Raw genomic sequence first — 895,365 nt, forward strand, 5'->3', positions numbered from 1 at the left:
GCCCTGCGCCCGCGCGGTCGTCAGCATCAGCACCACCGAGACGATCTGCGGCAGGACCATGCCGATCGAGACCGTGTAGCCCAGCGTGTGCAGGAAGGCGTCGGGCAGGCCGAAGGGGCGCCCCTCGTGCGTGCGCAACCGGATCGCCATCAGCCGCATCCCGGGCGTGGCCGAACTGCGGGCGAGCGAGACGGTCCGGTAGGCGAAGCCCACGCAGAGAAAGAGAAGCGGCAGGTAGAAGAGCGCGGTGAAGGCCGTGAAGGGCACGATCAGCGCGGTCAGGAGCGAGATCAGCACCATGTCGATCACCCAGGCAAGCCCGCGCTTCAGCGGCACGTCGGCATAGAATTCCGCGTGACGGTCGGGATCGGGCAGGGGGTCTATCCAGGTGTGGCTCATCGCAGGTTCCTCTGTGGCGGGAAGCGGCCCCGGGGGCCGCCTCTATGTCGGAGTGCCTTGGCCCCGGCGCAAGGCCCGGTGCGTCGCGGGAGTGGGGTGGGCCACGATCCTCGCGCATCGCCTGCCTCGGGCCGCCCTATCCTCGGGCGGGCAAGTCGGAGCGCCGTGGCCCCGCCGCAGGATCCGGGTGCTTCCCGGGGGGCACGATCCCCGGGCAGCGTCAGTCTCGGGCCTTCCCGTCCCCGGGCGGGCATGTCAGGGGCCGCGTCGGCGGGGAGTGGGGGCGATGCCGCCCCCGCAACGGTTGCCTCAGGCCTCGACATCCTCGGCGGGCGTTCCGGCCTTGCGGGCACGATCCTGCATGAAGGCGTCGAACTCCTGCTTGTCCTTGGCCTCGCGCAGGCGCTGGAGGAAGGATTCGAAGGCGATCTGCTCTTCCTCGAGCCGGCGCAGCGTGTCGGCCTTGTAGGCGTCGAAGGCGGCGTTGCCGCTGCTGTTCCAGGCCATGGACCGGGACGCGGTGCGACGGGGGCTGCAGGAACGGTTGAACATGCGCTTGCTCCAGATCATGTAGGCGAGAAGGGCGAGGCCAACGGGCCAGAAGGCGATGAAGCCTGCAACCATCGCGGCGATCCAGGCCGGACGGCCGCGCTCGTCGAGCCAGGCTTCGGCGCGGCCGGGCCAGGAGGCGAAGCCGGCGCGGGCAGTGGCGGGTATCATGGGCGATCTCCGTCTGAAAGGTGGATGTGAAGCTCTTTCACATTCCTTCAGATGGGAAGTTTCCGCCCCTGCGCAAGAGGCGATGTTAAGGTAATTCACATCTTCGGAGGGCGGAGGGCGATATTCTGCCCGAGCGGAACCGGCAGACAGTGGGCGGACCTTGCCGCGTAGGAGCTGAATGGCTGCCCCACCGGCGGCAGAGACGACCCTTGCGGGCCGAACCGCGCGAGAGCCTCGCGGCGCCGTTCCGGGCGCACCCCGCAGCGGCGCCGTCGGAATGGGGCTTTTTTCCGGAGCAGGGGCGTCCTCCCCGGCCCGCGTGGGTCCTGTCCGGGACATTGCGCGGTGACCCAAAGGGGCGCCGATGCGGAGGACGCAGCCGATGTGTCGGGAGGCTGGCGGAGCTGGCGGCCAACCCGTTCGCCCTCCCCGAAACCTTCAGACGGTGAACTGCCCGATCTGCGCGCCGGTCAGGCGCTGCAGGATGTCGGGAGCCACGGCGAAGATGTGGCGCGGCGTGCCGCCCGCGGCCCAGACTTCGCGAAACTCCATCAGCCGCGGGTCGAGCCAGACCGGCAGCGGCACGAGATGACCCACGGGCGCCACGCCGCCGATGGCGAAGCCCGACTGCGCGCGCACCGTGGCCGCATCTGCCCGCCCGAGCGCCTCACCCGCAAGCGCGCCCGCCTTCTCGACCGAGACCTGATTGCCCCCGGCGGTGAGGAAGAGATGCAGCTGCCCGCTCTCGGCGCCGAGAAACAGGATCGACTTCACGATCTGGTCGAGCGCACAGCCCGCGGCGGCGGCGGCCTGTTCGGCGGTGCGGGTCTCGGCCGGCATCTCGCGGATCTCGGCCGCAACGCCCGCCGCCTCCAGCGCGGACCGGACCCGCGCGAGGCTCTTGCTCATGTTGTCTCTCTCTCCTGTCTCCGGCGGGCCCGCCCCGCCTGCCGTTCCCGCAGAGGCGGCATCCGCCGCCCTGCGCCTGCATCCGGGGCTCCCGCCCCCTCTATCGCCCGGCGCCTGCGACCTTTCAAGCCGGGGCAGCCGTTGACCCGGCGCGGGGCTGCGGCCATGCTCGCCGCCATGACAACCTTCGCCTCGCGCCTCACCCGCCAGCCCTTGCCCTACGAGCCCGACGCCGCGGTCGACGTCGCCGCGAGCTTCGCCGATCTGGATCCGGCCCTTGCGGGCCTTCTGGGCGCCACCGCCGGTTGCAGCCCCTACCTGCGCGGCCTCATGGTCCGCGAGGGAGCCTGGCTGCGCGAGGCGCTGTCGCAGGCCCCCGAAGCCGCGCTCGACGGGATCCTCGACCCGCTGGGAGATCTGCCGCTCGCCGCGCTGGGCGACGGGCTGCGCATCGCCAAGCGGCGCACGGCGCTTCTGACCGCTCTGGCCGATCTGGGCGGCGTCTGGCCGCTCGAGACGGTGACCTCCGCATTGACGCGGCTCGCCGACCGGGCGACCGACCTTGCGCTGAAGCGGCTCGTGGCCGACGAGATCCGGCGCGGCAAGCTGCCCGGCGCCACGACCGAGGATGCCGAGACGGCGGGCGGCATGGTCGCGCTCGCCATGGGCAAGATGGGGGCGGGAGAGCTCAACTATTCCTCCGACATCGACCTCGTCTGCCTCTTCGACGAGACGCGCTATCCGGGGCAGCAGCAGGAGGCCCGCGCCGCCTTCATCCGCGTGACGCGCAGGATGACCGCCCTTCTGTCCGACCTCACCGCCGAGGGCTACGTCTTCCGCACCGACCTGCGGCTGCGCCCCGATGCGGCGGTGACGCCGGTCTGTCTCTCGATGGCCGCGGCCGAGAGCTATTACGAAAGCGTCGGCCGCACCTGGGAACGGGCGGCCTATATCAAGGCCCGTCCCTGCGGCGGCGATCTGGCCGCGGGCGAGCGGTTCCTGAAGGCGCTGGTGCCCTTCGTCTGGCGCAAGCATCTCGATTTCGTGGCGATCCAGGATGCGCACGACATGCGGCTGCGCATCCGCGACCACCGCGGCCTGCACGGGCCGGTGGTGATCGAGGGCCATGACATGAAGCTCGGCGTGGGCGGCATCCGCGAGATCGAGTTCTTCACCCAGACCCGCCAGCTCATCGCCGGCGGACGCGACCCCGGCCTGCGCGACCGCACGACGGTGGGAGGGCTCCGCGCGCTCTCGGCTGCGGGCTGGATCCCCGCCGACGTGACCGAGGAGCTGATCGACCATTACCGCGCCCACCGCGAGGTCGAGCACCGGCTCCAGATGGTGCAGGACGCGCAGACACATACGATGCCGACGAGCGCCGAGGGGGTCGACCGGATCGCGGCCTTCTGCGGCCGCACGCCCGAAGCCTTCCGCACGCTCCTGCGGGACCGGCTCGAACGGGTGGACCGGCTGACGGAAGGGTTCTTCGCCCCCGGCGCGGCCGAGAAGGGGCCGGAGCTGTCGGCCCGCGCGCGCGACATCGTCGAGGGCTGGGCGAGCTACCCCGCGTTCCGCTCGCAGCGCGCGGTCGAGATCTTCCGGCGGCTGCGCCCGCAGATCCTGAAGAGCCTCGCACGCGCCGCCAATCCCGACGAGGCGCTGGCCGCTTTCGACGGCTTTCTGGGCGGGCTGCCCGCGGGCGTGCAGATCTTCGCCCTCTTCGATGCGAACCCGCCGCTCGTCGACCTAATCGCCGACATCTGCGCGACCTCGCCCAAGCTCGCGCGGTATCTCTCGCGCAATGCTTCGGTGCTCGACGCGGTGATCGGGGGCGGCTTCTTCACCCACTGGCCGGGCACGCCCGCCCTTGTGCGCGAGCTGACCGACCGTCTGGCCGAGCTTCCCGATTACGAGCGCAAGCTCGACGCGGCCCGGCGCTGGATGAAGGAATGGCACTTCCGCGTGGGCGTGCATCATCTGCGCGGCCTGATCGATGCGTTCGAGGCGGCCAAGGAATATGCCGATCTGGCCGAGGCGGTGGTCGTGGCGCTCTGGCCGGTGGTCTGCGAGGAGTTCGCGCGGAAGCACGGCCCGCAGCCCGGTCGCGGGGCGGTCGTCCTCGGCATGGGCAGTCTGGGCGCGGGCCGGCTCAATGCGGGCTCGGACCTCGACCTGATCGTCATCCACGATGCGCAGGGGCAGGAAGAGAGCGAGGGCCCGCGGCCGCTTGGGGCGCGGCCCTATTTTGCGCGCCTCACCCAGGCGATGGTGACCGCGCTCACCGCCCCCATGGCCGAGGGCCGGCTCTATGAGGTCGACATGCGGCTCCGTCCCTCGGGGCGGCAGGGGCCGGTGGCCACCGCGCTCGCCTCCTTCCGCAGCTATCAGCGCGAGGAGGCCTGGACCTGGGAGCATCTGGCGCTGACCCGCGCCCGCCCGCTCGCGGGCAACCCGGACCTCGCCGGTGAAATCGAGGCGCTGCGGCGCGAGATCCTCTCCGAGAAGGCGGTGGCGGCACGCGTGCTGCCGGATGTGGCCGACATGCGCCGGAGGCTCGCCGAAGCCAAGCCGCCGGGCGGGCCGTGGGAGGCCAAGAACGGCGCAGGGCGGCTGATGGATGTGGAGCTTCTGGCCGAGACGGCGGCGCTGCTCGCAGGCGATCCCGCGCGGCGCGTCGAGCAGCAACTGCGCGCGGGTGTCCGGAGCGGTTTTCTGACGGCGGCCTGCGAGGCGGATCTGCTGGCGGCCTACCGGCTCTGCTGGCGGCTGCAGGCGGGCTCGCGGCTTCTTTCCGAGGGGACGCTCGATTTCGAGAACCTGGGCGAGGGGGGGCGTGCGTTCCTCCTGCGCGAGGTGGAGGCGCCCGATGCCGAGGCGCTGCTCGCGCGGCTGCAGGAGCGCGTGACGGCGGCAGCGGCGCGCATCGATGCGCGGCTGGGGCCGGAGACGGGAACTGAAGAAGGAGAGGGCGACCGTGCAGCTGGATGAAGCGGATCCGAAGGGCCTCGTGCGCGAGAGCTATGCGATCGAGGGGATCAGCGCGGGCGAGTGCCGCTCGATCTTCGTCGACTGGGCGCTGAGCCTGCCCTCGGACCGGGTGGCCGAGGCGCTGCGGACGCTGCTCGAGGCCTATGCCGCGGCCAGGCCGGAGCATCCGATGAGCGAGGTGCTGGCCGGCGGCCTCGCGGCGGCGCCCAGCCCCCGCCGCCGCGGCGGCCGCGCCGCTCGGGTGACGGAAGCCTGAGGCTGCCGCGGCTGGCAGACCGAACGTGCCGAAACGGCTCCGGGCCGCCTAGCGCCCAAGCCAGAGCAGGCGCGCCGGCGCCGCGTCCGTCGCACCGGATGTTGCCCCGGATGTTGCCCCGGTACATCGCAGGATCGGCTGCGCTGAAGCGTGCCGGTCGACCGGCAGGCGCGCAGAAGAGCGCGCCGTGCCGCCGCGCTCCTCCTTCAGCGCAGGGCGGCCGCTTCCTGAGCCAGCCGCGTGATGCCCGCCCAGTCGCCCGCCTCCATCATGGCTTTCGGCGCAACCCAGCTGCCGCCGACGCAGACGACATTGGCAAGCCCGAGATAGGTCGCCGCATTGCCGAGCCCGATGCCGCCCGTGGGGCAGAAAGTCACCTGGGGCAGCGGCCCGCCCAGCGCCTTCACGGCCGGGGCGCCGCCCGAGGTCTCGGCAGGGAAGAACTTCTGCATCGTGTAGCCCCGCTCGAGAAGCGCCATCACCTCGGTCGCGGTGGCCGCGCCGGGCAGGAGCGGCAGGCCCTCGGCTTCGCAGGCATCGAGCAGACGGTCCGAGGCGCCCGGCGAGACGCCGAAGCGCGCGCCCGCGGCCCGGGCCGCCGCCACATCGGCGGGCGTGAGCAGCGTGCCCGCGCCGACGATCCCGCCTTCGACCTCCGCCATGATGCGGATCGCGTCGAGCGCCACGGGCGTGCGCAGCGTCACCTCGAGCGCGGGCAGGCCGCCCGCCACCAGCGCCTCGGCCAGCGGCCGGGCATGAGCGAGATCCTCGATCACCAGCACGGGCACCACCGCAGCGCGGCGGCAGATCTCGAGGGCTTGGCGGCTTTGGTCGGCAGGGGTCATGTCACTTCCTTTCGGCGGAGGCTCTGGGAGCAGGCGGAGGAGCCTCCGGCGGGGATATTTGAGCCAGAATGAAAGGGCAAGGAGAGGGGGAGAGGGGCGCCCCGCCTCGGGCGGCATGGAGCCGGGGAAGCGGGGCGCTTTCACTCTGGGCGGTCATCGGCGTCCCCGCCTGTACCGCTCCGCCAGATTGATCCCATCTGCTTTCATTCTGGTTAAAATATCCCCGCCGGAGGCTCCGACAGAGGATCGGGGCGCAGGGGTCAGACGACCACGGCCGCGCCTTCGGTTGCGGAACTCACGGTGGCTCGGAAGGCCGCGAAGAGGTCGCGGCCGATGCCGTGGGCGGAGGCGGAGAGGTCGGCCTCGACCGGGATCCGGTCCTCGAAACCCTCGGCCAGGACATCGAGCCGGCCCGTCGTCGCATCCACCCGCAGGAGATCGCCGTCCCGTAGCCGGGCAAGCGGGCCGCCCATCGCCGCCTCGGGTGCGACATGGATCGCCGAGGGCACCTTGCCCGAGGCCCCCGACATGCGCCCATCGGTGACCAGCGCCACGCGCAGGCCGCGATCCTGCAGCACCGAGAGCACCGGCGTCAGCGAATGCAGCTCGGGCATCCCGTTGGCGCGCGGGCCCTGAAAGCGCACCACCACCACCGTGTCCGTGGTGAACTCTCCCGCCCGGAAGGCGGCCTTGACCGCCTCCTGATCGTGGAAGATCCGGGCCCGTGCCTCGATCACATGGCGGTCGGGCGCCACGGCCGAGACCTTCATCACGCCGCGCCCGAGGTTGCCCGACAGCTGGCGCAGCCCGCCCGAGGGCTGGAACGGCTCGGTCGCCGGGCGCAGGATACGGTCGTTCTGCGAGGCGTCCGGCCCGTCGCGCCAGACGAGGCCGTCCTCGGTCAGCACGGGCTCGCGGCGGTAGAGGCTCAGACCGTCGCCCGCGACCGTCTGCACCTCTTCGTGCAGGAGGCCCGCATCGAGGAGCTGGCCGATCATGTAGGGCAGACCGCCCGCCGCATGGAAGTGGTTCACGTCCGCCATGCCGTTCGGATAGACCTTGGCCATCAGCGGCACGACCTCGGAAATGTCGGCGAAATCCTCCAGATCGAGCAGCACGCCCGCGGCCCGCGCCATGGCGGGCAGGTGCAGCACGAGGTTGGTCGACCCCCCCCGTCGCCATCAGCCCCACGAGCCCGTTCACGAAGGCGCGTTCGTCGAGGATCTGCCCCACCGGGCGATAATCGTTGCCGAGCGCGGTGATGGCCGCGGCGCGCTCGACCGCGGCCACCGTCAGCGCCTCGCGCAGGGGGGTGTTCGGGTTGACGAAACTCGCCCCCGGCAGGTGGAGCCCCATGAATTCCATCAGCATCTGGTTGGTGTTGGCCGTGCCGTAGAAGGTGCAGGTGCCGGGGCCGTGGTAGGAGGCCATCTCGGCCGCCATCAGCGCCTCGCGGCCCACCTCGCCGGTTGCGAACTGGTTGCGCACGCGCGACTTCTCGTCGTTGGGCAGGCCCGAGGTCATGGGGCCGCCCGGCACGAAGACCGCCGGCACATGGCCGAAGGTCGCCGCCGCCATCACGAGGCCCGGAACGATCTTGTCGCAGATCCCGAGAAAGAGCGCCGCATCGTAGCAGTTGTGCGAGAGCGACACGCCCGCCGCCAGCGCGATCACGTCGCGCGAGAAGAGCGACAGCTCCATCCCCGGCTGGCCCTGCGTGACCCCGTCGCACATGGCCGGCACCCCGCCCGCCACCTGTGCCGTGGCGCCCGCCCGGCGCGCGGCGGCCCGGATCAGCCTGGGATAATCCTCGTAGGGCTGATGGGCCGACAGCATGTCGTTGTAGGCGGTCACGATCCCGAGGTTCGGCGCCCGCCCCGCGGCCAGCGCCTCCTTGTCCTCGCCCATCGCCGCATAGGCATGGGCCTGGTTGCCGCAGGTCAGATGCGCGCGGACCGGACCCGCCTCGGCCGCGCGTCCCGTGCGCTCGAGATAGGCGCCGCGGCTCGCTTCCGAGCGGGCGCGGATACGGTCGGTGACGCGGGCGACAGTGGCGTTCAGGGTCATGCGGCGGCCTCGATGGCTGGAGAGGACGGCGCGGCATGAACCGCGGCCGGCCTGGACGGCTTTCCGGGATCGGGTTTGTTAGCGCTAACTAGCGCAAAGCGGGCGCAAGGGAAAGGGCCGCCTTCACGGTTCGGCGCAGGAATGGGCAGCCGCCGGGTGAATAGGTCAGCACAGCTGTCCCGATCTGCGTCTGGCGCATGGCGGATCTTCTCAATGGGAGGATGTGCTTGGCGCAGCAAGGGGCTAGGTGTTGCCGCAGGGGAGGGCTGGACCGAAGGAGTGGCTCCATGACCCGGACGAATGGACAAGACATGCAAGACTATGTGATCGACCATATGGCGATCGAAGCCGAAGCCCGCCGCCTGCGCAACGAAGCGATCCGCGAGGGCTTTGCCGCCCTGCGCACGATCCTCGCCCGTCGCTTCGCAGGCTTCGGACGCGGCACGGCGCGCGCCCACTGAGGCAGGCCCTTCGGGGCATGAGCGCACGAGGATAGTCGGCTGAGGCAGTCATTGTCGCAGCATGGAAAGGGCTCCGCCGCGTCGGAGCCCTTTTTCTTTGGGGCCACCTTCGGGACCCGAGCCTTTTCCCGGCGCGCAGAAGCGGCTAGAGGAGGGGCCGACCCCAACAGCGGAAGCTCCCGATGACCAGACCCACCGTCCGCCTGCGTCCCAAGGCCGAGGCCCGCGCCCTTCGGCACGGCTTTCCCTGGGTCTATGCCGACGAACTCGTGACCGACCGGCGCACGCAGGCACTCGCGCCCGGCACGCTCGCCGTGCTCGAGGATGCCGAGCGGCGCGCACTGGGCCTCGTGACCGTCAATGTGAGCTCGAAGATCATCGCGCGGATGCTCGACCGCGATCCCGAGGCCGTCATCGACGAAGGCTGGTTCGCCGAACGGCTGACGCGGGCGTTGGCGCTCCGCGAGCGGCTGTTCGACCAGCCCTTCTACCGGCTGGTCCATGCCGAGGCCGACGGGCTGCCCGGCGTCGTGATCGACCGGTTCGGAGAGGCGGCGGTGATTCAGCCCAATGCCGCCTGGGCCGAGACGCATCTGTCCGAACTGGAGGCCGCGCTCGTGCGGGTGACCGGTGTGACGACGGTGGTCAAGAACGGCACCGGCCGGGCGCGGGGCCTGGAGGGGCTGGCCGAGGAGACGGTGGTGCTGCGCGGCGGCCTCAGTGCGCCGGTGCCGGTTCCGATGAACGGCGCGACCTACATGGCGGATCTCACCGGCGGGCAGAAGACGGGGCTCTTCTACGACCAGCGGCCGAACCATGCCTTCGCCGCGCGCCTCGGCCGCGGCGGCTCGGTGCTCGATGTCTTCACCCATGTCGGGGGCTTCGCTCTCGCGGCCCTCGCAGGCGGCGCCGAGCGGGCGCTCGCGGTCGATGCCTCGGGCCCGGCGCTGGCGCTGGCCGAGGCGGGGGCGAAGCTCGCGGGTCTCGGCGATCGGTTCGAGACCCGGCAGGCCGATGCCTTCCAGGCGCTCGAGGCGCTGGGAGCCGAGGGGGCCCGCTTCGATCTCGTGATCTGCGACCCTCCCGCCTTCGCCCCCGCGAAGCCCGCGCTCGAAGCGGGGCTGCGGGCCTACGAACGGCTCGCGCGGCTGGCGGCGCCGCTGGTGGCGCCGGGCGGGTATCTCGTCCTCTGCTCCTGCTCGCATGCGGCCGATCTCTCCGCCTTCCGCAATGCCTCGGCGCGCGGCATCGGGCGGGGCGGGCGGCGCGGCCAGCTGATCCACACGGGCTTTGCCGGGCCGGACCATCCGATCCTGCCGCAGCTGGCGGAATCCGGCTATCTCAAGTCGCTCTTCTTCCGGCTCGACGGGTGAGGGTCGTCCTCGACGCCTGTGTGCTGTTCCCGACCGTGCTGCGCGAGATCCTTCTGGGTTGCGCGGCGCGAGGGCTCTTCGTGCCGCTCTGGTCCGAGCGGATCCTCGAGGAGTGGGCGCGCGCCACCCGCCGCCTCGGGCCGCTGGCCGAGGTGCAGGCCCGGGGCGACGGTGCCACGATCCGCGCGGCCTTCCCCTCGGCCATGATCCCGCCCCAACCGGGGCTCGAGGCGCGGCTGCATCTGCCCGACGAGGCCGACATCCATGTGCTGGCGGTGGCCATCGCCGGCCATGCCGATGCGATCCTGACCTTCAACGCGGCCGACTTTCCGCGCGGCACGCTCAGCGCCGAAGGGCTGGCCCGGCGCGATCCAGACGGCTTCCTGTGGGAGCTCTGGTCCTTCCACCCCGAGGCGGTGGCCGCGGCGGTGGAAGAGGTGCGCGCCCGCGCCGAGGCGATCTCGGGCGCGCCGGTTGCGCTGAAGGGGCTTCTGAAGCGCGTGCGGCTGCCGAAGCTCGCCAAGGCCCTGCAGGCCTGACATTTCCACAGCTTGGCCGCCTGTCCTTCGCGCTTCGTGAAAGACAGGGCTCACCCCTCGATCCAGCGCGCCTCGCGTTCCTCGATGCGGCGGATGCGCTCATCGGTGACGGGATGGCTCATGAGCCAGGCGGGCACGGCCGAGCTGTTCATGCCCGACCAGCGGTGGAGCTTGCGGAACAGCGATTTCTGCGGCTCCGTCCCGATCCCCGCCTTGACCAAGAGCGCCGAGGCATAGGCGTCCGCCTCGTGCTCGTCGCGCCGCGACAGGCGGGCCGACAGCGCCGAGGTCAGCAGCCGCGCGATCCAGATGCCCGCGAAGGGCACGAAGCGGTTCAGCACCGCCCCGAGCATCATCAGCACCGCATTCTGGCCGGTGAAATCGATCATCCGCCGCCGCGAATGGCCGAGCGCCACATGGCCCAGCTCATGCGCGATGACCGAGGCCAGTTCTTCCGCCGTCACCTCACCCGCGCGATACTTCTTCAGAAACCCGCGGGTGAGGAAGATGCGCCCGTCGGGGGCGGCAAGGCCATTCACCGGATCCACCTCGAAGACCGAGACCTTCACGGTGGGCAGGTCGAGGGCCGCGGCCATCCGCCGGGCCAAGGCCAGGATCTCGGGCTCGTCGAGCGGGCGCGACTGGGCGTCAAGCATCCGCTTCGTTCTCCAGACGGAGAACTGGTACATGAGAAACCCGTAGGCGATGGCGAGAAGCAGCGGCGTCAGCTTGAGCATGGGCCCAATATGGAGGCCGCGGGCGGGCAGGGAAAGGGTCCGTCGCCGGCAGGGCGCAGCGATCAGCGCGAGAGGGTCTTCACCCCGGCCGTGATCCCCTCCAGCGTCATCGGCACCATGCGACCCTCGAAGATCTCGCGGATCAGGCGGATCGACTGGGTATAGCCCCAGTGCTTCTCGGGCACCGGATTGATCCAGAGCGTCGAGGGCCACTGCGCGCGGGCGCGGCGGAGCCAGACTTCGCCCGCCTCGGCGTTCCAGTGCTCGTTGGCGCCGCCCGGATGCAGGATCTCGTAGGGGCTCATCGAGGCATCGCCCACAAAGATGCATTTGTAATCCGGCCCGTAGGTGCGGATGACCTGATCGGTCGGGGTCCGTTCGTCCCAGCGGCGGCGGTTGTCGCGCCACACGCCCTCGTAGAGGCAGTTGTGGAAGTAGAAATGCTCGAAATGCTTGAACTCGGCGCGGGCGGCCGAGAAAAGCTCCTCGACCACCTTCACATGATCGTCCATCGAGCCGCCGATATCGAGAAAGAGCAGCACCTTGACCGCATTGTGCCGCTCGGGCCGGGTCTTGACGTCCAGATAGCCGTGCTCGGCCGTGGCGCGGATCGTGCCGTCGAGGTCGAATTCCTGCGCCGCCCCCTCGCGCGCCCAGCGGCGCAGGCGGCGCAGCGCCACTTTGAGGTTGCGGGTGCCGAGCTCGACCTGATCGTCGAGATTGCGGAACTCGCGCCTGTCCCAGACCTTGACCGCGCGGCGGTGGCGGCTTTCGTCCTGCCCGATGCGCACGCCTTCCGGGTTGTAGCCATAGGCGCCGAAGGGTGAGGTGCCGGCCGTGCCGATCCACTTGCTACCGCCCTGATGGCGGCCCTTCTGCTCGGCCAAGCGCTCCTTCAGCGTCTCCATCAGCTTGTCGAACCCGCCGAGGGCCGCGATCTCCGCCCGCTCCTCGGGGCTCAGATGTTTCTCGGCCAGCTTCTCGAGCCACTCGCGCGGCAGATCCACCGCGGCCAGCACCTCGTCGGCCGTGATCGTCTCGAGCCCGCGGAAGCTCTCGGCGAAGGCGCGATCGAACCGGTCGAGATGCCGCTCGTCCTTGACCATGGCCGTGCGCGCGAGATGGTAGAAGCCCTCGACGTCCCAGGTCACGAGGCCTGCGGCCATCCCTTCGAGAAAGCTCAGATATTCCCGGAGCGAGACCGGCACCCCGGTCCGGCGGAGCGTGTCGAAGAAGGGCAGGAACATCAGCAGCTCCCGCGCCGGACCATCAGGCCAGCCGCTCGATCAGGATGGTCAGGAACAGGCCCCCCAGCGCGAAGGCGATGGCGAAGGCCGCGCCATACTGGGCCATGTCGAGGCGCTGCCCGCCATGGCGGCGCGCGGTGGCCACGCCGAGGATGGCTCCGAGAAGGGCGCCGGCCAGAACGATCATCCGCTGTCTCCGTTGTCGGTCACGGCCAGGGCGAGCGATGGCCGGCTCGGAGTGAGAGCGGCGATCTCGCTCATCCGGCTGCGCACCTCGGCCTCGTCGCCGAAGCCATAGCGCGCCCAGGCGAGGCTGTCGAGGCGCGACGCCCGCGCTTCGGCCGCATGACCCGAGAGGCGCAGCGCCTCGGAGCGGATCATGAGGAGCGTGGCGAGCAGCGCGGCATTCTCGGCACGCGAGGCCACGGGAATGGCGCGGTTGCAGAGCAGGATCGCCTCGGGCGCCTGACCCGAGGAGAGCGCCAGCGCGGCCATCTGCATGTCGATATGGGCGGTGTGGATCTCGCCGCCGGGCAGGGTCAGGTAGATCCGAACCGCCTCGATGAAGGCCGCAACGGAGAGATCCATCTCGTCGGCGACCCCGAGGCGGCCGAAGCCGAAGAGGCTGAAGCCCATCCGCGCATCCTGCCACCCTTCGGCCCGGGCGATCCCGAGGGCGCGCACCGCGGCCGCGTGACGGCGCCGGTCGCTGCCGGTGGGGCCGAGCGCCTCTTCGATGGCCTCGATCCAGGGGCGCGGCGTCGGATCCTCGGGCGCCGGGGCCGTGGCGCGGCCCCCCTTCGGATTGATCCGCGCGAGCAGCTTCGGCAGAACGGCCGCGACCTCGGCGCGTGTCATGCCCGAGCGCAGCTCGGGCGCGTAAGTCGCGCGCAGGATCAGCATGTCGAAGCCGGTCAAGACCGTGTGGAAATTGTCGTCGTTGAACACGCTGTCGGACAGCCGGTAGAGGTCGTTGAGCGGGCCGATGGCCTGGGCCAGCTCCTCGTGCAGGCAGTCGCGCACCTCCTGCGGGCTCGTGTCGGCCGGGATGAAGATGGCCACCTGCTCGCGCTCTTGCAGCGTGGCCCAGTCGACCTGCGCCTCACGGCGGACGCGGCGGTAGGTCTCGAACGAGGTCACGCGCGGCACAACGAAACAGGCGGCGGTGGGCACCAGCGCCTGCATCCGCCGCCGCTCGACGAATTCGATGGAGACGGCCGCGGGGCCCTCGGTCTCGTGGATGTCGATCCGGGCCTCGTGGCGCAGGCGCGTCAGCAGGCGCGCCAGATCGGCCTCGGCGGTGGCGGGAACGGGACCCGTCATCGAGACGGTGATCGGCCCCTCGAAGCGCGAGAACCGCTCGAGTCTGCGGCCGCTCTCCATCTGGAAGGTGAGTTCGAGGAAGTCGCGCGCGATCTCGGCATTCGGACGCTGCGGCCGCGTCGCCGCGCTGTCGGAAAACACTTTCATCTGCGGCAGAGGGTCGATCACCAGCCAGTGTGGCCGCTCCATTGCGACTTCGGCCTCGGGCATCCCGCCACAGGCCGACAGGAACAGGCCCGCCGCGAACAGCCAGTGCCGCATCACAGCACCCGGTTGTAGCGGATGAAGGGCGACTTGCGGGCGATCCGGTCGTAGACGGCGCGGGCGCGGGCATTGTTCTCGGCCGTGTGCCAGTAGACGGCGGGCGCGCCTTCGGCATCGGCGGCCCGGTAGACGGCAGAGATCAGCGCGGTCGCCACGCCGCGGCCGCGCGCTTCGGGCAGGGTGAACAGGTCCTGCAGGTAGCAGATGTTCTCGATCCTCCAGCAATGCCGGTGGAAGAGGTAATGGACGAGCCCCACCGCCGCGCCGCCGCGCCAGGCGAGGAGGCCGCGCGGCTCGGACGGCGCACCCGAGGTCAGGCGCGCGAAGGTCGAGGCCAGCACCTCTTCGGGCAGCTCGGTCTCGTAAAACCGCAGGTAGGCCTGCCAGACGGGGCGCCAGGCGGCCTCGTCCTCGGGGGTGATGGGGCGCAGGACGAGGTCTTCGGACATGGAAATCCCGGATTGGAGAAAGGCGAGGGGCGCGGGCCTCAGCCCGGCCGCCGCGCCATGAAGGCCAGACGCTCGAACAGATGCACGTCCTGCTCGTTCTTCAGCAGCGCCCCGTGCAGCCGCGGCAGCAGGCTGCGTCCGTCGCGTCGGAGATCCTCGGCCGCAAGATCCTCGGCCAGCAGCAGCTTGAGCCAGTCGAGCACCTCGGAGGTCGAGGGCTTCTTCTTCAGCCCCGGCACCTCGCGCAGCTCGTAGAACTGGGTCAGCGCCGCAGTGAGGAGCTGCTCCTTCAGGTCGGGGAAATGCACGCCCACGATGGCCCGCATCGTCTCGAGATCGGGGAAGCGGATGTAATGGAAGAAGCAGCGGCGCAGGAAGGCATCCGGCAGCTCCTTCTCGTTGTTCGAGGTGATGATGACCACCGGGCGATGCTGCGCCCGCACGGTCTCGCCGGTCTCGTAGACGTGGAACTCCATCCGGTCGAGTTCCTGCAGCAGATCGTTGGGAAACTCGATGTCGGCCTTGTCGATCTCGTCGATGAGCAGGACGACCCGGCCCGGCGCCTCGAACGCCTGCCACAGCTTGCCCTTGCGGATGTAGTTGCGCACGTCGTGCACACGCTCTTCGCCCAGCTGGCTGTCGCGCAGACGGCTGACGGCATCATATTCGTAAAGGCCCTGCTGCGCCTTTGTGGTGCTCTTCACATGCCATTCGATGAGCGGCAGGCCCAGCGATTGCGCCACCTGACGCGCGAGCTCCGTCTTTCCGGTGCCCGGCTCTCCCTTGACCAGAAGCGGCCGCTGGAGCGTCACGGCCGCATTCACCGCCACCGTCAGGTCCTCGGTGGCGACATAGGTCGAGGTGGAGGAAAATTTCATTTACGCTGCGTCAGGTTGGGGGAAATTGCTGAGGCAGAATAGCACAGGTTGACTCCGTCGCAAGCTCCGCGACGCAGCTAGTGACAAAGGGTCCCGCTTGCGATAGATGAGCCGCATTGAAGGGAGCGCCGGATGACTGTGAACCACATTTCGGAGCCTGCCGGCCTGCAACAGAGAGCAGCAGCCATGAAAGCAGAGATCTTTCTGCCTGAAGATTATCGCCCCGCCGAAAACGAACCTTTCATGAATGAGCGGCAGCTGGAGTATTTCCGCCGCAAACTCCTCAACTGGAAACAGGAACTGCTGGATCAGAGCGCCGAGACCATCGAGGGGCTTCAGGAATCCGGCCGCAACGTCCCCGACATCGCCGACCGTGCCAGCGAAGAGACGGACCGGGCGCTCGAACTGCGCACCCGCGACCGGCAGCGCAAGCTGGTGGCCAAGATCGACGCCGCGCTGCGGCGGATCGAGGCCGGCGAATACGGCTATTGCGAAGTCACGGGCGAGCCCATCTCGCTCAAGCGCCTGGATGCGCGGCCGATCGCGACCATGACGCTCGAGGCGCAGGAACGCCACGAGCGCCGCGAGCGCGTGCACCGCGACGAGTAAGCGCATCTGCGCCTCCCGGCTTGCCCTCCGGCCGCCCGGGCGCAAAAACTGACGCCGGACCCGTTCGGTCCGGCGTTCGCATGTGGAGGAACCCGATGAGCCTGAAGGATTCCGAGGTCACCGTCCTCGGGGCCGGCGTTGCCGGTCTGGCGGTGGCTCGGGCGCTCGCGCTCCGCGGGGCCGAGGTCACAGTGCTCGAGCAGGCCGAGGCGATCCGCGAAGTGGGCGCGGGCCTGCAGATCTCGCCGAACGGTGCGGCCGTGCTGCGCGCCCTGGGCCTCGGCGACGCGCTCGAGGCGGCCTCGATGCGCGCGCAGGCGGTGGAGCTGCGCAACGGCGTCGGCGGCGATCTGGTGCTGAAGCTCGATCTCGCGCGGCTCCGGCCCGGGCAGGGCTACCATCTCATGCACCGCGCCGACCTGATCGACCTTCTGGCCCAAGGCGCGCGCGAGGCGGGCGTGCAGATCCGGCTGCTCCAGAAGATCGAGGCGGTGGATCTGGGCGGGCCGCGCCCGCGATTGGTTACGGCGCAGGGTGCGGAATATGCGCCGAACCTGCTCATCGGCGCGGACGGGCTGCATTCGCTGGTGCGGGCCGAGCTGAACGGGCCGGCGCAGCCCTTCTTCACCAATCAGGTGGCGTGGCGCACGGTGATCCCCGCCACACCGGGCGAGCCGGTGGTGGCCGAGGTGCATATGGGCGAGGGCCGCCATCTCGTGAGCTACCCCATGCGCGGCGGCACCGTGCGCAATATCGTGGCCGTCGAAGAGCGGAAACGCTGGGTGCAGGAGGGCTGGAACCTGCGCGACGATCCGGTGGATCTGCGCCTCGCCTTCGCAGGCTTCAACGGCCGGGTGCGCCATTGGCTCGAGCAGGTGCCCGACGTGTGGCTCTGGGGCCTCTTCCGCCATCCGGTCGCCCACACCTGGTATCGCGGCCATGCGGCCATCCTCGGCGACGCCGCCCATCCGACGCTGCCCTTCCTCGCGCAGGGTGCCAACATGGCGCTCGAGGATGCCTGGGTGCTGGCCGAATGTCTCGCGCGGCACTCCAACATCAAGGGCGGGCTCGCCGACTATCAGGCCCGGCGCGTGCCGCGCTGCTGCCGCGTGGTGCAGGCCGCCAACAACAACGCCTGGGCCTATCACCTGCGCAGCCCGATCCGCGAGATCGCCCATCTGGGCCTGCGCCTCGGCTCGCGCCTGCTGCCGGGGCCGACGCTGCGGCGCTTCGACTGGCTCTATGGCTACGACGTGACGGCGGCGAGCTAGGCGGCCGGCGGCGCGTCCAGCTTCTCGGGGCGCGCATGCATCACCATGATGGTCTGCTGCATGAGCGCGCAGAGCCGTTCCGCCCCGTCGCGCAGGGCCAGCACCTCGGCGCGGGTCACGATGAGCGTGCGGCCCGCCCGCACCACCTCGCCCCGCGCGATCAGCCGCTCGCCCTCGGCCGGGGCCATCAGATTCATCTTGTATTCCACCGTCAGCACCGAGGCCTCGGCCGGCACCAGCGTCATCGCGGCATAGCCCGCCGCCGAATCCGCGATCATGCCGACCACGCCGCCGTGGATGAATCCGTGCTGCTGCTCGATCCCGTCCCAGTGCGGCAGGTGGATCTCGGTCCGGCCGGGCTCCACCACCGGCAGCGTCGCCCGGATCAGCGCCATCGCCGCCTGCCGGCCGAAACTTGTGCGAACGCGGTCAAGAGCGGGGGAAGGGGGCCTGTCCATGCCGGAAGGCTAGAAGGCAGGCCGCCCCTGCGTCAACGCGGGCGCGACCGGACGTTGCGTCACGGCCGTTCGTTCGGGGTCAGGCCGCCAGCTCGACCCAGACCGGCACATGGTCCGAGGGTTTCTCGCCCGAGCGGACCTCGCGGTCGATGCGGACATCGGTCATCAGGTCCGCCGCCTGCGGCGAGAGCAGCAGATGGTCGATGCGGATGCCGTTGTTCTTCTCCCAGGCACCGGCCTGATAGTCCCAGAAGCTGTAATGGCCCGGCCCGAAGGTGCGGGCGCGGAAGGCCTCGGTATAGCCGAGGTTCACGATCCGGCGGAAGGCGGCCCGGCTCTCGGGCAGGAACAGCGCATCCGTCACCCAGACCTCGGGCCGCGCCGCATCCTCGGCCTGCGGAATCACGTTGTAGTCGCCGGCCAGCACCACGGGCTCCTCGGTGGCGAGAAGCTCGGCCGCGCGCGCCTTCATCCGCTCCATCCAGCCGAGCTTGTAATCGTATTTCGGTCCCGGCGCAGGGTTGCCGTTGGGCAGGTAGAGCCCGCAGACCCGCACCGCGCGCTCGCCCACAACGGTGGCCTCGATCCAGCGCGCCTGCACATCCTCCGGGTCGCCCGGCAGGCCGCGCACCACATCCTCGAGCGGCAGGCGCGACAGGATCGCCACGCCGTTGAAGCCCTTCTGCCCGTGCGTCTCGAGATGCCAGCCCTTGTCCTCGAAGGCGGCACGGGGGAAGCCCTCGTCGACCGACTTGATCTCCTGCAGCAGCACCACGTCAGGCTCCGCCGCCTCCAGCCAGGCCAGCAGCGCCTCGAGGCGCGCCTTGACGCCGTTGATGTTGAAGGTAGCGATCTTCATGGGCAGAGGCTCCTCGGCGCAAAGCATCGGCTCCGGGGCGCGGGCCGTGGGACAGGGCGCCGCGGCGCCATGGGGATCAGATCGAGAAGGAGGTGCCGCAGCCGCAGGAACTCGACGCGTTCGGATTGTGGATCACGAAGCGCGAGCCGATCAGCTCGTCGGTATAATCGATCTCGGCATTGGCGAGGAACGGCAGCGAGACCTGATCGATCAGCACCTTCTGCCCGTCCTTCTCGAGCACGAGATCGTCCGATCCCGGATCGTCGAGCTTGATCTCATATTGAAAGCCCGAGCAGCCGCCGCCCTCGACCGCGACGCGCAGCGCGCGCGTCTCGCCCGAAGCTTCGGCGATCTCGGCAAGGCGGGCAAAGGCCCGGTCGGTAACCCGCGGCGGAAGGTTCATCAGAAACCCCGTGTCAAATCAGTCATGCACCCATATAGGATGGGGCAAAACAGGTCACAAGAACAGGCAAACTGATGTTGGCTCCCTTCGCCTGCCAGCCCGGCGAGAGCCGCGGCCGGCAAAAGCCCGAGAGCATGTCCACGTTCCGCTCTCCCTTCCAGCGGGACCGCGACCGGATCATCCACTCCTCCGCCTTCCGCAGGCTGAAGCACAAGACCCAGGTCTTCGTCGAGCATGAGGGCGACTATTACCGCACGCGGCTCACCCATTCCATCGAAGTGGCGCAGGTCGCGCGCACCATCTCGGGCGTGCTCGGGCTGAACACCGATCTGGCCGAATGTATCGCGCTCGCCCACGATCTCGGCCACACGCCCTTCGGCCATACCGGCGAGGATGCGCTGGCGCGGCTCATGGAGCCCTTCGGCGGGTTCGACCACAATGCGCAGGCCATGCGGATCGTGACCCGGCTGGAGCGCCATTACGCCGAGTTCGACGGGCTGAACCTCACCTGGGAGTCTCTCGAGGGCATCGCCAAGCACAACGGCCCGGTCGAGGGGCCCTTGCCCTATGCGCTGGCCGAGGCCAATGCCCAGTGGGATCTGGAACTCCATACCTATGCCTCGGCCGAGGCGCAGGTGGCGGCCATCGCCGACGACGTGGCCTATTCGCACCACGATCTGCACGACGGGCTCCGCTCGGGCCTCTTCACCGAGGCGGATCTGATGGAGCTGCCCGTCACCGCCCCCGCCTTCGAGGAGGTGGACGCGCTCTATCCGGGGCTGGAGCCGATGCGGCGGCGGCACGAGGCGCTGCGCCGCGTCTTCGGCCGGATGGTCGAGGATGTGATCGCGGTGGCGCAGGGCCGGCTCGAGGCGGCACAGCCGAAGTCGGTCGAGGAGATCCGCCAGATGGGCGCCACGGTCATCCGCTTCTCGAAGCCGCTCTATCAGGAGCTGAAGGTGATCCGCAGTTTCCTCTTTCACCGGATGTATCGCGCGCCCTCGGTGATGAAGGAGCGGGCCAAGGTCACGGCGGTGGTGAACGATCTCTTCCCGCTCTTCATGGCACGTCCCGAGCTTCTGCCGCAGGAATGGCGGCGCGACGTGGAGGCCGCCGCCGACGAAACCACGCTTGCCCGCATCGTGGCCGACTATGTCGCGGGCATGACCGACCGCTTCGCCCTGCAGGAACACGCGCGGCTCTGCGGCTGACACGCACGGCGCCCCTGTGGAGACGAGGTCCGCGCGGCGCGGACCTCGGGCCCGCGGGCGGAGACCAGGTCTCGCCCTTCGGACGGGAAGGAGACCTCTGCGCCCACGACAGAGGCTTTTCGGGAACATCTTCTGCGGCCGGGGAATTTGGTCGGGGAAGGAGAGAGCCATGCAGGATGCCACCCCCGACGATCCCGGCCGCGGCCGCGACGCCCGGACGCCGCTCGATATCCCCGTCAAGGGATGGAAGGACATCGCCCTGCGGGTCTGGCGGTCCATCGACGAAGACCGGGTGATGCTGGTGGCTGCCGGGGTCACCTTCTACCTGCTGCTGGCGCTCTTTCCGGCGCTCGCGGCCTTCGTCTCGCTCTATGGCCTCTTCGCCGATCCCGCCGTCATCGCGGAACAGGCGGAATCGCTCCGCGGCGTGATCCCCGCCGAGGGGCTCGACCTGCTCACCGAACAGCTGCGCACACTCGCGAGCGGCGAAAGCTCCTCACTCACCTTCAGCTTCGTGCTGTCGTTCCTCATCGCCTTCTGGAGCGCCAATTCCGGGATGAAGGCGCTGATCGAGGCCATGAACATCGCCCATGAAGAGCGCGAGAAACGGTCGTTCGTGAAGCTGACGCTGCTCTCCTTCGCCCTGACGCTGGGCGCGATGGTGCTGGCGGTGACGATGATCGTGGCCGTGGCGGTGGTGCCTGCGGTGCTCGCCGTCTTCGATCTGGGATCGGTGGCCACGGCCGTGGTCTGGCTGGTGCGCTGGCCGCTCCTCCTCCTTCTCGTGGCCACGGCCATGGCGGGCCTCTACCGCTGGGCGCCCTCGCGAAATGCGCCCGAATGGCGCTGGGTGACATGGGGCAGCGGCATCGCCACGCTGGTCTGGCTGATCGCCTCGATTGCCTTCACCATCTATCTCGAGAATTTCGCCAACTATTCCGCCACCTACGGCTCGCTCGGCGCGCTGGTGGGCCTGTTGCTCTGGGTCTGGATCGCGGTGATGATCCTGATCGTCGGCGCCGAGGTGAATTCCGAGATGGAGCATCAGACCGCGCGGGACACCACTGTCGGTCCCGAAAAGCCGATGGGCCGGCGCGGCGCCGTGGTGGCCGACACGCTGGGCGAGACCGCGGACTGAGGCCCTCAGGCCGCGCGCATCGCCGCCACCAGCGCGGAAGGCGCAAGGCCCACCGGGTTACCCTTCATCGACGACGAGGCGAGCGAGGCTTCGGCCACCGCCGCATGGTCCGCGGGATCGAGCCCCATGTCCGCAAGCCGGGGCAGGCCCGCCTGCCGCACCCAGTCCGCGAGCGCCTCGGGCGCCTCGGCCGGGGGGGCGCCCAGCACACCGCCGATCAGCCCGCAGACCTCGGTTAGCCGCGCCCGCGCCGTGCTGCCCGGCGCCGAGGCTGTCAGGTTCGCCCGCAGGATCGGCGCGAGCAGCGCCCCGCAGATCGCCCCGTGCGGCGCGCCCGACAGCCCGCCGATCACGCCGGCAAGCCCATGCACCGCGCCGAGCCCGCCATTCGCCAGCGCAAGCCCGCCCGAAAGGCTGACCCACGCGATCTTGTCCCGCGCCGCCCCGTCCTCGCCCCGCATGAGCCGCCTCAGCGCCGCAAGCCCCTCCGAGATGGCGGGCCGGGCGATCGCATCGGTGAAGGGAGTGGCGCGGGCCGAGACATAGGGCTCGATCACCTGCGTCACAGCATCGAGGCCCGAGGCCAGGGTCACGCCCCGCGGACAGCCGTCGGTCAGCGCCGGGTCGACAAGGGCGATCCGCGCGAGCATCCGCGCGTCGCGCAGGCTCACCTTGCGCCCGTGCTCGGGCACGCCGATCACCGCGTTTCGGGTGGCCTCGGCTCCGGTGCCCGCGGTGGTGGGCAGGGCCACGAAGGGCAGGGGCGGCGCGGTCAGCGGCAGGCCGTGGCCGACCACCTCCAGATGCGCCATCGGCCCCTCGGGCGCGGGCACCAGGGCCGCCAGCGCCTTCGCCAGATCGAGCGCTGCCCCGCCGCCCAGACCCGCCACCACCTGCGGCGCGAAGGGGCGTGCGCCCGCCAGCCCCGCCTCGAGCATCGCGAGATCGGGCTCGGAGGGACCGCCCACGGTCAGCACCTCTGCCCCCTCCGCCTCGAGCGCTTTGCAGAGCCATGCGGCCCGGCCCGGGTCGCGCCCATGCACCAGAAGCACGCGCCGCCCGAGCCCCGCGATGAGCCCCGCCGCCTGCCGCGCCTCGCCCCGGCCGAAGAGGATGCGCCCCGGCGCCGCGATGCCGAAGGGGGTCATACCGCCATCACCGCGCGCACGGCCCGACCCCAACGGTCGTATTTCGCCTCGCGCACCGACGCCTCCATTTGCGGCTCGAACCGTCGCTCCAGCGCCCAGTCGGCCGCGAACTCCTCCGGCCCCGGGCAGAGCCCCGCCTGCATCCCCGCGAGCCACGCGACACCGAGCGCCGTCGTCTCGCGCACCACCGGCCGGTCGACCGGCGCGCCGATGATGTCGGCCAGAAACTGCAACGACCAGTCCGAGGCCGCCATCCCGCCATCGACCCGCAGCACGCCCTCGGCCCCCGCCGCCCAGTCCGCCCGCATCGCCTCGAGCAGGTCGCGCGTCTGGTAGCCCACGCTTTCGAGCGCGGCGCGGGCGAATTCCGCAGGGCCCGAGTTGCGGGTGAGTCCGAAGACCGCGCCGCGGCTCTCGGGCTTCCACCAGGGCGCGCCGAGGCCGGTGAAGGCGGGCACGATCACCAGATCCTGCGCCGCGTCCGAGGAGAGGGCGAGGCCCTGCGTCTCGCCCGCCTCACGGATGATCTTCAGCCCGTCGCGCAGCCATTGCACCACGGCGCCCGCTATGAAGATCGAGCCCTCCAGCGCGTAGGTGCGCTTGCCGCCGAGCTGATAGGCGATGGTGGTCAGCAGCCGCGCGCGGCTCGTCACCCGCTCCTCGCCGGTGTTCAGCAGCGCGAAGCAGCCGGTGCCGTAGGTCGATTTCATCATGCCGGGCCGGAAGCAGGCCTGGCCGCAGGTGGCGGCCTGCTGGTCGCCCGCCACGCCGAGGATCGGGATCTCGCGCCCGAAGAGATCCGCGCGCGTCATGCCGAAGGGGGCCGCGCAATCCCGGACCTCGGGCAGCATCTCCATCGGAATGTCGAGAAGGCCGCAAATCTCCGGGTCCCAGATGCCGCGGCCGATGTCGAAGAGCATGGTGCGCGCGGCATTGGTGGCGTCGGTCACATGCGCGCGCCCGCCGGTGAGCTTCCAGATCAGGTAGCTGTCCACCGTTCCGAACAGCAGCTCGCCCCGCCGCGCGCGGGCGCGGGCGCCCTCCACATGATCGAGCAGCCATTTGAGCTTGGTGGCCGAGAAATAGGGATCGAGCAGCAGGCCCGTCCGCTCGGTGATCGTGGGCTCGTGCCCTGCCTCGGCCAGGGCATGGCAGAGATCGGCCGTGCGCCGGTCCTGCCAGACGATGGCATTGTGGATCGGATGCCCCGAGGCACGCTCCCAGACGACGACGGTTTCGCGCTGGTTGGTGATCCCGATCGCCGCGAGGCTGCCGTCGATCTCGGCCCGCTCGACCGCCGCCCGCGCGGTGGCGGCGACGCTCGACCAGAGGTCCGAGGGGTCGTGCTCGACCCAGCCCGGGCGCGGGTAGATCTGCGGGAATTCCTCCTGCGCGACCGACTTCAGCGTGAGGGCCTCGTCGAAGACCATCGCGCGCGACGAGGTGGTGCCCTGATCGATGGCGAGGATGTGGTTCATGTGTCTCTTCCCGATGCGTCTTGCGCGAATCCTCCCGGCCGCGCCGCGCATGATGCACGGCCGGAAGGGCTCCCGGAAGACGGGGGTCTTCGTCCCGCCTCGATGCGACGGGTCTTGGGCACGAATGCCCACCCTGTGCAGCCATGACCCGACCGGGCGGACCTTGGATCGTGACGGCCCGTCGAGGGGTCGGGCCTCCGGAAGACGGGGCGCTCTCCCCGGCTCGAGGGGTGGGCCTGCTGTGCGAAGGCCCACCTTGCAGCCGTAACTTCGCCGCGCTGCGCCTGGCCGGCACGGCCGGGCAGGTGGAGAAGTTCTTTCCTTGCGGACAGCTCTTCTGCCGTCGCCGCGGGCGGGTGGGGGCGGGCGGAGCCGCCCCCCTTTCGTGTCAGCCCTTCTGCCAGGACTTGATGAGCTCGTCATAGGAGATGGTCTCGCCCTGCGGCTTCTCGTTCTCGAGCTTGGCCACCGGGGCTCCGGGGGCGTCGAGCCATTCCTGCGGGTCCTTCTCCTCGTTCAGCTTCGGGCCGAGATCGCCCTGCACGCCCGCGCGCTCGAGCCGGGCCAGCACCTTCTCCTGCTCGGCGCAGAGCGCGTCGAGCGCCTCCTGCGGCGACTTGGCGCCCGACATGGCGTCGCCGATGTTCTGCCACCAGAGCTGGGCGAGCTTGGGATAGTCCGGCACGTTGGTGCCCGTGGGCGACCACTGCACCCGGGCGGGCGAGCGGTAGAATTCCACGAGTCCGCCGAGCTTCGGCGCACGGTCGGTGAAGCTCTGGTGCTGGATGGTGGATTCGCGCACGAAGGTCAGGCCCACATGGCTCTTCTTCACGTCGACCGTCTTCGAGGAGACGAACTGCGCATAGAGCCAGGCGGCCTTGGCCCGCTCGTCGGGAGTGGATTTCAGCAGCGTCCAGGAACCCACGTCCTGGTAGCCGACCTTGGTGCCCTCCGACCAGTAGGCGCCGTGCGGCGAGGGGGCCATGCGCCACTTGGGCGTGCCGTCCTCGTTCATCACCGGCAGACCCTCCTTGACCATGTCGGCGGTGAAAGCGGTGTACCAGAATATCTGCTGGGCCACCTCGCCCTGCGCCGGCACCGGGCCCGATTCCGAGAAGGTCATGCCGGCCGCCTGCGGCGGGGCGTATTTCTGCAGCCATTCGATCGATTTGGTGATCGCATAGACCGCGGCCGCATCGTTGGTGGCCCCGCCGCGCGCCACGCAGGAGCCCACGGGGCGCGAGTTCTCGTCCACCCGGATGCCCCATTCGTCGACCGGCAGCCCGTTCGGATCGCCCTTGTCGCCCATGCCCGCCATCGACATCCAGGCGTCGGTGTAGCGCCAGCCGAGGCTCGGGTCCTTCTTGCCGTAATCCATGCTGCCATAGGCGCTCTTCGGCCCGCCGAGCGCGCTCATGTCGCGCCCGGTGAAGAATTCGGCGATGTCCTCATAGGCCGACCAGTTCAGCGGCACGCCCAGATCGTAGCCGTACTTCTCCTTGAACGCGGCCTTGGTGTCGGCATCGTCGAACCAGTCGGCGCGGAACCAGTAGAGGTTGGCGAACTGCTGGTCGGGCAGCTGGTAGAGCTCGCCGTCGGGGGCGGTGGTGAATTTCAGCCCGATGTAATCCTGCAGGTCGAGGCCGGGGTTGGTGACGTCCTTGCCCGCATTGGCCATCCAGTCGGTGAGGCTGCGCGCCTGCTTGTAGCGCCAGTGGGTGCCGATCAGGTCGCTGTCGTTGATATAGGCGTCGTAGATGTTCTCGCCCGACTGCATCTGGGTCTGCAGCTTCTCGACCACGTCGCCCTCGCCGATCAGGTCGTGGCTGATCTTGATCCCGGTGATGGCGGAGAAGGCGGGGGCGAGGACCTTGCTCTCATATTCGTGGGTGGTGATGGTCTCGGAGACGACCTTGATCTCCATCCCGGCGAAGGGCTGGGCCGCGTCGATGAACCATTGCATCTCGGCTTCCTGCTCGGCGCGCGACAGCGAGGAGAGATCCCCGATCTCGGCATCGAGGAACTTCTTCGCGGCCTCCATGTCGGCCCAGGCGGGCGCGGCCACGGCCATCAGGCACAGGGCCGTCGCGGTGGCTGTCGTACGGTATCTCATGCAGGTCTCCTCCCAAAGACATTGAACAGTTGGCCGGGCTCCTCCCCCCGGCACGGGTCGGTCACACCCAGCGGAACACCGCCGCGGCGTAGATCAGGCAGAGCGCGAGCGCGCCCCAGAGCGGCGGCCCCATCACCGCCAGCCAGCCAAGGCACAGGAAGGCCGAGCCCAGAAGCGAGATGAACAGCCGGTCCCCCCGTGTCGTCTCGATCCGGAGGATCCCCACACGCGGAACCTCGGGCCGCAGGATCGCAAGCGCGGTCATCAGCACGAGAAGCGCCGCGATTGCGCAGAAGAAGGCCGCCGTGGGCCAGGTCCAGGCCATCCACTCCATCTCACACCCTCCCCAGGGCGAAGCCCTTCGCGATGTAGTTGCGCACGAACCAGATCACGAGCCCGCCCGGGATCAGCGTCAGCACCCCGGCCGCCGCCAGCACGCCCCAGTCGAGCCCCGAGGCCGAGACGGTCCGCGTCATGGTGGCCGCGATGGGCTTGGCGTTCACCGAGGTCAGCGTGCGCGAGAGCAGAAGCTCGACCCAGGAGAACATGAAGCAGAAGAAGGCCGCGACCCCGATGCCGCTTGCGATCAGCGGCATGAAGATCTTCACGAAGAAGCGGGGGAAGGAATAGCCGTCGATATAGGCGGTCTCGTCGATCTCCTTCGGCACGCCCGACATGAAGCCCTCGAGGATCCAGACCGCGAGCGGCACGTTGAAGAGGCAATGGGCCAGCGCCACGGCGATATGGGTGTCGAAGAGCCCGACCGAGGAATAGAGCTGGAAGAAGGGCAGCGCGAAGACCGCCGGCGGCGCCATCCGGTTCGTGAGCAGCCAGAAGAACAGATGCTTGTCGCCGAGAAACCGGTAGCGCGAGAAGGCATAGGCCGCGGGCAGCGCCACGGTGATCGAGATCGCCGTGTTCAGCACCACATAGGTCAGCGAATTCACATAGCCCATGTACCAGGACGGGTCGGTAAGGATCGTCCGGTAGTTCTGGAACGTCAGGTCGTGCGGAAAGAGCGTGAAGCTGCGCGTGATCTCGGCATTGGTCTTGAAGCTCATGTTCACGAGCCAGTAGATCGGGATCAGCAGGAACAGCAGATACAGCACCATCACGATCGCAGAGCCGGGGCGTTTCATGCGCGGTCCTCCTCGGGCGGGCAGACGGGCAGGGCGGTCACGGGCGGTCCTCCCGGTCGAGGTTGGTCATCACGGTGTAGAACACCCACGAGATCAGCAGGATGACGAGGAAGTAGATGATCGAGAAGGCGGCGGCGGGGCCGAGGTCGAACTGGCCGATGGCCATCTTCACGAGATCGATCGAGAGGAAGGTGGTCGAGTTGCCGGGGCCGCCGCCCGTCACCACGAAGGGCTCGGTATAGATCATGAAACTGTCCATGAAGCGCAGCAGCACCGCGATCAGCAGCACGCCCCGCATCTTCGGCAGCTCGATGTAGCGGAACACGGCCCAGCGGCTGGCCTGATCGATCTTGGCCGCCTGATAATAGGCCTCGGGGATGGATTGCAGCCCGGCGTAGCAGAGGAGCGCCACCAGCGAGGTCCAGTGCCAGACATCCATCACGATGACCGTGACCCAGGCATCGAGCCAGTCGTTCGTGTAATTGTAGTCGACCCCGAGCGCAGTCAGCGTGCGGCCCAGAAGGCCGATGTCCACCCGGCCGAAGATCTGCCAGATCGTGCCCACCACGTTGAAGGGGATCAGAAGCGGCATCGCCATCAGGATCAGGCAGAGGCTGGCCCAGAAGCCCTTCTTCGGCATGTGGAGCGCCACGAAGATCCCGAGCGGCACCTCGATGGCAAGGATGATCGCGGTGAAGAGCACCTGACGCCCGAGGGCGGCATGGATGCGCTCGGAGGTGACGGTCTCCTCGAACCATTCGAGGCCGGCCCAGAAGAACTCGTTATTCCCGAACGTGTCCTGCACCGAATAGTTGACAACTGTCATCAGCGGCACGACGGCCGAGAAGGCCACGAGCGCCAGCACCGGCAGCACGAGGAACCACGCGCGGTTGTTCCAGCTCTTCTCCATCAGGCGGCCCTCCGGGCGCCGACCGGCAGCACGCGCCAGTCGTCGGCATAGACATTGATCTTCTCGGGCGCGAGCCGCAGGAAGGCGGGCCCCGTGGCGGCGGGGATCTCCTCGGGCAGAAGCAGGTTCACGGGCTGGCCGAAGGCCTCGCCGCGCAGGATGCGGTGGCGGCCCACATCCTCGACCCGGGTGATGACCACGGGCAGGCCCTCGTCGGCGAGCTGCACGAACTCGGGCCGGATCCCGATCTGCACCCGGCCGCGCGTCGCCGGGTAGCTTTCCGAGAGCGGCACCGGATGGCCCATCACGCGCGCCATGGGGCCCTCGACCTCGGCCTCGAACAGGTTCATGCCCGGCGAGCCGATGAAATAACCCACGAACGTGTGCTCGGGCGTCTCGAACAGTTCCTCCGGGGTGCCGGTCTGCACGACGCGGCCCTCGTGCATGACGACCACCTTGTCGGCGAAGGTCAGCGCCTCGGTCTGGTCGTGGGTCACATAGATCATCGTGTGACCGAACTCGCGGTGGAGCTGCTTCAGCTGGGTCCGCAACTCCCACTTCATGTGCGGGTCGATCACCGTCAGCGGCTCATCGAAGAGGATCGCGTTCACATCCTCGCGCACCATGCCGCGCCCGAGGCTGATCTTCTGCTTGGCATCCGCCGTGAGGCCCCGCGCCTTCGAGGAGAGCATCGCCTCCATGCCGATCATCGCCGCGATCTGCTCGACGCGCGCCGCGATATAGGCCGCGTCCCGTCCGCGGTTGCGGAGCGGGAAGGCCAGGTTCTCGCGCACGGTCATCGTGTCGTAGACCACGGGAAACTGGAATACCTGCGCGATGTTGCGCGCGGCGGTGGGAGCATCCGTCACGTCGGTCTCGCCGAAGAGCACGCGGCCCTGGCTCGGGCGCAGAAGGCCTGAGATGATGTTCAGAAGCGTGGTCTTGCCGCAGCCCGAGGCGCCGAGCAGCGCATAGGCGCCGCCGTCCTGCCAGACATGATCCATCTCCTTCAGCGCATAGTCGGCCGGAGCCTTCGGCTTCGGCAGGTAGCTGTGGGCGAGGTTCGAGAGGGTGATCCGGGACATCGGTGCCTCCTCAGGCCGCGAGCGCATAGGCCGCGGGGGCGGCCAGCGCGCCCTCGGCATCGAAAAGATAGACATGCGCCGGATCGAGCCAGACCGACACCTCGCTGCCCGGCGGCAGATCGTGGATCCCCGGCACGAGGCCCACCCAGAGGTCCGAGCCATGCGCCAGATGCAGGAAGGTCTCGGAGCCGGTGATCTCGGTGGCCGTCAGCCGGCAGGAGAATTCCACCGCCCGCCCGGAATGGCGGTTCAGCGCCAGATGGTTCGCCCGGAAGCCCGCCAGATAGCGCCCGTCGGCGAGACCCGCGAGGGCGCCCTCGGCCGGGGCATGGGCGAGATGGCCGAAGGTCAGCCGCGCGCCGGTCTTGGTGACGGGCAGGAAGTTCATCGGCGGATCGCTGAAGACGCGCGCGGTCGTGGCATCGACCGGCTGCCGGTAGACCTGCGGCGTCGGGCCGAACTGCGTCACGCGGCCCTCCCAGAGCGTGGCCGTATGGCCGCCGAGGAGGAGCGCCTCCTCGGGCTCGGTGGTGGCATAGACGAAGATCGCGCCCGAGGCCTCGAAGATCTTCGGGATCTCGAGCCGCAGCTCCTCGCGGAGCTTGTAGTCGAGGTTCGCCAGCGGCTCGTCGAGAAGCACGAGACCTGCGCCCTTCACCAGCGCCCGGGCCAGAGCGCAGCGCTGCTGCTGGCCGCCCGACAGCTCCAGAGGCTTGCGCCGCAGCATCGGCGTGAGCTTCAGCATCTCGGCCACCTCGCCCACCGCCCGCTCGATATCGGTGCGGCTCCGGCCTTGCAGCCGCAGCGGCGAGGCGATGTTCTCGTAAACGCTCATCGAGGGGTAGTTGATGAACTGCTGGTAGACCATCGCCACGCGGCGGTCCTGCACCCTCTGGCCCGTGACGTCCTGACCGTTCCAGAGGAGACGGCCCGAGGAGGGCGCATCCAGCCCCGCCATCAGCCGCATGAGGCTCGTCTTGCCCGCAAGCGTGGGGCCAAGGAGCACGTTCATCGTGCCGCCCTGAAGCGCGAGGTCGGTGGGGTGGATATGCACCCGGCCGCCGACCATGCGCGAAACCCCCTGGAGTTCCAGCGTCATTCTCCCCCCTGACATCGCGTCCGGCTGTGGCCGGATCTTCTTCACCCGCCCGGACCGCCCCTCCTCGAGCCGCCCGTCCGGTTTCCCTGCCGGGCTGTGCGCCCGGCCTTTGTTCGCTTCCTCCGGGCCTCAGCCCGTGTCGGCGCGGGCTTCCATCGCCCCGCCCGCATCCTTCATCCAGCCATCGAGCGCCGCGATTTCTTCGGGCGTGAGCCGCAGGCCCAGCTTGCTGCGCCGCCAGACCACATCCTCGGCCCGCTCGGCATATTCGCGATCCATCAGCCAACGCACTTCGGCCTCGGTGAGGGTAGCACCGAAGTCCCGTCCCAGATCAAGCGCGCTGCGCGCCGGGCCGAGCAGATTTCGCGCGTCCGTCCCGTAGGCCCGCACCAGCCGCATCGCCCAGCGTTCGGTGAGGAACGGATAGTCCCGCCGCAGCCCCTCGGCCAGCGCAGGCGCCCCGTCCCAGGGGAAGTCTCCTCCGGGCAGCGGCACCCGGGCCGTCCAGGCGCCCCGCGCCTGCGGGAAATGCCCCGCGAGCTTGGCCATCGCGCTTTCGGCCAGCCGCCGATAGGTGGTGATCTTGCCCCCGAACACGTTCAGAAGCGGCGCGCCCCGGCTGTCGAGCGAGAGCACATAATCCCGCGTCGCCGCCGTGGCCGAGCGTGCCCCGTCGTCATGAAGCGGCCGGACCCCGGAATAGGTCCAGACGATGTCCTCGCGCGTGACGGGCTTGCGGAAATAGTCCGAGGCGAAGGTGCAGAGATAGTCCTGCTCTTCCGGCGTGCAGCGCGCCTCGTCCGGGGCGCCGCGATGGTCCTGATCGGTGGTGCCGATCAGGGTGAAATCGGTCTCGTAGGGGATGGCGAAGATGATCCGCCCGTCCGTCCCCTGGAAGAAATAGCAGCGGTCATGGTCGAAGAGACGCTTCGTCACGATATGGCTGCCGCGCACGAGGCGCACGCCCTCGGTCGTGGGCAGGGCCAGCGTCTCGCGGATGATCCGCGCGACCCATGGCCCGCCCGCATTGACGAGGGCGCGGGCGCGATGCACCTGCCGTCCGCGCGCGCCCTCGGTCGTCACATGCCACAGATCGCCCCGCCGCTCGGCCCCGACCACCTTCGTCCGGGTCAGGATCGTGGCGCCGCGGATCTCGGCGTCGCGGGCGTTCAGCACCACGAGGCGCGAATCCTCAACCCAGCAATCGGAATATTCCCAGCCCTTGGTGAAGCGCGGCTGCAACGCACGGCCCGCCGGATCGCGGGTCAGATCGACGGAGCGCGCCGGCGGCAGGATCTTGCGCCCGCCCAGCCGGTCGTAGGTCTCGAGCGCGAGCCGGATGAGCCAGGCCGGGCGGCGGCCGCGGGCCCAGGGCATCAGCCGGCCGAGGAGCCGCGCGGTGGGCGTGTCGCCCGCAAAGCGCATCTCCGGCTGCCAGGGCAGAACGAAGCGCATCGGCCAGGAGATGTGCGGCATGGCGACGAGCAGCGTCTCGCGCTCTTCCAGCGCCTCGCGCACGAGGCGAAACTCGAAATATTCGAGATAGCGCAGCCCGCCGTGGAAGAGCTTGGTCGAGGCCGAGGAGGTGGCCTGCGCGAGATCGCCCATCTCGGCGAGCGTCACGCTCAGCCCGCGGCCGGCGGCATCGCGGGCGATCCCGCAGCCGTTGATCCCGCCGCCGATGATGAAGAGATCGACCGGATCGCTTCCGGTCCCCCGCTCAGTCACGCGCTCGCCTCCCGCTGTCATGACGGAAGGAAGCCCTCGGTGCGGCGTTTTGTCAATCCGGTTTTTCGAAAATGTGCGAAATGGAGAAAAAACGAACATGCGCCGCCGCGCGTCGCGCTCTTGGGCGGGCGGGAAGCGCCGAGGGTGCCTGCGCGGCCCGGGCCGGCTGAGCGTTAGTTCACCCCGGACAGGCCAAGGGTCCGCGGCGATAGCCTTTTATCGAAGAGATGCCCGACCGGCGCTTCTCCTGTCGGGAAGGGGAGCCAGTGGGCCTCCTGTGCCTTGGCTCGCGCGTCAGAGCGTTGCACATCGCAAGGGGGGCGCGGCCGGGGCGGAGAGGCGGCGGTCCCCTCGTGCCGCGGGCCGTGATCGCAGGGGGTCTCGGCCCGCGCGGAGAGGTGGCTGCATCCCGGTGCAGGGGCACGAACGGGAACGGCCGCCCCACAGGGCGGCCGTCTGCGGAGCGGGAAGATCCGTCCGGTCAGTTGGCGGGGGCGGTCACCGGAGGCGCCGGAGCATTGTCGGCCGAGGCCGGATCGCCTCCGCCGATGCTGCCCTGCTGCGCATCGGTCTCGACCTCGCCCGTGCGTCCGTCGATCTGGACGGCACTTCCTTCCGGGGCGTTGCCCTCTGACACCTCATGGCCGAACCACCAGACCATGTATCCCAGCGCGAAGATGACGACGACGGCGATGCCGATCAACGGACCCCGGTGGCGACGCTTCTGCTTCTCGATGTCATTGTCGGATGCCGACATTCGCTCCTCCTCGGGGCTGGGCCGGCGCAGGCCGGCGTTCCGATCTTAACCGGCGCGGCAGCCAATGGTTCCGGGCCTTGCGCCATCGTCGCCGGGGAGGCCCGCGCGCGGGGAACAAGGAGCCTCTCCGCCGGTTGCCACTGCCACCGATCAGCAGGAGCATCCCATGGCCCAGACCCCGCCCGAGCGTCCGACAGAGGACCGCGTCCCGCCCGCCGGCTACACCAGCGACCGGCTCCGCCACGACATCGACCGGGGCGGGGCGGCCGACAAGGTGCCGTTCATGGACCCTGCCGCGGCGCCTTTGGGCACCGACGACGAAGCGGCCGGCACGCCGCCGAGCGCCGAGCAGATTGCCCGTGCCCGCGAGATGGAAGCGCGGCCCGCGGACCGGTCGGCCAATGCCGCGGCCCGGCCGCGCACGGTGGGCGAGCTCGCGGGCAATCAGGAGCGCCGCGGCATGCGCCCGATCCTGATCTTCGGCGCGATCATGGTCGTGGTGGTGATCCTCGTCGTGGCCCTCTGACGGCAGGCGACGCTGCAGGACGACAAGCGAAAGGCCGGCAGATCCTCTGCCGGCCTTCGCCATGATGGAGACGAGGTTCCGCCAAGCTCCGGGATCAACCCTCCGAGCCGTCGGGCAGGGCGTAGGCGATCACATAGTCGCCCGGTTTCGTGCCGACCGAGCCGTGCCCGCCCGCCACGATCACCACGAACTGCCGGCCGTCCTGCTCGTAGGTCATCGGCGTCGACTGGCCGCCCGCGGGCAGCCGCGCCTGCCAGAGCTGATCGCCCGTGGTCACATCGTAGGCGCGCAGGTAGTCGTCGACCGCCGCTCCGAGGAAGGCCACGCCGCCGCGCGTGACGATCGGCCCGCCGATCCCCGGCACGCCCACCTTGAAGGGCAGCGGCAGGGGCGTCATGTCGCGCACGGTGCCGTTGCGGTGCATGTAGGCGATCTCTCCGGTGCGGAGGTCCGCCCCCGCGACGAAGCCCCACGGCGGCGCCGAGCAGGGCACGCCGAGCGGCCCGAGGAAGGGCCCCATGATGACGCCGTAGGGCGCGCCCTCGTTGCGGTTCAGGCCCTGTTCGCTGGCCTTCTGATCTGCGCCGGGCGGCGGGATGTCCTCGGCCGGAACCAGCTGGCTCGTGAAGGGCAGGTAGGTGGGCATGCCGAACATCACCTGCCGCTCGGGATCGACGGCGACGGAGCCCCAGTTGAAGGTGCCGAAATTGCCCGGATAGACGATGGTGCCGTTCAGCGACGGGGGCGTGTAGCGGCCCTCGTAGTTCAACCGGTGATACTGGATCCGGCAGGCGAGCTGGTCGTAGAGCGTGACGCCCCACATGTCCTTCTCGCGCAGCGCCTCGGGTTTGAAGCTCAGCGCCGAGGTGGGCTGCGTCGGGGCAGGGGTCTCTTCGCGCAGAGCGCCCTCCTGCGGGGCGGGCTCTTCGGTGACGGGCAGGATCGGCTCGCCCGTCTCGCGGTTGAGCACATAGATGTCGCCCTGCTTCGTCGGCTGCACGAGCGCGGGCACCGTCTGACCGTCGATGTCGAGATCGATCAGAACGGGCTGGGCGGGCACGTCCATGTCCCACAGGTCATGGTGCACGGTCTGGAACACCCAGGCCTTCTGACCCGTCGCCACGTCGAGCGCCACGACCGAGGAGGAATGTTCCTCGACGGCGGGCGAGCGGTTGAAGCCCAGCTGGTCGGGGACCTGGTTGCCGAGCGGGATGTAGACGAGGCCGCGTTCCTCATCGACCGAGAAGACCGACCAGGAGTTGGGCGAATTTGCGGTATAGGTCTCGCCGTTCATCCAGTCGATGGGGGCGGTCTTGTCGGGGTTGGCGCTGTCCCAGTTCCACAGGAGCGCCCCGGTGTTGGCATCGAAGGCCCGGATCACGCCCGACTGCGAATAGACCGAGAAATTGTCGTTGACCGCGCCGCCGATGATGATCCGGCCTCCGACCGCCACGGGCGGGGAGGTGGAATAGTAGAAGCCTGCCGGGGTGTAGGGCATCCCGTTCTCGAGATGGAGCGTACCCTCGTCGGCGAAGAAGGTGCAGACCGCGCCGGACTTTGCGTCGAGCGCGATCAGCCGCGCATCGGCCGTCGGCAGATAGACCCGCTCGGCGCAGAGCTCTCCCTCGGCGCGTGCCGGATCCCGCCAGTAGGTCACGCCGCGGCAGGTCTGGTGCTGCCGGTCGGACTCGAGCCCGGAGCGCGCGTCGAAGCGCCAGGCTTCCTTGCCGGTCGCCGCATCGAGCGCGATGGCCAGATCGTGCGGGGTGCAGATGTAGAGACGGTCGGCGACCTTCAGCGGCGTGACCTGATAGGTGGTCTCGGTCACGTCCTGCGGCAGCTTCACATCGCCGGTCTGATACTGCCAGACCTGCTCGAGCTCGGCGACATTCTGGATGTTGATCTGTTCGAGCGGGCTGTAGCGCTGCCCGTACTGCGTGCGGCCGTACTGGTGCCACTCGCCGGGAGGCGCGGAGGGGCCGAGATCGGGCTCGGCGCTGACCACTTCCGTCGGCAGCGAGCCTGCATGTCCCGCTTCGTCTCCGGTCCATGACCAGATGGCGGCCCCGATGGCCGCCAGAAGGGGCAGGGCCAAGGGCAGGCCGGGCGCGGGGCGGCCGTCCTCGGTCAGCAGCTGCCGCCGCATGAAGGGCAGGTAGAGCCAGATGCCCAGAAGCGCGATGATGCCGCCGCGGGGAATGAGTTCCCACCAGTCGAAGCCCACTTCCCAGACGGACCAGACGAGCGCGCCGAGGATGAGGCCGCCATAGATCCATTCGGCGGAGGAGGAGCGGCGGAACACCTGCCATGCCGTCAGCAGCATGAGGGCTCCGGCCACGAGGTAGAACCAGCTCCCGCCCAGAACGGCCAGCCAGGCGCCCGGGATGAGGAGGCCCAGCCCGGCGAGGGCAAGGACGATGGCGGTCAGGGTAGCGGTCAAGGTGGGCTCCTCATCTGGCGGCGTCGCCTCTGCAACGGGCCTCGGGGCGACTGGGTTCCGCTACGGAGCTTCTTCCGGCTGATCCGAGAGAAGAACGAGATGCGCCTTGCAGAGAGTGCCCTGCTCTCCCGGCCACACCGTCTTCCCCAAAAGGAAATGGCGCGCGGTTTCCCGCGCGCCATCCGTCACCCTAGGGAAGGGATCACTCGGCCGCCGTATATTCCGGCAGGGCCTCGAGTTCCTCGCGCGACATGGGCACATAGACCCGGACGTCGCTCTGGTCCTCGTTGGTGTAGATCTTCAGATCCTCGAAGGGCACGGCGACGTTGCGCGCGCCGATGCCGAGGAAGCCGCCGACATCGAAGATCACCTGTTCGACCTTGCCGTCCTCGGCCAGAACGAAGTCCGAGATGTCGCTCACGGATTCATCGTTCATCGAGTAGACATCGGCGTCCTGCAGGTCTTCGGCCGTCATCGGCTCGCCGGCATAGGCCGTGTAGCCTTCCGGGATCTGCATGCCTTCAGCCATGCCGGTGTCCGTGCCGGTCATGCCCGTGCCGGTGGCGCCGTCGGTCGCGGCCGGCGCAGTGTCGCCCGCAGCCGGAGCCATCGTGTCGGTGCCGGTCGCATCCATGCCGGTGGCCGGCGGGGTGGTTTCGGTCGTCGCCGCGGGCGGAGTGGTCGCGTCAGGGGTGGTCGTCGCATCCTGAGCCAGGGCGGCGTAAGCGGTGGTGGAAGCCAGAAGTGCCGAGAGGGCAATAACTTTTTTCATTGTAGCGATCCTTTCGCCTTGGGAGACTAATTGGACAGAGCCGTTTGGGCCTGCTGCATGTCCAACGGGTCCCGGCGAGGTTGGTTTCCCCTCTCAAAGCGACGAATCCGGGTAAGGGAGGGTGGGGCGGAAACCCGCCGAAAGTCGCCCGTGAGATCGGCGAAAAGACGCCGATATGCCGCCTTCGGGGCAAGGCGGCAGCCTGTATCGGGATCGCGTGGGAACCACCGGGCCCTTGCCCGTTGCGGAGCGCTCGGCAGCGGCGTCCCCACGGTCCTTCTCCTACCGGCTTGCCGAGGGCTCTCAATGCGTGCCGTCGTTCTGACGGGAACTTTCTGCGGCACAGACGGCGAAGGATGAAAAAAGCGGCGCGCCCGGAGGCGCGCCGCTCAAGCCCTGCGCAATGTGCGAGGATCAGAAGGACTCGACCATCTGGCAGATCTGCGTCCAGGAGGTGAGCGAGACCGACGCCTGGTCGAATTCCCGCGTGCCAGGCGTCGCATCGGTGCCGGCCTCGCTGCCTGCCGCCGTGCCCGTGTCATTGGATGCGGCGAGGCTGCCTTCGCCGGTGCTTGTGGTGGCGGTGTCGGCGGCCGGGTTGGTGCTGCCTCCGGTGCCCTGCTCGGCGGGGGTTCCGCTGGCGGCCTGGTCGGCGACCGTCACGCGTTCATCCGAGGTGCCGGGGCCCGCGGTGGTGCCGGTCTCGCTTTCGACGACATTGCCGCCCGCATCGGCATCGGTGACGGTGCTGCTGCCGGACTGGGCCGCGCGGTCGCCCGTGGGCTGGCCGACGGGGCTAGCCGCGCCGCCGCTCGGGGCCGCGCCGGCCTCTGCCTCCTGATCCGAGAGGCCGCCCTCGGCCCCTGTGGGTGTCGTGTCAGAGGTGCCGCCCTCGCCGCCGGAGGTCGCGGCGCCCGAGCCGGCGGCCGCATCCGGGGCCGAACCGGCGGTCGCGCCCTCGGTGCCGAAGGCTGCGCAATCGTCGCGCACCTGCTGCTTCTGATCTTCCGACAGCGACTCCCAGCTCGACCGCACCTCGCCGTCGGTGCGCAGGGTCATGGTCCCGCCCGGGTTGAAGAACGTGTCGACGATCGGCGCGTCCCAGTCGCGCCCCATCGTCGTGCCTTGCGCCGTCGTGGTCTGGGCCGTGGCGGCGCTGGCAAGAAGCGCAGCGGCGCCGGCGAGGGTCAGGGGTCGGAACAGGATCATGTCTCATCCTCTCTGTCTGGGGTGAGCCCGACGGGGTGTCGTCCGGGCAAAGCGGCCCTCCGGGCCATCATTCTCTGTCGGCTCCGGGCCGGGCCATGCCGCCCCGCCCGGAACCGAGCGGGTCAGGCCTGCGTGCCGCGCTTGCCGCTCTGGTCGCCGAGACCGGCGTCGGTGCCGCCGGAGCCCGAGAGCCCGCTGCCCGACTGACCGGACGAGCTTCCGCCGAGCGGGGCCGTTCCTGAGCCGCCCGTGCCGCTCTCGCGGACGCGCAGGTTGTTCTGCACATGGCGCACGCCCGAGACCGTATCCGCGCAATCTTCTGCACGGCGCTTGTCAAACTTCGTCGAAACGTGACCGTTGAGCGTGACTTCGCCGCCCGCCACCGAGACGTCGATGTCGGAGGCGTCGAGGCGCGGATCGTCGCTGAGCCGGTCGTTCACATCGTCGTGGATGCGCGTGTCCGACCGCTGGTAACCGCGCGGACCCTTGCCGCGGTGATCCTCCTCGCGGCGACGGCCCGCCTCGTCGTCGCCCATCCAGGACATGACCTCGTCCGCCGCACGATCCATGAAGCCGCGTTCGCCGGCGGAATCGTAGAAGCGGGGGCCGCCCCGTCCGTGGCGCTCGTCATAGCTCTGGCCGCGGCGGTCCCATTCCCGGCCGATCTGCGGGCCGTAGCCCCAGGAGCGCTCGTCCTGCGACCGGCGCTCCGATCCGTAGTCGCGATCCGAGCGGTCGCTGCCGCCGCGCCGGTCGTCGCGGTCGCGCGGATCGAACCCGGCGGCGCCGAAGCCGTAGCCGCTCGCGGCATCCATTCCGCCGCCGGAAGAGCGGTCGCGCTCTGCCCCGCGCGCCTCGTCCTGACCCCGGTCCTGATACCGGGCATCGAAGCGATCGCGATTGCGATCCTCGGGGCCGCCGCGCATGCGCGGGTCGTCTTCGCGGTTGCCCCGTGACCGGTCGCCACCATAGCGCTGCATGTCGGCATCCTCGTCCCAGTTCCGGTTCCGGGCGTCAAATCTCGATTGTGCCATGTCTGATCCTCCTCCGAGTTGCGCGGGAGAGACGGCACGGTCTCCGCGTGTTGAAACGGCTCGGGAAACGGACGGTCGAAGCGAATGTTCCCTCGCGGGCCGCGCGGCGGGGGCGGCTCCGGGCCCGGGACAGCGACTGCCGTCAACCGCAGGCACGGTCTGCAACCTCGCATGTGCGAGTATGTCGAGCAGCCACAGCGCCCCGCGTTGCAAGGAGGAACGGCCGGAGTGCCGGGACGGGGGAGGGAGCGGCGGCCTCTTCCCATGCAAGCGGCGGCTCGCATCCGGTCACTCTTCGGTGAAGGCTGAAGGGAACCATCGGCGGAGGCTCTGCATTGACGGCCAGAGAGCAGGAGCCGGCATCGGCTCTTTCCGAAAAAGTCGCAGAGGACTTCCCATGACCTCGTCAGTATCCCGGCCGCCGCCGGGCCAGATGCCCGAGCCTCCCCCGGGCCCGGGTCCGGATGTAACGCCCGGCCCGCTGCCCGTCCCGGGCGAAAGCCCCGACCTGCCGCCGACCGAGCCGGATCTTCCGGGCGGTCCCGGCGTCCCGCCGACCCTTCCCGTTTAATCGATCCTCTCGTCAACCTACCAAGGAGCTACCAGTGAACAGCATCATTTATATCGTGGGCCTCGTGGTCATCGTCATTGCGATCCTCTCTTTCCTCGGCCTGCGCTGAGGCAGGGGAACCGCCCTATCCGTGCCAGTGACCGGCGCCAAACTGCCGGAGACGAGTGTTCTATTGTCAGTGTTTGAGTAGCGAGTGACCGGGCCCTGCGACCATCGCGGGGCCTTCGGCGTTGAAGCCGACGGCCGCTCGGGAGGCTTGTTGCGAGACCTCCGGCACCGAGGCCACGGCCTAGTCAGGGAGGCTCGCTGCGAGGCTCCGAAAAGGATTTCGTCTGCTTGGCATGCGGATGGAACCTTGGCCTTGTCCCTCACCTGAAAAAATCCACCGGCGTGGCGCGTGCCTGATGCGGTAGGCGCGACGCGGGCGGAAGACGTCAGCCTTGCAGCAGCTTGTCGAGCAGCGTTGCAAGAAGCACCGCCGTGACGGGCTTCTGGAGGACGTCGATCTGCTGGAACTGCTCCGGGATGGCATCCGCACTTTCGCCGGTCACGAAGGCGAAGGGGATCCCGCGCGTCCCGAGCGTGCGGGCGAGCGCGAAACAGGTGCCATCGTCGAGCCGCAGATCCAGAAGGGCCGCATCCACGGTCTGATGGGCGATCAGGCGCAGCGCCTCGGCTTCGGTCCGCGCCGGGCCGACCGTTTCGAACCCCGATGCCGTCAGCTCGTCCACCATCGTCATGGCGAGGATCAGATCGTTCTCGGCCACGAGGATGCGGGGCAGTCCGGTTTTCGCGCCCGAGGCGGTCTGGGTCATGGCGAAAATCTCCGTCGCTTTGCCCACAAGGGTCCGTAAGGCGACATGGTTCCCGTCTCGGCCCCGCTTTCGGCGCTTTTGCGCGGCCGGGATTCAGCAGGAGTCTCCCTTCTCCGGAGCCTGATGCGCGGGCGCGCCGAGGCTGCCTCGGTCGCGCGGACTGCCGTCGTTCGTACTCCTCGCAAATCGCATCCCTGCCTGCGGGACTGAAGCGCGCCCGCGGGGGAACGGTTCGGGTCCGCGGTACGTTTGCCCGAGAGGCGGCGGCGGAGTTTCCGGTCAGACGCTCACGCTTGATGCATGGAATGACATGGCGGAATTGCTTCAGGACTTTCTCAGGCAAGACATCGCCCTGCCCATGATCAGCAGCCTCGTGACGGGGTTCCTGATCGGGCTCGACCGCGAGATCCGCGGCAAGCCTGCGGGCCTGCGGACCCATGCGCTCGTCTGTTTCGCAGCGACGATTCTGACCCTCGCGGCGGCCCGGCAGGGGCAGTGGACGGTCGTCCTTCTTCCCGACACGCAGATCGTCGCCGACCCCGCGCGCATGGCGCATGGGATCCTGACGGGCATCGGCTTTCTCGGCGCGGGCGTGATCTTCCGGGAGGGGGCGTCGGTCCATGGGCTGACCACGGCGGCCTCGCTCTGGATCACCTCTGCCCTGGGGATCGTCTATGGGATCGGCATGTATTGGCTGGCCCTTGCCGGAACCGTTGTCACGCTCATCCTCCTCGTGGCGGTGCGGCTCATCCATGCGCGGCTTCCGGTGCGTACGGAGATCCGGCTGCGCGTGACGCTGCGGCTCGGGTCCAGCTTCGACGCCGAGCGGCTGACGGCGCTCCTGAACAGCAACGGGGTGGAGATCGGCGCCATCAGCCGCAGCCTGAGCCGGCCTTCCGAGCGGATGCGGCTCAGCACTGCCGTCCATGTCCGGCAGGAGGCCACGCTCGACCGGCTCGCCCGGGCGCTCACCGAAGAGCCGGACGTGCTGGCCTTCGATCTGATGCCCGTCGGCGATCCAGCCGGGCGCACCCTGTTGGACCGGACCGGCGACGCATCGTGAGCCAAAGGCCCGAGGGCCTGGCGGGATGCGCGATCCACCGGGTGCCGCTGTCGGCGGGGGAAAGTGCTCTGGCGCTCGTGCCGCACGGCTCGCGGCCCTTCAGGCGGATCGCGCCTGACATCCTCCCCGCCGCAGGCGGGTCAAGCCCGGGGGGCCGCGGAGGCGGATCCGGACGCCGTGGCCCGGATCAGCCCGGCGCAATCCCGTCGCGCAGGCGGTCGGCCTCGTCGCGGATGCAGCGGATCTCCTCGGCAAGCGCCACTTCGATGCCGATGCCCGGTGCGGGCACGGCGCCGGGGTCCTCCTGATGGTCCTGCATGGTGCTGCGCTCGTCGAGCCAGTCGCGCAGCGCGTCGCTGCCTGCCAGCGCCACCAGGCGCGCCAGCACCTTGCGCTGCGCGATCAGCCGCCCCTCGATCGTGTCCGAAGTCAGTTCCGTCATGGTTTCCCTCCTGCCACAAGTCGCTCGAGCCGCCCGATCACGGTCCGACCCAGTGTCGCGGGCCGGGCGGAGGCCTCGGCCAGCGGGCAGGGCCGGTCGAGCCGGTCGCGGATGGAGCGGATCGTCCAGTCGCCGCCCGACCGGGCCGAGGCGAGTTCGTCCCAGTCGACCGGCGTCGCCACCGGCGCGCCCGGGCGGGCGCGCAGGCTGTAGGGAGCGATCGCCGTCGAGCCGCGGTCGTTCCGCAGCCAGTCGATGAAGATCCGGCCCTTGCGCCCGGCCTTGGCCATCGTGGCCGTGTAGCGGTCGGGCGCCTCCTGAGCCAGATGGGTGGCGAGCGCCCGCGAGAAGAGCTTCACGCTCTCCCATTCGGCCTTGGGCTTCAGCGGCACGATCACATGCACCCCCTTGCCGCCGGAGAGCATCGGCACCGAGGGCAGGCCGAGGTCCGTGAGCAGACCGCGCAGCTCGGCCGCCGCGGTCCGCACATGGGCGAAGTCGAGACCCTCGTCGGGGTCGAGATCGAACACCAGCCGGTCCGGTCGCTGAAGGCTGCGGTTGCGCGAGCCCCAGATGTGGAATTCGAGTGTCCCCATCTGCGTGGCCCCGACCAGAGCCGCGACATCGGGCAGGGTGATGAAATCCTCGGGCCCCGATTTCGTCTCGACGGGCACCGTCTTCATCGCGACGGGCATGCCGCGGGTGCGGTGCTTCTGGAAGAAGCACTCCGCCGCCGCCCCTTCCGGGCAACGCAGGAGCGAGACGGGACGATCCTTCAGGAAGCGCAGCATCCGCGGCGCCAGTGCCTCGGCATGCTCCGCCACCTCGCGCTTCGTGACGGCGGGCCGGTCGTAGATCCGCCGGTCGGGGTGGCTGATGCGGATGCCTGCGACGCGCAGGTCGTCGGGTCGGGCCATCGTCGTCTCCTTCTTCTCCCCGCGCGCCGTCCGGGGTTTCCGGGCAGGCTCGGGGGCGGGCTCGTCGGGTGAGGGGGCGTCTGGCCGGGCCGTCTTCGTCCCCTTCTTCCGCACGCCCGACTTCCGGGGCGCGGGCGTTTCGGGCGCGGGCTCCTCGAGCCGCACCTCCCGCGCGTCCTTGTCGCTCCGCAGGCCGGCGAAGACCCCGTGCCGGATGTGCCCCTCCGCCGTCAGTTCGGTGAAGCTCACCTCGGCCACCAGCTCGGGCTTCAGCCAGTGCGCCCCCTTGGCCTCGGCCGGCGTGCGGTCGAAGGGGCAGGCGCTTTGCGCCCGTTCGGCCAGAAGCGGCTTCAACTCGCGGAACAGGGGGGCGCCGAAGCCGCTGCCGACACTGCCGCGGTAGACCAGACGGCTCTTTTCGTAGCTGCCCATCACCAGCGAGGCGAAGGGACGGCCCGGCTTGTCCGAGGCGTTCCAGCCGCAGATCACGAATTCCTGCCGGTGCGCGCATTTCACCTTCAGCCAGTCGCCGTTCCGGCTGCCCGCATAGGGCGCGGAGGCCCGCTTCGAGACGATCCCTTCAAGGCCCGCTGCGCATATGCGCTCGTGCACCTCGGGGCCGTGGCCGCGGATGTGGCCCGAGAAGCGCACCGCGCCGCGCCCCTTGCCGATCAGCGTCTTGAGCCGCTCCTTCCGCGCGAGAAGCGGCTGTCCGGTCAGGTCCTCGCCGTCGAGGAGCAGCAGGTCGAAGGTCATGAAGAGGAGCTGGCCCCCCGATTTCAGCCGTGCCTGCAGCTCGGAGAACGAGCCGCCCTCCCGGCCCGGCGCGATCACCTCGCCGTCGATCAGCGCCTCCTGGGCCTCAAGCGCCTCGACATCCTCGACGAGGGCGCCGAACTTGGCCGTCCAGTCGAGGCCGGAGCGGGTGTAGAGGCGGGCCCGACCTCCGGCGAGGGCCGCGAGGCAGCGGTAGCCGTCGAACTTGGTCTCGTGGATCCAGTCCTCGCCCTCGGGCGCCGCCGAAACGAGGCGCGCGAGCTGGAGCGGCCGGAAGGCGGGCAGGGCAGCCTGGCGCGTGCGCCGCGGTGGCGCCTTGCCGGCGGCGATCTGCTCCATGGTCCGCCCCGTTGCGACCGAGGTCATGTGCCGCTCGACCAGCTCCTCGGTCTGCTCGCTTTCATGCGTGTCGTGCTCCTTGATGAGGAGCCAGTTCTCGGCCTTCTCGCGCGGCCTGGGTTTCATGCGCACCAGCGTCCAGCGGCCGCGCATCCGCTCGCCCGCGAGGCGGATCTTGAGCTGACCGGTGCGCAGCCCCTCCGCAAAGTCGCCCTGCGGTTCCCAAGTGCCCCGGTCCCAGAGCATGACCGTGCCGCCGCCATATTCGCCCTTGGGGATCGTGCCCTCGAACTCGGCATAATCCAGCGGATGATCCTCGGTTCGCACCGCAAGCCTGCGGGCGGACGGATCGGGCGAGGGGCCGCGCGTCACGGCCCAGCTCAGCAGGACACCGTTCCACTCCAGCCGGAAATCCCAGTGCAGACGGGAGGCTGCATGTTTCTGCACGACGAAGGACAGGCTCTCCGCCTCGGGGCGCGGCGCCTCGGAACGGCCCTGCGGCTCGGGCGTGCGCGCGAAGTCGCGCTTGGCGCGGTAGCGGTCGAGATCCTGTCGCGGGTTGGCGGGCATCGGCGGCTCCTGACGGCTCATGGGGAACGTGACGGAGCGGGGACAGTTCCTGAGACCGCGGGCGCTCGGCAGGGGATAGACCGGGTCACGGCCTTGGCAGGGCGCGCAGGTGGGTCGCCATGAACCGGCCCGCAACGCATGTCAGAGCAGCGCCAGTGGTCTCCGCGACCGGGCCTCGCGGACCCTGCCCGCGACAGGACCCACCGCCGTTCAGCCACGCCGGTGTGGCTGCCCGATCATTTGCTAAGAAAATAATGCGGCGGTGGAGGAACCTCGGGAACCGAGAGCGTGTTCCCCCTGCGATGTGGGGCAGCTCGGGCAGAAGCAATGGACAGTCGCGACAGCGGATTTCAGGGCGTGGCACGGGTTCCGGGGGGCGCCCGGAGACCGTCCATGTCTCCGGCCGCAGGCGAGACGGATCGCCATCAGCCGGAGGACCGCCTCAGAGCCCCGATTGTGCCCTTGTCAGCCGACCCTGGCAGGAATGCCACAGCCGCAGCCGAGGCGGGAACCAATGGCGGCCAGGATGCTTGTGATGCGACAGTCACAAGACAAGAACCTGAGGCCATGTTTCATTTCATGCAAGATGGCCAGGGCGACGACCTGGTCAACCGACATGTCGAGGACAATCTTCGACGAACCTATGCCATATCGGCCGCCGATGAACCGATCGACGACCGGTTTGCCACGCTCCTGAAGCGTATCGCCGCGAAGCAGGCTCAGTCAGGCCGCAGCTGACGGGCGCGGCCCGCTGCCGGTGGCGGCTGCATTCAGATGTCCTGCTCCTCACGGACATCCGAACCGGGAAGCAGGACGGGCTCTGCGCATGCCTGCATCCTGAGGGCCATCGCCAGGCGCCGTGCGAGGATCTGGATCGGCTCGGGCACAGGCTCGGCCTCGAGGGCCCGCAGCAGTTCCTCGCTCAGTTCGCAGAGTTCGTCCCGTGCGGCGGGCGCACCGTCGTGATCCTGGTCGTTTATCATCATGTCACCTGCCCCTTGTCGCCCTTTCTGCGACGAGCCGGCCGGGAGTGCAATCTCCAAGCGGAACCCGCCCGGTCAGGCGGCGTTGATTTCGGAAAACGAAGGCGTGAAGAGCCAGGGAGAGCCGCCCGTGACGGATCAGACCCCACCGCGATCGATCATACCGGATGTGGTCGATCTCATTCCGGCCCTGCGGGCCTATGCGCGCTCGCTCAGCCGCAACCAGTCCGACGCAGACGATCTCGTGCAGGAGACGCTTCTCAAGGCCATCGCCAATGTCGACAAGTTCCAGCCGGGCACGCGGCTCCGCGCCTGGCTCTTCACCATCCTGCGCAACACCTTCTACACCCGCATCCGGGTCTCGGCCCGCGAGCGGACGGGGGCGGCCGACTGCGTCTCGGGCGAGATGTCGGTGCAGCCCTCGCAGGAATGGACGGTGCGGGGGCGCGAGCTGATGGCCGCCATCGACCGGCTGCCGCCGCATTACCGCGAGATCCTCATCCTCGTCGTCATGCTGGGCGAGAGCTATGAAGAGGCCGCCCGGATCTGCGACTGTGCCATCGGCACGGTGAAGAGCCGGGTCAGCCGCGCGCGACAGCTGGTGATGAACGATCTCGAAGGCACCGGAGAGGCCTGAGAGGATCATCATATCCGCACAGTTCACGGCCATTGCCTGCCCATCCCCGCCTTGGCCTCACGGTGCCTGCGGGCCCGGAGGGCAGTGGCCTTCTGCGGCAGCCCGGGCGCGGTCGGCTGCTCCCGCATCGCGGAAAGCGGGGCGGAAGCGCGCAGCCCGGACCCTGCGATTGCACGGCCCCCGGCGCCGGGGTATGTGCCTTTGCCAAGGAAGAGAAGGAGATCCGACCATGAGCCGCGCATTCGTGTTCCCCGGGCAGGGCGCTCAGACCATCGGCATGGGCCGCGCGCTCGCCGAAGCCTATCCTGCGGCGCGGGCGGTATTCGACGAGGTGGACGAGGCGCTCGGCGAGAAACTCTCGGCGCTGATCTGGGACGGATCCATCGAGGAGCTCACGCTGACGCAGAACGCGCAGCCCGCGCTGATGGCGACCTCGATGGCGGCCCTCGCGGCGCTCGAGGTCGAAGGCCTGGGCATCGCCACCGCCTCCTTCGTGGCGGGTCACTCGCTCGGCGAATATTCCGCCCTGTGCGCGGCGAAGTCGCTGAAGCTCTCGGATACGGCGCGGCTTCTGCGCATCCGCGGGCAGGCCATGCAGGAGGCGGTGCCGGTGGGCGTGGGCGCGATGGCCGCGCTCCTCGGGCTCGATTACGACACCGCGGTCGAGGTCGCGCACGAGGCGGCGCAGGGCGAAGTGTGCCAGGCCGCCAACGACAACGATCCGGCGCAGGTGGTGGTCTCGGGCCACAAGGCGGCCGTCGAGAGGGCAGTGGAGATCGCCAAGGGCCGCGGCGCCAAGCGGGCCATCCTGCTGCCGGTGAGCGCCCCCTTCCATTGCGCACTGATGCAGCATGCCGCGAGCGTCATGTCCGAAGCTCTCGCCGCGGTGGTGATCGAGGCGCCGGTCTGCCCGGTCGTCGTGAACGTGCGCGCCGAGGCGGTGTCGGAGCCGGACCGGATCCGTGCGCTCCTCGTGGCACAGGTGACGGGGGCCGTCCGCTGGCGCGAGAGCGTGATGTGGATGGAAAATGCGGGCGTGGACGAGTTCTGGGAAATCGGTGCCGGCAAGGCGCTGTCGGGCATGATCAAGCGGATCGCCAAGGGCGCGGCGACCCGGGCCATCGGCACGCCCGAGGATGTGGCGGCTGCCGCCACGGCCTGATCCGAGGCAACGGGACCGGAGCGGGGGTGCCGCCCGCGGGGGCATCGAACCCCCGCAGGCGGCGCTGCCGCGGAAGACCGCTCCGCCCGTCGGAGCAGTGGCAGGAGCGGTCCTCCGCCGATCTTCGCAGGGCAAGGCCAGCCGGGAGGACCGGTGCCCCGCGGCCCGTTCCTCCCGGCTCTGGACGGAGCCGCCGCAAGCCTGCTTGAGGAATGCCGCTTGCGCGGGCCTCAGCCGGACGTGCGGCCCGCGTGGCCGCCGCGGCGGCGGGCGAGGCGCGGGGCCCGCGCGGGAAGCTCGGCCATCACCGCACGGCGTGCCTCGGGCGTGAGACGCGACCAGCCGGCGATTTCCTCGAGCGTCCGATGGCAGCCCACGCAGATCCGCTCCTCGGGATGGATCATGCAGAGCTTCACGCAGGGGCTCTCGATCTCGTCGCGCCTCCAGATGTCGTCCTTCATGCGCCCCCCTCGCGGCCGAGCCAGTCCAGACGGTCCAGCACTCCCTGCAGGATATAGCCCGCCGCGACGTGATCGATCACCTCGGCGCGACGCTTTCGTGACGTATCCGCCTCGAGGAGCGCCCGTTCGGCCGCCACGGTCGACAGACGCTCGTCCCAGAAGCCCACCGGCAGCGGCAGCACCTGCACCAGATTGCGCGCGAAGGCCCGGGTCGATTGCGCGCGCGGCCCCTCGCTGCCGTCCATGTTGCGCGGCAGACCGAGCACGATCCCCACCAGCCGGCGCTCGGCGGCGATGGCCTTGAGCTTGGCCGCATCCTCGGTGAACTTCGTGCGCCGCACGGTCAGGAGCGGGGTCGCGATCCGCCTGAGCCCGTCCGACACCGCCACGCCCACGGTCTTGGTGCCGAGATCGAGACCCGCGAGCGCGCCGGTGCGCGGCAGGCTGGCGAGGAAATCCTCGATACGGTCGTGGATCACTCGGCCACCCCCGCCTGCGCGCCCGCCGCGCGGATCGCGGCCAGTTCGGTGTCGCGCCCGTCGAACCGGTCCAGAGCCTCGCCGTAGATGGCGCGGGCGCGGTCGGTCTCGCCCAGCACGCCCAGGGCGCCGATCAGGCGCGCCCATTCCTCGGCGGTGCCGCCTTCGGTCGCGAGCCGCTGGTTCAGGCCCTCGACCATGCCGCGGATCATTTCCTGCCGGGCCTCGGGCGTCATCGCCTCGGCCGCGCGCACGGCCTCTTCGGAGGGGCCGGCCGGCACGTCGCCTTCGGGGGCCGCCGCCGGCGGCAGCTCGTATTTCACGCCGGCGAGCCAGGCCAGCTGCTCGATCTGTGCCCGGAGCGGCGCGACCCAGGGGTCGTTCGGGCGCGAGCTTTCGAGAAGCGAGCGCCAGAGGCGGAAGGCCATGTCCGGCCGCCCGGTCTGGGCGAGGAGCATCCCCGAATAATAGCGCGCGGTGCCGTTCTGCGGATCGAGGCGCAGCGCCTCGGTCAGACGGGCCTCGGCCTCGGGCGAGACGATGCCGCCGGCGGCGAGGATCATGAGTTCGCCGAGGGCTGCCTGATCCTCGGCCGTGACCTTCGGCTGCGACAGATCGATCACCTTCGCCTGCGCGTGCGCCGCGGCCGCATAATTGCCGAGCGCGGCCTCGTTGCGCGCGAGAAGCTCCTGCCCCCGGATGTCGTCGGGGTTGTTCGCGACGGCGGCGCGCAGCTTCTCCATCAGCTCGAGAAACTGGGCGTCCGGTGCGGGGGCGGCGGGGCGGGGCGCTCCGGCCATCCGCGCCTCGGCGTCGGCCTGGCTCGGACGGTCGCGATAGGCCGTTTCGGCCTGCGCCAGCCGGGCCGACATCGGCATGTCCTGATAACCCGGCGCGCCGAGATCGAGGTAGGTCGCGAATGACCCGCCGAGCAGGACCAGCATCGCGCCCGCGGCCGCGATCCGGGCCGAGCCGGGGGCCCGCGCATCCGAGCCGGCCGCCTTCAGCGCGCGGTCGGCCTCGAGCAGACGGCGCGAAACCTCGGCCTTCAGCCGGTCGGCTTCCTCGGGGCGCATCGTGCCGCGGGCGACATCGCGCTCGATCTCGCGCAACTGGTCGCGATAGACCTGCATGTCGTAGGCCGCGGCCGGAGCCGCCTCCCGCCCTCCGCGCAGCAGCGCCTGCACGAGGATCACGCCGACGCCGAGCGCGATCACGCCGGCGAGGATCCAGAACAGCGTCATTTCCATGCAGTCCCCCGTGCTGACGGCCTCCATGTAAGGGGTCTGGCTGACGCACAAAAGGGTCAATATCCCGTCATCGGGACGCAGGCGGATGTCGCAACTCGGTGATGTCGCATTTGTGCGGATTGTGCCGCTTGCACGCGGGGCTATAACTCGTCCCCGTTCCAGAAGGCTCTATAGGCCCGAGACGGGGAGTCGGCACATGAAACGCTATTCGGTCTTCGCCATCGCCCGCGAGGCGCTGCGCCATCATACGGGGTGGGAGCGCGCCTGGGCCTCGCCCGAACCCAAGGCGTCCTATGACGTGATCGTGATCGGCGCCGGCGGCCACGGCCTCGCCACGGCCTATTACCTCGGGAAGAATTTCGGGATCACCAATGTTGCGGTGATCGAGAAGGGCTGGCTCGGCGGCGGCAATACCGGGCGGAACACGACGATCATCCGCTCGAACTACCTGCAGGATCCGTCGGCCGCCATCTACGAGAAGGCGCGCAGTCTCTACGAGACCCTGAGCCAGGATCTGAACTACAACGTGATGTTCAGCCCGCGCGGGCTCCTCATGCTGGCGCAGACCCATCACGAGGTGCGCGGCTACATGCGCACGGTGCATGCCAACCTTCTGCAGGGCGTCGAGACCGAATGGATCGGCCCCGAGCAGGTCAAGCGTCTGGTCCCGATCATGAACATCCACGGGCCGCGCTATCCGGTGCTGGGGGCGCTCCTCCAGAAGCGGGGCGGCACGGCGCGCCACGATGCGGTGGCCTGGGGCTATGCGCGGGCCTGTTCGGCGATGGGCATGGACATCATCCAGCAGTGCGAGGTGAAGGGCGTCCGCTCCGAAGGCGGCGTCGTCACCGGGGTCGAGACGACGAAGGGCTTCATCGGCACGAAGAAGCTCGCCATCGTGGTGGCGGGACATTCGGGGCAGGTGGCCGAGATGGCGGGCTTCCGGCTGCCGGTCGAGGCGGTGGCGCTGCAGGCGCTGGTCTCCGAGCCGGTCAAACCCTGCATCGACGTGGTGGTGATGGCCAACACGGTGCACGGCTACATGAGCCAGTCCGACAAGGGCGAGCTGGTGATCGGCGGCGGCACCGACAGTTTCAACAACTTCACCCAGCGCGGCAGCTTCCATCATATCGAGGAGACGCTGCGCGCGCTGGTGGAGACCTTCCCGATCATCTCGCGCCTCAAGATGCTGCGGCAGTGGGGCGGGATCGTGGACATGACCGGCGACCGCTCGCCGATCCTCTCGAAGACGCCGCTGGGGAACTGCTTCATCAACTGCGGCTGGGGCACGGGGGGCTTCAAGGCCATCCCCGGCTCCGGCTGGGCAATGGCGGAGCTGGTGGCCAAGGGCGAACCGGGCGCGCTTGCCGCGGATTTCGGCATGGACCGTTTCCGCGAGGGCCGTTTCATCGACGAATCGGTCGCGGCGGGGGTCGCGCACTGATGCAGCCGCGTTACCGTGTCGCTTTGACGCCTGTGCTCCATGCGGTATCTCCTGTGCACAACTCTCTGGAGACGCCGACATGTTCTCATTCATCGACGACATCCCGTCCTTCGAGCAAATCAAGGCCCGGGTTCGGGACGACCTCAGGAAACACGGCTGGGAAAAGCGCTGGAACGACTCCCGCCTGGTGCAGAAATCGCGCGAGCTCCTCAACGACGAGGAACTCAAGATCGATCCTGCGACCTGGATCTGGAAGCGCATGCCCTCGCGTGAGGAAGTCGCGGCCCGGCGCCAGCGCGATTTCGAGACTGTCTGGAAATATCGCTACCGCCTCGGCGGCTTCGCCTCGGGCGCCCTTCTGGCCCTGGCCCTCGCCGGCATCTTCTCCACGGGCAACTTCGGCGGCTCCTCGGACGCCGGCAACCGCCCCAGCGTCGTCTATCCCATCGAATGACCCGGGCGCCTGCGCCCGGCCAGACCGGAGCGCAAGCGCATGCTGATCCTCGAATGTCCCTACTGCGGCGTGAAGGCCGAGGAAACCGAACTCAGTCCGGGTCATGAGGCGCATCTGAAGCGCTTCGGACCCGGATCCTCGGACGAGGATTTCGAATCCTACATGTTCGCCCGGAAGAACCCCAAGGGGGTCCATTTCGAGCGGTGGCGCCACAGCTATGGCTGCGGCAAGTGGTTCCTCGCCGCGCGCTGCACCGCGACGCTCGAGGTGTTCGGCACCTACCCGGCGCAGACCTCCGAGCCGCCCCCCGACATCGTGGCCAAGATCAAGGCACGGCGTCCGGAATGGGAGGGCTACAAATGAGCACGCGTCTCGCACGGGGCGGACGGCTGATCGACCGCAGCCGCGCCATCGACTTCACCTTCAACGGCAAGCGGATGCGCGGCTTCGCGGGCGACACGCTGGCCGCGGCGCTTCTCGCCAACGACCAGATGCTGGTCGGGCGCAGCTTCAAGTATCACCGTCCGCGCGGCATCGTGGCGGCGGGCGCCGAAGAGCCGAACGCGCTGGTCCAGCTCGGCACCGGCGGCCGGTCGGAGCCGAACCAGCGCACCACCACGACCGAGCTTTTCGCGGGGCTGACGGCGGCCAGCCAGAACCACTGGCCGAGCCTCGAATTCGACGTGGGCGCGGTCAATGCGGCAGCGTCGCGCTTCCTGCCCGCAGGCTTCTACTACAAGACCTTCCTGCAGCCGCGCGCCGCGTGGAAACACCTGTTCGAGCCGGTCATCCGCCGCTCGGCGGGCCTCGGACGGCCGCCGGAAGAACCCGATGCGGACCGCTACGAGCAGGCCTATGCCTTCTGCGACCTCCTTGTGGTGGGCGGAGGCATCGCGGGGCTTCAGGCAGCGGTCAGCGCCTCGGCCTCGGGCCGGAAGGTGATGCTCCTCGAGCAGACGCCGCACTGGGGCGGACGCGCCCCTGTCGATGACGTGCTGATCGACGGGCGCCCGGCGGCGGACTGGGTGGCGGACACGGTGGCGGCACTCGAGGCCGCGCCCAATGTCACGCTCCGCACCCGCTGCATGGCGGCCGGCGTCTACGACCACGGCTATGTGCTGGCCGAGGAGCGCGTGGCCGATCATACGCCGGGCGACGGACGGCCGAAGAAGCGCCTCTGGCGCATCCGCGCGGGCAAGGTCCTCACGGCGACGGGAGCCATCGAGCGTCCGCTGCCCTTCGCCGGCAACGATATTCCGGGCGTCATGCTCGCCTCGGCGGTGCGCGACTATCTGGTGAACTGGGCCGTCTCTCCCGGCGACCGGGTGGTGATCGTCACGAACAACGACGACGCCTACCGCACCGCCATCGCCGTTCACCGCGCGGGGCTGACCGTGCCGGCCGTGCTCGATGCGCGGGCCGAGGCCCACGGCGCGCTGCCCGAAGAGGTGCGCAGCCTCGGCATCCCGGTCCTCACCAATCGCGCGGTGGCCAAGGTCAAGGGCGGCAAGCGCGTGACCGGCGTCACCGTCTGCGCGCAGGCGGGCGAGGGGGCGGTGCTCGACGATTTCGACTGCGATGCGGTCGCCATGTCGGGCGGCTGGTCGCCGGTCGTCCATCTCTGGAGCCACTGCGGCGGCAAGCTGATCTGGGACGAGGCGCAGGCGGCCTTCCGGCCCGACCCGGCCCGCCCGCCGATCACCCATGACGGCTCGCCGATGGTGGCGGTTGCGGGCTCGGCCAATGGCGAGCTGCTCTCGGCCGATGTGCTGGCCGATGCCCTCCGCGCCGCGGGCGGCGAGGGCGAGGCGCCCCGGGCGCAGAGCCCCGAGGAGGCGCCGACCGAGCCGGTCTGGATCATGCCGCAGGGCGCCCCGCCGGCGCTCCGCTCGAAGATGTGGCTCGACTATCAGAACGACGTGAAAGTGTCGGACGTGCAGCTCGCCGCCCGCGAGGGCTACGAGTCGGTCGAGCACACCAAGCGCTATACGACGCTCGGCATGGCCACCGATCAGGGCAAGCTCAGCAACATCAACGGGCTGGCCGTGCTCGCAGGCTCGCTCAATGCGCCGATCCCCGCGGTGGGCACCACCACCTTCCGCCCGCCCTACACGCCCGTCACCCTCGGCGCGCTGGTGGGCGAGGCGCGGGGCGAGATCTTCCAGCCGCTGCGCCGTACGCCGATGCACGACTGGCACGAGGCCCATGGCGCCTACTGGGAGCCGGTGGGCCTCTGGCGCCGGCCCTACTGCTACAGCCGTCCGGGCGAGAGCCATGGCGATGCGGTGGCCCGCGAGGTCACCAACGCGCGCACGAAGCTCGGTCTCCTCGACGCCTCGACGCTGGGCAAGATCCTCGTGAAGGGGCCCGATGCGGGCCGCTTCCTCGACATGCTCTACACCAACGTCATGTCGAGCCTGCCGGTCGGGCGCTGCCGCTACGGCCTCATGTGCAACGAGAACGGCTTCCTGATGGACGATGGCGTGGTGGTCCGTCTCTCCGAGGACAGCTGGCTCTGCCACACGACCTCGGGCGGGGCGGACCGGATCCATGCCCATATGGAGGACTGGCTCCAGTGCGAATGGTGGGACTGGCAGGTCTATACCGCCAATCTCACCGAGCAGTTCGCGCAGGTGGCCATCGTCGGCCCCAACGCGCGCCTGCTGCTGGAAAAGCTCGGCGGCATGGATGTCTCGAAGGAGGCGCTGCCCTTCATGCACTGGGCGGAAGGCACCATCGCGGGCATTCCCGCGCGGGTGTTCCGCATCAGCTTCTCGGGCGAGCTCTCCTACGAGGTGGCGGTGCCCGCGGGGCAGGGGCTGGCCTTCTGGCAGGCCTGCCTCGAGGCGGGCGCCGAATTCGGCCTCATGCCCTACGGCACCGAGGCGCTGCATGTGATGCGGGCCGAGAAGGGCTTCATCATGATCGGCGACGAGACCGACGGCACGGTGGTGCCGCAGGACCTGAACCTCGGCTGGGCGATCTCGAAGAAGAAGGCGGATTTCATCGGCAAGCGCGGCATGGAGCGAACCTTCCTGTCGAGCCCCGACCGCTGGAAGCTCGTGGGTCTCGAGACGCTCGACGGCTCGGTCCTGCCCGACGGCGCCATCGCGCCCGCGGCGGGCTCGAATGGGAACGGGCAGCGCAACACTCAGGGCCGCGTGACCTCGACCTACTGGTCGCCCACGCTGAAGAAGGGCATCGCCATGGGCCTCGTCCATCGCGGGACGGACCGGATGGGCGAGGTGATCGAGTTCCCGAAGATCTGGGGTGGCGTGGTGCAGGCGCGGATCGTCGATCCGGTGTTCTACGACAAGGCGGGAGAGAAGCAGGATGTCTGAGGCGGTCAGCGCGCTGGGGAACGCCAGCTTCGAGGGCTTCGCGACCGTGCGCGAGCTGGGGCCCATGGGAATGATCACGCTGCGGGCGAAGCACGATCTGCCGGTGCTGGCCAAGGCGCTGCAGAAGGTGCTGAAGGCGGACCTGCCCGAGCGGCGGCGCATCGTCTCGGCGGGTGAGGTGCGCGTGGGCTGGATGTCGCCCGACGAGCTTCTGATCCTTCTGCCCTATGCGGAGGTGACGGCGCGGGTCGCGGCGCTCTCCAAGGCGCTCGGATCCGCGCACGCGCTGGTGACGGATGTCTCCGACGCGCGCTGCCTCTTTGCCATCGAGGGCGAGCGGGCGGCGGAGGTGCTGATGAAGCTCTCTCCGACGGATCTGGCGGCGCTGGAGCCGGGCGAGCTGCGCCGCACCCGTTTGGCGCAGGTCGCGGCGGCCTTCTGGGCCGAGGAGGGCGGCTTCCGCCTCGTGGCCTTCCGCTCGGTCGCGGCCTATGTCATGGGGCTTCTGGCGCATTCGGCCCAGCCGGGAAGCGAGCTTTTCCCGGCCTGACGCCCGTCTCGGCTATCCAGTCAATGGCCAGAGGCGCGATCGCCTCTGGCCTTTCCTTTGCAGGCCTCGGTTCGACAGCGACTTCGCGATGACCGGCCGCGCGGAGACCAGAGGGAAATAGGTGGCCACGGCCCTGCGGCTGCCGAAGTCGGTGAAATGGCCCGCGTCGTAGAACAGGAGCTTCCCCTCGCTCCGGTAGGGACAGGGCCCCTCGCCACAGAGCGCGGCCACCGGATCGACGAAGCTCGCCCCCGGGCTCGCCGCTTCCAGCGCCTCGTTCAGGTGCGGCTCCAGCGCCACCGTCCAGCTCGCCTCGTCCGCGCCGGCCGACTTGGCGTAGGAGATGATCGGCACGTCGATCACGAAGAGCGGCGACTGGCCGATGACATGCACCTCGAGGCCGCGGTCCTCGAGCGCCCGCACCGTGTCGGCGAGCGTGCCGATCCCGCGCGAGCGCAGGTCGACCCAGCGCGCCGAAAGCACCACCGTGTCGATGTCGAGCTGGTCGATCAGCTCCATCGCATGGCCGTTGAACGCCTGACAGCTCGGCCGGGCGAAGGAATAGTAGGACAGGACCGGCGGACAGCCCGCCTGGGTATATTGCCAGATCCGGTGTGGGATGGCCTTGGCCTCCGCCTCCAGCCCGGGGGCGTAATGGGCGGCATAGGAATCGCCCCACAGAAGCACGCGCTTGCCCTCGTTCTTCACGATCTCGCAGGCCTCGGCATCCCAGTTGCCGAACTGCCAGTCCGTCTCGAAAAAGCAGGTGCCGTTGTGCCACGAGTTGCGCGTCTCCTCGGTAGTCTCGGCCTGCGCCGTGACGATCCAGCCCGGATGCCGCGCGGGCAGGCCGCCGCTCTGAACCAGCGCCACGCCCGCGAACGCGAAGGCTGCGAGGCCCGCGAGCGAGGCGCCGAAGAGCGCCGGCCGCCCGGACAGGGTGGCGCGGTTGCGGAACGGCTGCTCGACCCAGCGGTAGGAGACGAGCGCGAGCGCGAAGCTCAGCGCCACGATCAGCACCACCTGCGCGGGGCCGGGCTTCTGCAGCGTGGTGTAGAGCAGGAAGACGCAGATCGGCCAGTGGACGAGATAGAGCGAGTAGGAGATCCTGCCGATCCCCACCAGAGGCCGCAGCGACAGGAAGCGCGCAACGAGCGTGGGCGAGGCCCGCCCGGTCCAGATCATGAGCGCGGTCCCGAGGCAGGGCGGCAGGGCGGCCACGCCGGGGAAGGGGGTCGAATCGGTATAGAGCACCACCGGTACCAGCGTGAGCCCGAGGCCCGCGAGCGCCGCCGCCTCGTTCGCCACGCCCCGCAGTGCCACGCGGGCGGGCAGGATCGCCACCAGCGAGCCCAGCAGCAGCTCCCACGCGCGGGTGGGCAGCAGGAAGAAGTTGGCGGTCGGCCCCCGCTCGGTCATGTAGACCGACAGCGCGAAGGAGGCGACCAGCGCGATCAGAAGCACCGCCATCTCGGCCCGGCGCACGAAGCGCCAGACGGCCCAGATCGCCACCGGCACCACCAGATAGAACTGCTCCTCGACCGCCAGCGACCAGGTGTGCAGGAGAGGGCGCAGATGGGCGCTCGCCTCGAAATAGCCCGAATTCTTCCAGAAGTAGAAGTTTGCGGTGAACGTCGCGGTCCCGAACAGGGATTTCGCGTAATCGATGAGCTGGGCCGGCAGGAACAGGATCACCGCGGCCAGCGTCGTCAGCGCCAGCGTGAAGAAGAGCGCGGGCAGGATGCGCCGGGCGCGCCGCTCGTAGAAGGTCACGATCGAGAAACGACCCGCGGCGAGATCGTCGCGAATGATCGTCGTGATCAGGAAGCCCGAGATCACGAAGAAGATGTCGACCCCGATATATCCGCCCGAGAAGAGCGTCACACCCGCGTGGAAGAGCAGGATCGGAAGGATCGCGAGCGAGCGGAGGCCATCCACATCGGGCCGGTAGCGCATGAAATGAAGTCCTGCAGGAACGTTTCTGAAAATCTCGGCTCAGCCGGAAGCATGGCGCAATGGACCGCCGCGGCGCTTATGATGTCGGGCGGCTGCAGGATTTTCAACCCCTGCCGCCCCTTGCCCCGCCGCGTCGCCCGGGGCGCTCCGAGGGCCCCCGCTGCGACATCGGGTCGCCGCGGCCCCTTGACCTTGCCGTAACCTGCGCTCTTATTGACCGCGACCGCACGGATTGCGAAAGCAAAGGAGAGACCGATGGCCTTCACCCTTCCTGACCTTCCCTATGCCCACGACGCGCTGGCCGCGCTCGGCATGTCGAAGGAAACGATGGAATATCACCACGACATCCACCACAAGGCCTATGTCGACAATGGCAACAAGCTGATCGCCGGCACCGAGTGGGAGGGCAAGTCGGTCGAGGAGATCGTCAAGGGCACCTACCAGTCGGGCGCCGTGGCGCAGAACGGCATCTTCAACAACGCCAGCCAGCACTGGAACCACACGCAGTTCTGGGAAATGATGGGACCGGGCGAGAAGAAGATGCCGGGCGAGCTGGAAAAGGCGCTGGTCGACAGCTTCGGCTCGGTCGAGAAGTTCAAGGAAGACTTCTCGGCGGCGGGCGCGGGCCAGTTCGGCTCGGGCTGGGCCTGGCTCGTGAAGGATCAGGACGGCAGCCTCAAGGTCACCAAGACCGAGAACGGCGTGAACCCGCTCTGCTTCGGCCAGACCGCACTTCTGGGCTGCGACGTCTGGGAGCACAGCTATTACATCGACTTCCGCAACAAGCGCCCGGCCTACCTCTCGAACTTCCTCGAGAAGCTGGTGAACTGGGAAAACGTGGCCTCGCGCCTCTGACATGGCTGGCGGAGTGCCCTCCGGGCGCTCCGCTTCTCTGCCCGGAGTACCGCAAGCGCCCGAGACGCGGCACAGGCTCCGGCCAAGGCACGCGCGGCTCCTCGGGCGGCGCGGGTGCCCGATCTCCCCCGACAGGAACCTTGCCGGCTGCCTCAGCAGAGGGCGGCGCGCAGATGGCTCGTGAGGGTCGCCACATCCGGTGCGGCGACGTAATAATCGCGCAGGGCCCCTTCGGCGAAGCCCTGCGCAATCACCGCCTCCATCAGCGCCACGAGCGGCTTCCAGTAGCCGTCCGTGTCGAGAAGAAAGATCGGCTTCTCGTGCAGACCGATCTGGCGCCAGGTCAGCACCTCGAAGAATTCGTCGAGCGAGCCCGCACCGCCCGGCAGCACCACGATCGCGTCGGAGTTCATGAACATGACCTTCTTGCGCTCGTGCATGTTCTCGGTGACGACCATCTGGCCCAGATCGCGCCGGCCCTGCTCGCGGGCGAGAAGATGGGTGGGGATCACGCCCATCGTCCGCCCGCCCTCGGCGAGCGCCGCGCGCGCCACCTCGCCCATCAGACCCACATCGCCCGCGCCATAGACGAGCCGCCACCCTTCACGGGCGAGCGTCTGCCCCACTTCACGCGCATCGCGGGCAAAGGCGGGGTTGAGCCCCGCTCGGGAGCCGCAGAAGACGCAGACGGAACGGAGCTGGGACATGATCTACCTGTGGATAAGGGCTTGCGTCCGGTCTTGATATCCGTGTTCCTGTAACCGAGACAAGTCAGGCGCCGAGAAGCGCGCCGGGAGCGGATGGACGATGCCCCTGTTTGGCAGGATGGGACCGGGCGCCTGGATGGCGCTTGCAGCCGGGGGAGCGGCGGCAGCCGGCGGGATCGGCTACTGGGGCTGGAGCGAGCGTGCGGCCGTGCCGCCGGAGCCCGCCACGGTTCAGCAGCCCGCAGAGGCGCAACGCGCGGCGGTGGCTCCGGAGACGTCCAAAGAAGCGGCAGAGCACGCCGCGAGCCCGACGGTCCCCGGCACCACCGTGCCAGAGGATGCGGCGGCAGTCCCTTCGCCGGCCGAGGATCCGGCCGCCGGGGCAGACGAGCCCGAGGCGGAGCAGGCGCTGGTGATCGAGCCTGCCTTCGACGTGGTCCGCATCGAGAGCGACGGCTCGGCACTGGTGGCCGGGCGGGCGCAGCGCGGGGCCGAGGTCACGGTGCTGGTCGAGGACGAGGAGGCGGCCTCCACCACCGCGGATGCCGCGAACCGCTTCGCCGTCATGTTCACCCTTCCGGCCGATGACCAGCCGCGGCGCCTCTCTCTGCGCATGGTGCTGCCGGACGGCACCGATTACGTCTCAACCGGCAGCGTCCTGATCGCGCCGATCCTCACGCCGCCTCCCGCTCAGGTGGCCTCGGCCGAGGCGGGGTCGGACGCGGCGACGCAGGAGCTTGCCCGGGCCCCGCTGCCGCGCGCGCCCGCGGCGCTGCTTCTGGGCGATGGCAATGTGAAGGTGCTCCAGCCCGCCGGTGAGGCGCTCGAGGATCTCGCGGGCGTCTCCGTCGACACGATCTCCTATGGCCCGGATGGCTCGGTGCTTCTGTCGGGTCGGGGCGGCGAGGGGGATTTCGTCCGGCTCTACCTCGACAACCGCGAGATCGCGACCGTGAGCATTGCGCCGGACGGCACGTGGGGGGTGAGCCTGACGGGGATCGAGCCCGGCCGCTACGCGCTTCGCGCCGACAGGATCGATCCCGAAGGCGAGGTGGTGGCCCGGTTCGAGACGCCCTTCGCGCGCGAAACCCACGAGACGGTGGCCGCCGCGCTCGAGGCGCAGAGCCGGCCCGGCGGCGCGCCGGGTGTAGAAGCGCAGCCCCTCGTGCCGGGCACCGAAGGGGCGCCGCCCGCGGGCGGGCCGGGCGCGGGCCTCACGGCCTCGGCCGAGGGCGAGCCTCCAAGTGGCGCGCCGGTCTCGGTCACCGTGCAGCCGGGCTTCTCGCTGTGGCGCATCGCCGAGGAGACCTTCGGCGAGGGCATCCTCTATGTGAAGGTCTACGAGGCGAACCGCACCGCGATCCGCGACCCCGACCTGATCTATCCGGGGCAGGTCTTCACCCTTCCGACGCCGACGGACTGATCGCAGGCGAGCCGGGCGGGACGGGCTTCGGCTCTGGCAATCCGGGTGAGGGCGGCTTAGGTAGGGCTCTCCGAGGAGATCCCCGATGAGCGAAGCGAGACAGAGGCCGGGCCCGACGCCCGTTGATCCGCCGGAAATGAGCGGCTGGGCGACCATGAAGCGCATGGCGCCCTACCTTTGGCCGAAGGGCCAGACCTGGGTGAAGCGGCGCGTCGTCATCGCCATGGCGATGCTGGTGCTGGCCAAGGTGATCTCTGTCTCGACCCCCTTCTTCTACAAGGCCGCGGTGGATGCGCTCGCGGGCGATGCGCCCACGCCCGCCTTCATGCTGGGCCTCGGCGCGGTCGGGATGACGGTGGCCTACGGGCTGGCGCGGCTCGGCGCCGTGGCCTTCGGGGAACTGCGCGACGCGATCTTCGTGCGCGTGGGCCAGCGTGCCCTGCGCCAGCTCGCGCTCGAGACCTTCACCCACATCCACCGGCTCTCGCTGCGCTACCACATCAGCCGCAAGACCGGCGGTCTCAGCCGCATCATCGAGCGCGGCGTGAAGGGCGTCGATTTCCTGCTGCGCTTCATGCTCTTCTCGATCGGGCCCCTCTTCATCGAGCTGACGCTGGTCGCGATCATCTTCGCGGTTGTGTTCGGCTGGCAATATATGGTCGTGGTGGTGGCCACCGTCGCGCTCTATGTGGCCTTCACCTTCAAGGTCACCGAGTGGCGGGTGCAGATCCGCCGCCAGATGAACGAGCAGGACACCGACGCGAACCAGAAGGCCATCGACTCGCTCCTGAATTTCGAGACGGTGAAATATTTCGGCGCCGAGCTGCGCGAGGCCGAACGCTACGATGCGGCCATGGCGGGCTACGAGAAGGCGGCGGTCAAGACCGGCCAGTCGCTCGCCGTCCTGAACGCGGGGCAGAGCCTTCTCATCACCGCGGGGCTCGTGGCGGTCATGGTCATGGCGGCCTACGGCGTGCAGGCGGGTCGGCTCACGGTCGGGGATTTCGTGATGGTCAATGCCTACATGATCCAGATCACCCTGCCGCTCGGCTTCCTCGGCACCGTCTACCGCGAGATCCGGCAGGCGCTCGTGGACATGGGGCAGATGTTCGGTCTGCTCGCCCAGCCGGCCGAAGTCAGCGACGCGCCCGGGGCGCGGCCGCTCGCGGTGGCGGGCGGCACGGTTGAGCTCGAGAATGTCCGCTTCGGCTATGACGCGGGCCGCACGATCCTCAAGGGCATCTCGCTCCGGGTCGAGGCGGGCGAGACGGTGGCGCTGGTCGGTCCCTCGGGGTCGGGCAAGTCCACGATCGGCCGGCTCCTCTTCCGGTTCTACGACGTGAACGAGGGCGCCATCCGCATCGACGGGCAGGATCTGCGCGCGGTCACGCAGGACTCGCTCCATGCGCAGATCGGCGTGGTGCCGCAGGACACGGTGCTCTTCAACGACACGATCTTCTACAACATCGCCTACGGCCGCCCCGGTGCCACGCCCGAACAGGTCGAGGCCGCGGCGCGGGCCGCGAAGATCCACGACTTCATTCTGCGCCTGCCCGAGGGCTACCGCACGATGGTGGGCGAACGCGGCCTGAAGCTCTCGGGGGGCGAGAAGCAGCGGGTGGGCATCGCGCGCACCCTGCTCAAGAACCCGCCGATCCTGCTTCTCGACGAGGCGACCTCGGCGCTCGACACCCAGACCGAGCGCGACATCCAGGATTCCCTGCGCGAGATGGGCGAGGGGCGAACCGTCATCACCATCGCGCACCGGCTTTCCACCATCGCCGATGCCGACCGGATCGTGGTGCTGGAAGAGGGGCGGATCGTCGAGGAGGGGCGGCACGAACAGCTTCTCGCCCGCAGCGGGCGCTATGCCTCGATGTGGGCGCGGCAATCGGCCGAGGAAGAGGACGAGGCGGCGGCCTGAGGCGGCGCCCCCCGCGCCCGCCTCTGCACCGGCGGGAGCGGGGCTTGGCAAGCCCTTGGGCTTGCGTGTAAGACGAAGGCACCAGCGAGGGAGAGGGCCTTGAGCAACCCCGAGAGTTTCATCGACGAGGTGACCGAGGAGGTCCGCCGCGAACGGCTGTTCGGCTATTTCCGGCGCTATGGCTGGATCGCGCTCGTCGCCGTGATCGCCCTCGTGGGCGGTGCCGCCTACATCGAATGGCAGAAGTCGCAAGACGCCGCAGAGTCGCAGGCCTTCGGCGACGCGATCCTTGCGGCCCTCGAGGCGCCGGATGCGGCGGCCCGTCGGGCGGCGGTGGCCGCCATTCCGGCCGAGGGCGCGCGTGCCGCGCTGCGGGATCTGATGGTGGCCTCCGATCCGGCCGCCGATCGCGCGGCCTCGCTCCGCGCGCTCGAAGGCGTGGCTGCGAACGCCACGCTCGATCCCGCGTTCCGCGACCTTGCGGTGCTGCGCCGCGTGATCCTTGCCGGGGCGGAGATGCCGGTGGCCGACCGCCGTGCCGCGCTCGATGAGATTGCAGCGCCGGGCCGGCCCTACCGCACGCTCGCGCTGGAGCAGATGGCCTATCTGGACGTCGAAGCGGGCAAGCCCGCCGAGGCCATCCAGACGCTGCGCAACCTCGTGCAGGACCAGGAGGCGACGCAGGGCCTGCGCCGGCGCGCCGAACAGATGATCACCGCTCTGGGCGGCGACACCCAGGCCGGCTGAGACGGCAGCAAGGGGACGGGCAGGGACTTGAAGAGGGTTTTCACGGTGAAGCGGACGGCTGCGGTCTCGGGACTTGCGCTTCTTGGCCTGCTCGGCGCCTGCGGCGAGCGCGAACTCATCCTTCCCGGCGAGCGGTTCGACGTCCGCGCGCCGCTCGAGGCGAGCCTGCCCTCGGCGGGCAACCCGGCCCCGTCCGATCTTTCCGGGCGGCAGGCGAACGAGGCCCGGCCAGTGGCGCTTCCGGCGGCCACGGTCAACGCCAGCTGGCCCCAGCGCGGCGGCAACGCGGCCCATCTGGCGCCGCATGCGAGCCTCTCGGCCGCGCCGCAGCTGGTCTGGAGCACCGACATCGGCTCCGGCAACAGCCGGAAGAACCGGATCTCGGCCGCCCCGGTCGTGGCCGAGGGCCGCATCTTCACGATGGATGCGTTGAGCGACGTGCAGGCGACCTCGACCGCCGGCGGTCAGCTCTGGCGCGTGGACATCACCCCGCCCGCCGACAGCGCGACCCATGTCTCGGGCGGCGGTCTGGCCTACGGCGCAGGAAGGCTCTTCGCCACGACCGGCTATGGCGAACTGGTGGCGCTCGATCCCGCCTCGGGGGGCGTTCTCTGGCGCCAGAAGCTCGGCGCTCCGGCCACCGGCGCGCCCATGGTCGAGGGCGACACCGTCTATGTCACCGGCCGCGACAGCTCGGCCTGGGCGCTCGACGCCTCGAACGGCCGCGTGCGCTGGCAGATCCCCGGCGCCCCCTCCAGCACCGGCATGATCGGCGGCTCGGCCCCGGCCATGGCGGGCGGCACGGTGCTCTTCCCCTTCAACAGCGGGCAGATCATCGCCGTCCTGCGCGAGGGCGGCTCGCAGATCTGGTCCTCGCAGGTCGCGGGCGAACGGCTCGGCCGCGCCTATACCGGCTTCCGCGACATCACCGGCGATCCGGTCGTGTCGGGTGACAGCATCTATGTCGGAAGCTCGGCCGGGCGCATGGTGGCGCTGTCGGCGACCTCGGGCGAGACCCTCTGGTCGGCCAACGAGGGCGCTCTTGCGCCCGTGGCGCTGGCAGGCGGCTCGCTCTTCCTCGTCTCCGACGAGGCGCGGCTCGTGCGGCTCGATGCCTCCACCGGCGACGTGATCTGGTCGGTCGACATGCCCTACTGGGAGAATGCCAAGCCCAAGCGCCGCAAGGGCATCACCGCCCATTACGGGCCGGTGCTGGCGGGCGGCCGGCTGGTGGTGGCCTCCTCGGATGGCGTGCTGCGCTTCTTCAGCCCGGTGAACGGCGGGCTCGTGGGCCAGACCGAGCTTCCCGGCGGGGCCGCGTCGCAGCCTGCGCTGGCCGGCGGCATGCTCTACATCGTGGGAGCCAACGGGAAACTTCTCGCTTTCCGCTGACCGGCGTCTCTGCTAGGGACCCGGGCTTGACCTGCGTAAGCCGCCTCGGGAGGCATCGATGAGCTTTACCCTCGCCATTGTCGGCCGTCCGAACGTCGGCAAGTCCACGCTGTTCAACCGCCTCGTCGGCAAGCGGCTGGCGCTGGTGGACGACCAGCCCGGCGTCACGCGCGACCTGCGCGAGGGCGATGCGCGGCTCATCGACCTGCGTTTCACCGTGATCGACACGGCGGGCCTCGAGGAGGTGACGGACGACAGCCTGCAGGGCCGGATGCGCCGGTTGACCGAACGCGCGGTCGAGATGGCCGATGTCTGCCTGTTCCTGATCGACGGCCGCGTGGGCGTGACGCCCTCGGACGAGGTCTTCGCCGACATCCTGCGCCGGAAGAACGCCCATGTGATCCTCGGCGTGAACAAGGCCGAGGGCCGCGCGGGCGACGGCGGCGCCATCGAGGCCTGGAGCCTCGGTCTCGGCGAGCCGATCCGCCTCTCGGCCGAACATGGCGAGGGGATGGACGATCTCTATCACATCCTGCGGCCCATCGCCGAGGGCTTCGCCGAGCGCGCAGCCGCCGATGCGCCGGTGGTGGATGTGGATGTGCCGGAGGAGGAAGCCGATCTCGAGGCCGATCCCGAGGCGCACAAGCCCACCGTCAAGCATCCGCTCCAGATCGCAGTGATCGGGCGACCGAACGCGGGCAAGTCCACCCTCATCAACAAGATCATCGGCGAGGATCGTCTGCTCACGGGTCCCGAGGCCGGGATCACGCGCGACGCGATCTCGGTGCGCTCCGAATGGCACGGCACGCCGATCCGGATCTTCGACACGGCGGGCATGCGCAAGAAGGCGCGGATCTCGGACAAGCTCGAGAAGCTGTCGGTGGCCGACGGGCTGCGCGCCGTACGCTTCGCCGAGGTGGTGGTGGTGCTTCTCGATGTGGAGATCCCGTTCGAGCAGCAGGATCTGCGCATCGCCGATTTCGCCGAGACCGAGGGCCGGGCGGTGGTTGTCGCTGTCAACAAATGGGACCTCGAGGGCGAGAAGCAGGAGAAGCTGGCCGAACTCAAGGAGATGTTCGAGCGGCTTCTGCCGCAGCTGCGCGGCGCGCCGCTGGTGACCGTCTCGGCCAAGACCGGCCGCGGGCTCGATCGGCTGCATGCGGCGATCCTGCGCGCGCATGACATCTGGAACCGGCGGATCACCACGGCGCGGCTGAATACCTGGCTCGGCGCCATGGTCGAGGCCCATCCGCCGCCGGCTCCGGGCGGCCGCCGGATCAAGCTGCGCTACATGACCCAGGTGAAGACCCGCCCGCCGGGCTTCGTGGTGATGTGCTCGCACCCCGACGAGATGCCCGACAGCTACCGCCGCTACCTCGTCAACGGGCTGCGCGACCATTTCGACATGCCGGGCACGCCGATCCGTCTGACGATGCGCGGGCAGGGCGACAAGAACCCGTTCAAGGAGCGGAAATTCCGCACACCCTCGCGGCTGAGGAAGCATCTCGGCAAGAAGGACTGACAGGGCGCCGCGAGGCGCCCTTTTCCTTGGGCGCTGGTCCGCCGGAGAGACAGGGCTTTCGCGAGATGGACCGCGCGCGGCGACGAGCCGGCGCGTGGCTGGCGAACCGTGGGGCTTTCTCCTTAAGCGCTGGTTCTGGACCTCCAAAGGGCAAGGAGGTGTGCAGGGTAGATCTCCTTCGGGCCAACGAACTCGCTCGCGGCTGTCGCGCGCTGTGCGGCGCGGCGACGAGGGCGCGGGATCAGGACCGCAACCGCTCGGGCGGCAGATGGCAGCGGATGCGGTGGCCCGGCGCGACTTCGGCCAGCGGCGGCAGGCCCTCCTCGCAGAGCGTCCCCGGCACCTCGGCGCGCCGCGGGCAGCGGCTGTGGAACGGACAGCCCGAGGGCGGCGTCAGCGCCGAGGGTTTCTCGCCCGTCAGCGGCGTTGGAGGCGGCGCGCCGGGATCGGGACGCGGCGCGGCGTCGAGCAGCGCCCTCGTATAGGGATGGCAGAGCGCGCCGAAGATCCGGTCCGCCGGGCCGATCTCCATGATCCGCCCGAGATAGAGCACCATGACCCGGTCGGCGATCTGGCGCACGAGGGCCAGATCGTGACTGATGAAGAGGAGCGTGGCGCGGCGGGTCCGTTGAAGTTCGAGAAGCGTGCCGATCACGGCCGCCTGCACGCTGGCATCGAGCGCCGAGACCGGCTCGTCGGCGACAAGGACGGCCGGGTCCCCGGCCAGCGCCCGCGCAATGCCCATCCGTTGGCGCTGGCCGCCCGAGAGCGCCCGCGGCATCCGCGAGCCGAGCGCCGGGGACAGGCGGACGAGGTTCAGAAGGTCGGTCAGGCGTGCGCGCAGCGTCGGAGCCGAAAGACCGCCCTGAAACAGCTCCAGCGCCCGCATCACCTGCCGACCCGCGGGGATCGCCGGGTTGAGCGTGTCGGCGGGGTTCTGAAACACCATCTGCATGGCCGCGGTGAGGTCCCGCGGGCGCCTGCCTGCGGGCCGGTCCTGCACCTCCACCCCCTTGAGCCGGATGGTCCCGGCATCCGCGCGCTCCAGCCCCATCAGAAGCCGGGCCAGAGTGCTCTTGCCGCAGCCGGATTCGCCGACGATGGCGAGGGTCTCTCCCTCTTGCGCGGTGAATGTCGCCTCCTCCAGCGCATGGACCGTTCCGCGGGCGGTGCCGAACCTGCGTGTCAGGCCCTCCACCTCAAGGATCGGGCCGCCGATGTTGGGGTCGGGCAGGGTCGAGGCCGCCTCGGGGTCGCCTCCGATCTCGCGCCAGCGCAGGCACCGGACCGCAGCGTCGGGCGTCACCGTCTCGAGAGGCACGGGATCCCGGTCGCAGAGACCCGGGCGCACATGGGCGCAGCGCGGGGCGAAGTCGCAGCCCGGCGGGCGGTCCTGCGGCAGCGGCTGACTGCCCGCCAGCGGCGCCGGCGGACGGCGGGCCGCGTCGATCCGGGGCAGGGCCGCGAGGAGCGCCTGCGTGTAGGGATGCCGCGCCTTCTCGAAAATCCCCGCGACCGGGCCCGCCTCGACGAGCCTTCCGGCATAGAGCACGGCAAGCCGGTCGCAGATCCCCGCCATCAGCGCCAGATCGTGCCCGATGAACAGCATCGCCGTGCCGCGCGTCCGGCGGATATCGCGCAGGAGCGCCATGATCTCGGCCTCGACCGTCACGTCGAGCGCCGTCGTCGGCTCGTCGAGGATCAGAAGCCGCGGCTCGGCCATCAGCGCCATGGCGAGGGCGACGCGCTGCAGTTGCCCGCCCGAAAGCTGGTGCGGATAGGCCGCGAGCAGCCGGTCGGGATCGGGCAGGCGCAGCTCCTCGAGCGCCCGGCGCGCGGCGGTGCTGGCCTCGGCGCGCGAGACGCGGCCATGCAGGCGCGGCACCTCGGCCAGCTGGGCGCCGATCCGCATCGACGGGTTGAGCGCGGCCATCGGCTCCTGCCCCACCAGCGCGATGCCCGCGCCGCGCAGGGCGCGCCACTGCCGCTCGGCAAGGCCGCGCAGCTCGCGGCCCTCGAAGCGGAGGCTGCCCGTCTCGATCCGGCCCCCGGGACCGAGGTCGCCCATGATGGCCAGCGCCGTCGTGCTCTTGCCGCTGCCCGACTCGCCCGCAAGGCCCAGCACCTCGCCCGGGCCAATGCGCAGCGTCAGATCCTCCACCACCCGGCGCGATCCGAAGCGCACCGTCAGCCCATCCAGCGCCAGCACCGGTTCAGTCATCGCGCGCCACCGTGCGGAGCGCGTCGGCCAGCAGGTTCAGCCCGAGGACGAGGCTCAGGAGCGCGAGCGCGGGCACGACCGCGGCGTGCGGATAGATCGCCAGAAAGCGCCGACCGTCGTTGATGGTCGAGCCCCAGTCGGGGCTTTCGGGCGAGACGCCCAGCCCGAAGAAGCCCAGCGTGCCGAGAAGGATCGTGGTGTAGCCGACCCTCAGGCAGGCATCGACGATCAGCGGGCCGCGGGCATTGGGCAGGATCTCCCAGAGCATGATGAACCACGGGCCCTCGCCGCGGGTGCGCGCCGCCGCCACATAATCGCGGTGCCTGAGGTCGAGGGCGAGGCCCCGGACGATGCGGAAGGCGGTGGGGGCATTCACGAAGACGACCGCCACGAAGACGGTGAGGAGCCCGGGCTCGAGCCGCCAGAGGCCCGAAGGGTCCGCATCGAGCGCGAGGCCCGCCCAGATCCAGAGCCCGGGGCCGAGGATCGCGGCGAGACCCAGAGCCCAGGGGCCTGCCCGCGTGCGGAAGCGGCTGTGCCAGAGCAGGACGAGGAACAGGAGCGGCATGAGGAACAGGACCGCGGCGATGATGCGGGGCAGCGCGGTCTGCCGGATCTCGGGCGTGACGAGCAGGTAGAAGAGCAGGATGACCGGAAAGGCCAGCACCAGATTGGCGAGAAAGGACAGGGCCGCATCCAGCCGTCCGCCGACAAAGCCCGCAGGCAGGCCGAGGAGCATCCCCACGGCCAGCGCGCAGAGCGTGGCGGCGGGGGCGATCGCCAGCACGCGCCGCGCGCCCACGACCATCCGGCTGAAGCAATCCCGCGCGAGGCTGTCGCCGCCGAGGAGATAGACCGGATAGGCTGAGCCCCCCGCGGGGCTGCCTGGCATCGCGTTCTTCAGCCCCGACAGCTGCGCCAGCGGATCGTGCGTGGCGATGAGGTCGGCAAAAAGCGCGGTCAGGACCCAGAAGAGGACGAGCGTCAGCCCAGCAAGGCCCGCGCCGCTCCCGAAGAGCCGGCCCGCAGGCCCGAGCCGCGCCCGGGCGCGCCAGCCCAGACCCAGGATCAGCGCGAGCCCGGCCCAGACGGGCGCGAAGCGCAGGACCATCCGGCCGAGGATCTCGATCCAGCCCAACGCCTCCATCAGCGCGCCCGCAGCCGGGGATTGAGCGCGCGATAGGCGAGGTCGGACAGGCCCTGCGTGACCAGCACCAGCGTCACCGCCACCGTGGCGCAGCCGAGGAGCAGATCTATGTCGTTGTTGCCCGCGGCCTGCACCAGCGTCCAGCCGAAGCCCTTGTAGGCAAAGAGCGTCTCAACGATCACGACCCCGTTCAGAAGCCATGGCAGCTGCAGCAGGATCACCGTCACCGGCGCCACCAGCGCATTGCGCAGCGCATGGACGAGCACGATCCGGCTCTGGCTTGCGCCCTTCAGCCGGGCGGTGCGGACATAGGGCTGCGTCATCGCATCGGCCATGGCCGCGCGGGTGATGCGCGCGACATAACCCGTGCCGTAGAGCGCCACCGTCACCACCGGCAGGGCGAAGTTCCAGAAGGTGATGCCGCTCATGGCGCCCGAGGCGGTGCCCTGAAATAGGGTGCGGTCCTCGATCCAGCCCGCCTCGTGCAGAAGGGGCGACAGGCCGGCGGTGGCCGAGGCGAACAGCGCCACCAGGACCACCCCCGAGACATATTCCGGCGTGGCGGCGGTGAGGATCGTGGCCACCGAGATCGCGCGGTCGGTGCGCGAGCCTTCGCGCATCCCGGCCAGCACGCCGAGCGCCAGCGCCGTGGGCACCATCACGACCATGACCCAGAGCATGAGCCAGCCGGTCGCGGCGAGGCTGCGGGCCAGCACCTCTGCGACCGGCTGGCGGAAGACGGTGGACTGGCCCCAGTCGCCCTGCAGCACGCCGCAGCGGCCGCAGCGGGCCTTCGGCAGGAGGCCCAGCCACTCGCCGTAGAGCACCGGCACCGGCCGGTCGAATCCCGACCGCTCGAGCCAGCTCGCCACTTCGGCGTCGGACATGCGGGCCGACCCCTGAGACTTCGCCAGCTTCTCGAGGTTCGGCGGCAGATGGGTCAGCCAGAACACGAGAAGGCTCAGGCAGAGGGCCGTGGCCAGAAGCGCGCCCAGGCGGCGCAGGAGGATCGCCGTGACGCGCAAGGGTCAGGCGTCGATCCACCATTTGTAATGATGATGCTCGAAGGTCGGATGGGCCTCGGCTCCTTTCACCTTGGGATCGACATGGCGGAAGATCGAGCGCCAGTAGGGCTGGATCAGCACGCCCTCCTCCTGCAGGATCCGCTCGAGATCGGCCATCAGCACCCGGCGGCGGTCCGGGTCGACGAGCGACATGGCCTCGTCAAGTTTTGCGTCGAACTCCTTGTTCGAGAAAGCGGATTCGTTCCACGGGACGCCCGAGCGATAGGCGAGCGCCAGCACCTGCACGCCCAGCGGGCGCATGTTCCATTCCGTGGCCGAGAAGGGAAACTTCAGCCAGTCGTTCCAGTAGGTTGCGCCGGGAAGCACCGTGCGGCGGATGGCGATGCCGGCATCGCGCAGCTGTGCCGCCACCGCATCGCAGGAGGCCGCCTGCCAGGCATCGTCGAGCGAGACGAGCTCGAACTCGTGCTCGGCCATGCCGGCCTCCTTCAGTTGCGCCAGCGCCGCGGCGCGGTCCACGGTCAGGGGCGGCAGCTCGGCATATTCGGGATGGATCGGACAGACATGGTGGTTCTCGGCCACCCGCCCGTGCCCGGAATAGCCGAGCTCCAGCACCACCTCATTGTCGACCGCCATCTGCAGCGCGCGGCGGACGCGGACGTCCTTGTACTCCTCGGCCTGCTGGTTGAAACGGATGGCCAGCGTCGTGGCGGTGCGGGCCTCGGACTTGTCCCAGCCGAGCGAGTCGAGCACCTCGATGAATTCGCCCACGCTCTGATAGGTCGCGTCGATCTCGCCCGACCCGGCGGCGGCCACCGCGGCAGAGGGATCGGAGCCGAAATCGAGATATTCGATCCGGTCGAGCCAGGGGCCGCCATAGACCTCCGTGCCCCACCAGGGATGGGCCTCATTGCGCACCAGCACCATGCGGATGCCGACCTCGATCGTTTCGGGAAGGTAGGGGCCGGTCCCCACCGGGTTGGCCGCAGGATCTCCGCCTACGTAGCTTTTGTGAACCACCGCAGCCGGATAGTCGGCGAGGTTCGCAATCAGCGCGATGTCGGGCTGCGAGAGTTTCAGCCGCAGGGTCGTATCGTCCACCAGCTCGATGGCGTCGGTGCGCAGCTTGCCCTCGGCCTGAAGGGCGGTCATCTGCGCCGCCATGGCATTGCCCTCGACCGAGGCATCGCACCAGCGCTCGAAATTGTGGCGCACATCCTCGGCGGTGAAGGGATCGCCGTTCGACCATGTGACGCCGGGGCGGACCTTCAGCAGATATTCGGTCGCATCGTCGTTGGCTTCCCAACTTTCGAGAAGCATGGGCCGGAAGGTGCCGTCTGCCTCATACTCCACGAGATATTCGAGCCAGCCGCGCGTGACGTTCGAGATCTGCGACCAGTCGGCGGTGCGCGGATCCTTCAGCGCGCGTCTCCATCTCCATCCGGAGCGTGCCGCCCTTGCGGGGTGTCTCCTGCGCGCGGACAGGCTGCGCGAGGCCCAGAAGCGCATAGGCCGCGCCCGCCGAGACACCGAGCGCCGTGGTCCGCGTCAGGAACTCGCGTCGGCTCATGCGGCCCCTCGCCACTTCGGTCCTGTGCATGAGCGCCGCGGTATGAAGTCGGTCGGTCGTCATGTCGCTCTCCGTGCTGGTGCGCCGCATCGTCCGGTTCCGCCCATTGCGCCCGGATTTGTCGCGCGCGTCAACGCCTCCGGTGGCCGAGCGTTCCGCAAGCGGTGGCGATGGGCGGCGGGGACTGCGGGATGGATAGTCGATGCCGAGAACAGGCCTGTGTCCCGCCTCCGGTCGGCGATCCCGCCAGAGCGCGGGGCTCAGGGCAGGCGGATCTCGTGCCAGAGCCGCATACGGTTGCGGAACCACGTCCGCTGCCGTTTGGCATATTGGCGGCTGGCGAGCTTGGCGGCGGCGACGGCCTCGTCCAGCGGGATCTCGCCCCGCAGATGAGCCACGAGTTCCGGCGCGCCGATGGCGCGGGCGGAGGGAAGCGTGGGATCCCAGTCGGGAAGGGCCGCCCGCACCTCATCGAGCGCGCCATCGGCCATCATCAGGTCGAACCGGCTGTCGATCCGTTGTGCAAGCCAGGCGGGATCGGGGCGGATCACGAGCGCCGTTGCGTCGGACAGCGGCAGAAGCGGCGGCGCCGTCTCGGCCTGCCAGCGCGCGAGCCCGCGGCCGGTGGCGCGCAGCACCTCCCACGCGCGCTGGACTCGGGCGGGGTTCTGCAGGTCGATCCGCGCCGCGGTCTCGGCGTCGAGCTCCGCCACCATCCGCGCGAGACCTGCCTCTGCCAGTCGCGCGTCGGCCGCGGCGCGCACTTCCGGCGGCGTGTGAGGGATCTCGGCCAACCCCCCTGTCAGGGCGGAAAAATAGAGGCCCGTGCCCCCCACGATGACCGGGCGCAGGCCCTCGGCCAGAACCCCGGCCACTTCCTTCAGCCAATGGCCCGCGGAATAGGTCTGGCGCGCGCCTACATGGCCATAGAGCCGATGCGGCAGTGCCGCCTCCTCGGCGGCGCTCGGCCGGGCCGAGAGGAGGCGCCAGCAGTCATAGACCTGCAGCGCATCGGCATTGACCACGGCGCCGCCCCCGTCCTCGACGAGCCGCGCGGCGAGCGCAGATTTGCCTGAGGCGGTAGGACCGGCGATCAGGACGGGCCGGTCTGGCGGGATATCCGGTAGCTCAGACAAGGAGTTGCTCGGCACTGTGAAGGCAAAGGGCGAGGTCGGGGCCGGGCTTCGCTGGGGCTCTTCCGCCACCGGCGGCCGATCCCGGTTGAACCCGGGGTCGTTTTCCGACATTTTGCGCCGCAGTCAAATCCAATCAACAAGACGGACGGGAAGATCCCATGACCAGCGAAGCCGCGCCGGCGAGCACAGCCGTGACCTACAAGCGTGTGATGCTCAAGATTTCCGGCGAGGCCCTGATGGGCGATCAGGGATACGGGCTGCATCCGCCGACCGTGCAGCGCATCGCGCGGGAAGTGCAGGCGGTGCACCGCCTCGGCGTCGAGATCTGCTTGGTGATCGGCGGCGGCAACATCTTCCGCGGCCTTCAGGGCTCGGCCCAGGGCATGGAGCGGACGACGGCCGACTACATGGGGATGCTCGCCACGGTGATGAACGCGCTCGCCATGCAGGCGGCGCTGGAATCGCTCGGCATCTTCACCCGGGTCATCAGCGCGATCCCGATGGATCAGGTCTGCGAGCCTTACATCCGCCGGCGCGCGGTGCGTCACCTCGAGAAGAAACGGGTGTGTATCTTCGCCGCAGGGACCGGCAACCCCTACTTCACCACCGACACCGCAGCCACGCTGCGCGCCAACGAGATGGCCTGTCAGGCGATCTTCAAGGGCACCAAGGTGGACGGGGTCTACGACAAGGATCCGCGCAAGTTCGCCGATGCCAAGCGCTACGAGACCGTTTCCTACGATGAGTGCCTGCAGAAGCATCTGGGCGTCATGGATGCCTCGGCCATCGCGCTCGCCCGCGACAATGATCTGCCGATCATCGTCTTTTCGCTCGATGAGCCGGGTGGCTTCTGCGGGATCCTGCGCGGCGAGGGCACCTATACCCGCGTCCAGGGCTGAGCCGTCCCCGAGCCTATACCAATGGCGGAGCGGTGCTGCTATAGAGCGGCAGAACCGCCTGCGCGGAACGTGAAGGAACCAGAACATGTCGCAAGATGATCTCGAGATCGACCTCGATGCGATCCAGCGCCGGATGGATGGCGCGATGCATGCCCTGCGCACCGAGTTCGGCTCGCTGCGCACCGGGCGCGCCTCGGCCTCGATCCTCGAGCCGATCCATGTCGATGCCTACGGCCAGCAGACGCCGCTGAACCAGCTCGGCACGATCAACGTCCCCGAGCCGCGGATGGTCGTCATCAACGTCTGGGACAAGGGCATGATCTCGAAGGTCGAGCGCGCGATCCGCGACAGCGGCATCGGCATCAACCCGGTGGTGGACGGTCCGATCATCCGCCTGCCGATCCCCGAGCTGAACGAGGAGCGCCGCAAGGAGCTCTCGAAGGTCGCGGCCCATTATGCCGAACAGGCGCGTGTGGCGATCCGCAACGTGCGCCGCGACGGGATGGACCAGATCAAGAAGGCCAAGTCCGTCGGCATGGCCGAGGACGACCAGAAGATGTGGTCGGACGAGGTGCAGGCCCTGACCGACAAGGCGATTGCCGCGGTCGACAAGGCTCTCGAGGAAAAACAGAAGGAAATCATGCAGGTCTGAGACGACCTGCGTGCGCCTTCTTCCGTCCGACCCAGCCCGCTTGACCAGCCCAGAGAAAAGGGGAATGCCTTGGCCGTGACCGAGCCTCGCGAGGCGGATCCTCCCCCGAGACGCGCAGATCATGTCGCCATCATCATGGATGGCAACGGACGCTGGGCGGTCGACCGCGGGTGGCCGCGGCTCGTCGGCCACCGCCGGGGCGCCGAGCGGGTGCGCGAGATCGTGCAGGCCTCGCCCGGCCTCGGCATCCGCTGGCTCACCGTCTATGCCTTCTCGACCGAGAACTGGAAGCGGTCGACCGAGGAGGTGCTGGGCCTCATGTCGATCTTCGCGCGCTACATCGAGCGCGAGGCCGACCGGCTGGCCAAGGAGGGCATCCGGATGCGCTTCATCGGCGACCGGACGCGGCTCGATCCCAAGCTCCAGCGGCTGATGGCCGGGATCGAGACCCGCACCCAATACAACCAGCGCCTCAACCTGACGGTGGCCATCAACTACGGCGGCCGCGACGAGTTGGCGCGCGCCGCGCGGCGGATGTGTCAGGATGTGGCGGCGGGCCACCTTCGGGCCGAGGAGGCGGACGAGGCGGCGCTGGTGGCGCGGCTCGACACAGCCGGAATGCCCGACCCGGATCTGGTGATCCGCACCTCGGGCGAGACGCGGACCTCGAACTTCCTGTCCTGGCAGTCGGCCTATGCCGAATACGAGTTCACGCCCACGCTCTGGCCGGACTTCACCGCCCGCGAGCTCGAGACGATCATCGGGCGCTTCGCCGCGCGCGAGCGGCGCTTCGGAGGAGTGTTGCGCGCATGAGCAAGTCCGGGAAGCCGAAGGGGCGCTGGGGCGACCTGCGCCGCCGGATGATCTCGGCCGCGATCATGCTGTCGGTGGGGGCCATCGAGGTCTGGCTGGGCGGCGTGCCCTTCGCGCTTCTCGTGATCGGGCTTACGGGTCTCATGCTGTGGGAACTGGCGCGCATGACCGCGCCGCAGCGGACCCTTCCGAACATCCTCGTGGGCCTTCTCGCCTCGGCCATCCTGATGGGCGTGCTGAGCTTCGTCTTCCGGGAGGAGATGATGCTGGCGCTCGCGGCCCTCGTGCTGGCGCCCGCGGCGGGACTTCTGGGCCCGCGCCGCGACCGGCGGATCTTCTTCACCTACGGCACCGCGCTGATGGTGGCGGGCGCAGGCCTCGTCATGCTGCGCGAGGAGGGCGGGTCGGTCGCGATCCTGTGGCTCATCCTCGTGGTCGTCACTTCGGACGTGATGGGCTATTTTGCCGGCCGCAGCCTCGGCGGCCCCAAGTTCTGGCCCGCGGTCAGCCCCAACAAGACCTGGTCCGGCACGATCGCGGGCTGGCTGGGTGCGGCAATTGTGGGTCTTGGATTCTCCATTGCGGCGGGTGCAGGCTGGGGCCTCATCATCCTGTCGCCCGTGATCGCGCTGGCAGGACAACTCGGGGACATTGTCGAGAGCTGGATCAAGCGGCGTTCCGGGGTCAAGGACAGCTCCTCGCTGATCCCGGGCCATGGCGGCGTGCTGGACCGGTTCGACGCGCTGACCGGGGCGGTGCTCGCCGTGCTCGTTCTGGGGATGCTCGGTGACCTTCCGCTGCCGGCTATGGGGAACTGAAGAGCATCATGCGCAGCCTGTCGATCTTTGGGGCCACCGGCTCCATCGGCGAATCCACCTTCGACCTCGTCATGCGGAAGGGCGGGCCCGAGGCGTTCCGCACCGTCGCTCTGACCGGCGGGCGCAACATCCGGCGGCTCGCCGAAATGGCGCGCGCGCTGAAGGCGGAGCTTGCCGTCACCGCGCATGAGGATTGCCTGCCCGCGCTGCGCGAGGCGCTGGCCGGGACGGGCACCGAGGTCGCGGGCGGGGCGCAGGCCATCGCCGAGGCCGCCGACCGGCCCGCCGACTGGACCATGTCGGCCATCGTGGGCGCCGCGGGCCTCGTGCCCGGAATGCGGGCGCTGAAGCACGGCCGCACGCTGGCGCTCGCCAACAAGGAAAGCCTCGTGACGGCAGGGCAGCTCCTGATGCGGACGGCCCGGGAGAACGGCGCCACGATCCTGCCGGTGGACAGCGAGCACTCCGCGGTCTTTCAGGCGCTGGCGGGCGAGGACACGGCCTGCGTCGAGCGCGTCATCATCACGGCGTCCGGCGGGCCGTTCCGCGACTGGAGCCTCGAGCGCATCCGCGCCTGCACCGTGGCCGAGGCGCAGGCCCATCCCAACTGGTCCATGGGCCAGCGCATCTCCATCGACAGCGCCTCGATGTTCAACAAGGCGCTCGAGCTGATCGAGACGCGCGAATTCTTCGGCTTCGAGCCGGACCGGATCGAGGCGGTCGTTCATCCGCAATCCATCGTTCATGCCATGGTGGGCTTCTGCGACGGCGGCCTGATGGCCCATCTCGGGCCGGCCGACATGCGCCACGCCATCGGATTCGCGCTGAACTGGCCGGGTCGCGGCGAGGTGCCCGTCGCCCGGATCGACCTCGCACAGATTGCGAGCCTCACCTTCCAGAGGCCTGACGAGGAACGCTTTCCTGCCCTGAGGCTTGCGCGAGACGTCATGGCGGCGCGCGGCCTGTCGGGCGCCGCCTTCAACGCGGCCAAGGAGATCGCGCTCGATCATTTCATCGCCGGTCGCATCGGGTTTCTGGACATGGCGGCGGTGGTCGAGGAGACGCTCGCGGGCGTTTCGACCGATCCGCTGTTCGGAAAAGTGCCCGACGCCCTTGAGGAAGTGCTGGCCATGGACCATCTCGCTCGGAGAGCGGCAGAGGAAGCCGCCGGTCTCCGCCAGCAGAAAAGGTAGCAGCCCTTGGACATTGTCAGTCTCGTTCCCCAGTTCGGCGGGGTCATCTGGACTATTCTCGCATTCGTCGTCGCTCTTTCCATCGTCGTGGCCGTCCATGAATACGGCCATTACATCGTGGGCCGCTGGAGCGGCATCCATGCCGAGGTCTTCTCGCTCGGCATGGGGCCAGTGATCGCCTCGCGGGTGGATCGGCGCGGCACGCGCTGGCAGCTCGCGGCCTTTCCCGTCGGGGGCTATGTGCGCTTTCTCGGGGATGCCGATGCGGCCTCGAGCCGCGCGAGCGTGAGCGTGCACAAGCTGAACGAGCAGGAGCGCGGCCGCACGATGCACGGCGCGCCGCTCTGGGCGCGGGCGGCCACGGTCGCGGCCGGACCTCTCTTCAACTTCGCGCTGTCGATCCTCGTCTTCTGCGCCTTCTTCATGGTCAAGGGCGTGGCGACCGAGCTGCCCGTGGTGGGAGAGGTGAAGTCCTTGCCCGAGGCGTCGCAGTCGCTCGAGGAGGGCGACCGGATCCTCGCCATCGACGGGCAGGAAACGCCCACGCTTTCCGATTTCGTGCAAGTGGCCAACGAGTTGCCGCCCGCGCCGACGGCCGCCTACCGGATCGAGCGCGACGGCGCCGAGATGGATGTGACCGCGCCCTATCCCTTCCCGCCGGTGGTTGATGCGGTGCAGGCGCCCTCGGGCGCCCACGAGGCGGGGATCGAGGCGGGCGATGTGGTGCTGGCGGTGAACGGTGCCCCCATCGCCTCGTTCCGCGAACTGCGCGACGCGGTGGGCCTGTCGAACGGCGATCCGCTGACCATGACCGTCTGGCGCGCGGGCGAAACCTACGAGGCCTCGCTCACCCCGCGGCGGATGGACATTCCCCTGCCCACCGGCGGCTTCGAAACCCGCTGGCTGATCGGCCTGTCGGGCGGCCTCCTGTTCGAGCCCGAGACCCGCACGCCGGGGCCGCTCGAGGCGATCTGGCTCGGCATCCAGCAGACCATCACCATCATCACCACGAGCCTCTCGGGCCTCTGGCACATGGTGACGGGCGCGATCTCCTCCTGCAACCTGCAGGGGCCCCTCGGCATCGCCGAGATATCCGGGGCGGCGGCCTCGCAAGGGGCCGGCAACTTCATCTGGTTCATCGCCATGCTCTCCACCGCGGTGGGCCTCATGAACCTCTTCCCGGTTCCGATCCTCGACGGTGGCCATCTGGTGTTTCACGCCTACGAGGCGGTGGCGGGCAAGCCGCCGAGCGACCGGGTGCTGCGCGTCCTGATGACCGGGGGCCTTGCCGTCCTCCTTTCGCTCATGGTCTTCGCCGTCACCAACGACCTCTTCTGCTGAGCGCAGGCCGCCCCATTGGGGGCGGCCACCGCGCGCCCACGCGGAATCGGGAGACGCGCGCGAGGGCGCCCGCGGATCCGCCCCACTCAGGCCACAATCCTCTGCCACGCCCCGGGCGGCGGCCCCCCCCTGACCTCGGCCGCGGAAGCGCGTGAGGGACTTGCGGATGAAAAGCGTGATCGACGGCACGCGGGGCCTTCTCTACCTCGTCAATCTCAATCGCGATCTCCTTCTGTCGCTGGGCTCCGTGGCCCTCGCGCTGGCTCTGGCCGGGCTCATCGCAGCGGCTCCGCACCTCTGGTGAGGTGATGCGGCATCACCTGCCGCCCGCCACGCTTGCAGGGCGCCTGCGCTTTTGACAAAACCCGCCATGTCCAGTAGTCAGGGCGGAAAGAAAATGACCGAGGGCAGGCGAATGGCGAGGAACCGGACGGGGAACGGACGGACAGGGCAGGACCGTGGCATGATCCGGCCGGCGGCCGTGTCGGTCTTCCTTGGCGTGGCAGGCATCGCAGCGGGCATGACCCTGCCGGCGCTGGCCCAGAACTACTCCTTCTCCGACGTCCGGATCGAGGGCAACGACCGGGTCGATGCGACGACCATCCTCGGCTTCGCCCGGATCAACCGGGGCCAGGCCATTTCGGCGGGCGAGCTGAACGAAGCCTACCAGCGGCTTGCGGATTCGGGCCTGTTCGAGACGGTCGAGATCGTGCCGCAGGGCGGCACCCTCGTGATCCGGGTGCAGGAATTCCCGACGATCAACATCATCAATTTCGAGGGCAACGCCCGCATCAAGGACGACAAGCTGGCCGGGCTGGTGAAGTCGCAGTCGCGGCGGGCCTACAATCCGGCGCAGGCCGAGGCCGACGCCGCCGCCATCACCGAAGCCTACCGCGTGCAGGGCCGGATCGCGGCCACCGTCACGCCGAAGATCATCCGCCGCTCCGACAACCGTGTCGATCTGGTGTTCGACATCGCCGAGGGCAAGGTGGTCGAGATCGAGCGCCTGTCCTTCGTGGGCAACCGCGCCTATTCCGACCGTCGCCTGCGTCAGGTGCTCGAGACGAAGCAGGCGGGCCTGCTGCGCAGCATCATCGCCTCCGATACTTTCATCGCCGAGCGGGTCGAGCTCGACAAGCAGCTCCTGCGCGACTTCTATCTCTCGCGCGGCTTCATCGACTTCGAGGTGCTCGACGCCACGGCCGAGGTCACGCGCGAACGCGACGCCTTCTTCATGACCTTCACCGTGCAGGAAGGCCAGAGCTACAGCTTCGGGCAGATCACGGCCTCGTCCGAGGTCGAGGGCATCGACGCGGCCGACTTCCAGCAGGCGCTCCGCATCCGGCGCGGCGTGACCTACTCGCCGTCGGTGGTCGAGAACAACATCGCCCGGCTCGAGTCGCTCGCGCTCCAGAAGGGGCTGAACTTCGTCCGGATCGAACCGCGCATCACCCGCAACGAGCGCAATCAGACGCTGGACGTGAACTTCGCCCTCGTCCGCGGCGAGCGCATCTTCGTCGAACGCATCGACATCGAGGGCAACACCACGACGCTCGACCAGGTGGTCCGGCGCCAGTTCCGCACGGTCGAAGGCGACCCCTTCAACCCGCGCGAAGTGCGCCAGTCGGCCGAGCGGATCCGGGCGCTGGGATATTTCGCCAATGCCGACGTCAACACCCGCCCGGGTTCGAGCCCGGATCAGGTGGTGGTGGACGTCAACGTCGAGGAACAGCCCACCGGCTCGCTCTCCTTCGGCGTGAGCTATGGCGTGAGCTCCGGCGTGGGCTTCTCGATCGGCTTCTCCGAGCAGAACTTCCTCGGCCGGGGCCAGATCCTCGGCGTGGACGTCTCGACCGGGACCGACAACGTCAACACGCAGCTCAATTTCGTCGAGCCCTCGTTCCTCGGCCGTGACCTGCGCTTCCGCTTCAACGCCTATTACCGCGAGACGGACAACCAGTATTCGCGCTACGACACGCGCAAGATCGGCATCAGCCCCTCGATCGAGTTCCCCGTTTCCGACAGCGGCCGGCTGGAGCTGCGCTACACCCTGTCCGAGGACAAGATCTCGAACGTGGACGGCGGGCCGAACGACACGGACGACGATGACGACGTCTCGTCGATCATCCTCATCAACGAGGAGGCGCGCGGCGCGCTGATCGCCTCGTCGGTCGGCTACACCTACTCGTGGGATTCGAACCGCGGCGGCCTCAACCCGACCGGCCGGAACCTCCTGCGCTTCAGCCAGGACTTCGCCGGGGTCGGCGGCGACGTGGAATATGTTTCCACCACCGCGCTCGCCATGGCCGAACGCAAGGTCTGGAACGAGGAAGTCACCGTGCGGGCCATCATCGAGGGCGGCGCACTCAGCATGATCGGGGACGATCCGTCGCGCGTGACCGACCGCTTCTTCGGCAACGGCAAGATCCGCGGCTTCGAGCCGAACGGGATCGGCCCGCGCGACCTGAACGTCAGCAACGAGGACGCGCTCGGCGGCAACTATTTCGCCGTGGCACGGCTCGAGGCCGACTTCCCGCTGGGCCTGCCCGAGGAATACGGGTTCAGCGGCGGCGTCTTTGCCGACGCGGGCTCGGTCTGGAGCCTCGACGACGTGGGCGGCGGCTCGACGGGCGACGATACCGTCGACGACGACTTCCACATCCGCTCCTCGGTCGGCGTTTCGCTGTTCTGGACCACGCCCATCGGGCCGCTGCGCTTCAACTTCGCCAAGGCGATCGAGAAGCAGGACTACGACAAGGAGCAGTTCTTCGACCTGACGATCTCGACCCGCTTCTGATGCACGGGCTTGCGGCCGCGGCCCTCGCCTGCGTGCTGGCCCTTGCCGGCCCCGCGCAGGCGCAGTCGGAGGCGCCTCAGGTGCCTGCGGGTGTTGCGGTGATCGATCAGGGCCGGCTCATCACCGACACGGCTATGGGCCGCGCGCTCGAGCAGCGGTTTCAGGCCGCCTCGCGCGCGCTGATCGCGGAGAACCGCGAGATCGAGGCGGCGCTCGAGGCCGAGGAACGGGCCCTGACGGTGCGCCGCGCCAATATCGAGCCCGCCGAGTTCCGCCGTCTGGCTTCGGAGTTCGACGCCAAGGTCGAGGGCATCCGCAACGCGCAGGAGGCGAAGTCCCGCACGCTCACCCGCCAGCGCGACGAAGAGCGGCAGCGGATCGTCGAGCAGGCGCTGCCGATCCTCGCCCGGCTGATGCAGGACAGGGAGGCGCTGGTGCTGATCGACCGCGCCTCGGTCGTGATTTCGCGGGACGCGGCCGACATCACGGACGAAGCCATTGCCCGGCTCGATGCGCTGACGCCTCCGGCTCCGGCGACCGAAGAGGCGCCCGAACCCGCCGGAACGCCCGAGGGCGGGGCGGCGCCGTCCGGGCCCGGCGCGCTGCTGCCGCCGGTCTCCGTGCCGCCGGCTGTGGGCACGGCGCCCGAAACCCCGGACGACAGGCCGCAGTCCCCCGCCGCCACCCCGTGACCCTGCGGCTTGCCCGCGTGCCGGAGCCTTGCTAGCAAGGTCCGGCCCCCCGGGGCCGCTCCACCCTCTGCCAAGGACCCCTGCGATGACCGAAGCCGCAGAAGCGACGCTCTCCGCCGATATCCAGTTGATCCAGCGGATCATCCCGCACCGTTACCCGTTCCTGCTGGTGGACCGGGTGCGCGACATCGTCCCGAACAAGAGCGCCGTCGGCATCAAATGCGTCACGATGAACGAGCCGCAGTTCACGGGGCACTTCCCCGGCCTGCCGATCTTCCCGGGCGTGCAGATCATCGAGGCCATGGCGCAGACTTCGGCCGTGCTGGTCGGCGTCTCGATGGATCTCGCCGACAAGGGCGCCAAGGTCTATTTCATGGGCATCGACGGGGCCAAGTTCCGGCGCAAGGTCGTGCCGGGCGACGTGCTCGAGATGACCGTCACCGTGAAGCGCGGCGGCGGCAAGGTCTGGAAGTTCGAGGGCCGGGCCTCCGTCGACGGGGAACTGGCCGCCGAGGCGGAATTCTCCGCCATGCTCGATTTGCCGAAAGGATAAGGAATGGCAGAGATCCATCCCTCCGCCATCGTGGAGCCGGGCGCGGTCATCGGCGAGGGCTGCAGCATCGGCCCCTTCGCGGTGATCGGGCCCGAGGTGACGCTCGGCCCCGGCGTCGTGGTCAAGAGCCATGCCGTCGTGACCGGCTGGACCGAGATCGGCGCCGAGACGGTGATCTTCCCCTTCGCCGTCGTGGGCGAGGTGCCGCAGGACCTGAAATACCGGGGCGAGCGCACGCGTCTCTTCGTGGGCGCGCGCTGCCGCATCCGCGAGGGCGCGACGCTGAACCTCGGCACCGAGGGCGGCGGCGGGGTGACGCGGGTGGGGGATGACTGCTTGTTGATGACGGGCGCCCATGTGGGTCATGACGCGACACTCGGCAACCGGGTGATCCTCGCCAATCAGGCCGCCATCGCGGGCCATTGCTGGCTCGGCGACGATGTGATCGTGGGCGGGCTCTCAGGCGTGCACCAGTGGGTGCGCGTGGGCCGCGGCGCGATCATCGGCGCGGTCACGATGGTGACGAACGATGTGCTGCCGCACGGGCTCGTGCAGGCGCCGCGGGGGGAACTCGACGGGCTGAACCTCGTCGGGCTGAAGCGCCGCGGCGTAAGCCGGGCCGAGATCACGGCGCTCCGCGCGGCCTATCAGATGCTCGCGCAGGGCGAGGGCACCTTCCTCGACCGGGCCCGGCGTCTGGCCGACGAGACCGAAAGCTCCCATGTCCGCGAGATGACCGACTTCATCCTCGCCGCGACCGACCGCTCGTTCCTGACGCCGCAATGACCCGGGCCGCGACCGCGATCATCGCCGGGTCGGGCGCCCTGCCGCGCCATCTGGCCGAGGCATTGCGGAGCGCGGGCGAGGCCCCGCTGGTGGCCGCGCTCGAAGGATTTCCGCCCGAAGGGCTCGCGCCCGACATCACCTTCCGCGTCGAGCGGCTGGTGCCCTTCCTGCGCGCGCTCGAGGAAGCCCGCGTCGCGCGGCTGGTCTTTGCGGGCGCGGTCAGCCGGCCGCGGCTCGATCCCTCGCTCTTCGATCCGCTGACCGCGCAGATGGTGCCGCGGCTGATCGGCGCCATGCAGGCGGGCGACGATGCCACGCTCCGCGCCGTGATCGGCATCTTCGAGGAAGAGGGCTTCTCGGTGGCGGGCGTGGCCGAGATCGCGCCGGATCTCGTGCCGGACGCAGGCATCCTCTGGGGCGCGCCGAGCGAGGGCGACCGGCGCGATGCAGCCCGCGCGGCGGCCATCGTCGAGGCGGTGGGCCGGGTCGACGTTGGTCAGGGCGCGGTGGTGGCGCAGGGCCTCTGCCTCGCGGTAGAGGCGCTGCCCGGCACGGATGCGATGCTCGACTGGGTGGCCGCGACCGCGCGGCGGCCCGATCCTGCGGGCGCGCGGGGCGTGCTCTACAAGGCGCCGAAGCCGGGGCAGGATCGGCGCATCGACCTGCCGACGCTGGGGCCCGCCACCGTGGCGCGTGCGGCCGCGGCAGGCCTTGCGGGCCTTGTCTGGGAGGCGGGGGGCGTGATCCTCCTCGACCGGGCCGAGGCGGTGCGCGCGGCCGAGGAGGCGGGCCTCTTCCTCTGGGCGAGGGAGCCATGAAACTCTTCCTGATCGCGGGCGAGCCCTCCGGCGACCGCCTCGGCGGCGCGCTCATGGCGGGGCTCTCCGAGCTTGCGCCGGGGATGGAGTTCGCCGGCGTGGGCGGCCCCGCGATGCAGGCCCGGGGGCTTTCGAGCCTCTTTCCGATGGAGGAACTCTCCGTCATGGGGCTGGCCGAGATCCTGCCGAAATATCTCCACCTGCGCCGCCGGGTGCGCGAGGCGGCCGAAGCCTGCCTCGGTTCGGGCGCCGAGGCGCTGGTGACCATCGACAGCCCGGACTTCGGCCTGAGGGTCGCGGCGCTGGTGAAGCAGGCGAAGCCCTCCGTCCGCACCATCCACTATGTCGCCCCCTCGGTCTGGGCCTGGCGGCCGGGCCGGGCGGCGAAGATGGCGCGGCATGTCGATCACGTTCTGGCGCTGCTGCCCTTCGAGCCGCCCTACATGACGGCGGCGGGCATGAGCTGCGATTTCGTGGGCCATCCGGTCGTGGCCGAGCCGCGGGCGAGCGAGGCCGAGGTGCAGGCGCTGCGCGAGCGGCTGGGAACGGGCCCCGCGATCCTCGTGCTGCCGGGCTCGCGAAGGTCCGAGGTCACGCGGCTCGCCCCGGTCTTCGGCGAGGTGCTGGCCCGGCTGCGCCACCGCCATCCGGGGCTCACCGCCCTCGTGCCGACCGTGCCGCATGTGGCGGGCCTCGTGCGCGAGCTGGTGGCGGGGTGGCCCGTGCATCCTCTGGTGATCGAGGAGGCCGAGCGCAAGCGCGCGGCCTTCGCTGCCGCCGATGTGGCGCTGGCGGCCTCGGGCACCGTCTCGCTCGAGCTTGCAGCGAACGGCACGCCCATGGTGATCGCCTACGACATGAACCCGCTGTCGATGTGGCTCATCACGCGGATGGCGCGGATCGACACGGTGACGCTGGTCAATCTCGTCTCGGACAGCCGCGTGATCCCCGAATTCCTCGGGCCGCGCTGCAAGGCCGAGATGATTGCGCCTGCACTGCTGGGGCTCCTCGAGGACGCGGGCCAGCGCGCGGCGCAGGGGGCGGCCATGGAACTCACGATGGAGCGGCTGGGGCAGGGCGGCGAGCCGCCGGGCCTGCGCGCCGCGCGCTCGGTCCTGTCGGTGCTGCCCGGCTGAGGGCCGCGAGCGGCCGGCCGGAAGCGCGCCGTCCCTGCCGCGGGTCGCATCGGGCAGGGGGCATCTCGGCGGTCCGCCCGCGGACACGTTGACGCGGGGCGCGGCCCCCTGTAGCGGACGGGCATGGCACGCGCACCCCTTCTCCAGCTTTCCGGCATTTCCCTCACCTTCGGCGGCGAGCCGATCTTCGACGGGCTCGATCTCGTCGTCCAGCCGCAGGACCGGGTGGCCCTCGTCGGCCGCAACGGCTCGGGCAAGTCCACGCTTCTCAAGGTCATGGCGGGCCTCGTCGAGCCCGACCGGGGCGAGCGCGTGGTGCCGGCGGGCACCTCCGTGGGCTACATGGAGCAGGATCCCGACCTGTCGGCCTTCGCCACGCTCGGCGATTATGCCGCCTCGGGTCTCGCGCATGGCGAGGAATACCGGGTCGAGATGGCGGCGGAGGGGCTGAAGTTCCGGCCCGAGACCCCGGTCGCCACCGCCTCGGGCGGCGAACGGCGGCGGGCGGCGCTGGCCAAGCTCATGGCCGAGGCGCCGGAACTGATGCTGCTCGACGAGCCCACGAACCACCTCGACATTCAGGCGATCCAGTGGCTCGAGGCCCAGTTGGCCGAGACCCGCACGGCCTTCGTCCTCATCAGCCACGACCGCGCCTTCCTGCGCGCCCTCTCGCGCGCGACGCTCTGGATCGACCGCGGACAGGTGCGCCGCCGCGAGGCGGGGTTCGAGGGCTTCGAGGAATGGCGCGAGCAGATCTGGGCCGAGGAGGACGATCAGCGCCACAAGCTCGACCGCAAGATCAAGGCCGAGGCCCGCTGGGCGGTCGAAGGGATCTCGGCGCGTCGGAAGCGCAATCAGGGCAGGCTCCGGGCGCTGGCCGCGATGCGTGAGGAACGCCGGTCGCAGATTCGCCGGCAGGGCACGGCGGCGCTGGAATTCGAGGCGGGGACCACCTCGGGCAAGCGCGTGATCGAGGCGAAGGGGATCACGAAAGCTTTCGACGGGCAACCGATCGTGAAGGATTTCTCGCTCCGCGTGCTGCGCGGAGACCGCGTGGCCTTCGTCGGACCGAACGGGGTGGGCAAGACGACGCTCCTGAAACTCCTCACCGGCGAGATGGAGCCCGATGCGGGCAGCGTGACGCTCGGCACCAACCTGCAGGTGGCGGTGTTCGATCAGACCCGCGCCCAACTCGACCCCGAGGCCTCGCTCTGGGACAGCCTGACGACCGATCCCGCCATGCGCGTCTCGGGCCAGCAGGATCAGGTGCTGGTGCGCGGCCAGCCGCGGCATGTGGTGGGCTATCTCAAGGACTTCCTCTTCGACGAGCGGCAGGCCCGCGCGCCGGTGCGCTCGCTTTCGGGCGGCGAGAAGGCGCGGCTTCTGCTCGCGCGGATCATGGCGCGCGAGTCGAACCTCCTGATCCTCGACGAGCCGACCAACGATCTCGACGTCGAGACGCTCGATCTTTTGCAGGACATCCTCGGGGATTACGAGGGCACGGTGCTTCTCGTGAGCCACGACCGGGACTTCATCGACCGGGTGGCCACGACCACGGTCGCGCTGGAGGGGCAGGGCCGCGCCACCGTCTATGCGGGTGGCTGGACCGACCATCTGGCCCAGCGGGGCGATGCCGCGCCCGCGGCCCCGCCGCGGGCCGAGCCTTCGCGCGAGGCCCCGAAGGCCGCGCCGAAACCCGAGGCGCGCAAGCTCTCGGAAGGCCTCACCTTCACCGAGCGCAAGCGTCTCGACGCGCTTCCGGGCCTCATCGAGCGGCTCGAGGCCGAGATCGCGAAGCTCGGGGAGTTCCTCGCGGCCGACGACCTCTTCACCCGCGAGCCGGTCAAGTTCCAGAAGGCCAGCGAGGCGATGGCGGAGCGTCAGGCCCTTTTGTCGCAGGCCGAAGAGGAGTGGCTGACGCTCGAAGACAAGGCCAGCAAAGGTTAGCCGATGTCCTGTCCGCCTTGCGCTGGAATTGGCGCATGGCACTCTCCGCGTATCACCTCCTCGTGAGCAGATCTGGCGAACCCCCCTTCCGAGAAATAGGACATGTGCACGGAAGGCGTCGTCATCCCCGGCGACGCGAGACCGTCAACGAGAGATCCGGCATCCCCGCAAAAGCAGCAGTGCGGACGTCGGAAGCTTAATTGGAGACAGAGATGAAACGCATTGTAGCGCTCGCGCTCGGTGGCCTTCTTGCCGCTCCCGCCTTTGCCGGCGGTCCGGTGACCGTGGCCCCGGAACCGGTGGTTGAGCCGGTGCCCGCCCCCGTCGTGGTCGCGCCCGTTGCCGACTGGAGCGGATTCTACGTTGGTGGCCAACTGGGCTACGGCAAAGTCGACACGAACATCGACGACCTCGACGGCAACGGCGCCATCGGCGGTCTGCACGCCGGCTACCGCTACGACTTCGGCCGCGCCGTCGTCGGTGCCGAACTGGCCTATGACGTGACGAACATCGACCTCGACGGCATCCCCGACAGCGAGCTCGACAACGTCACCACGCTGAAGCTGATGGCGGGCGGCAAGATGGGCAAAGGCCTGCTCTACGCCACGGCCGGCGGCAGCTGGGCTGACGCCAGCATCGGCGGTGCGGACGTCTCGGACAACGGCTACGTCTACGGCATCGGCTACGACTACATGGTCAATGACCGTTGGTCGGTCGGCGCCGAACTCCTGCGCCACACCTGGGACGACTTCGACGACTCGGGCGTCGATGTGGACGCGACCACGCTGCAGGCGAAGGTCGGCTTCCGCTTCTGAGGCCGTCAGGCCTGACCACAGGAAAGGGCGCGGAGCGATCCGCGCCCTTTTTCCATGTCCGCAGGATCGGACGGCTCCTCGCGGTGTCCGGGTCGCGGCCCGGCGATGCGCCCTTGTGCCAGAGAGACAGCAGGCGTGCGCGATCTGCGACATTGTGCTCTTGTCCCCATCTTTGCGGACGTCGCCGTCTGAATCCGCTATATTGCCGGAAGAATCACGTTATTGGCGGCACTATGACGGTGTTGGACGATCTGGACGGGAAGATCATCGGCCTTCTGGCCGAGGATGCCAGGAAGCCGCTGACGGAGGTCGCGGGGCAGGTGGGGCTGTCGACCTCGGCCGTGAACGAGCGCGTCCGGCGGCTGGTCGCGCAGGGCGTCATCCGGCGCTTCACGCTCGATGCCTCGCCCGAGGCGCTGGGGCTGCCCGTGTTGGCGCTGGTCTGGGCCGCCGTGCCGCATGCGCGGGAGGCGGCCTTCCGCAGCTTCGCGGCCAGCCACCCGGGCATCGTCGAATGCCACCATGTCACCGGCGTCTGGTCCTATCTCCTCCACCTGCGCGTGGCCGATCTTGCGGGGGTCGAGACATTCCTGACCGAGCTCAAGTCCGAGGATCTGCTGGAGCGCTCCGAGACCATGCTGGCCCTCTCGACCGTGCGGTCCGCGCCCTGGGTGCCCCGATGAGCGCCGCCTGCGACGGAAGCCCGCGCGGCGCCTGCTCGTGGGGCGGTGACAGCGGGCGCGTTGGCCCTGCTTCGGCTGCTCCCCCTCGCCGTGCGAGTCGGCGTGCAGAACAGGCCCGGATGACGGCGGTCGAGGGGAGGCCGGGAGGGGCCGATGTGACCTGCCGCGCGGCGTGGAAAGGCGGCCGGCGGGGCAGGAGTGTCGGGGCGGAGACGGCCGGAGCAGGCGGGCGGGCTGGCCGGGCTCTCTCGTTCCGGCGCATCGGGCTCAAGGCAGGGCCGGCGCTGCGGTGCGCCTCGGCGGATGAGGGCAGGACGGGGAAGCGCAGGTCTCGCCACCCGCGCCCGACAGCCCGCAGCGGGGGGCGGCGCTGATGCTCTTTCTCAAGGCGCTTCTCATGGGGCTCGCCATCGCGGCGCCCCTCGGTCCGATCGGCGCGCTCTGCATCCAGAGGACGCTTGCGCATGGTTTCCGGGCGGGGATGGCCGGCGGCCTCGGCACGGCGCTGGCCGATGCCTGCTATGCCGCCGCGGCTGCCGCGGGTTTTGCGGCCTTCGCCGCGGCCCTCGACCGGATCCAGCTGCCGCTGGGCCTCGGCGGCGGGCTGTTCCTGATCTGGCTGGGCCTGAAGGGGCTGAGGCCCGAGCCGCCCGCGGCGGCGGCGGCGGCGGCTGCGCCCCGCGGGCTTTGGTCGACGCTGGCCGCCACCTTCCTGCTCACGCTCGCCAACCCCGCGACGATCCTCTCCTTCGCCGCAATCTTCGCGGGGCTGGGCCTTGCGCGCGAGGCGGATCTCGCCTCCGGGGCGACGGTGGTGGCGGGTGTCTTCGCGGGCTCGATGCTCTGGTGGATCCTGCTCGCCGGCGGCGTGGCCCTGGCGCAGCGCCATCTGCCGCGCGCCTTCGCGACCTGGGTCGCCCGCGCCTCGGGTGCGCTCATGCTGGCCTTCGGCCTCTGGGCGCTTGCGGCGGCCTTCGGCTAGAGCGTCTCGCGGATCCTGCGCGGCAAGGCCTCGCGGATCAGCCGGTAGGAGACGGTAATGCGGTGCTCCGCCTCGTCCTCGGCGAGGTCGGGCCCGAAGGGCAGGAGCACCCAGCTCCGGTGCATGTAGGGCGCGCGTTCGGCGCGCCCGGTCTCGATCAGCAGCGCCGCCGTCTCGACATCGGGGCATTTCACCGTGACCCCGTGCCCGGAGGCTCCGACGAGGGCAAAGATCTTGCCGCCGATCTTCCAGGCGTCGTGTCCCTCGTCCCAGGGATGGTCGAGGAGGGCGCCCGGCAGGGCGGCGCAGAGGCGGGAGACGGTGCTGCGATCCATGGGCCAACTCTGGGGCGGCGTGGCGCCCCTGTCCAGAGGCTCCGCGAATCCGTTGCCCGCGGCCGCCGGGGATGCTACCTCTTCGGACATGAAGAGCATCTGCACCATCATCGGCTGCATCATTACCTGCTGACCCACGTCGCGGGCTGCTCTTTTCCGTTCCCTCCAAGGTCGTGATGTGAGAAGCCCGCGGGCGAGCCGAGCCTGCGAGGACCCATGACCGAGATCCGCCTCACCAACACGAAGAGCCGCCGGAAAGAGGCGTTCGAGCCGATCGATCGCAAGAACGTCCGGCTCTATGTCTGCGGGCCCACGGTCTACGACCGGGCGCATCTGGGCAACGGCCGGCCGGTCGTGGTGTTCGACGTGCTCTTCCGGCTGCTGCGGCACGTCTACGGTGAAGGCCATGTGACCTATGTGCGCAACTTCACCGACGTGGACGACAAGATCAACGCGGCTGCGCTGGCGCGCAAGGACGCGGGCGATCCGCGCAGCCTCGAGGCGCTGATCCGTGAGCGCACCGACGAGACGATCCGCTGGTATCACGAGGACATGGATGCGCTCGGCGCGCTTCGGCCCACGCACGAGCCGCGGGCGACCGAATGGATCGGCGCCATGATCGCGATGATCGAGGATCTGATCGCGAAGGGCCACGCCTACGAACGCGAGGGGCATGTTCTCTTCCGCGTGCGCAGCTACCGCGACTATGGCGCGCTCTCGGGCCGCTCGGTCGATGACATGATCGCGGGTGCGAGGGTCGAAGTCGCGCCCTTCAAGGAAGACCCGATGGATTTCGTGCTCTGGAAGCCGTCGGACGACGAGCTTCCGGGCTGGGACAGCCCCTGGGGCCGCGGCCGCCCCGGCTGGCACATCGAATGTTCGGCCATGTCCTACGAGCTTCTGGGCGCGACCTTCGACATCCATGCGGGCGGGATCGACCTGCAGTTCCCCCACCACGAGAACGAGATCGCGCAGAGCTGCTGCGCCCACCCCGAGGGCGGCTTCGCCAGGGTCTGGATGCACAACGAGATGCTGCTGGTGGACGGCAGGAAGATGTCGAAATCGCTCGGCAACTTCTTCACCGTGCGGGATCTTCTCGATCAGGGCTGGCCGGGCGAGGTGATCCGGATGGTCTATCTCGGCACGCATTACGGCAGGCCGATGGACTGGACGGCCGAGAAGGCGGAACAGGCGAAGACGACGCTGCGGAACTGGGCGGAGATGGTCGAGGGAGCGGCGCCCGGCGAGGTTCGCGCCGAGGTGGTCGATCCATTGTCCGACGATCTCAACACGGCGGGCGCGCTTGCAGCCCTGAGCGATCTCTACAAGCGGAAGGATGCAGCCGGCCTCCTCGGGTCGGCGCATCTTCTGGGAGTCGATCTGCAGGCGATCCGGCACCAGCCCTGGGCGCGGCCCTACGCGTTCGAGGAGCTGGACGGGCGGTTCCTCCGGGAAGGCATCGATTACCAGCCGACCGTGGGCGTGATCGGTTGGGGCGAGATCACCGATCAGGCTCGCGAGACCTCGATCGGCCTCCTGCACCGCTGGCTGGCCCTCCGCCGCGCCGGGGACTTCGAGACGGCCGACCGTCTCAAGACCGACGCGATGCGCCTCGGGGTGGAGCTGCGGGCGCAGAAGTCGCCCAACGGCGTGACCGGCGGACTGGCGAAGCTCGCGGACCGGGTCGATGTCTCCGCTCTGGAGGGTCTGCTATGAGCGATGCGCCTCGGGCGGATTTGCAAGAAGGAGATCGGAAGGTGCCGGGCGCGCCGGAAGCCGGGGGGCTGTCTGCCCCCCGGACCCCCCGAGGATACTTGGACCAGACTGAAGGGCAGGAGCGCGTGACGGGGCAGGGGGCGGCGCCGGGGCCGGTGAAGGAGCGGCTCTGGATCTATGACACGACGCTGCGCGACGGGCAGCAGACGCAGGGCGTGCAGTTCTCGACGCCCGAGAAGCGGCAGATCGCCGAGGCGCTCGACCGGCTCGGGGTGGATTACATCGAGGGCGGCTGGCCGGGGGCCAACCCGACCGACTCGGAGTTCTTTGCGGCCTTGCCCCGCGTCCGGGCGCGGGTGACGGCCTTCGGCATGACCAAGCGCGCGGGCCGCTCGGCCGAGAATGACGATGTGCTGGCCGCGGTGCTCGATGCGGGCACGGACACGGTCTGCCTCGTCGGCAAGACGCACGAATTCCATGTGACGACGGCGCTCGGCGTGACGCTCGAGGAGAACCTCGAGGCGATCCGCGCCTCGGTCGCGCATGTCGTGGCGAAGGGGCGCGAGGCGATCCTCGATGCCGAGCATTTCTTCGACGGCTACCGCGCCAATCCCGCCTATGCGCTGGATTGCCTGCAGGCGGCGCTCGGGGCGGGGGCGCGCTGGGTGGTGCTCTGCGACACGAACGGCGGCACGCTGCCCGCCGAGGTGGGGCGCATCGTGGCCGAGGTCATCGCCGCGGGCGTGCCCGGCGACCGGCTGGGGATCCACACCCATGACGACACGGGCACCGCGGTGGCGGCCACGCTTGCGGCCGTCGATGCCGGGGCGCGGCAGGTGCAGGGCACGCTGAACGGCTTGGGCGAGCGCTGCGGCAACGCGAACCTCACCACGCTCATCCCCACCTTCCTGCTGAAGGAGCCCTATGCCAGCCGCTTCGAGACCGGGATCGACCGCGAGGCCCTGAGCGGCATGGTGCGGGTGAGCCGGATGCTCGACGACATCCTGAACCGGGTGCCGCGCCGGGCCTCGGCCTATGTCGGCGCCTCGGCCTTCGCGCACAAGGCGGGGCTCCATGCCTCGGCGATCCTGAAGGATCCCGCCACCTACGAACATGTCGATCCCGCGCTGGTGGGCAACGTGCGGGTGATCCCCATGTCGAACCAGGCCGGGCAGTCGAACCTGCGGGCGCGGCTGGCCGAGGCGGGGCTCGAGGTGCCTTCGGGCGATCCGCGGCTGGGCCGGATCCTCGAGACGGTCAAGGCGCGCGAGGATCAGGGCTATGCCTACGATTCCGCGCAGGCGAGCTTCGAGCTGGTGGCGCGGCGAGAGCTGGGCCTCCTGCCCAGCTTCTTCGAGGTGAAGCGCTACCGCGTGACCGTCGAGCGGCGGCGGGTGGGCGAGGGCACCATGACGCTCTCGGAAGCGGTGGTCGTGGTGCTGATCGACGGGCAGCGCGTGCTGTCGGTCTCGGAAAGCCTCGACGAGAACGGCACCGAGCGCGGCCCGGTGAACGCGCTGTCGAAGGCGCTGGCCAAGGATCTCGGCCGCTGGCAGTCGGTGATCGACGACATGCGGCTGGTGGATTTCAAGGTGCGGATCACGCAGGGCGGCACCGAGGCCGCGACCCGCGTCATCATCGACAGCGAGGACGGGCAGGGCCGGCGCTGGTCGACGGTGGGGGTCTCGCCCAACATCGTCGATGCCTCGTTCGAGGCGCTGCTCGACGCGATCAACTGGAAGCTCGTGCGCGATGCACGGCAGGAGGACAGCCGATGACGCCGGAAGAGGCCTTCTTCACCCTGCATTCGGGGCTCGAGCGCGAGGGCCCGGGCGATGCCGAAAGCCTCGCCTGGGCGCTCGAGGCCGCGCGCGTGCCGCGGGCGGGGCGGGTGCTCGACGCAGGATCGGGGCCGGGGGCGGATGTCGAGGCGCTGCTCGCCGCGGTGCCCGAGGGGCAGGTGGTGGCGATGGATCTGCACCGGCCCTACATCGACGAGCTCGCGGCGCGGCTCGGCGTCGATGCGCGGCTGCAGGCCGTGGCGGGCGACATGCGCGAGCCGGTGGGCATGTTCGACCTGATCTGGTGCGCGGGCGCCATCTCAGGCGTGGGGATCGCGGCGGCCCTCGCGGGCTGGCGGGCGCATCTGAAACCGGGCGGCCGGGTGGTCTTCTCGGAGCTGGGCTGGCGGATCGACAATCCGCCGCTCGAGGCGCGCGACTTCTGGGCCACCTATCCCGCGATGCGCGACCGCGCGGGGATCCGCACGCAGGTCGAGGAGGCGGGCTTCCGCATCCTCGCCGACCGCTGGCTGCCCGACGCGGCCTGGGAGGCCTATTACGGGCCGCTTGGCGCGCGGATCGCGCATCTGCGGGCGGAGGCCGAGCCGATCCTCTCCTACGCGCTCGATCAGGGCGCGGCCGAGATCGACCTCTGGCACCGGCACGGGTCGAGCTACGGCTATCTTCAGGTGATCGCGGAGCCTGCCGCATGAGCCTCGAGGCCTGCGCGGCGCTGGTCGAGCGGGGCGATCCGGACCGTCATGCGGCGGCGATGGCCGCGCCCCCTGCGGCGCGGGCGCGGCTCTGGCCGCTCTATGCCTTCAACCTCGAGGTGGCGCGCGCGCCCTGGGTCACGCGCGAGCCGATGATCGCCGAGATGCGCCTGCAGTTCTGGCGCGACGTGGTCGAGGAGGCGCCCGCGGGCAGGAGCCGGGCGCATGAGGTGGCGGGGCCTCTGGCCGGGCTGATCCGCGAGGCGGCGCTGCCGGTGCCGCTGCTCGAGGCGATGATCGAGGCGCGGCGGCACGACATCTGGGCCGAGCCTTTCGCGGATGAGGCGGCTTTCACGGCTCATCTGGAGGCCACGGCGGCCGGGCTCATGTGGGCCTCGGCGCTGGCACTGGGGGCGCCCGCGGCGGCCGAGACGGCGGTGCGGGCGGTGGGCTGGGCCGCGGGGCTCGCGGCCTGGCTTCAGGCAGTGCCCGAGCTCGAGGCGCGGGGCCGTCAGCCGCTGCCCGACGGGCGGCCGGAGGCGGTGGTGGCGCTTGCGCGCGCGGGTCTGTCCCGGCTGGAGAGCGGCCGCCGCGTGCGGCTGCCGCGGGACGCCCGGCCCGCGCTCCTGCCCGCCTGGCAGGCGGGCGCTCTGCTGCGGCTTGCCGTGGACGAGCCGGGGCGCGTGGCGGCGGGCCGCTTGCAGCTGTCGGAATTCGCGCGCCGCGGGCGGCTTCTCCGCGCGGCCTTCACCGGCCGGATCTGAGCCTCACGCCTCCTTTGGGCGCAGCGCGAGCCAGATCAGCGCGCCGCCGGCGGCCACGAGGAAGGGCAGCATGGCCAGGTTCACCGCCTGCCAGCCCGCCTCCACGCTGCCGCCCGAGCAGTTCATGAGCCCGCCCGAGGCCAGCGAGGCCATGGCCACGCCGCCGAACACGATCAGATCGTTCAGCCCCTGGATGCGGCCGCGTTCCTCCGGCGCATGGGCCGAGGCGAGAAGTGCTGTCGCGCCGATGAAGCCGAAGTTCCAGCCGACCCCGAGCAGCACCAGTGCGCCGAAGAAATGGCCGAGCTCGACGCCCGACAGGGCGACCGCGCCCGAGCCTGCGAGGATGGCGAGGCCCAGCGCCATCACCTTCTCCGCGCCGAACCGCGCGATCACATGGCCGGTGAAGAAGCTCGGCCCATACATGGCGAGCACATGGGCCGTGACCACGTTGGCCGCGTCCGAGGTGGCGAAGCCGCAGCCCACCACCGCCAGCGGCGAGGAGGTCATGACGAGGTTCATCAGCGCATAGGCCACGGTGGCGCAGATCACCGCCACCGCGATCCGCGGCTCGCGCAACAGCTCGAGCCGGCTGCGGCCGCGGGGGCTGCCGGCAGCGGGCGGGGTCGGGCGCGGAATGTCGAGAAAGGCGAAGAGGGCCACGCCGCAGAGATTGAGCAGGATCGCCGCGAGATAAGTGCCGAGGAAGGGCACCACCATGGCCTCGGCGGTCAGCTTGACCACCTGCGGGCCGATCACCGCCGAGAGCAGACCGCCCGCCATGACCCAGGAAATCGCCTTGGGGCGGAAGGTCTCGGAGGCGGTATCGGCGGCGGCGAAGCGGTAGAAGCCCTGCGCCGACATGTAGGTGCCGGTCAGGAGCGAGCCCGCGAGGAAGAGCGCGAACGAGCCCTGCATCAGCGCCACGGCACAGACGGCCGCGCCGAGAGCCCCCGCAAGCGCGCCCACCAGAAAGCCCACGCGGCGGCCGAACCGCTGCATGATGGCCGAGAGCGGCGTAGCCGACAGCATCGAGCCGGTGACGGCCATGGTGATCGGCAGCGTGGCCCAGCAGGGGTTCGAGGCGAGGGTCTGGCCCGACAGCCCGGCCACGATGAAGACCATCGAGAGCTGGGAGCCGAGGATAGCCTGCGCGGCCACCAGGACGATCACATTGCGGCGGGCGCGGGCATCGGAGGCGGGCAGGGCGGAAGCGTCGGTCATGCCCCTTCCCTAGAGTGCCGCGCCTTGCCGCGTCCAGCGAAATCAGGCGCGGGTGCGGCCCCGTCCGGCGCCCGTTCCCGCTCCGCGCTGACGGAGGGCAGGGCTGGACGGCGGGCCTGCGATGGGCGATGCAGGGCCATGACCGGCCGCATCCTCCTCACTCCGGACTGCATCGCCGAGGGCGTGGCCTGTCTCGCTGAGCGCGAGCCGCGCTTCGCCCGGGCCCATGCGCTGACCGGCGATCCGCCTCTCCGCCGGCGGCCCGAAGGTTTCGCCGAGCTTGCGGGGGCCATCCTCGGTCAGCAGGTTTCGACCTCCGCGGCCGCGGCCATGCGGATGCGCATGGAGGCGGCAGGACTGCTCGATCCCGAGGCGGCGCTTCTGGCCGGCGAGGAGGCGCTGCGGGCCTGCGGGCTCTCGGCCGCGAAGATCCGCTACATCCGCGCGCTGGCGGCTGCGACGGTGGATTACGCGGGCCTCGCCCGGCTGCCGGATGCCGAGGTGGTGGCGACCCTCACCGCCCTTCCCGGTATCGGCCGCTGGACGGCCGAGCTTTACGCCATGACCTCGCTCGGCCGGGCCGACGTGCTCTGCGCGGGCGATCTGGCGCTGCAGGAGGCGGCGCGGCTTCTCTTCGAGCTCGAGGTGCGTCCCTCCGAGCGCGCCCTGCGCGCGATGGCCGCCGACTGGAGCCCGTGGCGGGGCGTTGCGGCGCGGCTGCTCTGGGCCTATTACCGGCACGCCAAGGGACGGGAAGGAACCGCATGACACGCAAGCTGACGTTCGGCCGCCGAGGCGCGGCCCCGGGCGAGGCCACGAGCCTCGTCGTCTTCCTCCACGGCTACGGCGCGGACGGGGCGGATCTCTTGGGTCTGGCCGAGCCGCTTGCGCCGCACCTGCCCGGCACGGCCTTCGTGGCGCCCGACGCGCCCGAGCCCTGCCGCGCCAACGGCTTCGGCTTCCAGTGGTTTCCGATCCCCTGGCTCGACGGCTCCTCGGAGACCGCCGCCGCCGAAGGCATGGCCGCCGCCGCCCGGGATCTCGACGCCTTCCTCGACGAGCGGCTGGCCGAGGAGGGGCTGCCGCCCGAGGCGCTGGCGCTCGTGGGCTTCTCGCAGGGCACGATGATGGCGCTTCATGTGGCGCCGCGCCGGGCCGAGGAGATCGCGGGCATCGTGGGCTTCTCGGGCCGTCTGCTCGCGCCGGAGCGGCTGGCCGAAGAGGCGCGGTCGAAGCCGCCGGTGCTCCTCGTGCATGGCGACGCCGACCCGGTGGTGCCCTTCGCCGACATGAGCCTTGCGGGCGAGGCGCTGGCCGAGGCGGGCTTCACCACCTACGGCCATGTGATGAAGGGCACCGGCCACGGCATCGCGCCCGACGGTCTTTCGGTGGCGCTGGCCTTCCTGAAGGAGCGTCTGCCGGACTGACCCGCGGGCTTCGCCTGCGCTGTCCGAAGCACGGCCCGCGGCGCTGCTGCCGGAAGACCCGCAGCCGGCCGCAGGCGCCGGATCTACGCTTCCCGAAGGACGGGTTGGGGCGCTTCTGCCGGAAGTCTCTCGGCCGGTCGCAGGCGATGAGCCTCCGGCTGCCATGGCTCTCGCAGGCCGCGAGGCAGGCCCCGCGCCACGCTCCTGCAGACCCCGGCACGATGCGGGCCGGGGCGCCGCCTGCCCGCGCCGGCAGAGCGGTGACGGAGGCGCTCGCGCGATCCGCCGGGCGGCGGGCCAGAGCGGCTCCCGCCCGGCGGATCGCCGGTCGCGCCCTTGCCTCTTCATCATCTGGCGAAAAAGTCGTCACATCCTCGTCACCTGCGACCGCGACAACGGTCTGGCAGGGCGTGGGCCGCTTGCGGGGCTTGCCTGTAGGGGAACGCCATATATAGTTGTCACATCGGGGCGGGTTCCCCGCTCTGGTGCCGACGAACGGCAGACAGGGCGGAGAAGGAGTCACTGCGACGATGGACGGCGATTTCAGGACCAGCTTCGTTCGAGAGCCCGCGGGCTTGAGACCTTATCCCGCGCTCGTGCTGAACGCGGACTACCGGCCCCTGTCCTACTACCCGCTCTCGCTCTGGCCGTGGCAGGAGGCGATCAAGGCGGCCTTCCTCGACCGGGTCTCGATCGTGGCCGAATACGATCAGGTGGTGCGCAGTCAGAGGGCTGCCCTCCGAATACCCTCGGTGGTGGTGCTGAAGGAATTCGTCTCTCCCCAGAAGCGCGTGGCCTTCACGCGCTTCAATCTTTTCCTGAGGGACGAATTCCGCTGCCAGTATTGCGGCGCGAAGGGAGACTTGACCTTCGACCATGTGGTGCCCCGTGCCCGGGGCGGCGTCACGAGCTGGCAGAACGTCGTGGCCGCCTGCTCGCCCTGCAACCTGCACAAGGGATCGAAGACCCTGAAGCAGGCGGGGATGCGCCTTGCCCGCATCCCGCGCGAGCCCACGCCGGCCGAGATGCAGCGCCACGGCCAGCGCTTCCCGCCGAACCATCTGCACGACAGCTGGCTCGACTATCTCTACTGGGACGCAGAGCTCGAAGCCTGAGCGCGCGGGGCGGTTGACCCTGCCAAGGTCAGTCGGTTTCCACGGAAGCGGCTGTTCTGCTTGCGCGGTGGAGGGCGCGACGAGCGGTCCGATGGAAGTGCACTTTCGTCCTGCACGCCGTGCGCTCCCCCTCACAGTCCGCCCACCCTCGAAAGCGCCGTGCCGACGGGGCGGCGCGAGCCCTGGCGGAGGAACGGGCCGGGCGCGGGGATCCGGGTCGGGGTGTGTGTCCCGGCGCTTGACGGTGCGCGGTTCCCGGATCTAACAAGACAACCAGTCTTGAGATGTTGAGATATGGACGACCGCACCGCCCTCACCGCCTTTGCCGGCCTCGCGCAGGAGACGCGTCTGCAGATCCTGCGGCTTCTGGTCCGTGCGGGCCCCGAGGGCCTGCCTGCCGGCGAGATCGGCGCGGCGATCGGCGCGAGCTCCTCCCGCCTCTCGTTCCATCTGACCCAGCTCGAACAGGCGCGCCTCGTCACCTCCCGCCGCGAGGGACGCTTCGTGATCTATGCGGCGGCCTATCCGGTGCTGTCGGATCTCGTGACCTTCCTGATGCGCGACTGCTGCGCCGACCGGCCCGAGATCTGCGCACCGCTGTCCGAGGCGCGCCATGACTGAAAGCCGAGACGTCCGCCGCACCCCCGGATGGAGCGCGGCCGTGACCGAGGCCGGGCTTCCCGTCGATGACCCCACCGGGCCGGGCCGACGCTTCTTCTCCTGTCGCATCGCGGAGGAAGCGGCGGGCTTCGGCGGGATCGAGCGGCACGGCGCCCACGGGCTGCTGCGCTCGCCCCCCGTGCCCGAGACGCGGCGGGGGGCCGCGGTCACAGTCCCTCCTCCGGTCGAGGTGCCGGTTCTCGTCCTGCAGGCGGCGCTCCGGCGCTGGTTCGAGGCGCGGGCATGAGCGACCTGCCGAACCTCGATCCTCGCGCGCTGCAGCTTCCCGATCCGGCGGCGCTGGCCGGGCCGCGCTCCGCCCATCCGCCGCGCATCCTGCTTCTTTACGGATCGCTGCGCGAGCGGAGCTACAGCCGCTTCCTCACGCTCGAGGCCGAGCGTCTCCTGCGCCTCTTCGGCTGCGAGACGCGGATCTTTCACGCCCACGGCCTGCCTCTGCCCGACGATGCCGAGGCGAGCCATCCCAAGGTCGCCGAGCTGCGCCAGGCCTGCCTCTGGTCCGAGGGACAGGTCTGGTGCTCGCCCGAGCGGCACGGCGCGATGACCGCGGTGATGAAGGCGCAGATCGACTGGATCCCCCTGAGCCTCGGCGCGATCCGGCCCACGCAGGGGCGGACGCTGGCGCTGATGCAGGTCTCGGGCGGCTCGCAGAGTTTCAACGCGCTGAACCAGATGCGGGTGCTCGGGCGCTGGATGCGGATGGTGACGATCCCGAACCAGTCCTCGGTGCCGAAGGCCTATGCCGAGTTCGACGAGGCGGGCCGGATGCGGGCCTCGCCGCTCTATGACCGCGTGGTGGATGTGATGGAGGAGCTGGTGAAGTTCACGCACCTCACCCGCGACGTCTCGGCCCATCTGACCGACCGCTACTCCGAGCGGAAGGAGGCGGCCGCGGCCGCCGAGGCGCGCCTGAACCTTCCCTCGGCCGTCCGGTGAGCCCGCAGGCAAGACTCGCTGCGGCGCTGGGGGTGGTGCAGATCCTCACCTGGGGCAGCAGCTATTACCTGATGGCGGTGCTGGCGCCGGCCATCGCGGCCGACACCGGCTGGCCGCTGCCCTGGGTGGTGGGCTCGCTCTCGGCGGGGCTCCTCGTGGCCGGGTTCGCCTCGCCGCTGGTCGGCCGCACCATCGCGCGCCACGGCGGGCGGCCGGTGCTGGTGGCGGGCTGCCTGCTGATCTCGTCCGGCCTGATGATGCTCGCGCTGGCACAGAACCTTGCCGTCTTCGTGGCCGGCTGGGCGCTGATGGGGGCGGGCATGGCCGCGGGCCTCTACGATCCCGCCTTCGCCACGCTGGGCCGGATCTACGGACGCGAGGCGCGGCGGGCGATCACGCTGCTCACGCTCTGGGGCGGGTTCGCCAGCACCGTCTGCTGGCCGCTCTCGGCGCTGATGCTCGACCAGTTCGGCTGGCGCGGCACGGCCGCCGCCTATGCGGGCCTGCATCTGGCGATCTCGGTGCCGCTGCTGCTGCGCGCCCTGCCGAAGACACCGCCGGGCGCCGCGCCTCATGCCGCGCCGCCGGCCGAGCTTGCGGGCTGCGAGCGCGCGGCCTTCCGCATCATGGCGACGATCCAGACGCTCGCGGGCCTCGCGGTCACCATCGTCGCGGTGCATCTGATCGCGCTCCTCGGCGCACGGGGGTTGCCCCTGGCGGCAGCGGTGGCCCTCGGCACGCTGATCGGCCCGTCGCAGGTCGGCGGGCGGCTGATCGAGATGGCGGGAGGCACCCGCCATCACCCGGTCTGGACGCTCATCGCGGCCACGACTGCCACGGCGGCGGGGCTTGTGCTGCTGGCGGGCTCGGGCTGGCCGGCCCTGGCCCTGATCCTCTATGGCGCGGGCAACGGCGTCTTTTCCATCGCGCGCGGCGCGCTGCCGATGGCGCTGTTCGGCCCCGATCGCTATCCGCGCATCATGGGGCGTCTGGCCCGGCCGTCGCTCGTGGCGCAGGCCGCGGCGCCGCTGGTGGGGGCAGGGCTGATCGCCCTCGCGGGCGCCGAGGGCACGCTCGCCGTGCTGGCAGGGATTGCCGCCACCAACCTTGCGCTGGCGGCCCTCCTGCTGCACCGGACGGCGCCTCTGCGGGCCGCGTAACGGCATGCGGGCGGCCGGATCGGCCCAAATCGATCTGCTGCGCGCAAGAACGCACGCCCGCGGGTTCGAGACGGGAGAAGCGGCCGGGGCAGCCGGCGAAAATCTGAAATCCGGGCGTCTTTCCACATTTACCCCGGCGGGGGGCGCGCTAGACTCGGGCCACGGCAGCCGCTAGAACGGCCGTTAGCGCTAACAGGCGAGGCAGCGGGAGAGCCCATGGTTTCGAGAGTCATTCCGGTGGACACGTTCGATCTGGTCATCTTCGGCGGCACGGGCGATCTGGCACGCCGGAAGATCCTGCCCGGCCTCTATCGGCGCTTCACCGGCGGGCAGATGCCGCCCGACAGCCGCATCATCGCTGCCGCCCGCTCGGAGATGGACGACGCGGCCTATCGCGCCCAAGTGCGGGCCGCGCTCGAGGAATTCGTGCCCGCGGGCAAGCGCGACGAGGGCGGGATCTCGGCGTTCCTCGAGCGGATCCACTATGTCGCCATCGACGCGACCGGAACCTCGGGATGGGCGGACCTCAAGAAGATGATGCGCCCCGACGTGGTCCGGGCCTTCTATTTCTCCGTGGCCCCCTCGCTCTTCGGGGCGCTGGCCGAGCGGCTGCACGAGAACGGCATCGCCGGGCCGCAGAGCCGCATCGTGGTCGAGAAGCCCTTCGGGCGCGATCTGGAATCCGCGCGGGCCTTGAACCGCGTGCTGGCGCTCCATTTCGCCGAGGAGCAGATCTACCGGATCGATCACTATCTCGGCAAGGAGACGGTCCAGAACCTGATGGCGGTGCGCTTCGCCAACATCCTCTTCGAGCCGCTCTGGAAGGCTCAGTATATCGACCATGTGCAGATCACCGTAGCCGAGACCGTGGGCGTAGGCGGGCGCGGCGCCTATTACGACACGTCGGGCGCGATGCGGGACATGGTGCAGAACCACCTGATGCAGCTTCTCTGCCTGATCGCGATGGAGCCGCCCTATCACTTCGATCCGAACGCGGTGCGCGACGAGAAGCTGAAGGTGATCCGTGCGCTCGATCCGGTCCCGCCCGAGGATATCGTGCGCGGCCAGTATCTCGCGGGCGGCGGGCAGGAGAGCTATGTCGATCACGCCGGCAACCCCCGCAGCCGCACCGAGAGCTACATCGCGCTGAAGGTCCATATCGCCAACTGGCGCTGGAAGGGCACGCCCTTCTATCTGCGCACCGGCAAGCGGCTGCGCGCCCGCGCCTCCGAGATCGCCATCACCTTCCGCGAGCCGCCGCATTCGATCTTCGACGATGCCGAGGACTGGCGCGAGAACGTGCTCGTGATCCGGCTGCAGCCCGACGAGGGGATCAATCTCAAGGTGATGATCAAGGAGCCGGGCCCGGGCGGCATGCGCCTCACGCAGGTGCCGCTCGACATGTCCTTCGCCGAGGCGCTGGGGCCGGACGGCGAGGACATTCCCGACGCGTATGAGCGGCTCATCATGGATGTGATCCGCGGCAACCAGACGCTCTTCATGCGCGGCGACGAGGTCGAGGCCGCCTGGGCCTGGGCCGATCCGATCATCGCCGCCTGGGAGCGGCGCGGCGACAGGCCCAAGACCTACGAGCCGGGAACTTCCGGCCCCGAGGATGCGCTGATGCTCATGCACCGTGACGGCCGCCGCTGGCGCGAGATCCGCTGAGAGGCCGCCGGGCGGTCGCGACCGAGGAGAACCTTCCCATGAAATTCGTCGAATATCCGGATCGCGAGTTCCTGATGCTGTCGCTCGCGAACAAGATCGCGGGCGAGCTGGCCGACTTCCTGCGCCGCGAGGACCGGGCCAGCCTCTGCGTGCCGGGCGGCACCACGCCCGGCCCCATGTTCGACACGCTCTCGGGCGTGGACATCGACTGGTCGAAGATCGCGGTCTTTCTCAACGACGAGCGCTGGGTGCCCGAGACGAGCCCGCGCTCGAACACGCGGCTCCTGCGCGAGCGGCTGCTGACGGGCCGGGCAGCGGCGGCTCAGTTCCTGCCGCTGCGCGCCGATACCGACACCCCCGAGGAGGCGCTGGAGGGGCTCGCCGCCGCCATCGAGCCGCATCTGCCGATTTCGGTGCTGCTCCTCGGCATGGGCGACGACATGCATACGGCCTCGCTCTTCCCCGGCGCCGACCGGCTCGAGGAGGCGCTGGCCGACACGGCGCCGCTCCTGATGGCGCTGCGGGCCGAGGCCGCGGGCGAGCCGCGGATCACGCTGACCGCGCCCGCGCTCAAGGGCGCGCTCGCCATCCATGTCCTCATCACCGGCGCGGCCAAGCGCGAGGCGCTCGAGCGGGCCCAGGGCTTGACGCCCCTCGAGGCGCCGATCAAGGCTCTGCTCGCCAACGCAACCGTGCATTGGGCGGAATAGGATTACAGGCATTCTTGCAATGAAACAGATCTGGCAGGCGCTGAAAGCGCATCAGCAGGCGGTGGAGCACCGCGCAATTCTCGATCTCTTTACCGACCCCCGCCGAGCCGAGACCTTCTCGACCCGGCTGGGCGACATGCTCTTCGACTGGTCCAAGACCAACATCGACCATACGGCACGCGATCTGCTCATCGATCTGGCGGGCGCGGCCGGCGTCGCCGAGAAGCGCGAGGCCATGTTCTCGGGCGCGAAGATCAACGAGACCGAGGGCCGGGCGGTGCTGCATACGGCGCTCCGCAACATGGACCGGCCGGTGCGGGTGGACGGTGTCGACGTGACGCCCGCGCTGCGCGAGACGCACGCCCGGATGCAGGCCTTCGTCCGCGATCTGCGCTCGGGGCGCTTCACGGGGCAGGGCGGCCCGATCACCGATGTGGTGAACATCGGCATCGGCGGCTCCGACCTCGGCCCCGCGATGGCCTGCCTCGCGCTCGCCCCCTATGCCGACGGGCCGCGCTGCCATTTCGTCTCCAACGTCGATGGCGCGCATATCCACGACACGCTGCAGGATCTCGATCCCGCCACCACGCTCGTGATCGTGGCCTCGAAGACCTTCACCACCATCGAGACGATGACCAATGCCGAGACGGCGAAGCGCTGGATGGCCAAGCGCGTCTCCGATCCCGCCGCGCAGTTCGCCGCCGTCTCGACCGCGGCGGACAAGACGGCAGCCTTCGGCATCGACGCTTCGCGCGTCTTCGGCTTCGAGGACTGGGTCGGCGGGCGCTATTCCATGTGGGGGCCGATCGGCCTCGCCCTGATGATCGCCATCGGCCCCGAAGCATTCGACGCCTTCCTGGCCGGCGGCGCCGAGATGGACCGCCACTTCCGCGAGGCCCCCTTCGCCGAGAACCTGCCCGTGCTGCTGGCGCTCGTCGGCCTCTGGCACAACCAGATCTGCGGCCATGCCACCCGGGCCGTGCTGCCCTACGACCAGCGGCTCGCGCGGCTTCCGGCCTATCTCCAGCAGCTCGAGATGGAATCGAACGGCAAGCGCGTGGCGATGGACGGGCACGAGCTCACCCATCACTCCGGTCCCATCGTCTGGGGCGAGCCCGGCACCAACGGCCAGCACGCCTTCTACCAGCTCATCCATCAGGGCAGCCGCATCGTGCCCTGCGAATTCCTCGTCGCGCGTGAGGGCCACGAGCCCGATCTCGCGCACCAGCATCTCCTGCTGGTCTCGAACTGCCTCGCCCAGTCCGAGGCGCTGCTGCGCGGGCGCTCGGTCGAGGAGGCGCGGGCGATCCTCGGCAAGAAGGGCCTGACCGGCTCCGAGCTCGAGCGGCAGGCCCGCCACCGCGTCTTCCCGGGCAACCGCCCCTCGACGGTGCTGGCCTATGAAAAGCTCACCCCCGCCACGCTCGGCCGGATCGTCGCCCTCTACGAGCACCGGGTCTTCGTCGAGGGCGTGATCCTCGGCATCAATTCCTACGACCAGTGGGGCGTCGAGCTCGGCAAGGAACTGGCGCTGGCGCTGCAGCCCATGCTCGAGGGCCGCGCGGGCACCGAGGGCAAGGACGGCTCGACGGCACAGCTCGTGGCCTACCTGCGCCGCTGAGGGATCCTTCCGCTTTCACTCTGCCCGGATATCCCGGGGTCCCGAGGGCCGCGCCCTCGGACCTTCGGGCCCGGGCCCCCTGCCGCCGGGCGCCGCGGGCTCCGTCACGTCCCGCCCGCGAGCTGCGCTGCTGGACGCCCTTTCCGCTTTCATTCTGGCCCAAATATCCCGGGGGTCCGGGGGCAGCGCCCCCGGCTTCTTCGCGGCCGGCCGGGAGGGTCCGGGATCAGAGAACCGCAGTGACGATCACTTCCACCCGGTAGTCGGGCGCCGCCAGCTTGGCCTCGCCGGTCGCGCGGGCGGGGCAATTGCCCTGCGGCACCCACTCGTCCCAGACCGCGTTCATCTCGGCGAAATCGGCCATGTCGGCGAGCCAGATCTGGGTCGAGACGATGCGCGTCTTGTCGGTGCCGGCGAGGGCGAGCAGCCGGTCCACCTCGGCGAGGCAGGTGCGGGTCTGATCGGCCACGGACTCGCCGGGGTTGCCGACCTGCCCTGCGAGCCAGACCATGCCGTTGGCCGTCACGGCCTGGCTCATGCGGGCGCCGGTCTCGAAGCGGGTGATTTCGGTCATCAAAGCCTCCTGAAGTGACGCCTCCTGTTAGCCCACGGGCGTCGGGCGCGAAACCCTCTCCTGCGGCGCGCGCTTGGGATGCACCGGACGGACACTCATCGTGAGACAAATGACATCCGTCCCGCTCCGGCGCGCGGCGCCGCGCCGATAGTCTTCGCCTGTCGCCAGTCCCGGAACGATGGTCTCTTCCCGGGCCACAGGCGGAAGAACGTTCCGGACTTACGCACCCTCCGGCGGGGATCTCCGGAACATCCTGACTTGATTTTTCCGCTCCCGCGGCCGATCTGAGGAGCGACCCCAGATTCAGGATGTGACGCCATGCGACTGATCCCGCTCGCCGCCGCGGCTCTTGTGGCCGTTTCCGCCCCCGCTCTCGCCCAGACGGGCTTCGGGCCGCTCCTCACGCCCGAGCAGGCAGCCGAGGCCCAGGCCTCGGGCGAGGCGCTGTTCCTCGACATCCGCTCGGGCGACGAGGGCGCCGCCACGCCCTACGAGACGGGCCATATCGCCGGCGCGGTGCCTGCGCCCTACGCCCTCTTCCGCGGTCCGAAGGAGAACCCCGGTCAGGTGCCCGAGGCCGCGAAGCTGACCGAGATCCTGAGCGGGCTCGGCGTGACCGCCGACCGGCCCACGGTCATCGTGCACGAGGGCAAGGACGCCTCCGACTTCGGCGCCGCCGCCCGTGTCTACTGGACCCTCAAATCGAGCGGCGTGAGCCAGCTTGCCATCATCAACGGCGGCATGCGCGGCTGGCAGGAGGCGGGCCTTCCGCTCAGCACCGAGGCCGTGACGCCCGAGCCCAGCGCCTTCACCGTGACCTTCTCCGACCGCTGGCTCGCCACGCAGGACGAGGTGCAACAGGTGGTCGAGGGCAAGGAAGAGGCCAAGCTCATCGACGCCCGCCCGCAGGAGTTCTGGGAGGGCAAGAAGGCCGCTCCCGCCGCGGCCCGTCCGGGCACGCTGCCGCAATCGGAATATTTCACCCACGACCGCTGGTTCGGCTCGAACCCGGCGCTCATCGACGCAGACCGCGCCCAGAGCCTCGCCACCGAGGCGGGCTATACGGACGGCGAAGAGCTCATCTCCTTCTGCAACACCGGCCACTGGGCCGCGACCAACTGGTTCGCGCTGAGCGAGCTCGCGGGCGTCGAGAATGTGAAGCTCTATCCCGAATCGATGGTGGGCTGGTCGAACGCGGGCCTGCCGATGGAGAATGTCCCGGGACCGATCCGGAACCTCTGGAACCAGATCTCCGGCGTCTTCTGAGGATCGCGACATGACGGACACCATGGCGGCCGCCGGGCCGGTCCCGGCGGGCCCCGGCGGCAGGAGCCTCCTCGTGGGGGCGGCGCTCTTCGCCGTCTGCGCGGTCGCGGTGATGGCGGGGGCGCGCTACGGGCTGCTGCTCGCCCTCGGCCTCGGCTTCGGGATCACGCTCGAGGGGCTGCGCTTCGGCTTCGCAGGCCCTTGGCGCGCGATGATCCTGCGGCGCGAACCCGCGGGTCTTCTGGCGCAGCTTCTCGCCATCGGGCTCGTGGCGGTCGTGGCCATCCCGCTTCTGGCCGCCCATCCGGCCGAGCTCACGGGCGCCCATGCGCCGGTCGGCTGGTCGATGGTCGGCGGCGCCTTCGTCTTCGGCATCTGCATGCAGCTGGTGCTGGGCTGCGGCTCGGGGACGCTCGTCAACGCGGGCAGCGGCAATGCGGTGGCGGCGGTGGCCTTGCCCTTCTTCGCCGTGGGCAGCTTCCTCGGCGCCTACAACATCGACTGGTGGAACGGCTTCGGTCTGGCGCCCCTCGTCGTGCTGAGCGGGACGAGCGGCCTTGCGGTGACGCTGGCGGGTCTGGCCGCGGTGGCGCTTCTGGCCGTCTGGCTCGGCGTTCCGGGCGGCGCGCGGCTGCCACGGCGGCTCTGGATCGCCGCGGCCGCGCTCGCCGCGCTCGCGCTTCTGAACCTCGTGGTGGCGGGCCAGCCCTGGGGCGTGGTCTACGGCCTCGGCCTCTGGGCCGCCAAAGGCGCCGTCGCGATGGGGGCGGATCTCTCGGGCTCGGCCTTCTGGAGCGCGCCCGCCCAGGTCGAGCGTCTGCGCGAGAGCGTGCTGACCGACGTGACCTCGCTCACCAACATCGGCATGATCGCGGGCGCGGTGGGGGTGAGCCTCTGGCGCGGCGGCCTTGGCTCGGCCGTGCCCGGCCTTCCGGCCAGGGCCTGGATCGCGGCCATCGTCTCGGGTCTGCTTCTGGGCTATTCCTCGCGCCTGGCCTTCGGCTGCAACGTGGGCGCCTTCTTCAGCGGCATCTCGACCGGCAGCCTGCATGGCTGGGTCTGGTTCGTCGCCGCTTTCGCGGGCTCCTGGCTGGGCATCCGCCTGCGGCCCGGCCTCGGACTGGAGGGACCGCGATGACCCGCAAGCCCGTGGCCCTCGTGGTGGTGCTGGCCGTCGCCTGCGTGCTGGCCCTCGACCGGGCGGTCAGCGCGCCGCCCAATCCCTATCAGGCGCCGCCGCTTCTGGCGCTCGGCTCGGGGCTCGCCCCGGGCGGAGCCCATTGTTCCGCCGCCGGATCCTGACCGACCGCCCCCCTCGGGGGCGTGCTGCCGCCCGACAGAAACGGCGCCCTCCGGGGCGCCGTTCGCGTTTTCGGCACCCCCCGGCCGCTGTCTCCGCCGCACCCGACCAAACGGCTACGGAATTTTCGTTGACAGATGCGTGAACTGGTTAGCTATTCTGACCGCACGGCGCCGTTGGGAGGCGGAGCCGTTTCTGCACGACAGTCCGGATCCCTGCTGCGCCGTCCTCGGCCGCGGCCTCTCCGGGTGTGACGGTTCAACAAGGGAGGAAAACATGAAGCGACTGATGACGTCCCTCGCGGCCCTTTCCCTGACCGCGGGACTGGCCCATGCGCAAGCGGCGGATGTGCCGGACAATCTCGAGAAACTGTCGAATTTCCAGAGCACCGGCGCCACCGACTTCACCTTCGTCGAGCAGGGCGGAGACTTCGCCGACGGCATCAAGCGCAATCTCGAGCGGATCAAGCTGCCGCAGGGCTTCCGCATCGGCCTCTATGCCGTGGTCCCCGATGCGCGCCACATGGCTGTGGGGCCGCAGGGCATCGTGACCTTCGTGGGCACCCGCAAGGACAAGGTCTGGGCCGTCACCGACCGCAACAAGGACCGCGTGGCCGATGAGGTGAAGGATTTCGCCCCCTCGCTGCGCTTCACCATCCCGAACGGCCCCTGCTTCTCGAAGGACGGCTTCCTCTATATCGCCGAGCAGAACCGCGTGCTTCTCTTTCCCGCGGCCGAGTTCTTCTATGAATCGGGCGATGTGGCGGCCTTCAACCTCGTGAAGCAGGGCGAGCTGATCCCGGTCGAGGAGGAGAGCTTCAACCACACCGCCCGCGTCTGCGACATCGGCCCGGACGGCATGATCTACATTACGCTCGGCCAGCCCTTCAACGTGCCCGCGCCCGAGAAGCGCGAGCTCTACGACAAGTGGGGCATCGGCGGCATCGTGCGGATGAAGACCGACGGCACCGGGCGCGAGGTCTTCGCCCGCGGCATCCGCAACTCGGTCGGCATGGACATCGACCCCGAGACCGGCAACGTCTGGTTCACCGACAATCAGGTGGACGGGATGGGCGACGACATTCCGCCGGGCGAGATCAACCGCGCCACGGAACCGGGCCAGAACTTCGGCTTCCCCTGGTATGGCGGCGGCAGCATCCGCACCAACGAATACAAGGACGAGGAGCCGCCGGCCGATGCCGTGATGCCCGTCGTCGAGATGGACGCCCATGCGGCCGATCTCGGGATGATGTTCTACACGGGCTCGATGTTCCCCGAGGAATATCGCGGCGCCATCTTCTCGGCGCAGCACGGCTCGTGGAATCGCACCACGCCGGTAGGCGCGCGCGTCATGGTCACGACCCTCGCCGAGGACGGCACCGCCACGACGAAGCCCTTCGCCGAGGGCTGGATCGACGAGAACGGGGAATATCTCGGCCGGCCCGTCGATGTGGCGCAGCTCCGCGACGGCTCGATCCTCGTCTCGGACGATCTCGTGGGCGCGATCTACCGCATCTGGTATCAGCCGGAATGAGACGGCTTGGCTTTCTGGCCGGTCTGGGCGGGGTTCTCCTCGCCCAGGCCGTCGCCGCCGAGCAGCCGGCGCCTCCCGAGGGCAATCCTGCCGCCGGCAAGGTGGCGGCGGGTCTCTGCCGCACCTGCCACGGGCTGAACGGCTTCGCCCGCATCCCCATCGCCCCCCATATCGGGGGCGAGCACCCGTCCTACATCCGCCACCAGCTCGAGGCCTTCCGCTCGGGCACCCGCCAGCACGAGATCATGTCGGTGGTCGCGGCCTCGCTCAGCGACGCGCAGATCGCCGACCTCTCGGCCTGGTTCGCGATGCAGAAGATCCATGTGGCGCTGAAGCCCGGCGTCGATCCCCATGCGGCGCCCGAGGCCTGCGCGCTCTGCCACGGGGCCGACGGGGTGGCCGTGCTCGAGGATGCGCCGAACCTTGCGGGCGAGAACTCGGTCTATCTCGAAACCCAGCTCAAGGCCTTCCGCACCGGCAAGCGGACGCACGAGATCATGTCGCCCATCGCGGCAGAGCTCACCGACGCCGAGATCCGGGCGGCCGCCGACTGGTATGCGGCCGTCCAGCTCGAGATCGACCCGCCGCCGTGACGCCGCCGGCCCCGACGGGCCGGCCTCAGGCGAAAGCGGCGCCGCGGCGCATGGCCTGATCCTCCAGCGCCACGCGCTCGGAGGTCTTCTGCAAGCCATGGACCAGCGAGACGCCCATGAAGAAATGGTAGAGGATCGTGCCCGGCAGCAGGTGCAGCAGGTAGCCCCAGCCGCCCCAGACGGTCGCCAGCGCCACGACCACGAGCGAGCCCACGAAGGAGAGCGTGAAGCAGCAGAGGATCGCGAGCCCGTTGACGCCGGTGTAGCGCCCGACGATGGCGCGCCGCTCGATCTCGGTCGCCCCGAAGAGGAGGGCCAGCGAGGCGGCGAGCGACAGGGTGAGAAAGAGGAACATGGCAAATCCTTCCGATCCGGCCCCGGCACGAGGCAGGCTCCGGCCGGGGACAGACCCTGCATAGATCCGGCGATCCGTCCGGACAATGAGACGAGATGACCTCCCCGGGGCCAGAGAGAGGTCCCGGGAAGAAGGGCGGGCGACGCTATGCAGCAGGCGAACGCCCCCGCGCCGAGTGGCGGTGCCGGTTCTCTTGCGCTAGGTGCGGGGGGCAGCGGCTCGGGGCGCGCGGCCCGAAGCCCAGGTCGCAGGCCCGAAGGAAGTGCCGTCATGACGACGCTGAGACTGAGCCAGACCGGCAACCGCATCGAGCTGAGCGGCGGCAACAGGTCGGTCGCCTACGCCATCGCCGGCGTGGATCTGCCGGAGCTCACCGACATGAGCTTCGCCGTCTGGCACATGCTCCCGCTCGCTATGAAGAGCGGGACGGACCTGCATGTCGACGGTCCCGTGGACCCTCTCACCTGCGAGAATGCCGAACGGATGTCGCGGACGTGGGAGCTGTGGCGGCCGCAGGACTTCAGGGCGGTGAAGGTCACGGCCCTTCCGGGCGGCCCGCGGAGGACGGGCCGCAAGGAAGAGCTCGTGATGTTCTCGGGCGGCGTCGATTCGACCTACATGCTGCTCGAGCGGGGGCGAAGGCCCGAGCCCGTCGCGGCGCTCACGGTGCAGGGCATGGAATACGGCCACGGGGCCGACGCGCAGTTCCAGCGCTCCCTGCGCCATTCCCAGCCCCTCCTTGACGCGCTGAATTACCGACGCATCACCGTGACCTCCGATCTGCGACGCAGCGTCAAGGGCTACCACACCTACGCCTCGGTGATCGCGGGCTATGCCTTCCTGTTCGGCGACCTGTTCGAGGCGGGCCTTTTCGCGGCCGATCTCAGCTGGGAGCAGGACCTGCTCCTGTTTCCCTGGTCGCTCAACCATGTCACGAACCGCTATTTCGTGTCGGGCGACTTCTCCTGCCGGGCGGTCAACGACGATGTGACCCGCGCGCAGAAGGTGGAAGCGATCGCCGAGAGCCCGGTGGCTCTCGCCTCGGTGTCCTTCTGCATCGACAAGACCATCCGGCCGCAGAACTGCGGCAAATGCCGCAAATGCATGCGCACCAAGGCCATGTTCGCGGGTCTCACGGGCGGCGTGCCCGAGGGCGTGTTTCTCGATGCAAGTCCGCCATACATCACCCACGCGGACATGCTGGGCGACGAGCGCGCCTTCATCTTCGACCTCTACCAGCGCGTCCGGGACAGGGGCCGGCTCGACGCCGTGCCGGGTCTTCAGGAAGCCGTGGACGGATTTCTCGCGCGCGGCCGGTGGCAGCGGCGCTGGGACCGGCTCCTCAAGCGCCGCTCTCGCTGAGACGCGACGGCCCTCCATCCTGCCGCGCCGCGGTCAGTCCGCCTCGAGATGCCGGCGCACGTTGCGCCCGAGGATCACGCGCGGCGCGTGGGGCAGGGCCAGCCGCTTCCGCAGCAGACGCTTTTCCGACAGCGGCTCGTGCGCGCCGCGCGCATCGACCCAGGCCCGCGCCTCCGCGCCGCTCCGGATGGCATCGTTGTAGCCGCTCGCATAGCGGGTCTCGAAGAAGGTGAAGCCGTGGATCGCCAGCTCGGAGGCGGGGGTGGCGAGGAAGAACAGGATCGCCGAAATCCCCACGGTGGGCGCGCGATTGCCCAGATCCGCCCGGATCTCCTGCATGATCTCCGGCGGCAGGATGCTGAGGGGCGGCCCTCCCGCCCGCTTCAGCGCGGCGCGCTTGGCGCGGTAGGCCCGCCGGTCCGCCGAGCGGCGCCAGTGCGGATAGACCAGCATCGAGACGCCCTTGTCGGTCAGAAGGCTGGCCGGGATCTCTCCGGCATTGCGCGGCCCCGTCTCGCGCAGGTTGTGAACGAGGATGTCGGTGCGCCGTCCGAACAGGTCCGGACGGGTGTCGGCGAGGCTCAGCCCGTTGTTGAGCCGGACGACCACATCGAACCCGTCGACCACGGTGCCTTCGAGATCGTCCGCCAGCGTCTCGGCAGGGCCGATCACGATGACCCGGCGGCCCGCGAAGCGCTCAGGGTCGAGGATGTCGGGCGCGCCCGGAAGTCCGGGCCAGAGCGCGATCCGGTTGCGCAGGCTGCGCTGATGCCGCTCGAGCGAGCGAAGCAGGGTCATCATCGCGCTGCAACCTCGGCCGGAAGCTCAGCCGGGCACCGCCGCCTGCGCCCTCTGCCCGTCGAAATCTGCACCCGATCCTCCTTCCGGTCCCGGTTCGCCGTCCTGCGTCTCTCTTGCGCATCCGGGCCCTCCGCGCAATCGCGCGCTTGCATCGATTGGGGGGGCATGGTCTCACTCCGAACGAGCAACAGAGGGATCGTCATGATCGATGCCGTCGTGACCTGGGTGGATGGTGCCGATCCGGCCCATCACGCCAAGCGCCTGCGTCATCAGGGGGAGGCGGGCGTTCATCAGGCGGCAACCGCTCCGACCCGCTTCGCCCATTCCGGCGAGATCCGCTTCTGCGTCCTGTCCCTCCTGCGCTTCTGCCCCTTCGTCGAGCGCATCCACATCGTCACCGACGACCAGCATCCCGCCGTGCTGGACCCGATCCTCGACGATCCGCACTGGCGGGACCGCATCGCGGTCGTGGATCACCGCGCCATCTACGGCGAGCATGCCGATCTGCTTCCCGTCTTCTCCTCGCGCTCGATCGAGACGATGATCCACCGGATCCCGGGCCTCGCGCCGCGCTTCATCTACCTCAACGACGACATCTTCGTCGGGCGCCCGCTGGACGAGAGCCATTTCTTCGACGGAGACCGGGCCGTCCTGCGCGGCCGGATGCAGCCCTTTCCCAATCCGCTCGTCACCCGGCTGAAACGCTGGCTGAAGCGCGAGCGGCCGGGCTACAAGACCGCGCAGCAGGCGGCCGCGCGGCTGACGGGCCGGACGAGCGACTATTTCCTGACCGAGCACCAGCCGCATCCGATGCACCGCGACAGGCTTGCCAGCTTCTATGCGGGCGATCCGCAGGCGCTGCGCCGGCAGGCGGGCCACCGTTTCCGCTCGGCAGATCAGGTCTCGCCCATCGGCCTCGCGAACCATCTCGAGATCGAGGCCCGCGCCGTGATCGCGCCGCCGCTCGACGTGGGCTACATCCGCCCCGGCCGCCCGACCGGCACGGCCCTCGCCCGGACGATGGAGCGGCTCTGCGCCAACGGCTATGCCTCGTTCTGCGTCCAGAGTCTCGACGCCATGTCCGAGGCCGACCGCCGCTGCGTGCTGGAGGGGCTGGAGCGCCATTACGCCTGAGCGCCCCGCAGGACGGCGGCATCCGTCCGGCCCACGATTCCGTCGAACAGGGTGGCACGGGCGCGCGCCGCCCCCTCGCGGTAGCGGGAGAGGGCGGCCCTCTCCGCCTCGGTGAAGGACAGGCCTCCGTCGAGGCGGCGGAGGAAGGCCGGATCGGTCAGATCCTCCTCGCGGATCAGGCGGTCGGTGTGGCCGAAGACATCCATCAGCACCGCCTCGGTTTTGCCCGTGTTCGAGGCCAGCGCCACGAAGGGCGTGTCGGTCAGGATCGCCAGCAGGACGCTGTGGAACCGGCCCGTCACCACCAGCTCGGCCCCCGCAACGCGCCGGATGAAGGCGCAGGGATCCGAGATCGGCCGCCACTCGCGGATCGCGGGGCTGCGCCGGACCAGACGGCCCATGTCCCGGCGCAGCTTCTCCCACCGGCCGATCCGGGGCTTCATCCGCTCGTGCCCGGCCCCGACCGCTGCCGCAAACTCGCGCAGGCGGCGGGCGGCCTCGCCCAGCACGCTGTCGGTGACGAGGATGCCGGAGCGTGCCACAGCGGCAGGCGCGGGCTGCCCGAGCGACAGGTCGGGCGCGCAGCGGGCGGCGATCCCGTGCTGGGCCAGATACCTGAGGCTCCCGGTCTCGCGCACATGGATGGTCGTGAACTGCCGCAGCCCCTCCAGCGCCGGCAGGTCGAGCGCCTCGAGCGAGGCATTGATCAGATGCGCCGGCACCTGCAGCTTCCGCGCATGAGCGGCCAGATCGATCAGGTCCCGCGTCCGCTTGCGCTCGGCCGAGTGATGGATCGTGCCCTCGCCGTTCACGACGATGAGGTCGGGCCGGACCCGGTCGAGCCGGGCGGCATGCGGCTTCCAATCCTCGGCCACCGGCCAGAGATAGGCGGGCGCCACATCGCGCGCCGCCAGTTCGCGCAGGATCGTGCCCATCACCGCGGTGCACCCGTAATGGCCGCTGATCGACGTGTCGTTGAAGATGCCCGCGCGTCGCATTCCCTCTCCTGTTACATTCGTCCGTTCCGGCCCGGCCTCGGCCTCGCCTCAGGCCCGGGCCATCACTCCGGCCCGCCACGCCCGCAGGGGCTCGGCCAGATGCGGGCGCCCGACGCCCTCTCCGTCCTTCAGCCTGCGGAGGAGGCTCGGCGTGCAGTAGAGCGCGACCGCGAGATCCCGACAGGCCGAGAGATAGGCGAGGCGGCCGGCGTCGTCCTCTCCCAGCCGCGCGATCAGCCCGCGGACCTCGTCGGGGCGGCAGTAGAAGGCCAGATCGCCGAAGGTCGCCTCGAACCGCGGCGGCAGCAGGACCGGAACGCCCGCCAGATTGGCCTCGACGACGGTCCGGCCGAAGGCCTCGTGCCGCTCGGGCGAGGGGAAATTGACGAAGACATCGAGCGTGTCGAGATAGGCCTGAACCCCGTCCGTGCCGAAGGGCAGCACCTCCCAGCCGGCCGGAACCCGGCCCAGCACGCGCGCGGCCGCCGTGGCGCCGCCGAGGATGCGCACCCGGATCGCCGGATCCTCGGCCGGATAGGCGGCCAGAAGCTCCGCGGGATCCTCCAGCCACTTGCCCGGATGGTCGCGGGCATGGCGGCCGATGACCGTGGGCCGGCCGAACCGCGGATGGGGCGCAAACCGGAAGGCCTCTTCGTCCAGGACGGGCGGCCAGTCCCGCTCCGACAGCACGTCGGTCACATCGGTGCCGGCGAGATCGCGGGCCGATTCCTCCCGGATGATCGGGCTTGTGGGGCAGAGCTCCTTCTGCGGCCAGTCGAGATCCGCCACCCGCCGGTGCAGGGCCGGCCAGGAGAAGATCGCGCCGCCGTCCTCGCTGTGCGCCGAGTTGTTGACGACGAAGATGGCCCGCTCCGGCCGGATCTTCGGCACCAGCCGGGCGAAGGCCTGTGTCATCATCATCCGGGGCGCGCGCACGATGACGGTCCGGCAGGAGATGCGCTCGACCCAATGGGCCGAGATCATGCGGCCCAGGACCGGCCGGTAGCGCACGCTCACCCGGTTCCATTTCCAGGGCGAGCTCTTGATGCTGCAATGGACGATGGCCACCGACAGGCCGGCCGCCTCGAAGGCCAGCGCCTCGGTCAGCGTCGTCGCCGCATTGCCGCCGGGAAAGGTGCAGTTCGTCACGATGCAGACATCCACATCGCGGCTCCGCGGAGCCCCGCGGTTGTCGAGCACCAGCACCTCGTCCCCCGTGCCTCCGGCAAGACGCCCTGCCGCAGACCAGAGCCTGTCGTGCAGGACGAGCTTCCTTGCATCCTTCGGGAGCTGCATTTCAGACGTTTCCCCTCCTCTGGGGCGCGGGGGAGAGACTGGTCGAGACGCCTCGTCCCGCCGCCGGCCGCGGACGCACATGTGGCATCCTTCGGGATCAACCGGAAGGGGAGAGAGAGGTCCCGCCCCCCGTGTCGGCGCCTTCGCAGCGCTTCTCCGCTCAGGGCACCGGGGGGCAGGGGCGTTCCGCCCCGGGAGGCTTCCCGATGGGGTCAGCCTGCAGCGGCGCTCGGCCTGTCCCGCGCGTGGCGGGCAGCGCCATCCGCGGTCGCCGGCCGATCGGGCGAGCCCTCCCGGCCCGAACTGCCGGGGACTTCAGAAGCCTGCAATCTCGCGCCGGGCCACCATGGCGATGAAGGCCGACCGGGTCATCCCCCGCGCCGAGGCTGTGGCGTCGATGGCGCGCAAGAGGCCCCGGTCCATCGAGATGTTGACCCGTTCGAGCTTTCCGTCTGCAGGGACATAGGCGAAGGTCATCAGCGAAGCGCCCTCGGACAGCGCCTTCCGAACCTCCTCGCGAGACCGGATCGCGTCTATGGGGGAGGGCTCGACGGCCGGCCCGTCCTCGAACCAGAGGTCGAGCGCCTCCACCGCCTTCGCCGAGATGTCGGACCAGTCGTCGGCAGCGGCGAAACATCCCGGCATGTCCGGGAATGTGAGGCCATAGGACGAGTCCGGCTCTTTGTGAACGACGGCCGTGATCAGCTGCATGGGGCGCTCCATCGGAGGGACAGGCTAAGGATGGGATTCGGTCGGGCTCAGAAGAGGCCGGATCGTCGGTATATGCGTCGGGCGGTGCCCGGCGGAAGGTCCGTCTTCGGCTGCGTCAGGATCCTCGTCCTGTCTCCCTGCGGACGGGGCGGCCCATGGAGCGCGGGCGCGGATGGTTGCCGAAGCACTCGCGGCCGCGGTCCGGAGATTGCAGGGGGTCCGGCGCCCACGTCATGCCGAACGCGCCGATGAAACAAACCCGGCCCCGGCCTCATTCGCCGAGGGCGGCAAGCACCTGTAGCAAAAAGGAATTTCGGGGGGTAGGAGATGGAGCGGGTGAAGGGCGCCAAATTGGCGTGGCCGTCCGTATCAACCCGTAACAGCCGGCCTTGTTTTACTGGCAATTCATCGTCCGCGCAGTCTCATTCTGTTGCAATCTGCAGCATCCAGTCGCATTCCTTTTGGTAAGTAGGCTGGTAAGTCCGCGGCGACCCACGGGCAGCGGCCGGCCGCCGGGAACGGCTCGGCCGGCCTCGGGATTAGGGAGGAGGGCGGATGCCGAAGAAGGCGAGGGAATGGGGCGCGCTCGACGTCAAGCGGGCGGCGCATCCGGGCGACGGTGCAAACGTCTGGCATGCGGTCGGCGGCGTCGCCGGTCTTCTCCTGCAGATCACCCCGACCGGGGCGAAGAGCTGGCTTCTCCGCACGACTGTGGCAGGGACGCGGCGGGCCATGGGTCTCGGCTCCTATCCCGAGGTTGGGCTCGCCGAGGCGCGGGAGCGCGCCCGGGAGGCGAAGCGAAAGATCGCGGCGGGGGTCGATCCGATCGAGGAACGCAAGGCAACGCGCGCCGCCCTGGCGGCGGCGCAGCGGCGCTCCCTGACCTTCGCCGATGCCGCGGACAAGTGGATCAAGGCGAAACTGTCAGACCGGCCGGAGAAGTCTCAGAAGGCGGTGCGGGCCACCTTGACAGCCTATTCTTTTCCCGAGATCGGGGCGCTGACCGTGCAGGAGTTGACCCCGCAGGACGTGGTGCGCGCCTTGAACACGATCTGGACGGCGAAGCCGGACACCGCCACGAAGATGAGGGGATATCTCGAGGCGATCCTCTCGTGGGCCACGGTCTCGGGCTATCGGACGGGCGACAATCCAGCCCGATGGGCGGGCAACCTGAAGGAGTTGCTGCCGGCTCCGTCTGTCGTCGCCAAGGGCCGGGCAGGCAACTTCCCGGCCGTGCCGGTCGCGCGGCTGGCGGACTGGTGGGAGGAGCTGGGGCAGCGCGAGGGCATGGGCGCCACGGCCCTGCGCTTCGCCGCCCTGACGGCCGCCCGCTCGGGCGAGGTGCGCGGGGCTCTCTGGTCCGAGGTGGATCTCGATGCCGCCCTGTGGGTCGTGCCGGGCGCGCGCATGAAGATGGGGCGCGAGCATCGCGTCCCGCTCTCGGGCCCGGCCGTGGCACTCCTCCGGGGCCTGCCCCGCCTTGCCGGGACCGGCGACCTGATCTTCCCCGGGCCCCGCGGCGGGATTCTGTCCGACATGAGCGTGAGCGCCGTCATGCGCCGGATGCAGGAGGACGCCGAGACCGAGGCCAAGATGGCCGGTCGGCCGGTCAGCGCCGCGGGTTGGCGGGACACGCGGACCGGCCGCCCAGCCGTGCCCCATGGCCTGCGCAGTTCATTCCGCGATTGGGCTGCCGAGGTCGGCTATGACCGGGACATGGCAGAGATAGCCCTCGCGCACCTGGTCGGGTCCGAGGTCGAGCGTGCCTATCGGCGCTCCGACATGCTCGAGCGCCGGCGGGCCATGATGGAGCGGTGGGCCGACGTCCTCGCAGGCCGGTCTGGCGCGTCCGTGGTGGAGTTCCGGCGGGCTTGATCGACGCACCTGAGGGGCCGCGCCCATAGGCGTGCCCCCGGCCCTCGGTGGAACAGGAGGGCGCCGGTCCGCATGGCACGATAGGGGCGCGGCATACGAGAGGCCGCGGTGAACCGGTGGGCGGCTTATTGCGGGGGAGGCGTCACAGGGCGACGATTGTAGCAACGCGTATCAATTAGTTGCGCGCGTGTTTCGCGGCTGGTTTCTGCTTGTTTAAGCAGAAACGCTCCCTACAAAATGCAGGGAGTTGCATGAAAGGACACGGCATGTCTCTCGCGAAAGCAATTCCCGGCGTGCTGGCGGGCGCAACCGGGAAAAACAGCGGCTCGGAAAAACCACAAGTTCAGAATGCCACCGCTGGAGAAAATCCGCAACCCATTTCCTTCCCCGATGGGGACCGTTTCCGGTGGATCCTTAGCGTTCGCGATGCGCTCTGCGCGATGCCGGACGGGACGGCCTCCGATCTGACGATCGCGGTGAAGATGGCGGAGTGGGCGGATGGTGACGGAATTCTCGTCGTGAAGCTGGACGATTTGGGCGCCGCGGTGGGGATGCGATCCGATTACTCGAGACACGGGGTGTGGCGTATCGGCCGCGCCGGCTTTGTCCGGTCGTGGGCCCGGGGACAAGGGCGCGCGGCGGGGCGGATCCTCACCTTCCCGAACGATCCGCGCGACGTTGAGAAGTTGATTGCTCGGCACCAGATCGGCGGGGGTGCGGCATGAGTGTCGATCGCAAGCCGGAGCGTTCCCCGTTCGACAAAGAGCGCGACGCCTTCCTTCTGGAAGTTTCAGCGAACCGGAAGCTCAGCGCTGCCGCCAAGTCGATCGCCATCCAGATCGCGGTCAAACACGCAAACCGGATGCAGTTCAACAATGGCGCGTGGGACCTCGCTTGGCCGTCGTTCGAGACGCTGGCCGAGGCGACAGGATACCAGCGAAACGCCGTGATCGTGGGCGTCAACCAGTTGGCGACTGAAGGACACCTCGATGTGCGGCGACAAAAGGGCGGGTCTGGCAGGTCGAACCGCTATCGGTGGATCATCAAGGGGACCGTCACCATCGACGCGCAGGACGCAGTTGATGACGGGGAAAACAGTATCGTGGACGATACCGTTTCTGACGAAAACAGTATCGTGGAGGATACTCGAACAGTATCGTCCACGATACCAGAACCGCTAGAGGAACCGCTGGGCGGCGCGGGCGCTCACGCGCCTGCGCCTGAACCGCCGAAGACGGCACCTAGCCCGGATACCGTAGAGTCCTTGAATAATGTTCAAGACGCGAGCGCGGGCGCGCGTGACCGCGCCCGCTCGGACGACGTTCAAGGTCGAGATCATCCCGCGTCGGATCCAGATATGGATGGACGCGTGTTCGACCTCGTGCCTGAGTACGCGCCGGCCGACGGCATCGCGCAGCTGCCAGTCCTTCGGCGGGGACAGCACATCTCGCTCGCCGAACGCGACGCGCTGTCGGCGGGATGGCACGGCCTCGGTCCCTCGGTCTCTCCGCCGGATGCGGTCGAAGAGGACGGGCCCCTCCCTACGGCGGTAGCCGCGGCAGCGTTCGCCCGTTTGCACCGGGACCTTGGCGACGCAGAAGCATTCGCGGCCGACGTCCTGGACGGCTTTGCGGGAGGCGATGGCGACGCCGCAGCCCGTGCCGCCCGCATCGCCGCGAAGGTCCTCCGTCAAGCCGTGTCTCAAGGCACTGGGCCGGAGGTGCTCGAGGCGCACCTTGAAATTGCCCAAGCCCTCCTGCGCGACGGCAGCGGCAGCGACCGCCTAGCACGGTCGGCCGTCCGGGCATTCGATCGAGCCGCGCGGGCAGCCTCGGCGGCCATCCGGGCAGCACATAAGCTGAGACCGCAGCCCGATGAGGAGGAAGTAACATGCTGATCGATCTCGAGGCGGCGCGGGCCGCGCGTGCAGCAGACCACAAGCCTGTCGAGCCGCGCCAACCGGAGGAACCTCGCGGCCCGTCCAAGCGAGGGACGGTTACACCGCAACTGGCTACCTCTTTCGACGCCTTCATTCGTTGGCATCCGCATCTCGATCCGCGCCTCATCGCGGCCGAGCTCCGGGCGGCCATGAAGGTTGACGCAACCACAGCAGGGGCTATGGCCCGGGATCGGCGGGCAGCGGTGCGAGCGGCCCTAGCCGCCCTCGGCCTTGCTGAGCGGCGCGTCGAAGCTCTGAGCTCTGAGCACTGGCTCTGCACGCGGCTCCATGCTCGGGCCATGCGCGAGCTTGAGCGCCAGGAGGCGGAGGTGCGCGAGACCGCCTATCGCCGCGCCCTTCAGCAAGCACGGTATCAGTTTGAGCGGGAGCTGGATGCACGGCTCGCCGCGATCTTCGCGGCAACTGAGATCGGCGGGGGTGAGCGATGAACGCGGAAGTCGAGCTCATGTGGGGGGTGGCAGAACGGCTTCTCCCCGCGTTCGATCCCGAGGCGTTCGCAGAGATGTTGACCCCGATCCTTGATCGCAGCGATTTCGATACGGGGGTGGCTGTCTGGCGCGCTTGGCGGGCGCGGGCGGACCGGCAACTCATCCGGCAGAACGTGCCGGAGGCAACCCGGCGCATGATCCTGGGCTATCTCCGTGCGGGTGTGCATCTCCACCTCTACGCGATCCGCGGGAGCGTAACGTGCGGACCTCGTCCGGAGCAGGTCGCCACATCGGCCGAGGTGCTTTCCTTCCGCCCGCGTGCGGCCGTGGCAGGGGATGACCGTGGCTGACCTCCCCGCCCCCGCCCTCGACCCCGAAGGCCTCTGGCGCGGGCCGTGGCCGGATGCCAGCGACCCGGCGCCCGACCTGCGCCGCTTGGGCGCCCGCGAACGGGCGCACCTGCTCGCCTGCGTCGCGGAGTGGACCGGCGCCTGCCCGGTGCCTGCGATCCAGATGGGCGGAGAGCTCCTGCTTCGGGCGCTGGCCGAGGCCCTCGCGGGCGAGCCGATCGGGCGCGCCCTCGGGATCGAGCCACCGGCCGGTTTGACCCTTCGCCGAGCGGCGCTTCTGCGCGAGCGGGACGAGCTGCTCCATCGCGCCCGCGCCGCCCGGCCGGAGTGGCGCACCGCCTCGGCGCGGCGGGCGGCAACGCTGATCCATGCGGCCCTCGATCGCTACCGCGCGAACGTCTGGCCGCGCGAGCGGGGCCGGGAGGCAGCGCCGGCCGCAGAACCGGCCGCGAGTTTCTGGCGGATCTGTCGTCTCGAGGCCGGGGGCGGGCCCAAGGCGGTGGGCAGCGAGCGGATCGCGCAGATCTTCGAGCTGGCGGACGGTCCAGCGGAGCGACCGGAACAGCTCGATCTCCTCTGACGAGGCACCGGGGCGGCCACCCGCCCAGGTGCCGTTCCGGCAAATCTGCCGCCGCTTCGGAGTTGGGATCACCCGCGCGAAATATGGCTCAGGAACAGAACCCGGAGCCGTCATGCCCCCGAAGTCCCCGCCCCTGATCTTCGACCCCGCGCGCTTGGACGCGCTGGCGCGGATCGCCGATCAGAAGACCGCCGCCGTCCGTTCGCAGACCGACCGCCGGCACGATCTGCGCGAGAAGCTCAGCGACGTCGATCTGCGCCGCCGCCTCCATGCCGACAAGATGACCGAGGCCCAACCTGCGCGCGACGCCCGCGCCTCCTATGCCGGCTTCGACGGCGAGGGCGCACGGCTCGACCGCGAGGCCGCCGACCTTCGCCGGCAGATGGACGATCTCGACGCCGAGATCAGCGCCACCAGCCGCGAGGCTGGCGACGCGCGCGCCACCTACCGGCGTGCCCTCGAACTCGCCTGCGCCGAGGGCTTGCCGCTCTCACTCGCGCACATCGAGGCGGCGCGGGTCGCGAAATTCGATACCATGGCGAGCGAGCTCGCCGCCTTCTCGGCGGAGGTGGGCCAATGATCGGGAACCTCCTCAGCGCCCTGCGCGGGCAGCGTGAGGCCGCCGTGGGCGCCCTCGATGCCCTGGAAAGCGTGCGTGCCCAGATCGATGATGCGAGGACCGAGATCCGGCGCATCGCGTCCGCCCCGCAACCGCTCGAAGACGCGATGGCCGCGTTCGACCGGTGGGCGGATCAGCAGGTCGTGGATGCCATCGACGGGCTGCCGACCGGCCGGCTCCTCGATCCGATCGAAGCCCGCCGTGGGCTCACGCGTGAGGCCGTGCGGGTGGATGGGATGACCCTCCTCGCGCCCGAGATCGACGCCGTGCGCGGCGTATTGCTCGCTTCCCCGACCGTCCGCGCGGAGATCCGCGCCGTGGTCGAAGGCCAACTTCGCGACCGCCTACAGGGCAAGGAAGCGATGAACCCGGACACCCGTGCGAAGAAGCTGACCCGCGCCCAAGCCGATCTGCTCGCGCTCGAGCTGGCCGAGGAAGCCGCCATTCGCGCGCTGGAAGCCGCCGGGCTGCCCGTGATGCGTCGGCCCGATGCTGACCCGCGGGTGCTGCTCGCGAGCGACACCAGCCTGCCCGAGGCCTGACGATGAACACCTGCTCGGTCCTCCTTGGTGTTCTCGGGCCGGGCATGGGCGACGGGGCAGGGCTCCCTCCTTCGTCCGCAATCCGGCGCGTTCGCCGCGATGCCCCGTCGTCCCGTCGCCCGTCCCCGGGTGCCCCTGCACGCGGGGCGGGCGGCAAACCTTCCCACGCCGGCCCGCCAGCAATCCCGCAGACCAGCGGCCTGCCGGGAGCGCTCAGGACAGCCGCCCCCACCCCCCCGGATAGGGACCGTGTTTTTGCCCGCCGGGAGCGGCGGTTCGACGGCCCGGCTTCCGCCCGATTTTCGGAAGCGCAAATCGCAATTTTTCTTTGAAAGGTGGAACGTGGTTCCGATGAATGACCGCATGGAAGAACAAGATCGCGGCCCGAGGTCGATCCGCGCTGCGCTACAGGATCGCCAAGCGGCGGCCCAGCCGGATCTTGCCGCAGTTTTTGCCGCGCGACCGGCCGTTGCCGCGCTCTGCGCCCGCGCTGCCGCGGGGCTGATGGCTGGCACCCGCACTCCCAGCCCGAACGAGGAATGACCATGACCAACAACGCCACCCACGAGCGCCGCCGTCTCGCCGCCATCACGCGTGTTGACGCGAAAGGCATCACTGGACAGGCGCGGTATGCGGCCATCCGGCAGGCCGAGGAGGAGATCGAGCGCGAGGAGCTGACTGCAGCCGCGGCCCGCCAGAAAGAACAGTCGGCCGCAGAACAGGCCAAGGCTGAGCGCCAGCGCGTCGCATCGTGCATTGAGGCGGGCCGGGCTACCGGCCGCGCCCGCCAGCTCGCCCGCATCGCCCTCAGCAGCCCTCTTGACGCCGCAGGAGCCAAGGCCTTGGTGGCGTCCCTCCCACCGGACGCCGCGGCTCAGGCAGAGGCGCTGCGGATCCCGACCGCCGCCGCCACCTTCGGCACTGCGGAGGCTCAGGCCGAGCGCACGCGCATGGCTCAGATCCTCGGGGCCGAGGTGGCGGCGGATCGTTTCGCCGCCGCAGCGGCCTTCGCTCTCGAGACGCCTCTTGGGGTGGCGGATGCGCTGGCGGCGCTTGCGCTGGTTCCTGCCGCCGCAGCCGCGTCGCGCATCCCGACCATCGCCGAGCGTGCCGCCGAAATGGCCGAGTTTGGCGGGTCGGATGCGGCGTTCACGAGCCGGATCGACGGCAAGCCGGACGTCGATGCCATGTGGAAGAAAGCCGTCCACGAGGCAAACATTTCCATCGGCGCGGTCGACCCGACGCCGAGGCCCGCGGCCGGGCCGGGCGCACCGTCGCCGACGGGTGCCGAGCATCTGGCGCGGCAGCACTCGCGCCACAACTTCTGAAGGAGAAGGGACACATGACCGTTTTCACCCAAGGCAAGCGCGCCTGCGAAGGCCTGATGAGCGAGGCGCCCGGGCAGCGCAGCCGTGAGGGCATCGTGATCTCCGCAGGCGCCGGGATTATTGCGCCCATGACCGTGCTCGGGAAGAAACTCCACAGCTCGCTCGCGGCGACCGCCAGCGCATCGCCCGCTGGCAAAGGGACCCTCACGCTGGCTGCACCCCCTGTCGGCCCTGGCGCCAAGGCGGGCGTCTACAAGGTCGTGATCGTGGAGCCCGCGACGAACGCCGGGGCCTTCGTGGTCGAGGATCCGAGCGGCGTGATCGTCGGGAACGGCACGGTGGGCGTCGCATTCACCGGAGAGATCAAGTTCACCCTGGCTGACGGCGCGACGGATTGGGCCGCTGGCGATTTCGTGACTGTCACCGTGCCCGCCGGGTCCGGCGAATACATCCCGTCGGACGTCACCGCGACCGACGGCAGCCAGATCGCCGCGGCCGTGAACCTTTACGGCTGCGACGCCACCAGCGCGGCGCAGGCGGTCTCGGCCATCGTCCGGGATGCGGAGGTCAACGGCAACTTCCTCACCTACCACGCGAGCCGTGACCAGGCATCCGAGAAGGCTGCGGCCGTCGCTGATCTGGCCGCGGCCGGCATCATCGTTCGGTGACGGCGATGCCCCGCGTCCGAAAGACGCGCGCAGATGCGCCCGCATTGCCGGCGGATGCGGTGCGGTTGGCCGAGGCGGCCGAGGTTGTTGGCCTGAGCGCGGAACGGCTTCGCCAACTGTCCCGCGAGGGTCGCTTCGAGATCGAGCGCGGTCATGCCTCGTTAACCGCCGTGATCGGGGGCGTGATCGCGGCGCTTCGGGAGCGAGCGCAGAAGGACACGAAAACGGCGAGCCTGAGCCGGGCGCAGGACGCGCGGGCGGCGCTTCTGGCCGCCCGCACCCAACGACGGCGCGAGCAACTGGTGGCCCGTGCGGATGCCAATCAGGCCCTCGATGAGCTTGGCCGTCGGGCTATCGCCGCGCTGCACCGTGCGCCGGTTCAGGCGGTGGCGGAGCCGCTGCGCGCCGCCGTGCGCGCGGAGGCGGCGGACGCGGAGCGCAAGATCGGTAAGGCCGTCCGCGAGGCGAAGGCCGCATTGGCGAGCGGCGACTTCTCGAGGATTGCGCCCGATGAATAACCTTGCCGCAGCATTGCTCGAGCGCCGCTTCCCTCTCGCCGATGCAGCGGCGGCGCTCTCCGTCCCGGCCGCTGTGCTGCAGCTTGGGGCTGGTGACGACGGGGCCATTCCCTTCCGGCGCGCCGTGCGCCTCGCGCTGGCGCACCATCGGACACTGGCCTATGCCGTGCGCGGTCCGGCGCCTGCGCCTAGCGATCAGCGGGCCTACCAGCGTCACCTCCCGGCGGCCAGGCAGGCCGTGGGCACGGCGATCTCGGGTGCCTTGGCCACCGCGGCCGAGCGCGTGGCGGGTCTGCCGGCCGCCCATCCGTGGGATAAGCAGGCGCGAGACCGCGTCGCCACCGCGCTCCGCACCGCGTCGATGCGTCGTTACGGGAGGCGCGCCAATGGCTGACGCTCAGATCACCGTCGCCGCCTTCGGCCGCCTCGTGGGCGCCACGCGGGCAGAGTTGGAAGCGCTGATCTCGGCCGGCGCCTTGCCAAAGCCCACGGGCCGGGATCGGCGCCTCCCGCTGCGAGAGGCCGCCGCGCGCTACCTCGCGCACCTCCGCGCGGAACTTGCGACGGCCCGGGCCGGCGCCGCTGCCAGCCGGGCGCAGGAAGCGCGGGCCGGTGCTGCCACTCTCGCGCTCGCGGTGGAGAGGCGAGAGCTCTTGGACGCCCACGAGGTCGAGGTCGCGTTAGCTTCCGCCTGCGGTGCGATCAACACAGCGCTATTGGTCATTCCGGCCCGCGTCACCCGCGACAGTCGCCAGCTCCGCCTTCTGGAAGATGCTATCTACCAGCTCCGGGCTGAGCTTGCCGCCGATCTCCAATCCGAGGACGAAAAGCAGGCATGACCATGACGATTTACGAAACCGTAACCGTGGCGGGCGATCGGATCACCCTGCCGCTGCTCATCTGGCGCCGGTTCAAGCGCCCGGTTCCCGGCGTGCTCGAGGCGACCCTCGAGGCGAACCCTGGCCTTGCGGACCTCGGGCCGGTGCTTCCGGTGGGAACGAAGATCCGCATCCCGATCCCGGCCCCGGAGGCCGAGAAGCGGCCGACGGAACGCATTTCGCTCTGGTGATGATGAGACCGGGCAGGGGCGGTCCTATGCCGTTCCTGCCCGCATCGGAAAAGGCGGAGGCGAGCTGTCCGCCTCTGAACGATCAGCAGGCGCAGCCCGGACCTTTCCGACAGGACTTCGAGACCGCGATGCAGCTGTCGCCGCATGGTTTCCCCTTCCGGCACGTCTTGCAACAGGCGGCGAGAAGGACCCGCGGGCCCGATCGCATCCTCTGCACATGCTGCAGAAGGCTCTCCGAAACGGTGCCGTCCGCACGGCTCATTCCCAAGGTCCGCACAGGATCTGCCGCCGCAACGGATGAGATCATGATCGCAAGGCAGGCGAGACGAAGGATAGATCCCATTGGAGCTCCTATGGTGGCGCGCGCCAATTGCGCGTGAACACCGTGGAGGAGCCTGCGCGCTGATCCGATGTGGCGCCACGCCTCCCGTTCGGAATAGCCGAGCCATGTCCGTAGGTATGCGATCAGAATTCGAAAGGTCGGCGCCGGTCGTGCTGCCGGCGGCACTCATGCGCTCTCACAGCGGCTCAAGGGAGGGGCGGCCGCAGACCTTCGGAGGAGCCTGCGGCCTATCCGTCGCAAGATTATGAGGCCGCTTCGGATGGCGGCCTGCTACTGCGCCGGCGCATGATCCGCACTGCGGCACAATGAGGCGCAGCCGACCGGGCGAGGCACCGGACGTCGCTGCTCCGGCCATCATTCCCGCCAGCCCGGAGCGTGGTGCGGTCGAGCTTTGTCAGCGTTGGTGTGACAGGTCGATCGAAGGCTGTCGCAGGCGCGGCGGAAAGGGGTGATTTGCCCGTCGGCCGTTTCCGATCTTCGACCTCCGAGGAGATGGGAAATCGGAAGTTGCCGGGCGGGCGGATCATGCCGGGGTCGCGGTGCGCGCTCACGTTTCGCTCCCGCGCCTCGTGGATCTCGTCGCGGCGGATCCCGAGGTCGGCGGCAGTGGCGGGTTTCGTGGTGGGGGCGGGCGCAACGCCCGGCTTGGAAGAGACTTCGTGATCTGCAACGTCTTTTTTCCGGGCCTCGCTGCCTGTGCGCCGCCACCTCGCCCCACTCCCGCGCAGCGTCCCCAACTGCCGGCCGCATCCTCAATCGGGCCTCCATCCTCACGAAGGCGGCTTGCGCCCTGTAGACCACACCAGGCGCATCACGGGCCGCAGGTTTCCCGGCTGGCACGCAACGGCTCATTGGCGGCTCTGGCCGCCATCTTGAAATTCAGCGCAGTTTCCGCATATACAAAAACTCATGTTGGTGATTGTATGGGATGAGCCAAAGCGGCGCAGCAACCTGGCGAAGCATGGGCTGGACTTCGCGGACCTAGACGAGGAGTTCTTCCTGTCGTCGGTTGTCGTGCCAGCAAGCGCAGGCCGTCACATGGCGATCGGGCGCCTTGAGGATGGAACCATTGCCGTGGTCTTCGCGGTTCTGGGGGCCGAGGGCGTTTCGATCATCTCTATGCGCCCTGCGAGCCGAAAGGAGAGGAGCCTTCTATGACGAAGAAGCGTCAACTCGACACGGAAGAGACCCGCATCCAGCGGATGATCGCGAGCGACCCGGATGCTCCCGAAGCGACCGACGCGCAGCTTGCGCAGGCCCGACCCTTCACTGAGGCGTTTCCTGTGCTGGCCGAGGCCATGCGGCGCAGCGCAGGCGGTCGCCCGAAGCTGGACGCGCCGAAAATGTCGGTTTCACTTCGCCTCGATCAGGACGTGGTGGCGCACTTCAAGGCAGGCGGCCCCGGTTGGCAATCTCGGATGAACCGCGCCCTGCGGGAGGCGGTCGGCCTCTCCGGCTAGCGGCGCGGCGAGGAAAAGGGGGGGGGGCGCGCGGCCAGAGAACCCCATTTCCGGGCCACCTGCGGGCGGTGACGTCTATGGCTGCCGGACACAGTGCTGCCGCGCGCTTGTGCCCGTCCAGCGCCCGCTACTTGGCTCCTGCGGCATTAAGAGGTTTTCTTGCGGTCGGGCCGGCGTCATGGCATGTCGGAAACATTCCCGCACATAGGAGCCCCGCATGAATGCCCGGACGCCCCTCGCCGCCCTTCTCGGTGCCGTCGCTGCAGACCTTGCAATTGATCGCAGCGCATGGGGCAGGGCCGCGCCAGCCGCGGCCCCGGCTCCGACCGAGCCGCGGGAGACATGGACGCCCGGGTTGGTCATGCAGACGATGATCGACGCCCAGCTGTGGGCACGGCGGACAGGTCGCCCGGTGGGGCCGGCGGGCTACACGCGGTCTCGCTCGGATTACCAAGCAAGCGATCTGGACTTCGAGCGCGAGGGCTGGGGCCTGCCCGAGGTGGCCGATCCTGAGACGACATTCCCCCGATGCGCGTCCAGGCCACGGCCGCCCTGGTCAGCCTCTATGAGGCCGCGCTCGAATGGCCTGCGGACTATCTTTGCCCGGAGCACATCGGCTCCGCCCGGATGCTCGGCCTGTTCACCGTGTGCAAGGCCATAGGCCTGCCCGTTGCGCGCGAGCTGAAGGCGCGTGGCGTAGCGCGTCACCACGCCTACCGGCTCCGGGATCGCGGCCTCTCCCTCACCGCCCAGGGCCTCGAGCGGGACGGGGTGCCGGTGCCCCAGCCCGAGCGGCTGTAGAACCGCCTACGGGGCATCGCGCCGCGCAGTCTTCACCATTGAACGCCTCGCCACGATCGCGACCCACATAGCCAGCAGTTCGGCTTAACCGGGCGCTAAATGTGAGGGTTCTTCGGAACCCGAGGTTGCTGCAAGATATTCTCGACCACGCTCCAAGGCCAAACGATGCCAAGCTGAAGATCTTCCTTCACGTTAATCCTCCCAGAGTAAACGCCAACGATCTGTGCTGCACCGCGCTCAGCCACCACCGTATCGCCATCGCTGTTGATGTAAATTCCGCTATTAGCGACTTGGATAACCAAAGAACCGGACATTCCTGGTCGCGAGGCGGTGTCTACATAGAAACACGGAGGACGGTGCACTTCTGCCAAAAGCGGCTCACTTGCAACGCTTGCGCGCTTCCATATGGGAAGTGGCTGAAACTTCAGCTTGAAGGGGAAGCCAATTATAAAAACTTCCGATCCCGTCCCGATATAGAAGCCTCGCATGACAGTGCCGTCACCAAGATCGTCATTAAGGCATGTGATCTGCAACCCATCCGGCAGCTGGCATGGAATTGCCACCACATCCACTTTCGCGTCCTCGTCTTTGTGCTCCAACCATTGTGGCTCACCATCTTCAGAATATAGTCGCACCGTATAGGGTGCGACGTCATACAGCTTGAACGGCGCCGTGCGGAAGTAGACCCTCAAGGCGTTCGGCACCGCCGCATTTTTCTCATCCAAGCAATTATTCGTCTCCCGATGCCTTCCGGTGACGTTATGCCAGTTCGTGATCAACATGCTGCCTCTGCTAACAGCAGGGTTCTCCATCCTAAGCAGGAAGCCGGTTCCGTGGCTCAGCACCTGCTCATTGAAGAGCATCTCAAGGTAGCAGACCTTTACCGACCAGCTATCGATACTGACCATCTTGCCTCCGCATCAGGCTACGGCCCCCGTTCCGCCACTCTCAGCTTTACTAATCCCCTCGGGGGCGGGTGCACTTGCAAGATGAACTAACACGACGGGAAACAGCTGTGCGGTGTCATATCGCCGCGAGATGTTCCGCTTCGGCCAGGTCCGCGATCTCGCGCGACGACATGGTGAGCGGTTCGGGTGCAACCTTCATCCCGCGCTCGACTTGGTACGGCTTCCGGCGGAGCAGGTTCTCGGCGATCTCGGCCAACGTCGGAGATAATCCGAAGGCAGTCGGACGAAATCCAACTAAGTAATTGGAAGTAAATAATTATTTACCTCTGCGCGTCGGTGTGCCATCATCCCGGCATCTGGAAGCCGTTGCATGGGAGCTGACAATGACCGCCTTTGCCGACCTGATCGCCAACGTCCGAGCCGCGCAAGTTCCGCATTTCGCGGACCCCGCGGATGAGCCGGCGCTGGAAAAGCTCGAGGCCCGCCTCGCCGAAGCCTCGACCGCCGCAAACGCCATTCTCTCGCAGCCCGCGCGCACCGTGGCCGCGCTGCAGGCGAAGGCGGCGGCGCTCGCATGGGAGATCGACGGTGAGCCCCAAGACGGGTTTCCCATGGACGGCTTCCGGGCGGCGGCGCTTCGGAGCTTCCTCGCCGACGTTGCGGCGCTTCAACCCTGACCGGCATCGCGGGTGCCCATCCGCATCGCATAGGCCGGATGCGGCGGAGGATCCGCATCCGAAGTTCAGGACAGGTTTGCGGAGCACATTCTACGCTCGCGCGTGCCCGACCAGACGCAAGAGGCGTCGCGAGCTTCGCGGATCTTCTTAAGAGGGCCGATTTGTGGCAAACCCGCCACAGGCGCAGGCCAACAAACCTGTTCTTCTTAGATGGTCAATGGTTTGGTAAGCAGCGCAGCCGGTGCAGCGGTTTTCCCCCACAGATCAGCAACTTAGATGAGAGGGTGGAGCGGGTGAAGGGAATCGAACCCTCGTCGTAAGCTTGGGAAGCTTCTGCTCTACCATTGAGCTACACCCGCGTCAGCCATCCACCTAAGCCAGCCAAGGCGCCTCGTCAAGCGGTTGGATGGGGCATTCCTCCGAGGCCTTCGGAGGCGGAGCCAGGCCGGAGCCGCCACGGGCGAGGAGGGGCGCCCTGCCGTGCCTGGGGCTCGGCAGCCGCCCGGGCGAGACCGAGGGAGGAGCATGGCGGCCGAGCAGCTCCATCCCGGCGGCCTCCCGCCTCTCCGCAGGGTATCGGAGTCTCCTGCCTTGTCCGAGAGACAGGCGACAGGCGCGCTGTGCATCTTTGCACAGGAGGTTGATCCGACCTCTGCGCCGTGCCTCCCATGTCCGGATGATGGGCAAGGCGCGCGCCGCGTATATCTTCGCGCAAGAGGTTCGCCGGACCTCTGTGCTGCACCTCCTTTGTCCGCGGCACGCGAGCCGAGCAGGCTGCGGCTGGCAGGGGGGCTGCCGCGGCGTTCCGGTCTTGGTTGGGAACAGCCGGGGCCGGCGGATCAGCCTCTCCGGCGCCGGCGTTCGCTGCCGCCGCCGCTGTTGAAGGCGGGCTCGGGCAGGCTGACCAGCGCGCGCAGGCAGGGGAACGGGGCGGTCGCGTGGGGGATGGCGTTCGCCGCCACGAAATGCTCCTGGAAGCGCGGCTCGATGGCGGTCTCGACCTTGTGGATCCGGTGGACCAGCTCCTCGATCGCATCCCGCGCCGCGACCGAGGCGAGGGCGATCCGGGCGCCCGTGCCCGCGGCATTGCCGGCGGACAGCACCTTCTCGAGCGGCACGTCGGGGATCATGCCCAGCACCATCGCGTGCTTCGGGCTGATATGGGCGCCGAAGGCCCCGGCCAGAACCACGCGGTCGACCTTCTCGATGCCGATCTCGTCCATCAGAAGCTGCGCCCCCGCGTAGAGCGCGGACTTGGCCAGCTGGATGGCGCGGATGTCGCCCTGGGTCACGAGGATGCGCGGGCCGCCCGCGGCGCTGGCATCGTGGAGGAGATAGGAATGGGTGCGCCCGTCGGGCTCGCAGCGCGGGCTGCCGGTCTGCTCGGCCGATCCGATCAGGCCGCGCGCGTCGAGAAGCCCCGCCATCCGCATCTCGGCCACCGCCTCGATGATGCCCGAGCCGCAGATGCCGGTGATGGGTCCAGCGGCCTCGGCGAAGCCCGGATCGTCCGACCAGAGGTCGCAGCCGATCACGCGGAAGCGCGGCTCCTTGGTGGCGGCGTCGATCTCGACCCGCTCGATGGCTCCGGGCGCCGCGCGCTGACCCGACGAGATCTGCGCGCCCTCGAAGGCAGGGCCGGTGGGCGAGGAGCAGGCGAGCACCCGCGCCTCGTTGCCGAGCAGGATCTCGGCATTGGTGCCCACATCGACGATCAGCACCATGTCCTTGGATTTCTGCGGCTCTTCGGCCAGAGCCACCGCGGCGCAGTCGGCCCCGACATGGCCCGCGATGCAGGGCAGGACATAGACCTGCGCCGCCGGGTTGACAGCTGACAACTCGAGGTCGCGGGCGTCGAGCGAGAGGCTCGAGCCGGTGGCGAGCGCGAAGGGCGCCTGACCGAGTTCCACGGGGTCGATGCCGAGCAGCAGATGGTGCATGACGGGATTGCAGACAAAGACCAGCTCGTAGATCGAGGCCGGATCGACGCCCGCCTCGGCCGCGATCTCGGCTGCGAGCCGGTCGATGGCCTCGCGCACGGCGCGGGTCATCTCGACATCGCCGCCTGGGTTCATCATCGCGTAGCTCACCCGGCTCATCAGATCCTCGCCGAAACGGATCTGGGGGTTCATGAGGCCGCTCGAGGCGAGCACCCGTCCGTCGCGCAGGTCGCAGAGATGCGCCGCGATGGTGGTCGATCCGAGATCGATGGCCAGCCCGTGGATGGGGCCCTCGAAGAAGCCGGGCCAGAGATCGAGGATCCGCGGCGCGGCATCGTGATTGCCGCGGTGGAGCGCCACGGTGACCTTCCAGCCGCCCTTGCGCAGCGCGGGCTGGAGGCGGCGCAGGATCGAGAGGTCGGCCTCGACCCGCTCGACGCCCCACTGTTCACGCAGCGCGGCTTGCAGCCGCTCGAAATCGCCCGAGGGCTCGTGCATGTCGGGCTCGGCCACCTCGACGAGGAGGGTGCGGGTGGCGGGATCCATGGCGATCTCCCGCTCGGCGGCGGACTTGCGGATCACCTGCTTGTGGACCTGGCTTTCGGGCGGCACGTCGATCACCACGTCCGACAGGATCTGCGCCTGACAGCCGAGCCGGCGGCCGTCGATCATGCCGCGCTTCGAGCGATACCTCTCCTCGACCGCGTTCCAGTCGGAAAGCGCGTCGCGCGCCACCGTCACCCCGTGCTTGGCGAACTCGCCGAAGCCGGGCTGGACCTGACATTTCGAGCAGATCCCGCGCCCGCCACAGACCGAATCGAGATCCACGCCCAGCTGGCGCGCGGCGGTGAGGACCGGCGTTCCGACCGGAAAGCGGCCGCGCTTGCCCGAGGGGGTGAAGATGACCAGCGGATCGGACATGGGCGGGAACTCCGTCAGGAAGGGGCAGGCTCAGGCAGATATGCGACGGGGGAGCCGCTGGTGCCAGCCGCTCCCCCGCAGGATGTCGCGCGGATGCGCGGGAGCCGGGCAGGGCCGCCCGGTCCGAAGCCCCGTCAGGCGCGGGCGCGGCGACGGCCGCGGCCGCCGGCGGCGGCCTGCGCGGCGCAGGCCTCGGGGAAGGTGGCCCCTTCCTTGACCGCATCGAGGATGCGCGAGAAGCGGATCCATTCGCTGCCGTTCGGATCGTGGTTCATCAGCATGTTGGCGGCGCGGATCGCCTCCATCTCGACCGAGCGGACCGGGTTCATGATGGCCGAGGTCATGCCCGCGCCGATGGCCATGGGCAGGAAGGCCGCGTTGACCCCGTGCCGGTTCGGCAGGCCGAAGGAGACGTTCGAGGCGCCGCAGGTCGTGTTCACGCCGAGCTCGTCGCGCAGCCGGCGGACGAGGGCGAAGACCTGCTGGCCGGCCGAGGCCATGGCGCCGACCGGCATCACCAGCGGATCGACCACGATGTCATGCGCGGGAATGCCGAAATCGGCCGCGCGCTCGACGATCTTCTTCGCCACGGCGAAGCGCACGTCGGGGTCCTGGCTGATGCCGGTGTCGTCGTTCGAGATCGCCACCACCGGCACGTTGTACTTCTTGACCAGCGGCAGGACGAGCTCCAGCCGCTCTTCCTCGCCCGTCACCGAGTTCAGCAGCGGCCGGCCCTCGCAGGCCGAGAGCCCCGCCTCGAGCGCGCCGGGCACCGAGCTGTCGATGCAGAGCGGCACGTCGGTGATGGCCTGAATGCGGGCCACGAGTTCCTTCATCAGCGGCGGCTCGACGAAGTTGTTGTCGGCGTAGCGCGGATCCTCGGCCATCTTGTTGGTGAAGACCGCCCCGGAGTTCACGTCGAGAACCGTGGCGCCGCAGGCGACCTGCTCGAGCGCGTCCTTCTCGACGGTCGAGAAATCGCCCGCCTCGAGTTCGGCCGCCAGCTTCTTGCGCCCCGTGGGGTTGATGCGCTCGCCGATCACGCAGAAGGGCTCGTCGAAGCCGATGACGACGGTTTTCGTTTTGGACTCGAGGACGGTACGGGTCATGCTTCAACCTTTTCCATGTTGGCCGGGATGCCGGAGCGGCCGCCGTTCGCGGTCACCCACTCGGCGTTGGTCTTTATCCCGCCAAGCGGGAAGAAATGCACGGACTCGATGCCGAACATGTGGTTCTTGGCCTTGTGCGCCGCGATCCCGGTCACGAATTCGGTGGGCTCGTAGGGCAGGAGCAGTTTGGTCACATCCATGGCGCGCTTCTGAAGCACGCGCATCGAGGGGCCGACGCCGCAGGCCACGGCGAACTTGATCATGGTCTGAAGCTTGGCGGGGCCGGCGATGCCGATATGGATCGGAAGCGCGATGCCTTCGGCGGCCAGACGCTCGGCCCAGGCGATCACCGGATCGGGCTCGAAGCAGAACTGGGTGGCGATGGCCATCTTCGCGTCGGTGCGCTCGGCGAAGGCCTGTTTCCAGCGCAGCGCCTCCATCACCATCCGGTCGGAGCCGTCGGGATCGATGTCCTTCGAGCCCTCGGGGTGGCCCGCCACATGCAGCCGCTCGAACCCGTCGAAGAGGCCGGTTTCGAGAAGCTGCATCGAGGAATGGAAGTCGCCCTGCGGGGCGCGCAGACCGCCGGCGAGGATGAGGCCCTGCTTCACGTCGGCCTCGCCGCGGTAGCGGGCGATCCAGTCGGCGAGCGTCGCGCGATCCTTGACGATGCGCGCGGGGAAGTGCGGCATCACCGGGAAACCCTCGGCGTTCAGGCGCTTCGCGGTCGCCACCATCTCCTCGATGGGCGTGCCGTCGATATGGGCGATATAGACCCGGGTGCCGCGGGGCAGGAGGTCGCGGAAGTCGGCGATCTTCTCGGCGGTGCGCGGCATCACCTCGATGGAATAGCCCTTCAGCAGCGCCTCGACGGGGGCGAGAGCGGAGGGAGCGGCCGCCTCGCGGCGGAGTCGGAAAAGCGCCATGGCGGCCTCCTTCAGGCGGCGGGGCAGGTCAGGCCCGGCCATCGTTGTCGATAAGCGCCCGGAGGCGCGCGGCATCGTATTCGCGGTCGAGACGGTCGGCCTCCGCGCGGGCGAGCGCTTCGGGCTCGCCCTCGGCGTCGTGCGTGGCCTTGCGCCATTCGGCGAGGTAGGCATCGCTGTCCTTCGCGCCGATCTTCATGGCGCAGCGGTCGATCGCCTGTTCGAAACGCTCCGGCAGGGGCGCCTTGGAGCCCTTCCGGCCGCGGCCCACGATGACCTGGGCCGGGATGTCTCGCCAGTAGACGATGGTGACTTCGGGCATCGACGATTCCTCTTCCTTGGCCTCTCATACGCGTCGCAATGCCGCGCTCGGCGTCGGTTTTCGACATGGTGCGCGCGCGGAGCGACGCCGCCCCTCCGGGCGGGGCCGACCGTCCCCGGTGCGCCACAATCGCAGGCGCTTCAACGGGGTCGGGGGGCGCCCGGGACCCTGCCGAGATGCGGCCCGCGGCGCGCGCCCTGCGACGATCCGACCTTGCGGCGGCAGGCTCGCGCGCATACTCTTGGAGCAACCATGAATGGAGGGCGACGATGACGCCCGAGCGTCCCAGGGGTGCGGACGCGATCCCGGCGCGCGACGAGCTGATCGTCGGCGCAGCAGTGGAACCTTCCGTCACCCCGCCAAGCGACCGGGGGCAGCTTTATGCGGCGCTGGACCTCGGCACCAACAGCTGCCGCATGCTGATTGCCCAGCCGAGGGGCAGTCAGTTTCAGGTCGTGGATTCCTTTTCCAAGACCGTGCAGCTCGGCGTCGGGCTGGAAGCCTCCGGCCGGTTGTCGCGCGCCTCGATGGGGCGCACGATCCAGGCGCTCAGGATCTGCCAGAAGAAGATCGAGAAGCATCAGGTGCGCCGGATGCGGCTGGTGGCGACCGAGGCCTGCCGCAGGGCCCGGAATGCGCGCGACTTCATCCGCCAGATCCGGCGCGAGACCGGCCTCGCGCTCGAGATCATCGCGCCCGAGGAAGAGGCGCGGCTGGCGGTGATCTCCTGCGCGCCGCTCGTCTCGCGGCGCACCGAGCAGCTTCTGGTGGTCGATATCGGCGGCGGCTCGACCGAGCTCGTCTGGATCGATCTCTCGGCCGTGCCGCGCGACGACCGGCCCAAGGCGATCATGCGGCTGCATTCGGGCTTCACCCCGCAGGGGATCGGGCCCGAGGCGCGGGTGGTGGACTGGATCTCGGTGCCGCTGGGGGTGGCGACCCTCAAGGACCAGTTCGGCGACGTGGACGACGATGCCGCGCGCTTTGCGCTGATGAGCTGGTATTTCGAGGAGAATCTCGCGAGCTTCTCGCCCTACAATGCCGAGAACCCGCGCGAGGGGTTCCAGATCATCGGCACCTCCGGCACGATCACCACGGTCGCGGCCTCGTTTCTCGGCCTGCGGCGCTACGACCGGACCAAGGTGGACGGGCTGCACATGACCTCGGACCAGATCGATACGGTGATCCGCGACCACCTGACCCTCGGCCCCGAGGGGCGGCGCACCGACCCGCGCATCGGACGCGAGCGGCATTCGCTCATCATGTCGGGCGCGGCGATTCTCCAGGCCCTGATGCGGATCTGGCCCACGGACCGGCTGTCGGTGGCCGACCGGGGCCTCCGCGAGGGGCTTCTCTATGCACAGATGAGCGCGGACGGCGTTCTGGAAGACGGACCCTACAAATGACCACGAAGAACACATCGGGCCGGGGACAGCGCGAGCTGCGCGTGCGGGTGAAGACGGCGAAGGGGCGCAAGCTCTCCTCGACGCTCTGGCTCGAACGGCAGCTGAACGATCCCTACGTCATCCGCGCCAAGAAGGAAGGCTACCGGGGCAGGGCGGCCTACAAGATCCTCGAGCTCGACGACAAGTTCGGGTTCCTCAAGCCCGGCGGCCGCGTGGTCGATCTGGGCTGCGCGCCCGGCGGCTGGTGTCAGGTGGCGGTCGAGCGGGTGAATGCGCTCGGCCAGAAGAAGAACAAGCCCGAGGGCACGGTGCTGGGGGTCGACCTGCAGGAGGTCGAGCCGATCAGCGGCGCCGAGATCCACCAGCTCGACTTCCTGTCGGACGATGCCGACGAGAAGGTGAAGGGCTGGCTCGGCGGGCGGGCCGATGTGGTGATGAGCGACATGGCCGCCGCCGCCTCGGGCCACAAGGGCACCGACCACCTGCGCATCATCGCGCTGTGCGAGGCGGCCGCGGCCTTCGCCTTCGACGTGCTGGAGGAAGGCGGAACCTTCGTGGCCAAGGTGCTGGCGGGCGGCGCCGAGAATGAGCTTCAGGCCCTCCTGAAGAAGAATTTCACCAAGGTCGCCAATGTGAAGCCGCCGGCGAGCCGGGCCGACAGTTCGGAAAAGTTCGTCGTGGCGATGGGCTTCCGCGGACGCGCGTCCGAGCCGGAGGAGGGCGAGGCCTGAGACGGTGACCGGGCCAGAAGAATGGGCGCCTTGAAGGCGCCCGTCACCATACTCGGAGACAGAGGGCGATCGGCGACCCCGGGGGCGGCCCGGCCAAAAGAAAGGGCGCCCCGGAGGCGCCCGTGATCCTGATCGGAAGAGAGGGGACGCTCAGCGACCCCAGTGGCGGACCGGGCCGCAATCCATATGGACGAAGTCCGAGCGCGAATAGCGGCCGACGCCGCCCGAGGCGCAGGCTTCCGCCGCCTTGGCCATCTGGCCCACCGAGCGGGATTTCAACCGCAGGTCGGCCGCCTGACCCTTGAGATGGAGGGAATTCCGGGCCACGCCGCTCGACCGCGAGCGCAGCATGGCGTTGGTCTTGGGGCAGCGGTAGCCCGAGAGCAGCATGTAGGGCTCGCTCACATCCATCAGGCGATGCGAGGCCGCCATGATGTCCACCGTGCGCGCGTCGATGCGGATGACGTCGTTCGTCCGCCAGTCGCGCATGAAGTGATTGATTTCCTTGAGAGCTTCCGGAATGTACTCGCCCTCGATCCAGTAGATCGTATCCATCGACTCGCCGGTGCGGCCCGAATACATGCGGATCCGTCGCACATCGCCCGCTCCGCGGAGAAATCCGAACGCATTCGCGTAGGTGGGAGCCGCAACCACGGCAGTGGCGGCAAACGCACCCAAAAGGCCGCGCCGCGTGATGAGCGTGTTCGTCAGTGTCATGATGAGCGCCTGTCCCGTCGCCTGGTCTTCTGTCCGCCTGTTCCGGCGGCTTTCTTTGCTACTCGTCCCCAAGTGCTTACCTCCTATGCCATATGGTTCCCTGCAACAGAAGTGCCGGATTGGCCGCACCGCCGCAGTTAATGTCCGATAGGCAAAAAATTGCTGAATGATCGCCCGTCGATCGGCAGGATCGGGAAAGTTGGGCGGCGTGACGAAAAAGCGACAAAAGCCGGGGGCCACGCGGTGACCGATTTACGCCGCCGGGCAAATAGCCGAAGTTGGTAGAGAATGCAGCGACCATCCCCGCTTGAGGTGCCAATGTCCTCCCCCTTCCGTTGCAAGGCCGGTCTCGGGCTTGCTCTCTGTCTGTCCGTGGCGCTCGGAGCGGAGGCTTTCGCGAATCCCCCGGCGGCCCCGGTCGAGCTGACGCCCTTCAGCCGCTCGGTGGCCGGGGCCGCAGGGCGGAGCGAGCTGATCGCGCAGTTCTATGCGGACCGGTCCTACCGGACGCTCTGGACCGGGCCCGAGGATGCGGCCCGCCGCGAGGCGCTGCTGACGGCCATTGCAGAGGCACCGGCGCACGGATTGCCGGTGCAGCGCTACGATGCCTCGGCGCTGATCGCGCGGTTCCGCGCCGCGCGGACGGAGGCCGACCGCGGGCGGCTCGAGGTGGCGATGACGCAGGCGCTTCTGGCCTGGGCGCACGATCTGCATGGCGGCGCGCTCGAGCCGGGCAAGGTCGATCCCGGCATCAAGCGGGCGGTGAAGCGGCTCGATCCGCGCAGCGTCCTGACCGCCTTCGAGGCGAACCCGGTGCATTTCCTCGACAGTCTCGCGCCGCGCGGGCCGGACTATGCCCGGCTGATGCGGGCGCGGCTGGATCTCGAGGCGACCGTCGCCGCGGGCGGCTGGGGGGCGGCGGTGCCCGCGGGCAAGCTGAAGCCCGGCGCCACGGGGCCGGGGTTTCTCGCGCTGCGCGACCGGCTGATGGCGATGGGCTACCTCGGGCGCAGCACCGCCGCGAGCTACGATGCGGAGGTGGCGGCAGCGGTGCGGTCGTTCCAAACCGACCATGGGCTCAGCCCCGACGGGGTGGCGGGCGAGGGCACCATCGCCGCGCTGAACGTGGCGCCCGAGGCGCGGCTCAAGTCGATCCTCGTGGCGCTCGAACGCGAACGCTGGCTCAGCATCGACCGCGGCGAGCGGCACATCTGGGTCAACCTCGCCGACTTCTCCACGCGCCTGATCGACAATGGCAAGGTCACGTTCGAGACCCGGTCGGTGATCGGCAAGGACAGCCCGGACCAGCGGACGCCGGAATTCTCGGACGAGATGGAATATATGGTGATCAACCCGTCTTGGCATGTGCCGCGGTCGATCACCACGAAGGAATATCTGCCGCTCCTGCAGCGCAATCCGAACGCGGCGGGCCATCTGAAGCTGATCGACAGCCGGGGCCGCGAGGTCAGCCGCGGCGCGGTGAACTTCAACGCCTACAACGCCCGGAACTTCCCCTTCTCGATGCGCCAGCCGCCCTCGGACGGCAATGCGCTGGGGCTGGTGAAGTTCATGTTCCCGAACCAGTGGAACATCTATCTGCACGACACGCCGTCGAAGTCGCTGTTCGACCGCGAGGTGCGCGCCTTCTCGCATGGCTGCATCCGTCTGGGGCGGCCGTTCGACTTCGCCTATGCGCTGCTCGCCGCGCAGACCGACGACCCCGAAGGGCTGTTCCAGTCGCATCTGTCGAGCGGCAGGGAGAGCGTCGTGCGGCTGGAAAAGCCCGTGCCGGTGCATCTGGTCTATTTCACCGCCTGGGCCGGCCCCACGGGGCAGATGAATTATCGCGACGACATCTATGGCCGCGACGGGGTGATCTTCGACGCGCTGTCCGAGGCCGGGGTGGTGCCGGGCGCGGTTCAGGGCTAAATCTTCAGACGGGGCGGCAGCGGGCCGCCGAGGGTTCGGAGCGGCACCATGGGCCATACCATCCGCGAGATCGCCACGGCGCTGGACGCCGAGGCCGCCGGCAATCTCGATCTCGTCGTGACGCGCGCGGCCGAGCCTGCCGCGGCCGACGCCGACGCGCTGGCGCTGGCGATGGACGCGCGCTACGCCGAGGGGATCCGGCAGGGCGCGGCGCGGGCCGCGATGCTCTGGCAGGGGGCCGACTGGCAGGCGCTGGGGCTGGAGGCCGCGATCTTCGTGCCGCGCGGGCGCCTCGCGATGGCGGGCCTGTCGCGGATGCTCGATCCCGGCCCGCAGATCGCGCGGGTCGTGCATCCGATGGCGCTCGTCGATCCCACGGCCGAGATCGGCGCGGATGCGGCCATCGGGCCCTTCGTCACCATCGGCCCGCAGGTCCGCATCGGCCCGAATGCCCGGATCGCAAGCCACGTCTCGATCGCCGAGGGCGCCGAGATCGGGGCGGACGCGCTGATCCTGCAGGGCGCGCGGATCGGCGCGCGGGTGCGGATCGGCGACCGGTTCATCTGCCAGCCGGGCGCCGTGATCGGCGCGGACGGCTTCTCCTTCGTCACGCCGGAGAAATCCGGGGTCGAGGAGATCCGCGAGACGCTGGGCGAGCGCGAGGAGATCCGCCAGCAATCCTGGGTGCGGATCCATTCGCTGGGCTCGGTCCGTCTGGGCGACGATGTGGAAGTGGGCGCCAATTCCACCATCGACCGCGGCACGATCCGCGACACGGTGGTGGGCAACGGCACCAAGATCGACAATCTCGTGCAGCTCGGCCACAATGTGCAGGTGGGCGCGGATTGCCTGATCTGCGGGCAGGCGGGCGTCGCGGGCTCGGCCCGGATCGGCAACCGCGTGGTCCTCGGCGGACAGGTCGGCGTCTCGGACAATATCTTCGTGGGCGACGATGTGATCGCCGGCGGATCGACCAAGATCCGCACCAATGCGCCGGCGGGCCGGGTGATCCTCGGCGATCCGGCGGTGAAGATGGAAACGCAGATCGAGATCCAGAAGGCGATGCGCCGTCTGCCGCGGCTGGCCGCGACCGTGGCCGCGCTTCAGAAAGCTGTTTCATTGAAGGGGCAGAGTGACTAAATCACCGCCACGAGACGGTGCAGGGGGAAGACCATGGCACAGAGCGTTCAGGAAAAAGTCATAGCGATCATTGCGGAGCAGGCGGTGCTTGAGCCCTCCGACGTGAAGATGGATGCCACGCTCGAAGAGCTGGGCATCGACAGCCTGGGCCTCGTCGAGTCGATCTTCGCCATCGAGGAAGCCTTCGACATCTCGGTGCCCTTCAACGCCAACGATCCCGAGGCGAGCGGCTTCGACATCTCGTCGGTGCGCGCCATCGTCGCGGCAGTCGAGGGGCTGGTGGCCCAGCAGGCTGCCTGAACGGACGGCACATGAAACGAGTGGTCATCACGGGCGCCGGCACGATCAACGCGCTGGCGCACGATGTGGCGGGCACGCTTGCGGCCTTCCGCGAGGGGCGCTGCGGCATCACCGAGCTCGATATCCGCGACAAGGACCGGCTGTCGATCCAGATCGGCGGGCAGGTCCACAACTGGGATCCCGAGGCGCATTTCAACCGCCAGCAGATCGTCCTCTATGACAAGTTCACCCAGTTCACCCTGCTGGCCGCCCGCGAGGCGGTGGCGCAATCGGGGCTGACCTTCGCGGGCAGCCTCGGGCTCGAGGCCGGGGTGATCCTCGGCACCGCGGGCGGGGGCGTGAACACCTGGGACGAGAATTACCGGGTGGTCTACGAGGAGGGCAAGAACCGCGTCCATCCGTTCGTCGTCCCGAAGCTCATGAACAACGCGGCCGCCTCGCATGTGTCGATGGAGTTCCAGCTGCGCGGGCCTTCCTTCACGGTGGCCACCGCCTGCGCCAGCTCCAACCATGCGATGGGACAGGCCTTCCAGATGGTGCGCTCAGGGATGGCGCGGGCCATGCTGACCGGCGGATCCGAGGCCATGCTCTGTTTCGGCGGCATCAAGGCCTGGGAGGGCCTGCGGGTGATGTCGAAGGACGCCTGCCGGCCGTTCTCGCTCAATCGCAACGGGATGGTGCAGGGCGAGGGGGCGGCGATCTTCGTCTTCGAGGAATATGAGCACGCCCGTGCCCGCGGCGCCGAGATCCTCGCCGAGGTGATCGGCTTTGCCATGACGTCGGACGCGTCCGACATCGTGATGCCCTCGAAGCTCGGCGCGGCGCGCGCCATCGAGGGGGCGCTGAGGGATGCGCGGGTCACGCCCGACGCGGTGGGCTATATCAACGCCCACGGCACCGGGACGGCGGCCAACGACAAGACCGAATGCGCCGCGGTGGCGGATGTGTTCCGCCATCATGCCGACCGGCTGATGATCTCTTCGACCAAGTCGATGCACGGGCATCTGATCGGCGGGACGGGGGCGGTGGAGCTTCTGGCCTGCATCCTCGCGCTGCGCGAGGGCGTCATTGCGCCCACCATCGGCTATGAGGAGCCGGACCCGGAATGCGCGCTCGATGTGGTGCCGAACGTGGCGCGGCAGGCGCGGGTGGATGTGGTGCTGTCGAACGCCTTCGCCTTCGGCGGGCTGAACGCCGTGCTCGCCCTGCGGCGGGTCTGATCGAGCGGCTGAAAAGCGAAACGCCGCCCGGGGTGCGGGCGGCGTCTCTCGGAGGCTTGCGGGAAGGTTATTCCGCGGCGGGCTTCTGGGCCGCTTCGGCCTTCTCGTTCGAGGCCTTCACCGCGTCATAGGCGGCGGTGAAGCCTTTCAGCGAGACGTTCAGCGCGACCTTCTGATCCGGCGCCACGGCCGGCACGATGGTCACGACGCTCTTGTTGCCCTTCTTGAAGGCATCCACCTCGGCCTGGGTGAAGCCCACACGCGCGAAGCAGCCGGCGCGGTTGCACCAGGAGAAGGGATAGACCTTCGGCTTGGCCGCATCGACGCCCATCGTCAGATTGGCGGTCAGCAGCGTCTCGAGCGGCGCCACGATGGTCGCGCCGGCCGCGGCCTGCTGGCCCGCGGGCAGGGCGAACATGCTGATCTCGGCCACCGAGTTGCCTTCGCCGTCCTTCAGAAGCTGATACATCTGGCACGGGTCAGCACCGTCCTCGGTGCGGACGCAGCGCTGTTCCCAGTCGCCGTGGGTCGCGGCGACATAGGTGGAGCCGATCCCGTCGGCCGGGTCTTCCTGACCCATGGACAGCCCCTGCGGAGCCGCGGCGCCTTCGGCGGGCGCCTGCGCGGCGGGAGCGTCGGCGGCCGGAGCGGCCGGCGTGTCCTGTGCCCAGGCGGCGGGCGCAAGGGCTAGGCCCAGAGCCATGACGCAGAGGGTTTTCAGTTGCTTGCTCGACATGCGCGATCCTGTCCTCACATTATGTCGAGCGCGCTGTAGCACGCCCGCCCCACAGTGTCAGGTGCCAAATGCGCGAGGGACTGCGGGCGGCGGGGCCTCGCCCCTGCAATGAGGCCCCGGGGCGTAGGGGGGAAGCACAGGCGGCGCCGAAAAGCGAAAAGGGCCGGCAATCCGGCCCTTCTCAGCGTCAATTTTGCTCCCTGTCGGACTGGCCGACTTCATCTGAGGGGGAACGCTAAGGGCTAAAGGCAAGCCCGTCAACAGGGAATCGCCCCTGCAACCGCTGCCGAAAAGACAGGAAAAACCGCGCCTTCGAGAGAAGGCGCGGCCAGTCCAGTTCAGGGAGGAAGGAACACCGGCGGCTGATGGGCACCGCCGGTAGAGAGAAGAATCGCAGGGATAGTTTAAGGATCTATTGTTTCCGCGCGCGAACCGGCGGCCTCTCGTTGCCTCGCCTGAAGACGAACGGCCGGAGGGATCGCTCCCTCCGGCCGCCGGGGCAGGGTGCCTCCTTCGGCGTGTCTGCCGGACGTTTTACTCGGCCGCCTGAAGGGCGCCGGCGAGCCGCGCACGGGCCGCCCGGATGCCCTCGCCGTAGGCGGGGCTCACCCGGTCGAACTGGGCGATGGCCCGGTTCGCGATCTCCTCGGGGATGCCCGCCATGGCTTCGGCGATGTTGGCATAGAGCCGGGCCCGCTGCTCGTCCGTCATCACCTTGTCATGCAGGGCGCGGGGCTGGCTGTAGTCGTCGTTGCCCTCGCGGTGGTTGTAGCGCGCCGCATCGCCCGAGATCCTGAGCGGCGGCTCGGCCACCGCCGGATCCTCGACGGCAGCGCCCGGCACCGAGTTCGGCTCGTAATAGGCATCGACCGCGCCGGTGCGATGGCCGAAGAAGTTCATCTGGCCGTCCTTGTGGTAGTGATGCACCGGGCAGCGCGGCGCGTTCACCGGCAGGGCCTCGTAGTGCGTGCCCAGCCGGTAGCGGTGCGCGTCGGCATAGGAGAAGACGCGGGCCTGCAGCATCTTGTCGGGGCTGTAGCCGATGCCCGGCACCTTGTTCGACGGCGAGAAGGCCAGCTGCTCGATCTGGGCGAAGTAGTTGTCCGCATTGCGGTTCAGCTCCATCACGCCGACCTCGATCAGCGGATAGTCCGAATGCGGCCAGACCTTCGTCAGGTCGAACGGGTTGTAGGGCGTGGTCTCGGCCTCGGCCTCGGGCATCACCTGCACCATGAGGCGCCATTTCGGGAAGCGGCCCTCCTCGATGGCGCCGAACAGCGCCTCCTGATAGCCCTCGCGGGTGCGGCCGACGATCTCGGCGGCCTCGGCATTGGTGTAGTGCGCGTGGCCCTGCAGGGTCTTCCAGTGGAACTTGACCCAGAACCGCTCGCCCTGCGCGTTCCACAGCGAATAGGTGTGCGAGCCGTAGCCGTTCATATGCATCGGATCGACCGGCAGGCCGCGGTCGGACATCAGGATCGTCACCTGATGCAGCGACTCGGGGCTCAGCGACCAAAAGTCCCACATGGCCGTGGCCGAGCGCAGGTTGGTGCGCGGGTGGCGCTTCTGGGTGTGGATGAAGTCGGGGAACTTCATCGGGTCGCGCACGAAGAACACCGGGGTATTGTTTCCGGCGAGGTCCCAGTTGCCTTCCTCGGTATACATCTTCACCGAGAAGCCGCGCACGTCGCGCTCATGGTCGGCCGCGCCGAGCTCGCCCGCCACCGTAGAAAAGCGCACCGCGAGATCGGTCTGCTTGCCCACTTCCGAAAAGACCTTGGCGCAGCTGTAGCGGGTGATGTCGTTCGTCACCGTGAAGGTGCCGAAGGCGCCCCAGCCCTTGGCATGGACCACACGCTCGGGAATGCGCTCGCGGTTCTGGTGCGCGAGCTTCTCGATCAGCTGGTAATCCTCCAGCAGCACCGGACCGCGGGGACCCGCGGTCAGCGTGTTCTGGTTGTCGGCGATCGGCGCGCCGGCCGTCGTGGTCATCCGGGTCATGATGGTTGCTCCCTCGGTTGGCGTCGTTGCCCGGTGACATATGCCTGATTTTTGGAATAAATATAAATCGGATCTTCTGTGTAATGCGATAAGGTCAGCTTATGAGACTCACGCTGCGGCAGCTTTCCTACTTTCTGGCCCTCGCCGAGGAGCGCCATTTCGGCCGCGCGGCCGAGCGGGTGCATGTCTCGCAGCCGGCCCTGTCGATGCAGATCCGCGAGATGGAGGAGACGCTCGACGCGGTCCTGTTCGAGCGCCATCCGCGCGAGGTGCGGCTGACGGCGGAGGGGCGCGAGGTGGAGCTGCGCGCGCGGCGCATCTTGGCCGAGGTGACGGAGCTCGAGGCGGCGGCGCGGCAGCGGGGCCTTGCGCAGAGGGTCAATCTGGGCGTGATCCCCACGGTTGCGCCCTATCTTCTGCCCGAGGTGCTGCCTCTGCTGCGGGCGCGGGACATCTCGCGCGACCTGCGCGTGCGCGAGGCCACCACCGACATCCTCCTGTCGGCGCTCGACCGCGGACAGATCGACGCCGCGGTCATTGCCGCGCCGCAGGCGGTGGCGGGGCTGAAGCTGGTGCCGCTCTTTTCCGACCGGTTCCTGCTGGCGGGGCGCGAGTCGATGCTGTCGGCGGCGGGGACGGAGGCGCTGCGGCCGGTGGCGCTCGACCCCGACCGGCTGCTGCTGCTCGATGAGGGCCATTGCCTTGCGGATCAGGCGCTCGAGGTTTGCGGGATGGACCGGCGGCAGGCGCGGCTCGACCTCGGGGCCTCGTCGCTCACGACGCTCTGCGGGCTGGCGGGGCAGGGGCTGGGGATGACCTTCCTGCCCGAGATCGCCTGGCGGCAGGAGCGGGCGGCGGCGCCGGGGCTGGCCGTGCGCCGCTTCTCGACGCCCGAGCCCGCGCGGCAGATCATGCTCGCGCGGCGCGCGGCCAGTTCGGCATCGGACTGGTTCGAGGATCTGGCGCGGATGCTCGCGCAGGCGGGCGAGACCCTGACCGGCCTCGCGCGTGCGGCGGTGCCCGCCTGAGGGGCTGCCCGCGCCAGATCCGCAGCTCTCAGGCGGCGGCGCCCTGCGCGTCGGCCGCGAGCCACTCCAGCACCGTGTCGGGCGAGGAGACGCCGTAGGGGTCTTCGCCGTGGTTGTCGCAGAGGCCCGGCTCCTCGAACCAGGCTTCCACGCGGCCGTCCTTCACGATGGCCGCATAGCGCCAGGAGCGCAGGCCGAAACCGAGGTTGTCCTTGCGCACCAGCATGCCGACGCGGCGGGTGAACTCGCCCGAACCGTCGGGGATCACCTGCACATTTTCCAGACCCTGCGCCTTGGCCCACTGGTTCATGACGAAGCTGTCATTGACCGAGAGGCAGTAGATCGCGTCGATCCCGTGCGCCTGGAAGTCGGCGAAGCCCTTCTCGAAGCCCGGCAGCTGGTAGGTCGAGCAGGTGGGGGTGAAGGCGCCCGGCAGCGCGAACAGAACGCAGCGCTTGCCCGCGAAATAATCCTCGGTGGTCATGTCCTGCCAGCGGAACGGGTTCGGCCCGCCGAGGCTGTCATCGCGGACACGGGTGCGGAAGGTCACGGACGGGAGCTTGGAACCGGGCAACATTGGAATGATCCTCACTTTGCGACTGGCGGTTGCGGACTGTGGGTCCTCCGCTAAACGCCCGCTGCCCGAGGGTCAAGATGCTGCGGCGCGGCGGGAGGGGTCCGCCGCGCCGATGCTGAAGGGATGGGCGCTTCCGCGCGTTTTGCAGCCGCCGGAGCGGCTCAGAGCGTGGCCGCGCCGGTTGCGGGCGCGGGTTCGATCCCGCCCGGACGGAAGAAGCCCGAGGCATGGGCGAGGCCCGCCGCCGCCCCGCCGGCAAGCGGCGCCACGATGAAGACCCAGAGGTCCGAGAGCGCCTTGCCGCCCACGAAGAGGGCGGGTGCCAGCGACCGCGCCGGATTGACCGAGACGCCGGTCACGTTGATGCCCACCAGATGGATCCCGGTGAGGGTGAGGCCGATGGCGAGGCCCGCGAGCGCGGTCGAGGCGCTCGAGACATGCGAGGCGGTGGCCGCGAGGATCACGGAGACGAAGACGAAGGTCGCGATCAGTTCGAAGATCAGCGCCGCGCCCATGGAATATTCGCCGAGATAGCCCGCACCGAACCCGTTCTGGCCGAGCCCGTCGGTCGCCAGCACATAGCCCGCCTTGCCCGAGGCGATCAGGAAGACGACGAGCGAGCCCAGAAGCGCGCCCGCGATCTGCGCCAGCACATAGCCGCCGAACTCGGCCATGGGCATCCGCCCCGCCATGAGAAAGCCGAGCGAGACGGCGGGGTTGAGGTGGGCGCCGGAAATGGCGCCCAGCGAGTAGGCCGCGGCCACGATCGACAGGCCGAAGGCGAGGGATATTCCCAGCATGCCGATCTGCGGTCCCATCAGGACGGCGGCTCCGCATCCGAAGAAGACGAGAATGAAGGTGCCGAGCAGTTCAGCCAGGAGCTTCTTGGTCATGAATGGTCTCCGAGATGAAGGAATAGGCCTGGGCAGCTCTTCGAGCCGGGAAGGCGCCTCTGCCCTGCGCAACCTTCGCAGTGCGGGCTGGCTTCGCCGCGCGCGACGGCCTATATGAACACGGAATGTCGCTTTCATGATCGGAAAACTTGTGCGCGACCTGAAGATTCCCGACCAGCGCCACCCGGAGAAGGCGCACCGGCCCGACAACGTCCAGCCCAAGAAACCGTCCTGGATCCGGGTCAAGGCGCCGACGTCCGAGGGCTACAAGGAGACGCGGGACATCATCCGCGGCCAGAAGCTCGCCACCGTCTGCGAGGAGGCGGGCTGCCCGAACGTCGGCGAATGCTGGAGCCAGGGCCACGCCACCATGATGATCATGGGCGAGATCTGCACCCGCGGCTGCTCGTTCTGCAACGTGGCAACGGGCCGGCCGCAGGCGCTCGATGCGTTCGAGCCGGGCCGCGTCGCCCATGCGGTCAGCCAGCTCGGGCTGAAGCATGTGGTGGTGACGAGCGTCGACCGCGACGATCTCGAGGACGGGGGGGCCGAGCATTTCGCCCAGACCATCCGGGCGATCCGCCATCGCGCGCCGGCCACCACCATCGAGGTTCTGGTGCCCGACTTCCTGAAATGCGGGCCTTCGGCGCTCGAGACGGTGGTGGCGGCACGTCCCGACGTCTTCAACCACAATCTCGAGACGGTGCCCGGCCTCTATCCCGAAGTGCGGCCCGGCGCGCGCTACTTCCACTCGCTGCGGCTCCTGCAGCGCGCGAAGGAGCTCGATCCCTCGATCTTCACCAAGTCGGGCATCATGGTGGGCCTCGGCGAGGACCGGCAGGGCGTGCTGCAGGTGATGGACGACATGCGCTCGGCCGAGGTCGATTTCCTGACCATCGGCCAGTATCTCCAGCCCACGCCCAAGCATCACCGGGTCGACCGGTTCGTGACGCCCGAGGAATTCGCGGGCTACGAGAAGGCGGCCTACGGCAAGGGGTTCCTGATGGTCTCGGCGACGCCGCTCACGCGCTCCTCTTACCATGCGGGCGACGATTTCGCCCGCCTGCGCGACGCCCGACAGAAGCGCCTCGGGGCCTGAGCGCCTCCGATTCGAAAGACGCCGGCGGGATGTCATGTCCCGCCGGCGTTTCTTCATGGGGCAGGGCGGCGCTCACTCGATCGCCGGCACCCGCTTCAGATAGGCGGCGATGGCGCGGCGATCCTCGTCGGGCAGCTGGCTCGTGTTGCGCACCACATCCGCCATCTGCCCGCCGGCCGAATCGTAGTCCGGCGTGAAGCCCGAGCTCAGATATTCGGCGATGTCGCCCGCGGACCAGTCGAGCTTGGCCGGGGTGATGTTCGGGATCGTGCCGCGCCCCTCGGGGTTAGGGCCACCGGCGAGCCACCGGCTCTTGTCGCGCAGACCCAGCCCGTTGCGGGGCGTGTGACATTCGCCGCAATGGCCGAGACCCTCGACCAGATAACGCCCGCGCTCTTCCTCGGGTGCGAGGTCGCCCTCCACGATCCAGGACGGACCGCCCGCTAGGAGCTTCCAGCCGCCGAGGATGATCCGCTGGTTGAACGGGAAGGCCAGATCGTGCGGCTCGTCCGCGCGGTCCGAGGGCGGCAGCGTATCGAGGAAGGCCTTGAGATCCGCCACGTCCTGCGGCTCGACATGGGCGTAGGAGGTGTAGGGGAAGGAGGGATAGTAATGCGACCGCTCGGGCGAAGTACCGTGGCGGAGCGCGGAATCGAGATCCGCCACCGTCCAGCCGCCGATGCCGTGATCGGGATCGGGCGAGATGTTCGGCACGACGAACGTGCCGAAATCTGTGGTGAGCCTCTCGCCGCCGGACAGCACGAGCCGGGCCTCGCCGCTGGCATCGGGCGCCGCGTGACAGGAGGCGCACCCCCCGGCCCAGAAGATGCGCTCGCCCCGCGACGCCTCGCCGGTCAGTCCGGCGAAGAGCTCCGGGTCGCTCTTCACGGGCCGGGTGAGCCAGAGGCCCGCCGCCCCCGCGATCAGCACGAGCGCGAGGCCGGCGGTCAGACTGCGCCGCACGGGTCAGTCCTTCTGACGGTAGGTCTCGTGGCAGCTGCCACAGGCGGCGCCCAGATCGCGCATCGCGCCCTGCAGCGAGGCGAGGTCGGTGCCCGCCGCGGCCTGCATCTTGGCCGCCGCTTCTTCCATGCCGCTGATCTTCTGGGCGAAATCGTCGGGCTTCTCCCAGATCGCGGGCAGGGCCTCGCTGTCTTCGGCTTCACCCACGGCCGAGCCCTTGGGGAACAGTTCCGGCGAAATCACCGAGGCCAGCGCGGAGAGGTTCGAGGCGGCCTTGCCTGCAACCTCCGCGTCGTAGGGCGTCTCTTCCTTCGCCATGCCACCGAGCTTGCCCAGCTCATGGGCCATGAGCGTCATCAGGCCGTGGCGCCCTTCGATCATGCGCTCGATCTGGCGCGCGTCCTGGGCGAGGGCGGGCATGGCCACGAGAGAGAAAGTCAGGGCGAGGGCGGGAATGGGTCGCATGGACGCCTCCTGGCTGGTGCTACGATCCCGGAAATCTAGCCCGCCGGTCGCGACAGACATACTGGAAAAATGCAACTTTAATGTGATCGTGGACCCGCTGGCCAACTCGCGCCGACCGGGGCCCTGAGACTTCGCTCGATCCGTAGGGTCCGTTCGCCACTCCGGCGTCTCGGCGAGACCCGTGGCCGGCTTCGGTCTCCGCAGGCTTGCGGCTACGGGCCCAAGAACACCGTTCAACCCCACCGCGTCAGAAATTTCGATCAGGCGGACAGGCCGATGCCGGCTGCCCGCGCCCTTGCCGGCTTTCGACGTTCAGGCGCCGCGATGGGCTGCGGGGGCAGGATCCGCACTGGCGAGGGCGGGCCGGTCGCGGCGCCGCGTCCACCGGCGAGAGCAGGCCGCTCGGTCAGCCCTCTTCGAGGAAGCGCACCTTGCCGATGAAGGGCAGGTTCCGGTTGCGCTGCGCGAAGTCGATCCCGTAACCCACGACGAACTCGTCGGGAATCTCGAATCCGGTCCAAGTCGCGCGGATGTCCACCTCGCGCCGCGAGGGTTTGTCGAGCAGGGCGCAGACCTCGAGCCGCTTCGGCTCGCGCGAGCGCAGGAGCCGCACGACATGGGAAAGGGTGAAGCCCGTATCCACGATATCTTCGACGACGAGCACGTCGCGGCCGGCAATCTCGCCGCGCAGGTCTTTGAGGATGCGCACCTCCCGGCTCGAGGTCATGGCATCGCCGTAGGAGGAGGCCTCGAGGAAATCCACTTCGACCGGCAGGTGGATCTCGCGGACCAGATCGGCGATGAAGACGAAGGAGCCGCGCAGCAGGCCCACCACCACCAGCTTCTCGGTCTCGGCGAAATGTTCGGTGATCTGGCGCGCCAGCACCTCGACCCGCGCGGCGATCTGTTTCGGAGAGATCAGCTGGTCTATGACATAAGGTCTCGTCGGCATGGCGCCCTCTTGCATCCTGCCGCCCCTTTATCCAGAAACGACGCCCAAGTCACGCCCGACCGGGGCCGTTGCCCGAGGACCGAACGCCGCGATGCCGACCCACTCCGAGAGCCGCCCGCTCCCCTGGTCCGCCCAGGAGATGTATGACCTCGTCGCGGACGTGGAGCGCTATCCGCAGTTCCTGCCGTGGAACTCGGCGGCCCGCATCCGCTCCAGAAAACCCATTGAGGGCGGGGAGTTGATGGAGGCGGATCTCGTGATCTCCTTCAAGGTCTTCCGCGAGCGGTTCGGCAGCCGGGTGAAGCTCTTTCCCGAGGCGAAGCGGATCGAGACGGAATATCTCGACGGGCCGTTCAAATACATGCGCTCGTCCTGGAGCTTCCGCGACCGGCCCGAGGGCGGCTGCACCGTGGATTTCTTCGTCGATTTCGAATTCCGCAACGCGATCCTGCAGGGGATCATCGGCGTGGTGTTCAACGAGGCCATGCACCGGATCGTCCGCGCCTTCGAAAAGCGCGCGCAGGCGCTCTACGGACCGCGCTGACGTCCGCGCGACTTGCGGGAGGAGATGCCAGCCGGGCGGCGCATCAAGGCTCTGGCCGTGTCTCCGTTCACGAAGCGCGAACCGCGCCCGGTCCGGCGGGCGGATCGTCTGGGGCGCTCAGGGGGCGGAGGGTTGGCGCTCGGCCGGGAGCGCTGGCGGGTTTCGGTCCCGAGGCGAGGCATCCTTGATCCGCTCTGTGCCGACATGTCACGAAATCGGGGGCGGCAGCGCTACAGCTTCACCCGCAGGGAGGTCTCCGGCTTCAGCTCTTCGCCGCTCAGCACGCTATGTGCGCTGTTGTCACCAAGTTAAAGTGTCGCCTGGCGTGCAAAGTAGAAATGTCGTCCCGGTGTCGCAGGGCTGAGCCGGCCCCGGCCCGCTCTCGTCAGGAAGGGCCGTAGGGACGGGGCCGGCGGGGGCGGAACGCTCCGGGTCCGCACGGTCATTCCGCCGCGATGTCGGGAGGCTTCGCCGTCCCGTCCGCCCGCTGCCTGGCGCGGCGGGCCAGTTTCGAATTCCAGCCGTCGTTCCGCCGACCCGTCGGCTCGTAGACTGTGCGCTGCCGGCCGACGCGGCTCACGCGCGGGGGTTGGCTTTCCTGCAGGCTCCTCGCCAGCGCCAGGACGTCGCTGAGCCGCTTGTTCGCGGTGATGGCCGCGTGGGTGACATGCTGCTGCTCGGGATCGAAGCTGCGGTAGGGGAGCGAGATGCCTTTCCATCGAGCTTCAAAACGTCCGTCCGGGAAGGCGTAGGTGTCGACGTATTTCCCCACGATGCCGCGCGTGAGGTCGCTTTCCTCCAGCAGGATCCGCCGGTGCTCGTAGGTGAAGGTGAGCTGGTTCCCGACGTAGCGCTGGTCGCGCCAGCACAGGATGTCGGCCAGCCGGTCCGGGGGCAGGTTCAGCGGCCGGTGCCGGTCGTCCGGCCGGGCAGGCACCCTGGCGAACTGCGCGTTGTGCCGCTCGATGAAGCCGGGCAGGAAGGCGTTCCCGGCCTCCATGTCGCTGATGCCTGCAAGCCGCATCTCCTTGACCAGCCGGTCCTGCAAGGTGCGGTTCGCCCGCTCGACCCGGCCCTTGGCCTGCGAGGAGTTGGCGCAGAGGATCTCGATGTTCAACTCGGCCAGCGCCCGGCCGAACTGCGTCATGCCATGGCCGGTCCGCGCGTCCTGCCTCGCCACGCGGAAGACCGAATGCTTGTCGGAGTAGAAAGCCGTGGGCCTGCCGTGCCGCGTCAGGTAGCACTCCAGCGCCGCGAAATAGGCGAAGGTGCTCTCGGAGGGCACGAAGCGCATCTCCATCAGCCGGCTCGTCGCGTCGTCGATGAAGAGCACGAGCAGCGTGCAGGCTGGTGCGCGATCCTCGAACCAATGATGATCGGACCCGTCTATCTGAACCAGTTCGCCCAGGTGCTCGCGCCGCAGCCGCGGCTGGTGAAACCTCCGGCGCTGAGGACGCGACAGCCAGAGCCCATCCTCGACCATCCACTTCCGCAGCGTCTCCCGCGACACATGCAGGCCGTCGCGCTCGGCCAGCTTCTCGGCCGCGAGCGTGGGGCCGAAATCGACGTAGGTCTCCCGCACGAGGGCCAGCGCAAGGTCCCGCAATCCCGGCGAGAGGCGGTGGTTCGACGGTCGCCCGCGCAACCCGTGCCGCGTTGCCGCCGCGCCGTCCTCGCGCAACCGTCGCAGCAGACGCTGCACCTGACGCGGGCCGATCGCCAGCAGAACCGAGGCTTCCGTCGTCGTCATCCTCCGATCGAGCACCTTCGACAGGATCTCGATGCGGTTCAGTTCGCGCTCGCTCATCAGCACCCATCCCATGCCGCCGATCCTCCATTGTCCCGACAGGAAGAGGCGACAGTTCTACTTTGCTTGGATGCGACAATTCTACTTTGCGCTTACATGCGCGAGTCGGATAATCTGTATTATGTATTCTAAACAGTGCCGGGACCGCATATCAACACTCCCGCACGGGCTGAGACTTAAGGCCGCCTTGAAGCGGCCCGCCGCCTCGGGGTAAGCCGGATCATCCCCAAGGAGCGTTGCCATGTCCTTCGATCGCCGTATCAAGATCGCCCCCTCGATCCTCTCCGCCGATTTCGCCAATTTCGGCGCCGAATGCCGCGCCATCGAGGCCCAGGGCTGCGACTGGGTGCATGTCGATGTAATGGACGGCCATTTCGTGCCGAACCTCACCTTCGGTCCGGCGATGTGCGCCGCAATCCGGCCGCACATCAAGGGCGTCATGGACGTGCATCTGATGATCGCGCCGGTCGATCCCTATATCGAGGCCTTCGCGGCTGCCGGCGCCGATGTCATCACCGCCCATCTCGAGGCCGGCCCGCACATCCATCGCACGCTGCAGGCGATCCGCGGCACCGGCCGCAAGGCGGGCCTCGCGCTCAATCCCGGCACCGGCCTCGATGCGGTAGGCCATCTGCTCGACCTCCTGGACCTCGTCTGCATCATGACGGTGAACCCGGGCTTCGGCGGGCAGAAGTTCATCGCGAGTCAGGTGGACAAGGTGCGCGACCTGCGCGCGATGATCGGCGACCGGCCGATCCATATCGAGATCGACGGCGGCGTGACGCCCGAGACCGCGCCGCTGGTGGCCGCGGCCGGTGCGGACGTGCTGGTGGCGGGCTCGGCCGTCTTCAAGGGAGGCTCGGTCGACAATCCCGAGCCCTACGGCGCCAATATCCGCGCAATCCGTGCGGCAGCCGAGGCGTCGCTCGGTCGGGCCTTTGCGGCAAAGTGAGATTTCAGGGTCTGCCGACCGCGGCAGACCCTCATGCTGTCCGGGAGGAAAGTCCCGCAACCTACCAATCTTACGCGACTTTCAGACAATAGCGCGTTCGAGGAAAGGCCGCCCCTCCAGAACCCGCTCGACCGAGAGATCGGACAGATCGAGGCTCTGCCAGCTGCCTGTCAGCAGATGCTCGGCGATGCCGCGGCCGACGGCCGGCGCCTGTTGCAGCCCGTGCCCGGAAAAACCGTTCATCAGATAGAGGTTCGGCAGCGCCGGATGCGGTCCGAGGATCGCATTCTGGTCGAGGCGGTTGTAGGCGTAATGCCCGACCCAGTGGCGCACCACCTTCACCGCATCGAAGCCAGGCGCGCGGGCGTAGAGCTGCTCCCAGATCACCTCCTCGAAGAGATGCAGATCGGGCTCGAAATCCTGCGGGTCGCAGGGACTGTCGGCCTCGGGCACGGTGGCGGTGATCCACTGGCCGCCGCGCTCGGGCCGCAGATAGAAGCCGCGGTCGACCAGAAGCGGCGCATCCGGGTGCCGGGCATTCGGCGCATCGATCACGAAGACCGTGCGCTTGCGCGGCTCGACCGGCAGATCGAGGCCCGCCATCCGCATGACTTCCGCCGCGCGGGTGCCGGACGCATTGATCGCGGCCCCACAGGCTATGGTTTCCCCCGAGGCGAGACGGACGCCACGCACCCTGCCCTGCGCCTGCTCGAGCCCCACGACGCCATCGCGCAGGAACTCCACCCCCTGCAGCCTCGCCGCGGCCCTGAAGCCGTTCAGCAGTCCCATATTGTCGAACCAGCCCTCGTCGCGCGGCCCGAATGAGCCTGCCACGAGATCCCCCGTCTCGAGCCAGGGGAAGCGCGCGGCGAGCGCTGCGGGCGTCAGCATCTCGGTCGCGGCGCCGAGGCTGCGCTGCATGGCGGCCACCTCGGCCAGCACCGAGGCGCCCTCGGCCGTCGAGGCGAGGAAGAGATAGCCGTTCTCGGTCAGGCCCAGCGACGGGATCCCCACCTCCTGGCCCAGGCTTTCGCGGAAGTCGCGGATGAAGCCGATTCCGAAGCGCGAGATCGCCACATTGACCGGCGTCGTGAACTGCATCCGGATCGAGGCCACGGATAGAGCGGTCGAGGCCCGGGCATAGGTCGGATCGCGCTCGACCACGATCACCCGCAGGCCCGGCTGCATCCGGGTCAGCCAATAGGCGGCCGAGGCGCCCATGACCGCTCCGCCGATCACCACCACATCCGCCGTGCGCCCGCTCATGCCCCTGCCCCCTGCCCTTTGCAGCGAAGCTAGATCAGCGCTCGGGCGCCCGCCAGAGGCCTCGCGCGGGAGCCCTGTTTCAGGGAGGGCAGCGCCTGAAAAAGCGGCACGCGCCCGGACGCGGAGGGAAGTCGGGTTCTGGGACCGGGACGCCTGAAGAAGCGCGGATCTCCCCGAAATGCGGGAGAGCCGAGGATCAGGGGCTGCGCCGCCTGAGGAGCCGTGCGTTTCCTGAAATGCGGTAGAGCCGCCTTTCAGGAACCGTGACGCCTGAAAGAGCGGTGACATCCCGGCGGCGCGGAAGACCCGCAGCCCAAGGGGTCATGGCAAAGAAAAACGGCGCGATCCCGGAGGATCGCGCCGCTCTGTCTGCGAGGAGAAAGGAATCAGCCCGCGAGGGTCTTGGCGACCTCGGCCGCGAAATCCTCTTTTTCCTTCTCGATGCCTTCGCCCACGGCCATGCGCACGAAGCCCACGATCTCGACGCCGGCCTGCTTGGCGGCTTCCGCCACGGTCAGGTCGGGATTGATGACGAACTTCTGGCCGAGCAGCGTGTTCTCTTCGAGGAACTTCTTCATCCGGCCCGGGATGATGTTGTTCTCGATCACCGCATCGGGCTTCGGCTTGGCCGAGGCCGCGTTCTCTTCCAGCGCCTTCTGGGTCTGCACGGTGCGCTCGCGCTCGACCACGGTCGGGTCGAGGTCGGCTTCCGAGAGGGCCATCGGGTTGGTGGCCGCGATATGCATGGCGACCTGCTTGGCGATGCCGTTGTCGGCACCTTTCACGGCGACGAGCACGCCGATCTTGCCCAGCCCGTCAGCAGCGGCGTTGTGGACGTAGGCCGCAACCGAATCGCCCGAGATCTTCGCCATCCGGCGCAGCGTCATGTTCTCGCCGATGACGGCGATCGTTTCCTGCAGCGTGGTCTCGACGGTCTTGCCGCCCATGTCGGCGGCCTTCAGCGCCTCGATGTCGTCCACGGTGAGCGCGGCCTTGGTGAAGCCCGTGACCATCGACTGGAAGTCGGCGTTCTTGGCCACGAAGTCGGTCTCGGAGTTCACCTCGACCGCCACGCCGGTGCCGCCGTCGACACAGACGCCGACGAGGCCCTCGGCCGCGGTGCGGCCGGCCTTCTTCGCCGCCTTCGCGAGGCCCTTCGTGCGCAGCCAGTCCACGGCGGCTTCCATGTCGCCGTCGGTCTCGGTCAGGGCCTTCTTCGCGTCCATCATGCCTGCGCCGGTCGACTCGCGCAGTTCCTTCACCATCTGGGCGGTGATTGCCATTTACGGCTCTCCTCAGTGAATTGCCAAAGACCGGGCGGGGAGTTACCCCCGTCCGGTAACGGGATTGCGACGGGCGGCCGATCAGGCCTCGAGCGTCTCTTCCTCGGGGGCCACGTCGAGCGCGCCGAGGTCGATGCCGGCAGCACCCATCTGGGCGCTCATGCCGTCGAGCGCCGCCCGCGACACGAGGTCACAGTAGAGCGCGATGGCACGGGCCGCGTCGTCGTTGCCCGGGATCACATAGTCCACGCCCTTGGGCGAGTTGTTGGTATCGACCACGGCCACGACCGGGATGCCCAGCTTCTGCGCTTCGGCGATGGCGAGGTCTTCCTTGCCCACGTCGATGATGAAGAGCAGGTCCGGGGTGCCGCCCATCTCGCGGATGCCGCCGAGCGAGGCCTGCAGCTTCTGCTGCTCGCGCTCCATGTTCAGCCGCTCTTTCTTGGTCAGGCCCTCGGCGCCGGTGGCCAGAACCTCGTCGAGCTGCTTCAGGCGCTGGATCGACTGCGAGACGGTCTTCCAGTTGGTGAGCGTGCCGCCCAGCCAGCGGTGGTTCATGTAGTGCTGCGCGCATTTCTCGGCGGCTTCGGCGATCGGCTTCTGGGCCTGACGCTTGGTGCCGACGAAGAGGATGCGGCCGCCCTTGGCCACGGTGTCGCGCACGACCTTGAGCGCCTGGTCCAGCATCGGGACCGTCTGCGTCAGGTCGACGATATGGATGCCGTTGCGGTCGCCGTAGATGAACTCCGCCATCTTCGGGTTCCAGCGAGCGGTCTGGTGGCCGTAGTGAACGCCAGCTTCAAGCAGCTGACGCATGGAAAACTCGGGGAGCGCCATGTCCATGTCCTTTCCGGTTTGCGCCTCGGCGAAGCCTTGTAGAGGGTGTGCCCCCAACCGGTGGACCTGCGGGGATGTCTCCCCCGAAAGCCCGGACTTCGCCTGTGAAGTGGGCGCGCTTTATCCTCCCCGTCCGGCGATTGCAAGAGCCGTGGCCCCGGAGGGCCGGAAAAGGCCGGCGTGCGGCAGCCTGACCCCCCTGCCGCCCCGGCACGGCGCTTGCCCAAGGGCGCGCGACGGGGCATCAAACCTGCATGAGCATTCCCGCGATCCTCTGCATCGGCGCGGTCCAGTGGGACCTGATCGGCCATACGGCCGATCCGATGCCGGCCGGGGCCGACCTGCCGGGCCGCGTCTCGCGGATGCCGGGGGGCGTGGCCTTCAACATCGCGCAGGCGCTGGCGCGCGAGGGGCTCACTGTGGCGCTTCTTGCCACGGTCGGCACGGATGCCGAGGGCGAGGGGCTGGTGCGGGCGGGCATGGCGCTCGGGCTCGACATGCGCTTCCTGCATCGCGGGGGCGCCACCGATCTCTATCTCGCGCTCGAGGCCGAAGGGGCGCTGGTGGGCGCCGTGGCCGATGCCCGCGCGCTCGAGGAGGCGGGCGAGGCGGTGCTGGAACCACTGCGCGACGGACGCCTCGCCACGGAGGCCCTGCCCTTCGCCGGCACATTGGTGATCGACGGCAACCTGCCCGAGCCTGTCCTGCGCGGGCTTGCCGCCTCCGGGCTCCTCGCCCGCGCGGATCTGCGCCTCGCGCCGGCGAGCCCTGCCAAGGCTCCGCGGCTGGCCCCGCTTCTGGCGCATCCGGGCGCGGTGCTGCAACTCAACCGCGCCGAGGCCGCCACGATCTGCGGCGCGGACTTTCCCACCTCGCTCGCCGCCGCCGAGGCGCTGCTCGCGCGGGGCGTGGCGCGCGTCCTCGTCACCGACGGCGCCCTGCCCGCCACCGACGGCTGCGCCCGGCGCGGCCTTCTGCAGGCCTGTCCGCCCGCCGTTCCCTGTCGCCGGGCGACCGGCGCGGGCGATGCCTTCCTCGCCGCCCATCTCGCGGCCGAACATCGCGGCGCCGGGCGGGAGGCCGCCCTGGCCGCCGCGCTCGCCGCCGCGGCAGCCCTTGTGTCAGGAGACGTCATCTCATGAATGCACCGCTCGCACTCGACCGGGAAATCGCCGAGGCCCTGCTCACCGGGCAACCCGTCGTGGCCCTCGAATCGACCATCATCACCCACGGGATGCCCTATCCGCAGAATGTGGACACCGCGCGCGAGGTCGAGGCCACCGTCCGTGCCGCGGGCGGCGTCCCCGCCACCATCGCCGTGATGGACGGCCAGATCCGCGTGGGTCTGGGCGAGGCCGAGCTCGAGCGGCTGGCGCGCGCCGAGGAGGTGCAGAAACTGTCGCGGGCGGATCTCGCCACCTGCCTCGCCACCGGCGCCATGGGCTCGACCACGGTCGCGGCCACCATGATCGCAGCCAACCTCGCCGGGATCTCGGTCTTCGCCACCGGCGGCATCGGCGGGGTGCACCGGGGCGCCGAGACCAGCTTCGACATCTCGGCCGACCTGAACGAACTGGCGCAGACGCCCGTCACCGTCGTCTCGGCGGGTGCCAAGGCCATCCTCGATCTGCCCAAGACCTTCGAAGTGCTCGAGACGCTGGGCGTGCCGGTGATCGCCGTGGGCCAGGACGAGATCCCCGCCTTCTGGTCGCGACGCTCGGGGCTGAAGGCGCCGATCCGGCTCGACACGGCCGAAGAGATCGCCGCGGCCCATATGATGCGCGCGAGGCTCGGCCTGCCGGGCGGGCAGCTCGTGGCCAATCCGATCCCGGCCGAGGCGGAGATCCCGCTCGCCGAGATGGCGGCGGTGGTCGACCGCGCCATCGCGCGGGCCGAGGCGCAGGGCGTGGCCGCCAAGGCCGTGACGCCGTTCCTGCTCGACCTGATCTTCGATCTGACCGAGGGCCGGTCGCTCGAGGCCAACCGGGCGCTCGTCCTGTCGAACGCCCGGCTCGCGACCGACATCGCCCGCGCCATCGCCAGAGGCTGACCCGGGAGTTGCCGAAGGACCGCCCGTCAGAGGGCGGTCCAGCCCCCATCCACCGAGATCGTCGTCCCGGTGATCTGATCGGCCGCACCCGAGCAGAGGAACACCACCGTGCCGCCGATCTGACCGGTCGTTGCGAACTGGCGCGAGGGCTGGCGGTCGAGCATCACCTCGCGGATCACCGTCTCGCGGTCCATGTCGTGCGCCTTCATCTGGTCGGGGATCTGCGCCTCGACCAGCGGCGTCAGCACATAGCCCGGGCAGATCGCGTTGCAGGTGATGCCCTTGCCCGCGGTCTCGAGCGCGGTGACCTTGGTGAAGCCCACCACCCCGTGCTTGGCCGCGACATAGGCCGACTTGTAGGGGCTCGCCGTCAGCCCGTGCGCCGAGGCGATGTTGACGATCCGCCCCCAGCCCTTCGCCCGCATCCCCGGCAGCGCCGCCGCCGTGGTGTGGAAGGCCGACGAGAGGTTGATCGCGAGGATCGCGTTCCACTTCCCGACCGGGAACTCCTCGATCGACGAGACATGCTGGATGCCCGCGTTGTTCACGAGGATGTCGCAGCCGCCCGCCGTCTCGATCAGCGCCCGGCACGCTTCGCCGTCCGACATGTCGGCCGCGATGTAGCGGCAGCTCACGCCATGTTCGCGGCCGATCTTCTCGGCCAGCGCGTGATCCTCGTCGCGGTCGGTGAAGGAGTTGATGACAACCTCGGCGCCGGCGCGCGCCAGCTCTTCGGCGCAGCCCAGCCCGATGCCCGAGTTCGAGCCGGTGACGATTGCCCGCTTGCCGTTCAGATCCATGATCCTGCCTCCCGTCATGTGCACTGGCCAAGACCTAGCCAATGGGCCGCGGGATGGCGAGATGGCACGGAGACCGGGGCGCCTGTCATTCGCGAAGCGCGAAAAAAAACGCCGGCGCGAAGCCGGCGTTAAGTCGTTGAGGCAGGTTTCATACAGGCAAGAAACCTATCGAGCAGTGGGATACTTATACGACCTTCTCCGCCGCTGTCCAAGGTAAAAGTTTGAAAAGGTTACCGCCCGCGGCTAAATCTGGCCCCCTGCGGATCGGCCACCGAGGAGCTGTTGCCCGAATGATACAGGAATTCCGGTCCCGCCTGAGGGGCGCCGCGCTGGCTCTCGGGCTTGCCGTTCTGGGCACGACGCTGGCCGCCGAACCCCGGCACGGCATAGCTATGTATGGCGAACCGGCGCTTCCACCGGATTTTGTGTCTCTGCCATATGCAAATCCCGACGCGCCGAAGGGCGGCCGGATCGTGCTGGGCGAGACGGGCGGATTCGATTCCCTCAACCCCTACATAGTTAAGGGCCGCGCCCCCTATTCGCTCGCGCCGCTGACGGTCGAGACGCTGCTCGGCCGGTCGCTCGACGAGCCCTTCACGCTCTACGGGCTTCTGGCCGAATCGGTCGAGACGGACCCTGCCCGGACCTGGGTCGAATTCACGCTGCGCGAGGGCGCGCGGTTCTCGGACGGCACGCCCGTGACGGTCGGGGATGTGCTCTGGTCGTTCGAGATTCTCGGCACGAAAGGGATGCCGCGCTACTGGGGCGCGTGGCAGAAGATCGCGAGCGCCGAGCAAACAGGCCCGCGTTCGGTCCGCTTCACCTTCTCCGAGCAGGACCGCGAACTGCCGCTGGTGTTGGGTCTGCGCCCGATCCTGAAGAAGGCGCAGTGGGAGGGCCGCGACTTCGGCTCCTCGGGCTTCGAGGCGCCGATCGGCTCGGGGCCCTACATCCTCGAGAGCTTCGAGCCGGGCCGGGTGCTGCGCTACCGCCGGAACCCTGACTGGTGGGGGCGCGACCTGCCCTTCAACCGCGGCCTGCACAATCTCGACGAGGTGGTGGTCGAGTATTTCGGCGATGCAAGCGTGGCCTTCGAGGCGTTCAAGGCCGGCGCCCTCTCGGTCTATCGCGAGACGAGCGCCGCCCGCTGGGCCACCCACTACGGGTTCCCGGCCGTGCAGAGCGGCGCGATGGTCAAGTCCGAGATCCCGCATGGCCGCCCGTCCGGAATGGAGGGGCTGGTGATGAACACGCGCCGCGCCCTTTTCGCGGACTGGCGCGTGCGCGAGGCGATGCTCTTGGCCTTCGACTTCGACCTCATCAACCGCACGCTGACCGGCGGCGCCGAGCCGCGGATCGCCTCCTACTTCTCGAACTCCGCGCTCGGGATGGAGGCGGGGGCGCCTGCCACGGGGCGCGAGCGGGCGCTGCTCGAGCCCTTTGCGGCCGATCTCCTGCCCGGCACGCTCGACGGCTATGCCCTGCCCGCGACGCACGGCGCCTCGAACCGCGGCAACCTCCGCAAGGCCGCCCGACTTCTCTCGGAGGCCGGCTGGCGGATCGAGGACGGGATGCTCGAAGGCCCGGGCGGCACCCCCTTCGCCTTCGAGATCCTGCTGCCGCAGGGCGCGGATGCGATGATCGCGGCTTCGATCATCTACCGACAGGCACTGACACGGCTCGGGATCTCGGCCCGCATCACGACCGTCGATCCGGCGCAGTTCAAGCAGCGGGTCGACAATCAGGATTTCGACATGACGAGCTTCCTGCGCTCGCTCACCCTCTCGCCCGGCAACGAGCAGCTCCTCTACTGGTCGGCCGAGGACAAGGATCTGCCCGGCTCGCGCAACCTGATGGGGATGGAGAGCCCCGCCGCCGAGGCCGTGATCCGGCACATGCTGGCCACCGACGATGCCGAGGAGTTTCAAGCCTCCGTGAGGGCGCTCGACCGGGTCCTGACGGCCGGTAGATATGTCATTCCGATGTGGTATTCTCGGGTCTCCCGGCTGGCGCACGACAGGCACCTGCGCTATCCGGCAAAAACACCCATCTATGGCGACTGGCCGGGCTTCCTGCCGGACGTCTGGTGGCAAGAAAAGTGAGAGCGAGCGGACGAAGATGAAGAAACTGGTGGTTCTGGCGGTCGTCGCGGCCGCCCTTCAGGGCTGCAACACGGTGGCAGGCGTGGGACAGGACATCACGGGCGGCGCGAACCGCGTCGGCAACTGGGTGATGGGCCCCGGCTACTGACCCAAGGCCGACGCCCGGCCTTCCTCCTGACAGGAACAGAGGATCCGCCCGGCCCTTCCGCAGGGCGGGCGGATCTCATTGCGCCACGAACATCCGCTTCGGCGCCTGTTCGAGCTCGGCCACCCGGGCCTGAAGTGCTGCCAGATCGGCCTCCCGCGCGGTCAGGCGCTCGGCCAGCTCCTCGGGCGTGGGCTGCGGTACCTCCTCTTCCCGTGCGCCCGAGATCCCGCGGAAGAGCCGGGCGAAGAGCCGCGAGAGATCGTCCATGATCAGGAAGAAGGACGGCACGATCACGAGGCTCAGCACCGTTGAGACGATGATGCCGCCGATCACGGCGGTCGCCATCGGCGCCCGGAACGGCCCGCCCTCGCCCACGCCGAGAGCCGAGGGCAGCATGCCCGCCGACATGGCGATCGAGGTCATGACGATGGGGCGGGCCCGCTTGTGCCCGGCCTCGAGAATCGCCGAGAACCGGTCCATCCCCCGCGCCCGCATCTCGACCGCGAAATCCACGAGCAGGATCGCGTTCTTGGTCACGATCCCCATCAGCATCAGGATCCCGATTAGCACCGGCATCGAGAGCGCCGAGCCCGTCAGGATCAGCGCCGCGGCGACGCCGCCGATGGCCAGCGGCAGCGAGAAGAGGATGGTGAAGGGCTGGAGCACCGAGCGGAACAGCAGGATCAGCACGGTCAGCACCAGCATGAGCCCGAGGATCATCGCATTGCCGAAGCTCGTCATCAGCTCCTGCTGGACCTCGGCGTCGCCCGCTTCCTGAATGCGGACGGTGGGCGGCAGCTCGACGCTTTCGGTGATCTCCTTGAAGCGCGCCGAGGCGGTGCCGAGCGCCACGCCGACGGGCAGGTTCGCCCCGATGGTCGCGCGCCGCTCGCGGTTCAGCCGGTCGACGACGCTCGGACCTTCGGCGATGCGGATATCGGCCACGGCCGAGAGCGGCACCTGCGCGCCCGAGGCGGTGGTGATCTTCAGCGCCGCGATGCGCGCCAGATCGCCCCGCGCCGCCGTCGCGAGCTGCACCCGCACCGGGATCTGGCGCCCGTCGAGCGAGACCTTGGCGAGGCTCGCGTCGATATCGCCGATGGTCGCCACCCGCACGATCTCGGCGATCTGCGCCGTGGTCACGCCCAGCCGGGCCGCCTCGTCGCCCCGCGGCGTGATCTGCAATTCGGGCCGCGGCAGCGCGCCCTCCGACGCCACATCGGCCAGCAGCGGATCGCCCCTGAGCGCGGATTCGAGCCGCGCCACCGCGGTGTTCAGGTCGGCCTCGCTGCTCGAGAGGATCGAGAAGCTCAGGTCGCGCTCGCCCCGGTCGTTCAGCTTGAAGGCGCGCGCGTCGGGCACGTCGGCGATCCGCGCAAAGATCTCGGCCTCGATCTCGTTCTGCGGCCGGACGCGGCCCTCGGGCGTCATCTGCGGCAGGAACGGCCCCACGAGCGGCAGCCGCCCGGCCAGCGTCACGATGCGGTAGCTGAGCCGGTGGTCGAGCTTCTCGAGCAGCACCGTCACCGCGGCGCGGCGAATGTCGCGCTCGCCTGTGGGCGAGGCGCCGCCCAGCACGAAGACATTCTCCACCCCCTCCACGTCGCGGATCCGCTCGAGGATCGCCTGCGTCGTCCGGTCGGTCTCGTCGAGCGAGCTGCCAGGGGCGAGCTCCACGCTGAGGGGGATGCGGCTCACGTCCTCGGGCGGGATGAAGCTGCCCGGAATGCGCAGCATGAAGAACATGGACACAGCGAAGACCCCGATGGCCGCGAGAAGCGTGAGATAGCGGAAGCGCAGGGTCTGGCGCACGAGGCCCAGATAGCCGCGCATGATGAAGCCGTCGCCGTGCGACTTCTCGTCGGCATCCTTCGAGCGCATGAGATAGGCCGCCATCATCGGCGTGATGAGCCGCGCCACGAGCAGCGAGAAGAGCACCGAAATGGCGACGGTCAGGCCGAACTGGGCGAAATATTGCCCCGGAATCCCGGGCATGAACGAGACCGGCACGAAGACCGCGACGATGGTGAGCGACGTGGCGATCACCGCCATGCCGATCTCGTCGGCCGCGTCGATGGCCGCGCGGTAGGGCGACTTGCCCATCCGGATGTGGCGCGCGATGTTCTCGATCTCGACGATGGCATCGTCGACGAGGATGCCCGTGGCGAGCGTGATGGCGAGGAAGCTCACGAGGTTGAGAGAGAAGCCCAGGAGGTCCATCACCCAGAAGGTCGGCACCGCCGAGAGCGGCAGCGCCACCGCCGCGATGAAGGTCGCGCGCCAGTTCCGCAGGAAGGCCAGAACCACGAGCGTGGCCAGAAGCGCCCCCTCGAGAAGCGTGTGGAGCGCCGCCTCGTAATTGCCGTAGGTGTAGAAGACCGTGTCGTCCACCAGTTCGGCGCGAACCTCGGGATGCGCCCGCGCGAGATCGGCCAGCACCGCATTCACGGTCTCGGCCACCGAGACTTCGCTCGCGCCCTTGGCGCGGAAGACCGCGAAGGTCACCACCGGCTCGCCGTTGAAGCGCGAGAAGGAGCGCAGCTCCTCGTAGCTGTCCACCACCTCGCCCAGATCCGAGAGCCGCACGAAGCGCCCCGAGGGCAGCGCGATGGTCGTGGCGGCGAGCCGCCCGGCCGTCGCCGCATCGCCCAGCACGCGGATCGCCTGCTCGCCCTGCCCGAGCTCGGCCCGGCCCGAGCCGAGATTGGCATTCGTCGCGCGGAGCTGCGTGTTCACCTGCGGCGCGGTGATGCCGAAACTGTCGAGCTTCACCGGATCGAGCTCCACCCGGATCTCGCGCTCGGCCCCGCCGTAGCGGTCCACCCGGCCGATGCCGGGCTTGCCCTGAAGCGCGCGGGTGATCGTGTCGTCCACGAACCAGGACAGTTCCTCGATGGTCATGTTCGGCGAGGAGACGGCGAAGGTCATGATCGCCTGCCCCTCGACATCGATGCGCGTCACGATGGGGGCCTCGATCCCGCCCGGCAGGTCGCCGCGGATCTGGTCGATGGCGTCCTTCGTGTCCTGCACCGCCTTTTCGGTGGGCACCTCCATGCGGAACTCGACGACGGTGGTCGAGCGGCCGTCCACCACGGTCGAGGTGATGTTCTTCACCCCGGTGACGCCCGCCACGGCATCCTCGATCTCCTTGGTGACCTGCGTCTCCATTTCGGCGGGCGCGGCGCCGGCCTGATCGACCGTCACCGCCACCAGCGGCACGTCGATGTTCGGAAAGCGCGTGATGGGCAGCGTGTTGAAGGCCTGCCAGCCCAGCACCATCAGCAGGACGAAGCCGAGGAGCGGCGCGACCGGATTGCGGATCGACCAGGCGGAGAAGTTCATCGCGGGCGCCTCAGTTGACGGGTTCGGCGGGGACCGGGTTCACCCGGTCTCCGGGGCGCACGAAGGCGCCGGCCTTCGTCACCACGAGGTCGTTCGAGAACAGGCCCTCGACGATCTCGACCATGCCGCGGTCGCGGATGCCCGTGGTGACGGGCGTCCGCTCCACCTCGCCGCCCTGACGCACGCGCAGGACCGTCGCACCGTCGGCGCCGCCGCTGACCGCCGTCACCGGCACCGCCAGCGCGTCGCGCTCGCTCACGAGGATCTCGGCCTCGGCGAACATGCCCGAGCGCACGGCCTCCATCTGGCCTATGGCGATGCGCGCACGGCCGAGGCGGGTGGCGGTGTCGATGGTGGGCTCGACCAGCCGGACCGTCCCTTCGAGCGGCTCGGCCGTGCCGAGCGTGCGGATCAGCACCTTCTGCCCGGGCCTGAGCCGCAGCAGATCCTGCTCGGCCACATCGGCGAAGAGCTCGAGCTGCCCGTCGCGCAGCAGCGTGAACATGGGCTCGCCCTGCGCCGAGGCGATGGCGCCGACCTTGGCCGTGCGCGAGACGATCTCGCCCGCCACCGGCGCCACCACCGACGTGCGGTTCAATTGCAGCTCGATATTGGCCAGCTGCGCCTCGGCCAGCGCCACCTGCGCCCGCGCGGCCTCGAGCGTCTGGCGCGCGACCATCACGCGGGCGTTGGCCGAGACCGACGCGGCCTGCGCCGTATCGGCCGCCGCCTGCGAGGCCGCACCCTGCTGGCGCAGCTGCGCGGTGCGCCGGTTCACCCGCTCGGCCTCGTCGGCGGAGGCCTTGGCCTCGAGCACCTGCGCCTCGGCCTGGGCGATGGTGGCGCGCGCCGAGGCGAGCGAGGCGGTGAACTGGCTCTTCTGCAGTTCGAGCGTCGAGACCGACAGGCGCGCCAGCACCTGCCCCTCGGCCACGGTATCGCCCACGTCGGCCTCGAGCGTCTCGATGGGCTGGCCCTCGATCAGCGGTTGGACCTGCACCAGCTCGACCGCGCCGATCAGCCCCGAGGCGATCACCCGGTCGCGCATCGGCCGGCGCACGACGGTCGAGACCGTGATGGCGGGCAGGGCCTGAGCACCTGCGGCCGGGGTGGCGGCCTCCTGCGCGGGGCTCGCCCAGGGCATCAGACCGGCAAGAAGGGCAATCGTCATCACGCGCCGCATGGCAGACCTCTCGCTTTCGAAGCACCCTGCGCCTCGCACCGTGCCACCTCGTCGAGGGTGGCGTCGATGCTGCGCAGCAGAAGGGATTTCAGTTCGACCGCCCCGGCCCGCTTCTGCGGCCAGTCGAGCGCCCAGGCCCGCACCAGCATCACGAGGAAGGCGGCATGGGCTGCAAAGCGCGCCTCGGCCTCGGCCGGAGGTTGCCCCGTCACGCGGGCGAAGATCCCGAGGAAGGCCCGGCGGATCTCCGTCTCCATGCGCTCGCAGATGCCGGCGATCTCGGGGTTGCGGTGCGCCATGGCGGTGATCTCGGCCCAGAGCGGCGCATCCTCCTCGCAGAGCTCCACCTCGATCCGGTAGCGCAGGATCTCGCGCAGCCGCGCCATCGGATCGTCGGACGAGACCACGGCGGCGAAGTCACGCTCGACGCCTTCGAGATCGCGCCGCACGATCGCCTCGACGATGGCGGCCTTCGAGGGAAAGTAGCGGTAGAAGTTGCCGACGCTCATGCCCGCGGCGCGGGCCAGATCCTGCATCGAGGCGCCGTCGAACCCCTTCTCGGCGAAGGTGCCGCGGATCTGATCGAGGATCTCGTCGCCGCGCGGAACGGGGGCAGAGCTGTCGGGCATGAGGCCTCGTGCGGCTGGCGAATGAACGTTCATTCGCACATAGAGAGCCGTCAGGCAAGATCAAGAGGGCGTGAGGCGCCCCCGCTTGCATCGCCCGACAGGCAGGCGTAGCACGAGGTGGCGCATCGCCGCAGGGCTCCCGTCCCGGGATGACCGCCGCGGCCCACCCCCCAACGCAGGATTTCCAAAGGAGCGGCCATGATCCGCCTCGACATTTTCTCGGATCCCGTCTGCCCCTGGTGCTACATCGGCAAGGCGCATCTGGACCGCGCGCTCGAGACGCGCCCCGACCATCCGTTCCTCATCGAATGGCACCCGTTCCAGCTCAATCCCGACATGCCCCCCGAAGGGATGGACCGGCGCAGCTACCTCGAAACCAAGTTCGGCGGGCGTCAGGCCGCGGTCGAGGTCTATGCCCAGGTGCAGGCCGCGGCCGAGGCGGCGGGGCTCGAGATCGACTTCTCCGCGATCGAACGCACGCCCAACACGCTCGACGCGCACCGGCTGATCCATTGGGCCGGGCTCGAGGGGCGGCAGGCGGCGGTGGTCTCCGCCCTCTTCCGCGGCTATTTCCGCGAGGGGCTCGACATCGGCGTGCCCGAGGTGCTGGCCGACATCGCCGGGCGCTGCGGCATGGACCGGGCGCTGACGCTCCGGCTGCTCTCCTCGGATGCCGACCGCGAGGATCTGGCCGCGCGGGATGCGGATGCGCGCGCCAAGGGCGTGCGGGCGGTGCCCACCTTCCTCGTTGCCCGCCGCCATGTGGTGCCCGGCGCGCAGCCGGTCGAGCTCTGGCAGCAGGTGATCGACGAACTGGCCGCAGCGAAGGGATCCGACGCATGACTTCCCTCGCAGGCTCCCCCGAGAGCGGGCGGCTCTCGAAGCCCGAATTCGTCGGCATGATCGCGATGCTCTTCGCGACCGTGGCCTTTTCCATCGATTCCATGCTGCCCGCCCTGCCCCAGATCGCGGCCGAGCTGAGCCCGGACGCGCCGAACCGCGCGCAGCTGATCCTCACGAGCTTCGTCCTCGGCATGGGGATCGGCACCATCTTCGCAGGCCCGCTCTCGGACCGGTTCGGGCGCAAGAAGGTCATCATGGGCGGCGCCGTGCTCTATTGCCTCGCCGCGCTCTGCGCCTGGGCGGCCCCCACGCTCGAGTTCATGCTGCTGGCCCGCGTGGCGGGCGGGCTCGGCGCTGCGGCTCCGCGGGTCGTGTCGCTGGCGCTCGTCCGCGACCTCTACCGCGGGCGCGAGATGGCGCGGATCATGAGCTTTGCCATGCTGATCTTCACGCTGGTGCCGGCGGTGGCGCCGCTCCTCGGCACGGTCGTGATCGAGGCCCTGGGCTGGCGCGGCATCTTCCTGTCGTTCCTCGGCTTTTCGGCCGTGTCGATCCTCTGGGTCTCGCTGCGCCAGCCTGAGACGCTCCCGCCCGAGGCGCGCCGCCCCTTCTCGACCGAGGGGCTGGTCTCGGCCTTCCGCGAGGTGCTCTCGCACCGGGTGATCCTCACCGCCATCGGGGTGCAGACGCTGGTCTTCGGCGCGCTCTTCGGCACGCTCTCCTCGACCCAGCAGGTCTTCGACACGACCTGGGGCCGGGCCGAGAGCTTCCCGCTCTGGTTTGCGGCCATCGCCCTCATGGCGGGCAGCGCGAGCCTCGTGAACGCGGCCCTCGTCATGCGGCTCGGGATGCGCTTCCTCGTGACGGTCGCGCTCGGCGTGCAGTTCCTCGTCTCGCTCGGCATGTGGGGGATGAACGTGGCCGACCTCTGGCCGGCGGCGCTGGCCTTCCCGGCCTATGTGGCCTGGACGACGGGGGTGTTCTTCACCGCGGGCCTGACGCTCGGCAACCTCAATGCGCTGGCGATGGAGCCTGTCGGCCATATCGCGGGCATGGCGGCGTCGGTCATCGGCTCGATCGCGACGGTTCTCGCGGTCTGCCTCGCCGCGCCACTGGGTCTCGCCTTCGACGGGACGCCCCTGCCGCTCATGCTGGGCGTGGCCTGCTTTGCGGGACTGGGCTACCTGCTGATCCGCTCGCTGCCCCGGAACTGATAGCCTGCCACGCAGGGATGGCCTCCGGGCCATCCCTGTCGTTTTCCGTCTGCAGGCCGAAGGCGCGACCCGGGTAGGCCTGGCTGCGACCGCTCTCCCGCTGCGCAATGGTTCCTGCCTTCGCTCGACTTGCCGGGGGGCGACCCCTGTCCCGCGACGGGGTGGCCGATGCCGGCCTCAACCCTGCCCCGCAGTCACCTGCCCGCCGGACGGGCCTCCTGTGTCCTCCCGCAGGGAGACGGACCCCGTCCCCTGCCTTCGGCTAGCCCGCCGGTCGAGCGACCTTGGCGGGGGTCTTCTCAGGCTTCACCACCTTCTCGGCCAGATCGCGGGCGATGGCGAAGGCGCCCTTGATCCGTTCGCCTTCGGTCTTCCAGTCGCGCGCAAGCACGATCTTGTTGTCCTTCACCCGCGCCGTCTCGCCCTGCGCCTTGATGAAATCCACAAGGCCCGCCGGATTGGCGAACTTGTCGTTGTGGAACTGCACCGTCGCCCCGCGCGGGCCGGTTTCGAGCCGCGAGATGCCCGCGCGCTTGCACATGGCCTTGATGCGCACCACGAGGAGAAGCGTGTTGACCTCGCGCGGCAGCGGGCCGAACCGGTCGATCAGCTCGGCCGCGAACCCTTCGAGCTCGACCTTGGTCGTGAGACCCGAGAGCCTGCGGTAAAGCCCGAGCCGCACGTCGAGATCGGGCACGAACTCCTCGGGGATCAGCACGGGGACGCCGAGGTTGATCTGCGGCGCCCATTGCTCGTCGGGCTCGCTCAGGCCCTGCAGCTCGCCCGAGCGGATCTTCTGGATCGTCTCCTCCAGCATCTGCTGGTAAAGCTCGTAGCCCACCTCCTTGATATGACCCGACTGTTCCTCGCCGAGGAGGTTGCCCGCGCCGCGCAGGTCGAGGTCGTGCGAGGCGAGATTGAAGCCCGCGCCGAGACTGTCGAGGGAGGCGAGCAGCCGCAGCCGCTTGATCGCCTGCGGGGTGAGAGGCGCGCGCGGCTTCGTCGTGAGATAGCAATAGGCCCGCGTCTTGGCCCGGCCCACCCGGCCGCGGATCTGATAGAGCTGGCTCAGGCCGAACATGTCGGCGCGATGGACGATCATCGTGTTGGCGGTCGGGATGTCGAGGCCCGACTCTACGATGGTCGTGGCCAGAAGCACGTCGAACTTGCCATCGTAGAAGGCATTCATCCGCTCGTCGAGCTCGCCCGCCGCCAGCTGGCCGTGCGCCACCACATAGGAGACCTCGGGCACATGGTCGCGCAGGAAGGCCTCCATGTCGGGCAGATCCGAGAGCCGCGGGACGACGAAGAAGCTCTGCCCGCCCCGATACCGCTCGCGCAGGAGCGCCTCGCGGATCGTCACAGTATCGAATTCCGAGACGTAGGTGCGGATGGCGAGCCGGTCCACGGGCGGCGTCGCGATGATCGACAGATCGCGCACGCCGGTCAGCGACAGTTGCAGCGTCCGCGGGATGGGCGTCGCGGTCAGCGTCAGCACATGGACCTCGGAGCGCATCTCCTTCAGCCGCTCCTTGTGCGACACGCCGAAATGCTGCTCCTCGTCGATGATGAGGAGCCCGAGGTTCTTCAGCTTCACGCCCTTGGCCAGAAGCGCATGGGTGCCGATGCAGATATCCACCGTGCCGTCGGCGAGGCCCGACCGCGTCTCGGCCGCCTCCCTGGCCGAGACGAAGCGCGACAGTTGATGCACTTTCATCGGAAAGCCGCGGAAGCGCTCGGCAAAGCTGCGGAAATGCTGACGGGCGAGAAGCGTGGTCGGGCAGATGACGGCCACCTGCATGCCCGCCAATGCCGCCACGAAGGCCGCCCGCATCGCGACCTCGGTCTTGCCGAAGCCCACATCGCCCACCACGAGCCGGTCCATCGGGCTGCCGGATTCGAGGTCCTTCACCACATCCGCGATGGCCGACAGCTGGTCGTCCGTCTCCTGATAGGGGAAGCGGGCCGAAAAGGCCTCCCACAGCGAATGCGGCGCCTCGAGGATCGGCGCATGGCGCAGGTGCCGCTCGGCCGCGATCCGCATGAGCCGCTCGGCAATCTCGCGGATCCGCTCCTTGAGGCGCGCCTTCTTGGCCTGCCACGCCCCGCCGCCCAGCTTGTCGAGCAGCCCCTCTTCGTGCCCGTAGCGGCTCAGAAGCTCGATATTCTCGACCGGCAGGTAGAGCTTCGCGTCCTCGGCATAGACGAGATGCAGGTAATCGTGCGGCGGCCCCGGCTTGTTCGAGGGCGGCTGCGGCACCCGCAGCGTCTCGAGGCCCATGTAGCGGCCCACGCCATGCTCGACATGGACGACGAGATCGCCGGGCGTCAGCGTGTCGTGCTCGCGCAGGAAGTTCTCGGCCTTCCGGCGCTTCTTCGGCTTCGAGATCAGCCGGTCGCCCAGCACATCCTGTTCCGAGATCACGGCGAGCCCCGGCGCGGTGAAGCCCTGCTCCAGCGCCCAGACCATCAGATGCGTGCCGCCGCGTGCCTCGGGCACGTCGCGGATGTCCTGCGCGAGCTTCGTGCCCTGCAGGCCGGCTTCCTCGAGAAGCCCCTTCAGCCGTTCGCGCGCGCCCTCGGACCAGCTGGCGATCACGACCTGCCGATCCTCGCGCAAGCTGCGAACATGATCGACCAACGCCCCGAACAGGCTGATGTTTTCGGCCTGACGCTCGGGCGCGAAGCTGCGCCCCATCCGCCCGCCCGCATCGAGGACGCCCGGACCGGGGCTCTGGGCCAGCGGCGAAAGCTGGATCACCCGGTGCCCGGCCACGGCCGCCTCCCATGCGGCTTCGTCGAGATAGAGGAGATCCGGCGCGGCGGGCTTGTAGACCGTGTCGAGCCGGCCCTTCGCCGTCATCGCCTCGCGCCGCGCGTCATACTGGTCGGCGATCCCCTCCCAGCGCGAGATCCGCGCCGGCGTCACCTGATCGTCGAGCATCACGCTCGCCTCGGGCAGATAGTCGAAGAGCGTCTCGAGCCGCGCGTGGAAGAAGGGCAGCCAGTGCTCCATCCCCTGATGCTTGCGGCCTGCCGACACGGCCTCGTAGAGCGGGTCGTCCGTCCCCGCCGCGCCGAACTCGATCCGATAGTTCTGGCGGAAGCGGGTAAAGGCACCCTCGTCCAGCATCACCTCCGACACCGGGGCCAGCTCCACGAGGTCGAGCTTCTCGACCGTGCGCTGGGTCTCGGGGTCGAAGCGGCGCGCTCCGTCCAGCACGTCGCCGAAGAAATCGAGCCGCACCGGCCCCGCCACACCCGGCGGATAGATGTCGACGATGCCGCCGCGGATCGCATAGTCGCCGGGCTCCGTCACCGTGTCGGTGAGCGAGAATCCCATGCGGGCGAGATAGGACCTAAGGCGTCCCTCATCCACCCGGTCGCCCACGCGGGCCGAGAAGGAGGCCGCCCGCAGCACCTCGCGCGCGGGAATGCGCTGGGTCGCGGCATTGAGCGTGGTCAGCAGGACGAAGGCCCCCGGCATCCCGTGCGCCAGGGCGGCGAGCGTCGCCATCCGCCGCGCCGAGATCTCGGGGTTGGGCGAGACCCGGTCGTAGGGCAGGCAGTCCCAGGCCGGAAGCTCCAGCACCACGGCGCGCGGCGCCATGACGGCCAGCGCCGTGCGCATGGCCTCGAGCCGCTTGTCGTCGCGCGCGACGTGAATGACAGGGGCACCGCGGTCGAGCTCTTTCGCGACCAGCCGGGCATCGTAGCCCTCGGGCGCACCGCCGAGGAAGATCCGCGTTCCGTTCTGCATGAGGCTCACTTAACAGGGCGCGCCGCCGCGTCAACGGCCTGCGTGCTGCGTTGCTGCACGGCGGCTCCCGGGGCCGTCAGAGCGCGCCGATGCGCAGGTTCTGATACATCCCCCAGAGGGCAGTGAAGAAGATCGCGACCACCCCCAGCCCCTGCACCTGCCGCCGATGCCAGGAGAGCGCGTGGTAAAGGTCCGGCCCCGCCAGATCCTCGATCCGGAGCGCGGTGCGGTGGCTCATGCCGGCCACGAGCATCATGGGAAAGCCGAGGCAGAACAGCGCCTGCGCGAATTCGAGCCCGTAGCGGAAGCCGAGGATCCCCAGCGCGGTCAGCAGGAACGAGGCCAGTGCCACGACCCAGAGACCCGCGGCCTCGCCGATGTGGCGGAGGCGGCCTGCATAGATGCAGGCCAGCTGATGGACATCCTCGCCCGCGCGCCCACCCTGCCGGCGCGCCCGCTGCACCAGATCCCAGGGCACGCCCATCACCCAGTGGCTCGCGGTCGACCACATCACCGCCAGCGCGATCCAGAACCAGAGGTTCGAGAAGGAACGGAAATCGATCACCTCGGAAATACGGACGTAGAAATCCACCTGCGGCCTGCCCTCCTGCCCGGACGATCCTGCATACCGCCCTTGCGGCATTCGTACCCTTGAGATGGGGGTCTTTCCATGGCAGGCACAAGGAAATTTCCAAGCACGGGCACCGCGTGCCCGTGACGTTCCCGAGGACAGCCATGCGCCCGATCCAAGCCGCCTATCCCCATGCCCGCTTCCGCCGCACCCGCCGCACCGACGCGCTGCGCCGGCTCACGCAGGAATATACGCTGACCACGGGCGATCTGATCTGGCCGCTGTTCGTGCGTGACGGGGAGAATATCGAAGAGCCGATCCACTCCATGCCGGGCGTCGTGCGCCGCTCGGTCGACCGGATCGTGGCCGCGGCCGAAGAAGCCGCAAGCCTAGGCATCCCGGCGGTCTGCCTCTTTCCCTACACCGATCCGTCCTTGAAGACCGAGCTCTGCGAGGAGGCCTGGAACCCCTGCAACCTCGCCAACCGGGCGATCCGCGCCATCAAGGCCGCGGTGCCCGAGCTGGCCGTCATGACCGATGTGGCGCTCGATCCCTACAATGCCAACGGCCATGACGGGCTGGTGCGCGACGGGATCATCCTGAACGACGAGACGGTCGAGGCGCTGGTCCGGATGGCGCTGGCGCAGGCCGAGGCGGGCGCGGACATCCTCGGGCCGTCGGACATGATGGACGGCCGCATCGGCGCAATGCGGACCGCGCTCGAGGCGGCGGGCCACAAGGATGTGGCGATCCTCTCCTATTCGGCGAAATATGCCTCGGCCTTCTACGGCCCGTTCCGCGATGCAGTGGGCGCCTCGGGCGCGCTCAAGGGCGACAAGAAGACCTACCAGATGGATCCCGGCAACTCGGACGAGGCGCTGCGGCTGATCGAGCGCGACCTGCGCGAGGGCGCTGACATGGTGATGGTGAAGCCCGGGATGCCCTATCTCGACATCTGCCGGCGGGTGAAGGACGCTTTCGGCGTGCCGACCTACGCCTATCAGGTCTCGGGCGAATATGCGATGATCCGGGGCGCGGCCGACCGCGGCTGGATCAAGGGCGAGGCCGCGATGATGGAGAGCCTGCTCTGCTTCAAGCGCGCGGGCTGCGACGGCATCCTCACCTATTTCGCCCCCGAGGCGGCACGGCTTCTGAACGGCATGGGCTGACGCATCGGCACCGGGCTGCCGCGGCCGGGACGCTTCGGGCTGACAAAGGGCGAAGAACGCGATATAAGTGTCCGTCAGGGGACGAAGATCCCCGCCCCAGGGACTTGAGGCGGAATGAGGGTTTCCATGGCTGATTATTCGAGACGGGCTTTTCTCGGCACCGCCGGCGCGGCGCTGGCGCTCGTGGCAGGCTGTGCCAACGGCGTCGGCAACAACAATGCGGCGGTGATCGATGCGCGGGTGGATGCCACGCGCGACTATCTCTTCAATCGCTACCCCGGCACGCGCGACCTCGCCCGCGATGCCAGGGGCGTGCTCTACATGCCGCTCGTGACCGAGGCGGGCTTCGGCGTGGGCGGCGCCTACGGCCGCGGCGCGCTCCGCATCAACGACATCACGGTGGACTATTACTCGGCCACCCGCGCCACCATCGGCTTCCAGATCGGCGCGCAGCAATATGCCCATGCGCTCTTCTTCATGACCGAGCAGGCGCTGGCCGACTTCCGCGCCGGCACCGGCTGGGCGGTGGGCGCGGACGTGCGCTACGCCACGCCCGATCAGGGCGCGAGCCTCGGCAAGGAAACGACCGAGATCCAGCCCGTCGTGGCGCTGGTCTTCGGCCAGTCCGGCCTGATCGCCGGAGCGACGCTGGGCGGCGTGAAATATTCGCGCATCATCCCCTGAACGGGCCATCTTTCGCGATCCGGGCCCCGGGAGCCGCTCCCGGGGCCCTTTCCATGTGCGCCTGCCGGGCCTTGGGGCGCCAAGGGAGCCGGTCCGCGCGGTCGTCGCCCTTGCGGGAGCAGAGGAAGGACCGCCCGACGCAGCGGCAAAGGCGCAGGCGCCGGGGGCTTTCCCTTTGCGGATCGCGGGCGGCAGCCTCAGCGCGTGAGGCGCTTGATGAGCGCGGAGGTGTCCCAGCGCCCGCCGCCCATCTGCTGGACCTCCTTGTAGAACTGGTCCACGAGCGCCGTTACCGGCAGGCTTGCCCCCACCTCGTCGGCGGTCCGGAGGCAGATGCCCAGATCCTTGCGCATCCAGTCCACCGCAAATCCGTAGTCGAACTTGCCGTCGAGCATCGAGCCATGCCGGTTCGCCATCTGCCAGCTGCCCGCGGCGCCCTGGCTGATGACCTCGACCACGGCCTTGCCGTCCATGCCCGCCTTCTCGCCGAAGGCCAGCGCCTCGGCCAGCCCCTGCACCAGCCCCGCGATGCAGATCTGGTTCATCATCTTGGCGATCTGGCCCGAGCCGCTCTCGCCGAGCCTGCGGCAGACCCGGGCATAGGCCGCCATCACCGGCTCGGCCGCGGCATAATGCGCCTCCGAGCCGCCGCACATGATCGACAGGACGCCGTTCTCGGCCCCCGCCTGCCCGCCCGAGACCGGCGCATCGACGAAGCCCAGACCGAGCCCGTCCGCCTCGGCCGCAAGCTCGCGCGTGACCTGCGCCGAGACGGTGGTGTGGTCGACGAAGATCGCGCCCCGCTCCATGCCCGCGAAAGCGCCGCTCTCGCCGCGGCAGATCGAGCGCAGATCGTCGTCGTTGCCCACGCAGGCCATCACGAATGCGGCACCCTCGGCGGCCTCGGCCGGCGTGGCGGCCGCGCGTCCGCCATGCTGCGCGGCCCAGGCCTCGGCCTTGGCGGGGCTGCGATTGTAGACCGTCACCTCGTGCCCCTTGGCCGCGAGATGCCCCGCCATCGGGAAGCCCATGACCCCCAGTCCCAGAAATGCCAACTTGGCCATGATCTTCCTCCCGATTGCCGTCATGTCACGGATCGACTAGGAACCATTCCGACCTCTCGCGTCAAGGACGGGCCCCATGATCGTCGTCTTCCGCTGGCTCCTGCGCATCTTCACCGGCCTCGTGGTGCTCGCGCTCGTGGCCACGCTGATCGGCTACTATTTCCTGTCGCGCTCGCTGCCCGACTATAACGAGAGCTTCCGCATCGAGGGCCTCTCGGGCCCGGTCGAGATCGTGCGCAACGATGCCAACGTGCCCCATATCTTCGGCAAGACCGACGAGGATGTCTATTTCGCGCTGGGCTTCGCCCATGCGCAGGACCGGCTCTGGCAGATGGTCACGATGCGGCGCACGGCGCAGGGGCGGCTGTCGGAAGTGTTCGGCGAGCGGACGCTGAAGATCGACGAGCTCATGCGCCGCTACGACCTCTACGGGCTCGCCCAGAGCTCTGTCGAGGCGCAGGATCCCGAGACGCGCGCGGCGCTCGAGGCCTATGCCCGCGGCGTCAACGCCTGGATCGCGGAGGTGAATGCCGACGCCCGCGGGCGGGGGGCGCCGGAGTTCTTCCTCTTCTCGAACGAGATCGCGGTCTGGCGCCCGGCCGACAGCATCGCGCTCATCAAGCTGATGGCGCTTCAGCTCTCGTCGCACCTGCAATCCGAGGTGCTGCGGGCCCGGGCCTCGCTGCTCTTGCCCGACGCAAGGGTGGCGGACCTCCTGCCCGATGTGCCGGGGGCGGGCGTGATCGCCCTGCCGTCCTACGCGAGCCTCGTGCCGGGACCTTTCCCGGCGCTGCGCAAGGCCGAGCATGTCGAGGATCCGCTCTCGCCCTTCCACACGAAGAGCCTTTCCGGCGCCTCGAACGCCTGGGCCGCGGCCCCCTCGCGCTCGGCTGCGGGCGGATCGCTTCTGGCCAACGACCCGCATCTGGGCTTCACCGCCCCCTCGATCTGGTATCTGGCCCGGCTGCAGCTTTCCTTGGGAGGCGTGATCGGCGCGACCCTGCCCGGCGTGCCCGCAGTGCTCCTCGGCCGGTCGAACCGGCTCGGCTGGGCCCTGACCTCGGCCTACCTCGACGATCAGGACATCCATATCGAGGAGGTGAACCCCGAGAACCACGAGGAATATCGCACGCCCGACGGCTGGAAGCGGTTCGAGACCCGCCGCTCGATCATCAAGGTGAAGGACGCGCGCCCGATCACCATCACCCTGCGCTGGACCGACAACGGCCCCGTCCTGCCGGGCACCCACTACGATCTCGCCGCCATCACGCCCCCCGGCCATGTGGCCTCGCTGTCCTGGACGGCACTCTCCCCCGCGGACACGTCGATGAGCGCGGCCGTTCGGCTGATGAAGGCCGCGAGCATCGACGAGGCGATCGAGGCGGGGCGCCTCTTCGTGGCGCCGGCGCAGAACCTCATGCTCGCGGACACGCAGGGGGTGGCGCTGCAGACCGTGGGGGCGATGCCCCGCCGCGATCCCGCGCACCAGTCGAAGGGGCGGATGCCCTCGCCCGGCTGGATCGCCGGGAACCGCTGGCAGGGCACCTTCCCCTATGAGGAGAACCCGCGTGTTGTGACCCCCGAGACGGGCATCCTCGGCAATACCAACAACAAGACGGTGGATCGCCCCTTCCCGCTCCATGTCTCTTTCGACTGGGGCGACACGCAGCGCATCCAGCGCTGGCTCGCGCTGATGAAGAGCCGCGAGGTCCATACCCGCGAGAGCTTCATCGAAGCGCAGCTCGACACGGTCTCGCCCACGGCGCGGAACCTCCTGCCGCTCGTGGCGGCGGATCTGTGGTTCACCGGCGAGGCCGCGCCCGAGGGCACGCCCGAACGGCTGCGGCAGCGGGCGCTGGCGCTGCTTGCGGAATGGAACGGCGAGATGAACGAGCATCTGCCCGAACCGCTGATCTACATGGCCTGGATGCGGGCGCTGCAGGACCGGCTGATCCGCGACGAGCTGGGCCCGCTCGCCGACGAGTTCGACCATCTGCAGCCCGATTTCGTCGAGCGCGTCTACCGCAACACGGGCGGCGCCTCGGTCTGGTGCGACATCATCCAGTCCGCCGCCACCGAGAGCTGCACCGACATCGCGCGCATGGCGCTCGACGATGCGCTGGTGCGGCTGACCGAGGACTGGGGCCCGAATGTCGAAAGCTGGCGCTGGGGCGATGCGCATCAGGCCACCCACGACCACCCGACGCTGGGTCAGGTGCCGGTGCTGCGCTATTTTGTGAACATCCGCCAATCCACCTCGGGCGGCGACCAGACGCTGATGCGGGGCGTGACGCGCGGCACGGGGCCCAACCCCGACGAGAATGTGGCGGGCGCGGGCTATCGCGGCGTCTATGATTTCGCCGACCCGGATTCGTCGGTCTTCATCACCTCGACCGGCCAGTCGGGTCACCCGCTCTCGCGCTTCTACGACAATCTGGGCGAGCTCTGGCGGCGGGGAGAATATATTCCGATGTCGCTCGACCCCGGCCTCGCCCGGGCAGCCGCCGTGGGCATCACCCATCTCGAGCCCGCCGCCGCGGCCGACTGACGGCCGCGCCCCCCGAAGACGGCTGCGGCCGACAGCCATCGCCGCCTGCCTGCCTCGCGACCGCGCACAGACGAAGGACAAGCCGTCCGCCGAATGGCTCCCCCGTGCGCCGTTCGCGGTCCGAAGATAGAAGAAGAAGAGACCCGTGGCGGTGATGATGATCGGCACGATCATGGGCGAGATCAGGATCGCCATGATCGCGCGCCGGCAGGGCATCTCCGGGCGCGGGCTCCCCACACCGCCGACCCGTTCCTGCCCACGCGCAGAACAGCTCCTTCACTCTGCCCAAATATCCTCGGGGGGAGACCGGCCGCAGGGCCGGGCCCCGGGGGGCAGACAGCCCCCCGCCTTCGCGGCAGAAGCTCAAGCACAGGACCGTCCGTCCCGGCGGCGCCACCGCAGAGGGCAAGGAGCCTCGCCGAAGAGCTCCGGCCGGCAGGGTTGCTGCCGCTCCCGGCCCCTCACAGGTCGCGGAAGCGCTTCTCCTGCCGGGCGGTCCAGCGGACGTCGATCCGGTGGCCCTCCTCCGTCTCCGCCTCGCCCGTCACCACCCCTTCGGCATGAAGCCAGGCGCGGCGGCGGCCATCGGCGAAGCCCAAGGTCAGCTGGCGCTCGGTCTTCTCCTCGTCGAACGTGGCCGAGACCGCCTCAAGGAGGTCCGGCAGCCCCTCGCCGGTCAATGCCGAAAGCGCGAAGATCGTCTCGGACTTCGCGGCCTGCGCCAGAAGCTGCTCGTGCGCCGCCCCCTCCACGAGGTCGAGCTTGTTCCAGACTTCGACTTGCGGCGTCGCCCCCTTTACGCCCAGGCTCTGCAGGATCTCGGCCACGTCGGCCGCCTGCTCGGCGGTCTCGGGATGGGCGATGTCGCGCACATGGAGGATCAGGTCGGCCTCGAGCACCTCCTCGAGCGTGGCGCGGAAGGCCGCGACCAGCTGGGTCGGCAGGTCCGAGATGAAGCCCACCGTGTCGCTCAGGATCACCTTGCGCCCCGAGGGCAGCGTGACGCCGCGCATCGTGGGATCGAGCGTGGCGAAGAGCATGTCCTTGGCCAGCACGTCCGCCCCGGTCATGCGGTTGAAGAGCGTCGATTTCCCCGCGTTGGTGTACCCCACCAGCGCCACGATCGGAAACGGCACCTTGCGCCGCGAGGCCCGGTGCAACTCGCGCGTCTTCACCACCTTGTCGAGCTGGCGGCGGATCCGGATCACCTGCTCGTCGATGGCGCGGCGGTCGGCCTCGATCTGCGTCTCGCCGGGGCCGCCCACGAAGCCGAGGCCGCCCCTCTGGCGTTCGAGGTGGGTCCAGGCCCGCACGAGCCGGGTGCGTTGATAGGAGAGCGCGGCGAGTTCCACCTGAAGCACGCCCTCGCGGGTGCGGGCGCGGTCGGCGAAGATCTCGAGGATGAGCCCGGTCCGGTCGAGAAGCTTCACCCCCCATTCCTTCTCGAGATTGCGCTGCTGCACCGGCGAGACCGGCCCGTCGACCAGCACGAGGCCCACATCGAGCCCCTTGAAGCGCGCCTTCAACTCTTCGACCTTGCCGGTTCCGAACAGAAGGCCCGGCTGGGCGCGCGGCAGGCGCACCACCTCCTGTCCCACGATCTCCATGTCGGGCAGCGCTGCCGCCAGCGACACGGCCTCGGCCAGACGCAGGTCGGGCAGCCGGCGCGAGCGCTCGGTGCGGATGTCGGGATGGAGCACGAAGGCGCGCATCGGCTGCGACTTCGTCGCACCGTCGGAGGCCGCCTGGCTCTCCCTGTCACCCTCGTTCCGGGGCTCCTCCTCCCCTTCCTCGGGATCGGTCAAATCAGTCGTCGCCCTCGTAGAGATTGATCGGTTGCCCGGGCATGATGGTCGAGATCGCGTGCTTGTAGACCAGCTGCGACTGTCCGTCCCGACGCAGCAGGACGCAGAAATTGTCGAACCAGGTAATCACGCCCTGCAGTTTTACACCGTTAATGAGAAAAATCGTAACCGGAACCTTGGCCTTCCTGACATGGTTCAGAAAGGCGTCCTGCAAGTTTTGTTTATCGGCAGCCATCCGTTATCTTGCCTTTATGGTTGAGACGCTTCCGTCTTTCCTCGTTCCCCCCGGCTGCAATCCGACGGTCGGAATCGAGTATGGGCAGGAGTTGCGGGAGATTCCAGCCCCAATAACAGATCGTTAGTCTTGTGCGGCAGGCCTGCCGCTTTTCCGCTCAGCGCCGCCAGCTCGCCGGGGCCAGAAGGGCGAGGATCGCGAGTGTTTCCATACGCCCAACGATCATGGCCGCGCCCGCGATGACCTTGGCCGCGGGACCGAGCTCGGACCATCGGATCGGCGTCTCGACCGCCAGATCGGCCAGAGGCCCGGTGGTGGTCAGGGCCGCGATCCCGAGCACCATCGCGCGCTCGAAGCCGAGCCCCGCGAGGCTCAGCGCCGCCGTCACCACGGCAATCGAGAAGGCGAAGAGCATGAAGAAGATCCAGGCCATGTAGGCCCCTTCGCGGCGCAACCGGCGCGCGACGACGCCCTGTCCGCCGATCGAGCTCGGATGCACGATTCGCTCGAGCTCGCGCTCGGCGTGGCGGTAGAGCGCATAGACCCGCAGGAGCTTGACGCCCCCGGCCGTGGTGGCCACCCCGCCGCCCACGATGGCGAGGCCGAGGAGGATTAGGCCCGGCGTGCCGAGACCCGACCACGAGCGCGAGGCGACCCAGTCGCGGGATTCGTAGCCCGTGGTGGTCAGGAACGAGAGCGTGGTGAAGAGCCCGCCCCACATGGCGCGGGCGGCGGCGGCGATGTTCTGGGTCTCCTCGGTCTCGATGGCGCCGATCCAGTGGCGCAGGAACAGCACCACCGGCACGCCGATCAGGAAGAAGAAGGCCATCATCACCTCGGGATCGCGCTGGATGGGCGTGTCGCGGTAGACCATCGAGGTGCCGGGCATCAGCCGTCGCGTCACGGCGAGGAAGAGGAAGAGGAAGATCAGGAACTCGCCCCGGAACCCGGCCTCTCCCGCCGTCATCGTCTCGAGCGGAGAGATCCCGCTGGTCGAGAGCGTCCCCATCGCGTGACAGAGGCCCACGAGGCCGGTTTCTCCGGCCAGAAGCAGGAGCCCCCAGAGCGCGAGCGTGAGCCCGCCATAGGCCGGAAAGAGCGCGAGCGACTGGCGCACCAGCCGTTCGGTCGGATCGGCGATGCGGGTGATCTGGCTCGCCTGCTCGCGGCCCGGAACATGGCCCGAGATGACCTCCATCCCGCCGAGGCTCAGCGGCGCGAGCACCGCCATCGCGGCCGTCAGCACGAAGAAGCCGCCGAGCCAGCCCACCAGAGCGCGCCACAGATGCACCGAGGGCGGCAGCCGCCCCGGCGTGTCGTAGAGCGTGGCGCCGGTCGTGGTGAAGGAGGACAGCATCTCGAACCAGGCGTTCGTGAAGCTCGTGTCCGGGACTGCCATCTGGAACGGCAGCGCCAGCATCGGCGGCAGGATGAGGTAGGCGCCCACCAAAGTCGACAGGTGCGCCCGCGCCGCCCGGGGCGGAGGCCGGTTCTGCGTCGCGATGGCGATCATCGCGATCAGGATCAGCAGGAACGTGCCCGCATAGAAGAAGGCGCGGGCCACCTCGTGCTGGCGCAGGGCTACGGCATGGGCTGCAGGCACATACATGGCCGCGGCGCCGCCCGCCATCAGCACGACGATTAGGGGGACCGAGCGCACGCGCCTCATGTCAGAAGAAGTCGATCGAGACCTGCAGGAGGCGCTCGACCTCCGGCACGTCCGCCGTCATGCAGAAGAGCGCGATCACATCGCCGTCGTCCACGCGCAGGTCTCCGGTGGGCTTCAGCACCCGGTCGCCCTTCATCACAGCGCCGACGAGCACGCCCTCGGGGAAGTCGATGTCGCGGATGTGACGCCCGGCCAGCGGCGAGGTCGAAAGCACCTGCGCCTCGATCACCTCCGCCTCGGCGTCGCCGATGGAATAGATCGCCCGCACCCGGCCATGGCGGACATGGCGCAGGATCGAGGAGACGGTGGTGGCGCGCGGGTTGATGTAGGCGTCGATGTCGAGCGCCTGCATGATCGGCAGCAGCGTCGGGTCGTTTACCAGAACGATGGCCATCGGGCAGCCGGCCTGCTTGGCGCGGATCGCGGCGAGGATGTTCGTCTTGTCGTCGTCGGTCACGGCCAGCACCGCGTCGGCCCGGTCGATGTTGGCCTCGGCCAGAAGGTCCATGTCGAGCCCGTCGCCGTTCAGCACGATGGTCCGCTCGAGCCCGTCGGCCGCCACTTCGGCCTTGGCCCGGTTGCGCTCGATCACCTTGACCCGCACCCGGTCGGCCCGCGCCTCGAGCGCCTTGGCCACCGCAAGCCCCACGTTGCCGCCGCCGATGACGATGATCCGCTCCTGCTTGCGCGAGGATTTCCCGAAGATGTCCAGCGTGCGCACCACATCGTCGGAATGGACGAAGACATAGACCTCGTCGGCGGCGAAGAGCTGGTCGCCCGGCTCGGGCACGAAGAGCCGCCCCTCGCGCCGCACGCCCACCACGATGGCGCGGAGGCTGGTGAAAAGCTCGTTGAGCTGCCGGAGCGGCGTGTTCAGCACCGGGCAGTCCTCGTCGAGCGCGATGCCCAGAAGCTGCGCCTTGCCCTCCATGAAGCTCTCGGTGTCGAAGGTCGAGGGCGCGGCGAGGCGCTGGAGCGCGGCCTCGGCCACTTCCTTCTCGGGCGAGATCACCACGTCGATGGGCAGGTGGTCACGCCGGTAGAGGTCGGAATAGATCGCGTCGAGGTAGCTCTGCGCCCGCAGCCGCGCGATCTTGCGCGTGATGCCGAAGATCGAATGGGCCACCTGACAGGTGACCATGTTGACCTCGTCGGAATGGGTGGCGGCGATGATCATGTCGGCATCGCGCGCGCCGGCCTTCTCGAGCACGTCGGGATAGGAGGCGAAGCCCACCACGCCCTGCACGTCGAGCGTGTCGGTCGCACGGCGCACGAGGTCGGCGTTCATGTCGACCACGGTCACGTCGTTCCGCTCTCCCGAAAGGTGACGCGCGATCTGCCAGCCGACCTGGCCTCCGCCGCAGATGATCACCTTCATGTCACGGACTCCGGCTTGTCAGGGCCTTCTGCTTCGCAGAACGGTCCGCCCGGGTCAATCCGGCGCCCCGAGCGGCTCCTCCTCGTCCTCGTAATCGTCCTCGATTCGGGCAAGCCGGCTGCCTCCCTTCGCGGTGGTCACCACGCCCAGCGACTTCAGCTTGCGGTGCAGGGCCGAGCGTTCCATCCCGACAAAGGCCGCCGTGCGGCTGATGTTCCCGCCGAAGCGGTTGATCTGGGTGAGAAGATATTCGCGCTCGAAGAGCTCGCGTGCCTCTCGAAGCGGGAGCGTGGCGAGCGCCCCGCCGAGGATCAGCCGCCCCTCCTCGCCCGGGCCCTCGTTGCCCGGCAGCTCGCGCGCCTCGATGGGGCCCGATCCGTCGCCGAGGATCAGCACCCGCTCGATCACGTTGCGCAGCTGGCGCACGTTGCCCGGCCACGGCATCGTCTGGAGCATTGCCTCGGCCTCGGAGGTGAGGCTGCGCAGCGGCAGGCCCTGACTGCGGTGGAACATCTCGATGAAGTGCCGGGCCAGCATCGGAATATCCTCGCGCCGGTCGGTCAGCGCCGGCACCTCGATCGGCACCACGTTCAGCCGGTCGTAAAGTTCCTGCCGGAAGCGGCCCGCGGCGATCTCGGTGCGCAGGTCGCGCGTCGTCGAAGAGATCACCCGCAGGTCGACCCGCACCTTGTCGGTGCCGCCCTGCCGGGTGAATTGCTGTTCGGTCAGCACGCGCAGGATCTTCGACTGGGTGCCGAGCGGCATGTCCGCCACCTCGTCGAAATAGACGATGCCGCCGTGCGCCTGCTCGAGCAGCCCCTGCTCGATCCCGCGCTCGGCCGTCTCGCGGCCGAAGAGGACCTCCTCCATCCGGTCGGGCTCGACGGTGGCCGAGGAGACCGAGATGAAGGGCGCCCCTGCCCGGCCCGAATTGGCGTGGATGAAGCGCGCGGCCAGCTCTTTCCCGGCGCCCGCGGGCCCTGAGAGCATGACGCGCCCGTTCGACTTGGTGACCTTCTCGAGCTGCGACTTCAGCAGCCGGTAGGCGGTCGAGCCGCCCAGCATCTCGGCCGCCGAGACGTCGCGCCGGCGCAGCTCGCTGTTCTCGCGCCGCAGACGCGCCGTCTCCATCGCGCGCTGGACCACCACCATGAGCTGGTCGATGTTGAAGGGCTTCTCGATGAAGTCGTAGGCGCCCTGCTTGATCGCCGCCACCGCGATCTCGATGTTGCCGTGCCCCGAGATGATGACCACCGGCACGTCGGGATTGTCGCGCTTGGTGCGCTTCAGGATGTCGATCCCGTCCATCCGGCTGTCCTTGAGCCAGATGTCGAGGATCATCAGCGCCGGCGGCTCGGCATTCACCGCCGCCATGCACTCGTCGGAATTGGCGGCGAGGCGGATCTGGAAGCCCTCGTCGCGCAGGATGTCCCCGATCAGCTCGCGGATGTCGCGCTCGTCATCGACGATCAGAATGCTGCTCATGTGTCCTCCGGTCTCGCCTCGCCGGTCTTCGCGGCCCGCGCCCGGCTGCGCAGGATGCGGGGCAGCCGGATCTCGGCCATGGCCCCGCGGTGGCCGTCATGGGTGAAGGGGTCGGCATCGCTGAGCGTCAGGATGCCGCCATGTTCCTCGATGATCTTCTTCACGATGGGCAGGCCGAGGCCGGTGCCCTTCTCACGCGTGGTGACATAGGGTTCGAAGAGCCGCGTCCGGTCGGGCGGAAGCCCCGTGCCATTGTCGGCGATGCGCAGCAGCGCCTGATCCTCGTTGACCGTAAGCGAGACGCGGATCTCGGGTTCGAACCCCTGACCTTCCGCCTCGCGGCGGGCCTCGATCGCCTCGCCCGCGTTCTTCATCAGGTTGGTCAAGGCCTGCCCGATCATGGTCGTGTCGATGTCGATGGGCCAGGGATCCGACGGCAGCCGCGCCTCGATCCGCACCTCGGGCTGGCCCGCCTCCTGCAGCACCACCGCGTCGCGGACGAGCTTCACGAGATCCGCCTCGCGCCGGTCGGGCTCGGGCATCCGGGCGAATTTCGAGAATTCGTCCACGATACGGCGCAGATCGTTGGTCTGGCGGATGATGACATCGGAATATTGGTCGAGATCGCCCGCCTGCTCGCCCACGAGCGGGCGGAACTTGCGCTTGATCCGCTCGGCCGAGAGCTGGATCGGCGTCAGCGGGTTCTTGATCTCATGCGCGATGCGCCGCGCCACGTCGCCCCAGGCGGCCATCCGCTGCGCCGAGACGAGGTCGGTCACGTCGTCGAAGGCCACCACATAGCCTTCGAGCCGGCCGCTCTCGTTGCGCCGCGGGCTCATGCGGACGAGAAGGCTCTCCATCCGGCCCTTGCGGATCAGGCGGATCTCCTCCTGCACGGCCGCCCCCGTCTCGCGCAGCCGCGCGAAGAGGGCCGCGAACTCCGGCACGGCGGTGGACAGGGACATGTTGCCCGCCTGCGGCAGTTCGAGCAGCCGCTGGGCGGCGCGGTTGATGAAATCGACCTGCCCCACCGCGTCGAGCCCGATCACCCCCGCCGTGACCGAGGAGAGCACCGAGTCGAACAGCCGCCGCCGCCGCTCGGTCTGGCGGTTGTTGTCCATCAGCGCGTCGCGCTGGCCCTTCAGCTGCCGGGTCATCTGGTTGAAGAGCCGGCCCAGCATCGCGATCTCGTCGTCGCCCTCCTCCTCGGGCACCTGCACGTCGAGATCGCCCGCACCCACGCGCTGCGCAGCCCCTGCGAGCCGCCCCACGGGGCGCGACAGCCGCTCGGCGAACCAGAACCCCAGCCAGACGGCGGCAAGGATCAGGATCAGCGCGAAGCCGAGGTAGAGCAGCCCGAACTCGAACAGCATCCGCCCGCGCTCGGCTTCCAGCTGATGATAGAGCACCACCGTCTCGCGCGTATCGTCGAGCAGGCTCAGGATCGAGCCGTCCACCGTGCGCGAGACATAGAGGAAGCGGTCGGGGAAGGCCGTGAGATGGACGAGGGCGCGGAATTCGTTGTTGGCCCAGTCCTGGATCAGGACCGTCTGGCCCGCGCGCGCCCGCTCGATGTCGGTGGCATCGGGCTGCTCGAAATCGAAGAGATAGCTGCGTTCGCCCCGGGTGCGGAGCACGCCGCTGCCATCGATCAGGAAGGCCTCGCGCAGGCCGCGCTGGATCTTCTCCTGTCCCTGCGTGAGAAGCGGCCGCAGCTGGTCGTCGCGCAGGAAGAAGGTCGATTGCTTGGCCACGTTGAGATAGGCCGCCAGCGCCTCGGCATCCTCGATCAGATCGCGGCGGTGCTCTTCCTGATAGGCCTCGGCTGCCTCGAGCGAGGCCCCCACCACCTGCCGCACCCGCTCAGAGAACCAGCCCTCCAGACCCACGTTCACCGTGAGCATCGCGAAGACCGCGACGAGGATGGTGGGCACGAGCGCGAGCCCCGCGAAGGTGCCCACCAGCCGCAGATGCAGCCGCGAGCCCGCCGACTGGCTGCGCCGGTCCGAGACCATGCGGGCGATCCGCGCGATCACCAGCGCCGCCACCGCGAGGACGTAGACCAGATCGGCCAGCAGCACGAATCGCAGCGAGGGCGAATTCGCCCCCTGATTCATCGGCCCCAATGCAAGGAAGGTCGCCAGCGCCAGCACCGGCCCCAGCAGGACGAGGCCGAAGGCCATCGCCGTCTGGAATCGCCGCTGCCTGCGCAGGCGCGCGAGCTTGATCCAGGTGTTGCTGCGCACAGCAGTCCGCACGGATAGCCTGTCCCGCCTCTCGGGGGGCGGTTGGGCCGCCCTCCCCATTTCAGGCGCCGACCGGGACTGTGCCCGCGTGCAACGCCGCCTGTTGCCGTTTTACATCAGCTTGCGGCGGCGTGTCACGCGAATATCGAGGTCGGTGATCTTCTTGCGCAAGGTATTGCGGTTGATCCCGAGCAGATCGGCACATTTCGCCTGATTCCCGGCGGTTGCATCCAGCGCGATCTCGATCAGCGGCGCCTCGACCTCGCGCAGGATGCGCTGATAGACGCCGGGCGGCGGAAGGGCGCCGCCGTGCAGATCGAAATAGCGCCGAAGGTGACGCGCCACCGAGGAGGACAGCTTCTCGCCCTCGCCGCCGCCCTTCAGCGGCTCCATCGCGGGCTGATTGCCCAGCACAGCCTCGACCTCGGCGCGGGTGATCTCGGCTTCGGCCGACGTCACCATCAGCCGCCGCAGCGTGTTCTCGAGCTGGCGGACGTTGCCGGGCCAGCTGTAGGCCCGCACGAGGTCGCGCGCCTCGTTCGACAGCCGCCGCGTGGCGCCGAGATCGCGCTCGCCACGCGCGAGGAAATGGTCCGCCAGGAGCGGAATGTCGTCCACCCGTTCGCGCAGCGAGGGCACATGCAGCGTCACGCCGCCCAGCCGGTAGTAGAGATCCTGCCGGAAGGCGCCCGACTCCAGCCGCGAGGCCAGATCCACCTGGCTCGTGGACATGATGCGGGGCGCGTTGTCGCCCATCATGTCGAGCATCCGCACGATCCGGGCCTGCGTTTCCTCGTCGTAATCGGCCACCTCGTCGAAGACGAGGCTGCCGCCCTTGGCCCGCGACAGAAGCGAGGCCGGCCCCTCGACGCCCTGCAGGTCGGCCGCCTGCGCCACCACGAAGGGCAGCGTCCGGCGGTCCGAGAAATCGTGGATTGCGCGGGCGATCAGCGATTTGCCCGTGCCGGATTCGCCCGTGACCAGCACCGGAAGATCCGTGTTCATCACCCGCGCCACGAGGCGGTAGAGCGCCTGCATCGCCTGCGTCCGCCCGACGAGCGGCAGGTCGTCGCCGCCTTCGCGCGGCGGGGCGGCCTTGTTCACCGGCGCGCGGCGCTTCATGTCGAGCGCGCGGGCAGACCGTTTCATCAGGTCCGGCAGGTCGAAGGGCTTCGGCAGATAATCGTAGGCCTCGGCTTCGGCGGCCTGGATCGCGGTCATGATCGTGTTCTGCGCCGAGATCACGATGACCGGCAGACCCGGGCGCAGCTTCGAGATCCGCGGCAGCGCCTCGAGCCCGTTGCCGTCGGGCATGACCACGTCCGAGATCACGAGGTCGCCCTTGCCCTCCTCGACCCAGCGCATCAGGGTCATCAGGCTGGAGGTCGCGTGCACCTTGCAGCCGGCCCGCGTCAGGGCCTGCGTCAGCACCGTGCGGATCGTGCGATCGTCGTCCGCCACGAGAACAGTGCCGTCCATCACTTCACCTCCATGTCATTGGACGCCGCTTCCCGGGGCGCCACCGGCAACGAGACCCGGAACACGGTGCGTCCGGGGGCCGAATCGACGGAAATCCATCCGCCGTGGTCGGATATGATCTTGTTGACCAGCGCGAGCCCGAGGCCGGTGCCATTCTCGCGGCCCGAGACGAAGGGCTCGAAGATTTCCTTCGCGATGTCGGGCGCGATGCCCGGGCCGTCGTCGATGATCTCGACCTGAAGCGGCAGCGCGCCTCCCGACCCGTCCGCCCGGCGCAGCCGCAGCGAGATGTCGTAGAAGGTCCGCAGCCGGATGCGGCCCCCCTGCGGGCCCGCGGCCTCGGCGGCGTTCTTGATGAGGTTCAGGAACACCTGCATCAGCTGATCCGCATCGGCATAGGTCGCGGGCAGCGAGGGGTCGTATTCCTCGGTGATCCGCATCTTGGCGGCAAAGCCCACCGCCGCCGACTTCCGCGCCCGGTCGAGCGCATCGTGGATGTTCACCGCCCGCCGCTCGGGCGGGCGCAGATTGCCGAACTGCTCCACCTGTTCGAGAAGCTTCACGATGCGGCGCGTCTCCTCGACGATCAGATCGGCCAGCTCGCGATCCTCCGCCGAGAGGTTCATGGCGATGAGCTGCGCCGCCCCCGAAATGCCCGCAAGCGGGTTCTTGATCTCGTGCGCCAGCATCTCGGCCATGCCGATGGCGGATTTGGCGGCAGACTTGGCCGCCGTCGCCCGCCCCAGCCGGTCAGCGATCTCGCGCGGCGAGATCAGCAGCATGACGATCTCGGCATTGTCGTGCAACGGCGCGATCTGGATGTTGCACTGCACCGGCGGACGCTCGCCCGAGGTCACATCCACATCGTTGATGAAGATGGGCGACTGGTTCGCCCGCGCCCGCGACAGGGCCTCGTCCACCGGCGCGTCGATCAGGATCCGGTCGAAGGCGGGCTGGCCCTGCAGGCTCTTCGACGAGGCATTGAGGAAGGCCTCGGCCGCCGGGTTCGATTCGATGATGATGCCGTCGGGGTTGATGAGCACCGCCGGAAGCGGAAGGCTGGCCCAGATCACCCCGGGAACGGGATAGGGCGAACGGAAGCTCATGCGGCGGCCCTTTCCTGTGCGCCGAAGGCCTGCCGCAGCGCGCGGACCACCCGGGCCGGATCGGTTCCGGTCACGATGGGGCCCCGGTGCGCCGCCAGACCCGCGGCCTCGAGGTACCAGTTGAGATGTTTGCGCGCGACGCGCAGCCCGAGGTCGCGCCCGTAGAAGGAGAGCATCTCCTCGTAATGGGCGACGACGAGATCGGCGAGCGCCTCTCCCTCGGGCACGTCGGGTGCCGCGCGCCCGTCGAGCGCCGAGGCCACCTGTCCGAGAAGCCAGGGCCGGCCCTGCGCGCCGCGCCCGACCATGACGCCCGCAGCCCCCGAGGCCGCCAGCGCCGCCTGCGCCTCCTCGGGCCCCGTGATGTCGCCATTGGCCACCACCGGCACCGAGACCGCCTCGACCACCGGGCGGATCGCGGCCCAGTCGGCGCGACCGGTGTAGAACTGGCAGCGCGTGCGGCCATGGATCGTGATCATCGCCACCCCCGCCGCTTCGGCGCGCCGCGCGATCTCGGGCGCGTTCAGCATCCCCTCGTCCCAGCCCAGCCGCATCTTGAGCGTGACCGGCACCGCGACCGCCCCCACCACCGCCTCGATCAGTGCAAGCGCCCGGTCGGGCTCGCGCATCAGGGCCGAGCCCGACCAGCCGTTCGTGACCCGCTTGGCGGGACAGCCCATGTTGATGTCGATGATGCGGGCCCCCTGCGCCTCGACCAGCCGCGCGGCCTCGGCCATCCAGTGCGGATCGCACCCCGCCAGCTGCACCGCCGTGCGTCCCTCGGCGGCGCCGATCTCGGCCCGCGCCCGCGCCTCGGCGCCCGCGCAGACCACCTCGCGGCTCGCCACCATCTCGGAGACGACCAGCCCGGCGCCGAAGCGCACGGCAAGCCGCCGGAAGGGAAGATCCGTAATTCCCGCCATCGGCGCGAGGAGCACCGGCGGATCCACCGGAAGCTGAGCGATGCGAAGGGCCAAGTGCCTATTCCTTGTGCGTCAGCCCTCAGTTACGGCGAGGCGGAGCGGAAGACAACTCGGCGCATTGCAACTTTGCTGTGAAATCATGCTATGCACATTTATTGGGCGATGCTGCTCAAACCACTGCCGCTTGGCGACTGGCCCGCGACAGGAGGGTCGATTGTCTCCCGCCGCGCCATGGCCTAGAGCTTCGGACAAAGGAATGACGGGGCCATGACGACAGCCGCAATCATCGTCGCCGCCGGACGCGGCACACGCGCGGGCGGAGACCTGCCGAAACAGTGGCAGCCGCTGGCGGGCCGGCCGGTGCTGGCCCATACGCTGGCGGCCTTCCGGGCCGCGGCCGGGGTGAGCCGCACCCTCCTCGTCATCCACCCTGACGACCGCGCCCGGGCTGAAGCGCTTCCGGGCGTGGCCGAGGGCAAGGTCGAACTCGTCGAGGGCGGCGCCTCGCGCGACGCCTCGGTGCGCAATGCGCTCGAGGCGCTGGCCGGGGCAGGAATCGAGCGGGTGCTGATCCATGACGGCGCGCGCCCCCTCGTGGCGCCCGAACTGATCGCGCGCACGCTCGCCGCCCTCGAGACGGCGCCGGGCGCCGCGCCCGCCGTGCCCGTCTCGGATGCGCTCTGGCGCGGCGAAGGCGGCCGCGTCGTGGGCACGCAGGACCGCACCGGCCTCTTTCGCGCGCAGACCCCGCAGGCCTTCCGCTATGAGGCGATCCTTGCCGCCCACCGCGCCCATCCCGGCGGGGCCGCCGACGATGTCGAGGTGGCCCGCGCGGCCGGGCTCGAGGTGGCCATCGTCGAGGGCTGCGAGGACAATCTGAAAGTGACTTATCCCGGCGATTTCGCGCGGGCCGAGCGGCTGCTCGCGCTTGCGGCCGGGCTCTGAGGCGCGCCCGGACCAAGCCGGCCCCGGCCGGTCATCACCCGCCGGCCCAAGGGCCGGCCGAAACGCCGCCGGTCTCAAGCCCGGCCACGGAAGAACGAGGAGACTGAATTGGACATCCGCACCGGCAACGGCTTCGACGTGCATGCCTTCGGGCCCGGCGATCATGTGTGGCTCTGCGGGGTGCGCGTGCCGCACCATCGCGGGCTGATCGGCCATTCGGACGCCGATGTGGGCATGCATGCGCTGACCGATGCGATCTACGGCGCGCTGGCCGAGGGCGACATCGGCGTGCATTTCCCCCCGTCGGACCCGCAGTGGAAGGGCGCGGCCTCGCGCATCTTCCTCGAACATGCCATGGGTCGGATCGCGGCGCGCGGCTACACGCTCGCCAACTGCGACGTGACGCTCATCTGCGAGCGCCCGAAGATCGGCCCCGTGGCGCCCGCGATGCGCGAGGCGCTGGCCGAGATCATGGGCATCGCCGCGGATCGGATCTCGGTCAAGGCCACCACCTCCGAGAAGCTGGGCTTCACGGGCCGCGAGGAAGGCATTGCCGCCATCGCGACCGTGGCCCTGCTGCAGGCATGAGGCTCACCCGCGCGATCTGCACTGCCGGAGGCATCGGCCTCCTCCGCCCCGCGCCGGGCACCTGGGGCTCGGCCGCGGCCGTGGGGGCGGGCCTCCTCCTCCACGGGCTCGGCAGCTTCCCGCTCCTTCTCGCGGCGACGCTCGCCGCCTGCGGGCTGGGCCTCTGGGCCGTCCGCGAGGAGTTGAAGCTGCGCCCCCATGCCGATCCGCCCGAGTTCGTCATCGACGAGGTGGCGGGCCAGTGGATCGCGCTGCTCTTCCCCTCCTGCGGCTTCTGGCTGATGGGGCTCGCCAACTGGCACTTCCCCTATCCGGGTTGGGTCGGCGCATTCTTCTTCTTCCGGCTGTTCGACATCTGGAAGCCCTGGATCATCGGCCGGCTCGACCGGCGCGAGGACTGGGTGGGGCTGATGGCCGACGACCTGATGGCGGGCCTCTTTGCCGGGGTGGCCACCCTGATCGCGGCCGGGATCGCGCACGGGGTGCTGATGTGAGCCCCGCGGCCCTCCTGGCGCTGGCCCGCGCGAAGGGCGCCCGCATCGCCACCGCGGAAAGCTGCACGGGCGGGATGATCTCGGCCGCGCTCACCGATGTGGCGGGCTCGTCGGACGTGTTCGACCGCGGGTTCGTGACCTATTCCAACGCGGCCAAACAGGCGATGCTCGGCGTGTCGCCGGACACGCTCGCCCGCGTGGGCGCAGTCTCGGAAGAGGTGGCGCGCGAGATGGCCGAAGGCGCGCTCGCGCGGTCGGACGCTACGCTCGCGGTGGCCGTCACCGGCATCGCCGGGCCGGGCGGATCAGAGTTCAAGCCCGAGGGCCGGGTCTGTTTCGGGCTGGCCGTGAAAGGCAGGCCCACGCTCGTCGAGACGGTCGAGTTCGGCCCCCGCGGCCGCGCCGCCGTCCGCAGCGCCACCGTGGCCCATGCGCTCAGCCTGTTGGCGCAGGCGCTCGGGGATCTGCCGGCCAGGGGCTGATCGGCCACGCCTGAGCCAAAGCGCTGGCGGCAGGTCAGACCGCCTGCCCCGCCGCCCAGCCCGAGGACCAGGCCCACTGGAAATTGTAGCCGCCGAGCCAGCCGGTCACATCCACCGCCTCGCCCACGAAGTGGAGCCCCGGCACCGCCCGCGCTTCCAGCGTCCGCGCGTCGAGATGGTCGGTGTCGACGCCGCCCAGCGTCACCTCGGCCGTCCGATAGCCCTCCGTCCCCACCGGCCGAAGTTCCCAGCCGCGCAGAAGACCCGCGAGCCGGGCGAGCGTCGCGTTCGACTGCGCCCCGATCGGCCCCTCGATCCCCGCCACCGTCTCGAGATGCCGCGCAAGCCGCTCGGGCAGATGCCGCGCAAGGATGGTGCGGGCGGCGCTGCGGGGCTGCTCGTTGCGGGCCGCGCGCAGTGCCGGGCCGGGATCGCCCTCCGGCGCGAGATTGACCAGAAGCGGCATCCCCTCGCGCCAGTAGGAGCTGGCCTGAAGGATCGCCGGCCCCGACAATCCACGATGCGTGAACAACAGCGCCTCGTCGAAGCTCGTGCCCCCCGCGCTCACGCGCGCAGGCACCGCGAGCCCCGCCAGCGCCTTCAGCCGCTCCAGCTCCTGCGCGGCGAAGGTGAGCGGCACGAGGCCCGGGCGGGTCTCGACCACGGGCAGGCCGAAGCTCTCGGCCACGCGGTAGGCATAGCCCGTGGCGCCCATCTTGGGGATCGACTTGCCGCCCGTCGCCACCACGACCGAGGCCGCCCGCACCGGCCCCGCAGGCGTGTCCACCTCGAAGCCCTCGGACAGCCGCCGGATCTCGCCCGGCTCGACCCCGAGGCGCAGTTCCACCCCCGCCTCGCGCATCTGGCGCACCAGCATGTCCACGATCTGCGTGGCCGGCCCGTCGCAGAACAGCTGACCCAGCACCTTCTCGTGCCAGGCGATGCCCGCCGCATCGATCCGGGCGATGAAGTCCCACTGGGTGAAGCGCTTCAGCGCCGACAGCGCGAAGCGCGGATTGCGTGACAGGAACCGCTCGGGCGCGATCCCGAGGTTGGTGAAGTTGCAGCGGCCGCCGCCCGAGATGCGGATCTTCTCGCCCGGCGCGCGGGCCCGGTCGAGCACCAGCACGCGGCGCCCCCGCCGGCCCGCCTCGATGGCGCAGAACATGCCCGCGGCCCCTGCCCCGAGGATCAAGACGTCGGTTTTTTCCATGCGCCTTCCATAGCTTGCGGCCATTTGTGCGGCAATGCGAGAAATCTCGCGACTGCCTCTTGCAGAGGCCAGAACGCTTCGCTAAACACCGCCGCAGTTGGGGCGTCGCCAAGTGGTAAGGCAGCGGTTTTTGGTACCGCCATTCGTTGGTTCGAATCCAGCCGCCCCAGCCAGTCCAACGCCCGAGGGCCCGCGCCCCCGGACGGGGACGGCCGGTTGCTCTTGCGGCCCAGAGCAGCCTTTGGTAGAAACGGCCGCACAGTTGGGGCGTCGCCAAGCGGTAAGGCAGCGGTTTTTGGTACCGCCATTCGTTGGTTCGAATCCAGCCGCCCCAGCCATCTTCCTCCGATCCGACAGACATTGCGCGCGCCTCGCGCGCCCGTCCAATTGCGGGTCTGCAGGTCCCGGCGCCTGCCGCAGAAGCCCGGCCCGAGTCTGACGAGACCGGCGCGCGTCCGTTTACGGACGACACGCCGCGGCTCATCCCCGGCCAGCCGTGGCCTCAGAATTCGACGCCCGGCTGGCCCTTCATCCCCGCCCGGAACGGATGCTTCACCATCTCCATCTCGGTGACGAGATCGGCGGCCTCGATCAACTCGGGCTTGGCGTTCCGCCCGGTCAGGACGACATGGGTCATGGGCGGCTTCTCGTCCTCGAGAAAGGCCAGCACCTCGGCCAGATCGAGATAATCGTAGCGCAGCGCGATGTTGATCTCGTCCAGCAGCACCATGCGGATGGCGGGATCGCGGATCAGCTCCTTGGCCTTCTCCCAGCCCGCACGGGCGGCGGCGATGTCGCGCTCGCGGTCCTGCGTCTCCCAGGTGAAGCCCTCGCCCATGGCATGGAACTGGCAGAGGTCGCCGAAGTGGGTCGTGAGCAGCCGCCGCTCGCCGGTGTCCCACGCGCCCTTGATGAACTGCACCACCGCGCAGGGCATCCCGTGGGCGATGCAGCGCAGGATCATGCCGAACCCGGCCGAGGACTTGCCCTTGCCGGTGCCGGTATGGACGATCACGAGACCCTTCTCGCCGGTCTTGCCCGCCATCATCCGGTCGCGGGCCTCCTTGATGCGAGCCTTCTTTTCGGCGTGGCGCTGGTTCGTGTCGGTCATTGCGGCATCCTGATCTGGACGACCTGCGGCGCCGAGGCGCGCGGGCCGGAGAAGACGGGCCGCGCGAGCGGCCCCGTGACGGTGGGCAGATAGCCCGCGAGAAACGAGATCCAGCCCGCGCACCAGAGGCCCGCCGCAACCGCCACCCCGTCGAAGGCGCCGATCAGCGGTGCCCCGAGCCGGACCAGCGCCGCCGACCAGACCAGCGCGAAGGCCAGCGCCATGGTGGGCCGCGCCCGCAGCGGGCCGCCGTCGCGGGGGGCTGCCGCGCGCGCGGCGAGCGACAGGATCATCCCCGACATGGCCCCCATGGTCAGCGCATGGAGCGCATCCATCTCGGCTACGGGCAGAAGCCCCAGCCGCGCGAGGCCCACGAGCCCCAGCCCCAGTGCGAGCCAGCCGAAGGTCGCGTGAAGGAGGAGCAGGAGGAGGTTCCCCCGCCCGGCCCAGCCGCGCCAGCCCGCCAGCCGCAAGGCCTGCGCGATCCCCGCCCCGATCAGGCAGAGCGCCGAGACGGTCTCCTCGCCCGCGAAAGTCAGGCCGAGTGCGGTCCACAGAAGCCCCAGCGCCGCCCATCCGAGCACGGGCCGCGGCGCGGGATCCGGCACGGTTATCCCCGCCTGCCGCAGCCAGTTCAGCGTGAAGGCCGGCACCATGCGCCCGCCGATGATCGAGATCTTGATCGCGAAGAACATCCAGCCCACGCGCACCATGGTGGCCGCATCGGGCAAGGTCTCGGTCAGGGCCGCCCGCAGATAGAGCGTCTCGGCCAGCCCGTAGGCCAGGATGCCCGCGCCGAAGCCGAGCTTGCTCCAGCGCCGCGCCAGCACCGCCTCGCGGCCGAGCAATCCTGCAAGAACGAGAAAATAGGCCAGCGCCGCGGGCTGAATCAGCCCGAGCGGGGCCTCGGGCCGGAGCCCCGCCACCACCAGCGCCACACGGGCGAGACACCAGAGCGCCACCAGCGCCATCAGCGGCCGCCCGCTCAGCGGATCCGAGCCGCGCCAGCCCTGCGCCGCGGTCAGGAAATAGCCGCCGACCGCGGCCGATCCGAGCCCGAACAGCATCTCATGCCCGTGCCAGAGCCCCCAGGTGCCGAGCTCCGGCGCCGAAAGCCCGAGCGCCGCGCCCCACTGCCACCAGATCAGCGCGATCAGCGCCCAGCTTCCCGCCGCGAGGAACAGCGGGCGGTGCGGGGCGAGCCAGAGCGTGCGCAAGCGGGTCATGGGCGGTCCTTCCGGGCCTCCCCTTCTGCCGCGGTCACGCGGGCTTGTGAAGCCATCCCGCGGCCTCTCGTCCCGCGGCCCCTGCATCGGCTTGACAAGAAGGGGCCTTTCCCGCACCACTTCCGGCGCGCTGGTTCCTGTCCGACCGGACAGGCGAAGAGGGAATGCCCCAGAGGCAGCCGCCCCCGCGACCGTGACCGGAGAGGTTGCCCAAGCCACTGGCCGCAAGGCCGGGAAGGCGGGCCGCCGCGGAGCCGCAAGGCCCCACATCCGCAAGCCGGGAGACCTGCCAGCGCTGAGACTTACGGGCGGACGGGGTGTTCCGCGGCCGGTGGACCGAGGTGCCGCCCGACGCGACCTCTCTCCTTCGGATCGCTGCCCCCTCGCCCACGAAGAAGGGACGGCCGATGACCGTGACGCTGCACGTCTGCACCACCTGCCGCGCGGGCCGCCCGCTGCCCGAAGGCGAGACCGCGCCGGGCCTGCGGCTTCATGACGCACTGGCCGCCGCCGCCCCCGAGGGCGTCACCGTCCGCCCCGTCGAATGCCTCTCCGCCTGTTCGCAGGGCTGCGCCGTGGCGCTCTCGGCGCCCGGCCGCTGGAGCTATGTCTACGGCCGCCTCGAGGAGGCCGACGCGCCCGCCATCCTCGATGGCGCCACCGCCTATGCGGGTGCGCCCGACGGCATCGTGCCGTGGCGCGAGCGCCCCGAGATCTTCCGCAAGCAATCGCTTGCCCGCCTTCCCCCCAACGGAGACATGTCATGACCGACCTCGCGAAGATCCCCGTCACGGTGATCACGGGCTTCCTCGGCGCCGGCAAGACCACGCTGATCCGGCACCTGATGCAGAACCCCGGCGGCCGCCGCCTCGCCGTGCTGGTGAACGAGTTCGGCACGGTGGGCGTGGACGGCGATCTGATCCGCGCCTGCGCCGACGAGAACTGCCCCGACGAGGCCATCGTGGAGCTGGCGAACGGCTGCCTCTGCTGCACCGTGGCCGACGAGTTCATCCCCACGATCGAGGCGCTGATGGCGCTGCCGAAGCGCCCCGACCACATCCTGATCGAGACCTCGGGCCTCGCGCTGCCGAAGCCGCTCCTGAAGGCCTTCGACTGGCCCGCGATCCGCTCGCGCATCACGGTGGACGGGGTGATCGCGCTGGCCGATGCCGAGGCCGTGGCCGCGGGCCGCTTCGCTCCGGATGCCGAGGCGGTGGCGGCGCAGGCTCAGGCCGAGGGCGCCGATCACGAGACCCCGCTCTCGGAAGTGTTCGAGGATCAACTCGCCTGCGCCGACCTCGTGCTGCTGACCAAGGCCGATCTCGCGGGCGAGGCGGGCCTTGCCGCCGCCCGCGCGGCGGTCGAGGCGGAATCGCCGCGGCCGATCCCGATCCTCGCCGTGACCGAGGGCGCGGTCGATCCGCAGGTGATCCTCGGGATCGAGGCCGCGGCCGAGGACGATCTGGCCGCCCGCCCCTCGCACCACGACGGGGCCGACGATCACGAGCATGACGATTTCGCCTCGACCGTGATCGACCTGCCCGAGATCGCCGATCCCGAGCGTCTGGCCGAGGCGATCCGGGCACTCGCCACCGAGCGCAACGTGCTGCGGGTGAAGGGCCATGTGGCGGTTCAGGGCAAGCCCATGCGGCTTCTCGTGCAGGCGGTGGGCGCGCGCGTCCGCCACCAGTTCGACCGGCCCTGGTCGGGCGCGCGGCAGAGCCGTCTCGTGGTGATCGCCGAGCGGGGCGATCTCGACGAGGCCGCGATCCGGCAGGACCTTCTGGCGCGGATCGGCTGAACCATGCATGTCGTCTTCCGCGAAAGCCACGGGCTCGAGGAGAGTGCGACCCCGTTCGATCCCGGGCAGACGCCTGCGGATCTGGTGGTCCTGTCCTTCTCCGACAGCGATCTCGGGGCCTTCGCGGCGGGCTGGCACCGGGCTGAGGGCGGGCTTCCCTCCACCCGGCTCCTGAACCTCGTGGCGCTGCGCCATCCGCTCTCCATCGACACCTATGCCGAGACGGTGCTGGCCCATGCGAAGGCGATCCTGATCCGGCTGATCGGCGGCGAGAGCTACTGGAGCTACGGGCTGGCCGAGGTGCAGGACCTCTGCCGGCGCCGCGGGATCGCGCTCGCGGTCCTGCCCGCGGACGGGCGCGAGGATCCGGCGCTCGATGCGCTTTCCACGCTGCCGGTCTCGACGCTGCGGCGGCTGTCCGCGCTCTGCGATGCGGGTGGAGCGGTGGCGGCGCAGGCCGCGCTCGCGCAGCTGGCGCTGGCGGCGGGGCTTTATGCCGGCCCGGTGCCGGGCGAGAAACGGATGCCCGACATGGGCTGGTACGACCCCGCCCGCGGCGTGATCCCCGAACCGGAGGCGGAGGGCGGACCCGCCATCGTCGTGACCTTCTACCGCAGTTACCTGACCGCCGCCGACACGGGGCCCGTGGACGCGCTGATTTTCGCGCTTCGCGAACGGGGCTTCCGCGCCTTCGGCCTCTTCGCGCCCTCGCTGAAGGCGCCGGGCGCGCCCGACTGGATCGCCGCCGGTCTCGGCCGCCTGAGGCCCGCGGCCATCGTCAATGCCACCGCCTTCTCGGCCAGGGGCCCCGAGGGCTCGCCCCTCGACGGCCCCGGCTGTCCGGTGTTTCAGGTCGCGCTCTCGACCGCGCGGCGGCGCGACTGGGCCGTGGCCGAGCGCGGCCTCTCGCCCGCCGATCTCGCCATGCATGTGGTGCTGCCCGAGGTGGACGGTCGGATCTTCGCAGGCGCCGTCAGTTTCAAGTCGCCCGGCAAACGCTGCCCGGACCTGCAATATTCCCGTTTCGCCCACCGCGCCGATCCCGCCCGCGTGGCGGCCGTGGCCGACCGGGTGGCGGCCTGGCACCGGCTGGCCCGGACGCCCGCACCCGAGCGGCGGCTGGCCCTCGTCCTCTCGACCTATCCCGGCCGTCCCGACCAGATCGCCCATGCCGTGGGCCTCGATGCGCTGGCCTCGGCCGAGGCGCTGGCGGCCACGCTGGCCGCGGCGGGCTATGCCACAGCCTCCGGCGCGGACCTCGCCGAGGCGCTGCTGACCGAGCGGCAGAGCTGGCCGCTCGCCGCCTACGAGGCCGCGCTCGCAACCCTGCCGGCCCCCCTGCAATTCGCGCTTCGTGAAGCCTGGGGCGCGCCCGAGGCCGATCCCGATTGCCGCGACGGCGCCTTCCGCTTCGCGGCCCTGCGGCGCGGCCACCTTCTCCTCGCGCTGCAGCCCGAACGGGGCGAGACGGCGGCACGGGATGCCGATTACCACGATCTCGCCCGCGTGCCGCGCCATGCCTATGTGGCCTTCTACCTCTGGCTCCGCGCGCACTCCCTGCATGCGATGATCCATATGGGCGCGCATGGCACGCTCGAATGGCTGCCGGGCAAGGCGGTGGCGCTGTCGGATGCCTGCTGGCCCGAGGCGCTGACCGGCGCGCTGCCGGTGATCTATCCGTTCATCGTGAACGATCCGGGTGAGGCGGCGCAGGCGCGGCGCAGGCTCGGCGCGCTGACGCTGGGCCATATGCCGCCGCCGCTGCGCGAGAGCGCCCTGCCCGAAAATCTCGAACGTCTGGAACGGCTTCTCGATGAGTATTCCACCGCCGACGGGCTCGATCCGGCCCGGCGCGGGCGCCTGATCGGCGCCATCCGAGACGAGGCGCGCGCCGCGGGCGTCGAGGAGGATCTGGGCCTGCCCCCCGACGCCACCCCGGCCGAGGCCATCACCCGGATCGACCGTTTCGTCTGCGATTTGAAGGAAAGCCGCTACGGCGAGGGGCTGCATCTCTACGGTGCGGCCCCGGGCGAGACCGAGGGGCTTCTGGCCGCCCTCGACGGCCGCCGGGTGGCCGCCGGCCCATCCGGCTCGCCGCATCGGGGCCGGACGGATGTGCTGCCCACGGGCCGCAACCTCTATTCCGTCGATCCGCGCGCCGTGCCCTCGCGCGCGGCCCATGCGCAGGGGGTGAAGCTCGCCGAGGAACTGCTCCGCCGCCACCTGCAGGATCAGGGCGACTGGCCGAAGGGGCTGGTGATCGACCTCTGGGGCTCGGCCTCGATGCGGACGGCGGGCGAGGAATTCGCCATGGCGCTGCATCTGGCGGGCCTCTCCCCCCGCTGGGACGAGGGGTCCGAGCGGGTCTCGGGTGTCGAGATCCTGCCGCTCGCGCTGCTGGGGCGGCCCCGCATCGACGTGACGCTGCGGGTCTCGGGCCTCTTCCGCGACATCTTCCCCGGCCTCGCCCAGCTCTTCGAGACCGGCGCCGAGGCGCTTGCCGCCCGCGAGGAGGCACCCGAGGACAATCCCTATCTCCGCCGCAGCCCGCGGGTCTTCGGGCCTAAGCCGGGGCTCTACGGCGTGGGCGTGCGGTCGGATGACTACAGCCCCGAGGGGCGGCTCAGCGCGGGCGAGGCCTGGATCGAGGGCTCGTCCTGGGCGATCGGGGCGGATGGCGCGGCCACGCCCGCGCGCGGTGCGCTCGAAGGGCGGCTCCGCGCCGCCGACGCCTTCGCCCATGTGCAGGATCTGGCCGAGACCGACCTTCTGATGGCGCAGGACCATGCCGCCCACGAGGGTGGTTTTGCCGCGGCGCTGGCCCGGCTCGGGCGCGAGGCGGCGCTCTATCACCTCGACGCCACCCGCCCCGACCGGCCCCGCGCCCGCAGCCTCACCGAGGAGCTGAGCCGCATCGTGCGTGCGCGCATCGCCGATCCCGCCTGGGCCGATGGCATGATGCGCCACGGCTTCCGGGGCGCGGCCGAGATCGCGGCCTCGGTCGATCATCTGGGAAGCTTCGCCAATCTCACCCGCGCAGTGCCCGACGGGCTCTTCGACCTCTGCTTCGAGGCGACGCTGATGCGCGAGGATCTCGTGGCCTTCATGGCCCGCGAAAACCCCGCGGCCCTTGCCGCCCTCCGCGACCGCTTCCGCGCTCTTGCCGAGGCCGGGCTCTGGCAGCCGCGCCGCAATTCCATCGCAGCCCTCCTCGCCTGCGCCCCCACGGAGACCCATTGATGGCCCATCGCTACGAAACCGACGGGGCGGCGATCTACCGCCAGTCCTTCGCCACCATCCGCGCGGAGGCGGCGCTCGCGCGCTTCACGCCCGAGGAGGAGGTGGTGGTGGTCCGCATGATCCATGCCGCCGGCATGGTGGGTCTCGAGGCGCATGTCCGCTTCTCGCCCGGCATGGCGGTTGCCGCGCGGGCGGCGCTCGAGGCGGGTGCGCCGATCCTCTGCGATGCGCGGATGGTGAGCGAGGGCATCACCCGCCCGCGCCTGCCGGCCGGGAACCGCGTGATCTGCACGCTTCAGGATGCGGAGGTGCCCGAGCTTGCGAAATCCATGGCCACCACCCGCTCCGCCGCGGCGCTGGAACTCTGGCGGCCGCATCTCGCGGGCGCCGTGGTCGCGATCGGCAACGCGCCGACCGCGCTCTTTCACCTGCTGAACATGCTCGAGGATCCGGCCTGCCCGAGGCCCGCGGCCATCATCGGCTGCCCGGTGGGCTTCGTCGGCGCAGCCGAATCCAAGGAGGCGCTGATGCAGGACCTGCCCTGCCCGTCGCTGATCGTCGAGGGCCGCCTCGGCGGCTCGGCCATCACGGTTGCGGCTGTCAACGCGCTGGCGAGCCGGGTGGAATGATGGGCCGCATCATCTGCGCAGGCCTCGGCCCCGGCGACCCCGATCTTCTCAGCGTCAAGTCCGACCGGCTGATCCGCACCGCCCGGCATGTGGCCTATTTCCGCAAGGCGGGCCGCTCAGGACAGGCCCGCCGCATCGTCGAGGGGATGCTGCGCCCCGACGCCGTCGAGTATCCGATGGATTATCCGGTCACGACCGAGATCCGCTTCGACCATCCCGATTACAACCGGATGCTGGCCGAGTTCTACGACCTCTGGGCCGACAGGCTGGCGGACCTGGCGCGGACCGAGGAGGTGGTGGTGCTCTGCGAGGGCGATCCGCTGTTCTACGGCTCGTTCATGCATCTGCACAGCCGGCTGCAGGGCCGCGCCGAGGTCGAGATCGTGCCCGGCATTCCCGGCATGGCCGGCTGCTGGAATGCGGCCGGCCTGCCGATCACCTGGGGCGACGATGTGCTCTCGGTGCTGGCGGGCACGCTCTCGGAGGAGGATCTGGCGCGTCATGCGGCGGCGGCCGATGCGGTGGTGGTGATGAAGACCGGGCGCAACCTGCCCAAGGTGCGCCGGGCGCTGGAAGCCGCCGGCCGGCTCGACGAGGCCTGGCTCGTCGAGCGCGGCACCATGCCGGGCCAGCGGGTCGCGCGGCTTGCCGAGGTCGAGGGGGCGGACTGCCCCTATTTCGCCATCGTGCTCGTCCCCGGACGCGGACGCCGCCCGGAGCTTGCGGAATGAGCGGCTGGCTTGTGGTGGCGGGTCTCGGGCCCGGGGCCGAGCACCTCGTCACGCCCGAGGTCTCGGTGGCCCTGGCGGAGGCCACCGATGTGGTGGGCTACATCCCTTACGTTGCCCGCGTGGCCGAGCGGCCGGGGCTCACGCTCCATGCCAGCGACAACCGGGTGGAGGTCGAGCGCGCGGCCCATGCGCTTCAGATGGCGGCCGAGGGGCGGCGGGTGGTCGTGGTTTCCTCGGGCGATCCGGGGGTCTTCGCCATGGCCTCGGCCCTGTTCGAGGCGCTGGAGGCGCGGCCCGAGTGGCAGGCGCTGGATATCCGCATCCTGCCCGGCATCACCGCGATGCTGGCCGCCGCCGCCGCCGCCGGAGCGCCGCTCGGCCATGATTTCTGCGCGATCAACCTGTCGGACAATCTCAAGCCCTGGGCGCTGATCGAGAAGCGGCTGCGGCTGGCGGCCGAGGCGGATCTCGCGATGGCCTTCTACAATCCGCGCTCGAAGTCCCGCCCCGAAGGCTTTGTCCGCGCTCTGGATCTTCTGCGCGAGACCTGCGGGCCCGACCGGCTCGTGACCTTCGCGCGCGCGGTCTCGACGCCCGAGCAGCATCTGCGCACCGTCACGCTGGGCGAGGCCACGCCCGAGATGGCCGACATGCGGACCGTGGTGATCGTCGGCAATTCCGCCACGCGCCGGGTGGGCCGCTGGGTCTATACGCCGAGGTCGGCCGGATGAGCGAGCCAGCCCAGCACCGCCTCGGGGGTCTCGACGCGCGGACGCGGCGGGATCGCGGGCCGGTCGATCAGCACGACCGGCAGACCCAGCTCCCGCGCGGCATCGAGCTTGGCGCGCGCGCCCTCGCCGCCTGCGTTCTTGGCCACGATCCACTGGATCTCGTGACGGCGCAGAAGCTCCAGATCCTCGGCCAGCGTGAAGGGGCCGCGGGCGACGATCGCCTCCGCCCGGGGCAAGGGCAGCGCATCGGGCGGATCGACGAGGCGCAGCAGGTAGTGATGCTGCGCCCGGCCCGCGAAGGCCGCGAGATGCAGGCGCCCGATGGCGAGGAAGACCCGCGCGGGCGCCTCGGGCAGCGCCTCGGCGGCGGCCTCGATCGAGGGGACGCGGATCCAGCGGTCCCCCGGCCCCGCCGCCCAGGGCGCGCGTTCGAGCGCCACCAGCGCCGTGCCGGTGGCGGCACAGGCCTCGACCGCGTTCCGGCTCATCTGCGCGGCGAACGGATGGGTTGCGTCGATGACATGGGTGATGCCCTCCTCCCGGATGTAGGCCGCAAGCCCCTCGGTGCCCCCGAAGCCGCCCACCCGCAGGGGCAAGGGCTGCGCCACGGGCGCGGCGGTGCGGCCCGCGTAGGAGAAGACGGCCGGCAAGCCCGCCTCGGCCAGAGCGCGCGCCATGCGGCTGGCCTCGGTCGTGCCGCCCAGAAGGAGGATGCGCATGGCTGATCCCTGGCTCTCGATCATCGGTCTCGGCGAAGATGGACCGGCGGGACTTCCGGATGCAAGCCGGGCCGCGCTGGAAGCGGCCGAGGTCGTGGTGGGCGGGCCGCGGCATCTGGCGCTGGTGGATGCCCGGGCGCGCGGGATGGAATGGCCGGTGCCCTTCGATCCCGCCCCTGTGCTGGCCCTGCGCGGACGCCCCGTCGCCGTGCTCGCCTCGGGCGATCCGTTCTGGCATGGCGCGGGCGGCAGCCTCGCCGCGGCGCTGTCGCCCGGCGAATGGCGCGCCTATCCCGCGCCCGGCGTGGTCGCGCTGGCCGCGGCCCGGCTCGGCTGGCGGCAGGAGGAGCTGCTGGCGCTGGGCCTTCACGCCGCGCCCTTCGAGCGGCTGCTGCCCGAGCTGGCCCCCGGCCGCCGCGGGGTCTGCACGCTCCGCGACGGGCCTGCCGCCGGGGCGCTGGCCGCCTTCCTTGCGGCGGAGGGCTGGGGCGAGAGCCGGCTCTGGGTGATGGAGGCTCTGGGCGGGCCGCGCGAGCGGGTGCGCGCCACCACCGCGGGCGCTTTCTCTCTGACGGATGTCGCGGCCCCGGTGACGGTGGCCTTCGAGGCCGAGGGCGGGCGGGCGCAGCCGCGCAGCGCGGGCCTCCCCGACAGCCTCTTCGCCCATGACGGGCAGATCACCAAGGCTCCGGTCCGGGCGCTGACGCTCGCGGCCCTCGCGCCGCGGCGGGGCGAGATACTGTGGGATCTGGGTGCGGGCTCTGGCTCGGTCTCGGTCGAATGGTGCCTCGCGGGCGGCCGGGCCGTTGCTGTGGAACTCCGCCCCGAGCGCGCGGCCAACATCCGCGCCAATGCCGCCCGCTTCGCCCTGCCGCTGGAGGTGGTCGAGGGGCGCGCGCTGGACAATCTGCCCGCGTTGCCCGCGCCGGATGCGATCTTCGTGGGCGGCGGCTTCGACGAGGCGCTGTTCGCGGCGCTGCCGCCCACGGCCCGGCTCGTGGTCAATGCGGTGACGCTCGAAACCGAGGCGCTGCTCGCGGCCCTTCAGGCCCGCCACGGCGGCGAGCTCCTGCGGATCGAGCTGGCGCGCGCGGCCCCGCTCGGGCGGATGCGCGGCTGGGAGGCCGCCCGGCCCGTGGTGCAATGGAGCCTCGTGCGATGATCGTGGCAGGGCTCGGCTTCCGGGAGAGCGCGACCGAGGAGGAGCTGGCCGCGGCGCTGGGCGATGAGGCGCCCGAGCTTCTCGCCACGCTCGAGGCGCGCGCGGCCCTGCCCGCCTTTCAGGCGCTGGCCCGGAGGCTCGGGCTGCCGGTGCGCGCGCTGCCCGAGGCCGCGCTCGCCGGCGTCGCCACCCCCACCCGCTCGGCGCGGATCGAAGAGCGGTTCGGCACCGGCTCGATCGCCGAGGCGGCGGCGCTGGTGGCCGCGGGCCCCGGCGCCACCTTGATGCGGACCCGCCGGATCGCCGGGCCCGTGACGATTGCCGTGGCCCGCTCGGCCGCGGATCCTGACAGAAAGGGAGCCACGGCATGACCGTGCATTTCATCGGAGCGGGCCCCGGAGCGCCCGACCTCATCACGCTGCGCGGGCGCGACCTGATCGCCGCCTCGCCGGTCTGTCTCTATGCGGGCTCGCTGGTGCCCGAGGGCGTGCTGGCCCATTGCCCGCCCGGCTGCCGCATCGTGAACACGGCGCCGCTCAGCCTCGAGGCCATCGTGGAGGAGATCGCCGCCGCCCATGCCGAGGGCAAGGACGTGGCGCGTCTCCATTCCGGCGATCTCTCGGTCTGGTCGGCGATGGGCGAGCAGCTGCGCCGGCTGCGCGCGCTGGGTATTCCCTATGACGTGACGCCGGGGGTGCCCTCCTTCGCCGCGGCCGCGGCCACGCTCGGGGCCGAGCTCACGCTGCCGGGGGTCGCGCAATCGGTGGTGCTGACCCGCACCTCGGGGCGTGCCTCTCCCATGCCCGAGGGCGAGAGTCTCGCGGCCTTCGCGGCCACGGGCGCCGTGCTGGCGATCCATCTTTCGGTTCATGTGCTGGGGCGCGTCTTGGCCGAGCTTCTGCCGCATTACGGCGCGGATTGCCCGGTGGCCGTGGTCTGGCGCGCGAGCTGGCCCGACGAGCGGGTGGTGCGCGCGACCCTGGGCAGTCTCGAGGCCGCGCTCGGGCCGGAGCTGGAGCGGACGGCGCTCATTCTCGTGGGCCGCAGTCTCGGCGCGGAGGATTTCGCCGAGAGCCGCCTCTATGCCGGCGACTACGACCGCCGCTACCGCCCCGTGGGCACCCATCCGCGCTTTCCGGAGGAGGCATGACCGGCTTCGTCTCCTTCGTCTCCTCGGGGCCGGGCGACCCCGAACTTCTCACGCTGAAGGCGGTGGACCGGCTCGGCCGCGCCGATGCGGTGCTGTTCGACGACCTTTCCTCGGGGCCGATCCTCGCCCATGCCCGTCCGGAGGCGGATCTCGTGGGCGTGGGCAAACGCGCGGGCCGCGCCTCGCCGAAGCAGGATCATGTGAGCCGGCTGCTCGTGGATTATGCCCGGACGGGCGGGCGCGTCGTGCGGCTGAAATCGGGCGATGCGGGGCTTTTCGGGCGGCTCGAGGAGGAGATCGAGGCGCTCGAGGCGGCGGGGATCGGCTACGAGATCGTGCCGGGCGTGCCCTCGGCCTGTGCCGCCGCGGCGGCGGCGGGCATTCCCCTCACTCGCAGGCTCACGGCGCGGCGGGTGCAGTTCCTGACCGGGGCCGACGTGACCGGCGGCCTGCCGCAGCAGAACCTCGCGGCGCTGGCCGATCCGGCGGCCACGACGGTGGTCTTCATGGGCAAGCGTACCTTCCCGACACTGGCCGCGGCGCTGTTCGCGGCGGGACTGCCCGAGACCACACCCGCGCTGCTGGCCGAAGGCGTCTCGACGCCCGCGCAACGGATCTGGCGCGGCACGCTCGGGACACTCGTGGAGGAGGTGGCGCGGGCCGGCGAGGCGCCGGCGCTGATCCTCTACGGGCCGCTCGCGGACGCGGAGGAAGAGCGATGATCGGCACGGCAAAGCGCCCTGCATTTCGCGAAGCGCGAACGGCATGTCCCTTGAAGGGCGCATCCGCGACCCCGGGGAAAGTGGCCTGCGATGCGTGAGCTTCTTCTCATCGGGATCGGAACCGGCAACCCGGACCATCTGACCGCCGAGGGCCGGCGGCGGATGGCCGAGGCCGACCTGATCCTCGTGCCGCGCAAGGGGCGCGACAAGTCGGACCTGGCCGAGATCCGCCGCGCGATCTGCGCCGACGCGGCCCCCCTTGTCCCGGTGGCCGAGTTCGATCTGCCCGTGCGCGATGCGGCCAACCCCGACTACCGTCAGGGCGTCGAGGACTGGCACGATGCCATCGCGCTCGCCTGGGCACGCGCGGCGGGCGGCGCGGCCCGGGTGGCGCTGCTGATCTGGGGCGATCCGTCGCTCTACGATTCGAGCCTGCGCATCGCGGCGCGGCTCGATCCGGCGCCACAGGTGCGCGTCGTGCCGGGGATCACGGCAATTCAGGCGCTCTGCGCGGCCCATGCGATCCCGCTGAATGCGGTGGGCGCGCCGGTGCTGGTCACCACCGGTCGGCGGTTGAGGGACGAGGGCTGGCCCGCGGGCGTCGACCGTTTGGCCGTGATGCTCGACGGCGAGACGAGTTTTCGCGGCCTCGATCCGCAGGGCGTGCGGATCTGGTGGGGCGCCTATCTCGGAATGGCGGAGCAGATCCTCGAGGCGGGACCGCTGGCCGAGGCCGGCCCGCGCATCCTCGCCACCCGTGCCGCCGCGCGCGCGCGCCATGGCTGGATCATGGATATCTATCTCCTCGACCGCGAGACCGATGATCGGCGCAAGGACGGTTCGGGAGAGACCTGACCGGCGGGGAGAACCGCCCCGATGGTCGGATGGCGGCCAGGGCGCCGGGCGGGCGCCCGTGCAGGCCTCTCCCCCCGAAGGGCCCGGATTTCCGTTTGGACACCCGGACCTGTCAGACCGCGCTCGCCTACTCTCTCAAGAGAGGCTGCCTCATCCCAAGGTCGTGTTGAACCTTGGCGGGCTTTCGGCGTTTCATCTTCATCAAGCCCGCAGCTTCCGCGGGCACTCAAGGAGAGATGCGATGTTCCCCGTTCCCCGTCTGACCTATGAGGCTCTGGCCATGGTCATGCCGCCACCGGTCCTCGAATTCTGGTATTCTCCGCTGCCGACCGGCTGCTCGCTCTGACTTCATGCCCCTGCGCAAGCGGGGGCATCCCGAGCGGCGCATGCAGGGCGCCACTTCTCCTGCACCATACCGCCAGCTTTAAGCGCGAATAAAGACGCTGACTCAACGCTGTGCCAGGGCATCCTCAAGCAGCGTGCGAACCACGTCTCCCGGCACGTCATCGGCGACGAAGGCCTGTCCGATGCCGCGGGCGAGGATGAAGCGCAGCTTGCCGTCCACCACCTTCTTGTCCTGCGCCATCAGGGCGAGCAGCGCCTCGGCGGAGGGCAGATCGCCCGGGATGTCGCGGAGGTCGACCTTCATGCCCATGGCCCGCAGATGGGCGCGCAGGCGGCTCGGCGCTTCCTGGGCGCAGAGGCCGAGACGCTGGCTCAGCTCGAAGGCCAGCGCGCAGCCGATGGCCACGCCTTCCCCATGGAGGAGCCGGCCGGAATAGCCGGTGGCCTTTTCCAGCGCGTGGCAGAAGGTATGGCCGAGGTTCAGCAGCGCGCGGTCGCCCTCCTCGGTCTCGTCGCGGGCCACGATCTCGGCCTTCATCTCGACCGAGCGGCGCACGGCACGCTGGCGGGCCTCGGCGTCAGCGGCCAGCCGCGGGCCCGCCTCCTCCAGCCATTCGTAGAAATCGGCGTCGCCGAGCAGGCCGTATTTCACCACCTCGCCGTAACCCGCGCGGAAGTCGCGCGGCGGCAGCGTCTCGAGGACGCCGATGTCGGCCAGCACCAGCGAGGGCTGGTGGAAGGCGCCGACGAGGTTCTTGCCTTGGGCCGTGTTGATCCCGGTCTTGCCGCCGACCGAGCTGTCGACCTGCGCCAGAAGCGTCGTCGGCACCTGCACGAAGCGCACGCCGCGGCGCAGGACGGCGGCCGCGAAGCCCGCCAGATCGCCGATCACCCCGCCGCCCAGCGCCACCACCACGTCGCGCCGCTCGACCTTCTCCTCGAGCAGCCATTCGACGGCGCGGGCGAACTGCGGCCAGCCCTTGGTGGCCTCGCCCGCGGGCAGCGCCAGCGCCGAGGAGGCGATGCCCGCCTCGGCCAGCGCCTGCCGGAAGGGATCGAGATGCAGCCCCGCCACCGTCTCGTCGGTGAGGATCGCCACCTTCGGCCGCCGCAGGAGCGGCGCGATCTCGGCCCCCGCCCGCGCGATGAGCCCCGGCCCGATCCGCACCTCGTAGGCGCGCGCGCCCAGCTCTACCCGCACCGCATCGACCGTCATTCGTCCGTCTCCAGCACATCGGGGCGGGTGGCCAGCGCCTCGCGCACCCGCACCGCCATCTGTTCCACCGTTCCCTCGCCGCTTTCCACCGCGAGATCCGCCTGCGCATAGACCGGATCGCGCGCCTCGAGAAGCGCGCGCAGCGTCTCGCGCGGGTTGGGCGTGCGCAGGAGCGGCCGCGTCGCCTTGTGCCGCACCCGGTGCCAGAGCACGTCGAGGTCGGCCTTGAGCCAGACCGACACGCCCTGCTCGCGGATCATGCGGCGGTTGCCCTCGGCCATGAAGGCGCCGCCGCCGGTGGAGAGCACGCAGGGGCTGCCGCGCAGGAGCCGCGCGAGGACCTGGCTCTCCTTCTCGCGGAAGAAGGGCTCGCCGTCGCGGGCGAAGATTTCGGCGATGGTCCGGTTGGCGGCCCGCTCGATCTCCTCGTCCGAATCGAGAAAGGGCACGTTCAGACCCCGGGCCAGCGCGCTGCCCACGGCCGTCTTTCCCGCCCCCATCATGCCCACCATCACAACGGTTTTCTTCAGCCGCGCCATCACTTGCCGGCCATCCTCCCTGTTCCCGCGCCGGCGCACTTCCGCCCCGACCTTCAACTTTGTTGCCTGAATGGCGTGAAGTCGGCTGAAAAGCCATATATATTCGACGCGCACGATCCCTGTGGCCGCCGCTTCGGGCGCGGCCTGCAGGGCAACAAAGAACCGGGGCAGAACGAGGGTCGGAAACAGGCATGTGGCGCATCTTCAAGGCTTTGCTGGTGCTTGTGGTGGTGGGGTTGATCGCGCTGACGGGCTATGCCTATCTCGCCGACCTGTCGCCGCCGCAGACGGAGGTGACGAAGCCGGTGATGCTGAATGCCCAGTGACCACAGGTCGGCGTCGCTTCAGGGCGGGGCGCGACAGGGCGCCGCGGCCATCTGCGCGCTGATCGGCCTGTCGGCGGGCGCGGCCGCGCAGGAGCCGCTGTCGGCGATCGACTGGCTGTCGCGGTCGGTCGCGGCACCGGTCAAGCTGGCCGCACCGCCCGAGGAACCCAAGGTCACCAAGGGCGCGCTGCCGGCGGAAGTGGCGGTCACGCCGCTCGACGGGCCCTCGCCCGATGCGGCGGGCATCCTGCCCGCGTCGCGCACCGGCCTGCCGCACGCGCTCTGGGGCATGGGGCGCACCACCGAGATCGCGAACCGGATCGCCATCGCACCGACCGCCACGCTGCCTGCCCTCCAGTCGCTGCTGACGACGATGCTTCTGGCCGAAGCCGAGCCGCCGGCCGATTCCGAGGGCAAGGGGCGGCTGCTGCTCGCGCGCGTCGACAAGCTGCTGGCCATGGGGGCGCTCGAAGGAGCGAAGAGCCTGATCGATGCGGCCGGCGACGAGGGCCCCGAGATCTTCCGCCGCAAGTTCGACATCGCGCTGCTGACCGGCGAGGAGGATGCCTCCTGCGTCGAGCTGCAGAAGTCGCCCGACCTCGCGCCGACCCTGCCCGCCCGGATCTTCTGTCTGGCGCGCTCGGGCGACTGGAACGCCGCCGCGCTGACGCTCCGGACGGCGCAGGCGCTGGGGTTCGTCGACGATGCGCAGGATGCGCTCCTGTCGCGGTTTCTCGACCCGGATCTCTACGAGGGCGAAGGGCCGCTCACCCCGCCCGCCCGGGTGACACCGCTCGACTGGCGGCTGCTCGAAGCGGTGGGCGAGCCCCTGCCCACCCAGTCGCTGCCCATCGCCTTCGCCCATGCCGAACTGCGCGACACGGCGGGCTGGAAGGCGCAGATCGAGGCGGCCGAGCGGCTGTCGCGGGCAGGCGCGCTCGATCCGAACCTGCTCGTCGGGCTCTATACCGCGCGGAAGGCCGCGGCCTCGGGCGGGGTCTGGGACCGAGTGCGCGCCTTTCAGGCGCTGGACGAGGCCCTGACGGCGAAGGATGCGGCCGCGGTGGCCCGGACGCTGCCCGTGGCCTACGACCGGATGTCGGAGGTGGAGCTGGAGGTCACGCTCTCGCGTCTCGTGGCCGACCGGCTCGACGGCATGACCCTGCCGGCCGAGGCGGAGGCGCTGGCCTTCCGCATGGGGCTTCTGTCGATGGAGGCGGAGGCCGTGGCGAAGGCCCACAAGCCCCGCGACGCGGCCGAGCGTTTCCTCGTCGCGCTGGCGGCGGGCGATCCGGCGAAGGCCGACCCGGCCGATCCGATGGGGCGCGCCATCGCGGCGGGCTTCGGCAAGGCCGCGCCGTCCGAAGCCGTCAAGGAGCTTCTGGCGCAGGACCGGCCCGGCGAGGCACTGCTTCTGGCGCTCGAAGAGGTCGCGCGCGGCATGGACGGCGACACGACCGGCGTGACGCAGGGCCTCGCCCTTTTCCGCGAACTGGGTCTGCAGAAGATCGCGCGCCGCACCGCGCTCGAACTCATGCTGCTGGAGCGACGCGGCTGATGGAGGCCGCGGGCATGGAGCGCTGGATCTCGGCCTTCCTCGAGGCGCAGGCGGCGGAGCTCGATGCCGCGCGCAACACGCGCCTCGCCTACGGCCGCGACCTGAAGGATTACGCAACCTGGCTCGGGCGCCGTTCTGAGGATTTCCTGACCGCCACGCGGGACACGGTCGAGGCCTACCTCACCTTCTGCGAGGCGCAGGGGCTGTCTTCGGCCACGCGGGCGCGGCGGCTCTCCTCGATCCGGCAGCTCTATCGCTTCGGGCATGAGGAAGGCTGGCGCGCCGACAATCCCGCCATCCGCATCAGCGGCCCCGGCCGGTCGAAGCGGCTTCCGAAGACGCTCGAGATCGAGGAGGTGGACCGGCTGCTCGAGGCCGCCCGGGACAAGGGCCGCCGCGCCGAAGACCAGATCCGCAACCGCTGCCTTCTGGAACTGCTCTATGCCACCGGGATGCGCGTCTCGGAGATGGTGGGCCTGCCCGTCGCCGCGGCGCGTGGCAATCCGCGGATGATCCTCGTGCGCGGCAAGGGTGGCAAGGAGCGGATGGTGCCGCTCTCGCCGCCGGCGCGCGAGGCTCTGGCCGACTGGCTCCGGGCGCGCGATGCGGCCGAGGCGCAGGGGCAGAAGGCCGGCCGGCCCGCCTCCCGCTTCCTGTTTCCCGGCTCGGGCGCGGCGGGCCATCTCACGCGGGAATATTTCTACGTCCTCGTGAAGCAGATCGCGGTGCTGGCCGGGGTCGATCCCGCGAAGGTCACGCCGCACACGCTGCGGCACGCCTTTGCCACCCATCTGCTGGCGGGGGGCGCCGACCTCCGGGTGATCCAGACCCTGCTCGGCCATGCCGATCTCTCGACGACCGAGATCTACACCCACGTTCTCGACGCCCATCTGAAGGAGCTGGTGCTGAAGCATCATCCGCTGGCGCGCGAGTGAAGGCTTGCTCCGGCGCCGGGCGCGCCTCACAGTTGACCCTTGCCGATCCCGAAGGACCGTAACCCGTCATGACTTTCTCGAACCTCGATCCGGCGACGCTTGTCACCGCCGCCGCCATTCTGGGGCTTCTCGCGCTGTCCGCCTTCTTCTCGGGCTCCGAGACGGCGCTTACCGCCTCGTCCCGCGCCAAGCTGCGCGCCAAGGCCGACAAGGGATCGCGCGGGGCCGAACGGGCGCTCGAGGTGACCGAAGACAACGAGCGGATGATCGGGGCGCTGCTCCTCGGCAACAACGTGGTCAACATCCTGTCGGCCTCGCTCGCCACCGCGCTGATGACGAAGCTCTTCGGCGACGGAGGCGTGGCGGTGGCCACGCTGGTGATGACCGGCCTCGTGCTGATCTTCGGCGAGGTGCTGCCCAAGACCCTCGCCATCAGCCGCCCCGAGGCCTTCTCGAGCCGCGTGGCGCCGGTGATCCGGGTGCTGATCTTCGTCTTCTCGCCCATTGTGGCGGTGGTGCGCGCCCTTGTGCGGGGCCTGCTTCGGGTCGTGGGCGTCCGGATCGAGCCGGGCGACCACATGCTCGCCATCCGGGACGAGATCGCGGGCGCTATTGCACTCGGCCATTCGCAGGGCGCGGTCGAGAAGGAAGACCGCGACCGGCTTCTGGGCGCGCTCGACCTGTCCGAGCGCACGGTCGAAGAGATCATGCGCCACCGCAGCCAGATCGAGATGATCGACGCGGACAAGCCCTCGGCCGAGGTGATCGCGCAGGTCCTCGCCTCGCCCCACACGCGGATCCCGCTCTATCGCGGCGATCACGAGAACATCCTCGGGATCATCCACGCCAAGGATCTGCTGCGCGAGGTCTCGCGGCTGATGCGGACGGGCAGCACCGGGGCGCTGGACGAGCTCGACATCCTCGCCGTGGCGATGAAGCCCTATTTCGTGCCCGAGACGACGCCGCTCGACGAGCAGATGCGCCAGTTTCTGAAGCGGCGGACGCATTTCGCGCTGGTGGTGGATGAATATGGCGCGCTGAAGGGCCTGATCACGCTCGAGGACATCATCGAAGAGATCGTGGGCGAGATCAACGACGAGTTCGACATCGCGCAGGAGATGACGCTGAAGCGCGCCGACACGGGCGACTATCTCGTGGACGGGGCCATGACGATCCGCGACCTCAACCGGATGATGGACTGGCAGCTGCCCGACGAAGAGGCCAACACGGTGGCGGGCCTTGTCATCCACGAAGCGCAGATGATCCCGAACGAGGCGCAGGCCTTCAGCTTCCACGGCTTCCGCTTCGAGGTGCTGACCAAGCGCGACAACCGGATCATGAAGCTGAAGGTCCGCCCGCTCGACGCTCAGCCGATCAGCGGACGCGACCGGCCGTAGGTCTCGTCGTAGTGGCGCCGCAGCCGCTGGAGCGCGATGCGGAGCACGATCTTGCCCGAGCGCGCCGACCAGCCCATGCGGCGCTCTGCCGCCTCGAGGCCCTCGAGGAAGCAGCAGCAGCGCAGCACCATGTCGCCCAAGCCGGGGCCCAGATCGCGCAGCGCCGCCGCCACCCGCTCGCGCGCCTGCCGCGGGCCCTCGGCGCCGCCCGCATCGGGGCGGAACGCGCCGCGGTCCGCGCCGGTCAGGAACCGGTCCCAGTTCTGGGCTACGCGCGGGCCCATCTGCGCCAGCTCGAAATCCTCGCGCAGCCGCTCGGCCGCCTCGATCAGCTCGGCCGACAGGAAGGGCCTCCCATCCTTGTCCCGGCGTCGCCCGAGTACCGCCACCGGGCTTTCGGCCGCGTTGTAGCGCACCCGGCGCGGGCCGTGCTCGTCGCGGATCTCGCGCTCGGCCCAGTCGCGGTGCTGCGCGGCGAAGGGCTGGACCGCTTCGGCGAGGCCCCGGCTCCGCCCGCCCTCCTCGGCCGCCACGATCCGGCGCAGGGCCGCGCGCCCCGTCGCCGTGATCTCGTAGGTGGCGATCCGGCCCGGCTTGCGGCAGGCGATCCAGTCCTTCAGCGCGAAGGCCTGCGCGACGGCACGGTCGACCACCGCCATCCGGGCCGTGCCCCCGTCGGGCAGGGTGCGCAGGACCGCGGCCTTTTCCATGTCCGGGGCCACGGCGAGCAGGGTCTGCGGCTCGGCCAGCCGCCTGAGGATGCGGCGCGCCTCGCGCGCGATGGTGGTCTCGTCGAGCGAGGCCGGCCGGAGGGAGGAAGAGGCGTCGGGGCGGATCGGGGCCGTCATTTCGGATCTGTCCTTTCTGGCTGGGATGGGTCCGCGCCCCTGAGACCGTCCGAAGGCTGCCAGCGCCTCGTCCACCAGAGGATCGTCGCGTCGGCTCTCGCAGCGGCGCACATGGCGCATCACCGTCGAGGCATGGCACCCCTCGCGGCGGGCCAGCGCCCGGAGCGAAAGACCTTCCTCCGTGTGATCGAGGTAGAGCCGAACGGCCTCGGGAAGCCAGGCAGGAAAGGTCGAGGACAAGCTCAGGTCGGTGTGCATCATTCCATCCCGTGGCCCCCGCGAGAGGGCGTTGTCCGGCGTTGGACGTTTGCAACCGTCAGGGGCATTGGTTACCTGTTCGTTAATAACTGCGGCGTTGTTGATAATTCTTTCTAATTCCTAAACATTCGAGAAACCTCCGCGCGGTGGGCGGCGCGCGCGCGCAACGCAGGGTTGCAGGCGGTCACTCTGTTTCGCCACGACAGAGGAGACAGCGATGACCGACATGCATGGCCTTCTGGCCGAGATCCGACGCCCGCGGCTGCTCATGAGGGCGGCCCGGCTGGGGCTGGCCTGCTACCGGCGCGAGCGGGATCTGCGCCGCCTCGTGCCGGACCCGGAACCGGACCGGGCCATGGCCACTCTGCTCGCGGAGGAGCGCGACCTCGAGAGGCGGCGGCAGGCGGGAGAGGCCACCTACTCGGTCACGCATCATGTGGAAGTGCTGATCGCCCTCATCGCGGAGGCGCGTCTGGCACCTCCGGCAGGCTGTCTCTCCTCGCGCAGCGCAGGTGGCGCGGGCCTTCGTGCGGAGACTGCGCCGGCTCCGGCAGATGCCGACACCGGAGGATCAGGGGCGGCGCCTCTGTCCTGACAGACGAGCGCGCCGCGGGGACCGCTCGCGCTGCTTCCTTCCGAAGACGGCAAGGCCGCACCGTTTCCACGCGGCGGCACCATGGCAAAGGGCGCGGCCCTGTCGGACCGCGCCCCTCGGCAGGCTGATGAGGCCTTCAGATGAAGGCGTCGGGCATCGAGTCCTTCTTGCGGGCGACATAGTCCGCCAGCGCCTCGGCCACGCCCTCGTCGAGCGCAGGCTGCTGGTAATCGCCCAGAAGCTTCTTCACCCGGGCGCTCGCGAGCGTCTCGGTGTCGCGCGCGCCCTCTTCTTCCCAGGTCTCGAAGGGCTTGTAGTCGAACAGGTCCGAGCGCCAGAAGGCCGATTTGAAGTTCGCCTGCGTATGGGCGCAGCCGAGGTAGTGGCCGCCGGGGCCGACCTCGCGGATCGCATCCATCCCCTGCCCGTTCTCGTCGACCGAAACACCCTGCGCCAGATGGTGCAGCGTGCCGAGCTGGTCGGCATCCATCACGAACTTCTCGTAGGAGGAGACGAGACCGCCTTCCAGCCAGCCGCAGGCGTGCAGCATGAAGTTCACGCCCGAGAGCAGCGCCATGTTCAGCGAGTTGGCGGTCTCGTAGGCGGCCTGCGCATCGGGCAGCTTCGAGCCGCAGAACGACCCGCCCGAGCGGTAGGGCAGCCCCAGACGACGGGCCAGCTGACCCGCGCCGTAGGTGATGTGCGAGGCCTCGGGCGTGCCGAAGGTGGGCGCGCCGGAGTTCATGTCGATCGAGGTCACGAAGGCACCGAAGATCACCGGCGCGCCGGGACGGATCAGCTGGCTGTAGGCCACGCCCGCCAGCACCTCGGCCAGCACCTGCGTCAGCGTCCCCGCCACCGTCACCGGCGCCATGGCGCCGCCCACGATGAAGGGCGAGACGATGGCCGCCTGATTGGCGGCGGCATAGACCTCGAGCGCGCCCATCATCGTCGCATCGAAGGTGAGCGGCGAGTTGATGTTCACGAGCGAGGTCATCACCGTGTTCCGGTCGACGAAGTCGGCGCCGAAGAGGAGCTTCGCCATTTCAACCGAATCCTCGGCCCGCGACGGTTCGGTGACCGAGCCCATGAAGGGCTTGTCGCTGAGCGTCATGTGGGCGTGGAGCATGTCGAGGTGGCGCTTGTTCACCGGCACGTCGGTCGGCTCGCAGACCGTGCCGCCCGAGTGGTGCAGCCATTTCGACATGTAGCCGAGCTTCACGAAGTTGCGGAAGTCCTGCATCGTGGCATAGCGGCGTCCGCCCTCGCGGTCGCGCACGAAGGGCGGCCCGTAGACCGGCGCCAGCACGAGGTTCTTTCCGCCGATCTCGACGTTGCGCTCGGGGTTGCGGGCATGTTGCGTGAAGCTCGAGGGCGCCGTGGCGCAGAGCTTGCGGGCGAGCCCGCGCGGGATATGCACCCGCTCGCCGCGCACGTCGGCTCCCGCGTCCCGCCAGCGTTGCAGGGCGGCCGGGTTCTCGAGGAAGTTGACGCCGATCTCTTCGAGGACCGTCTCGGCGTTCCATTCGATGATCTGGAGCGCTTCCTCGTTCAGGATCTCGAAGTTCGGGATGTTGCGGGTGATGAACTTCGCCGTGTCCATCCGGACCGCCGTGCGTTCCGCCCGCCGCGCCGAGCCGCCGCCGCCCCGCGCCCTGCGTGCCGTGACCTCGTTCATCGCTCATCCTCCAAAGCCGGCTGTCGTCTGCCGCCCTTATGGCGTGTTTCGATGAAGGTCCCGTCACCGTTTCCGGCGCTTGCCGACAGAAAACGACATGCGCCGGAGTTGGCTCTCAGCGGGCCTGCGCCCGCGCCCAGCCCACCGCCTCGCCGAGCGCCTGCGTGACCGCCGTGTCGAAGGCCACCACCACGTCGCCCGTGCTGTCCGAGGCGGCCGGCGCCTGGGTCTCGATGCGCCGCGTCGAGGCGACCGAGCGGTCGGATTCGCGGATCAGCGTCAGCACCATCGAGATGCGCACGATGGGCGCCTGACCCGGCGGCACCTCGGCCTGGAACTCGCGCAGCTCGGTCATGAGCGTGTAATCGGGCACGAGGCCCGCCGCCTCGCGCGCGACGAGCCGGAAGCCGCCGCCGTTCTGCAGGGACCCCACCAGCAGCGTCTGCACGAGCGCGGGCGCCGGATCGGACCAGCGCGCATCGGGCAGATAGAGCGCCTGCACCCGCGACGGCTTGATGAGGATGCGGTCGGTGGCGAGCGCCCCGCCGGCGGTGGCCGCCTCCACCACGATATGGCGCGAGCCGCCGCCGCCCGTGCCCGGAAGCGGCGACAGCGTGTAGGTGTCGAGCTGCTCGGAGGCGCGCGACAGCGACGAGACGGCGCCGCAGCCCGAGAGCGCGAGGGCCGCGAGAAGGAGCGTCAATCGGGTCAGGGCTCGCATCGTCATCTCCTGTAGGACGGGGTCTGGCTGCCGAGGAAGAAGCGCGCCGGATCGCGCGAGATCTGCGCGATCAGCGAGTTGAGGTTCGTGACCGTGCGCCGGGTCTCGGCCGCGAGCGTCGCATATTGCGGCAGGCCGTTGTCGGCGAAGTTGCGGATGCCCGCGACCGACCGCTCGATGCCCGACACCGCGCTTCGGATCTGGGCGATCATCGGCGGCACGTCCCGGTCGACAACGCGGTTCACCGCCTCGAACGTGTCACGGGCCGAGGCCGCCGCGCCCTTGCCCTCTTCGAGCGCGGTCTCGAGGCTGGCCAGCGCCACATCGGCCCGGTCCGCCATCGCATCGAGCCGCGCGGTGAAATCGTTCAGCCGCGAGGTGGCTTCGGCCGCATCGCGGGTGATGGCCGCGATGTTCTGCACCGAGGCATCGGCGTTCGTCAGGATGCTCTCGACCGCGGCGCGGTTCTCGGGGCCGGTGAAGGTCTGGATATCCTTCAGGAGCGCGATCGCCTCGGCGAGCAGCGTCGGCGCGTCCGCCGTCAGCGCCTGAACGGCCGATCGCTCGGAGGGGATCACCGGGGGCCACTGGTCCCCCTCGGCCGTCAGCGGCTCGGGCGCGGCGCCGCCCGAGAGCGAGACGTAGGAGACGCCCGTCACGCCCTGAGAGGCGACCTGCGCCTTGGTATCGGTCCGCACCGGCGTGGTGGCGGCCAGCTGGATCCGCACCCGGACGAGCGAGGGATCCTCGGCATCGACCGCGATGTTCAGCACCTCGCCCACATCCACGCCGTTGTAGCGCACGGGGCTGGCCCGGCCGAGGCCCTCGACGCTGGTGAACAGGATGTCATATTCCGCATAGGTCCGGTCGAGCTGGACCTTGGCGAGCCAGAGCAGGAAGCCGAGCGTGGCGAGGATGCTCGCCAGGGTGAAGATCCCGATCAGCACATAGCGGGCGCGCGTCTCCATGGGTCAGCCCTCCGCCGCCACAAGCGCCGCATGGGCGCGCGGACCGTGGAAATACTCGCGGACCCACGGGTGATCCACCTCCATCAGCTCGCGGATGGTTCCCGTCACCAGAACTTTCCTTTCGGCCAGGACCGCGATGCGGTCGCAGGTTGCATGGAGCGTATCGAGATCGTGCGTCACGAGGAACACGGTCAGCCCCAGTGATGTCTGCAGGTTGCGGATCAGCGCGTCGAACTCGGAGGCGCCGATCGGGTCGAGACCCGCCGTCGGCTCGTCGAGGAACACGATGTCCGGGTCGAGCGCAAGCGCCCGCGCAAGCCCTGCCCGCTTGCGCATCCCCCCCGAGAGCTCGGACGGATAGAGGCTGCGCGCCTTGGGCGGCAGGCCCACCATGGCGATCTTGAGATCGGCCAGCGCCGTGCGCGTCTCGGGATCGAGGCCCGTGCGTTCGCGCATCGGGGCCTCGACATTCTCGCGCACCGTGAGCGAGGAGAAGAGCGCCCCGTCCTGGAACATCACGCCCCAGCGGTTCTCGACCTTGGCCATCTCGGCCTTCGATGCCGTGCGCACATCGGTGCCGAAGACCTTCACGCTGCCCGCCCGCGGCGCCTGAAGCCCGACGATGGAGCGCAGGAGCACCGACTTGCCGGTGCCGGATCCGCCGACGATCCCCAGCACCTCGCCGCGGTAGATGTCGAGATCCAGATCCTCGTGGATCACGTTCGGCCCGAACTGGTTCTTCAGCCCCCGGACCTCGATCAGAACCTCTTTCTGCATCAGAGCCCCCAGACCGCGAAGAAGATCGAGAAGAGCGCATCGACGACGATGACCAGGAAGATGGCCTGAACGACCGAGCGCGACGTGTGGCTGCCGAGCGATTCGGCATTGCCCGAGACCTGCATTCCCTGATGGCAGCCGATGACAGCGATGATGACGGCGAAGAAGGGCGCCTTGACCAGCCCGATGATCGCATGGCTGACATCGGTATCGGCCAGAAGCTGGGTGCGGAACATGCCCGGCGTGATGCCGAGGTCGATCCAGGCCATCAGCCCCCCGCCCACGAGGCCCGCCAGAGAGGCGATGAACCCGAGCGCGGGCAGCAGGATGACTAGCGCGATCAGCCGCGGCAGCACCAGCCGGTCGATCGGATCGAGGCCCAGAACGCGCATCGCGTCGATCTCCTCGCGCATCTTCATCGAGCCGATGGCCGCGGTGAAGGCCGAGGCGGAGCGTCCGGCCACGATGATCGCGGTCAGCAGGATGCCCAGTTCGCGCAGGATCGAGATGGCCACGAGATCGACCACATAGACTTCCGCTCCGAAGGACTTGAGCTGCGTCGAGCCCTGGAAGGCCAAGACGATGCCGATCAGGAACCCCATGAGCGAGACGATGGGCACCGCGTTCCAGCCCGCCTCCTGCATGTGATGGACGAGCGGCGTCAGCTTGAGACGCGTCGGATGCAGGACGAGTGCGCCGAGATGGGTCACCACCTCGCCGAAGAATCCAACGGAGGTCAGGCTTCCGCGCAGGCCCTGCGCCACCTCCTGACCGAGGTTGGCGAGCCCGTCGTCCGGCCGCCCCGGGATCGTGCGCCGCCGCCGCTCGGGCTCGGGCATGGCCGCCGCGACCGTCTCGAGGAGATGGCGGTGGGACTCGCTCAGATTGACGATCTCGAGCGCCTGCCCCGCCGCCTCGGCGCGCTTCTGGGCCTGCAGGAGCGCCCAGGCCCCCGCCGTGTCGAGCGCCTCCACCGCGGCCATGTCGATCTGCTCCCCGGCCCCGACCGAGCCGAGGCTGCGCTGCGTCTCGGGAAGCGTCTCGATGGTCAGTCGTCCGCGCAGGGGCACGGAAGACGGGGTCGGTCGATCTGAAACCAATGCCTGCAGCCCTGTTCCGCCGCGCCCTCGACATGCGCGAACCGGACGATCGCCCCGCCCGCGCGATGGAACGCCACGCCTTTCGTTCCTGTTCCATGGCCGGATCGCGGTCCGGCCCCTGCTCTCGTCCCGCCGCATTCCGGCCGCCGCAACCGGCGCGCTTCTTCTCATGGAGGGCGGGTGGCGCAATTCTCCCGACGTGGCCCCGACATGCAAGCCTTTCCCGGATCCGCCCCCCCGAAGCGGGCGCGGCCGCGCCCTTTCCGCAACGCGTGGGATGGCCCTGGCGAAGGGGGCCCGCATCGTGCGGCGGACGAGGAGCCACGGCCGCGGTCCGCGCCCCTCCGCGGTGTCCGGACGCGCGACAGGTTGCTGTCAGCTTCGCCCTGTAGCCCGGCGCTCATGGACGCCGGAGAGGCCGCGGGAAGGGCCCCGGATCCGGGCGTCCCCTCCTCAGGCCCTCCCGGGCCCTGCACAGAAAGGTATCGACATGCGCAAGATCCTGCTCCTCGCCCCCGCCCTGATGATCGCCGCCCCGGCGTTCGCCGCCGACATCTGCACCGCCCATCCCAAGGACCAGTGGATGAGCAAGGACCAGATCACCACGCTCGCCACCGGCAAGGGCTATGAGGTCAAGGGCGTCAAGGAAGAGGACGGCTGCTGGGAAGTGAAGGGCATGAAGGACGGTGCCCGGGTCGAGGCCTACTTCGATCCGGTCAGCGGCGACCTCGTGAAGACGAAGTGATCCGATGCGGACGGGCACCGACCCTCTCGGCCCCCGCGCCGCTGGGGTGAGGGTCTGGGACCCGGCGGTGCGGCTCTTCCACTGGTCGCTTGCCGGGGCCATCGCCTGGGAAATGCTGGCGGAAGCGGGCACGGACATCCACGAGGTCGTGGGCTATCTGGTCCTCGTCCTCGTAACCTTCCGCATCGGCTGGGGGTTCGTGGGCCCCCGTCATGCGCGCTTCGCGGATTTCGTGGTCCGCCCGGCGCGGGTTCTGGCCTATCTCAAGGACATCCTCGGGGGTCATCCCCGCCGCTACCTCGGGCACAATCCCGCGGGCGGCGCCATGGTGCTGGCGCTCCTCGCGGCGGCCACCGCCACGGGCCTCTCGGGCTGGGCCATGACGACCGACGCGCTCTGGGGCGTCGAGTGGATCGAGGAGCTGCACGAGACGCTGGCCAACGGCACCCTCCTTCTCGTGGCGCTGCATGTGGGCGGGGTGATGCTGGCCGGCTTCCAGCACCGCGAGAACCTCGTCCGGTCCATGGTCACCGGGCGCAAGTCTCCGAAGAGACAAGGCCCCCGGCTCCGGCATCCCGCCGGGGCCGGGACCATCGAGCCTCCAGCAGGATCGGCTCCGGGCCGATCCCATCGGGACGGCTGATCGTCCGCGCGTCCCCTCCTCCGGGGTTGGCCCGCCGCGGTTCCGTCCAGTCCTTGCCGTGCCGGGGCCGCAGGCTCGACCCCAGAGCACGCCGAGCGCCACTCCTCGGGAAGCGCCCCGTCCAAGCTCATCGCCATGCGCCGGCCGACCGTCGCCCGCGCGGCGACGTCTCTGCCATACCTGTCGTAGCGCACGACACGGCAGTCTCAGGCCCGCTCCGACTTTGAGGGAGCGAGGCGGAGGCCGGATCGCGGTTCGGTCGCCTCCCCCACAGGCGTCCCCGCTCGGCATCCTTCGGGGCAGATCCGATTTCAGAGGCTGAAAATGCAAGATCCGCGGCCGTTGGGCCGCGGATCTTGCAGGGTATAATGGTGGGCGATAACGGATTTGAACCGCTGACATCTTCGATGTGAACGAAGCGCTCTACCGCTGAGCTAATCGCCCGATGGCGCGGGTATTACCGTCACTTTCCGGCCTCCGCAAGAGGCTCCGGCGATTCTTTTTGCGCCCGTCGAAGACCTGTCTGGTCCGCGGTTTCCCCAGTACCGTTCTGCCGGAGGACGGGCTGGAACCAGACGCCCGACTTTTGTCTTCTTCGCCATCCGCGGCCGACGCGACCGTAGCCTTGGCCTGCCCATGACGGCGCACCAAGCCCGTCAGGACCAGCCTCCAAACTCCGACCAGACGCAAGGTCTGTCGGCGGTGGCCGGCGCCAGCACGAGACACCGGGCGCGACCCGTTGGCTGCCAGGTCTCAAGGGGAACAGGGGACAGCCTTAGCCAAGCATCAAGGAAAGGGGCCGTGGCCATAGTCGTATCCTCAAGGGCTAAGGCCATTGCTGGGTCGGCAAAGAAAAGGGGCGCGGCTTTCGCCGCGCCCCTCTTGATCTACAAGCGCCTCAGTGCGCGGTCGCGGTCGGCAGGGCTTCGCGCTCGAGCCTCCGGGCGGCGGCGGCGGCCTCCTCGGCCTCCTCGTCCCACTCGACCGGCTCCGGCATCCGCACCAGAGCCTCACGCAGCACTTCGCGGACATGGGAGACCGGGATGATCCGCAGCCCCTCCTTCACATTGTCCGGGATCTCGGCGAGATCCTTGGCATTCTCCTCCGGGATCAGCACCGTCTTGATGCCGCCCCGCAGCGCCGCGAGGAGCTTCTCCTTCAGACCGCCGATGGGCAGCACGTTGCCGCGCAGCGTCACCTCGCCCGTCATGGCCACGTCCTTGCGGACGGGAACGCCCGTCAGGACCGAGACGATGGAGGTCACCATCGCCACACCGGCCGAAGGCCCGTCCTTGGGCGTCGCCCCCTCGGGAACATGGACGTGGATGTCGACCGTCTCGAACTTCGGCGGCTTCACCCCGAGCTCGGGCGAGATCGAGCGGACGAAGCTCGAGGCCGCGTCGATCGATTCCTTCATCACGTCGCCGAGCTTGCCCGTGGTCTTCATCCGGCCCTTGCCCGGCAGCCGCAGCGCCTCGATCGAGAGGAGTTCGCCGCCGACCGAGGTCCAGGCGAGGCCCGTGACGACGCCCACCTGATCCTCCTTCTCGGCCAGACCGTAGCGGTGGCGCTTCACGCCGAGGAAGCCTTCCAGCTTCTCGGGCGTCACCTCGACCGACTTGGTGTGACCCTTGACGATCTCGGTCACGGCCTTCCGCGCCATCTTCGCGATCTCACGCTCGAGGTTCCGCACCCCCGCCTCGCGGGTGTAGGTCCGGATCGTCTCGGTAAGCGCCTCATCGGTGACCTTGAACTCGCCCTTCTTCAGACCGTGGTTCTCGATCTGCTTCGGGATCAGGTGCTGCTTGGCGATCTCGCGCTTCTCATCCTCGGTGTAGCCCGAGAGCGGGATGATCTCCATCCGGTCCAGAAGCGGCGACGGCATGTTGTAGCTGTTCGCCGTGGTCAGGAACATCACGTTCGACAGGTCGTATTCCACTTCGAGATAGTGGTCGACGAAGGTCGAGTTCTGTTCCGGATCGAGCACCTCGAGCATGGCCGAGGCCGGATCGCCGCGGAAGTCCTGCCCCATCTTGTCGATCTCGTCGAGCAGGATGAGCGGGTTGGTGGTCTTGGCCTTCTTCAGCGCCTGGATGATCTTGCCGGGCATCGAGCCGATATAGGTCCGCCGATGGCCGCGGATCTCGGATTCGTCGCGCACACCGCCGAGCGAGATGCGGATGAACTCGCGCCCCGTGGCCTTGGCGACCGACCGGCCGAGCGAGGTCTTGCCCACGCCCGGAGGGCCCACGAGGCAGAGGATCGGGCCCTTGAGCTTGGCCGACCGCGCCTGCACGGCGAGATATTCGACGATCCGCTCCTTGACCTTCTCGAGCCCGTGATGGTCGGCATCGAGCACGCCCTGCGCCTTGGTCAGGTCCTTCTTGGTGCGCGACTTCACGCCCCACGGCACGCCGAGGAGCCAATCGAGATAGTTGCGCACCACCGTGGCCTCGGCCGACATGGGCGACATCGACTTCAGCTTCTTGACCTCGGCCTCGGCCTTGTCGCGGGCCTCCTTGGACAGCTCGGTCTTGGCGATCCGCTCTTCCAGCTCGGCGATCTCGTTCTGGCCGTCCTCGCCGTCGCCGAGCTCCTTCTGAATGGCCTTCATCTGCTCATTCAGATAATATTCGCGCTGGGTGCGCTCCATCTGCGACTTGACGCGGGTCTTGATCTTCTTCTCGACCTGCAGGACCGACATCTCGCCCTGCATGTGGCCATAGACCTTCTCCAGCCGCTCTGCCACGTCGAGCGTCTCGAGCAGCGCCTGCTTCTGCGCCACATCGATACCGAGATGGCCCGCCACGAGGTCGGCGAGGCGCGCGGCATCGCGGGTCTCCGACACGGCGGCCAGCGCCTCCTCTGGGATGTTCTTCTTGATCTTCGCGTACCGCTCGAATTCCTCGGCCACGGCGCGCAGCAGCGCGTCGACCGTCGCCTGATCGCCCGGCTCCTCGTCGAGCCGCTCGGCGCGCGCCTCGAAGAACGAGTCGTTGCTCAGGAAGTCGGTGATGCGCACGCGGCTCTTGCCCTCGACCAGCACCTTCACGGTACCGTCGGGCAGCTTGAGCAGCTGGAGCACATTCGCCAGCACGCCGGAACGGTAGATCCCGTCGGTGGCCGGATCATCCACGGACGGATCGATCTGAGAAGACAGCAGGATCTGCCGGTCGTCGGCCATCACCTCCTCGAGAGCACGGACCGACTTCTCGCGCCCGACGAACAGCGGCACGATCATGTGGGGAAACACCACGATGTCGCGCAGCGGCAGCACGGGATAGCTGTTGGGGAGCTGTTCAGTCATGTCTTTTCCTTCAATGCAGGAAGGCTCCGGCCCCGGCCATTCGGCAGCACTCGGCCTTCCCCGGACATTCACTACGATATCTGGTGGCGCGGCAGCCCGGTGTCAACCTGACCGACTTTGCGACTTGCCGCAAAGTCTGGACCGGTCGGGGGCGGGCAACAAGCCCTCTTTCGGTGCAAGTTTGTGCGTCGGCCGAAGAGATGCGGCGGACGCAGGCGCGGCCCTGGCCGGACGGCGCCGCAGCGCCGCCCGGGCCCGGCGTCAGGCGGCCGGGGTCAGCGTCGGATAGTCCGTGTAGCCCTCGGCCCCGCCGCCATAGAGCCCCTCGGTCGGCAGCGGCGCAAGCGGCGCCCGGGCAGCGAGCCGCTCGGCCAGATCGGGGTTCGAGATATAGAGCTTGCCGAAGGCCACCATGTCCGCCTTGCCGCTCTCGACCGCCGCCACCGCCATCTCGCGGTCATAGCCGTTGTTGGCGACATAGGTGCCGCCGAACCGCTCGCGCAGCGTCTCGAGCGCGCCCTCGGGCCACTCGCGCGCCCCGCCGGTCTGGCCCTCGACCATGTGCAGGAAGGCGATCCCGTGCCGGTTCAGCACGTCGATGGCCCTGGAAAAGAGGCCCACCGTATCGCTGTCGATGCCCACATCATTGGCGTTCGAGAAGGGCGAGAAGCGGATGCCGGTGCGCCCCGGCCCCATCTCGGCCACGACCGCGCCCACGACCTCTTCGAGGAAGCGCACGCGGTTCTCCTGGCTGCCGCCATAGGCGTCGGTGCGCTTGTTCGACGTGTCCCGCAGGAACTGGTCGATCAGATAGCCGTTCGCGGCGTGGATCTCGACGGCATCGAAGCCCGCGGCCTTCGCGTTGCGCGCGGCCTTGCGGTAATCCTCGACCACGCGGGCGATCTCGTCGGTCTCCAGCGCGCGCGGCTCGGAGGTGGCCACAAAGCCCGTGCCATCGAAGGTGCGCGAGGCCGCGGCGAGGGCCGAAGGCGCCACCGGTTTCTGCCCGTCGAGCAGGCTCGTGTGGCTGATGCGACCCACATGCCAGAGCTGGATCGCGATATGGCCGCCGCGCGCATGGACGGCGTCCGTCACCTTGCGCCAGCCTGCGACCTGAGCCTCGGAATGGATGCCCGGCGTCCAGGCATAGCCCTTGCCCTCCGGCGAGATCTGCGAGCCCTCCGTCACGATCAGGCCCGCGCCGGCCCGCTGACGATAATATTCCACGGTGAGATCGGTCGGCAGGTCGCCCTCGGGCTCGGCCCGGTTGCGGGTGAGCGGCGCCATCACGACCCGGTTCTTCAGCGTCAGATCACCGACTGCGATCGGGGTGAAGAGTTTCTCGGTCATCCATCATGTCCTTGAACTGTGTCGCTCCGAGATAGGGCGCCGCCCGACCGCGACAAAGGGTCCCGCCATGCGCCCGCCGCATGGCCGCCATGGGGTCGGCGCCGGGTCAGAGCGGCTCGATGTCGCCCTCGGCCCGCGCGGCATGAAAGGCCGCCACGAACTCGCCGAGCCGCCCGGCCGCGATGGCCGTGCGCAGCCCCTGCATCAGTTCCTGATAATAATGCAGGTTGTGCCAGGTCAGCAGCATCGAGGCGATGATCTCCTGCGCGCGGAAGACGTGGTGCAGATAGGCGCGCGAGTAGCTGCGGCAGGCTGGACAGCTGCAGGCCTCATCGAGCGGGCGCGGATCGTCCATGTGGCGCGCGTTCTTGATGTTGACCTGCCCCCGCCGCGTCCAGGCCTGCCCGGTGCGCCCCGAGCGCGAGGGCAGCACGCAATCCATCATGTCGACGCCCCGCTCCACCGCGCCCACGATGTCGTCGGGCTTGCCCACGCCCATCAGATAGCGCGGCCGGTCCTCGGGCAGGAGGCCCGGTGCATAGTCGAGCACGCCGAACATCGCCTCCTGCCCCTCGCCCACCGCGAGCCCGCCGATGGCATAGCCCTCGAAGCCGATCTCCCGCAGCGCGGCCGCGCTCTCCTCGCGCAGATCGCGCGTGACGCCGCCCTGCATGATCCCGAAGAGCGCGTGTCCCGGGCGGTCGCCGAAGGCTTCGCGCGACCGTCGCGCCCACCGCATCGAGAGACGCATGGACTGGGCCACCGCCTCCTCGGTCGCGGGCAGCGCCGGGCATTCGTCGAAGGCCATCACGATGTCCGAGCCCAGAAGCCGCTGGATCTCCATGCTGCGCTCGGGGCTCAGGTGATGTTTCGATCCGTCGATGTGCGAGCGGAAGGTCACGCCCTCCTCGGAAAGCTTCCTCAGATCCGCGAGGCTCATCACCTGAAACCCGCCCGAGTCGGTGAGGATCGGCCGGTCCCAGTTCATGAACCGGTGCAGTCCGCCGAGCCGCACCACCCGTTCGGCGGTCGGGCGCAACATCAGGTGATAGGTGTTGCCGAGCAGGATGTCGGCCCCCGTCGCGCGCACATTTTCGGGAAGCATCGCCTTCACCGTGCCGGCCGTGCCCACCGGCATGAAGGCCGGAGTGCGGATCTCGCCGCGCGGGGTCGAGATCACCCCCGTGCGCGCGCGCCCGTCGGTCGCCGTGAGCTCGAAGCTGAATCGCTGGGTCATGGATGCCTCCGCCTGCCGCGCGCCCTTCTGCGCGATAGCGCTCCGAAAGCCAAGGGCGCCGCCCCTTTCCGGCACGGCGCCCCTCTCACTCTGGAGAAATATCCTCGGGGCGGGGGTCCGGGGGCGGGGCAGACAGCCCCTCCCCCGGCCGGTCCTCCGGGAACCTCAGGCCGAGGCCTCGCGCGCCTCCAGCATCGCACGATGGGCCTGCCATTCCTTGTCCGGCTTCGAGATGAAGGTGTAGAACATCGGCACCACGAAGAGCGTGAAGCAGGTGCCGATCAGCAGGCCCGTGAAGATCACGATCCCCATCGCCTGCCGCGCCTCGGCGCCCGCACCTTCCGCGATGATGAGCGGCACCACCGCCAGCGCCATGGCCGCCGTCGTCATCAGGATCGGCCGCAGCCGCACCTTGGCCGCCGCCACGATGGCCTGCCGCCGGTTCAGCCCGTGCTCCTCGCGCTGCTGGTTGGCGAATTCCACCATCAGGATCCCGTGCTTGGTGATGAGGCCGATCAGCGTGATGAGGCCCACCTGCGTGTAGATGTTCAGCGTGCCAAGCCCGAGGTTCAGCGGCAGGATCGCCCCGAAGATCGAGAGCGGCACCGACATCATGATGATGAACGGATCGCGGAAGCTCTCGAACTGCGCGGCGAGCACGAGGTAGATCACCACCACCGCCGCCGCGAAGGCCAGAAGGATCGTGTTGCCCTGCTCGACCTCGAGCCGCGACTGGCCGGAATAGTCGAGGAAGAAGCCGTCGGGCATCACCTCGTTGGCGATCTGCTGCAGCTCGGCCAGACCGTCGCCGGTCGAGATGCCGATCATCGGCAGGGCCGAGATCGTGGCGGAGTTGAGCTGATTGAACTGTTCGATCGAGGCCGCCGAGGCGCCGGTCTCGAAATTCACCACCGAGGTCAGCGGCACCATCGCCCCCGAGGCGGCGCGCACGAAGAACTGGCTCAGCCGTTCCGGATTGTTGCGCCAGTCGCGCGGCACCTGCGGGATGATGTCGTAGCTGTTCGACTCGCGGTCGAACTGCGCGACCGAGGCCCCGCCCACCAGAAGTCCCAGCGTGTTGCCGATGTCCGAGATCGGCACGTTCAGCGTCGCTGCCCGGTCCCGGTCGATGGTGGCCACCACCTCCGGCGCATCGAAGGCGAGCGAGTTCTGCACCGCGATGAAGCGGCCCGAGGCCTCGGCGCGACGGCGGATCTCCTCCGAGATCTCGAACACGCGGTCGGGCGACTGGATCGACTGCAGCACCATCGAGATCGGCAACCCGCCGCCCGTGCCCGGCAGGCTCGGCGGCGAGAAGACGAAGCCCTGCACCCCCGGCACCGGATCGAGCCGCGCCTGCACCTCCTGCTGCACCTCGGCCTGGCTCCGGTCGCGGTCGGCCCAGTCCTTCAGCGCCCAGATGTAGATGCCCTGATTGGCCTGCCCGCCGAAGCCCGCGATGGAGAATTCGGTGCGCACCTCGGGAATGTCCTTGGTCACGTCCGAGATCCGGTCGGTGTAGAGCGTGGTATAGTCCTTGGTGGCGTACCGCGGCCCGTTCAGGATCGCGAACATCGCGCCCTGATCCTCCTCGGGCGCCAGCTCGCTCGTCGTGTTCATGAACATGAAGCCCGTGACCGCGACGAGCGCCGCCACCATGAGAAGCGTCACCGGCCGGTAGTCGAGCGACGAGGAGACCCGGCGCTCGTACCAGTTGGCGGTGCCTTCGAGCGTGTGATCGACGATGCGCTGGAAGCGGCTGCCGGTGCCCGCCTTCAGCAGACGCGCCGACATCATCGGCGTGATCGTCAGCGCGACCACCCCCGAGATGATGACCGATCCCGCCAGCGCGAAGGCGAATTCCGCGAACAGTGACCCGGTGAGCCCGCCCGAGAAGCCGAGCGGCGCCAGCACGGCGGCCAGCGTGATCGTCATGGCGATGACGGGGCCGGTGATCTCGCGCATCCCCTTCAACGCCGCGTGATAGGGGCTCATCCCCTCGTCGATGTGCCGGTGGATGTTCTCGACCACCACGATCGCATCGTCCACCACGAGCCCGATGGCGAGCACCATGGCCAGAAGCGACAGAAGGTTGATCGAATAGCCGAGCGCCAGCAGCACCGCGCAGACCCCGATCAGCGAGAGCGGGATCGTCACGATGGGCATCAGCACCGAGCGGAACGAGCCGAGGAACAGGAGGATCACGACCACCACGATGGCCACGGCCTCGGCGAGCGTCTTGAACACCTCGTAGATCGAGGCGGTGATCGTCTCGGTCGAGTCGTAGACGAGGTTGATCTCCATCCCCCTCGGCAGGGTGGCATTGATCGCGGGCAGTTCCTCGATCACTGCGGCCGCGGTGGTCAGCGGGTTCGCGGCCGGTGTCGGGAAGATCCCGATGAAGGTGCCGGGCTGGCCGTTGAAGGTCACGATGCTGTCGGGCTCGGCCGAGGCCAGCTCCACATCGGCCACGTCGCGCAGGCGCACGACCTCGTCACCCTGCGAACGGATCGGCAGCGCCCCGAAGGCCTCGGGGGTCTGCAGCGTCGATTGCAGCTTGATCGACCGGGCGAAATATTCGCCCTCGGTGCGCCCCGGCGCCGACAGGAAGTTCGAGGCCCGGATCGCCGTCAGCACTTCCGAGGCGGTCACGTTGCGCGCGGCGAGCTTCATCGGATCGATCCAGACCCGCATCGCATATTCGGCCGCGCCGATGATCTGGATCTCGGCCACGCCCTCGATGGTGGACATCCGCGGCCGGATCACCCGCTCGAGATATTCCGTCATCTGCTCGGCGGACATGTTGGGGTTCAGCGCCGCAAGATACATGAGCGCGAAATTGTCGCCCGTGCCCTTCACGATCACCGGATCCTCGGCCTCCGAGGGCAGTTCGCCCCGCACCTGCTGGACCTTGGCCAGCACCTCGGTCAGCGCCACGTCCGAATTCGCGCCGAGCTTCATCTGCACCGAGACGACCGAGGCCGAAGGCCGGCTCTGGCTGGTCACATAGTCGATGTTCTCGGTCGTCGCGACGGCGCGGGCGATGGGGGCCGTGATGAAGCCCTGGATCAGGTCGGGCGAGGCCCCCGGATAGGTGGTGGTGATGGTGACGACCGTCTCCTCCACCTCGGGATATTGCCGGACCGGCAGGTTGAAGATGGAATAGAGCCCGATCAGCAGGATGAAGCTCGCCAGCACCGTCGAGGCGACAGGGCGGCGGATGAAGATTTCCGAGATGTTCATCGAGCGCTCACTCCGTCTCGGTCTCGGCGCCGGCGGCGGCAGGCTCCTGCGCCTGCGCCTGCCCGTCCGCCTGCTCCGGCGCCTCCGCCGGCTGCGTGCCGGCCGGGCTCACCGTATTGTCGATGGTCACCGGGGCCCCGCCCGACAGACGGTTCTGGCCCGCGTTCACCACCACGTCCCCCGGCTCCAGTCCCGAGACGATCTCGATCATGTCGCCGTCGCGTCGGCCCGGCTGGACGAAGACCTGCTCGACCACCTTCTGATCCTCCTCCTCGCCGTCGCGGACGACATAGACCGAGTCGCCGTAGAGGCTGGTCATCAGGGCGGTCTGCGGCAGGGCGATCACCTGCTCCTCGTCGGGCAGTTCGACCCGCACCCGCAGGAACTGGCCCGGATAGATCTGCCCGCTCTCGTTGGAGACCTCGGCCCGGACGGTCACGAGCCGCGAGTTGGGATCGACCTTCGGCTCGATGCCGGTGATCTTCCCGCTCGCACGGTATTCGCCCACCTCGGAGGTGGCCGTCACCCGCATGTCCGGCCGGATCCGGCCGATCTGCTGCTCGGGCAGAGCGAAATCGACCCGCATCGCATCGAGGTCCTGCAGCGTCGCATACACGGTGCCGGGGGTGACATAGCCGCCCACATCCACCTGCGTGATGCCGATGACGCCCGCGAAGGGTGCGGTCAGTTCCTTCTGCTGCAGCATCGCCTGGATCTTGGCCACCTGCGCCCGCGCCGAGGCCGCCTGCGCCTGAGCCGTGTCGAGGTTGTTCACCGCGGACACGCCCCGCTCGCGCAGCGTGCGGGCACGGGCGAGTTCGGTCTCCGCCAGCTCGAGCTCCGCCTCGGCCGCCGCGAGATCGGCCAACTCCTCGCGCTCCGAGATCTGCAGGAGCTTCTGCCCCTCTTCGACATGTTCGTTCGACTTGAACAGGATCTGCCGCACCGTGCCCCCGGCCTCGACCGCGAGATCGACGCCCTGCGCGGCGACCGCGGTTCCGATCGCCTCGATCCCCGGCCGCCAGGTGATCGGCTCGGCCACGGAAGTCGAGACGGTGATCGGCGCCGGCTTCCGGTTGGCGAAGAAGTCGCTGATCATGCCGTCCCGGAACCGGTTGAAGCCCACGATGCCGCCCACGATCACGGCAAGCAGGATCACGGCAATGATGAGGCGCTTGACCATCCGGTCCTCCACAAGGCTGCCGCGGGACTGCGCGTCGCGTCGGCGGTGTTTGACTTTTCAGTCGTTTACTGTACCGTCTGGACGGTAAAGTCAATCAGCGAAGGAAGCTGCAGTGGCTGACTTAGCACCGAAGCTTCGAAAGAAAATGCCCGCCGAGACCCGGAAGCGCCTGCTGGACGCCGCCGAGCTGCTCAGCCGCACCGTTGGGCCCGCGGGCATGTCGCTCGACGCGGTGGCCGCCACGGCCGGCGTGTCGAAGGGCGGCCTGCTCTATCACTTTCCCAGCAAGCACGCCCTGCTGCGCGCGCTTGTGCAGAACCACGTCACCGCCTTCCGCGACGACATGGACGGCCGCTGCCCGGGCTGGACCGAGCCTTCGGACGAGGCCGCCGCTCTCGCGGGCGCGCGGACCTATGTGGACGTGGCGCGCGAGACGATGCGCCAGACCGATGCGCCCTCGTCGGGGATCTTCGCGGCCCTCACCGAAGACCCGCATTTCATGACGCCCCTTCTCGATCTGCGGGACGTGGTGCGGCGGCTCTTCGAGCGCTGCCCACCCGAGGCGATGCTCGTATTCCACGGCTGCGAGGGGCTCTTCCACGAGCGCATGATCGACCCGACGCGATGGGACGGCGAACGGGCCGAGGCGCAGTTCCTCCGGATGGCGCGCCTGCTCGAGGAACTGGCAGAGGGCCGGGCGCGCTTCCTGTCCTGATCGTCGCGCGCACCTCGGAGGCCTGCGCGCCGAGAAGAGGATCGGGCCAGCACCGCGCTGCCGCCTCCCCGCGCAGACCCCACGTCCGCCATCGACCTCGCCGGGACTTCGCTGACGGAGGGGCACGGATCCTGACGATCGATCTCGGTCCGCAGGAAAACGTCTCCACCGGTCCGGGTGTCGGTCGATGGGCACCAGGCCTGCGGTCCACACTCGTCCGACCGGCAAGGGGCTGACGATCCATGCCCGGCCGATGGCGGCAGGCCAAGGGTGGCAACGGAGTCGCATGGTCGCGAAAGGGCGCGGGGTCGGCCGTCCGGCCGCGTCCCGGTCGTCGGGGCGGAGGATATCCTCGCGCCTCAGCCGGGCTCGGCCGGAGCTTGCCGAGCGTCGGCGCCCGCAGGCGGACATCCGCAATGAACATTGGGGATCCACGCTCAACTGCGTTGACAAAAGATACCTCTTGTACCCTTATTATGGCGTCGTGAGATCGACCGTGAAAGCCGCCGGCAAAGCGTGGCACCATGGTCGACTGCCGGTTGCGATGCGCAGCCGTCCCACGGCTTGGGAGGAGGATGGATGGTCGACCTCATCTTGAGGCGCGACGGCCCACGTCGTGAAGACGAGGCCGCCCGGCGCCTGATCGACTCGAACCGAGACCGCATCGGTCGGCTGGCCGATCAGCTGACCGGCGGCGGATGGTCCGCCCAGCAGGCGGCCCGCGCCGCAGCGCCCGCCGCGGCCCCGGCTCCGATGCCTGCGGCCGCTCGGCGACCGACGGGCGAAGCACAGCCCTATCTCCGCTTTAGTTCGAACGGGCGCGTGGTGATCGCCTGCGCCAACAGTGCGCGGCAGCTGCATTTTCTGGGCGAATTGCGCTGGCGCGACGGCAAGCGACGCTTTGTGCTGGCGACGGCGGAGAACGGCTTTATCGCGCCGCTCGAGGAGGAGTTCGCCGCACGGATCGCCGACCTCGACGGCCTGCTCCTCGGGACCGAGACGGACCGCGAGGCGCTGGAGGTCACGCTTCGCGAGCGGCTCGACCTCGCCTGACCGGCGGACCCGGATCATGGGAAGACCAACTGGGGAGGATCGCGATGCTGAATTCCCGGCCGGCCGAACCCTTCGACCAGCGCGCCACGATGCGCGCGTGGGAGCGGCTCCTGAGCGGCGAGACGACGGATCTGCCCGCAGGCGTGCGGCCCGAGATCCTGCGCTCGTGGCAGCGGTGCCAGACGGGCGGAACGGACGCGCTGGCCGCGGGCGCGCCGAGCGTCCCGCGTCCCGACACGCCCACCCGCAGCTGCGAGCTTCTTGAGGCGGCCTCCGACACGCTCGACCAGCTGGGCCGCCTGCTCGACGGGACGGGCGCCATGCTGCTGCTCTGCGACGGCGAGGGTGTGGTCATCCGCGCCATGGGCGATCCCAGCACCCGCGAGAAGGGCCGCGAGATCAATCTCGAGGTCGGCGGGCGCTGGGACGAGGAGGCCATCGGCACCAACGGCATCGGCACGGCGATCCGCGAGGGCCGCCCGGTCTTCGTCCACGCCTGCGAACATTTCTGCGCCGGGATCAAGGGCTGGAGCTGCGCCGCGGCCCCCATCCGCGATCCGTTCGGCTTCGGCACCATCGGCGCCATCGACCTCTCGGGCGGGCCCGGCATCTTCCGGCCGCACAATCTGGCGCTGGTGGCCGCCGCCGCCCGTGAGATCGAGGCCCTTCTGGGCGAGCGGCACCGGCAGGAGCGCGAGCGGCTTCTCGCAGCCTTCATCGATGCCGGGGCGAGCCGCGGACCGGACGATGCGGTGGTGATCCTCGACCGGGTGGGGCGCGTCGTCTACAGCCGCAATCCGCCGCAAGGGGGCGGGCTCAGGGACGGTCTCCTCAAGGTCGGCCAGCCGCTCCTCGATCTGGGGCCGCATCCGAGCGACACCCAGATCGTGGCGGCCCTGCCGCCGGCGCTGCAACCGAGCGGGATCAGCCCGCTGATCCTCGACGGCGAGCGGCGCGGCACGGTCCTGCACCTGCCCGCCCGGACGAAGCCCCGCCCCGTCAGCGCGGAGATCCGCCCGCGCGCCGGCACGGCCGAGCCGCCGCTGCCCATCGTGGGGGCCAGCGACATCTTTCTCGAAGCCGTCGACCTTGCCCGGCGCGCGGCCGAGGCCGGCAGCTCGATCCTCGTGCAGGGCGAGACCGGCACCGGCAAGGAGCTCTTCGCCCGGCTCGTCCATGCCTCGGAGCGGCACAAGGCGGATGCGCCCTTCATCACCATGAACTGCGGCGCCATCGCGGTCGAGCTGGTGGCCTCGGAGCTGTTCGGCCATGTCGCGGGTGCCTTCACGGGCGCCATGCGCGACGGGCGCCCCGGCAAGTTCGAGCTGGCCCATGGCGGCGTGCTCTGCCTCGACGAGATCGGCGAGATGCCGCTCGACATCCAGCCCTACCTCCTGCGCGTGCTGGAGAGCCGGGCGATTTACCGCGTGGGCGACAGCCGTCGCCGCCCGGTCGAGGTGCAGGTCGTGGCGATGACCAACCGAGACCTGATGCAGGATGTAAGCTCGGGCGCCTTCCGGGCCGATCTCTATTACCGCATCAGCACCCTGACCATCGAGGTCCCGCCCCTGCGCGCGCGCCAGGGCGACGTGCCGCTTCTCGTCGATCACTTCAACCGGGCGGCGGCCCGGCGCCTGAATCGGGCGCCGCTGCGCTTCAGCGACGCGGCGATGGCGCTGCTCGATGGCTGGAGCTGGCCCGGCAACGTGCGCGAGCTGCGCAATGTCTGCGACCGGCTGCATGTCTTAGTGCGGGGCGACCGGGTGGAGGTGTCGGACCTGCCCGAACCCATGCGGCGCGCCCCCACCCTGCCCTCGCGCCCGGGCGAGCAGAGCCTCGACGAGGTGGAGGAAACAGCGATCCGTCAGGCCTTCGCGGCGGCGCGGGGGAATGTGACGCGGGTGGCGGCGATCCTCGGGGTGTCGCGGCCGACGCTGTACCGCAAGATGCGGCAGTATGGCATCCGCCGGCTGACGGACTGACCTCCGGAAAGACCAGGGGCGGCCGAAGCCGCCCCTCGCCCTCATTTCACGGCTTCGGCCGTTCGTTCTTCGACCCGCCTGGCCGAAGGGGCGCCCGGAACGATTACCCCCCGTCCCGTGAAGCGGCGGTTCTTGAAGTCGTCGATGGCCGTGTTGATGTCCTCCAGCGCGAATTCGGTCTGGTGCATCTTCACCTTGCCGTCGGCGTTCAGCTCCATCAGCTCGACGAGTTCCGTGTAATCGCCGACAAGGCTGCCACCGATGCGGATCTCGCGCGCGACAAGCTCGAGGGTCGGGATCTCGATGGTGCCGCCATAGCCCACCATGATGAGATCGCCGCCGTTCTTCAGAAGCTTCCAGCACAGGTTCTCGACGCCGAGTTCGCCCACGAAATCGATCACCACCCGGGCGCCGCCGCCGGTGATCTGGCGCACCTCCTCGATAAGGTCGGGCCCGCCCGAGAGCACCTTGTCCGCGCCGAGCTCCTTCGCGAGCACCTGCGCGCCCGGCTCGCGGTCGACCGCGATGGTCCGGCAGCCCGCCATCTCGTTCAGCACCTGCAGGGCGATATGGCCGAGCCCTCCCACGCCGAGGATCAGCGCCCAGTCGCCCGGATTGAGCAGCTTCGCCGCCCGCTTGGCCGCGCGGTAGGCGGTGATGCCGGCATCGGCCATCGGCGCCACCGAGAGCGGCGTGATCCCCGTGTTCAGCTTGATGAGCGACCGCTCGGAGGTCTTGAAATATTCCGCGAAACCGCCGTCCAGCCCGAGGCCGGGAAAGAGGTTGTTCTGGCAGTGCATGTCATGGCCATGGCGGCAGTTCAGGCAGATGCCACAGGTCCGCAGCGGATGGCAGATCACCGCATCGCCGGGTTTCACCGACGTCACGCCCGAACCCACGTCCTCGACCCATCCCGCGTTCTCGTGCCCCATGATGTAGGGCAGAAGCGAGCCATGGCTGTCCATGATATCGCGCCAGACGCCTTCTATGATGTGCAGATCGGTCCGGCAGAGCCCGGCCGCCCCCACCTTAACGATCACTTCGTCCGGCCGGTCGATGGTGGGCGAAGGGACGTCCTCGATCTTCAGCCGGACGTTCATCGCCGGGTCGTATTCGTAAAGCCTCGCAGCCTTCATGATGTCCTCCCGTTGTGCGGCCCGCCGGGCGCTCCCGGCGGGCTCGGTCTTCAGGGCCGGCCGAGCCGTTCGGCGCCGCCGCCCAGAGCGGGGCCTTCGGTCGGATCCTCCGCCTCGTCGAAATGGCCGACCAGCGTCTCGGTGGTCAGGATCAGCGCCGCGACCGAGGCTGCATTCGCAAGCGCCGCGGAGGTCACGCGCACCGGATCGATGATGCCGGCCGCGATCATGTCGCGGTGCTGGCCCGAGCTTGCGTCGAAGCCGGTTCCGGGCTCGGCCTCGGTCACGGCCTTGACCACGGCATTCGGGTCGCTGCCCCGGTTCAGCGCGATCCGCGCGAGCGGCCGCGTCAGGACCGAGCGCACCAGCCGCACGCCCTCGGCCACGTCGCCCGACAGGCCGGTCAGGGTGTCGAGCACCGGCGCCACCTGCGCCAGCGCCGTGCCGCCGCCGGGCACCACGCCCTCCTCGGCCGCGGCCCGCACCGCGTTCAGCGCATCCTCGACGAGCTGGATCGTGCGTTTCTGCTCGACGGGCGTCACGCCGCCCGCATGGATGATCGCCGTGCCGCCCGAGAGCTTCGCCACCCTCTCGCGCAGCTTGTCCTGCTCGATGTTGGGGGGCGCGGCCTCGAACTGGCGCTGCACCTGGGCCCTCCGCGCCGCGATAGTCGCCGGATCGCCCTCGCCGCGGAGGATCGTGGTGTGGCTGGCGCTGGTCACCACCTTGCCGGCGCCGCCGAGCTGCGCCCGGCTTACCGCCTCGAGCCGGTGGCCCAGATCGCGCGCCAGCACCTGCCCGCCGGTCAGGATCGCCAGATCGTCCATCATCGCGCGCCGCCAGTGGCCGTATTCCGGCGGATGCACCACCAGATAGCGCTCGGGCGCCGGCGCCTCGAGCAGCGAGATCACCACCTCGGGCGAGACCTCCTCGGCCACGATCAGGAGAGGGCGCCCCTCTTCGCGCGCAAGCGTGCGGGCGGCGGTCAGCGTCTCGGGATCCCGGATCTTCTGATCCGTCATCAGGATCAGCGGGCGGTCGAGATGGGCCTCCATGCTCTCCGTGTCGGTGACCATGTGGTGCGAGAGATAGCCGCGGTCGAAGGACATGCCCTCGATCACCTCGAGCGTGGTCTCGACCGTCACGCCGTAATCGGCCGTGATGACGCCGCTGGTGCCCACGCGCGCATGGGCCTCGGCCACGAGGGCCCCCAGCGTCTCGTCGGTGGCGGCGATCCGCGCCACCGCGCCGAGGATGGTCTCGTCGGTGGCGGCGGGGCGCGCGGTCTCCTTCAGCGCGCCCACCACGCGAGCCACGGCCAGCTCGATGCCGCGGCAGAGATCGACCGGCTTTGCGCCCTTCTCGGCCAGGATCACCCCCTGCTGGATCATGGCGTTGGCCAGCACGATGGCGGTGGTAGTGCCGTCTCCCGCCACCTCGTTGGTCTGCATCGAGACCTCGCGCACCACCTGCGCACCCATATTCTCGAACCGGTCGGGCAGCTCGATCTCGGACGCGATCGAGACTCCGTCGCGCGTGACCAGCGGCGTGCCCACCGGCCGGTCGATCATCGCATTCATGCCCTTCGGACCGAGGGTCGGCTCGACCGCCGCGGCGAGACGGGCGACCCCTCGGGCCAGCGCCTTTCGCGCGTCGTGGCTGTGCAGCATCTTCTTCGGCATATGGTCCTCCTTGCGCCGCCGCCATCGCGGGGCGTCTGTGCGTCGCGATCCACCGGTCGCGGCTCCCTGTCGATGCCAGCCGCTCAGAGGCGGCTGGCGGCTGCCTCGCGCGGGGGAACGCGGTTGAGGATGAAGTCGATCAGCTCCGGCTGGTCCGGCGCCGTCTCCGCCTCCGGCTGCGTGCGGTAGCGGGCCGCCTGAAGCCCACGGCAGAGCGCGCCGTTGAACTCCATGTTGATCCGCACCGCCCGCAGCCGCGCCATGTGGTCGGGAAGCGTTTCGGGTGTCAGAGCCTCGCCGCCCCAGGTCACGAAGGCAGGATCCCCCGGATCGATCGCCCGCAGCGTCTCGCGCAGGATGGCGCGATAGCGCGGCAGTTCCGCAGCCCCCGGATCGTCGCCGAGCCGCACCCGGCCGAGATCGCCGAGCGTCATCCGGCAGAGCTCGTCCGCCCCCGTCCCCGCCCGACGCAGCGCGAGGATCACCGCCTCCTGTCGCCTCTGGAAGGCCTTTTCGGCGAAGATCGCGCGGAGCTCCTCGAGATCGCCACCCTCCTCCTCGGCAAAGATGGTGCCGAAGGCCAGGCCCTCGTTCACGCCGCGGTTCACCTTGTCGGCGAAGAGATGGTCGAGCAGGCGCACCCGCACCTGCCCGACCCAGGTCAGGGCCGCCACCTCGCGCCGGATCCCCTCGGCCATGAGGAAGGCGAAGTTGGGCGAGCACCAGTAGGTGGGCAGCCGGAAGTCCACCTCGACCGCCCCCTTCTGCACGCTGAGGCGCTCGATGAAGCCGAGGTCGGTCACAGGCTCGTCCAGCTCGGGGTCAGCCACGCGGGCGAGACGGGCCCAGACGGCGGCCGCCTTTCCAGTCGTCGGCACCTCCATCGGTTCACTCCGCCGCGATCAGGACAGGATGGTCCGCGAAGTCGCGCCGCTTCGCATCCACGTCGATGCCGTAGAGCCGCGCCGCGTTCAGGCCGAGGATCTTCTCCTTGATCTCGTCGGTCAGCTGCACGCCCCGCTCGGCCGCGATGTCCTCGGGGATCTGGAAGTTCCAGAGCCGGTCGACCAGCCATTTCGGCGTCCAGATCGCATAGTCCGAGCCGAAAAGGATCTTGTCCGGCCCCAGCCAGAACAGGAGTTCCGCGATGACCTCGGCGAAGTAGCGCGGACGGGTGTGGATGAAGGGCAGCGCCACCGCGAGCCCGCCGTAGACGTTCGTCTCCTGCACCGCGATCCAGCAGAAATCATCGAGCCGCGGCAGGCCGCAATGTTCGACGATCCAGTTGAGGCCCTGGAAATCGGTGGCCGCATCGTCCACGTCGCCCACCGAGAAACTGTCCTTGGACAGCGGGATGATCGTCGGGCCCTTGTGGACATGCATGTTGCGGATGCCGAGCTTCTCGCACAGCTCGAAGCATTTGTAGGCGGCGGGGTCGGTCAGCTTCCAGCCGCGGCTGTCGCCGTGCCACTCGGCGGTGTAGAGCTTCACCCCGGTGATGTCGTGCGTCTCCTTCATGTAGTGGATGTATTCCAGCGCCTTCTCGCCGTCGCGCGGATCGAAGGCGCCATTGACGATGAAGCGGCCGGGGTTGCGGGCGGCCATGCGGCTCGACCGCTCGATGCAGCCGAAACCGGTCTTGTAGAAATCGCCGAGCACCGTGGTCTGGATGATCGCCATGTCATCGGGACCGTCCACGAACAGGTCGCGATAGATGTCGTCCTCGGAATATTTCTCGAAACGCGACTTCTCCCACTTCTCCTCCGGCGGGCTCAGCGCCGAGTGATAGGCGTAGAAGCAGTCGATGAACTGCTTGCCGTGGATGTTGCGCTGGTTCTCGGGGCTGCCGTCCCAGAAATGGGTATGGGCATCCACAATAAAGATCTCGCGGCCGTCGGCGGTCTTGTACATCGCTCTCTCCCTGTTTCGCGTCGTGGGTGAGGCGGGCCGCGGCGGCCCGCCCCGGCGTCGTCAGATGTATTCCATCACCTCTTCCATGTCGCCGAAGAGGATCACCGTATTGTCGTCCACCCGGACCATGCGGCCGTAGTGGGTCGAGGTGTTCACCTCGAACATCTCGGCGGTCATCTCCTTGCCGAGGAACTCGCTGATCTCATCCATCTTGAAGATCAGCTTGCCCTCGCCGTCGATGCGGATGAGCGCCGGGTTGTAGGTGACGGTGACCTTCGGATCCTGGTCCATGAATTCGGCGATGGCGCGGGCCTCGACCGAGTCGTTCATGGTGACCCCGCACTGGTGCGAGATCGTCTGCTCGAAGGTGATGTCCTTCATCGACTTGAAGATGTTGGATTTCGTGCTGTCGCGCGCTGCAACGGACATGTGCTGTCTCCTTAGCGGGAAAGGCCGAGCTCGCCGAGGATCCGGCCCACCCGCTCATGCGAGACGGCGCGGACATCCTCGAAGCTCACGGGCTTGGAGTGGGGCTGCGACCAGATCGGCTGCAGGGCCGCGGCCGCCTTGTCGGCAAGCGTCGCGTGCTTGCCGATCCAGGCGGTCATCAGCGCGCGGTTGGCCTCCGCATGCTGGTTGTCGGTCGCGAGCAGATACATCAGGTCGATGGTGTTCGCGAGGTTGCGCTCGTAGTCGGCCTCGGCCGCCGAGATCACCGGGGGCGTGATGAAATCGTTGTTCGCCGCCGCCGCCTGCATCAGGAAGCCCGACCGGAACAGCTCGCCCACCAGCGGCTCGAAGATGAGGTTGATGGCGAAATACTGTTCCAGATAGTCTTCCGCCCCCATGATCGTCTCGACCGCCTCGCGGCAGGGCTGCCAGACCGGATCCTCGAGCCAGGCGCGCTTGCCGGCCTCGTCATCCCACCCGTCGATGTCCATGCCGATCTCGGCCAGATAGAGCGTGATGTCCTGCGCGAGCCGCATCTTGTAGGAGGCGTTGGTCAGCGTCGCATTGTTGATCATCTGCGTGTAGCCGTAGCGCTGCGCCTGCATGAGCGAGGTGCCGAGCCCGAACTCCGCATGTTTCCACGCGCCGAGATGGGTCTGGAGGATCTTGATCCAGGCGCGGTCGAAGGCGCGCGGCGCGCCCGCCTTGCGGGCATTGGCGATCACCGACTGCACCATGGTCTCGATCTTCGACTGGCGCTGGTAGTGGGTGCGCTCCCATTCCTGGTCGGGCGCCCGGAACGCGTGCCAGTTCGAGCTCAGCGCCCGGGTATTGTCCTTGGTGTAGGCGCCCTTGCCGTTGTTGAAGCTGATGATCCAGTCCTGGATCAGATAGCGTTCGGGATCGGGCTGGACATCGCAGGTGACGTCCTCGTAATGCGTGGCCCGCTTGCCCCGCGGTTCGAAGTAATTGTAGCGGCGGCTGGCGGAGCCGGCGAAGATCGCCGCGCCCGCGGCGCCGGAGCCCACGGAACTCGAGACTGCTGGCATTGGTCTTCCTCCCTGATGAAACGGCCGGCGTCAGTGCCCCGAGGCGCCGGAAGTTGTGGTGAAGCGGTCAAAGAAGATCCGCTCGCTGTCGAAATCGAGCATGAAGAGAACGGGCTGGAGCGCATCGATCATCGGCGGCGGCCCGCAGGCATAGACATCGCCCTGCCCCTCGAGGCCCTCCTCGCGCAGGATGCGTGAGACCGCCTCGTGGACGAAGCCGCGCTCGCCCGTCCAACCGCAATCGATCGAGGCGTGCGACAGGACCGGGATGAAGCGCACCGACGGATGCGCCTCGGTGAGCGACCCGATCTCCTCCAGATGGAAAAGATCTTCCGGCGTGCGCGCGCCGTAGAAGAAAAGCACCTCGCGCGCTTCGCCGCTGGCCAGATGATCCTGCAGGATCGACCAGACGGGCGACATCCCCGATCCGGCCCCCACGAGGATCACGGGTCCGTCCCGTCCTTCCCGCCGGAAGCACATCCCGTAGGGTCCGGTGACGGTGACTTCGGCTCCGAGGCGGATTCCTCCGCTGTCGAGCTGGTTGGAGAATTTGCCGTCGGGGTATTTCTTGATGATGAACCCGAGGCTTTGGGTTTCGCTCGGCGGATTTGCCATGGAAAACGAGCGCGTAATCGTCTCCCCTTCTTCGGTGGTGACGGTGATGTCGACATATTGTCCCGCCCAGAATTTCAGGGGAGCGTCGATCTCGATCCCGACCCCGCGGATGTCGTGGGTGAGCCGGTCGAACCTCGAGATGCGGCCCTGGAAGCTCCGGACGGGGATCGATTTCGACAGCACCTCCTCGTCATAGTTCAGGAGGTCGATGCAAAGGTCGTCATAGGCCTTCGCCCGGCACATGAGGATATGGCCGCTGTCGCGCTCGCTCTCGTTCAGGGCGAAGGTGGAATATTTCAGCATCTCCACCTCGCCCTCGGTCAGCACGCATTTGCAGGCCGAGCACTGGCCCTCCTTGCAGCCGTGCGGCAACGAGATGCCCTGCCGGAAGGCGGCATCGAGGATCGTCTCATCCTCGCGGACCTCGAATTCCACACCCACCGGCTCGAGCCGCACGGTGTGGGTTTCGACCTCGATCCCGGGCCGCTTCTCCGCTGTGTAAACCTCTCCCATTCGGTTCGGCCTCCTTGCCGTCCGTTCTTCCCTTGCGGTGAGGGGGCCGCAGCCGGCCCCCCGGTCTTGGTCAGTGGCAGGGATTGATGGTGAAACCGGCGCGGTATTCCGCCAGGTGCTTCTCGCGCGCCTCGGGGCTCATCTCGCGCAGGAGCGTGAGCGGCGAGAGCAGCGTGTGGCCGCGCACGTCGTCGAGCGTCCACATGTCCTTGTCGTCGAAGCGCAGGTGCGGCTGCGGGGTCAGCGTCCTGCCGTCATCGCGGACGAAGTTCAGGTCCTTGATGGCGTCGGCCAGATCCCAGCCGTGATAGAGCGTCTCCCATTCGCGCTTGCCCGAGAAGCGGCCCATCGCCGGGGTCGGCCGGCCCTGATACTCGTCCGAGAAGGCCTCGACGGCCGTCCAGCGGTCGAGCTCGTGGGCGAAGGTGTGGAGCTGTCCGTCGATCTCGTCCACCACCATGTCCTCGCGGATGAGGCAGGGCACGAGGCAGGACCAGCAGCGGTGCGGATAGACGTAGCCCACTTCCTCGTTGAAGGTGATGACCTTCTGTCCGGGCTTCGAGAGCTTGGCATACCAGCGCCAGAACTCGCCGAACTCGGCATACCAGCCAGGATATTTCTGCTCGAACCACTCGAAGTCGCGGTCGGTCTGGGCCTCGATCCGCCAGAAGTTCACCGGCCAGCCCACCGCGAAGAACTGCGCGACCTTGTGGACATAGTGCTTCTTCGTGATCCGGTTCCAGGCTTCCTGCACGTCGTCGTGGTGGACCTTGATCCCGTATTTCTCGAGCGGGAGCATGTAGGTGCGGTAGTAGTCCTCGAAGATCCAGCGGTGCCACATCTCCGCGTAGGATTCCTTGTCCTTGTCGCGGTTGGTGGTGCCGTATTCGATGAAGGTGCCGATGGCCGCATCGACGATGGCGTGGTTCTGCCAGAAGGCATAGCGCAGGTCGCGCTCGAGCAGCAGGTGGTTCTCCGGCTCCTTCAGCGCGGCCATCAGGAGCGAGTGGCCGTTGCCGATGTGCCGGCTCTCGTCCGACTGGACCGACAGGAAGACGGTGGGCAGCGCATAGTCGCCATTGCGCGCCGCTTCCGACGGCATGGCCACGAAGAGCGTATTGGTGAAGGCGGTCTCGGCCACCACCGTCAGATACATGCAGGCGGCCGTCATCGTGTCGCCGGTGATGAAGCCCTCGCCGAACTGCCGGCCGATGGTGGTCGCGTAGCACTTGCCGAAGGCTTCTTCGGTGATGTCGAACCCGGCCGGGTCGATGTAATTCTCCATGTACCACTTCTTCAGGTTCATCTGGATCGTGGAATGGCGGAATTCATCGACCATCTGCATGGTGAAGCCGGTGCGCAGATCCTCGCCGGGGGCAAGGCGGGCCACCATGGCCATCGAGCGCGCGGCCGAAATCTCCGGGAACGGGATGATCGCCAGGAACAGCTTCATCCATTCGACCCAGCGCGGCTCGACATTGCGGAACATGTCGCCGCGCAGCGCCGCATCGAGGGCGCCATAGACGCGGTTGTCCTTCTCCTCCTGCATGGGGAAGTAGGACCGCAGCACCTGTTTCATCGGGTCGCGCGGCGCCTTCGAGATCTTGTAGTCGGTCGGGAAGGTCGCCGCCTCCTGAACGTAGGTGGGGTTCCACCCGAGGTCGGAGATCTTCTTGGTCGCCTCGCCCACGGAGATTCCGCGCTGCGAGGTGATCTTGTTCAAGGTGAGGGACGTCATGCCATGAGCCTCCATCTATGGCGTGGGAGCCTGCTCCCACGGAATGCGGCCGGGGGCCGCCCTGGGTCTGCGGATCACGGCAAAGGTTCAGGTCACTGCCCCGCGGCGCACCGTGCCGCCGGGCCTCCTCCCTTCGTTCTTGCGCCTTTGGGCCCTGAGGGCCGTTCGGACTTGTTGTGATCCTCCTGCCGCACAGCCGGTGCCACCGGCGGCAAAAGGCCGCGATGAAATGGCTTTTCAAGCGTCAACATTCTGAGACTGAAGGAAATATTTTTTCTGCGGCATGCGCCACAGGCGTGCCCGGCGCATCCCCATCCGTCGTGGCTCGCGGTCAAGGCCCGTTACAGCTGTAATGGGCACTGTCACGGCCCTTTACAGCGCCGGGTGCCGCGGCATGATTCGCCGCCGTTTCAATCGTTTCCGCGCCGCGGCGCACCCTTTTGCAGGTGCGAAGGTAGCAGGACGATACAGCTGTAACGGTGCGCCGTAACATCCTGCGACAGTGCTCCGCGCCCGGGCCGAAAAAAGTCACCCCGCATATCCATAAAAGGCCATCGGAGCCGATCCGCCCGGCGCGGACCCTGCTAGGCTGAGGGCAGCGGACAGTGCGGAGACAGCGCATGCCAGCCAGTCAGGTTCCCTCCTTCCCGCCCGAAGCCGCCTCGCGGCGCATCGCCAATGAACTCGTGGCGCGCGCGCCGCAGGACCTGATTTTCACCATGCGTTTTCTGGGCGAGAGTCAGGATCTGCTTCAGTCGCATTTCCGCGCCTTCCTGACCCGGAGCCTCGCCCATGCCGGCGCCACCCCCGAGGAGCATCCGCTGCTGCCCTTCTTCGTCGACAGCCATGCGGCCGAGATGCGCGACTTCGTCTTTACCGGCGCGGCCCTCGCCCGCCCGTTTCACCTGCAGGAGATCGAGGCCCTGACGGCGGATGCCGAGACAATGCTGCGCGTCGATATCTGGGATGCGATCGCCAGCCTGATCGAGATGGCCGAGGCGCGCTTCGCCGAGGGCATCGGCACCGTGGTCGAGCGGCTTCGCGAGCAGGAGGCGGCGGTGCGCCCGCCGCGGCGCGACCCATGATGGAGCGGGCGGGTCTGGTGGCGGAGGTCGCGCGCCGCATCGCCGAGCAGCAGCGGGCGGCACGGCGGCTGGCCGGCCTGCAGATTGCGGACGGGCCGGACGAGGCCATCGCCGAAGCGCTGGCAGAGGTCCGCGAGGCCACCCTGCGTGTGGAGGAGGCCGAACAGCGCCTTGCCGCTCATGACGATGCCGCGAACGGCACAGGAGGACGGACGTGAACCAGAGCTTCAGCCCCCGACTTCTCGACCTTCTGGCCCGAAGCTGGCAGCGCCCGGCCGCCATCGCCGAGGTGATGTTCGATGCGGCCGGCACAGCCGTCCTGTTCCGGGACGCCAAGGGCGGTCTCACCCTCGGCGCCGTGGCCGACGGCGAACCCGCCTCGGCGCGGATGCGGATGGAGGGCGACGTGGGCCGCATGACCATCCGGCCCCGGCGCCGGGCGCTGCCGCCCCTGATCGAGCCCGAAGCGCTGCCCGCCGCCGCGGCGGTGGCGGTGCTGCCGCGCGGCGGCTTCGCCGTGGGCGGAGCGGATGGATCGGTCCATCAGGTCACGCCGCGCGGACAGGTGGTCCGGCTCCGCGCCGCCGGAGGAGATCCGGTGCAGGCGCTGGCCGTCGATCCCACCGACGGGCAGCTGGCGCTGGCTCTTCCGGGCCGGGTGGTGCTGCGCGAGGATGGAAGCGAAGGGACAGTCCTCGAGGCCCGGGCGCGCGCGCTGGCCTTTGCCGAGGATGGCACTCTTGCAATCTCGACCGCGGACGGGCTGTGGCTCTGCGCCGGGCAGGCTCCCCGCAGATATCCCCTGCCCTCGGCACAGGGACCGCTCGCCCTCTCCGGGCGCTGGATCGCCGGGGCCTGCGAGGGCGCGGGCATCTGGCTTCTGGAGCGGGACAGCGGACGGCTCGCCCATCTTGCCGGATTTCCGACCGCCTCCCGCTCGGTGCTTCTTGCCTCCGGCGGGACGCTCGTCGCCTCCGGCGCCTTCCGGCTGGTGGCCTGGTCGCTCGACCGTCCGCCCTTCGCGGGCGATCACGGCGGCGCCCTCGCCACGGGGACCGCCTCGGCGGTGGCGGTGACCTGCGCCGCGGCCCATCCCACGCGGGATCTGGTGGCTTTCTCCCGGGCGGGAGGCGAGCTGGTCCTGGCCCGCCTCGGCAGGCCTGAGGAGCTGGTTCTGCTTCCCGGCAGCGGCGACGAGATCACCGCCCTCGCCTTCGCCCCCGGCGGCCGCCACATGGGCCTCGGCACGGCGAGCGGGACGGCAGCCCTCGTCGAACTTCCCGACATGATCTTCAAGTGAGACCCGATCCGTAAACGAAAGGACCCGTGATGACCCCCGATGCCAGCCCGGACGCCAGCAAGGACGACTTCTTCGCCCGCCTCGCCGGGATCTCCGACGAGATGATCGCCGCCCACGGTCCGGACTTCGCCATGGGTGCGCTGGTGCTTGCCGCCCGCTTCATCGCCTCGCGCAAGGGCGGCGAGCCGGGCGCCCCGCCCTCGCCCACGGCGGCTCACTGAGCGCCACCGAGGGCACAGAATGGTGTCGATGCAGCTCCGGCTGGGCCAGCGGCTGGCCCAGCGGGCCGTTCTCGTGCAGCGGGCCGAGATCCTTGAGGCGACCGGAACGGACTGGGCGGAGCGGATCGCGGCCGAGGCCCAGCGGAACCCGTTCCTGCGGGTGAGGCAGCCGGCCACCGCCGCGCCGATCCCCGAAAGCGCAGCCCTGCCGCCCGACCTGCACGCCTGGCTCGGCTCGCAGATCCGCATGGCCATGGCCGATCCCGAGGACCGGGCGCTGGCCTTCCGCCTGCTCGAGGCGCTGGAGCCCTCGGGCTGGCTGGGCCAGCCTCTGTCGCGCCTCGCGCCCGGCGCCGAAGAGCAGGCGGCGCGGGTGCTCCACCGCCTGCAGCAGATGGAGCCCGCCGGCATCTTCGCCCGCGACCTGCGCGAGTGCCTCATGTTGCAGGCGCGCGACCGGGGACAGCTCGATCCCGCGATGGCGGCCGTGCTGGATCGCCTCGACTGTCTTGCCTCCGACGGACCGGCAGCCGTGGCGCGCGCAGCCGGGCTCGAGGAGCAGACGGTGCTCCGCTGCCTCGAGCTGATCCGGCGCATGGATCCGAAACCGGGCGCTGCCTTTGCCGCCGAAGACGCTCCCCTGCGCGAGCCCGACCTTATCGCGCGCCGCACCGCCTCGGGCTGGAGCGTCGAGCTGAACCGCTCGCTTCTGCCGGAGGTCCGGGTGGCGCCCCTGCCGGACGGCAGCCCGGCCGATGTCCGCCAGATGCATCAGGAGGCCCTGTCACTGGCAAAGGCGACCGGCTTGCGCGGCCGGACCCTCCTTGCCGTGGGGGCGCTGGTGGTGGAGCGCCAGCGCGCCTTTCTGGATGAGGGGCCGGCCGCCCTCGTCGCCCTGGGGATCGGCGAGGCGGCCGATGCGCTGGCCCTGCACCCGAGCACGATCAGCCGCACGGTCACTGGGTTGCTGATGGCGACCCCGCGCGGGCTTGTGGCGGTGCGCGATCTCTTCTGCGCGCGGCTCGCGGAGGGCACCGGAGCGCTCAGCGCACCGGCCCTTCAGGCCTTGATCCGCGAGACCATTGCCGCCGAGAGCGCTCACGCGCCGCTGGAGGATGGCGAGATCGTCGAGGCGCTGGCCCGGCGCGGCATCCATGTCGCGCGAAGAACCGTGGCCAAGCACCGCACGCTCGCGGGTCTGCCGCCTGCCGCCGTGAGACGCAGGGCGGCTCCCTCGGGCTCGGAGGCAGTGGCCTTCGGCCGGCAGCCTGTCCCGCTCGGCGGCAGGAACTGACCTCCGGCCCGCAGTCCGGATGCAGAGGGGTCTGCCGACCTACGATGGCAGAGCTCTGTCTGCGCGGCCTCCGGGAACGGGTTCCGGCCGCTCTCATCCGAGATCCTTCGGCCGGTTGCCGTCCCGGGCAACGGCTGCCCGGGACGGAAGGGCACGTCAGCCCAGCCGGTAGTTCGGGCTCTCGCGCGTGATCTGCACGTCGTGGACGTGGCTCTCCTTCAGCCCGGCGCCGGTGATGCGGACGAAGCGGCAGCCCTGCCGCATCTCGGCCACGGTGCGGTTGCCGGTGTAGCCCATGGCGGCGCGCAGGCCGCCCACCATCTGGTGGATCACCGCCGCGGCAGGCCCCTTGTAGGGCACCTGCCCCTCGATCCCCTCGGGCACCAGCTTGTCGGAAGCCGCGTCCTTCTGGAAGTAGCGGTCGGCCGAGCCGCGGGCCATGGCGCCGAGCGAGCCCATGCCGCGGTAGCTCTTGAAGCTGCGGCCCTGATAGAGGATCACCTCGCCCGGGCTCTCGTCGGTGCCCGCGATGGCCGAGCCCACCATGGCGCAGGAGGCGCCGGCGGCGATGGCCTTGGCGAAGTCGCCCGAGAACTTGATCCCGCCATCGGCGATCACCGGCACGTCGCCGGCCGCCCCCGCCGCATCCATGATCGCGGTCAGCTGCGGCACGCCCACGCCCGCCACGATCCGCGTGGTGCAGATCGAGCCGGGGCCGATCCCCACCTTGACGGCATCCGCGCCCGCGCCGATCAGGGCCCGCGTGGCCTCGGCGGTGGCGACGTTGCCTGCCACGACCTGCACCGAGTTCGAGAAAGCCTTGATCCGCTCGACCGCGAGCGACACGCCTTCCGAATGGCCGTGCGCCGTGTCGATCACCACCATGTCGACGCCCGCCTCGATCAGCGCCTGGCTGCGCTCGAAGCCCGCCTCGCCCACGGTCGAGGCCGCGGCGACCCGGAGCCGGCCCAGCTCGTCCTTGCAGGCGTTGGGGTTCAGCACGGACTTCTCGGTGTCCTTGAGCGTGAGAAGCCCCGTGAGCTTGCCCTGCCCGTCCGTCACCAGAAGCTTCTCGATCCGGCGCGCCTTCATCAGGCTGATGGCCGTGTCGCGGTCCGCAGGCTCCTGCAGGATCGCCAGATTGTCCGAGGTCATCATCACCTTGACCGGCGTGCGATCGTCATTGGCGAAGCGCATGTCGCGGTTGGTCACGATCCCCACCACGCGGCCGCTTTCGTCCACCACGGGGAAGCCCGTCACGTTGTAACGCTCCTGCAGCGCCTTCGCATCGGCGAGCGTCTGGTCGGGACGCAGCGTGATCGGCGCATAGACGATGCCGCTCTCGAAGCGCTTCACGCGGCTCACCTCGCGCGCCTGTTCCTCGATGCCGAGGTTGCGGTGGATCACGCCGATCCCGCCCGCCTGCGCCATCGCAATGGCCATACGTCCCTCGGTCACCGTGTCCATGGCCGAGGACAGGAGCGGGATGTTCATGCGGATCGCCTTCGTGACGAAGGTCGACGTGTCCGCGTCCGACGGCAGCACACTGCTGGCGGCGGGAACGAGAAGGACGTCATCGAAGGTGAGAGCCTCGCGAATCTCCATGGGGTGTTCCTTGGATGGGATCGTTTGGCGGTTCCCTGTTTCATGGGGGCGCAGGGAAGGCAAGGGGAAACCGGCTCTTCCTGCGACGGAAGCGGGCGCCGGGGCGCGATCCCGGACGCCCCCGAGGGTCGGCGTTCCGGCGCGGTCCGGGACACCTTGCAAGGCGGCGGCAGGTCCGGCCGGACCCCGGGCGTCAGGCCTGCGCCGCGTTGGTGCGCACGGCGAGACGGCCCTTCGCCCACTCCTGCAGGATCTTCGCCGCGATGGGCGGAATGACGAGCGCCGCCGCCGCCAGCAGCACCGCCCCCGCCTGGGGCCAGACGACGAGGAGAAGCCCGGCATAGGCCGCGAGCGGAAAGGTCAGCGCCCCCCAGAGCGGGCTGAAGCCGCCCGCAAGCAGCCAGCGCGCGGAGGCGAGGAAGGCCAGCAGCAGCACGCCTCCGGCCGCCGCGCAGAGCTGCGCCACCAGCGGCAGCTCCTGCTGCCCCGCGACGAGCCCCAGCAGCGCCGCAGGCGCGAGATGGATCGCGAGCAGCGGGCGGAGCGGCGGCGGCGGCACGCGCCGGAGGAACTGGACGAGGGAAGCGATCCAGATCGCCGCCGCCACCGGCGCGCAGACCGCCAGCAGCACCGTCCCCAGTCCCGGCCAGCCCACCGGCGCGGCCGTGAGCCCCCCGATGATGAAGCCCACGAAATGAAGGTGAAAGGCTGGCGTCACCACGCGCCCTTCCTTCGGCCCGGAGAGAAGCAGCGCGGCCACCGTGACAGCGAGAATCGTCTGCAGCCCGAGGCCCGCGACCAGCACCGCCCGCGCAGCCGCAGGACCGTAGGGCACGAGCACCGCCGCGAGAACGAGCAACCCCAGCACCAGCGCGGCGAGCCCCGCGCGGCCGGGCAGCACGCGCAGATCCTCGATCACCACCCCCGGCCGTTGCGCGACCTTCGCCGCATAGGCCGCCACCGCGAAGGCGCCGAGGCCCGTGGTGGCCCCCAGCACCGCCTCGGCAAGTCCCGCGGGCAGGCCCCAGATCTCTGCCGCACGGCGCAGCCCGAGCCCGAGCGCCAGAAGCCCGAGGATCGGCGGGAAGATCGCCGGCGGCGTGCGCTGAAACGGCCGCGGCCGGGGCGGCGGAAACTGGGGCGGAGGAAAGACCGGCGGACGGGACATGGAACGACCTTCGAGAAGCGGTTACTGCGCAAGCGCATCCGGCGGCAGAGGGTAGTCGCCCCCGCCGCCGGAAACAATCGCCCGCCGTTCCGGTTGCGCAGGGAAGCAACCCGGAGGATCCGATGAGCGACGACAGACCCACCCGAGGCCCCGCACCCGGCGATGCGGCGCAGCAGCCCGGCCCCGCCCGCCAACCCGAGGCCGGTCCGCCGGCCGAGCGGCACAACCCCGGCGGCCCCGTCCCGGAGCGCGGGGCAGACCCCCGCCCGCCCGCAGGCCCTGCCGGAGCCGGGACGCGCCCCGAAGCAGCCACGGCCACTCCGGCCGAAGGGACCGGACGGACGCAGCCTCGCCAGCCGCCGCGCTCGAGGCCGGTCCCCGACAAGAAGAAGGAATCGCGACGCGTCACCTGGATCGGCGTCGCAGCCCTCGTGCTTGCCCTCGTGTCGCTCTACGCCTGCTCGCAGGGCTGAACCGCGGCACGAGACGCGGGCCTTGATGGCCGGCAAGGGGAGCGCGCGTTCCTCCCTCAGGCCGGGGCGAGCTCCGTCCGGTCGCGGTAGAGCAGGGACTGGCCCTCGTGGAAGAGGTGCAGCCGGGCGGGGTCGGCGCCGAGGCGCACGGTCCGGTGGCGCAGGTCGGCCTGAATGCCGGGCAGCTTCGCCACCACCTGCCCGCCCTCGTCGCGCGGCACGAAATAGAGCAGCGTCACCTCGCCCAGGGCCTCGGTAATCTCGACCTCGCCCTCGTAGAGCGGAGGGCCGTCGGTCTTGACCAGATCTTCGGGACGCACACCGAGATCGACCAGAAGCCCCAGATCCTCCGGGCTCGTCGGAATCGCCGTGCGCGCCACGCCGCCTGAATCGAGCCGCACGACCGTCTCGGGGCCGGTCTCGACGATCTCGCCCGGCAGGAGGTTCATCGCGGGCGAGCCGATGAAGCGGGCGACGAAGGCATTGCGCGGGCGGGTGTAGAGCTCGAGCGGCGTGCCCACCTGGCTGATCCCGCCACCCTCCAGCACGACGATCCGGCTTGCCAGCGTCATCGCCTCGACCTGATCGTGCGTGACGTAGATCATCGTCCGGTCGGGCATCTTCTCCTTGAGCTGGGCGATCTCGATCCGCGTGGCCACCCGGAGCGCCGCATCGAGGTTCGAGAGCGGCTCGTCGAAGAGATAGACCTTGGGATCGCGCACGATGGCCCGGCCGATGGCGACCCTCTGGCGCTGCCCGCCGGAGAGCGCACGGGGCAGCCGGTCGAGATAGGGCGTGAGCTGCAGGATCCGGGCCGCGTTCTCGACGGCGAGGGCGATCTCGGCCTTCGACTGGCCCGCGATCTTCAGCGCGAATTCCATGTTCTGCCGCACGGTCATATGCGGATACAGAGCGTAGCTCTGGAACACCATGGCGATGCCGCGCTGCGCGGGCGGCACGTCGTTGACCACCTGCCCGTCGATCTCGAGCGTGCCGCCGCTGATCCGCTCGAGCCCCGCGATCATCCGCAGGAGCGTGGACTTGCCGCAGCCCGAAGGCCCGACGAAGACGATGAGTTCGCCCTTCTCGATGGTCAGATCGATGTCGCGCAGGACGCGCACCTCGCCATAGGCCTTCTCGACCCCGGTCAGCTTCAGATCAGCCATTGTCCCCTCCCTTCCGGCGCACGCTCATTTCACCGACCCCGCCAGCAGCCCGCGCACGAGGTAGCGCTGCATCGCGAAGAACACGACGATCGGCACCGCGATCGAGACGAAGGCCGAGGCGGCGAGGATCTCCCAGTCGCCGCCGCGCGATCCCAGCAGCTCGCGCAAGACGCCCGTCATCACCAGCTGCTCGGGCGTGTTCGACAGGAACACGGTGGCCACCAGAAGGTCGTTCCACGTCCAGAGGAACTGGAAGATCGCAAAGCTCGCCAGCGCCGGAAACGACAGCGGCAGGATGATCTTGACGAAGATCTGGAAGTCCGTGGCGCCATCGACGCGGGCGCTCTCGATGATCTCGCGCGGCAGGCCCACCATGTAGTTGCGCAACAGGTAGATCGCGAGCGGCAGGCCGAAGGCCGAATGGGCGAGCCAGATCCCGAGGTAGTCCTTGCCGATCCCCACCGCATTGTGGAGCTGCAGAAGCGGGATCAGCGCCAGCTGCAGCGGCACCACCAGAAGCCCCACCACGGCCGCGATCAGAAGCGCCCGGCCGGGAAATTCCATCCAGGCCAGCGCATAGGCCGCAAAGGCCGCCACGAGGATCGGGATGATCGTGGCCGGGATCGTCACCGTCATGGTGTTGAGGAAGGCGCGGCCGATCCCTTCGGCAAAGAGCACCCGCTCGTAATTGGCGGTCGTGAAGCGCGGCGCGGTATCGACCGCCACGAAGAGGCGCGGGCCGCGGTCCCCGAAGGGCTGTGCCGCCTCGGCGCGGTAGCTGCCGTCGGCCTCGACCGTCACGCGGCCGCCGTTCGAAAGCTCCCCCGTCTCTCCGGCGGCATGGGCGAAGGGTGCGCGCGCCGAGGTGCCGAAGCGGTTCAGCGTCCCCTCCTCGGTCAGATCGCCCTCCACGATCCAGAGATCGCCGTCCTGCCGCTGCTCGTCCGCCCCGGCGAGCCGCACCACCATGCGCTGTTCCGCCGGGAAGAGCGCGGCCCACCAGCCGGTCGCCGCGATCTGGTCGCGGTCGCGGAAGGACGAGACGAGGAGGCCCAATGTGGGCAGCGTCCAAAGGAGGACCAGCGCCACCACGGCCAGATGGACCGCCCAGACGAGGCTCGATCGGGTGCCGGCGATGTTGTCCATCAGCGGGTCTCCTTCCGGGCGTTGGCGATGTTCCAGATCATGATCGGCGTCACGAGGACCATGATGACCAGCGCCACGGCCGACGCCCGGCCCGCGTCGTTGCCGCGAAACATCCAGTCGAACATGAGGTTGGCCAGCACCTGCGTGCCCCACTGGCCGTTGGTCATGGCCAGCACGATGTCGAAGACCTTGAGTACGAGGATGGTGATCGTGGTCCAGACCACCGCGATCGTGCCCCAGATCTGCGGCACCTTGATCCTGAGGAAGATCTGCAACGGCGAGGCGCCGTCGAGCACCGCGGCCTCGACCGTCTCCTCGGGGATGCCGCGCAGGGCGGCCGAAAGGATCACCATGGCAAAGCCCGTCTGGATCCAGATCAGCACCGCCATCAGGAAGAAGTTGTTCCAGAACGGGATGGCGAGCCAGGTCTGCTCGGTGCCCCCCAGCCCCTCGATCACCGCGTTCAGGAGGCCGATCTCCTCGCGCCCCTCGCCGCGATAGTCGTAGATGAATTTCCAGATCACCGAGGCGCCGACGAAGGAAATCGCCATCGGCATGAAGATCAGCGCCTTCGCGAGGTTGCCCCAGCGGATCCGGTCGGTCAGCGCGGCCGCGACCAACCCGAAGAAGGTCGAGGCGGCGGGCACGACGAGTAGCCACAGGAAGTTGTTGCGGATCGACTCGCGGAACTTGGTGTCGTTCACCAGCCACTCGTAATTGGCGAGGCCCACGAATTTCTCGCCGCTCGCGTCGCGCAGCGAGAGCCAGATCGAGACGAAGACCGGATAGACGAGATAGATGCCGAGCAGCAGGATCGCGGGCAGAAGGAAGAGCCAGGGCCGGATCGCGCTCGCCCGGGAGATGTTGGCGCCGGCCCGGGGACCCCTGGCGGGATAGATCGCATCGAGGATCAGGTTGGCGGCAAAGAAATAGGCCACGCAGCCGAACACCCCCACCACGATGGTGCCCCCCGCCATCATCAGCTGGTCCATGCCGCCTCCTTCCTCCCCGCGGCAAGCGCCGCCTCCGGCCCCGGACTGCCCGGGCGCCCGGCAGCCGCCCGCCGCCTCACTTGAACGTATCCCAGGTCCGCTGGATGTCGGCGCCCACGCGCTCGGCGCTCTTGCCGCCCATGTAGTCGATCATGCCGGTCCAGAAGGCCCCCGCCCCCACCGCACCCGGCATCAGGTCCGAGCCGTCGAAGCGAAAGGTCGTTGCATTGAGCAGGATCTCTCCCATCTTGCGCAGCGTGGGATCCCCGTAGACATCGGTATTCACGCCGGTGAAAGGGGTGAGGAACCCGGTCTGCGCCATCCAGACCTCGTGCGCGATGGGCGTCTTCAGGAATTCGAGAAAGGCGCGCGCCGCCGGCGTGTCGCGGGTAAGGCCGAAGACCGTGCCCGCCCCCAAGACCGGCTGGCCCAGATCGCGGTCGGCATAGGCCGGCAGATAGAAGAAATCCGCATCCTCGCCGATCACCGTGCCTTCGGGAAAGAACGAGGGGATGAAGCTCGCCTGCTTGTGCATGAAGCACTGGGGCGGCGCGGAGAACAGGCCCTTCGGGCTGTCGCGGAAGTCGGTCGCGGCCACGGCATTCGGGCCTCCCGCCACGAAGTCGGGCGTGCGCGCGAACCAACCGAACTCCTCGATGGCGGCCACCACCTGCGGATCGTCGAACGGGATCCCGTTCGAGGTCCATTGATCGTAAACCTCGGGAGGGTTGATGCGCAGCATCATGTCCTCGACCCAGTCGGTCGCGGGCCATCCTGTGGCCCCCCCCGAGGCGAGGCCGATGCACCAGGGCGTCACCCCGTCCGCGACCATGCGCTCGGTCAAAGCGCGCAGCTCCTCCATCGTCCGGGGGATCTCGTAGCCGAAGTCCGCGAAATTCTCGGGCACATACCAGACGAGCGATTTCACATCGATCTTGTAGAAGAAACCGTAGAGCGCCTCGGTGCCGTCCCGTCCGGGAAAGGTCCCGAGGCTCACCCAGCTCTCGCCCGCGGCGTAATTCTCGCGCAGCCAGTCGGCTGTCGCCGGATCGAGCGGCGCGAGCTGGCCCTTCGAGGCCAGATCCCGCGCCAGACCCGGCTGGGGAAAGACCGCTATGTCGGGAGGCGAGCCCGCGCCTGCGTCGATCACGATCTGCTGCTCGAAATTGTCCGAGCCGTTGTAGGTCACCTCGGCGCCGGTCGCGGCCTCGAAATAGGCGATGACCGAGTCGAACAGAGCCTTGTCCGGCCCCAGCCAGGGCCCGAGGATCGTCAGCCGCTGCCCGGCGAGATCCTGGCTCTTCAGCGCCTCGAAACTGTCCCAGTGAAAGCGCGCATCCTCGCCCGGGGGGAACCTCAGCTCCTGCCCCGCAAGCGGGCCGGAAACCAGTGCCAGCGCGGCCGCAATCGCGGGACCCCTCGCCTTCATCGCGTCCTCCCCACCAGATACACAAGAGACCGGGCCCGCCCGAATGGGCTGTCGCGGGCTTCTGCCTGCCCCTCCCGTGGCAGGAAAGCCCAACCGCAGGCGGCAGATGCCCGGTTGCCTCGAGGGCGCAACGTCGCCCGGCGACCCGCGGTTCCCCTTGCGGCGGAACCGCCGCCGCCGGACGACCGTTCGAGAGGAGCCGGGGATCATCCGTTCCGGCAGGGATCCGGCATGCCCCGCCCCGGGGGACCACTCCCGCCCGACCGCAGCCGGCCGCCCCGATCCGCGCGGGCCCCGCCGCCCGACAGCCTTGCCCGACAGCCTTGACGGAGCCTTCCATGACCTTTTCCCGCGCCGACTTCCCCGCCGATTTCCTGTTCGGGGTGGCCACCTCGGCCTACCAGATCGAGGGCCACGGCGCGGGGGGCGCAGGACGCACCCACTGGGACGATTTCGCCGCCGCCCCCGGCAACGTGGCTCATGCCGAGGATGGCCGCCGCGCCTGCGACCATTACCACCGGTGGGAGGAGGATCTCGATTTCGTGCGCGATGCGGGCTTCGACAGCTACCGCTTCTCGGCCTCCTGGGCGCGGGTGATGCCCGAGGGCCGCGGCACGGTGAATGCCGAGGGGCTCGACTTCTACGACCGTCTCGTCGACGGCATGCTCGCCCGCGGCCTGAAGCCCGCCCTCACGCTCTACCACTGGGAACTGCCCTCGGCGCTGCAGGATCTGGGCGGCTGGCGCAACCGCGACATCGCAGGCTGGTTCGCCGATTATGCCGAGGTACTGCTCGGGCGCATTGGCGACCGGGTCTGGTCCACCGCGCCCGTGAACGAGCCCTGGTGCGTGGCCTGGCTGTCGCACTTCCTCGGCCATCATGCGCCGGGACTGCGCGACATCCGCGCCGCGGCCCGGGCGATGCATCATGTGCTCCTCGCCCATGGCGCCGCCGTCGAGAGCGCGCGCGGGCTCGGCGTGGGCAATCTCGGCGCGGTCTGCAACTTCGAACATGCGATCCCCGCCGACGGCAGCGAGGCTTCGGCCGCAGCGACCCGCCGGCACGACGCCCTGATCAACCGCTGGTTCGTCTCGGCCCTCTTCAACCGCCAGTATCCCGAGGAGGCTCTGGACGGGATCGCGCCGCACCTGCCCAGCGGATGGGAGAAGGACCTCGACCGCATCGCCCAGCCGCTCGACTGGTTCGGGATCAACTACTACACCCGCAAGCTGGTGGCGGCCGCACCCGGCCCCTGGCCGGGCCTGTCCGAGGTGGAGGGCCCCCTGCCGCGCACCCGGATGGGCTGGGAGATCCATCCAGAGGGCCTGAGCGACATCCTGCTCCGCATTCACGAGGGCTACACCCGCGGTCTGCCGCTCATCGTGACCGAGAACGGCATGGCCGCCGCCGACCGGGTGCAGGCGGGCGAGGTGCAGGATCCCGACCGCATCGCCTATCTCGAGGGCCATCTCGCCGCGGTGCAGAGGGCCATCGCGCAGGGCGTGCCGGTCCGGGGCTACCATGTCTGGTCGCTTCTCGACAATTTCGAGTGGGCCTTCGGCTACGACCAGCGCTTCGGTCTGGTTCATGTCGACTTCCAGAACTTGCAGCGCACCCCGAAAGCATCCTATCACGCCCTGGCCCGCGCGCTGGCGCGGTAAGCCAGTCCGGAGAACGCCATGGCCGACGCGCCCCTTTGCCTCGTCGCCGACATCGGTGGCACGAACACCCGCGTGGCGCTGGCGGAGGGATCCCGGCTGCGGCCCGAAACGACGCGCCGCTTCCGGAATGCCGATTATCCTGCTCTGGCGCCGGTCCTGCGCGACTTCCTCTCCGTCGCCGGCAGCCCCGAGATCGACGGCACCTGCGTGGCCGCCGCGGGCCCGGTCCGGGACGGGGTGGCCCTTCTCACGAACCTCGCCTGGACCGTCGACGGCGCCGAACTGCAGCGCGCGACCGGCGCGCCGCGCGTGGCGGTGCTGAACGATCTTCAGGCGCAGGGCCATGCGCTGGGCCATCTGGATCCGGCCAATCTGCGCGTCCTGATCCCGGGGCCTACTCCCCGCCGCGGGGGCCCGATGCTCGTCGTGGGCGTCGGCACCGGCTTCAACGCGGCGCCCGTCCACGATGTCGCGGGCCTGCGCCTGGTGGCGGCCTCCGAGTGCGGCCATGCCGGGATGCCCGTCCGCACCGCGCGCGACCTCCGGCTCGCGGAATTCGTCCAGACGGCCCACGGTTTCGCCGGCGTCGAGGATGTGCTGTCGGGCCGCGGTCTCGAGCGGCTCTATGCCTTCACCGCCGCTGAGGCCGGCCTCGAGGACCGCAAGTCGGCGGCCGAGATCATGGCGGCCATCGCCGAACCCGGCCCGGCGCGCGCCGCGGCCGAGCTCTTCGCCCGGCTCCTCGGCGCCGAGGCGGGCAATCTCGCCCTGATCCACCTGCCCTTCGGCGGCCTCTATCTCTGCGGCGGCGTGGCCCGGGCCTTCGCCGCCCATCTGGGCCCGATGGGCTTTGCCGAGAACTTCCGCGACAAGGGCCGCTTCTCGGCCTTCATGGACGATTTCCCGGTCTGCATCGTCGAGGACGATTACGCGGCCCTCACCGGCTGCGCAGCCTACCTCGCCACCCTCTGACCGCTCTCGGGCGGCACGTCCCCGTCCGCGCCATGTCCGGGCGGACGTAACGCAGACCGCCAAACCTGCCGCTCCCCCCGCCGGACAGTCCGCCCGCTTTCACTCTGCGCAAATATCCTCGGGGGTCCGGGGGCAGACAGCCCCCGGCGGCCGGCCGAAGCGCATCCTCGGCCGCATTGCTCCGTCTCAGGCCGCCGCGACCGCCCGTTTCGTCAGCACCTTCACCAGATGCGCGCGGTAAGCCGGTGTCCCGTGCAGATCGCCGAGCAGCCCTTCCGCGGGAAGGATCAGATCCTCCACCGCCTCGGGCCGGAAATCGGCCGACAGAGCGCTCTCCGCCTCGGTCCAGCGGAAGACCCCATCCTCGCCCGCTCCCGTCACCGCGACCCGCACCCCATCGGCAAATTGCGCCACGAACACGCCCACGAGCGCGAAGCGCGAGGCGGGCTGCGCGAATTTCATGTAGGCCGCCCGCTCCGGCAGGGGAAAGCGGACCGAAGTGACGATCTCGCCCTCCTCCAGCGCCGTGGTGAAGAGGCCCTGGAAGAAGTCCTCGGCCGCGATCTCGCGCCGGTCGGTGACGATGGTGGCCCCCGATGCCAGCGCCGCCGCCGGATAGCAGGCGGCAGGATCGTTGTTGGCAAGGCTGCCTCCGATCGTGCCGCGTGCCCGCACCGACGGGTCGCCGATCTCGCCCGCGAGCCAGGCCAGCGCCGGATAATGCGCCTTCGCCTCGCGCGCCACCACCCCGTGCGGCGTGGCGGCCCCCACGACGAGGCCGTCGTCGCCGCGGCAGACCCCCTTCATCTCGGCGATGTCGGCGAGGCTCACCAGCCGTTCGGGCGCCGCCAGCCGCTGCTTCATCGAGGGCAGCAGCGTCTGCCCGCCGGACAGCGCCTGTGCGCCCTCCGATCCGAGGGCCGCCACCGCTTCCGCCACCGACGAGGGTTTCACCAGGTCGAAATTGTGCATGATCCCCTCCTCAGCCCTGCATCGCCGTCCAGACGCGCGAGGGCGTCAGCGGCATGTCGATATGGGTGACGTGACCGTGGCCCGCGCGCCGCAGCGCATCCACCACCGCATTGACCACCGCGGGTGGCGTCCCGATGGCCCCCGCCTCGCCGCAGCCCTTGGCGCCCAGCGGATTGTGGGTGCAGGGCGTGACGCAGGAATGGTCCACCGTGAAGGAGGGCACATCGTCCGCGCGCGGCATGGCGTAATCCATGTAGGAGCCGGTCAGGAGCTGACCGTCCTCGTTATAGACCACCCCTTCCAGCAGCGCCTGGCCGATGCCCTGCGCCACCCCGCCATGCACCTGACCCTGCACGATCATCGGATTGATGACATTGCCGAAATCGTCCGCGCAGGTGAAGCGCACGATGTCGACGCCGCCCGTCTCCGGGTCCACCTCGACCTCGCAGCCATAGGCGCCGGCGGGATAGGTGAAGTTCGCCGGATCGTAGAAGGCGGTCTCCTCGAGACCCGGCTCCAGCGTCTCGAGCGGGTAGTTGTGCGGCACATAGGCCGAGAAGGCGATCTCGGCGAAGCTCTTCTGCCGGTCGGTGCCCGCAACCGAGAAGCTGCCGTCGGTGAACTCGATGTCGCCCTCGGCCGCTTCCAGCATGTGGGCCGCGATCTTCTTGCCCTTGTCGATGATCTTGTCGGCGGCCTTCATCATGGCCGAGCCGCAGACGGCGAGGCTGCGCGAGCCGTAGGTGCCCATCCCGAACGGGATCTTCGACGTGTCGCCGTGGACGATCTCGACCGAGTTCGCGTCCACCCCCAGCTTCTCGGCGATGAGCTGGGCAAAGACCGTCTCATGCCCCTGCCCGTGGCTGTGCGCACCCACCAGCACCGAGATGTTGCCCGTGGCATTCACCCGGATGGTTGCCGCATCGTAGAGGCCCACGCGGCAGCCGAGCACCCCCACGAGGTTCGAGGGCGCGATCCCGCACGCCTCGATCCAGGTCGAGAGGCCGAAGCCGCGCCACTTGCCGCGCTGGCGGCTCTCTTCGGCCCGCGCCTCGAAGCCCGCCGCGTCCGACAGCTCGTGCAGCTTGTCCATCGTGGCGTGATAGTTGCCGGTGTCGTAGACGAGGCCCACCGGCGTCGTATAGGGGAAGGCGCCGGGATCGATGAAGTTCCTGCGCCGGATCTCCCACTTGTCGAGCCCCAGCTCGTCGGCCGCCTTGTCGACCACCCGCTCCAGCGAATAGGTGGCCTCGGGCCGCCCCGCGCCGCGATAGGCATCGACCGGCACCGTGTTCGTCAGCACCGCCTTCACATTCACATAGACGAGCGGGGTCTTGTAGGGCCCCGCCATCAGCGTGCCATGCAGGAAGGTGGGCGTGCAGGTGGCGAAGTTCGAGAGATAGGCCCCCATGTTGGCCAGCGTCTCGGTCCTGAGCGCGAGGAAGTTCCCCTCCATGTCGGTCGCGAGCTGGATCTTCGTCACATGGTCGCGGCCGTGCGCGTCCGACAGGAAGGCCTCGGAGCGGTCGCAGACCCATTTCACCGGCCGGTTCAGCCGCTTCGAGGCCGCGAGCACCGCCGCTTCCTCGCCGTAATGGTAGATCTTCGAGCCGAACCCGCCGCCCACGTCGGGCGCGATCACCGTCAGCTTGTTCTCGGGGATCCCCATGACGAAGGCCGAGATCAAGAGCCGCGTGAGGTGCGGGTTCTGCGAGGTGGTGTAGAGCTTGTAGTCGCCCGTCCCGCTGTCGAAATCGCCGATCGAGGCGCGCGGCTCCATCGCGTTGGGCGAGAGGCGGTTGTTCACCAGTTCCAGTGTGGTGACATGCGGCGCCGTCTCGAAGGCGGCATCGACGGCGGCGCGGTTCTCCTCGATCCAGCCCCAGTCGAAGACCACATTGTCCTCGATCTCGTCATGCACCCGGTTCGAACTGTCGGCCACCGCCTGCGCCATGTCGACGATGGCGGGCAGCTCCTCGATGTCGGCCTCGATGGCCTCGCAGGCATCCTTGGCCTGCTCGTAGGTCTCGGCCACCACCATCGCATAGGCATCGCCCACATGGCGGACCTTGCCGTGCGCCAGCACCGGGCGCTTCGGCTCCTTCATCGTGGCGCCGTTCCGGCTCTGGACCAGCCAGCCGGTCGGGTTGCCGCCCACTTCGGTGAAGTCTTCGCCCGTCAGCACCGCAAGCACGCCCGGCATCTCCTCGGCGGCGCTGGTGTCGATCGAGCGGATGCGGCCATGCGCCACTTCCGAGCGCAGGAAGCAGGCGTGGGCCTGTCCGCGCAGGCTGATGTCGGCGGTGTAGCGGCCCTTTCCGGTCAGGAACCGGATATCCTCGCGGCGCAGCGTGCTCGCGCCGATGCCTCCGTCCTTCGGCATGAAACTCCTCCCTTTCTTGCTGGCCCGCTTATTCGGCGGCGAGCTTCCGGCTGTCGGCACCCGCGGCGGCCATGACCGCCTTGACGATGTTGTGGTATCCCGTGCAGCGGCAGATGTTGCCCTTGAGGTAGTGGCGCACCTCCTCCTCGGTCGGGTTCGGCTTCTCGTTCAGCAGCGCGGCCGAGATCATCACCATGCCCGGCGTGCAGAAGCCGCACTGGAGGCCGTGGTGATCCTGAAACGCCTGCTGGATCACCGAGAGCGAGCCGTCCTTGTTCGCCATCCCCTCGATCGTCGTCACGCTCTTGCCGGCCACGTCCTGCGCCAGCACGGTGCAGCTCTTCACCGGCTCGCCATCGACATGGACGGTGCAGGCGCCGCATTGCGTCGTGTCGCAGCCGACATGGGTGCCGGTCAGCCCCAGCCCGTCCCGCAGGAAGCTGGAGAGGAGCGTGCGCCCCTCGGTCTCGGCGGACATGGGTCTGCCGTTCACGGTCATCGTGACTTTCATCAATACCCTCCCTGATACCGTCTCGGGTTCAGCGCGAGATCATGCGCTTGAACCAGCCCTTCTTCGCGGGCGCCTCTTCCTCGGCGCCGACGGCGACAACCTCGGGCTCGTCCTCGGCAGGACCTTCCACGGCGGTCTGGAACCGCTCGAAGAACTGGTCGGCCATCTTGCGCGAGAAGCCGTCGATGATCCGGCTGCCCAGCTGCGCGAGCTTGCCGCCGACATGGACATCGACCTCGTAGGACAGGAGCGTGCCGCCCTCCGACGGGGTCATCGCGACCTTGGCCGATCCGCGCGCGTGTCCCGCGGCCCCGCCCTTGCCTTCACCCGAGATGGTGAGCGACTGCCCCTCCACGATGTCCGACAGCGTGACATGGCCGGTGAAGCGCGCCTTCACGGGACCCACCTTCTGGGTCACGATCGCCTCGTAGCCCTCGGAGGGGCTGCCCGTCAGGCTCTCGCATCCGGGAATGCAGACCCTCAGCACCTCGGGGTCGAGGATGGCCGCCCAGACCGTCGCAGGGTCGGCGGCAATGGTTCTCTGATCGGCTAGCAGCATGGCAGATCCCCCCTTATTGCGCCGAGAGTAGGACCAAACCTGACGCTGCGGCTATGTGACCTTGGTCGTAGTGACGCGGGACTGACCGGGCGAGGGATGCCTTTGACGCGCCGCCGCTGCCGTCCGGCAGCCCTAGAGGGCGCGCAGGAACTCCTCGAGCACGCGGGCGTCGATGGGTTTCTGGATCAGCCGGATGCCCGTCTCGGCGCAGAGGGCGGCCACTTCGGGGCGGCGGGCGGCGGTCACGATGCAGGCGGGCACCGGCCCGTGCCGGTCGCGCATCGTGCGGATGAACTCCACCCCCGTCATGCCCGCGCCGAGCTGCTGGTCCACGAGGAAGAAGTCCGGCAGGATCCCGATCTCCTCGATCAGCGCCAGCGCCTCCTCGCCCGAGGGCGCGTCGAGCACGCTCACCCCCCATTTCTCCAGCAGCAGTCCCATCGCCTGACGCAGGTCGTCGTCATTCTCGACGAGGAAGGCGATCTTGTCCTGCACCGCCACCTTGGCCTGCGCCCGCACCGCCGAGGCATCGGGCACGGACGGAGCGGGCGCACTTTCGGCGCGGGGCACCTGCAGCATGAAGCAGGTGCCCCGCCCGATCTCGGATCGGAGCCCCAGCGGATGGCCCAGAAGCCCGCAGGCGCGCTCGACGATGGCGAGGCCCAGCCCCATGCCCTCGGCGGGTGAGGCGGGCGCGTCGAGCCGGTGGAACTCCTTGAAGATGGCCTCCTGATCTGCCTCGGCGATCCCCGGCCCGGTGTCCCAGACCTCCAGCCGCACCATGCCCGCGGTCATCCGCGCGCCGACAAGCACCCTGCCCTTCGCGGTGTAGCGGATCGCATTGCCGATCAGGTTCTGGAGGATCCGCCGGAGATAGGTCGGGTCGGAGGCCACCACCGCGCTCGAGGGCAGCACCGTGAGCCGGAGGCCGCGCGCCGCGGCGATGGGCGCGAATTCGTCGGAGAGCTGCGCCATCAGCCGGTCGAGGCGCACCGGCTGGATCGAGACCGCCGCCCGGCCCGACTCGAGTTTCGAGATGTCGAGAAGCGCGCCGAGGATCCCCTCCACCGAGTCGAGCGCCTTCTGCGCCTTGGTCAGCGCCTCGCGGCTTTCGGGCGCCACCGCCTCGTCGCCGATGGTGGCGATGAAGAGCTTGGCCGCCGACAGCGGCTGCAACAGATCGTGGCTCGCCGCCGCCACGAAGCGCGAGCGCGAGGCATTGGCCCGCTCGGCATGACCCAGCGCATCCTCGAGCTCCAGCGTCCGCTCCATCACCCGCGCCTCGAGCGTTTCGTTCGCACGGCTCAGCGCTTCGATGGCGGCCCGCTCGGCGGTGACGTCGGTGAAACTCATCACGAAGCCGCGGTCGGGCATCTCCTGCGCGAAGACATCGAGGATCAGCTCGTCGTGGCGGCGGAGCTCGAAAGAGAGCGGCGCGCGTTCGTGGCGCGCCTGGACCCAGGCCTCGAGATGGGCCGCATCCATGCCCTCGCCGAAGCTGATCTCGTGCGCGAACCGTTCGAGCAGGTAGCCGAAGCTCACCCCCAGCCGGAAGCGGTTCATCGGGATCGCGAGCAGCGAGCCGAGGCGCTGGTTCCAGCCGACGAGCCGCCCCTCGGCATCGAAGATGCAGACCCCCTGATTGATGTGATCGAGCGTCGCGCGGATCACGCGGGCCTGATCGTCGAGCATCTTGCCGCGCTCGAGCCGCTCGATGCGGATGAGGTCGGTCACGTCGGTCTGCAGGATCACCGTGCCGCCATCGGCCGTCCGATGCTCGGAGACCTGCAGCCAGCGGTCCCAGATCAGCCGCACGTTGAAGATCGAATGCCGGTCGTAGTGCCGCCGCTTGCGCCGGACCGCCCAATCCTCGGGTGTCTCCGCCTCGGGCAGCGCCAGATACCGCGAACGGCTCACGCGGTCGATATAGCCGCCGAAGGAGAGGCCGGGCTTCAGATGCTCCTGAATGTCGAGCATGTGCATCCCGAAGCGCGAATTGCACAGCACGAGCACATCGTCGGCATCGAAGAGCGCGAAGCCCTCCTGCACCGTCTCGATGGCATTGGCGAGGTTCTGGCGCGCCTCCTCGGCCGCGCGCGTGGCTTCCGCCAGCCGCTCGTTCGAGAGGTTCAGCAGTTCCAGCGTGCGCTGCAGATCCGCTGTGCGCTCGCGCACCTGATCCTCGAGCATGGCGGCGCGCTGGAACTGCGCATAGGCCGCACCGCCGTCGTCGGTCGTGCGCTCCACCCGCGCCATCAGCGCGCGCACGATCTCGAGAAGCTTGTCCCGCTGTCGCTCGGGCGGATCGCTGGGATCGATCAGAGCAAGGCTCATGTCCGCTCCCGCTCCGCGTGGCGCATGGTCCTTCCCCCACTGGGACGCAGGTCACCGCCCCGGCCCGCCCTCATCGCTCCTCCGGCGGGTAGATCGCGACCCCGGTCATGGTCTGGTTCACATGCATCCCGTTCAGCTGCTCGCCGTAGGTCGAGAAGCCCACCACGCGATGCCGCCGCAGAAGGGCCGAGACCGCCCCGATGGACTGGCTGTCGAGCGCCTCCATCCGGCGCAGCACGCAATCGCACGCGACAATGGCCGAGGGCTCGCGCTCGCGCCCCAGCCCCGCCAGCTCGTCCGTCAGATGCCCGACGAGATCCTGCGGTTCGGCCAGCGCAAGCACCAGCCCCTCGTCGATGGCGGAAAAGAAGACGAGATCGCCGTTCGGCGCGACCTCGCGGATGGCGCGGACGTGATGCTTGCCGCCGATCCGCACCACCACCGGATGGGCCGCGAAGGTGAAGCTGTCGAGCTGCCCCGGATCCTTGCCGAGCAGCCGGGCATATTCCTGCGCCGCGGGCTCGGCATTGATCCGGCGCACGATGCGGCGCGCGGGATCGGCCTCGGTGACGACCATGCGCTGATCGGTGGGGCGGAAATGGTCGAGGTTGAACACCCGCACCCGGCAGTCGCTCCGCACCAGCGCCAGCACCGCCGCGTCCCTCAGGACATCGGCGCCATGGATCACGAAGGTCTCGCGGAAGCGCACGCCGTCGGCGGCCGAGCCGCCGAAGAGCGGCACCGGCCCCAGCCCCGCGGCGAGCGTCGAGGCCAGTTCGTCCTCGCGCGTCGACAGCCCGTCCACCATGAGGAAGGCGAATTCGCTGCCCCAGTCGGGCCGCTCGCGCGCCAGCGCATCCCGCTCGCGGATGAGGCGGCCGATCAGTTCCTCGCGGTCGAGATCGGCCAAAGCCCCGATCAGGATGGGCCGGACGTGGAAATGGGCGGCGGGAAGCGCCACCGCCACCACCTCGCCTTCGGTATAGCCCTCGGCGCTGATCTCGCCGGCCGTGGTGCAGCCGATCACCGGCACGGGGCCGAAGACCTCCTGCGCCCCGAGGGCGAGGGCCGACACGTCGGTCTCGGGCGTCACGAACAGGATCACGAGGGCGAACGGCCCCTCGCCCAGAGCTTCCGCCAGCCGCTCTGCGGCTGCGGGCACGTCTCCGGGCAGATGGGCGCTCCGCACCAGCGGGGCGCCGTTCCGCTCCGCCGCGACCGCCCGCTCGCGCAGTCCTTCCATCGCCGTCCTCCCAGCCAGCAAACCTAATCTGCTGCCCGCACGGCTGACAAGCCGTTCGACAGGCCCCCGAAGCGCGCAGCCGCTGCCCAACCGGCTGTCAGGAATTTTCCGGCATCAGGCTCGCGAAGCTCGCCTCCTGCACCATGAGCACCGCCTGGGTCCGGCTCTGGACGCCGAGCTTGCGCATGATGGCCGTGACATGGGCCTTCACGGTCGTCTCGGCGATGGTCAGGTCATAGGCGATCTGCTTGTTCAGCCGCCCCTCGCAGATGAGCTGGAGGATCTTCGCCTGCTGCCGCGTGAGCAGCGCAAGCCGTGCGATGGCTTCCTCGCGCTGGCTGGCGGGCGCGCCGGGGGAATGAGGCGTGAATCCTTCGGGCAGGTAGCTGCGCCCTTCGCGGATCGCATCGAAGGCCGCGCGGAACACCTCGCGGCGGGAGTGCTTGGGCACGAAGCCCGCCGCACCCGCCTTCAGCGCCGCCCCGATCACCCGGTTGTCGGCGAGGGAAGAGACCACCACCACCGGCACCGCCCCGAGGCTCGCCTTCAGACGGATGAGGCCGTCGAGGCCGTTCACGTCCGGCAGGTTCAGATCCAGCACCACCACATCGAACGCCGGCTGCAGGTCGAGCCGGGCCAGAGCCGTCTCGAGCCGGTCGGCGGATTCGATGTGGGTCAGTCCCGCCACCGCCTTGAGCGTCATCGACAGCGCATCGCAGAAGAGCGGATGATCGTCGACGATCAGCGCGGACTGGAGCGGGCGGGAAGGTTCGATCATGGCGGTCCCATACGTCTTTTCACGAGGCTAGCACATCCGCCTGACGCGATAACCCGGCCAAAGGTCGGAGCACCGGCGCCCTTGCCGCTACGGCGCACCGACCTGTTCTTACCGAGAGAGGCGGAGCCCCCCACTTCCCGGCCGGCCATACGGTTCGCGCATCTGTCGGTGCGGAGCGGTTCCCGCATCCTTCGGCCGCAGGCATGCCCGGATCCGCTATGTTGAGCGCCGCGGCGCCTGCCGGACCGAGGGGTAGGTCCGGCGCGCCACCCGATGGCGAGGCGCCCCCGGGCCGGCCCGGGGGCCTCGGCGTCCCGGCTCAGGTGATGACGTCGGGCTCGCGGCGGCCGGTATGGCGTTCGATCCCCGCAATCTCGTGCGCGGCGGCGATGATCGGGCCAAGCGCCTCCTGCGGGTCGAGATCCAGACCCTCCGGCCCGGGCGCATAGCGCTCGAGATAGAGCCGGAGCGTCGCCCCCTCGGTTCCGGTGCCCGACAGCCGCATCACGATCCGGCTGCCATCCTGGAACAGGATCCGCACGCCCTGCTTGCGGCTGACCGAGCCATCCACCGGGTCGGTATAGGCAAAATCGTCCGCCTCGGCGACCTTCAAATGGCCGTTGAAGGCGGCGCCCGTTAGGCCCACGAGCTTGCCGCGCAGCTCCTCCATCATGGCGTCCGCCCGCGCCGTCTCGATCGCCTCGAAGTCGTGGCGCGAATAGTAGTTGCGGCCGAACTGCTGCCAGTGCGCCTCGAGGATCTCGCGCACGCTTTCCTTGCGCACAGCGAGGATGTTCAGCCACAGGAGCACCGCCCAGAGCCCGTCCTTCTCGCGCACATGGTCGGAGCCGGTGCCGAAGCTCTCTTCGCCGCAGATGGTGGCGCGGCCCGCATCGAGCAGGTTGCCGAAGAATTTCCAGCCGGTCGGCGTCTCGAACTCCTCGACACCGAGGGCCTCGGCCACGCGGTCGGCCGCGGCCGAGGTGGGCATTGAGCGGGCGACGCCCTTGAGCCCCGCCTTGTAGCCGGGCGCGAGATGGGCATTGGCCGCCAGCACCGCGAGACTGTCGGAGGGCGAGACATAGATCCCGCGCCCCACCACCATGTTGCGGTCGCCGTCTCCGTCCGAGGCCGCGCCGAAATCGGGGGCCTCCGCCGAGAACATCTCGTCCATCAGCGCCTTGGCCCAGGTCGGGTTCGGGTCGGGGTGCATCCCGCCGAAATCGGGCAAGGGCGTGCCGTTGACGACCGTCCCCTTCGCCGCACCGAGCCGGTTCTCGAGAATCTCGGTCGCATAGGGGCCCGTCACCGCGCACATCGCGTCGAAGCGCATGGTGAAGCCGTCCGAGAACATCGCGCGGATCGCCGGGAAATCGAACAGGCTTTCCATCAGCGCCGCGTAGTCGGCCACCGGATCCACCACCTCGATCTGCATGTCGCCGAGCACCGTCCGGCCCACGACCGACAGATCCACATCCTGCGCCTCGAAGATGCGGTATTCCGAGAGGGTCTTCGTGGCCTCGAAGATCGCCTCGGTCACGCTCTCGGGCGCGGGCCCGCCGTTCGGCGTGTTGAACTTCACGCCGAAATCCTCCTCGGGGCCGCCGGGATTGTGGCTGGCCGACAAGATGATGCCGCCGTCGGTCTTGCGCAGGCGGATCAGATGCGAGGCGGCCGGGGTGGAGAGGATGGCGCCCTGCCCCACGATGACCCGCGCCGCGCCGTTGGCGGCGGCCATCCGCAGGATCACCTGGGCCGCGCGGTCGTTGAAATAGCGCCCGTCGCCGCCCAGAACGAAGGTCTTGCCGCGGGCTCCGCCGATGGCGTCGAAGATCGACTGGACGAAATTCTCGAGATAATGCGGCCGCATGAAGACCGGCGTCTTCTTGCGCAGCCCGGAGGTTCCGGGCTTCTGATCGGAAAAGGGCGTGGTGGAAACGGTCTTGACGGTCATCCAGTCTCTCCAGGTGGTGCCGGCACGAAGACCAGCACGGAACGGGCCGGGGCTTCAAGCCCCGGCGCCGCGGGTTCGGGGCCGGCCTCGGGCCGTGTCGTATCGAGCACGAGGCTCCAGCTCTCGGGGACGGGCGGGAGTGCCAGTGGCACGGCCTCGCCTGCATTGAAGACGGCGAACACCGGGCTTTCGCCCGCATCCGGCCGGTCGGCATCCATGCGGATCTCGACGCAGAGGCAGCTCATCGCAGGCGAATGCCAGTCCTGCGGGCCCGGCTCGCGCCCGTCGGGCAGCCGCCAGACCACATCGCGCAGCCCGTCCGCCTCCCGGATCCGACCGTGCAGGAAGCCCTTCTGCCGCAGCACCGGAAGGCTCCGGCGCAGCTCCGAGATCCGGGCGACGAAAGCCAGCATGGTCTCGTCGGGCCGGTCCCAGTCGATCCAGCCGATCGGATTGTCCTGCGCATAGGCGTTATTGTTGCCTCCCTGGCCGTTGCCGATCTCGTCGCCCCCGAGCAGCATCGGCGTGCCTTGGGAAAGGAACAGGGTGGCAAGGAGGTTCCGCCGCCGCAGCGCCCGGGCGGCGAGAATTCCCGCATCCGTCGTCGGGCCCTCGAGGCCCATATTGTCGGAATGATTGTCGTCGTGGCCGTCGCGGTTGTCCTCGCCGTTGGCCTCGTTGTGCTTGCGCGCATGGCTCACGAGATCGAGGAGCGTGAAACCGTCATGCGCCGTCACGAAATTGACCGAGCTGGTGGCCGCGCGGCTGTGGTGGTCGAACCGTTCGGCCGAGCCCAGAAGCCTGCGGGCGAGATCGCCCGTCATGCCGCCCTCGCCGCGCCAGAACCGGCGCACGTCGTCGCGGAACTTGTCGTTCCATTCGAGAAACGGATGCGGAAAGCCGCCCAGCCGGTAGCCGCCCGGCCCCAGATCCCACGGCTCGGCGATGAGCTTCACCCGCGTCAGCACCGGATCCTGCCGGATCGCATCGAAGAAGGCGCCCTGTTCGTCGAACGCATCCTCCTCGCGCCCGAGCGTCGAGGCGAGATCGAAGCGGAAGCCGTCGACATGCATGACCTCGACCCAGTAGCGCAAGGAATCCATCACCATGCGCAGCACCATCGGATGCGACAGATCGAGCGTGTTGCCGGTGCCGGTCATGTTGGCATAACGCCGCCCGCCCTCGGTCAGCCGGTAGTAGCTCCGGTTGTCGATCCCACGGAACGAGAGTGTGGGACCCAGCTCGTCGCTTTCGCCGGTGTGGTTGTAGACCACGTCGAGGATCACCTCGATCCCGGCGGCATGAAAGCGGCGCACCATGGCCGCGAATTCCCAGAGCGCCCCCTTGGCCAGATAGCGCGGGTCGGGCGCGAAGAAGCCCACCGTCTGATAGCCCCAGTAGTTCGAGAGCCCCCGGTTCACGAGGAATCGGTCGTCGAGAAAGGCCTGCACCGGCAGAAGCTCGACGGCGGTCACGCCGAGCCGCGTCAGATGCTCGAGGATCGGGTCCGAGGCGAGCCCGAGGAAGGTGCCGCGCAGGCCGTCCTCCACCCCGGGATGAAGCGCGGTCAGACCCTTCACATGGGCCTCGTAGATCAGCGTCTCGGTGAGCGCCCGCTCGGGCGGCGCATCCGGCCCCCAGTTGAAATTGTGCCCCACCACGACCGACTTCGGCACGGCGAAGGCGCTGTCGCGGCCGTCGAACGACAGATCGGCGCGCGCGCTCCCGACCCTGTAGCCCATCACCGCATCCGACCAGCGCAACCGCCCCTCGAGCTTGCGGGCATAGGGGTCGATCAGCAGCTTGTTCGGGTTGAACCTGTGGCCCTGCTCGGGCTGATAGGGGCCGTGCACCCGGTAGCCGTAGAGCTGCCCGGGCAGCAGGCCGTTGACCTTCAGGTGCCAGATGTCCCCGTCCCGCTCGGTCAGCGGCAGCCGCAGCGCCTCGCGCCGCCCGTCGGGCGCAAAGAGGCAGAGCTCCACCTTCTCGGCATGGGCCGAGAAGAGCGCGAAATTCACCCCCTCGCCATCGAAGCTCGCCCCCAGGGGCCAGGGGCGGCCGGGGGCGGTGGCGAGGCCCGGCAGCCCGCTGGGCTGCGCCGCCGCTGTCACGCGACGAGCTCCCGGTAGAGCGCCGCATAGGCCGCGGCCGAGGTCTCCCAGCCCACCGGATGGCGCATCGCATTCCGTTGCACCGTCTCCCAGGCCGCGGGATCGGCATAAAGATGGATCAGCCGCCTCAGCGCCTCGGCGAAGGCGGGCGGCTCGGTCGGATGGAAGGTGAGGCCGGTCGCACAGCCCGCGGCCATGGCGGCCGGATTGGCGTTGATGATCGTGTCGGCAAGGCCCCCTGTCAGGGCCACCACCGGAATGGCCCCGTAGCGCAGCCCGTACATCTGCGTGAGCCCGCAGGGCTCGAACCGCGAGGGCACCAAAACCGCATCGCCGCCCGCGAACATCAGATGCGACAGCCCTTCGTCATAGCCGATCCGCACCCCGACCCGACCCGGAAAGCGCACCTCGAGCTCGCGCATCGCCGCCTCGAGCGGCGCGTCACCCGTGCCCAGAACTGCAAGGCCCCCGCCCGCGGCGATGAAGTCCGGCAGCACCTCGGGGATGAGGTCGATGCCCTTCTGATAGGTCAGGCGGCTCACGAGGATCGCAAGCGGCCCCGGCACCGACAGTTTGAAGGCGCCCGACAGCACGGCGCGGTTCTCCGCCTTGGCCTTCAGGCTCTCGGCGTCATAGGGCCGCTCCTCGACCTCGGGCGACCAGATGTCGGTGTCGACCCCGTTCAGGATGCCGGTCACCTGCCCAGCCCGCTGGGCAATCACGCCCTGCAGGCCCATGCCGAACTCGGGCCGCATCAGCTCGCAGGCATAGGTGGGCGAGACGGTGGTGATATGATCGGCCGAGACCAGCCCCGCCTTCAGCGACGAGAGCCCGCCGTAATATTCGAGCGCGGCCGGATGGAACTCCTGCGGCGGCAGGCGCAGCGCCGACAGAAGGCTCGCCGGCGCCCAGCCCTGGAAGGCGATGTTGTGCACCGTCAGCACCGAACTCGCTCCGCCGCTGCCCCAATAGTTCATATAGGCCGGCGTGAAGCCCGCCTGCCAGTCGTGGGCATGAACCACATCCGGCCGCCAGCCGTCCCCGAGCCCCTCGCGCGCGATCCGCGCCCCGATCCAGGAAAGCGCCGCAAACCGCTGCGCATTGTCGCCCCAGTCGCCGTCCGGACCCGCATAGGGGCCGCCCTCGCGGTCGTAGAGATGCGGCGCATCAAGGAGCAGCATCTTCCGCCCGGCCACCTCGCCCGCCATCACCCGCCCCGGCCCCCCGAAGAGATCCTCTTCGGCGAAGACCTCCTCCATCTCCTCGAGCCGCCATTTCAGCGGCCGGTAGCAGGGCATCAGCACCCGCATCTCCCAGCCTTCCGCCGCCAGCGCCCCCGGAAGCGCGCCCACCACATCGGCGAGCCCCCCGGTCTTCAGCAGCGGCACGCATTCGGAAGCCACCGACAACACCCGTCCGCGCGCCGTCTCCATCCTGTCCCTGTCCTTCATCCGCTTCCCGTGGCGCGGGCGGTCCCGCCCCCGGCCTCTTTCACTCTGTTCAAATATCCCGCGGGGGTGCGGGGGCGCGAAGCCCCCGCCGGGGCCTCAGTTCAGCGCCCGCGCCCGGGCGTCGAGCATGTCCTGCGTCACCAGCACGATGCCGCCCTCCGAGCGGCGGAACCAGCGCGCATCTTCCTCCGCATCCTGCCCGATCACCAGCCCTTCCGGCACGACCACGCCGCGGTCGAGCACGCAATTCGTCAGATCCGCCTTCCGGTTCACCGTCACATGCGGCAGTGCCACCACATGGCTCATCGAGGAATAGCTGTGCGTCCGGCAGCCGGTGAACAGCAGCGAGCTGCGGATCTCGCTGCCCGAAACGATGCAGTCCCCCGAAACCAGCGACGAGATGGCCGTGCCGCGCCGGTTCTCGCTGTCATGGATGAACTTGGCCGGCGGCACGATCTGCGAATAGGTCCAGATCGGCCATTCGCGGTCGTAGAGATCGAGCTTGGGCGTGAAGTCGGTGAGGTCGATGTTGGCCTGCCAGAAGGCATCGATCGTGCCCACGTCGCGCCAGTAGGGCTCGGTCTCGAGGCCGGTCATCACGCAGCTGTCCGAGAAACGGTGCGCCATGGCCTTGCCGTTCTTCACGATGGCGGGGATCAGGTCGTGGCCGAAGTCGTGGCTCGAGTTCGGATCCTCGGCGTCGCGGATCAGCAGGTCGCGCAGGAATGCCCAGTCGAAGACATAGATCCCCATCGAGGCCAGCGCATTGGCCTCGTCGCCGGGGATGCCCGGCGGGTCGGCGGGCTTTTCGAGAAAGTCGGTGATACGCAGGTTCGCATCCACATGCATCACGCCGAAGGCCGTGGCCTCGGCCCGCGGCACGGTCAGGCAGCCGATGGTCACATCCGCGCCGGTCTCGCAATGCTGGCGCAGCATGATCTCGTAATCCATCTTGTAGACGTGATCGCCCGCGAGGATGATCACATACTTGATGTCGTAGCTGTCCACGATGTCGATATTCTGGGTCACCGCATCGGCCGTGCCCAGATACCAGCGGTTCTCGTCGACCCGCTGGCTTGCCGGCAGGATGTCGAGATATTCGTTCCGCTCCTCGCGGAAGAAGTTCCAGCCGCGCTGGATGTGCCGGATCAGGCTGTGGGCCTTGTACTGGGTGGCGATGGCCATCTTGCGGATGCCCGAGTTCATCGCGTTCGACAGGGCGAAGTCGATGATCCGCGCCTTGCCGCCGAAATAGACGGCGGGTTTCGCGCGCCGGTCCGTCAGCTCCTTGAGCCGGCTGCCGCGGCCGCCGGCCAGCACGAAGGCCATCGCCTGCGCGGTCAGCCTGAGTGGGGGTTGCGCCTTCATTCCGTCCTCCCGTGTCGCGGGTTGGCCCCGCTCTTGAAGTGCCTGCTCCGGCCGGGTCGGACTCGCCTCTGCGCAAGCCCGGCCCGCCTGAAGATCACCGTAGACAGCGGCGGGAGCGTGACAAGCGCCGATTGCATCCGACCGTGCCGGCCATCGGGCCCAGAGACGACGCGGCCGGACTTGCAGCGGTTCCCGCCGACGCGGATTTCGGCAGGGGGCGTCCGCGCTTCCCCCCGTCCCGCCCCCCGAAAGGCCGAGGCGGATCCTTCGTTCGACCGGGGGGGAAGCTCCTGTCGGCGCATTCATCAGAGGGAAGTGAAAGGGCAGGCTTGACCGTCAGGCCCGAGGTCCGCTCAGAAAAGACATCAGGTCGGGATGAAGGACGCGCCTGCCGGATCGCAAGATCCACGGGATCGGGGACAGGAGACGATGCCCTCGCCCGCTTCCAACCGCCGAGACGGGCCTTGCAGGGCGTGATCGACGCTCCGATGACACGCGACCCTTCGGCCATCGTGCTCGTCGGCGCGCTTCACGCATCCCCGAGATGCAGCGTTGCGGAGGATCGAAGCCGTCACCGCACAAGCCGGGCGCGCGGGTCTGGCCTGCATGGAAGCGTCACGGGGTGGCGGCGGCCCGTCAGATGCGGACGCAACCCGACCGCGACAGGCGCCGGCCCCGGCTTAAGAAGCCGCCGCAGGCGCCCTGCCCCTCTCCGATGCCCGTCGTCGAGGCGTCCCGGCGACCTTCGCAGCGCGCGCGCCCCGGGCTAGTCCTGCAGGGCCGACTCCACCCCCCAGATCTCCTTCATGTACCCGCGGATCGTGCGGTCCGACGAGAAGAAGCCCGACCGCGCCGTGTTGAGCGCGGCCATGGTCAGCCAGCGCGCACGGTCCTTGTAGGCCGCATCCACCTCGGCCTGGGCCGCGAGATAGGCATCGAAGTCGGAGGCGACGAGGAAATAGTCATGGTGCCAGACCCGGTGCACGAGCCCGTGGTAGCGATCGGCCTGCCCCGGGCTGAACTGGCCCTCGGCGATGGCCTGCAGCACGTTCTGCATGATCTGGCTGGCCTCGATGGCCTTGCGCGCGTGATCGGGATCCTCGCGGCGCTTCATCACCTCCTCGGCCGTCAGGCCGAACAGGAAGAAGTTCTCGCGGCCGACCTCCTGCAGGATCTCGACATTGGCGCCGTCGAGCGTGCCGATGGTCGGCGCGCCGTTCATCATGAACTTCATGTTGCCGGTTCCCGAGGCTTCCTTGCCCGCCGTCGAGATCTGCTCGGACAGATCCGCCGCCGGCACCAGCCGCTCGGCCATCGAGACATTGTAGTTGGCGGGATAGATCACCTTCAGCAGATCGCCCACCAGCGGATCCGCATTGATGACCGCGGCCACATCGTTGATGAGATGGATGATCTCCTTGGCCACGGCATAGCCCGGCGCGGACTTGCCGCCGAAGATCTTCACCCGCGGCACCCAGCCCGCATCGGGATTGGCCCGGATCGCCTGCCAGCGCGCGACCGTCTCGAGGATGTTCAGAAGCTGGCGCTTGTATTCGTGGATCCGCTTGACCTGCACGTCGAAGAGCGCATCGGGGCTCACCTTCACCCCGCACTCCGCCCCGAGCCAGTTCGACAGCGTCACCTTGTTCTGCCGCTTGGCCGCATCGAAGGCGCCGAGGAAACCCTGGTCCTTCACATGCGGCTCGAGCCCCTTCAGCCGGTCGAGATCGTCCTCCCAGCCCTCGCCGATCGTCTCGCCGATCAGCCGGGCAAGCGGCGCGTTCGCCATCTTCAGCCAGCGCCGCGGCGTGACGCCGTTGGTCTGGTTCACGATCTTCTCGGGATGCAACCGGTCCAGTTCGGGGAAGAGGTTGGCCTTCACGAGATCGGTATGGAGCGCCGAGACGCCGTTCACCTTGTGCGACATGATGAAGGCCAGCTCGCCCATCCGCACCTCGTGGTGCTTGACGATGCCCACATAATGCGGCCGCGCCGGGAAGGTCCGGCGGTGCCATCCGTCGATCCGCTCGACGATCTGCATGTGGCGCGGCAGCACGTTCCCGAAGGTGAAGGTGGCCCACCGTTCCAGCGCCTCGGGCAGGAGGGTGTGGTTGGTGTAGCCGAGGCACTCCTGCGCGACGGGCAGCGCCTCGTCGAAGGACAGCCCATGCTCATCGACGAGGAGCCGGATGAGTTCCGGGCCCGCGATGGCCGGATGCGTGTCGTTCATCTGGATCGCGACATGCCGCGACAGCGCCCGCAGGTCGCCGTGCCCGCTCTTGAAGCGGCGCAGGATGTCCTGCAGCGCGGCCGACGTCAGGAAGAATTCCTGCTTCAGCCGCAGTTCCTTGCCCTGATAGGTCGTGTCGTCGGGATAGAGCACGCGCGAGAGCGTGCGCGCGAGCGTCTCGGGCTCGGCCGCGGCCGTGTAATCGCCGCGGTTGAAGCGTTCCAGATCGAAGAGCGTCGTGGGCTCGGCGCCCCAGAGCCGCAGCGTGTTGGCCCAGCGGCCCTGCCAGCCCACCACGGGCGTGTCGTGCGCAGAGGCCTTCACGGTCTCCGCCGGCACCCAGACCTCGCGGCCGTCGCGTGTCTCGACATGGCCCTTGAAGCCCACGATGTAGGTGGCCTCGGGCCGGTCGAACTCCCACGGGTTGCGCTGGCTCAGCCAGTCCTCGGGCGTCTCGACCTGCTGGCCGCCCTCGAACCGCTGCCGGAAGAGACCGTGCTCGTAGCGGATGCCGTAGCCGTAGGCCGGGCAGCCGAGCGTGGCCATCGATTCCATGAAGCAGGCGGCCAGCCGCCCGAGACCGCCATTGCCGAGCGCCGCGTCGGGCTCGTCGCCGACGATCGCCTTGAAGTCCTGACCGAGCTCGGCCATCGTCCGCTCGGCCATCTCGTGCAGGCCGAGGTTGATCGTGGCATCCTCGAGGATGCGGCCGATCAGGAATTCCATCGACAGATAGTAGACGCGCTTGCGATCCTCTTCCCAGGTGCGGCGGGTCGAGGCGAACCAGGGCTCCATGATCCGGTCGCGGATCGCGTAGGACAGCGCCATCCGCCAGTCATAGAGGCTCGCGTGCGGAGCATCCTTGCCCAGCGTGAAGGTGAGGTGGCGCATCACGTCGGTCTTGAGGACGTTCGGGGTCAGGCTCTGATCGTTCACGGGCATGGTCCGTAGCAAAAGCTGTCCGAGGTGCCGGACGGCAGGGGTTCGACGAGGTTTGCCGTGCCCTTACGCTAGGGTCAAGCGCAGGGGCCCGGCATCGGCAGGAGGCCACGCAAGCGATCCGCGCCTTTAGGCGGGGCTCACGGCTCCCGGCACATCGAGATGCGCGCCCGGGGTCTGGGTCGCCCGGCACGCTGTACAGGTCTTCGCAAGGTGGCGCTTGATCGTCCGATGGGCAAGTGCTCACATCAACTGCTACATTCGGATAGGGTTTCCCATCTTATCGCGCGGAGATCGCGCGAAGGTTGCAAACGGGTAACAGTTGCCGGCGCAGGAATGGGCAGATCCGGCGGCGCGGCCCGGAAATGGGGCGCGGGCACAAGGGGCTGCGACAAATTGCTTGTGCCGGATACGACTTTTCCTCTCCCCTCCAAGGCCGCCGTCCGGGATCATGTCTGCGCCGAAACCCTGTGACTGGCGGGGATTCGCGACAGCAAAGGCGAAAGGCAGCAGGCCATGCGACTGACCACCCGCACCAATCTCGCGATGAGGACGCTCATGTTCTGCGCGATCAACGAGGGCCGCGTGGTGCGCAAGGCCGAGGTGGCGGCCGCCTGCAACGCCTCGGAGAACCATCTGGCTCAGGTCATCCACGGGCTCGCGCAGAAGGGATTCCTGCGCACCGTGCGCGGGCGCTGCGGCGGCCTGGCCCTCGGTCGGCCGGCCGAGAAGATCGTGGTGGGCGACGTCTTCCGCACCTTCGAATCGAACCTCCCCTTCACCGAGTGCTTCTCGAAGAAGGAGAACAAGTGCCCGCTGACGCCCTCCTGCCGGCTGAAATGCGCGCTGAACGACGCGCTCGCGGCCTTCTACGGCACGCTCGACAAGCTCTCGCTGCGCGACATGGTGCAGGAAAATACGGAACTCGAAGACCTGCTGAAGGTCGCCTGACGGGCGAGAGGCCGCGCAGCCGCCTCTAGCCCTGATCCGCAGCGCAGCAGACGGGGCCCGCCGAGAGCCCCTCGAGGATCGGGCAATCCGGCCGGTCGTCGCCGCTGCAGGCGGACACGAGATGCGAGAGCGTCGTCTGCATTGCCTGCAGTTCCGCGATCTTCCCCTCGATCTGGTCGAGATGACGCTCGGCCAGCCGCTTCACGTCGGCACTGGCCCGGCTGCGGTCTTCCCACAGCGCGAGCAGCGTGCGGCATTCCTCGATCGAGAAGCCGAGCGAGCGTGCGCGCCCGAGAAAGGCCAGCTTGTGCAGATCGTCCTCGCGGAACCGGCGATAGCCGTTCGCATCGCGCATCGGCCGAACGAGGCCGATCTCCTCGTAATAGCGGATCGTCTTGGCCGGCAGCCCCGACCGCTCTCCCGCTTCCTTGATGTTCATGCGGGGTTCCTCCGTTCCCTCTTCCGGCCGAGGACCGGCACCGCCGCCTCCTGCCCTCTCCCTCTGTGTCCTGCGGGCCTCTGCCCGCCCTCTGGGTCCCGCGCGGCGGCTGACCGCAGCGCAGCCCGGTCATCCGTGCGCGACGGCCACGCGCTGCGTCACGCCAGAGCCTCCGCCGCGGGCGCGCGACGCAGGCGCAGCGCGTTCGTCAGCACGAAGACCGACGAGAAGGCCATCGCGCCCGCCGCGAGCATCGGCGAGAGCTGCGGCCCGCCGAACGGCACCAGCACCCCGGCGGCCACCGGGATCAGCGCCACATTGTAGCCGAAGGCCCAGGCGAGGTTCTGGCGGATGTTGCGCATGGTCCGGCGGCTGAGTGCCACCGCCGTGGCCACGCCCACCGGATCTCCCGACATGAGCACGACATCCGCGGCCTCGATGGCCACATCGGTGCCCGTGCCGATGGCGATGCCCACCTCGGCTGCGGCGAGCGCCGGCGCATCGTTGATCCCGTCGCCCACGAAGGCCGCCCGGCCCATGGCCGTCACCTCCTCGACCTTTCCGCCGGGCAGGACACCCGCGTGGATGTCCGAGATCCCGAGCTCCCGTCCGATGGCGCGCGCGACGCCCGGGGCATCTCCCGTGACCATCGCGGCGGGCAGGCCCAGCCGCCCGAGCGCCTCGACCGCCGCCCGCGCCGTGGGCTTCACCCGGTCGGCCACGGCGATCAGCCCGGCGATCCGGTCGTCCAGAGCGAGCCAGACCGGCGTGCGCCCTTCGGCCTCGAGCCGCGCCGCCTCGGGCCCGAGCGGGCCCGGATCCAGCCCCTCCATCATCCGGAGGCTGCCCACCCGCACGCGCCGGCCCGCGACGCGCGCCTCGGCACCGTGGCCGGGCCGGGAGGAGAAGCCCTCAGCCTCGAGCGGCGGAAGGTCCTCGGCCGCGCGCCGGATCGCGCCCGCCAGCGGATGTTCCGACCGGGCCTCGACGGCCGCGGCCAGCGCCAGAAGCTCCTCGCGGCCCAACCCCTCGCCGGGCAGGACGTCCGTCACCTGCGGCCGGCCTTCGGTGAGCGTGCCGGTCTTGTCGAACCCCACCCGCTCGATTTCGGACAGCCGCTGCAACGCCTCGCCCTTGCGGAAGAGCACGCCCAGCTCGGCGGCCCGGCCGGTGCCGACCATGATCGAGACCGGCGTCGCCAGCCCCATCGCGCAGGGGCAGGCGATGATGAGGACCGACACGCCCGCCACCAGCGCCTCGCCAAGGCCCGGCCCGAACAGGAGCCAGACGAGCACCGTGAGCGCCGCCACGCCCATCACCACCGGCACGAAGCGCAGCGTGATCCGGTCGACCAGCGCCTGCACCGGCAGCTTGGCGCCCTGCGCCTCTCCGACCATGGCCACGATCCGCGCGAGCACCGTGTCGGCGCCGACCCGCGTCGCCCGCATGGTGAGCGCGCCGGTGCCGTTCACCGTGCCTCCGGTGACATCGGCCCCCTCGGCCTTGGCGACCGGCAGCGCCTCGCCGGTCAACATGCTCTCGTCGACCGCGCTCTCGCCTGCCACCACCACCCCGTCGAGGGGAATGCGCTCGCCCGGACGGATGAGGAGGATCGCGCCGGGCCCGATGCTCTCGATCGGCACCTCGGTCTCCGTGCCGTCGCGGCTCACCCGCGCCGTCTTCGGCTGGAGGCGCAGGAGCCCCGCGATGGCCGCGCCCGCCTGCCCCCGCGCGCGCGCCTCCATCAGCCGGCCGAGCAGGATCAGCACGACGATCACCGCCGCGGCCTCGAAATAGACCGAGCGGGCGGCTGCGGGCAGGAGGCCCGGCGCGAAGGTCGCGACCGTCGAGTAAGCCCAGGCCGCGAAAGTGCCGACGGCCACGAGGCTGTTCATGTCGGGCGCCCCGCGCAGGAGCGCCGGCACGCCCTTGGCATAGAAGCGTCGCCCGGGCCCCGCCAGCACGAGGCTCGTGAGCAGGAACTGCGCGATCCACGAGGTCTGCGTGCCGATGGTGCCCGCGATCCAGTGGTGGAAGGCGGGCACGAGATGGCCGCCCATCTCGACGAGGAACACCGGGATCGTCAGCAGCGCCGCGAGCCAGGCATCGCGGCGGAGCATCGCCATCTCCTCGGCGCGGCGATCCGGGGCATCGGCCGTGAGGGGCGAGGCCGCAAACCCGGCCTTGGTGACGGCCTGCGCGAGGGCGGCGGCCGTGGCCGCGCCCTCCCAGAGCGTCACCTGCGCGCGGCGGCTCGCGAGGTTCGCCGTGGCTTCGATCACCCCCGGCTGCGCCTTCAGCACCCGCTCGACCCGGCCGGTGCAGGAGGCGCAGCTCATCCCCTCGACCGAGAGGGTGAGCCGCTCCTGCCGGGCCGGGTAGCCCGCGCGCGCAAGCGCCTCGGCCAGAGCCTCCGGCGTGGCCGGATCGGAATAGCGGATGTCCGCGCTCTCGTCCGCGAGGCTCACCCGCGCCTCGGCCACGCCCGGCACCGCGGCAAGCACGCGCTCGGTGCGCGCCACGCAGGAGGCGCAGCTCATTCCGTCCGGGTGCAGGCGCAGGCTGCGCAGGCCCGTGCGGATCGGTTGTTGGTCGGTCATGGCAGTCTCCTTGGCCTCCCAAGATGGGGCTTCCCACAACTGGAAGGTCAAGGGCCATCCGGGCTGTGCCGGAATTTTCCTGTCGCGGGGTCCGGGGCGCTTGACCTTGCCCCGGTGGAACGCCTTCTTCTGCGGGGAAAGGAGACGAACATGACCAAGCTGTCCATCCCCGACATGTCCTGCGGCCATTGCCGCGCCTCGATCGAGGGCGCGCTCGCGCCGCTTCCGGGCTTCGAGGGCATCCGCTTCGACCCCGAGGCCCGCACCGCCGACGTCGAGGGCTCCGTCCCCGAACGGACGCTGCTCTCCGCCTTGGACTCCATCGGTTTCCCGGCAGAGGTCGTGCGCTGACCGCGGCGACGGGGGACATCGGAGAGGCCATGCCGCGGCCTCTCTGCCCCCGTTCATCCGTAAGACGCAGAGCCTCACCGCAATAGCGACGCACCATCCGGTGCAGCGAAGAATGCTCTCGGAGGCGCCGCCGTCCCGGGAGCCGGTCCTCCGGCAAGGGCCCATGCGCCAGCCGTCCTGTCAGTCCGGAGCGGGACAGGAAATGCCTCACAATTCCGCCATTCCGTATGCGGTCGACCACTTCACGATGCCGTGCGCGTAGATCCCCTATCCGGTGTTGTTCAGCCCGTCCGACTCGCCCTGCGCGTGTCAGAACATCACCGCTTGTTTCAGGATTTTGCCTTTTGCGACAGAACTGTGGCAGGACGTGGCAAAAGCGGCGCATCTTTGCTCAACTACAGTATTCGCTCGCATACAATGACCTTGTCCGACTCGAGGCGCAGGCATAGATGAGAGTGAATGTGTCATGTTGACGCCATCGGCCCCCGGGAGGGCGATGAACCGCCGGCCGGGGCACAGCGTTGTAACCCAGTAACCTGAACGACAATCGGAGCAGACCAATGACTCAGGAAGCCTCACCCGTCCAGCCGCAGCAGGGCAGCACGCCCGCGTCGCCGCAGATGGGTGGCGCCGAAACCGTTCGCCGGCCCGATCCGGCGCGTCCGGTGTTCAACGACTGGGCCTCGATCTGAGGCACCCCAGGCGGAAGAAAAGGGGCCGGCGCCTGCGCCGGCCTTTTTCTTTTCCGGAAGATGTCCGGTCACGGATGGCCCCGCGCGAGGCGCAGAAGCGCGTTCCCTCTAGCCTCTTCAGAAAGATGACCTGCCCGTCGAATGAAGAAGGCCGGGACGAGCCCGGCCTTCCTCTCAGGACACAGTCTCCGGGCGAAGGCGCGGGATCGACCCTCCCGCGCCCGCCGCAGGCCTCAGCCGACGAGTTCGAGGCCCGAGAAGAAGAAGGCGATCTCTTCGGCCGCGGTTTCCGGCGCATCCGAGCCGTGGACCGAGTTCTCGCCGACCGACAGCGCGAATTCCTTGCGGATCGTGCCCGCATCGGCATTGGCCGGGTTGGTCGCGCCCATCACTTCGCGGTTCTTCGCGATGGCGCCTTCGCCTTCCAGCACCTGCACGACCACCGGCTCGGACGCCATGAATTCGGTCAGTTCGCCGAAGAAGGGGCGGTCCTTGTGGACGCCGTAGAACTTCTGCGCCTGAGCGAGCGACAGGTGGATGCGCTTCTGCGCCACGATGCGCAGGCCGGCTTCCTCGAACTTGGCGTTGATCTTGCCGGTCAGGTTGCGGCGGGTGGCGTCGGGCTTGATGATCGACAGGGTGCGTTCGATGGCCATGAAGGCTCTCCTCGGAAGGGTGTAACTCTGGGCGCGGGCCTTACCATGGGTGCCATCGCGACAAAAGGGGCAAAGGGGCCGCCCGGCGGCGTTGACAGCCCGAGCGGGGCGGTCCATCACCCTGCCCATGCTGCGCATTTCGGACATCTCCTACTCGGTCGAGGGACGGCCGCTCTTTCAGGGCGCCTCCGCTACGATTCCCACCGGCCACAAGGTCGGCCTCGTCGGCCGTAACGGCACCGGCAAGACCACGCTCTTCCGGCTGATCCGGGGCGAGCTCGCGCTGGAAGGGGGCGAGATCGCCCTGCCCGCCCGCTCGCGCATCGGCGGCGTGGCGCAGGAGGTGCCCTCCTCCTCGACTTCGCTTCTCGACACGGTGCTGGCCGCCGATACCGAACGCGCCGCGCTGATGGAGGAGGCCGAGACCGCCACCGATCCGCACCGGATCGCCGAGATCCAGCATCGTCTGGCCGATATCGACGCCTGGTCGGCCGAGGGCCGCGCCTCGGCGATCCTGAAGGGGCTGGGTTTCGACGCCGAGGCGCAGCTTCGCCCCTGCTCCGACTTCTCGGGCGGCTGGCGGATGCGCGTGGCGCTGGCGGGCGTCCTGTTCGCCCAGCCGGACCTGCTCCTCCTTGACGAGCCTACCAACTACCTCGACCTCGAAGGCGCGCTCTGGCTCGAGAGCTACCTGCAGAAATATCCGCACACCGTGCTCATCATCTCGCACGACCGCGGGCTCTTGAACCGCGCGGTGCAGGGCATCCTGCATCTCGACCAGAAGAAGCTGACCTACTGGACCGGCCCCTACGACCAGTTCGCCCGCCAGATGGCCGAGAAGCGCGCCGTGCAGGCCGCCGAAGCCAAGAAACAGGAGGCCCGCCGGGCCCACCTGCAGAGCTTCGTCGACCGGTTCAAGGCCAAGGCCTCGAAGGCGGTGCAGGCCCAGAGCCGGGTGAAGATGCTCGAGAAGATGACGCCGATCACGCCGCCCGAAGAGGCGAAGCGGCAGGTCTTCACCTTCCCCAAGCCCGAGGAACTGTCGCCGCCCATCATCACGATGGAGGGCGTGTCGGTCGGCTACGATGGCCCGCCCGTGCTCCGCCGCCTGAGCCTGCGGATCGACCAGGACGACCGGATCGCCCTTCTCGGCCGCAACGGCGAGGGCAAGTCCACACTCTCGAAGCTGCTCGCCGGCAAGCTTGCGGCGCAGGAGGGGCGGATGGTCAGCTCCTCGAAGCTGCGCATCGGCTATTTCGCCCAGCATCAGGTGGACGAACTCCACATCGAAGAGACGCCGCTCCAGCATGTGATGCGCCTGCGCCCCGACGAGGGCCAGCCGCGGCTGCGCGCCCGTCTCGCGGGCTTCGGGCTGATGGCCGATCAGGCCGAGACCGCCGTGGGGCGGCTGTCGGGAGGGCAGAAGGCGCGGCTCTCGCTGCTCCTCGCCACCATCGATGCGCCGCACCTGCTGATCCTCGACGAGCCCACCAACCACCTCGACATGGAAAGCCGCGAGGCGCTGGTCGAGGCGCTCACCGAATATTCCGGCGCCGTGGTCCTCGTCAGCCACGACATGCACCTGTTGGGCCTCGTGGCCGACCGGCTCTGGCTGGTGAAGGGCGGCGCGGTCGCCCCCTTCACCGAGGATCTCGAGGCCTACCGCCGCCAGCTTCTGGCGGGCGACGATCCGCCGCCCGAGAAGAAGGCCGAGAAGCCCGCGCCGAAGGCCGCCAGCCGCGAGGAGAAGCTCGCGCTGCGCGCCGAGGTGCGCCGCTGCGAGGAGCGGCTTGAGAAGCTGAACGGGATGCGCGACAAGCTTGCGACCAAGCTCGCCGATCCTGCGCTCTACGAGCCCGAGCGCCTGGGCGAGATGGAGACCTGGCAGAAGAAATATGCCGAAGTGATGGAGGGGCTCGACCGGGCCGAGGCGCTGTGGCTGACCGCGCAGGAGCGGCTCGAGGCGGCGGGCTGATCCATGATCGAGACGGGCTTCCTCATCACCGCCTTCGCCACGCTCTTCGTGGTGGTCGATCCGCTGGGGCTGGTGCCGCTCTTCATCGCGCTGACGCCCGGCATGACGCGCGAGGAGCGCCGCGCGATCGGCCTTCGCGCCTGCTTCGTGGCGGTGGGCATCCTCACCACCTTCGGCCTTCTCGGCGAGGCGGTGCTGGGCTTCATCGGCATCTCGATGTCCGCCTTCCGCATCGCGGGTGGGATCCTTCTGTTCCTCACCGCGCTCGACATGCTGTTCGAGCGCCGCACCCAGCGCCGCGAGGGCCAGACCGCGGCCGACCACGACCACGATCCGTCCGTCTTCCCGCTCGCCATCCCGCTCATCGCGGGCCCGGGCGCCATCGCCTCGATGATCCTGCTCGTGGGATCGGCCGAGGACTGGACGGGCGTTCTGGCCGTCCATCTGGTGATGCTGGTGACGGTGGCCTCGGCCTTCCTCCTGTTCCTCGTCGCAGGTCCGCTCGAGCGGCTGCTGGGCCGGATCGGCACGCTCGTCATCACCCGGCTTCTCGGCATGCTGCTCGCGGCCCTCTCGGTGCAGTTCGTGATCGACGGCATCCGCGGCTCGGGCCTGCTCGGCTGAGCCGGCGGAAGGCCGCGCCGGGCCACTTTCCGCCCCCGGGGGCTGGAGCATCCGCCGCCCCGGCCCCATATCCCGAGGCAGGGCTCCGGGAGACAACATGGACGGCGATCTGACGGCACGGCTGATCTATCTCGGGCTTCTCCTCACCGCGCTCGGCGCCTGGGTGCTGGTCGAATATCGCGGCCGCCTCGGCGCGGCGATCCGCGCGGGCCTCGCCTGGGCGCTGATCTTCGTGGCGGTGCTCGCGGGTTATGGCCTCTGGCGCGACATCCGCAGCGATCTCATCCCCACGCAGGCGGTGATGGAAGACAGCCGCATCGCGGTGCCCCGCGCGCGCGATGGCCACTATTATCTCACGCTCGAGGTGGCAGGCACGCCCATCCGCTTCATGGCCGATACGGGAGCCAGCTCCATCGTCCTCTCGCAGGCGGACGCCCGCAGGCTCGGGATCGAGCCGGACCGGCTCGACTACATGGGCGAGGCCATCACCGCGAACGGCCCGGTGCGCACGGCGCGGGTGCGGATCGGCCCGGTGGTCCTCGGCCCCTACAGCGAACAGCGCATCCCCGCCTGGGTCAATGAAGGGCCGATGGACATGTCGCTTCTGGGCATGGATTATCTGCGCCGCTTCCGCATCGAGATCGCCGACGACCGGATGATCCTGAGCCGCTGACGGGTCCTCCGCCTCAGCCCGCCTCGGCCTTCTTCTCCCAGCGCCCGCTTTCCTCCGACCAGTATTGCGCCTTCACGCCGGCGCCGGTCAGCGCCTTCCACTGCCCGCGCGCCCGGGCAAGTTCCGCCTCGTCCAGCCCGTCGAACAGGATCCAGACCCGCTCGAGCGGCGCCGCCTCCGCAGCCTGCGTCTCGGCCCCGTCGAGCAGCATCAGCGCCTGCGCCCCGTTGCCGATCGCGCCGGTCCCGAGCAGCACCGGCTGCACCGCATCGTGCGGCCCGCCCTCCATCCCGTGCGGCAGAAATCCCTCCTCCGGCACCCGCCAGAGCGCCAGATCCAGCGCCTCGAGCCGCACCCGGTCGGTCCCCCGCAGCATGACGCGCCACCCCTGCCCGAGCGCCCGCGGCAGCAGCAGCCGCAGCGTGTCCTCGGCCGAGGAACGCGTCAGGTGATAGAACATCACGACCCCCACGCGGCCCGCCTCTCCTTCAGTCTGGTCCAAATATCCCGGGGTCCGGGGCAGAGCCCCGGCGGGTCGAACCGCCGGGACCCCTCCGGTCCCGGCGCGCCCTGTCTCACGTCTCCAGCATGTCCCGGATCATCCGGTCGAGCGCCAGCACCCCCCAGCCGGTGGCGCCCTTCGGCGCCAGCGCCGTGTCCGATTTCAGCAGCGCCGTGCCCGCGATGTCGAGATGGATCCAGGGCGTCTCGGGCTTCACGAAGCGGCGCAGGAAATGGGCCGCGGTGATCGAGCCCGCCTCGCGCCCGCAGGAGTTGCGCATGTCCGCGATCCGCGACTTCAGCATCTCGTCGTAGCGCTCGCCCATCGGCATCCGCCAGGCGCCCTCGCCCTCCGCCTCGGCCGCCTTCAGGAAGGCGCCGCAGAAGGCATCGTCGTTCGAGAAGACGCCCGTGTTCTCGTGGCCGAGCGCCACGATGATGGCCCCCGTCAGGGTCGCCAGATCGACGATGCCGCGCGGCTGGAAACGCTCCTGCGCATACCAGAGCACGTCGGCCAGCACGAGGCGGCCTTCGGCGTCGGTGTTGATGACCTCGATCGTGTCGCCCTTCATCGAGCGCACCACGTCGCCCGGACGCTGCGCATTGCCGTCGGGCATGTTCTCGACGATGCCCACGAGCCCCACGACATTGGCCCGCGCCTTGCGCATGGCGAGCGTGCGCATGACGCCCGCGACCACCGCCGCGCCGCCCATGTCCATGGTCATGTCTTCCATGCCGCCCGCGGGCTTGATCGAGATGCCCCCGGTGTCGAAGACCACGCCCTTGCCCACGAGCGCCAGCGGCACCTGATCCTCGGGCCCGCCCTTCCACTGCATGACGACGAGCTTCGAAGGATGTTCGGAGCCCTGCCCCACGCCCAGAAGCGCGCGCATCCCGAGCTTCTCCATCTCCTCTTCCTCGAGGATCTCCACCTCGAGGCCGAGCTCGTGCATCGCCGCAAGCCGCGCCGCGAAATCGAAGGTCGAGAGCACGTTCGCGGGCTCGTTCACCAGATCGCGGGTGAAGAAGATCCCCTCGGCCAGCGCCGCCATCGGGCCTGCCTCGGCCGCCACCGCCTCGGGGTTGGCCGCCATCAGCGTCACCGGCCCCGGCAGGCTCTTCTCGCCCGTCTTGTGCGGCGTGAAGTCATAGGCCCGGAGCGCGATGCCGAACGAGACATCGGCCGCCCGCTGGATCGTGTCGGCCAGCACCAGGGTGCCCACCTTCGAGAGCGCCCGCCCGATGGTGCCGCCCGCCTTCCGCGCAGCGGCCTTGTCGGTGCGCCGCTCGAGCTTCACGAGCTGAACCGCATCGGCCGCGAGACCCACGGGAAAGCCCAGCTCCATCGCATCGCCCTGCTTCAGCTTGCCGAAGGCTTCCGAGCCTGCGGCCCGCTCGAGCGCGCCCCGCATCAGGCGGTTCACCTTCTTGGCCGCCGCGCCCATCGTGCCTCCCTCGCCCGCGAAAACCACGATGCGACCGGCAACGCCGGCCAGGGCGTCGAGGTCGAGCCCCTGGAACTGGATGGGAACGGGATGGGTCATCAGATAACTCCGCTGCAACGCTCGGCGCCACCGCGCCGTTGATGGACAGGCGCCGGAGCGCCGGAGGGACGGGGCCGGATCGCGGCGGATGCCGCAGCGCCGGCCGTTCTGTGCGCCGAGGCTAGCCCCTGCCCCGCCCGAGCGCCAGATACCAGTTTTCCCCGGCGGCGATTTCCGGTAGCGTCCCGGAAACCCCGGGGACAACGGACAGGACGAGCGAGGCGTGGCTAGATTCGACAGATATCTCCTGTCGCAACTCGTGGCGCTGTTCGGCTTCTTTTCGCTGGTTCTGGTGCTCGTCTACTGGATCAATCGCGCCGTCGGCCTGTTCGACGACCTGATCTCGGACGGCCAGTCGGCGCTGGTCTTCCTCGAATTCTCGCTCCTCGCGCTGCCCAACGTGATCCGGCTCGTGCTGCCGCTCTCGGCCTTCGCGGCCACGATCTATGTCGTGAACCGCCTGAGCCAGGAATCGGAACTGGTGGTGATGCAGGCCACGGGCTTCTCGGCCTTCCGCCTCGCGCGGCCGGTGATCTGGTTCGGGCTGATCGTGGCGCTCATGATGATCGTGCTGATGAACCTGCTGGTGCCCGCCAGCCGCGCGACCCTCTCGGCCCGTTCGGCCGAGATCTCGCAGAATGCGACCGCCCGCTTCCTGCGTGATGGCGAGTTCCTGCATCCCGCCGACGGGGTGACGCTCTATATCCGCGAGGTGACCGAGACGGGCGAGCTGCGGGACCTGCTGCTCGTGGACGACCGCGACCCTGCGCGCTCGACCGCCTATACGGCGCGACGCGCGCTGCTCGTGCGCACCGACACGACACCGAAGCTTCTGATGATCGACGGCAGCGCCCAGACCCTCACCCGCGAGGGGCGCAGGCTCGAGCTCACCCGGTTCGACGATGTGACCTACGATCTCGGCGCCTTCATGACGGGCTCGGGCCCGAAGCGCCGCGTGCTCGAGGAACTGCCGACGATGACGCTCCTCGCCCCCACGGCAGAGGTGCTGGAAGAGACGCGCTCGACCCGCGCCGCGGCGCTCTACGAAGGGCACAGCCGGATCGGCCAGCCGTTCCTCGGGTTCGCCTCCTCGCTGATCGGCTTTGCGGCGCTGCTGCTCGGCAGCTTCAGCCGCTTCGGTCTCTGGTGGCAGATCCTGTTCGCCGTGCTCCTCCTGATCGTCGTGCAGACCATCAACGTGGCGGCCTCGGGCGTGGGCGTGACCGACGAGCAGCTCTGGCCGCTCGCCTATGCCGCCCCCGTCACCGGCTTCGCGATCGGGATCCTCCTGCTCTGGATCGGACAACGGCCGCGGCGGCTCCGGCGTGCGCTGAACGGGATCTTCGCCTCATGATCCTGTCACGCTACATCGCCCGACGCTTCCTGCGCATGGTGTTCATCGTCTTCCTGGCCTTCTTCGGCCTGATGATGCTGATCGACGTGCTGGATCAGATGCGCCGCTTTTCGGATGAGGGCATCACCCTCGTGCAGGCGGGGCTCCTGTCGCTCCTGCGCGTGCCGGCCACGCTCTATACCATCCTGCCGCTGATCGTGATCCTCGCTGCCGTCGCGCTCTTCCTCGGCCTTGCCCGGTCGAGCGAGCTTGTGGTGGTGCGCGCGGCGGGCCGGTCGGGGCTGCGCTTCCTCGTGGCCCCGATGGTGGTGGCGCTGGCGCTCGGCACGGTGGCGGTGACGGTGCTGAACCCGATCGTCGCGGGCACCTCGCGGCAGTATGATGCCGCAGCGGGCCGGCTCGCCCGGGGCGAGGCGAGCATCCTGTCGATCTCGAAGGAAGGGCTCTGGCTGCGGCAGGGCGGATCGGGCGAGCAGACGGTGATCCATGCCCTGCGCTCGAACACCGACGGCACCCGGCTCTATGCGGTGACCTTCCTTACCTTCGACGCCGAGGGCCGGCCCACCGGGCGGATCGCCGCCGAGCAGGCGGCGCTGGAGCGCGGCTACTGGCAGCTCTCGGGCGCGAAGAGCTGGGATCTGACCGAAGCCAATCCCGAGGCGCGCGCGGGCCTGCCCGGCAACCTCCGCGTCACCTCCGAGCTCACGCGCGAGGGGATCCAGGACAGTTTCGGCGATCCCTCGGCCATCCCGATCTGGGAGCTTCCGGCCTATGTGGCGGGGCTCGAGCGCGCGGGCTTCTCGGCCCGCAAGCACCGGGTCTGGATGCAGATGGAATTCGCCCTCCCCGCGACGCTTGCCGCCATGGTGCTGGTGGCCGCGGGCTTCACCATGCGCCACAGCCGCTTCGGCGGCACGGGCCGCATGGTCCTTCTCGCCCTTCTGGGCGGCTTCAGCCTGTTCTTCCTGCGCAACTTCGCACAGGTGCTGGGAGAGAACGGACAGATCCCCATCCTGCTCGCCGCCTGGAGCCCGCCGCTGATCGGCGTCATGGGCTCGCTCGGCCTGCTTCTGCATCTCGAGGACGGCTGATGCGCTTTTTGCGGACTCTGCTTCTGTCTGCCACCATCCTCGCGCCGCTGCCCGCGGCCGCGCAGGAGAAGGCCACGCTCGTAGCCGACAGCGTGTCGATTGCGAACGACACCACACTGGTGGCCGAGGGCCATGTCGAGGTGCTCTATCAGGGCACGCGCCTCAGTGCGACGCGCGTGCTCTACGATCAGGCGGCGGACCGGCTGACCATCGACGGGCCCATCGTGCTCGACAACGGCGAGGGCCAGATCGTGCTGGCCGATCAGGCAGCGCTGTCGGGCGATCTGGCCAACGGGGTCCTGACCAGCGCCCGGCTGGTGCTCGACCAGCAGCTTCAGCTGGCCTCCTCCGAGCTTGCGCGGGTGGGCAACCGCTACACGGCCCTCGGCCGCACCGTCGCCTCCTCCTGCCAGATCTGCGCGGACAATCCGGTGCCGCTCTGGGAAGTGCGCGCCAGCCGCGTGGTCCACGACACGCAGGAGCGGCAGATCTATTTCGACAATGCCTCGCTGCGCATCGCCGGGGTCCCGGTGGCCTACCTCCCGCGGCTGCGCATCGCGGATGCGACGCTCGACCGGGCCACGGGCTTCCTGCGTCCCGAGCTGCGCACCACGAGCCAGCTCGGCACCGGCGTGCTCGCGCCCTACTTCATCAAGCTCGGCGACAGCCGCGACCTGACGCTCCTGCCCCAGATCACCACCAAGGGCGGCCGCTCGCTCGGCGCGCGCTACCGCGAGGCCTTCTCCTTCGGAGCCATCGAGGCGGAAGGTGCGGTCTCGCGCGACGAGATCCTGCCCGACGACCGGCGGGGCTATCTCTTCGCGCGCGGCGCCTTCGACCTGCCGCGCGATTTCACGCTGGCCTTCCAGATCGAGGAGGTGAGCGACCGGGCCTATTATCTCGACTATGGCCTCGGCGAGAAGGACCGTCTCGCCTCCGGCTTTCAGGTCGATCGGGCGCGGCGGAACGAGTACATCTCGGGGCGCATCCTGAAATTCCGCACGCTGCGCGAGGATGAGGACAACGATACGATCCCCTCCCTCGTGGCGGACGCGACCTTCCACCGACGCTTCGGCTTCGGACCGCTCGGCGGCGAGGGCGGGATCCGCTTCTCGACCCACAGCCACCGGCGCGACTCGACCGATCCGCTCGACAGCGACCTCGACGCCGATACGATCGCCGACGGACGCGACATGTCGCGGGCCTCGGTGCTGGTGGACTGGCGCCGCAACTGGATGCTCGGCGGCGGGATCCTCGGCTCGGCGCTGGCCGAGATCGGCGCCGACGCCTACGACATCTCGCAGGACGCCGCCTGGGAAGGCTCGGACACGCGGATCCATGGCGCCGGCGGCATCGAGCTGCGCTGGCCCTGGGTGCGCAGCAGCGCGAGCGGCGCCAGCGACGTGATCCAGCCGGTGCTGCAGGCGGTCTGGGCCGATACATCCGGCGACCGCATCCCGAACGAGGATTCGGTCCTGGTGGAATTCGACGAAGGCAGCCTCTTCTCGCTCGACCGATTCCCCGGCTCGGACGCGGTCGAGGACGGCGGGCGCGCGGCCATCGGCGTGAACTGGACGCGCTACGATCCGGCAGGCTGGTCGCTGGGCGCCACCCTCGGTCAGGTGATCTGGCAGGAGGAGGATCCCGGCTTCTCCGAGGCCTCCGGCTTCGACGGCAATCAGTCGGACTGGCTGGCCGCGCTGCAGCTGTCGCTGCAGAACGGGCTCACCCTCACCCAGCGCACCATCGTCGACAAGGACTTCGGCGTGACCAAGGCCGAATGGCAGATCGACCTCGACCGCGACCGCTACGGCATCACCTCGCGCTATGTCCGCATCCGCGAGAGCACCGAGGAGGCGCGGCCGGATCCGGTCGAGGAACTGACGCTCGACACGCGCTACCGGCTGACCGACGCCTGGACCGCAAACGCCGAGGGCCGCTACGATTTCGAGGCCGACCGCACGGCGCGGGCCGGGGTCGGGCTCGAGTTCCGGAACGAGTGTCTGAAGGTGGATCTTTCCCTCTCGCGTCGGTTCACTTCCTCGACTAGTGTGACGCCGAGCACGGATTTCGGCCTGTCGGTCGATCTCATCGGCTTCGGCAGCGGAGCGACCCCTGGCCCGTCGCGGGTCTGCCGCAGGTGAGGCAGACGCACGGGACATGTCGCGCAGGCTGCCGGCAGAAGCCGGATCGTCGCGACCAAGAGCACCGAACCCTCGGGACCAAGAGCAGAAGACGGCTGACGGACAGATGAAGACTTTCGTTTCCCATTGCCTCGCCCTCGTCGTGGCGGCAGGCCTGACGTTCACCAGCGCCCCCGGCGCGCTGGCCCAGAACCTGTTCGCGCCGCGTCTCGTGGTGAACGACCGGGTCATCACCAACTACGAGTTCGAGCAGCGGGTGCGCTTCCTCACCATTCTCGGCGCGACCGGGGATGTCGAGAAGCAGGCGATGGACGCGCTTATCGAGGACAAGATCCGCTTCGATGCCGCCGAGCAGGCGGGCCTCAAGGCCACCGAGGAGCAGATCAAGGAGGGGATGGAGGAATTCGCCGGCCGCGCGAACCTTTCGGCCGAGCAGTTCGCCGCCGAGCTCGGCAAGGCGGGCGTCGCGGTCGAGACCTTCCGCGACTTCGTCCATGCGGGCCTGATCTGGCGCGAGCTGATGCGGGCCAAGTTCGGCGCCGTCGCCCGCCCGACCGAGACGGCCATCGACCGCGCCATCACGCGCCAGACCAGCCGCGCCTCGATCCGGCTCCTGCTCTCCGAGATCATCATTCCGGCCCCGCCCGGGCAGGAAGCCGAGGCGCAGGCGCTGGCGGCCGAGATCCGCCGCAACGTGCGCGGCGAGGGCGCCTTCGCCGAGGCCGCGCGGACCTATTCCGCCTCCTCTTCCGCCGAACGTGGCGGGCGCATCGACTGGGTGCCGCTGCAGAACCTGCCGCCGACCCTCGGGCCGATGCTGCTTACGCTCTCGCCCGGTCAGGTGAGCGACCCGGTGAAGATCCCGAACGCGGTCGCGCTGTTCCAGCTGCGCGGCCGGGACGAATCCAGCGCCCCCCCGCCCGAGGGCATCGAGCTCGAATATGCCGAGCTCTTCCTGCCCAACGACGCGGAGTTCGCGGCCGAGCTCGGCCGGATCACCTCGCGGGCGGACGATTGCGACGACCTCTATACGGTGATGAAGGGCGCGACGGAGCAGCAGCTGCGCCGCACCACCCTGCCGCTGGCGCAGGTGCCGCAGGATGTCGCGCTGGAGCTGGCCGGCCTCGATGCAGGTGAGGTTTCGAGCTCGGCCCTGCCCGGGGACACGCGCCGGGTGCTGATGCTCTGCGCGCGCCGTCCGGTCTCGGCCGAACCCATCGACCGCGGCCGGCTGGCGCAGGCGCTGGCGAACCAGTCGATCTCGGCCTCGGCCGACGCCTACATGGCCGATCTGCGCGCCAACGCGATCATCCGCCAGCCGTGATCGCGCCGATCGCCCTCACCTGCGGCGAGCCCGCGGGCATCGGCCCCGAGATTGCCGTCAAGGCCCGGCAGGCGCTGGGGAAGCGGCTGCCCTTCTTCTGGATCGGCGATCCGGCGCACCTGCCCGAGGGCAGCGCATGGCAGGGGATCACGGCGCCCTTCGAAGCGGCCGAGGTTCCGGCCGAGGCGTTGCCCGTGCTTTTGCACCGCTTTCCCGACCCGCAGCCGCCGGGGCAGCCCACGCCCGGCAATGCGGCCGAGGTGGTGGCGGTCATCGCCCGCGCGGTCTCGCTCGTCCAGTCCGGGGCGGCCTCGGCGATCTGCACCTCGCCCATCCACAAGAAGGCGCTGAAGGACGGCGCGGGCTTTGCCTTTCCCGGCCACACGGAGTTCCTCGCCTCGCTCGCGGGCGTGGATCAGGTGGTGATGATGCTGGCCTGCCCGGGGCTGCGTGTCGTGCCCGCGACGATCCACATCCCCCTGGCCGAGGTGCCCGCGACCCTGACGCAGGAGCTGCTCGACAGTGTGCTCTCCATCACCGACGCGGCGCTTCGCCGGGACTTCGGCATCGCCGCGCCCCGGATCTGGGTGACGGGGCTCAATCCCCATGCCGGAGAGGGCGGGGCCATGGGCGCCGAGGATGCGGCGGTGATCGCTCCGGTGATCGAGCGGCTGCGGGCCAAAGGGCTGCGGCTGACCGGGCCGCTGCCCGCGGACACGATGTTTCACGGAGGCGCCCGGGCGCGCTACGACTGCGCGGTGGCCATGTATCACGATCAGGCGCTGATCCCGATCAAGACCATCGATTTCGCGGGCGGGGTGAATGTGACGCTGGGCCTGCCCTTCATCCGCACCTCGCCCGATCACGGCACGGCCTTCGACATCGCGGGCAAGGGCGTGGCCGATCCGTCGAGCCTCGTCGCGGCGCTCGAGATGGCTTCGGAGATGGCGCAGGCGCGCGGCTGATAGCCCGCCGCGGGGGTTTTGCACCCCCGCACCCCCGCAGGATATTTGGACAGAGTGAAAGAGGCGGAGGGCTGACATTGGCCTCGATTGACGGACTGCCGCCCCTGCGCGAGGTGATCCGGGCGCACGGGCTTTCGGCGAAGAAGCAGCTCGGGCAGAACTTCCTGCTCGACCTGAACCTCACGGCGAAGATCGCGCGGCTGGCGGGCGACCTGACGAATTCGGACGTGCTCGAGGTCGGCCCCGGGCCGGGCGGTCTTACCCGCGGGCTGCTGGCCGAGGGGGCGCGGCGCGTGCTTGCCATCGAGAAGGACGCGCGCTGCCTGCCCGCTCTGGCCGAGGTCGCCGCCGCCTGGCCCGGGCGGCTCGAGGTGCTGAATGCCGATGCGCTCGAGGTGGATGTCGCGGCGCGGCTCACGCCGCCGATCCGGATCGTGGCGAACCTGCCCTATAATGTGGGCACCGAGCTTCTGACGCGCTGGCTCTCGTCGGACTGGCCGCCCTTCTGGGAGAGCCTGACACTGATGTTCCAGAAGGAGGTGGCCGAGCGGATCGTGGCGAAGCCCGGCTCCAAGGCCTATGGTCGGCTCGCGCTGCTGTCGCAATGGCGGACCGATCCGAAGATCGTGCTGACGCTGCCGCCCGATGCCTTCACCCCGCCGCCCTCGATCCATTCGGCCGTGGTCCATTTCACCCGGCTCGAAGCGCCGCGCCATCCGGCCGATCCGAAGGTGCTGGCGCGGGTGACGGCGATGGCCTTCAACCAGCGGCGCAAGATGCTGCGCTCGAGCCTGAAAGGCCTGGTGCCCGATATCGAGACGGTGCTGCGCGAGGCGGGGATCGAGCCCACGCAGCGGGCCGAGGAGATCCCGCTCGAAGGCTTCTGCGCTTTGGCCCGCCGATTGGCGGGCTGAGGCCCTTTCGGCCGGTCAGTCGCGCGATCTGCTTCCTTGCCTTGCCCGTGGTCTGGCGACGGATCTCGGCGACGCTGCGGGAGAGCCGTCGCCGACCGGAGACCCGAGGCTCCGGGTGCCATGGCATGCGGCCTGCGCCGAGGGGCGGGCGGTGAGGCCTGCGGACGGCCAGCGAGGCCCGTGAGGTGATCCGGTCCGCAGGCAGCGAGTGGCCCGGAAGCCATTCGGCCACCCGATGCCTGCCCGTTGGCGGGAGCGATCGATGGTGTTGAAGGAGAAGGTCGCACCGACTGGTGCCGGTCGGCTGTCCCGCCGCTTCAGCGCGCTGCCGGAAGGGCGCGGATCCACCATGGCGGACGGGCCGCGGCCGGGCCGACGGGCCCCGCGATCCGGGGAGGCGACCTGCGGGGGGCGGCGGCGGGGCCGTGAGGCCCCGCGCCGGTGTCACTCGGCGGCTTCGCGCGGGCCGCTGTCGTCGGGCGAGCCGTTGCCCTCGCCCTCGCGGGCCTTGGGCTTGCGCGGGCCGCGCGGGCGGCGGGGACGCTCGGCCTTGGGCTCGGGGGCACTCTCTGCCTGCGCCCCGGCGGCCGGAGCCTCGGCCGTCCGGGCCGACTCGTCGGCGGAAGACGCCGGAGCGGCTTCGGTCACGGCTTGAGGGGCCGCCTCAGGCTGGCCCGCCGCCGGCTCGGCGGGCTGTTCGGAGCGCCGGCGCTGCGGGCGGTGCCGCGGACGGGCCTCGGGCGTTTCGACGAGGCCGGTCTCTTCCTCGGCATTCTCCGAGAGGTCGATCACGGCATGGGAGCTGTCGGACGTCTCGGGTTTAGCCGGCGGGGCGGCCTCGGGGCGCGGTTCGCGCTCGGCCCGGGGCTGGTCCTGCCGGTCCTCGCGCCGGTCGTCCCGGGGACGATCGCCGCGCTCATGGCGGTGGTTGCCGGGCTGGGACGGGCTGCCGCCCTGCCCCTGATGGCTGGCACCGCCCTGGTTCTGCTGGTGCTCGGACCGGCGGTTCTCCTGCTCGGCCGCAAGCTCGCGCTGCGCCTCGCCGAGAAGGCGGGTGTAATGTTCGGCATGCTGCAGGAAATTCTCGGCCGCGACGCGGTCGTTCGACAGCTGGGCGTCGCGTGCGAGAAACAGATATTTCTCGATGATCTGAGCCGGCGTGCCCCGCACCTTGCCCTCGGGACCGGAGCTGTCGAACACGCGGTTGACGATATTGCCGAGGCTACGCGGGCGGTTCGATTTCGAACGCGAGCGGGACTTGGAGGATCTCATCTTGTCCTTGTATCCAGATGAACTGGCCCTGCCGGTATGCTGCAGCCTTGCGGTGGCCGCTCCCGGTGGCTCGAATCCGATCCGGGGCATAACGTGCATTTCAGGCTTGGCCGCGCGGAGAACGATCACGGGTCACGCGGACCATCCCCTCGGCGCAGTTCCGAGTAACCATGCCGTCGGGTGGCTGGCAAGGGAAAAATGGGGAGAATCTGCGGTTTCGGCAAGAGCGCGACGAATTGACAGGGGGTTCCGGCGCCTCAGGCAGCGGGAAGGCGCGCAGAGACCAGCCGGTCGCGGCCGTCGAGGTCCGGCAGCACGGAGACCCGGGCCAGACCCGCGGCCTCGACGAGCCCCGCCACCGCCCGGCCCTGCGCGGCGCCGATCTCCAGCAGGAGCCGTCCGCCGGGCCGGAGATGGGCCGGGGCACCTCGGGCGATGGCGCGGTAGGCATCGAGCCCGTCGCCGCCCGGGCTGAGCGCCAGATGCGGCTCCCACAGCCGCACCTCGGGGGCGAGGGCAGCCATTTCGTCAGCGGCGATATAGGGCGGGTTCGACAGGATCAGATCCACGCGCTCGGGGACGGCCGCGAACCAGTCCGACAGGCGCAGTTCGAGCCGCGAAGCCACACCGAGGGCCGCTGCATTCTCGGCGGCCACGGCAAGGGCCGCGGGCGACAGGTCGGTCGCAATCCCGTGCGCAGCCGGCCGTTCGGCGAGGAGCGTCACCGCGATGCAGCCGGTGCCCGTGCCGAGGTCGAGGACGGTCGCGAAGGGCTCGGCCAGGGCCGCCTCGATCAGGCCCTCGGTCTCGGGGCGGGGGTCGAGCGTGTCCCGCGTCACGCGGAAGCGGCGGCCCCAGAAGAGCCGCTCGCCCACGATCTGGCCCACCGGCTGGCGGGCGGCCCGGGCCGCCAGCGCGGCTTCGAAGCGGGCGGCGGCCTCGGGCGGGAGCGGGTCGGGCAGATGCAGCGTCAGACGGGCGGGATCGATGGCCATCGCATGGGCCAGAAGGCGGCGGGCGTCGCGGGCGGCCTCGTCGATCCCGGCTGCCGCGAGGCGCGGGACGGCCGCGCGGAGCGCGTCGGCCGCCCTCATGCCTCCATCTCGGCCAGACGGGCGGCCTGATCGTGGGCGGTGAGCGCCGAGATCACCTCCGAGAGATCGCCCGCCATGATCTGCGGCAGGGCATAGAGCGTGAGGTTGATCCGGTGGTCGGTCATGCGGCCTTGCGGGAAATTGTAGGTGCGGATCCGTTCGGAGCGGTCGCCCGAACCCACCTGCGCCTTGCGGTCGGCTGAGCGTGCGTCGGCCAGACGCTGGCGTTCGAGATCGTAGAGCCGGGCGCGCAGCACCTGCATGGCGATCTCGCGGTTGCGGTGCTGCGACTTCTCGGAGGAGGTGACGATGATGCCGGTGGGCAGGTGGGTGATGCGGACGGCGGAATCGGTGGTATTCACATGCTGCCCGCCGGCCCCCGAGGAGCGCATCGTGTCGATGCGGATATCGGCGGCGGGGATCTCGAGATCGACCTCCTCGGCCTCGGGCAGCACGGCCACGGTGGCGGCGGAGGTGTGGATGCGGCCCTGCGCCTCGGTCTCGGGGACACGCTGCACGCGATGGACGCCGGATTCGTATTTGAGCCGCGCGAAGGCGCCCTCGCCCTCGACGCGGGCGGTCGCCTCGCGGATGCCGCCGAGCTCGGACGGGGCGAGATCGAGCAGTTCGAACCGCCAGCCCTGCCCTTCGGCATAGCGCTGATACATGCGCAGGAGATCGCCCGCGAAGAGGGCCGCTTCCTCGCCGCCGGTGCCGGGGCGGATCTCGAGGATGGCGGGGCGCGCGTCGGCCGCGTCCTTGGGCAGGAGCGCGAGCCGCAGCGCCTGCTCCATCCCGGGGATACGGGCCCGGAGGGCCGGAATCTCGTCCTCGGCCAGCGCCCGCATCTCGGGATCGGAGAGCATGGCCTCGGCCTCGGCCAGATCCTCGAGCGCGGTGCGGTAGGCGGAGATCTCGACCACCACCGGCTTCAGCTCGGCATATTCGCGCGAGAGCGCCGCGATCTCGGCCGGGGCGGCGCCTGCCGAGAGGCGCGCCTCGAGGAACTCGAAGCGGCGGACGATCTGGAGGAGGCGATCCATCGGCACCATGGGGGCGGTTTGACCTGCGGATCGGATGGGGTCAAGGGGGACGGGCGGCGGCGGCCCATGGCCGGCCGGAGAGCGGGGGGCTGTCTGCCCCCCGGCCGCCCCGGGCGGGGCGGCTCCCCCCGAGGATATTTGCGCCAGACTGAAGATCAGGAACGCAGCCGGGCCAGCCACTCCTGGCCGCGGGCGCGGTTCACGCCGAGATCGCTCCTGCCGAAGCGCGAGCGGGCGAAGAGCGTGACGTCGGTGCCTCCGTCGTCGGTGGGGACCAGACGGACGGAGGTGAAGTCGGGGAACCCCCACCATTTCGTGCGGGTGATCCAGGTGCGGTGGAAGCCCGCGCCCGCTATTGCCTTGGTGCGGGGCCAGGCGGCGGCGATCTTTTCGAGACGCGCGGCCACCTGATCGGGCGGGAGCGCCAGATGCAGGGGCGCCACATCGCCGCCGGGGGCCGCGAGAAAGCTGTTGTCGGCGCCCCGCTCGGTCACCTGCAGCGGATCGGCGTGCCAGGCCCCGGGCTCATTCGGCGAGAAGCGCACATAGCCCACGAGGCCGCCCACGAGGACGAGGAGGACCAGAAGAAGATAGCTCATCCGTTTCATTCCTTGCGCCTTCTCCAACCGTAGAGACAGATCAACTCGTAAGCCACATGGGCGCCCGCGACGGCCGTAATGCCGGAGGGATCGTAGGGAGGCGAGACCTCGACCACATCGCCCCCCACGAGGTTCAGGCCCGCGAGATCGCGGAGGATCGCCGCGGCCTGCCAGGAGGCGAGGCCGCCCCAGACCGGCGTGCCGGTGCCCGGCGCGAAGGCCGGGTCGAGCGCGTCGACGTCGAAGGTGAGGTAGGTGGGATGGTGGCCCACGATCGCATGCACCCGCGCCGCGACCGCGGCCGGGCCCTGTTCGTGCGCCGTCCGCGCGTCGATCACGTTCATGCCCAGCCAGTCGGGCGTGTCGGTGCGGATGCCCACCTGCACGGACCGGGCCGGATCGACGAGGCCCTCCTTCACCGCCTTGTACATGAAGGTGCCATGGTCGATCCGGCCCGGATCGTCATCGACCCAGAGATCGGAATGGGCATCGAACTGCACCACCGAAAGCGGCCCGAACACCGCCGCATGGGCGCGCAGGATCGGCAGGGTGATCGAATGATCGCCGCCGAGCGTGAGCGCGCCCGCGCCCGCCGCGAGGATGCCCGCGACATGGGCGGTGAGGCGGGCGGGAAACTCGGCCGTGCGGGCATAGTCGAAGGCGAGGTCGCCGTAATCGACCACCGTCAGCTCTTCCAGCGGATCGAAGCCCCAGCCGAACGGCCGGTCGTAGGGCTGAAGCGTCGAGGCTTCGCGGATCGCGCGGGGTCCGAAGCGGGTGCCGGTGCGATTCGTCACCGCCTGATCGAAGGCCACGCCGGTGATCGCCAGATCGACCCCCGTCAGGTCCTTCGTGTAGCGGCGGCGCAGGAAGCTCGTGGCCCCGGCAAAGGCGTTCTCGTAGGCGTAGCCGCGGGGGCCGCGGCCCCCGAAGGCGACGTCCACCTCGTTCTTCGCATCCTCAAGCGCCATCTGTCTCCCTCGGCCGGCAATCGCGGCGCAGTCTAGTCATGCGCGCGCCCGGCGCCAGCCCCTTCCGGGCCGCAGCCGCGCCTCCTGCGCAGGCCGCCGCGCATCGCGCCACGGGCCTCTGCCGCCGCCCCGTCGCTTGTCAGGGGCGGGTCCCCGGCCTGTCGCACCCAGATCCATCCGCGGTCGGCCGAGGGGACCCTGGGCGCACCGGTCGGGCGGTGAGACCTGTCCATCGCAGCGGCCGACGCCTGTGTCGGCGTCCGGCGCGCGGGTCACGCCTCGAGCGGCTGGGCGCGTTCCACGAGGCGGGCGAAGAAGCTGGCCCCGAGCGGGCTTGCCGCATCGTTGAAATCGTAGGCGGGATGGTGCAGCCCCGCGCCCGGCCCCGTGCCGAGGAAGAGATAGGCCCCCGGGCGCGCCTCGAGCATGTAGGCGAAATCCTCCGAGCCCATCTCGCGATTGGCATTGGCCTCGACCCCGGCCTCGCCCGCGATCTCGGCGGCCACCTCGGCCGCGAACCCCGCCTTTGCCGGATCGTTCACCGTAGGCGGGTAGCCCAGTTCGTAGTCGATCTCGACCCGCACGCCATAGGCCGCCGCATGGCCCTCGACGATCTCGTGGAAGCGGCGGCGGACGAGGTCGCGCACCTCGGGCGTGAAGGTGCGGATCGTGGCGCAGAACCAGCCGTCCTCGGGGATGATGTTCGAGGCCGAGCCGGTGTGGATCTGGGTCACGGAGAGGACGAGATCGTCGAGCGTGTAGAGGTTGCGCGAGATGATGGTCTGGAGCGCCGAGACCATACCCACGATCGCCACCACCGGATCGACCGTCTCGTGCGGCGTGGCGCCATGGCCGCCCTTGCCGATCACCCGCACCGTGGCCGTGTCCACCGCGGCCATCAGCGGCCCGGGCGCGGTCACGAACCGCCCCAGCGGCACGTTCGGCGCATTGTGGATGCCGTAGACCTGCGAGATGCCGAACCGGTCCATCACGCCCTCGCGAACCATGACTTCGCCGCCGCCGCCATCCTCTTCGGCGGGCTGGAAGAGGAGCGCCACGCGGCCCGCGAATCGCCGCGTCTCGGCGAGGTAGCGCGCGGCCCCCAGCAGCATGGTCACATGGCCGTCGTGGCCGCAGGCATGCATCCGCCCGGGCACCGTCGAGGCATAGTCGGCCCCCGTCAGCTCCTCGATCGGCAGCGCATCCATGTCGGCCCGCAGTCCGATGGTGGGGCCTTCGCCCTGCCCTTCGATGATCGCCACGAGGCCGGAGGTGGCGATGCCCTCGTGGATCTCGTCCACGCCGAAGGCGCGCAGCCGCTCGGCGATGAAGGCCGCGGTGTTCTGGCAGTCGAAGCGCAGTTCGGGGTGACGGTGCAGGTGGCGGCGCCAGGCCGTCATTTCCTCCGCGTAATCGGCGATGCGGTTGACGACGGGCATGGGGCACTCCTGGGCTCAAGGGTCAGGCGGGCAAGGAAGCCCAAATCGGCTCCCGCCGCAAGCCGGATGGCGCTACGTCAACCGGGCCGGACTCGCCTGCAGGTGCCTCGCTCGAGCAGCCGCCCTGCAGAGGGGGCCGCCCCACCGGACGGTTTACCGCTGCCCCGGCGCCCGTTATGCCGGGCCGGACCGAACCCTCGCGAGGCTCTCCATGTCCGATCCCTTCACCGCCGGCCCCGGCCTGCCCCGGCTTCTCGCCATCATGGAGCGGCTGCGCGACCCAGAGCGCGGCTGCCCCTGGGATGTGGAGCAGACCTTTGCCAGCATCGCGCCCTATACGCTCGAGGAGGCGCATGAGGTGGCCGATGCCATCGCGCGCGAGGACTGGGACGAGCTGCGGGGCGAGCTGGGCGATCTTCTCCTGCAGACGGTGTTCCACGCGCGTATGGCCGAAGAGCGCGGGCTCTTCGACTTCGAGGCGGTGGCCAAGGGCATCGCCGACAAGATGATCGCCCGCCACCCGCATGTCTTCGGCGACGCATCGCGCGACAAGTCGTCCGACCAGCAGACGCTGGACTGGGAGCGGATCAAGGCCGCCGAGCGGGCGGGCCGGGCGCAGGCGGGCGTGCTCGACGGGGTGGCGCTCGGCCTTCCTGCCCTGACGCGGGCCGTGAAGCTGCAGAAGCGGGCCGCGCGCGTGGGCTTCGACTGGCCCTCGACCGGCGAGGTGCTCGACAAGATCACCGAGGAGGCGCGCGAGCTGGTCGAGGCGCGTGACAGCCTCACCGCCGAGGAGACCTTCGAAGAATTCGGCGACCTTCTCTTCGTGATGGCGAACCTCGGCCGGCATCTGAAGATCGATCCTGAGGCGGCGTTGCGCGCGGCCAACGCCAAATTCACCCGCCGCTTCGAGCGAATCGAGGCCTGGCTCGCCGAAGAGGGCCGCGGCCCCGAGGACAGCACCCTGGCCGAGATGGACGCGCTCTGGGATCGCGCCAAGGCCGAGGAACGCACCTGAGGGACGTCGAGGCTTCTGGGAATTCCTGCTCGGCCCGTGTCGGGTCAACAGCAGCGTCGGGCGGATCGGGCTGGGCTTGTCGAGTGAGAGCGGCCGTCCCGAAGCCGGAGGGGGAGCTGGAACAGGCTCTGCCGCGGCAGGCGAGATCAGCCGTGACGGCAGCGCTTGCCCCGGGCCGCTTTGTTGACTGATAGACTCAGCGATTGACGACTGCTGCCAACCCGCCTATTGGTCGGGCAATACCTGACAAAAGAGGTCACATATGCGTCACGCCGCTCTTCCGCTGGTAGCCCTTGCCCTTGGCACCACCGCCCTGCCCGCTCTGGCCGACGAGGTGAACATCTATTCGCACCGTCAGCCCGAGCTGATCCAGCCGCTGGTGGATGCCTTCACCGCCGAGACCGGCATCGACGTCAATGTGGCCTTCGTCGACAAGGGCATGGCGGAACGGCTCGTGGCCGAAGGCAACCGCTCGCCGGCCGATCTGGTGCTGACGGTCGATATCGCGCGGCTGATGCAGGTCGTCGAGGCGGGCGTCACGCAGCCGGTTGAATCCGACGTGCTCTCCTCGAACATCCCGGCCGAGTTCCGCGATCCGGCGGGCCACTGGTTCGGCCTGACCAGCCGGGCCCGCATCGTCTATGCCTCGAAGGAGCGCGTGAAGGACGGCGAGGTCACGACCTACGAGGATCTCGCCTCGGACAAGTGGAAGGGCCGGATCTGCACCCGCTCCTTCACCAGCGACTACAACGTGGCGCTGACCGGCGCCGTTATCGCGCATCACGGCACCGAGGGCGCGAAGACCTGGCTCGAAGGGGTGAAGGCGAACCTCGCCCGCAAGCCCGAAGGCAACGACCGCGATCAGGTGAAGTCGATCTGGGCCGGCGAATGCGACATCAGCCTCGGCAACACCTACTACATGGGGCAGATGCTGGCCGATCCCGAGCAGAAGGAATGGGCGGACTCAGTCCGCATCGTCTTCCCGACCTTCGAGGGCGGCGGCACCCACATGAACATCTCGGGCGTCGCCATGACGAAGGCCGCGCCGAACCGCGCGGCCGCGCTGAAGCTGATGGAGTGGCTTGCCTCCGACGAGGCGCAGCGGATCTACGCCGAGACGAACCACGAGTTCCCGGTCGAGCCCGGTGTCGCGCGGTCGGAGCTGGTGCAGAGCTGGGGCGAGTTCACGCCCGACGCGGTCAGCCTCGCCGAGGTGGCCTCGCATCGCGGCGAGGCGCTGAAGCTGATCGAGACCGTGGATTTCGACGGCTGACCTTCCGCAGCCGTCCGGCATCCCCTGCGGTGACGGGCGGTAGCGGCTGACCGGCGCTCCGGCAACTCGCCGGGGCGCTCTGCTTTCCCCTCCTTGCCTGACCCGGCCCGCTGCCCGTCCCACGGCGAACCGCAGGCGTACGGGTCGCGCGGATCCTCCCCCTGCGTCGCGATGGACAAGCGCCGCGTCCTGCGCTTTGGTGCCCGGACCCAGCTCAGGAGACGCCATGACCCCGCCCCGCCGGATCATCATCGACACGGACCCCGGACAGGACGACGCCGTGGCGATCCTGCTCGCGCTGGCCAGCCCCGAACTCGAGGTGCTGGGCATCACCGCCGTGGCGGGCAACGTGCCGCTGCGGCTCACCGAGCGCAATGCGCGCATCCTCTGCGAGATCGCGGGCCGGACCGACATTCCCGTCTTCGCGGGCTGCGACGCGCCGCTGGCTCGGCCCCTCGTCACGGCCGAGCATGTCCACGGCAAGACCGGCCTCGACGGGCCGGCCCTGCCCGACCCCACCCTGCCCCTGCAGGAGCGCCACGCGGTCGATTACCTGATCGAGACGCTGCGATCCGAGCCCGCAGGCAGCATCACGCTCTGCCCGCTCGGTCCCCTCACCAACATCGCGGCCATGCTTCAGCGCGCGCCGGACGTGGCGCCGCGCATCCGCGAGATCGTGCTGATGGGCGGGGCCTATTTCGAGGTGGGCAACATCACCCCCACCGCCGAGTTCAACATCTTCGTCGATCCCGAGGCCGCGGCCATCGTCTTCGGCGCCGGCGTGCCGCTCGTCGTCATGCCGCTCGACGTGACGCACAAGGCCGTCACCGACAGGGCCCGCGTGGCGCGGTTCCGCGAGATGGGCACCCGGATCGGGGAGCTGGTCGAGGAATGGATGGACTTCTTCGAGCGGTTCGACCGCGAGAAATACGGCAGCGAGGGCGCGCCGCTGCACGACCCCTGCGTGATCGCCTATCTCCTCAACCCCGACCTCTTCCTCGGGCGGCACATCAATGTCGAGATCGAGACCGAGGGCCGCTTCACCACCGGCATGACGGTGGCGGACTGGTGGCGGGTGAGCGACCGGACACCGAACGCGCTCTTCATGCGCGACCTCGATGCGGACGGCTTCTTCGCGCTCCTGACCGAACGGATCGCGCGGCTCTGAGGCGCCGGCACCCGCCCGGGTGCGGAACCTGCCCGGGCGCGCCCGCTCTCCGCAGGAGCAGGCCGGGTCAGGCCAGAGGCAGCGTCACGATGAAGCGGCTGCCCTGCCCCAGCTCGCTCTCGATGAGGAAGCGGCCGCGGTGCCGGTTCACGATATGCTTCACGATGGCGAGGCCCAGCCCGGTGCCGCCCTTCTCGCGCGAGCGGTGGTTGTCCACGCGGTAGAACCGCTCGGTCAGCCGCGGCAGATGGATGGCGTCGATCCCCTCGCCCCGATCCACCACCTCGATCCGCACCGCGGGCCCGAGCCGCGCGAGGCCCTCGGCATCGCGGGAGATCCCGACGGTGACAAGCTTGCCCGAAGCGCCGTATTTCACCGCATTCTCGATGAGGTTGTGAAAGACCTGCGTGAGCTGGTCGGGGTCTCCCGGCAGCAGGATCGGCCCCGCCTCGCCCTGACGCTGGATCTCGACGCCCGCGGCCTCGGCCATGGGGCGCAGCGCCGCGATGGCCTGTCCGATCACCGCCGTCACATCCACCGGGGTCTTCGGCCGCACCCTCTCTTCCGATTCCACCCGGCTCAGCGACAGGAGGTCCTGCACCAGCCGGTTCATCCGGCCCGCCTCCCGCGCCATGATGCCGAGAAACCGGCTCCGTGCCGCGGGATCGTCGCGCGCAGCGCCCTGCAGCGTCTCGATGAAGCCGAGGAGCGCCGTGAGGGGGGTGCGCAGTTCGTGGCTCACGTTCGCCACGAAGTCGCGCCGGATCGCGCCCATCTGCTCCTGCTCGGTGATGTCCTCGAAGGCGCAGAGCGCGCAGCTCTCGCCGTGGATGCGGACCGGCGTCACCGTCGCGCGATAGGTCACCTCCCGCGAGGGTCCGGTGATGATGTAGCGCGCGCGCCCCGGCCGATCGAGCCGGATCGCGCCCTCGATCGCATCGAGCAGCGCCGGCTGCCGCATCGCCATCACATAATGCCGCGCCACGCTCGCGGCGCCGAACAGCCGCTGCGCCGGCGCGTTGGCCGCCCGGATCCGCTCATCCGGGCCGATCAGCACGAGGGGCAGCGGCACACCCTCCAGAAGCTGAGTTGCATCCTGCGCCTGCATTGCGGTCTCCCTCTGCCTCGACCCCTTCCTGCCATGCGCCGAGGGTCAGTGCCAGCCGTGCCATTTCCGCAACAGAGGACAGAGAATGCCTCTTCAACCGGACCCGATCGGGAACCTGAACATTTCTTTCGAAACAAATCCGGCGGGGGCAGGTATCGGGGTGAGACGACAGGACGCGAGCAGGCACGGGCGGCCTTGGCTGAGACTGGTCTGGGACGGCGAAAAGCGGGTCGCACCGCTGCCCGATACGGCGGGTCCATCGCGGCTGAGGGACGGTCCCGCCGCCATCCGGCTGATCGCGACCGAGGGCGGACCTCCCGGGCCGTCCTCCATGGCCGAGACCGGTCTCTCGGGCCTCACCGCGCTGCTTCTGGCCGATCTTGCACCCGCGGCTGTCTCGGTGCCGCTGATCGCGGCCGATTGCGACGCCGTGGATCTTCTCCACCGGCTGCGCGGGCTGGGCTATGCGGGGCGCGTGATCGTGCGCTGCCCGCCGCTGCCCGCGCCGGATCTGGTCGAGCGCGAGCTCTCCCGCCATGCGGCGGGCCTCGCCATAAACCTCGTGGCCGGGGACTAGCGCCTCAGGCGTCGCGGGCTGCGGCCACACCCGCGGTGAAGTCGCGGATCAGGAGATCCGCCTCCTCGACGCCCACCGAGATGCGGAAGAAGCCCTCCGAAATGCCGAGCCGCGCCCGCACCTCAGGCGCGACCGCCCGGTGCGAGGAGGAGGCCGGGTGCGAGAGCGTGGTGCCGACGTCGCCCAGCGTGGGCGCGAAGGCCACGGCCGGCATGGCGCGGGTCAGCGCATTGGCCGCCGCGCGCCCGCCCTCGAGCTCGAAGGACAGCATGTTGCCGCCGCGCCGTCCGAGCAGCGCCACTGCTCGTGCCTGATCGGGATGATCGGCCCGCAGCGGATAGATCACGCGCCGCACCCCCGGCAGACCCGCCAGATGATCGGCCAGCCGGGCGGCAGTCTCCTCGGCCCGGTCGTAGCGGAGGTGGAAGGAGAGAAGCCCGCGCTCGGCCAGCCAGCAGTCGAACGGGCTGGGCGTAAGGCCCGTCGTCACCGCGAACAGCTCGACCGCCCGGCGCAGCTCGGCCGTGCGGCAGGCGACATAGCCGAGCGTCACGTCCGAATGGCCGGCCAGAAGCTTCGTCACCGAATGGATCACGATATCCGCGCCATGGTCGAAGGGCCGGATCCCCCGCGGGGTCGAGAAGGTGCTGTCGACGGCAAGAAGGATCCCCCGCGCGCGGCAGAGCGCGGCGATGCCATCGAGATCGGCTACCCGAAGCGTCGGGTTCGAGACCACCTCGATCAGCACGAGTTTCGTCTCGGGCCGGAGCGCCGCCTCGACCGCCGCCGCATCGGTGGCATCGGCGAGCGAGGTGGCGATCCCGAGCCGCGGCAGATCCTCGGCCATCATCCGCAGCGACCGGCCATAGAGCTGGTCGCCGCCCACCACATGATCGCCCGCACGCAGAAGGCCCAGTAGCACCGCCGCCACCGCCGCCATCCCCGAGCCCACGACGATCCCGCCCTCGGCCCCTTCCAGCGCATCGATCTTGCGCGCCAGCACCTCGGCATTGGGATGGCCCTCGCGGGCATAGGTGAAACCCTTGACCTGCCCCGCATATTGCGCGTCGAGCTGGTCGGGGTCGAGCGAGGCATAGACCACCGAGGGCTGCAGCGGCGTCACCACCGGCCGGCTCACGCTCTCGGGCCAGGGCGTCCGGCGCACGAGGCTTTCGGGAATGTCGTCGCGATCGGCCATGGGCGTCTCCTTCAGGCTGCCGGGGCGGCCCCGGCCGAATGGAAAGGGGCGGCCACCCGCCCCCCGTCAGCGGCCGCGCCGGTCAGAGCGCGGTGAGGCCCGCGCGGAAGCGGCGGGCGTTGGCCGCATAGCCCTCGGCCGAGGCGATCAGCCGGGCGCGCTCTTCCTCGGTCAGCTCTCTCACCACCTTGCCGGGAGAGCCCTTGACCAGCGAGAAATCCGGGATCTCCTTGCCCTCGGTCACGAGCGCACAGGCGCCGATCAGGCAGAACCGGCCGATCTTCGCGCCGTTGAGGACCGTGGCGCCCATGCCGATCAGGCTGTTCTCGCCGATGGTGCAGCCGTGCAGCATGGCCTTGTGGCCGATGGTGCAGTTAGCCCCCACCGTCAGCGGATAGCCCATGTCGGTGTGCAGCACCGCATTCTCCTGCACGTTCGAGCCCGCGCCGATCACGATCTCCTCGTTGTCGCCGCGCAGGGCCGCGCCGAACCAGACCGAGCTTCCGGCCTCCAGCACCACCTTGCCGATCACGCTCGCGCCGGGTGCGACCCAGGCCTCGGCATCGATGCGCGGCGCGACGCCGTCCAGTGCATAGATCATCTCGTCTCGAACTCCCCGTTGAGGCCGCGCACGAAGTCCATCAGGTCGGGCTGGCGGTCGCGGCGCAGACGCTCGGCGGAGAGGATCATTTTCAGCTGCTCCTCCGCAAGGTCGAGATCGCGATTGACGAGCACATAATCATATTCCGCCCAATGGCTGATCTCGTCCTTCGAGCGCGCCATGCGGGTGGCGATCACCTCCTCGCTGTCCTGCGCCCGCGACCGCAGGCGGCGGTCGAGCTCACCGATCGAGGGCGGCAGCACGAAGATCGAGACCACGTCGCGGCCGAGCGAGGAGTTGCGGATCTGCTGGCCGCCCTGCCAGTCGATGTCGAACAAGGTGTCGTGGCCCTGCTCCAGCGCCTTCTCGACCGGAGCCTTGGGCGAGCCGTAGAAATTGCCGAAGACCTCGGCATGTTCGAGCATCTCGCCCGCCTCGACGGCGGCGATGAATTCGTCGCGGGTGCGGAAGTAGTAATCGCGCCCGTCCACCTCGCCCGGCCGCGGCGCGCGGGTGGTGGCCGAGACCGAGAAGCGGATCGAGGGATCCCAGGCGGTCAGCCGCTTCGAGAGGGTCGATTTGCCCGCGCCCGACGGCGAGGAGAGGATCAGAAGAAGTCCACGACGGGCCAAGGGCTTACTCCACGTTCTGGATCTGCTCGCGCATCTGGTCGATGACGGTCTTCAGGTCGAGCCCGACCCGCGTCAGCGCCAGCGACTGCGCCTTCGAGCAGAGCGTGTTGGCCTCGCGCATGAACTCCTGCACGAGGAAATCCATCCGCCGCCCCACGGGCGCCGTCTCGCCCAGAAGCGTGCGGGCGGCCGCGACATGGGCCGCCAGCCGGTCGAGCTCTTCGGTCACGTCCTGCTTGACGGCCAGAAGCGCCAGCTCCTGCGCGATGCGGGTCTCGTCGAGACCCTCGCCTGCCGCGAGGAGACGGGCCAGATTTTCACGAAGCGCGAATGGCGCGGCCTCGCGGCGCGCCTCGGCCTCGGTGCGGGCCTCGGCAGTAAGCGCCTCGATCCGGTCGAGCTGCGCGCCGATCAGCCGGGCCAGAGCCTCGCCCTCGCTGCGCCGCATCTCGGTGAAGGCCGCCAGCAGCTCCGGCAGTTCGGCCAGCAGCGCCGCGCGGAGCGGGCCCGTATCCTCGACCCCCGTCGCCTGTTCGAGGACGCCACGCAGCCCCAGCACGTCGGCCGGGCTCGCCGGGCGCAGCTCGATCCCCGAGCCGTGCGCAGCCGCCGAAACCTCGGCCAGCGCGCGCAGCATCGACTGGAGCGCGCCGACGTTGACCCGGAGCCCGTCCGTTCCGCCCTCGGCCGCGACCTTGAGCGAGAGGCTGACGCTGCCCCGTTGCAGAACCCGGCCGAGTTCGGCCCGGATCGCGGGCTCCAGCCCCTCGATCCAGTCCGGCACCCGCAACCGCAGATCGAGGCCCTTGCCGTTCACCGAGCGCAGTTCCCAGAGCCAGGAGTGGCCCTCGCCCTGGCCGCGGCGCGCCGCGAAGCCGGTCATCGAGCTGATCATGCAGTCCTCCTCGACCCCGCCCGTCCGTTTACCATTCTCTCAGAATCTTCACCCCGAGATACGAAAGGAGGGATAGATTAACATTTGAATAACCATTGCGGCCGGAGCCCGGCTTCGCCCGCAGCGGCGCATAACAGAGCGACGGATGCGCGGCAAGCCGCGCGGCCCCATGGGAAACGGGAGGCAAGTCATGAGCATGAGGATGGGCGGCACCGGCGTGGGACAGACCGGCGGCGGGCGGACGGGGGTCGATCCGGCGTCGCTCGCGCTGCTGCGCAGTTACTGGCACGAGCTGCGCCTGCGCGCCGAGGGCGAGCTGCCGCGTCGGGGAGACATCGATCCGCGCCGCATAGAGGAGGCGCTGAGCTGCGCCTTCCTCGCCGAGCGGATCGCGCCCGGCATGGCGCGCTTCCGCCTCGCCGGGATGCATCTGGCCGACCTCATGGGCATCGATGTGCGCGGCATCCCGATCTCGACCCTGTTCGACGTGGACTCGCGCGAACGTCTGGCGAGCGTCGTGGCGCGCGTTCTGACCGGGCCGGGCGTGGGCGAGGTCTGGCTCGGGTCGCCCGCCTCGCTCGGTCGCGCCGCGCTGACCGGGCGGCTCCTGCTGCTGCCGCTGCGGCCGGAAGGAAGCCAGCCGCTGATCTTCGGCTGCCTCGTGACCGATGGTGCCATCGGCCGCGCGCCGCGGCGGCTCACGATCCTGCGCTCGGCCGTGGACATGGTCGATGCCCAGCCCGCCGAACGGCCGGGCCCGCGCCTGCGCCTGCGCCTGCCCGATTTCGGCGCGGCCGGGCTCGAACCGCCGCCGCCGCCGCCGCGCGCCGCCCCGGGGCGCAAGCATCTCCGGCTGGTCAAGGGCTGACCGCAACGCCCAAGTCCTGCCGGACGAAAAAGCCGCCCCGGAGGGCGGCTTTTCCTGCATATCAATAGCTTGCAGCCAAAAGCTGAAGCGGTGTCAGAGGGCCACGCGCCGCGCCGCTTCCCGCATCGTCGTCAGCTCCTCGGCCACGAGGAAGGCCAGCTCCAGCGACTGCGAGGCGTTGAGGCGCGGATCGCAGGCGGTGTGGTAGCGGTTGGACAGATCCTCGTCCGTCACCGCGCGCAGGCCGCCGGTGCATTCCGTCACATCCTGCCCCGTCATCTCGAAATGCACGCCGCCGGGGATCGAGCCCTCGGCCTTGTGGATCGAGAAGAACTCGCGCACCTCGCGCAGCACGGAATCGAACGGGCGGGTCTTGTAGCCCGAAGCCGCCTTGATCGTGTTGCCGTGCATCGGGTCGCAGCACCAGGTCACCTTGGCCCCTTCCTCGCGGACGGCCCGGATCAGACGCGGCAGGTGCTCTCCCACCTTGCCCGCGCCGAAGCGCGCGATCAGCGTGAGCCGCCCGGCCTCGTTCTGCGGGTTGAGCTTGGCCATCAGCACCTTGAGATCCTCGACCGTGGTCGAGGGGCCGCATTTCAGCCCGATCGGGTTCAGCACGCCGCGGCAGAATTCGACATGCGCGCCGTCGATCTGACGGGTGCGGTCGCCGATCCAGATCATGTGGCCCGAGCCCGCGACGGGCTGGCCGGTGATCGAGTCGATGCGGCAGAGCGCCTCCTCATATTCGAGCAGAAGCGCCTCGTGCGAGGTGTAGAAATCCACCGTCGAGAGATTGTGCGAGGTCGAGCCGTTCACGCCCGCGGCCGACATGAAGTCGAGCGCGTCCGAGATCCGGTTCGAGATGTCGCGGTAGCGCTCTGCCTTGTCCTGCTCGCAGAAGCCCAGCGTCCAGGAATGCACGCGGTGGATATCCGCGAAGCCGCCGGTCGAGAAGGCGCGCAGCAGGTTGAGCGAGGCCGCTGCCTGGGTATAGGCCTGCAGCATCCGCTGCGGATCGGGGATGCGCGCCTCGGGGCTCGGGTCGAAGCCGTTGATGATGTCGCCCCGGTAGGAGGGCAGCTCCATCCCGTTGATGACCTCGGTCGGCGCCGACCGCGGCTTGGCGAACTGGCCGGCCATGCGGCCCACCTTCACCACCGGCACTTTCGCGCCGTAGGTCAGCACGATGGCCATCTGCAACAGCACACGGAACGTGTCGCGGATGTTGTCGGCGGAGAATTCCGAGAAGCTCTCGGCGCAGTCGCCGCCCTGCAGCAGGAACGCACGTCCCTCGGCCGCTTCCGCCAGCGCCGCCTTCAGCTTGCGGGCTTCGCCAGCAAAGACGAGCGGGGGATATTTCGCAAGCTGCCCCTCCACCGCCTTGACGGCAGCGGCGTCCGGGTAATCGGGCATCTGGATGCGCGGTTTGGCGCGCCAGTCGGTCTTGGTCCAGCCCCTGGTCATCACGGGTCCTCCGGCAGCTTTCGGTCTGGGGCGCGATATACGGAAAGCGACCGCCCTTGGGAAGCGGAATTGGTCGAAGTTGCACCTTGAAGGGTGTTTCAAATCCTGTTTCACAGGACTGCAAACGACGCACAAGGTCGCAACATGACCATCTCTCCCGCCAAGGCCGCCGCCCCCGACAAGGCCCGCCGGCCCCGACGCTTCGTCTTCCTGCTGCTCGACCGTTTCACGATGATCTCCTTCGCGGGCGCCATCGAGCCTTTGCGGATCGCGAACCGGGTCGCGGGACGGCCGCTCTATGCCTGGGCGCTGGCCGGCGAGAACGGGACCGAGGCGGTCTGCTCGAACGGCGCGGCCTTCCGGCTCGACATGGGCCTCGAGGAGATCGACCGCGAGGATGTGCTTCTGGTCTGCGGCGGGATCGACGTGCAGAAGGCCACCACCCGGCCGGTGGTGAACTGGCTCCGGCGCGAGGCGCGGCGGGGCGTCACGATCGGCGGGCTCTGCACCGGGGCCTATGCGCTGGCCAAGGCGGGGCTTCTCGACGGCAAGAAGGCCACCATCCACTGGGAGAACCAGGACGGCTTCACCGAGGAATTCGAGGAGGTGCGGCTGACGAAATCCGTCTTCGTGATGGACGGCAACCGGCTGACCACTGCGGGCGGCACGGCCTCGATCGACATGATGCTGAAGATCATCGCCCGCGATCAGGGCGACGACATCGCCAACACCGTGGCCGACCAGCTGATCTATTCCTCGATCCGCACCGATCAGGACACGCAGCGCCTCTCGATCCCGACCCGGATCGGCGTGCGGCACCCGAAGCTCTCCGAGGTGATCCGCAAGATGGAGGCCAATATCGAGGATCCGATCAGCCCCGCCGATCTGGCCGAGGAGGTGGGCATGTCGACCCGCCAGCTCGAGCGGCTGTTCCGCCGCTACCTCAATCGCTCGCCCAAGCGCTACTACATGGAACTGCGGCTGCAGAAGGCGCGCAACCTGCTGATGCAGACCGACATGAGCGTCATCAACGTGGCGCTGGCCTGCGGCTTCGCGAGCCCGTCGCATTTCTCGAAATGCTACCGCGCCCATTACGCGACCACCCCCTACCGCGAGCGCGGCACGCAGAGCGCGCCCGGGGCGGTCGAGGAGGAGTGAGCGATGCGGCGGACCCTCTGCCCGGGCAGGCGGAGCGGCTTCCGGCGAGCGGCATGGACGAGGCCGCAGCGGTGGCGATCTTCGTGCGGCACCTGCACCTCAGATGCTCCCTTTTCTTTTGAACCGGGGCAAAATAGGGTCTGCGGCAGGATCTCGATCCAACCAGGGAGTTCTACAATGAAAAAGCTGCTTCTGGCCGGCACGGCCACCCTCGCACTGACCGGTGCCGCCTCGGCAGAAGATGTCAAGATGGGCATCATCCTCGGCTTCACCGGGCCGCTCGAATCGATCACGCCGAACATGGCCTCGGGCGCGGAGCTCGCGGTCAACGAGGTGAATGAAGCGGGCACGCTGCTCGAGGGTTCCAAGGTGACGGTGGTGCGCGCCGACTCGACCTGCGTCGATGCGGCGGCGGCGACGGCTGCGGCCGAACGTCTCGTCACCTCGGACAAGGTGCAGGGCATCATGGGCGCCGACTGCTCGGGCGTCACCGGCGCCGTGCTCCAGAACGTCGCGCGCCCGAACGGCGTCGTGATGATCTCGCCCTCGGCCACCTCGCCCGCCCTGTCGGAGGCCGAGGACGACGGGCTGTTCTTCCGCACCGCCCCCTCCGACGCCCGTCAGGGCGAAGTGATCGCCGAGATCCTGAAGGAGCGCGACATCGGCTCGGTCGCGATCACCTACACCAACAACGACTACGGCAAGGGCCTCGCGGATTCGATCCAGCAGGCCTTCGAGAAGGCCGGCGGCAAGGTCACGATCTCGGCCGCGCATGAAGACGGCAAGGCGGACTATTCGGCCGAAGTGGCGGCGCTCGCGGCGGCCGGCGGCGACATGCTGGTCGTGGCGGGCTATGTCGATCAGGGCGGCAAGGGCGTGATCCAGGCGGCCCTCGACACCGGCGCCTTCGAGACCTTCTTCCTGCCCGACGGCATGTATGGCGATGCGCTGGTCGAGGCGATCGGATCGCCGCTCGACGGCTCGTTCGGCACCGTGCCCGGCACCGACAGCGAGGGTGCGACGAAGATTCTCGATATGGCCAAGGAAGCGGGCTTCGACGGCACCTCCTCCTATGTGGGCGAGAGCTACGACGCGGCGTCGCTGATCCTGCTCGCGATGCAGGCGGCGGGGTCCGCGGCCCCGGCCGACTACAAGTCGAAGATCGAGGAAGTGGCGAACGCGCCTGGAGAAAAGATCTATCCCGGCGATCTCGCCAAGGCGATCGAGCTGCTGAAGGCCGGCACCGACATCGACTATGTGGGCGCCACCAACGTCGAGCTGATCGGCCCCGGCGAGAGCGCGGGCAGCTTCCGGGAATATACCGTGAAGGACGGCAAGTTCGAAACGGACCGCTTCCGCTAAGACAGGCAAGCGTATAAGGACCGGCACGGCCCGGGGCGCGCATCTGTGTGCCTTGGGCCGTTGCCATTCCAAGAACAAGGCCCGGCGCCCATGCGGGAGGGTGCGAAACGGCGGGCAAAGGGGAAAGAATGATAGCAGTCGAAAACCTGCACAGGCACTTCGGCGGTTTCCGGGCCGTGGATGGCGCATCGCTGCAGATCGCCACCGGCTCGATCACCGGGCTGATCGGACCGAACGGGGCGGGAAAGACCACGCTGTTCAACGTGATCGCGGGGCGGCTGCCGCCGACCTCGGGACGGGTCACGATGGACGGCGAGGAGATCACCGGCCTGCCGCCGCACGCGCTCTTTCACAAGGGACTGTTGCGCACCTTCCAGATCGCGCACGAGTTCGGCTCGATGAGCGTACGGGAAAATCTCATGATGGTTCCGGCCCGCCAGTCCGGCGAGACGTTGTGGAACGCCTGGTTCCGCCGCGGCGCGGTGGCGGCCGAGGAGCGGCGGCTGCGCGACAAGGCCGACGAGGTGCTGGAGTTCCTGACGATCTCGCATCTCGCCGACGAGAAGGCCTCGAACATCTCGGGCGGGCAGAAGAAGCTTCTCGAGCTCGGGCGCACCATGATGGTGGATGCCAAGATCGTCTTCCTCGATGAGGTGGGCGCCGGCGTGAACCGGACGCTTCTGAACACGATCGGCGATGCCATCGTGCGGCTGAACGAGGAGCGCGGCTATACGTTCTGCGTCATCGAGCACGACATGGATTTCATCGCCCGCCTCTGCAACCCGGTCATCTGCATGGCCGAGGGCAAGGTGCTGGCGGAAGGAACTGTCGAGGAAGTGAAGAACGACGAGCGGGTGATCGAGGCCTATCTCGGCACCGGCCTCAAGAACAAGGTGGTGGGTCATGCGTGAGACCTCCGGCGCCGTGCGGGAGGCCGCCGTGGGAGCCTCCGGCGGGGATATTTGGACCAGCGTGAAAGGGCAATTGCCTCTGGGAGGCTGCCGTGGCTGAGCCTTTCCTGATCGGCGAGAGCATGACGGGCGGCTATGGCGCCGCCGACATCCTGCACGGCTGCACGCTGGCCGTGGAGAAGGGCCAGATCGCGGTGATCGTGGGCCCGAACGGCGCGGGCAAGTCGACGGCCATGAAGGCGGTCTTCGGGATGCTGCGCCTGCGGGCCGGCCATGTGAAGCTGGAGGGCGAGGACATCACCGCCCTGACGCCGCAGGCGCGCGTGGCCAAGGGCATGGCCTTCGTGCCCCAGACCCACAACATCTTCACCTCGATGACGGTGGAGGAGAACCTCGAGATGGGCGCCTTCCTGCGGCGCGACGACATCCGGGGCACGATGGAGCAGGTCTACGAGCTGTTCCCGATCCTGAAGGACAAGCGCCGGCAGGCGGCGGGCGAGCTGTCGGGCGGGCAGCGCCAGCAGGTGGCGGTGGGCCGCGCGCTGATGACCCAGCCCAAGGTGCTGATGCTGGACGAGCCGACGGCCGGCGTCTCTCCGATCGTGATGGACGAGCTGTTCGACCGGATCATCGAGGTGGCGCGCACCGGCATCTCGATCCTGATGGTCGAGCAGAATGCCCGGCAGGCGCTGATGATCGCCGACAAGGGCTATGTCCTCGTGCAGGGCGCCAACCGCTTCACCGACACGGGGCCCGCGCTGATGGCCGACCCCGAGGTGCGCCGTTCCTTCCTCGGGGGTTGAGAGATGGATATCCTGAACGCCCTCGTGGCATTCCTCAATTTCGTCTTCGTGCCGGGTCTGGCCTACGGGGCGCAGCTGGCGCTCGGGGCGCTCGGCGTCACGCTGATCTACGGGATCCTGCGCTTCTCGAACTTCGCCCACGGCGACACAATGGCCTTCGGCACAATGGTGACGATCCTCGGCACCTGGGGGCTGCAGGCGGCGGGGGTGACGGCGGGACCGCTGCCCACCGCCCTTCTCGCCCTGCCCCTGGGCATCGCGGTGACGGCGGCGCTGGTGCTGGCGACCGACCGCGCGGTCTACCGCTTCTACCGGCGGCAGAAGGCGGCGCCGACCATCCTCGTCATCGTCTCGCTGGGCGTCATGTTCGTGATGAACGGGATCGTCCGCTTCATCATTGGCGTGGAGGAGATCGGCTTCGCCGACGGCGAGCGGTTCCTGATCACTGCCGGCGATTTCCGCAAGATGACGGGGCTTTCGGAGGGACTCGCCATCAAGACCACGCAGGCGATCACGGTGGTGACGGCGCTGATCGTGGTGGCGGCGCTGTTCTGGTTCCTGAACCGCACCCGCACCGGCAAGTCGATGCGCGCCTTCTCGGACAATGAGGATCTGGCGCTGCTCTCGGGCATCAACCCCGAGCGGGTGGTGGCCGTGACCTGGATCCTGGCCGCGGCGCTCGCCACCACGGCGGGCGTGCTCTACGGGCTCGACAAGAGCTTCAAGGCCTTCACCTACTTCCAGCTCCTGCTGCCGATCTTCGCCGCGGCCATCGTGGGCGGGCTCGGCAGCCCGCTCGGCGCCATTGCGGGCGGCTTCGTCATCGCCTTCTCGGAAGTGACGGTGACCTATGCCTGGAAGAAGGTTGCGACCTACCTCCTGCCCGACGCGCTGGCCCCCGACGGGCTCGTGCAGCTCATGTCCACCGACTACAAGTTCGCGGTGAGCTTCACGATCCTCATCATCGTCCTGCTGTTCATGCCCACCGGGCTCTTCAAGGGGAAATCGGTATGAACCGCACCCTCCTCCTCTTCGCCTTCGTGGCGCTGCTCTTCGTGGGGACGGGCGTCCTGCAGAGCTGGAACTCGGCGCTCGGCATCCTGAACATGGCGCTGATCTCGGCGATCATGGCGCTCGGGGTGAACATGCAGTGGGGCTACGCGGGCCTCTTCAACGTGGGCGTGATGGGCTTCGTGGCGCTCGGCGGCCTTGCGGTGGTGGTGACGGCGGCGCAGCCGGTGCCGGGGGCCTTCTCGGCCGGCGGCTGGGGCGTCCTTGCCGCGCTGGCGCTCGGCGCGGCCACGATCGGCGGGGCCGTGGCGGTCTGGCGGCGGATGGCGAAGGGCTGGGCGCGGACGGTGGCGCTGCTTGCGGTGCTGATCGGCGGCTTCTTCGCCTATCGCGCCATCTTCGATCCGGCCGTCGCCGCCATCGAGGCCATCAACCCTGCGCTCTACGGCAATATCGGCGGCCTCGGCCTGCCGGTGCTGCTGGCCTGGCCCGCGGGCGGGCTTCTCGCGGCCCTCGCCGCCTGGGCCATCGGCAAGACGGCGCTGGGGCTGCGGTCCGACTATCTCGCCATCGCGACGCTCGGGATCGCCGAGATCATCATCGCCGTGATGAAGAACGAGGACTGGCTGGCGCGCGGGGTCAAGAACATGATCTCGCTGCCCCGCCCCGTGCCCTATGAGGTGGATCTCCAGCAGAGCGCCGGCTTCGTGGCCTGGGCGCAGGGCTGGGGCTACGATCCCGTCACCGCTTCGGCCATCGTGGTAAAGCTCTGCTATGCGGCCCTGTTCGTGGCGGTGCTCGCGATCATCGTGACGCTCTCGGAGCTCGCGCTGAGATCGCCGTGGGGCCGGATGATGCGGGCGATCCGCGACAACGAGGTGGCGGCCGAAGCCATGGGCAAGGATGTGACCCGCCGGCATCTGCAGATCTTCGTCCTCGGCGCGGCGGTCATCGGCATCGCGGGGGCGATGATGACCACGCTCGACAGCCAGCTCACGCCCGGAACCTACAATCCGCTGCGCTTCACCTTCCTCGTCTGGGTGATGGTGATCGTGGGCGGGTCGGGCTCGAACTGGGGCGCCGTGCTGGGCGGCTTCCTCATCTGGTGGCTCTGGGTCATGGTCGAGCCGATCGGGCTGTCTCTCCTCGGAGCGATCACCGCCGGGATGGCCGATGGCTCGTGGCTGAAGGCCCATCTGCAGGATTCCGCGGCGCATATGCGGCTCCTGACCATGGGGCTGATCCTGCTTCTCGTGCTGCGCTTCTCGCCGCGCGGGCTTATCCCAGGGCGCTGAGACGGTGCCGCCCGCGCCGGTGTTTCTGCTGCTGGCGGCCGGGGCGTCCCGCAGGATGCGGGGCGCGGACAAGCTGATGGAGCCGGTGGCGGGCGAGCCCCTCCTCCGGCTTCAGGCCCGCCGGGGGATCGCGGCGGGGCTTGCCGTCCTCGTGACCCTGCCGCCGGACAGGCCGGAGCGGTGGGCGGCGCTCGAGGGGCTCGCGGTGCAGCGCCTGCCGGTGCCCGACGCGGCAGAGGGGCTTGCCGCTTCGATCCGCGCCGGCGTGGCGGCGGCACCGCCGGATGCGGCGGTCCTCCTCCTCCTCGCGGACCTGCCCGAGATCGAGGCTACCGACCTTGCCCAAATGGCCGCGCTGCACCGTGAAGCGCCGAAGGCCCTCCTGCGCGCCACAACCGCCGACGGGCGGCCGGGCCATCCCATCCTCTTTCCTGCCGACCTGCGCCCCGAGCTTCAGGCGCTAAAGGGCGATCAGGGTGCGCGGCGCATCCTCGAGCGCGCGGCCGGGCGGCTTCGCCTCGTTCCGCTCGCGGGCACGCGGGCTGTCACCGATCTCGATACGCCCGAGGACTGGGCGCTCTGGCGGGCCCGCACCGGCCACTGAGCCAGCGCGCAATGGGATTTCCGCCCGGACTGGGAAAGCGCCCCCGATGCCCCGCCGTCAGCGGACGAGGACCCTTTCCGGTTTGGGAACACGGACGGGACGGGCCAAAGCGAAGGCCGCCTGACCCTCTGGGCTGCGCAGCTCGGGGAAGAGTTCCAGAAGTTCGGTCCTCTGCGCGTTGCCCATACCGTTGATAAGACGCGCCGTCGGCTGGAAGCTCTCGGTCCAGGCTCCGTTCGCCAGCACCACCTCGTGCCGGTCGAACATCAGGTGGAGATAGGTCGTGCCGCTGCACTCGACCTCGCGGATGCCCCGCGGGCCTACCAGATGCTTCGCGGCCACCAGCACCTCCGGCGCATCGAAATGCAGTGCCGTGCGGTCGCGCGAGACGAGGATCCGGTGGTTCGGGCTCACCATCATGTCGCGGTCGGGCAGGTCCGGCCCGAGGCTTCCCTTCTCGATCAGCACCGGCTTCAGGTGCGGAAAGGCGGCGAGCGTCGCATGATCGAGCCGCCGCCGGCTGATCCAGCGGAGGGGCTGGAGGCCGTTGTCGCGCGTGACGATCCGGTCGCCGGCGGCCAGCGCCTCGACCGCCACCTCGCCGCGAACGGTCGCGATCAGCGTGCCGGGGGTGAAGCAGGCGACCACGGGCGGCCTGCCGATCTGGATTTGGTCAGCCATGGTGGCTCCTTCCCGCGTTCCCGCGCCGCGGATCGGGACAGGCCCGGGTCGCGGCTCCGCAATGCGGATCGGGAGACCTCCGGTGCTGCTCCGGGCGCGACGACCCGGAGCCGGCGAAAGGCGATATGAAAAGCATCAGGATCAAATGAACTCTGGCCTCAAGCCGCACCTGGAACTCCCGATCCGCACCTGCGGTTGCCCGGTCAAACTCACCGCCGCAAGGTCCGGCGCCACCAAGGCGGGACATTAAAACAGTAGCAATTTCTGCGGCTTGCCCCAAGGACAACGCAGGAGGCCCGCTGTCTCCATGCCCTGCGCCGCAGGTCTGACGGGCAGGCGATGGGCAGGAAATCAACCGGCGCTGGCAGAGCCTGTCCCTCGCGCGGAAGGGCGCCTCGGCCCGCATTGATGGCGATCCCTCAAGCGGCACGGGGGATTGGTCAGATGCTGGGGGGATCCGGCGCTCGCGGCAGGATGAGACACCCGTCCGAGGCACAACTTGCGCTTGAAAGATCGGTTGGGATGCCCGACCGGGCTTTCAGAGCCGTCCTAGTAGGCGCCGGACGTCCGTCTCGGTTCCGTTGGCGCGAATTGCGCCATGTCCGTCCCTGCGAACGGGCGCGCCCTGTGGGATCTGCCCCCGGCGAGACCGCGAGATCCCGAGGCACTGATCCGCGCGCGCGAGCGCAGCCCCGGTCGAGAGCTGAAATCCCATGGTCTTCCTCCCACTGATCCGCGCGGCGCGCGCGCGGCCCACCCGTTGAGATCGGGGGACCGGGAAGCGGCTGGGCGCCGTTTTCACTGGAATATCCGGATCACTGGTGCGGCTGGTCGGACTCGAACCGACACTCCGTGAGGAAAGGGTGTTTGAGACCCCCGCGTCTACCATTCCGCCACAACCGCACGCGAGGCACGGTGTAGCTTGAGGCCCCGCCTCCGTCAATCTGCCGAAGCCGGACCCTTCGGGAGGCAGTGACGGCCGTGGCCGGACGGGCAGCGGGGCCGCGACCGGCACACGGTCTTTCGTCTTGACCGCCGCCGGCGCGCATGCTGCAACCCGCGCGACACCGAAGCTGGAGGCGGAGCGATGACACGCAGGTTCCTGATGCTGGCAGCCGCTGCCGGATCGGCCGGGCTCTTGCTCGGCGCACTGGCCTTCCAGTTCATCGGCGGTCTGCCGCCCTGCCCGCTCTGCCTCTGGCAGCGCTGGCCGCACCTGCTGGCGGTGCTCGCGGGGGCGGTGGCGTTCGTCTGGCCTGCGCGGATCGTGGCGCTTCTCGGGGCGCTCGGCGCGGCGACCTCGGCCGGGGTCGGCCTCTTCCATGTCGGCGTCGAGCAGAAATGGTGGGAAGGGCTCGCCTCCTGTTCGACCGGCTCGATCGAGGGCATCTCGGCCGCCGACCTGCTGAACCCGTCGGTCGATCTGGGGCCGGTGGTGCGCTGCGACGAGATCGCCTGGCAGATGCTGGGGATCTCGATGGCGGGCTGGAACGTGATCCTCTCGGCGCTCCTGGCGGCGCTCTGGATCGCGGCCGCGCTGAAGCGGGACTGATCCGGGCCTCCGCCTCACAGATCCGCGCGCAGCCGGTAGCCCGGCGCATGGAGGAGACGCACCGAGGTGATCGGGCGGCCCTCCGCCTCCGTCACCCGCTCGCAGAGAAAGAGCGCGGCGCCCGGTGCGCAGCCGAGGATGTCCGCCTCCTCGGGGCTCGCGTTCGCGGCCGAGAAGACGATGTCGCCGCCGGTCCAGGGCACATGGCTCACCAGCCACTCGTTCGGGCTGATGCGGCGGAAATCGGGCGCGGGCTCGGGCAGCACGGCCGGATCGAGCCAGCGCTCCTCGTAGATCGCGGGCCGGTTGTCGGCCAGATGCAGACCCCGCAGCCGGAGGAGAGGCACCCCCGGCAGGCTCCGAAAGAGCGAGGCCACGGCGGGGGGCGGCTCGGCCCGGCGCTCCTCGATCAGGTGAAACGCATAGCTCTGCCCGCGGCCCTCGATCTCGAGCCGCGTCACGGGAATATCGAAACGCGCGCGCCGCACCGGATGAAGCGCCACCCGCGTGCCGGCCTTGCGGCGGCGCTCCAGTAGCCCGGCCGCGGCCAGATCGCGCAACGCCCGGTTCACGGTGGTGCGGGCGCAGCCAAGTTCCTCGGCCAGCGCCTCCTCCGTCGGGATCAGCGTCCCCGGCGCCCAATGGCGCGCCTCGATCCGGCGCAGCACCTCGGCGCGGATGTCCTCCCAGCCGAGCGCCATCAGAGGAGCCCCCGCAGCCGCGCCATCACCCGCCGGTAGCCGGCCTCGATCCGCGAGCGGGCGACATGGCGGCCGCCCGTCACGACATGGCGCCCGGCCGACCAGACCTCCGAGACCATCCGGTCGCTGCCCGCGAAGATCCAGGCGTCGAGGAGCCCGTCGCCGGAACGTCCCTCGAGATCGACCGCCCCCCGGTCGAGCGCAAGGAGATCGGCCCAGAGCCCCGGCGCGAGCGCGCCCGACGCCCTTCCCGCGGCCTGCGCCCCGCCCGCCAGCGCCGCCTCATGGAGCACGCGTCCGCTCGACCCGCCGGCGGTGGCGAAGGGCGCCCGCACCCGGTCGCGCAGTCGCTGCGAATAGTCGAGCTGGCGCAGTTCCTCGGACAGCGCGATGCGGATGTTGCTGTCCGAGCCGATCCCGAAGCGCCCGCCCGCCGCCAGATAGCGCGCCCCGTCGAAGATCCCGTCACCGAGGTTGGCTTCCGTCACCGGACAGAGACCCGCGACCGCGCCGGTCCGGGCCAGCCGGTCGGTCTCGACGGGCTGCATCTGGGTGCAATGGATCAGGCACCAGCGAGCGTCGACCGGCTGATGGTCGAGGAGCCAGCTCACGGGGCGCGCGCCGAGCGCTGCCTCCACCTCCGCCACCTCTGCCGCCTGCTCGGCCAGATGCATGTGAATGGGCCCGGAGCCCGCCAGAGCCACGGCGGCCTGAAGCCCCTGCGCGCTCACGGCGCGCAGCGAATGGGGCGCCACACCCAGGGTGGCATCGGCGGGAAGGCCGGCCAGCGCCCGCCGCGCGCCGTCGAGGAGGCCCGCATAGGAGGCCAGATCCGAGCCGAACCGCACCTGCCCCGGCGCGAGCGCCCGCCCGTCGCAGCCGCCCTGCTGATAGAGCACCGGCAGCAGCGTGAGCCCCAGCCCCGAGGTCTCGGAGGCCGCGCAGATCCGCGCCGCCATCTCGGCCGGATCGGCATAGGCGCGCCCGTCCGGCCGGTGGTGGAGATAGTGGAATTCCGCCACCGCCGCGAAGCCCGCCTCGAGCATCTCGATCTGGGCGAAGGCGGCAATCGCCTCGACCTCGTCGGGCGTGAGGCTCTCGAGGAAGCGGAACATGAGCCGCCGCCAGGTCCAGAAACTGTCCTGCCCGTCGGGGCCGCGGCCCTCGGTGAGGCCGGCCATGGCGCGCTGGAAGGCGTGGGAATGCAGGTTCACCGGCGCCGGCAGGAGACAGCCCACCCGCACCGCCTCCGCCCCGGCAGCCGTGCCGGGGAGGACCGAGGCGATCTTCCCGCCCTCGATGCGGATCGTCACGTCCCGGGCCCAGCCCTCGGGCAGGAGCGCCTCCTCGGCATGGATGAGCTGCATGGCCCCTCCCCTTGACAGGTTCCATTATGTGCACACAAATTACGATCAAGCGCGCTCAGAAGGCAAGATGCATGATGATTCTCGGCAATCTGCGGGTGGCAACGCTGAGCGACGGCTACGGGCTGATCCCCGACGCCGCGATCCTGATCGAGGGCGGCCGCATCCAATGGGTCGGTCCCGAGGCCCACCTGCCGCCCTCCGCTGCGCCCCGGCACGACATGGGCGGGCGGCTCTGCACGCCCGCGCTGATCGACTGCCATACCCATGCGGTCTTCGCAGGCACCCGCGCGGCCGAGTTCGAGATGCGGCTGAAGGGCGCCTCCTATGCCGAGGTGGCGGCAGCGGGCGGCGGCATCGTCTCGACGGTGATGGCCACCCGCGCCGCCGGCGCCGACGAGCTTCTGGCGGCGAGCCTGCCCCGGATCGATGCGATGCTGGCGGGCGGCGTCGGCACGGTCGAGATCAAGTCGGGCTACGGGCTCGACATCGAGACCGAGCTCCGGATGCTGCGCGTCGCGCGCCGGATCGGTGAGCTGCGCAAGGTCCGGGTCCGCACGAGCTTTCTCGGCGCCCATGCCGTGCCGCCGGACCATCGCGGCCGTCCCGACGCCTATCTGGCCGAAGTCGTGCTGCCCGCGCTGAAGGTGGCGCAGGACGAGGGACTCGTCGATGCGGTGGATGGGTTCTGCGAGGGCATCGCCTTCTCGCCCGCGCAGATCGCCCATCTCTTCGCACAGGCGCACAAGCTGCGGCTGCCGGTGAAGCTTCATGCCGAGCAGCTTTCGAACCTCGGCGGCGCGGCGCTGGCGGCGCGCCACGATGCGCTCTCGGCCGATCATCTCGAATATCTCGATGCCGAGGGCGTGGCGGCGCTCGCCGCGGCGGGAACCGTGGCCGTGCTGCTGCCCGGCGCCTTCTACGCACTGCGCGAGACGCAGGCACCCCCGGTGGCGGCGCTCCGCGCGGCGGGCGTGCCGATGGCGGTGGCGACCGACCTGAACCCCGGCACCTCTCCGCTGGGCGCGTTGGGGCTCGCCATGAACATGGCCTGCACCCTCTTCCGCCTGACGCCAGAGGAGGCTCTGGCCGGCACCACGATCCATGCCGCCCGTGCACTCGGGCTCTCCGACACCGGCCGCATCGCGCCGGGCTTCCGCGCCGATCTCGCCATCTGGGAGGCCGAGCATCCGGCCGAACTCAGCTGGCGCATCGGCCCCGCGCCCCTCCATGCCCGCCTCCACGAGGGAGAGTTCGTCTGATGGAAATCCTCGTCCCGGGCCAAGCCACGCTCGCGCAGCTCGAAGCGATCTGGCGCGAGGGGCGGCGCGCGCGTCTGGCCCCCGAGGCGCGCCCCGCCGTCGAGGCGGCCGCCGCCCGCGTGGCCGAGGCCGCGGCCGGCACGGCGCCGGTCTATGGCGTGAACACGGGCTTCGGCAAGCTCGCGAGCCTCAAGATCGCTCCGGCCGATACGGCGCAACTGCAACGCAACCTGATCCTGTCGCACTGCTGCGGCGTGGGCGAGCCTATGCCCCCGTCCACGGCGCGGCTGATGATTGCGCTGAAGCTCCTGTCGCTCGGCCGCGGCGCCTCGGGCGTGCGCTGGGAGATCGTGGCGCTGCTCGAAGGCATGCTGGCCGCGGGCGTCACGCCGGTGATCCCGGCGCAGGGGTCGGTCGGCGCGAGCGGCGATCTGGCACCCCTCGCCCATATGGCCGCGGTCATGATCGGCGAGGGCGAGGCCGAGGTCGGCGGCAGGCGCCTGCCCGGTGCCGCGGCGCTGGCCGAGGCCGGTCTTGCCCCGGTGGCCCTCGGACCCAAGGAAGGGCTCGCCCTCATCAACGGCACGCAATTCTCGACCGCCTATGCCCTCGCCGGCCTCTTCGAGGGCTGGCGCGCCGCTCAGGCGGCCCTGGTGATCTCGGCCCTCTCCACCGATGCGATCATGGGCTCGACTGCGCCGCTCCGCCCCGAGATCCACGCGCTGCGCGGCCATGCGGGCCAGATCGAGGCGGCCGCCACCATGCGCGCCCTGCTCGAAGGCTCGGCCATCCGCGAGAGCCACCGTGAGGGCGACCAGCGGGTGCAGGACCCCTACTGCATCCGCTGCCAGCCGCAGGTGACGGGCGCCGCGATGGATGTGCTGCGCATGGCGGCGGGCACGCTGGCCACCGAGGCCAATGCCGCCACCGACAATCCGCTCGTGCTCTCGGACGGGCGCATCGTCTCGGGAGGCAACTTCCATGCCGAGCCCGTGGGCTTCGCCGCCGACATGATCGCGCTGGCGCTCTCCGAGATCGGCGCCATCGCGCAGCGCCGCGTGGCGCTGATGGTGGATCCGACGCTCTCCTTCGACCTTCCGCCCTTCCTCACCCCCGAGCCGGGGCTGAATTCCGGGCTGATGATCGCCGAAGTGACGACGGCCGCGCTCATGAGCGAGAACAAGCACATGGCCGCCCCCACCGTCACCGACAGCACGCCCACCTCCGCCAATCAGGAAGATCATGTCAGCATGGCGGCCCATGGCGCGCGCAGGCTCGGCCGGATGGTCGAGAACCTCGCGGTGATCCTCGGGACCGAGGCGATCTGCGCCGCGCAAGGGGTGGAGTTCCGCGCGCCCCTCGCCACCTCCGCCCCGCTCGGCGCCGTGCTGGCGCGGTTGCGCGCCGAGGTGCCGCGGATCGCGGCCGACCGCATCCTCGCCCCCGACCTCGCCGCGGCCGCCCGCCTCGTGCGCACAGGCGCGCTGGCCCGGGCCGCGGGCCTTCCCTTTCCCGCCCTCTGAGGAGCAGCCCATGACGAGCCGTCACAACCTGCGCGACATCTTCCCGCCCACCGGCTCCACCCTCTCGGCCCGAAACTGGCAGTCCGAGGCGGCGTTGCGGATGCTGATGAACAACCTCCATCCCGATGTGGCCGAGAGTCCGCACGAGCTGGTGGTCTATGGCGGGATCGGCCGCGCCGCCCGCAGCTGGGAGGATTTCGACCGGATCGTGGCGGCGCTCCGCGCGCTCGAGGCCGACGAGACGCTGCTCGTGCAGTCGGGCCGCCCGGTCGGCGTCTTCCGCACCCACGAGGATGCGCCGCGGGTGCTGATCGCCAATTCCAACCTCGTGCCGCACTGGGCCACCTGGGAGCATTTCCACGAGCTCGACCGCAAGGGGCTCATGATGTACGGCCAGATGACGGCCGGCAGCTGGATCTATATCGGCACGCAGGGCATCGTGCAGGGCACCTACGAGACCTTCGCCGAGGTGGGGCGCCAGCAGTATGGCGGCGATCTCACCGGCCGCTGGGTGCTGACGGCGGGTCTCGGCGGCATGGGCGGCGCGCAGCCGCTCGCCGCGGTGATGGCCGGCGCCTCCTGCCTCGCGGTCGAATGCGACGAGAGCCGGATCGACGCCCGGCTGCGCACCCGCTATCTCGACGAGAAGGCGCAGACGCTCGACGAGGCGCTGGCGCTCATCGCGCGCTGGACGGCCGCGGGCGAGGCGCGCTCGGTGGGGCTCCTCGGCAATGCGGCCGAGGTCGTCCCCGAGATCCTCGCGCGGATGCGGGCGGGCGGGCCGCGCCCCGACATCGTGACCGACCAGACCTCGGCCCACGATCCGCTCCACGGCTACCTCCCCGCGGGCTGGAGCCTCGGCGACTGGCGGGCCCGGGCCGAAATCGATCCCGCCGCCGTCACGAAGGCCGCCCGCGCCGCGATGCGCACCCATGTCGAGGCGATGGTGGGCTTTCACGATGCGGGCGTGCCGACGCTCGATTACGGCAACAACATCCGCCAGATGGCGCTGGAGGAGGGCTTCGCGCGCGCCTTCGCCTTCCCGGGCTTCGTGCCCGCCTGCATCCGCCCGCTCTTCTGCCGCGGGATCGGCCCCTTCCGCTGGGTCGCCCTCTCGGGCGATCCCGAGGACATCCGCAGGACCGATGCGAAGATGAAGGAGCTCTTCCCCGACAATGCCCATCTCCACCGCTGGCTCGACATGGCGGCCGACCGGATCGCCTTCCAGGGCCTGCCCGCGCGGATCTGCTGGATCGGCCTCGGCGAGCGCCACCTCGCGGGCCTCGCCTTCAACGAGATGGTGCGCCGGGGCGAGCTTGCGGCGCCCGTGGTGATCGGGCGCGACCATCTCGATTCCGGCTCCGTCGCCTCGCCCAACCGCGAAACCGAGGCGATGAAGGACGGATCCGATGCGGTGTCGGACTGGCCGCTCCTGAACGCACTCCTCAACACCGCCTCGGGTGCGACCTGGGTCTCGCTCCATCACGGCGGCGGCGTGGGGATGGGCTTCTCGCAGCATGCGGGCATGGTGATCTGCTGCGACGGCAGCGCGGCCGCCGACCGACGCCTCGCCCGCGTGCTCTGGAACGATCCCGCCACCGGCGTCATGCGCCACGCCGACGCGGGCTACGAGGAGGCGCTCCAATGCGCCCGCACCCACGGCCTCACGCTCCCCTCCATCCCCGCCCCCTGATCCGCCACGGCCCGCCCCCCTCGCCCCTTCATTCTGGCGCAAATATCCTCGGGGGGCGCGGGGGGCAGACAGCCCCCCGTCCGCCATCGGCCCCTCGCGCTTCCCGTCAGAGATGGAGGGGGTTCGACCAGGCCCGCCGCCCGGCCGCATCGCGGATCGTCACCCGCAGGAAGGGGCTCGCCCGGAACCGTTCGATCGGCAGGCGCGCGCGGGTCATCGAGGCGCCGTGAAGCGCGGTCGCGGCCGTGCCCGCCCCCTGCAGCACGATGGCCGTCACCGCCGAACACTCCAGCTCGATCCAGTCGCCCTCCAGCGAGACACGGCGCAGCTCCGGCCCCTGGCTCGCATAGAAATCGCCCCGCTTCAGCGCGGCGAGCAGCGCCTTGGGTTCATTCTCCTCGGCCTTCACCATGACCCAGCCGCCGAAATGGTCGGGCTCGGTGAAATGCGCATCGTCCGTGGCGATCAGCGTGAGCCGCCGCCCCTCGGTCAGCAGGAGGTCGGCCAGCGCGGCGCCGTCCGGGCGTTCGCAGCCCATGGCGCAACCGTGGTTGTAGATCTCGACCGCATGGGCGGCCGAGAGGCTCCGCGCATCGGCCAGCGTCAGACCCGACCATTGCGGATGGGCCACCGCCACGAAGGCGCCCGCCGCCACGGCGCGCGCGGCGAGTGCGGGCCCCGTCTCCTGCCCGGGGCCCGCGCGGAAGTCCGGCACATCGGGCGGGGTGAAATCCTCGGGCAGACCGACGGCCAGGATATGCCAGAGCTCGCCATTCTCCATCGGCCCCGAATGCAGCTCGGCCCCGGGGAGCGTCGTGAAGCCCGGCGCGCGGAAGGGGCGCGTGTCGGTGATCGGATAGCCGTAGCGGCCCACGAAATGATCGGTCAGCGCGAGGAAATCGTAGCCCTCGTCGCGGTAGCGCCGGCAGACCTCGGCGGGCTCGAGACAGCCGTCCGAGCGGGTCGAATGGGTATGGAGGTTCCCGCGCCAGAAGCGGCCGGGAGCGGTGAAGGCAGAGAGCGTCATGGGCGGGTCCTTGGCTGATCGGCCCGAGACTAGCCGGCCGGTGGCTCTCAGGGAATGGCCCACGCCGAGGCCCTTCCTTCATCGCCATCGCGCGCTATGCTGAAACGGGGCTTGCAGAGAGGGCGGCGCATGGAAGGCTTCTCGCGATATGCGATCTACTGGACGCCCGAGGAGGGCCCACTTGCGCAGTTCGGCCGCGGCTGGCTCGGCTGGGATGCGGAGGCGGCCGAGCCCGTGCCCCATCCGGCCGTGGCAGGCCTGCCCCGCGATCTGGCCCTCATCACCCAGGCGCCGCGGAAATACGGGTTGCACGGCACGCTGAAGCCGCCCTTCCGGCTGGCCGAGGGCACGGATGTCACCGATCTCCATGCCGCGGTGCTGGCGCTCTGCCCCTATCTCGCGCCCGTGACGCTGCCGGGTCTCAGGCTCACGCGGATCGGCGGGTTCCTGGCCCTCGTGCCCGCGGGCGAGGAGGAGGCGCTGCAGGCGCTGGCGGGCGAAGTGGTGCGCGCGCTCGACGGCTTCCGTGCGCCGCTGAGCGAGGCCGAGCTCGCGCGGCGGCGCCCCGATCGGCTGACCCCGCGCCAGCGCGGCCATCTGGCCGACTGGGGCTATCCCTATGTCTTCGAGGATTTCCGCTTCCACCTCACGCTCACGGGCGAGTTGCCCGAGGCGGAACTGGCCGAGGTCGAGGCGGTGCTGGGCCACCTGCTGTCGCCGATCCTCGCCGAGCCCCTGCGGGTGGACAGTCTCAGCCTCTGCGCCGAGGCCGCCGACGGCCGCTTCCGCCTGCTCGAACGGCTGCCCCTCGCCCGGTCCTAGCGGCTCAGCAGAGCGCGGTGGGGCGACCGCGGCCGCGCAGGAACCCCGCGGCCACACCGAGCCCGGCATGGAGCCCGGCCAGCGCCAGCGCCGCCAGAAGAGCCTCGCGCGGCCCGAGCGCGCCCAGCCAGATCAGCAGCGGGAAGGTCAGGAGCAGCGCCGTCGCACGCCCCGAGATGCGGCGCAGAAGCCCGGTGCCCGCCGCCCGCAGGGCCTCGGGTCGCCGCGTCAGGTGCCAGTGGAACCAGTCGAACAGCACGCGGTAGAGCGCGGCCCAGAGAAAGGCCGCCGCGGAGACCGCGAGCAGCACCGGCAGCGCCGCACCGCCGCGGGCGTCGAAGGCCAGCGCATAGAGAGGCACGGCGAGGGCAAGCGCCGCGCCTTCGAAGAACAGGGTCTGGAAGAAGCGTCCTGCAAGGGATCGCGTGGACATGGGAAACTCCGAATGACTCGTGCAAAGGATCTGACAAAGGTCTTGGTACAGAGGCGCGAGGCGCCCTGACGACCCCAACGGACCGCAGCCAATCCTTAACACGAAACGCGGCAAAGGGACAGATCGCAGCGCCGAAGTCGGCGGAAACCGGCACCTGCCCCTGCGAACGGCCTCTAGCGGCCCGAGCGCCGGGTGCGCTGCGCGGCCTTCCGGGCGAGCTTGGCCGCCGAGCGCGCCCCGCCGGCCTGAGGCCCTGCCTCCGGCGCCCCGGGGCGCGGCTTGGCGGGCGCGGCCTTGGGCCCCCGGCCGGTGAAAAGGCGCTTCAGCCTGCTGAAGAAACCGCTCGCGATCATGCTCAATCCTCGAAGAGTTCGCTTTGTCCTGTCACCGGCTCATCCTCGTCCGGTGTTTTCGTGCTGCCCGGCAGCGGGCGGTTGTCGAGCAGACCCGCCGCGCGCAACTCCTTGATCCCCGGCAGGTCGCGCGCCGACTCGAGCCCGAAATGGTCGAGGAAACTCTCGGTCACGACGAAGGTCACGGGGCGGCCGGGCGTCATCCGCCGGCGGCCGAAACGGATCCATTCCAGCTCGAGAAGCTGGTCGATGGTGCCCCGGCTCACGGCCACGCCGCGGATCTCCTCGATCTCGGCGCGGGTGACGGGCTGATGATAGGCGACGATGGCCAGCGTCTCGATGGCCGCGCGCGAGAGCTTCTTCTGCTCGACCGTCTCCTTGCGCATGAGAAAGCCCAGATCGGCCGCCGTGCGGAAGGCCCAGGCGTCACCCACGCGCGCGAGCTGCACGCCGCGCCCCTCGTAGCGGCGGCGCAGATGGGTCAGCGCCTCGGCCGGATCGCAGCCATGCGGCAAGCGCGCCTGAAGCTCGGCCACCGTCACCGGATCGGCGGAGGCGAACAGGATCGCCTCGACCATCCGCTCCTGCTCGGCCATCACCGGCGCCTCGAACAGGCTCTTTTCCGGCCTCTCGTTCATGCCCCCTCCCTGCGGCGGATCAGGATCGGCGCGAAGGTCTCGCCCTGCCGCAGCTCGATCTGCCCGCGCTTCGTCATTTCCAGCACGGCGGCGAAATGGGCGGCGGTGGCCGAGCGGCGGCGCATCGGATGGCCGTCCCAGCCCTCGGGCAGGTAGCTCGTGAGTTCGGCCCAGTCGCCGAACCAGCCCAGCATCCCCCGCATCCGGTCGAGCGCCTGCTCCATGGTGAAGACATGGTGCCGGTCCATGACGAAGGGCCGGAACTCGTCCTTGGTGCGGATACGGGCATAGGCCCGCATGAGATCGATCAATGTGGCGGTGTAGGTCACCTTGCGGTGCCGCGTCACATCCTCGGGCAGCCCGCGCGGAAAGAAGTCGCGCCCCTTCTGGTCGCGCGCCATCAGCCGGGCGGCGGCATCCCGCATGGCCTCCAGCCGCTCGAGCTGGAAGGCCAGATGCGCGGCGAGTTCCTCGGCCGACGGACCTTCCTCGGTCGGGTCCGGCGGCAGCAGAAGCCGGCTTTTCAGATAGGCGAGCCAGGCCGCCATCACCAGATAATCGGCCGCCAGTTCGATCCGCAACTGCTTGGCGTGATTGACGAAAAGCAGATATTGCTCGGAGAGCTTCAGCACCGAGATGCGCCGCAGGTCGACCTTCTGCGTGCGCGAGAGCGTGAGCAGAAGGTCGAGCGGCCCCTCGAAGCCCTCGACATCCACGATCAGCGCCTCGGCCGCCAGACGGTCCGCGACGCTGAGGACCGAAGTCTCTTCCCAAACGTCAGCCATGTCCATGCCCGCCCAGAAGGACGGAATGTTCGGCCTCGAGCGCCCGGCTGTCAACCGGCTCGGGCGGCCTGCGGCGGGCCAGCGCCGCTGCGGCGCGCTCCAGCGCCTCGGGCCCCATCGCGCCCGCGGCGGCGGCCACGGCCTCCATCTCGGCCAGTTCGCCGTTGCAATGGAGCGCCAGATCGCAGCCGGCCGCGATGGCCGCCCCCGCCCGCGCGCCGATCCCGCCCGAGAGGGCCTGCATCGACAGATCGTCCGTCATGAGGAGGCCCGAAAAGCCGATCTCGTCGCGGATGACGCCGACCATGGGCCCCGAGAGGGTCGCAGGCTGCGCATCATAGGCCGAAAAGACCACATGACCCGTCATGGCCAAGGGCAGATCCGCGAGCGCCCGGAAGGCCGCGAAGTCGGTGGCGGCCAGCTCCTCGCGGCTGGCGGTTACCGTGGGCAGGTCGTGGTGCGTGTCGGCCGCGGCCCGTCCGTGGCCCGGCAGATGCTTCATCACCGGCAGGACCCCGCCCGCCAGATGCGCCTCGGCCGCCGCGCGGGCAAGCTCCGCCACGCGCGCCGCCTCGTCGGCGAGGCAGCGGTTGGCGAGAAACGGATGGGTCGCCGCGGTGCGGATGTCGGCCACGGGCGCGCAGTTGCCGTCGATGCCCACCGCCCGCAGGTCCTCGGCGATGAGCCGGTAGCGCAGCCAGAGCATCCGGGCCGCCCGGTCCCCGGCGCGCTCCACCGCCTCGAGGGGCGGCAGCCACTCGCGCCAGTGCGGCGCGCGGAGACGCTGGACGCGGCCGCCTTCCTGATCGACGAAGATGGGCGCGTCGCGCCCCACGGTGGAACGCAGTTCCTGCGTCAGGGCAAAGACTTGCGCGGGGTTGTCGATGTTGCGCGCGAAGAGGATGAAGCCGAAGGGGTCGGCCTCGCGGAAGAACTGCCGCTCGGCATCCGTGAGGACCGGGCCGGAGCAGCCGAAAATCGCGGCCGTCCGGCCAGCCTCGCTCATCTCAGGGCGACCGGGATGCAGGCGGTGTCCTCGGCCAGAAGCGCCGAGCAGAAGCGCCGCGCTTCGCCCTCGTCGGCAAAGCCCGAGGCGCGCAGCCGGTAGAAGGTGCGCCCGCCGCTCTGCGCGGTCTGCACGACGCGGCTCTTTTCGGTCAGGAGCGTGCCGAAGCGGCCGGCGAGCCGGTCCCATTCCCGTCGCGCCGAGGCGGCATCGTCGAAGGCACCGAGCTGCACGAGGCGCGTGCCCGCAGGCAGAGTGGCCGCATCGACCTCGGTCACGGCCGCAGCGGTCACGGCGGCTCCGGCCGCGGCCGGAGCGGCTTCCGCGGTGCGTTGGGCACGGGCGGGCCGCGGCGGCGGCACGGGCGAGCGCGTCACGGCCCCGGGCGGCGGCGGATCGGCCAGCACCTCGTTGGCTTCGGGCTCTGCGGCCTCGGGCTCGACCGTGCCCGCAATGGCCTCGGCTAGCGCGAGCTTCGTGGCGTCAGCGTCGATGGCGGGCAGCTGCTCCTCGGCCACCGCAGAGGCGGACCCCTCATCCTCGATCGGCGCGCTCTCGGGCAGCTCCTCCGTCGTGGCGGCGAGGCTTTCGGTCTCCGACGCCCCCTGTTCGGGCGCGGCCCCCGGCTGCTCGAGTCCCGGCCCGTCCTCGAGCGCGAGCTCGACGGGCTTCGGGGCCAGCACCAGCCGGTCGGGCGGCGGAGAGGCGGTTCCCGCCGCAGCCACGTCATTCACCGCAAGTCCCTGATGGGCCGTGATCTCGCCGCCGGGATCGTCGGGCGCGATCCGCATCGGCCCCTCGATGGCGCGCACCACGGGAATGCCGTTCACATCGCGCACCGCGAGCTTGTAGCCCCAGACCGCGAGACCGAGGATCAGCGCGATCGACGAGACGCCGCCCGCGATGTTCATCATGCGCTGGACCTTGGCAGGCCGCTGCGGGGCCGAATAGCCCTCGAAATCGTTGAAATCCACGTCCGCCATGCTCTGCCCCACTGCGCGCGGGGCACGCCCCGGCGCTGCTTGCCTGTTATGCCCCGGCGGATGCATATTTTCAGCGCATTTCTTCGACCGGAGTGACGCCCAAGATACCCAAACCCGCGCAAATCACAACGCCCACGGCCCGGGCGAGGGCGATTTTTGCCTGCGAAACCACGGGATCGTCCTGCAGGAAGCGCAATCCGGCCTCGTCATTGCCCCGGTTCCAGAGACCGTGGAGCTCGGAAGCGAGCTCGTGGAGGTAGAAGGCGACCCGGTGCGGCTCGTTGGTGCGGGCCGCGATCTCGACCAGACGCGGCCATTCGGCGAGCTTGGCGATGAGCGCGATCTCGGCCGGATGGTCGAGACGGTCGAGGTCGGCCGTGGCCAGCGTCGCGTCGGACACGTCCATCCCCTGCTCGCGCGCCTTGCGTAGCACAGAATTGATCCGGGCATTGGCATACTGGACGTAGAAGACCGGGTTCTCCTTCGACTGCTCCAGCACCTTGTCGAAGTCGAAGTCCAGCGTCGCGTCGTTCTTCCGGGTCAGCATCACGAAGCGGGTGACATCCGTGCCCACCTGTTCCACCACGTCGCGCAGCGTGACATAGGTGCCCGCCCGCTTCGACATCTTGAAGGGCTCGCCGTTCTTCCAGAGCTTCACCAGCTGGATCAGCTTGATGTCGAGCGGCACGCGACCCGCGGAGAGCGCCGCGACGGCCGCCTTCATCCGCTTCACATAGCCGCCGTGGTCGGCGCCGAAGATATCGATCAGCTGGTCGAACCCGCGCGTCACCTTGTCGTAGTGATAGGCGATGTCGGGGGCGAAATAGGTCCAGCTGCCGTCCGACTTCTTCACCGGCCGGTCGACGTCGTCGCCATGCGCGGTCGAGCGGAAGAGCGTCTGCTCGCGCGGCTCCCAATCCTCGGGCGTCTTGCCCTTCGGCGGCTCGAGCACGCCCTCGTAGATCAGGTCCATCTCCTTCAGCCGGTCGAGGGCGGCCTCGATCTTGCCGGTGCCGTAGAGCGCCTTCTCGGAGGAATAGACATCCATCTCGACGCCGAGCGCGGCCAGATCCTCGCGGATCATCTGCATCATCATCTCGGTGGCGAACTCGCGCACCTCCGTGAGCCAGTGCTGCTCGCCCTTGTCGAGCAGGCTGTCGCCATATTTGGCCTTCAGCGCCTCGCCCACGGGGATCAGATAGTCGCCGGGATAGAGGCCCTCGCGGATCTCGGGCTCGAGCCCGTGCGCCTCGCGGTAGCGCTCGAAGGCCGACCGCGCCAGCACGTCGACCTGTGCGCCACCGTCGTTGATGTAATATTCCCGCGTCACGTTCCAGCCGGCATAGGCCAGAAGCCGCGCCAGCGCATCGCCCACGACGGCGCCGCGGACATGGCCCACATGCATCGGGCCCGTGGGGTTGGCCGAGACGAATTCCACATTGACCTTCTGGCCCGCGCCGATGGTCGACCGCCCATAGGTGTCGCCCGCCTGCAAGATGGTCGCCACCATGCCCTGCCAGACCGCCGGGCGCAGCCGGAGGTTGAGAAAGCCCGGCCCCGCCACCTCGGCCGAGGAGATGCGCGGGTCGGCCGCGAGCCGGGTGGCCAGCGCCTCCGCAATGGTACGCGGCGGCTTGCCGGACGGCTTGGCGAGCACCATCGCCGCGTTGGTGGACATGTCGCCGTGGGCCGGATCGCGCGGCGGCTCGACCGCAACGGCGGAGAGGTCGAGCCCGGCGGGCAGATCGCCCGCCTCCGTCATGGCGCCCAGTTCGGCGGTCACGAGAGTGCGGATTTCGGTGAAGAGGTTCATTCGGGGCATGTCCTGATTGTTGCCCCGGCTTTGCCAGAGGCGGGCGCACAGGTCAATGCCGCCCGCCCCCGCAGCCTAGTTGCGCTCCGCGCGCCAGTCCTCGAGCGCGGCATTGGCCTCGGGCGCCGCGGCCGGCGAGGCGGGCAGCGCCGCGGGACCGGCCGGCCGGGCGCGAAAATAGTGGGCCTCGCGCGAGCCGAAGTAGAAGCCCACGATGGCCGCGAGCAGCCACCAGAGCGGATCGGGCACCAGCGCCAGCCCCGACATCCGCCGCCCGAAGCTCTCGGGATCGACCATGGCGAAGATGAAGAGCGCCAGCGTGCCGAAGGCCAGCATCGGCCGCGGCAGCCGGTTCACCCCGTTCACGAAACGGTCGAACCAGCCGTTGCCCGGATTGGCGAATTCCTCGGAATATTGCTGGAGCGCCTCGCCCTGCACCTCGGCCGAGAGTTCGAGTGCGCGCGTGGCATTGGGGCGGAATACTTCGGCCACCTCCCTGACGGCGGCGCCCACGCTCGCCACGCCGCCGCTGCCCGCGATGAGACGTCCCATCAGGCCCATGCCGCTGTCCTTTCGCGATGCTGCGCCTCGGTCAACCGGTAGCGCGGCGCCATGAACTCCTCGGCCCGCACGATCCAGCCACCCTTTCCGCCGTCCTTCCTTCGGGCATATTTGCGCGAGGCGGGACGGCTGTCGGCCAGCGCGTAATACCAGTTGCGCCGCGCGATGGCATAGGCATCGGCGAGATGCGCCGGTGCGGCCTCGATCGCGGCCTGCGCCTGCCGGATGGTCTGCGGCCCCACGATCCCGTCGGCCGTGCAGGGGTATCCCATGTCGGCGAGGAGCTTCTGCAGGAGGCGCACCGCAGTGGACCCTGCGTTGACATACATGTCGAAGACGCCGGGCTGGAGCGGCTCGGGCAGGTTGCCGAGGCCGGGACGGCGGAAGTAATGCTCGATGAAGATGGACTCGGCCTGGGCGTGGGTCAGCGCACGCACATCCTCCACCTGAACCTTTCCGTCACCGGTCGTGTCGAAGCCCAGGCGGCGGAGGGTGGCGAGCGTCACCCCGCGGTTGGTTGCGCCCCCCGGATCGTCGGGATCCTCGACGAACCCGCCCTCGCGGGCAACGATCTGCCGGGCGATATCCTGAATGCTCTGCATCTCTCCCCCTTCGGTTGAAGGAGGACAGGCTGGCCTCGGCCGCTCACCTGCGGGTTAAGCGGGCGCGCGGTCTGCCGGGGACGGACGGGGGCGCTGCCCCCGCACCCCCGGGATATTTGAGCCAGAATGAAAGCGGAGGCGGGACGGAGGCGTGTGGCTTTCAGCCCTGGGGCTGGTCCTCGGTGTGCTGGAAGACGCCCTGTTCCTTCAGCGCGTCCACCACCTCTTTCGGCATGTAGGTCTCGTCATGCTTGGCGAGGATCTCGGACGCCTCGAAGACGCCGCCCACGAGGCGGCCGGTGCCGACCATGCCCGCATCCTCGGCGAAAAGGTCGGGCAAGACGCCGGTGAAGCTGACCGGGACGGTCGCGTTCGTGTCGGTGACGCGGAAGGTGACGGTCTCGCCCTGCCCCCGCACGAGGCTGCCCTTCTCGACGAGGCCGCCGATGCGAAAGACCTCGGTCTCGGGCGGCGGCGCCTCGACCACCTGGGTGGGCGAGCGGAAGAAGTTGATCCCGTCGCGCATCGCATAGCCGATCAGAGCGGTCGATCCCGCCAGCGCCACGAAGGCCAGCGCGATGATCTGGATGCGGCGTTTCTTCTTCAGGCCCTTCATGTCACCCTCATGGCGTCTCGGCTCAGGGGAAGACCGGGGCGAGCCCGAGACCTGCCGCCTCGTCCAGCCCCAGCATCAGGTTCGCATTCTGGATCGCCTGCCCCGAGGAGCCCTTGCACAGGTTGTCCAGCACCGCCACCACCATGGCGCAGCCGGGCACCCTGTCCCCGATCACGCCGATATGGACGTAGTTGGACCCCCGGATGTCGCGTGTCGAGGGGAGCGCGCCAAAAGGTAGCACCTCGAGGAACGTTTCCGTGAGATAGCGCTCGGTGAGCGCCCGGTGCACCGCCTGCGGGTCGCCCTTCACATAGACATTGGCGAGGATGCCGCGGTTCATCGGCGTGAGATGCGGCGTGAAGCGGACCTGCACCGGCCGGCCGGCGATCTTCGAGAATTCCTGGTCGAACTCGCCCAGATGCCGGTGCCTGCCGCCGGCGGAATAGGCATGCGTGCCCTCGGAGAGCTCGGCATGGAGCAGGTTCTCCTTCAGGCTCCGCCCCGCGCCGGAGACCCCCGCCTTCAGATCGATCAGGATATCGTCGAGATCGATCACGCCCGCCTCGATCAGGGGCCGGATCGCATATTGCCCCGTCGCCGCATTGCAGCCGGTGCCCGCCACGAGGCGCGCGCCGCGGATCTCGTCGCGGTAGAATTCGGTCAGTCCGTAGACCGCTTCCTTCTGCAGCTCGGGCGCCGCATGGGGCTTGCCGTACCAGGTCTCGTAGGCCGCCGGATCGCGCAACCGGAAGTCGGCCGAGAGGTCCACGACCTTCAGATCGCGCGGCAGCCCCGCGATCACCGCCTGAGACGTGGCATGAGGAAGGGCGCAGAAGGCCAGGTCCACGCTCGAGAAATCGATCTCTTCGATCTTCTGGAGCCGCGGCAGGTCGAGATGGCGGAGGAAGGGAAACACCTCGGACATCGCCATGCCCGCCTTGCGGTCGCCCGAAAGCGCCACGATCCGCATCGCGGGATGCGTGGCGATCAGGCGGACCAGCTCGGCCCCGGTATAGCCCGAAGCCCCGAGGATGGCGATGTTCTGAACCATATGTCTCTTTTCCGTTTCTGTCGCTCAGGCCGCCTCGAAGGTGATCCGCCGGCGGAGGAACTGCGTGGCCTTGTTGGAGACCGAGCGCGGATCGCCCGTGGTCAGGAACTTCGACTCGGTCCCGTCGCCCGCGAACTCCGGCTTGCGCGCCAGATAATCCGCCAGGCTCTCGGCCACAAGGTTGGCCTGGCTGTAGACAGAGACCTCGGGCCCCAGAGCCTCCTGAAAGATCGGCTCCATCAGCGGGTAATGGGTGCAGCCGAGGATCGCCGCCTGCGGATGCGGCATCCGCCGCTTCAGCGCCTCGACATGGCTGCGCACCAGCGCCTCGGCGAGGATCTCGTCGCCCTGCTCGATGGCATCCACCACGCCGCCGCAGGGCTGCGCCTCGACATCGACGCCGATGGCCCGGAAGGCCAGTTCGCGCTGGAAGGCGCGGCTGGCCACCGTGGCGGGCGTGGCGAACAGCGCCACATGTTTCACCGCCACTTCGCGCGGTGGGCTGTTGTCGCCCCACTGCCGCTCGGTCAGGGCCTCGATCAGCGGCACGAAGACGCCGAGCACGCGTTTGTCTTTCGGGATCCAGGTCTCCTGCATCCGCTTCAGCGCCGCCGCCGAGGCGGTGTTGCAGGCGAGGATGACCAGATCGCAGCCCTCGGCCCAGAGCCGTTCGGTCGCGGCGCAGGTCAGGTGGAAGATATCGTCGGCGTCGCGCACGCCGTAGGGCGCGTGGGCATTGTCGCCGAAATAGACGAAGGGCACCTCCGGCAGGCGCCGCTGCACCGCATCGAGAACCGTGAGGCCACCGAGCCCCGAGTCGAACACACCAACCGCCATGCCTGCCCCCGCCCCTCAGGACTTTTCTCTGGGGCCAGCATAGGATCATGCCGCAGCGGACGGAAGCGCCTTGCGGCGCTTCTGCGACCTATTCCTCAGCCCGTCCCCCGCGCGGGATGGCGGCCACGCGGGAGGGCTCATTCGGCGGCCATCGGCACCGGGGCGCCGCCCGCCCGGATCGCAGCCAGAAGCGCCTCGCGCCGGTGAGCAGCCGTGGCGGCATTGGCCTCCTTCACCGGCCCGTAGCCCCGGATCGAGAGCGGCAGGCGCGCCAGCTCGCGGCCGAGCTCCATCGTTTCGCGGCGGAGCTGCGGCAGAATCTCGGCCATGTCGGCCTCGAATTCCGCGATGAGGCGACGTTCGAGCTGGCGCTCGGGGTTGCGGGCGAACGGATCGAGCGCCGTGCCACGCAGCGGCTTGAGCGCGGCGAGCAGGCGGAAGGCAGGCAGCATCCAGCGGCCGAACGCGCGTTTCCTGGGCCGCTCCTCGCCCTTGCCGTTCAGGAAGGGCGGCGCGAGATGGAAGGTCGGACGGAAGTCGCCGTCGAACTCGGCCTTCGCGCGCGCCATCGTGTCGAGATGCAGCCGCGCGACCTCGTATTCGTCCTTGTAGGCGAGAAGCTGGTAGTAGCCGCGCGCCACATCCTCGCGGATCTCGGGCGGAGCGCTGTCGACGAGGGTGCGGAAGCGCCGGGCGAGCCTACGCGACTGGTAACCCACCAGCCGCTCGGCACGATAGGCGACCGGATCGACCGGCGCGGGCGGTTCGGGCAGGAGGATGCGGTCCGCCTCGGCGGGATGCAGCACCGCCCAGCGGCCGAGCGCGAAGGCGCGGGCATTCTGCGCCACGGCCGCGCCGTTCAACTCGATGGCGCGCTGGATCGCCTCGGCCGAGAGCGGGATCAGCCCCCGCTGCCAGGCCGCGCCGAAGACCATCATGTTCGAGTAGATCGAATCTCCCATCAGGATGCGGGCGAGCTCGGTGGCGTCGAGGAAGGCCACCCGATCCTGAAGCCGCGCCTGAAGAGAGACCTGCAAGCGATCTGATGGCACGCGGAAATCCGTGTTTCGGGTGAACTCGCCCGTGACGATGTCGTGGCTGTTGACCACCGCGCCCGTCCGGCCCTGGGACATGAGGCCCAGGGTCTTGGCCCCCGCCGTCACCACGAGGTCGCCGCCGATCACGCCGTCGGCCTCGCCCACGGCCACGCGGATCGCGCTGATGTCGGACGGCTTCTCGGCAATGCGGCAATGGATCTGCACCGCGCCGCCCTTCTGGGCGAGCCCCGCCATCTCCATCATGGCCGCGCCGCGGCCGTCGAGATGGGCCGCCATCGACAGGATCGCCCCCACCGTCACCACGCCCGTGCCGCCGACCCCGGTCACGAGGAGGTTATAGGTGCCGCGGATCGCGGGCAGGTCCGGCTCCGGCAGGTCGGGGAGCTCGATCTCGGCGGTCGCGGCCTTCTTCGGCTTCGCGCCCTCCAGCGTCACGAAGGAGGGGCAGAAGCCCTCGAGGCAGGAGAAGTCCTTGTTGCAGGAGGACTGGTCGATGGCGCGCTTGCGGCCGAGCTCGGTCTCGACCGGCACGATCGAGACGCAGTTCGACTGCACCCCGCAATCGCCGCAGCCCTCGCAGACCTCGGTGTTGATGAAGACCCGCTTGTCGATGTCGGGGAAGGTGCCGCGCTTGCGCCGCCGCCGTTTCTCGGCCGCGCAGGTCTGGATATAGACGATGGCCGAGACGCCCTCGACCGTCGCGAAGTCGCGCTGGACGGCCATCATCTCGGCGCGCTCGTGGATCTCGATGCCCGGGGGGAAGCGCGAGAGGTCCACCTCCTCCTTTGCGTCATGCACCACAGCGATGCGCTTCACGCCCATCGCCTGGATCTCACGCACGATCCGGTCGGCGCTGAGGCCGCCCTCGTTCGTCTGGCCGCCGGTCATGGCCACGGCATCGTTGAAGAGGATCTTGTAGGTGATCGTGGTGCCGGCGGCGAGCGCCGCCCGGATCGCCTGAACGCCCGAGTGGTTGTAGGTGCCGTCGCCGAGATTCTGGAACACATGCGGGCGTTTGGAAAAGGGAGCTTCCCCGATCCAGTTCGCGCCCTCACCGCCCATCTGGGTGAAGCCCACCGTGTCGCGGTCCATCCACTGCACCATGTAGTGGCAGCCGATCCCCGCATAGGCGCGGCTGCCCTCGGGCAGCCGGGTCGAGCTGTTGTGCGGGCAACCCGAGCAGAAATAGGGCAGCCGGGCCGCGAGATCCTGCGCATTGTCCGCCCGCCGTGCCTCGGCCAGCTGTGCAAGGCCCGCCTTCACCCGGTCGGTGCCCCTGCCCTCCTCGATCAGGATATTTCCGATCTTCTCGGCGATTCCAATGGGATCGAGGGCATATCTCGTGGGAAACAGCTCCTCGCCGCGGTCGTTCTGCCAGCCGTAGATGCGCCGGCCACGACGGTCGTTGAAGATTGCCTCCTTGGCCTGCACCTCGATCAGCTTGCGCTTCTCCTCGACGCAGACGATGAGGTCGAGCCCCTCGGCCCAGTCGCGGAAGCCGCGGAAATCCATCGGCCAGACCTGTCCCACCTTGTAGGTGGTGATGCCGAGACGCTCGGCCTCGGCCTCTCCCACGCCGAGAAGCGAGAGCGCATGGACGAGATCGAGCCAGCTCTTGCCCGCCGAGACGAAGCCGATCTTCGCCCCCGGCCTGCCCCAGATCCGACGGTCCATCCCGTTCGCATGGCTGAAGGCCTCGGCCGCGAAGCGCTTGTGGTCGATCATCCTTGCTTCCTGAGCCACGGGCGTGTCGACGAGGCGGATGTTGAGCCCGCCCTCGGGCATCCGGAACTCCGGGCGGACGAACTGCATCCGGTCGGGTCGCCCGTCCACCACGGCGGTGGCCTCGACCGTGTCCTTCATGGTCTTCAGCCCGACCCAGACGCCCGCGAAGCGCGAAAGCGCCCAGCCATAGAGCCCGTAATCGAGAATCTCCTGCACGCCCGCGGGCGACAGGACCGGAATATAGGCATCGACCATCGCCCAGTCGGACTGGTGCAGCGTGGTCGAGCTTTCGCCAGTGTGATCGTCGCCCATGGCCATCAGCACGCCGCCCCAGGGCGAGGTGCCCGCCATGTTGGCGTGTCGCATCACGTCGCCGGTGCGGTCCACCCCCGGTCCCTTGCCGTACCAGAGGGCGAAGACGCCGTCGAAGCGCCCCTCGCCGCGCAGTTCCGCCTGCTGGCTGCCCCAGACGGCGGTGGCGGCCAGATCCTCGTTCAGCCCCGGCTGGAACAGGACGTCGGCGGCCTTGAGATCCTTCTCGGCACGGGCCATGGTAAGATCCACGGCGCCCAGCGGCGAGCCGCGATAGCCCGTCACATAGCCTGCGGTGTTCCTCCCCTCGGCCCGGTCGCGCGCCTTCTGCATCAGCATCAGCCGCACCATCGCCTGCGTCCCGTTCAGAAGCACCGGCGATTTCGAAAGGTCGGTGCGGTCCGACAGCTTCACATCCTGCCTGCTCATAGGTCTCCTCCCAGTGCCTTTGAACAGGATCCATTTTAGGTCAAAATGGCTGACCTACAAAGTCCTTTCCGAGCCATGTTTCCATTGCAACCCGGTTATGCAATCCGGTAGGGATCGTTGCGCAGAAGCCGCCTCCCGCGGCGGGAGTGTTGCGACATGGACTGGGACAAGCTCAGAATCTTCCACGCGGTGGCCGACGCGGGCAGCCTGACCCATGCCGGAGATACGCTCCACCTCTCGCAATCGGCGGTCAGTCGCCAGATCCGGGCCCTGGAAGAGAGCCTGAACGTGACCCTCTTCCACCGTCACGCGCGGGGACTGATTCTCACCGAACAGGGGGAGCTCCTGTTCGAGGCCACCAACCAGATGGTCAAGCGACTGGAAGCCGCAGCCGCGCGGATCCGCGACAGCGAGGACGAGGTCTTCGGCGAGCTCAGGGTCACCACGACCACCGGCTTCGGCACGCTCTGGCTCGCGCCGCGTCTGGTGGGGCTCTACAAGAAATATCCCGCCCTGAAGATCGACCTCATGCTTGAGGAGCGCGTGCTCGACCTGCCCATGCGCGAGGCGGACGTGGCGATCCGCATGAAGGAGCCGAGCCAGGCCGACCTGATCCGCAAGCGCCTCATGTCGATCCGGATGCGCCTCTATGCCTCGCCCACCTATGCGGCCGAGCACGGGATGCCCGAGAAGATGGAGGACTTCGCGCAGCACCGGCTGATCTGCCAGCTTCCCGGAGCGCCTCAGGTGGCGGCCGGCGCGGCCCTCGTGCAGGAGCTGATGTCCAACGACATCCCCTCGATGCTCACGGTGAACAACTATTTCGGCGTCCTTCAGGCGGTGCTGAACAATCTCGGGATCGGCGTCATGCCGGACTATCTGGCCGTGGCCTTCCCCCAGCTCATCCGCGTCCTGCCGGACGTCGAGTCGAACGACGTGCCGGTGTTCCTCGCCTACCCCGAGGAGCTGCGCCATTCGAAGCGCGTGGCGGCCTTCCGCGAGTTTGTGATGGAAGAGATCTCGCTCTACCGGAAGCAGCAGCAGACCTGAGGAGGAGGCCCGGCATGTCCGGGCCTCTTGCCTTTTCGGGCTAAGCCCCCGGTTCGGAAGAGAAAAGATGCGTCCGCGGGTAAGGTATGCGCATAGCGCATGGCGGCCATGTCGCTGCGGCAGCATCATGACGCTTGAATGCGGAAAGTCGCAGCCCTAAATCGCCACTCGAAGCGGGTGATCGAGAGGGTTCTCTCGTCCGCTTCATACCTCCCTGTTGGACTTGGGCCGAGCTTCTGCTCGGCCTTTTTTTTGCTTTTCGAGAAGATTTTCGCGGACGCCCAGTCCTTGGGCCGAAACGGCACGCCGATGCCGCAGGGGGCGGCGGAATGCGAAGAGGCGGGCGAAAATCTTCGGCCGGGGCGCGGTGCGCCTCCTTCCCCTGATGGCCGTTCCGTCCTATGAGGCGCCAGACCCCCAACCTCTGCCCGCGGAGAGATGCGCCATGACCGAGCCCGAAATCACCCCCGAGCTGATCGCGGCCCACGGCCTGAAGCCCGACGAATACCAGCGGATCCTCGAGATCATCGGACGCGCGCCCACCTTCACCGAACTCGGCATCTTCTCGGCCATGTGGAACGAGCACTGCTCCTACAAGTCGTCGAAGAAATGGCTGCGCACGCTGCCCACCACCGGCCCGCAGGTGATCTGCGGCCCGGGCGAGAATGCGGGCGTGGTCGACATCGGCGACGGTCAGGCGGTCATCTTCAAGATGGAGAGCCACAACCACCCCTCCTACATCGAGCCCTATCAGGGGGCGGCGACCGGGGTCGGCGGCATCCTGCGCGACGTCTTCACCATGGGCGCGCGCCCCATCGCCGCGATGAACGCGCTCAGCTTCGGGGTGCCGGACCATCCCAAGACCGCCCATATCGTGAAGGGCGTGGTCGAGGGCATCGGCGGCTACGGCAACGCCTTCGGCGTGCCGACCGTGGGCGGCGAGGTCCGCTTCCACCGCGCCTATAACGGCAACTGCCTCGTGAACGCCTTCGCAGCCGGCCTCGCGGATGCCGACAGGATCTTCTACTCGGCCGCTTCGGGCGTGGGGATGCCGGTGGTCTATCTCGGTGCCAAGACCGGGCGCGACGGCGTAGGCGGCGCCACCATGGCCTCGGCCGAGTTCGACGACACGATCGAGGAGAAGCGCCCGACCGTGCAGGTCGGCGACCCCTTCACCGAGAAGCGCCTGCTGGAAGCCTGCCTCGAACTGATGGCCTCGGATTCGGTGATCTCGATCCAGGACATGGGCGCCGCAGGCCTCACCTGCTCGGCGGTCGAGATGGGCGACAAGGGCGACCTCGGCATCCGGCTGCAACTCGACGCCGTGCCTCAGCGCGAAGCCAACATGACCGCCTACGAGATGATGCTCAGCGAAAGCCAGGAGCGGATGCTCATGGTGCTGAAGCCCGAGAAGGAGGCCGTGGCCCGCGCGATCTTCGAGAAGTGGGATCTCGACTTCGCCATCGTCGGCGAGACCATCCCCGAGGACCGCTTCCTGATCCTGCACGGCAACGAGGTGAAGGCCGACCTGCCGCTGAAGGCGCTCTCGGGCACTGCGCCGGAATATGACCGGCCCTGGATCGAGACGCCGGCCGCGGCACCGCTGGGCGCCGTGCCGGAGGTCGATCCGATCGAGGGGCTGAAGGCGCTGATCGGCTCGCCCTCCTACGCCCACAAGGCCTGGGTCTGGGAGCAGTACGACAGTCAGGTGATGGCCGACACGGTGCGCGCCCCGGGCCTCGGCGCGGGCGTCGTGCGCGTCCATGGCACGCCGAAGGCGCTGGCCTTCACCTCCGACGTGACCCCGCGCTACGTGAAGGCCAACCCCTTCGAGGGCGGCAAGCAGGCAGTGGCCGAGGCTTACCGCAACCTCACGGCCGTGGGCGCAAAGCCGCTCGCCACCACCGACAACATGAACTTCGGCAACCCCGAAAAGCCCGAGATCATGGGCCAGTTCGTGGGCGCCATCAAAGGCATCGGCGCGGCGGTCGCGGCGCTCGACATGCCGATCGTCTCGGGCAACGTCTCGCTCTACAACGAGACCGACGGCGTGGGGATCCTGCCCACTCCCACCATCGGCGCGGTGGGCCTCCTGACCTCGCTCGACGAGTTGATCGCGGGCCAGCCCGAAGAGGGCGATCTGGCGCTGGTGATCGGCACGACGGCGGGTCATCTCGGACAGTCGGCGCTTCTGGCCGAGATGTTCGGCCGGGAAGAGGGCGACGCGCCCCCGGTCGATCTCGAGGCCGAGAAACGCCATGGCGAGTTCCTCCGCGCGAACCGCAAGCTCGTGCGCGCGGCGGCCGACCTCTCGGATGGCGGTCTCGCGCTCGCGGCCTTCGAGATGGCCGAAGCCGCGGGGCTGGGCCTCACCCTGACGCCCAGCGGCACGGCCGCGCTCTTCGGCGAGGATCAGGCGCGCTATCTCGTGGCCTGCGCGCCGGACCGGGCCGAGGCACTGCAGGCCGCGGCCGAGGCCGCAGGCGTGCCCCTGCAGGAGGTGGGCAGGTTCGGCGGCGCGACGGTGACGCTCGCGGGCGCCTCGGCCCCGCTCGCGGACCTCTCGCGCCTCTACCGCCGCGCCTTCGCCGAGGCCATCGGCGGCTGATCCTCCGCGGGCGGGGAGACGCGCCCTGCCCGCACCCCTGCGGCGGCACGGGCGCCCCGCACGGCATGCCTCGCCCGCCGGACTTCGACAAAGACGCCCGAAAGCGGCGACCGGATGCCTCCCCGCACCCGCCCGCCCTTGCGCTGCCGCAAGCCTTGCGCCCGCCCCCGCTTGCGCGGCCCGGACGCCCGTCATACATCTGGACCCAGAGTGACCGCACAGGAACGCCCCGAATGGCCATGGAAGCCCAGGACATCGAAGACCTCATCCGCGCCCGTTTCCCGGAGGCGAAGATCACCATCACCGACCTTGCGGGCGACGGGAACCACTGGGCGGCCGAGGTGATCGACGAAAGCTTCCGCGGGCTGAACCGTGTTCAGGCGCAGCGCATGGTCTATGCGTCGCTTCAGGGCAAGATGGACGGCGCGCATGGCGAACTCCACGCCCTCGCGCTGACCACCAAGGTGCCCGACTGACCCAGACCCTCTCCACGACCTCCGCGCAAGCGCGGCACAACCACGAGGACGATCCGCAGATGACCACCACCGTCGAAGAACAGATCCGTGACATGGTCACCACGAACGACGTGGTGCTGTTCATGAAGGGCACCAAGTCCATGCCGCAGTGCGGCTTCTCGAGCCGCGTGGCGGGCGTGCTCAATTACATGCAGGTCGCCTACAAGGACGTGAACGTGCTCGAGGATGCCGACGTCCGTCAGGGGATCAAGGATTTCTCCGACTGGCCGACCATCCCGCAGCTCTACGTCAAGGGCGAGTTCGTGGGCGGCTGCGACATCATCACCGAGATGACGCTCTCGGGCGAGCTCGACCAGCTCTTCGAGGCCAAGGGCGTCAGCTACGACAAGACCGCGGCCGACAAGATCCGCGAAGCCAACGCATGATCCGGCGCCGGGCGCGCCCTCGCGGCGCGCCGGCACCCGTCAGACATCCGCCCTCGGCACGTCCTCTCCCGCGGCAAAGCCCAGGCGTCGCGGGAGAGAAGAGCACGCCCGCGCGGCCCCCCTTCTTCCTTCATTCTGGCACAAATATCCTCGGGGGGAGCCGCCCCAAGGGGCGGCCGGGGGGCAGACAGCCCCCCGCTCCCCGTCCGGCTCTGGGCTCTCCGTCAGGCCCGCGCCCGCTCCTCGACCCGCTCGGCCATCGCCTCGGCCCGTGCGGCAAGTTCGGCCAGCGCCTCCTTCACCCCCGCAGGGATCACCGGCACCTCGATCCGCTCCGGCTCGGGCGCGGGGCGTGCCTCGAGCTCGGCCAGCTGCGCGCGGAGCCGCCGCAACTCCTCGTCGGCGCCGGCCATCCGGTCGGCCAGCATCAGCCCCGCCATCAGGAGCATCCGCGAGTCGGTCATCCGCCCCATCTGCTCGACCACGGGCATGGCCTCGGCATCGAGCATCGCGGCGGCGCTGTGCAGGAACTCCTCTTCGCCCGGCTGACAGGCCACTTCGAAGCTCTTTCCGCCGATGGTGATGGACAGTTCAGGCATCCGTGCGGCCCTCCGAGATCAGGGGTTCCAGCGCCGAGAGGACCTCCTCCACCTCGGCGGCTTCCGTCGCGCGCGCAGCGCGCAGCGCCTCGAGTTCGACCACCATCGAGCGGTTGACGAGCTCGGAATCCGCCACGCCTTCGGCCGTCGCCTCGCGCAGGCTCCGCAGCGCCTCGCGCAGCTGGCCCGTCGTCTTCTTCATGCGCTGAAGCTCCATGCCCTGAGCGTCGAGCTGCCGCGTCAGCGCCTCGACCTGCTCCTCGAGCTGGGCGATCTTCACGCCCTCGCGCTCCTTCACGGACTTCAGCCGTTCGGAGAGCTGCGCATTGACCATCCGCTCCTCGTCGAGCTCGGCCTGAAGCGGATTTTCCGCGGGCATCACCGGGATCGCATCGATCCCGGCGCCGATCCGTTCCAGAGCGGCCGTGAGGCGGCGCTCGAGTTCCACCATCTCCTGCATGGGTCTGCCTTTCCGTTCCGTTGCCGCCGGGCCGTCCGCAATTCCGCTTGCACTGAACCACGGCGGCACGTTGTCGCGCGAATCGTCTCCGCCCGGCGCTTTTCCCCGATCTTATCGCCGGTTGCCGACCGATGCGCCCCCCTTTGGCATGAGAAACTTGCCCGCGCGCTTGATCTTGCCGGTCGGGCTGGTATGCAGCCCAGAAGCCGGGCGCGCAAGAAGTCGCACCCCGGGGGGATCCAAGTCGGAGACATGCCGTGGACATACAGAGCCTGCGCGAGCAGCATCCCGATCACTGGAAGAAGGCCTGCGCCATCCGCGCGCTGACGCTCGACGCCGTGGCAGCCGCCAATTCCGGTCACTCCGGCATGCCCATGGGCATGGCCGACGTGGCCACCGTGCTCTACGAGAAGCACATGGTGTTCGACGCCCGGTCCCCCGACTGGCCGAACCGCGACCGGTTCGTACTGTCGGCCGGCCACGGCTCCATGCTGGTCTATGCGCTCCTGCATCTCACGGGCGATCCCGAATTCCCGATCGAGCAGATCCGCAACTTCCGCCAGTGGGGCTCGAAGACCGCGGGCCACCCCGAGAACTTCCTTGCCAAGGGCATCGAGACCACCACCGGCCCGCTCGGCCAGGGGCTTGCGATGTCCGTGGGCCTCGCCATGGCCGAAGAGTCGCTCCGCGCCCGCTGGGGCGCGAAGATCATCGACCATTACACCTACTGCATCGCCGGTGACGGCTGCCTGATGGAGGGCGTGAGCCAGGAGGCGATCGGCCTCGCCGGCCGCCACGAGCTCTCGCATCTCATCGTGATGTGGGACAACAACGGCATCACCATCGACGGCAAGGTCTCACTCTCGGACCGCACCGACCAGAAGGCGCGCTTCGCCGCCGCGGGCTGGGACGTGTTCGAATGCGACGGGCACGATCCGGCCGACATCGACCGCGCCCTGACCGCGGCCAAGGCGTCGAAGGGCCCGGCCTTCATCGCCTGCACCACCCATATCGCGCTCGGATCCTCGGCGCAGGACACGTCGAAGGGCCATGGTGCGCTGACCGATGCCAAGCTCATCGCCGACACCAAGGCCGCCTACGGCTGGACCTCCGCCGCCTTCGAGATCCCGGCCGACGTCAAGAAAGCCTGGGAAGCCATCGGCGCCCGCGGCGCCGAGGCCCGCAAGGCCTGGGACGAGCGTCTGGCAGCCCTCTCGGATGGCAAGCGCGCCCTCTTCCAGCAGCAGTTCTCCTGCGAGCCGCCGAAGAAGCTCGCCTCCGCCATCCGCGCGGTGAAGAAGGATGCGGTCGAGAAGATGCCGAAGGTCGCGACCCGCCGCGCCTCGGAAATGGTGCTCGAGGCCGTGAACCCGGTCATGCCCGAGACCATCGGCGGCTCGGCCGACCTTACCGGCTCGAACAACACCAAGACCGCCGATCTCGGCGTCTTCGATCCGATCAACCGCAAGGGCCGCTACGTCTATTACGGCATCCGCGAGCACGGGATGGCCGCGGCCATGAACGGCATGGCACTGCACGGCGGCCTCCGGCCCTACGGCGGCACCTTCATGTGCTTCGCCGATTACTGCCGTCCGGCGATCCGCCTCTCGGCGCTGATGCACATGCCCGTGGTCTATGTCTTCACCCACGATTCCATCGGTCTGGGCGAGGACGGCCCGACGCACCAGCCGGTCGAGCATCTGGCCATGCTGCGCGCCACGCCCAACATGATGGTGTTCCGCCCGGCCGACCTCGTCGAGACCGCCGAGGCCTGGGAGATCGCGCTCGGCGCCAAGGCCACGCCCTCGGTGCTGGCCCTCTCGCGGCAGAACCTGCCCGCGGTGCGCAAGAACCACACCAACAAGAACCTCGTGGCGCAGGGCGGCTACGTCCTCGAAGAGGCCACGGGCAAGCGTCAGGTCATCCTGATCGCCTCGGGCTCGGAGGTCGAGGTCGCGCTGAAGGCCCGCGAGGCGCTCGAGGCCGACGGCATCGGCACCCGCGTCGTCTCCATGCCCTGCATGGAGCTCTTCGCGCAGCAGGACGAGGCCTACCGCCGCAAGGTCCTGCCCGCGGGCGCGGTCCGCATCGCCATCGAGGCGGGTGTGCGCATGGGCTGGGACCGCTGGCTTCTGGGCGAGCGCGGCCGCGAAGGCAAGGACGGCTTCGTCGGCATGACCGGCTTCGGCGCCTCGGCCCCGGCCGAGCGGCTGTTCCAGGAGTTCGGCATCACCTACGAGGCGACCGTGGCGAAGGCCAAAGCCCTTCTGGGCTGATCCGGCCCCAAGACAGCGAAAGGCCGCGCCCGAGGCGCGGCCTTCTTTTTTTGGTGCCTCCGCGCCCTGGGCTCAGTCCTTCCACTGGGGCTCGTCGGCCCGGTGCGGATAGGTGGTCTCCTCGCCCTGGTCGGTCAGGGTCGGAAATTCTCCCTGGTTCTCGATCGCTTCCAGCGGCTCGCCCTCCGGCTCGGGCTCATCGGCCGGATGGGTGGCGGCGTGCGGATTCTCCTCGATGGCGAGCAGTTCCCGCGCCTGATCCCGGAAGCTCTCATGACCGCCCTCGGGGCGACCCTGCTCTTCCCACAAGAGCCGGGCGCGATCGTCGATCCGGCGCTCCCAGGCTTCGAATTCCTCACGGTTCATCGGCAACTCCTGTCTGTTGCCGGAGAAACTTCTACCGCCCCGAGGATGTTCCGGGCCGGAGCCGCGCCACGAGGCCCCAGAGCGGCAGGAGGATCCAGTTGGCGACGGGGATCAGGGCAAGCCCCAGAGCCAGCCCGAGAAGACCGTCGAAGAAGGCGGTGGTGGCCCATTCGACCGCGCCGCGGGCCTGCCCCACGGCATCGGCCGCGGCCACCGCGATGTCGTGGATATGGTGGTGCAGCCAGCCGAACCCCAGCTCATAAAGCCCATGGACCACGATGGCGCCGCCCACCCAGATCATCGCCGCCGTGCCCACGATGGTCAGGAGCTTGAGGAACCACGGCATCCCGTGGACGATGCCGCGCCCGAGGGCGCGCGTGGCGGCGAGCCTGCCGCGCAGGCTCATGAAGACGCCCAGATCGTCCGCCTTCACGATCATCGCCACGCCGCCGTAGACCAGCACGGTGATGCCCACCCCGGCCGCGGCGAGCGACGCTGCCTTCATCGCGATGCCCGACGGCGGCAGCGCCGCAAGGACGATGGTCATGATCTCGGCCGAGAGAATGAAGTCGGTCTTGATCGCCCCCGCCACCTTCTGCTCCTCGAGATGCGCCGGATCGGCGCCCGACACGTCCGCGGTCTCGTGGGGACCGCCGAAGAGATGGGCCACCTTCTCCGCCCCCTCGAAGCAGAGATAGGCCCCGCCGAGCATCAGGAGCGGAGAGATCAGCCACGGCGCGAAGGTCGAGAGCAGCAGCGCCGCGGGCAGCAGGAGGACGAGCTTGTTGAAGATGGAGCCCTTGGCGATGCGCCAGACGATCGGAACCTCGCGCGAGGCATCGAAGCCCTGCACATATTTGGGCGTCACCGCCGCATCGTCGATCACCGCCCCCGCGGCCTTGGCCCCGGCCTTGGCGGCCTGACCGATCACATCGTCCACCGAGGCCGCCGCGACCTTCGCAATCGAGGCCACATCGTCCAGCAAGGCCAGCAAGCCGCTCATGTCCCGTTCCTTCGCCCGTTCCAGCCAGAACCTTCTGGCAGAAGCCGCGTTCCGCAGAAAGTGCGTCGCGCAGTCCAACCCGGCGGCCGGCGGCGCGTCCGCGCTCCTGCCGCAGCGGCCCATTCTCGCCACCCTCCCTTAACCGCGCGTTCCGATGGACAGGAACCGGCCCACAAGGGGCCAGGCCGAGCCTTCGATGTCTCTACGGTCCCTTCCCTATGCGCCCCTCCGGGAGCTTTGCGACCCGGAAGACAGCCGATGCGCGGCAGGCCACGCTGCGGGCAGCGTGCCCTGCGCGCAAGGCCGGGCCGCCCCCGAATTTCTCACGGGCGGCTTCGGCCTCCGCGGGCCGGAGCGATCCCGTTCGTCCGAGGCCCGCCTCCCGTCCTCTCCCGAGGCGGGCCGTCCCGCGGCGGCGAGGTCTCTAAACCGGGCACTATCTTGCCGTCCTGCGCCGATTTCCTCCTTTCTTCGGTTGAATTGCGCTCGGATCTGGGGTCGTTACCTTGGAGACCGTCCGCGGGCGCACGACTCGATCCTCGCTGTGCGCCCGCCCATTGTGGGAGAGCTCTATGACCGTGAAAGTGGCAATCAACGGCTTCGGCCGCATCGGGCGGAACGTGCTCCGCGCCATCATCGAATCGGGCCGGACCGATATCGAGGTGGTGGCGATCAACGATCTCGGTCCGGTCGAGACCAACGCGCACCTGCTGCGCTTCGACTCGGTCCACGGCCGCTTCCCCGCCACCGTCACCACCACCGAGAAGACCATCGACGTGGGCCGCGGCCCGATGGATGTGACCGCGATCCGCAACCCGGCCGAACTGCCCTGGGGCCATGTCGACATCGTGCTGGAATGCACCGGCATCTTCACCGACAAGGAGAAAGCGAAGGTCCACCTCGAGAGCGGCGCCAAGCGCGTGCTGGTCTCGGCCCCCTCGACGGGCGCCGACAAGACCATCGTCTATGGCGTGAACCACGAGACCCTGACCAAGGACGACCTCATCGTCTCGAACGCCTCCTGCACGACGAACTGCCTCTCGCCGGTCGCCAAGGTGCTGAACGACACGATCGGCATCACCAAGGGCTTCATGACGACGATCCACAGCTACACGGGCGACCAGCCGACGCTCGACACGATGCACAAGGATCTCTACCGCGCCCGCGCCGCGGCGCTCAGCATGATCCCGACCTCGACCGGCGCCGCCAAGGCCGTGGGCCTCGTGCTGCCGGAACTGAAGGGCAAGCTCGACGGCGTGGCGATCCGGGTGCCGACGCCGAACGTCTCGGTGGTGGACCTCGTGTTCGAAGCCTCGCGCGCGACCAGCGTCGAGGAAGTGAACGCGGCCATCCGCGAGGCTGCCGACGGCAAGCTGAAGGGCATCCTCGGCTATACCGACCAGCCCAACGTCTCGATGGACTTCAACCACGATCCGCACAGCTCGATCTTCCACCTCGACCAGACCAAGGTCATGGAAGGCAACATGGTGCGGATCCTCACCTGGTACGACAACGAGTGGGGCTTCTCGAACCGCATGGCCGATACGGCCGTGGCCATGGGCAAGCTCATCTGAACGCTGCCGTTCCAGATTGAGAAATGCCGGCCCTCGGGCCGGCATTTTTCATTTCGGGTCAACGACTTGCCGGCCGCTTCGCCTCTCGCCCGAAAGGGTCGGATGACTTGTGCTCTCTGCATGGCAGCACGGCGGGAACGGCGGTTGTTAGCGCCAACATTCCGGGCCAATTAGAGCGCAGGGAGGAAAGACAGGAAGGACCCCACCCATGAAGACCCTCATCGCCCCGATCCTCGAAGCGCTGCGCAATCAGGCCCGCTTCCGCCGCACCCGCGCCGCGCTGGCCAGCCTGCCGCTCGACGCGCGCCTCGATCTCGACATCTACGACATCGACGCCACTGCCCGCCGCGCCATCTGGGGCTGAGCCCCGGAAGGCTCCGGCCTCCGCCGTCAGCGATATTTGGCGACCAGCGCCGCGCCTACGTCCGGCGTGACGAAGCTCGAGACATCGCCGCCGAGGCGGGCGATCTCCTTGACGAGCTTGGAGGCGATGGCCTGACGCCGCGCGTCGGCCATCAGGAAGACGGTCTCGATCCCGGCGTCGAGCGCGCGGTTCATGCCGACCATCTGGAACTCGTATTCGAAGTCGGCGACCGCGCGCAGGCCGCGCACGATCACCGAGGCGCCCACGTCGCGGGCGCAGTCGATCAGCAGGTTCTCGAACGGATGCACCACGATCTCGCCGCCATTGGCGGCGATGGCGCGGCACTCGGTCTCGACCATCCGCACGCGCTCTTCCAGCGAGAAGAGCGGCCCCTTGTCCCGGTTGATGGCGACCCCGATCACGAGGCGATCGACCAGCGCCATCGCGCGCTGGATGATGTCCAGGTGGCCGAGCGTCAGCGGATCGAAGGTGCCGGGATAAAGACCGATGCGCATGATGCCTCCCACTTGGTCGAAAGGCACGCAAACGCATCGCGGGACAGGATGCAAGCCCCAAAAGCCGCGTCAGAATCCCTTGATCATCCCTTCCAGCGCGTCCTTTTCCATCGAGAGTTCCGAGAGGCGCGCCTTGACCACGTCGCCGATCGAGATCAGCCCGACCATCTCGCCCTCGGCCATCACGGGCAGGTGGCGGAAGCGCCCCTCGGTCATGACCTGCATGATCCGGTCGGCCTCGTCGGTGCAGGCGCAGGTCACGATCTTCGACGTCATGATCGCCTCCACCTTGTCCGACAGACAGCCGGCGCCCCTCCGGCCCAGCTCGCGCACGATGTCGCGTTCGGACAACATGCCCTCGGGCCGCTTGCCGTCGCGCGATACGACGACCGCACCGATGCGGCGCGACGACAGCACCTCGGCCGCAGCCGCAATGCTCGATCCCGGCGGAACCGTCACCACACCATCATCGGACTTGGCCTTGAGTATCTGCTGAACGAGCATCGGCGAGCCTCCCTTCGCGGTAAATTCTCCATCCCGGACTCAGTGTATCGCAATTTACAGGCGAGTCATGCCCTCAAGACGGTGGACCTCGCGGCGCACCCCCTGCACCAGCGCATCGGTGAAGCGGTTGAGCCGCTCGAGGCGCACATCGTCCTGATGCCGGATGAGCCAGAAGCTGCGGCTGAGGCTCAGCGCCTCGGGCAGGATCTTCACCAGCTCGGGCGCGGAGGGCATGGCGAAATCGTGCACGATCCCCACGCCCGCCCCGGCGCGCAGCCAGTTGAGCTGCACCGAGACCGAATTCGAGGCGAAGGGCACCGAGCCCGAGCCGAGCCCAGTGAGGTAATCCAGTTCCTTGTCGAAGATCATGTCGGGAATGTAGCCCACCAGCTGGTGCGCCTTCAGATCCTCAAGGGCGCGGATCGGCGGATGGCGGCTCAGATACTCCGCGCTCGCCGCCAGATGCAGCCGGTAGTCGGCCAGCTTCTGCACCCGGAGCCGCCCGGCCTCCGGCCGGCTCACGCCGATGGCCAGATCGGCCTCGCGCTTGGAGAGGTTGAAGACCCGCGGCAGCGCCACGATCTGCACCTCGAGCCCCGGATTGTCGGTGCAGATCTGCGCCAGCACCTGCGGCAGCAGATAGTTGGCGCAACCGTCGGGGGCACCGATGCGGATCTGCCCCGACAGGCCCGCGGCCCCCTGCAGATCCTCGGCCGCCTCGCCCACCGCCTGCTCGGCCCGCTCGGCATGGGCCAGAAGACGCTGCCCCGCTTCGGTCAGCGCATAGCCTTGCGGGCTCTTGGCAAAGAGCGGCACCCCCAGCGCCTCCTCGAGCCGCGCAATGCGCCGGCCCACCGTCGCCGGGTCGAGCCTCAGCCCCCGTCCCGCCCCCGAGAGGCTTTCGGCGCGCGCCACGCCGAGGAAGATGCGCAGGTCGTCCCAGTCCATTTCGATCCTCGTCCGGGCATTTCTGCAAAGTGCTTTTGGAGACTTGCCGCTTTCTTCGGCAGGATTGCAAGGTATCCTGCCGCCAAACCGAGGGAGATTTGCATGGAAGAACTCAGCCACTGGATCGACGGCAAGCGCGTGAAGGGCACCTCCGGCCGCTTCGCCGATGTCTTCAACCCGGCCACCGGCGAGGTGCAGGCGCGCGTGCCGCTCGCCTCGAAGGCCGAACTCGACGCCGCCGTGGCCTCGGCCGCCGCCGCCCAGCCGAAATGGGCCGCCACCAACCCGCAGCGCCGCGCCCGCGTGATGATGGAGGTCGTGCGCCTCCTCAACCGCGACATGGACAAGCTGGCCGAGGCGCTCTCGCGCGAGCACGGCAAGACCATCCCCGACGCCAAGGGCGACGTGCAGCGCGGCCTCGAGGTGATCGAATTCTGCATCGGCGCGCCGCATCTGCTGAAGGGCGAGTTCACCGACAGTGCGGGCCCCGGCATCGACATGTATTCGATGCGCCAGCCGCTCGGCGTGGCCGCGGGCATCACGCCCTTCAACTTCCCGGCGATGATCCCGCTGTGGAAGATGGGCCCCGCGCTTGCCGCCGGCAACGCCTTCATCCTGAAGCCCTCCGAGCGCGATCCGTCCGTGCCGCTGATGCTGGCCGAGATCTTCCAGGAGGCGGGCCTGCCCGACGGCGTCCTGCAGGTGGTGAACGGCGACAAGGAGTCGGTCGACGCGATCCTCGACAACCCGACCATTGCGGCGGTGGGCTTCGTGGGCTCGACCCCGATCGCGGAATATATCTATTCCCGCGGCTGCGCGAACGGCAAGCGCGTGCAGTGCTTCGGCGGTGCCAAGAACCACATGATCATCATGCCGGACGCCGACCTCGATCAAGCGGCCGATGCGCTGGTGGGCGCGGGCTACGGCGCTGCCGGCGAGCGCTGCATGGCGATCTCGGTCGCCGTCCCGGTGGGCGACGAGACGGCCGATGCGCTCATCGAGCGGCTGATCCCGCGCATCGAGAAGCTGAAGGTCGGCCCCTACACCGCGGGCAACGACGTGGATTACGGCCCGGTCGTGACCGCCGCCGCGCGCGAGAACATCCTGCGCCTCGTACAGTCGGGCGTGGATCAGGGCGCCAAGCTGGTGGTCGACGGCCGCAACTTCTCGCTCCAGGGCTACGAGAAGGGCTTCTTCGTCGGCCCGCACCTCTTCGACCATGTCAGGCCCGACATGGACATCTACCGCAAGGAGATCTTCGGCCCGGTCCTCTCGACCGTCCGCGCGGCCTCCTACGAAGAGGCGCTGAGCCTTGCCATGGATCATGAATACGGCAACGGCACCGCGATCTACACCCGCGACGGCGACGCCGCCCGCGACTTCGCGGCGCGCGTGAATGTGGGGATGATCGGGATCAACGTGCCGATCCCGGTGCCGCTGGCCTACCACACCTTCGGCGGCTGGAAGAAATCGGCCTTCGGCGACCTGAACCAGCACGGCCCCGACTCCTTCCGCTTCTACACCCGGACGAAGACGATCACCTCGCGCTGGCCCTCGGGCATCAAGGAGGGCTCCGCCTTCAACTTCAAGGCCATGGACTGAGTTTCGGTCCTGCTCCACCTCCCGCAGCCGGCGCCCCCGCGCCGGCTGCTTTCCTTTGCGGGTGCCCGATCCGTCCGAGCTGAGACCTGGCAGCCCGCCGCCGCCCCGCCCCGTCGACGGCTTCCGTTTGCTGGCCCCGAGCCTCGATCCGTCCGACGTGCGACCCGGCAGCCCGCCCCGCGTCGACGGCATCCCTTTGCGGACCCTGCGCCCCGATCCGTCCGACGTGCGGCCCGGCAGTCCCCACCGCCGGCCACGCAGAGAGCGCCGGCCGCCGGGCCCGCGCCGCGACCCCGCCTGCGGGTTCGCATCCGTGCCCCGTGCGTCGCTCGGTTGACAGCTGGCAACTCTGCCTCTCGCCGCGCAGGCTGTCTCCCTTGGCGGGCACTGCCTCCCCCGATCCGTCCGAACTGCACCCTCCCAGCCCCCGCCGCTGGCCTGCCCGCGTCGGAAGGGCGCGGCCTTGCGGGCTTGACCGGCCGCCCCGACTGCCGGACACCAAAGACCTGTCACGAGGAGCCGCCATGAGCTGGATCGACGACGCGGGCCTGCCCGATCTTGCCGCCGACGCGCGCGCCCGGCTCGAGGCGCTGCGCCCGGTCCGGCTCGCCCGGGGCACGCTCCTCTTCCGTCCGGGGGATGCGGCGCAGGGCTTCGTGGTCGTTCTCGAGGGCCGCGTCGAGGTGTTCCTCACCGGCCCCACCGGGCGCGAGATCCTGCTCTACGCGGTCGAGCCCGGCCAGAGCTGCGTGCAGACGACGCTCGGCCTCATGGGCGGCGAGGACTATACCGGCGAGGCCGTCGCCGCGACCGATCTCGCCGCCGTGGTCATCCCGCGCCCGCTCTTCCTGCGGCTGATGGACGAGAGCGCCGCCTTCCGCAGCTTCGTCTTCACCGCCTTCGCGCGGCGGATGCAGATGATGATGCATGTGCTGGAAAAGGTGGCCTTCCAGCGCGTCGAGAGCCGGCTCGCCGGCACGCTCCTCGCCATGGCGGAAGCCAACGAGGTGACGGCGACGCAGGCCGATCTCGCCACCCGGATCGGCTCGGCGCGAGAGGTGGTCTCGCGGCGCCTCGACCAGTTCGCGCGGCGCGGCTGGGTCCGGACCGACCGCGGCCGGGTCCGCCTCCTCGACCCCGGCGCCCTGCGCCGCCTCGCCGCGGCCGACGGCGCAGACTGATCGAGAGCGGCTCGTCGGACCGCCGCCATGCGCAGGCAGGGCTCCGGATCGAACCTGGCCCGGCTCAGCCACTCTCCTGAACGCTGCCCCGACCGGACGAGAGCCCATCAGGCAGGCACGTCGCTCCCGAACCCATACGTTCCGCGGCCGGGCCAGGGCGAGCGTGACGAGATCACAGACCGCGGACAGGCCGGGGCCTAGGGTCGCCTCATGCCCCGTGCCGGGGCGGATCCAACCCAAAGGTGAGACGGATGTTCAAGACCAACGTCGGCGGCATCGACCGCATTCTCCGCATCGTCGTCGGGCTCGCGCTGCTCGCGGCCTTCTTCCTGATGCCCGACGCGAGCTACCGCGCCGTCCTGCTGATCGGCATCGTGCCGCTCCTGACCGGCCTCTTCTCGACCTGTCCGCTCTATTCGCTCGTGGGCATCAACACCTGCCCGATGAAGGGCTGAAGGACGCCGCCGCGCCGCCTGCGCGTCGCTCAGGGCGCGATGGGCTGCGGCGCGGCCGCCATTGGGTGCAGGGCAAAGGCGCCGGGGCGACCCGGAGGAAGCGCTGCACCGACGGCGGCCCTTGCAGGCAGGGCGGCGGCTTCAACCGCCTGCCTCAGGTGCTTCCCCGCCCGCTCCGTCCGCGGCAGCGCGGCGCGAGCGGGGCTCGATGCCCCCGAGCGGCGCAGCCCCGGCCTATTCCGCCGCCAGACGCCGGGGTTTCAGCATGTCGCGGAGGTAGCGGCCGGTGTGCGAGGCCTCGACCTTGGCCACCTCCTCGGGCGTTCCCTCGGCCACGATCTTGCCGCCGCCGTCGCCGCCTTCCGGGCCGATGTCGATGATCCAGTCCGCGGTCTTCACCACATCGAGATTGTGCTCGATCACCACCACCGTGTTGCCCTGCTCCACCAGCTCGTGCAGCACCTCGAGCAGCTTTTTCACATCCTCGAAATGCAGCCCCGTCGTCGGCTCGTCGAGAATGTAGAGCGTGCGTCCCGTGGCGCGGCGGCTCAGCTCCTTGGAGAGTTTCACCCGCTGCGCCTCGCCGCCCGAGAGCGTCGTCGCCTGCTGGCCCACCTTGATGTAGCCGAGGCCCACCCGCATCAGCGCGTCCATCTTCTCGCGGATCGAAGGCACCGCCTGGAAGAACTCCTGCGCATCCTCGACCGTCATCTCGAGCACGTCGGCGATGCTCTTGCCCTTGAACCTGATCTCCAGCGTCTCGCGGTTGTAGCGGTGGCCCTTGCAGGTCTCGCAGGTCACATAGACGTCGGGCAGGAAGTGCATCTCGATCTTGATGACGCCATCGCCCTGGCAGGCCTCGCAGCGCCCGCCCTTCACGTTGAACGAGAACCGGCCCGGCTGGTAGCCGCGCGCCTTCGACTCGGGCAGGCCCGCGAACCAGTCGCGGATCGGCGTGAAGGCCCCGGTGTAGGTCGCGGGGTTCGAGCGCGGCGTGCGCCCGATCGGCCGCTGGTCGATGTCGATGACCTTGTCGAGCTGCTCGAAGCCCTTGATCGTCTCGCAGGGCGCCGGCGTCTCGCGCGCCCCGTTCAGCCGCATGGCCGCCGTCTTGTAGAGCGTCTCGATGGTCAGCGTCGACTTGCCGCCGCCCGAGACGCCGGTCACGCAGACGAACTTGCCCAAGGGGAAGTCCACCGTCACATCGTGGAGGTTGTTGCCGCTGGCCTTCACCACCGTGAGGGCCTTGCCGTTGCCCTTCCGCCGCTCGGCGGGCACCGAGATCTCGCGCGTGCCCGAGAGATACTGGCCGGTGAGGCTCGCCGGATCGGCGGCGATCTCGGCGGGCGTGCCGTGCGCCACCACCTGCCCGCCATGGACGCCCGCGCCCGGACCCACGTCGAACACATAATCCGCCTCGCGGATCGCATCCTCGTCATGCTCCACCACCAGCACCGAATTGCCCTGATCGCGCAGGTTCTTCAGCGTGGTCAGCAGCCGGTCGTTGTCGCGCTGGTGCAGCCCGATCGAGGGCTCGTCGAGCACATAGAGCACGCCCGTCAGCCCTGAGCCGATCTGCGAGGCGAGCCGGATCCGCTGGCTCTCCCCGCCCGAGAGCGTGCCGGCCGCGCGGCTCATCGACAGATAGTCGAGCCCCACATTGACGAGGAAGCCCAGCCGCTCGCGGATCTCCTTGAGGATCGCGCGCGCGATCTCGTTCTTCTGCGCGGTCAGATGGCCCGGCACGGTCTCGATCCAGGCGAAGGCCTCCTTGATCGACATCTGCACCACCTGCCCGATGTGCAGGCCGCCGATCTTCACCGCCAGCGCCTCGGGCTTCAGCCGGTAGCCGCCGCAGACATGGCAGGGCCGGTTGTTCTGGTACCGCTCGAATTCCTCGCGCACCCAGGCCGAGTCGGTCTCGCGGTAGCGGCGCTCCATGTTCGGGATCACGCCCTCGAAGCTGCGGCTGACCTGATAGATCCGCCCGCCCTCGTCGTAGCGGAAGGTGATCTCCTCCTCGCCCGAGCCGCGCAGGAAGACGGATTGCACGTTGAACGGCAGGTCCTTCCATTTCTTCTTCGGATCGAAGCCGTAATGCCGCGCCAGCGCCTCGATGGTCTGGGTGTAATAGGGCGATTTCGACTTGGCCCAGGGCGCGATGGCCCCCTGCTTCAGCGTGAGCCCCTGATCGGGCACCACGAGACGCTCGTCGAAGAAGAGCTCCATCCCCAGCCCGTCGCATTCCGGGCAGGCGCCGAAGGGCGCGTTGAACGAGAAGAGCCGCGGCTCGATCTCGGGGATGGTGAAGCCCGAGACCGGGCAGGCGAATTTCTCGGAGAAGGTCGTGCGCACCGGCTCGCCCTCGGCGGGCGCGCTCTCGAAGATCGCGATCCCGTCGGCGAGGTTCAGCGCGGTGCGGAAGCTGTCGGCCAGCCGCGTCTCGATCCCCTCGCGCACCACGATCCGGTCCACCACCACATCGATGTCGTGGCGGAACTTCTTGTCCAGCGTCGGCGGCTCCTCCAGCTCGTGGAAGGTGCCGTTCACCTTCACCCGCTGGAAGCCCTGCTTGCGGAGCTCGATGAACTCCTTCTTGTATTCGCCCTTGCGGTCCCGGACGATGGGCGCGAGCAGATAGCCCCGCGCGCCCTCGGGCATTGCCATCACCGCATCGACCATGTCCTGCACCTGCTGCGCCGCGATGGGCAGGCCGGTGGCCGGGCTGTAGGGCGTGCCGACCCGCGCCCACAGAAGGCGCATGTAGTCGTAGATCTCGGTCACGGTCCCCACGGTCGAGCGCGGGTTCTTCGAGGTCGTCTTCTGCTCGATGGAGATGGCCGGCGACAGACCCGAGATATGGTCCACATCCGGCTTGCCCATCATGTCGAGGAACTGCCGCGCATAGGCCGAGAGGCTTTCGACATAGCGGCGCTGGCCCTCGGCATAGATCGTGTCGAAGGCGAGGCTGGACTTGCCCGACCCTGACAGGCCGGTGATGACCACCAGCTGATCCCGCGGGATGTCGACATCGATGCCCTTGAGATTGTGCTCGCGCGCCCCGCGCACCGAGATGAACTTCTGTTCGGCCATCGCCCCGATCCTCGCGATCTCGTCTTCCGGAACGGCGGATATAGAGGCCCGGGCCTGAGTCTCCAACCGCCGGTCGCGAACATAGTATGAACTTTAACCGGATGGCAGGGTTTATTTCACGCCATCGCCCTGCGGCGGGCAGAAAGCCACTGGTGGAGCAAGATCCCGGCGAGGCTCGGCAGCAGCACGAAGAAGATCAGCCCCCGTGCCCCTTGGGCGGCGATGAGGGCCGCCAGAAGAGGCGTTCCGCTGGTGGTGCCGAGATTGCCGAGCTGCGCCACCGCGCCCGCGGCGCGCGCGCGATCCTCCGGGGCCGGGTTCAGCTGCGGGATGGCCGCGAAGGACGCGCCCTGCACCAGCCCCAGCGCCGCGGCGAGGCTGAGCGCTGCCGCCTCCATGGCGAGCCCCTGCCCCCAGCCCGCCCAGAGCGCCAGCGTCGAGACGATGGCGAGGCCGAAGCCGCCCTGCACCACCTTCACCGCCGGAACTCGCCCCAGCATCCAGACGCCCAGCGTCAGCGAGACGGCGATGGAGGCGAGCGGCATGGCCGAGGCGAGGAAAGCGGGATGCGGCGTCTCGGGCGGCAGAAGCGTCAGCAGCGCCACATAGACGAGCGTGTAGCAGAAGAAGCCGATGGCGGGCGCGGCCACCCGGGCCGAGGCATAGATCTGCCCGTGCTGGCGCAGAAGCGAGGGCTGCACGCCCGGCAGGCGGGGGCTCCGCGCGTCGGCGGGCAGGAGCGTCCGCACGAGGAGCGCACAGGCCGCCATATAGGCCGCATGGATCAGGAACAGCGGCGGGATGCCCCAGGCCGCCACCAGCGGCCGCCCGATCCAGGCGGTGAAGGCGAAGGAGACGGCGAAGAACGAGGCCCAGAGCGTCATGGCAAAGCCCTGCCGCGCCGGCGGGGCGATCTGCGCGATGAGCACCGGGGCGGACACCACGATGGCGAGATGCGCCAGACCCTCCACCGCCCGCAGCCCCAGCATGAGGCCCAGCGGCGGCAGCAGCGCCTCGATCAGCGACAGGCCCGCGCCGGCGAGGAGCGCCGTCACCAGCACCCGGCGGTAGCCGAGGCGGGCCACGAAGAGCCCCGCCGTCGTGCCGAAGATCAGCCCCGCGAAGCCCACGACCGAGACGATCAGCCCGAGCGTCACCTCCGCAGCCCCGGCATAAGCGGCCGAGATCGGCTCGAAGATCACCCCCACCTTGGAGAATTGCGCAGCCGCGCCCAGTCCGGCGAACCAGAGCACGAAGACCTGAAGCATGGGCGAGCGGATCATGCCCCCTCCTACTCCCGCGCCCCGGCCAAGGCCAGAGCGTCCGGCACCTGACCGCCCCATGGTCAGGCCTCGCCGGGCTGCCAGAGCCCCACGGCGGCGAATGCCGGGCCACACAGCCCCAACGCAAACGGCGCCCCGGAGGGCGCCGCCGCAGCCTTCTCAAGAGGAAGCCTCAGAAGTGGATCGCGCGGCCGTAGGCGTCGAGCACCGACTCATGCATCATCTCGGAGAGCGTCGGATGCGGGAAGACGGTCTCCATGAGCTCCGCCTCGGTCGTCTCCAGCGCGCGGCCCACGACATAGCCCTGGATCAGCTCGGTCACTTCCGCGCCCACCATATGCGCCCCCAGCAGCTCGCCGGTCTTCGCATCGAACACCGTCTTCACGAAGCCCTCGGCCTCGCCGAGCGCGATGGCCTTGCCGTTGCCGATGAAGGGGAAGCGGCCGACCCGGATCTCGTAGCCCTTCTCCTTCGCCTTGGCCTCGGTCAGGCCGACGCTCGCCACCTGCGGCTGGCAGTAGGTGCAGCCCGCGATCGAGCCCGGCTTGATCGGATGCGGATGCCCGCCCGCGATCAGCTCGGCCACCATGACGCCCTCGTGGCTGGCCTTGTGCGCGAGCCATGGCGCGCCCGCGATGTCGCCGATGGCATAGAGCCCCTCGACGCCGGTCCGGCAATATTCGTCGGTCACCACATGGCTCCGGTCGACGGTCACGCCCGCGGCCTCGAGGCCCAGCCCCTCGACATTGCCCACGATCCCCACGGCCGAGATCACCGTGTCGAACTCCATCGTCTCGGTCTTGCCGCCGGTCTCGACATGGGCCGTAACCTTGCCGCCCGCCCGGTCGAGCTTCTTGACCGTCGCCTTCTCGAGGATCTTCATCCCCTGCTTCACGAACTGCTTCTTGGCGAAGGCCGAGACCTCGGCATCCTCCACGGGCAGGATGCGCTCCATCACCTCGACCACCGTCGTGTCGGCGCCGAGCGTGTTGAAGAAGCTCGCGAATTCGATGCCGATGGCGCCCGAGCCGATCACGAGCAGCTTCTTCGGCATCCGCTTCGGTTCCAGCGCATGTCGATAGGTCCAGACCAGATCGCCATCCGCCTCGAGCCCGGGCAGCTCGCGCGCCCGCGCGCCGGTGGCGAGGACGATGGACTTCGCCTCGAGCTCTTCCGTGCCCTTGTCGGTCCTGACCGAGACGCGGCCCTTCCCGGCCAGCGTGGCATCGCCCATGACGACCGTGATCCTGTTCTTCTTCATCAGATGCGCCACGCCCGAGGAGAGCTGCTTGGCCACCCCGCGCGACCGTTTCACCACCGCGCCGAGATCGTAGCCGATGCCCTCGGCCTTCAGGCCGAACTCCTTCGCGCGGTGCATCAGGTGGTAGACCTCGGCCGAGCGCAGCATCGCCTTGGTGGGGATGCAGCCCCAGTTCAGGCAGATCCCGCCCAAGTTCTCGCGCTCGACGATGGCGACGTTCAGGCCCAGCTGAGCCCCCCGGATCGCGCAGACATAGCCGCCGGGACCGGCGCCGATCACGATCATGTCGAAGCTCTTCGCGGGCATCCTCGCCTCCATGGAAAAAGTAGTTTGGCCTTAAACCATTTCCCTCGCCTGCGCAACGGCCGCCCCGGGAGCCCGGGAGCGCGGCGCCTCACCCCCTCAGGCGCCGCACCTCGGCCGCATAGGCGCCCTCCGCAAGGAAGGCCTCCTCCTCGGGGGTGGAGGTCCGTCCCAGCGCTGCGTTGCGGAAGGGAAAGCGCCCGAAGCGGGCGATGATGGCCGCATGGGCATGGGCATGCAGCAGCCCTTCGGTTCCGGTCTCGGGCATCCGCTCCTGGAACAGACGCACCGCCTCGGCCTGATCCTCGGGCGCCTCGGAATGTTCGAGCGGCAGGTAGAAGAACTGCCGCTCGGGCTCGGGCGCGCCCAGATCCCAGTCCGCCGCAATCGCCTTGCGCGCGCAGTCCCGCGCCAGCGGATCGGTCGCGAAGGCCTCCGCGCTGCCGCGGAACATGTTGCGCGGAAACTGGTCGGTGAGGATCAGGAAGGCGAGGCTGCCCACCGTCCCTTCGGTCCAGTGATCCAGCCCACCGTCGCGCGCCGCCTGCCACAGATCGCCGAACCGCTCGCGAATGGTCTCGTCCACCTCCGGATCGACCGCATACCAGCCCTCGGGCCCGACCTCGCCCAACCAGAAGTCGAGCACCGCAACCGGATCGTCCGCCATTCCTGCCTCCTGGCTGTCATGGGCGCAACCTGACAGGTCGGGCGCAGGGCGGCAACCGCCTTCGCCCCGGCGCGCGGACCGCCCTCACCGCGCGCCCGATCCCGCTTTCACTCTGTCCAAATATCCCGCGGGGAGTCCGGCCCGCAGGGCCGGACGGGGGCGCGCAGCCCCCTTCCCCCGGCGGCCGGAGCGCCGGACGGCTCCCGTCACTCGGCCGCCTGCTGCGCCTCCTGCGCCTCGGTCACCACTTCCATGACCGCCCCGACCGCAACCGACGAGGCCGTGGGCGCCACGGTCGCGAACGAGCCGGTATCGGCCACCGCGGGCGCCGCGCGCCGCGTCATCCGCCATCCGGCATAGGCCGCCATCGCGCCATAGAGGATGCCGATGAAGAGGAAGAAGCCGCTCGGCCCCGCCTGCTCCATGATCCAGCCGGTCACCAGCGGGCCGCAGATCGCGCCGAGACCGTTCATGAACAGGAGCGCAGCCGAGGCCGCCGCCATATCCTCCTTGCCCAGAAAATCGTTCGTATGGGCGATGAGCAGCGAATAGATCGGGTTGGTGATCCCGCCCAGAAGCAGCGCGACCCCGATCAGCCCCCAGAAGGGCGGCGCCAGCGCCACGGTCAGGGCCATGAGCAGCCCCGCCACCACCGCAAGCCCGAGGATCAGCTGGCGTCGGTCCATCCGGTCCGAGGCCCAGCCGATCGGATATTGCAGCACGAGCCCGCCCACATAGAGCGAGCCGATGAAGATCGAGATCTCCTGCACCGAGAGCCCGTCGAGCGTGCCCCAGACCGAGGCCATGCCGAACATTGCCGAGAAGATCCCGCCCGTCATCAGCATCCCCACCACGCCCAGGGGAGACACGCGGAACAGGTCGCGCACCGAAAGCCGCCGCGTCGTCTCGAAGGTCGGCGTGGGCGTGACGGTGAGCAGGATCGGCATGAAGGCCAGCGACACCAGCACAGAGGGGATCACGAAGAGCGTGAAGCCGGACGGATCGGCCGCATTGAGCAGCGCCTGACTGGTGATGATGCCCACCATCTGCACCATCATGTAGGCCGACATCGCCTGCCCGCGGGTCTCGTTGGTGGCGGTGTTGTTCAGCCAGCTTTCGGCCGTGATATAGACGCCCGAGAAGCTGAAGCCGATCAGCACCCGCAGCAGCGTCCAGGCCGTCCAGTCGGGCAGCACCGGATAGACCACGAGCACCGCCGAGATCATCGACCCCAGCGCCGCAAAGACGCGCACATGGCCCACGCGGCGGATCATGTCGGGGGCCACCTGAGAGCCCACGAGAAAGCCTGCGAAATAGGCCGAGGTCACGATGGCGAGCTGCGTGGTGGAAAAGCCTTCCAGAGCGCCGCGGATGCCCAGAAGCGAGGCCTGCACGCCATTGCCCACCATCAGCAGCATGACGCCCAGCAGCAGCGGCCAGGTGGCGGCGAGGACCTTGAACATGAACGGCTCCGTGACTTGTCAGGCAGGCTATCATCCGGCCCCCGGAGGGACCGCCGGAAGGCGACGTTCGACGACCGTTTCAGCCGCCGGGGATCAACAGCGACGCATCGCCGTAGGAGAAGAAGCGGTAGTCGTGGCGCACCGCATGGTCGTAGATCGCGCGGATCCGCTCCTGTCCCATCAGCGCCGAGACGAGCATGAGGAGCGTCGATTTCGGCAGATGGAAGTTCGTCATCAGCGCGTCGGTCACCCGGAATCTATAGCCCGGATAGATGAAGATATCCGTCTCGCCGCGCCAGGGCCGGATCGCGCCCGAGGCGGCCGCGCTCTCGATCAGCCGGAGGGCGGTGGTGCCCACGGGGATCACCCGCCCGCCTGCGGCCTTCGTGGCCGCGATCTCGGCGGCGGCGGTCTCGGTCACCTCGCCCCATTCGGCATGCATCCGGTGCGTGGTCACATCCTCGACCTTCACCGGCAGGAAGGTGCCCGCGCCCACATGGAGCGTCACCTCGGTGAAGCCCACGCCGCGCGCGGCCAGCGCCTCGAGCAGCGGCCGGTCGAAATGGAGCGAGGCCGTGGGCGCGGCCACCGCGCCGGCATGGCGGGCGAAGACGGTCTGGTAATCCTCGTCATCCTGCGTGTCGGGCGCGCGGCGGGCGGCGATGTAGGGCGGCAGCGGCATGGCGCCGGCCTCGGCCAGCGCCGCGTCGAACGCCGCGCCCGCCCGGTCGAAGACGAGGCGCAGGTCCGTCTCGCCCTTCTCGGCCACCTCGGCCGAGAGCGCGTCCGAGAAGCGGATCGTCTCGCCCGGCTTCAGCTTGCGCAGCGGCTTGGCCATCGCCCGCCAGCCGCCCGCAGCCGCGGGCTCCATCAGCGTGACCTCGACGCGCGCCTCTGCCTCGCCCCGCGTCCGGGTGCCGGTGAGGCGGGCGGGAATCACGCGGGTGTTATTCAGCACCAGCCGGTCGCCGGGCCGGAAGATGCCCACCAGATCGCGCACATGCCGGTCCTCGATCCGGTCCCCTTCGGCCAAGAGAAGCCGCGCCGCGGTGCGGGGGCGGGCCGGGCGCGTGGCGATCAGGCGCTCGGGCAGGTCGAAGTCGAAGTCGGAAAGCTGCATGTCGGAAACCGGGTCGGACGCGGGGGCGGGATGGCGGCCACCCCGCCCGGGACTTGGAGTGCCGGCACGGGGAAGGCAAGGGCGATCAGGGCAGAACCGGCACCGGTCGGCGAAAGATCTCGCGGAACATGCCGGGCGTGAGGATCGAGAGCGGGTTCACCGAGACGGCCGGGCGGTCGGCCGATCCGGTCACGGAATAGTTGAAACCGAACAGCCCCTCGCCGCGCCGGGTCAGCACCGAGCCGATGCCGTTCAGCAGATAGATGGGCGAGATCACCCCCTGCAGGTCGAGCCGCCGGTCGGCGGTGCGATAGAGCCCCTCCAGCGTGACCCCCATCGAGGCCCCCACCGCCGAGGCCTCGGAGATCTCGACCGCCCCCGGCTGGACGCGGAACCGGACATCGCCCTCGGCGAAGAGCAGCCCGTCGCCGTTCAGCTGCTCGAGAAGGCCCACCACCGAAATCGCATTGAGGAGTGCCGCCAGCACCGGCGCATTCGTCACGCGGAAGTTCGAGACCGCCGCCCGTCCGCGGTAGCCGTCGCGTCCCTCGGGCATGAGGCTCAGGTCGAGATCGCCGCCCCGCGCATCGGGAAAGATCCCCGCCGAGGCGATCACGCCGCCCGCGTCCCGGGATCTCAGCCGCACGGCGCTGCGCCCGCTCATCGGGACCACCGACCCTTCGACGACGGCGCGCCCGTTCACCCGTCCGCGGAAGGCGCCGTTGAACCCGCCGCGGGTGCCGAAGCGCCCCTCGACGCCGGTCAGCGCGATGCCCGACGTGACCTGCAGCCGGTCGAGCGCGACGAGGATCGGCACCGGCGTGCCCCCGCTGCCGCCCCCGCCGCCCAGATCGCCCAGCCGCGTGAGATCGACCGACCCGCCCCGCAGCTGCACCTCGGGCGGCTGGTTCGCGCCCCGCCCGACCAGCGTCACCGGCGCATCGAGCCAGCCGTTCAGCCGCACCCGGTCGAAGCGCACGGCATCCAGCCCGCCGTCGGCGCGCAGATCGACCCGGCCCGAGGCCGCGAGCCCGCCCCCCTCCAGCACGAGCTTGCCGACCGTGACCGGCTTGCCCAGCGACGCCTCGACCTCGAGCCGGCCCGCGCGGTTCGCGGGCTTCGACCAGCCGATCGCGGCCAGACCCGTGCGCAGCCCTACGAGGTCCGACGAGAGCGTGAGCCGCGGATCGCGGCCCTTCTCCATCTCCACCCGGAAGCGGCCGGGCGCGCGGCCCTCGACGGTGCCTGCGGGCAGACCCAGCTTGAACTCCTCGACGGCGGCAGGCGAGAGGGTGGCGGTGCCCTCGACCGACGACCGTCCTTCCGCCTCGCGGCCGAAGGCCAGCCGGTAGGTCGCATCGAACGGCACCCGGCCGAAGCTGCCCGCGCCGGTCACGGTCAGACCCTCGGGCTCCGCCTCGAGCGCAAGGCGGGGCGCCACGATGCGGCGGCCGGGCACCAGCGTGTCGGAGCGGAAGTCGGTGATCGTGCCGCGGACCGAGAACTCGACATCCTCGGGCTCGACCTTGCGCTTCAGCGGCAGGGAGAGCGCCGTCTCCATCACCGCGACGCCCTCTCCCAGATCGACCGAGCGGCCGGCCTTTTCGAGGAAGCGGAACGGCGGCTGGTCCAGCAGCGACAGGGCCGCCGTGACGCCGCTCTCGCTGTTGAGCGAGATCCGCGCCTGCGCCGGTTTCTCGGTCACGTCCGGCACTTCGAAGACCGAGCGCGTGACCCGGATCGGCCCGCCTGCGGGGGGCGTAACCTGCCCCTCCTCCAGCACCATCAGATAGCGGCGATCCTCGATCGAGGCATAGCCCGACCCTTTCTCGATAGGCGGCAGGGTTTTGAGATAGCGCACGTCCCCGTCGCGGAACTCGTAGCCGAGCGACAGGCGCGTCTCGTGGCCGGGGCTCATGCGCAGGCCGGCCTCGACCTCGAACAGCCGCCCCTCCTGCACATTCTCCTCCAGCCATTCCCGGGTCTTCGACACCAGCGACAGCGGCCAGAGCGCGAGCAGGTCGGAATGCGAGATCTCGTTCAGCCCGAGGTCGAAGGCCACGCGCCAGCCGCCCGGTTCGGCCGAGGCATGGCCGCGCCCCGACAGGCGCCGCCCCTGCTCGACCAGCGCGAGCTGCCCGATGTCCACCCGGAACGGATCGAGCCGCATCCGCAGATCGAGCGCCCCTTCCGAGAAATGGACCGGCGTCTCGAACAGGCCCTCGGGGTCGGCGCTGGCATCCTCGACCCGGATCTGCGCCAGGATCTCGCTCGGCAACCCGCGCGAGACCCCCGGCAGATAGGCGTGCCCCTGCGCCGAAAGCCGGATCGAGCGGCCCTGCACCTCGAGCCGGGTGAGGTTCAACCGCTCGCGTCCCGGATCGTAGGCGAAGGCGAGCCCGGCCTTGTCGAAGGCGATGGGTCTGGTCTCGGGCCGCGGCTGCAGCGCCCCCTCGCCGCTGTCGAGCCCCGCCTCGAGCCGCGTGAGCCGCCCCTCGCCGTCGAGCGCCGCCGAGAAGCGGCCCGAGAGCGCCGCATCCAGCACCTCGAGCCAGGCCACGGGGGCGGCCTGCGCGGCGATGTCGGCAGCCGCCACATGATCGACCGTGGCCGAGATCCGCGCCTCGGGGCTGCCGGGCGTGGTGACGAAGGTCACGAGCGCCTGCGCGGGCGCGCGGCCCTTGGAATTCAGAAGTGTCAGGCCGATCTCGAGCGCGCGCCGGTCGGGCCCGTTCACCAGCGTGAGACGCCCGTCCCCCGCCTGCCACGTCCGGCCCGCGCGGCGGTCATCGAGCGTCAGCGTCGTGCCCTCCGCCTCGATCCGCCGGAGGTCCGCCAGCACCGGCTGGGCGAAGAGCCGGTCCACCGTCTCGCGCAGTTCGGCATAGCTTGCGAGGCGGAAGGTGCCGCCCTGCTCGCCCATGGCGAAGTCGAAGCGCCCGTCGGCCAGCCGGCGCAGCGCGATGCGCGCGCCCGAGAGGGTGATGGTCTTGGGATGGAGCGCGCCGCGCAGCGCGGCGCCCCGGTCGAACACCACCCGCGCCTCGGGCAGCGTGACGAGCGTGCGCCCGTCGGCCTGCCGCAGGCGCACATCGTCGAGCCGGAGCCGCGGGATCCAGTTCGGCTCCACCGTCAGCACGAGCCCCCCGAGCGAGACCGACAGCGCAGGCTCCAGCGCCCGGTTGATCCGCGTCTCGGCCTCGGTCACCGCCCAGCCGGGCAAGGGCAGCGGCCGCCCCGTGAAGGCCAGCGTGGCAAAACACGCGACGGCCGCCACCAGCGCGAGACTGAGCAGCAACCACAGCGACGCCCGGCCGCGCCGCGACCGCCCCTTCCGCTCCGATGCCTGCCGCTCGCCGCTCTCTGCCATCAGATCCTTTTCCCGAGCATGGGCTTGCCTTTACCGGGACTGTTGAACAACTAAAACTGCCGTGACCAGTCCCTCAGCAAGGAGCCGCCCATGACCGATGCCGGACAGACCGCCCCCGATTTCACCCTGCCGCGCGATGGCGGGTCCACCGTGTCCCTGTCGGGCCTTCGGCCCGGCAAGGTGGTGGTTTACTTCTATCCCAAGGACGATACCTCGGGCTGCACCCTCGAGGCGCAGGAATTCACCGCCCTCGCGCCGCAGTTCGCCGAGATCGGCACCACCGTCATCGGGATCTCGAAGGACAGCGTGAAATCGCACGACAAGTTCTGCGCCAAGCACGGGCTCGGGATCGTGCTCGCCTCGGACGAGGGCGCGACCACCGCCGAAGATTACGGCGTGTGGAAGGAGAAGAACATGTATGGCAAGACCTACATGGGCATCGAACGCTCCACCTTCCTGATCGACGGCGAGGGCAGGATCGCCCGCGTCTGGCGCAAGGTGACGGCGCGGGGCCATGCGGCCGAGGTGCTCGAAGCGGCCCGCTCGCTCTGACGGCCCGCGCCCGCCGGAGCGGCGGGGGTAAGGCCTCCTCCGCGCCCGCCGAAGTGGCGGGCGCCAACCATGAAGGCCCGCAGCCGCCCGAAGGACGGGCATCGATCTTGCCCGCCCGCCCCCTCCCAGCGGCGGGTGCAAAACCGGTGGCGGGATCCGGCCTGTTGCAGAATCGTCACGGCCGGAGATGCTTCGGCAAGCTTCCGCCGAAAAAGCCCCCCGCCTGACGGAACTTTCTCCAGATCGGCAAGTTTTCGCCCATTCGGGCAAGGTTTCGCCTTCGCCCTCCCTCGATTGGTCAAACTTGTTGCAGCCCTGCCGACCGCTGGCTAGTCAGTCTGCGGGGACAGGAAGGCCGACCCGGCGTCGGCGAAGGTTCGTCACCGCGCAACAACAAACGGGACCGACCGGTGCTGACGCGACTTCATTATCGGATTCACACGAGCCTCGAACGCATCCTTCCGGAGCGTCGGCTTTTTCTTAAATCCGATAGCGACACGCGCTTCATCCGGCTCCGACCCGTGACGCAGCTCGCCGCTCTCGCCGGCGGCACGCTCCTCGTAAGCTGGACGATCCTCGCCACCTCCATCGTGCTGATGGACTCGGTGACCGCGGGCGGCACCCGCGACCAGACCCAGCGCCAGCAGGCGCTCTACGAATCCCGCCTCAATGCCCTCTCCGCCGACCGCGACCGCCGCGCCGACGAAGCCGTGCGCGCGCAGGAGCGGTTCAACCTCGCGCTCGCCGAGGTCTCGAAGATGCAGACGGCGCTCCTCGCCACCGAGGATCGCCGCAAGGAACTCGAGACCGGCATCGAGGTGCTGCAGGACACGCTGATCCGCACCATCAAGGAACGCGACGACGCCCGCGAGGAGTCCGAGCGCGTGACGGTCGCGCTGGCCGAACAGACCGGCTCGGCGCGCACCGACGGCTCGCGGATGGCCGATGCCGAGGCGACGCTCGACCAGCTGTCCTCCACGCTCGCGGCCACCGCCCGCCAGCGTGACGACATGGCCAATGCCGTGCTCTTGGCCAAGGAAGAGACCGAGGAGGTCCTGCAGGAGAAGGCCGAGCTTCAGGCGCGCAACGACCTCATCTTCGGCCGGCTCGAGGAAGCGGTGACCGTCTCGATGGAACCGCTCGACAAGATGTTCCGCGCCGCGGGCCTCTCGACCGACTCGCTGCTGAAGCAGGTGCGCCGCGGCTATTCGGGTCAGGGCGGCCCACTCTCGAAGCTGACGGTCTCGACAATGGGCGGCGGCGATCTCACCCCCGAGGAGCGCCGCGCCAACGAGATCCTGAACGGGCTCGACCGCATGAACCTCTACCGGCTCGCGGCCACCAAGGCGCCCTTCTCGATGCCGGTCAAGACCGCCTTCCGCTACACCTCGGGCTTCGGCGGGCGCAACGACCCGTTCGGGCGCGGCAACCGCCGCCACGAGGGCATCGACATGGCCGGCGCGAGCGGCAGCCCGATCTATTCCACCGCCGACGGCGTGGTGATCCAGGCGGGCACGGCCAGCGGCTATGGCAAGGTCATCAAGATCCGCCACGAGTTCGGCATCCAGACCGTCTACGGCCACCTGTCCCGAATCCGGGTGGAGAAGGGACAAAGGGTATCGCGCGGCGACCGGATCGGTGATATGGGCTCAACAGGCCGGTCCACCGGCACCCATCTTCACTATGAGGTCCGCGTGGACGGCTCGCCCGTCAACCCGATGACCTTCATCAAGGCGGCGAAAGATGTTTTCTAAGAGCAGAATCAACGAGCCCGGTCCCAAACAGGGCGAGGCCGAAAGGCCGAAGAATCAGGAAGCTCCCGTGCAGAAACCCTCGACCGACTTTGCGCCCGGCGCGCCGAAACCCAAGCCTTCCGCCTCGGTCCTGTCGTCTGACCTGACGGTGGTGGGCAACCTGCGCACGACCGGCGACATTCAGGTCGAAGGCACGGTCGAAGGCGACATCCGCGCGCACCTGCTGACCGTGGGCGAGAGCGCCACGATCCGCGGCGAGATCGTGGCGGACGACATCGTGGTCAATGGCCGCGTCATCGGCCGCGTCCGCGGCCTGAAGGTGCGCCTGACCTCGACCGCCCGCGTCGAGGGCGACATCATCCACAAGACCATCGCCATCGAGTCGGGCGCCCATTTCGAGGGCTCCGTTCAGCGGCAGGAAGATCCGCTTCAGAGCGGCAAAGGCGGCGCCTCCGCGGCTCCGCAGGCGGCCCCGGCCCCGCAGGCCACCAAACCCGCCGATCTCTGATCCGTCTTCGCCGTCGGACCGGCACGACCAGGGGCGCCCATCGGGCGCCCTTTTGCATGGCAGCGGCTGTCGGTTCCCACGGCCTCTCTCCGACGCCGGCCGGCCCGTCCCCGCGCCAGATCGGGACATCGACTTCGCCCCAGCCCGGCGGGTGCAGGCAATCCTCCGGGCCACCCTGGGGCGGCCCGGCGCAGATCAGTCGAGCGCCAGGCGATAGAGATGCCAGGTCGCATGGCCCAGCACCGGCAGGGCAATCAGCAATCCGAGAAATCCGGGCAGCATGGCGAAGAACAGGATCCCCGCGATGGTGATGCCCCACGACAGCATCAGCACCGGATTGGCCTGCACCACCTGCACGCTGGTGATCATCGCGGTCACGAAATCGATCTCGCGGTCGAGGAGCAGCGGCAGGCTGACCACGGTGATCGAGAACAGGATGCTCGCGAAGACCGCGCCCACCAGAAGCTCGACGACGAGCAGCGTGAGCCCGTGCGCCGTCAGGAAAGACTCGAACGAGCTCGAGATGTTCACGATGGGCTGCATCCCCATGAAGAGGGCGAAGACCATGTGGGACAGGAAGTTCCAGAACAGGAAGAAGATCACCACGATCGCCGCCATGGACGGGATCTGGCGATCCTTCTGGCTGAGGATCACGCCGAGCACCTCCCCCCAGTGCAGCGGCAGGCCCAGTTCCAGCCGGCGGCTGACCTCGTAGAGGCCGCAGGCGATGAAGGGGCCGAGGATGGGAAAGCCCGCAGCAGCGGGCAAGATCCACCAGAGATTTCCGCTCGTGGTGAGCGCATAGAGAATGATCCAGCCAAAGATCACATAGGTGGCGGCAAAGAACAAACCGAAGGCCGGGGCGCGTCTGAAGTCACGCATTCCGGCAAATAGCACAAGCCGCAGGTCTTCCGGGGTGAGCAAGCGCACCTCCGGAACGGCCTCGGCCGATTCCAGGTAGCTTTGCGACATTCCGAGACTCCTCCTTCTCGTAGGAGAGAGCCTAAGCGCAGGTGCCGTGCAGCACCAAGATGATTCTGCACCTCAGCTTTTGGTCGCGCTGCCCTCGGAAAAAGGGCGGAGGCGCAGCGCGCGGGCCGCTGCAGGACCGCCGCGGGTTGGAGGCAGGCGCGAAACGGATGGCTGCACCCGCCCTCTGCGGGGCCCGGCGCGTGAGCTTCTAGACGTTAAAATGGATTTTCAGCGTAGGGACGCTGCACTGAAGGAAAGCGCAAAGCGGGTGGCTCACTGCTCCGCCTGCCCCTTTCGCGGGCACTGCAACGGCCTGCCGCCGCGCGGGCGACAGCCCTGCGCCGCCGGTGCAGCCGCGCCGCGCGAGGCTTACTCTTCGGCGTTGGCTTCCGCGCGGCTCTTGCCGGCCACATCCTGCGCGAGCGTCGCCTGCATGAACCGGTCCAGATCGCCGTCGAGCACGCCCTGCGTGTCCGAGGTCTCGACGCCCGTCCGCAGGTCCTTCACCATCTGATAGGGCTGAAGGACATAGGAGCGGATCTGGTTGCCCCAGCCCGCCTCGCCCTTGGCCTCGTGCTGGGCGTTGATCGCGGCGTTCCGCTTGTCGAGCTCGAGTTGGTAGAGCCGGGCCTTCAGCGCGTTCATCGCCGCCTCGCGGTTCTGGTGCTGCGACTTCATCGAGGAGGTCACGACGATATTGGTGGGAAGGTGGGTGATCCGCACCGCCGAGTCGGTGGTGTTGACGTGCTGTCCGCCCGCACCGGACGAGCGATAGGTGTCGATGCGGATGTCGTTCGCAGGGATCTCGATCTCGATATTGTCGTCCACCACCGGATAGACCCAGACCGACGAGAAGGAGGTGTGCCGCCGCGCCGCCGAGTCGTAGGGCGAGATCCGCACCAGCCGGTGAACGCCGCTCTCCGACTTCAGCCAGCCATAGGCGTTCGGCCCCGAGATCTTGTAGGCAGCCGACTTGATGCCCGCCTCCTCGCCCGCCGATTCCGACTGCAGCTCGACCTTGTAGCCCTTGCGTTCGGCCCAGCGGACATACATCCGCGCCAGCATCGAGGCCCAGTCGCAGCTCTCGGTGCCGCCCGCGCCCGCATTGATCTCGAGGAACGTGTCGTTGCCGTCCGCCTCGCCGTCGAGCAGCGCCTCGAGCTCCTTCGCGCGGGCCGTCTCGACCAACGCGCGGATCGACGCCTCGGCCTCGGTCACGATCTCCTCGTCGCCCTCGGCCTCGCCGAGCTCGATCAGCTCGACATTGTCGCGCAGCCCGGTGTCGATCAGCCTGTAGGTCGAGAGCTGGTCCATGAGCTGCTGGCGCTCGCGCATCAGCTTCTGCGCGCGGGCCGGATCGTTCCACAGGTTGCCGTCCTCGATCATCGCGTCGAATTCCTCGAGCCGGTGCGGCGCGGTCTCGAGATCCATGCGCTGGCCGAGCAGCGCGAGCGAGCGCCGGATGGCCTCGACTTGGTTCTGGGTCTCGGTGCGCATGGGCGAAGGTCCTCGAACGGTTCAGGCGGGGATCGGTTCAGGCGGGGGTGATAGCGCGAAGGCGCGGACCGGGCAAGGCCGGGCCGCGCCTGCGACAGGACGGCCGCGTCAGTAGAGACCGCCGGAACTGAGCGTGCCGAAATCGGCCTTCTTGGGAATGACCTTCCGCTCGCCCGTGGCAGTGGTGACGGTCGCGCCCTGCTCGGTCTCCTCCTCGCCATAAGCAAACAGCGGCAGGTTCGATCCCATGGCAAAGCCGCCGTCGACCCAGGCGCCCATGCCGAAGACCGGATCCTCGCCCTGACGGAAATACTCGGCCACCACATTGTCGCCCGTCGCATCGTCGGGCAGGCGCGCGCCGGTGAACCGGTCGATCTTCATGAAATAGCCGCCCGGGGGCACGCGGAACTCGGAGCCGCCGTATTTCTTCACGGCCTTCGTCATGAAGCTCTGGAACACCGGGCCGCAGAAGCCGCCGCCCGAGGCCGAGCCCATCGAGCGCGGCTGGTCGTAACCGATGTAGCAGCCCGCGACGATGTTCGAGGTATAGCCGATGAACCAGACGTCCTTGGCGTCGTTCGTGGTGCCGGTCTTGCCCGCCACCGGCACCGGCAGGTTGATCCCCCGCCCCGTGCCGCGCTTGATCACGCCCTCCATCATCGAGGTGAGCTGATAGGCGGTGATCGCATCCATCACCCGTTCGCGCTTCGAGGTGATGTGCGGCGCGCGACCCTCGGGCAGCAGCGGCTGGGCGCAGTCGTCGCAGATCCGCTGATCGTGCCGATAGATCGTGCGACCGAAGCGGTCCTGCACCCGGTCGACCAGAGTGGGCTGCACCCGCTCGCCGCCGTTGGCGAACATGGCGTAGGCGGCCACCATCTTGAAGAGCGTCGTCTCCTCTGCGCCGAGCGCATTGGCGAGGAACTGCCCCATCCGGTCGTAGACGCCGAAGCGCTCCGCATAGGAGGCCACGGTGTCCATGCCGATCTCCTGCGCGATCCGCACCGTCATCAGGTTCCGCGACTGCTCGACCCCGGTGCGCAGCGGCGTGGGCCCGTAATATTTCCCGGACGCGTTCTTCGGCGTCCAGAGCCCCTGCGCCGTCTGCACCTCGATGGGCGCGTCGATCACGATGGTCGCCGGCGTGAAGCCGGAATCGAGGGCCGCCGCATAGACGAAGGGCTTGAAGCTCGACCCCGGCTGGCGCGTGGCCTGGGTGGCGCGGTTGAAGACCGAATACTGGTAGGAGAAGCCGCCCTGCATGGCGAGCACCCGGCCCGAATTCACGTCCATCGCCATGAAGGCGCCCTGCACTTCGGGCACCTGGCGCAGCGACCAGCGGCGGAAGCTGCCGTCCTCGCCCGTCACCTCGCGCACCAGCACCACGTCGCCCACCGCGAGAAGATCGCCCGCCCTGCGCGCCTTGGGCCCGAGCTTGCCGTCGGCCTGCCGCTTGCGCGCCCAGGTCACATCCTCGGCCGGGATGTAATGGCCGTCCTCGTCCTCCTCGACGCCCTCGATCCCGATGCGGGCCGCGCTGTCGCCCACCTCGAGCACCACCGCCGGATGCCAGCCCGGCACGTCGCGCGGCACCCGGGCCGCCGCCAGCGCCGCCCGCCAGTCGGCCTCCGAACCGAGTTTGTCTGCGGGCAGCGTCTGCCGCGTTCCCCGCCAGATGCCGAGGTTGCGGTCGTATTTCTCGAGCCCCACGCGCAGGGCGGCCGCCGCCTCCTCCTGCAGCTCCCGGTCGATGGTGGCGCGGATCGTGAGGCCGCCGCCGAAGAATTCCTGCTCGCCGAACTCGGAGGAGAGCTGGCGGCGGATCTCGTCGGTGAAATAGTCGCGCGGCGGCAGCGCCTCGCGGAAGGCCGGATAATCGCCGTTCTGCACCGAGCGCAGCGGCTCGTTCAGCGACGAGGTCAGCGTGGCCTCGTCGATATAGCCGTTCTCGAACATCTCGCGCAGCACATAGTTGCGCCGCTGGGTCAGCCGCTCCTTCGCCCGCACCGGGTGATACTGGCTCGGCGCCTGCGGCATCGAGGCGAGCGTTGCGGCCTCGGCCGGGGTCAGCTGCGACAGCGTCTTGTTGAAATAGGTCTGCGCCGCCGCCGCCACGCCATAGCTGTTCTGCCCGAGGAAGATCTCGTTCAGATAGAGTTCGAGGATCTTGTCCTTGGGCAGCGTCTCCTCGATCCGGGTGGCGAGGATGATCTCCTTGATCTTCCGCTCGCCCGTCCGGTCGCCCGACAGGAGGAAGTTCTTCATCACCTGCTGGGTGATGGTCGAGGCGCCGCGCACCGTCTTGCCGCGCGAGCGCACCGCCTCGAAGGCCGCCACGGCGATGCCGCGGGCATCGTAGCCGTGGTGGGTGTAGAAGTTCTTGTCCTCGGCCGAGATGAAGGCGTTCTTCACCAGGTCGGGGATCTCCTCGATCGGCGCGAAGATCCGCCGCTCCTGTGCGAATTCGTCGATGATCCGCCCCTCGCCCGAATAGATCCGGCTGATCGTCGGCGGCGTATATTGGGCGAGGCTCTCATGGCTCGGCAGGTCGCGCGAATACATCCAGAACACCGCCCCGATCGTGAGGGCGAGCGCAAGCAGCCCCAGCGTGATCGCGGTGAAGATGGCCCCGAAGACCGAGCCTACGAACCTCAACAATGGCGGTGCCCCCTCTGGTTGGCGGCCCTTATACATGCGGGCGGCCGGAAGAGCAAAACATGCCCAACCCCCGCGCTTCGCGATTTCGCGATCAGCGCCGCAGCATGTCCTTCAGCGCCGCATCCTCGCGCGCCCAGACCTTCAGACCTTCCACGAGGGCGATCACCATCCGCGCCCGCCAGCCCGGATCGCGCAGCCGCGCGAGGTCGGCATCGCTCGACATGAAGCCCGTCTCGACGAGAATCGACGGCATGTCCGGCGACTTCAGCACCGAGAATCCCGCGGCCTGCCGGGGATGGCGGTGCATGGCGATCTGCCGCCGTTTGATGGCCGCTTCCAGCGCCAGTGCCAGCCGCTCGTTCCGCGGCCCCGTCTCGGTGCGCGCCAGATCCATCAGCACGCCCGCCACCAGATCGTCGTGGCCGGTGAGGTCGATCCCCGCCAGCAGATCGTCCCGGTCGTGCCGCTCGGCCAGGGCCGCCGCCGCCGCATCCGACGCCTCCTCGGCCAGCGTATAGAGCGTGGCCCCCACTGCCTCGCCTTCCGCGATGGCATCGGCATGCAGCGAGACGAACACCTGCCCCCCCGCCTCGCGCGCCAGCGTGATCCGGTCCTCGAGCGGCACGAACACATCCTCCGCCCGCGTCACCGCCACGCGGAAGGTGCCGTCCCGCACCAGCGCCTCCTTCAGCTCGCGCGAGAGCGTGAGCATCAGGCTCGCCTCGCTCACCCCGCCCCGCTCGGCTCCCGGGTCGATGCCGCCATGGCCCGGATCGAGCACCACCGTCAGCGGCCCCGCCCCCTGCACCGGCCGCGGCAGGTCGGCGGCCTTCGGCAACGCCCAGCCCGGCGGCTCGGGCGCCGCGGCCCGGGCCGCGAATTCCGCCTCATCCGCCTTGCGCAGCCGGATCGCGATCCGCGCCCCGTCGGAGGTCCGCATGTCCGCGCTCTCGACCACCATCGGCCGGGCCAGCTCCAGCACCAGCCGCGACCAGCCCAGGCGGAAGCTGCCCGCCCGCACCGCCGTCACCCGGTCGGTGTCCCGCGCCAGATCCTCGACCGGGCCGAACTCGACCTCGCGGAAATCCATCACCAGCCGCGGCGGCCCGTCCATCACCCGCACCCGCCAGGGCACCGGCTGGCTCAACTGCAGCTCGACCGAGACCCCGCTCCAGCCGCGCGCCCCGATCGAGGATCCGTCGGGCATGAGCCGCGCGAGCCCGCTCAGCTCCTGCGCCGCAGCCCCTGACAGCGCGAGCAACGCCGCAAGAAGACCCGCCGCGACCGACCTGAGCGCCCCCCCGCTCCTCCGCCTCAGCCCCTCCATCCGCGCCCTTTCATTCTGGCCCAAATATCCCCGCCGGAGGCTCCGCCGTCAGCGCCGGCGCGCCGCCATGAAGGCCTCGAGCCGCGCCAGCCCCTCGACGATATCCTCAGTGGCCCGCGCATAGGAGAAGCGCAGCGTCCGCCCGCCCCGCAGGGGATCGAAATCGAGCCCCGGCGTCACCGCCACCCCCGCCTCCTCGAGGATCTCCGCCGCGAAGGCGAGGCTGTCGGAGGTCAGGTCCGAGACATCCGCATAGACATAGAAGGCCCCGTCCGGCGGCGCAAAGCGCGTGAATCCCGCCTTCGGCAGCCCCTCCAGCATCAGCCGCCGGTTCTCGGCATAGACCGCGCGGTTCGCCTCCAGCTCCTGCGTGCAGTCGAGGGCGGCCAGCGCCGCGATCTGGCTCGCATGGGGCGGGCAGATGAACATGTTCTGCGCCAGCCGTTCGACGCGCCGCACATGGTCCTCGGGCACCACGAGCCAGCCGAGCCGCCAGCCGGTCATCGAGAAATATTTCGAGAAGGAGTTGATCACATAGACATCGTCGGTGATCTCCAGCGCCGAGACGGATCTCGTGCCATAATCCAGCCCGTGATAGATCTCGTCCGAGATGAAGGCCATGTCGCGCGCCTGCGCATGGGCGATCAGCGCGTCCAGCGCCTCCTTCGAAAGCATCGTCCCCGACGGATTGCCCGGCGAGGCCACGATGAGCCCCGCCAGATCCTCCACCCCCTCCAGATCCGCGGGCACCGGCTGCAGCCGGTTCCGGGCCTCCGTGGGGATCCCCACCGGCTCGAGCGAGAGCGCGCGCAGGATCTGGCGATAGCTCGGATAGCCGGGCTCGCCGAGCGCCACCCGCTCGCCCGCCTCGAAGAGCGCGGTGAAGGCCAGAAGGAAGGCCGAGGAGGAGCCGGCCGTCACCACCACCCGCCCCGGATCGAGCTCGACGCCGTACCAGCGCCGGTAGAGATCGGCGATCCCCTGCCGCAGTTCCGGCAGGCCGAGCGCCACCGTATAGCCGAGCGGCCCCTCCTCCATGGCGCGCGCGAGCGCCGCCCGCGCCCCCGCCGGGGCCGGGGTGCCCGGCTGGCCCACCTCCATATGGACGATCGCCCGCCCCGTCGCTTCCAGCCTGCGCGCCTGCTCCATCACATCCATCACGATGAAGGGATCGACCGCCCCGCGCCTTGAAACCCGCATCCTCAGCCTCTTACACTTTGCCAGCCGTTCCTGAGACACCGGGGCGCGAAGGTCAATGGCGGCCCGCCGCCGCCCTGCCGCATATCCGGGTTGCCAAATGAACCGGATCGGTGTTCCTGTCCTGACCCGCGAGCCGGACCCTGACCCGCCCCAACCGGAGCCTTTCCATGAGACTGATCCCCCTCGGTGCCGCCGCCCTCGCCGGCGCCCTCGCCCTCGCTCCCGCCGCCCGGGCCGAGATGAGCGCCGCCGAGCGCGAGGCCGTTCGCGCCGAGGTCCGGGCCTATCTGCTCGAGAATCCCGAGGTGCTGATGGAGGCCTTCACGGCGCTCGAACAGCGCCAGCAGCTCGATCAGGTCAATGCCGACCTCGCCCGGCTTCAGGACCATTCCTCGGAAATCTACACCGATCCGGCCAGCTGGGCCGGCGGCAACCTGCAGGGCGACATCACGGTGGTCGAGTTCATCGACTACCGCTGCGGCTACTGCCGCAAGGCCAATGCCGAGGTCGAGGAGCTGGTGGCCTCCGATGGCAACATCCGCTTCGTGCTGAAGGAATATCCGATCCTCGGCGAGGAGTCGGTGCTGGCCTCGCGCTTCGCCATCTCCGTGCTGCAGATCGCGGGCCCCGAGCCCTACAAGGCGGTGCACGACAAGCTCATCACCTTCCGCGGCGACATCACGACCGAGGCGCTCGGCCGGCTCGCCGACGAGATGAAGCTCGACCGCGCGGCGATCCTCGCCCACATGGACAAGGACGAGGTCACGGCGGTGATCGCCGCGAACCACAAGCTCGCCGAAACGCTCGAGATCTCGGGCACGCCGACCTTCGTCGTCGACCGCACCATGGTGCGCGGCTATGTGCCGCTCGACGGGATGCGCCAGATCGTCGAAGGCCAGCGCAAGGGCTGAGCGCCCGCTGCGACCGAGCCCCAAGGCGCCCTCCGGGGCGCCTTTTCTTTTGGAGAAGCCCGAGCCGGAGGCATTCCCGCGGGGCGAAAGACACGCAGAGGCGGGCCGCAGACCCCTGCCCGCCGCTTCTTCGCGACAGGGTTGACAGCCGCAACTCATGGGGCTCGGGCTGCGGTCCCGGTCCCTGCCGTTCACGAAGCGCGAACGGCAGCCTGCGGGCCGACTTTCCTCACGATCCGGCCCGGCTTCCCAAGGTCATGCTCCGGGTGACCGCATCCGCGCGAGGCGATCCGCGATGACGGCCTGAGGCCGCCGCTCGCGTTTGCGACGGTGCGTTACTCGGCCGCTTCGGCCGCCGCGAGCTTTTCGGCCTCGATCTCGGCCGCACGGCTTTCGACCATCGACACGATCTCGTCGATCATCCGCTCGCTGCCGAGCTTGTGGGCCTGCTTGCCGGCCAGATAGACCATCCCCGAGCCGTTGCCGCCGCCGGTGAAGCCGATGTCGGTCATCAGCGCCTCGCCGGGGCCGTTCACCACACAGCCGATGATGGAAAGGCTCATCGAGGTGGTGACATGGGCCAGCCGATCCTCGAGTTCCGCCACCGTCTTGATGACGTCGAAGCCCTGCCGCGCGCAGGAGGGGCAGGAGATGATGGTGACGCCGCGGTGGCGGAGGCCCAGAGACTTCAGGATCTCGTAGCCGACCTTCACCTCTTCCACCGGGTCCGCCGAGAGCGAGACCCGCAGCGTGTCGCCGATCCCCGACCAGAGGAGGTTCCCCAGACCCACGGCCGATTTCACCGTGCCGGCGGTCAGCCCGCCCGCCTCGGTGATCCCGAGATGGATCGGCGCATCCGTCGCATCGGCCAGCGCCTGATAGGCCGCGGCGGCAAGGAACACGTCCGAGGCCTTCACCGAGATCTTGAACTCGTGGAAGTCGTTGTCCTGAAGAATCTTGATGTGATCGAGGCCCGACTCGACCATCGCCTCCGGGCAGGGCTCGCCATACTTGTCCAGCAGATGCTTTTCGAGCGAGCCCGCATTCACCCCGATCCGCATCGAGCAGCCATGATCCCGCGCGGCCTTGATGACCTCGCGCACCCGGCTCGCATCGCCGATGTTGCCCGGGTTGATCCGGAGGCAGGCCGCGCCCGCCTCGGCCGCCTCGATGGCGCGCTTGTAGTGGAAGTGGATGTCGGCCACGATCGGCACCGGGCTTGCCGCCACGATCTCCTTCAGCGCCCGGGTCGAGGCCTCATCGGGCACCGACACGCGGACGATGTCGGCCCCCGCCTCGGCCGCGCGGAGCACCTGCGCGATGGTCGCGGGCGCGTCGGCGGTGATGGTGTTCGTCATCGTCTGCACCGAGATCGGCGCATCGCCCCCCACCGGAACATTGCCCACCATGATCTGCCGCGACTTGCGGCGGTGGATGTTGCGCCAGGGGCGGACATGATTGAGCGACATGGGTGGAAACCTCGGGTGATGGTCGCGTGCAACTTAAACCCGCAGCGGCATCGGCACAACCGGCTGCGCCCAAATGCCCTGCCCCTCGGGCAAGGCACGGCGCGCCCGCGCGATCACATCCGCGCGGGGGTCAGCGGGTTTCGTTCTGCGCGACCGTGACGTAGCGCGCGAGATCCGCGTCGCCGGTCAGGTCCGCCATGGCATATTTGCCGGTGAGCGCCTCGGGCGAGAGGGCCACGTTCTTCACCACCTGCGCACCGGGCGCCGACGGGCCGTAGGTCTCGCCGTTGACGGCGAAATAGAGCGAGCCCGAGTTGCCCGCGCGCAGCACCGGCGGCTCTTCCATCTGCGGCACGACATAGCGTTCGCCCGCGTCGAGGATCTTCTCGAACAGCACCGTCCCGTCGGCCGCCTGCACCCGCACCCACGAGGGGCGCACGGCCAGAAGCTCGACCGTCGGCGGCGCGGCCTCGGCCACCTGCACCTCTTCCTCCACCGGCACGGCAGCGGCCGTGGCGGGGATCGCGGGCAGCTCGAGCGAGGCCTGCTGGACGCTGTCGTTCATCCGCGGATTGATGGCCGCGATCGGCCCGTCGCGCGAGACCAGCACCGGCACGTCGAGCGCCTGGGCCTGCGGACGATAGAGCCGCCCCATGAGGTCGGGCTGCGCCGGATCGGCGGCGGCGAGATCCATCGTGTCGGAGGCAGGCTCGGACCGCACGAGCGGCGCCACCGTGCCGACGCTGCCCAGCGGGTCGATCTCGGCCACCACCTGCGGCGCCTGATCGACCGGCGCCACCTGCACGCGCTGCACCTGCTGAAGCACCGCCCAGCCGCCGTATCCGATGCCGCCGATCAGCGCGAGCAGGACCAGAACCGATCCCACCGCGCCGGGCTCGATGCTGGCCAGCACACTCTCGCCCCGGGGTACGAACAGCGCATTCGGATCCGCCAGCGGATCGCGCCCCTCGCCCTGCGGTCGGGACCGCGGACCGGTATCGCGGCGCGCGCCGGTCACCGAAACGGCCATGCCGTGCATCGTGGTGAAGTTCGCCTCGTGGCAGAAGCGCGCGAAGGCCTCGTCCGGGTCCATGCCGAGATAGCGCGCATAGGAGCGCACATATCCCGCCACGAAGCCCTGCGTCTCGAAGGCCGACACGTCGGCATTCTCGATGGCGGCGATATAGGTGGCCTTGATCTTCAGCTCGCGCTGGACATCGAGCAGCGACTTGCCGAGCGTCGCCCGCTCACCGCGCATCAGGTCGCCCAACCGCAACTCGAAATCGTCGAACCCTTTGGGTTTATCGACTTCGGCCGTCGAAGGTTGTGTCCTCCGCCAGATCATGCGTGTGCCCGTCCTGCCCCGATTTACCCCGGCCGGTTGCTTCCGACTCAGGGGTGCCCTGTCCCGAAAGAAGTAGCACAGGGCAGGGGCCTTTGCATCCGCAGAAGCTGTCAGGCAACGACCTCGGCGCGATTCAGCGCACAGTGCTGCCAGAGCACGTCCATGGCCTTCACGAGGTGATCGATCATGCCGGAATCATGCACGGGCGACGGGGTGAAGCGCAGCCGCTCGGTCCCGCGCGGCACGGTCGGGAAGTTGATCGGCTGGACATAGATGCCGAAATGCTCGAGCAGCATGTCCGAGATCATCTTGCAGTGCACGGGGTCGCCCACATGGACCGGCACGATGTGCGAGCCGTGGTCGATGATCGGCAGGCCGAGCCCCTTGAGGCGCATCTTCAGGATGCGGGCCTGGGTCTGGTGCTTCTCGCGCAGCTCCACATCGCCCTTGAGGTGGCGCACCGAGGCCGCCGCACCGGCCGCCACGACGGGCGGCAGCGAGGTCGAGAAGATGAAGCCCGGCGCGTAGGAGCGCACCGCGTCGCACATCTTTGACGAGGCCGCGATATAGCCGCCGAACACGCCATAGGCCTTGCCCAGCGTCCCGTTGATGATGTCGATCCGGTCCATCAGCCCGTCCCGCTCGGCCACGCCGCCGCCGCGGGGGCCGTACATGCCGACGGCATGGACCTCGTCGATGTATTTCAGCGCGCCGAACTCGTCGGCGATGTCGCAGATCTCCTCGATGCGGCCGAAGTCGCCATCCATCGAATAGACGGATTCGAAGGCCACGAGGATCGGACGGTCCTTGCCGATCGAGGTCAGGATCCGGCGCAGGTCGTCGAGGTCATTGTGCTTGAAGATGTGCTTCTCGGTGCCCGAGCGGCGGATGCCCTCGATCATCGAAGCGTGGTTCAACTTGTCCGAGACGATGACGAGGCCCGGGATCAGCTGCGGCAGCGTCGAGAGGGTCGCGTCGTTGGCGATATAGGCCGACGAGAAGACCAGCGCCGCTTCCTTGCCGTGCAGGTCGGCGAGCTCGGCCTCGAGGCGCTTGTGATAGAGCGTGGTGCCCGAGATGTTGCGCGTGCCGCCCGACCCGGCGCCGGTCGAATCCAGCGCCTCGTGCATGGCCCCCAGCACCACCGGATGCTGGCCCATGCCGAGATAGTCGTTGCCGCACCAGACGGTGATTTCCTTCTCGCTCCCGTCGGGCTTGCGCCACATGGCTTTCGGGAAGGCACCCTTGCGCCGCTCGATGTCGATGAAGGTCCGGTACCGGCCCTCGGTATGGAGCCGGTTCAGAGCGGTATCGAGTGCCAGATTGTAGTCCATCTTCGTCTCCCTGACGCTCGGGCTGCCGAGCAAGCTGGGTGTCATCATCAATTTTCGGCGCAACATGGCCTTGATAAGGATCAAATCCTAAGTCTGGAACCGGCCAATTTGAAACCCGTTCATTGGTCCCTGCGTCAATCGGCCACCGCCAGCACGCAATCCCCGGCGCCTCCGGCCTTCGCGCAGGCAGCAAGCGCCTTCTCTCCCGCCCCCGCTCCGGTCCCGATGCCCCAGCGCCCGGTGGCCGGCGAGACCGCCAGCGCCCTCGGGCCGCGGGCGCCATAGTCGGCCCGGAATCCCTCGGTTGCATCGGACGATAGGCTGAGCGGGCGGCTCTTCCAGCCCTTGGGGCGCACGAATCCCACGATCGCGCACGGCGCCCTGCCCTTGCGCTTCTCCTCGCAGACCGCGAGCGCGGCGCGCGCCGCGGCCTCGGTCGTGTGATGGTTCGCGGCCGCGATGGTCGCCTCCGAGGCCAGCCCCTCATCGGGCGAGACGGCGATGGCCCCGTAATAGGGCTGCTCGCTCACCACCATGCGCAGGAGCGCGCGGTCGTTCTCGGAGAGGAAGGCGACCGGCAGGATCTCCACCTCGGCCTTCGCGGGGGGAAAGAGCATCTTCTTCGCCTCGCGGCCCGTCACCGGCTGGGCGAGCGCAGCCCCCGCCGTCAAGATCCCGAGGGCTGCCACCATTGCCAGACGCATGATCCTCTCCACCTGCACCCTGTCGCGGCCCTCTTAGCCCACCGCGCCCCTCCTGCACAGAGCCTCCCCGTCTTGTGAACGCCCCCCGCCCTGCCCCACGGCCATCCTCCAAATTGACTTCGCCCTTAGCCGCGGCCCATACCGGGACGCGCAGGAGCCGAGTCCGGCGAAGGGCACCGCTCCGCCCGCCGTGCTGCGGCGGACACATTGGACGTGGAAGGACCAGACGATGACGCTCGACGCCGTGCTCACCCGGATCGACACCGGCCTGCCCGAGGCTCTGGACCGGCTGATGGCGCTGTTGCGCATCCCCTCGATCTCGACCGATCCCGCCCATGCCGCCGAATGCGAGGCCGCCGCCGACTGGCTGGTGGCCGATCTCGCGTCGCTGGGCTTCGAGGTCTCGAAGCGCCCCACCCCCGGCCATCCGATGGTGGTGGCTCATGCCCCGGGTCAAGGGCCGCACCTGCTGTTCTACGGCCATTACGACGTGCAGCCCGTCGATCCGCTCTCGCTCTGGGACCGTCCGCCCTTCGAGCCGGCGATCGAGGAGACGCCGCGCGGCAAGGTGATCCGCGGCCGCGGCGCCTCCGACGACAAGGGCCAGCTCATGACCTTCCTCGAGGCCTGCCGCGCCTGGAAGGCCGAGCACGGCACGCTGCCCTGCCGCCTCACGATCTTCCTCGAGGGCGAGGAGGAATCGGGCTCGCCCTCGCTCGTGCCCTTCATGAAGGAGAATGCCGAAGAGCTGACCGCGGATGTGGCGCTGATCTGCGACACCGGCCTCTTCGAATCGCGCACGCCCGCCATCGTGACCATGCTGCGCGGCCTGCTGGGCGAGGAGCTGGTGGTGCGCGGCCCCTCGAAGGACCTGCATTCCGGCATGTATGGCGGGGTCGCGATCAACCCGATCCGCGTGCTGACCCGCGCGCTCGCGGCCCTTCACGACGAGACCGGCCGCGTCACCCTGCCCGGCTTCTACGACGGCGTGAGCGAATTGCCCGAGGCGATCCGCGCCCAGTGGCAGGGGCTCGCCTTCGATCACGCGCGCTTCCTCGGCGACGTGGGCCTCTCGCAGCCCGCAGGCGAAGAGGATCGCACACCCCTCGAGATGATCTGGTCGCGCCCCACCTGCGAGATCAACGGCATCTGGGGCGGCTATACCGGGGCGGGCTTCAAGACGGTGCTGCCCGCCGAGGCCCATGCCAAGGTCAGCTTCCGCCTCGTGGGCGAGCAGGATCCGCATGCGATCCGCGAGGCCTTCCGCGCCCATGTCCGCGCGCATCTGCCCCCGGACTGCACGGTCGAGTTCCACGGCCACGGCAATTCCAAGGCCTCGCACATGCGCACCTCCGCGCCCGCCTTCGAGCAGGCGCGCGCCGCGCTGACCGAGGAATGGGGCCGGCCCGCCGCCTATGTGGGCTGCGGCGGCTCGATCCCGATCGCGGGCCACTTCCAGACGCTTCTCGGCATGGATGCGATGCTCGTGGGCTTTGCGAAGGACGACGATCAGATCCATTCGCCGAACGAGAAATACGACGTCGAGAGCTTCCACAAGGGCATCCGCTCCTGGGCGCGCTTCCTCGCCCGCGTGACGGAATGACCCGCCTGATCCGCAGCGTGGAGGCGGCCGACGAGGCCGCCTTCCGCGCCCTCTGGGCGGACTATCTGAGCTTCTATCGCGTGGATCTCGCCCCCGAGGTGACCGACGCCACCTGGGCCCGCCTCCTCGAGCCCGCATCGCCGCTCACGGGCCGCCTCGTGCTGACCGAGGGGCGCGTACGGGGCTTTGCGCTCCATCACACCCATCTGTCGACCTGGAACCTCCGCCCCGACGTCTATCTCGAGGATCTCTATCTCGAGCCTTCCGCGCGCGGCCTGGGTCTTGGCCGGGCCCTGATCGAGGATCTGATCGCACTCGGACGCGCTGCGGGCTGGGGCCGCCTCTACTGGCACACGGACGAGGGGAACCGGACGGCGCGCGCCCTCTACGACCGCTTCACCCGCGCCGACGGGCACGTCCGCTACCGCCTCACCCTCTGACCCGCCGCCAGCGGCAGAAGCCCCGCCCCCGTCTCACTCTGGAAAAATATCCTCGGGGGGTGCGGGGGGCAGACGGCCCCCCGCGGGCTCCACCGCGCCCCGCCCGGCCCGCCCCGCCCTGCATCACCCGGCCGGCCTGCCCGCCAAAAGCAAAAGGCCGGGCAGAAGCCCGGCCTTTTCGCAATCCTGAAAGAAGTGGCGCGGTTGACGGGGCTCGAACCCGCGACCCCCGGCGTGACAGGCCGGTACTCTAACCAACTGAGCTACAACCGCGCTCTTCTTCCTCACGTTCGGGCGGCGGCGGACGGTGGCGCGGTTGACGGGGCTCGAACCCGCGACCCCCGGCGTGACAGGCCGGTACTCTAACCGACTGAGCTACAACCGCGTGCGCCGTCCGGTCGCCGCCGAACGTGGGGGCGTATTACGCAGCCTCACGGGCGCCGTCAAGCGCCCCCGCGCCGAAAAATGTGAAAGTCATTTCTCCGGGGCCGGAATGAACTCGGCACTGTCGTTCGGTGGCAGGCGGAAGCGCCCGTGCGCCCAGTCCCCCGCCCGCCAGGCTTCGCGCGCGGCCTCGATCCGCTCCTTCGAGGAGGCCACGAAATTCCACCAGATCCAGCGCGGCCCGTCGGCCACGGCGCCGCCCAGCACCATCAGGCGCGCGCCCTGAGAGCCCGCCGTCAGCGCCAGCCGGTCGACCGGGCGCATGACCAGCATCCGCCCCGCCTCGAAGCTCTGCCCGCCCACGCTCACCGAGCCGTCGATGACATAGGCTCCCAGATCCTCGTGCCCCTCGGGCATCGGCAGCCGCGCCCCGGGGGCGAGAATGGCGTCGGCATAGACCGCCTCGACCGGCAGATCGACCGGCGCCCGTTCGCCCCAGGCCTGCCCGAGGATCAGCCGGACGCGCTTGCCCTCGCCCTCGAGCTCGGGCAGCCGGTCGGCGCCCTGATGCACGAAGGCCGCGGCATCGTCCTCGCGGTCCTTCGGCAGCGCGAGCCATGTCTGCAGCCCGAACAGGCTGCCCGGCCCCTCCGGCGCATCCGTGCGCTCGGAATGGGTGATTCCGTGGCCCGCGAGCATCCAGTTCACCGCGCCCGGCTCGATCCACTGGTCGGTGCCGAGGCCGTCGCGGTGGTGGAGCCGCCCGCGCAGGAGATAGGTCACGGTGCCGAGGCCGATATGCGGATGCGGCCGCACATCGATCCCCCGCCCGGTCAGGAACTCCGCCGGGCCCATCTGGTCGAAGAATGTGAAGGGTATTTTACCCTTGTCGTTTCAGTGACTTAGGGCAGCACTTGCCGAGATCGGGCCTCAAGCCCCTGCCCCGATCTACCTACATACGAGTCCCGCGAAACTATCAAGTCGATTGCCAGCCTAAATACATTTAATTTAGGCAAGGCGGATTGCAAAACATGGAAGCTTTATTATTTGGAATTCCGCTATTCGTATTTACAGCCGCCTTTATTGGGGCTCTTTATTCGACTAAGGAATTCAAGTCGAAACGGGGAACCCGAATTGGTCGGATGTTCGATTACCTGATTCACTTCACATTGGCGTTTTTATCGGCATTGGTTCTGTATTCGCCAATATCAGCCTATTTCGGATTGCCTCCTGATTTGCATGGATTTATGGCGCTCATCCTGTCTATGACATTTCACAATATCGCGAATGGATTCACGAAACTGTCAAAAGATAAAGATGCCATTCGCGACTTCATCATTCGATTGTTAGGCGGCAAAAAGTAAAGGGGACCGAATTAACGATCCCCTCTTTATCTTTATCTGCTAATCTGACTGACAATCACCTTCGGACGGTAAACAACACCCTTACCGGTATCCATCACAACTCGAACTTTCAGGTTAGCAATGCGCTCGAATAAGATGCTTGAGTATACACCTCCAATGAGAAGGCCATTCACCGCCAGCGCCTCACCACCCTCCAATTCTTTCGAAGCCAAGTAAATGCTATTGAATTCGGAGTTCGTCCCATACAAGTTAATCCAAGCATTCGGGTTTGCCGCAGTTGAAGCCCACAAGGTGACTGCAATTCTGCAACTCGAAACCGATGAACGACGCCCAAGAGAACAATAGAATTCAGTTCTGATCGGGTTAAGCAATGCTCCTCCGTCATCTTCAGCCGCCGCGAAATTCAATCCAGATCCAAGAGGAATGACACCTTCCCAAACCGAAGTGTCGTCTTTCGTGAATGTCTGGAATTGCTGATAATAAGTCTTCGATACGGCACCAGACACGATCATGTCCGAACGGACTTTCAGACTGTTGAATTCAGCATTTCCATTTTGCTGAATGCGCCATCCCGAAGTGTTTGCAACGAAGTTATTAGATTGCAGCACGTTATTAAAGACAGCCAATCCAGCGGCATTGAAGCTAGAGGTATTGATATGCTCGGCCAGAAGTGAACCAGTAGTGTGATGGTTCGATGTCAGCGTGTTAGAAGAAATGTGATTCCCCTTAACACTTCCATCAACGATCAATTCGCCTCCTGCTGCTTTACGGACGGCCAATGAACCCATTTGGACATAGGAAGCCACGGAGTCATTGCGGATATACATCTGAACCCGAGCGAAAGCCGCATTGGCATGAGCAGTTACGTTAGCCGTTTTTCGATCAACACCAAGGTTAGCAGTATCGGCATAAACGTTTCTTTGCCCGAGCAAAGCACCAGCGTTATTATAGAACGCCAAACGAAGGATAACGTTGGCACCGCCTGAGCCTTGCGTTTGGAGCAGAGCCGAAACGTGATAATCGGTGCCGCCTGTAACGGCGAAGGTAGAAGATTGAACACCAGAATAGTTCGTGTCTCCTGTCCCGTTAACGCTCAACCGCAGAATATAAGGGCTTGCCCAGACAGCATTACCGGCCACGCTGAAAGCTTGGAACGGGCCAAGCCCGCCACCTCCAACCCAAGTTGCCCCTCCGCTGAAAAACTCCGAGAAGTCTGCATCAGGAACAAGGTTCGAGAAGTCGCTAATGGCAACTTTCGACGCAACAACCGATTGGCTGGCAAGTTCCCTAGTTCCGATTGCCCCGGCAGCGATTTGTGCTGCAACCAATTCGCCAATCACATCCGTAGCATTGACGTTCTTGACGTATGCACCATTAGACCATCTATAGGTTTCACCTTTCCAGAAAATCAGCGATGTCTTCTTAGTTGTTGGAAGTGCAGCACCAGCCCATGGAGTGATTGGCTCAATCCCCAATGCGAAAGAAGCAATATCGACACTGCCCGGAGTCGGAGCAGCAACAAGCTCAGATACCCATGCAGAACCGTTCCAGCGGTAAAGCTTGCCAGTCGGAACCTGCATAACTAGTTGATCGAGTTGACCGGTAGCCGGAAGAGTCGTCACGGGTTTAACACCATGACGAATTGCCGTTTCCTTCATTTGATCGAAGATAGTGTCGTCAAGATCAATTGGCGAAATCCGCACATTCGGGGTAGTCACATCAATCCAATTTGAATATCTCCAACGGACACCCGATTCCGGCTCATGCACCTTTGCTCGAACCTGATAGATTTCATTCGGAAGAAGTGACTCAGTAATAATAACCGATCCAACATCAGTGGCTTGAGTCGTGCCAGTGACGACAACTGCCCCCGATGATTTGAGCCGAACTTGGTAATTCACAGCGTCATAAGACGTCCCGTCGTCTGCGAGATCCCACGAGACTTTAATCCCCGGCATCCGGTCATTACCGGCAGCGTCTTTGACGACAACTCCCGCAACTGCCAATCCATCCATTCCGATTTCCTCTTGGGGAACCGGGGGCGGTGGCGGGTAATAAGGCGCAATGGAGTCGTTAGCGGCGTCAATGTCGTAATCCGCAGGATTCCGCTCTTTGATATCGATTTGAACATTCAGCGTCATCGGGTTTATGCGAATTTGCTGGATTTCAAATACCTTCGCATCATAGAATCTGGAAGGCGAAGTCCATGAAATCGAGTCCAACGGCTTCAATCCGAGGTAGCTTGGAGGCAGTGTAAGAGTATGAACACGTCTGCGACGATGGTCTGCCGCAGCTTCCCGCATCAATCTGCGAACCTGTCTCGGGAACGGGACTGCCGACAGTTTGATATCTGCCACAAGTTCAAGCCCTTGGTCCGCAGTCACCCATTCCGGCTTACTAAATGGTTCGGCTTCAGTCGATTCCCATACGGCTTTCGGATCGGGATAGGTTGCCCGAACTGTGTTGTAGCTCTCATTCAGCCCTTGGAATGGCCGTTCCGAGATCGGATCGGAGACAATGATCACGTCATCGGTGATATGAGCAACTGGTGCAGCCGGAGCCCCGGCGCGGACATAGAAATACCCACCAGCTTCCGCCATTTCGGCCCCGGCTGCTTTCAACAACTCTTCGATAACTTCCAATGGTTCTGTATCGAGGCTGATCTCGATACCAGCTTGATAACGTTTACGGTCTGCTTTCCAGTCGGTGGAATTCGGCTGCGTCCCGTTCTCGTCGCAAACGTTCATCGCTGCGAACCAAGACGACAATGGGAGTTTTTCGGCGGGAGCCCGAACCCCATAAACAAGGCCGTCCGGCATCGTGATACCTCGAATGAGGTTGTAGACCATGACGATTGGGTTTGCCGTAAACGTCCAAGTCGAGCGGTCATTCCACCGCTGCGGACCTGATCCCCCTACTGAGGAGTCTTTACGCGGATCATAGAGACTTGCACCTTTTACAATGAAACGAGTTGAAGGAAGCTGACTGTAACGCTCATCATCGTAATAGAAGCTAGAAATTACATAAGCACAGCCCTTAAGGATATGTTGAGTTGTCCAAGGAAATTGAGGATGCTCGCCATAGGACTCTAACAGATAATCGTCTGCGGCAGTCTGGTTTCCGAGATACCAACGGAATCTAGCTGTCCCGTCCAGATCGCCCGAGACCTTACGTCCAAACTCGTTATTCCCGTCATCGATGATCGTTTGCTCTTTGCCATCAACGATCACGCCTAGAAGTTCATTGATCGGGAGATCCGAAATCACCGTGACGTAGTTCAACCAGTAATTCAGCTTCTTACGATTGGAGCCATGCCGCGAAAGCGGAGCGACGGCCAAACAACCGTTAGTAGCGTAATAGCCAAGAATGATCTTTTGGGGCGTCTTTGAACCAGAAAGCGTGACGTCTGTTTGAATGCCCCCGCTCTCGAATGTCGGTTTTGGGGCAAGCAATCGGCTCAGGGTCGAAAACGCAACAGAGAGTCCGACCTGCACGATGAATGCGGCTGTAGCGGCACTCCATCCCGTAATAGCGACAATGGCACCCGTAACCGGATCTGCATGAGCTTCGCGGACATCTGAAGTGAATGAGTCAATCGGAGTGATTGAAGTAGTGCATAGAGCAGCGGCTTTGATAATTGAGAAGGACATTATTGATCCTCCCCGAAACGAAATACTTTAGTCGCATTGAACAAGGGGACTCTAATTAGCCCTTTCTCACTCATGGCGAGGATGAAGCTTCCGCCGACTAAACCTACAGTCCATCCGGTCTCGGCAGCATCGCCTTCAAGCAAGGCCAAATCCCCAAATTGCGCCATGGCAACCGGGATTTCCGATCCGTTCTTTACAAACCAGTCAGCTTGATTTTCGTAACCGTTCTTCTTCGCAACACGAAGACCGCCGAGTGACGTTGTATAACGCCCCTTCCATTCAATAACGGGATTTATCCCGGTAATGGCTTCGACACATTCGCCACCGAACATGGCGCAGTCTGTAATGCCGTATTGGAATTCTGCGAATTCGTAATCTCGAATTACCGCAAACAGTCGGCTTTTATAATCGGATAGTCTTGACATGAAAATACCTCGAACAAAGAAGATTCGAGGTATTTAGATTGTCTATTTCTTATGGCTGCGGCTGAACCTTTTTCTTAAAGTGATCCAAGACGGTCCCCATAAGGATGCCAGCAAAAGAATTAACCTCCTTATCGCCTTTCTTTTTGCGACCCCAGAATACAGTTTGGTTTCCGGCAACCGATGAATACAGACGTCCTTTGTCGTTCGGATCACGTTTGCGTTGATCGGCATCCGACTGACGAGAATACAGCGGTCTAGATCCATTTCTCAATGAAGATGCAAGAGTAAGGCTTGCAGTCGATTCACTCGTGTCTGTGGAGATATCGATTGAGTCAATGAAGCCTTCAAATGCCGGGGTGACACCTAGAAAGCCTTCGGTCTCGGGGTCAATTAGCCCAAGGTGAATTTGAATAGGAGCGAAGGTGCAGTCATACACCCGAATAGCCTCCACCACTTTCGGATCTAGAATGCTCAGAGCAACGTTCTGCGTCTGGATATTGGTTCCGCTTGAGTAAACCAGATCATCGATACTCAACAGCCCGCCCGCTCCTGCATAAGTTCGAGTTTGACCAGCAACAGAAATGGTCGTCGGACCAATACCATTCCAAATCCCCGATTCCTCGATTGCTCCCGTTTCCCTATTCTTCGCGGAAATCCACAAAAACCAATATGGCTGGATAGTCGTCCGGGATAATGCGGCCTGTAACGTCGAATTCAATTGCATGGATCACCTTACTGTGTTGAAAATACTTGTTGGAAATCGAATTGATAGCCACTCGCACTATCTAGCCCAATCGTGCCTGTCTTCATCGATCCGGGAATGTATCGGCATGTCGCCCATGGATAAGTGAGGTATGCCGATGCACCATTCGCTGGCACGAAATTGGCACGAAATGGGTTCAACATCTTGATTGATATCGTTCCGTTGAATGCTGCCGTTTTAGTTTCCGCAAATTGATAGATCACAGAAACGCCGTTTTGGATCACACTGAAATAATCGCCTGTCGTGATCTTGTAGTCCGCAGGCAAACCAGCAAGGTTCACGGTGTATCCGGCAACTGGCGAAGTAATCGTTACGGTCGCACTTCCTAATTTAGAACCAGTAGGATCAGCTTGCGGATATTCGTATTTCGGAGGGCAGAATGCGAAATAGTTTCCGGCAGTCTGAATAGAACGAATTGCAGTTTCTATTTCGCGGGCAACTTCGATACTCGTCGGAGAGCAAGTAATCGATCCCATCCAGATACGAGGGCCGAGTTGATTGACAGTCATCGCACCCGAATAGGACTGGCTGGAAATTAAGTTTTCGGACAAGCTAAATGCGTAGTCTCGAATCTTGAGTTTGTATTGAAAGTTTTGAAGGTTATAAACAGTCATTTTTTACCTCTTACGCGGGTCTTTGCTGATAATTGCGTTTCTTTGGGGCTGCGTTTTCGAATACTGATTCAAGCCCTGTTGTGTGATTTTGACTGAGGTTTGAGCAGACTTATCTAGAATGCGAGCTTCAAGATCTGGACTCATGCTCAGGTCGAGGTGAACACGTTGAGCAGCCCCGCCCATCATGTTCATGGACTCACGGTTGCTGAGAACCTGTGCCCCACGCGGCATGGACACAAGCTCAGGGCCTCTTTCTCCAACCCATGAGAGTCCGCCTCTCCAGCCACTCGTGCCATTCGCATTGGCTCCTATTGCTCCTCCTCCAAGGATCCCGGCAACACTTCCCCAGAAGCCACCGCCACCGCCAAGACTGCCGAGGAATGACGTGAATGCCCCGTTAGCGAGGTTACTTGCCAGAGAAGCGAAGAAGTTGCTTAGGGCCGATCTTGCGCTCTCCGATCCAGTGACGATGCTGGAGAACATGTCTCCCAATTGTCCCTTGAACCTATCGATTGCAGCATCTTGAGTTTTCAACCGTTCTAGCTCAGTCACCAAACCGGCAATCTTCTGCCCCTGTAGAGACGATGCAGTTACCCCGGCCTGACGTTGGGCATTCCAAATTTGCTCGGCTAGAGCGGTCTGGCCCATAGTATTTTTCAGTTGCTCGATATCGCCATTAAGAGTCCTGATGGTCTCTTGGTATTTCGAAAGCTTCGCAGAACCACCACCGGCAGCATCCCCGCCCGAGATATCGCCAATTCCTTTCGTATTCAGATCAGGCAGTTTCGGAACGTTCGGATTTGAACCGTTTGCATCACGTTCGGCTTTAGTCTTGGCCTGCATAGCGTCGTAGTCCGACCGGGCTTTAGCCATTGCATCGGCAAATCCTTGACCGGAATCGACCAACGAAGATGCGCCATTCGTAACAGCGGACATTCCTTCTGACATTGTGGCCTTTGCCCCGGCAATTAATGCCTTAGCATCACCGGACATTTCGACGCCAATGTTGATTTTCGGAATTTTATCACCGGGTTTGATAGCGTTTATGCCATCGATTGCTATGTTGATGCCCTGCCCGATTTTCATCATCAGCTTGGCGAATGCAGCTTCCGCTTGACCGAAGGCATAGGCAAACGCGCCATAGATCACTTTGCCGACGCCCTCGAACATCGAACCAATGGCGCTCAGACCTGTCTTGATCGTGTTTTCGACTCCGGTCCAAATTGTTCCGGCAAGTTGCATGGCATTAGATACCCCGCCAACGGAGTCCACAAGGTTGAGCGTCTGATAAACGATTTCGCCGATGACGACGGCTAGGGCTCCCCATCCAGTCCGCACCAATGCTGCCCGCATGAGCGTCAGAGCCCCGGCAAGGCCAAGGGTGTAGACACTGGCGGCAAGTGTCGCAGCCCCGTAGGCGGCCAGCCCAACGGCTCCTGTAGCGGCGTAAGTGGCAATCCGACCGATGTTGTCTGCCAGAACCATGAGGCTGGATCCAACTGCCTGCCCCATCGTGGCAAAGACCGTGCGGATACCGTCTGCCTGAGCTAGGAAGACCTGAAGACGAGTGGAGACTTCGGCCAGCGGGCCAGCGAACCCGGACACGAAGATGTTGCCCCATCCCGAGACAATCCCTCCGATACCCGACAGGTTTGCCGAGAAGGTCGATAGGTTTTTGATAACTTGATCGGATAGAATTTGACCGGTCGAAAGCAGTTCTGCTTTGATCCGTTTGAATTCGGCACCGTTATTTGCCAGAAGAGGAGCGAGCTTCGAAGCCTCGTCGGATAGACTCTCCCACAAGAAAACCTGAGTTTCTAGAGGAAGGTTCATTCCCTCCATTAAGCTTTGGATCTCGATCAGACGTTGCTCGGGCGGCAGCCTGAGTATATCCTTTGCGGAAACTCCCTGCGGCTTCGCAACCATTTCCATGAAGTCCTTCATCTCACCACCACCGGTAGCGAGATATTCACCGAGTCGATCTGCGCCATCCTTCAGAATGTCGGACACCTTGTCTGCCTCGATACCATATCGTTTCGCAGCGCTAGTAAGGGCTTGATATCCCTCAGTAGAAAGACCTAATGCATTGGCCTGACGTTCAACTTCCTTGGCGTTGTTCGCCATCAAAACCGTGCCAGTAGTTACGGCAGCACCCATCGCCGTTCCAATCGCCGCAGCGGCCTTGCCGATCTTCGCAGCAGTTTTGGTAAACGAGGATTCAAGGTTCTTCGCACCTTTTACAGCCTTGCGGCCACCGGCCTCGAAAGCCGCTGTATCGAGTGAAAGGTTCGCCCGTAAAGCCCCGACTACTGATGCTAAAGACATTATTGAAATCCTCGCGAAAAAATTACTCCATTATGTATGACCAAACAAAAAGCCCCGGATCTACTCCGAGGCTTCTGCAATTACGTTTCCAGCCTTAATTAGATGATCGTTATATCGCTTCATATCTGCGATCAACTTCTTATTGCGCTCTTTAGGTGAAAGCTTTGGCTTCAATTCCCTATGGCGGATGAGCAGTGTTTCGAGTTTGGGCATCTTATCAACACGGCTTAGGACGGCGGTGTAATAAGCAGTTCGAATATCGTTATCGTATTGCGTTTCTGCTTTCTTCCTTGCTGCCTTCATGAAGATCGAAAATGTTACCTGATTCAAATTCCAGAATGCATCGGGAGTATTTGGATAGGAAATGAGATAGGTCTCATACAGATCAGCGATTGTTGGCGGGGTTACTTCGCCTTCTTTCTCCCCGCCTTCGGCTTTCCCGCCTCTGCCGCAGCCTCATCGATATCCTTGTTGATCGAAGCAACCAGATCTTCGAAATAGATGGCCAACATTTCCCCTGCTTCTTCTAGGGTCACTTCGGGTTGATTCACCTTGAGACCGCAATAAAGCAGCGTTCGCCATTCAGTTACATTAAGCTGGCCCGATGCCATGCGGGCCATAACTTCGAGTCCGTTCGATCCCTCAACCATGGACTCGTATTCCGCAAGAGCATTGAAGTTCAAATCAAGCTTCATGCCGTTCTGGAATGTGTAAATACCTTTGCTATTCGTTTTCATTCTTATTCTCCAAGATGTGTTTTTCGTTATTCTCTAGCAGACGATCCACGCTTGCGGATTCAATCTTTAGTCTCTCAATGTCAGGATGCTTTTCGACCTGACATTCAAGCTCATCGTTATTTATGTTCAATGCACCCTCCTAAATTCGCCATGAAGTCTCATCGCTGCAGCTTCCCGGACTGCAATCGCCGTCTCGATATCATCAAAACGCCCCAAATAGTGATTGACGCCTCCACGACCGATAGAGGCTACGAATTTGTTTCCTGACTTAAAGATGCCAGCGTAACCGCTTTTGTTACTCGCATAAATTTTTCTATTCAGATTGTTCTCTTCAACTCTCGCCAGTCGGATATTCGATAGGCGGTTGTCACTCGGATCTCCCGAAATGTGATCGATGGTCATACCTTTGGGGATGTCGCCGTAATGCATCTTCCAAATTAGACGATGAGCGTAATAGAGCACCCCATCACAATAGACCTGCCAGTAGCCTCGTTTATTGATGCAGCCTGCATGACCTGATTGCCCTTTGCGGATCAGATATCCGGTTTCGGAATCGTATTTGAAAACTTCATTCAGGCGTTCTTGGCTCGGCAATGGTTTTGATTTAAGCATTTTGGTTTCTCCGTTATCTTATTGTTATAAAATATTTAGAAAAACCGAGATTTCCGAATGTGATATTTAAGCAACAAATCAGGCCATTTGAGAAATAAAATGCAATTTCGTGAAATAAAAAACCCGACCTAAGCCGGGTTCTCTTCGTTATTGATGTTGTCGAGATTACGGGCCAACCACCAAGGCGTTAATGCTGAAGGTAGCTTCGGCTTCCATCACATCGCCCACAGGGATGTTTCTGGAATATCCCTGCATGAAGCCTGAATAAGTCGAAACAACTGGACCATCTTCGCCCTTGAGCGTGACGCGAACTTTGACAGTCTCGCCGGAGTCCTGAAGTTCAAGCAAAAGGTCATCAGTTGCGCTGCCCGGAACATAGTGCATTGCAGCGGTCATGTCTGAAAATTCGCCTAGACCGGGAATGTATTCTTTCTTTCCACTCGGACTTTTCTGATGAGTTACTTCGATTTTATCGCGCGTAAATTCAGGCAACGTGATATCCGTAACGTAAGCCAATTCGGTCCAAGTCGGAGTAGCGCCGCGACCGATTTCGACCTTAGCATCAATTCCAATTGCAATAGTCATTTAAATCCATCCTTCTAAGTTGATACCTTTATGCGGTATGTAGAGGATGGGATTTCGGACCCATTAAGAATGGAAAACTCGAAAGTCGATTGAATAACGAAGCACGATATCAGCCGGATTGGAAGTGTCTTCGCCCGATCTAACCTTATCCAGAAGAATTACCTTGATAGGATCATCGCCGGATTGATCGTTGTAACCGTCCAGAACCATGACCGCATTCTTAATAGTCAAGAGATCGGCCATATCTTCGGCCCAAATATCAACTTGAATCATCGATTGCCGCAATGGCGTTCTACCTTCCATCGTATGATCCCCTAATTCGGTGATAAGGGATAGCCTGATGTATGGACGCGGTGTATTTGCGGGAGCCCGAATCCAATGGACTTCGATGCCGGATGCGTCTGTAATGAGTTGTCGAAGTTGTCTTTCCATTGGTCTTATCCTTTCGCGGCCTTGGCTCTGGCCCGATCTTGTCGTTTAATGGCCTTTTGAATTCTTGCGGCCATTTCGTCTTTCAGGATGTTAAGCACATTCTCTTTTTCAGTTTGCCACGCGGGGCGAAGATAGGGTTGAGGGGAAGTCTCCTCAGTTCCAAACTCTAGCAAATGCCCCTTGGGGGAACCTGCCCCGGCATACATCACAAACGAATGCTTGCCCTCTTTTCGCTCAAGCCTCTTCTGCGTCTTGTTGAGTTTATCCGTTACGATAATAGAATCGCGAAGATCCCCTTCATCAACCGGGGCGGCAGACTGTGCAGCATCAGCTACCGGCTGCATTGCTTTCTTCATGGAAGTCTTGATAAGCCGCTTTTGAGTAGCCAACTTTTCGAGGGACATGAGGTTCTTTTCGAGTTCCCGAAACGACTTCTTATCGATCTCCATACCGGACTTGTTCTTCGCCATTTACTTCCGCGCCCCACAAGTAATTTCCATCCATTGCCGGTCATCGGAGATTTTGACGTTCTCAATATCAAGATCTCGACCATCGTAGCGGATGCGATATTCGTTATTCAGAGACAGAGATTTTGAGTGCCGAATTACAAACCGCATGGAGATTTGCCGTTGAGCGATTGCAGCCTGAATACGCTCCCCATCAGAGATATAAGAGACCTTTGCCCATACCGATTTCAAAGGCGCATACGTCTCTTTCTTCGATAATCCATTGTCAATCACTTGCCTCGACAAGATCGTAATCCGCTTATCCAATAGTCCCGTATGCATTTCAGATTGTCCAATTCGTTCTGAGATTGGCGATTAGCATTCCAAGGCCATAGGGGACTTGATTGGTTCCACGATCCGATAAAACTTCCCTGTTTGTATACCAATGGAGTGCAAGGATCATAATCGCCAAATCGTATTCAGGCGGGGCATTCTCATCATTTGGAACGCCAGTAATTTTAGAGACGTAATTGATAGCGGCATCTAGAAGAAGCTGGATATACGAGTCCTCGAAGTCATCGTCTATCCGCGCATGAAACTTGAATTTTTCTAAATCGACCATTGCGCAATTCCTTATAATCTTTCCGGTATTTAGAAAAAGAAAAAGCCCGCCGAAGCGGGCCATTTTCCTTATGTTAGTCGCCGAGATTAGGCGATAACGAGCTTCGCGTAAGCGTCACCGTTAAGCACAACAGAACCGTAACGAAGATTGCCTTCAACGAAGATCACGTTCGATTGCTTATACGGGTTGATCTGGACGGTTACACCTTCGGCGCGAACCGCAGTCAGGAAGGCGCGCTTGTAGTTACCGAACACAACCGGCGTCTCTTCCGGGAGGTAATCGTCAACATGCACAGGACGACCGTTGATCATCGTAACGCCCTCTTTGATTTCGAGAACGAATTGCGAGTTAGCCTTGGCTTTCGAAAGAGCCGCAGCAGTCGTGCCAGCCATCAGGTAAGCGCCGTTGTTGCGATCAACCGTCTTCACTTTGTAAGCAAGATCGATGATCAGTTCCGGCGTAACCGAAGCGCCGCTCAGTTCGATGCCAGCGGTAAGGATGCCTTGCGGGTCGTCATTTAGGCCAGTGCCGTTGATAAACCCATCGGCCATGTCGGCAGCGAAGTCTTCCGCAAACTGATCAGCGATGAACGAGATCACGTCCGTTTGAAGGTCCATAGCGGAATGCTTGGTAACGGCGACGTTCGAACCCACATCGGTCCAGATCGGCTTTTTAGAAACGAGCGAAGTAGTGTTTTCGCCGCGAACCGTGGTTTCCCCACCGCGAGTAACAGCCGAACCACCCGAAACCATGATGCCAAATTCCGAAGTGCCGGTAACGACATACTTAGCAAGACCAGCAAGAGCCGAATAACCCCGAGCAGCAGCGATAACTTCATCCGAAACAGTGCGCGGAATGACGTTCGCTAGGCCAGTGGTGGCAAGAGCCTTCTGTTCGAACGCTTGTTTTGCTTCGAAGCTTTCCGGGTTAGCAAGCCAGTTGCGGAACGCGGACTTGCATTCATCGGCAGCTTCGGCAGCTTTACCCGACACAGGACGCGCGGCGGCGGTTTCCAGAGCGTTCAGGCGAGCTTCAAGAGCCGACTTGGCCGACAGAGACGCCGCAAGTTCGGCTTCCATGCGAGCCATTTTTCCTTCAAACAGAGCGTCGGCAGATTTAACGCCTTCGACTTCCGAACGGATAGCTTGAATCAACTGGTTCGAAGCTTCAATGGCATTTTTAAGTTCAATAGTCATGTTTCTTTCCTTTTTGCAAAATGGAATGGTTTCATTCGTTTTGATGCATTATGTAGGACGTTAAAATCAGGCTTATTTCGCAGTAAGCAGTTCAATCCGCTTAAGCATTAGCGAAAGCAATTCGCGTTCCTCATCGAATTCTGTTTTGACCGCAGTGATAGTGGCGAGTTCGTTTGCAGGAAACGTGACAAGCGAGACTTCAAAAAGATCAACTTCTTTAAGCAGTCGGTCGCCGCTATTCGAATACTCGTAATCAAGGGTCCGATAACCAATAGAGAAGCTATCGATTGCTCCCATCATTGCTAATTCGCGAATCTCCTTTCCTTTTTCGGTATTAGCAAAGCGGCCTTGGATGAATAGACCTTTATCATCTTCAATCATTTCATCCCAAACGCCAATAACTTCGCGGGGGTCATGCTGCCAAAGCATTTTGACTCTGCGGCCAGAAGCGAGCGATTTAGTGAAAGCCCCCGCAACGACAACATCCCCGACCCTATCGCGATTGCCGAAGATGGAAGCGTAACCCGATACGGTCATATCCCCATCATCTTCAGCTTTGATTTCGAATTTAAAGTGTTTGAATTCCATATCGCTCATTTGCTGCTTTCCTCTTTCTGAATAGCGGAGTTTTCATACCCGCCTTTGAGCGGAGTTCTGGCCCATTCATCCGCAATAGGATCAAGGCCCAATTCATAACGGCATTCGTTGACCGACATGATTGCAGGACTTCCACCAACGCCCGTCACTGATGCGAAGAAATCTTTTAGGGCAGAATGGTCCCCGCGAAGTAATTCGTGCTCATCAAAATCAAACAACAGATTTGGTTCGGCTTGGAGCAGTGACGCTGCTAATGCTTGTTCAAAACGAGCTACCCAAGGCATGAGGGTATTGCGGACATGCGCCCGTTGGATCTCGGGAGTGATAGTCCCGGACGCCATCAGATAAGCCGGATGCACCCGGAAGATGCGAGCTATCTCTTCGACCTGATACTTGCGGCTTTCGATAAGTTGGCTATCAACCGCGTTCTGTTGGATCGGTTTGAAGTCGGTCGAATATCCAGATGAAATCAGGATACCGCCTTCCCCATTCGATGAGAATCGGTCCTTCCAAAGTGCGATGATTTTGGCACGGGTATCTTCATCCAGAGCAACGCCGTCTTCTGGATCACCGATGCTCAAGACACCTGAAGGTCTTCCACCATTCGAAGCCGTCTGAAGAGTCTGGCCTTCAAGGGCGTTCGCGATACCGACAGCCTTTCTGGCGGTCTCAATAGCGGAGATAGACGAATACCCGTCAAGCGACAAACCACGGAAGAATAGACAATCCTTAGCTGCGAATACGCGGCTGGAACCATCGGTAAACCTTACCCGGAAATTGTATGATCCATTAGTGAGGATTTCCATTTCCCAAATACCGCTAGGGATAGGCAAGAGTTCGCGGACTTCTCCACCGACAACGGTTTTGAGTGCCAATGCGCCTTTTCCGAGCACGGCATTTGAAATCATCATTTCAACAAATTCAAATCGGGTCTGATAGGCATTTGGCTTATTAATCAGCTTTGACGCCCAATGATCTTTCCGAATTGTTCGCTTTGACAGCCCGTCTACTTCTTTTGTCTCGATAATATTGATAGGCATGGAAGCTACACCTTCCGCGATTGTTCGGACTGCGCACATAACAGCCGGGTTCTGCATCGCAGTTGTATTGCTTAGTGCCGGGGCAATAGAAGACGATCCGCCCCACCAGCCGAACGCCTCAGAGATCCTACTAATAACGGTCGGCTGATTGCTGCCTGACTCTCGTTTGCCAAATCCGAACATGCTTATCCTCGCAAGTATAATACTTTGCGATATTTAGGATTAAGCAAATAGAGCTTTTCGCTTGGGCTTTGGCTTGTTATCTGGATCAGCAAGCATTCCGGCGAGCATCGCTAACGTAACAGCGCCGTCAATTCGTCTTGTCGAAGTATGCTTGATGAATTTGCGGTTGTTTGAAGTGTCCGAAACAACTTTCACGTTTGCCATGCACATATTCATGACGGGGTTGTTCCCATGGCGAATTTTGCCATCCAGAATTAAACGCTCCAACTCGTTAATTCCGATGCCCATAGAAACGAAGCCCTGCCCATAAGAAACCATGTGCTCGTCAATCCATCGCTCATCAAAACCACAATCAATCATGTCGCGCTTGAAGTATTTTATTTTGTAACGGTCAAAGGCTACCTTCTGGACATTGGCGTTATCCGCAATCTCCTTAAGCTTGGCAGCGACATCCTTATATTGGATGGTTCTTCCTTGGCTTAAATGGATTAGTCCACCCTTGGCCCAAATGTCATAAGGAACCTTATCACTTCTCGATTTATCCTCTATTCCCTCATCGGGAAGCCAAAAGAATGGATGAACGTGAAGCAAACCATTCTCGTCTTTATGTGCTAAAGTAAGAGAAGTGAGATCTCGGGTTTCAGATAGATCAAGGCCAAGCCAAACATCCTTTCCATGCCATTCTTCGGGATTATCCTTGCCTTCATCCCAAACATCTTTTGAAATGAATGGAGCGTTGACTTCGATCCTCTGGTTGAGGGTGTAGTTGCGGAAATCCGCAGCACGGGCAGGCATCCGTGCGGCCTCGGCCTGCATTTGCTTGAGTTCCTTGCGGTTCACAAAGGAATTCCATGCAGGATGCGAGACAGCTAGGGCTTCTTCTGAGAACGGATCGATATTCATCGGACACGAATAGAGCTTAAGAACCTTGGTCGGATCTGCCCCGGTTGCGGCGTCATCGATCAACTGACTAAGAAGGTCATTGTCAGTCGGAGCCTGCGTAGAGATCACGAGGGTAAGCGGGTTTGCCTGAGCCGCAGTGGCAAGCTCCAAGGCTTCGTAGAGCGGATCTACTGGCCCTCTCACCTGCCCTAGCTCATCGTGGATCACGAGGCACGGACTCAGCCCTTGAGCCGTTCCAGCATCCTTGGAGAGAGCCCTATACTCTGTCCCTAGCTCGGGCACCTTCAGCCGCTTACTAGTCTCCACAATCCGAACAAAACGCGATATACGCGGACTCATCCTGATCATCTTGACTGCCAGTTTGAACAACTCCGCAGCTTGATCCCTGCTTCGGGCTGCACTGTATAGTTGCGAGTTGGGCAAGGCTTCTCGACCTACCAGATGCAACAGCATCAGAGCGGCACAGAGCGTTGTCTTCGCAGCCTTACGGGGCATCGAAATAATAGCCCGACGAGTTCCAGCCGGATTGTCATAGATCGAACGAATGATATCCTTCTGAAAGTCCACAAGCCTGAATGGCTTACCAACGTCCTTACCTTCTGGAATAAACAGGTTCGACTCAATCCACTTGATATTCTTTTCTGCCCTAGACAGTTTCGGCTTAGGCGGAATGACGGGTTGAGCGGACGAGAGAACGGGTAAAGATTGATCACTCATCGTCATCTTCCCATGGCTTGAACGAGGAAGCCCTTGCCTCGGGAGACTCTTTCGATGATCTAAGTGATTGATTGGAAATCCGAAGCTTTGTTGCGAGGGAAGATACCGCCCTATTTTCGCGGTCCAGCATCGCCGTAAGCTTGTTCAACAGTTTCGAGAATTCGATAATATCGTCAATCTTGCGATTGTCTTTGGCTTCTCTAATGAGACCGGCAACGTAATCAGCTTGGACGACATGACGGCAGAAAGCCACGAGTGAATCCCGTTGCAGATCCGTAATCCATCCATCTTCCAGACTGTCTAAGATGCGGCACCAAACCTCCAATTCATCATCCGAAAAGTCATTTGGCGGAATGAGTGTCTTTTTGTTGTTTTCCATTATTGTTGATTCCCAAATAGCAATCTCCCGGTATGTAGGGAATTTGGGAGTCAAGCCGCTTATCGGGATCTATGGCAAAAAAAGGAAAAAACTGCCCGTTTAAAACTCGTCACTACCATGCGCGGGAACCCTGTGAAAGGGAAAATCGAATCGACCTCCCCCCGGTCAAAAATGATTCGAAAATGTCAATTGAAATCGGATTTTTCTTTGCCTTCCGATCAAATAAATCTGCGAGAGAATCGTTTGGCAGATTGCGGAAAATGAAAAGACCGGACCTTAATTGATCCGGTCTTGTGCAAATGCTGTTGATGATCAGATCACTTTTCGGCTTTTAGTTCCTCAAGCAATTTCTCATGCTTCTCCTTTGCCTTCTCGATACCCCGAACCGCATCCGGGATTGAAAAAAGAATATCACTCCTTACCTCGCGGATGAGACTTTCAAGCTTATCCTCACAATCAAGAACTTCCCGTTGAGCTTTGCGAATTTCTTCCAGCTTCAATGCACGACTGCATTTCGCATTCAGAGTCTCATATGCTTGGTCGGTGTTCGCAGCATGAAGTTCAACTTCATCCAAGATATCAGTCAGGGCTTTTGCAATAGCTTCCTTGTTTCGGATTTCCATTTTCATTTTCTCCTTTATGTGTGTGTTGTAATGTTATTTAGTGTTTCGTTGATTTCCGGTCATCGCAGTTGGGCAAGTCTCAAATTGTATTTCGCAGTAGCCTGACAGTAGGCTTCATGGGCCTCTTCGGGAGTATCGAATATTCCGAGACGCTTCTTCTTCCCATGCCTTGCGACGATTGCAGCAAAGCGATTGCTAACCTTCTCGACTCCCTGTCCATATGGGTTGACATTCATCAGACGGTTCAAACTGTTGTCTGAATGTGTAACTGCCCTGAGATTTTCGATCCGGTTATTAAGTCTGTCGCCGTCTTTATGATCGATAACGAGGTTAGAAATATCGACGTCTGGATTGTGCATCTTGAAGATGATGCGATGGGCATAGAATAGCGAACCCATCATATGAACCTGTCGATATCCGAGACTCCTGTTAATCGACCCCGCTGGACGATCCGCACTCTTGCGACTATTATTGAGATTCTTCCAATATATTTGCCCATCTTCATCATAACGAAAAAGCGCATGTAATTTTTCGGATGATGGGAGGTCTTTCGTTTTGAATGACATTGTGACTCCATGATGTAGAATGAAAATAGGCAGACCAATTGAATGATCTGCCTGAATTTGAAATTGAAATTTGGATATGGATTAGAGGCTGAATGACTTAGGCTTGAAGTATTCTCGATTACGCTCGGATATTACTTGTTTCCAATCCATTTCCGGGATTGGCCAGCCGGTATCATAATCAATGATAGGATCAAATCCGATTAGCCCGTTACTCTCACGTTGCGTTTTCGATCTATGGCAGTCCTTACAAAGCATCCAGAGATTGCTTAGATCATCCGTTCCACCACTGTTGACGTTTTGAAGATGGTCGCAGTCTGAGGCCAAGACGATCCTGCCTGTAAGCATGAAACAGCGGACGCATATTCCTTGATCTCGATTGCGGACGATATCCCGGTTCTTCCGGTAAGCCGCAGTCACCTTGCGCTTTGAACTACTCCAATTGGATTGCTTGCGGTTTGTCATCGCCATTAGTCATAATCGGAAGATGTGTTGCGGTGATCTTGTTCGCGGAAATCGGTCCATCAATGATATTTGGTCCGCGCGGGTTGATGTGGTCGTTGATGCGCGCCAGCACGTCGGCCAGATAGGCCTGTGGGTCGAGGCCGCTCAGTTTCGCGCTCTCAGCCTCATCGTCTAGGAGAGTGTTCAACGCTTCCCCTACTGCATCGGCTGGTGTTGGATGAATGGTTGAATACCGAACGCCATTGGCCATCGCTATCCAACCAGACTCACAATAACAAATCAGGAATTCGCCTTTTGTAATCTCGCGAACCTCTCTCATGAGATCCGCAAGATGGTGTTGATCGATCTTATCGGGTTGCATCGTAGACTTGATCGCTGATCTCGTTTGAGACGCCGCGAACCCTCATGGATGCAGAACGGATGCGTAAAGCTTCGAAAATCTTGTTACGCAAGGCATCATCGGCATTTTGCTGGAACGTGAGGATCTTCTTAATGGATGGGGTAGGATCGAAGTTCGGCAGGATACCCGCGATTTGAGCATTGGTAAGGATTCTAATTTCTTTTTGAAGGTTATCGATCTCGCTACGGATGAGTGATCGAATGACGATATCTTCGATCTTGCGCCATTCTCCATGGGCATAGATGAAAAAGGCTTTATGCATAGTGTCAAAGCGGATTGATCCTGCATGATCGGTCATGATGCGGTCGGCAATGCCCTTAATCGAGACCGGGCAGTCGATGGCCTTTGAGACTTGGGCAGCGGTGTAATTCGTGCCGCATTTCGCATTAATTTTTTGGTGATCTAGCATTGTTTTTTTCCCTGTGTGTTGGTGTTGTTATTATTTTCAGATGAGAAGGATTAGGGCGATGTAAGCTTTGTGGGCGAACATGAAGGCCCATGAGGCAGCTAATAGAGCCTCGATAGGATTTGCCGTTGCCTTGTCCGAGATTGAGCGTGTGACTGTTTCAATAAGACTGGATGGCATGGCAAATCCTTCGGTTAATGGTTACTGTTACGAAAATGAGGGAAGCGCCATTACGCCTGCATTATGAAATGGCTTATGACTTCGGCGGCGATAAACGCCTTTCGCTTTCCTCATGAATGTATTTAGTAATCCGAGGATGCCGAAATTGTCGTTTCAGACGTTCGGATGGAAATTTATTTGAGGAAATGAATTGATGTTGCGTAATGGCAACAATGTGCAATGGGGACAAAAAGAAGCCGGGTCTTACGGATTCATCATCCTGCCCGGCCAGTCACACACGGAGATTCCGATTGACGCAATGCTAAAACATCAACCGTGCTTTATTTAGGGGATCGGAAATTTGAGTTAGCGCCTAAGAGGGATTTCAGATACCTTCACTCGGAGTTGAGGGTTGTGATAGTGCTCGCTTGTCATAACCTGAATGAGCGCATCACTTATAACGTCGGGAAATGCCGTTGGTCCGACGATAATGTGATCCAAAATGTCGTTAAGGTTCAACGCGGAGTTGGCTCCATCTAGATTGAGGAGATAGACCTTCTGAGGGACTCCGCCAACCGAGGCGACCATACATGGAAGCTTGTTGTATGGGGTAGGACGGTGAATCACACGCCATTCCTGCTCCTCTTCGAATCCGGGATGTTTCGTGCTGAGAACTGCGGCATCCAGAGCACCAAAGAGATATGCTAGCGATAAGTCCTTATTCCCCTTCAATAGCTCAATATTTTCGGCAATGGATTCCATAACCTCCATGAATTCTCTACGGAACATGAAAGCGTCTGCGTAAAGAACCGGACTTAGTGTCGTGGCCGTGCTGTGATCGTTGAGCACTTTTTCCCGATCAAATACCATAGCAACATTGGTGTTTCCACCATACGCTCGCCACATGGAGAGACGTCCAAGCTTATCCTCGCTAATAGCTCCGCCATTAGGTCCATGCTCACTCAAGCATGTCAGGTAGGTATCATGCAAATCGGTAGGCATTGCATAACGGATCATGATGCTGTTGAATGCTGTCGGGTGGATCTCGTTAACAAGGTTCGCAAATTGCTTTCCGACCGTATCAGAGTCCAAAACCTTTAGGAGACAATTCAGGCCATGTTCAATTTCATTGAAATCATTCATCACGGATGCATTCCGCAACCACACTGACTTGTTCTTCAATATCGAGACGGCGACTTCTGCACTTGTGTAATGTGCAAATTTCCTATCGTTATCACGGATTTTTTGCACCCGCTTATTATAATTGGGATAGAATATCTCTTGAATGTTCTTAGACATGGCTGCTTCCGGCTGCGGTTGATGGTCCCTTCTGCTTCGCAAGGGCGAGGGCCAGCGGTCAAGCGTCAAGGGGCCTGTGAGGCACTATGCGGCGGCGGCGGGGCACGGAACTGGCGTGGGGGGACGAGCGGAACGAGGGGGGCAAAGGATTGGCGGAATGAGGGACGAGGGAACGAAGCGCAAGCGAAGTGACTGAGGATCGAATGCAGACGTTGACCGAATGAAGAAACGGAGCGGAACGCGGAGTGACTGAATGAAAGGCAACGATGTATCAATCATGAGATCGGAACATGAGTCTGCTCTCGAATAGAGGTTGAGATCAGGATTTAAGACAAAGTAAACATTTTTGGTATTCTTAAGTGATTGATTTTATTGAATAAATCAAGGGTGTCATATGGATTTGTTTTTCTTAAGAAAATCGTTTAAGTGATTGATTTTATTGATTTATTAAGAAATGGATGAATCGAGATTTGATGTTCATGGTTCTTGAATGGGTATTCCATCAATGAACATGACGAGAAGTGCATTTTGGCGTAAGTGAGCGAAGCGAACGGAACGCCACCTTTAATCCACATAGAGGTTTTGAGATCAGGAAAGGAGTCTTCTTTCAGATAAAGGTTTGAGATCAGGAAAGGAGTCTTCTTTCACATAGAGGTTTTGAGATCGGATAAACCTTTAATCCACATAGAGGTTTTGAGATCGGATAAACTGCATCGAATAAGGGTCACCATAAGCAATCTGGCCGCAGGCCGCGCGAAGCGCCAATGGAATCGTTTATCCAATAGAGATTTGGACTCATACAGATCGGATAAATGATCTATGCTCAGATAGAGATTTTGAGATATCAAATTTCATCAGATAAAGGTATTTTGGATCTTCAAACTTCCTTTCTCTAACTCAGATCTCATCTGGACCTTATAGTTAAGATTCTGATTATAGCTCTATTTCTATAGGGGGACGAAACCCCCATTTTCGTGGTGACGATCCCGGTGACGATGTGGTGACGATCCCGGTGACGATGTGGTGACGAAACCCAACCATAAGTTGTATGGTGACGATGTGGTGACGAAACCTCAATCCTCCTCTCCTCTATCCGAGCAACCATACAGCCTCGATTTTCATCCTTATCCATCAACGCCTTCGATGCCATTTACGAAATTCCGAAATCCATACTGTCGAAAAGTAGAAGTGCGAGCGAAGAAACACTTCATCTGAGCATCGTTCCATTGCGACTATCCCACTCGAATCCTTTACTTACGCATTCACATTCGTTATGTGCGGCATCGGCCTTACGTCGGTATGAATTCGATGTTGCTATTTTGCAACGCCAATCCGAGAAATGAAAAAATTCATGATCGGACGCCCGATTTTGGGCAGTCGGATTCCTATATACTTCGTCAAAGGTTGAGAGACTTTCGATTGTTATTTTTGCTTTGTGAAGGGATGGGGAAGTCATGAGCCTCATCCCGACACTACCGAAAAGCAATAACAATCCCCTCACAAATTGGAGACAGCAAAAATGATTTAATACGAAGAGGACTCCCTATGTGCAACAGCAAATTCCCATTATTAGATACGTTGCTTCGCTGCCGTTACTGCGGCATTCAGCTTGAGGCGACGACAAACGGTCGGCAGCGCAAGTTTTGCTGCGATAGCCACCGCAAGATGTTCAATAAACGCCAATCAACATCGTCGCTAGCAAAGCTTTATAAGGCTCTTGCAACCGAATTTTTCTCCATCAACAACGCCCATGATCGGCAAACTCAAATAGAAGAATGGGGCATCAAATACGCTTACTGGTGCAATGGCGAAATGCCTTCATTCTTCAAAACGAAGGAAGCTCTTCTAAACTCATTCATTCCACGAGATAAAGTTTGGAACGAGGAAGGTAAGAACATCAATGTTAGGCTTGTCGCCCATCTTCGCGAGAAGGTTCCGAATAAACAGATCTACGACCGTCTAGCAGTTGTTCGCGCGTTCGGTCTTGAACCGTCTGCATCGCTTCTGGCAGAGCAAGACGCCACTGAGACCCCTGCCCCATCCAAGCCCGTAGAACGGTCACAGAAGCCCTCTGATCCTGCCAGCCTCATCCATGCTCCGAAGCCCGCAAAGCCCGTCCAGCCCGCTCCTGTAGAGGCTGACGAGGATGCAGAGCTTCTAGCTGCTTTCTCGGAATTTTTCGGCGATGACTCTGACCGTAAGGAACCGGCTCCGGTAGCCTGCGAAGAAACTCGTCCTGCGCCGATCAAGATCAATCCGTCCTACGCCGCCTGTGTGAAGATGTCGTTCGACAAGATCGGAGACATTCGCGAGGATTTCTTGTTTCGCAAATTCGAGGAGTATGATTATCCGCTGAAAGCCACTCTATCCGCAATGGTCGAAGAAGGATCAATCATTAAGACGAAGAAAGCCGAAGGAGTATTCTATCGTATCGCCAACAACGAAGCGAACGAGAAAGCCGATTTTTGGGCTGAATGCCTTCGTTATGCCAAAGGCGACATGACTAAGGCGAGGGCTTCTTTTAGAAACGTTTTCGATCTTTGGCCGTCAAAGGAAATTCAAGAAACTTCAGTGGATTTGTCCATTGAACCAAGTGTTGCGAACGTCAGGCGGATTGAAGAAGGGCGCAAGCGGTATTTTGACGAAAAGAAGAAGGCTGCGTAACATGCAAATCAAAATCATCGGCCCATCGATGGGACCGACGTTACCGGAAGGCTCAGTTCACGACGTCAACTTAACCGATCAATTCGGGCTAGGTGATATAATCGTCTTCCCCGATCCGAAGGACAGTTCCCGCCTTCTAGTCAAACGACTTCTGCGGAGCGAAGATAAAGGGCTATTCGTCATTGGGGATAACGTGAGAAACAGCCGAGATAGTCGCCATTTTGGCTTGATCGATCCGGCATCAGTTATCGGGAAAATCGAAATTTGCCGGTTTCCAAAATTCGTTAATTCAACCTCAACCAAATAACACTTGCCAATCCGAAACAATGGAGCAATATATCCACTCATTAGAATCACACGGAGATTATCAATGCTTAAATCAATGACCCTCGCCATCTTCCTTGCCCTCGCCTCTACTTCGGCTCATGCGTTCCCGTTCCAATCTGAGACAATCGATTGTTCGAGCGAAGAAGCATTCAAGCAATCTTTTGAGCGCATTGCCGAGAATGAGAGCAAAGTTGATACTACGGCAATCCTCTTCGGCACGATTCAAATGCTGTATGCGAACCTGCCGCCCGAACGTCGTGCCCGTCTATACGAAGGTGGAGGGCCAGTTGACAATCCGTTTCTAAATGTTGCTCAATCCCTCGAATATGCGTATGAGACCGATTTTCATCTGTCGCTTTCAGACGTGAAGGAATACGTCCGCGAGAATGGGCTTACCGAAATGGCTGCTCAGTGGATTGCCGAAAGGGAAGCCGAAGAAGCGAAGAAAGAGTGACTAAATCAAAAAGACAAAGCCCCCGGCAATCGCTAGGGGCTTCTTTCATTGTTCGGCAGTTGATCAGTCTTTGTTGATCAACAGGTCTTCCATGTTGCCCCCCGCTTCAAGGTGAGCCTCCACCCACTTCGGTTTTCGTCCGCGTCCCGACCAAGTTTCCGAAGGGTTCTCCGGGTGCCGGTATTTCGGCGCTACAGGCTCGCGTTCTCCATCCTTGGACTTGCGGTTGTAACTCCGTTTCCCCGTCCCTTCCGACTTCGGCAGCATATCGCCGAAGAGATCCACGAGGTTGAAGCCCGACGACTCCACGAGTTCCTTGATCTTGTCCTTAGCAGCTTGCTTTTCGCGAGCTTCATTGGCCCTAAGAGCTTCTTCGACATTCGCCCTCAGTTTGAGCAAATCACCGCGCGGAACGTCAACGAGGTCTTCAAGGGTCGGCAGTCCGGTAGTCTTAGCCATGGAGAATTCCTTTCCAAATCGCTGAGTCGGATATTGTTTCATTCGTTCGGAATGTCAATCGCTTTCGTATTCGTAGGCCGATCCCTCAACTCGTCTCGTCTTTTCACCCGCATAAACACTCACTCGAATATCATCAGGATTACTAGGATTCGGGACTACCGTCTGCACCGCACCATTGCGGAAAGTTACGATGAAGTAAGGATCATCCTTCAACCGTGATCCCGCATTCATTGCCGCAATGATCTTTTCGGCATCAGGATCTCCCGAAGCGCGCACAAGATCAATCGCCGGATCATCTTTGCGGATTTCACCATTCGGATAGACGTCAATGCGCTCAATGATCGATTTGATACGATCCGCAAGCCTAATACGATTTTCCCCGCATGGATTTTGGAACGTCGAAATCAGGGATGCTAGTTCCTCGTCGGTCACGTTATCCGACTTGATCTTCGAAAGAGCATCATTCGATTCCTCGATAGATCGAACAAGATCATCCTTCTCGGCTTTCAATTCCCGAATGCGCTCCATGAAGATTTCCGCAAGATCGGGAGCACCTTCGATCTTGATCAGATAATCCCGAATTCTCTCATCTGCCTTTCTAACTTTCTCTTCATTGACCGTTATCCGATCCGCAATCGTCTTTGCTTCGGACTTGCGCTTTGCACCTTCCAGAAGTCCCCTCAAATCAACATCCCGAACAAATGTCAGGAAGGAGCGTTCGAAGGCAGCGTAAGGGAGAGGTTTGCAATCGCATCCCGGACCATTAAAGCGGTTGAAGCATGTCAGGTAACGATGCGGAGGATTGCCCTTTACCCGTGATCCTTTCGACCGATGGCGCATCTTTGATCCGCAATAGCCGCAGAAAGCAACATGGGTGAAGATGTTCGATTGACCCTCTCCCCTTCTTCCCCCGGCAAGCAACCGCCCTCTCAGCGATGCTTGAACAATGTCGAAAAGCTCTTCCTCGATTACGGGAGGGAAATATCCCGGAATAGGATCACCAGCCGGTTGACGCTTTCCACTGACATACTGCCCCGGCTGAAATTCCCCGAGGACTGCACGATTGCGAAGCGTCTTGGAGACGAAAGCTTCGGCCCACAAAGCGCCCCTTCCGAATGTCGGAACCTTGTCGCGATTCAGTTCTTTGGTGATGAGGTTCGCACCTTTACCCGATGCCGAAGCTTCGAAGATGCGTTGAACGATTTTGGCCCGTTCCTTATCGATCAGGTAAGACTTGCGATCAACGGACAGCTTAAGCCATGCAGGGCATTGACTCGACATTTTGACGCCATGTTCGGCAGCAAGCTTCCGCTTCTGCGACCAGTTGGCGAGACCACGAGTCGATTTGATCTTAGACTCGTCATTGGACCGGATCATTACTGAAATGGCGTAGTAAATGCTTCCAACCTGATCTGACGATCCATCGTAAACCTGCCCATCCGACAGGGTAACGATCTTCACCCCGGTCTTGAGAATGCGAGCAAACAGGGAAAATGCATCAAGGATCTTGTCTCGACTCAAACGGTCAAGGCTTTCGATGAGAAGGAACGATCCTGCCTCAATCTCTCCCGCCTCACACTCGGCAACAAATCGTCCGAGAGCCCCGGTAGTCAGGTTGTCCGACTTGAAGGCAGAGACCCCGAGATCGGCAAGCTTGTAGTCATCGATAAGGTCAAGATCATGTTCGGCGGCATACTTCGCGGAAGCTTCTGCCTGCCGTCTAAATGAGTCCCCTTTGATCTGGATAGCCGAGGACATACGAATGTAGCTGTATGCCTTCGGTCGGCTTGCTGGATTGGTCATGGCTCGGCCTCATCGTCTCTGATGGGGTCACAATACCAATCATGTTCAAGAAGATGAAGGGGCCCACCATCTGCCTCCGGGCCGAGGGCAGCGCGCGGCGCACCTCGAAACCGCCGAGATCGCGGGCGCGCGGCACGATGACGGTCTCGATGGCGTCGACGGCATCGCCGAGGGGGATGTCGGGGTCGAGGGCGGGGTTCCAGCTCATGATGTCTCTCCCTTGCTGACCTCACCCTAACCGTGCGGTGCCGATGCGCACAGCGGCCTCCGCGCGCGGCACTTGTGCACTGAGGCACAGGACGCCGTCCTCGGCCAACTCTTGCCCTTGGCGCAAATCGCGGCACCCCCTTGCAGAGTCCCCCTCTCCCGCCTATGGGACGCCATGACCCAGCACGACCGTCTCCTCATCATCGATTTCGGGTCGCAGGTGACCCAGCTCATCGCGCGCCGCCTGCGCGAGCTGAATGTCTACTGCGAGATCCATCCCTATCAGAACGTGACCGAAGCCTTCCTGAAGGGCTTCGCTCCGAAGGCCGTCATCTTCTCCGGCGGCCCTTCCTCGGTCTTCGCCGAGGGCGCGCCGATGCCCCCCGCGGGCGTGTTCGACCTCGGCGTGCCGATCCTCGGGATCTGCTACGGCCAGCAGGTGATGATGCACTGCCTCGGCGGCAAGGTCGAACGCGGCCACGGCACCGCCGAATTCGGCCGCGCCTTCGTGACCCCCACGGCGGAGCGTCTGGCGATCCTCGACGGCTGGTTCGAGGAGGGCCGCGAGCAGGTCTGGATGAGCCACGGCGACCATGTCTCGCAGATCGCGCCGGGCTTTCAGGTGTTCGGCACCTCGCCCAACGCGCCCTTCGCCATCACCGGCGATCCCGCGCGCCATTTCTATGCGGTGCAGTTCCACCCCGAGGTGCACCACACGCCGAAGGGCGCGAAGCTCTACGAGAATTTCGTGCGCCTCGCGGGCTTCAAGGGCGACTGGACGATGGGGGCCTACCGCGAGGAGGCGATCGCCAGGATCCGGGCCCAGGTGGGCGACCAGAAGGTGATCTGCGGCCTCTCGGGCGGCGTCGACAGTTCGGTCGCAGCGGTGCTGATCCACGAGGCCATCGGCGATCAGCTGACCTGCGTCTTCGTCGACCACGGCCTGCTGCGCCTCGGCGAGGCCGAGCAGGTGGTCAAGATGTTCCGCGACCATTACAACATGCCGCTGATCCATGCCGACGAGTCCGATCTCTTCCTCGGCGCGCTCGAGGGTGTCTCGGACCCGGAAGTGAAGCGCAAGACCATCGGCCGGCTCTTCATCGACGTGTTCCAGAAACATGCGGCCGACGTGGGCGGCGCCACCTTCCTCGCGCAGGGCACGCTCTATCCAGACGTGATCGAGTCGGTGAGCTTCTCGGGCGGTCCCTCGGTCACGATCAAGTCGCACCACAATGTGGGCGGCCTGCCCGAGAAGATGGGTCTGAAGCTGGTCGAGCCGCTGCGCGAACTCTTCAAGGACGAGGTCCGCGCCCTCGGCCGCGAGCTCGGCCTGCCCGAGAGCTTCATCGGCCGCCATCCCTTCCCCGGCCCCGGCCTCGCGATCCGCTGCCCCGGCGAGATCACCCGCGAGAAGCTCGAGATCCTGCGCCGGGCCGATGCGGTCTATATCGACCAGATCCGCCGCCACGGGCTCTACGACGAGATCTGGCAGGCCTTCGTGGCGCTCCTGCCGGTGCGCACCGTGGGCGTGATGGGCGACGGTCGCACCTACGACTATGCCTGCGCGCTCCGCGCCGTGACGAGCGTCGACGGCATGACCGCCGACTACTATCCCTTCACCCACGACTTCCTCGGCGAGACGGCGACGCGGATCATCAACGAGGTGCAGGGCATCAACCGCGTGACCTACGACATCACCTCGAAGCCGCCGGGCACGATCGAGTGGGAATGACCCGGCCTGCGCGCGCCTGAAGACCCCCTGCCCGGCTGCGGACGCATATCCGCGGCCGGGAACGCTCCCGTCTTCCGAAGCCCGAGAGACACGGCGGCCCCGCGCCCCGGCGGCCAGAGATGCGCCTCCCTCCGCCTTGTCACGACCTCCCCGTGAGCCTCAGCCGCGCGGGCAGACATCTCCTGGCCCCCCATCCGATCGTCCCCGCCCCCGAGCCCGCCCCGAGGCACCCTCCTGCATTCATTCTGGCCCAAATATCCTCGGGGGTGCGGGGGCAGACAGCCCCCGCCCTTTCCGCACGCGCCGCCGCGCGGCCCTGCCTGCGCCGCCCCCCATTGCCCCCCTGCGACATAGCTCCGGTCCAGGCCCTGCGCCCTTGCGAACGGCTCCCCCGCCTCGCCCCGGGCCGTCTGGACAATCCGCCGCGCGCGAGCCATGGTGGCCGGCCCTAGAACCGGACCTGCAAATGCCTGCCCAGCAAAGCCTTCTCTCGGCCACCTTCTGGATGGCCGGCGCCATCGCCTCCTTCTCGGCGATGGCCGTCTCGGGGCGGATGGTCTCGGGGATCCACGACACGTTCGAGATCATGGCCTGGCGCTCGCTGGTGGGGCTCGCGGTCGTCCTCCTCTGGGCCACCCTTTCCGGGCGGCTGGGCGAGATCCGCACCCGGCATTTCGGGGGCCATCTGGTGCGCAACCTGTCGCACTTCACCGGGCAGAACCTGTGGTTCTGGGCCCTGGGCCTCATCCCGCTCGCGCAGGTGATCGCGCTCGAATTCACTTCTCCGCTCTGGGTGATCCTGCTCTCGCCCTTCCTCCTGGGCGAGCGCATCACCTCGCTGCGCGCCCTCTCCACCGTGGTGGGCTTCGCGGGCATCCTGATCGTGGCCCGGCCCGACTTCGCCGCGCTCGATGTGGGCGTGCTCGCGGCCGCGGGCTCGGCCGTGTTCTTCGCGGGCTCGATCATCCTGACCAAGCGGCTGACGCGCCACGATTCCATCGTCACCATCATGTTCTGGCTCACGCTGATCCAGGCGGTGTTGGGCCTCCTGTGCACCTTCGCCGACGGCGAGACCACCTGGCCCACGACCGTCTCGGGCTTCTGGCTCGTGATGATCGGCCTCTCGGGCCTCGCGGCCCACCTCTGCCTCACCCAGGCGCTCGCGCGGGCCTCGGCGGGCTTCGTCGTGACGGTCGACTTCCTCCGCCTGCCCGTCTTCGCGATCCTCGGCATGATCCTCTTCTCCGAACCGCTCGATGCCATGGTCATCCTCGGGGGCGGCATCATTCTTGCAGCGAACTGGATCAGCATCCGCGCGGCCGGACGGGCAAGCCGGCCACAGGACGCAAGGTGACATACGCCTTCCGTGGCGTAATCAATTGACCGAGAGGAGCAGCCCCCAAATGATGCAGTCTCGTCTGGCTAGGGGAGGATGCCAATGAAAGTCTGGACCATGGCGCTGGGAGGGCTGGCGCTCGGCGCCGGGGCTGCGGCGGCGGGCGACATCGAACGGTCGCAGCAGAGCGTGGGCATCCTGTTCGAGGAAGGGCGCTATGCCGAATTCACCTTCGGCGCGGTCAACCCGGACGTGAGCGGTTCGGTGGGCGGGCTCGGCTCGGGCAACATGGCGGGCAACTTCAACACCTGGTCGCTCGGCTACAAGCAGCCTCTGGGCGCCAACATGGATCTCGCGCTGATCCTCGACCAGCCGATCGGCGCCGACGTGGACTACCCCGACGAAGGCCTCTACCCGCTGGCGGGCACGACGGCCGAGCTGCGCTCGAACGCGATCACGGCCCTCCTGCGCTACAAGTTCCAGAACAACGTCTCGCTCTACGGCGGGCTCCGCGCGCAATCGGTCGAGGGCAAGGCCCACATCCTGTTCGACATCTACCAGAGCGGGACCTTCGTCGCGACGACCGACTACAATCTCGAGACGAACCGGGACTGGTCGCTGGGCTATGTGCTGGGCGTGGCCTGGGAGAAGCCCGAGATCGCCGCCCGCGTGGCACTGACCTACAACTCGGCCATCGACCATACGCTCGAGGGCGACGAGAGCGGCACCAACGCGGTCTTCGGCAATTTCTCGGGCAAGAGCGACTTCGACACGACGGTGCCGCAGTCGGTCAACCTCGAGTTCCAGACCGGCATCGCCGAGGACACGCTGCTGTTCGGCTCGGTGCGCTGGGTGGACTGGACCGAGTTCCTGATCGACCCCGAGATCTACCAGTATTACTTCCCCGGCATCCCTCTGGTGGCCTACGAGTCCGACCGCTGGACCTACACGCTGGGCGTCGGCCGCCGCTTCAACGAGCACTGGTCGGGCGCCGTCACCGTTTCCTACGAACCCCAGACGGGCGACGACACGGGCAACCTCGGGCCGAACGACGGGTTCCGCTCGATCGGGATCGGCGCGACCTACACCCACGAGAACATGAAGATCACCGGCGGCATCCGCTATGTCGAGCTCGGCAATGCGACGACGCGCGGCGTGGGTGCCGAATTCGACGACAACAGTGCCGTCGCCGCGGGCATCCGCGTGGGCTTCACCTTCTGACATCCCTCCCGCCGGGAGGCAGAGCCGGGGCCCCTTCGGGGGCCCCTTGCGCATGTTCCGGGTCGCGCACAGGCGCGCTTCCTGCCAGAAGCGCGCCATGGCACAGACATCCCTCACTCCCCGCGCCTCGGCCGAGCTGCTGCTGCTCGGCACTATCTGGGGCGGCTCCTTCCTCGCCAACGGCCTGGCCCTTCCGCAGGCGGGCGTGGCGGGCACGGTCGCCGTCCGGGTGGGAGGCGCGGCCCTCGTGCTCTGGGTCGCGGTGCGGCTCCTCGGGCTCGCGGTGCCCCGCAGCCTGCGGATCTGGGCCTCCTTCCTCGTGATGGGGCTCCTGAACAACGTGATCCCCTTCACGCTCATCACCTGGGGCCAGCAGTCGATCCCCTCGGGGCTCGCCTCGATCCTGAATGCGGCAACGGCGATCTTCGGCGTGCTGGTGGCGTCGCTGGTGCTGGCCGACGAGCGGCTGACGCCGCGCCGGATCGCGGGCGTCCTGCTGGGCTTCGCGGGTGTCGTGACGACCATCGGCCCCGACGCGCTCACGGGCTTCGATCCGCGATCGGCGGGGCAGCTCGCGCTTCTGGGGGCCGCCCTGTCCTATGCCTGCGCGGGCGCCTTCGGGCGCAGGGCGCTGGCCGGGCTCGATCCGCGCATGGCGGCGGCGGGGATGCTGACGGGCGCGAGCCTCATCGTCCTGCCGGCCGCGCTCCTCCTCGGCGGGCCGCCGCGGCTCGATCTGTCGCTGCAGGCCTGGGGCGCGCTCTTCTACCTCGCGGTCGTGGCCTCGGCCTTCGCCTATCTGCTCTATTACCGCATCCTGGCCGTGGCAGGTGCCGGCAACCTCAGCCTCGTCACCCTCATCGTGCCCCCCGTGGCGATCCTCCTCGGGGCGCTGGTTCTTGGCGAGCGGCTGCCACCGCATGCCTTCGCAGGCTTCGGACTTCTCGTCGCGGGCCTTCTGGTGCTCGACGGTCGCATCCTCCATATTCCGCGTGAACTGGTCCGCCGGGCACGGTAACAGGGCCCGATCCGAGGCAGGGGACGCAAACGATGATCTACAGGACCGGGGCGGAGTGGCGCGCGGCGCAGGCCAAGCGGGTGCTGCTGTTCGGCATGTCGGGCCTGGGCAAGACCCATGTCTCGACCCTGCTCCGCGACAGCGGCGACTGGTTCCACTATTCCGTCGATTACCGGATCGGCACCCGCTACATGGGCGAGCATATCGCCGACAACTTCAAGCGCGAGGCGATGAAGGTGCCGTTCCTGCGCGAGCTGCTGCGGACGGACTCGGTCTATATCGCCTCGAACATCACCTTCGACAATCTGGCGCCGCTCTCGACCTATCTCGGCAAACCCGGCAATCCGAACCGCGGCGGGCTGGCCTTTGCCGATTATCTCGAGCGGCAGGGCCAGCACCGCGAGGCCGAGGTGGCGGCGCTGCATGACACGCCCCGCTTCATCCGCCGCGCGACCGAGATCTACGGCTATCAGAATTTCGTCTGCGACTCCGGCGGCTCGATCTGCGAGGTGGTGGATCCGGACAATCCGAACGATCCGGTCATGTCCGACCTCGCGGGCAACCTGCTCATGGTCTGGATCAAGGGCTCGGACGCCCACACGGCCGAGCTCGTGCGCCGCTTCGACAGGGCGCCGAAGCCCATGTATTACCAGCCGGGCTTCCTCCATGCCGCCTGGACCGACTACCGCGTCGAGAAGGGCCTGACCGAGGAGCAGGTCGATCCCGACGACTTCATCCGCTGGACCTACGCCCGCGCGCTGGCCCACCGCCAGCCGCGCTACGAGGCCATGGCGCGCTGGGGCATCACGGTCACTGCCGAGGAGGTGGCCGAGGCCCGCGACGCGCAGGGCTTCGTCGACCTCATCGCCCGCACGCTGGACCAAGCCAGGACCCACGCCTAGACCCGACCACCGCCGGAGAGAGACGCCCATGCCGATCACCCTGCCCGCCACCCTGCCCGCCTTCGATGTGCTCACCCACGAGGGCGTCATGGTGATGACGCCGGAGCGCGCGGCGCGGCAGGACATCCGGCCGTTGCGGATCGGGCTTCTCAACCTGATGCCGAAGAAGATCCAGACCGAGAACCAGTTCGCGCGTCTGATCGGGGCCACGCCCCTGCAGATCGACTTCCAGCTGATCCGCATGACCGAGCATCAGACGAAGAACACCGCGGCCGAGCATATGGAGGCCTTCTACCGCCCCTTCCAGGAGGTGAAGCACGAGAAATTCGACGGGCTCATCATCACCGGAGCGCCGATCGAACATCTCGACTTCGCCGATGTCACCTACTGGGACGAGCTCTGCGAGGTGATGGACTGGACCCAGACCAACGTCCAGTCCACCTTCGGCGTCTGCTGGGGCGGCATGGCCATGATCTACCATTTCCACCGCGTGCAGAAGCACCGGCTGCAGGCCAAGGCCTTCGGCTGCTTCCGGCATCGCAACGTGGCGCCGACCTCGCCCTACCTGCGCGGCTTCTCGGACGATTTCGTGATCCCCGTCAGCCGCTGGACCGAGATGCGGCAGGCCGAGATCGACGCGGCGCCGGGCCTGCGCACCCTGCTCGCCTCGGACGAGGCCGGGCCCTGCCTCGTCGAGGATCCGGGGCACCGCGCGCTCTACATCTTCAACCATTTCGAATATGACAGCGACACGCTGAAGCAGGAATACGACCGGGACGTGGCCAACGGCAAGCCGATCAACGTGCCGGCGAACTACTATCCCGACGACGATCCGTCGAAGCCGCCGCTCAACAGGTGGCGAAGCCACGCGCACCTCCTATATGGAAACTGGATCAACGAGATCTATCAGTCCACCCCATATGACCCGCAGCAAATTGGCCGTTAGCCTCCTCATCGCCGGAACGCTCGCCCTTGGTGGCTGCGGTGCCGCCGTCTCCCAGAGAGCCGCCGACCGCGAGGCCGTGGCCGAGACCTCCTATCCGCCCACCGGCCAGCTCCTGACGGTCGAGGGCCATACGGTCCACGCCCATGTCGAGGGGCACGGGCCGGACCTGATCCTGATCCACGGTGCCTCGGGCTCGACGCGCGACTTCACCTTCTCCTTCGTGGAGCGGATGAAGGGGCGCTATCGGGTCATCGCCTTCGACCGCCCCGGCCTCGGCTGGTCCGACGATATCGGCCCCGACGGGGTGAGCCCGCTCGTGCAGGCCGACCTCCTCAGGAAGGCCGCAGAGCAGCTCGGCGTGAAGCGCCCCATCGTGCTCGGCCATTCCTACGGCGCGGCGGTGGCGCTGGCCTGGGGCCTCCGCGATCCGGGCCAGACCGCGGCCATCGTCACCGTCTCCGGCGCGGTCATGCCCTGGCCGGGGGATCTGGGGCCGCTCTATTCCCTCACCGCCAGCAGCTTCGGGCAGGCGGCGGTGGTGCCGCTGATCTCGGCCTTCGTCTCCCCCGACCGGGCCGAGAAGGTGGTGGGCCAGATCTTCGCGCCGCAGGCGGTGCCGCCGGGCTATGCCGATTATTTCGGCGTGGGCCTCTCGCTCCGCCGCGAGAGCTTCCGCATCAATGCCCGTCAGGTCACCGGCCTCAAGCCCTATCTGAAGCTCATGCAGCCGAACTACGCCAAGCTCCCCATGCCGGTCGAGATCCTGCACGGCGACGCCGATCAGGTGGTGCCGGTCGAGATCCATGCCCGCCCGCTCGGCAGGCTGATCCCGAACGCCCATGTGACGATCCTTCCCGGCATCGGCCACATGCCGCATCATGTGGCGCCCGAGGCCGTCGCCGCCGCCATCGACCGCGCCGCCGTCCGCGCCGGATTGCGCTGACGCGCGCCCCGGCGATACTGCAGCGAAGAGGGAACATCTGATGGATCTGCCGTTCGACGGGGCGATCAGCCACTACTACCGCAAGGAAGCGCCGCGGAAGGTGCGCGAGGCCATCGAACAGGCCTCGGGGGACGAGATCCTCGATCCCTCCTATCCCTACCGCGAGGAGATGAAGAAGAAGCACTACGCCGAGCAGATGGCGGGGCTGCAGAGGCAACTCGTCCGGCTGCAGGCCGACGTGAAGAAGACCGGCAAGCGGATCGTCGTGCTGTTCGAGGGGCGCGATGCCGCCGGCAAGGGCGGCACGATCAAGGTCGTGACCGAGAACCTCAACCCGCGCGTGGCCAGCGTGGTGGCGCTGCCCGCCCCCTCCGACCGCGAGGCGAGCCAATGGTATTTCCAGCGCTATGTCGACTGGCTGCCCGCCGCGGGAGAGATCGCGCTCTTCGACCGCAGCTGGTATAACCGGGGCGTGGTCGAGAAGGTCTTCGACTTCTGCACCGAGCGCCAGCGCGAGCATTTCTTCTGCCAGCTGCCCGGCTTCGAGGAAATGCTGGCCGAAGACGGGATCACGCTGGTCAAGCTCTGGCTCAATGTCGGCCGCCCCGAACAGCTCCGCCGCTTCCTCGCCCGCGAGCAGGATCCGCTGAAACAGTGGAAACTGTCCTGGATCGACATCGAGGGGCTGAAGAAATGGGAGGCCTACAGCGCAGCCATCGAAGAGACGCTGGCGCGCAGCCACACGGCGCAGGCGCCCTGGACGGTGATCCGCTCCGACGACAAGCGCCGCGCCCGGATCGCCGCGATCCAGACCATCCTGCGCGCCGTCCCGTTCGAGGGCCGGAAGGACGGGCTGATCGGCACGCCCGACCCTGCCCTCTGCGGCGGCCCCGACCTCTGGAGCGACGGCCACGGCCGGACATGAGCAAACGCGGCTACCATCACGGAAATCTCCGTCAGGCGCTGGTCGAGGCAGCGCTGACCCTCATCACCGAGAAGGGCCCGCAGGGTTTCACCCTTTCGGAGGCGGCGAAGGCGGCCGATGTCACGCCCGCCGCGGTCTACCGCCATTTCGCCGGGCGCGACGATCTGATCGCCGAGGCGGCGCGGCAGGGCTACGAGATCTTCGGCGCGCTGATGGCCTATGCCTATGACGAGGGCCGCCCCTCGGCGCTGGCGGCCTTCGAGGCCACGGGCCGCGCCTATCTGGCCTTCGCCCGGAAATATCCCGGCCATTACATGGCCATGTTCGAAAGCGGCCTGTCGCTCCAGTCGCGCCCGGATCTCGCCGCCGCCGCCGGTCAGGCCCATGACGTGCTCGAACGGGCCGCCGTCCGGCTGTCCGAACATATCCCGCCCGCCAAACGGCCGCCGCCCGCCATGTTCTCGGCCCATATCTGGGCGCTGAGCCACGGCGTCGTCGAGCTCTTCACCCGCGGCGCCCCCGGCGCGCGCTCGCCCTTCCCGGCCGAAGAGCTGCTCGAGGCCGGCATCGGCATCTATCTGCGCGGACTGGGCCTCCTCCCGCCGGACGCCTGACGCACCCCCCCCCCGCCCCATTCACTCTGGAAAAATATCCTCGGGGGGTCCGGGGGGCAGACAGCCCCCGGCGGCGCCACCGCAGAGCCCGGTCCCCCGTCTCGCGCGCGCCCCGCAGCCCTTCCGCTGCAGGCCTTCGGAGGACCGCCCCTCAGCGGAACAGGACCAGCGCCCCGGGGCTCCAGGCGACGCGGGCCCGCGCGCCGATCTCCAGCACCGCGCGGCCGAAGACGTTGCGCATGGAGAGCCGGATGGGCGCCTCGGTGCCGTCTAGGCGGATGTCGTAATAGGTCATGTCGCCGTAGTAGACGACCTCCTCGATGGTCCCCATGGCCTCGCGGTCGGCCTTCTGCCCCTCGAAGAGGATCGTCGCCGTCTCGGGTCGAAAGCCCACGGTGACGCCGGTGCCCGAGGCCGCGCCCGGCGCCTGCATCGGATCGAGCAGCATCCGCCCGAGCCCCTGCGCCTCGACCTCGATCCCCTGCTGGGTCTCGCTCAGGATCCGCGCCGGCAGGAAGTTCATCGTCCCGATGAAATCGGCCACCTTGCGCGAGGTTGGCCGCCGATAGAGCGTCTCGGGATCGGCCAGCTGCGCGATCTCGCCCTCGAACATGACGGCGATCCGGTCGGACATGACCAGCGCCTCTTCCTGATCGTGCGTCACGAGGATGAAGGTGATGCCCACCTGCCGCTGCAGCTTGATGAGCTCGACCTGCATCTGCTCGCGCATCTTCTTGTCGAGCGCCGAGAGCGGCTCGTCCAGGAGCAGCACCTTGGGCTTCAGGATCAGCGCGCGCGCCAGCGCCACCCGCTGCCGCTGCCCGCCCGAGAGCGCATGGGCCGCCCGCGCGCCGTAGCCGCGCAGCCCCACCATCTCCAGCGCCTCGGCCACACGTCGCGTCGTCTCCTCCTTCGAGAGGTTCGCGCGGCGCAGGCCGAAGCCCACGTTCTCGGCCACCGTCAGATGCGGGAAGATCGCATAGCTCTGGAACACCATGTTGGTGGGCCGCTTGTTGGCGGGCACCCCCCTGGTGTCCTTGCCGTCGATCAGCACCACCCCCGACGAGATCTCCTCGAACCCCGCGATGGTGCGCAGGAGCGTGGTCTTGCCGCAGCCCGAGGGCCCGAGCAGCGAGAAGAACTCGCCCGCCCGGATCGTGGCCGAGATGCCGCGCAGCGCGTGATAGTCGCCGTAATATTTGTGGACGTCGCGGAACTCGATCATCGTGGGTTTCGCGGCAACGGTCACAGGAAGCCTCCGGTATCCTTGGCGCCGGACCGGGCGAGGCCGCGGCGGCGGAAATATTCGGCAGTGGCGAGCAGCACGATCGAGCAGGCGACGAGCACCGTGCCGAGTGCCATGATGACGGGCACCGCCTGCGGGAAGCGGAACTGCGAGAAGATGTAGATCGGCAGCGTGGGCTCGGTGCCGGCGAGGAAGAAGGCGATGATGAACTCGTCCAGGCTGATCGTGAAGGAGATCAGGAGCGACGAGATGATCCCCGGCATGACCAGCGGCAGGATGATGAGCCGGAAGGTCGAGACGGCGGTCTCGCCCAGATCGTAGGCCGCCTCCTCGAGCGAGCGGTCGAGCGACTGGAAGGCCGAGGTCAGGATCGCGATGGTGAAGGGCGTGCAGATCAGCACATGGCCGAGGATCACCGTGAAGATCGTGAGGTTGATCCCGAGGCCCAGCAGCACGACGAGGAGCGACACGGCCACGATGATCTCGGGCAGCACGAGCGGCAGCATGATGAGGCCCATCAGCCCCGCCTTGCCCGGGAAGTGATAGCGCGTGGAGGCCCGGGCCGCGAAGATGCCCAGCACCGTCGACAGCACCGAGGCCGAGCCCGCGATGATGAGGCTGTTCTTCACCGCCTGCCAGAGCGTGGGCTGGTGGGCGGCCTGCACGAACCATTTCGTGCTGAAGCCCGTCAGCGGAAAGGCGATCACCGTCCCCTCGTTGAAGGCGAAGAGCGGCAGCAGGATGATCGGCGCATAGAGGAACAGCAGGTAGGCCAGCGCATAGATGCGGAACCCGCCCCCCTTCATTTCGGCCCCCGGAGGAAGCGGCGGTTCAGGAACAGGAAGATCAGGCTCACCACCGTGACGATGCTCATGGCCGAGACGGCGATGGCCGAACCCAGCGGGTAATTGTCGAGTTTCAGATACTGGAGCTGGATCAGGTTCGCCACCATCCGCCCCTCCGGTCCGCCCACCAGCTGCGGCGTCACATAGTCGCCGATGGTGGGGATGAAGACGATCAGCACCGAGGCGATGACCCCGGGCATGGCGAGCGGCAGCGTCACCCGCCAGAAGGTCATGAGCTTCGATTCCCCCAGATCCTGCCCCGCCTCGAGCAGAGCCCGGTCGATCTTCTCGAGCGCCACGAAGATCGGCAGGATCGCGAAGGGCGCATAGGCATGGGCCAGCGTGATGACGACCGCATTGACGTTGTAGAGGATGAAGGTCAGCGGCTCGTCGATGATCCCGAGGCCCAGAAGGCCCGAGTTGATCACCCCGTTGAAGCCGAGGATCACCTTCCAGAGGAACACCCGGATCAGGTAGCTCGTCCAGAACGGAATGGTGATGAGGAAGAGCCAGAGCGACTTCCGCTCCGGCGCCACATGAAACGAGACGAAATAGGCCACCGGAAAGGCCAGAACGACCGTCACCGCCGTCACCGCCATGGCCACGCCCAGCGAGCGCAGCATGACGGTCCGGTAAAGCTCGTTCGTCCAGGCCTCATGGTAGTTGGCCAGCGTGAACTCGCGGATGATCTCGAGATAGCCGTCGGTCAGGAAGCTGTAGACCGCGATCGTGCCGAGCGGGGCCGCCAGAAGGAGGATGGCATAGAGCGCCGGAGGCCCCACGAGAAGATAGCCATGAGCCGCCTCGGATCGCCGCAAGCGACTCCACCGCGTTTCCTGCTCCATCGCGCCCCCGTTCCGCCGTGCCCTGAACTTCTGGCATAGCTCGACCGCCAAGGGAAGACATTCGCAAAGACGGGCGGCCTCGCTTGCCCTCAGGTTGAGCAGTTGCCCCGGTCAGGTACGGCAGGGAGGCCGCCTCGATCTCAGTGGATTTTAACATCTAAGTCAGACGCTTGCCGAATTTTCCTCCAGAAGATCCTGAAGAAGCTCCCGCCGCGGCTCGCTTCCGCTCGCCTCGATCCGGGTAGGCCTGCCCGCTTTTCAGGCAGTCCATGAGGCGCAGGCCCGGCCAAGGGTATGAGGTCAGCCGTGTCGTTTGTGGCACTTCGGCCAGCGCGAGGCGTAGGGCCGAGGCACTCTCAAACGAGACAATTCTTTCCACCTCACATAAGGACTTGCCGCCAACCCTTTGTCGAAAATGGCCTCTGCATCACACAGGCAGTTCCGAAGGTGGCGAGACCAGCAGCCGCGACAGCCGGTCCACCGCCGCCTCGAGCCGGGCGCGCGGCACCTGGCCTGCGATGGCAAGCCGCACGGCGTTGGGCGAGCGTCCGTGTACCAGCGCATATTCGTCAGCCGACCGCAGCAGCACGCCCTCCGCCTCCGCCGTGCGGGTGAAGGAGGAGGTGCGCCAGCCCACCGGCAGGCGCAGCCAGACGAAGGGCAGCCCCGGCTGCCAGACCAGATCGTGCGCGCCGAGCCCGTTCACGATGGCCTTCAGCCGGTCGGCGAAGGCGCTCTGCACCCGGCTCCGGATCTCGACGGCCTGACCGCTGCGGAAGAGGTCCAGGCAGAGATCCGAGACCGGCCGGCCCAGGGCGAAGAACGCGTGCTGCGCCGTCAGGCGCCCCGCCTCGCCCCGGCCCGTCGGGCAGAGGATATAGCCGAAGCGCAGCGCCGCCGAGACGGTCTTCGAGAGGCTGCCCACATACCAGGTCCGTTCGGGCGCGAGCGCGCGCATCGAGGGCAGCGTGCTTTCGGCCACCGTATAGCAATCGTCCTCGATGATCTGGAGCTCGTGCCGGCGGGCGATGGCCACGATCTCGGCCCGGCGCTCCTCGGGCATCCGCACGGCGGTCGGGTTCTGCGCCTCCGTCGTGACGCAGAGCACCTGCGGCAGATGCTTGCGGCAGCAGGCCTCCAGCGCATCCGGCCGGATCCCGTGCTGGTCGAGCTCGACGCCCACCACCTCGGCCCGCGCCAGCCGCGCCGCGTGACGGAAGCCGGGATAGGCCAGCTCCTCGGTCAGCACCACGGGCCGGTCGCCGCGCAGGCAGCAGAACATCACGAGGCCGATGCCGCTCTGCCCGCCATGGGTGAGGGCGATGTCGTCGGGCGTGACCGGCCCCAGCACCCGGTCGCCGAGCCAGTCCCGCACCGCCTCGCGCAGGGCCGTCTCCTCGCGCTGCGTGGGATAATCGCGCCAGTCCGCGCCGACCTGCCCCGCCACCCGACGCAGCGCCTCGGCGAAGAGCGGCATCTGCCCCACGTCCGGCAGTTGCGGCGAGCGCAGATCCAGTAGGCCCGGCGCAGCCTGCGGCTCGCGGTCGACGAACAGGGCCTGCGTGGGCCCCAGCCGAGGCTCGGCCGCCGCGACGAAGGTGCCTCGCCCCACGGTCGCGGCCAGAAGCCCCTCCTGCGTGGCCATCTGATAGGCCCGCGAGACGGTGCCGGGCGTGACCGACAGCCTCCAGGCCAGATCCCGCACGGTCGGAAGCTGCACGCCCGGCAGCAGCACCCCCTCGCGGATCGCCTCCCGCAGCGCCCGTGTCAGGGCGAGATATTTGGGGCCGGGAAATTGTGCGAGGTCAGGATGCCATATTGTATCAGTCACAATGTTCCTCTGGAGCGGATTGCGCGGGCATTGTATGCTTTACCTACTTGATACGCAGAATTGTATCAACACAAAAGGTGCCACATGAGCCGCGCGATACCGCAGACCCCGCCCGCCGCCCTGACCCTGAACCGCTCCATGCCGCCGCTGGCGCGCGTGCTGTTCAGCCTCGGCTTCGTGGTCGTGCGCTGGGACGAGCGACGGCGGACGCGCCTTGGCCTCTCCCGGCTGGATCCGCACCTGCTGCGCGACATCGGGCTCTCGCATCGCGCCGCCGAGATCGAGGCCTCGAAGCCCTTCTGGCAGGATTGATCCCGCCGCACATGTCCCCATGACTGGGCCGGGCTCTGCCCGGCCGCTCTTTTCCTGCCCTCATGGCAGATGCGGGCGCGGGCTGCGGCGTCAGCCCTCCGCGCCGCCCGCGGCTTCCTCCAGAAGCTCGATCTGCAGCCGCTGGATCGCCTCCAGCCGCTCCCACTGCCGCGCGAGATGGTGCTCCAGCGTCTCGTGCAGGTGGCGGATCTCGAGCTCGGCCTTGAGATTGACCTTGTAATCGTTCTCGGAGCGGAGCCGGTCCTTCTCCTCCTGCCGCCGCTGGCTCATCATGATGATCGGCGCCTGGATCGCCGCGAGCGTCGAGAGCATCAGGTTCAGCAGGATGAACGGATAAGGATCGAAGATCCCCACGACGAGACCGGTGACATTCACCGCCATCCAGAGCGCCAACACCAGGGCAAAGCCGATCAGGAACCCCCAGGAGCCGCCGAGACGCGCCAGCCGGTCTGCGGCCCGCTCCCCCAGAGTGCGCGCCTCGTCAGCCTCCGCGCCGGGCTCCTGCGTGAGCATCCGACCGCTTTCGAGGCTATCCAGCACGGCATGATCGAGCCGCGTGAGCTCGCCCCGCTCGGCCTCGAGCAGGGCCTCGAGATGCTGGCGGCGGTAGCGCGCCCGGCAGGCCGGACAGATCGGCGCATCGGGGGTAAGCTCCGGCCAGTCGGCGAGCATCCGGCCCCGCGTGCCGCCGGCGAGGCTGCTGGCCGGAACGAAGGTCGACAGGGGGTGCGAAGAGCCGCAGAGCGCGCAGGTGCCGCGGGCGGAATGGGTGGTCACGACGGAACTCCCTCAGGGTCGCCCCCTGATTACGCGGCGGGCGAGAGGCTGCCAAGCGCGAGCGGCACGCCGGCACCAGTCTGTCGTTCTCTTCCGGGATGAGCACCGGCCTCTGACGCGGGCCGTCAAGTGCGGGCAGCAGCACGTCGACCAGCCCCGGCCACCGGCTCAAGGAGGAGGCCGCAAAGCGCAGGCAGCAGTACGGCGGCATGCGCCTCCGACACCGAGTTACCGGCATCGGGCGCGAGAGCCCATCGTCCGAAGCAAGAAACGCGCGCCCGGCGGCTCGACAATGACAAAGGGCCCGCCGAGGCGGGCCCTTGCAGATCTTTCCGATAGATCAGCGCTTCGAGAACTGGAAGCTGCGGCGGGCTTTCGCCTTGCCGTATTTCTTCCGTTCCACGACGCGGCTGTCGCGGGTCAGGAAGCCCGCGGCTTTCAGCGCGGCGCGCAGCGCGGGTTCATAGAGCTGCAGCGCCTTCGAGATGCCGTGCTTCACCGCACCGGCCTGCCCCGAGAGGCCGCCGCCGGCGACCGTCGCCATCACGTCGAACTGGCCTTCGACATTGGCGACCTTGAAGGGCTGGCGCAGGATCATCTGCAGCACCGGACGGGCGAAGTATTCGTCCATCGGCTTGCCGTTCACCGTGACCTTGCCCGAGCCCGGCTTGATCCAGACGCGGGCGACCGCGTCCTTCCGCTTGCCGGTGGCATAGGAGCGGCCGAGCGAGTCCCGCACCGGCTCGCGCGCAATGGCGACTTCGGCCACCGGGGCCTCGCCAACGACCGATTTCAGATCGTCGAGGGATTTGATGTCGGACATGGCTTACGCGCTCCGGGTGTTCTTCGGGTTCAGCGACTTCACGTCGAGAACGGTGGGCTGCTGCGCTTCGTGCGGATGCTCGGCGCCGGCATAGACGCGGAGATTGGTCATCTGCTGACGGCCGAGGCTGTTGCGCGAGATCATGCGCTCGACAGCCTTGAGCACCACGCGCTCGGGATGCGCGCCTTCGAGCACCTGCTCGGCGGTGCGGAACTTCACGCCGCCCGGGTGGCCGGTGTGCCAGTAGTAGCGCTTGTCGGCCCGTTTGTTGCCCGTCATCTGCACCTTGTCGGCGTTGATGACGATGACATTGTCACCCATGTCCATGTGGGGGGTGAAGGTCGGCTTGTTCTTGCCGCGCAGGATGTTGGCGACGATCGTGGCGAGACGGCCCAGGACGACGCCTTCGGCGTCGATCAGGATCCATTTCTTCTCGATATCCGCCGGGGTAGCGGTGAAGGTTTTCATCGGGAATCCCTGGAATGGAGCGAGGGATGTCCCCCGCGAATTCGGATGCGGCTGTTTCCGGCATTTCGCGGCACAGGTCAAGCGCCGGATGCGCGATATTTTCCAGCCCTGACAGGGGGTTGCAAAAAAGGTATTAGCATACCCCATAGCAAACCCCTGTTTCGGGGACAGAATGGCGTTCGTGCGAGCCCCAGGGCTCGGAGGTCAGTATCTGAGGATCGGCGGCCGTGCGGGATCCATGCCCGGCGCCGCCGGTGCGCGCTCCTCGCGCAGCTCGGGCGCCTTCGGCACCGGCAGGTCGAACCGCAGCGCGACGCGGGCCATGGCCGCTTCGGCCGGAGCGCCCTCGGCGAAGAAGGCCACGTCCAGCGCCTCGGCCTCGAGCCCCGAGAAGGTCAGCGCCTCCGAGACCGACCGCGCCAGCGCGGGCTCGGCCCCCGGCCTCGCTGCGATGAAGGCCAGCATGTGCCCGTCGCGGCCGTCGTCGTAGCGCACGGCCGCCAGCAGCGCATGGGCGGCCAGACCGCCGGCACGGCCGAGCTTGCCGTCGAGGGCCGCGATCAGCGACTGGGGCAGACGCGGGGGCGTGAAGCTCTCGGGACGCGCCTCGGCCTCGTCGGGCGCATGGCCGATGGTGTCGGCCAGCCACTCCACCGCATCGGGCGGCAGCAGCATGGCCGAAGGCGCATCGCCGAGGTTCAGCCCGAGCCCGATCCCCTGCCCCGCCAGAAGCCCCGCCACCACCCGGCCCGGCAGCGCCGCATAGGGCGCGGGCACGCCCGTGAAGGCCGCCAGCCGCTCCTCGAGATCGAAGGCCAGGACGACAGGCCCCTCGTCGAGATTGAAGACCTGCGGCGTCAGGGTCTCGTCCTCCGGCTCGCGCTCCAGCAGCAGGAAGAGCTCGCCGTCCGCAAGCTGGCCGTAGAAGCGCAGCCGCGCGGCATCGTCGCCGGGTGCGGCCTCCATCGCGGCATGAGCTTGGTCGAGAAGGGTCATCGCGCGGGCCTCTTCCTGTGCGAAAGGATGCGGGACCCTAGTGGCTCGGAGGCGTCGCGGCAAGATCGGAGGCTTCCAGCGGGGGGATCAGCCGTTCGAGGCGTGATGTCAGGCTCTTGCACGAAAGCGAAGGGGCGGCTCGCTCCCGCCGCCCCTTCGTCTTCTTGTCATAATTCGTTTCGTTATGGAAAGGCTACGTTCGAAAGTTAGGGGACTACTCTTAGTGATAATGTGTTTAACTTGTGTATCTCACCGCTGCCTGCGTCAACGTTTCCTTCACTCTCTAGCCAAAAGTGCAAGCGGCCACCCCCCATTACGCAACCGCCGCGCGAGTGTGGACTTCTGCAATTCTTCCCCGGCGGAAAACTGCGCATCAATCGGCAGCACTCCTTGTCGGCAAACAGGGCAAAGTCTCTGGCCCATTCGATTCGGCGGAGGGTCGCCGATTCGAGCGATCCGACATTGCGCTTGCCCGCCGACGCGTTCCCGGACACAGTCCGCTTCACGCCGCCTCACGTTGCATTTCGACGTCGGCATCGGGCCGGGGCGCAACCTTTTGAGGAGAGACTTACCATATGAGATTCATTCCCACGACGCTCAAGGATGCCGTCCTGATCGAGGCTGAGCCGAGAGAAGACCACCGGGGCTGGTTCGAGCGCACCTTCTGCATGGAGGAGATGGCCGGTGCCGGCCTGAAGACGGGCTTCGTGCAGCACAACAGCTCTTACAACCATGCCGCAGGAACGCTGCGCGGGATGCACTACCAGCGCGCGCCCCATTCGGAGGTGAAGGTCATCACCTGCACCCGCGGCCGCATCCAGGACGTCATCATCGACCTGCGCCCGGACTCGCCGACCTACCTGAAATGGGAGGGGTTCGATCTGAAGGCCGGCGATCACCGGCAGCTCTATATCCCCGAAGGCTTCGCCCACGGCTATCTGACGCTCGAAGATGCGACGGCCGTGTCCTACCTCGTCTCGGCGGCCTACACGCCCGGCGCGGAGGGCGGCGTGCGTTGGGATGATCCCGCCTTCGGGATCGACTGGGCCGCCGAAGTGTCGGTGATCTCGGAAAAGGATGCGGCCTGGCCCGACTTCCAGCCGGCCTGATCCCGCAGGGGCGCGCGGCGGGGCACCGCCCCGCGCCAACCGGTCCTCCGCGAGATGCGATGCCTCGGCCTCTCCCCGAGGGCCCGGCCTCCCTCCCAGCGGGGGCACCTCAGACATGGCGCTCCCCCATGCGCAAGACCCTCACGTCCGACCTTCGGCATCCCGCTCGGGATGGATATCTGCGCAGGTCCGACGCGATGACGGCGACGGCGGCTTATTGCCATCCGCTCCCGCAGGCGCCCGGTTCGCAGGCAGCCATATCGCAAGGGAGACAGCGGGTTTTCAGCCGGAGCGCGAGTCAAGCGCCCCGCTCCGGCAGAGACGGTCAGACCGTCAGGGCGTGGGCCTCGGCCGGGCGCGCGAGGCCGAATTCGCGCTCCATCTCTTCGTAGAGGGCGTCGATGCGGCGGCCGGCCGGCAGCCGCACATCCGCGAAGGTCAGCGCCTGATCCCGGGGAATGTCCCGCAGAAGCACGCCGCCCTCGGCCAGGCCCATCGGCAGGAGCTGCTCCGAGACGAAGGTCTCCATGTTCTCGCACTGGCCGTAGGCGGTGAAGCCGCCGATCCCGTCGAGCACCTCGCCCGCCTTCAGGTCGCGCTTGGCCACCGCCACCACGCCGACCTGAGGCGCGCCCAGCGGCGCCAGCGCCGCATCGCCGAACAGCACCGCCCGCGCCACCGTCATCGGCACCTCGAAATGGCAGAGGTGATAGGGCGTGTAGAAGAGATAATAAGGCCCCTCGCCCAGCTTGTAGAGGTTGAGGTAGTGCTTCTGCCGCGGATCGTCGTGGGTGCCGATCACGAACACCCCCGGCCCGGGCCGGGCGCCGACGATATAGTCGACGATGCCGGGCCCCTCGGGATCGAGATGCGGCGCGAACATCGCCACATAGTCCTCGAGCGGGCGCAGCGGCAGAGTCGGGTTCTTGTTCGTCGGATCGATCCCGATCATGCCGCGCTTCGCGACCCGCATCCCCGTGCCGTTGGCCACGATGGCCTGCTCGTAGGAGATCTTGGTGCCATCCGCGAAGGAGGTCACCATATGGACGTTCTGGCCCCATTTCTCGGCAAAGCCGCGCTGGGTCTCGGGTGTGCGATATTCGTCCTGCAGCGCCTTGATGTTGCCCGAGAGCACCGGCTTGACCCCGATCCCCTTCACGAAGCGGATCAGGTTCATCTGCACGCCCGGCTGGTCGCCGTCGCAGTTGGTGAGCACCACCCCGGCCGCATCGGCGCGCTTCTTCAGCAGCGGGCCGATGGTGCCGTCGAGCTCGGCGTTCATCAGGATCACATGCTTGCCGGTGGCAATGGCCGGTTCGACCGCCTGAAGCGCGTAATCCATCGAGCCCGTCACCTCGATGATGGCCTCGATCCCGCGGGCACAGCCGATGAGCGAGGGGTCGGCCGTCACGGCGGGCTCGCCCGCCACGATGGCGGCCTCGAGCTCGGCCTGGCTGTCCACATGCCGGACCGTCTCGCCGGTGCGGCTCGCCTCGAAGGCCGCCGCCGCCTGCTCGGTCCGCCGCGCGGCGATGGCCACGAGCTGCATCCCCGGCACCGACTTCGCGATCTGCAGCGCGATGCCCGAACCCATGAAGCCCGCGCCGATCATCCCCACCCGGATCGGCCGTCCCTCGGCCGCGCGGCGCGCGAGCGCCTTGTCGACGAGGATCATGCCACGGCCTCCACCATCGGATTGGCCCAGAAGAGCTTGTCGTCGAGCAGCTTCGAGGCCCGCAGCCGCATCAGCATCTTGAGACGGGTGTAGGGCTCGGCGCGGAATTCCTCGGGCGTCATGGCGATGCGCTCGAACACCTGCCGCATCTGGCGCGCGCCCTTCTCGGCGGTCCATTCGCACTGGAACTCGGGCAGGACGCGCTGGATCTTGTCGAAATTCACCCGGTAGGAGCGGTTGTCGGCCGAGGGCTGCCCCACCTCGAGCTCGCATCCCGGGAAGCTGTCGGCCACGATCCGGGCGATCTCGATAACGCGATAGTTCTGGTCGTTCGAGCCGACGTTGTAGGCCTGCCCCCGGATCGCATCCGCCGGCGCGGTGAGCGAGCGCCACACCGCCTGACACATGTCGAGCGCATGGACGAGCGGGCGCCAGGGCGAGCCGTCCGACTGGAGCGTGATCTTGTTGGTGGTCCAGGCAAGGCCGCAGAGGTCGTTCAGCACGATGTCGAACCGTTGCCGCGGGCTCGCCCCATAGGCGGTGGCGTTGCGCAGGAAGCAGGGCTCGAAGTCGCTGTCGGCCCGCCGGGTCAGGTCTTCCTCGACCTTCACCTTGCATTCGGCATAGGCGGTCTGCGGATTGACGGGGCTCGTTTCGTCGAGGATCTGTTCGGGCTGGCCCACGCCATAGACCGAGCAGGAGGACATGTAGACGAAGCGCCTGGCCCCGGCCTTGCGCGCCATCTCGGCCAGATGCATCGAGCCGCCGTGGTTGATCTCGTGGGTGAGGCCGGGCGACTGCTGGCCCAGCGGATCGTTCGACAGTTCCGCCAGATGGGCCACCGCGTCGAACCCTTCGAGGTCGGCGACCGTCACCTGCCGGATGTCCTTGGTGATGACAGCCGGGCGCGGCGCCGAGGTCGGATAGAGCCAGCCCTTGCGATAGAAGCCGGTGTCGAGGCCCACCGCCTCGATGCCTTTCTCAAGCAGGTAAGGGCCGAGGAGAGCGCCGACATAACCGTCCGCACCGGTGAATAGAACCTTCAGGGCCATCAAAATCTCCGATCAATCAGCGCCGTCAGCCGGCGTCTTCAAAACAGCGGTGCCGGGCCCCAGGGGGGCCGGCCAATCATCCGGGAAAGAGGAAGCGTTGCACATCCGTTGCGGAACCGAAATTGTCCCGCAGATCCGTCCGGTCTAAATCGCCCGACATTCCCACGCCGAGATCATCGGGAAGGCCCGCGCGACTGTCAAGCGCGCAGACCCACTCCCGGCAGGCGGCCATGGCCCCGCCACGGAGCGGGCCGCACCAGCGCCGCCTGCCGCGCCTTCTCCTGCGCGATGAAGCCGTCGAGCAGCGCCTCCTCCCGCGCCATGTCCTCGGACCCGAGGGCGCGCGGCGGGCGCTCGGAATCGAGCGCCGCCCAGAGTGTGCCGAACCCGCCCGTCATCTCGCGCGCGGTCGCGGTGCGGTCGAGCAGCCGCGCCGCATGGAGCGACGCCCGCCCCTGCCGGTGCAGGAAGCGCGTCACCGCCCGTGCGTGCAGACGCGAGCGCCAGTTGCGCGCCCCGTCGAGAGGGCGCTCGCCCGCAGGCGCTTCGGCGGCCTCCGGATCGATGAGAACTTCGAGCTCGCGCATCTTGGCCAGATAGCGCGAAGCGGCCGCGCCCGGCAGCGGCTCGGCCTCCTGCGGAAGCGCGGCCTGCGGCACGAGCCGCCGCGCAAGCGTGCGCAGCCGCCCCACCCAGTCGACGCCCGCCTGCGCCTCGAGAACCAGCACGAGGCCCGGCAGGCGCCGGTCGGCCAGCGCCCGCGCCGCTTCCTCGCCGGCTCTCGTGCCTTCCGCCGCCACGAGCACCACCACCGAACTGCCGAGGCCCGCGAGCCGGCTTCTCAGCCGTGCTTCCTGTCCCGCGGCGAGCGTCAGGGCCACGACTGAGCGCGCGGCGGGAATGCGGCGGCACTCGACCGAGCGGACAGCGTGCAGGCGCACGCCCTCGGGCAGCAGGTCGTCGATCAGGAAGGGCGCGGCGCGGCTCATGCGGTCTCTCCGGCTGGGGGAAGACAAGGCTGCACCCGCGCCGGACAAACGCCGTGCGGGTGCGAGATCTGACTGGTCTCTTCCTCTGTCATGACGGCGCAACGCAGGCCCTGTCCGGCGGTTCCGCAGACCGGCCGTCAACCGACGGGACCGGCCGGGCCTGACCCCGGGGAACGAACGCGCCTTTCCCTCCGTTGCCCTTCCGATCAACGGGGAGAGGGCGCCAGATGCAGGACAGGCCGGTCGTGGTCATCACCGGAGGAACGGCGGGCGTGGGGCGTGCCCTCGCCAGAGCCTACGCGCACCGCGGCTGGCGCGTGGCGGTTCTGGCGCGCGGACAGGCGGGCCTCGCGGCCACCGCCGCCGACGTGGCCCGTGCCGGGGGCGAGCCCCTGACCCTTGCGGCAGATGTCGCGGACTCCGCCGCCGTCTTCGACGCGGCCGACCGCGTGGTGGCCCGCTGGGGCCGCATCGACCTCTGGATCAACAATGCGATGGTCACGGTCTTCGGCCCGGCCGAGCGCGCGACGCCCGAGGAATATGCCCGCGTCACCGCCGTGACCTACCTCGGCACCGTCCATGGCACGCTCGCGGCGCTGCGCCACATGCGCCCACGCGACCGCGGCACCATCCTTCAGATCGGCTCGGCGCTGGCCTACCGCTCGATCCCCCTGCAGGCCGCCTATTGCGCGGCGAAGGCCGCCTGCCGGGGCTTCACCGACTCGCTCCGGTCCGAGCTTCTGCATGAGAAGAGCCGCATCCGCCTCACCATGGCGCAGCTCCCGGCCGTCGATACGCCGCAGTTCGACTGGGCCCGCACCCATGTCCGCGGACGCCCGCAGCCCGTGCCCCCGATCCATACCCCCGAGGCCGTGGCCGAAGCGATCGCCGCCGCGGCCCGCACGGCCCCGCGCGAGATCTGGATCGGCGCGCCCTCGATGCAGGCGATCCTCGGCACGATGGTGGCGCCGGGCCTCATGGACCGGATGATGGCGCGCAGCGCCTGGGACAGCCAGATCGGTCCCGGAGACGCCCGCGCAGACAATCTCATGCAGCCGGTCGAGCGTGACATGGGCGCCGCAGGCCGCTTCGGCTCCGAAGCGTCCGACCGGGTCGCGAGCCTCTCCGGCCCCACCGTCCGCGCAGGCCTTGCGGCCGGCGGCGTGCTGGTCGCGGCCGCGGCCCTCACCGCCGCAGCGCTCCTCGCCCGCCGCCGCGACCCATGACCGTCACGCATACGTCATGCGTGAAATGCATGGCTGCCATTCCGCCCTGAACACGCGCCCCAGATTGTGAATTTCGATCCGGCCCGTTACCAAAGTTGCCGGCAGGCCGGGATCCGCACAACTTTCCGTCCTCCGAATGGCTTTTCAGGGAGGAGGGGCCCATGCTCGACGGTGTGGAGAACGACAGGATCCGGCATGTCGGCCTGCGCGAGCGCGTGACCAGCGCGGATGAGGCTGCGGCCCTGATCGAAGACGGCATGACGGTCGGCATGTCGGGCTTCACCCGCGCTGGCGAGGCCAAGGCGGTGCCGATGGCGCTCGCGGCCCGGGCGCGGCAGCATCCGCTGAAGATCACGCTGATGACCGGCGCCTCGCTCGGCAACGATCTCGACAAGACGCTGGCCGAGGCCCATGTCCTCGCCCGCCGCATCCCGTTCCAGTCCGATCCCGCGCTCCGCAAGGCGATCAACCGCGGCGAGGTGATGTTCATCGACCAGCATCTCTCCGAGACGGTCGAGATGCTGCGCACCCGCCAGCTGCCGCGCGTCGATGTGGCCGTGGTCGAGGCGGTGGCCATCACCGAGAACGGCGGCATCGTGCCCACGACCTCGGTCGGCAACTCCGCCTCCTTCGCCATCCTCGCCGAGAAGGTCATCGTCGAGATCAACCTCAGCCAGCCGGCCGAGCTCGAGGGGCTGCACGACATCTACATCCCCACCTACCGGCCGAACCGGATGCCGATCCCGGTGGTCACGCCCGAGAGCCGGGTCGGCCTGCCCTTCATCCCGATCCCGCCCGAGAAGATCGCGGCCATCGTCGTGACCGAGAAGCTCGACAGCTCGGCCACGATCCTCGACCCCGACGCCGACACCCGGGCCATCGCGGGCCATCTGACCGAGTTCCTGCTGCACGAGGTGCGCGCAGGACGGCTCGATCACACGCTCCAGCCGCTGCAGGCCGGGATCGGCACCATCGCGAACGCGGTGCTGCACGGGTTCATCGACACGCCGTTCCACGATCTGAAAATGTATTCCGAGGTCCTGCAGGACTCGACCTTCGACCTGTTCGACGCAGGCAAGATGCGCTTCGCCTCGGGCTCGTCGATCACCCTCTCGGCGCAGAAATACCAGCAGGTGCTGCCGCGGCTTGTCGAATACAAGCCGCGCCTGATCCTGCGCCCGCAGGAGATCTCGAACCACCCCGAGGTCGTCCGGCGCTTGGGCCTCATCTGCATCAACACCGCGCTCGAGTTCGACATCTACGGCAACGTGAACTCCACCCATGTGGGGGGCACGCAGATGATGAACGGGATCGGCGGCTCGGGCGATTTCGCGCGCAACGCCTATCTCTCGGTCTTCGTGACGAAATCGGTGGCCAAGCACGGGGCTGTCTCCTCCGTCGTGCCGATGGTGAGCCACGTCGACCATACCGAGCATGACGTGGACATCCTCGTGACCGAAGTGGGCCTTGCCGATCTGCGCGGCCTCGCCCCCCGCGAGCGGGCCGCCACGATCATCGCCAACTGCGTGCACCCGGACTACCGGCCGATGCTGCGCGACTATTACGACCGCGCCTGCCAGCGCGGCGGCCACACGCCGCATGTGCTGGAAGAGGCGCTGTCCTGGCATGTCCGGCTCGCCGAAACCGGCCGGATGATCTGACGCGCCGCCCCACGGTCAACCGGTCCCCTCGGCGGACTGCCGCGGCCGGACCATGAGGCGATCTCGCACATGCCGATGGAGCGGCCGGACGGCGTGCGACGATGAACGCCCGCGCGGCCGCCCCTTCGCGACGTGCCGCGGGGGCGCCGCAACGTCCGAAGCAGAAGAACGGTCCCTGCCGTTCCCGCCTCGGAACCGGCCTGCCGGATCAGGGCAGGCCCGGTCCCGCCCGGGTCTTCCACAGGAGCCGGCAGCCGGGATGCCCGTCCCCGTCAGGTCGCGGCGTCCCCCGTCGCCGGCTGTATCCTGCGCTTGGGCAGGCAGCCGGAGATGAAGCTTGCGATCCCGGGGGCAGGCAGCGGGCGCGAGAAGAAATAGCCCTGCGCCTCGTCCACCCCCTCGGCGATGGCGCAATCGAGCTGCGCCTGCGTCTCCACCCCCTCGACGGTGGTGCGCATGTCGAGGCTGCGTCCGAGCCCGGCCACCGCCTTCAGGATGGCCAGCGCCTCGCGCGCGTCGGGAAGGTCGCGGATGAAGGAGCGATCCACCTTGATCTTGTCGAAGGGGAAGCTGCGCAGATAGCCCAGCGACGAGTAGCCGGTGCCGAAATCGTCCATCACGATCTTCGCCCCCAGCGCCCGGAGATCCTGCAGCACGCCGATGTTCCGGTCGGTGGGGTCGAGCAACACGGATTCGGTGATCTCGAGCTGGAGCCGCTCGGGCGGCAGGCCCGAGGCGCGCAGCGCCGAGGCCACCTGATCGACCAGCGCCCCGCCATGGAACTGGAGCGGCGACAGGTTGACCGCCACCGACACGCTGTCCGGCCATCGGGCGGCCTGAGCGCAGGCCTCGTGCAGCACCCAGTCGCCCATGTCGCCGATGAGCCCCGCCTCTTCCGCAAGCGGGATGAACTGGTCGGGCGTGATCCAGCCCGCCCCCTTGCGATGCCAGCGCATCAGCGCCTCGCAGGCCGTGACCTGCCCGTCGCGCAACCCGATCAGCGGCTGGTAGAAGACCGAGAGTTCGCCCAGACCCAGCGCAGCCCGGAGCGCCGCCTTCATCTTCTGCCGGCTCTGAAGATGGGTGTCGGTCGCCTCGTCGAAGACACGGAAGGTGCCGCGTCCCGCCTGCTTGGCCGCATAGAGCGCCACATCGGCGTAGCGCATGATCTCCTCGGCGCTGTCGCCGTGCCCGCGGGCAAAGGCGATGCCCACGCTGGCGCCCACTTCGGGCACCGCACCCTCGAGATCGAAGGGCTTCGAGATGGCCGCGATCAGGCGGCGGGCCAGATCGCAGGCCTCCTGCTCGGAGCGGATCGGCGTCTGGATCACGGCAAACTCGTCCCCGCCCAGCCGCGCCACCGTGTCGGTGCTGCGCACCGAGGTGCGCAGCCGGTTGGCGACTTCGCACAGCACCTGATCGCCCACCGGGTGGCCGCGGGTGTCGTTCACCGTCTTGAACCCGTCGAGATCGAGCATCAGCACGGCAACCGACCGCTCCGGCGCGAGGCTCGCCACCGCCTCCTGATAGCAGTCGCCGAAATAATGCCGGTTGGGCAGGCCCGTCAGCATGTCGTGGCGCGCCATGTGAAAGACCTGGAGCTGCGCCATCACCCGGTCATCCTCGGCCTGACGGCGGGCGCTGATGTCGACGCAGCAGCCGATATAGCCGATGAAGGTGCCGTCGGCGAGGAGGCGGGGGTGACCCACGTCGATGACCCAGCACCACCCGCCATCCTTCCGTCGGATACGGAACTCGTTCGTGTAGGCGATGCGCCGGCGCATCGCCTCCCGCGTGATCGCCGCCGTGGCATCGCGGTCATCGGGATGAACGGCATCGATCCAGCCCGTCCCCAGAGCCTCGTCCAGCGACTGGCCGGTGGCACCGAGCCAGCTGCGGCTGACGAAGACGTTCCGCCCCTCGGTGTCCGTCACCCAGATCATCACCGGCGCATCGTCGGCGAAGGCGCGGAAGCGCGCTTCGCTCTCGCGCAGCTGCTCGACGGTGGTGCGCCTTTCGTGCACATCCTCGATGATGCCGAACCAGCGGTCCACCCGCTGATCCTGATCCCTCGGCCGGGCCACGATGCGCGCCCGGAACCAGCGGTAGGCACCGTCCGGCATCTGCAGCCGGTGCTCGGCATCGAAGGACTGCCCCCCCCGGACGGAGCGGATCCAGGCCCGTCGCAGGTCGCGCCGGTCGCAGGGATGCATCGCGGCCCACCAGGCATCGACATGCCGCGTGCCCGCAGGCAGCCCGGTGATCGCGACCAGCCGGTCGGAGAGATCCGAGAGCACCCCGTCGGCGGTGAAGCTGAAGGGCGCCACCGGATGCAGCTCGAGCAGATTGCGCAGATGTGCCTCGCGCTGGCGCAGAACGCCTTCGGTCTCGCGCAGATCGGTGATCTCGAAGAAGGTCACCACCAGATGCTCGCCCGCCGGGCGGCGGGAGACGAGGAAGCGGCGGACGCCACGCGGACCCGGCATCTCCTGCTCGGCCGAGACCGAGCCCCGGCGCATGGCCTCGGCATCGAAGGAGGCGATCTGCTCGGCCTGCGTGCCCGCCACCAGCTCATGCTCGGCACCGCCGGCGAGACCGCTGCGATCCCGACCGAGCAGGTCGCAGGCCGCGCGATTGGCGAAGATGACCTGACCTTGCGCGTTCTTGATGAGAACCGGATGGGCCACGCCATCGAAGAAGGCGATCCAGCACTCGCCGGACACCGGACCGGGTTGCCTGATCAGACGATGGCGCAGGCTTTGCATCTCCGTCATCCGAGGCACCTAAGAATGAAATCGAATCGAACCGAGGAAGTCCGCGTCAGAAGATCAGCATGCCGATCGCCACCCAGAAGGCGCCGCCGCACAGCACCGAGGGAAGCAGCCACCATCCCGAGGGCAGTCGGTTCTCTGGCTCGGGGATCTCGTCGGCTTCGGGCGGCGCGGTGGCCGCCAGAACGGGATAGGGGGCGCTGAAGGCAAGGCTGTCGCTCATGCTGGTCTCTCACTTGGGGGCGGCGGCCGTCTGTCGCGACCTCCACCGATATTAGGGCAAGCGGCCGCCCGGGCTCGGCGACAGGCGGATGCTCTGTTACGACAATAAGTATGGAGACCCCTTCCAAGGCCTTAACGGCCCTCAGCCGCCGCCGGCTTTTTTGCGTCCGGAGCCGCGGCAGGCTGCAGGCCGGCCTAAACCGCGTCGAGGATCGTCCGTTACCGTGCTGAGCAGCCAAGACGGAGGACCCCGTGACCGAGAGAATCGCCCCTGCCCCTACCTTCGCCGAGACGGCGCTGCCCCGGGCCGTGGCGCAGCGGATGCTCGCCCTCATCGACGCGCTCGGCGAATATGACGGGCGGCCGGCCTCGCACGCGCTCACGGGCATCCTGCGGCTGGCGGCGGGCCAGGCGCCCACCCTCGCCGAGCGCACGAGCCTGCAGATCGCGGGCCTGATCGAGCTGGATCACGGTCATCCCGTCCTGACCCCCGAGGGGCAGGCGGTGCTGGCCTGCGAGACGGAGAGCCAGCCCCAGCCGATGCTGCCCGAGCCGCAGCCCGAAGAGCCCGCCGCAGGCCCCGCCCCCTTCGCGCGTCTGAAGATCGGCGGCGCGGTCTACGAGATCGCGGGCTGGCCCGCCAGCGACGCGCTGGCCTTCCGCACCGAGCCCACCGCCGACTGGTGCGGGCTCGACGCCGACCTGGCGGCCGGCTGGTCCGAGATCGCGGCCGAGATCCTGCAGCGCACGCGGAACGCGCTCGAGGATTATGTGCGGATGCACATGATCCGGCGCCGCGAGGAGGAGGATCCGGCGGGCGGCAACGGCTTCGACCTCTACGGGATCGGCTGGGAAGTGCGCGAGGCGGGAGCAGCGCTTCTGCTGCGGCTGGACGGCGAGGCCGAGTGGCAGACGGTGCCCGCCCCGGCCCTCGCCCATGCGGCGGGCTTCCGCGAACGCGCGGCGGCCGCACTGGTGGCGCAGGTGCGCGACCTGCGCGAGCGGATCGGCGAGGATGTCCATGCCTGGGCGAAACGGCTCGCCGCAGGGGCGCTGGTCGAGCCGGTCTGACCCGCTTCGGGACACCCTGCCATTCGCGAAGCGTGAATGGCAGGGGCACGCCCCTCCGTCCGTCCTCGCGCCTGTGGAGGCGGCAGCCGCGGGTGTCCCGCGCGCCCGCGATGCTCGGATGGCAGGCGCGGACCTTCAGACCTCGCCCTGCAGGGCGTCGATCAGGCCCCGCAGCCGCTCGATGGCGGCCTTCTTGATCTGCGACACCCGGCCGGTCGTGACGCCGAGGATCTCGCCCACCTCATAAACGTTCAACTCCTCGACGAAGATGAGCTGCAGCAGCAGGGCCTCGCGTTCCGGCATCCTGCCCAGGGCCTGCCGCAGGAGCCCGCGCATCTGGCTGGCCTGCAGACGATCCTCGGCCGAGGGATCGTGGCCTTCGAACAGCGCGGACTGGTCGTCGTAGACCTCGTCCAGCGAGGCGGTCTGGCTGCCTGCGAACTGCGCGAGCCAGTCCTGATATTCGCCCACCGGCATCGACAGCTCGGCCGCCACCTCCGGCGTCTCGGGCGCGCGCATGAGCCGGCCCTCGAGACGCTGGACCGCGGCCTTGACCTTCTGCTGCATGAGGATCGTCGTACGGCACAGCGCCGAGTTCGAGCGCAGGAAATCCATGATCGAGCCGCGGATGCGGATGGCGGCATAGGCGGCGAAGCTCACGCCCTCGCGCGGCTCGTAGCGGCGGCTTGCATCCACGAGGCCCATGTAGCCCACCTGGATCAGGTCGTCGATCTCGACCTTGCGGCCGATCCGCGCGTGCAGGTTCCAGGCGATGCGCCGCACGAGGTCCATGTGGGCGCGCACCAGCCGCTCGGGCGTCTGGGTCTGCTCGGCATATCCGCGTGCATGGATCATGGCTCTTCCTCCTCTTGCGGGCGCGCCCATTCCCCGGCCCAGAGGCCCAGCCGGTCGCGATCCATGCGCCGCAGCGCGTCCACCACCCCCGCCCCGCCGCTCTCCCAGCCGAGGCGGAGGCCCGTCCCGGCCAGCGCCGCAAGCTCTGCCTCCTCCGGCGTCCAGAGATCGGTGCGCGTGAGGCAGACGCGCGTGCCGGCCGGCGCCACCGCCCACCGCGCGAGCGCGCGCGGCGCAAGGCCCGCGGGCAGCGCGAGCACCACCTCCGCCCCCGCCTCCATCAGCGCCCCGAGGAGCTCGGGCCCGGCATCGGGACGGCAGGAAAGATCCACGATCTCCGGCCGCAGCGGATCGGGCTCCTCGGCCAGCGCCAGATCGAGATCGGCGAGGGGCGGGCGGTCGAGCGGCAGCGCCAGAAGCCGCGTCCAGTGCCGGAGCCGCGCATCCACCGCCTCCGTCCCGAGGCGCGGGGCGAGGATCAGGGGCTCCACCCCCGGCCGCTCTTCCATCGCAAGGGCCGCAAAGCGCAGCGCGAGCAGCGTCTTGCCCGCCCCCGGCAGCCCCGCGATCACGAGGCGGGCGGGAATTCGCGGCGGCGCGTCCGGAAGAAGCCGGCAGGCCAGCGCCTCGAACCCGTGGGACGCCTCGGACCCCGGCCGGGGCGGGAGCCAGCTGCGCTCGGCCACCAGCGGAGCCCCCGTCAGGCGCTTGCGGTCCTCGAGCAGTTCGCCGAAGCTCTGCGCCCGCGGCACCGCCCGCAGGGGCGCCGCCTCGTCCTGCGGTGGGACGGTCAGGCCCGTGAGCGTCAACCGCCGCGGCGCGGGATCGGCCTCAGGCGGCTCCGGCTCGGCCGGGCGCACCGGAGGGGGCGGCAGGTCGCGCGCGGCGCGGATCTCGATCAGCCCGTCGCGCTGGCGGGTGGAGAGGATATAGGCCTCGGGCCCGAGGCGGCGGAGCACCTCCTCCATGGCCTGCTGGCTGTCGGGCGCGCGGACGGTCAGGATGCCCATGGTCTACCTCGCCGCCCCCGGCGGCAGCGCGGGCGCGCCGCCGACCGTGCCCAGCACCTCGACGCGGCGGGCCTCGGGCAGCTCGCCCATGCCGATCACCACCGCATCGGGCAGATGCGGGCGCACGAAGGCCGCGAAGGCGCGCCGGAGCGGCTGGGCCACGATCACCGCGGCCTGCTTGCCCTGTCCCGAGGCGGTCTCGAGCCGCTCGGAAAGCGCCGTCAGCAGCGACTGCGCCAGACCGTTGTCCACCAGAAGCATCTCGTCGCCCTGCCGGCGCGAGCGCAGCAGGAGCTGCTCGAGATCTGGCTCGAGCGTGATCAGCGGCAGCGGCTGGCTGACCGAGCCCATCTGCTGCAGGAGGAGCGGGACGAGCGCCGGACGCAGCGCCTCGGCCATGTCGGCAGGCTGCAGGCTCCGCCCGGCCAGATCGGACAGACCCTCGAGGATGCGCCGCATGTCCGAGACCGGGATCCGGTCGGCCAGCAGCGCCTTGAGCACCGCCGTCAGGACGTGAAGCGGAACGAGCTTCGGCACCACCGACTGCACCAGGGTGGGCGCTGTGCGGGCGAGGTTGTCCACCAGCCCCTGCACGTCGTCCTGCCCGATCAGCTGCGCCGCGTGCTTGACGAGGATCTGGCTCAGATGGGTCGCGATCACCGACTCGGGCTCGACCACCACATGATCGTCCGCCTCGGCCTCGGCCACCTGATGCGGCAGGATCCACGAGGCCTCGAGACCGAAACTCGGATCGCGCACCGCGATCCCGTTCAGCTTGCGCCGCGAGGCGCCGCCGGGCAGCGCGAGCTTGCGGTCGGGATAGACCGTGTCCTCGGCGAGGATCGCCTGCCCCACCCGGATCCGATACTGGTTCGGCGCGAGGCCCAGATCGTCGCGGATGCGCACGCCCGGCACCACGAAGCCGAGCGCCTTCGACACGTCGCGCCGGATCGCCGTGATCCGCGCCACCAGCGCCCCGCCGTTGTCGCCCGCAAGCGGGATGAGCCCGTAGCCGATCTGAAGCGAGATGGGCGCGTAATCGGTCACATCCTCGGTGGTGATCGCCTCGGGCCCGGGTGCCGCCCCCGCCTCAACCGCGGGCTGCGCCCCCCCGGCCGCAGCCGTGCCCTTCGCCCCCGCCCCCTCGCGCGCGAAGGCGACCCAGGCCATGGCAGCGGCAGCGGCCCCGCCCAAGAGGAACAGCAGGTTGGGCATCCCGGGCGTGAGCCCGAGGATCAGCATGACCGCCGCCACCGGCACCCAGGCCCGGCCGATGCCCATCTGCTTGCCGATCAGCACGCTCATGTCCGTGGTCGAGGAGACGCGCGTGACGATGATCGCCGTCGCGATCGACAGGAGGAGCGAGGGGATCTGCGCCACGAGCCCGTCGCCGATCGAGAGCAGCACATAGGTCTCGGCCGCCTGCATCACCCCCAGCCCGTGCTGGAGCGTGCCGATGATGATGCCGCCCACGATGTTGATGATGAGGATCAGGATCCCCGCCATCGCATCGCCCTTCACGAATTTCGAGGCCCCGTCCATGGCGCCGTAGAAATCCGCTTCGGCGGCCACGTCCGCGCGGCGCTCGCGTGCCTCGTCGGGGTTCAGGAGGCCCGCGTTCAGGTCGGCATCGATGGCCATCTGCTTGCCGGGCATCGCGTCGAGCGTGAAGCGCGCGGACACCTCGGACACCCGCCCCGCACCCTTGGTGATGACGACGAGGTTGATGATGACGAGGATCGCGAAGACGAAGGCGCCCACGACGAAATTGCCGCCGATCACGAACGAGCCGAAGGCCTCGATGACCTTGCCCGCCGCATCGTGGCCCGTATGGCCGTGGCTCAGCACGATCCGCGTCGAGGCCACGTTCAGCGCCAGCCGCAGCACCGTCGCCACCAGCAGGATGCTCGGGAAGCTCGAGAAATCGAGCGGCCGGAAGGTGTGCAGCGCCACCATCAGGATCACGAGCGACAACAGGATGTTGCCCACGAAGAAGAGGTCGAGCAGCGCCACCGGCAGCGGCAGCACCATCATCGCGACCACGGCGAGGATGCCCAGCGGCAGCGTCATGCCGCCGAGCCGCGCGCCCCAGCCATCGCGGGCAGCGACGGCGCTCATCCGTGAAACTCGGAGGCAGGGGAAGACGGCATCGGGCTCACTCGCTGGATCGTTGCTGCGCCTCCCGCTGCAAGCGCCGTGCCAGCGGCGGCGGGCCCGGCCCTGTCCGCCCCCGAGGCAGGACCCCGCGGTTCTGGCACGGCGCTTGCACCCCGCTGGCCGAGACCTGCGCCCGAGGAGGCCCGCCATGCCCGTCCGTCCGCCCTCCGTCCGCCTTGCCGGACTGGTCCTGCCGATGCTCGCAGCCTGCGCGCCGGGGCCGCGCGCGGTCGATGCGCTGCCCGCCGACGCGGGCCCCCGCGTGGCCGAGCTTGCGCGGATGAAGGATGCCAACGACAGGCTCGACGGGCGGAGCGCAGGCCGAAGCGCGGGCCTCATCGCGGTGACGCCGAAGCCGCTCGTGACCGGCATCGGATTTGCCGCCGTCGCGGGCCAGCCGGGTCACACGCTGAACGAGCGCCGCCTGATAGCCATCCGCGCCGCCAAGATCGAGGCGATGCGCGATCTGGCCGAGCAGGTGCATGGCCTCCGTCTCGATGCGCGCACCACAGTGCGCGATGCGGTGGCGGTGGACGACCAGATCGCGGGCGCGGTCGCGGGCACCATCCGGGGCGCGCGGCTCGTGCGCGTCACGCCGAAGGGCAGCGACAGCTACGAGGTCGAGCTCGCCCTCGACGCCGATGCGGTGGGCTATATCGTGAAGGCGGCACGGCAGCGGTGAGACGGCTTCTCCTCCTCCTCCTCGCGCTCCTCCTCGCGCCTCTGGCCGCCTCGGCCGACAGCCCCGCCGTCCGGGTCGAGGCCGAGGGCTTCGCCATGGTCGCGGGCCCCGGAGACCGCGATGCCGCCCGCCGCCGCGCCGTGTCCGACGCGCTGCTCGCCGCGGCCCTTGCGGCCGGGGCGGATGTCTCGGGCCACACGGCCGTCAACCGCGGCATCGTCACCTCCGACGTGGCCATCGTGCGCAGCGTGGGCCGGATCCTGCGCCACCGGATCCTCTCCGAGACGCTGAGCGGCGCCACCTGGCGCGTGCGGATCGAGGCGCTGGTGGGCGAAGGGCCGGGGCCGCTCTGCCCGGTGCGCACGCTGATCGTCACCGCCTACCCCGCCACCCTCGCCGTCGATCCGCATGCGCCCGCATGGTCGGGCGAGCTGGCCCGGACCATCGCGGAGCGGCTGGTCGAGCGGCTGGCCCTCCATCCGGCGGCCTCCCTCTCCCGCGTGGCCGAGCGGCGGCCCACGCGCCTCGGGCGCGGCGGCGAGGCCTTCGACTACCAGAGCCTCACGCAGGGCTCGGTGCGCCTGCCCGCCAACGGCCACGGCTTCCTGCCCACCATCCGCCTCCGCCGCGTGGCCGGCCCGCGCCTCGAGCTCGCGCTCGAGCTGAAGCTGGTGGCCGCCGACGGCACGGCCTCGGTGCAGCAGTTCGTCCGCCGCGTGCCCCTGCCCCGGCCCTCGCTTCTGGGAGACCTCTCGGTCCTCGTCCAGCCGCAGCGCGAGGCGCTGGCTTCGGCGCTGCTCGAAGGCTCCGACCGGGCGCTCGACGCGCTCTTCGACCGCGCGGGCTGCGAGCCCGCCTCGGCGCGGCTCGTGGCGGCGGGGGGCCTTCTCGAGGTGCCGGTGGGACAGGCCAACGGCCTCACGCCGGGCAGCCTCGCCTTCACCGCGGACGGCGGCTCGACCGAGATCCTCGAGATCGTGGCGCTCCGGTCCGGGTCGGCACGGCTCCGGCCGCTCGATCCCACGCGCCCGCCCGCCGCCTTCGCCGGCCGCCGCGTGCAGTTCGTGGAGACCGGCCGGTGAGCGTGCGTCTGCTTCCGCTTCTCCTCCTGCTGGCCGCACCGGCCGCGGCGCAGGGCCTTTCCGGCGCCGAGACCGCGGCGCTGGTCGCCGCCGCGATGGCACGCGCGGGCGTGCCGGGCGCGCCGCCGGTGCCGGTGCGCGCCCTGCCGCCCTGCAGCCACACGCCCCATGTGGAGGCGCTGAACGGCAGCTGGAGCACGGCCGAACTGCGCTGCGACGCCCCCGCCTGGAAGCGCGCCCTGCGCACCTCCGCGCCCGCCTCCCCTGCGCCCCGCGCACCCGACGCGGCGGACGCGGCCTTTGCGGGGGTCGCGCTCATCCGCCCCCTCGCCCGCGGCAGCGTGATCGCGGCCGAGGATCTGGCGTCGGGGCCAGAGTCCGCGCGCTGGCACGCCGATCTGATCGGACGCCGCCTGAAGGTCGCGCTCGCCCCGGGCCAGCCGGTCCTGCCCCGCCATCTCGAGCCCGACTGGCTGGTGACCCGCGGCGGCCCCGTGGCGCTGCGCGTCGCGGCCGGCCCGATCGAGGTGCTGGCCCCGGCCGAAGCTCTCGAGGATGGCGCGCTCGGCGATCTCGTCGAGGTGCGCAACCTCTCCAGCGGCGCCACCCTGCGCGCCACCGTCACCGCGCGCAATTTGGCCGAGGTTCGGCCTAACATGCGCTGAAGTTGGGCCGTTACGAGAGGCATGAAGGAGGGTCACATGGTCGAATCCGTCGTCCCCACACCCGGTCCAAGCCGCCTCGAACGCCTGAAGGACACCCAGACACGGGTGGACCGATCCCTTGCGGGGGCCGCCACGGGCTCCGCCAGGGCGTCGGGAGAAACGGTCGAGCTGAGTGCCGCCGCCCTGGCCACGCCGGAGGAGCTGCGCTCGGGTCCGCCCGTCGATCTCGAACTGGTGCAGAAGATCAAGGACGCGATCGCCGAAGGGAAATATCCCGTCGACCTCGAACGCATCACCGATGCGCTCTTTGCGGACTATCTCGATCTGAAGCTCTGAGACCTCGAACACCGGAGCATCTCCTGGCATGAGCCCCCTTCTCGTCCTATCCCTCGCGCTGCCCGCCGCCGCGGCCGGCGCCCTGGCCTACGTCCTGATGCGCAGGCATCGCGCCGGGGCGCCCGCCGCGCCCCCGGCGCTCGAAGAGCAGCTGGCCGCCCTCGAACAGAGGATCTCCGACCGGCTGCACGACATGGACTGGCGCCATGCCTCGGTGCTCGACCGGATCAGCGCGACGACCGACAGCCTGCAGTCCGACATCGACTGGCTCACCGGCGAGCGGATGATCGAACAGGCGATCCAGCTCGCCCGGAAGGGCGCGGAGCCCGAGGCCATCGCAGGCGAAGTGGGGCTCGAGCTGGAGGAAGCCCGCGCCATCGCACGCCTGCGCCGGCACTGACCCGGCGCCATGCCGCCGTCAGCCTGCGGCGGCGCAGGCCACGGCCGGGTGGCTCGCCGCCCGGCACCATTCCGCAAAAGCCGCAAGCGCGCCGTCCTGCACCGCGAACCGGTCCGGCTCGGGCACTTCCGCCAGCGCCGCATCGCGCGCGCCCTGCGCCTCGGGCAGCCCGAGGGCAGCCGCGATGGCGAGCCATTCATAGGCGCGCTTCGCATCCGGCTCGGGCCGCAGTTGCAGCAGGACGCGCGCGAGGCCGAACATGGCCCGCGCGTCGCCCGCGGCGATCCCCGGCGCCAGCACCCTCTCCAGCCGCTCCGCAAGATCGGCGCGCGCCTCGTCGGGCAGCGCGGCCGTCAGGCGCTGCGACAGCGCCTCGGCCCGCGGGATGCCCGCGATCTGCGCCCGCCACGCCCAGTAGAGCGCCTCGCGCGGGTTCTGCGGCAGGCCCGCCCCCTCGGCATAGAGAAGCGCGAGGTTGAACTGCGCCTCGGCCTCGCCCGCCTCGGCCAGGGTCTTGAACAGCACCGCCGCCCGCCCCGCATCGCCCGCGCGGAAGGCGGCGATCGCCGCGTCGAACGGATCGGCCCCGGTCTCGGACGCGGTCGCCGCACCCACGCTCAGCGCGAGGCAGAGGAGCGCCGCCCCCCTCATTTCCCCGCCTTCATCACGAGCTGCAGATAGAGCATCCGCTGCTTCGGCCGCAGAGGCCCCTTCTGCTCGTAGACAACAAGGCGCGGCCGCGCATGGCCCTCGATCTCGAAGGCGATGGTGATGGTCTCGGGCAGGAAGACGTCATAGGCCGCAAGCGTCGCCACCGGATCGGCGGCGAACCGGTCGCGGAAGATCGGGTCGATCCAGATCCGCGCCAGCGCCCGGCCAAGGATGTCGGGCAGATACCGCTCGACCTGCGCCCGGTTCTTCAGCCGCGTCTCGGTGCGCACGAGGTCGAAGGCGTCGGCATCGTCGCCCTCGCGCACCGGCCGCGGCCCGGCGGGCAGCCGCCTGGCCAGCGGCGCGAGCACCTGCGGCAGGTTCAGTCTCATCCGTCTCCCCTTCGCGAACGGAAAGCGCCGGCGGGCGGGCCTCCTCCCTGCCTGCAACGGCGCGCGGGCAGGGATTGTTAGCCAAGGGCCCCCGCCTTCCGCAGGGGATCCCTCTCGTTCGGGCGGGATGCGGGCCGAGGCCGCTCCGGCGTAGGATGGCCGGATCATGACCAGCCGCGCCTCTTCCCGCCTCCTGTTCTCGCTTGGCCTGGCGCTGCCGCTCGGGCTCTTCGGCGCGGGCCTCGCCCGGCTCCTCGACCGGCCGCCGGTCTCTCTCCTGCCGCCCGCCCCGGTTGAGGAGGCGGGCCCCCGGCGGCCGGAGGGGCCGCTCACCTACCTGCCGCTGCCCGCGCCGATCCATGCCACCATCCGCGGCGGCCGGCGGCAACTGACGATCCAGGCGAGCTTCGCGGTGGAGACCGGCCAGATCGGCCTTGCGGAAATGGCCTCGATGCTGAAGACCGACCTGCCCCTCCTGACGGTGGAGCTGGCCGAGGCGCTGCGCGCCTGCGACGAGGCCCAGCCCTCGCTCGACGCCTTCCGCCGGGCGCTGCCCAACGCGCTGCGGGCCGCTGTCAATGCGCGCTATGGAACCCCGGAGGCGCCCGAGCCGGTGTTCGAGGCGCTTCTCACCGATTTCCTCGTGAACTGACCGGCCCGGCACGGAGCTTGCAGGCGGCCCGCGCCATCTTCGGGAGAAAGCCCATGTCCATCGAGCTTCAGCAGTCCGCTCCAGCCTTCCGCCGCCCGCCGCCGGTCCCCGAGGCCGTGGGGGCGCCGCTCGAGGGGCTGATGGTCGAGACGGTCCATTTCGACGAGGACGGCCGCGAGGCGCGCCGCACCCGCCGCCCGCTGCACGCCCTCCTCGCCCCCCTGCGCCTCAGGCGGGCCTGACCGCCCGCAGGACGGCCGCGGCCCGGCTCTTCTCGTTCAGGGCGTTCGCGGGGAGACGGCGCGACTGTCAGAGGATCTCCTCCGGCGGCAGGGCCGGCCGTTTGCAGCCGTAGGAAAAGGGCGCCGTGGGATCTCTTCCGGCGCCCCTCGCGCCATCGGCCCCGCCGTAAGCACGGCAGAGCCGTTCACTGTGGAGCGCCCCGGGATCTTCTTCGGCGCCCTCAGTGCTGCGCCGTGTCCGGCTTACCCCTCGCACCCACACCGGCGCGGCGGAGCCGTTGCGGCCAAGCGCCGAGGGATCTTCCTAGCGCTCTGCCGGGGTCCGGCTCAGGCCCCGGCCCTGCCGTAGGCGTGGCGGAGCCGCTGGGTGCGGTGCGCCGCGGCCTCGGCCTCCGCGCCCTGCCGGTCGAGCCAGCCCTGCGCTGCCCGCACCGCGTCGAGCGCTTCGGAGAGCGCGTCGCGTGTCGCCTCCCTGAGGGCGCCCCACCCGTGCGGGGCGGGCAACTCCTCGGCGAGCGCCCGCAGATCGGCCTCGCGCGCCAGCAGAAGATCCACGTCCCCCCGCTCCATGGCGCGCCTCAGCGCGGCGGAGGCCGCCGCCAGACCGAGGCAGAGCGCGCGCGGATCGGGGGCTCCGGGTCTCACGGCCGGGGGCCGATCTGTTCCCAGGCCTCGAGGATGGCGCTGATATGGCCGGCGGCGTCCGTGAGCTGCCCATGCTCGCGCCGGAAGGCCGAAGCCACCTGAAGGCGGCAGAATTCATAGACCCGGAAGAGGTTGTCGGCGATCTCGCCGCCCTTCTCGAAATCGAGGCTGCTCTGCAGGATGTAGATCGCGGTGAAGGCGCGGTTCAGATGCTGGTCGGGATAGGATCCGCCCGCCTCGGCCGCCGCGGCCAGCGCGCGCAGCGACCGCTCCAGTTCGCGCAGCGTGACGAGCACGATCTGATGAGGGTCCTCGACCGCCTGGAAGTCCACGGTTTCGGTGCGGCGGTAGCGTGCCCGCGCATCGGCGAAAGTCATCCCTGTCTCCTTCCGGGTAGCGGCTGGTGCTGCAAGAGAAACGACCGGGAGGCTGCGCGTTTTAGGGGTAAGCGCCGGAGTTTCCTCGCGGAGGGAGGGAAAAGCCCGGCGGAAGGGGCAGAGTTGCCGGCTGTCAACTCCGGCGACGCCCGGAGCGTGAAACCGGACCCGGGGGCGAGGTCGCGGCGCAGGGACTGCAAGGACGGAGAGGCCTCCCGCACGCGCGGGGGCCGCCGGCTGGAGCCCGTGGCGAGGCCCGGACTTCCGGGACCGCCGGCGCCGGTCAGGCGGCGTGGGCGAAGAGGGAGGCCCCTTGCGCGGAGGGCGCCGGGCGGCGGAAGAGCGAGCAGACCGGGGCGCCCACGTCCGAACGGGCCGAAGCTGCCAGACGCTGCTCGCGCCGCAGGCGACGAAGCTCGGCCAGCGCCGCACGGATCTCGGAGCCGGGGCTGCCGCGCGGGATGCGGAGGTCGTGGTCGGGCGCCTCGAGGAGGCCGCGGCCCCCGTCCAGCAGCACCACGATGAGGCGCGGGTTGTCGAGCTTCATGAGGGCCACCTGCTCCCATTCGGCGGCCGCCGCGCCTGCGGCACCGGGCCAGGAGATCACGACCGCGTCCGGCCGCCGGTCGGCCGGCATCCGGCGCCCGTCGAGAGCCACCGACGCCACCGAGGCGCCCATGGCACGCAGCGCCCCGCCCAGCGCATCGCTCGCCGCATCGCCGATCATCCCCAGCCGGAGGCCCGCAAGCACCCGGGCGGACCGCGACGGCAGGGCCTGACGCAGGCTGTCCGCCGCCTCCCCCAGGACGCGGAGGCCGGGAACCGCCAGAGACGCGGCAGACGGACGGGCAACGGCGCGGGACATGGGGCAAGCCTCTTTCTCACTGGTGTACCGGAAGTCTGCCCCCTGCCGCGGCGGCCGGCAATCGCCATGCGCGGGGCCGATACGGATGCCCCCGGCCTTCTTTCCTTGGGGAGAGGCGCTACATCCCTTGGAACGGGTCAGCCGGCTTCGGCAGGCAGCGGCGGGCAGATCCGAATGGCCGAAAGCACCATGCCGACGTCGCCGCCTGCGAGCAGCGCGAGACCCGTCAGATGCGTGAGCCGCGCCAGCACGCCGCGCAGCGGCCGGAGCAGCACGAGCTGCTGGCCCACCAGCTCGTCGACCGGGATCGCCACCGACCGGGGCCCGGTGCCCAGCACCACATAGACCCGGCGCGAGGCGGGCCAGGGCCGCTCGCGGTGGCCTTCCTGCGGGTGGCCGCGCAGGGAATGGATCGCCACGATCTCGGTCTCGCTCAGCCGCAGGACGCGCTGCCCGCCGGCGGCCGAGATCGTCATGGCGGCGGCGGCATCGGCCTGAAGGATGGTGCGGATCGACTCGACGGGCAGGACATAGCGCATCCCGTCGACGCCCACGACCATCCCTTCCAGCACCACCATCGACAGCGGCAGCCCGAGATGGAAGCGCATCCCGCCGCCGGGCAGCGGCACCGAGCGGAGCGCGCCGCCCGCCTGCCCCACCTCGGCTGCGAGATCGGCGAGCGCCGGGCTGTCGGGCTCCGGCGCGCCATCGTCCTGCACAAGGACCGTCACGCGCTCTTCGTCGCGCCAGAGGCTCACATGGAGCGTCCCCGGTGCGCCCCGATCCTGATCGAGGCGCAGGGCCACGAGCCCGCGCAGGAAGCCGCGCAGCCGTTCGAGCAGCGCCAGATCGAGCGCGAGCTCGTCGCCGGAGGTGGTCAGGCACACCTCGCGGCGGCGGCGGCGGGCGAGCGTCTCGGCGAAGGTGCGCAGCGGCCGCAGCACGGTGCTGGCCGGACGCGCGCGCTGCGTCACCGTCTCTTCCTGCAGCGCCGCGAGCTGGGCGGTGAGCTGGGTGCCCGCCTGCACGATCTCCTGCAGCCGCGCGCCATGCGCCTCGAGGAGCGCGCGCACCGGCCCGCGGGCCGCGGCCCAGTCGCCTGCCGCCTGCCGCACCAGCGCCTCGGTCGCTTCGGCGAGATCCGCCTCGGCCAGCTCGGTCAGAAGATGCTGCACCATGGCCTGATTGGCCGAGATCTCGCCGATGGTCTCGAGCATCTCGGGCGTGATCGCCGCCCCCTGCGCCAGCGGCGCCTCGCCCGGCGCCTCCACCGGGGCGGGCTCGTCCTGCCGGGGACGGAGCGCCTGCGTGAGCGAGAGCCGCCGGCCCGACGGATCCATCCGCACCAGCGCCTCGATCAGGTCCGCCTCGCCGAGCCGCGAGGAGATCAGGAAATCGAAGAGCGTCTCGGTGCCGCGGAACACGGTCACGTTGGTGATCGAGCGCGCCTGATCGCCGCTCAGCCAGTCGAGGAAGGCCTCGGCGGTGCGGTCGTCGCTGTTGATGTCGGTGCGGACGATGTAGAACTGCTGGCCCTTCTCCATCTCCTCCACGGCCGCGCGCACGCTTTCGGGCGAGAGCACACGGTGGAAATCGGCCGGCAGGCCCAGCCGCCGCTCGATGGCGCCCGCCGTCACCAGCCCGTCCGACACGAAGCAGACGTTCGCCGCCTCCTCGAACAGCCGGTCGAGCACCTCCATCGCGGGCGTCTCGCCCTGCGCCAGCGCCTCGAAGGCCAGCTCGATCGTCTCGATGAAGCCGCGGGCGATATGGACGAGCATCGCATCGGGAATGGCGCCCTTGGCCTCGGCCCGGCCGAAGAGATCGACGAGCGACATGGCCAGCTGCGCCGCCGCGTCCAGCGCATGATGGGCGCAGGCGTGGTGGACGCACCGCATGAGGCGTTCGAAGCGGCCGAAGGTCTCGGCGAGCGGGGCGGACCGGAAGGCGTTCAGCGTGGCATCGAGCGCGGCCAGCGTCTCGGCCGCCTCTGCGGCGCACAGACGACGCAACAGACCGACCGGGCTCACGCCCGCGGCGACGGCCGCCTCGGGCATCAGCGCCTCGACCGCCGCAAGTTCCTCGTAGAGCCGGAGCCGGGCGCTGCCGAAGGGCTCGGCCCCTTCGGCCGCGGCCAGCGCCTGCGCGGCCTCGGCCACGCGGACATAGCCCTGAGCGAGGGCCGCCTGCCCGAGCGGATCCGCGGCGGCTTCGCGCTCCGCAGGCCCGGGCCGCTCGCCGGTGGCCAGGCGCAGGCCCAGCCGGCCAACCTCGGCCAGAGGCCCGGCAATGGCCGCAAAGAAGGGTTTTTCCTCCACCTGCGGCGTCGGCGCGGGCTCGTCTCCCAGAGACTCGAGCTCGAAGACGAGGGCCGCAAGCCGCTCGGGACCCTGACTGTCGGAGAGGAAGGCCGCGAGCGCCGCCTCCCAGTCCTCGAGACCCATCTGCCGGGCGGCGTGGCAGAGCCCGTCCGCCTCGGCGCGCGCGCCCTGTGCCGCGGCGCCGGGATCGGTCGCGAAGGCGTCGATCTGGGCCCGGAAGCGGGTGAGCGCGGCGGTCGCCATGTCGCGGAAGATCGCGCGATAGACGGGATCGTCGGCCAGACGCGCGGCCGGGCGCGCGGGCTCGGCGGCCGGAGGGACCGGCGTCTCAGCCGGGCCGGCCTCCGGTGGAGACCCGGCCGGGGCATGCCCCTCTCCGGCCGGTCCGCCGCCCGCCTCGAGCGGCACCTCCGCCGCCTCGCCGGTGTCGGGGAGGGCACTGTCGTCCAGAAGATCGAGAATGTCCGCAACCGACGGGAACGCCTTCCCGGCCACCGGCAGAACCTCGGCGGCAGCGGCTGGCGCCCCTGTCTCCGGGCTGCCCTCCCACGCCGCGGAAGGCTCCGCCGCCGAGGTGGCTGCGGCACCCGTCTCCGTCGGAGCGGCCCCCGCCTCCGTCGCGGCGGCCCTCTCTTCCGCCGTAGCGGCATCCACCTCTACCGGAGCAGCATCCGCCTCCGCAGTGGCGGCCCCTGCCCCGCTGCAGCGGGCGATCTTGGACCGGAGCTGATCCATCAGCGTTTCCGAGCCCGTGCCTTCCACATCGGCCCGGCTTGCGGCCGTCTCCTCCAGCATCGCGCGCAGCGTGTCGGAGGCGAAGAGCAGGATCTCGACGATCTCGCCGTCCATCGGCACGCCCGCGTCGCGCACGAGGCCGATCAGATCCTCGCAGAGATGCGCCCGGCTCTCGACGACCGACAGGCCCAGCACCCGCGAGTTGCCCTTGAACGTATGCACCGCCCGGAAGAGCGGCCCCACATGGGCGGCGGCATCCTCGCCCGCCTGAAGCGCCAGAAGGGAGGCCTCCATCGCATTGAGCGCCTGTGCCCCATCGTCGGCATAGAGCGCCCAGATCTCGTCCATCTCGTCGAATGCGTCGGACATGGGGTGCCTCCCTCTCGCGCGCCGCCTCAGGCGGCCATCAGCGTCCGCATGGTGCGGGCAAGCTCGCCGCCGGTCTTCTCTTCGAGATCATGCGAGACCGTGCCCGAGGGCTTGGCCACCACGCCGTCGGCGCCCAGCTCGCGCGCCCGCGCCGCATGGGGCGAGCCCGAGACGGCGACCGAGGACAGCATGCAGATCTTGGCCCGGGTCTTCAGCTTGGCGTGGCGCAGGAATTCCATTCCGTCCATCACCGGCATCTCGATGTCGAGCAGGATCAGGTCGACGTTGGGCTGGGCGGCGAGCTTGTCCAGCGCCTCCTGGCCGTTCGCGGCCTGGGCCACGACCTTGAAGTCCGGCAGGGTCTTGATGAAGCTCGCGATATAGAGACGCATCATGGCGGCGTCGTCCACGATCATGACATTGTAGGGCATCGGTCTCTCCGTGGTTGGCGGTGCGGGACGGATCGTCCCGCGGAGGGCACCGCGCAGGCCTCAGGCCCGGCGCGGAAGAAGGGTGCCGGATGGTCTCCGGCGGGTCGGCGGGGCCGGACGGGATCCGGCCGGGGGCAAGCGACCCGGAAGGGGCCGGTCCGGACGGGCGGGCCGGAGCCCTGCCCCACCGGGCCGGCCGCGTCTCAGAAGTCGCCGAAGCCCCGCTCGTCGCGGTCGGCGCAGGGGGCGCCGGCCGGCCGGAAGGCGCCGGCGGGCGCGGCGATCGGGCGGGCGGCGGGCAGGCCCATCTGGGCCGCCACCATCTGCTGCAGCTGGGCCAGCATCTCGGGCGGCAGCGCCTCGAGCGCGGGCAGCGTCAGGGCGCCCTCGTGCGCCTCGCGCAGCTTGAAGCGACCGATCTCGGTCCGCATCGCCTCGGCCGCGGCCTGCATCTGGGTGGCCGAGGAGGCCAGCTCATCCGCCTGCTGGCTGGTCGAGAGCGCGGATTTCGCCACCTCGCCGATGGCCGTCGAGATCTGGGCCACGTTGCGCGTCTGCTCGTCCGAGGCGCGCGAGATGTCCTGCACCAGCGCCTTCACCTTCTCGATGTCGTCCACGATCGAGACGAACGAGCGCGAGGTCTCGGTCGCGATCCGCACGCCGGCCTGCACCCGGGTGCCCGCATCCTCGATCAGCTCCGACGTCTCGCGCGCGGCCTTGGCCGAGCGGCCGGCGAGGTTGCGCACCTCGTGGGCAACGACCGCGAAGCCGCGCCCGTGCTGGCCCGCCCGCGCCGCCTCGACGGCCGCGTTCAGCGCCAGAAGGTTGGTCTGGAAGGCGATCTCATCGATCACCTTGATGATCTTGGCGATGCCCTGCGAGGAGATGCGGATCCCCTCCATCGCCTGCACCATCTCGGTCACCTTCTCGCGGCCTTCGGCGGCGACGGTGGCCGCCCCCTCGACGAGCAGGCTTGCCGAGCGCGCGGCGGCGGCATTGGCCTTCACCTGGCTGTCGGTCTCTTCGGCCGAGGCCGAGACCTCGTCCACCGACGAGGATTGCACGGCCGAGTTGGAGGCCAGCGACTGCGAGGCCTGGCTCACCTGCGAGACGGTCTGCGCGGTCTGTTCGAGCTGGACCGAGAGCGAGCGGAAGACGCCGTTGAGGCTCGCATAGGTCCGCTCGAAGGAGCGCACGATCTCGACGAACTCGCCCGAGAACTTGCTCAGGTCCACCTCCCGGTCGAGGCGGCCGTCGACGATGCTGTCCGACAGCATGGCGACCTCGGCCGTCACCGCCTTCATATTGGCGCGGAACCGGTCGATGACGCGGTTGACCATGGCCATGCGGCCCGGCCACTGGCGGATGCCCGCGTCGAAATTGCCCTCGCCGATGGCCTCGAAGCAGCCCACGGCCTCCTCGAGCGAGCGGACCTGCCCCTCCACCATGCCGTTGAGCGCCTGGGCCACCTCGCCCAGATCGCCCGGATAGGCCGAGGCCTCGATCCGGCGGTCGAGATCGCCCGCGGCATGGGCGGCCGAGACGATCCGCACCTCGGCCAGAAGCCGGGCCACGGCGCGCGCGGCCTCGCCGTCATTGCCGTGCGGGGCCGCCGGGGCCTCCGCCGGCGCCGGAGCGGGTGCGGGGTCTGCCGAGATCCTGACGGCTGCGGCCGGCACGGCCTTGGCGGCCACGCGCTTCCGGGGCGCCTTCGGCGCCTTCGCGGTCGGAGCGGCGGCGCGCGCGCCCCTGGGCTTGCGCGGGGCGGCGGGCTCGAGCGCCACGGCGGGCAGGGGCGCCTCGGCCTCGGCCTCGGTCTCGGGCGCGGCCAGCCAGTCGAGCGGGTCGTTCGTCAGGCGCGGCGCCGCGGCCGGCGTCGGAGCGGTCGTCTTGGGGCGGCGTGTCATGTCCTGGTTCCCTTTCGTCTGGCGCGGCGCCCGCTCGGCATGAGGAGGCGGGCGAGAGCTGCGTGGTCTGATGCGCCCGTACTGGCGGGCGCATGGGTGAAGATGGTCCGGCCCCGCCCCGGCGCCTCGGCGAGCTTGACCGAGGAGCGGATGGCGACCGGCAGGAAGCTCTCGCCGAACCGTTCGGCGAGACGGGCGCGCACTTCGCGGTGGACGGCGAGCCGGTCCGAGACGCGGGTGGCGAGCAGGCGCAGGCGGCTCCAGTCGAGGCCCGCGCCCTGCATGGTGCGCAGGAGCCGGTTCAGGCCCTGCAGCCCGAGAAAATCGGGCTCGAGCGGGCAGATCACGAGGTCGGCGCCCTGCATGAGGCGGGCGAGCCCGTCCGACCAGCTGGGCGGCGCGTCGATCAGCACCCAGTCGAAGCCGCTGTCGGGGAAGGCCTCACCGACCACCGCGGGCGCCTCGGGCGCGCCCGGAACCAGCCAGAGGCCGGGCTCGTCCGGCACGGCCAGAGGCTCGCCGGGCCGGCCCGCGAGCCAGTCCGCGACGCTCCAGCCCGGCTCTTCGGAGGCGAGGCCGAGCGCGGCCGTCAGGTGCATCTGCGGATCGAGATCCACGAGAAGCACCCGGCCCGCCCCCGCGCGGACGAGCGCCGCGCCGAGGTTGGCCGCGGTGGTGGTCTTGCCCACGCCCCCCTTCTGGTTGCAGATCATCGCCCGCAAGGCTCAGGCCTCCAGCTCGGCGGGCAGCGCCAGATCGCCGTCGGCCACCAGCACCTCGGCATCGAGCAGGATCGTCACCCGGTCTCCCACCCGCGCGAGGCCCATCACCGGGCTGCGGCTGCGGCCGAACTGGCCCGGCCGGTCGATCTGGGCGGGCGGGATGTCGAGCACCTCGCTCACGCCATCCACGATCAGCCCCACCGGGGCCGCCGCCACCTCGAGCACGATGATGACCGTGCGGTCGTCATAGGCGCGCTCGGCCATGCCGAAGCGCAGCCGCACATCGACGAGCGGGATCACCTTGCCGCGCAGGTTGATGACGCCCTTGATCCAGGCGGGCACATCCGGCACGCCCATGATCCGCTGCATCCCCACGATCTCGGTCACGCCGCCGATGCCTACGCCGTAATCCTCGCCGCCGAGCGCGAAGGTGAGATACATGTCCTCGACATTGTCCGTCTCGGAGAGCGGCTGGCCCTCGGCGCGGGCGGTGCGGGTCAGGTCTTCGGGCATCACGCCGTCTCCTCTGGTTCAGTCGTTTGACGCGAGGCTGGGCGCCCGCGTGTCCGCCGCCGCGGCCAGCATCATGCGGGCCGGGATATCGTCGAGCGTCAGGATCTCTTCGGCCGCCCGCAGGTCGCGTGCTGCAAGCGGCATGCCGAAGACGGCCGACGAGCCCTCGTCCTGCGCGAAGGTGCGCCCGCCGGCGCGGCGGATCGCGAGAAGACCGGCCGCGCCGTCGCGCCCCATGCCGGTCAGGAGCGCGGCCGAGACGCGCGGACCGGCGGCCGCGGCCAGCGACAGGAACATCCGGTCGACCGAGGGGCGCGAGTAGGAGACCGGTGCCCCCGCCACGAGCCGAACCCGGCAGACCCCGCCCGCCCGCTCGATCTCCATGTGGCGCAGCCCGCCGGGCGCGATCAGCACGAGGCCCGGCAGCACGAGATCGCCGTCGGCCGCTTCGCGCACCCGCATCCGGCAGAGCGCATCGAGGCGGCGCGCGAAGGCCGCGGTGAAGCCCTCGGGCATGTGCTGGACGACGAGGAGGCCGGGCGACTGGGCCGGGAAGAAGGGCAGGATGCGGCTCAGGGCCTGCACCCCGCCGGTGGAGGCGCCGAGCGCGTGGATCCAGTCCTCCGAGGCACCGGTCGCGACGGGGGCGGGCGCCGCGCCGTCGGGCGGCGCGAGCCGCGCGCGCGCCGCAGCCCAGACCCGGGCACAGACGTCGCGCATGATCGCGGGCAGCCCCTGGCCTGCGCCGAGCGAGGGTTTCGAGATGATGTCGACGGCGCCCGCCTCCATGGCGCGCATGGCCGTCTCGCCGCTCGTCCGCGTGAGCGAGGAGATGACGACCGTGGGCACCGGCGCGCTCTCCATGTAGCTGCGCAGGAAGGTGAGACCGTCCATCTGCGGCATCTCGAGATCGAGCGTCACCACGTCGGGCTTCAGCGCGGCCATCTGCGCGCGCGCGGCTTCGGCGCCCGAGGCGGTGCCCACCACCTCGAGCCGCGGGTCGGTCGAAAGCCCCAGCGCCAGCGCCTGCCGGACCATGGCGGAATCGTCCACGATCAGCACGCGGGTGCGCCCCTCGCGGGCCCTCGCGGCCATCAGGGTATTGCCAACCTTCATCAGCGGGCCTCCTTCTGATGGAGGCCGCCGCCGAGCGAGCGCCAACCGGTCTCGTGTCCGCGCAGGCTTTCGGTGACGCTCGTGACGAGCCAGCCGCCCGGTTCGGTCGCGGCATGGAGCGCGCGCAGCGTCTCGGCCTGATCGGCCCGGTCGAAGTAATAGAGCACGTTGCGGCAGAAGATCGCCTGAAACGGCTTGCGGAAGGGGAAGGGCCGGGTCTTGAGGTTCATCCGGCGGAAGGTGCAGGCGGCCGCGATCTCGGGCGCCACGCGGTAGCTGCCGCCGCCCAGCGGCACGAACCAGCGCCGGAGCACCGCATCGGGCACCTGTTCGAGATGGCGGCGGCGGTAGATCCCCTGCTCGGCCTGCTCGACCATGGGCGCGCTGATGTCGGTGCCGAGGATCTGGGTCCGCGCAAGACCCTCGGGCCCCAGCGTCTCGGCGATCATCATGGCGATCGTATAGACCTCGTCGCCGCTCGAGCAGGCCGCGCTCCAGATGCGGATCTGCTCGCGGCGCGCGAGCACGGGCAGCACCATGGCGCGGAAGGCGTCGAGCACGTCCGGCTCGCGGCAGAAATAGGTGTGGTTGGTCGAGGCCGCATGCATCACCGCCAGTTCGAGCTCGTGCGAGCCTTGGGCATCGAGGCGCAGCGCGATGTCGGCAAGGCTGCCGAGATCGTAGGCCCGGCGCACGCGGGTCAGCCGCTGGCGCAGAAGCTCGCCCTTGTGCTCGGGATAGGCGATGCCGCAGCGCCGGCTCAGCCAGACGCGGATCGCCTCGTAGCCCGCCTCCTCGCGGAGCGTCATGCCGCACCTCCCGCCGCGAGGCGGTTGCCGTCGAGCACGAGCGCCACCTCGCCGGTGCCGAGAAGCGCGCAGCCCCAGCTGGCGCGGACCTGCGCAAGGCGGCCGGTGAGGGGTTTCATCACCACCTGCTGGCGGTCGAGCACCTCGTCGACCGGCAGCGCGATGAGGCCTGTGGCGGTGCTGACCACGGCCAGCACCTGCCCCGCCGGCGGAGGGACCGCCGAGGGTGCCTCGCCGTAGAACCGCTCGAGCCGGCAGACCGGGATCCAGTGGCCGCGGAGCCTCAGCATCTCGGAGCCGCCGGCGGCACCCACGCCCATCAGGTCGCAGGGCTTCGGCTGCACGATCTCGGACACCGCGTCGATGGGCAGCGCATAGAGCCGCGCGCCCAGACGCAGGATGATGCAATCGAGGAAGGCCAGCGAGACGGGAATGTGGAGCGAGACCTCGCTGCCCTGCCCGTCGCGGCTGTCGACGCCGATGCGGCCGCGCAGGGCGGTCATGGTGGCGTTGAGCACATCCATCCCCACCCCGCGGCCCGAGAGGTTCGTCACCGCCTCGGCGGTGGAGAAGCCGGGCTCGAAGATCACCTTCCAGAGGGTCGCGGGCTCGGGCTCCTCGTCGGGACCGAAGAGGCCGCGCTCGCGCGCGCGCTTCAGGATCTTCGGCCGCGAGAGGCCGCGCCCGTCGTCGGACACCGAGATCCGCACCTCCGAGCCCGCCTGCGCGGCCGCGAGCACGATCCGTCCCGTCTCGGGCTTGCCCGCCGCACGGCGCTCCTCGGGCGGTTCGAGCCCGTGATCGGCCGAGTTGCGCACCACATGGAGGAGCGGGTCGTAGAGCTGGTCGGCCACGAGCTTGTCGATCGCCGTCTCGGCTCCCTCGAAGACCATCTCGATCTTCTTGCCCGTCTGCCGCTCGAGTTCGCGCACCATCCGGCGGAGGCGCTTGAACACCTCCTCGACCGGCACGAGCCTGAGTTCGGTCGCGGCATCCTGCACCTCGCGCACGATCATCCGGAGCCGGTGGACGGCCCCGTCGAAGGCGGGAAGCTCCAGCCCTTCCAGATCGGGCGAATGGACCGTCTCGGCCACCGAAAGCGAGAGCTCGCCCACGAGATCCATGAGCCGGCCGATCTTCTCGGAGGAGACGCGCAGGAGCCCGCCGTCGGGCCCGGCCTCGACAGGCGCGCTCATGGCCGCCCCCCCGGATGACGCAGGGCCCGGGGCCGCGCGCGGCCCGCATCCGCGCCGGCGGAGGCGCGGCAGGCCGGTCGAGGCAGGACGGACAGGGAGAGGATCGGGGACATGGGGCTGGATGGCTCTCGGGCGGGGCCGCGGTCAGGCCGCTTCGTCGCTGCGGTCGAAGTTGAAGATGCAGACGCCGTCGAAGCCCGTGGACTTGAACAGGAAGGTCTTCTTCATCGTGTCGAGGAAGCCGCCGTGCTTCTTCTCGAAATTCTTCAGCTCCCCGATCGCCGGGAAGAAGACATTGATCGACACGTCGCCCTCCTTCGAGATCAGCACGTTCAACCCGCTGAGATTGCAGGTGGGGATCGCGTTGCCGAGGGCCTCGACCACGAAGGGCACGGCGATCTGTGCGGCATCGAGACTTGGAAATTTCAGATGGTAGGTCTTGGACAACATGACGCTTGGGGCCCCGCAATCTTTGTTCCGTGGGACGGGAAACGGCGCTGCGGCGGGGGATGTGAGTCATCTGAGGGATGGAACGGATACATCCGTTCGTATGGGCTTCTCTGGCGGGATACATACCGGCGCGACGAGGGACCGGCGAAAGCCAGGGACACTCTCGGCGGCAGGGATCCTCGCTGGCCGAAAGACCTGTCGGAAAGCCGCCCCTGACCGCGGGCAGAGGGGCCGCTGACGGTTCTTCGACAGAGGACAGCGGTCAATATCCCGACAATGCGCGCAGCACGCCCCCGGTTCCCGCCTTATCGACAGGCGCGCCGCCCGTTTTAGAGCGCGGTGAAAAATTTTCTTCGTGCGCCGCCCGTGTTGGCACGATCCCTGCCTCTAGGCTGACGAGAGACAGGAAGCGTCGAGGAGCAGAAATGGCCGCCATCCAGATCATCGGAACCGACTTTGCTGCCGCTGCGGCGCTCGAGGGGCTGCTCGCCCGCAGGCGCGTGCGCCTTTCGGGGCCGGACGGCGGCCCGGTGTCGGTGCTGGCCTGCTCGGCCCACCATGAGGCGCAGGCGGGCGGCACGGTGGGCGTGACCCAACTGGCCCGGGCCGCGGGCGCCCGCGGCGTGGTGGTCGTCGAGGAAGGCGCAGCCGCGCTCGCGGTCTCCTCGGAACTGGGCGGCCGGCTCCTCCGCGTGACGCTGCCCCGGCCCACAGGCACGGCGCCCCACCGCGACGCGGCGCTGCTGGCGCTGACCGATCTCCTCGCCTCGCAGGTCTCGGCCATGGTGGCGGCCGATGCGGCGACCGGCGCGCTGATCGACCTCGCCGCCCGCGTGGCGCGCACCGATGTCACCGTCTTCATCAACGGGCCCACCGGCTCGGGCAAGGAGGTGCTGGCGCGCAAGGTGCATGAGGCGAGCCGCCGCGCAGCCGCCCCCTTCATCGCGATCAACTGCGCGGCCATCCCCGAGAACATGCTGGAAGCCATGCTCTTCGGCCATGAGAAGGGCGCCTTCACCGGCGCCTCGGGCGCCAACAAGGGCATCATCCGTGCGGCCGAGGGCGGCACGCTCCTGCTCGACGAAGTGTCGGAAATGCCGATGGGGCTGCAGTCGAAGCTGCTGCGGGTGCTGCAGGAGCGGCGGGTGACGCCGCTCGGCAGCCAGACCGAGGTGCCCGTCGATGTGCGCATCGTCGCCACCTCGAACCGGCACATGCCCGAGGAGGTCCGCGCCCGCCGCTTCCGCGAGGATCTGTGGTATCGGCTGAATGTCTTCCCGCTGACGACGAAGCCGCTCTGCGAGCGCCCCGACGACATTCCGGCGCTGGCCGTGGCGCTTCTGCGCCGCCATTGCCCGGCCGAGCTCGCGCTGCCGCTGCTGACGCCCGAGGCGCTCGAGACGCTCCTCGCCCACGACTGGCCCGGCAATGTGCGCGAGCTGGAGAATGTCATCCAGCGCGCCCTCGTCCTGCACGAGGGAGGCCGGATCGTGCCGGACGACATCGTGATCGATGCCGTGCCGCAGCTGCCCATGCGCCCGCTGCATCTGGCGGCCGTCTGACGGAGCGGCAGGCATGACCATCCAGTCGATCAGCGGCGCCCTGCCGCTCGGCGGGCTTCAGGACGCGTCCGCCAGCCAGCGCCCGCAACCGCTCGGACAGACGGAGCGCACCGCCGCGCCCGCCTTCAGCGAGCGGCTCGGCCATGCCGTCGAGGATCTGGCGCGCGCCCAGAGCGAGGCGGGCGAGAAGGCCGCCGCCTTCGAGCGCGGCGAGACGGGCAACCTGGCCGAGGTGATGATCTCGCAGCAGGTCTCGTCGCTGGGGTTCCAGCTTGCCCTCAACGTGCGCAACAAGGCGCTCGGCGCCTATCGCGACATCATGAACATGCCGGTCTGAGAGCCGGGGAAAGCGACCGATGGCCCCTTCTCCCACGCCTCCCGCCGTGCGCGGACCTGCCAGCGCACTGATCCCGCAGATGCGCGGCATGGTGGAGCAGATCCGCCGGTTCGGCGACCAGCCGGGCCTGCGCCGCGCCATGCCCGCCATCCTCATCCTCGCGGTGACGGTGCTCGCGCTGGCCGGATGGATCCTCCTGCGGGAACCCGCCCGCGTGACGCTCTATCCCGGCCTGCCCGAGGCCGAGAAGGCGCGCGTGATCGACAGCCTGACCGGCGGCGGCATCGCGGCCGTGATCGACGAGCGCACCGGCGAGGTGGCGGTGCCGGGCGCCGACTATCACCGCGCGCGGATGCTGCTCGCGGCCCAGGGCCTGCCGCAGGGTCTGCCCGACGGGAATGCGCTTCTGAGCGATCTGCCGATGGGCACCTCGAAATCGGTCGAGACGGCGCGGCTCCGGCAGGCGCAGGAGCTCGATCTCGCGCGGTCGATCACCGAGATTTCCGCCGTCTCGGCCGCGCGCGTGCATCTGGCGCTGCCCGAACGCTCGGCCTTCCTGCGCGAGAGCCAGCCGCCGCGGGCGAGCGTCTTTCTCCAGATCGTGCCGGGGCGCACGCTCGACGGCGCGCAGGTCGAGGCCATCGTGAACCTCGTCTCCTCTTCGGTGCCGGGCATGGCGCGGCAGGATGTGACGGTGGTCGACCAGATGGGGCGGCTCCTGTCGCGGGGCTCGGACGATCCGGCCGTGCTGCTGAACGACCGCCAGCTCCAGCACCGGGTGCAGCTCGAGACGCTCTACCGCAACCGGATCGAGAGCCTGCTCACCCCTATCGCGGGGCCGGGCAACCTTGCGGTGCAGGTCACGATCGACATGGATTTCACCCGCCAGGAGATCCGCGAGGAGCAGGTCGACCCCGACCGCACCGCGCTGCTGGCCGAGCAAAGCCAGATCGAGGAGACGGCCGACCCGCAGGCCCGGGGCATTCCGGGCGCCGTGTCGAACAGCCCGCCGCCCGAGGCCGCGCTCGAGGCCGGCGCGCCGCCCACCGCCGCGGGCGAGGCGGCAACGCCGATGCGCAGCCGGTCGCAGAACTCGACCCGCAATTTCGAGGTGAGCCGCAAGGTCGAGACCACCCTGCCCGCCACCGCCCGCATCGCGCGGGTGAGTGCGGCGGTCGTGGTGCGCGCCCAGCCGCAGCCCGCCGCCACCGATCCCGCAGCCCCGCCGCCCCCGCTCCTGCCCGAGGCGCTGAAGGCCGATCTCGAGCGGCTGACCCGCTCGGCGGTGGGCTTCGACGCCGACCGGGGCGATGTGGTGACGATCACGGCCCAGCCCTTCCTCGACACGGTGGTGCCCGAGGCTTCCGGCTGGAGCGCCGAGCCGTGGCTCGCGGATCTGGCGCGGCAGGGCTTCCTTCTCGCGGCGCTGGCCGTGGTGGCGCTGGGCGTCGTGCGGCCGATCCTGAACCGCGTGCTTCTGCCCGCACCCGCCGCAGCCGGCGCGCTGCCTCTGGGCGAAACGGCGGTGGAAGTGGGCGAAGGCGAGAGCCTCGACGACGTACGCGCCCGCCTCAAGGCGCGTCAGGGGGCGCTGACCAAGAACATGCTGGATGCGGCGCGCAGCCACGAGGAGCAGATCCTCGTCATCCGCAAGCTCGTCGAGGAGGACGAGGGCCGCATCGCCACCACCATCCGCCAGATGATCGCGGCCGAGCTCGACACCGTGAAGTGACATGACCACAGCAGCCGCCACCCAGTTCAAGACGCTCACCGGCACGCAGAAGGCCGCCATCCTGCTCATGCTGTTCGGCGAGACGACGGCCGCGCAGATCCTGCGCAACCTCACCCCGCGCGAGGTGCAGCATCTGGGCACAGCCATGTACAGCGTGCGCGGCATCGATCAGGACACGCTGAGCCTCGTGCTCGAGGATTTCCTCGACACGCTCCGCCGCCAGACCGGCCTCGGCTTCGGCGCGGCGGGCTATATCCGCAACGTCCTGTCGGCAGCCTTCGGCGAGGACAAGGCCGAGACGGTCATCAGCCGCATCGGCCAGTCCGCCTCCGAGCGCCCGCTCGAGATCCTCGAATGGATGGACGCGCCCTCGATCGCCGAGTTGCTGGTGGACGAGCATCCGCAGATCATGGCGCTGACGGTGGCCTGCCTCGATCACGCGCTGGCAGCCCAGGTGCTGGCGCTGCTGCCCGAGCAGATCCAGCCCGAGGTCGTCCAGCGCATCGCCTCGCTGAACACGGTGCAGCCCGAGGCGCTGGCCGATCTCCAGCAGGTCATGCAGCGCAAGTTCAAGGCCTCGACCACCATGCGCGCGAGCCAGATCGGCGGGGTGAAGGCGGCCGCGCGGATCATGAACTTCACCCGCACCGCGACCGAGGCGCGGATCCTCAAGGACATCCGCAAGGACGACAAGGACCTGATGCAGGCGATCCAGGACAACATGTTCGTCTTCGACAATCTCATCAAGTCCGACGACCGCTCGCTGCAGACGCTCCTGCGGGCGGTGGACAACGAGACGCTGGTGCTGGCGCTGAAGGGCGCGGACGAGGGGCTGCGGGCGAAGATCCTCGGCTGCATGTCGACGCGGGCCGCGGCCACGGTGCGGGACGAGATGGAGGCCCTGGGCCCGGTGCGGCTGACCGATGTGCAGGCCGCGCAGAAACAGATCATCGCGGTGGCCCGGCAGATGTCGGACGAGGGCACGATCGTGCTCGCGGGCCGCGGCGGCGAGCAGATGGTGTAAGGCATGACCGCGCAGACGCCCATCGGACCCGAGGATGTGCTGGCCCTGATCCGCGAGACCAACGCGCGCGGCTTCGGCCGTTCGGACCTGCCCGCGCCGGGGCCGGAAGGCCCGTTCCGCCCGATGCCGCTCTCGGGCCTCGGCCGTGCGGCGCCGGAGGCGCCACGCCCCCCCGATGCCGCAGGGCCGGCCCCCGAAAGCCGTGCGCAGGCCGCGCCCGCGGGGCTCGTGCCGCCCGACCCTGCCCCGCCTGCTCCGGCGCTGCCCGACCCCGCGCTTCTGGAGGCCGCACGCGCGGAAGGCCGCCGCGACGGCCATGCCGAGGGACGGGCGGAGGGCCGGGCCGAGGGCCGCCGCGAGGCCGAGGCCGAATTCGCCCACGCGCGCGAGACCTTCCTGCGGCTGGCCGAGCGTCTCTCTGCGCCCGCGCCCGGCGATACGGCCCGGCTCGCGCGGATGATCGACGGTGCGGTCTGCGCTCTGGCCAGCCAGCGGGCGGGGATCGAAATCGACAGGCATCCCGCAGGCTTCGCCGTCCGCCTCGAGGCGCTGGCCGACCGCGTGGCGCAGGGCCTGCGGCAGGTGACGCTGCGCCTCAACCCCGAGGACCTGCAGGCGCTGGCCCCGCATCTGCCCGGCTCGGACCTTCTGTCCGAGGCGCGGGTCGCCGCCGATCCCCGTTTGGCGCGCGGCGATCTCGAGGTGCGCGCCGAGGGGATCCTGCTCTCCGATCTGCTCGCGCCGGCGGCTTCGCTGCCGGGGGCCGCCGACAGTCCCGCCGCGCCGGAGGCTCCCGGTACGGCCTTCTCCGCGGAGCCCGCCCGATGAACGCGCTGATCGAGGGGCTCGGCCACCATCTCGCCCAGCTGCCGCACCGGCAGGCCCCGCAGGTCACGGGCCGCGTGGTGCGCTACGACGGGCTTCTGCTGGAATGCGCAGGTTTCCCCGTGAGCCCCGGGGCGCTCTGCCGTGTGGCCACCGAGGATGGCCGCGAGGTGCAGGGCGAAGTGATCGGCTTCGCGCAGGGCCGCAACCTGCTCTTCCTCGACCAGATGCGGGCGCCGGTGATCGCGGGCGCGCGGGTGCGCCTCGTGCCCGGCGGGCAGATGGCCGCGGTGGGGCCCGCGCTCCTCGGCCGGGTGATCGATGCCGAGGGCGCGCCGCTCGACGGCCTGCCAGCCCCCGACTGCATGGGCGAATGGCCGCTCGCGGGTCGGGTGATGAACCCGCTCGCCCGCACCGCCGTGAGCCGCCCGCTCGACGTGGGGGTGCGCGCGATCAACGCGGCGCTGACGGTGGGACAGGGCCAGCGCATCGGCATCGTCGCGGGCTCGGGCGTGGGCAAGTCGGTGCTCATCGAGATGATGACGCGCTACACCGCGGCCGACGTGATCGTCGTGGGGCTGATCGGCGAGCGCGCGCGCGAGGTGGGCGCCTTTGCGGCCTCGGTCATGCAGGGCGAGGCCGCGCGGAAGCTCTGCATGGTGGCGGTGCCCGCCGACCGTTCGCCGCTCCTGCGGCTGCGGGCCGCGCGAAGGGCCACCGCCATCGCCGAACATTTCCGCAGCGAGGGCAAGCAGGTTCTCCTCATCATGGACAGCCTCACCCGCGTGGCCCATGCGCAGCGCGAGGTGGGGCTCGCCCTCGGCGAGCAGCCGACGGCCAAGGGCTATCCGCCCTCGGTCGTCTCGATGATCCCGGGCCTGATCGAGCGCACGGGCCCGGGCCTTCCGGGCGAGGGCGCCATCACCGCGATCTATACCGTGCTGGCCGACGGCGACGACACGACGAACGATCCGGTGGTCGATACGGCGCGCGCCATCCTCGATGGCCATTTCGTGCTGTCGCGGCGGCAGACCCAGATGGGGCTCTATCCGGCGATCGACATTCCTCATTCGGTCAGCCGGACCATGAACGACGTGGTGGACGACCGCCACCGGCGCGCCGCGGCCCGTCTGCGCCAGCTCATCGCGCTCTATTCCGACAACCGGGATCTGATGCTGATGGGAGGCTATGCGGCCGGGCAGGATGCCGATCTCGATCAGGCGGTGCAGCTGTGGCCGAGGATCCGGGCGCTGATCGGTCAGGGGCCGCACGAGCCCGCGGATTTCGAGGCGAGCCGCGCGGCCCTTCTCGAGCTGACGGGGCTCTGACATGAGCCGCAGCCGGTTGCTCACGCTGATGTCGCGCCGCGAGACGGTCGAGCTGATGAAGGCGCAGGGCGCCCTCCGCGACGCGCGTGCCCGCCATGCCGAGGCGGAGGCGCTGGCCCTGCGGCTGTCGCAGATGCTCGAGGGCCGCAGGGAGGCCGCGCAGGGGACGCTCGCCGCGGCGGATCTCTTCCGCGCCCACCGGCTGACGCTGCAGATCGCCGAGCAGGCCGATCTCAGCGCCGCACGCGCCGCGGAAGCGGCGGCGGCCCTCGCCACGGCGCAGGCCGAGATGGCGCGGCAGGATCACCGGACCCGGGCGCTGGCCGACAGCGCCGCCACCGCCCGCGCGCTCGAGGCCGAGGAGCGGCTCGCCCGCGCCGAGGCGCTGCGGCCCGCGCCCCGGCGCTGATCGGGCGGGACTGGCACCGATCTTGCAACCGCGCGGGGAGATCAGGAGACAGGCATGAAGCTCGTCGAGGCACAGGGTCAGGAGTGGCGCACCCCCGCGGGGGCTGCGGTGGGGGCTTCCTCCGCGGGCGCCCGCGCGCCGGGTCGCTTTGCGGCGCTGTTTGCGGCGCAGGCGGACGAGGCTCCGGCATCCGGCGGCGAACGGGCCTCCGGGCCTCATGCCGCGGGACGGCCGGCCTCGGGGCTGCCTCCGGACGCGGCGGAGGGCGAGCGCGGCTCTGGTCCGCAGGTCGGGGGGCAACGGTCCTCCGGGACGCGGCCGGACGCGGTGGACGGCGATCGTGCCTCTGGCGCTCCGGCTGGCGCTCAACGGCCTTCCGGGACGCTTCCGGGCGCGGTGGACCTCCTGCCCGGTCGGGCGAACGCAGCCTCCACGCCCGATCCGGACCTTGCGGCGGCTGAGGATGCCGCGGGGGCGTTGCTTCCCCCGGCAGCGGCGGCCCTGCTGGCGCGCAAGGGCGTGGCGGGACCGCTGCCTGACGTCGCAACCGGAGCCGTCTCGGCCGAGAACATGCGCTCCCACCTCCCTGCGGCGGCGGGTCTCGATCCGGCCTCCTCGCCGCCCTCGGTTCGCGCTTCGTCAGCGAATGCGGCCGGGTCGTCGTCGGTGGCGTCCGATCCGCCCGTCGATGCTCCTGTGCCGTCAGAGGCAACGTCCGCGATGCCGTGGGGCCCGGCTCTGCCGCCCGACCCGACCGAGCCGGCCCCGGCGACGGTCGGTCAACTCGCGTGCGCCCTGCCCGAGGACTCATCCGGGGCGGTGCCTTTCACGCCCGGAGCGGCTGCGGACCCCGCCCCGTCCCTCGGGTCTGCTGAGGTCCGGGCGTCCGATGGCGCTTCGGGAACGGCAGGGACTGCCAAAGGGGCAGCACCCTCCGGTGCGGGCTCAGCGGGCCTGCCTCTTGCGGGCGTGTCGGAACTCTCGACCTCCGCCGAAGCCGCCTCCGCGCTGCCAGAGGAGACAGATCCTTCGGAAGAGCCGCAGCATTCCTCCGCGTCCGAGACTGGCCCCGACGGCCCGACCGGCGCAGATGCGGCGGCGTCCGCGGGGGATGACCTGGGCGCGGCCCAGGCGCGGCCCACCGTGCTTGCGGCCGATCCGACCGTCTCAGCTCTCCCCGCCGGCGCCGTTCCGCTTCCGGGAGGGTCGCGCCCGCCTGCCGACGGGACGCCTCAGAGAGGGCCTGAGGGTGTGGCGGCCGCCGCAGCCCCGGCCGACGGGGCTCCGCCCCGGACCGCCCGTCGGGCGGGTCCGCTCGCGGAGGCGGGCCGGGCCGACGACGCCTCTCCCGTGCCCGCCTCGGCGCACTTTGCGGCCGGCGCCCAACCGGGGACAGCCGGGCGGGAGGGCGCCGCCCGCGCTCATCCCGCGGCTGCGGGGACAGTGCCCGCGGGCGAGGGTGCAGCCGATACAACCCCACCGTCTCCCGCTCCTGCGGCACAGAGGCCGGAGACCGCAGCAGCGCCGCCCGCAACCGCCGGGAAGGTGGCCGACGCGTCCGAGGCACCGGCCGCCGAGAACGCGTCCGCCGCGACCGTCGGACAGGACGGGGCAGAGACGGCTCTGGCCGTGGAGCCCGCCGGGGCCACTCTCGCCGGGTCAGATCCGGTGGCCCCCGCCCCCCTGACCGCATTTCCGAGCGACCTGCGCCTCGAGCGGGCGGGCGAGCCCCGGGCGGGCGCTGCGGGCGCGGACGCGCCCCTCGCCCTCGCGGCCCCCGACGTACCGGCCGAGCTGCAGGACAGGATCCTCGAGGCCGCCGCAGGGGAGGGCGAGATCGAGATCGTGCTCGCCCCCGAGACCCTGGGCCGGCTCCGCATCCGCGTCGAGATGCGCGACGGCACCGCGCAGGTGAGCTTCACCACCGAAACGGCCGAAGCCGCCCGTCTCCTGTCGGGGCAGGAAGGGCGCCTGTCCGACCTCCTTGAGAAGCACGGCCTGTCGCTCGGCCGGCACGAGGCCGGACAGGGCGACACCGGCCGTCGCTCCGAGGTGCCGCTGCCGCAGCCCCGGCCGCGCGCCCTCCGCCCTGCCCCCGATCCTTCCGAGCCCGCCGCCCGTGCGGCGGCCGGGACCGTCAATCTGATTGCCTGAGGAACCGCCCGTGACCGACGCCTCCGCCTCCCTCGACACGAAGCCCCGCCGGGGCCGCGGCCTCTTGCGCGCGCTGGTCTTCCTGCTGCTCGGGGCCTTCCTGCTGGCCGCCGGCTTCGGCGCGGGCTACTTCTACTTCGCCAACCCGCTGTCGCCCGCGAAGGACGTGCTGCGCCTGATCGAGCGCACGCCCGAGGCCGACGAACCCGCGGCCGATCCGGACGCTCCGCAGAAGGTGCCGCGGCCCACGCCCGAGCGGGAATCCTTCGTCACCAGCTATTACCAGTTCAAGGAGCCGCTCACGACGAACCTGCGCGCCTCGCGCCGGCTGCTGCAGGCGGGCATCGGCCTGTCCACGCAATACGACCAGAAGGTCATGGACAATGTCGCCCGCAACGAGGTGGCGCTGCGGTCGGACATGCTGGCCATCGTCGGCACCTTCTCGGAGGAGGAGCTGCAGGACAAGGCGGGCCGCGACCGGCTGGCCGAGGCGCTGCGCGGCGCGGTGAACGCACGGCTCCAGCAGCTCGAGGGCTTCGGCGGCATCGAGGCCGTCTTCTTCCCCTCCTTCATCCTGCAGTAAGCCATGGCCGCCACTCCGCGCAAACTCTCGTCGAAGGAGGTCGCAGCCCTCGTCGGCAACCTCATGGAGGCCAGCGAAAGCACGAGCCTCGAGAACGGCCTCGAGGTCCGGCCTTACGCTTTCGGCGAGAACGAACTGAACCAGCTCGGCGACTATCACGCGCTGCGCATCATCAACGAGCGCTTCTGCCGCACCGCGCGCGACGTCTTCCTGCCGATGCTGCGACTTCAGCCCCGGATCTCGTCCTTCCCGCCCGAGGTGCGCAGTTTCGACGACTACCGCTCGAGCCAGGACAATTTCGTGTCGATCACCGCGAGCCGCATCGAGGAGCTGCGCGGCAACCAGATGATCGTGATCCCGCCGCCCTTCATCTCGCTGCTGACCGACAGCTATTACGGCGGGCAGATCCGCCATGTTCCCACGACGCGCACCGAATTCACCGCGACCGAGGAGCGGGTGATCGAGCTCGTGACCGACCGGCTGAACGTGGCGCTGCAGGTGGCGTGGCGCGACCTGATGGCCCTGACCTTCACCGTGGTCAGCCGCGAGGAATCGATGCAGTTCGCCTCGTTCGTGGATGGCGAGGACATGGTGGTGAACTGCTCCTTCATGGTGCAGTTGCCCAACACCGAGCCTGCGAGCTTCGACATCCTCTATCCGCTCCAGACGCTGAAGCCGATCTCGTCGCAGCTGCGCTCGCGGATGCAGTCGGATTTCGTGGACGACGACCGGAGCTGGCGCGAGAAGCTGGAACGGGCGATCCTGTCCATCCCGCTCACCCTCTCGGCGCGGCTCTGCGAGCCCGAGGTGCCGCTGCGCCAGCTCATGCAGATGCAGCCGGGCGATGTGCTGCCGGTGCATCTGACCGAGGCGGTGTCGCTTCTCGTCGAGGGCCAGCCCATCTTCGAGGCGGCTCCCGGCGAGCGCGGCGGGCAGGCCGCGCTGAACCTGACGCGCCGCCATGTGCGGAGCTAGGCTTGCGGCGCCGGGCCGGCAGATCCGGCCCGCGGCACGCGCCCGGCCGCGCTCTCGCCCCGTGCCGTCGATCCGCGGCGCCGAGGCGATGCCGCCCCGGATCGTCTTTCTCACCCTGACACCGCGGCCCTGCCGCCCCTTCCCATCGGAGCCCGCATGACCGACGCGACCCGCCCCCTTGCCGACCGTCTCGGCGCCGAGAACCTGCGCCTTCTGGAGAATATCGGCGTGCGTCTGACCGTCGAGGTCGGCCGCACCGAAATGACGATCCGCGATCTCCTCCGCCTGTCCGAGGGCTCGGTGGTGGAGCTCGACCGGCTGGCGGGCGACCCGCTCGACGTGCTGGTGAACGGCACCCCCATCGCCAAGGGCGAGGTGGTGATGGTGGGCGAGCGGTTCGGCATCCGCTTCGGCCAGATCATCGAGCCCGAGAAGCGCGCCGAAAGCCTCTGACGCGGGCGGATCCTCATGCGGGCGGCACCATTCCCAAGCGGAGCTGACCGCGCGTCCGCCTGCTGATCCTCACGCGGGCGGGCGGCACGGATGTTGCAGCGGAGGGGGACCTGCATCCCCGGAGTGACCCGTTGGACATCCTGCGCCCCGATCAGATCCTGACCCTCGGCCTCTTCCTCGGGCTTCTGGGACTCCTGTGGCTCGTCGTGAAGCTGAAGGCCCCCGGCATTTCGCGCTTCGCCAGTGGCGGGCGGCTGCGCGTGGCCGAGGCCGCGGCGCTCGGGCCGCAGGAGCGCGCCGCGATCCTCGCCGTGGACGGGCGTGAATTTCTCGTGCTGACAAGCAAGGGCGCGGCTCCCGTCGTGCTGCCGCTGGAGGGCCGGGCATGACGAGGCGCAATCCGATGCGGCGTGAAATGCCCTCGCCTGCCTGCCCGGGGCACCGGCGCGCGACCCCTCGTCAGGCCATCGAGACCGGAGCCCGGCAGATGCGCGCCGCGCCCTGTCGGCCGAACCGGCCGGGCAAGGCTCGGGCGCCCCGCGCGGCGCGGATGATGGCGCTGGCCGGCAGTGCGCTGGCGGCGGGTCTTCTTCTGGCCGGATCGGCGGCGGCCGCGGGCTTTCCGGCGATCACGGTGACGGAAGGGACCGGCGGCACGAGCTATTCGCTCTCGCTCCAGATCCTCGCGCTGATGACGGCACTGACCGTGCTGCCCTCGCTCGTCCTCGGCATGTCGGCCTTCACCCGGATCATCATCGTGCTGTCCATCCTGCGTCAGGCGCTCGGCACCCAGCAGACGCCACCGAACCAGGTGCTGATCGCGCTCGCGCTGTTCCTCACCTTCTTCGTCATGCAGCCGACGCTCGGCGCGCTGTACGAGCAGTCGCTCTCACCCTTCCTCGATGGGCAGATCGAGGCCCAGCCCGCCATCGAGCGGGGCGGCGCGATCATGAAGGACTTCCTGATCGCCAACACGCGGCAGAACGACCTGCTGATGTTCTCGGACCTCGCCGGCGCCGGGCCCTATGCCGAACCTACGGAGGTGCCCTTCTCGACGCTCCTGCCCGCCTTCATGACCTCGGAGCTGAAGACCGCCTTCCAGATCGGCTTCCTGCTGTTCCTGCCCTTCCTCGTCATCGACATGGTGATCGCCTCGATCCTGATGGCGCTCGGCATGATGATGCTCTCACCCATGCTGGTCTCGCTGCCCTTCAAGCTGCTGCTCTTCGTGCTGGTCGACGGATGGGCGCTGACGGTGGGCTCGCTCGCCGCGACCTACGGGGGGCAGTGATGGATTTCGACGGCAGCATCGAGCATCTGCGGCTGGCCTACTGGAACATCCTGCTGACCGCAGGCCCTGTCCTCGGCGTGGCGCTGGCCGTGGGCCTTGTCATCGGCATCCTGCAGGCGGCGACCTCGATCAACGAATCCACGCTGAGCTTCGTGCCGAAGCTCGCCATCGTGCTCCTGACCATGGCGCTTGCCTCGAGCTTCATGCTCACGCGGATGACGGACTATTTCGCCTTCGTCTTCGAGACGATCGCCACGATCCGCTGATGGAGAGCGCCGCCGCCCTGCCCGCGCTGGAGTTGCCCGGCCTCCTGTCGCTCCTGACCGGCGCCTTCGTGGCGAGCCTGCGGATCGGGGCCTTCCTCATCGCCTCGCCCGCCTTCGGCGGCCGCTTCGTGCCGCTGCCCGTCAGGATCGTGGCGACGGTGATCCTCACCCTGCCGGTGCTGGGCCGGGTGGAGCTGCCCCCGCCGGAGGAGCTGGCCTCGCTCGCGGCCATCCCCCTCATGATGCAGGAGATCGCGGTCGGCCTGTCGGCGGGGCTCGTGCTGACCATCCTCTTCTCGGCCGCGGCCCTCGCCGGAGACCGGATCGCCTCGACCGCCGGTCTGGGCTTCGCCGCGCAGATCGATCCGTCGGCGGGCGGGCAGACGCCGGTCGTGGCGCAGATCTTCGGGCTGGCGCTGACCACGGTCTTCCTTGCCCTCGACGGCCATCTGACCGCGCTCGACATCCTCCTGCGCAGCTACGAGAGCCTGCCGCCGGGCGCGCCCTTCGCCCCGGGGCGCTTCCTCGAGGCCGGCATCGGCGCGGGCGGGCGCATGTTCCTCCTCGGCCTCCAGATCATGATGCCGGTCGTGGCGGCGCTCATCCTCATCAACGTCACGATCGGGATCGTCACCCGCTCGGCGCCACAGCTCAATGTCTTTTCCTTCGGCTTCCCCGTGACCATGTCGGCCACGCTGATCCTGCTGTTCCTGACCGCGCCCGGCACGATGGGCGCCTTCTCGGGGCTGGTCGAGGAGAGCCTCACCGCGCTGGCGGGCCTTCTGGGGGTCGTCCATGGCCGAGGGTGACGACGGGCAGGAGAAGACCGAGGAGCCGACCCAGAAGCGGCGCGAGCAGGCGCGCGAGGACGGCTCCATCGTCACCTCGAAGGAGGTTTTCGTTTTCGCCACGCTCGCGGGCGGGCTCGCGCTCCTGATGATGATCGAGGGGCTGCTGCCCGCGCTGGTGCGGGGCTGGTCGGGCTATCTGGTGATCGAGCCGGGCGCGGATCTCGAGCGGATCGCGATGGTGCGTCTGGGTCAGGCCTGGCGCGAGGTGCTGATCGCGGGGCTCGTCGTGTCTGTGCCGCTTCTGGCCCTCGTGCTGCTCGTCCAGTCCGCGATGGGCGGCATCAATTTCTCGACCAAGGCGCTGAGCTTCAAGGCGAGCCGGATCAATCCGGCGGCCGGTCTGAAGCGCATGGTCTCGCTCAAGGCGCTGGTGGAGCTTGCCAAGGCCGTGGCCAAGGTCGCGCTCCTGATCGGGGTGGCGGTGCTCGTGCTGCGCGACGAACTCTCGCCCCTCGATCGGCTCTGGACGGCGGCGCCGGGAGATGCGGCGGCGGTGCTCGGCGCGGGTCTGATCCGGCTCGTCTCGGCGCTTCTCATCGTGCTCGCCGTCATCGGCGGGCTCGATCTCGTCTGGCAGGCCTGGAGCCTGACCAATTCCATGAAGATGTCGCGGCAGGAGCTGAAGGAGGAGTCGAAGGAGTCGAACGGCTCGCCCGAGGTGAAGGGCCGGATGCGGCGGATGCAGATGGAGGCCTCGCGCAACGGGGCGAGGCGCCGCGCGGCCCTCGACGACGTGCCGCAGGCGACCGCCATCGTGACCAACCCGACCCATTTCGCCGTCGCGCTCCGCTATGTGCCGGGCGAGACCCCGGCCCCGGTGATCCTCGCGATGGGCAAGGGGCCGATGGCGCTCGACATCATCGAGCGCGGGCGGAAGGCAGGCATCGGCACGCTGCGCATCCCCCTCCTTGCCCGCGCGCTCTATTTCACCGGCGACATCGGGCAGGAGATCCCGGACGGGCTCTATGGCGCGGTGGCGGTGGTGCTGGCCCACGTCTACCGGCTCGACCGCGGCGAGGCGGCGGAGATGCCCGACGTCGATGTGCCCGAGGGGCTCGCTTTCGACGAATTCGGCCGGCCGATGTGACGGCGCCTTTGGCGCAGAACTTGCAGGTTCCGCGCAACGACGGAGAGCAGGCGATGACGGAAGAGACCGACGACCCCCTCAGCGATGGCATCGCGCGCGCGCTCGGCGCCGCGAGCGCGGCCAACGATGCCGCGCAGGATCTCGATCTGCTTCAGGCCGAGCATCGCGCCTTCATGGAGCGGATGATCCGCGGGCAGAAGCGGATGCAGGCCCTGTGCCTCGGCGCGCTGGCCGGGGCCGGCGTGGCGGTCCTTCTGGGCGGGCTCGTCTATTTCCGCTCGGTCGCCGATCTGCGCGACGCCTCCGCGATTCAGGCGCAGGCGGGCGAGCTGATGGTCACGCGACTGACCGAGCTCGGCGAGGCCATCGGCAAGGTGGAAGGGCTGGCCGACCGGATCGAGGCGCAGGAGGCCACGCTCAAGACGGCCATCGAGGCGGTGGGCGACCGGGTCGCCGGCGATCTCGAGACCTATGCCGCCGATGCGGGCGCCATGGGGCCGCAGTTCGCCACCGCGATCCAGAGCCATGTGGACGAGGGCCTGGCCGCCACGCGCGAGGCGCTCGTCACGGCGCTCGGCGAGGTGGATGTCTCGCTGCGCCGGGCCATCGAGAGCGGCGCAGGCGCGAGCCCGGAGATCCGCGCGCTGATCGGCGAGATCCGCGCCGAGCGGGCGCCGGCGCGCAAGCCCGCGGCGAAGGCGCCGAGCCGCCCTGCCAAGGCCGCGCCCCGCCCGGCCCCGAAAGCGGCCGACAATCCGATCCGTTATCCGTGAGGTGCCCATGACCGACACGACCTGCCTGCAGCTCTCGCAGCTCCTGCCCGCCGGGCGCGCCCTGCATCTGCGCCCCGGCGACCGGCTCTGCCGGATCAACGGCCTGCCCTTCACGGGCGGCGCGGAGGCTTTGGCGGAGCGGTTCGCCGCCGCAAGACCGCTGGCGCTCGGCTTCCGGCGGGGTGAGGCCGACGTCACCCTGCTGGCCGAGACCCCGGCACTCGGCCGGTGGGAGAGCGTGCCCGCGCCCGTCCTGCCCGAGGGCCCGCGCCTGCATCCCGAGGTGCTGCGGAACTGGGAGGTGCTGGCGGCGCCGGACGCGACCTACGATCTCCAGCCGCTGTCGGGGGTCACGCTCGCCTGGCTCGCGACCCCGCTCTGGCTTCTGCAGATGCGGCTCTGGGGGCTTGCGGCCGCGCTCGCCGCGGCGGTGGCGCTGGCCTTCGCGGTTGCGCCCTGGCTTGCGGCCGGCGTTCATCTGCTGGCCGCCGTGCATGTGGGGCGCGCGGGCCCGGCCTATGTGCGGGCGGATCGCAAACTGCGGGGGCTCCTGCCGGTGGCCACGCTGGCCGCGGGCAGCGAAGCCGAGGCCCATGCGGCATGGCTGAGGCTCGCGCCGAACGCGCGCTTTCTCTTCGCGCGCGCCCTGCCTCTGCCCGCGCCGGCCTCGGCCTGAGACGGCTCAGAGCGCGCCGGTGACGATGGCCTGACGGCGGCGCTGCACCGACGAGGGGATGTTCAGCTGCTCGCGATATTTGGCGACGGTGCGCCGGGCAAGCGTCACGCCCTCGTCGGAAATGATCTTTGCGATCGCATCGTCGCTCAGCGGATCGTCGGGCGATTCCGCCTGCACGAGCTGGCGGACGCGGTGCCGGACAGCGGCGGCCGATCCCGCCGTGTCGCCCTCGCGGGCGGCCAGCGCTGCGGTGAAAAACGACTTCAGCGGGAAGGTGCCCTGCGGCGTGGCGATCATCAGCCCCGAGCTCACCCGGCTGACGGTGCTTTCATGCACGCCCACCGCATCGGCCACCTCGCGCAGCGTCATGGGCGCCATGCGCGCCAGCCCCTCCTCGAGGAAGCCGCGCTGCCGGCGGACCACCTCGGCGCCGATCTTGAGCGTGGTCTGGTTGCGATGCTCGACGGCCCTTGCAAGCCATTTCGCGACCGACAGCCGCTCGCCCACATAGGGCGCGGCCGTCCGGGCGAAGCCTTCCGCCGCGTCCGAGCGCACCACGACGGACGGCAGCGTCGAGCGGTTCAGATCCACTCGCCAGCCTTCGGCGCCGCGGCTGACCACCAGATCCGGCGGTCGCTGGGGCGGAGGGGCGGCATCGAACAGCGCGCCCGGCTTGGGATTGAGACCGCGCAGGCTGCGCAGCACGGCCTTCAGATCCTCCATCCCGCAGCCGCAAGCGCGGCACAGGCCCTTGAGATCGGCCGCAGCCAGCAGCGGGAGATGCGCGAGAACGGCGGCGAACAGCGGGGTGAGCAGCCCCTGCTCTTCCGCCTGAAGCTGCAGGCATTCGGCAAGCGTGCGCGCAAAGAGCCCTGCGGGTTCGATCTTCTGAAGCCGGGCGAGCAGCGCCTCGGCCGCCTCGAGCGACAGGCCCGCGCGGAAGGCAAGTTCCTCCATCGGGCGACCGAGCCAGCCCCAGGGTTCGAGCGCGTCGAGAAAGACCTGGGCGGCCGCCGCTTGCGGGGCATCGAACCCCAGACGCGCGATCTCGGCCGCCACATGCACATAGAGCGACGGCCCCGGATCGGCGGCAAGCCCTGCCACGCGGTCCCAGTCCTCGGGTGCGGTCTTGCCCAGAGGAGCGGACGGCACCGGCGCCGGCGGCAGGCGCAGTTCGATGAAAGGGTTTTCCTCCGACTGGCTCTCGATGAACGAGGACAGTTCGGCGTTCGGCATCTGCAGCAGGCAGATGGCCTGCTGGAGCTGTGCCGTCACCACGAGCGACTGGCGCTGTGCGAAGCTCTGTGCGGTGTAAAGCTGCATTCCCGGCGTCATCCCCACCCTGTCGTAGGAACAGAGTGGCGGAAAATGGCCGGCCGGGCAAAATTTCAGTTTGACAGGGGTAAAATGACGGCGGTTCGACGCGAGACCTGCCGCCGCGGCGGCCAAGTGCTTGTCGCGAAAGCCCTCCGCCCCTGTGCGGGCGGAGGGCCGATGCGGTGCCGTCGGTTTTCCGTCAGCCGCGGAGCAGACTCAGGACGTTCTGCTTCGAGGAGTTCGCCTGCGCCAGCATCGCCGTCGAGGCCTGGCTCAGGATCTGCGAGCGGGCGAGGTTCGTCGATTCCGCCGCGAAGTCGGCGTCCATCACCTGCGACTTGGCGGCCTGCACGCTGGTCGAGATGTTGGTCAGGTTCGAGATCGTCGAGTCGAGGCGGTTCGAGACCGCACCCAGTTCCGAGCGCGACTGGCTGATCTTCGAGAGCGCCACGTCGATCACACCGATGGCGGCCGACGCACCTTCGGCCGTGGACAGGTCGATCTCGGCCACCGAGCTGAGTTCCGAACCCTCGTTGGCGTTGGCGAAGTGGGCGGTGGCGCTGCCCGAGACCGAGGCCGCAACCGAGAAGGACTTGGTCGAGACGAGGTCCACCTGCCCGGTCACGCCGGCGCTCTTGTTCGTGCCGAAGCCGATGTCCACGTTGGTGGCGGTGGCGGTGCCATCGGATTTCAGCGCGGTCACCTTGAAGTCGGCCGTGGTGGAGGAGACGCTCGTCAGCATGATGTCATCGCCGTTCGCGTCGGTGAGAACGATCTTGCTGTTGTCGTCCTTGGCCATGGCGGCGGTGATGCCGGTCTGACCCGAGACCGCGTTGATCGCGTCGCGCAGGCCGCGGACGTCGGACGCGTCGGTGATGCTCACGTCGCCGATCGAGACCTCGTTGCCATCGGCGGTGCCGATCTTGAAGGTCACCGTGTCGCCCTTGGTGAAGCCCGACAGCTGCGCCTTGGTGGTGGCCGTGGCCTCGACGCCGGTGCTCGAGGTCTTCTTGTTGATGGATTCGGCCAGCGTGCGCGCGGAGTCGCCCGCCGCCGTCGTGATCTTGTCGCTGCCGGCGAAGCCCGTGATCGTGATGTCGGTCGAGGCGGCGATCGTCGTGTCGGTGAGGGCCGCGTCGGCCACGACGGTCGAGGCGCTGGAGATCTTGTGGGCGCCGATGTCGGTGGCCGCGGCGCTGTCCACGTTGATCGCCATGGTCTGGCCCGAGTCGGCTCCGATCTGGAGCTGCTTGCCGGTGAAGGAGCCGTCGAGCACCTTCATGCCGTTGAAGGTCGTGGATTCCGCCACGCGGTTGATCTCGGCGATCAGCTGCTTGCCTTCGGCCGCGAGCGACCCGCGGTCGGCGGCGGTGTTGGTGTCGTTCGAGGACTGAACGGCCAGTTCGCGCAGACGCTGGAGCATCGAGGAAACCTCGACGTGCGCGCCTTCGGTCGTGTCCACGAGGTTCTTGCCGTCCTGCGCGTTCCGGATCGCCTGATTGAGACCCATGACCTGTGCGGTCATCTTCTCGCCGATGGCCATGCCGGCCGCGTCATCCTTGGCTGCGTTGATGCGCAGGCCGGTGGAGAGGCGCGTCATGGCCGTGTTGAACTGGTCGTTCACCTTGGTCATGTTGGCCTGAGCCGCGATGGCACCGATGTTCGTGTTGATCGTCGTCATGGGTTGACCCTCCTGATCTCGCGTCGCTCGCCTCGCGGCGCTCTGTCCCCTTCAACGGCCGGCCGGAGAAACTTTTAGCGCCCCTCCCAAAAATCCGCGGCAGGCGGAGGCTGCCCTTTGACAGCCGTTCGGACAAGGCCGTCGCGGCCTGCGGCAGCTTGCATCCTTCTTGCAGGGGCGGGCTAAAGCCCTGCGGACACGCGCCGTTAATCCGGGGGTAGAGCGCAAGGAGCATCCCATGGCGACGGACTGGCTGAACGCCCTCGGTGCATCGGGCTCGGGCCTGAACATCCGCGAACTGGCGACGAGCCTCGTCACGGCGGACACGGCGGTGAAACGCACGACCGCCGAGAAGAAGATCGAGGCGACCGAGGTCTCGATCTCCGCCCTGGGCAAGGTGCGCGCGCAGTTCCAGTCGCTGTCCGAGGCAATCGGAACCGTCACGCAATCCTCCGTCCTCAAGGCCACGAGCTCCAGCTCGGCCCTCTCGATCAGCGTCACCGACCGCACGCTCGTGTCCGAACAGGTCACGGAGATCGAGGTTCTGCAGGTGGCCCAGCGTCAGGTGCTGGAGTTCGGCGGCTTCCCGGCGGCGGACGCCGCCCTCGGCGCGGGCCGGATCACCATCGACTTCGGCGTCTGGTATGCGCCCGAAGGATCGCAGGAGGCTACGAGCTTCGCGCAGAACCCCGCCCTCGCCAGTTCCTCGATCGATGTGGGCGACGGCGCCACGCTGCAGGATCTGGCGACCGCGCTGAGCGACATCCCCGGTGTGGTGGCGCGCGTGCTCGACAAGGGCGACGGGACCTTCTCGCTCGGCGTCGTATCCGAGCCGGGTGCGGGCAGCGCCCTGCGCTTCACGGTGGCCGAGGGCACGGCGGGCAACGGGCTTGCGCGCTTCGACACGACGGCCACGAACCTCGACGCGCAGGTGCAGGCGGCGACGGATACGCTCCTGACTGTCGACGGAATCACCGTCGCCCGCGGCTCGAACGAGATCACCGATCTGGTGCCGGGCGCCACGCTCACCGTGTCGGGCAAGACCTCTGGCCCCGCGGTCGTCTCGGTCAGCCGCGACAGCGCGCTGGCCGAGGCGGCCATGGCCTATATGGTCGAGGAGCTGAATGCGACGCTGAAGATCATGCGCGATGTGACGGTGCGCTCGGTCGACGGCACGGCCGCAGGCGATCTGGTGGGCGACAGCACCGTCGAGGCGCTGAAGCGGCAGTTCTCATCGCTCCTCTCGGGGCCCTTGACGGGACACGGCGAGAAACCGGTCTACCTCTCGCAGCTCGGGGTCTCGACCAACCGCGACGGCTCGCTCTCGTTCGACGAAGAGGCCTTCCAGAAGGCCTTCGCCGCGCGGCCCGAGATCTTCGATGCGATGTTCACCAACAGCTTCTCCTCGCCCACCGAAGGGGTGACGGTCACGGGTGCGCTGACCTCGAAGGCCGCCTCGGGCGACTATGCCTTCCGGCGCGATCCCGGCACCGGCGCGGTGACAGTCGCCGGCGCCGCGACCTTCGGCCTGCCGGGCACCGACGGCACCAGCAAATATATCGTTCTCTCGGGAGACATGGCGGGCCTGATCGTCACGGCGAGGGACGATGTCGCCGATGCCACCATCCGCTTCGGGCGCAGCTTCGCCTCGCAGCTCCAGTCGCTGCTCGACGGGGCGACGGAGGCGGAGGGCAGCATCGCGAAGCGCGAGGATCAGATCGGCAAGCTGGCCGCGGAGCAGGCCGAGGTGATCGAGGCGCTCGACCTGCGGGCGACGAAGCTCGAGAGCCGCTATCTGGCGCAGTTCACGGCGATGGAGCAGGCGGTCTCGCGGATGAAGAGCACCGGGACCTACCTCGAGAACCTCGTCAAATCCTGGAACAAGGACGGCTGAGGCGTCCCTGCCCGGCAGGATCGGCGCCCCTCACGCCGCGCTGCACCGCATGATGCCGAACTTCTTCATCTTCTCGATCAGCGTCGTGCGGCGCAGGCGCAGCGCATCGGCCGCACGGCTCACGCAGCCATCGCGCTTGGCCAGCGCCGCCTCGATCAGCGCCACCTCGATGTCGCGCAGATAGCCGCGCAGGTCGAGGTCGGCCCGCCCCTCGAGCATGTCATGGAACTGGCTCGGTTCGGGCAGTCCCTGCGCCTCTGGCGCAGCCGCCGGTTGCTGGCCCGCGGGCCCCTCGGGATCGGGCATGGCGAGCTGCAGAAGGTTCTCGCGCACATGGCGCGCGGTCACGATCCGGCCCGGAAAGAGCACGATGGCGCGGGCAAGCACGTTGCGCAATTCGCGCACATTGCCCGGCCACGAATGCCCGGCGAGCGCCCGCAGCGCGCTGGTGTCGAAATGCGGCAGATCCAGTGCCGGATCCCGCGCCAGCTGATCCTCCAGCATCCGCGCGAGGATCAGCGGAATGTCCGAGGCGCGCTCGCGCAGGTCGGGCAGTTCGAGCGGAAAGACGTTGATGCGGTAGTAGAGATCGCAGCGAAAGCCGCCCGCCGCCACCTGCGCGTCGAGGTTGCGGTGCGTGGCCGTCACGAGGCGGAAATCGACCTCGATCTCGCTGGTGCCGCCCACGCGCGAGATGCGGCGGCTTTCGAGAACGCGGAGCAGCTTGGCCTGCAGCGCCAGCGGCATGTCCCCGATCTCGTCGAGAAAGAGCGTGCCGCCGTGGGCCATCTCGATCCGGCCGATCCGCTGCCGGTCGGCGCCGGTAAAGGCGCCCTTCTCATGGCCGAAAAGCTCGGATTCGAGCAGGTCCGCCGGAATGGCGGCGCAGTTGACCGCGATCAGCGCCCCGCCGCGGCCCGAGGCCCGGTGCAGCGCCTCGGCGGCCAGTTCCTTGCCGGTGCCGGTCGATCCCCGCACGAGGACGGGCGCATCGCTGACGGCGACCGCGGCGATCAGTTGCTTCACCCGGCAGATCGAAACCGACTCGCCCGGGATCACCCGATTGATGAGGCCGGCAGGAGGGGGAAGCGGGCGGGAGCGGGCGCCCTCGGGCGAGAAGTGACTGGTCATGCGGCGGGGCCATGCCTCAAAAATGGTTAACTGATCCTCAAGATCGTCGACCTGCGCCCATGCTGCAACTGCATCAATGGCTTGTCCGAACGGATAAAAGCAGGGGTCACGCCCGAGAGACAGAGGCACTATCCTTTTGGACAGGTATGCGCCTCACGGTTGCATTGCGAGCAGGTCGCGGAAGGACTGGACCGCGTGGAACCGGGCGCGCAGGCGCTGCGGAAGGTCCGCCTCGGCGAGGAGGTCCGGGGCGGCTGCGCGAAGCTCCAGAGGCCCCTGCGAGGGAATGTCGGAGGCCGCCCGGGGCAGCCCTCCCTGCGTCTCGCCGAGGCTCACCATCGGCTGCGGAGCCAGCACGAGGAGGCCCTGCACGCGCGCGGCGGCGAGGGTCGCCTCGTCGGGCAGGTCCGTCGCGGCCTCGGCCAGACGCGATCCGCCGCGCTCGGCCTCGACCTTGGCGAGATAGGCCGCGCCGCGCCCGCGATCGGCCGAATGATAGGCCGCCGTCGCCGCCTCCCACGAGCCGAGACGGGCGCGGAGTTCGCGCAGGAAGCGCGCCGCATGGCGGGTGTTGCGCACAGGATCGATCATCTCGTCGGCCGAAGCGAAGGCGGGCGCATGCCAGCGCCAGTTGAGCTGCATGCAGCCCACGTCGATGTTGGACACGCCCGAGGCGACCGTCGACTTGAGCATGCGCACCGCCTCGGCCCGGGTCTCGAAGAACATGCCGCGCCCACCCTGGTTCAGCGTCCAGGGCCAGGCGCGCCCGCCCCGGCCCGATTCCACGCGGGCAATCGCCTCCATCAGCCCCTCGGGTATGCCGGCCTCGGCACCGGCCCGGGCCGCGAGCGTCTCGCAGACCTCGTCCGCCGCGAGCGCGGGGGCGGCCAGAAGCGTCAGGATCAGGACGAGCGCGAACCTCATGCCCGTCGCGGGCAAGGGCCGTGCCATCCGGCCCTAGCGCAGGTAATCGAACAGGCTGCGGTTGGCGATCTTGACATAGGTCTGCTGCGCCGCCTCCTGCGTCAGGAGAAGCTGCTGCAGCCGCGTGACCGCCTCGGCCACGTCGAGATCCTCGAGCCCGCCGATGGCCGTTGCGATTCGGGTCTGCCGGGTCCTGATCGCGTCCGCCTGCGTGTCGACAGAGGCGGCGAACGCGCCGGCGCGGGCCCGCTGCTCGGCCATGTGGCTCACGGCGGCATCGAAAGCGTCGGTCAGCGAGGCCGCGTCGAACCGCGCGGGCATGATCCAGCCGCCCTTGTCATCCGCGCTGGTGAAGGTTGCCAGCACGTCGCGCGGGTCGTCGCTGCGGCTCATGTCCGAGACCGTGATGCGGCCCACGGCGCCCAGGACGAGGGTCCCGTCCGGTTCCTCCGTGGCGGTGACGCCGGTCTGGGCCGAGGCCGCATTGATGGCGGCAAGGGCCGAGCCCGGCAGCCGCTGCTCGATCTCGACCGAGCCCCCCGGGCCCGTCAGGGTGAAGCGCACCGTGGCCGGGGCCGGAGGGGCTGCCAGAGAGAGCCGCGCCGTGTCTTCCGCGCTGCGCTGCGGGCTGGAATGTGCCAGCGGCACCGACAGGGTTGCCACCAGATCGTCGGCCAGATCGAAGACGCTGCGCGGCCCCGCCTCGGTCGGCACCGCCATGAAGACCTCGGCGCCGCCGAGGCTGGTGGCCACGCGCAGCGTCTCGGAGAGCTGGGCCACGGGCTGCCCGTCGTTGCCCGCGAATCGGACCGCGTCGCCCTCCTTCACGAAGGCCGGGCCCGCGGCATAGCCCGCAAAGAGGCCCTGCCCCATCGCATCCTTGCGGTTGGCCAGCGCGAAGAGCGCCTCGCGGGCCGACTCGGCCACGATCCGCAGACCGGCCCGCCCCTCGTCGGAGAGCGTCGGATTGCCGGCCTGCAGCACGACATCCTTGAGCTCGCGCATCCGCGCCGCGACCTCGCCCAGCGCCACGTCGGCATGGGCCAGCCGGTCCGCGGCCGAGCTGGCATTCGCGCCGTAGCGCCCGAGCGTGGCTTCCATCTCCTTCGCGGCCGAGAGCTGCACCGCGCGGGTGGGATCGGCGGACGGGCGCGGGTCGCGCACCTCCGAGGCGATACGGGCCTGCAATGTGCCGATCTCGGTCTGAAGGCGCGAGAAGTTGCGGCTGGCAAGCGTGGCGAAGAGGGTGGTTCCGAGGGTCATGGCCGCCTCACAGCGCGTTCAGGAGGGTTTCGAACAGGGTTTGCGCCACCGAGAAGACCTGCGAGGAGGCCTGATAGGCCTGCTGCTGCTCGATGAGCCGGGCGGCTTCCTCGTCGAGGTTGACCGCGCTCGCCGCCGCAGAAGCGCGTTCGGCCACCTCGAGCGCCGCCGCGGTCGAGGAGACGCGCCCGGCGGCGGCCTTGGCCTGCGTGCCGATCCGGGTCTGGAGCTGCATGTAATCCGCCCCGTAGCCGCCCTGACCGGTGGCGGGATCGCCCGAGGCCAGCGCCACCAGCCGGTCGAGGATCTCGCCGCCGCCCGAATTGCCGGTGGCGGGCGTCAGGGTGAACCGGTCGCCGGTGGCGAGCGTGCCCGTCAGCGTGATGCGGTAGCCGCCCACCGTCACCGACCCGTCCGCGCCCAGCGTGCGGCTGCCGATGGAATGGCCGGTCGCCGTGTCGAAGAGCTCGACCTGCCGGCTGGCCGCATCGGTCACCCGCAGCTCGACGGCGGCCGGTGTAGGTGGCGGAGGCGCCTCATCGAGGGAGCCTGCAAGACGGAGCGTGCCCGTGCCGGTCATGACGACGATCAGATCCTCGTCGGGCAGATCGGTAAGGGTCAGCCGCTGGCCCGCCAGCGCCTGCGCCTCGGCCGAGGCCGCGACGGGCGCGCCGGTGGTGGAGGTGAGGACGAGCGCGCCCTGCGACACCGCCACCGAGACGCCTTCGGTGGCAAGCCCCGCCGCCCGCGCCCCGGCCTGGGGCGGCACGCGCAAGGCCCCGGCTGCCGCCGGAACCTCCAGCACCAGACGCCCCGCCCCGTCCCAGCCCGCGCTGCCGGGGAAGCCCGCCGGCACCGCGATGCCGCCCGCGCTTGCGGTCAGGCTGTAGAGGGTGCCGCCCAGCTCGATGTCGAAGCTCGCGGGCAGCGCGGCGGGATCCGCGGGCTGACCGGTGAGGGTCGAGACCGGTGCGTCGGCCGCCGCCAATCCGAAGGCCGCGGCCGCCCCGCTCTCGATGCGCAGGCCCGCGCCGTCGAGCGAGCCAGCCGCCTGGATGACCAGCCGGTTCGTCGCGTCGAAGGCGGCCGTGAGCAGTCCCGGCTCGCCGCCATCGACCGCGACCGCCCCACCCGTCATGCGCAGCGTGTAGCTCTGCCCCTCGTAGGAGACCGAGACGCTGCGCCCATCGGCGGGCAGCGCCGCGACGGGGCCGCCGGTCAGCGTCGCCGCCGGGGCTTCGGCGCGCAGGAGAGCCGCAAGCGCCGAGGCCACGCCGGCCCCGTCGCTCACGCCCGCCGCCGCGGCATCGAGTGTCACCGTCCGGCTGCCCACCGTCATCGCATAGTGCGCGGAACCCGCCTGCGCGAAGGTGCCGTCCGCCGAGAGCCCCTCCCCGTCGAAGGCGGGATCGTAGGTGAAGCCGTAGGTCTGAACACCGCCTGCCCCGCTCACGCCGCGCGAGACGAGGCCGCCGCTCATCGGATCCACGGCCGCATCCTGCCGCACGCCGCCCAGATCGGCCGAGAAACCGCTCGCCGACGAGAGCCGCAGCTCGCCCGTGAAGCGCGCGCTGTCGGCCGTGCCCGACAAGGTGAGGGGCGCGCCCGAGGGACTGCCCTCGGCGTCCGTGCCCTGCAGCGTGACGGCGGCCCCGGCCGTGTGGCGGAGTCCCACGATCCCGATATCCGCCCCCCCGTCCTGAACGAGGAGGAGCCGCGCCCCGTCCGGCGACAGCTCGGCCCGCACGCCGGTGGCCGCGCTCACCGCATTGACCGCCAGCGCCAGCGCGTCCATGCGCCCGCCCGCCACGGCGCCGCTGATGCGCACGGGCGAGAGGTTGGTGCCGGTGAGCGCGAAGCTCAGCGTGCCGTCGGCGGGTGCCTCGATCGTGACGCCGGTGCGGGCCTCGGCCTCGATGCCAGCCCCGAACGCGTTGATGGCCTGCGCCATCTCGGCCGCCGAGGCACCCGCAGGCAGCTGCACCGGGAGGGGAAGGCCCCCGGCCGCTTCGAGCGTCAGGCTCGGGAGCGCGGATGCGGGAGGCAGAAGGCCCGAACTGCCGGCCACCGGATCGGCGGGATGGAGCGACAACACACGTTCGCCCGGCAGGATCGCGCCCGCGATCCCGGTTCCACGATAGCCGGTGCCTCCGGCACCGTTCAGCGTCGAGGCGTCGTAGACCGCGCCCGGCAGGAAGCCGTTGGCCTCGGTCAGCAGAAGCGCGGCCTCCTCGGCCGTGAGCGCGGTGCCTGCGATGTGGCGTCCGTCCCGCGTGATGATCTGGATCGTCCCGCCCGCGGGCTCGGCGGCTGTCAGACTGCCTGCGACGGTCCCGGCGGATCCCGTCACGCTGGCGCCGGCATCGAAGTCGCCCTGCCCCAGCATCAGCGTGAAGCGCCCCGTGCTGCCGCTGGCCGTGACGCCCAGCTCGGCGAGGGTCTGCCCGCCGGTGCTCACAGCCCCGGCATTCAGCGCCGCGGCCAGAGTGGCCGGGTCCGTCGCGCCCAGCGCCGTCAGATCGAAACTGTGGACCGTGCCGCCGATCGAGAAGGAGAGCGTCGTGGCGCCCGCCGCGGCAGGGTCGGACAGGAGGAATTCCTGCTGCGACTGGCTGCCGAGGCTCGCCAGCGTGACCGAGCCCGTTCCGGCCGGAATGTGACCCACCACGCCCGCACGGATCAGCGTCGCGGCATCGGCCCCGCCCGCGTCCGTCAGCAGGCCGCCCAGCGATCCGGTGGCGGGGAGCGTGGAGGTCACCGGCACGAAGCTCGCCTGCGCCGACCCCGCATTGCCGCTGGCGGCCGAGACGATATAGGGCGCCGCGGCCGCGATCTGGCGGGTGTCGGTCAGCAGGAAGCGCATGTCGAGCGCCCGCCCTTGGCGCGGCGAGACCGTCAGACGGTCTCCATCCATGGCCGCGCCGGTCATCTGCAGCGTGAGGCCCGGCAGGGCCAGCGTCTCGGCGCCGCTGCCGAGGAGCGTGCCCCCGGCATCGTAGGCGTGCCAGAGCCCCGCCGCGGCATCGTGCAGCAGCGTGAGCGGGCCGGGCGCCGTGGCGATGTCGAAGGCCACCACCGAAGCGCCGCCCGTGCCCCGGTTGCCCGCGTCGGCCGCCACCTGCCAGCCCTCGAGCGCGAAGAGATCGCCCCCCCGGGCCCCGGACTGATCGATCCCCTGCGCGTGCACCGTGTTCATCTCGGCGACCAGCTGGCGCGCGAGCGCATCGAGCTCGGCCGCCGCATTGTCCACCGCCGAGAGCGCCGACGCATAGCCCTGCAGGCTGCCCCCGGTGATCTGGCGGCTCTGGAGCGTGGCGCCTGCCCGCGTGACTTCGAGCACGAGACCGCCCGCCTCGGCCACGCCGAGCGTGCTCGCCGCCGTCCCCTCGAGCAGCAGCGGCCCGCCCGGCGCCGAGCCGAGCGTCACCGTGGTGCGGCCCAGAGCATCGAAGCTGGCCTGGACCCCCACCGTCCGCGAGAGCTCGCCGAGGAGCCTGTCCCGCTCGTCCAGCAGCGGGTTCAGCGCCGATTGCTGCGCGCCGGTCATGCGCCCGTTCAGCTCGGCCAGCTGCCGCAGGGTCTGCGAAGCCTCGGCGGCCGTCTGCCCGGCGAGCCCCGCCACCTCGTCGCGGAGCCCCGCGAGCCCGCTTGCCACGGTGGTGAAGGAACTGGCCAGCGTCTGGCCCGCCGCCAGCACCACCTGCCGCAGCGCACTGTCGCGCGGCGTGGCGCCGAGCCCGTTGAGTGCGTCGAAGAAGCCCGTCAGCGCCTCGGGCACGCTGCCCGCCCCGGCCAGAAACAGGCTCTCGAGCGCGCCGGCGGTGGTGTCGAGCGTTTCGGCCGAGGCGGCGGCGCCTTCGGCCGTGCGCAGCCGCTGCGCCACCAGCCCGTCGAAGGCCCGGCGCACGTCCTCGACCCGCACCCCCTGCCCCGAGGTCGCGGCGCTCGTCGGGCTGATCTGCCCGCCCGGCACCTGCGCCAGAACCGCCTCGCGGCGGACGTAGCCTTCGGTGTTCACGTTGGCGATGTTCTCGGCCGTGACGGAGAGGGCCGAGCGGTAGGACAGGAGACCCGAACGGGCGATGTCGAGGATGGACAAGGGTCAGGTCTCCCGGACGGCTCTGGCGGGAAGGAGGGGCAGGCCCGCGGCGGTCCTCGGCCACCGGCCCGGACGGTTGCGGAGCGCCACCGGAACGCCGTTGCCGGTCACGACTTGCCGTCCCTGACGAGAGGGGCGAACTGGCGCTCGATCGCGTCGGCGATGCCCAGCCCCGCGCGCCCGGCCGAGCTTTTTGCAAGCTCCATGTCGAGCATGTCGCGCGCCGTATCGACGCCGGACGAGCCCAGGAGATCGCCGCCCGGAAGACCCGCGCGACCGGCCTTCAGAAGCTGCGTGAGAAAGAGCGACTCGAACCCCTCGGCCGCCTGCCGCAGATCCTCGCGGCCCGCGGGCTGGGCGCGGCTGCCGGAGAGCGACAGCGGGGTCAGGGACTGAAGCTTCAGATCCATCAGATCACCACCAGTTCGGCGCGCAGCGCCCCCGCCTCGCGAAGCGCCTCGAGGATCGCCACGAGGTCCGACGGGCTTGCCCCCACCGCATTGATCGCATCGACGAGCGAGCTCAGCGAGACGCCGGGATCGAAGACGAAGGCCTTGGCCGGCTCCTCGACCACCTGAACTTGGCTGTCGGGCGTCACCACCGGCTCGCCCGGCGCCACCACGGTCGCATTGTTGCCCACAACCACGCTCGCGCCCTGCGAGACGCGCTGATCCTCGGTCACGCGGACGGTGAGCGAGCCGTGGGTGACGGCCGCGGGCGTCACCTTCACCGTGCCGCCGATGACGACGGTGCCGGTGCGGGCATTGACCACCACCCTGGCCACGGGCGGCGCGGGGTCGACCTCGACATTCTCGAGCAGGCTCATGAAAGACACGCGCCGCGCGGGATCGGCCGGCGCGCGCACCCGGATCGAGGTCCCGTCGAGCGCCACCGCCACGTCGGGACCGAAGGTGCGGTTCACACCCTCCGCCACGGCCGCCGCGGTGGAGAAGTCGCCGCGGTTGAGGTTCAGCACCAGATGGTCCGTCTCGAGGAAGGGCGTCTCGACCATCTTCTCGACCATGCCGCCGCGGGGCACGCGGCCCACGGTCGGGATGTTCACGGTGAGCGAGGAGCCATCCTTGCCCTCGACGCCGAGCCCGCCCACCACGAGATTGCCCTGCGCGATGGCATAGACCTCGCCATCCGCCCCCATGAGCGGCGTCATCAGAAGCGTGCCGCCCTTCAGCGACTTGGCCTGACCCACGGTCGAGACGGTCACGTCGAGCGTCTGGCCGATCTTCAGGAACGGCGGCAGGTCGGCCGTCACCATGACGGCCGCGGCGTTCTTGGCCTTGAGATCGCCCGTCTCGACCGAGAGGCCGAGGCGCGAGATCAGCGACTGCATCGACTGCTGGGTGAGCTGGGAATTGCCGTCGCCGGTTCCCGACAGGCCCACCACCACGCCGTAGCCCACGAGCGGGTTCGACCGCACGCCCGCGACCGTCGTCAGGTCCTTCAGACGGTCGGCGAAGGCGGGCGGCGCGCAGGCCAGAAGCGCTGCGAGAAGGAGAGCGCGCCTCACAGCGGCGAGACCACGGACAGGCCGCGCCGCAGCCAGCCGGGCTTCGCGGTGTCGGCAGTGTCGCCCGCGCCGATATACTTGATCTCGGCATGGGCGATCCGGTCCGAGGTCACCACATTGTCCGGCCCGATGTCCTCGGGGCGCACCACGCCCTTCAGCCGGACATATTCGTTGCCGTTGTTCAGCGTGAGGAGCTTCTGGCCCATGATCTCGAGATTGCCGCCCGGCAGCACGCGCGTGACCGAGACCGACATCCGCCCGCGCAGCGAGTTCGACTGCGAGGCCGCCCCCTTGCCCGAAAAGCCCTGATCGGTCGAATTGTCGAGCACCCCGTCGTCGAGCCCCAGCGTGAGCGCATCGGGCAGGTCGATCGCATAATCGCTCTTGCGCGAGCCCGAGGCGCTCTGCGACTTCGAGGCCGAGAATTTCTCGTCGAAATCCACCGTCACGATGTCTCCCACCCGCGCCGCGCGCCGGTCCGAGACGAAGAGGCCGCGGGAGGCGCTGCTGTAGATCCCGCCGGTGGGCAGGCTGTCGAGCCGCCCGGCCTCCTCGACCGGATAGACCGGGGCCCAGGCCTCGGAGGCGCGGTCCTCGACATAGGTCGAGCAGGCGGCGGGCGCGAGCAGCAGGGCCAGCGCGATGAGGGACATGCGGCGGGACATCTGCGCCTCAGAGCTTGTTGGAAAGATACTGCATCATCTCGTCGGAGGCCGAGATGGACTTGGAATTGACCTCGTAGGCGCGCTGGGTCTCGATCATGTCGACCAGCTCCTGCACCACGTTGACGTTCGAGGCTTCGAGGGACCCCTGCACGAGCTTTCCGAAGCCGGGCTCGACCGGATTGCCGATCACCGCCTCGCCCGAGGCCCCGGTCTCGACCGCGAAGGTCTCGCCCACGGGCTGGAGGCCGCGCGGGTTGGCGAAGGTGGCGAGGGTCATCTGGCCCACCTCCTGAGCCTCGGTCTCGTCGGGCATCAGCACCGACACGATCCCGTCCGACGAGATGGTGACCGAGACCGCGCCCTCGGGGATCTGGATCTCGGGCTGCACGACATAGCCCGAGGGGGTGGTGATGGTGCCTTCGGCATTCTGCGAGAAGGTGCCGTTCCGGGTGTAGCCCATGCGCCCGTCGGGCATCAGCACCTGAAAGAAGCCCGGCCCGTCGATGGCCAGATCGAGCGCATTGTCGGTATTGGCGAGCGAGCCCTGCGTGTAGAGCTTTTCCGTCGAGACGACGCGGACCCCCGTCCCCACCGCCGAGGGCGAGGTCATGGCGGTGGCTTCGGACGTCTGCGCCCCGCCGGGCTTCCAGGTCTGGTAGAGGAGGCTCTCGAAATTGGCGCGGTCGCGCTTGAACCCTGTCGTGTTGACGTTGGCGAGGTTGTTCGAGATCACCTGCATCCGGGTCTGCTGGGCATTGAGACCGGTCGAGGCGACATGCATCGCATTGGTGGACATGCGGGGCTCCTTCAGGCGCTACGCCCTTTCCGGTGCAAGCCCCGTGCCACAGGTCACTCGGGCGGACGCAGGAGCCGCGCGCCGCTCTCGTCCAGCTCCTTGGCCGAGGAGATCATGCGGAGGTTGAGCTCGAAGGTGCGCTGCAGTTCGATCGAGGAGACGAGCTCCTCCATCGTATTGACGTTCGAGCCCTCGAGCACGCCCTGCAGCACGCGGGCGCGCTGGTCGGGCGGCGGCAGGGGCTCGCCCCCGGCCCGGATCCGGCCGTCGGGATCCTTGCGCAGCGTCACGCCGTCGGGGATCGTGGTGGCGATCAGCGGCCCCTCGACCTGCTGGCCGGGCGGGCCGTCCTGCGGCTCGTAGAGGATGCGGCCCGTCTCGTCGACGATGAGCGCGCGCACGGGCGGCAGCTCGATCGGCTGCATCGCCGGATCGAGCATCGCCTCGCCCGCTCCGTTCAGAAGCCGCCCGTCGGCCGTGAGCCGCAGGTCGCCCCGGCGCGACAGGGCGGGCTCGCCCCCCTCGGGCTGGACGAAGAACCAGCCCTCCTCGGCGATGGCCACATCCATCGGCTCGCCGGTCTGGTTCAGAAGACCCGGCGCGGAGGAGAAGAGATGCGGCCCCCGCTCGGTCTGGAAGGCCCGCGCCGAGGCCGCGTCCATCGCCTTGAGGAACCGCGCGTCGCCCTCGTTCGTCAGATCGCGCCGGAAGCCCGGCACGGTCTGGTTGGCGAGGTTCTGCGCCTGGATCACCCGCGTGTCGCGCAGGTTCGCCAGCGAGTTCAGCGCGGTGTGGATCAGCCGGTCCATGAGCCGCCTCAGCTGCGGATGTTCATGATCGTCTGCATGAGCGAGTTCGAGGTCTCCATCGCCTTGGCCGAGGCCTGATAGTTGCGCTGCGCGGTGATGAGATGGACGAGCTCCTCGGTGAGGTCCACGTTGGCATGTTCCAGCGCGCCGGCCCGGATGATCCCGAAGCCGGAGTCGCCCGCCGTGCCCGCGACGGGCTGACCGGAATCGGCGGTGGCGGCGAAGCCCGAGGCCCCGAGCTGGCGCAGCGCCTGCGGGTTGGCGAAGGTCACGAGCACCACCTGCCCCATGGCGACCGGGCTGCCCGCACCGTAGGCGGCCCAGACCGTGCCGCTCGCATCCACCTCGAGGCTGGTCAGCGCCGAGGCGCTCTTGCCGTCCTGGCTCACGGTATTGACCTCGAAGCTCCGGTCGGCGAGCTGGGTCTCGGTGAGATCGAGCGTGTAGCTGCTGCCCGAAGCCGCCGTGAAGCTGAGCGCGCCCGTGCCGCCCGAGAGCGCGCCGGTCGCGTCGAAGGTGAGGTCGCCCTGTGCCGGCGTCAGCGGCTCGCCCGCCACCACGAGCCGCACCGCCCAGTCTGTCTGGGGGTTGCCCGCGGTGGGGTTCGCGGTCTTGATGAAATAGGCCGCCGCCTCGACCGCATTGCCCTTCGCATCGAAGATGGGAACTGCCGTGACAGCGGCGTAGGTGGTCGGATCGGCCGGATCGAAGGCTGCGGCGGGCGGAACGGCCGCCTGCGTGCCCAGCATCGCATTGTCGGTCGGCAGATCGACCGACAGCGCAACCGTGCTCGTCCCCACCGGCGATCCCATCGTGAGCGGAATGGTCAGCGGCGTGGCCGAGCCCGGCACCTGGCTCAGCGCGTCGCCTTCCACGCTCACCGGCCAGGCGAGCAGCTTCTGACCCGAGGCATTGATCGCCACGCCCTCGGCATTGAGGCCGAAGGCGCCCGCGCGGGTGTAGATCGGCTCCGGCTTGGCGGAGTTGGGCCCGACGGCGGGCTCGGTGGCGAAGAAGCCCTGCCCCTCGATGGCCAGATCGAGCGTGTTGCCCGTGGCCACCACCGAGCCCTGGCTGAACTGCATGGCGGTGCGCAGCGTCTGCACGCCCGAGCCCACTGCCGTCCGCGAGATGCTGTAGGGCGAGGAGTTGAACACGTCCGCGAATTCCGCGCGGCTGCCGCGGAAGCCGATGGTGCCCACGTTGGCGATGTTGTGCGACGTGGCGGCGATGTCGTGCTGGGCGGCGGAGAGCCCCGAGAGGGCGGTGTTGATCGACATGGAGTGGCTCCTGTAAGTCGGGGATCAGCGGAAGGAGGTGACGGTGTCGGCGGCGACATTGCCCTTGTCCTCGACCTCGAGGACCGTGCTCTTGCCGTCGGCGCTGGTGCCGACCGACAGGACGCGGGCATAGACCTTCGGGGCGAGCGGGACCGAGCCGTCGGACGAGGCGGCCGTGACGCTCACCCGCAGCGGCACGCGGGAGGAAACGAGCGAGGACGGCACGCCGTCCCAGCCGAAGCTCACATCGCCCGCGCTCTGCGCCCCGAGGGTCTGACTGTGGAGGAGCTCGCCCGTCACGCTGTTCGAATAGGTCACGACCAGCGCCTCGGCCGGATCGGTGAGCGTGACCGCGCCGCGCACCGTCCCCGTGCCGTCGGCGCGCACGAGCGTGCCCGGCACCAGCACCGACTTGCCGATCAGCGAGGCGGCCGTGGCTGTGCGGAAGGCACCGAGCCCGTCGCCGATCCCGGTCAGCGTGCTGTTGAGCTGCTCGATCCCGGACACGGTCGAGAACTGTGCCATCTGGGCCAGGAACTCGCCGTTCTCCATCGGCTGGAACGGGTCCTGGTTCTGGAGCTGCGTGGTCAGCAGCGTCAGGAAATCCTGCTGGCCGAGGTTCGACTTGCCCTTGGCCTGCGTCGAGGTCTGGAGGGCGAGCCCCGTGGCATAGGAAGCGTCGACGGCGGTCGTCATCTCACTGCCCCATGCTGGCGGTGCGGGCCATGAGCGACCGCAGCGTCGAGACCGCCTCGAGCGTGTTCTGATACTGGCGGCTCGCCTCCATCATCTCGACCATCTCCTCGTCGACCGAGACCGGCGCCTCCCAGACATAGCCTTCGGGATCGGCCTGCGGATGATCGGGCCGGTAGACCCGCGCGGGCTCGCGGTCGAGGCTGACGACGCCCGCCACATCCGTGGTCGAGAGGCCGGTCCGGCCCACCGCATCGGCATAGCTCGTCTCGAACACGGGCCGCAGCGGCCGGAAGGCCGTCTCGGCCTTGTCCGAGACGGTGCCCGCATTGGCGAGGTTGCTCGCCACCGTGTTCATCCGCACCATCTGCGCCGAGAGCGCCCGCGCGCCCACGTCGAAGACACTGTCGATCCCGTTCATCATTCCCCCTTGATCGCCGTCATCAGGCCCGAGATGCGCCGGTTGAGGAGCGCGAGGCTCGTCTGGTAGCGCAGGGTGTTTTCCGCAAATTCCATCTGCTCCACGGCCATCTCGACCGTGTTGCCGTCGAGCGAGGGCGTGACCGGATCGCGGTAGAGCGCCTCGCCCCTCGCGGCCGGGCCGCCCGCCGCGAAATGGCGCGCCTCGGTGGTGCGCAGCGTGCCGTTGCCCGACGCCCGGGCGAGCTCCGCTCCGAAGTCGATGTCGCGCGCCTTGTAATGCGGGGTCGCGGCATTCGCGATGTTCGAGGTCAGCAGGTTGTTGCGCGTCTCGCGCAGGACGAGGGCCTGCGCATGGACCCCCAGCTGATCGCGAAATCCCGTCATCCGTTCCTCCTTGGCGCCGCCGCGCGGGCGGCATCTGGACCGGGACTTGCAAGGACGATGCCAGATGCCCAGCCTCCGAGGAGAAAGCGATGCCCGCGTCGTCCGATCTGGCCCGTCATCCCGCGCTCGACGCGGCCGCGCGCGCCGTGCTGGCGCTTCTCGAGCCTCTGGACCGGAGGGAGGGCCTCGCGCGTCTCGAAGCCCTCCATGCCGCGGCCGCCCCCGGTCCGGCCCGACGCGCGTTGCTCGCCGCCCGGATCGCGCTCCTGCGCGGCGCGCCGGCGCTGGCGCCTCCCGCCGTCATGCCGGAACCCGAGCCGGAGCCGGAGCCGCCCGCCCCCGAGCCGCCGGCGCCGAAGCCCGTGGTGATCCCGCAGCTCGATCTTTCGGCCATGATGGCGCTCTTCGAGGATGCCGAGGAGGAACCCGCCGCGGATGCCGCCCCCCCGGACGAGGGCTGGACCCGGATCCGCCTGACCGAGGACGGCCCGCGCGGCCCCGGCCAGTTTCCGAAGGGCGCGGCACTCTCGGTGACGCTCGAGGATGCGGCGCGGCTCCTCACTGCGGGCGTCGCCGAAGAGATGGAGGCAGGTCCCGCCGAGACGGAGCCTTCGCCGCCCGATGCCCCGCAAGAGGCCGCCGTTGCAGGAGATCCTGACGCGGACGGCACGTCCGCGGAGCCGCCTCACGCCGCCGGACCTGCGCGCCGGCCGAAGCGCAGCGCGCGCCGCAAGACATCGGCCGGCGCCGCGTCCGAAGGGACCGCCGTGGAAGAGACAGCTCCCAAGGCGCGCGCCTCAAGGGGCCCGCGCCGGTCCCGGCGTGCTGCGGCCGAAGATCCCGGCACGGAGACCATCCCGGCACCCGCCACCGGCGAGAAAGAGCCGCCCTCTCCGGGTCTCCATCCGCCGACGCAGGCCGCCTTCGTGACATCCGGCGGCCAGCCCTCCGCCGACGTCCCGGCAGTGGGGCGGCTGCAGACGCTCGATGCCGCGGCCCCGGCGGCCTCGGAGGAACCGGATCCTGACGCGGTTGGCGCCCCTGAGGACGATCCCGCCCCGACCGCCAAAGGCGTTGCTCCGCCTGCAGAGGCCCCCCCTGTGCGGGGGCGGCCCCAGGGCTTCAATCCCGCCGCATTCGCCGCCCTCGCGGCCTTCGGGGACACCGATCCCGCAGAGGATGCGGAAGAAATCGGCGGCGAACCGGGCGTCGGCAAGGCTCCAGATGGGACTGCGCCGCCCACGACGTCAGCATGACGGCAGGATCGAGCCGGTGCGCATCTGCTCCCGCTCCAGGCAGAGGCCGCCCCGTGCCGCGGACCAGGCGTTGCGCGGGGTTCCGTGTGCCGCGGCGGACGGTGCATTCCAAACGACCGAACCGCGTCGAGCCTCGCTGCGCCAAGCCTTTCAGGGTTTCGATCGAGGGACGGGCCGTCCCCGCGTCACAAGAGGGCCGGACGAACCGGGGGGAACGGCGCAACAGGCCGAGCGACCGTCACCATCGGCAGGAGCAAGCCCGCCCGGCGCGGGGCGTGGCTCAGGCGGCGGTGGCCTGACAGGCGGCAGCGGTGCGTTCCAGCGTCGCGGGCAGGCTCTCGAGCGCGCGCGCGGCCTCAGCCGTGTTCGACGCGTCGGCTGCCGTTTCGTAGCTCGCAAGGCTGCGGTGCAGCGCCATGAGGCCCACGGCCGCCGCCGCCCCCGCCGTCCGGTGCGCGAGCTTGGCGGCCGCCAGATGATCGCCCGCCTCGTGCAGGCGCCGCATCTCGGGGAGCGCGTCGCCCGTCTCGCTCAGCACCCTGCCGATCATGCCCGCGATATAATCGGGCCCGAGATTGCCCTCGAGGTCGGCCCGCAGCTCGGCGTCGATCAGCGGCAGATCGTCGGGTGGCGGGTCGCCAGCGGGGAGCACCTCCTCGACCGCGGCGCTGGTTTCCGTGAACTGGCGGATGGCGCGAAACAGCGCCGAGCGCGTGATGGGCTTCACCAGCACGTCATTCATGCCGGCTGCGAGGAAGTCGGGGACACGGTCCGGGTCGGCATGGGCCGTGGCACCGAGGATGGGCGTGTCGGTCGAGGCGCCGGCCCGCCGGATCCGTCGCGTGGCCTCGAGCCCGTCCACGCGCGGCATCGAGACATCCATCAGGATCAGGTCGAAGCGGCGGGCGCCAGCCGCCTCGGCCGCCTCGGCGCCATCCTCGGCCGTCGCCACCTCGTGCCCCGCCATCCGCAGGATCTCGGCGAGGAGCTGACGGTTGATCGCATTGTCATCGACCACGAGGATCGCGCGGGCGCCGTCCCCGGCCGATGGCGCATCCTCCGCGAACTCCTCCTGGGCCGCCTCGGCCCCCTGCGCCACGGGCAGCTGCAGGCGAAGCGTGAAGACGGATCCGAGCCCCAGCTTGCTCTGGACGTCGATCTGCCCGCCCATGGTCTCGGCGGCGAGCTTGGCGATGCCGAGGCCGAGGCCCGTCCCTTCGCGGATGCGCCCGTAGGAGGCGTCGAGCGTCTCGAAATTGCGGAAGATCGTGTCGAGATGCTCCTCCGCAATGCCGATGCCCGTATCGCCCACATGGATGCAGAGGTCGACGGTGCCGGACGTGCGGCCCGGGTGCCAGAGCAGCTCGACCGAGACCTTGCCATTGTCGGTGAACTTGATGGCATTGCCGATCAGGTTGTACATCACCCGCAGGAACAGGTGGCGCTGCCCGAGCACGGGCGGCACCGGGTTCTTGGGCTGCGCGAACCACAGCTTGTTGCCGCGCTTGTCGGCCTGCGGCTGGTTCTGCCGGATCAGCCCCTCGATGAGATCCACCGGCGAGAAGACCGTGCGGGCGTAGCTCGCGCCGTCCTTGTCCGACAGCCGCGTCAGCTCGAGCACGTTGTTCACCTGATCGAGTGCCGCCGAGCCGCAGCCGATCACGATGTCGGTGAGCCAGCGCTGTCTGTCGGTGAGATCCGTCGAGGTCTGCAGCAGGTCGGAGGCAGCCATCAGCCCGTTGAGCGGCGTCCGCATCTCGTGGCTCATGACCGCGAGGAAGCGCGACTTGGCCTCTTCGCCCTTCAGCGCGTCATTGCGCGCCTTCTTCAGGCTCTCCTCACGCTCGAGCCGCTCGGAGATGTCGCGGATGAAGGCGATGAAGAACGGATCCTGCGACGCGCCCTGCGCCTCGGCCACCGAGACCTCGACCGGGAAGGTCGAGCCGTTCGTGCGCTGCGCCATCATCGTAATGCGCCCGTCGCGCCCGGTCGGGTTCAGCTCCGCCTCTTCCTCGCCCCGCGCGTGAGGACGCAGCAACCCGTCAGCATCGTCCGTGCGGATATAGTCGACGAAATTCGTGCCTTCGGCCGTCTGCGGCGACCAGCGGAACATGTCCAGCGCCGCACGGTTACATTCGACCACCCGCCCCATGTGGTCGAGCACCACCACCGCATCCAGCGAGGATTCGATGGTGGCGCGCAGGTTGTGGACCGACCGTTCGAGCAGCATTCCGCGGCGACGGCGGGCGTTGCTCTGCACGATCACCACGGCGATCAGCACCCCCATCAGCCCCAGAAGTCCGAGGGCCGCCAGTGCGAACGTCTGGAGCGACTGGCGCAGCGTCGCGCGCCGCGCGTCCGAGACGGTCATCACTTCCCCGAGCGCGCGCACCACGCCCGAGCGGACCGATCCCGCATCCCTCTCGAGCTCCCCGATCAGCTGCGGAAGAGCGGCTCTCAGGTCCGCATCCGGCCCGTCGATGACGGGGATCCAGCGGGCGAAGAACCCCTCCGGCCCGTCGAAGATCGGCAGCACGTCGGCCTCGAGCGGTGCAATGGTGCCGCTTTCGAATCCGCGGACGATGTCCACGCGGCTGTAGAGGATGTCGAACCTCTTGCGGAGCTCGTCGAGTCGGGCCGGATCGTCCGACCGATAGGCGGCCATCTGCGCCGCCGAGGCGAGATTCAGCACATCCACCTCGAACTGCGCGAGCACCCAGGTCCGGTTGTCGAGATGGGCGACCCGATTCTGCTCGAGCTGCTTGTCGATGTCGGAAAAGATGAAGATCGCCGCCACCAGAGCCGTGACGCCGACCGCGAGGACGAGCACATACCCCGTCCAGCGCTCGAACACGCCCCCCGGAGCCGTGTCGCGGCTTTCGGAGAACATGGCCTGAACCTCTGCTCCCCGCTCGCCTCCGTCCGGTATGCGGGGGCGCTCGGTCATGGGTGCACGGTCAACCTGTCGAGCTGCCAGATGCTCTGACCGTAGGTCACCTCGGAGCGGTAGCGCGCATCCTCGTCATACGGGAAGATCACCCAGAGCGGCCCCTTCTCGCGGCGCGAGAAGGTCGCGCCGTCAATGTGATAGGCGATGATCGGGGCATCGTCCTCGATGGCGGAGGCGGGGATCTCTACGGCATAATCGTTGACGGCCACCGCCGAGACCGAGGCATCTTTGGCGGCCCCGAGCCGCTCGAGCAGCGTCCGCAGCGGCACGCCCTCGAACTCGTGCACGCCTTCGGTCCAGACCGTGGAGGTCTGGAAGCTGCGCGCTGGCAGCGACCGAAGCATCGGCAGATCGAACTCCGCCCGTCCCTCGGCATTCGTGACGCCGATGGCGCCCTGAACGGTGAGGAGCGGAGCCTCGACCGGGGCCGGCAGGACATCCGTCTGGGTCGCGAGGGCCGGAGCACCCGCGGCCGAGACAGCCAGAACAAGAGCCAGGAAGTTACCCGCGGCTAGGGTCATTCCACATCTCCATTGCACAAATGCCCTCGCGAGCATCAATACCAAGCAAGCTTTGCTTAGACAGCACCGCTTAAGAATGCGCTAATATACCTAAGCATATATACTGACCCAACGAATGTCATGAAATCGGCGCGGGAGAGTAGAGCCATGCCACGCCACTTGTCTCTTTTCATTTTTTCGGATGTGTGCAGCTTATGGAGGGAAGGCTCGACTTTTCGGAGACTACTCCTCCGGCACGGCCGAGGCCCCCGAAGGTTTGCGTGCAGGATAGAAGCGAGCGTATCATGACCCAGACGCCCCAAAAGCTCAGCGTTCTCATTGCCGACGATCACGAGATGGTCGTCGAGATGTTCTCGCTCTTTTTGACCGCATCCTCGGAGATGACCGTGAAGACCGCCAAGAGCCTCGACGAGGCTCTCGAGCGGATCAAGGAACACGGGCCCTTCGACGTCACCCTTCTCGATCTGAACATGCCCGGAATGAACGGGGTCGCCGGCCTCGTGCGGGCGATCAAGCTGTCCGCGGGCAAGCCGGTCGCGATCCTGACCTCGAACCCGACCCCGCGGATGGTGGATGAGATCCTTGCTACCGGCGCCTCGGGGATCGTGCTCAAGACGACGCCGGTGCGCAGCCTCGGCAATGCGATCCGGTTCATGCATGCGGGCGAGCATTACCTGCCGCTCGAGCTGGCGCGTGATCGGCGCCAGGCCCCCGACAGCTCGGGCGGACGGCTTACGGAAAAGGAGATGCTCGTCATGTCCTATCTGGCGGAAGGCCGCCAGAACAAGGAGATAGCGCACGGGCTTAATCTTGCCGAACCGACGATCAAGATGCATGTGAAGTCGATCTGCAAGAAGCTGGGCGCCACGAACCGCACGCAGGCCGTGGTGACGGCACGCAATCTCGGCATCATCTGAGCGGCTTCGACACCTTCCGGACCTCTCATCGAGTATCCGGCCACCCTTTGGCCGGTCACCGCGCGCGGCGGCGGGACTCTCGTCCGCTTCTGCGCCAGGCACCTGCCGCTTCGGGATCGAGCGTCGCGCCCCCTCGGCGGAAGCCGTGCAGGCAAGCTGCGGGAACGACGCCGAACGCCGCTCCCGCAGTCCGTCACGCCGCGCGGTTCAGGCGGGCCTCGGCCAGCTTCGTGAGCTTCATGTCGGCCGCCTTCTCCTCGGACAGGGTCTGCTCGAGGATCGACGCCACTTCCGGGCGCCCCAGTTCCTTCGACCAGGCGATGAGCGTGCCGTAGCGGGTCATTTCGTAATGTTCGACCGCCTGGGCCGCGGCGGCGAGGGCCGCATCCAGCACGTCCTGCTCGGCGATATCGCCCGCCACTTCATTGGCTTCCTTGATGATCCCGTCGATCGCGGGACAGGTCGTGCCCTTAGCATCCTGCCCCAGCAGGGCGAAGACGCGCTCGAGCCGCGAGACATGGGTGCGGGTCTCGTCGAGATGATGCTCGAACCCCTCGCGCAGGCCGGCGTCGCCCGCCTTCTCGATCATCTTCGGCAGCGCCTTCTCGATCTGCTGCTCGGCGTAGTAGATGTCCTGCAGCATGTGGGTATAGAGATCGTCCATCGAACGGATGTCTTTCGAGAACAAAGCCATATGGCATCTCCTTCATGTCGGTTGCGAACGTTCGGCAAGGCCTTGCCCACCGGATCGCCTGACGAACGGGGGGCAGTGGGGAATGTTCCCGCCGGTGCCCGCAAAGCGGCCGGATACGGCCCATCAAGCCGCTTTACTCGGCGAACTGCGCTCGCCTAGTGTCTGCGGATGGATATCGGGCTTGTCATTTTCGATTGCGACGGGGTTCTGGTCGATTCGGAAGTTCTGGCCGTGGCCGTCCTCATCGCAGAGCTGGACCGGGCGGGCGCGCGGGTCGACGAGGCCTTCGTGCATCGGCATTTTCTTGGCCGCAGCTTCCCGGTCGTTCAGGAGGTCGTTCAGCGCCAGTTCGGCGTGACCCTGCCCGAAACTTTTCAGGCCGGGGAACGCGCCCGGCTGCTGGCGGCCTTCGAGACCGGCCTCCGGGCCATGCCCGGCGCGGCGGAGACCGTCCGCGCGCTGGCGGTGCCCTTCTGCCTCGCCACGTCGAGCACGCCGGCCCGGCTCACGCGCTCGCTCGAGATCACGGGCCTTGCCGCCCTCTTCGAGGGGCGCTGCTTCACCGCGAGTCAGGTGGCGCGGGGCAAGCCCGCGCCCGATCTGTTCCTGCTCGCCGCGGCCGAGATGGGCGTCGCGCCCGCACGCTGCCTCGTGATCGAGGATACCGAGCCCGGCGTGCGCGCAGGCCTCGCGGCCGGGATGCAGGTCTGGCGCTTCACCGGCGGCAGCCATTTCGCGAACCGATCCCCCGAGGATGCGCCCGATGCCCGGCCGCACCGGCGGTTCGACAGCTTCGACCGTTTCTACGAGACCCTGCCCGGCCTGCGCCGGGCCAACTGCGAGATCCTGACATGATCGACCGGCCCGAGAGCGAGCCGACGCCCCTCGACGACGCCGCACGCGCGGGCTGGCTCTATTACGTCGCAGGCCTGACGCAAGACCAGATCGCGCGGGAACTCGGCACCTCGCGCCAGAGGGCGCAGCGACTGGTGAGCCGGGCCATCTCCGAACGGCTGATCCATGTCCGGCTCGAGCATCGGGTCTCGGGCTGCCTGCATCTGGAAGCCGCTCTGATCCGACGCTTCGGGCTGAAGCTGGCCCGCGTGGCGCCGAGCCTCGGGTCCGAGGTGGATCCCCTGCCCTCCATCGCCCCCACCGCCGCCGCCGAGGTGGAGCGGGTGCTGCGCTCGGAGCGGCCGATGGTGGTGGCCTTCGGCACCGGCCGGTCGCTGCGCGCCACCGTCGAGGAGATGACCTCGATGGTCTGCGAGCAGCACAAGATCGTGTCGCTCAACGGGAATATCTCGGCGGATGGCTCGGCCTCCTACTACGATGTGATCTTCCGCATCGCCGACCGTGTGCGCGCGCCGCACTATCCGATGCCGATGCCCGTCATCGCGCAGGATGCGGCGGAGCGGGAGCTGTTTCATGCGCTGAAGCCCGTGCAGTCGGTGCTGCGGCTTGCCCGCAATGCCGATGTGACCTTCGTCGGGCTGGGACAGATGGGCGAGGACGCGCCGCTCCTGAAGGACGGGTTCATCACGCCCGACGAACTGGCCGAGATGCAGGAGCTGGGCGCGGTCGGAGAGGTGGCGGGATGGGTCTTCGACTCGGAGGGCCGCTACCTCGAAACCAGCATCAATCAGCGAGTTGCGGGCGTCCGTGTCGAACTTTCCGAGGATCGGACAGTGGTCGCCATCGCAGGCGGCAGACGCAAGCTCGCGGCGCTGCACGCAGGCCTAAGGGGCCGTCTTTTCAACGGCCTGATCACCGACGAGCTCACGGCGCAGGCACTTCTGTCCTGAAACCGCCAAAAGGCGCGGCAAAAAGTATTTGACAGGCTGGCACCCCTCGGTGAGTAATTATTCGCCGCACGAAATAATGCTCACCGTGCAGGCCAGGGAGGATACTGATGACCGCAAGATTTCGCGCCCTGATGGGCGCGTGCGCCGTGGCTGCGCTCTCGTCCGCCGCCGGCGCCGAAACCATCACCGTGGCGACTGTCAACAACGGCGACATGATCCGCATGCAGGGGCTCATGTCCGAGTTCAACGCGCAGCACCCCGACATCACCGTCGAGTGGGTGACGCTCGAGGAAAACGTGCTGCGCCAGAAGGTCACGACCGACATCGCCACGAAGGGCGGGCAGTTCGACGTGCTGACCATCGGCACCTACGAGGTTCCGATCTGGGGCAAGCAGGGCTGGCTCGTGAGCCTGAACGACCTGCCGCCGGAGTATGATGCCGACGACATCCTGCCCGCGATCCGCAACGGCCTGACCGTCGACGGCGAGCTCTATGCCGCGCCCTTCTACGGCGAGAGCTCGATGATCATGTATCGCAAGGACCTGATGGAGAAGGCGGGGCTGACGATGCCCGACGCCCCCACCTGGGACTTCGTGAAGGAAGCGGCGCAGAAGATGACCGACAAGGATGCCGAGGTCTACGGCATCTGCCTGCGCGGCAAGGCGGGCTGGGGCGAGAACATGGCCTTCCTCACCGCCATGGCCAACAGCTACGGCGCGCGCTGGTTCGACGAGAACTGGCAGCCGCAGTTCGACGGCGAGGCTTGGAAGGCCACGCTGACCGACTATCTCGACATGATGACGAACTACGGCCCGCCCGGCGCCTCGAACAACGGCTTCAACGAGAACCTCGCGCTGTTCCAGCAGGGCAAGTGCGGCATGTGGATCGACGCGACGGTGGCCGCCTCCTTCGTGACCAACCCCGAGGAATCCACGGTGGCCGACAAGGTGGGCTTCGCGCTCGCCCCCGATACCGGCAAGGGCAAGCGGGCCAACTGGCTCTGGGCCTGGAACCTCGCGATCCCGGCGGGCTCGCAGAAGGTCGATGCCGCCAAGCAGTTCATCGCCTGGGCGACCTCGAAGGACTATGCCGAGCTGGTGGCCTCGAAGGAAGGCTGGGCCAACGTGCCTCCGGGGACGCGGATCTCGCTCTACGAGAACCCGGAATATCAGAAGGTGCCGTTCGCGAAGATGACGCTCGACAGCATCAACGCGGCTGACCCGACCCACCCGGCCGTCGATCCGGTGCCTTACGTCGGCGTGCAGTTCGTGGCGATCCCCGAGTTCCAGGGCATCGGCACCGCCGTGGGCCAGCAGTTCTCGGCGGCTCTCGCGGGCTCGATGTCGGCCGAGCAGGCGCTTCAGGCGGCCCAGCAGTTCACGACGCGCGAAATGACCCGCGCGGGCTACATCAAGTAGGCCCTTCCGCGGGCCGGCCCTGACCGGCCGGCCCGCATGCGCTTGCCGCTTCCGGCCGCATCCGCCGGAGGCCTTTCCGCCCCATCAGCCCCGAGGCCTCCATGGCGACCCAGCATTCAAAGACTGCGGCGCGTCTGATGATTTCCCCGGCCGTGATCCTCCTGTTCCTGTGGATGATCGTGCCGCTGTCGATGACGCTCTACTTCAGCTTCCTGCGCTACAACCTCCTCATGCCGGGGATGGAGAGCTTCACCGGCTGGGACAATTACTATTACTTCCTGACCGATCCGGCCTTCTCCGCGGCCCTGACCAACACGATCCTCCTCGTGGTGGGCGTCCTTCTCATCACCGTGGTGGGCGGGGTTCTTCTCGCGCTCCTGCTCGACCAGCCCTTCTGGGGTCAGGGCATCGTCCGCGTGCTGGTGATCGCGCCCTTCTTCGTCATGCCCACCGTCTCGGCGCTGGTCTGGAAGAACATGTTCATGAACCCCGTGAACGGGATGTTCGCCCATATCGCCCGCGGCCTCGGCCTTCCGCCGTTCGACTTCCTGTCGCAGGCGCCGCTGGCCTCGATCATCGGCATCGTGGCCTGGCAGTGGCTGCCCTTCGCCACGCTGATCCTTCTGACGGCGCTCCAGTCGCTCGACCGCGAGCAGATGGAGGCGGCCGAGATGGACGGCGCCTCGGCGCTCGACCGGTTCATCCACATCACCGTGCCGCACCTGACGCGGGCCATCACCGTGGTGGTGCTGATCCAGACCATCTTCCTTCTGGGCGTCTTCGCCGAGATCCTCGTCACGACGAACGGCGGACCCGGCACGGCCTCGACCAACATCACCTACCTCGTCTATGCGCAGTCGCTCCTGAATTACGACGTGGGGGGCGGGTCGGCCGGCGGCATCGTCGCCGTGGTGCTCGCCAATATCGTGGCGATCTTCCTGATGCGCATGATCGGCAAGAATCTGGACGCCTGACATGTCACGCCGCACCTCAACCCGCCGCACGCTGATCGTCACGCTCGCCGCCTGGACGGTCGCCTTCCTCATCTTCTTCCCGATCCTCTGGACGGTGCTGATGAGCTTCAAATCGGAAGGAGACGCCATCAAGGCGCCCTTCGCCATGCTCTTCTCGGACTGGACCCTGCAATCCTACGCCGATGTGCAGGAACGGTCGAACTACGCCCGCCACTTCATGAATTCGGTGGTGATCTCGCTGGGTTCGACCCTGGTGGCGCTCGCCATCGCGATCCCCGCCGCCTGGGCCATGGCCTTCGTGCCGGGCCGGCGGACGAAGGACGTGCTGATGTGGATGCTGTCGACCAAGATGATGCCGGCGGTGGGCGTGCTCATCCCGCTCTATCTGATCTTCCGCGACACGGGCCTTCTCGACACGCGGATCGGCCTCGTGATCGTGCTCACGCTCATCAACCTGCCGATCGTGGTCTGGATGCTCTATACCTACTTCAAGGAGATCCCGGGCGAGATCCTCGAGGCCGCGCGGATGGACGGGGCGACGCTCGGCTCCGAGATCCTCTATATCCTCACGCCGATGGCCGTGCCGGGCATCGCCTCGACGCTGCTTCTGAACGTGATCCTCGCCTGGAACGAGGCCTTCTGGACGCTGCAGCTGACCACCTCGCGGGCGGCCCCGCTCACGCAGTTCATCGCGAGCTATTCCAGCCCCGAGGGCCTCTTCTACGCCAAACTGTCGGCGGCCTCGACCATGGCCATCGCGCCGATCCTGATCCTTGGCTGGTTCAGCCAGAAACAACTCGTCCGCGGCCTGACCTTCGGCGCGGTGAAGTGAGGGCCACATGGGCAAGATAACCCTGCGCAACGTCCAGAAGCGGTTCGGTGAGGCGGTCGTCATCCCCTCGCTCGACCTCGACATCGAGGATGGCGAGTTCGTCGTCTTCGTCGGCCCCTCGGGCTGCGGCAAATCCACGCTGCTGCGCCTAATCGCGGGCCTCGAGGATGTGTCGGACGGCCAGATCATGATCGACGGGCGCGACGCCACCGAGATGCCGCCGGCGAAGCGCGGCCTCGCCATGGTGTTTCAGAGCTACGCGCTCTATCCGCACATGACGGTGAAGAAGAACATCGCCTTCCCGCTGCGGATGGCGAAGATGGAGCCGCAGGAGATCGAGCGGCGCGTGGCGAATGCGGCCAAGATCCTGAACCTCACCAACTATCTCGACCGCCGCCCCGGCCAGCTCTCGGGCGGGCAACGCCAGCGGGTGGCCATCGGGCGCGCCATCGTGCGCGAGCCGGCGGCCTTCCTGTTCGACGAGCCGCTCTCGAACCTCGATGCCGCGCTGCGGGTCAACATGCGGCTCGAGATCACCGAGCTGCACCAGTCGCTCGAGACCACGATGATCTATGTCACCCACGATCAGGTCGAGGCCATGACCATGGCCGACAAGATCGTGGTGCTGAACGCGGGCCGGATCGAGCAGGTGGGCTCGCCCCTCACCCTCTACCGCAATCCGGCGAACCTCTTCGTGGCGGGCTTCATCGGCAGCCCGAAGATGAACCTGATCGAGGGGCCAGAGGCCGCGAAACACGGCGCCACCACCATCGGGATCCGCCCCGAGCATATCGACCTGTCGCGCGAGGCGGGGGCGTGGGAGGGCGAGGTCGGCGTCTCGGAACATCTCGGCTCGGACACGTTCCTGCATGTGCATGTCGCGGGGATGTCCACCCTCACCGTGCGGACGGGCGGAGAGTTCGGCGTCCACCACGGCGACCGGGTCTGGCTCACGCCGCAGGCCGACAAGATCCACCGCTTCGGCGCCGACGGAAAGGCGCTCTGACATGCGGCTCGACGGCAAGACCGCCCTCATCACCGGCTCGGCGCGCGGCATAGGCCGCGCCTTCGCCGAGGCCTATGTGCGCGAAGGCGCGCGCGTGGCCATCGCCGACATCAATCTCGAGGCGGCCCGCACCACCGCCGCCGAGATCGGCCCCGCGGCCTGCGCCATCGGCCTCGACGTGACCGATCAGGCCAGCATCGACCGCTGCGTGGCCGAGCTTCTCGACCGCTGGGGCCGCATCGACATCCTCGTGAACAATGCCGCCCTCTTCGATCTGGCGCCCATCGTCGAGATCACCCGCGAGAGCTACGACCGGCTGTTCGCCATCAACGTCTCGGGCACGCTCTTCATGATGCAGGCGGTGGCGCGGGCGATGATCGCGGGCGGCCGGGGCGGCAAGATCATCAACATGGCAAGCCAGGCCGGCCGCCGCGGCGAGGCGCTGGTGGGCGTCTATTGCGCGACCAAGGCCGCCGTCATCTCGCTCACCCAGAGCGCGGGGCTGAACCTCATCCGCCACGGGATCAACGTCAATGCCATCGCGCCGGGCGTGGTGGACGGCGAGCACTGGGACGGAGTGGATGCCAAGTTCGCCGACTACGAGAACCTGCCGCGCGGCGAGAAGAAGCGTCAGGTCGGCGCGGCGGTGCCCTTCGGCCGCATGGGCCGCGCCGAGGACCTGACCGGCATGGCGATCTTCCTCGCCACGCCCGAGGCCGACTACATCGTGGCCCAGACCTACAACGTGGACGGCGGCAACTGGATGAGCTGAGGCCGAAGGCCCGGCCCTCCCCGTCGAACGCGCCCCCTATCCGAGGTAATCTCATGACCCGCTCCGTCACCCGTCCCTCCTATGACCGCAAGTCGCTCACCCCCGGCATCGTCCATATCGGCGTCGGCAATTTCCACCGGGCGCATCAGGCGGTCTATCTCGACGATCTCTTCGCACTGGGCGAGGGCCACGACTGGGCCATCCTCGGGGCGGGCGTCCGCGCGACCGATGCGCGGATGCGCGAGGCGCTGGCCGCGCAGGACAATCTCTCGACGGTGATCGAGCTCGATCCGGCCGGCCACCGCGCCCGCCAAGTGGGGGCGATGGTAGGCTTCCTGCCGGTCGAGGCCGACAACGCGGCCCTGATCGAGGCCATGTCGGATCCGCGCATCCGCATCGTCTCGCTCACCGTGACCGAGGGCGGCTATTATGTCGATGCCTCGGGCGCCTTCGATCCGACGCATCCCGATATCGTGGCCGATGCGGCCCATCCTGCGCGGCCCGCGACCGCCTTCGGCGCGATCCTCGCCGCCCTTCGCGCCCGCCGCGACGCGGGGGTTACCCCCTTCACCGTGATGTCCTGCGACAACCTCCCCGGCAACGGCCATGTCACCCGCAATGCCGTGGTGGGCCTGGCCGAGCTCTACGACGCCGAGCTTGCGGGCTGGGTGAAGGCGCAGGTGGCCTTCCCGAACGGCATGGTCGACCGCATCACCCCCGCCACCGGCCCGCACGAGCGCGAGCTGGCGCAGGGCTTCGGCCTCGCCGATCCGGTGCCCGTCACCTGCGAGCCGTTCCGGCAGTGGGTGATCGAGGATCATTTCCCCGCCGGACGCCCCGCGCTCGAGAAGGTGGGCGTGACCTTCACCCCGCATGTCCATGCCTATGAGGCGATGAAGATCCGCATCCTGAACGGGGGCCATGCGGTGATCGCCTATCCGTCGGCGCTCATGGACATCCAGCTCGTGCACGAGGCCATGGCCCATCCGCTGATCGCGGCCTTCCTGCACAAGGTCGAGGTCGAGGAGATCCTGCCCCATGTCGCGCCGGTGCCCGACACCAGCATCCCCGACTATCTCACCCTGATCGAGAGCCGCTTCTCGAACCCCGAGATCGCCGACACGACGCGCAGGCTCTGCCTCGACGGTTCGAACCGGCAGCCGAAGTTCATCGTGCCGTCGCTGCGCGACAATCTTGCGGCGGGCACGGTGCCGAAGGGGTTGGTGTTGCTCTCGGCGCTCTGGTGCCGCTACTGCTACGGCACGACGGACTCGGGCGTTGTGGTCGAGCCGAACGATCCGAACTGGACGGCGCTGCAGGACCGCGCGCGGCGGGCGAAGGAAAACCCGGCCGAATGGCTCGCCATGACCGAGGTCTATGGCGATCTGGCGCAGAACGATCTTCTGGCGGCCGAGTTCGCGACAGCCCTCGAGGCGGTCTGGCGCGACGGGGCAGAGGCGGTGCTGCGGCGCTTCCTCGCGGCCTGATCCGCAGGGCCCAGCCGCTCGGAGCACCGAAGCGGAGCCCCTGCCCCTTGCGGCGCACCGTGAGGCGAAACGACCGGGCCACCCCGGGGCCACCGCCTCGGTAACACCATGGTATCGCGCAAGAATGCCGGCGCCTCTGCCGAACGGGCCCGGCTGCCGGGCGAGGCGTCGGACTTGTCAAGGCGGCGGCCCTCGGGTAGAGAGAGCGGGCGTGGCCCCGTTAGCACAGTGGTAGTGCAGCGCTCTTGTAAAGCGAAGGTCGTTCGTTCAAATCGGACACGGGGCACGCGATCCTCCCTCCGCCTCCGGCCCGCACTGCCTCTTCGGAAGGCACCTGCCCGCTTGTGCGCCGCGCCCTTTCCTCGCTTCCCAAGCGTCTGCCACGGCTTGCGGAAATCCGCGCGCCTCGGTTCTGGACAGCCGCCCCTTGCGGTGTAATCTGCCCGCAGCGCTGAGCCGGCGGACAGAAGCCGGCCCGCCTCGTCCACAAGGGAGGAATGCCATGGATCGTCGTTCATTCATCACCAAGGCCGCCGTGGGAGGGGCCGCCGCGAGCGCCCTCGCCGCGCCGGCGCTTGCCCAGTCCGCGCCCAAGGTCACCTGGAGGCTCGCCTCCTCCTTCCCGAAATCGCTCGACACGATCTTCGGCGGCGCCGAGGTGCTGTCGAAGATGCTCTCCGAGGCCACCGACGGCAACTTCCAGATCCAGGTCTTCTCGGCGGGCGAGCTGGTGCCGGGCCTGCAGGCCGCCGACGCCGTGACCGAGGGCACCGTCGAATGCTGCCACACGGTCGGCTACTATTACTGGGGCAAGGATCCCACCTTCGCGCTCGCGGCGGCCGTGCCCTTCTCGCTGTCGGCGCGCGGCATCAACGCCTGGCACTACCATGGCGGCGGGATCGACCTCTACAACGAGTTCCTTTCGCAGCACAACATCGTGGCCTTCCCGGGCGGCAACACCGGTGTGCAGATGGGCGGCTGGTTCCGGCGCGAGATCAACACCGTGGCCGACATGCAGGGCCTGAAGATGCGGGTCGGCGGGTTTGCCGGCAAGGTGATGGAGCGTCTGGGCGTCGTGCCGCAGCAGATCGCGGGCGGCGACATCTATCCGGCGCTGGAGAAGGGCACGATCGATGCGACCGAATGGGTCGGCCCCTATGACGACGAGAAGCTCGGCTTCTTCAAGGTGGCGCCCTACTACTACTATCCCGGCTGGTGGGAAGGCGGCCCGACCGTCCATTTCATGTTCAACAAGAGCGCCTACGAGGGTCTGACCCCGACCTATCAGTCGCTGCTGCGCACCGCCTGCCATGCGGCCGATGCGAACATGCTCCAGCTCTACGACTGGAAGAACCCGACGGCGATCAAGTCGCTCGTGGCGCAGGGAACGCAGCTCCGTCCCTTCAGCCCCGAGATCCTGCAGGCCTGTTTCGAGGCCGCGAACGAGGTCTATGCCGAGATGGAAGCCTCGAACCCCGCCTTCAAGAAGATCTGGGACTCGATCAAGGCCTTCCGCTCCGAGCATTACACCTGGGCGCAGATTGCCGAATACAACTATGACACCTTCATGATGGTGCAGCAGAACGCCGGCAAGCTCTGATCCCGAGCGCCGCACGAAAGAAGACCCCGGAGCCGCACTCCGGGGTCTTTTTCATGGTTCTCGCGGCACATGGCGGCCTCCGGCGGACAGGCGCGACCCGCCTTCTCGGCCCCGAAAGGAAACGGCGGCACCCGAGGGTGCCGCCGGTCCTCAATTCTGCGCAGGCGGAGCCAGACCCGGCGGCAGTCCACCCGGCGCGAGACCGGGCGGCGCGCCCGGAACGGCGCCGGGAGAAGGCGTTGCCGGAGCGGGAGCGGCAGGCACCTCCAGCGCGCCCGGTGCAGGCGCTTCCCCGGGCGCCGGGGCCGGAGTGGCCGGAGCGAGACCCGGAGGAACCCCGAGCCCGCCCGGGGCCGGTGCCGAACCCGGAGCCACCGGAGCAAGGCCGGGCGGCGTCCCGAGCCCTCCCGGCGCCGGGGCGAGCCCCGGAGGAGCTCCCAACCCGCCCGGGGCCGGAGCCTGTCCCGGCGCAAGGCCCGGAGGAGCGCCGAGGCCACCCGCGCCCGGAGCGGGCTGCGCCCCCGGAGCTCCGAGCCCGCCGCCCAGTCCGCCGCCGAGGCCTCCGCCCAGACCGCCGCCCAGACCCGGCATCTGCGGGAGCGTGATGGTCACGTTCGACGTATCCACCGGCGCGCCCTTGTAGTGCATGACCATCTGCGGGAACAGGATGACCAGCGCCACCATCACGATCTGGATGCAGACGAAGGGCACCGCCCCCCAGTAGATCTGTCCCGTCGTCACCGGCGCCATGCGCGCCTTGGTCACCGGGTCGATGTAGGACTGACGCGGCGCGACCGAGCGCAGGTAGAACAGCGCAAAGCCGAAGGGCGGGTGCATGAACGAGGTCTGCATGTTCACGCCGAGGATGATCCCGAACCAGATCAGGTCGATCCCCAGCGCCTCGGCCGCGGGCGCCAGCAGCGGCACGATGATGAAGGCCAGCTCGAAGAAGTCGAGGAAGAAGGCCAGGAAGAAGACCAGCACCGAGACGGCGATCAGGAAGCCGTATTCGCCCCCCGGCAGCGAGGTCAGCAGATGCTCGACCCAGATATGGCCGTTCACGCCGTAAAAGGTCAGCGAGAACATCCGTGCGCCGAGCAGGATGAACATGACGAAGGCCGAGAGCCGCGTGGTCGAGGCCAGCGCCTGTGTGACCACGGCGAGGTTCAGCCGCCCCTTGATCCCCGCGAGGAGAAGCGCACCCACCGCCCCCATCGCGCCGCCCTCGGTGGGTGTGGCGATGCCGAGGAAGATCGTGCCCAGCACGAGGAAGATCAGCGCAAGCGGCGGGATCAGCACGATGATGACCTGCTGCGCCAGCCGCGACATGAGCTTGCCGCCCGCGGCCCGGTCGAGGATGGCGGCGATGTAGATCACCGCGATCCCGGCCACAGCGCCAAGGATGTCCGCGTTCTCGGCCCCGTAGGCGCCCGCGAGCCAGTAATGCGTGGCCACGCCCACGCCCGCCGCCACCGCCAGCGCCACGATCAGCGACATGACGCCAGAGCCCAGCGTGCGCGCCTCGAGCGGCAGCGCCGGCATCGACTTCGGCTTCAGGATCGACATGACGAGCACATAGCCCATGTAGATCCCGGTGAGGATCAGGCCGGGGATCAGCGCCCCCTTGTACATGTCGCCCACCGACCGGCCGAGCTGGTCGGCCAGCACGATCAGCACGAGGCTCGGCGGGATGATCTGCGCCAGCGTGCCGGAGGCCGCGATGACCCCCGAGGCGATGCGGCGATCGTAGCCGTAGCGCAGCATGATCGGCAGCGAGATCAGCCCCATGGCGATGACCGAGGCCGCGACGACGCCCGTGGTGGCCGCAAGAAGGGCGCCCACGATGATGACCGCATAGGCCAGCCCGCCGCGGATCGGCCCGAAGAGCTGGCCGATCGTGTCGAGCAGGTCCTCGGCCATGCCGGATCGCTCCAGCACGATGCCCATGAAGGTGAAGAAGGGAATGGCGAGCAGCGTCTCGTTCGAGAGCACCCCCCAGAACCGGTCCGGCATGGTGCCGAGAAGGTTCCAGCCGAGGCTGATCGTCCCTTCCGACAGCGGGGCGAGCTCGACCCCGATGAAGAAGAACAGAAGCCCGTTGGCCGCCAGCGCGAAGGCCACCGGATAGCCCAGCAGCAGGAAGATCACGAGCGAGGCGAACATGATCGGCGCCATGTTCACCGCGATGAATTCCATCATTTCGGCACCTCGCCCGGCCGGGTCTCGCTGAGCTTCGCCTCGCCCGCGAGCAGTTCGCCTTCGCGCTCGGCCGCCTCATGGGCCGAGATGAAGGGCGCAGGATCCGGGATGAGGCCCCGCATCACGGCAATCTTCTTGATGATCTCGGACAGGCCCTGCAGGGCGAGGAGGAAGAAGCCTATCAGGAGCAGCGACTTGGCGGGCCAGATCGTCAGGCCGCCCGCGTTGTTCGAGATCTCGCCCGTCCTCCAGGACCGTTCGACGTAGGGGCCGAGGTAATAGAGCATCAGCAGCACGAAGGGCATGAGGAAGACCAGATGCCCGAAGAGGTCGATCCAGTGCTGCACCCGCCGCGAGAAGAGCCCGTAGACGATGTCGATGCGGATATGCTCGTTCTGCTTGAGCGTGTAGGCCGCCGCGAACAGGAAGGCCGCGCCGAACAGATACCATTGAAGCTCGAGCCAGGCGTTGGAAGAGGTGTTCAGCACCTTCCGCACCGTGGCGTTGCCTGCGCTGATGAAGATCGCGATCAGGATCAGCCAGGATACCCCGCGGCCGATGAGCTCGTTCATGCGGTCGATCGACCGCGACAGGCCGAGTAGCCCTCCCATGTTCCTCCCTCTCCCCGGTTTCATTGTGGAAAAGTGCCGGTTCCCGGGGCTACCTATGTCGAAGCCCCCCCATGCGTCAATGCGCGGACCCGTCCCGCGCCCTGCGGAAAGCCGCATTTCGCCGGCCGGAGGCGGGCGGCGACCGGCGCCGTCCAATCCTTGGGCGGGCGTGGGAGGGCCCGGGCGCCAGTCGTGGGGGGGGCGCGACGTCTTGGCGCAGACCATTCGCCTTTTGCGTGCGGCATCAAGGCCTATCTGAGAATTTCTGATGCAGATCAAGGCGCCTGGGCCACACGAATGGGTAATCAGCGGATGATAGAGACGGGCAGGACGGGGCCGAAGGCCTTCCTCGACAGCCTGTTTCCCGCCCGGAAGGACGCAAGACCATGCTCGACCTGATGAACAGCCTCGATCCGCGGGCCGCCCTCGGTCTGCACCTCGGCATCGTGGCGGTGACGGTGGCCGGGATCCTTCTGGTGGCAGGCCTCCTGCGCGAGCCCTCCCGCGACGGCTTCGGCACCTACGAGAGCGGCGCGCCCGTGGGGGCCCCTCCGCGGGGCCGGGTCGCCACGCAGTATTTCCTCGTGGCCGTCTTCTTCATGATCTTCGACGTCGAGGTGGCGGTGCTCTTCGCCTGGGCGGTGTCCGCGCTCGACCTCGGCAGGGGCGCGCTCGTCGCCGCCACCATCTTCATCCTCGTGCTGCTCGCCGCCCTCGCCTGGCTCTGGATGGAGGGCGCGCTCGAGACCGGACCGCGGAAGGAACGGGCATGAGCTGGACCATCGGGCGCCCCGATGCGGAGGCGCCGGAGGACCGCATGGCGGCCTCGCACCTTTTCACGCGGCTCGACGATCTGGTGGCCTGGTCGCGCAAGCACAGCCTCTGGCCGTTCAACTTCGGGCTCAGCTGCTGCTATGTCGAGATGGCGACGGCGCTGACGCCGGTCTACGACCAGGCCCGCTTCGGGGCCGAGGTCATCCGCTCCACCCCGCGGCAGGCCGACCTCCTGATCGTGTCGGGCACCGTCTTCCGCAAGATGGCCGTGCCGCTCTACCGGCTCTACAGCCAGATGCGCGAGCCGCGCTGGGTGATCTCGATGGGCGCCTGCGCCAATTCGGGCGGCATGTATGACATCTATTCCGTGGTGCAGGGCGTCGACAGCTTCCTCCCCGTCGATGTCTATGTCCCCGGCTGCCCGCCGCGCCCCGAGGCGCTGATGGAGGCGCTGGTGCTCCTGCAGTCGAAGATCGCGACCGAGGCGCGGCCGCTGCAGATCCGCATGGGAGAGACCGGCCCCGCCCGGCCCTTCGACCCGGTCCCGCGGCGCGACGCCCTGCGCGAGGCGCGCATGGCCGTCACCCGACTGGCAGATCCGGAGGCGACATGAGCCTCGATCAAGCCATCCCCGAGGCGCTTCAGGCGCTGCGCACCCGTTTCGGTGCCGCGGTTCGGGCCGAGCAGGCCACGGGCGAGGCGTTCCCGGTGCTCTGGCTCGATGCCTCGGTCTGGGAGGCGGCGCACCGCTTCCTGCGCGAGGAGATCGCGGCGCCCTTCCCGCTGCTGGCCGATCTCTGGGCCATCGACGAGAGCCTCCGGCAGCATCGCACAGGCCAGCCCGCCTCGCGGATCACGCTCTGCTCGCATCTCGTGTCGCTGGTGCGGAACGCGGACCTGAGGCTGAAGCTCGCCACCGACGGCCGCGCGCCCTCGATCGCCGGGGTCTATGCCAATGCCGACTGGTACGAGCGCGAGGCGCACGACATGTTCGGCCTCGACTTCGGCCGCGAGACGCGCCGGATCCTGATGCCGCCGACATGGGAGGGGCATCCGCTCCTCAAGACCCATTACGCGCGGGCGACCGAGAAACCGCCCTTCGTGCTGACCGACCGGCTGTTCGAGGCCGAGGAGCGCGCGACGATCACCGACCCCGACCTGCTCGGCCTGCCGAAGCTGCGCGACGGCGAGGAGCTGATGGTGCTGAACTTCGGCCCGCATCACCCCTCGACCCATGGCGTGTTACGCATCCTCCTCGGCCTCGACGGCGAGGAGGTGGTCTGGGCCTGGCCCGACATCGGCTATCACCACCGCGGCGCGGAGAAGATGGCCGAGCGCCAGACCTGGCACGGGTTCATCCCCTATTGCGACCGGATCGACTATCTGGGCGGCGTGATCTCGGAGCTGCCCTACCTTCTCGCGGTCGAGCGGCTCTGCGGCATCGCCGTGCCGCCCCGCGCGCAGATGATCCGGGTCATGCTCTGCGAATTCTACCGCATCATGAACCATCTGCTGTTCTACGGCACCATGGCGCAGGACGTGGGCGCCATGTCGCCGGTCTTCTACATGTTCACGGACCGCGAGAAGGGCCACGAGATCCTGAACGCCATCACCGGCGCGCGGATGCATCCGGCCTTCTTCCGCATCGGCGGCGTGGCGATGGATCTGCCCGACGGTTGGGACGCGATGGTGCGCGGCTTCCTCGACTGGATGCCCGCGCGGCTCGACGAATACGAACGGATGGTGCTGCGCTCCGAGCTGTTCCGAGCCCGCACCGTGGGCGTCGGCGCCTATGACACCGACACCGCCCTCACATGGGGCACCACCGGCCCCGGCCTCCGCGCCACCGGCTGCGACTGGGATCTGCGCAAGCTGCGGCCCTATTCCGGCTACGAGCAGTTCGACTTCGAGGTGCCGCTGGGCCAGCGCGGAGACATCTTCGACCGCACGCGGGTGCGCGCCGACGAGATGAGAGAGTCTCTCAAGATCATCCGCCAATGTCTTGAGAACATGCCGGAAGGCCCCGTGAAGGCCGACCATCCGCTGACGACGCCGCCCCCCCGCGGCGCGATGCAGAAGGACATCGAGACGCTGATCGCCCATTTCCTGCAGTCGAGCTGGGGCACCGTCGTTCCCGCCGGCGAGGCCACGGGCCAGATCGAGGGCCACCGCGGCCTCACGCAATATGCCATCGTCTCGGATGGCGGCACGCAGAGCTACCGGACGCGGATCCGCACGCCCTCCTTCGCCCATCTCCAGATGATCCCGAAGATCGTGCCCGGCATGACCGTGGCCGACCTCGTGGCCCATATCGCCAGCATCGATTTCGTCATGTCGGACGTCGACCGATGAGCCTTTCGCCCGATCTTCTCGCCCGCATCCGCGCCGCCTCGGACGAGCATGGCGGCCCCCGTGCCGCGATGCTCGAGGCGCTGAAGCTGATCCAGCACGAGCACGGCTGGGTGTCGGATCCGCATCTGGCGGAAGCGGCGGCGACGCTCGGCGTGCATCGCGCGGAAATGGAAGCGCTGGCGAGCTTCTACTCGCTGATCTTCCGCCATCCGGTCGGGCGGACGGTGATCCTGCTCTGCGACGGCGCCTCCTGCTGGCTGAACGGCGCCGAGGAGGTCCGCGAGGAGCTGAAACGCCGCCTCGGCATCGGCTTCGGCGAGACCACGGCCGATGGGCGCTACACGCTGCTGAACGTGGCCTGCCTCGGCGGCTGCGACCGTGCGCCCGCGGCCGTCGTGGGCCGCGACCGGCAGCTCGTGGGCCCGCTCTCGCCCGCGGGCGTCGCGGCCCTGCTGGAGGACGGATTGTGACCGACCTGCCCCTCACCGGCCGGGCCCGCCCCGACCGCCGTCCGCACACGCTCGCCGAATGGCGGGCCGAGGGCGGCTACGAGGCGGTGGATCGCGCGCGAAGCATGGCGCCCGCCGAGATCATCGACATGGTCGAGGCCGCGCATCTGAACGGCCGCGGCGGCGCGGGCTTCCCCGCGGGGCGCAAGTGGCGCTTCATGCCCGAGCGCGGGACCTCTCCCGGCGAGGGCCCGAGCTATCTGATCGTCAACGGCGACGAGATGGAGCCCGGCGCCTTCAAGGACCGCTTCCTGCTGGAAGCCCTGCCGCATCAGGTGATCGAGGGCGCGATCATCACCGCCCGCGCCACCCATGCGGACGAAGCGATCGTGCTCATCCGCGACGAATACCGCCCCGGCATCGCCGCCGTGGAGCGTGCCATTCACGAAGCGCGGGATGCGGGCCTTCTGGGCGACCTCGCGATCCGCGTCCACCCCTCGGCCGGCCGCTACATCGTGGGCGAAGAGACCGCGCTCATCACCGCGCTGGAAGGCCACCGCGCCGTGCCGAGGAAGCGCCCGCCCTTCCCGGCGCAATCGGGGCTCTGGGGCCGGCCCACCACGGTGAACAACGTCGAGACCATCTCGCTCGTCCCCCATATCCTGTCGCTCGGGCCGCAGCGGTTCCGCGCCCTGTCGCGCACGGAAGAGGGCGGCACCAAGCTCTACGGCGTCTCGGGCCGGGTGAAGCGCCCGGGCCTCTTCGAGGCACCGATGGGCACCACCGCGCGCGAACTGATCGAGCGCGCGGGCGGCGTCTCGGGCGACGGGCAGCTCCGCGCCTTCCAGCCCGGCGGCGGCGCCAGCGGCTTCTTCGGCCCCGACCGGCTCGACCTGCCGCTCGACTTCGGCCATGTGGCGAAAGCGGGCTCGATGTTCGGCACGGGCATGCTGATCGTGCTCGACGGCACCGCCTGCCCGGTGGGCTTCCTCGCCCGGCACATGCGGTTCTATGCGCGCGAAAGCTGCGGTTGGTGCACCCCCTGCCGCGAGGGGCTGCCGCTGGTGGCGAAGATCCTCGACCGGTTCGCCGCGGGTCAGGGCCGCCGCGCGGATCTGGAGCTGTTGCAGATGACCGCCGCCGAGGCCGCCCCGCGCGGGCGCAGCTTCTGCGACCTGATGGGGGGCGCCATGGCGCCGCTCGCCTCGGGGCTTTCGATGTTCGCGGCCGAGTTCGAAGCGCGACTGGCCGAAGGAGAGCGGGCATGAGGATCACCGTCAACGGCCGCCCGCTCGAGGTCGAGGGCTCGAAGGACCTGCTCACCACCTGTCTTTCGGCGGGCATCGAGATCCCGCATTTCTGCTGGCACGGCGATCTGGGCTCGGTCGGCGCCTGCCGGCTCTGCGCGGTGCGGGTGCATGACGGGCCGGAGGATACCGAGGGCCGGATCGAGATGGCCTGCATGACGCCCGTGCGCGAGGGCCAGCGGATCGAGGTCATGGACCCGGAGGCCGAGCGGTTCCGCGCCCGGATCGTCGAATGGCTGATGGTGAACCACCCCCACGATTGCGCGGTCTGCGAGGAAGGCGGCGCCTGCCACCTGCAGGACATGGTGGTGGCTTCGGGCCACCATCGCCGGCGCGCCGAGGTGGCGAAGCGCACCCACCGCAATCGGGATCACGGGCCGTTCCTCACGCAGGAGATGAACCGCTGCATCGGCTGCTACCGCTGCCTCCGCTTCTACCGCGACTATGCGGGCGGGCGCGATTTCGAGGTGCTGGGCGCCCATGACCGGGTCTGGTTCGGCCGCACAGAGCCCGGCGCGCTCGACAGCCCCTTCGCCGGCAACCTCGCCGAGGTCTGCCCCACCGGCGTCTTCGACGACCGCTGGTGGTCGCGCCACTACGCGCGGCCCTGGGACATGGCCGAGACGCCCTCGATCTGCGCGAACTGCGCGGTTGGCTGCAACATCACCCTCTTCGAGCGCGGCGGAACGCTCCGCAAGGTGCAGAACCGCACGCATGGCGCGATCAACGGCTCGTTCCTCTGCGACCGGGGCCGGTTCGGGGCGCTCGCGGCCGAGGCGGCCCGTCCGACCCATCCCACCCGCAAGGGCGCCGGGATCCTCTGGACCGAGGCCATTGAGGCCGCCCGCGCCCTCGTCGCGCGGGGGGCCATCGGCATCGGCTCACCCCGCGCCTGTCTCGAGACCAATTTCGCGCTGCGCAGGCTCGTGGGCGAAGACCGGTTCTTCGCCGGATGCAGCGCGTCCGAGGCGGCGCTGGTGGCCCGGATGGCCGCGATCCTGCGGCAGGGACCGGCGGGGATCGCGGCCATCCGCGACATCGAACGGGCCGATGCGGTGCTCGTGCTGGGCGAGGATCTGACCGGCACCGCGCCGCGCGCCGCACTTGCCCTGCGGCAGGCCGCCCGCGGCGCCGAGCGCCGTCTCGCCGCCGAAAAGGGCGTGCCGGACTGGATGGATGCCGCGGTGCGGGTGGCGGGCGAAGGCCGCCGCTCGCCGGTCGCAGTGGTCACGCCCCTGCCCGACGCGCTCGACGAGGTGGCGCTCTGGCCGCTCCGTCGCACGCCGGCCGAGGTGGGCGCCTTCGGGCATGCCGTGGCCGCGGCGCTGCGCGGCGAGGAGGCTGCACCCGACGCGCGTGCGGTGGCCGAGGCGCTGGTCGCGGCCGAGGTGCCGGTGGTGATCGCGGGGGCGGGCCTCGGCCTCGCCGCTCCGGCCGAGGCTGCGGCCGCCGTCGCCGCGGCGCTGGGTGCGCGCGCGCGGATCGCGCTCTTCCCGCCCGAGGCGGGCAGCCTCGGTCTGGCCCTGCTGGGCGGCACTGGGCTCGAACGGGCGGTGGCCGAGCTCGAGGCCGAGCCGCGCCCCGTGATCCTGCTCGATGCCTCCCTGCCCGACCGTGCGCCGGCCGAACTCGTCGAGCGGCTGATGGCCGCCGCGACCGAGGTGATGCTGCTCGACTGGCTCGACGGGCCGCTCGCGCCGCAGGCGGATCTCCTGCTGCCGGTCACGGCGCCGGCCGAGACCTCCGGCACCTACATCAACCACGAGGGCCGTGCGCAGCGGTTCTTCACCGGCCGCCCGTCCGAGCTGGTTCCGGCCTGGCGGCTGCTCGCGCCGCTCTGCGGAGCGACCGAGACGACGCTCGACGAGATCCTCGCCGCGCTGGCGCACGATTGCCCGGATCTGGCGGCGGTCTGCGACGCGGCCCCCGGGGCCGGGGGCGCGCCAGTCGCGCGGCTTCCGGCCCGCGCCTCGGGGCGCACCGCCTTCGATCTGGCGGGCCGCCTGCCCGAGGGCCAGCCGCGCGCGGATGCGGAGTCCGCGCTGGTCTGGTCGATGGAAGGCGCGCAGGGGCTGGAGGTGCCGCCCGCACTTCGGACCCGCGCCGATCGTCCGGGGCTGCATTCGGCGAGCAGCGCATGGCTCGGCACCGAGGGCGTGGGCGGGCCGGTCCGCGGCGGCGATCCCGGGGTGCATCTGTTCGCAGAGGGCGGCTCAGGGGCGATCCATGCCGGACGGGGCACGCCGCTCGAGGATCTGCCGGGCGAGGGCTTCCGCCTCCTGCCGCTCCACGACCCCTTCTCCGCCAGTTCCGCCGACCGGGCGAGCCCGCCGCTTGCCGAGCGCGCGTCCGCGCCGAGGCTCCTCCTCCATCCCGAGGATGCGGCCGCCCTCGGCGCGGCAGAGGGCGCGCGGCTTCTGATCGACGGGACCGCGGCCCCCGCGCCGCTTTCGCTCGATCCGTCGGTGCCGCGCGGGCATCTGGCGCTCTCGGGCGCGCGATCCCATGCGCGCTTCGTCACGCTGGAGGTGGCGCGATGAGTGCAGGACTCTTCCTCCGAGCGCCCTTGCCGGCACGGGCCCACCCCGCCCGGACATCGAGCCCCGGACTCGATGGCCTTTCCGCGCCCGCCCCCCTCGCAACAAGGGACGGCGTCCGATCCCTCCCCGCGCGAGGCCGGGCCGTCCCGACGGATGCCGCCCCCCCGAACCGAGCCGGCACCGCGGAGGGTCGGGCATGAGCGTCCTTCTGATCGCCCTCTTCTCGCTGATCCTGCTGCTGGCGCTTCTCGGAGCGGCGGGCGTCTTCACCTGGGGCGAACGGCGGCTTCTGGGCTTCCTGCAGGAGCGGCTCGGGCCGAACCGCGTGGGGCCCTTCGGCTTCCTGCAATGGGTGGCCGACACGCTGAAGCTCCTCACCAAGGAGGATGCGCCACCGGCCGGCGCCGATCTCGCGGCCTACCGGCTCGCGCCGGCGCTCGCGGCCTTCCCGATGCTTGCGGGCTTCGGCGTGGTGGCCTTCGCCCCCCGCCTCGTGATCTCGGACCTCGACGTGGGCGTGCTCTTCGTCATGGGGATGCTCGCGCTGACCGTCTGGGCGCTGGTGCTGGGCGCCTGGGGCTCGCGCAACCGCTATGCGATGCTGGGCGGCCTGCGGGCGGCCGCGCAGATGCTGGCCTACGAGAGCTTCCTCGGCCTCTCGCTCATGGGCTGCGTGCTGCTCGCGGGCAGCTTCCGCATGGGCGACATCGTGGCAGCGCAGGAGGGCGGGCTCTGGTTCATCCTGCTTCAACCGCTCGGGGCCGCGCTCTTCTTCCTCGCGGGCCTCGCCGCCGCCCACCGCCTGCCCTTCGACCTGCAGGAATCCGAGCAGGACCTCGTGGCGGGCTTCATGACGGAATATTCGGGGATGAGCTTCGCGCTCTTCTTCCTCGGCGAATATCTGGCGATCCTCCTCGTGGCCGCGCTCTTCACCACGCTCTTCCTCGGCGGCTGGGCCGGGCCGATCCTGCCGGGGCCGATCTGGTTCGGGCTGAAGGTGGCCGCGATCTCGGTCGTCTTCGTCTGGCTGCGCGCGGCCCTGCCGCGCCCGCGCTACGATCAGCTCATCTCCTTTGCCTGGAAGGTGGCGCTGCCGCTGGCGCTCCTGAACCTCTTGGTCACCGCCTGGATCGCGGTGGGGAGAGCGGCATGAAGGGCATTCTCGACAGCATCCTGCGCGTGGGGCGGATGATCTTCGCGCCCACGAAGACCGTGCAATATCCCGAGGAGAAGCTGCCGCTCGCGCCCCGCACCCGCGGCCGGATCGTGCTGACGCGCGACCCCGACGGGCAGGAGCGCTGCGTGGCCTGCAATCTCTGCGCCGCCGCCTGCCCGGTCGACTGCATCGACGTGGTCAAGGCCGAGACGCCGGACGGGCGCTGGTATCCCGAGAGCTTCCGCATCAATTTCGCGCGCTGCATCTTCTGCGGCTATTGCGAGGAGGCCTGCCCCACCTCGGCGATCCAGCTCACCCCGGACGTCGAGCTTGCCGACTACCGCCGCGGCTTCCTGCAATACGAGAAGGAGGATCTGCTCATTTCCGGTGAAGGCAAGCATCCCGGCTACCGCTACTGGGACGTGGCGGGCAAGGCCATCGCGGGCAAGGCGCAGGATCCCGTCGATCCGAAGGACCTCTGCCCATGAGCGACCTTGTGGCCGTCTGGTGCGCCTCGGTGGCGCTGGCCTCGGCGATCCTCGCGGTGACGCGGCCGGCGATCGTCCATGCGCTGATCTGGCTCGTGGCGGCGCTCCTGTCGCTGGCGGGCAGCTTCTTCGCGCTGGGGGCGAGCTTTGCCGGCGCCGTCCAGATCCTGATCTATGCGGGCGCCATCGTCGCGGTCTTCGTCTTCGTCGTGATGACGGCGGATGCCTCGCCCGAGGCGCTCGCGCGCGAGCGGGCGCGGCTCTCCGCGGGCTGGAAACGCCCGGCCGCCGCGGTGGCGCTGGTGGCGGTTCCGCTGGTGCTGGGGCTTCTGACCCGCACCTCGGCCCCGGAGGCCGCACCGGCCACGGGCGCCGGGCTCGGCGCGATCCTCTTCGGCCCCTGGGCGCTGGCCGTCGAGGTGGCCTCGGGGCTCCTTCTGGCCGCGCTCATGGGCGCGCGCCACCTCGGGCGGCGGAGGGAGGAGCCATGAGCGTCACGACCCTCATCCTCCTCCTCGCGCTTGCGGGCGGGATCTTCGCCACCGGCTTCTTCGGCCTGCTGGCCCGGCGCGCGATCCTGTTCCAGCTCATCTCGCTCGAGATGATGCTGGCGGGCCCTGCCCTCGCCTTCCTCGCCGGCGGCGCCTTCCATGGCAGCCAGCAGGGACAGGCGATGTTCATCCTCATCATCATCCTCGCCGCCGCCGAGGTGGCGCTGGGGCTTGCGCTCTATCTCGCGCTGCGCCGGGGCGCGGATGTCGAGGACAGCGACACGATCGCGGGGCTGAAGCACTGACATGCTGAGCCCCTATCTCCTCCTCCTGCTCGTGCCCGCGCCGCCGCTCGCGGTGTTCCTGATCCTCGGGCTCGATCCGTTCTTCCTGCGCCGCAAGGCGGTGCAGGGGCTGGCGCTTCTGGGCGGCATCGCGCCCTTCTTCGCCATGCTGCCGCTGCTGGGCCTCTGTCTCGGGACGGAGTGCCGGGGCGTCATGCCGATCTTCACGCTGGTCTTCGGCCAGTCCGAGGTGGCGCTGGCGCTGCTGCTCGATCCGATGAGCACGCTCGTGGGCCTCACGGTCGCGGCGGTGGGCGCCATGGTGATGACCTATGCCATCGACTACATGTCGGATGCGCGCATCGCCGACCTGCGGCGCTTCTTCGCGCTGATGAACCTGTTCCTCGCCGCCATGCTGACCATGGTGCTGGCGGGCGACACGATCACCTTCTTCTTCGGCTGGGAGCTGATGGGGCTCTGCTCCTTCTTCCTCATCGCCTACAACACGGGCCTGCCGCAGGCGGTGGCCGCGGGGCGCAAGGCCTTCATCATCACCCGCTTCGCCGACGCCTTCCTGCTCGCGGGGCTGCTGCTCCTGTTCCTCGAGGCCAATTCCGTGCGCCTCGACGTGCTGATCCCCGCGGGCACGATCATGACCGAGGACCGGCATGTGGTGATCGCGCTCCTGCTGCTCGCAGGCGCCCTCGGCAAGTCGGCGCAGGTGCCGTTCCACACCTGGCTCCCCTCGGCCATGGCGGGGCCCACGCCCGTCTCGGCGCTGCTCCACTCGGCCACGATGGTGGCGGCGGGCGCCTTCATGCTGGCGCGCTTCTCGCCCATCGTCATGTCCGAGCCCGCGGTGCAGACCATCGCCGCCATCTTCGGCGTGGGCACCGCGGCCTTCGGCGCGCTCTCGGCGATCTTCCAGGCCGATGTGAAGCGGTTGCTGGCCTATTCCTCGATCAGCCAGATCGGCTTCATGGTGCTGGCCGTGGGCCTCGGCGCGCCGCAGGTGGCCATCGCCCATTTCGTCGTCCATGCGATGTTCAAGTCGCTCCTGTTCCTTGCCGCGGGCGACATCACCCATGGCTCGGATCTGGGCACCAGCATGATGGCGATGCGCGGCGCGCTGCGCAGACGGCCCATCGCCTTCGTGACCTATGTGGCGGGCGCCTCGTCGCTCGCGGGCCTGCCCTTCGTGACCGCGGGCTGGTGGTCGAAGGAGGCGATCCTCGCCACCGCCTGGAGCGGCGGCGCCTTCGGCATCCTCGTCTGGGGCGTGGCGCTTCTCACCGCGACCTGCACCGCCATCTATGCCTTCCGCCCGGTGTTCGAGGCGCTCCAGCCCGAGCCCGAGCATCTGAGCCGGGCCCGCCACGGCCATGCCGTGGCCCTCGACCTGCATTACCGCAAGCGCTGGGGCAGCGCCTTCATCGGCCTGCCGCTCGTGGTGCTGGCCTCGGGCTCGCTTCTGGGCGGCGTGCTGGTCGGGCCGATCATCCGCTTCCTCGGCGCCGAGCCGCCGCATCCCTCGCACCTGCCCGAGCTGGTGGCGGCCTTCGCGCCCTTCGTGGGCATCGCGACGGCGGCGGCGCTGACCTTCGTGCCCTCGCTCGCCGCGGCGGTCGCGGGCGCGCGCGACATGCGGCGGCCCACGCGGCTCGACCGCAAGTTCCAGCGCTGGGTGATCGAACCCTATGTCCGGCTCGTCCGCTTCCTTGCAGGCAACCGGATGGGCGCGCGGGCCGAGGCCGAGCTCGAGCTGCGCCATGTGCAGATCGTGCGCTGGCTGAGCCGCGGCGCGCGGATGGACGGGATCTATCAAGCGCTCTTCGTGCGCCCCTTCGTGAATACCGTCCGCTGGCTGACCGGCCACCGCGGCGGCACCGTCGATCCGGTGGGCACGCTGCCCGTCACCCTCGCCCAGAGGGGAATGCAGGCGCTGGTCACCCGGCTCGCGCATGACCGGTTCGACCGGTTCTGGATGCGCTCGGCCAACCGTCTGGTGCGGCTCTGGGTGCTGGCCTCGGCCCTTCAGACGGGGCGGAGCCGGGACTATGCGCTCGGTGCGGCTCTGGGAACGGCCGCTCTTCTCGTGATTGCATGGGGTACGACATGGAACTGACCGCGCTCATCCTGCTGCCGTTCTTCGGCGGGGTCGCCGCGCTCTTCGCCGGGCGCTGGGGACGGGACGCCGAGCGCTGGGTGGCGATCCTGGCCTTGAGCCTCGCGCTCCTCATCCTGATCTCGAGCTTCTTCTCGCCCGGCGACGGGCGCTGGATCGCGCTCGAGCGCTACGACTGGGCGCCCTCGCTGGGGGTGCAGGTGATCCTCGCCATGGACGGGCTCTCGGGGGCGCTTCTTCTGGTGTCGCTGGCGCTCGGGATCGTCTCGGTCGTCGTCTCCTGGAAGATCACCGAATATCCGGGCCTGCTGAACGCGGCGCTGCTCTGGACGGTGGCGGCCTCGAACGGGGTGTTCCTCTCGTTCGACCTCCTCGTCTTCGCCTTCTTCTGGGAGCTGATGCTGGTTCCGGCCTTCCTGCTGATCTCGGTCTGGGGACATGGCGACCGCGAGGCGGCGGCGCTGAAGTTCCTCGTCTTCAACGCGGTGGCGGGGCTGGGGCTCCTGGCCGCGGTCTTCTATCTCGGGGCCACGGGCGACAGGGTCACGTTCGACGCCTTCGAGGTGGCCGAGCGCCAGATCCCGCACGGGGTGCAGGTCCTGCTGCTCCTGGGCTTCGCCGGCGCCTTCCTCGTGAAGCTGCCCGTGCCGCCGCTTCATGCCTGGCTGCCCGACGCCCATACCCAGGCGCCCACCGCGGGCTCGATCCTGCTCGCGGGGCTTCTCCTGAAGACCGGGGCCTACGGGCTCTTCCGCTTCCCGCCGATGCTCTTCCCCGAAGGCTTCGCCACGCTCGCGCCCTTCGGGCTGGCGCTCGGCGCCTTCGGCTCGATCTACGGCGCGCTTCTGGCCTGCGGGCAGACCGACGCCAAGCGGCTGGTGGCCTATACCTCCGTTGCGCACATGAGCATCGTGCTCATGGGGATTTGCGGCGGGGTCTATTTCTCGCTCATGGGGGCGGGCGTCGAGATGGTGGCGCATGCCTTCTCGGCCTCGGCGCTGTTCCTGCTGATCGGCGCGCTCTATGACCGGACCGGCACGCGCGACCTGCGCGAGCTGGGCGGGCTCCAGCAGAACGCGCCGCGCTTTGCCGCCGCCTTCGCGGTCTTCTTCTCGGCGGCGCTCGCCATGCCGGGCACCGCGAACTTCCTCGGCGAGGCGCTGGTCATCACCGGCATGTTCCAGGTGAACTGGATCTTCGCCTCGATCACGCTCATCTCGCTGGTGGTGTCGGTCGTCTATGCCACGCGGCTGTTCAAGCGGGTGGTGTTCGGCACGTCGCGCCGGACAGCCGCGCTCGAGGATCTGACCTTGCGCGAGATGGGGCCGATCGTGCTCCTCGCCGTGGCCACGCTGCTCTTCGGGATGCTGCCGCAGATGCTGATGGGCGCGCTCGAAGGCGCGGTCGAGGCGGCCCTTACGTCGGTGACGGTTCCCTGATGCCGAGCTTTCCTGCCCTTGTGCCCGTGATCCTGCTCGGTGTCGGCGCGGTGGCGGCGATGCTGGCCGCCCCCCGCCTGCCCGGCCTCTCGCGCTGGATCGCGGGAACGGCGCTCCTCTGCGCGAGCGTCGCACTCGCGCTGCGGCTCGGCGCACCTGCAAGCCTCTCGGAGCTGCTGGCCGACGACCGGCTGGCACGCCTCGCGGGGCTCGGCATCTGCCTCGCGGGTCTGGGCAGCCTTGCCTTCCTGCGCCCGGCTGGTCCCTCGAAGGAGGGGCCGGCGCTTCTCCTTCTCGCCACGCTCGGGGGCACGGTGCTCGCGGGCGCCATCCATGCGGCGACCCTTTTCCTCGGGCTCGAGCTCATCACGCTGGCCCTCGTCGCGCTCTTCGTCCTGCCGCTCGACCGGCCCGCGCTCGAGGCGGGCTACAAGTTCCTGATCCTCGGCGCGGCGGCGGCCGCAACGCTGCTGATGGGGCTCGCCCTCGCCCATGCCGCGACGGGGTCGCTCGCGCTCGTGGCCCTCGGCGGCGAGGGCGTGCTTCCGGCGCTGGCCGCAGCGCTCCTCCTCGCAGGGCTCGCCTTCAAGTTCGCCCTCGTGCCCTTCCACATGTGGACGCCGGACGCCTTCACCGGAGCGCCCGGCGCCGCGGCGGCCTTCGCGGGCGCCGCCTCGAAGATCGCCGTGGTGGTGGCGCTGATCCGGCTCGATGCGGTGGGCCTGCCCGAGGTCTGGGCACTCGGCCTCGCGGCCTTCGGCGGCGCCTCGATGCTCCTCGGCAACATCGCGGCCCTCCGGCAGGACAGTCTGGCGCGGATGCTCGGCTATTCCTCGGTGGCCCATGCGGGTTACATCGCGGCGGCGCTGGGGGCGGGCGCGGCTTCGGCGCCGGCGGCCGCGGGCTTCTACATCCTGGCCTATGCGCCCGGGCTGCTGGCCGCGCTCTGTGTGGCGACGCTCCTCGGGCGCGAGACGCGGATCGGCGATCTGCGCGGCCTCGTCTGGTCCCGGCCGCTCGCCGGGGCCGCGCTGGCGGTGGCGCTCGTCTCGCTGGCGGGCCTGCCGGTGTCGGCGGGATTCTTCGGCAAATATGCGATCTTCTCGGCCCTCATCGAGGCGCGGGCCTGGCTGCTCCTCGCGCTCGCGCTCGTGGGCTCGGCCCTCGGAGCCTATTACTACCTGCGCTTCGTGGCGTTGATCTTCCGCCGTGTGGAGGCTCCTGCCCTTGCCCCGCTCCGCTGGTCCGACCGCACGCTTCTCGCGCTGGCCACCGGCATGACCCTCCTTCTCGGGGTCCGGCCCGACCTGCTCCTAGACCTCGTGCGGACAGCCCTCGGCTGAGACATCCGGGACAATCCCGGCAGGAACCGCGGGTGGACCGCGATCATTGGTGCGGCAAGCGTCAGGGAGCCCGCACCATGAGCCCACACCGGCCGATCCTCCGGTCCGAAGAAACCTGTTGGCGCCTCGCGCGCGCCGACCGTCTGGCCGTCATCATCGATGCCGCCGACTATTTCGCCCGCGTGAAGCAGGCCATTCTCGAGGCGCGCCACTCGGTGCTGCTCGTGGCCTGGGACTTCGATGCGCGGATCCGCCTCGACCCGCGCGGCCCCCGGGGCAAGAGCCCGGACCGGCTGGGCCGCTTCCTCAACTGGGTGGTGCGCCACCGACCCGAACTCGAGATCCGGGTGCTGAAATGGGACCTCGGCACCGTGAAGGCGCTGGGGCGCGGCTCGACCCCGCTCTTCGTGCTGGACTGGCTGACGGACAGGCGGATGAAGTTGCGCCTCGACAGCGCCCACCCTTTGTCCTCGGTGCATCACCAGAAGATCGTGGTGATCGACGATGTGCTGGCCTTCTGCGGCGGCATCGACATGACCGCCGACCGCTGGGACACGCGCGACCATCTCGACGACGACCCGCACCGGCGTAGGCCCACCACGCGGCGGGCCTACGGGCCGTGGCACGATGTGACGACCGCGGTGAACGGACCAGCGGCGGCGGCCCTGGGCCAGATCACGCGCGACCGCTGGGAGCAGGCCACCGGCGAGCGGCTCGAGCCGCCGCCGGCCTGCGAGACGCGCTGGCTCGAGGGGCTCGAGCCGCTCTTCGAGGGGGTGGACATCGGCATCTCGCGGACGCTGCCGGAATATGGCGAGCGGAAGGGCGTGCATGAGATCGAGAAGCTCTATCTCGAGATCATCGCCCGGGCCGAGCGGTCCATCTATATCGAAAGCCAGTATTTCGCCTCGCGCCGGATCGGGGATGCCATCGCCGCGCGGCTGCGCGAGCCCGAGGGCCCCGAGATCGTGGTGGTCAATCCCCTGACCGCGAGCGGCTGGCTGGAGGAGACGGTGATGGGCGCCGCCCGCGCCAAGCTTCTCAAGGAGATCGCCGAGGCCGACCGCTACGACCGGTTCCGCATCTACCATCCGGTGACGCTGAAGGGGCAGCCGATCTATGTCCATGCCAAGGTTCTGGTCATGGACGAGCATCTGCTGAAGGTCGGCTCCTCGAACCTCAACAACCGCTCGATGGGGTTCGACACGGAATGCGATCTCTCGGTCGAGGCGGGCCCCGCCGACAGTGGCCTGCAGGAGCGGATCACGCTCTTGCGCGACGACCTGATCTCTGAGCATCTGGGCGTGCCGCTTGCCACTTTTCAGGACGTGCTGAGGGCCAAGGGCTCGCTGATTGCGGCCATCGAATCCCTGCGCGGTCCGGGGCGGTCGCTGCGGCCGCTCGAGCCGCCGGAGCTGGGCCCCATCGGCGAGAATGTGATCGCCGAGAACGACCTGCTCGATCCCGAGCGCGTGTCGCGCTTCTGGCGCAGGCGGAGCGGCTGGGCCGGGCTCGGGCGCGCGTCATGACCCCCGCCGAGCGGCAACGCGAGCTCCAGCGGCTCGACGATCTGGCGCGGCTCCTCGATGCGCGCTTCCGTCTCTTCGGCATCCGCTTCGGCTGGGACGGGATTGCGAGCATCGTGCCGGGTCTCGGCGATGCGGTGACGGCGCTGCCCGGGGCCTGGCTGATCTGGCGGGCCAGCAGGCTGGGCGTTCCGAGGTCCGTCATCCTGCGGATGGCGGCCAATTGCGGCATCGACCTCGTGGGGGGCAGCGTGCCGCTCCTCGGCACGCTGTTCGATGTGGCCTTCAAGTCGAACCTGCGCAACATGGCCCTGCTCCGCCGGCATCTGGAGGAGACGCGCTAGAGGCTGCCCGCCACGGGTTCGTCAGGGCGCGTCCGGCGGAAGCGAGGCGTAATAGGCCGCGAGAGCCACGATCTCCGCATCGCTCAGGAGCTTTGCCGCCTCCGTCATCAGCGGGGCCCGCGGCCCGCCGCCGCGCACCCCGTCGCGCCAGAGCCGCAGCTGCACTTCGAGATAGGCGCGATATTGCCCGGCAAGCGCCGGCGTGTCGGAACGCCTGCGCTCGGCATCGGGGCCGTGGCAGGACTGGCAGGCCGGCACGTCCCGAAGCCCGGCCTCGGCCGTCGCCAGAGCGCGTCCGCGCACCACGGGATCCGCCGCAACGGCGGCCGCGGCCGCGGCCTCGCCCCGCGGCGCCTCTCCCGCAGCGGCGGCAACCGAGCCCGCGACCGGCTCGCTGAGCGTCGCCACGGCGGCGGCAGGTTCCGGCCCGCCGTGGAAGGACCCGGAGAGGGTGGTGAGCGGGACGTCCCATGCGGGTGTGTCCGCCGGGGCTTCCGGTCCCGCGGCGGGGCGTGTGGCCCCCTCTTCGCCGCCGGCACGCACCCGGCCGAAGCGCTGCGCCAGCGCCCGCAGCCTTTCGCCCGGCACGGCGGAGGCGGCATGTGTCATGTAGCCGCTCTGCCGCCGCCCGTCGCGATAGGACAGCAGCGCCATCTCCAGATAGTCCGGGGTCTGGATGTCGAGCCGGGGAATGCGCGCATTGCCCGACACGCCGTCGGTGCCGTGGCATCCGGCGCAATAGCCGAAGCCCGGCGGGCCCTCGGTGGAGGCGGGTCCCACCAGCGCCGCATATTGCTCATGGGTCATGCTGCCCACGCGGGTGAGGAAGGCCACGACCGACCAGACCTCGTCGTTGCGCACCGAGGGCCAGCCCGGCATCCCGGACATCTTCACGCCCTCGCGCACGATCCAGCCGAGTTCGGCCGGCGTCCATGAACCGACCGCCTCGGCGATGGGCGGAGGCGCGGGCACCATCGCGCGGATCGTGGCCGTCCGCATCGTGCCCGGCGCGCCGTGGCAGGTCTCGCAGGCCGAGGCATAGTGCCGGGCGCCGAGGCGCACCATGGGCTCCGTCAGATCGGGCACCTCCTCGGGCGACGGGGCGCGCAGCTCGACGGAGTTGCGGAAGGTGGTGTGGAGCACCCAGCTCACGCCCGGCCAATGCCCGCTCCGCGCCGAGGTGTTGTAGAGGCCGAGGAAGACCACGGCCAACCCGGCCAGCGCCCCCGCCACGGCCAGACCTCCCAGAAGCAGGACAGGTCTCATGCGGATCCCTCCGGGGTGCGCGATTTCATCGACAGGTCCCCGCAAATAGCGCGGGCAGCGCGGTGTAGACGGTGCCCACGAAGGAGACGATGGCGAGCAGGAAGGCCGCGTGGCCCAGAAACTCGTGCCGGTCCTCGTTGTTGCCGCCCGCGTGGGAGTAATCGTGATCGTCGAGGAAATCCCATTGCCGCCAGGCGCTGCGGGCCACCAGCAGGATGCCCGCGAGGGCGAGCAGCGTCAGCGCGGCCATGCCCCAGCGCAAGAGATCGACTTCCGCTTCCGCGCGCGGGACCTTGGCGCAGAAGACGGCGGCCGCTCCGTAGCAGAGCACGAAATGCACAGCCCAGATCGTGGGGGCGAAGGTGATCTTCCAGAGGCTCGCGCGCTCCTCGGAGAATTCCTGCTCCTGCGAGATCTTCCGCTCGTCGCTCATGCCGCCCCCCTCAGCCCAGCACCCGCGGCGCACCCGCGATCATCGCCACCGTCACCAGCACGGTCAGCCCCAGGAAGTGCCAGAACAGGGCCGAGTTCCACAAAGGCGCGTCGTAGCGTGGCGTGATCCGCCCGAAGATCAGGCCCGCCAGCCCGTAGAGCTGGAAGATCAGGCCCGCGATCAGGTGGGCGACGGTCCAGACCACGAGGACCCACATGCTGGCCGGATAGACATGCTCCGTGGGCTCGAGGCCCGCCACATGGGGCGAGGCGATCAGCGCGGCCCCGGTCGCGAGCGTCAGGAGCGGCGCTGCGGAGAGGCACAGCCGGGCAAGGCCCGTGCGGTGCCGGCGGTTCGCCTCGCGCGCGGCGAGCGTCAGCGCCCAGGAGGCCGCGCCCAGCGCCAGCGCCGCGAGGGCCAGCGGTCCGTCCGCGTGCGCAGCGCCCGCGGGGGGATAGTCGGTGCCCGCCGTCCAGTAGAAGAAGACCCCGAACACCAGGCTCGCGAAGGCCGTGCTGTCACCCAGCATCGTGATCCAGACGGCCCACCAGCCGACCGCCCCGGAGCCCGAGACATAGATCGGCAACCGGAGCCCAAGCCCCACGTCGGCCATCTCCTTCTCGGGGATCTCGGCCGATCCGGTCCAGAGCCACCAGACCACCATGGCCACGGCCAGAACCGCGCTGACGATGGCAGGCCCGTACCAGGCGAAGGTCGGGAAGATGAAGGCGCCGCCCGTGAAGACTGCCGCCCAGATCGTCTTCCAGGTCGGCCCCCCGATCCGCAGAAGCTGGAGCGGGCGGCCGTCGATCACCGAGGTCACCAGCGTCTCGCGCCGCCCCGCCTCGGCATCGGGCAGGTAGAAGCGGCCGGCATCCATCCGGTCCACGAGCTCCCGCTGCTGCCAGAGCGGATAGCGCGTGTCGATGTAGGGGATCGAGCGGACGCCCCAGGATTCGTCCTCGAGATCGTGGGTCCATTCGAGCGTGCCGGCTCCCCACGGGTTGCGCTCGGAGAGCTTCGCCCGCTTCGGGCGCAGGAGATCCCAGACGAAGACCGCGAAGCCGGCCGCCATCACGAAGGCGCCGACGGTCGAGACGAGGTTCAGCCAGTCCCAGCCGACATGGCCGGGATAGGTGAAGACGCGCCGGGGCATCCCCTTCAGCCCGGTCAGGTGCATGGGCAGGAAGGTCACGTTGAAGCCGGTGAAGAGCAGCCAGAAGGACCAGCGCCCCAGCCGCTCCGACAGGGTCTTCTTGGCGATGACGGGGTAGAAGTAATAGACGCCCGCGATGACCGGAAAGACCATGCCGCCGAACAGCGTGTAATGGAGGTGGGCCACGATGAAATAGGTGTCGTGGACCTGCCAGTCGAAGGGCGCGATGGCCACCATGACGCCGGTGAGCCCGCCTGCGGTGAAGACCGCGAGACCGCCCGCGATCCAGAGCATCGGCAGGATCATCTTCACGCGGCCCACCATGAGGGTGGCCACGAAGGCGAAAAGCTGGATGCCCGTGGGGATGACGACCGCCTCGGAGGCCGCCGAGAAGAAGCCGAGCGACAGGGCCGGCAGCCCGGTGGTGAACATGTGGTGCACCCAGAGGCCGAAGCTGATGAAGCCCGTCCCCACCGCCGAGAGCACGATCCAGGAGTAGCCCACGATCGGGGTGCGCGCCGCCGTGGGTACGATCATCGCGGCAAGGGCGATCGAGGGCAGGAAGATGATGTAGACCTCGGGATGGCCGAAGATCCAGAACAGGTGCTGCCAGAGCAGCGGATCCCCGCCCCTTTCGGGATCGAAGAAGGGCCAGTCGAACCCGCGCTCCATCTCGAACAGGAGATCGCCCGCGATCAGCGGCGGGAAGGCAAAGAGGATCATGCCGCCCACGACCAGCACATACCAAGCGTAGAGCGGCATCAGATTGACGCGCATCCCCGGCGGGCGGCACTTCAACACGCCCACGATCAGCTCGACTGCGGCGGCGATCGAGGCCACCTCGATGAAGGACAGGCCCAGAAGCCAGATGTCCGAGCCCAGCCCCTCGTCCTGCGTGGCGAGCGGCGGATACATGAACCAGCCCGAGCGAGGCGCCGCATCGAACAGGATCGAGCCCAGCACGAAGACGCCCCCGATCAGGAAGCACCAGTAGCCATAGGCCGACAGGCGCGGGAACGGCAGGTCCCGCGCGCCCAGAAGCGAGGGCAGCAGGATGATCGAGATCGCCTCGAACATCGGAACGGCGAAGAGGAACATCATCGCCGAGCCGTGCATCGTGAAGAACTGGTTGAACCGGTCGGCCGAGAGGAAGTCGTTGTGGGGCACGGCGAGCTGCACCCGCATCAGCAGCGCCAGCACGCCCGCGCAGAGCATGAAGGCGAGCGCCGTCAGGGCATACCAGACGCCCACCTCGGTGTTGTTCACCGCCGACCAGTAGCGCCAGCCTTTGGGTGTCGCCCAGACCCGGCGCAGCCGGTCGGCCTGCGCCTCGGCGACCTCGGTCGGCACCGGCTCGGCGAGCATGGCCTCGGTCGGCGGAAAGGGACCTTCGGGAACCGGCGCGTCGGTGTCGCGGACTTTTCTCATTCGAGCGCCTCCAGCCAGGCCGCCAGGGCCTCGAGTTCCGCCTTCGACAGATGGCCATAGGCGGGCATCCGCACGCCGGGCTTGAAGGCCTCCGCATGCGCGATCCAGGAGACCAGCGCCCCCCGCTCCATCGGCAGGATCCCTGCGGCGAGCGTCGTGCGGCTGCCGATGTGGGTGAGATCGGGGCCGACGACGCCCGCGGCCGGCGTGCCGCGGACTGCGTGGCAGGCGCCGCAGCCTTCCCGGAAGAAGATCGCTTGTCCCTCGCCCTCGGGGGCCCGTGCAGGGGCGGCCTCGGCCTCGAGCCAGCGGGCGAATTCGGCCTCCTCCAGCACGACGGCATTCATGGCCATCAGCGCGTGCGAGGCGCCGCAGAATTCGGCGCACTGGCCACGGTAGATGCCGGGCGTCACCGGCTCGAGCGACATCCGGGTGGTCCGCCCGGGGATCATGTCGGTCTTGCCGCCGAGGCCCGGCACCCAGAAGGAATGGATCACGCGCCCGGCCAGCAGCTCGATCTCGGTGCGGCGGCCGGCGGGCATGCGCAGCTCGTTGGCCGAGACCACGGGCTCTTCGGAGCCCGGAGGGTAGTAGTCCACCCGCCACCAGAATTCCTCGCCAGTGATGCGCACCCGCAGCCCGTCGCCGGGCGCGCGCTGGTCCGGCATGATCGACAGGCCCCACGACAGAAGGGACGTCAGCACTACGAGCGGCAGCACGATGCCGCCGCCGATGATGACCGCCTCGGCCAGCTTGCGCGACATGCGGCCGGGCCTGCGGCGGGTGACGTAGAGAAAGAGGCCGTTCAGAGACAGCCAGAGCAGGACGGCCCCCACCAGCATCACGGTGAAGAGGCGATTGATCTGCAGGGCATCCGCGCCGCCGGCCGAAAAGACCGACTGAGGTCCGCCGCATCCGGCCGATATCGTCAGGATGAGAAGGCCGAGGCCTGCCCGGTATCGCGCTCGCATTCCGCCCCTCGGTTTCCCCGGTGCCGCACCTCATGCGGGATCGCACGGCTCCATCACGGGAACGTGTGGTGCCGTGACTTCGTTCCGAGGTCCCGCAGGGACTTTTTCAGCGAGGAGAGGTCCGGGGTCGCGGCCGCACGTCCAGGCCCTGAAAACTCTCGGACGGGCGGACGATGCACCCTTCCCCGCCAACTCGGAAGATCCGCCTCCGGCTCGGGACCGGACGCATCCCGCGATGGACGGCCACGTCGGCTTCGCCCATCCGGCGCCTGTCGAGGTGGGACCACAGAGCTTTGGAGGGAGGACCGCCGACGCAGACCCGGCTGGCGCGCCGTCAGCGAGCGACGGTCGGAAGCGGGCGGCCCTCGGCCCCCTCTGTTTCCGGCGAGGCCTCGATCATCCGACGGCGCCGCAGCCAGCGCGCAACGAGAAGGCAGCCGAGCGCCCAGGCAGAACCGGCGGTCCAGCCAGCCAGCACATCAGTCGGCCAGTGGACGCCCAGATAGACCCGGCTCGTGCCGACGGCCACCGTGACCAGTACGGCGAGGGTCAAGATATAGACCTTGACCCACAGGCGCGGTTGCGTGCGGGCCACGAGCGCCGCCAGCGTCAGGTAGGTGACGGCCGCCATCATCGCATGGCCCGACGGAAAGCTCGCCGTGTAAGTGATCGTCTCGTGCGGGACGAGGTCCGGCCTCGGCCTGTCGAAGAAGCGCTTGGCGGTGAAGCTCAGCGCCTGACCGCTGCCGGTGGCGATCAGGACGAACCACATGGTCCGCCAGCGGCCGGTGAGCCCGAGAAAGACCGCCACGGCCAGAGTGATGAAGGCGAGGATCCCCACGCCGCCCAGAGCGGTCACGTCGCGGGCGAGCTCCTCGAACCATGCGGGCCCCAGCGGATCGGAGGGATCGGCGGGGTTGCGCATGAGCAGGAGCAGCCACTCGTCGAAAGCATGCGAGTCGCCCTCGACGATCTCATCGGCCAGCTGGGCGAAGGCCCAGCCAAGCGCCGAGATCGCGAGGAGGAACGCCACCGTCCAGCGCTCGCCCCATGTGCCGAGACGCAAGGCAAGTTTCGATAGGGAACGGAAGGAAGGTCGTGTCATGCCGCCTCGGGACTGCTGCGCATAGCGCTCGGGACAGCGCAGGGGCTGGATGATAGGGGCTGCGGCAGGGAGAGCAAGGCCGCGGCAAATCCCATTCCCGCGAGCGTCAGGGGGCAGGAAAGAGCCCGGCCCTCCCGAGACGGCGAGTGTCAGGATGCGGGCCAGCGCCCCGCCCCATCGCTTGGCGGTGCCCGAGAATCGGCACGAGATCAGACCCGCAGCCCGAAGCGCCGCATCCGGCCGCCCGACGAATCAGTGACGCAGCGTCGCGCCCAGGTTGCGAAGCTCGGCGAGCTGCGCTTCGGAGCTTTTGGCGATCCCGTCGGTCAGATCGTGAAGCCGCTGCACATGCTCGAGCGCGAACTGCGCTTCGGCATCGTCGAGCTCGCGGTCGTTGCGGCAGAAGAAGCCGAGCGTCCGCGCCGACGCTTCGCCGACCGAGACCACCAGCCCGTACCGCAGGCCATATTCCGCAGCCTTTTCCATGACTCCCTGCTCGTCCATGTCGCGAAGCTCGCTCCAGCGGCAGATCCCCGGATGTTCGAGACCCCACCGCACCGTCGGATCGACGAAGATCATCGCCTTCTCCGCATAGAGGTTCACCCACTCCTGAGGGTAGGTCTGGTAGAGCAGAGTCGGATTGGCAAAGCGGATCCGGACCCCGATGGCGAAGTGCCAGTCGGAATGGGCGGCCACGGCGGAAAGTAGATCACGTACGCTCGGAACGTTCACCATGCTTTGTATCGGCCCGCAGGTTGTGTATCAGAAAGAGGCACGGCATCATGCCCCGCGACTGCTACTTTATGGTCTGTCGGATTACAATGGAACAGCACAAGCTTATGCATCTGTCAGACATGAAGGAAGCATTCCTGCAGATCGCACAAGCGGGATTCTATGTGGCCCTCCGGCTCGGATTCTACTCCCCCGAAGACGAGTTGAACACCTTCCCGGAGCAGTTCGTCGAACTTTACACGGCTCGTGGCCTCGCCCTTCAGGACCCGCTGATGCGCTGGACCTTCACCAACCATGGCGCGCTGCGCTGGAGCGCAGTCGACCAGCCCGACCCGCTGGGGGTGATCGCACGCTACCGGCAGTATGGGATGCGCTACGGGGCCACGATATGTCTTGCGGGGCGCGGACCCGTGCCGAAGAAGAGCTTCGGCATCTTCGCCCGCGCCGACCGGGAGTTCAGCGACGCCGAGATCGTCGACCTGCGCGAGCTGCTGACCACGCTCCATGTCAACGAGCCGCAGTCGCTCACCGAAAGCCAGGTCGAAGTGCTGCGGATGCTGTCGACAGGCATGCGGTACAAGCAGATGGCCTATGCGCTGGGGATCTCGGAGAGCGCCGTCAAGGCCCGCCTGAAGGGCGCGGCCCAGCGGATGAACGCCAAGACCGCGGCCCAGGCCGCCTCGGTCGCCGCGAGTCGCGGCATCCTATAGCGCGGCAGCAATCCGCAGGTGTAGTGACGCAACGTCAGGCACGGCTCCCAAAGGTGTTTGGAACGTGCTAAATAAGCAGGACGGCTGCGCGGTGGCCGGGGGGAGCCGGCATGGACATCATCGACCTCAGCACAGTTGCCACGGACGATGCGAGCTTCCTCGACTACATCGACCAGCTCTGCCAGAAGCTGGGCTTCGACTATGCCTCCTATGCGACAACGAGTCCGATGACGGGCGCGGTCCAGGGCTATGCCAACTATCCCGACAGCTGGAAGATGCACTACATGCGGCGCAACCTGCACCGCGTGGATCCCACCATCCACAAGTCGGCGCTGAGCATCGCCCCCGTGGACTGGAGCCGCTTCGAGCGCGACGAGCGTTTCCGGGCCGTGTTCTTTGCGGCCGAGGATTTCGGCATCACCCCTCAGGGGCTGACGGTGCCCGTCCGCGGCCCCTACGGCGACCGGGGCCTTCTGTCGGTGACGCGCAACTGCGCCCGCCCGGAATGGGAGAAGCACAAGCGCGCCGTGATCGGCGAGCTGCAGGTTGCGGCCGTCCACCTGCACGATGCGGTCATGCGGTCGGACGTGATCTCACGCGCCCTGCGCCAGCCGAGGCTCTCCACGCGCGAGATCGAGGTCCTGCAATGGGCGGCGGCGGGCAAGTCGCAGACGGACATCGGCGACATCCTCGGCATCTCGCACCGCACGGTCGAGGTGCACCTGCGCTCGGCGCGCGAGAAGCTCGGCACCCTCTCGACGGTGCAGGCCGTGGGCCGTGCGATCGGGCTGGGTCTGGTCTATCCGAGGTGAGAGTGCTCCGCCGGAAGGCGTATGAGGCACTTTGAGCCCTATCCCTGCCCCAGAGGACCGAAATTCAACCGGAAATTGCCAAAGGAAGCCTTCCGGCTACGGGATTCCCCTCATAGCCGAAACGGGTCGGGATGCGCAACTATAGCCGTATGTTACGCAACCTTGGGGATTGAAGAATGATCTTCATTATCGACTCGCTCAACCTCCGCGAGCACGCAGACATCGTGAAGGACATGTTCCGGTTGCGCAAGCGCGTTTTTGCGGACCGTCTCGGCTGGGACGTTCAGATTTCGCAGGGCATGGAGCGCGACCGCTTCGACGACCTGGATCCGGCTCACGTCGTGAGCGTGGATGACGAGGGCCGCGTGGTCGGCTGCATGCGCCTGCTTCAGACGACGGGCCCGCACATGCTCTCCGACGTGTTCAGCTCGATCCTGGACGGAGAGCCTCCGCTGCGCAGCGCAACTCTCTGGGAAGCCACGCGCTTCTGTGTCGACACCGACCGCCTGGTTTCGGGCCGCGCCCGCAATTCGATCGCCTATGTCACGAGCGAAGTGATGATCGGCGCCTTCGAATTCGCCATGTCGGCGGGTGTGACCGATGCGGTCGCCGTGATCGATCCGGTGATGGACCGCGTGCTGAAGCGGTCGGGCAATGCGCCGCAGGGCTATGTCGGCACGCCGAAGCCGATGGGCAAGGTGACGGCTCTGGCCGCGCTGATGGACTGCTCGGAAGAGCGTGTGAAGCGCATCCGCGATTTCGCCGGCATCTACCACGACGTGACGCAACCGCAGACGGTCATCGCCTGAACGGCGGCAGACATCCGCCGCAACCCGGATCTTCCCGGTTGCGGACCAGGTCTGACGCAGGCACTTCGGACTGGCGGCCGCACATGGCCGCCCGCCGCCCCACGGAGGATCAGCATGGCGCAGCCTGAGCCAGACCGGCAGAAGGTGACCGAACTCGCCGCCCGGCGCCCCCCGCGGGACGACCGGGGCGAGCACGGCTGGCTTGTGCCTCACCTGATCTCGCTCGTGGGCTATGCCGAGCGCCACGGGCTGACCGAGATCGAGGCAGCGCTCGCCGAGGCGGCCGAACGGATCGCGCCTGCGGTGCAATCCGAGGCTGCGGAGACGACCCCGGCCAGCGAGCGGCTGTTCTATCTCCGCCGCCCCTACCCCGAGAAGCGCGACTGAGCCCGATGGGCCCGGCGCCTGACCCTTCCTGCCGTCGCGGCAGCCGCGACTCAGAGGCCTGACCGCGGTTCTTCCTCTGCCTGTCTGCACCGCAGCATCAGCCACCGGGCGCGCGTTTTGAGGCGGCGTCCGAACCTCCGGGGCGTCTGGCGCGAGAAGGTGCGCTCATTTGCACACATCTTCGGCGAATCCGCGCTCACGCCCCTGATGCGACGCTGCCTGCGCTTGCAAGTGCCTGCGGCACAACCATATTGCTGGACGATGCGAATCTTGGAATTGCGCTCTGCAAGCCATTGAAAAACGGACGTCGTCTCTCTGATATGCCCGCTCCTGCCGCCCCCTCCGCCCGCCTGAACCGGCGCCTGCTGCTCAGCGCGGCAAGTTCGTCGCTCGCCCTCGCTGCAAGCGGGCTCATGGGGCTGCCCCTCCGGGCTCAGGAGGCGCCTGCCGACGCGCCTCCGGCCTCTGTTCCGGTCGCTGCGCCGCAGCAGTTCAGCTATGACTGGCTGACGGAAGAGATGCGGGTCGCGGCCACGCAGCCGCATGTCGAGCCCGAGAACCTGACGGGGTTCCTGGGCGAGCTGCAGTACGACGATTACCGCTCGATCAACTTCCGCACCGACCGCTCCCGCTGGGCGGATACGGACAGCATGTTCCGGATCCAGGCCTTCCACCTCGGCTGGCTGTTCGGCGCTCCGGTCCGCCTCTATGACGTGACCGACGGCTATGTGCACGAGGTTCGCTTCTCGACCGACGATTTCGAATACCGCAACGAACTGTCCACCCGCGTGGCGGCCCATGTGGACCTGCCCGGCGTGGCGGGCTTCCGGCTGAACTTCCCGCTGAACCGGCCGGACGTCTTCGACGAGCTCGTGGCCTTTCTCGGCGCGAGCTACTTCCGCGCGCTCGGCCGCGGCAACGGCTACGGCATCTCGGCCCGCGGGCTGGCCGTCAACACGGCCACCTCCGCGCCCGAGGAATTTCCCCGCTTCTCGCGCTTCTATCTCGAGCGCCCGCACGGCGGCGGCCTGTCGGCCGTCCTCTATGCCGCGATGGAGAGCCCGAGCGTCACCGGCGCCTACCGCTTCGTCATCACGCCCGGCATCGAGACGATGATCGAGGTGACGGCGCGTCTCTTCTTCCGCAGCGCTGTGACCCAGCTCGGCGTGGCACCGCTGACCTCGATGTTCCTCTTCAGCGAGAAGAACCGCGCCACCTACGACGATTTCCGCCCCAATGTGCACGACAGCGACGGCCTGGCCGTCCGGCGCCGCGACGGCGACATCCTCTGGCGGCCGCTGAACAACCCGCCGCGGCTCGCCAGCAGCTACTTCGGCGAGGAGAACCCGCAGGCCTTCGGCCTGCATCAGCGCAAGCGGTCCTTCGACGACTATCAGGACGCCGAAGCCCATTACGAGCTGCGGCCCTCGGTCGATGTCGAGCCCATCGGCGACTGGGGCAAGGGGATGGTGCGGCTCGTCGAGATCCCGACCCGCTACGAGACGAACGACAACATCGTGGCCTTCTGGGTGCCGGAAGGGCAGATCTCCGCCGGCGATGCGCGCGAATTCGCCTACCGCCTTCGGTGGGGGGCTCTGCCCATCGAAGAGCCGTCCGACATCGCCCACATCTGGGAGACGCGGGCCGGTCACGGCGGCGTTTCGGGGGTGGAGAATACGGGCGAGACCCGCAAGTTCGTCATTGATTTCAAGGGGGGTCTGTTGGGCGGACTTCCCGGGGACGCCGAGGTGGAAGCCATCACCTCCGTGCAGCACGGACAAATCGTCACGCAGACTCTTGAACGGCTGGACGGGATGGACATATGGCGTCTCGTTCTCGACGTGGCCGCAGCCGAGGGGGCCACGGTGGAACTGGCGGCGCACATCGCCGGTTATGGACGGAAACTCTCGGAAACATGGCTCTATCAGTGGATGAAAGCCTGATGTCGAATTCTGCCGACTCCTTGCAGACCGGCGCCCTCGAGGCGAGCTCGGTCGAAGATATCGCGGTTCTGGTGGACCGGATCGGCGCACCTCCGGCCGCGCCCTGCGCCATGCCCAAGCAGCAGCTTGAACCGGCCGCGACCGGCCTGTTCTCGATGCTGCGGCTGTTCGGGGTGGGTGCCCCGAGGCCGGAGCACTGAGCCATGCCCGCGGAGCGGCGCCGTCGCGCCGTCACGCTGGCCTCGCGTCTCGTTGCGGCGGCGATCAGCCTCACCGCGGCAGCCGGGGCCTTCTTTCTTTTTCTGCAGTTCGGCTCGACCGACGGGCTCGATTCGATGGACATCACGCGGAGCGTGCTGATCCTCGTCTCGACCTCGTGGCTCGGGTGGGGTGCCGCCCATGCGGTGCTCGGCCTCTTCTCGCGCCCGCAGCGGCCCGCGAACGTGTCGCCCGACGCGCCGATCTCAACGCGCACGGTTATTCTCGTCCCCGTCTATAACGAGGATCCTGTAGCGACCTTCTCGCGCATCGCGGCGATGGACGCGTCTCTCGCCGCCACGCCCTGGCGCGACCTGTTCCATTTCGCGATCCTCTCTGACACTCGGGACGAGGCCATCGCCGCGCGCGAGCGGTTCTGGTTCCTGCGCCTTCTCCGCGAGCGCGATGCCGAGGGTCGCATCTTCTACCGCCGCCGCGCGGTGAACCGCGGCCGAAAGGCGGGCAATATCGAGGATTTCATCCAGAAGTCCGGCTCCGCCTATCCGTTCGCCGTGATCCTCGATGCCGACAGCCTGATGGAAGGCGAAACGCTGGTCGACATGGTGCGCCGGATGGAGGCCGAGCCGCGTCTCGGGCTGCTCCAGACGCTGCCGGTGGTGACGAAGGCGCGCGCGCGCTTCGGGCGGTCGATGCAGTTCTCGGCCGCGCTCCATGCGCCGGTCTTCGCGCGCGGGCTGGCGATGATGCAGGGCCGCACCGGCCCGTTCTGGGGCCACAATGCCATCGTGCGAGTACAGGCTTTCGCGGAAAGCTGCGGCCTGCCCGAGCTGTCGGGTCCGCCCCCCTTCGGCGGCCATGTCATGAGCCACGATTATGTCGAGGCGGCGCTCCTTGCACGCGCAGGCTGGATCGTCCGGTTCGATGACGACATCCGCGGCTCCTACGAAGAAGGCCCCGAAAATCTGGTGGACCATGCGAAGCGCGACCGGCGCTGGTGTCAGGGCAACCTCCAGCACGGGCGCATCCTGTTCGCTCCCGGCCTCTGCGGCTGGAACCGCTTCGTGTTCCTGCAGGGCATCATGGCCTATATCGCGCCGCTCTTCTGGCTGGGCTTCATCATGGCCTCGATCGCGGCGCCCTTCTTCGCCCCGCCGCTCGATTATTTCCCGGTGCCCTACTGGCCCTTCCCGGTCTTCCCCTCGGACGAGACCTGGAAAGCCATCGGCCTCGCCGTGGGCATCTTCGGCCTTCTGCTGCTGCCCAAGCTCATGATCGCCATCGAGGCCATCGTGACCGGCCGCGCGGCGGGCTTCGGCGGTGCCGGGCGCGTCCTCGTCTCGACGCTGGCCGAGCTTGTCTTCTCCAGCATCATCGCGCCGATCCTCATGGCCTTTCAGACCCGTTCGGTGCTGCAGGTGCTGCTCGGCCGCGATGGCGGCTGGCCCACCAACAATCGCGGCGACGGCAGCCTCTCCGTGGCGCAGGCCTGGTCGGCCAGCCATTGGATCGTGACCTGGGGCCTTATCGGCATCGGCGCCACCTATTACTTCGCTCCGGGCCTCGTGCCCTGGCTGCTTCCGGTGGCCCTTCCCATGATCTTCTCGCCGCTCGTGATCGCGGTCACCTCGAAGCGCAGCCGCTCGGCGCTCTTCACCATGCCGCTCGAAGTCGCGCCGACGCCGGTGCTTCTGGCGCATGACGCAATCCTCGCCGACTGGGAGCGCAGCCCCGCGCCCGAGGCTGTTCCGGCGCTGGCGGTGAGCCATGCCTGACCATCCCCCCAGGGTCGCGGGACGCGACAAGCGGCTCGACTTCTTCCGCGGTCTGGCTCTGGTGATGATCTTCATCAACCATGTGCCCGGAACGGTCTGGGAGAATTTCACCAGCCGCAATTTCGGCTTCTCGGACGCGGCCGAGGGCTTTGTGCTGATGTCGGGGATCGCGGCCGGCCTCGCCTATTCCAAGGGTTTCTGGACGCCGACCTGGGCCGCGGCCCGCAAGATCTGGCGCCGGGCCTGGACGCTCTATCTCGTCCACCTCCTCACGACGTTCTGGGCCATCGCCATTTCGGCGGCCTTCGCGCTCTGGTTCGCGGCCCCGGATCTGCTGCACCAGAATCAGGTCTGGATCCTGTTCCAGAAGCCTCTGGGCTTCCTGATCGGCGTGCCCGCGCTGACCCACCAGCTCGGCTACACGAACATCCTGCCGCTCTATGCGACGCTGCTACTGGTCACACCGGCCCTCATTCTGGCGGCGCTGCGGTTTCCGCGGACGCTTCTCGTCGGTTCGGTGCTGCTCTGGGCACTCACCGGCCAGTTCCGGCTGAACCTGCCGAACTTCCCCAATCCGGGCGGCTGGTTCTTCAACCCGCTCGCCTGGCAGATCATCTTCGTCATGGGGTTGCTGACCGGCGTCGCCCTGAAGAAGGGCAAGCGATTCGTGCCGATCCTGCCGTGGCTGCAGGCCCTGACGGCGGCCTATCTGCTGCTGGCGCTGATCTGGCTGAAGGTGCCTGTGGTCTACGACATGATGAACCATTTCATGCGTGTCCTGAACCGGGATCTGGGCCTGCCCTTCTACATCACCGCCTTCGACAAGACCTTTGCCACCGTTCCGCGGCTTCTTCATGTGCTGGCGCTGGCCTACCTGCTCAGCACACTCGGCTGGGTGCGCCATCTGGCGGCCTCTGGCTGGGCCGAGCCCTTCGCCCTGCTCGGGCGGCACTCGCTGCAGGTCTTCGCCACCGGCACCATCCTCTGTTTCGCGCTGCAGGGGGTCAAGGATCTGACCGGAGACCAGTTCCTGTTCGACACGCTGCTGCTGGCCATGGGGCTTTCGGTGCAGTTCGGCGTGGCCTGGCTCGCGGACCGCTGGAAGGGAGAGGCGTCGGCCCGCCCCGCCCCGAAAGTCGCGCCGGCGGGGGCTGCGACGGCGCCCCAGACCGCTGCGCGCGGGACGGCCTGAAAGCTGCAAATTGCCTCTTGCAGCCTCCCGGCGGCTCCGCTAATACCCGCCTCACGGAGCGCGGGCGTAGCTCAGGGGTAGAGCATTACCTTGCCAAGGTAAGGGTCGTGAGTTCGAATCTCATCGCCCGCTCCAGAAGACCGAAGGGCACCCTCACGGGTGCCCTTCGTCGTTTGCGGATCCGTGTCGATACTCGGCGCGTGGTTCGATCGCGACGTGGGCTTCCCGCTGCGACGCTCGGGCCTTCATGCGGATTTCCCGATCAACCCACCCGGCGCGGCACGCGGCTCTTCCCGGGGCAACACCGGCGCGCACAATAAGAACGCTCTCCCGATGCGGCATCGTCGGGCAGACCGACAGGACGAGGCGCGGCCGCTCCGGCGGAACGCGGGACCCGAGTGCCGCGCAGCCCTTGGGCCGAAGGTTCTGCCGCCGAAGCGCCGGGAGAAGCCCGCAGGGCTTGTGCCTCCCGCGCTGATAAGTTTTATCGTCCGCGAACGAGTTTGAGGCAGCGGGCATCCCGAATGCGAGACGAACAGGCAACCGGGGCGGCGATCACCTTCGACCGGGTGGAGAAGTCCTTCGCGCAGAAGGGCGGTGCGCCGGTCATGGCGCTGTCGGACTGCACGCTGACGGTCGAGCCCGGTGCGATCACTGGCATCATCGGCCGCTCCGGCGCGGGCAAATCCACGCTCCTTCGCATGGTCAACGGGCTCGAGCGCCCGACCGGCGGCCGGGTGCTCGTGGGCGGGCGGGACGTGGGGGCCGCGGACGGCGCCGAGCTGCGCGAGATCCGCCGCGAGGTCGGCATGATCTTCCAGCATTTCAACCTGCTCGCCTCGCGCACCGTCTTCGGCAATGTGGCGCTGCCCCTCGAGATTGCAGGCCGCCCCTCTTCCGAGATCCGGACCCGTGTGGCCGACCTGATCGCGCGGGTGGGTCTCGAAGCTCTGGCAGACCGCTACCCCGCCGAGCTCTCGGGTGGGCAGAAGCAGCGCGTCGGCATCGCGCGCGCCCTGGCCACCGGGCCGAAGGTGCTCCTGTCGGACGAGGCGACCTCGGCGCTCGATCCCGAGACGACGCAGACGGTGCTGCGCCTTCTCGCCGACATCAACCGTGACCTCGGCCTCACGATCCTGCTCATCACCCACGAGATGGGCGTCGTGCGCGACATCGCGACCCACATGGCGGTGATCGACGGCGGGCGCATCGTCGAGGCGGGCCCCACCTATGACATCTTCGTGCGCCCCGAGCATCCGACGACCCGTTCCTTCCTGTCGGGCGTGACCGGCGTGACGCTCCCCGCCTTCGTGGCGAGCCGCCTGCGCCCTGCCCCGCCCGAGGGTCCGTCGCAGGAGGTCATCCGCATCACCTTCGCCGGACGCCACGCCACCGATCCGATGCTGGCGCGCCTGACGGGCGAACTCGGGATCGCGGTCAACATCCTTGCGGGCGCCATCGAGGAGATCGGGCCGCATCCGTTCGGAAACCTGCTCGTCTCGGTCGAGACGCCGCGCGGGGCCGAAGCGCGGGCCTATCTCGAACGCCATCAGCTGCTGACGGAGGTGCTGGGCTATGTGGGCTAACCTGACCCCCCTCCTTCTCGAAGCCACGCTTCAGACGCTCTACATGGTCGCCGTATCGGGCGTGCTCGGCACCGCCTTCGGCCTGCCTCTGGGCGTTTTCCTCGCCACCTCGCAGCGCGGCGAGCTTCTGTCTGCGCCGCTCGTGAACAAGGTGCTGGGGCTCGTGGTGAATGCGACGCGCTCGGTGCCCTTCATCATCCTCGTCGTGGCGATCATCCCCTTCACCCGCGCGCTGGCCGGCACCTCGATCGGCACCACGGCCGCGATCGTGCCGCTGACGGTGGCGGCCATCCCCTTCATCGCCCGGCTGGTCGAGAATGCGATCCGCGAGGTCGACAGCGGGCTGATCGAGGCCGCCCGCGCCATGGGGGCCACGCCCTTCCAGATCATCCGCAAGGTGCTGATCCCCGAGGCGCTGCCCGGGATCGCGCTAGGGCTTACGCTCGCGCTGGTCAGCCTCATCGGCTATTCCGCCATGGTGGGGGCCGTCGGCGGCGAGGGCCTGGGCGATCTCGGCATCCGCTACGGCTACCAGCGGTTCATGCCCGAGGTCATGGCGGCCGTGGTGGTGATCCTCGTCGTGCTCGTCCAGCTCGTCCAATCGGTCGGCGAGGGCATCGCCCGTGCCGTCGACCGGCGCGCGCCGCGCAACCGCGGCCGCTGATCCCTGCCTCCCACAGAAGGAACATCTCATGCTGCGCATGACCACCCTCGCCTCCGCGCTCGCCCTGATCGCCGGCGGCGCCCTCGCCGAAGAGATCAAGGTCGGTGTCTCGCCGGGCGAGCACGCCGAGATCATGGAAGAGGTCGCCAAGATCGCAGCCCCCAAGGGGCTCGAGATCGACGTGATCGAATTCTCGGACTATGTGGTGCCGAACCAGGCGCTGGCCGATGGCGACATCCAGGCCAACTCCTTCCAGCACCAACCATATCTCGACAATCAGGTGAAGGACCGCGGCTTCGATCTGGTGCCGGTCGCAACCACGATCACCACGCCGATGGGGCTCTATTCCTCGAAGATCGAGAGCCTCGACGACCTGCCCGAGGGCGCTCAGGTCGGCATCCCGAACGATCCCACCAACGGCGGGCGCGCGCTCCTCGTGCTGCAGGATCTGGGCCAGATCAAGCTGGCAGAGGGCACGGGCCTCACGCCCTCCGTTCTCGACGTGACGGAGAACCCGAAGGGCATCAAGTTTCAGGAACTCGATGCGGCGCAGCTTCCGCGCTCGCTGGCCGATCTCGACGCGGCGCTCATCAACACCAACTACGCGCTGGCCTCGGGGCTGAACCCCAAGACCGACGCGATCGCGACCGAGAAGGCCGACAGCCCCTACGTCAACATCATCGTGGTGCGGAACGGCGATCAGGAGCAGCCCTGGGTCAAGACGCTGGTCGAGGCCTATCACTCGCCCGAGCTGAAGGCCTTCATCGACGAGAAATATCAGGGCTCGGTCATCACCTCCTGGTGACATTCGGCGGGCGGAGCCACACGCTCCGCCCCTTTTTTCCTCGGCCCCGAGCGGCCCACAGGTGACGCGACCGCTCGAGGCCCCAGGCGGCTTCCTGAAAGCCCGGTGGATCCCGCGCTTCCCCTGAGCCTTTCGACACCGCCACCGGCACCACAGACAGCCGGATCGGCCGATTTCGGAACCGGAAGGCCGGTTTCGGTGCTTTCCCTGTCGAACACTCAATTGTGAGGCAGACATGGAACAGCCGAGGCTCGCCCCCCCGTCCCTGCCGCTTGCCCTCGTGCCGGTGGTTCTGACGCTCGCCCTTCTCGCCCTTCAGCTCTTCTATTTCGGCGATTTCACCCCGCATATACCGCTGGTCATCGGGCTCGCGATCACGGGGCTCGTGGGGGTGCTGCGCGGTCAGAAGTGGCTCGACATCCGCGAGGGCGTCTTCCACGTCATCCATGTCTCGATGCCGTCGCTCTCCGTGCTGATCGTGGTCGGGATGATCATCGGCGTCTGGATCGCCTCGGGCACGGTGCCGACGCTGATCTACTACGGGCTCACGCTGCTCAATCCGTCGATCTTCCTTGCGGCGGCCATGATCCTCTGCTCGGTCGTCTCGCTCTCGCTCGGCACCAGCTGGGGCACGGTCGGCACCGTGGGCCTCGCGCTGATGGGCATCGGGGCGGGTTTCGGGATCCCGCCCTACTGGACGGCAGGCGCCGTCGTCTCGGGCGCCTTCTTCGGTGACAAGATTTCGCCCCTGTCGGACACGACGAACCTCGCGCCTGCCGTGACCGGGGTGAACATCTTCGACCATATCCGCAACATGCTGCCCACGACGGTGCCGGCGATGCTGATCGCGCTCACGGCCTATCTGGTCGCGGGCTACGCGCTGATCGAGCCGCACGAGGCCTCCTTCGGCGCCATCGAGCGGATCACGCAGGAGCTCGACGCGCGGTTCGAGCTCGGCCTGATCCCGCTCCTGCCTGCCCTCGTCGTCGTCGTGCTCGCGCTGATGCGCCAGCCGCCGCTGCCGTCCCTGTTCGCGGGCGTGCTGGTGGGCGCGCTGATCGCCCTCTTCCTTCAAGGCGCAGGCCTCCACCAGGTCTTCACCTACGCGCAGTCGGGCTATGCCATCGAGACCGGCGTGGCCGAGATCGACACGCTGCTGAACTCGGGCGGCATCCAGTCGATGATGTGGACGATCTCGCTCATGCTGATCGCGCTCGGCTTCGGCGGCGCGCTGGAGCGCACCGGCTGCCTCGAGGCGATCATCACCGCGATCATCTCGCGGGTGAAGACCTTCGCCGCCGTCCAGAGTTCGGCCATCGCCACCGCCTTCGCCACGAACATGGTCGCGGGCGACCCCTACATCTCCATCGCGCTGCCGGGGCGCATGTATTCGCCGCTCTACCGCGGCATGGGCTATTCGACGCTGAACCTCAGCCGCGCCGTCGAGGAAGGCGGCACCCTGATGAGCCCGCTGATCCCCTGGAACGCGGGCGGCGCCTTCGTGATCTCGGCGCTGGGACTCGGGATCATGTCGGGCAACATCCAGAACCTCCTCTATATCCCCCTCGCCTTCGCCTGCTGGACGGCGCCCCTGATCGGCATCTTCTACGCCTTCACCGGCCTCTTCTCGCCGCGGGCGACCGACGACGAGCGGGCGGGCTGGGAGAAGACGGACGAGGATGTGATGGATCTGGAGGATCATGCGCTCTCGGACAGCGGCGCGTGACGGCCGCCGTGAGGTGCCGAGCCGCCTCCCGGTCGGCCCGGCGCGCGAGCCGTCAGACTGCCCGGTGAGGGGGCCAGCGGCGAGGCCCACGAGGAAGGCCCAGGTCTCGGACGCCTGTGCCCCGAGTCCCAGCACGCGCGAGTAGGTGGCCTGATGGGCGCTGAGTTCGGGGAGGATGCGCAGGAAGACATAGCCGGCAGCCACGCCCCCCGCCGCCGCAAGCCAGATGCTGCGGGGAAGGCGCCCCAGAGAACCGAGGCAGCCGATGAGGCCGATGCCTGCGACGAGAAAAGCGGCGATCAGGATCATGCGGATCAATCGCCCCGCCGGTCCGCCGGGCGATCAGCGCGAGGGAAAGCCAGTGACCTCGACCTTGACGGATCGGGCGGCGATCCATCCAAGTTCTGGCGACTTGAGCCATCAGGCAGAACGGGAGGCGACATCCTCCGCGTGAGGGCGAAAGCCCCCGGCTCTTTCCCTGCCCCTACCCTCGAGCGCGCGGCCTACCGCCGCCGACATCGAACCTCCACGAAAGCGAAGGTCGGCACCGCACCCGACCTGAGGCCTGCACTCCCGGACGCGCTCTCTGATGCCGCTTGAGGCAGCAACACGAATGAGCGGGCGCGGGCACCAGACGGTGGCGATGAACGCGACAGAGGCATGAGCGGCGCGGCAGAAGGCTCGCACACGGTCCGCAGATGAGTCGCAAACGGAGCGGACCCAAAGGGGGAAGGTCGGAACGGCTGCCGGAACTCGAACGGCTCCACCAGCTTTGCGGTTGAAAATGTCAGTGAAGTCATGGAGGCGGGTACCGGAATCGAACCGGTCTTCACGGATTTGCAATCCGGTTAATTCCATTGAAAATAAAGAGCCGACCTGTAAACGCACCGCGTTTGTTCACGACGAACAATCAAGCACTTATGAGGCGTCTGTAAACGCGGAAGTCGACCAATCCGCAAAGAAAAACCCCGACGCGCTGGCGGGCGCAGTCGGGGCGGATAGTGAGGGTGCCACCGGTCAGGAAGGCAATCCCGAGGCAGAATGCTACCCGAACCGTGGCCTTCGCGCAATTGCCCTCTATCGGGCTATCTGGGCCGCCCATCCGCACGACGCTGCCGACATCATGACGGAAGAGTTGTTGCGTCTCTCGGCGGGCACCCCTCCCCATGACGTGTTCGGCCGGGTGCGCGAGGACGCCCGGTGGTGGGCCGCCGTCGCCTCTCCGGTCGAGCTGGTGGAGTACATGGCGGCCGCCATGCGCGCCATCCTCGGCGGGCGGACGGCGCTCTGCCTCGACCAGCGCAAGCGCCTGATGGTCGAGACGTGGCACTCCCTGCCCGACGCGGAGAAGCAAGCCTTCCTCGACCGCGTTGCCCCTCACGCGGAGGAGGGCCGCCGCCGTGGATGATCCATTTGCCAGCCTCGAGCCTCTCGCCGTCGCGCCCTCTGGTCCGGAGGGGGTCCGCGCGCAGTTCGATCAAATGGAGGATATCCCGCCGCCTCGGCCGCGCCAGCCGCCGCCTGCGCAGGAAGATCCTGTTGAGATCGAGGTGACTGAGGATGGCGTTGCCCGCGCCTTCACCGAAAAGTACGGCGGCACTCTCCGCTTCGATCACGACGCGGGCCGGTGGTATCACTGGCAGGAAGACCATTGGCAAGCCGACACGACTTCGCGCGCCTTCGAATACTGCCGCCGCCTCGCCCGCCTCGCATCGGAGGGGGCGAAGCACTCGCTCCTCTCGACGGCACGCAAGGCATCGTTCGCGGGCGGCGTCGAGCGCTTGGCGCGGGCCGATCCGGCGCACGCGGTGACGCAGGAGGCATGGGATCGGGACCCGTGGCTCGTCGCCTGTCCGGGTGAGACGGTAGACCTGCGCACCGGGCGGAGCGCCGTGCCTCGCCCCGAGGACGGCATCACGCGCAGGGTGGCCGTAGCGCCCGCTGCGCAGGAGACGTGCCCGACGTGGTGGCAGTTCCTAGAGGATGCGACCGGCGCCGACTCGAGTGTCATGCGGTTCCTGCAGCAGTGGGCGGGCTACAGCCTGACCGGCATCACGCGGGAGCACACGCTGGTGTTTCTCTATGGCGACGGCGGCAACGGGAAGTCGGTGTTCATCAACACGCTGACCGGTCTCCTGGGCGACTACGCCGCCACGGCCGGCATGGAGACCTTCACAGCGTCGAAGAGCGACCGGCACCCGACCGACCTTGCGATGTTGGCCGGCGCGCGTCTGGTGGCGGCATCGGAGACCGAGGAGGGCCGCGCGTGGGCCGAGAGCCGCATCAAGCAGATGACCGGCGGGGACCGGATCACGGCCCGCTTCATGCGCCGGGACTTCTTCACATACACGCCGCAGTTCAAGCTGACGCTGGTGGGGAACCACCGCCCTGCCCTCGCGAACGTCAAACCGGTAGAGCCGTGGGCGCTCGTCGTGCCGGCCGAGCTGGAAACCGTGGCGCAGCAAGTTCTGGCCGAGATCGCCGCGGCGGCGGTTTCGGACGTGAACCCCTTCAGCGGGACGCTTGAGCTGATCGTTGAGCCGGGTCTCACCAGCGCCACCGGCTGGTACCTCATCGGCAATCCCGCCCTGCATGACGGCCTCGCCCATGCGTTCCTCGACGGTCAATCCGCGCCGCGGATCGAGACACGGGCGGGCTGGAACACCCTCGGGATGGAGTTCCGCCTCACCTGGGCCGTGGATGCCAAGTTCATCGGTACCGCGTCGTGGTTCCGCAATCCCGGCGCGTCCGGGTGTCCACGCTGTCGGCCGCGAAACGCGCAAAGGCAAGGGGTGGCACTTCTATGCCTGGCGCGGCGGTCCGAAGTTCTGGATCGATGAGGCCCACTATCCAAGCAGCCGGGAGTTCCTCGCGGCTTACACCGAAGCGACGGCGCTGCCTCGGGCGGCAGCCTACACGGTCCCGAATCTGGTGGACGACTTTCTTTCGAGCCCGGAAATGCCGAAGGGCGAACGGACCCGAACGGACTACCGTCGGTGGGGTCTGCGGCTGGCTGAGGAGTTCAAAGACGACCCGGCCGAGATCTTCGAAGACCCCGGCTCGCGGGGAGAGGTGAACGAGTGGCGCAAGCAGTGGGCGCACTCACCGCGTCAGTATGACTATGCCGGGACCGTCGCCGCCGTGCTCCTGAACTGGGCGGTGGATCAAGGCAAGATCCGGCAGCATCACTGCCAGCGGCTCCGCAAGGTGTACGAGGTGGACCGCGCCGAGATTGTCTGGACGCCGGATCACCGCGAGGCAATCGAGGCCAAGGCCCCTGAATGGATCCGCCGCATTCTGACGGCTGCCTGCGAAACCGGCCTGCGCGTGGCTGACCTCACGAAGCTCGCGTGGAGCCACGTTGAGGCAACGCCGCATGGCCGTCGCATTCGGGTGAGGACCAGCAAGCGCAAGCGGGTGGCATACATTCCCGTCACCGAAGCGATGGGGAAGCTCCTGGACGCTACGCCGCGCGACCGGATGCTGATCCTCCTGAGCGAGCGGGGAAAGCCGCTGACGCCGCACCGCGCCTCGGAGGGGCTGCGCCAGTGGCGGGACAAGGCCGGGCTGACACCGGAGTCCCTGGGCTACGATCTGCGCCTTCAGGACGCGCGCGGTACCGCTGCCACGCGGCTTCTGTCCGCGGGCCTCTCCCTCGCCGAGATCGCCGCTCACATGGGCTGGAGCATCCGACACGCCGCCGCAGTGATCGAGCACTACGCGCGCGTCTCGCCCGATGAAACCGACGCAATCTTGGTCAAGCTCGCGACCGCAAAAGGGTCCGCATCATGAACGAGATTGTAAACGCTCCTGTAAACGGAGCAACCGAGGAGAAGGAGGATAGCTTGCAAGCCATTGAGAATGCTTGGAGGCGGGTACCGGAATCGAACCGGTCTTCACGGATTTGCAATCCGCTGCGTAACCTCTCCGCCAACCCGCCGGAGCCTTGGCCTCATTAGGTTTTCTCTCTGGCGCCGTCAAGGCGGTTTCTCGGTTCCGGCAGTGGTTCCGACATTCGCGCTTCGGTCACGAGTCGTTCCGAGCGTACCTGATCAGCTGAATGTGTTCTGCGGGCCGGCTGAACGGATCCTTGGTAAAGCGCCGATATGGCCCCCTACTTCTACGCATCTCGTCCCCTCAGCTTGATGCTGCCGCCCATAGACATCTTGATACATCACGGCGCTATAGATGTAGATCGCTGCACGACCTTCCGATGCGTCCCGAAGGGCTCTCGCGTCGATGAACAGCTCAGAACACAGAATCTTTCCGCCCGAGCCGACCGCACCATCTCCCGCATCTTCTTCTCGTTCCGGCAAGTCGAAGCGAGGAACAGGGTCACCAACCGCCGTCACCCTGTGCTGAGCGCAAGGTATGGCTTTAACGGCAGGCGTGGAACCGGTGTTCAGCCAAGACTGAATGAGGGTTATCCCCTGCGTCCCTGGATTGCACTCAACCGGTCCAGGCACGAGATAGGCACGATTTGACATCAGGGTTGCCCGTGCGACCTCGGTAGCCTTCTCCGCTTCCCGAAACGTATCTCTTGCGATATCAAGGCTGCGCCTCGTGTAGAGCAGCGTGTAGGCCACTGTGCCAAGCGTGACAAGCCCGAGCCCCAGTGACCCAACCGCGGCCCAGAACATCGCCTTGGCCCAAAAAGCCATAGCCTCCTGCGCGGCGAGATCCCTCAACGCGATTTCTGCTGCATCTGCAGACCCGTTCGTGGCGAATAAGCGCGCCACGGCATCAAGAAATTCCATCACTACTCGTCCGCCATTGCAACTGCTCGGGAGAACATAATCGGTGAAATTATGCTATGATGGAAGTAGCTTAAGCGTTCCCGTCGCAACGCAGACGACGCTTCCGTCTCAAGCTTGACGCGAGAGAGTGCACAGCCCCGCTACAAGCCGCACGCCGCATGAATACCGACAGAAGCGCTCTCCCCTCTGCTATAAGTTCCGCGCCCAACCAAGGCGGAACTTCCTCGGCGTTCTGCCGAAGGAAGCCTGCCCGCGACCGTCAATTCTCTGGCCAGTGCCAGCCCCGGCCATCCGTCCAGTAAAAGGTCGGCGCATGGATGCTCACGCCTTCCGCAGCCATGAACTGGCGCGAAGCCTCCTCCGGCGGCTCGAGCATGATCGCCGCGTCGGCAGTCAGGGCGCACCTCGAGCACCGCAACCGCCTCACAAGGTCGCCAGATAGGTGATCCGCGCGAGGTGGGCCTCGCGGTCGAAGTCCTGCTCGACGGCACTCTGAAGGTATCACCGCACGGTGGGATCAGCGCGGCGAATGCCTTCGATTTGGTCGACATGAGGCGCTGATGAAGCGCGACCTTCCAGCCTATGTCTACGTCCGGAAGGGCGGTCTGCTGTACTTCGAGCGGCGCGGGCAGAAGTCCCAGCGGATCAAGTCCACGTTGGGCACGCCTGCCGTCGCACTCGAATACGTCAAGCTGCTGAACGGCGCGCTCACACCGGAGCCGACACGACGGAGCTTCCGTGCGCTGCTCAAGTCCTACCGGGCCGGCAACCGGTTCCGGAAGCTCGCACCCCGCACCTGCGACGACTATGACAAGGTCCTCGCATGGGGTGTCGAGAAGCTCGGCCACCTGCCTGCAGACAAAATGCAGAGGAAGGACGTGATCCGCGCCCGGGACGTGAAGGGAGCGCGGCCCTTAAGGGAAAGCAGTCGCGAGTTTCCGCGCGGGGCAAGGAACGGTCGGCCTTTGGAGCGCGGAGGACGGTCTGCCCTTGCGGGCCCTGTGCGGGCGTTCGAGCCGGCCCTCGCGCGGGCCTTCGCGCTTGCATCCGGCGCGAAGGCCGCTATAAGGCCCCATCCTTCCGCTCTCATGCGAACCGGCGCAGACTCTCGTGGACGGGCCGCGGAAGGATTGGCCCGACCTATGAAATGCGCCCGACAGATTGGAGCCCGCATGTCTCTCTATGAGCATGTCTTCATCGCGCGTCAGGACCTGTCCAACGCGCAGGCCGAAGGCCTCATCGAACATTTCTCGACGGTCCTCGCGGACAACGGCGGCAAGGTCGTCGACCGCGAATACTGGGGCGTCAAGACGATGGCCTACAAGATCAACAAGAACCGCAAGGGCCACTATGCCTTCCTGAAGTCGGATGCCCCCTCGGCCGCCGTGCAGGAGATGGAACGCCTGATGCGGCTTCATGACGACGTGATGCGCGTGCTGACCATCAAGGTCGACAAGCATGCCGAAGGCCCCTCGATCCAGATGCAGAAGCGCGACGAGCGTGAGCGCGGCGACCGGGGCGACCGTTCCGACCGCGGCGATCGCGGCGACCGTGGCGGCTTCCGTCGCTGATCGAGCAGAGGAGAATTCCCATGGCCAACAAACCCTTCTTCCGTCGCCGCAAGGTCTGCCCCTTCTCGGGCGACAATGCTCCCGCGATCGACTACAAGGACACCCGTCTTCTGCAGCGCTACATCTCCGAGCGCGGCAAGATCGTGCCCTCGCGCATCACCGCCGTCTCGGCTAAGAAGCAGCGTGAACTCGCGGCCGCCATCAAGCGCGCCCGTTTCCTCGCCCTGCTCCCCTACGCCGTGAAGTGAGGAGCTGATCCCATGCAAGTCATCCTTCTCCAGCGTGTAGCCAAGCTCGGCCAGATGGGCGAGGTCGTGAACGTCAAGGACGGTTACGCCCGCAACTTCCTGCTGCCGCAGGGCAAGGCGCTGCGCGCCAACGAGTCGAACATCAAGTCGTTCGAGGCCCGCAAGGCCCAGCTCGAAGCGCAGAACCTCGAGACCAAGAAAGAGGCCGCTGCCGTCGCCGAGAAACTCGACGGCCAGAGCTTCGTCGTGATCCGCTCGGCCTCCGACTCCGGCGCGCTCTACGGCTCGGTCACCACCCGTGACGCGGCCGAGGCGGCCACCGAAGCCGGCTTCACCGTCGGCCGTGGCCAGATCGTGCTCGACCGTCCGATCAAGGACCTGGGCCTGCACACCGTCACCGTGACGCTGCACCCGGAAGTCGTGGTCAAGATCACGCTGAACGTCGCGCGGTCGGTCGAGGAAGCCGAACTGCAGGCTTCGGGCAAGTCGATCCAGGAGCTCGCCGCCGAGGCGGAAGCCGCGGCCGACTTCGAGATCGCCGAGCTCTTCGACGAGATCGGCGCGGCTTCGCAAGAAGACTGAACGATCTTCACCGATCAGGGAAAAGCCGCGCCTCCGGGCGCGGCTTTTTTCGTTGCGCCTTAAGGCCGCGGCCGCCCCGATCTTCCGACCGCCCGGCACCCTCGCCCGACCCGACACTCGGAGAGGAGAAGGCCATTCTCGCCTGACCTGAGCCTCGGAAAAGAAAGCGTCTGCCTCGCCTAACCTGACCCCCCGGAAAAGAAACGCCGTCCTCGTCTGACCTGACCCTCGGACAGAAAAGGGCCGTCCGCGCCGGAGCCGACCCTCGGAAAAGAAAAGGCCGCCCCCGAAGGAGCGGCCCCCCCGTCGCCATGGGCGACGGATCACATCTCGTCGAGCGCCTCGATGGCCTTCTGGAGGTCGTCTTTGCCGACTTCCTTCTCGGTCACCGTCGCGCCTTCGAGGATCAGGTCCACGACCTTGTCCTCGAAGATCGGCGCGCGGAGCTGCTGCTGGATCTGCGGGTTCTTCTGCACGAACTCGAAGTAGGCGCGCTCCTGACCCGGATACTGGCGGGCCTGAGCGAGGACCGCCTGGGTCATTTCGGCGTCGGTCACCGTCACCTCGGCCTTGCGGCCGATCTCGGCCAGCAGCAGCCCGAGGCGCACGCGACGTTCGGCCAGCGCCTTGTGCTCGTCGGTGGGTTCGATGTTGCCGTGGTTGTGGCCGTGCTCTTCCGGGTGCTCTTCGTGCCAGAGCTGGTGCGCAATCTGATGCGCCTCGGCCTCGACGAGTTTCGACGGCAGCTCGAAGCTCACCATCTGGTCGAGCTGGTCGAGCAGCGCCCGCTTCAGCACGGCGCGCGAGGCACCCTTGTATTCAGCCTCGAGCCGCTCGGAGATCTGGGACTTGAGAGCGGCCAGATCCTCGGCGCCGTATTTCTTGGCCAGCTCGTCGTCGAGCTCGGCGGCCTTCGGCGCCTTCACGGCCTTCACGGTGCAGGCGAATTCGGCTTCCTTGCCCGCGAGATGCTTCGCGCCATATTCGGCCGGGAAGCTGACCTTCACCGTCACCTCGTCATCGACCTTCGTGCCGACGAGCTGCTCTTCGAAGCCCGGGATGAACGAGCCCGAGCCCAGCACCAGCGGGTAATCCTCGGCCGAGCCGCCCTCGAACAGTTCGCCGTCGACCGAGCCCTTGAAGTCGATCACGACCTGATCGCCGTCCTTGGCCTTCGAACCCTTGCGGCGGTCCTCGAAGTTCTGCGCCGACTCGGCGAGGTTCTTCAGGGCTTCCTCGATGGCGGCCTCATCGGCCTTCACCACCAGCCGCTCGAGCGAGACTTTCGAGGTCTCGATCTCGGGGATCTCCGGCAGGGCCTCGTATTTCATCTCGACGACGACGTCGGTGCCTTCCTTCCAGGTCTCGCCATCGACCATGCGCACTTCCGGCTGCATCGCCGGACGGTCGCCCGAGGTCTCGAGATGATCGCGCATGGCGCCGTCGATGGCGTCCTGCATCGCATCGCCGAGAAGACGCGGGCCGAACTGCTTTTTCAGCATGGCGAGCGGCACCTTGCCCTTGCGGAAGCCCTTCATCTCGATGTCGGGCTGCGCCTCGACGAGCTTTTCCTGGACCTTGGCGTCCAGTTCGGCAGCGGTCACCGTGATGGTGTACGCGCGCTTCAGACCTTCCTTTTGGGTCTCGGTGACCTGCATGTCTCTCCGTCCTCTTTGTTCCTCTGGTGCGGGTGAAGGGACTCGAACCCCCACGCCTTGCGGCGACAGGACCTAAACCTGTTGCGTCTACCAGTTCCGCCACACCCGCCTTCGGGGCCGCGCGTGAGCACGCCCCGAAAATCCGCGCCCTTCTAGCAAAGGGACCGGTCCGATGCGAGAGGAAAAGCGCGGCTCCGGCAGAGGCGCCGCCCTGTCTTCGCCGCAATGTTTCTTCTCTCTGCCACAGAAATGAACCACCGCCGGTGATTCATCCTTGGGGCGAGCGAACCGCAGGAAAGGGCCGAAGATGAGCGAGATCTCTCCGACCGGGCTCGGGCTTCGGCACAGCCTCTCCCTGACGGCCGGGACGCCGGTTCTGACCCTGGCCGGGATCCGGCCCGCCGAAGGCATCCGACCGGGCGACCGGCTGGTGGCGCGGAGCGGCGCGGTCGCGGTTCTGGCTGCCGAGATGACCACCCTGCCCCAGACCGAGATGGTCGCCATCGGGGCGAGCACCCTCGCCCACGGCCAGCCGGACGAGACGCTTCTGGTTCCCGCCGACCAGCCGCTCCTGCTGCGGGGCGCCCGGGCGGAGCTGCTCTACGGGCAATCTCCCGTGGTCCTGCCCGCGCGGCGGCTCGTGGACGGGCAGCTCACGCGGCTTCTGCCGATGGAAGACGTCGATCTCGTCACGCTGACCTTCGCGGCCCCGGCGGCGATCTATGCGAGCGAACTCCATCCCGTGACCCGGCCCGAGCCGCTCGCCCTTGCCGTGTGATCGCCTACCCGAGGGGCATCCCGTGCGGGCACCGGCGCGGACTGCGGGCGGGAAGCTCATCCCAATGGTCGCGATGCCATTCCTGCCCTAGAGGCCGAGGGCGCGGAAGACAGCAGGCAGGGCCTCGGGCAGGTCCTCGGCGATCAGCCCCGGGCCGACGATGCGCGCTGCCTCGACATGGAGCCAGGCGCCCGCCTCGGCCGCCTCCTGCCCCCTGAGGCCCCGGCCGAGGAGGCCCGCGATCAGCCCGGCCAGCACATCCCCCGCCCCCGCCGTGGCAAGCCAGGGCGCGCCACGGGCGCCGGTGGCCGCGTGAACCGCAAGCCCCTCCGGCCCCGCCACCAGCGTCTTGGCCCCTTTCAGGAGGATCACCGCCCCCGTCTCCGCCGCGGCCGCCCGGACAGCCTCGGCGCGGGAGGCTTCGTCGTTGGGCGTCCCGGGAAAGAGACTGCGAAACTCGCCCATATGAGGCGTGAGCACACAGCCCGGATGCAGCCGTTGCCGCAGCCCCCTCTCGCGCGCGACGAGGGTTAGCGCATCGGCATCGAGAACCGTCGGCCGCCCGGCATCGAGCGCCACCGCCACGAGGTCGCGCTCGCGGTCGCTGAGGCCCAAGCCCGGCCCGAGACAGAGCGCGGAGAGACGCCGGTCGGCGAGCAGCCGCTCCAGATCCTCCGTCCCCTCCAGCGCCCGCAGCATGACCGCATCGAGCCGCGCCGCATTCTCGGCCAGCGCCGCGGGTGGGCAGGCCAGTGTCACGAGCCCGGCCCCCACCCGCAGCGCCGCACGGGCCGCGAGCCGGCCGGCCCCGCCCTGCGCCGGCGGGCCGCCAAGGACCAGCACATGACCATGATCGTATTTGTGCTGCCCCTCGCGCTTCGCGATCCGCGCGGCATCGGGTGCCCCGATCTCGCGCAGCCTCATGAGGAAAGGCCGATGTCGGCCACCGTCACCGCGACGCCCGCCGCGCGCAGGCGGGCGTGCACCGGCTTCTCGGCGTGGAAGGACACCACGAGATCCGCCTCGAAGGGCCGCCGCGCGAGTGCCGCGCCGCTGTCGCAGTCGAAGCCGGTCGGCACATCCACGCTGAGCGTTCGGACCTCGGCCCCCGCGCGGTCCCACCGAGCGCGAGCGCGCCAGTAGGGCTCGAGCAGCTCGTCGCAGGGGCGCGTCTGCCCGATCCCGAGAAGCGCATCCACAACGAGGATCCGCCCCGCCTCCACCTCCGCGAGTGCGGTGAGCGGACGGCAGCTGCCGCCCTCGTCCCGCCAGCGCCGCGCATTCGTGACGGCATCCGTGCCCTGTCGGGCGCGCACGAGTCCGGGCGGGCCGAGCTCGGGGAACACCGCCTCCCACCCCAGGGCAAAGACCTGAACCTGCCAGCCGCGCCCGGCCAGCAGACGCGCCACCACGAAGCCGTCGCCCCCGTTGTTGCCGGGCCCGCAGAGGACGACCGCCAGCCGCGGCGCGGGCCAGTCCGGAACGGCCGCCGCCACCGCCTCTCCGGCGCGCTCCATCAGCTGCAGTCCGGTCGCCCGTCCAGCGGCCATCGCCGCATTCTCAATGGCGCGCATTTGGGCAGACGTGACAAGTTGTACCACTTCCGGGCCTGTTCGCTTCATATTCCGCTCATATTTACGCCGCATTGCACAAAAATCGGGCGCACCCCCGAGATTCCCCCCTCGAGATGGACAGCAGCGACCCTACCCAATTGTTCCCTCGGACGAGAAGTGGTCAGTGGCTTTCGGACAAGGCAAAGGGGGAGTCGAGCCGTGAAGAAGATCGAGGCGATCATCAAGCCGTTCAAGCTCGACGAAGTGAAAGAGGCGCTGCAGGCCGCCGGCGTGCAGGGACTTTCGGTGACCGAGGTCAAGGGCTTCGGACGCCAGAAGGGCCACACCGAGCTTTACCGCGGGGCGGAATATGTCGTGGACTTCCTTCCGAAGGTGAAGATCGAGGTCGTCCTCGCGGACGATATGGTCGAGGCCGCGGTCGAAGCGATCGTCTCCGCCGCGCGCACCGACAAGATCGGCGACGGCAAGATCTTCATTAGCCCCGTCGAGCAGGCGATCCGCATCCGCACCGGCGAGACCGGCGAAGACGCGGTCTGACCCCGGACCCGCAGACGACCATGACGGGCCGGCACGGCAGACCTGGCCCTCCGACATCGATCCTTCAGCAAAGGGAAGACAATGAGCAAAGTAGCTGATGCTCTCAAACTGATGAAAGACGAGGAGGTCGAATATGTCGACATCCGCTTCACCGACCCGCGCGGCAAGCTCCAGCATGTGACGCTGGTGGCCGATCTCGTCGACGAGGACTTCTTCGAGGAAGGCTTCATGTTCGACGGCTCGTCCATCGCCGGCTGGAAGTCGATCGACCAGTCCGACATGAAGCTGATCCCGGATGCGGGCTCGGTCTACATCGACCCGTTCTATGCCGAGAAGACGCTCTGCGTGCATTGCAACGTCGTCGAGCCCGACACGGGCGAGGCCTACAGCCGCGACCCGCGCGGCACGGCCGTCAAGGCCGAAGCCTACCTGAAGGCTTCGGGCATCGGTGACGTGGCCTATTTCGGGCCGGAAGCCGAATTCTTCATCTTCGACGACGTGCGCTACTCGGTGACGCCGGCGAAGGTGGCCTACCAGATCGACGCCGATGCGGCGGCCTGGAACACCGACTCGGAATATGAGATGGGCAACCTCGCCCACCGCGCCGGCCACAAGGGCGGCTACTTCCCGGTGAACCCGATCGACGAGGCCCAGGACCTGCGCGGCGAGATGCTCTCGACCATGAAGCGCATGGGCATGAAGGTGGACAAGCACCACCACGAAGTGGCGACCTGCCAGCACGAACTCGGGCTGATCTTCGGCGGGCTGACCGAGCAGGCCGACAACATCCTGAAATACAAGTATGTCATCCACAACGTCGCGGCCGCCTACGGCAAGACCGTGACCTTCATGCCGAAGCCCATGAAGGGCGACAACGGCTCGGGGATGCACGTCAACATGTCGATCTGGAAGGACGGCAAGCCGCTCTTCGCTGGCGACAAATATGCCGACCTGAGCCAGGAAGCCCTGTGGTTCATCGGCGGCATCCTGAAGCACGCCAAGGCGCTGAACGCGCTGACGAACCCGGCCACCAACAGCTACAAGCGGCTGATCCCGGGCTTCGAGGCTCCGGTGCTGCGCGCCTACTCGGCCCGCAACCGCTCGGGCTGCGTCCGTATTCCGTGGACCGAGTCGCCGAAGGCCAAGCGCGTCGAAGCCCGTTTCCCCGATCCGTCGGCGAACCCGTATCTCGCCTTTGCGGCGCTGCTGATGGCCGGCCTCGACGGCATCAAGAACAAGATCGATCCGGGCCCGGCATCGGACAAGGACCTCTACGACCTGCCGCCGGAAGAACTGGCCGCCATCCCGACCGTCTGCGGCTCGCTCCGCGAGGCGCTGGAAGAGCTGGAGAAGGACCACGACTTCCTGCTCGCCGGCGACGTGTTCACCAAGGACCAACTCGAGGGCTACATGGCGCTCAAGTGGGAAGAGGTCTATGCCTACGAGCACACGCCGCACCCGGTGGAATATCAGATGTACTACAGCTGCTGATCCAGGCGGCGAGGGACAGGAAGGGCGCCTCCGGGCGCCCTTCTTCTTTGGCGTTCAGCAGGAAGATCGTGGGCGACCGGCGTCTGCCCGCTGGCTCCGAGCCGGTTTATCGCCCCGGAAGAAGCGGCCGCGTCAGAGCGCGCCGCTCGCGCGGCGCCAGCCTCCTCTCGCGGGCGGCAGCGGGGGAACCTCTCAGGACACCGCCTCGCATTCGGCTTCGAAATCGATCACGACCGTGGTCCCCTGGGCCGACACGGGCTGCTCGACGGTTCCGCCGAGCTGATCCACCATCGCCCGCATCAGGCGGCGTCCGAGGCCGGTGCCGCGCGTCTCGGCCAGAGGCGTCGAGCCGATCCCGTCGTCGGACACCGAGAGGCGGCCGCGGCCGGGCTCGGGCTCGGTCAGCGAGACGGTGAGGCTGCCTCCCGACCCGCAGGGCCAGGCATATTTCGCGGCATTGGTCACGAGCTCCGACACGACCACGCCGAGGCAGACCGCCCGGTCGGCGCTGACCTGCACGGGCTCGGTCGAGACGTCGAGCTTCACGCCCGGAGGCAGCGTCGCGGTGAAATCCGCCAGCATGGTGCGCAGATAGGTGCCGAGCTCGACCTGACGGCCCTCGTTGCCGAGATAGAGGCTGCGGTGGACGGCCGCGACCGCCCCGATCCGGCCCTGCGCCTCGGCCAGTGCCGTCTTCACCTCTTCCGAGCCCGAGGCCTGCGCCTGCAGCCGCAGAAGCGACTGGACCATGGCGAGACTGTTGGCCACGCGGTGATGCACCTCGGACAGGAGCATCTCGGCCCGCGCCCGTGCAGCACGGGTCTCGGCATCGGCGCGCGCCTTGGCCTCCTCGAGCTCGAGCTTGGCAATCGACTGCCGGATCGAGCGTTGCAGCAGCGGCAGGAAATCCTCGGTCGCGCTCTTGATGACGTAGTCGTCGGCGCCGGCCTTCAGCGCCGCCACCGCGATGGTGGCGTCGCTCGAGCCCGTGACATAGATCGCCGCGATCTTGCTGCCCTCTGCCCGCATCCGGCCGAGGATCTCGAGCCCGGTGCCGCTGGGCAGATAGTGGTCGAGCACCACCGCCTGAAATTCCTCGGCCGCCAGCAGCCGGTAGGCCTCTGTCGCATCCGGCGCATGGATCACCTCCATGTCGACCCGCGACAGCGCCTTCTGGATCAGCCGCGCCAGAACCGGGTCATCGTCGACATAGAGGATCCGCGGCCGCTTTGGCGCGTCCTTCATGGGACCTGAATCACCGAGAAGAACAGGCCGAGCTGGCGGATGGCATTGGCGAAGCTCTCGTATTCCACGGGCTTCGTGATGTAGACGTTGGCTCCCAGATCGTAGCATCGCTTGATCTCGCGCTCGTCGTCGGTGGTGGTCAGGATCACGACCGGCAGGTGCTTGACGTTCGGATTGGTCTTGATCTTCTCGAGGATGTCGATGCCGGTCATGTCCGGCAGGTTCAGGTCGAGAAGGACGAGAAGATAGCGGTCCGCCATCTCGTTGCCAGTGCGGTCCGACCCGAGGATATAGTCGAGCGCGTCTCCGCCATTGACGAAGGGCACCACCTCGTTGTGCACACCGGCACGGCGGATGTTCTTCTCGATCAGGCGAGCGTGGCCCTCGTCATCCTCGACCATCACGATAGTCACTTCGCGCCCGAGCGCCTTCATGCCTTCACCTCATCCAGAACCCGGCGCAGATCCGTCGGCACATGCAGGGTGAAGGTCGCACCCTCGCCCTCAACCGACCTCAGGGTGATCTCGCCCCCGATATTTCGCATCAGCGTGCGGACATGCGCAAGGCCAATTCCTTCTCCGGGCTTGTCCTGCGCCCCCGACCGGCGGAACAGGTCGAAGACACGGCCGTGATCCTCGGCCCGGATGCCGCGCCCGTTGTCGGTCACCTCGATGGCCACCATCCGCCGCCCCTCGGGCCGCACGGTGACCGAGAGTTTCAGCGGACGCCCGGGCTTGGAATATTTCACCGCATTGTCGAGCAGGTTGCCGAGCGCCTGTTCGAGAGACAGCCGGTCGGAGACGATGCGGCTCACCTTGAGCGACAGGTCGGCCTCGCCGCCGGTCTCGGCGATCTGGTGCTGCACGCTGTCGAGCGACTGCCGCACCAGCGCCTCGAGATCCACCGGCACCGGGCGCAGCTCGCGCCGCCCGTCGCGCGAGATCTTCAGGATCGCATTGATGAGCCCATCCATCTTGCGCGTCGATGACCGGATGAATTCCAGCGCCTCGGGCAGGTCCTCGGCGGCGGCCGTGCGCGCGTCGCGGATGTCGCTCTCGCTGACCGGAGCGCCATCGGCCAGCACATAGGCCTGCAGCGGCTTCAGCGCGGCCTCGAGTTCGCTGGTGAAGCCCATGATGTTCACCAGCGGCGCGCGAAGGTCGTGGGTCACGATATAGGCGAAGCGCTGCACCTCCTGGTTGGCGGCGATCAGATCGACGGTGCGCTGCTCCACACGCTCTTCGAGAGTCGCGTTCAGGCGGCGCATGTCCTCCTCCGCGCGGCGCAGCGCGGCGATCTGGCGCCGGAGCACCAGCACCGCCGCCCCGATCAGCAACAGCGCCGCGACTCCGCCGACCGCCGACAGCAGCTGCAGGCGCTGGTTCAGCCGGTGCTGGACATCGATCGCCTGGACGTTGCGGGCGTCGGATCGGTCGATGGTCTCCGTCAGAAGCTCGCGGATCCGATCCATGGCCGCACGCCCCTCGCCCCGGGCCACGATGGCCCGGCCAGCCTCCACCGTGCCGGCCTGTGCCTGAGTGATCGTCTCGGCCGCGATCTCGAGCCTGCGGCGGACAAGCCCTGACAGCTCCTCGCCTCCGACAATGCCGGCGCTCGTCTCATTGCTCTCGAGAGCCGTCAGCTCGGGCTGGATCCGCGCCAGCGCCGCCTCGTAAGGTTCGAGAAAGGTGGGATCGAGCGTGATGAGATAGCCGCGCTGGCCGATCTCGATGTCCTGCAGCGCGGAGAGCAGATCCGCCGCATGCCGCCGCGTCGCGCGCTCCTCGACGATGGCCTGAAAGGTGCGGTCCGCCCGGATGCTGATGTAGGTGGCGGAAGCAGCCAGAAGGGCGATGAGCACCGCGCCGAGAAGAAACAGCCAGGTGGTCGTGTCGCGTCCTATTCGGATCGTCAATTGAAAGGTCCTGCCAGTAAACTATGTCGCAACAAGCCTAGTGCGCCGGGCCCCGCTGCCAATGGGCGGAGGAGGAAGTTGCCCGACCGTGTCCCCCACGCCGCATTCGCAGGCGATCGCCTCCCGCGCAAGGGGGTCTTCCGCTCACAGAATGCCAGATTCGTCAATGTGACAAAAGCGCTCATGACTTGGGAACCTTTTGGCCCATCTAATCTTGACGAGTCGCGGTGCGGTCCGGCTCGGGCAGACCCGATTTCCCCACAGGTCCCGACAGGGCAGTGGCGGTCCTTGTGCGATGGAAACGAAAGGAACAGGTATGACCGTCAATACAGTGGATGTCTCGGCCGGCCGGGCGCAGCAGGTGCTGCGGGAGGGGTGGGCCGCACAGCGCGCGGGAGCCCTCACCACCTCCTGGATGCTGCACGGCCGTCCCGGCGTCGGCAAGACCGAAATCGTCCGCCAGCTCGCCGCCGAGCAGGGCGCCCGCTTCTACGATCTGCGGCTCACCACGATCGAGAGCCAGGACCTGCGCGGCCTGCCCTACTATGACCACGAGACGAAGAAGACCCAGTGGTATCGGCCCGAGGATCTGCCCGACGATCCCGACCGCCCATCCCTCCTGTTCCTCGACGAGCTGACGGCGGCCCCGCCGCACCTGCATCCGGCGGTCTATGGCCTCCTTCTCGAGCGGCGCGTGGGTCCGCATATCCTGCCCGACAATGTCTTCCTCGTCGCCGCCGGCAACATGGTCGAGGACGGGGCCGTGGCCTACGAGATGGGCACCGCCCTCTCGGACCGGCTGATCCACCTGCAGGTGCGGGCCACCGCGTCGGACTGGCTGGAAAGCTATGCCGTTCCGCGCACCCTCCATCCCGCGGTGCTGGCCTTCATCCGGATGCGGCCCGACCTTCTCGAAACCACGGCCGAGGCGCTGGACCGCGGCCTGATGATCTCCACCACCCCGCGCAGCTGGGACCGGGTGAGCCGGATCATGGGCGCCGTGCAGGACCGCGCCCTGCGCCGGATCATGGTCGCCGGGACGGTGGGCGAGGCCGTTGCGGCCGAGTTCATGCTGGTGGCCGACGACATCGAGGCCTCGGTCTCGGTGGAGCGGCTGCTGAACGCCGCCCCGCACGAGCGGATCATGCTCTATCCGGAATCGATGCACGGGCTGCATGCGCTGATTTACGGGCTGGTTGGCGCGCTCGGCCCCACAACGGCCGTGCCGGTCATCGACGTCATGGCCGGGATCCGCACGCTCGACGTGCACCGCAGCGACGCGAGCTTCGCCCGGATGCCGCTGGCCGAGCTCTGCACCCACGGGTTCGAGATGGCCATCCGCCGCGGGCTGGAGCAGGGCCTCGCCGAGGATTTCCTCGGCCATCCGGCCTATGCCGCCTATGCGAGCGAACGGCAGGCGATGGGCCTCGAATGACCCCCCGCCATTCCCGTCGCGCCGGAGCGGCGCTGCGACGCCTCTCGGAAGAGGATCCGGCGCTCGGCGCGCTGTCGCTCTGGTGCGCCCACCGCGACAGCGACGAGCGCGATCAGGCGGCCTGGACGGACGGACGGTCGATCTTCTACGGCGCGCGGTTCGAGGCCTTGGCGCCGCATGAGCAGGTGGGCCTCGCTGCGCATCAGGTGCTGCATCTGGCGCTGCGCCACGGGCCCCGCGCGCAGGAGATGCGCTCGCGCTTCGGCGACCGCTACGACGACGAGCTGTTCAACATCGCCTGCGATGCGATCCTGAACCAGACCCTGGTCGAGGCGGGCCATTGCATCCCCCGCCCTGCGGTGCTGCTGCCGGACCTGCTGAAGGCGGCCCTGCCCGACGAGACGAGGACCAGCCAGTGGGACGCCGAGGCGCTCTACATCCGGCTCGGGACCGACCCTTCGCAGCCCGGCAAGGGCAAGGGCGGCGGCGACGGCAAGGGGCGCAGCTCGGACAGTTCCGAGAGCAAGCGGCCCGATCCCGCTCAGGCGGCCAGGCAGTTCGCCAGGCAGAAGGGCTTCAGCGAGGATCTCGAGCCCTGCCCCGGCCCGGTCGAGGGCGAGGAAGATGAATCTCCCGACGCGGCCGACTGGCAGGACCGGATCACCCGCGCTATGGAGGCGGGCCGCTCCGCCGGGCGCGGCATCGGCACGCTGTCCCACAAGCTGCTCGACCTGCCGCAGACGGGACTGCCGCACTGGGAGAGGCTGCTGCGGCGGCTGATCTCGAAGGCGGTGACGCAGGTGCCGCGACCGGACTGGGGCGTGCCCGCCCGACGCTGGCTCGCCGCCGACAGCGCCGCGCGCGCCGAAGGGCGTTTTCAACCGGCCTTCCAGCCCGCCCGCCGCGCCGATCGGGCGCGTCCGCGCGTGGCCGTGGCGCTCGACACCTCCACCTCCATCGACAATGCGCGTCTGTCGCTCTTTGCCGCGCAAGTGGCGGGCATCGGGCGCCGCACCGGCGCCGAGGTTCATGTGCTGGCGTTCGACACGGTGGTGACCGGCCACACGAGGATGCAGGGCATCGCCTGGGAGAGCGAGATCCAGCGGGTGAATTTCGCCCGCGGCGGCGGGACCGATTTCGGCCCGGTGATCCGGAGCGCGCTGGAGCTCGACCCGTCGGTGATCGTGATGCTGACCGACCTCGACGGCCCCTGCGGCCCCGCGCCCAAGGTGCCGGTGATCTGGGCGGTGCCTCAGGACGAGGCGCCGAAGCCGCCCTTCGGCAAGGTCATCAGCCTCGCGCGCTGAGACGACATCCACAGTGCTCCGTCCCCTGCCGCAAAGGGGAAGCGGGCGGCCATGCGAGGGCACGCAACAGGCGCCGAGCGAGGGGCAGCCAGCATTCCCTCTTTCCGCAGGCCATGACGAAATATACTTTCGTTGTAGGCGGTGAGCTGTGAACGAAAAAGGCGCCCGCTGCGGGCGCCTTCGTGTGCGACGGGAACGAGGGTCAGGCGCGCGCGATAGCCTTCGCCATGGCCGCGAGGCGCGCGTGCGCCGAAACGCTGGAGGCTTCGAGGGATACCTCCCGCATCGGCTTCTTCTCGACGAGATTGACGCGCAGCAGCGCGGCTTCCCCCAGTCCCTCCGCGAAGAGAGTCTCGCGGATCATGTGCTGTTCCTCGGCCGTCAGGTCCAGAACCCGCCCCTCCGCCCCGCCCTGCACCGAGATCAGCGTGATCGGCGGCAGGCGCGCCAGCGAGGATTGCTCCACCACCAGCGTGAGCCGCCCGGCAAGGATGCCGCGCCCGGCCGCGATCTTCGTCAGCACCGTCCGGCCTCGCAGCCGCAGGAGATCGAGTACCCGCGCCACCTGATCCTCGTCGCCGCTCCGCGCCCGCACGGGCACCAGATTTCCCTCCGCGAACAGCGTCAGGAACAGCAGGATGGGCGACAGCGCGAGAGAGGCGGTCACCAGATCGGGCGCCACGAGAACCGCGGCCGGGATCGGCGCAACCGCCGCGCCGTTGCGCAGCATCGCCGACTCCGCCGCCATGCGCCAGAAGGCCGAGGAAAACAGGAGCCGCCGCGGAAGAGGCCGCTGCGGGGCGGCAAAGCGGCCCGGAAAGCGGCGCGCCTGCAGGGTTCTGCGATTGAAGATGGTAGACGGAGCAAGAACGAGAATCATGGGACCACCTGCCTTTTGCCGACAATGCCAGGATGGCGGCCGGGTTCCCTGCCGTCAGCGCAATCCGGAGGTATTTCGCTGCAATTGGACGAAAAGGCAGGCCGGCGCGCGCGGCGGTTCCCCCGTCGCGCGAGCCCCGAGACCGGTCAGCCCCTCCCGCGGGTCTCGAACCGCGGCAGCATCGCCGAAAAGTCGCGCCCGCGCCCGCCCTCCGCTTCCACGAAGGTCTCATAGAGCGTGGCGGCGAGTTGGCCCATCGGCGTGTCGGCATCCGCATCCTCGGCCGCCTGCTGCGACAGCCGCAGGTCCTTGAGCATGAGCTCGGCGGCGAAACCCGGCTTGTAGCCATTATCGGCCGGGCTGGTCGGCCCCACCCCCGGCGCCGGGCAATAGGCGTTCATCGACCAGCTGTAGCCCGACGAGGTCGAGACGACGTCGAACATCTTCTGCCGGTCGAGGCCCAGCTTGTCGGCCAGGGCGAAGGCCTCGCAGGTGGCGATCATGGTAACGCCGAGGATCATGTTGTTGCAGATCTTGGCCGCCTGCCCCGCGCCCGGGCCGCCGCAATGGACCGCCTTCTGCCCCATGATCTCGAAGAGCGGCTGCACGGTCGCGAAGGCCGCGTCGCTGCCGCCGACCATGAAGGTCAGGGTGCCCGCCGCTGCCCCGCCGACCCCGCCCGAGACCGGCGCATCGAGCGCGCCGAGCCCCGCCGCCTCGGCCTCCGCCGCCACCGCGCGCGCACTTTCCACGTCGACCGTCGAGCAGTCGCAGAGCACGGCGCCGGCCGTCATGGCGGGCACGATCTCCTGCGCCACCTGACGCAGGATCGCGCCGTTGGGCAGCATCGTGACGACGACCTCGGCACCGGTCGCGGCTTGGGCGGCCGACGCCGCCGCCCGCACGCCCTCGGGCGCGGGGGCGGCCAGATCGAACCCCGTCACCTCGTGCCCGGCCGTGGCGAGGTTGCGCGCCATCGGCCCGCCCATATTGCCCAGCCCGATGAATGCGATTTTCATTTGCTTTCCTCCTCGAATGTCAGCGCCTGCGGCCCGAGCGGCGCCAGCAGGGACGCCACCTCCTCCGGCCGCACCGCCTCCGGGTCTCCGTGCCGCCAGCGGGGGCTGCGGTCCTTGTCGATGATCGCCGCGCGGATCCCTTCGAGGAAGTCCGCCTGCCCCTGCGCGCGGTAGGTGAAACGATATTCCAGATCGAGCGCCTCGCGGATGCCGGCCGAGGGTCCGAGCCGCTGCAGGATCTCCAGCGTGGCGGCCAGCGCAAGCGGCGAGCTGCGCCGCAGGGCCTTCAGCGCCTCGGCGGCGAGCGGGGTGTCCGTGGCCTCGAGCCGGGCCGGAATCTCCGCGAGCGTGCCCGCGAAGAGCCGGTCGATCTCGTCCTGAAGCACGGGCAGGCGTCCCTCGGGCGCCGCATGATCGGGAAGGGCGAGATCCCCGCCCTCGAGTGCCGCGATCAGATCGGGCCAGTCCGCTTCGGGCACGAACCGGTCGGCGAAGCCTGCGAAGATCGCATCGCCCGGCCCCATCCGCGCGCCCGTCAGGCCGAGCCAGACCCCGATCCGGCCCGGCGCGCGCGCCAGAAGATGCGTGCCCCCCACGTCCGGCACGAGGCCGATGGCGCATTCCGGCATGGAGATCTGGCTCGTCTCGCCCACGATCCGGTGGCGCGCGTGACAGCCGAGACCCACGCCGCCCCCCATGGTGAAGCCCTGCATGAGGCTCACGATCGGCTTCGGAAAGGCCGCGATCCGGTCGTTCATGCGATACTCGACGCGCCAGAAGTCCTGCCCGAAGGCATGATCGCCCGCCACGCCCCGGCCGTGGAGCTCGGCGATGTCGCCGCCGGCACAGAAGGCGCGCGGCCCCTCGGCATCGATGACCACGAGCTCGACCTCGGGATCGCCGATCCAGCCCCGCAGGGCCGCGTCGATCTCCTGCACCATCGCGCAGGTGAGCGCATTGAGCGCCGCAGGCCGGCTCAGCGTGATGCGGCCCGCGCGGCGGACCTTGCGGATCAGCACGTCGCTCATGCGGCCCCCAAGGCCCGGGCCACGATCACCCGCATGATCTCGTTGGTGCCTTCGAGAATTTGGTGCACGCGCAGGTCGCGCACGATCTTCTCAATGCCGTAATCGGCAAGGTAGCCGTAGCCCCCGTGCAGCTGAAGGCACTGGTTGGCCACCTCGAAGGCCGAATCCGTCACCGCGAGTTTGGCCATGGCGCAGAACTTGGTGGCGTCGGGGGCGCCCTGATCGAGCTTCCAGGCCGCCTGCCGCAGGAAGATCCGCGCCTGCTGGAGCTTCACCTCCATCTCGGCCAGTCGGAACTGCAGCGCCTGAAACCCGTCGAGCCGCTGCCCGAAAGCCTTCCGTTCCGCCATGTAGGCGCGGGTCGCGTCGAAGGCTGCCTGCGCGCCGCCGAGAGCGGTGGCCGCGATATTGAGCCGTCCGCCGTCGAGCCCCGCCATCGCATAGGCAAAGCCCTGCCCCTCCTCGCCGACCAGAAGATCCGTCGACACGAGGCACTCGTCGAACTGCACCTGCCGCGTCTCCTGCGCCCGCCAGCCCATCTTGTCCTCGAGCCCGCCGAAACTGAGGCCGGGGGTTCCCGCCGGCACGAGGAGCGTCGAGATGCCCTTCGGCCCCGCGCCGCCGGTGCGGCACATGGTGAGATAGGCGTCCGAATAGCCGCCTCCGGAGATGAAGGCCTTGGTCCCGCTCAGCCGGTAGCCTTCTGGGGTGGCGTCGGCGCGGGTGCGGAGCGCCGCCGCGTCCGATCCCGCTCCGGGCTCGGTCAGGCAGTAGGAGACGAGCGTGGTGAGCGCGCAGATGCCCGGCAGCCAGCGCGCCTTCAGCTCCTCCGAGCCATAGCGGTCGATCATGCCCGCGCACATGTTGTGGATCGAGAGGAACGCCGCAACCGACGGACAGGCCATGGCCAGCGCCTCGAAGACGAGCGTCGCATCGAGCCGCCCGAGCCCGGATCCTCCATGATCTTCCGAGACATAGACCCCGCCCAGACCCAGTTCCGCCACCTTGGGCCAGAGCGTGCGGGGGATCGTCCCCGCCTCTTCCCAGGCCCGCGCATGGGGGGCGATCTCCTCGGCCCCGAACGCGCGTGCCATGTCGAAGATCGCCTGTTGCTCCTCGCTCAGCGCGAAATCCATCCTGCCTCCCCAGCTGTCCCCGGACGCGAGGTTATCAGCCGGCGGTCCCGTGTAAAGCGAACAGGACGCAACGTAATTTGGCGGCCGTCTGGGAAGGCGGAGGCTGGTGCCGGCAGGCGCCCCTCAGTTGGCGTAGCACCGGGACCCGCGGCCGAAGCCTGCGGGGGAGCAGATCCACGAGCCGTTGCCGATCTGGCGCCGGGTGCGGACGTCCTCGGTTCGGGCGCCGTCGGTTCGGACCGAGGCCCGCGTCACTGCAGGCGGCGTCAGCCAGTTGAACGTGCCTGCGCTTTGGGTGTGGACCGTGCCGCGGCTCGCCGAGGCGCGGGCGGTTTCGTTCGAGGCTTCCGCGATCTGCGGCACGGACAGAAGCAGCGTCACGCCCAGTCCGGCGAAAAGTCTGCGAGCAGGCACCATGATCGGATCTCCTTCGCTTGACACGAAAGAAATCGGTCAGGTTGAGGAAATTTCAACCTTCACAACCGAAGATCATCGCGCCGGTATCTTATCACTACCGGCAGTTCTGGGCGTCGATCACGCCCGCAGATGGGCCCGAAGATGGCCTCTTTCGGGCGGGTCGTCTCGAATTGATGCATTCCGAAGGTCAGGATGCCGCAGGTGCGGCTAGTCCGTGACCCGGAACTGAAGCCTCCAGTCCGGCAGGCCGAAGCCGTGCGGCCAGGCATAAACCTCCTTCTGATCGTAATAGACGACACCCACGAGGTTCGGGTAGCTGCCCTCGGGCTGGCGCAGGGCTGCGTCCCACGACGCGACATAATCGGCGCTGCCCGACATGCCGAGCTCGGCCACGACGACCGGCTTGCCGAACTGCGCGGCGCGCTGATAGCGCGGACCCATCACCTCGGTGTAGCTGCGGTCGCGGCCCACCTCGAACCGGTCGTTCGCCTGCAGGCCGAAGACCGAGATCCCCACCAGATCCACATAGTCGTCGCCCGGATAATAGGCCTCGAGCCCCTCTTCGCCGGCGGGCGACCACATGATGCGCACGTTCGGCGCCGAGGCGCGGCAGACATCGGTCATGTGCCGGAAGGCCGAGATGTAATCCTCAGGATCCCAGCCAGACCAGATGAACTGGCCGTCGCTGTTTTCCATCTCGTGTGCCCAGCGCAGCGTGACCGGGCTCTGGAGCGTCGCCAGCACGTCGCACACCGCCTTCATGTTGGCGTCATAGGCGCCGCGGCGGATGCCCTCGCGCAGGGCCTCGGCCGTGTTCCGTTCGGAGCGGGTCCAGGTCCAGGGCTCGAGGGTCACGATCAGCGCGCGGTTGCGGGCGCGCGCATAGGCGTCCGCATCGACCAGCGAAGGCAGATAGACGTCTTCCCACGGAAGGAAGAGATGCTCGATCACCAGATCGCCGTCGTCGCGATAGTCGCCGCCCGGATCGTAGGCGCCATAGGGCAGGTCGCCGGGCGGCGCCGCCAGCGCCCCCGAGACAGCGCCGCAGAGGCCGATCGCCGCCCCGAGGGCCGCGATGCGCAGGATCTGCCTTCCCGTCCGATTCATGCTCGTCATCCTCTTACCCCTGCCCCCCGAAGAGGGGGCCGCTGTTCCAGTCCGGCGCGAAGCGGAACCGCACCTGCGGCACCGTTCCGCTGCCCGCGCCCGACACGACATATTCCGCCCGCGTGATCCGCAGCGGCTCGAGCCCGAAGGCCAGCGCCGCGAGGCTTTCCGTCCCCCGGCTGAGCCCGCCCGCGATCACCAGCGCAAAGAGCGCAGCCACCGCCGTGCCCTGCAGCGCCAGATCCCCCAGCTGATCGCGCCAGAAGGCGCCGATCTGCCGCAGATGGTGCCAGACCATCACGAGGACGAGGCTGCCGTAGAGGATGGCGTTCAGCAGCGTGAGCAAGAGGAAGCCCCGCGCCTCGGCCAGCTCGTCGGCCAGAAACACCGGCAGCACGCAGCCCGCCGCCAGCGCCACATAGATCGCGATGATCTTGGGCGGGATGCGGCGGCTTGCCGCCGAACCCTTGGGCGTGATGCGGAAATCGACGAAGCGCCCGGTCACGCGGTCGCGCACCGCCATGGCGCAGCCCCAGAGCACCCACGGCCATTGCAGCGCCAGAAACAGCGCCTTCTCCCACGAGAAGACCGGCGCATCCACAGGCCGGCAGAAGCCGTCGTGCCGCAGAAGCCAGGCGAAGGCGGTGAGGGCCGTCACGGCAGGCAGCGCATGGAAGACGAAGCCCGGATAGGTGACATCGGCGAAGCGCATGTCGAAGAGCAGCGCCAGCGCCGGCGCCAGATACATCATCAGCATGACCAGCGCGAAGAGCGGATACCAGAGCTGGCAGACGATGAAGAGGAACTTCAGCCGCCCCGGCAGCCGGCCCAGATAGCGCGGCGTGTGCGACAGGAGCAGCGTGAGCAGGCTCCGCGACCACTGGAATTCCTGCGTGGCAAGGTCGGCCACATTGGCGGGCCCGTCGCCATAGGCGATGGCGTCGATCGCATGGACGCCGCGCCAGCCGCCCGCGGCCAGCAGCATCGAGGTCGAATGGTCCTCGGCAAGCTCCGGCCCGAGGCCGCCCACCTCGCGGAGCGCCCGCGTCCGCACCGCATAATGCGAGCCGATGCACATGGGCGTCAGCGCCCCGGCATAGCCGGTCTGGAAGGCGCCGTGGAAGGCCGCCTCGGTGTGGAGCCGCGTGCGGGCAGCCCAGCTCTCGGAGGCATTGGCCGCGCAGATGCTGGGGGCGCTGACATAGCCCACCTTCGGATCGGCGAAGGGGCGCAGGATCTCGCGCAGATAGCCCGGCTGGGGCATGTGATCCGCGTCGAGCTGCGAGACGATGTCATAGTCCCGGTAGCCCCAGTGGTCGTAGAAGAAGGCGAGGTTGCCCTCCTTGCAGCGCGTGCGCCGCGGCCAGACCGGCCGGTGATAGTCCGCACGGCCCTTCCGGCACGAGATCTTCACCCCGTGCGCCGCGCACCAGGCGGCGGTCTCGGGCGAGGGATCCTCGTCGGCAAGCCAGGTGTCGTGGGGATAATCCTGCGCCAGCATCGCCTCGAGCGTGCGGCGGACCACCTCGAACGGCTCCGAGGGGGTCTTTGTCACGATCATGGCCACGCGCCAGCGTCCGGGCACCGGGTCGGGCGCGGCGGAGCGGTGCGACTGGAACAGGATCACGACGAAATAGAGCTGCAGCGCGCTCAGCCACAAAAGCGGGATGGTGACGAGGAGGAACCCGCCCCAGCCGATGAAATGGGCGGGATCGAGCCACCAGGACCAGAAGAAGACGAGGCCCGCCGCCCAGAGGACCGTCACCGCCGCGTAGCGCGCCCGTTGCCGTCCGTTCATCAGCGGAGTGCGGAAGGGTGCGGCGGTCGCAGCGACCCTCAGGCGGGCCTGCCGTTTCAGCCGGGCGCGGGCGCGCCGCGCATCATGCCGCTTCGACATGGGCGGGCTCCAGTCCGAACCAGGGCGCGGCGTGGCGCACGATGGATCCGATATCCGACAATTGCGTGCGGAAGCCGAGTTCGGACGCCGCCAGCGCGGGGTCGGCCACCAACTCTGCCGGGTCGCCCGGGCGCCGCGCCTCGAGCCGGACCGGCACCGCGCGCCCTGTGATCCGCTCGATCGCGGCCACGATCTCGCGCACCGACTGGCCGCGGCCCGTGCCGAGGTTCACCGCAAGGCTCTCGCCGCCCGCCATCAGCCGGCCGAGTGCCAGCACATGGGCGCGGGCCAGATCCGCCACATGGATATAGTCGCGGATGCAGGTGCCGTCGGGCGTCGGATAATCGGTGCCGAAGATCGAGAGCGGCCCGCCCTGCCCCGAGGCCGCGCGCAGCGCGAGCGGCAGGAGGTGCGTCTCGGGATCGTGCCGTTCGCCGAGCTCGCCTTCCGGGTCGGCGCCGGCCGCATTGAAGTAGCGCAGCGCCACATGGCGCATCCCCTCGACGCCGAGATCGCGCAGGATCTCTTCGCCGATGAGCTTGGTGCGGCCATAGGGATTGATCGGCCGCTGCGGCGTCGTCTCGCGGATCGGCAGCCGGTCGGGCGTCCCGTAGGTCGCGCAGCTCGAGGAGAAGACGATGCGCGAGACGCCCGCGGCGCGGCAGCCCTGCACGAGGCCGATCATGCCGCCCACATTGTTGTCGTAATATTTCGCCGGGTCCGCCATGGACTCGCCCACATAGGCCGAGGCCGCGAAATGGATCACCGCCTTCGCACCATGGGCGCGCAGCGCGGCCTCGACCGCATTCGGATCGCGCACGTCGCCCTGCACCAGCGGGCCGAAGCGCACGGCATCGGCGTGGCCCGTCGAGAGATTGTCGAAGCTCACCGGGCGATGGCCCGCGCGCGCCAGCGCCTTGCAGGTGTGCGAGCCGATGAAGCCCGCCCCACCCGTCACCAGAATCGTGTCAGGCATGGACCAGCAGAGCCTCGCGCGCCCGGACGACCTGAGGTTCGCCCGCGAAATGCCGGATGGTCCGGGCGATGCCTTCGGCCAGCGGCACCGTCGGCGCCCAGCCGAGGAGCCGCGCCGCCTGCGCGATGTCGGGCCGGCGCTGGCGCGGATCGTCGACCGGCAGCGGCCGATGGACCAGCCGCGAGGAAGAGCCGGTCTGAGTCAGCACCATCTCGGCCAGCTCGCGCATGGTGAACTCGCCCGGATTGCCGAGGTTGACCGGCTCGCTCACCTCCGACGCCATCAGCGCCATCAGTCCGGCCACCAGATCGTCCACATAGCAGAAGGAGCGCGTCTGCATCCCGTCGCCATAGAGGGTGATGTCGCTGCGGGTCAGCGCCTGGACGATGAAGTTCGACACGACCCGGCCGTCCTCGGGGCTCATCCGCGGCCCGTAGGTGTTGAAGATCCGCGCGATCCGCACCTCGAGGCCCTGATGGGCGCCGAACTCCCAGAACAGGGTCTCGGCCGCGCGTTTGCCCTCGTCGTAGCAGGCCCGCGGGCCCACCGTATTGACGCAGCCGCGGTAGCCCTCGTGCTGGGGCGAGATCTCGGGATCGCCATAGACCTCGGAGGTCGAGGCCTGGAGGATGCGCGCGCCCGTGGCCCGCGCCAGCGCGAGCAGGTTCAGCACGCCCTCGGTGCAGGTGCGGAACGTATGGATCGGATCGCGCTGGTAGAGCGGCGGAGAGGCCGCGCAGGCAAGGTTGTAGATCTCGTCCAGCGGCCCCTGCCAGTCGATCCGGTTCAGGATGTCCTGCTCGAGAAAGCGGAATTGGGGATGATCGAGCAGCCCAGCGACATTCTCTTTGCGGCCGGTCAGAAGATTATCGAGACAGACGACGGAATGGCCCTCGGCAATCAGCCGCTCGCAAAGATGAGAGCCAACAAAACCGGCTCCTCCCGTGACGAGAATGACCTTCCGGCGATGGAAACGAGGCATAAAAGAATCATGACCGGTCACATCGACCGGAATAAGGCTTCCGTCCATTTACGAAACTCCGATCGGGCACGCCCGGCGAAATAACCGGTCGTGATGCCACCGTGGCATCTGCTTCACTGATTGAAGCCCTGGCGATGCTGTTCTTGTGTCGGGGTGCAGCTTCTTTCGGGGCGGCGTCTACTTACTTTCGAATTTGAACCCATTCTTAAGAATGTGCCGATTTCCTGTCAACAAGCAGCCCCTAGCCCAATTAGACAGGTTTACCCTCCAACGAGACTGGCGCCCTATCCCTTTTTATATCTCAGGTTGATCTGTTTTTGGTAATTGATCCCGGCGATAGAAAATCCGGTGTCGGCGCGATAAAATCACCGGCGACTCGACCTCGTTAGTCATCGGAGCGGAAACGGGAATCTTCCACTTCCGAAACAGTGGCGCGAGAAAGAGAGGATCGGGCCCTCCCCTGTGTCGCTGCGCGCAGGGTGTGGACGCGGCCGCACGGCGCCAGACCGCGGTGCTTCGTCGCAGTCCGCGCGAGTGCTCTTGGCCGGCGTCCCGCGGCTCCGAGGCCGCAGGGCAGCCATCTCCCCTTCCCGCCCCTCGAAGCCGAAGCTCACGCCCGCTGCGCGGGCCGCACGCGTCTCGCGCGCCGTCGCATCGAGACCCTCGACGGAGGGCCATAAACCGCCCGGTCGCTGGGCAGACCCGGCCCGCCCCCGCCGATTTTTGCGGCGGCCCCGCGCGGGCACGGCTTGCGCCGCCCTTCCGCGCTTCGCCCGAACTTCTCGCGACGGTCCTGCACCGATGGCGCGCGCCTGCGCCCGAAGCAATTGACTTCCCGGAAGCCGGCCCCGTAGCCTCGTCCTGCTCCGTCCCGCTCGGACGGGGCCATGTCTGCGGGACGGAACCCGCATGAGATCAACAGGGGAGAATTCAGTGAGGCGCATCATCCTTCTGTCCACGGCCCTGGCAGGCTTCGCCCTGCCCGCCGCGGCGGACCAGATTGCCGTCCTCGGCTGGGGCGGGGCCTACACGACCAGCCAGGTCGAGGCCTACCACAAGCCGTTCACCGCCAAGACCGGGGTGGGCGTGGTGTCGGTCGACACCGACAACCCGGCCACGCCGATCAAGGCGCAGGTCGAATCGGGCAACGTCACCACCGACGTGGCCAGCGTCGAATATGCCGACGCCGTCCGGCTCTGCGACGAGGGTCTGCTCGAGGAGATCGATCCCGCCATCCTGCCGGCCGCGCCCGACGGCACCCCCGCCGAAGAGGATTTCCTGCCCGGCTCGCTCGCCGACTGCTTCGTGGCGACGGATGTCTTCTCGACCGTGCTGGCCTATGACGCCTCGAAGTTCGCCGATGGGGCGGCCCCGACCAAGCTCGCCGATTTCTTCGATCTTGAGAAATTCCCGGGCAAGCGCGGGATGCGCAAGTCGGCCAAAGTGAACCTCGAAATGGCGCTCCTCGCCGACGGGGTGCCGGCGGCCGAGGTCTATGACATGCTGCGCACCGACGAAGGCGTGGAGCGCGCCTTCAAGAAGCTCGATTCGATCAAGAGCCAGATCGTCTGGTGGGAAGCCGGCGCCCAGCCGCCGCAGCTGCTCGCGGATGGCGAGGTGGCCATGACCATCGCCTACAACGGCCGGATCTTCAACGCCGCCATCACCGAGAACAAGCCGTTCGAGATCGTCTGGGACGGGCAGGTCTACGAGGTCGAAGGCTGGGTGATCCCGAAGGGCGCGCCGAACCTCGAGCTGGCCAAGGATTTCGTCGCCTTCTCGACCAGCGCCGAACCGCTGGCCAAGGCCGCGGAATGGATCAGCTACGGCCCGCCGCGCAAATCCTCGGCGCCGCTCGTCGGCACCTTCATGGACGGCAAGACCGAGATGGCGCCGCACCTGCCCACGAGCCCCGAGAACATGACGAATGCGCTCGCCTCCGACTACGAGTTCTGGGTCGATCACGACACCGAGCTGAACGAGCGCTTCAACGCCTGGCTCGCCGGCTGACACGGACCCGCCCGGGCTTCGGCCCGGGCGGCCTTCCCCCTGCGCAAAGGTCGCACCTCCGGCGCCTTGACCCCTGATCGTCAGAGGGATCGAATGCCTCCGCGGAGGAGTGCAGCATGGAACAGGAAGACCTCAGGACGTCCTACGTCCTCGCCTGGGTCAGCGCCCAGGACAAGCTCGAATTCGACCGGCATTATCCCGATGGCAGCCCGCTCGAATTCCCGACCGAAGAGGCGGCGCTCGCCGCCATTCCGCCGGAGGGCACGCGCCTCGTGCTGAAGTCGGTCACGCGCCACCGCCGCGACTGAACCACGCGGCCTCTACGGATCGGGCACGAGGACGGACCGTCCTCCCCGCCCGCCGGGACGCCGCCCGTCCTTACTGCGCCCGGTTGGCCCGTGCCAGCAGCGCCACCGCCGCAAGTCCCACCAGCATGACGAGAAGCGCCGCCGGTGCCGCCTCGCCCAGCCGCTCGAGGCTCGCCTGTTCATGGGCGCGGGTGGCGAGCGTGTTGTAGTTGAAGGGCCGCAGGAGCAGCGTCGCGGGCAGCTCCTTCACGCAGTCGACGAAGACCACGAGCAGCGCGGTCGCGACCGAGCCGCGCATCAGCGGCAGATAGACCGACGCCAGCACCGACCCCGGCCTGCGCCCGAGCGAGCGCGCCGCCATCGGCAGGCTGGGCGAGATCCGCCCAAAGGCCGAATCCACCGCGCCCTGCGCCACGCCGAAGAAGCGCACCATATAGGCCAGCACCAGCGCCGCCGCCGTGCCGGTCAGCAGCAGCCCCGGATCGTGCCCGGTCAGCGCCGCCATCGCATCCGCGACCCGGTGGTCGAGCGCTGCCAGCGGGATCAGAAGCCCCAGCGCCAGCACCGCCCCCGGCGCGGCATAGCCCAGAAGCGTGAGCGGCAGCACGAGCCGCGGCAGGCCCCGCCCGGCAAGCCGCACCCCGTAGACGAGAAACAGCGCGGCCCCCACCGTCAGGATCGCGGCGATCCCGCCCACGGTCAGCGTGTTGCCGAGCGCCTTCAGAAGGCCCGGCGAGGTCCAGGCGTCGGGCTTGCGCAGCGCGTGATTCAGCATCACCGCGACCGGCAGCAGGAAGCCCGTGACGACCGGCAGGAGACAGAAGCCGCAGGCGATCCAGCCGCGGCCTCTCGTGAGCGTCAGGGGCTGGATCGGGCGCGCGCCGCGCGACATACGATGGAAACGCGCGTTCCGCCGCCCCACCCGCTCGAGCGCGACGAGCAGGAAGATCAGCACCAGCACCACGCCCGAGATCTGCGCGGCGCCGCCGGCGTTGCCGGCTGTCAACCAGACCGAAAAGATGCCCGTCGTCAGCGTCTGGACCCCGAAATGTTCGACCGTGCCGAAATCGGCAACCGTCTCCATCATCGCAAGCGCCACGCCCGCCGCGATGGCAGGACGGGCGAGCGGCAGGCCCACCCGCAGGAAAAGCCCCCACGGTCCCTTGCCCAGCGCCCGCGCCACCTCGTAGGAGGCACCCGACTGCTCGCGGAAGGCCGCACGCGCCAGCAGATAGACGTAAGGATAGAGCGCCGAGGACAGGACGAGGATCGCCGCCCCGCGCGAGCGCACCTCGGGAAACCAGTAGTCGCGCGCCGACTGCCAGCCCATGAAACCGCGCAGAGCCGTCTGCAGCGCGCCGGAATAATCGAGGAAATCCGCCAGCGCATAGGCGCCGATATAGGCGGGGATCGCCAGCGGAAACAGAAGCGCATGATCGAGGATCCGCACGCCCGGGAAGCGGTACATGGTCACGAGCCAGGCCGCCCCGGTCCCCACCATGGCGGTGAGCGCCGCAACGCCCGCCATCAGCACGAGCGTGTTCGTCAGGTAGCGCGGCAGCACCGACGAGAGCAGATGCGGCCAGATGTTCTCGACCGGGTGAAAGGCGATCCAGATCACCGAGACGATCGGCATGAGGACGAGGGCCGCGATGGCGAGCGCGCCCAGCGACCAGCCGTCGGGGCGCGGCAGACGCAGCCCCGCCCGTGCGGCAGGCAGATCGGTCCGATGGGGGTCCAGCATCCCTGCCCCTTAGCGGAATGCGGATTTGCTGTCCAGAAAGGCAGCGGCCCGGATCGCCGTGCAGGCCCCCGACAGGAACCCGCGGCGGAGGGCGACCGCCTCGGGCCCGAGGCGGCGACCCGCGGCCATCCGGCAGCCGATGCCCCCGGACCTCAGCCCATCCCGAGGGCGGATTTGTAGAGTTCGAGGATCGTCTCTTCCTCGGCGATGTCGTCGGGCTTGCGCTTGCGCAGGGCCACGACCTTCTTCATCACCTTCGTGTCGTAGCCGCGGCCCTTGGCTTCCGCCATCAGCTCTTTCTGCTGCTCGGTCACGTCCTTCTTCTCGGCCTCGAGCTGCTCGTAGCGCTCGATGAACTGGCGCAGCTCGTCGGCGGTGACGTTGTAGGAATCCAGCGGGTCGCTCATGTCTCTGCCTCTCGGTCTCGTTGGCGCCCCTCCTATCGCGGGCCGGGGGGCCGGATCAAGCGGCTGAAGGCGGAGAGCGCCCTTGCCAGGGCCGCGCAGGCGGGCTAGGCCGCGCGCAGGTCAGCGGGAGACGCGCATGGAATGGATGATCTGGATCGGAGCCCTGATCTCGCTCGCCGGTGTGGGCGGGCTTGTCTGGTGCATCTGGCTTGCGCTTCAGGCGCGGCGGTCCGGGCTCGACGACGCGGCGATGCGCGAGCGCCTGCAGCGGGTTGTCGTGCTGAACGTGGCGGCGCTCGGCGTGTCCGCACTCGGGCTCATGTGCGTAGTGATGGGCATCCTGCTCGGCTGAGCGCTTTCGCGCGAGCCGCAGGCCCCCTTTTCGGCGCGGTTGTCCGTCAGGACCGCAAGCCGGCAAGGACGGTGAAGCGTCAGCATGTCTCCGAGCGGGGACGGGGCACAGGTTTCGGTCGATCACCCCGGGTTCGTCACCCGGAGCGGCGGTGCCTGACATGACGGTCTTTTCGGGAGATCGACTCCTGGTGCGGGAGAACCCCCGCCGCGTCACACCGGCATGTTGTCGAAATCTGCCTCGATCTCGGCATCGGTCCGGTCAACCGCGGGTATCACCAGAGCAAGTCCCTGCATTTCGGCAAGAAGATGGGCGAGGCTCTCCAGCGGAGCGGCCTCTTCCTGTTGCGGCAGGCTGCGGACAGCTTCGGGTTTCGGTTCGAACGACATGGATCCTCCTCCGCCGGTTACCCGGCGCATTTGCGGCAGAAGGGCGTGTAGGGCAGCACATCGAGCCGCGCTTCGCCGATTTCGGCCCCGCATTTGACGCAGAAGCCATATTCGTCCGCGTCGATCCGGGCGAGCGCCGCCGTGATCGCGCGGATTTCCTGCTGACCCGAGGTGCCCATGCTTTCCAGCACCTCCTCGGTCTCGCGTTCGGTGGCAAGCTCTTCCCAGTCGCGCGAATTGTGCGAGTCGAGCTCTGCCTCGATGCCTTCGAGACGGGCCCCGAGATCGGCCAGCCGCGCCTCGAGCTGGGCCTTGCGACGGGGAATGTCGATCATGGGCCACCTCCTCTGATTGCCGGAGGTTAGGCGAAGGCCCACAGCCCCTCCTTGATGCAGGTCAATGATTTAAGCCCTTCGCCGAGGGCGCCGTCCCCGACGTCACGCAGTACGGCGGAGAGGTTGCGAGCGACGGCGCAGGGGAAGGAACGGGCGACGGCGCCGCAGAATGGAGGTGCGGGCGGAGGCCTCGCCTCCACCGGGATGGCGCCGCACCGCCGGCTGTGCACCGGCCGCCGGAGCGTGAACCGGCGCCCTGCGGCCTTTCCTCCTGCGGCGGGGGGCGATATGGTCGCCCGCAGCCGCGCTGCAGCACGAGGACCCCATGAGCTTCCGCCCCCTGACCGACCGCTACGCCGTCTCGCCCCAGATCTCGCAGGAGGAGCTTCCGGCGCTCCGCGCGGCAGGCTTCACCACGATCATCGACAACCGGCCGGATGGCGAGATCCCGCCCCATCTCCAGACCGAGGAGATGCGCCGGGCGGCGGAGGCCGAGGGCTTCACCTTCATCGCGAACCCGGTGATCGGCGGCGCCGTCACGCTCGAGAATGTCGAGCGCCAGCGCGAGGCCATCGATCAGGCCGGCGGCCCGGTGCTGGCCTACTGCGCCTCGGGCAACCGCTCTTCGGTGGTCTGGGCGCTGGCGAATGCCGGCCGGATGCCGACGGACGAGCTGATCGGCCTGCCTGCCCGGCACGGCTACCAGCTCGAAGGGCTGCGCCACGAGATCGACCGCCTCGCGCGGGAGCGCGGCTGACAGGCAGGTTACGGGTGCGGCGCCGCGAGGCGCTGCGCGGCTTCTGAGCCGCGCATCCTTCTGCCGCCCACGACCTGTGCCAAGGCTCCGCTTTCGGCTCGATCCGCCCGGCAAGGCGGGACGGGGCGCGTTCCTCTGCCGGACGGGACGTCGAAACGGGGCGCAATGGCCGGGCGCCGCGCATCGGGGGCCGTCGTGGCCCGGGGCAGAAGGCTTCGGGGAGCGGCGCATGGCTGCGTGCGCCAGACGGTGTTCGGCTCACTCGTCAGTCCCCGTCATGGCGAAAGACAGGTCTTCATCCTCGGGCTCGAACTCCGGCAGAGCGGGGGGCGGATCGGCCGCCGCCATGGGCGCCAGACGCACGGCGCGCATCCCGCGATGCTGGCCGAGCCGCCCCTCGGCGACCGGATGGCCGTCGAGCCCCACGAAGAGGATATGGTCGAGCGTGGCCTGCGGCAGCGGCACCGTATCGCCCGGCTGCCAGTCGAGGACCTGGGCGAGCGGCAGGGTGATGCGGCCGAGAACCGCCTCGAGCCGGCAGTCCACCGCCATCACCTGCTCGGCCAGAGCCGCGCCGAAGTCGGTCAGCGGCGGCGGAGCCTCGTCCTGGCTGCCGTCGTGCGGCCGCTCTCCGCGGCCGTCGGCCGGGACGGCGAGGAGAAGCTGCCCGCTCTTGGCGCCGAGGGCCAGCTCCACCTCGGCCACCAGCACACGGTAGGAACAATCCTCGAGCAGGAGGCCAAGCGGCCGGGGATCGTCGAGGAAGGAGGCGTAGCGGAAGCCGCTGGCCCAGACCCGATCCTCATCCTCGAGCAGAAGGAGGTCGAGCTCGGCCAGCGCGCGGTCGATGAAATCCTGTACCATGGCCGCGTCGGTGCGGCTGGGCTTGCGGGTGGCGGCGGGCTGCGGCCTGACCCGGCCCACGGTCTGCACCTCGACCAGCCCGGCAAGCAGCGGCGGCGCGAGGGCGATCAGTCCCAGCCCCTCGCCCGGCCCTTCGAGCACCGCATGGAACGACAGATCCTCGGGCATCTCGAGGAGTTCGGTGAGGGAGCGGCGCAGACAGTCGAGCCGCGGCACGTCGAGGGCGAGCGCGAAGGCATCGCGCCCGGCCCGCGCCAGCGCCAGCCGCAGGCCGCGCTCGGCGCCGGTGACCTGCGGCACCGCCGGCCGGGCCTTCGCCTCGATCTTGCGCCTGAGCACGCTCTCCGTCACCGTCGCTTCCCACATGCCGCTGCCCTGCCCTTCTGACATGGCAGGATTGAGAAACGGTTGATGGCGGAGGGCCATGTCGCCCGGGCCGGACCTGCCAGCATCCTGGGTCGGGGGGCGCCGCAGGCGGTGGTGGCCGCGCTCAGGCGGCGCGCTGGAGCCGCAGAGGCAGGGTCACGCGGAAGGCAGCGCCCCCCTGTCCCGGCAGGTAGGTGATGGTGCCGCCGAGGTTGGCCATCACCTCGCGGCAGATCGCGAGGCCGAGGCCCGCCCCGCCGGCCCGGGTCTGGTCCGAAAGCCGGGCGAACTTCTCGAAGATCAGCTCCTGGCTCTCCTTCGAGATCCCGGAACCGTTGTCGATGAAATCGACCGTCACGCGCCCGCCCTTCTGGCGCACCGAGATCCGCAGTTCGGGATAGTCCGCGTCGCAGTATTTGCGCGCGTTCGAGATCAGATTGATGAAGACCTGCGCCAGCCGGTCGCCGTCGGTGAACAGGAAGATGTTCTCGGCCGCCGGATCGCGATGGATGGTGAAGCCGCGCTCGGGGCGGGTTTGGGCCGCCGAGCTCAGGGCGCGGTCGATCATCTGCTGGAGATTGGCGAGCCCGAGGTCGAGCTGCACCGATCCGTTCTCGAGCACGGAGAGGTCGAGCAGGTCGTCGAGCAGCCGGGTGAGCCGGATGGCCTCGTCATGGATGATGCGGGCGTGGCGCGCGGCCATCTCGGGCGGCAGATCGCCGTCCATCAGGATCTCGGAGAAGGCGCGGATCGAGGTCATGGGGGTGCGCAGCTCGTGGCTGATCTGGCTGAGGAAGGCGTCCTTCTGCACCGACAGCTGCGTGAGCTTCTCGTTGGCCTCGCGCAGCTGGCGCGCGGTGCGGGTCAGCTCGTCCTGCTGGGCCTCGAGCCGCGCGGAATATTCCATGATCTGTGCGGTCTCGTTCGCCACCGCCATCAGATCCTCGACCGAGACCGCGGCGCGCCCGGCCAGCTGGGCCAGCATCGCGTGGGCCGTGGCCGCGCCGACCGAGCCCGCAAGCCGCCGCTCGAGCCGCTCGACGAAGCCGGGGACCGGATCGGGCAGATAGCCCTCCTTTCCCTGCGCGCGCGCCTCGGACTGGAAGAGCGCCAGCGCCGGCTCCTCGCCGAGGATGCGCTGCGCCATCACCAGCAGCTCCTCGGATTCCGCCTTGCCCTGCGCCCATCCCTGCGGGCCGCGGTTGCCGGTCTCGAACACATTGACGAAGGCCGCGCCCTGCAACCGCTCGAGCGGGCCCGGGAAGGTCACGAGCGAGGCGCCGCAGAAGACGGTGCCGTTCAGGATGAGCGACCAGAACAACGAATGGATCAGCGGATCCATCCCCTCGACCCCGAACAGCGCCTGCGGACGGAGCCAGCCGATCCCGAACGGTCCCTCGGCGAGAAGGCGGGCCGAGAAGATCGCATCCGGGCCGAAGGAGGGCAGGAACAGCGTATAGACCCAGACCGCGAAACCGAGGCTGAGGCCCCAGAGCGTGCCCGTCCGGGTGGCGCCGCGCCAGAAGATGCCGCCCAACATCGCAGGCAGGATCTGCGCCACGCCCACGAAGGAGATGAGGCCGATCGCGGCCAGCGCGCTCGAGCCGCCCGAGAAGCGGTAATAGCCGTAGCCCAGCGCCAGAACGCCCGCGATGGAGATCCGCCGGGAGAGCAGCACGAGGCGGCGCACGTCGCCGCTGACGGCCGGCATCGGGCGCAGCGACAGCCAAAGCGGCATGACGATATGGTTCGACACCATCGTGGCCAGCGCCACCGCGGCCACGATCACCATCGCCGTGGCCGAGGAGAAGCCGCCGAGGAAGGCCAGCATGGCCAGCCCACCCTGCCCGCGGTCGAGCGGCACGGTCAGGACGAACAGGTCCGGATTGGCGCCCTCGGGCAGAAGCTCGAGGCCCACGACCGCGATCGGCACCACGAAGAGGCTCATCAGGAACATGTAGAGCGGGAAGGCCCAGCTCGCCGTGGCGAGGTGGCGCTCGTCCCCGTTCTCGACCACCAGCACCTGGAACATCCGCGGCAGGCAGACCACCGCTGCGGCCGACAGGAAGGTGAGGCCCGCCCAGCGCGAGGGCGCGAGTTCCCAGTCGGCGATGGCCGAGCGGTCGATACGGGCGATCACGTCGGCGGGCCCGTCGGCCACCCCCCAGACGACGTAACTGCCCACCGCCACCAGCGCCACCAGCTTCACGATTCCCTCGACGGCAATGGCGGTGACGATGCCCGTATGCTGCTCGTTGGCATCGAGCTTCCGCGTGCCGAAGAGGATGGTGAAGAGCGCAAGCCCCCCCGCGACCCAGATCGCGGTGCTGTCACGGTCGGGCATCTGCCAGCCCTCGTGCGAGCCGCTGGCGAAGACGCTGAAGCTCAGCGTGACGGACTGGAGCTGGAGCGCGATATAGGGTGTGGCGGCCACCACGCAGAGCAGCGTGACGAGCACGCCGAGCAGGTTCGATTTGCCGTAGCGCGAGGAGATCAGGTCGGCGATCGAGGTCACGCGCTGCTGCCGCCCGATCCGCACCAGCTTGCGCAGCACCCACCACCAGCCGACGAAGACGAGCGTCGGCCCGAGATAGATCGTGAGATATTCGAGCCCCGAGCGCGCCGCATATCCCACCGCGCCGTAGAAGGTCCAGGCGGTGCAGTAGATCGAGAGCGAGAGCGTATAGACGAGCGGCGACCGCAGCCAGGGCAGCGCCTCGCCCACCGCCCGGCGCTCGACGAGGAAGGCCACGAGGAAGAGCAGGATGACGTAGCAGAGGCAGGAGAGAACGAGGAGATCGAACGGCATCAGCCCGCCCCGCCCTCCGGCGGATCGCCCGCCTCGGCCCCATCCTCCAGCGCCTCGGCCTTGAGGCCCCGGGACATGCCGGCGGCCACGAGGATCAGGACCGCCCAGACCGCGAAGAGATAGACCCCGTCGGGGGCGGTGTCGCGCTGGTCCGTCGCGGCCGGCTCCCACAGGATCGGCAAAAGGAAGAGGAACGCGCCGAAGACCGGCAGGAGCCGGGCCGCATCGCGGAGCCGCCGCCTCCGGTAGGATCGCCGCGCGAGAAAGAGCGGCGAGCGACGCCGGCTCATCGCGGCACCAGCGCCCGGACCGAGGCCAGCATCTCGGCATTCGAGAAGGGCTTCGACATGAAGGCATCCACGCCGGCCTTCTTGGCCGCCGCGCGGTCGCGCACCTGCCCCTTGGCGCTCAGCATCAGCACCGGCAGATCCTCGGTCTGGGGATCGGCACGGAGCGCCGAGAGGATGTCGAAGCCGCTCATGCCGGGCAGCATCACATCGAGGATCAGAAGGTCCGGCTGTGCCGTGCGCACCACCTCGATCGCATCCGCTCCGCCCGCATGGGTCGAGACCTTCAGCCCATCGCGCATGAGGATGAAGCGGATCGCCTCGGCGATGTTCGGCTCGTCCTCGATCAGCAGCACATGCGCCGTCATGAACCATCCCCCCCGAAACCTGCACCGGGGCCTCCCCGCCCCGTCGGCAACTATCAGCCGAAAATCCGGTGCTGTCAAAGCGCGAGGAGGGGCAGAAGGCGCCCGTCCGGGGGCGGAGCGGCCTCTCCGAAGGGATAAACACCCCCGGGGGCGCCGGGGCGTCAGGAGCCCTCGAGCAGGATCGAAGGCTCGCGCCGGGCGGGGCAGCCTGCCCGCGGGCAGATCCGGCAGGAGGTGCCGACCGCGCGCGGCACGAGCGCCGGATCGGGCACGGCGGGCTCGATCAGCATCCCCGCCTCGCGCAGTTCCGGTCCCGCGAAGCCCTGCGGATGGTGCGGCTCGCAGAAGGCGCGGGCGCGGAAGCGGCGACGGGTGCGGGCGGCGGGCTCGACCACCGCCTCGACGGGGCGCATCGGGTGGGCCAGCGCCTCGAAGAGCGGCCAGAGCGGACAGGCCGCCCCGAAGCGCGGCAGCAGGAACCCCTCGGGCGGCTTGCGGAAGACGAGGGTGCCCGAGCCGTCGCAGATCACGAGGCCCGCGATGGCGCCGGGCAGCGTGGCGATCCGCCGGAAGGCCGCGAGCACCCCCACGCCGAAGCGCCGCGCGACCAGCACCGGATCGCCCTCGGCGCGGAGCGCGGCGCGGAACGGATCGAGCGGCATGGCCCGCGCATCCGCCTCGGCCCGCAGCACCCAGTCGCGCGCCATCGCCCGTCCGGCGGCCGAGGCCAGCCCCTCGATCTCGGCCTCGAGCCGCGCCCGCCCGCCCGGCTCCTCCAGCTCGGCCAGATGCCAGTCGCGCGCGGCAAGCCAGCCTTCCACCTCCTCCTGCGGGGCCACGACCCCCTGCTCCTCGTCTTCCGAGGCGGCATCGAGATAGGCCACCAGCGCCTCGGCGCCCACGGCCAGCCGCTCGCTGTCGGCATGGATGTTGGCGTGAAAGCGCGCGCGCCAGTCGGGCTCGATGTCCTCGGTCTCGGCGAGGATCGCCGCGGTGGAGCGCACGGCGCTCACCGCCGAGAGAACTTCGTGCAGCGCCTGGCTCAGGTGGGTGTCATGGGTCAGCCGGTCGTTGAGCGCGTTGACAGTCCGCTCGAGCAGCCCCATCCGGCGGTGCTGCGCAGCCAGCATCCGCGCCCAGCCCGGAAAGCGGCCCACGAAATCCTCGACCCGGTCGAGCTCGGGCTGATCGTCGCCCGCCGAGGCGGCGGCGGCGCGCAGATCCTCGACCAGCACGCCCTCGGCCCCGGCCAAGAGCGTCTGCGCCTCGACCTTCAGGGCCCGGGCGAGCCGCGCCAGAACCTCGTCGCCGATCCGGCGACGGTTGTGCTCGATCAGGTTGAGATAGGAGGCCGAGATCCCCGCCGCCCGCGCCAGATCGGCCTGCCTCAGCCCGAGCTGCAAGCGCCGTTCGCGCACCCGGCTGCCCGTCAGCGCCGTCATCGGCATGGTCCGCTCCTCCGCAGTTTACAGGATCATCCTGCAAGTTCCGGGGGAAGGACAGCGCTTTTCAGCGGGTCCGCGCCCACCGGTCAAGCGAAGGGCGCGAGAGAGGACCGGGCCGAAAGGCCCGGCCCCGAGCCTGTCAGGCGTCGGCCACGACCTCCTGGCGCTGCTGGCCCAGCCCCTCGACGCCGAGTTCGACCACATCGCCCGGCTTCAGGAAGCGCGGCGGCTTCATGCCGAGCCCCACGCCCGGAGGCGTGCCGGTCGAGATCACATCGCCCGGATGGAGCGTCATGAACTGCGACAGGTAGCTGACCAGATAGGCCACGCCATAGACCATCGTTCCGGTCGTGCCGTTCTGCATCTTCTCGCCGTTGACCGACAGCCACAGCGGCAGGTTCTGCGGGTCCGCCACCTCGTCGCGCGTCACGAGCCAGGGGCCGAGCTGGCCGAAGTTGTCGCAGCTCTTGCCCTTCGTCCACTGGCCCGACCGCTCGGACTGGAAGGCCCGCTCGGAGACGTCGTTGGCCACCGCATAGCCCGCCACATGGTCGAGCGCCTCGGCCTCGGAGACATATTTCGCCTTCTTGCCGATGATGATGGCCAGTTCCACCTCCCAGTCGGTCTTGACCGAGCCGCGGGGGATGATGATCGGGTCGTTCGGGCCGCAGATCGCAGAGTTGGCCTTCATGAAGATGATCGGCTCGGGCGGGACCTGCGCGCCGGTCTCGGCGGCGTGGTCCGAATAGTTCAGGCCGATGCAGACGAATTTGGTCGTGCCCGCGACGCAGGGCCCGAGCCGCGTGCCCTCGGCCACGACCGGCAGGCTCGCCCCGTCGATGTCGCGGAGCCTGGCCAGCCCCTCGTCCGTCAGCACTTCGCCCGCGATGTCCGGCACCACGCCCGACAGGTCGCGGAGGGTGCCGTCGGTCCAGACGAGGCCCGGTCGTTCGGCCCCGGCGGGCCCATGGCGCAGCAGTTTCATGGCGTCTCCTCAGATATTGGACCAGCCCCCGTCGATGACATGGGCGACCCCGGTGGTGTAGGCGGATTCGTCCGAAGCGAGATAGACGACAAGCGCCGCGATCTCCTCCGGGCGGCCGATGCGGCCGATGGGCTGGCGGGCCACGAAGGCGCGCCGCGCGGCCTCGTAATCGCCGGTGGCGCGGAGCCGGTCCTCGAGCGAGGGGCTTTCGACGGTGCCGGGGCAGATCGCGTTGCAGCGGATGCCCTGCCCGATGAAATCGGCGGCGATGGATTTGGTGAGCCCCACGACCCCCGCCTTGGTGGTGCCGTAGACGAAGCGGTTGGGCGCCGCGATGGCCGCGGACACGACCGAGGCCATGTTGATGATCGACCCGCCGCCGCCCGCGATCATGCCCGGCAGGAAGGCGCGGCACATCCGATACATGCCGGTGAGGTTCAGCCCGACGGAGAAGGCCCAGTCCTCCTCGTCGCAGTCGAGGATCGTGCCCGAGGCCACGAAGCCCGCGCAGTTGAAGAGCACGTCGAGCGGCCCTGCCGCCGCGACAGCGGCCGCGATCGAGGCCGGATCGCGCACATCGAGCGGCTGCACCTCGAGCCCTTCGGCCGCAAGCCCTTCGAGCGCTGCCGCATTCAGGTCGGTCGCCAGCACACGCGCGCCCTCGCGCGCCATGGCCAGCGCAGAGGCGCGCCCGATCCCCTGCCCTGCCGCCGTCACCAGCGCGCGCTTGCCCTCCAGCCGACCGGCCATGGCCCTCTCCTCCCCCAGCTCGCGGCCTACCAAAGATCAATATCGGATAGAGAACAAGCCCCGGCCGCGGAAATTATCAATAATCCGCCCGCCGAGGGCCGGCGGCACCCGCAAAGGCTGGCCGCAGGCTCTCTGATATGCCAGCCTTGGGCCGCGGCCTCGGGCAGGCCGCCGCGGATGAAAGGAGACAGGATGGAACGGCAACGGGTGATCGCGGTGGGCTCCTACCCCGACTGGGACAGGCAGGCGATGGAGGCCAGCTTCACGGTCACGACCGTTCCGCAGCTCGCCGATCTGGCGGGCCTCGACCCTGCGCTCCGCGCCGAGGCGGTGGCGGTGGCCTACAAGGGCGGCGCGCCCTTCGGCGGCGAGGCGATGGATCTCCTGCCCGCGCTCGGCATCATCGCGAACTTCGGTGTGGGCTTCGATGCCATCGACGTCGAAGCCGCCCGCGCCCGCGGCATCCGGGTGACGAACACGCCCGACGTGCTGAACGACGACGTGGCCGACACGGCGCTGGCGATGATGCTGGCCCTCTGCCGCCGCATCCCCGAGGGCGACCGCTTCGTCCGCGAGGGCCGCTGGCCCAAGGGAGACTTTCCGCTGAACCGCAAATTCTCGGGCGGGCGCGCGGGCATCATGGGGCTCGGCCGGATCGGGCGCGCCATCGCCGACCGGCTCGTGGCCTTCGGCATGGAGATCCACTATCATTCGCGCAGCGCCAAGGACGTGCCCGCGGGCTGGACCTTCCACGCCACGCCCGAAGGGCTCGCCGCCGAGGTCGACTGGCTGGTGGTGGCGCTGGTCGGAGGGCCCGCCACCGAAAGCTACGTCTCGGCCGAGGTCATTGCCTGCATGCCGCAGGATGCGGTGCTGGTGAACATCTCGCGCGGCTCGACCGTGGACGAAGCGGCGCTGCTAAGCGCCCTCGAAGCCGGGCGGATCGGGGCCGCGCTCGACGTCTTCCGCAACGAGCCCGAGATCGATCCGCGCTTCCACGCGCTCTCGAACGTGATCCTGCAGCCGCATCAGGGATCGGGCACGGTCGAGACCCGCCGCGCGATGGGCGAGCTGCAGCGCGCCAACATCACGGCCTTCCTTCAGGGCGAGCCGCTGCTGACTCCGGTCGCCTGAGGCGATGGTGTGGCGGCGTCACGCCGCCACAGCGTCCTAATGATTGTCCCGCGGCAGATCCCGCGCCACCCGGTGATAGGCGGTGGCAAGCTCGAGGCAGCCGCCATCGGCGAGCTGCCCCACGAGGCGGCGATAGATCTCCTGCCAGGGGGTCTGGTGGTGCAGGACGGGCGGCGTCCAGGCGGCGCGGCGCGCCTCCCACTCGGCCTCGTCCACCAGCGCGTCGAGCCGGCAGGCGTTCAGATCGAGCCGCACCCGGTCGCCTGTCCGCAGGAGCGCAAGGCCGCCGCCCACCGCCGCCTCGGGCGAGGCGTTGAGGATCGACGGGCTCTCGGAAGTGCCCGACTGCCGCCCGTCGCCCACCGTCGGCAGATGCGTCACTCCCTCGCGCAGAAGCCCGTCGGGCGGCTGCATGTTCACCACCTCGGCTGAGCCCGGATAGCCCACGCAGCCCACGCCGCGGATGAAGAGGATCGTCGTCTCGTCGATCCCGAGATCGGGGTCGTTGATGCGGGCGTGATAATCTTCCGGTCCCTCGAAGACCACGGCGCGGGCCTCGTGGATGCCCTCCCGCCCCGGCTGGGCGAGGAAGCGGTGCCGGAACTCGGCCGAAATGACCGAGGTCTTCATCAGCGCCGAGTCGAAGAGATTGCCCCGCAGCACGAGGAACCCCGCCTTCTCGCGCAGGGGATCCTCGACCGACCGGATCACCCGCCGGTCGCGGCTGCGCTCGCCCGCGAGATTGTGGCCGATGCTCTCTCCCGTGACGGTCAGCGCCTCCGCATGGAGAAGCCCCGCCGCGAGCAGCTCGCCCATGACGGCAGGCACGCCGCCCGCCCGGAAGAAGCTCTCACCCAGATATTCTCCGGCGGGCTGCATGTTCACCAGCAGCGGCAGGTCGAAGCCCACCGTCTGCCAGTCCTCCACCGCAAGCTCGACACCCGCATGCCGCGCGATGGCCTGCAGATGCGGCGGCGCGTTGGTCGAGCCGCCGATGGCCGAATTGACGCGGATCGCATTCTCGAAGGCCTGCCGCGTGAGGATGTCCGAGGGCTTCAGGTCGGCCAGCACCATCTCGACGATGCGCCGGCCCGTGGCATAGGCCATGTTCATCCGCTCGCGGAACGGCGCGGGAATGGCCGAGCATCCGGGCAGCGACATGCCCAGCGCCTCGGCCAGCGCGTTCAGGGTCGAGGCGGTGCCCATCGTGTTGCAATGGCCGAGCGAGGGGGCCGAAGCGCAGGCACGCTCCATGAATTCGGGATAGTCGATCTCGCCCTCGGCGAGCAGCCGCCGGCTCTCCCAGATGATCGTACCCGAGCCTGCGAGCTTGCCTTCCCACCAGCCGTCGAGCATGGGCCCGCCCGAGAGCACGATGGAAGGAAGATCCACCGTCGCCGCTGCCATCAGCTGCGCGGGCGTGGTCTTGTCGCATCCGGTGGTCAGCACCACCCCGTCGATCGGATAGCCGTGCAGCACCTCGACGAGGCCGAGATAGGCGAGGTTGCGGTCGAGCGCGGCGGTGGGCCTGCGCCCGGTCTCCTGGATCGGATGGACGGGAAATTCCATCGGCACGCCGCCCGCGTCGCGGATGCCCGCCTTGACCCGCTCGGCGAGGAAGAGGTGGATCTTGTTGCAGGGCGCGAGATCCGAACCCGACTGCGCGATGCCGATGATGGGCCGGTCGCCCTGCAGCTCGCGCCGCGTGAAGCCCTGGTTCTGGTAGCGCTCGACATAGAGCGCGGTCATCCCGGGATTGTCGGGATTGTCGAACCACGCCTGTGAGCGGAAGCGCCTGCCGGTGGGGGTGTCGCTCATCTCTGCGGCCTCCTGTCGCTGGCCTCCAACATCCCCTCTCGCGCAGGCAAGGGCAAGGGCGCGGGGGCAGCCCGGCCCGGCCGGGGCTCGTCGCGGATCACGAAGCGGGATCGGGAGAGTGGGTGTCCCTTCGCACCAGATCTGTCTCGCGAGGCCCTGCATTTCGCGCAGCGTGAAATGAGGCCCGTCCGGCAGGGGCCCGCGCGGGAGACACCCTCCACGGGGCGACGGCCCCCGTTGACCCTGCCTGCGGGCTCGGGTCTGGTGCGGGGACGAAACCGCTCCCTGGAGAAGCCCATGACCCTGCCCGGCCCCGCCCCGCGCGATCCGATCCCTGCGCTCCGCGATCTTCTGGGCGAGCGGCTTCTGACCTCCGAGGCCGTGCGCGCGCAGCACGCCGAGAACGAGGCCTGGTATCCGGCAGCCCTGCCCGATGCCGTGGCGCGCCCCGCCTCGACCGAGGAGGTCTCGCGACTCCTCGCGCTCTGCCATGCCGCGGGCATGCCGGTGGTGGCGCAGGGCGCGCGTTCCTCGCTCGAGGGGCACCATCTGGCGATCCGCGGCGGCATCGCGCTCGACCTGACCGGCATGGACCGGGTGCTGGCCGTCCATGCCGAGGATCTCGACGCGGTGGTGCAGCCCGGCGTCACGCGCGAGACGCTGAACGCCCATCTGCGCGACACGGGCCTTTTCTTCCCGATCGATCCGGGCGCCAATGCCACGCTGGGCGGCATGGCCGCGACCCGCGCCTCGGGCACGACCGCCGTGCGCTACGGCACGATGCGCGAGGCGGTGCTGGCGCTCGAGGTGGTGCAGGCCGACGGCACCGTGATCCGCACCGGCAGCCGGGCGCGCAAATCCGCCACGGGCTACGATCTCACCCACCTCTTCGTGGGCTCGGAGGGCACGCTCGGCATCATCACCGAACTCACGCTGCGCCTCTTCGGCCAGCCCGAGGCGCAGTCGGCCGCGATCTGCCGCTTTCCCTCGGTGGCCGAAGCGGTCGCCACCGTCATCGCCACGATCCAGATGGGCCTGCCCATAGCCCGGATCGAGCTGGTCGATGCGATGATGGTACGCGGCTTCAACCTCCATGCCGATGCAGGGCTGCCCGAGGAGCCGCATCTCTTCGTCGAATTCCACGGCAGCGAAAGAGGCGTGGCCGAGACGGCCGCCCTCTTCGGCGAGATCGCCGCCGATCACGGCGGGCAGTCGTTCCGCTGGTCGCAGAAGCCCGAGGAGCGCCGCGCGCTCTGGTCGATGCGCCACAATGCGCACCATGCCACGCGGCGGCTGCGGCCGGGGGCGCGCACGGTCTCGACCGATGTCTGCGTGCCGATCTCGGCGCTGGCCGAGGCGGTCGCGGTCGCGCAGGAAGAGGGCCGCGCCCGCGGCCTCATGCAGGCCATCGTGGGCCATGTGGGCGACGGCAATTTCCACTGCGGCATCCTCGTCGACCCCGAGGATGCAGGAGAGATGAAGCGGGTGAAGGAGTTCACCGACCTCCTGTCGGATCTGGCCCTGCGGCTGGGCGGGGTCGTGTCGGGCGAACACGGGATCGGCATGGGCAAGATCGGCAAGATGGAGGCCCAGCACGGCCCGGCTCTGGCCACCATGCGGGCGATGAAAGAGGCGCTCGATCCGAAGGGCATCCTCAATCCCGGCAAGCTCCTGCCGTAGGGCGGCAAGGCGAGGGGCGCGCCGCAGCGCGCCCCTGCCAGAGCTTACTTCAGCGCCTTGTCGGTGACCTCGTGGGTCCAGGCGCCCTCGGGCTCCTTCGAGATCACCGGGTCCGAGCCGCCGCCCATCAGGGTGGCCACGGTGCGCTTGTAATCCGCCTCGTCGAGCGTGCCGTCCGAGCCCGCGGTCAGCTTCGCCACCTCGCCCATCATCCGCTTCTGGTGGCTCTCGGTCTGCGCGCCCGTGTCGTCATTGTCGAGCACGATCATGGCCGCGTCGTCGGGGTTCTCCTCGGCCCATTTCCAGCCCTTCATCGAGGCCCGCACGAACTTGGCCATGGTCTCGACGAAGGCCGGATCCTTCAGCTTGTCGGCCATCACATAGAGACCGTCCTCGAGGGTCGCCACGCCCTGATCCTCGTACTTGAAGGTCACGAGGTCGTCCGGCGAGAGGCCCGCGTCGATCACCTGCCAATATTCGTTGTAGGTCATGGTCGAGATGCAGGCCGCCTGCTTCTGCAGCAGCGGATCGACGTTGAAGCCCTGCTTGAGCACCGTCACCCCCTGAGGCGAGCCGTCGGTGGGCAGGCCCAGCTTCGACATCCAGTTGAGGAAGGGATATTCGTTGCCGCCGAACCAGACGCCCAGCGTCTTGCCCTTGAAGTCCTCGGGGCCCGAAACGCCCGATTCCTTCAGGCAGGTCAGCATCATGCCCGAACTCTTGAAGGGCTGGGCGATGTTGACGATGTCGGCCCCCTGCTCGCGCGCGGCCAGCGCCGAGGGCAGCCAGTCGACCATCACGTCGGCGCCGCCGCCGAGCAGCACCTGCACCGGCGCCACGTCGGGGCCGCCCGGCTTGATCGTGACCTCGAGCCCCTCCTCCTCGTAGAAGCCCTGATCGAGCGCGACGTAATAGCCCGCGAACTGGGCCTGCGTCACCCATTTGAGCTGGAGCGTCACCTCCTCGGCCGAAGCCGTGCCGGCGGCGAGCGCGAGAAGCGCGGCTCCGGTCAGCAGTCCTTTCATCGAAACCTCCGTGTTGTGCCCCTTCGGGGCTATCGTTGACGTCGTTGGGACGGGTGCCAGAAGGTCAGCCCTCGTTCGACCAGAGCGACCACCCCATAGAAGGCCGAGCCCGCCATTGCTGCAACCGCTATCTCGGCCCAGACCATGTCGAGCCCGAGGCGGCCGACCTCGGCCGAGATGCGAAAGCCCATGCCGCGGATCGGGCTGCCGAAGAATTCGGCGACGATGGCCCCGATCAGGGCGAGCGTGGTGGCGATCTTCAGGCCGTTGAAGATGAAGGGCATGGCCGCGGGCAGCCGCAGCTTGAGGAGCGTCTGGGCGTAGCTGGCCGAATAGGTCTTCATCAGGTCGCGCTGCATCCGGTCGGTGGCCGCGAGCCCCTCGACCGTGTTCACGAGCACGGGGAAGAAGACCATGACCACCACCACCGCGGCCTTCGACTGCCAGTCGAAGCCGAACCACATGACGAGGATCGGCGCGATCCCAACGATGGGCAGGGCCGCCACGAAATTGCCCACCGGCAGCAGCCCCCGCTGCAGGAAGGGCGAGCGGTCGATGGCGATGGCCGTGGCCACCGCGGCCGCACAGCCGATGAGCCAGCCCGAGAGCGCGCCCTTCACGAAGGTCTGCACGAAATCGCCCCAGAGGACCGGCAGGCTGCTCGCGATCCGCGCGCCGATGGCCGAGGGCGGCGGCAGGATCACCGAGGGCACCTGAAGCCCGCGCACCAGCAGCTCCCAGACCAGAAGCACGGTGAGCCCGAAGATCGCGGGCACCACGAGGCGGCCGATCCGCGTCTCGGAGAAGGCCGACCGCGAGATCCGCACATTGAGCACGAGCGTCACGACCCAGGTGACGAGGGCGAGGAACACGAGCGTCATCGCGCCATCCCCATCCGCCGCAGCACCCGCGCCTGGATCGCGCCCACGATCCCGACCAGCGCTGCCGCCACGATGGCGGCCGCAAACAGCGCGGACCAGATCTGGATCGTCTGCCCGTAATAGCTCCCCGACAGAAGCCGCGCGCCGAGCCCCGCCACAGCACCCGTGGGAAGCTCGCCCACGATGGCGCCGACGAGGCTCGCCGCGATCCCCACCTTCAGCGAAGCGAAGAGATAGGGCATCGAGGCGGGCAGCCGCAGCTTCCAGAAGGCCTGCGCCCGGCTCGCATTGTAGGTGGACAGGAGGTCGAGCTGCATCGCATCGGGGCTGCGCAGCCCCTTCACCATGCCCACCACGACCGGAAAGAAGCTGAGATAGGCCGAGATCACCGCCTTGGGCAGAAGCCCCGAGACGCCGATCGAGTTCAGCACCACGATGATCATCGGCGCGATGGCGAGGATCGGGATGGTCTGGCTCGCGATGGCCCAGGGCATCACGCTCTGGTCCATCGCGCGGTTGTGGATGATGCCGACTGCGAGCAGGATCCCGAGCCCGGTGCCGATGCCGAAGCCCAGAAGCGTCGCCGACAGCGTGATCCAGCCGTGATAGACAAGGCTGCGCTTCGAGGTGATCTTCTGGCCTGCCACGCCCTCCCAGAGGCCCTTGGCCACCTGATGCGGCGCCGGCAGCACGGGCCGCTCCTGGCTCATGGTCTGGGGCAGGATCTGGGCGAGGCTGACCTCGGTGCCCGCCCGCGCCGCCTGATCGCGCACCCATTGCGCATTCATCGCTGCCGCCGCCCCATACCAGAGCGCCACGATCACAGCGACGACCGTGAGGACCGGAAGGATCGACCTCATGCACCGCCTCCACCCGCAAGCGGGAACCGGGACTGCCCCGCGGCACCCATGGGGGCAGCAGCCCCGCGGCATGTCCTGCCTCGCGCGGCGAACCAGAAAAAACCTTTCTTCCCAATACCATGCATGGAGAAGCTGAAAACAGGTGAGAACTCCGCACCGCCCGGATCGCGGGCTGCCCCCTCACTCGTCATAGGAATGCCCCGCCCTGAGGCCCTCGCGGACGCGATGGGCGATCTCGATGAAGTCGCGGCTGTCGCGGATGTCGAGCGGACGCTCCCGCGGCAGCGGGCTTTCGATCACGTCGGTGATCCGGCCCGGGCGGGGCGACATCACCACGATCCTCGTCGAGAGATAGACCGCCTCGGGGATGGAATGGGTGACGAAGCCGATGGTCTTGCCGGTCCGCGCCCAGAGCTTCAGCAGCGCCTCGTTCAGCCGGTCGCGCACGATCTCGTCGAGCGCGCCGAAGGGCTCGTCCATCAAGAGGATGTCCGCATCAAAAGCCAGCGCCCGCGCGATCGACGCGCGCTGCTGCATCCCCCCCCGACAGCTGCCAAGGGTATTTCTTGCCGAACCCGTCGAGCTCGACCAGCTGCAGCACCTCCCGCACCCGCCGCTCCTGCTCGTCGCGGGCAAAGCCCATGATCTCGAGCGGCAGGCGGATGTTGCCCGCGATGGTGCGCCAGGGATAAAGCCCTGCCGCCTGAAACACATAGCCATAGGCGCGGCGGCGGCGCGCCTCCTCGGGCGTCATGCCGTTCACGCGCAGCTCGCCCTCGGTCGGATGTTCGAGGGCGGCCACCGCACGCAGGAAGGTGGTCTTGCCGCAGCCGGAGGGGCCGATGAAGGAGACGAAATCCCCCTTCATCACCCGGAGGTTCACGTCCTTCAGCGCATGGACCGGCCCGTCGGCGGTGGCGAAGGTCAACCCCACGCCGCGGGCTTCGATCACCGGCCGGCCCGTCGCAAGACCGTCCGCCATCACACCCCCGTGGCCGGAATGCCGGACCGTTCGACCGCGCGCGGCGCCGTCAGCTCCTTCCAGGCCGAGAGGGCGCGGTTGACAGCCGGACGCGGCTCGCGCGCCACGAACTGCCCGTGGCCTTCCTCGGTGCGGATCTCGCCATCCGCCACCGCGACCTTGCCGCGGCTGAGCGTGAAGCGCGGCAGGCCCTTCACCTCCTTGCCCTCGAACACGTTGTAATCGATGGCCGACTGCTGCGCGCCCGCCGAGATCACCTTGGTCTTCTCCGGATCCCAGACCACGAGGTCCGCATCCGCCCCCACCAGAACCGCGCCCTTCTTCGGGTAGCAGTTCAGGATCTTCGCGATATTGGTCGAGGTCACCGCCACGAATTCGTTCGGCGTCAGGCGCCCCGTATTCACCCCTTGGGTCCAGAGCATCGGCATCCGGTCCTCGAGCCCGCCGGTGCCGTTCGGGATCTTGGTGAAATCGCCCACCCCGAAGCGCTTCTGCTCGGTGGTGAAGGCGCAATGGTCCGTCGCCACGACCGACAGGGATCCCGACTGCAGCCCGGCCCAGAGACTGTCCTGATGCTGCCTGTTCCGGAAAGGCGGGCTCATCACCCGGCGGGCGGCATGGTCCCAGTCGGGGTGGAAATATTCGCTCTCGTCCAGCGTCAGATGCTGGATCAGCGGCTCGCCCCAGACCCTCTTGCCCTGCATCCGCGCGCGCCGGATCGCCTCGTGCGCCTCCTCGCAGGAGGTATGGACGACATAGAGCGGCACGCCCGCCATGTCCGCGATCATGATCGCGCGGTTGGTGGCCTCGCCCTCGACCTGCGGGGGGCGCGAATAGGCATGGGCCTCGGGGCCGCGGTTGCCCTCAGCCAGCAGGCGCGCCGACAGCTCGGCCACCACATCGCCGTTCTCGGCATGGACCATGGCGAGCGCCCCCAGATCGGCGCAGCGACGGAAGCTCGCATAGAGCTCGTCGTCGTTCACCATCAGCGCGCCCTTGTAGGCCATGAAATGCTTGAACGAGGTGATCCCCTGATCCACCACCGCCTGCATCTCGTCGAAGACCTGCTCGCCCCACCAGGTGATCGCCATATGGTAGGAATAGTCGCAGTTGGCGCGCCCCGACTTGTTGTGCCACATGGCGAGCGCATCCATCAGCCCCTGCCCGGGGGCGGGCAGCGCGAAATCGACCACCATCGTCGTCCCGCCCGCCAGCGCCGCGCGGGTGCCGCTCTCGAAATCGTCCGAGGAATAGGTGCCCATGAAGGGCATCTCGAGATGGGTATGCGGGTCGATGCCGCCCGGCATGACATAGCAGCCGGTCGCGTCCAGCACCTCGTCCCCCGCGAGATCGGGTCCGATCTCGGTGATGATCCCGCCCTCGATCCGCACATCGGCCCTGTAGGTGAGATCGGCCGTGACGATCGTTCCGTTCCTGATGACTGTGCTCATGATCCTCTCCTTCCGCCGCGGCCTCCCGGGCCCGGCCTGCGGGACCGGCGCCATCCCCGCCGCCCGTCCCTCACTCTGCGCAAATATCCTCGGGGGGTCCGGGGGGCAGACAGCCCCCCGGCCTGTCCTCAGGCCACGACGCCCGCCGTCTCGAGCACCGCGTGAAACAGCACATCCGTCCCGGCCGCGGCCCAGTCGGGCGAGATCTCCTCGGCCTCGTTGTGCGACAGCCCGCCCACGCAGGGGCACATGACCATGGTCGCGGGCGCCACGCGCGCCGCCCAGCAGGCATCGTGGCCCGCGCCCGAAATCAGGTCCATGTGGCTGAACCCCAGCCGCTCGGCCGCCGCCCGCACATTGGCCACGAGCTCGGGCGCGAAGGTCACCGGATCGAAATGGCCCACCGGATCGACCGCGCAGCCCACGCCCAGTTCGGCGCAGATCGCCGCGGCGCGGCTCTCGATGGCCGCGCGCATCCCGTCGAGCTTGGCCTGATCGGGCGAGCGGATGTCGACGGTGAAGACCACCGTCCCCGGCAGCACGTTGCGCGAGTTGGGGCTGAAGGTCACCTGCCCCACGCCGCCCACGGCGCCGGGCTGGGCGGCCATCGCCACCTCCTGCACCATCTCGAAGATCCGCGCCATGGCGAGGCCCGCGTTGGTGCGCATCGCCATCGGCGTCGAGCCGGTATGGGCCTCCCTGCCCGTCAGGGTGAATTCGAGCCACCAGAGGCCCTGACAATGGGTCACCACGCCGATGGTCCTGCCCTCGGCCTCGAGGATCGGCCCCTGCTCGATATGGAGCTCGTAATAGGCGTGCATCCGGCGCGCGCCCACCTCCTCCTCGCCCTTCCAGCCGATGCGGGCCAGTTCCTCGCCGTAGCTCTTGCCCTCGAGATCGCGCCGCCCATAGGCGTAATCGAGCGAATGGACGCCCGCGAACACGCCCGAGGCCAGCATGGCGGGGGCAAAGCGTGCGCCCTCCTCGTTGGCCCAGTTCGTCACGACGATCGGATGTTTCGTGCGGATGCCGAGATCGTTCAGACTGCGCACCACCTCGAGCGCGCCCAGCACCCCCAGCACCCCGTCATATTTCCCGCCGGTGGGCTGGGTGTCGAGGTGACTGCCCACATAGACCGGAAGCGCCTCGGGGTCCTCGCCCGCACGGGTGGCGAACATGGTGCCCATCGCATCCACGCCCATGGTGCAGCCCGCCTCCTCGCACCAGCGGGCGAACAGCGCGCGGCCCTCGGCATCGGCATCGGTCAGGGTCTGGCGGTTGTTGCCGCCTGCGACGCCCGGGCCCACCTTCGCCATCTGCATCAGGCTGTCCCACAGGCGTTCGCCATCGATGCGCAGGTTCTCGCCTGCCGCCGCCGTTCCGGCCATTTCGATCTCCCTGTCCGGGGTCGCGGCAGGTTGCTCCGCCTGCGCCCCGACTCTTCTGTTGCTCTTTGTTCGACCATCCGGTCAGATCGAAGCGCACCATAACCTGACCAAGCGGTCAATAAATTTCTCGAGACGCCATGCCGGATGCAGTCCGCCCTTCCAAGCGCGAGGAAACCCGCCGCGAGACCGAGCGCACCATCCTCGCGGCAGCTGAAAAAGTCTTTGCGGAAGCGGGGTTTGGCGGGGCAACCATGCAGCTCATCGCCGACATGGCGGGGCTGCCCAAGGCCAATCTGCACTATTATTTCCCGACCAAGGAGGCGCTCTACCGTCGCGTCGTGGGCGAGATCTTCGAGATCTGGCTGCAGGCAGCCGAAGCGCTGGATCAGGCGCAGTGCCCGGTGGAGGGCATCGGTGCCTATATCGACGCCAAGATGGAAATCTCGCGCCGCCATCCGTTCGGCTCGAAGGTCTGGGCCTCCGAGGTGATGCACGGCGCCCCGGTGATCCAGGATTATCTGGAATCCACGCTGCGCGACTGGACCGAGGGACGGGCGGCCGCGATCCGGCGCTGGATCTCCAACGGGCAGATGCAGCCCGTCGATCCGCATCACCTGCTCTACATGCTCTGGGCCACGACCCAGCATTATGCCGACTTCGGCCACCAGATCGAGACGCTGAACGGCGGGCGGCCGCTCTCGGACGAGGATTGGGCCGCCGCCACCCGCAGCGTCAAGGAGATCATCCTGCGCGGCGTGGGCGCCCTCTGAGCCGGACCCGTTCGCCCGGCGACGGCCGGCGACATGCCCGCGCCACACCGTGCCTCGCGTCACGGCCCGGCCACAGCGGGCGGTGCGGCGCGCCTTCCCGCCGGCAAGGGTTTGACCGTCCGGTCAGGAACGGACTAGCATCCGGCGGAAGGAGCGCCCCATGCCGCCAGTCTGCCCCGGACCCCGCCGATGAGCCCGCCGCGCCGGACGCGCATCCAGAGGCGCAATTCCGAGACGATCCTCGACGCAGCCCTCGAGGTCTTTTCGGCCCAGGGCTTCCGCGGCGCCACGCTCGACCAGATCGCCGAGGTGGCGGGCCTGTCGAAGCCGAACCTGCTCTATTACTTCCCCTCGAAGGAGGCCATTCATCTGGCGCTCCTGTCGCGGCTCCTTGAGACCTGGCTCGATCCGCTGAAGGCGATGAACCCCGACGGCGATCCCGTGACCGAGATCCTGCTCTATGTGCGCCGCAAGCTGGAGCTGTCGCGCGACTTCCCGCGCGAAAGCCGCCTGTTCGCCAACGAGATCCTGCAGGGCGCGCCGCGGATGCGCAGGGTGATCGAGACGGAACTCAAGGATCTGGTGGCGGAGAAGGCCCGGATCCTCACGCGCTGGATGGAGGAGGGCCGGATCGCGCGGCTCCATCCGGTGCATCTGATCTTCTCGATCTGGGCCATGACCCAGCATTATGCCGATTTCGAGATGCAGGTGGGCACGGTACTGGGACCGGACGAGCCCGACCCCTATCCGGAGGCCGGGCTCTATCTCGACACTCTGTTCCGCCGCCTGCTGGCCGTCTGAGGCAGGAAGGAACGGGCTCCCCTCGCGGGGAGCCCTTAGGTCACTCGGCGGCTTCGCGCACCGAGGGGTTGTTCGGGTGGCCCAGCCAGTTGGCATAGTCCCCCACCGTCCGGCCCGTGCGCGGATCGAGCGCGCCCTTCGGCAGCTCGCGCATTGTGATGCAGTCCTCCACCGGGCAGACATCGACGCAGAGGTTGCAGGCCACGCATTCCTCGTCCTTCACCGTGAAGGTGCGATCGGTCGACATGGCGATGGCCTGATGGCTGGTGTCCTCGCAGGCGGCGTAGCAGCGGCCGCACTTGATGCAGAGGTCCTGATCGATCTCCGCCTTGGTGACATAGTTGAGGTTCAGATACTGCCAGTCCGTCACGTTCGGAACCGCGCGCCCCACCAGATCGGCGGTCGAGGCGAAGCCCTTGGCGTCCATGTAGTCCGAGAGGCCCGAGATCATCTCCTGCACGACGCGGAAGCCGTAGGTCATGGCCGCGGTGCAGACCTGCACATTGCCCGCCCCGAGCAGCATGAACTCGACCGCATCCCGCCAGGTGGTGACGCCGCCGATGCCCGAGATCGGCAGCCCGTGCGTCTCGGGGTTGCGCGCGATCTCGGCCACCATGTTCAGCGCGATGGGCTTGACCGCCGGACCGCAATAGCCGCCATGGGTGCCCTTGCCGTCGATGGTGGGCATCGGCGCGAAACTGTCGATGTCCACGCCGGTGATCGAATTGATCGTGTTGATGAGGCTCACCGCGTCCGCGCCGCCGCGCCTGGCCGCTTCGGCCGGCTTGCGGATGTCGGTCACATTGGGCGTGAGCTTCACGATGCAGGGCATCTGGCTGTGCTGCTTCACCCAGCGCGTGACCATCTCGATATATTCGGGCACCTGCCCCACGGCCGAGCCCATGCCGCGCTCGGCCATGCCGTGCGGGCAGCCGAAGTTCAGCTCGACGCCGTCGGCTCCGGTATCCTCGACATGGGCGAGGATCGCCTTCCAGCTCTCCTCATCGCAGGGCACCATCAGCGAGACCACGAGGGCGCGGTCGGGATAGTCGCGCTTGACCGACTTGATCTCGCGCAGGTTCACCTCGAGCGGCCGGTCGGTGATGAGTTCGATGTTGTTCAGCCCGAGGAGCCGCCGGTCGGCGCCATAGATCGCGCCGTAGCGGGGGCCGTTCACGTTGACGACCGGCGGGCCTTCGGAGCCCAGCGTCTTCCAGACGACGCCGCCCCAGCCGGCCTCGAAGGCGCGGCGGACGTTGTATTCCTTGTCGGTCGGCGGCGCCGAGGCGAGCCAGAACGGATTCGGCGACTTGATGCCGATGAAGTCGGAACGGAGGTTTGCCATGGGATGCTCCTCAGAAATGGGGAACGGGCCGCGGTGCGGCCTGAACGGGTGCCATGGAACGGGCGGAAAGGGTCAGCCGCCCGTGACGAGGTTCCAGAGGTAGCCCAGGACGTCGCCGCCGATCTCGCCGGATTTCGGCGTGGCCCAGGCCCAGGCGATGCAGCCCACGATGTTGACCGCCGCAAACTTCCAGAAGTTGAGCCGCGAGACGCCCGACATCACGAAGACGACAGCCCGCAGCGGGCCGAAGAAGTGGCCGATCAGCACCGCCAGCGATCCCCAGCGCGCAAAGGCATGGGTGCCGCGTGCCACGAGCGCCCGATGGTCGCGCATGGGCCGCATCTCCAGCGCCCGGGGTCCGAAGCGCCAGCCGAGCCAGTAGGAGAAGAACGAGCCGATCATCGCGCCGATGCTCGCGCCGATCCAGATCGGCGTGAAGTTCAGCCCGCCGGTCGAGACCAGAGCGCCCACGCCGAAGAGGATGGCGGTGGAGGGGATGAGGATCGACAGGAACGCCGTCGTTTCCGCTGCCGCGAAGATCATCGCGATCCAGAGCGCCCAGGCGCTGTTGTCGCGGATGAAGTCCACGATCGTTTCCACGATGCCTTCCATCCGCCTCTCCGCCTGTGACCGGGCGCCTGCCTAGCCCGAAGGAGGAAGCTGTGCAAGGCACGCTCATGACGGGCAGAGCTCGGCATGGATGTCGACGGCGGCATCCCGCCCCTGCGCGACCGCAGTCACGGTCAGGTCCTCGCCGCCCGCCGCACAGTCGCCGCCCGCCCAGACGCCGGGAAGGCTCGTGCGGCCCGTCGCATCGACCGCGATCTTGCCGCCCTCGAGCGCGATCCCTTCGGGCACCTCGCCCAGCGTCTGGCCGATGGCCTTGAAGAGCTGGTCGGCCTTCAGCCGGAAGGTCTCGGACAGCAGCCTGAGCCCGCCCGGTCCATCCTCGGTATAAGCGAATTCGACCTCGCGCACCGCGCCGTTGCCATGCACCTTTACCGGAGCCGCATGCCAGATCAGCCGCACGCCGCTCGCCGTGGCATGGTCCTGCTCGTGGCGCGAGGCGCTCATCTTCTCCTGCCCGCGGCGGTAGACGATGGTCACGTTCTCGGCCCCGAGGAGCTTGGCCTGCACGCCCGCGTCGATGGCCGTCATGCCGCCGCCGATCACCACCACGTCCCGCCCGATGGGCAGCGACGCCAGATCCTCGGCCTGACGGAGCGCCGCGATGAAGTCCACCGCCGGGTGGACATGCTCGCGATCCTCGCCCTCGGCGCGCAGGGCGTTCACCCCTGACAGCCCCATGCCGAGGAAGACCGCGTCGAACTCGGCCCGCAGCCCCTCGAGGGTGATATCGCGGCCGAGCGCCTGCCCGGTCTTCAGCGTGATCCCGCCGATCATCAGAAGCCAGTCGACCTCGGCCTGCGCGAAGTTGTCCGGCGTCTTGTAGCTTGCGATGCCGTACTCGTTGAGCCCGCCGGGCTTCGGCCGGGCGTCGAAGATCGTGACCTCGTGGCCCAGCATGGCCAGACGGTGCGCGGCCGACAGGCCCGCGGGCCCCGCCCCCACCACGGCCACCCGCTTGCCCGTTGGCTCGGCGCGCTCGAACGGATGGACGTTGCGCGCCATGAGCGTGTCGGTCGCGTGGCGCTGCAGCCGCGCGATCTCGACCGGCTTGCCCTCGGCCGTCTCGCGCACGCAGACCTCCTCGCAGAGCTGCTCGGTGGGGCAGACCCGCGCGCACATGCCGCCGAGGATGTTCTGGTTGAAGATGGTGCGCGCGGCCGCCTCGGGCGTGCCGGTCGCGATCTGGCGGATGAAGAGCGGAATGTCGATCGCCGTCGGACAGGCGGTGACGCACGGCGCGTCGTGGCAGAAGTAGCAGCGGTCCGCCGCCACCTTCGCCTCGTGGCCGTCGAGCGGCGGCTCCACATCGGAGAAGTTGCGCGCATAGGCATCCGCTGGCAGACGCCCCGGCACCACGCCGGGCGCAAGCTGGCTCATGGACAAGATCAGGCCCTCCCTGGGCTGTTGTTTATAGGGTCAGGCTGACACGGGTGCGTTTTTTTACCAAACGATAAATAATCGGGAGGGAGGCGGGCGCCGCCACCTGCGCGGACAAGCGCCGCTTTCGCCTGAAAAAGTGGCAGAGCCGGATGTTCTCGCGACGAACTGGCGCTTTTCTCCACCGCGCCCTTTGCGTATAAGCCCTGCAATCCGAGCGCCGGGCCGGGCCCCGCGGCCCCTCCCCAACCGGCAGAAAAGCCAACCCGAGGACGTCATGAGCAAGAACAACACCGAGGCCGATGTCGCCTTCATCCAGGCCCTTGCCGAACTGCTGAACAGCAACGAGCTCACGGAACTTTCGGTCAAACGGGAATATGGCGAGGACGACAGCCTCGAGGTCCGCGTGGTCAAGCAGGCCAACATCGTGACGACCCAGGTTGCGGCGCCGATGATGGCCGCCGCCCCCGCGGCGATGCCGGCGGTCGGCGGTGCCCCCGCCGCCGCTCCGGCCGCGGTCGAGGATCCGGCCCAGCATCCGGGCGCCGTCACCTCGCCCATGGTGGGCACCGTCTATATCGCCCCCGAGCCGGGCGCCTCGCCCTTCGTCACCGTGGGCGCCACCGTGACCGAGGGGCAGACGCTCCTCATCATCGAGGCGATGAAGACCATGAACCACATCCCCGCCCCGCGCGCGGGCACGGTGAAGCGGGTCCTCGTCTCGGACGGCACGGCGGTCGAATACGGCGCGCCCCTCATGATCATCGAGTGAGGCGCCGATGTTCGAAAAGATCCTGATCGCCAACCGCGGCGAGATCGCCTTGCGCGTGATCCGCGCCTGCCAGGAGATGGGGATCAAGTCGGTCGCCGTCCATTCGACCGCGGACGCCGATGCCATGCATGTCCGCATGGCCGATGAGAGCGTCTGCATCGGCCCGGCCTCCTCGACCGACAGCTATCTCAACAAGGCCTCGATCATCTCGGCCTGCGAGATCACCGGGGCCGAGGCCGTCCATCCGGGTTACGGCTTCCTCTCCGAGAACGCGGCCTTCGCCCAGGCGCTGCAGGACCACGGGATCGAGTTCATCGGCCCGACCGCGGACCATATCCGCATCATGGGCGACAAGATCACCGCCAAGGACACGATGAAGGCTCTGGGCGTGCCCTGCGTGCCCGGCTCCGACGGCGGCGTGCCCGACTACGAGACGGCCATCGCCACGGCCAGAGACATCGGCTTCCCGGTCATCATCAAGGCCACGGCGGGCGGCGGCGGGCGCGGCATGAAGGTCGCGCGGAACGAGCAGGAACTCGAGATCGCCTTCCGCACCGCGCGTTCGGAAGCCAAGGCCGCCTTCGGCAACGACGAAGTCTATATGGAGAAATATCTCCAGAAGCCGCGGCACATCGAGATCCAGGTGTTCGGCGACGGCAAGGGCCGCGCGGTCCATCTGGGCGAGCGTGACTGCTCGCTGCAGCGGCGGCACCAGAAGGTGTTCGAGGAAGCCCCGGGTCCGGTCATCACCCCCGAGATGCGTGCGGAGATCGGCAGGATCTGCGCCGACGCGGTGGCGCGGATCAACTACATCGGCGCGGGCACGATCGAATTCCTCTACGAGGACGGCCAGTTCTACTTCATCGAGATGAACACCCGCCTGCAGGTGGAGCATCCGGTGACCGAGGCGATCTTCGGCGTCGATCTCGTGCGCGAGCAGATCCGGGTCGCGGCGGGCCTGCCGATGAGCTTCAATCAGGATGCGCTGGAGATCAACGGCCACGCCATCGAGGTGCGGATCAACGCCGAGAAGCTGCCGAACTTTTCGCCCTGCCCCGGCAAGGTGCGGGTCTTCCACGCGCCGGGCGGCCTCGGGGTGCGGATGGATTCGGCCCTCTATGGCGGCTATTCCATCCCGCCCTATTACGACAGCCTGATCGGCAAGCTGATCGTGCACGGCCGCGACCGGCCCGAGGCGCTGGCGCGCCTGCACCGCGCCCTGGGCGAGCTGATCGTGGACGGGATCGACACGACGGTGCCGCTGTTCCACGCGCTTCTGGCCGAGCCCGACATCCAGAATGGCGACTACAATATCCACTGGCTGGAAAAATGGCTCGCCGCCCAGTTCGGCTGACACATCCCGCGGGCGGCGCATGAAGCCGCCCGCGCTGACGCCCCGCCTGCTCCTGCGGGCCTATGCGCTCGGCATCTTCCCGATGGCCGAATCCCGCGACGATCCCGAGATCCACTGGATCGACCCGCGGCACCGCGGCATCTTCCCGCTCGATGGGTTCCACATCTCGCGCAGCCTCGCCCGCCGCATCCGCCGGATGGACTGGCGCGTGAGCGTGGATGAGGATTTCGCCGCCACCGTCGAGGCCTGCGCGGACCGCGAGGAGACCTGGATCAACCCCACCATCTTCCGCCTCTATGTCGAGCTCCATGCGCTCGGACACGCCCATTCGCTCGAGGTGCGCGAGGGCGAGACGCTGGTGGGCGGCGTCTACGGGGTGACGCTGGGCCGGGCCTTCTTCGGCGAGAGCATGTTCTCGCACCGCACCGATGCCTCGAAGGTGGCGCTGGCCTTCCTGATCGACCGGCTGCGGGCGGGCGGCTTCACGCTCTTCGACACGCAGTTCCTGACGCCGCACCTCGCCTCGCTGGGGGCCATCGAGATCCGGCGCTCGGACTATCACCAGAGGCTCACCGAGGCGCTCGAGGGCAACGCGAGCTTCACCCCCGAGGGCTACTGGGCCGATCCCGCCTCAGTGGTGCAGCGCAACAGCCAGACATCGTAGCGCGGATGGTCGAGCGCCGAGAGCGCCGGGCTCGAGGCGATCATCCAGCCGTCGAACACGGGCTCGGCTGCGCGCGAATCGCGGATCGTCAGATGGGCATAGGCATCCGAGGCCGGGTCTCCGGCCGGGAAGCGGCATTCGTCGAGTTCGATGGTCAGATGGCCGCTGACGGCCGACTGGCCGCGCTGCAGCTCGACGTCGGCGGTCTCGCCCGACATCTTGTCGAGCCAGCGCAGCAGGGCGCCGGTGCCTTCCCCGGTGCGCTGGTCCTGCGCCCAGGCGGGCGCCGCCAGAAGCAGCAGCACCGCCAGAAGCCTCATTCGCCGGGCCCCTTCACCGTGTCCTCGGCGCCCGAGCCCACGAATTTCATCAGGAGCGAGATCAGGCTGACGGAGCCCTGGGTATCCTCGATCTCCTCGCCCGCAGCGAGCGTCTCGAGCGCACCGCCGGGCACCAGTTCGACATAGTTGCCGCCCAGCAGCCCCTCGGACGAGATGAGGATCGCAGAATCGGTCGGCAGCTCGATGCCCTGCTTCACCGAGATGGTGGCGTCGGCGAAATAGGTCTGCGGGTTCAGCGCGAGCCCCGTGACCGAGCCCACCTTCACGCCCGCGAGCCGCACATCCGTGCCGACGGAGATGCCGTCGACCGACCGGAAGCTCGCCTTCAGCGGATAGGAGCCGCTGTCGCGCGTGATGCCGGCCACCTGCCCTGCATAGACGATGAAGCCGATGGCGGCTGCCAGCACGGCGGCGCCGGCGAGAAGTTCTGACCGGTTTTCAGCCATTATTCGGGCTGCCACGCCTCGTAGTCACGCCGGGCCACGGGCTCGGTGCGACGGATCGATCCGGGAGGCGCATAGGCGGCCGCGGTCCCCGTGAGGTTCTCCACATGCGGCTTCTCCCAGGGCTTGTGGGCGAGCGGCTTCGACGTCGGCGGATCGTCCCACGTGTTGTGGAGCCAGCCGTGCCAGTCGGCCCCGATCCGGCTCGCCTCGATCTCGCCGTTGTAGATAACCCAGCGACGCTTGCCGTCCTTCGAGGTGTAGAAGAGATTGCCCTGCTCGTCCTCGCCGACCTTCACGCCGTTGCGCCAGGTGAAGAGCTGGGTGCCGAGCGTCTGGCCGGTCCACCAGGTGATCGCACGCTTGAGAATGGACATCCGCGAGCCTCCGAAAGCTGTTGCCCCGATATGGCAAATGCCGCCGCCGAGGTCCAGCAGGAACGGCAGAAAAGAAGAAGGCGGGCGCCCGGCCCGCCTTCACATCCACGCGCGGAGGCGGCCGTCAGCTGGCGGTCGCGTCCTTCTTCTTCGTGACCTCGGTGTAGATCAGGAGCGGCTTGGCCCCGGAATTCACCGCTTCCTCGTTCACGACCACCTCTTCCACGCCCTCGAGGCCCGGAAGCTCGAACATCGTGTCGAGCAGAATGTCTTCCATGATCGAGCGGAGGCCGCGGGCGCCGGTCTTGCGCTTGATCGCGCGCTTGGCGATGGCGGTCAGCGCGTCGGCGGTGAAGGTGAGCTTCACGCCCTCGATCTCGAACAGCCGCTGGTACTGCTTGACCAGTGCATTCTTCGGCTCGGTCAGGATCGTCACCAGCGCCGCCTCGTCGAGGTCGGTCAGGGTGGCGATCACGGGCAGACGGCCGACGAATTCGGGGATCAGGCCGAACTTCGGCAGATCCTCGGGCTCGAGCTCCTTGAAGAGCTCGCCCACGCCGCGGGCATCCGGGTCCTTGACCTCGGCGCCGAAGCCGATGCCCGAGCCCTTGCCGCGCTGCGCGATGATCTTTTCCAGTCCCGCGAAGGCGCCGCCGCAGATGAACAGGATATTCGTCGTGTCCACCTGCAGGAATTCCTGCTGCGGATGCTTGCGCCCGCCCTGCGGGGGAACGCTCGCCACGGTGCCTTCCATGATCTTCAGCAGCGCCTGCTGCACCCCCTCGCCCGACACGTCGCGCGTGATCGAGGGATTGTCGGACTTGCGGGTGATCTTGTCGACCTCGTCGATATAGACGATGCCGCGCTGCACCCGCTCGACGTTGTATTCCGAGGCCTGAAGCAGCTTCAGGATGATGTTCTCGACATCCTCGCCGACATAGCCCGCTTCGGTCAGAGTGGTCGCATCCGCCATGGTGAAGGGCACGTCGAGGATCCGGGCCAGCGTCTGCGCGAGCAGCGTCTTGCCGCAGCCCGTGGGGCCGATCAGCAGGATGTTCGACTTCGAAAGCTCGATGTCGGTCTTGGAACTGTGATTGAGCCGCTTGTAGTGGTTGTGCACCGCGACCGACAGCACGCGCTTGGCGTGCATCTGCCCGATGACGTAATCATCGAGCACCTTGCAGATCTCGCGCGGGGTCGGAACGCCGTCGGCCGACTTGAGGCCGGTCGATTTCGTCTCTTCGCGGATGATGTCCATGCAGAGCTCGACGCACTCATCGCAGATGAACACGGTCGGCCCTGCGATCAGCTTGCGCACCTCATGCTGGCTCTTGCCGCAGAAAGAGCAGTAGAGAGTGTTCTTGCTGTCGCTGCCAGTATTGTTCGCCATCGTCGTCCTCTGCCGTGCGGCTTGGGGCCTGCCCTGCCGGCTTGAAGCGAAAGTCTAGGACAAGCCCCGGACCTTCACAACGCCAAATCGCCCTCCGCCGATGCACCCGGCGGAGGGCCGTTCGTCACTTCGCCGTGTCGTCGGGCCGGTTGCGGCTCTCGAGGATTTCGTCGATCAGGCCCCAGGCCTTGGCATCCTCGGCCGACATGAAATTGTCCCGCTCGAGAGCGGCTTCCACGGTTTCGAGGTCCTGCCCGGTGTGCCGGACGTAGATCTCGTTCAGCCGGCGCTTGAGCTTTTCCGTCTCGCGCGCGTGAATCATGATGTCGGTGGCCTGCCCCTGGTAGCCGCCCGAGGGCTGGTGAACCATGACGCGGCTGTTCGGGAGCGAGAAGCGCATCCCCTTTTCGCCCGCGGTGAGCAGCAGCGAGCCCATCGAGGCCGCCTGCCCGATCACCAGCGTCGAGACCTTCGGCCGGATGTACTGCATCGTGTCGTAGATCGACAGGCCCGAGGTCACCACGCCCCCGGGCGAGTTGATGTACATCGCGATTTCCTTCGAGGGGTTCTCGGCCTCGAGGAACAGCAGCTGCGCGCAGATGAGCGACGACATGCCGTCGTGCACCGGCCCGGAGAGGAAGATGATCCGCTCCTTCAGCATCCGGCTGTAGATATCATAGGCCCGTTCGCCCCGGCTGGTCTGTTCGACCACCATCGGCACGAGCGTGTTCATGTAGAGATCGATAGGGTCTTTCATGTGCGCCTGCTGTCCCGTGACGTTTGCAAGGATTATCGTCCAGCTGTTACCCGAGTCTTAGTGGCGAGCCCCCGCCCCCGCAAGGGCGGTGGAAAAAATGGCCCGGCTCCCGTTCCTCTCCCTTGAAGCGGAGGAAGCCCGGGCCATGGGCCGCCCTCACAGAAGGTCAGTCGCGAAAGAGCCTGCGGGCGAGCAGGACGCGGCTCGCCGCGGTCACGAAGCAGAGGGCGCCGAAAATCCAGGCGGCCGGCGCGAAGAGCCCCGGAAAGAGGCAGAGGAAGAGGAAGAACAGGATCGTCTCGCTGCCTTCCAGAAGCCCTGCCGTGAAGTAGAGCGACTTCTCGCCGCGGGCCGTCGTCTCCATCCCGCGCTTTGCGGCCAGCACGGCAAAGCCCAGAAAGCTCGCGCCGTTCACATAGAAAGAGGCGAGCAGAAAGGCGCCGGCCGCCCCGTTTTCAGGCGCGCGCAGCACGAAGGCGAGCGGTAAGGCCGCGTAGAACAGGAAGTCGCATGTGATGTCGAGATAGCCGCCGAAGTCGGTCCTGCGTCCCGCACGCGCGATCGCGCCGTCGAGCCCGTCGGCGATCCGGCCCGCGAGAAGCGGCAGGATCGCCCAGAGGGTGGAGGCACCCGCCGCCACCAGCCCCGCCGCGAGGAGCCCGAGCGCAAGGCCCACCATCGTCACGGCATCCGCGCTCCAGCCGCGGCGGGCGAGCATGGGCCCCGCACGGTCGAGCGGCGGGTCGATCAGGCGTCGCATCAGACCGTCGAGCATGGCACCTCCTGTGTGCCCTCTGTGGCCGAAGCGGCGGGCTCGTGCAACGGGGGCGATTGCGGGGGCCCCGCGCCTCACGCTAAGCCGGGGGCGAGCCACAGAAGGGAGAGCGGGATGTTCGGACGGATCATGGGGGCGGCACTGGTCTGCCTCGCGGCGCTGACGCCCGCGGCAGAGGCCGAGACGGGGTGGGACGCGGTGCTGGCCGAGGCGGAGGGCCAGACCGTCTACTGGCACGCCTGGGGTGGCGATCCGAAGATCAACGCCTTCATCGCCTGGGTAGGCGAGCAGGCCCGCGCCCGCCACGGTTTCATGCTCGAGCAGGTGAAGCTCGCCGACACGACCGAGGCGGTGGCGCGCGTGCTGGCCGAGAAGCAGGCCGGCCGCACCGAGGGCGGGGCGGTCGATCTCATCTGGATCAACGGCGAGAATTTCGCGGCGATGAAGGCGCAGGGCCTGCTGTCCGAGCCCTTCGCCGAGAGCCTGCCGAACTGGACCCATGTCGATGTGGCGGGCAAGCCCGCCGTCGTCACCGACTTCACCGAACCCACGGGCGGGCTAGAAAGCCCCTGGGCCATGGCGCAGCTCGTGTTCGAGCATGACAGCGCGCGGCTGCCCGCGCCGCCCCGGACGCTCGCCCAGCTCCTCGCCTGGATCGAGGTCAATCCGGGTCGCTTCACCTTCCCGCAGCCGCCGGACTATCTGGGAACCACCTTCCTCAAGCAGGTGCTCTATGGCGTGATCGAGGATCCCGGGCTCCTCCAGAAGCCGGTCGATCCCGCCACCTACGAGACCGTCACCGCGCCGCTCTGGACCTGGCTCGACCGCGCCGAGCCCTACCTCTGGCGTGAGGGGCGCGCCTATCCGGCCAATGAGCCCGCGCTCGGCCAGCTCTTTGCCGATGGCGAGATCGCCATCTCCTTCGCCTTCAACCCCGGTCGGGCCTCTGCCGCCATCGCGGCGGGCGAACTGCCCGAGACGGTGCGCACCTTCACGCTGGAGGGCGGCACCATCGGCAATGCGAGCTTCGTGGCGATCCCCTTCAACGCGGCCCATGCCGCGGGGGCGAAGGTGATCGCCAACCTGCTGCTCGACCCGGAAGTGCAGGCGCGCGCGCAGGATCCGGCAGTGCTGGGTTTTCAGACCGTGCTCGATGTGGCGGCCCTGCCCGAGCCGGACCGCGCCCGCTTTGCAGCCCTCGATCTCGGCCCTGCCACGCTTGCGCCTGACGAACTGGGCCCGGCCCTCCTCGAGCCGCACGCGAGCTGGATGGAGCGCATCGCCGAGGATTGGGTCCGCCGCTACGGGACCGCGCAGTGAGCCAGCGCGCGGGCGGGCTTCTCCGGCAGGCGCCGCGGATCACGCTCGCGCTGATGCTGGCGCCGGTGGCGGCAGGGCTTTCCGGCACGATTGCGCCCGCCTTCGGCCTTGAGGGCGGCCCCGATCTCGAGGCCTTCCGCGCGCTCGCCGCCTGGCCCGGGCTCGGCGCTTCGGTGCGGCTCTCGCTCGTGACGGGCTTCGTCGCGACAGCGCTCGCGCTTGCGCTGACGCTCCTCATTCTCGCGCTCCTCCCCGGCGGACGGCTGTTCGAGGCGCTCCTGCGCCTTCTCTCGCCGCTCCTCGCGGTGCCCCATGCCGCCGTGGCGCTGGGGCTCGCCTTTCTCATCGCGCCGTCGGGCTGGATCGCCCGCGCCCTTTCGCCCTGGGCCACCGGCTGGCAGGCGCCGCCGGATCTGCTCACGCTGAACGATCCGGCAGGGCTTGCGCTCATCGGGGGCCTTGTCGCCAAGGAGGTGCCCTTCCTCCTCCTCATGTCGCTCGCGGCCCTGCCCCAGACCGATGCCCAGCGACGGCTGATGCTGGCGGAGTCCCTGGGCTACGGGCGCGCCGCAGGCTGGGTCTTCGGCGTGCTGCCCGCGCTCTATGCCCAGATCCGGCTGCCCTGCTATGCGGTGCTGGCCTATTCCATGACGGCCGTCGAGATGGCGATGATCCTCGGCCCGACCCGGCCGCCGACGCTTTCCGTGCAGATCGCGCTCTGGATGGCCGATCCCGCGCTGGCCGAACGCGGACGCGGAGCGGCGGCGGCGCTTCTGCAACTCGCGCTGGTCCTCGGCGCGCTCGGCCTCTGGCGCTCTGGCGAGATCCTCGGCCGGAGGCTCCTGCTGCGCGCCGCCGCGGGGGGCCGGCGCGCGCCCGCGCTGGACCGGGTACTGCGCCCGCTCACCCTCGGCGGCACGGCGCTGGCGCTTGCCGCGGTGATGCTGGGGCTCGCGGGCCTCGGGCTCTGGTCGGTGGCGGGCCTCTGGACCTTCCCGGACGCGCTGCCGCAGAGCGTGAGCCTGCGCGTCTGGCAGGAGGCCGCGCCGAGCCTTGCGCGACATGCAGCTCTCACGCTCGGGATTGCCGCGGCCGTGGCCATGGCCGCGCTCGCCCTGACGCTCGCCTGCCTCGAGGCCGAGGCGCGCCATGGGCTCTCCCCCTCTCCCCGGGCCATGGCCGCGCTCTACCTGCCTCTCATTGCGCCGCAGGTGGCCTTCCTGCCGGGGCTTCAGGTGGCGGCCCTGAGCCTCGGGCTCGACGGCACGCCCATGGCTGTGGCGGCCGCGCATCTCGTCTTCGTTCTGCCCTATGTCTTTCTCTCGCTCTCGGCGCCCTGGCGGGCGTGGGATCCGCGGATCGGCACGGTGGGGGCGGCCCTTGGCGCCTCGCCGGGCCGCATCTTCTGGCGCCTGCGCCTGCCGATGCTGCTGCGCCCCGTGCTGACCGCCTTCGCCGTGGGCATGGCGGTGTCGGTGGGCCAGTATCTGCCCACCCTCCTCATCGGCGGCGGTCGCGTCTCCACCCTCACGACGGAGGCGGTCGCTTTGTCCTCGGGCGGCAACCGGCGGATTGTGGGCGCCTATGCCCTCCTGCAGATGATCCTGCCCGCGGCCGCCTTCGCCGGAGCCCTCGTCCTGCCCGCCCTCCTCTTCCGCCGACGCCGCGGCCTGAGGCTTGCATGAAGGGCCTGACGCTCGACCGGCTGCGGGTGACGCGGGGCGATACGCCGCTCGTCGCGCTCGATCTCACCGTGGCCCCCGGCGAGGTGGTGACGATCATGGGTCCCTCCGGTTCGGGCAAATCGACGGCGCTTGCCGCCATCATCGGCAGGCTCGGGCAGGGCTTTCGGGCGAGTGGCCGCATCCTCCTCGACGGGCGCGACGTGACGGACCTTCCCACCCGCGCGCGACGGATCGGGATCCTGTTTCAGGACGATGTGCTCTTTCCCCACCTCTCGGTCGGCGGCAACCTCGGCTTCGGCCTGCCCTCCTCCGTCCGCGGGCCCGCGCGCCGCGCCCGGATCGAGGAGGCGCTGGCCCAAGCCGATCTGGCAGGCTTTGCCGACCGCGATCCGGCCACCCTATCGGGCGGCCAGCGGGCGCGCGTGGCACTCATGCGCACGCTTCTGGCCGAGCCCGCGGCGCTCCTGCTCGACGAGCCCTTCGGGCGGCTCGACGTGGACCTCCGTGCGCAGATCCGCAGCTTCGTTCTGGACCGCGCCCGGCGCGAGGGCCTGCCAGTGATCCTCGTCTCGCACGACCCGGAGGATGCCGCGGCCGCAGGCGGGCGGATCGTAGCGCCCCGGCCCTCGGCGGGCACCTGAGGGGCGGACGCACATCCCTTGTCAACATTTCGCAGGGAACCTGAGGCCGCCCGACAGCTTCAACCTGGGCGTGCAGGGCCTCCGGCAGCACGCCCGCCCCGTCATCGCCGCGCACCCCACTGGAGGAGACCCATGCGCCCGATCCTTCTCAGCCTTCTTCTGGTTGCGGCAGCTCCCCTGCCCGCCGCCGCCCTCTGCCCCGCCCCGCAGGGCGCCGACGCCCTGCGCAGCGAGGTGATCCGCCTGGTCAGCGCCGAGCGACGCCAGGCCGGCCTGCCGCCCCTCGCCTTCGCCCCGAAGCTTCAGCGCGCGGCGCAGGTCCAGGCCTGCGACAATGCCCGCCGCTCGGTCCTCGGCCACACACTCGGCAACGGCGCGGGCCTCACCGAGCGCCTGCGCGCCGAGGGCTACCGCTTCGGCACCGCGGCCGAGAACGTGGCCCGCGGCCCGGCCACCGCGGAGCGGGTGGTCGATCTCTGGATGAATTCCTCGGGCCACCGCAAGAACATCCTGATGCGGGGCGTGCGCGAGGCCGGCGTGGGCATCGCCCCCGGCAAGGACGGACGGGCGCAATGGTCGCTGGTTCTGGGCGCGCGCCGGTAAACCCGCGCAGGGAGGAACCGCAGCCCCGGAGCGCGCGCCGAAGGTAGCTCCGGTCGCGAGAGGACCTGCCGCCGGATCAGCGGGCGAGCGTCAGTTCCGCGCGAAGTCCGCCCAGCGTCTCGCTTTCGCCCAGCCGGAGCGCGCCGCCGTGATTGCGGGCGATATCCATGGCGATCGTGAGACCCAGCCCCACGCCCCCGCCGCGGTTCGGGTTGCGGGCCTTGTCGAGCCGGGTGAAGGGCCGCAGCGCCTCCTCGCGCCGCTCACGCGGAATGCCCGGCCCGTCATCCTCGACCGCAATGCGCAGCGCCCGCTCTCCGAGCGTCACCGAGACCTCCGCCTTCGTCCCGTAGCGCACCGCGTTTCCGATAAGGTTCTCCAGCGCCCGGCCCACGGCGGCCTCCCGAAGCACCATGGTGCCCGTCCCTTCGGCCCGCACCAGCGTCACATCCTGTCCCGCGCGCTGCGCATTCTCCACGACACGGCCGACCAGCGCGAGCGGGTCCACCTCCTCCGCCTCGTCGAGCGCGTCGCCCCGGACGAAGGACAGGAACTCGTCCACCAGCCGCTCCATGTCCGCCACGTCGCCCAGAAGCTCCTGGCCCTCCTCGGGATCCGACAGCATCGACAGGCCGAGCCGCAGCCGGGTGAGGGGCGTGCGCAGATCGTGGCTCACCCCCGACAGCATCAGCGTGCGCTGCTCGATCTGCCGCTCGATCCGGGAACGCATCTCGAGGAAGGCCTGCCCCGCAGCCCGGACCTCGACGGCGCCGCGCGGACGGTATGCGATGTGCTGGCCCTTGCCGAAGGCCTCCGCCGCATCCGCCAGCCGCTTGATCGGCCGGAGCTGGTTCGAGAGGAAGAGATAGGCGATGATCGTCATCAGGATCGAGGTCACGATCATCAGCACCAAAAGCTGGTGCGGGTTCGAGGCCGAGACGCGCCTCCGCTCGACCGCGACCTCCATCGGCCCCTTGTCGGTCGCGATGAGGAGGCGAACCTCGTTGTCGTTGGTCACGAGATCGACCGCCGACAGCGGAGCCAGCCCCTCGTGCAGCGTGAGCACGAGCTGACGCCCGGACAGGTCCCAGAAGTCTCGCCGGTCCTCTGGCGTGCTCCAGTCGGCGGGCAGCGCCACGCGAAACTCGAGCGCCTCCGCCACCCGGGCGGCCCGCGCCTCTGCCTCGGGCAGGGAGCCCGCCTCGTTCACCTCATCGATCAGGTGCCGGAGCTCGATCATCAGCCCCCGCGCCATCTGCCGCGTCACGCCCTCGTAATGGCGCTGGATGAAGGATATGGAAATCACGAGCTGGATCGTGACGATGGGCACGATCAGGATGAGGGCGGCGCGGCCATAGAGACTGCGCGGGACGAAGGATTTGAGCGGCGCGAACATGGGCCGACCCTAGCCCTGCGCTCCGGACGAGGAAAGAGCCATGGACAGACCCGAAGCCGGACGCTGCGAGAGGCTGGAGCCCGGGCTCCGACGGGTGCTGGCGCCGAACCCCTCGCCCATGACCCTCTGGGGCACGAACAGCTACCTTGTGGGAGAGGGAGAGGTGGCGCTGATCGATCCCGGCCCCGACCTGCCTGCGCATCGCGAGGCGCTGCTCGCGGCGCTGGCACCGGGCGAGCGTATCTCGACGATTCTCGTGACCCATGCGCACCGGGATCACTCGCCGCTGGCCGCGCCGCTGGCAGCAGCCACTGGCGCCGAAGTGCTGGCCTTCGGCTCGGCCGAGGCCGGACGCAGTCCGCTGATGGCGGAGCTGGCGGCGGGGGGGCTGGAGGGCGGCGAAGGAGTGGATACCGCCTTCCGCCCCGACCGCTGCCTCGCCCACGGCGAGCGCGTCCAGGGCCCCGGCTGGGTGCTCGAGGCGATCCATACTCCGGGCCATCTCGGCAGCCATCTCTGCTTCGCCTGGGGCGACCGCTGCTTTTCGGGCGACCACGCGATGGGCTGGGCCACCTCGCTCGTCTCTCCTCCGGACGGGGACATGGGCGCCTATGTCGCCTCCCTCGCCCAGCTCTCTGCCCGGAGCTGGCGCTTGCTCTATCCGGGCCACGGCGCGCCGGTGACCGACCCCGGATCGCGGCTGGCCTGGCTCGCGGCCCACCGCCGCGAGCGCGAGAGCTCGATCCTCGCGGAACTCGCCCGGGGCCCCGCAACCGTGCGCGACCTGACGCCTCGCATCTACCGCGAGACGCCCCCCGAGCTTCTGCCTGCGGCGGCGCGGAACCTCCTGGCCCACCTCCTCGACCTCTGGAACCGGAGGCAGGTGTCGGCCGATCCGGGGCCGTCCCCTGACGCGATTTTCACCCTGTCGGAGCCTCGGGAAGAAAGTTGAAAAACCTTCCACATTCCCTCTGGACGCCCCCGAATCCGGTTGCTATATCGCCCTCGTGTTCCGGCGTAGCTCAGCGGTAGAGCAGTTGACTGTTAATCAATTGGTCGTAGGTTCGATCCCTACCGCCGGAGCCAAAAATCCCTGAGGGATCAGCTACATGAGAGAAGCCCGCCACCGGCGGGCTTTCTTGTTTTGCTTCTGGGGAACACCGGGGGAACAGGGTAGGACTGGAACCCGCTGCCGTTGTTATCCATCTGACGGGCGCCTAAGCTGCTCTCGAATCATCAGCAAGGGATCGATCCTGATGGACGAGTTGGCCACGTTCGACGAAGCGGACTGGGAAGATCTGACTGCCGCCGATAAGAAGGCGCTGAAGACGTTCTCGCGAGTCTCCATGTCCTACGAACCGCTTGCAAAGGCCCCTGGCGTCGGTCAATTGAGCATGGATGCCTTGGTTGCAAAGGGTCTGGCCGAGGAAGGGCAGCCGTGCCTGCATGGCAGAACCTTCAAGCTGTCCGATAAGGGATGGCTTGCGGTCGAGTGGATCAATGGCCGGAAGACGAGAGTCTACCCTCGAGCATAATCCCGGAACGGGTCAGCCCTTCCGCATCCGCGCCTTCATTGCACATGATTTGGAGCAGGCCGTTTGCGCGGCCCGCTTCGGTCGGAATACCTGCCCGCACCCGATGCAGGTCCGATCCGGCACCGTGCGCTGCATCTGCCCCTTGCACGCCCTTGAACACGTCACCTGTTCCACCTGATGAGGCCGGAATGTGATGCCGCAGACGAGGCACACCTTTGGCCACCGGATGCGCTTGTCGTCGTCCCGGCACTTGAGGCCGCAATACACCTGCCCCTCGTTTGTAGGGAAGAACCGCTTGCCGCAGACCTTGCAGTTTCGCTTGTTCCGCTTGGCGCGCATGTCGTCACCAGAGCGGACCTTGCAGGCTTCGGAACAGTAGATCCGGCCATAGGCGCCCATCTGCCCGCCGCAGAACAGGCATTTCTGCGACTTCCGCGCCTCGGCCCGTGCCGCCTGTTTCTCGGCCGTGTAGAACCGTTGCCGACACTTGCTATCGCAGAACTCGCGCCGGATCGTCACGCCGGCCGGGAGGGGCTTTCCGCACCAGTTGCAGCTCAGTCCAGACGGATTGCCATGCGAATGGCCGTCTCCGCATCCGCATGGCGCAGAGCCGAAAGCCGGCTGTGATGGCTGCGCTTGCATATGCTGGAACAGAACTTCTGATGCCCCTCGGGAAGCGGCTTGTGGCACCGCTGGCACCTGGTGTGCTCGATCAGGGCTCCGCTCTCGATAGTCCATTCCGGCTGCCCCTCGTTCCAGCTCGGCCGCTTGACACCCGCCTTGCGCAGGGCCTCGGCCACCATCGCCGCGGCCATCTCGTCGGCCGCATCCCATTTCCATCCTTGCAGGCAGAGCCCCGAGCGGATCGCGTGACGGAACGGACCCTCGAGCGCGAACAGGGACGCGGCGTGGCCCTCGGCGAAAGCCGCGCGCATCCGGGCGGCCATGGCATCCGTGAGCCGTTCGGCGCGCTCGGTCGCGAGCTTTCCCCGCCTCGCGTCACGCTCGCGACGCTTGAGGGCGCGAGCCATCTCCAGAGCCGCGGGCGTGAGCATCAGCATGTCAGTCGCTCCAGTCGATGAATTGCAGGGCATCCTTCATGGCCGCGCCGTCGATCCCGGCCTCTTTCGCCTGCGCCATGGCTTGAACCATGGTCGCCAGGGCTCGAGCCTTGCCGCCGTGGTCGAAGGCCTGCATCGGCCGCACAACGTCGATAGCCACCGCGCCCCCGAGCTTGCGGGTCGCTTCCTCGGCCATCAGGCCGGCAATCGGCTGGAGCACCAGTTGCGCCAGATGCCGCTGCGCCTCGCGAACCATCGGCCCCGTGGTCGCCTCGTTCATGAGGCCGGGCAGGACGCCATAGGCGCCCAGGATCGCCCCCTTGGCCTCGGTCAGCATCTTGTCGGCCAGCGTCCGCGCCAGATCCGGCGAGAGCTGGTCCGGCTTCTGGCCGAGGTTCGGGTTCATGCCGGCCGCGGTTGCCTGCGCAACACCCTCGATCACGAGAGCCGCGCCGCGCCGGCCGCGGAAGCCCTGCCGAAGCGCCTCCATGTCGTCGGCCGAGCCCTCGGGAACCGGCACGATCTGGGAGCCCAGAGGCGCGTCCCGGAACACGTCGCGCAAGGCAGTCTCCAGCTCGCCCAGAAGCTCGGCCGAGAGCTGCGCCCGTTTCAGCGGGGCAGAGCCCGCCCAGGGCGTGACAGGATCGCAGCCGATGCGGAAATGCAGCACTTCGGGCGCCAGCACGGTTTCGCCTCGGCCGCCGCCCACTTCCGGGATCTGGCACCGATAGGCCCGCGGTTGCCCGTCGCGCGTGCTCAAGTCCCAATCGATCGCAGGCACCAGCCGGTCGCGGATCAGGAACAGGGCCTCGCCCCGGAGCGCCAGGGAGCGGGCGCAAAGGGCCATGGTCTGCCTGTCCAGCATGTCGGTGCCGGTCACGTCCGCAAGGGACAGGCCGGCTTCCCAGAGGCTGACAGCGGTTTGCACCGTCGCCGTCAGCTCGCCCATGCCCGCGGTGCCGGCGATAAAGCTTGCGCGGCTTGCCATGACAAGGGCGGTGTAGCCCGAGCCGGTCGCTCGGGTTTCCATGGGCTTGCGGCGGAAAAGGCTCATCAGGCCCATGTCAAAGCCTCCAGCGGTTGAGGTGGAAAGCCGCGCCGCGGAAGGGTTGCCGGTCCTGATGCGTTTCCCAGGATCGGGCCTCGATCTGCGCCTCGGGGTAGGCTGGCACTGTCACGGCCGACAGCTCGAACAGAGCCGCGCGGGTGATCGTGCGCAGCAGCCCTGCGCCGCGTTGCTCGATCCGCTCGCCCCCGGACTGGACGCGGAAGCCCGGCGACAGGCCCCGAACGAGGCCCGCCCGGTGAGCCGCAAGGAAGTCCTGCGCCCAGGAGGTGCCGCCCTCGATCCGCGCCTCGAGCACCAGCGCCGCGTCAGTGTCGGAAATGGTGAGGGAGCCCGCGGCCCGAGAGGCCAACGGGCGGTTGTAGTCGTGGCCGGCGAGAAGGTGGATATCCTCGCCTGCCTCGATCCGGTCGGAGAAGGCCCGAGCGGCGATGACTTCTCGCCGTCCCGGTGCCAGCTCGGTTTCCGCGCCATAGGGGAACGTCGCCCGAAGGCGGGTTGCCCCGCCCTCGCTGCGCAGCTCCAGCGCGCCGAGAGACGCCCCCCAGAGCATCAGGCCACCTGCAGTCCGGTGACAAGCTCCAGCTGCGCGCCGCGCGCCACGGTAACGTCTGCCGTGGTGAGAGCAGTCAGCCGCACGCCGCCCGATTGCGCGTCCGAGTAGGGATCGCGGATCAGGTCGAAGGCACCCCAGAGGCCCACGAAAGCGGGCGCCACGCCGCCGGCCGAGGTCGCCAGAAGGGCCGAGGTCGCGAGCGGCGAGCCGCTCGGAGCGGCCAGCGCATTGGACGACATGACGATGCCGCCAAGGTTCTCCTTCAGCCGGTCGAACTCGAACTTGAAGCCCGAGTCACTGACAAGGATGCCGTCCAGATAGCTCCACAGCTCGGGACGGATCAGCGCCTTGACTTCGCCCGGCCCGGCCGCCGCGTTGGCGGTCATGAAGCGCACCACCGCCGCGCGGATCGCCGCCCAGGAGGCCGCGGCACCGACTGCCGTCGAGGTGATGCCATAGGTGGAGACGCCTGGGATCAGGCCCAGCGGTTGCCCGTTCGCGCCGGTCCCGCGGAAAATCGCCTTGTCCAGCTCGGCCGACATGGTGCCCGACATGTCGCGCCGGATCGCCGCCTCGAGCGCATCGCCCGATTGCAGCATGGCCTTGCGGCTGATCCGCATATGAATGCCCAGGGTTTGCTCGGGCTTCAGGGCCTTGTCGGTCGTGGCATAGGCGGTCGGCCCGGCCACGTTTGCCAGCTCGCCGTCTGCCCAGCCGGCCGAGACGGCCGAGGTCGTCACCGGCCATTCGACGGCGCCCGAGCCGATGGTGATGAGCTGGACGCCCATTTGCGCCGCCACCGAAGCCGGGAACAGCCGGTCGATGATCGGGCGCGTCTGGAGCGGGTCGGGCGTGCCCGAGGCCACGGTTTCGCCGGCACGCTGTTCCAGCGCCATCAGGGGCACCGGGACGCCGCGATAGCCGCCAGCGTTGCGCAGCTCGGCCACCACCTCGGCCGTGCGGCCCGAGAGCGCGCGGCCCTCCTCCAGCGCCCGCACCACCTGCCGCAGCTCATAGCCCGCCACCATTTCGGACCACTCCCGGCCGGAACGGGTTTCCAGATCGGCGCCGGCCTCGCGGCGCTCGGTGTCCTCGGCGATGAGGGCGGCACGATAGCGGGTCTCGTTCTGGCGATATTCGCCGTCGAGCTGTTCCATCTGCCGGGTTTCATCCTCGGTCGGGGTCGGCTTGCCGGCGAGGGTCGAGAGGGCTTGGCGGATCTCGGATTGCCGCCGCGCGATGGTCACGGAAGTGAGCATGGGATCTCCTTTTGCTCGGTTGGCGCCTCCAGGTCGGAGACGGCTTGTCGCCACGCCACGCGGGCGGGATCGGGGTCAGGAATGCCGCACTCGCGCCGGGTGTGGCGCGTGTGGCAGGCAGGACAAAGGGAAGTCAGGTTGGACGGGTCGAACGACAGCTCGGGAGCCGTGCGAACGGGTTTCTTGTGGTGAACCTCCAGTCGGCCGCGCTTGCCGCACTCGGTGCAGGCCCAGCCGTCGCGCTCGAGGATCTGATGCCGCAGCACCTTCCAGCGCCGCGTCCGCAGCACCGGCCGAGAGAAGCGGGAGAAGCGGTCTAGAGCCATGCCGCCCTCGCTTTCCGCATCGGAGCGGCCTTCATGCGGGCGCCCTGCGCCACCGCCAGGACAGAGGCCGCGGCAGCGTCGATCCGCCCGAGGGAGCGGGCCTTGGCGAGCTTGTGGTTCCCGGCCGGATCCACCAGCGTGATTGCATCCGAGAAGGCGGAGCGCAGGAGCATGGAGGGCGCCACCTGCACCTCTCCGTCAAACAGCGCGCGCCGGAACCGCTCGATATCCTCACTGCCGTCCTTCCACCCGAAGCCGCGCCAGACAAAGGGCACACGGGCAAGGCCCGCGGCCTGCATCGCCTCGGTGAACTCGGCATGGCGGAAGCGGTCGCCCACGACACAGGCCACCTCGGCCCCGTCCAGGTGCCGCACGATGGCCGCCAGCCATGGGCCAGGGGGCACCGTGGCATCGCCCATCACGGTCAGCTCGCCGCGGGCCTCCATCTGCACATAGCGGTCGGAGACGCCATCAGCGGCGCCACGGTCGGCCAGGGAGGGAGACGCGGGGAAGGTGCCCAGGGCCTCCAGACGCCCCGTCTCGGGCCAGTAGAAGGCCGCCGCAGACATGGAGCGGGAGCCGCCCAGATCGACGCCCAGAACGCAGGGACCGGAGCGCGGGGGCAGCTCGTCGGGCGCCACCTCGGCCGAAAGCCACTCGTCCACCGTCACCAGAACGGACCGATCCTCGGTCGATACACGCTCGTTCCGGTTCAGGTTGCGGAAGCTGGAGAGGGCCGAACCACCCCGCGCAATCGCGCGCCGGGCCTGCGCCACCAGCCATTCTGGCGTGGAACCGATGCCCTCGGCCGCGCCCGGATTGGCCTCCAGAAGGGACGGCAGATCGTCTGCAGGAAGCCCGAAGGCCGGCCGATGCTCTTGGACATACGTCCCCGGCGGGGGCTCATCGAGCCACCGGGAGAAGGTGTTGGCGTCGTCGGGCGCGCTGGTGGAAATGATGAGGGCGCGGCCGTCGCGTTTGCCAAGGCCCGAGAGAATGGCGTTCTCGAGGTTGTCGCCCTTCTCCCGTTCCCACGCCGCGCGCTCGTCCATGAGGGCCAGCGTCGGAGCGCCGCCCAGGATCGACTTGCCATCGGCCGCGATGACGCGCGCCAGCCCGCCGCCGTTGCCCTCGAACTCCACCTCGAGCTTTGAGCCGCGCCGGATGGTGAAGCCTGCCCGATCCTCCTCCGGGAGGCCGTCGATATAGCCCACGAGGAACTGAAATGCGGTCTTTGCCTGGTCCCGGTTCCGGGCGGCAAACAGGATCTCGCGCTTGGGTTGGGGCTTGGGATGCAGCGCGCCCACCAGCTCGGCCAGGGCGAGGCCGGCAGAGAGCGCGGTCTTGGCGTTGCCGCGTCCGATTGAAAGCACGCCCACCATCACGCCCGGCGCCATGGAGCCACGGACGAACCGGCACTGAAATTCGGCCAGCTTGAGAGGCTTCCCGGCCTTCTTCCCCTCGGGCACTCGGAGCTGTTTCAGGAAGGCAATGGCCCTCGAGGCCGGGTCTTTCCCCCGGATTTTTTCCAGAAGCGAGAGAGGAACACCCCGACCCACGGTATCCGCCCCTCCCCGAGCCGGGGCATTGGGACCAGATCCGGGGGGCAGGCCATCCTTGCGCGGTCGGCCGCGCGGGCGCTTCACTCGCTCGTCGGCAGGCATACCCGCACCCCGCGGTATCGCGAGACGATGCGTGACGCGGCAAGGGACAGGCCCATGGGCCTATCCTCTGTGCCACCGCGTGCGTCGAACAGCATGGCCGCCTGATCGCAGATCGCATAGGCCAGGTCGCTCGGCAGGGATGCACCCTCGGCCAGGGTGTAGCCTGCAGCCGCCAGCACGTCAGCCTGTGCAGCCGCAATCATCAGCTCCAGCGTTGCGTCCTCGTCGCTGAGGTCGATCCGCGCAAGCGCCTTAGTTGCAGAGAGAAGGTCGGGATTGCTCATGCGCCAATACTAGATCAGCCGCAACTAACTGAGAATCCTAACACTTTATAACGCTGTCTATCCGCACCGCAGTCAGGCCCTTAAGTATATGACTGCGGTGCGGTGGTGGGGCTTACGCCCCCATACCACGCGCCCCACATGCATATTCCGCTCTCACCGCACTCATTCCGCAGTCGAGTGCGGAGACTGCGGATAGGCCGCGTTATGGTCCTCAGCCGGCATTCCCACCGTGATCGACGGAACGTCGCGCCCGTCCCGCAGCGAACGGACGGTCTCCACCCGAAGCGCGCCGTTCCTGAGCCATGTGTTGATGAGGCTCGACACCCGACTGCGGGCGGCAATCTGGTCAGGGCCTTGCTGCGCCTTCGTCGTGCCGGGGGCGCCAACGTCCAAGCCCAGCGCGTCGGCTACGACATAGCCGGCCCAGTCCTTGCTGGTGGGCGCCTTGGCCGGCGGGGTCGCCCGCGCAGCAATGGCTTCCTGCACCCGCCGCAGGTCGTCCAGCTTGACGCCCTCGAACGCATCCGGCGGCGTCCATGCCGTGCAAACACCCACCTCGTCGCCCCGCGGATACTCGGGTGTAGCGTTGCCCAGAGGGACAGACTGCATCCGATACCAGGTGAACGCGCCCCCGCGGGCGGACATGTTGGTCTTGGCGCCGTCCATCGCCCGGAAGATCCGCGCGGCTTCTGCGGGCGCAAGCCCCATCTTCTCGCCTTCCTCGAAGGTCATGGGTGCCAGCACGCGCCCCGCCCTGATACCGTCGCGAAAGGCAGAGCCGCCCCGGCCATCGTTGATGCTGTCTCCCGTCCCGGCCTTGTTCGCGTGATGGATCAACTCAATTGCGGCGTTGGTCTGGTTCGCCACGTCCCGCCATGCGTCGATCACGGCATTCATTGCGGTGTTGTCGTTCTCGGGAACCGTGTGGCAGGTGATGAACGGGTCGATAATCAAGGCGTCGATCCGGCGGGCTCGCATCTGCGCCACAAGCGCAGCCACCACGGGTTTTGCCACCTTCACGCCCTCACGGTCTGCCGCCGCGATCTTGATCGGCTGATCGCGCCCGCTATCCACATGCAGGCGCCCGCCGATCTCGTCGTCGCTGATGCCGTAATGGATGCAGGCCGCTTCAAGGCGCCGGCTGATTTCCTCAACCGGATCTTCGCCGCACCAATACCAGACGCGCAGGCCCTCGCGGGAATGCACCCAGCTATGCAACCGCTTCCGGCCGGTCGCCATGGCGAGCGCATCCACCAGCGCCAGCGATGATTTGCCGAGGCCGCCGGGGCTGATGGTGCCCGACAGCATCCGACGTTGCAGGTGGTAGCCGTAGAGCCACTGACGCGGGGGCGGAACGTTGCGGCGCCAGGTCGTCGGCGACAGCAGGCCGGATCGCGGCGGTTCTTCGTGGCCGGTTCCGGCGGCGTCGGACCCGAACTCGGCTCCGCATTCGGCCTCCACCTCCCTGCGCCAGGCGTCCGGGTCGTAGTGCCTCGTCATGCCGCTGCCCTCCGCTGCCGGAGATAGGCGAGGAAAGCCGACTGGTGCTCAGGCTTCATCGCCTCGAACGCGGCCACGCAGACGGCCTTGCGGTATTCCTCGTGAGCGCCTTTGGCCCAGCGGCGCGCCTCAAGCATCGTCCCGCACCACGCGCTAGACGGAACCTCCTGCCACGGCTTGCCGTAGAAGTCGCAGAGGGGGCAGAAGTGCGGACCCTGCATCACCGCGCCCCCTCAAAATAGCCGGTCAGCCCTTCGTCGGTCAGCGACTGCCGCACCTGATTTGCGTGCCCGGCCGAGAGGCAAAACACCGTCTCATCCGGTTCGCCAGGGCGATGCACGGAAATGACGCAGCGGCCGGCCACGGTTTCGACGCGGAAGTGACCTTTGGCCTTGCGGGCCAGTAGCTCGTCTATGCTGTAAACGGCGAACATCAGGCCACCTCGCGCGCTTCGGCCCGCGCGTCGAGCCACGCGAGCACCTCGGCCTCGCGCCAGTAGCGGCGGCGCTGAATGGTGACGGGTTTCGGGAATGCCATGGCGGGGTTGTTCAACCAGCGCCACAGGGACATGTCGCTGATGCCGCCACAGAGGGCGCGCACGGCGGCCGCGGAGATAAGCTTGCGTTCCATTGGGGTGCCTCACGTTCGGTGACGTTAGGATTCCCAATGTTCAGATATTCCGCGGGACAGCGGCCTAGGTGTCCCAATTTACTTGAAGCGGTCCCACTGTTTCTTGATGCCCTGCCAACCTCCCATTCCCTCCGCTTCGCATTGCCGTGCCGCATTCTCGACGCCAAGCTTGGGGACCAGTTCCGCCATCCGCGCGAACCGAAGGGTCCTCATCGGAATATGCCGCTGATTGGTCTTGTGCGCGGAGTTTAGCTGTCCTCCCGCAACCTTCTTTCCACGCGTCACGTGCTTAAGGTGGAGTCTGCGCGCGTTGAACCGACTGTGCGCCAGCCCCAGAAGCAGACTATGGGAAAAGACACTCTCCAGATTCCCGGCGGCGAGCGCTCGCTCCACCTCGATCACCTTCAAATAGAGGTCAGCAGCTTCATGTGGCAGCGTTAGCGGCTCGGCTTGCGCTCGTGTGAAAGCCCAGCCGGGAGAGATTGCCTTACCCACGGGCCTCTCGCCTTCTAGGCGTTTGCACCAAAAGCGCCCCTTGTGGAAGATCGCGGCACCCGGGTCTGGAAACCCATCCTGAACAATAATCTCGGCGAGCCTCTGTTTCAGCTCCGGCAGGTATTTGCTCGATGTAGGCCAATCTGCTGCAGCCTCTGCAAGCAGCGTCTCCCATTTCTCAGCAGAGACGACCTCTTTCTCCGTGCGGTGCATAGCATCAGACCAGACCTCCTTAGCCATGCTGGAGCCTCACCACGTTGTCCGCCTCCCCCTCCACCAGCGACAGAACGAACCGCGCCCAAGCCTCCAGCGCCTGCCGCTTCTCGTCGGCATAGTCGTGCCGTTGGTAGACCGCGACGATGCCGCCCCCTGTCCCGCTCACATGGTTCAGCACGGCCTCTGTCACCCGCACGGGGATGCCGAGCCGGGCCATGCCGGTCGCCGCCGTCCTGCGCAGATCATGGAAGGTCCAGCGCGGGATCTCGACGGGCTCGCCCCGCTCCTTCTGCGCGATGCCCACCATCGCCTCGGCCAGCACAGCGCGGGCCTTGAAAAAGCCGCTGACCGGTGTCCGGCCGGTCGTGGTGAAGATGAAGCGCACCCTGCCCTCCTCGTCCGTCACGCGCTCCACTTCGTCGAGCGCGGCGCGCACGGCCCCTGTCAGCGGCACATCGTGTGCCCGGCCGTTCTTTGTCCGGTCGGCTGTCAGGTGCCACAGGTCGCCGCGGATCTCGCTGTCCGTCATCTGCGCCACCTCGTTCAGCCGCTGGCCGGTGAGGAGCAGCACCTTGCCGAACGGCCCCCACGGGAAGCCCTCAGCCTCGCACGCCGTCCAGAACCAGCGGATCTCGTCGTCGGTCAGCACGCGGGCACGGCTCGTCTCCTTACCGGCAGGCTTCACGCCGGCGGCCGGGCTCGTCGCCAGAATGTCCCGCTCGACGCACCATCCGAAGAACTTGGCGAGATAGGCCCGGACGCGGTTCGCTGTGACGACGCGCCCGCTGTCCGCGATCCCGTCGAGAAGGTCGATCACGTCGCGCTTTCCGATCTGGTGAACGTCGCGCTCGCCCCACGCCGAAACGACGTGCCGCTCCAGCTCACGGCGCACGACCGCCCCGCTCTTGAGCTTGGACAGGTGCCGCTTGTCGAACTGGCCGATCAGGGTCTTGATCTTATCGCGATCGCCGTCGAGCTTCGGAGCCTTCGCGGCCTTGACCTCGGCCGCCGGATCGGTGCCGGCGCTCGCCGCGGCCAGGGTCTGCCGCGCCCGCTCGCGGGCGCCCGCGAGGGACAGCACCGGGAAGGCGCCGAGCGACATGCGCCGATGCACCCCGCCATGCCGATAACGGACCTGCCAGCCCTTCTTTCCGGTCGGCTGGACGATGAGATAGAGCCCGACGCAGAGGCTGTCCGGGATCTCCTGTCGCTTGTCTGTCGGCTTGATCTTCTCGACGCCCGCCGCACTCAACTTCATGTCAATTGGTCCTCCTGGGGAACAGTCTGGGGAACAGAGTTGCTTGTTTCCGTCGTTCCCCCATGTTCTAACAGTCCCCAACATATAGCGACGAAATACCGTTTTTGCAACGAGTTGTGGCGTCCGATAGTTTTGACGCGTTTGGTTGTGTGACGCTGCCGGGATTGACTGTTAATCAATTGGTCGTAGGTTCGATCCCTACCGCCGGAGCCAAAAGTCCCTGAGGGATCAGCTACATGAGAAAAGCCCGCCTCTGGCGGGCTTTCCTGTTTTCCGCTGGACTGACGCTCGGGGTAGCAGGAAGAGACGCCGGCGCGGGCGATCAGGCAATTCTACAGCCACTCGGGCCGGGACACCGGCACCCCGATCCGCTCTAGGCCCTGCGAGATCGGAGATCCCCGCTCGAGAGGGTCTCGACCAAGGCAGGCGCCGGAAGATCGGCCCCGGAATTCGGTCATGGCCCGCGGCGATGGCGTGGGGCCCAACCTGCCCTATCGTTGGCGACGGATGATGCTCGAAGGGGGAAGCGCCGCCGTGACGGAGGAGGATGACGTCACCAGCAGCAAGGTCCCCCACCGGACGAGGCCACGATCAGAGGTCTCGGACCATCGCGGCGAAGTCGGTCACGGCCGCGCCCATGGCAGTTGCGGCGGTGTCCATCGTCTCCATCTCGGCCGTCAGCCCCTTTGCGGTGGCGGCCGCATCGGTCGAGGCCTCTTCGACGCCGGCAATTCCGTGATCGACGCGGGCCACGCGCTCTGCGGTGTCGGCCATGCGCGAGGCGATTTCGGCCGCGACGGCGCCCTGCTGTCCGGCCGCGACGGAAATCAGCCGCGCCTGCGCCTGCACCTGACCGACCGCCTCGACGATGCCGCGCACGGCCGCGCCATTGGCCTCGACCGCGCCCGTCACCGCCCCCACCTCGGCGGCGATCTCGCCGGTGGAACTGGTGGTCAGCGCGGCAAGCTTGCGCACCTCTTCGGCCACCACCGCGAAGCCGCGGCCCGCCTCGCCTGCCCGTGCCGCCTCGACCGCAGCATTCAATGCCAGAAGGTCGGTCTTTCGCGCGATCCCCTCGATGAAGGAGACCACGCCCCGGATGCGGCCGGTGGCGCTCTCCAACGCCTCGAGCGAGGTCTGCGCCGCGCCGGTTCGCGCGGTCGTCTCCTCGATCAGGCGGCTGGTGCGAACCACACCCTGCACCACCTCCTGCGCCGAGGCCGACATCTCCTCGGCCGCCGAGGCAACGGTCGCGACATTGGTGGCGGCAAGCCGCGAGTTCTCCCGCACCTCCCGGCTCTGCCGGCCGGCTTCCTCGGCGGTCACCACCATCTTCCCGGCCGCCGTTGCCACCCGCGTCGAGGCGGTTCCCAAGGCTTCGACCGCACGGCCGGCCTCCTCTTCGATGTGGCGCGACAGCCGGCGGATCGGCCGGATCAGCCAGGCCGACAGCAGAAGCCCCGCGATCAGGATCAACCCCGCCAAAGCCGCCGCCGTCACCCTCGCCGTCCGAAGTGCCGCGCGCGCCTCGGCGAAGGCTTCCTCGGCCGTGATCTCGGACACCATCCCCCAGGTCATCCCGCCGATCCGGGCGGGCCGTACCGCGGCCACCATCGGCTCGCCGCCGAAATTCGCGCCTTCGAGGCTTTCCGCCTTGCCCGCCCGTGCGGCCGCGGCCACCGGCCCCGCCACCGGCGTCCCGACCTCGATGTCGGCCGCCCGCCGCGGCACCGAGCGAAGGCGCCCGTCCGCCCCCACCAGATAACCGTCCGACGTCTCGAACCGGCCGAGCTTGCGGCGCATGATCTCGTTCAGAGGCTCGATCGGGATCTGGAAGGCGAGGATGCCGACAAGGGTGCCATCCTTCTGCAACGGCAGCAGGATGAAGCCCGCATGTGCGTTGTAGGAGGGCGCATAGGGCTCGAAATCGGCGATCAGAAACGGGTCGCGCCCGCCTTGCTTCGCCATCCTCTGCGCGGTCCGGGCGAAGGCGCTGTCGCGGTAGGGGCCGGAAAAGAGCGAGGTGCCGAAATCGGTCTCCTTGAAGACCGTATAGAGGATTGTGCCGTTCTCGGGCTCGATCAGAAACAGGTCGTACAAGCCGAAGCGTTCGAGATAGCCGCGCAGGAACGGATGATGCCGGCGGTGGGCGGCCGAATAGGCGCTGCCGTCGCCGGCATCATCGAGCCGGTGCTTCTCGCCCACGGGCTTCGGGTTGGCCGAGACATAGAGATGCTGGAGCCGCCGCGCCCCCTCGTCGAGCGCCATCCATTCCTTCTGCGCCCCCGCCTCCGCGCCGCGCGTCGCCTGCAACTGCAGGTCGTACCGCTCGGTCAGTCGCGCCTCGTCGACCCGGAAGGCGGGATCGGCCAGAAGCCCGGCCCGGCCACGGGCGAACTCGTCGAGGGCTGCAAGCGTGGCGGGATTGTCGGCGAGGCTTTGCCCGATACGCACCAGCGTGGCGAACCACGTCTGGATCTGTGCCTCCTTCATGTCGGCGGCGAGTTCGAGCTCCGCCTCGACCGAAGCCTGCGCGGCCTCCCGGAGGCGCGAAGTATCGAGCGTCAGGATGGCCGCGGCCGGCAGAAGCCCCGCCAGCAGCAGCGCCAGCGTGATCTTGACGCGAAACCGGAAAATCCAGACCAGAGCACGCATGCAATCCCCGAGTGCTTGCCACCAATGAAAGCCGCACTGATACAGCGGGAAACCGGCACGGCAAGAGCACCCCTAAAATGTATGGGGTTATGCGGCGCATAAGGCTGAACGGTCGGACACCCCACCCGACTGGGCAGGCCGGCAAGAACACCTTTGTCGGGAACACCTCTCTTGCGCTGAGACTGCAGCGCCCCCCAATACCGCCGCTCTTGCATCGGCCGATCGCAACGACAAGGCCGGGCATCGTGGACCGAAGGTACTTTATTCGCAACGCCTTGTTGCGTCCGCCTGGCGAAGGGAAAATGACCCGGAAGCAGGCTGACGACGCAATCTCCGCTTTCAAGAATTTCGTGGTGACCGGGAAATGCATTTCAACGCCGCAGAAAACGTCCAGTCCCAGATACCGGCTTTGCAGATGCCGGTCGCCCTAAATACCGCCCCCGAAGCGCGTATGCCCCAGAACCAGCAGATCGTGCTACTCAAGCGCGACGAGATATTCAGCGGCATTCGAGCAGCTGGCGTGCCGGAGGGTTCGAGATGAAGCCTTCTTCGAAGATCGCGTTCAGTTGCCGGAAGCCAACAAGTTCATTTGAGGAGTGTGAGATTGGGCACCCTATGCATCTCGCCGCAGCCGCGGGGGCAAAGGATGCTGCCGGGCTCGATCACCTGCTCGATCCGTTCATCGGCTCCGATGATGGGAAGGGCCATCACTGGCCCTCCTTCTTCAGCACCACCACGGCGGCGCGATCTGCGCCGATGCACCCCGCCTCGCGGGCGAGCTTGTAGAGCCGCTTCAGCGCGTCGGCGCGGCGGTACGCGGCCGAGCTCTCGCGCTCAGGCGTGCGAGGTGAGCAACGAGGCATACCAATGACATCAAGCTAGAAAATGGTTCGCTGGGAGGAGTCGATACGACACGCCTACGAAGAGCGACTGCGCCGCTTTCCGGATGATCCTCCTCTCGGATGGCGGCTGCTCTACAGTCCCCGACACGTTCTCACTGGCGCCACCGCGGCATTCATTGGATTGAATCCGGGAGGTGCTGCGCTTGATCCAACCCATGGGGAGTTCTCTTCGGAGACCCGAACCAGTACAACGCCGAGGCGCTGAAGGCGATCGCGGCCGGCACCCACAATGGCAAGTTCATGACGGCCCACACCGCCGAGAAGCTCGGCGAGGTGTTCCGCGGCGCCGCCGGGCACCGCGGCCGCTTCGCCAAGGGCGAGGCCACGGCCTTCGTGATCGACGCCTCCGGCTCGATGTTCTCCGAGCGGATGGACGGCCGGCCCCGCATGCAGGTGGTCAAGTCGGCGATGTACGGCCTGATCGCCTACAAGCAGGCCAACTGGTCGTAACGACCCCGACCATGGCCCGGGCTTCTTCCGGGCCATGGTTCCCCTTCCCACCAGCCAAGGATCTCCTGCTATGACCATTACCTTTCGCACCCCGCACCGGATCCCCAGCCCGCGCGTCGCGCCGTCGACGCGCCCGAGGGGTCTCACGCCCGTCACCGGCCCGATCCCCGACACCCTCACTGGCCGCATCTTGCTGCTCGTCGACGCAGAAAACCTGGTGCTCTCGGCGCGTGACCTCGACGTCGCCCTCGACTTCGAGGCGCTGCGAGCCGCATTTGCCCGCTACGACCGGCGCCAGGTCGAATGCCATGCGGTCTATTCCCAAGACATCGGCGACGGCCCGCTCGCGGTGCATCTGGTGCGGCGCGGCTGGCACCCGACGCCTCGCCCCCCGATCCAGCGCCTGCCCGCCGACCGTGGGCACCGCAATGCTGACAACTGGTTCGTCTTCGTCGCCGCGCGCAGCCTCCGCTCTGTTGGGAAGGAAGAGGACGTGCCTACGGCGAGAAGGAATGGCCGGTATCGGTCAGGCACTCACTACGCTACGGTCGGATAGCTATCAGCCGGTACCGCGGCCGTTGCGGGAGTTGTATGGAGGGCTAGTGATTGGCTACCGTGATGATCGGTCGTTCTTGACGAGGGTTCTCAGATGAAGGCTTTCTTAAAGCTTCTCAGAATTTTTTTCTTCTTTGTTGTCTATTTCTGCATCGCCCTATTGATCGTTGCTTTTGGTCTTCAGAGTTGGCCGGTTGGCGGCCAGATGCTCTTTGCGTTTGGCGCCCCTGTTTTTCTGATCTGGTGGCAAGAGAGGAGGCGATCGCGAAAAGTCCCCACGAAAGCTATTGCCGAGGGAAGTTTGGAAACGCGAACCTCCCGACCTGAGCCGGTACCGCGCCAGAGTACCTACGAAGATCGTATTGAGCGCGAACGAACTCGCGAAGCCAATGCTTCCAAAGCACCGGTTGGCGTTCAGGCCTATTCCTCACCAAAGCAGGACTACGCCGAGATCGTTCGCGCTGGAAGGTCTGCAGCGCCAGCTCTTGCGGCGGTCGTTGAACGAAACCAGCCCGTGCGCGCTGTATCGAGCACATCGACCCAATCAACGAAAAGTGGGTGGGTCCCGTCTGGCGAAACAGCTAGCGTGGCCGGCCGCAACATCGGCGGGATGGTCTATGTCGGCACGCCTCCCCTGCTGAACACCTACGGGTATCGTGACAAGTGCCGAGCCTATATCGATCCGTCCCTATCGGTCGCGCGCTCTGGATCCGACAAAGCTGGTGAGGGGATGCCCTATTGGCCAGGGTACTCGGACATCTCACCCCAGTGCAGGGCGACCTACCTTGATTGGCTGGCCAGCGGGCGAAACGATGCCTCCTACAACCCCGGCTACATGTTCCTGTACTTCTACGGGTTGGAGCGTCGCTTCTTCGTCGATCAGTCGAACGAAGATGTCAAGGATATCGTCCAGGAGGTTCGGCGGCTGCAGTCGCTTTACCCTGACAACCACTCGGTCAGACGCTATTTGGGTGAGTTCCTTGACATTGCGATGCTTGCCGAAACCGACCTCGACGCTATCGAGCCGATTCTTGAGAAGCAGGGCTGGGAACTTCCGTTCTCACTCAAATACGCAATTGGAGCTCGGATCGACAAAGGCGAGAACCTGACGGCTGACTGGTTGCTGAGTTGGTTCATGTGCCATCCGGAAACAAATCTGAGAACTCCCGCGACTCGGTGCCGTGACGAGTTCATCGCTCTTTTCCGCATGCGGTTTGATCGGCGTTTTCCTGATGGGCTCAAGGTGACCAAACCCCGGAAGTCACTCACGGCATCCTATCGAGCCGCTTCCAGCGAGTTTCAGGGGTCCGCCAACCCAACCGTGGACGGCAAGCCTGTCCCGGATATTTCCGGTCTGCGCAAACCGGTCGAGATTGCCCAAGAGTTGGCTGACGAGGTGATGAACGATCTCGACAAGCTCAGTCGCTTCTTGGGCCGAAATCCTGACGGCCGCGGAAGCGTGGAAGCGCATGCCTTGTTGCCCTCTGATCTATGGGAAACATTCCCGTCAGAGGAAATGGACCGGTTGAAATCATGGGCAAGCGATATCGTCGATCGGGACGGATTGGTGTCGCTTGAGGAGGTGATCGGACGTCTGGAGGGAGAAACGAACGAGAAGATCGGGAAGCGGCAGATGACAGGAGCGGCCGACGCGCTCGCGCGTCTCGGTTTCGGTCTGGCGCCCGACCCTCGGTTTGCGCTCCGATCGCCCAAGGCGGAAGAGCCTGTTGTGCTGTTCGACCTAAGCGAACCCATCGAAAGACTGGAGGAAGTTTCCGACAGCTATCGAAGCGCCTTGATGGAATTGGCACTTGGGTCGTTCGTCGCACATGCGGATGGTCGGATCGCGGAGCCTGAGCGCAGAGCGCTGGAAGATCAAGTTTCTGCCGCGGCCCTCAGCGATCAGGAACGCCGCAGGCTGCGCGCGAACCTTGAATGGTTCCTCGCCGTGCCACCGGACATGACGCTTCTGCGGCGCAAACTGAAGGAGGTTGGTCAAGATAGCCAGGCTGCCATCCGTGCAGCGCTGGTTGGTGCAGCAAATGCAGATGGAATTATTCACTCCGACGAAGTCGCGAGCATCGAGAAGGTCTACAAGGCTTTGGGCCTCGACCCTGCGCTTGCCTACTCGGACCTTCACGCCGGCGAAATTGTGGATGGTCCCCGCACTGTTCGTGCCTCGCAACCGGGCCGTGCAGGCGAATCGATACCCGATCTTGAAAAAGCCAGCGGGCCTAAACTCGATGCTTCACGGATCGCGGCGATCCGTTCGGACACCGAGCGCGTCTCGTCTGTCCTTGGTCAGATTTTCGATGTCGAAGAGGAAGAGAGCGGTGTCTCCGCGTCTGCCAATCAAAGCCAGTTGGCAGGGCTTGACCCGAAACACAGCGCCCTTGTTCTCGAATTGGTTAATCGGGAGCATTGGTCTGAAACCGAGTTCGAGAAGATATGCACCTCGAAGGGTTTGATGGCGTCGGGCGCTTTGGAAGCCGTGAATGAATGGGCCTTTGAGAACTACGATGAAGCGCTTCTCGAGGAATATGATGGATACGACGTGTCTCCGGACATTGCGGAGGCAGTAAAGGAAAAAATGAATGCGGAGGGCGGGGATGTCGAAGCTGAAACCACGTGAACGAGATGCAATCGTGCAGGCTCTTCGGGCGGGGGTCGTGCCCAAGCTCGGGTTGCGTCATATACAGGTCGGCCGCGTCCGGGAAATCGAAGAACTCGTCAAAGACATGGATCGGATATCCGATGGCGGTTCGGCCATTCGGTTCATCATCGGCGAATACGGGTCCGGCAAGACGTTCTTCATGAACCTGATCCGCCTTGTTGCCCTCGAGAAGGGTCTGGTGGTGATGTTTGCGGACCTGGCGCCCGACCGGCGTATTCATGCGACCGGCGGACAAGCCCGAGGGCTCTATGCTGAGATGGCTCGTAACCTGTCGACGCGGACGAAGCCCGATGGTGGGGCTTTGGCCAGTGTGGTGGAGCGTTTCGTCAGCCAGGCTCACCGCGATGCTGAGGAACGCGATGTGCCCACGGGGTCAGTCATTCGTGAACGCCTCGGCCACTTTGAAGAACTTACTGGGGGTTTTGAGTTCGCTGAAGTCATCCGTCGATATTGGGAAGGCCATGAGACAGGTGACGACGAGCTGAAATCCGCAGCATTGAGATGGCTGCGCGGTGAATTCGCGACACGCACAGACGCGCGCAAGGCGCTCGGCGTACGCACGATCATCGATGATGCCAGTGTCTACGACCATCTGAAGCTGATGTCAGCATTCGTGTGCGAGGCCGGCTATAAGGGTTTGCTCGTCGGCCTCGACGAGATGGTAAACCTCTACAAGCTAACCTCGTCGCAGGCCCGTAATGGCAACTACGAGCAGATTCTTCGGATCCTCAACGACGTGCTGCAAGGCAGCGCTGAAAACCTCGGCTTCCTGATGGGCGGGACACCGGAATTCTTGATGAACACCCGCCGAGGGCTCTACAGCTACGAGGCCCTTCAGTCGCGTTTGGCCGAGAACACCTTCGCGCGAGACGGTTTGGTCGATCTTTCGGGGCCTGTTGTTCGGCTGGCCAGCCTGACCCCGGAGGACCTCTTCGTTCTTCTGGCCAATGTTAGGCGGATCATGCAAGACGACACCGATGCTTTGCCGGACGCCGCGCTCGAGGCTTTCATGGCGCATTGTTCGGATCGGATCGGCGAAGCCTACTTCCGGACGCCACGCAATACGGTAACGGCCTTCGTGAACCTGCTTTCTGTGCTCGAGCAAAACCCCGGAGTCGAATGGAGCGATCTGATCGAAAAGATCGAAGTCTCCGAAGACCTCGGTGAAGACATGACTGAGGTGGACGAGTCTACCGATGCCCATGACCCTAGTGACGACGATCTGATCAGCTTCAAGCTCTGACGCCGATGAGCAGTGCGTTCGACAAGCTGGCGAGGCCTGTGCAGAAATGGATACGCCAGCAAGGATGGCGCGAGCTTCGCGACGTCCAGGCGCGATCCATCAGGACGATCTGCGAGACCAACGCTGATTTGATCGTTGCGGCATCGACAGCGGGCGGAAAGACGGAGGCGGCGTTCCTGCCTTTAATTTCCCAGGTGCTCGACGCGCCTGCCAACGGCACCGGCTTCGACCTGCTCTACATCGGTCCGCTGAAAGCGTTGATCACGGATCAGGCCATGCGGCTGGAGGACATCTGCCAAGAGACAGAACTACCAGTTGTCCCGTGGCACGGGGATGTTTCACAGTCGATCAAGACGCGCGCGTTGAAATCTCCCAAAGGGATCCTGCTGATAACCCCAGAGTCCCTTGAAGCGCTTTTCATACGTCGCGGTTTGGAAATCGCGCGCCTGTTTGGGGTCACGCGGGCGGTTGTGATCGACGAGTTGCACACGGTTCTTGATAGCGAACGCGGTGTCCAGCTTCGTTCACTGCTCACAAGGCTTGAGCTCGCCCTAAGGCGTCCCATCCGACGCATAGGTCTGTCGGCTACGCTTGGCGACATGGAGCTCGCCAAGGCCTATCTGCGCCCGGACTCCGCAAAATCTGTCCAGCTCATCCAAGCAGAAGGTGGCGACGCTGAATTGCGGCTCCAGCTTCGCGGCTATTTGTCAGGCGATGAGGATGAAAGCAGCCAATCCGCAACGGACGCCATCGCAAACCATTTGTTCAAGCAACTTCGAGGCAGCGACAACCTTGTATTCGCAGGGGCACGGCAGCGAGTAGAGATCTACGCGGATCGGTTGCGTGAGCTTTGTGAAAAGGAACACCTGCCGCAGGAATTCTATCCCCACCACGCCAGTCTCTCCCGCGAACACCGCGACTTCGTGGAGCGCCGCCTTAAGGATCCTGCGAAACCGACAACCGCGGTCTGCACGTCGACGCTCGAGCTTGGAATCGACATAGGTGACGTGACCTGCGTGGCCCAAATCGGGGCGCCATTCAGCGTCGCGGCGTTGCGACAACGTCTCGGCCGGTCAGGTCGGCGCGAGGGACAGCCAGCCATACTCAGGCAGTACGCTGTCGAAACCAAGCTTACCACAGAGAGCAGTTTTGTTGATCGCCTTCGCCTCGGCCTGATCAGGTCGATAGCAATGATTGACTTGTTGCTGGAAGGTTGGTGCGAGCCGCCGAAACCGGAGGCGCTTCACCTTTCGACTCTCGTCCACCAGATACTTTCGATTATTGCTGAGCGCGGCGGTGCTTCTGCGAACGTTATCTACAACGTGCTGTGTCGCGAGGGCCCCTTCCGAAAGGTCACGACCGAAGTTTTTGCGAATGTACTGCGTGCGATCGGTCATCCTGAAACTGATCTGATCGAACAGTCTAGAAGCGGGCTCCTACTCCTGGGCAAGACGGGCGAAAGGCTAGTCGAGCATTACAGCTTTTACGCCGTATTCCAGACACCTGAGGAATTCCGGTTGGTTGCAGATGGGCGAGACCTTGGCACCCTGCCGGTCGACAATGTTCTCGTCCCAGGTATGTTGCTGATCTTCTCCGGGCGTCGTTGGGTGGTTCAAGAAATCCATGATTTAGAGAAGGTCATCGTGGTTAAGCCCGCAAAAGCAGGAGTGCCTCCAGTCTTTGGCGGCGACCCGGGTGACATTCATGACAAGGTAATCGAACAGATGTTCGCAGTCCTCGAAGGGGATTTCAAACCCGTGTACATGGACGCGGTTGCCCATACTATGCTCGAGGAAGCACGTGCTCACTACGACCAACTGGAGTTTCAGGCCAATAACATCCGCAGTCTTGGTGAGCATACATGGATCATCGCAACGCGGTTCGGGACGGTGAAGACATCAACGTTAGCGCTTGCACTGAGAAGCGAAGGGTTCTTGGTCGAGCAACATGACGGGTTCTTGGTAGTTGAGGCCGGGGATGAAACACCAGATCTTCAAATGGTGCTTGCACGGTTGTCGGCCGGATACACGGGCGACATCTTCGCCGGCGCTGAAAACCTGATCACGGAGAAGTTTCATGTTTACTTGTCGCGACCTCTTCTGGAGCTGGATGCTGTATCATCGCGGCTTGTGCCTGGTCTTCTTCCGGGGATGACCAGTAGAATCTTGCAAGCGTGACGATCCCGATGGCAAACGTTCGATCTCTGTTCCATCTCACCGAGCGCGACCGGCGTCGAAGTGTTCAGGTCGAAACTTGGGAAATTCAATTCTACCAATAGCTTACAGGCTATTCACCAAATCGGCGCAGTCATGAGGTCCAGAGAATATCAGCCCTGAGAGACCGCTTCCGGGCCACGTGGCAGCAGGGCCAGTGCTCAGCCCCTCCCGCATAACTATCGAAAACAACGGAAAAATCCGGCCGCAGCCGGATGGGGAGAACGCTTTCGCAGGGGCAAGTGGCGGAGCGAGAGGGATTCGAACCCTCGAGACGGTTCCCCGCCTACACACTTTCCAGGCGTGCGCCTTCGACCACTCGGCCACCGCTCCGTCAGCCGCTTCTTACCGTGCAGCATGAGGGACGGCAAGGGCCAGCGATGGAGAGCTGAAGGATCTTCTGAGGCGTCCGAACCTGTGCGCCATGATGAAGCGGCACAGGGGCGATCCTGTATCCACCGAGTGCATCTGCACAGGTCAAGCCGCTTCGCGGCAATGCTCCGGGTGGGGGCTGAATGTCCAGCATCCGAAGCCGGCGATGGTGGTGGAAGGCGGTACAGTGGCCGAGGGAGGGCGCCGCGAACTGGGGACTGTCGACGCGTTGGCGGGAAGGGCGGGGCTCCGTCAGCGTCCGGATCCGCGGTCCCTTTCTCCATTTTCCGGGGGCCGATGGGGGGTGACGAACTCTTGCTCCGGGAATGGCGGCAAACCACGGCGGTGTACTGTCGGACGATGAGGACCAGCCTGCTGCACCTTGCTCCAGTCGCCCGGAGAATCAGCCGATCCTGCGGTCGCGAAGGACGCGCCCCTGCTCGATCCTATCCCTGATCGGCTCGGCGTGTCGTGGATCGATCTTCTGCGCAGCCGCCGTCCACCTGTCGCATACGGTCCGCCGCGCCTTGCCGCACCAGGCGCAGAGCCTCGTCGGCGGTGCCGGGAACCTCTCTGCAACATGCGTCCTCAGCGCCCTGCTCACTGCCTATGCTGCTCAACCGGCGCCAAGGAGCGAAGCTCCAGGAGCGGCTCGGGGAGGCGTATCAACGACCGCGGAGGAAGAGATGGATCTCTTCGCCTCCCTGGATCCGCCGACGCCCGATCAAATCCCGCACTACCCTGCCCTCTCGGCTGGGGCGCCAGCTGTTGCTTCCGGATAAGATGTCGACTCCGGGCGAATTGCCGCATCGAAGGGCGGGCAGCGCCGGCCAGCGGCTCGGGCACAGGGATTGTCACCTCAGCGGAGCGCGGGGGTCGGCCCCGACAAGGCGGAGCTGGCCTCACCTCCGCGCTCCGCATCCGCCTGCCGAACGGCATGAGGCCTTCGGCTTGTCCCCGCCGAGACCGAGACGCCGGACGCCGACGGCCTTCAAGGCGGCCGGATCTACCACCTGCCCCGGCCGAAATCTGCGGACGTCAAAGCCCCGTCACCGTCCCTGTCGCGCCAGGCGAACCAGGATCCGGTGCTTCCGACGAACTCGTCCCGGCTCACCCGGCCGTCGCCGTCGCGGTCGAGGCGGCCGGGACCGTCGGGGCCCGCCGCTCCGGAAGTGCCGACCCGGGACGCCCTCCCCGCTGCGGCGCGGTTGGCCTCCTGCATCGCCGCACGCATGGCCCCCATGTCGGCCAGTTCCTGCGGGCCGAGCGCCCCATCGCCGTCGCTGTCGAAGGCGTCGAACAGGTCGGCCCTGCGGCTCTGCGCCTCCCCGAGCGTGACGCGGCCGTCGCCGTCCGCATCCCACTGCTCGACAAACATCGCGCCCGGGGTCTGGGCCGCGGCTCCCGTGACCTGCAGCATGAAGACCAGCGCCATCGCATCTCGTCCGAACATGACCAAACTCCTCGTTACATGGTGCTTGAACGTCGGGCCGCCCCACTTCCGTCGGACATGCGGGAGCGGCACGGGGCTCCCCTCATCACCGCATGCGTGACGGCGGTGGCTCGCACTCACCGCCTCCGACTGCCGGACGCGCGGCGCACCGAATGGCCGCCCCGGCCCGCCGTCGCTCGGCCTCGCCCTTTCGTGACTGCCGCTTCAGGCCCCTGTCAGGGAGACGGGGGCAACCTCCCGTCCCCCGCGTGCTGCCGGAACCGGCCCCGCGCGATCCTCGTTCCATGCAGATCCGGCGCGCCCTGAGCCCGCCCCCGGCGCAGGAGTTTCCATGCCGCGACCAGTCAGCCTCGCCTCCCTCGCAACCGCCGTGCCTCCCCATCGCGTCACCCAACGCGAGGCGGCGGAGGCCGCCCATGGCGGCTTCGCGGCCCGCTACGACGATTTCGCCCGCCTTGCGGCCGTGTTCGAGACCTCGGGGATCCGCACCCGTCATCTGGTGCGCCCGGTCGAATGGTATCTGCAACCGCTCGGCTGGGAGGCCCGCAACGCCGCCTATCTCGAAGCAGCAGAGGCCCTGTTCATCGAGGCCGCCACCGCCGCACTCGAACGGGCCTCGCTGAGCGCGGCCGAGGTGGACACGGTGGTGACGATCTCCTCGACCGGAATCGCCACGCCCAGTCTCGAGGCGCGCGTGGCCGACAGGATGGGGTTCCGGAGCGACCTCGAACGCGTCCCGGTCTTCGGCCTCGGCTGCGCGGGCGGCGTCTCCGGGCTCGGCCTCGGGGCACGCCTCGCCGCCGCGCGGCCGGGCAGCACCGTCCTCGTCGTGGCGGTCGAGCTCTGCTCGCTGTCATTCCGGCTCGACCGGCTGACGAAGGAGAACATCGTCGCGACGGCGCTGTTCGCCGACGGGGCGGCAGCCGCGGTGCTGCGGGCCGTCGACGGGCCGCTGACGGTCGAGATGGCGGGCCAGCACTCCTGGCCGCAGACGCTCGACATCATGGGCTGGCATGTCGACGACGGCGGGCTCGGCGTGATCTTCGACCGGGCGATCCCGCCCTTCGCCGAGGCCCATGTGGCAGGGGCCATCGAGGCGATCCTCGGCCGCGCGGGGCTGACGCGGGCGGAGGTCGACCGCTTTGCCTGCCATCCCGGCGGAGCCAAGGTCATCACGGCGCTCGAACGCTCCCTGTCGCTCGAGCAGGGCACGCTCGATCACGAGCGCGAGGTGCTGGCCCAGAATGGCAACATGTCCGCGCCGACCGCTCTCTTCGTGCTCGCGCGCGTGCTGAACGCCGAGCCGCCACCCCGCACCCTCCTCACCGCGATGGGGCCGGGCTTCACCGCCAGCTGCGTCTCGCTTCAGGCGGCGGCATGAGCGGCGCGGCGCTCCTCCTCGCCTTCGTCACAGCCGAGCGGCTGGCCGAACTGTGGCTCGCGCGGCGCAACACCCTGCGGCTGAGGGCACGGGGAGCGGTCGAGGTGGGCGCCTCGCACTATCCGCTGATCGTGGCGCTGCATGCGGCCTGGCTCGCGGGCCTCTGGCTGCTTGCGGCGGGCAATCCGGTCGACCCGCTCTGGCTTGCGGTATTCCTCGGCCTCCAAGTAGCGCGGGTCTGGGTGCTGGCCACGCTCGGGCCGCGCTGGACGACGCGCATCCTCCTCCTGCCGAACGAGCCGCTCGTCGCCCGCGGCCCCTACCGCTATGTCTCGCACCCGAACTATCTTGTGGTGGTGGGCGAGATCGCCGTGCTGCCGCTCTGCCTCGGGCTGCCGGGCTATGCGCTGCTCTTCAGCCTGCTGAATGCGGCGGTGCTGGCGATCCGCATCCGGGTCGAGGGCGCGGCCCTCCGGGCGGCCCCCCGTGCCCAGTCCTGAGGCGCGCGCCACGGGCCTGCGCACCTGGGCGGCCTTCACCGCCATGTGCCTCGGCATGTTCATGGCGATCCTCGACGTCCAGATCGTCGCCACCTCGCTGCCCGAGATGCAGCGCGCGCTCGGGATCTCTCCCGACCGGATGAGCTGGGTGCAGACCGCCTATCTCATCGCCGAGGTAATCGCGATCCCGCTCACGGGGGCGCTCATGCGCATCCTGACCATGCGCGGGCTGTTCGCGCTGACGACCTCGCTCTTCACCCTCGCCTCCATCGGCTGCGCGGCCAGCGAGAGCTTCGGGCCGCTGGTGGCCTGGCGGGTGCTGCAGGGCTTTGCCGGCGGCACGCTGATCCCCGCAGTCTTCGCGGCGGTGTTCCTGCTGTTTCCCGTCCACCGGCAGGGTCTCGCCACCACGCTTGCGGGCGTGCTCGCCGTGCTTGCGCCCACCGTCGGGCCGGTCGTCGGCGGCTGGATCACCGAAAGCTGGTCGTGGCACTGGCTCTTTCTCATCAACGTGGCGCCGGGCGTGCTGGCGGTGGGGATCGGCGCGACCCTCCTGCCGCGCGAGCGGCTGCGGCTCGCCGAGGCGCGGCAGCTCGATCTCGCAGCCCTCGGACTCCTTGCCCTGTCTCTCGCCGCGCTCGAGATCGCGCTGAAGGAGGCGCCGGGGCGCGGCTGGACGAGCGGCCTTGTCCTCGCTCTTCTCGCCCTCTGGGCCGCCGCGGGCGCGGGCTTCGTGCGCCGCTGCCTGAGCGGCCCCCGCCCCGTGGTGGAGTTGCGCGCCTTCGCCGACCGGCGCTTCGCGCTCGCCTGCGTGCTGAGCTTCGTGCTCGGGATCGGTCTCTTCGGGTCGGTCTATCTGATGCCGGTCTTTCTCTCCTTCGTGCGCGGACACGGGCCGCTCGAGATCGGAACGATCATGCTGGTGACGGGCGTGGCGCAACTCCTGACCGCGCCGCTCGCGGTGGCGGCCGAGCAGCGGCTGGGGGCGCGATTGCTGACGGGTTTCGGCTTCGCGCTCTTCGCGGCGGGCCTTGCGCTCAGCTCCTTCCAGACGCCGCGCACCGATCATGACGAGATGTTCTGGCCGCAGGTGGTGCGCGGGGTGGCGATCATGTTCTGCCTGCTGCCGCCGACCCGACTCGCGCTCGGCCATCTCTCCGAGGCGCGCGTGGCGGATGCGAGCGGGCTCTTCAACCTGATGCGCAACCTCGGCGGCGCCATCGGCCTCGCGCTGATCGACACGGTGATCTTCTCGCGCAGCGCGGGCCATGGCGAGAGCCTTCTTACACGGCTCACCGCCCGCGATCTCGAGGCCGCGCGCTTCGTGGGCGTGCCCGAGGCGATGCTCGCGAGCCTGCCGCCGGGGCCGGTGCCGCCTCAGGCGCAGGCGATGCTGGCGCCGCTTCTGGAGAAGGCGGCCCTCACCCAGGCCATCAATGAAGCCTGGGGGATGATCGCGCTCCTGACGCTGGCGGCGCTTCTCTGCGTGCCCTTCGCCCGGCCGTCGCGCGGGCAGGATCGGGCCGCCCCGGTCACGCCGCCGAGAGCGTCGCCACGACGCTCTCCCACCCCGCGCCGCCGGTGACGGTCAGGATGAGGCTTCCGGCCGCGTCATAGGCCTCGACCGACAGGGCACCCTCGGGAGCCCGGTCGGTGAGGAAGACCCCCGCCAGATGATCCGTCCGCAGATGGAGGTTGTAGGCGGGATCCATCACATTGATCCAGTAGCCCGCGGGCAGGATGCGCGCGACCTGCCCGCGGAAGATCTGAAGGCAGCCCGTCGTCCCGCCGCGGATCTCGAGCGGCACGGCGGCGGTGGCCGCACGTTCCAGAAGCTCCGTCATGGCCTCGGGCCGCAGGGCCCGCACCTCGGGCAGTTCCGCCAGACGGTCGGGCGCCCGCTGCCCCTCGGCGGCGAGACGCGCGGCAAAGAGGTCCGCCGGCATCTGCCGCCAGTCTGCGGGACCCGCTGCAGGTCCGGGCGCCACGGCGGCGAAGGGCACGGCATCCACCTGCTCGGCCAGACGCAGCTCCGCCACCAGACGGTCGAAGGCCTCGGATCGGCTGTCGGCGACGAGGTGGATCTTGTGCACCGCCTCTCCCGCCGCATCGAACACCTGCACCGACCGCTTGGCGCCCTTCGCGGTCGGCTCGGTCACGGCGAAGGCATGGACCCAGTGGCGCGGGTCGATCAGCATCTCGATGCCCTCGCCCCTGAGCCTCAGCCGCCCCACCTCCTCGGACAGGGGCCCGTAGAGCCCTTCGCGCTCCTGCACGGCCGAGCGGTTGCGGGTGAGCGCCAGCGCCGGGCCCAGCTCCCGGGCGAGCGGCAGGAGGCGCCGGGGATCTGCCGCAATGGCCACCACCTCGGGGCCCGTGAAGGCCGCCACCAGCGCCGCCTCCGGGATGCCGTGGCTCTCGGCGAAGTCGCGGGCGCGGGCGCGGGGCTGGGCTGCCCGGGCGGCGCGGATCTCGGCTGGGGTCATCGGCGGGCTCCTCTGGACGCTGCGCCCATGGTTGCCACGGCTCCGCCCGCAGGCCAAAGGCGCAAAATGCCGCCGCGGCCTTCCGCTCAGATCACGAGAAAATCGGCGGCGGTCAGCGCAAGCTCCGGCGTCACCCAAGCGAAGCGCACGGCGGCCGCGGCACCCGTCCCGTCGCGGTCATACCAGAGCGCGCCCGTGTCGGTCTCGTAGAGGATGCGGTCGAGCGCGTCGAGCGCCCGCCCCTCCGCATTGGCCGCAAAGGCCGCGTCGGCCAGACTGCCCCGCGGCAGCGCCCGGAAGATGGCGTCGTCGAGGCGGATCGTGTCGTCGGCAACCGAGAAATCCGTGATCCTGTCGACGTTGCCGCGGCCAAGCGCGGTCGCGAAGACGAAGCTGTCGGCACCGGCTCCGCCGGTCAGGCGGTTGGCCGCCGCATTGCCCGCGATCACGTTCGCAAGCCCGTTGCCCGTGCCGCTGATGGACCGTCCGCCCGCCAGCGTCAGGTTCTCCACATTGGCCGCAAGGGTGCAGCTCGCCGTCGAGATCACCCGGTCGATCCCCTGCCCCGGAAGCTCCACGATCCGGTCGAGGCCGTCGCTGTGGTAGATGTCGTTGCCCGCCCCGCCGCGCATGATGTCCGAGCCCCCGCCGCCGTTCAGGACGTTGGCCACGCCGTTGCCGATGAGCCGGTCGTTGCCGCTGCCGCCCCGCGCGGCCTCGATCACCGTGCCCGGGGCGATCGAGAGATTGCCCTTCGCGCCATAGATGTCCGAAATTGCGCCCGGCCGCAGGTCGATGAGTTGCGGAGCCTCTGCCCCGCGCAGGTCGAGCCTGTCCCACCCGCCCTGGTCGAAGATCGTCCAGGCCACGGGATCCGCGGTCATGGTCGCCGCGCGGTCATACATGCCGCCCGCCGTCGAGCCCGTGCCATAGACCGTGTTGTCTGCCCGCAGCCCGCCCGGCGTGCCATAGAGCGTCTGGATCGCCAGAATGTCGGCGATCATCGGGGTCACGACGAACGCCTTGTCGGCGTCGATGTAGCTGTTCTCGGTCTGACTGAAATAGGACATGACGCTGGCCTGCCAGCTGTCGTTCAGAAAGAGCGCGTCGCTCGCATAGTCGGCCGAGCCGTTGTAGTTGCCGGCATGGCCGAGACCCAGCGCATGGCCGATTTCGTGGATGAAGGTCTGCAGGCTGTAGCTGTTCAGGTCGGTGCCGTAGTCCGCGAGCCAGTCGCGGCCGACATTCACATTTGCCTTGATCAGCCGTCCGCCCGACAGGGTGGCCGTGGAGTGAGCCCCGTTCTCCCTGTCGTCGATCACGATATGAACCGTCGCGCCGAAGCGGGGGGCCGTATTGAACTTCAGCCCCGTGACATCCGCCCAGGTGTCCAGCGCGGCCCGCGCGAGACGCTGGCCATCGGCCGTCAGACCAGACAGGTTCACGTTCAGCGTGTCTCCCGGCTCCACGTCGAAGCGGCGGATGGAATGGCCCTCCGACCTCCAATAGCCGCTGACGAGTTGATCGGCGATCTCGCGCATCGAGGCCACCGCCGGTTCGGCGGCGAGCCTGTTCGCCGCGGTCGTCTGGAAGGCAGCGGCCTCGGCGCGTCCGTCGCGGTCCGTCAGTGCGGTTTCGGGCCCTTGCCCGGCGAAAGTGGGAAAAAGCGAGGAAAGGAACATGCAGATAATCCTCAAAGTTCTCGATGAAAAGGCTAGTGAAACGGCGGCAGGGGCGGCTCTGTCAGGGAAAGAAGTGTCTCGGCGAAGTCCGCAAGCGCCTCATCGGAAAGCCGGTCAGTGTCGGTGGCGACCAGATCGAGGACCGGGCTCGCGCCCTGCCCCGCCCCGGACTGCCAGCTGAGGCGCGCGCTCACCGCGGTGGAGGTCGACTTCTGCAGCTCCAGTCGGAGCAGCCCGCCCTCTCGCGCCCCGACGCTGCTTTGCAGCGCCACCCCGTATCGGCTCAGGACCACTGTCTGAAGCGCGGCGCAGAGCCGCTCTGCCGAGGGCTCGGCCGCAGCGGGGCCAATGCAGGCGAGACACGCGGAATCGGCATTGGTGACAGCGGGAATCGCCGTCAGGCAGAGGGAGGCTGCAAACAATCTCAAATTGAGCGACAAGGGCCGACTCCACATCTTCCGGCTGTACCGTTAGCTCTTGAGGCGGCGGCGCAGCAAGCGTCTTGTTCCGCAAAAGCGAACGACCGGCTGCGGCGGATCGCCGTGGAGCGGTCTTCGCAATGCGGGCGCGGACAAGGTCAGTCCTTGTAGGAAATCTCGATCTCGATCCGGCGGTTCTGCGCCCGGCCTTCCTCGGTTGCATTGTCCGCCACCGGGTCGAACTCGCCGCGGCTCACCGCGGTGATGCGTCCGGGATCGACGCTGCCCGAGGCGACAAGCTCGCGCACCACGCTCGCGGCGCGACCGGCGGCGAGCGCGATATTGTCCCGGAAGGCGCCGCCCGACACGGGGACATTGTCGGTATGGCCCGTCACGGTGATGGTGCGTTCGGGGTTGCGCGTGGCCTCGGCGATCCGGGCCATGACCGCGCGCGCATCGGGCGTGAGGTCGTCGGAGCCGGAGGGGAAGGATCCGCCCGCGCCGAGGCTCACGAACACCTTGCCGTCGGTCTGCTCCACCTTCACCAGCCCCTCCGCCACTTCGCGGTCGAGCGCATTGCGCAGCCGGAGCGCATCGAGTTCGGCCCGCACCGACTGGCGCAGCGCAGCGCCCGTGTCGCCGCCCGCGGGCGGCCCGGGCGGCGCCCCCGTGCCCTCTCCGGGGCCCGCAGGCCCGGCCTTCGGCTCGGGCCGCGGCTGGGCCGTGGTCTGCGGCTCGGGGAGCGGACCAAGCCCCGCGGTCTCTGCCAGAGCCCGCGCGAGGCTCTGCGCCTGCTGCCGCCCGTCCTCGCCCGACAGCTCGATCACGACCTCGCCCTCGTCCGAGCGCACCTGCAGCTTGCCGTCCTCGAGCGCCTTCTTCAGCGCCTCGGCCACCCGCTCCGCCGCGTCGCCGCCGTCCTCCGACCCGCCCGTGTCCGACTTCTCGTCCGGCTGGGCCCCGTCGGGATCGGCGGTGGGCAGGCCGAAGTCGATCATCGTGTTGCCCGAGGTCGCATCCCGGATCGAATGGAAGCCGAAGGTCTCCCGCATCGCCCCCGCCATCTTGCTGAACGAGGGCTCGTCGAACTTCGCGAAGCCCAGGATCAGCACGAAGAAGGCCATGAGGTTGGTCGCGATGTCGGCAAAGGTCGCAAGCCATGCCGGCGCGCCGGGGGGCGGACATTTCGGGCAGTCCTCGCCCTCGTCGTCGTCGGGGACGGGCGGCTGGAACCGGATGACCTTGGGCTTTGCGGACATGGCCTGGCCTCACGCCGCCTTGCGCTTCATCTGCTGCTTCCGGTCGAGGGCGCAGACCATCTGATCCTCGATCATCCGCGCCGACTCGCCACGCGCGATGCCGCGAAGCCCCTCGATCACCAGCTCCCGGTAGGTCACCTCGTCGTTCGAATAGCCTTCGAGCTTGTTCAGGATCGGAGCGAAGATCACGTTCGCAATGAGAGCGCCGTAGAGCGTCGTGAGCAGCGCAACCGCCATGGCAGGCCCGATCGACTTGGGGTCGCTCATGTTGCCCAGCATCAGGACGAGGCCGATCAACGTGCCCACCATCCCCATGGCGGGCCCGATGTCGATCCAGGCCTTCACTGCACCCTGATAGGCCTCGTGCCGCGCCTTCATCGCCTTGATCTCGTACTTGAGCTGCTTGACGAGCTTCGCTTCGTCCGTCCCGTCTACGAGCAGCTGCAGCCCCTTCTCGAAGAATGGGTCCGGCACGGCCCTTCCTTCGAGCGCCATGATCCCATCCTTCCGCGCGAGGTTCGACAGCTCGACCATGGTCGAGATCACCTCGTTCATATCGAAGCGCGACGGCTTGAAGACCTTCATCATCGCCTTGAAATGGCCCAGAAACACCGGCAGCGGTTTCATGGCGAGGACAATGAAGGCCGTGCCCGCGACGACAATCACCAGGGAGGGAATGTCCACGAAGGGCGCCACGCCGCCCGCGTAGATCATCGACCCCACCACCATGACGATGGCGCCGATCAGGCCAATTGCCGCTGCGATATCCATTCCGGTCCCTCCGGAGCCATCATCCAGGTCCGGAGCGGCAAGATCCGTGCCACGGAGGCCTCGGGATCCAGTAAAAGTGAGGACAGTCGGCGCGAGGGGAAGATGCAAAGCGGATCGAGAGGCGCGGTATCCTCCGGATCTTCTGGCTAAGTCGCGTCCGCTTCGGCCCGCCGCCCGCCCGTCGCGGCGGCTCTCGGGCGTCCTGCGCGGGGCATGCCTGCCCACGGGTTCTGCCTTGAAGAAACCGATCCTTGCCAAGCCACTCGGCAGGATCTTCCACCGGCCCTCTGTCGTCCGAACCGCGAACCATCGACGACGGACGGAACGAGATGGGGCGCTTCTGGGCGGCCGCACGTCGCGGAGCGCGGGAGCGCACGGGCGCGGCCTCGCGCGGATCGGCCGGAAAGACGTGGCGGCCGCAGCAACGCAAGTCTGTCCCCGAGCGCCGCCCACCTCTTGCGGCGATGACCGCTCTTGTGCGCCGCATCTGCCAAGGCAGGCGCGGGATCCCTCAGTGGGCGTGGCGGCGGGCCTCACTTCGATCCGACCTGCTGTCGATCCTGCGGCTCAGTTCCGAGAGGCGGAGCACCATGCGGTTGATCTCCTCCACCCCGATGGACTGCTCGCGGCAGGCGGCCGAGATCTCGGCCACCAGCGTGGAGGTGCGGCGGATGTCGGGCACCAGCTCCTCAAGGCCGGAGCGTGCTTCCTCCGATGTCGCCAGCGTCGTATGCGCGAGCTGGTCGATCTCGTGCGAGGCCGCGGCCGCGTGCTCGGCGAGCTTGCGCACCTCGGCCGCCACCACCGAGAATCCGGCGCCGTGCTGCCCCGCCCGCGCCGCCTCGACCGCGGCATTGAGCGCCAGAAGATCCGTCTGCCGCGCAATTTCGCGCAGCACGTTGATCTTGTCCGCGATGAGCCGCATCGCATCTGCCGACCGCTCGACGGCGGCCCCGCCTGTCTCGGCCGCCCGTGCGTTCTGGGCGGCGAGCTGTTCCGTCTCGCTCGCATTGCCGGCGGTGTGGCGGATGGTGCCCGTCACCTCCTCCATCGCGGAGGAGGCGCCCACCAGCGCCCTCGCGATCTCTTCGGCCACTTCCCGATCGCCCTTCACCAATTCCTCGCGTTCGGACTGGACGGCATCGAAATAGGTCGAGACGCCGTAATCCATATCGAGGAGCGCGACCTTCACGATATAGCCCAGCGCATGGGCGGCCCGTGTCGCGCGCCGGCGGCCGAAGAAGCCGCGGCCCGCCATCCGCGGCAGCATGGTCTGGACGATTTCCTCGAGAATGAGGGCATAGCCGCCGAGATACCAGCGCGGTTCGAGGCCGATGCGCGCATGGGTGCGCCCGACCCGCACCGCCTCCTCGACATAGGCGGCGTCGATTTCGCCCGAGGCGAGACGGGCCCAGTGCCGCGCCTGCCGGGACTTGGCAGAGTCCATATGGGTCGCGTCGGCGAAGAACCCGGCCGCCGACGTCTGTCGCATCCGTTCGTGGAAGCGGTCGAGGGCGCGGCCGACCGCCTCGTTCAACAGAGCGCGGGTCGCATCGTCCAGAGCATCGTCCCGGCCGATTCCGAGAAACCTCAGCCGCTCGTCCAGTAAGTCCGTCGTTTGCATGTCGGGCACCGTTCGGATTGCACGGCCCGAGCATGAACCGGGGATCGCTGACGAAGTCTGAACGCGCTTTCAAATTCGAAGAGGTTGGTGAATGAAGGGTCAAGCGTCCCTGACGCCCGCGGCTCAGACGCCCGGAAACGGCCCCGCCCCCGTGGCGCCAGTCAGGTCTGACCGCGCCCCGAGCCTGTGGCCTCCCTTCTCGAGCCTCGCCGCGGGGCCGCCCACGGGGATCTGCGGTGTCGAGGTACGGACGCGATGGCCGCGCCGGATGCGCGCCTCGGGCAGCACATCGGGGCCCGGTTCCCAGCAGACGGCGCGCGCGCAAGTGCCGTGGAGAGACGCGGGCAAGCTGCCCCTCCGGAGCCGCATTGCCCGAGGATCAGCGCCCACCCCGCAGTGATCAGCCGCCGTAGACCGTCACCTGCGGCAGGTCGGTCAGGCCGAGGCCCAGGGCCCGGTAGGCGGCGAGCGAAAGCTGGGCCGCACCCTCCCCCGGTCGGAGCGTCACCGCGAGAGACCGGCCGCCCGGCAGCTCGACCCGGCCCGGCCGCTCGGCCGTCACCAGCGACGAACGGAGCCAGAAGCCGCTCTCGGCCGGAGCGCCGAGGGCCACCGTCACGGTTCCGAGCGCGGCGCCTCCCGCCTGCGGCGCCATCGCCTCGCGCCGTTCCGCCTCGGTCGTCCGGTCGAAGCTCTCGGCTGCCACCCCCTGCCCGCCGGGGATCGGGCGGGCGGCAGGCGCCGGCGGCGGAGCCATGGGGGCCGCGGTCTGCCGAAGCGAGTCGCAGGCGGTCAGCATCAGGAGAGCGAGGGCGGCAGGGGCAAGGATTTTCATGCCTACGACGATAGTCTGGGGCCGACCTGCGTCAACCGGCCCATGCGGCGCTTGTGGGCGGAGTGTCGCAGCCCTACCTTCTCACCATGACTCCGATGCTCCCCTCTCCGGCCGCTCCGTCCCCGCTGCTGATGGATCCGTTCGCCCGCGCGATTTCCTATCTGCGCGTGTCGGTCACCGACCGCTGCGACTTCCGCTGCACCTACTGCATGGCGGAACACATGACCTTCCTGCCCAGGGCCGAACTTCTCACTCTGGAAGAGCTCGACCGGCTCTGCTCGGCCTTCGTGCGGATGGGGGTGCAGAAGCTGCGCGTGACGGGGGGAGAGCCGCTGGTGCGGCGCGGGATCATGACCTTCTTCCGCGCCATGTCGCGCCATCTCGGGACGGGCGCGCTGAAGGAGCTGACGCTCACCACCAACGGCTCGCAGCTTGCCCGCCATGCCGACGAGGTGGCCGCCTGCGGCGTGCGCCGGGTGAATGTCTCGCTCGACACGCTCGACGCCGAGCGGTTCGCGAAGGTGACGCGCTGGGGCCGGCTGCCGCAGGTGCTCGACGGGCTGCGCGCGGCGCGCGCCGCGGGCCTCCGGGTCAAGATCAATACGGTGGCCCTGCGCGGCTTCAACGAGGACGAGCTTTTCCGCCTCGTCGACTGGTGCGGCGCCGAGGGCCACGACCTGACCTTCATCGAGGTCATGCCGATGGGCGAAATGGGCGAGGACACGCGCCTCGACCAATATTGGCCGCTGACCGAGCTGCGGACGCGGCTGGCGGAGCGGTTCTCGCTGATCGAGCTCAGCGAGCGGACCGGCGGCCCGGCCCGCTACGTCCGCCTTGCCGAGACCGGCCAGAAGATCGGCTTCATCACGCCGCTCACCCACAATTTCTGCGAGAGCTGCAACCGGGTGCGGCTGACCTGCACGGGCGAGCTCTTCATGTGCCTCGGACAGGAGGACCGCGCCGACCTGCGCGCACCCCTGCGGCGGACGTCCGAGGACGGCCCGCTGGAACAGGCGATCCGCGAGGCCATCGCCCGGAAGCCCAAGGGCCACGATTTCGACTATTCGCGCAAGACGGTGGCCGGGCAGATGTCGCGGCACATGAGCCACACCGGCGGCTGATCCGGGACGGACGGCCACGCCGCCGACCGCTGCGTCCTGGGATGCCCTGCTGCCCCCTGCCGTCAGGTGCAGAGACCCCCGCCCCTGCCGCGTCCCTCTCCTCCCGGCTTGAGCAGTCGCGAGGCGGGCAGCCCTTCGCGGCGGACAAGGGACGTCCCGAAAGAGCCGATCGCAGGTTCGGCAAAGACCGGTGGCCGCTTGCGGCTCACGGAATCGTCCCTCCGCCGCGGGTCAGGGGCCCCGCTCCGCTCATCCGAGGCGCCGCCGGCGTCGCGCAGGCCGTCAGAGCGAGGGGCCGAGCGTGATCTCCGACCCGTCGGTGAAGCGCGACAGGCGAAAGCGCGTCAGATCGTGCCCGACGGGCCGTCCCGCCACCAGATCGGCCACCACGCGCCCCACGCCCGGGCCGATCCCGAACCCGTGGCCGCTCATGCCGGTGGCAATGGTGAGGCCCGGCACACTCGGGGCCCGGTCGATCACCGGCACCACATCGGGCATCGTGTCGATCATCCCGGCCCAGGTCGCCCGGATCTTCGGCCGTCCCACCCCCGGAAAGGCGCGCCCGAAAGCCGCCGCCGCCCGCGAGAGGGTGGCGAGGTTCGGCGCGGGGTTCAGCACCCGCATCGCCTCGAAGGGCGTCGGCGCTCCCTTCGACCAGGTGCGCGGCGTGTTCCAGCCGTCGGGATAGTCGCGCGGCGCAAGCCAGCGGTAGTGGGTGCTGAGGAAGTCCTTCTTCACCGCCTTGCGGTATTTCAGGGCATGGCGGAAGGCATCGGGGCCGATGAAGAAATCGTGCTCCGACCCGCCCGCGATCGTGTAGCCCCCGTCCTCGCGGCGGCGGAAGGCGAAGGCGTCGTCGGCCGCCGCTCCCGGCAGGATCTCGGGCAGGGGCTCGGTCTGCGCGACCGAGGACAGCACCGAGAGCTGCGGCAGGTTCACCCCATGCGCCCGGGCGAAGAGCGAGGACCAGGCTCCGCCCGCCAGCACCACCTCGGGCGCGCGGATGCGTCCCCGCTCGGTCGTGACCCCGGCCACGCGTCCGCCCTCCAGATCCAGCGCCCGCACCGCGCAGTCCTCGAGGATCGTGACCCCGCGCTCGGCCGCCCCGGCCGCCAGCGCCGGCACCGCAAGCCAAGGCTCCGCCCGCGCATCGGAGGCGGTGAAGAGCCCGCCTTGCCAGAGATCCGCCGCCCCCGGCAGCCGCTCGGCCAGCTCGCGGCGCCCGAGAAGACGCGTGTCCAGCCCCTGCGCCGCGGCATGGATCATCCAACCCTCGTACTGGCTCAGCTGCTCCTCGCGATTGGCCAGATAAAGCACCCCGGTCTGGCGGAAGCCGAACGGATTGCCCAGGCTCTGCGCCAGCCCCTGCCAGAGCCGCAGGCTCTCGACCATGATCGGCAACTCATCCGGGTCGCGGCCCTGCTGGCGGATCCAGCCCCAGTTGCGGCTCGACTGCTCGCCCGCCACGCGGCCCTTCTCGCAGACCGTGACCCGGAACCCGCGCTCGGCCAGATACCAGCCGGTCATCACGCCGATCACGCCCGCGCCGATCACCACCACATCGCAGCTCTCGGGCAGCGGCCCGGTGAAGCGCGCGGGCACCGCCATCGAGATCGGAAAATGCATCACCGCGCGAGATCCGCGACCAGCCGCTGCAGGAAAGCCCAGCCTTCCTCGAACTGCGCCACCTCGAGATATTCGTCAGGCTGGTGCGCCTGGGCGATGTCGCCCGGCCCGCAGACCACCGCCGAATAGCCTGCCGCCTGGAACTGGCCCGCCTCGGTGCCGTAGCTCACGACATGGGTGCCGTTGTCGCCCGACAGCCGCCGCGCCAGCGCCTCGGCCGCCCCCTCGGTTTCCGGACGCAGCGGCGGATAGCCGAAGAGCCGCGCGATCCGGATCGCGGCCTCGGGATGGATGGCCTTCATCTCGGCCTCGAGCGCCTGCGCCTCGGCCTCGAAAGCCGCCGCCCACTCCTCGACCGTCTCGCCCGGCACCGCGCGGAATCCCATGTCGAAGCGGCAGTCGCGGGCGGTGATGTTGCCGGCCGTGCCGCCGCGGATGGTGCCGACATGGACAGTGGTCCAGGGCGGATCGAAGAGCGCCGCCACCTCCGACGGCCGGGCGGCCGCGCTCTGCGCATTGCGCCGGTTGGCCCAGTCGATCAGCCGCGCGGCCGACATGACGGCATTGACCCCGCGGTGCATGATCGAGGAATGGACCTCGTGGCCCTGCACATGGCAGATCAGCCCGCCCCCGCCCTTGTGGCCCGTCACCACCTGCATCCGCGAGGGCTCGCCCACGATCACCGCCCGCCCCTTCGGCAGACAGCGCGCCATCTCATCGATCATGGCGGGCGCGCCGAGGCAGCCCACCTCCTCGTCGAACGACAGCGCGATCTGCAGCGGCCGCTTCACCCCCGTCTCCTGCGCCAGCGCGAGGGCGGCCAGCGCCAGCGCATCGAACCCCTTCATGTCGCAGGTGCCGCGTCCGTAGAGACGCCCGTCGCGCTCGGTCAGCGTCCAGGGATCCGAGCTCCAGTCCTGCCCCTCCACCGGCACCACATCGGTATGGCCGGAAAGCACGACCGCGCCCTCCACCTCGGGCCCGACATGGGCATAGAGCGCGGCCTTCGTGCGCTCCTCGTTCCAGACCCGGTGCGCGGTGATCCCTGCGCCCTCAAGAAACTCCTCGACCCAGTCCACCAGCGCCAGATTGCTGTCGCGGCTCACGGTGGGAAAGGCCACCAGCCGCTCGAGGATCTGGCGGGGCGTGAGCGGGCTGGGCATGGTCGTCTCCTGTTGAAGGAGGAAGCGTGGCCCCGCCCGCAGCCGAGGTCAAGCCCCGCGCCCCGCCTCCTTCACGCTGGTCCAAATATCCCGCGGGGGTCCGGGGGCGCGAAGCCCCCGGGGGCCGGCCCCGCTCAATGCATCTTCCGCTGGATCCGCCGCAGCGCGATCCACACCGCAAGCACCACGACCGGTGTCAGCACCGCGGTGGCCATCCCCTTGCTGATCCCGAAGGGCTCGGTCAGAGGATAGACCGCATAGGCTGCGAGGCTCACGGCATAATAGCTGATCGCCACCACCGAGAGCCCCTCGACCGTGCGCTGCAGTCGCAGCTGCAGGTCCGCCCGGCGGTCCATGCTCTCGAGCAGCTTCTGGTTCTGCGCCGAGCGTTCCACATCCACCCGCGTCCGCAGGAGTTCCGCCGCCCGCTGCGCCCGCTCGGCCATCGAGCGCAGCCGGCCCTCGGCCGATTTCACCGTCCGCATCGCCGGATCGTAGCGCCGAGCCATGAATTCGGCGAAGGTCTGCCGCCCGCTGATCCGCTCCTCGCGCAGTGCGTCGATCCGGTCGTGCACGATCGCCTCATAGGCCCCGGTCGCGCCGAAGCGGAAGGTGAACTGCACGGCGAGGCTCTCGAGCTCGGCATTAATCTTCAGCAGTTCGTGCAGCGCCTCGTCGGGCGACTGTTCGATCTCGTCGAGCCCCGAGACGAGGGCGGAGAGCTTCGGATCGAGCGCATTCAGCCGCCCGTTCAGCGTGCGCGCCCGCATCAGCCCCAGCATCGACATGGCGCGGTAGGTCTCGATCTCGCAGAGCCGGGTCACGATCCGCCCGATCCGCCGCGCCCCCGTGCCCGGCTTCACGAAGACGGAAAAGCGCATGTGGCCCGCCGGATCGATGCGGAAGTCGCCCGCCACCACCGCCGCACCATCCACGATGCGCGAACAGGCAAGGCTGTCGGGCACGAACCAGCCCTCGAGCCGGTCGAGCGCCGCCGCCTCGTCCGCAGGCATCTCCTCGATGCGGATCAGGAGCGAGACGAGCCGGCGCCCCGGCGCCCGCTCTACCCAGTCCTCGGGAAAGACCTCGGCCTTGGCCGGGTCGAAGGGGCGCTCGTGCAGCCCCGGCACGAAGGCCGTGTAGGTCACGAATTCGGTGTGGCTCTCCCAGCGCAGCTCTGCCCGGCCGATGGGCGCCGAGAAATGCGTGGCCTCGGGCGCAGGATGGGCCGTCCCGTTGCGGTCGAGAATGTCGAGCAGATGCGCCCGGTCGCGCGCCCGGTCGCGGTTGGCCGCATCCACCGGCTCCTTGAAGGCCATGAAGACGACATGGCACGGCGCCTCGAGCGCCGGATAGGGACGGGCGTGCAGCTCGTTGGCAAGCGCATAGCGCAGGGGATGGTCGGCGACGGGGGGCATCACGGGCTCCGGCTGGACGGCGAGGGACAAGCTAGGGGGCGCAGAGCGGTTGAGGAAGAGGCCGCCGTGTCACGGGCGACGAAAGAGGCAGATGTTCGTGAGAGGAGCGCCTTGAGGCGCGGCGGGTTCCCGCGGCTCTCCCGACTGCGGGACCCCTGCCCGACTGTCCCCAGCGCGGCGTGCGAGGCTCGCGCGGCCGGAGACCGAAGCCTGACAAGCACCCCCCAAACGGAATGCGCGCCCCGCCGGGGGGCGGAGCGCGCGCAAGGGGACGGACCCGAAGGTCACTCGATCAGCGGCAGGAGCGCGTCGAGGCTCTTTTTCGCGTCGCCATAGAACATCCGCGTGTTGTCCTTGTAGAACAGCGGGTTCTCGATGCCCGAATAGCCGGTGCCCTGCCCGCGTTTCGAGACGAACACCTGCTTGGCCTTCCAGACTTCGAGCACCGGCATCCCGGCGATGGGCGAGTTCGGATCTTCCTGCGCCGCCGGGTTCACGATGTCGTTCGAGCCGATGACGATGGCCACGTCGGTCGAGGGGAAGTCCTCGTTGATCTCGTCCATCTCGAGCACGATGTCGTAGGGCACCTTCGCCTCGGCCAGAAGCACGTTCATGTGCCCCGGCAGACGGCCCGCGACGGGGTGGATGGCGAAGCGCACGTCCTTGCCGCGGGCACGCAGCTTGCGGGTCAGTTCCGACACCGAGCCCTGCGCCTGCGCCACCGCCATACCGTAGCCCGGCACGATGATGACCGAATCCGCGTCGTTCAGCGCGGCCGCCACGCCGTCGGCATCGATGGCGATCATCTCGCCCGCGATCTCCTGCGCCGGGCCGGTGGTGCCGCCGAAGCCGCCGAGGATCACCGAGATGAACGAGCGGTTCATCGCGCGGCACATGATGTAGGAGAGGATCGCACCCGACGAGCCCACCAGCGCGCCGGTGACGATCAGGAGGTCATTGCCCAGCGTGAAGCCGATGGCCGCCGCGGCCCAGCCCGAGTAGCTGTTCAGCATCGACACGACGACAGGCATGTCGGCCCCGCCGATCCCCATGATGAGATGCCAGCCGAGGAAGCCCGCGATCAGCGTCATCAGGAGCAGCGTCCAGACGGCAGAACCGGCCGGCGCGTTGAAGTAGATCACGAGCAGCACGAGCGAGGCCACGATGGTCGCCGCATTGATCGCATGGCCGCCCGGCAGCTTGGCGGGCTTGCCGTCGATCTTGCCCGCGAGCTTGCCGAAGGCCACCACCGAACCCGTGAAGGTCACGGCGCCGATGAAGATGCCGAGGAAGACCTCGACCTTCAGGATCAGGATCTCGACCGGCATCTTGTGGGCCAGCACCGCGGCAAAGCCCGCGAGCGCCTCGAGGTTGCCGCCCTGCTCCTTCACCGCCACGACCGAGCCCAGCTCGAACTGGGCGTTGAGGCCGATAAAGACCGCAGCCAGACCCACGAAGGAATGGAGCGCCGCGACGAGCTGCGGCATCTCCGTCATCTCGACCTTCTTGGCCACATAGGCCCCGGCCACGGCGCCCGCGATCACCATCACCGCGATGATGACGTAATGGCCCACGCCCGGCCCGAAGACCGTGGCGCCCACCGCCAGCGCCATGCCGACGATGCCGTACCAGACGGCGCGCTTCGCGCTCTCCTGCCCCGAGAGGCCGCCGAGCGAGAGGATGAAGAGGATGGCCGCGGCGATGTAGGCGGCGGATGTCAGTCCGATGCTCATCGGGCCCTCCTTACGACTTCTGGAACATGGCGAGCATCCGGCGCGTGACCAGGAAGCCGCCCACAATGTTGATGGTGGCGATCAGGACCGAGATCGCCGCAAGCAGCACCACGAGGACATTGCCCGAGCCGATCTGCAGCAGCGCGCCGAGGATCACGATGCCCGAGATGGCGTTCGTGACCGCCATCAGCGGCGTATGCAGGCTGTGCGAGACGTTCCAGATCACCTGGAAGCCCACGAAGCAGGCCAGCGCGAAGACGATGAAATGCGCCATGAACGAAGGCGGCGCATACATCCCCACGAACAGGAGGAGCGCCGTGCCCACGGCAAGCATCGCGACCTGGCTCACCGTCTGCTTGCGGAAGGTGGCGATCTCGGCCGCACGCTTCTCTTCGGGGGTCAGCTCCTTCACCTTCTCGCGCGGTTTCGCGGCCGCGATGGCCGCGACCTTCGGCGGCGGCGGCGGGAAGGTGATCGCGCCGTCATGGGTGACGGTCGCGCCGCGGATGACGTCATCCTCCATGTTGTGATGGATCACGCCGTCCTTCTTCGGCGTGAGATCCGTCAGCATGTGGCGGATGTTGGTGGAATAGAGCGTCGAGGCCTGAGCCGCCATGCGCGAGGGGAAGTCGGTATAGCCCACGATGGTCACGCCGTTCGGCGTCACGATCTTCTGGTCGGGCACCGTCAGGTCGCAGTTGCCGCCGCGCTCGGAGGCGAGGTCGACGATGACCGAGCCGCGCTTCATGGCCGAGACCATGTCCTCGGTCCAGAGCTTCGGCGCCGGCCGACCGGGGATGAGCGCCGTCGTGATGACGATGTCCATCTCGGGGGCGAGCTCGCGGAACTTGGCCAGCTGCTTCTCGCGGAACTCGGGGGACGAGGGGGCCGCGTAGCCGCCGGTGGCCGCGCCGTCCTGCGCCTCCTCGAACTCGAGATAGACGAATTCGGCGCCCATGGATTCGATCTGCTCGGCCACTTCGGGCCGCACGTCGAACGCATAGGTGATCGCACCGAGCGAGGTGGCCGTGCCGATGGCCGCAAGGCCCGCTACGCCCGCACCCACCACGAGCACCTTGGCCGGGGGCACCTTGCCCGCCGCCGTCACCTGCCCCGTGAAGAAGCGGCCGAAGTTGTTGCCGGCCTCGATCACCGCGCGATAGCCCGCGATATTGGCCATCGAGGACAACGCGTCCATCTTCTGCGCGCGCGAGATCCTCGGCACCATGTCCATCGCGACGACAGTGGCGCCCTTCTCCTTGCAGAGCTCCAGAAGCTCGGCATTCTGGGCGGGCCAGAAGAAGGAGATCAGCGTCTGTCCGCGGCGCAGCCGCTCGGCCTCGGCCCGTTCGGGACCGCGCACCTTCACCACGATGTCCGCGGCCTCGAAGAGGGCCGCGGCCGAGGGCAGGACCTCGACGCCGGCGGCGGCATAGGCTTCGTCGGAGAAGCCCGCCTTCATGCCCGCGCCGGTCTCGATCACGCAGTGATGCCCGAGCTTCTGCAGCTGGAGGGCGGAGTCCGGCGTCATGGCGACGCGGGCCTCGCCCTCGAATATCTCCCTGGGTGCTCCGATCTTCACCGATTATCCCCCTTCATTCGCGGCTTCCGGCGGGGTTCGCCGGCCCGCCTGTTTAACATTGCGCAAGAAAATTGCACAAGACGGTTGCCGCCTTGCAGCAAGTTGCAGATTTCGTCCAGCGGGCGCGTTGCCGCTGCGTCACAGCCAGCGCCGTGTCCGGCGGGTCCAGTCGTCGAATTGCGCCCCGAAGGCAAGGCGCAACCGTGCCTCCTCGGGCTCGACGAAGCGCCGCGTGAGCACCCACAGGAAGGCGGGCACGAGCGGCAGGCCCAGCGGCGCGTCGATCCAGAGGAGCACCGCGAGCAGGATCAGGAGATCGCCGAGATAGATCGGGTTGCGGCTGATCGAAAAGACCCCGTCGGTCACGAGGGCGCTCGGCTGCCGGTGCGGCAGGACGGTGGTCGCGGCCCGGCGCATCAGGCGCGCGGCCAGCCCCGCGAGCACGAGGCCTGTCCCGCCGAGGCCCACGGCCGCGATCCGTCCGGGCGCGCCGAACAGCCCGAACGGCACCAGCCGGTCGAGCGCGAGGGCCACGATCACGAAGAGCAGCAGCCAAAGCGGCGGCAGGTCGAGAGGCTTCATGCGGTCTCCTTGCGCGGGTCGCCCCCTCATGCCACGGGCGGGGCGCCCCGCAAAGGGCCGAGGCGCCTTGCGGCCCCGCGCCATTTGCCGCTACCTCCGTTGCGCAGAATGGGAGGGACGCATGACGGATTTCGAGGCGACGCGGGCGATGTTCGACCTGCCCGAGGGCGTGATCTACCTCGACGGAAACTCGCTCGGTCCGCTGCCGCGGGCGGCGGCGGCGCGGGTGGCGGGCTGCGTCACCGAGGAATGGGGCGGGATGCTCATCACCGGCTGGAACCGCGCGGGCTGGATGGAAATGCCGCGACGGCTGGGCGACCGGATCGGCCGGCTGGTGGGGGCGGAGCCCGGGACGGTGGTTCTGGGCGACACGCTCTCGATCAAGGTCTTCCAGGCGCTGGCCGCGGCCTGCGAGATGCGCCCCGACCGGCGGGTGATCCTGTCGGACAGCGGCAACTTCCCCTCGGATCTCTACATGGCCGAGGGGCTCTGCCGGATGCTGGGCGACCGCGAACTGCGCGTGGTGGCGCCCGAGGCGCTCGAGGATGCGATCGACGAAAGCGTGGCCGCGATCCTCGTGACCGAGGTGGATTACCGCACCGGGCGGCGGCACGACATGGCGGCCCTCACCGCCCGGGCCCATGCCGCGGGCGCGCTCGCGATCTGGGATCTCGCCCATTCCGCCGGCGCCCTGCCCGTCCGGCTGGCCGAGGAGGGCGCGGACTTCGCGGTGGGCTGCACCTACAAGTACCTGAACTCCGGCCCCGGCGGGCCCGCCTTCATCTATGTGGCCCCCCGCCACGGCGAGCGCGCAGTGCCCGCGCTTTCGGGCTGGCTCGGGCATGAGGCGCCCTTCGCCTTCGATCCGGCCTACCGCCCGGCGCGCGGGGTCGAGCGGATGCGGGTGGGGACGCCCCCCGTGATCCAGATGGCGGCCCTCGATGCGGCGCTCGACGTCTGGGAGGGCGTGGCGATGGCCGATCTGCGGGCGCGCTCGCTGGAGCTGACCGACCTCTTCATCGCCGAGGTCGAGGCGCGCTGCCCGGACCTCGTGCTCGCCACGCCGCGCACGCACGAGCGCCGCGGCTCGCAGGTGAGCTTCCGCCATCCCGAGGCCTATCCGATCATGCAGGCGCTGATCGCGCGCGGCGTGATCGGCGATTTCCGCGCGCCCGACATCCTGCGCTTCGGCTTCACGCCGCTCTATATCGGCGCCTCCGAGGTGAGCCGCGCGGCGGAAATTCTCGGCGAGGTGATGGCGGGCCGGCTCTGGGACCGTGAGGACTATCGCCGGCGCGCAGCCGTGACCTGACAGGGGAGCGCGTGAGGGAGGGGCCGTCGCCGGGGGCATCGAGCCCCCGACGACGGCGCTGCCGCTCACGGGAGCGGACCCGGCAGAACCCGGTGCCGCGCGCGTAAAAAACACTTGCTTTCGGGGGATCTCCGCCGTCCGGCTTTGACCATCGACGCCGAGTCGTTTACCTTCCCATGTCAGACAGCCCGCCGACAGGGCGGGCGCGGGGCAGGACAGCGGAATGGAACTGATCGGACGGAAGCTTGCAGCCGCGGTACTCGCGGCGGGGATGCTGGGGGGCTGCGTGCCGGACGCAGCCATGGTGAATGGCAAGGTCGAGGAACCGGCCCCGCAGCCGAAGCTCTTCGAGGGGGCCTATGCGGCCCGGGCGGACGGCAAATATACCCTGCCCGCCATCCCCACCGACCGGGTGCCGGTGCAGTATCAGCGCCAGACCGTGGCCTATACCAGCAACGAGGCGCCCGGCACCATCGTCATCAACCCGCGCGAGCGCGTGCTCTATTTCGTGACGGGCAAGGATACGGCGATCCGCTACGGGATCGCGGTCGGCAAGGAAGGTTTCCAGTGGTCCGGCACGGCCGTGGTGGCAAACCGCCGCCACTGGCCGACCTGGACGCCGCCGCCCGAGATGATCGACCGCAAGCCCGAACTGAAGAAATGGGAGAAGGGCCAGCCCGGCGGGCCCACGAACCCGCTCGGTGCGCGCGCGCTCTATCTCGAGACCAACGGGCGCGATTACGGCTACCGCATCCACGGGACGCCGGAATGGAACTCGATCGGGCATAATGCCTCGTCGGGCTGCATCCGCATGATCAACCAGGACGTTGTCGACCTGTTCGAGCGCGTGCCGGACGGAGCGAAGGTCGTGGTGATGACGCATGACGGCAAGATGCCGACCGGCCTCACCCTGCCGCCGCCCCCGCCGAAGAAGGCCAAGCCCGTGGCCGTGGCGGCCGTGACCGCGCCGGCCAAGCCCGCGATTCCGTCGGGGCTGTCGAACCTGCCGATGCTCTCGCCCTACGGCGCCCCCGCCGCAGCGGAGCCGGCAGCGACCGAGCCCACCGCGACGAGCCCGTCAGAAGCCACGCCCCCTGCCCCGGCCGCCGATACGCCACCCGAGACCACGGGCCCTCTGGCCGACGAGCCCTCGGCCGTTCCGGCGCCCGAAGAGGTGCCCGATGCCCCGGTGGTCCTGCCTCCGGCCGAAGCCGCGGCGCCTGCGGAAAGCCAAGCCACCGACTCGCTTTGATCGGGGATCACCCGTTGCTCTGATCGGGCCGCCCCTCGGGCGGCCCTTTCGCATTGCGCCCCCCCGGCGGCTCCTGATGCCGCGGATGAGGCTCTGATACCTGATGAGGGTTGCCGACCCGTCCCGGCACACCGAGAGGGCTTCATGGACGCCCTAAGGCGGACCTCCAAGGCAAGGAGGGGTTTCCCCGCAGGAGACGGCGGTCGGCTCTTCGGCGGCTCTCATTGACGCGTCCGACCATTCGTGCAGGCGCTCAGGCACGGCGGTCGAGTCTCCGGCTCCTCCCCTTGACGCGTCTGGCCATTCGCGCCGGCGCTAAGGCACGGCTGTTGGCTCTCCGGCAAGCTCACCCTGCGCATCCGGCCGTTCCTGCCGGCGCGCCGGTGCTCAGGCGCTGAGACGGGTCGGGGCGCGGCACTCCGCCCAGTCTCGCACCGCGGCGCCGAAGGCCGCGAAGAGCGGGCGCGAGACCGGATCGCTTGCGGCGTTCCATTCCGGATGCCACTGGACCGACAGGGTGAAGCCCTTCGCGCCCTCGACATAGATCGCCTCGGGCGTGCCGTCGGGGGCGGTGCCGTCGATCACGATCCGCTGGCCCGCGCGCGCAATCCCCTGACCGTGGAGCGTGTTGGTCATCACCTCCTCCGCCCCCATCAGCCGGTGGAACACCCCGCCCGGCGTGAAGCGCACCGGGTGCCGCAGGGCGAACTTCTCTTCGATCGTGCCGTCGGGCGGCATCCGATGATTCATCCGCCCCGGCAGGTCGCGGATCTCGGGATGGAGCGTGCCGCCCATCGCGACGTTCACTTCCTGAAAGCCGCGGCAGATGCCGAGGAAGGGCTGGCCGCGCTCGACGCAGGCGCGCACCAGCGGCAGGGTGATCGCGTCGCGGGCCCGCTCGAAGGATCCGTGCGCGGGCGTCTCGTCCTCGCCATATTCGGACGGATGGACGTTCGGGCGGCCGCCGGTCAGCAGGAAGCCGTCGCAGAGATCGAGAAGTTCCTCGACCGTCACGAAGGTCGGATCGGTCGGGATGATGAGCGGCAGGCAGCCCGAGACAAGGGCCACGGCCTCGCTGTTCATCGTGCCCCCCGCATGAACGGGGTAGCTCTCGTTCAGGAGCGAGGAGTTGCCGATGATGCCCACGACTGGCCGGCGGTGGGCGGGACCGGGCCGGGCGGAGCCGACAGGGGACGGGCTGGGAAAGCTGGGGCCGGGGATCTGGGATCGCATGGTGAGAAGATAGGGCCTCAGTGCCCGCAGGTGAAGGGAAAGGCGCAGCCAGAGCCTTGCGCTGATGCACAGAACGCCGCGTTCTTGTGCAGCCTGTGCCCGGGCTGCTGCGCCGGTAGCGCTCCTCGGGTGCGGCTGATCGGGCGGGAGACAGCTTCCGCATGACCCGCGCAGGGCGGCGGGCGTCGCCCTGCACGGAGCGGCCGAAGCACGGCCGTGCTCCGGGTCAGGCTGCCGCGCCGAGGCTGGCGGCGGCAGCGGCCAGCGCCCCCTCCCCGTGCGGGATCTCGAGCGCTGCGAGCCCCGCCTCCATCACCGCGAGCGCGCCGAGCGTCATGTGGGCGTTCACGTGGCCCATGTGCGCGACCCTTAGGAACCCGTGATAGGCGGGCTCCGAGGGCAGCGCCATGCCAAGGCCGATGCCGAGCGTCACGCCTGCCCGCGTCTCGGTCCATTCCCGCAGCCGCGTCGCATGGGGCGCGCCCATCCGGGCCGCCGTCACCGAGCGGCCGCGGCACGCAGCATCGGCCACGTTGAGCGCAATCTCGGGATTGCCCGCGCCCCAATGGTCGAAGGCCGTCCAGACCGCCCGCGCCAGCGCCTCGTGGCGCGCCCAGACCGCGGGCAGTCCCTCATCGAGGATCATGTCGAGCGCCGCCCGCAACCCATAGAGGTGATGCGTCGGCGCGGTGCCGCAGAAATGCTGCCAGAATTCGGTGCCGAAGCTGCGGGGCGTCCAGTCCCAGTAAGGCGTGCGCAGATCCGAGGCGCGGCACCGTTCCAACGCGCGGTCGGAATACCAGACGAAGCCCAGCCCCGGCGGGGTCATCAACCCCTTCTGGCTCGCGCCGACCGTCACGTCGGCCCCCCATTCGTCCATGCGATATTCGTCGCAGGCGAGCGAGGCGATGCAATCGACCGCGAGCAGCGCCGGATGGCCCACGGCATCGATGGCGGCGCGGAGCGCGGCCACATCGTTGCGGATCGAGGTGGCCGTGTCGACATGGGTCACCAGCACCGCCTTGATCCGATGCCCGGGGTCGGCCCGCAGCGCCTCCTCCAGCCGGGCGGGATCGGCGGGCGCGGCCCGGCCGAAGTCGATCAGCTGCACATCGACGCCGAGGGCGCGGGCACTCTCGGCCCAGCCGTGGCCGAAGCGGCCGGTGGCCAGCACCAGCGCCCGGTCGCCGCGGCTGAAGAGGTTGGCGTTCGCCGCCTCCCACGCGCCGTGCCCGTTCGCGATATAGAGCGCCACCTGATGCTCGGTGCCGGCAATGCGCTTCAGATCCGGCCAGAGGCTGGCCACCATCTCGTGCAGGGCGCCTTCGTAGATGTTGGGCGCGGCACGGTGCATGGCGTTCAGCACCCTGTCCGGCATGGCGGAGGGGCCGGGAATGGCAAGATAGGGACGGCCGTGCGCAAGCGACATGGATCTTCTCCGGGAGTTGCCCGAAATGGCTACGCCCGCCTCCGCAGAAGGTCAATCGACGCGCGCGGACCCGAACCGGCGGCCGCGCGCGGGGACCGGCCGCCCCTCGCCGCCTTGCCACCGGGCGCCCTTTCGCGATAGACCCGGCGGACCCTTCGACGAGGCCGCCCTTGCCCCGCACACCCGCCGATCCGCGCTACAGCTCCGGCCGCCTGTTCGGCCGGCTCTGGCACGGCTATCTCAAGCGCCACACGGGCACGATGGGCTTGGCCTTCCTGCTCAACGTGATCGAGGGCTCGACGCTCGGCGCGCTCTCCTGGCTGATCCAGCCGCTCTTCGACCGCGTCTTCGCCCCGGGCGGCAACAACCTGCTGCCGTGGGTGGGCCTGGCGATCCTCGGCCTCTTCGTGCTGCGCGCGATCACCTCGGTGGCCTCCAAGGCCATTCTCACGCGGGTCTCGCAGATCAGCTCGACCGCGATGCAGGTCGATCTGCTCCGCCACATCCTGACCCTCGATCAGGGCTTCTTCCAGAAGAACCCGCCCGGCGCGCTGATGGAGCGGGTGCAGGGCGACACGAACGCCGTGCAGGGCGTCTGGTCGAGCGTGATCCTCGGCATGGGGCGCGACGTGGTCTCGCTGATCGGCCTCTTTGCCGTGGCGGTTTCCATCGATCCGATCTGGACACTGGCCGCGCTGGTGGGGGCGCCGCTCCTGATCCTGCCTGCGCTGGTCGTGCAGCGCTATATCCGCAAGAAGACGCGCCAGATGCGGGTGCAGGCCGGGGCGCGCTCCACCCGGCTCGACGAGATCTTCCATGGCATCCAGCCGATCAAGCTGAACCGGATGGAGACCTACCAGCTCGACCGGTTCCGGCGGATCGTCGATGTGATCGTGCGGGGCCAGCTCAAGATGGCGGTGGGGCGCGCCACCATGCCCGCGCTGATCGACGTCATCACCGGGATCGGCTTCTTCGCCGTCCTCGTCCTCGGCGGGCGCGAGATCGCCTCGGGCGAGCGGACGACGGGCGAGTTCATGTCCTTCTTCACCGCCATGGCCCTCACCTTCCAGCCGCTCCGGCGTCTGGGCGACCTGTCGGGCTTCTGGCAGATCGCGGCCGCCAGCCTCGAGCGGATCTACCGGCTCTTCGACACCGAACCCCAGGTGCTGCGCCGCCCGGTCACGGCCACGCCTAAGGCAGGCGTTCCCGAGATCCTGATCGAGGACGTGCATTTCGCCTACGACGACCATCCCGTGCTGAACGGCCTCAGCTTCCGGGCCGCGCCGGGCAGGATGACCGCCCTCGTGGGGCCGTCGGGCGCAGGCAAGAGCACGGTCTTCCATCTGCTCACGGGCCTCATCGAGCCAAGGTCGGGGCGCGTGCTCCTCAACGGGGTCGACGCGGCAGACATGGCCCTGTCGGACCTGCGGGCGCAGTTTGCCGTCGTTTCGCAGGAGGCGGGCCTCTTCGACGAGACGATCCGCGAAAACGTGACCCTCGGCCGCGACGTGCCGCAGGACCGGCTCCGGGCGGCGCTCGAGGCCGCGCATGTGACGGAGTTCGTCGACGGCCTGCCCGAGGGCGATCTGACGCCCGCGGGGCCGCGCGGCTCGCGTCTGTCGGGCGGCCAGCGCCAAAGGGTGGCCATCGCGCGAGCGCTCGTCTCGGAGGCGCCGGTACTGCTTCTCGACGAGGCCACCTCGGCGCTCGACGCGGCCTCCGAGGCGCTGGTGGCCGAGGCGCTGAGCCGGCTTGGCGAGGGCCGCACGACGCTGGTCATCGCCCACCGGCTCTCGACCGTGCGGCAGGCCGACCGGATCGTGGTCATGGAAGAGGGCCGCGTCGTCGATCAGGGCACGCACGAGGAATTGCTGGCGCGGGGCGGTCTCTATGCCGAACTGCACCGGCTGCAGTTCAGGAACGGAGAGACCCATGCCGGGTGAGATCGCAACCGACCGCAGGCTCTGGGAGATCTCGGGCAAGGACGGCCTGCATTTCCTGCAGGGACTCGTCTCGAACGACGTCCGACCGCTCGAGACCGCCGACGGGATCGTCTGGGCCGCGCTCCTCTCGCCGCAGGGGAAGTATCTGGCGGACTTCTTCGTGGTTCGGACGGGCGGGCGGCTCTTCATCGACATCTCGGACCGGCTGGCCGATCCTACGCTGAAGCGGCTCACCATGTATCGCCTGCGCGCCGACGTGCAGATCGCGCCGCTCGACCTGTCGGTCGTGCGCGGCCTCGGCGAGGCGCCCGCGGGCGCCCTGCCCGACCCACGCCACCCGGCCCTCGGCTGGCGCGGCTACGGGATGGACGGGGGCGCCCCCGAAGTGGACTGGGACGCGATCCGCGTGGCCCATCTCATTCCGGAGAGCGGGCTCGAGCTGGTCCCCGACGACAGCTACCTGCTCGAATCGGGCTTCGAGCGGCTGCACGGCGTGGATTTCCGCAAGGGCTGCTATGTGGGTCAGGAAGTGACCGCGCGCATGAAGCACAAGACCGAGCTGCGGAAGGGTCTGGTGCGGGTGCGCATCTCGGGCGAGGCGGCGTTCGGCGCCGAGATCACGGCAGACGGCAAGCCCGCGGGCACGCTCTTCACCCGCTCGGGCGACCGCGCCATCGCCCATGTCCGCCACGACCGCGCCGAGGGCGAGATGCGCGCGGGCGAGGCTGCCCTGCATCTGGATCCCCTCGCGGAGTGACGGCCGCCCGCGGGGGGCTGTCCGCCCCCCGCACCCCCCGAGGATATTTGGGCCAGACTGAAAGGGGGCCGGGCGCGGGGCGGGCTCCTTTGTCAAAGCCGATGCCCGCAGGCCAGCAGAGCCTTGCACTCCCTGTCGGGAGAGATCAGACGCGCTCGGAATATTCCATGAATTCGGTATGCACGAGGATCTCCTCGTCCGGCCCGATGAAGGGCGGCACCATGATCCGCATCCCGTTGTCGAGGATGGCGGGCTTGTAGCTGTTGGCGGCGGTCTGGCCCTTCACCACCGGCTCGGTCTCGACGACGCGGCAGCGAACCTTCGCGGGCAGCGTGACGTTCAGCGGCTCGTCGCCGAAATAGTTGACCGTGGCGACCATCCCGTCCTGCAGGAAGGGTCGCCGCTCGCCCAGAAGCTCGGCGTCGATCTCGACCTGCTCGAAGCTCTCGGCATCCATGAAGATCAGCCGGCCGTCGCTTTCGTAGAGGAACTGCTGGTCCTTGTTCTCGAGTTCCGTGCGCTCGACCTTGTCCTCGGAACGGAACCGCTCGTTCAACTTCCGCCCGTCGCGGAGGTTCTTGAGCTCGACCTGCGCGAAGGCGCCGCCCTTGCCGGGCTTCACATGGTTGACCTTCACGGCCGCCCAGAGTCCCCCGTCATGCTCAAGGATGAATCCCGGCTTGATCTCGTTTCCGTTAATCTTCGGCATGCTGCATCCCGGCGCGCTTGATCGGCTGTGGCGCTACGCTATATATGCCCCCGGATCGGGCGGCAATGCCTCTGGAAACGAGGACTATCGGCGACGAGACTTGATCACAGTGCATGGCGGGCATTCCAAACGGAACATCCTGAATCGCGGCTGGTTATGCATATTCGCCGAACGCCACAAGAGAAAAGAGCAAGAACAGGACAAACTCATGGCCGATTTCATTGACAGCACCGCTTTCAACTTCGAACAGGGGCAACGTGCCCGCAAACTGTTCGCTGCCGTGGTGCTGGCCGCGCTGGATGATGCCATCGCGGACGACAAGAAGTATGGCAACGGGCCGGAACAGATCGCCCGCTGGGCACGGTCGCGCGACGGGCGCGAAGTGCTTTCCTGCGCCGGCATCGACCCCAACGAGCGGGTCGTGAAGGGGCTGATGGAATTTGTGAGCAAGGGCATCCGCACCTCGGTTGCGCTCTCGCGCGAAGAGAGCGAGCGGCGCCATGCGCTCGAAATGGATCAGGCAGAAGCGGCCTGAGCCATCCGTCATCGACAGGAAAGCGCGCCCTTCCGGGCGCGTTTTTCTTTGGGCGAAGGGCTGAAGCGGGGCTTCGCTCGGTTGGGCGAGTGGGAAGAGCGGGGCTTCATCCGGGCGGCCCATTCGAGACGCAGCGCTGCACACGCCTCGGCAACCATGTCCGGGTCTTGAGGGAACACCCGCTGGCGGCATCGGCCTCCGGGCTCGCCCGAGGGGCCGCCTTCCCCACAGGCGGGGCCTAAAGGCTGCTTGGGCAGGTCCAGACGAAGAGAGTGCGGCGATGCTCTCGATCGGAGCCTCTGGTCGGGCGCAAAGACGCTCTTGCCATCGAGCACGGCCGAGACTCAGGGGGAGATGACGCGGCCGCGCCCGGGCGCCTTTCGGGCGACGCGGCCGATCAGCCGATGCCGAGGGTCGGTCAGGAGGGATCGCGGGCCAGCAGTGCGCGATGAATCTCGGCGCGGACCAGCTTGCGGATGTTGCGGGTGATGCGCTCTCCCAGCTCTCCCCGAAGCTCCTCGCGGATCACGGCCTGCACCATCGCGCGCAGACGGTCGTCGTCGAGCTCCAGCGCCCCCTCGGAGGCGGACGGCGCCCGCATATCCGCGGTTGGCGCAGCCGCCGGCAGCCGCGGCTCCCGGTCGGCCGTCACAGCCTCCTGCCGCTGGCGTACCTCCTCTGCGGCCCAGCTCAGTCCAGCGAGCGGGTCCTGCGGCACCGCATCGGCAACAGGCCCCGACGCCAAGGAAGGCGCTTTGGGTGGGCCCGCCGTCCCGATTTCGTCCGGTTCGGCAGAGGACGCAGGCGGTGTCGTGAGGTCCACTTCGGCATCTGCCCGCGTCATGTCCGCCTTGGCCGTCTCCGGCCGCGCTGCTACATCCACGATGCTCACGACCGTCGCAGGCCGGATGAAGGGCGCGCCGGTCTCGGGGTCGCTCTCGGGCAGCCAGTCCTCCTCGGCCTCCATGAAGGGCGCTGGCGGCACCGTATCGACCGGCGTCACCACGCGAAGCGCCGGCGTCAGGACCAGAGGATCGGGGCCGACCGGCAGGGGCTCTCCCCCCGCCCCCTCGGCCACCAGTCGGCGGATCGAGGACAGAACATCCCCATATTCCACATTGGTCATGCGTTCCGTCATTCGGCTCTCCGGTCCTGGCATCTTCTCAGTCTAAGAGGCATGAGCCTCCGGCACAAGTTCCGGGCCGGGAAAGGTCGAAGCCCGCCCAGCACACTCCGAAAAGGAAACGGGGCCGGACTGGCCGACCCCGTGCCCCGCAGGAAGGAAAGTCTCAGTTCCGGCCGATCGACTTCAGCACGCGGTCGAGCCGCTTGCCCTGCGCGCTGGTGGCCGGCGCGTGCTTCACGGCGTTGTAGTAGGCTGCCGGATCGTAGGTCGGGATGCCCAGATTGAGATGTTCGACGGTCAGGAGCCCCATCGAGGCCAGCACCTGATAGATCCCCACATAGCGCTGCGCCTCGGCGGTGAGACGGTCGGCCTGCGAGTTCAGGAGGTCCTGCTCGGCGTTCAGCACGTCGAGCGTGGTCCGGGCGCCGAGCGTCGCTTCCTCGCGCACGCCCTCGAAGGCGGTGCGGGCAGCGCGGACTTCCTCGTCCCCCGCGGCGATGGCGGCGGAGGCCACCTCGACCGTCGACCAGGCGACGCCCACATTCTGCGCCACATTCACGCCGGTCTGCAGCAGGTTCGCCTTCTGCGCATCGAGGTTGGCAAGCGTCTGGCGGTAGAGCGCGGACAACTCGCCCCCGGCATAGAGCGTGTGCCGGAGGGAGAGGCCGACGCTGGCCGACTCCTGCCCCTCGTCGTCGAGCCCCACATTCGCCTCGGCGCTGATCGAGGGACGCATCGCGGCCTTGGCGCGCGCCACGTTCAGATCGGCCGCCGCCACCTGACGCTGGGCCTGCCGCACCTGCGGATGGGCGCGGAGCGCCACCTGGCGCGCCGCCTCCATGGTCGCGGCGGTGCGCGGCGCGGCAGGACGCGGCGCGAGATCGACCGGATAATGGCCCACGGCGGCCTTGTAGGCCTCGCGCGCCACCTTGAGATCGCCCTCGGCCGAGGTCAGGTCGGACCGCGAGGCCGCCAGCGCGGCCTGCGCCTGCGACACGTCGGTGCGGGTGACTTCGCCCACGTCGAACCGGTCCTGCGCGGCCTGCAGTTCCTGATCGATCAGCCCGAGGTTGTTGCGCCGCAGATTGACGATGGATTGCGCAAGCTGCACCTGCACATAGGCATTGACCGCATCGAGCAGCACGTTCTGCTCGACCTGCACCAGCGCCTCGCGGGTGGCGAGCACCGTCTCCTTGGCGGCCTCGACGGCGAGCGCATTTCGCCCGAAGTCATAGAGCGTCATCGAGGCGGTGAGCCCGACCGAGGAGTTCAGGTTCTCGACGTTGGTCCGCCCGGCAGGGGTCAGGAGCGTCGCATCCGCATGAACCCGCTGGAAGCTGTAGGTCGATTGCGCGACGAACTGCACGACGGGGCGCAGAGCCGCGACGGCCACCGCCACATCCTCGTCGGTCGCCCGCAGAAGCGCGCGATTCTGTTCGAGCAGGTTGCTGTTGCGGTAGGCGGAGATGAGGGCATCGGCGAGCGTCTCCGCCTGTGCCGCGGACGAGGCCATCACCGCCAGAGCCGAGCAGGTCGCCACGGCCCACAGTCTGATCTTTCTCATTGCCCTCTCCACTGTCCCGTCAATCTCTTGTTTCTGAAAGACTTGCCTTACAACGCAAAATCGCGCTTCACCTCGAACCCCGGCAGGACCGGGGCACTGGCGTTGAAAACCGGGCGCCAAGTGATCGCCCCGTCCACCTTGTATCCGATGCGGGCTACGCCGAGCGGGCCTTCCATGAAGATGCAGCCGATCCGGCCGCCTTCCTTCAGCTGGTCGAGCAGCGCCTGCGGCACCGTCTCGACCGCGCCTTCGACCGTGATGACATCATAGGGCCCGTGCTTGGCGGCACCGCTGGTGAGCGGGCCCACGATCACGGCCGCATTGTCCACGCCCTCGGCCGAGAGGGTGCGCTGCGCCTCGGCGGCAAGCTGTTCGTCCTCCTCGAGGCCCACGACCGCCTCTGCCAGCCGGGCGATCACGGCGCAGGAATAGCCGAGCCCGCAGGCCACATCGAGCACCGATTCCACCGGCTGGATGTTCAGCGTGTCGAGCAGCTTCGCAAACGTCCGCGGCTCGAGCAGGACGCGGTTCGGCGCCACCGCCACGTTCTCGCTCATGTAGGCGACTTCCCGCAGGGGGCGCGGCACATAGACCTCGCGCGGCACGGTCAGCATCGCATCGATGATCGGAAACTTGGTCACGTCCGAAGGGCGGATCTGCGTGTCCACCATCATCATGCGCCGCGTCGCAAAATCCGTCATCTGCCAAGCTCTTCCGTCCGCTACAGTCTCCATCCTCTTGCCACAGATGCGCAGGCGCGGCAACAGACGGCGGAACGGGTTTATCCACAGCGTGGCCGCCATCACACGCCCTTGCGAGCGGCCCTCCGCCCGTCCACTCTGCGCGGGCACAGAGCCGGAGCCCTGCCATGACCTCCTCCCCCGCCCGCAACGGCGACATTTCCTTCTGGTATGCCGACATCGGCGGGGTGCCGCAGCCGCGGCCTCCGCTCGCGGGCGATGCGCGGGCCGATGTCTGCATCGTGGGGGCCGGCTACACCGGGCTCTGGACGGCGCTCTATCTGAAGGAGCAGGCGCCCGAGCTCGAGGTGCTGGTGCTGGAGAAGGAGTTCGCGGGCTTCGGCGCCTCGGGGCGCAATGGCGGCTGGCTCACCGGCAGCTTCGCCTGGACCCACGACCGCTATCTCTCGACCGGGACGGCCGAGGGCGTGCGCGCGATGGTGACCGCCATGAGCGGCACGGTGGACGAGGTGATCCGGGTGGCCGAGGCTGAGGGGATCGACGCCGACATCCACAGGACCGACGAGCTGATGGTGGCGGTGACGCCGGCACAGCGGGCGCGCGCCGAGGCCGAGGTGCGCCACCGCCAGAGCTGGGGCGAGGAGCGGGTATCCTTCCTCGAGGCCGACGCGGTGGCGCGGCGCATCCGCATTCCGAAGGCGGAAGGGGCCATGGTGGTGGGCGGGGTCGCACGGGTGCAGCCCGCGAAGCTTGTCCGCGGCCTCGCCGAAGCCGCCGAACGGCGCGGCGTGCGGATCGCGGAAGGCACCGAGGTGCTGGGCATCGCCCCCGGTCGGGTCGAGACCCGGCGCGGCACCGTGCAGGCGCCCATCATCCTGCGTGCGACCGAGGGCTTCACCGCCACCCTGCCCGGCGCCAAGCGCGACTGGCTGCCGCTCAACTCGGCCCAGATCGTGACCGAGCCGCTGCCGCCCGAGATCTGGGACCGGATCGGCTGGGAGGGGGCCGAGATCCTTGGCGACATGGCCAATGCCTATTGCTACTGCCAGCGCACGCGCGAGGGGCGGATCGCCGTCGGCGCGCGCGGGCGGGCCTATCGCATGGCGTCGCGGATCGACGAGCGGGGAGAGGCCGATGCCGTCACCGTGGCCCATCTTCTGAAGCGTCTGCAGCGGCATTTCCCGGCCGCGGCCGATGCGCGGATCGACCATTCCTGGTGCGGGGTGCTGGGCGTGCCGCGCGACTGGTGCGCGACCGTGGGCCTCGATCCCACCACGGGCATCGGCTGGGCGGGCGGCTATGTGGGTGTGGGCGTCTCGACCTCGAACCTCGCGGGCCGCACGCTGGCCGATCTCGCGCTGAAGCGCGACACGGCGCTGACCCGGCTGCCGTGGGTCAACCGCCGCGTCCGCCGGTGGGAGCCCGAGCCGCTGCGCTGGCTGGGCGTGCGCGGCATGTATCGGCTGCTCGAGGCCGCCGACCGGCGGGAAGAGGCAGGCGGCCCGCCCTCGTGGCTCGCGGCCCTGGGCCACAGGATCGCGGGGCGCTGACCGGCAGCCCGGTCAGCGCCGCAGGATCAGACCGCCCGCGGCTTTGCCGTCTGCCGGAGCGGCATCACGCGCCCCCGGGCGAGCGCGCCCCGCGCGGTGGCCGCGATATCCTCGGCCCGCAGCCCCGCATCGGCATACATGTCCTCGGGGCTCGCCTGCTCGATGAAGCGGTCGGGCAGCGTCATGACCCGGAGCGCGAGGCCCCCGTCGAAGCCGCCGGAATTGGCGAGATAGTGCATGACATGGGCGCCGAAGCCGCCCATGGCCCCCTGCTCCACCGTTACCAGCGCCGCGTGATGGCGCACGAGCTGGTCGATGAGCCCCGTGTCGAGCGGGCGCGAGAAGCGGGCGTCGGCCACGGTCACGCTCACCCCCTCGGCCTCGAGAAGTTTCGCCGCCTGCAAGGCCTCGTGCAGATGCGCGCCGAAGGAGAGGATCGCGACATCCGTCCCTTCGCGCACCACGCGGCCCCGGCCGGGCTCCAGCACCGTCCCGCGCTCGGGCATCTCGACGCCCACCCCCTCGCCCCGCGGGAAGCGGAAGGCGATGGGGCCCTCGTCGAAGGCCACGGCGGTGGCGATCATGTGGATGAGCTCGGCCTCGTCGGCCGCGGCCATCACGGTCATGTTGGGCAGCGAAGTGATGAAGCCAACGTCGAAGGCCCCCGCATGGGTCGCGCCATCGGCCCCCACGAGCCCCGCCCGGTCGATCACGAAGCGGACGGGAAGGTTCTGCAGCGCCACGTCATGGGCGATCTGGTCGTAACCCCGTTGCAGGAACGAGGAATAGATCGCGCAGAAGGGCTTCATCCCGGCCCCGGCGAGGCCGGCCGCGAAGGTCACGGCATGCTGCTCGGCGATGCCCACGTCGAAGACGCGGTTCGGGAAACGCTTCTGCATGATGTCGACGCCGGTGCCCGAGGGCATAGCGGCGGTGATCGCCACGATGCGCGGATCGCGCGCGGCCTCCTCGGTCAGGGTGGAGCCGAAGACCTTGGTGTAGTTCGGCGCGTTGGCCACCGACTTCTTCTGCTCGCCCGTGACGGGGTCGAACTTGTTCACCCCGTGATACTTGTCGGGGGCATTCTCGGCGGGGGCGTAACCCTTGCCCTTCTTCGTGACCACATGGATGAGCACCGGCCCCGTGGTCCGGGCCCGCGCCGCGCGCAGCGTCTGGAGGAGCGCCTCCATGTCGTGGCCGTCGATGGGGCCGACATAGGTGAAGCCCAGCTCCTCGAAGAGCGTGCCCCCGCCCGGCATCCCGGTCACGAGCTGGCGCGCCCGGCGCGCCCCGTCGCGGAGCGGCCCCGGCAGCGAGGCCTCGAGCCCGTCGGCGGCCGCGCGCAGCGTGGCGAAGGGCGCCTTCGAGGAGAGATTCACGAGATAGCGCGCAAGCGCCCCCACGGGCGGCGCGATGCTCATGTCATTGTCGTTCAGGATCACGAACAGGCGCTTGTTCAGATGGCCCGCGTGGTTCAGTGCCTCGTAGGCCATGCCCGCGGTGATGGAGCCGTCGCCGATCACGGCGATCGTGTCGCCCACGGGCTGGCCCAGCTCGCGACCCATGGCAAAGCCGAGCGCGGCCGAGATCGAGGTCGAGGAATGAGCCGCGCCGAACGGGTCGTAGGCGGATTCCGAGCGCTTGGTGAAGCCCGAGAGGCCGCCCTTCTGGCGCAGGGTGCGCATCTGCTCGCGCCGGCCGGTGAGGATCTTGTGGGGGTAGCACTGGTGGCCCACGTCCCAGACGAGCTTGTCGGTGGGCGTGTTGAAGACCGCATGCAGCGCGACAGTCAGCTCAACCACCCCCAGCGAGGACCCCAGATGTCCTCCCGTCTCGGCAACGACCGAAATCACCTCGGAACGCACTTCGTCGGCCAGCCGCTCCAGTTCGGCGTCACTCAGCGCCTTCATGTCGGCCGGGCAGCAGACGCGATCCAAAAGCGGGGTTTCGGGTCGCGGGGTGGGATTGGTCATCAGAGCCTCCCGTGAATGTCAAAAGGGTGCCGTGCGGTCTTCCACACGGCACCAGGTCCCTGTCGCCAACAGGAAGGGAACCGGGCTGTGGTGTCGCCCCGGACCCGGGCCGGCGATATGGCCCGGACTTGGAGGAGCGGGCGGCCTCGCGCCGCCCTGCCCCGAGACTTGTCTCAGACGAGATGCTTGATCAGCTCGATCCCGGTCTCCAGAGCGCCGGTGATGTTCGGCGCCGGAGCCTGGTTCTCCTGGATCGGAAGCATCCGCCCGACCACCCGGAAGAACCCGATGAGAAGGAGCGTCCCGAAGAACACGCCGCCAGCCCAGCCCGCACCCTTCATCATCTGGAAAGCGACCCAGAGGCGAAGGTTGGTCTTCGGATTGGTGTTGAGGTGATCGTTGAAGATGGTCTTGTCAGCCATTGTGATCGCTCCTCAGTTCAGCGGCGCCATGCCGTGGTTCTGGCCCCAGACGTACCAGTTGTCCACGACCGTGCCCGAGAGCAGGATGCCGATGCCGCCGGTGAGGGTCACGAGGACCGCCATCCAGATGGCCCAGCGGTGGATGCCTTCCATCGTGGCGTTGAAACCCATGGTCCAGCGCCAGAAGAGGGCGGCCCGCTCCGCTGCCGTCCCGCGGTCGGCGATCTGCTCCAGCTCGCGCTCGCCGCCGAAGCGGGAGACCGCGAGGATGGTCGCACCGTGCATCGCGAAGAGCAGGGCCGACCCGTAGAGGAAGGCGATCGAGAGACCGTGGAAGGGGTTGTAGAACAGGTTGCCGTGGACGAGCGAGAAGTTGTTCGTCCAGTCGAGGTGCGAGAAGATGCCGTAGGGAACCGCTTCCGACCAGGACCCCATGAGGATCGGACGGATGAAGCCCAGCACCATCCACAGCCAGATGGCCGAGAGGAACGCCCAGGCGGTGTGCTTGCCCATGCCCAGCGCCTGAGCGCGGAGATAGGTGCGGCCCCACCAGGACCAGACCGCGACGAACATGAAGAACGACGCGATCAGCCACAGCCCGCCTTCCTTCAGCGGAGCCGCGAAGGACAGACCGTATTCGGGTGCCGGCGGCTCGAGCGAGAAGAAGAACAGGTCGCGCAGGAAGACGGCCGGGTTCCAGCCCGCCTGATACCAGAACCAGATCCCGATGGTGAAGAACCACATCAGGCCCGAGAAGAGGGACAGGACGCCGAGCGAGCCGAGATAGATCGGGCCGAGCTGGGCGTTGCCGAACCAGCCGAGCAGGGTCGAGAAGGGACCGACGCCCGAACGGTTGGCCAGGTTGACGTCTTCGGTCATCCCCAGGTCGGCCGGTCCGCGGACCTGGACCTGGGAGAAGATGTTCTGATACTCAGCCATTGATGCCTCCCGGGATGTTCGCCCACCACGGCAGCTTCACCCACCATTGCCACCAGTCGACCCACTGATCGAACCAGATGGTGCCGGTAATGATCATGCAGAGGGCGCTGAAGAAGACGGCGCTCAGCGAGAGCAGCAGGCCGAGGCGGTGGATGCCGAGCGTCCCGATCGAGTAGCCGACCAGATCGCGGAAGAACGTATCCTCGTGATCCGGCGTCCGCATTTCCTTGCCCTTCTCGGGGTTGGCCGCGGAGAGCACAAGGGCGCCGTGCAGCGCCAGAGCCAGCGCGTTCGTGAAGAAGAACGAGATGGCGATCATGTGGGCAGGGTTGTAGTGGAAGTTGCCGTAGGTGTAGCCCGTGTTCGACACCCAGTCGAGGTGCGTCCAGATCCCGTAGGGGAAGGCATAGCCCCAGGCGCCCATCATCACCGGGCGGAACAGCACCAGCGTCAGGTAGGCCAGGATGGCGAACGCGAAGGCGAACGGGATGTGGTACCCGATGCCCAGCTTACGGCAGATTTCGACTTCGCGCAGCGCCCAGCTGACGAAGGCACCAGTGGCGCAGATCGTGATGATCTGCCACAGCCCGCCTTTTGCGAGGGGTGCACCTCCCAGGCCATATTCAAGGGCCGGCGGGTAGACAGAGATGAGTTGGGGGTTCCAGGTACCCTGGAGTACGGCACTCCAGGCAATCAGAATGATACCCAGGGCCGCGAAGAAAAACGTCGCAACCCCGAAGAAGCCGACATAGAAAGGGCCGACCCAGAAGTCGAACAGGTTTCCGCCGACCAGCGTGCCCCCCGGCACGCGATATTTTCGCTCGAAGCTGAGCAGTGCCATGCTTCCCTCTCCGCTTGCAGTCGGCCCAACCCGCGCTTGCGCGCGAAGCGGAGCCGTCTCAATGGCTGAACCTTGGAATCGTCGCGGGCGGTGGGTGCCGCCCGCGACGGAGGGCCGGCCCGATTACTCGGCGACGGCGACGCGGTTGTACTTGGCGGCAGAGATTTCCAGCCAGTTGTAGCTGGGGGTGCTCAGCAGGATGAGGTGGATCATCACCGCGAGGAGGAACAGGAACACGCCCTGAGCCACGAACACGCGACGGGGATCGAAGATCATCCAAATTTTGTAGAACTTGCTCATGATCTTGTTCTCCTCAGAACCACGGACGCCAGATGTACACAGCGAGGTGAGCGACGATCGCCACCGCGCTGAACAGCCAAAGACCGCTCATGTAGACGGAGTGCAATTCCTGCGCCTGCTCGTCCGTAAGACCTGTGTAGCCCAGGTCGGATTTATCAGCCATGCTATCCTCCGGATCGTAAGACTGACGCCACATGCTGGTGGCGTGGGTTACGGTAAGGCACCATGCCCTCCCGATTAATCCGCCGCCCCTTGGGGAGACGACGAATGGCGTGTCGCAACCTGACCTGCGGTCAGGCGCGGAAAATCAGCGGCGTGATCGCCTTGGCATCGAACCAGGCGGACGCGAAGGGGCCGCGCTTGGGAAGCCTGCGGTGGCGGATCGTCGAGACGATCCAGCTCACGAAGGCCACCGGGAAGGCGCCCAGCAGAATGACGGCGAAGTAGACGTAGAACTCGGCACGTGGTGCTCGGTGCCCGTGGGCCCTGGCGGCATGGACCGGCGTGTTGACGGCATGATCGCTCATTGGTTCTCTCCCTTCCTCTCGCCGAAGCCCGGCCCACGCAGGGCTTCGACAGTCTCTCTCACGACCCTCTCGGCACCGGCATCGAGGGCAGCCTTCTCGGCGGCGTCGCGCAAGGCACGCGCGGCGCTGATCCGGGTGAGAACCGGATGCTCCTCTACGATGCGGTCCAGGGCCGCTTGCGCATCGGCATCCCACGGGAAGTCGCGGCGCAGTGTCGTCGGTGTGGCGGCGGCGCTGTCCATCTCCGTCCCGAGGGGCAGAATGTGGAACAGGGCGTCGAACAGGGCGTTGCAAACTTCCTGCAGTAACCACGTAGCACCTGCATATCCCATAACGGGCGTTCCGGTAGCGCGCCGGATCGCCGCACCCGGGAAAGAGGCAGCGATGAAAGAGGGTTGCGGGCCGTGACCGGCTTTCAGTTCCGCAAGGTAAATCTTCTCGTTGATCGACCCCATGAGCACGAGCGGACGGTGCTGGCGGATCAGTCCGCGCACCGCTTCGTTGTCGGTCTTCGAGCCCCTCTTGCGGGCCACGGCGAAGGCGCAGGGCAGCCCGAGATCGCCTTCGAGATAGTTTCGGATGCCTCTTGCATAAGTTTCGGTCGCCACGATTCCGAAATTGGCCGTCCCGAAGAAGTCCTGCGTGACACTCCGCCACAGATCCCACACGGGCTTCAGCGTCGAGTGCTTCTCGCGCTCGATGAAGGGCTCCGGATCGAGGCCCAGAATCTCGCCCAGGCGGCGCAGGAAGGCGGTCGTGCTCTCGACCCCGATGGGGGCCTGGAGGTAGGGCTTGCCCAGCACCTCGGCCAGCCCGCGGCCGAATTCGCGGTACATGACGATGTTGGCGTCGGCATTGACCAAGTGTCGCATCTCGGCCAGATGCGCGCCCAAGGGCATCACCATGTTCACTTCGGCGCCGATCCCCTCGACGAGACGGCGAATCTCGTGAAGGTCCGACGCCATGTTGAAGACGCCGTACATGGGCCCGAGGATGTTCACCCGCGGCTTCGCCCCCTCGGGGCGCTTGGCTTCGGGCGGCATGCGACCCTTGGTCATCCCGAACTCCGAGAAGATCCAGGTCATCGCCCGGTCGGCCGCTTCCCACTGGTCCTCGTCGATGGTGCGGGGCAGGAAGCGCTGGATGTTCGTGCCCTGCGGCGTCACGCCGCCGCCGATCATCTCGGCGATCGAGCCCGTGACCACCACCGCGGGCAGCGCCGGATCCAGCACCTTCCAGGCCCGGCTCATCGAGGCCTCGGTGCCCTCGCTCATCTCGCTCTCGCCGAGGCCCGTCACCACGATGGGCAGCTCGTGCGGGGGCAGCGCGTCGGTGTAATGCAGCACCGAGGTCACCGGCAGGTTCTCGCAGCCCACGGGGCCGTCGATCACCACCTGAAGCCCCTTCACCGCACAGAAGGCATAGACGGCGCCCCAGTAGCCCCCTGCCCTGTCATGATCCTGCACGAGCATCAGATCATCTCCTCGGACTTGGCGGCCCGGGCGGCCTTCTCGAGCTTCTTCTGGTGCGCGGCCCGGAAGTCGGGGCGCAGGTTGGGCGCACCCTCCCAGATGCCGGCCGTATCCCCCTCGCCTACGCCGGCGAAGAAGGCTTTCATCTTCGACATCCGCTCGCGGTTGCCGATGGCCGCATTGATCACCTGCGCGAGGCTGCCCGCTCCGGCCGGCCCCATCAGCGGCCGGGCCGAGATGAGGTTGGTGAAGTAGAGCGACGGGATGCCCAGCGACTTGGCCTTCTGCACCACCGGGGTCGTGCCCACGGCGAGGTCGGGCTCGAAGCCCTGCATCGCGGCGAGATCGTCCTCGAGCGAGGCGCGGAACTTCACCACCGTGCCCCGGGCCTCGAGCCATTCGCGGTCGGCGGCACTCCAGGGCGTCCTGCCTGCGGCGGTGCCCACATAGGGCACTTCGGCGCCGCTCTCGATCAGCAGGCGCGCCACGATCAGCTCGGAGCCCTCATAGCCCGAGAGCGTGATGCGCCCCTTGATCGGCGCACCGGCCAGCGCGCCCCTGATCGCGGGCAGGAAGGCGTTCTGCGCGGCGGCCACCTTGTCGGCGGCGATGCCATAGGCCTCGCCGATGGCGGCAAGCCAGGCGGCGGTGCCGTCATGGCCCACGGGGGCAGAGCCCACGATGGCGCGGCCTGCGGCCTGAAACTCGCGGACCGAGGCCGTGTAGAAGGGATGGATCGCCGCGGCCACGCCACTGTCGAGCGCGGCATAGAGCTCGCGCCAGTCGCGGCAGGGCACCACGGGCCCCGCAGCAAGACCCAGCGGCGCCAGCAGCGCCCCGATCATCACCGGATCGGCCGGGAACATCTCGCCCAGCAGCGCCACGGTCGGCCGGTCGGACCGGCCCGAGACCGGCGCCTGCACCGGGCCCGCCTCGATCTCGGAGCGGGCATATTTCAGCATCGCGCCCGCCAGCACGTCCTTCGCCTCGGCATGGGTCGGCACGCCGAAGCCCGGCACGTCGATGCCCACGATCCGCACGCCGTTGATCTCGGAGGGCAGGAGCCGCAGCGGCACGCCCGAGGCGGTCGGCACGCAGAGGTTCGTCACCACGATCGCGTCATAGCGCTGCGGATCGGCCATCTCGTGGACCGCCTCGCGGATGTCCTCGAACAGCTTGCCCGTGACGAGCGATTCCGAATTGAAGGGCACATAGCCGATCGACCGCCGCGCGCCGTAGAAATGCGAGACGAACGAGAGGCCGTAGGTGCAGCAGGCCGAACCCGAGATGATCGTGCCCACCCGCCGCATCCGAAGCCCGGTGCGCAGCGACCCGAAGGCCGGGCACATGCTCTGCGGCTTGTCGTGGGGCCCGACCGGATAGTCGGCCTTGAACCGCTCCATCAGTTCGCCGTTGCCCGCGGCACTGGCCGCGGCGGCCATGTCGGCCGTGGAATGGCAGCCCATGGCCTCGGGCGCCATCGGGGCGCCGCCTGGGGTCTGGCTCATCGTCCTGCCCCCTTCCGCTTCTGGCGCGCGGCGATCTGACGGAGCGCCTGATCGAGCCGCGCGAGGGTATCGAGATCAAGCATCGTCGTAGATCACTTCCAGCGATTTCTTCGCGGCCGCGTTCTTGCCGCGCATGTCGGCATCCGTGGCGGGCTCGAGCTTGAAGTCGGCGCCGATCGCCTCGGGGGTGAAGAGGTCGAGGAGGCCATCCTGCGACAGCGGCTTCGGCCGGATCGGGGGCGCCTCGCCCACGGCATGGGCCAGCCCCTCGAAGAGAGGTCCCCATTGCGTGCCGGGAATGCCGACGATCTGATAGTTCGCCGACTTGCGGCGCAGATCCTCGTCGGCCGGAATCGTCGCAAGGATCGGAATGTCCGCCGCCTCGGCGAAGGCCTTGGCCTCGCCGGTGCCGTCGTCCTTGTTGATGACGAGCCCCGCCACGCCCACGTTGCCGCCGAGCTTGCGGAAATATTCCACCGCCGAGCAGACGTTGTTCGTCACATAGAGCGACTGGAGGTCGTTCGATCCGACGAGGATCACCTTCTGCGCCATGTCGCGGGCGATGGGCAGGCCGAAGCCGCCGCAGACCACGTCGCCCAGGAAGTCGAGCAGCACATAGTCGAAGTCCCAGTCGTGGAAGCCGAGCTTCTCCAGCAGTTCGAAGCCGTGGATGATGCCGCGCCCGCCGCAGCCGCGGCCCACCTCGGGCCCGCCCAGCTCCATCGCGAAGACGCCGTCGCGCTTGAAGCAGACGTCGCCGATCTGGACCTCTTCGCCGGCCAGCTTCTTCCTGGCCGAGGTCTCGATGATCGTGGGGCAGGCCTTGCCGCCGAACAGAAGCGAGGTCGTGTCGGACTTCGGGTCGCAGCCGATCAGCAGCACGCGCTTGCCGATCTGGGCCATCATGTAGCTGAGGTTCGCCAGCGTGAAGCTCTTGCCGATGCCGCCCTTGCCGTAGATCGCGATGACCTGCGTCTTCTTCTTCGGCTCGCCTTGCGGCACCTCGAGCGTCGGCTCTTCCGCCGCCTCGTCGCGGAGGCGTTGGTCGAACGCCTTCAGTTCGGGTGCATCCGTCATGCGGTGGCCCTCCAATCCAGGATCATCTTGAGACAGTCGGGGTCGCTGAAGGCCGTGGCATAGGCCTCGGCCGCCTCCGACGCCGGTCGGGTGTGGGTGATCAGGTTGGCAAGCGAAAGCGCCCCGCTCTCGATCAGCGCGCGGGTGGCCACCATGTCCTCGGGCTGCCACTCGGCAGCGATGCGCAGGCGCGCCTCCTTCATGAAGGCGGGCACGAAGGTGAAGGCGACGGGCTCGGTGTAGAAGCCCGCCAGCACGATCTCGCCGCCCTTGGCGAGCCGCATCACCAGACTGTCGATCAGTTTCGGATCGCCCGACGCATCGTAGATCGAGCGGTAGTCGCGGCGCTGGTCGGTCGCGGGGTCGATGACCTCGTAGCCCTCGGCATGGCGGCGCCGTTCCGCCTTGGTCTCCCAGACCACCGGCGGCTCGCCGCCCGCGGCAATGGTCAGACGCGCGAGCAGCCGGCCCAGGGTGCCGTGACCCACGATCAGGTCCGGCAGCACATGGTTCAGCCCGGCCAGCGCATGGCGCGCGGTCGCGGCAAGCGCCAGAAGCGCCCCCTCGGCCTCGAGCGCAGGATCGATGCGCACCGCGCGGTGGGCGGGCGTCACGAGCCGCTTCGTCGCCGCGCCGAACAGGCCGCGGATCGGCCCCGCATCGGTCGGCGCGAAACAGTTGGAGCCCGGCACGAAGACCCGGTCGCCCGGCCGGAAGCCCGTATCGGGCGCGGCCTCGACCACTTCGCCCGCGGCCTCGTAGCCCGGCACCAGCGGGTAGCCCATGCCCGGAAAAGGCGGCATCTGCCCGGTGTAGAACAGTTTTTCGGTGCCCGTCGAAATGCCCGAGTGGGTGATCTCGACGACGATATCGCCGGGCGCGGGCTCGTTCAGCTGGATGGTCTGAAGGCCAAGGTCCCGCGGACCCGACAGGATGACGGCGGTCGTTCTCACAGCGTTTTCCCCCGCGCTCTTCCGGCCGACCTGCCCTGCGGGACTCGGGTCGGCCTATATCGACGCTTCAGGTGTAACATTAACGGGACATCGTGAAGTGTCAACTTTATTGGACAGTGCCACCCTGCGTCCGATTGCGCTGCGCCCGCGCGTCACGGCGCGTCAGAGGGACGCACGGCCGTCACCGCGCTCGCGACATAGGGCCGGAGGCCGGGGAAGATCTTGATCTCGGAAAAGCCCTGCCCCGTCAGCAGCTCCGCGATCTCGGCCGCCGAGCGGACGCGCCCGGTCCGCATGGCCGCGGTGTAGAAGGCCATGTAGGTGTCTGTCTCGCGGTGCGGCCGGGCGCCTCCGGACATGGCCTCGGCCACGATCACCCGGCCGCCCGCGGGCAGCGCCTCGCGCACCCGGTGCAGGAGCAGCTTCACCGTCTCGTCCGAATGGTCGAACAGCACCCGCACGAGGCTGATCGCATCGGCCCCGAGCGGCAGTGGATCGTCGCGGAAGCTGCCGCCATGCACGGTGAACCGTCCGGCCAGCCCCGCCTCGGTCAACCTCTGCGGTGCGGCCTCGGCCACCACGGGCAGGTCGAAGAGCATGAGTTCCATCAGCGGATAGGCCCGCCCCACGGCCGCGAGGAAGGCGCCGGTGCCCCCGCCCACGTCCATCAGCCGCCTGACCCCCATCAGATCCACCAGCCGCAGCGCATCCTCGGCCACGAGCCCCTGGCTCTCGGTCATCAGGCGGGAATATTTCGCGGTCACCTCGGGGTCGGTCGCCCCCCCGGCGCCGAAGACATAGGGCCAGAAGCGCGCGAGTTCGGGCTCGGTCTCGCCTTTCAGGAAGGCCACCGGATCGGCCAGATCGCGGTAGAGCACATGGTGATGGCCCACCATCGCCTCGAGCCCCGGCACCGCGAGGAAGGCCGCGCCCCGAACCGCCAGATCGAACTGACCGTCGCGCCTCCGCGTGAGCAGCTTCAGCGCGGCGCCCCCCTGCAGCAGAAGCTGCATCCGCTCGGGCGCAAGCCCGGTGGCCGCGGCCAGCGCCTGCACCGTCTGCGGCCCCTCGGCCACCAGATGCAGCACCCGCAGCTCGACCAGCGCATAGAGCACCTGCGAATGGACGAAGCCCGCGACGATGTCGAACAGCTCCTCTCCCTCGCGCCGCCCGATGCGGCGCAGGAAGGGCACACGTTCGGCGATGAGCTGGAAGCGGCGCGAGCCGGCAAGGCGCACGCCGAGGCGGGAGAGGCCGAGCCCCCCGCGGGCGGGAGGTCTGAGAGCGCTCATGGAAGTCCTTTCCGATCCGGCCCCGGCGGGCGGGGCCTCGAGTGCGGGCGGCTCAGACGCGGGCCGCGACCTGCGCCGGCACGATCTTCTCGGCATAGCGGCGGACCATCTCGGCCAGCATCGCCTCGCCCGGGCAGGAGGGGATCGAGGCGATGGCGCCGCCGAGGATGTCCTTCAGCCGCTTCGCCGCGCCCTCGACGCCATATTCGCGCACCGCGTTCGGGCGGGCGTGGATCTCGTCCTGCCCCGCGGGCTTGCCCAGCGTCTCGGCATCGCAGAGCGCGTCGCGCAGGTCGTCGGCCACCTGGAAGGCCTCGCCGATGCGGGCTCCCAGCTCTTCCCAGGGCTCGGCCTCGTAGCCCGCGGCAATGGCGCCCATCTGGGTCGCGGCGATGAAGAGCGCGCCGGTCTTGGCCCGATGATAGGCCGAGAGATTGATCTGGCTCTCGCTCTCCCAGCCCTGCCCCGCGCAGATGCCCATCGGCATCCCCGTCCGCACCGCCAGCGCCGTCACCAGCTGCAGCGCCCGCTGCGGCTGGTCGGCCGCGGCGCGGGCCAGCACCTCGAAGCCCATCACGATCAGGCTGTCGCCGGTGAGGATCGCCAGCGGCTCGGAATAGGCGCGATGCACCGTGGGCTTGCCGCGCCGGATCTCGGCATCGTCGAAGCAGGGCAGATCGTCATGCACGAGGCTCGCGCAATGGATCAGCTCAAGCGCCACCGCCGCCGCGTCCGACAGAGCCGGGCGGTCGTCGCCGCAGGCCGTGGCCACGCTGAGCAGAAGCGTGGGCCGGATGCGCGCGCCGCCGGGCGTCACCGCATAGTCGAGCGCCGTCGCCAGCTTCGAGGGCGCCTCGGAGCCCTGGCCCCGCGCGATCGCCGCTGCCATTGCCGCTTCAATCCGCTGTTCAAACGCCATCTTGTGCCTCATAGGACAGCTCCGGCGCATCGTTGCGCCCCGGGGCGGCCACCGTGCCGCCGACTCCACAGGTGTCAACTTTTTCTTACACCTTCTGGTCTTTGATACTGGACAGCCCGCACGGGGGTGTCAACAATCCCGGGCATGAGACAGATTGTGCCGAAGGTGGTTGTGGTCGGGGCCGGGATGGGCGGGCTGGCCTCTGCGATCCGGCTGGCGCGGGCCGGGTGCGAGGTGACGCTCCTCGAGGCGCGAGAGGCGCCGGGGGGGCGGATGCGTACCCTCCCGAGCGTGGCGGGACCGGTGGACGCAGGCCCGACCGTGCTCACGCTTCGCGAAGTTTTCGACGATATCTTCGAGGTTTGCGGCCAAAAGCTCGATCATCACCTCACTCTCCTGCCCCAGCCGCTTCTGGCCCGGCACTGGTGGCTCGACGGCAGCACGCTCGACCTCACCACCGACCTCGAGGCCAATGTCGAGGCGGTGGCGGCCTTCGCCGGCGCGCGCGAGGCCCGCGCCTTCCGCCGCTTCCACGATCTCTCGGCGCGGCTTTATGACGCTTTCGACCGGCCGATGATGCGCGCGGCCCGGCCCGACCTGCGGGCCATCGCGACCGGGGCCCTGAAGGCGCCCCGGACATGGCCCGCGCTCCTGCCCGGCATGACGCTCGACCGGCTCCTGCGGCTCTTCTTCCGCGACCGGCGGCTGCGTCAGCTCTTCGGGCGCTACGCCACCTATGTGGGCGGCACGCCCTACGGTGCGCCGGGCGTGCTCGCGCTCATATGGGCGGCCGAGGCGCGCGGGGTCTGGGCAATCGAGGGCGGGATGCACCGGCTCGCGCTGGCGCTGGCCCGCCTGGCCGACGATCAGGGCGTGCGGCTGCGCTACGGGGCGCCGGTCGCGCGCATCCTGCGCCAGGGCGGCCGCGCCACCGGCGTGCAGCTGGCCGACGGGCGGACGCTTCCGGCCGATCACATCGTCTTCAACGGCGATCCGGCGGCGCTCCTTGCGGGGTGTCTGGGCGACGGGCCGCAGGACGCCGTGCCCGAGGACCGGATCCACCCGCGCAGCCTCTCGGCCTGGGTCTGGTCCTATGCCGCCCGCGCCTCGGGCCCGCCGCTCGTCCATCACAACGTCTTCTTCGCCGACGACCCCCGGCGCGAGTTCGGACCGATCGCCGCAGGACAGATGCCGGAGGATGCGACACTCTACATCTGCGCCGAGGACCGCTCCGGCGGGCAGCTCCCCGACGGGCCCGAGCGATTCGAGATCATCATGAACGGACCGCCCGGCCGGCCCGCGAAACCCGAGGATTTTGCGCAATGTCGCAGCCGAACCTTCGACCGCCTGAGACAGTTCGGGCTGACCTTCGACCCGGTGCCGGGCGAGACGAGCCTGACGGCCCCCTCGGGCTTCGCGAGCCTGTTCCCGGCGTCGCAGGGCTCGATCTACGGGCTGAGCCCGCACGGGGCGCTGGCCTCGCTGAAGCGTCCGCTGGCGCGGACGGCGCTGCCGGGCCTGTGGCTGGCGGGGGGCGGGGCCCATCCGGGGGCGGGCGTGCCGATGGCGGCCCTCTCCGGACGGCACGCGGCCGAGGCGATACTGGCGGACCTTGCTTCTCGGTCGAGGTAGCGCCCGACGGCTATGCCTGGTGGTATATCGACGGCGTGTCCGACGACGGCACCCGCGCGCTCTCGGTGATCGGCTTCATCGGCTCGGTCTTCTCGCCCTGGTATCGCTGGTCGGGCCGGAAGGAGCCGCAGAACCACTGCTGCCTCAATGTGGCGACCTACGGCCCCGGCGGGCGCTTCACCATGACCGACCGCGGCCGCGCCGCGCTGCGGCAGAGCCCGGACACGCTGACCGTGGGCCCCTCGCGGATGCACTGGACCGGCACCCAGCTCATCGTCGAGGTGAACGAGATCTCCTCGCCGCCCCTCGTCTCGCCGGTGAAGGGCCGGATCGTGCTGACCCCCACCGGGATCACCGATGTCGAGGTGACGCTCAAGGACGATGGCTCGCACATCTGGCGCCCCTTCGCACCCACCGCGCGCATCGAGGTCGATCTGACGCAGGGCCACCGCTGGCACGGCCACGGCTATTTCGATGCCAATTTCGGCACGGCCGCGCTCGAGGCCGACTTCCGTTTCTGGACCTGGGGCCGCTACCCGGTGGCAGACGGGGCGGCCTGCTTCTACGACGCGACCCGCCGCGACGGCTCCCGGCTCGAGCTCGGGCTCCATGTCGCGGCCGACGGGCGCGCGCGGCTGATCCAGCCGCCGCCCGAAGCCCGCTTCGCCCGCTCGCGCTGGCTGGTCGAGCGCCACACGCCCGCCGATCCGGGCACACGGCCGCGGCAGGTGATGTCGATGCTCGACGCGCCCTTCTATTCGCGCGCGATGGTCGAGACGACGGTCTTCGGCCAGAAGACGGTCGGCGTGCACGAGGCTCTCGATCTGCGCCGCTTCCGCTCGCCGCTCCTGATGCCGATGCTCGCCGTCCGCGTCCCCCGCCGCCCCGGCTGGAGCTTTTCCTGACATCCCGGCCGCCGCCGGCCGCGCCTTTCACTCTGCGCAAATATCCTCGGGGGGAATTGCCCCGCAGGGGCAAGGGGGGCAGACAGCCCCCCCCTTTTCAACCCCGGAAGCAAAAGGGGCGGCGCCCGCAGGCCCGCCCCTCCTCTATTCTGCCCCCGGATCAGGCGCGGGCTTCGGGCCGGTTCCAGTTCAGCCGCATCGCCTCGAAATTGAGGCCGGTCGCGGCGGTGGCCCAGATCAGGTAGGGCACGAACAGCACCCCCGCCCAGGTGTCGAGCTGGAAGAAGGCCCACATGGTCGCGGCCACGAAGAGCCACATCACCATCACCACGGCGAGCGCGGTGGCCATCCGCTTCATCCCGAAGAAGACCGGCGTCCAGAGCGTGTTGAAGGCGAGCTGCGCGGCATAGAAGGCCAGCGCCTGCCCCGAACCTTCGAGCTGCGCCACCCGCATGGCCGCGAGGCTCATGAGGAAATAGAGCGAGGTCCAGGCCAGCGGAAACACCCAGCGCGGCGGGTTCCACCAGGGCTTGTTCAGATTGTCGTACCATTCATCGGGCTTCAGCAACGCCCCCGTCGTCGCGGGCGCGCCGCAGGCAGCGAGGAAGGTGAGGAAAAGAGCCCAGTCCATGTTCATCATCGTTACTCCGGTATACCTTCATGAGAACCTAGATCGGGTTGGCCCGGTTCCCCAGTCGCTGCCGCGAGATCTGCCGATCCTGCGCCTCGAGCTGGGCCAGAACCGAGATCAGCGCCTCGGAGCGGCCGCGCTGCGGCCGGGCCCGGGCGGCGGCATTGACGAGGAAGGCCACTTCGGGCTCGGGCGCCGCATGCAGCGTGGCGCAGCCGGGGCCGAACGGGCTGAGGGCCGCGCGTGTGGCCGAGAGCCCGAGCCAGACGAGCTTCTGGCGCCGCGTGGTGAAGGCGCGGCGCGTCACGCTGTCATAGCCGTTCCGCGCGATCTCGTCGCCGATACCCGCATAGATGTGGCGCGCGGCATAGATGCCGGGCCGGCAGGCCAGAGGCAGGCCGCAGACCCCCGCTTCCGAACGCAGATAGAGCCGGTCGGCCGCGCGCAGCAGGCGGTGCGTCACCGCGCGGATGCGGTCGTCGACCACCGGCCGGGCGAGGAACTCCTCGACCGGCAGCCCCTCCTCCTCCATCCAGTCGCGCGGCAGATAGATCCGTCCCGAGCGCGCGTCGGTCCCCACGTCGCGGGCGATGTTGGTGAGCTGCATGGCGAGGCCCAGATCGCAGGCCCGGGCCAGCACGTCGGGATCGCGCACCCGCATGAGGACGCACATCATCGCCCCCACCGCCGCGGCCACCCGCGCCGAATAGTCGAGCACGCCCGAGAAACTGTCGTAGCTCCGCCCCACCGCGTCCCAGGCGAGCCCCTCGAGCAGCGCCTCGGGCAGCGCCCGGGGCATCTCGAACTCCTCGACCACCGCGGCGAAGGCGCGGTCGGCCGGCGCATTGCGCGGGCGGCCGCCATAGACGAGGTCCAGCCGGTCGCGCAGGCTCAGGACGGCGCGGCGCTTGACCTCGGCATCCTCCTCGCGCTGTCCATCGTTCACCGCCTCGTCGACCGCATCGTCGGCCACGCGGCAGAAGGCATAGAGCGCCAGCGACGGCGCGCGCACGCGCTCGGGCAGCAGGCGGGACGCGGCATGGAAGGAATAGGAGCCGGTGCGGATCATCTCCCGGCAGGCATCGAGATCGGCAGAGGCAATCATTCCGCGGCAAGCCTTTCAGCAGGTTCGGCCTCGCGGCGCGCACGTGGCGCATCGGGGGCAAGCTTGGCCATCACTTCGGCCGAACCGATCACGCCGGGCACGCCCGCACCCGGATGGGTGCCCGCGCCCACGAGGAACAGGTTCGCCACCTCCTCGGAAATGTTGTGCGGCCGGAACCAGGCCGACTGCAGGATCCGCGGCTCGATCGAGAAGCCCGCGCCCCAGGGGCTGAGGTAGCGGTCGCGGAAGGTCTCGGGGGTGAAGACGAGCGAGGGCCCGATCCGTTCCCCGATCCCCGGCATCGACTGTTCGAGCACCTCGAGCACGCTTTCGCGGTAGGGCTCGGCCACAGCCTGCCAGTCCACCGGTTGCGCCTGTTTCAGATGCGGCACGGGCGAGAGCGCATAGAACGTGTCATCCCCCTCGGGCGCCACGGTCGGATCGGTGATCGAGGGCCGGTGGATATAGAGGCTCATGTCCTTCGCGAGCTTGCCCTTGAGGAAGATGTCCTCGACCAGCCCCTTGTAGCGCGGCGCATTGACGATCGTGTGGTGGCCGACGTCGGGCCACATGCCCTTCGTCCCCTTCGTTCCGAAATACCAGACGAACAGCCCCATCGACCAGCGCCGGCTCTTCACATGGGCGTCGGTCCAGCGGCGGCGCGGATGGTTACGCAGAAGCCGCATGTAGGTATGGCCCGCATCCGCATTCGAGACCACGAGACCCGCCCGCAGCACCTCGCCCGAGGCGAGCCGCACACCGGTGGCGGTGCCCTTCTCGACGAGGATCTCGTCCACCTCGGTGTTCATGCGGAAGCTGCCGCCCTGCCCCTCGATCACCTTCGCCATGGCCGCGGCGATGGCCGCCACGCCGCCGATGGCATAATGGACGCCGAACTCCTTCTCGAGCTGGCTCACAAGGATATACATCGAGGTCACGTTGAAGGGGTCGCCGCCGATGAAGAGCGGGTGGAACGAGAGCGCCATGCGCAGCCGCTCGTCCTTCACCCGAAGCGCGGCGTGCTGGTAGACCGACCGGTCGGCCCGCATCATCCCGAAGGTGGGCAGCACCTTGATGAGATCCCACAGCTTGTGCATCGAGCGGCGGCCGAGATCCTCGTAACCGAACCAGTAGCGCTTTTCGCTGTCCTTCAGGAACTTCTCGTATCCCGCCACATCGCCGGGCGAGAGGCGCGCGACCTCGGCCTTCATCGCCTCGGTCGACTGGCGCACCGTGAAGTGCGACCCGTCCGGCCAGCGCACCTCGTAGAACGGATCGATCGGCTTCAGCTCGACATCGGCGTCGAAGTCCCGCCCGCAGGTCTTCCACAGGTCGCGCAGGCTCTGCGGCACCGTCACGATGGTGGGTCCCAGATCGAACCGGTGCCCCTCCTGCGTGATCGAGGAGCCGCGGCCGCCCGGAACGTCGAGCTTGTCGATGACCGTCACGCGCCAGCCCTTGGCGCCGAGGCGCATCGCAGCCGCAAGGCCCCCCAGTCCGGAGCCGATCACAAGGGCGCGGTCGGCGTCGGAGGCGGGCGAGATCGAGGGCATGGCGCGAACTCCTGCAGTGCTTGTCAACATGCCCCATACAATAGACTGTCTAGTCAGGTTTACAATGCGGCTTGAGGGCGGTGCGACTTCGCGACTAATGTCCGCCCGCTTCGGTTCGGTGTTTGATCGCGCCCACCCCATCTGCAGGAGGAATGACATGCAGACTGTCACGCTCAGTATCTTCCGGTTCAACGAGTTCGAAAAGCGGCTCTGGGTGCTTGGTCAGATGACCGCAAACAAGCTGGGCATGCACTACCTGCCGAAGGCGAAATTCTGGAAGATGTTCGGCTCGGGCACGGGTCAGGGCTTCACGCCGAAGCCCAACTGGCACGTCTGGAGCATCCTTGCGGTCTGGCCGGACGAGGAGACCGCGCGGCGGGAAGTGGCCGAATCGCCGATCTACCAGCGCTGGACCAAGATGGCCGACGAGAGCTACACGGTGCTCCTGCAGCCCACCAGCGCCTGGGGCAAATGGGACGGCAAGGAGCCGTTCGAGCCGGTGAAACCCGCCTCGGACGTGCGGCCGATCGCCGCCCTCACCCGGGCCACGGTCAAGTTCTGGAAGGCCGAGCGGTTCTGGGCGCGCGAGCCTGCCATCTCGCACATGATCGGCCGGAACAAGGACGTGGTCTTCAAGATCGGCGTGGGGGAAGTGCCGTTCGTCCAGCAGGTTACCTTCTCGATCTGGCCCGACGCCCGCTCGATGGAGGAGTTCGCCCGCGGCGCCGGCGGCCCGCATGGCGAGGCGATCAAGGCCGTGCGCGCCGAGAACTGGTTCAAGGAGGAGCTTTATGCCCGCTTCCAGATTCTCGGAACGATTGGTAAGTGGGAGGGCAAGGACCCGGTGGGCGAGGCGCTGACCGCACGCCCCTCCGAGGCTCCGAAACCCGCTCCGGCACCGGCGGCAGCCCAGCCCGCCCCGGCGGCCGAAGCTCCGAAGCCTGCCCCGGCGCCGGTCGCGGAGAAGCCCGCTCTCGCCGTCGAGATGCCGAAGCCCGCCGAGCCGCCGAAGCCCGTGGTCGAGGCCCCGAAACCCGCTTCCGCTCCCGTGGCCTCGAAGCCGATGCCGCAGGGCGGGAAGCCGAACTTCAAGGGCAAGCCCGGCAAGGGCGGCCGCAAAGAGAACGCCTGACGCAATGAAAAAACCCTTCCCCTTCTCGGCCATCGTCGGTCAGGAGCAGATGAAGCAGGCCATGGTGCTCACTGCGATCGACCCGGGCATCGGCGGCGTGCTGGTGTTCGGCGATCGCGGCACCGGCAAGTCCACCGCCGTCCGTGCGCTCGCGGCGCTCCTGCCGCTGATCAAGGCGGTCGAGGGCTGCCCTGTGAACTCGGCCCGGCCGGAGGATTGCCCGGAATGGGCGCATGTCTCCTCCACCACGATGATCGAACGGCCGACGCCCGTCGTCGACCTGCCGCTCGGCGTGACGGAAGACCGTGTGGTGGGCGCGCTCGACATCGAGCGCGCCCTCACCCGCGGCGAAAAGGCCTTCGAACCCGGCCTGCTCGCCCGCGCCAACCGTGGCTATCTCTATATCGACGAGGTCAACCTCCTCGAGGATCACATCGTGGACCTGCTCCTCGACGTGGCGCAGTCCGGCGAGAATGTGGTCGAACGCGAGGGTCTGTCGATCCGCCACCCCGCCCGCTTCGTGCTGGTGGGCTCGGGCAACCCCGAGGAAGGCGAGCTGCGCCCGCAGCTTCTGGACCGGTTCGGCCTTTCGGTCGAGGTCCGCAGCCCCCGCGACGTGGAGACCCGCGTCGAGGTCATCACCCGCCGTGACGCCTATGACGCGGACCACGACGCCTTCATGGAGAAATGGGGCGCCGAGGACATGCAGCTCCGCGGCCGCATCCTCGGCGCGCGGGCGGCGCTGCCCCAGCTCAAGACGCCGAACACCGTGCTGCACGACTGCGCGGCGCTCTGCATCGCGCTCGGATCCGACGGGCTGCGGGGCGAGCTCACGCTCCTCCGGGCGGCCCGCGCCCAGGCGGCCTTCGAGGGCGCCGAGGCGGTGGGGCGCAGCCACCTGCGGTCGGTTGCGACCATGGCGCTCAGCCACCGGCTGCGGCGCGATCCGCTGGACGAGGCGGGCTCGGTCAGCCGCGTCGAACGGTGCGTGGCGGAGGTCCTGCCCTGACACACGCAGCCCCCGTGCCGCTCGGCCCGTGGGAACGGGTCGAGGCGGCCCTCACCCTTCTCGCCATCGACCCTGCAGGCCTCAAGGGCCTCTGGCTCCGGGCGCGGGCCAGCGCGCTGCGCGACCGGATCACCGGGGCGCTCGGCGCGCTGCCGCTGCCGGTCCGCCGCATTCATCCGACCATCGGCGACGATGCGCTCTTCGGCGGGCTGGATCTGGCCGCGACCCTCTCGGCCGGCACGCCCGTCGTGCAGAAGGGCATCCTCGACGAGCCCGCGGTGCTGGTTCTCGCCATGGCCGAGCGCACCCTGCCCGGTCTCGCGGCCCGGCTCGGCACCGCGCTCGATGCGCCGCGCCACTGTCTGATCGCGCTCGACGAGGGCGCCGAGCGCGACGAGCTGCTGCCGCTCGGCCTCGTGGACCGGCTGGCGCTGTTCCTCGACCTCGACGGCCTGCCCTGGGGCGAGACCCGCGAGATCGCGCTCGACCCCGAGCGCCTCGCCGCAGCCCGCGCCCGGCTGGCCGCGGTGGCGACCCCGCCCGAGGCGGCCGCGACCCTCGCCCGCGTGGCGGCGCAGCTCGGCATCGCGAGCCTCCGCGCGCCGACGCTGGCGCTGGCCGCGGCCCGCGCGCAGGCCGCCTGGGAAGGTCACGCCGCCGTCACGGACGAGGACATCCGCCGCGCGGCCGATCTGGTCTTCGCCCATCGCGCCATGCCTGCCTCCGAGGAGGCCCCGCCCGAGCCCGAACCCGAGCCGCCCGAGGATCAGCCCGACGACAGCCCGCCGCCGCCCGAGCAGCAGCAGGGCGAGGAGATGTTTCCCGAAGAGATGCTGGTCGAGGCCGTGCGGGCGGCGCTGCCGGCCGATCTCCTCGAGCAGCTGGCCGCCGGTCGCGCCGCGCGGATGGCGCGGGGCGCCACCGGCACCGGCTCGGCCAAGGCCGGCAACCGCCGCGGCCGCCCCCTGCCCTCGCGCATGGGCCGCCTCGGCACCGGCGCGCGGATCGACCTCGTGGGCACGCTGCGCGCGGCCGCCCCCTGGCAGCCGCTCCGCCGCCGCCAGCAGAAGACCGATGCCGTGCTGCTCGTGCGGCCCTCCGACATCCGCATCAAGCGGTTCCGCGAGACCTCGGACCGCGTGCTGATCTTCGCCGTGGATGCCTCGGGCTCTTCCGCCATGGCGCGCCTCTCCGAGGCGAAGGGCGCGGTCGAGCTTCTTCTGGGGCAGGCCTATGCCCGGCGCGACCATGTCTCGCTGCTGGCCTTCCGGGGCCGCGACGCCGAGCTGATCCTGCCGCCCACCCGCAGCCTCGTGCAGACGAAGCGGCGCCTTGCGGGCCTGCCCGGCGGGGGCGGCACGCCGCTCGCCCACGGGCTGCGGCTGGCGCTGGCCGTGGGGCTTCAGGCCCGCGCGCGCGGCATGACACCCACGGTCGCGCTTCTGACCGACGGGCGCGGCAACATCGCGCTCGATGGCTCGGCCAACCGGGCGCAGGCCGAGGAGGATGCGCTGAAGCTCGCGGCCTCGCTGCGCGGCTCGGGTCTGCCCGCGGTCGTGATCGACACGGCGAACCGCCCGCAGCCCTCGCTCGCGGCCCTCGCCCGCGCCCTCGACGCGCCCTACATCGCCCTGCCGCGGGCCGATGCCCACAAGCTCTCGAACGTCCTCGGCGCAGCAATGGGAGACTGACCATGGATCTCGACCGGATGCCCCCCGACTGGCCCGGGCGAGAGTCCATGCGTCGCATCGATTGTCCGCCGCACCAGTGGTGCGTGCGGGACGAGGGGCGGGGCCCGACCGCCCTCCTCCTTCACGGCGCGGGGGGATCGAGCCACTCGTGGCGCCATCTCGTGCCGCTTCTGGCCCCGCACTTCCGGGTCGTGGCGCCCGACCTGCCGGGTCAGGGCTTCACCCGGGCCGGGCAGCGCCGCTTCTCGCTCGAGGCGATGGCCGAGGATCTGGCGCGGCTCTGTGCGGCCGAGGATTGGCGCCCCTCCGTTCTCATCGGCCATTCGGCGGGCGCGGCGCTGGCGCTCCGGCTGGCCGAGATCCTGCCCGTGCGCCCGCGCGCCGTGGTGGGGATCAACGCGGCGCTCGGAAATTTCGAGGGCACGGCCGGGTGGCTCTTCCCGCTGATCGCGAAGCTTCTCGCGCTCAATCCCTTCATCCCGCCGATGGCCGCGCGGCTCTTCGGCGCCGAGGACCGCGTGCGCCGGCTGATCGGCTCCACCGGCTCGGACCTCGATGAGGCGGGACTGCGGCAATACATGACGCTGATCGGCGATCATGTGCATGTGGACGGCACGCTCTCGATGATGGCGCAATGGCGGCTCGATGCGCTGCAGCGCCGCCTGCCCGCCATCGACGTGCCGACCCTGCTCATCGCGGCGGCAAAGGACGGGACAGTGCCCCCCCGCATCTCGCAGGAGGCGGCGGGGCGGATGCCCTTCGGCTCCTATGTCGAGATGCCGGGCCTCGGCCATCTCGCGCATGAAGAGGATGCGGCGGGTGTGGCCGCGATCCTTCTGCCCTTCGTGGAGAGGCACCTCCGGACCTGACGCGCCGTTCGCGCTTCGCGAATGGCGGCCTCCGCGCGGGGCGCCCTCACCTGACGAGGCGCAACCCGGCCGCCCGCAAGTATTCCGCGAAGCGCAAGCGGCACGACCTCTTGCAAACGCAGACCGGCGGTCTGCAAGCCTTCGGCGCCGGGCAGCCCGCGAGGAGTTTCAGCCGAGGCAGAGCCTTGCAAGCCACAAGAAAAGGGCGGCTCCCGCAGGAACCGCCCTCTTCGTTGCTCTTCCGGCGCTTACTGCACGACGCGCAGCTTGCCGAAGATCCGCTCCATATGCTCGGCCAGATAGATCCGGAGCCAGGGTGTGAAGCGCTCGGGATGCTCCTTCACCTCGCGCGCGAGATCGGTGAGGTCGACCCAGCGGGTCTCCCACACCTCTTCCGGGTCCGGGTTCACCGGCAGGTCCGAGGGCGCCTCGGCCACGAAGATGTCGACCACCTCATGCTCGGTCAGCCCGTTGCCCACGTCGGCGCGATATTCCACGCGGTCGGCGAAGACGGTGACGAGCCCGGTGATCCCCAGTTCCTCGCGCAGGCGCCGGACGGCGCAGTCGGCCGCCTCCTCGCCCCAGCGGGGATGGGTGCAGCAGGTATTCGCCCAGAGGCCGGGCGTGTGATACTTGCCGGCCGCGCGGCGCTGGATCAGCACCGCCTCGCCGGCCATGACAAAGACCGAGATCGCCATGTGACGCAGGCCGCGCTGGTGCGCCTCCAGCTTCTCGACCGGCATCAGCCGGCCCTCGACCCAGGCGGGAACCATTTCCGTCATTCTCAGGTCCATTGCGGCGAGACGAGCCGCGTCAGGTGCATCACGTTCTTGAACCCGATCTTGATATGGGCCCAGGGCTGTTTGCTCGTCAGTTTCTTGTTCATGTAGGACTCGAAGGTCAGGCGCTGAACGTCGGTGTCGTGGCACAGGCTCACGAACCGCTCGCGCCGCTCGTCGTCGCGATAATAGGCATCCTGCATCGAGCGGAGAACCTTGAACACGGTCTTGTGGTCGGCCATGAACATCTTGCGCGCGAGTTGGAGGTCGGTCGCCCGGCCCGATTTCAGCGCGGCGAGGCAGGCCCTGGCCGCGACCTGGCCACCGACGAAGGCATAGTAGATCCCCTCGCCCGACGAGGGTGCGACGACCCCCGCCGCATCGCCCGCAAGCACCACGTCCTTGCCGTTGTCCCACTTCTCCAGCGGCTGCAGCGGGATCGGCGCGCCCTCCTTGCGGATCGTCTCGCACTGGTCGAGCCCGGCCTGCCGGCGCAGGAGCGCAGTCGCCTCCTTCAGGTCGAAGCCGAGGATGCCCGTGCCCATGCCGACCGAGGCGGTCTCGCCATGCGGGAAGATCCAGCCGTAGAAATCGGGGCTGACCCGGCCGTCGTAGATCACGTCGCAGCGGGTAGGGTCGTAGTCGATCACCGAGCTGGTCGGCGGCTTGATGATCTCGTGGTAGGCGATCACCATCGGGATCTTGTCGCCCCCGGGCACCTCGGCGCGTGCCACGTCGGATTTCGCGCCGTCGGCACCGATCACGAGCTTGGTCTCGGACCGTTTCTCCTCGCCCGTCGCCTTCTCGCGCCAGACGACATAGGTGTGGAAGCTGTCGCGCTCGACGCGCAGGAAGGTGCCCGTCAGCCGCTCGGCCCCGGCCTTGGCGGCGCGGCGGCGGAGCCATTCGTCGAAATGCTCGCGGTCCACCATGCCGACGAAGCCGCCCTCGATCGGGATGTCGACCTTGCGGCCGGTGGGCGAGATCATCCGCGCGGTGCGGATGCGCGCCACGATCTGGCTGTCGGGGATGTCGAAATCCTCGATCAGGCGCGGCGGGATCGCGCCGCCGCAGGGCTTGATCCGCCCGGCACGGTCGAGAAGCGCCACGCTCTTGCCGGCACGGGCCAGCTCGTCGGCCGCCGTGGCGCCCGACGGGCCGCCACCCACTACGAAGACATCATAGGCCATGCTCACTCTCCAGGCACAAGCCGGCCGGCGGGCATGGAGCGCCCGCCTTCCAGGATACGAAGCGCCATCAGCGCCGAAATGACGAATAGGACGGCCTCGGCCAGGAAGACGAGGCCGAAGGCGGTGGATCCACGGGCGACCAGCTGGAGGAGATCGGCCGACGCCGCCCCCAGAAGCCCGCCGAAGCCGGCCGCGACCGCCTGGGCCGCGCCCCAGAGCCCCATGCGGGTGCCCTCGCGCGCCTGTCGCCCCTCGCCCGCGAGCTGCATCATCGAGCCGATGGCCGCCACGGCGAACATGCCGTTGAAGAGGCCCATCAGCACCACGGCCGGCACGATCAGCGGCAGGTGCATCTGGCCGATCAGCGCGATCCCCGTCAGCGCCAGCGCCGAGCCGAGGCAGCCCGCCACGACCCAGCCGCGGAGCGAGCCGATCCGAAGGCCGGTCTGGCCGATGCCCACCGCCAGCATGCCCACGAAGACGCCGCCGTTCTGCGCCCCCGAGAGCGATGTGGTCTGCCCCGGTGTCAGGCCGAAGACGAGGCCCGCATAGGGTTCGAGGATCAGCTCCTGCATGAAATAGGCGGTCATCGACAGGAAGACGAAGAAGGTGAAGGTGCGCGCCCGCGGCTCGGCCCAGACCTCGCGCAGCCCCTGAAGCAGCGGGGCCGCCTCCGGTTCGGGCTGGGACACGAGGCCCCGCTCGATCCGCCAGGTGGCGAGGATCGTGAGGACAAGGCCACCTGCGCAGACCGCGCCCACCAGTTCGAGGAGGCGCGCCGGGGTATAGGGTTCGAGCAGCGCGCCCACGGTGCCCGCGGTGGCGGCGATGCCGAAGATCATCATGAGCCAGGTGATCGTGGCCGCCGCCGCGCGCCGCTCGGGCCGGGTGCAGGTGGCCATCAGCGCCAGAAGCGAGGTGCCGCCCATGCCCGCGCCGAGCCCGATCATCAGATAGGCCACGAAGGAGAGCGCAAGGCCCGGCCAGAAGGCCGTATGCATCCACACGACGCCCAGCGCCGCCGAGAAGGCGCCGAGCGCCAGCGTCGCCATGCCGCCCACGATCCAGCGCGTGCGGTTGCCGCAGGTGTCCGACCGGTAGCCCCAGGAGGGTCGCGTGACCTGCACCGCATAATGGAGCGCCACGAGCAGGCCCGACAGCACCGCCGGCAGTGCGAGCTCGACCACCATCAGCCGGTTCAGCGTCGAGGTGGTCAGCACCACCATGCCGCCGAGGCTCATCTGCACGAGGCCGAGCCGGAAGATGCCGAGCCAGCCCAGCGTCACGGCAGCACCTCCAGCCCGCGGATGGCGAAGGCCGCGACCATCATGCCCAGCACATAGAGCGTGACGCCGGTGCCGTTATACCAGGGGCACTTGCCCGCCGGATCGCGCAGCAGCACGCGCATCGCGAACAGCTGGGCCACCAGCAGCGCGGTGATGATGCCCGCATGGATGGGCTTGCCCCAGATGACGAGGAGCGTGATGACGAGGATCTGCGCCATCGCCATGACGGTGCAGGCGAGCTTCGCGGCCACTTCGGGCCCGAGCATTACTGGCAGCGAGCGCACGCCATGCTGGCGATCGCCCTCGAGCGCCTTGAAATCGTTGAGCGTCATGATGCCATGCGCGCCGAAGGCATAGAGCAGCGCCACGGTCACGATGAAGAAGCTCGGCGCGCCCGCCGACAGGACGGCCGCGCCCGTGAACCAAGGCAGGCCCTCGTAGCAGAGCGCGACGAGGCCCGGCCCCCACCAGCCCGACCGCTTGAGGCGGATCGGCTCGACCGAATAGGCCCAGGCCGCGAGCACGCCGAAGACGGTGGCGCCGAAGCCCCAGGGGCCCAGCATCCAGCCCACGGCGAGCGAGAGCACGGTCATGAGGAGTGCGATATAGAGCCCCCAGCGCCCGGGGATGCGCCCCGAGGGGATCGGCCGGTCCGGCTCGTTCACGGCATCCACATGCCGGTCGCACCAGTTGTTCGCGGCCTGGCTCATGCCGCAGACCAAGGGGCCTGCCAGCACCATCCCGAGGAGGACCAGCGGCCATTTCTCTCCGGGCCAGATCCCCACCGAGACCGTGCCGCAGAGATAGGCCCAGATCGGCGGGAACCAGGTGATGGGCTGGATCAGCTCGAGCAGCGCGCGCGGCTCGGGCACGGAGCGGGGGTGTAAGGATAGATTGACACTCATGTGTGTCACCTAAGCATGACGACGGGGAGTCGGGCAAGGAATTTGCCCGGGCGTCCCAGTGACAGATTGCACATCAGCGCCCCTTGGGCAGGAGCTCGAACCGGCAGGCGGGTGCGCCCTTGGCGCAGCAGGCGGTCTCGCGCACGGCCACATGCGGCCAGACGAGGCGCGAGAAGAGGCGCTCGAACACCGCCGCGTGCCAGTGGCACAACGGGGTGTCCGAGCTTTCTCCGGCGACCACGGGGTTCCGGGCAATCTCGAATGACAGCGGGCGTCCCGAGACGACGCGGAACTTGCCGGAGCCGGCGAAGGTCCAGGAATGTTTGGCGATGGCCGTGGCCAGCACCCGCGCGCCGAGAAAGGCCGGCAGCGCGCGGATGAGCCGTTGGGCCAGAGGCGGGATCCGGTTGGCGAGGATATAGTCCCCCGTCGCCAGCCCCGCCTCCCGCAGGAGGCGCGGAGCCTCCTCGGGATGGGTGTCGCGCAGCCAGCGATGCAGCGTCGAGACCTGCGTCTCGGGCAGCATGCCCGACTCCGGACCCGGCCGAGGCACGCCTGCCGCAGCCAGTGCCCGGTCGGCCGCACCGGGCCCGAAGGCCGCCTCCAGCACCGGAATGAGCTGGAGGATCGCGTTCGGGCCGATCCGGTGGGCAATCGCCGGGCCACCCGTCAGCCGCTGGTCATGCGCGGTCATCGGAGGTCACTCCGCCGGACGGACGAGACGCTCCTCGGCCTCTTCCATCTGCTGCTTGCCGCCGCCGCAGGCCATCGGCATGGCGAATTCATCCTCGGCCATCTGCTGCCTGCCGCCGCCGCAGGCCATCGGGACGTGGAATTCGTCCACCTGCTGCTGCTTCTTGCCGCCGCAGCCGCAGTCCGACCCGTCGGCATGGCCGCCGCAGCCGCCACCGCCCGCCGTCAGGATCGGCGCCGCCTCGGCCTTGGCCGCATTGCGCTCCTCGGCACGGGCCTTGCCCTGCACGCGCAGCGCCTCGCGGCGCTCGGCGGCCTTGGCGGCGCGGTCGGCCGAGGCCTCCCAGTCCGCCATCTGGGCGTTGCCGATCTTGCGGGTCTCGTCGAAGTGGAAGTCCACCTTGTCCTTGGACTGCGGCCCCCAGTAGCCGGCCTTGCCCAAGTCGTAGAAGGTTCGCCCCACCCCGGCCTTCAGGAAGGCCTTGAGGCAGCCCAGGAGGTAGCGCCGACGGAAGCCCGTGCCGCGCCACGGATAGTGGAACAGCGCCTTCTTCATGTAGAACCGGCGGTAGTTGTTCATGACGCCGTCGAGCAACTCGCCGCGGGTCAGCGCCTTCGGCTTCATGATCGGCGTCACGAAGTTGTATTTCGAATAGTCGAAGACCTCGACCTGATCGCGCAGCTCCTGGAAGAGCGGCGTGAAGGGCCAGGGCGTGTACATCGACCAGTTGGCGAGGTCCGGCTGCCAGTCCCACGCCATCCGGTAGGTTTCTTCCAGCGTCTCCTTGGTCTCGTTGTCGAGACCCACGATGAACTGGGCTTCGGTGAAGATGTCGGCCTCGCGCAGGAGGCGGATGGCCTCCTTGTTCTCGGCCACCGTCGTCTCCTTGTTGAAGACGTCGAGCTTCAGCTGCGCCGCGGCCTCGGTGCCGAGCGAGATATGGACGAGACCGGCCTTGCGGTAGAACTTCAGCAGTTCCTTGTCGCGCTTGACGTCGGTCACGCGGGTGTTGATGCCCCACTTCACCTTGTCGGGCAGGCCGCGCGCGATCATCTCCTCGCAGAATTCGATGAATTTCTTGCGGTTGATGGTCGGTTCCTCGTCGGCGAGGATGAAGAAGCCCACGCCGTGCTCGTTCACGAGCTTCTCGATCTCGTCCACGACCTTCTTCGGGTCGCGCACGCGGTAATCGCGCCAGAACTTCCACTGCGAGCAGAAGGAGCAGGTGAAGGGGCAGCCGCGGGCCATGTTCGGGATCGCGACGCGCACGCCCAGCGGCTCGTAGATGTAGTTCTTCCAGTTGATGATGCCCCAGTCGGGATCGATGGAATCCACGTCCCGGATGGTGGGGGCCGCGGCGGTCGAGACGATCTCGTCTCCGTCGAGGAAGGCCAGACCCTTCACCTGACGGCGGGTCTCGGCGAAATTGTCGGCCTCGTAGGCCTTCACGAGGTTCACCAGAACCTCCTCGCCCTCGCCGCGCACGATCACGTCGATCCATGGCGCCTCTTCCAGCACCTGCCGGAACATGAAGGTGGCGTGGATGCCGCCCAGCACGCGCAGCGCGTTCGGCACGACCTCCATCGCGACCTTCAGGGTCTCTTCGGCGACGTAGATCGAGGGGGTGATGGCGGTGGTGGCAACGATGTCGGGCTGAAGCTCCCTGAGCTTCTCGGCGAGTTTCTCGTGCGAGACATAGTCGGTCATCGCGTCAATGAAATGGTAGTCGGTGTAGCCGGCCTTCTTCAGCGCGCCACACAGGTAGGCAACCCACGCCGGCGGCCAGCTGCCGGCGATCTCGGCGCCCCCGGAGTGATAGTTCGGGTGAACGAATACGATACGCATTGGTGGACTCCCGCTGTGTCCATTTCAGTTGACATACTTCTGTGGCGGGCAAATTGATGCATGTCAAAGCGACCATTCGACCCGCGCGGACGGGCCCACACTTTCCCAAAGGCGGGGGAAATGCCCTGCGGCAGCGGGGCGCAGGGGTCACTCGTCCTTGTTCAGGAGGCCGAACTTGCGCAGCTTCACATAAAGCGACTGCCGCGACAGCGAGAGCATCTCGGCCGCGGCCACGCGGTTGTTCCGCGTCAGCTCCAGTGCCGTCTCGATGCACATTTTCTCAACAACATCAGTGGTTTCCGCAACGATGTCCTTGAGGGTGGAATTCCCGACCAGCTCCATAACATTGCGGGCGGGCTCGTCGATCACGCCCGTCGCGGGCACGGGCCTGCGCATCGTGTCGGCCCGGCTCGTGTCCCGCACGACAAGAACGAGCAGCGGGCGCTCGCGGTCATCGAGCCAGGTGGCCGAGATCTCTGCGGCAATCTGCCCCGCGAAGTCGGTGGTGAGTCGGGTGGCATAGAGCCGCAGTTGTCCAGTGCGTCTGACACTGTCGATCAGCACGCGCAGGTCGACGCTGCCGCGGGCGAGGAAATCGGCGATCGAGCGGCCGCGGATCGCGGCGAGGCTCGACGAGTCGGTCATGTTGAGGAAGGCCTCGTTGGCGCCCCGGATCGTGCCGTCGGCATCGGAGAAGACGATTCCGTCCACCCCCTCGTGATAGAGCCGGGCGAGGTTCTCGGACAGCTCGTCGCCCACCGGCTGCGTCGCATCGGCCGGGTCGATCTGGCACAGGAGCAGCCGCTCGCCCGCCGCGCGGAAGACACGCGGCACCACCAGAAGCCGCTTCTGCGACCGCCGCGCCAGCACCTCGACCGGCGCAGCACTTTCGGTCGCCGCGAGATTGGTCATCGTCTCCATGAACTCGCCGCGCCGCCGTCCCTCGAACTCCTGCGCGATGGCCGCGCCCAGCAGGTCCTGGCGCACGCCGCCGAGCAAGAGCCCCGCCGCGCTGTTCAGATCGACGATCCGCCCGGTGGACATCGAGACGAGCACCATCGGATCGCGCGACACGTCGAGCACCACGCGGTAGCGGGTCTCCATCTCGCGCTGGGTCTCGTAGTCGCGTTCCATCGCAAGCTGCGCCGCGACCAGCTGCTGCTGCACCTCTGCGATGGGGCGCAGGTCGCGCCCGAGCATCAGGATCGAGCGGTCGGCCGGCAGGCGGTGCAGGATGTAGCGGATCGGAAACTCGAAGCTGCGCGGATCGATGTGGTTCAGCTCGACCGCGACCGATCCGCGGCCGGGTTCAAGCCCCTCGCTGCGCAGGCGGAACTTGGCGACGCTCTCGGCGGTCAGCACTTCCTCGAGCGGGCGACCCTCCCACTCCGAAAGCTGGCCGAAGCTCGGGTGGTGCGGGTTGGCCATCACCTCCCGGACCACCCCTTCCTGCGAGACGAGCAGCGAGATGTCGGCCGCGGTCGCGATCAGGTCGCGCACGAGGTCCGGAGCGAGGGACGGGAGGCTCCCGCCGGCCAGCATGTCTCTTCCTTCTGAACTCAATGTCCTACCGATCGTCCCGGCCCAGCGGCCGCCAGCCTCAAGCGCGGCCCCGTCCGGGTCGCCGCCGGCTTCCGCCCAGCCCGCAGGCCTGCAGCGCCGCCTCAATGTCGTTCGTCACGATGTCCGCCTCCGGTATGGACGCTGCTTCCGTGCCGTCGAGGAATAATGCTCCTCCCATGGCAACCGGAATCCGGCCGCCGGTCATGTCCTTCAGCGTCTTCACCAGTTTGCGCCCGACTTCAAGCATCTCTGCATGGGCAAGGGAAATCATTATGGCGTCAAAGCGCCTTTTCCCGAAAAGTTCCCGAAGTTCGGCAGGTCCCGTGCTCATCCTCAGGCAGACGGAGACGCCGAGACGGCGCAGTTTGGCCACCGCCACCATGGCTCCCAGAGTGTGCTGCTCGCCGGGCGGCAGGAGAACGAGAACCGCGGGCCCGTCCCGCATTCCGCCCTCATCCGCCGACCAGGAGGTGGCGATGTCGCGCAGGATCGCCTGCAGCCGCGCGGTGCCGATGGTCACTTCGGCAAAGGTGCATTCATCCTCGTGCCAGCCCTGCCCCAGCCGCCGCGCGACCTCGGGGATGTAGAGCTCGGCGAGGGCCACCCGGCTCACCCGCGCTCGGCGCAGCTCGGGCTTCAGGAGTTCAAAGGGGGCGCGATCCATCGAGCGGACCGCCACCAGAAGCCGTCGGACGAGATCCTCACGCAGCGGCGCATGGGTGGCGCCATCCCGCGCGGTCAGCCGGGCGACCACCTCGGCCGCGAAGTGAGAGACGGCCACCGGGCCCTCGCCCGCGATCCCCGCCCTGTCTCTCTGCAAGCCATCGTGCATCACCAGCTCCGCCGGGCAGGCCTGGCCGCACCCACTGCCAAGATCCGCGCAATCGGGATCTCGCAGGGCCCGCAGAAGCGGCGCGACACAAGCCCGGGCAATTGTAGGCTGACTGTCATCCAAGGAGGAACGCATGTCAAAGAAAATTGACACCTCAGGCAGCGGAGGCAGCCCATCCCCCGCTGAACTCACACTTAATCCTTGGATTTACGACAGAGTGTCGCAGCTTCCCCGCGGCGATCTGCGCCTTTGCCGCACTGTGCTCTCGCCGCAAAAGATGTAAGTCAGAATTGACACTTTCGGAATCGGAACGATAATCTCCCCCTAATGGCAGCCCCTTTTGCGGGCCCTCCTCGGAAGGCGAACCTCAAGATGCAGCCCACGTCCCCCGCAGCGCCGCACCGGCGGCTCTACACCGAGGAACAGCGTGCGCGACGCGATGCGACGCGCTGGACCCTGGTGCAGGGCATCCTCGCGCCGCTCCAGTTCCTCGTCTTCGCGATCTCGCTGGGGCTCGTGCTGTGGTATCTCGCGACCGGCGAGGGCTATGCGGCGGCGACCGCCTCGATCCTGATCAAGACCTTCCTCCTCTACACGATCATGGTCACCGGCGCGATCTGGGAGAAGGTGGTGTTCGGCCAGTATCTCTTCGCCCCCGCCTTCTTCTGGGAGGATGTCTTCTCGTTCGGCGTCATCGCGCTGCACACCGCCTATCTCTGGGCGCTCTTCACGGGCCAGCCGCACGGGCTGCAGATGGGCATCGCGCTTGCGGCCTATGCGACCTACGTCATCAACGCCGGGCAGTTCCTGTGGAAGCTGCGGATGGCCCGCCTCGACATGGAGGCCGCGCAATGAGCCTTGACCTTCCGCCCCCGCCCGCCCGCGGCTGCCGTTCGACCGAGGTCCTGAAGGAGCGCGGCCAGCGCGAGGTCTTCTGCGGACTGACCGGCATCATCTGGCTGCACCGCAAGATGCAGGACGCCTTCTTCCTCGTCGTGGGCTCGCGCACCTGCGCCCATCTGCTGCAATCGGCGGCCGGGGTGATGATCTTCGCCGAGCCGCGCTTCGGCACGGCCGTGCTCGAGGAGAAGGATCTCGCGGGCCTCGCCGACGCCAATGCAGAGCTCGACCGCGAGGTGGACCGCCTGCTCGCGCGGCGTCCCGACATCCGGCAGCTCTTCCTCGTGGGCTCCTGCCCCTCCGAAGTCATCAAGCTCGACCTGCACCGGGCGGCCGAGCGGCTCTCGGCGCATCACGGGCCCGCGGTCCGGGTCTACAACTTCTCCGGCTCGGGGATCGAGACGACCTTCACGCAAGGCGAGGATGCCTGCCTCGCCTCCATCGTGCCGACGCTGCCCGCCACCGAGGCGCGCGAGCTTCTGCTCGTGGGTGCCCTGCCCGACGTGGTCGAGGATCAGGCGGTCTCGCTTCTGACCCAGCTCGGGATCGGGCCGGTGCGCTGCCTGCCCGCCCATCACGCGGCCGAGGCGCCCGGCGTGGGACCGAACACGGTCTTCGCCCTCGTCCAGCCGTTTCTCGGCGACACGCATGGCGCGCTGACCCGCCGCGGCGCGCGGCACATCGCCGCGCCCTTCCCCTTCGGCGAGGAGGGCACGACCCTCTGGCTCAAGGCCATCGCGGACGAGTTCGGCGTGTCGGCCGACACGTTCGAGGCCGTCACCGCCGCCCCCCGCGCCCGGGCGCGCAAGGCCGTGGCCGCGGCCTCCGAGGGGCTGCGCGGCAAGTCGGTCTTCTTCCTGCCCGACAGCCAGCTCGAACCCTCGCTCGCCCGGTTCCTCACCCGCGAATGCGGCATGAGCGCCGTCGAGGTGGGCACGCCCTTCCTCCACCGCGGCATCCTCGGGCCGGATCTGGACCTCATCGCCGAGGGGCCGGTCCTGTCGGAAGGTCAGGACGTCGAGCGCCAGCTCGACCGGGTGCGCGCGGCGCGACCCGATCTCACGGTCTGCGGGCTGGGCCTTGCCAACCCGCTCGAGGCCGAGGGGTTCACCACCAAATGGGCCATCGAGCTCGTCTTCACGCCGGTGCATTTCTACGAACAGGCGGGCGATCTCGCCGGCCTCTTCTCGCGGCCGGTGCGGCGCCGGGCGATCCTGCGGCGCGAGGCTGCGGAATGACGCATCCCGCGACTCCCCATTCTCCGCTATCCCCATCGCAAGAGGCGGCGGACCGCCCAGGGAACCGGACATGAAACTGACGCTGTGGACATATGAAGGCCCGCCCCATGTGGGTGCGATGCGCGTGGCGACCGGCATGACCGGGATGCATTATGTGCTCCACGCGCCGCAGGGCGACACCTATGCCGACCTGCTCTTCACCATGATCGAGCGCCGCGGCAAACGGCCTCCGGTGAGCTACACGACCTTTCAGGCCCGCGATCTGGGCTCGGACACTGCCGAGCTGTTCCAGTCCGCCTGCCGCGACGCCTACGAGCGCTTTCAGCCGCAGGCGATCATGGTCGGCTCCTCTTGCACGGCCGAGCTGATCCAGGACGACACGGGGGGCCTCGCCGACGCGCTGTCCCTGCCCGTTCCGGTCGTCCATCTCGAGCTGCCCTCCTACCAGCGCAAGGAGAATTTCGGCGCGGACGAGAGCTTCCTGCAGATCTGCCGCAAGCTTGCCAGGCCCATGGAGCGCACGGAGAAGGTCTCCTGCAACCTCCTCGGGCCGACGGCTCTGGGCTTCCGCCACCGCGACGACATCCTCGAGGTGACGCGGCTTCTCGAGGGCATGGGGATTGCGGTGAATGCGGTGGCGCCGATGGGCGCAAGCCCGGCCGACATCGCCCGGCTGGGGGCCGCGCATTTCAACGTGCTGCTCTACCCCGAGACCGGCGAATCCGCCGCCCGCTGGGCCGAGAAGACGCTGAAGCAGCCCTATACGAAAACGGTTCCCATCGGGGTCGGCGCCACGCGCGACTTCGTGGCCGAAGTGGCGGCGCTCGCAGGCGTCGCGCCCGTCGCGGATGACAGCCGCCTGCGCCAGCCCTGGTGGTCGGCCTCGGTCGATTCCACCTACCTCACCGGCAAGCGCGTGTTCCTGTTCGGCGACGCAACCCATGTGATCGCGGCGGCCCGCGTCGCGCGCGACGAGATGGGCTTCGAGGTGGTGGGCATGGGCTGCTACAACCGCGAATTCGCCCGCCCCATGCGCGCGGCCGCCAAGGGCTACGGGCTCGAGGCGCTCGTGACCGACGATTACCTCGAAGTCGAGGAGGCCATTCAGGCGCTCGCGCCCGAGCTGATCCTCGGCACGCAGATGGAGCGCCACATCGCCAAGCGGCTCGGCATCCCCTGCGCGGTGATCTCGGCTCCGGTCCATGTGCAGGACTTCCCGGCCCGTTACTCGCCGCAGATGGGCTTCGAGGGGGCGAACGTCCTCTTCGACACCTGGATCCATCCGCTGACCATGGGTCTCGAGGAGCATCTCCTGACCATGTTCCGCGAGGATTTCGAGTTCCACGACGAGGCCGGCCCCTCGCACCACGGCGGCAAGGCGGTCCCCGCCTCGGCGCCCCGCGCCGACGAGGCCGCCGAGGCGCTGCCGCTGACGGGCGCCGAGACGGCCGAGGGGGGGTCGATCCCCCCCGAGGCCGTGCCCCCGGCCGAGGCCGCCGCAGTCCCCGCGGGCGAGATCGTCTGGCTGACGGATGCCGAGCGCGAGCTGAAGAAGATCCCCTTCTTCGTGCGCGGCAAGGCACGCCGGAACACCGAGAAGTTTGCGGCTGAGAAGGGCCTCACCCGGATCAGCCTCGAGACCCTGTACGAGGCGAAAGCTCATTATGCACGGTGAAGTCTCAGGTCCAGCCGGCACCCCCGGCTACAGCATCGCCATCGTCACGCTCGACGCCCATGCGGCCGGGCCCGCGGCGCGCATCGCGCCGCGCCTGCAGCAGGACTTCCCGGGCCTGACGCTCTCGATCCATGCCGCTGCCGAATGGGCCGAGAAGCCCGAGGCGCTCGCCGCCGCGCGCGAGGCCATCGGCCGGGCCGACATCGTCATCGCGAACCTCCTCTTCATCGAGGAGCATATCAACGCCGTCCTGCCCGAGCTGCAGGCCGCGCGCGAGCGGGTCGACGCCTTCGTCGGCATGATCGCCGATCCCTCCATCGTGAAGCTCACGAAGATGGGCGATCTCGACATGCAGAAGCCCGCCTCGGGGCCGATGGCGCTGCTGAAGAAGCTGCGCGGCGCCTCGAAGGAGCAGGGCAACAGCGGCGAAAGCCAGATGCGGATGCTCCGCACCATCCCGAAGATGCTGAAGTTCGTGCCCGGCAAGGCGCAGGATCTGCGCGCCTGGTTCCTGTCCATGCAATACTGGCTGGGCGGCTCGGACGACAACCTCGAGCAGATGGTCCGCTATCTCGTCTCGCGCTATTCGGCGAACCGGGCCTGGCACAGGATCCATGCCAAGGCGCCGATCGAATATCCCGAGGTGGGCCTCTATCATCCGAGCCTGCCCGACCGCATCACCACCGACCCGAACGACCTGCCCCGCCCCGCGGGCGCCAAGGTCACGGTGGGCCTCCTGATGCTGCGCTCCTACATCCTCGCCTCCGACACCGCCCATTACGACGCGGTGATCGAGGCTTTCGAGCGGAAGGGCATCGCCGTCCTTCCGGCCTTCGCGGGCGGGCTCGACGGGCGCCCGGCGATCGACGCCTATTTCCACGACAAGCTGGGCACGACCATCGATGCGATGGTCTCGCTCACCGGCTTCAGCCTCGTGGGCGGCCCCGCCTACAACGACAGCCATGCGGCCATCGAGGCGCTGAAGGGCCTCGACGTGCCCTATATCGCGGCCCATCCGCTGGAATTCCAGACGCTCGGCCAGTGGGCGCAGGCGGGCGGCGGGCTCGGCCCGGTCGAGACGACGATGCTCGTGGCCCTGCCCGAGATCGACGGCGCCACCAACCCCACCGTCTTCGCCGGCCGGCACGACCTCTCGGGCTGCACCGGCTGCCCCGGCGGCTGCAAGGCCACCGCGCAGGCGGCCGAATGCCGCGCCATGTCGCCCTGCCACGAGCGCATCCAAACCCTGGCCGAGAAGACGCTCCGCCTTGCGCTGCTGCGCCGCTCGAAAATCGCCGAGCGCCGGGTGGGGGTCGTGCTCTACGGCTTCCCGCCGAACGCGGGCGCCGTCGGCACCGCGGCCTATCTCGCCGTCTTCGAGAGCCTCTTCAACGTGCTGAACGCCATGAAGCGCGAGGGCTACCAGCTCGAGGTGCCCGAGAGCGTGCAGGCGCTGCGCGACGCGGTGCTCGGCGGCACGGCCAGCCAGTATGGCCAGCCCGCCAATATCGCGGCCCATGTTTCGGCCGAGAAGATCGTCTCGGGCACGCCCTGGCTTGCCGACATCGAGAAGGCCTGGGGCGCCGCCCCCGGCCGCATCCAGTCGGACGGGCGCGGCGTCTATATCCTCGGCCAGCAGTTCGGCAATGTCTTCGTGGGCGTCCAGCCGGTCTTCGGCTACGAGGGCGACCCGATGCGGCTCCTGTTCGAGAAGGGCTTCGCGCCGACCCATGCCTTCAGCGTCTTCTACCGCTGGCTGCGCGAGGATTTCGGCGCCGACGTGCTGCTGCATTTCGGCATGCACGGCGCGCTCGAATTCATGCCCGGCAAGCAGGCCGGCATGTCCGGCGCCTGCTGGCCCGACCGGCTGATCGGCGCCCTGCCGAACGTCTATCTCTATGCGGCGAACAACCCGTCCGAGGCCTCGCTCGCCAAGCGCCGCTCGAACGCGATCACGGTAACGCACCTGACCCCGCCGCTGGCCAAGGCCGGCCTCTACCGCGGGCTGCAGGATCTCAAGGACAGCCTCACCCGCTACCGGCAGCTCGCCCCCGACGCGCCCGAACGCGAGGAGCTCTCGCTCCTGATCGGAGAGCAGGCCCGGGCCGTGAACCTCGACATGGTCGATGTGGACACGATGTGGCTGAAGCTCCTCGAGACCGAGGGCTCGCTCATCACCGACGGGCTGCATGTCGTGGGCCGGCCCATGACCGAGGAGCAGATCGCCGACAACATCGCTCTCATGCCCGAGATGTCGTCCGAGCGGCGGGCCGAGGTCGAGGGGATGCTGCGGCAGGAGACCGAGATCGCGGGCCTGCTGCGCGCGCTCGGCGGCCATTACATGGAGCCGGTGCCGGGCGGCGACCTGATCCGCGCGCCCGAGATCCTGCCCACGGGCCGCAACATCCATGCCTTCGACCCGTTCCGCATGCCCACCGCCTATGCGATTCAGGACGGGGCGGCGCAGGCGCAGCGGCTGCTCGACGCGCACCCGAAACTGCCCGAGACGGTGGCCCTGGTGCTCTGGGGGTCGGACAACATCAAGTCCGACGGCGGGCCCATCGCGCAGGCTCTGGCGCTGATGGGGGCCCGGCCGCGGTTCGACCATTACGGCCGTCTCGCGGGCGCCGACCTCATCCCGCTGTCGGAACTCGGCCGCCCGCGGATCGACGTCATCATGACGCTCTCGGGCATCTTCCGCGACCTCCTGCCGCTCCAGACCCGGATGCTGGCCGAAGCCGCCTGGAAGGCCGCCAATGCCGAAGGCGAGCCGCTGGCGCAGAACTTCATTCGCGCCCATGCCCTGTCCTACGCGCAGGAGATGGGCGTGGACATGGAGACCGCCTCGCTGCGGGTCTTCTCGAATGCCGAAGGCGCCTATGGCTCGAACGTGAACGTGCTCGTTGGCTCCTCGGCCTTCGGCGAGGAAGACGAGCTGGCCGACGCCTACGAGGCCCGCAAGAGCTTCGCCTACGGCCGCTCGGGCAAGCCCGTGCAGAATGCGGCGCTTCTCCAGAAGTCGCTGAAGACGGTGGATGTGGCCTATCAGAACCTCGAATCGGTCGAGCTGGGCGTGACCACGGTCGACCATTACTTCGACACGCTGGGCGGCATCGCGCGCGCGGTGAAGCGGGCGCGGGGCGAGGAAGCGTCCGTCTATATCGGCGACCAGACCCGCGGTGGCGGCACCGTCCGCACGCTGAAGGACCAGATCGCGCTCGAGACCCGCGCGCGCAGCCTGAACCCGAAATATTACGAGGGGCTGCTGAAGCACGGGGCCGAGGGCGTGCGCCAGATCGAGGCGCAGGTGACCAACACGCTCGGCTGGTCGGCCACGACCCAGCAGGTCGAGCCCTGGGTCTACCAGCGCCTGAGCGAAACCTTCGTGCTGGACGAGGCCATGCGCCGCCGTCTGGCCGAACTGAACCCGGAAGCGAGCGTCCGCATGGCCGAGCGTCTTCTGGAAGCGAGTGCCCGTAACTATTGGCAGCCCGACGCGGAGACTTTGGCCGCGTTGCAGGGGGCTGCGGACGAGTTGGAAGACCGTCTCGAGGGGATTGCCGCCGAGTGAAGCGGACGGGACGGCAAGCCCTGCGGGACGCAGGGATGGCTTTAGCAATGGGGGGCCTCCGATGAGCCCGAAAGACTTGACGATACCGACCGGAGCGGATGGCGAGGGCTCGGTCCAGGTGCATCTGGACGAGGCCGACAAGATCACCGGCGCCAAGGTCTTCGCGGTCTACGGCAAGGGCGGGATCGGCAAGTCGACGACCTCGTCGAACCTGTCGGCCGCCTTCTCGATCCTCGGCAAGAGGGTGCTGCAGATCGGCTGCGATCCGAAGCACGACTCCACCTTCACCCTGACGGGCAGCCTCGTGCCCACGGTGATCGACGTTCTGAAGGACGTGGATTTCCACCCCGAGGAACTGCGCCCCGAGGATTTCGTGTTCGAAGGCTTCAACGGCGTGATGTGCGTCGAGGCGGGCGGCCCGCCCGCGGGCACCGGCTGCGGCGGCTATGTCGTGGGCCAGACGGTGAAACTGCTGAAGCAGCACCACCTGCTCGACGACACCGACGTGGTGATCTTCGACGTGCTGGGCGACGTGGTCTGCGGCGGCTTTGCGGCGCCCCTCCAGCATGCCGATCAGGCGGTGGTGGTCACGGCGAACGACTTCGACTCGATCTATGCCATGAACCGGATCATCGCCGCGGTTCAGGCCAAGTCGAAGAACTACAAGGTGCGGCTCGCGGGCTGCGTCGCGAACCGCTCGCGCGCGACCGACGAGGTGGACCGTTTCTGCAAGGAAACGAACTTCCGCCGTCTCGCCCACATGCCGGACCTCGACGCGATCCGCCGCTCGCGGCTGAAGAAGAAGACCTTGTTCGAGATGGACGAGGATCAGGACGTGCTGGCCGCCCGCGCCGAATACATCCGGCTCGCGGAAAGCCTCTGGCGCGGCCTCGACCCGATCGATCCGCATTCGCTGCCGGATCGCGATATTTTCGAGTTGCTGGGTTTCGATTGAGCCTGCCCCTGCCGGATCCGCTCCGGTGTTCAAGGAAGAACCCATGAACGACTATTCGACCACCCGCGACCGGGTCGAACATTATTTCGACCGCACCGCGACCCACACCTGGGAGCGGCTCACCTCCTCGGCGCCCGTCAGCCGCATCCGGCAGACGGTGCGCGAGGGTCGCGACACGATGCGGGCGAAGATGCTCTGGCGGCTGCCGAAGGACCTCACGGGCCTTCGCGTGCTCGACGCGGGCTGCGGCGCAGGCCAGATGACGGCCGAGCTTGCGGCCCGCGGCGCGCAGGTCATGGCGGTGGACATCTCGCCGCAGCTCGTCGAGATCGCGCGGAAACGTCTGCCGCCCGAGCATCAGGACCGCGTGACCTTCGCTTCGGGCGACATGCTGGCCGATGACCTTGGCCGCTTCGACTATGTCGTCGCGATGGACAGCCTGATCTACTACACCGACGCCGACATCGCGGCGGCGCTCGACAGGCTCGGCGCCAGAACGCGGCATTCGGTCGTCTTTACCGTGGCCCCGCGAACGCCTTTCCTGATGGCGTTCTGGACGATGGGGAAGCTCTTTCCGCGGTCCGACCGCTCGCCGGTCATGATCCCGCACCCGTTCCAGCCTCTGAACGAGGCGACGGGGGGCAGGCTTGTGAAGGTCGGGCGGGTGTCGCGGGGCTTCTACATCTCCGAGTGTCTGGAGTTCCGGCCGTGATCCTGGGGCGGAAACAGCTGAAGAAACTGACGATCGGTGCGCTTCCCTTTGCGGATGCGGCCTCCGAAGGGCTGCCGCTCGGGCAACTGCTGCGCCTGTCGCTGTTCCAGGTCTCGGTCGGCATGTGCTCGGTGCTGCTCCTGGGCACGCTCAACCGGGTGATGATCGTCGAACTCGCGGTGCCGGCCACGGTGGTGGCCCTGATGATCGCGCTGCCGGTCCTGTCGGCGCCGTTCCGCGCCCTCATGGGCCATCGGAGCGACAATCACCGCTCGGCGCTGGGCTGGAAGCGCATCCCCTACCTCTGGTTCGGCTCGCTCTGGCAGATGGGGGGGCTGGCCATCATGCCCTTCGCGCTGATCGTGCTGTCGGGCGACCAGATCCACGGCCCCGACTGGGCCGGCGAGGTTCTGGCGGCGCTGGCCTTCCTGATGGCGGGCCTCGGCATGCACATGACCCAGACGGCGGGCCTCGCCCTCGCCTCGGACCGCGCCACGGAAGAGACGCGGCCGCGGGTGGTGGCGCTGCTCTATGTCATGTTCCTCGTGGGCATGGGGATCTCGTCGCTGATCGTGGGCTGGCTCCTGTCGGACTTCTCCGAGCTGCGGCTGATCCGCGTCGTGCAGGGCTGCGCCTTCATGACCATGGTCCTGAACATCGTCGCGCTCTGGAAACAGGAACATGTGCGGCCGATGTCGAAGGAGGAGCGCGCAGCCCCCCGGCCGCGCCTCCGCGACGCCTGGGCCGAACTCAATGCCGACGGCACCGCCTTCCGGCTCCTGATGGCGGTGGCCTGCGGCACGCTCGCCTTCAACATGCAGGACGTGCTGCTCGAGCCCTACGGCGGCGAGATCATCGGCCTGCCGGTGTCGGCCACGACGCTCCTGACGGCCATGTGGTCGGTGGGCGCGCTCGCGGGCTTCGGCCTCGCCGCGCGCTGGCTGGCGCGCGGTCTCGACCCCGCCCGCATGGCGGGACGGGGGATCCTGATCGGCCTTGCCGCCTTCCTGCTCGTGCTTTTCGCCTGGCCTGCCGCGTCGAAGGCGATGTTCTTCGCCGGTGCGGGCCTGATCGGGATGGGCGGCGGGCTCTTTTCCGTCGCCACCCTCACGATGGCGATGGCCATCCCGGTGGCGGGTCTGGCCGGCCGCGGCCTCGCGCTCGGCGCCTGGGGGGCTGCGCAGGCGACCGCCGCGGGCCTCGCCATCCTCATGGGCGGCGCACTGCGCGACGTCATCGGCCACTGGGCCAAGGCGGGGCATCTCGGTGCCGCGCTGCAGGACGCGGCCATCGGCTACAGCTCCGTGTACCTCCTCGAGATCGGGCTGCTGTTCGCCACACTGATCGTGCTGGGGCCTCTGGTCCGAACCACGATCCTCTCATCTGAACGACCGGCCGGCGGGACCCGCGTGGGACTCGCCGACTTCCCCACCTGACACCGGAGGACCCCTTAAATGGTTGGTGTGACTGCTTTTGGAAACTTCGATCTGGCGTCGCTGGCGATCTATAGCTTCTGGATCTTCCTCGCGGGCCTGATCTACTACCTCCAGACCGAGAACATGCGCGAGGGCTATCCGCTGGAGAACGAGGACGGCACCCCGGCCGCGAACCAGGGCCCGTTCCCGCTGCCGAAGCCCAAGACCTTCATCCTGCCCCACGGCCGCGGCACGCTGACCGTGCCCGGCCCGGAAAGCGAAGACCGCCCGATCGCGCTCGCGCGGACGGCCGTCTCGGAAGGCTTCCCGCATGCGCCCACGGGCGACCCGATGAAGGACGGCGTCGGCCCGGCCTCGTGGGTTGCGCGCCGTGACCTGCCCGAACTCGACGGGCACGGCCACAACAAGATCAAGCCGATGAAGGCCGCTGCCGGCTTCCACGTCTCGGCCGGCAAGAACCCGATCGGCCTGCCCGTCCGCGGCTGCGATCTCGAGATCGCGGGCAAGGTCGTGGACATCTGGGTCGACATCCCCGAGCAGATGGCCCGCTTCCTCGAGGTCGAACTCAAGGACGGCTCGACCCGCCTCCTGCCGATGCAGATGGTCAAGGTCCAGTCGAACCGCGTCCATGTGAACGCGCTCTCGTCCGACCTGTTCGCGGGCATCCCGACGATCAAGTCCCCGACCGAGGTCACGCTCCTCGAAGAGGACAAGATCTGCGGCTACGTCGCCGGCGGCCTGATGTATGCCGCGCCGAAGCGCAAGTCGGTCGTGGCGGCGATGCTGGCCGAATACGCCTGATCCCCGCATGGCGCGGCCCCCCGCGGGCCGCGCCGCATCCTTCCCGGACCCGATCCGGATCAGATCCCTCCCCCACCCGGATCCGATCCGCATCCGATCCGCCGCAGACGCACCCGAGGAGACACCCATGGACCATGACGATTTCAAGTTCGAACCGATCCCTGGCCTCCCCGAGCGTCCGCCGCAGGGCGAGACGCTGCTCTGGCAGGGCCGCCCGGCCGCCTTCGCGCTCGCGCGCGAGGCCTACAAGGTCAACTGGATCGCGGGCTATTTCGCCCTGACCGCGCTCTGGCGCGCCTCGACCGGCTGGGCCGACGGCGGCCTGCCGATGGCGGTGGCCTATGCGGTGCCCTATCTCGGGCTCGGCGCCGTGACCTATCTGCTGCTCCTCCTCGGCGCCTACTGGCAGGCCCGCGCCACGATCTATTCGATCACCACAGCGCGCGTGATCCTGCGCATCGGGGCGGCCCTGTCGGTCACGCTGAACCTGCCCTTCAAGCAGATGGAAAGCGCGGCGCTCGACCTGCGCAAGTCCGGCACGGGTACCATCGCCCTGCGGATGAAGGCGCCCAACCGGATCTCGAAGCTGGTCTGCTGGCCGCACATCCGCCCGTGGAAATGGCATGGCGAGCCGGCGATGCGCTGCGTGCCCGACGCCGAACGCATCGCGCGCCTGCTGTCGGATGCGGCCGAGGCGCGGCTCTCGGTGCCCACCATCGCCCGCACGGGCGAGCAGGCCCCGGTGCCGCCCCACGCCGTGCCCGCCGCCTGAGCCGACCCGGCCCCCCCATCCACCTCCGGCCGCTGCCCCCGCGGGGCAGCCCCGGCAAGACCCCGCAGGACATGCCATGATGAGCGCACAGAACTCCCGCCAGCCCCGGAGCGACAAGGACAAGGAGCTGATCCCGCCCTTCCTGCTCAAGGCGATGTTCGCCCTTGCGCTGGGATCGGTGCTGATGGTGAGCTGGGCGGTCTGGACCGGCCGCGAGCCCACCGGCAAGCCCGCCCCCGCCCCCGTGGTGGCCGAGCGCCAGCTCGTCCTGCAGGGGCTGGGCGAGCAGGCCGTGGCCGTCCGCACGCCCGAAGGCGAGACCCTCTTCGAAGCCGAGAACGGCGGCTTCGTCACCGTGATCCAGATCGGCCTGAAGCGCGCCCGCACCGTGCACAGGATCGAAGGCAATCCCCCCGTGCGGTTGGTGAAGTACGAGAACGGCAGACTTTCCCTGCAGGATGACGCAACCGGCTGGAGCGCCGAGCTCCAGGCATTCGGACCCGACAACGAGGCCGCCTTCGAGCGGATGCTGTCCGAATGACGCCAAGAGAAGGGAACCCCCATGGGTCTGTTCACGAAACAAGCGGAAGAGGTGCCCTGCACCGTTGAAGTGAGTCACCAGTTCGAGTCTCTCCACGCGCATGTGCGCTTCGACAACGGGGCCATCGTCCATCCGGGCGATGAGGTTCTGGTTCACGGCGCGCCGGTCCTGGCGGCCTTTGGCGAGGTGGTGGTCGAGGAACGCACCGCCACCATCACGCGCGCCTCGGGCCTCGAGCGGCTCTGGACGCGCCTCACGGGCGATCTCGGTGCGATGGAACTGTGCGAATTCTCCTTCTCCGAGCAGGTGACGCTGTGAACGCGCCGGCCGGAGGGCTCTCCCCCGCGCTCACGCCGGAAGCGGTTGCCGACACGACGGCGATGGCGACCGAGACCCACATCCTGAACCCGCGCTTCTACACCACCGATTTCGACGAGCTGGACCGCGTCGACGTGACCCCCGTCCGCAAGGACTGGGACGCGCTGATCGCCGAGATGAAGGCGGATCCGAACAAGGCGCATTTCAAGAAGACCGAGGCCTGGGACCGGATCGACTGGGACGGGATGGATCCTGCCCTGCGCGTCGAGTTCATCGACTTCCTCGTCTCGTCCTGCACCGCCGAATTCTCGGGCTGCGTGCTCTACAAGGAGATGAAGCGGCGCGGCTCGAACCCCGACATTCGCGAGCTGTTCAACTACATGGCCCGCGACGAGGCCCGGCACGCGGGCTTCATCAACGACGCTCTGCGCGAGGCGGGCGTGGCGGTGAACCTGGGCTTCCTGACCAAGGCCAAGAAATACACCTATTTCCGGCCGAAGTTCATCTATTACGCCACCTACCTCTCCGAGAAGATCGGCTACGCACGCTACATCACGATCTACCGCCATCTCGAGGCCAACCCCGAGCATCGCTTCCACCCGATCTTCAAGTGGTTCAAGGAGTGGTGCAACGACGAGTTCCGCCACGGCGAGGCCTTCGCGCTGCTGATGAAGACCGATCCGAAGCTGACGGACACGACCGTCAACCGGCTCTGGATCCGCTTCTTTCTGACGGCGGTCTATTCGACCATGTGGGTGCGCGACCATGCCCGGCCCGAGTTCCACAAGGCGCTCGGCGTGGACATCGACTGGTACGATCAGGAGGTCTACCGCAAGACCTCCGAGATCGCGCGCCAGATCTTCCCGGTCGAGCTCGACATCGACCACCCGCGCTGGAAGCCGGCGCTCCGCCGCATGAACGAGGCCTTCCTGCGCATCGACCGCGGCACCCGCCGCGGCGGGATCGCGGGGCGGCTCGAGAAGGCTCTGGGCGGCGCGCAGGCGCTGGCTGCCTTCGTATCCCTCTACACGATCCCGGTCAGGACCCACACCCTGCCCGAGAACGTCCGACTGGAGCCGAGCTATTGACTTCTGACGATCACCGGAAGCGGGCCCTGTCCGCTTCCTCCAGCGCGCCGAGGGGCTGCGGATGCTGACGAGTCCCTGGGTCGTGGCCCTGTCGGCCATCTTCGTCTGGTGGTTCTCCACCGGCATCCTGCTCTGGCGGGTGCGCCATGCCGACAACCGCGGCCCCGAGGCGCATCTGACCTCGGTGATCCTGGGCCTGCCGATGCTCTTCGCGGGCGCCTGGGGCTATGTCCACACCCTCCACGACGAGACGGTGGGCGGGGTCTATGTGGCGTTCCTCTCGGCGCTCGGCGTCTGGGGCTGGATCGAGCTGTCCTTCCTGTCGGGCGTCATCACGGGCCCGAACACCGACCCCTGCCCGCTGCATGCGCGGGCACCCGAGCGATTCCTGCGGGCGGTGGGCACGGTTCTCTGGCACGAGATCGTGCTCCTCACCGTGCTCATCGCCATGGCGGTCCATGCGGCCGACGCCCCCAACCGCTTCGGGCTCTGGACCTTCCTCGTCCTCTTCGTGGCCCGCGTCTCGGCCAAGCTGAACCTCTATCTCGGCGTGCCCTACATCAACGTCGAGTTCCTGCCCTCGACCCTCGCGCACCTGTCGAGCTACTTCCGCCACACGCGGATGAACCGCTTCTTCCCGCTCTCGGTGACGCTGCTGACCTTCGCGACCGGCTGCTGGATCGAGCGCGCGCTCTCCGCCGGCGGGGCGAACCATCGCGAGGTGGGTTTCTGGCTCCTGGCGGCGCTGACGGCGCTCGCCGTCCTCGAGCACTGGTTCATGGTGGTGAACCTGCAGGACCGGAAGCTCTGGAAATGGATGATGCCCGAGCGGCGGCGGCCCGTACGCGGCGGCCGCGTGCCGCCCTCGCATCTGCCGGATACCGTCCGGCGGGGCGAGGCGAAGCTGCTCAAGGAGAAGGCGGGAAGGCTCTAGTCACATCGCATTGAGGCTCTCGTGGGGACTCGTTGTGCGGCAATCCGTCATATAATTTGCTCCGTATCCGGGCAGCATAGTCCGCTGCGTCCGAACAGCCCGGCAGGAAGTCCATGTCAGCCACCTCGCACCCTCAGAGCGCGTCTTCGATCTGCGAGAATGGCCCGGTCCAGCCGAAGCCGGGCTTCCGGCCCGTCCCCCGTTTCGCCGCCCTCGCGACCGTTGCGGATCCCGGATCCAAATGTCATGCATGATCCGGAACGCGCGGCCCGCAGTAGTGATTGTGTGCCGGCGGCACCTATATCTTTACCACCATCTACCCATACAGGGAGGATACCCATGAAGTTCCAAGTCAAGGCCCTCGCCGCCATCGCCGCATTCGCGGCGCTGCCGGCGCTCGCGCAGGAAGGCGACCCGGAAGCCGGGGCCAAGGCCTTCAACCAGTGCCAGACCTGCCACGTCATCGTGGACGATTCCGGCACCACCATCGCCGGCCGCAACGCCAAGACCGGCCCGAACCTCTACGGCGTCGTGGGCCGCACCGCGGGCACGCAGGCCGACTTCAAGGGCTATGGCGAAGGCATGAAGGAAGCCGGCGCGAAAGGGCTCGCCTGGGATGAAGAGCATTTCGTCCAGTATGTTCAGGATCCGACCAAGTTCCTGAAGGAATATACCGGCGACGCGAAAGCCAAGGGCAAGATGACCTTCAAGCTGAAGAAGGAAGCGGACGCCCACAACATCTGGGCCTACCTCCAGCAGGTCGCCGTCCGGCCCTGAGGCCTGACCGACGCGCATTCGAAGGCCGGCAGAGCGATCTGCCGGCCTTTCTCGTTCCAGCCCCGGGCGAGGCGCGCCGGCGCCGGGACAGGCGAACGGAGTGGTCACGCGCCGGGCCTCGGTCTCGGCAGCCCTTTCGCTTGAAGCCGACCTCCGGCCTCGCCGGATCGTGCCCTCTCCGACACGTCCCGGCCACGGCAGATCGTCTTGATCCCCCTCTCCGACTGCACATGCCCTCTGCCCGAGCTTCGCGCGCGTCCGCCCGGGCTCGCCGTTCGGGCGTGGGCGAGGCAACAGCCGCCGGGGCGGTGAGTACATTCAGGCGCCCGGGCGCGCGCGCTGGAGGGCACCCGCTTTTGGGGACAAGGCGGGTGCGACGGCCGGAGGGGGCGGAGCGCCCTCGCCTCAGACCGACACCGCCTGCTTCAGCCGGTCGCGCCCGAGCTCGGCTCTGGTGCCCGACAGGTCCACCGCGCCGCGTTTGAGGACGTAGAACCGGTCCGCAAGGTCGTAGGCGAAGTCGAAATACTGCTCGACGAGGACAATGGCCATGTCGCCCTTCTCCCGCAGATAGGAGATCACGCGGCCGATCTGCTGGATGATGTTGGGCTGGATCCCCTCGGTGGGCTCGTCGAGAAGCAGAAGCTTCGGCCGCATGATCAGGGCACGCGCGATGGCGAGCTGCTGCTGCTGGCCGCCGGAGAGATCGCCGCCGCGGCGGTGCGCCATGTCCTTCAGGACCGGGAAGAGGGCATAGATCTCCTCCGGGATCCGATGCTCGGCGCGGGGAAGGACCGCAAAGCCGGTCTCGAGATTCTCCGTCACCGTCAGGAGCGGAAAGATCATCCTCCCCTGCGGCACGAAGCCGAGGCCCCGCCGCGCCATGGCCTGCGGCGGCAGCACCGGCAGCTCTGCGCCTTCGAGGAAGATCCGCCCGCCCGAGCGCGGATGCGTGCCGGAGATCGCCTTCAGGAGCGAGGTCTTGCCCACCCCGTTCGTGCCCATGATGCAGGTCACCTCGCCCGCGCGCGCCTCCATGTCGATCCCGTGGAGAATCTGGCTGCCGCCGTAATGCAAGGTCAGCGCTTCGGTCTTCAGCATCATCCGCGTCCCAGATAGACTTCGATCACCGCAGGGTTCCGCGTCACATGGTCGAGGCTGCCTTCGGCCAGCACCGCCCCCTCGTGCAGCACCGTCACCTTGCAGTCGAGGCGGCGGACGAACTCCATGTCATGCTCGACCACCACCACTGCGCGCGTCTTCGCCATCTCGACGAGGAGCGCGGTAGTATGTTCGCGCTCGGCCAGCGTCATCCCCGCCGCGGGCTCGTCCACGAGGAGGAGCCGCGGTTCCTGTGCGAGCAGCATCCCGATCTCGAGCCACTGCTTCTGCCCGTGGCTGAGCTCGCCCGACTTCCGCGCGAGATGCTGGCCGAGGCCCACCTCCTCGGCCAGCGCCTGCACGCGCACGGCGTCCGGCCGACTGGGCCGGAAGAAAAGGACGGCGAAGGGGGAACGCGGCTTCTTCAGCGCCATCATGAGATTGTCGAACACCGTCTGGTCCTCGAACACCGTCGGGCGCTGGAACTTGCGCCCGATACCCGCCTGCGCGATCCTGGCCTCGGAGAGCTTCAGGAGCGAGATCGAGCGGTCGCCGAAGGTGACGGATCCCTGATCGGGGCGGGTCTTGCCGGTCACGATATCCATGAAGGTGGTCTTGCCCGCGCCGTTGGGCCCGATGATGGCCCGCAGCTCGCGCGCGCCGATGTTGAAGGAGAGGTTGTTGATCGCGCGGAAGCCGTCGAAGGTGACGGAGACGCCCGAGACCTCGAGGAGCGCGCTCATTCGCTGGCCTCCCTCTCCTGCAGCGCGCCCGCATCGGGGCCGAGCGGCGCGCCGCGCCGGTTCGGGGGACGCAGGCCCTGCGCCCAGTCGACGAGGCCGCCGATCCCCTGCGGCGCGAAGAGCGTGACGAGGACGAAGGCCAGCCCCAGCAGGATCTGCCACCAGTCGACCCACTGGATGGTCGCGAAGCCGAGGGAGAGATCGGGCGCGCGCCCTCCGGTGAACCAGGTCGAGAGGAGCGAGACGAAGGCCGCGCCGATCACCGCCCCGTAGAGGCGCCCGCGGCCGCCGATCGCCACCCAGACCGCGAGATAGATCGAGGCGATGGGGGCGAGCTCGGCCGGGTTGATGATGCCCGCCTGCGGGTAGTAGAGCGCGCCCGCGATGGCCGCGATCACTGCGGTCAGGGTGAAGATGAAGAGCTTGTAGCCCTCGACCGAATAGCCGAGGAAGCGCACCCGCTGCTCGTCGTCCCGAATGGCGCGCAGGACGGAGCCGAACTTGCCCGAGACGATCCAGGCTGCGAGCAGATATCCGAGCGCCAGCGCGCCGGCCGAAGCCCAGAAGAACCAGACCGAGAGCCGGTCCTGCGAGACCTGGACGAGGCCGGGGATGTTCTGGAGACCCGAGAGCCCGTTGTTGCCGCGCAGGCCCGCGTCGTTCTGGAAGAGATGCAGCGCGAGGGCGAGCGTCATGGCCTGGGTGAGAATCGAGAGATAGACCCCCGTGACCCGGCTGCGGAAGGCGAGCCAGCCGAAGACGAGGGCCAGAAGGCCCGGCACCAGCACCACAAGGGCGAGCTGCAGCGGCAGGCTGTGGGCGAAGGCCCAGACGGCGGGCAGCTCCGCCCCGCCCACGACGCCGAAGATCTGGCTCGCCACCCCGTCCGAGATCTCCTGCGGCGTGGCCGGCAGCGGCGCGTTGGACAGGGCCTGCACCACGATATCCTCGGTGCGGGCATACATGAGCCACATGCCGATCATGTAGCCGCCGAGCGCGAAGAAGGCCATGTGGCCGAGGCTGAGGATGCCCGCATAGCCCCAGACGAGATCCATCGCGAGGGCCACGAGGCAGAGGCAGAGCGTCTTGCCCAGCGTCTTGACGAAGGAGGTGGAGAGGAAGGCCGTGCCATAAGCATGGGAGGCGAGCGTCACCGCGAGGGTGAAGAGCGCGAGAAGGGCAAGGAAGATCAGCACCGAGGGGCTGCGGGCGAGGAAGCTCTGTCTCATGGGAGGGGCGCTCCGGCAGACGGGCGGAAGCGGGGGGCCAGCCCCCCGCGCCCCCCGGGATATTTGGGCCAGAATGAAAGAGGAGGGAGGCTCGCGGGCGGCGGGACGGCGCGGGCGCGGCGAGGATGCGTCGGGAGTCCTGCGGCAGGGTCCGTGTCGGACGGGCGGGGGGTGAGGCGTGGCGATGGGATGCCGGTTCCTCGGGCGTTTCTCCGCAGGGACGGGACAGGGGAGAGGGACAGGCTTTCGGCGGGCGGCGGCGGATCCGCAGGCCGCCGGGGCTCCGGGCGGACGCGCGCGGCCCCGACGGCGACCTTGCTGCCGGCAGACCGCAAAGCGGGGGCGGGCGGAAGGAGGGGCACGGTGTCAGTCTCCCGCGGCACGGCCTTTCAGGGCGACGATGCCCCGCGGCCGGAACTGGATGAAGATGATGATGAAGAGGATCATGTAGGTCTGGGCCGCGAGCGTGTTCGAGGGATTGAGCCACTCGATGCCCTTCTGCACCCCGCCGATCATCGCGGCCCCCGCGAGCGTGCCCCAGATGTTGCCGACGCCGCCCACGACCACCGTCATGAAGCTCTGGACGATGTAATCCTGTCCGAGCTCGGAGGTGACCTTGGCGAAGAGGCCGATGGCCACGCCCGCGATGCCCGCGATACCCGAGCCGAGCCCGAAGGTCAGCATGTTGATCCGATCGGGGTTGATCCCCATCGAGGCCGCCATCGAGGGGTTCTGCGTTACCGCCCGCACCTCGAGCCCGAGGCGGGTGCGCGTCATGATGAAGAGGAAGACGCCGAGGAAGATCATTGCGAGGACGAAGATCGCGATGCGGATGTAGCTGATCGAGACCACGTCGTTGAAGCTCAGCGCGCCGTCGAGCCAGGCGGGCGCGGTCAGCGGCCGGGCCTGGGTGCCGAAGATGTTCTTGGCGAGCTGCTGCAGCGCGATGGAGATGCCGAACGTGGCCAGCAGCGTCTCGAGCGGGCGGCGGTAGAGATGGCGGATCACCAGCCGCTCCATCGCGACGCCGGCCGCGAAGGTGACGGCGAAGGCCAGAGGCAGCGCCACGAGGATCGAGATCGTGTAGTCGGAGATCCATTGCTGGACCACATAGCCCGTGTAGGCCCCCATCATGATGAATTCGCCATGGGCCATGTTGATGACCCGCATCACGCCGAAGGTGATGGCAAGGCCGATGGCCGCAAGGAAATAAATCGAGGCCAGCGAGGCCGCGTCGAGGGCGAGGTCGGCCGCCTGCATCAGGCCCACGGTGCGCCCGATGCGCGCCAGAGCGGCGCTTGCGGCCTCGGTGACGGCCGGGTCGGGCTCGGCATAGAGGTCGAGGAAGCGGAAGCGGTCGAGGGTGGCCGTCACCTCGTCCTCGGTGGCGCCGGGGGGCACGAGGCCCCGGGCCTCGAGCGCAGTATAGGCGCGGTCGCGGGCCTCGGGGCTGTCGAGCGCCGCCACGGGGATGCCCGCCACCTGCCCGTCCCGGATCTGCGCCACGAGCGTCTCGCGCAGCGCCGTGCGGCTGAGGCGGGCGGGGGCCAGGCCCTCGGCCACCAGAAGATCGTAGGCCTCTTCCCGCGGCAGGTCGCGCCCGGGCACGAGCTCGCGGGCGATGTTGAGCCCCTCGGGCGCGCTCTCGACCGCGGTGCGGCGCGTGGCGACCAGCGGGTTCAGCGCGGCGCGGAGATCGAGGCCGAGATCGGCGCCGAAGCTTTCGATCGCGGCGACGCGCTCGGCGGCGCTGGCCCCGAAGCGCAGCGTCAGGAGCCGCTCGAGCCGGGCCATGGCCGGATCGGGCGCCTGGGCCAGAGCGGCCCGCAGCGGCTCCAGATGCTCGGGCGCGGGATCGCGGGCGATGGAGGCAAGCGCCGCCGAGCGGCGCGCGGGATCGGGATCGGCCAACTGGAAGCGCACGAGCGCGGTGGCGATGAGACCACGGACGCCGCTGTTCGGACGCAGCTGCGCAATCTCGCCCCGGCCCGCGGTGCCCGCGGGGGCGCCGGCCAGGTCGCGGAGCGCCCATCCGCCGTCGGCCGGCTCGATCAGGAAGAAGGTGCCGTCGCTTTCGCGAAAGCCCAGCCGCCGGTCGGCCCAGGCGTCGAGGATTGCTGCGGCGGAAGCATCGCCCGACGCCGCCAGCGCCTCGATCACCGGGCCGATGGTCTGGCGCGAGGACCGTTCGATCAGGGCGCGGTTCTCGGAAAGGATCTGCGCGGCGGGCGTGCCCTGCGCGAGGACGGGAAGCGCAGAGGCGAGCACTGCGAGGAGGATCAGGACAAACCGCATTCGGACCTCGTCGGAGGGAGCGGGGGCGGCGTCGGACCTGCGGCCCGGGCCGCCCCCGTCACGTCAGTAGTTCGACTTGATCTGCACGCAGCTCTTGGTCTCGGTGTTGTACATGCCGCAGTCGAGCTTGGCCCAGTCGGACTCGAGCACGGCCGATTCCGGCAGGAAGTCCGTCCAGGCATCGCCCGGCACCGGATCGGTCTGCGAGATGATGTCGAACTGGCCGTCGTCGCGGATCTCGCCGATCAGCACGGGCTTGGTCAGATGGTGGTTCGGCAGCATCTCGGCCTCGGAGCCGGTGAGGTTCGGGAATTTCTGCCCGATCATCTCCTTGGCCACCGGATCCACATCAGTGGTGCCCGCCGCGGTCACGGCATTCACCCACATGTTGAAGCCGATGTAGGTGGCCTCCATCGGGTCGTTCGTCACCCGCTTCTCACCCATGCGGGCCTTCCATTCCTTGATGAAGGCTTCGTTCTCGGGGCTTTCGGCGGACTGGAAGTAGTTCCAGGCCGCGAGATGGCCCACGAGGTTCGAGGTGTCGAGGCCCGAGAGCTCCTCCTCGCCCACCGAGAAGGCCACGACGGGAATGTCCTCGGCCGAGATGCCTGCGGCCGCGAGTTCCTTGTAGAAGCCGATGTTCGCATCCCCGTTGATGGTCGAGATCACGCCCACCTTCTTGCCGTCCGCGCCGAGCGCCTTCACGTCCGCCACGATCTTCGACCAGTCGGAATGGCCGAAGGGCGTGTAGTTCACGAAGATGTCGGATTTCGCGATGCCCTTCTGCTGCAAGTAGCTTTCGAGGATGTTGTTCGTCGTGCGCGGATAGACATAGTCGGTGCCGAGGAGGGCGAATTTCTCGACGCCCAGTTCCTCGAGGAAATAGTCCACCGCCGGAATCGCCTGCTGGTTCGGCGCGGCACCGGTGTAGAAGACGTTCTTCGAGCTCTCCTCGCCCTCATACTGCACCGGGTAGAACAGGAGGCCGTTCAACTCCTCGATCACCGGCAGCACCGACTTGCGGCTGACCGAGGTCCAGCAGCCGAAGATCACGTCGACATCGTTCACGGTCAGCAGCTCGCGCGCCTTCTCGGCGAAGAGCGGCCAGTCGGAGGCGGGGTCCACCACCACCGCCTCGAGCTTCTTGCCCAGAAGGCCGCCCTTGGCGTTCTGCTGATCGACGAGCATCAGGACGGTGTCCTTCAGCGTCGTCTCGGAAATCGCCATCGTGCCCGAGAGCGAATGGAGCACGCCGATCTTGATCGTGTCCTCCTGTGCGAGCGCCCCGCCCGCGAGCGACAGACCGAGGGCCGTGCCGATCAGATATGCCCGGAACATCTTCATGCTCTTGTGTCCTTTTTCAGCAAGGCTCCGCCCGTCCGGTCCCGAGGGCCGGTCGTGGTTCCGTCAAGCCTTGGCAGTCCCCTGTTGATCCGCCGCGGGGCCTGTCCCGGCCCGCGGGCGCCGGAGCGTCTCTGGCTCCTCGCCGCTTCAGAAGACGTCGGGTCGGGGGATGCGGCAAGACGGGCTGCGGTTCGGCCGCGGGGCGCCATGAAAAACGCCGAAAAATTCATCGGATCACGGGCTCGCGACCCTGAAAGAGGCAGAGCCTGTGCGGAAGCGGCGCCAAAGGCGCCGCCTGCTCAATCCTGCGGCAGGAGCTGCAGCCCGCCTTCGCGTTCGAGGAAGGCTACGATCGCCTCGACGCCGACCCCCGCCCGCATTCGCGCCATGACATAGGGCCTTTGGCCGCGGGCGGCCTGTGTGTCGGCCTCGAGCCGGGCCAGATCCACGCCGACATGGGGCGCGAGATCGATCTTGTTCACGACCAGCAGATCCGAGCGCGCAAGGCCCGGGCCGCGTTTTCGCGGAATGTCCTGTCCGGCGGCCGTGTCGATCACATAGATGGTAAGGTCCGCGAGCTCGGGGCTGAAGGTCGCGGCCAGATTGTCGCCGCCCGATTCGATCAGGATCAGGTCGAGGTCCGGGAAGGTGCGGCGCAGGTCGGCCACGGCGGCGAGGTTGATCGAGGCATCCTCGCGGATGGCCGTGTGGGGGCAGCCCCCCGTCTCGACGCCGCGGATCCGCTCTGCGGGCAGCACCTGCGCGCGCATCAGCGCCTCGGCATCCTCGCGGGTGTAGATGTCGTTGGTGATGACCGCCATCGAGCAGCGATGCGCGAGCGCCGCGCAGAGCTTTTCGGTCAGGGTCGTCTTGCCGGCGCCCACCGGGCCGCCGATCCCCACGCGCAGGGGTCCATGGCTCATGTCTTGAAGATCCTCACTTCCTGGGTTTCGTGCCGCATCGCCGCCAGATCGCCGCGCAGCGCCGCGCTGCCGAGGGCGTCGAGCGGCGCCTCGGCACTCTCGGCCGCGATCTCCCCGATCCGCGGATGCAGCGCGGCCAGCGTGGCCTGCCCCTCGGTCTGGCCCAATGGCACGAAGCGCACCGCGGCCGATACGAGGTTCGCGGCGAAGGCATGGAGCATCAGCGCCAGCACCTCCGCCACCGGCAGCCCGAGCGGGGCCGCCGCCTGCCCCAGCGCCACCGGCAGCGGCCGCGGCGGCAGGTCGCGCCCGGTGAGCGCCGCCACCGTGGCCGCGAAGGCCGCGCCCTGCTCCTCGGTCTCGCGCAGACGCTCGGCCGCGGGGGCCAGCGCGCGGGCCAGATCCGAGAGCGCCCCGGGATCGTGCCCCCTCAGCGCGTGGGCGAGCAGGATCGCATCCGTCCGCCCCGCGCCGAAGGCCAGCACATCGGCGATCCAGCGGCGGGCCGAGGCCGCATCCCGCACCTCGCCCTCCGAGATCGCCCATTCGAGCCCGTGCGAATAGGCGAAGGCTCCCGTCGGGAAGGCCGGCGAGAGCCACTGGACGAGGCTGAGGAGCGCCGCACTCATGCCGGATCGGCGTCGGGCGTCTCGTCCTCGTCGGGCTTGTGCGAGATATGCACATGGACATGCGGATGGTCGTGCCCATGGCCCTGCGCCGGCCCATGATCGTGGCCCAGAGTGCGCCCGTGGCCGTAGGCCCCGCCCTCGGGGCGGAAGGGCTCGGTGCGCGGCTCAAGCGTGAGGCCCAGACCGCGCAGCATCTCCTCGAGCACATGGTCGCGGCGGATCACCAGCCTGTCGGCCTCAATCTGGCAGGGCGTGTGCCGGTTGCCGATGTGCCAGGCCGCGCGCAGGATCGGGCCAGTGACGGCCACCACCTCCTCCTCGGCCGCGCGCACCTCGACGAGGCGGCCGTCGGCCAGTTCGAAGGCGCAGCCCTCGTCGAGGCTGGTGGTCTCGGCGAGGTCCACGAGGAAGCCGTCCCCCGCCTCGGTCTCGAGCCGCTTGCGGCGCAGGAAGCGCTCGTCATAGCCCAGCCGCACGCAGCCCGCGGCCGGACCCGTCCATTCGCCCTGTTTCAGAAGCCGGCGGGCTTGGGGAAGCTCGGTCATCGAAGGTCCTTTCTCTGCTCCGGCATCAGCGATTCGTTAAGGGAGGGCCGGATATGTCTCATGGAACAGAGTGGCAACGGGGGCAGAGATGCACAAGGCGGACGCGGCGAACCCGGCGGACGAACTGGCCGAGGTACGGGCGGCCATCGCCCGGCTCCGGCTGCGCGAGGCACGGCTGTGCGCAACCATCCTTGCCGCGCCGGACACCGGCCTCGAAGGCCGCCATTTCCGCGCCGAAGTGGCCGAGCGGCGGTTCCGCCTGTTCGATGCCGCCCGCCTGCCGGAAACGGTCCTCGCAGACCCCCGCTACTGGAGCGAGAGCGTGACGCAGGAGGTGCGCTGCCTGCCCGCGGCAGCCGCAACGCCACCGCGCCCGAGGCGGCTGCGGATCGTGCATTGAGGCGGGCGTCGGCCACATCAGTACAGGAAATAGCGTTGCGCAAGCGGCAGTTCCGCCAGCGGCTGGCAGGTGAGAAGCTCGCCGTCGGCACGCACCTCGTAGGTCTCGGGATTGACCTCGATGGAAGGTCGGTGCGCGTTGAGCTTCATGTCGGCCTTTCCGATGTCGCGCGTTCCCTGCACTGCGAGGGTTCCCTTCTGCAGCCGCAGTCGCTCGCCCACCCCGTCCTCCTCCGCCGCCTGCGAGACGAAGGTGACGGCCGAGGCATGCAGCGCGCCGCCGAAGGCGCCGAACATCGGGCGGGAATAGTAGGGCTGCGCGGGGATCGAGCCGTTCGGATCGCCCATCTGCGCGCAGACGATCATGCCGCCCAGCAGGACGAGATCGGGCTTCGCCCCGAAGAAGGCGGGCTGCCAGAGCACGAGGTCGGCCCGCTTGCCCTCCTCGACCGAGCCGATGTGGCGCGAGAGCCCATGCGCGATGGCCGGATTGATCGTGTATTTCGCGATGTAGCGCCGGACGCGCTGGTTGTCGTTGGCGCCCGTCTCCTCGGCCAGCCGCCCGCGCTGCACCTTCATCTTGTGCGCGGTCTGCCAGGTGCGGGTGATGACCTCGCCCACCCGCCCCATCGCCTGACTGTCCGAGGAGATCACCGAGAAGGCACCCATGTCGTGCAGGATATCCTCGGCGGCGATGGTCTCCTTGCGGATGCGGCTCTCGGCGAAGGCCACATCCTCGGGGATCGAGCGGTCGAGATGGTGGCAGACCATCAGCATGTCGAGATGCTCCTCCACCGTATTGGCGGTGTAGGGCATGGTGGGATTGGTCGAGGACGGGATGACGTTCGCGGCGCCCACCACCTTGATGATGTCGGGCGCATGGCCGCCGCCCGCACCCTCGGTGTGGAACGCATGGATCGTGCGCCCGCCGATGGCGGCCAGCGTGTTCTCGACGAAGCCGCTCTCGTTCAGCGTGTCGGTGTGGATCATCACCTGCACATCCATGCGGTCGGCGACCGACAGGCAGCAGTCGATGGCCGCAGGCGTGGTGCCCCAGTCCTCGTGCAGCTTCAGGCACGAGGCGCCCGCGCGGACCTGCTCCTCGAGCCCGGCGGGCAGGCTGGCATTGCCCTTGCCCGCGAAGGCGAGGTTGATCGGGAAGGCGTCGGCCGCCTGCAGCATCCGCCCGATGTGCCAGGGCCCCGGCGTGCAGGTGGTGGCGAGCGTGCCATGGGCCGGGCCCGTCCCGCCGCCCAGCATGGTGGTGATGCCGGAATGGAGCGAATCCTCGATCTGCTGCGGGCAGATGAAATGGATATGCGCGTCCATGCCGCCCGCGGTCAGGATTCGCCCCTCGCCCGCGATGATCTCGGTGCCGGGCCCGATCACGATGTCCACCCCGGGCTGGGTGTCCGGGTTGCCGGCCTTGCCGATCTTCGCGATCCGCCCGTCGCGGAGGCCCACGTCCGCCTTGTAGATCCCGGTCCAGTCCACGATCAGCGCATTGGTGATGACCGTGTCCATCGCCCCCTCGGCCCGGGTGCGCTGGCTCTGGCCCATACCGTCGCGGATGACCTTGCCGCCGCCGAACTTCACCTCCTCGCCATAGGTGGTCAGGTCGCGCTCGACCTCGATGACGAGCTCGGTGTCGCCCAGCCGCAGCCGGTCGCCGGTGGTGGGGCCGAACATGGACGCATAGGTCGAACGGGAGATGGAAGCAGGCATGAACCCTCCTTAGCGGTAGCGGGGGTGAGGCGGGCTCGCCCCATGCGGCGAATTGACACAAGGGCAGGTGCGGCGCGATACACCCGCGTCCCGGGTGCGCAGCGGCCCATTCTCGCCGCTGCGGGGAGAAACCCGGACATATTTTGAACAAGGGATAGGATGATGAAGCGGCACGCTCTTGTGCGCGGGATTATTCCCGTTCTTGCCTGTTGCGCCGGTATGGCAACCGCAGGCCCCACGGTCGAGAGGGGCGCCTATCTGGTGCGCGGTCCCGCGGGCTGCGGCAACTGCCACACGCCGCTCGGGCCCGAGGGGCCGGTCATGGCCCGGGAACTGGCGGGCCGGCTGGTGGACGACAACCCGGCCTTCACGGCGGTCGGCCCCAATCTGACCCCCGCCGGCCGGATCGCGGACTGGAGCGACGCAGAGCTTGCCCGCGCGATCCGCGAAGGCCTGCGCCCCGACGGCAGCCTGATCGGGCCGCCGATGCCCTTTTCCATGTATCGCGGCCTCTCCGACGAGGATCTGGGCTCGATCGTGATGTTCCTGCGGACGCTGGCGCCGGTCGAGAACGAACTCCCCGGCTCGGTCTACCGCATCCCCCTGCCCCCGGACTACGGGCCGCCGGTCGACCATGTCGAGGCGCCTCCGCGCGGCGTGACGGTTGCCTACGGGGCCTATCTCGCGGGCCCGGTCGCACACTGCATGGAGTGCCACACGCCGATGGGCCCGACGGGACCGAAGATCGACACCGACCTCGGCCGCGGCGGGTTCGAATTCCGCGGCCCATGGGGCACGTCGATTGCGGCGAACCTCACCAGCCATCCCGATGGCCTCGCCGATTACAGCGACGCCGAGATTGCCACGATGATCACCAAGGGTGTCCATGCCAACGGCACGGCGATGCTGCCGCCCATGCCCTACGGCTATCTCGCGGGCATGACGGAGGAGGATCTCGCCGCCGTGATCCTCTATCTGCGGAGCCTGCCGCCCCTGCCCGACGAGGGTGCTGAACAGTCTGCCGCCCAGTGAGGCAGGGCCGTCGCAGGCAGGCCCCTTCGCGTGGCGGCAGACCGGGCGCGTCACGTCAGGCCTTCGGTCGTTTCGCCGCGCGGGTCAGCCGCGCGGCATTCGCGCGGGTCCGGCGCCGGATCGGTTGCAGCGCGGCCGCGGCCACCTCGTCGGGGCGCTTGCCCTGCATGGCCGCCGCCGTGGCCGCCTGCGCGGCCTGAGCGAAGGCCACGCTCTTCTCGGTCACCATCCGCTGGTTCTCGAGCGGATGCGGCGTCAGCACGCCCATCATCCCCAGGGTGCGCAGCGTCATGACCGTCTGCGCCTCCGCGACCATGAGGCCGGTCTGCCAGTAAAGCGCCATGAGGCTGGTGAAGGGCAAGGCGAGCGGCATGTCTGTCTCCTGTTGTCGAGGCCGCTACAGCTTGCCCATGATCCGGCCGTTGAAGCCATAGACTTCGCGGGAGCCGGCATAGGACACAAGTCTCACTTCGCGAGTCTGACCCGGCTCGAATCGCACGGCGGTTCCGGCGGGAATGTCGAGACGCATCCCGCGCGCCGCCTCACGATCGAACTCGAGTGCGGGGTTCGTCTCCGCGAAATGGTAGTGCGAGCCTACCTGCACCGGCCGGTCGCCGGCATTGGAGACAACGAGCGTGATCTGCGCCCGTTCCGCGTTCAACAGGATCTCGCCCTCGGCGGGAAAGAGTTCTCCGGGGATCATGCGGCGGGCTCCTTGGGGGGATGGCGAAAATGCACTGGCTTTGCAGGTTCCTAGCGGATCGGATGATGGACCGTGACGAGCTTTGTTCCGTCGGGGAAGGTCGCCTCGACCTGCACCGAATGGAGCATCTCGGGCACGCCCTCCATGCAGTTTTCGGCCCGCACCACATGGGCACCCGCCTGCATGAGATCAGCCACCGAGCGGCCCTCGCGGGCGCCCTCGACCACGAAGTCCGAGATCAGCGCCACCGCCTCGGGATGGTTCAACTTCACCCCGCGCTCAAGCCGGCCCCGCGCTACGATGGCCGCGAGGCTGATGAGAAGCTTGTCCTTCTCTCTGGGTGTCAGGTTCATGTCGCTCCCTCTCAGACCTGCCAGACGCGCGGCAGCGCCCGGCCCCGAAGGACCGTCAGCAGCCGCGCGACCTGCCTGCGCAGCGGCCAGCCGTCGGCGGCCAGCAGTCGCAGCACCAGTTTCCCGTCAAAGGCCGAGGCCGCGGCCTCGACTCCCGCCTCGCCCAGGGCGGCACGCGCGGGCCCGAGCGCATCCTCGGCGCCGGGACCGACCATGGCCAGAGTGGCCAGCGCGCGGGCCCCGCCCAGCATTGCCGCGCCGCCCGCGGCGGCCAGCGCCCGGTCGTCGAGGGCCAGCGGCTCGACGACGACCGGCTTGCCGCCGCGCAGGATGCTCCGCCGGTCGCGGAAGGCGAGCCGGCTCAGCGTCTCGCCCATCGCGGCGCGCCCCAGCACCACCGATTCCACCATGAGGCAGCCCGCCCCCGGCGCAAGCGAGATCTGCGTTTCGCGCTCGAGCGCGGCGCCCTCGAACAGGATCGTCTCCTGCGGCAACCAGTCGAGCCAGCCGTCGCGGCCCACCTCATGCAGGACCTCGACCCGCGCGGCGCCCGCCCCCGCGGCATAGGCCCGCTCGGCCGTCTGGGTCGTCGCTGTCGCGCGGCATCCCTCGCCCACCTCCAGCCGGTAGGAGAGCCGGTCGCCCCCGGTCAGCCCGCCCGACGTATTGAGAAAGACGACCTCGGGCACGTCCCCCTCCACCCGCGGCAGAAAGGCCTTGGCCGAGCCGCGCTGCGCCAGATCGCGGAGCCGCACCGCACCGCGCGACCGGGCGAGCGTCACCAGCGCATGGCCGTCGCTGCGCTCGAGCCGCGCGGAAAGAGGGGTCAGGGCGTTCATCCTGTGCGCATCGGATCATCCTGCCGCCGCCGCAGCAATCGGCCCGGCCTGCGTGCGGAAGGGCCGTGGACGGGCACGCCTCCCGCGCGCACGTTTCGAGGGCGCCTCGCTCAAGGATCGGGCAGGGTGAAAACTTCCCGCGAGTGCTTTTCTTCCGCGGGCGGCTCGCCCATGATCCGCGCGACATCTGCGAGGAGCCCACCCGTGCCCCAGTCCGCCCTGCCGATCGGCTCCCTCCTGAGCGCACCGCGCCCAGCCTTTACCGAGACCGAGGCCCAAGGGCTCGCGCGCACCCATTTCGGGCTGGACGGCACGGCCCTGCCCCTCACCTCGGAGCGCGACCAGAACTTCCGGCTCGCGACGCCCCGAGGGGCGTTCGTGCTGAAGATCGCCAATGCCGCCGAACCGCGCGGCGTGACCGAATGCCAGACGCTGGCGCTCCTGCATCTGGAGGCGGTGGCGCCGGGACTGCCGGTCCCGCGGGTGATCCGCACGCGGGAGGGCGCTCCCTGGACGGAACTGGCCGGCGGCAATCTCCTGCGGCTCCTGACCTGGGTCGAGGGCGAGCCGCTCTGGCGCGCGCGGCGCGGGGCGGCGCAGCGGCGGGCGGTGGGGCTCTGCCTCGGCGGCATCGCCGCGGCGCTGGCCGATTTCTCGCATCCCTCTGCCGATCACGAACTCCTGTGGGACATCCGTCATGCGGCCCGGCTTCGGGCGCTGCTGCCCGCTATTCCCGATGCGCGAACGGCGGTGCTGGCCGAGCGGGTGCTGGACCGGTTCGAGACGGCGGTTGCGCCCCGGCTGGCGGATCTGCCCTGGCAGGTCGTTCACAACGACATGAACCCGCACAACATCATGGTCGATCCGGCGAATGCCGACCGGGTCGCGGGCGTGATCGACTTCGGCGACCTCGTGCGCACGGCCCGCGTCTGCGATCTGGCCGTGGCGGGCTCCTATCAGGTGGATCCGGGCGATCCGGCGGGAACGCTCGCCGATCTGGTGGCGGGCTATCACGCGGCGAACCCGCTCCGGCCGGAAGAGGTGGAGCTGCTGCCCGACCTCGTCGCGGCGCGCATGGTGACGACCATCGCCATCGCCTCGGCGCGCGCGGCCCAGCAGCCGGACAATGCGCCCTACATCCTGCGCAACCTGCCCGCGTCGGCCGCGGGCCTCGAGGCACTGACGGCGCTTGCGCCCGGCGCGGCGGCGGCGGCGCTCCTGCGCGCGACGGAGGCCGCGTGAGCGCAAGATCCCTGCCCCCACGAGGAGCCCGCCCATGAACCGCGATGCCATGCCGAACGCCTTCCGCCCCGGCGCGGTGGACCTGCCCCCGCGTGAGGCGGACCTGGTCGCCCGGCGGCAGGCGCTTCTGGGGCCGGCCTACCGGCTCTTTTACGAGCGGCCCCTCCATATCGTGCGCGGCGAGGGCGTCTGGCTCTACGACGCGGACGGCACCGCCTATCTCGATGCCTACAACAACGTGGCCTCGCTCGGCCATTGCCATCCCCGGGTGGTCGATGCGGTGGCGCGGCAGGCGGGGCAACTGGCGACCCACACGCGCTATCTGCATGAGGGCGTGCTGGAGCTGGCCGAGCGGCTGCTGGCGACCCTGCCCACCGAGCTCGGGCACGCGATGTTCACCTGCACCGGGTCGGAGGCGAACGACCTGGCCCTGCGGCTCGCCTTCGCCGCCACCGGCGGCACGGGTGTGATCGTGACCGAGAACGCCTATCACGGGGTGACGATGGGCGTGGCGGCCCTCTCGCCCTCGCTGGGTCCGGGCGTGCCGCTCGGCGTCCATGTCCGCACCGTGCCTGCCCCCGACCAGGACAAGGGCGCCGATGTGACCTTCGGCGCGGCCGTGGCGGCGGCGGCCGCCGATCTGGCCCGCCACGGCATCCGGCCCGCGGCGCTGATCCTCGACACGGTCTTCTCCTCCGACGGGGTCTTCACCCACCCGACGGACACGCTCGCCCCGGCGGCGGCGGCGATCCGCGCGGCGGGCGGGCTCTTCATCGCCGACGAGGTGCAGCCCGGATTCGGCCGCACCGGCGAGGCGATGTGGGGCTTCCTGCGGCACGGGGTGGTGCCGGACATGGTCTCGATGGGCAAGCCCATGGGCAATGGCTATCCGGTGGCGGCCCTCGCCCTCCGCCCGGAGCTGGCCGAGCGGTTCGGGGCCGGGGCGCGCTACTTCAACACCTTCGGCGGCAATGCCGTGGCGGCGGCTGCGGCGCTCGCGGTGCTCGACACGCTGGAGGCGGAAGGGCTGCAGGCCCACGCCCTGAATGTGGGCGGGCAGTTCCGGGCGGATCTGAGCGCCCTGTCCGCCCGGGATCCGCGGCTGGGGGCCGTGCGCGGCGCGGGCCTCTTTCTCGGCGTCGAGGTGCTCGAGCCCGAGTCGCGCGCGCCCGATGCCCGGATGGCCGCGCGTATCGTGAACGGGCTGCGCGAGGCCCGCGTGCTGATCTCGGCCACCGGACCGCACGGCCATGTGCTGAAGATCCGCCCGCCGCTCGTCTTCTCGGACGCGAACGCGGCCTTCTTTCTCGAGCGGTTCGAGTCGGTGCTCGCGGCCCTGCGCTGAGCGGGGCGTACCGGGCAGAGGCCGCCAAGCCATCCTGAAATCTCGAAAAATCCCCGCAAGATGGGGTCCGGAAGGGCCGGGCGCAAGGCCTCGGACACCCTCGTTTTTGCAGCAGCGAGAGGCTGCGGGACGGCCCTGTGGGGCCGGGACAGGCAGCGTCAATTTCCCGCGCGCCTGCGGCAAAATTGTCCCTTTTCAAGCCGTTACGCAGGATTCCCGGCCGATCTGGCGGCCAATAAGTCGCACCCAAAACGGCCTTGTCAGCCAACACTGACATTGAATCTGTCAGCGCAATGTGACACCCATAATGCGAGCCGGGGCGGATCAGAAATCGCCGACAAGGTGATCCAGGTCTCTCCGGTCTCGTCGAAGCCCGCGTGCAGGCCCTACACGCAAACCGTCGATTTACCAGTTGGGAGACGACACAGTGACTGACGATCTGAACAAAGTCTGGCCGAGCGGCCTGACCGTTGCCGAAGCCGAAGAAGTTCATAAGCAACTCATCCTCGGCACCCGCGTCTTCGGTGGCATGGCGCTCATCGCGCACTTCCTCGCCGCCGCTGCGACCCCGTGGCTCGGCTGATAGGAGAAGACTGACATGACCAACGGCAAAATCTGGCTCGTGGTGAAACCGACCGTCGGCGTTCCGCTGTTCCTCAGCGCTGCCGTCATCGCCTCCGTCGTTATCCACGCTGCTGTGCTGACGACCACCACCTGGCTGCCCGCCTACTACCAAGGCTCGGCTGCGGTCGCGGCCGAGTAATGCTGCGCAAGGCGCGGGCCTGCGGGCCCACGCCAGCCAGTCCGTGAGTTCCGAGCAGGCCGGGATCCTTGGGTTCCGGCCTGCTCGTCACACCAGCGACGTGTTCCTGTCGCCTTGCCCGTTCGGGCTGTGTGCCTGAAGCCCGACATCCTTTCCAGTCGCGCAGTCTGCGCCTACCCCGGGATTCTTCACGCATGAGCCGAATTGCCGAACATCTGGTCCGCATCGGACCGCGGTTTCTGCCATTTGCCGACGCGGCCTCGGACCAGCTGCCCCTGCGCAAGCTGCTGCGCCTGTCGCTGTTTCAGGTCGCCGTGGGCATGGCCATCGTCCTGCTCGTCGGCACGCTGAACCGGGTGATGATCGTCGAGCTGAAGGTGCCCGCCTCGGTGGTGGGGATCATGATCTCGCTGCCGCTCCTGTTCGCGCCCTTCCGCGCGCTGATCGGGTTCAAGTCCGACACCCATGTCTCCGCACTCGGCTGGCGGCGCGTGCCCTGGATCTACCGCGGGACGCTGGCGCTGTGGGGCGGCTTCGCCATCATGCCCTTCGCGCTGATCGTGCTCGGCGGGCAGGGCTATGCCGAGGGCCAGCCCTTCTGGCTCGGCGTCTCCTCGGCCGCGCTCGCCTTCCTGATGGTGGGCGGCGGCGTGCACACGATCCAGACGGTGGGGCTTGCGCTGGCCACCGACCTCGCCCCGCGCGAGGACCAGCCGAAGGTCGTGGGCCTGATGTATGTGGTGCTGCTCATCAGCATGATCTTCGCCTCGATCGGCTTCGGCTGGCTGCTCGATCCCTATTATGACGCGCAGCTCATCAAGGTCATCTCGGGCGTCGCCGTCGCCGTGTTCTTCCTGAACATGATCGCCCTGTGGAAGATGGAGCCGCGCAACCGCGCCTTCACCGTGAAGCCCGAGAAGGAGCCCGAGTTCGGCGACCACTGGCGCGAGTTCATCAGCCGCGAGAACGCGCTCCACGGGCTGATCGTGATCGGGCTCGGCACGCTGGGCTTCGGCATGGCCGACGTGATCCTCGAGCCCTACGGCGGCGAGGTGCTCTCGATGACGGTGGCCGAGACGACCCGGCTGACCGCGACCTTCGCGGGGGGCGGGCTCGTGGGCTTCTGGCTGGCCTCGTGGGTGCTCGGCCGGGGCTTCGATCCCCTGCGGATGGCCTTCCTCGGCGCCGCCGCGGGGCTGCCGGGCTTCTTCGCCATCATGGGCGCGACCGAGATGACGAACGTCTGGGTCTTCCTCCTCGGCACGCTGGTGGTGGGGTTCGGCGGCGGGCTCTTCAGCCACGGGACGCTCACGGCCACGATGCGGCTGGCGCCGAAGGAGCAGGTGGGCCTTGCGCTCGGCGCCTGGGGTGCGGTGCAGGCCACGGCCGCGGGCGTGGCCATCGCGGGCGCAGGCGTGCTGCGCGACATCCTGCAGGCGATGCCGGATCTCTCCGGCTACGGTCCCGGCGCGCCCTACGTCGCGGTCTTCGCCCTCGAGGCAGGCTTCCTCTTCCTGACCATGATCGTGATCCTGCCTCTCTTGCGCTCGGCTCTCGCCGCCCGCCGCCTGTGACGAATCACCGGGCACGCCCTGCGTGCCCGCTTCCCGGAGGTGCAAAAGGCTACTCCTTTGGGGGTCTTTGAAATCTCAGCCTGCAGGTTCGCGCCCTCGGCGCCGCTTCGCCGCAGGGTTGAACCAGGACAACCCTGACGGCGAGATTCCGCGCACGTCCCCCACTCGCCGCCGAGGCGAAACCCTTGGTTAACACAACGTTAACAAGACCTTCCCTGCCCCGACTTGTCCACAACCTGACCATTTCGGCAGGGCACAGGGTAGCCTCCCCCTTTTTCCTGCTATAACAGACCTTTGCGGCATCATTGGCTGCATGCTAAAGTATGGAAATCGACAAAACTTTGAAGAGTAGGATTTAGCCGGGTTTGCGTCCCAAACACAAAGTGGACAGATTGTGATGAATCATTCGACCGACTCTTTTTCGAAATCTTTGAATACCCTAGGCAGCGACCTGCCTGCCACTGCTGCAGTCCGGCTCTCCGAACGTCGTGCCCTCGTGATGATCGACCCCCGTACGCTCGAGCGCGAATGCCTCGTGCGCTGCGTGGAACTCGCTCATCCGTCCATCCAGATCGTCGGGTTCGGCTCCTTCGAGGAGTGGCGCAGCCGCAGGGATCACCACGCCCATCAGGTGATCCTCTACAGCACGGGCAACCGGTCCGTGAGCGAGGTCTCCCGCGAGGTCGCCGCGCTCGTGACGGAAGCCGGTTCCTCGCCCGTCGTCGTCATCGGGGCGGCGAACGATCTGCGCGAGATGATCGCGGCCTTCGACTGCGGCGCGCGGAGCTACCTGCCCTCGTCGGTGGGGATCGACGATATCGTCGAGGCGAGCCGCCTTGCGACCTTCGACGGGATCTTCCTGCCGACCGCCAGTCTCACGGCGCTGCGCGGCGCCCTGCCCGACCGGGCAGAGCCGCAGATCGCCGTGGACGAGCATCTGACCGAGCGCCAGCGGGCCGTCTGCGACGCGCTCCGCCGGGGCAAGTCCAACAAGATCATCGCCGGAGAGCTCAATCTCTGCGAAAGCACGGTGAAGGTGCATATCCGCAACATCATGAAGAAGCTCGGGGCGAAGAACCGCACCGAAGCTGCCTTCAAGCTGAATTCCAGCATGTTCGCGGGAGAAGGTCGCCTCTCCTGAGCCGGAGCGGCGGATGCCCCGGCCCCCTCGGGGGCCGGGGCATTGCCTTTCACGAGGCCTGCGAGTAGCGGGCTTCCGGCGTCTCGTAGGCGTCGAACAGCCGCGCGATCATCCGCGCCAGCGCCCGGCCTTCCTTCGCAATCGACATCGAGCCGTCCGCGTCCACCGTGACGAAGGGCGTGAACTTCTCGGCCGCTTCGGCGATGCGCGGAACCATGGTCTCGGCCGGCTCGCCAAAGCGCGCGCGCAGCGCGGGCAGGTCGAGGAAGAAGTCGCACATGATCATCTCGATGGCGCGGCCGTGGAGGTAATCCTCCTCGGTCATGCGGTGGCCCCGGTAGCCGGGCAGCCGCCCCTCCTCGATCGACTTGATATAGGCGGCGGTGGCGGCCGTGTTCTGCAGATAGCCCTGCTCGAACTTCGAGATCGACGAGGCGCCGATGCCCAGAAGCGTCGGGCAGGTGTCGTCGGTGTAGCCCTGGAAGTTGCGGCGCAGCTTTCTGCTGCGGGCAGCCACCGCCATGCTGTCGTCGGGCAGCGCGAAATGGTCGATCCCGATGCGCTCGAACCCGCCTTCGGTGAAGAGCCGCGCCGCCAGATTGGCCAGCTCGTGCCGCTCGATGTCGGGGGGCAGCACGGTCTCGTCGATCAGCTTCTGGCGCTTGGCCATCCACGGCACATGGGCATAGCCGAAGATCGCCACGCGGTCGGGCCTCAGCGAGAGCACCTTGTCGATGGTGGCGGCAAGGCTCTCGCGGTTCTGGTGCGGCAGCCCGTAGACGAGGTCGGTGTTCAGCGAATGGACACCGTAGCGGCGCAGCGTCTCGACGCAGGCCTTGGTGTTCTCGAAGGGCTGCTCGCGCCCGATCGCATTCTGCACGATGTCGGTGAAGTCCTGGATGCCGATCGAGGCGCGGTTCATGCCCTCCTCGCTCAGCGCCCGGATCTTGGGCTCATCGACCATCATCGGATCGATCTCGACCGAGAATTCGTAGTCCTCGGCGAAGGGGATGACGGCCTTGATCGCCTGCGCGAGCTTGTGGATCAGCTCGGGCGACAGGATCGTGGGCGTGCCCCCGCCCCAGTGCAGCCGCCCGGCCTTCACGCCGGCGGGCAGGTGCTGCTTCACCAGCTCCAGCTCCTGCAGGAGCGTGCCCACATAGGCTTCGACCGGGGCCAGCGTCTGGGTCCCCTGCGTGCGGCAGGCGCAGAACCAGCAGAGCCGCTCGCAGAAGGGGACGTGGACATAGACCGAGATCGGCACGGCGGGATCGAGGGCTTCGATCGCCTGTGCCTGAAAGTCCGCTCCGACGGCGCCCGAGAAGACCGGCGCCGCAGGATAGCTCGTGTAGCGCGGCACGCGCGCATCGAAGAGTCCGAGACTCTGGAGGAGGGCGATGTTTGTCATGCTGAACCCAATAACGGTTCACGAGACATTAGACTTTGCGCAGGATCAAACGCCCCGGACAGGGTGTCGCAGGCTAGAGCGGCAGCGGCGACACACCCAGCAGGATCGGATGCAGCGCCAGCGCCGCGGCCCACAGCGCCACGACCGCCAGAAGCCGCGGGAAGAGGTGGTCCTCGTTCTGCTTCAGCCAGTGCGCATCGACCAGCGGGCGCAGCGAGAAGAGCGCGGTGGCCCCGAAGGCCGCGAGCGCCTCGTTGGGCGTCAGGGCCCGGCGGGCCCGGGCGTCGAACATCGGGATGGCCGCCAGCGAGAGGCCGAAGAAGGTGCCGAACAGGATGACATGCGCCAGATCGCCGTTCGGAAAAAGATGGGCCGCCGACCAGAGCATCAGCGCAATGAGCAGCGGGTGGCGCGTGATGGCCGCAAAGCCCGGCCGGTCGGGATCGAAAGCCGCGCTGCGCCGCCCGCCGAGGGTCCAGGGCCAGGGCAGCCCGATCCCCTGCACGACGAGGGTCCAGACCACGGGCGCCGACAAGTTCGGCACCCAGCGCGTGGCAGGCGTCTGCGGCCAGAGCTCCACGAACGGCGCCCGGCCTGCGGCGAGGATGAGCCAGCCCAGCACGAGGAGCGAGATCGTGCCGTAGAGGGCGAAATAGAGCCTGCGGCCCAGCAGCGCGATCAGCCGCTCGCGCACGCCGGGGCGCGCGGGCAGCAGGTGCGAGGCGAAGAAGGCCGCCAGCGCCGCCGCAAATTCCAGCCAGTCCGTCAAACCTGCGACTCCGCCTGTTCCATGAGCCGCACGATGTGGGCCGAGAAGAGGCGCGTAGCAGGCAGGCCGAGGGCGAGCCCGCCCAGCACCGACCATGCAGGCGGCAGGACCGGCAGTCCCACCCACGACAGGATCAGCGAGGCGAAGAACAGGTTCACCGCCGCAGCCCCCGCTCCGAACGGGTAGAGCAGGAGCGTGACCCGATTCCGGCGGGTCATCGGCGCTGCACCATCCATTGCACGGCGGCGAGCGCCGCCACGAAGCAGCCCGCGGCCACGGCGAACCAGACTTCCGCCGTGGCGGTCTGAGCAGCCGGGGTCGGCGGCTCGAAGGTCGCGGCCAAGGCAATCCCGGGCACGAGGATCAGGAAGGGCAGCAGCAGTCGCATCTCAGATCTCCTGGGTGAGGGAACGGTAAAGGTCGGGGAGCGCCCGGGCAAGGCGGGCGGGTTCGGGCAAGAGCGTGAAGCCCGCGCGGCCGAAGATGCGGGCGAACCAGTCCTGCCCGTCGGCATCGATCACCACGCCATGCACCGCCTGCGACAGGGCGCGGGCCTCGCGGACGGCCATGCGGCTGTCCTCGATCCCGTGCACGCCCTCGTAATGGTCGAGATCGTTGGGCTTGCCGTCGGTCAGGACCAGAAGGAGCTTGCGGCTCGCCGCCTCCTCGTTCAGCCGCGCCGAGGCATGGCGGATGGCCGCACCGAGGCGGGTGTAGTGGCCGGGCCTGAGCCCGCCGATGCGGGCCGTGACCGCAGGCCCCATCGGCTCGTCGAACCGCTTGCAGAGATGCAGGAACACCCGGTCGCGCCGGAGTGAGGAGAAGCCCCAGATCGCCTGCCGGTCGCCCGCCACGTCGATGCCCGCGGCAAGCGCCGCCAGCGCCTCGCGTGCCGTGTCGATCACCGTGCGCTCGCCCACAGAGGCCTCGGTCGAGCGCGAGCAATCCATCAGGATCGCGACCGCGAGGTCGCGCTCGAGCGCGCGGGAGCTCCGGTAGATCCGGTCGGTGCCGCGGCCGGTGGTGCGGAGCGCCACCTGCGCCTCGATCAGCGCGTCGAGGTCGAGCTCCGCCCCCTCGACCTGACGATTGCAGAGCACGCGGCGCGGATGCAGCGTCTCGAACTGCCGCCGGACCCGCGCGGTCAGCCGCGGATCTGGACAGAAGCCCTGCCCCGCCTCGGCCGGCGCTTCCAGCACGCGGGTATGGTCCGGCATCAGGCTGCGCGAACGGTGGTTCCACTCCGGATAGGTGAAGCGGTCCGACAGGCGCTCGTGCTCGGCATCCTGCGGCGCGAGATCGAGATGCAGCCGCAGCCGGCTCGCCGCGCGCTTGACGTGCTTGGTGAGGGTGATCCGATCCTGATCCTCGGCCGCCTTCTGCGCATTCTCCTGATCGTCGTCATCCGTCGCGCGGTTGAGGTTCAGGCTCTCGACCCAGCTCAGGATCGCCTCGAAACGGTGGACGATGAAACTGTCCTTGCGGTTCGCCTGATCGAGGTCGCGCCGCTCGCCCATCTTGCGGGTGGCGGTCGGCAGGCCCGAAGGGGCCTGCGTCTCCTCGGGGGCATCGGCCGCACCCTGCCCCGTGCCGCGCCCCAGCCGCAGCCAGAGCGGGACAGGGGCGAAGGGCCTGTAGCCGCGCGGCTGGTGGTGGGCCACGGCGCGTGTCGCTGCCGGGCCTCCGAGGGCCGCCCGCACCCGCGCCTCGACCGAGGCTTCGATCCCGAAGGCCGCATGGGTCTCGCGCGAGGCCAGCAGATGGGCTGCCAGCCGACCGTAGATCGCAGCAAGGCCCGGGGCCGTCTTCAGCACCCGCGCCGTCGCGGCCTTCATCGCGGCGATCTGCGCCAGATCGGCGGCCAGCGCATCCTCGGCCTCGGGGATCTCCACCTTCGCGGCCAGCGCCGCCAGCCAGAGATAGGCCGCCCGGTTCAGATCCGCCGACGGGAAGGTGTCGAGCACGGCCGGCAGCCGCAGCCGCTCGCCGTCGAAGCTCGCCACCTGCTCGAGGATCCGCGTCTCGCCGAGAACCGAGCCGAGGCTGCGGCGGTGGAGCGCCGCCGTGGCGGGGCTCGCGCCGATCTCGACGCCCAAGGGCCCGCCCAGCGCGCGGAAGAGGACCGCCACGCTCGGCCGCATCGCCTCGAGGGGCACCGCCGCCCCCGCGTGGCCGCGGGTGGCGGCAAAGCGGCTTGCGTAATCGTGCCAGAGGTTGCCCACGGTTTCCTCGGGCTCCATCAGATCGAGCAGGTGGAAGCTCATGGTGTCACCCGTAGACCGTAGCGATGAGGTCGCGCAGCGCCTGCGCGACATCGGGCTCGTCCGTCAGAGGCTCGATCACCGCCGCCTCGAGCGCCGCCTCGATGCTCATGCCCCCTGCCATCAGCGAGGCCGCATAGACCAGAAGCCGGGTCGAGACCCCCTCCTCGAGATCCATCCCCGACAGCGCCCGGACATGGCCCGCCAGCCGCACGAGCGGGGCGACCTTCGCCTCGGAGAGGCCGCTTTCGCGAGCCACGACCGCGGTTTCGGTCACGGGATCCGGGAAGGTGAAGCCGATCGACAGGAACCGCTGCCGGGTCGAGGGCTTCAGGCGCTTGAGGATGTTCTGGTAGCCCGGGTTGTAGGAGGCCACCAGCATGAAGCCCGGCGGCGCCACCAGCTCTTCGCCGGTGCGGTCGATCATCAGCGTGCGGCGGTTGTCGGTCAGCGGATGGAGCACCACGGTCACGTCCTTGCGCGCCTCCACCACCTCGTCGAGATAGCAGATCGCGCCCTCGCGGACGGCCCGCGTCAGCGGCCCGTCGACCCATTCGGTGGCGCCCCCCTTCAGCAGGTAGCGCCCGATCAGGTCCGCCGCCGACAGATCGTCGTGGCAGGCCACCGTATAGAGCTTCCGCCCCATCCGTGCCGCCATATGCTCGACGAACCGGGTCTTGCCGCAGCCGGTCGGCCCTTTCAGAAGAAGGGGCAGACCTTTCCGGGAGGCAGCCTCGAAGAGGCTGCACTCGTTGGAGACGGGCTTGTAGAAGGGCACCGCCATGTCATGGAGGATCGCGTTCATGCCGCTTCTCCCGCGACTTTGCCGACCGGCGCTCCGCGGCGCACGACGGCGAGGCTGTAGATGAAGAGGAGCGCCCCCGCGACCACCATGGCGCCCGCCCCGAAGCGCATCGCGTAGAAGAGGCCGAGCTGGTCCTGCACATCCATGTAGTATTCGCCCATGACGCGCTGCAGATGGACCTGGATCGTGCCTGCGAAGGTCAGCACGAAGGTCATGAAGGACATGCCGCCCGTCATCAGCCAGAAGGCCGTCATGTTGAGCCACTGGTTGTAGGGCGCCCGTCCGCGCAGCATCGGCATCGCATAGGTGAACATGGCGAGGTTCAGCGCGACATAGGCGCCGTAGAAGGCGAGGTGGCCGTGGGCAGCGGTGATCTGCGTGCCGTGGGTGTAGTAGTTCACCCCGTGGAGCGTGTGCAGGAAGCCCCAGACGCCCGCGCCGAAGAAGGCCACCGTCGAGGCCCCGAGCGACCACAGGAGCGCGGCCTTGTTCGGGTGGTTCTTGCGGCCCTTCCAGACCATCACGAAGGCGAAGGACATCATCGCGAAGAAGGGGACCACTTCCATGGTCGAGAAGATCGAGCCGATCCACTGCCAGTAGGCCGGCAGACCGATCCAGTAGAAATGGTGCCCGGTGCCGAGGATGCCCGAGAAGAGCGCGGTGGCCACGATCACATAGAGCCATTTCTCGACCACTTCCCGGTCGACGCCCGTCAGCTTCAGCATCAGGTAGCCGAGGATGGCCGCCATCACCAGCTCCCAGGTGCCCTCGACCCAGAGGTGGACGATGAACCACCAGTACATCTTGTCGAGCCCGAGATTGTCGGGGTTGATGAAGGCGAAGATCCACAGGAGCGACAGGAGCCACAGGCCCATCAGCAGGATGTTGGTGATCGCGGTCCGCCGCCCGGCCAGCACCGTGAGCGAGATATTCACGAGGAAGATCACCGCCGCCACGAGGATGCCGAACTTGACCCAGAGCGGCTGTTCGAGGAACTCGCGCCCGCCGTGGATGCCCACGAGATAGCTCACCACCGCGCCGAGCGTGCCTATGACGAGGATGCCCAGCTGCAGATAGGCGAGCTTGGTCGAGAAAAGCTCGCGCTCGGCTTCCTCGGGCACGAGGAAATAGGCCGCGCCGAAGAAGCCCAAGAGCAGCCAGACGATGAGCGCATTGGTGTGGATCATCCGCACCACGTTGAAGGGCAGCACCTCGGAGAGGGTGTTGGGCGAGACATAGATCCAGCCCGCGAGCAGCCCCCCGAGCACCTGGATGGCAAAGAGAGCCATCGCCACGCTGAAATAGGCCAGCGCCACCTTTTGCGATTGATATTTCATGATGCGGTCCCCCTCAGCCGGCGTCGTTCGGCGGCCAGGATTGCGTGTTCATCTTGTCGGCCCAGCGCAGGAACTCCGACAGCCCGCGCTTCTCCTCGTCGGTCAGCGCGAAATGCGGCATCTGCCGGCGCCCCTCGATCCCGGAGGGCTGCGCGTCGATCCAGCCGCCCAGCATCTCGGCCGCGGCATCGGGATCGTCGAGCACGCCCCAGCGGGTCATCACATTGCCCACCTCGGGCGCGAAATAGGCGCCCTCGCCGTGGAGCGTGTGGCAGTTGATGCAGCTGTTCCTCTCCCAGACCTCCTTGCCGAGCCGCACCTCGTCGGTGAGCGGCATCGAGGTGGTGGAGCGCGAGACCACGTAGCTGTGGCTCTGGACCGTCAGGCCCACGAAGACGGCTATGAAGAACAGAGATCCCCCATAGAACACGTTCCGGGCCCGCGATTTCGTGAGGATTTCCGACATGGGAGGGTCCTGGCGAATGGTTTCGGGTGGGGACGGTCTAGCCGCGCCCGCCGCGGACGAAGTTGCGGGATCGCAACGAAGCGGGCGATTGGCCGGCGTTATCTCTCCCCATCAGCCGCCGGGGCCCTCCCGGCCGGATGGAGGTCCCCATGAAGCCCGACCCCGACGATCCCGACCTGCCGCTCGCGCGGCTGCTCCAGACCTGGCCCGCCTCGGCCGGGGTCTTTCTCGAACGGCGGATGCTCTGCCCCGGCTGCCCGATCGCGCCCTTTCACACGGTGATCGAGGCCTGCGCCGAATACGGGCTCGACGAAGGCGAGGTCCGCCGCGCCCTGCGCCTCGTTGTCATGCCTTGATTTTCACGCCCTGAGGGGCTATGCGGCGCATCACGGTCGGCAGTTCACCGAGGCGTCGCTGCCCCTTCCCGGGGAGCTAGACCTGCCAGAAGATCCACGGCACCCCTTGTCCTTCGTGCCGCGTCGAAAGCCAGCGACCATCGACCCCGATCCGGCACGTCCGAGGATGAGTCATGTCCCGCACTGCCTTTCCCTTCGCCTCGAAGGATGTCTCCGCTCTGGCCCGCGCGCTGCACCGCGATCTCGCGGCGCGTCCGGGCACGCCCTCGCATCTCGAGCTTCTGAACATGCTCGCGCGCGCCACGGGCTTTCGCAACTTCCAGCATCTGCGCGCCGATGCCACCGCCGCCGGCCGGCTCGAGGCGCCGCCCGCGCCCGAGCAGCCGGTCGATCACACCCGCGTCGCCCGCGTGGCGCGGCTCTTCGATGCCGAGGGCGCGCTCGTCCGCTGGCCGGGGCGCGAGTGGCAGCGCCTCCTCTGCCTCTGGGTCTTCTGGAGCCGGCTGCCGGCCGGCCTCGAGATGGCCGAGCGCGAGGTCAACGAGCGCCTGACCGCCCTGCATCGCTTCGGCGATGCGGCGCTCCTGCGGCGCGAGCTGTTCGACCGCGGCATGGTGACGCGGCGCCCCGACGGCAGCGGCTATCGCCGGATCGAACAGCGCCCGCCGGTTGATGCCCTTGCCCTGATCCGCTGGCTCGGCCGCGGCTGAGGGCCGCTCACCCCTGCCCCGACGCCCCGCTGAGCACGACGAGCCGGTGGGGCGCCGTCACCACGATGCGCCGCCGCGCGCTTTCCACGATCCCCTCGCGCTCCCACGCCGAGAGGAGCCGCGAGACCGTGTGCAGCGTCGTGCCCGTCATCTCCGAGATGTTCTGCCGCGTGATCGGGAACGAGATCTCGATGCCCGCCTCGACCTTGCGGCCCGACTGGTTGACGAGGCGCAGGAGGCAGGCGGCCACCCGCTGCTCGACCTGCTGCGTGGCCAGCTCGGTGATGCGGTTCTGCATCTCGCCCAGCCGCGCTCCCAGTGTGCGATAGCTCTCGGTGGCAAAGCCCGGATAGTTCGCGGTGAAGTCGGCCCAGAGCCGCACCGGCCACGAGAGCGTCACGCAGTCCGCCGCGGCCACCGCCGTCGCGGGATAGGTATCGCGCGCAAGTGCCGGCGCGATCCCGAAGAGCTGGCCCGGCCCGATATGGAGCGCGATGATCTGCTCGCCCGTGGGCGTCGTCCTCACCACCCGGATGGTGCCGTCGAGCAGGAGGTAGAACCGCTCGGCCGCCATGCCCTCGCCGAAGACCGTCGTCCCCTCGTCGTAGCGGCGCGGCGCAGCCTGATCGAGAATCGTCCGGATCTGCGGACGGTCCAGCCGCGAGAAGGGCGGCAGCTTGGTCAGAAGGCTTTCGTCGAGCTTGTTCACGAACCCGGTCCCGAATTTGCGGCAGCACAATGAGAGACTGCCGTTCCTGGGGCAAGAGAGGACAGACGGACCAGATCGGGCATCGCGTCCCGCAAGCAGAGCCTGACCGTCGCACCAGCAATCCAACCGGCCTCCCGCGTCCCGGAGGGCCGGCACCTCGGAGGGCGGCGACACAGAGCCGCCGTCCTCTCATTGCACGAGGAGGCGGCCGATGGCCAGCGACAGACCCAGCACCTACACCGGCCCCGCGCTTCTCAGCCGCGGGTTCCGGCCCTTCTTTCTGCTCTCGGCGCTGTTTGCGGCCGCGGCCATCCCGGCGTGGCTCGCGATCTGGACCGGCCGCCTCGCCCTGGCAGGACCGTTCGGGCCCGTCGACTGGCACATCCACGAGATGCTCTTCGGCTATACCTCGGCCGTGGTGGCGGGTTTCCTCTTCACCGCGATCCCGAACTGGACCGGCCGGATGCCGCGACAGGGCCTGCCGCTCGCGCTTCTGGCCGGGCTCTGGATCGCCGGTCGCTTCGCCGTCGCGGGCGCCTTCGGAGCAAATCCACTCCTCGTTCTCGTCCTCGATGCGGGCTTCCTTCTGGCCGTCACCGCCATGGCCTTGGTCGAGATTGCGGCGGGCCGGAACTGGAAGAACCTGATGGTCGTGGTTCCCGTCGGAATCTACCTTCTCGCCAATGTCATTTTCCACCTCGAGGTCATGGAGGGCGGCGAAAGCGCAGTGGGGCGCAGGCTCGGCTTCGCCACCGTCACCTTCCTCATCATGCTGATCGGCGGGCGGATCATCCCGAGCTTCACCCGCAACTGGCTGGCCAAGCGCGGCCCGGGGGCCCTGCCCGTTCCGTTCGGCCGGTTCGACGGCCTCTGCCTCGCCGCCGCCGCCATGGCCCTCCTGTTCTGGACGCTGCGCCCCGAAGGCCTGCCGGCCGCGCTCCTCCTCGCTCTCGCGGCCGTCCTGCATGCCCTTCGGCTCGCCCGCTGGCGCGGCATGGCGACCTGGCGCTCGCCGCTCCTCCTGATGCTGCATGCGGCCTACGGCTTCGTGCCTCTCGGCCTCGCTGCAACCGCCGCGGCGGCCGCAGACTGGATCGGCGCGCCCGCGGGGATGCATCTCTTGGGCATCGGCGCCATCGGCGGCATGACACTCGCCGTGATGATGCGCGCCTCGCTCGGCCATACCGGCCGCCCGCTCGAGGCCGGGCCTATCCTCAGCGCGGGCTTCGCCTGCCTTGCGGCGGCGGCGCTGGCCCGCGTGCTGCTCGCCTCGGCCGACATCGGCGGGCTTGACGGATACAGCCTCGCTGCGCTCTTCTGGACCCTCGCCTTCGCTGCTTACATCTTTCGGATAGGGCCATGCCTGATGCGTCCTTCCGCGCAGCAGACCCATCCAATTGGCTGATCTCGGAAGCAGGCGAAAACCCGCCTAAGGGTTGACAACCCGTCCAGAGGAGAGGTTACTTCTCACAACGGTCGGCCCCTCCCGGGGCCAGCGCGCACCGCGGGACCGACCGCAGGAGGAGCAGTTCAAAGGTATGGGTAAGTCGGACGATGAGGAGGCGCGGCTCGCAGCCCTCCAGCGCTACGAAATTCTCGACACCGGCCCCGAGTCCGAATTCGACCTCATAACCGACCTGCTCCGCTCCATCTATGCCGTGCCCCTTGCGGTGATGAGCCTGATCGACGGCGACCGCCTGTGGGTCAAGTCGGTTCAGGGTGGCGAGCGCCGCGAGGTTCCCCGCTGCGACACCTTCTGCGACGTGGCGATCCGTGGCAAGAAGGTGCTGCAGATCGTCGATGCCCAGAGCGACCCGCGCTACCGGGACAATCCCTATGTCCGGGGTGAGCCCGGGATGCGCAGCTACCTCGGCGCGCCGCTCACCACGCCCGACGGCTACAACATCGGCACGCTCTGCGTGATCGACACGATCCCCCGCGACTATACCAGCGTCGACCGGGAGGTGCTGGCCAACCTCGCCAAGCTCGCCGTCATCCATCTGGAGCTTCGGCTGCAGGCGACCGAGGATCAGCAGACCAGCGCCTCGACGCGCCGGGCTTTCCTCTCGGTCCTGCGGCGCGCGATGGAGCGGATGCGCCGGGCGTCGCAGAATTCGACGCTCGTGACCTTCGATCTCGACCATCTCCGCGACATCAACGAGACCTACGGCCATGCCTTCGGCGACGTGGTGCTGGCGACCGTGGCCCGCACCATCCGCAACACGATCCGCCGCGGCGACCATCTGGGCCGGCTCGGCGGCGAGGAGTTCGGGATCTTTCTGGAAGGCGCCACCCCGGATGTCGCCTTCCGCGTCACCGAGCGGCTGCGCCAGGCCATCGAGGACACGCGCTTTCCGGGCCATCCCGAGGCACGGGTCACGGCGAGCTTCGGCATCGCGCCCTGCAGCCTGCACCATGCCACCGCCGAGGCCTGGGTCGCCGCGGCGGACGAACTGGTCAGAAGTGCCAAGAGCGCCGGCCGCAACCGGAGCGAAATGATCCTCGACCCGGACCGGGAAGGCGCGGTCAGCGCCCTCCGCCTGCACTGAGGGCCAGGATCGCCCTCAGCGGCTCGCGTTCAGGCCCGCCCGGGTCTCGGGCGTCGCGAGCTGATTGTTCAGCTCCGTGAAGATGCGCTTGGCCTCGGTCCGCTTGCCGAGGTTGAGGTAGGCGTAGCCGCGCATGATCGCGAGGTCGCGCCGCAGCCCCCCCGTCAGATCCTCATAGGCGGTGAGGAAGGCGATGGCGCGGCGATATTCCTTCAGCTGATAGGCCCGCACCCCGCGCTGATCCAGGATGATGGCCTCGACCTCGCGCCGCTGCTGGATGGTCAGGTCGGTCGCGGCGGCGAGCCGGGCGGCCTCTTCCGTCATCTTCAGCGCCAGCAGCGCGAGCGTCTTGCCGAAGCGCGCGTCCCGCGCGACCTGCGCCCCGAGGCGCCCCGAGGCGGCAGGCTCGAAAGCCGCCAGCGCCTCGAGCGGCCGGTCGAGATTATAGACGCACCAGGCCCGCTCGTAGAGCATGTCGGCGCTGGTGGCGCCGCTGGTGAGGCCGGTGCAGGTCCGCCAGTCGCCGCGTTGCGCTGCCGCGCGGACCGCGGACAGCCCCGCCCCTCCGCCGCTGCGCGCCACGCCCGCAGTGCGCGGGCGCCCCGCCGCGGGCAGATCCGCCTCGGCCACCGCAGTGCGGCCCGGCGTGCGCTTGGCTCCGCCCGTTGCTGCGGCAGCCGGCGCCGATGCCTCGGGCGCCGTGTCGCCGCGTCCCGCCCTCAGCCGTGTCTCGAGCGCCTTCAGCGCAGGTCCCGAGCCCGGAAGCTGCGCATTGGCCAGCCGGAAGAGCTCGACCAGCTCCGCATCGCTGGCCACGGCCTCCGCCTTCTCGAGCGTCGCCGTCACCTCGGACAGGCCCGAGCAGGAGGCGATCACCCCGCGATAGCTCTGCAGCGCGGCCGCCTTCTGGCCCGCCGCCGCCTGCAGCTCGGCCAGCCGCCAGGCGTTGTTCACCCGGTCGCAGCGCAGGATCGCGGGCGTCCGCCGCGCGATCTCGATTGCCGCGCCCGCATTGCCCGCACTGGCGGCCGCATCGAAGGCGGCCTGTGCCTCGGCCGTGGCCAGAAGACGCTCCATCTCGGGCGGCGGCGTCCATCCGGGGAAGTTGCGCGACGTCTCGTCCATCGCCTGCCGGGCCTCGGTCAGGTCTCCGGCCGCGATCTGCCGGTAGATCCGGTCGATCTCGGCGGCGGGAGACCGCTGCTGGCCCAGCGTCGTGAGGTCGGACGGCACGTCCCAGTCGGGAAACTGCGCGCGGAGGCGCCGCAGCTCGGCATCCGCCGCCCGGTTGGCGCGCGTCGAAGGGCGGGATCGCCGCCCCCGGACGACCCGAAAGGGCGCAATCGCCAAGCGCGAGCACGGCGCGGAAGCCCGGATCGGCGGACCGTTCCAGCACCGCCCCCGTGTCGCGGTCGAACCTCACCGGCGTGTCGCCGGCTGCGGCGTCCCCGGCCGCCTCCACCGCGCGGCGCAGCGCGGGATTGGCGGTCAGCCCGGACCAGAGCAGGAACAGGGGCACCCGCAGCGCATCGTAGCCGCTGTTGTGGGACAGGCCCGGCGCCGGCTGTGTGCCGAAGGGCGTGACCAGCGCCCAGTCCGGCGGAAGCCCGAGCGACGCGATCCAGTCCGCCCCGTCGCGGGCACAGCGCGCCAGCCGGTCCTGGCCGCTGAAGGCGGCGAGCTCGGTCAGGGCGCGGGGCATGTAGTAGGAGGGGTTGAGCACCACCCCGTCCGGCGTCTCGAAGCCGCTGGCCCCCGGCAGCAGCACGAGCTGCTCGGAGCCGTCCGGATGCGGACGCACGCAATGCAGCGCGATGGCGCGCGCCAGTTCGGTCGCCCGCCCGGCGTAATCGGCCTTGCCGAACCGCTGCGCGGCCATGGCGAGACCCCAGGCGTAGAAGAGATCGCCGTCGGTGGCGTTGTTCTCGTCGGGCACGGCCAGCGCCACACCGGGCAGCCAGCGCCAGCTCAGAAGCTTGTCCTCGCGCCGCGCAAGGTTCGCCTCGGTCCAGTCGACGATGCGCCGCAGGGCCTCCTCGTCGCCGAAGATCGCGGCGAGCGTGGCTCCGTAGCCCTGCCCTTCGGAATGGCTCGCATTCTGCTGCGGCCCGTCGACGATGCGGCCGGCGGGCAGCAGGAACGCATCCTTCCAGCTGCGCCAGGCCGCCTGGAGCGGGTGGTCCGCAGGCAAAGCCTCTCTGCCCGACTGCGCGAGGAGGCGTCCTGCAGGGGCCAGCATCAGCGCGGCGGCGGCCGATGTCAGGATGGTCCGTCTCCTCATTTCAGGCCCTTCCTCCGGGTGCGGAGCACGAAGCCCACGGCGATTGCAGCGCTGATCCAGGCGAGGCCCAGCATCCCGCCGAGCAGCAGGGGCGGCCGCGCCGACGCGACGTTGCCCACCACGCTGCGCACATTGTCAAGGCTCACGGGTTCGCGCAACTCCGGCAGGAGGCCGGGCTTCGACCAGCTCGACCAGCGTCCGTCAGAGCCGAGAACGGCCACCTGACCGCGGGGCCCGCCGGGCGAGCGCGGCGCCATGGCGAGGGCTTCCGCAACCCGGGCCGGCTCGGCCTCGGGCCCGAGGATGACCCAGAGCTTGCCCGGTTCGGGCGCGAGCAGCATGGCCGTGCCCTTGCGCGTGGCGAGCCACTCGGCGAGGTTGCCGTCCCCCGGTCGCAGCATCCGCCGGACCGTCTGGATCACGGGCTGCAGCGTGGCCTGCACGAAGGTCTGGGCGCGGTCCGACCAGTTCGACTCGACCAGCGGCGGCATCACCCCCTCGCCCGGCGCGGCGCCCAGCGGGGCGAGGGCGTTGGCCGGCGGACCCGCGGGCGTCGCCGGACGCTCCACCAGCCGGGAGACGGTGGAGGGTAGCAGCGTCAGGGCGAGAAGGCGCGGCGTCAGGCCTTCCTCGTTCAGGGGAACCGTGGCGATGTCGTGCAGACCCGCCACCGTCAGATCCACGGGTGCCGCGTCGGGCACCTCGCGGAAGGCCGCCATGAAGGGCAGCGTCCGCGCCAGACCGTCCGGCGTGGCAGGATGCACCGATGCCGGCGTCACCTGCGCCAGATCCCGCGCCATGTCCGCCATCTGCATCCGGGGCGACGGCGGCACCTCGAGATCGGTCGAGCTCAGCACCTGCATCAGGTCGCCGGCGGAGGCAGGACAGGGCTGGTCGGGCGGATTGCCCGGGATGACCGATTCGAACGACAGCCGGTTCGGGCCGGGATGCAGGAGCCGCGCCGGAAAGCGGATGTCGAGCCGGGGCTTGACGGGGGCGGCGTCGCGGTCGAGCGGCAGCATGCGCACCGTCGTGCCATTGACCTTCACGAGCAGCAGCGCGCCCTCGGGCAGCCCGCCGGCAAAGCCGTAGTCGATGCCGATCTGCGCCTTCTGGCTCGCCAGCAGCAGCCAGTCGTCCGGCAGCTGGAAGTCGATATCGCGGTTGAAGTAGCGGTTGTCGGTGAGAATGGTGTCGACGCCCATGTCGGCCAGCGTGACGACGCGGCCGGGCGGGATCTGCGGTAGCGTCGGAGGCGGCAGCGTCGGGGTCGCTCCCAGAAGATCGGCGACGAGCGACGCGTTGGGTGAGCCTTCGGGCGGATGTTCGAGGACCAGAACCACGGCCCCGTCCCCGCCCCGGCGTATGGAAACGCGGTCGGCGTCGGACGGAAGAAGCGTGATCCGCGCATAGGTGGGGCCGGTCTCGGCCGACCACGGCTTGCTCAGCGCGAGCGGCAGCGCCTCGTCAGGCAATGGCCGCCCGAGAGCCTGGGCGAGGGTGCGCAGCGTCGCCTCGTCGGGCGGGGTGGGTGTGCGGATCTCGACCGGCCGGCCCGACTCCGCCTGTGCAGTGAGGGCCGCGATGAACGAGGTAGGTTCGGTGCCGATCGCCGCGGCGGGAAGCGCCACGCCGCTCTGGCTCAGATCGACCTCGGTCCAGAGATCGAACTCCGCATCCGCACCGCAGTAGATGCGGTGCCGGTGCTGCGCCTCGATCGTCACGAGATTGTCGCCCGCCCGCACGGCTTCGCCGAGCGGCATGGTGACGGCCCCCAGAGCGCCGAACTGGCGGGGGGTGAAGCGGCCGATCTCCTGATCGTTCATCCGCACGATGATCTGTGAGCTTTCGGGCAGGATGTCGATGCTGCTGCGCTGCGCGAGCGTGAGCGTGCCGCCGACCGCTTCGGTCGGCAGGAAGAGGCGGAAGGCCGCGCGCGCCTGCTGACCCTGCAGGCGGAAGAGCGGCCCGACCTGCGCGGTCTCGGCCAGAGGGCGCAGCGGAATGATCCAGGGGGCGACCTCCGCCGCCGGCACCGCTTCCGCGACCGCATCGGGGGACGCCTGCGGCTCTTCGGAGGTGAGGCCCTCGATCACGATCATCGGCGCGTCCTGCGCCGCGGCCATCGACGCCAGCGTCCCGAGGAAAAGGAAAGGCAGCAGTCGCATGTCCATCAGTTCGACCCCCAGGCGACCGTGTTGGGACGCGCGGAGACCTGCGCCGTCGGATCGAGCAGCTCGCCCGCCCAGTCGGGTTCGGTGCTGAAGTCGGTGCCGAAGGCCAGAAGATGCGCCTGCTTCTCCTTCGGTTCCTCGTGGCGGCGCCGGCGGCGGGCCGGTTCGTCCATGAAGTCGCGCGCGGTCTTGGGCAGGCTGGCGGCCGCCATCCACAGGATTCGCGCCATCCCGTGCAGGAGCCCGATGGGCCGCATCGTGGCCTCGCGCATCGTGCGCCAGTGCGCGCTCTCGCCGAAGATGAGATAGGCCACCGTCTCGCGCACCGCGATCGGTTGGCCCGCCTCGAAGATCACGCCCACCATCACCGTTCCGCCCTCGCGGCGCGCCGAGCGGATGCGGCCGCGCACCATGCGCTCGAGCTGCGGCGCGTCGGGGAACTTCGGCTGGAACTGGATGAGCCCTCCCGCCTCGAGCGCCGGGTGCGGATCGCCCACGCCGGGCAGCCGGACCAGAAGGCGCACGCCGCTGGTCGAGGCGTCGAGCACGGTCGCGGTCAGCGAGCGGTTGCCGAAGGCAGGGATCTGCGCCTCGGCCGGCACCTCCATCTGCACACGGGGGGCCGCGCGCCGCTGCTGCTTCTCGGCCACCGCCCGCAAAGCGAAGCCCACGAGAAGCACGTTGAGCACCGCCCAGCCGCCCACGACGAGGAGGACCGACCGGTCGCCGGGGAAGGCCACCCAGCGCACCAGCGTGGCGAGCACCCCGGACAGGCAGAGCAGGAAGGTGAAGAGGAGCGGACGGTAGATGGGCGAAATGTAGTTCTCGCTCAGCGTCTCGTCCTTCGCGGTCACCGCGAAGCGGGCACTGCGCGGCCGCAGCAGCGTGGTCACGATGGCGCGCGCCAGATAGGGCGCCTGTGCCACCTCGTAGACTTCGGAGACGAGCGGCCATCGCTGCCGCGCAAACAGCGCGTTCTGCACGAGGAAGCTCACCGCCAGATAGCCCGGCATGTAGGCCAGCACCTCCTCGAAGGTGGCGACGAAGATCTCGATGCCGAAGAACAGATAGATGAGCGGCGCCACGAGGAACATCATCCGCACCAGCGGGAAGAACCAGAAGCTCATCGAGTTGAGGTAGCACAGGCGCTGCGCGATCCCGAGACCGCGGCGGAAGAGCGGGTTCTTCAGCAGCAGCATCTGCATCATGCCGGTGGCCCAGCGGCCGCGCTGCTGGATGAAGGAGGCGAAGGTCTCGGGCTGGAGCCCCGCGATCATGGCGCGGTCGATATAGAGGCTCTTCCAGCCGCGGGAATGGATCTCGAGCGCGGTCTCGGCATCCTCGGTGATGGTCTCGCCGGCAAAGCCGCCCGCCTCGTCGAGGGCGCGGCGGCGCAGGACCGCGGCCGATCCGCAGAAGAAGGCCCCGCCCCAGCGGTCGAGGCCGCGGTGGATCTTGCCGTAGAACATCTCGTTCTCGGGCGGGCAGCGGTCGCCGAGCGCGAGGTTGCGCTGGATCGGGTCGGGGTTGATGAAGAAGTGCGGCGTCTGGACGAGGAAGAGGTCAGGATCCTCGACGAAATAGCCCACCGTCCGGGCAAGGAAGTCGCGGCTCGGGACGTGGTCGGCATCGAACACCACCACGAGCTCGCCCTTCAGCCGCTCGAGCGCGGCCGACATGTTGCCCGCCTTGGCATGTTCGTTCCGCTCGCGCGTCGAATAGACCACGCCCAGCTCGCGGCAGAGCTGCTGCAACTCGCGCCGCCGCTCCTGCGCCTTCTGCGCAAGCTCGGGGTCGGGCGACATGCAGCGCTGGTCGGTGCCCCCGTCGTCGCAGAGCACCACCGTGCGCAGCCGCGCCGGATAGATCATGTTCTTGGCCGCCGCGAGCGTCACGCTCAGCATGTCGGCGGGCTCGTTGTAGGAGGGCACGAGAATGTCGACCGTCGGCAGCTCCTCGGGCTGCAGCGGCCGCGGGAAGGGCCGGTCGGTCGGGTCGGCGCTGAGAAAGCCGTTGAGGAAGAAGATGGAGATCGAGAAGGTCTCGACCGCGAAGAGCAGCAGAGCGAAGAGGAACGAGGCGTCGAGCGCGGGCGGCGGCAGCGTTTCGAACAGGCGCCAGAACCAGTAGCGCATCACCAGCATCGAGGCCGCGGACAGAAGCAGGAAGCGCGGCACCATCTTGTCGGCGAAGGGCTTGAGCAGCGCCACCAGCACCACCGCCGACAAAGCGATGAGGCCCTGCGCCGAGGGCGCGACCGGCGCGGCGGCCAGCAGCCCGAACGGCACGAGGAGAGCCACCCACAGCAGGAACAGCAGGACGGGAACGACCCTTAGCGGGGAGCGGGCCTTGGCTCGAACGGTCATGGGCGGGTCTCCGGGAAGCTTAAGGGGCGGCGCTCAGGGCATCGGGGCGGCGAGGGGCGAGAGGGTGCGCCCTGCCCCCGTACCGGCCACCGCTTCGGGCGGGGCGAAGCCGAGGCTGGCCGCGCCGATGGGCCGCAGCGCCTCCTCCGTGCCGTTGCGCGTGCAGTTGCGCAGCATCACGTCCAGCGCCTCGATCCGCGCCGGAACCGGCCGGGCCGTGGGCGGCATCCGGCGCATGGCCAGAACGCAGACCGTGTCCACGCCAAGCCGCTCCTCGGCAAAGACCACGGTGCCGAGCACATCCTCGCGCGTGCTGAGAGCGCTGTCGCTCACCCGGCCGAAGGGCTTGGGCAGCGCGCCATCGGCATCGGCGAAGCTCTGCAGCTGGAGCCGCTCGAGAATCGGTCCGCCCGGCGCCCGGCCTCGCAAGATGATCATATTGTCGCCTTCGAGCGTCGTGGCGTTCGGCAGCGCGATCCGCTGCTCGAGGTCGCCGCCCAGATCCCGCTCCTGCACGAGGAGCGCCCCGGGCACGGCGACCCAGGCCCGGCTGGCGGGGACGGTGCGGAACTGCGCCGTCTCCTCGCGGATCGAGAGCGCGGGCCTGCCGGGAATGGAGGTCGACTCGCAGGCCAGAAGCAGCAGAAGCGCCGCCAGCGGAAGGCCGGGCCTTAGCCGGGCGTACCATTTCGATGCCTGTGTCATCCTCAGTCCGCCCGTGCCGATCCCGTCGAGGCCGCCCCCGCAGGCGCCGGCCGAAGCGACCTTCTATCCCATCTCGCAGTCACGCAGGCCACACTTTCTCAAAGAGATATAAATTATCGATCCGCCACTGTTGCATCGGTGCATACCAAAGGCGAAGCATCGCCAGGAATACATACCACACCTTACGCGTCCACTTACCAGTCTCCGCAAAAATGGCGAAGAGTAAGGCGAAATCGCGGTAGGCCTTGGGCTAAGCTCGTGCGCATACGCTGCGGCACGGCGATCGACCTTTCCCGTGTTCCGATTTGACAGCCCGTTCGGCTGTGCTCTAGGTTGAATGGAGGGTCAGGCCCTCCCGCTGGTAAAAAGACGAAGCCGATCGAATGACGGGCAAGGGACAGGGTGGATCTTGGGTGCCGGGGGTCGTTTCCGCGACCGACCGCGGCAATTTCCATGCAAGCCCCACCACCGCCACGGTGCTTGACATCATCGGCCGCATCCTGCGCGCCCCGCTCTCTGCCACCGACACCGAGATCGAGACCGCCCTCGCGCAGGTGGCGGACGCCTGCAGCGCGGATGTCGCGCAGGTCTGCCGTGCGGGGACCACGGGCCCTCTCGAGCCGATCCACAGCTGGGTGCGTGACGGCCATATCGTCTTGAACATCCAAGACTTGTGCAAATTCTGCCCGGGGTCGGACCAGACCGGGCCCGTCATGCTGCGCGACCTGAAGGACCTTCCCGAGGGGCCGGCCCGCGATCGGCTCGCGGGGATGGAGTTGCGGTCGCTCGTCGCGGTGCCGATGCTACGGCACGGGGTGCTGGCGGGCCGGGTGCTTCTGGGCTGGCAGACGGCGAGCAGCGACCTGCGCCCCGAGGATCTCGCCGCGCTGCAGTCCCTCGCCGAGGCCATGCATGCGGCCGCGGAGCGACGCGAAAGCGAGCGGCTCACGACGGAGGCGGCAGCGGCGCTGCAGGAGGACCGGCTTCTTCTCGAATCGATCCTGCGGACCAGCACCTCGGCCATCCTCGCCTTCGATGCCGATGCCCGCATCGTCTTCGCCAACGATGAGGCGGCGGCCCTCCTCGGAACGGACGCGAACCGTCTGCCGGGATGCACCCTCGAGGGCGTGGGCTGCCGCCTTCTGTCGCGCGAGGGCGAGCCCCTCCCGCCCGAGGCCCTGCCGGTCGCGCGCGCCATTGCTGAGGGGCAGACGCTCCGCGACCTGCACCATGTGCTGATGGCCGCCGACGGCCGACAGAGGATCCTGTCGATCAACGCGGCCCCCGTGGCGGCCGGCGCGGCGACAGCGGTGCGCGTCGTCGCCACCATCGACGACGTGACCGGTCAGGTCTCGGCCGACAGCGCGCTGCGCACGGCGCTCGCCGAAGCGCATCAGCTCGCCTTCTTCGACCCTCTGACGGGGCTTTACAACCGCCGGGGCATCGTCGAGGTGCTGCGCGACTGCCTCCAGACCTGCGCCCGCGAGAAGGCCTTCCTCTCGCTTCTCTATATCGATCTGGACGGGATGCGGCAGGTGAACGGCACCCGCGGGCACTGGCTGGGCGACCGGGTCCTGCAGGCGCTGGGCGCGCGGCTGGACAACCTGCGGCAGGACGGCGGCGACCTCGGCCGGATCTCGGCCGACGAATTCGTGCTGACCTGCGGCGAGACCCATCCCGACGCCGCCGGCGCGGTCGCCGCCGCCGAGGCCGAGGCCCAGCGCATCCTCGAGTCGCTGCGGGAGCCGTTCGTGGTGGATGGCCTCACGCTCGAGGTCACCGCCTCGATCGGCCTTGCCGCCATTTCGGCCGAGGATTCGGTCGAGGGGCTGCTGAAGGGCGTCGATCTGGCCGTCATGGCCGCCAAGGCCGCGGGCGGCGACAGGGCCTGTGCCTACCGGGCCGACATGGAGCAGGACATGGTGGGTCGCGTGGCCCTCGCGCAGGAGTTGCGCGAGGCGATCCGCCGCGACGAGTTCCGCATCTACTTCGAACCGATGGTCAGCCTCGGCGAGACCGGGCTCGAGATCGTGGGTCAGGAGGCGCTGATCCGCTGGGAGCATCCGCAGCGCGGGCTTCTGGCGCCCATCGCCTTCATCCCCTTCGCCGAGGAGACCGGCTTCATCCGCGACATCGACCGCTGGGTGCTGCGCGCGGCGGCACAGGAGCTCGCCCGCTGGGCCGAGGATCCCGCGCGCCGCCATCTCGGGGTCTCGATCAACATCAGCTCGGCGCAGTTCCTGTCCGAGGAGTTCGGCCAGATGGTGCGCGAGGTGCTGGACGAGACCGGCGTCGATCCCACCCGGATCGAGCTGGAGGTCACCGAGGGCACGCTCCTGTCCAATCTCGGCCTCGCGCGGACCACGATGATGGACCTGCGCTCGCTCGGCATCTCCATCGCGCTGGACGATTTCGGCACCGGCTTCTCCTCGCTCAGCTATCTGCGGGACCTGCCCGTGGACGTGTTGAAGATCGACCGCAGCTTCTTGGGCGGCCTGTCGGACTCGAAGGCGAACCGGACCATCCTCGAAGGGATCATCGGACTTGCCTCGGGGCTCGGCGTGGCGCTGGTGGCCGAGGGGGTGGAGACGCCGGCGCAGTTCGCCTGGCTGCGGGCCAAGGGATGCCGGACCTTCCAGGGCTACCTCTTCGGCCGCCCGGTCGATGAGGCGCAGACGCAGCTCGCGCCCGAGGTGTCCGCGCTCGGCGGCCACGGAGGCGACCGTGCGGTTTCGGGCCAGATCAAGGGCTGACGACGGCACGACTGCCGGACAAGGCGACGAGGGCGCGGGGGACCCGACGCTGGACACCGGGCGGAGAAGCGACCTCGGGCCCGGCTGTCTCAAGGTGCGGGCTGCGGCTCCTCGGCCTCCAGCGCCCAGCGGCCGGCGCCGCCGCGGAAGGTTCGGGTCTCGGCCAGACGAAATCCGCTCGCATCCTCCTGAGCGGTATGCCGTTCGATGTGGATACGGTCGGAGGCGACCTCCAGCAGGTTGAAATCATTGGGCTCGCCCCGGACCCGCGTCGACAGGCCCGTGCCCGCATGGACCTGAAGCACCACGCCCCGCCCCGCGACCTCGGCAAAGGGGGCCACCCGCCAGGTGTGCAGATGCCCCGAGAGGATCACGTCGGCACCGCAGTCGGCCAGTTCGTCGATGGCCCGCTCGGCGCCGCGCATCAGTTCCTTCGTATCCTCGGGCGTGTGCTCCATCGGGTGATGCACGACCACCACGCGCACCCGCCGCTCCTCGGCGGCGAAGCTCCGCCGGATCCGCGCGAGCGAGCGCGAGCGGAACCATCCCTGCTGCCAGGCCAGAGGATTGACCGTGTTGGCGCCCACCACGATCATCTCGTCATTCTCCCAGCAGGGCTCCAGATCGCGGCCGAACCAGCGGCGATAGCGCTTCCAGGGCTTCACGAGGCGGACGTAGAGATTGTGGAGCGGCACGTCGTGATTGCCGGGCACCACCAGCACCGGTGGCTTCAGCGCGGCCACGAAGGCCGCGGCCGCCCGGAACTGCGACTCGGTCGCGCGCTGGGTGAGATCGCCCGAGATCGCCACCAGATCCGGCTCGAGCCGGTTCACCGTCTCGACCAGCGGCCGGAGAAGCTCGGGCCGGTCCCGGCCGAAATGCAGGTCGGAAAGGTGCAGCAGTCGCTTCATCGAACGTCGCGATCCCAGTGCTCGGGGACGGTGACCTCGATGGCGCCCTCGATGGCCTTGAGGTCGAACGGCGGCACCATGCGCTCGCGCTCGCCGTCGCGGGCAACGTGCCAGATCCGCCGGCGGCCCTGCGGCAGGTCGATCTCCACATGAGGCCCGCTCATCATCAGGTAGTTCTGATCCACGCTCGCATAGCCGAGCGCCAGCGCCGCCGCATTGCGGAACATGCCGAGGCGGCCCGTGTTCGGCGCGATGAAGACCACGAGATCGCCCGCGGCAATCCGGTCCGCCCCGTCGAGGTTCATCTGCTCGAGCTGGAAGGCGTTGTTGACCACGAAGACGAGCGGCGAGCGCACGAGCCGCTCCTCCCCTCCCGCGCGGACGCGCAGCTTCAGCGGGCGGCCCATGCGGGCCAGCACCTTCAGCACCGACCAGTAGGCCAGCGCGCGGCTGCGGCCCCAGCGCCTGTAGATCTCCTCGCGTGTTTCGAGGATCGCCGGGTAGACGCCGAGGCTCGCATTGTTCAGGAACAGCTGATCGTTGACGGTGGCCACGCGGATGGGCGCCGTGCGGCCCGCGCAGACCACCTCCACCGCCGGTTCGAGCTCCTGAGGCAGAAGCAGCGAGCGGGCAAAGTAGTTGAAGGTGCCGAGCGGCAGGATGCCCATGCGCTTGCCCGACCCCGCCATGGCGGCGGCCACGGCGCAGATCGTTCCGTCGCCGCCCGCGGCCACCACCGTGCCGAAGCCCCGCTCGATCGCCTGACGCGCGGTGGCGGTCAGGCGGCTGCCGTCCTCGACGAGTTCCAGATGGACCGGAACATCGAGCGCGGCGAAGGCGGCCCGCACCCGCTCCGCATCCTCGCCCTTGCCCGACCCGGCATTCATCACCACGCAGATGTCAGGTTCAGGCATTCATGTCTCCGAACTCGTGCCCCGCGGCGTCGTGCGCCGCCGGGCCAAACGTCGCCCGCCCCCGGCGGTTCCGCTCAGGCGGCGGCGCGTTCCGGCTCGAACACGTCGATGCGGAACAGCCGGTCGAAGTTGCAGGCGGTGAGCGGCCGACCGAGGGCCGCGGCCAGGGCGGCCTGCGGGCGGAACGCCTCGTCGGGACCCTCGAACAGAAGGCTGCGGAGGCAGAGGATGTCGGCCGAAGGCGCCACCTGGCGCAACCGCACCGCAAGCCGCTCGATCGCCTCGGCCGGCAGATCCTGCAGCACCCCGTTCAGCACCACGAGATCGAACGGACCCTCGGGGATGTCCTCGGGCACCCGGCCCTGGCGGAATTCGGTCTGCGCATAGGGCGAGGGCATGAGGGACGCCTCATCCAGAGCATCGGCGTCCGCATCGAGGCCGACATAATGGTCGCAGCGTGCCGAAAGACCGCGCGCCAGCGCCCCCGACCCGCACCCGAGCTCCAGCACACGCCGGTAGTGCTGACGCGGCAGGAACGCCAGCGCCTGACCCAGCATCCGCCGTTGCGGGAAACTGATCGCCGCGGTCGGATTTCCTGCGATATCGAGGCAGCGGTCCAGGGTCTGGGCCAAGGTGAGCGTCATGGTCTCTTCTCCGGTAATCATTGGCCTGCGCAATCGGTGCAGCGGCACGCCTTCAATCCTCGGCGAGAGGCTCCGTTCCACCAATTGACCGAAAGGACAGTCCTGTTGCCCTGAAGTCGCATGCTCCCTGAAAAGTTGTGCTTTTATTTCTCAGGGTTGATTAATCCGCGCGGTCAGGACCTTGGGCCTTCGCCGGCCCTTCCTCAAGGTAATCATGCACATAGACCTCCCGCACCAGCGCGAGCGCCAGTGCCGCGAGGGGCGTGGCGAGCAGCAGACCCATCAGCCCGAACAGCACCCCCATCAGCAACTGCGCCGAGATGATGAGCGCGGGAGGCAGGGCGACCCTCTCCTTTTGGATGAGGGGCGTGACCAGATAGCTCTCGAAGGTCTGGACGGTCAGGAAGACCGCCAGCACCAGCCCGACCTGCTCTGCGCCCTCGGGCAGGGCGAGGAGCAACGCCGGCACCGCCGAGAGCACGGGGCCGATGTTCGGGATGAAGGTCAGGAGCGCCGCGATCAGTCCGAGGATGAAGGCCAGCGGAATCCCGATCAGCCAGAGCCCGAGCCAGGTCAGCACGCCCACCACGGTCATCGAGATGATCTGCCCGCCGAGCCAGCCGCGCAGCGTGCCATCGGCAATGGCCAGCACCTCGTCTCCCCTTGGCCGCAGCGGCGGCGCGAGGAGCGCCCGCAGGCCCCGGCGGTAGAGCCCGGGATCCACCGCCGTATAGAGGCCGATGAAGAGGATGATGACGACATTTCCCAGCGCGCCGAAGGTGGCGCTGACCGCGGTCGAGGCGAAGCCTCCGTCGCTGGACAGCAGCCGCGACGGCGCAAGCCGCGACAGAAGCGTAGGCCCCCAGCTGTAGGCGGAGATCCGGTCGCGCAGGTCCTCGAATGCGGGCGGAAGCTGGCGGGCGAGCGCATCGGCCTGCTCGAACATCGCCGGGGCGAAGGCGAGAAAGGCGCCCGTCAGGGCGAGAAGGACGAGGACGATGAAGAGGGCAATTCCCGCCCCCCTCTGCAGCCCGGTCACCCGCTGCACGAGGCCTCCGCCCGCCGAGAGGAACACGCCGAACAGGACACCCGCGAAGATCACGAGCAGCACGTCCGGCGCCACGAGGATCAGAAGCGCGAGCACGAGGGCCAGCACTGTAAGGGAAACCGTGCGCCTGCTCATGCGTCCTCCGTCCGGGTTGCGGCGGAGGGGCCTCCGCTGGGCCTCAGGGAACGTGCGGGCGCCTGCCCTGTTCCGCCGGGCCTCTGCCGGCCGCGGTCCGGGGGAGATCGGGGCCGGACGGCGGAGGCACGCCCCACCGCGACCTGCCCTCCGCGGGACTTCGCTTTGCCCGCGGCGGCGGCGGCGCCCTCAGCGCTGGGGCAGGAGGTGGCGACGGCGCACGGTCTCCGGCCTCCCCGGCAGGCTCAGGCGCGCGTCGTTGCGCGCCTTCTCCGACACCACCTGCCCCTTCGCGATCACGCAGAGCCGGTCGGGCCGGAGCCGCAGCGCCTCGACAGGGTTGCCCGCGTCGAGCACCACGAGCGAGGCCACCGCCCCCTCCCGCAGCCCGTAGTCGAGGCCCATGATCCTGGCATTCTCGACCGTCACCATGTCGAAGCAGCGCCGCATCTCGTCGGGATGGGTCATCTGCGCCACATGCAGCCCCATGAAGGCCACGTCGAGCATGTCGGCGGTGCCCAGCGAATACCACGGGTCGAGCACGCAATCCTGCCCCCAGCCCACCGTGATGCCCATGGCCTGCATCTCCTTGACCCGCGTGAGCCCGCGCCGCTTGGGGAAGCTGTCGTGGCGGCCCTGGAGGACGATGTTGATGAGCGGGTTCGGGATGGCGGCGATCCCGGCCTCGGCGATCAGCGGCAGGAGCTTCGAGACATAGTAATTGTCCATCGAATGCATCGAGGTCAGGTGCCCCGCCGCGGCACGGCCCTGAAGCCCCGTGCGCAGCACCTCGGCGGCATAGGTCTCGATATGGCGGCTCAGCGGATCGTCGGTCTCGTCGCAGTGGAAATCGATCGGCAGCCCGCGGTCGGCCGCGATCTCGCAGAGGTCGCGCACCGAGGCCGCGCCGTCCGCCATGGTCCGCTCGAAATGCGGGATGCCCCCCACCACATCCACGCCCATGTCGAGCGCACGCAAGAGGTTCGCCCGCGCGGTCGGGTCGCGGTAGAGCCCGTCCTGCGGGAAGGCCACGAGCTGGAGATCCATCCAGTCCTTGACCTTTTCGCGCACGGCGAGCATCGCCTCGACACCGAGCAGCCGGTCGTCGCAGACATCGACATGGGTCCGCACCGCCAGAAGGCCCATGCTCGCCGCCCAGTCGCAATAGGCCAGCGCCCGCTCGACCATGGCCTCGACGGTCACGATCTCCTTCAGCTCGCCCCAGAGCCGGATACCCTCGAGCAGCGTCCCGCTCGCATTCACGCGCGGCAGCCCGTAGGAGAGCGTCGCATCCATGTGGAAATGCGGATCGACGAAGGCCGGGCTCACCAGATCGCCCGTGGCCTCGATCAGCCGCGCCGCGTCGGTCCCGAGCGCCCCGATGGCCGCGATCCGGTCGCCCCGGATGCCCACATCGGCCACGCGCCCATCGGGCAGCGTGCCCCCCTTGACGATCAGATCGAACATCAGCGTTCTCCCCTGTTGAACGGCTGCATCAGAGCCGCCGGCACTTCGGCCCGGCGCGACATGAGGACGAGGGCCGCGATGGACAGCGCATAGGGGGCCATCAGGAAGAGCTGATAGGGCACGACCTGCCCCACCGGCGTCTGCTGAAGCCGCACCTGCAGCGCGTCGAAGGCGGCAAAGAGAAGCGCGCCGAGCACGGCCTTGCCGGGCCGCCACGCGCCGAAGACCACGAGCGCGATACAGATCCAGCCGCGGCCGTTCACCATCTCGAAGAAGAAGCTCGAGAAGGCCGAAAGGGTGAGGAAGGCGCCACCCACAGCCATCAGCCCCGACCCCACCATGACCGCGCCGATGCGGAGCCCCGTGACCGAGAGGCCCTGCGCATCGACCGCCGCCGGATTCTCGCCGGCCGCCCGCAGCGCAAGGCCGAGCGGCGTGCGCCAGAGGACAAGCGCCGTCAGCGCCGCCACCGCGAAGGCCGCATAGGTGAGCGGGGTCTGGGCAAAGAGCGCGGGCCCCAGAAGCGGGATCTGCGACAGGCCCGGCACCTCCCAGACGGCGAAGGGCTCGATTTTGGGCGGGCTCGTGACCTCGGGCAGGATCAGCCGGTAGGCGAAGTAGCTGGTCGAGGTGGCAAGCAGCGTGACCCCCAGCCCCACCACATGCTGCGAGAGCCCGAAGGGCACCACGAGCACGGCATGGAGGAGGCCGAAGAGCATCCCTGTCGCCATGGCGATGGCCACGCCCTCCCAGAGCCCGGCCCCCGCCCAGACCGCGATCCAGCCCGAGAAGGCCCCGATCGCCATGATCCCCTCGATCCCGAGGTTCAGCACGCCCGCCCGCTCGCAGATGAGCTCGCCCATGGTGGCGAAGATCAGCGGCGAGGCGATGCGGACCGCCGCGGCCCAGAAGGTCGCGGAGAGAAGGATCTCGAACAGCGCGCTCATCTCCGGGTGTCCCCTTGGATGTCGAAGGGCCGGCCCACGGGCGGGAGGCCCCGTCCACGGAGGATGTGCAGGATCATGTCGACCGCGCCCCTCATCCGCGCACCACCCGGAACCGGATCAGAAGGATCGCCAGCACCATGAAGAGGAGCGAGGTCGCAAGCAGCATGTCGGCGATGTAGGTGGGCACGCCCGCGGCCCGGCTCATGCTGTCGGCGCCGACGAAGACGCCCGCCACGAACAGCGCGGCCGGCACCACGGCCAGCGGATTGAGAAGCGCGAGCATGGCCACGATGATGCCGGTGTAGCCGAAGCCCGGCGACAGATCGAGCGTGAGGTGGCCCTTGAGCCCCGCCACCTCGGAGAAGCCCGCGAGCGCGGCAAGCCCGCCCGACAGGAGCGCCGTCTTGACCAGCACGCCGTCGACCGGAATGCCCGCGAAGCGCGCGGCGCGCGGGTTCAGCCCCACGGCCCGCATCTCGTAGCCGAGCGCGGTGCGCCGCTCGATCACCCAGACCGCGACCGAGGCGATCAGCGCGAGCCCGAAGCCCCAGTGCAGCCGCAGCCCGTCCACGATGCGCGGCAGACGCGCCTCCTTGGCGAGCGGCGCCGACTTGGGCCAGCCCATCCCCATCGGATCCTTCAGCGGCCCCTCGAGCAGGTAGCTCACGAAAAGCAGCATGATGAAGTTGAAGAGGAGCGTCGTCACCACTTCGTCCACCCCGAAGCGGGTCTTGAGCGCCACGGGCCCGAGCAGCACGACCGCGCCCGCGGCCATGGCCGCGACCGCCATCAGCGGCAGGACGAGCGGGCCGCCCACCGCCCCCGTGCCCAGCAGCACGGTCACGATGGCGCCGGCATAGAGCTGCGCCTCGGCACCGATGTTCCAGAGCCGGGCGCGGAAGGCCACCGCCACGGCAAGCCCGGTGAAGATGAGCGGGGTCGCCCGGTTCAGCGTCTCGAGGGCTGCGAATTTCGACCCGACCGCCCCCTTCACGATCAGCCCCAGCGTGGCGAGCGGATCGGCGCCCGCGACGGCGGCAAGGCCGGAGGCCACGGCGATGGTGGCCAGAAGCGCCACGGCCGGCAGACCCGCCCGGCGCAGCGTCGAGGGGTTGGCTACGGGCTCAAGCCGCATCGGCGAACCCGTGGCCGGCCATCCAGAGGCCGAGCTCGGTCTGGCTCATCGTGCCGCGCGCGAAGCCGGGCGAGAGCCGCCCTTCGGACATGACATGAACAGTGTCGGACAGAGCCATGATTTCATCCAGATCTTCCGAGATGAGGATGACCGCGGCCCCCTCGTCCCGCGCCTTCAGCAGGCGGGAATGCACATAGGTGATGGCCCCGATGTCGAGGCCCCGCACCGGCTGGTTGGCGAGGATGATCCGGGGGCCGGGCTCGAGCACGCGGCCGAGGATCAGCTTCTGCATGTTGCCGCCCGACAGAAGCCGGATGCGCGTCTCGGGGCCGGGGCAGCGTACGTCATAGGTGGCGATGATGCTCTGGGCGAAGCCGCGGGCCGCGCGCCAGTCCATCCAGCCGCCTTTCGCGAAGCGCGACCGGTAGCCCTCGAGAATGGCGTTCTCGGTCAGGGTGAAGTCGGCAATGGTGCCGGTGGAATGCCGGTCCTCGGGGATGCGCGCGATGCCCGAGGCAACGGCCGTCCGCGGCGTCCAGTGCGCGACATCGGCGCCGGCGAGTTCCAGTCGCCCCTCGGAGGGGCGCACGAGGCCCGAAACGAGGTCGGAGAGCGCCGCCTGCCCGTTCCCGGACACGCCCGCAAGGCCGGTGATGGTGCCCGCCCGCAGATCGAGGCTCACGCCGCGCAGGCCCGTGGCCGAGCCTTGGGCCGGCGTCGTCACCCGGTCGAGCCGCAACAGCACGGGGCCCGGCTGCGGCGGGGCGACCGCGGGCGGCACCACCTCCTCGCCCACCATCAGCGCGGCCAGCCGGTGCCGGTCCGTCTCGGCGGTGGCGACCTCGCCCACCACGCGCCCGTGCCGCAGCACCACGCAGCGGTCGGCCACGCCCATCACCTCATGCAGCTTATGCGAGATGAAGATGATCGAGAGCCCCTTCGCCACGGCGAGCTTCAGCGTGCGGAACAGCGCCTCGGTCTCCTGCGGAGTCAGGACCGCGGTCGGCTCGTCGAGGATCAGGATCCGCGCGTCGCGGTAGAGCGCCTTCAGGATCTCGACCCGCTGCCGCTCGCCCACCGAGAGCGTGCCCACCCGCGCATCGGGATGGACCGCAAGGCCGAAGTCGCGCGAGAGCGCCTCGATCCGCGCACGCGCCGCGCGGCGGCCGAGGCTCGGCCGCCAGAGCGGCGCCGTGCCCAGCAGGATGTTCTCGAGCACGGTCAGATTGTCGGCCAGCGTGAAATGCTGATGCACCATGCCCACGCCCGCGGCCAGCGCCGCGCGCGGATGGCCGGGCGGCAGCGGCTGACCGAAGACCTCGACCGTGCCCTCGTCGGCCACATAATGGCCGAAGAGGATGTTCATCAGCGTGGTCTTGCCCGCGCCGTTCTCACCCAGAAGCGCCACGACCTCTCCCCGGCAGAGGGAGAGGCTGATGCCGGCATTGGCCAGAAGCGCCCCGAACCGCTTGGTGATCCCGGAGAGGCGCAGGACGACCGGCTGGCTCACGAGGATTTCGGCTCGTTGTCGTCGATGCCCACGGTGAAGGAGCCGTCCTTGATCGCGGCCTCGCGCTCGGCCACGAGCTTCATGGCCTCTTCCGGCACCTTGCCCTCGAAGGTGCCGAGCGGCGCGAGCGACGAGCCGCCCTCCTTCATGAAGGAATAGACGCCGTAGTCGGCGGCGGTGAAGGTCCCGGCCTGCACCGCGGCCACCGCCTTGTCGAAGGTCGGCTCGAAATGCCACAGCGCCGAGGCCACCACCGTGTCGGGATAGTCGGCCTGCGTGTCGATCACGTTGCCGATGGCCAGCACGCCCCGCTCCTTGGCCGCGTCCGAGACCCCGAACCGCTCGGCATAGAGCAGGTCGGCGCCATTCTCGATCATCGCGAAGGCGGTCTCCTTGGCCTTCGGCGGGTCGAACCACGAGCCGATGAAGCTGACCTGGAAGGTCACGCCGGGATTCACCTCGCGCGCGCCCGCCATGAAGGCATTCATCAGCCGGTTCACCTCGGGGATCGGGAAGCCGCCGACCATGCCGATGTTGCCCTTGCTCATCGCGCCCGCGATGATGCCGGTGAGATAGGCCGCATCCTGGATGTAATTGTCGAAGACGGCGAGGTTCGGCACCGACTCGTCGGCGGGCAGGCTCGAGCCCATCAGGAAGGCCACGTCGGGATAGTCGGTCGCCACCTCGCGGGCCTCCTGCTCGACGCCGAAGATCTCGCCCACGATCAGCTTCACGCCGCTCTCGGCATATTCGCGCAGAACGCGGGGATAGTCGGTGTTGGCCACGTTCTCGGTGAAGCTGTAGTCCACGCGCCCCGCGGCCTTCGCCGCCTCGGCGGCCTTGTGGATGCGGCTCACCCACTGCTGCTCGACCGGCACCGTATAGACGCCCGCCACCTTGAGAGGCTCCTGCGCCCGCAGGCCGCGCGGCAGCGCCCCCAGCGCGAGCACGGCCCCTCCGGCCATCAGAAGCCCGCGCCGCGTCGTTGCGAATCCCGTCATGTCACCCTCTCGCCCTGCTGGTTGAAGTTTTCCGCGACGGTAAGCCCCGGGCGCGCGACGGGCAAGGCCGCCGCTCCTGCCCTAAAGACGGCCCGCTCGGTCATTATCCTTACAGCCTGAATACGCCGCGAAAAATCTGTTACATGGCCCGGTTAGGGAGCTTGCAAGAATCCGTATTCGGCCTTTAGCTGACACTAAACGCCGCTCGGCCCCGGACGCGCCGGACCGAAGAACGGCATTCGACATGACAACAACCGGGAGAAAGTTCCGATGACCATGAAACTTGCACTGGCCGCCTCGGTCAGCCTCGCCGCGATGGGCGCGGCCTCGGGCGCCTTCGCCCAGAGCGCCGAGCTCGTCGAGGCCGCCAAGGCCGAAGGGATGCTGACCACCATCGCCCTGCCCCACAACTGGTGCGGCTACGGCGACGTGATCGCGGGCTTCAAGGCGAAATATCCCGAAATCACCGTGAACGAGCTGAACCCCGACGCGGGCTCGGCCGACGAGGTCGAGGCGATCCGGGCGAACAAGGACAACAAGGGCCCGCAGGCGCCCGACGTGATCGACGTGGGCCTCGCCTTCGGGCCGCAGGCCAAGGACGAGGGCTTGATCACCCCCTACAAGGTCGAGACCTGGGACGAGATCCCCGCCGAGATCAAGGATGCCGACGGCTACTGGTACGGCGACTACTACGGCGTGATGTCCTTCGGCGTGAACACCGATCTCGTGCAGGAAGTGCCGAAGAGCTGGGAGGCGCTGCTCGACAGCCAGTATGCCAATGCCTTCGCGCTGGCGGGCGACCCGCGCGCCTCGAACCAGGCGATCCTGGCCGTGATGTCGGCCGGCATCGCCGACGGCACTGAGCCCGGCGAGGCCTCGGGCAAGAAGGGGCTCGAGTTCTTCGGCAAGCTGAACAAGGCCGGCGGCTTCGTGCCGGTGATCGGCAAGGCCGGTACCATCGCCCAGGGTCAGACCCCGATCGTCGCCGCTTGGGACTACAACCTGCTGTCCTGGCGCGACGAGCTGAAGGGCAACCCGCCCATGGAGGTGGTGATCCCGGAAGGCCCGAGCCTCGCCGGCGTCTATGTGCAGGCGATCTCGGCCTTCGCGCCGCATCCGAACGCGGCGAAGCTCTGGATGGAATATCTCTATTCGGACGAAGGTCAGCTCGGCTGGCTCAAGGGCTACTGCCACCCGGCGCGCTTCAACGCGATGGTCGAGGCCGGCAAGATCCCGCAGGAGCTGCTCGACGCCCTGCCGCCCGCCGAAGGCTATGCCCGCGCGGTCTTCCCGACCGTCGAGCAGCAGGAGGCCAACAAGGCGGCCGTGACGGCCGGCTGGGATGGTGTGGTCGGCGCCAACGTGCAATGACGTGATCCGGGACCCCGGCCGCACCGGCCGGGGTCCTGCCCCATCCGCTCCGGGATCCGCCGCTTCGGTCGGGCCCCGGAAACAGTTCCCGGCGGAGCTTCCGCCCCCGCCCCCGCTGCTTCCGGCGGAGGCCTTTCCGCCCGACGGACCCTAGATGACAGACCTGCCCCCGCCGAAGGCCGGACCCCGCGTGTCGCTGCCGCTGAACTGGTTCGGCGTAGCCCCGTTCCTGCTGTTCGCGCTCCTGTTCCTGATCCTGCCCACGATGCATATCGTGCTGGGCGCCTTCCGCACCCCCGCGGGCGATTTCACCCTGGCCAACATTCGGGGGCTCTTCACCGCCTCGATCATGAACGCCTTCTGGATCTCGATCCGGATCAGCCTGCTCACGGCCTTCCTCGGCTGCGTGGCGGGCTTCCTGATCGCGGCCGCGGTCACCCGCGGAGGCCTGCCGGGCCCGCTGCGCGGGGCGCTTCTGACCTTCTCGGGAGTGGCCTCGAACTTCGCGGGCGTGCCGCTCGCCTTCGCCTTCATCGCGACGCTGGGCCGGCTCGGGTTCCTCACCGTGATCCTGCGCGAATGGTTCGGCTTCAACCTCTACGGCACGGGCTTCAACCTCATCAGCTTCCTCGGGCTGACGCTCACCTACCTCTATTTCCAGATCCCGCTGATGATCCTGATCGTCACCCCGGCCCTCGACGGGCTGAAGCGCGAATGGAAGGAAGCGGCCGAGACGCTGGGGGCCACGGGGGCGCAATACTGGCGCATGGTGGCGCTGCCGGTGCTCTGGCCGTCGTTCCTCGGCACCTTCGCGCTGCTCTTCGCCAATTCCTTCGGCGCGGTCGCCACGGCCATGGCGCTGACCGGCTCGTCGCTCTCGATCGTGCCGATCATCCTCTTCGCGCAGATCCGCGGCGACGTGCTGCAGGATCCGCATCTGGGCTACGCCATCGCCTTCGGGATGATCCTGCTCACGGGGATCGCGAACCTCGTCTATATCGTGCTGCGCACGCGGGCCGAGAGGTGGGTGAAATGAGATCGGCCAAGATCTGGTCCTGGATCGCCTTCGCCGCCGGGATGCTCTATTTCTTCCTGCCGCTGATCGGCATGTTCGAATTCTCGCTGCGGGCGCGCCGGGGCGAATACAGTTTCGACGCCTATGCCAGCGTGCTGGGCGATCCGCAGTTCCGCGCGACCTTCGGCTATTCGGTGCTGATGGCGCTCTTCACCATCGTCTTCGGCATCCTCCTTGTCGTCCCCACCGTCTTCTGGGTCCGGCTGAAGCTGCCGCGCTGGCGCCCGGTGATCGAGTTCATCACGCTCCTGCCGCTGGTGATCCCGCCCATCGTGATCGTCTTCGGCTATATCCGTCTCTACAACACCTCGAGCTGGCTGCCGCTCACGGGTTCGGCCATGGGCACCAACCTGCTTCTGATGTTCGGCTATACGATGCTGGCCCTGCCCTACATGTATCGCGCCGTGGATACGGGGCTGCGCACCATCGACGTCCAGACGCTGACCGAGGCCGCCCAGAGCCTCGGCGCCGGCTGGGTCACCATCCTCGCGCGGCTGATCCTGCCCAATGTGCTGGTCGCTGTCCTGTCGGGGGCCTTCCTCACCTTCGCCATCGTGATCGGCGAGTTCGTGCTGGCGGCGCTGCTGAACCGCCCGGCCTTCGGCCCCTACATGGTCTGGATGGGCGCGAACAAGGCCTATGAGCCCGCCGCGCTGGCCGTGATCGCCTTCGTCGTGACCTGGGCCTGCATGGCGCTGATCCAGCTCGTGACCCGCCTGTCCGCCCACACCCGGGCCCAACAAAGATGAAAAGGAACGCAGCCTGATGGCCTTCCTGGAGATCGCCCGGCTGGAGAAATCCTTCGGCCCCCTGCGCGTGGTGCGCGACTTCAACCTCTCGGTCGAGCAGGGCGAGTTCATCTCGCTGCTCGGCCCCTCGGGATGCGGCAAGACCACGGTCCTGCGCATGGTGGCGGGTTTCGAGGCGCCCGACTCCGGCGCCATCCAGATCGAGGGCAAGAACGTCGTCCGCCAGCGCCCGAACGCGCGCAAGATCGGCATGGTGTTTCAGGCCTATGCCCTGTTTCCGAACCTGACCGTCGCGCAGAACGTGGGCTTCGGCCTCAGGGTCGCGGGCGTGCCGCGCCGCGAGGCCGAGGAGCGCGTGGCCGAGATGCTCTCCCTGATCGGCCTTCCCGATCTCGGCGCCCGCTATCCGTTCCAGCTCTCGGGCGGCCAGCAGCAGCGCGTGGCGCTGGCCCGTGCCCTTGCGGTGCGGCCGCGTGTCCTTCTGCTCGACGAGCCGCTCTCGGCGCTGGATGCCAAGATCCGGGTGAGCCTGCGCACCGAGATCCGCACCATCCAGCAGCGGCTCGGGATCACCACCATCTTCGTGACCCACGATCAGGAAGAGGCTTTGTCGATGTCCGACCGGATCGTGGTGATGAACGGCGGCATCGCCGAACAGGTCGGCACGCCCTTCGAGATCTACAACCATCCGACGACCAAGTTCGTGGCGAACTTCGTGGGCACGATCAGCACGCTGGTGGCCGAGGTCGAGGATCCGGCCGGGGGCGCGGTCCGCGTCGCGGGTCAGACCATCCGCCTGCCGCAGCCGGTCGAGGCCCCGCGCGGCGGCCGCATCGGGCTCGCCCTGCGCCCCGAGGCGCTGCATCTCGGAGCGGGCGACGGGCGCGACACGATGCTGCCCGCCACCATCGCCGACGTGCAGTTCCTCGGCAGCGTGATCCGGCTCCAGCTTCACACCGGCGGGACGACGGTGGCGCTCGACACGTTCAACCGGCCCGACATGCCGCCGCCGCGGGTGGGCGAGCATACGCAGGTGAGCTTCGCCGCGCGCGACGTGATCGTGCTGGAACCCTGAGGGCGGGAACCCGTCCGGCCCTCGCCGCCTTCCTTCGGGAAGGGAGGACGGCCATGGACCGACGCATCATCCTCGACGGGCTGGTGGAATTCGAGACGCTGGCGCTGCGGGGCGGCATCCGCCTCGAGCTCGCGGACAAGGACAAGGACGAGGACGACCGCCTCACCGTCGTGACCGAGTTCGAGGAGGTCGATCCCGCCTCGCCCGCGGGCTTCGGGCTTCTCGACCTGCGGCAGGAGTTCGAGGTACGAGGCCGGCTCTGCGAGGCGGGGATCGTGCTGAACGCCACCGGCGTCTATGCCGCCAGCGTCGCGACCCGGCTCGGGCGCTATGTGTGCGAGCGGCTGGCCGAGGTGGCCGAAACCAAGGGCACAGCGCAGGAGCGACTTGCCGCCGCACGCGATTGCCTTCTCCGCCATGCAGACGAACATGAGGAGGAGGTGCGTCAGGCGCTGGTGCAGTGCGCCTCCCTCGGCCGGACGCTGGCCGTCTGATGGCTGCGCCCTAGCTCTCGCTCCGCAGGCAGGAGAACATCTATGCGATTGACCACGCGTGACTTCGACCGGACGGGGCGCCCGCTCCGCTTCACCGAGCTGGGCTTCGGCTCCTCGCCCTTGGGCAACCTCTACCGTGCCATCTCGGAGGAGGAGGCGCAGGCGCTGCTCGAACGCGCCTGGGCCGGCGGCATCCGCTATTTCGACACGGCGCCCCTCTATGGCTACGGGCTGGCCGAGGAACGGCTGGGCCGCTTCCTGGCCGGGCACCCGCGGTCGGACTATGTGCTCTCGACCAAGGTCGGGCGGCTCCTGCGGCCGGTCGAGCCGGGCGAGGCCCGCGACGGGTTGGGCAAGTTCTTCGAGGTGCCCGAGCGCAAGGAGCGGTTCGACTACGGCTATGACGGGGTGATGCGCTCGCTCGAGGCTTCGCTCGACCGGCTCGGCCTCGACCGGGTGGATGTGCTCTATGCCCACGATCTCGACCTCTTCACCCACGGCTCGCAGGAGGCGCTGGAGGCACGGCTCGCGGAATTCATGGCCGGCGGCTACCGGGCGCTGGTCGAGCTGCGCGATCAGGGCGTGATCTCGGCCTTCGGCGCGGGGGTGAACGAGTGGCAGCCCTGCCAGTGGCTCGCCGAGCGGGGCGAGTTCGACCTCTTCCTCCTGGCCGGCCGCTACACGCTTCTGGAGCAGGAGGCGCTCGAGAGCTTCCTGCCCCTGGCCGAAGAGCGTGGCATCGGCATCGTGATCGGCGGCCCCTACAATTCCGGCGTGCTCGCCACGGGTCCGAAGCCCGGCTCCTTCTACGATTACCGGCTGGCCCCGCAGGCCGTGCTCGACCGGGTGGCCCAGATCCACACGATCTGCGAGCGCTGGGGCGTGCGGATGTTCGAGGCGGCCTTCCAGTTCCCGTTGCGCCACCCCGCCGTGCTCTCGGTGATCCCCGGCCCGCAGTCGGTGGGCGAGGTGATGGAGAACCGCATCGCGGCCGATGCCGAACTGCCGCCGGGTCTGTGGGAGGATCTGAAGGTGGCGGGGCTCCTCCGCCCCGATGCGCCGGTCTGAGGCGTCTCCCCGAGATCACGGAGGCCCTGCGCGGGTGAGGCCGCCCGAGCCACGGGCGCGGGAGCCCCCCTCCCGGCGGTTGACGCGGGGCGGCTCCCTTCGCGGCGGCGGCAGCGGCAAGTCCCTGCCGCTGCCGCCGCCGGGCCGAGGGGTCTGATCAGATCTGCTTTTCGGGGATGAAGACCTTCAGCCCGTCGAGCGCGTCGGAGACCTTGATCTGGCAGGTCAGGCGCGAGCGCGCGGGATCCGGCTGCCAGGCGAAGTCGAGCATGTCCTCTTCCATCGCCTCCTTCTTCGGCAGCTTGTCCGTCCATGCGGGATCGACATAGACGTGGCAGGTCGAGCAGGCGCAGGCGCCGCCGCAGTCGGCCTCGATCCCCGGCACACCATTGTCGCGCGCGCCTTCCATCACGGTCAGGCCGGCGGCCACGTCGATCACATGCTCGGTTCCGTTGAATTCGACATAGGTGATTTTCGCCATCTTCGTCTCGCTGTTCCCTGGCTCGCACTGCTGCCCGAGGCTTAGGGCAATCCCGCGCGCTTGGCCAGAGGGCGGGCTTGCACCGGGCCGCGGCGCGGGCTATGTTCTTTCTATGTTCACATCATCGGATCTCACCGCCAACTGGCTCACCATGACCCCGGAACCGGGCAGCTGGCCCCGTCCGCCCAAGGCCATTCCCGCCGGACGGCTGAACGAGCCGCCCTCGGGGGCACGGGTGGCGGTGGCGGGCCTCGTGCTGGTGCGCCAGCGGCCCGGCACGGCCAAGGGCGTGATCTTCCTCACGCTCGAGGACGAGACCGGCGTGGTCAATGTCGTGGTCTGGGCCAAGATCTACGAGCAGTTCCGCCGCGCCGTGATCGCCGGGCGGCTTCTGCGGGTGACGGGGCGGCTCCAGCGGGAAGCAGGCGTGGTGCATGTGGTGGCCGAGACCATCGAGGATATTTCCCATCTGCTCGACCGGCTCCTTGCAGAGCATTTCCACCCCGATGGCGCCCGGGCGGGAGATCAGCCCTGAACCGACCCTGTTCCGGGCGGGACCGCAATCCCGTGCAAGAAGGCTCCTGTCGCCCGTCGTGATCGGGCGTCGGCCCCGCCGGGGCGACCTGCGGCTCTCTCCCGGCGAGACCCGCCCTCCCCTTGCGCCGCACGACCCACTCCCGGACATCTCTCTCCGGCGGGAGAGACCGCGCGCCGCCGGACTGCCCCGGTTTGCCGCGCCTTTCGCCCCTCGCATCGCCTTTCCCCTCGCGGCAAGTTGCGCCATGCTTCGGGCCGAACCGACAGGAAGTCCCGATGATCCGCCGTCCCGCCCTTCTCGCGCTGCTGCTGCTGACCGCCTGCGGGGGTCCCGTCATGCCCGAGCCGCCGCGGCCGCCCGACCTCACAATCGGGATCCGCACGGAAAAGCCCGCGCCCGAGGCCGGCATCTGCTGGGCCGGCGAGGAGGGCCGCTGGTTCGAAGCACCCTGCCCGGACCTCATGACGCCCGAGCGGATCGCCACGCTCCAGCGCGCGCTCGAGGCGCGGGGCCTCTATGCAGGAGAGATCACGGAAGAACTCGATACGCGCACCCGCAACGGCATCCGCAAGCTGCAGGCCCCGCTCGGGCTCGACAGCGACCGGCTGTCCCTCGCCGCCGCCCGCGCCCTGGGTCTGGTGCCGATCGAGCTTTCCCTTCCCGAGGAGGAGGAGCCGGAGAGCCCCCTCCCCGACGCCGCGGATCCAGCCGACGAGACCGAGAGCTGACCCGATCTCCGCTGGATCTCTGCAGGGCGGATGGAGGGCCGCGCCGGGCGCGGCCTACTCGCTGACCGTCAGGGCCACGAAACGCGGATCGCCGCCGCGGCGGATCAGCAGGAGCAGCGATTTCCGCCCCGCCTCCCGCGCCTCGGTCACACGGTCCTGCAGATCCTTGATCGAGACCACTTTCTGCTGGCCGGCCTCGGTGATCACGTCTCCCTCGCGCAAGCCCTTGGAATAGGCCTCGGAGGCCGGATCGACATCCGTCACGGCAAGCCCCTCGGTGCCGCCGGGCAGGCCCAGCTCTCCGGCCTGCTCGGCCGTGAGCGGCGCCACGGTCAGGCCCAGAAGATCGGCCGTCGACGGTTCCGTCGGCTCGGTCGCGCCGGGTGCCTCGGGGCCTTCGTTCTCGGCTTCCTCGCGACGCCCGAGCGTCACCGACAGGGTCCGGGTCTTGCCTTCGCGCATCACGATGACACGCACCGCCTCGCCAATGGGCGCATCGGCCACCCGGCGCACCAGATCGCGGGTGTCCGCCACGGGCGCGCTATCGAAGGTCACGATCACGTCGCCAGACTGCATGCCGGCCTCTTTCGCGGGGCCTTCCGGCACGTCGGTCACGAGGGCGCCTTTGGCCTCGGTGAGGCCCATCGCCTCGGCCACGTCGGGGGTCACGTCCTGGATCCGCACGCCGAGCCAGCCGCGGCGGGTCTCGCCGAACTCGCGCAGCTGCTGCACGACCTTCACCACCACGTTCGAGGCCATCGAGAAGCCGATGCCGATCGAGCCGCCGTTCGGCGACAGGATCGCCGTGTTCACGCCGATCACCTGCCCGTCCATGTTGAACAGCGGACCGCCCGAATTGCCGCGGTTGATGGCGGCGTCGGTCTGGATGTAATCGTCGTAGGTGCCGGAGAGGGCCCGGTTGCGCGCCGACACGATGCCGGCCGAGACCGAGAAGCCCTGCCCCAGCGGGTTGCCCATCGCCACGACCCAGTCGCCAACGCGGGCGAGGTCGGAGTTGCCGAAGCTCACGAAGGGCAGCGGCTGGTTCCCATCGACCTTCAGCAGCGCGATGTCGGTCTTCGGATCGGTGCCGACGAGCTTCGCCTCGAGCTTCTTGCCCGAGAAGAACTCGATCTGGATGTCGTCGGCCCCTTCGATGACATGATTGTTGGTGACGATGTAGCCGTCTTCCGAGATCACGAAGCCCGAACCCAGCGCCTCGGAGCGGCGCGGGCCCTCGCCGCGGTTCTGCGGGTCCATGAAGTCACGGAAGAAATCCTCGAAGGGCGAGCCTTCGGGCACGAGGGGCGAATTCTGCGTGGGTGCCGCCACGACGGTCGAGGTCGTGATGTTCACGACGGCCGGGCTGATCTTCTCGGCGAGGCCTGCGAAACTTGCGGGAGCGTTCTGCGCCTTGACCGCCACGGCCTGCGCCAGCGCCAGGGCGAGCCCGAGCATCAGCGCGAGGAAGAGACGCGAGACCGACGCGGGCACCGGGTGGATGCGGCGGGCGATGGTAATGGCGTGAGACTGCACACCCGACTCCTTTCGAGATAGCTGAGCGGCCAACTGCAAGCTGCACCGCCCCGAAGTGACAGTCGGGCAAGATGCGCCGCAATGCAAACGGCGTCTTGGCCCGTCAAGCTCATGTGAAGCCTGCCGGCAGGGCCCCGCCGACAGGCATCGTGTCACTGGACGGCCGGTGCGGGCGTGGCGGCATCCTGACCGGCGGGCGGAGCCGCCGGTGTCTCTTCGGCCTGGCCCGTCTGCTCGCCCGCAGGAGCGGTCGCGTCACCCGTTTCGGGGGACGCCGCCGCCGGCGCTGCGGGGCGCGGCGTGCCTTCCGGCGCGCGGTCGCTGCGCAGATACTGGAAGAACTCGCTGTCGGGCTGCATGACGATGGAGGAGCCGCCGCCCTGCAGCGCGCGCTCGTAGGAGGTGAGCGAGCGGGTGAAGGCGAAGAACTCGGGATCGCGGCCGAAGGCCTCCGCATAGACCGAGTTCCGCTGAGCGTCGGCCTCGCCGCGGATCACCTCGGCCTGACGGCGCGCCTCGGACGTCACCTCGACCACGGTCCGGTCCGCGGCCGCGCGCACGCGCTGCGCCGCCTCGTTGCCGCGGGCGATCTCGTCGGCCGCCTCACGCTCGCGCTCGGCCCGCATCCGGCCGTAGGTGGCCGACAGGTTCTGCTCGGGCAGGTCGGTGCGGGTGAGACGCACGTCGATCACGTCCACACCCAAGGCCAGCGCCTGACGGCGGGCCAGATCGCGGATCTGGTTCATGAGCACCGTCCGGTCCTCGGAGAGGACGCGGATCGAGGGCACGCCACCCAGCACTTCGCGAATGGCCGGGCTCATGATGCGCTGGAGCCGGGTCTGCGCCGCCTCGATGCCGCCCGCACCCACGGCCTCGCGGAATTCGACGAGATCCACGATGCGCCAGCGGGCGAAGGCATCGACCACGAGGCGCCGGTCGTCGAGCGGGGTCACCTCGAGCGGCTGCGTGGGCAGGCCAAGGATGCGCCCGTCGTAGCGCACGACCTCCTGGATGAGGGGGATCTTGAAGCCGATGCCCGGTTCTTCCTTGACCGCCTTCACCTGACCGAACTGCAGCACCAGCGCCTTCTCGCGCTCGTCCACGATGAAGATCGACGAGAAGCCCACGGCAACCAGAATGGCGAGGATGGGCAGGATGAGAGAGCTGCGGTTCATCAGTTGGCCTCCCCGGTCGCGGTCGAGCCTGCGCGGGCGCCGCCCGTGTTGCGGCCGAGCTCGTTCAGCGGCAGGTAGGGCACGACGCCCGAGCCGCCTTCGCCCTGAACGCCGTCGAGGATCACCTTGTCCATCGAGCCGAGCACCTTCTCCATGGTTTCGAGATACATCCGGCGGCGGGTGACGTCAGGCGCCTTCACATATTCCTCGTAGACCGAGTTGAAGCGCGAAGCCTCACCCTCGGCATTGTTCACGACCTCGGCGCGGTAGCCCTCGGCCTGTTCCGTCAGCCGCGCGGCTTCCCCGCGGGCGGCCGCGGTCACGCGGTTGGCATAGGCATCGGCTTCCTTCTCGAGCCGGTCGCGCTCCTGCTGGGCGGCCTGCACTTCGCGGAAGCTGTCGATGACCTCCTGCGGCGGGTCGGCCTTGTCGAAGTTGACGCGGACGACATTGATGCCGGCCTGATAGCTGTCGAGCGTGGTCTGCACCGCCGCCAGCAGGTCCGAGGCGATGATGCCGCGGTCGCGGTTGAGGATCGGCGAGAGCTCGGACCGGGCGATGATGTCACGCATCGCGGATTCCGAGACCGCGCGGATCGTGTCGGCCGGATCGGCGAGGTTGAACAGGAATTGCGCGGGATCCGAGATGTTCCAGACCACCTGGAACTCGATGTCCACGATGTTCTGGTCGCGCGTGAGCATGAGGCCGCTGTCGGTATCGCCGCCGCGGCCGGTGCCGATGTCGGTCGTGCGTTCGCCCGTCACCTGCACCACCTCGGCCGTGACGAACGGCCAGGGCGCGAAGTTGAGGCCCGGATTGCCGATGGCGCTGAACTCGCCCAGGAACAGCTCGACCGAGCGTTCCTCGGGCCGCACCGTGTAGAAGGACATGAAGGCCCAGACGCCCACGGCCGCCAGCGCGCCGAGCGCAAGGCCCTGCCGGGTGAAGAGCGGGCCGATCGGATTGCCGCCGTTCCCGCCTCCGCCGCCCCGCCCGCCGTTCGGACGGCTCCGGCCGCCCATCAGCACGCGCAGCTGCTCCTGCCCCTTCTTCACGATCTCGTCGATCTCGGGCATCTGGGACCCTTCACCGCCGCCGGGACGCCGCCCGCCGCGGCCGTCACGCCCGTCCCTGTCGCCGCGATCTCCACCGCCTCCGCCCCAAGGTCCTCCGTTGGACATATAACCCTTTCCCTTTCCTTGCCTGCCGCCTTAACTGGTCATCCAAAAAGCAAATTCAAGCCGTGCGGATGGGTTTGCGCAGGGTCACGAGTTCCTCGGCCATGGTCGGATGAACCGCCACGGTCCGATCGAAGTCTTCCTTCGTCGCCCCCATCTTCACGGCGATGGCGGCGAGCTGGATCATCTCGCCCGCATTCGGGGCGACGATGTGGCAGCCGAGCACCTTCCGGCTCGCCTGGCTGACGATCAGTTTCATGAGCACGCGGTCGGGCCGGCCGGCAAAGAGCGACTGCATCGGCCGGAAGGCCGCGGCATAGACCTCGATGGGCTCCTGCTCGCGCGCGGCCTCTTCGCTCAGCCCCACCGAGCCGAGTTCCGGCTGGGTGAAGACCGCCGAGGCTACGAGCTCGTGGTCGGCCTGCCGCGGCTCGCCCTTGAAGACCGTGTCGGCGAAGGCGTGGCCCTCGCGGATCGCGACCGGCGTCAGGTTGATCCGGTCGGTCACATCCCCCACCGCATAGATCGAGGGCACCGAGGTCTGGCTCCAGCCGTCGACCGGGATCTGGCCGTGGCGGCCGAGCTCGATGCCCAGCGCCTCGAGCCCGAGCCCGCGCGTGTTGGGCCGCCGTCCGGTGGCATAGAGGACCGCGCCGAACTCCTGATCCGACCCGTCGGTGGTCACGGCGCGCACTCCACGCTCGGTCTTCTCGAGCCGGATCACGTCGGTGCCGCATTTGATATGGATGCCACGGTCGATCATGGCCGAGGCGACATGGCCGCGCGCCTCGTCGTCGAAGCCGCGCAGGATCTGCGCGCCGCGGTAGAACTGGCAGACCTCGACCCCGAGCCCGTGCAGGATGCAGGCGAATTCGCTGGCGATGTAGCCGCCGCCCACCACGAGGATCGAGGTGGGCAGGCTCTCGAGCTGGAACACGTCGTCCGAACTCATCGCCAGCTCGCAGCCCGGGAAGTCCGGCACGAAGGGGCGCCCGCCGGTCGCGATCAGGATGTGCTTGGCCGTGACCTTGCGCCCCGAGGCCAGCGCGACCGTATGGGCATCGGCCACCGTCGCGCGCTCGTCGAAGATCTCGACCCCGGCCGAGGTCAGGCCCGAGCGGTAGGCGGCCTCGAGCCTGTCGAGCTCGCGATCCAGCTTGCCCCGGAAGGCGGGCCAGTCGAAGCCGCCGATCGAGGCGTCCCATCCGTAGGCGCGCGCATCCTCGACCGCATCCGGATAGCCCGAGGCGAAGACCATCAGCTTCTTGGGCACGCAGCCGCGGATGACGCAGGTGCCGCCCATGCGGCTCTCCTCGGCCAGCGCGACAGTCGCGCCGCCTTCCGAAGCCGCGATCCGGGCGGCGCGCACACCGCCCGAGCCGCCGCCGATGACGAACAGGTCATAGTCGAAGGCCACGGTCTCAGTCTCCCAGATCGGCGAAGATGTTGCGGGCGCGGTCCATGTCGATGGATCCTTCCTCGGCCTGCCCCGACTGCAGGTCGCGCAGGCTCACCCGCCCGTCGCCATGGCCGACCACGACCGTATCGCAGATGTCGATGAAGAGGCCGTTTTCCACGACGCCCGCGATCTGGTTCAGCGCCAGCGCGAGCGGACGCGGCTCGCCGATGCGCTTGAGATGCAGATCGAGGATGTAGTTCTTCTCGTCGGTCAGAAGCGGCGCATCGCCGGAGAGGCGCAGCGTCACCTCGCGGCCCAGCACATCCATGCCCTCGAGCGTTTCCTCGATCAGCATCTTCGTGCTCTGCCAGCCGAAGGGGATGACCTCGACCGGCAGCGGAAAGGCGCCCAGATGCGCCACTTCCTTGGCGGCATCGGCGATCACCACCATCCGGTCCGAGGCGGTCGCCACGATCTTCTCCTGCAGCAGAGCGGCCCCTCCGCCCTTGATGAGATTGAAGTCGGCGTCGAATTCGTCCGCCCCGTCGATGGTCAGGTCGAGCCACTTCGCCTCGTCCAGCGTCACCACCTGGATGCCCAGAGCGCGGGCGAGCTCGGCCGTGCGGGTCGAGGTCGGGACGCCCTGAACCCGCAGCCCCTCCTCGCGCACGCGCTCGGCCAGGCAGCGCACCATCCAGGCGGCGGTCGAGCCGGTGCCGAGGCCCAGCTTCATGCCGTCCTGCACGAGATCCACCGCGCGGCGTGCGGCGGCGAATTTGGCGGTGTCGATCGGGGATAGTTCTGCAGGCATCCTGGGTCTCCGCTGGGGCGCATCCCGGTTATAGGGACGAAGTGCTGGCCGTGCGAGCGGAAAGCGGCAGCTTTCCGGGCTGAGGAGCCACGGCCACAGTTGAAGAAATTCGAAATCCGGCGCATCCTGAACGCACATTTACGCGTTCCATTCGAGCCATCTGCTGGTCCTTCTTCCTTCTGTTGTTTCCGGGATCCTTGCCATGACCGCTCCCCGCCCGACGAACCCTTCCCCTCCGGCCCATGACCGACGCGCCGACGCAGGTCCTGCCGAGGTCCTGCTCTGCGAAGCCGCCTGTCAGGCCATCGTGGATTGCCTGCGCGGAGAGGGCGCGCTTGCGCCCCTGCCGCGGACCTGCCGCCCGCACTGAGCCGCGCGACCGGAGGCCGGAGAGCCGCCACCGCGGGGCCCGGCGGCAGGCCCCTCTCCCGCCGGGACCGTGGGCGGCGACCGCTTCGCGCGGAGGTTCCCCGGGACATCGCCGGAACGCCTTATCTGCGCGGGCGCCCTGCCCCTTTCTTCCTGAAGACAGCAGCGCATGGCCCGGCTTTCTCGTCCGCCCGCGAGGTGGATGGCGCGAAAGGCGGCGCCATGTCGTTTTCCGCCATGTCCGCGGCGGCCTGTCGCACCTATCTAGGAAGAACCGCTGATCGAGGTCCTCGCATGTTCCTGTCCGTCTTCGACATCTTCAAGGTGGGCGTCGGCCCCTCCTCGTCGCACACGATGGGACCGATGGTGGCCGCGGGCCGCTTCCTCGACCGGCTCCGGGCAAGCCCGTTCCATGCGCACGGGCTGCGGGCCTCGCTGCACGGCAGCCTCGCCTTCACCGGCGTGGGCCATGCGACCGACCGGGCGACGATCCTGGGCCTCGCGGGGTTCGAGCCCGGCAGCTACGATGCGGAGCGCGCCGAGGAGGTGCTGGCCGCGATCCGCGCCACCGGCCGGATCGAGGCGCCGGGCCTCGGGCCGCTCCAGTTCGACCCCGAGAAGGATCTGGTCTTCGACTACGGTCATGCCCTGCCGGGCCATGCCAACGGGATGCGCATTCAGGCGACCGACGCACAGGGCGACGTGCTGCTGTCGGAGGTCTATTATTCCGTGGGCGGTGGCTTCGTCCTGACCGAGGCAGAGCTTGCGGAATCGAAATCCGACCGCCCCGCCGCCGGTCCCGCCGTCCCCTTCCCCTTCGAGAGTGCGCACCAGATGCTCGGGATGGCCGAGGCCTCGGGCCTGTCCATCGCGGCGATGAAGCGCGCCAACGAACTCGCGGTCCGCAGCGCGCCCGAGCTCGACCGCGGGCTGAAGCGGATCTGGCAGGTGATGAACGACTGCATCGAGCGCGGCATGGAGACCGGCGGCACGCTGCCGGGCGGCCTGCATGTCCGCCGCCGCGCCAAGGGCATCCGCGAGGCGCTGCTGGCCGAACGCGGGCTGAACATGACCGCGCCGCACACGATCAACGACTGGATGAGCCTCTATGCCATGGCGGTGAACGAGGAGAATGCCGCCGGCGGTCAGGTGGTCACAGCCCCGACCAACGGCGCGGCGGGCGTGGTGCCCGCCGTCATCCGCTACTGGCTCGATCATGTTCCGGGGGCGAGCCCCGCGAAGCTCGGGGATTTCCTCCTGACGGCCGCGGCCATCGGCGGGCTCGTCAAGCACAATGCCTCGATCTCGGGGGCCGAATGCGGCTGTCAGGCCGAGGTGGGCTCGGCGGCGGCGATGGGCGCGGCGGGGCTTGCGGCGGTGCTCGGCGGCACGCCCGCTCAGGTCGAGAATGCGGCCGAGATCGCGCTGGAGCATCACCTCGGCATGACCTGCGACCCCGTGCGCGGCCTCGTGCAGGTGCCCTGCATCGAGCGCAACGGGCTCGGCGCGATCAAGGCCGTGTCGGCGGCGAGCCTCGCGCTCCGCGGCGACGGCGAGCATCTGGTGAGCCTCGACGTCTGTATCGAGACGATGCGCCAGACCGGCCGCGACATGAACGACAAATACAAGGAGACCTCGCTCGGCGGCCTCGCGGTGAATGTCCCGAACTGCTGACGACGATGCGGGTGCGATGATCTCCTCCTCCGCCCTGCGGCATGACCATGCGCCGCGGAGCCCGGTGCGGAGGCGCTCTTGGCCGCGGCGCTCGACCGACAGGCCCCTCCCGCCTCGGACCGGTGGAGCTTCCTCGGTCGAGGGATGGGAGCGGACTCCTCACGGTCGACTGGCTCGCTGGTCCTGTCCGCCGGGTGGCGGGACTGGAAGGGGCCGCCCCCGGCCGGAAAGCCCGCGTTCGGAAGCGCGTTCACGGCTTCCTCCCGCCGGCCCATGGCCGCCGGGTTTTCCCGCCTTTTCCGCACCTTCCGCCCGGATCCTGCCGCGAGGCCTCTGGACGGACGTCCCGGGTCAGGCTAGGCCGGATCCATGACAGCCTCCTCTGACCGCATCCTGCCCGGCGTCGCGCTGATGATCGCCTTCTGCGTCCTCGCGCCGCTGCTCGACGTCTGCGCGAAGCTCGCCTCCGCCACGATCCCCGTGGGCCAGATCACCGGCGCGCGCTTCCTCGTGCAGGCGGCACTGATGCTGCCGGTGGTGGCGCTGATGGGCACGGGCTGGCGGATGAGCCGCCGCATGGCCGGGCTCGTGGCGCTGCGGGCGATTTTTCTGATCCTGTCGACCTACAGTTTCGTCGCGGCCGTCACGGTGATGCCCATCGCCGACGCGCTGGCCATCGCCTTCGTCGAGCCCTTCATCCTGCTCATTCTGGGCCGGATCCTCTTCGGCGACGAGGTGGGCCCCCGCCGGATCGCGGCGAGCATCGTGGGCTTCGGCGGCGCGCTTCTGGTGATCCAGCCCTCGCTCGTGGCCTTCGGCCTCGTGGCGCTCTGGCCGCTCGGGACGGCGGTCTTCTTCGCCTTCTACATGCTGGTTACGCGGCAGATGTCGCGGGGGATGCATCCGGTGAGCATGCAGTTCCACACCGCGCTGGCGGGCGTCCTCCTGCTCGTGCCGGTCATGGCCTGGGGCCATGCGGCAGGCGTGCCCTCCCTCACCCTCGTCCGCCCCGACGGCATGGGCTGGGCGCTTCTCTTCGGCGTGGGCTTCTGGGCCGCGGCCAGCCACATGTGCATGACCTATGCGCTGAAATTCGCCCCGTCGGCCACGCTCGCGCCGCTCCACTATTGCGAGATCGTGGCCGCGGTGGGGCTCGGCTACCTCGTGTTCGGCGATTTCCCGAACTTGCTCACCTGGGCAGGCATCGGCACCATCGCGGCCTCGGGCCTCTACATCATTCACCGCGAGCGGCTGTCCGCCCGCGTCCTGCCCACCCCGGCACCAGCCCCCTGAGGGCCGCATCGAGCCGCGCGCGCGGCAGGATCACCAGCATCCCCGGCCTGTCGAAGGCCAGCCGCACCTCGGGCGAGGAGACGATGTTCGAGGTGCCGATCCGCCCGCCGGGCGCGAAGGGGATCTCGTCGATGGGCCAGCGCAGGCCCCGGCTCGTGCCCCGAAGGGGCGCCATCGGAAAGAGCGAGAACCGCTCGCCTTCGCGCATCCGCAGCCGAAGCTCGGGCGGCGCGTGAAAGACCACATCCTCGGGGCCGACGAGCAGACAGGTGACATCGGGGCGCTGCACGAGCCCGTTCATCACCGCCAGCCCGTGATCGATGCGCGCCCCCGCCACCCCCAGCGCCAGCACGAAGGGCGCGCGGATGTTGCGCAGGCACTTGTCGAAGTCGGTGGACTCCTGCTCGGCCAGATGATGCACGCGCCCCGCAAGGGTCGCGCGCCCCTCGGACGAGAGCGAATCCATGTCGCCGATCACCGCGCGCGGCATGTGCCCGAGGCGGAGCGCCGTGTCGCCGCCTCCGTCCGCCGCCACCAGATGCGGCGCCCGTGCGAGAGCCAGCGCCAGATCCCGGCGCGTGACCGGTCCGCCCGCCACCAGCGTGACGCCCTCCGTCGATTCCACAATAGGCTCGGTCATCGTCACACTGTATATTCGGGCCTGTGGAGTTATGCCCGGCAAGAGCCATAATCAATCCTTCGATTCACCTGATTTCCGCGGTCGAATGGCCAGTGGCAGAGTCGGCCCCGAAGAGAAGCCGCAAGGGAGCGCGCATATCCGATGAGCGGGGACAGCAAGACCCTCACCCTGAGCTACGCGGGCTTTACCTGTGCGCTCGAGGGGTTCGCGGACCCCTTCTCTCTGGCCGGTCCGATTGCCGCGCATTTCCGCGAGGCCGAGGCGCGGGGATCGGCTCCTGAAGCGGCCGTGATCCAGCGGATCGCCGAAGGCGCCGTCCTCGTCGCGGCGGATGCCGCCGGCGTGACCCTCCGGGCCGCCACCGCCTGCGCACCCGAAGCGGCGGCGAGTGTCGCGGCGCGGCTCATGCGTCTGCGCGCGGCGATGGAGGCCGCGCGTCAGCCCGCGGCGCCACAGCCGATGTCGGTCCCCGCCCACCGGGAAGCGGCCGCGGAAGAGGCCGTCCGTGCCTTCGTGGCGGCGGAACGGGCCGAGCAGGCGCAGACGGAGGCCTGTGAGCGGGCCCGGACGCTGGAGCGGGCCCGCTCGCGCATCGGCCGGCTGAAGGCCGAACCCGATCCGCTGCTTCTCGAAGAGCTGGCGCGCATCGAACAGGATCTCGCCACGCCCTGTCCCGCCCATGATGCCGGTCGACAACTGGCCGAGGCGACGGGCGAGGATGCCGTGGAGCGCATTCTCGACAAGACGCGCAGCCAGATGGGCGCCCCCGAGAGCCGCCGGAGGATCTCGGCCCTGTCGCATCTGAAGGCGGCGGTGGCGGCGACCGTGGCCGAGCGCCTGTCGGGCGGACCGCCCGAGGATGAGGGGAACCGGCTCGGCGCCTATCGCGACGATCTCGCCCGCGTGGTGCGCCCCGGAGGCGCGGATGGGCATCCGCCGCCGCTGCTTCTGGGCCTCGGCGAGCGGGTGGATCCGGCGGACGCCGGCGACGAAGGCACGGCGCCGGCCGGGACCTCGCCGCGCCCCTGACCGGGCTCAGTCCGGCTTCTGCTCGTCCTGCGGCTTGGCATCTGGGTCCGGCTGCCCCACGCCGATGAAGATCGGCTTCAGGGGCAGGATCCAGACGATGCCGAGGGCCACATAGATCACCAGCTCCAGCCAGAACGTCGGCCGGTCGAAGAGGCCCACCAGCGTCACCGCCGCCACGATATAGAGCGGCATCCCCACCACGAGGACCAGCAGCGACAGGCGGCGGCGTGTCTTGTAGCTCAGGGCCATCGGACCCTCCTCGGATCGGGGGACGACAGCCGTCCCGACAGGAAGCGACAGCCGCCCCGTGCGGGGCGGCCGGGCCGGATCAGTCCTCGAACGGGTCGGTGACGAGGATCGTGTCGTCGCGCTCGGGCGAAGTCGAAAGCAGCGCGACCGGGCACTGGATCAGCTCCTCGATGCGGCGGACGTATTTCACCGCGGCGCCGGGCAGATCGGCCCAGCTCCGCGCGCCGGCGGTGCTCTCGGACCAGCCCTCGAGCTCTTCGAAGATGGGCGTGCAGCGCGCCTGCTGGTCGGCCGCGATCGGCAGGTGATCCAGCCGCTCGCCGTCGAGCTCGTAGCCCACGCAGATCTTCAGCGTCTCGAACCCGTCGAGCACGTCGAGCTTGGTGAGCGCGATGCCCGAAACGCCCGAGGTGGCGCAGGTCTGCCGCACGAGGACCGCGTCGAACCAGCCGCAGCGGCGCTTGCGCCCCGTCACGGTGCCGAACTCGCGGCCGCGCTCGCCCAGACGCTCGCCGTCGGCATCCTGAAGCTCGGCCGGGAACGGTCCCTCGCCCACACGGGTGGTGTAGGCCTTGACGATGCCCAGCACGAAGCCGATGGCGCCCGGCCCGATGCCGGTGCCGGTGGCGGCCTGCCCCGCAATGACGTTCGAGGAGGTCACATAGGGATAGGTGCCGAAGTCGATGTCGAGGAGCGCCCCCTGCGCCCCTTCGAACAGGATGCGCTTCCCGGCCTTGCGCATCTCGTTCATCACCTTCCAGACGGGCTTGGCGTAGGGCAGCACCTGCGGCGCGATCTCGCGCAGCTGGGCCAGCAGCGCCTCGCGGTCGACGGGCTCGATCCCGAGGCCGCGGCGCAGCGCATCGTGATGGACCATCAGCCGGTCGACGCGGAGCGCGAGCGTCGCTTCGTCGGCGAGGTCGGCCACGCGGATCGCGCGGCGACCCACCTTGTCTTCATAGGCCGGGCCGATGCCGCGGCCCGTGGTGCCGATCTTGGCCACCGAATTCTGCGACTCGCGCGCGCGGTCGAGCTCGCCGTGCAGCGGCAGGATCAGCACCGCATTCTCGGCGATCATCAGGCTCTGGGGCGAGATCTCGACGCCGTCGGCGCGCAGCTTGGCGATCTCCTGAACCAGATGCCACGGATCGAGCACGACCCCGTTGCCGATCACCGACAGCTTGCCCGGCCGCACGATCCCCGAGGGCAGCAGCGAGAGCTTGTAGACCTTGCCGTCGATCACCAGCGTATGGCCCGCATTGTGCCCGCCCTGGAAACGCGCGATCACGTCGGCCCGCTCCGAGAGCCAGTCCACGATCTTGCCCTTCCCCTCGTCGCCCCACTGGGCGCCCACGACGACGACGTTGGCCATGTCCGTTCCTTGCTGATGAAAAAAGACCCGCGCTCTATATCCTTCCACCGGGCGGGACGGAACCGCAAATCGATCCCGGGGACGGTCCGCCGCAAGCGGGCGCGACCTGCGACCGCATCTGCCGCGCCGCGGGGGGCGGCGACCCGGGCGCAGGGCTCTTCTTCTCGATCCGGCAAGAAAGGGCTGGGCTCGGCACGATCTGCGCCGGCCGGGGGCGGGCCGGCGCTGCCGCCGGTGCGGCCTTGAAGGGCTTGCGGCCACGGACGCATGGGCCTAGATAGGCGCGTCAGCATCTGAAGGCCCCCTCCGCATGCAAAACGTCGTCCTTATCGTCCATCTGATCCTCGCGCTTCTGCTCATCGGCGTGGTGTTGCTGCAGCGCTCGGAGGGCGGCGGGCTCGGCATGGGCGGCGGTGGCGCCATGACGGGCCGTCAGGCGGCGAACGCCATGACGCGGATGACCTGGATCTTCGCGATCGCCTTCATCGGGACCTCGATCGCGCTGACGATCTTTGCCGCTCAGAATTCGCACGGCTCCTCGGTGATCGACCAGTTCGGCGGCACCGTCCGGCAGGAGGCTCCGGCCACGCCCGAAGCGCCGCTCGGCAACGATCTTCTGCCGCCCGCACCCGCGAATGCGCCGCTGACCCCGCCGCGCGCGGACGAGCAGACCGCCCCGGCGACGGAAGCTCCGGCCACCGAAGCTCCCGCGACGGAAACTCCGGCGACGGAAGCCCCTGCTGCCGAAACTCCGGCGGCCCCGGCCGAGACGCCCGCCACGGCGCCCGAGGCCCCCGCGGCGGAACCTCCGGCGCCAGAGGCCCCGGCCAGCGAGCCGACCACGCCTGCCGCTCCGGCGCCCGAAGCGCCCGCTCCTGCGGAGGCTCCGGCCGCCGAAGAGACGCCCGCCGTTCCCGCTCCGACCACGGCGAACTGAACCCTACAATCCGTTGAGTCCCGCATTCCCCTGACGACAGCATCTAGCCGTCGTCAGTTGCGGACTCTTTGTCGATAGGCTATATCCCGACTCCCGTGATGGTGGGATTCGGGCAAGCCGATCGCACTACCTTGAACCGACAGTCACGGGAGATCCCACCGCATGGCACGCTACGTCTTCATCACCGGCGGGGTGGTGTCTTCCCTGGGCAAGGGTCTGGCCTCGGCGGCGCTCGGCGCCCTGCTGCAGGCGCGGGGCTTCTCGGTCAGACTGAGAAAGCTCGACCCCTATCTCAACGTCGATCCCGGCACGATGTCGCCCTTCGAACATGGCGAAGTCTTCGTGACCGACGACGGCGCCGAGACCGATCTCGATCTCGGCCATTACGAGCGATTCACCGGCGTCTCGGCCCGAAAGACGGACTCGGTCTCGTCCGGCCGGATCTATTCGAACGTGCTCGAGAAGGAGCGCCGCGGCGACTACCTCGGCAAGACCATCCAGGTGATCCCGCACGTCACCAACGAGATCAAGGACTTCCTCCGGGTGGGCGAGGATGAGGTCGATTTCATGCTCTGCGAGATCGGCGGCACGGTGGGCGACATCGAGGGCCTGCCCTTCTTCGAAGCCATCCGCCAGTTCGCGCAGGACAAGCCGCGCGGCCAGTGCATCTTCGTCCACCTGACGCTCCTGCCCTATGTCTCGGCCTCGGGCGAGCTGAAGACGAAGCCCACCCAGCATTCGGTCAAGGAGCTGCGCTCGATCGGCATTGCGCCCGACGTGCTGCTGCTGCGCTCCGAACGCGCGATCCCCGAGAAGGAGCGCGAGAAGATCGCTCTCTTCTGCAATGTCCGGAAAGAGGCGGTGATCGCCGCCTACGACCTCAAGACCATCTACGAGGCGCCGCTCGCCTATCACCGCGAGGGTCTCGATCAGGCGGTGCTCGACGCCTTCGGGATCTCGCCCGCGCCGAAGCCCAACCTCGACCGCTGGGTCGATGTGATGGACCGGCTCGAGAATGCCGAGGGCGAGGTGCGCGTGGCCATCGTCGGGAAATACACCCAGCTCGAGGATGCCTACAAATCCATTGCCGAGGCGCTGACCCACGGCGGGATGGCGAACCGCACCCGCGTGCGGGCGGAATGGATCAATGCCGAGCTCTTCGAACGGGAGGATCCGAGCCCCTTCCTCGAGGGCTTCCACGCCATCCTCGTGCCCGGCGGCTTCGGCGAGCGCGGCACCGAGGGCAAGATCCGGGCGGCGCAATATGCGCGCGAGAAGGCCATCCCCTATCTCGGCATCTGTCTGGGGATGCAGATGGCGGTGATCGAGGCGGCGCGGAACCTCGCCCAGGTGAAGGATGCGGGCTCCGAGGAGTTCGATCACGAGGTGGGCAAGAAGCGGTTCACGCCGGTGGTCTATCACCTCAAGGAATGGATTCAGGGCAACCATATCGTCGAGCGCAAGCATGACGACGACAAGGGCGGCACCATGCGGCTCGGCGCCTACACCGCCGCGCTGACGCCGGGTTCGCGCGTGTCCGAGATCTACCACGCGACCGAGATCGAGGAACGCCACCGCCACCGCTACGAGGTGGACGTGCGCTACCGCGAGGCGCTGGAGGGCTGCGGGCTGACCTTCTCCGGGATGAGCCCGGATGGGCGGTTGCCCGAGATCGTCGAGATCAAGGATCATCCGTGGTTCATCGGCGTGCAGTTCCACCCCGAGCTCAAGTCGAAGCCCTTCGCGCCGCATCCGCTGTTCGCCGATTTCGTGCGCGCCGCGGTCGAGGTGTCGCGGCTGGTCTGAGACCGGCCGCCGGGATCGCACAATCGGGCGGTGCGGCTTTCGGGCCGCTGCCGCCGCATGAGGGGCATCAGATGATCGAGCAGGCCGTCGGCAGACCGGATGCCCCCCTCGCGGGGCCGAGGGCGCCAAGTCTCGCGCCCTGCCCCGCCGCGCCGGCGGCCGGGCGCGGGAGGTCCTGATGCTCTCCTACCAGCACATCTTTCACGCGGGGAACCTCGCCGACGTGCACAAGCACGCGCTCCTCTGCGCGATGCTCGACTACATGGTGCAGAAGGACAAGCCGCTCACCTATATCGAGACCCACGCGGGCCGCGGCCTCTACGATCTCGGCTCGGCCGAGGCGGTGAAGACCGGCGAAGCCGCGAAAGGCATCGCCCGGCTCGAGGAGCGGCTGCCCGCGGATCACCCCTACCGGCGGCGCCTGCGCGAGGAGCGCGCGATCTTCGGCCCCGACGCCTATCCGGGCTCGCCGCTTCTGGCCGCGGGCTTCCTGCGCGACGGCGATGCGATGCATCTGGCGGAGCTTCATCCGCAGGAGTTCCGCGAACTGGCGAATGTGATGGAGCCCTGGGGCGCCCATCTGCGGCAGGAGGACGGGTTCCGCGCCGCGCTGGCGCTGACGCCACCTACGCCCCGGCGCGGCTTCATGCTGATCGACCCGAGCTTCGAGGTGAAGGCGGATTACGACGCGATTCCGAAGCACATGGCCGCGCTCGCGCGGAAATGGAACGTGGGCACCATCGCGCTCTGGTATCCGCTGCTGCCCTCGGGGCTGCACCGGCCAATGATGGCCGCGCTTCGCGACCGGTTCCCCGAGGCGCTCGCCCACGAGGTGCGCTTTCCGCCCGCCCGCGAAGGGCACGGGCTCGTCGGATCGGGCATGTTCGTGGTGAACCCGCCCTGGGGCAGCGAGGCGGAGGCAGAGCGCCTGACCGCCCTTTTCGCGGGCCTCACGCGCTGAGCCGGATCGCCGGGACGTGACAGGGCCGCCCTCGGGCACGGCGCTTGGCAGCCCGCAGGCGGCGCTCTATATCCCTTCCCATGTTCGACAGTCTCCTCCGCCGCCTGACGGCGCCCGCCCCCGACCGTCTGCCCGACCCCGACGCCGATCTGGCGCTGGCGGCGCTTCTCGTGCGCGTGGCGCGCGCGGACGGACATTACGACGAGTCCGAGATCGCCCGGATCGACCGGGTGCTGGCCAACCGCCGGGGCCTCGGCCCCGAGGCGGCTGGGCAGCTCCGGCGCGAGGCCGAAGCCTTCGAGGCCCAGGCGCCCGACACGGTGCGCTTCACGCGCGCACTGAAGGAGGCTGTGCCGGTCGAGGACCGGTTCGCGCTGATGCAGGCGCTCTGGACGGTGGCGCTGGCCGATGGCGAGCGGGACGCGGACGAGGATCAGGTGCTGCGGCTGGTGGCTAATCTCCTCGGCCTCACCGATCAGGAAAGCGCCATCGCCCGGCAGCACGCCGAGCGCGGCTGACCCCTCCAGCGGCCGAAAGCCGGGCGCTCTGCCTGTTGCGCATGCAGAGCGCGTTGAAACGCCTGCGGTCTGGGCGAGGGGCCGCGACGTCGCAGCGAATGCGCCTTGCCTTGGCCCGGGATTTGCGCCCTACTTGTCCCGCAGTGACAATTTGCGAGACGTCGTGACCGCCCAGACCCGAGACCCAGGCCCCGCGCGCCCCGTCCCCGTCATCGAGATCCGAAACCTGCACAAGAGCTACGGCAATCTCGAAGTTCTCAAGGGCGTGGATATGGTGGCTCCGAAAGGCCATGTCGTCTCGCTGATCGGATCCTCCGGTTCGGGCAAGTCCACCCTCCTGCGCTGCGCCAACCTTCTCGAGGACAGTCAGGACGGCGAGATCCTCTTCGAGGGCGAGGCCGTGCGCTGGCGCGGCGAGGGGCTGGCCCGCCATCCGGCCGACAAGGCGCAGGTGATCCGCATCCGCACCAACCTGTCGATGGTGTTCCAGCAGTTCAATCTCTGGTCCCACATGACGATCCTGCAGAACGTCATGGAGGCGCCGGTCACGGTGCTGGGCCGTCCGCGCGCCGAGGTCGAGGAGGCGGCGCGGCGCTACCTCGCCAAGGTGGGCATCGGCGACAAGTGCGACGCCTATCCCGCGCAGCTCTCGGGGGGCCAGCAGCAGCGCGCCGCGATCGCCCGCGCCCTCTGCATGGAACCGCGCGCGCTGCTCTTCGACGAGCCGACCTCGGCGCTCGACCCCGAGCTGGAGCAGGAGGTGGTGCGCGTCATCAAGGCCCTGGCCGAAGAGGGCCGCACCATGCTGCTCGTGACGCACGACATGCGGATGGCCGCAGACGTGTCCGACCATGTGATCTTCCTCCATCAGGGGCGGATCGAGGAGGAAGGGCCGCCCGACCGGCTCTTCGGGGCGCCGCAGACCGACCGGCTGCGCCAGTTCCTGTCCGCCACCGCCTGACGAGACCCACACAACAATCAACAAACTGACCGGGAGAGAATAATGAAGAAGCTGATCCTGACCACGGCGCTCGTGGCGCTGGCCGCCGGAGCGGCCGTGGCGCAGCAGACCGTCCGCATGGGCACCGAGGGCGCCTACCCTCCCTACAACTTCATCAATGACAAGGGCGAGGTCGACGGCTACGAGCGCGAGCTCGGCGACGAGCTGTGCAAGCGGGCGAACCTCACCTGCACCTGGGTGAAGAACGACTGGGACAGCATCGTGCCGAACCTGCAGTCGGGCAACTATGACACGATCATGGCCGGCATGAGCATCACCGAGGAGCGGGAGAAGGTCATCGACTTCACCCAGAATTACATCCCGCCGCTGGCCTCGGCCTATGCCTCGACCTCGCCCGATGCCGACATCGAGGGCGGCGTGGTGGCGGCGCAGACCGGCACGATCCAGGCCGCGCATGTCGCCGAGAGCGGCGCCACGCTGCTCGAATTCGCGACCGGCGAGGAGACGGTGGCGGCGGTGCGCAACGGCGAGGCCGATGCAGTCTTCGCCGACAAGGACTTCCTCGTGCCCTTCGTCAACGAATCGAGCGGTGAGTTCACCTTCGTGGGCGAGGACGTGCCGCTGGGCGGCGGTGTGGGCATGGGCCTGCGCAAGTCCGACACCGAGCTGAAGGAGAAGTTCAACGCGGCGATCCAGTCCATGAAGGACGACGGCACGATCAACGCGATGATCAAGAAGTGGTTCGGCGACGACATCCAGACCTTCTGATCGAAAGGAGGAGGGCCCCGCGGGGCCCTCCGCCCGCCCATGTTCGCAAGCTGCGCCGATCCCAACAGCCTCGAGGGCCTGAGCTGGCTCCTGTGCTACCTCACCTCGGGGTCGCACATCGCCTTCTACTGGTCCTTCGTCACCGTGCTCGTGCTGCTGGCCGTCACGGCCCCTGCGGCCCTGGCCTTCGGCTTTGCGGGCGCTGTCGCCGCGCGCTCGCCCCTCTGGCCGCTCTCGGTCGCGGGGCGCACCTACACGGCCATGGTCCGGGGCGTTCCGGACATCGTCTTCTTCCTGTTCTTCGTGATCGCGCTCGACCAGGGCATCGAATGGGTCGTCCATCAGGTCCGCTGCCCGGACTGGACCGAGCCCGTCCGGCAGGGGCTCGAGTTCCGCGTCTGCCCCGCGGCCAAGGTGCCGCCCGGGAACGCGCCGCAGATCTGGCACCAGATCTACGGTTTCGCGCTGGCCGTGGCGACCTTCGCCATCGTCTTCGGGGCCTTCGTCTCGAACGTGCTGACCGGCGCGATGAATGCCGTGCCGAAGGCGCAGCTCGAAACGGCCGAGAGCTACGGCATGAGCCACGGGCAGGTCTTCCGCCGCATCCTCGTGCCGCAGATGTGGATCTACGCGCTGCCGGGCCTCTCGAACCTCTGGATGATCCTCATCAAGGCCACGCCGCTTCTGTTCCTTCTGGGCGTGCAGGACATCGTCTACTGGGCGCGCGAGCTGGGCGGCACCAAGACCTCGCTCTATGCCTATCCGCATCCCGACTGGCGGCTCTACTACTTCCTCGCGCTCCTCGTCTTCTATCTCGGCATGACGCGGGTCTCCGAGATCGTGCTCGGCCGTCTCACGCGGCGGCTCAGCTTCGGACAGGCCACCGCCGGGGGCGAGGCACAGCGGAAGGCCGCCACATGAGCTGCATCGACACGATCGCCGATTACGGGCTGCGCTCGCTGGGCCTCGGCGAGCGGCTGCTGCCGCGCACCGATTTCACGCTCTGCCAGCAGTTCACGCTGATCGGCTCGGGCATGATCTGGAACATCTATTTCGGCGTGCTGGCGCTGGCGGCGGGCTTCTTCCTTGCCAACGCCCTGGCCGTGGCCAAGGCCGCCCCCTCGCCTCTCGTCCGCAAGCCTGCGGAATGGTTCATCTTCCTCTTCCGCGGCTCGCCCCTCTTCATCCAGTTCTTCATCGCCTATCAGGCGCTGGTGATGCTGCCGCGGGCGGGCATCGACCTCTGGGGGATCACGGTCGAGACCGCCTGGCTCACGCGGGCGTGGGCCGGCGCGCTGATCGTTCTCTTCTTCAACACCGCCGCCTATTCGGCCGAGATCTTCCACGGCGCGCTGATGGCGATCCCCAAGGGCGATCTCGAGGCCGCCGACGCCTACGGCCTGTCCGGCTGGAAGAAGTTCCGCCGCATCCAGTGGCCGACGATGCTGCGCCTCGCCTGGCCCGCCTATACCAACGAGGCGATCTTTCTCTTTCATGCGACGACGCTCGTCTTCTTCTCGGGCTTTCCCGCCTTCCAGCAGCGCGGCGACGCGCTCTACTATGCCAACTATTTCGCCGACAAGACGTTCAACCCATTCGTGCCTTACCCCATCGTGGCCTTCTATTTCATCTGCCTCACACTTCTCGTGATCTGGCTCTTCGGGCTGATGAACCGGAGGCTGAACCGCCACGTTCCGCAGGCCCACCGGCCGCGACTGAGGGTCAGGCCGCAGATCATCAGGTGACTTGATGAAAGACTGGCTGAGAAAGCATCCCCAGGTCCGCACGATCCGTGTCGCGGCCGCGGATCTCAACGGGCAGGCGCGGGGCAAGCGCATCCCCGCCCGCTTCGCCGACAAGGTCGTGAAGGACGGCACGCGCTTTCCGTTCTCGGTGCTCAACCTCGACATCTGGGGCGAGGATATCGACGACAGCCCGCTCGTCTTCGAGCAGGGCGATGCCGACGGGATCCTGCGCCCGACCGAGCGCGGCTTCATGCCGATGCCCTGGCTCGAGGCGCCGACCGCGCTCCTGCCGATCTGGATGTTCCGCGAGGACGGCCGCCCCTACGAGGGCGACCCGCGCCATGCGCTGCGCGCCGTGCTCGACCGCTACAAGGCGCGCGGCCTGACGCCCGTCGTGGCCGTCGAGCTCGAGTTCTTCCTGATCGACGACAGCGGCAAGACCCTGCAGGTGCCGCCGTCGCCGCGGTCGGGCAAGCGCAGGAAGGCCGCCGAGGCGCTCTCGATCCGCGCGCTCGACGCCTTCGACATCTTCTTCACCGACCTCTACGACGCCTGTGAGGAGATGGACATTCCCGCCGACACCGCCACGTCGGAAACCGGGCTCGGCCAGTTCGAGGTGAACCTGATGCATTGCGACGATGCCCTGCGCGCCGCCGACGATGCCTGGTTCTTCAAGCTTCTGGTCAAGGGCCTCGCCCGAAGGCACGGCTTCGCCGCGAGCTTCATGGCCAAGCCCTACCCGGAATATTCGGGCTCGGGCCTGCACATGCATTTCTCGGTGCTCGACGCGCAGGGGCGGAATGTCTTCGACAACGGCGGCCCCACCGGCACGGCGATGATGCGGCACGCGGTGGCGGGCTGCCTGAATGCGATGCACGACAGCACGCTCGTCTTCGCGCCGCACGCCAACAGCTACGACCGGCTGGTGCCCGGGATGCATGCCCCCACCGCCATCTCCTGGGGCTACGAGAACCGCACCACCGCCGTGCGGATCCCCGCGGGCAACCCGGCCGCGCGGCGGATCGAGCATCGCGTGGCGGGCGGCGACGTGAACCCCTATCTCCTTGTCGCCACCATCCTCGGCGCGGCCCTGACCGGCATCGAGGATCAGGAGGAGCCGCCGCAGGCCATCATGGGCAACGCCTATGCCCTCGAAGACCTGCCGCAGATCCCCCCGAGCTGGGAGGCCGCGATTCAGTCCTTCGAAAATTCGGCAATCATGCCGCGAATCCTTCCGCGCGAGCTCATCCGCAACTATGTCCTGACGAAGCGGCAGGAACTGCACTATCTGGCCGAGCTCTCGCCCGAGGAACAGGTCGAGCTCTACCTCGATACCGTCTGACCTCTTGCCGCCTGACCCGGGCCGGGGTTACTCTCCGGCCCAGACAATTCGGACAATTCATGCTGATCGGCATCCTGCAGACGGGCGAAGCGCCCGACGTCCTCTCCGCTGAGATGGGGGACTATCCCGACATGTTCCGTCGCCTGCTCGACGGGAAAGGGTTCACGTTCCGCACCTACCGCGTGCTCGACATGGAGTTCCCCGCGAGCGTCCACGACTGCGACGGCTGGCTCATCACCGGCTCGCGCCATGGCGTCTACGAGGAGCATGCCTTCATCCCGCCGCTCGAAGCCTTCATCCGCGAGGCCCGCGATGCGCGGGTGCCGCTGGTGGGCATCTGCTTCGGCCACCAGATCGTGGCGCAGGCCTTGGGCGGCCGGGTGGAGCGGTCGGACAAGGGCTGGGCCGTGGGCCCCACCGCCTACGAGTTCGGCGACGACCGGATCGTGCTGAACGCCTGGCACCGCGACCAGGTGATCGAGCCGCCCATTGGGGCCGAGGTGATCGCGAGCAACAGCTTCTGCGAGAATGCGGCCCTCCTCTACGGCGATTACGCCTTCACGGTGCAGGCTCATCCCGAGTTCCGCGACGATTTCGTCGGGGGGCTCATGCGCACCCGTGGCCCCGGCGTGGTGCCCGACGACCGGCTCCGCGCCGCCGAGGAGCGGCTCGGCCAACCCAACGATGCGGACCGGCTCGCGGAGCGCATCGCCCAGTTCTTCAATCAGGCTAGATAGTTCCATGTCCGACTGGACCGACAGACTTCCCGAAGCCGCCCGCGCCTACATCGCAGACCGCCGGGTGGACGAAGTGGAGTGCATCCTCTCCGACATCGCGGGCGTGGCGCGCGGCAAGGCCATGCCCGCCTTCAAGTTCGGCAAGCAGACGAGCTTCTTCCTGCCGAACTCGATCTTCCTGCAGACCATCACCGGCGAATGGGCCGACAATCCCTCGGGCGCCTTCACCGAGCCCGACATGATCCTGATCCCGGACTATTCCACCGCGACCGCTGCGCCCTGGACGGCGGATATCACCTTGCAGGTGATCCACGATGCGGTGGACCAGCAGGGCCGGCCGGTGCCCGTCTCGCCGCGCAACGTGCTGCGGCGGGTGGTCGAGCTTTACAATGCGGAAGGCTGGACGCCGATCGTGGCGCCGGAGATGGAGTTCTTCCTCGTCGCGCGCAACATCGACCCCAACATGCCGGTCATGCCGCCCATGGGCCGGACGGGCCGCCGTGCGGCGGCCAAGCAGGCCTATTCCATGTCCGCGGTGGACGAATACGGCAAGGTCATCGACGACATCTACGATTTCGCCGAGGCGCAGGGCTTCGAGATCGACGGGATCCTGCAGGAGGGCGGCGCGGGTCAGGTCGAGATCAACCTCGCTCATGGCGACCCGGTGGCTCTGGCCGACCAGATCTTCTTCTTCAAGCGGCTGATCCGCGAGGCCGCGCTGCGCCACGACTGTTTCGCGACCTTCATGGCCAAGCCCATCGAGGGCGAGCCCGGCTCGGCCATGCACATCCACCATTCGGTCGTCGACAGCGCGAGCAAGCTCAACATCTTCTCGGATGCCAAGGGCGGCGAAACCGAGGCCTTCCTCCATTTCATTGCGGGCATGCAGACGCACCTGCCCGCGGCGGTCGCGCTGCTTGCGCCCTACGTCAACAGCTACCGCCGCTACGTCCCGGACTTCGCGGCCCCGATCAACCTCGAATGGGGACGCGACAACCGCACGACAGGGCTGCGCGTGCCGATCTCGGGGCCCGAGGCGCGGCGGCTCGAGAACCGGCTGGCCGGCATGGACTGCAACCCCTACCTCGGGCTCGCGGCCTCGCTCGCCTGCGGCTATCTGGGGCTGAAGGAGCGGAAGATGCCGCAGCCCGAATGCACGGGCGACGCCTACATGTCCGAGACGGATCTGCCCTACAACCTCGGCGATGCGCTCGACCTGCTCGAGGAGGACGCGGCCCTGCGCGACGTGCTGGGGCCCGAGTTCTGCGGCGTCTACGATTCGGTCAAGCGCAACGAATACAAGGAGTTCCTTCAGGTCATCAGCCCGTGGGAGCGCGAGCATCTGCTGCTGAACGTATGAACCTGCTCTATGCCAACGACCGGCCGGGGGAATATCCCGGCTCGTGGTACGCCGAGACGGCGGCGGAGCTTGCCCCATTCCCCGCCCTCGCGGGCGAGGTGCGGGCGGATGTCTGCGTGGTGGGCGGAGGCTATACCGGGCTCTCCACCGCGCTGCATCTGGCGGAGCGCGGCTATTCCGTGGTGCTGCTCGAGGCCCATCGGATGGGCTTCGGCGCCTCGGGGCGCAACGGCGGACAGGTGGGCTCGGGCCAGCGGCTCGAGCAGGAAGAGCTCGAGGCGATGGTGGGCCTCGGGGATGCGCGCAAGCTCTGGGAGCTGGGCGAGGAGGCGAAGGCGCTGGTGCGCGGGCTGATCGCGCGCCACGACATGCCGGTCACCTTTCAAGCGGGCATTGCGCATGCCTGCCGCAAAGTCTCGGAAGTGGCCCATTCCCACGCCTACGCCGAGAAGCTCGCGCGCGATTACGGCTACGACCGGATCGAGCCGCTCGACCGCGACGGCATCCGCCGGCTGATCGGCTCGGACGCCTATGTGGGCGGCGACATCGACCGCGGCGCGGGCCATCTCCATCCGCTGAACTTCGCGATCGGCCTCGCACGGGCCTGCGATGCGGCGGGCGTCCGCCTGCACGAGCAGAGCCTCGTGACCCGGATCGTTCACGGAGCGGAGCCCGCAGTCGAGACGGATCGGGGCCGCGTGCGCGCACGCTGGGTGGTGCTCGGCGCGAACGGCTATCTGGGTGGGCTCGAACCCTCGGTGGCGGCGCGGGTCATGCCGATCAACAATTTCATCCTGGCAACCGAGCCGCTCGGGGCGCGGGCGGCCGATGTGCTCGCCGAGCCCGTTGCCGTCGCCGACACCCGCTTCGTCGTGAACTACTGGCGCCTGTCCGAGGACGGGCGGCTTCTCTTCGGCGGCGGCGAGAGCTACGGCTACCGCTTTCCGGACATCGCGCGCACCGTGCGGAAGCCGATGCTCGAGGTCTATCCGCAGCTCCGGGATGTGGCGATCACCCATGCCTGGGGCGGCACGCTCGCCATCACCATGAACCGGATGCCCTGCTTCGCCCGGGTGGCGCCCAATGTGCTTTCGGCCTCGGGCTATTCGGGGCACGGCGTGGCGATGGCGACGCTTGCGGGGCGGTTGATGGCCGAGGCGGTGGCGGGTCAGGCCGAACGGTTCGACCTGATGGCCGCGCTGCCCCAGCCGCGCTTCCCCGGCGGGGCGGCCCTGCGCTGGCCGGTGCTGGTGCTGGCGATGAGCTGGTATGCGATGCGGGACCGGCTCGGGATCTGAGAGCGCGCGCGGGTGGAACGGCCGGGGGGCTGTCTGCCCCCCGGACCCCCCGAGGATGTTTTTCCAGAGTGAGTGGAGCTGAGGCCTGCATGAGCGCCGGGCTTTCGAGGCTTGGGGCTTGGGGCTTGGGGCTTGGGGCTTGGGGCTTGGGGCTTGGGGCTTGGGAGAAGCTGTCTCGCTGGCGCCTCGCACCGAAAGGATCTTCGAGGCAGGACAGTCTCTTTCGAAGGATCGGCCTCGGGTGTTGAACCCGCCCGGAGCGGCCGTTAGCCTTCTCCGATCATCCTTCAGGGAGTGTTTGACATGCGTGACGATGCACCGAATTCCTGGGAGTCGCGGGCCGACGCCTCTTCCTTCTACGGCTTCACCGATCTGCCCTCGGTGCACCAGCGCGGGACGGTCGTGCTGACCCACGGCAAGGGGCCCTACATCTACGACGTGCACGGGCGCGCCTATCTCGACGCGAACTCGGGCCTCTGGAACATGGTCGCGGGCTTCGATCATCCGGGGCTGATCGAGGCTGCCAAGGCGCAGTACGAGCGCTTCCCCGGCTATCATGCCTTTTTCGGGCGGATGTCGGACCAGACGGTCATGCTGAGCGAGAAGCTGGTCGAGGTCTCGCCCTTCGCGCGGGGCCGGGTCTTCTACACCAACTCCGGCTCCGAGGCGAACGACACGATGGTCAAGATGCTCTGGTTCCTCGGCGCGGCCGAGGGCCACCCGGAGCGGCGCAAGATCATCACCCGCGTGAACAGCTATCACGGCGTGACCGCCGTCTCGGCCTCGATGACCGGCAAGCCCTACAACAGTCTCTTCGGGCTGCCGCTGCCGGGCTTCATCCATGTGGGCTGCCCGCATTACTGGCGCTTCGGGCAGGCGGGCGAGACCGAGGCCGAGTTCACCCAGCGGCTTGCGCGCGAGCTCGAGGCCACCATCATCAAGGAAGGCCCGGACACGATCGCGGGCTTCTTCGCCGAGCCGGTGATGGGTGCCGGTGGGGTGATCCCGCCCTCCGAGGGCTATTTCCAGGCGGTCCAGCCGGTGCTGAAGCGCTACGGCATCCCGCTCATCGCCGACGAGGTGATCTGCGGCTTCGGGCGCACGGGCAACACCTGGGGCTGCCAGACCTACGATTTCATGCCCGACGGGATCATCAGCTCGAAGAACATCACCGCGGGCTTCTTCCCGATGGGCGCGGTGATCCTCGGGCCGGAGCTGGCCGACCGGCTGCAGGCCGCTTCGGAAGCGGTCGAGGAATTCCCGCATGGGTTCACCGCGAGCGGCCATCCGGTCGGCTGCGCCATCGCGCTGAAGGCCATCGATGTGGTGATGAACGAGGGGCTGGCCGAGAATGTCCGCGCCCTCACGCCGAAATTCGAGGCGGGGCTCGCCTATCTGGCCGAGAACCCGAACATCGGCGAATGGCGCGGCAAGGGGCTGATGGGGGCGCTGGAAGCGGTGAAGGACAAGGCCACCAAGACCCCCTTCCCGGGCGACCTCTCGGTGTCGGAGCGGATTGCCAACAGCTGCACCGACCATGGGCTGATCTGCCGGCCGCTCGGCCAGTCGATCGTGCTCTGCCCGCCCTTCATCATGACGGAGGCGCAGATGGACGAGATGTTCGAGAAGCTGGGCGCCGCGCTGAAGAAGGTCTTCGCCGAAGTCGCCTGACCTCCCGCATGAGGGAAAGGGCTCCGCAGTCGCCTGCGGAGCCCTTTTTCACTTGCGCCCGGTCAGAGCTTCGAGAGCTTCTTCTGAAGCTCGGCCAGCTGCTTGCGGATCTGTGCCAGTTCCTCGGCGCTGCCCGCCTCGGCCGCAGGCTCTTCCTTGGGGGCCACGGTCGCGCCCCAGCCCGGCAGCGCCATCATGGCTTTCAGGAAAGCCTCCTGCTGCTTCCGCATCGCCTCGAAGCCCGGCACGCCCGCCATCGGGCCTATCTGGGTGAAGTTCTCCATCATCTTCGACTGGCCGGTGCGCAGCATCTCGAACGAAGCGGCGAGGAACTGCGGCACGACCGACTGGACCTCGGTCGTGTAGCTGCGGACGAGATCGGTCAGCACGCCCAAGGGCAGCACATTGTCGCCCTTCGACTCATGTTCGGCGATGATCTGGAGGAGATATTGCCGGGTCAGGTCGTCGCCGGACTTCAGATCGATGATCTGCACCTCGCGACCGGCGCGGATGAAGCCCGCGATATCCTCGAGGGTCACATAGTCGCTGGTCTCGGTGTTGTAGAGGCGCCGGCTGGCATAGCGCTTGATCAGCAACGGCTTGTCAGTCTCGGCCATACCCACCCCGTCGGTTTTTCTGCGGCTGCAGAAGAGACTAGGGCACGGTCGATCAAAAAGAAAGGGCGGGCTGACAGCCCGCCCCGCGCATCCGCCCTGGGAGGATATTGGACGCGCGGCCCCGGCTCACTTCGCCGGAGCAGTGGCTTTCTTGGCAGCCGTGGTCACGTCGGTCGTGGCCTTCTTGACGGCGGCGGTCGCGTCGTCCTGCATGTCCTTGCCGGCGGCCAGCATCAGCTCGACCGTTTCCATCTGCACCTTCTTCGCCACTTCGGCGAAGGCGGCGAGGTTCTCGGCGGCCATCTCGGCAGCGGCCGACGCGAAGTCGGTCGCGGCCTTGGTGTATTCGGTCGGCTCGGACTTGGCCTTGGCGAGGTCGCCGAAGCGGGCGATCGTGTCCTTGGCCCATTTCGCGGTGATCTCGGTCGATTTCTCGGCGGCCTCGAGAGTCACTTTCGACATCTTCTCGGCCATCGCAGCCTGGGTCTTGAACGCGTTCTGCATCGCCGACGCGTCCACCGGGAACGCGGCCATCATGTCCTGCATCACTTTGCTGAAGTCGGGGGTCTTGGTCATTGCCTTGTCTCCTGCGAGCGGGCTCATGCCCGGTTATCCTGTGACAAGGATATAAATGCTGCGCCGCAGAAAATCAACCGCTCATTCTGCACCGCAGCATTTTTTCGCACCTGGCCCGAAACGCCTTGCGTTGCGGCCGTCTGGGCTTCGGCTTCAAGCCCCGCCCACCGCCGCCACATAGGATCCGGGCGCCGGCGCGAGCTCGGGATGTTTCGAATCGCCCGGCTGGCGCGCCGGGACCTGCTTGCCCGATCGCTCGGCGAGCCAGGCGCCCCAGCGCGGCCACCAGGAGCCCGCGTGGAACTCGGCCCCCTCCCGGAACGACTCCGGCGTGCCGGCCGGGCCCTCGTTGGTGTAATGGCCGTATTTGTTGCGGCTGGGCGGGTTCACGATGCCCGCCACATGGCCCGATTGAGAGAGAATGAAGGTCTTGTCGGTCGAGCCGAACTGACGGAAGCCGTTGAAGCTGCTTTTCCACGGCGCGATATGGTCGGTCTCGCAGGCGATGGCGCAGACGGGAAGCGTCACATCCTTCAGCCCCACGGGCGAGCCCAGCACCGGGAAGGTGCCGCCCGCCAGCCGGTCCTGCTGGCACAGGCCACGCAGGTATTCGACCGCCATCTGCGCCGGCAGGTTGGTGCCGTCTCCGTTCCAGTAGAGCAGGTCGAAGGCCGGCGGCGCCTCGCCCATCATGTAGCTCTTGATCGCCGGCTGATAGATCAGGTCGTTCGACCGCAGATAGCTGAAGGTGCGCGACATGAAGGTCTTGTCGAGGATCCCGTCCACCGCCACCTGCCGCTCGATCCCGTCGACGAAATCGTCGTTGAGGAACACCCCCACCTCACCCGGGTCCGAAAAGTCGGTGAGCGTGGTGAAGAAGGTGGCCGAGCGTACGGACGGATCGCCCGCCTTCTGCAGGTGCGCCAGCGTCAGCGTGAGCGTGGTGCCCGCGATGCAATAGCCTACCGCGTTGATCTGCTTCTGCCGGGTGATCGAGCGCACCTCGGCCATGGCGCGCATGTAGCCTTCGCGGATGTAGTCGTCCATGCCGATGCCGGCATAGCTCTTGTCGGGGTTCACCCACGAGACGACGAAGACCGTGAAGCCCTGATCCACCAGCCACTTCAGCAGGGAATTCTGCGGCTTGAGGTCGAGGATGTAGAACTTGTTGATCCAGGGCGGAAAGATCAGCAGCGGCGTCTCGTGGACCGTCTCGGTCGTGGGCTTGTACTGGATCAGCTCGAACATGCGGTTGCGGTAGACGACCGACCCTTCGGTGGTGGCGAGGTTCTGCCCCACCTGAAAGGCCTCGGGGTCGGCCAGCGTGACGAGCAGATCGCCGTTGTTGGCCTCGATGTCGCGCACGAGATTCTCCAGCCCCTGCACCAGGCTCTCGCCGTCGGTGGCGATGGCGCGTTCGAGCGCGTCGGGATTGGTGCCGAAGAAGTTCGTGGGCGAGAAAAGATCGACGATCTGGCGCGAGAAATATTCGACCCGCTTCTTGTCGGACGGCTCGATATGCTCCAGCGCCTCGACGGCCTGATTCACCGCCTCGGCGTTCATCAGATACTGCTGCTTGAGATAGTTGAAGAAGGGATGCGTCTGCCAGAGCGGGTTCGAGAAGCGGCGGTCCTTCGGCGTCACGTCCGGCGGCGGCTTCAGCTCGCCCTTCACCAGCTGGTGCTGAGCCTCGACGTAATGTTTCAGGCTCTTGCCCCAGAAACTGATCTGATGCTCGAGGATCTTGGCCGGGTTCTGCATCATCTCGGCCATGTAGGCCGTCATCGCCTTCAGGAAGACGTCGCCCGAGGGCCCGTGCAGCGCGGGGTCCGACAGTTTGCGCTTCGTGAGAGCGGCCGTCAGCCGTTTCGACAGCTCGTCGATGCGGGTGAGATTCGCGTTCAGACGCTCGAACTGAGCGTCACGGCCGGAACCCGGAGACTGCTCTTCGGTTGCCATATTGACTTGTCCCCCCTGTGTATGCTGCCATGCAGCATCGTGCGCCTGCCTCTGGGGGGAGAACTGCAGGAACACAGCGCCTCCACCGGGCAGGGATACCTATGAAATATATGACAACCTATGACGTCATGGAGAGTGCGCGCAACACCAACGAGTGGCTGGGCGCAACCGCAAGGGCAATGGCCTCTTATCCGTTGTTCGCTCTCTCGATGAATCCGATGCTGGCACTGACGGCCGCCTGGGGCGAGGTGACAGAGCGCAGCTTCGCCCGCATGGTCGCCAAGCCCGACTGGGGCATCCGCTCGATCGTGGGCGACGGAGGGCAGGATCACCTGGTCGACGTGCGCACGGTGGTGGAAAAGCCTTTCGGCAATCTGATCCAGTTCTACGTCCGCCGCCGCGAGCCCATGGCGCGCAAGGTGCTGCTGGTGGCCCCGATGTCGGGACATTATGCCACACTGCTGCGCTCGACCGTGCTCAGCCTGCTGCCCGACTGCGACGTCTATGTGACGGACTGGCACAATGCGCGCGACATCCCGGTCTCGGCCGGCAAGTTCGACGTCGAGGATTACACGCTCTACGTCGTCGACTTCATGCGCGCCCTCGGGCCCGAGACGAACGTGATCGCCGTCTGCCAGCCTGCGCCGCTGGTGCTGGCCGCCACGGCCTATCTGGCGGGCGAGGATCCGGCGGCGCAGCCGCGCACCCTCACGCTCATCGGCGGCCCGATCGATCCCGACGCGGCCGCGACTGAGGTCACCGACTTCGGCCGCCGCATCACGATGGGCCAGCTCGAGCAGCTGGCCATCCAGCGCGTGGGCTTCAAATACATGGGCGCCGGACGCCTGGTCTATCCGGGTCTCCTCCAGCTTCAGAGCTTCATCTCCATGAACATGGAGCGCCATTCCAAGGCGTTTCAGGAGCAGATCGTGCGCGTGGCCCGCGGGCAGGCCTCGGACCATGACGCGCACAACCGCTTCTATGACGAATATCTGGCGGTCATGGACATGACGGCGGAATTCTATCTCTCGACGGTCGAGCGCATCTTCAAGAACCGCGAGATCGCGAAGAACGAATTCACCGTGGCGGGCAAGCGGGTGGACATCGGCGCAATCACCGATGTCGCCGTGAAGACGGTCGAGGGCGAGAAGGACGACATCTCGGCCCCCGGCCAGTGCGTCGCCGCGCTGAACCTGCTCACGGGCCTGCCCGCCTCCAAGAAGGCGAGCCACCTCGAGCCCGAGGCGGGCCACTACGGGATCTTCGCCGGCAAGAGCTGGCGGCTCAACATCCGCCCGCTGGTGCTGAGCTTCATCGACGCGAACGCGCCGAAGCCCAAGCCCAAGATCGTGCCCGCCGCCGCGGCCGGCTGATCCGCCTCAAACAAGAAGGGCGCCGCGAGGCGCCCTTTCCCGTTCCGGCAGGGGCTCGGCCTGCGGCTCAGCGCGCCAGCAGCTCCTCGACCGCCTGCTCGATCATCCGCAGGCACTCCGGCGTCGAGAAGCGGTGGTCGGCGCCCTTCACCAGCGTCAGGCGGATGTCGGGCCCCGTCGCATGATCCAGCAGCCGCAGCGCGACCGAGGGCGGCACGTCCACATCCGCCGTCCCCTGCAGCAGACGCACCGGGAAGCCGAGCTCCAGCGGATCGCGCAGCACGAGCCTCCTGCGCCCCTCCTCGATCAGGCGGCGGGTGATGATGTAGGGCTCTTCGGAATAGTCGGACGGCAGGATCACCTGCCCCGCCCGTTGCAACGCCTCGCGCTGCGCCGCGTTGAAGCCGCCCCACATGCTGTCCTCGGTGAAGTCGGGCGCGGCCGCGATGCCGACGAGGCCCGCCACCCGCGCGCCCATCTCGCGGGCAAGGAGCAGCGAGATCCAGCCCCCCATCGAGGATCCGACGAGCAGCAGCGGGCCGGCGAGCAGGCCGCAGACGGCGCGGGCATCCTCGAACCAGTCGCCGATGGACCCGTCGAGGAAGGCGCCCTCCGACTGCCCGTGCCCGGAATAGTCGAAGCGCAGGAAGGCCCGGCCGGTGCGTTCGGCCCACGCCTGCAGATGCAGGGCCTTCGTCCCCTCCATGTCCGACTTGAAACCGCCGCAGAAGACCACCGCGGGCCCTTCCCCGTCGGTCAGACGGTAGGCAATGCGACGGCCCTCGGGCGTCACGAGAAAGCTGGGCTCGGTCATGGGCACCTCCTTTTTCATCGGCTTAGCAAAGCCGCGCCCTCCGGGCCACCTCCGGCACCTGTCGCGCGTTGACTTTCCCGGGTGCGCGGCGCAGAAGCGGGCGGCACATAACCCGCAACCGGGCGCAATCGTAGGCGCCAAACCGACGAGGAGAGCCGCAATGGCCCAGATTTCCCTCACATTTCCGGACGGCAAGGCACGCGAGTTTCCCGCCGGCATCACCCCTGCCGAAGTGGCGGCCTCGATCTCGACCAGCCTCGGGAAAAAGGCGATCTCGGCCAGCGTGGACGGCCGGCATTACGACCTGCAATGGCCCATCGAGACGGATGCCAAGATCGCCATTCACACGATGGCCGACGAGGCGCAGGCGCTCGAACTGATCCGGCACGATCTCGCCCACATCATGGCCCGCGCCGTCCAGGAGCTCTGGCCCGACGTGAAGGTCACCATCGGCCCGGTGGTGGCGAACGGCTGGTATTACGACTTCGACCGCGAGGAAACCTTCACGCCCGAGGATCTCGGCGCCATCGAGAAGCGGATGAAGGAGATCATCAACGCCCGCGAGGCGGTGAAGACCGAGCTCTGGGAGCGCGCCCGCGCCATCGCCTATTACGAAGAGCGCGGCGAGCCCTTCAAGGTCGAGCTGGTGCAGGCCATCCCCGAGGATCAGTCGATCCGCATGTACTGGCACGGCGGCTGGCAGGATCTGTGCCGCGGCCCGCATCTCCAGCACACGGGGCAGGTTCCGGCGGATGCGTTCAAGCTGATGTCGGTGGCCGGCGCCTACTGGCGCGGCGACAGCGCCAACAAGCAGCTTCAGCGCATCTATGGCGTCGCCTTTAAGACCCGCGACGAGCTGAAGGCCTATCTGCACATGCTGGAAGAGGCCGCCAAGCGCGACCACCGCAAGCTCGGCCGCGAGATGGAGCTGTTCCATCTGCAGGAAGAGGCGCCGGGCATGGTGTTCTGGCACCCGAACGGCTGGCAGATCTACCGCACGCTGGAAGATTACATGCGCGGCCGGCTGCGTCAGGCGGGTTACAAGGAGATCCGCACGCCGCAGGTGGTGGACCGCAAGCTCTGGGAGGCCTCGGGCCACTGGGAGGCCTACAAGGAGAACATGTTCATCGTCGAGGTCGAGGAGGAACATGCCAAGGAAAAGCGCATCAACGCGCTGAAGCCGATGAACTGCCCCTGCCATGTTCAGGTCTACAACCAGGGCCTCAAATCCTACCGCGACCTGCCGCTCCGGCTGGCCGAATTCGGCTCGTGCCACCGCTACGAATCGTCAGGGAGCATGCACGGCCTGATGCGGGTGCGCGGCTTCGTGCAGGACGACGCCCACATCTTCTGCACCGAGGACCAGATCGAGAGCGAATGCGCCGCGTTCATCGAACTCTTGTCGAGCGTCTACAAGGACCTCGGCTTCGACAGTTTCGAGATCAAGCTCTCGACCCGCCCCGAGGTCCGCATCGGATCGGACGAGGCCTGGGACAAGGTCGAGACGGCGCTCGAGAATGCGATCAGGAAGGTGGGCGCCGCCTATGAGATCGACCCGGGCGAAGGCGCCTTCTACGGGCCGAAGCTCGACTTCAAGCTGACCGATGCCATCGGGCGCAAATGGCAGTGCGGCACCTTCCAGGTCGACCCGAACCTGCCCACCCGGCTCGGGGCCGAATATATCGGCGAGGACGGCGCCAAGCACCGGCCCTACATGCTGCACCGGGCGATCCTCGGAAGCTTCGAGCGCTTCATCGGCATCCTGATCGAGAACTATGCCGGCAAGCTGCCCTTCTGGCTCGCGCCGCGGCAGGTGGTGGTGGCCTCGATCGTGTCGGACGCCGATCCTTATGTGGCCGAAGTGGTGGCGGCGCTGCGGGCCCGCGGCGTGCGCGCCGAGGCCGATACGCGGAACGAAAAGATCAACTACAAGGTCCGCGAGCACTCCGTGGGCAAGGTTCCGGTGATCCTCGCCATCGGGATGCAGGAGGTCGAGGCGCGCTCGGTGTCCGTGCGGCGCCTCGGCGAGACGCGGACGGAATCGATGGGCCTCGATCAGGTGGTGGACCAGCTGGCCGCGGATGCCCGAATCCCGGGGTGATTCCCGGCCTGTCGGCGGGTTGTCGCTCATCTCCCGCCGACGCCGCCCTGCCCGCGCCGGGCGCGTCCTGCACGCGCCCGGCCCCGCGGTCCGGCCGCTCCCCCGCCGGGCCGGAGGACCTTTTGCCCGCGCGCGGGAGAGTCTGAGATCGGCTCTTGCGGACTCCCGCAATAGGAGTGCATAATCAACCTGTTGGGGTGGAGATACCACTCATACGACGCGTCCATTGGCCCCATGCCATCCGACCGCAGTCGCATTTAACTCGTTCACAATACCCAGCCAGGGTCCGCCCGAAAGCCAGGTTCAGGACATCTGCCCAGCCGCCGGCCGAATGCTGTTCTGCGGCCCTTCTCCTTTGCCGCTTGATTTTCGGCGGCGCTTTGGCATCCTTTCGAGCGTGATAACAGACGTTCTGACGCTTTCCTGTTTCCAGGGCATACGCGGAGAACCTGGATGCACGGCCCGTGGCAATCACGCTGCGGGTGAAGGCTGACGAAGGGAGAGACGGAATGCCGACGGGCACCGTGAAATGGTTCAACAGTACGAAGGGCTTCGGCTTCATCGCCCCCGATGATGGCGGCAAGGACGTTTTCGTCCACATCTCGGCGGTCGAACGTGCCGGCCTGAAGGGACTCAGCGACAACCAGAAGATCGGTTACGAACTGCAGTCCGGCCGCGACGGACGCTCCTCTGCAGGCGATCTGCGGCTGCTGTAAGGCAACCAAGCGCGTGTGACGCAGTGACGACGAGACAGCCTGCCGCCCCGTGGGCTGCTCTCACCCCAGAAGCCGGCGCTGCACGCCCGCATCCCACCCCAGGAACAGCCCTTCCTCCGTACGGATCACCGGACGCTTCATCAGCGTCGGCTGGGCGGCCAGCTGCGCCTCCGGCTCCGAGGCCTTCAGCCAGTCCGACAGGCCGCGCCAGGTGGTCGACTGGCGATTGACGATCGCATCGCCGAATTCGGTGACCAGCTCCGAGATCTCGCTCTCGCTGAGGGGGGCCGCCCGGACGTCCCGGAACTCGACGCTGTGGCCGGCGGCCTCCAGCGCCTTCAGCGCCTTCTTGCAGGTGTCGCAGGTGGAGATGCCGTAAAGGATCATGGAGAGGGTCCGTATCGCGGGGTGCGGGCACAGTGATGCCAGAATCGCGCCGCCGCGCAAGCTCTCTCAGACCGGAGCGATCCAACGTGTGACCGCCACGCCCACCCAGGCCGACGTGCCAGTGAGGACGGTGCCCCAGGCCAGATCCACCACCACCATCGTCGGATGCCAGTCGCGCAGGATCGTGTAGCTCGTGAGCTCGTAGGTCCCGTAGGCCACGGCCCCCAGCACCGCACCGGCCACCAGCGCCTGCATCGGCGCCCCCGCCTTCAGCGCAGGCCAGGAGACCAGCCAGATCAGGCCCGCCAGATAGCCGAGGTAGAACAGAACCGCCGGCCCCATGCGCGGGCTTTCGAGCATCAGCGGCCCGATATGGGCCTCGAACAGGGGCTTCATCACGCGCGACAGCATCAGCGCGTCGAGCCCGGCGAAGACGAGGCCGGTGACGAGGACGAGAAGGACAAGACTCATGCACAACTCCTGGGGATCAAGCGAGCCCCAGTATCAACGCCGGCGCAGGTATTCGTAAAGCACGCAGGCGGGGGCCTCGGAACGAAGCGCGATGCGGGTCGCAAGGTTCCAGTCCTTCGGATCGAACGCGGGGAAGAACGTATCCGCATCCGGCACCTCGAGATCGACCTCGGTCACGAGAAGACGATCCGCAAGCGGCAGATGCTCCGAGAAGACGCGCGCCCCGCCGATGGAATAGATCCGCGCATGTCCCGCCGCTTCCGCCGCGGGAATGGCCGCCTCGAAGGAGGTGAAGAGCGCGTCGCCTTCCAGCGGCTGCGAGGTCACCACGATGTTCATCCGCCGCGGCAGCGGCCGCTTCGGCAAGCTCTCCCAGGTACGCCGCCCCATGATGACCGCCCCGCCCAGCGTCTCGCGCTGGAAGAAGGCCAGATCCTCCGGCGCGGCCCAGGGGATAGTGCCGTCCCGGCCGATCGCCCCGCCCCGCGCCCGTGCCACCACCAGCGTCAGCATCAGACCGCCACCTCCGCCGCGATCGCCGGATGGGGGTCGTAGCCCTCCACCGCGAAATCCTCGATGCGGTAATCGTCGATGCTGTCCGCCCGCCGCAGGAGACGCATCCGGGGCCAGTCCCGCGGCGCCCGGCCCGTCTGCTCGCGCGCCTGATCGAGATGGTTGAGGTAGAGATGCGTGTCGCCCCCCACCCAGACCAGATCGCCCGGCACGAGCCCGGCCTGCTGCGCGATCATGAGTTGCAGAGCCGCGGCCCCCACGAAATTGAACGGCGCCCCGAGCAGAAGGTCGACCGACCGCTGGTAGAGAAGCGCATTCAGCCGCCCGTCCGAAGTCACATGATACTGATAGACCATGTGGCAGGGCGGCAGCGCCATCTGCCCCACCTCCGCCACGTTCCACGCATGAAACAGCATCCGCCGGCTCGACGGATTGGTCCGCAGTGTCTCGATCAGGGCCGCGATCTGGTCGTGCTCGTGCCCGTCGGGCCCGAGCCAGCGCCGCCATTGCTTGCCATAGACGGGCCCGAGCTCGCCCCAGCGCGCGGCGAAAGCCTCATCCTCGAGGACGCGCTGCTCGAACGCGGCCTGAGAGATCTCCTCGCCGCTCTCCCGCCGGTAGGCGGCCAGCGGCCAGTCGCTCCAGATCCGCACATTCTCCTGCAGGAGCGGCCGGATGTTGGTGCCCCCGGTGAGGAACCAGAGCATCTCCTTCACCGCCGTCTTCCAGTAGACGCGTTTGGTGGTCAGGATCGGCACCTGTCCACCGGACAGGTCGAACCGCAGCATCGCCCCGAACAGCGAGAGCGTCCCCACCCCGGTCCGGTCAACCCGCCGGTCGCCCCGCTCCAGCGTCTGGGCCAGAAGGTCGAGATACTGCTGTTCCGGATGTGCCATGCTGCTCCCTCTCCCGCCGCGCGCTTTCACGCTGGCGCAAATATCCCGGGGGTCCGGGGGCAGAGCCCCCGGGGGTTCCTACAGAGTCACGCCGCGCGGGACAATCACTTCCGGCAGCACGAGGCCATTCGGGCGCCTTCCGCGATGACGGCAGCCGAAGGACCCCTCCTCGACCAGCCGACCGCGGGGTTTGCCCCGAAGCGCGCAAGACCATGACGCCGCTGCGACCGTTTCCTTTCCGCCCGCGCGTGCTAGCTTGCGCGCCAAACCAGCTGGAAGGGACAACATGCAGGTCAAATATCTTCACACCATGGTCCGGGTCCTCGACCTCGAGAAGAGCATCGCCTTCTTCCGCCTCCTCGGGCTCGAGGAGACCCGCCGCACGGAGAGCGAGACGGGGCGCTTCACCCTGGTCTTCATGGCCCCGCCGGGCCAGCCGGAATGCCCGGTCGAACTCACCTACAACTGGGACGGCGACGAGGGATTGCCTTCGGACAGCCGCCATTTCGGCCATCTGGCCTATGCGGTCGAGGATATCTACGACATGTGCGCCAGGCTGCAGGCGGCGGGTGTCACGATCAACCGTCCGCCGCGCGACGGCCACATGGCCTTCGTCCGCAGCCCGGACAATATCTCGATCGAACTCCTGCAGATGGGCGACAGCCTGCCTCCGGCCGAGCCCTGGAGCTCGATGCAGAACACCGGCCACTGGTGACGGCCCGCGCAGTTTCCTTGAGGGTCCGTCTTCCCGGCGCGCCGGGAGGTCCGGGGCCGGTCCTGCGGAACCCGCGGGGGGCTTTCCGCCCCCCGCACCCCCCGAGGATATTTGAGCCAGAATGAAGGGGAGGGCTGTGGGCTGGGCTCAGGCGGCTCCGTCAGAGCCTCTGCCAGCGGGCCAGCAGATCCCCCCCCACCGTGTCGAGGGAGGCCAGCCGGTAGGCCGGCGCTTCGGCCAGCCGGGCGAGGCGCAGCGCGCCCATCGCGCCGCGCCCTTCCTCGCCGATGAGCTTGCCCGCGGTGAAGGTGACGAGCTCGTCGCAGAGCCCCGCCCGCACCAGTGCGGCGCCGAGCCGGGCCCCGCCCTCGCAGAAGATCCGGGTGAGACCCTCGGCGGCAAGGCGGCGCAGAACCGCCTCGGCCTCGAGCCCGTCGGGGCCTGCCGGACATTCGAGCAGGATCGCGCCCGAGGCCGCCCAGGCCGCGCGCGCGGCCTCGGGCGCGGCCGGCCCATGGCAGAGCCAGACCGGCACCTGCCGCGCGGTGCGGCCAAGCCGGCTGTCGGGCGCGTGCCGCAGGAGGCTGTCCACCACGATCCGCACCGGCTGGTGTCCGGAGCCAAGATCGCGCACCGAAAGATCCGGGTCGTCCGCGATGGCGGTGCCCACCCCCACCATCACCGCATCGTGGCGCATCCGCATCGCATGAACCGCCCGGCGCGCGAGGCTGCCGGTGATCCAGCGGCTCTCTCCCGAGGCGGTGGCAATGCGCCCGTCGAGCGTGGCCGCGAGCTTCAGCGTGACGAAGGGCAGCCCTTCGGTCACGCGTTTCTGGAAGCCCGCATGGGCCGTGCGCGCCTCGGCCTCGAGCACCCGTTCGGTGACGGCGATGCCGGCCTCCCGCAGCATCGCATGACCCCGTCCCGAGACACGGGGATCCGGGTCTCCCGTGGCGGTCACCACCCGGGCGAGACCGGCCGCGATCAGCGCCTCGGCGCAGGGCGGCGTTCGGCCATGGTGCGAGCAGGGTTCGAGCGTGACATAGGCGGTGGCGCCCAGCGCCGCCGCGCCGGCCTGGGCCAGCGCCACCGGCTCGGCATGGGGACGCCCGCCGGGGCAAGTCCAGCCGCGGCCCACCACGCGGCCAGCCTTCACGATGACACAGCCCACCGCCGGGTTGGGCCAGGTCCGCCCGAGCCCGCGCGCGCCCAGCCGGAGCGCGTGGGCCATGTGATCCGCGTCGGTCACTCTTCCGCGGGGGCCGACGGGCGCAGCTCGGAGACGAACTTGTCGAAGTCGTCCGCTGCCTGGAAGTTCTTGTAGACGCTCGCGAAGCGGACGTAGGCCACCGTGTCGATCCGCGCGAGGCTCTCCATCACGATCTCGCCGATCACCTTCGAGGGGATGTCGGTGTCGCCGAGGCTCTCCAGCCGCCGGACGATGCCCGAGATCATCTGGTCGATCCGCTCCGGCTCGATCGGCCGTTTCTGCATGGCGATGCGGATCGAGCGTTCGAGCTTCGTGCGGTCGAAATCCTCGCGCTTGCCCGAGGATTTGATCACGACGAGATCGCGCAGCTGCACCCGCTCGTAGGTGGTGAACCGGCCCCCGCAGGCCGGGCAGAACCGGCGGCGGCGGATCGAGACATGATCCTCGGCCGGGCGGCTGTCTTTCACTTGAGTATCGATATTTCCGCAGAACGGGCAGCGCATCGCGTCTCCCTCCCTCACGCCTCAGGTCGGGGACGCGGCCCGCCGATCTACAGATCCGGGGTGCCCCTCTCGTTATCCACAAGACCATAGCCAGAGGCCGATGGGTTGCACAGCGGAAATCGAGGGACCCCAGATGAGGGGTCGTTTCTGTGGCGCGCGAGACTCAGGCGGACCCGGGGCGGTGTCGCAACCGGGGCCGCAGCTTCGAGGCGATGGCCCGATCAGTCGTGGATCGGCGGGTCCTTGCGGCACAGCGCGCGCGCATGGATGGCGCTCAGCGAGGCATCCTTGGAGCCGAGGATGAAGAGGCCGGTCTTGCTGGCCGCGCCTTGCGGCGAGAGGCCGAAGCGCACGCCCTGGCCCTGCCGCCGCGGCGGTTCGCTCAGGCGCCAGATCCGCGTGGTCGGCACGAGCCCCTGCGCCATCACATAGTCGCCCGCCGCGCACCAGCTTTCGCCCGGACCCTGCCCCGGGCTGCCCACGACGAGGAAGGTGCCGTCGGCCTCAGGCCGCACGACCTCGCCGTTTCGGGCAATATAGGCCGCGGCCGGACCGGCGAAGGTCGCGGCGGCGAGGGCGGCAAATGCGAGAGCGCGGATCATGGCGCCGGTCCTTACTGATCGAGGAAACTCCGCAGCTTGCGGCTGCGGCTGGGATGCTTGAGCTTGCGCAGCGCCTTGGCTTCGATCTGGCGGATGCGCTCGCGCGTCACCGAGAACTGCTGGCCCACCTCTTCGAGCGTATGGTCGGTGTTCATGCCGATGCCGAACCGCATCCGCAGAACCCGCTCCTCGCGCGGGGTGAGGCTGGCCAGGACCCGGGTGGTCGTCTCCTTCAGGTTCTCCTGAATGGCGGAATCGAGCGGCAGGATCGCGTTCTTGTCCTCGATGAAATCGCCGAGCTGGCTGTCTTCCTCGTCCCCGATGGGCGTCTCGAGCGAGATCGGCTCCTTGGCGATCTTCATCACCTTGCGGACCTTCTCGAGCGGCATCTGCAGCTTTTCGGCCAGCTCCTCGGGCGTGGGCTCGCGGCCGATCTCGTGCAGCATCTGCCGCCCCGTCCGCACCAGCTTGTTGATCGTCTCGATCATGTGGACCGGGATGCGGATCGTGCGGGCCTGGTCGGCGATGGAGCGCGTGATGGCCTGTCGGATCCACCAGGTCGCATAGGTCGAGAACTTGTAGCCGCGCCGGTATTCGAACTTGTCCACCGCCTTCATCAGGCCGATGTTGCCCTCCTGGATCAGATCGAGGAACTGCAGCCCGCGGTTGGTGTATTTCTTGGCGATCGAGATCACGAGACGCAGGTTCGCCTCGACCATCTCCTTCTTGGCCTGACGGGCTTCCTTCTCACCCTTCTGGACCTGGTTCACGATGCGGCGGAACTCGGAGATATCCACGCCGACATACTGGCCGACCTGCGCCATCTCGCCCCGCAGATCCTCGACCCGGTCGCGGCTCTTCTCCATCAGGGTCTGCCAGCCGCGGCCCGACTTCGCGGCCATCCGCTCGGCCCACATCGGGTCGAGCTCGTAGCCCTGATATTCGTCGATGAACTCGCGCCGGTTGATGCGGGCCGCATCGGCCAGCTTCACCATGGCCGAGTTGATCGACATGATCTTGCGGTTGATGCCGTAGAGCTGGTCGATCAGCGCCTCGATCCGGTTGTTGTGCAGATGAAGCTCGTTCACCAGAAGCACGATCTCGGAGCGCAGCTTCTGATAGGCGGCCTCGTCCTCGGTCGTGAAGCGGATATGATCGTTCAGCGTGGCCGACATGCGCCGGTTCTGCATCTCGGCCAGCTTGCCGTAGTCGCGCGCGATCAGCTCGAGCGTCTCGAGCACGCGCGGCTTCAGCGCCGCTTCCATCGCGGCGAGCGACATGGCCGAGGCCTCGTCGTCCTCGTCCTCTTCCTCGGCGCGGCTGATCGGGTTGCCGTCGGCATCGAGTTCGGGCTCGGACGAGGTCGACCGGCGCGGGGCCGGCGCGGGCGCCGCGGCCACCTCGACCTCGTCGATCTCCGGCCCGTCGATCTCGTCGTCGCCATCGCCGTCGAGCGAGCGGCCGAAGGTCGCCTCGAGGTCGATCACGTCGCGCAGCAGGATGTCTTCGGACAGAAGCTCGTCGCGCCAGATCGTGATGGCCTGAAAGGTCAGCGGGCTCTCGCAGAGACCCGCGATCATCGTGTTGCGGCCGGCCTCGATGCGCTTGGCGATGGCGATCTCGCCCTCGCGGCTCAGAAGCTCCACCGAGCCCATCTCGCGCAGATACATGCGCACCGGATCGTCGGTGCGGTCGAGCGTCTCGCCCTGCGTTCCCGCCACGGCGATCTCGCGCGACCCCGAGCCCTGCTCGACGAGCTCGCCCGCGGGCTCGCCCTCCTCCGCCTCCTCGTTCTCGATGACGTTGATGCCCATCTCCGAGAGCATGGCCATCACGTCCTCGATCTGCTCGGACGAGACCTGGTCCTGCGGCAGAACCGTGTTGAGCTGATCGTAGGTGATATAGCCGCGCTCGCGCGCCTCCGCGATCATCCGTTTGACGGCGGCCTGGCTCATGTCCAGCGAGGTTTCGGCGTCCTGATCCTCGGGTTTGCCGTCGTCAGTGTCTTTGACTGCCATGGATGCTCCTCAGAAGCGCGGAGGGTGGTCTTGCCGAAGCGAAGGTCGAATCGTCGGGACGATATAGCGAATCAATAGCTCGAATCACAGGAGGGGGAAGCGCCTCAGCCCCTTTTCTTTACCCAGATCTGGCGATCGATCATCTCCTGCAGCGATCTCGACAGGGCGGCCCGGTCTTCGCCAAGGTCGGACGAGTCGTCAAGACGGGCCCGTTCGGCACGATGCCGCGCCTCCGCCGCCTGCGACAGGCGCCACGTCAGCCCCTCGTCCACGAGACCCGCCAGATCCTCGACCGCCTCCTCGATTTCCTGCCGTGCGCCGCGCCGGGCCTCGAGCTTCGCGAGCTCCTCGGCCAGGCACATGCGCGCCATCTCGAGATCCCCGGGGTGGCGCACCGACGGGCAGATGCGAACATGGGTCAGCGCCAGCAGCCTTTCAAGGGCCGGGCCCGCCTCGGCACGGATCGCACCCCGCGCCGTGTCGGCCTCGGCCATGCCGGCGGCGGCAAGGAGCACCCGGTGCAGCGCCCGATGATCGGGATCGGACAGCTCCAGCGCCTCGAGCGCCGTCTCGAACTCGTGGATCAGCGTCGGATGCAGTGCGCAGGTGGCGAGAATCACGCCGAGCCGCATCTCCTCCTCGATCCGCTCGCCGGCGGCCGTGGCCAGAAGCGAGGCGCGCGTCGAAGGATGGGGCGCCACCGCCAGGGGCTCGCGTTTGCCGCCGCGGTGGAAGGCGCGCCGCGGCACAGAGGTGCCGAAGATCTCCATCCGGAGCCGGTTCAGCTCGTCGCCGTAGTGGCGCCGGATGCTCGGATCGGCGATCCGCTGCACCGCCGCGCGCAGCCGCTTGTCGAGCGCCGCACGCCGCTCGGGGCTGTCGAAGACATGGCCCTCGGTCTCGCGCCGCCACAGAAGCCCGACCATCGGCTGCGCGGCCTCGAGCACGCGCCCCATGGCGGAAGCCCCCTCGGCGCGGATCAGATCGTCGGGATCGAGCCCCGGCGGCAGCACCGCAAAGCGCAGCCCCTGCCCCGCCTCGAGAAGCGGCAGCGCCAGATCCACCACCCGCAGCGCCGCCCGGATGCCCGCCGCATCCCCGTCGAGCGCGATCACCGGCTCGGGATGGATGCGCCACATCAGCCGCAGCTGGTCCTCGGTGATGGCGGTGCCGAGCGGGGCCACCGTGGCCCGGAACCCCGCCTCCGAGAGCGCGATCACATCCATGTAGCCTTCGGCCACCACGAGCGGCTGGCCCTTGCCCGCCGCCTCGCGCGCCGGCCCCGCATTGTAGAGGTTGCGCCCCTTGTCGAAGAGCGGCGTCTCGGGCCCGTTGAGATATTTCGCCCGCGCCGCCGGATCCATCGCCCGGCCGCCGAGGCTGATCGCCCGCCCCCGCGCATCGCGGATCGGAAAGATGATACGGCCGCGGAACCGGTCATAGGGCGCGCCGCCATCCTCGGGGCGCGCGCAGAGCCCGGCCTCGACCAGCAGATCCGGCGCGATCCCCTTGCCGGTCAGCGCCTGAAACAGCGCCTGCCGTCCGTCCGGCGCGAAGCCGATGCCGAAGCGCTCCTGCCCCTCCTCGGACAGCCGGCGCCGTGCGAGATAGTCGCGCGCGGCCGATGCCGCCCCGGTGCGCAATTGCAGGCGGTAGAACTTCACCGCCTCCTCCATCACCTCGGCAAGCTGGCTCCGCCGGTCGGCCTTCTCGGCCGCCCGCGGATCGCGGGCCGGCATCGCCATCCCCGCCTCGCGCGCGAGGATCTCGACCGCCTCCATGAAGCCCACATTCTCGGTGTCCTTCACGAAGGCGATGGCATCGCCCTTCGCATGGCAGCCGAAGCAGTAATAGAAGCCCTTGCGATCGTCGACGTGAAAGCTCGCCGACTTCTCCTGATGGAAGGGACACGGCGCCCAGAAGTCGCCCTTGCCCTGGTTCGACTTGCGCAGATCCCACGTCACCTTGCGCCCGACCACCTGCGAGAGCGGGACGCGATTGCGCAGTTCGTCGAGGAATCCGGGTGGCAGGCTCATGGTCCGGTTATCGTGCCCCCCGGCACCTCTGTCCAGCGGCCTCCGCCGCCCACGACCCCCGCCCTCTTTTCATTCTGGCCCAAATATCCCGGGGGTGTGGGGGCAGCGCCCCCACTCCTGCCTCAGAGCCCCTTCGAGCGGTAGGTGGCCGCCACCCGGCGGATCGCCACGATATAGGCCGCCACGCGCAGATCCTGCGCGCCTTCCGCCCCGTGCCAGACCTCGCGCATCGACTGATAGGCGATGCGCATCGTGTCATCGAGGCCCGAGCGCACCAGCGCCAGCTCGTCCGACCCCTGCATGAACTTCTGCTTGAAGTCGGGCGCGAGCTGCCAGCCCAGCCCCTGATCCGCCGAAAGCCGCTCGAGCTCCTCGACCAGCGCGCGCGAGCGCGCCTCCTCGGCCCGCCGCTGCATCCGGCCGAAGCGGATGTGGCTGAGGTTCTTCACCCATTCGAAATAGGAGACCGTGACGCCGCCCGCATTGGCATAGAGATCGGGCACGATGACCGTCCCCTTCTGGCGCAGGATCTCGTCCGCGCCGAAGGTGATCGGGCCGTTCGCCGCCTCGATGATGAGCGGCGCCTTGATCCGCGCCGCATTCTCCCGGGTGATGACACCCTCCATCGCGGCGGGGATGAGAATGTCGCACTCCTCTTCGAGCAGCTTGCGCCCGTCCTCGACGAAGTCGGCCTGCGAGAAGCCGCGGATCGAGCCGGTCTTCATCATCCAGTGGCGCAGCTCCTCGACCGGGATCCCGGCCGGATTGACCAGCGCCCCGTCGCGCTCGATCACGCCCGTGACCTTGGCGCCATCCTCCTCGGTCAGGAACTTCGCCGCGTGATAGCCCACATTGCCCAGGCCCTGCACGATGATCCGCTTGCCGTCGAGATCGCCCGAGAGCCCCGCGCGCGCCTTGTCCTCGGCATGGCGGAAGAATTCGCGCAGCGCAAACTGCACGCCGCGCCCCGTGGCCTCGACCCGGCCGTGGATGCCGCCCGCATTGATCGGCTTGCCGGTCACGCAGGCGCGCGCGTTGATGTCGGCCGTGTTCATTCGCGCATATTGGTCGGCGATCCAGGCCATCTCGCGCTCGCCCGTGCCCATGTCGGGGGCGGGCACGTTCTGCGCCGGATGGATCAGGTCGCGCTTGGCCAGCTCGTAGGCGAAGCGCCGGGTGATCTGCTCCAGCTCATGCTCGTCCCATTCGCGCGGATCGATGCAGAGCCCGCCCTTCGAACCGCCGAAGGGCGTCTCGACCAGCGCGCATTTGTAGGTCATGAGCGCAGCCAGCGCCTCGACCTCGTCCTGGCTCACCGACAGGGCATAGCGGATCCCGCCCTTCACCGGCTCCATATGTTCGGAATGGACCGAGCGGTAGCCGGTGAAGGTGAAGATCTTGCCCCGCAGCCGCACCCCGAAGCGCACGGTATAGGTGGAGTTGCAGACCCGGATCTTCTCCTCGAGGCCCGGCGAGAGGTCCATCAGCGCCACGGCGCGGTTGAACATCAGATCGACGGATTCGCGGAAACTGGGTTCTGCGGCTTGCATGTCAGGCCTCCTCCTCGAGACGAGGCGCGGATTGCGCCCCCGGAGGAGAAGCTAGACCGCCCGCGCGGGATTTGCACCCGCTGCCGTCACGTCGGCGAAAAGCGGCGGCCCGGCGCGCCAGCCGCCGCCGCTCCGCGCGGAGGGGACAGACCGCGCCTTCGCCGTTCCGCGCGGACGGTCCTCCCGTCTCCGGACCGCGGGAACGGCCCTTTCCGTCCGCCGCGTCTCGGGGCGCAAGACGCCGCGCCAGGGCGCATGACAGGCCATAATTCCGCCCCAACCCTCCCTCAAAATGACGCCCGGACCATGATTTGGAGGTGACGCGCGGGCCCCTTCCCCCCCGCGCGGCCAAGGATATTCTGCATGACCCGACATGACCGATCTTCCGGTCCGTCCGCCCTCCGCCGGTTCGGCCGGAGCGAGGACGGCTCGATCCTGATCTTCGGGATCTTCATGCTGATCCTGATGCTGATGATCGGCGGCCTCGCCGTCGATGTCATGCGCTTCGAGTTCCAGCGCGCGCGCCTGCAGGGCACGCTCGACCGCGCGGTTCTGGCGGCGGCCAGCCTCACGCAGAGCCGCTCGCCCGCCGAGGTGGTGCGCGACTATGTGACCAAGGCGGGCCTCGCGGACTATCTCGACGAGCCGGTGGTGAATGCCAACACGCTCAATGTCCGCAGCGTGACCGCGACCGCCGCCTATTCCATGCCCACCGTCTTCATGAAGCTTCTGGACATCGACAGGCTCGAGGCCCCCGCCGTCAGCACCGCCGAAGAGCGCGTCTCCAACGTCGAGATCTCGCTCGTGCTCGACATGTCGAACTCGATGGTGACCGACGGCACCAACCCGCGCGACCGGCTGGACAATCTGAAGGTCGCCGCCAGGGATTTCATCGACATCGTGATGGCGGGGGCCAATTCCGGCCTCGACGGCGCGCCCGTCATATCGGTCTCGATCGTGCCCTATACCGGACAGGTCAATGCGGGCGCGGACCTGCTCTCGACCTATCCCAACGTCTCCCATCGCCAGCCCTACTCCAGCTGCGTGGAGTTCGCGGCGAGCGACTTCACCACGACGGCGCTGGCCAACGGCGCCCCCCTCACCGGCTCGGGCAACAGCGAGCTCTTCTCCAGCTCCTCCTCGACGCAGGCGCCCACCTACTACTGGTGCCCCGAAGAGACCGCGGCCGGCAACCCGACCGTCACGCCCTTCTCGCACGATCCCGAGGCGCTGAAGCTCGCCATCGACAGGCTGAGCGGCGAGGGCTCGACGGCCATCGACACGGGGATGAAATGGGGCGTCACGCTGCTCGATCCCTCGACCCAGCCCTCGGTCGCGGCGCTGATCGAGGACGGCAAGGTGAACGGGGCCTTCGCGGGCCGCCCCCTCGCCTACCAGAGCGGCAATGTGATGAAGGTCGTCGTGCTGATGACCGACGGCCAGCACGTCAACCAGGAACCGCGGCTGTCGAATGCGGTGAAGACCGGCGACTCCGACATCTGGGCCACCGGCTCCGCCACCGACACCAACCGCTCGTGGTCCGTCCGGCTCTCGAACGGAACCTACTACTGGAAGCGCGACGGCACCGGCGGACATTCCGGCCCCGACACGACCATCGTCACCCGGAGCTGCACCGTCGAGCAGGTCTGCACGCGCACGCGCAACGGATCTTGCACGCGGTGGCAGGATCAGCAGGTCTGCACCGATACGCCCTCGACCGTCACGGCCCACCGGCTGAGCTACCCCGACCTCTGGCATCAGGCGCGCGTGGGCTGGGTGTCGGGCCTCTATTCCAGTGCAGGCGTCAGCGGCAGATATTCCTCGTGGGTCTCGACGCTGGATCCGACCGTCAAGAACGAGCGGACCAGGCAGATCTGCGACGCCGCGCGCGCCCAGGGCATCACGGTCTATTCCGTCGCCTTCGAGGCCGAGGCCGGCGGTCAGGCGCTGCTGCAATATTGCGCGAGCACGACCGGCCATTACTACGCGACCGTCGGACCGCAGATCCGCACCGTCTTCCACTCCATCGCAAGCCACATCACCCAGCTGAGGCTGACGCAATGATCCGCTCTTTGCTGGATCGTCTCCGCCTGCGCCTCGCCTGCGAGAGCGGCAGCGCCACCGTGGAATTCGTGATCGCCGTCCCGGTGATCCTCTCAGTCGTCTTCTCGGGCTTCGAAAGCGGGATGCTGCTGTCGCGCAAGGTGCTGCTCGACCGCGCCCTCGACATGACCGTGCGCGAGCTGCGGCTGTCGCAGATCGAGAATCCGACCCCGGACCTCGTCAGGGAACATATCTGCGCCCGCAACACCTGGGTGAAGGACTGCCTGAACGTGCTGCGGCTCGAACTGGCCCCCATCGCCACCACGGGCACCTGGGCGCTGCCGACCGCGGCCCCCGAGTGCATCAACCGCGCCGCCGAGATCAATCCGCCCGACGCCTTCACGCTCGGCGCCGAGAACGAGCTGATGCTGGTGCGCGTCTGCGTGGTGGTCGATCCGCTGTTCCCGCGCCTGGGCCTCGGGCTCTACCTGCCCAAGGACCCGTCGGGCGGCGTCCGCCTCATCTCGACCTCGGCCTTCGTGAACGAGCCGCGGCGCACGAACCCGGAGAGCTGAGCCATGCGCCGCCCCCTTCTGCGCGCCTTCTGGTCCGACCGCCGCGGCAGCGCCACCGTCGAGATGGTGCTGGTGCTGCCCCTGCTGGTCTGGGCCTATCTCGGGATCTATGTCTTCTTCGACGCCTTTGCGAAGATCACCGTCTCGTCCAAGGCCACCTACACGATCTCGGACATGCTCTCGCGCCAGCGCAGCTCGGTCGACGGGACCTTCCTCGCCAATGCCCATGGCCTGTTCGACTGGCTCACCGGCGCGCGGGCGACCTCCATCCGCGTGAGCAGCATCACCTGGGACGAGACGAGCCAGAGCTACGAGGTGCAATGGTCCTTCGCCGAAGGGGGCCCCGACATCCAGACGAACGCCACCATCGGGGACTATGAGGACCGGATCCCGGTGCTGCCCGAGGGCGATTACCTCATCCTGGTCGAGACCTGGATGGATTACACGCCGCTCTTCCTCCAGTTCCTCGACCCGTTCACCTTCACCGAATTCACCGTGACCCGGCCGCGCTTCATGCCGAAGCTCGACTTCACCGGCTGACCGCGGGGCAGAGGGAAAGCCCCGGCCCTCGCCCGCCGAGCCGGACCCCTCGACGGCTCGGCGCTCACCGGGCCGAGGCGGTCTTCAGCACCATCTCGGCATACTGGTCGGCCACCTCGTCGCGCCCCATCGGCCCCATGTCGCGAAACCAGTGCGTGACGCCCGTCAGCATGGCGATGATGGCCCGCGTGGCGAGGCGGAGATCGGGCAGAGCGAACACCCCCACCGCCGTGCCGGCCCTGAGGATCGCCTCAAGACGCTCCTCATAGCGCCGCCGCAGGCCCTCGATGACGGCGAAATTCTCGGGGCTCAGGTTCCGAAGCTCCATATAGGCGATGAAGACGGCCTCGGGCCGGTCGATGTGATAGCCGATGTGGAACCGCGCGAACTGCGCCAGCGCCGCGCGCGGGTCGCAGGGTTCGGGCAGCGCCTCGCAGGCGGCGAGCAGCTCCTCCATATGGAGCCGCATCAGGTCGAAGAGCAGCGTCTGCTTGTCGGGCGTATAGAGATAGAGCGCGCCCGCCTGCACCCCCACCTCGGCCGCGATCTGGCGCATCGAGACGGCGGCATAGCCGTGCCGGGCGATCAGCCGCTGGGCCGCCGCCCGGACCCGCGGGCCCGTCGTCTCCGCATGAGATCCTGCCGTTCGCGCCATGGCCGCAGGATTATCTGAACGCCGGTTCAATTCAAGCACCCTCCGAGCCGGCAGGCCGGTCCCTTCGGTCCGACGGCCGCTGCCGCGTACTCCCCCGCCGGCCGAGGGGCCTTGCCGCCGCTGCGGCGCAAAGGCTAATCTGCGGACGCCCCAACGGAGCCTCCGATGCGCCTTGCCCTGATCCTCGCCGCGATGGCGGCCCTTGCCGGCTGCACGGCCTTTCCCGAGGTGGAGGCCCGCACGAGCCGCGCCGATGAGCCTGCCCCGCCGCTCCTGCCGCTCGACGAGCTTCTGGCGCGGGCGGGAACCCCCACCGTGACGCCCGAGACGCAAGCCAGCCTCGAAGCGCGCGCCGCCGCCCTTCGCGCGCGAGCCGCCAGCCTGCAAAGCGCGCCCGCAGAGCCCTGAGCCGCGTTGCTCTTCCGCCCGCGACCGGCTAACAGACCAGCGCATCCAGCCCGGCGCCGCCGCGCCGTCAGACAGATTTCGGAGGTTTCATGGCTGCCCCCCTGCGTCTTGGTATTGCCGGTCTCGGCACCGTCGGTATCGGGGTGGTCAAGATCATCCAGCGTCACGCCGACCTGATCGCCGCCCGCGCAGGACGCCCGGTCACCATCACCGCCGTCTGCGCCCGCGACCGGTCGAAGAACCGCGATGCCGATCTTTCGGGCTACGCCTGGGAGACGGATGCGGTGGCGCTGGCACAGCGCGCGGATATCGACGTGTTCGTCGAGGTCATGGGCGGCTCGGAAGGGGCGGCGCGCGCCTCGACCGAGGCCGCGCTGGCCGCCGGCAAGGATGTGGTGACCGCGAACAAGGCGCTCCTCGCTCATCACGGGCAGGCCTTGGCCGAGATGGCCGAGGCCGCGGGCCTCGCCATCCGGTTCGAGGCTGCCGTCGCGGGCGGCATCCCGGTCATCAAGGCGCTGACCGAGGGGCTCGCCGGCAACCAGATGCGCCGGGTGATGGGCGTCATGAACGGCACCTGCAACTACATCCTGACCCGGATGGAGACCGCGGGCCTGCCCTACGACCATGTCTTCGAGGAGGCCCGCCAGCTCGGCTATCTCGAGGCCGACCCGAACCTCGATGTCGGAGGGATCGACGCGGGCCACAAGCTCTCGCTTCTGGCCTCGATCGCCTTCGGCACCCGCGTCAGCTTCGACGACGTGCAGCTCGAGGGGATCGGCCAGATCTCGATCGACGACATCCGCCATGCGGGCGATCTCGGCTTCCGCATCAAGCTTCTGGGCGTGGCGCAGGTGTCGGGCCGCGGGCTCGAGCAGCGGATGACCCCCTGCCTCGTGCCCGCCGACAGCCCGCTCGGCCAGCTTCAGGGCGGCACCAATATGGTGGTGCTCGAAGGAGACGCGGTGGGCCAGATCGTGCTGCGCGGCCCCGGCGCGGGCGAAGGCCCCACCGCCAGCGCCGTGATGGGCGACGTGATCGACCTCGCGCGCGGACTGCGCCTGCCCACCTTCGGCCGCCCCGCCACGAGCCTCGTCGAGGCGGTGCCCGCCAAGGTCGCGGCGCCCGCGCCCTGGTATCTGCGCATGACGCTCCTCGACAAGCCGGGGGCGCTGGCCAAGATCGCGACGGCGCTCGGCGAGGCCGGCATCTCCATCGACCGGATGCGCCAGTATGGCCACGAGGGCGGCCACGCCCCGGTGCTGATCGTCACCCACAAGGCCTCTCGCGACGACATTTCCCATGCGATCAGCCGGTTCGGGGCCACGGGCGTCCTCGTCGGCGAACCTGTGGCGATCCGCATCGAAGAGGTTTGATCCCCCCTTCCCGTTCCGCTAGGGAGGGGTCGGAGAACTTGCACCCTCGAGGAAAGTGACCAATGGCAGACGCCGCACAATTTCATGACCGAATGCTTTCGCTGGGCCTCGCCCGTGTGTCCGAGGCCGCTGCCCTCGCCTCGGCTCGCCTGATCGGGCGCGGCGACGAGAAGGCCGCCGACCAGGCTGCGGTCAACGCGATGCGCGACCAGCTCAACCTGCTCGACATCGCCGGCGTCGTCGTCATCGGCGAGGGCGAACGCGACGAGGCGCCGATGCTCTTCATCGGCGAGGAAGTCGGCACCGGCCATGGCCCGGCCGTGGATATTGCCCTCGACCCGCTGGAAGGCACGACGCTGACCGCCAAGGACATGCCGAACGCGCTGACCGTGATCGCCATGGCGCCGCGCGGCACGCTGCTGCACGCCCCCGACGTCTACATGGAAAAGCTCGCCATCGGCCCGGGCTATGCGCCCGACACGGTGACGCTGAAGATGACCCCCGCCGAGCGGGTCCATGCGCTGGCCAAGGCCAAGGACGGCACCCCCGAGGATGTCACGGTCTGCATTCTCGAGCGTCCGCGCCACGAGGAGCTGATCGCCGAGGTCCGCTCGACCGGGGCCGCGATCCGGCTCATCACCGACGGCGACGTGGCCGGCGTGATCCACTGCGCCGAGGCGCATCTGACCGGCATCGACATGTACATGGGCTCGGGCGGCGCTCCCGAGGGCGTGCTCGCCGCCGCCGCGCTGAAATGCATGGGCGGCCAGATGTATGGCCAGCTCCTGTTCCGCAACGACGACGAGCGCTCGCGCGCCCGCCGCGCCGGCATCCAGGATCTCGACCGGATCTACACCCGCGACGAGCTGGTGACGGCCGACGTGATCTTCGCCGCGACCGGCGTGACCAACGGCTCGATCCTCGCCGGCATCAAGCGCGAGCCGGGCTGGGTGACCACCGAAACGATCCTGATGCGGTCGAAGACCGGCTCGGTCCGGCGGATGAGCTACCGCAGCCCGGTGAAATGACGGGCCCGGCGGCGCGCGCCTTCCTGGGGGTCGAGGCCTCCGCGACCGGGCGCCGCTGGGTTGGCCCCTCCCCCGAGGAGGACCGGCTGGCCGAGGCGATGGCGCAGACCACGCGCCTGCCGCTCGCGCTCTGCCGCACGCTGGTGCGGCGGGGCGTCCCGGCCTCCGATGCCGAGAGCTTCCTCGCGCCCGCGCTGCGCGACCTCCTGCCCGACCCGCTGACGCTGAAGGACATGGCGCCCGCCGCCGCGCGGCTGCTGCAGGCCGTGGCCCGGCGCGAGCGGATCGCGATCTTCGCCGACTACGACGTGGACGGCGGCTCCTCCGCCGCGCTGCTGATCGTCTGGCTCCGGGCGCTCGGGCGCTCGGCCACGCTCTACATCCCCGACCGGATCGACGAGGGCTACGGCCCGAACGTGCCCGCCATGCAGGCGCTGGCCGAGGCGCACGACCTGATCCTCTGCGTCGATTGCGGCACCCTCTCGCACGAGCCCATCGCGGCGGCGAAGGGCGCGGATGTGGTGGTGCTCGATCACCACCTCGGCGCCGAGACGCTGCCGCCCGCGCTCGCCGTGGTGAACCCCAACCGGCAGGACGAGGACGGGGCGCTGGGCCATCTCTGTGCGGCCTCCGTTGTGTTCCTGCTTCTCGTCGAGGCCAACCGCCGCCTGCGCGCCGAGGGCGTGCAGGGGCCGGACCTGATGGCGATGCTCGACCTCGTGGCGCTGGCGACCGTGGCCGATGTCGCGCCGTTGACAGGTGTCAACCGCGCGCTCGTGCGGCAGGGCCTCAAGGTCATGGCGCGGCGCGAGCGGCCGGGCCTCGTGGCGCTGGCCGATGTGGCGCGGATGAAGACCGCGCCCAACAGCTATGCGCTGGGCTTCCTTCTCGGCCCGCGCGTCAATGCCGGCGGGCGGATCGGGCAGGCGGATCTCGGCGCACGGCTGCTGTCCACCGAGGACCCGCGCGAGGCGCAGGCCTTGGCCGAGCGGCTCGACCAGCTCAACACCGAGCGGCGCGAGATCGAGGCCCGCGTCCGCGAGGAGGCTCTGGCTCAGGCCGAGGCGCGCGGCATCTCGGGCCCGCTCGTCTGGGCCGCGGGCGAGGGCTGGCACCCCGGCGTGGTGGGCATCGTGGCCGCCCGGCTGAAGGAGGCCACCAACCGCCCCGCCGTGGTGATCGGCTTCGAGAACGGCATCGGCAAGGGCTCGGGCCGCTCGATCGCCGGTGTGGATCTGGGCGCTTCCATCCACCGCGTGGCGCATGAGGGGCTGCTTCTGAAGGGCGGCGGGCACCGGATGGCTGCGGGCCTCACCGTCGAGGAAGGCCGCCTCGAGGCCGCGATGGAGCGGCTGGGCGAGCTGCTGGCGCGGCAGGGGGCGGCCGAGGCGGGTCCGGCGGACCTGCGGCTCGACGGACTCCTGATGCCCTCGGCCGCCACCGCGGAATTCGTCGAGCAGATCGACTCCGCAGGCCCCTACGGGGCGGGCGCCGCCGCGCCGCGCTTCGCCCTGGCAGATCAGCGCGTGACCTGCCGGCGCATGGGCGACAAGCACATGCGGCTGACGATCGGCGGCGCCGAGGGCCGGCTCGAGGCGGTGGCCTTCGGCTGCTTCGACGGGCCGCTCGGCCCGCTTCTGGAAGGCGGCGGCGCAGGCCGCTTCCACCTCGCCGGCCGGCTCGAGATCGACACCTGGGGCGGCAGCGCGCGCGTGCAGATGCGCCTCGAAGACGCGGCGCGCGCATGATTTTCACGAAGCGCGAAATTCCCTCTTGCGCTGCTCCCTGCGCCGAAATATGACCGCGCCTGTCCCGAGTGGCCCGTTCGTCTATCGGTTAGGACACCAGGTTTTCAACCTGGGAAGAGGGGTTCGACTCCCCTACGGGCTGCCACTTCCTTCCCCTTGATTTGCTGAAGTATTCCCCTTCGAGGGGTGCAGTTGTCGCGCAGGATCCGGCTCAGGCGCAGGCTTCGAAGATCGACCGGGCGCGGCCCTCGCGCTTGGCACGGTAGAGCGCCCCGTCCGCAGTGCGGCTCGCCTCGCCGAGGTCGACGCGGCCCGGCGGCAGATGCGTGGCGCCGATGCTCACCGTGACATCCACCCGCGTCAGATCTCCGATCCGGCAACTCATGGTCAGCATCCGCTGCAGCCGTTCGGCCGCGCGGCCGGCCTCGGGCGCATCGACATCCGGCATGAGCACCGCGAATTCCTCGCCGCCGAGGCGGATCACGCTGTCCCCGGGCCGCACGGCCCGGCGCAACCGCTCGGCCATCGCGCGCAACACATGATCGCCCGCCTCATGCCCGTGGATGTCGTTCACCCGCTTGAAATGGTCGATGTCCACGATCATGAGCGCGGTGCCCCGCGACCGCGCGAGGCTGTCGGCCTCCGCGAACCGGCGCTCGAAGCTGCGCCGGTTCAGCACGCCGGTCAGAGGATCGGTCTGGGTCTCGGTGAGCAGCGTCCGCTCGCGCTGCGCGGCCGCCCTCTCGCGCTGGAGGAAGGTGCCGAACACCAGCGCCCCTGTCAGATTGAGCAGGACGAGGATGGCGGCGAGCACCTCGAGCGAGTCGGTGCGCCCGACGGGCAGCCAGGCCAGCAGCACGAGGGGCAGCGAGATCATCACCGCGAGCAAGACGAGCCCCGTGAAATGGCCGAGCCCGAGCCTGCGGCGCAGCACCGGCCAGAGCGATCCCATCAGGGCCGATGCGGCCATCGAGCCGGCGGCCAGCGCGGGCATCGCGGTCGAGACGAGCGAGATCCGCAAGAGGAGGCTGACCATGAGGGCGACCGTCGCACCGAGAGGCCCGAGGAAGGCACCTGCGAAGCCGATGAAGAGCGCGCGGCTGTCCACGATGACCCCGGGGGCCACGGCGATCGATTGCATCATCTGCACGCTCGCCCCGAAGCCGAAGGCGAGGCCCAGCAGCACATGCCGCAGGCGGCGCGACAGCCCCAGCCTCTGCACGCTGCCGTAGATCAGGGCGATCATGCCCATCATGGCAAAGCTGTTGATCAGATGGAGAATGAGAGCCACCAGTTGCTGCCCGGATCAACCGGCGGATGCGCCGCCTGCGGCGACTCTTGCCCGAACCGGACGGGCTCCGCAACCGTGTCGCACCCCCGCGGAGATGCTCGGGATGAGAAGTCGGGGCCGGATGCGCCGGGGCATCCGCGCCCCTGCCATTCGCGAAGCGCGAACGGCGCGGCGCCTCAGCGGGGGGCAGTCACCGGATGGAGAACGCGGCCCGTATCCTCGTAGGCGGTGATGTTGTCGATCGTGGTGCGGGCGATGCCGCTCAGCGCCTCGCGGGTGAAGAAGGCCTGATGGCCGGTGATGAGCACGTTCGGGAAGGTCAGGAGCCGGGCGAAGACATCGTCCTGAATGGCCTTCTGCGACAGGTCCTCGAAGAAGAGGTCGGCCTCCTCCTCGTAGACATCGAGCGCGAGCCCGCCGATCACGCCGCTCTTGAGCCCGCGGATCACGGCGCTGGCATCCACCACCGCACCGCGGCTGGTGTTCACGATCATCACGCCGCGCTTCATGAGGCCGATGGCCCGGTCATCGATCAGGTGATGCGTGTCGGGCGTGAGCGGACATTGCAGGCTGAGAATGTCGGCCTCGGCGAAAAGCCGCTCGAGCGGCACATAGGTCACGCCGAGGGCCGCGCATTCGTCGGACGGATAGGGGTCCGAGGCGATCACGCGGCAGCCGAAGCCGCGCATGATGCCCGCGAAGGTGCTCCCGATGAGGCCGGTGCCGACGACGCCCACGGTCTTGCCGCAGAGATCGAAGCCGAGGAGCCCCTCAAGGGCGAAATTGCCTTCGCGCACCCGGTTGAAGGCGCGGTGGGTGTTGCGGTTGAGCGTGAGGATCAGGGCCACCGCATGTTCGGCGACCGCGTGGGGCGAATAGGCGGGCACGCGCCCCACCGTCATCCCGGCGGCCTCGGCGGCCGCCAGATCGACATGGTTGAAGCCCGCCGAGCGCAGCGCGATCAGCTTCGTGCCGGCCGCGGCCAGCTCGGCGATGACGGGCGCCGTCACCTGATCGTTCACGAAGGCGCAGATGCAGTCGGCCCCGCCGGCGAAGCGCACCGTCTCGTCGGACAGGCGCGCCTCGATGAAGGCCAGCTGGTGCCGGCCCTCGTTGGCGGCGGCGAGAAACTGGCGGTCATAGGGCTTGGCGCTGAAGATGGCGACGTCCAAGGCAGGCTCCTTCCGATCATTTCGCGAAAGGCTAATGCGATGGCGCGGGGGTCCGTCAACCCCGGGTGGTCTTCGCGGGGCGACGGCTGCGCCTCCTGCCCAATGCTGCGGCGGGCCGCAGGGTCCGGGATCGCCCCCGCGCCGGCTTGCGGAGGCTCGGGCCGCTTCCCATCTCAGCCCCCGGGAAAGGGGGGCCGGAAACATGGACGCCGAGACCGAGGCTGCGCTCGTTGCCGCAGGCCACCGCTACTTCGCGGACCGGCGCGCGAAAGTGCCGGGCTTCGTGCGCCGCACCTTCGGTCTGAGGGGCACGCTCGGCCTCCACCGCCACGCGCTCGGCTGGGACATCCTGAAGGCCCCGATCAACGTGGCGCTCTCTCCGCTCTTCGTGGCAAGCCGGCTCGGCGCCCTCGCCGCCGATGGGCTCAGCGCGCGCGGGATCGCGCGCTGGCTGCGGGCGCGCCGCATCCTGCTGCCCACCGCCGTCGCCCGCGAGACCGAGCGGCGGATCGTGGCGGATCTGCTGGAACTCCCGTGGCGGCAGGGCGGGAGCGGCTCCTCGCGCGACGCGCTGGCCGAGGCGATGCTGGCCGAGCCCGCGCTGCGGGCGCTGATCCAGCGGCGGCTCGAGGCCGGGGTCGAGGCGCGGGTCGCGGCGCGGCTCGGCGATTATTCCGGCACGCGCTCGGCGGTGGCCGAGATGACCACCGCCATGGGCACGCTCGGCGCCGGGGCGCTGGCCTTCAATGCGCTGACGCCGGGGGTGCTGTCGCTGGCCCCGGCCCTGTCGGCGATCCTCGCCCATCAGGCGGCGCTGGCGGCCTTTCCCCTCGGCGGCGCGCTCGGCTCGGTCTGGCTCGGGCTCTTTCCGGTGGCGGCCTCGCCGCTGCAGACCGGCGCGGTGGTGGTGTCGCTGATGATGACGGGCTCGATCCTTGCCGCCTTCGCCGGCGTGGTGGCCGATCCGATCCAGACCCGCCTCGGCATCCACGACCGGCGGCTCAACCGGCTGATCGATGCGCTGGAGGACGAGTTCACCGGGTCGGGCCGTCACGGTTTCGTTGCACGCGAGCATTATCTGGCGCGGATGATGGATCTTGCGGACGCGGGCATGGCGACGCTGCGCCTGTTCCGGGGGTGAGACGGCAGAGAGGACGCATGGCGCGGGACGACAAGGGGATCGGCTGCGAGACGGCCGAGGAGGCTTTCCGGCGCATCGCCCTCGAGTGCGGCGAAGCCTTTGCGGCAAGCCACGCCCGCACGATGGAGGAGGACGATCCCGAGGGGCCGCACAAGGCGCGGGTGGCCCTGCGGCGGCTGCGCTCGGCGCTGGCGGCGTTCGATCAGATCCTCGACGCAGGCTTCGCGCGGAAGACGGGGCGGCGGGCGCGCAGGCTCTTTCGCATTCTGGGCGAGCTGCGCGATGCCGACGTGCTGGCGGGCCACCGGACGGACGGGCCCGAGGCCTCGGCCGCCGCGCGCGAGGCGGACCGGATGCGGCGCAAGGTGCGCAAGCGGCTGCGGCGGGCAGAGGCCGAGACCTTCGCGCCGAAGCTGGCGCGGCGGCTCGATGCGCGCCGGTGGCTCCGCGGCAACCGGCGGGCGCGGGCGCTGGCCACGCAACCGGCGACGCGTCTCGGAGGACGGGCACTGAGCGACGCCTGGGCCGCCTGCCTCGCGCACGGGGACGATCTTGCGGCCATGTCGGACGAGGAGCGGCACGAGATGCGCAAGGATCTCAAGACCATGCGCTACACGGTCGAGTTCTTTGGCGAGCTCTGGGCGGGCAAGGCGCAGGCCCGTTTCCTCGGACGGATGAAGGCGCTTCAGGATGCGCTCGGCCATCTGAACGATCTGGCGATGCTGCGCCGCGAGGGCGCGCTGGACACGCACCACGCCGACGCCGCCGGAGAGGCGATGCAGACGGCCGGTGCGCTCTGGTCGCAGACCGCCGCGGCGCCGATCTGGTGGCGCGAGGGCGAAGGGCAGGCGCGAGGGGAGACGTCCCCGGCCTGAGGCGGGGGCTGCGGCCTGTTCTAGGGATCGCGCCGACGCTCCGGTCGCATCCCCTCGCTCAGCACGGCGGTCCCCCGGCCGGCGCGCTTGGCCGCGTAGAGCGCCTCATCCGCATCGGCGAGCATCCGCGCGAGGTCGGGCCGGTCATACCGCACCGAGAGCGTCATGCCGATGCTGGCCGAGACGCGGCAGACACCGCCGCCGAAGGGGATGGGCCGGGCCACATCGGCAATGACCCGCGCGGCCAGCCGCTTCATCGGCGCGGGATCGGAGAGGCCGGGGAAGAGCATCATGAATTCGTCGCCCCCGATCCGGGCCACCGTATCTCCCGTCCGGGTCTCGCGCGACAGGACCTGCGCCACCGCGCGCAGCACCTCGTCGCCCGCGGCATGGCCGAAACTGTCGTTCACCTCCTTGAAGAAATCGAGATCGAGATGCATCAGCCCGAAGGGCCGGCGCGTGGCGATCACGGCCTCGAGGGCCTGATCGATGGCCCGACGGTTCCGGAGCCCCGTAAGCTCGTCCGTCAGCGCCTCCTCCTCGGCCAGCCGGCGGGCCCTCTCGAGCCGGCCGTTGAGGCGGCGCAGTTCCTCGGCGACGGCGGTCTTGGCCTCGACCAGATAGAGCAGCTCGACCGCGAGGTCGGTCGGCGCGAAGTCTCCGTCGGTCAGGCCGTGGCGGCGCACGGCCTCGATCACAGAGATCCCGAAGGACAGGTTCAGCAGAAGACCCCGCCCCTCGTGCTTCGGCGTGGCCACCCCGCGCAGGCTGACGCCGCCGTCGAGCGTGGTGAGATGGAGGCGCACGCCGGTGCGCGCGGCGAGCGCCGCCGGCGTCTCGATGCCCGTGGGTCTGCGCACCTTGAAGAGGTCGAAGAAGGGCCGGCGCACCGGCGACTCGGCGAAGAGCTTGCGCAGGGTCGGGCCGCAGCCCGCGATCTCGCCCAGCGGATCGAGACGCAGATGCATGGGCATGAGGAGGTCGAGCCCCCCTGCCCCGATGCCGACGGGCTTTGAAAGATTGCCCATCAGCCCAGCCGCTCCGCCAGATCGAAGGGCCGGCCCGCCGAGAAGGCCGGATCGAGGAGCGCAATCGAGACCGCCTCGCCCTCGGGCGTCTGCCCGCGATGCACGAGCATCACGAGCACCCCGTAGTCGTCGGCCATGGCGCGCAGCAGCCCCAGCATCACATGGCCCATGCCCTCGAGCGGCGAGGCGCAGATGAGCCGGAAGCGGTTCGGCCCGAGGTCGGTGATCTGCAGGTCCGGCAGGTCGAGATCGGGCAGCGCCAGCCGCGCCCGGTCGGGCAGGTCATCGAGCGAATGAAGGAAGTCGGTGAAGGTCACGCCTCCGAAGCGCAGCAGGCGTCGCAGGCGCGCCGTCGTCGGATGCGAGACGAGATAGGTGCCCACATCCTCGAGAAGCGCGTCCCGCGAGCGGGAGAGGCGATGGGCGGCGGCGGCAATGACCGCCTCCGTGTCGGACAGCTCGTAGGTCAGCATAGGCTCGAACGTGTCGAAGCCGAGCCGCGCATCGCGCGCGACATCGGCCCAGAGCGCGGGACTGTATGTGTCGCGCAGGAAGCACTCGATCGCCCTGTTCACCAAGCCATGCACGCCGCCGGATCCTCCTCAGGATCCGAAGACTAGCCGGCAGCGCTTAACAAGATCCCAAGGAGATCAGGGCATCAGCACGAAGGCGCTGCCGCCCGCGCGCAGCCGGTTGACCGGTGCCGGGCCGAGATCGGGGCCTGCGTCGAGCTGGCCTGCGATGATGGCCTCGGGCGCCTCCGCCGTGGTGGGCGTCAGGTCCTGCACCGTGAGTGTGTCGAGCCGGCCTTCGCTCAGGCCGAAGCCCTGCTGTGAAAGACCGCCGCGCGGGCGCAGCATCAGCACCAGCGCCTCCTCGCCCGGACGGTCGGTGAGGAAGTCGCCCACGATCATCACGCAGCCCGGGCGGCCGTCGGGCAGCGCGATGCGGCAGCCGTCGCGCCAGACCCTGCGCTCGGCGGGCGCGAGGCGGGCCACGACGGCCGCGCGCATGGCCTCCTTGCCCGGGGGGCGCACCTCCATCAGGGTGGCGAGCTCTACCGCCAGATCCTCGCTGGCCCGCATCCGCCCCGGCACACCCGGCCGGGCCAGCCGGTCGGCCAGCGCCTCCTGACCGGGCTCGGAGGCGCGCTGCTGCAGCGCCTCGAGCGCCTCGGATCCTGCGCGGCCCCAGCGGCCGATGGCATAGGGATCGAGATCGGGCAGCTCGGTCCGGCCGTCGAGGACGCGGGCCAGCTGGTCGTGCGCCGCGATCCGGGTGGGGTCGAAGAGCGGCGTCTGCCAGAGGGCCGCGGTGACGAGCAGCACAAGCGCCATGCCGATGTTGCCCGCCCGGATCCGCGCCATCCAGGCACGCCCCGACAGGACCGAACCGGCATACAGGAGCCCGTAGGCCAGCGCGAGCGCGGCCGCCACCGCCCCGGCCAGCCGGTCGGGCGTCCAGCCATAGGCCGCGACGCGCTGCCAGAGCGCCCAGGCCGCCACCGCCGCCGGAACCGGCAGGAGGAGCGCCAGGGCCTGCGTCGCGCGGCGCATGAAGGCGCCCTCCACCGCCTCGGCATCGCTCTGGTCGATGGCGATGGTGACGAGGAGCGCGGCCGCCGCCGCCATCGCGATCAGGGTCTGCGCGACCGAGACCGTGCCGAACCCCGCCTCGAGGCCCCGGAGCGGCAGGCCGAGGATGAAGAGCGCCACGACGCAGAGGACGAGCGGCAGGAGGATGCGCAGGAGCTTCAGCACCAGCGCGGGCGAGATCAGGTCGGAATATTCCATCACCACCGCGAGGGCGAGACCGAGCGCGAGGCCGGTGACGAGCCAGGGGCCCATGTCGGTGTCGGTGATGCGGCCGATCACATCCACGCCCACCAGCTCGAGCAGGGCGTTGGAGAGGAGGAGGAGCCCCCAGACCAGCGCCGTGAAGAGCCAGGCCGCGGCCATGCGTACGGTCAGGGTCCAGGCGGCGGTGAAGAGGGCGGGATAGTCGCGCCAGTTGCCCTGATCGGCGGCCACGAGGAAGGGCAGCGGCACGAGGGCGAGGATCAGCACCGGCAGCACGCTGCCCGCGACGCTGAACATCGATTCGATCCCGTCGAACCGGAGGCTCGCGACGAGAAGGAAGACCGTGACCGCCGCCGCGACGAGCGCCGCCCCGGCCGCCGCGCGCCGGGCGGGGAGCGGGCCGGTCAGGCTCAGCCAGCCGCCGAAGAAGACCGCGGCAAAGCCCGTGGCGCCCAAGGCCGCGCGGTCGGGCAGGATCTGCTGTTCCGCGACCTTGAGCAGGAGGTGCAGGCACAGCCCCGCGAGCCCGCCCATGGCGGTCATCACCAACCGCTGCCGCATGTGCCGTTCCATCGCGCCTCCCGAAGCTGCCGCGCGGGGACGCTAGCGCGAAGCCCGGGGCTCTTCCAGTCGACCCGGCGGGAAGCGGCCCAGAAGCCGCAGGAGCCGGGCTCCCGAGGCGGAGGGCCTGCCGTCAGGCCGCCAGACCGTCGATCCAGTCCGCGAGCTCTCCGATGTCGGGCAGGACCGCATCGGCCAGCCCCGCGAGATCCTCGGCCACGGCGATGCCGGTCAGGACCGCCACCGTCCGCATCCCGGCCGCCCGCCCGGCGATCAGGTCGTGCGCGGAATCGCCCACCATCACCACCTGCGCCGGTGCGAGGCCCAGCCGGTCGGCGAAGGCCAGAAGCATCCCCGGCTCGGGCTTGCCCCCGTGGCCGGAATCCGCCCCGGCGATGAAATCGAACAGGTCGGTCAGCCCGTGCCGGCCCAGATGCGCCCGCGCCGGAAGCTCGGAATCGTTCGTGGCCAGCCCGATCTTCAGCCCGCGTGCCCGGAGGCCCGCCAGAAGCGGCTGAAGCGGCACCGCCTCGCACATCTCCGCCCCGGCCGCGAGCCGGTTCATCCGCGCCACCAACTCCTGCTTGTCGCAGCCGGGAAGCAGCGGGAGCAGAAGCTCGGCAATCTCCTCGGCGGTCGCGGCGATGACCGGGCTCCACGGGGCGAAGGCGCCGGTCTCCATGTCGTAGCCGAGCGCCGCAGCGAGATCCTGCGCCTGCGCCTCGGTCTCCGCGAGCTCGCGCAGGAGATGCGCCGACCAGGCGCCCCAGCTGCGACGGAAGTCGAAGAGCGTGCCGTCCTTGTCGAAGATGATGCCGCGGATCATGTCCACCTCCCTGCCCCGGCCGAACGTGCCATCCTGAGCGGCAGATGCAAAGGGATCATGTCCAATGCGTCTGGGCGCCGCCGGGAAGGGCCGCCCGCGCGCGCATCGGCGCCTCGTAGTCGAGCCCCGCCTCGTCGCAGAAGCTCATGACGCGGGCATCCTCGGCCATCAGGAAGTCGAGCACGCCGATCAGGAAGGCGGGCTTGCCCGCATCGCGGCGCACATCCTCGGGCGTGGCCCCGGTCATGTGCAGGAAGGCATCGAGCAGCCCCTCCTGCGCCGCGATCCAGCCCAGCGCCTGCAGAGCCAGCGTCTCGGCGGCTTGTCGCTGCATGTCGATCCCTCATGTCTGTCCGCAGAGCTCGGTCAGAGCACATCCGGGTGACAGGGGGAAGCCGGGAAAGGAAACCTTAACCAGTTCCCCGCCAGAGTGGGGCCAGAGCGAGGCAGGGCGGCAGGGGCATGGGCGGCAAGGTCTTAATCACCGACAATGTGGCCACGAACCGCATCGTCCTCAAGGTCAAGCTCGCGGCGGCCTGTTACCTGCCCCTGATGGCGGGCGACGGGGCCAGCTGCCTGTCGCTGGCGCGCGGGGAACTGCCCGATCTGATCCTGCTCGACTGGGCGCTGCCGGACGTGCCGGGCCTCGAGGTGCTGCGGCACCTGCGCGCGGATCCGGCGACACGCGACATTCCCGTCATCATGATCTCGGCCTCGCGCGATCCGGCGATCCGGCTGCAGGCGCTGGCCGAGGGGGCCGACGACTTTCTCGCCAAGCCTCTGGACGATCCGGTGCTGATGGCGCGGCTGCGCAGCCTCCTGCGGCTGCGCGACAGTTCGGGCGAGGGCGCGGTGCGCGGGGCCGCGCTCCGCGCGCTGGGTCTGGCGGAACGGGCGGAGTCCTTCGAGGGGCCGGGCCTGATCGCGCTCGTGGCGGCACGGCCCGAGACGGGCCTGCGCTGGCGGAAGGAGCTTCAGGCGCTGATGCCCGACCGGATCGTGCTTCAGACCCGCGAGGAGGCGCTGGCCGAGGCCGGTCCGGTGCCCGACATCTTCGTGATCGATGCCGATCTCGACGGGCCGGGCGGCGGGCTCAGGCTCATGTCCGACCTCCGCAGCCGGGCCGGCTCGCGCCATGCCGCGGTCTGCATCGTCCGCGGACAGATGGGCGGCGAGGGTGCGGCGATGATCTACGATCTCGGCGCGAACGACCTCCTGCCCGCGGCCTTCGATCCGCGCGAGGCGCGGCTCCGGCTGCGCAACCTCCTGCGCCGCAAGCGCCGGGGCGACGAGATGCGCGCCACGCTGCAGAACGGGCTCCGGCTTGCGGTCGTGGATCCCCTGACCGGGCTCTACAACCGCCGCTATGCGGGCGCCCATCTCGCCGCCGTGGCCGAACGGGCGCGCGCGGCGGACGAGCGGTTCGCGGTGATGGTGATCGATCTCGACCGGTTCAAGTCGGTGAACGACCGCTGGGGGCACGGCGCGGGCGATGCGGTGCTCGTGGCCGTGGCGCGGCGGCTGCATGCCAACCTCCGCCCCGGCGACCTGATCGCGCGCATCGGCGGCGAGGAGTTCCTCGTGGCGCTGCCCGACGTGCCCCGCCCGGAGGATGCCCATGCGGTGGCCGAGCGGCTGCGCGAGGCGGTCGAGGAGGAGCCGGTGCCCCTGCCCGGCGGCGGCAGCCTGCGGGTGACGATCTCGGTGGGCCTTGCCCTCTCGCCCGACGAGGCCGGACGGCGCGCGGAGCCGGTCGATGCGGTGGTGCAGCGGGCCGACAGCGCGCTCCTCCTCGCCAAGTCGGCGGGCCGGAACCAGGTCACGATCGAGCGGAGCGCCGTGGCCTGACCGCGGGCACCGCCTCAGGCCTGCGTGCGGCCCCGTCGGCCGCGATGCTCGTCCTACGGACGCGGTCTCAGCCATGCGGGCGACCCCGCTCGCCGCGGCTCGCCTTGTGTGCGCAGCCTCAGTCGTGGAGGCGCCCCGCGTGTGGTCCTGCGGGCGCGGCCTCAGTCGTGCGGATGCCCCCGCTCGCCGCGGTGCTCGCCATGATGCCCCTTGCGGGTGAGGCTCGCCTCGAGACGGTCGGCGAAGGCCCGCCGCTCCTCCGGTGCCATGGCCTCGATCCGCGCGCCCAGAAGCCGCGAGCCGAGCGCCGCGGTCTCGGCGCCGCGCTGCTGCTGCCGGTCGAGCACCGCCTGCAGCGCCGCCGGATCGTAGGGCTCGGCCCTGAGCGTGGCGAGCATTGCCCGGAAATCCTCGCGCATCTCGCGGCGGATCATGCGGAAATCGCCGCGCTCGTCGAGGAACGCGCGCCGCATCTCCTTGCGATCCTCGAGCGCGAGCGCCTCGGCGAAGGGGCCGAAGCCGAGATCGCGCACCGGGCCGTGCATGTCGTCGTCGGCCCGGAAGCGCCAGAGGGCGCCCCCGGCCATGCCCACGACGGCGAGGTTCAGCGCAACCGACAGGGCCAGCGCGACCTTGATCCAGCGGGGCGCGCGCGAAGCAGAGGGGGGAGTGGGGGTCATGTCGGTCATCTCAGCCTTCCACCGGCGTCTCGAGGCTTGCAAAAAGGTCGTAGCCGGGCAGGAGATCCACGCTTTCCAGCGGATCGCCCGACGTGCCGCCCCAGAGCGCCTCGGCCACGGGGGCGGGCTGGGCCATGCCGATCCAGACCCCGGCGAGGGTCGCGGTGGCGAGGCCCGCAAAGACGCCCCCGCCGCCGAAAAGCGCCAGAAGCCAAGGCCTCAGTCGCCGACGCGGCGCGGAGCGGGCCGGTGCGGGCGCGGGCCTTTCGGCTGCGGCATCCGCAAGGATCCGCGCCATGAGATCGGCCGAGGGCACCGGCGCCTCGCGCCGCGCTTCGGCAAAAAGATCGTCCAGATCGCGGTCGCGCATCTCAGCCTTCCCCATACCCCAGTTCGGCGCGCTGCCCCGAGAGCAGCGCCGCCAATGCCCGTTTCCCCCGCGCGGTCAGGCTCTCCACCGCTTCGACGCCGATCTGCATCACCTCGGCGATCTCGGGGTTCGAGAGGCCCTCGATGTGGCGCAGCACCACCGCCTGCCGCTGCCGCTCGGGCAGGGCCGCCAACGCCGCATCGAGCGCCCGCATCCGGTCGCCCTCGATCAGCGCCTCTTCGACGCCCGGGGCGGCATCGGCCACCTCGGGCGCATCGTCGAGCGCGCTCGAGGCCCGCCGCTGTCGCCCGCGCAGCCGGTCGGTGCAGAGGTTGCACACCACCCGGTAGAGCCACGTCGAGACGCGCGCCTCGCCCTGACGCCAGTCGGGGGCGATGCGCCAGAGCCGGAGCATCGCCTCCTGCGTGACATCCTCGGCCTCCGCCCGGTCGGACAGGACGCGGGTGGCCACGGCCAGCGCCCGCGGCGCCATCCGCAGGGTCAAAGCCCGGGCGGCGGCGGAATCGCCGTTGGCATAAAGCACGAGCAACGCCTCGTCGGAGACGTCGGAAAGGGCGTCGAACGGCATGTCCATCCTGATCCCGAAGTAGCGCAACCGCATCCGGCGCGCAATTTCCGCCCGGCGCCGGAGCGCCGGGCAGCAGGCGGGCTCAGCGGTCGAACATGCGCCAGCCGTGGCCGTGGCCGCCGCGTCCGTGCCCATGCCCTTTCGGCCCGGCCTGCGCCGCCTCGTCGGCCGTGAGCGTGCCGTCCCCGTCCGCATCCATCCGGTCGAAGAACATCATCGGGCCGGGACCCGCCGCCAGTTCCGAGACCGACAGCTTGCCGTCGCCATCCGCGTCGAACATCTCGATCATGCGCCGCGTCTTGGCCTCGATCCGCGGCATCATCCGCGCGACATGGAGAGCGGTCAGCTCCTCGCTCGACAGAAGCCCGTCGCCATCGGCATCCGCATTGGCCACGCGCGATGCGCGGGCGGCCTCGAGCTCGGCCTTCGTCACCTTCCCGTCGCCGTCCGTGTCGAGCGCGTCGAAGTCGAACATCGGCCCTCGGCCACGGCCCGCACCCGGGCCCATGCCCGCACCCGGGCCCATCCCGGCGCCCGGACCCATGCCGGCACCCGGTCCCATGCCCGCACCGGGGCCCATGCCGGCGCCCGGTCCCATGCCGCCCGCGGGGCAGTCTGCGCCCTGGACGCACGTCCCCGGGCCCGGCGCCGGAGCAGGACCCGTCTGGGCCAGCGCGGTCCCTGCGGCAAGCGTGAGGGCGGTCACGGCGGCGGCTCTCAGAATGGCAAATCGTGTCATGGCGGTCTCTCCTGGGGTCGCGGCAGCCGTTGCTGCCTGGTTCATGCATCTCAAACGCCACGCCCCGCCGCTTCCGTCGCCCCTGACCGAAAATCGCAATAGATGAGTCCGGCGGAGGGTGATTAACCTGCCCCCACGCCGGAACAGGACGCCCCACGGGGCGTTGCGCGTGAGAAGTGCTTGCGAGTCGGAGGCAGCGCATGCGGGATGGAACCGTGGATTTCGAGACCGAGGAGGAGGAACGCCCCCTCGGCCCGGCCCTCTGGCGTGGCTGGAACCGCGTCTGCCCGCGCTGCGGCTCCGGGCCGATGCTGCGCGGCTATCTGACGGTGCGGGACAATTGTCCGGTGTGCGGCGAGAGCCTGCACCACCAGCGGGCCGATGACGGGCCCGCCTATCTGACGATCCTGATCGTGGGTCATCTGATGGCACCGGTGATCCTCTGGGCCTTCGTCGAGTTCCGGCCCGATCCGGCCATTCTCGCCACCATCTTCGGCATCGGGACCGTGGCCCTCTCGCTCTTCTTGCTGCCCCGCCTCAAAGGCGCCATGGTGGCGCTGCAATGGGCGAAGAGGATGCATGGATTTGGCAGCGGAAGCGGGCGGGGATGACAAGACGCGGGTAAGGCCTGCGGCCACCGTCATCCTGCTGCGAGACGGGCCCTCCGGCCCCGAAGTGCTCATGGGCATGCGCGGCGCCTCGGCGGCCTTCATGCCGTCCAAATTCGTCTTTCCCGGCGGCGCGGTCGATGAGGCCGACGCCCGTGTGCCGCTGGCGGGCCTGCCCGCCCCGGTCTGTCTGCGGCGACTGGGCGACGAGGGGCCTGCGCTCGCCGCGGCCGCCATCCGGGAGCTCTGGGAGGAGACCGGCCTGCCCCTCGGCGTGAAGGGCGCCTGGACCGCCCCGGACGGCTGGAAAGGATTTGCCGGCCGCGGCCTTCGGCCCGACGCGTCCGGTCTGCGCTTCGTCTTCCGCGCCATCACGCCGCCCGGCCGCCCGCGGCGGTTCGATGCGCGCTTCTTCGTGGCGGAGGCCGCGCGGCTGGCCGCGGACCCCGACGATTTCTCGGCGGCCTGCGACGAGCTCTCGCATCTCCAGTGGCTGCCTCTGGCCGAGGCGCGGCGGCTCGACCTGCCCTTCATCACCGAGGTGGTGCTGGCCGAGGTCTCGGCTCTGGCTCAGGGCCGCGATGCCGGTCCGGGCGTGCCCTTCTTCGACAATTCCGGCCCCGTTCCGACCTTCCGCAGGCTGGAGTGAGGATCGCTTCCTCGACGGCCGGTCGGGAGAGGCGCCTGCCGCACCCCATCGGACCGGCCTGACAGGACCTAGCCCGGCGCCACCGCGGAGGCGCAGCGGCTGAGGCGGAGCGGCTCGGCGCCCGGCACCAGCATCAGCATCGAGTCGGCCGCGTCGATCACCAGAAGCCGCGCATCCGCGAAGGTCTCGCCTTCGGCCTCGCACTCCAGCACCAGCTCGGCCCCCGGCAGGACCGTGAGCGGATCGGTTTCCGTGATCTTGCAGCGGTTCTCGTAGCCCTGGAATTCGGTGGCGGTGATGCGGATCGGCGCCTCGGGCACCTCGCCCGTCCGGCCGGCCGCGGCGCACCAGGCCGGATCGGCGGCCCAGTCGCCGATCCACGGGCTGTCGTCGGCGAGGGCGGGGCCCGCGAGGCAGCAGAGAAGAAGGGTCGATCGCAGCATGGGGCCTCCTGAAGCTCAGAACCGGGTCAACCGCCCGAGATCGTAGCCGTTCCATTCGAGGATCTCGCGGGCGGCGGCCAGCCGATCGGGCGGCAGGGGCCCGCCCCGGTTCAGAAGCACGCCGAACCGCCCCGAGGGCGTGCCGAGGGCGAGGGTCCGGTAATCGGTATCGACCCAGAGCACCCACCAGGGCTCGGTCGCGCCGGCGGGCAGCAGGCGCCCGGGGCCGGTGACCGCCAGAGGCCCCGCCAGCGCCGTCTCGCGTCCGCCGAGGCAGAGCCGTCCGGTCATCTCGAGCCCCGCCGCCGTGGGCCGGATCGCGACGCCGCCGGGCCGGCAGGCGCCCGGCTGCGCGAAGGCCGCCACCTCCTGCCAGTCGCCGGCGATCCGCGCCGGCTCGAACACGGCGTTCGACCAGATCGGCTGGTTCGTGTCGCGGAAGGTTTGCGGCGGCTCCGGCACCTTGGGGGCGCAGGCCGCGAGCAGCAGGAGAGGCAGGGCCGTCAGTCGAGACACAGGGTGATCCTCCGCCCCTCGTCGTCCAGGATGTCGTTGCAGCCCAGGAGGGGATCAAGGGGCGCACAGGTCTGAGAGCGGGCGAGGCACCGGCCCGAGCAGTCGGACTCGCGGGCACAGCGCCTGCCCGCGTCGGGCGGCGTCTTCACGCAGGTGAAGAGCGCCTTCATCGTCACATAGCTGCCCCCGGCCTTCTCGCAGGCAAGCTGGCTGGGCGAGACGACCGCGGGCGGCGGCTCTGCCGTGGTTTCCGGGGCGCTGCCGGGGCCGGGTGCGGGCGGGACGGCCGCCGGCGCCGGATCGGTCAGGGTCGTCACCTCGACCGGAGGGGCGGCGAGCGGCTGCGGATCTAGGGCGGGCGGCCCGCCTGCATCCGCCGCGAGCCGGCAGGCTCCGAGCGCGAGGAGCGCAAGCAGGAGAAGCGGTCGGCGCATGTCTGTCTCGTCCTCCGGGCCGCGCGAGAGGCGCGGCGCCCCGCCAGATGGCGCGAAGCGCGCGCCTTCCGCAAGGGCTCAGTAGGGCGCGGGCCAGGTGCGATGGGCCGCCGCGATCTCGGCCTCGACCTTGGGGGACAGCTCGAGGTCACAGGCGCCGAGGTTGGTGCGCAGCTGGTCGAGCGAGGTCGCGCCGAGGATCGGGATCACCGGGAAAGGACGCTTGCGGCAGAAGGCGAGCGCCATCTGGCAGGGGTCGAGCCCGTGGCGCGCCGCGATCCCGAGATAGCCCGCCACCGCCTCGAAGACGGTGGGCGTGACGCGCCCGCCCAGCGTGGCATTGCGTTCGCGGCGCGAGCCGTCGGGCGTCACGTCTCCGGCATATTTGCCCGACAGAAGCCCCGCAGCGAGGGGCGAGAAGGCCAGAAGCGGCATCTCCTCCAGCGCGGACAGCTCGGCCCAGTCGGTGTCGAACTGGCGGCAGAGCAGGGAATATTCGTTCTGGACCGTGGCCATGCGCGGCAGCCCGTGCCGGTCGGCGAGCGACAGCCACTGCGCCGCGCCCCAGACCGTCTCGTTCGAAAGGCCGAAATGGCGCACCTTGCCCTCGGCCACCAGCTTCTGCGCCTCTTCGAGCACCGCGACCATGTTGTCGCGCACCGCCTCGACCCCCGTGGGCGGCACATAGGCCCACATCTTGCGGAAGTGATAGGAGCCCCGGTTCGGCCAGTGGATCTGGTAGAGATCGACATGATCGGTGCCGAGCCGCGCGAGCGAGCCCTCGAGCGCGCGGCGCAGGCTCTCGGGCGTCACCTGCTCGCCGCCGCGCACCGCCGCACTGCCCTCGCCGGTGATCTTGGTCGCAAGCACGATCCGGTCGCGCCCGCCCCGCGCGGCAAGCCAGCGGCCGATGATGGTTTCGGTGCCGCCCACCGTCTCGGCCGTCACGGGATTGGTCGGATACATCTCGGCCGTGTCGAGGAAATTCACCCCGTGGTCGAGGGCGAGGTCGATCTGGGCATGGGCTTCGGCCTCGCTGTTCTGGCTGCCCCAGGTCATCGTGCCGAGGCAGAGTTCGGAAACGGTCAGATCGGTGCGGCCGAGGGGGATGCGCTTCATATGGGTCTCCTGTTCTGCGGTTGCAGCCTAGCCCGCCTGCCTGCGATGGCAAGGCAGGGCGCCGGTCTGCGCGCCGGCGCGTCGGCGGAGAGCAGCTTCCCTCAGGAGGGTTCGACGCGCGGCAGGCGCGAGAGCGTCCCCTCGTCGCCGCACGGAGATCGAGAAGATGGGCGCCCGACGCAGGGCCGCGATGATGCGTTTCATCCCTCCGCTCGCCCCTGCATGAGGGATTGAGAACATAGGCGGAACATGCCAAGGTGCCCGCATGACGACTCAGCTTCTTGACCGCCACGGAGCCCGGGTCCGGCCGATGCAGCGGCTGGTGGGCGATCTCGCGATCTCGCGCGCGCGGGTGCATGAATTCTGCGGGCCGGCGCGCCGGGTGCTCGCCATGTCCCTGATGGCGCATTGTCAGGGCCCGGTGATCTGGATCCATCCCGGCTGGCGGCCCGAGCGGCTCTATCCCGACGGGATGCACGAGTTCGTCGAGCCCGGCCGGATGATCTTTGCCCGCACCCGCCGCCCCGAGGATCTGCTCTGGTCGATGGAAGAGACGCTGCGCTCGGGGACGGTGCCGCTCGTGGTGGTCGACCTGATCGAACCGCCGCCGCTGACGCCGGTGCGCCGGCAGCATCTGGCGGCCGAGACCGGAAGCGAGGCCGCCGCAGAGATGGGGATCGATCCGCCGCTCGGGATCCTGCTCACACCCGGCCGGGGCGGCGCGCCGGGGATCGAGACGCGCTGGCACATGGCCTATGCGCCCCGCGACCGCTGGCGGCTCGACCGGCTCCGGTCCCGGATGGAGCCGCCCGCGGGATGGATCCTGCACCGCGGCCGCGACGGGATCGAGATCGAGGGCCGGGCCGCCGACTGACCCCGACCCTGCCCGACCCGCGCTCGGGCGCCCCGACCTCCAACGGGCCTTCGCGGGCGGCGCGCCGGCGCGAAATCATCCTCTGGCCCTCGCGAGCGTCCGGCGCTAAACAGCCCGCGGTCGGGACACAGGGATTACTGGGCATGGCGCGGATACTCATCACTTCGGCGATCCCCTACATCAACGGGATCAAGCATCTGGGCAATCTGGTCGGAAGCCAGCTTCCGGCGGATCTCTATGCCCGCTACATGCGCGGCCGCGGCCACGAGGTCATGTTCATCTGCGCCACCGACGAGCACGGCACCCCGGCCGAGCTCGCCGCCGCCAAGGCCGGCAAGCCGGTCGAGGATTATTGCGCCGAGATGCACGAGGTGCAGAAGGAGATCGCCGCGGGCTTCCGGCTCTCCTTCGACCATTTCGGCCGCTCGTCGAGCGCGCGGAACCACCGGCTGACCCAGCATTTCGCCGGGGCGCTGGCCGAGAACGGCTTCATCGAGGAAGTGGTCGAGCGCCAGTTCTTCTCGGTGGCCGACAACCGCTTCCTGCCCGACCGCTACATCGAGGGCACCTGCCCCAACTGCGGCTATGACAAGGCGCGCGGCGACCAGTGCGAGAACTGCACCAAGCAGCTCGACCCGACCGACCTGATCGACCCGCGCTCCGCCATCTCGGGCTCGACCGAGCTCGAGCTGCGCGAGACGAAGCATCTCTACCTGCGCCAGCGGGCGCTGAAGGACGAGATCGAGGCCTGGATCGACAGCAAGACCGACTGGCCGGTGCTGACCACCTCGATCGCGAAGAAATGGCTGCACGACGGCGAGGGGCTGCAGGACCGCGGCATCACCCGCGACCTGAAATGGGGCGTGCCGGTGCGCAAGGGCAGCGAACCCTGGCCCGGCATGGAGGGCAAGGTTTTCTACGTCTGGTTCGACGCGCCCATCGAATATATCGCGGGCACGGCGGAATGGGCCGATGCCAACGGCAAGGCCGACGCCGACTGGGAGCGCTGGTGGCGCACCGACAGGGGCGCGGAGGACGTGCGCTACGTCCAGTTCATGGGCAAGGACAACGTGCCCTTCCACACGCTCTCCTTCCCGGCCACGATCATGGGCTCGCGCGAGCCCTGGAAGCTCGTGGATTACATCAAGTCGTTCAATTACCTGAACTATGACGGCGGCCAGTTCTCGACCAGCCAGGGCCGCGGCGTGTTCATGGATCAGGCGCTCTCGATCCTGCCCGCCGACTACTGGCGCTGGTGGCTCCTGTCGCACGCGCCCGAGAATTCGGACAGCGAATTCACCTGGGAGAATTTCCAGAGCTCGGTGAACAAGGATCTGGCCGACGTGCTGGGCAACCTCGTGAGCCGGGTTACGAAATTCTGCCGCTCGAAATTCGGCGAGACGGTTCCCGCGGGCGGCAGCCCGGGCGAGCGCGAGCATCAGCTGGTGGCCGAGCTGCAGCAGCGGCTGGCGGCCTACGAGGCCTGCATGGAGGCGATGGAGGTGCGCAAGGCCGCCTCCGAACTGCGCGCGCTCTGGGTGGCGGGCAACGAATATCTGCAGTCCGCCGCCCCCTGGACGGTGGTCAAGACCGATCCCGAGCAGGCGCAGGCGATGATCCGCCTCGCGCTGAACCTGATCCGGCTCTATGCGGTGATCTCGCGGCCCTTCATCCCGGATGCGGCGGCCTCGATGATGGCCTCGCTCGGCTGCGAGGACTGGAGCTGGCCCGCCGATGTCGGCCGCGCGCTCGAGGTGCTGCCCGCAGGCCATGGCTTCACCACGCCCGAGGTTCTCTTCCGCAAGATCACCGACGAGGAGCGCGCCGAATGGCAGACGCGCTTCTCCGGCGTGCGGAGCTGAGCGGCGCGGCTCGGGCCGAGGCCGTTCCGGAAACGGCGGTGATGCGGTGCGGCTGGCCTCTTATTGCTGGCGGTCCGAAGCGGGGGGCTGTCTGCCCCCCGGCCCGGCCTGCGGCCGGGCTCCCCCCGAGGATATTTGCGCCAGAATGAACAGGGCTGCCGGGCGTAGGGCCTGACGGGGCGCGCTTCGCCCGGGGTGGCTCTGCGGAGGCGGTGCGCCCCTGGCCGGGCGGCCCCGGAGGGGGCGGGCGGGAGGGAAGCCCGGGCGCTGCCCCGTCAGATCGCGCTGAGGTCGATCGTGACATTGCGGCGGGCGGCACTCTCCACAGCGGCTTCCTGCAGCGTCCTGTTGCGGCGCAGAAGCTCGAGGAAGCGCGCCTCGTCGAGGCTGAGAAGCGTGCCATGGCTGATCGCCGTCACCTGCGCCTTGCGGGTCTTGCGGGTCAGGATCGCGAGCTGGCCGAACATCTCGCCGCGCCCGAGGCGGACCTTCTGGCCCGCCACATCCGACTCGACCGCGCCGGAGGCGATGAAGAACACCTTGCGCGGCACGTCGCCCCGGCGCAGGAGCACGTCTCCCGGCCGGACATAGACCGTCTGCAGGAGCCGCTCGAGCGCGCGCAGCTGATCCTCTTCCATCTCCGCGAAGAGCGGGAACTGGCGGACGAGCTCGACCTTCTGGACCGCCAGATCGAGGTGCGGGCGGCGTTCCTTCTTGCCGCGCGCCACCTGGATGCGCTGGCGCAGGGTCATGAAGAGTTCCTGCCCGATCAGCCCGTCGTCGTGCAGCATCTCGTACTCCCGCAGCTCGAGCTGGAGCGCGGTGCGGCGGATGAAGCTGCGCACCATCTCCTCGGAATAGCCCGGATACTGCAGCCGCAGCGCCTCGAGCGCCTGCTCGGTCTCTTCCTCGCGACGCTTCAGCATCTCGTGCAGGATCTCGGCCACGCGCCGGCCGTGGATGCGGCGGATCTTGCCGTCGATCAGCCCGTGCAGGTCGCCGAGGATCAGCCGCTGGGTCAGCAGCATCTCGAACCGGTCGGAGGTGAGCTGGCTCAGCCAGCGCGTGATCTTCAGCCGGTTGTGCGCCCAGACCGCGATCCGGTGCTGACGCCCGAGCCCCAGCGCCCGCCGCCCCGCCGCGCGATAGCCGTCGCGGCCCTGCAGGCGCGTGCGTTCGATCAGCCGGTCGACATCGACCAGCATCGCCTCGGCCAGACGCGGCGAGATGATCTGCTGGCGGAAGGCCGCGAGGATCGCGTCGCGCTCGCGCCCGGCCAGCGCCACGAGCCCCAGCGTGATCCGGTCGCGGTCGGGAATGTCGTCGGCGCTGTCGTCGGCCAGTTCCACCGCGCGGGCGAGCCGCTGGCCGAAGCCCTTGGCCTCGGATCGCACGATCTGGGGGTCGAGCTCGCGCTCGCGCACCGTCTCGGCCACGCCCTCGCGCACGTTCTGCAGCGCGACCGCGATCACCTGGTTCGACAGCGCCAGATCGAGCGGCGTGAGCCGCGCGAGGCCGAGCCGCCGGATCACCCAGCGCAGCGTCGTCCCCTGCGCGAGGAGCGTGAAGAGCACGAAGCCCGTGGCGAGGATGCCCACCTCGCGCTTCACATGCGGCGGGACCATCGGGTTCTCGGTCACCGCGAGCGCCAGCGCGAGGGTGACGGCGCCGCGCAGCCCGCCCCAGAGGATCGCGACGCGGTAGGGCCGCTCGACCCGGGGCGAGAGGTTGAAGCGCGTGAGAAGCGGCAGGAGCCCCGAGAGCATGACGCCGCGGGCCACGACCGCGGCCAGCGCCACCACGCCGATGAGCAGCAGGTCCCATCCCGTCGCGCGCCCGATCAGCCGCGGGATGAGGAGCGCCGCGACGATGAAGATGAGCGAGCCCGCCCAGTGCGACAGCATCTCCCAGATGTCGCTGAGCAGCTTCCAGGTGGCGGGGCTGAGGCGGCCCGGTCCGGTGAGATTCATCGCGATGCCCGCCGTCACCACCGCGATCACGCCCGAGGCATGGAAGCCCTGCTCGGCCAGCACATAGGTGAGGTAGGGCAAGGCGAGGCTCAGCGAGAGCTGCGCCGTCGGATGGGACGCCATCCGCGTCATCAGAAAGAGCGCGATCCGCGCCATGAGGTAGCCGAGCCCCAGACCGCCCAGGATCAGCAGCGGAAACTCCACCAGTGCCTGACGCAGGGTCGGGTCGGGCACGCCCGCCATCACGAAGGTGAGGAAGAAGCCGAAGAGCGCGATGGCCGCCGCGTCGTTCAGGAGGCTCTCGCCCTCGACGATCCTCGTGAGCCGCTGCGGCGCCGCGATCGAGCGGAAGATGCTGACCACGGCCGACGGGTCGGTGGTCGAGACGATCGAGCCGAGCAGGAGGCAGGCCGCGAGCGACATGGAGCTGAACGGTTGCAGCGCAAAGCCGATGGCGAGGGTCGAGACCAGCACCGCCACAACGGCCATCACGAGGATCGGCACCCAGTCGTCGATCATCCGCCGGATGTTCAGGCTGAGCGAGACCTGAAACAGCAGCGTGGGCAGGAAGATGTAGAGGAAGACGCTCGACCGGATCGGGAGGGCCAGAAGGTCGGCCACCTCGGGCGGGAAGCTCGCCGCCACCCCGCTGCGCTGAAGCCAGAGCGCGAGCGTGCCGAGCATGGCCCCCACCACGGCGAGGACCACCGAATAGGGCAGCCTGAGGCGGGCCGCGACGGGCTCGCAGGCGGCGATCACGATGAAAAGGACCGCAAGGGCCGTGACGAGCAGGACGATGTTCATGGAGGTGTGATAGGCGCTTCGCGGCGCCGGGAAAACCCGCCACCGCGCAGGTCCTGTGGACGGGGCGTCCGGTTCAGTGCGCGATCTGCGCGGCGCGGCTGCCGAGCTTGTAGGCCCGCGCCTTCGTCATCGGCGCATGATCGACGAAGCCCTTTTCCACCAGAGAGCGCAGGGCGCGGTGGAACGTCGGCGTCGCGATGGCGTTGCACAGCGTGTGGCGCCGGATCGCGTCCGAACGGACGACAGTATCTTCGGTCTCGCCCAGAAGCTTCACCGCATAGAGCACATCCAGCTCATTGCGAGAAAGTTCTGCGATGCCAAGATCATGTTCAAGTCCAAGAAGAAGCTCTCTGAGCTGCGCGACGCTGTGGAAACGCCGCGAGGCGGTCATCCGCTCGTCCATCTTGCTTCCGTCCACCTTTACTCCCCCTAACTGTCTTCAATAAAAATTAAAATCGGCTAGCGCGACATACATTAGCCGAGGTTCCCGATCTCTTGGCAAGCGTCAAAATGTCGCGCCAATTTGTCTATAGGTGCAACTTGCATCCGCCCGGCATCGAAGAGGCCGACGAGACGGCCGGACGGCAGCGACGGCGGCTGGATGTCAGGCTGAAAACCTGTTCCAAACAACGCATTCGCGTTCCGGAAGAATGCCGCGGACAAGCAGTCGCGCCATGATCGAGCGAACCGACCACCGGACGGTCGAGCGGCGGGGGACGCGCGGAGCGCCTTTTTCGCAGGCAGGGTCATGACCAGATCACCCATCCCCAGCCCGCCAGAGGCACCGAAAGCGCCACGGCCACAGCCCCGCGTACGCGCCATCTCCGCGAGAATCGCGCGGCGAGCCAGAGCGACCAGAGCGCCGAGCCCGCGAGGATCGCCGACCAGAACGCGCGCGCGTCGCACTCCAGCAGGGCCGCGGTGCGCTGCCCGAACCCGACGAGAAGCCCCGCGGCGGCCAGCGGCAGAAGCGCCCGTGCGAGCCGGGGAAGATTCTCCTTGCCGGCGGCGAGGGCCAGGGGCAGGGCCGCCCACAGCGCGATCCCCGCGGCGATCGTCAGGATCGTGAGAAGCCGCGCGGCTCCTGCGCCGAAGCTCATGGCGTCGCCGCCGGAACCGACGAGAAACCACGGCGCCGTCCCCTGTCCCCCCACCGCCTCCGACAGGGCCGCGAGCCAGGGCGCATGGGGCCACCAGAAAGTCGCCGAGCCGAGGCCGAGGAGCCCTCCGAGCAGAAGGAGGCTTTCGCCCGACGTCGCAGAGGTCCGCACCAGCTCCTCGCCCGGCACGCGCGCCTCGAGCCGCACCGCGTCGCGAAAGCCGGCGCAGCGCCCGCACATGTGGCAGGGGCCCGCACTCTCCATCATCCGCACCGGCACCATCGGCTCGCAATTGAAGCGCATGGTCCGGGCGCGCGCGGGCGGACAATTGTCCCAGGCCCGGGCATCGACGCGATAGTGCAGCGGGGCGAGCTGCGACAGCAGGGCGAAGAGGCCGTTCATCGGGCAGAGAAAGCGGCACCAGACCCGCTTGTTCTTGCCGTAGAGCCAGCCCACCAGCAGCGCGGCGCTCGTCGAGAGGCCGAAGAGCAGCGCCGCCGCCCGCGGGTCGTCGTAGAGCGCGATCATCTGGCCGTAGAGTGTCACGGCGCAGAACAGCGCGAACGGCCAGCCCGGCCATTTCATCCAGCGCGGAATGGCCCTTCCCCGCCCGTGGCGCGACGCGGCGGCGCTGAGCGTCCCTTCGGGACAGAAGAGGCCGCACCAGAGCCTGCCGAAGAGCAGGACCGAAACCAGCACCCCCGGCAGCCAGACGCCCCAGAGGAGCGCCTGCGACAGGAGGGTCAGGTCGGTCCAGATCCGCGCGTCCGGGCCGGGCGGCGGCAGGACGACCGGCAGGAAGACGAGCGGCAAGTAGAGCGCGACCGCCGCCCATTGCAGCCCCGACACCGCGCGCGGATGGTCGCGCAGCCAGAGGCCGGCCCGCTCGATCCGCCCCACCGGAGGCGGGGCGGGCAAAGCGCCCGACACGGGGCACGCGTCGGCGAAGCGGGAAGGCGTCTCTTGCATCCCGCCTTCTAGGCAGTCGCCCCGGCGGATCGGAAGCCTCCGCAATGTCTTGCGGCAGAGGGTCGCAGGGCGGATCCTGCCCCGCGGCGGCGCGTTGGATCACTTGGTCTGCGGAAGGCATCCGTCGTACCCCCCGCCCGACCCTGCGACGGGACTGCGGACCCTGCCCGATGTGCGGCCGGGCGGATCCGAGGTCGGCCGTCCGATCTTCAGGCCGGAGGGCGGGACGCCAGAGCTGATTTGACTTCCGCCGCGAAGGGGCCAAAGGTCCGCCGATGAGACCCGATCCCGCCCCCGACCTGCCCGGATTTCGCGCCCGTTGGGCGGCCCTGCGCAATGTCGCGCCCTTCCTCGGCATGGTCTGGCAGGCGAGCCCCGGCCTTCTGGTCCTGAGCCTCGTCCTGAGACTCGCCCGGGCGCTGATCCCGGTCACGGCGCTCTGGTTCGGCAAGCTCATCATCGACGAGGTGGTGCGCCTCGCGGGAAGCCCGCTGCCCGCCGCGGGCCCGCTCGGCTGGATCGGAGCCGAAGGCGCGAGCACGCTCGTCCTGCTGCTCGGAGCGGAGTTCCTGCTCGCCATCCTGTCGGATCTTCTCGGACGGCTCGGCGGCCTCACCGACACGCTCCTGACGGAACGGCTCACCATGTCCTCCTCGGTGCGGCTGATGCACCACGCGGCCAGCCTCGATCTGGCCGCGTTCGAGGATGCGGGGTTTCAGGATCGGCTCGAGCGGGCGCGGCGGCAGTCGGGCGGGCGCATGACGCTGACGGGCCAGATCCTCTCGCTGATGCAGGATGCGGTCACCGTGACCTCGCTTGCGGGCGGGCTCCTGCTCTACAACCCGTGGCTCATCCTGCTTCTGGTCGCGGCGCTGGTGCCGGCCTTCCTCGGCGAGGCGCATTTCAACGCGCAGAACTACAACCTCGATTTCCGCCGCACGCCCGAGCGGCGGGAACTCGATTATATCCGCGTGACCGCGGCCGGAGTGGAAACGGCCAAGGAGATCAAGATCTTCGGCCTCGCGCCCTTCCTGATCGAGCGCTACCGCACCCTCTCGGAGAGCTTCTATGCCGCGCGGCGGCGCATCGCCTCGGCGCGGGCGGTCTGGGGCACGCTCTTCAGCGCGCTGGGGACGGCGGGCTATTATCTGGCCTACCTCTGGATGATCGGCGCCACATTGTCGGGCCGGCTCTCGATCGGCGATCTGACCTTTCTTGCAGGCTCGTTCCTCCGGCTGCGCGGGCTGGTCGAAGGACTGCTCACGGGCTTCTCCACCACCGCCGCGCAGGCGCTCTATCTCGAGGACCTGTTCGGCTTCTTCCGGCAGCAGCCCACCATCCTCGCCCCCGCCGAGCCGCGCCCCGTGCCCAAACCGATCCGCGAGGGCTTCCGCTTCGAGAAGGTGGGCTTCCGCTATCCGGGGGCCGGCGGCTGGGCGGTGCGCGATCTCAGCTTCACGCTGAAGGCGGGCGAGACGCTGGCGCTCGTGGGCGAGAACGGCGCGGGCAAGACCACGCTCGTCAAGCTGCTGGCCCGGCTCTACGATCCGGACGAGGGGCGGATCCTTCTGGACGGACAGGATCTGCGCAGCTTCGATCCGGTGGCGCTGCGCGGCGCGATGGGCGTCATCTTTCAGGATTTCGTGCGCTACTCGATGAGTGCGGGCGAGAATATCGCCGTGGGCCGGATCGAGGCGCGTTCCGAGGAAGACCGCATCGCCGAGGCCGCCCGGCGCAGCCTCGCCGACCGGATCGTGGCGCGGATGCCCGACGGCTACGGCCAGATGCTGGGCAAGCGTTTCCGGGAGGGCGTGGATCTCTCAGGCGGCGAATGGCAGAAGTTCGCCATCGCGCGGGCCTACATGCGCGACGCCGAGGTGCTGATCCTCGACGAGCCGACGGCGGCGCTCGATGCGCGGTCCGAGTTCGAGGTATTCCAGCGGTTCAAGGAGTTGTCGGCGGGCCGGACGGCGGTGTTGATCTCGCACCGGTTCTCGTCGGTGCGCATGGCCGACCGGATCCTCGTGCTGGCGGGCGGTCGGGTCGAGGCCAGCGGCACCCACGAGGAGCTTCTGGCCCAGCCGGGCCGCTATGCGGAACTGTTCGAATTGCAGGCGGCCGGGTACAGGTGACCGCAGCCGACGGGGCGAGGCGTCAGCCGCGGCCGATGGGGGAGCCACCCGCCGAACCCGCGGAAAGCAGCGTCTCGAGGCTCGTGGAGGAGAACATCTTCGCATTGGGCCTGCCGGCTTCGAGCGCCCGCACGTCGGTCACATCCAGCCCCAGCCGTGCGGCAAAATCTTCCTGAGACAGGCCGAGAACCCAGCGCCGGTGACGAACCAGACGGGCGGTTTCGCGGTGATGGGACTGCGGCATGGAGGATCTCCGGCGAACGAGCGACAGGGGGAAGTCAAAGCAATTTCCCTGCGTTCTTCTTACCTCTTTCTGCGAAGAACGCGACCTGCCCAAACCGACAGGCCAGCCCTCCGGCGGATGGCTCCGCCCTTGCAGAAGGAGGGGAATTCTCCGAAATCGAGACGTGAGCGCGCCGCAGGAGCCGCTCTCCGAAGGAGGCAGAAGCATGTTCCATGCGGGCACCATGCTGGTGGCGATGGCGACGGATGTGGCGCTCGGCTGGCCGGACCGGCTGCATGCCCGGATCGGCCATCCCGTCGTCTGGATCGGCCGGATCATCTCGGCGCTCGATGAGCGCTGGAACCGTGGCTCGGCGGCCGAGCGCCGGCGCGCCGGCGTGGCCGCTCTCCTCGTCACCGTGCTGGCGGCGGCCCTGCCTGCGGCGCTCCTCCAGTCGCTGCTGCCCGGCGGCCTCCTCGGCGCGGTGCTGACGGGGCTCCTGGCCTGGCCGCTCGTGGCGCTCCGCTCGATGCACGAGCATGTGGAGGCGGTGGCGGTCCCTCTCGATGCGGGCGACCTGCCGGGCGCGCGGCGGGCGGTCTCGATGATCGTCGGCCGCGATCCCTCGCAGCTCGACGGGACCGGCGTCGCCCGGGCGGCGCTCGAGAGCCTCGCCGAGAACAGTTCGGACGGGATCGTCGCTCCGCTCTTCTGGGGGGTGCTGCTGGGCCTGCCCGGGATCGCCGCCTACAAGGCGATCAACACGCTCGATTCGATGATCGGCCACCGCACGCCCCGGCACGAGGCCTTCGGCTGGGCCTCGGCCCGGACGGACGACTGGGTGAACCTGATCCCCGCGCGACTGACGGGCGTTCTCTTCGCCTTCGCGTCGGGACGGCCGCGGAGGGCGCTGGCCGTCATGCGGCGGGATGCGCGCGCGCACCGCTCGCCCAACGCGGGCTGGCCCGAGGCCGCCATGGCGGGTGCGCTCGGCGTGCGGCTCTCGGGGCCGCGGATCTATGGCGACCGGGTCTCGGCCGAACCGTGGCTCAATGCCGGCGCGCCGGATCCGGGCCCGGCCGACCTGCGGCAGGGCCTCGCGCTCTATCGCCGCGGCATGGTGCTGCTTGCAGCGCTCTTCCTGCTGGTCGCGGTGGCCTGACCCGTCGCCCCCGCGGCGGCCTGAGAGCCTGAGAGCCTGAGAGCCTGAGAGCCTGAGAGCCTGAGAGCCTGAGAGCCTGAGAGCCTGAGAGCCTGAGAGCCTGAGAGCCTGAGAGCCTGAGAGCCTGAGAGCCTGAGAGCCTGGCTTCGCCCCACCCGGAGGCCCGTCAAGGAGGGAAGGCCCCTGCCCGCTCCGCCGCCGGCCGCGCCGCGGCGGAGGTCTGCTCTTCAGCCGAAGAGCTCGTGGCAGAGCTCCAGCGCCTCGACCAGCCGGTCCACCTCGTCGGGGGTGTTGTACATGGCGAAGGAAGCGCGGCAGGTGGCGCCCACCCCCATGTGCTGCATGAGCGGCATGGCGCAGTGGGTGCCGGCGCGCACCGCGACGCCCTTGCGGTCGAGCACGGTCGAGATGTCGTGCGCATGGGCCCCGCCGCGGATCGTGAAGGAGAAGATCGCCCCCTTCCCCGCCGAATTGCCCTGCACGTCGAGCCAGTTGAGGCCCGCGAGCCTATCGCGCGCATAGTCGCGCAGCGTGCGTTCATGCGCGGCGATCTCGGCCATTCCCACATTCATCATGTAGTGCAGCGCCACGCCGAGGCCGATCTGCTGCACGATGCCGGGCGTGCCCGCCTCGAACCGCATCGGGGGCCGCGCGTAGGTGACGGTATCGCGCGTCACCTCGTGGATCATGTCGCCGCCGCCGATGAAGGGGCGCATCTCCTCCATCCGCTCCGACCGGATCCAGATCGCGCCCGAGCCCGAGGGGCCGTAGAGCTTGTGGCCGGTAATGGCATAGAAGTCGCAGCCGATGGCCGCCACATCGACCGGCATGTGCACGGCCGCCTGCGACCCGTCGACCAGCACCGGCACGCCCTTGTCGCGGGCCCCGGCGCAGATCGCGGCCACATCCACCACGGTGCCGAGCACGTTCGACATCTGGGTGACCGCGACGAGCTTCGTCTTCGGGCCGATCGCGTCGATCACCGCCTGCGGGTCGAGATCGCCGTTCTGATCCACATCGACCCATTTCAGCACCACGCCCTGCCGCTCGCGCAGGAAGTGCCAGGGCACGATGTTGGCGTGATGCTCCATGATCGAGAGCACGATCTCGTCGCCCGGCTGAAGCCGCGGCGCGGCCCAGCCGTAGGAGACGAGGTTGATGCCCTCGGTGGTTCCGGTGGTGAAGACGATCTCCTCGGGCGAGGGCGCGTTGAGGAAGGTCGCGATGGTCGCCCGCACGGCCTCATATTTGTCGGTCGCGAGGTTCGACAGATAATGCAGCCCGCGGTGGACGTTCGCATATTCGTGGCTGTAGGCGAGGTTCATCGCCTCGATCACCACCTGCGGCTTCTGCGCCGAGGCGCCATTGTCGAGATAGACCAAGGGCTTGCCGTTCACTTCGCGCGAAAGGATCGGAAAGTCCCGGCGGATGGAGGCGACGTCGAACATGGGAAAACCTCAGCCGCTTATGAAGGGCATCAGGACGGCGGCCAGCACGAAGGCCATGCCGAAGATCACGAGAAGGATGCCGCCCAGGACGGCGAGGGTCGAGGTGAAGCCGTGCAGTTCGGCCACGAAATGGGTGAGCAGCCAGAAGAAGAGCACGATCCCCACCACGCCCAGCACGTCGGCGAGCGGCGGCAGGACGAGCTGCGCCAGAAGCTGCAGCACCTCGAGGCAGAGCAGGATGAACTGGAGCCAGGCCACCAGCAGGACCGCATCGGGGAAGGTGCCGCGCCCGCCGCGCCAGACGCCGATCCGGTGGATCAGGCCTGCCGAGAAAGCCAGAAGCCCCACCTGAAGCGCGGCGCTGAAGATCGGGCTGGGCAGGTCGTCGCCGATCAGCTGGCGCACGTCGCGCGGCAGGAGGGTGAGGCCGGCAAAGGTCACCAGCGCCGCAGCGACCGCCGTGAAGATGAGCGCGAGCCAGCGCGCCTGCATCGGCAGGTCCATCGCGAGGACGGCGCGGGCCCCCTCGCGCGGGTTCGCCACCGTGAAGCGCACGAGACGCAGGAGACCACCGAGAGTAACGCTCATCGTTCCGCCTCGATCAGCATGAGAAGCCAGATGGCGAGGAAGCCCGACAGAACGAGGAAGCCCACGATCAGCACGCCCGGCCCCTCGCCGATGAAGCCGCCCACGAGCCCGTTGAGCAGCATGAGCGGCGCGGTGGCCAGCAGCGCGAGAAAGAGCGCGAGCCGCGCCCCGAAGAAGCTGCCCTTGCCGCCGAAGAGCCGGGCAACCAGATGGCTCAGCGCCGCAAGCCCGTAGCAGAGCAGCGGCAGCAGGAAGACCGTGCCCATCAGCGCCCCGCTCATCCGCGCCTCGAGCGGCTGGGACGGGTCTAGGAAGGCCTGCCGGGCCAGAATCGGCCATTGCGACACGAAGATCAGCAGGCAGGCGCCCATCAGGATGATGAGCGCCCTGCCCTCGTTCTCACCGGCATCGAGATACCGCCGGATGACCGTGCGGGGGTGGCGGTAGCTTTGGACGATGTCGGTGGTAACTGCCATTCAATGCTCGTGACGCGCCAGCCAGTTCTCCAGCCGCTGCCGGATATCCTCGGCGATTTCCTCGTTCTCGATTTCCTGAATGGCTTCGGCGAGGAAGGCAAGGACCAGAAGCGACTGTGCGGCTTTCAGCGGCACCCCGCGCGAGCGGAGATAGAAGAGCCCGGTCTCGTCGATGGCGCCCGAGGTCGAGCCGTGCGAGCATTTCACGTCGTCGGCATAGATCTCGAGCTCGGGCTTGGCGAGGAAGACCGAATCCTCGTCCAGCAGCAGCGACTGGCTGATCTGGTAGCCGTCGGTCTTCTGCGCACCGGGTTTCACGAGGATCTTGCCCTGGAAGACGCCGGTGGCGCCGTTCTTCAACACCTTCTTGAAGACCTGACGGCTTTCGCAGGCCTCGCCCTCGTGGGTCACGAAGACAGTGTCGTCGTGGTGGAACTTGCCGTCGCCCACCGCCGCGCCCGCGACATGGGCCACCGCCTCGTCGCCCACCAGCTCGATGACCGCCTCGTTGCGGGTCATCACGCCGTTGGCCGTCAGCGTGAAGGACTTGAAGAGGCCCTTGCCCGCCACGCGCGCGAAGATGTGGGTCGAGGCGCGCCGGTCATGGTCGCGGCCCTGCGCCCGGATATGGTGGAAGCGCCCGCCCTCGGCCACATCCACTTCCATCACCTTCGTGAAACGTGCCGCCGCCGGTCCGTTCTCGAGGACGGTCACATCCGCCCCGGGCTCGACGCGGATGCAATGGTGCAGAACCGCGTCGGAGGTGTCGGACGAATGAATGTAGATCAGCGCGATCGGCCGCGGAACATAGCCCGTCACGCGGATCAGCACGCCCTCGGTGGCGAAGGCCGTGTTCAGCGCCGCGAAGGGCCGCTTCACCGGCACCTGACCGCGCGCCTCGAGCACACCGTAGAGGTCGCGCGCCCAGTGGATGTCGGACTGCGCCTCGGAAAGGAGCCCGATCTCGATATTCTCGAGCGCGAGCGGATCCGAGGCCGCCGCATCGAACACGCCATCGACGAAGACCAGCTTCAGCCGGTCGATGGCCTCGAAGACCATCCCCTCTTCGCCGTCGTCGAAGGTCGTGGCCGGCACCGGCTCGGCCGAGTTGAAGCTTGCGGGGTCCGTGTAGCGCCAGTATTCGTCGCGCCGCTTGGGCAGGCCCATCGCGGTCAGCCGCGCCAGCGCATCGAACCGGGCCGGCGCCTGCCAGCCCTCGCTCGGGAACGACAGGCCGGCGATCCGCGCCGCCAGCGCGTCGTCCTGCGGAAGTGCCTCGGCCATCACGCCTCCTCCGCGGCCAGGATGTCCGCGTAGCCGTTCTTCTCGACTTCGAGCGCGAGCTCGGGGCCGCCGGTCTTCACGATGCGGCCGTTGGCCATGATATGCACCACGTCCGGGCGGATATGATCGAGCAGCCTCTGATAGTGGGTGATGACGAGGAAGCCGCGGCCCGCGTCGCGCAGCGCGTTGACCCCGTCGGACACGAGCTTCAGCGCATCCACGTCGAGGCCAGAGTCGGTCTCGTCGAGGATGCACATGCGCGGCTCGAGGATCGCCATCTGCAGGATCTCGTTGCGCTTCTTCTCGCCGCCCGAGAAGCCTACATTGACCGGGCGCTTCATCATGTCGGCATCGATCTTCAGCGCCTTGGCCTTCTCGCGCACGAGCTTGAGGAAGTCGCCCGCGCTCATCTCCTCCTGCCCGCGGGCCTTGCGCTGCGCGTTCAGCGCGGTGCGCATGAAGGTCATGTTGCCCACGCCCGGGATCTCGACCGGATACTGGAAGGCCAGAAAGAGGCCCGCCGCCGCGCGTTCCTCGGGCTCCATCTCCAGCAGCTCCTCGCCGTCGAGCGTGGCCGATCCCTCGGTGACCTCATAGCCGTCGCGGCCCGCGAGCACATAGGAGAGCGTCGATTTCCCCGAGCCGTTCGGCCCCATGATCGCATGGACCTTGCCGGCCTCGACCGTCAGATCCACGCCCTTGAGGATGACCTTGTCCTCTTCTTCGAGCTTGACGTGCAGGTTCTTGATCTCGAGCATCTCTGTTCCTCAGGCAATGGTGACGGCGGTGCCGGAGGCCGACACCATCAGCATGTTGTTGATGACCTCGTAATCGAGATCGACACCGACGACGGCATTCGCGCCCTTCGCCCGCGCGGCTTCCTCCATCTCGGAGAGCGCGGTCTCGCGGGCGCGGCCCAGTTCCTTCTCGTAGGCGCCCGAGCGCCCGCCGATGAAATCGGTGATCCCGGCGAAGAGGTCGCGGATCACGTTGGCGCCCAGGATCGCCTCGCCCGTCACGATGCCGTGGTAGGTGGCGATCTGGTAGCCTTCGATATTGGGGGTGGTGGTCACGATCATGGCCGGACCTCGCGGCGGAGGGGCGAGCCGCGGCTCACCCGACCGACCCTTCCAGCGAGATCGCCACCAGCGCCTGCGCCTCCATGGCGAATTCCATGGGCAGGGCCTGCAGCACCTCCTTGCAGAAGCCGTTGACGACCAGCGCCACCGCCTCCTCCTCGTCCATGCCCCGTGAGCGGCAGTAGAAGAGCTGGTCATCATCGACCTTCGAGGTGGTGGCCTCGTGCTCGACCCGGCTCGAGTTGTTCTTCACCTCGATGTAGGGGACGGTGTGCGCCCCGCACTTGTCGCCGATGAGCAGGCTGTCGCACTGGGTATAGTTGCGGCTGTTGGTGGCCTTCGGGTGCATCGAGACGAGGCCGCGGTAGGTGTTCTGCGCCCTGCCCGCCGAAATCCCCTTCGAGACGATCCGCGACCGGGTGTTCTTGCCCAGATGGATCATCTTGGTGCCGGTATCGGCCTGCTGAGCGTTGTTGGCGATGGCGATGGAATAGAACTCGCCCTGGCTGTCGTCGCCGCGCAGGATGCAGGAGGGGTATTTCCAGGTGATCGCCGAGCCGGTCTCGACCTGCGTCCACATCACCTTCGAGCGCGCGCCGCGGCAGTCGGCCCGCTTCGTCACGAAGTTGTAGATGCCGCCCCGGCCTTCCTCGTCGCCCGGATACCAGTTCTGCACCGTGGAATATTTCACCTCGGCATCCTCCAGCACCACGATCTCGACGACCGCGGCATGAAGCTGGTTGGTGTCGCGCTTGGGCGCGGTGCAGCCTTCCAGATAGCTCACATAGGCGCCCTTGTCGGCGATGATGAGCGTGCGCTCGAACTGGCCGGTGTTCTCGGCATTGATGCGGAAATAGGTCGACAGCTCCATCGGGCAGCGGGTGCCCGGCGGGATATAGACGAAGGACCCGTCCGAGAAGACGGCCGAGTTCAGCGTCGCGAAATAGTTGTCGGACTGGGGCACGACCGAGCCCAGATATTTCTTCACGAGCTCGGGATGCTCGCGCACCGCCTCCGAGATCGAGCAGAAGATGACGCCGGCCTTGGCCAGCTCCTTCTGGAAGGTCGTGCCGACCGAGACCGAGTCGAAGACCGCATCCACCGCCACCTGCCGCGGCGCATCCGGCACCTCGGCGCCCTCGACGCCGGCGAGGATCGCCTGCTCCTTCAGCGGGATGCCGAGCTTCTTGTAGGTCTCGAGCAGCTTGGGATCGACCTCGTCGAGCGACTTCGGCTTCACATCCATGCTCTTCGGCTTGGCGTAATAATAGATGTCCTGATAGTCGATCTCGGGATAATCGAGCATCGCCCACCGCGGCTCTTCCATCTGCAGCCACCGGCGATAGGCCTGAAGCCGCCACTCGGTCATCCACTCCGGCTCGTCGTTCTTCGCAGAGATCAGCCGCACGATGTCCTCGTTCAGCCCCTTGGGCGCGAAGTCCATCTCGATCTCGGTTTCCCAGCCGTACTTGTACTTGCCGGCCATCGCCTGGGCCGTCTCGATCGTCTCACGGTCGACGCCGTCGCGAACCTCGGGAACCGCAGTCTCTTCCAGTGCTGCCATCGGTCTCAGTCTCCGTTCCAGGGGGCACGGCCCCGTCGTGTCTCTTGTGCCGCCCTGACCGGACGGCTTGATCCTTCAGGCGGCCCGCGCCCGGTGGCGATCCCGCGCCCGCATCCAGGCCTCGGCGAACCGCAGCCCCTCGGCCTCGGTCACGCCCGGCCCCAGCGAGAGGCGCAGCGCCGAGCCGGCCTCTTCCTCTCCGAGCCCCATCGCCCGCAGGACGCGGCTGGCCCGCACCTTGCCCGACGAACAGGCCGATCCCGCCGAGACCGCGAAGCCCGCCAGATCCATCTGCATCACCTGCGTCTCGCCCTTCCAGCCGGGGGTGACGAGGCAGAGCGTGTTCGGCAGCCGGGGAACCGCTTTCCCGACAGAAATAGTCCCTTTTCCGTCGTCGCACAACGCCGATTCTAGAATATTTCTAAGTTGAAGCACAGGCTCCCAGAGACCTTCGGCCAGATCCCGCGCCGCAGCCTCCGCCGCAGCGCCGAAGCCCGCGATCCCGATCAGGTTTTCGGTGCCCGCGCGGCGGCCCATCTCCTGCCCGCCCCCTTTGATCCGCGCCTCGAGGTCGAGCCCGCGCCGGATCACCAGCGCCCCCACCCCCTTCGGCCCGCCGATCTTATGCGCCGAGACGAATCCCATGGCGCAGCCGAGCCAGTTGAAGGCGAAGGGCACCTTGCCGAAGGCCTGCGTCAGGTCCGAGACCGCCAGCCCCTCGGGCAGATCCTGCAGGATGCCGGTCTCGGAATTGGCGAGCTGCAGCGCGGAGCGCCCCGGCTCGGCCACTGCCACGCGCCCCGAGGCATCCACGGCCAGCTCCGGCGCACACCAGGCCGAGACAGCCTCATGCTCCACGTCGGCGCATAAGAGCCCGCGCCCGGCACAGGCCAGCGCCGCCGCCTCGGTCGCTCCGGACACGAAGACGACATCCGCCCCCTCGGCGCCGAGCGCCGCCGCCACCTGAGCCCGCGCCCGCTCCACGAGCGCGCGCGCCCTGCGCCCCTCGGCATGGACCGAGGAGGGGTTGCCCACCAGATCCATCGCCTCCAGCATCGCCGCCCGCGCCTCGGCGCGCAGCGGGGTCGTCGCATTCCAGTCGAGATAGACCCGCGAGCCCACGCTTCACCCTTCACTCTGGCGGAAATATCCGCGGGGGTCCGGGGGCAGCCGCCCCCGGCGGCCCGCCACGACAGCCACCGCCTCAGTCCTCGTCAACCACTCGAAACAGCGCCGGCACCGCCGGGCATGGACGCATCTCGTTTTTGATGATGTCCGACAGACGGGTCTGGTGCAGGAAGACATAGACATGCGCCGAGAGGCCCTCCCACAGCCGGTTGGTCAAGGATTGTGCACGCGAGCCGGAAACGCCTCCACTTGCACCAGCACCGGTATGCATCGCATTGACCGTCTCTTCCACCGCTTCCATGATCTCGCTGACCCGGATCGACTCCGCGGGCCGCGCGAGCTTGTAGCCGCCCCCCGGCCCTCGCACCGCCTCCACCAGCCCCGCCCGCCGCAGCTTGACGAACAGCTGCTCGAGATAGGGCAGCGAAATGTCCTGCCGCTTCGACACTTCGGCAAGCGAGACAAGCTCGTTGCCCGACTTCTGGGCGAGCGCGAGATCCACCAGCGCCACCATCGCATACCGACCCTTGGTCGAGAGTTTCATTTTCCGGTTCCCGCCAAATCCATTGACGCCAAGCGGCAGGCCGCTTAACTCGTTACGGTTCCGGGCGGATGCACCGCCCAGGTGGAATGGTTCTAATTTATCCGAGCGTTTTTGTCAAGATTACGCCGCGGAAGAAACAGGCAAGGCGAGGCGATGCCCGAAGTGATTTTCGCCGGTCCCGAGGGCCGGCTCGAAGGCCGCTACCACCCGCAGAAGGATCGCGACGCGCCCATTGCCATCGTGCTGCACCCGCACCCGCAGTTCGGCGGCTCGATGAACAACAAGGTCGTCTACAACCTGCACTATGCCTTCTATCGGCTGGGATTCACAGTGCTGCGCTTCAACTTCCGGGGCGTCGGCAGGTCGCAGGGCGAGTACGATCAGGGCATCGGCGAATTGTCGGATGCGGCGGCCGCGCTCGATTACCTGCAGTCGATGAACCAGAACGCCAAACACTGCTGGGTCGCGGGCTTCTCCTTCGGCGCCTGGATCGGGATGCAGCTCCTCATGCGCCGTCCCGAGATCACCGGCTTCGTCTCGGTGGCCCCGCCCGCCAACATGTACGACTTCTCCTTCCTCGCCCCCTGCCCCTCCTCGGGCCTCATCATCAACGGCACCGCCGACCGGGTGGCCCAGCCCAAGGACACGGTGACGCTGGTGGGCAAGCTGCACGAGCAGAAGGGCATCACCGTCACCCACGAGCAGATCGAGGGCGCCGACCACTTCTTCAAGGACGAAGAGGCGCACATGACCCCGATGATCTCCAAGGTCTCGGACTATGTGAAGCGCCGCCTCACCGAGGGCTCGCGGTGAGCGACCGTCTCGGCCGGCAGCTCGCCTTCCTGGCCGAGGCAGACCGGCTGAAGACGGTCCTGCGCGCCAACACGCTGGCCGACGGCTCGCGGCGCGAGAATTCGGGCGAGCATTCGTGGCATGTGGCGCTTTACGCGCTGATTCTGGCCGATCAGGCCGGCCCCGATGTGCGCATCGACCGTGTGCTGCGCATGCTGCTCATCCATGATCTCGTCGAGATCGACTGCGGCGACACGCCCATTCACGGCAGCCACGACGCGGCCTCGGTGGCCGCGGCCGAAAGCGCTGCCGCCGACCGGATCTTCCGCCTCCTGCCCGAGGATCAGGCCGCCGAGTTTCGCGCGCTCTGGGAGGAGTTCGAGGCGAGCCTGTCGCCCGACGCCGTCTTTGCGAAATCGATCGACCGGGTGCAGCCGGTGATGCAGAACCTGCAGTCGGGCGGCGGCACCTGGAAGGAGTTCGCCGTCACCTCCGAGCAGCTCGACACGCGGGTGGGGGCGAAGATCGCCCGCGGTGCCCCCGGCCTCTGGGCGCATGTGCGCGCTCTCACGCGGACCTATTTCGACCGGGCGGCGGGCTGATCCGGTATACCGCGGCATACCGGTCTTCCCTCGGCCACCCTTTTCCGCTATGCCTCGCCTGACCAACCATTCGGGAGCCTCTCCATGTCGAAGATCAAGGTAGCGAACCCCGTCGTCGAGCTCGACGGCGACGAGATGACCCGCATCATCTGGGACTTCATCAAGCAGAAGCTGATCCTGCCCTACCTCGACATCGACCTGCATTACTACGACCTCGGCATCGAGGAGCGCGACCGCACCGAGGACAAGATCACGGTCGACGCGGCCCATGCGATCAAGCAGCATGGCGTGGGCGTGAAATGCGCCACCATCACGCCGGACGAGGCGCGGGTCGAGGAATTCGGCCTGAAATCGATGTGGAAGAGCCCGAACGGCACGATCCGCAACATCCTCGGCGGCGTGATCTTCCGCCAGCCGATCATCTGCCGCAACGTCCCGCGCCTCGTGCCGGGCTGGACAAAGCCCATCGTCGTCGGCCGCCATGCCTTCGGCGACCAGTATCGCGCGACCGACTTCCGCTTCCCGGGCAAGGGCAAGCTCACGCTGAAATTCGTGGGCGAGGACGGCGCGGTGAT

At 68.6% G+C, this 895,365-nt stretch carries 837 protein-coding genes, 15 tRNA genes, 8 pseudogenes and 1 riboswitch (2 of these 861 only partly in view); of the genes and pseudogenes, 393 read left to right on the forward strand and 467 right to left on the reverse strand.

The features are described 5' to 3' along the window. The 3 genes from RSP_RS06265 to RSP_RS06275 form a co-directional block, all read right to left on the reverse strand. Positions 1–399, reverse strand: partial view of an RDD family protein gene (locus RSP_RS06265; RefSeq protein WP_011337626.1) — the 5' portion only. It extends 54 nt beyond the left edge of the window; the window shows 399 of its 453 coding nt (coding positions 1–399); the start codon lies at positions 397–399; its stop codon lies beyond the left edge, outside the window. Positions 400–708: 309 nt separating this feature from the next. Further along, positions 709–1,119, reverse strand: a complete 411-nt coding sequence (locus RSP_RS06270) for a DUF2852 domain-containing protein (protein ID WP_002719789.1) — start codon at positions 1,117–1,119, stop codon at positions 709–711. Positions 1,120–1,557: 438 nt separating this feature from the next. Continuing rightward, positions 1,558–2,028 carry a YbaK/EbsC family protein gene (locus RSP_RS06275; protein ID WP_011337627.1) on the reverse strand — a complete coding sequence of 157 codons (471 nt, stop codon included), beginning with the start codon at positions 2,026–2,028 and terminating at the stop codon, positions 1,558–1,560. Positions 2,029–2,205: 177 nt separating this feature from the next. Here RSP_RS06275 and RSP_RS06280 point away from each other — a divergent pair, with 177 nt between their 5' ends. After that, entirely contained in the window at positions 2,206–5,019 is a 2,814-nt protein-coding gene (locus tag RSP_RS06280) for a [protein-PII] uridylyltransferase family protein (RefSeq protein WP_455423348.1), read from the forward strand. Next, a complete protein-coding gene (locus tag RSP_RS06285) occupies positions 5,006–5,275 on the forward strand; it encodes a hypothetical protein (RefSeq protein ID WP_002719792.1) in 270 nt (89 codons plus the stop codon). Before RSP_RS06280 ends, RSP_RS06285 begins: the two co-directional genes overlap by 14 nt. Before the next feature lie 206 nt (positions 5,276–5,481). On the opposite strand, the gene eda is transcribed toward RSP_RS06285, so the two are convergent. Continuing rightward, the gene (gene eda / locus RSP_RS06290; protein WP_002719793.1) at positions 5,482–6,120 is read right to left on the reverse strand and encodes a bifunctional 4-hydroxy-2-oxoglutarate aldolase/2-dehydro-3-deoxy-phosphogluconate aldolase; all 639 of its coding nucleotides are present in this window, start codon (positions 6,118–6,120) and stop codon (positions 5,482–5,484) included. A gap of 260 nt (positions 6,121–6,380) precedes the next feature. Next, positions 6,381–8,187: pseudogene (gene edd, locus RSP_RS06295) on the reverse strand (phosphogluconate dehydratase). Between the two features lie 287 nt (positions 8,188–8,474). Between edd and RSP_RS22195 the strand changes: the two are divergent. The 3 genes from RSP_RS22195 to RSP_RS06305 all read left to right on the forward strand — a co-directional run bounded on the left by RSP_RS22195 (position 8,475) and on the right by RSP_RS06305 (position 10,560). Continuing rightward, positions 8,475–8,648, forward strand: coding sequence for an RSP_7527 family protein (locus tag RSP_RS22195; protein ID WP_002719795.1), 174 nt, complete (start codon positions 8,475–8,477; stop codon positions 8,646–8,648). A 182-nt stretch (positions 8,649–8,830) separates the two neighbouring features. After that, complete coding sequence (locus tag RSP_RS06300) at positions 8,831–10,021, forward strand: RSP_2647 family RNA methyltransferase (protein WP_011337629.1); 1,191 nt, start codon at positions 8,831–8,833, stop codon at positions 10,019–10,021. Next, positions 10,018–10,560 (forward strand): RSP_2648 family PIN domain-containing protein, encoded by a 543-nt coding sequence (locus RSP_RS06305; protein ID WP_011337630.1) that lies wholly within the window; start codon positions 10,018–10,020, stop codon positions 10,558–10,560. The genes RSP_RS06300 and RSP_RS06305 overlap by 4 nt, the downstream gene beginning before the upstream one ends. 50 nt (positions 10,561–10,610) lie before the next feature. Here the strand turns inward: RSP_RS06305 and RSP_RS06310 are convergent, their stop codons facing one another. From RSP_RS06310 to RSP_RS06330, 6 genes are all read right to left on the reverse strand, one after another. Then, the gene (locus tag RSP_RS06310) at positions 10,611–11,297 is read right to left on the reverse strand and encodes a M48 family metalloprotease (protein WP_011337631.1); all 687 of its coding nucleotides are present in this window, start codon (positions 11,295–11,297) and stop codon (positions 10,611–10,613) included. Between the two features lie 62 nt (positions 11,298–11,359). Continuing rightward, positions 11,360–12,544 carry a vWA domain-containing protein gene (locus RSP_RS06315; protein ID WP_011337632.1) on the reverse strand — a complete coding sequence of 395 codons (1,185 nt, stop codon included), beginning with the start codon at positions 12,542–12,544 and terminating at the stop codon, positions 11,360–11,362. Positions 12,545–12,566: 22 nt separating this feature from the next. Further along, positions 12,567–12,731 (reverse strand): hypothetical protein, encoded by a 165-nt coding sequence (locus tag RSP_RS22200; protein WP_002719800.1) that lies wholly within the window; start codon positions 12,729–12,731, stop codon positions 12,567–12,569. Further along, positions 12,728–14,128, reverse strand: a complete 1,401-nt coding sequence (locus RSP_RS06320; protein WP_017140185.1) for a DUF2927 domain-containing protein — start codon at positions 14,126–14,128, stop codon at positions 12,728–12,730. Before RSP_RS06320 ends, RSP_RS22200 begins: the two co-directional genes overlap by 4 nt. After that, positions 14,128–14,580, reverse strand: a complete 453-nt coding sequence (locus RSP_RS06325) for a GNAT family N-acetyltransferase (protein WP_002719802.1) — start codon at positions 14,578–14,580, stop codon at positions 14,128–14,130. The genes RSP_RS06320 and RSP_RS06325 overlap by 1 nt, the downstream gene beginning before the upstream one ends. Before the next feature lie 38 nt (positions 14,581–14,618). Beyond that, on the reverse strand, positions 14,619–15,458 hold the full coding sequence (locus RSP_RS06330; protein WP_002719803.1) for an AAA family ATPase: 840 nt from the start codon (positions 15,456–15,458) through the stop codon (positions 14,619–14,621). Positions 15,459–15,644: 186 nt separating this feature from the next. Here RSP_RS06330 and dksA point away from each other — a divergent pair, with 186 nt between their 5' ends. Both dksA and RSP_RS06340 read left to right on the forward strand, forming a co-directional pair. After that, positions 15,645–16,067, forward strand: coding sequence for an RNA polymerase-binding protein DksA (gene dksA / locus RSP_RS06335; protein WP_002719804.1), 423 nt, complete (start codon positions 15,645–15,647; stop codon positions 16,065–16,067). 95 nt (positions 16,068–16,162) lie between these two features. Then, positions 16,163–17,338 (forward strand): FAD-dependent monooxygenase, encoded by a 1,176-nt coding sequence (locus RSP_RS06340; RefSeq protein ID WP_011337635.1) that lies wholly within the window; start codon positions 16,163–16,165, stop codon positions 17,336–17,338. Here the strand turns inward: RSP_RS06340 and RSP_RS06345 are convergent. The 3 genes from RSP_RS06345 to erpA all read right to left on the reverse strand — a co-directional run bounded on the left by RSP_RS06345 (position 17,335) and on the right by erpA (position 19,058). Further along, the gene (locus RSP_RS06345; protein ID WP_011337636.1) at positions 17,335–17,733 is read right to left on the reverse strand and encodes a PaaI family thioesterase; all 399 of its coding nucleotides are present in this window, start codon (positions 17,731–17,733) and stop codon (positions 17,335–17,337) included. The genes RSP_RS06340 and RSP_RS06345 overlap by 4 nt on opposite strands. Before the next feature lie 142 nt (positions 17,734–17,875). Beyond that, on the reverse strand, positions 17,876–18,655 hold the full coding sequence (gene xth, locus RSP_RS06350; protein WP_011337637.1) for an exodeoxyribonuclease III: 780 nt from the start codon (positions 18,653–18,655) through the stop codon (positions 17,876–17,878). Between the two features lie 76 nt (positions 18,656–18,731). Continuing rightward, positions 18,732–19,058, reverse strand: coding sequence for an iron-sulfur cluster insertion protein ErpA (gene erpA / locus RSP_RS06355; protein ID WP_009566170.1), 327 nt, complete (start codon positions 19,056–19,058; stop codon positions 18,732–18,734). 74 nt (positions 19,059–19,132) lie between these two features. Between erpA and RSP_RS06360 the strand changes: the two genes are divergently transcribed. Both RSP_RS06360 and RSP_RS06365 read left to right on the forward strand, forming a co-directional pair. Then, positions 19,133–20,269, forward strand: a complete 1,137-nt coding sequence (locus tag RSP_RS06360; protein ID WP_011337638.1) for a deoxyguanosinetriphosphate triphosphohydrolase — start codon at positions 19,133–19,135, stop codon at positions 20,267–20,269. A gap of 169 nt (positions 20,270–20,438) precedes the next feature. Further along, positions 20,439–21,407 carry a YihY/virulence factor BrkB family protein gene (locus RSP_RS06365; protein WP_015920427.1) on the forward strand — a complete coding sequence of 323 codons (969 nt, stop codon included), beginning with the start codon at positions 20,439–20,441 and terminating at the stop codon, positions 21,405–21,407. Positions 21,408–21,412: 5 nt separating this feature from the next. Here RSP_RS06365 and RSP_RS06370 read toward each other — a convergent pair whose 3' ends face one another. From RSP_RS06370 to RSP_RS06415, 10 genes are all read right to left on the reverse strand, one after another. Further along, complete coding sequence (locus RSP_RS06370) at positions 21,413–22,555, reverse strand: iron-containing alcohol dehydrogenase (protein ID WP_011337640.1); 1,143 nt, start codon at positions 22,553–22,555, stop codon at positions 21,413–21,415. Beyond that, on the reverse strand, positions 22,552–24,033 hold the full coding sequence (gene glpK / locus RSP_RS06375; protein WP_011337641.1) for a glycerol kinase GlpK: 1,482 nt from the start codon (positions 24,031–24,033) through the stop codon (positions 22,552–22,554). The genes RSP_RS06370 and glpK overlap by 4 nt, the downstream gene beginning before the upstream one ends. Before the next feature lie 388 nt (positions 24,034–24,421). Further along, positions 24,422–26,146, reverse strand: a complete 1,725-nt coding sequence (locus tag RSP_RS06380) for an ABC transporter substrate-binding protein (RefSeq protein WP_011337642.1) — start codon at positions 26,144–26,146, stop codon at positions 24,422–24,424. Positions 26,147–26,207: 61 nt separating this feature from the next. Next, positions 26,208–26,480 carry a DUF2160 domain-containing protein gene (locus tag RSP_RS06385; RefSeq protein ID WP_002719814.1) on the reverse strand — a complete coding sequence of 91 codons (273 nt, stop codon included), beginning with the start codon at positions 26,478–26,480 and terminating at the stop codon, positions 26,208–26,210. A 1-nt stretch (position 26,481) separates the two neighbouring features. After that, on the reverse strand, positions 26,482–27,285 hold the full coding sequence (locus RSP_RS06390) for a carbohydrate ABC transporter permease (RefSeq protein WP_011337643.1): 804 nt from the start codon (positions 27,283–27,285) through the stop codon (positions 26,482–26,484). A gap of 37 nt (positions 27,286–27,322) precedes the next feature. Next, on the reverse strand, positions 27,323–28,195 hold the full coding sequence (locus RSP_RS06395; RefSeq protein WP_002719816.1) for a carbohydrate ABC transporter permease: 873 nt from the start codon (positions 28,193–28,195) through the stop codon (positions 27,323–27,325). Further along, positions 28,195–29,280 carry an ABC transporter ATP-binding protein gene (locus RSP_RS06400; protein ID WP_011337644.1) on the reverse strand — a complete coding sequence of 362 codons (1,086 nt, stop codon included), beginning with the start codon at positions 29,278–29,280 and terminating at the stop codon, positions 28,195–28,197. Before RSP_RS06400 ends, RSP_RS06395 begins: the two co-directional genes overlap by 1 nt. A gap of 10 nt (positions 29,281–29,290) precedes the next feature. Then, entirely contained in the window at positions 29,291–30,379 is a 1,089-nt protein-coding gene (locus tag RSP_RS06405) for an ABC transporter ATP-binding protein (RefSeq protein ID WP_011337645.1), read from the reverse strand. A 129-nt stretch (positions 30,380–30,508) separates the two neighbouring features. Continuing rightward, a complete protein-coding gene (gene glpD, locus RSP_RS06410) occupies positions 30,509–32,128 on the reverse strand; it encodes a glycerol-3-phosphate dehydrogenase (protein ID WP_011337646.1) in 1,620 nt (539 codons plus the stop codon). Between the two features lie 460 nt (positions 32,129–32,588). Beyond that, positions 32,589–32,864 carry a hypothetical protein gene (locus RSP_RS06415; protein WP_002719820.1) on the reverse strand — a complete coding sequence of 92 codons (276 nt, stop codon included), beginning with the start codon at positions 32,862–32,864 and terminating at the stop codon, positions 32,589–32,591. Positions 32,865–33,030: 166 nt separating this feature from the next. Between RSP_RS06415 and RSP_RS06420 the strand changes: the two genes are divergently transcribed. Beyond that, positions 33,031–33,390, forward strand: a complete 360-nt coding sequence (locus RSP_RS06420) for a hypothetical protein (protein WP_011337647.1) — start codon at positions 33,031–33,033, stop codon at positions 33,388–33,390. Between the two features lie 94 nt (positions 33,391–33,484). Here the strand turns inward: RSP_RS06420 and RSP_RS06425 are convergent, their stop codons facing one another. From RSP_RS06425 to RSP_RS06445, 5 genes are all read right to left on the reverse strand, one after another. Next, positions 33,485–35,830, reverse strand: coding sequence for a glucose/quinate/shikimate family membrane-bound PQQ-dependent dehydrogenase (locus RSP_RS06425; RefSeq protein ID WP_011337648.1), 2,346 nt, complete (start codon positions 35,828–35,830; stop codon positions 33,485–33,487). A gap of 202 nt (positions 35,831–36,032) precedes the next feature. Then, positions 36,033–36,602, reverse strand: a complete 570-nt coding sequence (locus RSP_RS06430; protein ID WP_011840950.1) for a PRC-barrel domain-containing protein — start codon at positions 36,600–36,602, stop codon at positions 36,033–36,035. Between the two features lie 414 nt (positions 36,603–37,016). Next, positions 37,017–37,811: a hypothetical protein gene (locus RSP_RS06435; RefSeq protein ID WP_011337650.1), complete on the reverse strand. Its 795-nt coding sequence runs from the start codon at positions 37,809–37,811 to the stop codon at positions 37,017–37,019. 122 nt (positions 37,812–37,933) lie between these two features. Further along, positions 37,934–38,845 (reverse strand): BON domain-containing protein, encoded by a 912-nt coding sequence (locus RSP_RS06440; RefSeq protein WP_011337651.1) that lies wholly within the window; start codon positions 38,843–38,845, stop codon positions 37,934–37,936. 1,005 nt (positions 38,846–39,850) lie between these two features. Beyond that, the gene (locus tag RSP_RS06445) at positions 39,851–40,231 is read right to left on the reverse strand and encodes a response regulator (RefSeq protein WP_011337652.1); all 381 of its coding nucleotides are present in this window, start codon (positions 40,229–40,231) and stop codon (positions 39,851–39,853) included. A 310-nt stretch (positions 40,232–40,541) separates the two neighbouring features. Between RSP_RS06445 and RSP_RS06450 the strand changes: the two genes are divergently transcribed. Next, positions 40,542–41,294, forward strand: a complete 753-nt coding sequence (locus RSP_RS06450) for an MgtC/SapB family protein (RefSeq protein ID WP_011337653.1) — start codon at positions 40,542–40,544, stop codon at positions 41,292–41,294. Positions 41,295–41,481: 187 nt separating this feature from the next. On the opposite strand, the gene RSP_RS06455 is transcribed toward RSP_RS06450, so the two are convergent. Together RSP_RS06455 and ligD are read right to left on the reverse strand one after the other, a co-directional pair. After that, a complete protein-coding gene (locus RSP_RS06455) occupies positions 41,482–41,736 on the reverse strand; it encodes a hypothetical protein (RefSeq protein WP_011337654.1) in 255 nt (84 codons plus the stop codon). Next, complete coding sequence (gene ligD / locus RSP_RS06460) at positions 41,733–44,339, reverse strand: DNA ligase D (protein WP_011337655.1); 2,607 nt, start codon at positions 44,337–44,339, stop codon at positions 41,733–41,735. Before ligD ends, RSP_RS06455 begins: the two co-directional genes overlap by 4 nt. Positions 44,340–44,732: 393 nt before the next feature. Here ligD and RSP_RS06465 point away from each other — a divergent pair, with 393 nt between their 5' ends. Further along, entirely contained in the window at positions 44,733–45,077 is a 345-nt protein-coding gene (locus RSP_RS06465) for a hypothetical protein (RefSeq protein WP_147175734.1), read from the forward strand. Positions 45,078–45,109: 32 nt separating this feature from the next. On the opposite strand, the gene RSP_RS06470 is transcribed toward RSP_RS06465, so the two are convergent. Next, positions 45,110–45,325: a hypothetical protein gene (locus tag RSP_RS06470; protein ID WP_011337656.1), complete on the reverse strand. Its 216-nt coding sequence runs from the start codon at positions 45,323–45,325 to the stop codon at positions 45,110–45,112. A gap of 127 nt (positions 45,326–45,452) precedes the next feature. Between RSP_RS06470 and RSP_RS06475 the strand changes: the two genes are divergently transcribed. Together RSP_RS06475 and fabD are read left to right on the forward strand one after the other, a co-directional pair. After that, positions 45,453–45,959, forward strand: a complete 507-nt coding sequence (locus RSP_RS06475) for a sigma-70 family RNA polymerase sigma factor (protein WP_009562317.1) — start codon at positions 45,453–45,455, stop codon at positions 45,957–45,959. Between the two features lie 229 nt (positions 45,960–46,188). Further along, complete coding sequence (fabD, locus tag RSP_RS06480; protein ID WP_011337657.1) at positions 46,189–47,121, forward strand: ACP S-malonyltransferase; 933 nt, start codon at positions 46,189–46,191, stop codon at positions 47,119–47,121. A gap of 230 nt (positions 47,122–47,351) precedes the next feature. On the opposite strand, the gene RSP_RS06485 is transcribed toward fabD, so the two are convergent. The 3 genes from RSP_RS06485 to ccmI are packed head-to-tail and all read right to left on the reverse strand — an operon-like array spanning position 47,352 to position 49,311. Further along, positions 47,352–47,582 carry a DUF1289 domain-containing protein gene (locus tag RSP_RS06485; protein ID WP_011337658.1) on the reverse strand — a complete coding sequence of 77 codons (231 nt, stop codon included), beginning with the start codon at positions 47,580–47,582 and terminating at the stop codon, positions 47,352–47,354. Beyond that, positions 47,579–48,061, reverse strand: a complete 483-nt coding sequence (gene ruvX / locus RSP_RS06490) for a Holliday junction resolvase RuvX (protein WP_002719835.1) — start codon at positions 48,059–48,061, stop codon at positions 47,579–47,581. The genes RSP_RS06485 and ruvX overlap by 4 nt, the downstream gene beginning before the upstream one ends. Beyond that, entirely contained in the window at positions 48,058–49,311 is a 1,254-nt protein-coding gene (gene ccmI, locus RSP_RS06495) for a c-type cytochrome biogenesis protein CcmI (protein WP_011337659.1), read from the reverse strand. Before ccmI ends, ruvX begins: the two co-directional genes overlap by 4 nt. Before the next feature lie 196 nt (positions 49,312–49,507). On the opposite strand from ccmI, the gene RSP_RS06500 reads away from it, so the two are divergent. The 5 genes from RSP_RS06500 to RSP_RS06520 all read left to right on the forward strand — a co-directional run bounded on the left by RSP_RS06500 (position 49,508) and on the right by RSP_RS06520 (position 55,100). Beyond that, complete coding sequence (locus RSP_RS06500) at positions 49,508–50,755, forward strand: sarcosine oxidase subunit beta family protein (RefSeq protein ID WP_002719837.1); 1,248 nt, start codon at positions 49,508–49,510, stop codon at positions 50,753–50,755. A gap of 79 nt (positions 50,756–50,834) precedes the next feature. Further along, positions 50,835–51,209 carry a hypothetical protein gene (locus RSP_RS06505; RefSeq protein ID WP_002719838.1) on the forward strand — a complete coding sequence of 125 codons (375 nt, stop codon included), beginning with the start codon at positions 50,835–50,837 and terminating at the stop codon, positions 51,207–51,209. A 39-nt stretch (positions 51,210–51,248) separates the two neighbouring features. Beyond that, complete coding sequence (locus RSP_RS06510) at positions 51,249–51,572, forward strand: sarcosine oxidase subunit delta (protein WP_002719839.1); 324 nt, start codon at positions 51,249–51,251, stop codon at positions 51,570–51,572. After that, positions 51,569–54,550 carry a sarcosine oxidase subunit alpha family protein gene (locus RSP_RS06515; RefSeq protein ID WP_017140189.1) on the forward strand — a complete coding sequence of 994 codons (2,982 nt, stop codon included), beginning with the start codon at positions 51,569–51,571 and terminating at the stop codon, positions 54,548–54,550. The genes RSP_RS06510 and RSP_RS06515 overlap by 4 nt, the downstream gene beginning before the upstream one ends. Beyond that, positions 54,543–55,100, forward strand: a complete 558-nt coding sequence (locus RSP_RS06520) for a sarcosine oxidase subunit gamma (RefSeq protein ID WP_011337661.1) — start codon at positions 54,543–54,545, stop codon at positions 55,098–55,100. The genes RSP_RS06515 and RSP_RS06520 overlap by 8 nt, the downstream gene beginning before the upstream one ends. 12 nt (positions 55,101–55,112) lie before the next feature. On the opposite strand, the gene RSP_RS06525 is transcribed toward RSP_RS06520, so the two are convergent. Then, entirely contained in the window at positions 55,113–57,056 is a 1,944-nt protein-coding gene (locus RSP_RS06525; protein ID WP_017140190.1) for an acyltransferase family protein, read from the reverse strand. Between the two features lie 255 nt (positions 57,057–57,311). On the opposite strand from RSP_RS06525, the gene RSP_RS06530 reads away from it, so the two are divergent. Beyond that, positions 57,312–57,911 carry a superoxide dismutase gene (locus RSP_RS06530; RefSeq protein ID WP_002719843.1) on the forward strand — a complete coding sequence of 200 codons (600 nt, stop codon included), beginning with the start codon at positions 57,312–57,314 and terminating at the stop codon, positions 57,909–57,911. A 152-nt stretch (positions 57,912–58,063) separates the two neighbouring features. Here the strand turns inward: RSP_RS06530 and RSP_RS06535 are convergent, their stop codons facing one another. Then, on the reverse strand, positions 58,064–58,618 hold the full coding sequence (locus tag RSP_RS06535) for an LOG family protein (protein WP_011337663.1): 555 nt from the start codon (positions 58,616–58,618) through the stop codon (positions 58,064–58,066). 100 nt (positions 58,619–58,718) lie between these two features. Between RSP_RS06535 and RSP_RS06540 the strand changes: the two genes are divergently transcribed. The 5 genes from RSP_RS06540 to der all read left to right on the forward strand — a co-directional run bounded on the left by RSP_RS06540 (position 58,719) and on the right by der (position 65,626). After that, entirely contained in the window at positions 58,719–60,041 is a 1,323-nt protein-coding gene (locus RSP_RS06540) for a LysM peptidoglycan-binding domain-containing protein (protein ID WP_011337664.1), read from the forward strand. A gap of 85 nt (positions 60,042–60,126) precedes the next feature. Beyond that, positions 60,127–61,965 carry an ABCB family ABC transporter ATP-binding protein/permease gene (locus RSP_RS06545; RefSeq protein WP_011337665.1) on the forward strand — a complete coding sequence of 613 codons (1,839 nt, stop codon included), beginning with the start codon at positions 60,127–60,129 and terminating at the stop codon, positions 61,963–61,965. 99 nt (positions 61,966–62,064) lie between these two features. Continuing rightward, complete coding sequence (locus RSP_RS06550; protein WP_011337666.1) at positions 62,065–62,712, forward strand: hypothetical protein; 648 nt, start codon at positions 62,065–62,067, stop codon at positions 62,710–62,712. Positions 62,713–62,739: 27 nt separating this feature from the next. Next, the gene (locus RSP_RS06555; RefSeq protein ID WP_017140191.1) at positions 62,740–64,104 is read left to right on the forward strand and encodes an outer membrane protein assembly factor BamB family protein; all 1,365 of its coding nucleotides are present in this window, start codon (positions 62,740–62,742) and stop codon (positions 64,102–64,104) included. A 58-nt stretch (positions 64,105–64,162) separates the two neighbouring features. Then, entirely contained in the window at positions 64,163–65,626 is a 1,464-nt protein-coding gene (gene der / locus RSP_RS06560) for a ribosome biogenesis GTPase Der (RefSeq protein WP_002719849.1), read from the forward strand. Between the two features lie 241 nt (positions 65,627–65,867). Here der and RSP_RS06565 read toward each other — a convergent pair whose 3' ends face one another. From RSP_RS06565 to miaA, 5 genes and pseudogenes are all read right to left on the reverse strand, one after another. Continuing rightward, a complete protein-coding gene (locus RSP_RS06565; protein ID WP_011337668.1) occupies positions 65,868–67,847 on the reverse strand; it encodes a dipeptide ABC transporter ATP-binding protein in 1,980 nt (659 codons plus the stop codon). After that, positions 67,840–68,994, reverse strand: a complete 1,155-nt coding sequence (locus RSP_RS06570) for an ABC transporter permease (protein WP_011337669.1) — start codon at positions 68,992–68,994, stop codon at positions 67,840–67,842. The genes RSP_RS06565 and RSP_RS06570 overlap by 8 nt, the downstream gene beginning before the upstream one ends. Next, positions 68,994–70,019: an ABC transporter permease gene (locus RSP_RS06575; protein WP_011337670.1), complete on the reverse strand. Its 1,026-nt coding sequence runs from the start codon at positions 70,017–70,019 to the stop codon at positions 68,994–68,996. Before RSP_RS06575 ends, RSP_RS06570 begins: the two co-directional genes overlap by 1 nt. A gap of 3 nt (positions 70,020–70,022) precedes the next feature. Further along, positions 70,023–71,652: pseudogene (locus RSP_RS06580) on the reverse strand (ABC transporter substrate-binding protein). A gap of 197 nt (positions 71,653–71,849) precedes the next feature. Further along, positions 71,850–72,794 carry a tRNA (adenosine(37)-N6)-dimethylallyltransferase MiaA gene (gene miaA, locus RSP_RS06585; protein WP_011337672.1) on the reverse strand — a complete coding sequence of 315 codons (945 nt, stop codon included), beginning with the start codon at positions 72,792–72,794 and terminating at the stop codon, positions 71,850–71,852. A gap of 89 nt (positions 72,795–72,883) precedes the next feature. On the opposite strand from miaA, the gene pyrH reads away from it, so the two are divergent. From pyrH to RSP_RS06665, 17 genes are all read left to right on the forward strand, one after another. Continuing rightward, complete coding sequence (gene pyrH / locus RSP_RS06590; RefSeq protein WP_011337673.1) at positions 72,884–73,624, forward strand: UMP kinase; 741 nt, start codon at positions 72,884–72,886, stop codon at positions 73,622–73,624. 85 nt (positions 73,625–73,709) lie between these two features. Further along, a complete protein-coding gene (frr, locus tag RSP_RS06595; RefSeq protein WP_011337674.1) occupies positions 73,710–74,276 on the forward strand; it encodes a ribosome recycling factor in 567 nt (188 codons plus the stop codon). A gap of 69 nt (positions 74,277–74,345) precedes the next feature. Beyond that, complete coding sequence (gene uppS, locus RSP_RS06600; RefSeq protein WP_002719857.1) at positions 74,346–75,089, forward strand: polyprenyl diphosphate synthase; 744 nt, start codon at positions 74,346–74,348, stop codon at positions 75,087–75,089. Next, positions 75,086–75,907, forward strand: coding sequence for a phosphatidate cytidylyltransferase (locus RSP_RS06605; RefSeq protein ID WP_011337675.1), 822 nt, complete (start codon positions 75,086–75,088; stop codon positions 75,905–75,907). Before uppS ends, RSP_RS06605 begins: the two co-directional genes overlap by 4 nt. An 8-nt stretch (positions 75,908–75,915) precedes the next feature. Continuing rightward, positions 75,916–77,100 carry a 1-deoxy-D-xylulose-5-phosphate reductoisomerase gene (gene dxr, locus RSP_RS06610; RefSeq protein ID WP_011337676.1) on the forward strand — a complete coding sequence of 395 codons (1,185 nt, stop codon included), beginning with the start codon at positions 75,916–75,918 and terminating at the stop codon, positions 77,098–77,100. A gap of 6 nt (positions 77,101–77,106) precedes the next feature. Continuing rightward, positions 77,107–78,441, forward strand: coding sequence for an RIP metalloprotease RseP (gene rseP, locus RSP_RS06615; protein ID WP_011337677.1), 1,335 nt, complete (start codon positions 77,107–77,109; stop codon positions 78,439–78,441). Between the two features lie 166 nt (positions 78,442–78,607). Then, the gene (locus RSP_RS22205) at positions 78,608–78,745 is read left to right on the forward strand and encodes a hypothetical protein (RefSeq protein ID WP_002719861.1); all 138 of its coding nucleotides are present in this window, start codon (positions 78,608–78,610) and stop codon (positions 78,743–78,745) included. A gap of 159 nt (positions 78,746–78,904) precedes the next feature. Then, positions 78,905–81,238, forward strand: a complete 2,334-nt coding sequence (gene bamA, locus RSP_RS06620) for an outer membrane protein assembly factor BamA (RefSeq protein WP_043764175.1) — start codon at positions 78,905–78,907, stop codon at positions 81,236–81,238. Continuing rightward, positions 81,238–81,930 (forward strand): OmpH family outer membrane protein, encoded by a 693-nt coding sequence (locus tag RSP_RS06625; protein ID WP_011337679.1) that lies wholly within the window; start codon positions 81,238–81,240, stop codon positions 81,928–81,930. Before bamA ends, RSP_RS06625 begins: the two co-directional genes overlap by 1 nt. An 85-nt stretch (positions 81,931–82,015) precedes the next feature. Further along, on the forward strand, positions 82,016–82,483 hold the full coding sequence (gene fabZ, locus RSP_RS06630) for a 3-hydroxyacyl-ACP dehydratase FabZ (protein WP_002719864.1): 468 nt from the start codon (positions 82,016–82,018) through the stop codon (positions 82,481–82,483). A gap of 3 nt (positions 82,484–82,486) precedes the next feature. Beyond that, positions 82,487–83,269 (forward strand): acyl-ACP--UDP-N-acetylglucosamine O-acyltransferase, encoded by a 783-nt coding sequence (gene lpxA, locus RSP_RS06635; protein ID WP_002719865.1) that lies wholly within the window; start codon positions 82,487–82,489, stop codon positions 83,267–83,269. Beyond that, positions 83,266–84,087 carry an LpxI family protein gene (locus RSP_RS06640; RefSeq protein WP_011337681.1) on the forward strand — a complete coding sequence of 274 codons (822 nt, stop codon included), beginning with the start codon at positions 83,266–83,268 and terminating at the stop codon, positions 84,085–84,087. Before lpxA ends, RSP_RS06640 begins: the two co-directional genes overlap by 4 nt. Next, a complete protein-coding gene (lpxB, locus tag RSP_RS06645) occupies positions 84,084–85,223 on the forward strand; it encodes a lipid-A-disaccharide synthase (RefSeq protein WP_011337682.1) in 1,140 nt (379 codons plus the stop codon). The genes RSP_RS06640 and lpxB overlap by 4 nt, the downstream gene beginning before the upstream one ends. Before the next feature lie 123 nt (positions 85,224–85,346). Continuing rightward, entirely contained in the window at positions 85,347–87,170 is a 1,824-nt protein-coding gene (locus RSP_RS06650) for an ABC-F family ATP-binding cassette domain-containing protein (protein ID WP_011337683.1), read from the forward strand. A 212-nt stretch (positions 87,171–87,382) separates the two neighbouring features. Further along, positions 87,383–87,985, forward strand: a complete 603-nt coding sequence (locus RSP_RS06655; protein WP_011337684.1) for an outer membrane protein — start codon at positions 87,383–87,385, stop codon at positions 87,983–87,985. Positions 87,986–88,218: 233 nt separating this feature from the next. Further along, the gene (locus RSP_RS06660; protein WP_011337685.1) at positions 88,219–88,668 is read left to right on the forward strand and encodes an Lrp/AsnC family transcriptional regulator; all 450 of its coding nucleotides are present in this window, start codon (positions 88,219–88,221) and stop codon (positions 88,666–88,668) included. Between the two features lie 373 nt (positions 88,669–89,041). Next, the gene (locus tag RSP_RS06665) at positions 89,042–89,650 is read left to right on the forward strand and encodes a LysE family transporter (protein WP_011337686.1); all 609 of its coding nucleotides are present in this window, start codon (positions 89,042–89,044) and stop codon (positions 89,648–89,650) included. Here RSP_RS06665 and RSP_RS06670 read toward each other — a convergent pair. Next, entirely contained in the window at positions 89,647–89,985 is a 339-nt protein-coding gene (locus tag RSP_RS06670; RefSeq protein ID WP_011337687.1) for an MmcQ/YjbR family DNA-binding protein, read from the reverse strand. The genes RSP_RS06665 and RSP_RS06670 overlap by 4 nt on opposite strands. 216 nt (positions 89,986–90,201) lie before the next feature. Between RSP_RS06670 and cysS the strand changes: the two genes are divergently transcribed. The 4 genes from cysS (at position 90,202) to RSP_RS06690 (ending at position 94,959) form a co-directional block, all read left to right on the forward strand. Further along, entirely contained in the window at positions 90,202–91,701 is a 1,500-nt protein-coding gene (cysS, locus tag RSP_RS06675) for a cysteine--tRNA ligase (RefSeq protein ID WP_011337688.1), read from the forward strand. 125 nt (positions 91,702–91,826) lie between these two features. After that, the gene (gene cimA, locus RSP_RS06680) at positions 91,827–93,479 is read left to right on the forward strand and encodes a citramalate synthase (protein WP_011337689.1); all 1,653 of its coding nucleotides are present in this window, start codon (positions 91,827–91,829) and stop codon (positions 93,477–93,479) included. Then, positions 93,476–94,195: a class I SAM-dependent methyltransferase gene (locus tag RSP_RS06685; RefSeq protein WP_011337690.1), complete on the forward strand. Its 720-nt coding sequence runs from the start codon at positions 93,476–93,478 to the stop codon at positions 94,193–94,195. The genes cimA and RSP_RS06685 overlap by 4 nt, the downstream gene beginning before the upstream one ends. Beyond that, entirely contained in the window at positions 94,192–94,959 is a 768-nt protein-coding gene (locus RSP_RS06690; RefSeq protein WP_011337691.1) for a squalene/phytoene synthase family protein, read from the forward strand. The genes RSP_RS06685 and RSP_RS06690 overlap by 4 nt, the downstream gene beginning before the upstream one ends. A gap of 3 nt (positions 94,960–94,962) precedes the next feature. On the opposite strand, the gene RSP_RS06695 is transcribed toward RSP_RS06690, so the two are convergent. Continuing rightward, on the reverse strand, positions 94,963–96,183 hold the full coding sequence (locus tag RSP_RS06695) for an MFS transporter (protein ID WP_011337692.1): 1,221 nt from the start codon (positions 96,181–96,183) through the stop codon (positions 94,963–94,965). A 138-nt stretch (positions 96,184–96,321) separates the two neighbouring features. Here RSP_RS06695 and RSP_RS06700 point away from each other — a divergent pair, with 138 nt between their 5' ends. The 10 genes from RSP_RS06700 (at position 96,322) to pgi (ending at position 105,501) form a co-directional block, all read left to right on the forward strand. Next, the gene (locus RSP_RS06700; protein ID WP_011337693.1) at positions 96,322–96,951 is read left to right on the forward strand and encodes a DNA-3-methyladenine glycosylase family protein; all 630 of its coding nucleotides are present in this window, start codon (positions 96,322–96,324) and stop codon (positions 96,949–96,951) included. Then, positions 96,948–97,610, forward strand: a complete 663-nt coding sequence (locus RSP_RS06705; RefSeq protein WP_011337694.1) for an alpha/beta hydrolase — start codon at positions 96,948–96,950, stop codon at positions 97,608–97,610. Before RSP_RS06700 ends, RSP_RS06705 begins: the two co-directional genes overlap by 4 nt. A gap of 530 nt (positions 97,611–98,140) precedes the next feature. Continuing rightward, complete coding sequence (locus RSP_RS06710; RefSeq protein ID WP_011337695.1) at positions 98,141–98,725, forward strand: HNH endonuclease; 585 nt, start codon at positions 98,141–98,143, stop codon at positions 98,723–98,725. 294 nt (positions 98,726–99,019) lie between these two features. Beyond that, a complete protein-coding gene (locus RSP_RS06715) occupies positions 99,020–99,346 on the forward strand; it encodes an ArsR/SmtB family transcription factor (protein WP_011337696.1) in 327 nt (108 codons plus the stop codon). Continuing rightward, positions 99,339–99,632: a hypothetical protein gene (locus RSP_RS06720; protein ID WP_023003603.1), complete on the forward strand. Its 294-nt coding sequence runs from the start codon at positions 99,339–99,341 to the stop codon at positions 99,630–99,632. The genes RSP_RS06715 and RSP_RS06720 overlap by 8 nt, the downstream gene beginning before the upstream one ends. Next, entirely contained in the window at positions 99,629–100,342 is a 714-nt protein-coding gene (gene arsH, locus RSP_RS06725) for an arsenical resistance protein ArsH (protein WP_011337697.1), read from the forward strand. Before RSP_RS06720 ends, arsH begins: the two co-directional genes overlap by 4 nt. After that, positions 100,339–101,502, forward strand: a complete 1,164-nt coding sequence (locus tag RSP_RS06730) for an MFS transporter (protein WP_011337698.1) — start codon at positions 100,339–100,341, stop codon at positions 101,500–101,502. Before arsH ends, RSP_RS06730 begins: the two co-directional genes overlap by 4 nt. 216 nt (positions 101,503–101,718) lie before the next feature. Continuing rightward, a complete protein-coding gene (gene zwf, locus RSP_RS06735) occupies positions 101,719–103,170 on the forward strand; it encodes a glucose-6-phosphate dehydrogenase (RefSeq protein WP_009562257.1) in 1,452 nt (483 codons plus the stop codon). 38 nt (positions 103,171–103,208) lie between these two features. Beyond that, a complete protein-coding gene (pgl, locus tag RSP_RS06740; RefSeq protein ID WP_011337699.1) occupies positions 103,209–103,880 on the forward strand; it encodes a 6-phosphogluconolactonase in 672 nt (223 codons plus the stop codon). A 19-nt stretch (positions 103,881–103,899) separates the two neighbouring features. Next, complete coding sequence (gene pgi / locus RSP_RS06745; protein ID WP_011337700.1) at positions 103,900–105,501, forward strand: glucose-6-phosphate isomerase; 1,602 nt, start codon at positions 103,900–103,902, stop codon at positions 105,499–105,501. Positions 105,502–105,727: 226 nt separating this feature from the next. On the opposite strand, the gene RSP_RS06750 is transcribed toward pgi, so the two are convergent. Then, a complete protein-coding gene (locus RSP_RS06750) occupies positions 105,728–106,075 on the reverse strand; it encodes a RidA family protein (RefSeq protein ID WP_011337701.1) in 348 nt (115 codons plus the stop codon). Positions 106,076–106,393: 318 nt separating this feature from the next. Here RSP_RS06750 and RSP_RS06755 point away from each other — a divergent pair, with 318 nt between their 5' ends. The 5 genes from RSP_RS06755 (at position 106,394) to RSP_RS06770 (ending at position 110,767) form a co-directional block, all read left to right on the forward strand. Beyond that, complete coding sequence (locus RSP_RS06755; RefSeq protein WP_011337702.1) at positions 106,394–107,341, forward strand: sulfurtransferase; 948 nt, start codon at positions 106,394–106,396, stop codon at positions 107,339–107,341. A 10-nt stretch (positions 107,342–107,351) separates the two neighbouring features. Continuing rightward, complete coding sequence (locus RSP_RS06760; protein WP_011337703.1) at positions 107,352–108,479, forward strand: YeeE/YedE family protein; 1,128 nt, start codon at positions 107,352–107,354, stop codon at positions 108,477–108,479. After that, positions 108,476–108,643, forward strand: a complete 168-nt coding sequence (locus tag RSP_RS22210; RefSeq protein ID WP_011337704.1) for a hypothetical protein — start codon at positions 108,476–108,478, stop codon at positions 108,641–108,643. Before RSP_RS06760 ends, RSP_RS22210 begins: the two co-directional genes overlap by 4 nt. A 274-nt stretch (positions 108,644–108,917) precedes the next feature. Then, a complete protein-coding gene (locus RSP_RS06765; protein ID WP_011337705.1) occupies positions 108,918–110,174 on the forward strand; it encodes a PQQ-dependent sugar dehydrogenase in 1,257 nt (418 codons plus the stop codon). Then, a complete protein-coding gene (locus RSP_RS06770; protein WP_011337706.1) occupies positions 110,171–110,767 on the forward strand; it encodes a c-type cytochrome in 597 nt (198 codons plus the stop codon). Before RSP_RS06765 ends, RSP_RS06770 begins: the two co-directional genes overlap by 4 nt. Before the next feature lie 25 nt (positions 110,768–110,792). On the opposite strand, the gene RSP_RS06775 is transcribed toward RSP_RS06770, so the two are convergent. Then, a complete protein-coding gene (locus RSP_RS06775) occupies positions 110,793–111,122 on the reverse strand; it encodes a hypothetical protein (protein WP_002719894.1) in 330 nt (109 codons plus the stop codon). 270 nt (positions 111,123–111,392) lie between these two features. Between RSP_RS06775 and RSP_RS06780 the strand changes: the two genes are divergently transcribed. Beyond that, positions 111,393–112,484, forward strand: a complete 1,092-nt coding sequence (locus RSP_RS06780; RefSeq protein ID WP_023003605.1) for a hypothetical protein — start codon at positions 111,393–111,395, stop codon at positions 112,482–112,484. Positions 112,485–112,517: 33 nt separating this feature from the next. On the opposite strand, the gene RSP_RS06785 is transcribed toward RSP_RS06780, so the two are convergent. Then, positions 112,518–113,285 (reverse strand): glycosyltransferase family 29 protein, encoded by a 768-nt coding sequence (locus RSP_RS06785; RefSeq protein ID WP_011337708.1) that lies wholly within the window; start codon positions 113,283–113,285, stop codon positions 112,518–112,520. Positions 113,286–113,486: 201 nt separating this feature from the next. On the opposite strand from RSP_RS06785, the gene RSP_RS06790 reads away from it, so the two are divergent. Next, entirely contained in the window at positions 113,487–114,419 is a 933-nt protein-coding gene (locus RSP_RS06790) for a Stealth CR1 domain-containing protein (protein ID WP_023003607.1), read from the forward strand. Here the strand turns inward: RSP_RS06790 and RSP_RS06795 are convergent. From RSP_RS06795 to RSP_RS06805, 3 genes are all read right to left on the reverse strand, one after another. Then, entirely contained in the window at positions 114,410–115,417 is a 1,008-nt protein-coding gene (locus tag RSP_RS06795) for a polysaccharide pyruvyl transferase family protein (RefSeq protein WP_017140195.1), read from the reverse strand. The genes RSP_RS06790 and RSP_RS06795 overlap by 10 nt on opposite strands. Before the next feature lie 48 nt (positions 115,418–115,465). After that, complete coding sequence (locus RSP_RS06800) at positions 115,466–116,713, reverse strand: glycosyltransferase family protein (RefSeq protein ID WP_017140196.1); 1,248 nt, start codon at positions 116,711–116,713, stop codon at positions 115,466–115,468. 315 nt (positions 116,714–117,028) lie between these two features. Beyond that, a complete protein-coding gene (locus tag RSP_RS06805; protein ID WP_011337712.1) occupies positions 117,029–117,424 on the reverse strand; it encodes a type II toxin-antitoxin system HicB family antitoxin in 396 nt (131 codons plus the stop codon). 555 nt (positions 117,425–117,979) lie between these two features. Here RSP_RS06805 and RSP_RS06810 point away from each other — a divergent pair. From RSP_RS06810 to RSP_RS06895, 18 genes are all read left to right on the forward strand, one after another. Beyond that, on the forward strand, positions 117,980–119,299 hold the full coding sequence (locus RSP_RS06810) for a tyrosine-type recombinase/integrase (RefSeq protein WP_011337713.1): 1,320 nt from the start codon (positions 117,980–117,982) through the stop codon (positions 119,297–119,299). Between the two features lie 266 nt (positions 119,300–119,565). Next, entirely contained in the window at positions 119,566–120,024 is a 459-nt protein-coding gene (locus RSP_RS06815) for a hypothetical protein (protein WP_011337714.1), read from the forward strand. Then, positions 120,021–121,196: a helix-turn-helix domain-containing protein gene (locus tag RSP_RS06820; RefSeq protein WP_011337715.1), complete on the forward strand. Its 1,176-nt coding sequence runs from the start codon at positions 120,021–120,023 to the stop codon at positions 121,194–121,196. Before RSP_RS06815 ends, RSP_RS06820 begins: the two co-directional genes overlap by 4 nt. Beyond that, positions 121,190–121,687 (forward strand): hypothetical protein, encoded by a 498-nt coding sequence (locus RSP_RS06825; protein WP_002719904.1) that lies wholly within the window; start codon positions 121,190–121,192, stop codon positions 121,685–121,687. Before RSP_RS06820 ends, RSP_RS06825 begins: the two co-directional genes overlap by 7 nt. Next, positions 121,684–122,037 (forward strand): hypothetical protein, encoded by a 354-nt coding sequence (locus tag RSP_RS06830; RefSeq protein ID WP_011337716.1) that lies wholly within the window; start codon positions 121,684–121,686, stop codon positions 122,035–122,037. The genes RSP_RS06825 and RSP_RS06830 overlap by 4 nt, the downstream gene beginning before the upstream one ends. Next, positions 122,024–122,617 carry a hypothetical protein gene (locus RSP_RS06835; protein WP_011337717.1) on the forward strand — a complete coding sequence of 198 codons (594 nt, stop codon included), beginning with the start codon at positions 122,024–122,026 and terminating at the stop codon, positions 122,615–122,617. The genes RSP_RS06830 and RSP_RS06835 overlap by 14 nt, the downstream gene beginning before the upstream one ends. 112 nt (positions 122,618–122,729) lie before the next feature. Further along, complete coding sequence (locus RSP_RS06840) at positions 122,730–123,197, forward strand: hypothetical protein (RefSeq protein ID WP_017140198.1); 468 nt, start codon at positions 122,730–122,732, stop codon at positions 123,195–123,197. Then, positions 123,194–123,778 carry a hypothetical protein gene (locus tag RSP_RS06845; protein ID WP_011337719.1) on the forward strand — a complete coding sequence of 195 codons (585 nt, stop codon included), beginning with the start codon at positions 123,194–123,196 and terminating at the stop codon, positions 123,776–123,778. The genes RSP_RS06840 and RSP_RS06845 overlap by 4 nt, the downstream gene beginning before the upstream one ends. 249 nt (positions 123,779–124,027) lie before the next feature. Next, on the forward strand, positions 124,028–124,321 hold the full coding sequence (locus RSP_RS06850; RefSeq protein WP_147175732.1) for a hypothetical protein: 294 nt from the start codon (positions 124,028–124,030) through the stop codon (positions 124,319–124,321). A 2-nt stretch (positions 124,322–124,323) separates the two neighbouring features. Beyond that, positions 124,324–125,106 (forward strand): hypothetical protein, encoded by a 783-nt coding sequence (locus RSP_RS06855; RefSeq protein ID WP_011337720.1) that lies wholly within the window; start codon positions 124,324–124,326, stop codon positions 125,104–125,106. Positions 125,107–125,120: 14 nt separating this feature from the next. Continuing rightward, entirely contained in the window at positions 125,121–125,774 is a 654-nt protein-coding gene (locus RSP_RS06860) for a head decoration protein (protein WP_011337721.1), read from the forward strand. A gap of 5 nt (positions 125,775–125,779) precedes the next feature. After that, entirely contained in the window at positions 125,780–126,292 is a 513-nt protein-coding gene (locus RSP_RS06865) for a hypothetical protein (RefSeq protein WP_011337722.1), read from the forward strand. Continuing rightward, positions 126,285–126,686, forward strand: a complete 402-nt coding sequence (locus RSP_RS06870) for a hypothetical protein (protein WP_011337723.1) — start codon at positions 126,285–126,287, stop codon at positions 126,684–126,686. Before RSP_RS06865 ends, RSP_RS06870 begins: the two co-directional genes overlap by 8 nt. Continuing rightward, the gene (locus RSP_RS06875; protein WP_002719913.1) at positions 126,679–127,131 is read left to right on the forward strand and encodes a hypothetical protein; all 453 of its coding nucleotides are present in this window, start codon (positions 126,679–126,681) and stop codon (positions 127,129–127,131) included. Before RSP_RS06870 ends, RSP_RS06875 begins: the two co-directional genes overlap by 8 nt. Then, positions 127,128–127,361, forward strand: coding sequence for a tail protein X (locus RSP_RS06880; protein ID WP_011337724.1), 234 nt, complete (start codon positions 127,128–127,130; stop codon positions 127,359–127,361). The genes RSP_RS06875 and RSP_RS06880 overlap by 4 nt, the downstream gene beginning before the upstream one ends. A 1,252-nt stretch (positions 127,362–128,613) precedes the next feature. Then, positions 128,614–128,862: a BrnT family toxin gene (locus tag RSP_RS06885; protein WP_002719915.1), complete on the forward strand. Its 249-nt coding sequence runs from the start codon at positions 128,614–128,616 to the stop codon at positions 128,860–128,862. Beyond that, entirely contained in the window at positions 128,859–129,164 is a 306-nt protein-coding gene (locus tag RSP_RS06890; RefSeq protein ID WP_011337726.1) for a BrnA antitoxin family protein, read from the forward strand. The genes RSP_RS06885 and RSP_RS06890 overlap by 4 nt, the downstream gene beginning before the upstream one ends. 528 nt (positions 129,165–129,692) lie before the next feature. Then, positions 129,693–129,965, forward strand: coding sequence for a hypothetical protein (locus RSP_RS06895; protein ID WP_011337727.1), 273 nt, complete (start codon positions 129,693–129,695; stop codon positions 129,963–129,965). 95 nt (positions 129,966–130,060) lie between these two features. Here the strand turns inward: RSP_RS06895 and RSP_RS06900 are convergent, their stop codons facing one another. Both RSP_RS06900 and RSP_RS22215 read right to left on the reverse strand, forming a co-directional pair. Then, the gene (locus RSP_RS06900; protein WP_023003613.1) at positions 130,061–130,873 is read right to left on the reverse strand and encodes a hypothetical protein; all 813 of its coding nucleotides are present in this window, start codon (positions 130,871–130,873) and stop codon (positions 130,061–130,063) included. A 115-nt stretch (positions 130,874–130,988) separates the two neighbouring features. Further along, complete coding sequence (locus RSP_RS22215; RefSeq protein ID WP_002719918.1) at positions 130,989–131,129, reverse strand: hypothetical protein; 141 nt, start codon at positions 131,127–131,129, stop codon at positions 130,989–130,991. Between the two features lie 127 nt (positions 131,130–131,256). Between RSP_RS22215 and RSP_RS06905 the strand changes: the two genes are divergently transcribed. Beyond that, the gene (locus tag RSP_RS06905) at positions 131,257–131,550 is read left to right on the forward strand and encodes a hypothetical protein (RefSeq protein ID WP_011337728.1); all 294 of its coding nucleotides are present in this window, start codon (positions 131,257–131,259) and stop codon (positions 131,548–131,550) included. Positions 131,551–131,835: 285 nt separating this feature from the next. Here the strand turns inward: RSP_RS06905 and RSP_RS06910 are convergent. The 5 genes from RSP_RS06910 to RSP_RS06930 all read right to left on the reverse strand — a co-directional run bounded on the left by RSP_RS06910 (position 131,836) and on the right by RSP_RS06930 (position 136,768). After that, positions 131,836–131,909 (reverse strand) — tRNA-Gly (locus RSP_RS06910). A gap of 480 nt (positions 131,910–132,389) precedes the next feature. Continuing rightward, positions 132,390–134,411, reverse strand: a complete 2,022-nt coding sequence (locus tag RSP_RS06915) for an ASKHA domain-containing protein (RefSeq protein ID WP_011337730.1) — start codon at positions 134,409–134,411, stop codon at positions 132,390–132,392. Positions 134,412–134,545: 134 nt separating this feature from the next. Next, a complete protein-coding gene (locus RSP_RS06920) occupies positions 134,546–135,520 on the reverse strand; it encodes a methyltetrahydrofolate cobalamin methyltransferase (protein WP_002719921.1) in 975 nt (324 codons plus the stop codon). Further along, the gene (locus tag RSP_RS06925) at positions 135,517–136,446 is read right to left on the reverse strand and encodes a methylenetetrahydrofolate reductase (protein ID WP_017140202.1); all 930 of its coding nucleotides are present in this window, start codon (positions 136,444–136,446) and stop codon (positions 135,517–135,519) included. The genes RSP_RS06920 and RSP_RS06925 overlap by 4 nt, the downstream gene beginning before the upstream one ends. A 28-nt stretch (positions 136,447–136,474) precedes the next feature. After that, positions 136,475–136,768: a virulence factor gene (locus tag RSP_RS06930; protein ID WP_011337732.1), complete on the reverse strand. Its 294-nt coding sequence runs from the start codon at positions 136,766–136,768 to the stop codon at positions 136,475–136,477. Positions 136,769–137,037: 269 nt separating this feature from the next. Here RSP_RS06930 and RSP_RS06935 point away from each other — a divergent pair, with 269 nt between their 5' ends. Both RSP_RS06935 and RSP_RS06940 read left to right on the forward strand, forming a co-directional pair. Further along, the gene (locus tag RSP_RS06935) at positions 137,038–138,174 is read left to right on the forward strand and encodes a Ppx/GppA phosphatase family protein (protein ID WP_011337733.1); all 1,137 of its coding nucleotides are present in this window, start codon (positions 137,038–137,040) and stop codon (positions 138,172–138,174) included. Continuing rightward, positions 138,171–138,905, forward strand: coding sequence for an RlmE family RNA methyltransferase (locus RSP_RS06940; protein ID WP_011337734.1), 735 nt, complete (start codon positions 138,171–138,173; stop codon positions 138,903–138,905). The genes RSP_RS06935 and RSP_RS06940 overlap by 4 nt, the downstream gene beginning before the upstream one ends. 150 nt (positions 138,906–139,055) lie before the next feature. Here the strand turns inward: RSP_RS06940 and RSP_RS06945 are convergent, their stop codons facing one another. Then, positions 139,056–139,622, reverse strand: a complete 567-nt coding sequence (locus RSP_RS06945; RefSeq protein WP_009562233.1) for a YcbK family protein — start codon at positions 139,620–139,622, stop codon at positions 139,056–139,058. A gap of 318 nt (positions 139,623–139,940) precedes the next feature. Here RSP_RS06945 and RSP_RS06950 point away from each other — a divergent pair, with 318 nt between their 5' ends. From RSP_RS06950 to RSP_RS06965, 4 genes are read left to right on the forward strand one after another with little or no spacing between them, the layout of a single operon-like run. Beyond that, positions 139,941–141,551: a L,D-transpeptidase family protein gene (locus RSP_RS06950; RefSeq protein ID WP_023003614.1), complete on the forward strand. Its 1,611-nt coding sequence runs from the start codon at positions 139,941–139,943 to the stop codon at positions 141,549–141,551. 48 nt (positions 141,552–141,599) lie between these two features. Continuing rightward, on the forward strand, positions 141,600–142,691 hold the full coding sequence (locus tag RSP_RS06955; protein WP_009562231.1) for a UDP-3-O-(3-hydroxymyristoyl)glucosamine N-acyltransferase: 1,092 nt from the start codon (positions 141,600–141,602) through the stop codon (positions 142,689–142,691). A gap of 33 nt (positions 142,692–142,724) precedes the next feature. Continuing rightward, complete coding sequence (locus RSP_RS06960; protein ID WP_002719929.1) at positions 142,725–142,991, forward strand: acyl carrier protein; 267 nt, start codon at positions 142,725–142,727, stop codon at positions 142,989–142,991. An 11-nt stretch (positions 142,992–143,002) separates the two neighbouring features. Beyond that, on the forward strand, positions 143,003–144,211 hold the full coding sequence (locus RSP_RS06965) for a beta-ketoacyl-[acyl-carrier-protein] synthase family protein (protein ID WP_011337737.1): 1,209 nt from the start codon (positions 143,003–143,005) through the stop codon (positions 144,209–144,211). A gap of 67 nt (positions 144,212–144,278) precedes the next feature. Here RSP_RS06965 and RSP_RS06970 read toward each other — a convergent pair whose 3' ends face one another. Both RSP_RS06970 and RSP_RS06975 read right to left on the reverse strand, forming a co-directional pair. Beyond that, on the reverse strand, positions 144,279–144,947 hold the full coding sequence (locus RSP_RS06970) for an invasion associated locus B family protein (protein ID WP_011337738.1): 669 nt from the start codon (positions 144,945–144,947) through the stop codon (positions 144,279–144,281). A gap of 534 nt (positions 144,948–145,481) precedes the next feature. Then, the gene (locus tag RSP_RS06975; RefSeq protein WP_011337739.1) at positions 145,482–146,948 is read right to left on the reverse strand and encodes a catalase; all 1,467 of its coding nucleotides are present in this window, start codon (positions 146,946–146,948) and stop codon (positions 145,482–145,484) included. A 101-nt stretch (positions 146,949–147,049) separates the two neighbouring features. Here RSP_RS06975 and RSP_RS06980 point away from each other — a divergent pair, with 101 nt between their 5' ends. Next, on the forward strand, positions 147,050–147,976 hold the full coding sequence (locus tag RSP_RS06980; RefSeq protein WP_011337740.1) for a hydrogen peroxide-inducible genes activator: 927 nt from the start codon (positions 147,050–147,052) through the stop codon (positions 147,974–147,976). A 28-nt stretch (positions 147,977–148,004) separates the two neighbouring features. Here the strand turns inward: RSP_RS06980 and RSP_RS06985 are convergent, their stop codons facing one another. Beyond that, the gene (locus RSP_RS06985; RefSeq protein WP_009562223.1) at positions 148,005–148,553 is read right to left on the reverse strand and encodes a peroxiredoxin; all 549 of its coding nucleotides are present in this window, start codon (positions 148,551–148,553) and stop codon (positions 148,005–148,007) included. 161 nt (positions 148,554–148,714) lie between these two features. Further along, the gene (locus RSP_RS06990) at positions 148,715–149,446 is read right to left on the reverse strand and encodes an aquaporin (protein ID WP_002719935.1); all 732 of its coding nucleotides are present in this window, start codon (positions 149,444–149,446) and stop codon (positions 148,715–148,717) included. Between the two features lie 136 nt (positions 149,447–149,582). On the opposite strand from RSP_RS06990, the gene lipA reads away from it, so the two are divergent. Further along, positions 149,583–150,545 (forward strand): lipoyl synthase, encoded by a 963-nt coding sequence (gene lipA, locus RSP_RS06995; RefSeq protein ID WP_002719936.1) that lies wholly within the window; start codon positions 149,583–149,585, stop codon positions 150,543–150,545. Positions 150,546–150,617: 72 nt separating this feature from the next. On the opposite strand, the gene RSP_RS07000 is transcribed toward lipA, so the two are convergent. The 3 genes from RSP_RS07000 to hpt form a co-directional block, all read right to left on the reverse strand. Continuing rightward, complete coding sequence (locus RSP_RS07000) at positions 150,618–151,508, reverse strand: cytochrome c (RefSeq protein ID WP_011337741.1); 891 nt, start codon at positions 151,506–151,508, stop codon at positions 150,618–150,620. A gap of 3 nt (positions 151,509–151,511) precedes the next feature. Then, positions 151,512–151,973, reverse strand: a complete 462-nt coding sequence (locus tag RSP_RS07005) for a c-type cytochrome (protein ID WP_011337742.1) — start codon at positions 151,971–151,973, stop codon at positions 151,512–151,514. Positions 151,974–152,379: 406 nt separating this feature from the next. Next, a complete protein-coding gene (gene hpt / locus RSP_RS07010) occupies positions 152,380–152,925 on the reverse strand; it encodes a hypoxanthine phosphoribosyltransferase (protein WP_002719939.1) in 546 nt (181 codons plus the stop codon). A gap of 91 nt (positions 152,926–153,016) precedes the next feature. Here hpt and RSP_RS07015 point away from each other — a divergent pair, with 91 nt between their 5' ends. Continuing rightward, positions 153,017–153,469 carry a type II toxin-antitoxin system RatA family toxin gene (locus RSP_RS07015; RefSeq protein ID WP_002719940.1) on the forward strand — a complete coding sequence of 151 codons (453 nt, stop codon included), beginning with the start codon at positions 153,017–153,019 and terminating at the stop codon, positions 153,467–153,469. A gap of 442 nt (positions 153,470–153,911) precedes the next feature. Here RSP_RS07015 and RSP_RS07020 read toward each other — a convergent pair whose 3' ends face one another. Continuing rightward, positions 153,912–155,291, reverse strand: a complete 1,380-nt coding sequence (locus RSP_RS07020) for an ISNCY family transposase (protein ID WP_011337744.1) — start codon at positions 155,289–155,291, stop codon at positions 153,912–153,914. A gap of 226 nt (positions 155,292–155,517) precedes the next feature. Here RSP_RS07020 and rpe point away from each other — a divergent pair, with 226 nt between their 5' ends. Next, positions 155,518–156,228, forward strand: coding sequence for a ribulose-phosphate 3-epimerase (gene rpe, locus RSP_RS07025; RefSeq protein WP_011337745.1), 711 nt, complete (start codon positions 155,518–155,520; stop codon positions 156,226–156,228). A gap of 81 nt (positions 156,229–156,309) precedes the next feature. Here the strand turns inward: rpe and RSP_RS07030 are convergent, their stop codons facing one another. The 3 genes from RSP_RS07030 to rpsB all read right to left on the reverse strand — a co-directional run bounded on the left by RSP_RS07030 (position 156,310) and on the right by rpsB (position 159,620). Then, positions 156,310–157,494: an NAD(P)/FAD-dependent oxidoreductase gene (locus RSP_RS07030; RefSeq protein ID WP_011337746.1), complete on the reverse strand. Its 1,185-nt coding sequence runs from the start codon at positions 157,492–157,494 to the stop codon at positions 156,310–156,312. Between the two features lie 386 nt (positions 157,495–157,880). Next, on the reverse strand, positions 157,881–158,777 hold the full coding sequence (tsf, locus tag RSP_RS07035) for a translation elongation factor Ts (protein ID WP_002719943.1): 897 nt from the start codon (positions 158,775–158,777) through the stop codon (positions 157,881–157,883). An 81-nt stretch (positions 158,778–158,858) separates the two neighbouring features. Next, on the reverse strand, positions 158,859–159,620 hold the full coding sequence (rpsB, locus tag RSP_RS07040) for a 30S ribosomal protein S2 (protein ID WP_002719944.1): 762 nt from the start codon (positions 159,618–159,620) through the stop codon (positions 158,859–158,861). A 248-nt stretch (positions 159,621–159,868) separates the two neighbouring features. Here rpsB and RSP_RS07045 point away from each other — a divergent pair, with 248 nt between their 5' ends. Together RSP_RS07045 and RSP_RS07050 are read left to right on the forward strand one after the other, a co-directional pair. After that, entirely contained in the window at positions 159,869–160,756 is an 888-nt protein-coding gene (locus RSP_RS07045; protein ID WP_017140203.1) for a PfkB family carbohydrate kinase, read from the forward strand. Beyond that, the gene (locus tag RSP_RS07050; RefSeq protein ID WP_011337748.1) at positions 160,753–161,664 is read left to right on the forward strand and encodes a pseudouridine-5'-phosphate glycosidase; all 912 of its coding nucleotides are present in this window, start codon (positions 160,753–160,755) and stop codon (positions 161,662–161,664) included. The genes RSP_RS07045 and RSP_RS07050 overlap by 4 nt, the downstream gene beginning before the upstream one ends. A gap of 26 nt (positions 161,665–161,690) precedes the next feature. Here the strand turns inward: RSP_RS07050 and RSP_RS07055 are convergent, their stop codons facing one another. Continuing rightward, on the reverse strand, positions 161,691–162,464 hold the full coding sequence (locus tag RSP_RS07055; RefSeq protein WP_017140204.1) for a 3-hydroxybutyrate dehydrogenase: 774 nt from the start codon (positions 162,462–162,464) through the stop codon (positions 161,691–161,693). 290 nt (positions 162,465–162,754) lie between these two features. Between RSP_RS07055 and RSP_RS07060 the strand changes: the two genes are divergently transcribed. Next, positions 162,755–164,566 carry an extracellular solute-binding protein gene (locus RSP_RS07060; RefSeq protein WP_011337750.1) on the forward strand — a complete coding sequence of 604 codons (1,812 nt, stop codon included), beginning with the start codon at positions 162,755–162,757 and terminating at the stop codon, positions 164,564–164,566. Positions 164,567–164,582: 16 nt separating this feature from the next. Next, the gene (locus tag RSP_RS07065; RefSeq protein ID WP_002719949.1) at positions 164,583–164,714 is read left to right on the forward strand and encodes an entericidin; all 132 of its coding nucleotides are present in this window, start codon (positions 164,583–164,585) and stop codon (positions 164,712–164,714) included. Positions 164,715–164,789: 75 nt separating this feature from the next. Here the strand turns inward: RSP_RS07065 and RSP_RS07070 are convergent, their stop codons facing one another. The 3 genes from RSP_RS07070 to RSP_RS07080 are packed head-to-tail and all read right to left on the reverse strand — an operon-like array spanning position 164,790 to position 169,868. Next, the gene (locus RSP_RS07070) at positions 164,790–168,056 is read right to left on the reverse strand and encodes an efflux RND transporter permease subunit (protein WP_011337751.1); all 3,267 of its coding nucleotides are present in this window, start codon (positions 168,054–168,056) and stop codon (positions 164,790–164,792) included. Positions 168,057–168,066: 10 nt separating this feature from the next. Next, positions 168,067–169,239, reverse strand: a complete 1,173-nt coding sequence (locus RSP_RS07075) for an efflux RND transporter periplasmic adaptor subunit (protein ID WP_017140205.1) — start codon at positions 169,237–169,239, stop codon at positions 168,067–168,069. Then, on the reverse strand, positions 169,227–169,868 hold the full coding sequence (locus RSP_RS07080; protein ID WP_011337753.1) for a TetR/AcrR family transcriptional regulator: 642 nt from the start codon (positions 169,866–169,868) through the stop codon (positions 169,227–169,229). Before RSP_RS07080 ends, RSP_RS07075 begins: the two co-directional genes overlap by 13 nt. Before the next feature lie 198 nt (positions 169,869–170,066). Between RSP_RS07080 and RSP_RS07085 the strand changes: the two genes are divergently transcribed. Continuing rightward, positions 170,067–170,711: a DsbA family oxidoreductase gene (locus RSP_RS07085; RefSeq protein WP_011337754.1), complete on the forward strand. Its 645-nt coding sequence runs from the start codon at positions 170,067–170,069 to the stop codon at positions 170,709–170,711. Further along, a complete protein-coding gene (locus RSP_RS07090; RefSeq protein WP_009562193.1) occupies positions 170,708–171,925 on the forward strand; it encodes a multidrug effflux MFS transporter in 1,218 nt (405 codons plus the stop codon). The genes RSP_RS07085 and RSP_RS07090 overlap by 4 nt, the downstream gene beginning before the upstream one ends. Before the next feature lie 262 nt (positions 171,926–172,187). Here the strand turns inward: RSP_RS07090 and mfd are convergent, their stop codons facing one another. Together mfd and RSP_RS07100 are read right to left on the reverse strand one after the other, a co-directional pair. After that, positions 172,188–175,685: a transcription-repair coupling factor gene (gene mfd / locus RSP_RS07095; protein WP_011337755.1), complete on the reverse strand. Its 3,498-nt coding sequence runs from the start codon at positions 175,683–175,685 to the stop codon at positions 172,188–172,190. A gap of 76 nt (positions 175,686–175,761) precedes the next feature. Further along, positions 175,762–176,277: a hypothetical protein gene (locus RSP_RS07100; protein ID WP_011337756.1), complete on the reverse strand. Its 516-nt coding sequence runs from the start codon at positions 176,275–176,277 to the stop codon at positions 175,762–175,764. 143 nt (positions 176,278–176,420) lie between these two features. Here RSP_RS07100 and hemB point away from each other — a divergent pair, with 143 nt between their 5' ends. Continuing rightward, positions 176,421–177,425 carry a porphobilinogen synthase gene (hemB, locus tag RSP_RS07105; RefSeq protein WP_002719957.1) on the forward strand — a complete coding sequence of 335 codons (1,005 nt, stop codon included), beginning with the start codon at positions 176,421–176,423 and terminating at the stop codon, positions 177,423–177,425. A 126-nt stretch (positions 177,426–177,551) separates the two neighbouring features. Beyond that, the gene (locus RSP_RS07110; RefSeq protein ID WP_002719958.1) at positions 177,552–178,109 is read left to right on the forward strand and encodes a lipid-binding SYLF domain-containing protein; all 558 of its coding nucleotides are present in this window, start codon (positions 177,552–177,554) and stop codon (positions 178,107–178,109) included. 197 nt (positions 178,110–178,306) lie between these two features. On the opposite strand, the gene RSP_RS07115 is transcribed toward RSP_RS07110, so the two are convergent. Continuing rightward, a complete protein-coding gene (locus RSP_RS07115) occupies positions 178,307–179,173 on the reverse strand; it encodes an NAD(P)-dependent oxidoreductase (protein ID WP_017140207.1) in 867 nt (288 codons plus the stop codon). Between the two features lie 76 nt (positions 179,174–179,249). Here RSP_RS07115 and RSP_RS07120 point away from each other — a divergent pair, with 76 nt between their 5' ends. Further along, on the forward strand, positions 179,250–181,721 hold the full coding sequence (locus tag RSP_RS07120; RefSeq protein WP_011337759.1) for a penicillin acylase family protein: 2,472 nt from the start codon (positions 179,250–179,252) through the stop codon (positions 181,719–181,721). A gap of 126 nt (positions 181,722–181,847) precedes the next feature. Here the strand turns inward: RSP_RS07120 and RSP_RS22420 are convergent. The 10 genes and pseudogenes from RSP_RS22420 to dusB form a co-directional block, all read right to left on the reverse strand. After that, a pseudogene (locus tag RSP_RS22420) lies at positions 181,848–181,955 on the reverse strand (ABC transporter permease); the annotation flags it as partial. Between the two features lie 227 nt (positions 181,956–182,182). Then, positions 182,183–183,526 carry a GTPase HflX gene (gene hflX / locus RSP_RS07130; RefSeq protein ID WP_017140208.1) on the reverse strand — a complete coding sequence of 448 codons (1,344 nt, stop codon included), beginning with the start codon at positions 183,524–183,526 and terminating at the stop codon, positions 182,183–182,185. A 1-nt stretch (position 183,527) separates the two neighbouring features. Next, positions 183,528–183,761, reverse strand: a complete 234-nt coding sequence (gene hfq, locus RSP_RS07135) for an RNA chaperone Hfq (protein WP_002719962.1) — start codon at positions 183,759–183,761, stop codon at positions 183,528–183,530. A gap of 157 nt (positions 183,762–183,918) precedes the next feature. Next, positions 183,919–185,430, reverse strand: a complete 1,512-nt coding sequence (locus tag RSP_RS07140) for a potassium transporter TrkG (RefSeq protein ID WP_002719963.1) — start codon at positions 185,428–185,430, stop codon at positions 183,919–183,921. A 1-nt stretch (position 185,431) separates the two neighbouring features. After that, complete coding sequence (gene trkA / locus RSP_RS07145; RefSeq protein ID WP_002719964.1) at positions 185,432–186,808, reverse strand: Trk system potassium transporter TrkA; 1,377 nt, start codon at positions 186,806–186,808, stop codon at positions 185,432–185,434. Between the two features lie 54 nt (positions 186,809–186,862). Then, positions 186,863–188,293 (reverse strand): nitrogen assimilation response regulator NtrX, encoded by a 1,431-nt coding sequence (gene ntrX, locus RSP_RS07150; RefSeq protein ID WP_002719965.1) that lies wholly within the window; start codon positions 188,291–188,293, stop codon positions 186,863–186,865. Next, a complete protein-coding gene (locus tag RSP_RS07155) occupies positions 188,290–190,551 on the reverse strand; it encodes a sensor histidine kinase NtrY-like (protein WP_017140209.1) in 2,262 nt (753 codons plus the stop codon). The genes ntrX and RSP_RS07155 overlap by 4 nt, the downstream gene beginning before the upstream one ends. Before the next feature lie 99 nt (positions 190,552–190,650). Next, complete coding sequence (locus RSP_RS07160; RefSeq protein WP_002719967.1) at positions 190,651–192,018, reverse strand: response regulator; 1,368 nt, start codon at positions 192,016–192,018, stop codon at positions 190,651–190,653. Further along, positions 192,018–193,124 carry a two-component system sensor histidine kinase NtrB gene (locus RSP_RS07165; protein ID WP_002719968.1) on the reverse strand — a complete coding sequence of 369 codons (1,107 nt, stop codon included), beginning with the start codon at positions 193,122–193,124 and terminating at the stop codon, positions 192,018–192,020. The genes RSP_RS07160 and RSP_RS07165 overlap by 1 nt, the downstream gene beginning before the upstream one ends. Then, positions 193,121–194,101: a tRNA dihydrouridine synthase DusB gene (gene dusB, locus RSP_RS07170; protein WP_011337762.1), complete on the reverse strand. Its 981-nt coding sequence runs from the start codon at positions 194,099–194,101 to the stop codon at positions 193,121–193,123. The genes RSP_RS07165 and dusB overlap by 4 nt, the downstream gene beginning before the upstream one ends. A gap of 213 nt (positions 194,102–194,314) precedes the next feature. Here dusB and ispD point away from each other — a divergent pair, with 213 nt between their 5' ends. The 4 genes from ispD to RSP_RS07190 all read left to right on the forward strand — a co-directional run bounded on the left by ispD (position 194,315) and on the right by RSP_RS07190 (position 196,556). After that, complete coding sequence (ispD, locus tag RSP_RS07175) at positions 194,315–194,992, forward strand: 2-C-methyl-D-erythritol 4-phosphate cytidylyltransferase (protein WP_011337763.1); 678 nt, start codon at positions 194,315–194,317, stop codon at positions 194,990–194,992. Between the two features lie 108 nt (positions 194,993–195,100). After that, positions 195,101–195,580: a 2-C-methyl-D-erythritol 2,4-cyclodiphosphate synthase gene (gene ispF, locus RSP_RS07180; protein WP_009562175.1), complete on the forward strand. Its 480-nt coding sequence runs from the start codon at positions 195,101–195,103 to the stop codon at positions 195,578–195,580. Then, a complete protein-coding gene (locus RSP_RS07185; RefSeq protein ID WP_011337764.1) occupies positions 195,577–196,074 on the forward strand; it encodes a phosphatidylglycerophosphatase A family protein in 498 nt (165 codons plus the stop codon). Before ispF ends, RSP_RS07185 begins: the two co-directional genes overlap by 4 nt. Then, positions 196,071–196,556: a CinA family protein gene (locus RSP_RS07190; RefSeq protein WP_011337765.1), complete on the forward strand. Its 486-nt coding sequence runs from the start codon at positions 196,071–196,073 to the stop codon at positions 196,554–196,556. Before RSP_RS07185 ends, RSP_RS07190 begins: the two co-directional genes overlap by 4 nt. A gap of 34 nt (positions 196,557–196,590) precedes the next feature. On the opposite strand, the gene RSP_RS07195 is transcribed toward RSP_RS07190, so the two are convergent. Further along, complete coding sequence (locus RSP_RS07195; RefSeq protein WP_011337766.1) at positions 196,591–197,769, reverse strand: BaiN/RdsA family NAD(P)/FAD-dependent oxidoreductase; 1,179 nt, start codon at positions 197,767–197,769, stop codon at positions 196,591–196,593. 98 nt (positions 197,770–197,867) lie between these two features. On the opposite strand from RSP_RS07195, the gene RSP_RS07200 reads away from it, so the two are divergent. Continuing rightward, positions 197,868–197,942 (forward strand) — tRNA-Gln (locus RSP_RS07200). A 90-nt stretch (positions 197,943–198,032) separates the two neighbouring features. Next, a tRNA-Gln gene (locus tag RSP_RS07205) sits at positions 198,033–198,107 on the forward strand. A 164-nt stretch (positions 198,108–198,271) separates the two neighbouring features. Here the strand turns inward: RSP_RS07205 and cobO are convergent. Both cobO and RSP_RS07215 read right to left on the reverse strand, forming a co-directional pair. Then, complete coding sequence (gene cobO, locus RSP_RS07210) at positions 198,272–198,880, reverse strand: cob(I)yrinic acid a,c-diamide adenosyltransferase (protein WP_011337767.1); 609 nt, start codon at positions 198,878–198,880, stop codon at positions 198,272–198,274. Continuing rightward, complete coding sequence (locus RSP_RS07215; protein WP_011337768.1) at positions 198,877–200,106, reverse strand: NnrS family protein; 1,230 nt, start codon at positions 200,104–200,106, stop codon at positions 198,877–198,879. The genes cobO and RSP_RS07215 overlap by 4 nt, the downstream gene beginning before the upstream one ends. Before the next feature lie 114 nt (positions 200,107–200,220). Further along, a riboswitch (cobalamin riboswitch) is annotated at positions 200,221–200,414 on the forward strand. 99 nt (positions 200,415–200,513) lie between these two features. Here RSP_RS07215 and RSP_RS07220 point away from each other — a divergent pair. The 6 genes from RSP_RS07220 to cobJ are packed head-to-tail and all read left to right on the forward strand — an operon-like array spanning position 200,514 to position 207,238. Then, positions 200,514–200,873, forward strand: coding sequence for a DUF1636 family protein (locus tag RSP_RS07220; RefSeq protein WP_009562166.1), 360 nt, complete (start codon positions 200,514–200,516; stop codon positions 200,871–200,873). Then, positions 200,870–201,907 carry a cobalamin biosynthesis protein CobW gene (gene cobW / locus RSP_RS07225; RefSeq protein ID WP_011337769.1) on the forward strand — a complete coding sequence of 346 codons (1,038 nt, stop codon included), beginning with the start codon at positions 200,870–200,872 and terminating at the stop codon, positions 201,905–201,907. Before RSP_RS07220 ends, cobW begins: the two co-directional genes overlap by 4 nt. A gap of 3 nt (positions 201,908–201,910) precedes the next feature. Beyond that, complete coding sequence (gene cobN / locus RSP_RS07230) at positions 201,911–205,147, forward strand: cobaltochelatase subunit CobN (protein WP_011337770.1); 3,237 nt, start codon at positions 201,911–201,913, stop codon at positions 205,145–205,147. Beyond that, entirely contained in the window at positions 205,147–205,776 is a 630-nt protein-coding gene (locus tag RSP_RS07235) for a precorrin-8X methylmutase (RefSeq protein ID WP_011337771.1), read from the forward strand. Before cobN ends, RSP_RS07235 begins: the two co-directional genes overlap by 1 nt. Next, positions 205,776–206,507, forward strand: coding sequence for a precorrin-2 C(20)-methyltransferase (locus RSP_RS07240; RefSeq protein WP_011337772.1), 732 nt, complete (start codon positions 205,776–205,778; stop codon positions 206,505–206,507). The genes RSP_RS07235 and RSP_RS07240 overlap by 1 nt, the downstream gene beginning before the upstream one ends. Continuing rightward, positions 206,504–207,238, forward strand: coding sequence for a precorrin-3B C(17)-methyltransferase (gene cobJ, locus RSP_RS07245; RefSeq protein ID WP_011337773.1), 735 nt, complete (start codon positions 206,504–206,506; stop codon positions 207,236–207,238). The genes RSP_RS07240 and cobJ overlap by 4 nt, the downstream gene beginning before the upstream one ends. Here the strand turns inward: cobJ and RSP_RS07250 are convergent. Beyond that, positions 207,214–207,957, reverse strand: coding sequence for a cobalt-precorrin-6A reductase (locus tag RSP_RS07250; protein WP_011337774.1), 744 nt, complete (start codon positions 207,955–207,957; stop codon positions 207,214–207,216). The two genes, cobJ and RSP_RS07250, sit on opposite strands and share 25 nt — an antisense overlap. Here RSP_RS07250 and RSP_RS07255 point away from each other — a divergent pair. The 5 genes from RSP_RS07255 (at position 207,956) to cobF (ending at position 211,846) form a co-directional block, all read left to right on the forward strand. Continuing rightward, positions 207,956–209,119: a bifunctional cobalt-precorrin-7 (C(5))-methyltransferase/cobalt-precorrin-6B (C(15))-methyltransferase gene (locus tag RSP_RS07255; RefSeq protein WP_011337775.1), complete on the forward strand. Its 1,164-nt coding sequence runs from the start codon at positions 207,956–207,958 to the stop codon at positions 209,117–209,119. The two genes, RSP_RS07250 and RSP_RS07255, sit on opposite strands and share 2 nt — an antisense overlap. Beyond that, positions 209,116–209,490: a cobalamin biosynthesis protein gene (locus RSP_RS07260; protein ID WP_011337776.1), complete on the forward strand. Its 375-nt coding sequence runs from the start codon at positions 209,116–209,118 to the stop codon at positions 209,488–209,490. The genes RSP_RS07255 and RSP_RS07260 overlap by 4 nt, the downstream gene beginning before the upstream one ends. Continuing rightward, on the forward strand, positions 209,487–210,269 hold the full coding sequence (cobM, locus tag RSP_RS07265) for a precorrin-4 C(11)-methyltransferase (protein ID WP_011337777.1): 783 nt from the start codon (positions 209,487–209,489) through the stop codon (positions 210,267–210,269). Before RSP_RS07260 ends, cobM begins: the two co-directional genes overlap by 4 nt. After that, entirely contained in the window at positions 210,266–210,991 is a 726-nt protein-coding gene (gene cobA / locus RSP_RS07270; protein WP_011337778.1) for a uroporphyrinogen-III C-methyltransferase, read from the forward strand. Before cobM ends, cobA begins: the two co-directional genes overlap by 4 nt. Before the next feature lie 90 nt (positions 210,992–211,081). After that, on the forward strand, positions 211,082–211,846 hold the full coding sequence (gene cobF, locus RSP_RS07275; protein ID WP_011337779.1) for a precorrin-6A synthase (deacetylating): 765 nt from the start codon (positions 211,082–211,084) through the stop codon (positions 211,844–211,846). A gap of 448 nt (positions 211,847–212,294) precedes the next feature. On the opposite strand, the gene aroB is transcribed toward cobF, so the two are convergent. Next, the gene (aroB, locus tag RSP_RS07280) at positions 212,295–213,407 is read right to left on the reverse strand and encodes a 3-dehydroquinate synthase (RefSeq protein ID WP_011337780.1); all 1,113 of its coding nucleotides are present in this window, start codon (positions 213,405–213,407) and stop codon (positions 212,295–212,297) included. Continuing rightward, complete coding sequence (locus RSP_RS07285) at positions 213,404–214,003, reverse strand: shikimate kinase (RefSeq protein WP_017140213.1); 600 nt, start codon at positions 214,001–214,003, stop codon at positions 213,404–213,406. Before RSP_RS07285 ends, aroB begins: the two co-directional genes overlap by 4 nt. 134 nt (positions 214,004–214,137) lie before the next feature. Here RSP_RS07285 and RSP_RS22650 point away from each other — a divergent pair, with 134 nt between their 5' ends. The 4 genes from RSP_RS22650 to RSP_RS07300 all read left to right on the forward strand — a co-directional run bounded on the left by RSP_RS22650 (position 214,138) and on the right by RSP_RS07300 (position 218,162). After that, positions 214,138–214,272 (forward strand): hypothetical protein, encoded by a 135-nt coding sequence (locus tag RSP_RS22650; protein WP_002719992.1) that lies wholly within the window; start codon positions 214,138–214,140, stop codon positions 214,270–214,272. After that, positions 214,262–215,830 (forward strand): hypothetical protein, encoded by a 1,569-nt coding sequence (locus tag RSP_RS07290; protein WP_011337781.1) that lies wholly within the window; start codon positions 214,262–214,264, stop codon positions 215,828–215,830. The genes RSP_RS22650 and RSP_RS07290 overlap by 11 nt, the downstream gene beginning before the upstream one ends. After that, positions 215,830–216,765, forward strand: a complete 936-nt coding sequence (locus RSP_RS07295) for a site-specific tyrosine recombinase XerD (protein WP_011337782.1) — start codon at positions 215,830–215,832, stop codon at positions 216,763–216,765. The genes RSP_RS07290 and RSP_RS07295 overlap by 1 nt, the downstream gene beginning before the upstream one ends. A 68-nt stretch (positions 216,766–216,833) precedes the next feature. Then, on the forward strand, positions 216,834–218,162 hold the full coding sequence (locus tag RSP_RS07300) for an HlyC/CorC family transporter (protein WP_011337783.1): 1,329 nt from the start codon (positions 216,834–216,836) through the stop codon (positions 218,160–218,162). Here the strand turns inward: RSP_RS07300 and RSP_RS07305 are convergent. After that, positions 218,132–219,268, reverse strand: coding sequence for a DUF6456 domain-containing protein (locus RSP_RS07305; protein WP_011337784.1), 1,137 nt, complete (start codon positions 219,266–219,268; stop codon positions 218,132–218,134). The two genes, RSP_RS07300 and RSP_RS07305, sit on opposite strands and share 31 nt — an antisense overlap. 217 nt (positions 219,269–219,485) lie before the next feature. Here RSP_RS07305 and RSP_RS07310 point away from each other — a divergent pair, with 217 nt between their 5' ends. After that, positions 219,486–219,863 (forward strand): DUF6477 family protein, encoded by a 378-nt coding sequence (locus RSP_RS07310; RefSeq protein ID WP_009562142.1) that lies wholly within the window; start codon positions 219,486–219,488, stop codon positions 219,861–219,863. 136 nt (positions 219,864–219,999) lie between these two features. Here the strand turns inward: RSP_RS07310 and RSP_RS07315 are convergent, their stop codons facing one another. The 5 genes from RSP_RS07315 to RSP_RS07335 form a co-directional block, all read right to left on the reverse strand. Beyond that, entirely contained in the window at positions 220,000–221,541 is a 1,542-nt protein-coding gene (locus RSP_RS07315) for a trimethylamine methyltransferase family protein (RefSeq protein WP_011337785.1), read from the reverse strand. A gap of 115 nt (positions 221,542–221,656) precedes the next feature. Then, a complete protein-coding gene (locus RSP_RS07320; RefSeq protein WP_011337786.1) occupies positions 221,657–222,262 on the reverse strand; it encodes an ABC-type transport auxiliary lipoprotein family protein in 606 nt (201 codons plus the stop codon). A 2-nt stretch (positions 222,263–222,264) separates the two neighbouring features. Next, a complete protein-coding gene (locus RSP_RS07325; protein ID WP_011337787.1) occupies positions 222,265–223,230 on the reverse strand; it encodes an MlaD family protein in 966 nt (321 codons plus the stop codon). Between the two features lie 3 nt (positions 223,231–223,233). Beyond that, a complete protein-coding gene (locus RSP_RS07330; RefSeq protein WP_002720000.1) occupies positions 223,234–224,007 on the reverse strand; it encodes an ABC transporter ATP-binding protein in 774 nt (257 codons plus the stop codon). Beyond that, positions 224,007–225,107 carry an MlaE family lipid ABC transporter permease subunit gene (locus RSP_RS07335; protein WP_011337788.1) on the reverse strand — a complete coding sequence of 367 codons (1,101 nt, stop codon included), beginning with the start codon at positions 225,105–225,107 and terminating at the stop codon, positions 224,007–224,009. The genes RSP_RS07330 and RSP_RS07335 overlap by 1 nt, the downstream gene beginning before the upstream one ends. A gap of 490 nt (positions 225,108–225,597) precedes the next feature. On the opposite strand from RSP_RS07335, the gene RSP_RS07340 reads away from it, so the two are divergent. Both RSP_RS07340 and RSP_RS07345 read left to right on the forward strand, forming a co-directional pair. Further along, a complete protein-coding gene (locus RSP_RS07340; protein WP_011337789.1) occupies positions 225,598–225,852 on the forward strand; it encodes a PepSY domain-containing protein in 255 nt (84 codons plus the stop codon). Between the two features lie 4 nt (positions 225,853–225,856). Continuing rightward, positions 225,857–226,495, forward strand: coding sequence for a cytochrome b/b6 domain-containing protein (locus tag RSP_RS07345; protein WP_011337790.1), 639 nt, complete (start codon positions 225,857–225,859; stop codon positions 226,493–226,495). Between the two features lie 369 nt (positions 226,496–226,864). Here RSP_RS07345 and RSP_RS07350 read toward each other — a convergent pair. From RSP_RS07350 to RSP_RS07375, 6 genes are all read right to left on the reverse strand, one after another. Next, positions 226,865–226,939 (reverse strand) — tRNA-Val (locus RSP_RS07350). A 454-nt stretch (positions 226,940–227,393) separates the two neighbouring features. Continuing rightward, a complete protein-coding gene (lon, locus tag RSP_RS07355; protein ID WP_011337791.1) occupies positions 227,394–229,802 on the reverse strand; it encodes an endopeptidase La in 2,409 nt (802 codons plus the stop codon). Positions 229,803–230,063: 261 nt separating this feature from the next. Beyond that, positions 230,064–231,152 carry an alkene reductase gene (locus RSP_RS07360; protein ID WP_011337792.1) on the reverse strand — a complete coding sequence of 363 codons (1,089 nt, stop codon included), beginning with the start codon at positions 231,150–231,152 and terminating at the stop codon, positions 230,064–230,066. A 106-nt stretch (positions 231,153–231,258) separates the two neighbouring features. After that, on the reverse strand, positions 231,259–232,389 hold the full coding sequence (gene tgt, locus RSP_RS07365) for a tRNA guanosine(34) transglycosylase Tgt (RefSeq protein ID WP_011337793.1): 1,131 nt from the start codon (positions 232,387–232,389) through the stop codon (positions 231,259–231,261). 165 nt (positions 232,390–232,554) lie between these two features. After that, positions 232,555–235,632, reverse strand: coding sequence for an efflux RND transporter permease subunit (locus RSP_RS07370; protein WP_017140215.1), 3,078 nt, complete (start codon positions 235,630–235,632; stop codon positions 232,555–232,557). A gap of 7 nt (positions 235,633–235,639) precedes the next feature. Continuing rightward, positions 235,640–236,815, reverse strand: a complete 1,176-nt coding sequence (locus RSP_RS07375; protein ID WP_011337795.1) for an efflux RND transporter periplasmic adaptor subunit — start codon at positions 236,813–236,815, stop codon at positions 235,640–235,642. Between the two features lie 145 nt (positions 236,816–236,960). Between RSP_RS07375 and RSP_RS07380 the strand changes: the two genes are divergently transcribed. The 3 genes from RSP_RS07380 to RSP_RS07390 all read left to right on the forward strand — a co-directional run bounded on the left by RSP_RS07380 (position 236,961) and on the right by RSP_RS07390 (position 240,565). Continuing rightward, entirely contained in the window at positions 236,961–237,530 is a 570-nt protein-coding gene (locus RSP_RS07380) for a TetR/AcrR family transcriptional regulator (RefSeq protein ID WP_011337796.1), read from the forward strand. 579 nt (positions 237,531–238,109) lie between these two features. After that, complete coding sequence (locus RSP_RS07385; RefSeq protein ID WP_011337797.1) at positions 238,110–238,583, forward strand: hypothetical protein; 474 nt, start codon at positions 238,110–238,112, stop codon at positions 238,581–238,583. A gap of 44 nt (positions 238,584–238,627) precedes the next feature. Next, the gene (locus RSP_RS07390; protein WP_011337798.1) at positions 238,628–240,565 is read left to right on the forward strand and encodes a sigma-54-dependent Fis family transcriptional regulator; all 1,938 of its coding nucleotides are present in this window, start codon (positions 238,628–238,630) and stop codon (positions 240,563–240,565) included. Positions 240,566–240,606: 41 nt separating this feature from the next. On the opposite strand, the gene RSP_RS07395 is transcribed toward RSP_RS07390, so the two are convergent. From RSP_RS07395 to RSP_RS07430, 8 genes are all read right to left on the reverse strand, one after another. Then, the gene (locus tag RSP_RS07395; RefSeq protein ID WP_011337799.1) at positions 240,607–241,701 is read right to left on the reverse strand and encodes an NAD(P)-dependent alcohol dehydrogenase; all 1,095 of its coding nucleotides are present in this window, start codon (positions 241,699–241,701) and stop codon (positions 240,607–240,609) included. Between the two features lie 50 nt (positions 241,702–241,751). Next, positions 241,752–243,383 (reverse strand): molecular chaperone GroEL, encoded by a 1,632-nt coding sequence (gene groEL, locus RSP_RS07400; protein ID WP_011337800.1) that lies wholly within the window; start codon positions 243,381–243,383, stop codon positions 241,752–241,754. A gap of 83 nt (positions 243,384–243,466) precedes the next feature. After that, entirely contained in the window at positions 243,467–244,267 is an 801-nt protein-coding gene (locus tag RSP_RS07405) for an iron-sulfur cluster assembly protein (protein ID WP_011337801.1), read from the reverse strand. Between the two features lie 4 nt (positions 244,268–244,271). Beyond that, on the reverse strand, positions 244,272–245,294 hold the full coding sequence (locus RSP_RS07410) for an amidohydrolase family protein (RefSeq protein ID WP_011337802.1): 1,023 nt from the start codon (positions 245,292–245,294) through the stop codon (positions 244,272–244,274). 60 nt (positions 245,295–245,354) lie between these two features. Next, complete coding sequence (locus RSP_RS07415; RefSeq protein WP_002720016.1) at positions 245,355–245,723, reverse strand: MmoB/DmpM family protein; 369 nt, start codon at positions 245,721–245,723, stop codon at positions 245,355–245,357. An 11-nt stretch (positions 245,724–245,734) separates the two neighbouring features. Further along, a complete protein-coding gene (locus tag RSP_RS07420; protein WP_002720017.1) occupies positions 245,735–246,793 on the reverse strand; it encodes an aromatic/alkene monooxygenase hydroxylase subunit beta in 1,059 nt (352 codons plus the stop codon). A 30-nt stretch (positions 246,794–246,823) separates the two neighbouring features. Then, a complete protein-coding gene (locus RSP_RS07425; protein ID WP_011337803.1) occupies positions 246,824–247,921 on the reverse strand; it encodes an NADH:ubiquinone reductase (Na(+)-transporting) subunit F in 1,098 nt (365 codons plus the stop codon). A 70-nt stretch (positions 247,922–247,991) separates the two neighbouring features. Further along, a complete protein-coding gene (locus tag RSP_RS07430) occupies positions 247,992–249,659 on the reverse strand; it encodes an aromatic/alkene/methane monooxygenase hydroxylase/oxygenase subunit alpha (protein WP_015920568.1) in 1,668 nt (555 codons plus the stop codon). 620 nt (positions 249,660–250,279) lie between these two features. On the opposite strand from RSP_RS07430, the gene RSP_RS07435 reads away from it, so the two are divergent. From RSP_RS07435 to RSP_RS07455, 5 genes are read left to right on the forward strand one after another with little or no spacing between them, the layout of a single operon-like run. After that, the gene (locus tag RSP_RS07435; protein WP_011337805.1) at positions 250,280–250,744 is read left to right on the forward strand and encodes a hypothetical protein; all 465 of its coding nucleotides are present in this window, start codon (positions 250,280–250,282) and stop codon (positions 250,742–250,744) included. After that, on the forward strand, positions 250,741–250,962 hold the full coding sequence (locus tag RSP_RS07440) for a hypothetical protein (protein ID WP_002720021.1): 222 nt from the start codon (positions 250,741–250,743) through the stop codon (positions 250,960–250,962). Before RSP_RS07435 ends, RSP_RS07440 begins: the two co-directional genes overlap by 4 nt. After that, the gene (locus RSP_RS07445; RefSeq protein ID WP_011337806.1) at positions 250,959–252,044 is read left to right on the forward strand and encodes a WD40 repeat domain-containing protein; all 1,086 of its coding nucleotides are present in this window, start codon (positions 250,959–250,961) and stop codon (positions 252,042–252,044) included. Before RSP_RS07440 ends, RSP_RS07445 begins: the two co-directional genes overlap by 4 nt. 29 nt (positions 252,045–252,073) lie before the next feature. Further along, positions 252,074–252,265 carry a hypothetical protein gene (locus RSP_RS07450; protein ID WP_002720023.1) on the forward strand — a complete coding sequence of 64 codons (192 nt, stop codon included), beginning with the start codon at positions 252,074–252,076 and terminating at the stop codon, positions 252,263–252,265. A gap of 28 nt (positions 252,266–252,293) precedes the next feature. Continuing rightward, positions 252,294–253,559 carry an RNA polymerase factor sigma-54 gene (locus tag RSP_RS07455; RefSeq protein ID WP_227590638.1) on the forward strand — a complete coding sequence of 422 codons (1,266 nt, stop codon included), beginning with the start codon at positions 252,294–252,296 and terminating at the stop codon, positions 253,557–253,559. A gap of 156 nt (positions 253,560–253,715) precedes the next feature. Here the strand turns inward: RSP_RS07455 and guaB are convergent, their stop codons facing one another. Further along, positions 253,716–255,164, reverse strand: coding sequence for an IMP dehydrogenase (guaB, locus tag RSP_RS07460; RefSeq protein WP_002720025.1), 1,449 nt, complete (start codon positions 255,162–255,164; stop codon positions 253,716–253,718). Positions 255,165–255,357: 193 nt separating this feature from the next. Next, positions 255,358–256,332, reverse strand: coding sequence for an SLAC1 family transporter (locus tag RSP_RS07465; RefSeq protein ID WP_011337808.1), 975 nt, complete (start codon positions 256,330–256,332; stop codon positions 255,358–255,360). Between the two features lie 122 nt (positions 256,333–256,454). Between RSP_RS07465 and RSP_RS07470 the strand changes: the two genes are divergently transcribed. Further along, positions 256,455–256,805 (forward strand): hypothetical protein, encoded by a 351-nt coding sequence (locus tag RSP_RS07470; protein ID WP_023003623.1) that lies wholly within the window; start codon positions 256,455–256,457, stop codon positions 256,803–256,805. Positions 256,806–256,861: 56 nt separating this feature from the next. Here the strand turns inward: RSP_RS07470 and RSP_RS07475 are convergent, their stop codons facing one another. From RSP_RS07475 to RSP_RS07490, 4 genes are all read right to left on the reverse strand, one after another. Beyond that, a complete protein-coding gene (locus RSP_RS07475; RefSeq protein ID WP_011337809.1) occupies positions 256,862–257,971 on the reverse strand; it encodes an ABC transporter ATP-binding protein in 1,110 nt (369 codons plus the stop codon). Between the two features lie 24 nt (positions 257,972–257,995). Continuing rightward, a complete protein-coding gene (locus RSP_RS07480; RefSeq protein WP_011337810.1) occupies positions 257,996–259,117 on the reverse strand; it encodes a carbohydrate ABC transporter permease in 1,122 nt (373 codons plus the stop codon). After that, positions 259,117–260,109: a carbohydrate ABC transporter permease gene (locus tag RSP_RS07485; protein WP_011337811.1), complete on the reverse strand. Its 993-nt coding sequence runs from the start codon at positions 260,107–260,109 to the stop codon at positions 259,117–259,119. Before RSP_RS07485 ends, RSP_RS07480 begins: the two co-directional genes overlap by 1 nt. 76 nt (positions 260,110–260,185) lie before the next feature. Further along, positions 260,186–261,538: an ABC transporter substrate-binding protein gene (locus tag RSP_RS07490; RefSeq protein ID WP_011337812.1), complete on the reverse strand. Its 1,353-nt coding sequence runs from the start codon at positions 261,536–261,538 to the stop codon at positions 260,186–260,188. Positions 261,539–261,876: 338 nt separating this feature from the next. Here RSP_RS07490 and RSP_RS07495 point away from each other — a divergent pair, with 338 nt between their 5' ends. Next, positions 261,877–263,199: a GH1 family beta-glucosidase gene (locus RSP_RS07495; protein WP_011337813.1), complete on the forward strand. Its 1,323-nt coding sequence runs from the start codon at positions 261,877–261,879 to the stop codon at positions 263,197–263,199. Between the two features lie 18 nt (positions 263,200–263,217). Next, a complete protein-coding gene (locus RSP_RS07500; RefSeq protein WP_011337814.1) occupies positions 263,218–264,171 on the forward strand; it encodes a glucokinase in 954 nt (317 codons plus the stop codon). A 186-nt stretch (positions 264,172–264,357) separates the two neighbouring features. Here RSP_RS07500 and RSP_RS07505 read toward each other — a convergent pair whose 3' ends face one another. The 12 genes from RSP_RS07505 to RSP_RS07560 all read right to left on the reverse strand — a co-directional run bounded on the left by RSP_RS07505 (position 264,358) and on the right by RSP_RS07560 (position 283,007). After that, positions 264,358–265,143, reverse strand: a complete 786-nt coding sequence (locus tag RSP_RS07505; RefSeq protein ID WP_011337815.1) for an FAD binding domain-containing protein — start codon at positions 265,141–265,143, stop codon at positions 264,358–264,360. Between the two features lie 10 nt (positions 265,144–265,153). Then, positions 265,154–267,526 carry a xanthine dehydrogenase family protein molybdopterin-binding subunit gene (locus RSP_RS07510; protein WP_011337816.1) on the reverse strand — a complete coding sequence of 791 codons (2,373 nt, stop codon included), beginning with the start codon at positions 267,524–267,526 and terminating at the stop codon, positions 265,154–265,156. Positions 267,527–267,554: 28 nt separating this feature from the next. After that, complete coding sequence (locus RSP_RS07515; RefSeq protein WP_002720035.1) at positions 267,555–268,037, reverse strand: (2Fe-2S)-binding protein; 483 nt, start codon at positions 268,035–268,037, stop codon at positions 267,555–267,557. 28 nt (positions 268,038–268,065) lie between these two features. Then, positions 268,066–268,596 (reverse strand): CoxG family protein, encoded by a 531-nt coding sequence (locus RSP_RS07520; RefSeq protein ID WP_011337817.1) that lies wholly within the window; start codon positions 268,594–268,596, stop codon positions 268,066–268,068. A 132-nt stretch (positions 268,597–268,728) separates the two neighbouring features. Further along, a complete protein-coding gene (locus tag RSP_RS07525) occupies positions 268,729–270,930 on the reverse strand; it encodes a hybrid sensor histidine kinase/response regulator (RefSeq protein ID WP_011337818.1) in 2,202 nt (733 codons plus the stop codon). A 70-nt stretch (positions 270,931–271,000) separates the two neighbouring features. Next, positions 271,001–272,173, reverse strand: a complete 1,173-nt coding sequence (locus tag RSP_RS07530) for an FIST N-terminal domain-containing protein (RefSeq protein WP_011337819.1) — start codon at positions 272,171–272,173, stop codon at positions 271,001–271,003. Positions 272,174–272,270: 97 nt separating this feature from the next. After that, the gene (locus tag RSP_RS07535; RefSeq protein ID WP_009562094.1) at positions 272,271–272,951 is read right to left on the reverse strand and encodes a response regulator transcription factor; all 681 of its coding nucleotides are present in this window, start codon (positions 272,949–272,951) and stop codon (positions 272,271–272,273) included. A gap of 319 nt (positions 272,952–273,270) precedes the next feature. Continuing rightward, positions 273,271–274,905 carry an alpha-D-glucose phosphate-specific phosphoglucomutase gene (locus RSP_RS07540; RefSeq protein ID WP_011337820.1) on the reverse strand — a complete coding sequence of 545 codons (1,635 nt, stop codon included), beginning with the start codon at positions 274,903–274,905 and terminating at the stop codon, positions 273,271–273,273. Beyond that, on the reverse strand, positions 274,902–277,016 hold the full coding sequence (glgX, locus tag RSP_RS07545; protein WP_011337821.1) for a glycogen debranching protein GlgX: 2,115 nt from the start codon (positions 277,014–277,016) through the stop codon (positions 274,902–274,904). Before glgX ends, RSP_RS07540 begins: the two co-directional genes overlap by 4 nt. Further along, positions 277,013–278,449: a glycogen synthase GlgA gene (gene glgA / locus RSP_RS07550; protein WP_023003625.1), complete on the reverse strand. Its 1,437-nt coding sequence runs from the start codon at positions 278,447–278,449 to the stop codon at positions 277,013–277,015. The genes glgX and glgA overlap by 4 nt, the downstream gene beginning before the upstream one ends. 114 nt (positions 278,450–278,563) lie before the next feature. Then, positions 278,564–279,835 (reverse strand): glucose-1-phosphate adenylyltransferase, encoded by a 1,272-nt coding sequence (gene glgC, locus RSP_RS07555; RefSeq protein WP_002720043.1) that lies wholly within the window; start codon positions 279,833–279,835, stop codon positions 278,564–278,566. 766 nt (positions 279,836–280,601) lie between these two features. Beyond that, a complete protein-coding gene (locus RSP_RS07560; RefSeq protein ID WP_011337823.1) occupies positions 280,602–283,007 on the reverse strand; it encodes a glycogen/starch/alpha-glucan phosphorylase in 2,406 nt (801 codons plus the stop codon). A gap of 513 nt (positions 283,008–283,520) precedes the next feature. Between RSP_RS07560 and RSP_RS07565 the strand changes: the two genes are divergently transcribed. Then, the gene (locus RSP_RS07565; protein ID WP_002720045.1) at positions 283,521–283,955 is read left to right on the forward strand and encodes an Rrf2 family transcriptional regulator; all 435 of its coding nucleotides are present in this window, start codon (positions 283,521–283,523) and stop codon (positions 283,953–283,955) included. A gap of 25 nt (positions 283,956–283,980) precedes the next feature. Here RSP_RS07565 and cueR read toward each other — a convergent pair whose 3' ends face one another. Further along, positions 283,981–284,394 (reverse strand): Cu(I)-responsive transcriptional regulator, encoded by a 414-nt coding sequence (gene cueR / locus RSP_RS07570; RefSeq protein WP_002720046.1) that lies wholly within the window; start codon positions 284,392–284,394, stop codon positions 283,981–283,983. 158 nt (positions 284,395–284,552) lie between these two features. Next, positions 284,553–286,994 (reverse strand): heavy metal translocating P-type ATPase, encoded by a 2,442-nt coding sequence (locus RSP_RS07575; protein WP_011337824.1) that lies wholly within the window; start codon positions 286,992–286,994, stop codon positions 284,553–284,555. A gap of 150 nt (positions 286,995–287,144) precedes the next feature. Here RSP_RS07575 and RSP_RS07580 point away from each other — a divergent pair, with 150 nt between their 5' ends. Together RSP_RS07580 and RSP_RS22655 are read left to right on the forward strand one after the other, a co-directional pair. Next, on the forward strand, positions 287,145–287,345 hold the full coding sequence (locus RSP_RS07580; RefSeq protein WP_002720048.1) for a heavy-metal-associated domain-containing protein: 201 nt from the start codon (positions 287,145–287,147) through the stop codon (positions 287,343–287,345). 560 nt (positions 287,346–287,905) lie between these two features. Then, on the forward strand, positions 287,906–288,037 hold the full coding sequence (locus RSP_RS22655; RefSeq protein WP_009562085.1) for a hypothetical protein: 132 nt from the start codon (positions 287,906–287,908) through the stop codon (positions 288,035–288,037). Positions 288,038–288,270: 233 nt separating this feature from the next. On the opposite strand, the gene ndk is transcribed toward RSP_RS22655, so the two are convergent. After that, entirely contained in the window at positions 288,271–288,693 is a 423-nt protein-coding gene (gene ndk / locus RSP_RS07585; RefSeq protein ID WP_002720049.1) for a nucleoside-diphosphate kinase, read from the reverse strand. Between the two features lie 127 nt (positions 288,694–288,820). Between ndk and RSP_RS07590 the strand changes: the two genes are divergently transcribed. The 3 genes from RSP_RS07590 (at position 288,821) to RSP_RS07600 (ending at position 291,965) form a co-directional block, all read left to right on the forward strand. Continuing rightward, a complete protein-coding gene (locus tag RSP_RS07590; RefSeq protein ID WP_011337826.1) occupies positions 288,821–290,668 on the forward strand; it encodes an ABC-F family ATP-binding cassette domain-containing protein in 1,848 nt (615 codons plus the stop codon). Between the two features lie 3 nt (positions 290,669–290,671). Beyond that, positions 290,672–291,292 (forward strand): MarC family protein, encoded by a 621-nt coding sequence (locus RSP_RS07595; RefSeq protein ID WP_011337827.1) that lies wholly within the window; start codon positions 290,672–290,674, stop codon positions 291,290–291,292. Positions 291,293–291,389: 97 nt separating this feature from the next. Further along, on the forward strand, positions 291,390–291,965 hold the full coding sequence (locus tag RSP_RS07600; RefSeq protein ID WP_011337828.1) for a retropepsin-like aspartic protease family protein: 576 nt from the start codon (positions 291,390–291,392) through the stop codon (positions 291,963–291,965). Positions 291,966–291,978: 13 nt separating this feature from the next. On the opposite strand, the gene RSP_RS07605 is transcribed toward RSP_RS07600, so the two are convergent. Together RSP_RS07605 and RSP_RS07610 are read right to left on the reverse strand one after the other, a co-directional pair. Beyond that, the gene (locus RSP_RS07605; protein WP_017140216.1) at positions 291,979–292,425 is read right to left on the reverse strand and encodes a DNA polymerase III subunit chi; all 447 of its coding nucleotides are present in this window, start codon (positions 292,423–292,425) and stop codon (positions 291,979–291,981) included. A 115-nt stretch (positions 292,426–292,540) separates the two neighbouring features. Then, positions 292,541–294,010 (reverse strand): leucyl aminopeptidase, encoded by a 1,470-nt coding sequence (locus RSP_RS07610; protein ID WP_002720054.1) that lies wholly within the window; start codon positions 294,008–294,010, stop codon positions 292,541–292,543. Between the two features lie 223 nt (positions 294,011–294,233). Here RSP_RS07610 and lptF point away from each other — a divergent pair, with 223 nt between their 5' ends. The 6 genes from lptF (at position 294,234) to rsmA (ending at position 301,802) form a co-directional block, all read left to right on the forward strand. Continuing rightward, complete coding sequence (lptF, locus tag RSP_RS07615; protein WP_011337830.1) at positions 294,234–295,364, forward strand: LPS export ABC transporter permease LptF; 1,131 nt, start codon at positions 294,234–294,236, stop codon at positions 295,362–295,364. Further along, on the forward strand, positions 295,361–296,455 hold the full coding sequence (gene lptG, locus RSP_RS07620; RefSeq protein ID WP_002720056.1) for an LPS export ABC transporter permease LptG: 1,095 nt from the start codon (positions 295,361–295,363) through the stop codon (positions 296,453–296,455). Before lptF ends, lptG begins: the two co-directional genes overlap by 4 nt. Further along, positions 296,455–298,599 carry an LPS-assembly protein LptD gene (locus RSP_RS07625; protein ID WP_011337831.1) on the forward strand — a complete coding sequence of 715 codons (2,145 nt, stop codon included), beginning with the start codon at positions 296,455–296,457 and terminating at the stop codon, positions 298,597–298,599. Before lptG ends, RSP_RS07625 begins: the two co-directional genes overlap by 1 nt. A gap of 106 nt (positions 298,600–298,705) precedes the next feature. Continuing rightward, positions 298,706–299,923 (forward strand): peptidylprolyl isomerase, encoded by a 1,218-nt coding sequence (locus RSP_RS07630; protein WP_023003627.1) that lies wholly within the window; start codon positions 298,706–298,708, stop codon positions 299,921–299,923. After that, positions 299,920–300,888, forward strand: a complete 969-nt coding sequence (gene pdxA, locus RSP_RS07635) for a 4-hydroxythreonine-4-phosphate dehydrogenase PdxA (protein ID WP_011337833.1) — start codon at positions 299,920–299,922, stop codon at positions 300,886–300,888. Before RSP_RS07630 ends, pdxA begins: the two co-directional genes overlap by 4 nt. A gap of 77 nt (positions 300,889–300,965) precedes the next feature. Continuing rightward, positions 300,966–301,802: a 16S rRNA (adenine(1518)-N(6)/adenine(1519)-N(6))-dimethyltransferase RsmA gene (gene rsmA / locus RSP_RS07640; protein WP_011337834.1), complete on the forward strand. Its 837-nt coding sequence runs from the start codon at positions 300,966–300,968 to the stop codon at positions 301,800–301,802. Positions 301,803–302,246: 444 nt separating this feature from the next. Here the strand turns inward: rsmA and RSP_RS07645 are convergent, their stop codons facing one another. From RSP_RS07645 to RSP_RS07670, 6 genes are all read right to left on the reverse strand, one after another. After that, positions 302,247–303,074, reverse strand: coding sequence for a DUF4167 domain-containing protein (locus RSP_RS07645; protein WP_011337835.1), 828 nt, complete (start codon positions 303,072–303,074; stop codon positions 302,247–302,249). A gap of 257 nt (positions 303,075–303,331) precedes the next feature. After that, positions 303,332–304,168, reverse strand: a complete 837-nt coding sequence (gene prmC / locus RSP_RS07650; RefSeq protein ID WP_011337836.1) for a peptide chain release factor N(5)-glutamine methyltransferase — start codon at positions 304,166–304,168, stop codon at positions 303,332–303,334. Next, positions 304,165–305,220 (reverse strand): peptide chain release factor 1, encoded by a 1,056-nt coding sequence (gene prfA / locus RSP_RS07655; RefSeq protein ID WP_011337837.1) that lies wholly within the window; start codon positions 305,218–305,220, stop codon positions 304,165–304,167. Before prfA ends, prmC begins: the two co-directional genes overlap by 4 nt. 146 nt (positions 305,221–305,366) lie before the next feature. Further along, the gene (locus tag RSP_RS07660; protein WP_017140217.1) at positions 305,367–305,819 is read right to left on the reverse strand and encodes a DUF1499 domain-containing protein; all 453 of its coding nucleotides are present in this window, start codon (positions 305,817–305,819) and stop codon (positions 305,367–305,369) included. Further along, positions 305,816–306,781 carry an agmatinase gene (speB, locus tag RSP_RS07665; protein ID WP_011337839.1) on the reverse strand — a complete coding sequence of 322 codons (966 nt, stop codon included), beginning with the start codon at positions 306,779–306,781 and terminating at the stop codon, positions 305,816–305,818. Before speB ends, RSP_RS07660 begins: the two co-directional genes overlap by 4 nt. 272 nt (positions 306,782–307,053) lie before the next feature. Next, complete coding sequence (locus tag RSP_RS07670) at positions 307,054–308,220, reverse strand: M20 aminoacylase family protein (protein ID WP_002720066.1); 1,167 nt, start codon at positions 308,218–308,220, stop codon at positions 307,054–307,056. A 211-nt stretch (positions 308,221–308,431) separates the two neighbouring features. Here RSP_RS07670 and mazG point away from each other — a divergent pair, with 211 nt between their 5' ends. The 3 genes from mazG to RSP_RS07685 all read left to right on the forward strand — a co-directional run bounded on the left by mazG (position 308,432) and on the right by RSP_RS07685 (position 311,679). Further along, a complete protein-coding gene (mazG, locus tag RSP_RS07675) occupies positions 308,432–309,238 on the forward strand; it encodes a nucleoside triphosphate pyrophosphohydrolase (RefSeq protein ID WP_011337840.1) in 807 nt (268 codons plus the stop codon). A gap of 262 nt (positions 309,239–309,500) precedes the next feature. Further along, positions 309,501–310,511: a Fe(3+) ABC transporter substrate-binding protein gene (locus RSP_RS07680; protein WP_011337841.1), complete on the forward strand. Its 1,011-nt coding sequence runs from the start codon at positions 309,501–309,503 to the stop codon at positions 310,509–310,511. A gap of 226 nt (positions 310,512–310,737) precedes the next feature. Next, entirely contained in the window at positions 310,738–311,679 is a 942-nt protein-coding gene (locus tag RSP_RS07685) for a nucleoside hydrolase (RefSeq protein ID WP_011337842.1), read from the forward strand. 67 nt (positions 311,680–311,746) lie between these two features. Here RSP_RS07685 and RSP_RS07690 read toward each other — a convergent pair whose 3' ends face one another. Next, the gene (locus RSP_RS07690) at positions 311,747–312,787 is read right to left on the reverse strand and encodes a sensor histidine kinase (RefSeq protein ID WP_011337843.1); all 1,041 of its coding nucleotides are present in this window, start codon (positions 312,785–312,787) and stop codon (positions 311,747–311,749) included. 331 nt (positions 312,788–313,118) lie between these two features. On the opposite strand from RSP_RS07690, the gene RSP_RS07695 reads away from it, so the two are divergent. Then, complete coding sequence (locus tag RSP_RS07695; protein ID WP_002720071.1) at positions 313,119–313,364, forward strand: hypothetical protein; 246 nt, start codon at positions 313,119–313,121, stop codon at positions 313,362–313,364. Positions 313,365–313,368: 4 nt separating this feature from the next. Here RSP_RS07695 and RSP_RS07700 read toward each other — a convergent pair whose 3' ends face one another. The 4 genes from RSP_RS07700 to RSP_RS07715 all read right to left on the reverse strand — a co-directional run bounded on the left by RSP_RS07700 (position 313,369) and on the right by RSP_RS07715 (position 316,690). Then, a complete protein-coding gene (locus tag RSP_RS07700; RefSeq protein ID WP_011337844.1) occupies positions 313,369–314,562 on the reverse strand; it encodes a trans-sulfuration enzyme family protein in 1,194 nt (397 codons plus the stop codon). Between the two features lie 82 nt (positions 314,563–314,644). Further along, positions 314,645–315,163 (reverse strand): gamma carbonic anhydrase family protein, encoded by a 519-nt coding sequence (locus tag RSP_RS07705; protein ID WP_011337845.1) that lies wholly within the window; start codon positions 315,161–315,163, stop codon positions 314,645–314,647. Continuing rightward, complete coding sequence (gmk, locus tag RSP_RS07710) at positions 315,160–315,795, reverse strand: guanylate kinase (protein ID WP_011337846.1); 636 nt, start codon at positions 315,793–315,795, stop codon at positions 315,160–315,162. The genes RSP_RS07705 and gmk overlap by 4 nt, the downstream gene beginning before the upstream one ends. Before the next feature lie 4 nt (positions 315,796–315,799). Further along, positions 315,800–316,690 carry a YicC/YloC family endoribonuclease gene (locus RSP_RS07715; protein WP_011337847.1) on the reverse strand — a complete coding sequence of 297 codons (891 nt, stop codon included), beginning with the start codon at positions 316,688–316,690 and terminating at the stop codon, positions 315,800–315,802. 190 nt (positions 316,691–316,880) lie between these two features. On the opposite strand from RSP_RS07715, the gene RSP_RS07720 reads away from it, so the two are divergent. Further along, complete coding sequence (locus RSP_RS07720; RefSeq protein ID WP_011337848.1) at positions 316,881–317,558, forward strand: PAS domain-containing protein; 678 nt, start codon at positions 316,881–316,883, stop codon at positions 317,556–317,558. Between the two features lie 93 nt (positions 317,559–317,651). On the opposite strand, the gene RSP_RS07725 is transcribed toward RSP_RS07720, so the two are convergent. Next, positions 317,652–319,022, reverse strand: coding sequence for a class II 3-deoxy-7-phosphoheptulonate synthase (locus RSP_RS07725; protein ID WP_011337849.1), 1,371 nt, complete (start codon positions 319,020–319,022; stop codon positions 317,652–317,654). Positions 319,023–319,166: 144 nt separating this feature from the next. On the opposite strand from RSP_RS07725, the gene RSP_RS07730 reads away from it, so the two are divergent. From RSP_RS07730 to RSP_RS07760, 7 genes are all read left to right on the forward strand, one after another. Continuing rightward, positions 319,167–320,180, forward strand: coding sequence for a GlxA family transcriptional regulator (locus RSP_RS07730; protein WP_002720078.1), 1,014 nt, complete (start codon positions 319,167–319,169; stop codon positions 320,178–320,180). A gap of 177 nt (positions 320,181–320,357) precedes the next feature. Further along, positions 320,358–321,542 carry an ABC transporter substrate-binding protein gene (locus RSP_RS07735; RefSeq protein WP_011337850.1) on the forward strand — a complete coding sequence of 395 codons (1,185 nt, stop codon included), beginning with the start codon at positions 320,358–320,360 and terminating at the stop codon, positions 321,540–321,542. Positions 321,543–321,670: 128 nt separating this feature from the next. Next, positions 321,671–322,453, forward strand: a complete 783-nt coding sequence (locus RSP_RS07740) for an ABC transporter ATP-binding protein (RefSeq protein WP_002720081.1) — start codon at positions 321,671–321,673, stop codon at positions 322,451–322,453. 92 nt (positions 322,454–322,545) lie between these two features. Next, entirely contained in the window at positions 322,546–323,256 is a 711-nt protein-coding gene (locus tag RSP_RS07745) for an ABC transporter ATP-binding protein (protein WP_002720082.1), read from the forward strand. A gap of 3 nt (positions 323,257–323,259) precedes the next feature. After that, positions 323,260–324,270, forward strand: a complete 1,011-nt coding sequence (locus tag RSP_RS07750) for a branched-chain amino acid ABC transporter permease (protein WP_011337851.1) — start codon at positions 323,260–323,262, stop codon at positions 324,268–324,270. Further along, positions 324,267–325,562, forward strand: coding sequence for a branched-chain amino acid ABC transporter permease (locus tag RSP_RS07755; protein WP_011337852.1), 1,296 nt, complete (start codon positions 324,267–324,269; stop codon positions 325,560–325,562). Before RSP_RS07750 ends, RSP_RS07755 begins: the two co-directional genes overlap by 4 nt. A 4-nt stretch (positions 325,563–325,566) precedes the next feature. Continuing rightward, on the forward strand, positions 325,567–326,166 hold the full coding sequence (locus tag RSP_RS07760; RefSeq protein ID WP_011337853.1) for a nucleotidyltransferase family protein: 600 nt from the start codon (positions 325,567–325,569) through the stop codon (positions 326,164–326,166). A 57-nt stretch (positions 326,167–326,223) separates the two neighbouring features. Here the strand turns inward: RSP_RS07760 and RSP_RS07765 are convergent, their stop codons facing one another. Next, the gene (locus tag RSP_RS07765; protein ID WP_011337854.1) at positions 326,224–326,847 is read right to left on the reverse strand and encodes a Hint domain-containing protein; all 624 of its coding nucleotides are present in this window, start codon (positions 326,845–326,847) and stop codon (positions 326,224–326,226) included. A gap of 819 nt (positions 326,848–327,666) precedes the next feature. Next, positions 327,667–327,750, reverse strand: a tRNA-Leu gene (locus tag RSP_RS07770). A 184-nt stretch (positions 327,751–327,934) separates the two neighbouring features. On the opposite strand from RSP_RS07770, the gene RSP_RS07775 reads away from it, so the two are divergent. Next, positions 327,935–328,399: a disulfide bond formation protein B gene (locus RSP_RS07775; RefSeq protein ID WP_011337855.1), complete on the forward strand. Its 465-nt coding sequence runs from the start codon at positions 327,935–327,937 to the stop codon at positions 328,397–328,399. 14 nt (positions 328,400–328,413) lie between these two features. Here RSP_RS07775 and RSP_RS07780 read toward each other — a convergent pair whose 3' ends face one another. Further along, the gene (locus RSP_RS07780) at positions 328,414–329,100 is read right to left on the reverse strand and encodes a GntR family transcriptional regulator (RefSeq protein WP_011337856.1); all 687 of its coding nucleotides are present in this window, start codon (positions 329,098–329,100) and stop codon (positions 328,414–328,416) included. Continuing rightward, positions 329,100–330,467, reverse strand: coding sequence for a formimidoylglutamate deiminase (locus tag RSP_RS07785; RefSeq protein ID WP_017140219.1), 1,368 nt, complete (start codon positions 330,465–330,467; stop codon positions 329,100–329,102). Before RSP_RS07785 ends, RSP_RS07780 begins: the two co-directional genes overlap by 1 nt. Positions 330,468–330,538: 71 nt before the next feature. On the opposite strand from RSP_RS07785, the gene hutI reads away from it, so the two are divergent. The 3 genes from hutI to hutU are packed head-to-tail and all read left to right on the forward strand — an operon-like array spanning position 330,539 to position 334,942. Continuing rightward, positions 330,539–331,726 carry an imidazolonepropionase gene (gene hutI / locus RSP_RS07790; RefSeq protein WP_011337858.1) on the forward strand — a complete coding sequence of 396 codons (1,188 nt, stop codon included), beginning with the start codon at positions 330,539–330,541 and terminating at the stop codon, positions 331,724–331,726. Further along, positions 331,726–333,249: a histidine ammonia-lyase gene (gene hutH, locus RSP_RS07795; RefSeq protein ID WP_011337859.1), complete on the forward strand. Its 1,524-nt coding sequence runs from the start codon at positions 331,726–331,728 to the stop codon at positions 333,247–333,249. The genes hutI and hutH overlap by 1 nt, the downstream gene beginning before the upstream one ends. A gap of 10 nt (positions 333,250–333,259) precedes the next feature. Then, positions 333,260–334,942: a urocanate hydratase gene (gene hutU / locus RSP_RS07800; protein WP_017140221.1), complete on the forward strand. Its 1,683-nt coding sequence runs from the start codon at positions 333,260–333,262 to the stop codon at positions 334,940–334,942. Positions 334,943–335,048: 106 nt separating this feature from the next. On the opposite strand, the gene RSP_RS07805 is transcribed toward hutU, so the two are convergent. Then, positions 335,049–335,969 carry a PHP domain-containing protein gene (locus RSP_RS07805; protein WP_017140222.1) on the reverse strand — a complete coding sequence of 307 codons (921 nt, stop codon included), beginning with the start codon at positions 335,967–335,969 and terminating at the stop codon, positions 335,049–335,051. Between the two features lie 129 nt (positions 335,970–336,098). On the opposite strand from RSP_RS07805, the gene RSP_RS07810 reads away from it, so the two are divergent. Next, entirely contained in the window at positions 336,099–336,791 is a 693-nt protein-coding gene (locus RSP_RS07810) for a DUF1045 domain-containing protein (protein WP_011337861.1), read from the forward strand. 4 nt (positions 336,792–336,795) lie between these two features. Here the strand turns inward: RSP_RS07810 and RSP_RS07815 are convergent, their stop codons facing one another. The 12 genes from RSP_RS07815 to RSP_RS07875 all read right to left on the reverse strand — a co-directional run bounded on the left by RSP_RS07815 (position 336,796) and on the right by RSP_RS07875 (position 349,993). After that, positions 336,796–337,224: a chlorhexidine efflux transporter gene (locus tag RSP_RS07815; protein WP_011337862.1), complete on the reverse strand. Its 429-nt coding sequence runs from the start codon at positions 337,222–337,224 to the stop codon at positions 336,796–336,798. A 355-nt stretch (positions 337,225–337,579) separates the two neighbouring features. Next, complete coding sequence (gene scpB / locus RSP_RS07825) at positions 337,580–338,215, reverse strand: SMC-Scp complex subunit ScpB (protein ID WP_009565387.1); 636 nt, start codon at positions 338,213–338,215, stop codon at positions 337,580–337,582. Then, positions 338,212–339,000, reverse strand: coding sequence for a segregation and condensation protein A (locus RSP_RS07830; RefSeq protein WP_002720098.1), 789 nt, complete (start codon positions 338,998–339,000; stop codon positions 338,212–338,214). The genes scpB and RSP_RS07830 overlap by 4 nt, the downstream gene beginning before the upstream one ends. Beyond that, complete coding sequence (locus RSP_RS07835) at positions 338,993–340,006, reverse strand: glycoside hydrolase family 3 N-terminal domain-containing protein (protein ID WP_011337863.1); 1,014 nt, start codon at positions 340,004–340,006, stop codon at positions 338,993–338,995. The genes RSP_RS07830 and RSP_RS07835 overlap by 8 nt, the downstream gene beginning before the upstream one ends. Beyond that, complete coding sequence (locus tag RSP_RS07840) at positions 340,003–340,989, reverse strand: SPOR domain-containing protein (RefSeq protein ID WP_011337864.1); 987 nt, start codon at positions 340,987–340,989, stop codon at positions 340,003–340,005. The genes RSP_RS07835 and RSP_RS07840 overlap by 4 nt, the downstream gene beginning before the upstream one ends. A 70-nt stretch (positions 340,990–341,059) precedes the next feature. Next, positions 341,060–342,802 carry an arginine--tRNA ligase gene (gene argS / locus RSP_RS07845; protein ID WP_017140224.1) on the reverse strand — a complete coding sequence of 581 codons (1,743 nt, stop codon included), beginning with the start codon at positions 342,800–342,802 and terminating at the stop codon, positions 341,060–341,062. 75 nt (positions 342,803–342,877) lie between these two features. Beyond that, positions 342,878–343,363, reverse strand: a complete 486-nt coding sequence (locus RSP_RS07850; protein ID WP_011337866.1) for a holin family protein — start codon at positions 343,361–343,363, stop codon at positions 342,878–342,880. Next, entirely contained in the window at positions 343,354–343,965 is a 612-nt protein-coding gene (locus RSP_RS07855) for a holin-associated N-acetylmuramidase (RefSeq protein ID WP_011337867.1), read from the reverse strand. Before RSP_RS07855 ends, RSP_RS07850 begins: the two co-directional genes overlap by 10 nt. Positions 343,966–344,125: 160 nt before the next feature. Beyond that, the gene (gene ccmE, locus RSP_RS07860) at positions 344,126–344,581 is read right to left on the reverse strand and encodes a cytochrome c maturation protein CcmE (RefSeq protein ID WP_002720104.1); all 456 of its coding nucleotides are present in this window, start codon (positions 344,579–344,581) and stop codon (positions 344,126–344,128) included. Positions 344,582–344,603: 22 nt separating this feature from the next. Continuing rightward, on the reverse strand, positions 344,604–345,632 hold the full coding sequence (gene argC / locus RSP_RS07865; RefSeq protein ID WP_011337869.1) for an N-acetyl-gamma-glutamyl-phosphate reductase: 1,029 nt from the start codon (positions 345,630–345,632) through the stop codon (positions 344,604–344,606). 24 nt (positions 345,633–345,656) lie between these two features. Continuing rightward, positions 345,657–346,469: a glutamate racemase gene (locus RSP_RS07870; RefSeq protein ID WP_011337870.1), complete on the reverse strand. Its 813-nt coding sequence runs from the start codon at positions 346,467–346,469 to the stop codon at positions 345,657–345,659. Positions 346,470–346,606: 137 nt separating this feature from the next. Then, entirely contained in the window at positions 346,607–349,993 is a 3,387-nt protein-coding gene (locus tag RSP_RS07875; RefSeq protein WP_011337871.1) for an indolepyruvate ferredoxin oxidoreductase family protein, read from the reverse strand. A gap of 156 nt (positions 349,994–350,149) precedes the next feature. On the opposite strand from RSP_RS07875, the gene RSP_RS07880 reads away from it, so the two are divergent. The 4 genes from RSP_RS07880 (at position 350,150) to grxD (ending at position 354,552) form a co-directional block, all read left to right on the forward strand. After that, a complete protein-coding gene (locus RSP_RS07880) occupies positions 350,150–351,043 on the forward strand; it encodes a LysR family transcriptional regulator (protein WP_011337872.1) in 894 nt (297 codons plus the stop codon). A gap of 445 nt (positions 351,044–351,488) precedes the next feature. Continuing rightward, on the forward strand, positions 351,489–353,651 hold the full coding sequence (gene purL / locus RSP_RS07890) for a phosphoribosylformylglycinamidine synthase subunit PurL (protein WP_023003631.1): 2,163 nt from the start codon (positions 351,489–351,491) through the stop codon (positions 353,649–353,651). 233 nt (positions 353,652–353,884) lie between these two features. Beyond that, positions 353,885–354,127, forward strand: coding sequence for a BolA/IbaG family iron-sulfur metabolism protein (locus tag RSP_RS07895; RefSeq protein WP_011337874.1), 243 nt, complete (start codon positions 353,885–353,887; stop codon positions 354,125–354,127). Positions 354,128–354,186: 59 nt separating this feature from the next. After that, complete coding sequence (gene grxD, locus RSP_RS07900; RefSeq protein WP_002720111.1) at positions 354,187–354,552, forward strand: Grx4 family monothiol glutaredoxin; 366 nt, start codon at positions 354,187–354,189, stop codon at positions 354,550–354,552. Positions 354,553–354,776: 224 nt separating this feature from the next. Here the strand turns inward: grxD and RSP_RS07905 are convergent, their stop codons facing one another. Continuing rightward, on the reverse strand, positions 354,777–355,151 hold the full coding sequence (locus RSP_RS07905) for a cell division protein ZapA (protein WP_002720112.1): 375 nt from the start codon (positions 355,149–355,151) through the stop codon (positions 354,777–354,779). After that, complete coding sequence (locus RSP_RS07910) at positions 355,144–355,611, reverse strand: hypothetical protein (protein ID WP_017140225.1); 468 nt, start codon at positions 355,609–355,611, stop codon at positions 355,144–355,146. Before RSP_RS07910 ends, RSP_RS07905 begins: the two co-directional genes overlap by 8 nt. Positions 355,612–355,868: 257 nt before the next feature. On the opposite strand from RSP_RS07910, the gene tkt reads away from it, so the two are divergent. Then, complete coding sequence (tkt, locus tag RSP_RS07915; protein ID WP_011337876.1) at positions 355,869–357,887, forward strand: transketolase; 2,019 nt, start codon at positions 355,869–355,871, stop codon at positions 357,885–357,887. A 72-nt stretch (positions 357,888–357,959) separates the two neighbouring features. Here the strand turns inward: tkt and RSP_RS07920 are convergent, their stop codons facing one another. Both RSP_RS07920 and RSP_RS07925 read right to left on the reverse strand, forming a co-directional pair. Then, positions 357,960–358,253, reverse strand: a complete 294-nt coding sequence (locus tag RSP_RS07920; protein ID WP_017140226.1) for a DUF2934 domain-containing protein — start codon at positions 358,251–358,253, stop codon at positions 357,960–357,962. Positions 358,254–358,284: 31 nt separating this feature from the next. Beyond that, positions 358,285–359,256, reverse strand: a complete 972-nt coding sequence (locus tag RSP_RS07925; RefSeq protein ID WP_011337878.1) for a DUF808 domain-containing protein — start codon at positions 359,254–359,256, stop codon at positions 358,285–358,287. Positions 359,257–359,828: 572 nt separating this feature from the next. Here RSP_RS07925 and gap point away from each other — a divergent pair. Together gap and RSP_RS22220 are read left to right on the forward strand one after the other, a co-directional pair. Then, positions 359,829–360,830, forward strand: coding sequence for a type I glyceraldehyde-3-phosphate dehydrogenase (gene gap, locus RSP_RS07930; RefSeq protein ID WP_002720117.1), 1,002 nt, complete (start codon positions 359,829–359,831; stop codon positions 360,828–360,830). Positions 360,831–361,038: 208 nt separating this feature from the next. After that, complete coding sequence (locus RSP_RS22220) at positions 361,039–361,194, forward strand: hypothetical protein (RefSeq protein ID WP_002720118.1); 156 nt, start codon at positions 361,039–361,041, stop codon at positions 361,192–361,194. A 26-nt stretch (positions 361,195–361,220) separates the two neighbouring features. On the opposite strand, the gene coaD is transcribed toward RSP_RS22220, so the two are convergent. The 3 genes from coaD to RSP_RS07945 form a co-directional block, all read right to left on the reverse strand. Next, positions 361,221–361,709 (reverse strand): pantetheine-phosphate adenylyltransferase, encoded by a 489-nt coding sequence (gene coaD / locus RSP_RS07935; RefSeq protein WP_002720119.1) that lies wholly within the window; start codon positions 361,707–361,709, stop codon positions 361,221–361,223. A gap of 69 nt (positions 361,710–361,778) precedes the next feature. Next, positions 361,779–362,213, reverse strand: a complete 435-nt coding sequence (locus tag RSP_RS07940) for a CBS domain-containing protein (RefSeq protein ID WP_002720120.1) — start codon at positions 362,211–362,213, stop codon at positions 361,779–361,781. A gap of 54 nt (positions 362,214–362,267) precedes the next feature. Next, complete coding sequence (locus RSP_RS07945) at positions 362,268–363,161, reverse strand: LysR family transcriptional regulator (RefSeq protein ID WP_011337879.1); 894 nt, start codon at positions 363,159–363,161, stop codon at positions 362,268–362,270. A 102-nt stretch (positions 363,162–363,263) separates the two neighbouring features. Between RSP_RS07945 and RSP_RS07950 the strand changes: the two genes are divergently transcribed. From RSP_RS07950 to RSP_RS07960, 3 genes are all read left to right on the forward strand, one after another. Further along, a complete protein-coding gene (locus RSP_RS07950; protein WP_009565364.1) occupies positions 363,264–364,763 on the forward strand; it encodes a CoA-acylating methylmalonate-semialdehyde dehydrogenase in 1,500 nt (499 codons plus the stop codon). A gap of 524 nt (positions 364,764–365,287) precedes the next feature. Then, on the forward strand, positions 365,288–365,944 hold the full coding sequence (locus RSP_RS07955; protein WP_002720123.1) for a Crp/Fnr family transcriptional regulator: 657 nt from the start codon (positions 365,288–365,290) through the stop codon (positions 365,942–365,944). 251 nt (positions 365,945–366,195) lie between these two features. Continuing rightward, positions 366,196–366,399 carry a YgaP family membrane protein gene (locus RSP_RS07960; RefSeq protein ID WP_002720124.1) on the forward strand — a complete coding sequence of 68 codons (204 nt, stop codon included), beginning with the start codon at positions 366,196–366,198 and terminating at the stop codon, positions 366,397–366,399. 234 nt (positions 366,400–366,633) lie between these two features. Here RSP_RS07960 and uvrA read toward each other — a convergent pair whose 3' ends face one another. The 7 genes from uvrA to RSP_RS07995 form a co-directional block, all read right to left on the reverse strand. Further along, positions 366,634–369,492, reverse strand: coding sequence for an excinuclease ABC subunit UvrA (uvrA, locus tag RSP_RS07965; protein WP_009565362.1), 2,859 nt, complete (start codon positions 369,490–369,492; stop codon positions 366,634–366,636). Positions 369,493–369,608: 116 nt separating this feature from the next. After that, complete coding sequence (locus RSP_RS07970; protein ID WP_002720126.1) at positions 369,609–370,775, reverse strand: MFS transporter; 1,167 nt, start codon at positions 370,773–370,775, stop codon at positions 369,609–369,611. A 172-nt stretch (positions 370,776–370,947) separates the two neighbouring features. Next, positions 370,948–372,342 carry a dihydrolipoyl dehydrogenase gene (lpdA, locus tag RSP_RS07975; protein ID WP_029534511.1) on the reverse strand — a complete coding sequence of 465 codons (1,395 nt, stop codon included), beginning with the start codon at positions 372,340–372,342 and terminating at the stop codon, positions 370,948–370,950. A gap of 88 nt (positions 372,343–372,430) precedes the next feature. Continuing rightward, positions 372,431–373,006 (reverse strand): DUF924 family protein, encoded by a 576-nt coding sequence (locus tag RSP_RS07980; RefSeq protein WP_002720128.1) that lies wholly within the window; start codon positions 373,004–373,006, stop codon positions 372,431–372,433. Positions 373,007–373,212: 206 nt separating this feature from the next. Further along, positions 373,213–374,469 carry an MFS transporter gene (locus tag RSP_RS07985; protein ID WP_002720129.1) on the reverse strand — a complete coding sequence of 419 codons (1,257 nt, stop codon included), beginning with the start codon at positions 374,467–374,469 and terminating at the stop codon, positions 373,213–373,215. A 79-nt stretch (positions 374,470–374,548) separates the two neighbouring features. Further along, positions 374,549–375,589, reverse strand: coding sequence for a tRNA preQ1(34) S-adenosylmethionine ribosyltransferase-isomerase QueA (gene queA / locus RSP_RS07990; protein ID WP_011337883.1), 1,041 nt, complete (start codon positions 375,587–375,589; stop codon positions 374,549–374,551). A gap of 85 nt (positions 375,590–375,674) precedes the next feature. Further along, complete coding sequence (locus tag RSP_RS07995) at positions 375,675–378,959, reverse strand: YhdP family protein (RefSeq protein ID WP_011337884.1); 3,285 nt, start codon at positions 378,957–378,959, stop codon at positions 375,675–375,677. A 90-nt stretch (positions 378,960–379,049) separates the two neighbouring features. On the opposite strand from RSP_RS07995, the gene RSP_RS08000 reads away from it, so the two are divergent. The 3 genes from RSP_RS08000 (at position 379,050) to RSP_RS08010 (ending at position 381,773) form a co-directional block, all read left to right on the forward strand. Beyond that, complete coding sequence (locus RSP_RS08000) at positions 379,050–379,511, forward strand: peroxiredoxin (RefSeq protein WP_002720132.1); 462 nt, start codon at positions 379,050–379,052, stop codon at positions 379,509–379,511. 410 nt (positions 379,512–379,921) lie between these two features. Continuing rightward, positions 379,922–381,265, forward strand: a complete 1,344-nt coding sequence (locus RSP_RS08005) for a M23 family metallopeptidase (RefSeq protein ID WP_011337885.1) — start codon at positions 379,922–379,924, stop codon at positions 381,263–381,265. Then, on the forward strand, positions 381,255–381,773 hold the full coding sequence (locus RSP_RS08010) for a bactofilin family protein (RefSeq protein WP_011337886.1): 519 nt from the start codon (positions 381,255–381,257) through the stop codon (positions 381,771–381,773). The genes RSP_RS08005 and RSP_RS08010 overlap by 11 nt, the downstream gene beginning before the upstream one ends. Before the next feature lie 195 nt (positions 381,774–381,968). On the opposite strand, the gene RSP_RS08015 is transcribed toward RSP_RS08010, so the two are convergent. The 5 genes from RSP_RS08015 to RSP_RS08035 all read right to left on the reverse strand — a co-directional run bounded on the left by RSP_RS08015 (position 381,969) and on the right by RSP_RS08035 (position 389,427). Further along, positions 381,969–382,745 carry a DUF2189 domain-containing protein gene (locus RSP_RS08015; protein ID WP_011337887.1) on the reverse strand — a complete coding sequence of 259 codons (777 nt, stop codon included), beginning with the start codon at positions 382,743–382,745 and terminating at the stop codon, positions 381,969–381,971. A 369-nt stretch (positions 382,746–383,114) separates the two neighbouring features. Next, entirely contained in the window at positions 383,115–384,242 is a 1,128-nt protein-coding gene (gene prfB, locus RSP_RS08020; RefSeq protein WP_002720136.1) for a peptide chain release factor 2, read from the reverse strand. 108 nt (positions 384,243–384,350) lie between these two features. Then, positions 384,351–386,900, reverse strand: coding sequence for a penicillin-binding protein 1A (locus tag RSP_RS08025; RefSeq protein ID WP_011337888.1), 2,550 nt, complete (start codon positions 386,898–386,900; stop codon positions 384,351–384,353). 91 nt (positions 386,901–386,991) lie between these two features. Continuing rightward, positions 386,992–388,227: an N-acetylmuramoyl-L-alanine amidase gene (locus RSP_RS08030; RefSeq protein ID WP_011337889.1), complete on the reverse strand. Its 1,236-nt coding sequence runs from the start codon at positions 388,225–388,227 to the stop codon at positions 386,992–386,994. 48 nt (positions 388,228–388,275) lie between these two features. Beyond that, complete coding sequence (locus RSP_RS08035) at positions 388,276–389,427, reverse strand: pyridoxal phosphate-dependent aminotransferase (protein WP_011337890.1); 1,152 nt, start codon at positions 389,425–389,427, stop codon at positions 388,276–388,278. 167 nt (positions 389,428–389,594) lie between these two features. On the opposite strand from RSP_RS08035, the gene RSP_RS08040 reads away from it, so the two are divergent. Further along, positions 389,595–390,338 (forward strand): DsbA family protein, encoded by a 744-nt coding sequence (locus RSP_RS08040; RefSeq protein ID WP_011337891.1) that lies wholly within the window; start codon positions 389,595–389,597, stop codon positions 390,336–390,338. Positions 390,339–390,673: 335 nt separating this feature from the next. Here RSP_RS08040 and ispG read toward each other — a convergent pair whose 3' ends face one another. From ispG to RSP_RS08060, 4 genes are all read right to left on the reverse strand, one after another. After that, positions 390,674–391,807: a flavodoxin-dependent (E)-4-hydroxy-3-methylbut-2-enyl-diphosphate synthase gene (gene ispG / locus RSP_RS08045; protein WP_011337892.1), complete on the reverse strand. Its 1,134-nt coding sequence runs from the start codon at positions 391,805–391,807 to the stop codon at positions 390,674–390,676. 130 nt (positions 391,808–391,937) lie between these two features. Continuing rightward, positions 391,938–393,152 carry a helix-turn-helix domain-containing protein gene (locus tag RSP_RS08050; RefSeq protein WP_017140227.1) on the reverse strand — a complete coding sequence of 405 codons (1,215 nt, stop codon included), beginning with the start codon at positions 393,150–393,152 and terminating at the stop codon, positions 391,938–391,940. A 110-nt stretch (positions 393,153–393,262) separates the two neighbouring features. Further along, positions 393,263–394,486 (reverse strand): 5-aminolevulinate synthase, encoded by a 1,224-nt coding sequence (hemA, locus tag RSP_RS08055; RefSeq protein ID WP_011337894.1) that lies wholly within the window; start codon positions 394,484–394,486, stop codon positions 393,263–393,265. Between the two features lie 134 nt (positions 394,487–394,620). Further along, entirely contained in the window at positions 394,621–395,190 is a 570-nt protein-coding gene (locus RSP_RS08060; protein ID WP_011337895.1) for a hypothetical protein, read from the reverse strand. Between the two features lie 229 nt (positions 395,191–395,419). On the opposite strand from RSP_RS08060, the gene RSP_RS08065 reads away from it, so the two are divergent. Further along, positions 395,420–396,793, forward strand: a complete 1,374-nt coding sequence (locus RSP_RS08065; protein ID WP_017140228.1) for a M20/M25/M40 family metallo-hydrolase — start codon at positions 395,420–395,422, stop codon at positions 396,791–396,793. Next, positions 396,790–397,233, forward strand: coding sequence for a GNAT family N-acetyltransferase (locus RSP_RS08070; RefSeq protein WP_011337897.1), 444 nt, complete (start codon positions 396,790–396,792; stop codon positions 397,231–397,233). Before RSP_RS08065 ends, RSP_RS08070 begins: the two co-directional genes overlap by 4 nt. Positions 397,234–397,429: 196 nt before the next feature. Here the strand turns inward: RSP_RS08070 and RSP_RS08075 are convergent. The 3 genes and pseudogenes from RSP_RS08075 to RSP_RS08085 form a co-directional block, all read right to left on the reverse strand. Beyond that, a tRNA-Asp gene (locus RSP_RS08075) sits at positions 397,430–397,506 on the reverse strand. 35 nt (positions 397,507–397,541) lie between these two features. After that, positions 397,542–397,618, reverse strand: a tRNA-Asp gene (locus RSP_RS08080). 89 nt (positions 397,619–397,707) lie between these two features. Next, a pseudogene (locus tag RSP_RS08085) lies at positions 397,708–398,493 on the reverse strand (pirin family protein); the annotation flags it as partial. Positions 398,494–398,648: 155 nt separating this feature from the next. Here RSP_RS08085 and RSP_RS08090 point away from each other — a divergent pair. Further along, positions 398,649–398,981 carry a hypothetical protein gene (locus RSP_RS08090; protein ID WP_023003635.1) on the forward strand — a complete coding sequence of 111 codons (333 nt, stop codon included), beginning with the start codon at positions 398,649–398,651 and terminating at the stop codon, positions 398,979–398,981. A gap of 32 nt (positions 398,982–399,013) precedes the next feature. Here the strand turns inward: RSP_RS08090 and RSP_RS08095 are convergent, their stop codons facing one another. The 23 genes and pseudogenes from RSP_RS08095 to RSP_RS08205 form a co-directional block, all read right to left on the reverse strand. Continuing rightward, entirely contained in the window at positions 399,014–402,631 is a 3,618-nt protein-coding gene (locus RSP_RS08095) for a phage tail protein (protein ID WP_023003637.1), read from the reverse strand. Beyond that, on the reverse strand, positions 402,631–403,056 hold the full coding sequence (locus RSP_RS08100; protein ID WP_023003639.1) for a DUF6950 family protein: 426 nt from the start codon (positions 403,054–403,056) through the stop codon (positions 402,631–402,633). Before RSP_RS08100 ends, RSP_RS08095 begins: the two co-directional genes overlap by 1 nt. Before the next feature lie 49 nt (positions 403,057–403,105). Then, positions 403,106–403,780: a hypothetical protein gene (locus RSP_RS08105; RefSeq protein ID WP_023003640.1), complete on the reverse strand. Its 675-nt coding sequence runs from the start codon at positions 403,778–403,780 to the stop codon at positions 403,106–403,108. Between the two features lie 8 nt (positions 403,781–403,788). Next, on the reverse strand, positions 403,789–404,433 hold the full coding sequence (locus RSP_RS08110) for a hypothetical protein (RefSeq protein ID WP_011337903.1): 645 nt from the start codon (positions 404,431–404,433) through the stop codon (positions 403,789–403,791). Positions 404,434–404,436: 3 nt separating this feature from the next. Continuing rightward, a complete protein-coding gene (locus tag RSP_RS08115; RefSeq protein WP_023003642.1) occupies positions 404,437–406,758 on the reverse strand; it encodes a hypothetical protein in 2,322 nt (773 codons plus the stop codon). Positions 406,759–407,162: 404 nt separating this feature from the next. Then, positions 407,163–407,495: a hypothetical protein gene (locus tag RSP_RS08120; RefSeq protein WP_023003646.1), complete on the reverse strand. Its 333-nt coding sequence runs from the start codon at positions 407,493–407,495 to the stop codon at positions 407,163–407,165. A gap of 126 nt (positions 407,496–407,621) precedes the next feature. After that, entirely contained in the window at positions 407,622–408,107 is a 486-nt protein-coding gene (locus RSP_RS08125) for an HNH endonuclease (protein WP_011337905.1), read from the reverse strand. 165 nt (positions 408,108–408,272) lie between these two features. Beyond that, positions 408,273–408,692 carry a phage tail tube protein gene (locus RSP_RS08130; protein ID WP_023003648.1) on the reverse strand — a complete coding sequence of 140 codons (420 nt, stop codon included), beginning with the start codon at positions 408,690–408,692 and terminating at the stop codon, positions 408,273–408,275. 63 nt (positions 408,693–408,755) lie between these two features. Then, positions 408,756–409,124: a DUF3168 domain-containing protein gene (locus RSP_RS08135; protein WP_023003649.1), complete on the reverse strand. Its 369-nt coding sequence runs from the start codon at positions 409,122–409,124 to the stop codon at positions 408,756–408,758. A 5-nt stretch (positions 409,125–409,129) separates the two neighbouring features. Further along, positions 409,130–409,594, reverse strand: a complete 465-nt coding sequence (locus RSP_RS08140) for an HK97-gp10 family putative phage morphogenesis protein (protein WP_023003651.1) — start codon at positions 409,592–409,594, stop codon at positions 409,130–409,132. Further along, positions 409,595–409,912 (reverse strand): phage head closure protein, encoded by a 318-nt coding sequence (locus RSP_RS22760; RefSeq protein WP_011337908.1) that lies wholly within the window; start codon positions 409,910–409,912, stop codon positions 409,595–409,597. It lies immediately after the preceding gene. A gap of 1 nt (position 409,913) precedes the next feature. After that, on the reverse strand, positions 409,914–410,255 hold the full coding sequence (locus RSP_RS08150) for a head-tail connector protein (protein WP_011337909.1): 342 nt from the start codon (positions 410,253–410,255) through the stop codon (positions 409,914–409,916). Between the two features lie 23 nt (positions 410,256–410,278). Continuing rightward, complete coding sequence (locus tag RSP_RS08155) at positions 410,279–411,388, reverse strand: phage major capsid protein (protein WP_011337910.1); 1,110 nt, start codon at positions 411,386–411,388, stop codon at positions 410,279–410,281. A 72-nt stretch (positions 411,389–411,460) separates the two neighbouring features. After that, positions 411,461–411,985 (reverse strand): HK97 family phage prohead protease, encoded by a 525-nt coding sequence (locus RSP_RS08160; RefSeq protein ID WP_011337911.1) that lies wholly within the window; start codon positions 411,983–411,985, stop codon positions 411,461–411,463. Continuing rightward, entirely contained in the window at positions 411,982–413,208 is a 1,227-nt protein-coding gene (locus RSP_RS08165; RefSeq protein WP_011337912.1) for a phage portal protein, read from the reverse strand. The genes RSP_RS08160 and RSP_RS08165 overlap by 4 nt, the downstream gene beginning before the upstream one ends. A gap of 39 nt (positions 413,209–413,247) precedes the next feature. Then, on the reverse strand, positions 413,248–414,828 hold the full coding sequence (locus RSP_RS08170; RefSeq protein ID WP_017140232.1) for a terminase large subunit: 1,581 nt from the start codon (positions 414,826–414,828) through the stop codon (positions 413,248–413,250). Continuing rightward, positions 414,821–415,207, reverse strand: a complete 387-nt coding sequence (locus RSP_RS08175) for a hypothetical protein (protein WP_160384069.1) — start codon at positions 415,205–415,207, stop codon at positions 414,821–414,823. Before RSP_RS08175 ends, RSP_RS08170 begins: the two co-directional genes overlap by 8 nt. Before the next feature lie 317 nt (positions 415,208–415,524). Further along, complete coding sequence (locus tag RSP_RS08180; protein ID WP_160384068.1) at positions 415,525–415,830, reverse strand: hypothetical protein; 306 nt, start codon at positions 415,828–415,830, stop codon at positions 415,525–415,527. Between the two features lie 59 nt (positions 415,831–415,889). Further along, a complete protein-coding gene (locus tag RSP_RS08185) occupies positions 415,890–416,396 on the reverse strand; it encodes an HNH endonuclease (RefSeq protein ID WP_011337916.1) in 507 nt (168 codons plus the stop codon). Positions 416,397–416,477: 81 nt separating this feature from the next. Further along, on the reverse strand, positions 416,478–416,864 hold the full coding sequence (locus tag RSP_RS22765) for an HNH endonuclease (protein ID WP_193385359.1): 387 nt from the start codon (positions 416,862–416,864) through the stop codon (positions 416,478–416,480). Between the two features lie 82 nt (positions 416,865–416,946). Further along, positions 416,947–417,066, reverse strand: a pseudogene (locus RSP_RS22425) (transposase domain-containing protein); the annotation flags it as partial. A gap of 139 nt (positions 417,067–417,205) precedes the next feature. Further along, complete coding sequence (locus tag RSP_RS08200; RefSeq protein ID WP_023003653.1) at positions 417,206–417,667, reverse strand: hypothetical protein; 462 nt, start codon at positions 417,665–417,667, stop codon at positions 417,206–417,208. A 522-nt stretch (positions 417,668–418,189) separates the two neighbouring features. Beyond that, positions 418,190–419,122, reverse strand: a complete 933-nt coding sequence (locus RSP_RS08205; RefSeq protein ID WP_011337919.1) for a DUF2971 domain-containing protein — start codon at positions 419,120–419,122, stop codon at positions 418,190–418,192. Positions 419,123–420,667: 1,545 nt separating this feature from the next. Between RSP_RS08205 and RSP_RS08210 the strand changes: the two genes are divergently transcribed. The 3 genes from RSP_RS08210 to RSP_RS08220 all read left to right on the forward strand — a co-directional run bounded on the left by RSP_RS08210 (position 420,668) and on the right by RSP_RS08220 (position 422,567). Beyond that, entirely contained in the window at positions 420,668–421,786 is a 1,119-nt protein-coding gene (locus RSP_RS08210; protein ID WP_023003654.1) for a hypothetical protein, read from the forward strand. A gap of 1 nt (position 421,787) precedes the next feature. After that, positions 421,788–422,093 (forward strand): S26 family signal peptidase, encoded by a 306-nt coding sequence (locus tag RSP_RS22770; RefSeq protein ID WP_023003656.1) that lies wholly within the window; start codon positions 421,788–421,790, stop codon positions 422,091–422,093. A 63-nt stretch (positions 422,094–422,156) separates the two neighbouring features. Then, positions 422,157–422,567 carry a hypothetical protein gene (locus tag RSP_RS08220; protein WP_023003658.1) on the forward strand — a complete coding sequence of 137 codons (411 nt, stop codon included), beginning with the start codon at positions 422,157–422,159 and terminating at the stop codon, positions 422,565–422,567. Between the two features lie 63 nt (positions 422,568–422,630). On the opposite strand, the gene RSP_RS08225 is transcribed toward RSP_RS08220, so the two are convergent. The 3 genes and pseudogenes from RSP_RS08225 to RSP_RS08235 form a co-directional block, all read right to left on the reverse strand. Next, entirely contained in the window at positions 422,631–423,026 is a 396-nt protein-coding gene (locus tag RSP_RS08225; protein ID WP_011337920.1) for an H-NS histone family protein, read from the reverse strand. 54 nt (positions 423,027–423,080) lie between these two features. Beyond that, positions 423,081–424,829: a recombinase family protein gene (locus RSP_RS08230; protein ID WP_023003660.1), complete on the reverse strand. Its 1,749-nt coding sequence runs from the start codon at positions 424,827–424,829 to the stop codon at positions 423,081–423,083. Between the two features lie 34 nt (positions 424,830–424,863). Then, positions 424,864–425,037, reverse strand: a pseudogene (locus RSP_RS08235) (Pirin domain protein); the annotation flags it as partial. Between the two features lie 174 nt (positions 425,038–425,211). Here RSP_RS08235 and guaA point away from each other — a divergent pair. From guaA to RSP_RS08280, 9 genes are all read left to right on the forward strand, one after another. After that, entirely contained in the window at positions 425,212–426,768 is a 1,557-nt protein-coding gene (gene guaA / locus RSP_RS08240; RefSeq protein ID WP_009565333.1) for a glutamine-hydrolyzing GMP synthase, read from the forward strand. Between the two features lie 466 nt (positions 426,769–427,234). Then, positions 427,235–428,122, forward strand: a complete 888-nt coding sequence (locus RSP_RS08245; RefSeq protein ID WP_011337922.1) for a DMT family transporter — start codon at positions 427,235–427,237, stop codon at positions 428,120–428,122. Positions 428,123–428,206: 84 nt separating this feature from the next. Next, complete coding sequence (locus RSP_RS08250; RefSeq protein WP_002720150.1) at positions 428,207–429,325, forward strand: OmpP1/FadL family transporter; 1,119 nt, start codon at positions 428,207–428,209, stop codon at positions 429,323–429,325. 97 nt (positions 429,326–429,422) lie between these two features. Next, positions 429,423–430,343 (forward strand): DMT family transporter, encoded by a 921-nt coding sequence (locus RSP_RS08255; protein ID WP_029534512.1) that lies wholly within the window; start codon positions 429,423–429,425, stop codon positions 430,341–430,343. A 32-nt stretch (positions 430,344–430,375) separates the two neighbouring features. Beyond that, complete coding sequence (locus RSP_RS08260; RefSeq protein ID WP_002720152.1) at positions 430,376–431,245, forward strand: hypothetical protein; 870 nt, start codon at positions 430,376–430,378, stop codon at positions 431,243–431,245. A 28-nt stretch (positions 431,246–431,273) separates the two neighbouring features. Next, positions 431,274–432,191, forward strand: a complete 918-nt coding sequence (gene metA / locus RSP_RS08265) for a homoserine O-acetyltransferase MetA (RefSeq protein ID WP_011337925.1) — start codon at positions 431,274–431,276, stop codon at positions 432,189–432,191. Continuing rightward, entirely contained in the window at positions 432,181–433,134 is a 954-nt protein-coding gene (locus RSP_RS08270; protein ID WP_011337926.1) for an alpha/beta fold hydrolase, read from the forward strand. Before metA ends, RSP_RS08270 begins: the two co-directional genes overlap by 11 nt. 40 nt (positions 433,135–433,174) lie before the next feature. Further along, complete coding sequence (ppk2, locus tag RSP_RS08275) at positions 433,175–434,059, forward strand: polyphosphate kinase 2 (protein WP_011337927.1); 885 nt, start codon at positions 433,175–433,177, stop codon at positions 434,057–434,059. Continuing rightward, a complete protein-coding gene (locus tag RSP_RS08280; RefSeq protein ID WP_011337928.1) occupies positions 434,056–434,673 on the forward strand; it encodes a TetR/AcrR family transcriptional regulator in 618 nt (205 codons plus the stop codon). The genes ppk2 and RSP_RS08280 overlap by 4 nt, the downstream gene beginning before the upstream one ends. Positions 434,674–434,824: 151 nt before the next feature. Here RSP_RS08280 and RSP_RS08285 read toward each other — a convergent pair whose 3' ends face one another. The 4 genes from RSP_RS08285 to RSP_RS08300 all read right to left on the reverse strand — a co-directional run bounded on the left by RSP_RS08285 (position 434,825) and on the right by RSP_RS08300 (position 439,440). Then, a complete protein-coding gene (locus RSP_RS08285; protein ID WP_011337929.1) occupies positions 434,825–435,922 on the reverse strand; it encodes an ABC transporter ATP-binding protein in 1,098 nt (365 codons plus the stop codon). Next, positions 435,919–436,725: an ABC transporter permease gene (locus RSP_RS08290; protein WP_002720158.1), complete on the reverse strand. Its 807-nt coding sequence runs from the start codon at positions 436,723–436,725 to the stop codon at positions 435,919–435,921. The genes RSP_RS08285 and RSP_RS08290 overlap by 4 nt, the downstream gene beginning before the upstream one ends. After that, positions 436,722–437,609: an ABC transporter permease gene (locus RSP_RS08295; protein ID WP_009565322.1), complete on the reverse strand. Its 888-nt coding sequence runs from the start codon at positions 437,607–437,609 to the stop codon at positions 436,722–436,724. Before RSP_RS08295 ends, RSP_RS08290 begins: the two co-directional genes overlap by 4 nt. A 427-nt stretch (positions 437,610–438,036) precedes the next feature. Continuing rightward, on the reverse strand, positions 438,037–439,440 hold the full coding sequence (locus tag RSP_RS08300) for an aminotransferase-like domain-containing protein (protein WP_011337930.1): 1,404 nt from the start codon (positions 439,438–439,440) through the stop codon (positions 438,037–438,039). Between the two features lie 84 nt (positions 439,441–439,524). Between RSP_RS08300 and RSP_RS08305 the strand changes: the two genes are divergently transcribed. After that, positions 439,525–439,752: a DUF1127 domain-containing protein gene (locus tag RSP_RS08305; protein ID WP_002720161.1), complete on the forward strand. Its 228-nt coding sequence runs from the start codon at positions 439,525–439,527 to the stop codon at positions 439,750–439,752. Between the two features lie 90 nt (positions 439,753–439,842). Here RSP_RS08305 and RSP_RS08310 read toward each other — a convergent pair whose 3' ends face one another. The 4 genes from RSP_RS08310 to RSP_RS08325 form a co-directional block, all read right to left on the reverse strand. After that, entirely contained in the window at positions 439,843–440,550 is a 708-nt protein-coding gene (locus tag RSP_RS08310; protein WP_011337931.1) for a DUF1003 domain-containing protein, read from the reverse strand. 340 nt (positions 440,551–440,890) lie between these two features. Continuing rightward, a complete protein-coding gene (rpsI, locus tag RSP_RS08315; RefSeq protein ID WP_002720163.1) occupies positions 440,891–441,373 on the reverse strand; it encodes a 30S ribosomal protein S9 in 483 nt (160 codons plus the stop codon). A gap of 3 nt (positions 441,374–441,376) precedes the next feature. Then, positions 441,377–441,841, reverse strand: coding sequence for a 50S ribosomal protein L13 (gene rplM, locus RSP_RS08320; protein ID WP_002720164.1), 465 nt, complete (start codon positions 441,839–441,841; stop codon positions 441,377–441,379). Between the two features lie 204 nt (positions 441,842–442,045). Next, positions 442,046–442,837 (reverse strand): SseB family protein, encoded by a 792-nt coding sequence (locus RSP_RS08325; protein WP_011337932.1) that lies wholly within the window; start codon positions 442,835–442,837, stop codon positions 442,046–442,048. 575 nt (positions 442,838–443,412) lie between these two features. Between RSP_RS08325 and rfbC the strand changes: the two genes are divergently transcribed. Continuing rightward, positions 443,413–443,946 (forward strand): dTDP-4-dehydrorhamnose 3,5-epimerase, encoded by a 534-nt coding sequence (gene rfbC, locus RSP_RS08330; RefSeq protein WP_002720166.1) that lies wholly within the window; start codon positions 443,413–443,415, stop codon positions 443,944–443,946. Between the two features lie 325 nt (positions 443,947–444,271). Here rfbC and RSP_RS08335 read toward each other — a convergent pair whose 3' ends face one another. The 3 genes from RSP_RS08335 to RSP_RS08345 form a co-directional block, all read right to left on the reverse strand. Next, the gene (locus tag RSP_RS08335; protein WP_011337933.1) at positions 444,272–445,621 is read right to left on the reverse strand and encodes an NAD(P)H-dependent oxidoreductase; all 1,350 of its coding nucleotides are present in this window, start codon (positions 445,619–445,621) and stop codon (positions 444,272–444,274) included. Beyond that, the gene (locus tag RSP_RS08340) at positions 445,618–446,673 is read right to left on the reverse strand and encodes an NAD-dependent epimerase/dehydratase family protein (protein ID WP_009564006.1); all 1,056 of its coding nucleotides are present in this window, start codon (positions 446,671–446,673) and stop codon (positions 445,618–445,620) included. The genes RSP_RS08335 and RSP_RS08340 overlap by 4 nt, the downstream gene beginning before the upstream one ends. Before the next feature lie 197 nt (positions 446,674–446,870). After that, positions 446,871–447,662, reverse strand: a complete 792-nt coding sequence (locus RSP_RS08345; RefSeq protein WP_011337934.1) for a hypothetical protein — start codon at positions 447,660–447,662, stop codon at positions 446,871–446,873. Positions 447,663–447,889: 227 nt separating this feature from the next. On the opposite strand from RSP_RS08345, the gene RSP_RS08350 reads away from it, so the two are divergent. Together RSP_RS08350 and RSP_RS08355 are read left to right on the forward strand one after the other, a co-directional pair. Next, positions 447,890–448,888, forward strand: coding sequence for an SDR family oxidoreductase (locus RSP_RS08350; protein ID WP_011337935.1), 999 nt, complete (start codon positions 447,890–447,892; stop codon positions 448,886–448,888). Between the two features lie 161 nt (positions 448,889–449,049). Next, the gene (locus RSP_RS08355; RefSeq protein ID WP_011337936.1) at positions 449,050–450,549 is read left to right on the forward strand and encodes an acetyl-CoA hydrolase/transferase family protein; all 1,500 of its coding nucleotides are present in this window, start codon (positions 449,050–449,052) and stop codon (positions 450,547–450,549) included. 272 nt (positions 450,550–450,821) lie between these two features. Here RSP_RS08355 and RSP_RS08360 read toward each other — a convergent pair whose 3' ends face one another. Both RSP_RS08360 and RSP_RS22225 read right to left on the reverse strand, forming a co-directional pair. After that, a complete protein-coding gene (locus RSP_RS08360) occupies positions 450,822–453,323 on the reverse strand; it encodes a sensor domain-containing protein (RefSeq protein ID WP_011337937.1) in 2,502 nt (833 codons plus the stop codon). A 46-nt stretch (positions 453,324–453,369) separates the two neighbouring features. After that, positions 453,370–453,543, reverse strand: coding sequence for a hypothetical protein (locus tag RSP_RS22225; RefSeq protein ID WP_002720173.1), 174 nt, complete (start codon positions 453,541–453,543; stop codon positions 453,370–453,372). Positions 453,544–453,794: 251 nt separating this feature from the next. On the opposite strand from RSP_RS22225, the gene RSP_RS08365 reads away from it, so the two are divergent. Next, positions 453,795–454,613, forward strand: a complete 819-nt coding sequence (locus RSP_RS08365; RefSeq protein WP_002720174.1) for a hypothetical protein — start codon at positions 453,795–453,797, stop codon at positions 454,611–454,613. Between the two features lie 135 nt (positions 454,614–454,748). Here RSP_RS08365 and RSP_RS08370 read toward each other — a convergent pair whose 3' ends face one another. From RSP_RS08370 to flhA, 3 genes are read right to left on the reverse strand one after another with little or no spacing between them, the layout of a single operon-like run. Next, positions 454,749–455,468: a sigma-70 family RNA polymerase sigma factor gene (locus RSP_RS08370; protein ID WP_002720175.1), complete on the reverse strand. Its 720-nt coding sequence runs from the start codon at positions 455,466–455,468 to the stop codon at positions 454,749–454,751. After that, positions 455,465–456,478 (reverse strand): hypothetical protein, encoded by a 1,014-nt coding sequence (locus RSP_RS08375; RefSeq protein ID WP_011337938.1) that lies wholly within the window; start codon positions 456,476–456,478, stop codon positions 455,465–455,467. The genes RSP_RS08370 and RSP_RS08375 overlap by 4 nt, the downstream gene beginning before the upstream one ends. Positions 456,479–456,481: 3 nt before the next feature. Then, a complete protein-coding gene (flhA, locus tag RSP_RS08380; protein ID WP_011337939.1) occupies positions 456,482–458,596 on the reverse strand; it encodes a flagellar biosynthesis protein FlhA in 2,115 nt (704 codons plus the stop codon). A 187-nt stretch (positions 458,597–458,783) separates the two neighbouring features. Here flhA and flgP point away from each other — a divergent pair, with 187 nt between their 5' ends. From flgP to RSP_RS08405, 5 genes are read left to right on the forward strand one after another with little or no spacing between them, the layout of a single operon-like run. Beyond that, positions 458,784–459,317, forward strand: coding sequence for a flagellar assembly lipoprotein FlgP (flgP, locus tag RSP_RS08385; RefSeq protein WP_017140233.1), 534 nt, complete (start codon positions 458,784–458,786; stop codon positions 459,315–459,317). Beyond that, the gene (locus RSP_RS08390) at positions 459,314–460,399 is read left to right on the forward strand and encodes a flagellar assembly protein T N-terminal domain-containing protein (protein WP_011337941.1); all 1,086 of its coding nucleotides are present in this window, start codon (positions 459,314–459,316) and stop codon (positions 460,397–460,399) included. Before flgP ends, RSP_RS08390 begins: the two co-directional genes overlap by 4 nt. Beyond that, positions 460,396–461,064 (forward strand): flagellar basal body P-ring formation chaperone FlgA, encoded by a 669-nt coding sequence (gene flgA / locus RSP_RS08395; protein ID WP_011337942.1) that lies wholly within the window; start codon positions 460,396–460,398, stop codon positions 461,062–461,064. Before RSP_RS08390 ends, flgA begins: the two co-directional genes overlap by 4 nt. 36 nt (positions 461,065–461,100) lie before the next feature. Next, a complete protein-coding gene (gene flgM, locus RSP_RS08400) occupies positions 461,101–461,400 on the forward strand; it encodes a flagellar biosynthesis anti-sigma factor FlgM (protein ID WP_002720181.1) in 300 nt (99 codons plus the stop codon). A 28-nt stretch (positions 461,401–461,428) separates the two neighbouring features. Next, the gene (locus tag RSP_RS08405) at positions 461,429–461,800 is read left to right on the forward strand and encodes a hypothetical protein (RefSeq protein WP_002720182.1); all 372 of its coding nucleotides are present in this window, start codon (positions 461,429–461,431) and stop codon (positions 461,798–461,800) included. 18 nt (positions 461,801–461,818) lie between these two features. Here RSP_RS08405 and RSP_RS08410 read toward each other — a convergent pair whose 3' ends face one another. Both RSP_RS08410 and RSP_RS08415 read right to left on the reverse strand, forming a co-directional pair. Continuing rightward, complete coding sequence (locus tag RSP_RS08410; RefSeq protein WP_002720183.1) at positions 461,819–462,451, reverse strand: SEL1-like repeat protein; 633 nt, start codon at positions 462,449–462,451, stop codon at positions 461,819–461,821. Beyond that, complete coding sequence (locus RSP_RS08415; RefSeq protein WP_002720184.1) at positions 462,448–462,843, reverse strand: hypothetical protein; 396 nt, start codon at positions 462,841–462,843, stop codon at positions 462,448–462,450. Before RSP_RS08415 ends, RSP_RS08410 begins: the two co-directional genes overlap by 4 nt. Before the next feature lie 166 nt (positions 462,844–463,009). On the opposite strand from RSP_RS08415, the gene RSP_RS08420 reads away from it, so the two are divergent. Further along, the gene (locus RSP_RS08420; protein WP_011337945.1) at positions 463,010–463,495 is read left to right on the forward strand and encodes a hypothetical protein; all 486 of its coding nucleotides are present in this window, start codon (positions 463,010–463,012) and stop codon (positions 463,493–463,495) included. A 53-nt stretch (positions 463,496–463,548) separates the two neighbouring features. Beyond that, entirely contained in the window at positions 463,549–463,737 is a 189-nt protein-coding gene (locus tag RSP_RS08425) for a hypothetical protein (protein ID WP_011337946.1), read from the forward strand. A 327-nt stretch (positions 463,738–464,064) separates the two neighbouring features. Here RSP_RS08425 and RSP_RS08430 read toward each other — a convergent pair whose 3' ends face one another. From RSP_RS08430 to RSP_RS08485, 12 genes are all read right to left on the reverse strand, one after another. After that, positions 464,065–464,382, reverse strand: coding sequence for a hypothetical protein (locus RSP_RS08430; protein WP_011337947.1), 318 nt, complete (start codon positions 464,380–464,382; stop codon positions 464,065–464,067). Next, positions 464,379–464,759 (reverse strand): flagellar export chaperone FliS, encoded by a 381-nt coding sequence (locus tag RSP_RS08435; protein WP_011337948.1) that lies wholly within the window; start codon positions 464,757–464,759, stop codon positions 464,379–464,381. Before RSP_RS08435 ends, RSP_RS08430 begins: the two co-directional genes overlap by 4 nt. A 283-nt stretch (positions 464,760–465,042) precedes the next feature. Continuing rightward, positions 465,043–465,624, reverse strand: coding sequence for a hypothetical protein (locus RSP_RS08440; protein WP_011337949.1), 582 nt, complete (start codon positions 465,622–465,624; stop codon positions 465,043–465,045). Between the two features lie 137 nt (positions 465,625–465,761). Further along, positions 465,762–469,049, reverse strand: coding sequence for a chemotaxis protein CheW (locus RSP_RS08445; RefSeq protein ID WP_011337950.1), 3,288 nt, complete (start codon positions 469,047–469,049; stop codon positions 465,762–465,764). Between the two features lie 26 nt (positions 469,050–469,075). After that, the gene (locus RSP_RS08450) at positions 469,076–469,480 is read right to left on the reverse strand and encodes a response regulator (protein ID WP_002720191.1); all 405 of its coding nucleotides are present in this window, start codon (positions 469,478–469,480) and stop codon (positions 469,076–469,078) included. Positions 469,481–469,683: 203 nt separating this feature from the next. Then, positions 469,684–471,387: a methyl-accepting chemotaxis protein gene (locus RSP_RS08455; RefSeq protein WP_011337951.1), complete on the reverse strand. Its 1,704-nt coding sequence runs from the start codon at positions 471,385–471,387 to the stop codon at positions 469,684–469,686. Then, positions 471,384–472,109 (reverse strand): ParA family protein, encoded by a 726-nt coding sequence (locus RSP_RS08460; protein WP_017140234.1) that lies wholly within the window; start codon positions 472,107–472,109, stop codon positions 471,384–471,386. Before RSP_RS08460 ends, RSP_RS08455 begins: the two co-directional genes overlap by 4 nt. A gap of 3 nt (positions 472,110–472,112) precedes the next feature. Then, positions 472,113–472,622: a chemotaxis protein CheW gene (locus RSP_RS08465; protein ID WP_002720194.1), complete on the reverse strand. Its 510-nt coding sequence runs from the start codon at positions 472,620–472,622 to the stop codon at positions 472,113–472,115. Positions 472,623–472,640: 18 nt separating this feature from the next. Beyond that, complete coding sequence (gene cheB / locus RSP_RS08470; protein WP_011337953.1) at positions 472,641–473,738, reverse strand: chemotaxis-specific protein-glutamate methyltransferase CheB; 1,098 nt, start codon at positions 473,736–473,738, stop codon at positions 472,641–472,643. Beyond that, entirely contained in the window at positions 473,738–474,547 is an 810-nt protein-coding gene (locus tag RSP_RS08475; protein WP_002720196.1) for a CheR family methyltransferase, read from the reverse strand. Before RSP_RS08475 ends, cheB begins: the two co-directional genes overlap by 1 nt. Continuing rightward, on the reverse strand, positions 474,544–475,743 hold the full coding sequence (locus RSP_RS08480; protein ID WP_011337954.1) for a chemotaxis protein CheA: 1,200 nt from the start codon (positions 475,741–475,743) through the stop codon (positions 474,544–474,546). The genes RSP_RS08475 and RSP_RS08480 overlap by 4 nt, the downstream gene beginning before the upstream one ends. Before the next feature lie 144 nt (positions 475,744–475,887). Then, positions 475,888–476,193, reverse strand: a complete 306-nt coding sequence (locus RSP_RS08485) for a hypothetical protein (protein ID WP_002720198.1) — start codon at positions 476,191–476,193, stop codon at positions 475,888–475,890. A 425-nt stretch (positions 476,194–476,618) separates the two neighbouring features. Between RSP_RS08485 and RSP_RS08490 the strand changes: the two genes are divergently transcribed. From RSP_RS08490 to RSP_RS08575, 18 genes are all read left to right on the forward strand, one after another. Next, positions 476,619–477,755 carry a sigma 54-interacting transcriptional regulator gene (locus tag RSP_RS08490; protein ID WP_011337955.1) on the forward strand — a complete coding sequence of 379 codons (1,137 nt, stop codon included), beginning with the start codon at positions 476,619–476,621 and terminating at the stop codon, positions 477,753–477,755. 13 nt (positions 477,756–477,768) lie between these two features. Then, positions 477,769–478,092, forward strand: coding sequence for a flagellar hook-basal body complex protein FliE (gene fliE / locus RSP_RS08495; protein WP_011337956.1), 324 nt, complete (start codon positions 477,769–477,771; stop codon positions 478,090–478,092). A 19-nt stretch (positions 478,093–478,111) separates the two neighbouring features. Next, on the forward strand, positions 478,112–479,824 hold the full coding sequence (gene fliF / locus RSP_RS08500; protein ID WP_011337957.1) for a flagellar basal-body MS-ring/collar protein FliF: 1,713 nt from the start codon (positions 478,112–478,114) through the stop codon (positions 479,822–479,824). A 1-nt stretch (position 479,825) separates the two neighbouring features. Continuing rightward, positions 479,826–480,848: a flagellar motor switch protein FliG gene (gene fliG, locus RSP_RS08505; protein WP_002720202.1), complete on the forward strand. Its 1,023-nt coding sequence runs from the start codon at positions 479,826–479,828 to the stop codon at positions 480,846–480,848. 3 nt (positions 480,849–480,851) lie between these two features. Next, positions 480,852–481,676: a FliH/SctL family protein gene (locus RSP_RS08510; RefSeq protein WP_011337958.1), complete on the forward strand. Its 825-nt coding sequence runs from the start codon at positions 480,852–480,854 to the stop codon at positions 481,674–481,676. Continuing rightward, positions 481,673–483,001: a FliI/YscN family ATPase gene (locus RSP_RS08515; RefSeq protein ID WP_011337959.1), complete on the forward strand. Its 1,329-nt coding sequence runs from the start codon at positions 481,673–481,675 to the stop codon at positions 482,999–483,001. The genes RSP_RS08510 and RSP_RS08515 overlap by 4 nt, the downstream gene beginning before the upstream one ends. A gap of 1 nt (position 483,002) precedes the next feature. Further along, positions 483,003–483,410 carry a flagellar biosynthesis protein FliJ gene (locus RSP_RS08520; protein ID WP_011337960.1) on the forward strand — a complete coding sequence of 136 codons (408 nt, stop codon included), beginning with the start codon at positions 483,003–483,005 and terminating at the stop codon, positions 483,408–483,410. Positions 483,411–484,955: 1,545 nt separating this feature from the next. Continuing rightward, positions 484,956–485,564, forward strand: a complete 609-nt coding sequence (locus tag RSP_RS08525; RefSeq protein WP_017140235.1) for a flagellar hook-length control protein FliK — start codon at positions 484,956–484,958, stop codon at positions 485,562–485,564. A 10-nt stretch (positions 485,565–485,574) separates the two neighbouring features. Further along, positions 485,575–486,147, forward strand: a complete 573-nt coding sequence (locus RSP_RS08530) for a flagellar basal body-associated FliL family protein (protein WP_002720207.1) — start codon at positions 485,575–485,577, stop codon at positions 486,145–486,147. Between the two features lie 3 nt (positions 486,148–486,150). Beyond that, entirely contained in the window at positions 486,151–487,122 is a 972-nt protein-coding gene (fliM, locus tag RSP_RS08535) for a flagellar motor switch protein FliM (protein ID WP_011337962.1), read from the forward strand. Between the two features lie 156 nt (positions 487,123–487,278). After that, entirely contained in the window at positions 487,279–487,575 is a 297-nt protein-coding gene (gene fliN / locus RSP_RS08540; protein ID WP_002720209.1) for a flagellar motor switch protein FliN, read from the forward strand. 131 nt (positions 487,576–487,706) lie between these two features. Beyond that, positions 487,707–487,964, forward strand: coding sequence for a flagellar biosynthetic protein FliO (locus RSP_RS08545; protein WP_002720210.1), 258 nt, complete (start codon positions 487,707–487,709; stop codon positions 487,962–487,964). Continuing rightward, on the forward strand, positions 487,961–488,866 hold the full coding sequence (gene fliP, locus RSP_RS08550) for a flagellar type III secretion system pore protein FliP (RefSeq protein ID WP_011337963.1): 906 nt from the start codon (positions 487,961–487,963) through the stop codon (positions 488,864–488,866). The genes RSP_RS08545 and fliP overlap by 4 nt, the downstream gene beginning before the upstream one ends. Next, positions 488,866–489,132, forward strand: a complete 267-nt coding sequence (gene fliQ / locus RSP_RS08555; RefSeq protein WP_002720212.1) for a flagellar biosynthesis protein FliQ — start codon at positions 488,866–488,868, stop codon at positions 489,130–489,132. The genes fliP and fliQ overlap by 1 nt, the downstream gene beginning before the upstream one ends. Continuing rightward, entirely contained in the window at positions 489,132–489,941 is an 810-nt protein-coding gene (gene fliR, locus RSP_RS08560) for a flagellar biosynthetic protein FliR (protein WP_002720213.1), read from the forward strand. The genes fliQ and fliR overlap by 1 nt, the downstream gene beginning before the upstream one ends. After that, positions 489,928–491,070, forward strand: coding sequence for a flagellar biosynthesis protein FlhB (flhB, locus tag RSP_RS08565; protein ID WP_011337964.1), 1,143 nt, complete (start codon positions 489,928–489,930; stop codon positions 491,068–491,070). Before fliR ends, flhB begins: the two co-directional genes overlap by 14 nt. Positions 491,071–491,123: 53 nt before the next feature. Next, a complete protein-coding gene (locus RSP_RS08570) occupies positions 491,124–491,843 on the forward strand; it encodes a hypothetical protein (protein WP_002720215.1) in 720 nt (239 codons plus the stop codon). Between the two features lie 7 nt (positions 491,844–491,850). Beyond that, positions 491,851–492,519, forward strand: coding sequence for a hypothetical protein (locus tag RSP_RS08575; RefSeq protein ID WP_011337965.1), 669 nt, complete (start codon positions 491,851–491,853; stop codon positions 492,517–492,519). A gap of 6 nt (positions 492,520–492,525) precedes the next feature. Here RSP_RS08575 and rpoN read toward each other — a convergent pair whose 3' ends face one another. Together rpoN and RSP_RS08585 are read right to left on the reverse strand one after the other, a co-directional pair. Further along, the gene (rpoN, locus tag RSP_RS08580; protein ID WP_002720217.1) at positions 492,526–493,842 is read right to left on the reverse strand and encodes an RNA polymerase factor sigma-54; all 1,317 of its coding nucleotides are present in this window, start codon (positions 493,840–493,842) and stop codon (positions 492,526–492,528) included. 193 nt (positions 493,843–494,035) lie between these two features. After that, positions 494,036–495,517 carry a flagellin N-terminal helical domain-containing protein gene (locus RSP_RS08585; RefSeq protein ID WP_011337967.1) on the reverse strand — a complete coding sequence of 494 codons (1,482 nt, stop codon included), beginning with the start codon at positions 495,515–495,517 and terminating at the stop codon, positions 494,036–494,038. A 238-nt stretch (positions 495,518–495,755) separates the two neighbouring features. On the opposite strand from RSP_RS08585, the gene fliD reads away from it, so the two are divergent. After that, positions 495,756–497,411, forward strand: a complete 1,656-nt coding sequence (fliD, locus tag RSP_RS08590) for a flagellar filament capping protein FliD (protein ID WP_011337968.1) — start codon at positions 495,756–495,758, stop codon at positions 497,409–497,411. A gap of 30 nt (positions 497,412–497,441) precedes the next feature. Here the strand turns inward: fliD and RSP_RS08595 are convergent, their stop codons facing one another. The 13 genes from RSP_RS08595 to flgB all read right to left on the reverse strand — a co-directional run bounded on the left by RSP_RS08595 (position 497,442) and on the right by flgB (position 511,403). Then, a complete protein-coding gene (locus RSP_RS08595; protein ID WP_002720220.1) occupies positions 497,442–498,542 on the reverse strand; it encodes a sigma-54 interaction domain-containing protein in 1,101 nt (366 codons plus the stop codon). A gap of 153 nt (positions 498,543–498,695) precedes the next feature. Beyond that, on the reverse strand, positions 498,696–499,466 hold the full coding sequence (locus tag RSP_RS08600) for a transglycosylase SLT domain-containing protein (RefSeq protein WP_050988680.1): 771 nt from the start codon (positions 499,464–499,466) through the stop codon (positions 498,696–498,698). 33 nt (positions 499,467–499,499) lie between these two features. Beyond that, the gene (gene flgL / locus RSP_RS08605) at positions 499,500–500,729 is read right to left on the reverse strand and encodes a flagellar hook-associated protein FlgL (RefSeq protein WP_011337971.1); all 1,230 of its coding nucleotides are present in this window, start codon (positions 500,727–500,729) and stop codon (positions 499,500–499,502) included. A gap of 7 nt (positions 500,730–500,736) precedes the next feature. Beyond that, positions 500,737–504,828: a flagellar hook-associated protein FlgK gene (gene flgK, locus RSP_RS08610; protein WP_011337972.1), complete on the reverse strand. Its 4,092-nt coding sequence runs from the start codon at positions 504,826–504,828 to the stop codon at positions 500,737–500,739. Positions 504,829–504,935: 107 nt separating this feature from the next. Next, complete coding sequence (locus RSP_RS08615) at positions 504,936–505,238, reverse strand: rod-binding protein (protein ID WP_011337973.1); 303 nt, start codon at positions 505,236–505,238, stop codon at positions 504,936–504,938. After that, positions 505,238–506,353 carry a flagellar basal body P-ring protein FlgI gene (locus tag RSP_RS08620; protein ID WP_017140236.1) on the reverse strand — a complete coding sequence of 372 codons (1,116 nt, stop codon included), beginning with the start codon at positions 506,351–506,353 and terminating at the stop codon, positions 505,238–505,240. Before RSP_RS08620 ends, RSP_RS08615 begins: the two co-directional genes overlap by 1 nt. Further along, complete coding sequence (locus tag RSP_RS08625; protein ID WP_011337975.1) at positions 506,350–507,018, reverse strand: flagellar basal body L-ring protein FlgH; 669 nt, start codon at positions 507,016–507,018, stop codon at positions 506,350–506,352. The genes RSP_RS08620 and RSP_RS08625 overlap by 4 nt, the downstream gene beginning before the upstream one ends. A 7-nt stretch (positions 507,019–507,025) precedes the next feature. Continuing rightward, positions 507,026–507,814, reverse strand: coding sequence for a flagellar basal-body rod protein FlgG (gene flgG / locus RSP_RS08630; RefSeq protein ID WP_002720227.1), 789 nt, complete (start codon positions 507,812–507,814; stop codon positions 507,026–507,028). Positions 507,815–507,867: 53 nt separating this feature from the next. Next, on the reverse strand, positions 507,868–508,623 hold the full coding sequence (locus tag RSP_RS08635; protein ID WP_009563954.1) for a flagellar basal body rod protein FlgF: 756 nt from the start codon (positions 508,621–508,623) through the stop codon (positions 507,868–507,870). 8 nt (positions 508,624–508,631) lie between these two features. Beyond that, positions 508,632–509,903: a flagellar hook protein FlgE gene (locus tag RSP_RS08640; RefSeq protein ID WP_011337976.1), complete on the reverse strand. Its 1,272-nt coding sequence runs from the start codon at positions 509,901–509,903 to the stop codon at positions 508,632–508,634. Positions 509,904–509,927: 24 nt separating this feature from the next. Continuing rightward, positions 509,928–510,599 carry a flagellar hook assembly protein FlgD gene (locus RSP_RS08645; RefSeq protein WP_011337977.1) on the reverse strand — a complete coding sequence of 224 codons (672 nt, stop codon included), beginning with the start codon at positions 510,597–510,599 and terminating at the stop codon, positions 509,928–509,930. A 1-nt stretch (position 510,600) separates the two neighbouring features. Then, positions 510,601–511,017 (reverse strand): flagellar basal body rod protein FlgC, encoded by a 417-nt coding sequence (gene flgC / locus RSP_RS08650; RefSeq protein ID WP_011337978.1) that lies wholly within the window; start codon positions 511,015–511,017, stop codon positions 510,601–510,603. Beyond that, positions 511,017–511,403 carry a flagellar basal body rod protein FlgB gene (gene flgB, locus RSP_RS08655; protein WP_011337979.1) on the reverse strand — a complete coding sequence of 129 codons (387 nt, stop codon included), beginning with the start codon at positions 511,401–511,403 and terminating at the stop codon, positions 511,017–511,019. The genes flgC and flgB overlap by 1 nt, the downstream gene beginning before the upstream one ends. A gap of 89 nt (positions 511,404–511,492) precedes the next feature. Between flgB and RSP_RS08660 the strand changes: the two genes are divergently transcribed. Then, positions 511,493–512,659: a hypothetical protein gene (locus RSP_RS08660; protein WP_011337980.1), complete on the forward strand. Its 1,167-nt coding sequence runs from the start codon at positions 511,493–511,495 to the stop codon at positions 512,657–512,659. A gap of 280 nt (positions 512,660–512,939) precedes the next feature. On the opposite strand, the gene RSP_RS08665 is transcribed toward RSP_RS08660, so the two are convergent. Together RSP_RS08665 and RSP_RS08670 are read right to left on the reverse strand one after the other, a co-directional pair. Then, entirely contained in the window at positions 512,940–515,549 is a 2,610-nt protein-coding gene (locus tag RSP_RS08665; protein ID WP_017140237.1) for a response regulator, read from the reverse strand. Positions 515,550–515,602: 53 nt separating this feature from the next. Continuing rightward, on the reverse strand, positions 515,603–516,130 hold the full coding sequence (locus RSP_RS08670) for a molybdopterin-dependent oxidoreductase (protein WP_011337982.1): 528 nt from the start codon (positions 516,128–516,130) through the stop codon (positions 515,603–515,605). Between the two features lie 284 nt (positions 516,131–516,414). Here RSP_RS08670 and RSP_RS08675 point away from each other — a divergent pair, with 284 nt between their 5' ends. Next, positions 516,415–517,047: a response regulator transcription factor gene (locus RSP_RS08675; protein WP_002720236.1), complete on the forward strand. Its 633-nt coding sequence runs from the start codon at positions 516,415–516,417 to the stop codon at positions 517,045–517,047. Between the two features lie 193 nt (positions 517,048–517,240). On the opposite strand, the gene RSP_RS08680 is transcribed toward RSP_RS08675, so the two are convergent. Continuing rightward, the gene (locus RSP_RS08680) at positions 517,241–517,741 is read right to left on the reverse strand and encodes a YciE/YciF ferroxidase family protein (protein WP_011337983.1); all 501 of its coding nucleotides are present in this window, start codon (positions 517,739–517,741) and stop codon (positions 517,241–517,243) included. Between the two features lie 168 nt (positions 517,742–517,909). Here RSP_RS08680 and RSP_RS08685 point away from each other — a divergent pair, with 168 nt between their 5' ends. The 10 genes from RSP_RS08685 (at position 517,910) to RSP_RS08730 (ending at position 527,635) form a co-directional block, all read left to right on the forward strand. After that, positions 517,910–518,596, forward strand: coding sequence for an HAD family hydrolase (locus tag RSP_RS08685; RefSeq protein ID WP_011337984.1), 687 nt, complete (start codon positions 517,910–517,912; stop codon positions 518,594–518,596). Beyond that, entirely contained in the window at positions 518,593–519,546 is a 954-nt protein-coding gene (locus tag RSP_RS08690; protein ID WP_011337985.1) for a sugar-binding transcriptional regulator, read from the forward strand. Before RSP_RS08685 ends, RSP_RS08690 begins: the two co-directional genes overlap by 4 nt. A 107-nt stretch (positions 519,547–519,653) precedes the next feature. Further along, positions 519,654–520,964, forward strand: a complete 1,311-nt coding sequence (locus tag RSP_RS08695) for an ABC transporter substrate-binding protein (protein WP_011337986.1) — start codon at positions 519,654–519,656, stop codon at positions 520,962–520,964. A gap of 101 nt (positions 520,965–521,065) precedes the next feature. Next, positions 521,066–521,938 (forward strand): carbohydrate ABC transporter permease, encoded by an 873-nt coding sequence (locus RSP_RS08700; protein WP_011337987.1) that lies wholly within the window; start codon positions 521,066–521,068, stop codon positions 521,936–521,938. 1 nt (position 521,939) lies between these two features. Then, positions 521,940–522,770 carry a carbohydrate ABC transporter permease gene (locus tag RSP_RS08705; RefSeq protein ID WP_011337988.1) on the forward strand — a complete coding sequence of 277 codons (831 nt, stop codon included), beginning with the start codon at positions 521,940–521,942 and terminating at the stop codon, positions 522,768–522,770. A gap of 7 nt (positions 522,771–522,777) precedes the next feature. Next, complete coding sequence (locus tag RSP_RS08710; RefSeq protein ID WP_011337989.1) at positions 522,778–523,776, forward strand: ABC transporter ATP-binding protein; 999 nt, start codon at positions 522,778–522,780, stop codon at positions 523,774–523,776. A 1-nt stretch (position 523,777) separates the two neighbouring features. After that, positions 523,778–524,548, forward strand: coding sequence for an L-iditol 2-dehydrogenase (locus RSP_RS08715; RefSeq protein WP_011337990.1), 771 nt, complete (start codon positions 523,778–523,780; stop codon positions 524,546–524,548). A 53-nt stretch (positions 524,549–524,601) separates the two neighbouring features. Beyond that, on the forward strand, positions 524,602–526,035 hold the full coding sequence (locus tag RSP_RS08720; RefSeq protein ID WP_011337991.1) for a mannitol dehydrogenase family protein: 1,434 nt from the start codon (positions 524,602–524,604) through the stop codon (positions 526,033–526,035). 214 nt (positions 526,036–526,249) lie between these two features. Further along, positions 526,250–526,321, forward strand: a tRNA-Thr gene (locus RSP_RS08725). 216 nt (positions 526,322–526,537) lie between these two features. After that, positions 526,538–527,635, forward strand: a complete 1,098-nt coding sequence (locus RSP_RS08730) for a TRAP transporter substrate-binding protein (RefSeq protein WP_011337992.1) — start codon at positions 526,538–526,540, stop codon at positions 527,633–527,635. Between the two features lie 150 nt (positions 527,636–527,785). Here the strand turns inward: RSP_RS08730 and RSP_RS08735 are convergent, their stop codons facing one another. Together RSP_RS08735 and RSP_RS08740 are read right to left on the reverse strand one after the other, a co-directional pair. After that, positions 527,786–529,834, reverse strand: coding sequence for a TRAP transporter large permease (locus RSP_RS08735; RefSeq protein WP_011337993.1), 2,049 nt, complete (start codon positions 529,832–529,834; stop codon positions 527,786–527,788). Then, a complete protein-coding gene (locus RSP_RS08740) occupies positions 529,831–530,445 on the reverse strand; it encodes a TRAP transporter small permease subunit (protein ID WP_009563933.1) in 615 nt (204 codons plus the stop codon). The genes RSP_RS08735 and RSP_RS08740 overlap by 4 nt, the downstream gene beginning before the upstream one ends. Positions 530,446–530,831: 386 nt before the next feature. Here RSP_RS08740 and RSP_RS08745 point away from each other — a divergent pair, with 386 nt between their 5' ends. From RSP_RS08745 to RSP_RS08815, 15 genes are all read left to right on the forward strand, one after another. Beyond that, positions 530,832–531,218, forward strand: a complete 387-nt coding sequence (locus RSP_RS08745; RefSeq protein ID WP_009563932.1) for an NADH-quinone oxidoreductase subunit A — start codon at positions 530,832–530,834, stop codon at positions 531,216–531,218. Further along, entirely contained in the window at positions 531,215–531,832 is a 618-nt protein-coding gene (locus tag RSP_RS08750; RefSeq protein WP_002720250.1) for an NADH-quinone oxidoreductase subunit B, read from the forward strand. The genes RSP_RS08745 and RSP_RS08750 overlap by 4 nt, the downstream gene beginning before the upstream one ends. Continuing rightward, positions 531,829–533,571, forward strand: a complete 1,743-nt coding sequence (gene nuoC, locus RSP_RS08755) for an NADH-quinone oxidoreductase subunit C/D (protein ID WP_011337994.1) — start codon at positions 531,829–531,831, stop codon at positions 533,569–533,571. Before RSP_RS08750 ends, nuoC begins: the two co-directional genes overlap by 4 nt. Beyond that, positions 533,568–534,041, forward strand: coding sequence for an NADH-quinone oxidoreductase subunit NuoE (nuoE, locus tag RSP_RS08760; RefSeq protein WP_011337995.1), 474 nt, complete (start codon positions 533,568–533,570; stop codon positions 534,039–534,041). The genes nuoC and nuoE overlap by 4 nt, the downstream gene beginning before the upstream one ends. Next, positions 534,038–535,288: a complex I 51 kDa subunit family protein gene (locus RSP_RS08765; protein ID WP_011337996.1), complete on the forward strand. Its 1,251-nt coding sequence runs from the start codon at positions 534,038–534,040 to the stop codon at positions 535,286–535,288. The genes nuoE and RSP_RS08765 overlap by 4 nt, the downstream gene beginning before the upstream one ends. Further along, a complete protein-coding gene (gene nuoG / locus RSP_RS08770; protein WP_011337997.1) occupies positions 535,285–537,867 on the forward strand; it encodes an NADH-quinone oxidoreductase subunit NuoG in 2,583 nt (860 codons plus the stop codon). The genes RSP_RS08765 and nuoG overlap by 4 nt, the downstream gene beginning before the upstream one ends. Before the next feature lie 196 nt (positions 537,868–538,063). After that, on the forward strand, positions 538,064–539,020 hold the full coding sequence (gene nuoH, locus RSP_RS08775) for an NADH-quinone oxidoreductase subunit NuoH (RefSeq protein ID WP_011337998.1): 957 nt from the start codon (positions 538,064–538,066) through the stop codon (positions 539,018–539,020). After that, positions 539,017–539,511, forward strand: coding sequence for an NADH-quinone oxidoreductase subunit NuoI (gene nuoI, locus RSP_RS08780; protein WP_009563922.1), 495 nt, complete (start codon positions 539,017–539,019; stop codon positions 539,509–539,511). Before nuoH ends, nuoI begins: the two co-directional genes overlap by 4 nt. Beyond that, entirely contained in the window at positions 539,508–540,002 is a 495-nt protein-coding gene (locus RSP_RS08785; protein WP_011337999.1) for an NADH-quinone oxidoreductase subunit J family protein, read from the forward strand. Before nuoI ends, RSP_RS08785 begins: the two co-directional genes overlap by 4 nt. Then, on the forward strand, positions 539,999–540,307 hold the full coding sequence (locus tag RSP_RS08790) for an NADH-quinone oxidoreductase subunit NuoK (RefSeq protein WP_011338000.1): 309 nt from the start codon (positions 539,999–540,001) through the stop codon (positions 540,305–540,307). Before RSP_RS08785 ends, RSP_RS08790 begins: the two co-directional genes overlap by 4 nt. 1 nt (position 540,308) lies before the next feature. Next, complete coding sequence (locus tag RSP_RS08795; RefSeq protein WP_002720259.1) at positions 540,309–542,411, forward strand: NADH-quinone oxidoreductase subunit 5 family protein; 2,103 nt, start codon at positions 540,309–540,311, stop codon at positions 542,409–542,411. Then, complete coding sequence (locus RSP_RS08800; protein ID WP_002720260.1) at positions 542,402–543,850, forward strand: complex I subunit 4 family protein; 1,449 nt, start codon at positions 542,402–542,404, stop codon at positions 543,848–543,850. The genes RSP_RS08795 and RSP_RS08800 overlap by 10 nt, the downstream gene beginning before the upstream one ends. After that, positions 543,850–545,193 carry an NADH-quinone oxidoreductase subunit N gene (locus RSP_RS08805; protein WP_011338001.1) on the forward strand — a complete coding sequence of 448 codons (1,344 nt, stop codon included), beginning with the start codon at positions 543,850–543,852 and terminating at the stop codon, positions 545,191–545,193. The genes RSP_RS08800 and RSP_RS08805 overlap by 1 nt, the downstream gene beginning before the upstream one ends. A gap of 77 nt (positions 545,194–545,270) precedes the next feature. Further along, positions 545,271–546,722: a phospholipase D-like domain-containing protein gene (locus RSP_RS08810; protein ID WP_023003668.1), complete on the forward strand. Its 1,452-nt coding sequence runs from the start codon at positions 545,271–545,273 to the stop codon at positions 546,720–546,722. Next, positions 546,719–547,063, forward strand: a complete 345-nt coding sequence (locus RSP_RS08815; protein ID WP_011338003.1) for a DUF4112 domain-containing protein — start codon at positions 546,719–546,721, stop codon at positions 547,061–547,063. The genes RSP_RS08810 and RSP_RS08815 overlap by 4 nt, the downstream gene beginning before the upstream one ends. A 21-nt stretch (positions 547,064–547,084) precedes the next feature. Here the strand turns inward: RSP_RS08815 and RSP_RS08820 are convergent, their stop codons facing one another. The 6 genes from RSP_RS08820 to RSP_RS08845 form a co-directional block, all read right to left on the reverse strand. Continuing rightward, a complete protein-coding gene (locus tag RSP_RS08820; RefSeq protein ID WP_011338004.1) occupies positions 547,085–548,329 on the reverse strand; it encodes a c-type cytochrome in 1,245 nt (414 codons plus the stop codon). 25 nt (positions 548,330–548,354) lie between these two features. Further along, positions 548,355–548,762, reverse strand: a complete 408-nt coding sequence (locus RSP_RS08825; protein WP_011338005.1) for a hypothetical protein — start codon at positions 548,760–548,762, stop codon at positions 548,355–548,357. Positions 548,763–548,772: 10 nt separating this feature from the next. Next, positions 548,773–551,346 carry a cytochrome c oxidase subunit I gene (gene ctaD, locus RSP_RS08830; protein WP_011338006.1) on the reverse strand — a complete coding sequence of 858 codons (2,574 nt, stop codon included), beginning with the start codon at positions 551,344–551,346 and terminating at the stop codon, positions 548,773–548,775. Beyond that, positions 551,343–552,317, reverse strand: a complete 975-nt coding sequence (locus RSP_RS08835) for a cytochrome c oxidase subunit II (protein ID WP_011338007.1) — start codon at positions 552,315–552,317, stop codon at positions 551,343–551,345. Before RSP_RS08835 ends, ctaD begins: the two co-directional genes overlap by 4 nt. Positions 552,318–552,651: 334 nt before the next feature. Further along, positions 552,652–553,422, reverse strand: a complete 771-nt coding sequence (locus RSP_RS08840; RefSeq protein WP_011338008.1) for a phosphatase PAP2 family protein — start codon at positions 553,420–553,422, stop codon at positions 552,652–552,654. Between the two features lie 252 nt (positions 553,423–553,674). Continuing rightward, positions 553,675–554,157: an autoinducer binding domain-containing protein gene (locus RSP_RS08845; RefSeq protein ID WP_009563908.1), complete on the reverse strand. Its 483-nt coding sequence runs from the start codon at positions 554,155–554,157 to the stop codon at positions 553,675–553,677. Positions 554,158–554,204: 47 nt separating this feature from the next. Between RSP_RS08845 and RSP_RS08850 the strand changes: the two genes are divergently transcribed. The 16 genes from RSP_RS08850 (at position 554,205) to RSP_RS08925 (ending at position 570,571) form a co-directional block, all read left to right on the forward strand. Next, positions 554,205–554,864, forward strand: a complete 660-nt coding sequence (locus RSP_RS08850) for a helix-turn-helix transcriptional regulator (RefSeq protein WP_011338009.1) — start codon at positions 554,205–554,207, stop codon at positions 554,862–554,864. A 110-nt stretch (positions 554,865–554,974) separates the two neighbouring features. Next, the gene (locus tag RSP_RS08855; RefSeq protein WP_002720271.1) at positions 554,975–555,676 is read left to right on the forward strand and encodes a LuxR family transcriptional regulator; all 702 of its coding nucleotides are present in this window, start codon (positions 554,975–554,977) and stop codon (positions 555,674–555,676) included. A 176-nt stretch (positions 555,677–555,852) separates the two neighbouring features. Next, positions 555,853–556,485, forward strand: a complete 633-nt coding sequence (locus tag RSP_RS08860) for an acyl-homoserine-lactone synthase (RefSeq protein WP_011338011.1) — start codon at positions 555,853–555,855, stop codon at positions 556,483–556,485. A 114-nt stretch (positions 556,486–556,599) separates the two neighbouring features. Continuing rightward, positions 556,600–556,872, forward strand: coding sequence for a hypothetical protein (locus tag RSP_RS08865; RefSeq protein ID WP_011338012.1), 273 nt, complete (start codon positions 556,600–556,602; stop codon positions 556,870–556,872). Positions 556,873–557,192: 320 nt separating this feature from the next. Next, positions 557,193–558,815: a glucan biosynthesis protein gene (locus RSP_RS08870; protein WP_009563902.1), complete on the forward strand. Its 1,623-nt coding sequence runs from the start codon at positions 557,193–557,195 to the stop codon at positions 558,813–558,815. Beyond that, positions 558,815–559,015 carry a hypothetical protein gene (locus tag RSP_RS08875; RefSeq protein ID WP_002720275.1) on the forward strand — a complete coding sequence of 67 codons (201 nt, stop codon included), beginning with the start codon at positions 558,815–558,817 and terminating at the stop codon, positions 559,013–559,015. The genes RSP_RS08870 and RSP_RS08875 overlap by 1 nt, the downstream gene beginning before the upstream one ends. Before the next feature lie 3 nt (positions 559,016–559,018). Continuing rightward, the gene (gene mdoH / locus RSP_RS08880; protein ID WP_002720276.1) at positions 559,019–560,806 is read left to right on the forward strand and encodes a glucans biosynthesis glucosyltransferase MdoH; all 1,788 of its coding nucleotides are present in this window, start codon (positions 559,019–559,021) and stop codon (positions 560,804–560,806) included. Next, positions 560,799–561,998, forward strand: coding sequence for an OpgC family protein (locus RSP_RS08885; RefSeq protein WP_011338013.1), 1,200 nt, complete (start codon positions 560,799–560,801; stop codon positions 561,996–561,998). The genes mdoH and RSP_RS08885 overlap by 8 nt, the downstream gene beginning before the upstream one ends. A 60-nt stretch (positions 561,999–562,058) precedes the next feature. Further along, positions 562,059–562,133 (forward strand) — tRNA-Gly (locus RSP_RS08890). Positions 562,134–562,522: 389 nt separating this feature from the next. Continuing rightward, complete coding sequence (locus RSP_RS08895; RefSeq protein WP_002720278.1) at positions 562,523–563,584, forward strand: methionine ABC transporter ATP-binding protein; 1,062 nt, start codon at positions 562,523–562,525, stop codon at positions 563,582–563,584. Further along, the gene (locus RSP_RS08900; protein WP_002720279.1) at positions 563,574–564,248 is read left to right on the forward strand and encodes a methionine ABC transporter permease; all 675 of its coding nucleotides are present in this window, start codon (positions 563,574–563,576) and stop codon (positions 564,246–564,248) included. The genes RSP_RS08895 and RSP_RS08900 overlap by 11 nt, the downstream gene beginning before the upstream one ends. Before the next feature lie 28 nt (positions 564,249–564,276). Next, the gene (locus RSP_RS08905; RefSeq protein ID WP_002720280.1) at positions 564,277–565,053 is read left to right on the forward strand and encodes a MetQ/NlpA family ABC transporter substrate-binding protein; all 777 of its coding nucleotides are present in this window, start codon (positions 564,277–564,279) and stop codon (positions 565,051–565,053) included. Between the two features lie 235 nt (positions 565,054–565,288). Then, positions 565,289–566,779, forward strand: coding sequence for a Na+/H+ antiporter NhaC (gene nhaC / locus RSP_RS08910; RefSeq protein ID WP_011338014.1), 1,491 nt, complete (start codon positions 565,289–565,291; stop codon positions 566,777–566,779). Between the two features lie 778 nt (positions 566,780–567,557). Then, the gene (locus RSP_RS22430; protein WP_227590601.1) at positions 567,558–568,187 is read left to right on the forward strand and encodes a hypothetical protein; all 630 of its coding nucleotides are present in this window, start codon (positions 567,558–567,560) and stop codon (positions 568,185–568,187) included. Then, complete coding sequence (locus tag RSP_RS08920; RefSeq protein WP_011338016.1) at positions 568,180–569,619, forward strand: phage/plasmid primase, P4 family; 1,440 nt, start codon at positions 568,180–568,182, stop codon at positions 569,617–569,619. The genes RSP_RS22430 and RSP_RS08920 overlap by 8 nt, the downstream gene beginning before the upstream one ends. A 91-nt stretch (positions 569,620–569,710) precedes the next feature. Beyond that, the gene (locus tag RSP_RS08925; RefSeq protein ID WP_227590602.1) at positions 569,711–570,571 is read left to right on the forward strand and encodes a tyrosine-type recombinase/integrase; all 861 of its coding nucleotides are present in this window, start codon (positions 569,711–569,713) and stop codon (positions 570,569–570,571) included. A gap of 74 nt (positions 570,572–570,645) precedes the next feature. Here the strand turns inward: RSP_RS08925 and RSP_RS08930 are convergent. After that, positions 570,646–570,719, reverse strand: a tRNA-Cys gene (locus tag RSP_RS08930). 112 nt (positions 570,720–570,831) lie between these two features. Continuing rightward, positions 570,832–571,536, reverse strand: coding sequence for a hypothetical protein (locus tag RSP_RS08935; protein ID WP_023003673.1), 705 nt, complete (start codon positions 571,534–571,536; stop codon positions 570,832–570,834). Positions 571,537–572,708: 1,172 nt separating this feature from the next. On the opposite strand from RSP_RS08935, the gene rpsF reads away from it, so the two are divergent. Genes rpsF through rplI form a run of 3 tightly spaced genes read left to right on the forward strand, consistent with a single transcriptional unit; the run spans position 572,709 to position 573,937 of the window. Beyond that, on the forward strand, positions 572,709–573,107 hold the full coding sequence (gene rpsF / locus RSP_RS08940) for a 30S ribosomal protein S6 (RefSeq protein WP_011338020.1): 399 nt from the start codon (positions 572,709–572,711) through the stop codon (positions 573,105–573,107). 20 nt (positions 573,108–573,127) lie between these two features. Then, on the forward strand, positions 573,128–573,355 hold the full coding sequence (gene rpsR, locus RSP_RS08945) for a 30S ribosomal protein S18 (RefSeq protein ID WP_002720283.1): 228 nt from the start codon (positions 573,128–573,130) through the stop codon (positions 573,353–573,355). Between the two features lie 12 nt (positions 573,356–573,367). Next, positions 573,368–573,937 carry a 50S ribosomal protein L9 gene (gene rplI, locus RSP_RS08950; protein ID WP_011338021.1) on the forward strand — a complete coding sequence of 190 codons (570 nt, stop codon included), beginning with the start codon at positions 573,368–573,370 and terminating at the stop codon, positions 573,935–573,937. Between the two features lie 323 nt (positions 573,938–574,260). On the opposite strand, the gene tig is transcribed toward rplI, so the two are convergent. Both tig and RSP_RS08960 read right to left on the reverse strand, forming a co-directional pair. Then, the gene (gene tig / locus RSP_RS08955) at positions 574,261–575,595 is read right to left on the reverse strand and encodes a trigger factor (protein ID WP_002720285.1); all 1,335 of its coding nucleotides are present in this window, start codon (positions 575,593–575,595) and stop codon (positions 574,261–574,263) included. Positions 575,596–575,619: 24 nt separating this feature from the next. Beyond that, positions 575,620–575,704 (reverse strand) — tRNA-Leu (locus RSP_RS08960). 198 nt (positions 575,705–575,902) lie between these two features. Between RSP_RS08960 and RSP_RS08965 the strand changes: the two genes are divergently transcribed. Beyond that, a complete protein-coding gene (locus tag RSP_RS08965) occupies positions 575,903–576,373 on the forward strand; it encodes a Hint domain-containing protein (RefSeq protein ID WP_011338022.1) in 471 nt (156 codons plus the stop codon). A gap of 87 nt (positions 576,374–576,460) precedes the next feature. Here RSP_RS08965 and RSP_RS08970 read toward each other — a convergent pair whose 3' ends face one another. Together RSP_RS08970 and RSP_RS08975 are read right to left on the reverse strand one after the other, a co-directional pair. After that, entirely contained in the window at positions 576,461–577,297 is an 837-nt protein-coding gene (locus tag RSP_RS08970) for an NAD(P)H-hydrate dehydratase (RefSeq protein WP_017140239.1), read from the reverse strand. Continuing rightward, on the reverse strand, positions 577,294–577,947 hold the full coding sequence (locus RSP_RS08975) for an NAD(P)H-hydrate epimerase (RefSeq protein ID WP_029534514.1): 654 nt from the start codon (positions 577,945–577,947) through the stop codon (positions 577,294–577,296). Before RSP_RS08975 ends, RSP_RS08970 begins: the two co-directional genes overlap by 4 nt. Positions 577,948–578,145: 198 nt before the next feature. Here RSP_RS08975 and RSP_RS08980 point away from each other — a divergent pair, with 198 nt between their 5' ends. After that, entirely contained in the window at positions 578,146–578,484 is a 339-nt protein-coding gene (locus RSP_RS08980; RefSeq protein WP_002720289.1) for a P-II family nitrogen regulator, read from the forward strand. An 81-nt stretch (positions 578,485–578,565) separates the two neighbouring features. Continuing rightward, on the forward strand, positions 578,566–579,975 hold the full coding sequence (gene glnA / locus RSP_RS08985) for a type I glutamate--ammonia ligase (RefSeq protein ID WP_002720290.1): 1,410 nt from the start codon (positions 578,566–578,568) through the stop codon (positions 579,973–579,975). 192 nt (positions 579,976–580,167) lie between these two features. Here the strand turns inward: glnA and RSP_RS08990 are convergent, their stop codons facing one another. The 3 genes from RSP_RS08990 to RSP_RS09000 are packed head-to-tail and all read right to left on the reverse strand — an operon-like array spanning position 580,168 to position 583,135. Beyond that, complete coding sequence (locus RSP_RS08990) at positions 580,168–581,220, reverse strand: sensor histidine kinase (protein WP_009566212.1); 1,053 nt, start codon at positions 581,218–581,220, stop codon at positions 580,168–580,170. Next, positions 581,217–581,654: a response regulator gene (locus RSP_RS08995; RefSeq protein WP_009566213.1), complete on the reverse strand. Its 438-nt coding sequence runs from the start codon at positions 581,652–581,654 to the stop codon at positions 581,217–581,219. The genes RSP_RS08990 and RSP_RS08995 overlap by 4 nt, the downstream gene beginning before the upstream one ends. Then, complete coding sequence (locus tag RSP_RS09000) at positions 581,651–583,135, reverse strand: sensor histidine kinase (RefSeq protein WP_011338023.1); 1,485 nt, start codon at positions 583,133–583,135, stop codon at positions 581,651–581,653. The genes RSP_RS08995 and RSP_RS09000 overlap by 4 nt, the downstream gene beginning before the upstream one ends. A 316-nt stretch (positions 583,136–583,451) precedes the next feature. Between RSP_RS09000 and RSP_RS09005 the strand changes: the two genes are divergently transcribed. Both RSP_RS09005 and RSP_RS09010 read left to right on the forward strand, forming a co-directional pair. Next, entirely contained in the window at positions 583,452–584,570 is a 1,119-nt protein-coding gene (locus RSP_RS09005) for an ATP-binding protein (protein WP_002720294.1), read from the forward strand. Then, entirely contained in the window at positions 584,567–585,877 is a 1,311-nt protein-coding gene (locus RSP_RS09010) for a vWA domain-containing protein (RefSeq protein WP_011338025.1), read from the forward strand. The genes RSP_RS09005 and RSP_RS09010 overlap by 4 nt, the downstream gene beginning before the upstream one ends. A gap of 202 nt (positions 585,878–586,079) precedes the next feature. Here the strand turns inward: RSP_RS09010 and RSP_RS09015 are convergent, their stop codons facing one another. The 9 genes from RSP_RS09015 to RSP_RS09055 all read right to left on the reverse strand — a co-directional run bounded on the left by RSP_RS09015 (position 586,080) and on the right by RSP_RS09055 (position 595,367). Next, entirely contained in the window at positions 586,080–586,757 is a 678-nt protein-coding gene (locus RSP_RS09015; protein ID WP_011338026.1) for a hypothetical protein, read from the reverse strand. 146 nt (positions 586,758–586,903) lie between these two features. Then, entirely contained in the window at positions 586,904–587,776 is an 873-nt protein-coding gene (mmsB, locus tag RSP_RS09020) for a 3-hydroxyisobutyrate dehydrogenase (protein WP_011338027.1), read from the reverse strand. Then, a complete protein-coding gene (locus RSP_RS09025) occupies positions 587,773–588,804 on the reverse strand; it encodes an enoyl-CoA hydratase/isomerase family protein (RefSeq protein ID WP_011338028.1) in 1,032 nt (343 codons plus the stop codon). Before RSP_RS09025 ends, mmsB begins: the two co-directional genes overlap by 4 nt. Beyond that, the gene (locus tag RSP_RS09030; protein WP_011338029.1) at positions 588,801–589,940 is read right to left on the reverse strand and encodes an acyl-CoA dehydrogenase family protein; all 1,140 of its coding nucleotides are present in this window, start codon (positions 589,938–589,940) and stop codon (positions 588,801–588,803) included. The genes RSP_RS09025 and RSP_RS09030 overlap by 4 nt, the downstream gene beginning before the upstream one ends. A 123-nt stretch (positions 589,941–590,063) precedes the next feature. After that, entirely contained in the window at positions 590,064–590,357 is a 294-nt protein-coding gene (locus RSP_RS09035) for a hypothetical protein (RefSeq protein ID WP_011338030.1), read from the reverse strand. A 207-nt stretch (positions 590,358–590,564) separates the two neighbouring features. Then, positions 590,565–591,464: a glycoside hydrolase family 26 protein gene (locus tag RSP_RS09040; RefSeq protein WP_011338031.1), complete on the reverse strand. Its 900-nt coding sequence runs from the start codon at positions 591,462–591,464 to the stop codon at positions 590,565–590,567. A 13-nt stretch (positions 591,465–591,477) separates the two neighbouring features. Further along, on the reverse strand, positions 591,478–593,361 hold the full coding sequence (locus tag RSP_RS09045; RefSeq protein WP_011338032.1) for a glycosyltransferase family 2 protein: 1,884 nt from the start codon (positions 593,359–593,361) through the stop codon (positions 591,478–591,480). After that, on the reverse strand, positions 593,345–594,337 hold the full coding sequence (gene galE, locus RSP_RS09050; RefSeq protein WP_011338033.1) for a UDP-glucose 4-epimerase GalE: 993 nt from the start codon (positions 594,335–594,337) through the stop codon (positions 593,345–593,347). Before galE ends, RSP_RS09045 begins: the two co-directional genes overlap by 17 nt. After that, positions 594,330–595,367, reverse strand: coding sequence for a UDP-glucuronic acid decarboxylase family protein (locus RSP_RS09055; protein ID WP_011338034.1), 1,038 nt, complete (start codon positions 595,365–595,367; stop codon positions 594,330–594,332). The genes galE and RSP_RS09055 overlap by 8 nt, the downstream gene beginning before the upstream one ends. Before the next feature lie 861 nt (positions 595,368–596,228). On the opposite strand from RSP_RS09055, the gene RSP_RS09060 reads away from it, so the two are divergent. Both RSP_RS09060 and RSP_RS09065 read left to right on the forward strand, forming a co-directional pair. Continuing rightward, complete coding sequence (locus tag RSP_RS09060) at positions 596,229–597,329, forward strand: ABC transporter substrate-binding protein (RefSeq protein ID WP_011338035.1); 1,101 nt, start codon at positions 596,229–596,231, stop codon at positions 597,327–597,329. A 116-nt stretch (positions 597,330–597,445) separates the two neighbouring features. Continuing rightward, positions 597,446–597,637 (forward strand): hypothetical protein, encoded by a 192-nt coding sequence (locus RSP_RS09065; RefSeq protein ID WP_002720306.1) that lies wholly within the window; start codon positions 597,446–597,448, stop codon positions 597,635–597,637. A 70-nt stretch (positions 597,638–597,707) separates the two neighbouring features. Here RSP_RS09065 and RSP_RS09070 read toward each other — a convergent pair whose 3' ends face one another. Next, entirely contained in the window at positions 597,708–599,381 is a 1,674-nt protein-coding gene (locus tag RSP_RS09070) for an ABC transporter permease (RefSeq protein WP_011338036.1), read from the reverse strand. Positions 599,382–599,533: 152 nt separating this feature from the next. Beyond that, positions 599,534–599,788, reverse strand: coding sequence for a DUF2312 domain-containing protein (locus RSP_RS09075; protein WP_002720309.1), 255 nt, complete (start codon positions 599,786–599,788; stop codon positions 599,534–599,536). A 136-nt stretch (positions 599,789–599,924) separates the two neighbouring features. Between RSP_RS09075 and RSP_RS09080 the strand changes: the two genes are divergently transcribed. Next, the gene (locus RSP_RS09080; RefSeq protein WP_002720310.1) at positions 599,925–600,140 is read left to right on the forward strand and encodes a hypothetical protein; all 216 of its coding nucleotides are present in this window, start codon (positions 599,925–599,927) and stop codon (positions 600,138–600,140) included. Positions 600,141–600,352: 212 nt separating this feature from the next. Here the strand turns inward: RSP_RS09080 and RSP_RS22235 are convergent, their stop codons facing one another. Both RSP_RS22235 and RSP_RS09085 read right to left on the reverse strand, forming a co-directional pair. Further along, a complete protein-coding gene (locus RSP_RS22235) occupies positions 600,353–600,529 on the reverse strand; it encodes a hypothetical protein (protein ID WP_002720311.1) in 177 nt (58 codons plus the stop codon). Positions 600,530–600,546: 17 nt separating this feature from the next. Beyond that, on the reverse strand, positions 600,547–600,864 hold the full coding sequence (locus tag RSP_RS09085) for a TraR/DksA family transcriptional regulator (protein WP_011338037.1): 318 nt from the start codon (positions 600,862–600,864) through the stop codon (positions 600,547–600,549). A 325-nt stretch (positions 600,865–601,189) separates the two neighbouring features. Here RSP_RS09085 and RSP_RS09090 point away from each other — a divergent pair, with 325 nt between their 5' ends. Continuing rightward, positions 601,190–601,621 (forward strand): TIGR01244 family sulfur transferase, encoded by a 432-nt coding sequence (locus RSP_RS09090; protein WP_011338038.1) that lies wholly within the window; start codon positions 601,190–601,192, stop codon positions 601,619–601,621. A gap of 258 nt (positions 601,622–601,879) precedes the next feature. Here the strand turns inward: RSP_RS09090 and RSP_RS09095 are convergent, their stop codons facing one another. From RSP_RS09095 to RSP_RS09125, 7 genes are all read right to left on the reverse strand, one after another. Continuing rightward, positions 601,880–602,851, reverse strand: a complete 972-nt coding sequence (locus RSP_RS09095; RefSeq protein ID WP_011338039.1) for a FliM/FliN family flagellar motor switch protein — start codon at positions 602,849–602,851, stop codon at positions 601,880–601,882. A 124-nt stretch (positions 602,852–602,975) separates the two neighbouring features. Beyond that, complete coding sequence (locus RSP_RS09100; protein ID WP_011338040.1) at positions 602,976–605,660, reverse strand: ATP-binding protein; 2,685 nt, start codon at positions 605,658–605,660, stop codon at positions 602,976–602,978. Further along, entirely contained in the window at positions 605,660–605,950 is a 291-nt protein-coding gene (locus RSP_RS09105; RefSeq protein WP_002720316.1) for a hypothetical protein, read from the reverse strand. The genes RSP_RS09100 and RSP_RS09105 overlap by 1 nt, the downstream gene beginning before the upstream one ends. Continuing rightward, the gene (locus tag RSP_RS09110) at positions 605,947–606,315 is read right to left on the reverse strand and encodes a response regulator transcription factor (protein ID WP_002720317.1); all 369 of its coding nucleotides are present in this window, start codon (positions 606,313–606,315) and stop codon (positions 605,947–605,949) included. Before RSP_RS09110 ends, RSP_RS09105 begins: the two co-directional genes overlap by 4 nt. Before the next feature lie 161 nt (positions 606,316–606,476). Further along, a complete protein-coding gene (locus RSP_RS09115) occupies positions 606,477–607,763 on the reverse strand; it encodes a helix-turn-helix domain-containing protein (protein ID WP_011338041.1) in 1,287 nt (428 codons plus the stop codon). A gap of 136 nt (positions 607,764–607,899) precedes the next feature. Then, the gene (locus RSP_RS09120; protein WP_011338042.1) at positions 607,900–608,745 is read right to left on the reverse strand and encodes a fumarylacetoacetate hydrolase family protein; all 846 of its coding nucleotides are present in this window, start codon (positions 608,743–608,745) and stop codon (positions 607,900–607,902) included. A gap of 9 nt (positions 608,746–608,754) precedes the next feature. After that, the gene (locus tag RSP_RS09125; RefSeq protein WP_011338043.1) at positions 608,755–609,495 is read right to left on the reverse strand and encodes an SDR family oxidoreductase; all 741 of its coding nucleotides are present in this window, start codon (positions 609,493–609,495) and stop codon (positions 608,755–608,757) included. A 192-nt stretch (positions 609,496–609,687) separates the two neighbouring features. Between RSP_RS09125 and RSP_RS09130 the strand changes: the two genes are divergently transcribed. Continuing rightward, positions 609,688–610,629 carry a 2-hydroxyacid dehydrogenase gene (locus tag RSP_RS09130; protein ID WP_011338044.1) on the forward strand — a complete coding sequence of 314 codons (942 nt, stop codon included), beginning with the start codon at positions 609,688–609,690 and terminating at the stop codon, positions 610,627–610,629. 36 nt (positions 610,630–610,665) lie between these two features. Here the strand turns inward: RSP_RS09130 and RSP_RS09135 are convergent, their stop codons facing one another. Then, positions 610,666–612,447 carry an IlvD/Edd family dehydratase gene (locus tag RSP_RS09135; protein ID WP_011338045.1) on the reverse strand — a complete coding sequence of 594 codons (1,782 nt, stop codon included), beginning with the start codon at positions 612,445–612,447 and terminating at the stop codon, positions 610,666–610,668. Positions 612,448–612,744: 297 nt separating this feature from the next. Between RSP_RS09135 and RSP_RS09140 the strand changes: the two genes are divergently transcribed. Next, a complete protein-coding gene (locus RSP_RS09140) occupies positions 612,745–614,127 on the forward strand; it encodes an FAD-binding oxidoreductase (protein ID WP_011338046.1) in 1,383 nt (460 codons plus the stop codon). Between the two features lie 44 nt (positions 614,128–614,171). Here RSP_RS09140 and RSP_RS09145 read toward each other — a convergent pair whose 3' ends face one another. The 6 genes and pseudogenes from RSP_RS09145 to RSP_RS09170 form a co-directional block, all read right to left on the reverse strand. Then, entirely contained in the window at positions 614,172–615,152 is a 981-nt protein-coding gene (locus RSP_RS09145) for an ABC transporter substrate-binding protein (RefSeq protein ID WP_002720324.1), read from the reverse strand. A gap of 29 nt (positions 615,153–615,181) precedes the next feature. Next, positions 615,182–616,033 carry an ABC transporter permease gene (locus tag RSP_RS09150; RefSeq protein ID WP_011338047.1) on the reverse strand — a complete coding sequence of 284 codons (852 nt, stop codon included), beginning with the start codon at positions 616,031–616,033 and terminating at the stop codon, positions 615,182–615,184. Then, complete coding sequence (locus RSP_RS09155; RefSeq protein WP_002720326.1) at positions 616,030–616,893, reverse strand: ABC transporter permease; 864 nt, start codon at positions 616,891–616,893, stop codon at positions 616,030–616,032. The genes RSP_RS09150 and RSP_RS09155 overlap by 4 nt, the downstream gene beginning before the upstream one ends. Positions 616,894–617,073: 180 nt before the next feature. Then, positions 617,074–617,875: pseudogene (locus RSP_RS09160) on the reverse strand (ABC transporter ATP-binding protein). Beyond that, positions 617,875–619,326 carry a dihydropyrimidinase gene (hydA, locus tag RSP_RS09165; RefSeq protein WP_017140243.1) on the reverse strand — a complete coding sequence of 484 codons (1,452 nt, stop codon included), beginning with the start codon at positions 619,324–619,326 and terminating at the stop codon, positions 617,875–617,877. The pseudogene RSP_RS09160 and the gene hydA overlap by 1 nt, the downstream one beginning before the upstream one ends. Before the next feature lie 128 nt (positions 619,327–619,454). Continuing rightward, positions 619,455–620,714 (reverse strand): Zn-dependent hydrolase, encoded by a 1,260-nt coding sequence (locus tag RSP_RS09170; protein WP_002720329.1) that lies wholly within the window; start codon positions 620,712–620,714, stop codon positions 619,455–619,457. 137 nt (positions 620,715–620,851) lie between these two features. Between RSP_RS09170 and RSP_RS09175 the strand changes: the two genes are divergently transcribed. Beyond that, positions 620,852–621,484 carry a TetR/AcrR family transcriptional regulator gene (locus tag RSP_RS09175; RefSeq protein WP_011338050.1) on the forward strand — a complete coding sequence of 211 codons (633 nt, stop codon included), beginning with the start codon at positions 620,852–620,854 and terminating at the stop codon, positions 621,482–621,484. A gap of 189 nt (positions 621,485–621,673) precedes the next feature. Beyond that, positions 621,674–622,285: a TetR family transcriptional regulator C-terminal domain-containing protein gene (locus tag RSP_RS09180; protein WP_002720331.1), complete on the forward strand. Its 612-nt coding sequence runs from the start codon at positions 621,674–621,676 to the stop codon at positions 622,283–622,285. A gap of 40 nt (positions 622,286–622,325) precedes the next feature. Here the strand turns inward: RSP_RS09180 and preA are convergent, their stop codons facing one another. The 3 genes from preA to RSP_RS09195 all read right to left on the reverse strand — a co-directional run bounded on the left by preA (position 622,326) and on the right by RSP_RS09195 (position 625,637). Continuing rightward, positions 622,326–623,630: an NAD-dependent dihydropyrimidine dehydrogenase subunit PreA gene (gene preA, locus RSP_RS09185; RefSeq protein WP_011338051.1), complete on the reverse strand. Its 1,305-nt coding sequence runs from the start codon at positions 623,628–623,630 to the stop codon at positions 622,326–622,328. Between the two features lie 72 nt (positions 623,631–623,702). Continuing rightward, positions 623,703–624,242 carry a DedA family protein gene (locus RSP_RS09190; RefSeq protein WP_002720333.1) on the reverse strand — a complete coding sequence of 180 codons (540 nt, stop codon included), beginning with the start codon at positions 624,240–624,242 and terminating at the stop codon, positions 623,703–623,705. Positions 624,243–624,305: 63 nt separating this feature from the next. Next, positions 624,306–625,637: an NAD(P)-dependent oxidoreductase gene (locus RSP_RS09195; RefSeq protein WP_017140244.1), complete on the reverse strand. Its 1,332-nt coding sequence runs from the start codon at positions 625,635–625,637 to the stop codon at positions 624,306–624,308. A gap of 277 nt (positions 625,638–625,914) precedes the next feature. Here RSP_RS09195 and accB point away from each other — a divergent pair, with 277 nt between their 5' ends. Genes accB through aat form a run of 3 tightly spaced genes read left to right on the forward strand, consistent with a single transcriptional unit; the run spans position 625,915 to position 628,427 of the window. Further along, a complete protein-coding gene (accB, locus tag RSP_RS09200; RefSeq protein WP_002720335.1) occupies positions 625,915–626,409 on the forward strand; it encodes an acetyl-CoA carboxylase biotin carboxyl carrier protein in 495 nt (164 codons plus the stop codon). A gap of 7 nt (positions 626,410–626,416) precedes the next feature. Then, the gene (accC, locus tag RSP_RS09205) at positions 626,417–627,763 is read left to right on the forward strand and encodes an acetyl-CoA carboxylase biotin carboxylase subunit (protein ID WP_011338054.1); all 1,347 of its coding nucleotides are present in this window, start codon (positions 626,417–626,419) and stop codon (positions 627,761–627,763) included. Between the two features lie 19 nt (positions 627,764–627,782). After that, positions 627,783–628,427 (forward strand): leucyl/phenylalanyl-tRNA--protein transferase, encoded by a 645-nt coding sequence (aat, locus tag RSP_RS09210; protein ID WP_011338055.1) that lies wholly within the window; start codon positions 627,783–627,785, stop codon positions 628,425–628,427. Here aat and RSP_RS09215 read toward each other — a convergent pair. The 6 genes from RSP_RS09215 to RSP_RS09240 all read right to left on the reverse strand — a co-directional run bounded on the left by RSP_RS09215 (position 628,376) and on the right by RSP_RS09240 (position 632,510). After that, the gene (locus RSP_RS09215) at positions 628,376–628,747 is read right to left on the reverse strand and encodes a DUF2155 domain-containing protein (protein WP_002720338.1); all 372 of its coding nucleotides are present in this window, start codon (positions 628,745–628,747) and stop codon (positions 628,376–628,378) included. The genes aat and RSP_RS09215 overlap by 52 nt on opposite strands. Beyond that, the gene (gene mlaD / locus RSP_RS09220) at positions 628,744–629,214 is read right to left on the reverse strand and encodes an outer membrane lipid asymmetry maintenance protein MlaD (RefSeq protein ID WP_002720339.1); all 471 of its coding nucleotides are present in this window, start codon (positions 629,212–629,214) and stop codon (positions 628,744–628,746) included. The genes RSP_RS09215 and mlaD overlap by 4 nt, the downstream gene beginning before the upstream one ends. Next, entirely contained in the window at positions 629,214–629,588 is a 375-nt protein-coding gene (locus RSP_RS09225; RefSeq protein WP_002720340.1) for an NADH:ubiquinone oxidoreductase subunit NDUFA12, read from the reverse strand. Before RSP_RS09225 ends, mlaD begins: the two co-directional genes overlap by 1 nt. Positions 629,589–629,712: 124 nt before the next feature. Continuing rightward, the gene (gene clpX, locus RSP_RS09230; protein WP_011338056.1) at positions 629,713–630,978 is read right to left on the reverse strand and encodes an ATP-dependent Clp protease ATP-binding subunit ClpX; all 1,266 of its coding nucleotides are present in this window, start codon (positions 630,976–630,978) and stop codon (positions 629,713–629,715) included. A 124-nt stretch (positions 630,979–631,102) separates the two neighbouring features. Then, complete coding sequence (locus tag RSP_RS09235; RefSeq protein ID WP_002720342.1) at positions 631,103–631,735, reverse strand: ATP-dependent Clp protease proteolytic subunit; 633 nt, start codon at positions 631,733–631,735, stop codon at positions 631,103–631,105. 166 nt (positions 631,736–631,901) lie between these two features. After that, positions 631,902–632,510 (reverse strand): CDP-alcohol phosphatidyltransferase family protein, encoded by a 609-nt coding sequence (locus RSP_RS09240; protein ID WP_011338057.1) that lies wholly within the window; start codon positions 632,508–632,510, stop codon positions 631,902–631,904. A 114-nt stretch (positions 632,511–632,624) separates the two neighbouring features. Here RSP_RS09240 and RSP_RS09245 point away from each other — a divergent pair, with 114 nt between their 5' ends. The 4 genes from RSP_RS09245 (at position 632,625) to RSP_RS09260 (ending at position 636,759) form a co-directional block, all read left to right on the forward strand. Next, positions 632,625–633,830 carry an ABC transporter substrate-binding protein gene (locus RSP_RS09245; protein ID WP_011338058.1) on the forward strand — a complete coding sequence of 402 codons (1,206 nt, stop codon included), beginning with the start codon at positions 632,625–632,627 and terminating at the stop codon, positions 633,828–633,830. Then, complete coding sequence (locus RSP_RS09250; protein WP_011338059.1) at positions 633,827–635,515, forward strand: ABC transporter permease; 1,689 nt, start codon at positions 633,827–633,829, stop codon at positions 635,513–635,515. The genes RSP_RS09245 and RSP_RS09250 overlap by 4 nt, the downstream gene beginning before the upstream one ends. After that, positions 635,512–636,156, forward strand: coding sequence for an ATP-binding cassette domain-containing protein (locus RSP_RS09255; RefSeq protein WP_011338060.1), 645 nt, complete (start codon positions 635,512–635,514; stop codon positions 636,154–636,156). Before RSP_RS09250 ends, RSP_RS09255 begins: the two co-directional genes overlap by 4 nt. A 132-nt stretch (positions 636,157–636,288) precedes the next feature. Next, the gene (locus RSP_RS09260; protein ID WP_002720349.1) at positions 636,289–636,759 is read left to right on the forward strand and encodes a CAP domain-containing protein; all 471 of its coding nucleotides are present in this window, start codon (positions 636,289–636,291) and stop codon (positions 636,757–636,759) included. Positions 636,760–636,835: 76 nt separating this feature from the next. Here the strand turns inward: RSP_RS09260 and RSP_RS09265 are convergent, their stop codons facing one another. Then, complete coding sequence (locus tag RSP_RS09265) at positions 636,836–638,155, reverse strand: ATP-binding protein (RefSeq protein WP_011338061.1); 1,320 nt, start codon at positions 638,153–638,155, stop codon at positions 636,836–636,838. Positions 638,156–638,195: 40 nt separating this feature from the next. Here RSP_RS09265 and RSP_RS09270 point away from each other — a divergent pair, with 40 nt between their 5' ends. The 3 genes from RSP_RS09270 to RSP_RS09280 all read left to right on the forward strand — a co-directional run bounded on the left by RSP_RS09270 (position 638,196) and on the right by RSP_RS09280 (position 639,690). Then, positions 638,196–639,107 carry an MBL fold metallo-hydrolase gene (locus RSP_RS09270; protein ID WP_011338062.1) on the forward strand — a complete coding sequence of 304 codons (912 nt, stop codon included), beginning with the start codon at positions 638,196–638,198 and terminating at the stop codon, positions 639,105–639,107. A gap of 59 nt (positions 639,108–639,166) precedes the next feature. After that, positions 639,167–639,241, forward strand: a tRNA-Asn gene (locus RSP_RS09275). A 170-nt stretch (positions 639,242–639,411) separates the two neighbouring features. After that, positions 639,412–639,690, forward strand: coding sequence for a hypothetical protein (locus RSP_RS09280; RefSeq protein ID WP_017140245.1), 279 nt, complete (start codon positions 639,412–639,414; stop codon positions 639,688–639,690). Between the two features lie 12 nt (positions 639,691–639,702). Here the strand turns inward: RSP_RS09280 and RSP_RS09285 are convergent, their stop codons facing one another. From RSP_RS09285 to RSP_RS09345, 13 genes are all read right to left on the reverse strand, one after another. Then, a complete protein-coding gene (locus tag RSP_RS09285) occupies positions 639,703–640,209 on the reverse strand; it encodes a hypothetical protein (RefSeq protein WP_011338064.1) in 507 nt (168 codons plus the stop codon). A 35-nt stretch (positions 640,210–640,244) separates the two neighbouring features. Next, a complete protein-coding gene (locus RSP_RS09290) occupies positions 640,245–640,751 on the reverse strand; it encodes a hypothetical protein (RefSeq protein WP_011338065.1) in 507 nt (168 codons plus the stop codon). Between the two features lies 1 nt (position 640,752). Continuing rightward, positions 640,753–641,814 (reverse strand): phage portal protein, encoded by a 1,062-nt coding sequence (locus tag RSP_RS09295; protein WP_011338066.1) that lies wholly within the window; start codon positions 641,812–641,814, stop codon positions 640,753–640,755. Between the two features lies 1 nt (position 641,815). Next, positions 641,816–642,370, reverse strand: a complete 555-nt coding sequence (locus tag RSP_RS09300) for an HK97 family phage prohead protease (RefSeq protein ID WP_011338067.1) — start codon at positions 642,368–642,370, stop codon at positions 641,816–641,818. Then, complete coding sequence (locus tag RSP_RS09305; RefSeq protein WP_017140247.1) at positions 642,370–643,632, reverse strand: phage major capsid protein; 1,263 nt, start codon at positions 643,630–643,632, stop codon at positions 642,370–642,372. The genes RSP_RS09300 and RSP_RS09305 overlap by 1 nt, the downstream gene beginning before the upstream one ends. Beyond that, entirely contained in the window at positions 643,617–643,958 is a 342-nt protein-coding gene (locus RSP_RS09310) for an HNH endonuclease (protein WP_011338069.1), read from the reverse strand. The genes RSP_RS09305 and RSP_RS09310 overlap by 16 nt, the downstream gene beginning before the upstream one ends. Beyond that, on the reverse strand, positions 643,949–645,427 hold the full coding sequence (locus RSP_RS09315; RefSeq protein WP_017140248.1) for a terminase large subunit domain-containing protein: 1,479 nt from the start codon (positions 645,425–645,427) through the stop codon (positions 643,949–643,951). Before RSP_RS09315 ends, RSP_RS09310 begins: the two co-directional genes overlap by 10 nt. 173 nt (positions 645,428–645,600) lie before the next feature. Beyond that, a complete protein-coding gene (locus RSP_RS09320) occupies positions 645,601–645,906 on the reverse strand; it encodes a head-tail connector protein (RefSeq protein WP_011338071.1) in 306 nt (101 codons plus the stop codon). Between the two features lie 162 nt (positions 645,907–646,068). Next, positions 646,069–647,406 (reverse strand): helicase RepA family protein, encoded by a 1,338-nt coding sequence (locus tag RSP_RS09325; RefSeq protein WP_011338072.1) that lies wholly within the window; start codon positions 647,404–647,406, stop codon positions 646,069–646,071. Positions 647,407–647,626: 220 nt separating this feature from the next. Then, positions 647,627–647,839 carry a hypothetical protein gene (locus RSP_RS09330; RefSeq protein WP_011338073.1) on the reverse strand — a complete coding sequence of 71 codons (213 nt, stop codon included), beginning with the start codon at positions 647,837–647,839 and terminating at the stop codon, positions 647,627–647,629. Then, entirely contained in the window at positions 647,839–648,036 is a 198-nt protein-coding gene (locus RSP_RS09335) for a helix-turn-helix transcriptional regulator (RefSeq protein WP_017140250.1), read from the reverse strand. Before RSP_RS09335 ends, RSP_RS09330 begins: the two co-directional genes overlap by 1 nt. Before the next feature lie 78 nt (positions 648,037–648,114). Next, the gene (locus RSP_RS09340) at positions 648,115–648,771 is read right to left on the reverse strand and encodes a hypothetical protein (RefSeq protein WP_023003679.1); all 657 of its coding nucleotides are present in this window, start codon (positions 648,769–648,771) and stop codon (positions 648,115–648,117) included. After that, entirely contained in the window at positions 648,764–650,005 is a 1,242-nt protein-coding gene (locus RSP_RS09345; protein WP_011338075.1) for a tyrosine-type recombinase/integrase, read from the reverse strand. The genes RSP_RS09340 and RSP_RS09345 overlap by 8 nt, the downstream gene beginning before the upstream one ends. Before the next feature lie 115 nt (positions 650,006–650,120). On the opposite strand from RSP_RS09345, the gene RSP_RS09350 reads away from it, so the two are divergent. After that, positions 650,121–650,218 (forward strand) — tRNA-Asn (locus RSP_RS09350). 378 nt (positions 650,219–650,596) lie between these two features. Here RSP_RS09350 and RSP_RS09355 read toward each other — a convergent pair. Beyond that, positions 650,597–652,660, reverse strand: coding sequence for a methyl-accepting chemotaxis protein (locus RSP_RS09355; protein WP_011338076.1), 2,064 nt, complete (start codon positions 652,658–652,660; stop codon positions 650,597–650,599). Positions 652,661–653,024: 364 nt separating this feature from the next. Between RSP_RS09355 and RSP_RS09360 the strand changes: the two genes are divergently transcribed. Continuing rightward, on the forward strand, positions 653,025–653,201 hold the full coding sequence (locus RSP_RS09360; RefSeq protein WP_017140251.1) for a hypothetical protein: 177 nt from the start codon (positions 653,025–653,027) through the stop codon (positions 653,199–653,201). Positions 653,202–653,245: 44 nt separating this feature from the next. Here RSP_RS09360 and RSP_RS22660 read toward each other — a convergent pair whose 3' ends face one another. Together RSP_RS22660 and RSP_RS09365 are read right to left on the reverse strand one after the other, a co-directional pair. Beyond that, on the reverse strand, positions 653,246–653,368 hold the full coding sequence (locus RSP_RS22660) for a hypothetical protein (RefSeq protein WP_017140252.1): 123 nt from the start codon (positions 653,366–653,368) through the stop codon (positions 653,246–653,248). After that, complete coding sequence (locus tag RSP_RS09365; protein ID WP_017140253.1) at positions 653,368–653,523, reverse strand: hypothetical protein; 156 nt, start codon at positions 653,521–653,523, stop codon at positions 653,368–653,370. The genes RSP_RS22660 and RSP_RS09365 overlap by 1 nt, the downstream gene beginning before the upstream one ends. Before the next feature lie 279 nt (positions 653,524–653,802). On the opposite strand from RSP_RS09365, the gene RSP_RS09370 reads away from it, so the two are divergent. The 5 genes from RSP_RS09370 (at position 653,803) to RSP_RS09390 (ending at position 660,661) form a co-directional block, all read left to right on the forward strand. Next, positions 653,803–654,012 carry a hypothetical protein gene (locus RSP_RS09370; RefSeq protein ID WP_011338078.1) on the forward strand — a complete coding sequence of 70 codons (210 nt, stop codon included), beginning with the start codon at positions 653,803–653,805 and terminating at the stop codon, positions 654,010–654,012. Between the two features lie 70 nt (positions 654,013–654,082). Next, complete coding sequence (locus tag RSP_RS09375; RefSeq protein WP_011338079.1) at positions 654,083–654,568, forward strand: PIN domain-containing protein; 486 nt, start codon at positions 654,083–654,085, stop codon at positions 654,566–654,568. Between the two features lie 93 nt (positions 654,569–654,661). Next, complete coding sequence (locus RSP_RS09380; RefSeq protein WP_023003681.1) at positions 654,662–657,199, forward strand: tellurite resistance TerB family protein; 2,538 nt, start codon at positions 654,662–654,664, stop codon at positions 657,197–657,199. Next, positions 657,177–658,484, forward strand: a complete 1,308-nt coding sequence (locus tag RSP_RS09385) for an ATP-binding protein (RefSeq protein WP_023003683.1) — start codon at positions 657,177–657,179, stop codon at positions 658,482–658,484. Before RSP_RS09380 ends, RSP_RS09385 begins: the two co-directional genes overlap by 23 nt. 5 nt (positions 658,485–658,489) lie before the next feature. Beyond that, a complete protein-coding gene (locus tag RSP_RS09390; RefSeq protein WP_011338082.1) occupies positions 658,490–660,661 on the forward strand; it encodes a DEAD/DEAH box helicase in 2,172 nt (723 codons plus the stop codon). 279 nt (positions 660,662–660,940) lie between these two features. Here RSP_RS09390 and RSP_RS09395 read toward each other — a convergent pair. Both RSP_RS09395 and RSP_RS09400 read right to left on the reverse strand, forming a co-directional pair. Then, positions 660,941–661,030 (reverse strand) — tRNA-Ser (locus RSP_RS09395). Between the two features lie 1,045 nt (positions 661,031–662,075). After that, positions 662,076–662,522, reverse strand: coding sequence for an EF-hand domain-containing protein (locus RSP_RS09400; protein WP_017140256.1), 447 nt, complete (start codon positions 662,520–662,522; stop codon positions 662,076–662,078). 331 nt (positions 662,523–662,853) lie between these two features. Here RSP_RS09400 and RSP_RS09405 point away from each other — a divergent pair, with 331 nt between their 5' ends. Genes RSP_RS09405 through RSP_RS09415 form a run of 3 tightly spaced genes read left to right on the forward strand, consistent with a single transcriptional unit; the run spans position 662,854 to position 665,988 of the window. Then, on the forward strand, positions 662,854–663,903 hold the full coding sequence (locus tag RSP_RS09405; RefSeq protein WP_011338084.1) for a type III polyketide synthase: 1,050 nt from the start codon (positions 662,854–662,856) through the stop codon (positions 663,901–663,903). After that, positions 663,900–664,403, forward strand: coding sequence for an isoprenylcysteine carboxyl methyltransferase family protein (locus RSP_RS09410; protein WP_011338085.1), 504 nt, complete (start codon positions 663,900–663,902; stop codon positions 664,401–664,403). Before RSP_RS09405 ends, RSP_RS09410 begins: the two co-directional genes overlap by 4 nt. Next, a complete protein-coding gene (locus RSP_RS09415) occupies positions 664,390–665,988 on the forward strand; it encodes an MDR family MFS transporter (RefSeq protein WP_011338086.1) in 1,599 nt (532 codons plus the stop codon). Before RSP_RS09410 ends, RSP_RS09415 begins: the two co-directional genes overlap by 14 nt. Here the strand turns inward: RSP_RS09415 and RSP_RS09420 are convergent. The 7 genes from RSP_RS09420 to RSP_RS09450 form a co-directional block, all read right to left on the reverse strand. Further along, complete coding sequence (locus RSP_RS09420; protein ID WP_011338087.1) at positions 665,936–666,889, reverse strand: hemin-degrading factor; 954 nt, start codon at positions 666,887–666,889, stop codon at positions 665,936–665,938. The genes RSP_RS09415 and RSP_RS09420 overlap by 53 nt on opposite strands. Positions 666,890–666,975: 86 nt before the next feature. Next, positions 666,976–668,571 (reverse strand): M10 family metallopeptidase, encoded by a 1,596-nt coding sequence (locus RSP_RS09425; protein WP_011338088.1) that lies wholly within the window; start codon positions 668,569–668,571, stop codon positions 666,976–666,978. A 32-nt stretch (positions 668,572–668,603) separates the two neighbouring features. Then, entirely contained in the window at positions 668,604–669,011 is a 408-nt protein-coding gene (locus RSP_RS09430; protein WP_011338089.1) for a hypothetical protein, read from the reverse strand. 137 nt (positions 669,012–669,148) lie between these two features. Further along, the gene (locus RSP_RS09435; RefSeq protein WP_011338090.1) at positions 669,149–670,249 is read right to left on the reverse strand and encodes an OmpA family protein; all 1,101 of its coding nucleotides are present in this window, start codon (positions 670,247–670,249) and stop codon (positions 669,149–669,151) included. Positions 670,250–670,258: 9 nt separating this feature from the next. Beyond that, positions 670,259–671,020, reverse strand: a complete 762-nt coding sequence (locus RSP_RS09440; protein WP_011338091.1) for a motility protein A — start codon at positions 671,018–671,020, stop codon at positions 670,259–670,261. Between the two features lie 511 nt (positions 671,021–671,531). Beyond that, the gene (locus tag RSP_RS09445; RefSeq protein WP_011338092.1) at positions 671,532–672,644 is read right to left on the reverse strand and encodes a globin-coupled sensor protein; all 1,113 of its coding nucleotides are present in this window, start codon (positions 672,642–672,644) and stop codon (positions 671,532–671,534) included. A 400-nt stretch (positions 672,645–673,044) separates the two neighbouring features. Beyond that, complete coding sequence (locus RSP_RS09450; RefSeq protein ID WP_011338093.1) at positions 673,045–673,479, reverse strand: hypothetical protein; 435 nt, start codon at positions 673,477–673,479, stop codon at positions 673,045–673,047. A gap of 95 nt (positions 673,480–673,574) precedes the next feature. Here RSP_RS09450 and moaA point away from each other — a divergent pair, with 95 nt between their 5' ends. Next, the gene (gene moaA / locus RSP_RS09455; RefSeq protein WP_017140258.1) at positions 673,575–674,600 is read left to right on the forward strand and encodes a GTP 3',8-cyclase MoaA; all 1,026 of its coding nucleotides are present in this window, start codon (positions 673,575–673,577) and stop codon (positions 674,598–674,600) included. 282 nt (positions 674,601–674,882) lie between these two features. Here the strand turns inward: moaA and RSP_RS09460 are convergent, their stop codons facing one another. From RSP_RS09460 to RSP_RS09485, 6 genes are all read right to left on the reverse strand, one after another. Continuing rightward, complete coding sequence (locus RSP_RS09460) at positions 674,883–676,226, reverse strand: NAD(P)/FAD-dependent oxidoreductase (protein ID WP_011338095.1); 1,344 nt, start codon at positions 676,224–676,226, stop codon at positions 674,883–674,885. Then, on the reverse strand, positions 676,226–677,389 hold the full coding sequence (gene argE / locus RSP_RS09465; protein WP_011338096.1) for an acetylornithine deacetylase: 1,164 nt from the start codon (positions 677,387–677,389) through the stop codon (positions 676,226–676,228). Before argE ends, RSP_RS09460 begins: the two co-directional genes overlap by 1 nt. A gap of 134 nt (positions 677,390–677,523) precedes the next feature. Continuing rightward, positions 677,524–678,807 (reverse strand): DUF3422 family protein, encoded by a 1,284-nt coding sequence (locus RSP_RS09470; RefSeq protein WP_009565719.1) that lies wholly within the window; start codon positions 678,805–678,807, stop codon positions 677,524–677,526. A 284-nt stretch (positions 678,808–679,091) separates the two neighbouring features. Beyond that, a complete protein-coding gene (locus RSP_RS09475; RefSeq protein ID WP_002720403.1) occupies positions 679,092–680,540 on the reverse strand; it encodes an NAD(P)(+) transhydrogenase (Re/Si-specific) subunit beta in 1,449 nt (482 codons plus the stop codon). Positions 680,541–680,550: 10 nt separating this feature from the next. Beyond that, a complete protein-coding gene (locus RSP_RS09480; protein WP_002720404.1) occupies positions 680,551–682,122 on the reverse strand; it encodes a Re/Si-specific NAD(P)(+) transhydrogenase subunit alpha in 1,572 nt (523 codons plus the stop codon). A 138-nt stretch (positions 682,123–682,260) separates the two neighbouring features. Further along, positions 682,261–682,704 (reverse strand): methyltransferase family protein, encoded by a 444-nt coding sequence (locus RSP_RS09485; RefSeq protein ID WP_017140259.1) that lies wholly within the window; start codon positions 682,702–682,704, stop codon positions 682,261–682,263. 121 nt (positions 682,705–682,825) lie between these two features. Between RSP_RS09485 and kynU the strand changes: the two genes are divergently transcribed. Both kynU and RSP_RS09495 read left to right on the forward strand, forming a co-directional pair. Continuing rightward, positions 682,826–684,016, forward strand: a complete 1,191-nt coding sequence (gene kynU / locus RSP_RS09490) for a kynureninase (protein ID WP_011338098.1) — start codon at positions 682,826–682,828, stop codon at positions 684,014–684,016. Positions 684,017–684,239: 223 nt separating this feature from the next. Beyond that, positions 684,240–685,268, forward strand: a complete 1,029-nt coding sequence (locus RSP_RS09495) for a L,D-transpeptidase (protein ID WP_011338099.1) — start codon at positions 684,240–684,242, stop codon at positions 685,266–685,268. Positions 685,269–685,655: 387 nt separating this feature from the next. Here RSP_RS09495 and RSP_RS09500 read toward each other — a convergent pair whose 3' ends face one another. Further along, positions 685,656–686,501, reverse strand: a complete 846-nt coding sequence (locus RSP_RS09500) for a gamma-glutamyl-gamma-aminobutyrate hydrolase family protein (protein ID WP_011338100.1) — start codon at positions 686,499–686,501, stop codon at positions 685,656–685,658. A gap of 226 nt (positions 686,502–686,727) precedes the next feature. Then, on the reverse strand, positions 686,728–687,930 hold the full coding sequence (locus RSP_RS09510; RefSeq protein ID WP_011338101.1) for a pyridoxal-phosphate-dependent aminotransferase family protein: 1,203 nt from the start codon (positions 687,928–687,930) through the stop codon (positions 686,728–686,730). Positions 687,931–688,100: 170 nt separating this feature from the next. Here RSP_RS09510 and RSP_RS09515 point away from each other — a divergent pair, with 170 nt between their 5' ends. Both RSP_RS09515 and ygfZ read left to right on the forward strand, forming a co-directional pair. Further along, positions 688,101–689,873 (forward strand): ABC transporter ATP-binding protein, encoded by a 1,773-nt coding sequence (locus tag RSP_RS09515; RefSeq protein ID WP_011338102.1) that lies wholly within the window; start codon positions 688,101–688,103, stop codon positions 689,871–689,873. After that, positions 689,863–690,630, forward strand: a complete 768-nt coding sequence (gene ygfZ, locus RSP_RS09520; RefSeq protein WP_011338103.1) for a CAF17-like 4Fe-4S cluster assembly/insertion protein YgfZ — start codon at positions 689,863–689,865, stop codon at positions 690,628–690,630. Before RSP_RS09515 ends, ygfZ begins: the two co-directional genes overlap by 11 nt. 145 nt (positions 690,631–690,775) lie before the next feature. On the opposite strand, the gene efp is transcribed toward ygfZ, so the two are convergent. Then, positions 690,776–691,339 (reverse strand): elongation factor P, encoded by a 564-nt coding sequence (gene efp, locus RSP_RS09525; RefSeq protein WP_002720412.1) that lies wholly within the window; start codon positions 691,337–691,339, stop codon positions 690,776–690,778. Between the two features lie 208 nt (positions 691,340–691,547). On the opposite strand from efp, the gene RSP_RS09530 reads away from it, so the two are divergent. Next, positions 691,548–691,874 (forward strand): DUF6280 family protein, encoded by a 327-nt coding sequence (locus tag RSP_RS09530; RefSeq protein ID WP_002720413.1) that lies wholly within the window; start codon positions 691,548–691,550, stop codon positions 691,872–691,874. Positions 691,875–692,292: 418 nt separating this feature from the next. Here the strand turns inward: RSP_RS09530 and RSP_RS09535 are convergent, their stop codons facing one another. The 3 genes from RSP_RS09535 to RSP_RS09545 form a co-directional block, all read right to left on the reverse strand. Next, positions 692,293–693,012 carry a hypothetical protein gene (locus RSP_RS09535; RefSeq protein ID WP_017140261.1) on the reverse strand — a complete coding sequence of 240 codons (720 nt, stop codon included), beginning with the start codon at positions 693,010–693,012 and terminating at the stop codon, positions 692,293–692,295. A gap of 151 nt (positions 693,013–693,163) precedes the next feature. Then, positions 693,164–694,564, reverse strand: a complete 1,401-nt coding sequence (locus RSP_RS09540; protein ID WP_011338105.1) for a TolC family outer membrane protein — start codon at positions 694,562–694,564, stop codon at positions 693,164–693,166. Positions 694,565–694,611: 47 nt separating this feature from the next. Then, entirely contained in the window at positions 694,612–695,265 is a 654-nt protein-coding gene (locus tag RSP_RS09545; protein ID WP_002720416.1) for a protein-L-isoaspartate O-methyltransferase family protein, read from the reverse strand. A 167-nt stretch (positions 695,266–695,432) separates the two neighbouring features. Here RSP_RS09545 and RSP_RS09550 point away from each other — a divergent pair, with 167 nt between their 5' ends. Continuing rightward, positions 695,433–696,815: an NAD(P)/FAD-dependent oxidoreductase gene (locus RSP_RS09550; protein WP_011338106.1), complete on the forward strand. Its 1,383-nt coding sequence runs from the start codon at positions 695,433–695,435 to the stop codon at positions 696,813–696,815. Between the two features lie 26 nt (positions 696,816–696,841). On the opposite strand, the gene dxs is transcribed toward RSP_RS09550, so the two are convergent. The 13 genes from dxs to RSP_RS09615 all read right to left on the reverse strand — a co-directional run bounded on the left by dxs (position 696,842) and on the right by RSP_RS09615 (position 709,038). Further along, on the reverse strand, positions 696,842–698,788 hold the full coding sequence (dxs, locus tag RSP_RS09555) for a 1-deoxy-D-xylulose-5-phosphate synthase (protein WP_011338107.1): 1,947 nt from the start codon (positions 698,786–698,788) through the stop codon (positions 696,842–696,844). Positions 698,789–698,961: 173 nt separating this feature from the next. Then, a complete protein-coding gene (gene pufX, locus RSP_RS09560; protein ID WP_002720419.1) occupies positions 698,962–699,210 on the reverse strand; it encodes a reaction center-light-harvesting complex protein PufX in 249 nt (82 codons plus the stop codon). A gap of 12 nt (positions 699,211–699,222) precedes the next feature. Further along, entirely contained in the window at positions 699,223–700,149 is a 927-nt protein-coding gene (pufM, locus tag RSP_RS09565; protein ID WP_002720420.1) for a photosynthetic reaction center subunit M, read from the reverse strand. After that, entirely contained in the window at positions 700,142–700,990 is an 849-nt protein-coding gene (gene pufL / locus RSP_RS09570) for a photosynthetic reaction center subunit L (RefSeq protein WP_002720421.1), read from the reverse strand. Before pufL ends, pufM begins: the two co-directional genes overlap by 8 nt. Positions 700,991–701,113: 123 nt before the next feature. Then, complete coding sequence (gene pufA / locus RSP_RS09575) at positions 701,114–701,290, reverse strand: light-harvesting antenna LH1, alpha subunit (protein ID WP_002720422.1); 177 nt, start codon at positions 701,288–701,290, stop codon at positions 701,114–701,116. Positions 701,291–701,303: 13 nt separating this feature from the next. Then, on the reverse strand, positions 701,304–701,453 hold the full coding sequence (gene pufB / locus RSP_RS09580; protein WP_002720423.1) for a light-harvesting antenna LH1, beta subunit: 150 nt from the start codon (positions 701,451–701,453) through the stop codon (positions 701,304–701,306). Between the two features lie 130 nt (positions 701,454–701,583). Beyond that, positions 701,584–701,817: a photosystem biosynthesis protein PufQ gene (gene pufQ, locus RSP_RS09585; protein WP_009565703.1), complete on the reverse strand. Its 234-nt coding sequence runs from the start codon at positions 701,815–701,817 to the stop codon at positions 701,584–701,586. Further along, a complete protein-coding gene (gene bchZ, locus RSP_RS09590; protein ID WP_011338109.1) occupies positions 701,814–703,289 on the reverse strand; it encodes a chlorophyllide a reductase subunit Z in 1,476 nt (491 codons plus the stop codon). The genes pufQ and bchZ overlap by 4 nt, the downstream gene beginning before the upstream one ends. Beyond that, entirely contained in the window at positions 703,289–704,797 is a 1,509-nt protein-coding gene (bchY, locus tag RSP_RS09595; protein ID WP_011338110.1) for a chlorophyllide a reductase subunit Y, read from the reverse strand. The genes bchZ and bchY overlap by 1 nt, the downstream gene beginning before the upstream one ends. A 75-nt stretch (positions 704,798–704,872) precedes the next feature. After that, complete coding sequence (locus RSP_RS09600; protein ID WP_002720427.1) at positions 704,873–705,874, reverse strand: chlorophyllide a reductase iron protein subunit X; 1,002 nt, start codon at positions 705,872–705,874, stop codon at positions 704,873–704,875. Further along, positions 705,871–706,827 (reverse strand): chlorophyll synthesis pathway protein BchC, encoded by a 957-nt coding sequence (gene bchC, locus RSP_RS09605; RefSeq protein ID WP_002720428.1) that lies wholly within the window; start codon positions 706,825–706,827, stop codon positions 705,871–705,873. Before bchC ends, RSP_RS09600 begins: the two co-directional genes overlap by 4 nt. 152 nt (positions 706,828–706,979) lie before the next feature. Further along, positions 706,980–708,119 carry a demethylspheroidene O-methyltransferase gene (locus RSP_RS09610; protein ID WP_011338111.1) on the reverse strand — a complete coding sequence of 380 codons (1,140 nt, stop codon included), beginning with the start codon at positions 708,117–708,119 and terminating at the stop codon, positions 706,980–706,982. Between the two features lie 52 nt (positions 708,120–708,171). After that, a complete protein-coding gene (locus RSP_RS09615; RefSeq protein ID WP_011338112.1) occupies positions 708,172–709,038 on the reverse strand; it encodes a polyprenyl synthetase family protein in 867 nt (288 codons plus the stop codon). A gap of 144 nt (positions 709,039–709,182) precedes the next feature. Between RSP_RS09615 and crtD the strand changes: the two genes are divergently transcribed. Together crtD and crtC are read left to right on the forward strand one after the other, a co-directional pair. Then, positions 709,183–710,670 carry a 1-hydroxycarotenoid 3,4-desaturase CrtD gene (gene crtD / locus RSP_RS09620; protein ID WP_011338113.1) on the forward strand — a complete coding sequence of 496 codons (1,488 nt, stop codon included), beginning with the start codon at positions 709,183–709,185 and terminating at the stop codon, positions 710,668–710,670. A 35-nt stretch (positions 710,671–710,705) separates the two neighbouring features. After that, on the forward strand, positions 710,706–711,575 hold the full coding sequence (crtC, locus tag RSP_RS09625) for a carotenoid 1,2-hydratase (protein WP_017140263.1): 870 nt from the start codon (positions 710,706–710,708) through the stop codon (positions 711,573–711,575). A gap of 160 nt (positions 711,576–711,735) precedes the next feature. Here the strand turns inward: crtC and tspO are convergent, their stop codons facing one another. The 3 genes from tspO to RSP_RS09640 are packed head-to-tail and all read right to left on the reverse strand — an operon-like array spanning position 711,736 to position 714,864. Beyond that, positions 711,736–712,215: a tryptophan-rich sensory protein TspO gene (tspO, locus tag RSP_RS09630; protein ID WP_002720433.1), complete on the reverse strand. Its 480-nt coding sequence runs from the start codon at positions 712,213–712,215 to the stop codon at positions 711,736–711,738. Positions 712,216–712,243: 28 nt separating this feature from the next. Then, on the reverse strand, positions 712,244–713,311 hold the full coding sequence (gene crtB / locus RSP_RS09635) for a 15-cis-phytoene synthase (RefSeq protein WP_011338116.1): 1,068 nt from the start codon (positions 713,309–713,311) through the stop codon (positions 712,244–712,246). Continuing rightward, a complete protein-coding gene (locus RSP_RS09640; protein WP_002720435.1) occupies positions 713,308–714,864 on the reverse strand; it encodes a phytoene desaturase in 1,557 nt (518 codons plus the stop codon). Before RSP_RS09640 ends, crtB begins: the two co-directional genes overlap by 4 nt. Before the next feature lie 157 nt (positions 714,865–715,021). Here RSP_RS09640 and crtA point away from each other — a divergent pair, with 157 nt between their 5' ends. Genes crtA through bchO form a run of 4 tightly spaced genes read left to right on the forward strand, consistent with a single transcriptional unit; the run spans position 715,022 to position 719,565 of the window. Beyond that, the gene (crtA, locus tag RSP_RS09645; protein ID WP_002720436.1) at positions 715,022–715,996 is read left to right on the forward strand and encodes a spheroidene monooxygenase; all 975 of its coding nucleotides are present in this window, start codon (positions 715,022–715,024) and stop codon (positions 715,994–715,996) included. A 4-nt stretch (positions 715,997–716,000) separates the two neighbouring features. Next, positions 716,001–717,005, forward strand: coding sequence for a magnesium chelatase ATPase subunit I (gene bchI / locus RSP_RS09650; protein WP_002720437.1), 1,005 nt, complete (start codon positions 716,001–716,003; stop codon positions 717,003–717,005). A 14-nt stretch (positions 717,006–717,019) separates the two neighbouring features. Then, complete coding sequence (locus tag RSP_RS09655) at positions 717,020–718,696, forward strand: magnesium chelatase subunit D (protein WP_017140264.1); 1,677 nt, start codon at positions 717,020–717,022, stop codon at positions 718,694–718,696. A gap of 2 nt (positions 718,697–718,698) precedes the next feature. Next, the gene (gene bchO, locus RSP_RS09660; protein ID WP_011338118.1) at positions 718,699–719,565 is read left to right on the forward strand and encodes an alpha/beta fold hydrolase BchO; all 867 of its coding nucleotides are present in this window, start codon (positions 718,699–718,701) and stop codon (positions 719,563–719,565) included. A gap of 248 nt (positions 719,566–719,813) precedes the next feature. On the opposite strand, the gene idi is transcribed toward bchO, so the two are convergent. From idi to ppaA, 8 genes are all read right to left on the reverse strand, one after another. Further along, positions 719,814–720,347, reverse strand: a complete 534-nt coding sequence (gene idi, locus RSP_RS09665; protein ID WP_011338119.1) for an isopentenyl-diphosphate Delta-isomerase — start codon at positions 720,345–720,347, stop codon at positions 719,814–719,816. A gap of 2 nt (positions 720,348–720,349) precedes the next feature. Then, positions 720,350–721,534 (reverse strand): geranylgeranyl diphosphate reductase, encoded by a 1,185-nt coding sequence (locus RSP_RS09670; RefSeq protein WP_002720441.1) that lies wholly within the window; start codon positions 721,532–721,534, stop codon positions 720,350–720,352. A 2-nt stretch (positions 721,535–721,536) separates the two neighbouring features. Next, complete coding sequence (locus RSP_RS09675) at positions 721,537–722,820, reverse strand: PucC family protein (RefSeq protein WP_011338120.1); 1,284 nt, start codon at positions 722,818–722,820, stop codon at positions 721,537–721,539. Then, positions 722,817–723,725 (reverse strand): chlorophyll synthase ChlG, encoded by a 909-nt coding sequence (gene chlG / locus RSP_RS09680; RefSeq protein ID WP_011338121.1) that lies wholly within the window; start codon positions 723,723–723,725, stop codon positions 722,817–722,819. Before chlG ends, RSP_RS09675 begins: the two co-directional genes overlap by 4 nt. 73 nt (positions 723,726–723,798) lie before the next feature. Beyond that, positions 723,799–724,419, reverse strand: a complete 621-nt coding sequence (bchJ, locus tag RSP_RS09685) for a bacteriochlorophyll 4-vinyl reductase (RefSeq protein WP_002720444.1) — start codon at positions 724,417–724,419, stop codon at positions 723,799–723,801. A 6-nt stretch (positions 724,420–724,425) separates the two neighbouring features. After that, a complete protein-coding gene (bchE, locus tag RSP_RS09690; protein ID WP_011338122.1) occupies positions 724,426–726,264 on the reverse strand; it encodes a magnesium-protoporphyrin IX monomethyl ester anaerobic oxidative cyclase in 1,839 nt (612 codons plus the stop codon). A gap of 147 nt (positions 726,265–726,411) precedes the next feature. Further along, positions 726,412–727,806 carry a transcriptional regulator PpsR gene (ppsR, locus tag RSP_RS09695; RefSeq protein WP_011338123.1) on the reverse strand — a complete coding sequence of 465 codons (1,395 nt, stop codon included), beginning with the start codon at positions 727,804–727,806 and terminating at the stop codon, positions 726,412–726,414. A gap of 58 nt (positions 727,807–727,864) precedes the next feature. Continuing rightward, a complete protein-coding gene (ppaA, locus tag RSP_RS09700) occupies positions 727,865–728,659 on the reverse strand; it encodes an oxygen-sensing regulator PpaA (RefSeq protein ID WP_002720447.1) in 795 nt (264 codons plus the stop codon). Positions 728,660–729,031: 372 nt separating this feature from the next. Here ppaA and bchF point away from each other — a divergent pair, with 372 nt between their 5' ends. From bchF to cycA, 14 genes are all read left to right on the forward strand, one after another. Next, positions 729,032–729,514, forward strand: coding sequence for a 2-vinyl bacteriochlorophyllide hydratase (gene bchF, locus RSP_RS09705; protein ID WP_009565673.1), 483 nt, complete (start codon positions 729,032–729,034; stop codon positions 729,512–729,514). Next, positions 729,511–730,797 carry a ferredoxin:protochlorophyllide reductase (ATP-dependent) subunit N gene (locus tag RSP_RS09710; RefSeq protein WP_002720449.1) on the forward strand — a complete coding sequence of 429 codons (1,287 nt, stop codon included), beginning with the start codon at positions 729,511–729,513 and terminating at the stop codon, positions 730,795–730,797. Before bchF ends, RSP_RS09710 begins: the two co-directional genes overlap by 4 nt. 70 nt (positions 730,798–730,867) lie before the next feature. Continuing rightward, positions 730,868–732,472: a ferredoxin:protochlorophyllide reductase (ATP-dependent) subunit B gene (bchB, locus tag RSP_RS09715; protein ID WP_011338124.1), complete on the forward strand. Its 1,605-nt coding sequence runs from the start codon at positions 730,868–730,870 to the stop codon at positions 732,470–732,472. Then, a complete protein-coding gene (locus RSP_RS09720; protein WP_011338125.1) occupies positions 732,462–736,043 on the forward strand; it encodes a magnesium chelatase subunit H in 3,582 nt (1,193 codons plus the stop codon). The genes bchB and RSP_RS09720 overlap by 11 nt, the downstream gene beginning before the upstream one ends. A gap of 61 nt (positions 736,044–736,104) precedes the next feature. Next, positions 736,105–736,998, forward strand: coding sequence for a ferredoxin:protochlorophyllide reductase (ATP-dependent) iron-sulfur ATP-binding protein (gene bchL / locus RSP_RS09725; protein ID WP_011338126.1), 894 nt, complete (start codon positions 736,105–736,107; stop codon positions 736,996–736,998). A 43-nt stretch (positions 736,999–737,041) separates the two neighbouring features. Further along, positions 737,042–737,710 carry a magnesium protoporphyrin IX methyltransferase gene (gene bchM, locus RSP_RS09730; protein ID WP_002720453.1) on the forward strand — a complete coding sequence of 223 codons (669 nt, stop codon included), beginning with the start codon at positions 737,042–737,044 and terminating at the stop codon, positions 737,708–737,710. Beyond that, a complete protein-coding gene (locus tag RSP_RS09735) occupies positions 737,707–739,146 on the forward strand; it encodes a PucC family protein (protein WP_002720454.1) in 1,440 nt (479 codons plus the stop codon). The genes bchM and RSP_RS09735 overlap by 4 nt, the downstream gene beginning before the upstream one ends. Before the next feature lie 18 nt (positions 739,147–739,164). After that, on the forward strand, positions 739,165–739,947 hold the full coding sequence (puhA, locus tag RSP_RS09740) for a photosynthetic reaction center subunit H (protein WP_002720455.1): 783 nt from the start codon (positions 739,165–739,167) through the stop codon (positions 739,945–739,947). A gap of 127 nt (positions 739,948–740,074) precedes the next feature. Continuing rightward, complete coding sequence (gene puhB / locus RSP_RS09745) at positions 740,075–740,719, forward strand: photosynthetic complex putative assembly protein PuhB (protein WP_011338128.1); 645 nt, start codon at positions 740,075–740,077, stop codon at positions 740,717–740,719. A 76-nt stretch (positions 740,720–740,795) separates the two neighbouring features. Then, complete coding sequence (gene puhC, locus RSP_RS09750; RefSeq protein WP_002720457.1) at positions 740,796–741,260, forward strand: photosynthetic complex assembly protein PuhC; 465 nt, start codon at positions 740,796–740,798, stop codon at positions 741,258–741,260. 21 nt (positions 741,261–741,281) lie between these two features. After that, a complete protein-coding gene (locus RSP_RS09755) occupies positions 741,282–741,578 on the forward strand; it encodes a hypothetical protein (RefSeq protein ID WP_002720458.1) in 297 nt (98 codons plus the stop codon). Then, positions 741,575–742,666 carry a magnesium-protoporphyrin IX monomethyl ester (oxidative) cyclase gene (gene acsF, locus RSP_RS09760; protein WP_011338129.1) on the forward strand — a complete coding sequence of 364 codons (1,092 nt, stop codon included), beginning with the start codon at positions 741,575–741,577 and terminating at the stop codon, positions 742,664–742,666. The genes RSP_RS09755 and acsF overlap by 4 nt, the downstream gene beginning before the upstream one ends. A gap of 61 nt (positions 742,667–742,727) precedes the next feature. Further along, positions 742,728–743,600: a putative photosynthetic complex assembly protein PuhE gene (gene puhE, locus RSP_RS09765; RefSeq protein WP_011338130.1), complete on the forward strand. Its 873-nt coding sequence runs from the start codon at positions 742,728–742,730 to the stop codon at positions 743,598–743,600. Between the two features lie 339 nt (positions 743,601–743,939). Beyond that, entirely contained in the window at positions 743,940–744,377 is a 438-nt protein-coding gene (gene cycA / locus RSP_RS09770) for a cytochrome c2 (RefSeq protein ID WP_002720461.1), read from the forward strand. Between the two features lie 405 nt (positions 744,378–744,782). Here cycA and urtE read toward each other — a convergent pair whose 3' ends face one another. The 8 genes from urtE to ureE all read right to left on the reverse strand — a co-directional run bounded on the left by urtE (position 744,783) and on the right by ureE (position 753,186). Continuing rightward, on the reverse strand, positions 744,783–745,481 hold the full coding sequence (gene urtE / locus RSP_RS09775; RefSeq protein WP_011338131.1) for an urea ABC transporter ATP-binding subunit UrtE: 699 nt from the start codon (positions 745,479–745,481) through the stop codon (positions 744,783–744,785). Beyond that, positions 745,478–746,221 (reverse strand): urea ABC transporter ATP-binding protein UrtD, encoded by a 744-nt coding sequence (gene urtD, locus RSP_RS09780; protein WP_011338132.1) that lies wholly within the window; start codon positions 746,219–746,221, stop codon positions 745,478–745,480. Before urtD ends, urtE begins: the two co-directional genes overlap by 4 nt. Next, entirely contained in the window at positions 746,218–747,450 is a 1,233-nt protein-coding gene (urtC, locus tag RSP_RS09785; RefSeq protein ID WP_011338133.1) for an urea ABC transporter permease subunit UrtC, read from the reverse strand. Before urtC ends, urtD begins: the two co-directional genes overlap by 4 nt. 366 nt (positions 747,451–747,816) lie before the next feature. After that, a complete protein-coding gene (gene urtB, locus RSP_RS09790; protein ID WP_011338134.1) occupies positions 747,817–749,745 on the reverse strand; it encodes an urea ABC transporter permease subunit UrtB in 1,929 nt (642 codons plus the stop codon). Positions 749,746–749,808: 63 nt separating this feature from the next. Then, entirely contained in the window at positions 749,809–751,089 is a 1,281-nt protein-coding gene (gene urtA / locus RSP_RS09795; protein WP_002720466.1) for an urea ABC transporter substrate-binding protein, read from the reverse strand. A 299-nt stretch (positions 751,090–751,388) separates the two neighbouring features. Beyond that, positions 751,389–752,012, reverse strand: coding sequence for an urease accessory protein UreG (ureG, locus tag RSP_RS09800; RefSeq protein WP_011338135.1), 624 nt, complete (start codon positions 752,010–752,012; stop codon positions 751,389–751,391). After that, positions 752,009–752,641, reverse strand: a complete 633-nt coding sequence (locus tag RSP_RS09805) for an urease accessory protein UreF (RefSeq protein ID WP_011338136.1) — start codon at positions 752,639–752,641, stop codon at positions 752,009–752,011. The genes ureG and RSP_RS09805 overlap by 4 nt, the downstream gene beginning before the upstream one ends. Beyond that, a complete protein-coding gene (gene ureE, locus RSP_RS09810) occupies positions 752,638–753,186 on the reverse strand; it encodes an urease accessory protein UreE (protein WP_002720469.1) in 549 nt (182 codons plus the stop codon). Before ureE ends, RSP_RS09805 begins: the two co-directional genes overlap by 4 nt. An 88-nt stretch (positions 753,187–753,274) precedes the next feature. Here ureE and RSP_RS09815 point away from each other — a divergent pair, with 88 nt between their 5' ends. Continuing rightward, positions 753,275–753,586, forward strand: a complete 312-nt coding sequence (locus RSP_RS09815; protein ID WP_017140265.1) for a hypothetical protein — start codon at positions 753,275–753,277, stop codon at positions 753,584–753,586. 17 nt (positions 753,587–753,603) lie between these two features. Here the strand turns inward: RSP_RS09815 and ureC are convergent, their stop codons facing one another. Further along, positions 753,604–755,310: an urease subunit alpha gene (ureC, locus tag RSP_RS09820; protein WP_011338138.1), complete on the reverse strand. Its 1,707-nt coding sequence runs from the start codon at positions 755,308–755,310 to the stop codon at positions 753,604–753,606. Between the two features lie 159 nt (positions 755,311–755,469). On the opposite strand from ureC, the gene RSP_RS09825 reads away from it, so the two are divergent. Further along, on the forward strand, positions 755,470–756,342 hold the full coding sequence (locus RSP_RS09825) for a c-type cytochrome (RefSeq protein ID WP_011338139.1): 873 nt from the start codon (positions 755,470–755,472) through the stop codon (positions 756,340–756,342). Positions 756,343–756,397: 55 nt separating this feature from the next. Here RSP_RS09825 and RSP_RS09830 read toward each other — a convergent pair whose 3' ends face one another. From RSP_RS09830 to RSP_RS09845, 4 genes are read right to left on the reverse strand one after another with little or no spacing between them, the layout of a single operon-like run. Beyond that, the gene (locus RSP_RS09830) at positions 756,398–756,715 is read right to left on the reverse strand and encodes an Antifreeze protein, type I (RefSeq protein ID WP_002720473.1); all 318 of its coding nucleotides are present in this window, start codon (positions 756,713–756,715) and stop codon (positions 756,398–756,400) included. 24 nt (positions 756,716–756,739) lie between these two features. Then, a complete protein-coding gene (locus tag RSP_RS09835; RefSeq protein ID WP_002720474.1) occupies positions 756,740–757,045 on the reverse strand; it encodes an urease subunit beta in 306 nt (101 codons plus the stop codon). A 50-nt stretch (positions 757,046–757,095) separates the two neighbouring features. Next, the gene (locus RSP_RS09840; RefSeq protein WP_002720475.1) at positions 757,096–757,398 is read right to left on the reverse strand and encodes an urease subunit gamma; all 303 of its coding nucleotides are present in this window, start codon (positions 757,396–757,398) and stop codon (positions 757,096–757,098) included. A gap of 11 nt (positions 757,399–757,409) precedes the next feature. Next, entirely contained in the window at positions 757,410–758,237 is an 828-nt protein-coding gene (locus RSP_RS09845) for an urease accessory protein UreD (protein WP_011338140.1), read from the reverse strand. A 204-nt stretch (positions 758,238–758,441) separates the two neighbouring features. Between RSP_RS09845 and RSP_RS09850 the strand changes: the two genes are divergently transcribed. From RSP_RS09850 to RSP_RS09875, 6 genes are all read left to right on the forward strand, one after another. After that, positions 758,442–759,479, forward strand: a complete 1,038-nt coding sequence (locus RSP_RS09850; RefSeq protein ID WP_017140266.1) for a phosphotransferase — start codon at positions 758,442–758,444, stop codon at positions 759,477–759,479. Between the two features lie 34 nt (positions 759,480–759,513). Then, positions 759,514–760,824 carry an aspartate aminotransferase family protein gene (locus RSP_RS09855; RefSeq protein WP_011338142.1) on the forward strand — a complete coding sequence of 437 codons (1,311 nt, stop codon included), beginning with the start codon at positions 759,514–759,516 and terminating at the stop codon, positions 760,822–760,824. 427 nt (positions 760,825–761,251) lie between these two features. Beyond that, a complete protein-coding gene (gene pufB, locus RSP_RS09860) occupies positions 761,252–761,407 on the forward strand; it encodes a light-harvesting antenna LH1, beta subunit (RefSeq protein WP_002720479.1) in 156 nt (51 codons plus the stop codon). 15 nt (positions 761,408–761,422) lie between these two features. Next, on the forward strand, positions 761,423–761,587 hold the full coding sequence (locus RSP_RS09865; protein WP_002720480.1) for a light-harvesting protein: 165 nt from the start codon (positions 761,423–761,425) through the stop codon (positions 761,585–761,587). Positions 761,588–761,781: 194 nt separating this feature from the next. Continuing rightward, the gene (gene pucC, locus RSP_RS09870; RefSeq protein ID WP_002720481.1) at positions 761,782–763,161 is read left to right on the forward strand and encodes a light-harvesting complexes assembly protein PucC; all 1,380 of its coding nucleotides are present in this window, start codon (positions 761,782–761,784) and stop codon (positions 763,159–763,161) included. A 397-nt stretch (positions 763,162–763,558) separates the two neighbouring features. Further along, positions 763,559–764,302 (forward strand): LuxR C-terminal-related transcriptional regulator, encoded by a 744-nt coding sequence (locus tag RSP_RS09875; RefSeq protein ID WP_017140267.1) that lies wholly within the window; start codon positions 763,559–763,561, stop codon positions 764,300–764,302. Between the two features lie 49 nt (positions 764,303–764,351). Here RSP_RS09875 and hemN read toward each other — a convergent pair whose 3' ends face one another. The 8 genes from hemN to RSP_RS09915 all read right to left on the reverse strand — a co-directional run bounded on the left by hemN (position 764,352) and on the right by RSP_RS09915 (position 771,348). Beyond that, the gene (gene hemN / locus RSP_RS09880; protein ID WP_011338144.1) at positions 764,352–765,710 is read right to left on the reverse strand and encodes an oxygen-independent coproporphyrinogen III oxidase; all 1,359 of its coding nucleotides are present in this window, start codon (positions 765,708–765,710) and stop codon (positions 764,352–764,354) included. A gap of 73 nt (positions 765,711–765,783) precedes the next feature. After that, positions 765,784–766,479, reverse strand: coding sequence for an NnrU family protein (locus RSP_RS09885; RefSeq protein ID WP_011338145.1), 696 nt, complete (start codon positions 766,477–766,479; stop codon positions 765,784–765,786). Then, positions 766,476–766,697, reverse strand: a complete 222-nt coding sequence (locus tag RSP_RS09890; RefSeq protein WP_009565642.1) for an NnrT family protein, required for expression of nitric oxide and nitrite reductase (Nir and Nor) — start codon at positions 766,695–766,697, stop codon at positions 766,476–766,478. Before RSP_RS09890 ends, RSP_RS09885 begins: the two co-directional genes overlap by 4 nt. Then, positions 766,694–766,867, reverse strand: coding sequence for a hypothetical protein (locus RSP_RS09895; RefSeq protein WP_011338146.1), 174 nt, complete (start codon positions 766,865–766,867; stop codon positions 766,694–766,696). Before RSP_RS09895 ends, RSP_RS09890 begins: the two co-directional genes overlap by 4 nt. 1 nt (position 766,868) lies before the next feature. Next, entirely contained in the window at positions 766,869–768,743 is a 1,875-nt protein-coding gene (locus RSP_RS09900) for a nitric oxide reductase activation protein NorD (protein ID WP_011338147.1), read from the reverse strand. 4 nt (positions 768,744–768,747) lie between these two features. Further along, on the reverse strand, positions 768,748–769,545 hold the full coding sequence (locus tag RSP_RS09905) for a CbbQ/NirQ/NorQ/GpvN family protein (protein WP_011338148.1): 798 nt from the start codon (positions 769,543–769,545) through the stop codon (positions 768,748–768,750). Continuing rightward, complete coding sequence (locus RSP_RS09910) at positions 769,542–770,882, reverse strand: cbb3-type cytochrome c oxidase subunit I (protein ID WP_011338149.1); 1,341 nt, start codon at positions 770,880–770,882, stop codon at positions 769,542–769,544. Before RSP_RS09910 ends, RSP_RS09905 begins: the two co-directional genes overlap by 4 nt. 13 nt (positions 770,883–770,895) lie before the next feature. Continuing rightward, complete coding sequence (locus tag RSP_RS09915; RefSeq protein ID WP_009565637.1) at positions 770,896–771,348, reverse strand: c-type cytochrome; 453 nt, start codon at positions 771,346–771,348, stop codon at positions 770,896–770,898. A gap of 149 nt (positions 771,349–771,497) precedes the next feature. Between RSP_RS09915 and RSP_RS09920 the strand changes: the two genes are divergently transcribed. Continuing rightward, positions 771,498–771,704, forward strand: a complete 207-nt coding sequence (locus RSP_RS09920) for a DUF1858 domain-containing protein (RefSeq protein ID WP_011338150.1) — start codon at positions 771,498–771,500, stop codon at positions 771,702–771,704. A gap of 173 nt (positions 771,705–771,877) precedes the next feature. Beyond that, a complete protein-coding gene (locus RSP_RS09925) occupies positions 771,878–772,414 on the forward strand; it encodes a DUF2087 domain-containing protein (RefSeq protein WP_011338151.1) in 537 nt (178 codons plus the stop codon). 7 nt (positions 772,415–772,421) lie between these two features. On the opposite strand, the gene RSP_RS09930 is transcribed toward RSP_RS09925, so the two are convergent. Further along, on the reverse strand, positions 772,422–773,123 hold the full coding sequence (locus tag RSP_RS09930; protein WP_011338152.1) for a Crp/Fnr family transcriptional regulator: 702 nt from the start codon (positions 773,121–773,123) through the stop codon (positions 772,422–772,424). A 211-nt stretch (positions 773,124–773,334) separates the two neighbouring features. Here RSP_RS09930 and RSP_RS09935 point away from each other — a divergent pair, with 211 nt between their 5' ends. Both RSP_RS09935 and RSP_RS09940 read left to right on the forward strand, forming a co-directional pair. Beyond that, positions 773,335–774,528 (forward strand): NnrS family protein, encoded by a 1,194-nt coding sequence (locus tag RSP_RS09935; RefSeq protein WP_011338153.1) that lies wholly within the window; start codon positions 773,335–773,337, stop codon positions 774,526–774,528. Positions 774,529–774,661: 133 nt separating this feature from the next. Then, positions 774,662–775,672, forward strand: coding sequence for a sensor domain-containing diguanylate cyclase (locus tag RSP_RS09940; protein WP_011338154.1), 1,011 nt, complete (start codon positions 774,662–774,664; stop codon positions 775,670–775,672). 15 nt (positions 775,673–775,687) lie between these two features. Here the strand turns inward: RSP_RS09940 and RSP_RS09945 are convergent, their stop codons facing one another. The 5 genes and pseudogenes from RSP_RS09945 to RSP_RS09965 all read right to left on the reverse strand — a co-directional run bounded on the left by RSP_RS09945 (position 775,688) and on the right by RSP_RS09965 (position 783,198). Further along, entirely contained in the window at positions 775,688–776,905 is a 1,218-nt protein-coding gene (locus RSP_RS09945) for a hypothetical protein (RefSeq protein WP_227590604.1), read from the reverse strand. Positions 776,906–777,161: 256 nt separating this feature from the next. Next, positions 777,162–777,953: pseudogene (locus RSP_RS09950) on the reverse strand (glycosyl hydrolase family 8); the annotation flags it as partial. Next, positions 777,950–780,121 carry a cellulose biosynthesis cyclic di-GMP-binding regulatory protein BcsB gene (locus RSP_RS09955; protein WP_227590605.1) on the reverse strand — a complete coding sequence of 724 codons (2,172 nt, stop codon included), beginning with the start codon at positions 780,119–780,121 and terminating at the stop codon, positions 777,950–777,952. The gene RSP_RS09955 and the pseudogene RSP_RS09950, both read right to left, overlap by 4 nt. A 5-nt stretch (positions 780,122–780,126) precedes the next feature. Next, a complete protein-coding gene (bcsA, locus tag RSP_RS09960) occupies positions 780,127–782,493 on the reverse strand; it encodes a UDP-forming cellulose synthase catalytic subunit (RefSeq protein ID WP_011338158.1) in 2,367 nt (788 codons plus the stop codon). Between the two features lie 33 nt (positions 782,494–782,526). Continuing rightward, the gene (locus RSP_RS09965; RefSeq protein ID WP_011338159.1) at positions 782,527–783,198 is read right to left on the reverse strand and encodes a hypothetical protein; all 672 of its coding nucleotides are present in this window, start codon (positions 783,196–783,198) and stop codon (positions 782,527–782,529) included. A 383-nt stretch (positions 783,199–783,581) separates the two neighbouring features. Here RSP_RS09965 and RSP_RS09970 point away from each other — a divergent pair, with 383 nt between their 5' ends. Continuing rightward, a complete protein-coding gene (locus RSP_RS09970) occupies positions 783,582–785,951 on the forward strand; it encodes a putative bifunctional diguanylate cyclase/phosphodiesterase (RefSeq protein WP_011338160.1) in 2,370 nt (789 codons plus the stop codon). A gap of 89 nt (positions 785,952–786,040) precedes the next feature. Here the strand turns inward: RSP_RS09970 and RSP_RS09975 are convergent, their stop codons facing one another. From RSP_RS09975 to RSP_RS10015, 9 genes are all read right to left on the reverse strand, one after another. Next, positions 786,041–786,862, reverse strand: a complete 822-nt coding sequence (locus RSP_RS09975) for a metallophosphoesterase family protein (RefSeq protein ID WP_002720501.1) — start codon at positions 786,860–786,862, stop codon at positions 786,041–786,043. After that, entirely contained in the window at positions 786,859–787,776 is a 918-nt protein-coding gene (locus RSP_RS09980; protein ID WP_011338161.1) for a diacylglycerol/lipid kinase family protein, read from the reverse strand. Before RSP_RS09980 ends, RSP_RS09975 begins: the two co-directional genes overlap by 4 nt. Positions 787,777–787,850: 74 nt before the next feature. Continuing rightward, positions 787,851–788,420, reverse strand: coding sequence for a class I SAM-dependent methyltransferase (locus RSP_RS09985; RefSeq protein ID WP_011338162.1), 570 nt, complete (start codon positions 788,418–788,420; stop codon positions 787,851–787,853). A 160-nt stretch (positions 788,421–788,580) separates the two neighbouring features. Then, on the reverse strand, positions 788,581–789,603 hold the full coding sequence (locus RSP_RS09990; RefSeq protein WP_011338163.1) for an AI-2E family transporter: 1,023 nt from the start codon (positions 789,601–789,603) through the stop codon (positions 788,581–788,583). Between the two features lie 189 nt (positions 789,604–789,792). Next, positions 789,793–791,070, reverse strand: a complete 1,278-nt coding sequence (locus RSP_RS09995) for an amidohydrolase family protein (RefSeq protein WP_011338164.1) — start codon at positions 791,068–791,070, stop codon at positions 789,793–789,795. Then, a complete protein-coding gene (locus RSP_RS10000; protein WP_011338165.1) occupies positions 791,070–792,017 on the reverse strand; it encodes an ABC transporter permease in 948 nt (315 codons plus the stop codon). Before RSP_RS10000 ends, RSP_RS09995 begins: the two co-directional genes overlap by 1 nt. Before the next feature lie 91 nt (positions 792,018–792,108). Beyond that, positions 792,109–793,152, reverse strand: coding sequence for an ABC transporter permease (locus RSP_RS10005; RefSeq protein ID WP_011338166.1), 1,044 nt, complete (start codon positions 793,150–793,152; stop codon positions 792,109–792,111). Beyond that, the gene (locus tag RSP_RS10010) at positions 793,142–794,662 is read right to left on the reverse strand and encodes an ABC transporter ATP-binding protein (RefSeq protein ID WP_011338167.1); all 1,521 of its coding nucleotides are present in this window, start codon (positions 794,660–794,662) and stop codon (positions 793,142–793,144) included. Before RSP_RS10010 ends, RSP_RS10005 begins: the two co-directional genes overlap by 11 nt. After that, a complete protein-coding gene (locus RSP_RS10015) occupies positions 794,659–795,663 on the reverse strand; it encodes a BMP family protein (protein WP_011338168.1) in 1,005 nt (334 codons plus the stop codon). The genes RSP_RS10010 and RSP_RS10015 overlap by 4 nt, the downstream gene beginning before the upstream one ends. A gap of 270 nt (positions 795,664–795,933) precedes the next feature. Between RSP_RS10015 and RSP_RS10020 the strand changes: the two genes are divergently transcribed. From RSP_RS10020 to RSP_RS10045, 6 genes are all read left to right on the forward strand, one after another. Then, positions 795,934–797,034: an ABC transporter substrate-binding protein gene (locus tag RSP_RS10020; protein ID WP_011338169.1), complete on the forward strand. Its 1,101-nt coding sequence runs from the start codon at positions 795,934–795,936 to the stop codon at positions 797,032–797,034. 154 nt (positions 797,035–797,188) lie between these two features. Then, on the forward strand, positions 797,189–798,070 hold the full coding sequence (locus RSP_RS10025) for an ABC transporter permease (protein ID WP_002720512.1): 882 nt from the start codon (positions 797,189–797,191) through the stop codon (positions 798,068–798,070). Continuing rightward, positions 798,067–798,858: an ABC transporter permease gene (locus RSP_RS10030; protein WP_002720513.1), complete on the forward strand. Its 792-nt coding sequence runs from the start codon at positions 798,067–798,069 to the stop codon at positions 798,856–798,858. The genes RSP_RS10025 and RSP_RS10030 overlap by 4 nt, the downstream gene beginning before the upstream one ends. A gap of 16 nt (positions 798,859–798,874) precedes the next feature. Further along, the gene (locus tag RSP_RS10035) at positions 798,875–799,933 is read left to right on the forward strand and encodes an ABC transporter ATP-binding protein (protein ID WP_011338170.1); all 1,059 of its coding nucleotides are present in this window, start codon (positions 798,875–798,877) and stop codon (positions 799,931–799,933) included. A gap of 53 nt (positions 799,934–799,986) precedes the next feature. Further along, the gene (locus RSP_RS10040) at positions 799,987–800,427 is read left to right on the forward strand and encodes a hypothetical protein (RefSeq protein WP_002720515.1); all 441 of its coding nucleotides are present in this window, start codon (positions 799,987–799,989) and stop codon (positions 800,425–800,427) included. A gap of 42 nt (positions 800,428–800,469) precedes the next feature. Further along, positions 800,470–801,495, forward strand: a complete 1,026-nt coding sequence (locus RSP_RS10045) for an aldo/keto reductase (RefSeq protein WP_017140270.1) — start codon at positions 800,470–800,472, stop codon at positions 801,493–801,495. A gap of 157 nt (positions 801,496–801,652) precedes the next feature. Here the strand turns inward: RSP_RS10045 and RSP_RS10050 are convergent, their stop codons facing one another. After that, positions 801,653–801,976 (reverse strand): 2Fe-2S iron-sulfur cluster-binding protein, encoded by a 324-nt coding sequence (locus RSP_RS10050; protein ID WP_002720517.1) that lies wholly within the window; start codon positions 801,974–801,976, stop codon positions 801,653–801,655. Positions 801,977–802,088: 112 nt separating this feature from the next. Between RSP_RS10050 and RSP_RS10055 the strand changes: the two genes are divergently transcribed. After that, complete coding sequence (locus RSP_RS10055) at positions 802,089–802,511, forward strand: OB-fold nucleic acid binding domain-containing protein (protein ID WP_011841368.1); 423 nt, start codon at positions 802,089–802,091, stop codon at positions 802,509–802,511. Between the two features lie 278 nt (positions 802,512–802,789). Then, on the forward strand, positions 802,790–803,242 hold the full coding sequence (locus tag RSP_RS10060) for a peptidoglycan-binding protein (RefSeq protein ID WP_011338172.1): 453 nt from the start codon (positions 802,790–802,792) through the stop codon (positions 803,240–803,242). Positions 803,243–803,296: 54 nt separating this feature from the next. Here RSP_RS10060 and RSP_RS10065 read toward each other — a convergent pair whose 3' ends face one another. The 5 genes from RSP_RS10065 to rpiA form a co-directional block, all read right to left on the reverse strand. Beyond that, positions 803,297–804,778, reverse strand: a complete 1,482-nt coding sequence (locus tag RSP_RS10065) for a DegQ family serine endoprotease (RefSeq protein ID WP_009565602.1) — start codon at positions 804,776–804,778, stop codon at positions 803,297–803,299. 152 nt (positions 804,779–804,930) lie between these two features. Then, the gene (gene hflC, locus RSP_RS10070) at positions 804,931–805,953 is read right to left on the reverse strand and encodes a protease modulator HflC (protein ID WP_011338173.1); all 1,023 of its coding nucleotides are present in this window, start codon (positions 805,951–805,953) and stop codon (positions 804,931–804,933) included. Next, positions 805,953–807,134: an FtsH protease activity modulator HflK gene (gene hflK, locus RSP_RS10075; protein ID WP_011338174.1), complete on the reverse strand. Its 1,182-nt coding sequence runs from the start codon at positions 807,132–807,134 to the stop codon at positions 805,953–805,955. Before hflK ends, hflC begins: the two co-directional genes overlap by 1 nt. 55 nt (positions 807,135–807,189) lie before the next feature. After that, positions 807,190–808,548, reverse strand: coding sequence for a glutathione-disulfide reductase (gor, locus tag RSP_RS10080; RefSeq protein WP_011338175.1), 1,359 nt, complete (start codon positions 808,546–808,548; stop codon positions 807,190–807,192). Positions 808,549–808,552: 4 nt separating this feature from the next. Further along, positions 808,553–809,341, reverse strand: a complete 789-nt coding sequence (rpiA, locus tag RSP_RS10085; RefSeq protein ID WP_011338176.1) for a ribose-5-phosphate isomerase RpiA — start codon at positions 809,339–809,341, stop codon at positions 808,553–808,555. A gap of 202 nt (positions 809,342–809,543) precedes the next feature. Here rpiA and RSP_RS22365 point away from each other — a divergent pair, with 202 nt between their 5' ends. The 3 genes from RSP_RS22365 (at position 809,544) to RSP_RS10095 (ending at position 812,677) form a co-directional block, all read left to right on the forward strand. Beyond that, positions 809,544–809,711, forward strand: coding sequence for a hypothetical protein (locus tag RSP_RS22365; RefSeq protein WP_015920905.1), 168 nt, complete (start codon positions 809,544–809,546; stop codon positions 809,709–809,711). Positions 809,712–810,004: 293 nt separating this feature from the next. Beyond that, positions 810,005–811,384, forward strand: a complete 1,380-nt coding sequence (locus RSP_RS10090; protein WP_011338178.1) for an L-serine ammonia-lyase — start codon at positions 810,005–810,007, stop codon at positions 811,382–811,384. A 369-nt stretch (positions 811,385–811,753) separates the two neighbouring features. After that, a complete protein-coding gene (locus RSP_RS10095; protein ID WP_011338180.1) occupies positions 811,754–812,677 on the forward strand; it encodes a DMT family transporter in 924 nt (307 codons plus the stop codon). Here the strand turns inward: RSP_RS10095 and RSP_RS10100 are convergent. Further along, on the reverse strand, positions 812,619–813,317 hold the full coding sequence (locus tag RSP_RS10100) for a thiamine diphosphokinase (protein ID WP_011338181.1): 699 nt from the start codon (positions 813,315–813,317) through the stop codon (positions 812,619–812,621). The genes RSP_RS10095 and RSP_RS10100 overlap by 59 nt on opposite strands. Positions 813,318–813,458: 141 nt before the next feature. On the opposite strand from RSP_RS10100, the gene RSP_RS10105 reads away from it, so the two are divergent. After that, positions 813,459–814,346 (forward strand): hypothetical protein, encoded by an 888-nt coding sequence (locus tag RSP_RS10105; RefSeq protein WP_017140273.1) that lies wholly within the window; start codon positions 813,459–813,461, stop codon positions 814,344–814,346. 6 nt (positions 814,347–814,352) lie between these two features. Here RSP_RS10105 and RSP_RS10110 read toward each other — a convergent pair whose 3' ends face one another. After that, positions 814,353–814,595 (reverse strand): DUF2842 domain-containing protein, encoded by a 243-nt coding sequence (locus RSP_RS10110; RefSeq protein ID WP_011338183.1) that lies wholly within the window; start codon positions 814,593–814,595, stop codon positions 814,353–814,355. Between the two features lie 79 nt (positions 814,596–814,674). Next, entirely contained in the window at positions 814,675–815,967 is a 1,293-nt protein-coding gene (locus tag RSP_RS10115; RefSeq protein ID WP_011338184.1) for an adenylosuccinate synthase, read from the reverse strand. Between the two features lie 310 nt (positions 815,968–816,277). On the opposite strand from RSP_RS10115, the gene secG reads away from it, so the two are divergent. The 13 genes from secG to RSP_RS10185 all read left to right on the forward strand — a co-directional run bounded on the left by secG (position 816,278) and on the right by RSP_RS10185 (position 830,071). Continuing rightward, positions 816,278–816,904 (forward strand): preprotein translocase subunit SecG, encoded by a 627-nt coding sequence (gene secG / locus RSP_RS10125; RefSeq protein ID WP_011338185.1) that lies wholly within the window; start codon positions 816,278–816,280, stop codon positions 816,902–816,904. Between the two features lie 162 nt (positions 816,905–817,066). After that, complete coding sequence (locus RSP_RS10130; protein WP_011338186.1) at positions 817,067–818,710, forward strand: CTP synthase; 1,644 nt, start codon at positions 817,067–817,069, stop codon at positions 818,708–818,710. A 178-nt stretch (positions 818,711–818,888) separates the two neighbouring features. Further along, positions 818,889–819,671: a 23S rRNA (adenine(2030)-N(6))-methyltransferase RlmJ gene (locus RSP_RS10135; protein WP_011338187.1), complete on the forward strand. Its 783-nt coding sequence runs from the start codon at positions 818,889–818,891 to the stop codon at positions 819,669–819,671. An 80-nt stretch (positions 819,672–819,751) separates the two neighbouring features. After that, a complete protein-coding gene (locus RSP_RS10140) occupies positions 819,752–820,189 on the forward strand; it encodes a tellurite resistance TerB family protein (RefSeq protein ID WP_002720534.1) in 438 nt (145 codons plus the stop codon). A gap of 163 nt (positions 820,190–820,352) precedes the next feature. After that, positions 820,353–821,150: an ABC transporter ATP-binding protein gene (locus RSP_RS10145; protein ID WP_011338188.1), complete on the forward strand. Its 798-nt coding sequence runs from the start codon at positions 820,353–820,355 to the stop codon at positions 821,148–821,150. A gap of 42 nt (positions 821,151–821,192) precedes the next feature. Next, positions 821,193–821,918 (forward strand): transporter substrate-binding domain-containing protein, encoded by a 726-nt coding sequence (locus tag RSP_RS10150; protein WP_002720536.1) that lies wholly within the window; start codon positions 821,193–821,195, stop codon positions 821,916–821,918. A 39-nt stretch (positions 821,919–821,957) separates the two neighbouring features. Continuing rightward, a complete protein-coding gene (locus RSP_RS10155; RefSeq protein ID WP_002720537.1) occupies positions 821,958–822,839 on the forward strand; it encodes an ABC transporter permease in 882 nt (293 codons plus the stop codon). Beyond that, entirely contained in the window at positions 822,836–823,663 is an 828-nt protein-coding gene (locus RSP_RS10160; RefSeq protein WP_002720538.1) for an ABC transporter permease, read from the forward strand. The genes RSP_RS10155 and RSP_RS10160 overlap by 4 nt, the downstream gene beginning before the upstream one ends. A 4-nt stretch (positions 823,664–823,667) precedes the next feature. Beyond that, a complete protein-coding gene (locus RSP_RS10165; protein WP_002720539.1) occupies positions 823,668–825,005 on the forward strand; it encodes a glutamine synthetase family protein in 1,338 nt (445 codons plus the stop codon). A gap of 59 nt (positions 825,006–825,064) precedes the next feature. After that, positions 825,065–825,742, forward strand: coding sequence for a type 1 glutamine amidotransferase (locus RSP_RS10170; RefSeq protein WP_011338189.1), 678 nt, complete (start codon positions 825,065–825,067; stop codon positions 825,740–825,742). A gap of 4 nt (positions 825,743–825,746) precedes the next feature. Continuing rightward, on the forward strand, positions 825,747–827,102 hold the full coding sequence (locus tag RSP_RS10175; protein ID WP_011338190.1) for a glutamine synthetase family protein: 1,356 nt from the start codon (positions 825,747–825,749) through the stop codon (positions 827,100–827,102). After that, on the forward strand, positions 827,099–828,400 hold the full coding sequence (locus tag RSP_RS10180) for an NAD(P)/FAD-dependent oxidoreductase (protein ID WP_011338191.1): 1,302 nt from the start codon (positions 827,099–827,101) through the stop codon (positions 828,398–828,400). Before RSP_RS10175 ends, RSP_RS10180 begins: the two co-directional genes overlap by 4 nt. 303 nt (positions 828,401–828,703) lie before the next feature. After that, positions 828,704–830,071 carry an aminotransferase gene (locus RSP_RS10185; RefSeq protein WP_002720543.1) on the forward strand — a complete coding sequence of 456 codons (1,368 nt, stop codon included), beginning with the start codon at positions 828,704–828,706 and terminating at the stop codon, positions 830,069–830,071. 62 nt (positions 830,072–830,133) lie between these two features. Here the strand turns inward: RSP_RS10185 and phaR are convergent, their stop codons facing one another. The 3 genes from phaR to phaC form a co-directional block, all read right to left on the reverse strand. Beyond that, a complete protein-coding gene (gene phaR, locus RSP_RS10190) occupies positions 830,134–830,688 on the reverse strand; it encodes a polyhydroxyalkanoate synthesis repressor PhaR (RefSeq protein WP_002720544.1) in 555 nt (184 codons plus the stop codon). A 126-nt stretch (positions 830,689–830,814) separates the two neighbouring features. Continuing rightward, positions 830,815–831,264: a phasin gene (locus tag RSP_RS10195; protein WP_002720545.1), complete on the reverse strand. Its 450-nt coding sequence runs from the start codon at positions 831,262–831,264 to the stop codon at positions 830,815–830,817. A gap of 153 nt (positions 831,265–831,417) precedes the next feature. Then, complete coding sequence (phaC, locus tag RSP_RS10200) at positions 831,418–833,223, reverse strand: class I poly(R)-hydroxyalkanoic acid synthase (protein WP_011338192.1); 1,806 nt, start codon at positions 833,221–833,223, stop codon at positions 831,418–831,420. 101 nt (positions 833,224–833,324) lie between these two features. Between phaC and phaZ the strand changes: the two genes are divergently transcribed. Beyond that, positions 833,325–834,596 carry a polyhydroxyalkanoate depolymerase gene (gene phaZ, locus RSP_RS10205; protein WP_009565567.1) on the forward strand — a complete coding sequence of 424 codons (1,272 nt, stop codon included), beginning with the start codon at positions 833,325–833,327 and terminating at the stop codon, positions 834,594–834,596. 67 nt (positions 834,597–834,663) lie between these two features. Here the strand turns inward: phaZ and RSP_RS10210 are convergent, their stop codons facing one another. Continuing rightward, complete coding sequence (locus RSP_RS10210) at positions 834,664–835,410, reverse strand: alpha/beta hydrolase (protein WP_017140274.1); 747 nt, start codon at positions 835,408–835,410, stop codon at positions 834,664–834,666. A gap of 160 nt (positions 835,411–835,570) precedes the next feature. On the opposite strand from RSP_RS10210, the gene thrS reads away from it, so the two are divergent. Next, positions 835,571–837,511: a threonine--tRNA ligase gene (gene thrS, locus RSP_RS10215; RefSeq protein WP_011338194.1), complete on the forward strand. Its 1,941-nt coding sequence runs from the start codon at positions 835,571–835,573 to the stop codon at positions 837,509–837,511. A 509-nt stretch (positions 837,512–838,020) separates the two neighbouring features. Then, positions 838,021–838,227, forward strand: coding sequence for a cold-shock protein (locus RSP_RS10220; RefSeq protein WP_002720550.1), 207 nt, complete (start codon positions 838,021–838,023; stop codon positions 838,225–838,227). 60 nt (positions 838,228–838,287) lie between these two features. On the opposite strand, the gene RSP_RS10225 is transcribed toward RSP_RS10220, so the two are convergent. The 4 genes from RSP_RS10225 to thyA all read right to left on the reverse strand — a co-directional run bounded on the left by RSP_RS10225 (position 838,288) and on the right by thyA (position 840,494). Then, on the reverse strand, positions 838,288–838,614 hold the full coding sequence (locus RSP_RS10225) for an arsenate reductase family protein (RefSeq protein ID WP_002720551.1): 327 nt from the start codon (positions 838,612–838,614) through the stop codon (positions 838,288–838,290). 66 nt (positions 838,615–838,680) lie between these two features. Next, entirely contained in the window at positions 838,681–839,085 is a 405-nt protein-coding gene (locus RSP_RS10230; protein ID WP_011338195.1) for a DUF2177 family protein, read from the reverse strand. A 33-nt stretch (positions 839,086–839,118) separates the two neighbouring features. Continuing rightward, positions 839,119–839,598 (reverse strand): dihydrofolate reductase, encoded by a 480-nt coding sequence (locus tag RSP_RS10235; RefSeq protein WP_011338196.1) that lies wholly within the window; start codon positions 839,596–839,598, stop codon positions 839,119–839,121. Continuing rightward, positions 839,598–840,494 (reverse strand): thymidylate synthase, encoded by an 897-nt coding sequence (gene thyA, locus RSP_RS10240; RefSeq protein WP_011338197.1) that lies wholly within the window; start codon positions 840,492–840,494, stop codon positions 839,598–839,600. Before thyA ends, RSP_RS10235 begins: the two co-directional genes overlap by 1 nt. Positions 840,495–840,780: 286 nt before the next feature. Between thyA and RSP_RS10245 the strand changes: the two genes are divergently transcribed. Further along, positions 840,781–841,209, forward strand: coding sequence for a VOC family protein (locus RSP_RS10245; protein WP_002720555.1), 429 nt, complete (start codon positions 840,781–840,783; stop codon positions 841,207–841,209). Between the two features lie 160 nt (positions 841,210–841,369). Here RSP_RS10245 and ribD read toward each other — a convergent pair whose 3' ends face one another. The 6 genes from ribD to RSP_RS10275 all read right to left on the reverse strand — a co-directional run bounded on the left by ribD (position 841,370) and on the right by RSP_RS10275 (position 849,128). Beyond that, positions 841,370–842,440, reverse strand: coding sequence for a bifunctional diaminohydroxyphosphoribosylaminopyrimidine deaminase/5-amino-6-(5-phosphoribosylamino)uracil reductase RibD (gene ribD, locus RSP_RS10250; protein ID WP_011338198.1), 1,071 nt, complete (start codon positions 842,438–842,440; stop codon positions 841,370–841,372). Between the two features lie 14 nt (positions 842,441–842,454). Next, positions 842,455–842,922, reverse strand: coding sequence for a transcriptional regulator NrdR (nrdR, locus tag RSP_RS10255; RefSeq protein ID WP_002720557.1), 468 nt, complete (start codon positions 842,920–842,922; stop codon positions 842,455–842,457). Between the two features lie 221 nt (positions 842,923–843,143). Beyond that, entirely contained in the window at positions 843,144–843,524 is a 381-nt protein-coding gene (locus RSP_RS10260) for a hypothetical protein (RefSeq protein ID WP_011338199.1), read from the reverse strand. A gap of 11 nt (positions 843,525–843,535) precedes the next feature. After that, positions 843,536–845,542 carry an RNA polymerase sigma factor RpoD gene (rpoD, locus tag RSP_RS10265; protein ID WP_011338200.1) on the reverse strand — a complete coding sequence of 669 codons (2,007 nt, stop codon included), beginning with the start codon at positions 845,540–845,542 and terminating at the stop codon, positions 843,536–843,538. 104 nt (positions 845,543–845,646) lie between these two features. After that, positions 845,647–847,578, reverse strand: coding sequence for a DNA primase (gene dnaG, locus RSP_RS10270; protein WP_011338201.1), 1,932 nt, complete (start codon positions 847,576–847,578; stop codon positions 845,647–845,649). Between the two features lie 122 nt (positions 847,579–847,700). Further along, entirely contained in the window at positions 847,701–849,128 is a 1,428-nt protein-coding gene (locus tag RSP_RS10275; RefSeq protein ID WP_011338202.1) for a Glu/Leu/Phe/Val family dehydrogenase, read from the reverse strand. A gap of 363 nt (positions 849,129–849,491) precedes the next feature. On the opposite strand from RSP_RS10275, the gene RSP_RS10285 reads away from it, so the two are divergent. From RSP_RS10285 to RSP_RS10295, 3 genes are read left to right on the forward strand one after another with little or no spacing between them, the layout of a single operon-like run. Beyond that, positions 849,492–851,192: a TadE/TadG family type IV pilus assembly protein gene (locus RSP_RS10285; protein ID WP_011338203.1), complete on the forward strand. Its 1,701-nt coding sequence runs from the start codon at positions 849,492–849,494 to the stop codon at positions 851,190–851,192. Continuing rightward, positions 851,189–851,746: a TadE/TadG family type IV pilus assembly protein gene (locus tag RSP_RS10290; protein WP_011338204.1), complete on the forward strand. Its 558-nt coding sequence runs from the start codon at positions 851,189–851,191 to the stop codon at positions 851,744–851,746. Before RSP_RS10285 ends, RSP_RS10290 begins: the two co-directional genes overlap by 4 nt. A 3-nt stretch (positions 851,747–851,749) precedes the next feature. Continuing rightward, positions 851,750–852,286 carry a TadE/TadG family type IV pilus assembly protein gene (locus RSP_RS10295; protein WP_009565547.1) on the forward strand — a complete coding sequence of 179 codons (537 nt, stop codon included), beginning with the start codon at positions 851,750–851,752 and terminating at the stop codon, positions 852,284–852,286. 64 nt (positions 852,287–852,350) lie between these two features. Here the strand turns inward: RSP_RS10295 and RSP_RS10300 are convergent, their stop codons facing one another. Then, positions 852,351–852,941, reverse strand: a complete 591-nt coding sequence (locus tag RSP_RS10300) for a TetR/AcrR family transcriptional regulator (RefSeq protein WP_011338205.1) — start codon at positions 852,939–852,941, stop codon at positions 852,351–852,353. Positions 852,942–853,106: 165 nt separating this feature from the next. On the opposite strand from RSP_RS10300, the gene RSP_RS10305 reads away from it, so the two are divergent. The 5 genes from RSP_RS10305 to RSP_RS10325 all read left to right on the forward strand — a co-directional run bounded on the left by RSP_RS10305 (position 853,107) and on the right by RSP_RS10325 (position 857,646). After that, positions 853,107–853,349, forward strand: a complete 243-nt coding sequence (locus tag RSP_RS10305) for a hypothetical protein (RefSeq protein ID WP_002720566.1) — start codon at positions 853,107–853,109, stop codon at positions 853,347–853,349. An 89-nt stretch (positions 853,350–853,438) separates the two neighbouring features. Continuing rightward, positions 853,439–854,725, forward strand: a complete 1,287-nt coding sequence (locus RSP_RS10310) for a homoserine dehydrogenase (protein WP_002720567.1) — start codon at positions 853,439–853,441, stop codon at positions 854,723–854,725. 62 nt (positions 854,726–854,787) lie between these two features. Further along, entirely contained in the window at positions 854,788–855,753 is a 966-nt protein-coding gene (gene glpX, locus RSP_RS10315) for a class II fructose-bisphosphatase (RefSeq protein ID WP_009565540.1), read from the forward strand. Further along, on the forward strand, positions 855,750–857,501 hold the full coding sequence (gene recJ / locus RSP_RS10320) for a single-stranded-DNA-specific exonuclease RecJ (RefSeq protein WP_009565538.1): 1,752 nt from the start codon (positions 855,750–855,752) through the stop codon (positions 857,499–857,501). Before glpX ends, recJ begins: the two co-directional genes overlap by 4 nt. Positions 857,502–857,571: 70 nt before the next feature. Next, a tRNA-Glu gene (locus tag RSP_RS10325) sits at positions 857,572–857,646 on the forward strand. A gap of 66 nt (positions 857,647–857,712) precedes the next feature. Here the strand turns inward: RSP_RS10325 and RSP_RS10330 are convergent. Further along, a complete protein-coding gene (locus RSP_RS10330) occupies positions 857,713–858,792 on the reverse strand; it encodes a GGDEF domain-containing protein (protein ID WP_017140276.1) in 1,080 nt (359 codons plus the stop codon). 176 nt (positions 858,793–858,968) lie between these two features. Continuing rightward, positions 858,969–859,964 carry a 2-hydroxyacid dehydrogenase gene (locus RSP_RS10335; protein WP_011338207.1) on the reverse strand — a complete coding sequence of 332 codons (996 nt, stop codon included), beginning with the start codon at positions 859,962–859,964 and terminating at the stop codon, positions 858,969–858,971. A gap of 202 nt (positions 859,965–860,166) precedes the next feature. Here RSP_RS10335 and RSP_RS10340 point away from each other — a divergent pair, with 202 nt between their 5' ends. Further along, the gene (locus RSP_RS10340) at positions 860,167–861,105 is read left to right on the forward strand and encodes a DUF6635 family protein (RefSeq protein WP_011338208.1); all 939 of its coding nucleotides are present in this window, start codon (positions 860,167–860,169) and stop codon (positions 861,103–861,105) included. Positions 861,106–861,122: 17 nt separating this feature from the next. Beyond that, positions 861,123–861,980 carry a CHAD domain-containing protein gene (locus RSP_RS10345; protein WP_017140277.1) on the forward strand — a complete coding sequence of 286 codons (858 nt, stop codon included), beginning with the start codon at positions 861,123–861,125 and terminating at the stop codon, positions 861,978–861,980. A gap of 20 nt (positions 861,981–862,000) precedes the next feature. On the opposite strand, the gene RSP_RS10350 is transcribed toward RSP_RS10345, so the two are convergent. From RSP_RS10350 to RSP_RS10370, 5 genes are all read right to left on the reverse strand, one after another. Next, complete coding sequence (locus RSP_RS10350) at positions 862,001–863,008, reverse strand: GGDEF domain-containing protein (protein ID WP_011338210.1); 1,008 nt, start codon at positions 863,006–863,008, stop codon at positions 862,001–862,003. After that, positions 863,008–863,595 carry a heme NO-binding domain-containing protein gene (locus tag RSP_RS10355; protein ID WP_011338211.1) on the reverse strand — a complete coding sequence of 196 codons (588 nt, stop codon included), beginning with the start codon at positions 863,593–863,595 and terminating at the stop codon, positions 863,008–863,010. The genes RSP_RS10350 and RSP_RS10355 overlap by 1 nt, the downstream gene beginning before the upstream one ends. Positions 863,596–863,658: 63 nt before the next feature. Then, the gene (locus RSP_RS10360; RefSeq protein WP_011338212.1) at positions 863,659–865,380 is read right to left on the reverse strand and encodes a DUF4153 domain-containing protein; all 1,722 of its coding nucleotides are present in this window, start codon (positions 865,378–865,380) and stop codon (positions 863,659–863,661) included. Between the two features lie 121 nt (positions 865,381–865,501). Further along, on the reverse strand, positions 865,502–866,194 hold the full coding sequence (locus RSP_RS10365) for an HAD family hydrolase (RefSeq protein WP_002720577.1): 693 nt from the start codon (positions 866,192–866,194) through the stop codon (positions 865,502–865,504). Positions 866,195–866,249: 55 nt separating this feature from the next. Then, positions 866,250–866,528: a DUF3572 domain-containing protein gene (locus RSP_RS10370; RefSeq protein ID WP_011338213.1), complete on the reverse strand. Its 279-nt coding sequence runs from the start codon at positions 866,526–866,528 to the stop codon at positions 866,250–866,252. 128 nt (positions 866,529–866,656) lie between these two features. Between RSP_RS10370 and RSP_RS10375 the strand changes: the two genes are divergently transcribed. Next, positions 866,657–868,042 carry a diguanylate cyclase gene (locus tag RSP_RS10375; RefSeq protein WP_011338214.1) on the forward strand — a complete coding sequence of 462 codons (1,386 nt, stop codon included), beginning with the start codon at positions 866,657–866,659 and terminating at the stop codon, positions 868,040–868,042. A gap of 161 nt (positions 868,043–868,203) precedes the next feature. Here RSP_RS10375 and RSP_RS10380 read toward each other — a convergent pair whose 3' ends face one another. From RSP_RS10380 to RSP_RS10395, 4 genes are all read right to left on the reverse strand, one after another. Beyond that, positions 868,204–868,731, reverse strand: coding sequence for a periplasmic heavy metal sensor (locus tag RSP_RS10380; protein ID WP_011338215.1), 528 nt, complete (start codon positions 868,729–868,731; stop codon positions 868,204–868,206). Between the two features lies 1 nt (position 868,732). Next, complete coding sequence (locus tag RSP_RS10385) at positions 868,733–869,092, reverse strand: hypothetical protein (RefSeq protein WP_011338216.1); 360 nt, start codon at positions 869,090–869,092, stop codon at positions 868,733–868,735. A 1-nt stretch (position 869,093) separates the two neighbouring features. Next, complete coding sequence (locus RSP_RS10390; protein ID WP_011338217.1) at positions 869,094–869,687, reverse strand: RNA polymerase sigma factor; 594 nt, start codon at positions 869,685–869,687, stop codon at positions 869,094–869,096. Between the two features lie 76 nt (positions 869,688–869,763). Continuing rightward, positions 869,764–870,156, reverse strand: coding sequence for an EF-hand domain-containing protein (locus RSP_RS10395; RefSeq protein ID WP_009565520.1), 393 nt, complete (start codon positions 870,154–870,156; stop codon positions 869,764–869,766). A 464-nt stretch (positions 870,157–870,620) separates the two neighbouring features. On the opposite strand from RSP_RS10395, the gene RSP_RS10400 reads away from it, so the two are divergent. Both RSP_RS10400 and RSP_RS10405 read left to right on the forward strand, forming a co-directional pair. Further along, positions 870,621–871,031, forward strand: a complete 411-nt coding sequence (locus tag RSP_RS10400; protein WP_002720584.1) for a DUF983 domain-containing protein — start codon at positions 870,621–870,623, stop codon at positions 871,029–871,031. Then, on the forward strand, positions 871,000–871,677 hold the full coding sequence (locus tag RSP_RS10405; protein ID WP_011338219.1) for an NUDIX hydrolase: 678 nt from the start codon (positions 871,000–871,002) through the stop codon (positions 871,675–871,677). The genes RSP_RS10400 and RSP_RS10405 overlap by 32 nt, the downstream gene beginning before the upstream one ends. Positions 871,678–871,745: 68 nt before the next feature. On the opposite strand, the gene RSP_RS10410 is transcribed toward RSP_RS10405, so the two are convergent. From RSP_RS10410 to RSP_RS10425, 4 genes are all read right to left on the reverse strand, one after another. Beyond that, positions 871,746–872,120, reverse strand: a complete 375-nt coding sequence (locus tag RSP_RS10410) for a hypothetical protein (RefSeq protein ID WP_002720586.1) — start codon at positions 872,118–872,120, stop codon at positions 871,746–871,748. A 15-nt stretch (positions 872,121–872,135) separates the two neighbouring features. After that, positions 872,136–872,636: a lipocalin family protein gene (locus RSP_RS10415; protein ID WP_011338220.1), complete on the reverse strand. Its 501-nt coding sequence runs from the start codon at positions 872,634–872,636 to the stop codon at positions 872,136–872,138. Next, a complete protein-coding gene (locus tag RSP_RS10420; protein ID WP_011338221.1) occupies positions 872,624–873,070 on the reverse strand; it encodes a hypothetical protein in 447 nt (148 codons plus the stop codon). The genes RSP_RS10415 and RSP_RS10420 overlap by 13 nt, the downstream gene beginning before the upstream one ends. A 78-nt stretch (positions 873,071–873,148) precedes the next feature. Next, on the reverse strand, positions 873,149–874,189 hold the full coding sequence (locus tag RSP_RS10425; protein WP_011338222.1) for an aldo/keto reductase: 1,041 nt from the start codon (positions 874,187–874,189) through the stop codon (positions 873,149–873,151). Between the two features lie 265 nt (positions 874,190–874,454). Between RSP_RS10425 and RSP_RS10430 the strand changes: the two genes are divergently transcribed. Next, positions 874,455–875,063: an ImuA family protein gene (locus RSP_RS10430; RefSeq protein ID WP_011338223.1), complete on the forward strand. Its 609-nt coding sequence runs from the start codon at positions 874,455–874,457 to the stop codon at positions 875,061–875,063. A gap of 143 nt (positions 875,064–875,206) precedes the next feature. Beyond that, positions 875,207–876,925 (forward strand): methionine--tRNA ligase, encoded by a 1,719-nt coding sequence (gene metG / locus RSP_RS10435; protein ID WP_011338224.1) that lies wholly within the window; start codon positions 875,207–875,209, stop codon positions 876,923–876,925. Positions 876,926–877,200: 275 nt separating this feature from the next. Here metG and RSP_RS10440 read toward each other — a convergent pair whose 3' ends face one another. The 3 genes from RSP_RS10440 to RSP_RS10450 form a co-directional block, all read right to left on the reverse strand. Next, entirely contained in the window at positions 877,201–879,699 is a 2,499-nt protein-coding gene (locus RSP_RS10440; RefSeq protein WP_002720592.1) for a cation:proton antiporter, read from the reverse strand. A 73-nt stretch (positions 879,700–879,772) separates the two neighbouring features. Beyond that, on the reverse strand, positions 879,773–880,102 hold the full coding sequence (locus tag RSP_RS10445; protein ID WP_002720593.1) for a hypothetical protein: 330 nt from the start codon (positions 880,100–880,102) through the stop codon (positions 879,773–879,775). A 343-nt stretch (positions 880,103–880,445) separates the two neighbouring features. Then, positions 880,446–881,768: a 4Fe-4S binding protein gene (locus tag RSP_RS10450; protein WP_011338225.1), complete on the reverse strand. Its 1,323-nt coding sequence runs from the start codon at positions 881,766–881,768 to the stop codon at positions 880,446–880,448. A 275-nt stretch (positions 881,769–882,043) separates the two neighbouring features. Between RSP_RS10450 and RSP_RS10455 the strand changes: the two genes are divergently transcribed. Next, complete coding sequence (locus RSP_RS10455; protein ID WP_011338226.1) at positions 882,044–883,900, forward strand: ABC transporter ATP-binding protein; 1,857 nt, start codon at positions 882,044–882,046, stop codon at positions 883,898–883,900. A 22-nt stretch (positions 883,901–883,922) separates the two neighbouring features. Here RSP_RS10455 and RSP_RS10460 read toward each other — a convergent pair whose 3' ends face one another. Beyond that, complete coding sequence (locus RSP_RS10460; RefSeq protein WP_002720596.1) at positions 883,923–884,144, reverse strand: helix-turn-helix domain-containing protein; 222 nt, start codon at positions 884,142–884,144, stop codon at positions 883,923–883,925. A gap of 205 nt (positions 884,145–884,349) precedes the next feature. Between RSP_RS10460 and cbiB the strand changes: the two genes are divergently transcribed. Continuing rightward, positions 884,350–885,285 carry an adenosylcobinamide-phosphate synthase CbiB gene (gene cbiB / locus RSP_RS10465; RefSeq protein WP_011338227.1) on the forward strand — a complete coding sequence of 312 codons (936 nt, stop codon included), beginning with the start codon at positions 884,350–884,352 and terminating at the stop codon, positions 885,283–885,285. A gap of 227 nt (positions 885,286–885,512) precedes the next feature. On the opposite strand, the gene RSP_RS10470 is transcribed toward cbiB, so the two are convergent. The 9 genes from RSP_RS10470 to iscR all read right to left on the reverse strand — a co-directional run bounded on the left by RSP_RS10470 (position 885,513) and on the right by iscR (position 893,396). After that, positions 885,513–886,733, reverse strand: coding sequence for a cysteine desulfurase (locus RSP_RS10470; protein ID WP_009566727.1), 1,221 nt, complete (start codon positions 886,731–886,733; stop codon positions 885,513–885,515). Positions 886,734–886,742: 9 nt separating this feature from the next. Continuing rightward, a complete protein-coding gene (locus tag RSP_RS10475; protein ID WP_002720599.1) occupies positions 886,743–887,321 on the reverse strand; it encodes a Yip1 family protein in 579 nt (192 codons plus the stop codon). After that, complete coding sequence (locus RSP_RS10480; RefSeq protein ID WP_002720600.1) at positions 887,318–887,797, reverse strand: YIP1 family protein; 480 nt, start codon at positions 887,795–887,797, stop codon at positions 887,318–887,320. The genes RSP_RS10475 and RSP_RS10480 overlap by 4 nt, the downstream gene beginning before the upstream one ends. Next, complete coding sequence (locus RSP_RS10485) at positions 887,798–889,081, reverse strand: SufB/SufD family protein (protein ID WP_017139917.1); 1,284 nt, start codon at positions 889,079–889,081, stop codon at positions 887,798–887,800. Beyond that, positions 889,081–889,839, reverse strand: coding sequence for a Fe-S cluster assembly ATPase SufC (sufC, locus tag RSP_RS10490; protein ID WP_002720602.1), 759 nt, complete (start codon positions 889,837–889,839; stop codon positions 889,081–889,083). Before sufC ends, RSP_RS10485 begins: the two co-directional genes overlap by 1 nt. A 9-nt stretch (positions 889,840–889,848) precedes the next feature. Further along, entirely contained in the window at positions 889,849–890,160 is a 312-nt protein-coding gene (locus RSP_RS10495) for a heavy metal-binding domain-containing protein (RefSeq protein WP_002720603.1), read from the reverse strand. A gap of 34 nt (positions 890,161–890,194) precedes the next feature. After that, complete coding sequence (sufB, locus tag RSP_RS10500; RefSeq protein ID WP_017139918.1) at positions 890,195–891,724, reverse strand: Fe-S cluster assembly protein SufB; 1,530 nt, start codon at positions 891,722–891,724, stop codon at positions 890,195–890,197. A 75-nt stretch (positions 891,725–891,799) separates the two neighbouring features. After that, on the reverse strand, positions 891,800–892,846 hold the full coding sequence (locus RSP_RS10505; protein WP_011338229.1) for a cysteine desulfurase family protein: 1,047 nt from the start codon (positions 892,844–892,846) through the stop codon (positions 891,800–891,802). Positions 892,847–892,928: 82 nt separating this feature from the next. Then, positions 892,929–893,396: a Fe-S cluster assembly transcriptional regulator IscR gene (iscR, locus tag RSP_RS10510; RefSeq protein WP_002720606.1), complete on the reverse strand. Its 468-nt coding sequence runs from the start codon at positions 893,394–893,396 to the stop codon at positions 892,929–892,931. 153 nt (positions 893,397–893,549) lie between these two features. Here iscR and RSP_RS10515 point away from each other — a divergent pair, with 153 nt between their 5' ends. The 3 genes from RSP_RS10515 to RSP_RS10525 form a co-directional block, all read left to right on the forward strand. Further along, complete coding sequence (locus RSP_RS10515; RefSeq protein WP_002720607.1) at positions 893,550–894,209, forward strand: alpha/beta hydrolase; 660 nt, start codon at positions 893,550–893,552, stop codon at positions 894,207–894,209. After that, complete coding sequence (locus tag RSP_RS10520; protein ID WP_011338230.1) at positions 894,206–894,790, forward strand: HD domain-containing protein; 585 nt, start codon at positions 894,206–894,208, stop codon at positions 894,788–894,790. The genes RSP_RS10515 and RSP_RS10520 overlap by 4 nt, the downstream gene beginning before the upstream one ends. Before the next feature lie 84 nt (positions 894,791–894,874). Continuing rightward, positions 894,875–895,365, forward strand: partial view of an NADP-dependent isocitrate dehydrogenase gene (locus tag RSP_RS10525; RefSeq protein WP_011338231.1) — the beginning only. It continues 724 nt past the right edge of the window; only the first 491 of its 1,215 coding nucleotides appear in the window; its start codon is at positions 894,875–894,877; its stop codon lies beyond the right edge, outside the window.

Origin of the sequence: Cereibacter sphaeroides 2.4.1, assembly GCF_000012905.2 — a bacterium.
Taxonomy (GTDB): domain Bacteria; phylum Pseudomonadota; class Alphaproteobacteria; order Rhodobacterales; family Rhodobacteraceae; genus Cereibacter_A; species Cereibacter_A sphaeroides.

Excerpts from the sequence above, each read along its gene's own strand:
- RSP_RS06270 (WP_002719789.1), bottom strand. The coding sequence starts at position 1,119 with ATGATACCCGCCACTGCCCGCGCCGGCTTCGCCTCCTGGCCCGGCCGC.
- RSP_RS06275 (WP_011337627.1), bottom strand. The coding sequence starts at position 2,028 with ATGAGCAAGAGCCTCGCGCGGGTCCGGTCCGCGCTGGAGGCGGCGGGC.
- RSP_RS06280 (WP_455423348.1), top strand. The coding sequence starts at position 2,206 with ATGACAACCTTCGCCTCGCGCCTCACCCGCCAGCCCTTGCCCTACGAG.
- eda (WP_002719793.1), bottom strand. The coding sequence starts at position 6,120 with ATGACCCCTGCCGACCAAAGCCGCCAAGCCCTCGAGATCTGCCGCCGC.
- RSP_RS22195 (WP_002719795.1), top strand. The coding sequence starts at position 8,475 with ATGACCCGGACGAATGGACAAGACATGCAAGACTATGTGATCGACCAT.
- RSP_RS06300 (WP_011337629.1), top strand. The coding sequence starts at position 8,831 with ATGACCAGACCCACCGTCCGCCTGCGTCCCAAGGCCGAGGCCCGCGCC.
- RSP_RS06310 (WP_011337631.1), bottom strand. The coding sequence starts at position 11,297 with ATGCTCAAGCTGACGCCGCTGCTTCTCGCCATCGCCTACGGGTTTCTC.
- RSP_RS06315 (WP_011337632.1), bottom strand. The coding sequence starts at position 12,544 with ATGTTCCTGCCCTTCTTCGACACGCTCCGCCGGACCGGGGTGCCGGTC.
- RSP_RS22200 (WP_002719800.1), bottom strand. The coding sequence starts at position 12,731 with ATGATCGTTCTGGCCGGCGCCCTTCTCGGAGCCATCCTCGGCGTGGCC.
- RSP_RS06320 (WP_017140185.1), bottom strand. The coding sequence starts at position 14,128 with ATGCGGCACTGGCTGTTCGCGGCGGGCCTGTTCCTGTCGGCCTGTGGC.
- RSP_RS06325 (WP_002719802.1), bottom strand. The coding sequence starts at position 14,580 with ATGTCCGAAGACCTCGTCCTGCGCCCCATCACCCCCGAGGACGAGGCC.
- RSP_RS06330 (WP_002719803.1), bottom strand. The coding sequence starts at position 15,458 with ATGAAATTTTCCTCCACCTCGACCTATGTCGCCACCGAGGACCTGACG.
- dksA (WP_002719804.1), top strand. The coding sequence starts at position 15,645 with ATGAAAGCAGAGATCTTTCTGCCTGAAGATTATCGCCCCGCCGAAAAC.
- RSP_RS06340 (WP_011337635.1), top strand. The coding sequence starts at position 16,163 with ATGAGCCTGAAGGATTCCGAGGTCACCGTCCTCGGGGCCGGCGTTGCC.
- RSP_RS06345 (WP_011337636.1), bottom strand. The coding sequence starts at position 17,733 with ATGGCGCTGATCCGGGCGACGCTGCCGGTGGTGGAGCCCGGCCGGACC.
- xth (WP_011337637.1), bottom strand. The coding sequence starts at position 18,655 with ATGAAGATCGCTACCTTCAACATCAACGGCGTCAAGGCGCGCCTCGAG.
- erpA (WP_009566170.1), bottom strand. The coding sequence starts at position 19,058 with ATGAACCTTCCGCCGCGGGTTACCGACCGGGCCTTTGCCCGCCTTGCC.
- RSP_RS06360 (WP_011337638.1), top strand. The coding sequence starts at position 19,133 with ATGTTGGCTCCCTTCGCCTGCCAGCCCGGCGAGAGCCGCGGCCGGCAA.
- RSP_RS06365 (WP_015920427.1), top strand. The coding sequence starts at position 20,439 with ATGCAGGATGCCACCCCCGACGATCCCGGCCGCGGCCGCGACGCCCGG.
- RSP_RS06370 (WP_011337640.1), bottom strand. The coding sequence starts at position 22,555 with ATGACCCCCTTCGGCATCGCGGCGCCGGGGCGCATCCTCTTCGGCCGG.
- glpK (WP_011337641.1), bottom strand. The coding sequence starts at position 24,033 with ATGAACCACATCCTCGCCATCGATCAGGGCACCACCTCGTCGCGCGCG.
- RSP_RS06380 (WP_011337642.1), bottom strand. The coding sequence starts at position 26,146 with ATGAGATACCGTACGACAGCCACCGCGACGGCCCTGTGCCTGATGGCC.
- RSP_RS06385 (WP_002719814.1), bottom strand. The coding sequence starts at position 26,480 with ATGGAGTGGATGGCCTGGACCTGGCCCACGGCGGCCTTCTTCTGCGCA.
- RSP_RS06390 (WP_011337643.1), bottom strand. The coding sequence starts at position 27,285 with ATGAAACGCCCCGGCTCTGCGATCGTGATGGTGCTGTATCTGCTGTTC.
- RSP_RS06395 (WP_002719816.1), bottom strand. The coding sequence starts at position 28,195 with ATGGAGAAGAGCTGGAACAACCGCGCGTGGTTCCTCGTGCTGCCGGTG.
- RSP_RS06400 (WP_011337644.1), bottom strand. The coding sequence starts at position 29,280 with ATGTCCCGGATCACCCTCTCGAACCTCGCCCACAGCTACCTGCCGAAG.
- RSP_RS06405 (WP_011337645.1), bottom strand. The coding sequence starts at position 30,379 with ATGACGCTGGAACTCCAGGGGGTTTCGCGCATGGTCGGCGGCCGGGTG.
- glpD (WP_011337646.1), bottom strand. The coding sequence starts at position 32,128 with ATGACAGCGGGAGGCGAGCGCGTGACTGAGCGGGGGACCGGAAGCGAT.
- RSP_RS06415 (WP_002719820.1), bottom strand. The coding sequence starts at position 32,864 with ATGTCGGCATCCGACAATGACATCGAGAAGCAGAAGCGTCGCCACCGG.
- RSP_RS06420 (WP_011337647.1), top strand. The coding sequence starts at position 33,031 with ATGGCCCAGACCCCGCCCGAGCGTCCGACAGAGGACCGCGTCCCGCCC.
- RSP_RS06430 (WP_011840950.1), bottom strand. The coding sequence starts at position 36,602 with ATGAAAAAAGTTATTGCCCTCTCGGCACTTCTGGCTTCCACCACCGCT.
- RSP_RS06435 (WP_011337650.1), bottom strand. The coding sequence starts at position 37,811 with ATGATCCTGTTCCGACCCCTGACCCTCGCCGGCGCCGCTGCGCTTCTT.
- RSP_RS06440 (WP_011337651.1), bottom strand. The coding sequence starts at position 38,845 with ATGGCACAATCGAGATTTGACGCCCGGAACCGGAACTGGGACGAGGAT.
- RSP_RS06445 (WP_011337652.1), bottom strand. The coding sequence starts at position 40,231 with ATGACCCAGACCGCCTCGGGCGCGAAAACCGGACTGCCCCGCATCCTC.
- RSP_RS06450 (WP_011337653.1), top strand. The coding sequence starts at position 40,542 with ATGGCGGAATTGCTTCAGGACTTTCTCAGGCAAGACATCGCCCTGCCC.
- RSP_RS06455 (WP_011337654.1), bottom strand. The coding sequence starts at position 41,736 with ATGACGGAACTGACTTCGGACACGATCGAGGGGCGGCTGATCGCGCAG.
- ligD (WP_011337655.1), bottom strand. The coding sequence starts at position 44,339 with ATGCCCGCCAACCCGCGACAGGATCTCGACCGCTACCGCGCCAAGCGC.
- RSP_RS06465 (WP_147175734.1), top strand. The coding sequence starts at position 44,733 with ATGTCTCCGGCCGCAGGCGAGACGGATCGCCATCAGCCGGAGGACCGC.
- RSP_RS06470 (WP_011337656.1), bottom strand. The coding sequence starts at position 45,325 with ATGATGATAAACGACCAGGATCACGACGGTGCGCCCGCCGCACGGGAC.
- fabD (WP_011337657.1), top strand. The coding sequence starts at position 46,189 with ATGAGCCGCGCATTCGTGTTCCCCGGGCAGGGCGCTCAGACCATCGGC.
- RSP_RS06485 (WP_011337658.1), bottom strand. The coding sequence starts at position 47,582 with ATGAAGGACGACATCTGGAGGCGCGACGAGATCGAGAGCCCCTGCGTG.
- ccmI (WP_011337659.1), bottom strand. The coding sequence starts at position 49,311 with ATGGAAATGACGCTGTTCTGGATCCTCGCCGGCGTGATCGCGCTCGGC.
- RSP_RS06500 (WP_002719837.1), top strand. The coding sequence starts at position 49,508 with ATGAAACGCTATTCGGTCTTCGCCATCGCCCGCGAGGCGCTGCGCCAT.
- RSP_RS06505 (WP_002719838.1), top strand. The coding sequence starts at position 50,835 with ATGTTCTCATTCATCGACGACATCCCGTCCTTCGAGCAAATCAAGGCC.
- RSP_RS06510 (WP_002719839.1), top strand. The coding sequence starts at position 51,249 with ATGCTGATCCTCGAATGTCCCTACTGCGGCGTGAAGGCCGAGGAAACC.
- RSP_RS06515 (WP_017140189.1), top strand. The coding sequence starts at position 51,569 with ATGAGCACGCGTCTCGCACGGGGCGGACGGCTGATCGACCGCAGCCGC.
- RSP_RS06520 (WP_011337661.1), top strand. The coding sequence starts at position 54,543 with ATGTCTGAGGCGGTCAGCGCGCTGGGGAACGCCAGCTTCGAGGGCTTC.
- RSP_RS06525 (WP_017140190.1), bottom strand. The coding sequence starts at position 57,056 with ATGCGCTACCGGCCCGATGTGGATGGCCTCCGCTCGCTCGCGATCCTT.
- RSP_RS06530 (WP_002719843.1), top strand. The coding sequence starts at position 57,312 with ATGGCCTTCACCCTTCCTGACCTTCCCTATGCCCACGACGCGCTGGCC.
- RSP_RS06535 (WP_011337663.1), bottom strand. The coding sequence starts at position 58,618 with ATGTCCCAGCTCCGTTCCGTCTGCGTCTTCTGCGGCTCCCGAGCGGGG.
- RSP_RS06540 (WP_011337664.1), top strand. The coding sequence starts at position 58,719 with ATGCCCCTGTTTGGCAGGATGGGACCGGGCGCCTGGATGGCGCTTGCA.
- RSP_RS06545 (WP_011337665.1), top strand. The coding sequence starts at position 60,127 with ATGAGCGAAGCGAGACAGAGGCCGGGCCCGACGCCCGTTGATCCGCCG.
- der (WP_002719849.1), top strand. The coding sequence starts at position 64,163 with ATGAGCTTTACCCTCGCCATTGTCGGCCGTCCGAACGTCGGCAAGTCC.
- RSP_RS06565 (WP_011337668.1), bottom strand. The coding sequence starts at position 67,847 with ATGACTGAACCGGTGCTGGCGCTGGATGGGCTGACGGTGCGCTTCGGA.
- RSP_RS06570 (WP_011337669.1), bottom strand. The coding sequence starts at position 68,994 with ATGGAGGCGTTGGGCTGGATCGAGATCCTCGGCCGGATGGTCCTGCGC.
- pyrH (WP_011337673.1), top strand. The coding sequence starts at position 72,884 with ATGACCAGCGAAGCCGCGCCGGCGAGCACAGCCGTGACCTACAAGCGT.
- frr (WP_011337674.1), top strand. The coding sequence starts at position 73,710 with ATGTCGCAAGATGATCTCGAGATCGACCTCGATGCGATCCAGCGCCGG.
- RSP_RS06605 (WP_011337675.1), top strand. The coding sequence starts at position 75,086 with ATGAGCAAGTCCGGGAAGCCGAAGGGGCGCTGGGGCGACCTGCGCCGC.
- dxr (WP_011337676.1), top strand. The coding sequence starts at position 75,916 with ATGCGCAGCCTGTCGATCTTTGGGGCCACCGGCTCCATCGGCGAATCC.
- RSP_RS22205 (WP_002719861.1), top strand. The coding sequence starts at position 78,608 with ATGAAAAGCGTGATCGACGGCACGCGGGGCCTTCTCTACCTCGTCAAT.
- bamA (WP_043764175.1), top strand. The coding sequence starts at position 78,905 with ATGATCCGGCCGGCGGCCGTGTCGGTCTTCCTTGGCGTGGCAGGCATC.
- RSP_RS06625 (WP_011337679.1), top strand. The coding sequence starts at position 81,238 with ATGCACGGGCTTGCGGCCGCGGCCCTCGCCTGCGTGCTGGCCCTTGCC.
- fabZ (WP_002719864.1), top strand. The coding sequence starts at position 82,016 with ATGACCGAAGCCGCAGAAGCGACGCTCTCCGCCGATATCCAGTTGATC.
- lpxA (WP_002719865.1), top strand. The coding sequence starts at position 82,487 with ATGGCAGAGATCCATCCCTCCGCCATCGTGGAGCCGGGCGCGGTCATC.
- RSP_RS06640 (WP_011337681.1), top strand. The coding sequence starts at position 83,266 with ATGACCCGGGCCGCGACCGCGATCATCGCCGGGTCGGGCGCCCTGCCG.
- lpxB (WP_011337682.1), top strand. The coding sequence starts at position 84,084 with ATGAAACTCTTCCTGATCGCGGGCGAGCCCTCCGGCGACCGCCTCGGC.
- RSP_RS06650 (WP_011337683.1), top strand. The coding sequence starts at position 85,347 with ATGGCACGCGCACCCCTTCTCCAGCTTTCCGGCATTTCCCTCACCTTC.
- RSP_RS06655 (WP_011337684.1), top strand. The coding sequence starts at position 87,383 with ATGAAACGCATTGTAGCGCTCGCGCTCGGTGGCCTTCTTGCCGCTCCC.
- RSP_RS06660 (WP_011337685.1), top strand. The coding sequence starts at position 88,219 with ATGACGGTGTTGGACGATCTGGACGGGAAGATCATCGGCCTTCTGGCC.
- RSP_RS06665 (WP_011337686.1), top strand. The coding sequence starts at position 89,042 with ATGCTCTTTCTCAAGGCGCTTCTCATGGGGCTCGCCATCGCGGCGCCC.
- RSP_RS06670 (WP_011337687.1), bottom strand. The coding sequence starts at position 89,985 with ATGGATCGCAGCACCGTCTCCCGCCTCTGCGCCGCCCTGCCGGGCGCC.
- cysS (WP_011337688.1), top strand. The coding sequence starts at position 90,202 with ATGACCGAGATCCGCCTCACCAACACGAAGAGCCGCCGGAAAGAGGCG.
- RSP_RS06685 (WP_011337690.1), top strand. The coding sequence starts at position 93,476 with ATGACGCCGGAAGAGGCCTTCTTCACCCTGCATTCGGGGCTCGAGCGC.
- RSP_RS06690 (WP_011337691.1), top strand. The coding sequence starts at position 94,192 with ATGAGCCTCGAGGCCTGCGCGGCGCTGGTCGAGCGGGGCGATCCGGAC.
- RSP_RS06695 (WP_011337692.1), bottom strand. The coding sequence starts at position 96,183 with ATGACCGACGCTTCCGCCCTGCCCGCCTCCGATGCCCGCGCCCGCCGC.
- RSP_RS06700 (WP_011337693.1), top strand. The coding sequence starts at position 96,322 with ATGACCGGCCGCATCCTCCTCACTCCGGACTGCATCGCCGAGGGCGTG.
- RSP_RS06705 (WP_011337694.1), top strand. The coding sequence starts at position 96,948 with ATGACACGCAAGCTGACGTTCGGCCGCCGAGGCGCGGCCCCGGGCGAG.
- RSP_RS06710 (WP_011337695.1), top strand. The coding sequence starts at position 98,141 with ATGGACGGCGATTTCAGGACCAGCTTCGTTCGAGAGCCCGCGGGCTTG.
- RSP_RS06715 (WP_011337696.1), top strand. The coding sequence starts at position 99,020 with ATGGACGACCGCACCGCCCTCACCGCCTTTGCCGGCCTCGCGCAGGAG.
- RSP_RS06720 (WP_023003603.1), top strand. The coding sequence starts at position 99,339 with ATGACTGAAAGCCGAGACGTCCGCCGCACCCCCGGATGGAGCGCGGCC.
- arsH (WP_011337697.1), top strand. The coding sequence starts at position 99,629 with ATGAGCGACCTGCCGAACCTCGATCCTCGCGCGCTGCAGCTTCCCGAT.
- zwf (WP_009562257.1), top strand. The coding sequence starts at position 101,719 with ATGGTTTCGAGAGTCATTCCGGTGGACACGTTCGATCTGGTCATCTTC.
- pgl (WP_011337699.1), top strand. The coding sequence starts at position 103,209 with ATGAAATTCGTCGAATATCCGGATCGCGAGTTCCTGATGCTGTCGCTC.
- pgi (WP_011337700.1), top strand. The coding sequence starts at position 103,900 with ATGAAACAGATCTGGCAGGCGCTGAAAGCGCATCAGCAGGCGGTGGAG.
- RSP_RS06750 (WP_011337701.1), bottom strand. The coding sequence starts at position 106,075 with ATGACCGAAATCACCCGCTTCGAGACCGGCGCCCGCATGAGCCAGGCC.
- RSP_RS06755 (WP_011337702.1), top strand. The coding sequence starts at position 106,394 with ATGCGACTGATCCCGCTCGCCGCCGCGGCTCTTGTGGCCGTTTCCGCC.
- RSP_RS06760 (WP_011337703.1), top strand. The coding sequence starts at position 107,352 with ATGACGGACACCATGGCGGCCGCCGGGCCGGTCCCGGCGGGCCCCGGC.
- RSP_RS22210 (WP_011337704.1), top strand. The coding sequence starts at position 108,476 with ATGACCCGCAAGCCCGTGGCCCTCGTGGTGGTGCTGGCCGTCGCCTGC.
- RSP_RS06765 (WP_011337705.1), top strand. The coding sequence starts at position 108,918 with ATGAAGCGACTGATGACGTCCCTCGCGGCCCTTTCCCTGACCGCGGGA.
- RSP_RS06770 (WP_011337706.1), top strand. The coding sequence starts at position 110,171 with ATGAGACGGCTTGGCTTTCTGGCCGGTCTGGGCGGGGTTCTCCTCGCC.
- RSP_RS06775 (WP_002719894.1), bottom strand. The coding sequence starts at position 111,122 with ATGTTCCTCTTTCTCACCCTGTCGCTCGCCGCCTCGCTGGCCCTCCTC.
- RSP_RS06780 (WP_023003605.1), top strand. The coding sequence starts at position 111,393 with ATGACGACGCTGAGACTGAGCCAGACCGGCAACCGCATCGAGCTGAGC.
- RSP_RS06785 (WP_011337708.1), bottom strand. The coding sequence starts at position 113,285 with ATGATGACCCTGCTTCGCTCGCTCGAGCGGCATCAGCGCAGCCTGCGC.
- RSP_RS06790 (WP_023003607.1), top strand. The coding sequence starts at position 113,487 with ATGATCGATGCCGTCGTGACCTGGGTGGATGGTGCCGATCCGGCCCAT.
- RSP_RS06795 (WP_017140195.1), bottom strand. The coding sequence starts at position 115,417 with ATGCGACGCGCGGGCATCTTCAACGACACGTCGATCAGCGGCCATTAC.
- RSP_RS06800 (WP_017140196.1), bottom strand. The coding sequence starts at position 116,713 with ATGCAGCTCCCGAAGGATGCAAGGAAGCTCGTCCTGCACGACAGGCTC.
- RSP_RS06805 (WP_011337712.1), bottom strand. The coding sequence starts at position 117,424 with ATGCAGCTGATCACGGCCGTCGTTCACAAAGAGCCGGACTCGTCCTAT.
- RSP_RS06810 (WP_011337713.1), top strand. The coding sequence starts at position 117,980 with ATGCCGAAGAAGGCGAGGGAATGGGGCGCGCTCGACGTCAAGCGGGCG.
- RSP_RS06815 (WP_011337714.1), top strand. The coding sequence starts at position 119,566 with ATGTCTCTCGCGAAAGCAATTCCCGGCGTGCTGGCGGGCGCAACCGGG.
- RSP_RS06820 (WP_011337715.1), top strand. The coding sequence starts at position 120,021 with ATGAGTGTCGATCGCAAGCCGGAGCGTTCCCCGTTCGACAAAGAGCGC.
- RSP_RS06825 (WP_002719904.1), top strand. The coding sequence starts at position 121,190 with ATGCTGATCGATCTCGAGGCGGCGCGGGCCGCGCGTGCAGCAGACCAC.
- RSP_RS06830 (WP_011337716.1), top strand. The coding sequence starts at position 121,684 with ATGAACGCGGAAGTCGAGCTCATGTGGGGGGTGGCAGAACGGCTTCTC.
- RSP_RS06835 (WP_011337717.1), top strand. The coding sequence starts at position 122,024 with ATGACCGTGGCTGACCTCCCCGCCCCCGCCCTCGACCCCGAAGGCCTC.
- RSP_RS06840 (WP_017140198.1), top strand. The coding sequence starts at position 122,730 with ATGCCCCCGAAGTCCCCGCCCCTGATCTTCGACCCCGCGCGCTTGGAC.
- RSP_RS06845 (WP_011337719.1), top strand. The coding sequence starts at position 123,194 with ATGATCGGGAACCTCCTCAGCGCCCTGCGCGGGCAGCGTGAGGCCGCC.
- RSP_RS06855 (WP_011337720.1), top strand. The coding sequence starts at position 124,324 with ATGACCAACAACGCCACCCACGAGCGCCGCCGTCTCGCCGCCATCACG.
- RSP_RS06860 (WP_011337721.1), top strand. The coding sequence starts at position 125,121 with ATGACCGTTTTCACCCAAGGCAAGCGCGCCTGCGAAGGCCTGATGAGC.
- RSP_RS06865 (WP_011337722.1), top strand. The coding sequence starts at position 125,780 with ATGCCCCGCGTCCGAAAGACGCGCGCAGATGCGCCCGCATTGCCGGCG.
- RSP_RS06870 (WP_011337723.1), top strand. The coding sequence starts at position 126,285 with ATGAATAACCTTGCCGCAGCATTGCTCGAGCGCCGCTTCCCTCTCGCC.
- RSP_RS06875 (WP_002719913.1), top strand. The coding sequence starts at position 126,679 with ATGGCTGACGCTCAGATCACCGTCGCCGCCTTCGGCCGCCTCGTGGGC.
- RSP_RS06880 (WP_011337724.1), top strand. The coding sequence starts at position 127,128 with ATGACCATGACGATTTACGAAACCGTAACCGTGGCGGGCGATCGGATC.
- RSP_RS06885 (WP_002719915.1), top strand. The coding sequence starts at position 128,614 with ATGTTGGTGATTGTATGGGATGAGCCAAAGCGGCGCAGCAACCTGGCG.
- RSP_RS06890 (WP_011337726.1), top strand. The coding sequence starts at position 128,859 with ATGACGAAGAAGCGTCAACTCGACACGGAAGAGACCCGCATCCAGCGG.
- RSP_RS06895 (WP_011337727.1), top strand. The coding sequence starts at position 129,693 with ATGCGCGTCCAGGCCACGGCCGCCCTGGTCAGCCTCTATGAGGCCGCG.
- RSP_RS06900 (WP_023003613.1), bottom strand. The coding sequence starts at position 130,873 with ATGGTCAGTATCGATAGCTGGTCGGTAAAGGTCTGCTACCTTGAGATG.
- RSP_RS06905 (WP_011337728.1), top strand. The coding sequence starts at position 131,257 with ATGACCGCCTTTGCCGACCTGATCGCCAACGTCCGAGCCGCGCAAGTT.
- RSP_RS06915 (WP_011337730.1), bottom strand. The coding sequence starts at position 134,411 with ATGTCCGATCCGCTGGTCATCTTCACCCCCTCGGGCAAGCGCGGCCGC.
- RSP_RS06920 (WP_002719921.1), bottom strand. The coding sequence starts at position 135,520 with ATGACCCGTACCGTCCTCGAGTCCAAAACGAAAACCGTCGTCATCGGC.
- RSP_RS06925 (WP_017140202.1), bottom strand. The coding sequence starts at position 136,446 with ATGGCGCTTTTCCGACTCCGCCGCGAGGCGGCCGCTCCCTCCGCTCTC.
- RSP_RS06930 (WP_011337732.1), bottom strand. The coding sequence starts at position 136,768 with ATGCCCGAAGTCACCATCGTCTACTGGCGAGACATCCCGGCCCAGGTC.
- RSP_RS06935 (WP_011337733.1), top strand. The coding sequence starts at position 137,038 with ATGACGCCCGAGCGTCCCAGGGGTGCGGACGCGATCCCGGCGCGCGAC.
- RSP_RS06940 (WP_011337734.1), top strand. The coding sequence starts at position 138,171 with ATGACCACGAAGAACACATCGGGCCGGGGACAGCGCGAGCTGCGCGTG.
- RSP_RS06945 (WP_009562233.1), bottom strand. The coding sequence starts at position 139,622 with ATGACACTGACGAACACGCTCATCACGCGGCGCGGCCTTTTGGGTGCG.
- RSP_RS06950 (WP_023003614.1), top strand. The coding sequence starts at position 139,941 with ATGTCCTCCCCCTTCCGTTGCAAGGCCGGTCTCGGGCTTGCTCTCTGT.
- RSP_RS06955 (WP_009562231.1), top strand. The coding sequence starts at position 141,600 with ATGGGCCATACCATCCGCGAGATCGCCACGGCGCTGGACGCCGAGGCC.
- RSP_RS06960 (WP_002719929.1), top strand. The coding sequence starts at position 142,725 with ATGGCACAGAGCGTTCAGGAAAAAGTCATAGCGATCATTGCGGAGCAG.
- RSP_RS06965 (WP_011337737.1), top strand. The coding sequence starts at position 143,003 with ATGAAACGAGTGGTCATCACGGGCGCCGGCACGATCAACGCGCTGGCG.
- RSP_RS06970 (WP_011337738.1), bottom strand. The coding sequence starts at position 144,947 with ATGTCGAGCAAGCAACTGAAAACCCTCTGCGTCATGGCTCTGGGCCTA.
- RSP_RS06975 (WP_011337739.1), bottom strand. The coding sequence starts at position 146,948 with ATGACCCGGATGACCACGACGGCCGGCGCGCCGATCGCCGACAACCAG.
- RSP_RS06980 (WP_011337740.1), top strand. The coding sequence starts at position 147,050 with ATGAGACTCACGCTGCGGCAGCTTTCCTACTTTCTGGCCCTCGCCGAG.
- RSP_RS06985 (WP_009562223.1), bottom strand. The coding sequence starts at position 148,553 with ATGTTGCCCGGTTCCAAGCTCCCGTCCGTGACCTTCCGCACCCGTGTC.
- RSP_RS06990 (WP_002719935.1), bottom strand. The coding sequence starts at position 149,446 with ATGACCAAGAAGCTCCTGGCTGAACTGCTCGGCACCTTCATTCTCGTC.
- lipA (WP_002719936.1), top strand. The coding sequence starts at position 149,583 with ATGATCGGAAAACTTGTGCGCGACCTGAAGATTCCCGACCAGCGCCAC.
- RSP_RS07005 (WP_011337742.1), bottom strand. The coding sequence starts at position 151,973 with ATGCGACCCATTCCCGCCCTCGCCCTGACTTTCTCTCTCGTGGCCATG.
- hpt (WP_002719939.1), bottom strand. The coding sequence starts at position 152,925 with ATGCCGACGAGACCTTATGTCATAGACCAGCTGATCTCTCCGAAACAG.
- RSP_RS07015 (WP_002719940.1), top strand. The coding sequence starts at position 153,017 with ATGCCGACCCACTCCGAGAGCCGCCCGCTCCCCTGGTCCGCCCAGGAG.
- RSP_RS07020 (WP_011337744.1), bottom strand. The coding sequence starts at position 155,291 with ATGGGATGGGTGCTGATGAGCGAGCGCGAACTGAACCGCATCGAGATC.
- rpe (WP_011337745.1), top strand. The coding sequence starts at position 155,518 with ATGTCCTTCGATCGCCGTATCAAGATCGCCCCCTCGATCCTCTCCGCC.
- RSP_RS07030 (WP_011337746.1), bottom strand. The coding sequence starts at position 157,494 with ATGAGCGGGCGCACGGCGGATGTGGTGGTGATCGGCGGAGCGGTCATG.
- tsf (WP_002719943.1), bottom strand. The coding sequence starts at position 158,777 with ATGGCAATCACCGCCCAGATGGTGAAGGAACTGCGCGAGTCGACCGGC.
- rpsB (WP_002719944.1), bottom strand. The coding sequence starts at position 159,620 with ATGGACATGGCGCTCCCCGAGTTTTCCATGCGTCAGCTGCTTGAAGCT.
- RSP_RS07045 (WP_017140203.1), top strand. The coding sequence starts at position 159,869 with ATGAGCATTCCCGCGATCCTCTGCATCGGCGCGGTCCAGTGGGACCTG.
- RSP_RS07050 (WP_011337748.1), top strand. The coding sequence starts at position 160,753 with ATGAATGCACCGCTCGCACTCGACCGGGAAATCGCCGAGGCCCTGCTC.
- RSP_RS07055 (WP_017140204.1), bottom strand. The coding sequence starts at position 162,464 with ATGGATCTGAACGGCAAGCGGGCAATCGTCACCGGCTCGAACTCGGGC.
- RSP_RS07060 (WP_011337750.1), top strand. The coding sequence starts at position 162,755 with ATGATACAGGAATTCCGGTCCCGCCTGAGGGGCGCCGCGCTGGCTCTC.
- RSP_RS07065 (WP_002719949.1), top strand. The coding sequence starts at position 164,583 with ATGAAGAAACTGGTGGTTCTGGCGGTCGTCGCGGCCGCCCTTCAGGGC.
- RSP_RS07070 (WP_011337751.1), bottom strand. The coding sequence starts at position 168,056 with ATGAACTTCTCCGCCTGGTCGATCCGCAATCCGGTCGCGCCGCTCCTC.
- RSP_RS07075 (WP_017140205.1), bottom strand. The coding sequence starts at position 169,239 with ATGCGGCGCGTGATGACGATTGCCCTTCTTGCCGGTCTGATGCCCTGG.
- RSP_RS07080 (WP_011337753.1), bottom strand. The coding sequence starts at position 169,868 with ATGCCCGACAGCTCTGCCCCCGTTCCGCGCGGCGACGAGATCCTCGAT.
- RSP_RS07085 (WP_011337754.1), top strand. The coding sequence starts at position 170,067 with ATGATCCGCCTCGACATTTTCTCGGATCCCGTCTGCCCCTGGTGCTAC.
- RSP_RS07090 (WP_009562193.1), top strand. The coding sequence starts at position 170,708 with ATGACTTCCCTCGCAGGCTCCCCCGAGAGCGGGCGGCTCTCGAAGCCC.
- mfd (WP_011337755.1), bottom strand. The coding sequence starts at position 175,685 with ATGCAGAACGGAACGCGGATCTTCCTCGGCGGTGCGCCCGAGGGCTAC.
- hemB (WP_002719957.1), top strand. The coding sequence starts at position 176,421 with ATGCGCCCGATCCAAGCCGCCTATCCCCATGCCCGCTTCCGCCGCACC.
- RSP_RS07110 (WP_002719958.1), top strand. The coding sequence starts at position 177,552 with ATGGCTGATTATTCGAGACGGGCTTTTCTCGGCACCGCCGGCGCGGCG.
- RSP_RS07115 (WP_017140207.1), bottom strand. The coding sequence starts at position 179,173 with ATGGCCAAGTTGGCATTTCTGGGACTGGGGGTCATGGGCTTCCCGATG.
- RSP_RS07120 (WP_011337759.1), top strand. The coding sequence starts at position 179,250 with ATGATCGTCGTCTTCCGCTGGCTCCTGCGCATCTTCACCGGCCTCGTG.
- hfq (WP_002719962.1), bottom strand. The coding sequence starts at position 183,761 with ATGGCTGCCGATAAACAAAACTTGCAGGACGCCTTTCTGAACCATGTC.
- RSP_RS07140 (WP_002719963.1), bottom strand. The coding sequence starts at position 185,430 with ATGAGGCGCGTGCGCTCGGTCCCCCTAATCGTCGTGCTGATGGCGGGC.
- trkA (WP_002719964.1), bottom strand. The coding sequence starts at position 186,808 with ATGAAGGTGATCATCTGCGGCGGAGGCCAGGTCGGCTGGCAGATCGCG.
- ntrX (WP_002719965.1), bottom strand. The coding sequence starts at position 188,293 with ATGAGCAGCATTCTGATCGTCGATGACGAGCGCGACATCCGCGAGCTG.
- RSP_RS07160 (WP_002719967.1), bottom strand. The coding sequence starts at position 192,018 with ATGGACGGCACTGTTCTCGTGGCGGACGACGATCGCACGATCCGCACG.
- RSP_RS07165 (WP_002719968.1), bottom strand. The coding sequence starts at position 193,124 with ATGAGCTTCCGTTCGCCCTATCCCGTTCCCGGGGTGATCTGGGCCAGC.
- ispD (WP_011337763.1), top strand. The coding sequence starts at position 194,315 with ATGACGACAGCCGCAATCATCGTCGCCGCCGGACGCGGCACACGCGCG.
- RSP_RS07185 (WP_011337764.1), top strand. The coding sequence starts at position 195,577 with ATGAGGCTCACCCGCGCGATCTGCACTGCCGGAGGCATCGGCCTCCTC.
- RSP_RS07195 (WP_011337766.1), bottom strand. The coding sequence starts at position 197,769 with ATGGAAAAAACCGACGTCTTGATCCTCGGGGCAGGGGCCGCGGGCATG.
- cobO (WP_011337767.1), bottom strand. The coding sequence starts at position 198,880 with ATGACCGACACGAACCAGCGCCACGCCGAAAAGAAGGCTCGCATCAAG.
- RSP_RS07215 (WP_011337768.1), bottom strand. The coding sequence starts at position 200,106 with ATGACCCGCTTGCGCACGCTCTGGCTCGCCCCGCACCGCCCGCTGTTC.
- RSP_RS07220 (WP_009562166.1), top strand. The coding sequence starts at position 200,514 with ATGACCGTGACGCTGCACGTCTGCACCACCTGCCGCGCGGGCCGCCCG.
- cobW (WP_011337769.1), top strand. The coding sequence starts at position 200,870 with ATGACCGACCTCGCGAAGATCCCCGTCACGGTGATCACGGGCTTCCTC.
- cobN (WP_011337770.1), top strand. The coding sequence starts at position 201,911 with ATGCATGTCGTCTTCCGCGAAAGCCACGGGCTCGAGGAGAGTGCGACC.
- RSP_RS07235 (WP_011337771.1), top strand. The coding sequence starts at position 205,147 with ATGGCCCATCGCTACGAAACCGACGGGGCGGCGATCTACCGCCAGTCC.
- RSP_RS07240 (WP_011337772.1), top strand. The coding sequence starts at position 205,776 with ATGGGCCGCATCATCTGCGCAGGCCTCGGCCCCGGCGACCCCGATCTT.
- cobJ (WP_011337773.1), top strand. The coding sequence starts at position 206,504 with ATGAGCGGCTGGCTTGTGGTGGCGGGTCTCGGGCCCGGGGCCGAGCAC.
- RSP_RS07255 (WP_011337775.1), top strand. The coding sequence starts at position 207,956 with ATGGCTGATCCCTGGCTCTCGATCATCGGTCTCGGCGAAGATGGACCG.
- RSP_RS07250 (WP_011337774.1), bottom strand. The coding sequence starts at position 207,957 with ATGCGCATCCTCCTTCTGGGCGGCACGACCGAGGCCAGCCGCATGGCG.
- RSP_RS07260 (WP_011337776.1), top strand. The coding sequence starts at position 209,116 with ATGATCGTGGCAGGGCTCGGCTTCCGGGAGAGCGCGACCGAGGAGGAG.
- cobM (WP_011337777.1), top strand. The coding sequence starts at position 209,487 with ATGACCGTGCATTTCATCGGAGCGGGCCCCGGAGCGCCCGACCTCATC.
- cobA (WP_011337778.1), top strand. The coding sequence starts at position 210,266 with ATGACCGGCTTCGTCTCCTTCGTCTCCTCGGGGCCGGGCGACCCCGAA.
- cobF (WP_011337779.1), top strand. The coding sequence starts at position 211,082 with ATGCGTGAGCTTCTTCTCATCGGGATCGGAACCGGCAACCCGGACCAT.
- aroB (WP_011337780.1), bottom strand. The coding sequence starts at position 213,407 with ATGACGGTCGATGCGGTGCGGGTAGAGCTGGGCGCGCGCGCCTACGAG.
- RSP_RS22650 (WP_002719992.1), top strand. The coding sequence starts at position 214,138 with ATGTGGCGCATCTTCAAGGCTTTGCTGGTGCTTGTGGTGGTGGGGTTG.
- RSP_RS07290 (WP_011337781.1), top strand. The coding sequence starts at position 214,262 with ATGCCCAGTGACCACAGGTCGGCGTCGCTTCAGGGCGGGGCGCGACAG.
- RSP_RS07295 (WP_011337782.1), top strand. The coding sequence starts at position 215,830 with ATGGAGGCCGCGGGCATGGAGCGCTGGATCTCGGCCTTCCTCGAGGCG.
- RSP_RS07300 (WP_011337783.1), top strand. The coding sequence starts at position 216,834 with ATGACTTTCTCGAACCTCGATCCGGCGACGCTTGTCACCGCCGCCGCC.
- RSP_RS07305 (WP_011337784.1), bottom strand. The coding sequence starts at position 219,268 with ATGCACACCGACCTGAGCTTGTCCTCGACCTTTCCTGCCTGGCTTCCC.
- RSP_RS07310 (WP_009562142.1), top strand. The coding sequence starts at position 219,486 with ATGACCGACATGCATGGCCTTCTGGCCGAGATCCGACGCCCGCGGCTG.
- RSP_RS07315 (WP_011337785.1), bottom strand. The coding sequence starts at position 221,541 with ATGAACGAGGTCACGGCACGCAGGGCGCGGGGCGGCGGCGGCTCGGCG.
- RSP_RS07320 (WP_011337786.1), bottom strand. The coding sequence starts at position 222,262 with ATGCGAGCCCTGACCCGATTGACGCTCCTTCTCGCGGCCCTCGCGCTC.
- RSP_RS07325 (WP_011337787.1), bottom strand. The coding sequence starts at position 223,230 with ATGGAGACGCGCGCCCGCTATGTGCTGATCGGGATCTTCACCCTGGCG.
- RSP_RS07330 (WP_002720000.1), bottom strand. The coding sequence starts at position 224,007 with ATGCAGAAAGAGGTTCTGATCGAGGTCCGGGGGCTGAAGAACCAGTTC.
- RSP_RS07340 (WP_011337789.1), top strand. The coding sequence starts at position 225,598 with ATGCGCAAGATCCTGCTCCTCGCCCCCGCCCTGATGATCGCCGCCCCG.
- RSP_RS07345 (WP_011337790.1), top strand. The coding sequence starts at position 225,857 with ATGCGGACGGGCACCGACCCTCTCGGCCCCCGCGCCGCTGGGGTGAGG.
- lon (WP_011337791.1), bottom strand. The coding sequence starts at position 229,802 with ATGACTGAACAGCTCCCCAACAGCTATCCCGTGCTGCCGCTGCGCGAC.
- RSP_RS07360 (WP_011337792.1), bottom strand. The coding sequence starts at position 231,152 with ATGACCGAGAAACTCTTCACCCCGATCGCAGTCGGTGATCTGACGCTG.
- tgt (WP_011337793.1), bottom strand. The coding sequence starts at position 232,389 with ATGACCCAGCGATTCAGCTTCGAGCTCACGGCGACCGACGGGCGCGCG.
- RSP_RS07370 (WP_017140215.1), bottom strand. The coding sequence starts at position 235,632 with ATGAACATCTCGGAAATCTTCATCCGCCGCCCTGTCGCCTCGACGGTG.
- RSP_RS07375 (WP_011337795.1), bottom strand. The coding sequence starts at position 236,815 with ATGGTCAAGCGCCTCATCATTGCCGTGATCCTGCTTGCCGTGATCGTG.
- RSP_RS07380 (WP_011337796.1), top strand. The coding sequence starts at position 236,961 with ATGCCCGCCGAGACCCGGAAGCGCCTGCTGGACGCCGCCGAGCTGCTC.
- RSP_RS07385 (WP_011337797.1), top strand. The coding sequence starts at position 238,110 with ATGGTCGACCTCATCTTGAGGCGCGACGGCCCACGTCGTGAAGACGAG.
- RSP_RS07390 (WP_011337798.1), top strand. The coding sequence starts at position 238,628 with ATGCTGAATTCCCGGCCGGCCGAACCCTTCGACCAGCGCGCCACGATG.
- RSP_RS07395 (WP_011337799.1), bottom strand. The coding sequence starts at position 241,701 with ATGAAGGCTGCGAGGCTTTACGAATACGACCCGGCGATGAACGTCCGG.
- groEL (WP_011337800.1), bottom strand. The coding sequence starts at position 243,383 with ATGCCGAAGAAGATGCTGCACAGCCACGACGCGCGAAAGGCGCTGGCC.
- RSP_RS07405 (WP_011337801.1), bottom strand. The coding sequence starts at position 244,267 with ATGGAGGTGCCGACGACTGGAAAGGCGGCCGCCGTCTGGGCCCGTCTC.
- RSP_RS07410 (WP_011337802.1), bottom strand. The coding sequence starts at position 245,294 with ATGTACAAGACCGCCGACGGCCGCGAGATCTTTATTGTGGATGCCCAT.
- RSP_RS07415 (WP_002720016.1), bottom strand. The coding sequence starts at position 245,723 with ATGTCCGTTGCAGCGCGCGACAGCACGAAATCCAACATCTTCAAGTCG.
- RSP_RS07420 (WP_002720017.1), bottom strand. The coding sequence starts at position 246,793 with ATGCCAGCAGTCTCGAGTTCCGTGGGCTCCGGCGCCGCGGGCGCGGCG.
- RSP_RS07425 (WP_011337803.1), bottom strand. The coding sequence starts at position 247,921 with ATGGGAGAGGTTTACACAGCGGAGAAGCGGCCCGGGATCGAGGTCGAA.
- RSP_RS07430 (WP_015920568.1), bottom strand. The coding sequence starts at position 249,659 with ATGACGTCCCTCACCTTGAACAAGATCACCTCGCAGCGCGGAATCTCC.
- RSP_RS07435 (WP_011337805.1), top strand. The coding sequence starts at position 250,280 with ATGCCAGCCAGTCAGGTTCCCTCCTTCCCGCCCGAAGCCGCCTCGCGG.
- RSP_RS07440 (WP_002720021.1), top strand. The coding sequence starts at position 250,741 with ATGATGGAGCGGGCGGGTCTGGTGGCGGAGGTCGCGCGCCGCATCGCC.
- RSP_RS07450 (WP_002720023.1), top strand. The coding sequence starts at position 252,074 with ATGACCCCCGATGCCAGCCCGGACGCCAGCAAGGACGACTTCTTCGCC.
- RSP_RS07455 (WP_227590638.1), top strand. The coding sequence starts at position 252,294 with ATGCAGCTCCGGCTGGGCCAGCGGCTGGCCCAGCGGGCCGTTCTCGTG.
- guaB (WP_002720025.1), bottom strand. The coding sequence starts at position 255,164 with ATGGAGATTCGCGAGGCTCTCACCTTCGATGACGTCCTTCTCGTTCCC.
- RSP_RS07465 (WP_011337808.1), bottom strand. The coding sequence starts at position 256,332 with ATGTCCCGTCCGCCGGTCTTTCCTCCGCCCCAGTTTCCGCCGCCCCGG.
- RSP_RS07470 (WP_023003623.1), top strand. The coding sequence starts at position 256,455 with ATGAGCGACGACAGACCCACCCGAGGCCCCGCACCCGGCGATGCGGCG.
- RSP_RS07475 (WP_011337809.1), bottom strand. The coding sequence starts at position 257,971 with ATGGCTGATCTGAAGCTGACCGGGGTCGAGAAGGCCTATGGCGAGGTG.
- RSP_RS07480 (WP_011337810.1), bottom strand. The coding sequence starts at position 259,117 with ATGGACAACATCGCCGGCACCCGATCGAGCCTCGTCTGGGCGGTCCAT.
- RSP_RS07485 (WP_011337811.1), bottom strand. The coding sequence starts at position 260,109 with ATGGACCAGCTGATGATGGCGGGGGGCACCATCGTGGTGGGGGTGTTC.
- RSP_RS07490 (WP_011337812.1), bottom strand. The coding sequence starts at position 261,538 with ATGAAGGCGAGGGGTCCCGCGATTGCGGCCGCGCTGGCACTGGTTTCC.
- RSP_RS07495 (WP_011337813.1), top strand. The coding sequence starts at position 261,877 with ATGACCTTTTCCCGCGCCGACTTCCCCGCCGATTTCCTGTTCGGGGTG.
- RSP_RS07500 (WP_011337814.1), top strand. The coding sequence starts at position 263,218 with ATGGCCGACGCGCCCCTTTGCCTCGTCGCCGACATCGGTGGCACGAAC.
- RSP_RS07505 (WP_011337815.1), bottom strand. The coding sequence starts at position 265,143 with ATGCACAATTTCGACCTGGTGAAACCCTCGTCGGTGGCGGAAGCGGTG.
- RSP_RS07510 (WP_011337816.1), bottom strand. The coding sequence starts at position 267,526 with ATGCCGAAGGACGGAGGCATCGGCGCGAGCACGCTGCGCCGCGAGGAT.
- RSP_RS07515 (WP_002720035.1), bottom strand. The coding sequence starts at position 268,037 with ATGAAAGTCACGATGACCGTGAACGGCAGACCCATGTCCGCCGAGACC.
- RSP_RS07520 (WP_011337817.1), bottom strand. The coding sequence starts at position 268,596 with ATGCTGCTAGCCGATCAGAGAACCATTGCCGCCGACCCTGCGACGGTC.
- RSP_RS07525 (WP_011337818.1), bottom strand. The coding sequence starts at position 270,930 with ATGAGCCTTGCTCTGATCGATCCCAGCGATCCGCCCGAGCGACAGCGG.
- RSP_RS07530 (WP_011337819.1), bottom strand. The coding sequence starts at position 272,173 with ATGGAAGGACTGCGCGAGCGGGCGGTCGCGGCGGAGCGGAACGGCGCC.
- RSP_RS07535 (WP_009562094.1), bottom strand. The coding sequence starts at position 272,951 with ATGATCGAACCTTCCCGCCCGCTCCAGTCCGCGCTGATCGTCGACGAT.
- RSP_RS07540 (WP_011337820.1), bottom strand. The coding sequence starts at position 274,905 with ATGACCGTCAAGACCGTTTCCACCACGCCCTTTTCCGATCAGAAGCCC.
- glgA (WP_023003625.1), bottom strand. The coding sequence starts at position 278,449 with ATGGAGACGGCGCGCGGACGGGTGTTGTCGGTGGCTTCCGAATGCGTG.
- glgC (WP_002720043.1), bottom strand. The coding sequence starts at position 279,835 with ATGAAGGCGCAACCCCCACTCAGGCTGACCGCGCAGGCGATGGCCTTC.
- RSP_RS07560 (WP_011337823.1), bottom strand. The coding sequence starts at position 283,007 with ATGCCCGTGAACGATCAGAGCCTGACCCCGAACGTCCTCAAGACCGAC.
- RSP_RS07565 (WP_002720045.1), top strand. The coding sequence starts at position 283,521 with ATGCGACTGACCACCCGCACCAATCTCGCGATGAGGACGCTCATGTTC.
- cueR (WP_002720046.1), bottom strand. The coding sequence starts at position 284,394 with ATGAACATCAAGGAAGCGGGAGAGCGGTCGGGGCTGCCGGCCAAGACG.
- RSP_RS07575 (WP_011337824.1), bottom strand. The coding sequence starts at position 286,994 with ATGACCGACCAACAACCGATCCGCACGGGCCTGCGCAGCCTGCGCCTG.
- RSP_RS07580 (WP_002720048.1), top strand. The coding sequence starts at position 287,145 with ATGACCAAGCTGTCCATCCCCGACATGTCCTGCGGCCATTGCCGCGCC.
- RSP_RS22655 (WP_009562085.1), top strand. The coding sequence starts at position 287,906 with ATGACTCAGGAAGCCTCACCCGTCCAGCCGCAGCAGGGCAGCACGCCC.
- ndk (WP_002720049.1), bottom strand. The coding sequence starts at position 288,693 with ATGGCCATCGAACGCACCCTGTCGATCATCAAGCCCGACGCCACCCGC.
- RSP_RS07590 (WP_011337826.1), top strand. The coding sequence starts at position 288,821 with ATGCTGCGCATTTCGGACATCTCCTACTCGGTCGAGGGACGGCCGCTC.
- RSP_RS07595 (WP_011337827.1), top strand. The coding sequence starts at position 290,672 with ATGATCGAGACGGGCTTCCTCATCACCGCCTTCGCCACGCTCTTCGTG.
- RSP_RS07600 (WP_011337828.1), top strand. The coding sequence starts at position 291,390 with ATGGACGGCGATCTGACGGCACGGCTGATCTATCTCGGGCTTCTCCTC.
- RSP_RS07605 (WP_017140216.1), bottom strand. The coding sequence starts at position 292,425 with ATGTTCTATCACCTGACGCGTTCCTCGGCCGAGGACACGCTGCGGCTG.
- RSP_RS07610 (WP_002720054.1), bottom strand. The coding sequence starts at position 294,010 with ATGACCCATCCCGTTCCCATCCAGTTCCAGGGGCTCGACCTCGACGCC.
- lptG (WP_002720056.1), top strand. The coding sequence starts at position 295,361 with ATGATCCTGTCACGCTACATCGCCCGACGCTTCCTGCGCATGGTGTTC.
- RSP_RS07625 (WP_011337831.1), top strand. The coding sequence starts at position 296,455 with ATGCGCTTTTTGCGGACTCTGCTTCTGTCTGCCACCATCCTCGCGCCG.
- RSP_RS07630 (WP_023003627.1), top strand. The coding sequence starts at position 298,706 with ATGAAGACTTTCGTTTCCCATTGCCTCGCCCTCGTCGTGGCGGCAGGC.
- RSP_RS07645 (WP_011337835.1), bottom strand. The coding sequence starts at position 303,074 with ATGAGATCCTCCAAGTCCCGCTCGCGTTCGAAATCGAACCGCCCGCGT.
- prmC (WP_011337836.1), bottom strand. The coding sequence starts at position 304,168 with ATGAGGGCGGCCGACGCGCTCCGCGCGGCCGTCCCGCGCCTCGCGGCA.
- prfA (WP_011337837.1), bottom strand. The coding sequence starts at position 305,220 with ATGGTGCCGATGGATCGCCTCCTCCAGATCGTCCGCCGCTTCGAGTTC.
- RSP_RS07660 (WP_017140217.1), bottom strand. The coding sequence starts at position 305,819 with ATGAAACGGATGAGCTATCTTCTTCTGGTCCTCCTCGTCCTCGTGGGC.
- speB (WP_011337839.1), bottom strand. The coding sequence starts at position 306,781 with ATGGCGCTTGAGGATGCGAAGAACGAGGTGGACGTCGCCTTCGGGGGC.
- RSP_RS07670 (WP_002720066.1), bottom strand. The coding sequence starts at position 308,220 with ATGCCCGTCGTCAACCGCATCGCCGATTACGCGGAGGAAATGACGGCC.
- mazG (WP_011337840.1), top strand. The coding sequence starts at position 308,432 with ATGTCCGATCCCTTCACCGCCGGCCCCGGCCTGCCCCGGCTTCTCGCC.
- RSP_RS07680 (WP_011337841.1), top strand. The coding sequence starts at position 309,501 with ATGCGTCACGCCGCTCTTCCGCTGGTAGCCCTTGCCCTTGGCACCACC.
- RSP_RS07685 (WP_011337842.1), top strand. The coding sequence starts at position 310,738 with ATGACCCCGCCCCGCCGGATCATCATCGACACGGACCCCGGACAGGAC.
- RSP_RS07690 (WP_011337843.1), bottom strand. The coding sequence starts at position 312,787 with ATGCAGGCGCAGGATGCAACTCAGCTTCTGGAGGGTGTGCCGCTGCCC.
- RSP_RS07695 (WP_002720071.1), top strand. The coding sequence starts at position 313,119 with ATGGCCGAGACCGGTCTCTCGGGCCTCACCGCGCTGCTTCTGGCCGAT.
- RSP_RS07700 (WP_011337844.1), bottom strand. The coding sequence starts at position 314,562 with ATGGCCGATCGCGACGACATTCCCGAAAGCCTCGTGCGCCGGACGCCC.
- RSP_RS07705 (WP_011337845.1), bottom strand. The coding sequence starts at position 315,163 with ATGATCTATGCACTGGACGGCGTCGCGCCGCGCATCGATGCCGAGGCC.
- RSP_RS07715 (WP_011337847.1), bottom strand. The coding sequence starts at position 316,690 with ATGATCAGCTCGATGACCGGCTTCGCGGCGCGCCGCGGCCAGGGCGAG.
- RSP_RS07720 (WP_011337848.1), top strand. The coding sequence starts at position 316,881 with ATGAGCATGAGGATGGGCGGCACCGGCGTGGGACAGACCGGCGGCGGG.
- RSP_RS07725 (WP_011337849.1), bottom strand. The coding sequence starts at position 319,022 with ATGACCAGGGGCTGGACCAAGACCGACTGGCGCGCCAAACCGCGCATC.
- RSP_RS07730 (WP_002720078.1), top strand. The coding sequence starts at position 319,167 with ATGACCATCTCTCCCGCCAAGGCCGCCGCCCCCGACAAGGCCCGCCGG.
- RSP_RS07735 (WP_011337850.1), top strand. The coding sequence starts at position 320,358 with ATGAAAAAGCTGCTTCTGGCCGGCACGGCCACCCTCGCACTGACCGGT.
- RSP_RS07740 (WP_002720081.1), top strand. The coding sequence starts at position 321,671 with ATGATAGCAGTCGAAAACCTGCACAGGCACTTCGGCGGTTTCCGGGCC.
- RSP_RS07750 (WP_011337851.1), top strand. The coding sequence starts at position 323,260 with ATGGATATCCTGAACGCCCTCGTGGCATTCCTCAATTTCGTCTTCGTG.
- RSP_RS07755 (WP_011337852.1), top strand. The coding sequence starts at position 324,267 with ATGAACCGCACCCTCCTCCTCTTCGCCTTCGTGGCGCTGCTCTTCGTG.
- RSP_RS07765 (WP_011337854.1), bottom strand. The coding sequence starts at position 326,847 with ATGGCTGACCAAATCCAGATCGGCAGGCCGCCCGTGGTCGCCTGCTTC.
- RSP_RS07775 (WP_011337855.1), top strand. The coding sequence starts at position 327,935 with ATGACACGCAGGTTCCTGATGCTGGCAGCCGCTGCCGGATCGGCCGGG.
- RSP_RS07780 (WP_011337856.1), bottom strand. The coding sequence starts at position 329,100 with ATGGCGCTCGGCTGGGAGGACATCCGCGCCGAGGTGCTGCGCCGGATC.
- RSP_RS07785 (WP_017140219.1), bottom strand. The coding sequence starts at position 330,467 with ATGCAGCTCATCCATGCCGAGGAGGCGCTCCTGCCCGAGGGCTGGGCC.
- hutI (WP_011337858.1), top strand. The coding sequence starts at position 330,539 with ATGATGATTCTCGGCAATCTGCGGGTGGCAACGCTGAGCGACGGCTAC.
- hutH (WP_011337859.1), top strand. The coding sequence starts at position 331,726 with ATGGAAATCCTCGTCCCGGGCCAAGCCACGCTCGCGCAGCTCGAAGCG.
- hutU (WP_017140221.1), top strand. The coding sequence starts at position 333,260 with ATGACGAGCCGTCACAACCTGCGCGACATCTTCCCGCCCACCGGCTCC.
- RSP_RS07805 (WP_017140222.1), bottom strand. The coding sequence starts at position 335,969 with ATGACGCTCTCTGCCTTCACCGCTCCCGGCCGCTTCTGGCGCGGGAAC.
- RSP_RS07810 (WP_011337861.1), top strand. The coding sequence starts at position 336,099 with ATGGAAGGCTTCTCGCGATATGCGATCTACTGGACGCCCGAGGAGGGC.
- RSP_RS07815 (WP_011337862.1), bottom strand. The coding sequence starts at position 337,224 with ATGTCCACGCGATCCCTTGCAGGACGCTTCTTCCAGACCCTGTTCTTC.
- scpB (WP_009565387.1), bottom strand. The coding sequence starts at position 338,215 with ATGAACGAGAGGCCGGAAAAGAGCCTGTTCGAGGCGCCGGTGATGGCC.
- RSP_RS07830 (WP_002720098.1), bottom strand. The coding sequence starts at position 339,000 with ATGGCTGACGTTTGGGAAGAGACTTCGGTCCTCAGCGTCGCGGACCGT.
- RSP_RS07835 (WP_011337863.1), bottom strand. The coding sequence starts at position 340,006 with ATGAGCGAGGCTGGCCGGACGGCCGCGATTTTCGGCTGCTCCGGCCCG.
- RSP_RS07840 (WP_011337864.1), bottom strand. The coding sequence starts at position 340,989 with ATGGCGGACGTGGATTTCAACGATTTCGAGGGCTATTCGGCCCCGCAG.
- argS (WP_017140224.1), bottom strand. The coding sequence starts at position 342,802 with ATGAACCTCTTCACCGAAATCCGCACTCTCGTGACCGCCGAACTGGGC.
- RSP_RS07850 (WP_011337866.1), bottom strand. The coding sequence starts at position 343,363 with ATGGGCCTGATGGGACGTCTCATCGCGGGCAGCGGCGGCGTGGCGAGC.
- RSP_RS07855 (WP_011337867.1), bottom strand. The coding sequence starts at position 343,965 with ATGCAGAGCATTCAGGATATCGCCCGGCAGATCGTTGCCCGCGAGGGC.
- ccmE (WP_002720104.1), bottom strand. The coding sequence starts at position 344,581 with ATGAAGGGCCTGAAGAAGAAACGCCGCATCCAGATCATCGCGCTGGCC.
- argC (WP_011337869.1), bottom strand. The coding sequence starts at position 345,632 with ATGGTTCAGAACATCGCCATCCTCGGGGCTTCGGGCTATACCGGGGCC.
- RSP_RS07870 (WP_011337870.1), bottom strand. The coding sequence starts at position 346,469 with ATGGCGGTTGGTGTGTTCGACTCGGGGCTCGGTGGCCTCACGGTTCTC.
- RSP_RS07875 (WP_011337871.1), bottom strand. The coding sequence starts at position 349,993 with ATGAGCAGGCAGGATGTGAAGCTGTCGGACCGCACCGACCTTTCGAAA.
- RSP_RS07880 (WP_011337872.1), top strand. The coding sequence starts at position 350,150 with ATGGACTGGGACAAGCTCAGAATCTTCCACGCGGTGGCCGACGCGGGC.
- purL (WP_023003631.1), top strand. The coding sequence starts at position 351,489 with ATGACCGAGCCCGAAATCACCCCCGAGCTGATCGCGGCCCACGGCCTG.
- RSP_RS07895 (WP_011337874.1), top strand. The coding sequence starts at position 353,885 with ATGGCCATGGAAGCCCAGGACATCGAAGACCTCATCCGCGCCCGTTTC.
- grxD (WP_002720111.1), top strand. The coding sequence starts at position 354,187 with ATGACCACCACCGTCGAAGAACAGATCCGTGACATGGTCACCACGAAC.
- RSP_RS07905 (WP_002720112.1), bottom strand. The coding sequence starts at position 355,151 with ATGCCTGAACTGTCCATCACCATCGGCGGAAAGAGCTTCGAAGTGGCC.
- RSP_RS07910 (WP_017140225.1), bottom strand. The coding sequence starts at position 355,611 with ATGCAGGAGATGGTGGAACTCGAGCGCCGCCTCACGGCCGCTCTGGAA.
- RSP_RS07920 (WP_017140226.1), bottom strand. The coding sequence starts at position 358,253 with ATGAACCGTGAGGAATTCGAAGCCTGGGAGCGCCGGATCGACGATCGC.
- RSP_RS07925 (WP_011337878.1), bottom strand. The coding sequence starts at position 359,256 with ATGAGCGGCTTGCTGGCCTTGCTGGACGATGTGGCCTCGATTGCGAAG.
- gap (WP_002720117.1), top strand. The coding sequence starts at position 359,829 with ATGACCGTGAAAGTGGCAATCAACGGCTTCGGCCGCATCGGGCGGAAC.
- RSP_RS22220 (WP_002720118.1), top strand. The coding sequence starts at position 361,039 with ATGAAGACCCTCATCGCCCCGATCCTCGAAGCGCTGCGCAATCAGGCC.
- coaD (WP_002720119.1), bottom strand. The coding sequence starts at position 361,709 with ATGCGCATCGGTCTTTATCCCGGCACCTTCGATCCGCTGACGCTCGGC.
- RSP_RS07940 (WP_002720120.1), bottom strand. The coding sequence starts at position 362,213 with ATGCTCGTTCAGCAGATACTCAAGGCCAAGTCCGATGATGGTGTGGTG.
- RSP_RS07945 (WP_011337879.1), bottom strand. The coding sequence starts at position 363,161 with ATGGACTGGGACGACCTGCGCATCTTCCTCGGCGTGGCGCGCGCCGAA.
- RSP_RS07950 (WP_009565364.1), top strand. The coding sequence starts at position 363,264 with ATGGAAGAACTCAGCCACTGGATCGACGGCAAGCGCGTGAAGGGCACC.
- RSP_RS07955 (WP_002720123.1), top strand. The coding sequence starts at position 365,288 with ATGAGCTGGATCGACGACGCGGGCCTGCCCGATCTTGCCGCCGACGCG.
- RSP_RS07960 (WP_002720124.1), top strand. The coding sequence starts at position 366,196 with ATGTTCAAGACCAACGTCGGCGGCATCGACCGCATTCTCCGCATCGTC.
- uvrA (WP_009565362.1), bottom strand. The coding sequence starts at position 369,492 with ATGGCCGAACAGAAGTTCATCTCGGTGCGCGGGGCGCGCGAGCACAAT.
- RSP_RS07970 (WP_002720126.1), bottom strand. The coding sequence starts at position 370,775 with ATGATCCGCTCGCCCATGCTTCAGGTCTTCGTGCTCTGGTTCGCCGGA.
- lpdA (WP_029534511.1), bottom strand. The coding sequence starts at position 372,342 with ATGCCCGCGAAGAGCTTCGACATGATCGTGATCGGCGCCGGTCCCGGC.
- RSP_RS07980 (WP_002720128.1), bottom strand. The coding sequence starts at position 373,006 with ATGGCGGACGATCCGGTTGCGGTGCTCGACTTCTGGTTGGGCGAGGTC.
- RSP_RS07985 (WP_002720129.1), bottom strand. The coding sequence starts at position 374,469 with ATGTTCAAGGTCCTCGCCGCCACCTGGCCGCTGCTGCTGGGCGTCATG.
- queA (WP_011337883.1), bottom strand. The coding sequence starts at position 375,589 with ATGCAGCTTTCCGACTTCGACTTCGACCTGCCCGAGCGCCTGATCGCC.
- RSP_RS07995 (WP_011337884.1), bottom strand. The coding sequence starts at position 378,959 with ATGGCAGAGAGCGGCGAGCGGCAGGCATCGGAGCGGAAGGGGCGGTCG.
- RSP_RS08000 (WP_002720132.1), top strand. The coding sequence starts at position 379,050 with ATGACCGATGCCGGACAGACCGCCCCCGATTTCACCCTGCCGCGCGAT.
- RSP_RS08010 (WP_011337886.1), top strand. The coding sequence starts at position 381,255 with ATGTTTTCTAAGAGCAGAATCAACGAGCCCGGTCCCAAACAGGGCGAG.
- RSP_RS08015 (WP_011337887.1), bottom strand. The coding sequence starts at position 382,745 with ATGTCGCAAAGCTACCTGGAATCGGCCGAGGCCGTTCCGGAGGTGCGC.
- prfB (WP_002720136.1), bottom strand. The coding sequence starts at position 384,242 with ATGCGCACCGAGACCCAGAACCAAGTCGAGGCCATCCGGCGCTCGCTC.
- RSP_RS08030 (WP_011337889.1), bottom strand. The coding sequence starts at position 388,227 with ATGGAGGGGCTGAGGCGGAGGAGCGGGGGGGCGCTCAGGTCGGTCGCG.
- RSP_RS08035 (WP_011337890.1), bottom strand. The coding sequence starts at position 389,427 with ATGCGGGTTTCAAGGCGCGGGGCGGTCGATCCCTTCATCGTGATGGAT.
- RSP_RS08040 (WP_011337891.1), top strand. The coding sequence starts at position 389,595 with ATGAGACTGATCCCCCTCGGTGCCGCCGCCCTCGCCGGCGCCCTCGCC.
- ispG (WP_011337892.1), bottom strand. The coding sequence starts at position 391,807 with ATGTCGCTCAATCATGTCCGCCCCTGGCGCAACATCCACCGCCGCAAG.
- RSP_RS08050 (WP_017140227.1), bottom strand. The coding sequence starts at position 393,152 with ATGATCTGGCGGAGGACACAACCTTCGACGGCCGAAGTCGATAAACCC.
- hemA (WP_011337894.1), bottom strand. The coding sequence starts at position 394,486 with ATGGACTACAATCTGGCACTCGATACCGCTCTGAACCGGCTCCATACC.
- RSP_RS08060 (WP_011337895.1), bottom strand. The coding sequence starts at position 395,190 with ATGCGTCTGGCAATGGTGGCAGCCCTCGGGATCTTGACGGCGGGGGCT.
- RSP_RS08065 (WP_017140228.1), top strand. The coding sequence starts at position 395,420 with ATGACGCTCGACGCCGTGCTCACCCGGATCGACACCGGCCTGCCCGAG.
- RSP_RS08070 (WP_011337897.1), top strand. The coding sequence starts at position 396,790 with ATGACCCGCCTGATCCGCAGCGTGGAGGCGGCCGACGAGGCCGCCTTC.
- RSP_RS08090 (WP_023003635.1), top strand. The coding sequence starts at position 398,649 with ATGGAAGCTTTATTATTTGGAATTCCGCTATTCGTATTTACAGCCGCC.
- RSP_RS08095 (WP_023003637.1), bottom strand. The coding sequence starts at position 402,631 with ATGTCCTTCTCAATTATCAAAGCCGCTGCTCTATGCACTACTTCAATC.
- RSP_RS08100 (WP_023003639.1), bottom strand. The coding sequence starts at position 403,056 with ATGTCAAGACTATCCGATTATAAAAGCCGACTGTTTGCGGTAATTCGA.
- RSP_RS08105 (WP_023003640.1), bottom strand. The coding sequence starts at position 403,780 with ATGCAATTGAATTCGACGTTACAGGCCGCATTATCCCGGACGACTATC.
- RSP_RS08110 (WP_011337903.1), bottom strand. The coding sequence starts at position 404,433 with ATGACTGTTTATAACCTTCAAAACTTTCAATACAAACTCAAGATTCGA.
- RSP_RS08115 (WP_023003642.1), bottom strand. The coding sequence starts at position 406,758 with ATGTCTTTAGCATCAGTAGTCGGGGCTTTACGGGCGAACCTTTCACTC.
- RSP_RS08120 (WP_023003646.1), bottom strand. The coding sequence starts at position 407,495 with ATGAAAACGAATAGCAAAGGTATTTACACATTCCAGAACGGCATGAAG.
- RSP_RS08125 (WP_011337905.1), bottom strand. The coding sequence starts at position 408,107 with ATGCTTAAATCAAAACCATTGCCGAGCCAAGAACGCCTGAATGAAGTT.
- RSP_RS08130 (WP_023003648.1), bottom strand. The coding sequence starts at position 408,692 with ATGACTATTGCAATTGGAATTGATGCTAAGGTCGAAATCGGTCGCGGC.
- RSP_RS08135 (WP_023003649.1), bottom strand. The coding sequence starts at position 409,124 with ATGGAAAGACAACTTCGACAACTCATTACAGACGCATCCGGCATCGAA.
- RSP_RS08140 (WP_023003651.1), bottom strand. The coding sequence starts at position 409,594 with ATGGCGAAGAACAAGTCCGGTATGGAGATCGATAAGAAGTCGTTTCGG.
- RSP_RS22760 (WP_011337908.1), bottom strand. The coding sequence starts at position 409,912 with ATGCATACGGGACTATTGGATAAGCGGATTACGATCTTGTCGAGGCAA.
- RSP_RS08150 (WP_011337909.1), bottom strand. The coding sequence starts at position 410,255 with ATGGCCCGCTTCGGCGGGCTTTTTCTTTTTCTAAATACCGGAAAGATT.
- RSP_RS08155 (WP_011337910.1), bottom strand. The coding sequence starts at position 411,388 with ATGACTATTGAACTTAAAAATGCCATTGAAGCTTCGAACCAGTTGATT.
- RSP_RS08160 (WP_011337911.1), bottom strand. The coding sequence starts at position 411,985 with ATGAGCGATATGGAATTCAAACACTTTAAATTCGAAATCAAAGCTGAA.
- RSP_RS08165 (WP_011337912.1), bottom strand. The coding sequence starts at position 413,208 with ATGTTCGGATTTGGCAAACGAGAGTCAGGCAGCAATCAGCCGACCGTT.
- RSP_RS08170 (WP_017140232.1), bottom strand. The coding sequence starts at position 414,828 with ATGAGTGATCAATCTTTACCCGTTCTCTCGTCCGCTCAACCCGTCATT.
- RSP_RS08175 (WP_160384069.1), bottom strand. The coding sequence starts at position 415,207 with ATGGAAAACAACAAAAAGACACTCATTCCGCCAAATGACTTTTCGGAT.
- RSP_RS08180 (WP_160384068.1), bottom strand. The coding sequence starts at position 415,830 with ATGGAAATCCGAAACAAGGAAGCTATTGCAAAAGCCCTGACTGATATC.
- RSP_RS08185 (WP_011337916.1), bottom strand. The coding sequence starts at position 416,396 with ATGTCATTCAAAACGAAAGACCTCCCATCATCCGAAAAATTACATGCG.
- RSP_RS22765 (WP_193385359.1), bottom strand. The coding sequence starts at position 416,864 with ATGGCGATGACAAACCGCAAGCAATCCAATTGGAGTAGTTCAAAGCGC.
- RSP_RS08200 (WP_023003653.1), bottom strand. The coding sequence starts at position 417,667 with ATGCTAGATCACCAAAAAATTAATGCGAAATGCGGCACGAATTACACC.
- RSP_RS08205 (WP_011337919.1), bottom strand. The coding sequence starts at position 419,122 with ATGTCTAAGAACATTCAAGAGATATTCTATCCCAATTATAATAAGCGG.
- RSP_RS08210 (WP_023003654.1), top strand. The coding sequence starts at position 420,668 with ATGTGCAACAGCAAATTCCCATTATTAGATACGTTGCTTCGCTGCCGT.
- RSP_RS22770 (WP_023003656.1), top strand. The coding sequence starts at position 421,788 with ATGCAAATCAAAATCATCGGCCCATCGATGGGACCGACGTTACCGGAA.
- RSP_RS08220 (WP_023003658.1), top strand. The coding sequence starts at position 422,157 with ATGCTTAAATCAATGACCCTCGCCATCTTCCTTGCCCTCGCCTCTACT.
- RSP_RS08225 (WP_011337920.1), bottom strand. The coding sequence starts at position 423,026 with ATGGCTAAGACTACCGGACTGCCGACCCTTGAAGACCTCGTTGACGTT.
- RSP_RS08230 (WP_023003660.1), bottom strand. The coding sequence starts at position 424,829 with ATGACCAATCCAGCAAGCCGACCGAAGGCATACAGCTACATTCGTATG.
- guaA (WP_009565333.1), top strand. The coding sequence starts at position 425,212 with ATGACCCAGCACGACCGTCTCCTCATCATCGATTTCGGGTCGCAGGTG.
- RSP_RS08245 (WP_011337922.1), top strand. The coding sequence starts at position 427,235 with ATGCCTGCCCAGCAAAGCCTTCTCTCGGCCACCTTCTGGATGGCCGGC.
- RSP_RS08250 (WP_002720150.1), top strand. The coding sequence starts at position 428,207 with ATGAAAGTCTGGACCATGGCGCTGGGAGGGCTGGCGCTCGGCGCCGGG.
- RSP_RS08255 (WP_029534512.1), top strand. The coding sequence starts at position 429,423 with ATGGCACAGACATCCCTCACTCCCCGCGCCTCGGCCGAGCTGCTGCTG.
- RSP_RS08260 (WP_002720152.1), top strand. The coding sequence starts at position 430,376 with ATGATCTACAGGACCGGGGCGGAGTGGCGCGCGGCGCAGGCCAAGCGG.
- metA (WP_011337925.1), top strand. The coding sequence starts at position 431,274 with ATGCCGATCACCCTGCCCGCCACCCTGCCCGCCTTCGATGTGCTCACC.
- ppk2 (WP_011337927.1), top strand. The coding sequence starts at position 433,175 with ATGGATCTGCCGTTCGACGGGGCGATCAGCCACTACTACCGCAAGGAA.
- RSP_RS08280 (WP_011337928.1), top strand. The coding sequence starts at position 434,056 with ATGAGCAAACGCGGCTACCATCACGGAAATCTCCGTCAGGCGCTGGTC.
- RSP_RS08290 (WP_002720158.1), bottom strand. The coding sequence starts at position 436,725 with ATGAAGGGGGGCGGGTTCCGCATCTATGCGCTGGCCTACCTGCTGTTC.
- RSP_RS08295 (WP_009565322.1), bottom strand. The coding sequence starts at position 437,609 with ATGGAGCAGGAAACGCGGTGGAGTCGCTTGCGGCGATCCGAGGCGGCT.
- RSP_RS08305 (WP_002720161.1), top strand. The coding sequence starts at position 439,525 with ATGAGCCGCGCGATACCGCAGACCCCGCCCGCCGCCCTGACCCTGAAC.
- rpsI (WP_002720163.1), bottom strand. The coding sequence starts at position 441,373 with ATGTCCGACATCAAATCCCTCGACGATCTGAAATCGGTCGTTGGCGAG.
- rplM (WP_002720164.1), bottom strand. The coding sequence starts at position 441,841 with ATGAAAACCTTCACCGCTACCCCGGCGGATATCGAGAAGAAATGGATC.
- RSP_RS08325 (WP_011337932.1), bottom strand. The coding sequence starts at position 442,837 with ATGACCCTTCTCGACCAAGCTCATGCCGCGATGGAGGCCGCACCCGGC.
- rfbC (WP_002720166.1), top strand. The coding sequence starts at position 443,413 with ATGAGATTCATTCCCACGACGCTCAAGGATGCCGTCCTGATCGAGGCT.
- RSP_RS08335 (WP_011337933.1), bottom strand. The coding sequence starts at position 445,621 with ATGATCCTCGTCGACAAGGCGCTCGCGCGCCGCGCGGCCGAGGGACGG.
- RSP_RS08340 (WP_009564006.1), bottom strand. The coding sequence starts at position 446,673 with ATGGCCCTGAAGGTTCTATTCACCGGTGCGGACGGTTATGTCGGCGCT.
- RSP_RS08345 (WP_011337934.1), bottom strand. The coding sequence starts at position 447,662 with ATGAGCCGCGCCGCGCCCTTCCTGATCGACGACCTGCTGCCCGAGGGC.
- RSP_RS08350 (WP_011337935.1), top strand. The coding sequence starts at position 447,890 with ATGCAGGACAGGCCGGTCGTGGTCATCACCGGAGGAACGGCGGGCGTG.
- RSP_RS08355 (WP_011337936.1), top strand. The coding sequence starts at position 449,050 with ATGCTCGACGGTGTGGAGAACGACAGGATCCGGCATGTCGGCCTGCGC.
- RSP_RS08360 (WP_011337937.1), bottom strand. The coding sequence starts at position 453,323 with ATGACGGAGATGCAAAGCCTGCGCCATCGTCTGATCAGGCAACCCGGT.
- RSP_RS22225 (WP_002720173.1), bottom strand. The coding sequence starts at position 453,543 with ATGAGCGACAGCCTTGCCTTCAGCGCCCCCTATCCCGTTCTGGCGGCC.
- RSP_RS08370 (WP_002720175.1), bottom strand. The coding sequence starts at position 455,468 with ATGATCCATGCACGCGGATATGCCGAGCAGACCCAGACGCCCGAGCGG.
- RSP_RS08375 (WP_011337938.1), bottom strand. The coding sequence starts at position 456,478 with ATGGGCATCCTGACCGTCCGCGCGCCCGACAGCCAGCAGGCCATGGAG.
- flhA (WP_011337939.1), bottom strand. The coding sequence starts at position 458,596 with ATGAGCGCCGTCGCTGCCCGCGATGGCTGGGGCGCGCGGCTCGGCGGC.
- flgP (WP_017140233.1), top strand. The coding sequence starts at position 458,784 with ATGCCCGTCCGTCCGCCCTCCGTCCGCCTTGCCGGACTGGTCCTGCCG.
- flgM (WP_002720181.1), top strand. The coding sequence starts at position 461,101 with ATGGTCGAATCCGTCGTCCCCACACCCGGTCCAAGCCGCCTCGAACGC.
- RSP_RS08405 (WP_002720182.1), top strand. The coding sequence starts at position 461,429 with ATGAGCCCCCTTCTCGTCCTATCCCTCGCGCTGCCCGCCGCCGCGGCC.
- RSP_RS08410 (WP_002720183.1), bottom strand. The coding sequence starts at position 462,451 with ATGAGGGGGGCGGCGCTCCTCTGCCTCGCGCTGAGCGTGGGTGCGGCG.
- RSP_RS08415 (WP_002720184.1), bottom strand. The coding sequence starts at position 462,843 with ATGAGACTGAACCTGCCGCAGGTGCTCGCGCCGCTGGCCAGGCGGCTG.
- RSP_RS08420 (WP_011337945.1), top strand. The coding sequence starts at position 463,010 with ATGACCAGCCGCGCCTCTTCCCGCCTCCTGTTCTCGCTTGGCCTGGCG.
- RSP_RS08425 (WP_011337946.1), top strand. The coding sequence starts at position 463,549 with ATGTCCATCGAGCTTCAGCAGTCCGCTCCAGCCTTCCGCCGCCCGCCG.
- RSP_RS08435 (WP_011337948.1), bottom strand. The coding sequence starts at position 464,759 with ATGACTTTCGCCGATGCGCGGGCACGCTACCGCCGCACCGAAACCGTG.
- RSP_RS08440 (WP_011337949.1), bottom strand. The coding sequence starts at position 465,624 with ATGTCCCGCGCCGTTGCCCGTCCGTCTGCCGCGTCTCTGGCGGTTCCC.
- RSP_RS08445 (WP_011337950.1), bottom strand. The coding sequence starts at position 469,049 with ATGTCCGACGCATTCGACGAGATGGACGAGATCTGGGCGCTCTATGCC.
- RSP_RS08450 (WP_002720191.1), bottom strand. The coding sequence starts at position 469,480 with ATGCCCTACAATGTCATGATCGTGGACGACGCCGCCATGATGCGTCTC.
- RSP_RS08455 (WP_011337951.1), bottom strand. The coding sequence starts at position 471,387 with ATGACACGCCGCCCCAAGACGACCGCTCCGACGCCGGCCGCGGCGCCG.
- RSP_RS08465 (WP_002720194.1), bottom strand. The coding sequence starts at position 472,622 with ATGCCCGAAGACCTGACCCGCACCGCCCGCGCCGAGGGCCAGCCGCTC.
- cheB (WP_011337953.1), bottom strand. The coding sequence starts at position 473,738 with ATGAAGGTTGGCAATACCCTGATGGCCGCGAGGGCCCGCGAGGGGCGC.
- RSP_RS08475 (WP_002720196.1), bottom strand. The coding sequence starts at position 474,547 with ATGACGCTCCGCGAGGAGGCGGGCTACGAGGCGATCCGCGTCTGGCTG.
- RSP_RS08480 (WP_011337954.1), bottom strand. The coding sequence starts at position 475,743 with ATGAGCGCGCCTGTCGAGGCCGGGCCCGACGGCGGGCTCCTGCGCGTC.
- RSP_RS08485 (WP_002720198.1), bottom strand. The coding sequence starts at position 476,193 with ATGTTGTCCAAGACCTACCATCTGAAATTTCCAAGTCTCGATGCCGCA.
- RSP_RS08490 (WP_011337955.1), top strand. The coding sequence starts at position 476,619 with ATGGCCGCCATCCAGATCATCGGAACCGACTTTGCTGCCGCTGCGGCG.
- fliE (WP_011337956.1), top strand. The coding sequence starts at position 477,769 with ATGACCATCCAGTCGATCAGCGGCGCCCTGCCGCTCGGCGGGCTTCAG.
- fliF (WP_011337957.1), top strand. The coding sequence starts at position 478,112 with ATGGCCCCTTCTCCCACGCCTCCCGCCGTGCGCGGACCTGCCAGCGCA.
- fliG (WP_002720202.1), top strand. The coding sequence starts at position 479,826 with ATGACCACAGCAGCCGCCACCCAGTTCAAGACGCTCACCGGCACGCAG.
- RSP_RS08510 (WP_011337958.1), top strand. The coding sequence starts at position 480,852 with ATGACCGCGCAGACGCCCATCGGACCCGAGGATGTGCTGGCCCTGATC.
- RSP_RS08515 (WP_011337959.1), top strand. The coding sequence starts at position 481,673 with ATGAACGCGCTGATCGAGGGGCTCGGCCACCATCTCGCCCAGCTGCCG.
- RSP_RS08520 (WP_011337960.1), top strand. The coding sequence starts at position 483,003 with ATGAGCCGCAGCCGGTTGCTCACGCTGATGTCGCGCCGCGAGACGGTC.
- fliM (WP_011337962.1), top strand. The coding sequence starts at position 486,151 with ATGGCCGCCACTCCGCGCAAACTCTCGTCGAAGGAGGTCGCAGCCCTC.
- fliN (WP_002720209.1), top strand. The coding sequence starts at position 487,279 with ATGACCGACGCGACCCGCCCCCTTGCCGACCGTCTCGGCGCCGAGAAC.
- fliP (WP_011337963.1), top strand. The coding sequence starts at position 487,961 with ATGACGAGGCGCAATCCGATGCGGCGTGAAATGCCCTCGCCTGCCTGC.
- fliQ (WP_002720212.1), top strand. The coding sequence starts at position 488,866 with ATGGATTTCGACGGCAGCATCGAGCATCTGCGGCTGGCCTACTGGAAC.
- fliR (WP_002720213.1), top strand. The coding sequence starts at position 489,132 with ATGGAGAGCGCCGCCGCCCTGCCCGCGCTGGAGTTGCCCGGCCTCCTG.
- flhB (WP_011337964.1), top strand. The coding sequence starts at position 489,928 with ATGGCCGAGGGTGACGACGGGCAGGAGAAGACCGAGGAGCCGACCCAG.
- RSP_RS08570 (WP_002720215.1), top strand. The coding sequence starts at position 491,124 with ATGACGGAAGAGACCGACGACCCCCTCAGCGATGGCATCGCGCGCGCG.
- RSP_RS08575 (WP_011337965.1), top strand. The coding sequence starts at position 491,851 with ATGACCGACACGACCTGCCTGCAGCTCTCGCAGCTCCTGCCCGCCGGG.
- rpoN (WP_002720217.1), bottom strand. The coding sequence starts at position 493,842 with ATGCAGCTTTACACCGCACAGAGCTTCGCACAGCGCCAGTCGCTCGTG.
- RSP_RS08585 (WP_011337967.1), bottom strand. The coding sequence starts at position 495,517 with ATGACGACGATCAACACGAACATCGGTGCCATCGCGGCTCAGGCCAAC.
- fliD (WP_011337968.1), top strand. The coding sequence starts at position 495,756 with ATGGCGACGGACTGGCTGAACGCCCTCGGTGCATCGGGCTCGGGCCTG.
- RSP_RS08595 (WP_002720220.1), bottom strand. The coding sequence starts at position 498,542 with ATGACCAGTCACTTCTCGCCCGAGGGCGCCCGCTCCCGCCCGCTTCCC.
- RSP_RS08600 (WP_050988680.1), bottom strand. The coding sequence starts at position 499,466 with ATGAGGTTCGCGCTCGTCCTGATCCTGACGCTTCTGGCCGCCCCCGCG.
- flgL (WP_011337971.1), bottom strand. The coding sequence starts at position 500,729 with ATGACCCTCGGAACCACCCTCTTCGCCACGCTTGCCAGCCGCAACTTC.
- RSP_RS08615 (WP_011337973.1), bottom strand. The coding sequence starts at position 505,238 with ATGGATCTGAAGCTTCAGTCCCTGACCCCGCTGTCGCTCTCCGGCAGC.
- RSP_RS08625 (WP_011337975.1), bottom strand. The coding sequence starts at position 507,018 with ATGTCCCGCCGCATGTCCCTCATCGCGCTGGCCCTGCTGCTCGCGCCC.
- flgG (WP_002720227.1), bottom strand. The coding sequence starts at position 507,814 with ATGTCCACCAATGCGATGCATGTCGCCTCGACCGGTCTCAATGCCCAG.
- RSP_RS08635 (WP_009563954.1), bottom strand. The coding sequence starts at position 508,623 with ATGGACCGGCTGATCCACACCGCGCTGAACTCGCTGGCGAACCTGCGC.
- RSP_RS08640 (WP_011337976.1), bottom strand. The coding sequence starts at position 509,903 with ATGTCGATCAACACCGCCCTCTCGGGGCTCTCCGCCGCCCAGCACGAC.
- RSP_RS08645 (WP_011337977.1), bottom strand. The coding sequence starts at position 510,599 with ATGACGACCGCCGTCGACGCTTCCTATGCCACGGGGCTCGCCCTCCAG.
- flgC (WP_011337978.1), bottom strand. The coding sequence starts at position 511,017 with ATGAACGGGATCGACAGTGTCTTCGACGTGGGCGCGCGGGCGCTCTCG.
- flgB (WP_011337979.1), bottom strand. The coding sequence starts at position 511,403 with ATGACGGGATTTCGCGATCAGCTGGGGGTCCATGCGCAGGCCCTCGTC.
- RSP_RS08660 (WP_011337980.1), top strand. The coding sequence starts at position 511,493 with ATGCCCGCGTCGTCCGATCTGGCCCGTCATCCCGCGCTCGACGCGGCC.
- RSP_RS08665 (WP_017140237.1), bottom strand. The coding sequence starts at position 515,549 with ATGTTCTCCGAAAGCCGCGACACGGCTCCGGGGGGCGTGTTCGAGCGC.
- RSP_RS08670 (WP_011337982.1), bottom strand. The coding sequence starts at position 516,130 with ATGACCCTAGCCGCGGGTAACTTCCTGGCTCTTGTTCTGGCTGTCTCG.
- RSP_RS08675 (WP_002720236.1), top strand. The coding sequence starts at position 516,415 with ATGACCCAGACGCCCCAAAAGCTCAGCGTTCTCATTGCCGACGATCAC.
- RSP_RS08680 (WP_011337983.1), bottom strand. The coding sequence starts at position 517,741 with ATGGCTTTGTTCTCGAAAGACATCCGTTCGATGGACGATCTCTATACC.
- RSP_RS08685 (WP_011337984.1), top strand. The coding sequence starts at position 517,910 with ATGGATATCGGGCTTGTCATTTTCGATTGCGACGGGGTTCTGGTCGAT.
- RSP_RS08690 (WP_011337985.1), top strand. The coding sequence starts at position 518,593 with ATGATCGACCGGCCCGAGAGCGAGCCGACGCCCCTCGACGACGCCGCA.
- RSP_RS08695 (WP_011337986.1), top strand. The coding sequence starts at position 519,654 with ATGACCGCAAGATTTCGCGCCCTGATGGGCGCGTGCGCCGTGGCTGCG.
- RSP_RS08700 (WP_011337987.1), top strand. The coding sequence starts at position 521,066 with ATGGCGACCCAGCATTCAAAGACTGCGGCGCGTCTGATGATTTCCCCG.
- RSP_RS08705 (WP_011337988.1), top strand. The coding sequence starts at position 521,940 with ATGTCACGCCGCACCTCAACCCGCCGCACGCTGATCGTCACGCTCGCC.
- RSP_RS08710 (WP_011337989.1), top strand. The coding sequence starts at position 522,778 with ATGGGCAAGATAACCCTGCGCAACGTCCAGAAGCGGTTCGGTGAGGCG.
- RSP_RS08715 (WP_011337990.1), top strand. The coding sequence starts at position 523,778 with ATGCGGCTCGACGGCAAGACCGCCCTCATCACCGGCTCGGCGCGCGGC.
- RSP_RS08720 (WP_011337991.1), top strand. The coding sequence starts at position 524,602 with ATGACCCGCTCCGTCACCCGTCCCTCCTATGACCGCAAGTCGCTCACC.
- RSP_RS08730 (WP_011337992.1), top strand. The coding sequence starts at position 526,538 with ATGGATCGTCGTTCATTCATCACCAAGGCCGCCGTGGGAGGGGCCGCC.
- RSP_RS08735 (WP_011337993.1), bottom strand. The coding sequence starts at position 529,834 with ATGATGGAATTCATCGCGGTGAACATGGCGCCGATCATGTTCGCCTCG.
- RSP_RS08740 (WP_009563933.1), bottom strand. The coding sequence starts at position 530,445 with ATGGGAGGGCTACTCGGCCTGTCGCGGTCGATCGACCGCATGAACGAG.
- RSP_RS08745 (WP_009563932.1), top strand. The coding sequence starts at position 530,832 with ATGCTCGACCTGATGAACAGCCTCGATCCGCGGGCCGCCCTCGGTCTG.
- RSP_RS08750 (WP_002720250.1), top strand. The coding sequence starts at position 531,215 with ATGAGCTGGACCATCGGGCGCCCCGATGCGGAGGCGCCGGAGGACCGC.
- nuoC (WP_011337994.1), top strand. The coding sequence starts at position 531,829 with ATGAGCCTCGATCAAGCCATCCCCGAGGCGCTTCAGGCGCTGCGCACC.
- nuoE (WP_011337995.1), top strand. The coding sequence starts at position 533,568 with ATGAGCCTTTCGCCCGATCTTCTCGCCCGCATCCGCGCCGCCTCGGAC.
- nuoG (WP_011337997.1), top strand. The coding sequence starts at position 535,285 with ATGAGGATCACCGTCAACGGCCGCCCGCTCGAGGTCGAGGGCTCGAAG.
- nuoH (WP_011337998.1), top strand. The coding sequence starts at position 538,064 with ATGAGCGTCCTTCTGATCGCCCTCTTCTCGCTGATCCTGCTGCTGGCG.
- nuoI (WP_009563922.1), top strand. The coding sequence starts at position 539,017 with ATGAAGGGCATTCTCGACAGCATCCTGCGCGTGGGGCGGATGATCTTC.
- RSP_RS08785 (WP_011337999.1), top strand. The coding sequence starts at position 539,508 with ATGAGCGACCTTGTGGCCGTCTGGTGCGCCTCGGTGGCGCTGGCCTCG.
- RSP_RS08790 (WP_011338000.1), top strand. The coding sequence starts at position 539,999 with ATGAGCGTCACGACCCTCATCCTCCTCCTCGCGCTTGCGGGCGGGATC.
- RSP_RS08795 (WP_002720259.1), top strand. The coding sequence starts at position 540,309 with ATGCTGAGCCCCTATCTCCTCCTCCTGCTCGTGCCCGCGCCGCCGCTC.
- RSP_RS08800 (WP_002720260.1), top strand. The coding sequence starts at position 542,402 with ATGGAACTGACCGCGCTCATCCTGCTGCCGTTCTTCGGCGGGGTCGCC.
- RSP_RS08805 (WP_011338001.1), top strand. The coding sequence starts at position 543,850 with ATGCCGAGCTTTCCTGCCCTTGTGCCCGTGATCCTGCTCGGTGTCGGC.
- RSP_RS08810 (WP_023003668.1), top strand. The coding sequence starts at position 545,271 with ATGAGCCCACACCGGCCGATCCTCCGGTCCGAAGAAACCTGTTGGCGC.
- RSP_RS08815 (WP_011338003.1), top strand. The coding sequence starts at position 546,719 with ATGACCCCCGCCGAGCGGCAACGCGAGCTCCAGCGGCTCGACGATCTG.
- RSP_RS08820 (WP_011338004.1), bottom strand. The coding sequence starts at position 548,329 with ATGAGACCTGTCCTGCTTCTGGGAGGTCTGGCCGTGGCGGGGGCGCTG.
- RSP_RS08825 (WP_011338005.1), bottom strand. The coding sequence starts at position 548,762 with ATGAGCGACGAGCGGAAGATCTCGCAGGAGCAGGAATTCTCCGAGGAG.
- ctaD (WP_011338006.1), bottom strand. The coding sequence starts at position 551,346 with ATGAGAAAAGTCCGCGACACCGACGCGCCGGTTCCCGAAGGTCCCTTT.
- RSP_RS08835 (WP_011338007.1), bottom strand. The coding sequence starts at position 552,317 with ATGCGAGCGCGATACCGGGCAGGCCTCGGCCTTCTCATCCTGACGATA.
- RSP_RS08840 (WP_011338008.1), bottom strand. The coding sequence starts at position 553,422 with ATGACACGACCTTCCTTCCGTTCCCTATCGAAACTTGCCTTGCGTCTC.
- RSP_RS08845 (WP_009563908.1), bottom strand. The coding sequence starts at position 554,157 with ATGGTGAACGTTCCGAGCGTACGTGATCTACTTTCCGCCGTGGCCGCC.
- RSP_RS08850 (WP_011338009.1), top strand. The coding sequence starts at position 554,205 with ATGCCCCGCGACTGCTACTTTATGGTCTGTCGGATTACAATGGAACAG.
- RSP_RS08855 (WP_002720271.1), top strand. The coding sequence starts at position 554,975 with ATGGACATCATCGACCTCAGCACAGTTGCCACGGACGATGCGAGCTTC.
- RSP_RS08860 (WP_011338011.1), top strand. The coding sequence starts at position 555,853 with ATGATCTTCATTATCGACTCGCTCAACCTCCGCGAGCACGCAGACATC.
- RSP_RS08865 (WP_011338012.1), top strand. The coding sequence starts at position 556,600 with ATGGCGCAGCCTGAGCCAGACCGGCAGAAGGTGACCGAACTCGCCGCC.
- RSP_RS08870 (WP_009563902.1), top strand. The coding sequence starts at position 557,193 with ATGCCCGCTCCTGCCGCCCCCTCCGCCCGCCTGAACCGGCGCCTGCTG.
- RSP_RS08875 (WP_002720275.1), top strand. The coding sequence starts at position 558,815 with ATGTCGAATTCTGCCGACTCCTTGCAGACCGGCGCCCTCGAGGCGAGC.
- mdoH (WP_002720276.1), top strand. The coding sequence starts at position 559,019 with ATGCCCGCGGAGCGGCGCCGTCGCGCCGTCACGCTGGCCTCGCGTCTC.
- RSP_RS08885 (WP_011338013.1), top strand. The coding sequence starts at position 560,799 with ATGCCTGACCATCCCCCCAGGGTCGCGGGACGCGACAAGCGGCTCGAC.
- RSP_RS08895 (WP_002720278.1), top strand. The coding sequence starts at position 562,523 with ATGCGAGACGAACAGGCAACCGGGGCGGCGATCACCTTCGACCGGGTG.
- RSP_RS08900 (WP_002720279.1), top strand. The coding sequence starts at position 563,574 with ATGTGGGCTAACCTGACCCCCCTCCTTCTCGAAGCCACGCTTCAGACG.
- RSP_RS08905 (WP_002720280.1), top strand. The coding sequence starts at position 564,277 with ATGCTGCGCATGACCACCCTCGCCTCCGCGCTCGCCCTGATCGCCGGC.
- nhaC (WP_011338014.1), top strand. The coding sequence starts at position 565,289 with ATGGAACAGCCGAGGCTCGCCCCCCCGTCCCTGCCGCTTGCCCTCGTG.
- RSP_RS08935 (WP_023003673.1), bottom strand. The coding sequence starts at position 571,536 with ATGGAATTTCTTGATGCCGTGGCGCGCTTATTCGCCACGAACGGGTCT.
- rpsF (WP_011338020.1), top strand. The coding sequence starts at position 572,709 with ATGTCTCTCTATGAGCATGTCTTCATCGCGCGTCAGGACCTGTCCAAC.
- rpsR (WP_002720283.1), top strand. The coding sequence starts at position 573,128 with ATGGCCAACAAACCCTTCTTCCGTCGCCGCAAGGTCTGCCCCTTCTCG.
- rplI (WP_011338021.1), top strand. The coding sequence starts at position 573,368 with ATGCAAGTCATCCTTCTCCAGCGTGTAGCCAAGCTCGGCCAGATGGGC.
- tig (WP_002720285.1), bottom strand. The coding sequence starts at position 575,595 with ATGCAGGTCACCGAGACCCAAAAGGAAGGTCTGAAGCGCGCGTACACC.
- RSP_RS08965 (WP_011338022.1), top strand. The coding sequence starts at position 575,903 with ATGAGCGAGATCTCTCCGACCGGGCTCGGGCTTCGGCACAGCCTCTCC.
- RSP_RS08970 (WP_017140239.1), bottom strand. The coding sequence starts at position 577,297 with ATGAGGCTGCGCGAGATCGGGGCACCCGATGCCGCGCGGATCGCGAAG.
- RSP_RS08975 (WP_029534514.1), bottom strand. The coding sequence starts at position 577,947 with ATGCGCGCCATTGAGAATGCGGCGATGGCCGCTGGACGGGCGACCGGA.
- glnA (WP_002720290.1), top strand. The coding sequence starts at position 578,566 with ATGAGCAAAGTAGCTGATGCTCTCAAACTGATGAAAGACGAGGAGGTC.
- RSP_RS08990 (WP_009566212.1), bottom strand. The coding sequence starts at position 581,220 with ATGAAGGACGCGCCAAAGCGGCCGCGGATCCTCTATGTCGACGATGAC.
- RSP_RS08995 (WP_009566213.1), bottom strand. The coding sequence starts at position 581,654 with ATGAAGGCGCTCGGGCGCGAAGTGACTATCGTGATGGTCGAGGATGAC.
- RSP_RS09005 (WP_002720294.1), top strand. The coding sequence starts at position 583,452 with ATGACCGTCAATACAGTGGATGTCTCGGCCGGCCGGGCGCAGCAGGTG.
- RSP_RS09010 (WP_011338025.1), top strand. The coding sequence starts at position 584,567 with ATGACCCCCCGCCATTCCCGTCGCGCCGGAGCGGCGCTGCGACGCCTC.
- RSP_RS09015 (WP_011338026.1), bottom strand. The coding sequence starts at position 586,757 with ATGATTCTCGTTCTTGCTCCGTCTACCATCTTCAATCGCAGAACCCTG.
- mmsB (WP_011338027.1), bottom strand. The coding sequence starts at position 587,776 with ATGAAAATCGCATTCATCGGGCTGGGCAATATGGGCGGGCCGATGGCG.
- RSP_RS09025 (WP_011338028.1), bottom strand. The coding sequence starts at position 588,804 with ATGAGCGACGTGCTGATCCGCAAGGTCCGCCGCGCGGGCCGCATCACG.
- RSP_RS09030 (WP_011338029.1), bottom strand. The coding sequence starts at position 589,940 with ATGGATTTCGCGCTGAGCGAGGAGCAACAGGCGATCTTCGACATGGCA.
- RSP_RS09035 (WP_011338030.1), bottom strand. The coding sequence starts at position 590,357 with ATGGTGCCTGCTCGCAGACTTTTCGCCGGACTGGGCGTGACGCTGCTT.
- RSP_RS09040 (WP_011338031.1), bottom strand. The coding sequence starts at position 591,464 with ATGAATCGGACGGGAAGGCAGATCCTGCGCATCGCGGCCCTCGGGGCG.
- RSP_RS09045 (WP_011338032.1), bottom strand. The coding sequence starts at position 593,361 with ATGTCGAAGCGGCATGATGCGCGGCGCGCCCGCGCCCGGCTGAAACGG.
- galE (WP_011338033.1), bottom strand. The coding sequence starts at position 594,337 with ATGCCTGACACGATTCTGGTGACGGGTGGGGCGGGCTTCATCGGCTCG.
- RSP_RS09055 (WP_011338034.1), bottom strand. The coding sequence starts at position 595,367 with ATGGACGGAAGCCTTATTCCGGTCGATGTGACCGGTCATGATTCTTTT.
- RSP_RS09060 (WP_011338035.1), top strand. The coding sequence starts at position 596,229 with ATGAGATCAACAGGGGAGAATTCAGTGAGGCGCATCATCCTTCTGTCC.
- RSP_RS09065 (WP_002720306.1), top strand. The coding sequence starts at position 597,446 with ATGGAACAGGAAGACCTCAGGACGTCCTACGTCCTCGCCTGGGTCAGC.
- RSP_RS09070 (WP_011338036.1), bottom strand. The coding sequence starts at position 599,381 with ATGCTGGACCCCCATCGGACCGATCTGCCTGCCGCACGGGCGGGGCTG.
- RSP_RS09075 (WP_002720309.1), bottom strand. The coding sequence starts at position 599,788 with ATGAGCGACCCGCTGGATTCCTACAACGTCACCGCCGACGAGCTGCGC.
- RSP_RS09080 (WP_002720310.1), top strand. The coding sequence starts at position 599,925 with ATGGAATGGATGATCTGGATCGGAGCCCTGATCTCGCTCGCCGGTGTG.
- RSP_RS22235 (WP_002720311.1), bottom strand. The coding sequence starts at position 600,529 with ATGTCGTTCGAACCGAAACCCGAAGCTGTCCGCAGCCTGCCGCAACAG.
- RSP_RS09085 (WP_011338037.1), bottom strand. The coding sequence starts at position 600,864 with ATGATCGACATTCCCCGTCGCAAGGCCCAGCTCGAGGCGCGGCTGGCC.
- RSP_RS09090 (WP_011338038.1), top strand. The coding sequence starts at position 601,190 with ATGAGCTTCCGCCCCCTGACCGACCGCTACGCCGTCTCGCCCCAGATC.
- RSP_RS09095 (WP_011338039.1), bottom strand. The coding sequence starts at position 602,851 with ATGTGGGAAGCGACGGTGACGGAGAGCGTGCTCAGGCGCAAGATCGAG.
- RSP_RS09100 (WP_011338040.1), bottom strand. The coding sequence starts at position 605,660 with ATGCCGTTCGATCTCCTCGTTCTCTCCTGCCTCTGCTACGTCATCCTG.
- RSP_RS09105 (WP_002720316.1), bottom strand. The coding sequence starts at position 605,950 with ATGAGCCGGCGTCGCTCGCCGCTCTTTCTCGCGCGGCGATCCTACCGG.
- RSP_RS09110 (WP_002720317.1), bottom strand. The coding sequence starts at position 606,315 with ATGACGGCGCATGTGCTGCTGATCGAGGACGAGCCGAACATCGCCGAG.
- RSP_RS09115 (WP_011338041.1), bottom strand. The coding sequence starts at position 607,763 with ATGCCGATGACGGCGCTGACGGGCAGCCGGGTGCGCGAACGGCGCTTG.
- RSP_RS09120 (WP_011338042.1), bottom strand. The coding sequence starts at position 608,745 with ATGAAACTGCTGCGCCATGGGCCCGCCGGGGCCGAACGACCGGGCCTC.
- RSP_RS09125 (WP_011338043.1), bottom strand. The coding sequence starts at position 609,495 with ATGGCCGGTCGGCTGGAGGGCAAGCGCGCGCTGGTGACGGCGGCAGGG.
- RSP_RS09130 (WP_011338044.1), top strand. The coding sequence starts at position 609,688 with ATGGAACGGCAACGGGTGATCGCGGTGGGCTCCTACCCCGACTGGGAC.
- RSP_RS09135 (WP_011338045.1), bottom strand. The coding sequence starts at position 612,447 with ATGAGCGACACCCCCACCGGCAGGCGCTTCCGCTCACAGGCGTGGTTC.
- RSP_RS09140 (WP_011338046.1), top strand. The coding sequence starts at position 612,745 with ATGACCCTGCCCGGCCCCGCCCCGCGCGATCCGATCCCTGCGCTCCGC.
- RSP_RS09145 (WP_002720324.1), bottom strand. The coding sequence starts at position 615,152 with ATGAAAGGACTGCTGACCGGAGCCGCGCTTCTCGCGCTCGCCGCCGGC.
- RSP_RS09150 (WP_011338047.1), bottom strand. The coding sequence starts at position 616,033 with ATGACGCTCGTGTTCCTCGCCCTCGTCACCTGGGTCGTGACGCTCGTG.
- RSP_RS09155 (WP_002720326.1), bottom strand. The coding sequence starts at position 616,893 with ATGAGGTCGATCCTTCCGGTCCTCACGGTCGTCGCTGTGATCGTGGCG.
- hydA (WP_017140243.1), bottom strand. The coding sequence starts at position 619,326 with ATGAGCACAGTCATCAGGAACGGAACGATCGTCACGGCCGATCTCACC.
- RSP_RS09170 (WP_002720329.1), bottom strand. The coding sequence starts at position 620,714 with ATGGCCGGAACGGCGGCGGCAGGCGAGAACCTGCGCATCGATGGCGAA.
- RSP_RS09175 (WP_011338050.1), top strand. The coding sequence starts at position 620,852 with ATGCCGGATGCAGTCCGCCCTTCCAAGCGCGAGGAAACCCGCCGCGAG.
- RSP_RS09180 (WP_002720331.1), top strand. The coding sequence starts at position 621,674 with ATGAGCCCGCCGCGCCGGACGCGCATCCAGAGGCGCAATTCCGAGACG.
- preA (WP_011338051.1), bottom strand. The coding sequence starts at position 623,630 with ATGGCAAACCTCCGTTCCGACTTCATCGGCATCAAGTCGCCGAATCCG.
- RSP_RS09190 (WP_002720333.1), bottom strand. The coding sequence starts at position 624,242 with ATGGAAGGCATCGTGGAAACGATCGTGGACTTCATCCGCGACAACAGC.
- RSP_RS09195 (WP_017140244.1), bottom strand. The coding sequence starts at position 625,637 with ATGAGCCAGCTTGCGCCCGGCGTGGTGCCGGGGCGTCTGCCAGCGGAT.
- accB (WP_002720335.1), top strand. The coding sequence starts at position 625,915 with ATGAGCAAGAACAACACCGAGGCCGATGTCGCCTTCATCCAGGCCCTT.
- accC (WP_011338054.1), top strand. The coding sequence starts at position 626,417 with ATGTTCGAAAAGATCCTGATCGCCAACCGCGGCGAGATCGCCTTGCGC.
- aat (WP_011338055.1), top strand. The coding sequence starts at position 627,783 with ATGAAGCCGCCCGCGCTGACGCCCCGCCTGCTCCTGCGGGCCTATGCG.
- RSP_RS09215 (WP_002720338.1), bottom strand. The coding sequence starts at position 628,747 with ATGAGGCTTCTGGCGGTGCTGCTGCTTCTGGCGGCGCCCGCCTGGGCG.
- mlaD (WP_002720339.1), bottom strand. The coding sequence starts at position 629,214 with ATGGCTGAAAACCGGTCAGAACTTCTCGCCGGCGCCGCCGTGCTGGCA.
- RSP_RS09225 (WP_002720340.1), bottom strand. The coding sequence starts at position 629,588 with ATGTCCATTCTCAAGCGTGCGATCACCTGGTGGACCGGCCAGACGCTC.
- clpX (WP_011338056.1), bottom strand. The coding sequence starts at position 630,978 with ATGGCGAACAATACTGGCAGCGACAGCAAGAACACTCTCTACTGCTCT.
- RSP_RS09235 (WP_002720342.1), bottom strand. The coding sequence starts at position 631,735 with ATGAAAGACCCTATCGATCTCTACATGAACACGCTCGTGCCGATGGTG.
- RSP_RS09240 (WP_011338057.1), bottom strand. The coding sequence starts at position 632,510 with ATGCTCGACGGTCTGATGCGACGCCTGATCGACCCGCCGCTCGACCGT.
- RSP_RS09245 (WP_011338058.1), top strand. The coding sequence starts at position 632,625 with ATGTTCGGACGGATCATGGGGGCGGCACTGGTCTGCCTCGCGGCGCTG.
- RSP_RS09255 (WP_011338060.1), top strand. The coding sequence starts at position 635,512 with ATGAAGGGCCTGACGCTCGACCGGCTGCGGGTGACGCGGGGCGATACG.
- RSP_RS09260 (WP_002720349.1), top strand. The coding sequence starts at position 636,289 with ATGCGCCCGATCCTTCTCAGCCTTCTTCTGGTTGCGGCAGCTCCCCTG.
- RSP_RS09265 (WP_011338061.1), bottom strand. The coding sequence starts at position 638,155 with ATGTTCGCGCCGCTCAAATCCTTCGTCCCGCGCAGTCTCTATGGCCGC.
- RSP_RS09270 (WP_011338062.1), top strand. The coding sequence starts at position 638,196 with ATGGACAGACCCGAAGCCGGACGCTGCGAGAGGCTGGAGCCCGGGCTC.
- RSP_RS09280 (WP_017140245.1), top strand. The coding sequence starts at position 639,412 with ATGGACGAGTTGGCCACGTTCGACGAAGCGGACTGGGAAGATCTGACT.
- RSP_RS09290 (WP_011338065.1), bottom strand. The coding sequence starts at position 640,751 with ATGCTGATGCTCACGCCCGCGGCTCTGGAGATGGCTCGCGCCCTCAAG.
- RSP_RS09295 (WP_011338066.1), bottom strand. The coding sequence starts at position 641,814 with ATGGGCCTGATGAGCCTTTTCCGCCGCAAGCCCATGGAAACCCGAGCG.
- RSP_RS09300 (WP_011338067.1), bottom strand. The coding sequence starts at position 642,370 with ATGCTCTGGGGGGCGTCTCTCGGCGCGCTGGAGCTGCGCAGCGAGGGC.
- RSP_RS09305 (WP_017140247.1), bottom strand. The coding sequence starts at position 643,632 with ATGCTCACTTCCGTGACCATCGCGCGGCGGCAATCCGAGATCCGCCAA.
- RSP_RS09310 (WP_011338069.1), bottom strand. The coding sequence starts at position 643,958 with ATGGCTCTAGACCGCTTCTCCCGCTTCTCTCGGCCGGTGCTGCGGACG.
- RSP_RS09320 (WP_011338071.1), bottom strand. The coding sequence starts at position 645,906 with ATGAGCAATCCCGACCTTCTCTCTGCAACTAAGGCGCTTGCGCGGATC.
- RSP_RS09325 (WP_011338072.1), bottom strand. The coding sequence starts at position 647,406 with ATGACGAGGCACTACGACCCGGACGCCTGGCGCAGGGAGGTGGAGGCC.
- RSP_RS09330 (WP_011338073.1), bottom strand. The coding sequence starts at position 647,839 with ATGTTCGCCGTTTACAGCATAGACGAGCTACTGGCCCGCAAGGCCAAA.
- RSP_RS09335 (WP_017140250.1), bottom strand. The coding sequence starts at position 648,036 with ATGGAACGCAAGCTTATCTCCGCGGCCGCCGTGCGCGCCCTCTGTGGC.
- RSP_RS09340 (WP_023003679.1), bottom strand. The coding sequence starts at position 648,771 with ATGGCTAAGGAGGTCTGGTCTGATGCTATGCACCGCACGGAGAAAGAG.
- RSP_RS09345 (WP_011338075.1), bottom strand. The coding sequence starts at position 650,005 with ATGAAGTTGAGTGCGGCGGGCGTCGAGAAGATCAAGCCGACAGACAAG.
- RSP_RS09355 (WP_011338076.1), bottom strand. The coding sequence starts at position 652,660 with ATGCGTGCTCTGGTCTGGATTTTCCGGTTTCGCGTCAAGATCACGCTG.
- RSP_RS09360 (WP_017140251.1), top strand. The coding sequence starts at position 653,025 with ATGCATTTCAACGCCGCAGAAAACGTCCAGTCCCAGATACCGGCTTTG.
- RSP_RS22660 (WP_017140252.1), bottom strand. The coding sequence starts at position 653,368 with ATGGCCCTTCCCATCATCGGAGCCGATGAACGGATCGAGCAGGTGATC.
- RSP_RS09365 (WP_017140253.1), bottom strand. The coding sequence starts at position 653,523 with ATGCCTCGTTGCTCACCTCGCACGCCTGAGCGCGAGAGCTCGGCCGCG.
- RSP_RS09370 (WP_011338078.1), top strand. The coding sequence starts at position 653,803 with ATGACGGCCCACACCGCCGAGAAGCTCGGCGAGGTGTTCCGCGGCGCC.
- RSP_RS09375 (WP_011338079.1), top strand. The coding sequence starts at position 654,083 with ATGACCATTACCTTTCGCACCCCGCACCGGATCCCCAGCCCGCGCGTC.
- RSP_RS09380 (WP_023003681.1), top strand. The coding sequence starts at position 654,662 with ATGAAGGCTTTCTTAAAGCTTCTCAGAATTTTTTTCTTCTTTGTTGTC.
- RSP_RS09385 (WP_023003683.1), top strand. The coding sequence starts at position 657,177 with ATGTCGAAGCTGAAACCACGTGAACGAGATGCAATCGTGCAGGCTCTT.
- RSP_RS09390 (WP_011338082.1), top strand. The coding sequence starts at position 658,490 with ATGAGCAGTGCGTTCGACAAGCTGGCGAGGCCTGTGCAGAAATGGATA.
- RSP_RS09400 (WP_017140256.1), bottom strand. The coding sequence starts at position 662,522 with ATGTTCGGACGAGATGCGATGGCGCTGGTCTTCATGCTGCAGGTCACG.
- RSP_RS09405 (WP_011338084.1), top strand. The coding sequence starts at position 662,854 with ATGCCGCGACCAGTCAGCCTCGCCTCCCTCGCAACCGCCGTGCCTCCC.
- RSP_RS09410 (WP_011338085.1), top strand. The coding sequence starts at position 663,900 with ATGAGCGGCGCGGCGCTCCTCCTCGCCTTCGTCACAGCCGAGCGGCTG.
- RSP_RS09420 (WP_011338087.1), bottom strand. The coding sequence starts at position 666,889 with ATGACCCCAGCCGAGATCCGCGCCGCCCGGGCAGCCCAGCCCCGCGCC.
- RSP_RS09425 (WP_011338088.1), bottom strand. The coding sequence starts at position 668,571 with ATGTTCCTTTCCTCGCTTTTTCCCACTTTCGCCGGGCAAGGGCCCGAA.
- RSP_RS09435 (WP_011338090.1), bottom strand. The coding sequence starts at position 670,249 with ATGTCCGCAAAGCCCAAGGTCATCCGGTTCCAGCCGCCCGTCCCCGAC.
- RSP_RS09440 (WP_011338091.1), bottom strand. The coding sequence starts at position 671,020 with ATGGATATCGCAGCGGCAATTGGCCTGATCGGCGCCATCGTCATGGTG.
- RSP_RS09445 (WP_011338092.1), bottom strand. The coding sequence starts at position 672,644 with ATGCAAACGACGGACTTACTGGACGAGCGGCTGAGGTTTCTCGGAATC.
- RSP_RS09450 (WP_011338093.1), bottom strand. The coding sequence starts at position 673,479 with ATGAAAATCCTTGCCCCTGCCGCCCTCGCTCTCCTGATGCTGACCGCC.
- moaA (WP_017140258.1), top strand. The coding sequence starts at position 673,575 with ATGCTCCCCTCTCCGGCCGCTCCGTCCCCGCTGCTGATGGATCCGTTC.
- RSP_RS09460 (WP_011338095.1), bottom strand. The coding sequence starts at position 676,226 with ATGCATTTTCCGATCTCGATGGCGGTGCCCGCGCGCTTCACCGGGCCG.
- argE (WP_011338096.1), bottom strand. The coding sequence starts at position 677,389 with ATGCCCAGCCCGCTCACGCCCCGCCAGATCCTCGAGCGGCTGGTGGCC.
- RSP_RS09470 (WP_009565719.1), bottom strand. The coding sequence starts at position 678,807 with ATGCCCCCCGTCGCCGACCATCCCCTGCGCTATGCGCTTGCCAACGAG.
- RSP_RS09475 (WP_002720403.1), bottom strand. The coding sequence starts at position 680,540 with ATGAGCATCGGACTGACATCCGCCGCCTACATCGCCGCGGCCATCCTC.
- RSP_RS09485 (WP_017140259.1), bottom strand. The coding sequence starts at position 682,704 with ATGAAGCCTCTCGACCTGCCGCCGCTTTGGCTGCTGCTCTTCGTGATC.
- kynU (WP_011338098.1), top strand. The coding sequence starts at position 682,826 with ATGACGGATTTCGAGGCGACGCGGGCGATGTTCGACCTGCCCGAGGGC.
- RSP_RS09495 (WP_011338099.1), top strand. The coding sequence starts at position 684,240 with ATGGAACTGATCGGACGGAAGCTTGCAGCCGCGGTACTCGCGGCGGGG.
- RSP_RS09500 (WP_011338100.1), bottom strand. The coding sequence starts at position 686,501 with ATGCGATCCCAGATCCCCGGCCCCAGCTTTCCCAGCCCGTCCCCTGTC.
- RSP_RS09510 (WP_011338101.1), bottom strand. The coding sequence starts at position 687,930 with ATGTCGCTTGCGCACGGCCGTCCCTATCTTGCCATTCCCGGCCCCTCC.
- ygfZ (WP_011338103.1), top strand. The coding sequence starts at position 689,863 with ATGCCGGGTGAGATCGCAACCGACCGCAGGCTCTGGGAGATCTCGGGC.
- efp (WP_002720412.1), bottom strand. The coding sequence starts at position 691,339 with ATGCCGAAGATTAACGGAAACGAGATCAAGCCGGGATTCATCCTTGAG.
- RSP_RS09530 (WP_002720413.1), top strand. The coding sequence starts at position 691,548 with ATGGCCGATTTCATTGACAGCACCGCTTTCAACTTCGAACAGGGGCAA.
- RSP_RS09535 (WP_017140261.1), bottom strand. The coding sequence starts at position 693,012 with ATGACGGAACGCATGACCAATGTGGAATATGGGGATGTTCTGTCCTCG.
- RSP_RS09540 (WP_011338105.1), bottom strand. The coding sequence starts at position 694,564 with ATGAGAAAGATCAGACTGTGGGCCGTGGCGACCTGCTCGGCTCTGGCG.
- RSP_RS09545 (WP_002720416.1), bottom strand. The coding sequence starts at position 695,265 with ATGACGGATTTTGCGACGCGGCGCATGATGATGGTGGACACGCAGATC.
- RSP_RS09550 (WP_011338106.1), top strand. The coding sequence starts at position 695,433 with ATGACCTCCTCCCCCGCCCGCAACGGCGACATTTCCTTCTGGTATGCC.
- dxs (WP_011338107.1), bottom strand. The coding sequence starts at position 698,788 with ATGACCAATCCCACCCCGCGACCCGAAACCCCGCTTTTGGATCGCGTC.
- pufX (WP_002720419.1), bottom strand. The coding sequence starts at position 699,210 with ATGGCTGACAAGACCATCTTCAACGATCACCTCAACACCAATCCGAAG.
- pufM (WP_002720420.1), bottom strand. The coding sequence starts at position 700,149 with ATGGCTGAGTATCAGAACATCTTCTCCCAGGTCCAGGTCCGCGGACCG.
- pufL (WP_002720421.1), bottom strand. The coding sequence starts at position 700,990 with ATGGCACTGCTCAGCTTCGAGCGAAAATATCGCGTGCCGGGGGGCACG.
- pufA (WP_002720422.1), bottom strand. The coding sequence starts at position 701,290 with ATGAGCAAGTTCTACAAAATTTGGATGATCTTCGATCCCCGTCGCGTG.
- pufB (WP_002720423.1), bottom strand. The coding sequence starts at position 701,453 with ATGGCTGATAAATCCGACCTGGGCTACACAGGTCTTACGGACGAGCAG.
- pufQ (WP_009565703.1), bottom strand. The coding sequence starts at position 701,817 with ATGAGCGATCATGCCGTCAACACGCCGGTCCATGCCGCCAGGGCCCAC.
- bchZ (WP_011338109.1), bottom strand. The coding sequence starts at position 703,289 with ATGCTCGTGCAGGATCATGACAGGGCAGGGGGCTACTGGGGCGCCGTC.
- bchY (WP_011338110.1), bottom strand. The coding sequence starts at position 704,797 with ATGAGCCAGACCCCAGGCGGCGCCCCGATGGCGCCCGAGGCCATGGGC.
- RSP_RS09600 (WP_002720427.1), bottom strand. The coding sequence starts at position 705,874 with ATGACGGATGCACCCGAACTGAAGGCGTTCGACCAACGCCTCCGCGAC.
- RSP_RS09610 (WP_011338111.1), bottom strand. The coding sequence starts at position 708,119 with ATGAGCGCTCTCAGACCTCCCGCCCGCGGGGGGCTCGGCCTCTCCCGC.
- RSP_RS09615 (WP_011338112.1), bottom strand. The coding sequence starts at position 709,038 with ATGGCGTTTGAACAGCGGATTGAAGCGGCAATGGCAGCGGCGATCGCG.
- crtD (WP_011338113.1), top strand. The coding sequence starts at position 709,183 with ATGAGACAGATTGTGCCGAAGGTGGTTGTGGTCGGGGCCGGGATGGGC.
- tspO (WP_002720433.1), bottom strand. The coding sequence starts at position 712,215 with ATGATGAACATGGACTGGGCTCTTTTCCTCACCTTCCTCGCTGCCTGC.
- crtB (WP_011338116.1), bottom strand. The coding sequence starts at position 713,311 with ATGATTGCCTCTGCCGATCTCGATGCCTGCCGGGAGATGATCCGCACC.
- RSP_RS09640 (WP_002720435.1), bottom strand. The coding sequence starts at position 714,864 with ATGCCCTCGATCTCGCCCGCCTCCGACGCCGACCGCGCCCTTGTGATC.
- crtA (WP_002720436.1), top strand. The coding sequence starts at position 715,022 with ATGCAGACTGTCACGCTCAGTATCTTCCGGTTCAACGAGTTCGAAAAG.
- bchI (WP_002720437.1), top strand. The coding sequence starts at position 716,001 with ATGAAAAAACCCTTCCCCTTCTCGGCCATCGTCGGTCAGGAGCAGATG.
- bchO (WP_011338118.1), top strand. The coding sequence starts at position 718,699 with ATGGATCTCGACCGGATGCCCCCCGACTGGCCCGGGCGAGAGTCCATG.
- idi (WP_011338119.1), bottom strand. The coding sequence starts at position 720,347 with ATGACGGAAATGGTTCCCGCCTGGGTCGAGGGCCGGCTGATGCCGGTC.
- RSP_RS09670 (WP_002720441.1), bottom strand. The coding sequence starts at position 721,534 with ATGGCCTATGATGTCTTCGTAGTGGGTGGCGGCCCGTCGGGCGCCACG.
- chlG (WP_011338121.1), bottom strand. The coding sequence starts at position 723,725 with ATGAGTGTCAATCTATCCTTACACCCCCGCTCCGTGCCCGAGCCGCGC.
- bchJ (WP_002720444.1), bottom strand. The coding sequence starts at position 724,419 with ATGACCGCGCATGACCAGCGGCTGACGGGTGGCCCGGCGATTGCCCAC.
- bchE (WP_011338122.1), bottom strand. The coding sequence starts at position 726,264 with ATGCGTATCGTATTCGTTCACCCGAACTATCACTCCGGGGGCGCCGAG.
- ppsR (WP_011338123.1), bottom strand. The coding sequence starts at position 727,806 with ATGCTGGCCGGCGGGAGCCTCCCGTCCCTCGCTCCGGACCTCGTGCGC.
- ppaA (WP_002720447.1), bottom strand. The coding sequence starts at position 728,659 with ATGCACGATGGCTTGCAGAGAGACAGGGCGGGGATCGCGGGCGAGGGC.
- bchF (WP_009565673.1), top strand. The coding sequence starts at position 729,032 with ATGCAGCCCACGTCCCCCGCAGCGCCGCACCGGCGGCTCTACACCGAG.
- RSP_RS09710 (WP_002720449.1), top strand. The coding sequence starts at position 729,511 with ATGAGCCTTGACCTTCCGCCCCCGCCCGCCCGCGGCTGCCGTTCGACC.
- bchB (WP_011338124.1), top strand. The coding sequence starts at position 730,868 with ATGAAACTGACGCTGTGGACATATGAAGGCCCGCCCCATGTGGGTGCG.
- RSP_RS09720 (WP_011338125.1), top strand. The coding sequence starts at position 732,462 with ATGCACGGTGAAGTCTCAGGTCCAGCCGGCACCCCCGGCTACAGCATC.
- bchL (WP_011338126.1), top strand. The coding sequence starts at position 736,105 with ATGAGCCCGAAAGACTTGACGATACCGACCGGAGCGGATGGCGAGGGC.
- bchM (WP_002720453.1), top strand. The coding sequence starts at position 737,042 with ATGAACGACTATTCGACCACCCGCGACCGGGTCGAACATTATTTCGAC.
- puhA (WP_002720455.1), top strand. The coding sequence starts at position 739,165 with ATGGTTGGTGTGACTGCTTTTGGAAACTTCGATCTGGCGTCGCTGGCG.
- puhB (WP_011338128.1), top strand. The coding sequence starts at position 740,075 with ATGGACCATGACGATTTCAAGTTCGAACCGATCCCTGGCCTCCCCGAG.
- puhC (WP_002720457.1), top strand. The coding sequence starts at position 740,796 with ATGATGAGCGCACAGAACTCCCGCCAGCCCCGGAGCGACAAGGACAAG.
- RSP_RS09755 (WP_002720458.1), top strand. The coding sequence starts at position 741,282 with ATGGGTCTGTTCACGAAACAAGCGGAAGAGGTGCCCTGCACCGTTGAA.
- puhE (WP_011338130.1), top strand. The coding sequence starts at position 742,728 with ATGCTGACGAGTCCCTGGGTCGTGGCCCTGTCGGCCATCTTCGTCTGG.
- cycA (WP_002720461.1), top strand. The coding sequence starts at position 743,940 with ATGAAGTTCCAAGTCAAGGCCCTCGCCGCCATCGCCGCATTCGCGGCG.
- urtE (WP_011338131.1), bottom strand. The coding sequence starts at position 745,481 with ATGATGCTGAAGACCGAAGCGCTGACCTTGCATTACGGCGGCAGCCAG.
- urtD (WP_011338132.1), bottom strand. The coding sequence starts at position 746,221 with ATGAGCGCGCTCCTCGAGGTCTCGGGCGTCTCCGTCACCTTCGACGGC.
- urtC (WP_011338133.1), bottom strand. The coding sequence starts at position 747,450 with ATGAGACAGAGCTTCCTCGCCCGCAGCCCCTCGGTGCTGATCTTCCTT.
- urtB (WP_011338134.1), bottom strand. The coding sequence starts at position 749,745 with ATGCGGTTTGTCCTGATCCTCCTCGCAGTGCTCGCCTCTGCGCTTCCC.
- urtA (WP_002720466.1), bottom strand. The coding sequence starts at position 751,089 with ATGAAGATGTTCCGGGCATATCTGATCGGCACGGCCCTCGGTCTGTCG.
- ureG (WP_011338135.1), bottom strand. The coding sequence starts at position 752,012 with ATGAGCCATGGACCCCTGCGCGTGGGGATCGGCGGCCCGGTGGGCGCC.
- RSP_RS09805 (WP_011338136.1), bottom strand. The coding sequence starts at position 752,641 with ATGAGTGCGGCGCTCCTCAGCCTCGTCCAGTGGCTCTCGCCGGCCTTC.
- ureE (WP_002720469.1), bottom strand. The coding sequence starts at position 753,186 with ATGACCGAGCTTCCCCAAGCCCGCCGGCTTCTGAAACAGGGCGAATGG.
- RSP_RS09815 (WP_017140265.1), top strand. The coding sequence starts at position 753,275 with ATGCACAAGGCGGACGCGGCGAACCCGGCGGACGAACTGGCCGAGGTA.
- ureC (WP_011338138.1), bottom strand. The coding sequence starts at position 755,310 with ATGCCTGCTTCCATCTCCCGTTCGACCTATGCGTCCATGTTCGGCCCC.
- RSP_RS09825 (WP_011338139.1), top strand. The coding sequence starts at position 755,470 with ATGATGAAGCGGCACGCTCTTGTGCGCGGGATTATTCCCGTTCTTGCC.
- RSP_RS09830 (WP_002720473.1), bottom strand. The coding sequence starts at position 756,715 with ATGCCGCTCGCCTTGCCCTTCACCAGCCTCATGGCGCTTTACTGGCAG.
- RSP_RS09835 (WP_002720474.1), bottom strand. The coding sequence starts at position 757,045 with ATGATCCCCGGAGAACTCTTTCCCGCCGAGGGCGAGATCCTGTTGAAC.
- RSP_RS09840 (WP_002720475.1), bottom strand. The coding sequence starts at position 757,398 with ATGAACCTGACACCCAGAGAGAAGGACAAGCTTCTCATCAGCCTCGCG.
- RSP_RS09845 (WP_011338140.1), bottom strand. The coding sequence starts at position 758,237 with ATGAACGCCCTGACCCCTCTTTCCGCGCGGCTCGAGCGCAGCGACGGC.
- RSP_RS09855 (WP_011338142.1), top strand. The coding sequence starts at position 759,514 with ATGAACCGCGATGCCATGCCGAACGCCTTCCGCCCCGGCGCGGTGGAC.
- RSP_RS09865 (WP_002720480.1), top strand. The coding sequence starts at position 761,423 with ATGACCAACGGCAAAATCTGGCTCGTGGTGAAACCGACCGTCGGCGTT.
- pucC (WP_002720481.1), top strand. The coding sequence starts at position 761,782 with ATGAGCCGAATTGCCGAACATCTGGTCCGCATCGGACCGCGGTTTCTG.
- RSP_RS09875 (WP_017140267.1), top strand. The coding sequence starts at position 763,559 with ATGAATCATTCGACCGACTCTTTTTCGAAATCTTTGAATACCCTAGGC.
- hemN (WP_011338144.1), bottom strand. The coding sequence starts at position 765,710 with ATGACAAACATCGCCCTCCTCCAGAGTCTCGGACTCTTCGATGCGCGC.
- RSP_RS09890 (WP_009565642.1), bottom strand. The coding sequence starts at position 766,697 with ATGACCCGCCGGAATCGGGTCACGCTCCTGCTCTACCCGTTCGGAGCG.
- RSP_RS09895 (WP_011338146.1), bottom strand. The coding sequence starts at position 766,867 with ATGCGACTGCTGCTGCCCTTCCTGATCCTCGTGCCCGGGATTGCCTTG.
- RSP_RS09900 (WP_011338147.1), bottom strand. The coding sequence starts at position 768,743 with ATGAGCTTCCACCTGCTCGATCTGATGGAGCCCGAGGAAACCGTGGGC.
- RSP_RS09905 (WP_011338148.1), bottom strand. The coding sequence starts at position 769,545 with ATGAACGCGATCCTCCATGACATGGCGGTGCCCTTCTACAAGCCCGTC.
- RSP_RS09910 (WP_011338149.1), bottom strand. The coding sequence starts at position 770,882 with ATGAAATATCAATCGCAAAAGGTGGCGCTGGCCTATTTCAGCGTGGCG.
- RSP_RS09915 (WP_009565637.1), bottom strand. The coding sequence starts at position 771,348 with ATGTCGGAAATCCTCACGAAATCGCGGGCCCGGAACGTGTTCTATGGG.
- RSP_RS09920 (WP_011338150.1), top strand. The coding sequence starts at position 771,498 with ATGAAGCCCGACCCCGACGATCCCGACCTGCCGCTCGCGCGGCTGCTC.
- RSP_RS09925 (WP_011338151.1), top strand. The coding sequence starts at position 771,878 with ATGTCCCGCACTGCCTTTCCCTTCGCCTCGAAGGATGTCTCCGCTCTG.
- RSP_RS09935 (WP_011338153.1), top strand. The coding sequence starts at position 773,335 with ATGGCCAGCGACAGACCCAGCACCTACACCGGCCCCGCGCTTCTCAGC.
- RSP_RS09940 (WP_011338154.1), top strand. The coding sequence starts at position 774,662 with ATGGGTAAGTCGGACGATGAGGAGGCGCGGCTCGCAGCCCTCCAGCGC.
- RSP_RS09955 (WP_227590605.1), bottom strand. The coding sequence starts at position 780,121 with ATGCGACTGCTGCCTTTCCTTTTCCTCGGGACGCTGGCGTCGATGGCC.
- bcsA (WP_011338158.1), bottom strand. The coding sequence starts at position 782,493 with ATGACCGTTCGAGCCAAGGCCCGCTCCCCGCTAAGGGTCGTTCCCGTC.
- RSP_RS09965 (WP_011338159.1), bottom strand. The coding sequence starts at position 783,198 with ATGACACAGGCATCGAAATGGTACGCCCGGCTAAGGCCCGGCCTTCCG.
- RSP_RS09970 (WP_011338160.1), top strand. The coding sequence starts at position 783,582 with ATGACGGGCAAGGGACAGGGTGGATCTTGGGTGCCGGGGGTCGTTTCC.
- RSP_RS09975 (WP_002720501.1), bottom strand. The coding sequence starts at position 786,862 with ATGAAGCGACTGCTGCACCTTTCCGACCTGCATTTCGGCCGGGACCGG.
- RSP_RS09980 (WP_011338161.1), bottom strand. The coding sequence starts at position 787,776 with ATGCCTGAACCTGACATCTGCGTGGTGATGAATGCCGGGTCGGGCAAG.
- RSP_RS09985 (WP_011338162.1), bottom strand. The coding sequence starts at position 788,420 with ATGACGCTCACCTTGGCCCAGACCCTGGACCGCTGCCTCGATATCGCA.
- RSP_RS09990 (WP_011338163.1), bottom strand. The coding sequence starts at position 789,603 with ATGAGCAGGCGCACGGTTTCCCTTACAGTGCTGGCCCTCGTGCTCGCG.
- RSP_RS09995 (WP_011338164.1), bottom strand. The coding sequence starts at position 791,070 with ATGTTCGATCTGATCGTCAAGGGGGGCACGCTGCCCGATGGGCGCGTG.
- RSP_RS10000 (WP_011338165.1), bottom strand. The coding sequence starts at position 792,017 with ATGAGCGCGCTGTTCGAGATCCTTCTCTCCGCGACCTTCTGGGCCGCG.
- RSP_RS10005 (WP_011338166.1), bottom strand. The coding sequence starts at position 793,152 with ATGCGGCTTGAGCCCGTAGCCAACCCCTCGACGCTGCGCCGGGCGGGT.
- RSP_RS10015 (WP_011338168.1), bottom strand. The coding sequence starts at position 795,663 with ATGACGGGATTCGCAACGACGCGGCGCGGGCTTCTGATGGCCGGAGGG.
- RSP_RS10020 (WP_011338169.1), top strand. The coding sequence starts at position 795,934 with ATGACCATGAAACTTGCACTGGCCGCCTCGGTCAGCCTCGCCGCGATG.
- RSP_RS10025 (WP_002720512.1), top strand. The coding sequence starts at position 797,189 with ATGACAGACCTGCCCCCGCCGAAGGCCGGACCCCGCGTGTCGCTGCCG.
- RSP_RS10030 (WP_002720513.1), top strand. The coding sequence starts at position 798,067 with ATGAGATCGGCCAAGATCTGGTCCTGGATCGCCTTCGCCGCCGGGATG.
- RSP_RS10035 (WP_011338170.1), top strand. The coding sequence starts at position 798,875 with ATGGCCTTCCTGGAGATCGCCCGGCTGGAGAAATCCTTCGGCCCCCTG.
- RSP_RS10040 (WP_002720515.1), top strand. The coding sequence starts at position 799,987 with ATGGACCGACGCATCATCCTCGACGGGCTGGTGGAATTCGAGACGCTG.
- RSP_RS10045 (WP_017140270.1), top strand. The coding sequence starts at position 800,470 with ATGCGATTGACCACGCGTGACTTCGACCGGACGGGGCGCCCGCTCCGC.
- RSP_RS10050 (WP_002720517.1), bottom strand. The coding sequence starts at position 801,976 with ATGGCGAAAATCACCTATGTCGAATTCAACGGAACCGAGCATGTGATC.
- RSP_RS10055 (WP_011841368.1), top strand. The coding sequence starts at position 802,089 with ATGTTCACATCATCGGATCTCACCGCCAACTGGCTCACCATGACCCCG.
- RSP_RS10060 (WP_011338172.1), top strand. The coding sequence starts at position 802,790 with ATGATCCGCCGTCCCGCCCTTCTCGCGCTGCTGCTGCTGACCGCCTGC.
- hflC (WP_011338173.1), bottom strand. The coding sequence starts at position 805,953 with ATGAACCGCAGCTCTCTCATCCTGCCCATCCTCGCCATTCTGGTTGCC.
- hflK (WP_011338174.1), bottom strand. The coding sequence starts at position 807,134 with ATGTCCAACGGAGGACCTTGGGGCGGAGGCGGTGGAGATCGCGGCGAC.
- rpiA (WP_011338176.1), bottom strand. The coding sequence starts at position 809,341 with ATGCCTGCAGAACTATCCCCGATCGACACCGCCAAATTCGCCGCCGCA.
- RSP_RS22365 (WP_015920905.1), top strand. The coding sequence starts at position 809,544 with ATGACCGCTCCCCGCCCGACGAACCCTTCCCCTCCGGCCCATGACCGA.
- RSP_RS10090 (WP_011338178.1), top strand. The coding sequence starts at position 810,005 with ATGTTCCTGTCCGTCTTCGACATCTTCAAGGTGGGCGTCGGCCCCTCC.
- RSP_RS10095 (WP_011338180.1), top strand. The coding sequence starts at position 811,754 with ATGACAGCCTCCTCTGACCGCATCCTGCCCGGCGTCGCGCTGATGATC.
- RSP_RS10100 (WP_011338181.1), bottom strand. The coding sequence starts at position 813,317 with ATGACCGAGCCTATTGTGGAATCGACGGAGGGCGTCACGCTGGTGGCG.
- RSP_RS10105 (WP_017140273.1), top strand. The coding sequence starts at position 813,459 with ATGAGCGGGGACAGCAAGACCCTCACCCTGAGCTACGCGGGCTTTACC.
- RSP_RS10110 (WP_011338183.1), bottom strand. The coding sequence starts at position 814,595 with ATGGCCCTGAGCTACAAGACACGCCGCCGCCTGTCGCTGCTGGTCCTC.
- RSP_RS10115 (WP_011338184.1), bottom strand. The coding sequence starts at position 815,967 with ATGGCCAACGTCGTCGTCGTGGGCGCCCAGTGGGGCGACGAGGGGAAG.
- secG (WP_011338185.1), top strand. The coding sequence starts at position 816,278 with ATGCAAAACGTCGTCCTTATCGTCCATCTGATCCTCGCGCTTCTGCTC.
- RSP_RS10130 (WP_011338186.1), top strand. The coding sequence starts at position 817,067 with ATGGCACGCTACGTCTTCATCACCGGCGGGGTGGTGTCTTCCCTGGGC.
- RSP_RS10135 (WP_011338187.1), top strand. The coding sequence starts at position 818,889 with ATGCTCTCCTACCAGCACATCTTTCACGCGGGGAACCTCGCCGACGTG.
- RSP_RS10140 (WP_002720534.1), top strand. The coding sequence starts at position 819,752 with ATGTTCGACAGTCTCCTCCGCCGCCTGACGGCGCCCGCCCCCGACCGT.
- RSP_RS10150 (WP_002720536.1), top strand. The coding sequence starts at position 821,193 with ATGAAGAAGCTGATCCTGACCACGGCGCTCGTGGCGCTGGCCGCCGGA.
- RSP_RS10155 (WP_002720537.1), top strand. The coding sequence starts at position 821,958 with ATGTTCGCAAGCTGCGCCGATCCCAACAGCCTCGAGGGCCTGAGCTGG.
- RSP_RS10160 (WP_002720538.1), top strand. The coding sequence starts at position 822,836 with ATGAGCTGCATCGACACGATCGCCGATTACGGGCTGCGCTCGCTGGGC.
- RSP_RS10165 (WP_002720539.1), top strand. The coding sequence starts at position 823,668 with ATGAAAGACTGGCTGAGAAAGCATCCCCAGGTCCGCACGATCCGTGTC.
- RSP_RS10170 (WP_011338189.1), top strand. The coding sequence starts at position 825,065 with ATGCTGATCGGCATCCTGCAGACGGGCGAAGCGCCCGACGTCCTCTCC.
- RSP_RS10175 (WP_011338190.1), top strand. The coding sequence starts at position 825,747 with ATGTCCGACTGGACCGACAGACTTCCCGAAGCCGCCCGCGCCTACATC.
- RSP_RS10180 (WP_011338191.1), top strand. The coding sequence starts at position 827,099 with ATGAACCTGCTCTATGCCAACGACCGGCCGGGGGAATATCCCGGCTCG.
- RSP_RS10185 (WP_002720543.1), top strand. The coding sequence starts at position 828,704 with ATGCGTGACGATGCACCGAATTCCTGGGAGTCGCGGGCCGACGCCTCT.
- phaR (WP_002720544.1), bottom strand. The coding sequence starts at position 830,688 with ATGGCCGAGACTGACAAGCCGTTGCTGATCAAGCGCTATGCCAGCCGG.
- RSP_RS10195 (WP_002720545.1), bottom strand. The coding sequence starts at position 831,264 with ATGACCAAGACCCCCGACTTCAGCAAAGTGATGCAGGACATGATGGCC.
- phaC (WP_011338192.1), bottom strand. The coding sequence starts at position 833,223 with ATGGCAACCGAAGAGCAGTCTCCGGGTTCCGGCCGTGACGCTCAGTTC.
- phaZ (WP_009565567.1), top strand. The coding sequence starts at position 833,325 with ATGAAATATATGACAACCTATGACGTCATGGAGAGTGCGCGCAACACC.
- RSP_RS10210 (WP_017140274.1), bottom strand. The coding sequence starts at position 835,410 with ATGACCGAGCCCAGCTTTCTCGTGACGCCCGAGGGCCGTCGCATTGCC.
- thrS (WP_011338194.1), top strand. The coding sequence starts at position 835,571 with ATGGCCCAGATTTCCCTCACATTTCCGGACGGCAAGGCACGCGAGTTT.
- RSP_RS10220 (WP_002720550.1), top strand. The coding sequence starts at position 838,021 with ATGCCGACGGGCACCGTGAAATGGTTCAACAGTACGAAGGGCTTCGGC.
- RSP_RS10225 (WP_002720551.1), bottom strand. The coding sequence starts at position 838,614 with ATGATCCTTTACGGCATCTCCACCTGCGACACCTGCAAGAAGGCGCTG.
- RSP_RS10230 (WP_011338195.1), bottom strand. The coding sequence starts at position 839,085 with ATGAGTCTTGTCCTTCTCGTCCTCGTCACCGGCCTCGTCTTCGCCGGG.
- RSP_RS10235 (WP_011338196.1), bottom strand. The coding sequence starts at position 839,598 with ATGCTGACGCTGGTGGTGGCACGGGCGCGGGGCGGGGCGATCGGCCGG.
- thyA (WP_011338197.1), bottom strand. The coding sequence starts at position 840,494 with ATGGCACATCCGGAACAGCAGTATCTCGACCTTCTGGCCCAGACGCTG.
- RSP_RS10245 (WP_002720555.1), top strand. The coding sequence starts at position 840,781 with ATGCAGGTCAAATATCTTCACACCATGGTCCGGGTCCTCGACCTCGAG.
- ribD (WP_011338198.1), bottom strand. The coding sequence starts at position 842,440 with ATGGCCCACGCGCTCCGGCTGGGCGCGCGCGGGCTCGGGCGGACCTGG.
- nrdR (WP_002720557.1), bottom strand. The coding sequence starts at position 842,922 with ATGCGCTGCCCGTTCTGCGGAAATATCGATACTCAAGTGAAAGACAGC.
- RSP_RS10260 (WP_011338199.1), bottom strand. The coding sequence starts at position 843,524 with ATGATCCGCGCTCTCGCATTTGCCGCCCTCGCCGCCGCGACCTTCGCC.
- rpoD (WP_011338200.1), bottom strand. The coding sequence starts at position 845,542 with ATGGCAGTCAAAGACACTGACGACGGCAAACCCGAGGATCAGGACGCC.
- dnaG (WP_011338201.1), bottom strand. The coding sequence starts at position 847,578 with ATGAGCCTGCCACCCGGATTCCTCGACGAACTGCGCAATCGCGTCCCG.
- RSP_RS10275 (WP_011338202.1), bottom strand. The coding sequence starts at position 849,128 with ATGCAAGCCGCAGAACCCAGTTTCCGCGAATCCGTCGATCTGATGTTC.
- RSP_RS10285 (WP_011338203.1), top strand. The coding sequence starts at position 849,492 with ATGACCCGACATGACCGATCTTCCGGTCCGTCCGCCCTCCGCCGGTTC.
- RSP_RS10290 (WP_011338204.1), top strand. The coding sequence starts at position 851,189 with ATGATCCGCTCTTTGCTGGATCGTCTCCGCCTGCGCCTCGCCTGCGAG.
- RSP_RS10295 (WP_009565547.1), top strand. The coding sequence starts at position 851,750 with ATGCGCCGCCCCCTTCTGCGCGCCTTCTGGTCCGACCGCCGCGGCAGC.
- RSP_RS10300 (WP_011338205.1), bottom strand. The coding sequence starts at position 852,941 with ATGGCGCGAACGGCAGGATCTCATGCGGAGACGACGGGCCCGCGGGTC.
- RSP_RS10305 (WP_002720566.1), top strand. The coding sequence starts at position 853,107 with ATGCGCCTTGCCCTGATCCTCGCCGCGATGGCGGCCCTTGCCGGCTGC.
- RSP_RS10310 (WP_002720567.1), top strand. The coding sequence starts at position 853,439 with ATGGCTGCCCCCCTGCGTCTTGGTATTGCCGGTCTCGGCACCGTCGGT.
- glpX (WP_009565540.1), top strand. The coding sequence starts at position 854,788 with ATGGCAGACGCCGCACAATTTCATGACCGAATGCTTTCGCTGGGCCTC.
- recJ (WP_009565538.1), top strand. The coding sequence starts at position 855,750 with ATGACGGGCCCGGCGGCGCGCGCCTTCCTGGGGGTCGAGGCCTCCGCG.
- RSP_RS10340 (WP_011338208.1), top strand. The coding sequence starts at position 860,167 with ATGGACGCCGAGACCGAGGCTGCGCTCGTTGCCGCAGGCCACCGCTAC.
- RSP_RS10345 (WP_017140277.1), top strand. The coding sequence starts at position 861,123 with ATGGCGCGGGACGACAAGGGGATCGGCTGCGAGACGGCCGAGGAGGCT.
- RSP_RS10350 (WP_011338210.1), bottom strand. The coding sequence starts at position 863,008 with ATGGGCAATCTTTCAAAGCCCGTCGGCATCGGGGCAGGGGGGCTCGAC.
- RSP_RS10360 (WP_011338212.1), bottom strand. The coding sequence starts at position 865,380 with ATGGAACGGCACATGCGGCAGCGGTTGGTGATGACCGCCATGGGCGGG.
- RSP_RS10365 (WP_002720577.1), bottom strand. The coding sequence starts at position 866,194 with ATGATCCGCGGCATCATCTTCGACAAGGACGGCACGCTCTTCGACTTC.
- RSP_RS10370 (WP_011338213.1), bottom strand. The coding sequence starts at position 866,528 with ATGCAGCGACAAGCCGCCGAGACGCTGGCTCTGCAGGCGCTGGGCTGG.
- RSP_RS10375 (WP_011338214.1), top strand. The coding sequence starts at position 866,657 with ATGGGCGGCAAGGTCTTAATCACCGACAATGTGGCCACGAACCGCATC.
- RSP_RS10380 (WP_011338215.1), bottom strand. The coding sequence starts at position 868,731 with ATGACCGACATGACCCCCACTCCCCCCTCTGCTTCGCGCGCGCCCCGC.
- RSP_RS10385 (WP_011338216.1), bottom strand. The coding sequence starts at position 869,092 with ATGCGCGACCGCGATCTGGACGATCTTTTTGCCGAAGCGCGGCGCGAG.
- RSP_RS10390 (WP_011338217.1), bottom strand. The coding sequence starts at position 869,687 with ATGGACATGCCGTTCGACGCCCTTTCCGACGTCTCCGACGAGGCGTTG.
- RSP_RS10395 (WP_009565520.1), bottom strand. The coding sequence starts at position 870,156 with ATGTTCGACTTCGACGCGCTCGACACGGACGGCGACGGGAAGGTGACG.
- RSP_RS10400 (WP_002720584.1), top strand. The coding sequence starts at position 870,621 with ATGCGGGATGGAACCGTGGATTTCGAGACCGAGGAGGAGGAACGCCCC.
- RSP_RS10405 (WP_011338219.1), top strand. The coding sequence starts at position 871,000 with ATGGATTTGGCAGCGGAAGCGGGCGGGGATGACAAGACGCGGGTAAGG.
- RSP_RS10410 (WP_002720586.1), bottom strand. The coding sequence starts at position 872,120 with ATGCTGCGATCGACCCTTCTTCTCTGCTGCCTCGCGGGCCCCGCCCTC.
- RSP_RS10420 (WP_011338221.1), bottom strand. The coding sequence starts at position 873,070 with ATGCGCCGACCGCTTCTCCTGCTTGCGCTCCTCGCGCTCGGAGCCTGC.
- RSP_RS10425 (WP_011338222.1), bottom strand. The coding sequence starts at position 874,189 with ATGAAGCGCATCCCCCTCGGCCGCACCGATCTGACCGTTTCCGAACTC.
- RSP_RS10430 (WP_011338223.1), top strand. The coding sequence starts at position 874,455 with ATGACGACTCAGCTTCTTGACCGCCACGGAGCCCGGGTCCGGCCGATG.
- metG (WP_011338224.1), top strand. The coding sequence starts at position 875,207 with ATGGCGCGGATACTCATCACTTCGGCGATCCCCTACATCAACGGGATC.
- RSP_RS10440 (WP_002720592.1), bottom strand. The coding sequence starts at position 879,699 with ATGAACATCGTCCTGCTCGTCACGGCCCTTGCGGTCCTTTTCATCGTG.
- RSP_RS10445 (WP_002720593.1), bottom strand. The coding sequence starts at position 880,102 with ATGGACGAGCGGATGACCGCCTCGCGGCGTTTCCACAGCGTCGCGCAG.
- RSP_RS10450 (WP_011338225.1), bottom strand. The coding sequence starts at position 881,768 with ATGCAAGAGACGCCTTCCCGCTTCGCCGACGCGTGCCCCGTGTCGGGC.
- RSP_RS10455 (WP_011338226.1), top strand. The coding sequence starts at position 882,044 with ATGAGACCCGATCCCGCCCCCGACCTGCCCGGATTTCGCGCCCGTTGG.
- RSP_RS10460 (WP_002720596.1), bottom strand. The coding sequence starts at position 884,144 with ATGCCGCAGTCCCATCACCGCGAAACCGCCCGTCTGGTTCGTCACCGG.
- cbiB (WP_011338227.1), top strand. The coding sequence starts at position 884,350 with ATGTTCCATGCGGGCACCATGCTGGTGGCGATGGCGACGGATGTGGCG.
- RSP_RS10470 (WP_009566727.1), bottom strand. The coding sequence starts at position 886,733 with ATGTTCGACGTCGCCTCCATCCGCCGGGACTTTCCGATCCTTTCGCGC.
- RSP_RS10475 (WP_002720599.1), bottom strand. The coding sequence starts at position 887,321 with ATGAGCGTTACTCTCGGTGGTCTCCTGCGTCTCGTGCGCTTCACGGTG.
- RSP_RS10480 (WP_002720600.1), bottom strand. The coding sequence starts at position 887,797 with ATGGCAGTTACCACCGACATCGTCCAAAGCTACCGCCACCCCCGCACG.
- RSP_RS10485 (WP_017139917.1), bottom strand. The coding sequence starts at position 889,081 with ATGGCCGAGGCACTTCCGCAGGACGACGCGCTGGCGGCGCGGATCGCC.
- sufC (WP_002720602.1), bottom strand. The coding sequence starts at position 889,839 with ATGCTCGAGATCAAGAACCTGCACGTCAAGCTCGAAGAAGAGGACAAG.
- RSP_RS10495 (WP_002720603.1), bottom strand. The coding sequence starts at position 890,160 with ATGATCGTGACCACCACCCCCAATATCGAAGGCTACCAGATCGCCACC.
- sufB (WP_017139918.1), bottom strand. The coding sequence starts at position 891,724 with ATGGCAGCACTGGAAGAGACTGCGGTTCCCGAGGTTCGCGACGGCGTC.
- iscR (WP_002720606.1), bottom strand. The coding sequence starts at position 893,396 with ATGAAACTCTCGACCAAGGGTCGGTATGCGATGGTGGCGCTGGTGGAT.
- RSP_RS10515 (WP_002720607.1), top strand. The coding sequence starts at position 893,550 with ATGCCCGAAGTGATTTTCGCCGGTCCCGAGGGCCGGCTCGAAGGCCGC.